General features: G+C 38.7%; 632 protein-coding genes, 26 tRNA genes, 3 rRNA genes, 1 other RNA gene, 2 pseudogenes, 5 riboswitches and 8 other annotated features (1 of these 677 cut by a window edge). Of the genes and pseudogenes, 521 read left to right on the top strand and 143 right to left on the bottom strand.

Annotation, left to right across the window (positions count from 1 at the left end; all coding sequences use genetic code 11):
* Positions 1–624 precede the first annotated feature (624 nt).
* The 10 genes from rpmH (at position 625) to LJY09_RS26175 (ending at position 9,837) form a co-directional block, all read left to right on the top strand.
* Positions 625–759 carry a 50S ribosomal protein L34 gene (rpmH, locus tag LJY09_RS26220; RefSeq protein ID WP_013059930.1) on the top strand — a complete coding sequence of 45 codons (135 nt, stop codon included), beginning with the start codon at positions 625–627 and terminating at the stop codon, positions 757–759.
* Between the two features lie 110 nt (positions 760–869).
* Complete coding sequence (gene rnpA / locus LJY09_RS26215; RefSeq protein ID WP_155010612.1) at positions 870–1,223, top strand: ribonuclease P protein component; 354 nt, start codon at positions 870–872, stop codon at positions 1,221–1,223.
* Between the two features lie 115 nt (positions 1,224–1,338).
* Positions 1,339–2,103: a YidC family membrane integrase SpoIIIJ gene (spoIIIJ, locus tag LJY09_RS26210; protein ID WP_028411912.1), complete on the top strand. Its 765-nt coding sequence runs from the start codon at positions 1,339–1,341 to the stop codon at positions 2,101–2,103.
* Positions 2,100–2,729, top strand: coding sequence for an RNA-binding cell elongation regulator Jag/EloR (gene jag / locus LJY09_RS26205; RefSeq protein ID WP_028411913.1), 630 nt, complete (start codon positions 2,100–2,102; stop codon positions 2,727–2,729). Before spoIIIJ ends, jag begins: the two co-directional genes overlap by 4 nt.
* Positions 2,730–3,037: 308 nt before the next feature.
* On the top strand, positions 3,038–4,426 hold the full coding sequence (gene mnmE, locus LJY09_RS26200) for a tRNA uridine-5-carboxymethylaminomethyl(34) synthesis GTPase MnmE (RefSeq protein WP_028411914.1): 1,389 nt from the start codon (positions 3,038–3,040) through the stop codon (positions 4,424–4,426).
* 22 nt (positions 4,427–4,448) lie between these two features.
* On the top strand, positions 4,449–6,338 hold the full coding sequence (mnmG, locus tag LJY09_RS26195; protein ID WP_013059925.1) for a tRNA uridine-5-carboxymethylaminomethyl(34) synthesis enzyme MnmG: 1,890 nt from the start codon (positions 4,449–4,451) through the stop codon (positions 6,336–6,338).
* A gap of 30 nt (positions 6,339–6,368) precedes the next feature.
* The gene (rsmG, locus tag LJY09_RS26190) at positions 6,369–7,085 is read left to right on the top strand and encodes a 16S rRNA (guanine(527)-N(7))-methyltransferase RsmG (protein WP_013085565.1); all 717 of its coding nucleotides are present in this window, start codon (positions 6,369–6,371) and stop codon (positions 7,083–7,085) included.
* 135 nt (positions 7,086–7,220) lie between these two features.
* Positions 7,221–8,096, top strand: a complete 876-nt coding sequence (gene noc, locus LJY09_RS26185) for a nucleoid occlusion protein (RefSeq protein ID WP_013059923.1) — start codon at positions 7,221–7,223, stop codon at positions 8,094–8,096.
* 117 nt (positions 8,097–8,213) lie between these two features.
* Positions 8,214–8,996, top strand: coding sequence for a ParA family protein (locus LJY09_RS26180; RefSeq protein WP_013059922.1), 783 nt, complete (start codon positions 8,214–8,216; stop codon positions 8,994–8,996).
* The gene (locus LJY09_RS26175) at positions 8,968–9,837 is read left to right on the top strand and encodes a ParB/RepB/Spo0J family partition protein (protein ID WP_013059921.1); all 870 of its coding nucleotides are present in this window, start codon (positions 8,968–8,970) and stop codon (positions 9,835–9,837) included. The genes LJY09_RS26180 and LJY09_RS26175 overlap by 29 nt, the downstream gene beginning before the upstream one ends.
* Before the next feature lie 32 nt (positions 9,838–9,869).
* Here LJY09_RS26175 and yyaC read toward each other — a convergent pair whose 3' ends face one another.
* On the bottom strand, positions 9,870–10,490 hold the full coding sequence (yyaC, locus tag LJY09_RS26170) for a spore protease YyaC (protein WP_028411915.1): 621 nt from the start codon (positions 10,488–10,490) through the stop codon (positions 9,870–9,872).
* A gap of 86 nt (positions 10,491–10,576) precedes the next feature.
* On the opposite strand from yyaC, the gene LJY09_RS26165 reads away from it, so the two are divergent.
* The 24 genes from LJY09_RS26165 (at position 10,577) to rlmH (ending at position 30,281) form a co-directional block, all read left to right on the top strand.
* A complete protein-coding gene (locus tag LJY09_RS26165; RefSeq protein ID WP_155010611.1) occupies positions 10,577–11,590 on the top strand; it encodes a YkvI family membrane protein in 1,014 nt (337 codons plus the stop codon).
* Positions 11,591–11,657: 67 nt separating this feature from the next.
* Positions 11,658–12,551, top strand: coding sequence for a mechanosensitive ion channel family protein (locus tag LJY09_RS26160; protein WP_228307465.1), 894 nt, complete (start codon positions 11,658–11,660; stop codon positions 12,549–12,551).
* Between the two features lie 14 nt (positions 12,552–12,565).
* Positions 12,566–12,763 (top strand): DUF951 domain-containing protein, encoded by a 198-nt coding sequence (locus LJY09_RS26155; protein ID WP_013059917.1) that lies wholly within the window; start codon positions 12,566–12,568, stop codon positions 12,761–12,763.
* 170 nt (positions 12,764–12,933) lie between these two features.
* Positions 12,934–14,034, top strand: coding sequence for a redox-regulated ATPase YchF (ychF, locus tag LJY09_RS26150; RefSeq protein WP_028411917.1), 1,101 nt, complete (start codon positions 12,934–12,936; stop codon positions 14,032–14,034).
* Positions 14,035–14,223: 189 nt separating this feature from the next.
* Positions 14,224–14,511 carry a 30S ribosomal protein S6 gene (rpsF, locus tag LJY09_RS26145; protein ID WP_013059915.1) on the top strand — a complete coding sequence of 96 codons (288 nt, stop codon included), beginning with the start codon at positions 14,224–14,226 and terminating at the stop codon, positions 14,509–14,511.
* 47 nt (positions 14,512–14,558) lie between these two features.
* On the top strand, positions 14,559–15,059 hold the full coding sequence (ssb, locus tag LJY09_RS26140) for a single-stranded DNA-binding protein (RefSeq protein ID WP_013059914.1): 501 nt from the start codon (positions 14,559–14,561) through the stop codon (positions 15,057–15,059).
* Positions 15,060–15,125: 66 nt separating this feature from the next.
* Positions 15,126–15,365: a 30S ribosomal protein S18 gene (gene rpsR / locus LJY09_RS26135; protein WP_013059913.1), complete on the top strand. Its 240-nt coding sequence runs from the start codon at positions 15,126–15,128 to the stop codon at positions 15,363–15,365.
* Between the two features lie 139 nt (positions 15,366–15,504).
* A complete protein-coding gene (locus tag LJY09_RS26130; RefSeq protein ID WP_033580875.1) occupies positions 15,505–16,449 on the top strand; it encodes a YybS family protein in 945 nt (314 codons plus the stop codon).
* Positions 16,450–16,485: 36 nt separating this feature from the next.
* A complete protein-coding gene (locus LJY09_RS26125; RefSeq protein ID WP_025752414.1) occupies positions 16,486–18,459 on the top strand; it encodes a DHH family phosphoesterase in 1,974 nt (657 codons plus the stop codon).
* The gene (rplI, locus tag LJY09_RS26120; RefSeq protein ID WP_013059910.1) at positions 18,456–18,905 is read left to right on the top strand and encodes a 50S ribosomal protein L9; all 450 of its coding nucleotides are present in this window, start codon (positions 18,456–18,458) and stop codon (positions 18,903–18,905) included. Before LJY09_RS26125 ends, rplI begins: the two co-directional genes overlap by 4 nt.
* A 116-nt stretch (positions 18,906–19,021) precedes the next feature.
* The gene (gene dnaB, locus LJY09_RS26115; RefSeq protein WP_013059909.1) at positions 19,022–20,386 is read left to right on the top strand and encodes a replicative DNA helicase; all 1,365 of its coding nucleotides are present in this window, start codon (positions 19,022–19,024) and stop codon (positions 20,384–20,386) included.
* A gap of 187 nt (positions 20,387–20,573) precedes the next feature.
* Positions 20,574–21,860 (top strand): adenylosuccinate synthase, encoded by a 1,287-nt coding sequence (locus tag LJY09_RS26110; protein WP_013085553.1) that lies wholly within the window; start codon positions 20,574–20,576, stop codon positions 21,858–21,860.
* Between the two features lie 167 nt (positions 21,861–22,027).
* Positions 22,028–22,100: transfer RNA gene (locus LJY09_RS26105), tRNA-Lys, on the top strand.
* A gap of 15 nt (positions 22,101–22,115) precedes the next feature.
* Positions 22,116–22,187: transfer RNA gene (locus LJY09_RS26100), tRNA-Glu, on the top strand.
* A 35-nt stretch (positions 22,188–22,222) separates the two neighbouring features.
* Positions 22,223–22,298, top strand: a tRNA-Asp gene (locus LJY09_RS26095).
* Positions 22,299–22,302: 4 nt separating this feature from the next.
* Positions 22,303–22,375 (top strand) — tRNA-Phe (locus tag LJY09_RS26090).
* A gap of 262 nt (positions 22,376–22,637) precedes the next feature.
* The gene (gene yycF, locus LJY09_RS26085; RefSeq protein ID WP_013085552.1) at positions 22,638–23,345 is read left to right on the top strand and encodes a response regulator YycF; all 708 of its coding nucleotides are present in this window, start codon (positions 22,638–22,640) and stop codon (positions 23,343–23,345) included.
* 6 nt (positions 23,346–23,351) lie between these two features.
* The gene (gene walK, locus LJY09_RS26080) at positions 23,352–25,259 is read left to right on the top strand and encodes a cell wall metabolism sensor histidine kinase WalK (RefSeq protein WP_014457685.1); all 1,908 of its coding nucleotides are present in this window, start codon (positions 23,352–23,354) and stop codon (positions 25,257–25,259) included.
* On the top strand, positions 25,250–26,617 hold the full coding sequence (locus LJY09_RS26075) for a YycH family regulatory protein (RefSeq protein ID WP_028411920.1): 1,368 nt from the start codon (positions 25,250–25,252) through the stop codon (positions 26,615–26,617). The genes walK and LJY09_RS26075 overlap by 10 nt, the downstream gene beginning before the upstream one ends.
* A complete protein-coding gene (locus LJY09_RS26070) occupies positions 26,604–27,383 on the top strand; it encodes a two-component system regulatory protein YycI (RefSeq protein WP_028411921.1) in 780 nt (259 codons plus the stop codon). The genes LJY09_RS26075 and LJY09_RS26070 overlap by 14 nt, the downstream gene beginning before the upstream one ends.
* A gap of 18 nt (positions 27,384–27,401) precedes the next feature.
* Positions 27,402–28,196 (top strand): MBL fold metallo-hydrolase, encoded by a 795-nt coding sequence (locus LJY09_RS26065; RefSeq protein WP_014457688.1) that lies wholly within the window; start codon positions 27,402–27,404, stop codon positions 28,194–28,196.
* A gap of 57 nt (positions 28,197–28,253) precedes the next feature.
* Complete coding sequence (locus tag LJY09_RS26060) at positions 28,254–29,486, top strand: S1C family serine protease (RefSeq protein ID WP_154974085.1); 1,233 nt, start codon at positions 28,254–28,256, stop codon at positions 29,484–29,486.
* A 73-nt stretch (positions 29,487–29,559) separates the two neighbouring features.
* Positions 29,560–29,718: a CxxH/CxxC protein gene (locus tag LJY09_RS26055; RefSeq protein ID WP_016765983.1), complete on the top strand. Its 159-nt coding sequence runs from the start codon at positions 29,560–29,562 to the stop codon at positions 29,716–29,718.
* Positions 29,719–29,801: 83 nt separating this feature from the next.
* Complete coding sequence (gene rlmH, locus LJY09_RS26050; protein ID WP_028411923.1) at positions 29,802–30,281, top strand: 23S rRNA (pseudouridine(1915)-N(3))-methyltransferase RlmH; 480 nt, start codon at positions 29,802–29,804, stop codon at positions 30,279–30,281.
* A 136-nt stretch (positions 30,282–30,417) separates the two neighbouring features.
* Here rlmH and LJY09_RS26045 read toward each other — a convergent pair whose 3' ends face one another.
* Together LJY09_RS26045 and LJY09_RS26040 are read right to left on the bottom strand one after the other, a co-directional pair.
* Positions 30,418–31,416 (bottom strand): tRNA dihydrouridine synthase, encoded by a 999-nt coding sequence (locus LJY09_RS26045; RefSeq protein WP_028411924.1) that lies wholly within the window; start codon positions 31,414–31,416, stop codon positions 30,418–30,420.
* A gap of 392 nt (positions 31,417–31,808) precedes the next feature.
* Complete coding sequence (locus LJY09_RS26040; RefSeq protein WP_028411925.1) at positions 31,809–33,707, bottom strand: PhoX family protein; 1,899 nt, start codon at positions 33,705–33,707, stop codon at positions 31,809–31,811.
* Between the two features lie 381 nt (positions 33,708–34,088).
* Between LJY09_RS26040 and LJY09_RS26035 the strand changes: the two genes are divergently transcribed.
* Positions 34,089–34,931: a PepSY domain-containing protein gene (locus tag LJY09_RS26035; RefSeq protein WP_028411926.1), complete on the top strand. Its 843-nt coding sequence runs from the start codon at positions 34,089–34,091 to the stop codon at positions 34,929–34,931.
* Positions 34,932–34,971: 40 nt separating this feature from the next.
* Here LJY09_RS26035 and LJY09_RS26030 read toward each other — a convergent pair whose 3' ends face one another.
* Both LJY09_RS26030 and LJY09_RS26025 read right to left on the bottom strand, forming a co-directional pair.
* A complete protein-coding gene (locus LJY09_RS26030; protein ID WP_028411927.1) occupies positions 34,972–36,420 on the bottom strand; it encodes a sensor histidine kinase in 1,449 nt (482 codons plus the stop codon).
* Complete coding sequence (locus LJY09_RS26025; protein ID WP_028409748.1) at positions 36,417–37,100, bottom strand: response regulator transcription factor; 684 nt, start codon at positions 37,098–37,100, stop codon at positions 36,417–36,419. The genes LJY09_RS26030 and LJY09_RS26025 overlap by 4 nt, the downstream gene beginning before the upstream one ends.
* Before the next feature lie 228 nt (positions 37,101–37,328).
* On the opposite strand from LJY09_RS26025, the gene LJY09_RS26020 reads away from it, so the two are divergent.
* The 3 genes from LJY09_RS26020 to LJY09_RS26010 all read left to right on the top strand — a co-directional run bounded on the left by LJY09_RS26020 (position 37,329) and on the right by LJY09_RS26010 (position 41,471).
* Positions 37,329–38,366 (top strand): PepSY domain-containing protein, encoded by a 1,038-nt coding sequence (locus LJY09_RS26020; protein ID WP_154974082.1) that lies wholly within the window; start codon positions 37,329–37,331, stop codon positions 38,364–38,366.
* Positions 38,367–38,559: 193 nt separating this feature from the next.
* Positions 38,560–39,759 carry a class I SAM-dependent rRNA methyltransferase gene (locus LJY09_RS26015; RefSeq protein WP_154974080.1) on the top strand — a complete coding sequence of 400 codons (1,200 nt, stop codon included), beginning with the start codon at positions 38,560–38,562 and terminating at the stop codon, positions 39,757–39,759.
* 278 nt (positions 39,760–40,037) lie between these two features.
* Positions 40,038–41,471 carry an anion permease gene (locus LJY09_RS26010; RefSeq protein ID WP_028411930.1) on the top strand — a complete coding sequence of 478 codons (1,434 nt, stop codon included), beginning with the start codon at positions 40,038–40,040 and terminating at the stop codon, positions 41,469–41,471.
* A 28-nt stretch (positions 41,472–41,499) separates the two neighbouring features.
* Here LJY09_RS26010 and LJY09_RS26005 read toward each other — a convergent pair whose 3' ends face one another.
* Entirely contained in the window at positions 41,500–42,951 is a 1,452-nt protein-coding gene (locus tag LJY09_RS26005; RefSeq protein WP_028411931.1) for an alpha-amylase, read from the bottom strand.
* A 250-nt stretch (positions 42,952–43,201) separates the two neighbouring features.
* On the opposite strand from LJY09_RS26005, the gene LJY09_RS26000 reads away from it, so the two are divergent.
* Together LJY09_RS26000 and LJY09_RS25995 are read left to right on the top strand one after the other, a co-directional pair.
* Positions 43,202–43,891: a response regulator transcription factor gene (locus LJY09_RS26000; RefSeq protein ID WP_028411932.1), complete on the top strand. Its 690-nt coding sequence runs from the start codon at positions 43,202–43,204 to the stop codon at positions 43,889–43,891.
* Positions 43,869–46,118: a sensor histidine kinase gene (locus LJY09_RS25995; RefSeq protein WP_155010610.1), complete on the top strand. Its 2,250-nt coding sequence runs from the start codon at positions 43,869–43,871 to the stop codon at positions 46,116–46,118. The genes LJY09_RS26000 and LJY09_RS25995 overlap by 23 nt, the downstream gene beginning before the upstream one ends.
* 325 nt (positions 46,119–46,443) lie before the next feature.
* On the opposite strand, the gene katA is transcribed toward LJY09_RS25995, so the two are convergent.
* Positions 46,444–47,904, bottom strand: a complete 1,461-nt coding sequence (gene katA / locus LJY09_RS25990) for a catalase KatA (RefSeq protein ID WP_154974078.1) — start codon at positions 47,902–47,904, stop codon at positions 46,444–46,446.
* 276 nt (positions 47,905–48,180) lie between these two features.
* On the bottom strand, positions 48,181–49,989 hold the full coding sequence (cstA, locus tag LJY09_RS25985; protein WP_014457699.1) for a carbon starvation protein CstA: 1,809 nt from the start codon (positions 49,987–49,989) through the stop codon (positions 48,181–48,183).
* Positions 49,990–50,233: 244 nt separating this feature from the next.
* Here cstA and proB point away from each other — a divergent pair, with 244 nt between their 5' ends.
* Together proB and LJY09_RS25975 are read left to right on the top strand one after the other, a co-directional pair.
* On the top strand, positions 50,234–51,067 hold the full coding sequence (proB, locus tag LJY09_RS25980; RefSeq protein WP_034327309.1) for a glutamate 5-kinase: 834 nt from the start codon (positions 50,234–50,236) through the stop codon (positions 51,065–51,067).
* Positions 51,064–52,308 carry a glutamate-5-semialdehyde dehydrogenase gene (locus LJY09_RS25975; protein WP_154974076.1) on the top strand — a complete coding sequence of 415 codons (1,245 nt, stop codon included), beginning with the start codon at positions 51,064–51,066 and terminating at the stop codon, positions 52,306–52,308. Before proB ends, LJY09_RS25975 begins: the two co-directional genes overlap by 4 nt.
* 273 nt (positions 52,309–52,581) lie before the next feature.
* Here the strand turns inward: LJY09_RS25975 and LJY09_RS25970 are convergent, their stop codons facing one another.
* The gene (locus LJY09_RS25970) at positions 52,582–53,967 is read right to left on the bottom strand and encodes a sugar porter family MFS transporter (RefSeq protein WP_154974074.1); all 1,386 of its coding nucleotides are present in this window, start codon (positions 53,965–53,967) and stop codon (positions 52,582–52,584) included.
* 191 nt (positions 53,968–54,158) lie between these two features.
* Here LJY09_RS25970 and LJY09_RS25965 point away from each other — a divergent pair, with 191 nt between their 5' ends.
* From LJY09_RS25965 to LJY09_RS25925, 9 genes are all read left to right on the top strand, one after another.
* Positions 54,159–54,935 (top strand): alpha/beta hydrolase, encoded by a 777-nt coding sequence (locus LJY09_RS25965; protein WP_155010609.1) that lies wholly within the window; start codon positions 54,159–54,161, stop codon positions 54,933–54,935.
* A 95-nt stretch (positions 54,936–55,030) separates the two neighbouring features.
* Positions 55,031–56,041, top strand: a complete 1,011-nt coding sequence (locus LJY09_RS25960; protein WP_154974070.1) for a LacI family DNA-binding transcriptional regulator — start codon at positions 55,031–55,033, stop codon at positions 56,039–56,041.
* Positions 56,042–56,185: 144 nt separating this feature from the next.
* Complete coding sequence (locus tag LJY09_RS25955; protein ID WP_013085528.1) at positions 56,186–56,947, top strand: threonine/serine exporter family protein; 762 nt, start codon at positions 56,186–56,188, stop codon at positions 56,945–56,947.
* 14 nt (positions 56,948–56,961) lie between these two features.
* Complete coding sequence (locus tag LJY09_RS25950) at positions 56,962–57,417, top strand: threonine/serine exporter family protein (protein WP_013059882.1); 456 nt, start codon at positions 56,962–56,964, stop codon at positions 57,415–57,417.
* Positions 57,418–57,717: 300 nt separating this feature from the next.
* Entirely contained in the window at positions 57,718–59,124 is a 1,407-nt protein-coding gene (locus tag LJY09_RS25945; RefSeq protein ID WP_155010608.1) for a cytochrome ubiquinol oxidase subunit I, read from the top strand.
* Positions 59,111–60,127 carry a cytochrome d ubiquinol oxidase subunit II gene (gene cydB, locus LJY09_RS25940; protein WP_028411941.1) on the top strand — a complete coding sequence of 339 codons (1,017 nt, stop codon included), beginning with the start codon at positions 59,111–59,113 and terminating at the stop codon, positions 60,125–60,127. The genes LJY09_RS25945 and cydB overlap by 14 nt, the downstream gene beginning before the upstream one ends.
* Entirely contained in the window at positions 60,127–61,839 is a 1,713-nt protein-coding gene (cydD, locus tag LJY09_RS25935) for a thiol reductant ABC exporter subunit CydD (protein WP_033580376.1), read from the top strand. The genes cydB and cydD overlap by 1 nt, the downstream gene beginning before the upstream one ends.
* The gene (cydC, locus tag LJY09_RS25930) at positions 61,839–63,584 is read left to right on the top strand and encodes a thiol reductant ABC exporter subunit CydC (protein ID WP_228307464.1); all 1,746 of its coding nucleotides are present in this window, start codon (positions 61,839–61,841) and stop codon (positions 63,582–63,584) included. Before cydD ends, cydC begins: the two co-directional genes overlap by 1 nt.
* Before the next feature lie 225 nt (positions 63,585–63,809).
* On the top strand, positions 63,810–65,609 hold the full coding sequence (locus LJY09_RS25925) for a cation:proton antiporter (RefSeq protein ID WP_155010606.1): 1,800 nt from the start codon (positions 63,810–63,812) through the stop codon (positions 65,607–65,609).
* A gap of 29 nt (positions 65,610–65,638) precedes the next feature.
* Here LJY09_RS25925 and LJY09_RS25920 read toward each other — a convergent pair whose 3' ends face one another.
* The 9 genes from LJY09_RS25920 to LJY09_RS25880 form a co-directional block, all read right to left on the bottom strand.
* On the bottom strand, positions 65,639–67,015 hold the full coding sequence (locus LJY09_RS25920; RefSeq protein ID WP_028411945.1) for an O-antigen ligase family protein: 1,377 nt from the start codon (positions 67,013–67,015) through the stop codon (positions 65,639–65,641).
* Positions 67,016–67,040: 25 nt separating this feature from the next.
* On the bottom strand, positions 67,041–68,543 hold the full coding sequence (gene murJ / locus LJY09_RS25915; protein ID WP_028411946.1) for a murein biosynthesis integral membrane protein MurJ: 1,503 nt from the start codon (positions 68,541–68,543) through the stop codon (positions 67,041–67,043).
* Between the two features lie 30 nt (positions 68,544–68,573).
* The gene (locus LJY09_RS25910; protein ID WP_014457712.1) at positions 68,574–68,906 is read right to left on the bottom strand and encodes an EamA family transporter; all 333 of its coding nucleotides are present in this window, start codon (positions 68,904–68,906) and stop codon (positions 68,574–68,576) included.
* Positions 68,899–69,234 (bottom strand): EamA family transporter, encoded by a 336-nt coding sequence (locus LJY09_RS25905; protein WP_013059873.1) that lies wholly within the window; start codon positions 69,232–69,234, stop codon positions 68,899–68,901. The genes LJY09_RS25910 and LJY09_RS25905 overlap by 8 nt, the downstream gene beginning before the upstream one ends.
* The gene (locus tag LJY09_RS25900) at positions 69,234–70,952 is read right to left on the bottom strand and encodes a DUF6020 family protein (protein ID WP_098112261.1); all 1,719 of its coding nucleotides are present in this window, start codon (positions 70,950–70,952) and stop codon (positions 69,234–69,236) included. The genes LJY09_RS25905 and LJY09_RS25900 overlap by 1 nt, the downstream gene beginning before the upstream one ends.
* Before the next feature lie 2 nt (positions 70,953–70,954).
* The gene (locus LJY09_RS25895; RefSeq protein WP_013059871.1) at positions 70,955–71,893 is read right to left on the bottom strand and encodes a glycosyltransferase family 2 protein; all 939 of its coding nucleotides are present in this window, start codon (positions 71,891–71,893) and stop codon (positions 70,955–70,957) included.
* Complete coding sequence (locus LJY09_RS25890) at positions 71,890–72,990, bottom strand: glycosyltransferase family 4 protein (RefSeq protein ID WP_098112260.1); 1,101 nt, start codon at positions 72,988–72,990, stop codon at positions 71,890–71,892. Before LJY09_RS25890 ends, LJY09_RS25895 begins: the two co-directional genes overlap by 4 nt.
* 290 nt (positions 72,991–73,280) lie before the next feature.
* Entirely contained in the window at positions 73,281–74,066 is a 786-nt protein-coding gene (locus tag LJY09_RS25885; RefSeq protein ID WP_028411950.1) for an endonuclease/exonuclease/phosphatase family protein, read from the bottom strand.
* A 4-nt stretch (positions 74,067–74,070) separates the two neighbouring features.
* Positions 74,071–75,708, bottom strand: coding sequence for a PTS transporter subunit IIBC (locus LJY09_RS25880; protein WP_228307463.1), 1,638 nt, complete (start codon positions 75,706–75,708; stop codon positions 74,071–74,073).
* 275 nt (positions 75,709–75,983) lie between these two features.
* Here LJY09_RS25880 and pgmB point away from each other — a divergent pair, with 275 nt between their 5' ends.
* Positions 75,984–76,691: a beta-phosphoglucomutase gene (gene pgmB / locus LJY09_RS25875; RefSeq protein WP_028411951.1), complete on the top strand. Its 708-nt coding sequence runs from the start codon at positions 75,984–75,986 to the stop codon at positions 76,689–76,691.
* Positions 76,692–76,779: 88 nt separating this feature from the next.
* Positions 76,780–77,649 carry a Cof-type HAD-IIB family hydrolase gene (locus LJY09_RS25870; protein ID WP_028411952.1) on the top strand — a complete coding sequence of 290 codons (870 nt, stop codon included), beginning with the start codon at positions 76,780–76,782 and terminating at the stop codon, positions 77,647–77,649.
* A gap of 33 nt (positions 77,650–77,682) precedes the next feature.
* Here LJY09_RS25870 and pdxK read toward each other — a convergent pair whose 3' ends face one another.
* Positions 77,683–78,507, bottom strand: a complete 825-nt coding sequence (gene pdxK / locus LJY09_RS25865) for a pyridoxine/pyridoxal/pyridoxamine kinase (RefSeq protein WP_047749570.1) — start codon at positions 78,505–78,507, stop codon at positions 77,683–77,685.
* A 793-nt stretch (positions 78,508–79,300) separates the two neighbouring features.
* Between pdxK and LJY09_RS25860 the strand changes: the two genes are divergently transcribed.
* Entirely contained in the window at positions 79,301–79,687 is a 387-nt protein-coding gene (locus LJY09_RS25860; protein WP_224980621.1) for a hypothetical protein, read from the top strand.
* Between the two features lie 62 nt (positions 79,688–79,749).
* On the opposite strand, the gene ald (LJY09_RS25855) is transcribed toward LJY09_RS25860, so the two are convergent.
* Positions 79,750–80,883: an alanine dehydrogenase gene (gene ald, locus LJY09_RS25855; protein WP_013059863.1), complete on the bottom strand. Its 1,134-nt coding sequence runs from the start codon at positions 80,881–80,883 to the stop codon at positions 79,750–79,752.
* Positions 80,884–81,135: 252 nt separating this feature from the next.
* Positions 81,136–82,371 carry a PucR family transcriptional regulator gene (locus LJY09_RS25850; RefSeq protein WP_028411954.1) on the bottom strand — a complete coding sequence of 412 codons (1,236 nt, stop codon included), beginning with the start codon at positions 82,369–82,371 and terminating at the stop codon, positions 81,136–81,138.
* 396 nt (positions 82,372–82,767) lie between these two features.
* Between LJY09_RS25850 and gndA the strand changes: the two genes are divergently transcribed.
* Positions 82,768–84,180 (top strand): NADP-dependent phosphogluconate dehydrogenase, encoded by a 1,413-nt coding sequence (gene gndA, locus LJY09_RS25845; RefSeq protein WP_013059861.1) that lies wholly within the window; start codon positions 82,768–82,770, stop codon positions 84,178–84,180.
* A 42-nt stretch (positions 84,181–84,222) separates the two neighbouring features.
* Here the strand turns inward: gndA and zwf are convergent, their stop codons facing one another.
* Together zwf and LJY09_RS25835 are read right to left on the bottom strand one after the other, a co-directional pair.
* Positions 84,223–85,725, bottom strand: a complete 1,503-nt coding sequence (zwf, locus tag LJY09_RS25840; protein ID WP_013085508.1) for a glucose-6-phosphate dehydrogenase — start codon at positions 85,723–85,725, stop codon at positions 84,223–84,225.
* Between the two features lie 305 nt (positions 85,726–86,030).
* Positions 86,031–86,477, bottom strand: a complete 447-nt coding sequence (locus tag LJY09_RS25835; protein ID WP_013085507.1) for a staygreen family protein — start codon at positions 86,475–86,477, stop codon at positions 86,031–86,033.
* A gap of 177 nt (positions 86,478–86,654) precedes the next feature.
* Here LJY09_RS25835 and LJY09_RS25830 point away from each other — a divergent pair, with 177 nt between their 5' ends.
* From LJY09_RS25830 to LJY09_RS25820, 3 genes are all read left to right on the top strand, one after another.
* Entirely contained in the window at positions 86,655–87,329 is a 675-nt protein-coding gene (locus tag LJY09_RS25830; RefSeq protein WP_028411955.1) for a uracil-DNA glycosylase, read from the top strand.
* Positions 87,330–87,444: 115 nt separating this feature from the next.
* Entirely contained in the window at positions 87,445–87,750 is a 306-nt protein-coding gene (locus LJY09_RS25825; RefSeq protein WP_266105053.1) for a YwdI family protein, read from the top strand.
* A gap of 15 nt (positions 87,751–87,765) precedes the next feature.
* Positions 87,766–88,137, top strand: a complete 372-nt coding sequence (locus LJY09_RS25820; RefSeq protein ID WP_013059856.1) for a DUF423 domain-containing protein — start codon at positions 87,766–87,768, stop codon at positions 88,135–88,137.
* A 24-nt stretch (positions 88,138–88,161) separates the two neighbouring features.
* Here the strand turns inward: LJY09_RS25820 and gerQ are convergent, their stop codons facing one another.
* The 3 genes from gerQ to hemQ form a co-directional block, all read right to left on the bottom strand.
* Complete coding sequence (gene gerQ / locus LJY09_RS25815) at positions 88,162–88,644, bottom strand: spore coat protein GerQ (RefSeq protein ID WP_028411957.1); 483 nt, start codon at positions 88,642–88,644, stop codon at positions 88,162–88,164.
* A 26-nt stretch (positions 88,645–88,670) separates the two neighbouring features.
* Positions 88,671–89,093 (bottom strand): cell wall hydrolase, encoded by a 423-nt coding sequence (locus tag LJY09_RS25810; RefSeq protein ID WP_016765947.1) that lies wholly within the window; start codon positions 89,091–89,093, stop codon positions 88,671–88,673.
* A 156-nt stretch (positions 89,094–89,249) separates the two neighbouring features.
* The gene (hemQ, locus tag LJY09_RS25805) at positions 89,250–89,993 is read right to left on the bottom strand and encodes a hydrogen peroxide-dependent heme synthase (protein ID WP_013059854.1); all 744 of its coding nucleotides are present in this window, start codon (positions 89,991–89,993) and stop codon (positions 89,250–89,252) included.
* 276 nt (positions 89,994–90,269) lie between these two features.
* Here hemQ and pta point away from each other — a divergent pair, with 276 nt between their 5' ends.
* Complete coding sequence (gene pta / locus LJY09_RS25800) at positions 90,270–91,241, top strand: phosphate acetyltransferase (RefSeq protein WP_013059853.1); 972 nt, start codon at positions 90,270–90,272, stop codon at positions 91,239–91,241.
* Positions 91,242–91,272: 31 nt separating this feature from the next.
* Here the strand turns inward: pta and LJY09_RS25795 are convergent, their stop codons facing one another.
* The gene (locus tag LJY09_RS25795; protein WP_028411958.1) at positions 91,273–92,124 is read right to left on the bottom strand and encodes an octanoyl-[GcvH]:protein N-octanoyltransferase; all 852 of its coding nucleotides are present in this window, start codon (positions 92,122–92,124) and stop codon (positions 91,273–91,275) included.
* A gap of 128 nt (positions 92,125–92,252) precedes the next feature.
* Positions 92,253–92,927: an RsfA family transcriptional regulator gene (locus LJY09_RS25790; RefSeq protein ID WP_033580385.1), complete on the bottom strand. Its 675-nt coding sequence runs from the start codon at positions 92,925–92,927 to the stop codon at positions 92,253–92,255.
* Positions 92,928–93,128: 201 nt separating this feature from the next.
* Here LJY09_RS25790 and LJY09_RS25785 point away from each other — a divergent pair, with 201 nt between their 5' ends.
* The 3 genes from LJY09_RS25785 to LJY09_RS25775 all read left to right on the top strand — a co-directional run bounded on the left by LJY09_RS25785 (position 93,129) and on the right by LJY09_RS25775 (position 95,387).
* Positions 93,129–93,353, top strand: a complete 225-nt coding sequence (locus tag LJY09_RS25785; protein WP_013059850.1) for a YuzB family protein — start codon at positions 93,129–93,131, stop codon at positions 93,351–93,353.
* Between the two features lie 193 nt (positions 93,354–93,546).
* Positions 93,547–94,854 carry an HD domain-containing protein gene (locus LJY09_RS25780; protein ID WP_013059849.1) on the top strand — a complete coding sequence of 436 codons (1,308 nt, stop codon included), beginning with the start codon at positions 93,547–93,549 and terminating at the stop codon, positions 94,852–94,854.
* 23 nt (positions 94,855–94,877) lie between these two features.
* Positions 94,878–95,387, top strand: a complete 510-nt coding sequence (locus LJY09_RS25775) for a YwgA family protein (RefSeq protein WP_033580386.1) — start codon at positions 94,878–94,880, stop codon at positions 95,385–95,387.
* Positions 95,388–95,433: 46 nt separating this feature from the next.
* Here the strand turns inward: LJY09_RS25775 and LJY09_RS25770 are convergent, their stop codons facing one another.
* Positions 95,434–95,619: a 2-hydroxymuconate tautomerase gene (locus LJY09_RS25770; protein WP_013085497.1), complete on the bottom strand. Its 186-nt coding sequence runs from the start codon at positions 95,617–95,619 to the stop codon at positions 95,434–95,436.
* A 273-nt stretch (positions 95,620–95,892) separates the two neighbouring features.
* Here LJY09_RS25770 and LJY09_RS25765 point away from each other — a divergent pair, with 273 nt between their 5' ends.
* The gene (locus LJY09_RS25765; protein WP_028411960.1) at positions 95,893–96,540 is read left to right on the top strand and encodes a site-2 protease family protein; all 648 of its coding nucleotides are present in this window, start codon (positions 95,893–95,895) and stop codon (positions 96,538–96,540) included.
* A gap of 16 nt (positions 96,541–96,556) precedes the next feature.
* Positions 96,557–97,069 (top strand): YwhD family protein, encoded by a 513-nt coding sequence (locus tag LJY09_RS25760; protein WP_013085495.1) that lies wholly within the window; start codon positions 96,557–96,559, stop codon positions 97,067–97,069.
* Positions 97,070–97,107: 38 nt separating this feature from the next.
* On the opposite strand, the gene LJY09_RS25755 is transcribed toward LJY09_RS25760, so the two are convergent.
* Positions 97,108–99,174, bottom strand: coding sequence for a transglycosylase domain-containing protein (locus tag LJY09_RS25755; protein ID WP_099331348.1), 2,067 nt, complete (start codon positions 99,172–99,174; stop codon positions 97,108–97,110).
* Between the two features lie 266 nt (positions 99,175–99,440).
* On the opposite strand from LJY09_RS25755, the gene speE reads away from it, so the two are divergent.
* From speE to argS, 4 genes are all read left to right on the top strand, one after another.
* Positions 99,441–100,268, top strand: coding sequence for a spermidine synthase (speE, locus tag LJY09_RS25750; RefSeq protein WP_013059843.1), 828 nt, complete (start codon positions 99,441–99,443; stop codon positions 100,266–100,268).
* A 75-nt stretch (positions 100,269–100,343) separates the two neighbouring features.
* Positions 100,344–101,222: an agmatinase gene (speB, locus tag LJY09_RS25745; protein WP_155010603.1), complete on the top strand. Its 879-nt coding sequence runs from the start codon at positions 100,344–100,346 to the stop codon at positions 101,220–101,222.
* A gap of 189 nt (positions 101,223–101,411) precedes the next feature.
* The gene (locus LJY09_RS25740) at positions 101,412–101,852 is read left to right on the top strand and encodes a YwiB family protein (RefSeq protein ID WP_014457736.1); all 441 of its coding nucleotides are present in this window, start codon (positions 101,412–101,414) and stop codon (positions 101,850–101,852) included.
* The gene (argS, locus tag LJY09_RS25735) at positions 101,849–103,519 is read left to right on the top strand and encodes an arginine--tRNA ligase (RefSeq protein WP_033580387.1); all 1,671 of its coding nucleotides are present in this window, start codon (positions 101,849–101,851) and stop codon (positions 103,517–103,519) included. The genes LJY09_RS25740 and argS overlap by 4 nt, the downstream gene beginning before the upstream one ends.
* A 32-nt stretch (positions 103,520–103,551) precedes the next feature.
* On the opposite strand, the gene uvsE is transcribed toward argS, so the two are convergent.
* Positions 103,552–104,505, bottom strand: coding sequence for a UV DNA damage repair endonuclease UvsE (gene uvsE / locus LJY09_RS25730; protein WP_155010602.1), 954 nt, complete (start codon positions 104,503–104,505; stop codon positions 103,552–103,554).
* Between the two features lie 24 nt (positions 104,506–104,529).
* Complete coding sequence (gene cls, locus LJY09_RS25725; RefSeq protein WP_155010601.1) at positions 104,530–105,723, bottom strand: cardiolipin synthase; 1,194 nt, start codon at positions 105,721–105,723, stop codon at positions 104,530–104,532.
* A gap of 198 nt (positions 105,724–105,921) precedes the next feature.
* Between cls and LJY09_RS25720 the strand changes: the two genes are divergently transcribed.
* From LJY09_RS25720 to LJY09_RS25680, 9 genes are all read left to right on the top strand, one after another.
* A complete protein-coding gene (locus LJY09_RS25720; protein ID WP_034263992.1) occupies positions 105,922–108,033 on the top strand; it encodes a (Fe-S)-binding protein in 2,112 nt (703 codons plus the stop codon).
* 104 nt (positions 108,034–108,137) lie between these two features.
* A complete protein-coding gene (locus LJY09_RS25715) occupies positions 108,138–109,301 on the top strand; it encodes an acetyl-CoA C-acetyltransferase (RefSeq protein ID WP_228307461.1) in 1,164 nt (387 codons plus the stop codon).
* A gap of 15 nt (positions 109,302–109,316) precedes the next feature.
* Positions 109,317–110,171 (top strand): 3-hydroxybutyryl-CoA dehydrogenase, encoded by an 855-nt coding sequence (locus LJY09_RS25710; protein WP_228307460.1) that lies wholly within the window; start codon positions 109,317–109,319, stop codon positions 110,169–110,171.
* 12 nt (positions 110,172–110,183) lie between these two features.
* Entirely contained in the window at positions 110,184–111,311 is a 1,128-nt protein-coding gene (locus LJY09_RS25705) for an acyl-CoA dehydrogenase (protein ID WP_028411970.1), read from the top strand.
* A gap of 11 nt (positions 111,312–111,322) precedes the next feature.
* A complete protein-coding gene (locus LJY09_RS25700; RefSeq protein ID WP_013059833.1) occupies positions 111,323–112,456 on the top strand; it encodes an acyl-CoA dehydrogenase in 1,134 nt (377 codons plus the stop codon).
* Positions 112,457–112,483: 27 nt separating this feature from the next.
* Positions 112,484–113,128, top strand: coding sequence for a TetR/AcrR family transcriptional regulator (locus tag LJY09_RS25695; protein ID WP_014457745.1), 645 nt, complete (start codon positions 112,484–112,486; stop codon positions 113,126–113,128).
* The gene (gene icmF / locus LJY09_RS25690; RefSeq protein ID WP_098112253.1) at positions 113,125–116,367 is read left to right on the top strand and encodes a fused isobutyryl-CoA mutase/GTPase IcmF; all 3,243 of its coding nucleotides are present in this window, start codon (positions 113,125–113,127) and stop codon (positions 116,365–116,367) included. Before LJY09_RS25695 ends, icmF begins: the two co-directional genes overlap by 4 nt.
* Positions 116,368–116,716: 349 nt before the next feature.
* A complete protein-coding gene (rpoE, locus tag LJY09_RS25685; RefSeq protein ID WP_033580392.1) occupies positions 116,717–117,253 on the top strand; it encodes a DNA-directed RNA polymerase subunit delta in 537 nt (178 codons plus the stop codon).
* Between the two features lie 320 nt (positions 117,254–117,573).
* Complete coding sequence (locus LJY09_RS25680; protein ID WP_033580393.1) at positions 117,574–119,181, top strand: CTP synthase; 1,608 nt, start codon at positions 117,574–117,576, stop codon at positions 119,179–119,181.
* A gap of 38 nt (positions 119,182–119,219) precedes the next feature.
* On the opposite strand, the gene LJY09_RS25675 is transcribed toward LJY09_RS25680, so the two are convergent.
* Positions 119,220–119,750: a DUF2529 family protein gene (locus LJY09_RS25675; protein WP_033580394.1), complete on the bottom strand. Its 531-nt coding sequence runs from the start codon at positions 119,748–119,750 to the stop codon at positions 119,220–119,222.
* Between the two features lie 237 nt (positions 119,751–119,987).
* Between LJY09_RS25675 and LJY09_RS25670 the strand changes: the two genes are divergently transcribed.
* From LJY09_RS25670 to fabZ, 40 genes are all read left to right on the top strand, one after another.
* A complete protein-coding gene (locus LJY09_RS25670; protein ID WP_087944205.1) occupies positions 119,988–120,362 on the top strand; it encodes a response regulator in 375 nt (124 codons plus the stop codon).
* Positions 120,363–120,586: 224 nt separating this feature from the next.
* Positions 120,587–121,444 (top strand): class II fructose-bisphosphate aldolase, encoded by an 858-nt coding sequence (locus tag LJY09_RS25665; RefSeq protein WP_013059826.1) that lies wholly within the window; start codon positions 120,587–120,589, stop codon positions 121,442–121,444.
* A 137-nt stretch (positions 121,445–121,581) separates the two neighbouring features.
* Complete coding sequence (gene fsa / locus LJY09_RS25660; RefSeq protein ID WP_099000243.1) at positions 121,582–122,226, top strand: fructose-6-phosphate aldolase; 645 nt, start codon at positions 121,582–121,584, stop codon at positions 122,224–122,226.
* A gap of 207 nt (positions 122,227–122,433) precedes the next feature.
* On the top strand, positions 122,434–123,720 hold the full coding sequence (locus tag LJY09_RS25655) for a UDP-N-acetylglucosamine 1-carboxyvinyltransferase (RefSeq protein ID WP_028411974.1): 1,287 nt from the start codon (positions 122,434–122,436) through the stop codon (positions 123,718–123,720).
* A 525-nt stretch (positions 123,721–124,245) separates the two neighbouring features.
* Positions 124,246–125,520 (top strand): transcription termination factor Rho, encoded by a 1,275-nt coding sequence (gene rho / locus LJY09_RS25650; RefSeq protein ID WP_014457752.1) that lies wholly within the window; start codon positions 124,246–124,248, stop codon positions 125,518–125,520.
* Positions 125,521–125,674: 154 nt separating this feature from the next.
* A complete protein-coding gene (rpmE, locus tag LJY09_RS25645; RefSeq protein ID WP_013085477.1) occupies positions 125,675–125,875 on the top strand; it encodes a 50S ribosomal protein L31 in 201 nt (66 codons plus the stop codon).
* Positions 125,876–126,079: 204 nt separating this feature from the next.
* A complete protein-coding gene (locus tag LJY09_RS25640) occupies positions 126,080–126,694 on the top strand; it encodes a thymidine kinase (RefSeq protein ID WP_153252841.1) in 615 nt (204 codons plus the stop codon).
* 138 nt (positions 126,695–126,832) lie between these two features.
* Positions 126,833–127,900, top strand: a complete 1,068-nt coding sequence (prfA, locus tag LJY09_RS25635) for a peptide chain release factor 1 (protein WP_013059820.1) — start codon at positions 126,833–126,835, stop codon at positions 127,898–127,900.
* Complete coding sequence (prmC, locus tag LJY09_RS25630) at positions 127,900–128,751, top strand: peptide chain release factor N(5)-glutamine methyltransferase (RefSeq protein ID WP_028411975.1); 852 nt, start codon at positions 127,900–127,902, stop codon at positions 128,749–128,751. The genes prfA and prmC overlap by 1 nt, the downstream gene beginning before the upstream one ends.
* A gap of 121 nt (positions 128,752–128,872) precedes the next feature.
* Positions 128,873–129,766, top strand: a complete 894-nt coding sequence (gene spoIIR, locus LJY09_RS25625; RefSeq protein WP_033580396.1) for a stage II sporulation protein R — start codon at positions 128,873–128,875, stop codon at positions 129,764–129,766.
* Positions 129,767–129,851: 85 nt separating this feature from the next.
* The gene (locus LJY09_RS25620) at positions 129,852–130,298 is read left to right on the top strand and encodes a GNAT family N-acetyltransferase (protein ID WP_034263676.1); all 447 of its coding nucleotides are present in this window, start codon (positions 129,852–129,854) and stop codon (positions 130,296–130,298) included.
* 192 nt (positions 130,299–130,490) lie between these two features.
* Positions 130,491–131,531, top strand: a complete 1,041-nt coding sequence (locus tag LJY09_RS25615; protein ID WP_098627061.1) for an L-threonylcarbamoyladenylate synthase — start codon at positions 130,491–130,493, stop codon at positions 131,529–131,531.
* A gap of 67 nt (positions 131,532–131,598) precedes the next feature.
* A complete protein-coding gene (locus LJY09_RS25610) occupies positions 131,599–132,159 on the top strand; it encodes a manganese efflux pump MntP (protein ID WP_028411979.1) in 561 nt (186 codons plus the stop codon).
* A gap of 231 nt (positions 132,160–132,390) precedes the next feature.
* A complete protein-coding gene (locus LJY09_RS25605; protein ID WP_028411980.1) occupies positions 132,391–132,819 on the top strand; it encodes a low molecular weight protein arginine phosphatase in 429 nt (142 codons plus the stop codon).
* 79 nt (positions 132,820–132,898) lie between these two features.
* Entirely contained in the window at positions 132,899–133,360 is a 462-nt protein-coding gene (rpiB, locus tag LJY09_RS25600; RefSeq protein WP_028411981.1) for a ribose 5-phosphate isomerase B, read from the top strand.
* A 35-nt stretch (positions 133,361–133,395) separates the two neighbouring features.
* Entirely contained in the window at positions 133,396–133,947 is a 552-nt protein-coding gene (locus LJY09_RS25595; protein ID WP_028411982.1) for a TIGR01440 family protein, read from the top strand.
* Positions 133,948–134,064: 117 nt separating this feature from the next.
* Positions 134,065–135,309 (top strand): serine hydroxymethyltransferase, encoded by a 1,245-nt coding sequence (gene glyA, locus LJY09_RS25590; RefSeq protein ID WP_013059811.1) that lies wholly within the window; start codon positions 134,065–134,067, stop codon positions 135,307–135,309.
* A gap of 214 nt (positions 135,310–135,523) precedes the next feature.
* Positions 135,524–136,153 carry a uracil phosphoribosyltransferase gene (gene upp, locus LJY09_RS25585; protein ID WP_013059810.1) on the top strand — a complete coding sequence of 210 codons (630 nt, stop codon included), beginning with the start codon at positions 135,524–135,526 and terminating at the stop codon, positions 136,151–136,153.
* A 22-nt stretch (positions 136,154–136,175) separates the two neighbouring features.
* Positions 136,176–137,327: a non-hydrolyzing UDP-N-acetylglucosamine 2-epimerase gene (gene wecB / locus LJY09_RS25580; RefSeq protein WP_028411983.1), complete on the top strand. Its 1,152-nt coding sequence runs from the start codon at positions 136,176–136,178 to the stop codon at positions 137,325–137,327.
* Positions 137,328–137,394: 67 nt separating this feature from the next.
* Positions 137,395–139,587, top strand: a complete 2,193-nt coding sequence (locus tag LJY09_RS25575; RefSeq protein WP_028411984.1) for a S8 family serine peptidase — start codon at positions 137,395–137,397, stop codon at positions 139,585–139,587.
* Positions 139,588–139,884: 297 nt separating this feature from the next.
* Positions 139,885–140,106, top strand: coding sequence for an AtpZ/AtpI family protein (locus LJY09_RS25570; protein ID WP_028411986.1), 222 nt, complete (start codon positions 139,885–139,887; stop codon positions 140,104–140,106).
* Positions 140,107–140,112: 6 nt separating this feature from the next.
* Positions 140,113–140,484: an ATP synthase subunit I gene (locus LJY09_RS25565; RefSeq protein ID WP_013059806.1), complete on the top strand. Its 372-nt coding sequence runs from the start codon at positions 140,113–140,115 to the stop codon at positions 140,482–140,484.
* Between the two features lie 18 nt (positions 140,485–140,502).
* Positions 140,503–141,213 carry a F0F1 ATP synthase subunit A gene (gene atpB, locus LJY09_RS25560; protein WP_013059805.1) on the top strand — a complete coding sequence of 237 codons (711 nt, stop codon included), beginning with the start codon at positions 140,503–140,505 and terminating at the stop codon, positions 141,211–141,213.
* A gap of 90 nt (positions 141,214–141,303) precedes the next feature.
* Entirely contained in the window at positions 141,304–141,516 is a 213-nt protein-coding gene (atpE, locus tag LJY09_RS25555) for a F0F1 ATP synthase subunit C (protein ID WP_013059804.1), read from the top strand.
* A 102-nt stretch (positions 141,517–141,618) separates the two neighbouring features.
* Positions 141,619–142,137, top strand: a complete 519-nt coding sequence (locus LJY09_RS25550) for a F0F1 ATP synthase subunit B (RefSeq protein ID WP_013085463.1) — start codon at positions 141,619–141,621, stop codon at positions 142,135–142,137.
* Positions 142,134–142,679 (top strand): F0F1 ATP synthase subunit delta, encoded by a 546-nt coding sequence (locus LJY09_RS25545; RefSeq protein ID WP_028411987.1) that lies wholly within the window; start codon positions 142,134–142,136, stop codon positions 142,677–142,679. The genes LJY09_RS25550 and LJY09_RS25545 overlap by 4 nt, the downstream gene beginning before the upstream one ends.
* 15 nt (positions 142,680–142,694) lie before the next feature.
* Entirely contained in the window at positions 142,695–144,203 is a 1,509-nt protein-coding gene (atpA, locus tag LJY09_RS25540; protein WP_013085461.1) for a F0F1 ATP synthase subunit alpha, read from the top strand.
* Between the two features lie 105 nt (positions 144,204–144,308).
* On the top strand, positions 144,309–145,166 hold the full coding sequence (locus tag LJY09_RS25535) for a F0F1 ATP synthase subunit gamma (RefSeq protein ID WP_013059800.1): 858 nt from the start codon (positions 144,309–144,311) through the stop codon (positions 145,164–145,166).
* A gap of 36 nt (positions 145,167–145,202) precedes the next feature.
* Entirely contained in the window at positions 145,203–146,624 is a 1,422-nt protein-coding gene (atpD, locus tag LJY09_RS25530; protein ID WP_013059799.1) for a F0F1 ATP synthase subunit beta, read from the top strand.
* A 26-nt stretch (positions 146,625–146,650) separates the two neighbouring features.
* The gene (locus tag LJY09_RS25525; protein ID WP_028411988.1) at positions 146,651–147,055 is read left to right on the top strand and encodes a F0F1 ATP synthase subunit epsilon; all 405 of its coding nucleotides are present in this window, start codon (positions 146,651–146,653) and stop codon (positions 147,053–147,055) included.
* Positions 147,056–147,329: 274 nt separating this feature from the next.
* Entirely contained in the window at positions 147,330–147,566 is a 237-nt protein-coding gene (locus LJY09_RS25520) for a DUF1146 family protein (RefSeq protein ID WP_013059797.1), read from the top strand.
* A gap of 160 nt (positions 147,567–147,726) precedes the next feature.
* Positions 147,727–148,467, top strand: a complete 741-nt coding sequence (locus tag LJY09_RS25515) for a YwmB family TATA-box binding protein (protein ID WP_028411989.1) — start codon at positions 147,727–147,729, stop codon at positions 148,465–148,467.
* A 31-nt stretch (positions 148,468–148,498) separates the two neighbouring features.
* Entirely contained in the window at positions 148,499–149,803 is a 1,305-nt protein-coding gene (murA, locus tag LJY09_RS25510; RefSeq protein WP_028411990.1) for a UDP-N-acetylglucosamine 1-carboxyvinyltransferase, read from the top strand.
* Positions 149,804–149,964: 161 nt separating this feature from the next.
* A complete protein-coding gene (gene spoIID, locus LJY09_RS25505; protein WP_228307459.1) occupies positions 149,965–150,987 on the top strand; it encodes a stage II sporulation protein D in 1,023 nt (340 codons plus the stop codon).
* 161 nt (positions 150,988–151,148) lie between these two features.
* Complete coding sequence (locus LJY09_RS25500) at positions 151,149–151,976, top strand: stage II sporulation protein SpoIIQ (protein WP_228307458.1); 828 nt, start codon at positions 151,149–151,151, stop codon at positions 151,974–151,976.
* Between the two features lie 275 nt (positions 151,977–152,251).
* Positions 152,252–152,515: a sporulation transcriptional regulator SpoIIID gene (gene spoIIID / locus LJY09_RS25495; RefSeq protein WP_013059792.1), complete on the top strand. Its 264-nt coding sequence runs from the start codon at positions 152,252–152,254 to the stop codon at positions 152,513–152,515.
* Positions 152,516–152,701: 186 nt separating this feature from the next.
* Complete coding sequence (locus tag LJY09_RS25490; RefSeq protein WP_013059791.1) at positions 152,702–153,703, top strand: rod shape-determining protein; 1,002 nt, start codon at positions 152,702–152,704, stop codon at positions 153,701–153,703.
* 114 nt (positions 153,704–153,817) lie between these two features.
* Positions 153,818–154,642 (top strand): flagellar hook-basal body protein, encoded by an 825-nt coding sequence (locus tag LJY09_RS25485; RefSeq protein WP_228307457.1) that lies wholly within the window; start codon positions 153,818–153,820, stop codon positions 154,640–154,642.
* Positions 154,643–154,665: 23 nt separating this feature from the next.
* Positions 154,666–155,487, top strand: a complete 822-nt coding sequence (locus tag LJY09_RS25480) for a flagellar hook-basal body protein (protein WP_099331344.1) — start codon at positions 154,666–154,668, stop codon at positions 155,485–155,487.
* A gap of 83 nt (positions 155,488–155,570) precedes the next feature.
* The gene (gene fabZ, locus LJY09_RS25475) at positions 155,571–156,005 is read left to right on the top strand and encodes a 3-hydroxyacyl-ACP dehydratase FabZ (RefSeq protein WP_013059788.1); all 435 of its coding nucleotides are present in this window, start codon (positions 155,571–155,573) and stop codon (positions 156,003–156,005) included.
* 28 nt (positions 156,006–156,033) lie between these two features.
* Here the strand turns inward: fabZ and LJY09_RS25470 are convergent, their stop codons facing one another.
* Both LJY09_RS25470 and LJY09_RS25465 read right to left on the bottom strand, forming a co-directional pair.
* Positions 156,034–156,456, bottom strand: coding sequence for a helix-turn-helix domain-containing protein (locus LJY09_RS25470; RefSeq protein ID WP_099331343.1), 423 nt, complete (start codon positions 156,454–156,456; stop codon positions 156,034–156,036).
* A gap of 523 nt (positions 156,457–156,979) precedes the next feature.
* Complete coding sequence (locus LJY09_RS25465; protein ID WP_099331342.1) at positions 156,980–157,417, bottom strand: YwpF family protein; 438 nt, start codon at positions 157,415–157,417, stop codon at positions 156,980–156,982.
* A 96-nt stretch (positions 157,418–157,513) separates the two neighbouring features.
* Here LJY09_RS25465 and ssb (LJY09_RS25460) point away from each other — a divergent pair, with 96 nt between their 5' ends.
* The gene (ssb, locus tag LJY09_RS25460; RefSeq protein ID WP_028411997.1) at positions 157,514–157,876 is read left to right on the top strand and encodes a single-stranded DNA-binding protein; all 363 of its coding nucleotides are present in this window, start codon (positions 157,514–157,516) and stop codon (positions 157,874–157,876) included.
* Between the two features lie 282 nt (positions 157,877–158,158).
* On the opposite strand, the gene LJY09_RS25455 is transcribed toward ssb (LJY09_RS25460), so the two are convergent.
* From LJY09_RS25455 to LJY09_RS25445, 3 genes are all read right to left on the bottom strand, one after another.
* Positions 158,159–159,205: a C40 family peptidase gene (locus LJY09_RS25455; protein WP_028411998.1), complete on the bottom strand. Its 1,047-nt coding sequence runs from the start codon at positions 159,203–159,205 to the stop codon at positions 158,159–158,161.
* A gap of 297 nt (positions 159,206–159,502) precedes the next feature.
* Entirely contained in the window at positions 159,503–162,133 is a 2,631-nt protein-coding gene (locus LJY09_RS25450; protein WP_228307456.1) for a DEAD/DEAH box helicase, read from the bottom strand.
* Positions 162,126–163,688, bottom strand: coding sequence for a replication initiation protein (locus LJY09_RS25445; protein WP_099331340.1), 1,563 nt, complete (start codon positions 163,686–163,688; stop codon positions 162,126–162,128). The genes LJY09_RS25450 and LJY09_RS25445 overlap by 8 nt, the downstream gene beginning before the upstream one ends.
* Before the next feature lie 241 nt (positions 163,689–163,929).
* Here LJY09_RS25445 and galU point away from each other — a divergent pair, with 241 nt between their 5' ends.
* The 3 genes from galU (at position 163,930) to LJY09_RS25430 (ending at position 167,118) form a co-directional block, all read left to right on the top strand.
* On the top strand, positions 163,930–164,814 hold the full coding sequence (gene galU / locus LJY09_RS25440; protein WP_028412001.1) for a UTP--glucose-1-phosphate uridylyltransferase GalU: 885 nt from the start codon (positions 163,930–163,932) through the stop codon (positions 164,812–164,814).
* Positions 164,815–165,060: 246 nt separating this feature from the next.
* Positions 165,061–166,344 (top strand): nucleotide sugar dehydrogenase, encoded by a 1,284-nt coding sequence (locus tag LJY09_RS25435; protein ID WP_028412002.1) that lies wholly within the window; start codon positions 165,061–165,063, stop codon positions 166,342–166,344.
* A 66-nt stretch (positions 166,345–166,410) separates the two neighbouring features.
* Positions 166,411–167,118 carry a WecB/TagA/CpsF family glycosyltransferase gene (locus LJY09_RS25430; protein ID WP_028412003.1) on the top strand — a complete coding sequence of 236 codons (708 nt, stop codon included), beginning with the start codon at positions 166,411–166,413 and terminating at the stop codon, positions 167,116–167,118.
* 36 nt (positions 167,119–167,154) lie between these two features.
* Here LJY09_RS25430 and LJY09_RS25425 read toward each other — a convergent pair whose 3' ends face one another.
* Together LJY09_RS25425 and LJY09_RS25420 are read right to left on the bottom strand one after the other, a co-directional pair.
* On the bottom strand, positions 167,155–168,684 hold the full coding sequence (locus tag LJY09_RS25425; RefSeq protein ID WP_028412004.1) for a flotillin lipid rafts scaffold protein FloT: 1,530 nt from the start codon (positions 168,682–168,684) through the stop codon (positions 167,155–167,157).
* Between the two features lie 20 nt (positions 168,685–168,704).
* Positions 168,705–169,238, bottom strand: coding sequence for an NfeD family membrane protein (locus LJY09_RS25420; protein WP_099331339.1), 534 nt, complete (start codon positions 169,236–169,238; stop codon positions 168,705–168,707).
* Between the two features lie 630 nt (positions 169,239–169,868).
* Here LJY09_RS25420 and LJY09_RS25415 point away from each other — a divergent pair.
* Entirely contained in the window at positions 169,869–170,921 is a 1,053-nt protein-coding gene (locus tag LJY09_RS25415) for a glycosyltransferase family 4 protein (protein WP_013059776.1), read from the top strand.
* A gap of 38 nt (positions 170,922–170,959) precedes the next feature.
* Here the strand turns inward: LJY09_RS25415 and LJY09_RS25410 are convergent, their stop codons facing one another.
* A complete protein-coding gene (locus tag LJY09_RS25410; protein ID WP_028412005.1) occupies positions 170,960–171,958 on the bottom strand; it encodes an LCP family protein in 999 nt (332 codons plus the stop codon).
* 195 nt (positions 171,959–172,153) lie between these two features.
* Positions 172,154–172,789: a YigZ family protein gene (locus LJY09_RS25405; RefSeq protein WP_028412006.1), complete on the bottom strand. Its 636-nt coding sequence runs from the start codon at positions 172,787–172,789 to the stop codon at positions 172,154–172,156.
* Between the two features lie 438 nt (positions 172,790–173,227).
* On the opposite strand from LJY09_RS25405, the gene LJY09_RS25400 reads away from it, so the two are divergent.
* The 15 genes from LJY09_RS25400 (at position 173,228) to cudC (ending at position 185,072) form a co-directional block, all read left to right on the top strand.
* Positions 173,228–174,376, top strand: coding sequence for a sensor histidine kinase (locus LJY09_RS25400; RefSeq protein WP_013059773.1), 1,149 nt, complete (start codon positions 173,228–173,230; stop codon positions 174,374–174,376).
* A gap of 77 nt (positions 174,377–174,453) precedes the next feature.
* Positions 174,454–175,137 (top strand): response regulator, encoded by a 684-nt coding sequence (locus tag LJY09_RS25395; RefSeq protein WP_013059772.1) that lies wholly within the window; start codon positions 174,454–174,456, stop codon positions 175,135–175,137.
* Between the two features lie 378 nt (positions 175,138–175,515).
* The gene (gene fliS, locus LJY09_RS25390) at positions 175,516–175,947 is read left to right on the top strand and encodes a flagellar export chaperone FliS (protein ID WP_228307800.1); all 432 of its coding nucleotides are present in this window, start codon (positions 175,516–175,518) and stop codon (positions 175,945–175,947) included.
* A gap of 120 nt (positions 175,948–176,067) precedes the next feature.
* The gene (locus LJY09_RS25385) at positions 176,068–176,505 is read left to right on the top strand and encodes a YaaR family protein (protein ID WP_033580405.1); all 438 of its coding nucleotides are present in this window, start codon (positions 176,068–176,070) and stop codon (positions 176,503–176,505) included.
* Between the two features lie 106 nt (positions 176,506–176,611).
* Positions 176,612–177,457, top strand: a complete 846-nt coding sequence (locus LJY09_RS25380; protein ID WP_033580406.1) for a DegV family protein — start codon at positions 176,612–176,614, stop codon at positions 177,455–177,457.
* A 97-nt stretch (positions 177,458–177,554) separates the two neighbouring features.
* The gene (locus LJY09_RS25375; protein WP_228307455.1) at positions 177,555–179,045 is read left to right on the top strand and encodes an ATP-dependent helicase ComFA; all 1,491 of its coding nucleotides are present in this window, start codon (positions 177,555–177,557) and stop codon (positions 179,043–179,045) included.
* A gap of 95 nt (positions 179,046–179,140) precedes the next feature.
* A complete protein-coding gene (locus tag LJY09_RS25370) occupies positions 179,141–179,734 on the top strand; it encodes a ComF family protein (RefSeq protein WP_224980623.1) in 594 nt (197 codons plus the stop codon).
* Positions 179,735–179,795: 61 nt separating this feature from the next.
* Complete coding sequence (locus tag LJY09_RS25365; RefSeq protein WP_028412012.1) at positions 179,796–180,209, top strand: TIGR03826 family flagellar region protein; 414 nt, start codon at positions 179,796–179,798, stop codon at positions 180,207–180,209.
* Between the two features lie 159 nt (positions 180,210–180,368).
* Positions 180,369–180,623: a flagellar biosynthesis anti-sigma factor FlgM gene (flgM, locus tag LJY09_RS25360; protein WP_014457790.1), complete on the top strand. Its 255-nt coding sequence runs from the start codon at positions 180,369–180,371 to the stop codon at positions 180,621–180,623.
* A gap of 21 nt (positions 180,624–180,644) precedes the next feature.
* Positions 180,645–181,106, top strand: coding sequence for a flagellar protein FlgN (locus LJY09_RS25355; protein WP_228307799.1), 462 nt, complete (start codon positions 180,645–180,647; stop codon positions 181,104–181,106).
* A gap of 18 nt (positions 181,107–181,124) precedes the next feature.
* Entirely contained in the window at positions 181,125–182,648 is a 1,524-nt protein-coding gene (gene flgK / locus LJY09_RS25350; protein WP_028412014.1) for a flagellar hook-associated protein FlgK, read from the top strand.
* 2 nt (positions 182,649–182,650) lie between these two features.
* Positions 182,651–183,532 (top strand): flagellar hook-associated protein FlgL, encoded by an 882-nt coding sequence (gene flgL / locus LJY09_RS25345; protein WP_228307454.1) that lies wholly within the window; start codon positions 182,651–182,653, stop codon positions 183,530–183,532.
* An 81-nt stretch (positions 183,533–183,613) separates the two neighbouring features.
* Positions 183,614–184,036 carry a flagellar assembly protein FliW gene (gene fliW / locus LJY09_RS25340; RefSeq protein ID WP_028412016.1) on the top strand — a complete coding sequence of 141 codons (423 nt, stop codon included), beginning with the start codon at positions 183,614–183,616 and terminating at the stop codon, positions 184,034–184,036.
* A 24-nt stretch (positions 184,037–184,060) separates the two neighbouring features.
* Positions 184,061–184,291: a carbon storage regulator CsrA gene (gene csrA / locus LJY09_RS25335; RefSeq protein ID WP_029714345.1), complete on the top strand. Its 231-nt coding sequence runs from the start codon at positions 184,061–184,063 to the stop codon at positions 184,289–184,291.
* 226 nt (positions 184,292–184,517) lie between these two features.
* Positions 184,518–185,072 (top strand): choline uptake/conversion transcriptional regulator CudC, encoded by a 555-nt coding sequence (gene cudC, locus LJY09_RS25330; protein WP_028409671.1) that lies wholly within the window; start codon positions 184,518–184,520, stop codon positions 185,070–185,072.
* A gap of 42 nt (positions 185,073–185,114) precedes the next feature.
* On the opposite strand, the gene LJY09_RS25325 is transcribed toward cudC, so the two are convergent.
* The gene (locus LJY09_RS25325; protein WP_016765895.1) at positions 185,115–186,317 is read right to left on the bottom strand and encodes a choline dehydrogenase; all 1,203 of its coding nucleotides are present in this window, start codon (positions 186,315–186,317) and stop codon (positions 185,115–185,117) included.
* A gap of 21 nt (positions 186,318–186,338) precedes the next feature.
* Entirely contained in the window at positions 186,339–187,829 is a 1,491-nt protein-coding gene (gene betB / locus LJY09_RS25320) for a betaine-aldehyde dehydrogenase (RefSeq protein ID WP_176521382.1), read from the bottom strand.
* Positions 187,830–188,459: 630 nt separating this feature from the next.
* Between betB and LJY09_RS25315 the strand changes: the two genes are divergently transcribed.
* Complete coding sequence (locus tag LJY09_RS25315; protein ID WP_228307453.1) at positions 188,460–190,172, top strand: high affinity choline transporter 1; 1,713 nt, start codon at positions 188,460–188,462, stop codon at positions 190,170–190,172.
* A 38-nt stretch (positions 190,173–190,210) separates the two neighbouring features.
* On the opposite strand, the gene LJY09_RS25310 is transcribed toward LJY09_RS25315, so the two are convergent.
* Entirely contained in the window at positions 190,211–191,608 is a 1,398-nt protein-coding gene (locus LJY09_RS25310; protein ID WP_154990613.1) for an amino acid permease, read from the bottom strand.
* Positions 191,609–191,939: 331 nt separating this feature from the next.
* Here LJY09_RS25310 and LJY09_RS25305 point away from each other — a divergent pair, with 331 nt between their 5' ends.
* The 5 genes from LJY09_RS25305 (at position 191,940) to hpf (ending at position 196,127) form a co-directional block, all read left to right on the top strand.
* Positions 191,940–192,620 (top strand): hypothetical protein, encoded by a 681-nt coding sequence (locus LJY09_RS25305; RefSeq protein ID WP_154990612.1) that lies wholly within the window; start codon positions 191,940–191,942, stop codon positions 192,618–192,620.
* Positions 192,621–192,822: 202 nt separating this feature from the next.
* On the top strand, positions 192,823–194,628 hold the full coding sequence (gene fliD, locus LJY09_RS25300; protein WP_028412022.1) for a flagellar filament capping protein FliD: 1,806 nt from the start codon (positions 192,823–192,825) through the stop codon (positions 194,626–194,628).
* A gap of 16 nt (positions 194,629–194,644) precedes the next feature.
* Positions 194,645–195,046, top strand: a complete 402-nt coding sequence (gene fliS / locus LJY09_RS25295; RefSeq protein ID WP_028412023.1) for a flagellar export chaperone FliS — start codon at positions 194,645–194,647, stop codon at positions 195,044–195,046.
* 125 nt (positions 195,047–195,171) lie between these two features.
* Positions 195,172–195,387, top strand: coding sequence for a hypothetical protein (locus LJY09_RS25290; RefSeq protein WP_223546273.1), 216 nt, complete (start codon positions 195,172–195,174; stop codon positions 195,385–195,387).
* A 188-nt stretch (positions 195,388–195,575) separates the two neighbouring features.
* Positions 195,576–196,127: a ribosome hibernation-promoting factor, HPF/YfiA family gene (hpf, locus tag LJY09_RS25285; protein ID WP_013059750.1), complete on the top strand. Its 552-nt coding sequence runs from the start codon at positions 195,576–195,578 to the stop codon at positions 196,125–196,127.
* A 73-nt stretch (positions 196,128–196,200) separates the two neighbouring features.
* Here the strand turns inward: hpf and LJY09_RS25280 are convergent, their stop codons facing one another.
* A complete protein-coding gene (locus tag LJY09_RS25280) occupies positions 196,201–196,605 on the bottom strand; it encodes a GNAT family N-acetyltransferase (protein WP_028412025.1) in 405 nt (134 codons plus the stop codon).
* A gap of 226 nt (positions 196,606–196,831) precedes the next feature.
* Between LJY09_RS25280 and secA the strand changes: the two genes are divergently transcribed.
* The 6 genes from secA (at position 196,832) to cccB (ending at position 204,045) form a co-directional block, all read left to right on the top strand.
* Positions 196,832–199,348 (top strand): preprotein translocase subunit SecA, encoded by a 2,517-nt coding sequence (gene secA / locus LJY09_RS25275; RefSeq protein ID WP_013059748.1) that lies wholly within the window; start codon positions 196,832–196,834, stop codon positions 199,346–199,348.
* A gap of 99 nt (positions 199,349–199,447) precedes the next feature.
* A protein-coding gene (prfB, locus tag LJY09_RS25270) for a peptide chain release factor 2 (protein ID WP_114896991.1) occupies positions 199,448–200,546 on the top strand; the annotation gives its coding sequence in 2 pieces (ribosomal slippage) (positions 199,448–199,510 and positions 199,512–200,546; 1,098 coding nt in all).
* Between the two features lie 305 nt (positions 200,547–200,851).
* Positions 200,852–202,585, top strand: coding sequence for an alkaline phosphatase D family protein (locus tag LJY09_RS25265; RefSeq protein WP_372456118.1), 1,734 nt, complete (start codon positions 200,852–200,854; stop codon positions 202,583–202,585).
* A gap of 26 nt (positions 202,586–202,611) precedes the next feature.
* Positions 202,612–202,830 (top strand): twin-arginine translocase TatA/TatE family subunit, encoded by a 219-nt coding sequence (locus LJY09_RS25260; protein ID WP_028412028.1) that lies wholly within the window; start codon positions 202,612–202,614, stop codon positions 202,828–202,830.
* 59 nt (positions 202,831–202,889) lie between these two features.
* Positions 202,890–203,606, top strand: a complete 717-nt coding sequence (gene tatC, locus LJY09_RS25255; RefSeq protein WP_028412029.1) for a twin-arginine translocase subunit TatC — start codon at positions 202,890–202,892, stop codon at positions 203,604–203,606.
* A 124-nt stretch (positions 203,607–203,730) separates the two neighbouring features.
* Positions 203,731–204,045, top strand: a complete 315-nt coding sequence (cccB, locus tag LJY09_RS25250) for a cytochrome c551 (protein WP_013059743.1) — start codon at positions 203,731–203,733, stop codon at positions 204,043–204,045.
* A 25-nt stretch (positions 204,046–204,070) separates the two neighbouring features.
* On the opposite strand, the gene LJY09_RS25245 is transcribed toward cccB, so the two are convergent.
* Positions 204,071–204,607: a flavodoxin family protein gene (locus tag LJY09_RS25245; RefSeq protein ID WP_028412030.1), complete on the bottom strand. Its 537-nt coding sequence runs from the start codon at positions 204,605–204,607 to the stop codon at positions 204,071–204,073.
* A 338-nt stretch (positions 204,608–204,945) separates the two neighbouring features.
* Here LJY09_RS25245 and ftsE point away from each other — a divergent pair, with 338 nt between their 5' ends.
* The 7 genes from ftsE (at position 204,946) to LJY09_RS25210 (ending at position 212,328) form a co-directional block, all read left to right on the top strand.
* On the top strand, positions 204,946–205,632 hold the full coding sequence (gene ftsE, locus LJY09_RS25240) for a cell division ATP-binding protein FtsE (RefSeq protein WP_013085414.1): 687 nt from the start codon (positions 204,946–204,948) through the stop codon (positions 205,630–205,632).
* Positions 205,622–206,512: a permease-like cell division protein FtsX gene (gene ftsX, locus LJY09_RS25235; RefSeq protein WP_014457813.1), complete on the top strand. Its 891-nt coding sequence runs from the start codon at positions 205,622–205,624 to the stop codon at positions 206,510–206,512. Before ftsE ends, ftsX begins: the two co-directional genes overlap by 11 nt.
* Positions 206,513–206,672: 160 nt before the next feature.
* Entirely contained in the window at positions 206,673–207,881 is a 1,209-nt protein-coding gene (locus tag LJY09_RS25230; protein ID WP_033580413.1) for a murein hydrolase activator EnvC family protein, read from the top strand.
* Positions 207,882–208,054: 173 nt separating this feature from the next.
* Positions 208,055–209,494: a S41 family peptidase gene (locus LJY09_RS25225; RefSeq protein WP_028412032.1), complete on the top strand. Its 1,440-nt coding sequence runs from the start codon at positions 208,055–208,057 to the stop codon at positions 209,492–209,494.
* 162 nt (positions 209,495–209,656) lie between these two features.
* Complete coding sequence (locus LJY09_RS25220; protein WP_228307452.1) at positions 209,657–210,847, top strand: PDZ domain-containing protein; 1,191 nt, start codon at positions 209,657–209,659, stop codon at positions 210,845–210,847.
* A 26-nt stretch (positions 210,848–210,873) separates the two neighbouring features.
* Positions 210,874–211,098 (top strand): DUF2198 family protein, encoded by a 225-nt coding sequence (locus LJY09_RS25215; protein WP_099331332.1) that lies wholly within the window; start codon positions 210,874–210,876, stop codon positions 211,096–211,098.
* A gap of 315 nt (positions 211,099–211,413) precedes the next feature.
* The gene (locus tag LJY09_RS25210) at positions 211,414–212,328 is read left to right on the top strand and encodes a proline dehydrogenase family protein (RefSeq protein ID WP_028412035.1); all 915 of its coding nucleotides are present in this window, start codon (positions 211,414–211,416) and stop codon (positions 212,326–212,328) included.
* 64 nt (positions 212,329–212,392) lie between these two features.
* On the opposite strand, the gene LJY09_RS25205 is transcribed toward LJY09_RS25210, so the two are convergent.
* Complete coding sequence (locus LJY09_RS25205; RefSeq protein WP_047749599.1) at positions 212,393–214,054, bottom strand: sigma-54 interaction domain-containing protein; 1,662 nt, start codon at positions 214,052–214,054, stop codon at positions 212,393–212,395.
* A gap of 335 nt (positions 214,055–214,389) precedes the next feature.
* Here LJY09_RS25205 and uvrB point away from each other — a divergent pair, with 335 nt between their 5' ends.
* The 25 genes and pseudogenes from uvrB to LJY09_RS25080 all read left to right on the top strand — a co-directional run bounded on the left by uvrB (position 214,390) and on the right by LJY09_RS25080 (position 237,971).
* Entirely contained in the window at positions 214,390–216,369 is a 1,980-nt protein-coding gene (gene uvrB, locus LJY09_RS25200) for an excinuclease ABC subunit UvrB (protein WP_033580416.1), read from the top strand.
* Positions 216,370–216,375: 6 nt separating this feature from the next.
* Complete coding sequence (uvrA, locus tag LJY09_RS25195) at positions 216,376–219,252, top strand: excinuclease ABC subunit UvrA (RefSeq protein ID WP_028412038.1); 2,877 nt, start codon at positions 216,376–216,378, stop codon at positions 219,250–219,252.
* An 87-nt stretch (positions 219,253–219,339) separates the two neighbouring features.
* Entirely contained in the window at positions 219,340–219,651 is a 312-nt protein-coding gene (locus LJY09_RS25190; protein WP_013059730.1) for a hypothetical protein, read from the top strand.
* A gap of 38 nt (positions 219,652–219,689) precedes the next feature.
* Positions 219,690–220,781: a DUF4097 family beta strand repeat-containing protein gene (locus LJY09_RS25185; RefSeq protein ID WP_028412039.1), complete on the top strand. Its 1,092-nt coding sequence runs from the start codon at positions 219,690–219,692 to the stop codon at positions 220,779–220,781.
* 41 nt (positions 220,782–220,822) lie between these two features.
* On the top strand, positions 220,823–221,017 hold the full coding sequence (locus tag LJY09_RS25180; protein ID WP_013059728.1) for a PspC domain-containing protein: 195 nt from the start codon (positions 220,823–220,825) through the stop codon (positions 221,015–221,017).
* Positions 221,018–221,019: 2 nt separating this feature from the next.
* The gene (locus tag LJY09_RS25175) at positions 221,020–221,385 is read left to right on the top strand and encodes a phage holin family protein (RefSeq protein WP_013059727.1); all 366 of its coding nucleotides are present in this window, start codon (positions 221,020–221,022) and stop codon (positions 221,383–221,385) included.
* Between the two features lie 191 nt (positions 221,386–221,576).
* On the top strand, positions 221,577–222,512 hold the full coding sequence (gene hprK / locus LJY09_RS25170; RefSeq protein WP_028412040.1) for an HPr(Ser) kinase/phosphatase: 936 nt from the start codon (positions 221,577–221,579) through the stop codon (positions 222,510–222,512).
* A 16-nt stretch (positions 222,513–222,528) separates the two neighbouring features.
* A complete protein-coding gene (lgt, locus tag LJY09_RS25165) occupies positions 222,529–223,362 on the top strand; it encodes a prolipoprotein diacylglyceryl transferase (protein WP_028412041.1) in 834 nt (277 codons plus the stop codon).
* Between the two features lie 60 nt (positions 223,363–223,422).
* Positions 223,423–224,070 carry a pyrophosphatase PpaX gene (ppaX, locus tag LJY09_RS25160; protein WP_033580418.1) on the top strand — a complete coding sequence of 216 codons (648 nt, stop codon included), beginning with the start codon at positions 223,423–223,425 and terminating at the stop codon, positions 224,068–224,070.
* On the top strand, positions 224,067–224,594 hold the full coding sequence (locus LJY09_RS25155; protein WP_013059723.1) for an acyltransferase: 528 nt from the start codon (positions 224,067–224,069) through the stop codon (positions 224,592–224,594). The genes ppaX and LJY09_RS25155 overlap by 4 nt, the downstream gene beginning before the upstream one ends.
* Before the next feature lie 183 nt (positions 224,595–224,777).
* The gene (locus tag LJY09_RS25150; protein ID WP_028412043.1) at positions 224,778–225,959 is read left to right on the top strand and encodes an ATP phosphoribosyltransferase regulatory subunit; all 1,182 of its coding nucleotides are present in this window, start codon (positions 224,778–224,780) and stop codon (positions 225,957–225,959) included.
* A complete protein-coding gene (gene hisG, locus LJY09_RS25145; protein WP_013059721.1) occupies positions 225,959–226,591 on the top strand; it encodes an ATP phosphoribosyltransferase in 633 nt (210 codons plus the stop codon). The genes LJY09_RS25150 and hisG overlap by 1 nt, the downstream gene beginning before the upstream one ends.
* 15 nt (positions 226,592–226,606) lie before the next feature.
* On the top strand, positions 226,607–227,875 hold the full coding sequence (gene hisD, locus LJY09_RS25140; protein ID WP_028412044.1) for a histidinol dehydrogenase: 1,269 nt from the start codon (positions 226,607–226,609) through the stop codon (positions 227,873–227,875).
* 74 nt (positions 227,876–227,949) lie between these two features.
* Positions 227,950–228,534: an imidazoleglycerol-phosphate dehydratase HisB gene (hisB, locus tag LJY09_RS25135; RefSeq protein WP_013059719.1), complete on the top strand. Its 585-nt coding sequence runs from the start codon at positions 227,950–227,952 to the stop codon at positions 228,532–228,534.
* On the top strand, positions 228,535–229,182 hold the full coding sequence (hisH, locus tag LJY09_RS25130) for an imidazole glycerol phosphate synthase subunit HisH (protein WP_155010594.1): 648 nt from the start codon (positions 228,535–228,537) through the stop codon (positions 229,180–229,182). It begins immediately after the preceding gene.
* On the top strand, positions 229,169–229,903 hold the full coding sequence (gene hisA / locus LJY09_RS25125; RefSeq protein WP_025752584.1) for a 1-(5-phosphoribosyl)-5-[(5-phosphoribosylamino)methylideneamino]imidazole-4-carboxamide isomerase: 735 nt from the start codon (positions 229,169–229,171) through the stop codon (positions 229,901–229,903). The genes hisH and hisA overlap by 14 nt, the downstream gene beginning before the upstream one ends.
* Entirely contained in the window at positions 229,903–230,661 is a 759-nt protein-coding gene (gene hisF / locus LJY09_RS25120) for an imidazole glycerol phosphate synthase subunit HisF (protein WP_025752585.1), read from the top strand. The genes hisA and hisF overlap by 1 nt, the downstream gene beginning before the upstream one ends.
* Entirely contained in the window at positions 230,658–231,281 is a 624-nt protein-coding gene (gene hisIE, locus LJY09_RS25115; protein WP_033580421.1) for a bifunctional phosphoribosyl-AMP cyclohydrolase/phosphoribosyl-ATP diphosphatase HisIE, read from the top strand. The genes hisF and hisIE overlap by 4 nt, the downstream gene beginning before the upstream one ends.
* Before the next feature lie 181 nt (positions 231,282–231,462).
* Positions 231,463–232,965, top strand: a complete 1,503-nt coding sequence (locus LJY09_RS25110) for a tetratricopeptide repeat protein (protein WP_099000234.1) — start codon at positions 231,463–231,465, stop codon at positions 232,963–232,965.
* Positions 232,966–233,076: 111 nt separating this feature from the next.
* The gene (gene trxB / locus LJY09_RS25105; RefSeq protein ID WP_013059713.1) at positions 233,077–234,030 is read left to right on the top strand and encodes a thioredoxin-disulfide reductase; all 954 of its coding nucleotides are present in this window, start codon (positions 233,077–233,079) and stop codon (positions 234,028–234,030) included.
* Between the two features lie 303 nt (positions 234,031–234,333).
* A complete protein-coding gene (locus LJY09_RS25100) occupies positions 234,334–234,792 on the top strand; it encodes an 8-oxo-dGTP diphosphatase (protein WP_013059712.1) in 459 nt (152 codons plus the stop codon).
* Between the two features lie 41 nt (positions 234,793–234,833).
* Positions 234,834–235,727: pseudogene (gene rapZ / locus LJY09_RS25095) on the top strand (RNase adapter RapZ).
* On the top strand, positions 235,724–236,710 hold the full coding sequence (locus LJY09_RS25090; protein ID WP_028412048.1) for a gluconeogenesis factor YvcK family protein: 987 nt from the start codon (positions 235,724–235,726) through the stop codon (positions 236,708–236,710). Before rapZ ends, LJY09_RS25090 begins: the two are co-directional and overlap by 4 nt.
* A gap of 33 nt (positions 236,711–236,743) precedes the next feature.
* Positions 236,744–237,688, top strand: a complete 945-nt coding sequence (gene whiA, locus LJY09_RS25085) for a DNA-binding protein WhiA (RefSeq protein ID WP_108674346.1) — start codon at positions 236,744–236,746, stop codon at positions 237,686–237,688.
* 28 nt (positions 237,689–237,716) lie between these two features.
* Positions 237,717–237,971: an HPr family phosphocarrier protein gene (locus LJY09_RS25080; RefSeq protein ID WP_013059708.1), complete on the top strand. Its 255-nt coding sequence runs from the start codon at positions 237,717–237,719 to the stop codon at positions 237,969–237,971.
* A gap of 34 nt (positions 237,972–238,005) precedes the next feature.
* On the opposite strand, the gene clpP is transcribed toward LJY09_RS25080, so the two are convergent.
* Positions 238,006–238,593, bottom strand: coding sequence for an ATP-dependent Clp endopeptidase proteolytic subunit ClpP (gene clpP, locus LJY09_RS25075; RefSeq protein ID WP_013059707.1), 588 nt, complete (start codon positions 238,591–238,593; stop codon positions 238,006–238,008).
* A 220-nt stretch (positions 238,594–238,813) separates the two neighbouring features.
* Between clpP and LJY09_RS25070 the strand changes: the two genes are divergently transcribed.
* The 15 genes from LJY09_RS25070 to ssrA all read left to right on the top strand — a co-directional run bounded on the left by LJY09_RS25070 (position 238,814) and on the right by ssrA (position 254,056).
* Positions 238,814–238,885 (top strand) — tRNA-Arg (locus tag LJY09_RS25070).
* A gap of 201 nt (positions 238,886–239,086) precedes the next feature.
* A complete protein-coding gene (locus LJY09_RS25065) occupies positions 239,087–239,761 on the top strand; it encodes a hypothetical protein (RefSeq protein WP_028412049.1) in 675 nt (224 codons plus the stop codon).
* A 286-nt stretch (positions 239,762–240,047) separates the two neighbouring features.
* Positions 240,048–241,358 carry an RNA polymerase factor sigma-54 gene (gene rpoN / locus LJY09_RS25060; RefSeq protein ID WP_028412050.1) on the top strand — a complete coding sequence of 437 codons (1,311 nt, stop codon included), beginning with the start codon at positions 240,048–240,050 and terminating at the stop codon, positions 241,356–241,358.
* Between the two features lie 12 nt (positions 241,359–241,370).
* Positions 241,371–241,619 (top strand): glutaredoxin family protein, encoded by a 249-nt coding sequence (locus tag LJY09_RS25055; protein ID WP_033580423.1) that lies wholly within the window; start codon positions 241,371–241,373, stop codon positions 241,617–241,619.
* A gap of 133 nt (positions 241,620–241,752) precedes the next feature.
* A complete protein-coding gene (locus tag LJY09_RS25050; protein ID WP_014457838.1) occupies positions 241,753–242,781 on the top strand; it encodes a sugar-binding transcriptional regulator in 1,029 nt (342 codons plus the stop codon).
* A gap of 46 nt (positions 242,782–242,827) precedes the next feature.
* The gene (gap, locus tag LJY09_RS25045; protein ID WP_014457839.1) at positions 242,828–243,835 is read left to right on the top strand and encodes a type I glyceraldehyde-3-phosphate dehydrogenase; all 1,008 of its coding nucleotides are present in this window, start codon (positions 242,828–242,830) and stop codon (positions 243,833–243,835) included.
* A gap of 309 nt (positions 243,836–244,144) precedes the next feature.
* Positions 244,145–245,329, top strand: a complete 1,185-nt coding sequence (locus tag LJY09_RS25040) for a phosphoglycerate kinase (RefSeq protein ID WP_028412053.1) — start codon at positions 244,145–244,147, stop codon at positions 245,327–245,329.
* 175 nt (positions 245,330–245,504) lie between these two features.
* The gene (gene tpiA, locus LJY09_RS25035) at positions 245,505–246,260 is read left to right on the top strand and encodes a triose-phosphate isomerase (protein WP_013085385.1); all 756 of its coding nucleotides are present in this window, start codon (positions 245,505–245,507) and stop codon (positions 246,258–246,260) included.
* Positions 246,260–247,792 (top strand): 2,3-bisphosphoglycerate-independent phosphoglycerate mutase, encoded by a 1,533-nt coding sequence (gene gpmI / locus LJY09_RS25030; protein WP_028412054.1) that lies wholly within the window; start codon positions 246,260–246,262, stop codon positions 247,790–247,792. Before tpiA ends, gpmI begins: the two co-directional genes overlap by 1 nt.
* 24 nt (positions 247,793–247,816) lie before the next feature.
* Positions 247,817–249,112 (top strand): phosphopyruvate hydratase, encoded by a 1,296-nt coding sequence (gene eno, locus LJY09_RS25025; RefSeq protein WP_028412055.1) that lies wholly within the window; start codon positions 247,817–247,819, stop codon positions 249,110–249,112.
* A 208-nt stretch (positions 249,113–249,320) separates the two neighbouring features.
* Positions 249,321–249,554, top strand: coding sequence for a preprotein translocase subunit SecG (gene secG / locus LJY09_RS25020; protein WP_014457843.1), 234 nt, complete (start codon positions 249,321–249,323; stop codon positions 249,552–249,554).
* A gap of 268 nt (positions 249,555–249,822) precedes the next feature.
* The gene (locus LJY09_RS25015; RefSeq protein WP_028412056.1) at positions 249,823–250,563 is read left to right on the top strand and encodes an alpha/beta hydrolase; all 741 of its coding nucleotides are present in this window, start codon (positions 249,823–249,825) and stop codon (positions 250,561–250,563) included.
* 38 nt (positions 250,564–250,601) lie between these two features.
* The gene (rnr, locus tag LJY09_RS25010) at positions 250,602–252,944 is read left to right on the top strand and encodes a ribonuclease R (RefSeq protein ID WP_028412057.1); all 2,343 of its coding nucleotides are present in this window, start codon (positions 250,602–250,604) and stop codon (positions 252,942–252,944) included.
* A gap of 145 nt (positions 252,945–253,089) precedes the next feature.
* Complete coding sequence (smpB, locus tag LJY09_RS25005) at positions 253,090–253,557, top strand: SsrA-binding protein SmpB (RefSeq protein WP_013059694.1); 468 nt, start codon at positions 253,090–253,092, stop codon at positions 253,555–253,557.
* A 137-nt stretch (positions 253,558–253,694) separates the two neighbouring features.
* Positions 253,695–254,056: a transfer-messenger RNA gene (gene ssrA / locus LJY09_RS25000) on the top strand.
* Positions 254,057–254,210: 154 nt separating this feature from the next.
* Here the strand turns inward: ssrA and modB are convergent.
* The 4 genes from modB to fdhF all read right to left on the bottom strand — a co-directional run bounded on the left by modB (position 254,211) and on the right by fdhF (position 259,227).
* Entirely contained in the window at positions 254,211–254,867 is a 657-nt protein-coding gene (gene modB, locus LJY09_RS24995) for a molybdate ABC transporter permease subunit (protein ID WP_034264255.1), read from the bottom strand.
* Between the two features lie 7 nt (positions 254,868–254,874).
* Entirely contained in the window at positions 254,875–255,672 is a 798-nt protein-coding gene (modA, locus tag LJY09_RS24990; protein ID WP_099000230.1) for a molybdate ABC transporter substrate-binding protein, read from the bottom strand.
* A 124-nt stretch (positions 255,673–255,796) separates the two neighbouring features.
* A complete protein-coding gene (locus LJY09_RS24985; RefSeq protein WP_228307451.1) occupies positions 255,797–256,276 on the bottom strand; it encodes a helical membrane plugin domain-containing protein in 480 nt (159 codons plus the stop codon).
* An 11-nt stretch (positions 256,277–256,287) separates the two neighbouring features.
* The gene (fdhF, locus tag LJY09_RS24980) at positions 256,288–259,227 is read right to left on the bottom strand and encodes a formate dehydrogenase subunit alpha (RefSeq protein WP_099000229.1); all 2,940 of its coding nucleotides are present in this window, start codon (positions 259,225–259,227) and stop codon (positions 256,288–256,290) included.
* Between the two features lie 366 nt (positions 259,228–259,593).
* Between fdhF and LJY09_RS24975 the strand changes: the two genes are divergently transcribed.
* The 3 genes from LJY09_RS24975 to moaA are packed head-to-tail and all read left to right on the top strand — an operon-like array spanning position 259,594 to position 261,812.
* On the top strand, positions 259,594–259,938 hold the full coding sequence (locus LJY09_RS24975; RefSeq protein WP_013059689.1) for a Na-translocating system protein MpsC family protein: 345 nt from the start codon (positions 259,594–259,596) through the stop codon (positions 259,936–259,938).
* A gap of 15 nt (positions 259,939–259,953) precedes the next feature.
* Complete coding sequence (fdhD, locus tag LJY09_RS24970) at positions 259,954–260,751, top strand: formate dehydrogenase accessory sulfurtransferase FdhD (protein ID WP_033580428.1); 798 nt, start codon at positions 259,954–259,956, stop codon at positions 260,749–260,751.
* Positions 260,752–260,795: 44 nt separating this feature from the next.
* Entirely contained in the window at positions 260,796–261,812 is a 1,017-nt protein-coding gene (gene moaA / locus LJY09_RS24965) for a GTP 3',8-cyclase MoaA (RefSeq protein ID WP_028412063.1), read from the top strand.
* A gap of 13 nt (positions 261,813–261,825) precedes the next feature.
* Here the strand turns inward: moaA and mobA are convergent, their stop codons facing one another.
* The gene (mobA, locus tag LJY09_RS24960; RefSeq protein WP_028412064.1) at positions 261,826–262,395 is read right to left on the bottom strand and encodes a molybdenum cofactor guanylyltransferase; all 570 of its coding nucleotides are present in this window, start codon (positions 262,393–262,395) and stop codon (positions 261,826–261,828) included.
* A gap of 161 nt (positions 262,396–262,556) precedes the next feature.
* Here mobA and LJY09_RS24955 point away from each other — a divergent pair, with 161 nt between their 5' ends.
* From LJY09_RS24955 to moaD, 5 genes are read left to right on the top strand one after another with little or no spacing between them, the layout of a single operon-like run.
* On the top strand, positions 262,557–263,573 hold the full coding sequence (locus LJY09_RS24955) for a molybdopterin-synthase adenylyltransferase MoeB (protein ID WP_028412065.1): 1,017 nt from the start codon (positions 262,557–262,559) through the stop codon (positions 263,571–263,573).
* Between the two features lie 16 nt (positions 263,574–263,589).
* The gene (glp, locus tag LJY09_RS24950; protein WP_228307450.1) at positions 263,590–264,855 is read left to right on the top strand and encodes a molybdopterin molybdotransferase MoeA; all 1,266 of its coding nucleotides are present in this window, start codon (positions 263,590–263,592) and stop codon (positions 264,853–264,855) included.
* Positions 264,843–265,370: a molybdopterin-guanine dinucleotide biosynthesis protein B gene (mobB, locus tag LJY09_RS24945; protein WP_028412067.1), complete on the top strand. Its 528-nt coding sequence runs from the start codon at positions 264,843–264,845 to the stop codon at positions 265,368–265,370. The genes glp and mobB overlap by 13 nt, the downstream gene beginning before the upstream one ends.
* Positions 265,367–265,831, top strand: coding sequence for a molybdenum cofactor biosynthesis protein MoaE (locus LJY09_RS24940; protein ID WP_025752620.1), 465 nt, complete (start codon positions 265,367–265,369; stop codon positions 265,829–265,831). The genes mobB and LJY09_RS24940 overlap by 4 nt, the downstream gene beginning before the upstream one ends.
* A gap of 2 nt (positions 265,832–265,833) precedes the next feature.
* Positions 265,834–266,067 (top strand): molybdopterin converting factor subunit 1, encoded by a 234-nt coding sequence (gene moaD, locus LJY09_RS24935; protein WP_028412068.1) that lies wholly within the window; start codon positions 265,834–265,836, stop codon positions 266,065–266,067.
* 32 nt (positions 266,068–266,099) lie between these two features.
* Here moaD and LJY09_RS24930 read toward each other — a convergent pair whose 3' ends face one another.
* From LJY09_RS24930 to LJY09_RS24920, 3 genes are all read right to left on the bottom strand, one after another.
* On the bottom strand, positions 266,100–266,741 hold the full coding sequence (locus LJY09_RS24930; protein ID WP_013059680.1) for a nitroreductase family protein: 642 nt from the start codon (positions 266,739–266,741) through the stop codon (positions 266,100–266,102).
* A 27-nt stretch (positions 266,742–266,768) separates the two neighbouring features.
* Complete coding sequence (locus LJY09_RS24925; protein ID WP_016765850.1) at positions 266,769–267,206, bottom strand: MarR family winged helix-turn-helix transcriptional regulator; 438 nt, start codon at positions 267,204–267,206, stop codon at positions 266,769–266,771.
* A 389-nt stretch (positions 267,207–267,595) separates the two neighbouring features.
* Entirely contained in the window at positions 267,596–268,222 is a 627-nt protein-coding gene (locus LJY09_RS24920) for an undecaprenyl-diphosphatase (RefSeq protein WP_098627034.1), read from the bottom strand.
* Between the two features lie 162 nt (positions 268,223–268,384).
* On the opposite strand from LJY09_RS24920, the gene LJY09_RS24915 reads away from it, so the two are divergent.
* From LJY09_RS24915 to LJY09_RS24905, 3 genes are all read left to right on the top strand, one after another.
* Positions 268,385–269,512, top strand: coding sequence for an MGDG synthase family glycosyltransferase (locus tag LJY09_RS24915; protein WP_098627033.1), 1,128 nt, complete (start codon positions 268,385–268,387; stop codon positions 269,510–269,512).
* Between the two features lie 158 nt (positions 269,513–269,670).
* Positions 269,671–270,396: a response regulator transcription factor gene (locus LJY09_RS24910; protein ID WP_025752630.1), complete on the top strand. Its 726-nt coding sequence runs from the start codon at positions 269,671–269,673 to the stop codon at positions 270,394–270,396.
* Positions 270,374–271,729, top strand: a complete 1,356-nt coding sequence (locus LJY09_RS24905) for a sensor histidine kinase (protein ID WP_033580431.1) — start codon at positions 270,374–270,376, stop codon at positions 271,727–271,729. The genes LJY09_RS24910 and LJY09_RS24905 overlap by 23 nt, the downstream gene beginning before the upstream one ends.
* A gap of 30 nt (positions 271,730–271,759) precedes the next feature.
* Here LJY09_RS24905 and LJY09_RS24900 read toward each other — a convergent pair whose 3' ends face one another.
* Positions 271,760–272,473: an FTR1 family protein gene (locus LJY09_RS24900; protein ID WP_028412072.1), complete on the bottom strand. Its 714-nt coding sequence runs from the start codon at positions 272,471–272,473 to the stop codon at positions 271,760–271,762.
* Between the two features lie 216 nt (positions 272,474–272,689).
* Here LJY09_RS24900 and LJY09_RS24895 point away from each other — a divergent pair, with 216 nt between their 5' ends.
* The 4 genes and pseudogenes from LJY09_RS24895 (at position 272,690) to LJY09_RS24885 (ending at position 275,207) form a co-directional block, all read left to right on the top strand.
* Positions 272,690–273,316 carry an FMN-dependent NADH-azoreductase gene (locus LJY09_RS24895; protein WP_028412073.1) on the top strand — a complete coding sequence of 209 codons (627 nt, stop codon included), beginning with the start codon at positions 272,690–272,692 and terminating at the stop codon, positions 273,314–273,316.
* Positions 273,317–273,441: 125 nt separating this feature from the next.
* Positions 273,442–273,621 (top strand): annotated as a pseudogene (locus LJY09_RS27805) (hypothetical protein).
* 124 nt (positions 273,622–273,745) lie between these two features.
* The gene (locus LJY09_RS24890) at positions 273,746–274,639 is read left to right on the top strand and encodes a LysR family transcriptional regulator (RefSeq protein WP_014457861.1); all 894 of its coding nucleotides are present in this window, start codon (positions 273,746–273,748) and stop codon (positions 274,637–274,639) included.
* A 136-nt stretch (positions 274,640–274,775) separates the two neighbouring features.
* A complete protein-coding gene (locus tag LJY09_RS24885; RefSeq protein ID WP_014457862.1) occupies positions 274,776–275,207 on the top strand; it encodes a carboxymuconolactone decarboxylase family protein in 432 nt (143 codons plus the stop codon).
* A gap of 38 nt (positions 275,208–275,245) precedes the next feature.
* Here LJY09_RS24885 and LJY09_RS24880 read toward each other — a convergent pair whose 3' ends face one another.
* Positions 275,246–276,448 (bottom strand): MFS transporter, encoded by a 1,203-nt coding sequence (locus LJY09_RS24880; RefSeq protein WP_028412074.1) that lies wholly within the window; start codon positions 276,446–276,448, stop codon positions 275,246–275,248.
* A 129-nt stretch (positions 276,449–276,577) separates the two neighbouring features.
* The gene (locus tag LJY09_RS24875) at positions 276,578–277,372 is read right to left on the bottom strand and encodes an SDR family oxidoreductase (RefSeq protein WP_028412075.1); all 795 of its coding nucleotides are present in this window, start codon (positions 277,370–277,372) and stop codon (positions 276,578–276,580) included.
* A gap of 170 nt (positions 277,373–277,542) precedes the next feature.
* On the opposite strand from LJY09_RS24875, the gene LJY09_RS24870 reads away from it, so the two are divergent.
* Complete coding sequence (locus tag LJY09_RS24870; protein WP_028412076.1) at positions 277,543–278,127, top strand: DUF502 domain-containing protein; 585 nt, start codon at positions 277,543–277,545, stop codon at positions 278,125–278,127.
* 21 nt (positions 278,128–278,148) lie between these two features.
* Here LJY09_RS24870 and LJY09_RS24865 read toward each other — a convergent pair whose 3' ends face one another.
* Positions 278,149–279,021 (bottom strand): TetR/AcrR family transcriptional regulator, encoded by an 873-nt coding sequence (locus LJY09_RS24865; protein WP_028412077.1) that lies wholly within the window; start codon positions 279,019–279,021, stop codon positions 278,149–278,151.
* Between the two features lie 268 nt (positions 279,022–279,289).
* Between LJY09_RS24865 and LJY09_RS24860 the strand changes: the two genes are divergently transcribed.
* Together LJY09_RS24860 and LJY09_RS24855 are read left to right on the top strand one after the other, a co-directional pair.
* Positions 279,290–282,400 (top strand): efflux RND transporter permease subunit, encoded by a 3,111-nt coding sequence (locus LJY09_RS24860; protein ID WP_028412078.1) that lies wholly within the window; start codon positions 279,290–279,292, stop codon positions 282,398–282,400.
* A gap of 36 nt (positions 282,401–282,436) precedes the next feature.
* Positions 282,437–282,574 (top strand): hypothetical protein, encoded by a 138-nt coding sequence (locus LJY09_RS24855; RefSeq protein WP_014457868.1) that lies wholly within the window; start codon positions 282,437–282,439, stop codon positions 282,572–282,574.
* 33 nt (positions 282,575–282,607) lie between these two features.
* On the opposite strand, the gene LJY09_RS24850 is transcribed toward LJY09_RS24855, so the two are convergent.
* Both LJY09_RS24850 and LJY09_RS24845 read right to left on the bottom strand, forming a co-directional pair.
* Entirely contained in the window at positions 282,608–282,781 is a 174-nt protein-coding gene (locus LJY09_RS24850; protein ID WP_080754494.1) for a YozQ family protein, read from the bottom strand.
* A gap of 112 nt (positions 282,782–282,893) precedes the next feature.
* Positions 282,894–283,880 carry an ABC transporter substrate-binding protein gene (locus LJY09_RS24845; protein ID WP_028412079.1) on the bottom strand — a complete coding sequence of 329 codons (987 nt, stop codon included), beginning with the start codon at positions 283,878–283,880 and terminating at the stop codon, positions 282,894–282,896.
* A 180-nt stretch (positions 283,881–284,060) separates the two neighbouring features.
* Between LJY09_RS24845 and LJY09_RS24840 the strand changes: the two genes are divergently transcribed.
* The 6 genes from LJY09_RS24840 (at position 284,061) to LJY09_RS24815 (ending at position 289,071) form a co-directional block, all read left to right on the top strand.
* Positions 284,061–285,065: a FecCD family ABC transporter permease gene (locus LJY09_RS24840; RefSeq protein WP_028412080.1), complete on the top strand. Its 1,005-nt coding sequence runs from the start codon at positions 284,061–284,063 to the stop codon at positions 285,063–285,065.
* Positions 285,062–286,111, top strand: a complete 1,050-nt coding sequence (locus LJY09_RS24835) for a FecCD family ABC transporter permease (protein ID WP_028412081.1) — start codon at positions 285,062–285,064, stop codon at positions 286,109–286,111. The genes LJY09_RS24840 and LJY09_RS24835 overlap by 4 nt, the downstream gene beginning before the upstream one ends.
* 26 nt (positions 286,112–286,137) lie before the next feature.
* A complete protein-coding gene (locus LJY09_RS24830) occupies positions 286,138–286,965 on the top strand; it encodes an ABC transporter ATP-binding protein (protein ID WP_013059664.1) in 828 nt (275 codons plus the stop codon).
* Entirely contained in the window at positions 286,955–287,725 is a 771-nt protein-coding gene (locus tag LJY09_RS24825) for an IucA/IucC family C-terminal-domain containing protein (protein WP_028412082.1), read from the top strand. The genes LJY09_RS24830 and LJY09_RS24825 overlap by 11 nt, the downstream gene beginning before the upstream one ends.
* Complete coding sequence (locus LJY09_RS24820; protein WP_028412083.1) at positions 287,718–287,975, top strand: YusU family protein; 258 nt, start codon at positions 287,718–287,720, stop codon at positions 287,973–287,975. Before LJY09_RS24825 ends, LJY09_RS24820 begins: the two co-directional genes overlap by 8 nt.
* Positions 287,976–288,153: 178 nt before the next feature.
* On the top strand, positions 288,154–289,071 hold the full coding sequence (locus LJY09_RS24815; protein WP_033580442.1) for a proline dehydrogenase family protein: 918 nt from the start codon (positions 288,154–288,156) through the stop codon (positions 289,069–289,071).
* Between the two features lie 79 nt (positions 289,072–289,150).
* Here LJY09_RS24815 and LJY09_RS24810 read toward each other — a convergent pair whose 3' ends face one another.
* Positions 289,151–289,300, bottom strand: coding sequence for a YuzL family protein (locus LJY09_RS24810; protein ID WP_013059660.1), 150 nt, complete (start codon positions 289,298–289,300; stop codon positions 289,151–289,153).
* A gap of 184 nt (positions 289,301–289,484) precedes the next feature.
* Here LJY09_RS24810 and LJY09_RS24805 point away from each other — a divergent pair, with 184 nt between their 5' ends.
* The 22 genes from LJY09_RS24805 (at position 289,485) to LJY09_RS24700 (ending at position 310,010) form a co-directional block, all read left to right on the top strand.
* Positions 289,485–291,866, top strand: coding sequence for a 3-hydroxyacyl-CoA dehydrogenase/enoyl-CoA hydratase family protein (locus LJY09_RS24805; RefSeq protein WP_228307798.1), 2,382 nt, complete (start codon positions 289,485–289,487; stop codon positions 291,864–291,866).
* Positions 291,867–291,878: 12 nt separating this feature from the next.
* Entirely contained in the window at positions 291,879–293,057 is a 1,179-nt protein-coding gene (locus tag LJY09_RS24800) for an acetyl-CoA C-acetyltransferase (protein ID WP_154990583.1), read from the top strand.
* Between the two features lie 23 nt (positions 293,058–293,080).
* Positions 293,081–294,865, top strand: a complete 1,785-nt coding sequence (locus LJY09_RS24795) for an acyl-CoA dehydrogenase family protein (protein WP_033580444.1) — start codon at positions 293,081–293,083, stop codon at positions 294,863–294,865.
* Positions 294,866–294,980: 115 nt separating this feature from the next.
* The gene (locus LJY09_RS24790) at positions 294,981–295,337 is read left to right on the top strand and encodes an arsenate reductase family protein (RefSeq protein WP_228307449.1); all 357 of its coding nucleotides are present in this window, start codon (positions 294,981–294,983) and stop codon (positions 295,335–295,337) included.
* Positions 295,338–295,472: 135 nt separating this feature from the next.
* Complete coding sequence (gcvH, locus tag LJY09_RS24785; RefSeq protein WP_014457880.1) at positions 295,473–295,856, top strand: glycine cleavage system protein GcvH; 384 nt, start codon at positions 295,473–295,475, stop codon at positions 295,854–295,856.
* Between the two features lie 79 nt (positions 295,857–295,935).
* On the top strand, positions 295,936–296,181 hold the full coding sequence (locus LJY09_RS24780) for a YusG family protein (protein WP_014457881.1): 246 nt from the start codon (positions 295,936–295,938) through the stop codon (positions 296,179–296,181).
* A gap of 181 nt (positions 296,182–296,362) precedes the next feature.
* Positions 296,363–296,713, top strand: a complete 351-nt coding sequence (locus LJY09_RS24775; protein ID WP_025752660.1) for a toprim domain-containing protein — start codon at positions 296,363–296,365, stop codon at positions 296,711–296,713.
* A gap of 14 nt (positions 296,714–296,727) precedes the next feature.
* Entirely contained in the window at positions 296,728–297,027 is a 300-nt protein-coding gene (locus tag LJY09_RS24770; protein WP_033580445.1) for a thioredoxin family protein, read from the top strand.
* A gap of 180 nt (positions 297,028–297,207) precedes the next feature.
* Positions 297,208–297,315, top strand: a riboswitch (SAM riboswitch).
* Positions 297,316–297,446: 131 nt separating this feature from the next.
* Positions 297,447–298,472, top strand: a complete 1,026-nt coding sequence (locus LJY09_RS24765; RefSeq protein WP_154990582.1) for a methionine ABC transporter ATP-binding protein — start codon at positions 297,447–297,449, stop codon at positions 298,470–298,472.
* Positions 298,465–299,133, top strand: coding sequence for a methionine ABC transporter permease (locus tag LJY09_RS24760; protein WP_016765829.1), 669 nt, complete (start codon positions 298,465–298,467; stop codon positions 299,131–299,133). The genes LJY09_RS24765 and LJY09_RS24760 overlap by 8 nt, the downstream gene beginning before the upstream one ends.
* 17 nt (positions 299,134–299,150) lie before the next feature.
* Positions 299,151–299,987: a MetQ/NlpA family ABC transporter substrate-binding protein gene (locus LJY09_RS24755; RefSeq protein WP_228307448.1), complete on the top strand. Its 837-nt coding sequence runs from the start codon at positions 299,151–299,153 to the stop codon at positions 299,985–299,987.
* 121 nt (positions 299,988–300,108) lie between these two features.
* Positions 300,109–300,474, top strand: a complete 366-nt coding sequence (locus LJY09_RS24750) for a carboxymuconolactone decarboxylase family protein (RefSeq protein ID WP_016765828.1) — start codon at positions 300,109–300,111, stop codon at positions 300,472–300,474.
* Positions 300,475–300,712: 238 nt separating this feature from the next.
* A complete protein-coding gene (gene sufC / locus LJY09_RS24745; protein WP_013059647.1) occupies positions 300,713–301,498 on the top strand; it encodes a Fe-S cluster assembly ATPase SufC in 786 nt (261 codons plus the stop codon).
* A gap of 17 nt (positions 301,499–301,515) precedes the next feature.
* Entirely contained in the window at positions 301,516–302,823 is a 1,308-nt protein-coding gene (sufD, locus tag LJY09_RS24740; RefSeq protein WP_028412089.1) for a Fe-S cluster assembly protein SufD, read from the top strand.
* A complete protein-coding gene (locus LJY09_RS24735; RefSeq protein WP_013059645.1) occupies positions 302,823–304,043 on the top strand; it encodes a cysteine desulfurase in 1,221 nt (406 codons plus the stop codon). The genes sufD and LJY09_RS24735 overlap by 1 nt, the downstream gene beginning before the upstream one ends.
* Positions 304,033–304,467 (top strand): Fe-S cluster assembly sulfur transfer protein SufU, encoded by a 435-nt coding sequence (gene sufU, locus LJY09_RS24730; RefSeq protein ID WP_013085338.1) that lies wholly within the window; start codon positions 304,033–304,035, stop codon positions 304,465–304,467. Before LJY09_RS24735 ends, sufU begins: the two co-directional genes overlap by 11 nt.
* A 45-nt stretch (positions 304,468–304,512) precedes the next feature.
* Positions 304,513–305,910 (top strand): Fe-S cluster assembly protein SufB, encoded by a 1,398-nt coding sequence (gene sufB, locus LJY09_RS24725; RefSeq protein ID WP_013059643.1) that lies wholly within the window; start codon positions 304,513–304,515, stop codon positions 305,908–305,910.
* A 101-nt stretch (positions 305,911–306,011) separates the two neighbouring features.
* Positions 306,012–306,866, top strand: coding sequence for a DUF72 domain-containing protein (locus LJY09_RS24720; protein WP_028412629.1), 855 nt, complete (start codon positions 306,012–306,014; stop codon positions 306,864–306,866).
* A 120-nt stretch (positions 306,867–306,986) separates the two neighbouring features.
* Positions 306,987–307,289 carry a YunC family protein gene (locus tag LJY09_RS24715; RefSeq protein WP_013059641.1) on the top strand — a complete coding sequence of 101 codons (303 nt, stop codon included), beginning with the start codon at positions 306,987–306,989 and terminating at the stop codon, positions 307,287–307,289.
* 89 nt (positions 307,290–307,378) lie between these two features.
* Positions 307,379–308,131 (top strand): sporulation protein YunB, encoded by a 753-nt coding sequence (gene yunB, locus LJY09_RS24710; protein WP_028412628.1) that lies wholly within the window; start codon positions 307,379–307,381, stop codon positions 308,129–308,131.
* Between the two features lie 248 nt (positions 308,132–308,379).
* Positions 308,380–309,894, top strand: a complete 1,515-nt coding sequence (locus LJY09_RS24705) for a sodium-dependent transporter (protein ID WP_028412627.1) — start codon at positions 308,380–308,382, stop codon at positions 309,892–309,894.
* On the top strand, positions 309,894–310,010 hold the full coding sequence (locus LJY09_RS24700; RefSeq protein ID WP_108674335.1) for a methionine/alanine import family NSS transporter small subunit: 117 nt from the start codon (positions 309,894–309,896) through the stop codon (positions 310,008–310,010). Before LJY09_RS24705 ends, LJY09_RS24700 begins: the two co-directional genes overlap by 1 nt.
* A 30-nt stretch (positions 310,011–310,040) precedes the next feature.
* On the opposite strand, the gene LJY09_RS24695 is transcribed toward LJY09_RS24700, so the two are convergent.
* Complete coding sequence (locus LJY09_RS24695; protein ID WP_028412626.1) at positions 310,041–311,042, bottom strand: M23 family metallopeptidase; 1,002 nt, start codon at positions 311,040–311,042, stop codon at positions 310,041–310,043.
* Between the two features lie 316 nt (positions 311,043–311,358).
* On the opposite strand from LJY09_RS24695, the gene lipA reads away from it, so the two are divergent.
* The gene (lipA, locus tag LJY09_RS24690; protein WP_013059637.1) at positions 311,359–312,258 is read left to right on the top strand and encodes a lipoyl synthase; all 900 of its coding nucleotides are present in this window, start codon (positions 311,359–311,361) and stop codon (positions 312,256–312,258) included.
* A gap of 341 nt (positions 312,259–312,599) precedes the next feature.
* Here the strand turns inward: lipA and LJY09_RS24685 are convergent, their stop codons facing one another.
* Positions 312,600–313,241, bottom strand: coding sequence for a YhcN/YlaJ family sporulation lipoprotein (locus LJY09_RS24685; RefSeq protein WP_033580449.1), 642 nt, complete (start codon positions 313,239–313,241; stop codon positions 312,600–312,602).
* Between the two features lie 196 nt (positions 313,242–313,437).
* On the opposite strand from LJY09_RS24685, the gene LJY09_RS24680 reads away from it, so the two are divergent.
* On the top strand, positions 313,438–313,713 hold the full coding sequence (locus LJY09_RS24680) for a YutD family protein (protein ID WP_013059635.1): 276 nt from the start codon (positions 313,438–313,440) through the stop codon (positions 313,711–313,713).
* Between the two features lie 48 nt (positions 313,714–313,761).
* On the opposite strand, the gene LJY09_RS24675 is transcribed toward LJY09_RS24680, so the two are convergent.
* On the bottom strand, positions 313,762–314,028 hold the full coding sequence (locus tag LJY09_RS24675) for a DUF3055 domain-containing protein (protein WP_033580450.1): 267 nt from the start codon (positions 314,026–314,028) through the stop codon (positions 313,762–313,764).
* A 162-nt stretch (positions 314,029–314,190) separates the two neighbouring features.
* Here LJY09_RS24675 and LJY09_RS24670 point away from each other — a divergent pair, with 162 nt between their 5' ends.
* Positions 314,191–314,628: a DUF86 domain-containing protein gene (locus LJY09_RS24670; RefSeq protein ID WP_013085332.1), complete on the top strand. Its 438-nt coding sequence runs from the start codon at positions 314,191–314,193 to the stop codon at positions 314,626–314,628.
* A gap of 74 nt (positions 314,629–314,702) precedes the next feature.
* Positions 314,703–315,473 (top strand): TIGR01457 family HAD-type hydrolase, encoded by a 771-nt coding sequence (locus LJY09_RS24665; RefSeq protein WP_013059632.1) that lies wholly within the window; start codon positions 314,703–314,705, stop codon positions 315,471–315,473.
* A 37-nt stretch (positions 315,474–315,510) separates the two neighbouring features.
* Here the strand turns inward: LJY09_RS24665 and LJY09_RS24660 are convergent, their stop codons facing one another.
* Complete coding sequence (locus LJY09_RS24660; RefSeq protein WP_013059631.1) at positions 315,511–316,011, bottom strand: phosphatidylglycerophosphatase A family protein; 501 nt, start codon at positions 316,009–316,011, stop codon at positions 315,511–315,513.
* A 176-nt stretch (positions 316,012–316,187) separates the two neighbouring features.
* Here LJY09_RS24660 and yutH point away from each other — a divergent pair, with 176 nt between their 5' ends.
* From yutH to thrB, 5 genes are all read left to right on the top strand, one after another.
* Positions 316,188–317,189 carry a spore coat putative kinase YutH gene (gene yutH, locus LJY09_RS24655; RefSeq protein ID WP_028412623.1) on the top strand — a complete coding sequence of 334 codons (1,002 nt, stop codon included), beginning with the start codon at positions 316,188–316,190 and terminating at the stop codon, positions 317,187–317,189.
* A gap of 117 nt (positions 317,190–317,306) precedes the next feature.
* Positions 317,307–318,296, top strand: a complete 990-nt coding sequence (locus LJY09_RS24650) for a 2-hydroxyacid dehydrogenase (RefSeq protein ID WP_098112219.1) — start codon at positions 317,307–317,309, stop codon at positions 318,294–318,296.
* A gap of 241 nt (positions 318,297–318,537) precedes the next feature.
* On the top strand, positions 318,538–319,839 hold the full coding sequence (locus LJY09_RS24645; protein ID WP_014457900.1) for a homoserine dehydrogenase: 1,302 nt from the start codon (positions 318,538–318,540) through the stop codon (positions 319,837–319,839).
* Positions 319,839–320,900, top strand: coding sequence for a threonine synthase (gene thrC, locus LJY09_RS24640; RefSeq protein ID WP_025752680.1), 1,062 nt, complete (start codon positions 319,839–319,841; stop codon positions 320,898–320,900). The genes LJY09_RS24645 and thrC overlap by 1 nt, the downstream gene beginning before the upstream one ends.
* Complete coding sequence (thrB, locus tag LJY09_RS24635; protein WP_028412621.1) at positions 320,894–321,808, top strand: homoserine kinase; 915 nt, start codon at positions 320,894–320,896, stop codon at positions 321,806–321,808. Before thrC ends, thrB begins: the two co-directional genes overlap by 7 nt.
* Positions 321,809–321,897: 89 nt before the next feature.
* Here the strand turns inward: thrB and LJY09_RS24630 are convergent, their stop codons facing one another.
* Positions 321,898–322,128, bottom strand: coding sequence for a NifU family protein (locus LJY09_RS24630; RefSeq protein WP_013059625.1), 231 nt, complete (start codon positions 322,126–322,128; stop codon positions 321,898–321,900).
* Positions 322,129–322,321: 193 nt separating this feature from the next.
* Between LJY09_RS24630 and LJY09_RS24625 the strand changes: the two genes are divergently transcribed.
* A complete protein-coding gene (locus LJY09_RS24625; protein ID WP_028412620.1) occupies positions 322,322–322,648 on the top strand; it encodes a YuzD family protein in 327 nt (108 codons plus the stop codon).
* A gap of 43 nt (positions 322,649–322,691) precedes the next feature.
* On the opposite strand, the gene LJY09_RS24620 is transcribed toward LJY09_RS24625, so the two are convergent.
* Positions 322,692–323,756, bottom strand: coding sequence for an NAD(P)/FAD-dependent oxidoreductase (locus LJY09_RS24620; protein ID WP_028412619.1), 1,065 nt, complete (start codon positions 323,754–323,756; stop codon positions 322,692–322,694).
* 381 nt (positions 323,757–324,137) lie between these two features.
* Between LJY09_RS24620 and LJY09_RS24615 the strand changes: the two genes are divergently transcribed.
* The 4 genes from LJY09_RS24615 (at position 324,138) to LJY09_RS24600 (ending at position 326,643) form a co-directional block, all read left to right on the top strand.
* Positions 324,138–324,377, top strand: coding sequence for a YuzB family protein (locus LJY09_RS24615; RefSeq protein WP_033580454.1), 240 nt, complete (start codon positions 324,138–324,140; stop codon positions 324,375–324,377).
* A gap of 303 nt (positions 324,378–324,680) precedes the next feature.
* Positions 324,681–325,535, top strand: a complete 855-nt coding sequence (gene dapF / locus LJY09_RS24610; RefSeq protein ID WP_063248452.1) for a diaminopimelate epimerase — start codon at positions 324,681–324,683, stop codon at positions 325,533–325,535.
* A gap of 74 nt (positions 325,536–325,609) precedes the next feature.
* The gene (locus tag LJY09_RS24605; RefSeq protein WP_025752687.1) at positions 325,610–325,975 is read left to right on the top strand and encodes a HesB/IscA family protein; all 366 of its coding nucleotides are present in this window, start codon (positions 325,610–325,612) and stop codon (positions 325,973–325,975) included.
* Positions 325,976–326,124: 149 nt separating this feature from the next.
* Positions 326,125–326,643 (top strand): hypothetical protein, encoded by a 519-nt coding sequence (locus tag LJY09_RS24600; protein ID WP_063248387.1) that lies wholly within the window; start codon positions 326,125–326,127, stop codon positions 326,641–326,643.
* 26 nt (positions 326,644–326,669) lie between these two features.
* Here the strand turns inward: LJY09_RS24600 and LJY09_RS24595 are convergent, their stop codons facing one another.
* Entirely contained in the window at positions 326,670–327,662 is a 993-nt protein-coding gene (locus LJY09_RS24595) for an NAD(P)/FAD-dependent oxidoreductase (RefSeq protein ID WP_013059618.1), read from the bottom strand.
* Between the two features lie 493 nt (positions 327,663–328,155).
* Here LJY09_RS24595 and LJY09_RS24590 point away from each other — a divergent pair, with 493 nt between their 5' ends.
* From LJY09_RS24590 to LJY09_RS24580, 3 genes are all read left to right on the top strand, one after another.
* Complete coding sequence (locus tag LJY09_RS24590; protein ID WP_033580456.1) at positions 328,156–329,370, top strand: NAD(P)/FAD-dependent oxidoreductase; 1,215 nt, start codon at positions 328,156–328,158, stop codon at positions 329,368–329,370.
* 123 nt (positions 329,371–329,493) lie between these two features.
* Entirely contained in the window at positions 329,494–329,817 is a 324-nt protein-coding gene (locus tag LJY09_RS24585) for a YuiB family protein (RefSeq protein WP_033580457.1), read from the top strand.
* 81 nt (positions 329,818–329,898) lie between these two features.
* Entirely contained in the window at positions 329,899–330,546 is a 648-nt protein-coding gene (locus tag LJY09_RS24580) for a 3D domain-containing protein (RefSeq protein ID WP_033580458.1), read from the top strand.
* Between the two features lie 42 nt (positions 330,547–330,588).
* Here LJY09_RS24580 and LJY09_RS24575 read toward each other — a convergent pair whose 3' ends face one another.
* Positions 330,589–331,065 (bottom strand): divergent PAP2 family protein, encoded by a 477-nt coding sequence (locus LJY09_RS24575; RefSeq protein ID WP_013085319.1) that lies wholly within the window; start codon positions 331,063–331,065, stop codon positions 330,589–330,591.
* A 245-nt stretch (positions 331,066–331,310) separates the two neighbouring features.
* On the opposite strand from LJY09_RS24575, the gene LJY09_RS24570 reads away from it, so the two are divergent.
* Positions 331,311–332,804 carry a leucyl aminopeptidase gene (locus tag LJY09_RS24570; RefSeq protein WP_033580459.1) on the top strand — a complete coding sequence of 498 codons (1,494 nt, stop codon included), beginning with the start codon at positions 331,311–331,313 and terminating at the stop codon, positions 332,802–332,804.
* 268 nt (positions 332,805–333,072) lie between these two features.
* Positions 333,073–334,392 (top strand): Na+/H+ antiporter family protein, encoded by a 1,320-nt coding sequence (locus tag LJY09_RS24565; RefSeq protein WP_033580460.1) that lies wholly within the window; start codon positions 333,073–333,075, stop codon positions 334,390–334,392.
* Between the two features lie 54 nt (positions 334,393–334,446).
* Here LJY09_RS24565 and LJY09_RS24560 read toward each other — a convergent pair whose 3' ends face one another.
* The 3 genes from LJY09_RS24560 to LJY09_RS24550 form a co-directional block, all read right to left on the bottom strand.
* A complete protein-coding gene (locus LJY09_RS24560) occupies positions 334,447–334,638 on the bottom strand; it encodes a hypothetical protein (protein WP_033580461.1) in 192 nt (63 codons plus the stop codon).
* 116 nt (positions 334,639–334,754) lie between these two features.
* Positions 334,755–335,291 carry an HD domain-containing protein gene (locus LJY09_RS24555; RefSeq protein WP_013059610.1) on the bottom strand — a complete coding sequence of 179 codons (537 nt, stop codon included), beginning with the start codon at positions 335,289–335,291 and terminating at the stop codon, positions 334,755–334,757.
* A gap of 176 nt (positions 335,292–335,467) precedes the next feature.
* Positions 335,468–335,836 (bottom strand): YuzC family spore coat inner layer protein, encoded by a 369-nt coding sequence (locus LJY09_RS24550; protein ID WP_033580462.1) that lies wholly within the window; start codon positions 335,834–335,836, stop codon positions 335,468–335,470.
* Positions 335,837–335,942: 106 nt separating this feature from the next.
* Here LJY09_RS24550 and LJY09_RS24545 point away from each other — a divergent pair, with 106 nt between their 5' ends.
* Together LJY09_RS24545 and kapD are read left to right on the top strand one after the other, a co-directional pair.
* On the top strand, positions 335,943–336,326 hold the full coding sequence (locus LJY09_RS24545) for a hotdog fold thioesterase (protein WP_033580463.1): 384 nt from the start codon (positions 335,943–335,945) through the stop codon (positions 336,324–336,326).
* A gap of 345 nt (positions 336,327–336,671) precedes the next feature.
* The gene (gene kapD, locus LJY09_RS24540) at positions 336,672–337,286 is read left to right on the top strand and encodes a 3'-5' exonuclease KapD (protein WP_013085312.1); all 615 of its coding nucleotides are present in this window, start codon (positions 336,672–336,674) and stop codon (positions 337,284–337,286) included.
* Between the two features lie 36 nt (positions 337,287–337,322).
* On the opposite strand, the gene LJY09_RS24535 is transcribed toward kapD, so the two are convergent.
* Positions 337,323–337,703, bottom strand: coding sequence for a kinase-associated lipoprotein KapB (locus LJY09_RS24535; RefSeq protein ID WP_034264171.1), 381 nt, complete (start codon positions 337,701–337,703; stop codon positions 337,323–337,325).
* An 85-nt stretch (positions 337,704–337,788) separates the two neighbouring features.
* Between LJY09_RS24535 and LJY09_RS24530 the strand changes: the two genes are divergently transcribed.
* A complete protein-coding gene (locus tag LJY09_RS24530) occupies positions 337,789–337,986 on the top strand; it encodes a hypothetical protein (protein ID WP_033580465.1) in 198 nt (65 codons plus the stop codon).
* 103 nt (positions 337,987–338,089) lie between these two features.
* The gene (locus LJY09_RS24525; RefSeq protein ID WP_033580466.1) at positions 338,090–338,614 is read left to right on the top strand and encodes a superoxide dismutase family protein; all 525 of its coding nucleotides are present in this window, start codon (positions 338,090–338,092) and stop codon (positions 338,612–338,614) included.
* A gap of 35 nt (positions 338,615–338,649) precedes the next feature.
* Here LJY09_RS24525 and LJY09_RS24520 read toward each other — a convergent pair whose 3' ends face one another.
* Positions 338,650–339,822 carry a MalY/PatB family protein gene (locus LJY09_RS24520; protein WP_228307447.1) on the bottom strand — a complete coding sequence of 391 codons (1,173 nt, stop codon included), beginning with the start codon at positions 339,820–339,822 and terminating at the stop codon, positions 338,650–338,652.
* A gap of 169 nt (positions 339,823–339,991) precedes the next feature.
* A complete protein-coding gene (locus LJY09_RS24515; protein WP_155017523.1) occupies positions 339,992–340,840 on the bottom strand; it encodes an alpha/beta fold hydrolase in 849 nt (282 codons plus the stop codon).
* Between the two features lie 158 nt (positions 340,841–340,998).
* Here LJY09_RS24515 and LJY09_RS24510 point away from each other — a divergent pair, with 158 nt between their 5' ends.
* From LJY09_RS24510 to yugI, 3 genes are all read left to right on the top strand, one after another.
* Complete coding sequence (locus tag LJY09_RS24510; protein ID WP_013059601.1) at positions 340,999–341,499, top strand: Lrp/AsnC family transcriptional regulator; 501 nt, start codon at positions 340,999–341,001, stop codon at positions 341,497–341,499.
* Entirely contained in the window at positions 341,499–342,659 is a 1,161-nt protein-coding gene (locus tag LJY09_RS24505) for an aminotransferase (RefSeq protein WP_013059600.1), read from the top strand. Before LJY09_RS24510 ends, LJY09_RS24505 begins: the two co-directional genes overlap by 1 nt.
* A gap of 207 nt (positions 342,660–342,866) precedes the next feature.
* The gene (yugI, locus tag LJY09_RS24500) at positions 342,867–343,268 is read left to right on the top strand and encodes a S1 domain-containing post-transcriptional regulator GSP13 (protein ID WP_013059599.1); all 402 of its coding nucleotides are present in this window, start codon (positions 342,867–342,869) and stop codon (positions 343,266–343,268) included.
* A gap of 35 nt (positions 343,269–343,303) precedes the next feature.
* Here the strand turns inward: yugI and LJY09_RS24495 are convergent, their stop codons facing one another.
* Positions 343,304–343,534, bottom strand: a complete 231-nt coding sequence (locus tag LJY09_RS24495; RefSeq protein WP_013059598.1) for a DUF378 domain-containing protein — start codon at positions 343,532–343,534, stop codon at positions 343,304–343,306.
* A gap of 220 nt (positions 343,535–343,754) precedes the next feature.
* Here LJY09_RS24495 and LJY09_RS24490 point away from each other — a divergent pair, with 220 nt between their 5' ends.
* Positions 343,755–344,918: an iron-containing alcohol dehydrogenase gene (locus LJY09_RS24490; RefSeq protein WP_013085305.1), complete on the top strand. Its 1,164-nt coding sequence runs from the start codon at positions 343,755–343,757 to the stop codon at positions 344,916–344,918.
* A gap of 44 nt (positions 344,919–344,962) precedes the next feature.
* On the opposite strand, the gene mnhG is transcribed toward LJY09_RS24490, so the two are convergent.
* From mnhG to LJY09_RS24455, 7 genes are read right to left on the bottom strand one after another with little or no spacing between them, the layout of a single operon-like run.
* On the bottom strand, positions 344,963–345,325 hold the full coding sequence (gene mnhG, locus LJY09_RS24485; RefSeq protein ID WP_013085304.1) for a monovalent cation/H(+) antiporter subunit G: 363 nt from the start codon (positions 345,323–345,325) through the stop codon (positions 344,963–344,965).
* Positions 345,309–345,593 (bottom strand): Na(+)/H(+) antiporter subunit F1, encoded by a 285-nt coding sequence (locus tag LJY09_RS24480; protein ID WP_013059595.1) that lies wholly within the window; start codon positions 345,591–345,593, stop codon positions 345,309–345,311. Before LJY09_RS24480 ends, mnhG begins: the two co-directional genes overlap by 17 nt.
* Positions 345,594–346,070, bottom strand: coding sequence for a Na+/H+ antiporter subunit E (locus LJY09_RS24475; RefSeq protein WP_013059594.1), 477 nt, complete (start codon positions 346,068–346,070; stop codon positions 345,594–345,596).
* A gap of 6 nt (positions 346,071–346,076) precedes the next feature.
* Positions 346,077–347,561 carry a Na+/H+ antiporter subunit D gene (locus LJY09_RS24470; protein ID WP_098112216.1) on the bottom strand — a complete coding sequence of 495 codons (1,485 nt, stop codon included), beginning with the start codon at positions 347,559–347,561 and terminating at the stop codon, positions 346,077–346,079.
* Positions 347,551–347,892 (bottom strand): Na(+)/H(+) antiporter subunit C, encoded by a 342-nt coding sequence (locus LJY09_RS24465; RefSeq protein ID WP_013059592.1) that lies wholly within the window; start codon positions 347,890–347,892, stop codon positions 347,551–347,553. The genes LJY09_RS24470 and LJY09_RS24465 overlap by 11 nt, the downstream gene beginning before the upstream one ends.
* Positions 347,892–348,314 carry a Na(+)/H(+) antiporter subunit B gene (locus tag LJY09_RS24460; protein WP_013085301.1) on the bottom strand — a complete coding sequence of 141 codons (423 nt, stop codon included), beginning with the start codon at positions 348,312–348,314 and terminating at the stop codon, positions 347,892–347,894. Before LJY09_RS24460 ends, LJY09_RS24465 begins: the two co-directional genes overlap by 1 nt.
* On the bottom strand, positions 348,311–350,716 hold the full coding sequence (locus tag LJY09_RS24455; protein WP_098112215.1) for a Na+/H+ antiporter subunit A: 2,406 nt from the start codon (positions 350,714–350,716) through the stop codon (positions 348,311–348,313). Before LJY09_RS24455 ends, LJY09_RS24460 begins: the two co-directional genes overlap by 4 nt.
* 214 nt (positions 350,717–350,930) lie before the next feature.
* On the opposite strand from LJY09_RS24455, the gene LJY09_RS24450 reads away from it, so the two are divergent.
* The 3 genes from LJY09_RS24450 to LJY09_RS24440 all read left to right on the top strand — a co-directional run bounded on the left by LJY09_RS24450 (position 350,931) and on the right by LJY09_RS24440 (position 353,279).
* Positions 350,931–351,179 (top strand): hypothetical protein, encoded by a 249-nt coding sequence (locus LJY09_RS24450; protein ID WP_014457923.1) that lies wholly within the window; start codon positions 350,931–350,933, stop codon positions 351,177–351,179.
* A gap of 245 nt (positions 351,180–351,424) precedes the next feature.
* Positions 351,425–352,774 carry a glucose-6-phosphate isomerase gene (locus LJY09_RS24445; RefSeq protein ID WP_028412606.1) on the top strand — a complete coding sequence of 450 codons (1,350 nt, stop codon included), beginning with the start codon at positions 351,425–351,427 and terminating at the stop codon, positions 352,772–352,774.
* A 100-nt stretch (positions 352,775–352,874) separates the two neighbouring features.
* Positions 352,875–353,279, top strand: a complete 405-nt coding sequence (locus LJY09_RS24440) for a YugN-like family protein (protein ID WP_014457925.1) — start codon at positions 352,875–352,877, stop codon at positions 353,277–353,279.
* Positions 353,280–353,288: 9 nt separating this feature from the next.
* Here the strand turns inward: LJY09_RS24440 and LJY09_RS24435 are convergent, their stop codons facing one another.
* The 3 genes from LJY09_RS24435 to cdaS all read right to left on the bottom strand — a co-directional run bounded on the left by LJY09_RS24435 (position 353,289) and on the right by cdaS (position 355,252).
* Positions 353,289–354,077 (bottom strand): potassium channel family protein, encoded by a 789-nt coding sequence (locus LJY09_RS24435; RefSeq protein WP_014457926.1) that lies wholly within the window; start codon positions 354,075–354,077, stop codon positions 353,289–353,291.
* A 67-nt stretch (positions 354,078–354,144) separates the two neighbouring features.
* A complete protein-coding gene (locus tag LJY09_RS24430) occupies positions 354,145–354,528 on the bottom strand; it encodes a VOC family protein (protein ID WP_014457927.1) in 384 nt (127 codons plus the stop codon).
* 97 nt (positions 354,529–354,625) lie between these two features.
* The gene (gene cdaS / locus LJY09_RS24425; protein ID WP_028412605.1) at positions 354,626–355,252 is read right to left on the bottom strand and encodes a sporulation-specific diadenylate cyclase CdaS; all 627 of its coding nucleotides are present in this window, start codon (positions 355,250–355,252) and stop codon (positions 354,626–354,628) included.
* 313 nt (positions 355,253–355,565) lie between these two features.
* Positions 355,566–355,668, top strand: a riboswitch (SAM riboswitch).
* 254 nt (positions 355,669–355,922) lie between these two features.
* On the opposite strand from cdaS, the gene LJY09_RS24420 reads away from it, so the two are divergent.
* The 7 genes from LJY09_RS24420 to LJY09_RS24390 all read left to right on the top strand — a co-directional run bounded on the left by LJY09_RS24420 (position 355,923) and on the right by LJY09_RS24390 (position 361,792).
* Positions 355,923–356,636 (top strand): phosphoadenylyl-sulfate reductase, encoded by a 714-nt coding sequence (locus tag LJY09_RS24420; protein WP_028412604.1) that lies wholly within the window; start codon positions 355,923–355,925, stop codon positions 356,634–356,636.
* Between the two features lie 19 nt (positions 356,637–356,655).
* On the top strand, positions 356,656–357,735 hold the full coding sequence (locus tag LJY09_RS24415; protein ID WP_028412603.1) for a sulfate permease: 1,080 nt from the start codon (positions 356,656–356,658) through the stop codon (positions 357,733–357,735).
* A gap of 52 nt (positions 357,736–357,787) precedes the next feature.
* Positions 357,788–358,939 (top strand): sulfate adenylyltransferase, encoded by a 1,152-nt coding sequence (gene sat, locus LJY09_RS24410; RefSeq protein ID WP_014457931.1) that lies wholly within the window; start codon positions 357,788–357,790, stop codon positions 358,937–358,939.
* Between the two features lie 12 nt (positions 358,940–358,951).
* Positions 358,952–359,551: an adenylyl-sulfate kinase gene (gene cysC, locus LJY09_RS24405; protein ID WP_028412601.1), complete on the top strand. Its 600-nt coding sequence runs from the start codon at positions 358,952–358,954 to the stop codon at positions 359,549–359,551.
* 91 nt (positions 359,552–359,642) lie between these two features.
* On the top strand, positions 359,643–360,422 hold the full coding sequence (gene cobA / locus LJY09_RS24400) for a uroporphyrinogen-III C-methyltransferase (RefSeq protein WP_028412600.1): 780 nt from the start codon (positions 359,643–359,645) through the stop codon (positions 360,420–360,422).
* A gap of 13 nt (positions 360,423–360,435) precedes the next feature.
* Positions 360,436–361,203 (top strand): sirohydrochlorin chelatase, encoded by a 768-nt coding sequence (locus LJY09_RS24395; protein WP_028412599.1) that lies wholly within the window; start codon positions 360,436–360,438, stop codon positions 361,201–361,203.
* Positions 361,184–361,792, top strand: coding sequence for an NAD(P)-binding protein (locus LJY09_RS24390; RefSeq protein WP_047749626.1), 609 nt, complete (start codon positions 361,184–361,186; stop codon positions 361,790–361,792). The genes LJY09_RS24395 and LJY09_RS24390 overlap by 20 nt, the downstream gene beginning before the upstream one ends.
* 27 nt (positions 361,793–361,819) lie before the next feature.
* Here the strand turns inward: LJY09_RS24390 and LJY09_RS24385 are convergent, their stop codons facing one another.
* The 3 genes from LJY09_RS24385 to LJY09_RS24375 all read right to left on the bottom strand — a co-directional run bounded on the left by LJY09_RS24385 (position 361,820) and on the right by LJY09_RS24375 (position 364,641).
* Complete coding sequence (locus LJY09_RS24385; protein ID WP_013059577.1) at positions 361,820–362,497, bottom strand: MgtC/SapB family protein; 678 nt, start codon at positions 362,495–362,497, stop codon at positions 361,820–361,822.
* Between the two features lie 119 nt (positions 362,498–362,616).
* Positions 362,617–364,203, bottom strand: a complete 1,587-nt coding sequence (locus LJY09_RS24380; protein ID WP_033580479.1) for an AMP-binding protein — start codon at positions 364,201–364,203, stop codon at positions 362,617–362,619.
* Positions 364,204–364,446: 243 nt separating this feature from the next.
* On the bottom strand, positions 364,447–364,641 hold the full coding sequence (locus tag LJY09_RS24375) for a hypothetical protein (protein WP_013059575.1): 195 nt from the start codon (positions 364,639–364,641) through the stop codon (positions 364,447–364,449).
* A 352-nt stretch (positions 364,642–364,993) separates the two neighbouring features.
* Here LJY09_RS24375 and LJY09_RS24370 point away from each other — a divergent pair.
* The 28 genes from LJY09_RS24370 to LJY09_RS24235 all read left to right on the top strand — a co-directional run bounded on the left by LJY09_RS24370 (position 364,994) and on the right by LJY09_RS24235 (position 380,015).
* A 16S ribosomal RNA gene (locus LJY09_RS24370) occupies positions 364,994–366,545 on the top strand.
* 225 nt (positions 366,546–366,770) lie between these two features.
* Positions 366,771–369,706, top strand: a 23S ribosomal RNA gene (locus LJY09_RS24365).
* 108 nt (positions 369,707–369,814) lie between these two features.
* Positions 369,815–369,930 (top strand): 5S ribosomal RNA (rrf, locus tag LJY09_RS24360).
* The 16S, 23S and 5S rRNA genes sit together here with 20 tRNA genes alongside, the layout of an rRNA operon.
* Before the next feature lie 9 nt (positions 369,931–369,939).
* Positions 369,940–370,015: transfer RNA gene (locus LJY09_RS24355), tRNA-Val, on the top strand.
* A gap of 26 nt (positions 370,016–370,041) precedes the next feature.
* Positions 370,042–370,117 (top strand) — tRNA-Thr (locus tag LJY09_RS24350).
* Positions 370,118–370,125: 8 nt separating this feature from the next.
* Positions 370,126–370,201: transfer RNA gene (locus LJY09_RS24345), tRNA-Lys, on the top strand.
* Positions 370,202–370,215: 14 nt separating this feature from the next.
* Positions 370,216–370,297, top strand: a tRNA-Leu gene (locus LJY09_RS24340).
* Positions 370,298–370,320: 23 nt separating this feature from the next.
* Positions 370,321–370,395, top strand: a tRNA-Gly gene (locus LJY09_RS24335).
* A 14-nt stretch (positions 370,396–370,409) separates the two neighbouring features.
* Positions 370,410–370,498: transfer RNA gene (locus LJY09_RS24330), tRNA-Leu, on the top strand.
* 9 nt (positions 370,499–370,507) lie between these two features.
* Positions 370,508–370,584, top strand: a tRNA-Arg gene (locus LJY09_RS24325).
* 4 nt (positions 370,585–370,588) lie between these two features.
* Positions 370,589–370,665: transfer RNA gene (locus tag LJY09_RS24320), tRNA-Pro, on the top strand.
* A gap of 5 nt (positions 370,666–370,670) precedes the next feature.
* A tRNA-Ala gene (locus tag LJY09_RS24315) sits at positions 370,671–370,746 on the top strand.
* Positions 370,747–370,776: 30 nt separating this feature from the next.
* Positions 370,777–370,853: transfer RNA gene (locus tag LJY09_RS24310), tRNA-Met, on the top strand.
* A 27-nt stretch (positions 370,854–370,880) separates the two neighbouring features.
* A tRNA-Ser gene (locus LJY09_RS24305) sits at positions 370,881–370,973 on the top strand.
* A 25-nt stretch (positions 370,974–370,998) separates the two neighbouring features.
* Positions 370,999–371,075 (top strand) — tRNA-Met (locus LJY09_RS24300).
* A 4-nt stretch (positions 371,076–371,079) separates the two neighbouring features.
* Positions 371,080–371,155: transfer RNA gene (locus tag LJY09_RS24295), tRNA-Asp, on the top strand.
* A gap of 8 nt (positions 371,156–371,163) precedes the next feature.
* Positions 371,164–371,239 (top strand) — tRNA-Phe (locus tag LJY09_RS24290).
* Between the two features lie 10 nt (positions 371,240–371,249).
* Positions 371,250–371,325, top strand: a tRNA-His gene (locus LJY09_RS24285).
* Positions 371,326–371,336: 11 nt separating this feature from the next.
* Positions 371,337–371,410, top strand: a tRNA-Gly gene (locus LJY09_RS24280).
* Positions 371,411–371,416: 6 nt separating this feature from the next.
* Positions 371,417–371,493, top strand: a tRNA-Ile gene (locus LJY09_RS24275).
* A 3-nt stretch (positions 371,494–371,496) separates the two neighbouring features.
* Positions 371,497–371,571, top strand: a tRNA-Asn gene (locus LJY09_RS24270).
* 3 nt (positions 371,572–371,574) lie between these two features.
* Positions 371,575–371,665 (top strand) — tRNA-Ser (locus tag LJY09_RS24265).
* A gap of 20 nt (positions 371,666–371,685) precedes the next feature.
* Positions 371,686–371,757: transfer RNA gene (locus LJY09_RS24260), tRNA-Glu, on the top strand.
* A gap of 294 nt (positions 371,758–372,051) precedes the next feature.
* A complete protein-coding gene (glgB, locus tag LJY09_RS24255) occupies positions 372,052–374,013 on the top strand; it encodes a 1,4-alpha-glucan branching protein GlgB (protein ID WP_033579577.1) in 1,962 nt (653 codons plus the stop codon).
* On the top strand, positions 373,964–375,115 hold the full coding sequence (locus tag LJY09_RS24250) for a glucose-1-phosphate adenylyltransferase (protein ID WP_016765788.1): 1,152 nt from the start codon (positions 373,964–373,966) through the stop codon (positions 375,113–375,115). Before glgB ends, LJY09_RS24250 begins: the two co-directional genes overlap by 50 nt.
* 22 nt (positions 375,116–375,137) lie before the next feature.
* Complete coding sequence (locus LJY09_RS24245) at positions 375,138–376,163, top strand: glucose-1-phosphate adenylyltransferase family protein (protein WP_025750736.1); 1,026 nt, start codon at positions 375,138–375,140, stop codon at positions 376,161–376,163.
* Positions 376,160–377,590 (top strand): glycogen synthase GlgA, encoded by a 1,431-nt coding sequence (gene glgA, locus LJY09_RS24240; protein WP_028411872.1) that lies wholly within the window; start codon positions 376,160–376,162, stop codon positions 377,588–377,590. The genes LJY09_RS24245 and glgA overlap by 4 nt, the downstream gene beginning before the upstream one ends.
* 13 nt (positions 377,591–377,603) lie before the next feature.
* Positions 377,604–380,015: a glycogen/starch/alpha-glucan phosphorylase gene (locus LJY09_RS24235; RefSeq protein WP_028411871.1), complete on the top strand. Its 2,412-nt coding sequence runs from the start codon at positions 377,604–377,606 to the stop codon at positions 380,013–380,015.
* Positions 380,016–380,052: 37 nt separating this feature from the next.
* Here LJY09_RS24235 and LJY09_RS24230 read toward each other — a convergent pair whose 3' ends face one another.
* Entirely contained in the window at positions 380,053–380,850 is a 798-nt protein-coding gene (locus tag LJY09_RS24230) for a TIGR00266 family protein (protein WP_013059569.1), read from the bottom strand.
* Positions 380,851–380,944: 94 nt separating this feature from the next.
* Positions 380,945–381,697 carry a TraR/DksA C4-type zinc finger protein gene (locus LJY09_RS24225; RefSeq protein ID WP_013059568.1) on the bottom strand — a complete coding sequence of 251 codons (753 nt, stop codon included), beginning with the start codon at positions 381,695–381,697 and terminating at the stop codon, positions 380,945–380,947.
* A 353-nt stretch (positions 381,698–382,050) separates the two neighbouring features.
* On the opposite strand from LJY09_RS24225, the gene LJY09_RS24220 reads away from it, so the two are divergent.
* The 8 genes from LJY09_RS24220 (at position 382,051) to LJY09_RS24185 (ending at position 393,415) form a co-directional block, all read left to right on the top strand.
* Positions 382,051–383,472 carry an isochorismate synthase gene (locus LJY09_RS24220; protein WP_098627468.1) on the top strand — a complete coding sequence of 474 codons (1,422 nt, stop codon included), beginning with the start codon at positions 382,051–382,053 and terminating at the stop codon, positions 383,470–383,472.
* Complete coding sequence (gene menD, locus LJY09_RS24215; RefSeq protein ID WP_155010582.1) at positions 383,459–385,213, top strand: 2-succinyl-5-enolpyruvyl-6-hydroxy-3-cyclohexene-1-carboxylic-acid synthase; 1,755 nt, start codon at positions 383,459–383,461, stop codon at positions 385,211–385,213. Before LJY09_RS24220 ends, menD begins: the two co-directional genes overlap by 14 nt.
* 3 nt (positions 385,214–385,216) lie before the next feature.
* The gene (gene menH / locus LJY09_RS24210) at positions 385,217–386,026 is read left to right on the top strand and encodes a 2-succinyl-6-hydroxy-2,4-cyclohexadiene-1-carboxylate synthase (RefSeq protein WP_155010581.1); all 810 of its coding nucleotides are present in this window, start codon (positions 385,217–385,219) and stop codon (positions 386,024–386,026) included.
* 16 nt (positions 386,027–386,042) lie between these two features.
* Positions 386,043–386,861: a 1,4-dihydroxy-2-naphthoyl-CoA synthase gene (gene menB, locus LJY09_RS24205; protein ID WP_013085280.1), complete on the top strand. Its 819-nt coding sequence runs from the start codon at positions 386,043–386,045 to the stop codon at positions 386,859–386,861.
* 82 nt (positions 386,862–386,943) lie between these two features.
* The gene (locus LJY09_RS24200; RefSeq protein WP_028411866.1) at positions 386,944–388,407 is read left to right on the top strand and encodes an o-succinylbenzoate--CoA ligase; all 1,464 of its coding nucleotides are present in this window, start codon (positions 386,944–386,946) and stop codon (positions 388,405–388,407) included.
* A gap of 3 nt (positions 388,408–388,410) precedes the next feature.
* Entirely contained in the window at positions 388,411–389,514 is a 1,104-nt protein-coding gene (menC, locus tag LJY09_RS24195) for an o-succinylbenzoate synthase (protein WP_028411865.1), read from the top strand.
* 278 nt (positions 389,515–389,792) lie between these two features.
* A riboswitch (cobalamin riboswitch) is annotated at positions 389,793–389,979 on the top strand.
* Between the two features lie 132 nt (positions 389,980–390,111).
* Positions 390,112–392,355 (top strand): ribonucleoside-diphosphate reductase subunit alpha, encoded by a 2,244-nt coding sequence (locus LJY09_RS24190; RefSeq protein WP_028411864.1) that lies wholly within the window; start codon positions 390,112–390,114, stop codon positions 392,353–392,355.
* Between the two features lie 16 nt (positions 392,356–392,371).
* A complete protein-coding gene (locus LJY09_RS24185; RefSeq protein ID WP_013059560.1) occupies positions 392,372–393,415 on the top strand; it encodes a ribonucleotide-diphosphate reductase subunit beta in 1,044 nt (347 codons plus the stop codon).
* Positions 393,416–393,444: 29 nt separating this feature from the next.
* Here LJY09_RS24185 and LJY09_RS24180 read toward each other — a convergent pair whose 3' ends face one another.
* Positions 393,445–393,648 carry a hypothetical protein gene (locus tag LJY09_RS24180; RefSeq protein WP_013059559.1) on the bottom strand — a complete coding sequence of 68 codons (204 nt, stop codon included), beginning with the start codon at positions 393,646–393,648 and terminating at the stop codon, positions 393,445–393,447.
* 66 nt (positions 393,649–393,714) lie between these two features.
* Entirely contained in the window at positions 393,715–393,873 is a 159-nt protein-coding gene (locus tag LJY09_RS24175) for a DUF1540 domain-containing protein (RefSeq protein WP_013059558.1), read from the bottom strand.
* A 207-nt stretch (positions 393,874–394,080) separates the two neighbouring features.
* Between LJY09_RS24175 and LJY09_RS24170 the strand changes: the two genes are divergently transcribed.
* Genes LJY09_RS24170 through LJY09_RS24160 form a run of 3 tightly spaced genes read left to right on the top strand, consistent with a single transcriptional unit; the run spans position 394,081 to position 395,646 of the window.
* Complete coding sequence (locus LJY09_RS24170; RefSeq protein ID WP_028411863.1) at positions 394,081–394,362, top strand: DUF2325 domain-containing protein; 282 nt, start codon at positions 394,081–394,083, stop codon at positions 394,360–394,362.
* A gap of 54 nt (positions 394,363–394,416) precedes the next feature.
* Positions 394,417–395,172, top strand: a complete 756-nt coding sequence (locus LJY09_RS24165) for a hypothetical protein (RefSeq protein ID WP_223546271.1) — start codon at positions 394,417–394,419, stop codon at positions 395,170–395,172.
* Between the two features lie 15 nt (positions 395,173–395,187).
* The gene (locus LJY09_RS24160) at positions 395,188–395,646 is read left to right on the top strand and encodes a flavodoxin (protein ID WP_028411861.1); all 459 of its coding nucleotides are present in this window, start codon (positions 395,188–395,190) and stop codon (positions 395,644–395,646) included.
* Positions 395,647–395,675: 29 nt separating this feature from the next.
* Here LJY09_RS24160 and LJY09_RS24155 read toward each other — a convergent pair whose 3' ends face one another.
* Together LJY09_RS24155 and LJY09_RS24150 are read right to left on the bottom strand one after the other, a co-directional pair.
* Positions 395,676–396,713, bottom strand: coding sequence for a cytochrome d ubiquinol oxidase subunit II (locus LJY09_RS24155; protein WP_028411860.1), 1,038 nt, complete (start codon positions 396,711–396,713; stop codon positions 395,676–395,678).
* A gap of 15 nt (positions 396,714–396,728) precedes the next feature.
* Positions 396,729–398,063, bottom strand: a complete 1,335-nt coding sequence (locus LJY09_RS24150; protein WP_028411859.1) for a cytochrome ubiquinol oxidase subunit I — start codon at positions 398,061–398,063, stop codon at positions 396,729–396,731.
* 152 nt (positions 398,064–398,215) lie between these two features.
* On the opposite strand from LJY09_RS24150, the gene LJY09_RS24145 reads away from it, so the two are divergent.
* Positions 398,216–398,461: a type B 50S ribosomal protein L31 gene (locus LJY09_RS24145; protein ID WP_028411858.1), complete on the top strand. Its 246-nt coding sequence runs from the start codon at positions 398,216–398,218 to the stop codon at positions 398,459–398,461.
* A 29-nt stretch (positions 398,462–398,490) separates the two neighbouring features.
* Here LJY09_RS24145 and LJY09_RS24140 read toward each other — a convergent pair whose 3' ends face one another.
* Both LJY09_RS24140 and LJY09_RS24135 read right to left on the bottom strand, forming a co-directional pair.
* Positions 398,491–399,450, bottom strand: a complete 960-nt coding sequence (locus tag LJY09_RS24140) for a metal ABC transporter solute-binding protein, Zn/Mn family (RefSeq protein ID WP_028411857.1) — start codon at positions 399,448–399,450, stop codon at positions 398,491–398,493.
* An 83-nt stretch (positions 399,451–399,533) separates the two neighbouring features.
* Positions 399,534–400,721, bottom strand: a complete 1,188-nt coding sequence (locus tag LJY09_RS24135; protein WP_028411856.1) for a GTP-binding protein — start codon at positions 400,719–400,721, stop codon at positions 399,534–399,536.
* A gap of 119 nt (positions 400,722–400,840) precedes the next feature.
* On the opposite strand from LJY09_RS24135, the gene LJY09_RS24130 reads away from it, so the two are divergent.
* Entirely contained in the window at positions 400,841–401,413 is a 573-nt protein-coding gene (locus LJY09_RS24130) for a beta-class carbonic anhydrase (RefSeq protein ID WP_028411855.1), read from the top strand.
* 3 nt (positions 401,414–401,416) lie between these two features.
* Here LJY09_RS24130 and yidD read toward each other — a convergent pair whose 3' ends face one another.
* Positions 401,417–401,644 (bottom strand): membrane protein insertion efficiency factor YidD, encoded by a 228-nt coding sequence (gene yidD, locus LJY09_RS24125; protein ID WP_080754454.1) that lies wholly within the window; start codon positions 401,642–401,644, stop codon positions 401,417–401,419.
* A gap of 150 nt (positions 401,645–401,794) precedes the next feature.
* Here yidD and LJY09_RS24120 point away from each other — a divergent pair, with 150 nt between their 5' ends.
* The 5 genes from LJY09_RS24120 (at position 401,795) to ytkD (ending at position 404,347) form a co-directional block, all read left to right on the top strand.
* Positions 401,795–402,268 (top strand): S-ribosylhomocysteine lyase, encoded by a 474-nt coding sequence (locus tag LJY09_RS24120; RefSeq protein WP_013059547.1) that lies wholly within the window; start codon positions 401,795–401,797, stop codon positions 402,266–402,268.
* Between the two features lie 150 nt (positions 402,269–402,418).
* Positions 402,419–402,859, top strand: a complete 441-nt coding sequence (locus LJY09_RS24115) for a Dps family protein (protein WP_013059546.1) — start codon at positions 402,419–402,421, stop codon at positions 402,857–402,859.
* A 92-nt stretch (positions 402,860–402,951) separates the two neighbouring features.
* Positions 402,952–403,377, top strand: coding sequence for a phage holin family protein (locus LJY09_RS24110; RefSeq protein ID WP_014457957.1), 426 nt, complete (start codon positions 402,952–402,954; stop codon positions 403,375–403,377).
* Positions 403,378–403,451: 74 nt separating this feature from the next.
* Positions 403,452–403,772 (top strand): hypothetical protein, encoded by a 321-nt coding sequence (locus tag LJY09_RS24105; protein ID WP_028411854.1) that lies wholly within the window; start codon positions 403,452–403,454, stop codon positions 403,770–403,772.
* Positions 403,773–403,876: 104 nt separating this feature from the next.
* Positions 403,877–404,347, top strand: a complete 471-nt coding sequence (gene ytkD, locus LJY09_RS24100; RefSeq protein ID WP_013059543.1) for an RNA deprotection pyrophosphohydrolase — start codon at positions 403,877–403,879, stop codon at positions 404,345–404,347.
* Positions 404,348–404,393: 46 nt separating this feature from the next.
* Here the strand turns inward: ytkD and LJY09_RS24095 are convergent, their stop codons facing one another.
* From LJY09_RS24095 to LJY09_RS24085, 3 genes are all read right to left on the bottom strand, one after another.
* Positions 404,394–405,113 (bottom strand): ABC transporter permease, encoded by a 720-nt coding sequence (locus LJY09_RS24095; RefSeq protein ID WP_223269001.1) that lies wholly within the window; start codon positions 405,111–405,113, stop codon positions 404,394–404,396.
* Between the two features lie 73 nt (positions 405,114–405,186).
* Positions 405,187–405,957: an ABC transporter ATP-binding protein gene (locus LJY09_RS24090; RefSeq protein WP_028411852.1), complete on the bottom strand. Its 771-nt coding sequence runs from the start codon at positions 405,955–405,957 to the stop codon at positions 405,187–405,189.
* A 1-nt stretch (position 405,958) separates the two neighbouring features.
* The gene (locus tag LJY09_RS24085; protein ID WP_028411851.1) at positions 405,959–406,957 is read right to left on the bottom strand and encodes an ABC transporter substrate-binding protein; all 999 of its coding nucleotides are present in this window, start codon (positions 406,955–406,957) and stop codon (positions 405,959–405,961) included.
* 172 nt (positions 406,958–407,129) lie between these two features.
* Here LJY09_RS24085 and LJY09_RS24080 point away from each other — a divergent pair, with 172 nt between their 5' ends.
* Both LJY09_RS24080 and LJY09_RS24075 read left to right on the top strand, forming a co-directional pair.
* The gene (locus LJY09_RS24080) at positions 407,130–407,912 is read left to right on the top strand and encodes an alpha/beta hydrolase family protein (protein WP_028411850.1); all 783 of its coding nucleotides are present in this window, start codon (positions 407,130–407,132) and stop codon (positions 407,910–407,912) included.
* A gap of 54 nt (positions 407,913–407,966) precedes the next feature.
* On the top strand, positions 407,967–408,209 hold the full coding sequence (locus tag LJY09_RS24075) for a DUF2584 domain-containing protein (RefSeq protein ID WP_028411849.1): 243 nt from the start codon (positions 407,967–407,969) through the stop codon (positions 408,207–408,209).
* A 34-nt stretch (positions 408,210–408,243) separates the two neighbouring features.
* Here LJY09_RS24075 and pckA read toward each other — a convergent pair whose 3' ends face one another.
* Positions 408,244–409,833 (bottom strand): phosphoenolpyruvate carboxykinase (ATP), encoded by a 1,590-nt coding sequence (gene pckA / locus LJY09_RS24070; RefSeq protein WP_028411848.1) that lies wholly within the window; start codon positions 409,831–409,833, stop codon positions 408,244–408,246.
* 374 nt (positions 409,834–410,207) lie between these two features.
* Positions 410,208–410,325: riboswitch (SAM riboswitch) on the top strand.
* Between the two features lie 132 nt (positions 410,326–410,457).
* On the opposite strand from pckA, the gene metK reads away from it, so the two are divergent.
* On the top strand, positions 410,458–411,660 hold the full coding sequence (metK, locus tag LJY09_RS24065; protein ID WP_013059536.1) for a methionine adenosyltransferase: 1,203 nt from the start codon (positions 410,458–410,460) through the stop codon (positions 411,658–411,660).
* A gap of 31 nt (positions 411,661–411,691) precedes the next feature.
* Here the strand turns inward: metK and LJY09_RS24060 are convergent, their stop codons facing one another.
* The 3 genes from LJY09_RS24060 to LJY09_RS24050 all read right to left on the bottom strand — a co-directional run bounded on the left by LJY09_RS24060 (position 411,692) and on the right by LJY09_RS24050 (position 414,099).
* A complete protein-coding gene (locus tag LJY09_RS24060) occupies positions 411,692–412,837 on the bottom strand; it encodes a glycosyltransferase family 4 protein (RefSeq protein ID WP_028411847.1) in 1,146 nt (381 codons plus the stop codon).
* A gap of 18 nt (positions 412,838–412,855) precedes the next feature.
* Positions 412,856–413,380 (bottom strand): phosphatase PAP2 family protein, encoded by a 525-nt coding sequence (locus tag LJY09_RS24055; protein WP_028411846.1) that lies wholly within the window; start codon positions 413,378–413,380, stop codon positions 412,856–412,858.
* A 191-nt stretch (positions 413,381–413,571) separates the two neighbouring features.
* Positions 413,572–414,099 (bottom strand): gamma carbonic anhydrase, encoded by a 528-nt coding sequence (locus LJY09_RS24050; RefSeq protein WP_028411845.1) that lies wholly within the window; start codon positions 414,097–414,099, stop codon positions 413,572–413,574.
* A gap of 107 nt (positions 414,100–414,206) precedes the next feature.
* Between LJY09_RS24050 and LJY09_RS24045 the strand changes: the two genes are divergently transcribed.
* Positions 414,207–414,983: an alpha/beta fold hydrolase gene (locus LJY09_RS24045; protein ID WP_013059532.1), complete on the top strand. Its 777-nt coding sequence runs from the start codon at positions 414,207–414,209 to the stop codon at positions 414,981–414,983.
* 31 nt (positions 414,984–415,014) lie between these two features.
* Positions 415,015–416,073 (top strand): tetraprenyl-beta-curcumene synthase family protein, encoded by a 1,059-nt coding sequence (locus LJY09_RS24040; RefSeq protein ID WP_028411844.1) that lies wholly within the window; start codon positions 415,015–415,017, stop codon positions 416,071–416,073.
* A 12-nt stretch (positions 416,074–416,085) separates the two neighbouring features.
* Here the strand turns inward: LJY09_RS24040 and LJY09_RS24035 are convergent, their stop codons facing one another.
* Positions 416,086–416,655: a tRNA 5-(aminomethyl)-2-thiouridylate-methyltransferase MnmM gene (locus tag LJY09_RS24035; protein WP_028411843.1), complete on the bottom strand. Its 570-nt coding sequence runs from the start codon at positions 416,653–416,655 to the stop codon at positions 416,086–416,088.
* Positions 416,652–417,614: a tRNA modification radical SAM protein MnmL/YtqA gene (locus LJY09_RS24030; RefSeq protein ID WP_028411842.1), complete on the bottom strand. Its 963-nt coding sequence runs from the start codon at positions 417,612–417,614 to the stop codon at positions 416,652–416,654. The genes LJY09_RS24035 and LJY09_RS24030 overlap by 4 nt, the downstream gene beginning before the upstream one ends.
* A gap of 169 nt (positions 417,615–417,783) precedes the next feature.
* On the opposite strand from LJY09_RS24030, the gene LJY09_RS24025 reads away from it, so the two are divergent.
* The 7 genes from LJY09_RS24025 to LJY09_RS23995 all read left to right on the top strand — a co-directional run bounded on the left by LJY09_RS24025 (position 417,784) and on the right by LJY09_RS23995 (position 425,095).
* Positions 417,784–418,047 carry a YtzC family protein gene (locus LJY09_RS24025; RefSeq protein ID WP_013059528.1) on the top strand — a complete coding sequence of 88 codons (264 nt, stop codon included), beginning with the start codon at positions 417,784–417,786 and terminating at the stop codon, positions 418,045–418,047.
* Between the two features lie 12 nt (positions 418,048–418,059).
* The gene (locus tag LJY09_RS24020) at positions 418,060–418,215 is read left to right on the top strand and encodes a hypothetical protein (RefSeq protein WP_013059527.1); all 156 of its coding nucleotides are present in this window, start codon (positions 418,060–418,062) and stop codon (positions 418,213–418,215) included.
* A gap of 158 nt (positions 418,216–418,373) precedes the next feature.
* Positions 418,374–419,561 carry an MDR family MFS transporter gene (locus LJY09_RS24015; protein ID WP_028411841.1) on the top strand — a complete coding sequence of 396 codons (1,188 nt, stop codon included), beginning with the start codon at positions 418,374–418,376 and terminating at the stop codon, positions 419,559–419,561.
* Between the two features lie 157 nt (positions 419,562–419,718).
* Positions 419,719–421,041, top strand: coding sequence for a GntP family permease (locus LJY09_RS24010; RefSeq protein WP_028411840.1), 1,323 nt, complete (start codon positions 419,719–419,721; stop codon positions 421,039–421,041).
* A 411-nt stretch (positions 421,042–421,452) separates the two neighbouring features.
* Positions 421,453–421,671 (top strand) — a binding site (T-box leader).
* A 64-nt stretch (positions 421,672–421,735) separates the two neighbouring features.
* Positions 421,736–424,150, top strand: coding sequence for a leucine--tRNA ligase (leuS, locus tag LJY09_RS24005; protein ID WP_028411839.1), 2,415 nt, complete (start codon positions 421,736–421,738; stop codon positions 424,148–424,150).
* Positions 424,151–424,389: 239 nt separating this feature from the next.
* On the top strand, positions 424,390–424,701 hold the full coding sequence (locus LJY09_RS24000; RefSeq protein WP_028411838.1) for a rhodanese-like domain-containing protein: 312 nt from the start codon (positions 424,390–424,392) through the stop codon (positions 424,699–424,701).
* Positions 424,702–424,915: 214 nt separating this feature from the next.
* Complete coding sequence (locus LJY09_RS23995) at positions 424,916–425,095, top strand: sporulation protein Cse60 (RefSeq protein ID WP_013059521.1); 180 nt, start codon at positions 424,916–424,918, stop codon at positions 425,093–425,095.
* Between the two features lie 4 nt (positions 425,096–425,099).
* On the opposite strand, the gene LJY09_RS23990 is transcribed toward LJY09_RS23995, so the two are convergent.
* Positions 425,100–426,371, bottom strand: coding sequence for a BaiN/RdsA family NAD(P)/FAD-dependent oxidoreductase (locus tag LJY09_RS23990; protein WP_028411837.1), 1,272 nt, complete (start codon positions 426,369–426,371; stop codon positions 425,100–425,102).
* A gap of 210 nt (positions 426,372–426,581) precedes the next feature.
* Between LJY09_RS23990 and LJY09_RS23985 the strand changes: the two genes are divergently transcribed.
* Positions 426,582–428,225 (top strand): putative polysaccharide biosynthesis protein, encoded by a 1,644-nt coding sequence (locus tag LJY09_RS23985; RefSeq protein ID WP_028411836.1) that lies wholly within the window; start codon positions 426,582–426,584, stop codon positions 428,223–428,225.
* A gap of 50 nt (positions 428,226–428,275) precedes the next feature.
* Positions 428,276–428,992: a pseudouridine synthase gene (locus LJY09_RS23980; RefSeq protein WP_155010578.1), complete on the top strand. Its 717-nt coding sequence runs from the start codon at positions 428,276–428,278 to the stop codon at positions 428,990–428,992.
* Between the two features lie 222 nt (positions 428,993–429,214).
* Here LJY09_RS23980 and LJY09_RS23975 read toward each other — a convergent pair whose 3' ends face one another.
* Positions 429,215–429,436: a DeoR family transcriptional regulator gene (locus LJY09_RS23975; protein ID WP_013059517.1), complete on the bottom strand. Its 222-nt coding sequence runs from the start codon at positions 429,434–429,436 to the stop codon at positions 429,215–429,217.
* Positions 429,437–429,844: 408 nt separating this feature from the next.
* Here LJY09_RS23975 and pepV point away from each other — a divergent pair, with 408 nt between their 5' ends.
* Positions 429,845–431,248, top strand: a complete 1,404-nt coding sequence (gene pepV / locus LJY09_RS23970; protein WP_028411834.1) for a dipeptidase PepV — start codon at positions 429,845–429,847, stop codon at positions 431,246–431,248.
* Here the strand turns inward: pepV and LJY09_RS23965 are convergent.
* Both LJY09_RS23965 and cysK read right to left on the bottom strand, forming a co-directional pair.
* Positions 431,241–431,456: a hypothetical protein gene (locus LJY09_RS23965; protein WP_047749728.1), complete on the bottom strand. Its 216-nt coding sequence runs from the start codon at positions 431,454–431,456 to the stop codon at positions 431,241–431,243. The two genes, pepV and LJY09_RS23965, sit on opposite strands and share 8 nt — an antisense overlap.
* A gap of 126 nt (positions 431,457–431,582) precedes the next feature.
* Positions 431,583–432,515 carry a cysteine synthase A gene (cysK, locus tag LJY09_RS23960; protein WP_033579594.1) on the bottom strand — a complete coding sequence of 311 codons (933 nt, stop codon included), beginning with the start codon at positions 432,513–432,515 and terminating at the stop codon, positions 431,583–431,585.
* 189 nt (positions 432,516–432,704) lie between these two features.
* Here cysK and thpR point away from each other — a divergent pair, with 189 nt between their 5' ends.
* The 4 genes from thpR to LJY09_RS23940 all read left to right on the top strand — a co-directional run bounded on the left by thpR (position 432,705) and on the right by LJY09_RS23940 (position 437,541).
* The gene (gene thpR / locus LJY09_RS23955) at positions 432,705–433,259 is read left to right on the top strand and encodes an RNA 2',3'-cyclic phosphodiesterase (protein ID WP_028411832.1); all 555 of its coding nucleotides are present in this window, start codon (positions 432,705–432,707) and stop codon (positions 433,257–433,259) included.
* Positions 433,260–433,394: 135 nt separating this feature from the next.
* Positions 433,395–434,321, top strand: a complete 927-nt coding sequence (locus LJY09_RS23950) for a hypothetical protein (RefSeq protein WP_028411831.1) — start codon at positions 433,395–433,397, stop codon at positions 434,319–434,321.
* Positions 434,322–434,413: 92 nt separating this feature from the next.
* Positions 434,414–436,555, top strand: a complete 2,142-nt coding sequence (gene pulA, locus LJY09_RS23945) for a type I pullulanase (protein ID WP_098999245.1) — start codon at positions 434,414–434,416, stop codon at positions 436,553–436,555.
* Between the two features lie 161 nt (positions 436,556–436,716).
* The gene (locus tag LJY09_RS23940; RefSeq protein WP_186819758.1) at positions 436,717–437,541 is read left to right on the top strand and encodes a phosphotransferase family protein; all 825 of its coding nucleotides are present in this window, start codon (positions 436,717–436,719) and stop codon (positions 437,539–437,541) included.
* A gap of 6 nt (positions 437,542–437,547) precedes the next feature.
* Here LJY09_RS23940 and LJY09_RS23935 read toward each other — a convergent pair whose 3' ends face one another.
* Positions 437,548–437,826: a YtzH-like family protein gene (locus LJY09_RS23935; RefSeq protein WP_028411828.1), complete on the bottom strand. Its 279-nt coding sequence runs from the start codon at positions 437,824–437,826 to the stop codon at positions 437,548–437,550.
* A 127-nt stretch (positions 437,827–437,953) separates the two neighbouring features.
* On the opposite strand from LJY09_RS23935, the gene trmB reads away from it, so the two are divergent.
* Both trmB and LJY09_RS23925 read left to right on the top strand, forming a co-directional pair.
* Positions 437,954–438,604 (top strand): tRNA (guanosine(46)-N7)-methyltransferase TrmB, encoded by a 651-nt coding sequence (gene trmB / locus LJY09_RS23930; RefSeq protein WP_028411827.1) that lies wholly within the window; start codon positions 437,954–437,956, stop codon positions 438,602–438,604.
* Between the two features lie 75 nt (positions 438,605–438,679).
* Positions 438,680–439,537, top strand: a complete 858-nt coding sequence (locus LJY09_RS23925) for a YtnP family quorum-quenching lactonase (RefSeq protein ID WP_155010575.1) — start codon at positions 438,680–438,682, stop codon at positions 439,535–439,537.
* On the opposite strand, the gene LJY09_RS23920 is transcribed toward LJY09_RS23925, so the two are convergent.
* The gene (locus LJY09_RS23920; RefSeq protein ID WP_028411825.1) at positions 439,506–439,817 is read right to left on the bottom strand and encodes a PepSY domain-containing protein; all 312 of its coding nucleotides are present in this window, start codon (positions 439,815–439,817) and stop codon (positions 439,506–439,508) included. The genes LJY09_RS23925 and LJY09_RS23920 overlap by 32 nt on opposite strands.
* A gap of 152 nt (positions 439,818–439,969) precedes the next feature.
* Here LJY09_RS23920 and LJY09_RS23915 point away from each other — a divergent pair, with 152 nt between their 5' ends.
* The 8 genes from LJY09_RS23915 (at position 439,970) to murC (ending at position 449,602) form a co-directional block, all read left to right on the top strand.
* Positions 439,970–441,043, top strand: a complete 1,074-nt coding sequence (locus LJY09_RS23915; RefSeq protein ID WP_013059506.1) for a M42 family metallopeptidase — start codon at positions 439,970–439,972, stop codon at positions 441,041–441,043.
* A 58-nt stretch (positions 441,044–441,101) separates the two neighbouring features.
* Positions 441,102–441,626 (top strand): DUF84 family protein, encoded by a 525-nt coding sequence (locus LJY09_RS23910; RefSeq protein ID WP_028411824.1) that lies wholly within the window; start codon positions 441,102–441,104, stop codon positions 441,624–441,626.
* Positions 441,627–441,779: 153 nt separating this feature from the next.
* Positions 441,780–442,097 (top strand): thioredoxin family protein, encoded by a 318-nt coding sequence (locus tag LJY09_RS23905; RefSeq protein WP_028411823.1) that lies wholly within the window; start codon positions 441,780–441,782, stop codon positions 442,095–442,097.
* A gap of 72 nt (positions 442,098–442,169) precedes the next feature.
* The gene (locus LJY09_RS23900) at positions 442,170–442,982 is read left to right on the top strand and encodes a DUF1444 domain-containing protein (RefSeq protein ID WP_080754456.1); all 813 of its coding nucleotides are present in this window, start codon (positions 442,170–442,172) and stop codon (positions 442,980–442,982) included.
* A 2-nt stretch (positions 442,983–442,984) separates the two neighbouring features.
* On the top strand, positions 442,985–443,590 hold the full coding sequence (gene ytpR / locus LJY09_RS23895; protein WP_028411821.1) for a YtpR family tRNA-binding protein: 606 nt from the start codon (positions 442,985–442,987) through the stop codon (positions 443,588–443,590).
* Between the two features lie 429 nt (positions 443,591–444,019).
* Positions 444,020–447,121 (top strand): DNA translocase FtsK, encoded by a 3,102-nt coding sequence (locus LJY09_RS23890; RefSeq protein WP_028411820.1) that lies wholly within the window; start codon positions 444,020–444,022, stop codon positions 447,119–447,121.
* Between the two features lie 340 nt (positions 447,122–447,461).
* Positions 447,462–448,115: a hypothetical protein gene (locus tag LJY09_RS23885; RefSeq protein ID WP_028411819.1), complete on the top strand. Its 654-nt coding sequence runs from the start codon at positions 447,462–447,464 to the stop codon at positions 448,113–448,115.
* 185 nt (positions 448,116–448,300) lie between these two features.
* On the top strand, positions 448,301–449,602 hold the full coding sequence (gene murC, locus LJY09_RS23880) for a UDP-N-acetylmuramate--L-alanine ligase (RefSeq protein ID WP_013059499.1): 1,302 nt from the start codon (positions 448,301–448,303) through the stop codon (positions 449,600–449,602).
* 42 nt (positions 449,603–449,644) lie between these two features.
* Here murC and LJY09_RS23875 read toward each other — a convergent pair whose 3' ends face one another.
* The gene (locus LJY09_RS23875) at positions 449,645–450,760 is read right to left on the bottom strand and encodes an aminopeptidase (protein ID WP_028411818.1); all 1,116 of its coding nucleotides are present in this window, start codon (positions 450,758–450,760) and stop codon (positions 449,645–449,647) included.
* 282 nt (positions 450,761–451,042) lie between these two features.
* Between LJY09_RS23875 and LJY09_RS23870 the strand changes: the two genes are divergently transcribed.
* The 7 genes from LJY09_RS23870 to motS all read left to right on the top strand — a co-directional run bounded on the left by LJY09_RS23870 (position 451,043) and on the right by motS (position 456,950).
* Complete coding sequence (locus LJY09_RS23870) at positions 451,043–451,528, top strand: DUF948 domain-containing protein (RefSeq protein WP_028411817.1); 486 nt, start codon at positions 451,043–451,045, stop codon at positions 451,526–451,528.
* A gap of 27 nt (positions 451,529–451,555) precedes the next feature.
* Positions 451,556–452,011: a YtxH domain-containing protein gene (locus LJY09_RS23865; RefSeq protein ID WP_013059496.1), complete on the top strand. Its 456-nt coding sequence runs from the start codon at positions 451,556–451,558 to the stop codon at positions 452,009–452,011.
* Between the two features lie 250 nt (positions 452,012–452,261).
* The gene (ytxJ, locus tag LJY09_RS23860) at positions 452,262–452,585 is read left to right on the top strand and encodes a bacillithiol system redox-active protein YtxJ (protein WP_028411816.1); all 324 of its coding nucleotides are present in this window, start codon (positions 452,262–452,264) and stop codon (positions 452,583–452,585) included.
* A gap of 227 nt (positions 452,586–452,812) precedes the next feature.
* A complete protein-coding gene (locus LJY09_RS23855; RefSeq protein ID WP_028411815.1) occupies positions 452,813–453,889 on the top strand; it encodes a bifunctional 3-deoxy-7-phosphoheptulonate synthase/chorismate mutase in 1,077 nt (358 codons plus the stop codon).
* A 559-nt stretch (positions 453,890–454,448) separates the two neighbouring features.
* On the top strand, positions 454,449–455,447 hold the full coding sequence (ccpA, locus tag LJY09_RS23850) for a catabolite control protein A (protein WP_013059493.1): 999 nt from the start codon (positions 454,449–454,451) through the stop codon (positions 455,445–455,447).
* 53 nt (positions 455,448–455,500) lie between these two features.
* Entirely contained in the window at positions 455,501–456,304 is an 804-nt protein-coding gene (motP, locus tag LJY09_RS23845; protein ID WP_028411814.1) for a flagellar motor protein MotP, read from the top strand.
* Positions 456,294–456,950, top strand: coding sequence for a flagellar motor protein MotS (motS, locus tag LJY09_RS23840; protein WP_028411813.1), 657 nt, complete (start codon positions 456,294–456,296; stop codon positions 456,948–456,950). The genes motP and motS overlap by 11 nt, the downstream gene beginning before the upstream one ends.
* Positions 456,951–456,979: 29 nt before the next feature.
* Here the strand turns inward: motS and LJY09_RS23835 are convergent, their stop codons facing one another.
* From LJY09_RS23835 to LJY09_RS23825, 3 genes are read right to left on the bottom strand one after another with little or no spacing between them, the layout of a single operon-like run.
* A complete protein-coding gene (locus LJY09_RS23835; protein WP_028411812.1) occupies positions 456,980–458,143 on the bottom strand; it encodes an acetoin utilization protein AcuC in 1,164 nt (387 codons plus the stop codon).
* The gene (locus LJY09_RS23830) at positions 458,143–458,784 is read right to left on the bottom strand and encodes an acetoin utilization AcuB family protein (RefSeq protein ID WP_228307446.1); all 642 of its coding nucleotides are present in this window, start codon (positions 458,782–458,784) and stop codon (positions 458,143–458,145) included. Before LJY09_RS23830 ends, LJY09_RS23835 begins: the two co-directional genes overlap by 1 nt.
* 30 nt (positions 458,785–458,814) lie before the next feature.
* Positions 458,815–459,447 carry a hypothetical protein gene (locus LJY09_RS23825; RefSeq protein ID WP_028411810.1) on the bottom strand — a complete coding sequence of 211 codons (633 nt, stop codon included), beginning with the start codon at positions 459,445–459,447 and terminating at the stop codon, positions 458,815–458,817.
* 301 nt (positions 459,448–459,748) lie between these two features.
* On the opposite strand from LJY09_RS23825, the gene acsA reads away from it, so the two are divergent.
* Both acsA and tyrS read left to right on the top strand, forming a co-directional pair.
* Positions 459,749–461,464: an acetate--CoA ligase gene (gene acsA / locus LJY09_RS23820; RefSeq protein ID WP_028411809.1), complete on the top strand. Its 1,716-nt coding sequence runs from the start codon at positions 459,749–459,751 to the stop codon at positions 461,462–461,464.
* Positions 461,465–461,603: 139 nt separating this feature from the next.
* Positions 461,604–461,814: a binding site (T-box leader), on the top strand.
* A gap of 73 nt (positions 461,815–461,887) precedes the next feature.
* Complete coding sequence (gene tyrS / locus LJY09_RS23815) at positions 461,888–463,147, top strand: tyrosine--tRNA ligase (protein ID WP_028411808.1); 1,260 nt, start codon at positions 461,888–461,890, stop codon at positions 463,145–463,147.
* 72 nt (positions 463,148–463,219) lie between these two features.
* On the opposite strand, the gene rpsD is transcribed toward tyrS, so the two are convergent.
* A complete protein-coding gene (gene rpsD, locus LJY09_RS23810; RefSeq protein ID WP_013059485.1) occupies positions 463,220–463,822 on the bottom strand; it encodes a 30S ribosomal protein S4 in 603 nt (200 codons plus the stop codon).
* A gap of 415 nt (positions 463,823–464,237) precedes the next feature.
* Positions 464,238–464,717 carry a GAF domain-containing protein gene (locus tag LJY09_RS23805; RefSeq protein WP_014458011.1) on the bottom strand — a complete coding sequence of 160 codons (480 nt, stop codon included), beginning with the start codon at positions 464,715–464,717 and terminating at the stop codon, positions 464,238–464,240.
* 217 nt (positions 464,718–464,934) lie between these two features.
* On the opposite strand from LJY09_RS23805, the gene refZ reads away from it, so the two are divergent.
* On the top strand, positions 464,935–465,582 hold the full coding sequence (gene refZ / locus LJY09_RS23800) for a forespore capture DNA-binding protein RefZ (RefSeq protein ID WP_014458012.1): 648 nt from the start codon (positions 464,935–464,937) through the stop codon (positions 465,580–465,582).
* Here refZ and hisJ read toward each other — a convergent pair.
* Complete coding sequence (gene hisJ, locus LJY09_RS23795; protein ID WP_014458013.1) at positions 465,574–466,368, bottom strand: histidinol-phosphatase HisJ; 795 nt, start codon at positions 466,366–466,368, stop codon at positions 465,574–465,576. The two genes, refZ and hisJ, sit on opposite strands and share 9 nt — an antisense overlap.
* A 213-nt stretch (positions 466,369–466,581) precedes the next feature.
* Between hisJ and ezrA the strand changes: the two genes are divergently transcribed.
* The gene (gene ezrA / locus LJY09_RS23790; protein WP_013059480.1) at positions 466,582–468,273 is read left to right on the top strand and encodes a septation ring formation regulator EzrA; all 1,692 of its coding nucleotides are present in this window, start codon (positions 466,582–466,584) and stop codon (positions 468,271–468,273) included.
* A 30-nt stretch (positions 468,274–468,303) separates the two neighbouring features.
* Here the strand turns inward: ezrA and brnQ are convergent, their stop codons facing one another.
* Complete coding sequence (brnQ, locus tag LJY09_RS23785) at positions 468,304–469,659, bottom strand: branched-chain amino acid transport system II carrier protein (RefSeq protein ID WP_014458014.1); 1,356 nt, start codon at positions 469,657–469,659, stop codon at positions 468,304–468,306.
* 222 nt (positions 469,660–469,881) lie between these two features.
* Between brnQ and LJY09_RS23780 the strand changes: the two genes are divergently transcribed.
* The 4 genes from LJY09_RS23780 (at position 469,882) to LJY09_RS23765 (ending at position 474,235) form a co-directional block, all read left to right on the top strand.
* Positions 469,882–471,024 (top strand): cysteine desulfurase family protein, encoded by a 1,143-nt coding sequence (locus LJY09_RS23780; RefSeq protein WP_098112326.1) that lies wholly within the window; start codon positions 469,882–469,884, stop codon positions 471,022–471,024.
* Between the two features lie 6 nt (positions 471,025–471,030).
* Complete coding sequence (gene thiI, locus LJY09_RS23775) at positions 471,031–472,242, top strand: tRNA uracil 4-sulfurtransferase ThiI (RefSeq protein WP_014458016.1); 1,212 nt, start codon at positions 471,031–471,033, stop codon at positions 472,240–472,242.
* A gap of 88 nt (positions 472,243–472,330) precedes the next feature.
* Complete coding sequence (locus LJY09_RS23770; protein ID WP_013059477.1) at positions 472,331–472,519, top strand: alpha/beta-type small acid-soluble spore protein; 189 nt, start codon at positions 472,331–472,333, stop codon at positions 472,517–472,519.
* A 123-nt stretch (positions 472,520–472,642) separates the two neighbouring features.
* The gene (locus LJY09_RS23765; RefSeq protein ID WP_154989653.1) at positions 472,643–474,235 is read left to right on the top strand and encodes an amidohydrolase; all 1,593 of its coding nucleotides are present in this window, start codon (positions 472,643–472,645) and stop codon (positions 474,233–474,235) included.
* A gap of 23 nt (positions 474,236–474,258) precedes the next feature.
* Here the strand turns inward: LJY09_RS23765 and LJY09_RS23760 are convergent, their stop codons facing one another.
* Positions 474,259–475,059 carry an NAD kinase gene (locus tag LJY09_RS23760; RefSeq protein ID WP_014458018.1) on the bottom strand — a complete coding sequence of 267 codons (801 nt, stop codon included), beginning with the start codon at positions 475,057–475,059 and terminating at the stop codon, positions 474,259–474,261.
* A 149-nt stretch (positions 475,060–475,208) separates the two neighbouring features.
* On the opposite strand from LJY09_RS23760, the gene sppA reads away from it, so the two are divergent.
* The 8 genes from sppA to LJY09_RS23720 all read left to right on the top strand — a co-directional run bounded on the left by sppA (position 475,209) and on the right by LJY09_RS23720 (position 482,420).
* Positions 475,209–476,219 carry a signal peptide peptidase SppA gene (sppA, locus tag LJY09_RS23755; protein WP_014458019.1) on the top strand — a complete coding sequence of 337 codons (1,011 nt, stop codon included), beginning with the start codon at positions 475,209–475,211 and terminating at the stop codon, positions 476,217–476,219.
* A 10-nt stretch (positions 476,220–476,229) separates the two neighbouring features.
* The gene (locus tag LJY09_RS23750; RefSeq protein ID WP_013059473.1) at positions 476,230–476,733 is read left to right on the top strand and encodes an RDD family protein; all 504 of its coding nucleotides are present in this window, start codon (positions 476,230–476,232) and stop codon (positions 476,731–476,733) included.
* A 234-nt stretch (positions 476,734–476,967) separates the two neighbouring features.
* A complete protein-coding gene (locus tag LJY09_RS23745) occupies positions 476,968–477,666 on the top strand; it encodes a DUF2953 domain-containing protein (protein WP_028411799.1) in 699 nt (232 codons plus the stop codon).
* A gap of 13 nt (positions 477,667–477,679) precedes the next feature.
* Positions 477,680–478,147: a GerW family sporulation protein gene (gene ytfJ / locus LJY09_RS23740; protein WP_028411798.1), complete on the top strand. Its 468-nt coding sequence runs from the start codon at positions 477,680–477,682 to the stop codon at positions 478,145–478,147.
* A gap of 177 nt (positions 478,148–478,324) precedes the next feature.
* Positions 478,325–478,819 (top strand): thiol peroxidase, encoded by a 495-nt coding sequence (tpx, locus tag LJY09_RS23735; RefSeq protein ID WP_028411797.1) that lies wholly within the window; start codon positions 478,325–478,327, stop codon positions 478,817–478,819.
* A 147-nt stretch (positions 478,820–478,966) separates the two neighbouring features.
* A complete protein-coding gene (locus LJY09_RS23730) occupies positions 478,967–479,959 on the top strand; it encodes a class I SAM-dependent methyltransferase (protein ID WP_029319991.1) in 993 nt (330 codons plus the stop codon).
* A 196-nt stretch (positions 479,960–480,155) separates the two neighbouring features.
* Positions 480,156–481,346 (top strand): acetate kinase, encoded by a 1,191-nt coding sequence (locus LJY09_RS23725; RefSeq protein ID WP_013059468.1) that lies wholly within the window; start codon positions 480,156–480,158, stop codon positions 481,344–481,346.
* Positions 481,347–481,577: 231 nt separating this feature from the next.
* Positions 481,578–482,420 (top strand): EcsC family protein, encoded by an 843-nt coding sequence (locus tag LJY09_RS23720; protein WP_028411795.1) that lies wholly within the window; start codon positions 481,578–481,580, stop codon positions 482,418–482,420.
* Positions 482,421–482,445: 25 nt separating this feature from the next.
* Here the strand turns inward: LJY09_RS23720 and LJY09_RS23715 are convergent, their stop codons facing one another.
* Positions 482,446–482,760, bottom strand: a complete 315-nt coding sequence (locus tag LJY09_RS23715) for a hypothetical protein (protein ID WP_099331323.1) — start codon at positions 482,758–482,760, stop codon at positions 482,446–482,448.
* 314 nt (positions 482,761–483,074) lie between these two features.
* Between LJY09_RS23715 and LJY09_RS23710 the strand changes: the two genes are divergently transcribed.
* The 7 genes from LJY09_RS23710 (at position 483,075) to LJY09_RS23680 (ending at position 489,930) form a co-directional block, all read left to right on the top strand.
* Positions 483,075–484,283 (top strand): argininosuccinate synthase, encoded by a 1,209-nt coding sequence (locus LJY09_RS23710; protein ID WP_033579611.1) that lies wholly within the window; start codon positions 483,075–483,077, stop codon positions 484,281–484,283.
* Entirely contained in the window at positions 484,280–485,668 is a 1,389-nt protein-coding gene (argH, locus tag LJY09_RS23705) for an argininosuccinate lyase (protein ID WP_014458026.1), read from the top strand. Before LJY09_RS23710 ends, argH begins: the two co-directional genes overlap by 4 nt.
* Before the next feature lie 164 nt (positions 485,669–485,832).
* Positions 485,833–486,000, top strand: a complete 168-nt coding sequence (locus LJY09_RS23700) for a hypothetical protein (RefSeq protein ID WP_165573745.1) — start codon at positions 485,833–485,835, stop codon at positions 485,998–486,000.
* 150 nt (positions 486,001–486,150) lie between these two features.
* The gene (gene ald / locus LJY09_RS23695) at positions 486,151–487,272 is read left to right on the top strand and encodes an alanine dehydrogenase (RefSeq protein WP_014458028.1); all 1,122 of its coding nucleotides are present in this window, start codon (positions 486,151–486,153) and stop codon (positions 487,270–487,272) included.
* 113 nt (positions 487,273–487,385) lie between these two features.
* The gene (locus LJY09_RS23690; RefSeq protein ID WP_028411792.1) at positions 487,386–488,063 is read left to right on the top strand and encodes a metal-dependent hydrolase; all 678 of its coding nucleotides are present in this window, start codon (positions 487,386–487,388) and stop codon (positions 488,061–488,063) included.
* 232 nt (positions 488,064–488,295) lie between these two features.
* Positions 488,296–488,532, top strand: coding sequence for a hypothetical protein (locus tag LJY09_RS23685; RefSeq protein WP_028411791.1), 237 nt, complete (start codon positions 488,296–488,298; stop codon positions 488,530–488,532).
* Positions 488,533–488,613: 81 nt separating this feature from the next.
* A complete protein-coding gene (locus LJY09_RS23680) occupies positions 488,614–489,930 on the top strand; it encodes a CBS domain-containing protein (protein ID WP_028411790.1) in 1,317 nt (438 codons plus the stop codon).
* Positions 489,931–490,200: 270 nt separating this feature from the next.
* Here LJY09_RS23680 and LJY09_RS23675 read toward each other — a convergent pair whose 3' ends face one another.
* Positions 490,201–490,497 (bottom strand): YtpI family protein, encoded by a 297-nt coding sequence (locus tag LJY09_RS23675; RefSeq protein ID WP_028411789.1) that lies wholly within the window; start codon positions 490,495–490,497, stop codon positions 490,201–490,203.
* A gap of 251 nt (positions 490,498–490,748) precedes the next feature.
* Here LJY09_RS23675 and LJY09_RS23670 point away from each other — a divergent pair, with 251 nt between their 5' ends.
* Complete coding sequence (locus LJY09_RS23670) at positions 490,749–491,687, top strand: DHH family phosphoesterase (RefSeq protein ID WP_155010574.1); 939 nt, start codon at positions 490,749–490,751, stop codon at positions 491,685–491,687.
* A 38-nt stretch (positions 491,688–491,725) separates the two neighbouring features.
* Here LJY09_RS23670 and ytrI read toward each other — a convergent pair whose 3' ends face one another.
* Complete coding sequence (ytrI, locus tag LJY09_RS23665; protein WP_014458035.1) at positions 491,726–492,244, bottom strand: sporulation membrane protein YtrI; 519 nt, start codon at positions 492,242–492,244, stop codon at positions 491,726–491,728.
* Positions 492,241–492,576: a sporulation membrane protein YtrH gene (locus LJY09_RS23660; RefSeq protein WP_013059455.1), complete on the bottom strand. Its 336-nt coding sequence runs from the start codon at positions 492,574–492,576 to the stop codon at positions 492,241–492,243. Before LJY09_RS23660 ends, ytrI begins: the two co-directional genes overlap by 4 nt.
* Before the next feature lie 141 nt (positions 492,577–492,717).
* Between LJY09_RS23660 and dnaE the strand changes: the two genes are divergently transcribed.
* The 7 genes from dnaE to LJY09_RS23625 all read left to right on the top strand — a co-directional run bounded on the left by dnaE (position 492,718) and on the right by LJY09_RS23625 (position 502,975).
* Positions 492,718–496,068, top strand: a complete 3,351-nt coding sequence (gene dnaE / locus LJY09_RS23655; protein ID WP_033579615.1) for a DNA polymerase III subunit alpha — start codon at positions 492,718–492,720, stop codon at positions 496,066–496,068.
* 201 nt (positions 496,069–496,269) lie between these two features.
* The gene (locus LJY09_RS23650; RefSeq protein WP_028411786.1) at positions 496,270–497,499 is read left to right on the top strand and encodes an NADP-dependent malic enzyme; all 1,230 of its coding nucleotides are present in this window, start codon (positions 496,270–496,272) and stop codon (positions 497,497–497,499) included.
* A 79-nt stretch (positions 497,500–497,578) separates the two neighbouring features.
* The gene (locus LJY09_RS23645) at positions 497,579–498,181 is read left to right on the top strand and encodes a FadR/GntR family transcriptional regulator (RefSeq protein WP_028411785.1); all 603 of its coding nucleotides are present in this window, start codon (positions 497,579–497,581) and stop codon (positions 498,179–498,181) included.
* A gap of 226 nt (positions 498,182–498,407) precedes the next feature.
* Positions 498,408–499,289 (top strand): acetyl-CoA carboxylase, carboxyltransferase subunit beta, encoded by an 882-nt coding sequence (gene accD / locus LJY09_RS23640; RefSeq protein ID WP_028411784.1) that lies wholly within the window; start codon positions 498,408–498,410, stop codon positions 499,287–499,289.
* Complete coding sequence (accA, locus tag LJY09_RS23635) at positions 499,283–500,260, top strand: acetyl-CoA carboxylase carboxyl transferase subunit alpha (RefSeq protein WP_047749772.1); 978 nt, start codon at positions 499,283–499,285, stop codon at positions 500,258–500,260. The genes accD and accA overlap by 7 nt, the downstream gene beginning before the upstream one ends.
* 479 nt (positions 500,261–500,739) lie before the next feature.
* A complete protein-coding gene (pyk, locus tag LJY09_RS23630) occupies positions 500,740–502,500 on the top strand; it encodes a pyruvate kinase (RefSeq protein WP_045291184.1) in 1,761 nt (586 codons plus the stop codon).
* Positions 502,501–502,582: 82 nt separating this feature from the next.
* Positions 502,583–502,975 carry an FxsA family protein gene (locus LJY09_RS23625; RefSeq protein ID WP_033579618.1) on the top strand — a complete coding sequence of 131 codons (393 nt, stop codon included), beginning with the start codon at positions 502,583–502,585 and terminating at the stop codon, positions 502,973–502,975.
* 39 nt (positions 502,976–503,014) lie between these two features.
* Here LJY09_RS23625 and ytvI read toward each other — a convergent pair whose 3' ends face one another.
* Positions 503,015–504,124, bottom strand: coding sequence for a sporulation integral membrane protein YtvI (ytvI, locus tag LJY09_RS23620; protein ID WP_098999239.1), 1,110 nt, complete (start codon positions 504,122–504,124; stop codon positions 503,015–503,017).
* A gap of 113 nt (positions 504,125–504,237) precedes the next feature.
* On the opposite strand from ytvI, the gene LJY09_RS23615 reads away from it, so the two are divergent.
* From LJY09_RS23615 to LJY09_RS23505, 23 genes are all read left to right on the top strand, one after another.
* Positions 504,238–504,699: a DUF441 domain-containing protein gene (locus tag LJY09_RS23615; RefSeq protein WP_013059446.1), complete on the top strand. Its 462-nt coding sequence runs from the start codon at positions 504,238–504,240 to the stop codon at positions 504,697–504,699.
* 360 nt (positions 504,700–505,059) lie between these two features.
* Entirely contained in the window at positions 505,060–506,178 is a 1,119-nt protein-coding gene (gene citZ, locus LJY09_RS23610) for a citrate synthase (protein WP_028411779.1), read from the top strand.
* A 74-nt stretch (positions 506,179–506,252) separates the two neighbouring features.
* Positions 506,253–507,545, top strand: a complete 1,293-nt coding sequence (gene icd, locus LJY09_RS23605) for an NADP-dependent isocitrate dehydrogenase (RefSeq protein WP_255255780.1) — start codon at positions 506,253–506,255, stop codon at positions 507,543–507,545.
* Between the two features lie 28 nt (positions 507,546–507,573).
* Entirely contained in the window at positions 507,574–508,512 is a 939-nt protein-coding gene (gene mdh / locus LJY09_RS23600) for a malate dehydrogenase (RefSeq protein WP_228307445.1), read from the top strand.
* A gap of 133 nt (positions 508,513–508,645) precedes the next feature.
* Positions 508,646–509,122 carry a MaoC family dehydratase gene (locus tag LJY09_RS23595; protein WP_028411778.1) on the top strand — a complete coding sequence of 159 codons (477 nt, stop codon included), beginning with the start codon at positions 508,646–508,648 and terminating at the stop codon, positions 509,120–509,122.
* A gap of 178 nt (positions 509,123–509,300) precedes the next feature.
* A complete protein-coding gene (locus LJY09_RS23590) occupies positions 509,301–510,017 on the top strand; it encodes a response regulator transcription factor (protein ID WP_013085192.1) in 717 nt (238 codons plus the stop codon).
* Positions 510,010–511,782: a two-component system histidine kinase PnpS gene (gene pnpS, locus LJY09_RS23585; RefSeq protein WP_155010572.1), complete on the top strand. Its 1,773-nt coding sequence runs from the start codon at positions 510,010–510,012 to the stop codon at positions 511,780–511,782. Before LJY09_RS23590 ends, pnpS begins: the two co-directional genes overlap by 8 nt.
* Before the next feature lie 329 nt (positions 511,783–512,111).
* Positions 512,112–514,739 carry a DNA polymerase I gene (gene polA, locus LJY09_RS23580; RefSeq protein ID WP_034265607.1) on the top strand — a complete coding sequence of 876 codons (2,628 nt, stop codon included), beginning with the start codon at positions 512,112–512,114 and terminating at the stop codon, positions 514,737–514,739.
* Between the two features lie 21 nt (positions 514,740–514,760).
* Complete coding sequence (gene mutM, locus LJY09_RS23575) at positions 514,761–515,594, top strand: DNA-formamidopyrimidine glycosylase (RefSeq protein ID WP_028411775.1); 834 nt, start codon at positions 514,761–514,763, stop codon at positions 515,592–515,594.
* Positions 515,595–515,654: 60 nt separating this feature from the next.
* A complete protein-coding gene (gene ytaF, locus LJY09_RS23570) occupies positions 515,655–516,284 on the top strand; it encodes a sporulation membrane protein YtaF (RefSeq protein ID WP_033579623.1) in 630 nt (209 codons plus the stop codon).
* A gap of 23 nt (positions 516,285–516,307) precedes the next feature.
* Positions 516,308–516,904 carry a dephospho-CoA kinase gene (gene coaE / locus LJY09_RS23565; RefSeq protein ID WP_098999237.1) on the top strand — a complete coding sequence of 199 codons (597 nt, stop codon included), beginning with the start codon at positions 516,308–516,310 and terminating at the stop codon, positions 516,902–516,904.
* A 275-nt stretch (positions 516,905–517,179) separates the two neighbouring features.
* A complete protein-coding gene (locus LJY09_RS23560) occupies positions 517,180–518,211 on the top strand; it encodes a glyceraldehyde-3-phosphate dehydrogenase (RefSeq protein ID WP_013059435.1) in 1,032 nt (343 codons plus the stop codon).
* 423 nt (positions 518,212–518,634) lie between these two features.
* Positions 518,635–519,015 (top strand): adenosylmethionine decarboxylase, encoded by a 381-nt coding sequence (gene speD / locus LJY09_RS23555; protein WP_013059434.1) that lies wholly within the window; start codon positions 518,635–518,637, stop codon positions 519,013–519,015.
* A 93-nt stretch (positions 519,016–519,108) separates the two neighbouring features.
* Positions 519,109–519,495 carry a hypothetical protein gene (locus LJY09_RS23550; RefSeq protein WP_028411774.1) on the top strand — a complete coding sequence of 129 codons (387 nt, stop codon included), beginning with the start codon at positions 519,109–519,111 and terminating at the stop codon, positions 519,493–519,495.
* A 243-nt stretch (positions 519,496–519,738) separates the two neighbouring features.
* The gene (nrdR, locus tag LJY09_RS23545) at positions 519,739–520,200 is read left to right on the top strand and encodes a transcriptional regulator NrdR (protein ID WP_013059432.1); all 462 of its coding nucleotides are present in this window, start codon (positions 519,739–519,741) and stop codon (positions 520,198–520,200) included.
* Positions 520,201–520,272: 72 nt separating this feature from the next.
* The gene (locus tag LJY09_RS23540; RefSeq protein WP_155010571.1) at positions 520,273–521,700 is read left to right on the top strand and encodes a replication initiation and membrane attachment family protein; all 1,428 of its coding nucleotides are present in this window, start codon (positions 520,273–520,275) and stop codon (positions 521,698–521,700) included.
* 32 nt (positions 521,701–521,732) lie between these two features.
* Positions 521,733–522,665 carry a primosomal protein DnaI gene (gene dnaI, locus LJY09_RS23535; protein ID WP_013059430.1) on the top strand — a complete coding sequence of 311 codons (933 nt, stop codon included), beginning with the start codon at positions 521,733–521,735 and terminating at the stop codon, positions 522,663–522,665.
* 96 nt (positions 522,666–522,761) lie between these two features.
* A complete protein-coding gene (ytxC, locus tag LJY09_RS23530) occupies positions 522,762–523,622 on the top strand; it encodes a sporulation protein YtxC (protein ID WP_028411772.1) in 861 nt (286 codons plus the stop codon).
* Between the two features lie 60 nt (positions 523,623–523,682).
* Positions 523,683–523,931: a binding site (T-box leader), on the top strand.
* A 43-nt stretch (positions 523,932–523,974) separates the two neighbouring features.
* Positions 523,975–525,933, top strand: coding sequence for a threonine--tRNA ligase (gene thrS / locus LJY09_RS23525; RefSeq protein ID WP_205689533.1), 1,959 nt, complete (start codon positions 523,975–523,977; stop codon positions 525,931–525,933).
* A 171-nt stretch (positions 525,934–526,104) separates the two neighbouring features.
* Positions 526,105–526,227 (top strand) — a sequence feature (ribosomal protein L20 leader region).
* Positions 526,228–526,296: 69 nt separating this feature from the next.
* Positions 526,297–526,800: a translation initiation factor IF-3 gene (infC, locus tag LJY09_RS23520; RefSeq protein WP_013059427.1), complete on the top strand. Its 504-nt coding sequence runs from the start codon at positions 526,297–526,299 to the stop codon at positions 526,798–526,800.
* 21 nt (positions 526,801–526,821) lie between these two features.
* Positions 526,822–527,022, top strand: coding sequence for a 50S ribosomal protein L35 (gene rpmI, locus LJY09_RS23515; protein ID WP_013059426.1), 201 nt, complete (start codon positions 526,822–526,824; stop codon positions 527,020–527,022).
* 39 nt (positions 527,023–527,061) lie between these two features.
* Positions 527,062–527,421: a 50S ribosomal protein L20 gene (gene rplT, locus LJY09_RS23510; RefSeq protein ID WP_013059425.1), complete on the top strand. Its 360-nt coding sequence runs from the start codon at positions 527,062–527,064 to the stop codon at positions 527,419–527,421.
* Between the two features lie 60 nt (positions 527,422–527,481).
* Positions 527,482–527,742 (top strand): DUF1294 domain-containing protein, encoded by a 261-nt coding sequence (locus LJY09_RS23505; RefSeq protein WP_028411770.1) that lies wholly within the window; start codon positions 527,482–527,484, stop codon positions 527,740–527,742.
* A gap of 18 nt (positions 527,743–527,760) precedes the next feature.
* Here LJY09_RS23505 and LJY09_RS23500 read toward each other — a convergent pair whose 3' ends face one another.
* Positions 527,761–528,138 carry a hypothetical protein gene (locus tag LJY09_RS23500; protein WP_028411769.1) on the bottom strand — a complete coding sequence of 126 codons (378 nt, stop codon included), beginning with the start codon at positions 528,136–528,138 and terminating at the stop codon, positions 527,761–527,763.
* A gap of 132 nt (positions 528,139–528,270) precedes the next feature.
* On the opposite strand from LJY09_RS23500, the gene LJY09_RS23495 reads away from it, so the two are divergent.
* Positions 528,271–528,759 carry a dUTP diphosphatase gene (locus LJY09_RS23495; protein ID WP_047749785.1) on the top strand — a complete coding sequence of 163 codons (489 nt, stop codon included), beginning with the start codon at positions 528,271–528,273 and terminating at the stop codon, positions 528,757–528,759.
* Positions 528,760–528,836: 77 nt separating this feature from the next.
* The gene (locus LJY09_RS23490) at positions 528,837–529,922 is read left to right on the top strand and encodes a M42 family metallopeptidase (protein ID WP_155010569.1); all 1,086 of its coding nucleotides are present in this window, start codon (positions 528,837–528,839) and stop codon (positions 529,920–529,922) included.
* A 56-nt stretch (positions 529,923–529,978) separates the two neighbouring features.
* Here LJY09_RS23490 and sspI read toward each other — a convergent pair whose 3' ends face one another.
* Positions 529,979–530,185 carry a small acid-soluble spore protein SspI gene (gene sspI / locus LJY09_RS23485; RefSeq protein WP_013059420.1) on the bottom strand — a complete coding sequence of 69 codons (207 nt, stop codon included), beginning with the start codon at positions 530,183–530,185 and terminating at the stop codon, positions 529,979–529,981.
* A gap of 140 nt (positions 530,186–530,325) precedes the next feature.
* Here sspI and LJY09_RS23480 point away from each other — a divergent pair, with 140 nt between their 5' ends.
* The 3 genes from LJY09_RS23480 (at position 530,326) to pheT (ending at position 534,891) form a co-directional block, all read left to right on the top strand.
* Positions 530,326–531,090 carry a TrmH family RNA methyltransferase gene (locus LJY09_RS23480; RefSeq protein ID WP_176343388.1) on the top strand — a complete coding sequence of 255 codons (765 nt, stop codon included), beginning with the start codon at positions 530,326–530,328 and terminating at the stop codon, positions 531,088–531,090.
* A gap of 48 nt (positions 531,091–531,138) precedes the next feature.
* Positions 531,139–531,374 (top strand) — a binding site (T-box leader).
* A gap of 54 nt (positions 531,375–531,428) precedes the next feature.
* Positions 531,429–532,463, top strand: a complete 1,035-nt coding sequence (gene pheS / locus LJY09_RS23475; protein ID WP_014458064.1) for a phenylalanine--tRNA ligase subunit alpha — start codon at positions 531,429–531,431, stop codon at positions 532,461–532,463.
* A gap of 13 nt (positions 532,464–532,476) precedes the next feature.
* Positions 532,477–534,891, top strand: a complete 2,415-nt coding sequence (gene pheT, locus LJY09_RS23470) for a phenylalanine--tRNA ligase subunit beta (RefSeq protein ID WP_028411765.1) — start codon at positions 532,477–532,479, stop codon at positions 534,889–534,891.
* Positions 534,892–534,924: 33 nt separating this feature from the next.
* On the opposite strand, the gene rnhC is transcribed toward pheT, so the two are convergent.
* Positions 534,925–535,839: a ribonuclease HIII gene (rnhC, locus tag LJY09_RS23465; protein WP_033579627.1), complete on the bottom strand. Its 915-nt coding sequence runs from the start codon at positions 535,837–535,839 to the stop codon at positions 534,925–534,927.
* 143 nt (positions 535,840–535,982) lie between these two features.
* Between rnhC and zapA the strand changes: the two genes are divergently transcribed.
* From zapA to LJY09_RS23440, 5 genes are all read left to right on the top strand, one after another.
* Positions 535,983–536,243, top strand: coding sequence for a cell division protein ZapA (zapA, locus tag LJY09_RS23460; protein WP_013059415.1), 261 nt, complete (start codon positions 535,983–535,985; stop codon positions 536,241–536,243).
* Positions 536,240–536,797 (top strand): CvpA family protein, encoded by a 558-nt coding sequence (locus LJY09_RS23455; RefSeq protein WP_014458067.1) that lies wholly within the window; start codon positions 536,240–536,242, stop codon positions 536,795–536,797. Before zapA ends, LJY09_RS23455 begins: the two co-directional genes overlap by 4 nt.
* 197 nt (positions 536,798–536,994) lie before the next feature.
* Positions 536,995–538,707: a DNA polymerase/3'-5' exonuclease PolX gene (gene polX, locus LJY09_RS23450; protein WP_099000516.1), complete on the top strand. Its 1,713-nt coding sequence runs from the start codon at positions 536,995–536,997 to the stop codon at positions 538,705–538,707.
* Between the two features lie 19 nt (positions 538,708–538,726).
* Complete coding sequence (locus LJY09_RS23445; protein WP_155010568.1) at positions 538,727–541,090, top strand: endonuclease MutS2; 2,364 nt, start codon at positions 538,727–538,729, stop codon at positions 541,088–541,090.
* Positions 541,091–541,271: 181 nt separating this feature from the next.
* Positions 541,272–541,679 (top strand): DUF350 domain-containing protein, encoded by a 408-nt coding sequence (locus LJY09_RS23440; RefSeq protein WP_013059411.1) that lies wholly within the window; start codon positions 541,272–541,274, stop codon positions 541,677–541,679.
* Positions 541,680–541,830: 151 nt separating this feature from the next.
* Here the strand turns inward: LJY09_RS23440 and LJY09_RS23435 are convergent, their stop codons facing one another.
* Entirely contained in the window at positions 541,831–542,937 is a 1,107-nt protein-coding gene (locus LJY09_RS23435; protein WP_028411761.1) for a 5-methyltetrahydropteroyltriglutamate--homocysteine S-methyltransferase, read from the bottom strand.
* A gap of 218 nt (positions 542,938–543,155) precedes the next feature.
* Here LJY09_RS23435 and LJY09_RS23430 point away from each other — a divergent pair, with 218 nt between their 5' ends.
* The 8 genes from LJY09_RS23430 (at position 543,156) to LJY09_RS23395 (ending at position 552,533) form a co-directional block, all read left to right on the top strand.
* Entirely contained in the window at positions 543,156–544,847 is a 1,692-nt protein-coding gene (locus LJY09_RS23430; RefSeq protein WP_098626995.1) for an AMP-binding protein, read from the top strand.
* A 112-nt stretch (positions 544,848–544,959) separates the two neighbouring features.
* Entirely contained in the window at positions 544,960–545,544 is a 585-nt protein-coding gene (locus LJY09_RS23425) for a fatty acid metabolism transcriptional regulator FadR (protein WP_013059408.1), read from the top strand.
* Positions 545,545–545,623: 79 nt separating this feature from the next.
* Positions 545,624–546,397, top strand: a complete 774-nt coding sequence (locus LJY09_RS23420; RefSeq protein ID WP_028411759.1) for an enoyl-CoA hydratase — start codon at positions 545,624–545,626, stop codon at positions 546,395–546,397.
* Between the two features lie 18 nt (positions 546,398–546,415).
* Positions 546,416–547,189, top strand: coding sequence for an electron transfer flavoprotein subunit beta/FixA family protein (locus LJY09_RS23415; RefSeq protein WP_016765685.1), 774 nt, complete (start codon positions 546,416–546,418; stop codon positions 547,187–547,189).
* A 33-nt stretch (positions 547,190–547,222) separates the two neighbouring features.
* The gene (locus tag LJY09_RS23410) at positions 547,223–548,203 is read left to right on the top strand and encodes an electron transfer flavoprotein subunit alpha/FixB family protein (protein WP_228307444.1); all 981 of its coding nucleotides are present in this window, start codon (positions 547,223–547,225) and stop codon (positions 548,201–548,203) included.
* A gap of 408 nt (positions 548,204–548,611) precedes the next feature.
* Positions 548,612–548,926, top strand: coding sequence for a thioredoxin (gene trxA, locus LJY09_RS23405; RefSeq protein WP_013059404.1), 315 nt, complete (start codon positions 548,612–548,614; stop codon positions 548,924–548,926).
* Between the two features lie 223 nt (positions 548,927–549,149).
* Entirely contained in the window at positions 549,150–550,916 is a 1,767-nt protein-coding gene (gene uvrC / locus LJY09_RS23400; RefSeq protein WP_028411757.1) for an excinuclease ABC subunit UvrC, read from the top strand.
* A 65-nt stretch (positions 550,917–550,981) separates the two neighbouring features.
* Positions 550,982–551,159: riboswitch (Lysine riboswitch) on the top strand.
* Positions 551,160–551,300: 141 nt separating this feature from the next.
* Positions 551,301–552,533 carry an aspartate kinase gene (locus LJY09_RS23395; RefSeq protein WP_028411756.1) on the top strand — a complete coding sequence of 411 codons (1,233 nt, stop codon included), beginning with the start codon at positions 551,301–551,303 and terminating at the stop codon, positions 552,531–552,533.
* A gap of 51 nt (positions 552,534–552,584) precedes the next feature.
* Here LJY09_RS23395 and LJY09_RS23390 read toward each other — a convergent pair whose 3' ends face one another.
* Positions 552,585–553,112, bottom strand: a complete 528-nt coding sequence (locus LJY09_RS23390; RefSeq protein ID WP_155010567.1) for a YslB family protein — start codon at positions 553,110–553,112, stop codon at positions 552,585–552,587.
* 489 nt (positions 553,113–553,601) lie between these two features.
* Here LJY09_RS23390 and LJY09_RS23385 point away from each other — a divergent pair, with 489 nt between their 5' ends.
* The 13 genes from LJY09_RS23385 to ssuD all read left to right on the top strand — a co-directional run bounded on the left by LJY09_RS23385 (position 553,602) and on the right by ssuD (position 564,671).
* Positions 553,602–554,210, top strand: coding sequence for a succinate dehydrogenase cytochrome b558 subunit (locus LJY09_RS23385; protein ID WP_028411754.1), 609 nt, complete (start codon positions 553,602–553,604; stop codon positions 554,208–554,210).
* A gap of 29 nt (positions 554,211–554,239) precedes the next feature.
* Positions 554,240–556,027, top strand: coding sequence for a succinate dehydrogenase flavoprotein subunit (gene sdhA, locus LJY09_RS23380; RefSeq protein ID WP_013059399.1), 1,788 nt, complete (start codon positions 554,240–554,242; stop codon positions 556,025–556,027).
* A gap of 3 nt (positions 556,028–556,030) precedes the next feature.
* Positions 556,031–556,804, top strand: a complete 774-nt coding sequence (gene sdhB / locus LJY09_RS23375) for a succinate dehydrogenase iron-sulfur subunit (protein WP_013059398.1) — start codon at positions 556,031–556,033, stop codon at positions 556,802–556,804.
* Positions 556,805–556,867: 63 nt separating this feature from the next.
* Positions 556,868–557,317, top strand: a complete 450-nt coding sequence (locus tag LJY09_RS23370; protein WP_028411753.1) for an acyl-CoA thioesterase — start codon at positions 556,868–556,870, stop codon at positions 557,315–557,317.
* Between the two features lie 174 nt (positions 557,318–557,491).
* Positions 557,492–557,716 (top strand): spore germination transcription factor GerE, encoded by a 225-nt coding sequence (gerE, locus tag LJY09_RS23365; RefSeq protein ID WP_013059396.1) that lies wholly within the window; start codon positions 557,492–557,494, stop codon positions 557,714–557,716.
* 203 nt (positions 557,717–557,919) lie between these two features.
* Positions 557,920–558,246, top strand: coding sequence for a hypothetical protein (locus tag LJY09_RS23360; protein ID WP_028411752.1), 327 nt, complete (start codon positions 557,920–557,922; stop codon positions 558,244–558,246).
* 148 nt (positions 558,247–558,394) lie between these two features.
* A complete protein-coding gene (locus tag LJY09_RS23355) occupies positions 558,395–558,895 on the top strand; it encodes a cation:proton antiporter regulatory subunit (protein ID WP_013085158.1) in 501 nt (166 codons plus the stop codon).
* On the top strand, positions 558,896–560,110 hold the full coding sequence (locus LJY09_RS23350) for a cation:proton antiporter (RefSeq protein ID WP_028411751.1): 1,215 nt from the start codon (positions 558,896–558,898) through the stop codon (positions 560,108–560,110).
* Positions 560,111–560,243: 133 nt separating this feature from the next.
* Positions 560,244–561,041 (top strand): ABC transporter ATP-binding protein, encoded by a 798-nt coding sequence (locus LJY09_RS23345; protein ID WP_080754460.1) that lies wholly within the window; start codon positions 560,244–560,246, stop codon positions 561,039–561,041.
* Positions 561,042–561,074: 33 nt separating this feature from the next.
* Entirely contained in the window at positions 561,075–562,061 is a 987-nt protein-coding gene (locus tag LJY09_RS23340; RefSeq protein ID WP_028411749.1) for an aliphatic sulfonate ABC transporter substrate-binding protein, read from the top strand.
* 10 nt (positions 562,062–562,071) lie between these two features.
* Positions 562,072–562,926, top strand: coding sequence for an ABC transporter permease (locus tag LJY09_RS23335; protein ID WP_033579636.1), 855 nt, complete (start codon positions 562,072–562,074; stop codon positions 562,924–562,926).
* Between the two features lie 69 nt (positions 562,927–562,995).
* Entirely contained in the window at positions 562,996–563,550 is a 555-nt protein-coding gene (gene ssuE, locus LJY09_RS23330; protein ID WP_028411747.1) for an NADPH-dependent FMN reductase, read from the top strand.
* Complete coding sequence (gene ssuD, locus LJY09_RS23325; RefSeq protein WP_033579638.1) at positions 563,547–564,671, top strand: FMNH2-dependent alkanesulfonate monooxygenase; 1,125 nt, start codon at positions 563,547–563,549, stop codon at positions 564,669–564,671. Before ssuE ends, ssuD begins: the two co-directional genes overlap by 4 nt.
* A gap of 66 nt (positions 564,672–564,737) precedes the next feature.
* Here ssuD and LJY09_RS23320 read toward each other — a convergent pair whose 3' ends face one another.
* Entirely contained in the window at positions 564,738–564,944 is a 207-nt protein-coding gene (locus tag LJY09_RS23320; protein ID WP_013059387.1) for a hypothetical protein, read from the bottom strand.
* Positions 564,945–565,182: 238 nt separating this feature from the next.
* On the opposite strand from LJY09_RS23320, the gene LJY09_RS23315 reads away from it, so the two are divergent.
* The 24 genes from LJY09_RS23315 (at position 565,183) to yihA (ending at position 592,821) form a co-directional block, all read left to right on the top strand.
* Positions 565,183–567,201, top strand: coding sequence for a penicillin-binding transpeptidase domain-containing protein (locus LJY09_RS23315; RefSeq protein ID WP_047749796.1), 2,019 nt, complete (start codon positions 565,183–565,185; stop codon positions 567,199–567,201).
* A gap of 442 nt (positions 567,202–567,643) precedes the next feature.
* Positions 567,644–568,276, top strand: a complete 633-nt coding sequence (locus LJY09_RS23310) for a DUF47 domain-containing protein (RefSeq protein ID WP_029711160.1) — start codon at positions 567,644–567,646, stop codon at positions 568,274–568,276.
* 15 nt (positions 568,277–568,291) lie between these two features.
* A complete protein-coding gene (locus LJY09_RS23305; protein ID WP_013059384.1) occupies positions 568,292–569,290 on the top strand; it encodes an inorganic phosphate transporter in 999 nt (332 codons plus the stop codon).
* Positions 569,291–569,403: 113 nt separating this feature from the next.
* The gene (locus LJY09_RS23300) at positions 569,404–570,018 is read left to right on the top strand and encodes a PH domain-containing protein (protein WP_013059383.1); all 615 of its coding nucleotides are present in this window, start codon (positions 569,404–569,406) and stop codon (positions 570,016–570,018) included.
* 186 nt (positions 570,019–570,204) lie between these two features.
* Positions 570,205–570,648: a MarR family winged helix-turn-helix transcriptional regulator gene (locus tag LJY09_RS23295; RefSeq protein ID WP_013059382.1), complete on the top strand. Its 444-nt coding sequence runs from the start codon at positions 570,205–570,207 to the stop codon at positions 570,646–570,648.
* A 10-nt stretch (positions 570,649–570,658) separates the two neighbouring features.
* Complete coding sequence (racE, locus tag LJY09_RS23290) at positions 570,659–571,453, top strand: glutamate racemase (RefSeq protein ID WP_028411743.1); 795 nt, start codon at positions 570,659–570,661, stop codon at positions 571,451–571,453.
* A 113-nt stretch (positions 571,454–571,566) separates the two neighbouring features.
* Positions 571,567–572,652 (top strand): GerMN domain-containing protein, encoded by a 1,086-nt coding sequence (locus LJY09_RS23285; protein ID WP_028411742.1) that lies wholly within the window; start codon positions 571,567–571,569, stop codon positions 572,650–572,652.
* Positions 572,653–572,786: 134 nt separating this feature from the next.
* Positions 572,787–573,533, top strand: a complete 747-nt coding sequence (gene rph, locus LJY09_RS23280) for a ribonuclease PH (protein WP_028411741.1) — start codon at positions 572,787–572,789, stop codon at positions 573,531–573,533.
* A 9-nt stretch (positions 573,534–573,542) separates the two neighbouring features.
* Positions 573,543–574,136, top strand: coding sequence for an XTP/dITP diphosphatase (locus tag LJY09_RS23275; RefSeq protein ID WP_028411740.1), 594 nt, complete (start codon positions 573,543–573,545; stop codon positions 574,134–574,136).
* A gap of 15 nt (positions 574,137–574,151) precedes the next feature.
* Positions 574,152–574,664: a metallophosphoesterase gene (locus tag LJY09_RS23270; RefSeq protein ID WP_028411739.1), complete on the top strand. Its 513-nt coding sequence runs from the start codon at positions 574,152–574,154 to the stop codon at positions 574,662–574,664.
* Between the two features lie 125 nt (positions 574,665–574,789).
* Positions 574,790–574,863, top strand: a tRNA-Arg gene (locus LJY09_RS23265).
* Positions 574,864–575,192: 329 nt separating this feature from the next.
* Positions 575,193–575,446, top strand: a binding site (T-box leader).
* Between the two features lie 68 nt (positions 575,447–575,514).
* The gene (gene ilvB, locus LJY09_RS23260; protein ID WP_228307443.1) at positions 575,515–577,242 is read left to right on the top strand and encodes an acetolactate synthase large subunit; all 1,728 of its coding nucleotides are present in this window, start codon (positions 575,515–575,517) and stop codon (positions 577,240–577,242) included.
* Positions 577,239–577,751: an acetolactate synthase small subunit gene (gene ilvN / locus LJY09_RS23255; protein WP_013059375.1), complete on the top strand. Its 513-nt coding sequence runs from the start codon at positions 577,239–577,241 to the stop codon at positions 577,749–577,751. The genes ilvB and ilvN overlap by 4 nt, the downstream gene beginning before the upstream one ends.
* Positions 577,752–577,815: 64 nt before the next feature.
* Positions 577,816–578,841 (top strand): ketol-acid reductoisomerase, encoded by a 1,026-nt coding sequence (ilvC, locus tag LJY09_RS23250; protein WP_028411737.1) that lies wholly within the window; start codon positions 577,816–577,818, stop codon positions 578,839–578,841.
* Positions 578,828–580,363, top strand: coding sequence for a 2-isopropylmalate synthase (locus tag LJY09_RS23245; protein ID WP_025750618.1), 1,536 nt, complete (start codon positions 578,828–578,830; stop codon positions 580,361–580,363). Before ilvC ends, LJY09_RS23245 begins: the two co-directional genes overlap by 14 nt.
* Before the next feature lie 19 nt (positions 580,364–580,382).
* Entirely contained in the window at positions 580,383–581,492 is a 1,110-nt protein-coding gene (leuB, locus tag LJY09_RS23240) for a 3-isopropylmalate dehydrogenase (RefSeq protein ID WP_028411736.1), read from the top strand.
* Positions 581,493–581,550: 58 nt separating this feature from the next.
* Complete coding sequence (leuC, locus tag LJY09_RS23235) at positions 581,551–582,966, top strand: 3-isopropylmalate dehydratase large subunit (RefSeq protein WP_028411735.1); 1,416 nt, start codon at positions 581,551–581,553, stop codon at positions 582,964–582,966.
* Between the two features lie 14 nt (positions 582,967–582,980).
* Positions 582,981–583,571: a 3-isopropylmalate dehydratase small subunit gene (gene leuD / locus LJY09_RS23230; RefSeq protein WP_155010564.1), complete on the top strand. Its 591-nt coding sequence runs from the start codon at positions 582,981–582,983 to the stop codon at positions 583,569–583,571.
* Between the two features lie 101 nt (positions 583,572–583,672).
* Positions 583,673–584,674: a tetratricopeptide repeat protein gene (locus LJY09_RS23225; RefSeq protein ID WP_155010563.1), complete on the top strand. Its 1,002-nt coding sequence runs from the start codon at positions 583,673–583,675 to the stop codon at positions 584,672–584,674.
* Between the two features lie 221 nt (positions 584,675–584,895).
* Positions 584,896–586,182, top strand: a complete 1,287-nt coding sequence (gene tig, locus LJY09_RS23220) for a trigger factor (protein ID WP_028411732.1) — start codon at positions 584,896–584,898, stop codon at positions 586,180–586,182.
* 384 nt (positions 586,183–586,566) lie between these two features.
* Positions 586,567–587,832: an ATP-dependent protease ATP-binding subunit ClpX gene (gene clpX, locus LJY09_RS23215; RefSeq protein WP_013059367.1), complete on the top strand. Its 1,266-nt coding sequence runs from the start codon at positions 586,567–586,569 to the stop codon at positions 587,830–587,832.
* A gap of 152 nt (positions 587,833–587,984) precedes the next feature.
* Positions 587,985–589,652 carry an ATP-dependent protease LonB gene (lonB, locus tag LJY09_RS23210; RefSeq protein WP_028411731.1) on the top strand — a complete coding sequence of 556 codons (1,668 nt, stop codon included), beginning with the start codon at positions 587,985–587,987 and terminating at the stop codon, positions 589,650–589,652.
* A 260-nt stretch (positions 589,653–589,912) separates the two neighbouring features.
* Positions 589,913–592,237, top strand: coding sequence for an endopeptidase La (gene lon / locus LJY09_RS23205; protein ID WP_014458105.1), 2,325 nt, complete (start codon positions 589,913–589,915; stop codon positions 592,235–592,237).
* Entirely contained in the window at positions 592,234–592,821 is a 588-nt protein-coding gene (gene yihA / locus LJY09_RS23200) for a ribosome biogenesis GTP-binding protein YihA/YsxC (RefSeq protein ID WP_013059364.1), read from the top strand. Before lon ends, yihA begins: the two co-directional genes overlap by 4 nt.
* 93 nt (positions 592,822–592,914) lie before the next feature.
* Here the strand turns inward: yihA and LJY09_RS23195 are convergent, their stop codons facing one another.
* Positions 592,915–593,400: a LiaF transmembrane domain-containing protein gene (locus LJY09_RS23195; protein WP_013059363.1), complete on the bottom strand. Its 486-nt coding sequence runs from the start codon at positions 593,398–593,400 to the stop codon at positions 592,915–592,917.
* Positions 593,401–593,729: 329 nt separating this feature from the next.
* Between LJY09_RS23195 and hemA the strand changes: the two genes are divergently transcribed.
* From hemA to ysxE, 8 genes are all read left to right on the top strand, one after another.
* Positions 593,730–595,070: a glutamyl-tRNA reductase gene (gene hemA / locus LJY09_RS23190; protein WP_033579644.1), complete on the top strand. Its 1,341-nt coding sequence runs from the start codon at positions 593,730–593,732 to the stop codon at positions 595,068–595,070.
* 14 nt (positions 595,071–595,084) lie between these two features.
* On the top strand, positions 595,085–595,918 hold the full coding sequence (locus LJY09_RS23185; RefSeq protein WP_013059361.1) for a cytochrome C assembly family protein: 834 nt from the start codon (positions 595,085–595,087) through the stop codon (positions 595,916–595,918).
* A gap of 13 nt (positions 595,919–595,931) precedes the next feature.
* On the top strand, positions 595,932–596,864 hold the full coding sequence (gene hemC, locus LJY09_RS23180; protein WP_028411729.1) for a hydroxymethylbilane synthase: 933 nt from the start codon (positions 595,932–595,934) through the stop codon (positions 596,862–596,864).
* The gene (locus LJY09_RS23175; RefSeq protein ID WP_028411728.1) at positions 596,864–597,637 is read left to right on the top strand and encodes a uroporphyrinogen-III synthase; all 774 of its coding nucleotides are present in this window, start codon (positions 596,864–596,866) and stop codon (positions 597,635–597,637) included. The genes hemC and LJY09_RS23175 overlap by 1 nt, the downstream gene beginning before the upstream one ends.
* A gap of 17 nt (positions 597,638–597,654) precedes the next feature.
* Positions 597,655–598,635, top strand: coding sequence for a porphobilinogen synthase (gene hemB / locus LJY09_RS23170; protein WP_014458109.1), 981 nt, complete (start codon positions 597,655–597,657; stop codon positions 598,633–598,635).
* 16 nt (positions 598,636–598,651) lie between these two features.
* Positions 598,652–599,941, top strand: coding sequence for a glutamate-1-semialdehyde 2,1-aminomutase (hemL, locus tag LJY09_RS23165; protein ID WP_013059357.1), 1,290 nt, complete (start codon positions 598,652–598,654; stop codon positions 599,939–599,941).
* A 147-nt stretch (positions 599,942–600,088) separates the two neighbouring features.
* Positions 600,089–601,228 carry a stage VI sporulation protein D gene (gene spoVID, locus LJY09_RS23160; RefSeq protein WP_028411727.1) on the top strand — a complete coding sequence of 380 codons (1,140 nt, stop codon included), beginning with the start codon at positions 600,089–600,091 and terminating at the stop codon, positions 601,226–601,228.
* Positions 601,229–601,305: 77 nt separating this feature from the next.
* Positions 601,306–602,355, top strand: coding sequence for a spore coat protein YsxE (gene ysxE / locus LJY09_RS23155; RefSeq protein ID WP_013085128.1), 1,050 nt, complete (start codon positions 601,306–601,308; stop codon positions 602,353–602,355).
* An 11-nt stretch (positions 602,356–602,366) separates the two neighbouring features.
* On the opposite strand, the gene LJY09_RS23150 is transcribed toward ysxE, so the two are convergent.
* Positions 602,367–602,564, bottom strand: a complete 198-nt coding sequence (locus LJY09_RS23150; protein WP_013059354.1) for a hypothetical protein — start codon at positions 602,562–602,564, stop codon at positions 602,367–602,369.
* A gap of 230 nt (positions 602,565–602,794) precedes the next feature.
* Positions 602,795–603,039 (top strand) — a binding site (T-box leader).
* Between the two features lie 82 nt (positions 603,040–603,121).
* Here LJY09_RS23150 and LJY09_RS23145 point away from each other — a divergent pair.
* From LJY09_RS23145 to pheA, 24 genes are all read left to right on the top strand, one after another.
* The gene (locus tag LJY09_RS23145; RefSeq protein ID WP_155010562.1) at positions 603,122–605,764 is read left to right on the top strand and encodes a valine--tRNA ligase; all 2,643 of its coding nucleotides are present in this window, start codon (positions 603,122–603,124) and stop codon (positions 605,762–605,764) included.
* 96 nt (positions 605,765–605,860) lie between these two features.
* Positions 605,861–607,159, top strand: a complete 1,299-nt coding sequence (locus LJY09_RS23140; protein ID WP_028411724.1) for a bifunctional folylpolyglutamate synthase/dihydrofolate synthase — start codon at positions 605,861–605,863, stop codon at positions 607,157–607,159.
* Positions 607,160–607,315: 156 nt separating this feature from the next.
* Entirely contained in the window at positions 607,316–607,873 is a 558-nt protein-coding gene (locus tag LJY09_RS23135) for a DUF420 domain-containing protein (RefSeq protein ID WP_028411723.1), read from the top strand.
* 186 nt (positions 607,874–608,059) lie between these two features.
* Positions 608,060–608,254: a hypothetical protein gene (locus LJY09_RS23130; RefSeq protein WP_028411722.1), complete on the top strand. Its 195-nt coding sequence runs from the start codon at positions 608,060–608,062 to the stop codon at positions 608,252–608,254.
* Complete coding sequence (locus LJY09_RS23125; protein ID WP_099331310.1) at positions 608,251–609,006, top strand: prepilin peptidase; 756 nt, start codon at positions 608,251–608,253, stop codon at positions 609,004–609,006. Before LJY09_RS23130 ends, LJY09_RS23125 begins: the two co-directional genes overlap by 4 nt.
* 118 nt (positions 609,007–609,124) lie before the next feature.
* Entirely contained in the window at positions 609,125–610,207 is a 1,083-nt protein-coding gene (locus tag LJY09_RS23120) for an SPOR domain-containing protein (RefSeq protein ID WP_028411720.1), read from the top strand.
* A gap of 111 nt (positions 610,208–610,318) precedes the next feature.
* Positions 610,319–610,888: a Maf family protein gene (locus LJY09_RS23115; RefSeq protein ID WP_033579650.1), complete on the top strand. Its 570-nt coding sequence runs from the start codon at positions 610,319–610,321 to the stop codon at positions 610,886–610,888.
* A 15-nt stretch (positions 610,889–610,903) separates the two neighbouring features.
* The gene (gene radC / locus LJY09_RS23110) at positions 610,904–611,590 is read left to right on the top strand and encodes a RadC family protein (RefSeq protein ID WP_028411718.1); all 687 of its coding nucleotides are present in this window, start codon (positions 610,904–610,906) and stop codon (positions 611,588–611,590) included.
* Between the two features lie 229 nt (positions 611,591–611,819).
* The gene (locus LJY09_RS23105) at positions 611,820–612,845 is read left to right on the top strand and encodes a rod shape-determining protein (protein ID WP_013059345.1); all 1,026 of its coding nucleotides are present in this window, start codon (positions 611,820–611,822) and stop codon (positions 612,843–612,845) included.
* Positions 612,846–612,864: 19 nt separating this feature from the next.
* Positions 612,865–613,746, top strand: a complete 882-nt coding sequence (mreC, locus tag LJY09_RS23100; RefSeq protein WP_013059344.1) for a rod shape-determining protein MreC — start codon at positions 612,865–612,867, stop codon at positions 613,744–613,746.
* Complete coding sequence (gene mreD, locus LJY09_RS23095; protein ID WP_014458115.1) at positions 613,746–614,264, top strand: rod shape-determining protein MreD; 519 nt, start codon at positions 613,746–613,748, stop codon at positions 614,262–614,264. Before mreC ends, mreD begins: the two co-directional genes overlap by 1 nt.
* Positions 614,265–614,380: 116 nt before the next feature.
* Positions 614,381–615,064 (top strand): septum site-determining protein MinC, encoded by a 684-nt coding sequence (gene minC / locus LJY09_RS23090; protein WP_028411717.1) that lies wholly within the window; start codon positions 614,381–614,383, stop codon positions 615,062–615,064.
* A 2-nt stretch (positions 615,065–615,066) separates the two neighbouring features.
* The gene (gene minD / locus LJY09_RS23085; RefSeq protein ID WP_013059341.1) at positions 615,067–615,867 is read left to right on the top strand and encodes a septum site-determining protein MinD; all 801 of its coding nucleotides are present in this window, start codon (positions 615,067–615,069) and stop codon (positions 615,865–615,867) included.
* Positions 615,868–615,987: 120 nt separating this feature from the next.
* Positions 615,988–616,770: a M23 family metallopeptidase gene (locus tag LJY09_RS23080; RefSeq protein WP_028411716.1), complete on the top strand. Its 783-nt coding sequence runs from the start codon at positions 615,988–615,990 to the stop codon at positions 616,768–616,770.
* Entirely contained in the window at positions 616,763–617,629 is an 867-nt protein-coding gene (locus LJY09_RS23075) for a M50 family metallopeptidase (protein ID WP_028411715.1), read from the top strand. The genes LJY09_RS23080 and LJY09_RS23075 overlap by 8 nt, the downstream gene beginning before the upstream one ends.
* A gap of 83 nt (positions 617,630–617,712) precedes the next feature.
* Positions 617,713–619,182, top strand: coding sequence for an Rne/Rng family ribonuclease (locus LJY09_RS23070; protein WP_099000509.1), 1,470 nt, complete (start codon positions 617,713–617,715; stop codon positions 619,180–619,182).
* Between the two features lie 78 nt (positions 619,183–619,260).
* Positions 619,261–619,332: a sequence feature (ribosomal protein L21 leader region), on the top strand.
* 14 nt (positions 619,333–619,346) lie between these two features.
* Positions 619,347–619,655 (top strand): 50S ribosomal protein L21, encoded by a 309-nt coding sequence (gene rplU / locus LJY09_RS23065; RefSeq protein ID WP_013059337.1) that lies wholly within the window; start codon positions 619,347–619,349, stop codon positions 619,653–619,655.
* Between the two features lie 9 nt (positions 619,656–619,664).
* On the top strand, positions 619,665–619,997 hold the full coding sequence (locus LJY09_RS23060) for a ribosomal-processing cysteine protease Prp (RefSeq protein ID WP_013059336.1): 333 nt from the start codon (positions 619,665–619,667) through the stop codon (positions 619,995–619,997).
* A 16-nt stretch (positions 619,998–620,013) separates the two neighbouring features.
* Positions 620,014–620,307 (top strand): 50S ribosomal protein L27, encoded by a 294-nt coding sequence (rpmA, locus tag LJY09_RS23055; RefSeq protein WP_013059335.1) that lies wholly within the window; start codon positions 620,014–620,016, stop codon positions 620,305–620,307.
* A 171-nt stretch (positions 620,308–620,478) separates the two neighbouring features.
* On the top strand, positions 620,479–620,586 hold the full coding sequence (locus LJY09_RS23050) for a Spo0B domain-containing protein (RefSeq protein WP_228307442.1): 108 nt from the start codon (positions 620,479–620,481) through the stop codon (positions 620,584–620,586).
* A 66-nt stretch (positions 620,587–620,652) separates the two neighbouring features.
* On the top strand, positions 620,653–621,015 hold the full coding sequence (locus tag LJY09_RS23045; protein ID WP_228307441.1) for a Spo0B C-terminal domain-containing protein: 363 nt from the start codon (positions 620,653–620,655) through the stop codon (positions 621,013–621,015).
* Positions 621,016–621,066: 51 nt separating this feature from the next.
* Positions 621,067–622,353, top strand: a complete 1,287-nt coding sequence (obgE, locus tag LJY09_RS23040; RefSeq protein WP_028411712.1) for a GTPase ObgE — start codon at positions 621,067–621,069, stop codon at positions 622,351–622,353.
* Between the two features lie 33 nt (positions 622,354–622,386).
* Positions 622,387–622,836, top strand: a complete 450-nt coding sequence (locus tag LJY09_RS23035; protein WP_028411711.1) for an ACT domain-containing protein — start codon at positions 622,387–622,389, stop codon at positions 622,834–622,836.
* 28 nt (positions 622,837–622,864) lie between these two features.
* The gene (pheA, locus tag LJY09_RS23030; RefSeq protein ID WP_028411710.1) at positions 622,865–623,737 is read left to right on the top strand and encodes a prephenate dehydratase; all 873 of its coding nucleotides are present in this window, start codon (positions 622,865–622,867) and stop codon (positions 623,735–623,737) included.
* A gap of 29 nt (positions 623,738–623,766) precedes the next feature.
* Here the strand turns inward: pheA and LJY09_RS23025 are convergent, their stop codons facing one another.
* Both LJY09_RS23025 and LJY09_RS23020 read right to left on the bottom strand, forming a co-directional pair.
* Complete coding sequence (locus LJY09_RS23025; protein WP_028411709.1) at positions 623,767–624,312, bottom strand: transcription repressor NadR; 546 nt, start codon at positions 624,310–624,312, stop codon at positions 623,767–623,769.
* Between the two features lie 15 nt (positions 624,313–624,327).
* The gene (locus LJY09_RS23020; protein ID WP_028411708.1) at positions 624,328–625,464 is read right to left on the bottom strand and encodes an IscS subfamily cysteine desulfurase; all 1,137 of its coding nucleotides are present in this window, start codon (positions 625,462–625,464) and stop codon (positions 624,328–624,330) included.
* An 89-nt stretch (positions 625,465–625,553) separates the two neighbouring features.
* Here LJY09_RS23020 and nadB point away from each other — a divergent pair, with 89 nt between their 5' ends.
* The 6 genes from nadB (at position 625,554) to LJY09_RS22990 (ending at position 632,288) form a co-directional block, all read left to right on the top strand.
* Positions 625,554–627,098, top strand: coding sequence for an L-aspartate oxidase (nadB, locus tag LJY09_RS23015; protein WP_155010561.1), 1,545 nt, complete (start codon positions 625,554–625,556; stop codon positions 627,096–627,098).
* 35 nt (positions 627,099–627,133) lie between these two features.
* Positions 627,134–628,027, top strand: coding sequence for a carboxylating nicotinate-nucleotide diphosphorylase (gene nadC, locus LJY09_RS23010; RefSeq protein WP_028411706.1), 894 nt, complete (start codon positions 627,134–627,136; stop codon positions 628,025–628,027).
* On the top strand, positions 627,984–629,084 hold the full coding sequence (gene nadA / locus LJY09_RS23005; protein ID WP_028411705.1) for a quinolinate synthase NadA: 1,101 nt from the start codon (positions 627,984–627,986) through the stop codon (positions 629,082–629,084). Before nadC ends, nadA begins: the two co-directional genes overlap by 44 nt.
* A gap of 214 nt (positions 629,085–629,298) precedes the next feature.
* Positions 629,299–630,579, top strand: coding sequence for a SafA/ExsA family spore coat assembly protein (gene safA, locus LJY09_RS23000; RefSeq protein WP_155010560.1), 1,281 nt, complete (start codon positions 629,299–629,301; stop codon positions 630,577–630,579).
* Positions 630,569–631,534 carry a phosphotransferase gene (locus LJY09_RS22995; RefSeq protein WP_223546267.1) on the top strand — a complete coding sequence of 322 codons (966 nt, stop codon included), beginning with the start codon at positions 630,569–630,571 and terminating at the stop codon, positions 631,532–631,534. The genes safA and LJY09_RS22995 overlap by 11 nt, the downstream gene beginning before the upstream one ends.
* Before the next feature lie 94 nt (positions 631,535–631,628).
* Positions 631,629–632,288: a YhcN/YlaJ family sporulation lipoprotein gene (locus tag LJY09_RS22990; RefSeq protein WP_033579658.1), complete on the top strand. Its 660-nt coding sequence runs from the start codon at positions 631,629–631,631 to the stop codon at positions 632,286–632,288.
* A gap of 103 nt (positions 632,289–632,391) precedes the next feature.
* Here LJY09_RS22990 and LJY09_RS22985 read toward each other — a convergent pair whose 3' ends face one another.
* Positions 632,392–633,471 carry a YsnF/AvaK domain-containing protein gene (locus tag LJY09_RS22985; protein ID WP_028411701.1) on the bottom strand — a complete coding sequence of 360 codons (1,080 nt, stop codon included), beginning with the start codon at positions 633,469–633,471 and terminating at the stop codon, positions 632,392–632,394.
* A gap of 291 nt (positions 633,472–633,762) precedes the next feature.
* Between LJY09_RS22985 and LJY09_RS22980 the strand changes: the two genes are divergently transcribed.
* The 7 genes from LJY09_RS22980 to yajC all read left to right on the top strand — a co-directional run bounded on the left by LJY09_RS22980 (position 633,763) and on the right by yajC (position 638,973).
* Complete coding sequence (locus LJY09_RS22980; protein ID WP_155010559.1) at positions 633,763–634,299, top strand: BofC C-terminal domain-containing protein; 537 nt, start codon at positions 633,763–633,765, stop codon at positions 634,297–634,299.
* A gap of 296 nt (positions 634,300–634,595) precedes the next feature.
* Positions 634,596–635,207, top strand: coding sequence for a Holliday junction branch migration protein RuvA (gene ruvA / locus LJY09_RS22975; RefSeq protein WP_028411699.1), 612 nt, complete (start codon positions 634,596–634,598; stop codon positions 635,205–635,207).
* A gap of 16 nt (positions 635,208–635,223) precedes the next feature.
* Positions 635,224–636,225, top strand: a complete 1,002-nt coding sequence (gene ruvB, locus LJY09_RS22970; protein ID WP_028411698.1) for a Holliday junction branch migration DNA helicase RuvB — start codon at positions 635,224–635,226, stop codon at positions 636,223–636,225.
* On the top strand, positions 636,222–636,422 hold the full coding sequence (locus LJY09_RS22965; RefSeq protein WP_028411697.1) for a DUF2905 domain-containing protein: 201 nt from the start codon (positions 636,222–636,224) through the stop codon (positions 636,420–636,422). Before ruvB ends, LJY09_RS22965 begins: the two co-directional genes overlap by 4 nt.
* A 23-nt stretch (positions 636,423–636,445) precedes the next feature.
* Positions 636,446–637,474: a tRNA preQ1(34) S-adenosylmethionine ribosyltransferase-isomerase QueA gene (queA, locus tag LJY09_RS22960; protein ID WP_048019724.1), complete on the top strand. Its 1,029-nt coding sequence runs from the start codon at positions 636,446–636,448 to the stop codon at positions 637,472–637,474.
* Between the two features lie 23 nt (positions 637,475–637,497).
* The gene (tgt, locus tag LJY09_RS22955; RefSeq protein WP_013059317.1) at positions 637,498–638,637 is read left to right on the top strand and encodes a tRNA guanosine(34) transglycosylase Tgt; all 1,140 of its coding nucleotides are present in this window, start codon (positions 637,498–637,500) and stop codon (positions 638,635–638,637) included.
* A 72-nt stretch (positions 638,638–638,709) separates the two neighbouring features.
* Complete coding sequence (gene yajC / locus LJY09_RS22950; RefSeq protein ID WP_028411695.1) at positions 638,710–638,973, top strand: preprotein translocase subunit YajC; 264 nt, start codon at positions 638,710–638,712, stop codon at positions 638,971–638,973.
* 35 nt (positions 638,974–639,008) lie between these two features.
* Here the strand turns inward: yajC and LJY09_RS22945 are convergent, their stop codons facing one another.
* Complete coding sequence (locus LJY09_RS22945; RefSeq protein WP_014458132.1) at positions 639,009–639,392, bottom strand: TIGR04086 family membrane protein; 384 nt, start codon at positions 639,390–639,392, stop codon at positions 639,009–639,011.
* Between the two features lie 146 nt (positions 639,393–639,538).
* Between LJY09_RS22945 and LJY09_RS22940 the strand changes: the two genes are divergently transcribed.
* Entirely contained in the window at positions 639,539–640,192 is a 654-nt protein-coding gene (locus tag LJY09_RS22940; RefSeq protein WP_412973705.1) for a DUF421 domain-containing protein, read from the top strand.
* A gap of 20 nt (positions 640,193–640,212) precedes the next feature.
* On the opposite strand, the gene spoVB is transcribed toward LJY09_RS22940, so the two are convergent.
* Positions 640,213–641,823: a stage V sporulation protein B gene (spoVB, locus tag LJY09_RS22935; protein WP_155010558.1), complete on the bottom strand. Its 1,611-nt coding sequence runs from the start codon at positions 641,821–641,823 to the stop codon at positions 640,213–640,215.
* Between the two features lie 64 nt (positions 641,824–641,887).
* Between spoVB and LJY09_RS22930 the strand changes: the two genes are divergently transcribed.
* The 5 genes from LJY09_RS22930 to LJY09_RS22910 form a co-directional block, all read left to right on the top strand.
* Positions 641,888–642,181, top strand: a complete 294-nt coding sequence (locus LJY09_RS22930) for a post-transcriptional regulator (protein WP_028411692.1) — start codon at positions 641,888–641,890, stop codon at positions 642,179–642,181.
* A gap of 137 nt (positions 642,182–642,318) precedes the next feature.
* Positions 642,319–644,556 (top strand): protein translocase subunit SecDF, encoded by a 2,238-nt coding sequence (secDF, locus tag LJY09_RS22925; protein ID WP_028411691.1) that lies wholly within the window; start codon positions 642,319–642,321, stop codon positions 644,554–644,556.
* A gap of 140 nt (positions 644,557–644,696) precedes the next feature.
* Positions 644,697–647,039, top strand: a complete 2,343-nt coding sequence (recJ, locus tag LJY09_RS22920) for a single-stranded-DNA-specific exonuclease RecJ (RefSeq protein WP_028411690.1) — start codon at positions 644,697–644,699, stop codon at positions 647,037–647,039.
* A 15-nt stretch (positions 647,040–647,054) separates the two neighbouring features.
* On the top strand, positions 647,055–647,567 hold the full coding sequence (locus tag LJY09_RS22915; protein ID WP_013059309.1) for an adenine phosphoribosyltransferase: 513 nt from the start codon (positions 647,055–647,057) through the stop codon (positions 647,565–647,567).
* Positions 647,568–647,752: 185 nt separating this feature from the next.
* A protein-coding gene (locus LJY09_RS22910; RefSeq protein ID WP_013059308.1) for a RelA/SpoT family protein crosses the window boundary here: on the top strand, positions 647,753–649,737 show its 5' portion. 214 nt of this gene lie beyond the right edge of the window; only the first 1,985 of its 2,199 coding nucleotides appear in the window; its start codon is at positions 647,753–647,755; its stop codon lies beyond the right edge, outside the window.

The raw sequence follows: 649,737 nt of genomic DNA, 5'->3' as shown, positions 1-649,737 counted from the left end.
AAAGCCGACTATTCGACAGATTCCACATGGTGTGGATAACTTTATACAGTGATAGTGGAAATGATGTCCACAAGTTGTCCACAGTTTGTGGATAAAAACCAACTGTGGAAAAGTAATTAAGAGTGAAAACAAAAATATAATATCAAAGAATTCGGCATGATGCAATGAATTTTCGAAACTTATCCACAATCACTACACCTTGTGGAGAAAAGTTTTCCACAACACAAGATAGTGTGCATGAGTTGTCGATAAGAAATGGAAAAGTAGAAAAATGTCGAAAAAACTTATCCACAAAGGTTTAAGAGAAGAATTTGAATAAAAAAGAGGCTTTTTATAACATTTATTGTTGTAGTTTTGTTCAGTAACGATGCGATCGCAGCTGGTAGAGAAAGAAAAAGAGATGAAAAGGAAAAATTTTTTCTTTAATAAATCAATGAATTTTATTGATTAGGTATAGACAATTGGGTTATAAAGATATTAGAATGAAGAAGATTGAGTAAAACAGATAATGAAACCAAGAGATTGAAAATTTTATTTTTTAAATAACATTGACATCTTCTTAGTCTTTTCATTATAATTGCAAGGACTGTCTTTTTCAGTTATTCCTCGAGGAGGTGTTTATAGATGAAAAGAACTTACCAACCAAACAAACGTAAGCACAGTAAAGTACACGGTTTCCGCGCTCGTATGAGCTCAGCGAATGGACGTAAAGTTTTAGCTCGTCGTCGTCGTAAAGGAAGAAAAGTATTATCAGCATAATAGACCACTGACGCCAGTGGTCTTTTTTCGCTTTCTAAGGCTAAAATCACCTCTGTTCCTGTAGGGACTACATAAAAGCATGACCTGAAAAAGGGCAGGAGTTGTTAAAAATGAAAAAAAGATATCGTATAAAAAAGAATGATGAATTTCAAACCGTTTTTAAAAAGGGCAAGTCCGTAGCGAATCGCCAATTTGTCTTGTATGTTCTAGACAAACCGGATCAAGAAAATTTCCGCGTAGGATTCTCCGTGGGCAAAAAGATTGGAAATGCCGTGACTCGTAATCGAGTTAAGCGCCTTGCTAAACAAATTATGTTTGAATTCACACCGTATTTAAAGCAAGACAAAGATTATATTGTAATTGCAAGGCAGCCTGCTGCAACAATGAGCTATGAAGAAATTAAAAGCAGTTTGCAGCATGTCTTTAAGCGTGGCAAATTACTTACACATAGACAAAACGATTAATAAACAATAGAAGAAAAGCCTTTAATAGCTGTTGTTTTTCTACCGCATCCTTATATAATGGATTTTGACGCACTTTCAGAATTGAAAGGTGAACATGTAGAAGGAGGAAAAACAGGTGAAGAAGAAGTTGTTTTTAGGGATAACGCTTATCTTTCTATTAACTGTTTTAGCGGGTTGTACGGAAATGAACCAACCTATTACAGATGATAGTAAAGGTTTTTGGAATGAGTATGTTGTGTATCCGCTGTCATTAGTCATTACGTATCTGGCGGAGGTATTTAAAAGCTATGGAGTTGCGATCATCGTTGTCACGATCCTGATTCGCTTACTTATTCTACCGCTTATGATCAAACAGATGAGAAACACGAAAGCAATGCAGATGCTTCAGCCCGAAATGCAGAAGTTAAAGGAGAAGTACAGTTCAAAAGATGCCCAGACGCAGCAGCAATTGCAGAAAGAAACGATGGCATTATTCCAAACTTACGGAGTAAATCCTTTAGCTGGGTGCTTCCCAATTCTAATTCAAATGCCCATTCTTATTGGGATTTTCCACGCGATTACACGAACTTCGGAAATCGCAAACAACAGCTTTTTATGGTTTGATTTAGGTGCGCGTGATCCGCTATTTATCTTACCAATTGTCGCAGGAATCACAACGTTTATTCAGCAAAAGATGATGATGGCCGGAAATGCAAATCAAAATCCTCAAATGGCTATGATGCTTTGGATTATGCCGATCATGATTGTGGTTTTTGCAATCAATTTTCCAGCCGCCTTATCTCTTTATTGGGTAGTGGGAAATCTATTTATGATTATTCAAACCTACTTCATTAAAGGGCCAGACTTAAAACAAGCGAATATTGAAGGGGTTAAAAAATGAACGAAATCACAATTACGGCCCAGACGATTGAAGCTGCTGTTCAAGAAGCATTAAATGCTTTAGAAGTAGAGCGAAATCAAACAAATGTAGAAATAATTGAACCAGGTAAAAAAGGATTTTTAGGAATCTTTAAGGGAAAACCCGCAGTTGTAAAAGTTACAAAAATAGTTGACCCTGTAGAGGAAGCGGTTCATTTTATTACAAATGTTAGCCGTGAAATGGGGATTTCGATTCATACGAACGTCAAAAAAACCTCCAGAAACTGCATAATTGAGATTAGTAGCGATTCAGCGGGAATGTTGATTGGAAAACATGGACAAACCCTCAATGCGCTCCAGCTTCTCACACAATTGGTAGCTAATCGATACAGTCAGCAATTTTTAAATGTTGTCTTAAATCCAGAAGGCTACCGGGAAAAACGAAAAGAAATGGTCGAAAAACTGGCATTAAAAATAGCTAATCAGGCGATTAAAACGAATCGATCTGTTCAACTAGAACCAATGCCTTCCCATGAAAGAAAAATGATTCACCAAGCGTTAGCTAAAAATTCTTTAGTTGAGACACAATCCGTTGGCAAAGAACCCAAAAGAAGTATTTTGGTTCAGCCAGTTGCCAAAAAGCACTAGCAAAATAAGCTAGTGCTTTTTTATGTGCTTATTTTTATCGATCCAGCGTTCAAAAAAAACAAGATGCATACGTTGTTATTCACATGTGGATAAGTTAAAATAGTACATACTGCCTGTTTTTCTTGCTGTGCATAACAGAAGAACGTTAGAGATGTTCCAAATCGGTGAATTGTGGTATTCTATTTATTTGGTTCGTACAAATCACGGGCCTTAAAATAGATGTTTTTGTTCGTAGAAAATTGTTAACGATGATAGTATATAACATCGTTTAAAATAAAAGGTTTATAAAATGAAATGAGGTGAAGTTGGTGCTAGATTTTGATACAATTGCGGCCATTTCTACACCAATGGGAGAAGGAGCTATTGCCATCGTCCGCCTGAGTGGTGAAGAAGCAATTACGATTGCAGATCGTATCTTTAAAAGCGTTTCGAATAAACGATTAACAGACGTGGCTTCTCATACTATTCACTACGGTCATATCGTAGATCCCAAGACGGAGCAAGTCGTTGAAGAAGTGATGCTTTCCATTATGAAAGGTCCTAAGACATTTACTAGAGAAGACATTATTGAAATTAACTGTCACGGAGGAATTGTATCCGTTAATCGTGTGCTGCAGTTAGTTATTGCAAATGGTGCCCGTTTAGCCGAGCCAGGTGAGTTTACAAAACGAGCATTTTTAAATGGTCGAGTAGACTTATCACAAGCAGAAGCTGTAATGGATTTAATTCGTGCCAAAACAGATAAAGCGATGAATATGGCAATTGGCCAAATGGAAGGGCGTTTGTCCAAGCTAGTACGTCATTTACGCCAGGAAATTCTCGAAACACTTGCCCATGTAGAAGTGAACATTGACTATCCAGAATATGACGATGTAGAGGAAATGACTCACCAAGTGTTGATCGAAAAAGCTTCAAATGTACGCCAAGAAATTGATAAGCTTCTTCAAACCTCTCATCAAGGGAAAATTTTAAGAGAAGGATTAGCTACGGTTATTATTGGACGTCCTAATGTAGGGAAATCTTCTCTTCTAAATAGTTTAGTGCAAGATGCAAAGGCTATTGTCACAGACATTCCTGGAACGACGCGAGATGTGATCGAAGAGTACGTTAATGTGCGAGGAGTTCCTCTACGATTAGTTGATACAGCTGGAATTCGTGAAACAGAAGATATTGTAGAACGAATTGGTGTGGAACGCTCCCGTCAGTATTTGAAAGAAGCGGATTTAATTTTGCTTGTGTTGAATTTCAATGAAGAATTAACGGACGAAGATAAAAAGCTATTTGAAGCTGTAGAAGGCATGGACGTTATTGTCATTGTGAATAAAACAGATCTTGAGCAAAAAATTAATCTAGAGGAAGTGCAGCAATTTGCTGGTGATCATCCAGTAGTGACGACTTCGCTTCTTCAAGAACAAGGAGTGGATCAGCTTGAAGAAGCAATCGCAGCTCTTTTCTTTGAAGGAACAATTGAATCTCAAGATTTAACATATTTATCTAATACGAGACATATTGCGCTTTTAACGCAAGCAAGAGGAGCTATCGATGAGGCCATCACAGGTATTGAAAGTGGTGTTCCAATCGATATTGTCCAAATTGATTTAACAAGAACGTGGGAACTATTAGGTGAAATTATTGGTGATGCTGTTCACGAAAGCTTAATTGATCAGTTGTTCTCTCAATTCTGTTTAGGAAAATAGATTATTAAAGGAGGCTACTATTATGCAATATGAAGGTGGACAATATGATGTTATTGTCATTGGAGCAGGTCATGCAGGATGTGAAGCGGCGCTTGCTTCTGCGCGTATGGGTGCTAAAACGTTAACGTTGACCATCAACTTAGACATGGTGGCGTTTATGCCCTGCAATCCTTCTGTAGGTGGTCCTGCAAAAGGTATTGTCGTACGTGAAATTGATGCTCTTGGCGGAGAAATGGGTAGAAATATCGATAAAACTCATATTCAAATGAGAATGTTAAACACAGGAAAAGGTCCGGCTGTTCGAGCACTTAGAGCTCAAGCAGATAAATTTGCTTATCAGCATGAAATGAAAAAAACGTTAGAAAATGAAGAAAACCTAACCCTTATGCAAGGCATGGTAGAACAGTTAATCGTAGAAGACGGTGTATGTACAGGTGTTGTCACTCAAACGGGAGCTGTGTATAAAGCTAAAACAGTTGTTATTACGACAGGAACATTCTTACGCGGGGAAATTATTTTAGGTGAACTAAAATACTCAAGCGGTCCTAACAATCAACAACCGGCTATCAAGCTTTCTGAACACTTAGAGGAGTTAGGACTGGACATGGTCCGTTTTAAAACAGGAACTCCACCTCGTGTTAATAGCTCAACTATCGATTACAGCAAAACGGAGATTCAGCCTGGGGATGATGTGCCTCGTGCTTTCTCATATGAAACAACACAGTACATTACAGATCAATTGCCTTGCTGGTTAACATATACAAGTGAACAAACGCATCAAATTATTGATGACAACCTCCACTTATCCCCTATGTATTCTGGGATGATCAAAGGTACTGGACCACGCTACTGTCCATCTATTGAAGATAAGGTTGTGCGCTTTAATGATAAACCGCGTCACCAAATTTTCTTAGAGCCAGAAGGACGAAATACGCAAGAAGTGTATGTTCAAGGACTATCAACAAGCCTTCCTGAGCACGTACAGCGTCAAATGCTTGCAACAATTCCTGGTCTTGAAAAAGTCCAAATGATGCGTGCGGGCTATGCTATTGAATATGATGCAATTGTTCCGACTCAGTTATGGCCAACGCTGGAAACGAAGAAAATTAAAAATCTTTATACGGCTGGACAAATTAACGGAACGTCTGGTTATGAAGAAGCTGCAGGCCAAGGTCTTCTTGCCGGAATTAACGCGGGAAGAAGAGCGCTGGAACAAGAAGAAGTCATCTTAGGACGTTCTGATGCTTACATCGGTGTATTGGTGGATGATTTAGTAACAAAAGGAACAAATGAACCGTATCGTCTGCTAACATCGCGTGCAGAATATCGTTTATTGCTTCGTCACGACAACGCTGATTTACGCCTCACTGAAATTGGTCGTGAACTAGGATTAATCAGCGATGAGCGCTATGCTAAATTTGAACAAAAGAAAGCGGAAATCGAGCAAGAGAAGAAACGTCTTTTCTCTTTTATTATTAAGCCGAATGAAGCTGTTCAACAACTGATTAAAGAAGCTGGCGGCAGCGAATTAAAAGATGGCATTCGTGCGACAGATTTACTTCGCCGCCCTGAAATGACGTATACTCATATTCATCAATTAGCACCAGCGGATGAGACGGTAGATCCTGAAGTAGCTGAACAAGTAGAAATTCAGGTGAAATACGAAGGATATATTCAGAAATCACTTCAACAAGTTGAACGCTTGAAGAAGTTAGAAAACAAAAAGATTCCTGATTATATCGATTATGATGCAATTAACGGTTTAGCTACAGAAGCCCGTCAAAAATTAAACCAAGTGCGTCCACTAACGGTAGCGCAAGCTTCACGTATTTCTGGAGTCAACCCAGCTGATATTTCAATCTTGCTTGTTTATATTGAACAAGGGCGCATCGCTAAAGTATCAAATGATTAAAACTCTTAGGCGCGAAGAAAGGGAAACTCAATGAATATTCAACAGTTTCAACAGCTATTAGAAGAAAAGGGAATTTCTCTTTCTTCTAAACAGCTGAATCAATTTGAAAAGTATTATCAAGTTTTAGTGGAATGGAACGAAAAAATGAATTTAACTGCTATCACTGATCACGGTGAAGTGTATGAAAAGCATTTTTACGATTCTATTTCAGCTGCTTTTTTTCAAGACTTTACAGAAATTGAATCCATGTGTGATGTAGGGGCAGGAGCAGGATTTCCAAGTATTCCGATCAAAATTTGTTTCCCGCATTTGCATGTAACCATTGTTGATTCGTTACAAAAGCGTATTACGTTTTTGACGCATCTTGTAAATGAGCTTGAACTAGACAATGTCACACTATGTCATGATCGAGCTGAAACATTTGGTAAAAAAGAAACGATTCGCGAGTCATTCGATCTTGTAACAGCAAGAGCCGTGGCACGTATCTCGGTTCTTAATGAATTTTGCTTACCGCTTGTTAAAGAACAAGGACGCTTTTTAGCAATGAAAGGTGCTTCTGCCCCTGAGGAATTAAAAAATGGGGAAAAATCATTTCAAGTATTAGGTGGAAAAGTGAAGTCGATTGAACATTTCCAATTGCCTTTGGAGCAAAGTGAACGTTACATTATTTTAATAGATAAAATAAAGAAAACGCCTAAAAAATATCCTAGAAAACCTGGTACCCCAGTTAAGCTTCCATTAGAGTAGGCGGTAAATAGATAGAGAAGAAAATGTTTCATATGAAACATTTTCTTCTCTATATTTTCTGTTTAGAAAGCAGGATATGATTAAAAAACATCGAATTAGTTTAAGGCGGGATTTTCCTGAAGGTGGTGTGGGACTATGAAATCTGCTTTTTCACGTTTTTTTAATTTAAAAGAAAAAGATGAGGATATTCATGTAGAGATTGAAACTGTCCAAGATGAAAATGTCGAAAAAGTTTTAAGAGATGAAGTAAAACAAATTAGGGTTTCAAGTATTATTCCGAATCGTTATCAGCCGCGTACTGTGTTTAATGAAGCAAAAATTGAAGAGCTAGCTCTTACTATTCATACACACGGTATTATTCAACCTATTGTGGTTCGACCGACTGAGGGCGAAGAATACGAATTAATTGCTGGAGAACGCCGGTGGAGAGCTGTACAAAGCTTAGGATGGGATACGGTTCCTGCAATTGTGAAACATTTTAACGATACAGAAACGGCCTCTGTGGCTTTAATAGAAAACTTACAACGTGAAGAGCTAACGGCTGTCGAAGAAGCACTAGCCTACGCAAAGTTAATTGAGTTACATAATCTTACCCAAGAGGCATTAGCTCAACGTTTAGGAAAAGGCCAATCCACAATTGCAAACAAGCTTCGTTTGTTAAAGCTTCCTGTTGAAATACAAGAAGCAATCAAACAAAAATTGATTACAGAGCGACATGCGAGAGCGCTCATTCCCCTCAAAAATCAAGAAAAACAACTTCAAGTATTAGCTGAGATTATTGAAAAACAATTAAATGTAAAACAAACGGAAGATCGAGTAGTTAAATTGTTAGAAACGCAGGTTAAAAAGCCAAAAGCAAAAAGAAAAGCGTTTAGTAAAGATACGCGTATCGCAATGAATACAATCCGTCAATCGTTGACAATGGTTAGTGACAGCGGTATTTCATTAAACACAGAAGAAGAAGAGTTTGATGAATATTTTCAGTTTACTATTAAGATTCCGAAAAAATAAAGAAATAGCCCTCATCTTTTTTTGATGAGGCTTTTTTATCAAAGTTTTTCGTCAGAAAATTCAATGAACAATAAAACTGTCTGGACAAATGGGATGGAAATGAAAGTAGGTGACAACATGGGGAAAATTGTGGCAGTTGCGAATCAAAAAGGCGGGGTTGGAAAAACAACAACCGCTGTTAATTTAGGCGCTTGTTTAGCTGAACAAGGAAAAAAGGTTCTACTTGTAGACGGAGATCCACAGGGTAACGCTACGAGTGGAGTTGGCATAGATAAAGCAGATGTAGATGAATGTATTTACAATGTAGTAGTGGAAGATATGGAAGCCAAAAACGTTGTGCGTTCAACAGCCGTCGAAAATTTATCAATCATTCCCGCGACCATTCAATTAGCTGGTGCAGAAATTGAATTAGTGTCGACTATTTCACGTGAAGTTCGACTTAAGAGAGCTTTAGAAACGGTGAAAGATCACTTTGATTATGTTATTATTGATTGTCCCCCTTCTCTTGGTTTACTGACATTAAATGCGTTAACTGCAGCTGATTCTGTTTTAATACCTGTACAGTGTGAATATTACGCGCTTGAAGGATTAAGTCAATTGCTAAATACCGTTAGATTAGTCCAAAAACATTTGAATAATCAACTGCGTATCGAAGGTGTATTGCTTACTATGCTTGACGCACGCACAAATTTGGGACTCCAGGTAACAGCAGAAGTGAAGAAGTACTTTCAGGATCGGGTTTATCAAACGATTATTCCTCGAAATGTTCGTTTGAGCGAAGCACCTAGTCATGGTGAACCAATTATCTTATATGATGCAAGATCTAGAGGGGCCGCAGTTTATACGGAACTTGCAAAGGAAGTGATTTATAATGGCGAAAGGATTAGGGAAAGGAATTAATGCCTTATTTTCAGGCTTAGATGCACAGGCTGATGATTCAATTCAGGAAGTTGCTATTCACGAACTTAGACCCAACCCCTATCAACCACGTAAAACGTTTAATAAAGAAGCAATTAATGAGTTAAAGCAATCCATTTTACATCATGGCATCTTACAGCCTATTGTAGCTCGCAAAAGCATTAAAGGCTATGAAATCTTAGCGGGTGAAAGACGATTTAGAGCTGCTAAAGAAGCTGACCTTGCTACTGTTCCTGTCATTATAAAAGACTTTTCAGAAAAGCAAATGATGGAACTAGCTTTGTTGGAGAATTTACAGCGTGAAGATTTGACGCCAATTGAAGAAGCAACCGCTTATCAATTGCTTATGGATAAGCTCGATATGACACAGGAGCAACTTGCTACACGACTAGGAAAAAGCCGACCTCATATTGCTAACTATGTTCGCCTCTTGCAACTGCCTGAGGAAATTCAAACCCTCATTTCTACTAATGAATTGTCTATGGGACACGGGCGTACGCTAGTCGGTTTAAAAAATAAAGCTCTTCTACCTAAAGTAGTTGAAAAAATACGCAAGGAACAATTAAATGTCAGACAGCTAGAGGCTTATATTGCTCACTTAAATAAAGCCGTTCCACGTGAAACATCAAAAACCAAAAAAGATAAAGATTTATTCATAAAACAAAGTGAAACACAGCTCCGTGAGCGCTTTGGTACCTCCGTTCATATTACACAAAGCAAGAAAAAAGGAAAAATTGAAATCGAATTTTTCTCTAAAGAAGATTTAAACCGTCTTCTTGAATTATTTAATGATCTTTCTCAGACCAATAAATCTTCTGTATAAAAAAGGTTGTCCTAGTTTTAGGACAACCTTTTTTATTGTTTATAGTGTCTTACAGTTTGGTAAACCGGAGAAGCATTAAACTCTTTCTCTCGTTCGTTGTGTACAGTCTCAATGCTTTTCGCAATTAAATCGGCAATGCACATAACAAGATGAAGCCTCGTATTTTGCAAGACGAAAAACTCCATAAATCCGCTCACGTTGACAACCCCTGTTATATGAATATCCCCGACTGGCGGCAATTCTTTATTAACTCCTGCTCCTGGTTTAACGGGTCCTATTCCAAGTGATGCAGAGCCTACGCTTTTCATACGACCTAAACAAGCATCAATTCCAATAATAAAAGGATTCGGGAAAAGCTTTTGAATATGTTTTAACGTTTCTTTCAAATTAACAGCATGAACAGGCTCTTCTAACGTTCCAAAAATATGAAAAGATGAAACCTTTTTTTCATTCAGTTTCGTTCCGACTAATGGACCCAATGAGTCCCCAGTTGAACGGTCCGTTCCAATACATACAAAAACAATTGGTCTGTCTTTCTGTGCTGGAAGTAAAGATAGTAACTGTGTACTCAGCTTCTTTATAGCAGATTCTTCATCATGAAATACGCGGGTTGAATGTTGTGTCTTCTCAAAGAAGGGAGATTTTAAATTCATAGGGTCCACTCCTTATACATAATAGTAACAGTATACGAAGATTTTGAAGATTCTATACATATATTTCATAGATTGGGGGAAAATCGATGTGGAGAGCAGGATGTAAATGGATATTCTTAATTATGGGAACCATGATAGGCGCTGGATATGCTTCAGGGAGAGAGCTATGGCAGTTTTTTGGCGAAGAAAGCGGACTTGCTATTTTTCTATTTTCTATTATTTTTGCGATTTCTTGCAATGTGATTATGCAAATCGGCTATCGCTATCGAACCAATCAATTTTACCCAGTACTAATTGAATTAATAGGAAAGAAATGGGCTGCAGCCTACGACGTTTTAATCGTTTTTTATTTGTTTACGACGACGGTGATTATGATCGCAGGCGGCGGGGCGACATTGGAAATGTGGCATGTTCCTTACTGGTGGGGAATTGGTGCTCTTAGTGCGTTGATTGTCTTTGTTTTTTCAAGAGGATTAAGTGGACTGCTTTCTATCAATTCTTTCGTTATGCCAATCTTAATGATTGGACTAGCTGGCGTACTTCTTACATTTGTTTTACGTCATCCTGGAGTAACTAATTGGCATCTTCAGCATAATTGGCCTGCTGCTTTTACCTTTACGGCTTTGAATATTCTTCCTCTCGTCGCGGTATTATCTACAATTGGAAAGGAAATTAAAAGCAAAAAAGAGATTTATATTGCAAGTGTTGGCAGTGGTTTTTTATTAGGAGGTCTCTCCTTTATTTATAATGAATCACTTATTCAAGTTTCAGGGCTTCTTTCCTCTTATGAAATTCCATTATTCGCTATTCTTAAAGATTTTCCTTATATGATGACGTTTTTAATGAGCATTGTTTTGCTTATCGCAATTTATACGACAGCCGTTTCGGGAATTTTAGGATTGACCGCGCGTTTTCATACTGAAAAGGTGCAATCTCTTTGGAAACTGGCAGCCTGCTGGCTACTTTTAATGATTCCCTTTGCAAAGGTAGGGTTTTCTACTTTGATTGCCGTTTTGTATCCAATGTATGGAATCGTCAATTTATTTCTAGTAACAGCCGTTCTGTTGTATCCATTTCGAAATCGCTACAAAAGTTCGTAGAAACTTGCTACAATAGGTTAAAACTTTCTCATATGCAGATTATGTTACGTTAGGAGCTACATGTAGTATGAATTCGTTGAAGTCGGTTTTTAAGAACGTGTTTGAGCCATTTTTTCAAGAAGAAACGTGGGCACATATTGGAGAGGGATTTATAAAAATTCTGTTGATTCTACTTATTTCCATGTTTTTAATTCGGATTGGAAAGAAAGCGTTAAATAAATTTGTAGAGGTTCGCACAAATAGCCCTCTGCGTATTTCTGAGCGACGAGAAGCTACGATGGTCCGTTTGCTTCAAAATATTTTTTCTTATGCCATTTATTTCGTTGCGGGAGTTATGATTTTAGAAACATTATCGGTAGATGTCCGTGGATTGCTAGCGGGGGCTGGAATCGTAGGGCTCGCAGTAGGGTTTGGTGCTCAAAACTTAGTGAAAGACATTATCACGGGATTTTTTATTATCTTTGAAGATCAGTTCTCCGTTGGGGATTATGTTCGAGTAGGAACATTCGAGGGAACTGTGGAAGAAATTGGGTTTCGCACCACGAAGATTAAGAGTTGGACAGGCGAAATTAATATTTTACCGAATGGCAGTATTGTGGAGGTCACTAATTTTTCGTTACATAACAGCGTAGCTTTCGTTGATGTAAGCATTTCTTATGAAGAAAACATACAAAAAGCAGAACAAGTGATTTTAGACCTGTTAGAAGAATTGCCAAGTCGCTATGAAGATATGGTGAAAACGCCTGAACTGCTGGGGGTTCAAAATATCCATGCAACTGAAGTTACAATGAGGATTACAAGCGAAGTAAAACCAATGAGACATTTCCATATTTCTCGTATGATTCGTAAAGAAGTGCGTACAAGGCTAAATGAACATGGAATTGAAGTTCCATTTCCACGTATGGTTATGTATAATCGTACAGAAGAAGCACAGCATTCGTCGACGTTGAAAGGGACATAAGGAGGAGAGAGCTGATGACGGAAAAAGAATTTGGTTTAAATGACGTTGTGGAAATGAAAAAACCTCATCCTTGCGGTACAAATGAATGGAAAATCATTCGAATGGGAATGGATATCCGTATTAAATGTGAAGGCTGCGGCCATAGCGTAATGATTCCAAGACGTGATTTTGCACGTAAAATGAAAAAAATTCTTGTAAAGCATGAGGAATAACCTCATGCATTTTCTATGTTTATGCCTTATACTGTAAGGTGGGACAAAATGAGGCACCTTAACCCCATGCGGTTAAAGGTTCTTTATCAAACTTGTATTTCAAAAGTTGACTCACTATAATTGTGACAGGTTAACTTGTTTCGGATATATAAAGAGGAGTGAATAAATATATGGCTTTAACAGCTGGAATTGTTGGTCTTCCTAACGTCGGAAAATCAACATTATTTAATGCAATTACACAAGCGGGCGCAGAATCTGCGAACTACCCTTTCTGTACGATTGATCCTAACGTAGGTATCGTAGAAGTACCTGATCATCGTCTTCAAAAACTTACAGAGCTTGTAAAACCTAAAAAAACAATCCCAACAGCATTTGAATTCACAGATATCGCTGGAATCGTAAAAGGTGCTAGTAAAGGTGAAGGATTGGGAAATAAATTCTTATCTCATATTCGAGAAGTAGATGCGATTTGTCACGTTGTGCGTTGTTTTGAAGATGAAAACATCACGCACGTTTCAGGAAAAGTAGATCCTATCTCAGATATTGAAACAATTAATTTAGAGTTGATTTTAGCAGATTTAGAAACGGTAGAGAAACGTATTGGCCGTGTTCAAAAAATGGCTAAACAAAAAGACAAAGAAGCAATGTATGAATACGAAATTCTAGAGAAACTAAAGAATGCATTTGAAAGTGATCAGCCAGCTCGTGCTGTATCATTTACAGAAGAACAAATGAAATTAGTAAAACAATTTCACTTGCTAACGATTAAGCCTATTCTTTATGTAGCAAACGTTGCTGAAGATGAAGTAGCCGATGCATCTGCTAACGAATATGTAGCAAAAGTGCGTGAGTATGCGGCAAGCGAAGGTGCAGAAGTAATTGTTGTTTGCGCACGCATTGAATCTGAAATTGCTGAACTTGAAGGAGAAGAAAAAGCAATGTTCCTTGAAGAACTAGGCATTGAACAGTCAGGTCTAGATCAGCTTGTACGTGCAGCGTACGATTTACTTGGATTAGCTACGTACTTTACAGCTGGTGAGCAAGAAGTACGCGCGTGGACGTTTACACAAGGTATGAAAGCTCCTGAGTGTGCAGGTATTATTCATACAGATTTTGAACGTGGATTTATTCGTGCAGAAACGGTGTCATACGAGGATTTATTAGCTGCTAAAACAATGGGAGCAGCTCGTGAAGCTGGAAAAGTACGTTTAGAAGGAAAAGAATACATCGTAAAAGACGGAGACGTTATGCATTTCCGCTTTAACGTATAAAATTAAAAGCCGAAAGGAGATATCTTCTTTCGGCTTTTATCGTTGGCGAAAATATTAGCGTATATTTACGAAACAGCCCGCAATGCATATTGCTTTGCCTAGGGTAGTGTGCTATAATTTTAATTCGTGAGTAATATTTTATTGCTCCTTGCCCGTTTCGGGCCGTTAGACCAAAAGGAGGTGACAGTGATGAGAAAGTATGAAGTAATGTACATCATCCGTCCAAGCATTGATGACGAAGCAAAGAAAGCATTAGTTGAGCGCTTCAACGGCGTATTAACTGATAATGGTGCTGAAATCGCAAATGTTAAAGAATGGGGTAAACGTCGTTTAGCATACGAAATCAATGATTTCCGTGACGGTTACTACATGATTCTTGACGTGGCGGCTACTTCAGAAGCAGTTTCTGAATTTGATCGTCTTGCGAAAATCAACGAAGACATTATCCGTCATATCGTTGTTAAACAAGAAGCATAATTAAACGTTTAAATAAATGGGTTTTATTTCCTTAAGGAGTGGTTCTGATGATGAATCGCGTAATTCTCGTAGGACGCTTAACCAAAGATCCTGAATTACGTTATACCCCGAGTGGAGCAGCGGTTGCAACATTCACTTTAGCGGTAAACCGCACATTTACAAATCAGCAAGGTGAACGTGAAGCTGACTTCATCAACTGTGTTGTATGGCGTCGTCAGGCTGAAAATGCAGCCAATTTCCTTAAAAAAGGAAGTTTAGCTGGTGTTGATGGTCGACTACAATCTCGCAGTTACGAAGGACAAGACGGTCGTCGTGTATACGTAACGGAAGTTGTAGCGGAAAGTGTGCAATTTTTAGAGCCGAAAAGTGGCGGTGGGGATACGCAACGCAGTAACTTTGCTAACACTGGAGGATCTGGACAAGGCTCTCCATTTGGAGATAATCAGAACCGTAACTCAGGTAATCAAGGTTATACTCGCGTTGATGATGATCCATTTGCAAATAATGGCGAGACAATTGACATTTCTGATGACGATTTACCGTTTTAATTCGCAGTAGATTATCCGGAGTATAAAATTTTATAGAAACTTTTAAGCGGAAGGAGGCGTATCAAAATGGCAGGTGGACGTAAAGGTGGACGCAACAGACGTCGTAAAGTTTGTTTCTTCACAGCAAACGGCATCACTCACATCGATTACAAAGATGTAGATATGCTTAAAAAATTCGTTTCAGAGCGTGGTAAAATTTTACCTCGTCGTGTAACTGGAACAAGCGCTAAATACCAACGTAAATTAACGATCGCTATCAAACGCGCTCGTCAAATGGCATTATTACCATATGTTTCTGGTGAATAATGAACGGTATAAAAAGAGGCAGTAAGGATTCCCTTACTGCCTCTTTTTACATTACATTAGGTGCTCTTTTGTCAAATAGTTGCTTCTTATGAACTGAATCGATAAAATAAATAATAGTCTATATCAACGAGGTGAAGTTGTGAAAGGAATTCGATATATTACAGAAGGAGCAGCTCTTTTAGCGCTGTTTGTAGCGCTGTTGCTTTTTTCACTATACATACCTGTTGTGGGAACCATTTTTCAACTAGCGCTAGCTGTTCCATTTATTGTGTATACCGTTCGTCATGGGTGGAAAAAGGCAATATTATTTTTAGTAGTAGGGTTGTTATTGACTTTGTTATTTGGAAATGTATTGACTCTTCCTTTTACACTTGTATTTGGTATTGGTGGATTAGCAATAGGAATGCTTTACCGACAAAAACAAAAAAGGTATACCATTTTACTAGGCGGCACGGTTGCATTTAGTTTAGGTTTACTTTTATTGTTCGTAGGAGCAAATGTCATTTTTAATGTTAATTTAATGGAGCAAATAAATAATGCTTTAGATCAATCGATTAATCAAAGTATTGAAATGATGAAAAGTTTAGGACAAGACGTTAAGGAATCTCAAATTGACCAAATGAGAGATGCATTTGATATGTTTAAAAATCTGCTGCCTCTATTAATTGTTATGGGTGGAGTTATTCTAGCCTTTTTCTCTCAGCTTATTGCTACGCCTATTCTTAAAAGAACAGGTTATGAGGTGCAAGCATTCCCGCCTTTTCGTGAATTTAAACTTCCTAAAAGTATTCTATGGTATTATTTGATTGCATTAATCTTATCTTTCCCATCTTTTAATATTGAACAAGGTACATTTATGTACGTAGCTATTATCAACATCGTGATGGGACTGCAAATGCTAGTCGTGTTACAAGGGATCTCTTTTATTTTCTATTTCTCACATCAAAAAGGGTATGCCAAAGCAATTCCAATTGTTGTAACAATTTTAGCATTAATTATTCCAATTATCCTTCAAATTGTGCGCATCTTAGGTATAATTGATTTAGGATTTAATTTAAGAAAACAATTAGACACAAAAAAGTAGATATTGTGGAACTTAAAAAAGTAGGAGCTGAAATGGATGCCTGTCTTTACAAAAAAGAACGTCATTCGCTATCCATTTTACTCATTGTATAGTATAGCCCTGATTTTAGTAGGTATCGTGACCTATCATAATTGGATCATAGGAATGATAGGCTTTATATTACTATTAGCCTGTCTTTTTCTATACATGAGAATGGAGCGAATGCTGTCCGATGAGTTTGAAACCTATATTTCAATGCTGTCTCATCGGTTGAAAAAAGTAGGCGAAGAGGCATTAATGGAAATGCCGATTGGGATTATGCTATTTAATGATGAATATCAAATTGAATGGACCAATCCTTTTCTAGCATCTTGTCTGGGTGAAGACACACTAGTGGGAAGATCATTATACGATGTGGCAGAGAGTATTATTCCACTGATCAAACAAGAAGTGGAAACAGAAGTTGTCACGTTGCATGATCGGAAATTCAAAGTGGTGATTAAACGAGACGAGCGCTTACTGTACTTCTTTGATATTACAGAGCAAATAGAAATCGAAAAATTGTATGAGGAAGAACGAACAAGTTTAGGCATTATCTTTTTAGATAATTATGATGAACTAACGCAAGGAATGGATGATCAAGTTAAAAGTAACTTGAATAGCCAAGTAACTTCTATGTTAAATAGTTGGGCTCAAGAATACGGTATTTTTATTAAACGTACGTCTTCTGAGAAATTTATTGCGATTATGAATGAACAAATCTTAATTCATTTAGAGCGAAGCAAATTTTCTATCTTAGACCAAGTTCGAGAAGAGACGTCTAAACAAAATATACCGCTTACATTGAGCATTGGTATCGGAGCTGGTGCTGCTGATTTACCTGAGCTGGGTGCTTTAGCTCAATCTAGCTTGGATTTGGCCTTAGGCCGAGGTGGAGATCAAGTAGCGATTAAACAGCCGAATGGAAAAGTGAAATTCTTTGGCGGCAAGACTAATCCAATGGAAAAACGGACGCGCGTGCGTGCCAGAGTTATTTCTCACGCGTTAAAAGAGCTCATTACAGAGAGTGGAAAAGTGATTATCATGGGTCATAAGTATCCGGATATGGATGCTGTAGGAGCTGCTATTGGGATATTAAAAGTAGCGCAAGTAAATCAGAAAGACGGTTTTATCGTATTAGATCCTGATCATATTGATACAGGTGTTCAGCGAATGCTAGAAGAGATTAAAAAGAAAGAAGGCCTGTGGGAACGATTTATTACGCCTGAAGAAGCCTTAAATCTTGTGAGTGATGATACTCTTTTAGTAGTAGTAGATACGCATAAGCCGTCGCTCGTTATTGAAGAAAGGTTATTAAATCGTATTGAAAATGTCGTGGTCATTGATCATCATAGACGAGGAGAAGACTTTATCGAAGACCCTCTTCTTGTCTATATGGAGCCATATGCTTCCTCGACAGCAGAACTCGTTACTGAGCTTCTTGAATACCAGCCAAAACGATTTAAAATTGATATGCTAGAAGCAACAGCACTTTTAGCCGGTATTATTGTCGATACAAAAAGCTTTACATTACGCACGGGATCTCGTACGTTTGATGCAGCGTCCTTTTTACGTTCTCAAGGCGCAGATACGGTTCTTGTTCAAAAGTTTTTAAAAGAAGATATTACGCAATATGTACAGCGAGCACGCTTCATTGAACATGCAGAGATTTATACAGCGGGTATTGCCATTTCACGCGCTGAACCGAACAAAATGTATGATCAAGTGTTAATCGCGCAAGCTGCAGATACGCTGCTTTCAATCAGCGGAGTGGTTGCTTCGTTTGTTATTTCTAAGCGACGGGATAATCTAATTGGCATTAGTGCTAGATCGCTTGGAGATATCAATGTACAAGTTATTATGGAAAGTCTCCAAGGCGGAGGCCACTTAACGAATGCTGCTACTCAGCTTCAAGACATTAGTTTGGATGAAGCTGAAGAAAGGCTTAAACAAGCAATTGATGAGTACTTAGATGGAGGTAAAAAATCATGAAAGTAATTTTCTTAAAAGATGTAAAAGGAAAAGGCAAAAAAGGTGAAGTGAAAAATGTTTCAGATGGTTATGCACATAACTTCTTATTAAAAAATGGTTATGCTGTTGAAGCTACAGGCGGTAATGTGAAAGTATTAGAAGCACAAAAAAATAGAGAGCAAAAAGATGCAGCTGCAGAACTTCAAGCAAACAAAGAGTTAAAAGCAACTCTTGAAGAACTGACAGTTGAATTAACAGCAAAATCTGGTGAAGGTGGCCGTTTATTCGGTTCTATCACAAGCAAACAAATTGCTGAAGAATTAAAGAAAAAACACAAAATTAAAGTAGATAAGCGTAAAATTGAATTAAATGATGCCATTCGCGCATTAGGCTACACAAATGTACCGGTTAAATTACATCCGGAAGTAACGGCTACTGTAAAGGTACACGTGACTGAACAAAAATAAACGTACGATTGAGAAATAAGTAAATAATATAAAGGGTTGGCGCGGACTTGTATTTGTTCGCGCCAACATTTATGATGAAAGAAAATACTGAAAGAATATAAGAGGGGCATAGAAATATGAGTGATCTTTTTGCTGATCGTCTTCCGCCTCAGAATATTGAAGCAGAGCAAGCGCTATTAGGGGCCATTTTCTTAGAGCCTTCTTCTTTAACCTTAGCATCTGAACTGCTGATACCTGAAGATTTTTATCGGGCATCGCACCAGAAAATCTTTACATGTATGCTGAAACTTTCTGACCAAGGTGAACCGGTTGATTTGGTAACGGTAACGTCTGAATTAGCTGACCAAAAAATCCTAGAAGAAGTTGGCGGCGTATCGTATTTAAGTGATTTAGCTAACTCTGTTCCAACGGCTGCAAACGTAGAATATTACGGTAAAATTGTAGAAGAGAAGTCGATTTTACGCCGTCTAATTCGTACTGCAACGCATATTGCTTCAGAAGGATATGCAAGGGAAGACGAAGTGGAAGTTTTATTAAATGAAGCGGAAAAAAACATTTTAGAAGTAGCACAGCGTAAAAACAGCGGTGTGTTTCAAAATATCAAAGATGTACTTGTACAAACGTACGATGATATCGAAGTTCTTCACAATCGAAAAGGTGACATTACAGGTATCCCAACTGGGTTTAGTGATTTAGATAGAATGACAGCAGGGTTCCAGCGAAATGATTTAATCATTGTAGCGGCGCGTCCATCGGTAGGTAAAACGGCTTTTGCCTTAAATATTGCGCAAAACGTTGCAACGAAAACGGATGAGAACGTAGCAATCTTCAGTTTAGAGATGGGTGCTCAGCAGCTTGTTATGAGGATGCTGTGTGCCGAAGGAAATATTGATGCACAAAGGCTGCGTACAGGCTCGCTTACAGCCGATGACTGGGGAAAGCTCACGATGGCAATGGGATCTTTGTCCAATGCAGGGATTTATATTGATGATACACCGGGTATTCGAGTAGGTGAAATTCGTTCTAAGTGTCGTCGCTTGAAACAAGAAGGCGGACTTGGGATGATTTTAATTGACTACTTACAGCTTATTCAAGGTAATGGACGAAGCGGAGAAAACCGACAGCAGGAAGTATCTGAAATTTCGCGTGCGTTAAAAGCTTTAGCCCGTGAATTAGAAGTTCCTGTTATCGCCTTATCACAGCTTTCCCGTGGCGTAGAGCAGAGACAAGATAAGCGACCGATGATGTCTGATATCCGTGAATCCGGAAGTATTGAGCAGGATGCCGATATCGTAGCTTTCTTATATCGTGAAGACTATTATGAAAAAGACACAGAAAATCAAAATATTATCGAGATTATTATAGCCAAGCAGCGTAACGGTCCAGTTGGAACCGTACAGCTTGCCTTTGTAAAAGAATACAATAAATTCGTTAATCTCGAGCGGCGCTTTGATGACGCAGGAGTGCCGCCTGGTGCATAAAACCTCTCAATATGAGAGGTTTTATTTTATTGTTATCGCATTCGTTCCGCAAAATACGATATATTTGTAATAACTTTTGTTAAATCGTTCGGATTTAATTGACTTTAGTGTGATAAATTGATACACTTATCCATGGTTAAATTATGTCGTAGTGAGCTGTTGCTTACTAAGCGGAGGTGCTTAAGATATGTCTTCAGTCGTTGTAGTAGGAACACAATGGGGAGATGAAGGAAAAGGGAAGATTACAGACTTCCTATCAGAAAATGCAGAAGTGATTGCACGTTACCAAGGTGGGAACAATGCAGGTCACACAATTAAGTTTAATGGTGAAACTTATAAGTTACATTTAATTCCTTCAGGTATTTTTTATAATGACAAAACGTGTGTAATTGGAAACGGTATGGTTGTTGATCCAAAAGCACTTGTTCAAGAATTAAAATACTTACATGATCGCGGTGTAACAACAGAAAACTTACGTATTAGTAACCGAGCTCATGTGATTCTTCCATATCATTTAAAATTAGATGAAGTTGAAGAAGAACGTAAAGGTGAAAATAAGATTGGTACAACGAAAAAAGGTATTGGACCAGCTTATATGGATAAAGCAGCACGTGTTGGTATTCGAATTGCCGATTTACTAGACCGTGAAGTATTTGAAGCAAAATTAACACAAAACTTAGCTGAAAAGAATCGCCTTCTTGAAAAAATGTATGAAGTAGAAGGCTTTACATTAGAAGAAATTTTAGATGAGTACTATGAGTATGGTCAACAAGTTGCAAAATATGTTGTTGATACATCAGTAGTATTAAATGATGCGTTAGACGAAGGACGTCGTGTACTATTTGAAGGCGCACAAGGTGTTATGTTAGATATCGACCAAGGAACATATCCATTTGTTACATCTTCAAACCCAGTAGCGGGTGGAGTAACAATTGGTTCTGGTGTAGGTCCATCTAAAATCAAACACGTTGTAGGTGTATCAAAAGCGTATACAACTCGTGTTGGTGACGGTCCTTTCCCAACTGAATTAACAAACGAAATCGGTGATCAAATCCGTGAAGTAGGACGTGAATATGGTACAACAACTGGTCGTCCTCGCCGTGTAGGTTGGTTTGACAGTGTAGTTGTACGTCATGCTCGCCGCGTTAGCGGAATCACAGACTTATCTTTAAACTCAATTGATGTATTAACGGGAATTGAGACATTAAAGATTTGTGTAGCTTACCGTTATAAAGGGGAAGTTATGGAAGAATTCCCTGCTAGCTTAAAAACACTTGCAGAATGCGAACCTGTATATGAAGAGCTTCCAGGTTGGACAGAAGATATTACGGGTGTGAAAACATTAGATGAGTTACCTGATAACGCTCGCCACTACTTAGAGCGCGTGTCTCAATTAACAGGTATTCCTTTATCTATTTTCTCTGTAGGTCCAGATCGTACACAAACAAATGTATTACGTGGTGTATATAGCTAAATAAAAAGAGTTAGCTCTTCGTGAGCTAACCTTTTTTATTTATAATTGGTGCTTTTTTAACAAGATTTTTAAAAAAGCTCAATAATAAAAAGAAAGTTTTAAAAAAACTATTGCATTCATATGAAATATCATGTTATTATAATAAGCGTCGCTAAGAGATATAACATGAGCCATTAGCTCAGTTGGTAGAGCATCTGACTTTTAATCAGAGGGTCGAAGGTTCGAGTCCTTCATGGCTCACTTTTGTTACAACGTGGCCCGTTGGTCAAGCGGTTAAGACACCGCCCTTTCACGGCGGTAACACGGGTTCGAATCCCGTACGGGTCATTTTTAATATTTTTAATACATAGCATATAGACTGAGGTCCCGTGGTGTAGCGGTTAACATGCCTGCCTGTCACGCAGGAGATCGCGGGTTCGATTCCCGTCGGGACCGCCATTTTGGCTCGGTAGCTCAGTTGGTAGAGCAAAGGACTGAAAATCCTTGTGTCGGCGGTTCGATTCCGTCCCGAGCCATCAAAAAGCATGACTTTATTTAAAGTCATGCTTTTTTCTTTTATTTACATTTAAAAGAAAACGTTATTTGCTTTGCATCTCTTTTATGGTAATATATTACTTTTGTATTTAGAGATGGTTGAAAATCATATATCTTCATGTATAGTAGAGGATGAACTTGTGACGTTTCAAGGGTTATCAAGTATAATAAAACTACGGTATTCAAACAGTATGAATACTATCTTTTATATTTTGCTTCAACTAATAAAGGAGAACGATGATCATGGATAAACGTATTTTAGTCGTAGATGACGAAAAGCCGATTGCAGATATTTTAAAGTTTAATTTGCAAAAAGAAGGTTACGAAGTATTTTGTGCTTATGATGGCGTAGAAGCACTTGAAAAAGTGGAAGAAGTACAGCCTGAAATGATTTTATTAGATATTATGCTTCCTCAGAAAGATGGAATGGAAGTTTGCCGAGAAGTGCGCAAAAAATATGATATGCCCATTATCATGTTAACAGCAAAAGACTCTGAAATTGACAAGGTTTTAGGTCTAGAATTAGGTGCAGATGATTATGTAACTAAGCCGTTCAGTACGCGTGAATTATTAGCACGTGTAAAAGCTAATTTACGTAGACATCAGCAGGTAGCTGTTCCAACAGAAGAAAGTGAAACGAATGAAATTACGATTGGAGCACTTGTTATTCATCCAGATGCTTATATTGTGTCTAAGCGCGGAGAAACGATTGAACTGACTCATCGTGAATTTGAGCTGCTGCATTATTTAGCGAAGCACATTGGACAAGTCATGACGCGTGAACACTTGCTTCAAACTGTATGGGGTTATGACTATTTTGGTGATGTGCGTACGGTAGATGTAACAGTTCGAAGATTACGTGAAAAAATTGAAGATAATCCAAGCCATCCAATGTGGATTGTAACAAGACGTGGAGTAGGCTATTATTTACGCAGCCCAGAGCAGGAGTAATTTTAGATGAAGAAAGTAAGGCTCCTGCAATCTATTCATTTAAAGTTTGTATTGATTTATGTGCTGCTTATTTTAATTGCGATGCAAATTATTGGGGTCTATTTTGCTCGACAATTAGAAAAAGAATTAGTTAACAACTTTCGAACGTCTCTTCAAGAGCGGACAGACTTGCTGACGTATAACATTGGACAAGAAATGGTGAAAAATCGTGATGATGATTCACCCACTCTTGAGGAAGACTTAAAGACTATTTTACGAGATTTTGCTTCAAGACCCAATTTAGCTTCAAATGATATGAATGACATCTCTGAAGTAAGAGTCATTGACCAAAATAGAAGAATCATTGCTACATCGAACTCAAATCCTCAACAGATCATAGGTAAAAAGACTAATGATTTAGCGATTACAAATGCGTTGTTAGCAGGAACGAACTCTGATAATGTATTTGTTGATCAAAGCGGGCAACGAATCAGAGTTATGATACAGCCTATTCGTTTACAGGATAAAGTAGGTGCCAGTCAATCAAATTCAACTAATAAAAATGGAAAAGTTCAGTCTAGCGAAGAAATCTTAGGCGCTATTTACTTAACAGCTTCCATGGAGCCTGTTTACGATCAAATGAGTAATATCAATCAGATCTTTAAAGCAGGTACGGTGATCGCTCTTTTTATTACAGCTATTTTAGGCGTGTTTTTAGCTCAGACGATTACTCGTCCAATGTCTGAAATGAGAAAACAAGCACTTGAGATGGCCAAAGGGAATTTTACGAGAAAAGCTAAGGTATACGGATATGATGAAATTGGTCAGCTAGCTCTCACATTCAACAACTTAACAAGAAAGCTTCAGGAAGCACAGGCAACGACAGAAGGGGAGCGCCGTAAGCTTAGTTCGGTATTAGCTCATATGACGGACGGCGTTATTGCGACGGATCGAAAAGGAAGAGTAATTTTAATTAATGATCCAGCCGCAGCTATGCTAAATGTTTCACGTGAAACGGTTTTGTCTGACCCAGTTGTTTCCCTATTAGATCTTGAAGAAACGCATACGTTTGAAAGCTTGCTCGCTAATCAAGAGTCATTAATTTTGGACTTTAGTACAAAATCGGATCCTTTTATTTTAAGAGCTACCATTTCTGCTATTCAAAAAGAGACCGGTTTTATTAACGGGATTATCATTGTCCTGCATGATATTACAGAGCAGGAGAAAATTGATCAAGATCGCCGAGAATTTGTAGCGAATGTTTCACATGAATTGCGTACGCCGTTAACAACGATGCGCAGTTATTTAGATGCGCTTGCAGACGGTGCTTGGCAAGATAAGGACTTAGCTCCAACATTTTTAAATGTAACGCAAACGGAGACAGAGCGAATGATTCGTCTCGTTAACGACTTGCTTCAATTATCTAAGCTAGATAGTCAAGACTACCGATTTAGTCGTGACCCAATCAATTTTGTAAAGTTCTATCATTACATCATTGATCGCTTTGAAATGACGATTGAACAAGGTATTTCGTTCGTGCGCGACTTGCCAAATGAAGCAATCTATGTCGCTATCGATCAAGATAAAATTACACAAGTATTAGATAACATTATTTCCAATGCAATAAAATATTCACCTGAAGGCGGAACCATTACATTTTCAATTGCTCAGCATACGCATGAAATTGTTGTGAGCATTAAAGACCAAGGTATGGGAATTCCAAAATCAAATTTAGCTAAAATTTTCGAACGCTTCTATCGTGTAGATAAAGCACGAACGCGTAAATTAGGCGGAACAGGATTAGGGCTTGCTATTGCCAAGGAAATTATTGAAGCACATGATGGACGCATTTGGGCAGATAGTCAGGAAGGAAAAGGAACAACGATTTACTTTACTCTTCCGATTGAAAGTGAGAATGATGACGAATGGGAATGAGATATGAACATATCAAAACGGCCATCTTAGTTGTTCTCGTCGCTTCCAGTTTAATTATGACGTATCATATATGGACGTATCAGCCTTCTTATAAGGTCATTTCAAAAAATCAACATTTGCAAGAAGTTGAAGTGAGTTCAAAAAGTAAAATAGAAGATCATATTCTTCCAACAGAAGTTCTCTATCATCGAAACGATAATCACTACATGTCTCACGATGAAGATGATGTAAACAAATGGGTAAATGAAATGAAAAAGTGGAAATTTTCGAATGTGACGGACGTTTCGGATGCTATTTCTCCTGATGGATTTTTAAATTATGTCCATGGAAGTAATTCTATTGAAGTGCTGTATCCAGACGCGCTACCTTTGAAAACATTTCAACAGCTTTTTTCATTTTCTCAAACGTCTTTGCCTAATCAAACATTTGACCGTGTACTCATTAAAATTAAGCGTACACCTTCCTTTTTCGTGAGCGTGTATCTTGTGAATTATGAGCAAAAAAAGATTTATTCGGTTACAGTCAAGAATTTGGCCAAAGATGATATCAAAGAATTAGAAGATAAAATGAAGCGTACGTATGCCCCGAGCCTTGTATATAAAGAAAACAAAAATCGGTATATCTTCCTTCCGGAAAATAATATTACGATGAATAGTGAAGTCTACTATACGAGCATGAGGCATTTAGATATTGAAAAATATAAAGAAGCGCTTTTTAACAACCCAGACTATGCACGGAAAGAAACGTCTACAAACCGAGATGTCTACACTGAAGGTACAAAAGTGATCAATGTCAATACGAAGACAGATGTGATGGAATATGTGAATCTTGTAAATTCCACGACCGAGGTAATGGAAGATTATAATTTAATAAATCGCAGCTTTAGCTTCGTTAATGACCACGGCGGCTGGACAGAATCTAATTACAGGTTCAACAGCTGGAATCGCATTACAAAAGAAATTAGCTATCGTTATTATAAAGATAACTATCCAGTGTACAGCAATCAGGGAATGACTGAAATATATCAAAGATGGGGAAATGCGGAGATTTTAAATTACCGTCGTCCTCTTTATCGTTTTGTAAGAGTACAGGACTCGAGTGTAGAAAAGCTGCAGTCATCTCAAAAGGTGATTCAATTAATTGAAAAACATCAAAACTTTGACCCGAATCTGTTAAAAGATATTTCAATAGGCTATCAGCTAGAAGAAGTGTCACAGCAGCCGAAAACCGGCGAAAAGACGGTTGAGTTTAATTCTAATTCTGTCAAACTCGTTCCTTCTTGGTTCTATTATTATAATAGCAAATGGTATCGAATTGCACCGCCGACCGAAGGAGGCGATAACGATGGATTGGAATAGAACAAAAACCATCTTTATTTTCACTTTCTTGATTCTTAATATTTACTTAGGCTATCAGATTTTTAAAACTCATCAAGAAGATCAGTACTCTCTATTTGTAGAGTCGAGCGTGGAAGAACAATTGACGAGTGAAGGCATTGAATATAAACATTTACCTGTAGATGTGAAGGAAGCTTCGTCGTTAAATGCTAAAAGTAAGCTGTTTAAAGATGAAGATTTAAAAAAGCTGAAAGAGCAAAAAGCAGCGCTGCTTGAGGAAAAAACAATTCGAAGCGTACTAGACAAACCTTTTTCAGTATCTGAAAAAAGTCCCGAAGCAAAGCTAAGTCAATTTCTAAAACGGTATGTTATCTCAGGTAAGGATTATGAGCTATGGAATGTTAACAAAGAGAAAAAAACAGTTACATTCTTTCAACAATATAAGAAGCATAAAATCTTTGATAATGAAAATGGCATGATCATTGCTCATTTAAATGATAAAGGTGAAATTATTTCGTATGAACAAACAATGCTAGGTTCTGTGAAAACGTTAGATGATGAGCAGGATGTTTTAACGCCTTTAAAAGCATTAGAAAATTTGTTTTTGAAGGGTGAATTGAAAAAGAAAGATTCTGTAACAAACGTAGAGTTTGGGTACTATACGTTTGATCTGCCGCTACTAAATTCTCAAGTTTTAGCACCAACTTGGCACATTGTTGTAAATGGAGATACGAGTTATTTTGTAAATGCCTTTGAAGGGCAGATTATTAAAAAAGGAAATAAATAAGTATTTGGAGTGAGATAAATGAGCCTGCATTTCAGCGTGCTAGCGAGTGGGAGCACAGGAAATGCGATTTTAGTAAGTGATGGAGAACATTCCTTACTAGTTGATGCGGGGCTGAGCGGAAAACAAATGGAAGCTCTCTTTCAACAAGTAAATCGCAATATCCCGGATTTATCAGGAATTTTAGTGACTCACGAACATAGTGACCATATTAAAGGACTAGGTGTTCTGGCACGTAAATATAAGCTCCCTATTTTCGCAAATGAAAAAACGTGGAACGCAATGGACGGCTTGATCGGCAACATTGATACGGAACAGAAGTTTCACTTTGAAATTGGCCAAACGAAATCGTTTGGTCAATTGGAAGTGGAGTCTTTTGGCGTTTCGCATGATGCCGCAGAGCCTATGTTTTATGTCTTTCATCAAGGGTCTAAAAAATTGACCCTTATTACGGATACCGGCTATGTAAGTGACCGCATGAAAGGTACGATTAAAAATAGTGATATGTACGTATTTGAAAGCAATCATGATGTTGAAATGCTGAGAATGGGGCGCTACCCTTGGAGCATTAAAAGACGAATTTTAAGCGACGTAGGACATGTATCAAATGAAGACGCGGCGCTTGCAATGGCAGATGTAATTGGAGATCAAACCAAACGCATTTACTTGGCGCATTTGAGTCAAGACAATAACATGAAGGAAATTGCCCGCATGTCGGTTGCACAAGTGTTACAACAAAAAGACATCAATGTAGAGGACAATATTCTCCTATGTGATACTGATCCAAAAAGACCAACTGATATTGTTTATGTATAGTCTCTAGAAAGGAAGCGAAAAATAACTTCATTTAGTACGTGAATGCAGACATTCACGATGATAAATGAAGGGTTCGGTGATAGTGTGGAACATTATGATGAAGGCCAAGAGCCGAATAGTCGGCCGCCTAAACGCCGCAGAGGATATTTCGCTTCTGCTCTGATTGGAGCTATTATAGGTGCACTTATTGTACTGCTTCTTATGCCAGCCTTGGTGAGGAACGGGATTTTGCCATACGGATGGATGAATGATGAAAACGGAGATGAACAAATAGGGTCTACGATACAAAAGTCAGTATCTCTTGACGTCACTACGGCCGTCACAAAAGCTGTTTCCGAAGCCAATGCAGCAGTTGTAGGAGTTGTAAACATTCAGAACTCTGAAAGCTTTTGGAATGATGAACGAACTGATGCCGGGACAGGCTCAGGTGTTATTTACAAAAAGCAAGGCAATAAAGCTTATATTGTGACAAACTATCATGTCATTAAAGGCGCTAACGAAATTGAAGTGAGCTTCAGTAACGGTACAAGGGTATCAGCTAAAATTCTTGGCAGCGATGATTTAATGGACTTAGCAGTTCTTGAAATTGATGCAGGTCACGTGACAAAAGTGGCTACCTTCGGAAATTCTGATAAGCTTAAAGCTGGTGAACCAGTGATTGCTATCGGAAACCCGCTAGGCCTTCAATTTTCTGGATCCGTTACACAAGGAGTTGTCTCAGGAGTTAACCGTGTCATTCCTCAAGATTTGAATGGCGATGGAAATCCTGATTGGCAATCAGAAGTCATTCAAACAGATGCCGCAATTAACCCTGGCAATAGCGGGGGTGCTCTTGTTAATATTGATGGTGAATTAATAGGCATTAATTCCATGAAAATTGCCCAAGAAGCAGTTGAAGGCATTGGTCTTGCAATACCAATTAACATGGCTAGGCCCATTATTAATGACTTAGAACGATATGGTGAAGTTAGACGTCCGTATCTTGGAGTTAGTACACTATCATTAAGTGAGGTATCAGGGTATCATTTAAAAGAAACCCTTAAGTTACCGCATGATGTAGTAAACGGAGTCGCTGTTCTAAAAGTCGAGCCAGGTTCGCCAGCCGCTAAAGCTGGGTTGAAGGAATATGATGTGATTGTTGAGCTAGATCACAGCAAAGTAAGGGATATTGCGACACTTCGCAAACACCTCTACATTGAAAAAGAAATTGGCGATAAAATGAATGTAACGTTCTATCGTGATGGCAAAAAGAAATCCACAGAAGTAAAATTAACTCGTCAAATGAAGTAAAAGAAAAGTTATCCACAGGGGATAAACTCCTGTGGTTTTTTAATGAAAAGAATAGAGAAAGGAAGATAAATACATGAAGATATATTGCTGTTTAGAACACACGGAACTAGCGCTGGATGTAATGGTAGATGAGATTGAGCTAGCACCGGTTTTTGAAAAAATAGAAAATTCAACTGACAAAAAAAGCTGCGAATATTGTGACAATGAAGCTATATATGTAGTAGGGAACTAATATTCTTATACAAAATGTGGATATAGCATGTGGATATGTGGATAATATCTGTGGATAAGGGATAAAGGAGAGGAGAATAGCCTGTGAATATCTCTATTATAACCATTGGGAAGTTAAAAGAAAAATACTTAAAACAAGGCATTGAAGAATATTTAAAGCGTTTATCAAGCTATGCAAAAGTAGAAATTATTGAGCTTGCAGATGAAAAAGCGCCCGAAAACTTAAGTGAATCTGAAATGGAACAGGTGAAACAAAAAGAAGGAGAGCGCATCTTAGCGAAAATCTCAGATGATACTCACGTGATCGCATTAGCTATCAACGGAAAACAAAAATCTTCCGAGGAACTGGCAAAAGAAATCGATTCATTAGCTACTTACGGAAAAAGTAAAGTAGCGTTTGTCATTGGCGGATCGCTTGGCTTAAGCAGCGAAGTAATGAAACGTTCAAACGCAGCTCTTTCTTTTTCAAAAATGACCTTTCCTCATCAGCTTATGCGCCTAGTATTAGTAGAACAAATTTACCGAGCTTTTCGTATTATTCGAAATGAACCTTATCATAAATAGAACGTGTGGATATTTTTTCATCAAAAGCTGAGGCAGAAGGAAATGTAAAACCTTCTGCCTCAGCTTTTATCATATGTGGATAAATAGCAAACGTCTATAAAATAGAACAATTGAGTTTAAGCAAACGAGCTCTTATTTAAGAAACAGAAAAACCTTCGTCTTCTTTCACTCCAGCTCTGTCTTTAAACTCATCAAGCAATGCACGCACTTCATCAGTCGTTTCCGTGCTCATGAGCAGATTTCTTAATTCACTTGCACCGCGGAATCCGCGAACGTAAATTTTGAAAAAGCGTCGAAGCGGTTTAAAAGGGCGCGGCTCTAGCTCTTCAGAATACTTGTCATGAAGGTCTAACTGCAGGCGAAGAAGTTCTAAGAGCTCTTCGCTTGTGTGCTCTTTCTTTTCTTTTTCAAACGCAAACGGATTATGGAAAATTCCGCGTCCAATCATAATTCCATCAACGCCGTACTTCTCCGCAAGTTCAAGACCTTTCTGGCGGTCAGGAATATCACCGTTAATTGTTAGTAGCGTATGAGGCGCAATTTCGTCACGAAGCTTCTTAATCTCCGGAATTAACTCCCAGTGCGCGTCAACATCGCTCATTTCTTTTTTCGTACGAAGGTGAATAGAAAGGTTCACGATATCCTGTTCTAGAATGTGCTTCAGCCATTCGTACCACTCATCAACTTGCGTATAGCCAAGACGAGTCTTTACGCTTACTGGAAGCCCTCCAGCTTTGGCTGCCTGGATAATCTCAGCCGCAGTATCTGGACGTCGAATCAGACCAGAACCTTTTCCGTTTCCTGCAACGTTCTGCACAGGACAACCCATATTAATATCAATGCCGCGAAAGCCCATTTCGGCCATGCCGATACTCATTTGACGGAAGTATTCAGGCTTGTCTCCCCAAATGTGCGCAACGATTGGCTGTTCATCATCTGTAAACGTCAAACGTCCTTTTACGCTATCTTTTCCTTTCGGATGGCAGTAGCTTTCCGTATTCGTAAACTCTGTAAAAAATACGTCAGGTCGTGCTGCTTCAGTCACAACATGGCGAAAAACGACATCCGTCACAGCTTCCATCGGTGCCAAAATAAAAAACGGACGCGGCAACTCATGCCAAAAATTATCTTTCATCTTATATCTAAACCCTTTCTTTTAGGGAAAACATCTTCCCAAAATTAAAAAGTGTAATTTCTTTTATAAGGTTGAATGCTAGTATAAACTTCAACCAATATATACTTTAATGGTATGGAACGAAAAGTGCAAGGGAACGAGACATTTTGTTTAGCTGGAAATACTTATTGAAACGAATTCTATATCTAGCATTAGTGGGGCATAAGGGAGCCTGAAGGGATATACCGGATACTTACCAATAAATATGCTAACGCGTTTGGGGCTAGGCACTTTCTTTAAGGATATTATAAAGTATTCACCATAATTGTGGTTGCGATAAGCGGTTTTATAAATAACTTCTACTATATAAAAACCACGTCTGTCACTCACAACAGACGTGGTTTCATTACGTATTAATGCTTTTTGTAAGGAGCGCCGTCCTTAGAAGGGAGTCCAGAAATGTATCCGACACCACCTGTTTCTTGAATGCCAATGCTTTCTTTCATCGCGTTAGCTAACTCTCCTTTATCAACAGCGGTAATATTTTTGTCGCTGATGTCCTCGCCCGGGTGCTGATAGTTGCTTAGTACGTAGCGAGAGTTTTTAATGTTTTCTACTGCACGAAGTCCCGTTGCTTCTGCTCCCACTGGAACCGAAAGGATGCGTGATAGTTTTTTGGTTTTTACATTATAGGCCCATACAAAGTTGTTTGTGTGCAGTGAGCTGTCTTCTCCGATAAACAGTGTATTTAAGTCATTTGAATACGTAAGGTTATCAGGGTTGGCAATTTTATTTGGATCCGCTGTATTGCCGTATGCATCTGCTTTTTCTAGGTCTTGTCCAATCAATAGCCCTTCCATACTTGCAGGAACGTAGCGGCTGTTAATCTTGCCTTTTGCTTGGTCTTTTTGATGCGAGCCTAAGTTCAGCTGGTAGGTCACACCAGACTCTAATTTTGGAAGCTGGATATCATCTTGTACAGCACCAGGCTCTTTTAGCATGGCACTATTTTGGTAAGAAATAGCCATATACGCTTTTTTGTCTTTTTTATTAACCGTTAGTCCTTCCATCTTGTTGAATTCAGACGTGGCACCTAGAATCGCACCGTATCTGCGTGATTCTAAAAAGGCAGCTGCTTTTTCCATGCCAGGCTTTACTTTTAAATATTCAACTTTTTTACTTGCGGCGGTTTTGACTGCTTTAAATCCTTTTGTAGGCTGGTTGGCTGTTTCAAAAATATCACTGAATTTTGTGCCTTTGTCGATTATTGTTTTCACTTCATTGTCTGTTGCATGGCCAAGCTTAATCCACTGAAGGTCGCCTTTCCCTCCATTTTTTGTGCTCGTTTGTTTAAACTTTGCGGCATAAAGAGTTCCTGCTGAGAAGTCTTTTTCCTTATCTGCTACATACATAAACATCATGGTATTAGACCCATCGTCTCCAAAAAGAGCGGTTTTATTATCTGGAAGTACCTGCATCATTTCATGTGAAAAACGGCCTGTGCTGTAATGTTTTACGACAGACGCATCGCCGCTTTCATCCACTGAAATTTCTGGAATCCAGCCGTAGTAGTAAGGGTTTGCTTTTGACGTGTCACCGAAATAAAGCTTAGCGAAGTTCGTAACGTCTTTATAAGAGCTAGATGCAGGGTCTTCAAAAGCGCGTGCATCAGGCTCGTATTCTTCTGAACCGAGGTGAGTACCCCAATCCGTTGTAGAGCCATTACACGGCGTCCACAAACCATTTACATTAGAAAAATCAATTTTTTTAGCATGGTTGACGGTTAGTTTTCCTGTTTTATCATCTCGGTCAACTTGTGTAAGCGTCATGGAAGCAGGAAGACCGGAAATCTCTTTTCCAGCATTATTAACAGATTCGTATTCATAATGTGAAATAATATAAGACTTACCGTTAATGGTAATAAAGCTGTTTGAATCCGGCGCGTCTGATACATACGGTGATGGCTGATCAGGAATGCTTCGGTCAATAATTGGATCCCCGTTTGCATCGATTGGTGTACCTGCGGCGATTAATTCTCCTTTATTATCGACAATTTTATCTTTTGAAAGAAAGAGTTGGTTATAGTTAAGCGGCGTTTCTTCCACACTTCCATCTTTATACGTTACTTTTACAGAGGCCTCTGTATACGTTTTAATCATATTCTCAATCGTAGTAGGTGCTTTCATTGGCTGAAACTCGACGCTTTTGATTTGTTTTGGATGTTGAACTGGATGATGCTCTGCTGCAAAAGCAGAAGCGGCGCTAGAAGCTAAGAGAGTGAGAGATAGTCCAAGAGATACTCGTTTTTTCATGGTTGATAACCTCCAAATCGTATTCATACATTTATTAAATCATTTGATTGTTGAGGAAATATGAAGAGAAGCATTGGATTTGTTGAGCTGTTGTTAAGAACGTTGAACATTTAGATGACAAGTTTAACTAGAAGTTATTCAGCTATCTTTCAGAATTTGTTCAGATAGCATTCAGCTGGGCTTCATAGTGAATTCATGTTCCGCTCTTAAAATAAACACATAGCTAAAGAGGACAAGAAGCGCTTTGGCTCGTACAGCAAAAGTGAAAGGTATTTTAGCAGAAAAAAACGTTACTCCAATGGCGCTATTTTGATAAATGACCGCTGCTAAAACCTTTAGCTTGTGCTGTAAATACATTGGAAATTACGCGGAGGTATAATCATGATTGGAAAAGTATTAGCAGGAAAAGCAGTAGTAGCAAAAGCCGTGGGAGGTGCCACAATTGGAACAGCTATCGCTCTTGGTTCAATGACAAGTGCATTTGCTTCAGACGGCCAGCACATTACTTCAATAAAAGCGTCGGCTCATACCGAAGCGGCCACATATACACAAGCTCAAGCAAAAACAATTGCCTTAAAGAACTGCGGAGGAACGGTTCAATCGGTTTCTTTTGAAAATAACGCCTATACGTTTTTAATTCACGGAAAAGATAATCAAGACCATCATGTGAAAGTAAATGCACACAGCGGAAAAGTGGTAAAGGTTGAAAAACTATCTTTTTCTCAAAGTGAGGCACAAGCAGTAGCGGTGAAAAACTGTGGAGGAACGGTTAAGTCGGTAGGCTTCAACGATGGAGTGTATACGTTCTTAATTCATGGAAACGATAGCCGTGACCACCACGTAAGAGTCAATGCACAAAGTGGAAAAGTGATTCAAATTCAAAGCGCTGCATTTACAAAAGCACAGGTTCAATCAATTGCATTAAAAAATTGCAGTGGAACGATTCAATCGAGTTCATATGTAAATGATGTATACACATTTTTAATTCACGGAAAAGATAACAAAGATCACCATGTGAAAATAAACGCTGAAACAGGAAAAGTAATCAAAGTCGAAGCGGTAAAGTTTACGCAAGAACAAGCTAAACAAGCTGCTCTTCAACAGCACAAAGGAACGGTTCAATCTGTTTCATTCAGCGAACAAGCGTACACGTTTGTCATTAAAGGAACAGACAACGTACAACATACTGTAAAAATCAGTTCTCAAACAGGAAAAGTGTGCTGATTTGATACAAAAGACGATTGCTTCACGGCAATCGTCTTTTTTACGTCAAGGGCAATAGGATTTCAAAAGCAGTTCCTGCATTCAATTTGCTCTCTACACGTATTTTCCCCCCGTGCAGCTCTATAATAGATGCGCTAATGGCCAAGCCTAAGCCCGCTCCTCCATATGCCCGAGAGCGTGAAGCATCAGCTTTGTAAAATCGCTCAAATAAATGAGGAAGGTGTTCTTGAGGAATACCATGACCGTTATCTTGTATTATTAACGAAAGTTCTTTCTCATTTATTTTTCCTATCACTTGAATAACTCCTGTAGTTGGATTTGTATGCTGTACGGCGTTGGAAAATAAGTTTAAAACAACTTGTTTAAATTGATCTTTGTTAATGTCTGATGGTAAACGGCTTGGAAAGTCGAATAAAACCTTTCTGTTCCCCGCCAATAGTATGAGTTGAGGTTTCATATCTAAAATCAACTCATCTACAAAACAGTATTCTTTTTGAAACGGTGGAAGTTGATCAAGCTGAGCAAGAAGCAGAAGATCCTGAATAAGTTTGTGCAGTCTTTTGGACTCTCCATACATGCTTTTTAATGCGTCGTTTAATTGTTCTGGATTACTGCTAGCCCCTCTTAATAAAACTTCTAAAAAGCCGTGAATAGATGTAAGCGGCGTTCGCAGTTCATGCGAAGCATCCGCAACAAAACGCCGCATTTGTTCTTTGGCCTCTGTTTCTGCTTTAAATGCTTTTTCAAGACGTTCAAGCATTTCATTAATAGAAAGAGAAAGGCGATCCATTTCGATTTGTCCTTGATTAACAGGCAAGCGGTCATGTAAGCTTCCGGCATTAATATGCTCTACTTTTTTAGTAGTAGTAAACAAAGGGACTAACGTCTGTTTTAAAACAGAAGAAAAAACAAAAAAAGCAATGGTCATTGCGGTAAGTGAAAGCATTAAAAAGATGAGCATTTGTCTGATTAAGAGGTCTCTTAATGATTCTGTGGGAGTATTAATTTGAATAACTCCCTGTATTTCTCCATCAAAGATAATGGGTTTTAAAACAATGACTTGCTCTTGATGACCATCCATTTTTTTTATGAGGCTCGTCGTGTTGTCCGGCTGGTTGCTGTTTTTCATTACTTGTTTGTATGCAGATGCAGAAAGCTTAGGGAAGTAAGAATGATGTGGATCCTTAGCCAGCCGTAAAAAGGTGCTTTTTTGATTGATAAAGGTAATATTAACGCCCGGGAAATAAACCATTGGTCTTGATGATTGTTTTACGTTCTGGCTTGTTTCAATATCGTGCTTCCAGACATCATCGGGAATCAAGTGAATTTGGTCTTCGATGCTTCTAATTTTATTTGTATAAATAAATTGCTTCATAAATACGTATTGAAAAACGCCTATCAGCATCAGTAAACTCAAAATAACGAGTAAACTTCTAGATAAAAGCTGAAGGCGAAGAGAGTTCAAATGAAAGAAACGTTTGTGCTTCATGAAATATCAATCCGGTACCCTACACCGCGAAGCGTTCGAATAACGGTTCGGCTATGGTCCTGTAATTTTTCTCTCAGTGATCGAATGTATACTTCAACAATGTTTTCTTCTCCTCCAAAATCATATCCCCACACTCGATCTAAAATGGTGGATTTACTTAGTACGAGACCGTGATTAATAACTAAGAATTTTAAGAGTGCATATTCAGTAGGGGATAAATCAAGTATGTGATTAAGGTATTTAATTTCTTTGCGGCGGTCATCAATTTTAAATGGACCGATGGATACTTCGTCTAATAAGTTGGGAAATTGATTGCGGATTCTAGCTTGAATGCGCGCAAGAAGTTCTTCAAAACTGAAGGGTTTGACCATATAATCATCTGCTCCAATAGTCAGCCCCTTTACTCGATCGTCCACTTGATCTTTTGCTGTTAGCATGATGACAGCTATATTCCCCATTTTCTTTAACAAACGGCATACTTCAAATCCATCCATTCCCGGAAGCATAACATCTACAATAGCGATATGAGGCTTGAATTCTTTGGCTATATTAATGCCTTCCATTCCGTCTTGGGCAGCTTTGATATCAAATCCTTCATTCGTTAACCCTAAAGATAAAAACTGTAAAATAGTTGGTTCGTCATCTATAAGTAAGACTTTAATTCCTTTTAGTTGATCCATCATGGTGAAAACTCCTTTGCTCCTCTACTTTCTATTATGCTTTTTTATCTGAAACAGCCCTGAATAATAGCTGAAAGCAAGCTGAAAAATAGTAGCTATTCTTATATCTTCAGCTAACTTTAAGCTTCTATTCGTCTTATTCTCAGAAATCTTTTGCATAATGAACGGCGTACTAGATAAAACGCCATAGACGGAAAGTCTAATGGTGAAAGAGGAGGAAATGTAAAGATGATTAAATGGGTAAAAGTATTGTCTACATCTGCTTTAGGAGCTGCAGTTGCATTTAGCTCTATTACAACGAGTCACGCTGCAGAAATGCAGACAGCGAAAGCAGAGACAACTGAACATGTGAGTATCTCGCAAGCTCAGGCAAATGGTATTGCTCTGCAAGATTGTAAAGGGACGGTCACATCTACGGAATTTAAGCAGGAATCAAGTGTGTATGTGATTACAATTGTAACGAATAACCTTGAGCAAAGAATCGTAGAAGTAAGCGCAAGCACTGGAAAAGTAGTGAAGAAGCAAGAAGTGAAGTTATGGACACAAAATCAAGTGAAAGAATCCATTTCTAAGCAGTATACAGGAGCGATTCAATCTATTACATTTAACAAAGAAATGCATGAATATACGTTAACTGTAGTAGATGGCAAAGTAGAATATACGCTAACCGTGGATGGTCTAACGGGGAAAGTCATTCATGAGAATAAAAAAGAGCCGCAGCTAATATCAGAGCAAAAAATAAAAGAAACAATTGTTAAACAATATAGTGGTTACGTATATAGTCTAGAGTTTAAAGAATCCGCTAGTCAGTATGTCGCAGTGATTCTTAAAGATAGCACTCAATATACGGTAACGTTAGATGCTTTCACAGGAAAAGTAGTTAATACTTCTCAGCAAGCAGTGAAGCTATTAACGAGACAAGATGCAAAAGATCTTGCATTGGCTACATATGCAGGTAAGGTGAAAATGGTAGAATATGATCAAAACGCAGCGATTTTCACAGTAAAAATAATCAAAGATAATACGGAATACACCGTTACAATCGATGCGGTTTCGGGTGAAATCACACATGTAAAACATAATAAGCTTCAGCCGTTAACGGAGACCGCTGTAAAAGTTCTTGCTTTAAAACATCAAGAAGGAAAAGTAGAGCATATTGAGCTTATAACAGAAAACTCAATAACTGTATACGTGGTGACTTTAGTGAGCGGAAGCAAGCAGCAGACGCTTAAGTTCGATGCATATACTGGACAAGAGTGCTCATAATTTTTTATCTTAAAACATAAAACATACATTTCATTTTTCATTCATATCAAGCAGAGGGTGCTTCAAGGCATCCTCTGCTTTTCTATTTTGTAACTGGAAACATTACCGGTTATCTATGTTAAGATAAATGTAGATTATTCTCGTAAAATGGATAAAACTAGAATGAACTAAATTAAATAGATAGGGTGTACACATGAGAAAAGAAGTACAAGTTATAGCCAAAGAAGCTTTTATTAAAAAAGTGAATAAAGGTTATCCACTCATTGAAAAAGATGCGCTTGTTGATGGTCATAAACTGCAAGAAGAAGGCGTTATTATTAACTTAGTCACTCCAAAGAATCAATTCTTAGCCAAAGGCTATTATGGAAAACAAAACAAAGGCTACGGATGGATTCTGACGAAGAAGAAAAGTGAACAAATTGACGCGGCGTTTTTTGTACGAAAAATTCAGCGAGCTATTACCTCTCGTCACGATTTTTATGCGTCTGAAGATACAACTGCTTTTCGTGTATTTAATAGTGAAGGTGACGGAATTGGCGGCTTAATCATTGATTATTATGACGGATATTACGTCACGAGCTGGTATAGTGAAGGAATTTATCAATTTAAAGAATACGTTATTGAAGCTTTAAAATCTGCGCCTAACTTTAAAGGGCTGTACCAGAAAAAACGTTTCAACGTAAAAGGGCAGTATATTGAAGAAGATGATTTTGTCACAGGAAATAAAGGTGAATTCCCTTTAATTGTAAGAGAAAATGGTATTCGTTTTGCCGTTTATTTAAATGACGGAGCGATGGTTGGGGTCTTTTTAGATCAGCGAGACGTCCGTAAAACGATTCGAGATAAATATGCAAAAGGAAAGACCGTTCTAAACATGTTTTCGTATACAGGCGCATTTTCAGTGGCGGCCGCTCTTGGAGGAGCTACGAAAACAACAAGTGTCGACTTGGCCAATCGCAGCTTGGCAAAAACAATTGAGCAATTTAGTGTAAATGGAATTGATCACGAAGCACAGGACATTATTGTGGAAGATGTTTTTAAGTATTTTAAATATGCGGTTAAGAAGAATATGACGTTCGATCTTGTGGTGCTAGATCCGCCGAGCTTTGCTAAATCGAAAAAGCATACGTTCAGCGCGGCAAAAGACTACAAAGATTTATTAAAAGAAGCCATTGCTCTTACAAAGCCAAATGGTGTCATTGTAGCTTCGACGAATGCAAGTAATTTTGATATGAAAAGATTTCATTCGTTTATTGAAAAAGCTTTTAATGAAAAAGGGGAACGTTACAAAATGATGGAGCAGTTCTCTCTTCCAGCTGATTTTAAAACAATAAAAGAATTTAAGTCAGGTGATTATCTCAAAGTCGTGTTTATTCAAAAAGTAAATCGTTAAATGCAAGGCTGCATGATGAACTCATGCAGCTTATTTATTTTGATGAAATAACGCTTACAAGCTATTTTGAAGGGAATAAAATGAAGGTGAAAGATAAAAATTGTCAATATGTATGATAAAATAATAAAGGAATTATGCTCAACACTTCACAAATTTACAATATCATCCTTATGAAACGTATTTTTACAATTATTTTATTTTAAATGGGACAAGTATTGGGTACGAAGGGGAAAGAGCATACTACTATTATTATTTAAAAACATGAAAGGAGAAAGATTATGGCTGAAACAACTAAAAAGCCTGCCGGCGAAGTGAAGTTTATTCCTTTATTAATTTGTCTGGCAATCGGACTTGTTTTATGGTTTATTACACCTCCGTCCGGACTTGATGTGAAGGCTTGGCACTTATTCGCTATTTTTGTGGCTACTATCGTAGGTCTTATCATTAAACCATTGCCATTAGGCAGTGTAGCTATTTTATCTTTAACCATTATTGTATTAACTAATACATTAACACTTGAACAATCGCTCAGCGGTTTTCAAAATACGACGATTTGGTTGATCGTTATTGCATTCTTTATTTCTAGAGGTTTTATTAAGACTGGTCTAGGAACAAGGGTTGCCTATATCTTTGTTCGTTTGTTCGGTAAAAAGACGTTGGGACTATCGTATTCTCTTATCGTAAGTGATTTACTTTTATCACCTGCAATGCCGTCTAATACAGCACGAGCTGGAGGAATTATTCTTCCAATCATTCGTTCTTTATCTGAAACATACGGATCGAGAACTGGAGACGGTACGGAGCGCAGAGTCGGTGCTTTCTTAACAAAAGTATCGTTTCAAGGAGATATGATTACATCGGCTATGTTCGTAACGGCAATGGCGGCCAATCCTCTTGCTGTTAAAATGACGGAACAAATTACAGGAAAGACTATTTCATGGGTTGGATGGGCAGCGGCTGCAATCGTACCTGGAATTATTAGTTTAATTGTTATTCCGCTCGTTATTTATAAGCTGTATCCGCCAGAATTAAAAGAAACGCCGGAAGCATCTGAAATTGCAGCAAAAAAACTAAATGAAATGGGTCCGCTAAAGAAAGAAGAATGGTACATGATTGGCGTATTTTTACTTCTTCTTGTGCTGTGGATTTTTGGCGCTAATTTAAATATTAATGCAACAACAACTGCTTTTATTGGTCTATGTGCGCTGCTTTTAACGCAAGTGTTAAGCTGGTCGGACATCAAAAAAGAACAGGGAGCATGGGATACATTAGTCTGGTTTGCTGTTTTGGTTATGATGGCAACTTTCTTAAATGATCTAGGCATGATTCCTTGGTTCAGTGATCTGATGAAAGGCACTGTTAGTCATATGTCTTGGATGACGGCGTTGATTGTACTAGCTATTGCATATTTTTATTCTCACTACTTTTTTGCGAGTAACACGGCTCACGTCAGCGCTATGTACGCAGCATTTTTATCTGTCATCGTGGCCGCTGGTGCGCCTCCGTTACTGTCAGCATTAATTTTAGCGTTCTTTAGCAATTTATTTGGCTGTTTAACTCACTACGGCAGTGGACCGGCACCGGTGTTCTTCGGTAGTGGATATGTAACGCAGCAAAAATGGTGGTCGCTCGGCTTTTTAATTTCAATTATTCATATTATCATTTGGATTGGAATTGGCGGCTTGTGGTGGAAACTGCTAGGTCTATGGTAAAAAAACAGTGGCGCAGGCCACTGTTTTTTTATGCTTCAGCCCAAACGGATACAGAGCCGCCATTTACAGGGAAGTGTCCGTAGCCGTCTTCTTCGATCACAACTTGGTCTTCTCGGTTCTTTGTGAAGTCGATCCACGTTTGTCCGCTTCGGTGTTCGCCGACGAACATTCTCTTTTCGCCGTCTTCGCCGTTTGACATCACCACAGCGCATCCAGACTTCTCAAATTCCTCTACACCATGCCTTACCCATCCAATGGTATTCGGGTGATCAAAATAATCGTCTTGCTGTCCGTATGCTTTGTCATAGCGTACGTGCAAGAGAGCAGAAATATCTTTTTCTTTTCCCTCAATTGGATGCTCTCCGCCTATCCCAAAATAGTCTCCGTAAAATACACAAGGATAGCCGTCTTCACGAAGTAAAATTAGAGCGTAAGCACTTTGTTTGAACCAATCTTCTACCCAAGATTCTAAAGATTCATTTGGCTGAGAGTCATGGTTATCTACAAATGTGACAACATTCAACGGATGAGTCTTAACCAATGTATCATCAAAAATTGTGGTTAAATCAAAATCTCTTCCTTGCTGAGAGGCTTCATGCAGTTTGTAATGCAGCGATACGTCAAACAAATCAATTTGATAATCAATAACGTCTAAAAATTCCTGACAGGCTGTTAATTCTGGATTCCAAAACTCTCCTACAAAATAAAATGGCTTTTCTTGAGAAGAGGACAATTCGTGAGCAAACTCTTTAATAAAATCATGGTTAATATGTTTAATGGCGTCTAATCGGTAACCGTCGCACTGCAGGGTGTCTGCTAACCATTTTCCCCATTTGATCATTTCTTCTCGAACTTCAGGGTGATCGTAATCAATATTCGCAAACATTAAATAATCGTAGTTGCCAAACTCTTGATCAACATTTTCGTTCCAGCTTTTGTTTTCCCCGGCAATACGAAACACACCTTCTTTTCCGTTTTTATCATCGTAATCAGTGCCATTAAAATGATTAAAGTTCCATTTGAAAGAAGAATATTGATCGCCGCGCCCTTCAAATGTAAACTTTGTCCACCCTTCAATTTCAAAGGGTTCAGAAATCTCTTCTGTTCGGTTCATGGGGTCTACTTCAATGACGTGGAAGGTTTCTTTTTCATCCGCTGCAGCTTTATGATTCATCACAATATCAACATAGACATTAATTCCGTGATTATGACAGGCATCAATTGCTTCATGCAGCTCTTGCTTGGTTCCATACTTTGTACGAACGGTTCCTTTTTGATCAAACTCGCCAAGATCATATAAGTCGTAAACGCCGTAGCCATTATCCTCTGATGAAACACCTTTTGTAACCGGGGGAATCCACACGGAATCAATTCCTTGTTCTTTTAGTTGAGGAGCGAGCTCTTTGAGGCGTTTCCAATGCTCGCCATCAGCTGGCACATGCCATTCGAAAAATTGCATAATTGTATGATTCCGTTCCAAGTTAAATCATCCTCCTTTTAAATAAAAAGATATAATCGCTCACGGATAGTTCTTTAGAATCAAATGAGGAATTGATTATATTTTTTCTTTTAACGTTCCTGTTATCCCTATTCCTTAAACCTTTTTCAATATATGATGCTTAAGAAAATCTTAAGATTCCCCCTTCTTTTTTCTTAAGAAATGCAGTTTACAATAAAACCCATAGACGAAATGACCCATGATATACTTTTGAAAGGAGTGTGAGAAATCAATGAACGAATATGTGGTTTTAGTCGTAGATGATGAGCAAGAAATCCGCAATGGTATTGCTATTTATTTAAAAAATGAAGGTATTAAAGTCTTTACGGCCAAAGATGGAATCGAAGCCATAGAGATACTAAATAAAGAAAAAGTTCACTTGATTATTCTGGATATTATGATGCCAAGGCAAGACGGCATTTCAACAACGTTTAAAATTCGAGAACAAAAAAATATCCCGATTATTATGCTGAGTGCTAAAAGCGAAGATGCCGATAAAGTGCTTGGTCTGCAGGTAGGAGCAGACGATTATGTGACAAAACCTTTTAATCCATTAGAACTGATAGCAAGAGTTAAATCACAGTTAAGAAGATATGTGACATTAGGTACCTATGAAGAAACAAAGACGATTAATATCCGAGGTCTTGTACTTGATATTGAGGCTAAGTCCGTCACTCTTGATGGGGAATTCATTAAGCTCACTCCCATTGAGTATAAAATTGTAGAATTATTAATGAAAAATGCAGGAAGAGTTTTTTCCATACATGATATTTATGAGCGCGTATGGAATGAACCCGGCTACAACGCAGAAAATACGGTAGCAGTGCACATTAGAAAAATAAGAGAAAAAATTGAGATTGAACCAAAAAATCCGAGATATGTAAAGGTTGTGTGGGGACTTGGATATAAAATGGAAAAATAGCGTTATTTCAGCTATAGGTATTATCTTGTTTTTATTTGGTTTAGGAGCAACCATTTCTTCTATTGGCAGCATGCATAACCTAGTAAAAGCAAACTACTTACAAAAAAGTACCTATGTAAAATTAGAAGACTTCCAAAAAGAAATAGATCGTTTTACAAATGATCTTTACCTCTTAGAATTGACATCCAAGAATAAAAATACCGTTAACGCAAATACGATAACAGAAGAAGAAATTGAGTCGTATCGATATGCAGAAGGAAACTTAACGGAACAAATACAAAACGTACACGATAAATATGAAGAAAAAATAGAAGACGCTAAGCAAGCAAAGAGTAAAAAAGTTGAAGATGCCTATGTAAAGCAGCGGGATCTAGAAGTTAAAAACATTCAAAAAAAGTTTCAAGATGATCAATTTGTTCGAGAAAAAATAGCAAAAAATAAAGAATTCGAAATAACGAGAATTTATGATGAAGCTTTTGATCGGCAAAAACCATTATCTCAATATAAAAAAGACATCATGTATTATTTGAAAGATAGAAACACACAAAAAATATATACGAACATCCAAAATGCAAGCAAGGAAAACGTTAATCAATTAGTAAAACAAAAAAATATGTTGTATAAACATACCTATTCAGCTCAATCACCCCTCGTGTTTCAACTAGATGAATATAAAAATTCATTGTTAAGCAGTGAGACAGACTCAGAGATTCCAAATCGGTATTTAAAGCAGAAGTTTACGGGTATAATTGCTGTTCCTGAAAAAGAAGCTTTCAGTAGTTCTTTATTTGATGAGTATAACTATTTTCATCATCAAAATGTAGTATTTCTCGTGTATGTATTGTCAGGGATAATAGCTCTGTTAATAGTTTACTTCATTTATAAAAAAACAATAACCGGACATTTAAAAGAAATAACAAGACAAACTGCCGTACAGAGGATTTATAAAAAAGTACCTTTAGATATGTGTATAATTGTTTTTCTTTTGTACTCATTTTTCACATCAAGTCTAGTTCTGAACGGCTATCCAACTTCTTTATTAGAATCATATAAGCATGTTGCTACATTTTTCTTTTATATGATAGCTATATCCATAGCTATTTGCCTGTGGGTACTTCAAGTATTTTTACTGTTTCAGCGTATGCGCACACTAGATGATATAAAAGAAGAATATAACAGAACGTGTGTTTATCAAGTCATTTATTTTCTTCAATCTATTTTTATTATCAGACATATTGGCATGTATATAATGGTTGTAGTACTGCTTTTAGTTTTTGCAGTATTTGCTGTTGCAGCTTTATTGACCAGTGGATCTATGTTTGTAGAACAAGTGTCTATACTATACTTAGCTGTCGGCAGTGTTATAGGAGTGTTTACTTTGATACTGCTTATGCTACGAATTAATTATTTAAATAAAATTATTATTTCCATTAATCAAATCGCCACAGCTGAGTGGAAAGAGCCGTTACCTATCAAAGGAAAATCAGCTTTAACTCAAGCAGCGATAGATATAAATCATATTCAGCAGCAACTTCAAACATCTCAGCATGTTCAAGTTAAAAGTGAACGCTTGAAAACAGAGTTAATTACCAACGTCAGTCACGATTTAAGAACACCATTGACTTCTATTATGACATATACAGCGTTGCTAAAGTCCCAAGATCTTACTTCGGACGAACAACATGCTTACGTTGAAATTATTGACCGTAAATCAAAACGTTTACAGACACTTATTGATGATTTATTTGAAGTATCAAAAATGGCAAGTGGAAATGTAGAATTGCATAAAGACACAATTGATATTAATCAGCTTCTTCATCAGGCTTTAGCTGAATATGATGAAGCAATTAAAGATTCAACTCTGCAATTTCGTATTCAATCTATCCAAAAGCCGATATTTGCTACTGTAGATGGTCAAAAATTATGGAGAGTATTTGACAATTTGATAGAGAACATATTGAAATATTCACTTGAACAAACGCGTGTCTATATTTCTGTTCAAGAAATAAACGAACAAGTGAAACTAACGTTTAAAAATGTAAGTAAATATGAGTTAAATGAGCAGGCAGACGAGCTGTTTGAACGATTTAAAAGAGGGGACGCCTCAAGACAAACCGATGGCTCTGGACTTGGTTTAGCTATTGCTAAGTCAATTATTGATTTGCACGGAGGAGAACTGAATATTGAAATTGACGGAGATTTATTTAAAGTAACGATTACTCTTTAATGTGAGTGAATATAAACAGCATATCTAGTAAAAAAGAGAAGCAACCTCATTATGCTGGTTGCTTCTCTTTTTTTAGCGTTCGTAATTTTATTCCGCAACCGCAAAGTGTACTGTGCTTTAGTACTTTTATTTCTCTATGACACTGATTACATCTTATTTCTTGTCCAATCATTTCTTCATCCCTTCCTCTTTTTACAAGAATTTAAATAAGTATCCATAAAATATGGATACTTATTTAGTGATAAAATGTTAAACTAATTGAGAATAAACGAGAATCTAAAATGAGAAAAACATCTTTATTTTCTCATTGGGAAAGCTGATATCTTTATTTTACTTGCTGCGGAACAGACAATCCTAAACCGTCTGCAACGCGTGTTCCATACTCTGGATCCGCTTTGTAGAAGTGCTGAATTTGACGCAGTTTAATCTCTTCTTTTTCTACAGGCTTCATAGCTTCAACGATGTTTGCAACTAGTCGTGTACGCTCGTCTTCGCTTAGAAGGCGGTATAAGTCACCTGCTTGCGTGTAATGGTCGTTATGATCATATGCAACACTATCGGCAACGCCTGAAACAGGGTATGCCGCTTGTTTGTTTTCATGAGATTCTGTCGGACCGCCAAAGCTGTTTGGCTCATAGTAAACAGAACGGCCGCCGTTATCGTCAAAGCGCATTTGACCATCACGCTGATAGTTATTTACTTCATTGCGCGGACGGTTAATAGGTAGCGCTTGATGGTTAGCACCCACGCGGTAGCGATGTGCATCGCTGTATGCGAATAGTCGACCTTGCAGCATTTTATCAGGTGATACGTCAATTCCCGGTACAAGTGTTCCAGGTGAGAATGTAGCTTGCTCCACTTCGGCAAAATAATTTTCTGGGTTTCGGTCCAAGACCATGCGACCTACTTCAATTAACGGATAGTCTTTTTGTGACCAAACCTTTGTTACGTCAAACGGATCAAAGCGGTACGTATCAGCGTCTTCTAATGGCATAATTTGAACGTACAGCTTCCATGAAGGGAAATCGCCTTTTTCAATGGCATTAAATAGATCTTCAGTATGATAATCTGGATTTTCACCAGCTAGCTTTGCGGCTACGTCTGGAGACAGATTTTTCACGCCTTGCTCTGTTTTAAAGTGATATTTTACCCAAACGCCATCTCCTTCGGCATTAACCCATTTAAATGTATGGCTGCCAAATCCATGCATATGGCGTAACGTTGCCGGGATACCACGATCAGACATTAAAATAGAAACTTGATGCAAAGATTCAGGAGATAAAGACCAGAAATCCCACACGGCCGTCGGGTTTTTCAAATGCGTGCGTGGATCGCGTTTTTGTGTATGAATAAAATCGGGAAATTTAATCGCATCTCGGATGAAAAATACAGGTGTATTATTTCCGACTAAGTCGTAGTTGCCTTCTTCTGTATAAAATTTAACAGCAAATCCGCGAGGGTCGCGAACGGTATCTGCTGAGCCGTTTTCACCAGCTACTGTTGAAAAGCGAACAAATAGAGGTGTTCGTTTTCCTACTTCAGAAAGGAAAGCTGCTTTTGTATAGGCTGAAACATTGTTTGTCACTTCAAAATAACCGTGGGCACCGGCGCCTTTTGCGTGTACGACGCGTTCAGGAACACGCTCTCGGTTAAAATGGGCTAATTTCTCTAAAAGGTGAACATCTTGAATTAAAGTAGGTCCGCGTGAACCAGCGGTCATCGAATTTTGATTATCTCCAACCGGAGATCCCCAACTAGTCGTTAAGTTATTCTTGTTTGTTGTCATCTTAGAACCACCTCTTATTTGAATTTTATTATGTTAGAAATAATAATAACATTTTTAAATAAAAAATCAATACTAAATTATAATTATTATAATTTAAAGTGTTAATTTTGAGATGTAGTCAGTGGGGGTTATAAGCATGTGAAGTGTACGAACTATTTTAAAAATTTTCTGTATAGTATATTTAGTTTAATAATAAAAATGCCTGGTGTGCAATTATTTTGACCGGCTATTATCATATCAAAAACACGCTTGCTTATATAAGCAAGCGTGTTCGTTTTATATATTTTGTGATAAGTTTGCTTTCGCCGCTAGTTCAGCCTGAGGCGTGCGCCAAAGCTGCGTCCATTTTTGAATCGCGGCAATCATAATAATGAGACCGAGTATAAGCATGATGATTGAAAGAGTCGCATTTAATATGCTGTAACCTGCCGCAGCTTCATTTAAATACACATTCTTAACCATCCAATAACCCGCATAGTTAACCGTTACGTAAAGGTAGGCTAGTGGAATAAGACAAGTAAGCATATAGGAGCGCTTATCTGCAATTCTAAGAATAACGGTTGCACCAATAATTAAACCAATGGATGCCATTAACTGATTCGATACGCCGAACAGCGCCCAAACTGAGCCAATATCTCCTGAGAACAATAAGTATCCCCACATAAAACAGGCTAGGGCACTTGCAAAAATGGACCCAGGAAGCCAGTCTACTCGCTTCAATGGCTTATAAAATTCACCGAAAAAATCTTGAATTAAATAGCGGGAAACGCGTGTACCCGCGTCGATAGCAGTCAAAATAAACACTGCTTCAAACATAATAACGAATTGAAAAAAGTAAGAAGACAAGTGGCTGAACCAAGGAATTTCCGTGAAAATATACGTCATTCCTACAGCCAGTGTAACAGCGCCGCCTGTACGGCCTTCTAAGTTTAGGCCAATTTCTTGGCTAAGCTGAGGAAGAGCCGTTACGTTCATGCCAAGCGTTTTGAACACTTCAGGTGTAGAGTTGATTGCAAAATAGTCTCCAGGATGTAAAGCAGTTGCGGCAATTAATGCCATAATTCCTACTAAGCATTCGACTAACATCGCGCCGAAGCCTACAACTTTAATGTCACTCCAACGATCAAGCATCTTAGGGGTTGTTCCTGAACCAACAAATGCATGGAAGCCAGAAATAGCACCGCAGGCGATCGTAATGGAAATGAACGGCCACACAGGTCCTGCTAAAATAGGGCCGCCTCCGTGAATAAATTCAGTAACTGCAGGAAATGGAATTGCTGGATTTACGAAAAACACGCCTACAATCAGCGCGATAAAGACACCAATTTTCATAAAGCTGCTTAAGTAATCTCGAGGTGCTAAAAGCAGCCAAACGGGCAAGGCCGCTGCGAAAAATGCATAAACGGGAAGAATAATTGAAAGTGTTTTTATATCTAGCGTTAAAAAATCTCCTAAAGCTGTTCCTTGAATATAAGGACCGCTAAATACGGCAATTAAAATTAAAATGAAGCCGACGGTAGAAGCCGCTTTTAAATTACCTGTTTTTTTGTGGTAAATACCTACCCCCATTGCGATCGGAATCGTAATTCCAACAGCGAATGTACCCCAAGGATTTTTCTCAAGTGCGTGTAACACGACCATAGATAAACCGGCCATTGTGATGGTAATGATAAAAAGCATAGCTAAACCTGTACAAAAACCAGCGACGGGTCCTAGCTCTTTTTTAGCCACTTCTGAAAGCGACTGGCCTTTTTGGCGCATAGATGCAAATAACACAACTGCATCGTGAACGGCTCCTCCGATTACAGCTCCGATTAAAAGCCAGAGCAGTCCGGGCAAATAGCCAAACTGAGCCGCTAAAATAGGTCCAACAAGCGGACCCGCAGCTGCAATAGCTGCAAAGTGATGACCAAATGTTACCCATCGGTTGGTTGGCACATAATCTTTTCCATCTTCAAGCTCATGTGCCGGCGTTTTTTGCGCATCGTTTAGTTTCAAGACCTTAACAGCCATGAATGTTCCATAAAGCCGATACGCAATCATTAAAATACAGATAGATCCAATAACAATCGTAACCGCATTCATTACAAATCCCCCTATCCCTTAGTTGTCTGATGTTTGTACTACTACACAACGTTATGTAATTGTGTGTTCCCCTTACAACTTTCATTATAAAAGAAGAAAGCGCTTTTATCACCAGTTTTTCCCTTAATTATTTAAAAAATTAGAAAGTTCAAATTCCCTTTGAAAAACTATAAGACTTTTCGCATAATCTCTGCTATAATTTTTAAAAAAATTAGTACGCATTTAGGTGTTTTTAGTTAGGGAGATGAAAAGAGTGAACCATCGTCACGAGTTACAAAATAGCAAGCGTATTGTAGTCAAAGTAGGGACCTCTACGTTGACTTATGATAATGGAGATATTAACTTAGCACGCATTGAAAAACTAGCGCGTGTTTTATCTGATTTAATGAATGCAGGAAAAGAAGTTGTGCTTGTTACATCAGGTGCCGTTCAAGTGGGAGTAAAAAAACTAAAGTTAAAAGAAAAGCCAACTTCTATTCGAGAAAAACAAGCAGCAGCCTCTGTCGGGCAATGTGAGCTTATGCATATCTACAGTAAATTCTTTGGTGAGTACAGTCACATTGTTGGTCAAGTACTGTTAACAAAAGATGTAATCGAAGATGAACATGTGCGCAATAACGTTGTGAACACGTTTGAAAAATTAATTGAAGACAAAGTGATTCCTATTGTGAATGAAAACGATACAGTTGCAATCGATGAGATTGAAAACATCGTGCGTTTTGGAGATAACGATAATTTATCGGCCATTGTTTCAGTTTTGATTCACGCAGATTTACTCGTTATTTTATCTGATATTGACGGTTTCTTTGATTCAGATCCCACAAAAAACCCTAACTCTAAATTAATGAAAGTAATAGATGGCATCACGCCGGAGCTTGAGAATTTTGCTGGAGATAGTGGAACTGACGTTGGAACAGGCGGAATGGTCACAAAGCTTACCGCTGCTAAAACAGCTACAAGTGCAGGCGTGAGCTTAATCTTAGCAAATGGTAAAGAGCCAAGTATTTTGCGAGATATTATTGAAGGCCAAGAAATTGGAACGTTATTCTTAAAACAAGCTGAAGGAGTAATGAAATGAGTGAATTGCAGCTTAAAGGAAAGCAGGCAAAAGAAGCCTCTTATTTCTTAGGAAATGTAACGAGCGAACAAAAACAGCAGGCACTTTATAAAATGGCGGCTGCTCTATTGGATCAACAAGAGACGATTTTAAAAGCAAATGAATTAGACGTAGAAAAAGCCGTTCAAAAAGGCACGTCAAAAGCGATGTTGGATCGCCTATCTTTAAATGAAGGGCGGATTCATGGAATGGCAGACGGCCTGCGCCAAGTAGCTGCGCTTGCAGATCCGGTAGGAGAAGTGCTGTCTATGGCCAAACGACCAAATGGCTTACAAATTGGGCAGCAGCGTGTACCTATTGGTGTCATAGGAATTATTTATGAAGCGCGTCCAAACGTTACATGTGATGCAGCAGGCTTATGCTTAAAAGCAGGAAATGCGGTTATTTTGCGCGGAGGCAGTGAGGCATTTCATTCGAATCAAGCGATTGTTTCTATATTATCCCAAGCTGCGGCAAGTGCAGGATTTCCTGAGCATAGCGTACAGCTTATTGAAGATACGTCGAGAGAAACAGCACTGGAGTTAATGAAGCTAAATGAATATATCGATGTATTAATTCCTCGAGGCGGTGCTGGTTTAATTGAAGCGGTGGTAAAAAATGCAACGGTTCCTGTTATTGAGACAGGAACCGGGAACTGCCACATTTATGTTGATGAAGAATATGACCGTGACATGGCAGCCAGTATTGTCATTAATGCAAAAACATCTCGTCCAGCGGTGTGCAACTCAGCCGAAAAGCTGATTATTCATGAACGGGCGGCTCATGAATTTTTGCCGATTATTGTTCAAGCGCTACGAGAGAAAGATGTAGAAGTACGCGGTGATGAACGTGCGCTCACAATCGTTCCAGATCTTGTTCCAGCAGGGGATGAGGATTGGAAGAAAGAATATCTGGATTTCATCATGGCAGTTAAAATCGTAGATGATATCGATGAAGCGATTTCCCATATTAATATTCATAGTTCACATCATTCTGAAGCGATTGTAACAACAAATTATGCTCATGCTCAGCGTTTTTTACAGCGCGTTAATTCAGCTGCTGTTTATGTGAATGCTTCAACGAGATTTACGGACGGAGAAGAGTTTGGTTTCGGGGCAGAAATCGGAATTAGTACACAAAAGCTTCATGCGCGTGGACCAATGGGATTAAAGGAATTAACAACATTAAAATATATTATTTACGGAGATGGACAAATTCGATAAAAAGAAGAGGCTGGGACGAAAGTATTTTAGACAAACTAAAAACGAACCATTGATCAAAATTTTTGATTCGTGGTTCGTTTTTTTTGTTAGGGTGAACATAGTTTTCATCTGTTTAAATTCTTCTAGTAGTTGATTGGAGGGCGAGATGAAGACTCCCGCGGAAAGCGAAGTCTTGCACGGAAATCAACTACGGTGTCATAAGCCGTTTAGCTCATGTATCCCATTTGTTTTTCTTTAGATTGGATTCATTTAGTTATACCCCAACCTCTTCTCTTACTTCCATATATGTTCAATTTCTTCAAGTGACTTTCCTTTTGTTTCTGGCACCCACTTCCATATAAACAAAAATGAAGCGATACACATAATCATAAAAGATAAAAAGGTAAAAGATCCTCCAGCTTTGTTCCAAAGAATAGGAAAAAACTGAGACACAAACCAATTAGCTATCCATAAGAAAAAGGTGGAAAAAGACATTGCATAGCCTCTCGCATGATTAGGAAAAATTTCAGAAATCACAACCCATACAACAGGTCCCATAGAAATATTAAAAAGAAATAAATAAAAAACAATAAGTAAACTAGTAGTCAAGCCTTCAGTACCCGGTGAATGAAATCCAAAAGAAACGAGAAGCTGCGTAACAGCCATACCGGCTGTGCCAATAAGTAATAAAGCTTTGCGGCCAATCCGGTCTATAAGCCACATGGAACAAAGAACGCCTAAAAAGGCAGCTACACCAATCATAGACGTAACAAGGAGAGATAAATCTCCTCTAGCTCCAGCTGCTTCAAAAACTTGCGGGGCGTAATAAATAATGGCATTGATTCCGACAAGCTGTTGAAAGGCTGCAAGTAGAATACCAATAAGCAACGCTTTTCGAAGGCCTGCCTCTTTAAAAAGCGAAAGAGAATCCGGTTGATTTTCTTTTAACGATTGCTCAATATGATACAGCTCTTGGCGTGCAATGTGTGTACCATTGATTTTAATTAAAATGTCCATAGCTTCTACAGTGCGGTTTGCTTTTACCAGCCACCTCGGACTTTCAGGAACAGGAGAAAGGATAAGAAGAAATAAAAGAGCTGGAATTCCAGAAGCACCGATAATGTAGCGCCATCCTGTGGAATTCTGCCATGCGTCTTCCCCAATAGATAAAATGTAGTCATTTACAAAATAGACAAAAACAATCCCAACGGCAACAGCAAATTGATAAAGAGAGCCTAAGCGGCCGCGCATGTGCGGAGGGGCTATTTCAGAAATATAGGTAATAGAAAGAACAGAAGCCATGCCAATGCCTAGTCCTCCAATAATTCGAGAAATAATCACAAAAGAGATGGATGAAGATAGCGCTTGCATAATTGCGGATACGATAAATAAAGAAGCTGCTAAAAGCAAGATGCTTTTTCTACCGAATCGATCACTCAGTTTTCCTGAAGCAAGTACCCCAACAGCACCACCGAGCAGCAAACTAGATACAACAAAACCTACCATCGTTGGACTAAGATTAAAATGCACTTCCATCAACCCAATAGCCCCTGAAATGACGGCTGTGTCATAACCGTAAAGTAACCCTCCAAAAGCAGCTGCACATGAAATGAAAATAACAAAAAATAGATTTCCTTTTTGCTCCTTATACTCGTCAGAAGTTACTTTTACTATCCCCATATAAATTCCTCCTTTGAATCGCGTTCACTATTTTAATTTAAAAAAACGTTATACGTAAAACGTTTTCATAAAAGATGTTTTTATGTTAAACTAAAAATTATAAATAATCAAACTATTTTTTAGCTTTTATATGAATTATGTACGTTTTGTTATCAATCAATAGGGAAGAAAAAGTAAGGGGGAAGAGAAATATGGCGTTTATTCAATGTGATTTTTTTTCAGAAGTATTACAAATAAGTACTTCAATGAACGTTTTGATACCGCAGCAAACAAAATCTCAGATTGGTTTACAAACCAATACAAGAAGTGAGAAACACCCTACGCTCTATTTATTACACGGTCTTTCTGATGATCATACGATATGGATGAGAAGAACTTCGATTGAACGCTACGCATCAGAATTAGGACTTGCAGTTGTAATGCCAAATGTAGATCGTAGCTTTTATAGAGATATGGCTTATGGAAAGAAGTATTGGACGTTTGTAACAGAAGAACTTCCTCAATTGGCTAGGTCATTCTTTCCGTTATCGGAAAAAAGAGAAGATAATTTTGTGGCTGGTCTTTCTATGGGAGGGTACGGCGCTTTAAAATGGGCGTTTCGCAAACCACATCAATTTTCTGCAGCTGCCAGTTTATCAGGAGTGATGGACATTGAAGGGCTTGGAGAGCGAGGGGAAGTTCAGTTCCTAGATTATCCTTTGATTTTTGGCATGCCGCCTGTTATTAGACCTGAGGATGATCTTTTCTGGCTGCTTGAAAATCGCCGGCGCTATGGAGAAGTGACTCCGCGTATTTATCAATGCTGTGGAACGGAAGATTTTTTATATCAGGAAAATAAACGTTTTTCCGAGCGATGTAAGCAAGAGCCTATTTGTTTTACATATGAAAAAGGAAAAGGAAGTCACGACTGGGCATATTGGGATCACAAAATTCAAGATGTGTTAAAGTGGCTGTTTAGTGAAAAGTAGGGAAGGTAGTTTTGGGTGGTTCCGACTTCTAGTAGTATAATAAAGAAAAATGTTTACTTGGTCGATAGACTAAAAGGAAATAGGAGTCGGTACGAATGGGGAGAAAAAAAGTCACGATTACAGAAGTAGCAAAAGAAGCGGGTGTTTCATTAGCTACGGTATCAAGAATTTTCAATAATAAAGACGGTAAAATTAAAATCAGTGAAAAAACAAAACAAAAAGTACTAAAAGCAGCAGCTCATTTAGGGTATCAGACGAATCCATTTGCGGCAGCTCTGCGTGCCCAAAAAACAGGGATTATCGGGATATTAATTAGAGATTTAAAAGACCCGTTTTTAATTGAACTGTTAAAAAAGGTACAGCAGCAAGTCCAAAGTCGAGGGATGGACGTTCTTATTGGACATACGGATTACCAAGAAGCAACGGCTGAGCGTCAATTAAATGTGATGATGAATCATTGGTTTGATGGGGTCATTCTATTAGATTACGTAGCGGCTCATCATCCGTTTGTAGACGTATTAAAACAATATCAAACGCCTTACGTTTCTCTTACAGGAGACGGCTCTTCTGCACTTTGGCCAATTGTACATGTAGATGATGCGGTGGGAATGCAATTAGCTGTTGCTCACTTAACGGACCTTGGCCATAATAATATCGGGTTCGTTGGAAAAGCTGTAAGCGGAGTGGAGCACCGTCTGTCTCTTTTTTATCAATATGTACCGTCAGCAAACGCAAAGTTTGTGAAAGAAAATATGAATAACTCAGATGAACTATATCAGTTTATAAATGAGCTAGCTCATCATCCAGAGCCCCCAACTGCGCTTATTTGTGCTACGGATGATATTGCTCTGAAAGTGATACACTGTGCGTGGCAAAACGGGCTTCACGTTCCAGGGGATTTGTCTGTTATAGGGTTTGATGATATTACAGAAGCTAGTGAAGCGCAGCCTCCGCTAACAACTATCCGTCAACCGATGGAAAAAATGGCTGAAAAAGCAGTAAACCTCTTACTTCAGCAAATTCAGGATCAGCAAGAAATAGATCAGGTACAGTATAAAATGGCACCTGTATTAATAGAGCGTGAGACCACAAAACGTATGAATTGATAAGGAATGTATATACTATTCCTGAAAGTGTGAGACAAAAAGTCCACACTTTTTTGCATTAACCATTGCGTCCACTTCCCTCTTTCTTATACACTGTATGCTGTAGGGGAAAAAACCAAGCTTTAATATGTTTGGAGCGATTTGATGACACAGCAAAAATTAGATAAATATGAAATTATGGACGTTAGCTTACTAGCAGGTAAAATTATGTTAGAAAGCGGAGCAGAAACGTATCGAGTAGAAGACACAATGATGCGGATTGCAGCGTCTTACGGTATAAAAAAATCCCACAGCTATGTGACGCCAACAGGGATTATGTTTTCACTTGAAACGAAAGAACCGACGAAAACGAAGTTAATTCGTATTTCCGAACGAACGACCGATTTAAAAAAAGTAACTATGGTAAATAGCGTCTCAAGAACCATCAGTCAAGGAAACATCTCCTTGGAGGAAGCGTATGAAATGCTACAAGAAATTGAAGCAACGAACGTAGCTTTTCCACTATGGGTTCAACTTGCAGCTGCATCCATTTCTAGCGGATGCTTTTTAATCATGTTTCAAGGTTTATGGACGGACTTTATTCCAGCGATGTTTTCAGGAGGTCTCGGATTTTTAACCGTGGTGTATTTCCACCGTCTTATTCCGATTCGCTTTTTTGCTGAGTTTACCGCTTCGTTAGTTATTGGACTTTTATCAGCTCTTTTAGTCGCTTCAGGACTAGGAACGCAAATTGATAAAATTATTATTGGATCCGTTATGCCTCTCGTTCCTGGGTTATCGATTACCAATGCAGTGCGAGATTTAATGGCGGGACATTTACTGTCTGGATTATCAAAAGGAGCAGAAGCGTTTCTGACGGCATTTGCTATTGGTGCAGGTATTGCCATTGTATTTACGCTTCTATAGAAGGGAGGCATCATATGCATATCGTAGAGCAGATAATTACAAGTTTTATTGCTTCAGCAGCGTTTGGGATTATTTTTAATGTTCCACGTGAATCATTATTAAAAAGTGGCTTTGTCGGAATGATTGGCTGGCTCATTTACTATTTGCTAACGTTCTATGGTGTAGATGAAATTCCAAGCACTGTAGCATCGGCCTTTTTTATTGCTATTATTAGTCAAATTTACGCAAAAATTTATCGTACGCCGATCATTATTTTCACCGTAGCAGGTATTATTCCGCTCGTTCCAGGGGGAACAGCATACGATGCCATGCGTAACTTTGTAGAAAATAATTATAATGAAGCGATTAGTCTTGCAGCAAAAGCCTTTATGATTTCAGGTTCAATTGCCATTGGTATTGTATTTTCTGAAGTCATTAACCAAATCATTCGTCAATCTAAATTAAATGCGAAAGCAAAATATCGACCGTAGAGAAGCAAGCTCAAATCAGAGCGTGCTTTTTTTATGAAAAAATAAAGAGATCCTGCCCTTTTTTGTCACAAGAAAGTCACGTTTTAGTCTAAAAACGTTCAAAAAATGTACGTGCACAGCTAAAAAAATAGACTATACTATGTAAATAGAAAGAGAGACATTACATATGTTTGTGAAATGTTGAGCATATTTCTCGAATTGTTATGCTCAATGTTTCACAATATAAGTAAAAGATGCTCAGAAATGAGCAAAGTATCTATGGAAATGATGAATGTTCTTATATATGAAAGGAGAAAGAAGATGGGTACAGTCATACTATCACGTATTCAATTTGCATCAACGACGCTGTTTCATTTTATCTTTGTACCGCTGTCTATCGGCCTTGTCTTTTTAGTAGCGATCATGGAAACGATGTACGTAGTAAAAAAAGATGAACAGTATAAAAAGATGGCAAAGTTTTGGGGGCACTTATTCCTGATTAACTTTGCTGTCGGAGTCGTAACAGGTATTTTACAAGAATTTCAGTTTGGCATGAACTGGTCAGAGTACTCAAGATTTGTAGGAGATGTATTTGGTGCGCCGCTTGCTATTGAAGCACTGCTCGCGTTTTTTATGGAGTCCACGTTCCTCGGGCTGTGGATTTTCGGGTGGGATCGTTTGCCTAAATGGCTGCACTGTCTATGTATTTGGCTTGTTAGTCTAGGTACTATCTTTTCAGCGTTCTTTATTTTAACGGCTAATTCTTTTATGCAGCATCCGGTCGGAATGGAGCTAAATAATGGCCGTTTAGAAATGAATGACTTCTTTAAATTGTTAACGAACGGTCAGCTGTGGGTCGAATTCCCTCATACAATTTTAGGTTCGTTTGCAACAGGCGCCTTTTTTATCACGGGTGTCAGCGCTGTTATGCTCTTGAAGAAAAAACATGTGGCTTTTGCTAAAAAATCATTTCAAGTTGCTATCCTTGTAGGGCTAGTTTCAGGTGTAGGAATTGCACTATCTGGGCATGAACAGGCCGGATATTTAGTTAAAACACAGCCGATGAAAATGGCCGCAAGTGAAGGATTATGGGAAAACAGCGGAAGTCCAGGTGCTTGGACAGTAACAGCAAATATTCACCCTGATGAAAAGAAAAATACGAGTGAAATCAAAATACCTTACTTATTAAGCTTCTTATCATACGGTAAGTTTTCAGGCTCCGTTCCTGGAATGAATGAGCTGCAGCAGCAGTATACGGCGAAATATGGAGAAGGAAATTATATTCCACCCGTTCGAACAACGTTTTGGAGTTTCCGCATTATGGCTGGTCTAGGTGGCGTATTATGTGCATTAGGCATTTGGGGTACGTACTTGCTTTCTCGTAAAAAACTTCAAGAAAGCAAACTATTTTTACGTATTATGACGATTGCCATCGCCTTTCCGTTCCTTGGAAGCTCAGCAGGTTGGATTATGACAGAGATTGGCCGTCAGCCTTGGGTTGTATTTGGCTATATGAAAACCGAAGATGCCGTGTCTCCTGGTGTAACAGCAGGTGAATTGCTATTTTCTATTATCTCGTTTTCGTTCTTTTACTTAATTTTAGCTGTGATTATGGTGTTCTTGTTCGTTAAAGAAATTAAAAAAGGTCCAGATCACGATCACGAAGCACATACAAAAGTAACATCAACTGATCCGTTTACAAAGGAGGGATACAATGTTTTCTCTTAATGAATTCTGGTATTTGCTAGTATCCATTCTGTTTGTTGGTTTTATCTTTTTAGAAGGCTTTGATTTTGGGATTGGAATGGTGTCTCGCTTTTTAGGAAGAAACGACTTAGAGCGACGAGCTTTTATTAATACAATCGGTCCTTTTTGGGATGCAAATGAAGTTTGGTTAATTTCAGCAATCGGTGCTATGTTTGCCGCTTTTCCAAACTGGTATGCAACGCTATTAAGCGGGTCATATGTTCTTTTTGTTCTTCTGTTGCTTTCGCTTATCGGACGCGGTGTAGCATTTGAATTTCGAGGAAAAGTTGAAAAACAAGCGTGGAAAAATGCGTGGGATTGGGTTATCTTCTTTGGAAGTCTTTTTCCACCGCTCATTTTCGGCATCTTATTTTCAGCACTAATGAAAGGATTGCCTGTTGAGCGCAACATGCAAATGAATGCCGGCTTTTCGGATATTGTGAATCTATATACCATAACGGGCGGCGTGACGCTAACGATGCTTTGCTTATGGCACGGACTTATTTTTGCGACGATCCGTACGATGGATGACATTAGAGATCGTTCACGAAAAGTTGCCATGAAGCTTTTGCCTGTTAATGCCTTGCTGCTTCTTATTTTTTCAGGCATGACGTTTTTTGAAACAAATTTATTCAGCAATCATAGCCGCTTGATGCTATACACATTTTTTATCGGTATTTTCGTGTATTTACTAGCAGGATTTTTCCTTACACGGAAAAAAGACGGATGGGCCTTTGCTATGTCTGGCTTAATTTTAATTTTATCAATTTCCTCTATATTTGCAGGATTGTTTCCAACCGTTTTGGTTAGTTCAGTCAATGAAAGCTATAGTTTAACGATTCATAATGCAGCATCAGGGAATTATTCCTTGAAAATTATGTCTTACGCTGCTATTGCGTTACTGCCTTTTGTGTTAGGTTATCAAATTTGGAGCTACTACGTTTTTAGAAAACGTGTAGATCATAAGGAGCATATGGAGTACTAATGGGTAGAAATTTAATGGTTTACAACGGAATAAAAATGGTTCTTGCCGTGTTAATAGGGCTTATTACTATTCAAAGTGTAGCCATTATTTTTCAAGCTAAGTGGCTTGCCGAAGTAATTACTGCTCTTTTTCATGGTGAAAGTTTAACTTCGCAGACAAAAGCAATCGGATTGTTTTTGTCTGCCTTTATGGTTCGTCAGATCGTAAGTTTTATAGTGAAAAAAACAGCATATCAATTTGGAGTCAAAACGACTCAGGAACTTCGTTTGACGGTCATGAAAAGCATTTTTGCACTCGGACCGCGCTTTACCAAAAATGAAGGGACAGGAAACTTGGTGACGCTCATCACCACAGGCCTACAGAAGCTTCGCGCTTATCTTGAGCTGTTTTTGCCTAAACTGGCCGCCATCAGCGTTACACCTTGGCTAGTGCTCGCTTTCGTTTGGTATCAAGATCGGCTTTCAGGCATTATTTTGCTTGTAACTATGCCAATTTTAATTTTATTTATGATTTTACTTGGACTGGCTGCCCAGAAAAAAATAGATAGCCAATGGGAGACGTATCATGTGCTGTCCAATCACTTTGTAGATTCGCTTCGAGGATTAGAAACGTTAACATTTCTCGGGAAAAGTAAGGAGCATGCTGAAACGATTGGAAGAGTCAGTGACCGCTATCGAAAAGCGACAATGGGAACGCTCCGAATTGCTTTTTTATCTACGTTTGCTTTAGATTTCTTTACGATGTTATCTGTAGCCATCGTGGCTGTTATGCTCGGTTTGCGGCTAGTGAACGGTTCGATGACGTTAGAGCCTGCACTTATGATTTTATTGCTGGCGCCTGAATACTTCCTGCCGATACGGGAAGTCGGAAACGATTATCATGCAACATTAGACGGAAAAGAATCCGGAGATGCATTAATTAAGATTGTAAAGCAGGCTGAAAAACCGTCGGCTAAAGAAGAAGATGTTCCTGATTGGACGGAAAACAGTGAAATTCAATTGCGTCATATCACCGTAAAATATGACGAAGAGCAGCCGCCTTCTCTTGAAGATGTGTCACTTCATGTTAAAGGAAGTAAAAAAATTGGGATTATAGGAAAAAGCGGAGCTGGAAAATCGACGCTTATTGATATACTGAGCGGCTTTGTACAATTTACAGAAGGGTCTGCTGAAGTAAACGGCGTGCCGGTTGATTTACGCTCAGATGCTTGGCAAAAGCAGATTACGTATATCCCTCAGCACCCATTTATTTTTAATGGAACAGTGAAAGAAAATATTGAATTTTATCAGGATAGAGGCGGTTCTTATGATTATGAAGATGCTTTAACGAAAGCAGGACTTTTATCTACGATTCAACAGATGCCTAAGAAGGAAAATGAAGTGATAGGAGATGGAGGACGGCAGCTTAGCGGCGGCCAAGCTCAAAGGATTGCCCTAGCTAGGGCGTTTCTGAGCGATCGCCCTATTATTATGCTTGATGAACCAACGGCGCAAGTAGATATTGAAACGGAATATGAATTAAAGCAAGATATCTTAACGATGTTTCAAGACAAGTTATTTATTTTAGCTACGCACCGTCTGCATTGGATGAAAGATATGGACCTCATTGTTGTAATAGAGAACGGAAAGGTTGCAGAAGTCGGCAATCATCAAGAACTGATTCGAAAAAAAGGAGCTTACTATCAATTTTTACATGAAGAGGAGGAGATATGATGAAATATAAAAGTTGGATATGGCCCTACTTTAAAACGTATAAATATCGTATCTTTTCTATCTTATTACTAAGCTTGTTAACGATTGGTTCTGCTTGTGCGCTAATGTTCACATCAGGTTACTTGATTTCAGCTTCTTCCTTACGGCCAGAAACAATCTTACTGGTGTACGTTCCCATTGTGCTTGTGCGTACATTTGGTTTAAGTCGAGCAGCCTTTCGTTATGCGGAGCGTCTTGTTAGTCACGATTTTATTCTTCGCATTTTAGCTAAAATGCGTACACGTCTTTATCATTTGATTGAACCGTTAGTTGCTACATCCCGCTATCGAACGGGAGATGTTTTAGCGGTTCTCGCTGAAGATATTGAAAGTTTACAAGACTTGTTCTTGCGTACCATTCTTCCAACAATCTCAGCTGTTATTTTATACGTTATTTCGATTGTAGCTTTAGGATTCTTTAGCCTAAAGTTTGCATGTTTGATTGCCATCTATTTATTTTTGTTAGTAGTAGTGATGCCGCTTTTTTCCCTTTGGCATATGAAAGCGGCCAATCAGCGATATAAATCAAGCAAAGCACAGTTATATGCTAAGGTCACAGACGGGTTTTTAGGAGTTGCTGATTGGGTGTTAAGCGGTCAGCAGCAGTCATTTTTTCATTCGTATAACAAAACAGAAGATGAGCTAGACCGCATGGATCGTAAGCTTAAACTATGGACGTATTACCGAGAATTGATTGGCCAATTTATTGTAGCAGGTTTAATTGTCACAATGATTTGGTTTGGGGCTTCTCTTTTTGCAGACAAAGAGCTTGCAGGTGTTTTTATTGCTGCTTTTATTTTAGTAGTATTTCCTTTATCTGAAGCACTGCTGCCGGTATCTAATGCAGTAGAAAAAATTCCTCAATTTGAAGAGTCATTAAATAGAGTGCAGGAAATGGAAAATAACTGGGAATCTGTGAATGAAAAGAAAAAACATACTCTTTCCCTACCTTACAAAGGTTCATGGGACTCGGTTAGCTTAAAAGTCGAGCATGTAAGCTTTCGCTATAGCAATGAGGAAGAGTCAGTCATTCATGATCTTTCATTTCAAGTCGAGCAAGGGAAAAAAATTGCGATTCTTGGCAAGAGCGGAGCTGGAAAGTCGACTCTGTTAAAGCTGCTGCAAGGCTCCTTATTGCCTACAGAAGGTACAGTTCAACTAAACGGTCAGTCTGTTGCTGAAGTTCGTGAAGATGTACCAAAACTCATCTCTGTATTAAATCAAAATCCTTATTTATTTAATACAAGCGTAGCAAACAATTTATTACTAGCTAATGAAAAGGCTACAAAAGAAGAGGTAATTGAGGCAATGAAGCAAGTCAATATGCACTCCCTTGTGGAAGGTTTGCATCAAGGATATCAAACGTCCATGCTCGAAACAGGTCAGCGCTTTTCAGGAGGAGAACGTCAGCGGATTGCGTTAGCACGTGTTCTACTTCAGCGTACGCCAATTGTTATGCTGGATGAGCCAACTGCAGGGTTGGATACCGTGACTGAAAAGAGTTTGTTATCCACTATCTTTGAAACTCTTCACGACAAAACTTTAATTTGGGTTACACATAATTTAGTTGGGATGGAAAAGATGGATGAAATCTTATTCCTACAAGATGGAAAGATAGCCATTCGCGGAACGCATGAGGAATTACTTGCTACGAACAGTCACTATCAAAAGCTATATGAATTGGATCATCCGGTAAAAAGCCTTTAGCAGCAGCTAAAGGCTTTTTACTATTTTATACTAAAGTGAAATTCGACAAACATGAGTAAGATATGTGTCGAACGAAGGAAAATAGCTTGGATTCAAAGAGGGGAGAGGCGTTTAGCATTTTTGAAAAAGTGGTAAAACAAGGTAGTGTTTGTTTCTTCCTGTATAACATCGGTTTATTTTAGGGAAAATATATACACATTATGCGAACGAGAGAAGGAAGATACAATGGAACCTATGCTTGTACATATCACACTTGTAGTGGGACTAGGAGTTCTATCTCAGTGGCTGGCTTGGAGATTTAAGCTACCAGCAATTGTCGTGATGTCGATTATCGGACTGCTAACAGGCCCTATTTTAGGTTTAATTGATCCTAAAGCACAGTTTGCTCAGCTTTTTGATCCTTTTGTATCGATTGCTGTAGCTGTTATTTTATTTGAAGGCAGCTTGAACTTAGACATGAGAGAGGTAAGAGGAATCGAAAAGCCCGTGTTTCGCATTGTGACACTGGGAGCCATGCTAGCTTGGATGTTAGGCTCTTTAGCTGCTCATTATATAGCGGATTTATCCTGGGCGGTGGCAATTGTTATCGGAGGGCTTTTTATTGTGACGGGTCCAACCGTAATTTTACCTCTTTTACGACAAGCTAAATTAAAACCAAAACCAGCAGCGATTTTAAAATGGGAAGGTATTATTGTCGATCCATTTGGTGCACTGTTGGCCGTTTTTTCGTTTGAAATTGTTCAATTTTTAGTGCTGAGAGAAGTGAGTGGAAAAACAATTCTCTTTTTCTTCGTAGCCTCTATTATTGCCGTTTTAATAGGATGGATTCTTGGCCGCGGAATAGGATGGATGTTTCAAAAGGGGCATATTCCAGAGTATTTAAAATCTCCGGTCGTATTTATTGTCGTTATTGCCTGCTTTACAGTAGCTGATGAAATTAAGCATGAAACAGGTCTTCTAGCAGTAACAGCGATGGGGATTACCCTTGCTAATATGCATATTTCGTCTATTAGTGATATGCGACACTTTAAAGAGAATATTTCGGTTCTATTAACTTCTACTATTTTTATCATGTTAACGGCTGGACTGACGATGAAGACCATTACTGAAATTTTTCATTGGAATATTATTTTGTTTGTTTTACTTATGCTGTTTATTGTCAGACCTGTCTCCATCTTTTTATCAACGGTAGGCACAGATTTATCTATAAAAGAAAAAATACTGATTGGCTGGATTGCCCCGCGCGGAATTGTGGCGTTAACGGTCTCAAGCTACTTTGCGAAAGTACTAATTGATGAAGGATTTAAAGATGCTTCGATCTTAACAACGCTGACATTTGCTTTAGTGTTTGCTACGGTTTGTGCACACGGTTTTTCCCTTTCATGGCTAGCTAAAAAGCTGGATTTATCGATTGGCGAAGAACCTGGTATTTTGCTTGTGGGAAGCAATGATTTTACGGTTGCCTTTGCAACGAAGTTAAAACAGCTGGGCTATCCAGTATTAGTTGCTGATTCTTCGTGGGAGCGGTTAAGAGTTGCGCGCAGAGCGGAGGTAAATGTTTATCACGGAGAAGTACTAGCTGAGCAAACGGAATATCATCTAGACTTAACTCCTTATGAATATGTGATTGCTGCAACTGAGTTAGATGCATATAATGCGCTTGTTTGTACTGCTTTTCTTCAAGATATGGGGCGGAACAATGTTTTTCAATTGAGCATTCGTGACCAAGAAGATTCAAGAGAAGATGTCGATGAAATTATGCACACAGTAAGAGGACGTATGCTCTTTAAGAAAGGAATTACGTGGGAGTTTCTGCATCATAAAATGGAGCACGGCTATACGATTTACAATACAAAAATTACGGATGAATATACGTATGAAACATATCTTGAGGAGAAAAGCGATGATTCTCTTTTACTAGCAGTGAGCAAGCAAGGAAAGGCATTGAGTTTTTTTGCTCATGATCAAGAAATAAACGTTAATGCGGGTGACACGGTGTTAAGCCTTCAGCCATTAAAAAGATAAAAAAACAGGCCTTTAATGACCTGTTTTTTTTATGCTTGTCTTTGTTTAAAATGAATGACGAACAGATAAGCAGCAGCTGCTGCAAAATAGATGGTAACGGCTGGTGCTGTAAAGACATGCCCAGCTACAAAAGCAATTCCAAGAGCTAATACAATTGCTGTACTATACATCATAAAGCTTTCATCAAGAAGCTGTGATGGCTCTTTAAATAATCGAACCAATACGGTTAAACCAACTACTAGAAGTGGAAGAACCCATAGTAAAAATCCGATGATACCTAAAGAGAAAAACAAATCATAAAAATCCATTTCAATCATCTTTGGCGGAAGCTGTTTTGTATAGTCACCAGAAAAGCCCATACCTATCATTTTTCGTGCAATAGGTGCTTTTGCATACTCTTCCTTATGATGAGCTAAGAATTGCTCACGGCTGCTTAGAATCAGATTTTGAATATCTTTATCATCTAAATTTGATTCCTTTTGTTTTTTCTTTTTAGCCGGCTTTTCTTTTTCTTTCTTTTCCGGCTTTTCTTGCTTTGTTTTCTCTTTTTTAGCCTCTAACATATCGATGTGCGTATATGTGTTTTTATAAGCTGGAGAAATCGGAGTAGTTGCTCCGGTTACAATTAAAAGCAGAATTGAGATTACTAAGTTGGCTTTAATTAAGCTGCGTTTATTCGTAAATAATTTAGCAAATAAGACAACTGTTGCTACAACTAAAGAAAGAATAACGGCACCTAAGCCTACTTTCGTTCCAAGCATGATGGACGAAACGGCTAACAAGATAAAAGGAATCCAGTAATAAGCTTTTGAAAACGAACGTACTTTATCTAAAGCTAAAAGCAGTGTGAGAGGAAGCAAAATAGCAATGGTTGCGCCTAGCTCATTCGCTGCATAAAACCAGCCTTTAAACCCAATTTTATTATACTGATAACTCTCTAGTGCTGTACCCGTTAGCATTGTACCGATAAAAACAATACTGATGATGAGTGAAGCAGTTAATAAGTTTTTGCTCAGTATTCTTTTTACATCCACAGATGATCGATAATGTGAAAACATCACAATCATTCCAAGCAGCGTAACGTTCATATAAACAACTTTATTGAAAAATTTAATTTCTTGCCCAATATAATAAGGATCTTTCCATTGATGATTTAAGTAGATGTTGAGTCCAAGAAAGAGTGCAAAAACAATAAGGTAGATAATCGAATATCTAGCCCATTTTGATTGTTTGGCAAACACTAAAAGTAGGACACCTGCAAAAATCATATATAGAAAGCGAATAACAACCCCAATTGAGAGACCACTATCCATGTTCAAAACCATGTACGTCGTTAGCATATCAATAATCGGCTGAATTGAAATAAAACCAACGAACAGAAAAAATAACCAGTATGTGTTCTTCATATAGTACTCTCCTGTTTTACGTGAATTAACGTTTTCTTTTAACTAAAAGCATAACACCTTCTACTCTGCATAATAGCGTCGACATTAAGTATACTAAACCACCTGCAATACAGACAATACCAAATCGTAAGATAACATGTAATGAATTCAAAAATGCGATGTCCTTTAAGAAGAACATGACGATCGCAACAGGTACGGAAGCTAAAAGAATTTTTCCTGTTTCTTTCACTAGATATCCGTAATGGAAGTGATTGATTTGTTTTGCCAGCATAACGAATACGATAGCCGTATAGAAAAAGGCAACTACTGACATGGAAAGTGCTAATCCTTGGTATCCCATAAATTTAGTGAAAATCATGTTAAAGATGATATTTAACACAATGGATAATAAGCCTGCTCTCATAATAAGATAACCTTTTTGAAGAGAATAAAATCCTTTTGCAAGAACAGCTTGCAGGGAATAGAAAAATACCGAACCTAGGTAATAATAAGATACATCCGTTGTTTTTAGCGTTGATTGTGCGTCAAATGCACCGCGCTGATAAGCAATCATTACAATGTCTTTCATATAAAAGATCATAATAACAATCGTCGGAATCAGCAGCATCAGCATAAACGTAATCCCTTTTTCAATTCCTGATTTAAAGCGCTCTTCATCTTTTTCAGAAATGGCTCTTGCAATCAGCGGGTAAATAATGGTTGCGACCGTAACCCCGAATATTGCCTGGGGAATACTTACAAGTCTGAAAGCATAATTTAAGTATGAAATAACACCTTCACCAAAGGAGCCAGCAAAGAAGAAGTTTACAGTTAAATTAATTTGACCGACCATAATGGTCACACCAACAGGGATGAATACTTTATAAAAAGCCACCACTTCATCACGGTCAATTTTTTGCTTCCATAACAGCAGATGCTGCGGTTTAAAATAGACAACTTTAATTAAGAAAGAAGCAATCGTTCCTACAAAGTAGCCAAGAGCAATTGCATAGCCGCCCATAATTGAATGTAATAGGATTGTACTTAAAATCGTAAATAATACAACAACGGTTTGAGAAAACACGGAGAAAGAATATTGACTTCGTGCATCAAATACACCTTCGTATACGGCATTCACTCCAACTAATGAAAGAGATAAGAAGTACATAACGCCCGTATAAATGCCTAGTTCAATTGCTGCTTTGGAAAAATTAGAATACGAAGCGGGAAAGTAAAAGAAAGCGGCAATTGATCCGAGAACCGAAATAATGAAACAAATAAGAAAGGTTGATTTAACAATATTAGTTAAATGAACCTTTCCTTTATTTTCTTTTTCATAACGTAAATAACTAGGAATAAACGCATCCTTCATCCCCGTTAACATAAATAAGATAAAAGCGTTTGGAATAATCATTGCTGCGTTGTATGAATCGACGATATAACTTGTACCGAAATAATTAGCAATAACTAAATCACGAATCATACTAGAAAATTTCAAAAATAATGTTGATATGAGCAGTAAAATGCTCGCGAATTTTAAGTTTTTCATGCGAAACTCCTACCTTTTCAAGTTATCTCATCAACTATTAGCAATAAAGAAGCATCCGACAATTAGAAGAATACAGCCGATAACTTGTTTTGTTGTAACTTTTTCTTTAATTAAAAAGTAACCGAATGTTAATGTCCAAATATACGTAATAGACGTAAGCGGAAATACAATAGAATAAGGTAACAGTGTTAAAACATACACATTAAGCAGAGCTGCCGCCCCGTAAAAAAGGCCGCCACCTACAAAGCAAATAAGCGCTAGTTTTATCTTTTTTTCGTTTAAATACGTAGAAATATACTTGAAAAAGACAGCTCCAACTGAACCTAAAAGGGTCATAATAATTAAAAGTGGGATACTATTCATCTTGGCCACCTACTAAAATTACACCTACGATAATAATAAGAGTACCGACCAGCTTCATAGGGCTAATGGTTTCATTTAATAGAAAGAAACCAAGAGCAATGCTGATGACATATCCTAGGCTTAAAAATGGATGAAGCAAGGAAACTCTTTCAAATTTAAAAGCGGCAATCATAAACACCGCTCCTAATCCATAAAGAAAAAAACCAATAATTAAATTTAAGTTAAATGAAGCTTCGGACAACTTCCAAAAAAGTTGTCCAACAGCTGTAAACAGGGAAGCCACAATAATGAGTGTGATTCCTAGCTTTTTGTTGTAATTGCTCTCCATCAGGAGGTCACATCCTTTTCTTTCTGATCAAATCGGATAAAAGGAAGACCAATAAAGAAGAAAGACACAAATACGCTTGCTAATAAATATCGGAAATCTTGAGCCGGCAATGCTGCAAGAACAGAAAGCGTGTTAAGAGCCCACGGAATGACGATAATGAGTGACGTAATTCCTCTTCGAATCACTAGCATTAATGAAAATAATAAAATGACACAGTGATAAAAAGCTGGTTTCCATAAGAATGTAAAAACAGGGTGCTTAAAAATAGCTAAGTAAGCATTAGCAGTATGTGTAATAAACGGCTCGATTACTTTATTTTTAAGACCTAAATCATTGCCGTAATAAATGTTGGTTACGTACGTATCCGTGTAGCCATCTTTAAAAGGGTTGATTTGCCATACTAAAGCCGTTTGTTTGAGAAAGCCTTCCGTTGCTAGATAAGGATTTTTGATGACAATGCTAGCATAGTTCTTAAAGTAAAGGCCTAAATCATTAAAAATAAATTCGCGGTCATAGTATTTCCACGTGAATTTAATTGGATCACTTTTGTATGGATTATACTTTTCTTTCCACAATTCAATAGGAAGCACTTTATTAAAATATTCGCGCTCTTCTTTTGACATCTCTCCATCATTTGAAATGATGTTTGCAATTTGTTGAGTTGGAATAGACAAAGCTTCATTTGGATCTGAAGGTTTTACATCAAGCCACGTGAACACAGGGCCTGTAACAATCTTTTGTAAAATAAAGACGACTAAGAAAATCGTGACAAGAGGTTTCCAATTTTTTCTGAATAAGACAATCATTAAAAGGAAAGTCAAAACAAATACAGGAAAACCATTATGTCTAAAGAAAGCTACTCCAAATGCGGAAAGTAAAAGTAAGAAAAAGCTCGCTTTACTTTTAACCCAAGCACCTTTTGACAGATAAATTTTTGCAATGTTAACCGTAAAAAACAGCAGAAAAGCACTGTATAAAATGTCTTTCCAAATAATAATTGAAAAGATTAAGAAGCTTGGAATAATGACAATAATAGCTGTTAAAAGTCCAATCATAACAGGATGTGCTTTGCGTTTAATGAAAAAGTCAAATGTATAGGCGTATATGCTCACTACAACAACAATTTGCGTGAACGCTACAATTCCTGGGTTATCCCATATTTTTGTCAGCAGCATAATGAGCCACGTAATCATAATAGGGTGCCAATCGTTAAATTCTCCGTTATGTGCCTGTCTCCACTGTGCTAATGAATCAGGAGTCATGGCCGCTGGGAAAAAGGCGAACCAGTAATATAGACTAACAGCTAAAATAAGAATCGTAACAATTCCTAGATAACGCTTTGGGTGTGCAAATATATAGTGAAAATCGTTTATCTGTTTGATAGCGCTGAGTACAGCGGCCGTCAGCAGCATTGCCAATAAAGTACGGCTGATGGCATACAAAACGAGTGAAAAAATAGTTGAGCTCGTCATATGTAAGTTATCTAAAAGTGAAAACTGTACGATAAACGAAAAAACAATCAGCAATAGCCATTCTAGCGGTTTAAATGAAGCATAAGCTCTATTTTTATAAATAAAAATAGAGCTTATGATGGTAAATACAAGTGCAGCAAAAAGGGAAAGATAGTGAACACCGTCTGGATTACCAATACTTAAACCGATAAGAATAATTAAAGCTGTTACTGTAAGCAGTAAAATACTTTTTTTATTCTTCATCATTGTTATTCTCCTACTTGTTCAATCTGTTCAATTTTTTTATTTAGTTCTAATTCATATTGCTTGCGATTTAATGAAGCGATTGTATCTAGAATTAATCCACAGACGAAAGATAAAACACCTAACACCATCAATCCAGTTGCTAAGATAGATGAAGGTACTTTGGTAATAAAGCCTGTATCAAAAAATTCATAAAGTACCGGAGCACCAACAGCTAATCCTGCGACAATAAACAACACTGTCCAAATGGAGAAGAACTGAAGCGGCTTGTACTCTTTAAATAACGTAAAAATCATTCGTAACACTTTAAATCCATCAGAGAACGTATTAAGTTTCGATTCGCTGCCTTCAGGTCGATCGCGATAATCGATCGCGATTTCTTTTAGGCGGAATCGTTTATCTAACGCGTGAAGACTCATTTCTGTTTCAATCTCAAATCCTGGGCTCATCACAGGAATTGATTTTACAAATAATTTATCGTACGCACGATAACCTGTCATGATATCTTTAATGTTACTTTTGTACAGGCCGTTAATTAAAGAACGTACTAAGTTGTTACCAAAATTATGGAAAGCACGTTTGTTTTCTTCGAGATACGTTCCGTTTGATAAACGATCTCCAATGACCATGTTAGCTTCTCGATTTCTAATAGGCTCAATTAATTGATGAACAAATTCTGCAGGATACGTATCATCCCCATCTACCATGACATAACAATCTGCATCAATTTCTTGAAACATTGAACGTACAACGTTTCCTTTTCCTTGCTTAAATTCTTTTTTGACGATTGCGCCGTGTTCAAGTGCAATTTCACTTGTACGATCTTTTGAATTGTTGTCGTATACATAAATATCTGCACTAGGCAGTTCGCGTTTGAAATCGTCAATTACTTTTCCAATTGTTACTTCCTCGTTATAACAAGGAATTAAAACTGCGACTTTCATTTTTCCACCTCATCAAAAAAAATTGTTGGGAGTTGTTCAGCAATTACATCTACTGTGTAGCGGTTTGCTGTTTGTAACGCCTGTTGAGACATTTGCTGTTTCACATCTTCAGGAAGATTAATAAAAGCCTGTAGCTGTGAAGCTAGTTCATCTACATTTTTAGGCTCAAAGAATAGACCATTCTTTCCGTCTATAATGTAATCTTTTAGACCACCAATCTGACTCCCAATCACGGGTGCTCCGCAAGCCATAGCTTCGAGGCCGACTAAGCCCAAACTTTCTCCTTTTCTTACGGTCGGAAACACGAATGCTTCAATCGCATTATATACGTAAGCAAGAGACGACTGAGGAAGCAGAGGAAAATGGATGACTTTTCCCTCTAGGCCCAGAGTCTTGATCATTTCCTTAAATGCAGCTTCGTCTTTTCCGCTTCCAACGTATAAGTATTTGTAAGAAGTGGGCGTTTGTTGTTCAGCTTTTGCAATTGCTTGAAGGTAGTATTCCCATCCTTTACCCACATCAATGCGGCTTACACATCCAATATAACGGATAGTAGGGTCCAAGTTTAGTTCTTGATAAGCTTTGCTTTTATCTGCATAAGGATGAAACAGATCTTTATTCACTCCTCCGCTTGGAAAAATATAGATTGGATTATGAACCTTATATTTCTCTTCAACGAGCCCTTTATAGTAGGGAGAAGGAGTAATAATTTTAGTGGAATGGTGCAATAAGTCATTTACTCTAGGCTGATATTTTTCCTGTGAAGCTACTTCAGGTACAACATCTGAACCATGCACGTTTGTCACAATCTTCACATTCTTCTTTAGCTTTTTGAGAATCAGCAGCGGAAGAGCATTATGAGATGCATAATGTACGTAAAGATAGTCGTAGTTTTTTGTTAAGCCCGTCACAATGACATTAGCATAATGAGAAGCATAGCTAAAAAGCTTGCTTAATTTGCTTGTCTTTTTTTGCATGACAATTTTATCAACTTGAATACCATATTGAACTAAAATTTTTTCAGTGTTTTGAACAAATACACCATAGCTCGGGAATTGTTCAGAAGGATACATATTTGAAATCAACAAAATTTTCATGATTGTTTCACACCTATTTTTCTTTATTAGTTTATGATAATGACAACGGGTGTTCATTTAAATAGAGCTTACATGTATCATCTTACTATTAAGTTGAGCGATTTCATTGATAAACATGCAAAAATGGGTTGCATATCGTCAACATCACAATATTATAGCACACCTACTTTTTAAAATGCGAAAGTTTATCGGACACTTCTAAAACGATAGATAAAGCAGTAAAGAAGATGATTTTTACATAATCATAATCACAAGAAAAAAGCGAACGCTATTCGTTCGCTTTATGTCACTTATTTCACTTCAACGCTTACCCCAAAATGGTCAGAAACAACGGGATAATGTATGCCGTTAAAAACTACAGTCGATGATTGAATATCCTGCGCATGACTCGATAGAATGAGATCAAGGCGAAGCGCCCGTTCATTATCATCCCATCCAGCGATGTTCCCTTGAACTGTAATACCGCTATCTTTTTTGTTCGATAGAGTATACGTATCATAGAGGCCTTGGCTCAACAGGTAGTCGTAACCTTCATGTCGTCTATGAGCGTCGTTATTGAAGTCTCCAAGTAAGAAAAATGGGTTATCTTTGTGTACATGAGCTAGCAGCGTATCAACTTGCTGCTTGAATGGCTCTTCCTCGTCATCCCACCAGCCAAGATGACAAGAATAAAAAGTGAGGAGTTCTTTTTCATATTCGATTGTTGCTCCAACAATTCTTCTCGTTTTCCAATAGTCAATATTTGACGTTTGTGAAACAAAAAATGAATGCTCTTCAATAATCGGGTGTTTCGTTAAAATGGCAATTCCTTCTTCATACACTTCATAGCCTATATGAGATAAATCCCATACCAATTGATAGTCTTCACCTTGCTTACCCAGTTCTTTTGCTAAAAGCCAAGCGTAATTATCGCTGCGAATGTAGTCATATACATAAGGCGCGTCTATTTTTTGGCTTACTTCCTGTAAAGCAATGACATCATATTTTTCTTTTTTAATTACTTCAGCTAGACAAGATAACTTGTCTAGCTGATTTTCCTCTTGCCAAGAGTGGCAATTTAACGTTAATAGCTTCATTATGTTAAGCTCCTAACAAATCTTGAATGTCGGATTTCAAAACATCCGCTTTAGGTCCATAAATAGCTTGTACCCCTTTATCTTTCAAGATTAAACCAAGGGCTCCGTTTTGTTTCCATTCACTTTCTCCTGCAACGGCATGTATATCTTTTACCGTTACACGTAAGCGAGTCATACAAGCATCCACGTCTTCAATATTGTTTTCTCCGCCAAGCAGTCCAATAATGACTGGGGCAAGCGAATCATTTTTCACCTGCTTGCTGCTTGTTGCAGTTGTTTCTTCATCGATATAGTTTCCGTTACGTCCCGGTGTTGGGAAGTTAAAACGTTTAATTAAGAAGTTTGCCACTCCAAAATTTAAGCCAAAAAATACAAGGCAGGCGATGACAAAGTTCATTAAGTCAGCCCATAGTCCGGCTTTGATAATCATTGGTGTACGTGTTAATAGTTCAATTACGCCAAATGAGTGTACGCGAACATGAACAATATCAACAATGGCAAAAGCCAGTCCTGTCATAATGGCGTATACGACGTATAGAAGAGGCGCCGCGAACATGAACATAAATTCAATCGGCTCTGTTACGCCTGTTAAGAAAACAGCTAGTCCAGCTGAAAAGAACATTGAACGATATTTCGAACGTTTGTCAGGATCTACGTTGCGATACATTGCTAAAGCAATTCCAATTAATGACGCACAAGATAAAATCATCTGTCCTACTTTAAATCGTGCAGGTGTAACGTCATGTAAGAGCTGCTTGTAGCTGTCCATATCTCCTGCAGCACGGAAGTTATTTAAGTCTGCAATCCAAGCAAGCCACAAAGGATCTTGACCGGCAACAGTGGAACCTGCTCCAGAACCCGTTAAAATTTTGTACGCACCGCCTAGCTCCGTATAGTTCATAGGAACTGTCAGCATATGATGAAGACCAAACGGAAGAAGGAGACGCTCTAATGCTCCGAAAATAAATGGTGCCAGAATAGGAGCTGTATCTCTAGATGTTGCAATCCACTGTCCGAAGCTGTTTAGCGAACCTTGGATGAACGGCCACACAATGGATAAAAGCAGTGCCGTTACAACTGAACCACCGATGACTACAAACGGTACGAAGCGCTTGCCGTTAAAAAACGAAAGAGCTTCAGGCAATTTATCATAATTGTAATATTTGTTGAATAAATTTGCGCCTAAGAAACCAGCGATAATTCCTACGAATACTCCCATGTTAAGAGCGGGAGATCCTAAAATAGATGTGAAGTAGTCTTTTACAACTAATTCTTGTCCAAACAGTGATTGCACCGTTGCTTTTGAATCTGAGAGCATTTCTGCTTTAACTCCAAAAATGGCTCCTGTAATTCGATTAATAAGAATGAATGCAATGAGTGCAGCAAATGCACCGCCAGCACGTTCCTTTGCCCAAGATCCCCCGATGGCAACAGCGAACAAGATGTGAAGATTTGTAATGATACCCCATCCTATATCTTCCATCACTCGTGCAATTGTTTGTACAGCAGTGATGTCTCCCCCAGTCATTGCAACTAGTTTTCCAAGTGAAATCATGATACCAGCTGCGGGCATAACCGCTACTACTACTAATAAAGCCTTACCAAACTTCTGCCAAAAATCAAATGAAAAGAACTTCTTCATAGTTTTTCCCCTTCCCCTATGTATGGGTTTTCATTTTATTTTTTGATAAACTATATTTTTAAGATAGTGCAACCGTTTGCATAAACCTATTGTAATAAAAGGGCTTTCATAATGCAATACTGTAATTTCTCTTTTTTTGAAAAATTTATTCATAAATTATAAATGATGAAAAAATTTTTATGATAAAGTGAACAATATCAACGGTATTTTAACATGGTGGGATGTAATAAAAGCATTTAAGTAATGGCATAAAGATAGGTACAGAGGAGGATAATATGAAAAAAGAAGAGCTACAAGCGATTATTTTTGATTTAGACGGTGTTATTGCAGATACAATACATTTATATTATAGGGCAAATAAAAAAGTAGCAGATCAACTTAACGTTTCGTTTTCTGAAGAACTAAATCAACAGCTGCAGGGAATCAGCCGGATGAGAACTGTAGAGCTCATTGCTGCGCAAGGCAATGTACACCTGACAGTGGAACAAAAAGAAGAGCTTGCTTATGAAAAGAATAAGCATTATCAGGCTTTAATAAGAGAAATGACAGAAGATCATTTACTTCCAGGCATTAAAATGTTGTTAGAAGATTGTAAAAAACAAGGCATTAAAATGGGAATTGCTTCTTCTAGTTCGAATGCAAATACTGTAATAGATGCGCTAGGAATACGCTCTTTTTTTGATTGTATTGTGGATGTAAGGAAAATCAAGAAGGGAAAACCAGATCCAGAAATATTTTTGACAGCTGCCGATCAATTAAAAGTAAAACCCGATGCATGTGTGGCAATAGAAGATGGAGAGGCAGGTATAAAAGCTATTAATCAAACAGATATGGTTTCTATCGGCGTTGGTAAGCATCTGAGGGAAGAGGATGTGAATTTTCGCGTATATTCAACAGCTGATTTGCATGTAAAGACGATCAAAGAGGTTTTCGAGAAAGCAAGAAAAGGAACAGATTATAACAGCGCGTATACAAAAAATTAGTAAATCTTTTACATGCAAGTAGCAAAGCGCTAAAAAACATATGCTAGAATAAAATAAGAGAGCAAAGATACATAGGAAGGGGTACATCATGATTAAATGTATTGCGATCGATATGGATGGAACGCTAGTAAATAGTGAACAAGTTGTAAGTAAAGAAAATGCCCAAGCGATTAAGACAGCTCAAAAGGCAGGGGTGGAAGTTGTTGTTGCTACGGGACGTTCTTATGAAGAAGCGCGTTATGTTTTAGAAGAAGCAGGACTTCATACATATTTAATTTGTGCAAACGGAGCAGAGCTTCGCAATCCACAAGGGGAAAAACAATATTCAGTAGGCATGACGATGGAAGCTATTCGTGAAGTAGAAGATATTTTTAAGAAGTTTCAGCTGTACTTTGAAGTCTATACAAGTGAAGGTACGTATTCAAATGACTATGAAAAAGCTTTGTCCGTATTAATGGATATTTATTTAAGTGCTAGCTTAAAAGATAATTATGAAAAATCGTTAGAAGCGGCAAAAGAGCGTTTCAATAGCGGCAGAGTAAAGCTTATTGAAGAGTATGAAGCGCTGTTTCAAGATCCAAACAAGGACATTTATAAGCTGCTTGCTTTCTCTTTTGATGAAGGAAAGTTAGAACAGGCAAAAGTAGAACTTGTGAAGTTAGATTCTATTGCAGTCAGTGCATCTGGTAAAGAAAATATTGAAATAAATGATGAAAATGCTCAAAAAGGAATTGCGGTTACATCATTTGTTCAAGAACGCCATATTTCTTTAGAAGAAACGATGGCCATTGGAGACAATTATAACGACGTATCGATGTTTCAGCGAGTTGGACGTGCCGTAGCGATGGGAAATGCCCCTCAAGAAATTAAAGAGTTTGCCCATATCGTAACAGGAACAAATGACGAGCACGGCGTAGCTCAAGCTATCTTAAATGCGCTTGAAACAGTCAAACAATAAGCAAAATAGAAAAGCATGCCTTTAGGCATGCTTTTAGTTTGTTACTTTTTCTTTGTTACGACGGTATGCACCGTGATTTGTTGGTCCGACATATTGATTTAAAGCAAATGAATGGCGAATTGCTTCTGTAATAAACTCTTTTGCTGTATAAATAGCTTGTTTGACGTCACTGCCTTTTGCCAATTCAGCAGCAATCGCAGCTGAGTATGTGCATCCAGCACCATGTGTAAATGTCGTTTCAATACGTTCAGACTCTAAGATCTCAAATGTCTTTCCATCATAAAGCAAATCGATTGCTTTTTCGTGTGCTAATTTACTTCCACCTTTAATCAATACATATTTGGCACCAAGTTCAGAAATTTTCACGGCTGCTTCTTTCATTTGATCAACCGTTTTGATAGGGCCAAGTCCGCTTAATTGACTAGCTTCAAATAAGTTAGGCGTTACGACTGTTGCTTTTGGAACTAGTACATCACGCAAGCTGACAGTTGTTTCCGGATGAAGCGCTTCGTCTTCTCCTTTACATACCATCACAGGATCTACTACAACATTTTTTAAATCGTATTCTTCAATTGTTTTTGCCGCTAGTTCAATAATTTCCACTGAGCCAAGCATACCCGTTTTTAGAGCCTGTACGCCTACGCCTTTTACAATTGTTTTCAGCTGCTGTTCAACAGTGGAAGCTTGTTGTGGAAATACGTTATGAGACCAGCTGTTATCGGGATCCATTGTTACAATTGTTGTTAAAGCTGTCATTCCGTAAACACCAAGTTCTTGGAATGTTTTTAAATCCGCTTGAATGCCAGCTCCGCCGCTGCTATCAGAACCAGCAATGGTTAATGCTTTATTCATTGTCATAAAAAATCCTCCCGTATTTTAAGTTCATAGAGAAAATAGAGTAAAATTTCTACCGGGCGGCTTTTAGTTGCCCAATGTGTTTTAGATAAATTTCTTCCATTCACTTTTTCTTCTATTTTATCGCTTTTAATGTAGATATTCAATTTCTAAAAACTGTATGAATCCTACGTGTAATTTAGAATTATCATGACTGACTGTGAAGCATGAGTTAAATGAACGTTAGCGAATGAGATATAAGGTGATTTGAACATTTACTTTACATAAACTTAAGAGTAACCACCTTCACAAGTAATCGGATGCTAAAAAACTTCTTATTAAAAGGCTTTTTACCTTATTGTACAAGCACTCTTTTTCTTAATGAATAAAATGAATAGAAACTTAAGAAAGGGTGATTCACATAAAAAAACATTATAATCATGACAGTTATAAAGATGCCCCGGATTCTTCTAATCAATCACAACTTCAAAAGAGAAATCACAAAGACTGTTATATGAAATCGAATTTAATGAGCGATAACTTCAAAACTGTTAAGACAGGTACTTTAAATGTTTGTATAATCGTATTACCAGGAGCTAAAGTTGATTGAAACTCTAAAGATAATCCGTCTACAGTTCCCAACCGTGTAAAAAGAGACATAGCGGCTGCTAATAGGATATGGAAACAATATGAGAAAAACCAATTAATCCAGGGGGTTACATTTACTATTACACGTTCATTTGTTTTTTTGGAAAACATCAGTGGCATTGTAAGTAATGCGGAAAATTTTCCAATTAGAGGAGCTAGTCATCTTACAATGGTACAAGCAATGCTTGAAACTGGCCGAAAAGTTTGTCAAGACGCTGATGTATACGTATTTTATATGAATGGAAATAGATTTGGGCCTGTTAATTTTGACTATTCATCGACTCTTGCTGTAACTTATAACTCTTTTCCACTTGTGATTATGACAAATGCAAGTACAGATGAGTATCTTCTTGCACATGAATTAGGTCACTTTATGTTTATTACGAATCGGTTTAACGAGACAGATGATCCTGAACCATTTCATGAATTAGATGGTAATCATAATAGAACGCCTAGCAACCTTATGTTTCCTACTCCTGAATTCTGGCCAATGGTACCGGAGATTACCGGTGAACAGATACACAAAGCTTTAAATAGTCGTGTTTTTTACAGCTAATTGCTGTTTATTCAAAATAAAAACGCCCTTAACAGAGGGTTAAGGACGTTTTTTACTATCTATTAAATAGAAGCTAATTCTTTTTCCAGAGCTACGTCTACTGATACATAATCATAACCTAAATCATGTGCAACTGCTTCGTACGTAATAGCTCCGTTTGCAACGTTCACTCCTAATTTTAACGCTTCGTTTTGAGCGATTGCTTTGTGAACACCTTTAGAAGCAATTTGAAGTGCGTAAGGTACCGTTACATTTGTTAAAGCAATCGTTGATGTGCGTGGAACTGCTCCTGGCATGTTCGCAACTGCATAGTGTACAACACCGTGCTTTTCATAAGTAGGCTGATCGTGTGTTGTAATGTGGTCAATTGTTTCAACGATACCACCTTGGTCGATTGCTACGTCAACAATAACAGAACCTGGCTTCATGGTTTTCACCATTTCTTCTGTTACGAGTTTTGGAGCTTTTGCACCTGGGATTAATACTGCACCAATCACTAAATCTGACTCTGCTACTGCATCCGCAATGTTATAGGGATTTGACACTAGCGTATTGATTTGGTTGCCAAAGATATCGTCTAATTGACGTAGGCGTTCAGGACTTAAATCAATAATTGTTACATCAGCACCGAGGCCGATTGCGATTTTTGCAGCATTTGTACCAACACCGCCGCCTCCAATAATCGTTACTTTTCCGCGGCTAACTCCAGGAACACCCGCTAATAAAATTCCTTTTCCGCCGTTTGATTTTTGAAGGAATTGTGCACCAATTTGAGCAGCCATACGTCCTGCTACTTCGCTCATAGGTGTTAATAGAGGCAATGTACGATTGACTGCCACTGTTTCATAAGCAATAGCCGTTACACCGCTATCTTTTAATGCTTTTGCCAGTGCTGGTTCAGCTGCTAAGTGAAGGTAAGTGAATAAGATAAGACCTGGTCTAAAATAGCCGTATTCACTTGCTAATGGTTCTTTTACTTTCATGACCATTTCAGCTTGTGCCCACACGTCAGCTGCTGTCTCAACAATTTCAGCTCCGGCTTTTACATAATCTTCGTTTGTGAAGTTACTTCCAATACCCGCTTCATTTTCAATTAATACACGATGACCTGTACCAACAAATGATGCTACGCCTGCTGGTGTAATCGCTACTCGGTTTTCGTTGTTTTTGATTTCTTTTGGTACGCCAATAATCATGATTAATTTCCCCCTTGGTCGTTTGTGTATCTTTAGTATAAAGAAAGTTTTGTGAAATTTCTTTGTCTAGAAAGAAGAATTGAAGAAGCGGTTTTTGTTTAAACACACAAATGTAACCGCTTACTTATCAGAATTTTTAATTTTTATGTCAGGTTATCTAACATTGTTAAGGGAAGAAAACATAAAAAAAGAGCTATTTATTTATCGGAAAATAAATAAATAGCTTTCTGTTAAAAAATATAACATTATCTGTTATTTTTTATATTTCATTAACTTAATATCAATATAAAGAGTCATTTTTTGATTAACATCCTTTAAGTTGATATCACCAATCTCTGAAATTCGCTTTAATCGATAGCTAAGTGTATTCATATGCACATTTAATTCTTTGGCTGCTTCATTAATATTGTTATCATTATTTAAAAATACTTCAAGAGTCTCCACCAAGTTACTGTTATGACGAAGGTCATAATCAGTTAGCTTCTTTAAAGAATGGTTTTCAAATTGATCTTGAACGCGCTTGTCTAAAATAACATCTAGAAATTGATAAATACCTAATTCTTGATAGTTAATAATCTCTTTTGTTTCTTCTGGAAACTTACTTTTCATATCTAATACGTTCAAAGCTTCTTTATAGCTTTTTTCGATATGATCGTGCGATGAATAAATACTGCTGCAGCTGGCTTTAATTTGAGTAACATCAAAGCGTTCATGCATGTTTCCTCTAAAATAGTCTACAAAATCTCGCTGTTCATCAAGAGGATTTTCAACCGCATCCAAAGAAAGCAGTAAGATTAAATCATTGCAATCAATCGTATAAAGAACGATTTTTAAGCGGTGCATTGTTTTCAACATATACGAAATTTGGCGTTCAGCTTCAGGCGTAATATCTTCTTGGAAGCGGAAGATAGCAATGGAAAACGCTGATGGAGCCGTAATTTGAGCTTCATAAAACGCTTCTGAAATTTCTTGGCGAGACTTAATGTGGCCAGTTAATAATTTCCAGAAAAATTCCTGTGAGCGCTCCTCTCGTTTGTATTTTCGAATTTGAAGCTGCAGCAATTTGTTTTTTAATACATTCGCAGCTTTTTTTAATAGCTCCACTTCTTCATCGCCTAAGGCTTTCTCAATTTCCACAGCCCAAATGAATCCTAGAACTTCTTCATTTTTCCAGATAGAAATGGCTATACGATCTCCAAGCCCGATTTCATTTATATTTTTCACACGCACAGGTTCATTTGTCTCAAGCAGTTTCGGAATAATGCCTTCTTTCCATAAGTTGTTAATGACTTTTTCCGGAACTCTTCTTCCAATAATCGTAGCAATACGCGCTTGGTCCGTTCTTTCATCATGGGTGCTGTAAGCTAGTAAGCGATGATTAGCATCTTCAATCGTAATAGGGCAGTTCAATACCTCGCTAATGCGATCAGCAAATTCTTCAAGCGTATCAAAATTTTCTTTGAACGGATCTTTGATTGGTTTTGTCATATATAAAATCCCTCTTCGTAAAACAAAATAAGTACTAGTGCAGCTTTTTTAGCTGCAGTAAATATAGTAAAACGGTAACAACCGTGTTGATCATCAATTCATTGAAATGATTAACTGCTTAATATTTTAACAAAAGTAATTGTTTAAGAAAATGTTAAAATGCGTCTAAAGGTAGTTAAGAATGTACGGATGATTAGTAACTGCGTTCATTTCACTTATTTTATCGAAATTTTCTTCAAAATAATCAATGTTCGGTGAGCATGATTCTTTTCAAATGTGTATAATAAAACGTATGATTATGGTTATATCAAACTTGAATCTGTAACTTTCTTTATGATATGTTCAGTTACGATTAGGTTGACCAATTCATATTACACATGAAGGGAAGAATTTAACATGGCAAAACAACAAATCGGTGTTATCGGTTTAGCGGTTATGGGGAAAAACTTGGCGCTAAACATTGAGAGCAGAGGCTATTCTGTTTCAGTTTATAACCGCTCTCCTGAAAAGACAGAAGAGTTCCTAAAAACAGAAGCAGAAGGTAAAAATTTTGCAGGTACATACAGTGTGGAAGAGTTTATTAATTCTCTTGAAAAACCGCGTAAAATTTTATTAATGGTTAAAGCTGGTGCTGCTACAGATGCAACAATTGATTCGTTAAAACCATACTTAGAAAAAGGCGACATTTTAATCGATGGCGGAAATACATTCTTCCAGGATACAATTCGTCGTAACAAAGAGCTAGAAGAATTAGGTATCCATTTCATCGGTACAGGCGTATCCGGCGGAGAAGAAGGCGCATTAAAAGGACCTTCAATCATGCCTGGCGGACAAAAAGAAGCATATGAACTTGTAAAACCAATCTTAACAGCTATTTCAGCGAAAGTTGAAGGCGATGATTGCTGCACATACATTGGACCAAATGGTGCAGGTCACTACGTAAAAATGGTTCATAACGGCATCGAGTATGGCGATATGCAGTTAATTTGTGAAGCATACTTCATCATGAAAAACGTATTAGGCTTAGAAACAGATGAATTACATGAAGTATTTGCTGAATGGAATAAAGGCGAGCTAGATAGCTACTTAATTGAAATCACAGCTGATATCTTTACGAAAAAAGATGAAGAAACAGGTAAAGCACTTGTAGACGTTATTTTAGATACTGCAGGTCAAAAAGGTACAGGTAAATGGACAAGCCAAAGTGCGCTTGATTTAGGTGTACCACTACCAATCATTACAGAATCTGTATTTGCACGCTTTATTTCAGCTATGAAAGAAGAACGTGTAAAAGCAAGCAAAGTATTGAGCGGTCCAAATGCAGCTGCATTTGAAGGCGATAAAACCGAATTAGTAGAAGCAATTCGTAAAGCATTGTACATGAGTAAAATTTGTTCATATGCGCAAGGGTTTGCTCAAATGAAAGCAGCTTCTGAAGAATATGACTGGAATTTACAGTATGGTGATATTGCAATGATCTTCCGCGGTGGTTGTATCATCCGTGCACAATTCTTACAAAAAATTAAAGAAGCTTACGATCGCGATGCAGATCTAACAAACTTATTGTTAGACCCATACTTCAAGGATATCGTAGAAGGCTATCAGTCGGCTCTTCGTGAAGTTATTTCAATTGCGGTTAAACAAGGTATTCCTGTACCAAGTTTCTCAAGTGCATTAGCTTACTATGACAGCTACCGTACAGAAACGCTACCAGCGAACCTTTTACAAGCGCAACGTGACTACTTCGGAGCTCACACATATCAACGTGTTGATAAAGAGGGCGTATTCCATACTGAGTGGTTAAAATAAAAAACAAGAAAAGCAGCTGTATACTACAGCTGCTTTTTTTATTTACTCTTTAGGTGAGAAGTTGTCTTCTCCGACTGGCCACCAGTGGAAACCGTCTTCAGCAAGCAATGCGTCTGATTCTTTTGGTCCCATTGAACCTGATTCGTAGTTCGGGAAGTTTTGTGCTTTTGTGCTTTCCCATGCTTCTGAGATAGTATCAACAAATTTCCAAGAAAGGGCTACTTCATCCCAGTGAGTAAAGTTCGTTGCATCTCCAAGCATGCAATCATAAATAAGGCGTTCATAAGCTTCCGGTGTATTCATTTTATCTCCACAGTTATTGCAATAGTTCAAGTTAATCGGTGTGGATGATGTGGCACCTGGCGTTTTACGCGCGTTCAAGTGAAGCGTAATGCCTTCTTCCGGTTGGATATGAATGACAAGCAAGTTTGGATGAATTTCTTTATCTTTATTGAAGTACAGGTTCATTGGTAAGTCTTTGAACTGTACAACAATTGTCGTTGCTTTTTCTTTCATGCGTTTACCTGTACGGATATAAATCGGTACGCCAGCCCATCTGAAGTTATCAATCATAAGCTTACCAGATACAAATGTAGCGGTATTAGACTCAGGATCAACCGAGTTTCCTTCGCGATAGCCGATAACTTCTTCTCCTTCAAGTACACCTTTGCCGTATTGACCTCGTACAAAATAATCATCTACTTCATCCACTGATAAAGAGCGAAGAGCACGCAATACTTTTACTTTTTCACTGCGAATTTCTTCCGGTGTTAATTTAATCGGCGGTTCCATTGCAAGTAGGGCCACCATTTGAAGCATATGGTTTTGTACCATATCTCGAAGGGCACCTGAAGATTCATAGTAACGGCCACGGTCTTCTACACCAAGCGTCTCACTAGACGTAATTTGGATGTTTGAAATGTATTGGTTGTTCCACATCGGTTCAAATAGAGCATTTGCAAAACGGATAACTTCGATATTTTGCACCATTTCTTTACCGAGATAGTGGTCGATACGATAAATTTGATCTTCCTTAAATGCATGGCGAATTTGTTCATTTAATTCTTTAGCAGAAGGATAATCATGGCCAAACGGCTTTTCAATGACTAGGCGGCTCCAGCCTTCTGTTTGTGTTAAACCTTCATTTTTTAAATTCGAAGCAATCGTTCCGAAAAATTCAGGTGCCATTGCTAGATAGAAAATACGATTTCCAGGCACGTTGTATTGCTCATCAAGGCTTTCTGTTAGGCTTTTTAATTCTTGATAAGAAGCGACATCTGTTACGTCAAACGGTTGGTAATAAAAATGTGAAGCAAACTTTTCAATGTCAGCGTCACTGTTTTTGAAACTGCTCACTGATTTTTTTACATTTTCGCGTAATTCGTCATTAGTCCAAGGTCTTCTTGCGACACCAACAACAGCGAAATCTTCCGATAGTTTGTTCGCTTTATATAAGCGGAAAATAGAGGGGAATAACTTACGTTTTGCTAAATCACCTGTAGCGCCAAAAATTACGATAATGGATTTTGGTTGTACATTTGTCATTACTTCTAGGACCTCACTTTGTCGTAGTTACGTTCAATTTTTTTCCGCTTTAACAGACAACACTTAAATGAAATCTGGGGATTCATTGCCCGTTAAACTCGGCCTTTATAAACAAACGAATGATTGCTTGTTTACCTTTTCCTTTATGTATAGAACTACTAATAAATTGTAACGATTTTAAAGGGTTAACGCAAATAGATTAAAACAATTTGTAGTTATTATTCCATGTTTTTAACAAGTTTAAAAGTATTTTGTTTCGAATACGGAGAAAAAGCTACCGTTATTTTAACAGTAGCTTTTCTCATTTATTTATATTGATACAGGGAACCGATAGATTTTTTTGTTGAAAATGGCAGCTCAGGGCTATCGGCAATGATAAAAATAGGACAGTGCATTAAAAGTGGATGTTTTTCGAAAAAGGAAGCATCAGCGTGATAGATAGACGATAGAATAACAGGGAGCTGTTCTAAAAAGTGAAGGTAGCGTGTAATGGTTTCATCTGTTGATGTATGCGCACCGATGTAATAATACACAGTAAGGGAATAAAAACCTTTATCGAAGACGAAGGATGCTAAATATTCGTTCCGCTCTTTTTGCATATGATCGTAGGCAAATTCAATGCCGATTTGAATGGAAGGAACAGAAGTGTGTTGACCTGGGAAAACGGTGTATTTTCTTGGTATCATTGGTTCAACGGGTGTAACACCCAGGCTGTAGGTTACGTCTATTTGGTGGGGATTGCTGATGATCATATGGAATCCCTCCTTTAATATAAAAATACACTCTTTATAAGTGTATACAAAGTTTCATTGAACATGACAATATTAAAATATGCCCAGGCTCTCAGCGTATTTAAAGCAGGCAACGTTTGAGCAGGCGGCAGAGTTTACGATAAAATAACAAAAAAGATTATTATGAGGTGATAAGCAATGAGTATTTTAAAAAATGACTGGGCTCCTTTATTAGAAGAAGAATTTCAAAAAGACTATTACATACAGCTTCGAGAATTTTTAGTGGATGAATATAATCACCACACCATTTATCCTGATAAATATGATATTTTTAACGCTTTACACTATACGGATTATAAAAATGTAAAAGTTGTCATATTGGGACAAGATCCTTATCATGGACCAAATCAAGCGCATGGACTGAGCTTCTCTGTTCAACCAGGAGTCAAAACACCGCCTTCTTTAGTGAATATTTACAAAGAGCTGAAAAATGAAATGGACTATCACATTCCGAATAACGGTTATTTAGTCAAATGGGCAGAACAAGGTGTTCTTTTGCTTAACACTGTTTTGACGGTTAGAAGAGGGGAAGCGAATTCTCACAAAGGAAAAGGATGGGAACAGCTGACGGACCGCATTATTGAATTAGTGGCACAAAAAGAGGAGCCGGTCGTGTTTTTGCTGTGGGGCAAACATGCACAAGCTAAAAAAGAGCTCATTCATCATTCACACCATTTAATTTTGGAAAGCCCGCATCCTAGCCCATTTTCAGCTAATCGAGGCTTTTTTGGCAATAATCATTTTCAACGAGCAAATGAGTTTTTGCTCCAACACGGACGTCAATCCATCGATTGGCAAATTGATGATGTGTAAAAGTGAGCATTTCATGAAGATTAGCTTCAGACATAGCCTCCTATTTCATCTTTTGATAAAATAGCTGTATAAAGTCATATTGAATGTAAGATGAGGTGTCTACATGGATATAAAAATGGCGCAGCTCCTTGATAAAATTAGTGCAGAAGTACAAAAAGCGAAGCACCATTCGAATAGTGGGAACGTTCGAGATCAATTGGTTGCTATCAAAGCACTGTGTGAGCTTGCATTAGATCAAAATGAAGAGGTTTCAGCATCGAAACCTGTCTCGGTTTCAAAACCTGTTGTCATGTCTTCACCGGAAATTATGCAATCGCCTGAGGTTATGCAGCAACAGATTATTCAGTCATCCAAACCTAATTTTGAAGGAACGAAATTGAAATCAGATGATGCAAACGGCGATAGTTTGTTTGATTTCTAAAGTGAGGAGAAAAACATGAAACTATTTTTAATAATCGGTGCAATCAATGCGATGTTAGCGGTTGCTCTTGGTGCCTTTGGAGCACACGGGTTAGAAGGGAAAATCTCAGAGAAGTATTTAGAGGTATGGAAAACAGGAGTGCAGTACCAAATGTTCCATGCAATGGGGCTGTTCGTTATTGCGTTTTTATTAAGCAAATTTCCTCAGTCTTCTTTGTTAACAGCTTCGGGCTGGATTATGTTTGCAGGGATTGTGCTGTTTTCAGGCAGTCTCTATGTATTAAGTACGTCCGGTATTAAAGTTCTTGGCGCGATTACTCCCCTAGGTGGAGTTGCTTTTATTGTAGCCTGGATTTTAATTGTTGTTGCAGCTGTAAAATGGCTATAAAAAAACCCCTGAAAAGGGGTTTTTTTAACGCGGAGAATAATTGCTCAACTGTTGGCCTCCACCGCCAAATGGATAATTGTATTTAATTTCTTCATCGAAGGTAATGTAATCAAGATAAACCATAAGCAGTACATAGCGCGTTCCAGTCTGTGGATCGCTTAAAATGATATGATCGCGTCCGGCCGCTTCAATAATACCTCTAAAGACCTTCGCGTTCCACTGCGTATTATTTTCAAACGTCATATATACAGTCGCTATTTTTCCTCGATTTAAACGTAAAATATTTTCAATATATGATTCTTCAATAGGCAGTTGATTTGGGTCTTGCGGGGCACCACTGCCTCCAGAAGAGGTAGGGGGTGGCCCTCCTTGGCTTTGCCCTTGAACCTGCGGCTGGCCGCCTGGCTGGGGCTGCTGCGGCTGAGGCATATAATAAGGGTAGTTTGGACTCATATACGGATTTTGCATATATTGCTGTTGCGGTTGATTAGACTTTGGTTTTTTCATAGGAACCTCCTTCAAACAAAAAGAAATTAGTAAACTCCTGGACAATCAGCTTGAGTTGGTGCAAAGAAACAGTGAGATTTAAATCGTCCTGTGTTATTTTGGTTATACCATTGAGCAGGACAGTCGCCGCTGGGCTTGAAAAACCACAGTGAGTTTTCCGCGGGGTTAAAACGTTCCCCTCTTAATACACGTCGTGCAAGTGTAATTTCAGACTGGCGGGCACGCTGATAAAAGTAGCCTTTTTGAGTTGCTTCAAATCCGCCTGGGTTTTGAAATACCATCTGACGAATGGTTCTTATATTTCTAAAATCCAAACAGGGAGCTTTAGCGCGGTTCACGCCTACATTTCCTACCAGTAACATCCCTTGTTTTCCTTCACTTTCAGCTTCAGCTCGAATGAGTCTGGCTAGGAGCTTAACATCTTCTTCGTTGTGTGCAACGACTGCCATTATCCCACCTCGCTTACTTGTGACACTGTTGTATATATATGGTCCTGTAGATGCGAATATGCCATGGGTAGAAAATAAAAAAACCTGTTTCCAAGTGGAAACAGGTTTTTTATATACTAAATTTTATAAAAGAGATGAACGCTTTTGCAGCTTAGTTTAAACGTGTAAAAAGCGTGCAATAGCTTCTTCTTTTAATAAATTTCCGACAAAGAAGCTGCCAAATTCCCCGTAGCGAGCACTTACTTCGTCAAAACGCATTTCGTATACTAATTTTTTAAATTGAAGAACGTCATCTGCAAAAAGAGTAACGCCCCACTCATAATCATCAAACCCAACAGAACCCGTAATGATTTGCTTTACTTTTCCAGCGTATTGACGTCCAATCATTCCGTGGCTGCGCATTAAGCTGCGTCGTTCTTCCATAGGAAGCATGTACCAATTGTCATTTCCTTGACGACGTTTATCCATTGGATAAAAGCAAACGTGACTAGCTTTTGGTAAAGTTGGATATAGTCTAGCTTGGATTTGAGGATTTTCATAAGGATCCTCCCCAGCAGGTAAGTAGTTGCTTAATTCAACTACTGATACATATGAATAAGTAGGAATGGTAAACTCAGCAAGCTTTGTTTTGTTAAATTCTGTTTCAATTTCATTTAGTTCTTCCATAGTAGGACGAACAAGCATTAGCATAAAATCTGCTTTTTGGCCGACAATGGTATATAAAGCATGACTGCCTTGCTTTTCAGCTTCAGTTCCTTTCCATTTCTCAATCAAACCTAAAAATTCATGGATGGCCGCTTGGCGATCGTCGCTTGATAACTGCTTCCAAGCGCCCCAATCGATTGAACGGAAATCATGAAGTGCATACCAACCGTCTAATGTTTGTGCTGCTTCTGCCATTTCGTTTCACTCCTATTGTCCGATTATGATAAATTCCAATTCTACTATATCATAGTTTGTCCGAAGAACTGGAATGAAAAACCTGTGATTTTGTGACTAAACTTTAAACAATTGTTGCAAAGTAAAAACAGGTTTTATTTTGAGTGTTAGCGGAAAATTAAGAATTAAAAGACTTTTTCGTAATCATGGATTCTTGAAGGACATGCCTTTGATTTTTAAAAAAAGTGGAGTATCCTATTATGAGAAAAGTTTTTTACATATCGAGGAGGATTTACTTTGAGTGATTTATTTACAGGTTTAAAACAAAAAGTATCAGCTAGCGATGTATCAATCGTATTCCCAGAGGGATTAGATGAGCGCGTATTAGGTGCTGTTTCTCGTTTAGCTGCCGACAATATCTTAAAGCCTATCGTTGTTGGAAATAAAGACGCGGTAGCATCAAAAGCAGCAGAATTAAACGTAAAATTAGACGGTGTTGAGGTTTTAGATCCTCAAAGCTACTCTGAATTTGATGAAATGGTGGCAGCATTTGTTGAGCGTCGTAAAGGCAAAGCAACAGAAGAAGATGCTCGCAAAATTTTATTAGATGAAAATTATTTTGGCACAATGCTTGTTCATATGAACAAAGCTGACGGTCTTGTAAGCGGAGCTGCTCATTCTACAGCAGACACGGTGCGACCTGCTCTACAAATTATCAAAACAAGACAAGGTGTTAAGAAAACATCTGGCGTATTTATCATGGTTCGCGGCGATCAAAAATACGTATTTGCTGACTGTGCAATTAATATTTCACCTGACAGCCAAGATTTAGCTGAAATTGCTATCGAAAGTGCTCGTACAGCTGAAATGTTCGATATCGATCCTCGTGTTGCTATGCTAAGCTTCTCAACAAAAGGATCAGCAAAATCTCCGGAAACAGAAAAGGTAGCAAACGCAGTAGAAATTGCAAAAGAATTAGCACCAAGCGTAACATTAGACGGCGAATTCCAATTCGACGCAGCATTTGTTCCTTCTGTAGCTGAAAAGAAAGCACCAGGTTCAGTGATCAAAGGAGATGCAAACGTATTTGTATTCCCAAGCCTTGAAGCAGGTAACATTGGTTACAAAATTGCACAGCGCTTAGGAAACTTCGAAGCAGTAGGTCCAATCTTACAAGGTCTAAACAAACCGGTAAACGATCTATCTCGCGGTTGTAACGAAGAAGATGTGTACAAGCTTGCTTTAATCACAGCTGCTCAAGCACTTTAATAAAAAAACTCCGTCCTAGGGCGGAGTTTTTTTATTCGGCTAATGAACCCAACGCTTTTTCATTGCGGTCATACATGCGCTGCAGCTGCGTCTCAAACAGCATTTGTTCGGTAGCATTTAAAGGCATATTTACAAGAGAAGAGCTCATGCTATTCAGTGTTTGCAATAAAAGCAGCATGACATCAGAAACGGTTAAATCAATCTGTAATAGTTCAGATAGAGAAGCCATTGTATGAGGCTCGATATCTGGGTATGAAAATTTAGTTTCTGTGTTTTGGAGCCCTTTTTTGTAAAACTCTTGAATGAGAGAAGCGCGTTTAGAGCCGCTTCCGTTAACGCATAAGTAAATTTGTACGGCCACACCGCCGCGAACGCGTCGCTGTGAAATGCCTGCAAATTTTTGATTGCGAATGCTCAAATCAAAGCTGCCGGGACAATAGGATCCTACGATTTCCTTCGCTTCAATTGCGGTACCGTAAGATGCAAACATGGCCTTAATCAAATCAAACATGGCTTCATAGCCACGATCAATATCAATTCCTTTTTCTGCATCTGGAAAAATTAAAGAAATGTTTAGAACATCTTGATCAAGTACGACAGCGAGGCCGCCTGAATTGCGGACGATTGTTTTATACCCTTGTTCATGTAAATAAGCTGCACCTTCAGCCAGGTGAGGGAGCTTTGTATCTTGAATGCCTAATACAATCGTATCGTGATGCACCCATGAGCGCATGACAGCTGGAGATTCACCTCTTCCAACGGTTGTACAAAGCGTGTCATCGATGGCAAAAGAATGACGGGCATCAAAATGAGGACCTAGACTGGATTGATCAATAATACGCCAAGCGGGCTGTGCTAAAAGTTTCAAACTATTCTGCTGCATATCTCAAACCCCTTTATAAACAGTAAACGAACATATTATAGCATAAAGGCGTCAGGTCATTGTCTGTAAAATAGAAAAAGAAGAAAGCAGAGCCAAGTTTGACATCCCTCTTTCTTCGTTCGTGTAGCTTATTCAGCCATTTTCTCAAGATTTCCGTTACGATCCATTTTAAACGTAGTAGAAGAACGCTCTTCTTCATCAAATAGAGCTAACTTTCGCGCACGGTTCATGATTTGCATTAATGTTTCATAGTCTTCTTGAATAGTAGTAGCATTAGCTTCGAGATGTTTAATTTGTTTTTCCAACTCTGTGTTTTTCTTAGCTAACTCTGCATTTTCTTGCATCAAGCGTTTGTTTTCGCTTTGCAATGCTTGTAAATTGCTCGCTTGATTTGGCATTGTTTGCAAGAAGCGAATAACATCAGCCATTGAAAGCTCCTCACTGCTGCTTCTTTCTACGTGTGTTTCAGGTAAGCTATATGTTGCTGTAGGCGCAGACATCATTTGTTCCACATGCTCTACAGATGCTGGTGGCGTATATAATAATTTCTTTTTGCCTTGCTCTTGTCCAAGTGCACGCATACGCTGTTTTCGCTGTTTTTTAGCTAGCTGCAGTGCTTTTTCATACTGATGGCGTACAACAGCATTCCATCTGAATCCACATGCTGCTGAAGTTCGATTTAATTCATCTCCAACTTCTTCAAACGCATTCAACTGCGTACTTCCTTCGCGGACATGGCGCAATACTGTTTCAGCTAATAATAAGTCGTTTTCTTCTGTCCAAGCATCTTGTCTATCTTTCACTTTGTTCACTCCTCTATTTTCCATGACTCATAGTAATCATGTTTTGTAGTATCATCATGTACAAAAAATCCATACTTTATACCATTTCTTCTAGGAGTATGATAGATTTTGCTTCCTTCTTTAACTTGCATCGGACTTCAAATAGGGGTAAAATACCCCTTAGACAAAATGATGAACCAATTTTGAAAGGATTGTGTCAACATGGCAAATGAATTTAGAATTTGTGATGATTGTCAGGCAACAAACGTCAAAACGTTGTTACCTCGACTTAAAAAAATAGATGAACAAGCTGAAGTACAAATCGGTTGCCAGTCTTACTGTGGACCCGGACGTAAAAAGTCATTTGCATTTGTAAATAACCGTCCTGTAGCAGCGCCAACAGAGGACGAATTAATCGAGAAGATTGAAAAAAAAGTAAAAAAATAGATAGTGAAACAATAAATAGCTGCTTTTCTGCTACTTATTTGTCGAACGAGCTTCTTACAAACAGAATCGCCTTGTTTGTTAGGTAAATCACCTTGGTTGCTTGACAAGGTGATTTTTTATTCTGAATAGGAAAATAGGAAGTGAGTGTCGAAAAATTATAGCAACAACAAAGTGAAGATAGAGAGGTATGTAAATGACATATCCTAATGAAAAACTCAGTGAAGAAAAAGTATTTAAAGATCCTGTTCACCGCTATATCCATGTAAGAGATCGTGTTATTTGGGAGCTAATTGGGACAGCCGAATTTCAAAGGCTGCGTCGTATTAGACAGCTAGGAACGACATACTTAACGTTTCATGGGGCTGAGCACAGCCGTTTTAGTCATTCCTTAGGTGTTTATGAAATTGTGCGCCGTATTATTGATGACGGTTTTCAAGGACGCCCTGAATGGAATGAAGATGAGCGTCTTCTTTGTCTTTGTGCTGCTTTACTGCACGATTTAGGTCACGGTCCGTTTTCACATTCATTTGAGAAGGTTTTCCACTTAGATCATGAAGAATTTACACAAGCCATTATCGTAGGTGACACGGAGGTAAATCAAGTGTTGACGAAAGTGGGAAAGGATTTTCCTAAAAAAGTGGCCGAAGTAATCGCGAAAACATATGAAAATAAGCTTGTCGTTAGTTTAATTTCCAGTCAAATTGATGCAGATCGCATGGATTATTTGCAGCGTGATGCGTATTACACAGGAGTAAGCTACGGTCACTTTGATATGGAACGAATTCTTCGTGTTATGCGTCCTCGGGAAGACCAAGCCGTGATTAAACACAGCGGTATGCATGCGGTTGAAGATTATATTATGAGCCGCTACCAAATGTACTGGCAAGTGTATTTTCATCCTGTTACGAGAAGTGCTGAAGTTATTTTGACAAAAATTTTACATCGCGCGAAAGAGCTCCATCATCATTACTATGAGTTCAAGCAGGAGCCCACTCATTTTTATTCGATTTTTGAAGAAGAAATATCGCTAAAAGAGTATTTGAAATTAGATGAATCTGTTATTTTATTTTATTTTCAAGCATGGGAAGAAGAAGAGGATGAAATTTTATCTGATCTATGCCGAAGATTTATGAATCGTCAGCTTTTTAAATACATTGAGTTTAATCCAAATTCACAAATGAAAATGTGGATGGAGCTTACAACACTTTTTAAAAAAGCGGGCATTAACCCAGATTATTATTTAGTCGTCGATTCTTCAAGCGACCTACCATACGATTTTTATCGACCGGGTGAAGAGGAAGAACGTTTGCCGATTCATCTGTTGATGCCAAATAATGAAGTGCGTGAATTATCACGTCAGTCGGAGATTGTTGAAGCAATTTCAGGGAAAAAGAGAACCGATCATAAATTATATTTTCCACAAGATCTCATTGATCAATTGTCGTCTAAGCGAAAAGTTAAAGATCAGATTATAAACTTACTAAAAGGAGATCAGAGTTAAATAGTATAGGAGTTGAAGGGGCTGTGTTAAACGATCACGCAAAGATTGTGAAAGTATTTTCCGCGGCGGGAGAAGTTGTTGGCAGAAAAAAGTTACAAAAGATGATATTTATCGGAAAAAAACTGAAGTTTCCTTTTTATGAAAAGTATAATTTTCACTTTTTTGGACCTTATTCTGAGGAATTAACGCTTCGAATTGAGGAGCTGTGTAACTTGGGCTTTTTAAGTGAAATTAAAGAGAAAAAAGGCGGGTATATGCAGTATCGTTACGTATTAACAGAAGCGGGAGAAGGATTTTTAAGTCACTATGACTTAGAGCTTCCTCACTTGCAGGAATGTATGAAGGATATGAACGAGCAAAGCTCTAAATTTTTGGAGCTCGTCTCTACGATTTTATATTTTGATAACTTATCTAAAGAAGAAGTAAAAGAAAAAGTGTTTACGTTAAAGCGTAAGCAAAACTATACAGAAGAAGACATTGCAGAAGCATACGAATATATTGAAAAACTTCAGGCAACTCTGTCTGTACATTAAAAAGATGCCATAGGTCAACTCCTATGGCATTTTTTTTATGTAGGCGTTATTGATCGCTCATGCGCTTGCCCGCTACAGCGTAATGGTTTTTAGACATTTCTTCGATGATAATGGATACTTTTTCAGGTGATGCACCTGTTGTTTCTACAACAGCATCCGTTACTTTTTCAACAAGAGCTCTTTTTTGATCATCTGTACGGCCCTCAAGCATCTTAACAGTTACAACTGGCATAATGTGTACACTCCTTTTTGGTCAGTATATGATTAGTGTACCCGTTTTCTGAATAAAATGACAGTATGAGGTAGTGATGCAGGTCATAATCTGTAGTATACTTTTTATCATAACATCGATGCTAAAAACCAGGTGGGGCCATAGGGAGCCCATGTCTGGTTTTTGAGACCTTTGAGGCCATGTTCAAGAAGCCTTGTATCCTTCTTCGTAAGCAAACGGTTTATTTAGTAGATATGATGTGTAGAAATTATTTTAAAATAAAGGAGATAAAGAGTGGAACATTTTTTAGCTTTTTCATTGCAAGACCTTCCTTACGTGGTGATGACCCTTATTGTTGCATTCACACTGCATGAGTTTGCACATGCGTATGTAGCTTATTTATTTGGAGACCACACGGCTAAAAAGCAAGGAAGGCTAACGCTTTCTCCGCTGGCACATTTAGATCCATTTGGAACGCTTTTGTTAATTATCGCAGGTTTTGGATGGGCGAAGCCGGTTCCTGTTAATCGCTATTTCTTTAAAAAGCCTCGTTTAGCTGGTATTCTAGTATCGATAGCGGGACCGTTTAGCAACTTGTTGTTGGCATTTATCGGCTTGCTTATTTACTATTTGATGAACAATGCCGCAGTGGACAACGATGCGCTTTATCGTTTTTTTACATTATTTATTCAAATAAACCTAACACTAGGTGTATTTAACTTGTTGCCTTTTCCGCCTTTAGACGGCTACCGCGTGATTGAAGATCTCGTTCCGCCGTCTACGCGAGCCAAAATGACGCAGTATGAGTCTTGGGGTATTTTTGTATTTTTGATTCTTGTGATTACACCTCTGGATCGAATTGTAATCTGGCCGCTTCTAAACGGAGCAGCAACGTTTGTGATGAATATCTTTCAGCAGATATTAGCACCACTGATTTACTAAATAGAGGAGGCTTACTATGACTCAGCCAAAAAAGAAAAGTATAGGATTTAATATCATAAAAGACGATTCAACCGACGGCCACGGCGGCTACGGGGTTGGAGCGTTAAGTTTAGAAAACATTTCACCGGTTTTTGTTTGCCCAAGCGATGAAGAAGTATTTGTCGATATTGGTGCGATGCATGCCAGAAGTGTAGTAGAAAAAGGAATTAAGTTCTTACCGAATAAAGACGAGGTGCCAAACGGCAAGTTATATTGGCTTGTATGGGTAACGATTGATCGCAAGCAAGAAGGACCTTACTACGCAGGTATGACAGCATGTGAAATGACCGTTGATCGTGAAATTCGCCGCGGCTATAAGTCACTTCCTGAACATGTAAACAAAATGGATAAATCCTTAAAACGACGCATTATGGTAGAAGAAATGGATAACAAGTCTAAGGCTTTGCTTCGTGAGTTTTTGAAGTCTCATAATGAAGAAATCTGGACGTTATCTAATGATGACTTAAAAGAAGCGCTTCAAACATCGTAATGCTAAAAAAAGCTTAAGGCCAAGGCCTTAAGCTTTTTTTAATCAAACCATTTTGGGAACCAGTGAAATTTTTTACCTTCTGTTTCACGCTCTTTTTTCTTCGTTTTTGTTGCATGATCGATGTGATCAGTACAATATGTTTTAGGCTGTGTTCCAGTTAAATAATAAGCTTTATATTGAACAGGACATGATTTGGATGCTAACTTTCCATTTTGAGGATTAATGTTGACGCTCATTAATCCGTTTGGTGCTTTAAACTTTTCTTTTTTCTTCCCTTTTAAAGCATCTTCCATAAATAGCGCCCACATTTTTTTTGCGTATCCTTTTTCAGCTACATCATCCATTGTCCTTCCTTGATCATATCCAACCCAAACGCCTGAAACGAGCTGAGGAGAGTAGCCAATCATCCAGCTATCCGTAGAGGTTGTGCCGGATTTTCCCGCGTAAGGACGAGATACATATTTAGAAATAGGCTTTCCTGTGACGGTTGTATAGCCATTTAGCTTTTGATTAAACATGCCTGTCATTAAATGGGTAGTAAGAAAAGCATAGCGTCTATCAATGACTTGTTTCCGTTCAGAAGGAGCTTGATAAACAACTTCTCCGTCATGGGTTTCAATTCGTTTAATAAATGTTGGACGAATTTCTTTTCCGCCATTAGCAAAGATGCCGTACGCATTAACCATATCAATGACTTTGACAGGTGAAGTTCCAAGAGCTAAAGATGGAACTTTCTTTAAAGGTGATGATATACCAAGTGTTTTAGCGGTTTCGATCAAGCGATTTTCCCCAATGAACAAATGCGTTTTGACCGCATAAATATTGTCTGAAAGTGCGATGGCTTGAGCCATTGTAATAGGCGCATCTGCATAATAATTGTGATAGTTACTAGGCGTGTATGTCGAAACACCATCTTCTAATTTGAACGTCGTTTCTTCACTTTTCATTGGAGTGGATTCAGTAAAACCATCTTTTAATGCCGCATAGTATAAAAATGGCTTCATCGTTGAGCCAGGCTGTCTTACTGCTTGAGTAGCGCGGTTAAACGGGCTCTTTTCATAATCTCTTCCACCAATAAGAGCTTTCACTTGTCCATTTTTAGGATTCATCGCAACAAATGCACTTTGTACGTCTGAAGAGCTGCTGATAACATCTTTCATTTTTTCTTCTGCCGTTCGCTGCATCTTTTCATCCAGCGTTGTATAAACGCGAAGTCCATTTGTATAAATCATGGTTTCATCAATGCCTAAATCTTGCTTTAATTCTGCTAGCGCTGCATCCATAAAGTAAGAAGCGTCTTCTTTGTTAGGATCTTTTTCAGCAGGCTTTGAAAATGCTAGGGGAGTTACCAGCGCTTTTGTTGCTTGCTTCGACGTAATAATTCCATCCTCTTTCATGAGAGATAAAATGATATTTTGTCGTTTTTTTGCATTTTCCTGATGAATAAGAGGAGAGTAGTAGCTAGGGCCTTTTGGAATACCGGCTAACATACTCGCTTCACTTAACGTCAAATTTTTGGCGTGCTTATCAAAGTACAGCCTAGCTGCCGCTTCAATTCCATAAGCTCCATGGCCGTAGTAAATCGTATTCATGTAGCCTTCTAGAATTTGGTCTTTGCTATAATTCATTTCTAACCGAATCGTATACAGAGCTTCTTGAAGCTTTCGAGTCCACGTTTTGTCGTGCTCTAAAAACAAGTTTCGTGCATACTGCTGAGTAATAGTACTCGCACCTTGTACTTTTCCCATAGCTTTTATATCAGCTACAATTGCTCCGGCGATTCGATGCATATCAAAGCCGTGATGCTCATAGAAGCGCTTATCTTCAACGGCTAAAGTCGCATCTTTTACGTAAGGTGAAATTTGATTAAGTGAAACCCAGTAGCGCTTTTGTCCATTGTGAACTTCATCAAGAACTTTACCGTTTGCTGAGTAGAAAACAGCTGTTTGAGAAACGTTTAGCGGAGGGGGGCCAGCGATTTTGGCGTAGAGAAAGATGCTTATGTAGGCAAACAACAATAAAGCCCCCGCTAATATACCAAGGACGAGAAGAATTCGGAAGATGCGTCTTGCCTTTTTTAAATGTTCGGTTAATACCGTTTCCATTTCTATTCACCACCAATATGTGTCACTATGCACCATACATGTTGCTTTCAACACAACAAAATTCTATTAAAAGAGCGGTGCAAGTAGATTCTAAAGCTTGTATCTATCATCAGTATGAAATAGAAAAGGAGGTTTTAAACCTCCATTGCTAAAAATTTTACTTGCTTTTTTGCTGAATTCATCTATACTTTTTTCATGTTTGTATAAATTATGTTAGGGTAATCTATGCATAGGTTAATTCTCAAAATAGAAGGGAAGATTTTGAAATGGAATTATGGTTCACAGAAAAGCAAACAAAGAACTTTGGTATTACAGCTAAAATTAATCGCACTTTACATACAGAGCAAACGGAGTTTCAAAAATTAGACATGGTTGAAACAGAAGAGTTTGGTAACATGCTCCTACTTGACGGTATGGTTATGACAACAGAAAAAGATGAGTTCGTTTATCATGAAATGGTTGCGCATGTACCGTTATTTACGCATCCAAATCCAGAAAACGTACTAGTTGTAGGTGGAGGAGACGGAGGCGTAATCCGTGAAATCTTAAAACACCCAAGCGTAAAAAAAGCGACGTTAGTTGATATCGATGGAAAAGTTATTGAGTACTCAAAAAAATTCTTACCTTCAATTGCGGGTAAACTAGAAGATCCTCGTGTTGATGTACAAGTAGATGACGGATTTATGCACATCGCTAAAAGCGAGAACGAATACGATGTCATTTTAGTGGATTCAACAGAGCCAGTAGGTCCAGCTGTGAATTTATTTACAAAAGGATTCTATGCAGGTATCTCAAAAGCACTTAAAGAAGATGGTATCTTTGTTGCTCAATCGGACAACCCTTGGTTCACGCCAGAACTTATCTCAAATGTTCAGCGTGATGTAAGAGAAATCTTCCCGATTACACGTCTATACGTAGCAAATATTCCAACGTACCCAAGCGGTTTATGGACATTTACAATGGGCTCAAAGAAACATGATCCATTGGAAGTAAGCGAAGATCGTTTCTTTGATATTGATACAAAATATTACACAAAAGAATTGCACAAAGCGGCATTTGCCTTACCTAAATTTGTGCAAGATCTTATTAAATAAGTTATCACATACAAGTGAGATGCCAGAGGTTTAAGGCTGGCATCTTTTCTATGAGTAATGAAGGAGGAACAAAATATGCGTTTTGATGAAGCTTATTCAGGTAATGTATTTATTGGCAGTCAGCCTGTTTTTGAAGAAAGTGAAGCGGTTCTTTACGGAATGCCAATGGACTGGACAGTTAGCTATCGTCCAGGTTCACGATTTGGCCCAACTCGTATTCGTGAAGTATCAATTGGATTAGAAGAATACAGCCCGTATTTAGATCGGGAGCTAGAAGAAGTGAAATATTTTGATGCAGGAGATATTCCACTTCCATTTGGGAATCCTCAGCGCAGCTTGAACATAATTGAAGAGTATATCGACCAGCTTTTAGCAGCGGACAAGTTCCCATTAGGCATGGGCGGAGAGCATTTGGTTTCTTGGCCTGTTATGAAAGCTATGTATAAAAAATACCCGGATTTAGCCATTATCCATATGGATGCTCACACAGACCTTCGTGAAGAGTATGAAGGAGAACCACTTTCTCATTCCACTCCAATTCGTAAAGTTGCTGAACTAATCGGACCGGAGAATGTTTATTCATTTGGTATTCGTTCAGGAATGAAAGAAGAATTTCAATGGGCAAAAGAAAACGGTATGCATATTTCAAAATTTGAAGTTCTAGAGCCGTTAAAAGAGATTCTACCAACACTTGCAGGTCGTCCTGTTTATGTAACAATTGATATCGATGTATTAGATCCAGCGCACGCTCCTGGTACAGGAACAGTAGATGCAGGCGGTATCACATCAAAAGAGCTTTTAGCTTCTATTCACGCAATTGCTAAATCAGATCTTCGTATTGTCGGAGGAGATTTAGTCGAAGTAGCTCCAATTTATGATCCGTCTGAACAAACAGCTAATACAGCAAGCAAGCTTATTCGCGAAATGATCTTAGGCTGGGTTCAAAAGAAATAAATAAAGTAAAAAGGCGGCCGCCTACGGCCGCCTTTTTTGTTTGAAATATGTGAGTACGTCAAACACAGTGAAAAAAGGAATTCTCGGCTTATCTATCATATTTCCTTTGAAGTATTATTGAATTCTTTCTTTAGAATGTTTATACTATTTAAGTTATAACGTATTCATTTTAATAAGGAAGTGTCTTTTGTGAGTAACGCTTCAGAAGTCAAAAAACCCATTGAAGTTAAAATTGTGACGGATATCCGTGATGGTCACCGAAAAGAGACAACATCGGTAAATGCAAAAGGTATGTATTATGAAAAAGGATCGAAAATTTATCTTACATACACAGAGCGCCAAGAGGAAATCGGAGATATTAGAACAATGGTAAAAATTAGCGAAGACGAAGTATCAATTAACCGAACTGGTGCTGTTCAAATGAAGCAATCGTTTCGTAAAAAGGTACAGATCGAAGGAACTTATATAAGCCCTTATGGACGTATGGATTTACTAACATTCGCTCATAACATTGAATATAAACAAATGACTCAAAAGGGTCGGTTATTTTTAACGTATGATCTAGAAGTACAGGGTCAGCCTACCGGGAAATATGCGTTAACCATTACATTCAAGGAGGAGAAAAAATGAACATCGTCGAACAAGTGCAGCAAAAATTAAAAGCTGAAATTCAAGATGCTGTGGTCAAAGCAGGACTTGCTGAAAAAGCAGAACTTCCAGAAGTTCTATTAGAAACACCAAAAGATAAAACACATGGTGATTATTCTACCAATATGGCTATGCAGCTAGCTCGTATTGCCAAAAAAGCACCGCGTGTTATCGCTGAAGAGCTTGTAGCAAACTTCGATAAATCAAAAGCATCTATCGAAAAAATTGACATTGCAGGCCCTGGATTCATCAACTTTTATATGAATAACTCTTATTTAACAGAGCTTATTCCAACGATTATAAAAGCTGGTGAAGCATACGGTGAGACAAACGTAGGGAACGGACAAAAAGTACAGGTTGAGTTTGTTTCAGCTAATCCGACAGGAGATTTACATTTAGGACATGCCCGCGGTGCTGCAGTTGGAGACTCATTATGTAATGTTCTTGAAAAAGCAGGTTACGATGTGTCACGTGAATACTATATCAATGATGCTGGTAACCAAATTAATAACCTGGCTTATTCAGTAGAAGCACGCTACATGCAGGCTCTTGGTTTAGAGAAAGAAATGCCTGCAGACGGCTATCATGGTGCTGATATTATAAACATCGGAAAAGAGTTAGCAAAAGAGCACGGAGACAAGTATGTAAACGCCTCTGAAGAAGAGCGTTTTGAATTCTTCCGTCAATACGGATTAGATTATGAGTTAGCTAAATTAAAGCGTGATCTTGAACAGTTCCGTGTGAAATTTGACGTATGGTATTCTGAAACGTCTCTTTATAAAAATGATAAAATTTCAGTTGCACTTGAAACGTTGAAAAAACAAGGCCACGTATATGAAGAAGAAGGTGCTACGTGGTTCCGCTCTACAACATTTGGTGATGATAAAGACCGTGTGTTAATTAAAAATGACGGTTCATTTACGTACTTAACGCCAGATATTGCGTATCACCAAGACAAAATTCAACGCGGATTTGATAAGCTAATTAATATTTGGGGAGCCGACCACCATGGATATATTCCTCGTATGAAAGCGGCGATTCAAGCGCTTGGTTATGAAAAAGATACGCTGGAAGTAGAAATTATTCAAATGGTTCAACTGTATCAAAATGGCGAAAAAATGAAGATGAGCAAACGTACAGGTAAAGCAGTAACAATGCGTGACCTAGTAGAAGAGGTAGGCCTTGATGCAACTCGCTACTTCTTTGCGATGAGAAGTGCGGATACACATTTAGACTTTGATTTAGATTTAGCTGTTTCTCAATCTAATGAAAATCCTGTATACTACGCGCAATATGCTCATGCCCGTATTTGCAGTATTCTTCGTCAAGGTGAAGAGATGGGGATTCAATCAACATCTGGCGCCGACCTTTCATTAATTAGTGCAGAAAAAGAAATGGAACTGCTGAAGAAAATCGGAGAGTTCCCTCAGGCCGTAGCGGAAGCAGCAACAAAACGTATTCCGCACCGCATTACGAACTATGTATTTGATCTTGCTTCTACGTTCCATAGCTTCTATAATGCAGAAAAAGTATTAGACAGCGATAATATAGAAACAAGTAAAGCGCGTATTGAACTAGTGAAAGCTGTTCAAGTAACGCTTCAAAACTCCTTAAAACTAATTGGTGTTTCAGCACCTGAAAAAATGTAAATAAAAAAAGAGCCTCTTGGCTCTTTTTTTATTTAAAAAACAAGCGTGGCGCCTCCCGTACGCTTTACTCCTCTCATTGATGCTAAATCTTCCACTAATTTTAGCAGCGCTTTATCTTTTAACTTTGCTTCAATCATTACGTCAAAATCTTGTCCGATATCTTTAGCTATTTGCAAAAAAGGTGCGATGAAATCAGTTGAGACATAATCAGAGTGACTTCTAAATTCTTTTTCAGATTTAGGAGAAGAGATATGTACTTTTGGTTTTAATCCGATATGTTTCCACGTGTCAAAGATACGAGGGAGCAATAGGTCAAGAGGTTCTTCTCCTTCATTTGCTTTATGGTGGTGATAATCAAAGAGGAGAGGGACTTTCTCTTTTTCGCATACGGCTAATGTTTCTTCAGTTGTGTATGTTTTATCATCGTTTTCAAGAGTCATGCGCTTTTTAATCGCAGGCGGCAGCGTTTGAATGTTTTCATGAAATCGACCAATCGCTTTTTCTTTATTGCCGTAAGCTCCTCCTACATGAATATTAATAAGAGCTTGATCAGCTACTCCCATCGCTTCAAGCATTCTATAGTGATAATCCATATCTTTTACCGCATTTTCTGTAATGTGTTTTTTGTCGCTTGTAAATAATGTGAACTGGTTGGGGTGAAAACTCACGCGCAGCTGATGATTCCGAATCAATTCTCCTATCTCTGACCAGTCTTCTTGGAACGCATCAATGTAATTCCAAGCTACTTCAGGATGAGTAGCTAAAGGGACAAGAGAAGATGACAATCGATACAGCATAATTTCGTGGGCAATATTAAAATGCAACGCGCGCTTAGTATGATTCAAATTTTGTTTTGTGACGTAATGAAGCTTATCCAGCCTCTCATCTTTTTTCATTTTTCCCCATCTAGTAAACGTGAGGGTTTTAGCAGGTGAGCAGTCCCAAAGCGACAGGGCATGTGATACATAGCCAAATCTAATTTTCATGATAAATCTTCCTCTTTTCGTTCATTAAAGTAACGGAGAAATAAAGGTTGCAAATCCTTGCTTTAGTTTTTCACTCCATTTTCGGTTTTTGACATCTTCTAAAGACAAAATTGGGCATTCCCCCATACAAGCTTTAAAGCTGTTCTTTACTTCTTCAATATACGTTGCATCATAGATTAAACAGTTGATTTCAGCATTTAAGAACAAGCTTCTTTTATCAAAATTAGCCGTTCCTACATCGCAGATAACATTGTCTGCAATTAATACTTTGGCATGGTAAAAACCGTAATAATATTGATAAATCATACAACCTGCTTGAAGTAATGTGGGAAGATAAGCAAACGCAGCATGATGAACAAGCGGTTGATCTGCACGCATTGGAATTAAAATATGAACTTTTACTCCCCGTGCACGAGCTTGGAGTAAAGCATTCATCAAAGGTTCACTTGGAATAAAATAAGGAGTACCTATGTACAATTCCCTATTGGCTTGGTTGATAATCGATAAAAAGCTTTCTTCAAGTGAAAAACCTTCAGTCGACTTTAGCTGAATAACATAGTCTCCTTCAGAGGTTGGTGGAAAGTATCTTTCCATTTTACGCAGGTCTAAGCCGGTAGCAGCATACCAGTCGCTCAATAGTTGCATTTGAAGGTCTTGTATACCTTCCCCTTCCATACGCAGGTGGTAATCTTTCCACACCCCAAGCTTGGCGTCGAGTCCTAAATATTCTCTTCCAATATTAAAACCCCCAATGTAGCCAACTTTCCCATCAATAACGGCCATTTTACGGTGATTGCGTGCGTTGAGTGTATAAAACAAATAAGGCCACCGTAGCGTTCGACTGTAAGCAAAATGAACACCTTGTTTCTTTAAGAATGCAATTTTGTTTTTCTTGATTTTATAGCTTCCTACACGGTCTACCAATAATCTGACTTCAACATTTTGCTGTGCTTTTTGGACTAGTAAATCTAAAAATTCTTGGCTAATTTCATCATTTTGTACAATGTAAAACGATAAATGGATAAATGAAGAGGCATTTTCTATTTCGTGAAATAAATCTTTATACAAGACATTCCCGTCTGCGAACAAAAAGAGAGAAGCACGGCGTTTTGGAAAAGTATTTTCAGCCTGCGAAAATACTTTCTTTCCAACACCAAGGTCAATTGCAAGCCAAGCAATAAAAATAATAAAAAGTAAAATCACAATCATGCCGCTCATCATGTCACCTCTTTTCCCGATGTAAATACATTTTATGTTGTTCTTAGTGTCACCTTGTTTAAATAGAATATGAACAAAAGAACGAAAAGATATTGACTGAATGCTCATTCATTATATACAATGAAAACAGATATATTATCAGAAAATTTAGTCGTCAGGAGGAAAGAAAGGTAACAAATTATTCAAGGAGGGGACGAGATGACAGGGTTGCTGTGGGTGAATTTTCTCTTTTTTATTATTGTAACCGCTTACGCTATCTCTTTGTTTGTATATTTAATTCGCACACGCATTGAGTACATTCAATTAGGAAAAAAAGTTGAATTTGATCAGCGGTTAAAAGAAAGGCTGCAAAAAATTTGGGTGAATGTGTTTGGACAAAAGAAACTGTTAAAAGATAAAAAAAGTGGAATTATGCACGTCATGTTTTTTTATGGGTTTATTTTAGTTCAGTTCGGCGCGTTAGACTTCATTATAAAAGGTTTGCTTCCAGGTAAACATTTGCCGCTTGGACCTTTATATCCCGGCTTTACATTTTTCCAAGAAATTGTGACGTTTTTGATTTTAGTAGCAGTTGTCTGGGCTTTTCACCGTCGCTATGTAGAAAAGCTTGTGCGTTTAAAAAGAGGATTTAAATCTGGTTTAGTACTGATTTTTATTGGAGCACTTATGCTGTCAGTGCTTGTTGGAAACGGCATGTCAATCATCTGGCATAATCATGAACCAGCATGGACAGAACCGATTGCGTCATCTATTGCCATCTTGTTTAAGGGAATCAATGATACTGCCGCTATCTCCATTTTTTATGTTTCATGGTGGATTCACTTAGCCGTGTTATTGACGTTTTTAGTATATGTTCCTCAATCAAAACATGCTCATTTACTGGCTGGACCGGCTAACGTATTTTTTAACCGTGTTTCTAAGCCAGGTAAGCTTGAAAAGATTGATTTTGAAGATGAGACGCAGGAGACGTTTGGGGTTGGTAAGATTGAAGAATTCACGCAGCATCAGCTCATTGATTTATATGCCTGTGTAGAATGCGGTCGATGTACGAATATGTGTCCGGCAACTGGTACGGGGAAAATTTTGTCTCCAATGGATTTAATTTTGAAGATGCGCGATCACTTAACAGAAAAAGGAGCGGTTGTGACATCTAAGGCTCCTTGGGTTCCTACGTATGCATTCTCTAAAACAAAAGGAAATCAGCTGGCGATGATGGCGGCCAGCCAAGGCGGAGCAGAAGCCGCAGCAACAGCGGAATATAATCCCGCCCTAATTGGAGATGTCATTACGGAAGAAGAAATTTGGGCATGTACAACGTGCCGAAACTGTGAAGATCAATGTCCCGTAATGAACGAGCATGTAGATAAGATCATAGATTTACGACGTTTTTTAGTATTAACCGAAGGAAAGATGGACGCGGATGCTCAGCGTGCCATGACGAATATTGAGCGTCAAGGAAACCCTTGGGGATTAAACCGAAAAGAGCGTGAAGAATGGCGACATGTAAGAGAAGATGTTCACATTCCGACTGTTAAAGAAGTAAGTAAAGCGGGTGAAACGTTTGAGTATTTGTTCTGGGTAGGTTCGATGGGATCTTATGATAACCGCAGTCAAAAAATCGCTCTATCGTTTGCTAAGCTTCTCAATGAAGCGGGTGTTTCATTTGCGATTTTAGGAAATAAAGAAAAAAATTCTGGTGATACGCCCCGCAGGTTGGGCAATGAATTTTTATTCCAAGAGTTAGCTTCTAAAAATATCGCTGAATTTGAAAAAAATGAAATCAAAAAAATTGTTACGATTGATCCACATGCTTACAATATCTTCAAAAATGAATATCCAGATTTCGGTTTTGAAGGAGAAGTGTATCATCACACAGAATTATTAGCTATGTTGGTGAAAGAAGGTAAGCTGACACCAAAACATGCGGTTAATGAAAAAATTACCTTCCATGATTCCTGTTATTTAGGAAGATATAACGAAGTATACAGTCCACCAAGAGAAATTTTGAAAGCGATTCCAGGTGTTAGTTTGATTGAAATGGATCGCAACCGTGAAAATGGTATGTGCTGTGGAGCAGGAGGAGGGTTAATGTGGACGGAAGAAACGACCGGCCAGCGCATTAACGTAGCGCGCACGGAACAAGCCTTAGCCGTTAATCCAAGCATTATCAGTTCAGGTTGTCCGTACTGCTTAACGATGCTAAGTGACGGAACAAAAGCAAAAGAAGTAGAAGAAAAGGTTCATACGTATGACGTAGCAGAACTGCTTGAAAAGTCAATTTATGGTGACGTGCAAGAACAGGTTTCATAAAGGAGAAGTAGAGATGGTATTCATCTCTACTTTTTAAAGAAAAGAAATTGAGCAAGCGTTCAATCGGCAAGGACAAAGAGTAGGAAAAAGGGGAGGAAACAATAGTGGGGAAAACAGTTATTGTGAGTGCAGTTCGAACACCTTTTGGAAAATTAGGTGGCAGCGTAAGCGGACTAAAAGCGGCAGAACTAGGGGGGAGAGCGATTCAAGCAGCATCAAAGGGACGTACAGAAATTGATTCCGTTATTATGGGGTGCGTGCTGCAAGGGGGCCAAGGACAGCTACCTTCTAGGCAAGCCATGCATTATGCAGGTTTACCGTGGCAAGTAGAGACGGAAACCATTAATAAAGTTTGTGCATCGGGTATGCGCAGTATTACAACTGCTGATCAGCTGATTCGATTAGGAGAAGCAAAAACAATCATTGCAGGTGGAATGGAATCGATGAGTAACGCGCCGTATCTTCTTCCAAAAGCAAGATGGGGATTCCGGATGGGAGATAGCGTGGTGACGGATTTGATGGTTCATGACGGTTTGACATGCAGCTTTACAGGGGTGCAAATGGGTACGTATGGAAATCAAATAGCTTCTGAAATGAATATTTCCCGAGAAAAGCAGGATGAATGGGCGCTTCGCGGTCATCAATTAGCGGTAGAGTCAGAAGAAAAAGGGAGATGGGATGCAGAAAGAATTTCAGTTGATATTCCGTCTAAAAAAGGAACGATAACGGTTCAAAAAGATGAAGGACCAAGAAAAGATACGTCGTTAGAAAAACTCTCGTCTCTTCGGCCTGTATTTGGCCACAGTGGAACCATTACAGCAGGAAATGCACCTAGCGTGAATGACGGAGCAGCTGCGCTCATGCTAATGGATGAAGATGTGGCGAAAGCAAATGGCTATGAGCCGTTGGCTACGATTATAAACCATACTTCTCTTGCGATGGAGCCAAGGGAATTTCCGAAAACGCCTGGGTTTGCTATTAACAAGCTACTGCAAAAAACAAAGAAGACAGTAGACGATATTGCGCTGTTTGAAATCAATGAAGCTTTTTCAGCAGTAGCATTAATGAGTATGGAGATTGCAGGGCTTCCGGCTGAAAGAGTAAATGTGAACGGCGGGGCAGTGGCACTTGGACATCCGATTGGAGCAAGCGGCGCCCGTATTGTTGTAACGCTCATTCATGAATTAAGACGACGAGGCGGCGGACTAGGCATTGCTTCTATTTGCAGCGGCGGCGGCCAAGGTGATGCCATCATGGTAGAAGTGTAAAAGGGGGAAATCAACTTGAATATTGAAACAGTTATGGTTATTGGAGCAGGTCAGATGGGAGCAGGCATTGCGCAAGTATTTGCTGCGAACGGATATCAAGTTTCTTTGTATGACGTTGATCAAAAAAATACACAAAAAGGAATAGAAGGTATTGATAAACGTCTGAAAAAACAGGTGGAAAAAGGTTCTCTCTCAGCTAAGGAATATGAAGGGATTATGGAGCGCCTTCACTTGGCAAATGAAATAACAGCAGCACAAAAAGCAGATTTAATCGTCGAAGCGGTTGTGGAAAAGATGGAAGTCAAGCAAGCCATTTTTGCGGAGTTGGATTCGTTAGCCCCGAGTCATACTATTTTAGCAACCAACACGTCTTCGCTTCCTATTACTGAAATTGCAGCTGTGACCACTCGACCTGAAAAAGTAATTGGCATGCACTTTATGAATCCTGTTCCCGTGATGAAGCTCGTTGAAATTATTAGAGGGCTGGCTACTGCTGATGAAGTGTATCAAGCAGTCTATGAAACAACAAAAAAATTAAATAAAAACCCGGTGGAAGTTCATGATTTTCCAGGGTTTGTTTCAAATCGAATTTTAATGCCAATGATTAACGAAGCTGTGTTTACGCTCTATGAAGGTGTAGCAAACGAAGAGGATATTGATCAAGTGATGAAACTAGGAATGAACCATCCAATGGGACCTTTGACATTAGCAGATTTCATCGGCCTCGATACATGTTTGTTTATTATGGAAACGCTCCATAAAGGGTTTGGTGATGACAAATATCGTCCTTGTCCATTGCTTAGGAAATATGTAAAGGCAGGATGGCTTGGTCGAAAAACAGGAAAAGGATTTTTTACGTACGAAACATAAAGGAGTGGCAAAATGATCTTTTTTACGTCTGAACAACACATGATTAAAAAGATGGTAGCTGATTTTAGTGAAAAAGAAGTCGCTGCGGCTGTGCCAAACATGGAGAAGGGTGAATTTCCTCGAGGTTTATTAAAGCAGATGGCTGATCTTGGCCTGATGGGCATTCCCGTTCCTCAAACATACGGAGGAGGTGGACTGGACTTTGTGTCATACATGATTGCCATCCACGAAATATCAAAAGTAAGTCCAGCCCTCGGCGTCATTTTGTCTGTTCATACTTCTGTAGGTACGAATCCTATTGTCGTATTTGGGACGGAAGATCAAAAACAAAAGTATGTAAAAAAACTTGCGACAGGTGAATATTTAGGTGCTTTTTGCCTAACAGAACCTAGTGCAGGGTCTGATGCCGCAAGCCTAAAAACAAAAGCAGAACGAAAAGGAGACCACTATCTTTTAAATGGGTCAAAGCTTTTCATTACAAACGGGGGAGAAGCGGATACATATATTGTATTTGCTAAAACGAATCCCGAACGCGGGTCGAGAGGGATGAGCGCCTTTATCGTTGAAAAGACGATGGAGGGATTTTCAGTAGGAAAAGATGAACATAAAATGGGTCTTCACGGTTCTCGAACGGTTCAACTGCACTTTGAAAATATGCAGGTGCCTGTAGAAAATCGTCTCGGAGAAGAAGGTGAAGGATTTCGAATTGCTATGGCTAATTTAAATGCTGGAAGAATTGGTATTGCTGCTCAGGCGGTAGGAATTGCTGAAGGTGCGTTAACGGCAGCCAAAAACTATGCAAATGAACGATATCAATTTGGAAAGCCGATTTTATCTCAGCAGGGAATTGCCTTTAAACTGGCTGATATGGAAACGGCTGTTGAATCAGCGAAGCTTTTAATGTACAGAGCCGCTTTTTTATATGATCAAAAACTTCCTTGCAAAAAAGAAGCCTCAATGGCGAAATTGTTTGCTTCCCAGACGGCTATGAATGTAGCAATCGATGCGATTCAAGTTTTGGGAGGCTATGGTTATATGAAAGATTATCCAGTAGAGAGGTATTTTCGTGACGCCAAAGTGTGCGAAATCTACGAAGGTACAAGCGAAATTCAGCGCATTGTCATTAGCAGTCAACTATAGGGGGAATAATCATGTTTTTTAAACTTTCAGAAGAGCACGAAATGATTCGAAAAATGGTGCGAGACTTTGCCAAAAACGAAGTGGCTCCGACAGCTGCACAACGAGATGAAGAAGAGCGTTTTGACAGAGGAATCTTTACACAAATGGCTGATCTAGGATTAACAGGTATTCCATGGCCAGAGCAATACGGAGGAATCGGCAGTGACTATCTAGCTTATTGCATTGCCGTTGAAGAACTATCTAGAGTATGTGCATCAACAGGCGTTACGTTGTCGGCTCATACTTCTCTTGCCGGCTGGCCAATCTATACATTCGGAACAGAAGAACAAAAACAAAAATACCTGAAACCTATGGCAACGGGTGAGAAAATAGGTGCTTATGGGTTAACGGAACCGAGTGCTGGATCAGACGCAGGAGGAATGAGAACGCTCGCTGTAAAGGACGGAGAAGATTATATTTTAAATGGTTCTAAAATCTTTATTACAAACGGCGGCGAAGCGGATATTTACGTCGTATTTGCTCGCATCGATCCTAATGAAAAACGCACGAGCGCTTTTATTATTGAAAAAGATATGCCGGGATTTTCAGTTGGTAAAAAAGAAAAGAAACTGGGCATTCGCTCCTCACCTACCACAGAAATTATTTTCGAGGATTGCCGTGTTCCAAAAGAAAATTTGCTAGGAAATGAAGGAGAAGGATTTAAAGTTGCCATGATGACGCTAGATGGCGGCCGAAATGGTATTGCAGCGCAGGCGGTAGGAATTGCTCAAGGAGCGTTAGATGCGGCGGTGGCTTATGCAAAGGAACGTCAGCAATTTGGAAAGCCCATTATTTCTCAGCAAGGAATTGCGTTTAAGTTAGCCGACATGGCCACGAGTATAGAAGCTGCCAGACTGTTAACCTATCAAGCTGCTTGGCTCGAGTCTCAAGGGCTGCCATACGGCAAAGAATCAGCCATGTCAAAATTATATGCTGGGGATACAGCAATGAAAGTAACGACAGAAGCTGTTCAAGTATTTGGAGGGTACGGTTATACAAAAGATTATCCAGTAGAACGTTTTATGAGAGATGCAAAAATCACGCAAATTTATGAGGGTACACAAGAAATTCAGCGTCTCGTCATTTCTAGGTATCTTGCTAAATAAAACACTTGTTGTAGGAGAGGTGAAAAAATGAAAAAGAGAGAAGTTCTCACATCCATTAAAGATGAAAAGCTGATTGTAGAGCGTCGTAATCAAATGATTAAAGGGGCCGTCACGCTATTTAAGGAAAAAGGTTTTCACCGAACAACAACAAGGGAAATTGCCAAAGCCGCTGGGTTCAGTATCGGTACACTTTACGAATATATTCAATCTAAAGAAGATGTTTTATATCTTGTATGTGACAACATTTACGACGAAGTGAGAGAGCGATTAGAAGAGATGGTAGTGGATCGTTATACAATCGCTGAGCTTCAACAAGCGATTCAACACTATTTTAAAGTTGTAGATGAGCTTCAAGATGAAGTATTAGTTATGTACCAAGAAGCGAAATCGCTGTCTAAAGATGCGCTTCCATATGTATTAAAAAAAGAGCTGGATATGGTTGAAATGTTTAAGGTTATTATCGAAGGCTGCGTAGAAAACAATCAATTTGCACTTACGGATAAAGAAATTTCGCTGTTTGCTCATCATTTATTTGTTCAAGGTCAGATGTGGGCATTTCGCAGATGGTGGCTGCAAAAGCATTATTCACTAGAAGAATATACAAATATGCAGTTGGATTTTTTACTTAAAAATTTTTCATTTCAACAACTGTGTGAGGGGGAGACAGTTTGAATACAAGCAAAAGACCGCTTCGTTTTTTAACCGCTTCTAGCCTGTTTGACGGCCACGATGCGTCTATTAATATTATGAGACGGATTCTTCAAGCCAAGGGGGTAGAAGTCATTCATCTGGGGCATAACCGATCTGTTGAAGAAATTGTTAACGCTTCCATACAAGAGGATGTTCAGGGGATCGCCATTTCTTCTTACCAAGGCGGCCATGTAGAATATTTTAAGTATATGTACGATTTACTCCAAGAACAACAGGCTTCTCATATTAAAATTTATGGCGGCGGCGGCGGGGTAATTATTCCGAGTGAGATTCAAGAGCTTCATGATTACGGCATCTCTAAAATCTTTTCTCCGGAAGATGGACGAAAAATGGGGTTAGAAGGCATGATTCAATTCATGATCGATGATTGTTATTACACAAATCCCCCTGCACTGCCGAATGATCGAACCTTAACGCCGGCTAATGACCGTTTAATTGCCCAGCTTATTACATGTGCTGAAAATGAAGCCTATGAATACACAAAAGAGCATGCAGCCGCTCTTGAAGAAATACGAGAAAGTGTAATCGACAGCGAGACAGATCAAAAAATACCGGTTATTGGAATCACAGGAACAGGAGGAGCGGGGAAAAGTTCGCTTACGGATGAATTAGTAAGAAGGTTTATTGAACATATTCCAGATATTCATGTAGCTGTTTTATCCGTTGATCCAACTAAACAAAAGACCGGAGGAGCGCTTCTTGGGGATCGAATTCGCATGAACATCGCAGCGTCTCCTCGTGTGTATATGAGAAGTTTGGCCACGCGTTCATCTGGACATGAGCTATCGGCGGCCATTCGAGATGGAATTGCCGTCGTGAAAAAAGCGGGCTTCGACATTATCATTGTCGAAACAAGCGGCATCGGGCAAGCTGATGCTCAAGTTAAAGATATTGCAAACGTCTCTCTTTATGTCATGACAAGCGAATTTGGCGCGCCGTCGCAGTTAGAAAAGATTGAAATGATTGATTACGCAGACTTTATTGTCATCAATAAATTTGAAAAAAAAGGTTCCGAAGACGCAAAAAAACAAGTGCAGCGTCAATATCAGCGCAATCATCAGCTGTTTGAAAATAGTCTCTCTACGATGCCAATTTACGGAACAATCGCGAGTCAGTTCAACGACGGGGGAACAAATATTTTATTTGAAGATCTTGTAAATCATCTGTATCAAACATACCGTACGTCTTGGCACGTAGAAAAATCATCAGAGCGCGTAAGTGAAAAGAAATATACCATCATTCCTAATGATCAACAGCAATATTTACAGGAGATTGTAAACAGCGTTCGCTCTTATCACCGCAATACGGACGTTCAAGCGCAAACAGCGCGTAAATTTTATCAGCTAGAGGGTGCTCTCGAAGAAGTGGAAACAGAAACAGCCAAGCAAGAGCTCACTCAGCTAAAGGAGAAATATCAAAAACAGCTAACGGCCGAATCGATTGAAAAGCTGGAAAACTGGCCTAAATTAAAAAGTCAGTATCGGCAAGAAGAACTTATTACAAAGGTAAGAAATAAAGAAATTAAAACGTCTTTGCAAGTTGATACGCTATCAGGACTGCGTATTCCGCGCGTGGCCCTTCCAAAGGTTGATGAATACGGGGAAGTTCTTCGTTTTCTTTATAAAGAAAACGTGCCAGGTGCATTTCCATACACAGCAGGTGTTTTTCCGTTCAAACGAAAAGGTGAAGATCCTAAGCGTCAATTCGCAGGTGAAGGAACACCAGAACGAACCAATCGCCGCTTTCACTATTTGTCAAAAGATGATGAGGCCAAGCGTTTAAGTACAGCGTTTGATTCTGTAACGCTTTATGGAGAAAATCCGGATCCAAGGCCGGATATCTTCGGGAAAATTGGCGAAAGCGGCGTAAATGTCTGTACGCTTGATGATATGAAACTTTTGTATAAGGGATTTGATCTTTGCCATCCTTCGACTTCCGTTTCGATGACGATTAATGGGCCGGCTCCGATATTATTAGCTATGTTTATGAATACAGCTATCAGCCAGCAGGTAGAAAAGAAAGAAGAAGAATTAAAGCGTCCTTTAACGGAACAGGAATACGAGGAAGTAAAATCGGGTACGTTGAAACAAGTAAGAGGAACCGTTCAAGCGGATATTTTAAAAGAAGATCAAGGCCAAAATACGTGTATTTTTTCCACAGAATTTGCGTTAAAAATGATGGGAGATATTCAGCAGTACTTTATTGACGAGAAAGTGCGCAACTATTATTCTGTGTCTATTTCAGGCTATCATATTGCTGAAGCAGGGGCGAATCCAATTTCTCAGCTCGCGTTTACATTAGCCAACGGTTTTACGTACGTGGAATATTACTTAAGCCGAGGGATGCATATTGATGATTTTGCTCCTAATTTATCGTTTTTCTTTAGTAATGGACTTGACCCTGAATACACGGTTATTGGACGTGTGGCAAGAAGAATATGGGCAATTGTGATGCGTGATAAATACGGCGCAAATGAACGCAGTCAAAAGCTTAAGTATCATATTCAAACATCCGGCCGATCGCTTCATGCACAGGAAATTAATTTTAATGATATACGTACGACGCTCCAAGCCTTAATGGCTCTTCATGACAACTGCAACTCTCTTCATACCAATGCGTATGATGAAGCAATTACAACACCGACAGAGGAATCTGTACGTAGAGCGATGGCCATTCAACTAATCATTACAAAAGAGCATGGACTCACTAAGAATGAAAATCCATTACAGGGCTCTTTTATTATTGATGAACTAACAGACTTGGTAGAAGAAGCGGTATTGGCTGAATTTCAACGCTTAAATGATCGAGGCGGCGTTTTAGGTGCGATGGAAATGCAGTATCAGCGAGGTAAGATTCAAGATGAATCCATGGAATACGAGATGCAAAAACATACGGGAGCTTTACCTATTATAGGAGTAAATACGTATATTAATCCAAATGAAGAGGAAAGTTCCTCAGTTGATGACATGCAGTTAGCCCGCGCATCAAAAGAAGAAAAAAATCATCAAATTAATCAGCTTCAGAAGTTTCAACAGCAGCATGAAGAAAAAAGAGAAGACGCGCTGAAAAGGTTAAAGAAAGCTGCAACAGAAGGAGAGAACATTTTCAAAGAGTTAATGGAGACTGTTAAAGTAGCCAGCTTAGGAGAAATTACGCGAGCTTTATATGAATGCGGTGGGCAATATCGTCGAAATATGTAATAATGTATCGTTAGTATATAGTGATATATTAAAAGCCGCGATGACTATTTTTGGTCATCGCGGCTTTTATAGACTTAACCCTAACGGACTCAGAATAACTGATGGTGAATTCCTTTTGGTCAAAGGATACTGTTGGTGTATCAAGTAGAATGTATTATAGTAATAAAATGTCTATTTTTTCGTTGTTTTATGCGAAATTCTCGAGAATTTTAGAAACGAGGCTAGCATAAATGTATTGAATTTGTTTATAATGAATGGTATGTATTTATTCGTTTCCATCATTTACACATATGATGAATTGATTTAATAGATTTTCGATATACATAGCCATAGAAAGGATGTGCCAGATTTGAGTTTAGCACAGTACTCAAAAACGGATTTAAAAGAAATGTCGATGATTGAGATTGCTTACGCGCTTCTAGAAGAAAAAACAGATCGTCAAGCAATGTCATTCCAAGAAATTATTGCTGAAATTAAAGCAGCAGCGGAAATGTCAGATCAAGAATTAAAAACGAGATTAGCTCAGTTTTATACAGATATTAATATTGATGGTCGCTTTTTAACAGTAGGGGACAACCATTGGGGTCTTCGTGGATGGTATCCTTTTGACCAGGCTGAAGAAGAAGTTATTCCGGTTGCAAAACCTAAAAAGAAAAAAGCGAAAAAAGCTGTTGTTGAAGAAGTTGAAGACTTTGATGATCTAGAAGAAGATTTAGATTATGAAGATGTTGACGATCTAGACGAAGAAGAAGATTTTGAAGACATCGACGAGCTAGAAGAAGATGAAGATGATCTTGCAGAAGACGATTTTGACGATTTAGAAGATGATCTAGACGATGATGAGGAAGATGAAGAAGACGATTATGAGGACGAAAAAGAAAAATAATCCTTCTTGACTTTTTCAAGCGAAGTAGGTAGAATCTTTTTTGGGCTCTTTAAACAAGCATTTAAAAAGTTTTTATTTAAAATAGACTATTGCTCCCAATCCAGTTTTGGTATTGGGAGCAATTTTTTTATTTTATTTATCAATGTTTTACACCCCGATATGTTCTTATAAATCCTTGATAGAAACTTTCTTTTGGTTCTTGAACGTTTCACATTCATAAGGTTTCTTATAATTTCGCATGCACAATGAATGAATTGTGATTGTTTATGTGAAAACTTTTAATATTGTACAGTTCAAATTATTTAGAGGGGGAAGTATAGATGACAAAGTATATTTTCGTAACAGGCGGTGTTGTATCATCTCTAGGAAAAGGGATTACAGCAGCTTCTTTAGGCCGTTTATTAAAAAACCGTGGGTTGAACGTAACGATTCAAAAGTTTGATCCATACATTAACGTAGACCCAGGAACAATGAGTCCATACCAACACGGTGAGGTATTCGTAACAGATGACGGCGCGGAAACAGACTTAGACTTAGGTCACTATGAGCGTTTTATCGATATCAACTTAAATCGCTACAGCAATGTAACAACAGGTAAAGTATATTCAACAGTATTGAAAAAAGAGCGTCGCGGTGATTATTTAGGCGGAACAGTTCAGGTTATTCCGCACATCACAAATGAAATTAAAGAACGCGTTTTCCGTGCAGGCAAAGAAACAAACGCAGATGTTGTTATTACTGAAATCGGCGGAACGGTAGGAGATATTGAATCACTTCCTTTCCTAGAGGCTATTCGTCAAATCAAAAGCGATATTGGCCGTGACAACGTTATGTATATTCACTGTACACTTGTGCCATATTTAAAAGCGGCTGGTGAAATGAAAACAAAACCAACACAGCATAGTGTAAAAGAATTACGTAGCTTAGGTATTCAGCCAAACGTGATTGTTGTTCGTACAGAAATGCCAATTTCTGAAGATATGAAAGATAAGCTAGCTTTATTCTGCGACATTGATCCAAAAGCAGTTATTGAGTGTGCAGACGCTGAAACATTATATGAAATTCCACTATCTCTACAAGAGCAGCACTTAGATCAAATCACATGCGATCACTTGAAATTAGATTGCAAAGAGGCAGAAATGACTGAGTGGAAAGCACTTGTTGAGAAAGTAAAAGGACTTTCAAACACAACAAAAATTGCATTAGTTGGTAAGTATGTAGAGCTTCAAGATGCTTATATTTCTGTTGTAGAAGCAATGAAACATGCTGGATATGCATTCGATGCAGATGTAAATATCAAGTGGGTAAATTCTGAATTTGTAACAAAAGAAAATGTTCAAGATTTACTTGGTGATGTAGACGGTATCTTAGTTCCAGGTGGATTTGGGGATCGTGGAATCGAAGGTAAAATTGTGGCAACACAATATGCACGTGAGCAAAAAGTTCCATTCTTAGGTATTTGTTTAGGTATGCAGCTAGCATCAGTTGAGTTTGCACGCAATGTATTAGGATTAGAAGGCGCACATTCAGCAGAAATTGCACCTGAAACAAATTATCCAATTATCGACTTATTACCGGAACAAAAAGACGTAGAAGACTTAGGTGGTACATTACGCTTAGGATTATATCCTTGTAAATTGTCTGAAGATACGCTTGCATATGAAGCATATCAAGATGAAGTGGTGTATGAGCGTCATCGTCACCGCTATGAATTTAACAACGAATATCGCCAGCAAATGGAAGAGAAAGGCTTTATCTTCTCTGGTACAAGCCCGGATGGCCGTTTAGTTGAAATTGTAGAGCTTAAAGACCACCCATGGTTCTTGGCTTCACAATTCCACCCAGAATTCACGTCTCGTCCAACAAGACCGCAACCATTGTTCAAAGAATTTATTCGCGCATCAATGGAGTCAGGCCAAAACAAATAAGTGAAATAAAAACACGCTGTCTTTAGACAGCGTGTTTTTTATTCATATTCTTCTACGATTTCTTTTAATGTAAAAATTAAACCGTAGTACGCGTATAAAGCGACCATCATTGCTGGAAAACCAAATCTTGAGCCGTCTTCTCCAGGAATAAGGGGCTTTAACAATTTTGTATCAATATGAGCATCTGCGAGTGCTGTTAAAGAAGGTTCGGTTATTTCTTTAGGGACAGCAGCAATGCTGACAAATGGAATATCGCGTTTCTTTAAACGTTCAGCTATTTCCACAGCTTTGTGATCTGTTGAAAATCGAGAGACAAGCAGTACGCGATCGACGCTAGTCAGCTGATCCAATTCATGTAAAGGCAAAGGTTTTGCCTGACTTAAAGGTTCTGCACTGCTTAGTGCTTCTAGTGTAACGGCATGCATTTCTTCTACACCATAAATATAGATAAATCCTTCTCCGACAGAGGCCTGTGCTAAAATACGCGCGGCATCTTCAAATTGGAATTCTTCTTGTTCTTCAATTCGTTTAAAAAAACCTGAAAGTTGAGTTGTGAAAATTTTAAGCATAGAATCTCCCTTCGATTTAAGCGGCTAAAGCCGTCTATCTACACATTATAACGAAAAAAGCTATCTGTATTCTATCTTGAAATGAGCTACAATGAAAGTAAAGTGCAATGAAGTTAGATGGATGACAAAAAAAGCTATGTTTTGTAACAATTTCTCTAATTAGCAGGGATTTTTGTTTTAAAGGCGAAATACATATGTTAGTTTTGTCTGTAGAAGAGGAATATAAAAGGTGGGATTATATTGGCAGAGAAAATTTTAATTGTTGATGATCAGTATGGTATACGTATTTTATTAACGGAAGTGCTGCAAAAAGAAGGCTATACGACATTTCAAGCGGCGAACGGCTTCCAGGCGATTGATATTACAAAAGAGCAAGCACCGGATCTTGTCTTATTAGATATGAAAATTCCAGGAATGGATGGAATCGAAATTTTAAAAAGGTTAAAGCAGCACGATGAAACGATTAAAGTCATCATTATGACCGCTTATGGTGAATTGGATATGATTCAAGAAGCAAAAGATCTAGGAGCGTTAACTCACTTTGCAAAACCTTTTGATATTGATGAAATCCGCAAAGTTGTTAGGGAATATATACCAGTAAAGTCGAATTAAGGTTTTGGTAGGGTTTTCATACTAACAAATTTTGAATATCAGCCTAAAAATGTTGCTGTTTTCATTGTTAGTTGGTATCCTAATTACTGTATTCATAATTCGACAATCTATTATGTAAAGATGCGCGTTGTTTCTACATGAAACACTCAATTCAAGAGCATACTATTTGAGTGTGCCTTTTGGTTAGCATCTAATCTAAGGTTGATTTTAAGGAGGATTTCAATATGCCTTTAGTATCAATGAAAGAAATGCTTATTACAGCAAAAGAACAAGGCTATGCAGTAGGTCAATTTAACTTAAATAACTTAGAGTTTACTCAAGCTATTCTTCAAGCAGCAAAAGAAGAAAACTCTCCAGTTATTCTTGGTGTATCTGAAGGTGCAGCACGCTACATGGGCGGTTTCAAAACTGTTGTAGCAATGGTTGAAGCTCTAATCGAAGATTACGACGTTCAAGTACCAGTTGCAATTCACTTAGACCACGGTTCAAGCTTTGAATCATGTGCAAAAGCAATCCATGCTGGATTCACTTCTGTAATGATCGATGCTTCTCACCACCCATTTGAAGAAAACATTGCAATTACTTCTAAAGTAGTTGAACTAGCTCACTTCCACGGAGTATCTGTAGAAGCAGAACTAGGAACTGTTGGTGGACAAGAAGACGACGTTATTGCTGAGGGTGTTATCTATGCAGATGCTAACGAGTGTGAAGAACTTGTTAACCGTACAGGTATCGATTGCTTAGCTCCAGCATTAGGATCAGTTCACGGACCATACAAAGGTGAACCAAACCTAGGTTTTGCTGAAATGAAAGAAATCGGAGATCGTACAGGCTTACCATTAGTTCTACACGGTGGAACTGGTATTCCAACAAAAGATATCCAAAAATCAGTTTCTTTAGGTACTGCTAAAATCAACGTAAACACTGAAAACCAAATTGCTTCAGCTAAAGCTGTTCGTGAAGTATTAGCTGCGCAACCTGAACAATATGATCCACGTAAATACTTAGGACCTGCTCGCGAAGCAATCAAAGAAACGGTTCAAGGTAAAATGCGTGAATTCGGTTCTTCTAACAAAGCATAATTTGAAATCTTCGGATGGCCTGTTTGCAGTTAGTTGAGTCTGAAAAATAAAACCGTCTTATTTTTATTGTAAGGCGGTTTTATTTTTACTATAATTTTCTTATCATTCTGAATACATAACACAGGGGGATGGCATTCATGAAGTTTTTTATTGATACGGCTAATTTAGACGAGATTAAGGAAGCGCATTCATTAGGTTTGTTAGCGGGGGTTACAACAAATCCTAGTTTAGTAGCTAAAGAGAACATCACGTTTGAAGATCGTCTTCGTGAAATTACAGAGTTCGTTGAAGGATCTGTAAGTGCAGAAGTGATTGCGCTTGATGCAGAAGGCATGATTCGCGAAGGAAAAGAGCTTGCTGCGATTGCGCCGAATATTACAATCAAGGTACCGATGACTCCAGATGGCTTAAAAGCAGTAAAAGAATTTACTAGTTTAGGTATTAAGACAAACGTTACGCTTATTTTCTCAGCTAACCAAGCGTTAATGGCAGCAAGAGCAGGTGCTACTTACGTATCGCCTTTCTTGGGAAGGTTAGACGATATTGGTTTTAATGGCCTCGATTTAATCTCAGATATTGCAGGTATTTTTGCAATTCATGACATTCCATCCGAAATTATTGCAGCATCTATTCGTCATCCGATGCACGTAACAGAAGCTGCAAAAAATGGAGCACATATTGCGACAATTCCTTACAAAGTTTTAATGCAATTGTTCAAACATCCGTTAACAAATGCAGGAATTGACCAATTTTTAGCAGATTGGGAAAAACGAAATGTCTAAACATGTATAAATTTGTGTGGCATTTACCATCCTGACAGGTGAATGCCATATTTTTCTTTTATCTTGTCGAAACTATACATGATTTTTTCATTTTCGTGTACACTAGTAGGTAATAGGAAAAATAACCATTCTTTTAGGTATTCTTTGTACCAAAATTTTCCTCAATTACTAGGTGAGAAACTTTCTTTCACTAGAAGGGAGCTATAAATGGAAAAGTTAAAAATACAAGGTGGCTTTACCTTAAGTGGATCCGTCCGCGTCAGTGGTGCTAAAAATAGTGCCGTTGCGCTTATTCCAGCAACAATTTTAGCCGAGTCACCTGTTACAATTGAAGGTCTGCCTGATATTTCAGACGTGCAGTTATTAGGGGATTTAGTTGAAGAAATTGGTGGGAAAGTAACCATTGATAACGACGAATTAACAGTAGATCCATCCGGAATGGTTGCAATGCCTTTACCGAACGGAAAAGTAAAAAAATTACGCGCTTCTTATTATTTAATGGGGGCGATGTTGGGACGCTTTAAAAAAGCGGTAGTTGGTCTTCCAGGAGGCTGTTACCTTGGTCCAAGACCAATCGATCAGCACATTAAAGGCTTTGAAGCTCTTGGTGCGAAAGTAACAAATGAGCAAGGAGCTATTTACATTCGAGCTGATGAACTGATTGGTGCTCGAATTTATTTAGACGTTGTGAGCGTAGGAGCAACAATCAATATCATGCTAGCTGCTGTGAGAGCAAAAGGGCGTACCGTTATCGAGAATGCTGCTAAAGAGCCTGAAATTATCGATGTAGCTACGTTACTGACAAGTATGGGTGCCCGTATTAAAGGTGCAGGGACGGACGTTATTCGAATTGATGGCGTAGATCAATTAAAAGGATGCCGTCATTCCATCATTCCAGACCGAATTGAAGCAGGCACGTATATGATTATGGGAGCGAGTATGGGAAAAGAAGTTGTTGTTGACAACGTTATCCCTCAGCACCTAGAGTCATTAACGGCTAAAATGCGGGAAATGGGTATTCATATCGAAACAAGCTCAGATCAGATTCTCGTAGCGACTCGTCAGCTGTTGAAGCCTGTAGATATTAAAACGTTAGTATATCCAGGTTTTCCAACTGATTTACAGCAGCCATTCACGACGCTTCTAACAAGAGCATCAGGTACAAGCGTTGTGACAGATACAATTTACGGTGCAAGGTTTAAGCATATTGACGAGCTGAGACGAATGAATGCATCTGTTAAGGTAGAAGGACGTTCAGCTATTATTAATGGTCCCATTCACTTACAAGGTGCACGTGTGAAAGCGTCGGACTTACGAGCAGGAGCAGCCCTTGTAACCGCAGGCTTAATGGCCAAAGGGATTACAGAAGTAACGGGTTTAGAGCACATTGACCGAGGTTACAGCCATTTAGTAGACAAGCTATCGGATTTAGGGGCAATGATTTGGCGTGAAGAGATGACTCAAGAAGAAATTGAACAATTTCAAAATTCATAGAGGCAAATTGCACAACAGTCAGGAAAGCAAATTCTAGAAATGAGCCGTTAAATAAGCTACACAGGTGTAGGAACGTTCTTCTATGTCTGTGTAGCTTATATATTTATGAATAGGGTAAATAGATAAAAAGGGGAAGCTAAAAGATAAATTTCACTTCTTATTTTAACGTCCAGTTTATTTCCTTTAATGTGAAATTATGAAAAGGTTTTCCTTGCTTCTCTTAAGCTATTAAATTTCCTTTTTTTTATTCATCTTCTAAAGTAAAAAAAGATTGATTAAAAAGATAGAAAAAGGTTAGAATATAAATTGCTACGTTAAATTTATCAAGATAATATAAATGGTTTTATGTCGGAATTATTCTTCTAAAAGTGTATGGTTAATCAATTGATTCTACTTATTATACTTCAAAGGTTATATTCTCCATTTTCACAGATTTATTCCATCCATATCATCTCTCAATTTTATATTTGAATTTAATATGGGAGGAACGGTTAAAAATTATTCATTATAAAGCGTGGTGTCCTAATGAACTTAACATTATCCAGTTTAGAAAATATGAAATTAAAAGAGCTATATGAACATGCTCGTGAGTATAAAGTTTCGTACTATAGTAAATTAACGAAAAAAGAACTTGTCTTTGCTATTTTAAAGGCTCAAGCTGAACAAGATGGGCTTTTATTTATGGAAGGCGTTCTTGAAATTATTCAGTCAGAAGGATTCGGTTTCTTACGACCAATTAACTATTCACCGAGTTCAGAAGATATTTATATCTCAGCTTCACAAATTCGTCGCTTCGATCTGCGTAATGGAGACAAGGTATCGGGGAAAGTTCGTCCTCCGAAAGAAAATGAGCGCTACTACGGGTTACTGCATGTAGAAGCAGTAAACGGAGAAGACCCAGAAACGTCAAAAGAACGCGTACATTTTCCAGCACTAACCCCGATTTATCCAAATGAGCAAATGCTGCTGGAAACTCAGCCAAGAAGTTTCTCTACGCGTATTATTGACTTGATTTCACCAATTGGATTTGGGCAAAGGGGACTAATTGTTGCGCCGCCAAAGGCAGGTAAAACGATGCTGTTAAAAGAAATTGCCAATAGCATTACAACCAATCATCCTGATGCGGAATTGATTGTTCTTCTTATTGATGAGCGTCCTGAAGAAGTAACGGACATTGAGCGTTCGGTTGACGGTGATGTTGTCAGTTCTACATTTGACGAAGTGCCAGAAAATCACATTAAAGTAGCGGAACTTGTCCTTGAACGTGCGATGAGACTTGTCGAACACAAAAAAGATGTTGTCATTTTGATGGATAGCATTACAAGACTTGCTCGTGCTTATAACTTAGTTATTCCACCGAGCGGTCGTACACTATCAGGGGGTATTGATCCAGCTGCTTTTCATCGTCCAAAACGCTTCTTTGGAGCTGCGCGTAACATTGAAGATGGAGGCAGCTTAACCATTCTAGCAACAGCCTTAATTGATACAGGCTCTCGTATGGATGATGTTATTTATGAAGAATTTAAAGGTACAGGTAACATGGAACTGCATCTAGATCGTTCACTAGCTGAAAAACGTATCTTCCCTGCGATTGACATTCGTCGTTCAGGCACACGTAAAGAAGAGCTGTTAATTCCAAAAGAGCATTTAGACCACTTATGGGCAATTCGCAAATCAATGGCAGATGCTCCTGATTTTGCAGAAAAATTCTTAAAACGTTTACGTCAAACAAAGACAAATGAAGAGTTCTTTTCGATGTTAACGGAAGAGAAAAAAACGCTTCTAGCAAATAAACGATAAGTTATAAAACATGTGGTTGCAAAAGCATACAACCCTTGTTATAATTTCATCATGTGTGTTGATAAAGTACACAGTGAAATAGTTATTATTTCATCACTATCTTTATCAATAAACTCTGTTTCAGAATGATTCAGGGCGGAAGGAGATGAAACGAATGAAAACAGGAATTCATCCAAACTATAAAACAGTTATGGTTAAATGTACTTGCGGAAACGAATTTGAAAGTGGTTCTGTAAAAGAAGAGATCCGCGTTGAGACTTGTTCTGAATGTCACCCATTCTACACTGGTCGTCAAAAATTCGCTGAAGCTGGTGGCCGTGTTGATCGCTTCAACAAAAAATACGGTCTTAAATAATCACATTGTCGAAACAAACAGGCAAGTAGCTTAACTTCTTGCCTGTTTTTTTGCTTAAAAAAGTAGAAAAACAGTGTCTGCTTGATAAAAAAGTGGGTACTTTATCATAGGAATAAGATCTACATAGAAGACGTAGATTAAGTTAGTAGCGGTTCGCTCAGAAACGGAACGAGAAGAAGGGAGAGTCCCGCAGTGGTGTACGTAATGAAACAAAGCGGTTGGATAGAAGTAATTTGTGGCAGTATGTTTTCAGGGAAATCAGAAGAGTTGATTCGACGTGTGCGCCGTACGCAGTTTGCTAAACAAAAAGCACAAGTGTTCAAGCCTGCAATTGATAATCGATATAGTGAAGAAGCTGTCGTTTCACATAATGGTACATCTGTTATGGCTTATTCAATCTCAGCATCGCGCGATATTTTAAAGCGAGTAAATGAAGAGACAGACGTAGTAGCGATAGATGAAGTACAGTTTTTTGACACAGATATTTTAGAAATTGTTCAATCTTTAGCAGATCAAGGCTTTCGTGTGATTGTAGCAGGGTTAGACCAAGACTTCAAAGGTGAACCTTTTGGACAAATGCCCCAGTTAATGGCTATTGCAGAATCGGTAACAAAGCTACAGGCCGTATGCGCTTCATGTGGCTCTCCTGCGAGCCGTACGCAGCGTTTGATTAACGGTGAGCCTGCTTCTTATGACGACCCTATTATTTTAGTCGGTGCGTCTGAATCGTACGAACCAAGATGTCGTCATTGCCACGTTGTGCAAAAGTCCAAAGGACAGGCTGTGTCTGTGGACTCAAGCGAAATGGTCGAAAAATAAAGCAAGAATTTTATGATGATAAAAACAGAACGCGCAGTTCTGTTTTTTTGTTCATATACGTGTATTAACAAGGTTTTGACTCTATTTTAAAGCTATACTATAATTACAATGTTATGGATAAAGAATGAGGTGAATGACGTGTTTGATCGTTTAGAAGCGGTAGAGGCGCGCTATGAGAAGTTAAACGAACTTCTGAGTGACCCTGAGATCGTAAACAACCCCTCTAAGTTGAGAGAATATTCGAAGGAACAATCAGATATACAACAAACGGTAGCCGCTTATCAGGAATACAAAGATGTAAAAGAGCAGTTATCAGAAGCGAAAACGATGCTTGAAGATAAGCTTGATGCAGATATGCGCGACATGGTCAAAGAAGAAATTGCCGAGTTAGAAACGCAGCAAGAAGAGCTAGTTGAAAAGCTACGTATTTTATTAATTCCAAAAGATCCAAACGATGATAAAAACGTAATCATGGAGGTTCGTGGAGCGGCTGGTGGAGATGAAGCAGCGTTATTTGCAGCTAATTTGTACCGCATGTATTCTCGTTTTGCTGAATCACAAGGCTGGAAAACAGAAGTAATGGAAGCAACGACTACTGGAGTAGGCGGTTATAAAGAAATTATCTTTATGATTAACGGTAAAGGTGCGTACTCAAAGATGAAATTTGAAAACGGTGCACACCGTGTTCAGCGAGTTCCTGAAACAGAATCAGGCGGTCGTATTCATACATCTACAGCAACGGTAGCATGTCTTCCTGAAGCGGAAGAAGTTGAAGTGGACATTCATGAAAAAGACATCCGTGTAGATACATTTGCTTCAAGTGGACCTGGTGGCCAAAGTGTTAATACGACGATGTCGGCAGTTCGTTTAACACATTTACCAACAAATACAGTGGTATCATGTCAAGATGAAAAGTCTCAAATTAAAAATAAAGAAAAAGCAATGAAAGTATTGCGTGCTCGCGTGTACGACAAATTCCAGCGAGAAGCACAAGCAGAGTACGATGCAACGCGCAAACAAGCAGTTGGATCAGGAGATCGCTCTGAGCGTATCCGTACGTATAATTTCCCGCAAAATCGCGTAACGGACCACCGTATTGGTCTGACGATTCAAAAGCTAGATCAAATCTTAGAAGGCAAGCTTGATGAAATTATCGATGCATTAGTAATGGAAGACCAAGCGCGCCGAATGGAAGATTCGAACTAATGAAAGTATTTGAAGCCCTTAAGTGGGCTTCTTCTTTTTTGAAAGAGGCAAAGCGAGATGAAAACGCGGGAGAACTCTTGCTTCGCCATCACTTACAGATGACGAGAACTCATTTGCTAGGTGCTCTGCAGGAAGAACTAGAAGAAGAAACGCTAAAAAGGTTTGAACAAGATGTCCATGCTCATAAAGCAGGGATGCCTGTACAATATCTCATCGGGACAGAAGAATTTTACGGACGTTCATTTATTGTAAACGAACATGTATTAATTCCAAGACCGGAAACAGAAGAGCTCGTATATGGAATGATTTCTCGAATGAAAAAAGAATTTCAACACCAGTCTATTGAGCTTGTCGATATTGGAACGGGAAGTGGGGCGATTGCTATCACTTTAGCGTTGGAGCTTGACAGCGTCAATGTTACAGCAACAGATATAGCTATAGAATCTTTAAATGTAGCCAAGGAGAATGCTCAAAATCTGGACGCTGCTGTCACGTTTATACAGGGAGATTTATTACAACCATTCCTATCATCAAATCAGAAATTTGATGTAATTGTGTCTAATCCGCCTTATATTCCAGCAGATGATGAATTGTCCACAGTGGTAAAAGATCATGAGCCAAATCGAGCTCTTTTTGGTGGAAAAGATGGTCTGGATTTTTATCGACGTTTTATGGAAGAGTTGCCATATGTGACGAAGTCAAACAGTATTATTGGATTTGAGGTCGGGGCCGGACAGACAAAAGATGTAGCTGAGATGCTGCAAAAAACGTTTCCGACAGCTTTTGTAGAATGTGTATATGATATTAATGGAAAAGATCGAATGGTTTTTGCACAACTTCGTGATAACTAAAAAAATCAGAGGGAATGATTTTCCCTTTGGTTTTTGAAAATCATGCATTTTTTTACTAAATTACTAGTTTAAGATATCTTGCTTTCGGCCATACTGTTCCTATGAAAGGGCGGTGGCCGAAATGAAGAAATATGCTATCATTTATTTTATTTTATTAATTATTGGAGCAAATGCTCAACTTATATATACACATAACCAAGTGCAGGCAGATCAGCCTGCAGTCATTCCAGACGAGGCAATTCGACTGCGTATTTTAGCAAACAGCGACGGTGAAAAAGATCAGTACGTAAAACGTCTGATTCGTGACCGTGTGAACGAACAAATTACAGAATGGGTAAAAGATTTAACATCTGTAACTGTAGCTCGAAAAACAATTAAAGAAAATTTGCCAGCGCTTGAGACAATTGCGAAAGAAGTGCTAAAAGAAGAAGGCGTAAATGAATCTGTTCACGTTAAATTCGGAAAAGTAGAGTTTCCTACTAAGTTGTACGGTCAGTTTTTATATCCAGCAGGTGAGTATGAAGCCGTGCTTATTACTCTTGGTAAAGGAGAAGGAGCAAACTGGTGGTGTGTACTATTTCCTCCTTTATGCTTCTTAGATTTTTCAAACGGTGAAGCGGTAAAAGCGCCAGAGCCATCTGAAGAAGAACCAAAGGCAGAAAAAGAAAAACCAGCAGCTTCTGAATTAAAATCTGCAGACAAAACAGATGATACGTCGGCTGAAAGTAAAGAACCCGCAGTGAAGACAGAAATTCAATCTGCAACTATTACATCGGATTCTATTAAGCAGAAAGCTGAGGAACCTTCTCAACCAACGGCATCTTCTAAAGAAGCAGCTGCAAAGGATACAAGCAACACAGCGAAAGAAGAAACAAGCGCTAAGGCTGAGAAAAAGGAAAGTAAGGAAGCTGAAAAGTCTGTTTCATCTAAGAAAAAAGCTGATGCTAAATCGAAAGAAGATTCTGTAGAAGTTAAGTTTTTTGTAGTAGAATGGGTATCGTCCGTATTTAATTAATAGAATCATTAAAAATAAAATTCAGTTCTACTTTTTTTAACCATCTCATAGATTTGTTACTAGAAAACAAGTTGAGGTGATTAAAATGAGAGAACAATTAAAAATTGCCAGTAAAAATGATTATATTCGAATTCAGAAGTTTTTACAAAAAGCGGGTATTAGCACAGCGGGTGTAGAAGAACATATTCATCAATTTGTCATCATGGAAAGTGAAGAAGGCGAGCTGCTAGCAACAGTTGGGTTTGAAAAAGAAGGCATGGACGGAATTCTTCGCTCCCTTGTCGTGTCACCTTCTTTGATGCAATCTGATATTCTGCTGCTATTTAAAAGTATCGTTCAGCTGGCTCAAAAGCATGGTGTGAAGCAACTATATTTACTAACAAATAAGGCATCCTCTCTGCATTTTTTTCAAATGATGAATTTTCAGCAAACATCTTATAGTGCTCTACCTGATTTGTTAAAAGAACATTCGTATTTAAAACAGTTACCAAATCCTAAGGATGTCTACGTGATGTTTTATGCAGCTAGTTAAAAGGAAATGTGGATAAATCATTTTAATGGGGTATCCACAATGTTATTCACAAAAATCTAAGCTTTATCCACATTTTGTGGATAAAGCTTGTTTGCTGATATAATGAATGCATGTATTTTACTGTTTTTGATACATATTGTACTTTTAAAGTAAAAAAAACCTAGATATAGAAAGAAAAAGGAGTTGAAGAAGATGGAAACTAAGTTATGGGTTGTGGATAATTTTATGAACGAAAAAGATATTTATCCACAGATAGAAGAAGCAGCAGATTTGCTGCGCAACCACGAAGTGGTTGCTTTTCCTACAGAGACGGTGTATGGATTAGGAGGAGATGCAACATCGGATAAAGCTGTGGATAAAATTTTTGCAGCAAAAGGACGTCCTAGTGATAACCCTCTTATTGTTCATATTGGAGATAAAGAGCAGCTGCATACATTTGTAGAGTCAATTCCTTCAAAAGCAGAGAAAGTGATTGATGCTTTTTGGCCAGGTCCTCTTACCGTGATATTACCTAAAAAAGATCAAGTTTCAGATAAGGTTACGGCTGGTTTAAACAGCATTGCAGTGAGAATGCCATCACATCCGGTAGCTCTTGCATTATTGAAAAAAGTGGCTTTGCCTATCGCGGCTCCTAGTGCAAACCTCTCCGGCAAGCCAAGCCCCACTTTAGCTCACCACGTGATGAATGATTTAGAAGGGCGTATTAGCGGAGTTGTAGACGGAGGAGCGACAGGGGTAGGAGTAGAGTCGACTGTCCTTGATTGTACTGAAGAGATTCCTATTATTTTACGTCCAGGCGGCATTACTCAGAAAGAGTTAGAAAGTGTAATTGGTCCCGTAAAAGTAGATCGAGCGTTAATAAGTGATAAAGAAGCGCCAAAATCTCCAGGTATGAAATATACGCATTACGCACCTGATGCACCGCTTGTCATTGTTGACGGCAGTTCAGATTTTTTCCAATCTATTATTGATCACTATCAAGATCAGGGTAAGCGAGTAGGGGTATTAACGACATCTGAACATGAAGATGTGTATAAAGCCGATGCCGTCATTACATGTGGATCTCGCTCAAATTTAGAGACGGTTGCTAGCCACTTATATGAGTCTCTTCGTTCATTTAATGAGTGCGATGTAGATATTATCGTTAGTGAAAGTTTTTCTGAAGAAGGAGTCGGTCATGCCGTTATGAATCGATTAATGAAAGCTGCAGGACATCACGTGATTAAGCAATAAAATTCATCTTCTAAACCTTTTCGAATGTGCATATTTTGAAATAGGAGCACGTCCGAGGAGGGTAAAGATGAATGTATCTCAGTTAATTAGTGAAATGATCACGTTAGTCATTATGGCGTTTGCCTTAGGAATGGATGCTTTCTCAGTTGGTTTGGGAATGGGGTTAATTCGTTTACGCTTTCGCCAAATTTTCTACATTGGTGTTGTTATCGGTATATTTCATATTTGGATGCCGCTATTGGGCATGTTTATTGGACGACTTTTGTCTGATAAACTTGGAATGTTTGCTACCTATGGCGGTGGAATTTTATTGCTGATTCTTGGGGCGCAGATGATTTATTCCTCCTTTAAGCATGACGATACGCCGTTTATCAAACCAGTTGGCTTTGGACTGTTATTTTTTGCGCTCAGCGTGAGTCTAGATAGTTTTTCTGTTGGACTTAGCTTAGGTATTTTTGGGGCAAGAACGTTTTTGACCATTATTGTTTTTGGCGTAGTGAGTATGCTATTAACTTGGTTAGGACTGTTGCTCGGCAGAAGAGTACAAGGCTGGCTTGGTTCATATAGTGAGGCACTGGGCGGGAGCATTTTATTAGCTTTTGGCATCAAATTGCTATTACCTTTTTAACTATATATAAATAGGTAAAGGACCATGACCATGCAGGTTATGGTCTTTTTTTGCTTCTTTTAGATTACAGCAATAAAAAAAGGAAAGCGAAGGTGTTTTTTTCAAGATAAATAAAGAGATTATGGATAAAAAACACCCAAAAAAGCTAACTGGATTTATGCAAGCAATAGAGATACAATAGGGTGGAATATCAACATAGTCGCACATAGTGAAAGCAAGGGAGGATGTATCTTGAAAAACATCTTATTTGTATGTACAGGAAACACGTGCCGCAGCCCTATGGCAGAAGCGTTGCTGAAAGCTAAAAAAATAGATGGAATAAACGTGAAGTCTGCAGGTGTATTCGCTTCAAATGGAAGTGAAGCTTCTGTTCATGCACAAGTTGCCCTTCAACAGAAAGGCATAGCTTGTTCTCATGCTTCGGCAGCATTAACGGAAGAACAATTGATGTGGGCTACTTATATTTTTACGATGACGGAGCAGCATAAAATGCTAATTTTGAACCAAGCTCCATACGTAAGTGATAAATTATTTACGCTAAAAGAATTTGCCGGCGAGCAAGGTGAAGTATCTGATCCGTTCGGCGGATCATTACAGACGTACGAACAGACTTTAGAAGAGTTAGAGCGTATGATTAACAAAATAGTCGACAAATTATAAAAGGTCCCATAAATTTTTGCAGACTTAAACTGAACAAAAATTAATAGAAGATGAAGGTATGTATGAGGAGGAAACAAAGATGAAAGTAGCTATTGCATCTGACCACGGCGGTATAAATTTACGACAGGAAATTATCTCTTTAATGGAAGAATTAAATATTGAATATGTGGATTTAGGGTGTGAATGCTCAGCATCTGTCGATTATCCGGATTATGCACTTCCCGTTGCTCAAAAAGTGGCGAGCCAAGAAGTAAGTCGAGGCATTCTTATTTGCGGAACAGGCATCGGTATGAGCATAGCAGCTAATAAAGTAAAGGGAATTCGCTGCGCTCTAGTGCATGATACGTTTAGTGCAAAAGCCACAAGAGAACATAATGATAGCAACATTTTAGCAATGGGTGAACGCGTCATTGGGCCGGGACTTGCACGTGAAATTGCGAAAATTTGGTTAACGACAGAATTTGAAGGCGGGCGACATGAAAATCGCGTGAATAAAATTAAACAGTATGAGCAGCAAAGTGATGCAACAGTAACGGCATAATGTGAACGTATTCAATGGAAGAAAGGAAGAAAAACGTGTCTGAACTTACGAAATGGAAAGAGCAGTTGGAAACAGTTTTATCTGATTTTTCAGCACAAGTGCAGTTATCTTCAGAACATACACTTGTCATTGGATGCAGTACAAGTGAGGTAATTGGTGAAAAAATAGGAACCGCAGGCGCAATGGAAGTTGCAGAAATGATCTTTGATACACTAGCAGATTTTCGAAAAAAAACGGGTGTCCACTTAGCATTTCAATGCTGTGAACATCTTAATCGAGCACTGGTAGTAGAAAGAGAATTAGCTCGTAAAGAACGCTTAGAAATCGTTAGTGTTGTTCCTATTCATAAAGCAGGTGGAGCGATGGCTACACAGGCCTATGGCCAGCTTAAAGATCCTGTTTTAGTAGAGTTTATTAAAGCTGATGCTGGGATTGATATTGGAGATACATTCATTGGTATGCATTTAAAGCATGTCGCAGTACCCGTTCGTTGTACGTTGAACGCAGTTGGACACGCTCATGTTACTTTAGCAAAGACGCGTCCAAAACTAATCGGTGGAATGAGAGCGTTTTACGAACTTTCGTAATTAAATATATTAAAATAATACACATTTTTTCTTTTTTATTCTAAATAAATCATGTTACAATGTAGTTGAATTAACAAATAACGAACATTGCGAATACGAAACGAGGAGAGGATTTTGATGGAGAAACAACTAATGCAACAAGATCCAGCAGTTTATAATGCGATCAAGGATGAATTACAAAGACAACGTACTAAGATTGAGCTAATTGCTTCAGAAAACTTTGTAACAACAGCGGTAATGGAAGCACAAGGTTCAGTTTTAACAAATAAATATGCTGAAGGCTATCCAGCTAAACGTTACTACGGTGGTTGTGAACACGTGGATGTAGTAGAAGACTTAGCTCGTGATCGTGCAAAAGAAATTTTCGGAGCAGAGCACGTGAACGTTCAACCTCACTCAGGTGCACAAGCAAACATGGCTGTATACTTCACTGTTTTAGAGGCTGGAGACACAGTACTTGGTATGAATTTATCGCACGGCGGTCACTTAACGCACGGAAGTCCTGTTAACTTTAGTGGTGTTCAGTACAATTTCATCGAATATGGTGTAGATCGCGAAACACATCGCATTAACTACGATGACGTATTAGAAAAAGCTCGTACACACAAACCAAAATTAATTGTGGCTGGTGCAAGCGCATATCCACGCGCAATCGACTTCAAGCGTTTCCGTGAAATCGCTGATGAAGTAGGCGCTTATTTAATGGTAGACATGGCTCATATTGCTGGTCTAGTAGCTGCAGGACTTCATCAAAATCCTGTGCCACATGCTCATTTCGTTACAACTACAACACATAAAACACTACGCGGACCACGCGGCGGTATGATTTTATGTAAAGAAGAATTTGCGAAAAAGATTGATAAGTCGATCTTCCCTGGTATTCAAGGTGGTCCATTGATGCACGTTATCGCTGCAAAAGCAGTAGCATTTGGTGAAGCATTACAAGATGAGTTTAAGCACTATGCTCAAAATATCATCGACAATGCTAATCGTTTAGCAGAAGGATTAAAGAAAGAAGGATTTGCTCTTGTATCTGAAGGAACAGACAATCACCTTGTGTTAATCGACGTAAGCTCAATGAATTTGACAGGTAAAGTAGCTGAAAAAGCGCTTGATGATGTAGGTATTACAACAAACAAAAATACAATTCCTTATGATGAGCAAAGCCCATTTGTAACAAGCGGTATCCGTATTGGTACAGCTGCGGTTACAACTCGCGGATTTGGCTTAGAAGAGATGGATGAAATTGCTTCTATCATCGGATTAACGCTTAAAAATATTGAAGATGAAGAAAAGTTAGCTGAAGCTAAAACACGCGTTGAAGCTTTAACAAGCAAGTTTGAAATGTATAAATCACTTTAAGAGAGACAGGCCTTTGTGCCTGTTTTTTTTATGGAGAAAGTGGTAGCAATTCAATCATTTTTTGAATAATGCTTGAACTCAAAAACTTTTTTCTGTAAAATGAATGCAATGTATAAATTTAATTAGCAAGAGATATGTTTTTACTAGTACGTACCATTCAATTCGTTGAATGGTATTTTAATGTGTACATCTTTATATATAAGGAGAGATATCAATGGGCAAAGTATACGTATTTGATCACCCGCTTATTCAACACAAATTAACTTACATACGCGATGTAAAAACGGGAACGAAAGAGTTTCGTGAATTAGTTGATGAAGTGGCAAGCTTAATGGCTTTTGAAGCAACACGTGATTTACCGCTAGAAGATGTCGAAATTGAAACACCGGTTTGCAAAACAAAGTCAAAAGTTATTGCAGGGAAAAAGCTTGGTATCGTTCCAATTCTTCGTGCTGGTATCGGCATGGTAGATGGATTTTTAAAACTAATGCCAGCTGCTAAAGTTGGACACGTTGGCTTATATCGTGATCCAGAAACATTACAGCCTGTTGAATATTATGTAAAGCTACCTAATGATGTAGAAGAGCGTGACTTTATTGTAGTAGATCCTATGCTTGCAACAGGAGGGTCAGCTGTAGAAGCAATCAACTCTCTGAAAAAAAGAGGCGCTAAAAACATTAAATTTATGTGTTTAATTGCTGCTCCTGAAGGCGTGGAAATTGTAAAAGAAGCACACCCTGACGTAGATATTTACATTGCAGCATTAGATGAAAAATTAAATGACCATGGATATATTGTTCCAGGTTTAGGTGATGCAGGGGATCGTTTATTCGGTACAAAATAATTTGTAGATTTGGGTGATGAACATGAAGCAGCCAATTAAAGTAATGACGATATTCGGGACAAGACCAGAAGCAATTAAAATGGCTCCTCTAGTATTAGAGCTTAAAAAGCGACCAGAAGAGTTCGAAGCAATTGTTACAGTAACGGCTCAGCACCGTGAAATGTTAGACCAAGTATTGAGCATCTTTGACATTCAGCCTGACTATGACCTGAACATTATGAAGGATCGCCAAACCCTTATGGACGTAACGACCAGAGGATTACAAGGCTTGGACGACGTAATGAAAAAAGTAAAGCCGGACATGGTACTTGTACACGGTGATACAACTACGACGTTTATTGCTGGGCTAGCAGCTTTTTATAATCAGATTCAGGTCGGGCATGTTGAAGCAGGTTTGCGCACATGGAATAAATATTCTCCATACCCGGAAGAAATGAACCGTCAGCTTACAGGTGTTCTCGCTGATTTGCACTTTGCTCCAACAGATAAGTCTGCAGCTAATTTGCAAGTAGAGAACAAAAAAGAAGAGCGAATCTTTGTGACTGGAAATACAGCTATCGATGCGTTAAAAACAACAGTAAAAGAGACATATGAGCATGAAGTGTTAACGAAATTGGGAGATGATCGTCTTATTTTGTTAACGGCACATCGCCGCGAAAATTTAGGCGAACCAATGAAAAATATGTTCCGTGCTGTTAAGCGTATTGTAGATGAACATGAAGATGTGCAAGTTGTGTATCCTGTTCATTTGAATCCAGTAGTTAGAGAAACAGCAAACGATATCTTAGGAAATGACCCGCGCATTCATTTAATTGAACCGTTAGATGTAATTGACTTCCATAACTTCGCTGAGCGCGCTCATATTATTTTGACAGATTCGGGCGGTGTTCAAGAAGAAGCTCCTTCATTAGGCGTACCTGTATTGGTACTTCGCGATACAACAGAGCGCCCGGAAGGAATTGAAGCAGGAACGCTCAAACTAGCAGGCACGGAAGAAGAAACGATTTATACGCTAGCAAAAGAGCTGTTAATAGATGAAGGCGTATATAAGCAAATGTCACAAGCATCGAATCCTTACGGAGACGGCTTAGCTTCTAAACGCATTTGTGATGCTATTAGCTACTATTTCAACCGCCGTGAAAACAGACCGGAAGCTTTTAATCCGCTTTCGTAAGATTTCTAAACACCTTTCACATGAAAAGCGTCTCTTTGAGACACGATAGTGTGAGAGGTGTTTTTTTATGTGGATTAAATGGTTAATGATTAGCTTTATATTGGGGAGTGGGGGAGGGCAAATGTCGCTCAATCCGACATTTCCTTCTATAAAACAAGAAATGAATCATCAGGAAAAATCAATCATTGTGATGATTAAAAAAGAAAAATTCACGAAATTTAAAAGTCAGCTACAAAAAAATTATCCTAATATAAAGATTAAGAGCGAATTTCACACGGTGTTTACAGGACTTTCATTAAACGGCTCCATCTCGGATTTGGAAAAACTATCTCAGAATCCATCTATTATTAGTTCACATTCTATTAAAAACTATCAGGTTACAGAAGAAAATAGCGTAACGTTCATTGGCTCAGAACAGGTAAGAGGCTTGTTTGATACTCACAATCAGCGCTTAACAGGAAAAGGGATCAAAGTAGGCGTTATCGATACGGGGGTTGATTATTCTCATCCTGATTTAAAACAAACCTACAGAGGGGGTTACGATGTAATAGATGAAGATTATGAGCCGATGGAAACCACTCGTGAGCAAGGAGAACCGACTCTGCACGGTACTCATGTAGCTGGTATTATTGCAGCGAATGGGAATATTACAGGCGTAGCACCCCAAGCGGAAATCTATGCATACCGAGCTCTTGGACCTGGAGGAGCTGGAACGTCTGAAAGTGTTATTCTAGCTATTGAAAAAGCAATTCAAGATGATGTAGATATTATTAATTTATCATTAGGAAATGATGTGAATGGCCCTGATTTACCAACAAGCTTAGCGTTAGATCGAGCTGTTGAAAAAGGAATTGTAACGGTTACATCTAGCGGCAATTCAGGTCCAGGTTTATGGACGGTGGGCTCTCCGGGTACAGCGGGAAAAGCTATTTCCGTTGGCGCTTCTGTTTCTCCGACAACAGTTCAATTTCTAACAATTGGATTTAACAAAGAAAAAATTATGATGGCGCCAGTAGAAGGGTCTCGTCCATGGACGTTTAATCAAACGCTGCGTGTAATAAATGAAGAAGATTCCAAAGAGCAAAAGCATGCGTCGGGTAACGTCATTTTGCTAAAAGCAGAAGGAAATGCGGTTCAAAAAAAGATTAAACAAGCTGAACAGGCGGGAGCAAAAGCGGTTATTTTATATAGCCCGACAGAAAAAAGCATAGTCAGTAAACTAAAAGAGTCAGTAAATATTCCCGTGATATGGGTAAGTAAAAAAAGCGGTGACACCATTACCCAACACATTCAGTCTCAACAACCGTACTTACGCACTGGCCAGCAAGTGGTGCAAGACTTGCTCACATCTTTCAGTTCAAGAGGGCCTGTAACGACTACTTGGGGAATCAAACCAGACGTCGTCGCACCAGGTTACTTCATTAATAGTACAGTTCCTGGAGGATATGAACGCATGCATGGCACAAGTATGGCTGCGCCCCATGTAGCTGGAGCGTGTGCGCTGATTTTACAAGCTCACCCGAACTGGTCTCCTGAACAAGTCAAAGCTTCATTGATGAACACCAGTAAAGTAATGCAGCAGCTAAACGGTCAAACGTATCGCGTATATGAACAAGGAGCGGGAAGAATTCAAATAGCAAAAGCCGTCACAGCAGAATCTTTGTTTTATCCATCTTCTTTATCTTTTGGTATTTTTACGCGTCCATCAAAGAAAGTTTTATCTTTTAAAATTGATAACCAGTCTGATAAAGCAAAAACGTATCGCTTAAACGTTCCAAAAAGGGATGAAGGAGTGAACTGGGATGTTCCATTACCCGTCACGGTGCCACCCCGTCAGACAAAAGAGATAGCTGTCACTTTATCGGTGCAGCCCCGTTTTAAAAATAAAGGTATATATGACGGATATTTGGAAATAAATGATTCACGTGAAACATTTTCGCTTCCCTATATGTACATGATTAGCATTCCAGATTATCCTCGCGTCATGGGATTGCAAGTAGCAGCGGAAAAAGAGAAAAATACGTATAGCTATGAACTGTTTTTGCCTGAAGGAGCAGATCAGTTAGGCGTCGCTCTTTTTGATAAGCAGTCTTTACAGTTTGTATCGTATTTAGATGTTGACGTGGATGTAGAAAGAGGCATGAGAAAACGAAAAATAACGATTGATGAATCGCTTGTACCAGGAGTGTACCAAATATTTGCATTTGTGAAAAAGCATAGACAAGAGCAGGTTGTACACAGTACAATAACGATTGAATGAACCTCTTTAAATGTTTTCATTTGAAGAGGTTTTATGTGTGGCAGAAATGTGAACAATAAGAAGAGATTGTGAAGTTTTTAGCTTAAACACATTGACATTAAATATACGCTATTGTATGCTTACAGGGAATATAAATGATAAGGTTTTCAACCTGTGAAAACCGTTGATATTTCTGCGTATTTTATTAGCTGTTTTTACCTTTTTTAGCAATTTTTTTTGCCTTTCTATCATATATTGAGCTATGAAAACGATAGAGAATTCGGAAAAAAGAAAATTTTGCAAAAGGGGTATGAGCTTATGAAACATCGCAACCGTCATCCTTTGCAAGCGATGGCATTAGTGTCAATCATTCTATCACAGTTAGCAGGTTCAGTCTTAATTGGCTTATTCTCTGGAAGATGGGCTGATCAATGGCTTGACACCGAACCACTATTTTTGATTTTAGGCCTTCTTTCAGGGCTAGCAGCAGGTGTTTTTATGATGCTGCGGACAGTCCACCATTTTTTTTCAGGAGATTAATAATTCATGCAGGATTTGCAGCACGTTTTTCCAAGACTTCGTTCATACATATTGTATTTGTTAGCATTATACGTTCTCGGCTGGGGATTTACAAGTTATAAGGCTGTTTTTGCAGGTTTAATTTTAGGAACCGCCCTGAGTTTGTATAATTTGTGGAACTTAGTAAGAAAGTTTGAGCAGTTTGGACAGGCGTTGGATGAGGGGAAAAAGCCCCGTTCAATTGGGACTGTTGTAAGATTTGCAACAGCTGCTCTCGCAGTTGTGATTACCATCTCTTATCCAAAAACCTTTCATATTATTAGTGTAGTTGTGGGATTAATGACGTATTATGTTGTCATTATCATAGATTTAGTTGTTCAAAATATGCGTAGAAGATAGAAAGAGAGGTGAACACAGTTGGGTCATGAATCACCAACTATAGAGTTTCTAGGCCTTACTTTTAGTCAAAGTAACTTGCTTATGGTTACCGTAGCTTCTGTTATTGTATTCTTAATTGCAGTTTTATGTACTCGTACTCTTGCTATGAAGCCAAGCGGTGCACAAAACTTTATTGAATGGGTCTTAGATTTTGTTAAAGGACTCGTTAATAGCAATATGGATTGGAAAACAGGTGGCCGCTTTTTGACGCTAGGTGTAACTTTACTTATGTACATTTTTGTGTCAAATATGTTGGGTCTTCCATTCGCCATCGTGATTGACCATAACTTATGGTGGAAATCGCCAACCGCTGATCCAGCAATTACGCTGACGTTAGCCGTTATGGTAGTTGTACTATCACATTATTATGGTATTAAAATGCGAGGTTTCTCTGCATACACGAAAGATTACTTCAAGCCAATGGCATTTTTATTCCCGCTTAAGATTATCGAGGAGTTTGCCAATACGTTAACGCTTGGCCTTCGTCTTTACGGTAATATTTATGCTGGGGAAATTTTGTTAAGCTTGCTAGCTGGTTTAGCAACAACAGGCTTCCTAGGTACAATTGGAGCTGCTATCCCAATGCTTTTATGGCAAGGATTCAGTATTTTTGTAGGCGCAATTCAGGCCTTCATTTTCACAATGTTAACGATGGTTTATTTATCTCACAAAGTGAGTAGCGACCATTAATTTATAAAGCTTTGTTCAAGTAATACCCAATTTGGACAAAACAAAACTTAGTTAAACAAAATCATATATATTAAGGGAGGACTTTATAAAATGGGTTTAATAGCATCTGCAATTGCGATTGGTTTAGCGGCACTAGGTGCTGGTATTGGTAACGGTCTTATCGTTTCTAAGACGATTGAAGGCACAGCTCGCCAACCAGAAGCACGTGGTACATTAACTTCAATGATGTTCGTTGGGGTTGCCTTAGTTGAGGCGCTTCCAATTATCGCCGTAGTTATTGCATTCATGGTACAAGGTAAATAATAATGTGTTACATGTGGCGAAGATCATTCAAAAGAACCTTCGCCATTACTTTATGTCTTTAAGAAGTAAATTATATATGTGGAGTCTCTGAAGGGAGTGAACATGGCCGTGTCGAACATGTTTGTGTTAGGAGCAGCAGGCATTAATGGTGGAGATATTCTTTTCCAATTAGTGATGTTCCTTATCCTACTTGCGTTACTTCAAAAATTCGCGTTTGGTCCTGTAATGGGAATCATGAAAAAACGTGAAGAGCATATTGCCGGTGAGATTGATGAAGCAGAAAAGCAAAATGAGGAAGCGAAGAAGCTTGTTGAAGAGCAGCGTGAAATCTTAAAGCAATCTCGTCAAGAAGTGCAAGTAATGATGGAAAACGCTAGAAAGTCTGCAGAAGATAAAAAAGAAGAAATCATTGCGGCAGCACGCGAAGAGTCTGAGCGTCTAAAAGCTGCAGCAAAACAAGAAATCGAACAGCAAAAAGATCAAGCAGTTGCTGCGTTACGTGAGCAAGTTGCTTCATTATCTGTTTTAATTGCGTCGAAAGTTATTGAAAAAGAACTTTCTGAACAAGATCAAGAGAAGTTAATTCATGAATATATCCAAGAAGTAGGGGATGTACGATGAGTCAACCAGCTGTAGCCAAGCGCTATGCACTAGCTCTTTTTCAATTAGCAACAGAAAAACAGATGATCGATGAAATGCAAGACCAGCTACAAATCGTTGAAGAGGTGTTTGCTAAAACACCTGAATTAATGGATGTATTAACTCATCCAAAAATTACAATTGAGCGAAAAAAACAGTTTGTAAGTGAGGCATTTGCTGAACTTTCACCAACTGTTCAACATACGGTTCTTCTATTATTAGAGCGTCACCGCATTCAAATTGTTAGCCAAATGGTGCAAGAGTATCGTTTCCTAGCGAACGAAGTACGTGGCGTGGCAGACGCAACTGTTTATTCTGTCAAACCTTTAAGCGCAGATGAGAAACGAGCAATCTCGCAATCATTTGCTTCAAAAGTTGGAAAACATACGTTAAATATTTCAAATGTAGTAGATAAAAGCCTAATCGGCGGCGTGAAGCTTCGCATTGGTAATCGTATCTATGATGGCAGCATTAGCAGCAAATTAGAAACGATCCACCGAGGACTTCTTGCACACAGATCGTAGATAGGGGTGAAATTCATGAGCATCAAAGCTGAAGAAATTAGTGCGCTGATCAAGCAGCAAATTGAAAACTATCAGTCTGAGATTAAAGTGAGTGATGTAGGTACTGTTATCCAAGTTGGGGATGGTATCGCACGTGCTCATGGCCTCGACAATGTCATGGCTGGAGAACTGGTTGAATTTTCAAATGGTGTCATGGGAATGGCACAAAACTTAGAAGAAAACAATGTAGGTATCATTATTTTAGGACCATATACAGAAATTCGTGAAGGTGACGAAGTTCGCCGTACAGGACGCATCATGGAAGTTCCAGTAGGAGAGCAGTTAATCGGTCGTGTTGTTAACTCATTAGGTCAGCCAGTAGACGGCTTAGGCCCGGTAGAAACAACAAAAACACGTCCAATTGAAGGTGCTGCACCTGGCGTTATGGATCGTAAATCAGTACATGAGCCGCTTCAAACAGGTATCAAGGCGATTGACGCACTTGTGCCGATCGGCCGTGGACAGCGTGAGTTAATTATCGGTGACCGTCAAACGGGTAAAACATCGGTAGCAATCGATACAATCTTAAACCAAAAAGATCAAGATATGGTATGTATCTATGTAGCGATTGGCCAAAAAGAATCAACAGTTCGTAACGTAGTAGAGACATTACGTAAACACGGTGCTCTAGATTACACAATCGTTGTAACAGCATCAGCTTCACAACCAGCTCCACTATTATTCTTAGCACCATACGCTGGAGTAACAATGGGTGAAGAGTTTATGTATAACGGTAAGCACGTACTTGTTATTTACGATGACTTAACAAAACAAGCATCAGCTTATCGTGAACTTTCATTACTATTACGCCGTCCTCCAGGTCGTGAAGCGTACCCAGGGGATGTATTCTATCTGCACTCTCGTTTATTAGAGCGTGCGGCAAAGTTATCGGACGCAAAAGGTGGAGGTTCATTAACAGCTCTTCCATTTATTGAAACGCAAGCAGGAGACGTATCTGCTTATATCCCAACGAACGTAATTTCGATTACAGACGGACAAATTTTCTTACAGTCAGATCTATTCTTCTCAGGCGTACGTCCTGCGATTAATGCTGGTCTTTCTGTATCACGTGTAGGGGGATCTGCACAAATTAAAGCGATGAAAAAGGTAGCAGGTACACTGCGTCTAGACCTTGCATCTTATCGTGAGCTTGAATCGTTTGCTCAGTTCGGTTCTGATCTTGACCAAGCAACTCAAGCAAAATTAAATCGAGGAGCGCGTACAGTTGAAATCTTAAAACAAGGTTTACACAAACCGCTTCGCGTAGAAAAACAAGTAGCTGTGCTTTACGCATTAACAAAAGGCTTCTTAGATGATGTTCCAGTATCAGATATTACACGCTTTGAAGACGAGTACTTAACATGGTTAGAATCAAACCGTAAAGAAGTACTTGAATCAATCCGTACAACTGGTGGCCTTCCTGAAGCTGGCGTATTCGAATCAGCACTTGAAGAATTCAAGAAAACATTTATTGCATCTGAATAATATATTGTCAGCATGGTATGTTAAGACAATCTTTCAATAAGGTGAAGGTGAACATTTGTTCACCTTTCATACCACGTGATCTTCTAAAACAAGGTGGTGAAACCTTTGGCATCATTACGTGATATACAAACTCGAATCACATCGACGAAAAAAACGAGCCAGATTACGAAAGCAATGGAAATGGTTTCAGCTGCAAAGCTGAATAGAGCGGAACAAAATGCAAAATCGTTTGTTCCATATATGGAAAAAATTCAAGAGGTAGTCTCAAGTGTAGCCCTAGGCAGCAGAGGCGCTTCACATCCAATGTTAACTGCGCGCAGCGTGAAGAAGACTGGTTATATCGTAATCACTTCAGATCGCGGTCTAGCAGGAGCATATAACAGTAATATTTTGCGAAAAGTATCTCAAGCTATTGAAGAACGCCATCAATCACCTGATGAATACGGTGTGATTGCAATTGGACGAGTAGGGAGAGATTTCTTCGTAAAACGCGGTATTCCGGTTTTGCTTGAAATCACAGGCTTAGCAGATCAGCCAGCTTTTGCTGACATTCAAGGAATTGCTTCACAAACAGTTCAAATGTTTGCGGACGGTACGTTTGATGAACTTTACTTATACTACAATCACTTTATCAATACGATTTCACAAGAAGTGACGGAGAAGAAGCTATTGCCTCTAACAGATCTTCAACCTTCTGGTAAACTTGTTGGTTATGAATTTGAACCATCACAAGAAGAGATTTTAGAAGTATTACTTCCTCAGTATGCAGAGAGTTTAATTTACGGCGGCCTGCTTGATGGAAAAGCAAGTGAGCATGCTGCTCGTATGACAGCGATGAAAAGTGCAACAGACAATGCAAAAGATCTTATCAATAATCTTACATTGTCATATAACCGTGCACGTCAAGCGGCAATTACCCAGGAAATTACGGAAATTGTTGGCGGAGCGGCAGCGTTAGAATAGAAAGTTTAATGGAAAAGCAAGTTAGGAGGGAACACGATGACAAAAGGACGCGTTACTCAAATCATGGGTCCAGTTGTAGACGTAAAGTTTGACAACGGACACCTTCCGGCAATTTATAACGCCCTTAAAATTTCACATAAACCGAGCAGTGCAAGTGAAGTTGCAATCGAATTAACATTAGAAGTTGCGATTCACTTAGGTGATAACACAGTTCGTACAGTAGCAATGTCATCCACTGACGGCTTAGTTCGTGGATTAGAAGTAGAAGATACAGGTGCAGCAATCTCAGTACCAGTTGGTGACGTTACGTTAGGTCGTGTATTTAACGTATTAGGTGAAAAAATCGACTTAGACGCCCCAATCGATGCAGGTGCACGTCGTGATCCGATCCACCGTCAAGCACCAAAGTTCGAAAATCTATCTACACAAGCTGAAATTCTTGAAACAGGTATTAAAGTAGTAGACTTATTAGCTCCTTACATTAAAGGTGGAAAAATCGGTCTATTCGGTGGTGCCGGTGTAGGTAAAACAGTATTAATTCAAGAGTTAATCAATAACATTGCTCAAGAGCACGGCGGTATTTCGGTATTCGCTGGTGTAGGTGAGCGTACGCGTGAAGGTAATGACTTATACCATGAAATGACAGACTCTGGTGTTATTAAGAAGACGGCTATGGTATTTGGACAAATGAATGAGCCGCCTGGTGCACGTCAGCGTGTTGCATTAACAGGATTAACAATGGCAGAATACTTCCGTGACGAACAAGGTCAAGACGTATTATTCTTTATCGATAATATCTTCCGTTTCACACAAGCGGGTTCAGAAGTATCAGCATTACTTGGCCGTATGCCATCAGCAGTAGGTTATCAGCCAACATTAGCGACAGAAATGGGTCAGCTTCAAGAGCGTATCACGTCAACAAGCGTAGGTTCTGTAACATCGATTCAAGCGATTTACGTACCAGCCGATGACTATACGGATCCAGCTCCAGCGACAACATTTGCTCACTTAGATGCAACAACAAACTTAGAGCGTAAATTATCAGAGATGGGTATTTACCCTGCGGTAGATCCATTAGCATCTACATCTCGCGCTTTATCTCCTGAAATTGTTGGAGAAGAGCACTATGCAATTGCGCGTCAAGTTCAACAAACGTTACAGCGTTATAAAGAGTTACAAGATATCATTGCAATCCTAGGTATGGATGAGTTATCTGATGAAGATAAACTTGTTGTACAACGTGCTCGTCGCGTTCAATTCTTCTTGTCTCAAAACTTCCACGTAGCAGAACAATTTACAGGTCAAAAAGGTTCTTATGTTCCTGTAAAAGAAACTGTTAAAGGATTTAAAGAGATCTTGGAAGGTAAATACGATCATTTACCTGAAGATGCGTTCCGTTTAGTTGGTCGCATTGAAGAAGTTATTGAAAATGCGAAACGTATGGGAGTAGAAGTTTAATTTAAGGGACATAGGAGGTTTTTTAAATGAAGACAATCCATGTCAGTGTAGTGACTCCTGATGGCCCAGTTTACGAATCAGAAGTGGAAATGGTAAGTACCCGAGCACAGAGCGGTGAGCTTGGTATTTTACATGGCCATATTCCGATGGTTGCTCCTTTACAAATTGGAGCCGTCCGCTTGAAGAAAGCAAGCAGTACAGAACTTGTGGCTGTTAGCGGAGGATTTCTTGAAGTAAGACCTGACAAAGTAACAATTCTTGCACAGGCTGCTGAAACAGCTGAAGCGATTGACGTAGCTCGTGCAGAAGAAGCGAAAAAGCGCGCTGAAATGCGCCTTGATAGCAAACAAGACGACGTTGATGTTAAGCGTGCTGAAATTGCCTTAAAACGGGCAGTCAATCGTTTAGATATTAGTCAACGTAAGTTCTAAAAAAAGCCCTCTCAAACGAATGAGAGGGCTTTTTTGCTCTATTATATAAAAGAGGAAGAGCAAATAGCATTCGTCTATGATTATATATTCTATTTAACTAAGCGTATCCGTCTTCTTTATTTTTCTTAATAATGGAAAAGGATCTTAAAATAGGGAATAAAATAAATGTTTTTCATGTTACCGTTTACGAATTTGCATAAGTGTGCTTTAATATGAAAAGAAGAGACGATGATCGTCTCTTCTTTTCATATGGTGTTTAAAAGGAGTGCTTTTATTGTTTGGAGGAATTGAGCAGCAAACGTTACTAACCATGATTTCACATTTGATTTTTATTGTGATTACTTGGTATGCTTTGCAAGGCTTTCAAATTGAAAAGCTGATGAAACCTAATCATGTGTTTCAAGCAAAATTAATGCTTATTTTATTGACCATTACTATTTCATCAACAGTAAGTAATTTCTTTTTGGATTATTTATTTTGGTCACAGCGCATTCCCTCATTTTTTCAATGATTGGCAAGCTATGAGTCTATGATAAAATAGACGTTCATTCGTTGAAGATATACGAATTTATACGCTAATGTATGTCGCTATGTCTAAATATGACGACCCTTTTCATGTATGTATCATCGCCTTCTGGAAAGACTGATGAGTACGGAGAGGGAGTGGCGAAATGTTTAAAAAAATTAGTGTCTTTTTGGCTATTTTCATTACTGGCTTATTCGTATATCATGGAAGTTATGTGAGCAATGCCCAAAACAATGAAACTACTATTGAGAAGATTGTTCACACCTTAAATAAGCAGCATGTTTCGTTAACTGAAGTATCGTTGTATGCAAGAGAAGAAGTAAAAGCTGTTACTGACCAAAAAACCTTTTATTCGCAAGCTGAAAGTATTAAAAGTAATTTTAGAGGTTTTAAATGGGAAGTGAAGAGGGAAAGAGACCTATGGAAAGCAATAGGTACACGCAAAAGTGAAGATGTGAACGAAGTCATTCTGTTAACTTATGCGATCGATGAACACAGCAATGCGTACATATCGTATCATGTAACGGGACAAGGTTTAAAAGAAAAAAATATGACCCATTTTCAAAATGTATTTCAGACAAATTATGAAAAAATTTTCCTGTCAGAACCCATAATTTTCTCTTGTGCAACAGGGGAAATCAATGATAAGATGGAAAGTGTTTTGTCTGTTGAAATTCAAGACCTATTACGAGCTTTCAATGCTAAACCAGTGGAATCTCTAGTGGAAGAGTCATTTACCTCTGTTTCAGCATATACTGGACTGTGGAAAGAAGCTCTTCAAACGAAAAAGCAGGAAATGAACTTACAAATTGCATTACGCAAGACAAGAATGGGCGGTCAAACAACCATAGTTGTTGGCACACCTATCATTACGTCTGAATATTAATATAGAGAAAATGGACGCGGAGGGGAATACCTTGGAAAAAATCATCGTCCGCGGTGGAAATAGATTAAGCGGTACAGTTAAAGTTGAAGGAGCAAAAAACGCCGTTTTACCTATTATCACTGCAACCTTATTAGCTAGTGAAGGAAAAACAATTCTAAATGATGTACCAGCTCTCTCCGATGTATTTACGATTGGCGAAGTTTTAAGACATCTGAATGCAGAAGTAGATTTTGAAACAAATCGTGTAGTTGTAGATGCATCAAGAGAGTTAAAAACAGATGCACCTTTTGAATATGTAAGAAAAATGCGCGCTTCAGTACTTGTAATGGGTCCTTTATTGGCGCGTATGGGTGAGGCTCGTGTAGCTTTACCTGGTGGATGTGCGATTGGATCAAGACCGATTGATCAGCACCTTAAAGGCTTTGAAGCAATGGGTGCTAAAGTTCAAGTAGGAAATGGTTTTATTGATGCAAAAGTTGAAGGAAGACTAAAAGGTGCTAAAATTTATTTAGACTTCCCAAGTGTAGGTGCCACAGAAAATATTATGATGGCAGCAGCATTAGCGGAAGGCACTACAATTATGGAAAACGTAGCAAAAGAACCTGAAATTGTCGACTTAGCAAACTTCTTAAACGCAATGGGCGCTAAAGTTCGCGGTGCAGGAACTGGTACGATCCGTATTGAAGGTGTTAATAAATTATATGGTGCAGAACATGCAATTATTCCAGATCGTATCGAAGCTGGAACATTCATGGTAGCAGCAGCTATTACAGGTGGAAACGTACTTGTACGCGGTGCAGTAGCAGAGCATATCAGTTCACTTGTTGCTAAAATGGAAGAAATGGGTGTTGAAATTACTGAAGAAGGCGACGGCTTACGTGTTGTAGGACCTGAAAAGCTAAAATCAGTAGATATTAAAACAATGCCTCATCCAGGGTTCCCTACGGATATGCAATCTCAAATGATGGCATTATTATTAGCAGCAGAAGGCACAAGTATGATTACAGAAACAGTTTTTGAAAACCGCTTTATGCACGTAGAAGAGTTTCGCCGCATGAACGCTGATATTAAAATTGAAGGACGCTCTGTTATTATTAACGGACCTTCTCAACTACAAGGCGCTGAAGTAGCAGCAACAGATCTTCGTGCAGCAGCAGCGTTAACATTAGCAGGACTTGTAGCAGACGGCTATACGCGTGTAACGGAATTAAAACACCTTGATCGTGGTTATGTAAATTTCCACAATAAATTAGCCGCTTTAGGCGCTGATATTGAACGTGTAAATGACGAAACAAAGCAGGTAGAACAAACTCAACAGGCTTCAGACGTCAAGTAAATATGTCATAAAAAAGCATCTCATAGCGAGATGCTTTTTTTGTCGTTGGACGACCCTTATGGCCGGTTTGCTGTCATAAAAGGTTGTCCACCTCCATACATATGGAATATAGGGATATAGGTGTTCCTTGTCAAAATAATAGATATGGAGGCTAGGCGTTCATGAAACAAGCAAAGCCAATCGTCGTACTAGGAGTCATCTTTTTTTTCGTTGTGTTACTCATCCCAACACTTCTCGTTGTTCCTTTTACTGAAAAGACAGATGGAAAGCTACATGAAAATGTCAAACAGACCCCAAAAACCGAAAAACTACAAAAAGTGACAGCGTCTCCTCTTGATGTCAGTGTTTATCGTACGGAAACGAAAAAAGTAGAAAAACTGCCGCTCGAAGACTATCTTGTAGGGGTAGTAGCAGCTGAAATGCCTGCTACTTTTGAACTTGAAGCACTTAAGGCTCAAAGTTTGGCAGCCAGAACCTATATTGTGCAAACTATGATGAATGGAAATAGTCATCTTCCCCAAGGAGCGGATGTGACTGATACCGTAGAGTACCAAGTATATTTAAATAAAGATGAGCTAAGAAGCCGATGGAACAAAGACTATGATTGGAAAATCAAAAAAATTCAAGAAGCAGTGAAGGACACCAAAGGTCAAATTCTTACGTATAAAAATAAGCCAATTAATGCTACGTTCTTTTCTACCAGCAATGGTTACACTGAAAATTCAGAAGCGTATTGGAAGAATTCCATTCCTTATCTAAAAAGTGTAGCTAGTCCATGGGATAAAAAGTCTCCTGAATTTACAAATCAGAAAGTAATGTCTGTTGCTAGCTTTGAACAGAGGCTTGGAGTGAAATTAACAAACAGTGGATCAGTAGGTGAAATCGTCTCTAGAACGCCGGGGCAGCGCGTAGATTACGTAAAGATAAACGGTAAAGAACTGTCGGGAAAAGATGTTCGGGAAAAACTGGATTTATCGTCAGCCGACTTTCATTGGACAAAAAAAGGGAATGAAATTATCATCAACACAAAAGGATATGGACATGGTATTGGGATGAGTCAGTACGGAGCAAATGGTATGGCACTGGAAGGAAAAACGTATAAAGATATTGTTACTCATTATTATACAGGTGTTGCGATTACTCCTAACGATCAGTTTGTTGCACAATTGACAGCTAAACGCTAATTCAACGACCCTTATAGCAGGGTCTTTTTTATGTTTTTCACTTTTTTTAAATAAAATGTATATTTTAGATTCATCTGTTGAAAAATAATCGAAAAAAATTTTTTATCGATGTGTATATATTCATTCAATTGTGTTCAGACTGATTGCTGAGGTGATGATATATGAGAGAGGAAGAAAAGAAACGTACTTCTCCAAAATCGAAAGTTCAAAAATTAGTTAGAAAGCGTTGGGTGTTCCCGGCTATCTATTTAGCGAGTGCAGCAATTATTCTTACAGCAGTCCTTTGGTTTCAAGCTAATGGAAATGATATTAGCAAAGAAGACAAAAGCGGCTATAGCCAAGACGGTACGGCTTATCGAGACGACGCTGTAGAGGTAAATGCTTCGCTTGAAAATTTAAAAATGCCAGTTGCTGAAGCATCAGCTATCGTGAAAAAGCCTTTCTACGACGATCAAGCATCTGAAAAACAACAAGAAGAAGCACTAGTTTTCTACAACAATACGTATCATCCAAACACAGGTGTTGATTTAGCTGTTAAGGGAGATAAATCATTTGATGTTGTAGCAGCAGCTAGCGGTACAGTAACAAAAGCAACAAAAGATCCTTTACTAGGTTATGTAGTAGAAATTGATCACAAAGATGGTTTAGTAACACAGTATCAATCTCTTGAGAAAGCTGATGTAGAAGTAGGAGATATTGTTAAACAAGGCCAAACGATCGCAAAAGCTGGAAAAAGCTTATATAATCAAGAAGCAAAAACACATGTGCACTTTGAAGTTCGTAAAGATGGTGTAGCAATTAATCCAAGCAGTTATTTTGGAAAATCGGTTAGTTCTATCAAAGAAGTCAAAGCAGCTGAAGTGACAGAACCAAAAGACGACTCTTCTTCTGAAGAATCAAAGGATAGCGAAAAATCATCTGATGAAAAGACTAAAGAAGATAAAGATTCAAAACAACCTTCAACAGATACGTCTAAACCAAATGCATAAAGCAAGACCATAAATATGAAAAGAAGCTGGATAAAACCGAGCTTCTTTTTTTATGAATTTTTCTAAAATGAGATGCATTATGTTAAAAAAGTAAATAAAAAACACTAAATTTTCAAAAAAATATAAGAAATCACTTGTCCTTACTGACTTTTCTAGCATATATCTGCACACAAGCTAATAAACTGTTACAAACCTATAAAGAGAATGTTAGAAAAGGGATAATATATACATTCCCTTGGATACTTCTCATATCCAATTTGGGGAGGGCGAGTAGTGTGCACGATTACATCAAAGAGAGAACTATCAAGATTGGAAAGTATATTGTAGAAACAAAGAAAACAGTTCGTGTAATTGCGAAAGAATTTGGCGTTTCGAAAAGTACTGTCCATAAAGATTTAACAGAGCGTCTACCAGAAATAAATCCTGAGTTAGCAAATGAAGTAAAAGAAATTCTTGATTACCATAAATCTATTCGGCATTTGCGTGGAGGAGAAGCAACAAAATTAAAGTACAAAAAAGAAGAAGAAACTGTAAAGTAAAAGAATGCCCGATATTGCCTTTTTTATAGAGGTAGTATAGGGCATTTTAATTTTTGGATAAAATAGGTATATAATAAATATTTTTGCTAATAACAACATACATATACAAATTGTGATAAAATAGTAAATTAGGAAAAAAGAATGGTTATCATGCAAAGATATGTAAATAGAAGGAGGATTTAAGGTATGTTAGCAAAAGACATTGGTATCGATTTAGGTACAGCTAACGTCTTAATTCACGTTAAAGGCAAAGGAATTGTGTTAAATGAACCGTCTGTTGTGGCGATTGATAAAAATACAAATAGAGTGCTAGCAGTAGGGGAAGAAGCGAGACGTATGGTAGGAAGAACGCCCAGTAATATTATTGCCATTCGTCCATTAAAAGATGGCGTTATCGCTGACTTCGAAATTACCGAGTCTATGCTCAAACACTTTATTAATAAATTAAATGTAAAAGGTTTTTTATCCAAGCCTCGTATTTTAATTTGTTGTCCAACAAATATTACCTCTGTTGAACAAAAAGCAATTCGCGAAGCTGCTGAAAAAAGCGGTGGAAAAACCATTTATTTGGAAGAAGAACCAAAAGTTGCGGCTATTGGCGCTGGAATGGATATCTTTCAGCCGAGCGGAAACATGGTCGTAGATATTGGTGGAGGTACAACCGATGTGGCTGTCCTTTCAATGGGCGATATTGTAACAGCAGCTTCTATTAAGATGGCTGGTGATCGTTTTGATGCGGAAATTTTGCAGTACATTAAACAAAAATATAAGCTCTTAATTGGAGAGCGTACAGCAGAAGAAATTAAAGTGAAAATTGGCACAGTGTTTCCTAAAGCTCGTAATGAAGAGCTGGACATTCGAGGGCGAGACATGGTTTCAGGCTTACCTCGTACGGTTACTGTTTATTCTGAGGAAGTAGAGGAGGCACTTAGAGAGTCTGTCAGCGTCATTGTACAAGCTTCGAAAAGTGTATTAGAGCGTACACCTCCCGAACTTTCTGCCGATATTATAGACAGAGGCGTTATTTTAACTGGCGGTGGAGCATTGCTTCACGGTATGGATCAGCTGTTAGCGGAAGAATTAAAGGTGCCTGTGCTAATTGCAGAAAATCCAATGGGTTGTGTAGCTGTTGGAACAGGTATTATGCTTGATAATATTGATAAACTATCTCGTCGCAATATTGTTTAAATAAATGAAGACTCCTCTATTGGCTCGTTTCATACAGAGGAGTCTCTTCTTTTATTTATTATACTCTGTCAGCCGGCTATAACGAACAACGTTTACTTGTAAGGAGGATGAAGTATGTTTAAAGGGTTTTACACGGCAGCAGCGGGTATGCTGTCTCAGCAGCGTCAAACTGACTTATTAACGAATAACATAGCAAATGCTAATACGCCAGGATTTAAAGCAGATCAAGGTACGTTAAAGGCATTTCCTGATATGTTACTGCAGCGAATGGAATCTGAAGATTTACCCACTGACCGTAACATCTCTGTTCAGAACAAAAAAGACATAGGTACAATTAATACGGGTGTGTATATGCAAGAAACAGTTCCAAATTTTACACAAGGTGATCTTCAGCAAACGTCTCAATCAACTGATATTGCATTGATGGAGCAAAATATGCCTACAAAAGAGGGCGGCCTATTTTTTGTGGTACAAAGCCCTAATAATACGCCTCAATATACAAGAAACAGTAATTTTACATTAGATCAAGAAGGGTTTTTAACTACGTCTACGGGAGCTTATGTATTAAATACAAATAATCAGCCAATTCAACTGAAAAGTGAAAACTTTACAGTTGATTCACAGGGTAACGTAACGGAAAATAATCAGCAGATTGCACAAATCGGTATTGCTTATTCTAGTGATTTACAAACGATTAAAAAGGCAGGGAATGGATTGTATGAAACGTTGAACAATCAGCCCTTGCCTTCAGCAAGAAATAATCCAGGCATTTCTTATCAGTTAAAGCAAGGATTTGTTGAACGTTCCAATGTAGATGCTGCTCAAAGTATGACGGATTTACTAACAGCTTACAGAGCTTTTGAAGCAAATCAAAAAATAATGCAAGCTTACGATAGAAGCATGGATAAAGCGGCAAATGAAATTGGACGTGTGCGCTAAAAGCAACAGGGGAGATGAGGAGAATGAACCGTACAATGATAACAGCGGCTAATACAATGGGGCAGCTACAGCAGCAGCTTGATGTCATCAGTCACAATTTATCTAATACAAATACGACAGGATATAAATCGAGAGACGCTTCATTTAACGATATGCTGTATCAACAAGTAAATAATCAAGTAGACCAGGGAACAGAAAAGCGGCTTACACCGTCTGGAATTCGACAAGGTTCAGGAGCTTATCTAGACCAAACACGCTTAAATATGACGCAAGGTGCTTTTGAAAATACAGACAAACCATTAGATGTAGCTGCATCAAATCCAAACGTTTATTTTCAAGTTGCCGTAAACGATTCCGAACGGCCTGTACAATATACGCGAGATGGTTCATTTCACCTTAGCCCTGAAGGCCCCAACAATGTTAAATTAGTAAACGGTTCTGGCCAGGATGTGCTGGGGGAAAATGGTCAAGCTATTATTTTCAGTAACGCATTTAAAGATATACAGATTGATGGAAGTGGAACGATAACGGTTACTACGAATACGGGCGTTGACCAGTTTACCCTTGGGTTAACAAATGTTCAAAAGCCGCAGGAGCTAGAAGCTAAAGGAGAAAATCTATTTGCCTTTCCAGCTGGGATGAACCAACCGAATATGTTTACAGATCTGACTGGAAAAGCTCGAGAAACAGCAGGCGTAGATCAAGGGAAATTGGAACAGTCAAATGTAGATTTGAGCAAAGAACTCACTGATATGTCCATTGCTCAACGTGCGTATCAGTTTAATTCCCGCTCTATTTCAATTGCAGACCAAATGATGGGCTTGGTGAATGGAATCAGAGCTTAAGCAAGTAGTTGCTTCTCAATTGAGCATTCTGTATATTGATAATAGTATCGTATGTTACATGCGGTTTGAAAGGAGACTTATTTATGCTTGATATTGAACAAATTAAAGAAATTATTCCACACCGATATCCATTTTTATTGGTCGATCGTATTTTAGAAGTGGAAGAGGGAAAGAAAGCAGTTGGTTTAAAAAACGTATCTGCCAATGAAGAATTTTTTAACGGGCATTTCCCTGACTATCCTGTGATGCCAGGGGTTTTAATTGTAGAAGCTTTGGCTCAGGTAGGAGCAGTAGCTATGCTAAAAAAAGAGGAAAATCAAGGACGTTTAGCATTTTTTGCAGGCATTGACAACTGCCGTTTTAAAAAGCAAGTAAGACCTGGTGATCAACTGCGTTTAGAGGTTGAAATTGTACGTGCGCGTGGATCTATTGGCAAAGGAAAAGGTATCGCAACTGTAGATGGAGAGTTAGTCTGCGAAACAGATATTATGTTTGCTTTAGGCGATAAAAAAGAATAGTACATAAGAGCTGCTGATGCAGCTTTTTTTATTGGCGCTGCAAAGCAGAAAAAAGTTTCTTTAATAAAGGTATAATATCCGTTAGTAACTCTTTTTGAAGAGTTGGTGACAGAGATGAAAATTGTAAGAGCACATGTTTTAATAAGGGCTGTTTATCTATGAGGGTTAAAATGGTATTTTCCTGTGAATCCGATTCACGTTTTCTTGTTAAGTAAAGAAGTTGGAAGTCATGTAAATAATCTTGTTTATAAGAGGAAGGCTCAACAAGTTGGTCGAGCGTAATTTGAAAACAATTACATAGAGATAGAAAATCAAAAATGGAAGGCGTTTGTTTCGAACATTCCCATTTTGAAATAGTTGTACGAGAAACATTCAACTGATTTGCTAATTCTTCTTGTGAAAATCCTCCTTTTAGTCTGAAATGTTTAATTCTTTCTCCAAAATCTTTCATATGCATCACCTGATTTCGTAAAGATAAGTATATGTCTTATTGTTCGAATGTAGTTCATGTTCTTTGTAACATGCTTAATTTGCACAATATGAAACATATACACTTTACTTTCTGCAATAGAGGGAATAAAACCTGTTTTTATTTCTTTTTTTTCTCTAAAAAGATTCATTTTTCTGCATGGATATAAAAAAAAGAACAAAAATAGAGGTTTTTATAGTAAAAAAATCCTATTTTTTGTTCGGTATATTGAAAAAAATGGTTGAATAACGGGGAAAAATGCATTAATATACGAATTACAAAGAAAAAGGAGTGAAAAAATGACAAATTTTTATTTGAAAAGGCAAGGCGCTCGCATAAGAGATAATCGCTTCAAACGTTCTAGTCATGCACATTTATTTTTAGGAAAAAAAGAAAGGTACCTCTCCAGTGAGTTCTCTTTTCTTTACCCTTCTCATGGACCAACGAAAAAGACCTCAAACAATAATCCTCTCTTTTAAATCCAGACACCTTGAGATGACTTGACTTATTTTTTAGATGTACTTTTTACCGGTCTGTTTCGAAGCTGCAGTTTGAACTGTTGAAGTAAATCTTGACCTAATAACCCTTGGTTAATTAAATCCTCTAAGAGCATTTCAGCATAATGAAGTCTCCGTTCTTTTAAAACACCTTTCATCAACAAACTAATACGATTTTCACCAATTGAAGTAATGGAAGCCACGGTAGCTATAAAGGTAGCCGGATCATTTGTTTCTTTCGTAATTTTAGCTTCTACCGTCACTTTTTGTTTATCTTTCAACAAAACATGAAATTCATCGTACCATTTCTTATCGATAACTGCTTCTAAAATCCAGTTATTTTCGCCGTCTTCTTTATTAATAATAAGGCCATTAGTTAGTGAGACAGACTGACGCTTTTCTTGATCATCAACCAATTGAAATGACACAAGTTTAAATGTTTTCATTGATGTTTCCTCCTTTACGTAAATAGTAGGTTATCCATATTATAACATGAATGAGCTTAAAGATTCCCATTATTCAATCAGTTGGAGTGGTAGACTATGATTAACCATATTGTTCTTGTAGGAAGACTGACAAAAAAGCCGGAGCTTCGATATACCCATGAAGGGATTGCCGTATCTACTATTACGTTAGCAATTAATCGAACGTTTCGAAATGTTGAAGGTGAATATGATGCTGATTTTGTCAACATTACTCTGTGGAGAAAAAATGCAGAAAATACAGCTGCTTACTGTGATAAAGGAGCGGTTGTAGGCGTGGTAGGGCGTGTACAAACGCGCACATTTGAAAATAATCTTCAGCAACGAGTATATATGACCGACGTTGTGGCTGATGCGGTTAAATTTTTAAGTGGAAAGCCATCTGATTCTTCTTCATTTGGTTCAAATCAACAAGAAGAATAAAGTGATCTAGTATGAAAGGGGGTGATTAGTTCAGCTAAGGTTTTAATTCCCCTTATCTATCATAATAGAAGATAGATCCTCCTTAAGAGCAAGGCTCTTTCTATATTCTCAAGAGAGAAAATTAAAGTATTCACTATCCCCGAATTATTCCTCTATTTCAGCCGTTAAATTATTTAACGGTTTTTTTAATGAAAAGATCCGAACGAGTTTGATTCTCCATCAAGAATCAAACTCATTCGGATCTTCCTTCAGCTAACATACTCTTGTCTCAGCTTCTATCAGTTATTTAGCAAACCTTTTTGCACCTAAGTAGCGCTTGCTCCAGTAGCTGTTATCTAAGCTTGCAATGGTTACACCGGTAGAAGATCCAGCATGAATAAATTGACGATTACCAAGGTAAATGCCCATATGTGTAGGGCCGCTAGAATATGTATTAAAAAACACTAGGTCACCAGGCTGTGGATTACTTACGGGTGTTGATACACTCCAATAACCAGCCGTCGTATAGCGCGTTGTAGAAATTTGTTGTTTCATTACGTAATAAATGAATCCGCTGCAGTCGAAACCAGAAGGAGTTGTGCCACCCCATTTGTAAGGAACACCCATATAACGTTTTGCATCTGAAATCATTTGCGATACATTTAATGTTCCGCTAGAAGTTGAAGGTGTTGATGTACTTGGTTTTGTTGTTGGCGTAGTTGTTTGAGCGCTTTTTGATACCTTTAATTGTTGATTTACATAAATCGTATTAGACGTTAATCCATTTATTTGTTTTAATTCGCTCACGCTCATGTGAAATGCCGAAGCTATTTTAGACAGGCTATCTCCACGCTGAACTTTGTAAGTTCCGTTTGCATCCTTAGAAGGAGTTTCTGCTGGTTTACTCGTAGTTGGAGTCGATGCGCTGTTGCTTCCATTTACTTTTAACGTTTGGTTAATATAAATGATGTTGGAAGAAAGAGTGTTCAAACGTTTTAATTCTTCTACGCTCATATTAAAACGAGTAGCCACTTTCCAAAGGGTATCGCCGCTTTGAACTTTATAGGTTGAACCAGTAGCAGGAGCTGAAGGCTTTTCTTCCTTATTAGATGGTTGAGAGGTTGAAGCAGAAGGAATCGATAACGTTTGTCCTATGCGAATTGTATTTGAAGATAACTTATTTACGCTTTTTAAAGCTTCTATCGTTGTATGATATTTAGTAGATAACGACCAAAGTGTATCTCCAGCTTTCACTTGAACAGTTGAAGCAGATGCTTCAGCTGAAGCTTGATATAAGAATGTCCCGCCAACAATGGCGCCTAGAGATAAAGCGAGCTGCCTTTTTTTCATTAATAAATCCCCCTAATTATGTAAATGTTTCGTGTTTATTTTTCCAATATGTCTATTAAATTACAAAAATATTATATGTATAAATATGCTGGAATTTAAAGAGAAAGTAAAGGGTCTTTTTCGCTATAAAAATACCTTTTTATTCAAAAAACGATATTTATCGCGTTTTTTGTATCTTTATCAGTAGTTGAAGAACGATTTACACTTATTTTTTTGTGTCGAATGATCTAATAAAAAAAGAGGACAAGTAAAAAAGTCCTCTTTTTGGTAACGGTGTAACACATTTTATAATTTTTCTTATTCATTTCTGTAAGCAAGAAGCTCTTGTAGCTCTTTATTCGAAAGTTCTGTTACCCATTGATCTCCTTGGATGAGTTCATTGTTGAGATGTTGTTTTTGATTGATCACTTCATCAATTTTTTCTTCAATCGTTCCTCTTGTAATGAATTTATGAACATGAACAAATTTATTCTGACCAATGCGATGGGCCCGATCGGTTGCCTGGTTTTCAACGGCTGGGTTCCACCATCGGTCAAAATGAATAACGTGATTTGCAGCTGTTAAATTCAATCCAGTTCCACCTGCGCGAAGAGAAAGGATAAAGATGGCTTTTTTCCTTGCTTGAAATTGAGCAACCATTTCATCTCTTTGCTCTTTTGACAAACTTCCGTGAAGGAATAAAACCGGCTCGTTGATTTCTTTTTCTAAGGTTCGTTGTAGCATGAGTCCTGTTTCAATATACTGAGTAAAGATTAAACAGCTTTCTTGGTGTGTGCGAATGCTCTCTACGAGTTCAATAATTTTTTCACTTTTATGAGATCGCCGTACCGTTTGTTTAGCTGCACTTTCCTTTAAGTACAAAGCTGGATGATTGCATAATAATTTTAGCTTATTTAGTGTTTGCAAAATCATGCCTTTTCGTTCAAATCCTGTTTTTTCCTCTGTTTCTTGAAGCATTTCTTGAACTAGCTCCTGGTAAAGTGAAGCTTGTTCCGCTGTCAGCGGGATATATTCTTTTTGTTCTTGTTTATCAGGCAGTGAGCGGGCGATGCTTTTATCTTGTTTTGTTCTTCTCAATAAGAAAGGTTGAATGAGTGCTTTAAGCTCAACAGTTCGTTCAGGTTTCTCGCCTTTTTCAATGCCGGCTACAAATCGGTTTTTAAATGAATTGATTGTTCCTAAGTAACCGGGATTGATGAATTCAAATAATGACCATAGTTCCAGCAGACGGTTTTCAATTGGAGTTCCAGTAAGCGCAATTTTGTGTCTTCCTTGCAGCTGACGAATGGCTCTCGCCTGTTTAGTCTGCGGGTTTTTAACATGTTGCGCTTCGTCTAAGGAAATGCTGTTCCATATAAACCCTTTCAACAATTCGACATCCAAAAGGGCAACTTGATAAGTCGTAATCACCACGTCAGTACTTTCACATATCTTCTCAAATGCATCTCCGCCGGTTCTTTTCGGCCCGTAATGAACATGAATACGAAGAGAAGGGGCAAATTTCTGTAATTCTTTTTCCCAGTTTCCAATTAAAGAAGTTGGGCAAACGATAAGAGAAGGAAAGCTATGTAACTGATGAATGTTTGTTAAATAACCAATTAATTGAATGGTTTTACCTAGCCCCATGTCATCTGCTAGACATCCTCCTAAGTTAAACTTTCTCAAAAACATGAGCCAATTCAAACCTTGCTGCTGATAAGGTCTTAATATCCCTTTAAATTCAGAGGGAGGCAGCACTTCCGGCAGCCGTTCTAAATCCGTTAAGGATGTAATAAATGATTGAAAGGAAGCGGGGAGTTGGAATTCAACTTTTACCTCTTCTTCATCAGTTTTACTGTCTGCCATGTAGGTTAGCTTCGTTTTTAAAATTTCATGAATTGAGACGCCTTTTTTACTAGCTTCTTTAACAATTTTCTGCGCTTGTTTAATTAATCTAGAATCCAGTTGAATCCACTGTCCGTTAATAGATAATAATCGGCGTTTTTGTTCGACTAATTTCCGAAACTCTTCTTCTGAAAAAGTTTGATCGCCAATAGAAAATGACCAGCGGAAGCTGCTGATAGCTTGTTTACCAAACAATGCAGATGAAGTATTTTCTATAGCGCCAGATACTTTTATGGTGGCTTTTTTTAATGATTCCCACCAGCTTGGCAAATGGATAGAGACACCTTGTTCAATCAATGCTGCACTATCTTGAGTTAGAAATCCCCATACTTCCTCATCTGTTAGGACAGACTGAATAAACGCTCCTTTTTGGTATAAAGTAGGAGCCAATGCTTTCCATCGTTCGTGTTCGTAAGCGATATATGATTCGTAGTGATTCCACTCTTTAGGAAGTGTTCTTCCCAGTATAAAAGGTTCTTTGGCTTCATCGTGGGGAATCACAAATGTTTCAGCCGTCCATACATCTCCATCGGTCGTTGGCTCTACAACACGCAATGAAAGGTCAAAGGGAGGATTATAGCTCTCGCCTCCTATGCTTATTAAAAAGTCTTTTCCTTCTTTTTTTAATAGGCTCTCTTTAATTTGTGCTCGCCACTCTTGCTCATCAGCTTGTGAAAGCGATCCAGTCATTTGTTTTTTTAAAGGAAGAGAATGAAATTTCCCTTGGATAATCTTCTTTGTCATATCGACTGCAATTTGCTGATAATCTTCCGCTGAAGCGGACAAAGCCGGTTTCAACACATGCTGTTGAATAGGTGATTGTATGAAAGTGAACATTTGCCATGCAGAAAGAAGAATTCCTTTTTTTCCATTAATCTCAACCTGTGTAGCTTCACTTCCGTAATAGGTCTGTTCATGCCATAGAAACAGCGCATCTTTCCATGTATCAGGGAGCAAAATTTGGCCGCTAGGTGATACACAGTAGAGAAAAAAGTCATCGTGTACAGGTTCGACTTCAAGTGTTAAATGAAACAAATCAAACATTCAGTAAATCTCCTTTTTCTAATAGTTGTTGAAATGCGCGCTGTTTCTTCGTTTTTATCGCTAATTCTTCTATATAATGTTCCCATAGTAGAGAGCGATTCATTTGTAGATAAAGTCTTTTTAATTCTTGTAAGTAGATATAGGCTTCTTGATAACTGCTTTTCTTTTTTTCATAAATCAGCTTTGAAATCATTTGATGATAAAGAGGAATAACCAGCTTTTCATCTTTTTGTTTTAAGGCCTCTATCGTTTGCTCGTCATATTTGATGCTGTCATATTGAAGAAGCACCTGTAATTCAACCCATTTTTTTAATTGGTTAGAAGCATATAGAAAATCACTGTATTCAATAAAACTATAGGGAAGTAATGTCTGCAATGCTTCAGTATACAAAGTTTGCTCGTTCGTTAAGTCTTTATAGTGCTGAAATAAATTTACAATCATGGAGACCATATTTCGGCTTCCTTGATAAGTAGTTGGAACGGTGCGTACGTAATCTCCTATATAGGTCATTATATAAGAGCCCCACTGAGCAAAGCGGTCAGTTTCTTTTTCGTGCAATAAATCATTTAACCAAGGGATAAGATAGGGAATCATTTGTAATGTTCCATCGCTCAAACGTTCTTTTGCTTCTCTATCTTTTTCTTGAAGAAATAAAAGATAGGAAAGAGCTGTATTATTTATAAAAGAACCATGCTTGGCTTTTAATTCGCGTTCCTCATTTTTTCGCCATTTTTCTAACGTGAAGACTTTTTGCCAAATAACGCGATAAATTTCAATACGCTCATATTGTAAAGGCATATCATTATGCAATAATTCTCGGATGTATGGGATGCTGTCCTCTATAATAGATAATGCATCCCGATCGTATTTCGTTTGCTTTAATGAATCAGCGGTAGCATAAATTTCATTTGTTATTTTGTAGACGTGACTATATACGAATGATTCCTCGATGTTAGTAGAAAGCTGATGTGCCTGTAATTGAGCTGATAGTTTATAAAATGTATGAACCGCTCCATAGATACAAAATAAAGCATAAAGCAATGGATGCTCAGGAGCTTTTTTCACTAAAGAACGGTAATAGTACTGATAATATTCATGATAAATGGACCGGTCATTTTCGTTCCGCCCCTGCATAAAAAGCGTATACTGCTCCTCAAAAGTTTGTCTCCACTCTTGAAAAGTTGCCTTGGGTTTTTTTAACACTTGTTTGGCAGATAGCATAGTCAAAGCTTCTTTCTCATGGTTTCGCCATTCTTTGAATAGGGGCGAAAGCGGTTCTATTAATGAATACATATAAAAAAACGCTGCAAAGCAGTGTTCACAAAATCCGTTATGCTGACAAGAACAGGTACTTTCAGGGAGCAGCTGTTTGTTTAGTTCAACATAAAACGAATCGATTTTAACGTTTAATATCTGTTCATCATTGTGCAAAATGAAGAATGAATGGGTACGGTAAAGGTCTAGTCCTGCTTGGGCATTTGTACGATAGCGTGCATCACTGTACGGGAAATGATGTATAAATTGGTGCTGTAAGTGATCTGAAAACGAACTCATAATCCCATTCCTTTCTATACATAAGTGGAACATAAAATTATATTTATAAGTGATTAATTTTCTTTTCATTATAAATGATAAAAATAGAATTATACAAAATCTTTTGTTATGATAAAGCAGAATCCAACATGACTCTTTATAAAAAGAAATGGATTCAACATGACTTTGTGTACATACTCAATCGAAGACTTACTATACTATAACCAATAAGCACGATTGACATTGACAGGAGGAAAAGTAAGTGAAAATTCGTAAAGCTATTATTCCAGCAGCTGGATTAGGGACACGCTTTTTGCCGGCTACAAAAGCACAGCCTAAAGAAATGCTGCCAATTGTAGATAAACCAACGATTCAATACATTGTGGAAGAAGCAGTAGCATCAGGTATTGAAGATATTTTAATTGTAAGCGGTCGCGGAAAACGAGCAATCGAGGATCATTTTGATAAATCATATGAGCTAGAAGAAACATTAGCGGCAAAGGAAAAGTGGGACATGCTTGAAGAAGTGCAGGGGATTTCGAATTTGGCTAATGTTCACTACATTCGTCAAAAGGAACCTAAAGGATTAGGTCATGCCATTCACTGTGCAAGAAGTTTTATCGGAGATGAACCGTTTGCTGTTATGCTAGGGGATGATGTAGTCCAATCAGAAACACCTTGTTTGAAACAGTTAATGGACGTATACGAAAAATATGAATGCGCTGTAGTTGGTGTACAGGAGGTGCCTAGGAAAGAAACCTCAAAGTACGGAATTGTAGGTCCTAAAGGAGAGCCTCTTGAAAAAGGATTATTAGACGTAGAAACGCTCGTTGAAAAACCGAATCCAGAAGATGCCCCTTCAGGCTATGCAATTATGGGGCGCTATATTTTAACACCGGAAATTTTTGATATCTTAAGCAGAGAAGAGATTGGTGCAGGAGGAGAAATTCAATTAACAGATGCTATTTTACGTCTGAATGAATTTCAACGTGTTCTTGCTTATTATTTCGAAGGAAAACGTTATGATGTTGGAGATAAATTTGGATTCATTAAAGCAACAATTGATTTAGCCTTACAAAGAGAACCGCTGCGAGAAGAGTTAGTGAGCTATTTTAGAGAAATTGTCGAAAAAGAAGGGCATATGTAAAGATAGATTTACTAGGAGAACTATTGGGAATCATGGAGATTTTCAATAGTTCTTTTGGGTTAGAGCCCGTTGTACAAAAGATGGTTATATCGTTTATTGATGAATTCTCATAAAATGTTACATAATAATAAGTAAAAGAAATTATTTCATGTTTTTATATAAATGCTATCATGAAATGACATTTTTCGATATAATATCAGATAGGTTTTATTTATTAAGCATGTCATATAAAGGAGATTTTCTGCAATGACAAAGAAATTGTGTGTAGTTGGTTTAGGATATATAGGTTTACCGACAGCTGTTATGTTTGCCAATCACGGCTTATATGTACATGGTGTTGACGTAAATGAAAAAGCAGTAGAATTAATTAAAAATAAGCAACTTCATATAGAAGAAAATGGCTTACAAGAACGTTTAGAATCAGCAGTTGACAACGGCCACTTTACGGTAGGCACAACAGCTGAAGAGGCGGATATTTTTATTATTGCTGTACCATCACCAATTAATGAAGATAAAACGGCAAACTTGAACTATGTTCGAGAAGCGACAAAATCAATTGTTCCTTACGTTCGTAAAGGAAATTTAGTTATTTTAGAATCCACAGTTCCTCCGCGTACAGTAGAAGACGTTATGCTACCTGTGCTAAAAGAAACTGGTTTAGAATTAGGCAGTGAGTTATTTGTTTCTCACTCACCTGAACGTGTTATTCCAGGAAAAGTATTTGAGGAACTAGTAAATAATGACCGTATTGTCGGTGGTATTAACGAAGAGTCCAGTCGCTTGACTGTTGAGCTTTATAAAACATTTGTAAAAGGAAATATTCACGTAACCGATGCTACAACAGCTGAAATGGTGAAAGTAATTGAAAACACATATCGTGATGTGAACATTGCCTTTGCAAATGAGCTGGCAAAAATCAGTGAAAAAATTGGTGTAAATGCGTGGGAAGCGATTAAGTTAGCGAACTATCATCCACGTGTAAACATCCATTTACCAGGTCCTGGTGTAGGCGGCCACTGTATTGCTGTTGACCCTTGGTTCTTAACGGAGCTTCAGCCAGAACTTGCGAAAATTATTTCTCTTTCTCGTCAGACAAATGATTCAATGCCTGAATATACAGCATTAAAAACGAAAAGCCTACTAGATGAGAAGGGCATTCAACATGGACGTGTAGCTGTTTTAGGTTTAGCTTTTAAAGGAAATATTGATGATATGCGTGAAAGTCCATCAACGGATGTGCTTCATCACTTAGAAAAGCTAGGTGTTGATTACACAGCATTTGATCCTCATATCAAAGAGAATAAAATCGAACGTCAGACGCAAAGTTTGGATGAAGCTGTTGCACATGCAGATGTGATTCTTATTTTAACAGATCATAATGAGTTCAAAGAGCTTCTTCCATCAGCTGTTGAAAATCATATGCGTACAAAGATTATTTTTGATACGAAAAACTGCATTCAGCGTGATCAATGGAAAGCAGCAGGCTTTGACGTAGTGTTACTTGGTGATTCAAAAGTTTCTACTTTATAAAAAGACGGGCTGAACAGCCTGTCTTTCGTTTGTAAAAAACTAAAAAATCAACATACGGGTGATTTAATGAAGGAAAACATCTTAGGAATAGACGTTTGTAGCGACACGTACGATGAGCTAGCGGCAAAGTTACTTCAGGATATAGATAAAGGCCGAAAATCATTTATTGTAGCAATCAATCCTGAAAAAATTATGAAAGCACAAGAAGATCAGGAACTAAAGTCACTGTTAAATCAAGCGACTTATCAAATTCCAGATGGAATCGGTGTGATTTTAGCTTCAAAGCTCAAAAAGGGACGTATTCGTGAGCGTGTAACGGGTATTGATATGATGCTGAAGCTGTGCAAAGAAGCAACAAATAACGGTAAAAGAATTTTTTTATACGGAGCCAAGCCTGGCATTGCAGATGAAGCCAAAGCTAAGTTGGAAGAGATGTTTCCAGGGATTTTAATTGTTGGAACATTAAATGGCTACGAAAAAAATGAAGAAGTCATTGAACGTACGATTAATGATTCAGGAGCAGAAATTGTGTTTGTGGCTTTAGGCAGTCCAGCCCAAGAAAATTGGATTATTGCTCATAAAGAGAAACTTAATCCTTCTGTTTATCAAGGCGTAGGGGGCTCGTTCGATGTTATTTCAGGACGATTGAACCGAGCACCTGCTGTTTTTCAAAAGTTTGGTTTAGAGTGGCTTTATCGACTGTTAAAAGAACCATGGAGATGGAAGCGTCAGTTAGAATTACCTAGGTTTCTTCTTCGAGTGTTAAGAGGTTAAAAAAGCATGCGGATTATATCCGCATGCTTTTTATTTTTAGATATCTTCTTTCTTGTTTTGTTGCTTGATTTCATCCGTTAGTTCGTGCAAGCTCTGGCGCACATTTCCTTTTCCAGAAAAGTTCTCAATCAATTCCTTTACATCTATACCTGAGGATGCTTTCAGCGATTCTTGAAGAGAAGACATTAAGTTTGTTGCATAACCAGTCACTTTATTAGCTCCGCTGTTTTCACCGTTGCTTCCTGTATCCACAACCGTAATTTTATCGATATTTGCTAAAGGACTTGCAACTTGTTTTGCATATTCAGGAAGCATTTTGATAATCATATCTAAAATAGCCGCTTGACCAAACTGCTCGAATGCTTCCGCAACTTTTTGTTTAGCCTCTGCTTCTGCTAAACCTTTTAAGCGGATAATCTCAGCTTCAGATTCACCTTGGGCACGCTGAGCGTCAGCTTTTGCTAAACCATCAATTCGAACGCGTTCAGCTTCAGCTTTAGCCATTGCTTCAATTCGATATTTGTTGGCGTCAGCTTCCGCAAGCTGTTTTGCTTTTTCAGCTTCTGCGGATTGCTCAACAGAGTAACGATCTGCATCTGCTTTCTTTTTTACTTCAGAATCGTATTGACGCTCACGACGAAGAATTTCTTTTTCTTCTAATTCAATTTGTTTCTGACGTTCAATAATGCGGATTTGCATTTCTTGTTCTGTTACATCTTGTTTCGCGCGAGCTGTTTCTAGATCATACGCTTGGTCAGCACGAGCTTTGGCAATATCTTGTTCGCGACGATATTCAGCGGTTTTTAATTGATTCATTTTTTCAGCTTCCGCGATTTCTGTATTTCGCTCAAGCTCCGCTTTTTGGGCATCTTTATGAGCCTCGGCACGCTTGATTCTTGTTTCTTTTTCAGCTTCCGCTGTTGCAATGTCAGCATCTCGCTTAACTTGAGCAATACGAGGCTTCCCTAGCGATTCTAGATAGCCGTTCTTATCCCGAACGTCTTTAATTGTAAACGATACAATAATTAATCCCATTTTAGCTAGATCTTGTGAAGCTACGCGCTGTACTTCTTGAGAGAATTTTTCACGGTTTTTATAAATTTCTTCGACCGTCATAGAACCAAGAATCGAACGAAGGTGACCTTCTAAGACTTCTCTAGCTTCGGTTTCACGATCTTCTTTTGCTTTGCCCAAAAACTGCTCAGCGGCCGTTGCGATTTCTGAAATAGAACCTCCAATTTTGATGATTGATACCCCATCAGCCATAACTGGAACACCTTGTTCTGTATATACTTCAGGTGTAGATACTTCCAGTTTGCTTGACAACAAGCTCAGAGGCTCAGCCTGTTGAAAAACTGGCAGCACAAACGTACCGCCGCCGCGAACAATTTTAATCCGGTTTCCGGATTCATCGACGTGTACGTTTTTATTTCCCAGATAGCTCCCTGTTACAATTAACGCTTCATCTGGACCTGCTGTACGGTATTTTGTAATAAATACGGCAATCAGCGCAATTAGTAAAAAAACAACAATTCCAACGACAACTAATATAGGTGTTGAAAACATAAAACTCCCCCTAATGCTATTTATAATGATTGATTGGTCATAACTTCTTCATAAATCACAACGAGTGCGTTGCCTCTTTGTATATCTACCACAAGCACTTTGCTGCCTAAAGGTATAGCAGTGTTTCTAAAGCTGGCAGCGGGTTTGGAGATCGTGCCGCTAACCCCTTCGATAAATACTTCTCCATAACCATCTGCAGGAACGGAAGTAATAATGGTACCAAGTCTTCCTTTTAACGAATCTTCAGTAAAAGCAAGAGACTCTTCAGCCGATGATAAAGGAATCAATACGAAAACGTTGAGCAAAATAACGAGTAGAAGGGCAATAAGAGCGGAAATCGAAATAATCCAATAATTTTGCAATGACGTATAGGTGAACAAATATCCACCGGCACTAAAGAATGTTAAAAAAGAAAAAAGAAGAGTGGGGTTAAAAAAAGGTATCGCTTCAGATAATCCATCTAACAAATCGCTAAATAAAATGTATAAGAATGTGAGACTTCCGCAGATAATTAATCCATACAAATACACTGTTTGAACAGATAGACCGAGCATAGTTCATTCAACACCCCCTTTATGTAAGATGATTGACGCTGTTTCTACTATGTATTACGAACCGTATCGAAAAAAGTTTCATTATTTTTGATTAAATTCCTTTTTTTGTTTAATTTTATCTCTGTCCATTTCACTATATTTTAACTTTTAAATGATATAAGATAAGGACAACGATTCAGTGAATGTGATTTGAAGTAGTGGACATGCATAGGCCAAAAGTTTGTTCATATAATGAGTGGGGCTATGTGAAATAAAAATAAAGGTTTAAATATGCTTAATAAAAAGGAAAAAGAGTTAAAGATGACGAATAAATTAGACGAAAAGGGGGGAGTTCGCTTATATTTTAATAAAATATAGTAAAGAAAATGTTCTACATAAAATAACCGCATAAGAATAAAGTAAATCAGCTGTTTATACACCAAAAAATACAGTTCCTTTCTATTAATAGTTTGTAAATGTGCTAATTTTTGAGAATAAATTTCTATTTAAGTAGTAGAATCATTGTGATATAATCCATTTTGGGAATAAGTAAGTAATTATTGTTATACGCAATTTGAAATACTATCCAATTATATAAAGTTGGATACATTTTTTATGGTTTTGGTTAACATAAACCTGAGGAGGGTCTCCATGCTATATTTGACCTTGTTTATTTGTTTTATTACATCTATTCTGATCACTCCGCTGGTTAAGAAGCTGGCGTTTAAAATAGGTGCAACGGATAAACCAAATCAACGAAAAGTTCATCAAAAAATTATGCCTCGCCTTGGAGGTTTGGCGATATTTTTTAGTTTTCTTATTGGATACCTCGTTTTACAGCCTGACAGTAAATATGCGCTGCCGATTTTAATCGGAAGCATCATTATCATCATTACCGGTGTCTTAGATGATATGATTGAGCTATCCGCTAAAATCAAATTAGGCGGTCAGCTAGTAGCGACATTAATTGTTGTTGTATACGGTGGAGTCCAAATTGACTTCATTAACTTGCCGTTTGGCGGAAAATTAGAATTCGGAATGTTAAGTATTCCAATTACGGTATTATGGATTGTAGGAATTACCAATGCTATTAATTTAATTGATGGATTGGATGGATTAGCTGCCGGCGTTTCCTCTATTGTATTGATTACCATCTCTGGTATGGCTATTATGATGGGTAATGTGTTTGTGACAAGCATGGGTTTCATCGTATTGGGAAGTACGCTCGGATTTTTGTTTTACAACTTTCACCCCGCTAAGATTTTCATGGGCGATACAGGAGCACTATTTTTAGGCTATATGATTTCTGTATTGTCTCTGTTAGGATTTAAAAATGTAGCGGTTATTTCCTTCATTGTTCCAGTTATTATTTTAGGGGTACCAATTTCAGATACGTTCTTTGCTATTATTCGCCGAATCGTAAAAAATCAACCGCTATCGGCTCCTGATAAATCTCATTTGCATCATTGCTTGTTGCGCTTAGGGTACAGCCATAGACAAACGGTTTTAATTATTTATGGAATGAGTGCGATATTTGGCTTAGCGGCAGTTATCTTTTCAAAGGTACAAACAATGTGGGGGTCTTTTCTTGTACTAGCTATCCTCCTTGTGGCGATTGAAATTATCGTTGAAAAAATAGGATTAGTTGATAAGACATATAGGCCAATTCTTAACATGGTTCGTGGGCTTCGTTTGAAAAATTAATTAAAAAGACCTCTTGCATATCCAAGAGGTCTTTTTAATTATTCTGTTGTATCTGAAGTTGATTCAATGCCTAAATGCTTGCGGAGCTTTTCACTTACTTTTTCCACTGAATCATTGTCTAGTTTGAAGTAGTAAACGCCGTTAATTTTTTCATCGCTACCGTCTAAGTTAATGGTTTCGATGTCTACTTTTTTCGAAGCGTAATCATAAAACGAAAGCATTTCACCGAACATTAAATTCGTTTTCATATTATCGCCAACAGCTTCGATAAGATTGCCATATTTATTAAGTGATCCAATGGAAGCAGCTTTTTTAATCATGGCTTCGATCAACTGCTGCTGTCTTTTTCCTCGCTCAATATCGTTGTCTTGTTTTCGTGTTCGAGCAACAGCTAACGCTTCTTCACCATTTAAATGTTGGTTTCCTGGTTTTAAGACAATAGCATTATGACGATCTTTTGAGTCCTTTTCACTCATCGCATAAGGTACATCAAAATCGATTCCCCCAAGTGAGTCTACAATGTCTGTGAAAGCTTTAAAATTCACTTTAACATAGTAATCAACAGGGACATTAAACAGCTGTTCTACCGTTTCTACAGTTGCTTTTGGACCTCCGTACGCATGCGCATGCGTAATTTTATCTTTTTTGTTCACTTCAGGTATATAAACCCGCGAATCTCGAGGTATGCTTACAAGCTTTACGGTTTTATTTGTTTCGTTAAAGGTCGCCAAAATCAAAGCATCTGTACGGGCTGATTTTCCGAACTTCCTGGTTTCACTATCATCTACGCCCATAAATAAAATGGATATATCATCTTTTTTGGGATCGATTTTACGATCACGCATAGGAGAGTTATCGCGATCTCCAAGTCCTTCATAAGAATCAGAAGCTACTGTTTTAGCCTTAACAAATAAATAAGAGCCATAAGCGGTTGCAGAAAGCCCTAAAATAAGGATAGGTAACAGAAAAAATGTAAAAAGCCTTCGTTTTCTTTTCCGTTTGTTTACTCTTTTTTGAAAACGTCTATATTGAGCCATACGGTTTCTCCTTTTATTCGTATATTCGAACACTTATTGTGACACTTAGTATGTGTTATAAATTGGAATGTATGAATCAAACTCGTCAAAGCTATGCGTCTTTACGAGGTTTTTACTCATTGACAAGTAGCGCAACCATCAGAATAGTTGCGCTATTTATCAATTGTACAATGTTTTTTAATAAGAGTAAATAATTCATTCTACATCTTCTTCTAAATAGGTCGTCTCACCTGCTCGAATATCTGCTTGGCCGTTTGTTAGCTCGGTCATCCATTCAATAAATGCTTCTGTTTGAGCTTCCTCTACAAATGTTTCAATCTCTACCATGTCTGCGTAGTGGATTTCTTTTAATAGATAAACGGAACTGCGAAGCTCATTTTCTAATTTTCCAAGCCATGTATAGTCGACGGTTGTATGCATAACCGCCATGAGAGTTCGTTTGACTGTACCTAATTCATTTAACGCTTCGGAAACGGATTTTCCATACGCGCGCACCAATCCACCTGCGCCCAATTTAATACCTCCGAAATAGCGCGTAACGACGACTACCGTATCTTTTAAGCCTCTCTTTTTAAGCACTTCTAACATTGGTACGCCTGCTGTTCCACTTGGTTCTCCATCATCGTTTGCTTTTTGAAATTGATCTCGTTCTCCAATTAGGTAAGCTGAACAGTTATGAGTAGCATTCCAGTGCTGTTTTTTAATGTCTTGAATAAATTGCTGAGCTTCTTCCTCAGTTGTTACACGTTTCATATGACAAATGAATCTAGATTTTTGAATAGTGATTTCATGTGAACCTTCTTGTTTTACGGTATAATATTGTGATAACAATCAAAAAATCCTCCTTAGCGTTATAAATAGAAGAAAAACGGGTATTTACGTACTGTTTACTTGCTATTAGTATAAAATGTTTATGAAAAGACATCAATTAATCAAATTCAACATCACTTAAACAAGCCATACAGAATATACGTTATAATAAAATAGTGTGCAGGCTTGTATAGCTAAATAATGAAATGATTTAAACAGGCAGTTAGTCACTGTTGAAGAGTGAGCGTAAATGGTAATCTATTCAAATAACGCGAGTCAAGCGTCGATTGATGTCGAGTTTGAGGGTACTAAAACAACCGTTACTTTTTGGATATAAAAAGTCAGATAGGGAGAAAATATGGATCTTATCCTCACAATTCAGATAGGTCATACGAATACTATATATAGCATGAACGTATAGACATTTCTCCGAATGTGAGTATAGTTTGGGGTGAGTAAATGTCGAAACATAAATTAACAAGCAAGGCACTTGATGAAATTTTTGAGAAGATTATTGGCACAGTGGGAGATAGTAAAAATGAAGTCTATCGCCTTTCTGAAGATGCCAGACAAGAATATCAGCAAATTAAAGAAGAGTTAGAAGTGTTAAAAGGAAAAGTTCTTGAGACGATAGAGCAAGGTGATAAATTAGAAACTCAGGCAAGGTTGGCTCGAAAGCGTTTGTCTGATGTGAGCCGACATTTTCAAATTTATTCAGAGCCTGAAGTAAAAGACGCTTATGAAAAAGCACACGAATTACAAACCAAGCTGCTGATGAATCAGCAAAGCGAATATCAGCTGCGCAATCGTCGAGATGAACTAGAAAGACGCTTGCTTACATTGGAAGAAACGATTAAACGTGCAGATCACTTAGTAGGTCAAATTTCCGTTGTGTTAAATTATTTAACAAGTGACTTAAAACAAGTAGGGGAAATAGTAGAAGATGCTATTCAAAAAGAGTATTTTGGCTTTCGGATTATTGAAGCTCAGGAAGAGGAACGGAAACGTTTGTCAAGAGAGATTCATGACGGCCCAGCTCAAATGCTTGCAAATGTTATGATGAGATCAGAATTAATTGACCGAATTTACCGGGAACGTAGTGCAAAAGAAGCAATGGAGGAAATTCGAGATTTACGAAAAATGGTTCGTTCTGCCCTATACGAAGTACGTCGAATTATATATGATTTAAGACCGATGGCACTTGACGACTTAGGTCTAATTCCGACGCTGCGTAAATATCTTGATACAATCGAAGATTATAACGAAGGCAAGCCTCGGATTACGTTTATTTCCATTGGACAAGAGAAGCGAACTGCTTCAAAATTAGAAGTAGCACTGTTTCGTCTAGTGCAAGAAGCTGTAACGAACGCATTAAAACATGCAGACGCGACGGAAATCCAGGTGAAGATAGAGTTCAACAATGAACACGCTATTTTGCTGGTCAAAGATGACGGCTGTGGTTTTAATCAAGAAGAGAAAAAAGAGAATTCGTTCGGCTTAATAGGAATGAAAGAGCGTGTTGATTTGTTAGATGGGACTATTTCTGTTCATTCGAAAATTAACCAAGGCACGCTTGTTATGATTAAAGTACCGATTATAGCCGCTTAAAAAGGCAGAGATATGTATATAAATAGGGGTCAATATAGAGTAAAACATTTGTTGTTCGATTTGGGGAGGAATCAAACATGCAGACAAGAATTATCATAATCGACGATCACCAATTATTCCGTGAAGGAGTAAAAAGAATTTTAGATTTCGAAAAAGATTTTGAAGTAGTTGCAGAAGGTGACGACGGTAGCGAAGTTATTGACCTTGTAGAAGAACATCAACCTGATGTTGTAATCATGGATATTAACATGCCGGCTGTGAATGGTGTAGAAGCTACGAAAAAGCTTGTAGAAGTAAATCCGGATGCTAAAGTTATTATCTTATCTATTCATGATGATGAGACATATGTAACTCATGCCTTGCAAACAGGGGCACGAGGCTATCTGCTAAAAGAAATGGATGCGGATGCGTTAATTGAAGCGGTGAAAGTAGTTGCAGAAGGTGGTTCATATTTACACCCTAAAGTAACGCATAGTTTAGTAAAAGAGTACCGTCGACTAGCAGCTCAAGGACAGTCGTCTTCTTATCCGCACGAACCAATTGAGATTCGCCGTCCACTGCATTTGTTAACACGTCGTGAGTGTGAAGTGCTACAATTGTTGGCTGATGGTAAAAGTAACCGAGGAATCGGAGAAGCATTATATATTAGTGAAAAAACCGTTAAAAACCATGTGAGTAATATTTTGCAAAAAATGAATGTAAATGATCGCACGCAAGCTGTTGTTGTGGCTATCAAAAACGGTTGGGTAGAAGTAAGATAAGTTCAAAAGTCCGATATACCACTAGGTATATCGGACTTTTTTTTTCTTTTTATAACTTTTTTTGAAATTGTGGGTAAAAAGTCATGTGTAATGAGAGAGGAAACCAACCGATAAGTTAAGGGAAGAAGATATCTTCTAGGAAGGCGAAGGGTGATACCTCTGTGCATTTACTCGTCCTTCAACTTTCGACAAAAGCATCCATACCTCAAAACAATGTCCATCCATTTGATGCAAGCTCTTGTAAAGGAAGGTCTTCAATACATTCAGATACATATGAGGTCGTAAAAGAATTTATTCAAACCTCAACTGGTATACTTTAAAAATTTAAGAGTTATAGCGCAACACATAGAAAATGGATTTAAAGAAGGCAAGAAGGTGATGAAGCTGAATTTTATAACGGAAGAATTAATCTATCATAAATCTCCTCAAGAGCTAACAGCTATGATGTATGAAAAATTTATTCAAAATATTGATGAAGCTGTTAGAGCAATTCAACACAGCGATTATTTTACAGCGAATGAAAAAATTAAACAGTGCAACGATATTTTATATCGTCTAGGAATTGGCTTAACATATCAAGCAGGTATTATTGCAGAGCAGTTAGATACCCTTTACAACTATATGTCTGAGAGATTAATTATGGCTAATTTAAAAAAAGATACGTTTATTTTATGTGAAGTTCAACAAATGATGAAGAAGCTTTCTAACGCTTGGAATGAAGTGTTAAAAGAGACGCCTAAAGTTACCTCTTCGCTCCGCAAAAACAAGCTGTCTTCTTATGAACAGCACATACGTATTACTCTTAGCTAAAGGATAATCATCATATCCACGCATCAGATGCCTCTCGAAACTTTTCAGCTAATCAAGCAAGCACATCTAAAAGTCTAAACTGAATGAAGTGTATACTAACAGAGCAAGGAGAGATACATAGTGGAGTTACAGCGAATTAACGGTCTTTCTTCTTCCGTGAATCTCATTAGAGAAAAAGAAGTAAGTAGTTCGGCTTCATTTACAGGAGTAATGGTAAAGAAACAAAAAGAACTGACCTATGAACATTTAACTCAAGTGATAAATAAAATTGAAGAACAGGGAAAGCAGTTAGTAAAAAGTCAAACTATTGATTCTTTGCGGAAATACAAGACGCTTGTGAAGCAGTTTATGAACGAAGTCGTTAAAAATGGTTTTGAACTGCATGAAGAAAGAGGATTTAACCACAGAGGAACGACTAAAGTATATAAGCTAGTGAAAGAAGTGGATACGAAACTAGTTGACTTGACAAATGATATCCTTCAAAAAGAAAAAGACAGTTTAAATTTACTCAAGCAGGTAGGGGAAATTCAAGGTTTGTTAATTAATATGTATACGTGAAGGAGCTTTTACTAATAGGTAAACCTCTCGTTACATGCATTTTAATCCTAAATGTTGTAGAATAGAGTGAAATTATTTTATATAACAAAGGATGGATCCCTATCTTATGAAAACAGCAATTATTACAGATAGTACCGCCTATATATCAGAGGAAATTCGATCAAACTATCATATACATATGGTACCGCTAAGCGTTATTTTTGGTGAAGAAACATATCGTGAAGAAGTAGATATGACTGCAAATCAATATTTCGAAAAAATTAAAGAAGCAAAAAATCTTCCAACCACTTCTCAGCCTGCTATTGGAGAATTTGTAGAGTTGTTTGAACAGTTAAAACGAGATCAGTTCGATGCTGCTATCGTTATTACGTTATCTAGTGGAATTAGCGGAACGTATCAGGGTGCTTTGACGGCAGGTAGCATGGTAGAAGACTTTGATGTGCACGTATTTGATTCAGAAATCAGCTGTATGGTTCAGGGCTTTTATGCGATTGAAGGAGCCGAGATGGTCCGATTAAATAAACATCCTGACGAAATCATTGCGCGTTTCGAAGAGATGAAACTATCAATGCGTGCGTATTTTATGGTAGATGATTTATCTCACTTACAGCGCGGAGGTCGCCTAAATGCTGCTCAGGCTATTATTGGCAGTCTTCTTCAAGTAAAGCCCGTGCTCCATTTTGAATCTAAAAAAATCGTTCCGTTTGAAAAAATTCGTACGCGTAAGCGAGCATTAAAACGAATTACCGAGCTTCTTGATGAAGATGCAAAAGAAAACGTACCTATGAAAGCTGTAGTTATTCATTCTAATCGTGAAAATGAAGCAAAAGAAATTCAACGAGACTTAGAACAAGAATATCCTCATATTGAATGGAGCCTTTCTTATTTTGGGGCTGTCATTGGCACGCATTTAGGTGAAGGTGCCATCGGTATAGGCTGGTATAAAAAGTAATCGAAAACCAAATCATTTGATTTGGTTTTTTTGCAGGAAAAAACACCTTTTTTTGCGTATATAGATGTGTACGATAAAAATGGAAAGGAATGAAGAGATGCTTTTTACTGTTAAACAAGAACTGCTAGATCCCGTTCAAGTGCCTAGTCCTGATGCTTTTCCTCTCTCTCAAATCGATACGTGGAGAACTCCACCTTTAAATCCTTCATACCCTTACTCTTTAGATCTTCAGCGCTCTTTAAGGGGAAAGCAGCTGCTACTCAATCAGACTCCCTATCCTTTACCCCTCATTCATGAACATTACCTAAACGGATATATTTCCTATCAAAAAGCAATCACCCAAAAAGAAAATCGATATAGATGCAACCGGTGTGGAAGTGATAGCCCTTTTTATTTCGCTTCATTTCCATGCAGTAGATGTCACCAGAACTGCTACTATTGCCGAGCATGTATTGTAATGGGCAAAGTAAGTGAATGCACACCCTTTATAAACTGGGAAGGGCCAGCAAGTAACGCCCTGCCAAAAAGCAGCGTGATGAATTGGAAAGGCACGCTGTCTAAAGCTCAAGAACGTGCTTCAAATGAACTCATTCAAGCTATAAAAAAGGATGGAGAGCTGTTAATTTGGGCTGTTTGCGGAGCAGGAAAAACGGAAATTTTATTTAAAGGTATTGAATCCGCGTTGAACAGCGGAAAGAAAGTCTGTATTGCTACTCCAAGAACAGACGTGGTTATTGAGTTAAAGCCAAGAATTCAATCGGCATTTCCGGATATATCTGTGCTGGCTATGTATGGAGGCAGCGAAGACCGTTTTCGTGAATCCTCTCTTATTATTTCCACCACTCATCAACTTTTGCATTATTATCAAGCATTCGATGTGCTTATTATTGACGAAGTAGATGCATTCCCGTATTCAACAGAGCCTATGCTGCACTATGCTGTTGCAAAAGCAGCTAAACACGTTGCGTCAAAGATTTATTTAACAGCGACTCCAAGTGAATCATTAAAAAAAGACGTTGAGCAAGGAAAAAAACAAGTAGTTAAAATTCCAGCCCGCTATCACCGAATGCTTATTCCTGTTCCTCGGTTTGAATGGTGTGGCAATTGGAAGAAAAAAATAAAAACAGATACCTTGCCTGCTAATGTTGAGAAATGGGTAAAAAAAAGAATAGATGAAGGGAAACAATGCTTTGTCTTCGTCCCGCAAATTAAGTGGATTGCTCCGATCACAGACATGATTCGAAAGCTGACCGAAAAGGTAGACGGTGTCCATGCTGAAGATTCCCAGCGAAAAGAAAAAGTAATGAAATTTAGAGAAGGGCAGCTCGTTATTTTAGTAACGACAACCATATTGGAGCGAGGCGTAACGGTTCCCAACATAGATGTTGCAGTATTGGGAGCAGAAGAAACGATTTTTACTGAAAGTGCTCTTGTGCAGATTTCAGGAAGGGTGGGGAGGAGTGCTCAATTTCCAACGGGAGACGTGGTCTTTTTTCATTATGGACAATCTCTGTCTATGCGAAAAGCAAAAGGACATATTGAACATATGAATGCTCTAGCTTATAAGGAAGGGCTGATTGATCGATGACAATATGTCTGATTTGTTTTGAACCTCTTGTCTCTTCTTTCGATTGGAGGTCATTGTTAAAATCTTCTTCAACGGATAGGATTTGCACTGTTTGCTTGCAAAGATGTCCCATCATCACCAGTAGCGTTTGCAGGGGATGCGGCCGCTCTCTTGCAGACCTGGCTCCTTCTCATTATGAGCTAGACACATGTAAGGACTGTCAGAAATGGAATGATGCTTCTTTTTTTAACCGTTCTCTTTATACGTACAGTGATTTTATGCAAAGCATAATAGAGCGTTTTAAATTTCAAGGAGACTATGAAATTATCCAAGCATTCAAGGAGCAGTGGTATAAGTTCTATAAAAAAGAATGTAATCCAAAAGCTATACTAGTTCCTGTACCTTTAACGGAGGAGAGATTATACGAAAGAGGGTTTAACCAATCTTTAGCACTAGCTGAACTGATCAGTGACAACATAGAAATGCCTCTTGTTCGTTGTTCAGGAACAAAGCAATCAAAGAAAAATAGGCGAAGTCGGCTGACAGAAAGGCTGGAATTTAAAGTAGTCGACTCCTCAATGGTTACGAATCAAGAATTTCTCTTGATTGATGATATTTATACAACAGGAGCAACCGTGCGCCAAGCGGCAAAGTGTTTGCAGGAAGCTGGGGCACGTTCAGTTCGTTCGCTCACTTTAATTCGTGCATGAAGATGTATAATTTAAAACTTTGACCGATAGTAAAATAAAAAACAAATGAGGAGTTTCGAATATGGGAACGTTAGATAATTGCAGGGAATGCGGTCATTTATTTGTGAAAATTGGATCAATAAGTATATGTAAATCATGTTTTGACAAAGAAGAAGCTCTGTTTCAACGTGTTTCTTCATTCTTGAAGAAAAGAGCAAATCGTACAGCAACGACTTACGAAGTGATGAAAGAAACGGGCGTTTCAGATTTGTTAATTCATCAATTTATTCGACAAGGTCGCTTAGTGTTAGCTAACTTTCCAAATATAAGCTATCCATGCATGCAATGCAACGCTCAGATTCGGGAAGGGAAACTTTGCCATTCATGCTCTCAAGAAATTAAACATGGGTTAGAAAAGCATAATCGTGAGATGATTCGTTCAAATGAAGAGCCCACGCGTCCCACCTATCGTTCTAACGAAAGGAAAAAAGAGTAAAAGTGTGCTGAATGTTTGCAGACTCTCTATCTATAGACCTATGTTTAAGGTGGACTGTGAAAATGGTCTCAACTTCCTTGCGGATGCTAAAGGTTTAGGTAGAAATTCCGATATAATGAATAGAGATAACGGATACAAATATAAAAAGAGGTGAGAGAGATGAAGATTAACCCATCGAACTTATTTGGAATAAATCCGTACAAAAAACAATCAGAAAAAACAGAACAGGTCTCTAAAAAAAATCCACAAGATCAGATTCATATTTCATCTGAGGCGAAGAAACTTCAGGGAAATGAACCATCTCCAGAAAGACTTGAAAAATTGGAGAAGCTCAAACAGCAAATTAACAGCGGAACATACGAAATTAACGGAAAAGAAATTGCTAAAAGTATTGTAGATTTCTATAAAAAATAAAAGGACTGACATTGATTGAACGTGCAAGAAATTCAAACGATACTAGAAAAACAAGTAACGCTTCATAAAAGTTTGTATGTCATTGTTAAAGAGAAAACGAATTTTATTATTAAACAAGATGTAAAGGCATTGACGGCTTCTTTGCAAAAAGAGCAATCTCATATAGCTGCTATTTCTGCACTGGAAACAAAACGTATAGAAGCAATGGAAAAAAGCGGACATACTGCTCGCTCCATTGAAGAAATAGCAGGCTCATTCTCTGAATACTCCATCTTGATACCCTTTCAAAAACAGCTAATAGATATCATTCAAGATATAAAGTATGCAAATGACTTGAACAATCAGCTGCTCACACAGTCTTTGCAGCTGATTCATACCGAACTAGACCTTCTTGTTCCATCGAAACGAGAGGATTCGTTCAATTACACAAAAACAAATAATAGATCCTTTCAGTCCAACTCTATTTTTAATTCGAAGGTATAAAGAACGGAGGAAAGCAGAATGAGTTCAACATTTCATGGTTTGCAGGTGGCTAAACGAGGAATGGATGCCCAACAAGCGGCTCTTTACACGATTGGCCATAACGTGTCTAATGCAAATACGCCGGGCTATACGCGTCAGCGAGTAAGTTTAGAAACGTTCCCAGCTTATCCAGCCCCAGGGATGAATCAGACTGGAACTGCGGGTCAAATAGGAATGGGAGTAGAAGCCAGCACGGTAGAGCGAATACGTGATACATTTTTAGATACCCAGTATCGAGATGAAACCATTAAAGTGGGGTATTGGGATGCACGCGCTGGTGCTCTTGAAAAAATGGAGGAAATTATGAATGAACCTACTGAAGATGGACTTTCAGCTGTTTTTAATCAATTCTTTGAGGCCATTCAAGATGTAGCTTCACACCCTTCAGAAGCAGGAGCCAGGTCTGTTATGATTGAACGAGCTGAAGCAGTAGGCGATACTTTCTCTTATTTATCTACTTCTTTAAAAACGATTCAAGGTGATTTACAAAACGAGCGTGACGTAGCCGTAACACAAGTAAATTCGTTGCTAGAGCAAATAAATAATGTGAACCAACAAATACAAAACGTAGAACCAAATGGCTATTTACCTAATGATTTGTATGATGAAAGAGATCGGCTGCTAGATGAGATTTCTAAATTTATGCCGGTTTCTTTAGAGTATACAAAAAGCAGCGGGAACGCTTCTGCAACGTCAGAAGGAGTGGTAACGGTTCAGCTTCAAACGTCTCAAGGACCTATTACTCTTTTAGATGGGAAAACTCATCAAATAAATGCCATCAGTTTGACAACAAATCAAGATTCCTATGTGACGGGCATTCATATAGGGGATGAGATACGGAACCCTGAGTCATTTCCTCAAGGAAAACTTAAAGGGTTAATTGAGGCTTCTGGATATATAGATAATAGTGGTAATAGAACTGGTGTTTACGCTTCAATGATTGATGATTTAGATGAAATGGCATATGAATTTGTGAACTGGTTTAATGATAAGCACGAACAAGGTGTCACGCTAGATGGTGAGAATGGTGTGTCCTTTTTTAATGAGATTTCTCAAAAAGAAGGAGCTGCAACTGGAATTGTTATTGCTGATAAAATCAAACAAAACACAAACAATATCGCTGCTGCTTCTTCGGCCTCTTCTGAAGATGATGGAACTGGCCGCAAAGGAGATGGACAAAATGCTCAGCTGTTGTCTCAATTTCGTCAAAAGGTGCTTATTAATTCCGGAAACGGAGCTGTTTCATTAGATGGATTTTATCAATCTGTCATTGGCCAAATGTCAGTAGATGCCCAACAAGCCAACCGCTTAAAAAGTAATTCAGAAACTCTCCAAGGAGCTGTGGAGCAAAGGCGCCAGTCTACCAGTGCAGTTTCATTGGATGAAGAGATGACCAATATGATTCAGTTTCAGCATGCATATAACGCTAGTGCCCGTATGGTGACTATGATTGATGAAATGCTTGATAAAATTGTAAACGGTCTTGGAACTGGAGGAAGGTAAAGATGCGTGTCACACAAGGAATGTTAGCGGCTAATTCGTTAAAACAGATTAGCAATAGCTATAATAAGCTGGAAACCCTTCAAAACCAATTATCAACGGGAAAGAAAATTACTCGTCCTTCCGATGACCCGGTAGTCGCTACGAAAGGAATGGCGTATCGGTCTAATCTTTCTGAAGTAAATCAATATAAACGTAATTTAACAGAAGCTCAGTCTTGGTTTGATAGTTCAGAATCAGGACTTGAACAAGTCAATTCCATTCTTCAGCGCACTAAAGAGCTGGTCGTGCAAGGGTTAAACGGTACGAATGAAAGTGGTGACCGACAAGCGATTGCACGTGAAATTGAACAGTTAAAGCTGGATTATATGCAAGTCGGCAATACGCAGGTGGCAGGAAACTATATCTTTAACGGTGTAAATGTGGGAGCAGCGCCGATTAGTGAGAATGCAAGCGGTATGATAGAATCGAATATTAATCTGGATCCTTTTTCGGTTGAGGTATCAAAAGGTATCCAGCTGAGAGTCAATATTCATCCTGAAAACATCTTTGGACAAGATGCATTCGACTTAATGAACAATGTTCAAACAGCTTTTGAACAAAACGATGTAAACTCACTAAAAGATCTTTCTACACAGGTAGACACGCAGCTGTCTACGCTATTAGCGGAGCGATCTGAATTGGGAGCAAGGAGCAATCGGCTTGAGCTGATCGAAAACCGCCTTGATTCACAGGAAATTACGGCTACTAAGATGCTTTCAAATAATGAAGATGCAGATATTGAAAAAGTCATTACGGATTTAACCGTACAAGAAAGCGTGCATCGTGCTGCTTTGGGAGTAGGGGCTCAAATTATTCAGCCTACGCTGCTAGATTTCTTGCGTTAAAAAGCTCCTTCTACACAGAAGGAGCTTTTTTATAATGAAAAAAGATAACAAGAAAAAATTAATTAGCAAAGGTGTGATGAGATGAAAATTTCCACAAGCTATCATGGAGATATAGAAATAGATAATCAGCAAACACTGACATTTAATCAAGGGATTCCAGGTTTTTTGGAAGAAACTGAATTTGTTATTTTACCACTTCCGGAAGCGGAAGCTTTCCAAGTTCTGCAGTCTACTCAAACCAAAGAATTAGCTTTTATTATCACGGATCCATTTCAGTTTTTTTTAGATTATGATTTTCAACTAGAACCCCAGGAAATCGAAAAGCTTCAATTACAACAAGCGGAAGATGCAGCTGTTTACGTATTGCTTACGATGTCAGATTCTGTGGAAAAGATAACGGCTAATTTGCAGGCTCCTGTTATTATTAATACAAAGCAACAGCTTGCTAAGCAAGTGATTTTAATGAATACAGCTTACGAAACGAAGCACAGGTTATTTGAGTAAGAGGAATAGATAAGGAGTGAGTCCATGCTTGTTTTAACACGAAAGTTACATGAAACAATCAAAATAGGTGATGAAATTGAAGTGACCGTCCTTGCAGTTAATGGTGATCAAGTAAAGTTAGGAATTCAAGCTCCAAAGTCTGTAGATATTCATAGACAAGAGATTTATGAAGAAATACGTAACGAAAATAAAAGTGCTTCTCAAATTACATTACATGCTATTGATATGCTGAAACAATTACCGAAAAAGAAATAAAACAATCAGGTTGAAAATAATTAAAAATATACCGTATAAATAATATCTAAATCGGGAAAGATAAACATATAGTATTCCCCACTATGTCTTAAGCCTTTCTCTTTAAGAGAAGGCTTCTTTTTTATCAAAAAATTGAACTGAATTTCTGTTTTTTTCCTTTTTATCGTGTATCATTAAATTTATTAAGTATAATTCAAATAAATTTAACAAAAGAGGAGAAGAGTAAATGAGTGATGTTCAAGAGTATCATGATTTATTAAAAGAAGCCGAAGATGTGGTTGTCAGTGCTTTAGCTGATACGATGGATTTATATGGTGTTACACCTTCAGTAGGAAGGCTGTATGGCATGCTTTATTTTATGGATGAACCTGTTACATTAGATCAAATGAGTGAAGAATTGGGTATGAGTAAACCAACGATGAGTACATCTATTCGTTCACTGCAAAATATTGACATGGTCCACAAAGTGTGGAAAAAAGGTGTTCGAAAAGACTTATATGAAGCAGAAAAAGATTTTTCTAAGTCCTTTTTTTCATTTTTCTGTAAGAAGTGGCAAAGAGAAATTTCAGTTAATTTAGAGGCAATCGAAGAAGCGGAAAACAAGCTGCAGATTCTTTTAAATGATGAAGATGTACCTGAGGAGATCGCAGTAAAAGCAAAGCGTAATTTAGCGCAGATTATAGAGTCCAAACATTATTATCATTTCTTGAAAAAAGTAGTGAAAGTTTTTGACGACCGAAGAATCATCGATATTTTAAATGAAGAATTAGCGAAAGAGTAACATAAAAAAGGCTGTTGAAAAATCAACAGCCTTTTATCATTTTTATACGGTTAACGGTGTAGCTTCAAAACAGCGGTTATAAATCCATTCGTAACTTTTTACAGTTAAATCACGAGGATTCCCAACTGTTTGAGGATCATTAAATGCTTCTTGCGCTAAGCGAGAAACCGCTTCTTTTGGAACACCTTGTTCTTCTAAAGAAGGGATTTGTACATCTTTAACTAATTGATATACTTCACGAACAGCTGCTTGAGCTGCTTCTTCAAGTGTTAGTTCATGTGTATTGACCCCTAGAGCTTGAGCTATGCGCGCAAATTTCTCAGGCTCACCCATCCAGTTATACTCCATTACAGGACCTAGCATTGCTGCTACGCAAGGGCCATGGGCAATTGGATAAATGCCTCCTAATGTTTGAGCCATCGCGTGAGCTGCTCCTGCAGATTCACTTCCATATGAAAGGCCAGCAAGCATAGCTGCATGCGCCATTCCATAGCGTGCTTCGATATCCTGTCCATTTGCAACTGCACGTCGTAAGTATTTTCCAACGTACTCAATAGCCAATAAAGCAACAGAGTCTGTCATTGGTTGCGCAAAGTGGCATGTATAACACTCAATTGCATGAGCTAATGCGTCAATTCCTGTACCGGCCGTAATATGTGAAGGCATAGATACGTGCAGTTCTGGATCAATAATTGTTAAGTGAGCAGCAATTAAAGGTCCACCTGTATTAAACTTAAACTCACGAACAGGATCCGTAATGACGGCCCATTGTGTGACTTCGCTTCCTGTACCCGCAGTTGTAGGGATTGTTGTTAAAGGAGGGATACGTTTTGTTAAAGGTTTTTTTCCTTCAGCTGCTTCATAATCTAAGACGGGAGCATTATGAGCTACTTCTACACCAATAGCTTTTGCCGTATCCATTGAACTTCCGCCTCCAACAGCTACTAGTCCGTTGCATCCATTTTCCTTGTACATTTTTGTGCCGTCTGCTACTACGTGAATAGAAGGGTTGGCTTCTACTTGGTCAAATAGAATAACGTCTACGTCCGCTTCTTTTAAACTAGCGATTACGGGATCTGCTAAACCTACTTTTTTTACACCAGGATCTGTTACTAATAAAACTTTAGACACACCTAGGTTTTTTACTTCCTCTCCAGTATGTTTTACAGCACCAATTCCATGTTTTACAACCGTTGGCATCTCAAAACTTTTTAAACGTTCCATTCTTTCAAATCGCATAAACATCTTTAAATTCCCCCTTAATTTTTATTGAAACCAGCGCATTGGCTGTGGATTTGTATTGGTATAAATATGTTTAATTTCCGTATACTCTTCTAGACCGATATGGCTAAGCTCTCTTCCAATCCCAGATTGCTTATAACCTCCCCAAGGAGCCTGCGGGAAGTAGGGATGATAATCGTTAATCCAAGTTGTTCCCATACGGAGTGCTTTCACTACACGTTCAGCTCGGTTCATATCACTTGTCCAAACAGCTCCAGCTAATCCATAGATCGTATCGTTAGCAAGTGCGACTGCTTCTTCTTCAGTACTGAAGCGCTCAATTGTCATAATCGGACCAAATGACTCTTCTTGGACAACTTTCATGTCTCCATGACAGTTTGTAAAAATAGTTGGTTCGATAAATAATCCTTTTTGTAAAGAATCCTGAGTTGGACGCTTGCCTCCTAAAACAAGAGAAGCACCTTCTTGTTTCCCTAGCTCAATATAATGTTCCACTTTAGCTAGATGTTCTTTTGAGATAACGGGTCCCATTTGAGTGGCTTCGTCCATGCCGTCCCCTAGCTTAATTTTTTTGGCTTGTTCAATAACTGCTGAAACAAATTTATCGTGAATATCATCTTGAACGAGTAATCTCGCACCAGCTGAACAAACTTGACCAGCATGAAAGAAGACCGCATTTAATGCATAGTCAACCGCAGTGTCAAAGTCAGCGTCAGCAAAGACGATATTCGGATTTTTCCCTCCGAGTTCAAGAGCAATTTTTTTAAAGTTGCCTGCGGCAGCCTGCATGACTTTACGTCCAGATACTCCGCCACCTGTAAAGGAAACTAAATCTACTAAGTGACTCTCTGCCATTTCTTGTCCAACGGTCGCACCTGGACCGAGCACAATGTTAATGACGCCTGCTGGAAAGCCAACTCTTTCAAAAATTTTCATCATATGAATAGTTGTTAAAGGGGTGATTTCGCTTGGTTTAATAACAATTGTGTTCCCAGCAGCAAGTGCGGGAGCCAATTTCCAAGAGGCTTGCAATAACGGGTAATTCCAAGGAGTAATTTGGCTGCACACGCCTACAGGCTCACGGACAACGCGGCTAACAGAATCGGGATTAGGTGACTCAATCATCTGTCCGCCATCTTTATCTGCTAATCCAGCATAGTATTGAAAGACATCAGCAATTCCATCCATGTCTGCTAGGCTTTCAACGAGGGTTTTTCCGGTATTTAAGGTTTCAAGCTTTGCTAGTTCCTCGCGATCATTGCGAATTTCTTCCGCTACTTTAAATAACAAAGAACCTCTTTCGGCCGCTGTAAATTTAGACCATTCACCTGCATCAAAAGCTTTTCTAGCTGATTCAATGGCTTCTATGGCATCAGCACGATTTCCTTCTGTAACGACAGCGATAACCTCTTGATTAAAGGGGTTTACAATTTCTCTTTTCTCGCCGCTGCGTGCTTCAACCCATTGGCCGTTTATGTGCATTTTCTCAAGCATAAGTGTTTGTTCCAATAGCATCGACCTCCAAATAATAGAATTTGTTAAATTTATATTTAACGTTCTTAACAATTTGAATTATAGCATCGGCCATTTAATTTAGTCAAATCCAAAAACTTTAAATGTTCTGAATTTAAATTGATTTTCTTCTCTATTAAGAGCTGATTATTCGGATATTAAGAAAAAATTTAACAAAAAGTAATTAAAAAATACTGATTGCTATGTCCCTTGATACAAAAGGTTTTTTTATGTATGAGCTATGAGAATATTATTCTTTTTTTATATGAAAACCCTTAAACTTTTTTGACAATATCCTAAACATTCAGATATATTAACCATAGTACGATATCTGCTTGCATACAAACCTTGAGAAACAAAGGATTTTGAATGTGGAAATTAAGAAAGGAGTTTAGAGAGAAGATGAAAATAATTATGAATTTTTAGCTGAATAATAAAATAAGTCAATTTAAATTATTTTAATATAATTATATAAACGTAATTTCTCCCCTTCGTATTGGTATTTATAATCCAACTATTTATAGTTTATTCTAAAAAAATCTATTTTTAGGTTTAATTGTATGCTGGTAGGAAAAAGGAATAGAGGACAGTTATGTCTTTAGATTTCTTTATCAATTTAAAGGATGTGAGACGATGCAAAATGCTAAAAAGCCATTTCGTTCAGACACACAACAAGCCAGGCCTGAAAAGTCGAATGAGACTTCTGACTTTTCAGGGAAATCAAACAGAAACAACCGTCTACTAACCCCCTTATGGACAACTATTATAGGATTTTTCATCTTTATGGTTGTCGCATTTATCTATTCTCTCTATAATCCAGATCTCTATTGGCCAGGCCTCATTTTAATGTTCATTATGTATGGTGTTATTTATTTTATTGGTGCTCAAGCTGCTGCAAGTAAAAAAGGAAAATCAGATGATATGCTTGTTGCGGGAAGATCTATGCCGCTATGGATTTCAATGTTCACAATGACCGCTACTTGGGTAGGTGGAGGGTATATTGCTGGAACGGCCGAAACTGTTTATTCCTCAGGACTGACTTGGACGCAAGCGCCATGGTGTTATTCAATCAGCTTAATTTTAGGCGGTATCTTTTTTGCTAGAAAGATGAGAAGGTTTGAGTTTATGACAATGCTCGATCCTCTAGAATCTCGTTTCGGTAAGAAAATGGCTACGGTTCTTTATTTTCCAGCTATATTAGGAGAGCTGTTTTGGAGCGCAGCTATCTTAACTGCTTTAGGAACAACATTCGGTGTGATTTTAGGCCTCAGTTTTTCAATTTCCATCATTCTTTCCGCACTTATTGCCATTGCATACACCGTGATTGGCGGCTTGTGGGCAGTAGCACATACCGATATCTTACAGCTTTCTATTATGTTTTTAGGATTATTTCTGGTGCTTCCTTTTGCATTTTCGAATACGGGAGGGGTGGGAGCCGTTTTTTCTACTTATTCAGAAGGTATGACTGGTTCTCTTCATTTATTTCCTCCATTAAAAGGCTGGGAAGATCCAAAATGGGGAAATACATATTGGCAATGGTGGGATAGCACATTTTTACTTATTTTTGGTGGTATTCCATGGCAGATTTATTTTCAGCGCGTGTTATCTGCTAAAAATGAAAAAGCAGCAATGTGGCTATCTATTACAGCCGGCATTTTTTGCGCTCTAGCGGCCTTGCCTCCAACTTTAATAGGAATGATTGGTTACAGTGCGGACTGGTCTTCATTTGGAGCGTCAAGCCCTGAGAGCGCGTCTATGATTTTAACATACGTATTTAAATATCTAACGCCTGATTTAGTAGGAGCGATTGCGCTTGGAGGACTAGCTGCTGCCGTCATGGCTGCAGTAGCGGCTTCGTTACTTTCAGCTTCGGGAATGGCAGCTTGGAACGTATATCGTCCGATTGTAAAACCAAATGCGACACAGGCGCAGTTAGATAAAGTTATTAAACGTTCTATCATTATCATTGGAACTGGAGCAACTTTAATTGCTTTAAACTCTGAGAGTGTCTACTCCTTATGGTATTTATCAGGGGACCTAGTGTATTGTATTCTTTTTCCACAATTGGTTTGCGCTTTGTTCTTTAAAGGAGCAAACTGGTACGGATCTTTGGCTGGATTCATTGTGTCTCTTGTTCTTCGAATCGGTGGAGGGGAACCGCTGCTTCATTTAAAAGCGCTGCTTCCGTATCCGATGATAGAAGACGGGGTGGTCATGTTTCCATTTCGTACATTTGCGATGGTAGGCGGGTTATTAACTATTTTTATTGTTTCTTACGCAACGCGACGTATTTGCCCGCCTCAGCCGCTTCGAAACCTTCATCGTGACATATCGGTTGAGAAATAATCAAAAACAAAATAAAAAAAGCCGCAGATGCGGCTTTTTTATTTTGCAATATTTTCTGACTCGGAAAATTGATCGTCAGGTCGCTTGTTGTTTGTTTTTTTGATGAACGAGTATGAAAGAAGAACCACAGCGGTTAATCCAAGAGTTAAGAAAAACTGTGAGCGCATCGAATCAATAAATGCCATTGATAAGAAGATCACGGTAATAACAGCAATTGTTACGTATGTTAAATACGGGAACAACCACATTTTCATCCCTTTAATTGGCTGGTTGGCTCGATTCATTTTCTTACGCAGGCGTAAGTGAGAAATAGCGATAGCTAAATATACAATAAGAGCAATGGCTCCTGATGCATTAACTAAGAATAAAAAGAGTTTATCCGGCGAAACGAAGCTAAAGATAGCACATACATATGCGGCAGCTGTGCTAATCCATACGGCTCTTGCCGGCACGCCTGATTTGCTTACTTTTGCTAAAGCACGAGGAGCTTGTCCTTTTTGAGCTAATGATAAAATCATTCGTGAGTTCGTATACAAAGCAGAGTTCAAGCAAGACAAAACGGATACTAATACGACTAAATTCATAATTTGTGCAGCAGCTGGAATGTTGACCATTTCTAACATTGTTACATATGGACTTTTTAGTAAATCAGCTGAGTTCCAAGGTAAAAGAGTTACTAAAATAGCAACTGAACCAATATAGAAAATTAAAATTCGCCATACGACACTGCGAATAGCAGTTGTGATAGCTTTTGCTGGATTTTCTGATTCACTAGCTGCAATAGCCGCAATTTCAGCTCCAAAATAAGAGAAAATAACGGTAATAACTCCTAAAAAGATAGAGTTCGTACCTTTTGGCATAAAGCCCCCGTGGCCCGTTAAATTAGCTAGGCCAGGTGAAGATGTACCTGGGATCAATCCGAAAATAATAGCTAAACCGATTCCCATAAAAGCAACGATTGCCACAATTTTAATCATAGCAAACCAATATTCAAATTCTCCAAATGATTTGACAGAGAACAAGTTTGTTAAAGTTAATGCAAAGGTTAAGATTAAGCTTAAAAGCCAAATTGGTACGGAAGGGAGCCATTCATGAACAATTGCTCCTCCTGCAGTGGCTTCAATCGCAATTACAATTAGCCAGAAAAACCAGTAAAGCCATCCAACAGCATAACCTGCCCACGGGCCAATTCCTTGCTGAGCATATGTCGCGAATGAACCTTTATCTGGATTTACCATAGCCATTTCACCGAGCATACGCATTAATAGAACGACTAACAGTCCGGCTGCTGCATATGAAACTACTGCTGCTGGGCCTGTTGCGTTAATAACGGATCCGCTTCCTACAAACAAGCCGGCCCCGATAATACCTGCAATGGAAATCATGGAAACGTGACGTTGCTTTAACTTTCCGTGTGATTCTGTTTTGTTTCCCATCGTATTCACTCCTTTAAAATTATCGAAAGACTATTAGAAAATAAAGTAAATTCTGAAAATATAAATAGAAATTCCTCCCCTTACCTTTATAATAAGCAAGAAGTGTGCCAATTATCAAATTCCTATAAAAATCGACTTTAAGTTACTAAAATCGACGCATTTTAAGTCGAAAAAGACTCATTTTATTCACTATAGACTTATTCGCCATTTGGGATGTCGAGTATATACGTATATTTTATACAAGTTTTCGACATACATCTTATTTATCTTGTATGATAAAAGATAAATCGGTATTATGTTCCAAGAAGAATGTTTGAAAGGGTGCGTGTGTTTGAGAAAATTTATAGCTGTTATTTTTCTATTTATTATCCTTTTATTTGGGTTGTATTTTTTCGTTAGTCCAGTTAGAAATGTTGAAAAGCTTGATCAGACTGCTTCATTATCTTCACTAGCACAAGAAAAGTCCGCTCGTGCGACGTCGCTAGAACTGAACGGAGGCTCCCCTATTTTAGGCTACCGATTGAGCGAGAGCGATGTTAACGATTATTTGCGCAGCTACCTTTATGAAAATGATGAAACGGTTGAGGGAGCAGAAGCGGAGTTGCTTCCGGAACATATAAAATTTTATATTAATAAAAATGTAGTATCTTTTATGGAATCACAGTTTGTAGTTGATGTAACACCAAATGCCGAGAATGGAAAGCTTGTTTTGAAGGTGAATAGTGTGCATTTAGGAAGAATGCCGATTCCCAGGTCTCTTGTATGGGATCGCTTAAATATTAACGAGTCTTCTGATGTCACGGTCGATAAAGAAATGAATGAAATTACTCTGCTCAATAATTTGCCAGATTCCATTTCGTTTGAGCAAGCAGATACAACGGATGAATATATAAATTTATCTGCCTCTGTAACCATTGATTCGTTACGAGATATTATAAATATAGCACCATACCTTATTCCTAAGGATATTCAAAGGAATTTATCCCAGAAACTGAACTTGTTTGGCCAATAATAAAAAGCTCACTTATTGTAAAAAAATAAGTGAGCTTTTTCTATCTTGCACCCTTTGACCTATGAAAAAAATGTTCGTTTTACCGATACAAAATAGAGAAGTGGTGAACCTATGAACGAATAGGGAGATTCGAAAAAATATACTTATATTTTATGGCTAGCAGTTGATGGATAGATGAATAAAAAAACGGTGGTGATGGTAAGTGGTAAGAGTAAGTGGGTTAGCAAGTGGGATGGATATTGATCAAATCGTCAGTGATTTAATGAAGGCTGAACGAATGCCTATTGATAAGATGAAAAAACAAAAGCAAACGTTAGAGTGGCAGCGCGACGATTATCGCTCTATGAATTTGCTGTTATCAGACTTTAATAATCTTGCTTTTAATATGACCTTGCAGTCTTCTTATTCGTCCAAAACGGTATCTTCAGCAGATGAAACAAAAGTAAAAGCAGCAGCTACTTCCTCAGCAGGAAATGCGTCTTATACCCTTTCAAACGTGACAATGGCGACTGCTGCTCAGACTATTAGCACCAGTATTGATTCTAGTATGGATCCGACGAAAAGCTTGTGGTCTCAACGCGGGTCGATGGATTCAAGTGTTTGGACTGAGAAAACAGTGGAACAAGCCGCCATAACATTAAGTGCGGATACTAGTACAGTGAAATTAGCTAAAGGTGCTGTTTCTGCTGTAAATCAGAACACAGGCACTTTAAACTCTATATCCGTTACCACGGATGGTACAAGTAAAGCGTATACCGTAAGAATAGGAACAGCGGCGGGAACTATAAATTCTAATGAAGTATTTATTAACGAAGACACAGGTGAAATGACGTTTGGTACCACATTAACAAGCGGCAGTACAATTGAAGCGTTCTCGTATCAGCAAAATGTGCTGAACTTTTCTATGACAACTTATGATAGTACAGGCAAAGCAACAGGAAATATTCAAGATGGGGGAAGTACGCCATTTGAATTTGATGGTTCCACCTCATTAAACACCCTTCTCACACAAATCAGTAATTCAAAAGTAGGCATTTCAGCTTTTTTTGATGAAGGAACGAATAAAGTTGTCATGACTCGTAAAGATACGGGGAATTTATCTTCTGTTGACAGTCCAGATGGATCCAATATGGTTTTTTCAGGAGCATTTTTGACAACGGGGTTTCTACAGCTTGCCGGTAATGCGAAAGGAACAGACGCAAAATTTACGCTAAACGGTCTAGAAACAACTCGTAAGTCTAATACATTTACAACGGGAGGCGTTACCTATACCCTTCAAAATAATTTCACAGGAGATGTGCGCGTTAACGTAAGCAATGATACGCAAAAAGTATTTGATACAATCAAAGATTTTGTGACTAAATATAATGAGCTGATTGAGAAAATTAATGGAAAGATTACCGAAGAAAGAGACCGAAACTATCAGCCTTTGACGGATCAAGAAAGAGAAAAGCTAACGGACAAACAAGCTGAGCAGTGGGATGATAAAGCAAAAAGCGGTTTGTTAAAAGGAGACACAATTTTATCAAGCGGGCTGAATCAAATGCGTTCTAACTGGTATGCCTCTGTATCAGGAGTGAGCGGAGCATTTTCACAGCTAACGGACATCGGTATTTCAACTAGCGCAAACTATAGTGATCGAGGCAAGCTAGTGATTGAAGGTGACGGGACTAAATTAAAAGAAGCAATTGAAAAAGACCCGCAGTCTGTTATGGATTTATTTATGAAAAGTGGAAGTACAACAAGTGAAAAAGGGATTGTACGACGTTTACGAGATACGATTACTCAAACCGTATCCAAAGTTGAGCAGCGCGCTGGCCGTTCAACATGGACAAGTGAACAATTTTTGCTTGGGCGGAATTTAAAAAGCGTAAACAGCCAAATTACTAGTTTTGAAAGCAGGCTCACACAAGTAGAGGACCGGTATTATCGTCAGTTTACAGCAATGGAGAAAGCCATTCAAAATGCAAATGCTCAAAGCGCGCAGTTATCGCAATATTTTAGTTAAGAAGGAGTGAACGTTTATGGCAGCAAATAATCCATATCAAGCGTATCAGCAGGGAGCTGTTCAGACTGCCTCTCCAGGAGAGTTAACGCTTATGCTGTATAACGGGTGTTTGAAATTTATCAAACTTGCACGAACAGGCATACAGGAAAAAAATATTGAGCTAAAAAATACGAATTTGTTAAAAGCACAAAATATTATTCAAGAATTAATGATTACCCTTGATACAAACGTGCAAGTTGCTAAGTCTATGATGACTATGTATGACTATATCAACCAGTGTTTAATTGAAGCGAACACAAAAAATGACATAGAGAGCTTGGATGAAGCCGAACAATATGTAACAGAGTTCCGCGATACGTGGAAGCAAGTTGTGCAGCTTCACCGCCAGCAAGTCCATGGAAGCGGCGGCCAAGCATAAATATGATAAACGAACTGTATCAGATAACTGACGAGATTTACCGACTTACTCAAATATTTTCTGACAAAAATCGAGAAGAGGACATTCAGAAATTAGAGTATCTTCTATTAAAAAGACGTGACCTCATGGAGAAGCTGCCGCCAAAAAGTAGAGATCATGAATGGATGGGTAAGAAAATTGTCGAAATGAATAAGACGATTGATCAAAATCTGATCTTCATCCGGCATCGAATCATGGAAGATCTCCGTTTGCTAAAAGTGAAAAAAAAGCATAATAACAGCTATGTAAACCCTTACGAAATGAAATCGTTTGATGGGATGTTTTACGATAAAAAAAATTAATTTTGCGTAAAAAATACAACCCTTCTTCTTATGAAGAAGGTCTATTTTTTTGGTTTTTTCATAAACTTTTCTCAGGTTCCAAAAATTTTCACTAAATTTTCTAAAAATTTTAATAGTTTAGGAAGGGATTGTGTCGGGTATTGTAGAATTGTAGAGGTATAGCAATGGATTAAAGGAGGAGTTCGAACATGATGTATAACATTCGCGGTGAAAACATTGAGGTGACTCCAGCAATTAGGGAATACGTAGAGAAAAAGCTTGGTAAGTTAGAGCGTTATTTCGACGAGACACCAACTGCTGACGTAAATGTAAACTTAAAAGTCTACAATAACGATCAAAAAATAGAAGTCACAATCCCAATGAATGATCTCGTATTGAGAGCTGAAGAGACCCACAGTGATTTATACGCAGCTGTCGATCTTGTCCTAGATAAATTAGAGCGTCAAATTCGTAAACATAAAACAAAAGTGAATCGAAAAATGCGTGAAAAAGGTGCTGAGAAGTATCTATTTGCAGCATTAGAAAGCGAAGCGAACGTAGCTGTTGCAACTGAAGAGGATGAATTAGAGCTAGTTCGTACAAAACGATTTAATTTAAAACCAATGGATAGCGAAGAGGCTATTTTACAAATGAATATGTTAGGACATAGTTTCTTTGTATTTACAAATGCTGAGACAAACATTACAAACGTTGTGTACCGAAGAAAAGATGGCCGATATGGATTGATTGAACCAAACTAAAGGTTACAGTCTTTCTTAAATAAGAGCAGTAAAATAAAAGCAGCGTGCTTCCGCACGCTGCTTTTTTAGCTGTTTAAAAAAATAGTTCCATAACTACATAGCGTGTAGAAGATTTGGTGAATACACGCGTGGTTTCTTTCATTTTGAATGCCTGATAAAAAGATACTTTATTTTCTCGTGCGTTACACCAGACCCTTCGTATCCCAAGATTCTTGAGTTTGAACAAAACCTCTTTTAGCAAATGACTGCCGTACCCTTTTCCTTGTTCTTCTTTGAGCGTAGCAAATTTCCGGAATTGAGCTTCATCACCTGTTATAAATAAGGAAACAACTGATTTTAACTCTCCTTTTTCAAACAGTCCATAGTGCATGCCTGATGGATCCTCTTTCAGCTGAACATAACTGAAATCTTTATGAGGCCACATGACGATATGTCGGACTTCCCAAGCTTGTTCTTTCGTAATCGTTTGAACGTTCATTCTACATTCCCCTTTTTTATTGTAAGAGTGAGGCAGGGAAAATCACAATAGAAAATAACTCCTTAATAGAGTAGTACTAGTAAAGAGACAGACGAAAAAGGGTACAAGTTGCTACTTGTTTAGCTGCAATGTTACAATTTTACTCAGAATGTTTTATAATGAAAGATACAGATATGAATGAAAATAGTATAAAATGTACTGATTATAAATAGAGGAGCGTTTTAATATGCTTGGATTATTTAAAAAAGTGTTTGACGGCAATCAGCGCCAAATCGGCCGTTTAGAAAAAATGGCGGACCAAATTGATGCGTTAGGTCCTGAAATAGCGTCTTTAACGGACGATCAGCTTCGTGAAAAAACAGCTGAATTTCAACAACGCTACCAAAATGGTGAATCGCTCGATAACCTATTAGATGAAGCTTTTGCGGTTGTACGTGAAGCAGCGAAACGTGTGTTAGGCATGTATCCGTACAAAGTTCAGCTAATGGGGGGTATTTCTCTGCATGAAGGGAATATCTCGGAAATGAAAACGGGTGAAGGTAAAACGTTGACAGCTACTATGCCTGTATACTTAAACGCCATTACAGGCAAAGGTGTACATGTAGTAACAGTCAATGAATACTTAGCGAGCCGTGATGCTAGTGAAATGGGTCGTTTATATGAATTCCTAGGCTTGAAAGTAGGGTTAAACTTAAACCATTTAACGCGTGAAGAAAAACAAGAAGCATATGCAGCGGATATTACGTATAGTACAAATAATGAACTAGGATTTGACTATTTACGTGATAACATGGTGCTTTATAAAGAACAAATGGTTCAACGTCCGCTTCATTTTGCTGTAATCGATGAAGTTGACTCTATCTTAATTGATGAAGCACGTACGCCGCTTATTATATCCGGCAGCGCACAGAAATCGACTGCGCTTTATATTCAAGCTAATGCATTCGTTCGCACGCTTGATAAAGAAACCGATTTTACTTTTGATATCAAAACAAAAAGCGTTCAGCTAACCGAAGAAGGTATGTCAAAAGCCGAGCGCGCATTTGGCATTGAAAACTTATTTGATATTTCACACGTAGCGCTAAACCATCACATCAACCAAGCGCTTAAAGCACATGTAACGATGCAAAACGATGTGGATTATGTAATTGATGAAGATCAAGTCGTAATCGTTGACCAATTTACTGGTCGTTTGATGAAAGGAAGACGTTTTAGTGACGGCTTGCATCAAGCTATCGAAGCTAAAGAGAACGTTGAGATTCAAAATGAAAGCATGACGTTAGCTACAATTACATTCCAAAACTACTTCCGTATGTATGAAAAATTATCAGGTATGACGGGTACAGCTAAAACGGAAGAAGAAGAATTCCGTAATATCTACAACATGCACGTTGTCGTTATTCCGACAAACAAGCCAATTTCACGTGATGATAAAGCGGATTTAATTTACAAGTCAATGGAAGGCAAGTTTAATGCGGTAGTGGAAGATATTGCCGAGCGCCACGCAAAAGGACAGCCTGTTCTTGTTGGTACAGTTGCGATTGAAACATCTGAAGTTTTATCAGCATTATTAAAGAAAAAAGGCATTCGCCATCACGTTTTAAATGCAAAACAGCATGAGCGTGAAGCGGATATTATCGAGAATGCGGGTCACAAAGGTGCGGTAACAATCGCAACGAATATGGCCGGTCGTGGTACGGATATTAAACTAGGTGAAGGTGTCGTTGAAGCTGGAGGTCTTGCTGTAATTGGTACAGAGCGTCATGAATCACGCCGTATTGATAATCAGCTCCGCGGACGTGCTGGACGTCAAGGGGACCCAGGGGTGTCTCAATTCTATCTATCCATGGAAGATGAATTAATGCGCCGATTTGGTTCTGATAATATGATGGCGATGATGGATCGTCTTGGTATGGATGATTCACAGCCAATTCAAAGTAAAATTGTAACAAGAGCTGTTGAATCCGCTCAAAAACGCGTTGAAGGTAATAACTTTGATGCGCGTAAACAATTGCTTCAATATGATGATGTTCTTCGTCAGCAGCGTGAAGTTATTTACAAACAACGCTTTGAAGTGCTTGATTCAGACAACTTACGTGCGATTGTAGAACGTATGATTGAATCAACGCTACAGCGTGTGGTTGAGGTAAATACACCGCGTGAAGAATTAGAAGAAGAATGGAATTTACAAGCGATTATTGATTACGTAAATGCTAATGTTCTTGAGGAAGGTGAAGTCACAGAAGAAGATCTTCGCCGTAAAGAGCCTGAAGAAATGGTAGAACTGCTGGTAGATCATGCAAAAGCTCGTTATAATGAAAAAGAAGAGCAGCTCCCTGAAGAACAAATGCGTGAATTCGAAAAAGTAGTTGTTCTTAGAGCAGTTGATTCTAAATGGATGGATCATATCGATACGATGGATCAGCTTCGCCAAGGTATCCACCTTCGTGCGTACGGCCAAACAGATCCTCTTCGCGAATACCAAATGGAAGGTTTTGCGATGTTTGAAAATATGATTGCAACCATTGAAGAAGAAGTGACGAAGTATATCATGAAAGCAGAAATTAACAACAACCTTGAGCGTCAAGAAGTAGCGCAAGGTCAGGCGGCTGTTCATCCAAAAGAAGGAGACGCGCCGGCTAAGAAGAAGCCAAAAGTAAATGCGATAGAAGTTGGCCGAAATGATCCTTGTATCTGTGGAAGTGGCAAAAAGTATAAAAACTGCTGCGGTAAAGAATCATAAAATAAGAGTCAATTAGTATAGAATGAACTAGTACAGGAAGGAAATGAGTCTTCTCATTTCCTTCCTGTGCGTCAAAAATAAAATAGAGGTGTTTAACTCATGGATTTAGTAGAAATTAAGCAAGAACTTGACAAAACAGCTAAGCGATTAGCGGACTTTAGGGGGTCTCTTTGACCTCGATACAAAACAAGCTCGTATCGATGAATTAGATGAGACTATGGCTGATCCAAATTTTTGGAATGACCAGCAGGCAGCTCAGACTGTTATTAATGAAGCCAATGGTTTAAAAGATGCAGTAAATCAATTTAACCACTTAGATGAAACATACGAAAATTTACAGATATCTCATGAACTTGTAAAAGAAGAATACGATGAAGATTTAGCAGAAGAACTAGTTAGTGAACTAAAAGAGCTTATTTCAGGCATGAACGACTTTGAATTACAGCTGCTTTTAAGCGAGCCGTATGATAAAAATAACGCCATTTTAGAATTGCACCCAGGTGCTGGTGGAACAGAATCACAGGATTGGGGTTCAATGTTACTACGTATGTATACGCGCTGGGCGGAGAAAAAAGGTTTCAAAGTAGAAACACTTGATTACTTACCTGGGGATGAAGCTGGTATTAAAAGTGTAACGCTTTTAATTAAAGGCCATAATGCGTACGGGTATTTAAAAGCTGAAAAAGGCGTTCATCGTCTCGTTCGTATTTCTCCGTTTGATTCATCAGGCCGTCGCCATACGTCATTCGTATCGTGCGACATAATGCCGGAATTTAACGATGAAATTTCAATTGATATTCGTACGGAAGATTTGAAGGTTGATACGTACCGTGCAAGCGGTGCCGGAGGTCAGCATATCAATACAACAGATTCAGCTGTTCGTATTACTCACCTCCCAACTAATGTAGTCGTATCTTGTCAGACGGAACGTTCACAAATTAAAAACCGTGAGCAAGCAATGAAGATGTTAAAATCTAAGTTGTATCAGTTAGAAATTGAGAAGCAGCAAGAACAGCTAGCTGAAATCCGCGGAGAACAAAAAGATATTGGATGGGGAAGTCAAATTCGTTCTTACGTATTCCATCCGTATTCGTTAGTAAAAGATCACCGCACAAATACGGAAGTCGGAAACACGCAAAGTGTAATGGATGGAGATCTAGATCCGTTTATTGATGCGTATTTACGTTCTCATATTTAATCAAAAGGCAGTATACCGAGGTATACTGCCTTTTTTTAGTTGTTAGGACTTTGTAAAATTTGAATGAAGAAAAACGAGCGTAAAGAACTATTTGTAGATAGAAAATTAAGAAAATGCAGAAATTTAAAGGTTGCTGTCGTCCGTTCGCTTATTTTGTCAATGAAATAAAATGGTTTAAAATACCTATTTTATGGTAAATGCTTCTTTACAATCCTTTATACCTCTTTTACAAACAGCTTTTATAATTTGAGTTAAATCAAGAGGAAGGGGCATGTGCAGTGGCAAATAAATCGTTACACGAATTAATAGAGCAAGTAAAACAGAACAGTTTTTCTTCGAGTAAAGGGTTTGATAGAAGGCATTTTTTACAAGGAGCTGGAAAAGTAGCAGGAGTATCACTTGGCTTAACAATTGCTCAGTCTATCGGTTTAAATGCAGTAGAAGTTTCAGCGGCAGCGCCTAAATTTTCAAGTTATCCGTTCACTTTAGGCGTCGCATCGGGAGATCCTTTAGCAGATAGTATTGTTCTTTGGACAAGATTAGCACCAGACCCATTGAATGGCGGGGGAATGCCTAATCAACCCGTTCCAGTAAAATGGGAGCTTGCCGAAGATGAAGACTTTCATCGAATTGTCAAACGAGGAACAGAAATAGCTAGACCTGAACTTGCTCACTCTGTTCACGTTGATGTAAAAGGATTAAAGCCAGGCCGTATTTATTATTATCGATTTAAAAGCGGTCATGAGTTAAGCCCGGTTGGAAAAACAAAAACACTTCCTTCAGCAAATGCAGAAGTAGCCAGCATGACGTTTGCATTCGCTTCGTGTCAACAGTATGAACATGGTTACTTTACAGCTTATGAACATATGGTTAAAGAACAATTGGATTTTGTGGTTCATTTGGGCGATTACATCTATGAATATGGACCAAACGAGTATGTGGCTGCAAGCGGAAATGTTCGTACTCACAGCAGCGCAGAAATTCAAACGCTTCAAGACTATCGAAACAGGCATGCTCAGTACAGGTCAGATGCCAATTTGAAGTCTGCTCATGCTGCTTTTCCGTGGATTGTGACGTGGGATGATCATGAAGTAGAAAACAATTATGCAAATGTAATTCCTGAAAAAGGACAATCAGTAGAAGCATTTATTCAACGCCGCGCGGCAGCTTATCAAGCTTATTACGAACATATGCCTTTGCGTCAAACATCCTTGCCTCACGGAACGGATATGAGATTGTATCGTGACTTTTCATATGGGAAACTAGCTTCCTTTCAAGTGTTGGATACGCGTCAATACAGAGACGATCAAGCAAATGGAGACGGAACAAAGCCGCAAACGCCAGAATCTCTTGATCCTAAACGTACGCTATTAGGGATTGAACAAGAAAAATGGCTTTTTACTAATCTTGAAAAATCAGCGTGTCATTGGAACGTACTGGCTCAACAAATTTTCTTTGCTCCCAGAAAATTTGGAACGGCGGCTAAGCCTACATACAGCATGGATGCATGGGATGGGTATACGGCGAATCGTCAGCGTGTTATTGATTTTATTGAAAAGAAAAAGTTGGACAACGTCATTGTACTAACTGGAGATGTGCACGCTAACTGGGCTTCTAATTTACACACGGATTTTGCCAATCTTAATTCAAGAATTATTGGTGCAGAGTTCGTTGGCACCTCCATCACTTCCGGAGGGAACGGAGCAGATAAACGAGCTGATACGGATAAAATTTTAAGTCAAAATCCACATCTCACATTCTTTAATGATTACAGAGGATATGTAAGGTGTACGGTCACTCCTGATATATGGCAAGCTGATTATCGCGTTGTGCCTTTTGTAACAGAACCTGGTGCGGAAATTTCAACTCGAGCTTCCTTTCAATATAAAAAAGATGGAAAAGGTATGACAGAAGTTGAAGTAAATAACGTGCCGCGTGGGCTAAAGATTTCTAAGGAAGTAGAGGAAGATCGTATGCGGGCACACGGGAAAGCACATGAAAAACAAGAGTTGAAAAAGAAAGAAAAAGTACAGCAGTAAATTGAGTAAGGGAAAGGAGGTCAAGTATGCTTTCTAATATTGGAATTCCTGGTTTAGTTATTATTTTGGTCATTGCGTTAATTATTTTTGGGCCGTCTAAGCTGCCGGAAGTTGGACGGGCGTTTGGGCGAACATTAACTGAATTTAAAGGAGCAGCAAAAGGGCTCGTATCAGATGATGAAAGTGTTAAAGAAAAGCAGGCAGCAACCGTTTCTGAACAAAAAAGGAATGAATCGACATTGTAAGTAAGGAAATAGACGAGGAAACTCGTCTATTTCTACTTGTCAGAAAGGAGAAATAGACAATGGGAGAAATGAGCTTGATGGAGCACCTTGAAGAATTGCGTGTTCGTATTATTAAAACACTTTGTGCATTTGTAGTTTTACTTATTGTCAGTTTTGTATTTGTACAAGATATTTATCAGTGGCTAGTGAAAGATTTGGACGGCAAGCTTGCTGTACTTGGACCAAGTGAAATTGTATGGATTTATATGGTGATTGCATTTGTTTTTGCGCTTGCTTTTACACTTCCAGTAGCTGCTTATCAAGTATTTCGGTTTGTTTCACCGGGATTAAAAAAGGAAGAGTATAAGATTATGATTACCTTCATTCCATTCTTTTTTCTCTTATTTGTAAGTGGCTTGGGGTTTGGTTATTTTGTTTTATTTCCAATGGTTTTAGCATTTTTAACAGGTTTGTCGAATGATCAGTTTTCACTCATGTTTACGGCGGAGCATTATTTCCGTTTTATGCTTAATCTGTGTTTACCATTTGGTTTTTTATTTGAAATGCCTTTAGTTGTCTTATTTTTAACGCGTTTAGGGGTTCTAAATCCAGTGAGGTTAGCTAAAGCAAGGAAGTTATCTTATTTTGCTTTAATTGTGATATCTGTGCTTATTACTCCTCCTGATTTTATTTCGGATATTTTAGTCATTGTCCCGCTTCTGCTCTTATATGAGCTCAGTGTGACAATTTCACGCGTAGTATACAAAAAACGTTTAGGAAACGAATCAATTGCTTGACCTCATACATAAATACGATGAGAGAATTCATGAAATTGAAACAAAGTCCTTGTAAACAGAGTGTTTTAAACATTCTTGAGTAGGTTATAATAGAGTGAAAACTCTACAGCAAGGGGGAGAAGGCTTGAAAAAAGTATTATTAACGTTAACAATTGGCCTAGCGCTTGTTTTGTCCGCGTGCGGCGGAGGCAGTTCCAAAAATGAATCTGCCGGTGAATCTTCAGCGAGTGCAGAAGATATTGTGAAGAAAAACTGTACAGGCTGTCACGGTGTAGATTTAGGAGGAGCAAATGGGCCAAGCTTGCAGCATGTAGGCAGCAAGCACTCAGAAGCTGAAATTGAAAACATTATTAACAATGGTCAAGGCGGTATGCCAAAAGGACTGATTAATGAAGAAGATGCCAAAAAAGTTGCGGCTTGGCTGGCAAAGAAAAAATAAGACGGGTATCCGTCTTATTTTTGTGTTAAAGCTGCTTTAATTGTTCATTTAAGACAATAGCTTGCTGTTGAGCTTTGACATCTTTTGCTATGTCTCCAGGTGCATTGGCTTCTCCAATGATGTATCCGCTAAAGGAAGAACCAATAAAATCGACAATGTATTGAAATTGCATAATAAGAGGAAGGGCCTTTACAGATGCGCCTGTGCCCCCGACTACTAATACATAGACGCGCTTATTTTTCATTTGTTCTTTAAAGTTGATTGTCGAATCTCTAAGGCTTTCAGACCAACGATCCACAAAGTTCTTCATCAATCCGCTCATACCGTACCAGTAAAGAGGCGTAACAAATAAAATAGTATCGTGCGCTGCCATCTTTTTCGCTATATCATAATAATCATCTTGTTGATTGGTAAATCCATGTTCATCGTGACGCATATCAGTAATGGGGTTAATGGTATGCCTACGTAAGTAAACTTCTTCAGTATTGATATCTTTTAAGACTGCTTTAGCCAATTCTTCCGTATTTCCGTTTTCCCGTGAACTTCCATAAATAGTGATCATGTTATCTCTCCTCATCGTTTTTCTTATTTATCATACCTTGTTTGTAAAAAAGTAGACATGAATGTGCTTTGTCTAACGATATTCGTAAAAAAATGAACAGCAAAAAACAACAGAATTAAAAATAAGGATAAATTCTCATACCCTGCTAAAAATATCCTACTTATGTCATATTTGAAATAAAAATGTAATATTTTTGGGGCTTATTTTCACGAAGAGTGATGTTATAATGAGAAAGCGCGTGAGAAGAGTCGAATTTTTGGTTTGAATTGTAGAGTTTTGTCGTATTTTGACAAGTTTTACATAGTATTAAAATAACACACTTGATTAGGTGATTACTTATGATTGAAATGCAAAATGTATATAAAACGTATCCGAACGGTGTAAAAGCAATCAATGGCATTAGCATCAAGATTAATCAAGGTGAGTTTGCTTATATCGTAGGACCAAGTGGAGCAGGAAAATCCACTTTTATTAAAATGATGTATCGTGAAGAAAAGCCTTCTTCAGGAAATATCATTGTAAACGGTGCAAATGTAGCAAAAATAAAAGATAGCAGAGTTCCTATCTTTAGACGTCATATTGGTGTAGTCTTTCAAGATTTCAAGCTGCTTCCAAAATTAACGGTCTATGAAAACATTGCTTTTGCACTAGAAGTAATTGAGCAAAGTCCCGAAGAAATTAAAAAGCGAGTGCTAGAGGTGCTAGAGCTTGTTAAGTTAAAGGGTAAAATGGATTCTTTCCCTGATGAATTATCTGGAGGAGAGCAGCAGCGTGTGTCTATTGCGCGTTCAATTGTGAATAGTCCTAAGGTTGTCATCGCCGACGAACCGACAGGGAACCTTGATCCGGAGACCTCATGGGAAATCATGGATATTTTTGAGGAGATTAATAAACGCGGTACGACTATTTTAATGGCAACGCATAACCGTGAAATTGTAAATACAATTCGAAAGCGCGTAATTGCGATTGAAAATGGAAATGTTGTGCGTGATGAAGTAAGAGGTGAATACGGATATGAAGGCTAGGACATTCGGTCGCCACTTACGTGAAGGATCTAAAAGTTTAGGAAGAAACGGCTGGATGACATTCGCATCTGCAAGCGCGGTTACCGTGACGCTCTTGCTTGTAGGCGTATTTTTTATGTTGATGATGAATTTAAATCACATTGCTAAATTGATTGAAAATGATGTGGAAATTCGCGTTCACGTTGATGCTGCAGCGACAGCGGATGATCGAAAAGCAATGAAAGAAAAGCTAGATGCAATTAAGCAAGTTGATACGGTGACGTTTTCTTCTAAAGATAAAGAGTTAAAAGATTTAATTAATAGTATGGGTGATGAAGGACAAGCTTTTGAACCGTTTGAGCAGCAAAACCCATTAAATGATGTGTTTGTTGTTAAAACAAAAGAGCCGACTGATGTCGCAAAAGTAGCTAAACAAATTGAGAAATATCCGTATGCAGCAAAAGTTCAATACGGACAAGATCAAGTTGAAAAGTTATTTAAAGTGCTGAAAGTAGCTCGTAATATCGGAGTAGTACTGATTTTAGGGCTTCTATTTACAGCGATGTTCCTCATTTCAAATACAATTAAAATTACGATTGTAGCTCGCCGTGAAGAGATTGAAATTATGCGCTTAGTTGGAGCCACAAACTCCTTTATTCGCTGGCCGTTCTTTATTGAAGGTCTGTTTTTAGGAGTGCTTGGTTCTATTGTGCCAATTGCTGTTATTATCGGTGTGTACAGCGTTTTATATAATGAAGTTCAGCCTAAGTTCGATGGATTCTTTGAACTTTTACCTGCTTTTCCATTCGTGCTTCAAGTATCGCTATTACTACTTGTAATCGGTGGTCTAATTGGGATGTGGGGAAGTACATTATCCATCCGTAAATTCTTACGAAAATAAAGATAGATTTTTAACATAATAGATTATAACAACCTCACATTTGATGTTTATCAGATGTGAGGTTGTTGTGTAATTACAGATAAAAATAGAAAAAAGTGCTAATGGGGGTCTTGCTAATGCCCGTTTATACGGGGAAATATGTGCAAATGGGGAGAAACAAATGACACGTAAGACATTAGTAATGACAGCAGCAGTTTTAGTTGGACTAGGTACAGCTTGGATAGGTAATGAAAAAGTTGCTTATGCAGAAAGTGCCAGCACTACTAAACTCAGTGATTTAGAGAAAAAAAGTAACGATGTGAACCAAAATATTAATCAAAATAAAGAGAAATTAAAAGAAGTTCAAGAACAGCAAAAAAACGAAGAAGCTGAGATTGCGCGTTTGGATTCAGAAGTCGGACAGACAAATGCAGACATCCGCAGCCGTGAAGCTGAAGTAGAAAAAGCAAAGCAAGACATCGAAAAGCTGAAAAATGAAATTGACGTTGTAAAAAAAAGAATTGAAAAACGAAATGAGCTATTAAAAAAGCGTGCTCGTGCTTTACAAGAAAACGGCGGGTCTGTGGATTACATAGATGTACTGCTAGGCTCTGAAAGCTTCGGAGACTTTATTAGCAGAGTGAGTGCGGTTTCGACAATTGTAGGGGCTGACCGCGATTTGTTAATGCAGCATGAAGCTGATAAAAAGGCAAAAGAAGAGAAAGAAACAAAAGTTCAAAACAAGCTAACGGAAGTAAATCAAGCGCTTGAAGAACTTAAAAATCTTCGTGCGCAGCTGCAAAAACAAGTGGATGAAAAGAATCACCTCATGCAAACGCTCAAAGATCAGGAAAAAGAATTTAATGAAGAAGCCGTTGGATTAGAAGAGCAAGCTTCTATTTTAGCCGATCAAAAAAATGCAGCACAAGCTCAACAGCAAGAAATTGAAAAAGCCGGGGCAACAGAGGAGGCACCACCTGTTACAAGCGGGTCGTTTATGAGGCCGGCAAAGGGCCCGGTAACATCTCATTTTGGATATCGAGAAACGTTTGGAAGAGGACATTACGGTATTGATATTGGAAAGCGAGGAGAAAGTGTGCCAGTTGTAGCCGCAGCAAGCGGAAAAGTAATTAGAGCATATCATTCTTCTTCTTTTGGTAATGCCGTATTTATTCGTCACAATGTCGAAGGTCAGACGTGGGTTACAGTTTATGCTCACTTAGAGAGCTACAGCGTCTCAAGTGGTCAATCTATCAATAAAGGTCAACAATTAGGTTATATAGGGAACACAGGACGTTCGTTTGGTGCTCACCTGCATTTTGAATTGCATAAGGGCGATTGGAAAGGCAAAAGCTCTGCTGTAAACCCTGAACGTTATATTAAATTTTAAGTTCCTAGCATACGTGGTACAAGCTCAACATATAGTTTAACAAAAAGGCATCGCACTTGATTTGTGTGGTGCCTTTTGCTACAAATAACACATGCATCCTTTTTATTACATAGTTTTGGTTGTATCTATTATAATAAGAAGAGATGGCTTAAGGTTGAGGAGGATGAAAGAACTTGAATCGGAAAATCGTTGCACTATTAATGGCACTCTCCTTAGTTGTTGGAGCAGCAGGTACATATTTTGGCATTCAGTATGCAAATGCTGGAACGGTCAGTACCCCCCTTACAACTTCTTCAAATGATAGTAAAGTGGAAAAGGAAGAGCTAGACAAAATCAAGCAGGCTTACGAACTGATATCTTCAAAATATTACAAAGATGTAGATGACAAAAAATTATTAGATGGCGCAATCCAAGGAATGGTACAAACCTTAGGAGACCCTCACTCATCTTACATGGATAAGAAAACGGCACAGCAATTCACGCAGTCTCTTGATTCATCGTTTGAGGGGATTGGTGCTGAAGTAAGCATGGTAGATGGAAAAGTAACAATCGTAGCTCCGTTTAAACAATCTCCTGCGGAAAAAGCAGGATTAAAACCAAATGATCAGATTTTAAAGATCGATGGTAAAAGTATCGCGGGTCTTGAATTGAATGAAGCGGTATTAAAAATTCGCGGTAAAAAAGGCTCTACCGTGACATTAGATGTTCAAAGACCAGGCGTGAAAGAAACGATGAAAGTAAAAGTTGTAAGAGATGAGATTCCAATTGAAACCGTCTATTCTTCTGTTAAAAATGTAAACAATAAAAAAATTGGTTACATGGAAATTACGTCATTCTCTGAGTCAACGGGAGACGAATTTACGAAACAGTTGAAAAAACTTGAAAATAAACATATTGATGGTTTAGTTCTAGATGTTCGTGGAAATCCTGGTGGCTATTTAACGAGTGTTGAAAAAATGCTCGATAAATTAGTAACGAATAAAAAGCCATACATTCAAATTGAAGATCGTAACGGTGAACGTCAAAAAGTGGTTTCTTCAATGAAAAAGCAAAAGGATTATCCAATTGTGGCCTTGATTGATGGAGGAAGTGCATCTGCTTCTGAAATTCTTGCCGGGGCATTAAAAGAAGCAGGCGGATACAAGCTAGTCGGTGAAAAATCCTATGGAAAAGGAACGGTTCAACAAGCTGTTCCAATGGAAGACGGCAGTAATTTAAAATTAACGTTCTATAAATGGCTAACGCCTGATGGAAACTGGATTAACGAAAAAGGTATAAAACCAACGGTAGAAGTCAAGCAGCCGGATTACTATTATGCAAATCCAATTCAAGTTGATAAAAAGCCATTAACACGTGATATGACAGGTGACCAAGTGAAGAATGCTCAAGTGATGCTAAAAGGCCTTGGCTTTGAACCTGGACGTACAGACGGATATTTTAGTAAAGAGACAGAAACAGCTGTAACTGCATTCCAAAAAGCCAATAAGCAAAAAGCTACAGGTGAAATTGATGAAGATACAGCAGCGCTTTTACAAACAAAACTATTAGAAAAAATTAAATCCAAAGATGAAGATCGTCAGCTTCAAACGGCTTTAAAGCTAGCTAGTCAATAAGAAGTAGAAAAAGTTCCGTGCTTTTCCAAAGCACGGAACTTTTTTAGTAAAAACAACATTGTCGGTTAGTGATGCATTTTGATAAAATAAAGAAGCCTATGATACATAACAATCAATCGTAAATGTTGTAATAAAAATGTGAAAAATACAGGTGGTGAAAAAATGGATTTTGCATTAGAGCTTTTAAAAGGTATCGGGCGTTTATTTTTGCACCCGTTAACTTATTTATTTCTGCTCGTCTCGTTTTTTGTAGGTCTTTCTCGCGTCAAGAGAGAGCGTCAGAATTTTCATGTTCGCGTGTTTGATTTTATTTTAGAAGCAAAATATTTATTTTTTCCAGGTATCATTATTGGTTTGATTTTATCCGTTGTTACCGTGTTGCTAGGTGTCTATGTATCTATAGGAACGATTGTACTTGTAGCTGTTTTAACTTTTATCATAAGCGGCCCGTGGACGTTTAAATGGCTTTCTCCTTCTTATACCGTAGGACTGGCTGTGCTTGCGACCTTGCTTATTCCTGCAGCTGGTTTCGGTGAAGGGTTTATTCAAACGTGGTCTGTGCAAGCTCATAACGCAGATTTACCTTCTCTTACTATTTTAATGTCGCTGCTTGTATTAGCAGAAGGATATTTAATTTGGAAGTTTGGAGCAAAAGGTACGTCTCCAGCCATTGTGAAAAGTAAAAGAGGGCAGGAAATTGGGGCTCATTATTCTCAAAAATTATGGGTTGTTCCGCTTTTTGTCTTAATTCCAGGCAGCGCCATTACGTCTGTGTTTCCATGGTGGCCTGTGTTATCTATTGACGGAACATCATTTAACCTGTTTTTTGTTCCTTTTGCTATCGGTTTTTATCAGCGAATTCAAAGTATGGTTCCGTTTAAATCTATTGAATTTACCGGTAAGCGTGTATTAGCATTAGGCGTGGGATTAACGATTATTACAATTGCTGCTATTTTTTATCCTCCTGCCGCTGTCGCTGTTGTTATTCTAGCGATCATAGGAAGAGAGTGGATTCGTTTGCAGCAGCGTCGAAGCGATGAAAAAGCGCCCGCACTATTTACTAAGCGTACACAAGGTTTGGTTGTGTTAGGAATCATCCCTCATTCTCCGGCAGAGAAAATGGGTTTGAAAGTAGGAGAAGTGATTATTAAAGTAAATGGAATCGCTATATCTGAAGTCCATAAATTTTATGAAGCATTACAAGTGAATAACCGTGCTTTTTGTAAGCTAGAAGTTATTGACGAAAATGGAGAAGTTCGCTTTACTCAGCGAGCATTGTATGACAACGAACATCATGAACTAGGTATTTTGTTTGTACACAATTATACAAAACGTAATTCACAAGCTGGTTAAAAGACGGATAAAAAGGAGAAATGTTTGTGGAAGTCAAAACGATTGCCGCAGTTTTTCTACCCGCCATATTGCTTGTTCTGTTTGCTAGAGTAACATATAACCTATATGTTGCCACAGCGCTGACGCTTTTGTTGATAGCTGTTTCTGTATATAAAGGGTACGCAGATTATCCGCTTATTATTTTAATAGATTTACTTTCAGCAGCCATTGGTTTTACATATGCAAAAGGCATGCTAGCAGCTGGAAAATAAAGATTGTTGCTTTGATAATAAGTGAATCGTCCTATTATCAAAACGTACGCAAAAGCTCTCTACGAAATGTGGAGAGCTTTTTTATGTCGAAAAACGAGTTAGAACTCATAACACTGTTGTTACGGTTCCATCGATAAATGAGTATAATTAAATTAATTATACAAATATGTTTGTAAATAAAATAACTTAAACAATTTTGTGTAAATTATTTTAAATGTGTGTACAAATATGTAGTTGGGGTATAGAAAAATAAAGAAATTAATCTGAAAATTATATTTATTTTGATTTTTAAAAATAAAAGGAGGTTTAGTATCGATGGAAGTGTTAATGAGAACGATGTTTCAGTCGCTTGGCAAAAATCATTCAATGAATAAATTAGCTAAAAAGTATGGATTGCGAATGGGGGCAGCTCGTTTTGTTGCTGGAGACTCAATTGAATCAGCAATTCAAACATCCAAGGAGCTTAACAATGGTGGGAAAGTTGTGACACTCGATCATTTAGGCGAATTTGTTTTTACAGAAGAGGAAGCTAGGTTATCTACGGCCATGTGCATTCAGACACTAGAAGCCATTGCAGCATCGGGCGTTCAATCAAATTTATCATTAAAGATGACTTCTTTAGGATTGGATATTAGCAAAGAGCTTTGTATGGAAAATATGCGCAGAATTCTACACACAGCCAGAGTGAATGATATTTTTGTTCGAATTGATATGGAAGACTACTTGCACTGCCAAATCTCCCTTGATATGTATAAAGAATTACGCAAAGAATTTGATAATATTGGAATTGTGATTCAAGCGTATCTTTATCGTACAGAACAAGATATGAATGACTTACATCAATATCAAGCCAATTTACGTCTGGTAAAAGGAGCTTACAAAGAATCGCCAGAAGTATCGTTTCCGGAAAAGAAAGACGTAGATGAAAACTATAAAAAAATCATTAAAATGCATTTATTAAATGGACACTATACAGCTGTAGCAAGTCATGATGAGGAAATGATTCAGTATACAAAACGATTAGTAAGAGAAAACGGCATTTCAAATGATCAGTTTGAGTTCCAAATGCTTTATGGAATTTGCGTAGAGCTACAGGATCGTCTGGTCAAAGAAGGATATAAAGTCAGGGTTTATGTTCCTTACGGAATTGATTGGTTTGGGTATTTCATGAGACGCCTAGCCGAACGCCCCGCCAACGTATGGTTCGTATTAAAAAATTTCTCCAAATAAGTTCAGTCCAAGAAACATAAAAAATTCGACACAAGTATCCTGAGCTTCGTGTCGAATTTTTTAATTAGTTTAATCCGTATTCTTTGATTTTGTTATAAAGGGTGCCGCGTGAAATGCCAAGCAGATCTGCTGCTGCACTTTTGTTTCCATAGGTTTTTTGAAGAGTCTCTTCTATTAGCCTAGCTTCTTGGAGAGAATCTTCTTCTTTTTGAACTTCTGTGAAAGAACTGGCATCCTTCAGATTGTCAGGAAGGTGCGTAAGGGTAATCAACGACTGATCACTAAGAAAAATCATTCGTTCAATCGTATTTCTCAGCTCGCGAATATTTCCTGGCCAATCGTATTGCATAAAGGCTTCGAGAACTTCAGAGCTGATGAAAGGAGCCTTCTTTTTATACTTTTTACTAAATTCCTGTACAAATTGCTGCGTTAATGCTTCAATGTCTTCTTTATGGTCTCGAAGCGGCGGAATGATAATATTAATGACGGTCAGCAAATAGTAAAGATTTTCATGGAATTCACCGGCTTTTAGCAACTCTTCCAAAGGCGTCGTAGTAGAGGCTACAATTCGGGTTTGGACTTGAATTTCTTCCGTGCCTCCAACGTGATAAAAGGCTCGTTCTTCCAAGTAACGGAGAAACTTAACTTGAATTTCAAGAGGCATTTTATCAATTTCTTCAATAAATAACGTCCCGTTATGAGCCTGCTCCAGTTTTCCTGCAATGGTCGTTGGATCTTCTGAAAAGACGTCTTTTTGATGACCAAAGAGTTCAATTTCCAGAAGTCCAGATGGAATAGTGGCGCAATTTAAAGATAAAAAAGGTTCTTTATGTTTGGATCCCCCGTAGTGGATGGCCTGAGCCAGCATTTCTTTCCCAGAACCAGGTTCTCCTGTTAATAAAATAGGCATATCTGTAGATGCCACTTTTTTGGCAATGTCAACGGCTTGCTTAATTTCAGGACTGATACCCGCAAAAGAAGAAAATGGATTATCTTTCGGAATGAGAAGAGATACATCAATTTCTTCATTTAGTCTTACAATATTGGTAATGTCATGTTCGGTTGCGACTCCACCTATGACTCGGTTGTTTCTTATAATAGGAGATGCATTGATGAGCACGTGAGTTTGTTCATTAGGACGATGATACGTTCCGCGCACAGGACGCCCTTCATTTAGAATCGTATGTAGAATGATGGATTCATCTTTAAAATGCTCTCCGATTTTTCTACCAATAATATCATCTCTCTGAATCTTATACGTATGTTCCGCAGCAGTATTCCACAAGATTACATTTCCTTCATGATCGACCGCTGTCACTGCATCATTAATGGTTTCTGCCAATGTATCAAAATAGGAAGCTAATATCTCATTTTGGCTATGCAAATGTGTAATCCACTGTGAAGGTGTTACAAGTCCTATTGTGGTTTCTTGGTTTTCTGCTTGAATGAGGACTGGTCTATTCCAGTTTGTGTTGGCTTGTAAATTGGCTAACGTAGAAGTAGAAGATGAAGGCCAATTTGTGTCCGCTATTACTTTTTTAATGGACGATGCCTCGTCATGACCTGTTAAAAGGTATCGTTCATCTTTTTGTATTACATAAAAGGTACTTGCTGTGACTACAACGAAATCATAGTTGGAAAGTTCAGATTTCACTTTAGCTAAAGAAGTTGATTCTTCAACTGTTATAAAGGAGTTATTTATAAGAACTTGATCAACGCTTGCCATACTAAACCCCTCTCAGTACATATTTTTTATACTGTATCATAATTTAGAAATTGGCGCAAAAGCCTATCCTTTTCAGACAATTAGGCAGCTTACTTTCTTTTATTGCTTTCATCTAAAGAGTTGTATTCCCCTCGAAAAGGGTAGTATAAGAATTTAGTGGGTAATAAAGTAACAGGGTAAAAAATCAAAACAAACAAACACTATATAAGATTAATACTCATTAGTTTCATTTATGAGTATAAAGTGATAAAATACGAATATCAGTTCGTGTTTTCGGTTTTTACATATCGTAATAAAAATAGATAAAACAAGAAAATAGAAACGGAGGCCTTCATTTGAAAGATCAGTTTGAATTAGTATCCCCATATCAACCGCAAGGTGATCAGCCAAAGGCAATTGAAAAGATTGTGAAAGGAATTAAAGAAGGTAAGCAGCATCAAGTTTTGTTAGGTGCTACAGGAACGGGAAAAACCTTCACTATGTCTAATGTTATTAAGGAAATAAATAAGCCAACATTAATTATGGCTCATAACAAAACGCTTGCTGGTCAATTGTACAGTGAGTTTAAAGAGTTTTTTCCTAATAATGCAGTCGAATACTTTGTCAGTTACTATGATTACTATCAGCCTGAAGCTTATGTACCTCAAACAGATACATTTATTGAAAAAGATGCAAGCATTAATGACGAGATTGATAAACTTCGTCACTCAGCAACTTCTGCTCTTTTTGAACGAAAAGATGTCATTATTATTGCCAGCGTATCCTGTATTTATGGATTAGGGTCTCCGGAAGAATACAAAGAAATGGTCGTATCTCTTCGAGTAGGAATGGAAAAAGAACGCAATCAGCTGCTTCGTACGCTAGTGGATGTACAGTACGAAAGAAACGATATTGACTTCAAGCGCGGAACGTTCCGCGTTCGCGGTGATGTTGTTGAGATTTTTCCTGTGTCTCGAGATGAACACTGTATTCGCGTGGAATTTTTCGGGGATGAAATTGACCGCATTCGCGAAGTCGACGCCTTAACAGGAGAAATTATTGGAGATCGTGAACACGTGGCTATCTTCCCGGCATCTCACTTCGTCACGAGGGAAGAAAAAATGCGTGTGGCCATTCAAAACATTGAAAAAGAACTAGAAGAACAGCTAGAGAAGTTAAAAGAAGCAGGAAAGCTTTTAGAAGCGCAGCGCTTGGAACAGCGCACTCGCTACGACCTAGAAATGATGAGAGAAATGGGATTTTGTTCAGGAATCGAGAATTACTCTCGTCATTTAACGCTTCGTCCGGCTGGTTCTACACCTTATACACTGCTGGATTTCTTCCCGGAAGATTTCCTTCTTGTGGTGGATGAATCCCACGTTACCATTCCTCAAGTTAGAGGAATGTATAATGGAGACCAAGCGCGTAAACAAGTGTTGGTGGACCATGGTTTCCGCTTGCCGTCTGCATTAGATAACCGTCCGCTTAAATTTGATGAATTTGAACAGCATATTAAACAAATCGTCCATGTTTCAGCAACACCAGGTCCTTACGAACTTGAGAAGGCGCCTGAGGTGATTGAACAAATTATCCGTCCAACGGGATTATTAGATCCAAATATTGAAGTTCGACCAATTGAAGGGCAGATTGATGATTTAATTGGAGAAATTCACGACCGGATTAAGCGAAATGAACGAGTGCTCGTCACGACGTTAACAAAGAAAATGTCTGAGGATTTAACGAACTACTTAAAAGAAATTGGCATTAAAGTTCAATATCTTCACTCTGAGGTGAAGACGCTCGAGCGTATTGAAATTATCCGAGAGCTGCGGCTTGGAAAATATGATGTGCTCATAGGGATTAACTTACTTCGTGAAGGTTTAGATATTCCAGAAGTTTCGTTAGTAACCATATTAGATGCGGACAAAGAAGGATTCTTGCGTTCAGAACGATCGCTTATTCAAACCATCGGACGTGCTGCGCGAAATGCTAATGGACATGTCATTATGTATGCAGATCGCATCACAAACTCCATGGACATTGCTATCAATGAGACCAAGCGTCGTAGAAGTATTCAAGAAGCTTACAACGAAGAGCATGGTATTACACCGACAACGATTCAAAAAGAAGTTCGAGGCTCAATTCGTGCAACAGTAGTAGCAGAAGATACAGAAACGTATGAAGAAGCACCGGCATTTGATAAACTCAATAAAAAAGAAAAAGCAAAGCTCGTAGAAGAAATGGAACAAGAAATGAAAGAAGCAGCCAAAGCGCTTAACTTTGAACGCGCAGCTGAGCTTCGTGACTTGATTCTAGAATTAAAAGCGGAAGGGTGATAAAACATGGCGATGGAAAAAATCGTGGTAAAAGGTGCACGAGCCCACAATTTGAAAAATATCGATATTGAAATCCCGCGAGACAAATTAGTGGTATTAACAGGGTTGTCAGGTTCTGGTAAATCTTCTTTAGCTTTCGATACAATCTATGCTGAAGGACAAAGACGTTATGTCGAGTCACTTTCGGCGTATGCAAGACAGTTTTTAGGTCAAATGGATAAGCCAGATGTAGATTCGATCGAAGGATTGTCGCCTGCTATTTCAATCGATCAAAAAACAACGAGCCGAAACCCTCGTTCAACCGTCGGAACTGTGACCGAAATCTATGACTATTTGCGCCTTTTGTTTGCTCGTGTAGGAAAGCCGATTTGTCCTAATCATGGAATTGAAATTACGTCTCAAACGATTGAGCAAATGGTAGATAGAATTTTAGAGTACCCTGAACGTACAAAACTTCAAGTACTGGCCCCTGTGGTATCTGGCCGAAAAGGCACCCATGTAAAAGTATTAGAAGATATTAAAAAGGAAGGGTACGTTCGCATTCGAGTAGACGGAGAAATGCGTGAAATAACAGAAGAAATTGAACTGGAAAAAAACAAAAAGCACTCCATTGAAGTAGTGATTGATCGCGTTGTTGTCAAAGAAGGTGTAGCCGCTCGTTTGTCGGACTCTTTGGAATCAGCTCTTCGCCTTGGAGATGGGAAAGTAATTATTGATGTAATAGGTGAGGAAGAATTACTTTTTAGCGAGCATCATGCTTGTCCAAAATGTGGCTTCTCCATTGGAGAACTTGAGCCCCGCATGTTTTCATTTAATAGTCCGTACGGGGCGTGTCCAACGTGTGACGGGTTAGGAACGAAATTGGAAGTGGATAAAGATTTAGTGATTCCTAACTATGACTTAACACTTCATCAGCACGCTATTGCACCTTGGGAGCCAACAAGTTCTCAATACTATCCGCAGCTGCTTGAAGCCGTATGTACACATTACGGCATCGACATGGATGTGCCGGTTCGAGATATCCCGGAACATTTATTTGATAAAGTATTATATGGCAGCGGTAAAGAAAAAATTTACTTTCGCTATGAAAATGATTTTGGCCAAGTAAGAGAAAATCATATCGAATTTGAAGGTGTGCTTCGGAACGTAGAACGCCGTTATCATGAAACAAGTTCTGATTATATCCGTGAGCAAATGGAAAAATACATGGCTCAGCAAGCTTGTCCAAAATGTAAAGGAAATCGTTTAAAACGCGAAAGCTTAGCGGTGCTTATTGACGAAAAGCATATAGGAGATACAACACGCTTTTCAGTAAAAGAAGCATATGACTTTTTTGAAAGTCTCAGTTTATCTGAAAAAGACATGAAGATTGCGGATATGATACTGCGTGAAATTCGTGAGCGTCTAAGCTTTCTCATTAACGTGGGACTTGATTACTTAACATTGAACCGCTCTGCTGGAACTCTTTCAGGAGGGGAAGCGCAGCGCATTCGCTTGGCTACTCAAATCGGTTCTCGTTTGACGGGGGTTCTTTATATTTTAGATGAACCTTCTATCGGTCTTCATCAACGTGACAACGATCGCTTAATTCGCACAATGCAAGACATGCGCGATATTGGAAATACGTTGATTGTTGTAGAGCATGATGAAGATACGATGATGGCAGCTGATTATTTAATTGATATCGGACCAGGAGCCGGCGTACACGGGGGTGCCGTTGTTTCTCAAGGCACGCCTCAGGAAGTGATGGATGATGAAAATTCCTTAACGGGTCAATATCTATCAGGAGAGAAGTTTATTCCACTTCCAGCCGAAAGACGTTCGATAGATAAAGATCGGATGATTGAAATTATAGGAGCAAAAGAAAACAATTTAAAAAATGTAAAAGCAAAGCTTCCGTTAGGTGTATTCACAGCTGTTACAGGTGTATCTGGATCAGGTAAGAGTACGCTTGTAAATGATATCCTTCACAAATCATTGGCGCAAAAGCTGCATAAAGCAAAAAGCAAAGCAGGAGAACATAAAGAAATCAAAGGCATTGAACATTTAGATAAAGTCATTGATATTGATCAGTCTCCCATAGGCCGTACGCCTCGTTCAAACCCTGCAACCTATACGGGTGTATTTGATGACATTCGAGATGTATTTGCCCAAACAAACGAAGCAAAAGTGCGCGGATATAAAAAAGGCCGCTTTAGCTTTAACGTGAAAGGCGGCCGATGTGAAGCTTGTCGAGGAGACGGTATTATTAAAATCGAAATGCATTTCCTGCCAGATGTATACGTTCCTTGCGAAGTCTGCCACGGCAAACGATATAACCGGGAAACTTTAGAAGTAAAATACAAAGATCAAAACATTTCAGATGTGTTGGATATGACAGTTGAAGACGCGCTTCACTTCTTTGAAAACATTCCAAAGATTAAGCGGAAGCTACAGACCATTTACGATGTAGGGCTTGGCTATATCACGCTTGGACAGCCGGCCACTACTTTATCGGGTGGAGAGGCCCAGCGTGTAAAGTTAGCTTCAGAGCTTCACCGTCGCTCAACAGGAAGAACGCTGTACATTTTAGACGAACCGACTACCGGTCTTCATGTCGATGATATCGCACGTTTATTAAAAGTGCTTCAGCGTTTAGTTGAAAATGGAGATACAGTTCTAGTGATCGAACATAATTTAGACGTGATCAAAGCAGCTGATTATCTACTTGATTTAGGGCCTGAAGGTGGAGATAAAGGCGGACAAATTGTGGCTACGGGTACGCCAGAAGAAGTGGCGAAAGTAAAAGAATCCTATACGGGCCATTATTTGAAACCAATTTTAGAACGTGACCGTAAGCGTATGGAGAAAAAAGTTGAAAAAGCAGAGGCATTAACTCGTTAAAAGACACCAGCATTGGTGTCTTTTTTATAAAGAATGAAACTTTTTAACTCATTAAAACGTAATACATGATATAAGGAGCTGATTATTATGGAAGGAAATCGCATACTATCTTCCTTAAATTATTTTAGCGTTTTCTTTGCACCATTTTTATTACCTATTATTATTTATTTTGTTGTTCATAACATAGAAGTAAAGAAACATGCAAAAACTGCATTTTTGTCACATTTATTACCTATCGCTACAGCGATCTTGTTCTTATTTTTCTTGCTTCCTGCTCTTACTGGCTCTAGTGGAACGGTATTTATTCTTTTAATTGTAGCTTTAGTTGTTGTTTCTTTAGTTAATGTTGTTGTGTTTGTATGGAATATTGTAAAAGGGATACAAATATTAAGCAGATAAAAGTTAAATGACTAAAACGTAAAGAGGAGATGGAAGGTATGAGTGAAAAGCGCAAACAAATTTTACAGATGGTAGAAGAAGGGAAACTTAGCGTAGATGAGGCTTTAACCTTGCTGAATTCACTGGAAAAAGACTCAGCTAATGACTCTTACTATGCTACGCCTGATAAAGCTGAGCTATCCCCTTATGTAGGAGGAAAACAGAAAAAAACGTACGCTTCTAAGTCATCTCAAAGCTCTTTAAAGGAAAAATTATTTACATTTGTAGATCAAACGGTAAAAAAAGTAAAAGAAGGAGATTTAGATTTTAACTTTGGTCCTTCGATTGACGTTCAGCACATCTTTCAGCAATCAGAAGCATATATTCAAGAGATTGACGTAGATTTAGCAAATGGAAGCGTTCAACTCCGACCTTGGGGAAGTACAGAAGTACGAATAGAGTGTGAAGCTGCTATCTACAAAGTAGAGAATTCGGATGAAGCGCGCCGCACTTTCTTGCAGCATACCGCATTTTCCATCGAAAATGGCAAACTGCGCTTTGCAATTCAGCAAAAGCAAATGAAGGTGAAAGCGATTATTTATATTCCAGAAATGGAATATGAACGCGTCAAGCTCCGTATGTTTAATGGTTCAATCGATGGGGAAAGACTAAGCGTACGAGACCTGAAAGCCAAAACAGCTAATGGCACCATCCGCTTTTACGATGTGAATAGCCATTCTCTTGAAATGGAGACATCAAACGGGCATATGGAACTTTCTCGAATACTCGCTTCGAAATGTGAGCTTGAAACAATCAATGGAACGGTTAAATTTGATGGAGATACAAAAAAGATTGATGTTCAGACATTTAACGGGGATATTGATACGTATTTAAAAGGAGAGCGCATTGAAAAAGCATTTTTCAAAACGACTACAGGAAGCATTACGCTCTATACGCCGTCCCACCTCTCCGTTGATGGAGATTTGAAATCTAACTTTGGGAATTTTACGTGTACACTTCCTGAGATGGAAATAGTAGATGAGAAAAAAGAAACGGTGATGAAACAACTTCGTTTCAAAGCAAATGTCGCTTCGCCGAAAGGCTATAAATTGTTAGCTGAATCCAAAACGGGCTCAATTGTTATAAAATAGAAAATGCTTGTTTTAGTAAAAAAACAAAGGAGATGATTAACGTGCGAAAGTTGTATCGTTCGCGAACAAATCGCAAGCTTGCGGGTGTTATCGGCGGTATTTCTCAGTATATCGGAATAGATGCTTCACTACTCCGCGTATTGTTTATCATCAGTTTATTTTTTACAGTAGGTACTCCGGTCATTTTATATATGATTTTTGTGTTTTTAGTTCCAAATGAAGAAGGAGATTTCTAAAAATGTTATTGCGTGGAATCATTAGTATTTTAATCAATGCCCTCGTATTAATCGTAATCGCAGGTTATATTGACACCTTTCACTTGGAATCGGTCAGTGCAGCTATTATCGCGAGCTTAATTCTATCGATTTTGAATGTGTTTGTTAAGCCGATTTTAATTTTACTTACCCTGCCGGTGACATTTCTTACGCTTGGCCTATTCTTATTCGTCATTAATGCCATTACGCTGATGATTACACAAAGTGTTATGGGAGATTCTTTTAATATTGACGGGTTTGGTACAGCGCTTTTAGCCTCGGTAATTATGTCGCTTCTAAATGCGCTTATTCAACGAGTGATTGTTGAACCGCTTCAAAATAGAAGATAACTTTCTTGCAATATTTAATTTTCTAAAAAAGATGGTAAGGCGATGCAGCCTATGCCATCTTTTTTTTCTTTTCTTTCTGTATTAATGATAAAATAAAGTGGCTAGTAGAACCAAACGCGACATAAAAGCGAGAGTTGGATATACTGTAGACATGAACAGGTATATGACTGTTTATAAAAGGAGGATGCACGGTGGTTAAAGTACGTACAAAAGACATCATTGAGAAATTTAAATTAGAGCTTATTAGCGGAGAAGAAGGAATCGACCGCCCTATTTCAACGAGTGATATTTCACGTCCAGGTATTGAAATGGCAGGTTATTTTACATACTACCCAGCAGAACGTATCCAGCTGTTAGGTAAAACAGAACTATCATTTTTTAAACAGTTAGATGAGGAACAAAAAAAAGTTCGAATGGAAAAAATGTGTACAGATATCACGCCGGCTATCATTGTTTCCCGCGAAATGGATGTACCGAAAGAACTTATCGAAGCTTCAGAGCGTGAATCAGTTCCCGTGCTGCGTTCAAGCTTTAAAACAACGCGACTTTCCAGCCATTTAACGAATTTTCTTGAAAGCAGGCTAGCACCTACGACTGCCCTGCACGGCGTATTAGTTGATATATACGGAATTGGTGTATTAATCATGGGAAAAAGCGGCGTTGGTAAAAGTGAAACAGCTCTAGAGCTTGTTAAGAGGGGGCATCGTCTAGTAGCCGATGACTGTGTGGAAATCCGTCAAGAAGATCAAGACACCCTTGTAGGAAATGCGCCTGGTTTAATCGAGCATTTGCTTGAAATTCGAGGACTAGGGATCATCAATGTGATGACGCTATTCGGCGCAGGAGCTGTACGAAGCTATAAGCGAATTTCACTTGTTATTCAGTTAGAGACATGGGATCAGCAGAAACATTATGATCGCCTTGGTTTAGAAGAAGATAAAATGAAAATTATTGATACAGACGTTACAAAAATTACATTGCCAGTACGTCCGGGACGAAACTTAGCTGTTATCATTGAAGTGGCAGCAATGAACTTCCGCTTAAAGCGTATGGGTATTAACGCAGCAGAACAATTTTCTGCACGTCTAACAGATGTAATTGAAGAAGGAGACCGTGAAGATTTATAAGAAAGGGTGTTAACTTGTGGAAGCAACTATTCAGCCGTTAGATCGCGTTTTCCTTGAAATTGGCCCTCTAACGGTCTACTGGTATGGTGTCATTATCGGTGCAGGTGTTCTGTTGGGTCTTTATATTGCGACAAGAGAAAGCGTAAGAAGAGGCTTATCAAAAGATACATTTGTTGATCTTATTCTATTTGCTGTGCCAATAGCTATTATTTGTGCACGAATTTATTATGTATCCTTTGAATGGGGATACTATTCAAAGCATTTGAACGAAATACCTCAGATTTGGCAAGGCGGGATCGCCATTCATGGTGGCTTAATCGGAGGCGTATTAACTGCCATTGTGTATTCGAAAGTAAAAAAGATTTCATTTTGGAAGTTGGCTGATATTGCTGCGCCTAGTTTAATCCTTGGCCAAGCCATTGGGCGCTGGGGCAACTTTATGAATCAAGAGGCACATGGGGGGCCGGTTACCCGTGCTTTTTTAGAAGGGTTGCACCTTCCAAATTTTATTATTAACCAAATGTATATTAATGGTACATATTATCACCCTACGTTTTTATACGAATCATTATGGGATTTTGCCGGATTTATCCTGTTGATGGTACTTCGCCGCACCAGTCTGCGAAAAGGAGAAATTTTCTTATCTTATTTAATCTGGTACTCAGTTGGACGCTTCTTTGTAGAAGGGCTTCGCACGGATAGTTTAATGCTGACGCATACACTCAGAATCGCTCAAGTTGTTTCACTTGCACTGATTGTCATCGCCATTATTTTAATTATTATCCGCCGCGTGACGGGAATGAGTAAACAGAAATACTTAGAGAATGAAGAAGCACAATCTAAGGCGTAAATGAAGAAAAGCTACAAGGTTTAGACAAACTTGATTTGACGCAAGGGAAGGAAATGAATAATGACGATTAATACGGTTTTGTTTGATTTAGACGGTACGTTAATTGATACAAATGAATTAATTATTGCTTCGTTTACTCATACGCTTAATCACTATTATCCTGAACAATACACTCGTGAAGATATTTTACAGTTCATGGGTCCGCCTTTATACGACACGTTTGTAGAAATGGATAAAACGAAAGTAAACGAAATGATTGAGATGTATCGCACGCATAATCTAGCTAATCATGATTTGCTTGTGAAAGAATTTGAAGGCGTACTTGAAACAGTTAAATGGCTGCACGAGCAGAATTATAAATTAGGTATTGTCACAACTAAGCAAAGAAATACGGTCATGATGGGGCTTAAGTTAACAAAGTTAGATCAGTTCTTTGATACGATTGTCGCAATTGAAGACGTAACAAATGCAAAGCCGCATCCTGAGCCGGTCGAAAAAGCGCTGAATCTGCTTGATGCTAAACCTGAAGAAGCGCTGATGGTAGGAGATAACCATCACGATATCGTTTCCGGCCAAAGAGCTTACACGAAAACAGCTGGAGTTGCTTGGAGTGCAAAAGGAAGAGATCATATCGCTTCTTATAACCCTGATATTATTTTAGAAAATATGACGGATTTAATTGATATATTAAAAGGAGAACGTCAGTGAGAAAAACAACGCGCTATCCGGTTAAAGGAGCTAACTCCCTTTGGCATGTCTATAAGACCGTGCCTTTTTGGAAAGTAGTGCGCAACTTCCTCATCATTCAATGCGCTCGTTATACGCCTTTTCTTTCGATGAAAAACTGGCTGTATAAAGCGTGCTTAGGGATGAAAGTAGGACCTCAAACATCCTTTGCCCTTATGGTGATGCTCGATATTATGTTTCCTGAAAAAATACAAGTAGGACGCAATACGGTCATTGGATACAATACCACTATTCTCGCTCATGAATATCTGATAACGGAATATCGTCTTGGAGATGTCATCATTGGGGATGAAGTGATGATTGGAGCAAATAGCACCATCCTTCCAGGTGTAACAATCGGCAACGAAGCGGTTGTAGCGGCTGGAACGGTGGTTCATAAAGATGTAGCACCCGGTTTCTTTGTTGGAGGTAACCCTATGCGTGTCATCTATACAAAAGAAGAAATGGAAAAGCGCAGGGAAGCAGAACCTAAAGCCACAACTTAGCAAGAACTAAGCTGTGGTTTTTTTTGTAAATTTGAACAGCTGGCGGTTGACGGCTGACTTTATCGGGTGTAAACTATCAATAACTTTAATTTGTTATTTCGCTAATACATTAGCGTGATAAAGTAAAATCAACCTATCAATGGTTCCTTAATAGATAAAATCAAGCTTAAAGGACGTGTCAGAATGTCAAAGTTATTTATGTTTGAAAAACCCCTTGGAATGAGAGATACCCTGCCAGCTCTTTTTGAAAGAAAAAAACAAGTTCGCAGTCAGCTGGCAGATGAAATCAGCAGCTGGGGCTATCAATATATGGCAACACCTACTGTGGAATACTACGAGACGGTAGGAAGCGCATCAGCTATTTTAGATCAACAATTGTTTAAACTTTTAGATAAAGAAGGGCATACGCTTGTGCTGCGACCGGATGTAACAACGCCATTTGCACGTGTGGCCGCTTCAAAACTTTTAAATAATTCTCCTTTGCGCTTAGCTTATGAAGCAAATGTATTCCGAGCTCAGCAGCGTGAGGGTGGCCGCCCGGCGGAGTTTGAACAAATAGGCGTTGAGCTAATTGGAGACGCTACGATGAGCAGCGATGCTGAAGTCATTGCTCTCATGATCGGCGCATTAAAAAGAGCGGGACTTAAATCATTTAAAGTCGCAATTGGCCACATCGGGTTCGTTAATTCGCTTTTTTTAGAGATTGTCGGAAATGAAGAACGTGCTAACGTGCTTCGCCGCTTTTTATATGAGAAAAATTACGTGGGTTATCGTAATCATGTAAAAGATTTGAATCTATCTTCTATCGATAAACAGCGTCTCCTTCAGCTGCTTAACCTGCGTGGAGATGAAAAGAAGATTGAAGAAGCGGTTGAACTCGTTGAAAACGAAGCTGGGCAAAAAGCAGCCGGTGATTTGAAAAAGCTATGGAATATGCTTGATGCGTACGGTGTAACGGATGAAATTAAAATTGATTTTAACTTAGTCAGTCATATGAGCTATTACACAGGTATTTTATTTGAAGTTTTTGCTGAAAACGTTGGTTTCCATATCGGTAATGGAGGACGTTATGACCAGCTTCTTGAAAAATTCGCGTCTAAAACACCAGCTACAGGATTTGGAATTCAGCTCGACCGCTTAATTGAAGCGCTGGGCGAAGAAGTATATGAGCCTTCAGTAGTATACGGCATATTATATAGTCAAGAGCGTTTAGATGAGGCATTAGCTTTAGCTGCTGAACAGCGCAAGCAAGGATACCGGGTAGTGACTCAGGAAATTGCGGGCGTTGATGATGTTGATGTATTTACTGCACAGTTTGAAGAAGTCACGTTTCTAATTGGAAAACGAGGCAAGGGGGGACAATAATGAGTGAACTATTAACAATTGCAATGCCAAAAGGACGTATTTTTGAAGAAGCAGCTGAACTTTTGCGTCAAGCAGACTTTCAATTGCCGCCAGAATTTGACGATTCGCGCAAGCTGATTGTAGACATTCCTGAAGAGAACATGCGCTTTATTTTAGCGAAACCAATGGACGTTACTACTTATGTAGAATACGGAGTAGCGGATCTTGGTATTGCAGGCAAAGACGTAATGTTAGAAGAAGAACGAGATGTCTATGAGCTGTTGGATTTAAATATTAGTAAATGTCATCTGGCCGTTGCCGGCTTGCCTAATGCTAAAAAATCAGAAATTGCTCAAAAAGTGGCAACCAAATATCCAAATGTAGCATCTACTTATTTCAGGGAGCAAGGAGAGCAAGTAGAGATTATTAAATTGAATGGTTCGATTGAATTAGCGCCTTTAATCGGCCTTGCTGATCGGATTGTTGATATTGTATCAACAGGACAAACACTAAAAGAGAACGGACTTGTTGAATTGGAGCACATTGAAGATATTACATCGCGTTTGATTGTGAACCCTGTAAGCTATCGTTTAAAAGACGAACGAATTGATGATTTAGTGAATCGTTTAGCCCAAGTGGTTCAACCTGTATAAAAGAGGTGACATACATTGAAAATTACACGTGTAACAGAACAAGTGAGCTTAAAGCGTACGATTGATCAAGGGACGAGTGCCCAAAGAGAAATTGTCGTAAATATTTTAAAGCAAGTGCAAGAGCAAAAAGACGAAGCTTTAAAAAGATATACAGCCCAATTTGACGGCGTTGAGCTTTCTTCTTTGCTTGTGACAGAACAAGAAAAGAAGCGTGCTTATGAGCTGGTTGATGCAGATATGCTGTCAATCATTCGTGAAGCTGCTGACAACATTCGTGATTACCACGAAAGAATGGTCGAGCAGTCTTGGATGACAACAAAAGAAGACGGCACCATTTTAGGGCAGAAAGTAACGCCTTTAGATGCAGTAGGTGTTTATGTACCGGGAGGTCTTGCAGCGTATCCTTCTTCCGTTTTAATGAATGTCATTCCTGCTCAAGTGGCAGGTGTAAAACGTATCGTGATGGTTTCACCTCCAGGAAAAGACGGCGCGCTTCCTGCTGGAGTAGTTGTAGCAGCGAGTGAGCTTGGGGTCGAAGAGATTTATAAAGTAGGGGGAGCTCAGGCAGTAGGAGCACTTGCCTATGGAACAGAAACAATTCAACCCGTCGATAAAATTGTAGGGCCTGGTAATATCTTTGTTGCATTGGCGAAGAGAGAAGTATATGGCTTAGTAGACATTGACTCAATTGCTGGACCTAGTGAAATTGTCGTACTAGCAGACGATACGGCTAAGCCGAACGAAGTGGCCGCTGATTTATTGTCTCAAGCAGAACATGACAAATTAGCTTCAAGTATTTTAGTTACGCCTTCTATGAAGTTAGCCGAAGCTGTTAAAGAAGAAGTGGAAAGGCAAGTAGAATCTTTACCACGTAAAGAAATTGCCAAACCTTCTATTGATAACCATGGCGCTATTTATGTGACCGGGTCATTAGAAGAAGCGGTTGAAGCTGTGAATCAATTAGCCCCTGAGCATTTAGAAATTATGACTGAAAGTCCGCTTGAACTTTTAGGTTCCATTCGTCATGCCGGTGCTATTTTTCTAGGAAGATACAGTTCAGAACCTGTTGGCGATTATTTCGCTGGACCAAACCATGTTCTTCCAACCAATGGGACAGCAAAATTCTCAAGTCCTTTATCAGTTGATTCATTTGTGAAGAAGTCTAGTATTATTTCATACAGCCAACAAGCCCTGCAGAAAAATGTCTCAAAAATCGCAGCGTTTGCTCGTTTAGAAGGGCTAGAAGCTCATGCAAGGGCGGTTGAAGAACGCTTTAAAAAATAAGGCGGAGATTAAAAAAAAGAGTAGAAATGTTCTTTTCTTTACTTATTACATGCACAGTTGAAAGGAGTTTCACAATGAGAGAGTCAAGTATTAAACGTACAACAAACGAAACGGATATTGCATTAGCGATTGGAATCGATGGAGAAGGAAAAGCGAACATTGATACAGGCGTTCCTTTTTTAAATCATATGCTCGATTTATTTACAAAACACGGACAGTTTAACCTTGATGTAAAAGCAGATGGAGACACGGAGATTGATGATCACCATACAACGGAAGATATCGGTATTTGCCTTGGTCAAACGTTCAAAGAAGCGCTCGGTGATAAAAAAGGAATTAAACGCTATGGAAATGCGTTTGTACCAATGGATGACGCGTTAGCCCAAGTCGTAGTAGATTTAAGCAATCGTCCTCATTTTGAATTTAAAGGTGACATTCCCGCTTCGCGCGTCGGTACATTTGATACAGAGCTTGTATATGAATTTTTATGGAAATTTGCATTAGAATCTCGCATGAATGTACATGTAATCGTACACTACGGTAAAAATACGCACCACATTATTGAAGCGGTATTTAAGGCATTAGCACGTGCTTTGGACGAAGCGACAACGATTGATCCGCGTGTCAAAGGTGTGCCTTCGACGAAAGGGATGTTGTAAATGATTGGCATTATTGACTATGGGATGGGAAACTTATACAGCGTAAGTAAAGCTCTTGAACGATTAAACTATGACTATATCATCTCCGCAGATCCTGCAGAACTAAGAAAGGCAAAAGGGCTGATTCTTCCTGGAGTTGGAGCATTCAAAGATGCGATGGAACAGCTGAATCAAACAAAGCTGACGGACTTTATTAAAGAAGAAGTAGAAAAAGGAATGCCTTTGCTTGGAATTTGTTTAGGTATGCAGCTTTTATTTGAAGAAAGCGATGAGAACGGTGTAACAAAAGGGCTGGAACTGTTAAAAGGGAGAGTCGAGCGTATTCCCGGCATTACTGCCGAAGGACAGACATATAAAGTTCCGCATATGGGCTGGAACTCTTTAGATTTTCATCATCAGTCCGCTCTGCTTGATGGAATCAGTGCAGGTCACGTGTACTTTGTTCACTCTTATTACGTAAAAACAAACGACCAAGACGTGCTTTTAGCAACAAGTCCTTATGATGTTGAAGTTCCAGCAGTTGTTGGAAAAGAACACGTATTTGGCACTCAATTCCACCCTGAAAAAAGCAGTGCAATCGGAATGCAAATGCTTCAAAATTATGCAAACTTCGTAGAGAAAAGGAGCCCATCGTATGAGCAAATTTGAAATATATCCAGCCATTGATATGCGCGGAGGGAAGTGCGTCCGTTTGCTTCAAGGAGATTACACAAAAGAAACGGTGTACGGAGACTCTCCGGTAGATATGGCCACACAATTCGCAAGTGAAGGCGCTCAGTGGATTCACATGGTTGATTTAGACGGCGCAAAAGCGGCTAAGCGCGTGAATGATGAATTTGTGCTAGGCGTGAAAAAGAAATTAAATGTACGTGTGCAAATTGGAGGAGGCATTCGCTCAGAAGCTGACGTTGCTTACTATTTAGAAAACGGAATTGACCGCGTCATTTTAGGAAGTGCAGCTATTTCAAATCCTGAATTTGTGAAAAAAATGTTGAAGGAATATGGTGCACGTATTGCTATTGGTATTGATGCACGTGATGGCTATGTTGCGACGGAAGGGTGGGTGGAAACATCTACAATCAAAGCGACAGAACTAGGAAAAGAATTGGCTAATGCTGGTGCGGAAACATTTATTTTCACGGATATTTCTACAGATGGTATGCTGTCTGGTCCTAATGTGGAAGGAATTGTTGAAATGGCTAAGGCTACTGGAAAAGGTGTGATTGCATCAGGGGGAGTTAGTAAGCTTGCTGATCTAGATGCACTAAAGAAATATGAAGCTGACGGCGTTATTGGTGCGATTGTAGGGAAAGCACTTTATACAAATAAGTTTACAGTAGCTGAAGCACTTCAAGAGGTGAAAGCGTAATGATTACAAAACGAATCATTCCTTGTTTAGATGTAAAGGACGGCCGTGTGGTAAAAGGAGTTCAGTTTGTGGAACTTCGAGATGCAGGAGATCCTGTAGAGTTGGCGAAATTTTATGATGAAGAAGGCGCAGACGAATTAGTCTTTTTAGATATTTCTGCTTCTCATGAAGGACGCAAAACAATGGTACATGTTGTAGAAGAAGTAGCATCTCAGCTAGCGATTCCTTTTACGGTGGGCGGAGGAATTAATGCATTAGAAGATATGAAGAGAATGCTTCGTGCTGGTGCAGACAAAGTGTCATTAAATACAGCGGCAGTACTCAATCCAGCACTGATTACAGAAGGGTCCGACTTTTTTGGAGCTCAGTGTATTGTGGTAGCAATCGATGCTAAGTACGATGAAAGCTTACAATCATGGCGAGTCTATACACACGGAGGCCGCAATGCAACGGACTGGGAAGTAATCGACTGGGCAAGAGAAGCAGTGAAGCGCGGTGCGGGTGAGATCTTGTTAACGAGCATGGATAAAGACGGCGAAAAGTCAGGGTTTGATTTAGCGTTAACCAAAGCAGTCAGCCAAGCGGTGAGCGTTCCTGTTATTGCTTCTGGCGGCGCAGGAAATGGTCAAGATTTTGTCGATGCGTTTGAAAAAGGAGAAGCTGACGCGGCTTTGGCGGCTTCGATCTTTCACTATAAAGAAACATCTGTAAAAGAAATTAAAAGCTATGCAAAACAACAAGGAGTGAGCATTCGATGACGATTGAAAACATTAAATTCAACAGTGATGGACTTGTGCCAGCTATTGTACAAGATGCTGTGAGCAAAGAAGTTTTAACATTGGCTTATATGAACGAAGAATCACTTCAAAAATCAATTGATACATGTGAAACATGGTTTTACAGCCGTTCTCGACAAGAGTTATGGCACAAGGGCGCAACCTCTGGGAACACACAAAAAATTGTGAGCATGGCATATGACTGTGATGCTGATTCTCTTGTTGTAAAAGTGGAGCCTCAAGGTCCTGCTTGTCATACGGGGGCTTACAGCTGTTTTAATGAAACAATTCTTGGCGAAAATAAACAAAATGATAATCGGTTTGCTATTATTAATGAGCTAGAAGAAGTGATTGCTAAGCGTGAAGCTGAAATGCCAGAAGGAGCTTATACGACGTACTTATTCGATAAAGGCGTAGATAAAATCCTCAAAAAAGTAGGAGAAGAAGCAGGTGAAGTGATTATTGCAGCAAAAAATCGTGACCATGATGAGCTGAAGTGGGAAGTTGCGGATTTACTGTACCACGTACTTGTTTTACTTCGTGAGCAAAAGCTGCCTTTGGACGATGTCCTATCAGTATTAAAGGAACGTCACTCTAGCTAATAGCTACATAGTGAAAGGAGAGAAGGAGTTGTCTCATTTTAGATAAAAGAGGCAAAACCTTCTCTTATTTGCGTCAAGAAACGACTGCTTGCAGGCTCCTTTTTTGAATAGAGGTATTAAACTTCTTGGCAAATGTGATATACTACGAACGTCGAAATTATCAACTTATTTGGAGGGCTTAATGGAAAAACACTCAAAAGTAATTCAAAAAATGGCACAAGTAATTCCATTTTCGCAAACGGGTGACTTCTATTTCGAAAAAGCGCTGCAGGCGTTTGAAGAAGAGGAGTCAGATAAAGCGCTCAAGTATTTAACGCGTGCAAACAAAGAAAATGCCCGTAATCCACAGCTTCTTACAAACGTTGGAGTAGCTTTAACGGAGCAGGGAGATTATCAAGATGCCAACGAGCTTTTTCTCCATGTGATTCATCATATGGACGATACATTAGGAAGCTGTTACTACTATATAGCCAACAGCTATGCGCATCTTGGACTGTTTGAAGAATCAAAAAAATACGCGATGTATTACATTGAGCATTTTCCAAATGGTGACCTCTTTCGATCGGCTACAGATCTGTTAGATTTACTATCAATTGATGTGGATGAAGAAGATGAAGAGCCTAAAAATCAGCTAGGCGACATGCTGATTATAAAACAAGAACAAGCAAAACGACTGCTTGAAGCAACGAATTTTGAAGAAGCAGTGGATTTGTTAACTGAAATAATTGATGAGTATCCAGAATTCTGGTCTGCATATAATAATTTAGCGTTAGCTTATTTTTATTTAAATAAAATTGATGAGGCAATGGATTTGCTGAATGAAGTATTGGAGAAAAACCCTGGAAATCTTCATGCGTTATGCAATCAGCTGATTTTCTATTATTATTGCCATAAGCATAAAGAAGTTGAGGAGCTTACAGACGGGCTTAGCCGCGTTTATCCGATGTCATTTGAACACCGCTATAAGCTTGGAGCAACATTTGCGTTGATTGGTCAATACAAACTATCATACAGATGGTTAAAAAAGCTTTATACACAAGGTTTTCAAGGAGACAACTCATTTCATTATTGGCTTTCATACGCCTCTTACTATACTGGACATGAAGCCTTCTCTAAAGAAATGTGGAAGCTGGCATTGGAAGACGTTCCTGATAAAGAAGGAGAGGAGCCTTGGCGCATCAGTCAAAAAGCTGCGAAGGTTTTTCAATCGAAAGTGGATGTTACAGCGAAAAAGAAGTGTGCAACAAACAATGTTCACGATCAGCTTTACAGCTTGTATATGGCAAAAAAGCTTCCTGAACAGCAGCGTCTGCTTCTTTTAGAAGAAATCAAATCGTCCATACATATGAGTACACTTTTGGATGAAGTATATACGTATGTATGGCAGGATAAACAACATGTGATTTTTGAGGTGGCAGATGTTATTGAACTGGAGATGGAATCGCAGACTGAAAGTGATACCCAGGATCTTTTAAGCTTTTGGTTTTATGTATATGTACAGGTATATAAACAATCCTATGATTTTCAGCATGTGAACGTAAATGCATGGGCTGCAGCCGTCACATATATATGGGCGAAAGAACAAAACCAGTCTATTACTCAAGCCGATGCGGCAAAACAATATTCCATTTCGGCTGCAACAGTTAGAAAGTACAGTAAAATTGTGAATACGTTATTAAATTGAGCAAAAAAATAGACGATAATAGGAAGAACATATTAGGATAGTGGTAACGAAATAATTATCCATAAATTTGGAATCAACTACGAAGGAATTTCCTAAAAGGAGTGTAAAGAAATGACAGAAGAAAAAATTTATGATGTCATTATTATTGGGGCAGGTCCAGCAGGTATGACTGCTGCTGTATATACATCTCGTGCAGATTTATCAACACTAATGATTGAACGCGGAATTCCAGGCGGTCAAATGGCTAATACGGAAGATGTAGAAAACTATCCAGGTTATGATCATATCCTTGGTCCTGACCTTTCTAACAAAATGTTTGAGCATGCAAAAAAATTCGGTGCGGAATATGCGTACGGTGATATTAAAGAAATCATCGACGGAGAAGAATACAAGACAGTTCGTGCAGGCAGCAAAGAATATAAAACACGTTCAGTAATCGTTGCTACTGGTGCTGAATATAAAAAATTAGGTGCGCCAGGAGAAAAAGAACTAGGCGGCCGCGGCGTATCTTATTGTGCTGTATGTGACGGTGCATTCTTTAAAGGTAAAGAGCTAGTCGTTGTAGGCGGTGGAGACTCTGCGGTTGAGGAAGGCGTATATTTAACACGCTTCGCAACAAAAGTAACAATTATTCACCGACGCGATGAGCTTCGCGCGCAGAAAATCCTACAGCAGCGTGCATTTGACAACGAAAAAGTTGATTTTATCTGGAATACAACAGTCAAAGAAGTAAATGAAAAAGACGGTAAAGTAGGCAGCGTAACGTTAGTAGACACAAAAACAGGTGAAGAGCGCGAGTTTGGTGCGGACGGCGTATTCATTTATGTTGGAATGGTTCCACTAACAAAACCATTCGAAAGCCTAAACATCACGAATAAAGAAGGATATATTGAAACGAACGAGCAAATGGAAACAAAAGTACCAGGTGTGTTCGCAGCTGGAGACGTTCGTGAAAAGGCTCTTCGTCAAATTGTAACAGCTACAGGTGATGGCAGCATTGCTGCTCAAGCGGCTCAGCACTATGTAGAAGAGTTAAAAGAAAAGTTAAAAGCTATTCAGCAATAAGGCTGAAATCAATCGTTTACAAAACGTAATTCGGTTTTAACTGTTCTGTAACACCTGTGAAACATTGATGGGGTACTATATAGATAGTAATTGACCCCCTTTTATAAAATATATGTATGTCGGGCATAGGACGTGTTCCTATGCCTCTTTTTTTTGACTATAACAGATTGAATTTACGTATATAACAGCAAGCGTTTATTTTCAGAAAATTTAGTAATAGTTAGTTCATCTCCGTTGTGAGAGAAGTTTGTTTCGTAGTATAATAAAAGAAAATGTCAGTATACATATGATGAGGTGGAAAACATGCAAAGGGTCACAAATTGTGTATTAATGAAAGACGATAAAGTATTGTTGCTTCAAAAGCCACGAAGAAACTGGTGGGTGGCCCCGGGTGGGAAAATGGAGCAAGGAGAATCTGTAAAAGACTCTGTTGTAAGAGAATTTCGTGAAGAAACAGGAATTTATTTGAAAAATCCCACTGTAAAAGGTATTTTTACATTTACGATGAAAGAAAACGATCAAATTTCATCTGAGTGGATGATGTTTACTTTTTTTGCTACAGATTTTGATGGGACAAATGTGCTAGAATCAGAAGAAGGCAAACTCGGTTGGCATAATTTGAGTGAAGTAAGTGAATTGCCGATGGCCCCGGGAGATCATCACATTATCGATTATGTAGCAAAAGGGTCGGGTGTTATTTATGGCAACTTTACGTATACAACGGATTTCGAGTTATTATCTTATCGAATTGATCCTTGTTAATGATAAATAGACATGTATGCATAGATTGAGGGGGATGAAAAATGAGTACTGGGTCTGTAAGCGATATTCAATTAGTGATTATTACTGGAATGTCAGGTGCAGGAAAAACAGTAGCAATTCAGAGTTTTGAAGATTTAGGGTTCTTTTGTGTAGATAATTGACCCCCTACATTGCTACCGAAATTTTTGGAACTCATGAAAGAGTCAGGGAATAAAATGAATAAAGTTGCTCTTGTTATGGATTTGCGAGGCAGAGAGTTTTTTGAAAGCCTATTTGAAGCATTAGATAACATGAGTGAAACAACGTGGGTCACGCCACAAATTTTATTTTTAGATGCAAAAGATTCTGTACTGGTGACGCGCTACAAAGAAACGAGACGTTCACATCCGCTAGCTCCTTCGGGTTTACCGTTAGAAGGAATTGGTATGGAACGGGAGCTGCTTGAGGAGTTAAAAGGAAGAGCTCAGCTTATTTATGAGACATCAGAGTTAAAGCCAAGAGAGCTTAGAGAAAAGATTTTAACTCAGTTTTCTTCGCACGCTTCACAAGTTTTTACTGTTAATGTGATGTCATTTGGTTTTAAATACGGGGTGCCTATTGACGCTGATTTAGTCTTTGATGTGCGCTTTTTGCCAAACCCTCACTATATTGACCATATGCGTCCTAAAACAGGGCTTGAAGAAGAGGTTTCTTCTTACGTATTAAAATGGACGGAAACTCAAAAGTTCATTGAAAAAGTAGTAGACCTACTTTCGTTTATGCTTCCGCAGTACAAGCGAGAAGGTAAAAGCCAGCTGGTCATCGCTATAGGGTGTACAGGGGGACAGCATCGCTCCGTCACATTAGCTGAATATTTAGGTCACCATTTCCAGAATGAATACAAAACTCATATTTCTCATCGTGACATTGAGAGGAGAAAGGAAAATCATAGATGAGCAGTGAACAGCTTCCAAAAGTTGTCGTCATTGGGGGAGGAACGGGTTTACCAGTGCTGTTAAGAGGGTTGAAGGAATACCCTCTTGATCTTACAGCCATCGTAACCGTAGCAGACGACGGGGGAAGTTCTGGCCGATTGCGCGATGAACTTGAAATCCCTGCTCCTGGTGATATTCGAAATGTGCTAGCTGCTTTATCTGATGTAGAGCCACTAGTTGAAGAGCTTTTTCAACATCGATTTGATACAGGAAATGAGCTTACAGGCCATTCTCTTGGCAATTTGTTGCTTGCAGCTATGACGTCTATTACTGGCGATTTTGTGCATGCTATACGAGAAATGAGCAAAGTACTAAACGTCAGAGGGAAAGTGCTTCCGGCAGCTAATCAAAGTGTTGTGCTGCATGCGGAGATGCAAGATGGATCCATCGTAACAGGTGAATCTAAAATTCCAGAAGTTAATAAAAAAATTAATAAAGTGTTTTTATCGCCTGCCGATGTGAAACCGCTTGTCGAGACAATAAAAGCTATTCGACGCGCCGATTTAATTGTATTGGGGCCGGGAAGTCTTTATACAAGTATTTTGCCGAATTTACTGGTGCAAGATATTTGTAATGAGCTTTGTTCGACAAAAGCAAAGAAAGTGTACGTGTGCAACGTGATGACGCAGCCGGGTGAGACATTGGGTTTTAAGGCAAGTGATCATATTAAAGCGCTTTACAACCATATGCCGTGTGCGTTTTTAGATGCGATTATTGTCAATAATGCACCTATTCCGGCACCTTTAAAAAAGAAATATCAAGTAGAGCAGGCTCAGCCTGTAGAATATGACCGTGAAGTATTGCTAAAATTAGGTTTAGAAGTGATTGAAGATCAAATTATTCAGTATGACGGCAGCGTAATTAGGCATGATACAAAAAAAGTAGCAAAGCTTGTGTATTCTATGCTGACATCGCTGCAAGGTAAAGCGAATACTGGTGTTTAACACTATTTCCGTATGTAGATTGGAGGTGAAGTTATGTCATTTGCATCAGAAACAAAAAAAGAGTTAACGAATTTAGAAGTCAAGAATTGCTGTGCAAAAGCAGAGCTCTCTGCATTAATTCGAATGAATGGTTCACTTTCTTTTTCGAATAAAAAATTCACAGTTGATGTCCAAACTGAAAATGCAGCGATTGCTCGACGCATTTATGTCCTGCTTAAGAAAAATTATGATGTGTCAGTAGAACTGCTTGTACGTAAGAAAATGCGGCTGAAGAAAAACAATGTGTATATTGTTCGATTAGTAGAGAAAACAAGAATGCTTTTGGAAGACTTAAAAATTGTAGAAGAAGGATTCACGTTTACACATCGTATTTCACCAGAGCTAGTACAAAAGAAATGCTGTAAGCGATCCTACTTAAGAGGCGCATTTTTAGCCGGCGGCTCTATTAATAACCCGGAGACATCATCGTACCATCTTGAAATCTTTTCATTGTATGAAGAGCACAACGAAGCTTTATGCAATTTAATGAACGAATTTCAATTGAATAGTAAAACATTAGAACGAAAAAAAGGCTATATTAACTATTTGAAAGAAGCTGAAAAAATTACGGAGTTTCTAAATATCATTGGAGCCCATAACGCTCTTTTACGGTTTGAGGATGTAAGAATTGTCCGAGATATGCGAAATTCCGTTAATCGCTTAGTTAATTGTGAAACAGCTAACTTAAACAAAACAATCGGAGCGGCCATTCGTCAAGTGGAAAACATTCGTTATATTGATGAAACAGCTGGATTAGATATCTTACCAGAAAAGCTAAGAGAAATTGCTCGTTTGCGTGTGGAATATCAAGACGTTACGTTAAAGGAGCTTGGTGAGATGGTATCTGGAGGTCAAATTAGCAAATCAGGCATTAACCATCGATTGCGTAAAATTGACCAAATAGCAGACAAGCTTCGCGCCGGTCAGCCAGTCACATAAGGGGAATTGCAAGGGGGAGGATTTTATCATGGAAAAACAAGTAGAAGTAAAATTAAAAACGGGATTACAAGCTCGTGTTGCGGCACTATTCGTGCAAGAAGCAACTCGTTTTACATCTGATGTGTACTTGAAGAAAGATGAGAAAGTAGTCAACGCTAAAAGTATCATGGGGTTAATGAGCTTAGCGATTAATAACGGTTCTCTTATTACGCTCATTGTTGAAGGGGTAGATGAAAAAGAAGCAATGGATGCGTTAGTCGCTTACGTAGAGAACGATGCATAAAAAAGCCTTTCCCAAAGTGGGAAAGGCTTTTTTCTTATTTAGGGTCGTTTTCTAATACTTTGTCAATTAGACCGTATTCTAAAGCGCGTTCAGCAGTCATGAAATTATCACGATCTGTATCACGTTGTAGCACTTCTAACGGTTGACCTGTACGCTCAGCTAAAATTGAATTTAGTTTTTCACGTAGGAATAGAATACGTTTTGCCGCAATTTCGATTTCAGTAGCTTGTCCTTGAGCACCACCAAGAGGTTGATGAATCATTACTTCGCTGTTTGGAAGAGCAAAACGTTTGCCCTTTTCACCAGCAGCCAGTAAGAAAGCACCCATTGATGCAGCCATACCGATACAAATTGTAGAAACTTTTGGCTTAATGAATTGCATCGTATCATAGATAGCCATTCCAGCTGTAATAGAGCCACCTGGGCTGTTGATATAAAGTGAGATATCTTTTTCTGGGTCTTCAGCAGCTAAGAATAGAAGCTGAGAAACGATCGAGTTAGCTACATTATCATCAATAGCACTACCTAAAATAATAATGCGGTCTTTTAATAAACGTGAATAAATGTCATAAGCACGTTCACCACGGTTTGTTTGTTCAATAACTGTAGGAATTAAGTTCATATTAAATTCCTCCTTAACAAGAATAATTTGTTATGTACCTATAATACACGTATGGTCAATAAAGGTCAAACAAAAGAACCTCTACTACACATATTCGCTTAAAAGACTATGTATTCCTCTTTGACATTATTAAAATTTTTCCCCCTTCTAAAAAAAATAAACGTAGTATTCTATTGAAAAGAGAAGTTTTCTCTCCTATAATGGAAGTTGTGACAAATATGCCCTCGTAGTGTAGTGGATAGCACAAGAGATTCCGGTTCTCTTAGGGTGGGTTCGAATCCTGTCGAGGGCGTCTTAAAACGTTGCGGATTACGCAACGTTTTTTATTTTGAGTAAAAAGGCTCATCTTCTCAAAAAATAATATTTATTTTCCTTCTATAACCCTTTATACGCGTAAGGAAGCAAGAAATTAATTCCATTGTACCGGTTGCGGAATTTGTCAGAATACTATAAAACAGTATATAAGGAAAAGAAACACGGAGGAGGAATAAATATGAAATACATGAACAAACTTTTCATTGTCAGTGCATCGGTAGCCCTATTACTATCTGCATGCGGGACGAACGAAGATTCTGCTCAGCCGAAGTCTAATGATCAAGCAGAAAATGTTCAGCAGGATACAGCTTCTAAATCTGATCAAACATCAGGCGCTGCAAAAGAAGAGTCGAAAAAAGATGCGGATTCTGCTGAGGTCTCAGCCGAACCTTCAGGAAGTCAATCATCGACTAGCGAAACGGCGGAAGGTGGACAGTCAAGGTCTTCTTCAGAAACAAAACTAACAAAAAGCCCAGAACAAGATTATTCTATTCAAGTAATGGACGGCTATAAACTAACGGGTGAAGAACCTGGAAAAGATGCGTTAGTGTTAACTTCAGATGATTCTCAATTTATGCGTATTGAAATGCTTTCATCAGAAGCATCGCTGGATGACGCTGCTCAATCTGTTAAACAAACGGCAACAGCAGTTAATAAAAATGCAGCAGAGAAAAAGAATCTTGAAGAGAATGGAATCTTCAAAGATTCTGTTTGGTATGAAGCCACATCTGGCGATCATACGGTAAACGCCGTGTTGGTTAAAGGAAAGAAACCAATGAAGCTAACCATTTTTACGAAAAATGACGCAGAAAACTTAGACAAGTTTATGCAAATGGCACAAACTATTCAATAAGCAATTCTTCTATATATTATACAAATGCAGAAAATTCGACATGACGAAGAAAACGTCATGTCGAATTAGTACTCGGATCATGTAGTAGGCGCGAATTATAATGAAAAGTTATAAAGGTGTATAGCTCTATTACTTTTTTGATGGTTAGTAACTAAAAATAGGATGAAATGCTTCGTTAACAAAGGTTGACGGAGATTTTTTGATGAAAAAATTACATATAAAAAATAGTTACATGCTCTTTGAAAGCGTTTTTATAGTAAAATAGATGAAGGGGAGGGGAGAAATAATGGAGATTGGATTATTTCAGCAGCAGTCGTTAAAACTGACGATGTCAAAAGAATTATCACAAGCTATTTCTCTTTTACAATATTCATCGATGGATATTGTAGCGTTTTTACATGAGCAGGCGCTTCAAAATCCGCTTATAGATTTTTCAGAGCTGCCCGTCAATACATCTCACAATCAAAAAAATCATGCAACTTCTGATTCAACAGATTATATGAGCAGTATACCAGCTCCTAAAGAAACGCTGTACGAACATTTAATGAATCAATCCGCATTATTAAAATTAGATGAATGTGAGCAGGCAGCCGTTGAGTTTGTTATTCATAGTCTGGATGATGCTGGCTATTTGCACGATGAGTTAATCATACTTGCTAACCAGCTTGGCCAAGATCAAGAGCAGGTTGAAAAGGCTCTTCAACTTGTGCAGCAGATGGACCCGGCAGGAGTAGGGGCGAGAAGTTTACAGGAGTGCTTAATGCTCCAATTAAAAAGAAGTAATCAATGGACAGAAAAAATAGAGCAAATTTTGACACATCACTTTGAGGAATTTGCTTATAAAAAATGGATGAAAATCTCAAAGTTATGTCAAATCTCACTTGAAGCTCTTCAACAATTACATGAACAGATTAAGAAATTAAATCCTCGTCCTGGATCATTTTATATGAAGTCCAATGAACGATTCATTGTACCGGATTTTATTGTGAAAATTGAAGATGGAAATGTCGTTGCTTATGCAAATGAGGATTTGGAACCTCGTCTTTCAGTGAACGAACAATACAAACTTCAGCTGAAAAATAAGCAGAACCAAGAAATGTTTTCTTATTTGCAAGAGAAATATCGTGAATTTCAATGGATTATGAAAAGTTTACACACACGCAAAGACACATTAAACGCATTAATGAATACTTTACTCGTTGAACAAGAAGCATTTTTTAAAAAGGGCCCTTCGTATTTGAAGCCGTTAACGATGAAGGAAGTAGCGGAACAAACCTCTGTGCATGAATCAACGATTAGCCGTGCTACTCGGCACAAATATATTCAAACACCTTTTGGCACCTTTTCAATGAAATCTTTTTTCTCAACTAGTATTCAACTGGGCAACAACGAAGCGACTTCTACAACTCACGTAAAAGAACTGCTTAAAAAGCTAGTATCAGAAGAAAACAAACAGCGTCCGCTTTCAGATCAGCAGTTGGCTAACGTCTTGCAAAGCAATTATAACGTTACTATTTCAAGAAGAACGGTAGCCAAATATCGAGACCAATTAAACGTTCTACCATCCAGTCAACGAAAACTTTTTGTCACGCAGTAAAGGAGTGGGAATGTGGAAGTCGTACTATATACCAAAAATGGCTGTCATTTATGCGATGATGCAAAGAAGCTGCTTGCAGAGATGCAGTCTGAGTTTCCCTTTCAGCTTATGGAACGAGATATTTACAAAAACGATGAGTGGTTGGAAAAGTATCACCTTGCGATTCCTGTAGTAGAAATGGATGGAGAAGAAGTGGAATATGGAAAAATAACAGGTATTCCATTAAGAAAACGCTTACTTTTAAAAATAGGCAACACATGAGTTGAATAAAGGATTCACTCCTGTTAGAATAGATTTTGTAGCAGGGTGAATTTTTTTTGCGCAAGGTGGGACATAATATGTCTATATGGGACAAAATATGTCCAGCAAGTTTATGCCTTAAGGGGATTTTAACATGCGTTCTTTAATAGAAGTACAACGAAAATTATTACCTGAACTTCTCTCAGTTATGCAAAAGCGCTATCAAATCTTGCAATACATACGTTTAATGCAGCCGATTGGCCGCAGAAACTTAGCTGTAAGCCTTGGGCTAACAGAGCGTGTGTTACGAAGCGAAGTAACATTCTTAAAAGAACAAGATTTGATTGACATTTACCCTAGTGGGATGACGCTTACAAACGAGGGAGAACTACTTCTAGCTGAGTTAGAAGAAGTAATGAAGGAAGTTTCAGGACTTCGATTATTGGAAACAACATTAAAAGAGGCGTTTTCTTTATCAGAAGTTGTTGTTGTATCTGGAGATAGTGATCAGTCTCCTTGGGTCAAAAATGAAATGGGTCGAGCATCTGTTTCGTGTATCAAGGAGCGCCTTGTTGGTGAAAAAAATACCGTTGCTGTTACAGGTGGTACAACGCTTGCCGCCGTTGCCGAAATGATGACACCTGATTCAAAACACCCTGATGTACTTTTTGTACCTGCTCGCGGAGGGTTAGGTGAAAATGTACAAAACCAAGCAAACACGATTTGTGCTAAGATGGCTGAAAAGTCCATGAGTCACTATCGCTTGCTTCATGTTCCAGATCAGCTTAGTGATGAAGCATACCGATCCATTATCGGTGAGCCATCTATTAAAGACATGCTTCATTTAATCAAGTCCGCTGGTATGGTTGTTCACGGAATAGGAGACGCTATGACAATGGCAGAACGCCGTAAAACACCACAAGCTGACTTAGAAAAAGTGAAAAATGGACATGCTGTAGGTGAGGCATTTGGATACTATTTTAATCATCAAGGCGAAGTTGTTCATAAAGTTAAAACAGTTGGCATACAACTCGATGATTTAAAGAACAATAAATGTGTTATTGCTGTTGCAGGAGGTTCATCAAAAGCAAAGGCAATTAAAGCGTTTATGCAACAAGCGCATGATTCGATTCTCATTACAGATGAAGGCGCCGCAAAAGAGTTAGTAAGGGATTTTAATTAATCCCTCATATAAAAAAATACTTTTTACATTCAAGGAGGAAATACCCATGGCAGTAAAAATTGGTATTAACGGATTTGGTCGTATCGGCCGTAATGTATTCCGCGCAGCTTTAAAAAATGATAACGTTGAAGTAGTAGCAATCAACGACTTAACAGATGCTAACATGCTTGCTCACCTTTTAAAATATGATTCTGTACACGGAAAATTAGATGCAGAAGTAGTAGTAGATGGTAGCAACTTAGTAGTAAACGGTAAAACAATCGAAATCTCTGCTGAACGCGACCCAGCTCAATTATCTTGGGGCAAACAAGGCGTAGAAGTTGTTGTTGAATCTACTGGATTCTTCACAAAACGCGCTGACGCTGCAAAACACTTAGAAGCAGGAGCTAAAAAAGTAATTATCTCTGCTCCAGCATCTGATGAAGACATCACAATCGTAATGGGTGTTAACGAAGACAAATACGATGCAGCTAACCACAACGTAATTTCAAATGCTTCTTGTACAACTAACTGCTTAGCGCCATTTGCTAAAGTGTTAAACGACAAGTTCGGTCTTAAACGCGGAATGATGACAACAGTTCACTCTTACACAAACGACCAACAAATCTTAGACTTACCACACAAAGATTACCGTCGTGCTCGTGCAGCTGCTGAAAACATCATCCCAACTTCAACTGGTGCTGCTAAAGCTGTATCTCTAGTATTACCTGAATTAAAAGGTAAATTAAACGGTGGAGCTATGCGTGTTCCAACTCCAAACGTTTCTTTAGTAGACTTAGTTGCTGAACTTGATAAAGAAGTAACTGTTGAAGATGTAAACAACGCTCTTAAAGAAGCTGCTGAAGGCGATCTTAAAGGCATCCTTGGTTACAGCGAAGAGCCACTAGTATCTGGTGACTACAATGGTAACATCAACTCTTCTACAATCGATGCATTATCTACAATGGTAATGGAAGGTAACATGGTTAAAGTTATCTCTTGGTACGATAACGAGAGCGGATATTCTAACCGTGTAGTAGACCTTGCTCAATACATCGCTGCTAAAGGACTATAAGAATAACTTAAAATTCGCTTCTATTTGATTCAATAAGACAGAAATCGACTAGACTTTCCTTTTTTATTGGATATCTGAAAATAGAACGACTATAATAAGACTTGCTAAGGAAGAGAGGGGCATACCCCCTCTTCCTTGATTTATGTATTGGCTTCTACATGAAAAAGCGTCATAAACAGCTAACTCGAGTTTCACTTTATATAGAAAGGCGCCAATATATAAAATGAAATGTACGTTGGTTTGTGGATTGATGATTACATAGAAGCCTACTTGCTTAGTACCATAAATACTTAAGGAGGCCTTTTAACGATGAACAAAAAAACGTTGAAAGACATCGATGTAAAAGGAAAGCGAGTATTTTGTCGCGTAGACTTTAACGTACCAATGAAAGACGGAAAAGTAACAGACGAAACTCGTATTCGTGCAGCTGTTCCTACTATTCAATATTTAGTAGAACAAGGTGCAAAAGTAATTTTAGCTAGCCATCTTGGACGTCCAAAAGGCGAAGTTGTTGAAGAATTACGTCTAAATGCTGTTGCAGAACGTTTACAAGCTCTTCTTGGTAAAGACGTTGCAAAAGCTGACGAAGCTTTTGGTGAAGAAGTAAAGAAAACAATCGACGGCATGAGCGAAGGCGATGTTTTAGTACTTGAAAACGTACGTTTTTACCCAGGCGAAGAGAAAAACGATCCTGAATTAGCAAAAGCGTTTGCTGAATTAGCAGATGTATACGTAAACGATGCATTCGGTGCAGCTCACCGTGCGCATGCTTCAACAGAAGGAATTGCTCAACACATTCCAGCAGTAGCAGGTTTCTTAATGGAAAAAGAGCTTGATGTGCTTTCAAAAGCATTATCGAACCCAGAACGTCCATTTACTGCAATCGTTGGTGGAGCAAAAGTTAAAGACAAAATCGGTGTAATTGACCACTTACTTGATAAAGTAGATAACTTAATCATCGGTGGAGGACTTTCTTACACATTTATTAAGGCACTAGGCCATGAAGTAGGTAAATCACTTCTTGAAGAAGACAAGATTGAACTTGCAAAATCTTTCATGGAAAAAGCTAAGAAAAACGGAGTAAACTTCTACATGCCAGTGGACGTGGTAGTAGCAGATGACTTCTCAAATGATGCTAATATTCAAGTTGTATCAATTGAAAACATTCCAAGCGATTGGGAAGGCTTAGACGCAGGACCGAAAACGCGTGAAATCTATGCTGACGTAATCAAAAACTCTAAGTTAGTTATTTGGAATGGACCAATGGGTGTATTTGAATTAGACGCATTTGCTAATGGAACAAAAGCAGTAGCTGAAGCTTTAGCAGAAGCAACTGACACATATTCAGTAATCGGCGGAGGAGACTCTGCAGCAGCTGTTGAAAAATTCAACCTAGCTGATAAAATGAGCCATATTTCTACAGGTGGCGGTGCGTCACTAGAGTTTATGGAAGGTAAAGAACTTCCAGGCGTAGTTGCACTAAACGATAAGTAAGTTTATGTTTCAGTAAGACGGAGGACCGACCTGACGACTGATAATATAAATAATTATCAAGCAGCGAAGAAGGATGACCAAGAGATAAAAGGGACCGAATCACTTTTAACAGCACCCTCTTGGACATCTAACGCGTGAAGTGAAAACCCACAATAAACAAAGGACGGTGTTACACATGCGTAAACCAATTATTGCAGGAAACTGGAAAATGAATAAAGTACTTTCTGAAGCAACTAGCTTTGTTGAAGAAGTAAAAGGAGCAGTACCATCTCCTGAAAGCGTAGATTCAGTAGTATGTGCACCTGCACTATTTTTAGATCGTTTAGTAGAAGCGACTAAAGGCACAGACTTAAAAATTGGTGCACAAAACATGCACTTCGAAGAAAACGGTGCGTTCACTGGAGAAGTGAGCCCTGTTGCATTAGCAGACCTAGGTGTGAACTACGTAATTTTAGGACACTCTGAACGTCGTGAAATGTTTGCTGAAACGGACGAAACAGTAAACCAAAAAACAATTGCTGCATTCAAACACGGTTTAACACCAATCGTTTGCTGCGGTGAAACAAACGAAGAGTATGAACAAGACCAAACAAAAACAGTTGTAGCTAATCAAGTACAAAAAGCATTAGCTGGTCTAACTGATGAGCAAGTAAAACAAACGGTTATCGCATATGAGCCAATCTGGGCAATCGGTACAGGTAAATCTTCAACTGCTGAAGGTGCAAACGAAGTTTGTGCATACATCCGTAGCGTTGTTGCAGAGCAATTCTCTCAAGATGTTGCAGATGCTGTACGTATTCAATACGGCGGTAGCGTAAAACCTGCTAATATTAAAGAATATATGTCTCAATCAGACATTGACGGAGCTTTAGTAGGTGGAGCAAGCTTAGAAGCAGATTCTTTCTTACAGCTTTTGGAGGCTGGTAAGTAATGAGTAAAAAGCCAGTAGCATTAATCATCTTAGATGGTTTTGCATTACGCGATGAAGATAAAGGTAATGCGGTAACACATGCAAAAAAACCAAACTTCGACCGTTTCTGGAACGAGTATCCTCATGCTACACTTCAGGCGTCTGGAGAAGCTGTAGGCTTACCGGAAGGCCAAATGGGTAACTCTGAAGTAGGTCACTTAAACATCGGTGCAGGCCGAATTGTGTACCAAAGCTTAACTCGTGTAAACGTAGCAATTCGTGAAGGCGAGTTTGAACAAAACGAAACGCTTGTAGCAGCTGTAAAGCACGCAAAAGAAAAGGGTACAAACCTTCATCTTTTCGGACTTTTATCTGATGGCGGTGTACACAGTCATATCGAACATCTTTATGCATTATTGCGTCTAGCTAAGAGTGAAGGCTTAGAAAAAGTCTACATTCATGGCTTCTTAGATGGTCGTGACGTAGCACCTCAATCTGCTGAAACGTATTTAAAAGAACTTAATGAAAAAATTGAAGAGTACGGCGTTGGTGAAATTGCAACACTTTCAGGACGTTACTACTCAATGGACCGCGACAAACGCTGGGAGCGCGTAGAGAAATCATACCGCGCAATGGTGTACGGTGAAGGTCCATCATATACAAGCGCTGAAGAGTGCGTAAAAGATTCATATGAAAATGGAATCTATGACGAATTCGTTTTACCTTCTGTTATTACAAAGGAAGACGGATCGCCAGTTGCGACAATTCAAGACGAAGATGCAGTCATTTTCTACAACTTCCGTCCCGATCGCGCAATTCAAATTTCAAATACGTTCGCAAACGAAGATTTCCGCTCATTTGATCGCGGTGAGAAACATCCGAAAAACTTACATTTTGTATGTCTAACTCACTTCAGCGAAACAGTTGACGGATATGTAGCCTTTAAGCCAATTAACTTAGATAATACGCTTGGTGAAGTATTATCTCAAAATAACTTAAAGCAGCTTCGTATTGCTGAAACGGAAAAATATCCTCACGTAACGTTCTTTATGAGCGGTGGACGTGAAGCAGAGTTTCCTGGTGAAACACGTATCTTAATCGATTCACCAAAAGTAGCAACATATGACTTGAAACCTGAGATGAGTGCTTATGAAGTGACGGACGCGTTGCTTGCAGAAATCGAGGGCGACAAGCAGGACGCTATTTTATTAAACTTTGCAAACCCTGATATGGTAGGTCATTCAGGTATGTTAGAACCAACGGTAAAAGCGATTGAAACAGTAGATGAGTGCTTAGGCAAAATTGTAGATGCAATTTTAGCTAAAGGCGGTACAGCAATTATCACAGCAGACCATGGTAATGCTGATGAAGTGATTACACTTGAAGGTAATCCAATGACGGCTCATACAACGAATCCTGTTCCGGTAATTGTAACAAAACAAGGCTTAGAGCTTCGTGAAGACGGTATTCTAGGGGATCTAGCTCCTACAATGCTTACTCTTCTAGATGTAGCACAGCCAAAAGAAATGACAGGTAAAACATTAATTAAATAATTAATTATAAAGGAGAGTTTTAAAATGCCAACAATTCTTGACATTTATGCACGCGAAGTATTAGATTCTCGCGGTAACCCAACAGTTGAAGTAGAAGTATATACTGAATCAGGCGCTTTCGGACGCGCAATCGTACCAAGTGGTGCTTCTACTGGTGAACACGAAGCAGTAGAATTACGCGATGGTGACAAATCTCGCTACCTAGGTAAAGGTGTATTAAAAGCAGTAGAAAACGTAAACGAAATTATCGCTCCTGAATTAGTAGGTATGGACGCAACTGATCAAATCGGTATCGACCGCCTTATGATTGAGCTAGATGGTACGGAAAACAAAGGTAAATTAGGTGCTAACGCTATCCTTGGTGTATCTATGGCAGTAGCTCACGCAGCAGCTGATTTCGTAGGTCTTCCATTATATCGTTACCTTGGTGGATTCAACGCGAAGCAATTACCAACTCCAATGATGAACATCATCAACGGTGGTTCTCATGCTGATAACAACGTTGACTTCCAAGAGTTCATGATTTTACCTGTAGGAGCTCCTACATTCAAAGAAGCAATCCGTATGGGTGCTGAAGTATTCCACGCGTTAAAATCTGTTTTATCTGCAAAAGGCTTAAACACAGCTGTAGGTGACGAAGGTGGATTCGCTCCAAACCTTGGTTCTAACCGTGAAGCATTAGAAGTAATTGTTGAAGCAATCGAAAAAGCTGGCTACAAAGCTGGTCAAGACATCCAATTAGGTATGGACGTTGCTTCTTCTGAATTCTTCAACAAAGAAACTGGTAAATATGACTTAGCAGGCGAAGGTCGTACAGGCGTAACTTCTGCTGAAATGGTAGATTTCTACGAGCAGTTAGTTAACGAATTCCCAATCGTTTCAATCGAAGACGGTTTAGACGAAAATGACTGGGATGGTCACAAGCTATTAACTGAGCGCATTGGCGGCAAAGTACAGCTTGTTGGTGACGATTTATTCGTAACAAACACGAAAAAACTTTCTCAAGGTATCGAACAAGGCGTAGGTAACTCTATCCTTATCAAAGTTAACCAAATCGGTACATTAACTGAAACGTTCGAAGCTATTGAAATGGCTAAACGTGCTGGTTACACAGCAGTAGTTTCTCACCGTTCTGGTGAAACTGAAGATGCAACAATCGCTGATATCGCTGTTGCAACAAATGCTGGTCAAATCAAAACTGGTTCTATGAGCCGTACAGACCGTATTGCGAAATACAACCAATTACTACGCATCGAAGACGAGCTAGGTGTTCTAGCTGTATACGATGGCGCTAAATCTTTCTACAACTTAAAAAAATAAGTTGAAATCATAAAAAACGGATGACGATTGTCATCCGTTTTTTTATGTTAAAATCCGGTGTATTTCGCTGTCATTACTTGTATGAGAGGGTTTTTTATGATAAATTAACCTTAGCGTAGTGCGCGTACTTTATCCCCGGTAATGCCAATCAGAAGGGATGAAGAAACCCCGCTGATTGACTATTACTTGGTGTAGGAGGTGTGTCTTAGTGCATACATTGCTGATTACTTTACTAGTGATTGTTTCAATTGCATTGATTGTTGTGGTCGTTTTACAATCAAGCAAAACTACTGGATTATCTGGAGCTATTTCCGGTGGAGCTGAAACGTTATTTGGAAAACAAAAAGCACGTGGAATTGACTTAGTTTTACACCGTTTGACAGTAGTGTTATCTATCTTATTCTTTGCGTTAACACTTGCTGTATCTTATTTCAAACTTTAATATGTTACTGGATAGACTGCCACCTAATGCATACGTACTTGGTGTATACCAACTTATGTATTAGGTGGCTTTTTTAATGGGCGTGTTGAATACTTTAATTTCATTTTTAAGTAATGATATAATATAGCTTTAGAAAAAAGTACTAAATATAGTATAAAAACGTAAAAGTTGACGGACACATCTCTTGTTATGTGATGACCGTCACATAAATACATGTTTTTTTCTATTATGACTGCAGATATTATAACTAAAAGGAGTTAAATGATATATGAAAATTGCACAACCAAAGCCATTTACATTTGAAGGCGGCGAAAAGGCTGTTTTATTACTTCACGGTTTTACCGGAAATTCTGCTGATGTTCGTATGTTAGGTCGTTTTTTAGAGAAAAAAGGGTACACATGCCACGCACCTCACTATAAAGGACACGGTGTAGCGCCTGAAGAGCTTGTTCATACTGGTCCAAAAGATTGGTGGAAAGATGTCATGGAAGGCTATGAGTTTTTAAAAAGTAAAGGCCATGAAAGTATTGCCGCTGTAGGTCTTTCACTAGGTGGCGTATTTTCACTGAAATTAGGTTACACTGTACCTATAAAGGGTATTGTGCCTATGTGCGCGCCTATGTATATAAAGAGTGAAGAAGTCATGTATGAAGGTGTTTTAGCGTATGCACGCGAATATAAAAAGCGTGAAGGTAAATCGTCTGAACAGATTGAACAAGAAATGGAAGAGTTCAAACAAACACCAATGAACACGTTAAAGTCTTTACAGGAATTAATCGCTGAAGTGCGAAATTCAGTTGATATGATTTATGCACCGACATTTGTTGTACAAGGTCGTCATGATCATATGATTAATACAGACAGCGCCAATATTATTTATAATAGCGTCGAGTCTCCTACAAAAGATATAAAGTGGTACGAAGAATCTGGTCATACCATTACCTTTGATAAAGAGCGAGATCAGCTTCACGAGGATGTATATGCATTTTTGGAATCACTTGATTGGTAATAGAGATAATACGAATAAGGAAAAAGGAGGGACATGATGTGAAAGAAGAAAATCAGCCCTATATGAATGAAATATTGGATTTTATGAAAAGGGATAATTACAAACCTTTGACTGTCCAAGAGCTTGCAAAAGAATTTAATACGGAGGATGCAGAGTCATTCAAAGAGTTTGTTAAGGCACTTGTTATTATGGAAGAGAAGGGTTTAATTATCCGAGCAAGAAATGACCGCTACGGGCTGCCGGAACAAATGAATTTTGTCAAAGGGAAAGTAAGCGGACATGCAAAAGGGTTTGCGTTCGTAGTTCCTGAAGAAAAAGATGCGGGTGATGTATTTATTCCCCCTACTGAAACAAACAATGCTATGCACGGAGATATTGTGCTTGCAAGAGTGTTATCAGAATCATCAGGTGCTCGTCGTGAAGGAACCATTGTAAAAATCTTAGAACGAGGTACCCAGCAAATTGTAGGTACGTATACGCAAAGCAAGAATTTCGGCTTTGTGATTGCGGATGACAAAAAAATTGCAGGTGATATCTTTATTCCCAAAGCAGCAAGAAACGGTGCAGTTGAAGGCCATAAAGTAGTAGTAGAGCTCACAACCTATCCGGAAGGCCGCATGAATGCAGAAGGAAAAGTTGTTCAAATTCTTGGACATAAAAACGATCCGGGGATTGATATCATTTCTGTTATCCATAAGCACGGTCTTCCTCAAGAATTTCCTGCTGACGCTTTAACGCAAGCAATCGATACACCTGAGACGATTGATGAAAAAGATATCGGTAACCGTCGCGATCTTCGGGATCAAGTTATTGTAACCATTGACGGAGCAGATGCAAAAGATTTGGATGACGCTGTAACGGTTACAGAGCTTGAAAACGGAAACTACAAATTAGGCGTTCATATTGCAGATGTAAGTCACTACGTTAAAGAAGGTTCTCCGATTGATGTAGAAGCAGCAGAGCGCGGAACAAGCGTCTATTTAGTAGACCGAGTTATTCCGATGATTCCTCACCGTTTATCTAACGGAATCTGCTCATTAAATCCAAAAGTTAACCGTTTTACACTTTCTTGTGAGATGGAAATTAATCCACAAGGTGAAGTAGTAAAACATGAGATTTTTGAAAGTGTCATCAAAACGACAGAACGAATGACGTATTCAGATGTGAACAAAATCTTAGTGGATAAAGATGAAGAAGTGTTAGAACGCTACGAGCCAATCGTTCCGATGTTTGAGCGTATGGAAAAGCTGGCAGCTATTCTTCGTAAAAAGAGAATGGATCGCGGTGCCATTGATTTTGATTTCAAAGAAGCAAAAGTATTGGTAGATGATGATGGACATCCTCACGATGTTATTTTGCGTGAACGTTCAGTTGCTGAAAAGCTAATCGAAGAATTTATGCTGGCGGCGAATGAAACAGTAGCAGAACATTTTCACTGGATGAACGTACCGTTTATTTATCGTATTCATGAAGATCCAGATGCAGAGAAGCTTACTCGTTTCTTAGAGTTTATTACAAACTTTGGTTATACAGTGAAAGGGACAGGCAACGATATTCATCCGCGTGCGCTGCAAGATATTTTAGAAGAAGTAAAGGGTACGCCTGAAGAGATGGTTATTTCAACTGTTATGCTTCGTTCGATGAAACAAGCGAAATATGAAGCAGAAAGTTTAGGCCACTTTGGTTTATCAGCTGAATTCTATACGCATTTTACGTCTCCAATCCGTCGTTATCCGGATTTAATCGTTCATCGTCTCATTCGTACGTATTTAATTGAAGGAAAAACAGATCAGCAAACGCAAGAAAAATGGCGCGAGCTTCTGCCTGATGTTGCTGAGCATTCTTCTAATATGGAACGTCGTTCAGTTGACGCTGAGCGAGAAACGGACGATATGAAAAAAGCTGAGTTTATGGCTGATAAAGTTGGGGAAGTATTCAATGGTATTATTAGCTCTGTTACAAACTTTGGGATGTTCGTGGAGCTGGAAAATACGATTGAAGGGTTAGTTCATGTTAGTGACTTAACGGATGACTATTATCGTTACGACGAACGTCATTATGCGATGATTGGAGAAAGAACGGGCAACGTCTTCCGAATTGGAGACGAAATTGAAGTGAAAGTTGCCGATGTGAATAAAGACGAGCGTTCAGTGGACTTTGTTATTGTGGGAATGAAAGAAGGCCGCAAACGCTTATCTAAAGATCGTCCTAAAGTGATTAAGGCAAAACAAAAGTCACGCAAAGACGATAAAGGAAAAGGTCGAGAGGGCAGCCGAAGCAAAAATGAAGAGTGGTCTACTCAAAAACCAAAGAAGAAAAAGAAAAAAAGATTCTTCGAAGGCGCTCCAAACGTTAAGCGTAAAAAGAAAAAGCGCAAATAATCGACAGCAGTGAAGCAGAAGGATAGACCTTCTGCTTCAAAACAGCTCTATTAAACGTTTTAGTTGTTGTTTAGATTTCCATACAGTAAAATGATACATAATATCATACATATACGTAAGTACGGCTGAAGGGAAGGAACGTTTTATGCCAAAAGGTGAAGGGAAATTAATTGCACAAAACAAAAAAGCCCGCCACGACTTTTTTATTGAAGAAACATATGAGACGGGTATTGTTCTACAAGGAACGGAAATTAAATCAATTCGTAATGGTCGTGTGAATTTAAAGGACTCTTTTGCTCGTGTGCAAAACGGAGAAGTATTTTTACACAATATGCACGTTAGTCCTTACGAACAAGGAAATCGATACAATCATGAGCCACTTCGTACACGAAAGCTATTGCTGCATAAACGCGAAATCAGCAAGCTAATTGGCTATTCAAAAGAAACAGGTTATTCACTAGTTCCGTTAAAAGTGTATTTGAAAAATGGATACGCAAAGGTTTTACTAGGGCTTGGTAAGGGTAAAAAGAAATATGATAAGCGTGAAGACTTAAAGCGTAAAGAAGCCAAGCGTGATATCGAACGAGCATTTCGTGATCGTCAAAAGATGTAAAATTACAAAATCTTACAATTGCAAAATGCTCATTTTGTGATATAATAAATATTGTTATCAGTTAGATTTCATTTTGCACACTGAAGTCGCTATCTGATGTAAGAATTTTTCTTACACATTCCGACTCCCTTTTATATGGGGACGTTACGGATTCGACAGGGATAGTTCGAGCTTAGGTTGCGAGTCGAGGAGATGGCCTCGTTAAAACATCAACGCCAATAATAACTGGCAAATCTAACAATAACTTCGCTTTAGCTGCATAATAGTAGCTTAGCGGTTCCTCCCTCCATCGCCCATGTGGTAGGGTAAGGGACTCACTTTAAGTGGGCTACGCCGGAGTTCGCCGTCTGAGGACGAAGGAAGAGAATAATCAGACTAGCGACTGGGACGCCTGTTGGTAGGCAGAACAGCTCGCGAATGATCAATATGCCAACTACACTCGTAGACGCTTAAGTGGCGATATTTCTGGACGTGGGTTCGACTCCCACCGTCTCCACCAAATACATATTTTTGGTGGCTTACCTTACTTATAACAGGAGCTAATCAAATGTATGATCTACATTTGATTAGCTCCTTTTTAATTTATGATGTATGTAAAATTGAAAAAGCGGTACAAAAGTAAAAGGATGCCTCTTTGTGTAAGAGGCATCCTTTTACTTTTGTTTAAGCTGAACAAAAAGCAGCATAAGAAAGGAAAGAAAGACGATCGAGATAACCCATAGCCAAGCGAGATTCATGTTTCCAGAGTCAATCGCGACGTAGATAGCGGTAGGAACAGTTTGAGTTTCACCTGGAATATTGCCAGCAAACATCAAAGTGGCTCCAAATTCTCCGAGTGCTCTTGCCAGACTTAACACACCTCCTGTTACGATAGCTTTAGAAGCTAAAGGAATGGAAATAAAGAAAAAGACTTTCCATTCGCTTGCACCATCTACTCGAGCTGCGTCTTCAATTTCATGATCAACGCCTTGGAAGCCCGTTTTGGCAGATTGATACATAAGGGGAAACGCAACGACAACGGATGCAATAACAGCTGCCCACCACGTAAAAATAACGGGTTGTTGAAAGACCCATTCAATTGCTCGGCCAAGTAGGCTGTGTTTTCCGAATATGACAATCAATAAAAATCCAACAACGGACGGAGGCAGGACCAATGGTAGCATCAACACCGTTTCAACCATCACTTTTCCCTTAAAGTGTTTCCTGGATAACAGTTTTCCTATAACAGTGCCTAGAATAATCACGACAAATCCCGCTACTAATGCAATTTTAAGCGATAGCTGAAGAGGAGATAAAAACTCTTGAATCATAGCAATCTCAATTCGCAGTGAAACCGTATTTTTTAAACGTGTTAAGAGCCGTCTTACTTTGTAAAAATTGATAAAAATCCTTTGCTTCTTGTGGATGTTTCGAATCCTTAATAACGCCTACAGGATATACAATTGGTTTGTGAGTGCTATGATCTGCAGTGGCGACAATCTTCACTTTTTTTGAAATCAACGCATCGGTTTTATAAACAACTCCAGCTTCAACGTTTTCTGTCTCCACATAGGAAAGCACCTGGCGTACGTCTTTTGCATAGACGGTTTTAGGCTCAATGTTTTTCCACAGATTCATGTGTTCAAAAGTCTCTTTTGCATACTGTCCGGCAGGAACGGATTCCGGTATGCCAAGTGCAATTTTTTGAACAGCAGGCTTTGATAGATCTTCAAAATTTTTGATGGCAGCCGAATTATTCTTTGGGACGATAAGCACAAGATCGTTGCCAACCAAGTCAGTTCCATTTTCTTTAGAAATAACTCCTGACTTTACCAGTGCATCAAACTTATCTTCCGCTGCTGAAAAAAACAAATCAGCCGGTGCGCCGTTTTCGATTTGCTGTTGCAGCGAGCCTGAAGCCCCAAAATTAAATTTTAAGTCGACATTCGGATGCTTTGTTTCATATTGCTTTTGAATATCGGTAAGCGCATCTTTTAAGCTGGCTGCAGCGGATATCGTTAAGCTGACGTTTTGGTGCTGAGCCGCTGATTGACTCGTATTTGTTCCGTTTGAACAAGCAGCAGTAAACATAATTAAAAATAATAGTGCGAATAAGGGTTTAAAGTATTGTTGCATCGTGTCACCTCAATTAGTTTTAGTAGAGCAATTTAGTATAACTATATCACGTTCACTTAGAAAAGGACTTCCTAAAAAGAAAACAGCGACTTGAAAGGGAAAAACTTTCAAGTCGCTGCCTTATTTACTCTTCCAACGCTTTGCCCATTCCTTTTAAAAAGTGAAGTCCAAATCCAATTGCACGATTAATATCTGGATCATTTAGCGCTTTTATAAGAGCTAACGCACTTACTTTTTTTCCTGTTTTTACATATTCATTTGCTTCGTTCATACCAGCTGTTGCACTGTTAACAAGTTTAGCAGTTACCTCTGGGTCTGCCTTCATCAAACCGCTGCTTGCACCCATAAGGGTATTAATTAAATTGGTTACGGGTTCTCTAGAAATTTGATGAAGCGCAATTTTTGAGATTTTTTCTTTTGCTTGAATCATTGAATCAGCAGCTTCAAGAACACCCATGTCGTTAAGTTCTCCGACAATACCGAGAATACGATTCAGCGCTTCTTCATTATCTGCCAGCAGAGAAGTCAAGTCTTCTAATTTTTGCTGTTTTTTTTCTTCCTCGCTTAGAAGAGGCTTTTTAATTTCTGTAATAGGTTGTGCCATCTTTTCTCCTCCTATTTACTTGTTAAATGGACGTAGCCAGGACGATTCCATTTACGCTGAACCTCGACCCCATTTTGAGGATGACGTTTTTTGTTACGCGGATTTGTAGACGGTAAAGGCGTTTTTCCACCTTTGCTTAATACTTCCATCCGTACTTTTGTTTGTTTGTAAGCCGGCGTATTTGTTCGTTGGTCGACTGCAGGTCCCGTCAAGAAGTTAATAGCCGAATCTTTATGAACGGAGTGCATCGGAAGATACAGCTCATTTGCTTTTACTCGCTCTGTAATTAATGCCTGTACTTTTACTGCTCCAAACGGTGAGATTAATCTGACAAGCGAACCGTCTTCAATTTCACGCTCCTTGGCAAGCTGAGGTGAAATTTCTACAAATACTTCCGGTACCTTTGATTGAATACCGCTCGATTTATTGGTCATATTCCCTTCATGAAAATGTTCTAACATTCGTCCGTTATTAATGTGCAAATCATATTCCTCTGGAAATTCAGCAGGAAGAACCCAATCTGATAAAGCAAAGCGCGCTTTTTTATCTGGGAAATTAAACCCATCGACGTAAAGTAAAGGCGTGCTTTTCCCCTCTAAGCTCCCCCATAAGAAGCTATCCCAGCCTTCAAGGTTTTCGTAGCTGGCTTGGCTGAACAGAGGTGATAGACTAGCCATTTCTGAAAAGATGTCACCAGGGTGTGTATACGTCCAATTTGCACCTAAGCGGTTTGCAATCTCTTGAACAATCCACCAATCCGGCTTCGAATCACCAAGCGTTGGCAATGCTTGATACAATCTTTGTACGCGTCGCTCCGTATTGGTAAACGTTCCGTCTTTTTCAAGAGAAGGAACAGCAGGGAGTACAACATCAGCATATTGAGCCGTTCTTGAAAGGAAAATGTCTTGGACAACAAAAAAATCTAGATTTGATAATATTTCGTGTACGTGATTAGCGTTCGAATCGACAAGAGCCATATCTTCTCCTACAAGGTACATAGCTTTCATTTTTCCTTCATCAATTGAATGAAGCATTTGGATATTATCAAGACCCGGCTTGTCTTTAATTTTCACGCCGTATGCTTTTTCAAATTTTTCTCGAGCGACTGAGTCCGTGACGTGCTGATAACCTGGAAGCCAAGCGGGAAGAGTTCCCATATCGCATGCGCCTTGCACGTTATTGTGGCCTCGGAGTGGATAAGCGCCTGCACCAGGGCGTCGATAGTTTCCAGTAGCAAGCAACAGGTTTGAGATAGCCGCTGATGTATCAGAGCCTCCTGTATTTTGCGTCACGCCCATACCCCACAGCACACAGGTTCCATCGGCGTCTCGAATCATTTCAGCTATTTGAATGAGTGTTGCTGCTGAAATACCCGTAATTTGTTCAGCATATTCAAGCGTGTACTTTTCAAGCAAAGAGTTAAAGTCTTCAAAATAGTTGACGTTTTCTTGGATAAATTTTTCGTTGTGCCATCCTTGATCAATCATGTATTTTGTTACAGCCATTAGCCATACTTGGTCCGTACCTTGTTTTGGACTGATAAAAATGTCAGAGCGTTCAGCCATTTCGTTTTTGCGCAAATCTGCGACGATTAGTTTTTGGTCATGAAGCTTATGCGCGCGTTTGATACGAGTTGCTAATACAGGGTGACCTTCGGCAGGGTTAGCTCCAACGATGATAACCAGTCCAGCTTTTGCGATGTCTTTTATCGTGCCGGCATCGCCTCCCATTCCGACTGTTCGAAATAATCCATCGGTTGCAGGAGACTGACAGTAGCGAGAACAGTTGTCTACGTCATTTGTTTCAAACATTTGGCGAGCCAGCTTTTGAATAACATAGTTTTCTTCGTTTGTAATCTTAGAAGAAGAGATAAAACCAACGGATCCATGTCCGTACTGCTGATTGATGGAGTTTAACCTGCTTGCTACTAAATCGAGCGCTTCTTCCCATGGCGACTCTACAAATGCGCCATTTTTTCGGATTAAAGGCTTAGTAATACGTTTTTCAGAGTTTACAAAATCCCAGCCGAATTTTCCTTTCACACAGGTTGAAATAGCGTTTGCGGGAGCATCTGAGCTAGGTTGAACTTTAAGGATTTCGCGGCCTTTTGTCCACACTTCAAATGAACATCCAACTCCGCAAAATGTACAGACGGTTTTTGTTTTTTTCGTCCGAGTTTCACGCATAGCTGCTTCCACCTCTGAAACAGCAAAAATTCCGCTGTACCCTGGTTCCACTTCTTTAACTAAATCAATCATTGGATTCAAAACGCTTTTTGGAAGTCCGGTCATGAATCCAGCTTCTCCGAGCATAGATTTTTCCATTAAGGCATTACAAGGGCATACTGTTACACATTGACCGCAGCTCACACAAGAAGATTCATTGATTGCTACACCATCATCCCAGAGAACGCGGGGACGTTTCGCTTCCCAGTCGATAGAGAGCGTTTCATTAACTTGAAGATTTTGACAAACCTCTACACATTGTCCACAAGCAATGCATTGATTAGGGTCATAACGGTAAAACGGATGAGACATATCGACTTCATCCTCTGAGGCCTTTGGCGTATAGGGGTATTTTTGATGTTCAATCTCCATCATTTCGGCTGTATTATGTAATTTACAGTTTCCGTTGTTATTATCGCAAACGGTGCAGTATAGCAAATGATTTTCTAATAAGCGATCCATTGCTTCCGTCTGTGCCGCTTTTGCGGGTGCTGATTGTAATTCAATCTTCATGCCGTTTTCAGCTTTTGTAGAACAAGAACGAACTAACTCGCCATTCATTTCAACAATACATGTGTCACAAGTTTGAATAGGGTCTACTTCAGGCACATAACAAATCTGAGGATGCTCGATGTTTTGCTGGTTAATAATTTCGAGTATGGTAGAACCTGAAGCTGCCTTGTATTCGCTGCCATTTATATGAACAGTGATGATTTCACGACTCATTTGTTTTCCTCCTTTATATAAAACAAAAAACCACCATGAATACACATGCCTAATTAAATAAGGGAAGTGCAATCATGGTGGAATAGTTTACTAGCAGGTCTTACTAATATGCCAATCCGGCCCATTTATATCGTTAAGAAAAAGTGATAGAGTAATAACAATTCATTATTATTATTATTCCATCTCGGTTATTTATAATTATATCGCTACGTTTTTAAATGCACAACTTTTTTAAATACCCAACTCTCTTCAAAAGTTTTGCTGCAAAGATTTTAGGCTTTTATTTTTTGAAGTGTTGATTTATGATAAAAAAACTGTAGGAATAAAATGCACAATTTAATTTTAATCGGTGGGAGAGCGTTGATTATGTCAAAAACAATTCATGAATTTAATGATATTATTCGGAAGCTTCGAAAAGATTTATTTGGAAAAGGACCGGAAAGAATACATACGGTTTTTGTTGAAAATATGGCTGTCTCAACACTGTATGGAAATTTAACTCCGACAGAAACATTTATTGCAAGCACTTCTGAAGGGTGTGACATGGTTCATTTAGCTCGAACAAAAATGATTCAAGATGTATATGCATCGAATCCGCCGGAAGGGCTAGAAGAATTGGTAGGAGCAAAGCTGGTTAATTTATTTTCAGATATGAAAATAAAAGAAAATATAGCGGTTTCCGTATTTGTTTTTGATAAAAACATTATTTAAAAAAGGAGACATCACATGAATTCGACCGTTAAGAAGCGTACAGTTCTTAGATTTAAAAATGGTGAAATGGAAAGCGTGGAAGATAAAATTGTAACGGAGTTTCCTGTGACTGTGAAAATTAATGAAGAAGAGTTTGTCACGATGGTATGTAGCCCTCAATACATTGAAGATATGGTAATTGGCTATTTAGCATCTGAAGGGGTTATTCGAGAATACAAAGACATTAAAAACATATGGGTTCAAGAAAAAGAAGGGTATGTTCATGTTACAATAGATAAATTAAACCCGTATTTTCAAAACCTTCAAAATAAACGATATATCACGTCTTGCTGCGGGGCGAGCAGGCAAGGGTTTGTCTTTATAAATGATGCGCTGACTGCTAAAAAAATGAATGATATATCGGTAGAACTTTCAATTAAGGATTGTTTTCAACTCATGAATAAGCTGCAGCAATCTGCTGCTACGTTTCAAGAAACGGGTGGCGTTCATAACGCTGCCATTTGTGATAAAAATGGTTTCATGCTTAGCAGAATGGACATTGGCAGGCATAATGCTCTAGATAAACTATATGGGTATTGCTTAAAACACCATATTTCAATTAGGGATAAAGTAGTCGTTTTCAGCGGCCGTATTTCTTCAGAAATTTTGTTGAAAGTAGCGAAGATCGGGTGTGAAGTGGTTCTTTCAAAATCCGCTCCGACTGAACTTGCTTTAAATCTAGCAGAAGAATTGAGAATTACAACGGTAGGGTTTATCCGAAGTGATTCGTTGAATATTTATACATGCCCGGAAAGAATTTTAAGAGAAAGTTAATCTGCTGTGGAGAAGCTGACAGCTAGAGAGGAGAGATGAGGCAGATGTCATACACTATAGTTGATACGTTAAAGCGCCCTTTACGAGACTTGCGTTTGTCCGTAACAGATCGCTGTAACTTTCGCTGTCGATATTGTATGCCTGAAGAAATTTTTGGGGCAGACTATCCATTTTTACCTGCCGAAAATATTCTTTCGTTTGATGAATTAGAGAGACTCACGAGATTATTCGCATCGCTAGGAGTAAAAAAAGTGCGTATAACGGGAGGAGAGCCACTGCTAAGAAAAGGCTTGCCAGATCTAATCAATCGTCTGAAGCAAATTGAGGGTATAGATGATATTGCCATAACAACAAATGGCTCACTGTTAAAGAAGCATGCAGAAGCCTTATCAAAAGCGGGATTATCAAGAGTAACCGTCAGCTTAGACTCGCTTGATGAAGTGAGATTTCAAGAGCTGAACGGAAATCGAGGAAGCGTCAAACGAGTGTTAGAAGGAATAGAGGCAGCAGCTCTTGCGGGGATTTCAGTCAAAATAAACATGGTTGTCCAAAAAGGCAAGAACGAGCAGGATATCCTTCCGATGGCCCAATATTTTAAAGGCAAAAAACATACGCTGCGCTTTATTGAATACATGGATGTTGGAAATTCAAACGGATGGAAAATGGATGAGGTTATAACAAAGAAACAAATTCTTGATATAGTTGGACAAGAAATGCCTCTTGAAGAAATTCCGCCTCATTACACGGGAGAAGTAGCTACCAGGTATCGGTATGTTGGGACAGAAGAGGAAATTGGTATCATTTCATCCGTGACAGATTCATTCTGTTCGACTTGTTCACGCGCAAGAGTATCGGCTGAAGGAAAGCTCTATACCTGCTTGTTTGCGTCAAAAGGGTACGACCTCCGGAAACTGATACGATCACAAGCATCTGATCATACTGTTTGTGACACCATTTCTGATATCTGGAATCATCGGAAAGATCGTTACTCAGATGAGCGGGCTAACGGAAGACAGGTCCAAGGCGCTGAGAAAGTGGAAATGTCTCATATTGGTGGATAATTCAAAAAAAGCCTTATAAATGCCAATCACTGCGATGATTCACATTTATAAAAGTAGGATCTTCTGCTGAAAAAGGCACGCGAAGGACGTTTGCCTGATTCAACAATCCTGTGAGCCTTCTTTCACCTTGTGTAACGAGTTGGTCAATAAGAGGAAGCGTTCTACGGTGATAGAGGGCTAGAAGCGGGTGCATGTGATTTGGCTGAACAGGAAGAACAATATCAGCTGAGTTCGCCTGAGTTAGGGTAATCATATTATGAACAAACTCAGCATTAACAAAAGGAATGTCACACGAAAGAATAAAGAACCATTCAGCACGGCAATCAATTGCAGTTAAAGCATGATGAATTGCATACAAAGGTCCTTGATACGGGCATTTTTCAACTGCAAATGAAACATCTTTTCTTTGAAAATAAGGAAGTAAATCTTGGTTGGTAGACACAAGTATAGGTGTGACGTGATTTTCTTTTAATGCATCTATACTATATTCGTAAAATGATTTCTTGTTATAGGTTTCAAACATTTTTGGTTGACCGTAGCGAGAAGATTTTCCTCCTGCTAATACAATGCCGGCAATGGACATTTATTAAATACCTCCATCAAAATATAGTTGTATATTTATGCACATAAGCGTCCGTAAAGCAGCTTAGCTTTATGTGTATAATAGCATGTTTTTAAAGAAATATCTTTGACGAAGGAATAGATAGTGAAGTCATAGATTGAACGAGAAAGGGAGAGAAAAGAGTGACAGAACGTTATTCACGTCAGCAGCTTTTCCAGCCCATTGGAAACAAAGGGCAGCAGCAAATTAGAAGTAAGCATGTTTTAGTTGTAGGCGCAGGGGCTCTAGGCAGCGCTAGTGCAGAAGCTCTCGTGCGTGCTGGAATTGGAAAATTGACTCTTGTAGATCGTGATTATGTAGAATGGAGTAATCTGCAGCGTCAGCAGCTTTATACAGAACAAGATGCGCAAAACAAACTGCCTAAAGCTGTAGCAGCCAAAAATCGTTTGCGTCAAATAAACACAGAAGTGAAAATCGAAGCGCTGGTGATGGATGCTCAGCCTGCTAATTTAGAAAGTATCGTCCAAACAGCTGATTTGATTATCGATGCGACAGACAATTTCGACATTCGCTTTATTTTAAATGATTTGTCACATAAGTATGAAGTTCCTTGGATCTACGGCTCATGTGTAGGGAGTTATGGCACCACTTATACCGTTATCCCAAACGTAACCCCTTGTCTGCACTGCATATTGAAAAAAGTGCCTGTGGGAGGAGCGACGTGTGAGACAGCAGGAATTATCAGTCCAGCCGTTCAAATTGTGGCAGCCTATCAAATAACCGAAGCATTAAAAATTTTAGTGGGAGACGTTGAAGCTTTGCGACACACATTTCTAACTTTTGACGTCTGGAATAATCAGCACGCTGAATTTAAGACGGGTAAAATGAAAAGTTATGAATGTTCTTCTTGCGGATCGGCACGCACATATCCGTACTTAGCGTATGAAAATCAGCTTAAAACAGAAGTTCTTTGCGGCAGAGAGACGGTTCAGATCAGACCCTCGCAGCAGCATTTACACAACTTTGATGAATTGGAAAAGCGTTTAAAAAACCAAGGGAAAGTAGACCGCAACCCATATCTTCTGTCATGTCAGCTTCCAGAGCAGCGCTTTGTTATTTTTCAAGATGGCCGTGTATTTATTCATGGAACGAATGATATTCAATTTGCGAGAAGTTTATATTATCGTTTATTAGGATGAGTAAAGGAGTGAAAAAATGAGAGAAAAGCGAACTCCTATCCCTGTCGGAGAATGCGTTGGGCGAGTGATGCAGTATGTCAAAAGCGGAAAGCAAGAAATCATTGCGCTTGAAGAAGCTCACGGCAGATTTTTAGCAGAAGATTTAATGGCAGATCATGATGTTCCTGCTTTTAATCGTTCTCCATATGATGGTTTTGCTATTCGGTCACAAGATACGAAAAAAGCATCATCACTTCATCCAGTAGAACTGGATGTTCGAGGAGAGATAGGAGCGGGTTCTGTTTTTGAACATACAGTCAACGCGATGCAGGCTGTGCGTATTATGACAGGAGCTCCTATTCCAAAAGGCTGCGATGCGGTGGCAATGCTTGAAGTAACAAAAGAATATACAAAAGACAACCAGCCCGTCGTTCAAATCAAGCGGTCGTTTAACAGCGGAGATAACATTTCGTTTCAAGGAGAAGAAATAAAAAAAGGCACCATGTTAGTTTCAAAAGGAACGTATATCACTCCGGGAGTAGCTGCTCTTCTAGCCACATTTGGTTATAGTAACGTAGCTGTCTTCAAAAAGCCTGTAGTTGGATTACTTGCAACGGGAAGTGAACTAGTGGAAGTACGTGATCCTGTTCAGCGAGGGAAAATTCGTAATAGCAATGCTCATATGCTTCGTGCCCAAATTGAAAAAGCTGGAGGAGAAGTAAACTATTTTGGTATTATGCCCGATGATTTAAGTCAGTGCTACAGCGCGGTAAAATCTGCGCTATCAGAAGTGGACATGCTGATTACAACGGGGGGCGTTTCAGTAGGAGATTATGATTATCTACCAGAGGTGTATAAGCAATTACAGGCCGAAGTTCTTTTTAATAAAATAGCGATGAGACCAGGCAGTGTCACAACAGTTGCACGTATGGAAGACAAGCTTTTATTTGGTCTATCGGGAAACCCTACGGCCTGCTACGTTGGTTTTGAACTGCTAGCTCGTCCGGTCATCAGTACATATGCGGGGAAAAGAACCCCTCACCTCTGGAAAGAAAAAGCTTTGTTAGGAAAAGACTTCTTAAAGCCAAATCCTTTTATGCGATTTGTATCTGGCAGGCTTTCATACAGGGAAGGACAGCTGATTGCTTCTCCATTAAGCTTTACAAAATCTAGTGCTGTTTCTTCTTTAGCTCATGCGGATACGTTAATTATATTTCCCGGAGGGACGAGAGGGTACAAAGAAGGAATGCTGGTTGACGTCTTATTGCTAGATGACGTGCAGGGAAGTGAATGGCCTTGGTAGCAAGTTGCACCGTTTTACAAGTAGTTGGATTTCAAAACAGCGGAAAAACGACTTTAGTGGAAAAGCTAATTAAAAAAGCGAAACAATTCGATCTACGTGTAGGTTCTATTAAGCACCATGGACACGGCGGACCTCCAGATAGCAGCAGTGAGCTAAAAGACAGTCATCGCCACCAGCAAGCAGGTGCCGATGTGGCAGGTGTAGAAGGAGGTGGGATCCTTCAGCTTACGGCAAACAGTAAAGACTGGAGCCTAAAAAAGCTGATTGATTTTTATCAATTTCTCTCGCCAGATGTCATTTTTGTTGAAGGATATAAAAAAGAATCCTATCCAAAAGCAGTCTTGATTCGAAGTGAAGAAGATCTTGTTCTGCTTTCCTCTCTAACCAATATCATATGCGTGATTAGTCACATTCCGCTTAAAAACGAAGTGCAGCGAGCATATCCAATGTTTCACTTACAAGAAGACGAGCTTTATCTTAATTTTTTATTGAAAGAAGTGGGGGAAAGAAGATGAACCAGCACTTATTTGAAGTAGTAAATCAGCCAATTGCGGTAGATGAAATAATTAAAAAAGTTTCTAGAAGAGACGCGGGAGCTATTACGACATTTATTGGAACGGTAAGAGAATTTACAAAAGGCAAAAAGACGCTCTCTCTTGAATATCAAGCCTATGTGCCAATGGCAGTGAAAATGCTCAGCCAAATTGGTGACGAAATTCAGGAAAAGTGGCCGGATGCTTTGACAGCTATTACTCATCGAATCGGAAAGCTTGATATAACAGAAGTCGCAGTAGTTATTGCGGTTTCTTCTCCGCATCGCAAAACAGCTTATGAAGCAAATGAGTATGCTATTGAACGTATTAAGCAAATTGTGCCAATTTGGAAAAAGGAATTTTGGGAAGATGGAACAAAATGGATTGGCGATCAGTTAGAAACAAAAGAATATCCTGAAGGAAAGCCATTGAAGGAGATGTAAAAATGATTAACGTCTTATTTTTCGCTGCTATACGTGAAGAGGCTGGAGTGGAACAAGTAACAGTTGATAAGCAAGATATAACAGTGAAGGAATTAAAGGAATATGTACAAAAAACATATAAGCTGTCCTCTCTGAATCAAACGATGACAGCAGTCAACGAAGAGTTTGTAACAGATGAAGAAATCATTGGAACGGGAGATACCGTTGCATTTATTCCACCCGTTAGTGGAGGATAAAAAAAGGTGCTGAATACACAGCACCTTTTTTATTATCTAAATTGAGCTACTTTTTCAATTGGTAAACGTACAGAAGGGTAACCGCTATTTGCTGCTTTGCCGATTGAAAGTAACATAACCGGTGCATAGCGTTCTTTGTCTAAACCGAATGCTTCGGCAATTTGATCTTTTTCATAACCGCCAATAGCATTCGTATCATAACCGTGAGCACGTGCAGCAAGCATTAACTGCATAGATACTAAACCGCCGTCAATTAATACCGTTTCTTTATTTAATTCTTCAGAAGCAGCTGCGTAGTGCGCTTTGATTTTTGGAATTTGCATATCTCTAATTTCTTGTGGCATATAGCCTAGTTCAACAGCTTTATCGTAAATTTCATCTAAATTTTCTTCGCTTTTTAAATCGCCGAATATCGCAATAACAGCTGCCGATGTTTCTACTTGTGATTGATTAAATTTAGCAAGCGGAGCTAGTGTTGCTTTTCCTTCAGGGCTATCAATTACTAGAAAGCGCCAAGGCTGTGCATTAACAGAAGATGGAGCTAGCGTCGCTTCTGTTAAAATTTCTTTCATTTCTTCACGGCTGATTTTGACAGATGGATCGTAATAACGAATAGATCTGCGCCCTGTAATAATATCTTGGAAATCATTGTTTAGTGTTTTTGTTTGTGTCATGATGAACTCTCCTTTATGTTAAAAATGTTATGACCGTTCAATGGCCGAAATGTTTACTTTTAAACGCTCAAGCATTTTGGAAAGCAGCAGCTGTTCTTCTTCGCTGAAATCTTTAAATGCTTCATCAATAAAGCGAGCTTTTTCGTTTCGAAATGCACCGATTTTTTCATGTCCGCTTTTCGTAAGCTTTACAAATGTTACGCGGTTGTCATCAGGATTTTTACGGCGTGATACAACATCTCTTTCTTCTAGCTGCTTTAAATGCCTTGTAATTGCAGCATTATCAATGTTTACTTGCTGTTGAAGCGCCTTTTGACTCATTTCACCTGTTTCATAAAGCTGATGTAAAATATCAAGACGTGATTGGCTAACACCGGTACAATGCTCAAACTTTTGATTAATTTGTTTATTAACTTCTTGCAGAGCATACAGAACATTTGCTTTTTTAGAACATGAATGTGACAAGAAAGTCGCTCCCTTTTTTCTATGATATTTATTGATGGATTAATATTTGATACATCAATGTTTGATACATCAACTAATATAAAATAAATAAAAGTGAAAGTCAAGAAAGTGAACAATCTTTTTTTATAAATAATAAAAAGAGATTGAGATATAACGAAATCAATGCAATCTAAAGACGAACAAATCGGATAAATGAGCCTGTATGGACCGCTTGTGACACGGCAGTTGATTTCCGTGCAAGACTTCGCTTTGCCCTCCAATCAACTGCCAGAAGGAACGAAACAGATAAAATCTACGTTCATCGTAACCAAAAAAACGAACCACTGATCAAACGGTTTGATTAGTGGTTCGTTTTTCACTTCAACTATACTATTTTTGTCTCAGCGTCTTTAAGCTGAATGATTTTTTTTACTAATTTGTTCATGCGTGTAAGGAGACAGAAACGGAATACGCTTGATAATCACATCGTGAATCCAGAATAATCGCTGGATAAGAGGCGCTGTTTTATCTGAAAGATAGATAACAAAGCAGCTGATAGCTCCCGCAATTACCATGCCTCCAAGTACATCTGCTGGATAGTGGACACCTACGTAAATGCGTGAAAGGCCCGAGATGACAGCCCATATAAAAATGACGCTTCTCCATTTGTTTTTTCGTAACCACATGATCCAAGCGGCAGAAAAGACTAAAATCGAATGATCACTCACAAAAGATGAATTAGCCGGGTGCGGAATCAGCTTATGAACGTGATGAGTCACAAACGGACGCGGGTGGTAATACACCAGGTGAATGACTTCATTGATACATAGAGAAAGGACAATTGTAAACAACATGTATAAAGCCGTATAACGGTGATAAATTGTTCTTTCTGTTTTTCCGCTAAACCAAAGCAAAAGCAAACAGGCCATTATAAAATAAGGAACGCTATTCGTAATGATAACCATGACAGAATCCATTGCGCTGGATTTACCAGCAAACGAGTTAATCCATTGAAATACTTCGTAATTGAGGTTCATTTGTTTTCTCCTTATGCAGTACTTTTCACTCTTAGTTTAGATTGACACTCTAAAAAAACGATGAATTTCACATTAAAAATCAATTAAAATCCGAAATTCAAGGACATTTAATGATATAAAAAGGAGAGGAAGAAACTGCTTTTAGAATAGGAGATGAAACAGTTGAAAAAGGTTTTATTTTTACCTCTTCTAAAAATGCCTTCTGGCCATCATCAAGTGGCAGAGGCGTTAATGGATATATTGGAAAGAAGGACAACAAATATTTGTTATAAAAAAATAGATTTATTAAGCTATACAAACGAACTATTAGAAAAAGTGGTTACAGGCACATATTTGAAATGGATTCGTTATGCTCCAGAAACATACAATATGGCATACAAACATCTCTTTTATGAACCGCCTGTTCATTCATTCAAATGGTATCATCACGTATTCGCAAAAAAAATGGAGCACTTAGTTAAAGAAGAAAATCCGGATTTAATTATATGCACACATGGATTTCCTTCTTATTTGCTCAGCCAATTAAAAGCAAAAGGCAAGTGCAATGTTCCTATTATAAATGTCTACACGGATTTCTTTATTAATAATTTATGGGGAAAAGAAGAGATTGACTTTCACTTTCTTCCTAGTGAAGAAGTAAAAAGAGGGCTTCGTGCTCAAAGTGAAATTCCACTTCAAAATATGATGGTCACAGGGATACCGGTACATGAAGAAATAACAAAAACAAGAACTGTTAAGCATCATGGTAACCGAAATATTTTAATTGCCGGAGGCAGCAGCGGTCTAGGCAATATTATGGATTTTTACAATGATTTAAAAGACGCGCGCCATTTTCATTACTTTGTCTTATGTGGCAAAAATCAAAAGTTATATGAAGAAATCAAAGGGTGGGAACTACAACACGTTACACCAATTCCGTACATTTCATCACGCACAAAAATGAATGAACTGTATGAGCGAGTGGATGCTATTGTAACAAAGCCAGGTGGTATCACGGTCAGTGAAGCTCTTCGTAAGAGTTTACCAATTTTTGTTCACTCCGCTTTACCAGGTCAAGAAGAAGTGAATTTACGCTATTTAACAGAACGAAACTTAGTTAAAGAACTAAAGGCGGATCAATCGTTAGAAAGTCAGCTGCAGACAGTGCTGCAGGATGCTGATAAAATGAGCACATTGTATAACGCGATTGCTGCTTACCATAAAGAAATCGAAGCACAAACGCCTGAAGAACTTTTAGCAGTAGTCAATTGGATTCTAGGTGAAAAGCAAACGATTGGTCTTCATGCGTAAAACATTCATGTTTACAAACAATAAGGATAAGCTAAAGAACAAGTATGTTGAAAAAGTAGGGTTTAGATAAAAAAACAAACATCTTTTGAAAAAGGTGTTGTTTTTTTATCTAAAGAAGCTATTCTTTCACTTAAGACATGTGGTGAGAGGTGCATAATATGAAAGAGAAAATTTTAATTGTGGAAGATGAAGCGCAAATTGCGAAAGTGCTAAAGATTGAATTGGAATTTGAAGATTATGAAGTAGATGTTGAGTACGACGGGAAAGCGGGTTTAGAGACGGCAATATCCGCTCAATATGACCTCATTTTGCTCGACGTGATGCTTCCAAGTCTGAGCGGTATTGAGGTGTTAAGAAGACTTCGGAAAGCAGAAGTGTTTACGCCAGTTATTTTATTAACTGCCCGAAATACGACGTTAGATAAGGTAATGGGGTTAGACCAAGGGGCTAATGATTATGTTACAAAACCGTTTGAAATTGAAGAGCTGTTAGCACGAGTTCGCTCTTGTATTCGCTATCGTTCGCTCGTAGAAGCATCAGGAACGAAAGAAGCTGAAGCAGAGCTCTTAACGATTAGTGATTTGACCATTAATCTTGAAACAAGGGAAGTCCTAAGAAACAATGAATCCATTACGTTGACACCGAAAGAGTATGATTTAGTCGTGTATTTGCTTACGAATAAAAATAAAATTGTCACGAGAGAAGGGATTCTCACAAACGTTTGGGGCTATGAATATGAAGGAGAAACAAACGTAATTGATGTGTATATTCGCCACTTAAGAAAAAAAGTAGATGAAGGTTTTTCTACTTCTCTCATTCATACGGTGCGGGGCGTAGGATATATGATGAAAGAGGAGAAACATGAAGATCACGACGAAGATTAATTTGCTGACAACAGCATGGCTAGTGGTTATTTTATTAATCATGAACATCGTTGTTTTTTTCTCCTTCACTAAATCTACGGTGAATATGGAACAGGACATTTTATTCGAAAAAGCACGCGAGATTATTCAAAAAGGTCAGCAAGATCATTCCGTGGAGCTTTCGCCGGAGTTACTAAAATTTTATTTGACCAACCATTCATTTATCCGAACAGTCTCAGAAAATTCTACGGTCATTAATCAAGTATCAAATGATCCTCATCTGGTGAAAATTAAGCCCGAGTTTTCAAAGAAAAAAAAGGTGAAGCTTCGCAAAATCAGAGAAAAGCAAGTATTGGTTATTCGCATGCCTGTCAAAGTCAATAATCAAGTCGTTGAAACGCTTGAGATTGGCGAGCTCTTGACTGGTTTTGAAACCCGCAAAGATATTTTGCTATCAATTTTGATTTTTTGTTCGCTTGTGTCCATTTTACTGTCGCTTTTAGGAGGAAGATGGTTATCACGCGTCATTATGCATCCTATTAAAAATATGGTCACAACGATGAAAGAGATTGAAGAGAGCGGTGTTCCTAAAAAAGTTCTCATTCAAACGGAGACGAGAGATGAACTGCAGGGTATGACCGTTACGTTTAATCATATGATTGACCGCTTGCGAGAAAATATTGAAAAGCAAAATCAGTTTGTTTCTGATGCTTCTCACGAATTAAAAACCCCTCTAACCGTTATTCGCAGTTATTCTAATTTATTAAGAAGAAGAGGGATTAAAAATGAAGAAATTACGCTGGATGCGATCGACACCATCTATGCGGAAGCAACCAAAATGCAAAAAATGATTGAAACGCTGCTTGATCTGGCAAGTGTGGAAAAAGAACAAACGCTTGATATGAAGCAAACAGATCTTGTTCTTATTTTTGAACAAATCGTTAAGCAGCTGCAACAGGTATACAAAAGAGAATTAGTTCTTCATTATGATCAAACGCCCATTATGATTCAAGTGGATGAACTGAAAATGAAGCAAGTGCTGATTATTTTGCTTGATAATGCAATTAAATACAGTACGAATAAAATTGAAGTGACCGTGGAAAAAAAGCAGGAAGATGTCATTATCAAAGTGAAAGACTATGGAATTGGTATTCCAAAAGAAGATCTTGCACATATTTTTGAACGTTTCTACCGAGTGGATAAAGCTAGAAGCAGAGCTACGGGAGGAACGGGGCTTGGACTATCGATTGCACAAACTATTGTCCGTCAGCATAAAGGCGAGATTTTTATTAAAAGTGAAGAAGAACAAGGGACGGAAGTTGTGATTCATCTTCCCGTTTCATCTATAAACTAAAAAAGCCGCCATTAGGGGGCTTTTTTATGATCATGATGCTGATTTTTGTTTTCTTACTCTTAATTTTTTTAACTCCGTTTGGAAGAATAGATACAGTGATGCAACTGTAAATACACTAAATCCAATTATCTCAAGGGGTTCTCCACCAGCTTCAAATAGCTTAACCAAACCTTCACCGCATAACTCTCCCCCAATAAAAATAAGGAAAATACCAAGCGCTTTAAAAATAATCCAAAGGTTCAGCTTAATAGCTGTTTTGAACAAAATGTATGTAATAACGACGGCCAGCAAAATGCCACTTATACTGCCGAATACAATAGAAGAGGCGTGTTGATTCACTTGTGTCAGATTAAAAATGATTAGTTCTGTTCCTTCACGAAAGACAGATAAAAAGGCTAAAACGATTAATCCCCACTTGGAAGAGCTTTTGGAAATTTTTGATGTAACTGAAGATGTCACTTCTTTGCTTCGGTGCAACCACAGAATAAAATAAGCAATAAGGCCTGCAGCTAAAAGCATCATGACTCCTTCAAAAATTTCTTCTGACTCTTCTTCTAACTCTTTCGCCTCATTAAAACCAATAAAGCCAAATACTAAGCTGAAAATAAGGCCAGCAGCAGCGCCAATAAAGACGGAATATTTTAAGTCTTTTCGGCCGATTTTTGTAACATGAGCTAAAATAATTCCAATGATAAGCGATGCTTCTAAACCTTCACGAAGCGACAAAGCCAAACTTGACCACATAAAAAGCTCCCCTTACGTTAAATGATAAATAATAATTTCTCTCTAATTTTAATGATAATGATTATCGTTGTCAATGTGATTTTTGGCTCTTTAAAAATTCTTACTTATATAAGATTTCTCCGACTAAAGTATGAAAGTATTTCATTATAAAGTCGTGCGAAACGCAAGGACAAAGCGAATAAAATAAGAGTATCAACAATCAGTGGAGGTTTTAGTATGAGTTATACTCTTTTTATAAAAGCAAATGACAGATCGGCAAGTGAAGCGGTCAGCGTAAAATTATATGATGCGTTTTTAGAAAGCTATCAACAATCGCACCAAGGTGAAGAAATAATGGAGATAAATTTGTTCAAAGAAGAACTTCCTTATTTAGGTGCTGACATGATAAACGGTCAGTTTAAATTAGCAAGAGGGCTAGAAGTGACGGCAGCGGAAAACAAAGCAGCAGAAATTGCTAATCGTTACCTAGACCAATTTGTGAAAGCTGATAAAATTGTCATTGCCTTTCCTCTTTGGAATTTTACTGTGCCGGCCGTGCTTCATACGTACTTTGATTATTTAAATCAAGCAGGCAAAACGTTTAAGTATACGCCAGAAGGTCCTGTGGGATTACTGGGCGATAAAAAGGTGATGTTATTAAACGCGCGTGGCGGAGTATATTCAGAAGGTCCAGCAGCTGAGGTCGAAATGGCCGTTAAATATGTTAGCAGCGTACTTCAATTCTTTGGAATCACGGACGTGAACTCCGTTATTATTGAAGGACATAATCAGTTTCCGGATCGTGCTCAAGAAATTATTGAAAGTGGCTTAGAACAAGCAGCACAAGCAGCCAAAATATTTTAAATAACCGTAGTAAAAAAGGACAGGACAAAAGTATTTTAGGTGAAGGTATATCCGAACGATAAATCGTTCGGATTTTTTGATGTTATGGTAAGCGTAGGTTTCGTGCATGTAGTAGCTTTTAGGTGTTGATTGGAGGGCAAGGCGAAGACTCCTGCGGGAAAAGCGGAACAGGTGAGACCCCGCAGGAGCGCAAGTGACGAGGAGGCTCAGCGCCCGCCCGCGGAAAGCGAAGCCTTGCACGGAAATCAACAGCCGTGTCACAAGCGGTCCATACTAGCGCCTTTATCCCATTTGTCCTTATTTAGAGTAAATTGATTTATTATGTGTCCATCTTTTCTTTATATTTTTTATCTGTATATCTTAAAAAATAATAGGTAAAATGAATAAATAAGATAAAATATATTCGCTTTATCTATAGGAGGAGCAGAGATGGATATTCGTCAGCTTAATTATTTTTTAGAAGTCGCTAAATTAAGGAGCTTTACTAAAGCATCTCAAAGTCTCCATATTTCACAGCCGACCTTGAGCAAAATGGTGAAAAACTTAGAAGAAGAATTGGAAGTAGAATTAATTGATCGGTCCGCAAGACAGATTGATTTAACGGATGCCGGGGAAGTTGTGTATGCGCAAGGACAAAAAGTTATGGCATCCATTGATGAGCTATCGACTTATCTATATGATGTGATGAATCTGAAAAAAGGCATGATTAAAATTGGAATTCCTCCATTGATTGGAGTCCTGTTCTTTCCAAAGATTATTAAAGGGTTTCAGCAGCTCTATCCAGATATCACAATTAAACTTATTGAATACGGAGCCAATCGTGTTCAAAAAGCAGTAGAAAAAGGAGAGTTAGACCTAGGTGTAGCGGTGCTTCCAGTAAATGAACATCTTTTTGACATTAATCCTTTTATCTCAGAAAAAATGCTTTTATATGTTCACCACTCTCACCCTTTAGCCTCTAAAACTCATGTGGAAATTAATGAACTAGCCCAAGAGAAATTTATTTTGTTTAATGAAGATTTTACGCTTCACGACCGGCTTATTCAGGCGTGTCAACAAGCAGGATTTGAACCTAATGTAGCTTACGAGAGCTCTCAATGGGATTTTATCGGTGAAATGATCGCGGAAAACTTAGGTGTATCTATCTTTCCACAATCCATTGCAGCAAAAGTGGATTCTGCTATCGTAAAAGCAGTTCCTATTACTAATCCTTCAATTTCATGGGATTTAGGATTGATTTTAAAAAAAGATAAATATATTTCATATGCCTCTAAACAATTCCTCCACTATATGAATGAACAGCATTCTGTTTTATATAGATAAAATGCATATGTTGTATTGAATATATGTATTTTACGAAAGAAAGAATGTGCGCTAAAGTAGATAGTGTAGAAAACATACACGAAAACAAACATTGATTCCGCGCGGTGTCAGTAAAAAATACGGAGGTTGATTTTACATGGCACAAAATAGTTATCAAAAAGGTTTAGATAAATTAATGGAATATACGTTAACGAGTAACGATGATATTTCGACTCATTTAAAAATTACGGAAGACTTAAAAGACCTAGCTCCTGACGTTGGGAAATATATTATTGAATTTGCCTATGGAGACATTTATTCACGACCAGGTTTAACGAATAAGCAGCGAGCATTAGTAACCATTTCATCACTGGTTACTCAGGGTACAGAGCCTCAGCTTGAGCTGCATTTAAACACAGGTTTAACAGCTGGACTAGAGCCGAATGAAATTGTGGAAAGCATCATTCAATTAATTCCATACACAGGTTTCCCTCGCGTGTTAAATGCTTTAAGCGTAGCTAAGAAAGTATTCGCTCAGCGTGACGTGGAAGTAGAGACAGGCGAAAAAGAGCTAGTAGAAAATAAATAATAAGCACAAAAAAGACGCTCTAAAAGAGCGTCTTTTTTTTATGCGAGCTGCTTTTGTTTGGTTTCTTTTCCTAGAAAAACAACCGAACCAACACCGATTAAAATAGCTGCACAGAAGATTGAGAACGTAACGGTTAAAGAAACACCTTGAGTTGACATATACCCAACTAACAGCGGTCCTAGAATTCCTCCAATTCGTCCAAAAGAAGCGGCCATTCCAGCTCCTGTGCCTCGAATAGATGTCGGATATTGCTCAGGTGTATACGCGTACAAAGCTCCCCAAGCGCCTAAGTTGAAGAAAGACAACAACATTCCTGCTGTTAGCAGCAGCCAAAGTGACTCCGCATTTCCGAAGATATATGCGCTGGCAGCCGTACCTAACAGATATGTGACCAATACGAATTTTCGGCCCATGCGTTCAATAAACCAAGCAGCCGTATAATAGCCAGGCAGCTGAGCTAATGTCATAATCAATACGTATTCAAAGCTTTTGATTAAGCTAAATCCTTTAATGACCATGACGCTAGGTAGCCATAAAAACATGCCGTAATATGAAAATACAACGCAAAACCACAGAACCCACAGCATAACGGTAGATTGACGATAAGGCTTAGACCACACGCTTCTTACATTGTCCGCAATAGACGGTTTCTTTTCCTTTGTCGCCTCTAAAAATTGAGGAGAATCTGGCAGTTTGATGCGCAAATAAATGGCATAAAATGCTGGTATAGCCGTTAGGATAAGAGCTAGTTGCCACCCGTAAGCTGGAATTACAAAGTAAGAAATAAGCGCTGCCAGTAGCCAGCCGAACGCCCAAAAACTTTCTAACAAGACGACCACTTTACCGCGTTTTTCCGGCGCCACGGTCTCAGACACAAGGGTAGAAGCAACAGGCAGCTCTCCTCCTAAACCCATTCCAATTAAAAATCGAAATACTAAAAAAGCAGCAAGGGTAGTAGTAAGAGCCGAAAGTCCGCTTGCCACTGAAAAAAGAACAAGAGTCACAATAAAAACGGTTTTTCGCCCAATTCGATCAGCCAGCAGCCCGAACACGAGAGCTCCAACGGCCATCCCGATCGAGTTAACGCTGCCTATCCAACTCATTTCAGTAGGGGAAAGTCCCCATTCAGCGTGAAGAGCTGCAATGATAAAAGACAAAATGCCAACATCCATTGCATCGAAGAGCCATCCTAGCCCTGCGATGCCAAGAAGCTGACGTTCTGATAATTGTTTTGTTTTCATGTCTTCCTCCTAGAAGCAAAGAATTTTGCTTTAAGTTTACACCTGTCTTGACATAATGTCACGTCTATTTTAAAGAAAAAATGCAAACGGAAAAGCTCTATACCTTAAGGTATAGAGCTAATTGTATTCTCACATTTTATCGTAAAGCATTTTTCCAGGCCATGTATACGCCATATGACCGCCATCTACCGTAATGCAGTCACCCGTTACATATGAGCTGTCATCGGATGCTAAAAATAATACGGCACCGGCTACTTCTTCTGGTTTGCCTAAACGGCCCATGGGATCGACCCATTCATATGCTTTTCTGAATTTTTTTCCTTCTTCAGCGCCTGATAAATCATCAAGAAGAGGCGTTTCAATTGTTCCAGGAGCAATTGAGTTAACGCGAATACCTTCACGAGCGTAGTCAATTGCCATGGTTCTTGTTAAGTTGGTAATAGCACCTTTCGCCGCGTTATAGCCAGAACGGTCTAAGTCTGCTGCCAGTCCGGATACGGATGAATTATTAATAATCGACCCGCCATTTTCTAACATCAGCGGAATAACATATTTGCTTACAAGAAATGTTCCGCGTAAATCTACCGACATTAAGCGATCCCAAAGTTCTACAGGATATTCGTGAAGCTTGCCGCCTTCTGTGTCTGTCCCCGCATTATTAAAAAGAATATCCACTTTTCCAAATTTCTTTTCAATTTCCGCTGTGAACTCTTTTACTTTTTCTTCTTCAGCTACATCGATATAGTAGGCGTATGCTTCACCGCCAGCGTCTTTAATTTCTTTTGCTACTTTTTTTACCCCGTCCAAATTAATATCGGCACAAATAACAACCGCTCCTTCTTTCGCAAAGCGCTCAGCAGTTGCTTTTCCTATACCAGAGCTTGACCCTGTAATAACAGCAATTTTTGATTCTAAACGTCCCAATTGTATCCCTCCGAAAAAATAAATATATAAGTATGTATGTTCATGTACCCATCTATTATTTTGATAAAACGTCGCTAGTTTATACGTATGTGAATAGAAATAAAAAGACGCAGCAAAACAAATCCATTGTATAATGAACAGCAGTATGTCAGGAAAAATGAGGTGTTTGCATGAAAGCAATCATAAAAAGTTTTATTAATGGACTCTTAACGATTGTCCCTATTATCCTTGTTATTTATATTTTGGTAAGAGTATTTAATTTTTTAGACAGCATTTTAGGGAACGTATTGAAGCCCTATATGAAGCAGGATTATATACCTGGTATTGGAATCTTAGCAACGCTTGTCTTAATTACGTTCTTAGGGTGGTTATCTACCCGTTTTTTCGCTGGGAAAATTATTAACTTAATTGATCGATTGTTAGAAAAAATACCGCTTGTTAAAACGCTATATAGTGTCATTAAAGATACATTTCAATCTTTTCTTGGAGAGAAAAAGTCTTTTTCAAAAGTAGCTTTAGTGCCAATGCCCGGCACGTCAATGAAAGTCATAGGGTTTGTGACCTCTGAAGAAGTAGAAGAGGTGATTCATTCGTTAAAAGACCATGTCGCTGTCTATGTTCCACAAACTTTTCAAGTAGCCGGTTTTACTTTTTTGATTCCAAAAGAAGAAATTGAATGGTTAGATATTAAGCCGGAAGAAGCAATGAAGTTCGTGTTATCTGGGGGAGTATCTAGTTCAAAAGCAGAAAAATAACAGAAAGCTTGAAGCCTTCTGTTATTTTTGTTGGAGTAAAGCTGTTAAAAGATTAAGCGGTTCTTCCAACGGTTTAAGTTCCGTTAAATTTCCAACCATGCCTTTTACAATAGCAGCGGTAGGCTTATCTTTTTTTAGCTCCGTTTGTAAAATGTGAAAGCTGTCTGCGTGTTCATCAGAAATATGATCGCTGGTGTCTAGCAGATGTTTAATTTCCTCAAGAGCTTGTTTTACCTGCTCATTTTTACTTAGAAAAGTCGTTCGTTCCTTTCCGTATATATCTTCACCAAAAGAAGCGGGAATAAGGGGACGAGGTTTTCTAGCTAATAAATCTTCTACTAATACGTCAACTCGTTCCATTATGTACTGCGCGACTTCTTTAAAGGTAAGCTCGTATTGATTGAAGATAATAATTTCTAAAAAGGAATGATGAATACCTTCAATCATTTTCGTTAAATCGGAGATATAAGGAGTTACGTCTTCTCCGTATACGCTAACGAGGCTTTTGCGATGAAAGTAAAACGTTTCTCGCTGCATTTTATGAACAAAGGTCTCCACTTCTTTGTTAAATGGAATCGATTTTTCACGGATTTGCATGATAATAAAATCTCTGTGCTCTGTAATAAATTCATAGAAATAGATGAGCTGATTCATATAGCGGCTACGGGCATCGTTTACTTCCTCGTCGAGAGCATAAACAGAGCTAAAGAGCTTTTCATAGTAAAAGTTTAGAATTGATAATAAAAGTGCATCCTTAGATTTGAAGTGCAGGTAAAATGCACCTTTTGAAATGTTGCATTCATCTACAATTTCTTGCACAGAGGTAGCATTAAATCCTTTTTTTGCAAAAAGCTTAATCGAAGCTTCAATTATTCTTTTTTCTTTTTCTTTCAAGTATTCTACCTCCTTTATTAAACAATTTGACCATTCATTTCGTTAGATAATAGTATCATACACTAAAAAAGATAAAGGTATATATCAAAGTTAAGAACGGGAGTCAGTTCCTCTAAAAAAGATTTATCGTAAATATGTCTTTATTATGAACATATTAGGAGAGAGACTGCTTAGGGTTGACACTGACCGGTTAGTCATTTATATTTTAAGTTGTTGTGACCAATCAGTCAATTTTATTAGTATACATATATTTGAAGGAGGATATGCATTGGGGAAGTTTATTAAATTTTCATTGAAAAATAAATTTGCAGTATGGCTGTTAACACTCTTTGTCATTATTGCAGGGCTGTATTCAGGATTTAATATGAAGCTAGAGACTATTCCTGATATATCAACGCCTGTTGTAACAGTCAGTGCAACTTATCCGGGCGCCACTCCGGAACAAGTGGCAGACAAGGTGAGTAAGCCAATTGAACAAAAGCTTCAGGGACTGAGCGGCGTTGACACAGTTAGCTCGTCTTCTTATGAAAATATGGCTACCATTCAAGTTGAATATGGCTTTAGTAAAAATATGGAGAAGGCAGAAGACGAAGTCAGACGAGCTCTTTCAAACGTGGATCTGCCAGATGATGTAGAGGAACCAAATGTTTCAAGACAAAGCATCAGTGATTTTCCGATTATTTCATTAAGTGTTTCAGATGATAAAAAATCATTAGAAGACTTAACGAAGTATGTAAAAAATACCGTTGTTCCACAAGTTGAAAAAGTGCAAGGCATTTCTTCGGTCAGCGTTTCAGGAGAACAAGTTGAAGAAGCAGAACTTGTATTCAAACAAGACAAGCTCAAGCAGCTGGGACTCGATGAAGATACGGTGAAAAAGCTGATCCAAGCATCCGATGCAAAAGTGCCGGCTGGTACGTATACGATGGATGGATCTCAAAAATCTGTTGTGGTAGACGGAAAGATGACAACAGAAAAAGATTTGGAAAACTTAGAGATTCCAGCTGTGCCTAGTCAAGGAGCTGCTCAAGGTCAGCAACAAGGAATGAGCCAGCAGCAAACACAAGGAGCCGTGCAGCAGGCGCCGTCCGCAGCTTCGATTCCAACTGTGAAATTAAAAGAAATTGCGGATGTTAAAGTGACGGGGAAAGCAGAATCCATTTCTCGCACGAACGGAAAACCTTCAATTGCTGTACAAGTTGTCAAAGCGAAGGATGCGAACACAGTAAATGTTGTAAATGATATTAAAGAAAAAATGAATAGCCTAGAAAAGAAAAATAAAGACCTTCACGTTGACAATATTTTTGATCAAGGTAAACCGATTGAAGATTCTGTTCATACGATGCTAAATAAAGCTATTATCGGTGCGGTCTTTGCGGTTATTATTATTCTTTTATTTTTACGTGATATTCGTTCAACGATTATTGCCGTTATTTCAATTCCGCTTTCGCTATTAATCGCCATTTTGGCGCTCAAATCAATGGATATCTCTTTAAATATTATGACGCTTGGAGCGATGACTGTAGCCATCGGAAGGGTTGTAGATGATTCCATTGTCGTTATTGAAAATATTTACCGCCGCATGGCTTATCAGGAAGAAAAGCTTACAGGAAAAGATTTAATTGTCGCGGCGACGAAAGAAATGTTTGTTCCAATTTTTTCTTCTACAGTCGTAACCGTGGCCGTATTCTTACCGTTAGGTCTCGTAGAAGGACCGGTAGGAGAGCTATTCTTACCGTTTGCGTTAACGGTTGTTTTTGCACTGTTAGCATCACTGCTAGTAGCGGTAACACTCGTGCCAATGCTTGCTCATTCGTTATTTAAAACAAATGTAAAAGTCAAAGAAGAAAAGCCAAGCAAACTAGCGCACGGATATAAGCGAATTTTGAACTGGACGCTAAACCATAAGCTTATTTCCTTTGGGTTAGCCGTACTACTGTTAGTAGGAAGTTTATTTTTAGTTCCTTCTATTGGGGTTAGCTTTTTATCATCCGATCAAGAAAAAACGCTGACGCTTACGTATACACCGAAAGCCGGACAGTCTCAAAGCGACGTGGAAAAAGCAGCGAATCGCGCAGAAGCGTACTTGATGAAGCGAGATGGTGTCAAAACGGTTCAGTATTCGTTCGGTGAAGGTAACTCTTTTAATCCGGGAAGCAAAAATAACGTTTTAACATTTGTGCAATATGACGAGGATACACAAAACTTTGATAAAGAGCAGGATAAAGTATTAAAAGCTCTTAATAAACAAGCGAATCAAGGTGAATGGGGCTCCATGAATACGGCGTCTAGCGGCAGCAATAATTCATTAAACGTCCTTATTTACGGAGATAGCTTAGACGAAATCAAACCTTATGCTGACAAAGTTCAGCGCGTTTTAGAAAAGCATAAAGAACTGAAAAATGTCGATTCTACGCTTTCAGATACGTTTGATGAATATACGCTAGTACCGAACCAAAAGAAAGCCGCTGAACTCGGCTTGTCTGCTAGTCAAATCGGAATGCAAATTTCCAACCTTGGACAGCGTGAAGTATTAACAACTATCCAAAAAGACGGAAACGAAATTAACGTATACCTTCCAAAAGAAAAAGAGGATTTCTCTACTTTTGCCGAACTTTCAAGCACAAAAGTGACCTCTCAAACTGGACAGGAAGTTACATTAAATGAAGTTGTCGATATTAAAAAAGGTAAAACGTCGAATACGGTAACGCGCCGTGATAATAAAATTTATGCAGAGGTAAGTGCCGATATTAAGAGTGACGATGTAGGCGGCGTTTCTTCTAACGTTCAAAAAGAAGTGAAGAAAATTGATTTGCCAAGTGATATGGACATTAACTTTGGCGGAGCATCAGAGCAAATTAATGACTCATTTAGTCAATTAGGAATTGCCATGCTCGCAGCCATTGGTATCGTGTACTTCGTACTTGTACTGACATTTGGTGGAGGTTTAGCGCCATTTGCTATCTTATTCTCACTTCCATTTACACTCATTGGTGCGCTAGTGGCACTTTTAATCTCTGGGGAAACGATTAGTATTTCTTCGATGATTGGAGCTCTTATGTTGATTGGAATTGTGGTAACCAATGCGATTGTTCTGATTGACCGCGTGATTCATAAAGAGCAAGAGGGTCTTTCAACGCGTGAAGCTTTACTAGAAGCTGGAATGACACGTCTTCGCCCGATCTTAATGACAGCTATTGCAACGATTGGTGCACTGCTTCCATTAGCTTTTGGATTTGAAGGTGGAGGCCTTATCTCAAAAGGGCTAGGGGTTACCGTGATTGGAGGACTAACAAGTTCTACGCTGCTTACGCTCATTATCGTTCCAATTGTCTATGAGTTTTTTATGAAGTTTAAGCGCAAAAAAGTAAAAGAGTAGAAGCAAGACAAATTTCCGCTTTTGAGGTGAATAGCGATGAAGTCAATTGATAAACTAATGAAACAGCTGATTCAACAAGGAATTAAAGCAAAGAAAGTGACGATTGATAAATCAAAGCGCCAGCAGTGGATGTCCATGTCATTGCCTAAAACGGCATGGCAGCATTCAAAATAAAAAAGAGCTGACTTAGAGTCAGCTCTTTTTTTATTAACGATCTGTATCTTCAAATGATCCTTCTTGATAGGCGTCGCTTATTTGCTCATGTGTTTCTGCTAGACCTTGTGAGAGTGCATCTTGTCGGTTATAATCTTCTGTTTCGAACTGACGGTCAGCCATTTCATTTGTATCTGGCTGCTTTTTAGGCTGTTTTTTTGAATTCATTTTCACCACTCCTATTTAATAAAGTGAGACCACGGTTAGTGTGCGATGAAAGGAAATACATTATACATGAAAGAAAGAGCTTCGATTCGTCGAAGCTCTTTCTTTCATATTATTATTGTTTTTTATCTAAGAAGATTTTTTCAATATCATCAAGTACGATATTAGCTGCTAACACACCGCCTGCTGTATTCCAAGTAGCATCATCTACTTTATGAACATGATTTTCTTGAGCCACTTTTAGCTTTTTAAAGAGAGGATCGTTTATCCATTCTTTTTCAAGCTTTGTTGCTTCACCGTCTCCCGTTTCATAAGAGAAGTAAAATAGCTGATCGCCGTCCATTGCCGGAATGCGTTCTTTTGTTGCATTCATTTCAGCAAAATCATCCTTGTCTTGAGACTCAGGGCGAGCAAATCCAAGCTGATCTAAAATAACACCTGAGAATGAATCTTTATGATAGATACGAACGTCTCCAGCTGTAAAGCGTACAACTGAGATTTTTTGTTTTAACTGATCTCCAAGGCGTTTCTTTAAATCTGCTACGCGATTGTCATAGTCAGCTAATACTTCTTTACCTTTTTCTTCTTTGTTTACAGCTTTTGCATATAGCTTAAAGTTTGATTTCCAATCTCCGCGCAGCTCCTCAGAGAATACAGTCGGAGCAATTTGACTAAGCTGATCGTATACTTTTTCTTGTCGCATTTTATTTCCGATAATCAAGTCAGGCTTTAAAGCAGCGATTGCTTCTAAGCTTGGCTCGCTTTCTGTACCCACACTTTTAACGCCTTTCATCTGACCTTTAATATGGTCATACCACGGATTTCCTAACCATGATTGAACAGCGCCCACAGGCTTTACACCCATTGCAAGAAGAGCTTCAGTACCTTCGTTTGTTAAAACAACCACTCGTTTAGGCGTTCCTTTAATATCGGTTTTATCCATTGCGTGTTTTACTGTGTAAGTTTCGCCAGAACCCTCAGTTTTTTCTTTTTTATCGCTGTCAGCGCCGTTTGAATTACCGCAGGCTGCCAGCACAAGCAGTGTCATAATGGTAAGAATGGACAACAAATATGACAACTTGCCTTTAGAATATGTATTCACATCTTTTCCCCCCTCGTAAGTGATAATGATTTTCATTAACAATTAAGATAATATTCTAACTTTTAAGCGGTGTCAATTAAAAATTGAAAATGATTCTCAAAATCATTGACACTTTTTTCAATGTTTCCTAAACTAAAGGTTAGATATATATAGGAATCATCTTAGAGGAGAGCAATGAAAATGATGCTACGCAGTGTTCAAATGAAAGTAATGGGGCTCATCATTGGAATCATGCTGCTTTTAATCTGTATTGGATTAAGTATCGTACTCGGATACACAGATACAAGTATCAAAACAGCATTTGAAGCTTTTCAAGCGTTTAACGGTTCGAATGAGCACATAGTTATTCAAAATATTCGATTGCCGCGCGCTATAATCGGTGCTGTGGTAGGTATTTGTTTAGGAATTGCAGGAGCAATGATGCAGGCGTTAACGAAAAACCCACTTGCTTCACCGGATATTATCGGTGTGAACGCTGGGGCCAGCTTTTTTATTGTTGTTGCAGTGATGATTTTTTCGGTCAATTCACTTCAAGCTTTTACATGGATTGCATTTGTAGGAGCGGCACTAACCGTAGTGGTTGTCTATTTTCTTGGGTCCATTGGAAAAGAAGGGCTAACGCCTATCAAACTGACGCTCGCAGGAGCGGCTATTGCAGCCTTTTTCTCTTCTTTAACACAAGGACTGCTAGCTGTGGATGAATCTTCGCTTGATCAAGTCCTCTTTTGGCTGGCAGGGTCTGTGCAAGGACGCAAGGTTGAAATGTTGTATGGCATACTGCCTTATGTAGTGCCAGCAATTATTGTTACTTTTTTTATCGCTTCAAAAATTAATATTTTAACGATTGGTGAAGACGTAGCCAAAGGATTAGGTCAAAGAACAGCTCTTGTCAAAATTATAAGCGGCATCATTATTGCGATTTTAGCGGGGGGAGCCGTTGCAGTAGCCGGTCCCATTAGCTTTGTAGGAATCATTGTTCCTCACGTTGTAAGAGCAATCGTAGGACAAGATTATCGCTGGGTATTTCCTTATAGTGCGGTTGTCGGCGGGATTTTAATTTTATTAGCTGATGTTGGCGCAAGGTACGTCATTATGCCTCAAGAAATCCCTGTTGGAGTCATGACTGCTGTTATTGGTACACCTTTCTTTATCTATATGGCAAGGAAAGGGGCGAAGACGTCATGAAAACATACTTATCTCTTCGCTTAAAGAGAATTTCATTTTTAGTTAATATAAAAGCTGCTCTAATCATTACCGGATTTTCAGCTGTCCTTGTTGCACTCTTTTTGTTAAGTGCAGGTACGGGTGACTTATTTATTAATCCATTTCGTGTAATTAAAATTTTAGCGGGTCATGGGTTGGAGTTTGAACGATTAGTTGTTACATCTTTTAGACTGCCGCGTATTATTGTTGCCATTTGTGCTGGTATTTGTCTAGCTATTGCGGGCGCTATCTTGCAGGGGCTTGTGAGAAATCCGCTTGCTTCACCAGACTTAATTGGATTAACAGGAGGAGCGTCAGTTGGTGTAGTGTTATTTTTGACACTATTTAGTGATAAAAGCAACTCGTTAACCGTAAGTATTAATTGGATGCCTGTTAGCGCATTTTTAGGTGCCGTGGCAGTGGCGCTTTTACTTTATGTGTTTGCCTGGAAAAATGGTGTCTCTCCTATTACACTAGTATTAATAGGAATTGGATTAACAGCGTTAACGAAAGCTATGACCACGCTGTTTATGATTATGGGTCCTATCTACCGCGCTAGCCAGGCAAATATTTGGATTACCGGAACGGTGTATGGTTCAAATTGGGCCAGTGTTTCCGTACTAGTTCCAGTTACTGCAGGGCTGGTTATAATTACGATTTTAATGATTCGAAATTTAAATGTTCAAGAATTAGGTGAAGAAATTGCGACTAACGTTGGAAGTCGCGTTCAAAAAAATCGATTGGCACTATTGCTGATGAGCACAGCTTTAACCGGGAGCGCCGTTGCATTTGCCGGTGGAATTAGCTTTGTAGGGTTACTTGCTCCACATATTGCCCGAAAGCTTGTAGGTTCGTCATTCGGCGCTTTAATACCGCTATCGGCACTAATCGGAGCGATTTTAATCACAGCAGCAGATTTAATTGGCCGAACATTCTTCTTGCCAATCGAAGTGCCAGCAGGTGTATTTACAGCTGCAATTGGCGCACCATACTTCATTTATTTACTATACAAACAAAGAAACGTATAGCATTCTTTGTAGAAGGAGCGATTCGCATGCATTCGTTAGAAACAAAGTCGCTAACATTATCATATGGAGAAGCGATGATTATAGATGAGCTTGACGTTACCATCCCAAAGGGTGAGATTACGGTTTTTATCGGCAGTAATGGATGCGGAAAATCTACGCTGCTGCGTTCACTGGCAAGGTTATTGAAGCCACATGCAGGCTCTATTTTACTAGAAGGTTCTAAAATTTCTTCTCTTCCTACCAAGGAAATTGCAAAGCAGCTAGCAATCCTTCCTCAAGGTCCTGTTGCACCTGAAGGTCTGACTGTGCTGCAGCTTGTTAAACAAGGGCGCTATCCGTATCAAAATTGGTTCCGCCAGTGGTCTCAAGAGGATGAAGAAAAAGTGCAAAATGCACTGGAAGCAACAGGCTTAGCAGACTTGGCAGATCGTCAAGTTGATTCGCTTTCTGGGGGACAGCGTCAGCGCGCATGGATTGCCATGACACTAGCGCAAGATACAGATATTATTTTACTTGATGAACCGACAACATATTTAGATATGACGCATCAAATTGAGATCTTGGACTTGTTGTTTGAACTGAATGAAAAAGAAAATCGTACCATCGTAATGGTGCTGCATGATTTAAACTTAGCTTGCCGCTATGCTCATCATATTGTGGCGCTTCAAGATAAAAAAATCTATGCACAGGGAAGACCAGAAGAAGTCATTAACTGCGATTTAGTACAGCGAGTCTTTAATATGAACTGTGAAGTGACGGTTGATCCGTTATTTGGAACGCCTCTTTGTATTCCTCATGGGCGCGGACGATGTATTGTGAATAAGCTGCGAGTTGAAACGCAGCATGCTCAGTAGGAATGAGCAAAGCGAGTTAGCAGAAAAATTCCGCTGTACGTTTAAAGATAACTCGCTGTACAGGTTTTCTCCTGCCAGCTGCATGGATGAAAGTAAGGTGAAGGTGCAGCTATTATGGATTCAAGAGACGATGGAGGCCGCTAGTTTGAGAGCAGCTGCTTCAATGTTAGCAAAGCGGTATAGTTTTGTTGTGGTTGCGGCTTTGTATTCATTTATTGTGTTTCAAAAAAAGATAAATGTATCGACTAAAAATGTATCTTTGCATACCGAACAAGTTGAAACGATGTGGCTTCCAAAAGTGTTTATCTCAGAAATTGAGACGACAGAAGTAACAGAGGATAATCGCGAAATTCTTCTTGATGAACTTCTTGATGAATTGTTTGCTCATCAAATTGAGCCGATGTGGTCAGTACTGCGTAAAGTGACAAAAATCTCAAAGCTGACGCTGTGGGAAAACGTAGCTGTTTATATTCACTGGCTTTATGATTTGCTTTTAGCAAACGAAGAAATAGACAATGTGAAAGTGCAAAAGAATTTACGATACGTGTTAGAAGAAGCTGAGGGACGTCACTTTGGTTCATATCATAACAATCCGCTTGCTCGGTACAGTTCACCTCCTCAATATATAGAGAAACAAAAGCAGGAGATAAGAGTACGAAAAACGTGCTGTTTGTCCTACCAAACAGGAGATAAAGAGACTTATTGTCGAACGTGTCCGGTTATTTGTAAACCAAAGAAAGGAGTGACTGCGCATGAGTAAAACCTTTCAAGAGCAATTCGACGGTTTGATTGAAAAGTATACGGAACTAATGGTTGGAGAAAGTGATGAACAGCTGCAGGAAAAAGTGAAAATGTGGGCACTTTACAACCATATCTCAAAATCTATGCCGCCTTTAACAAAGCATTGGAATCAATTATATCCAGACGCAAAAGCGGAAATGATTGAAATTGTGAAGGAAATAAAAGAGCTGAATGAAGCGCATCGAGCGTCACAGCGAAAACCAGAATAAAAACATTCATCACGAAGCTGATGAATGTTTTTTTATCAAAAAAGCTCCAGGTAGCTTTTTGATCTAGTGTGCATATGTTAATGAAGGGTGCCTATCTATCTGGTTGAAAAAATGGTAAAATTAATGATAATTAGATAAAATTTGTTAGGTGTATGACAAGTGAAGGCGGGGGGTTGCTTTGGAACAAACGATAAGAAACTTTTTTTTATTGTTATCAAAAAGCAAAAAGTTAACAAAGCTGGCTAAGCGCTATGGTTTACGTTTTGGGGCAGCAAGGTTTGTTGCAGGGGAAACCATCGATGAAGCTGTTAGTGTGATAAAAAAGCTAAATGAACAGGGATTAAAAGTAACGATTGATTATCTCGGAGAGTTTGTGGAAAGTGAAGCTGAAGTCAATAATGCTGTGGCTCAATGCATAAAGGCCATCCATCTTATACACAAAGAAAGGTTAGATTCAGAAATTTCTTTGAAATTAACGTCTATGGGACTTGATATTTCTGAAGATCTGGCGCTTCAGCATATGCGTCATATTCTAAATGAAGCGGAAAAATATAGCGTGTTCGTGACGATTGATATGGAAGATTATAAGCGATGCAGCAAGACGATTAAGCTGTTTAAACAATTAAAAAGTGAGTATGACCACGTAGGGACGGTACTTCAGGCATACTTATATCGAACAGAAAGTGACGTTCGCGAATTAGATGCTTATGCTCCTAAATTAAGGTTAGTAAAAGGAGCGTACAAAGAAGCGGCAGACGTGGCTTTTCCTGATAAAGAAGACGTAGACGAAAACTTCAAAAACATAATTGGACTTCATTTATTAAACGGTCACTACACAGCAGTTGCTACTCATGATGAACGAATCATTCAGTATACAAAAGAGTTTGTTAAAAAGCATGGAATTTCAATGAATCAGTTTGAATTCCAGATGCTATACGGTATTCGACCAGAAAGGCAGGTTCAGCTCGTAGCAGAACAATATCAAATGAGAGTGTACGTTCCTTATGGAACGGACTGGTATGGGTACTTTATGAGGCGCCTTGCAGAAAGACCTGCAAATGTCGCATTTGTCTTAAAAGGAATCGTAAAAAAATAACCATGAAATGGTCGTGATGACAGAATAAGAAATAGTCAAAAATCGAACATGATTCGATTACTCATGTTCGATTTTGAGGTTAATGTCCTTGTGTATTATGCTTTGTGTACTGCTGGTTTTGAGATGTCTTTTTGCCGCGTCCGTGCGGTTCATTAACCGGTCCAGCATTTCCTTTAACGCTTGCTGCGCTTACGCCTGCTGAAGATGGATCTTTCTTTAATTTACTCACAAAATCACCTCCTGTGTATTAAGATAACCAAACACATTAAAAATAGTTAGAGATAATATTGTGAATATATTGCGAAAATTTAAAAAATGCTTTATAGTAAAAACAGAGATTAACAGTGACTCTCTTTTTTTACACATAAAATGAATGACCGTTCATTCAATATATCAAAGGGGATGTGGGGATAATTATGAACATAAAAAAAGCCGCCGTTTTAGGTTCAGGAGTTATGGGCTCTGGAATTGCAGCTCATTTAGCGAATGTAGGAATTCCAACGCTTTTGCTAGATGTGGTTCCAGCTTCATTAACACCAGACGAGGAAAAAAAACAGCTAACGCTTGAAGATAGGCAAGTCAGAAATCGGTTGAGCACAACTGCTTTAGCTAAATTAACGAAGCAAAAACCGGCACCTTTAACGTCGAAGTCGTCACTATCGTTAATTACGCCGGGAAACCTTGAAGATCATTTACAGCAGTTAAGCGACTGCGATTGGATCATTGAAGTAGTAGTGGAACGCCTTGATATTAAACAGCAGTTGTTTGAAAAAATTGACGGCGTACGAAAAAAAGGAAGTATTGTAAGTTCAAATACTTCGGGGATATCCATTCACGAAATGGCCAAAGGACGCTCAGAAGATTTTAAAGCGCATTTCTTAGGAACGCACTTTTTTAATCCACCTCGTTATTTAAAGTTATTAGAAATTATTCCAACTCATGACACAAAATCAGAAATTGTTGAATATATGAAAACGTTTGGTGAAGATGTATTGGGTAAAGGAGTAGTTATTGCAAAAGATACGCCTAACTTTATCGCCAACCGTATCGGTACGTACGGTTTACTTGTGACCGTTCAAGAAATGTTAAAAGGTAATTACAGCGTGGGAGAAGTTGACTCTGTGACGGGTCCTTCAATTGGAAGACCAAAAAGCGCAACGTTTCGAACGTTAGACGTAGTGGGACTAGACACATTTATTCATGTGGCCAACAATGTGTTTGACAAAGTGGAAGGCAAAGAAAAAGAGGTATTCGATGTGCCTTTATTTATGAAACAAATGCAGGAAAATGGCTGGCTGGGAAGCAAGTCGGGGCAAGGCTTCTTTTTAAAGAAAGGCAAGGAAATTTTAGAACTTGATCCTAATACACTTCAATACGTCGAAAGAAAGAAGTTAAAAACAGCTTCTACTGAATTAAGTAAGCAGGCACAAGGGCTGCAAAACAAAATGAAAGCGCTTATATATTCTGATGATCGTGCTGGACAGCTTCTTTGGAACATTATCAGCCCTGTTCTTGTGTATGCAGCACAGTTGAAAAATGAAATCGCCGACGATATCGTCGCCATTGATCAAGCTATGAAGTGGGGATTTGGCTGGAAAATGGGTCCTTTTGAGACGTGGGATGCAATTGGTTTAGAAAAATCAATTGAGAAGATGGAGCAGTCTGGCTTAGCCATCCCGCAGTGGGTAAAACAAATGCAGGAAAATGGATTTACAAGCTTTTATAAAGAAATGGAAGGTCAAGCGCTTTACTACGAAGAGGATGAGTATAAAGCAGTAAAAGAAAATAAAAAGGTGATCCACCTGTCATCTTTACGCTCTCAAAATAATGTCATTTTAGAAAACAGCGGAGCGAGCTTAATTGATTTAGGAGATGATGTGGCATGCCTGCAGTTTACTTCTCCTAACAATGCGATTGGGCTAGATATTATCAGCTTATTGAATCAGTCTCTTGAAGAAGTGAACAAGAATTATAAGGGGCTGGTCATAGGAAACCAAGGAAAAAATTTCTGCGTTGGCGCTAACTTAGCTATGATTTTGATGGAAGCACAAGATGACAATTATTTTGAAGTTGAGCTTGTCATTAAACAATTTCAACAGGCAATGATGAAGGTGAAATATAACGAAAAGCCGGTTGTTGCAGCTCCATTTGCGATGACTCTTGGAGGCGGAGCAGAAATTTGCTTACCGTCAGCTAAAATCCAAGCTTCTGCTGAAACTTACATGGGCCTTGTAGAAGTAGGAGTCGGGTTAATTCCTGGCGGAGGAGGTAACAAGGAGCTTTATATCAAACAGCTAAATGGTTTACCGAACGGTGTAACGCTCGATCTTCAGCAAATTGCCAATAAAACATTTGAAACAATTGCTACTGCAAAAGTATCTACTTCTGCTGCAGAAGCTAGGCAGCTAAACTTTTTAAACCGCCATGATGCTATCAGTGTAAACGGAGATCACTTGCTGAATGATGCAAAGAACTCAGTCCTTGCTTTACACGACACGGGCTATAAACCGCCTGTAAAAACTAAAGTTCCTGTCGTTGGAGAAACAGGATATGCAACGTTGCTGCTAGGAGCTCAATCCATGAAATATTCAGGATATATATCAGAACATGATTACAAAATTGCTAGTAAGTTAGCATTTGTATTAGCTGGAGGACGCGTAGCGTTTGGTTCCAAAGTGGATGAAGAGTATTTGCTTGATTTAGAGAGAGAAGCATTTTTAAGCCTTGTTGGAGAAGCGAAGTCTCAAGAACGTATGCAGCACATGTTAGTTAAAGGAAAGCCACTGCGCAATTAAGGGGGAGAAAAAATGAGAGAAGCAGTTATTGTAGCAGGTGCTAGGACACCGGTCGGAAAAGCAAAAAAAGGTTCATTGGCAAGTGTTAGACCTGATGATTTGGGAGCTATTGCGGTTAAAGAAACTCTTCGCCGAGCAGGCGGATACGAAGGACCGATTGATGATTTAATTATTGGTTGTGCGATGCCTGAGGCAGAACAAGGTTTGAATATGGCTCGAAATATTGGCGCTCTTGCAGGTTTGCCTTATACGGTGCCAGCAATAACGATTAATCGTTATTGTTCATCAGGTTTGCAAAGTATTGCCTACGGTGCAGAACGAATTATGCTAGGGCAAGCCAAAGCAGTGTTAGCTGGAGGAGCAGAATCAATGAGTTTTGTTCCGATGTTTGGAAACGTAGCGCGTCCGAATGTTCAGCTGGTTGAAAATGCGCCGGAGTATTATATGGGCATGGGACATACAGCAGAACAAGTGGCGATGAAATACGGCATTTCACGTGAAGACCAGGATGCATTTGCCGTACGCAGCCATCAAAAAGCAGCAAAAGCACTTCAAGAAGGGAGGTTTAACGACGAAATTGTTCCCGTGGAAGTGACGCTTCGGAAAATCGATGAAAACAATAAGCTACGTGAACAAAAGCTGATGTTCTCTCAAGATGAAGGAGTTCGTCCTGGCACAACTGCGGACGTATTAGGGAAACTTCGTCCAGCCTTTTCGGTTAAAGGATCCGTCACAGCTGGAAACTCTTCGCAGACAAGTGACGGAGCTGCATCCGTTTTTCTAATGGATAAAGAACAAGCTGAAGCAGAAGGCTTAAAGCCTTTGCTTAAGTTTCGCTCATTTGCAGTTGGAGGAGTTCCGCCTGAAGTAATGGGGATTGGCCCGGTAGCTGCCATCCCTAAAGCTCTTAAACTAGCAGGGCTGGAGCTTTCTGATATCGGATTGTTTGAATTAAATGAAGCATTTGCTTCTCAAGCACTTGGCGTTATTCGTGAATTAAATATTAATGAAGATAAAGTAAATGTAAACGGAGGCGCTATTGCCTTAGGTCATCCATTAGGCTGTACTGGAGCTAAGCTGACTCTCAGCTTAATGCACGAAATGCAGCGTCGAAATGAGCAGTTTGGAATTGTCACCATGTGTATTGGTGGAGGAATGGGAGCTGCTGGTGTATTTGAATTGTTAGCATAATCATTTCAAAGGGGGATATGAACATGTCAAATAAAACAAAACAAATGATTAAAGGTGGAAGTTTTTTAATTGAAGAAGGTGATGCAAGCCGCGTCTACACGCCGGAGGATTATACATCTGAGCAAAAGATGATTGCCAAGACGACAGATGAATTTGTAGAAAATGAAGTCCTTCCGCAAGTGGAATATTTAGAAAAGCATGAATTTGACCGTTCTGTAAAGCTATTAAAACAAGCTGGTGAATTAGGCTTGCTTGGTGCAGATGTACCGGAAGAATACGGTGGGCTTGGTTTAGATAAGATTACCTCGGCTTTAATTGCTGAAAAAATGTCTCGAGCAGGCGGATTTTCCATCACTCATGGTGCTCATGTAGGAATTGGGTCATTGCCAATCGTCTTATTTGGAACAGAAGAGCAAAAACAAGCATATTTACCTGCTTTAGCGGTAGGGGAAAAAATAGCGGCTTATGCGCTGACTGAACCGGGTTCTGGTTCGGATGCTCTTGGGGCTCGAACAACAGCTCGCCTTAACGCAGAAGGTACACACTATGTGTTAAATGGAGAAAAGCAGTGGATTACGAATGCTGGATTTGCTGATGTATTCGTGGTGTACGCAAAAATTGACGGCGATAAATTTTCTGCTTTTATCGTTGAGCGCGAATTTCCAGGCGTTTCGGTTGGCCCGGAAGAGAAGAAAATGGGAATCAAAAGCTCATCAACCAGAACGTTGATTCTTGAAGATGCGCTTGTTCCAAAAGAAAACGTGCTAGGTGAAATTGGAAAAGGCCATGTGATTGCCTTTAACATTTTAAATATTGGGCGCTATAAGCTTGGAGTTGGAGCAGTTGGAGCAGGGAAACGTGCGTTAGAAATTACGTCTCAATACGTTAACCAGCGTCAGCAGTTTAAAACGCCAATTGCTAAATTCTCATTAACACAAGAAAAGTTAGCCACAATGGCTTCTAAATTGTATGCAACTGAAAGCTCCGTATATCGTACGGTAGGACTTTTTGAAGACCATATGGGCCAGCTTTCAGAAGAACAGCAAAAAGACGGAAAACAAATTGCTGCTTCCATTGCTGAATATGCTATCGAATGTTCATTAAATAAAGTGTTTGCCACGGAAGCTCTTGACTACATTGTAGATGAAGGCGTGCAGCTTCATGGAGGCTACGGTTTTATGAGCGAGTATGAAATTGAGCGTCTGTATCGCGATTCTCGCATTAATCGTATTTTTGAGGGAACAAATGAGATTAACCGTCTTTTAGTACCAGGCACATATTTACGCAAAGCGTTAAAAGGAGAGCTTCCACTGCTTCAAAAAGCACAAACGCTTCAAGAAGAATTGATGATGCTTATGCCGCAGGAAGTAGGAAATGAGCCGTTAGATCAAGAAAAAATGCTTGTGCAAAACGGGAAGAAAATTGCGCTCTTGCTTTTGGGATTAGCTGCACAAAAGTATGGCAAAGAATTAGAAAAAGAGCAAGAAATTCTCGTTAATATTTCTGATATGATTAGTAACGTATATGCAATGGAATCCACTGTTTTACGTACTGAAAAAGCCATTTCCAAAACAGGGGTAGATCAAAACAGCTTAAAATTAAAATACACGCAAGTATTCTGCCAAGAAGCATTTAATCGAATCGAAGCAGATGCAAAAGAAACGTTAATTGGCGTTGAACAAGGTGATACGCTTAGAGTCATGCTTTCGTCTCTTCGCAAATTAACTCGCTATACACCAATCAATGTAATTAGCGTAAAGCGCGAGGTTGCAAAAACGCTTCTAGAAGTAGAGAAGTTCACAGTTTAAGGAAAAAGGAGCTCGTTTTGCGAGCTCCTTTTTGTTTAAGAAGCCTCTATCTAGGTAAATGATAAAGGATGTGTTAAAATACGAAAAAAGCTTAAAATAAAGGGTGGTTGACGAAATGTCATTATTTTTTTATTCATATCCAAAGTGCGGTACGTGCCGAAAAGCAAAGAAGTGGCTCGATGATAACGGAGTAGCGTATGAAGAAATTCATATTGTAGAAAATCCGCCAACAAAAGAGCAGCTGCAAGCTTACTATCAGAACAGCGGCCTAGAATTAAAAAAATTCTTTAATACAAGCGGTAAAAAATATCGCGAGTTAGGTCTTAAAGATAAAGTAAGCAGTGCGAGTGAAGACGAACTTCTGTCTATTCTTGCGTCAGATGGCATGTTAATTAAGCGTCCGCTGCTAACAGATGGACAAAAAGTAACGCTTGGTTTCAAAGAAGAGCAGTTTGAGGGCGTGTGGAAGTAAGTTTTCAAATAGAAAATTTTTACCTTTTACGTTACACTGTTAATAGGAAGTTATTTTAGGTTGTAGAAAGTGTTCTCCACGTTGAAGGCGCTTTTTATATAAACAAATTACGATACATATTTTGGAGGGATTAAGATGAGTACACCAAAAGATTTGCGTTATTCTGAAGAGCATGAATGGGTAAAAACAGAAGGAGACGTTGTCCGCGTAGGTATTACACATTTCGCTCAAGCTGAGCTTGGAGACATCGTATTCGTTGAACTGCCAGAAGTAGGAGCAACAGTAGAAGCTGACGAGCCGTTTGGTAGCGTTGAATCAGTAAAAACAGTTTCTGAGCTTTACGCACCAATTAGCGGTGAAGTTGTAGCAGTAAACGACAACTTAGGCGATAGTCCTGAACTTGTTAATGAATCTCCATACGAAGAGGCATGGATGATTACAATCAAACCATCTGATGCTTCTCAAGTAGACAAGCTGATGACAGCAGAGCAATACGAAGAAATGACAAACGAAGGATAATATTCCTCCATAAATTGTCTTTATGAAAAGTTTTTGACTGGACACTCTATTAGTAAACAAGCTAAAGGAGTGTCTTTTTATGTTTGAAAAACAAAAAATGGATGTTACAGATCGCGTTACAGCTAAATTTCATGACGGCGGTATGAAATTATACGTTGATAAGCAGCCAATTGGTGAAGTTAGCTACGGAACAAGCGGCAATGAATACCGCTTTGAAGAAGGATATTCGCAAGAAAATAATAAGTTCTATCAATACGCGGACGTACAAAAACAAGGTGAAACGCAAAAATATACAGACTGCGATGAAGAAGCAGGATGGTGCTAAACAGTGGCAACTGCCGCTGTTTTTCTTGTTTTATAGAGATAATATGGCCTAAACTGCCTTTTAAAAGAGTTCTTTCTTGCAAATTTCTTTTAAAAAACAGGTGAACTGTGATACATTAACGAATATTGTATAGCATAAAGAAATGATGTTACTATACAACTGACGATTATGGGTGATGAAAATGGGGCTAATTGAAATTGAAAAAGTAATTATTGTCGAAGGAAAGTCAGATAAAAAGCGTATTCAAGATATCATTCGAGAACCAATTGAAATTATTTGTACAAACGGTACGATTAGTTTATCAAAGCTGGATGAAATTATTGACTGTACGTTTAACAAAGAGGTATACATACTCGTTGACTCTGATGATTCAGGGAATAAGCTGAGAAAACAATTTAAACGAGAGCTTCCGGAAGCAGAGCATCTATATATTGATAAAATGTACCGAGAAGTTGCTGCCGCCCCTAGACATCACATAGCAACAGTATTGCTAAGTGCCAATATCGATGTTAATGCAGAATTTTTAACATAAAAGGAATGAGCAACATGCAAGAATGGAGCGAAAAACAGCTGGATGATCAGTTAAAAGAAGGAGAAAGAGCCTTTATCTTTTTCCATACGCCTTTTTGCGGGACATGTCAGCTGGCAAAAAAAATGTTAACCGTGGCAGAAGCGATGCTGCCGGATGTAACCATCGGAATGAGTAATTTAAATTATATGCCTTCAAAAGCAGAATTATTTTCTATTGAAAGCGTACCTTGTTTGATTGAAGTGGAAAATGGTGAAATGGTAAAAAAACTCTACGCGTTTCATTCCATCGAGCACGTACTCGAGGAGCTTCGATAATCAAACGTTTGTTTAAAATGAAGAAGTGGAAAGAGAGCGAACCGTTGGGGTTGTTGAATTCTTGGGATATTATACCAAGAACAAAATCTGTTGACAGCCTATCTGACACATGCTAAAATCACACTCATGAATGTTCATAAATGAATGAATATTTCCCAAAAACAAAATAATTGTTGCGAACTCTTATCAAGAGAGGTGGAGGGACTGAGCCCTGTGAAACCCGGCAACCGTCAGACTAACTGAAATGGTGCCAATTCCTGCAAAGCTATGCGCTTTGAAAGATGAGAGAAAGGATTAAATATCGAGCCTTTCTGTCATGCGCAGAGAGGCTTTTTTAATGGGGAAAATTGTTTTACGGCTTTTTCATCCTATAGGGCAACCTAACATAATTAAGTTTTTATTAAAGAAGGTGAAGAAATATGATTACATTAACAGACGTTACAAAAATTTATCAGGCCAAAAGCGGTCAAGTAACAGCTGTTGATAATGTGAATCTAACCGTTAACCAAGGAGAAATTTACGGAATTATTGGTTATAGCGGAGCGGGGAAAAGTTCTTTGATTCGCTTGCTAAACGGATTAGAAACACCAACGACAGGAACGGTCGAAGTAGCAGGTAATGATATTGGAAAAATTAAAGGCGGAAAACTCAGAAAAGCTAGACAAGAAATTAGTATGGTATTTCAGCACTTTAATATCTTGTGGTCGCGTACGGTACGAGAAAATATTGCCTTTCCGTTAGAAATAGCAGGGATTTCAAAAGAAAAAAGAATGAAACGAGTAGACGAACTTATCAAGCTAGTCGGGCTTGAAGGGCGTGAAGATGCTTATCCATCACAGCTTAGCGGCGGACAAAAGCAGCGTGTTGGGATTGCTCGAGCGCTAGCGAACAATCCAAAAGTATTGCTTTGTGATGAAGCAACATCAGCGCTTGATCCTCAAACGACAGATTCTATTTTAGATCTGTTAGTAGATATTAATGAGAAGCTAGGGTTGACCATTGTATTGATTACTCATGAAATGCACGTCATTCGTAAAATTTGTCATCGAGTAGCCGTTATGGAAAATGGGGCAGTAGTAGAAGAAGGACAAGTGCTAGAAGTATTCAGAAAACCTAAGCAGCCGATTACAAAACGATTCGTTCAACAGATTTCTGAACCAGAGGAAACGTTTGAAACGATTGAACAAGTAAATGAGCTGTATCCAAGCGGGCAAATTATTCAGCTGACGTTTGTTGGCGGAAAAGCAGAGCAACCGCTCATTACAACGATTTTAAAACAGTTTGATGTAACGATTAATATTTTGCAAGGAAAGATTTCTCATACACAAACAGGTTCATACGGGACGCTGTTCGTTCATTTAGACGGAGAATTAACAGAAGTTGAAAAAGTCATTGCATACATTCATGAGCAGCAGGTAGAAGTGGAGGTAATGACAAATGCTTGAGAAACTATTTCCAAACGTTATTTTAGATGATTTTATTCAAGCGACAAATGAAACACTATATATGACGGCTATTTCAGTTGTAGCCACATTTGTTCTAGGTATTTTATTGGGCTTGCTTTTATTTTTAACGTCCAAAGGACAGCTTTGGCAAAACAAACCTTTATATGCCATTGTGTCGGCGGTTGTAAATATCTTTCGTTCCATTCCATTCATTATTTTAATTGTGTTACTGATTCCATTTACCAAAGCATTGGTAGGAAGTATTTTAGGCGCTAATGCAGCGTTACCGGCTTTAATTGTTGGAGCAGCACCATTTTATGCGCGTCTTGTAGAAATTGGTCTGCGTGAAATTGATAAAGGTGTTATTGAAGCTGCTAAATCAATGGGAGCCACAACAAGCACTATTATCTTTAAAGTGCTGTTACCTGAATCGCTGCCAGCTTTGATTTCCGGTTTGACAGTAACAACCATTGCGTTAGTCGGCTATACGGCAATGGCGGGTGTGATTGGAGCTGGAGGTCTTGGAAACCTTGCATATTTAGAAGGATTCCAGCGCAGTCATAATGACGTAACGCTAGCTGCTACGATCTTAATTTTGATTATTGTATTTATTATCCAACTTATTGGAGATGCGATTACTGCAAAAATTGATAAAAGATAAAGGGAGGACTATTTATTATGAAGAAATGGCTTTCAGCTTTAGCATTAACATCTGCGCTAGTAGTAGGATTAGCTGCGTGTGGATCTAACAATGGATCAAAAGATGAAAAGAAAATTGTCGTGGGTGCATCTAATACGCCTCATGCTGAAATTTTGGAACAAGCAAAACCGATTTTAGAAAAACAAGGAATTGACTTAGAGATTAAAAAATTCCAAGATTACATCTTACCGAACACAGCTCTTGCAAACAATGAAATTGATGCAAACTATTTCCAGCACGTTCCTTATATGAATTCAGTGCTAAAAGATCATAAAGGTGAAAAAGGGTATGATTTTGTAAGTGCCGGTGCCATTCATATTGAACCAATTGGTATCTACTCTAAAAAATACAAAAGCTTAAAAGATCTTCCGAAAAACGGCACAGTTATTATGCGTGATGCAGTAGCAGAGCAAGGACGTATTTTATCGATTTTTGAAAAAGCTGGCGTGATCAAATTAAAACCAGGCGTAAAGAAAACAGACGCACAAATTAAAGATATTGTAGAAAACTCTAAGAATTTAAAATTTAAAGCCGATGTTGAAGGCGGATTGTTACCTCAAATGTACAAAAACAATGAAGGTGACGCTGTTGTTATCAATGCTAACTATGCTATCGATGCTGGTTTAGATCCAGTAAAAGATCCAATCGCAGTGGAAAGCAAAGAAAATAACCCATATGCAAACATCATTACGGTTCACAAAGGTGACGAAAATAAAGATACAGTGAAAGCTTTAGTAAAAGTTCTTCACTCTAAAGAAATTCAAGACTACATTAAAGAAAAATACAAAGGCGGAGTATTGCCGGTAAATAAATAATAGAAGAAAAGCGCTTGCCCACTCTGGGCAAGTGCTTTTTTGTATGCATCAAAACGAATAACTCTTATTTTTCTCACGCATACTAACCGTGAAAACTTTACTGATGATGGGAGCTGACGTTATGCAGCAAGAAGCACGTCATTCAACTGAGCAAGCACTTCATGATTATAAAATGGGTGTTGGGAAATTTAGCGAAAAATTGCCGGAAGTAACAAAAACGTTTAATGCGTTTACTGAAGCATGTTTTGGAGAAGGTTCTCTTTCTAAAAAAGAAAAGCAGTTAATCGCGCTAGGAATCAGCGTAGTAGCTCAAGACGAGTACTGTATGATTTATCATACAAAAGGCTGCATTGATCAAGGTGCAACTGAGCAAGAAATTTTAGAAGCATGCGGAGTATCAGCGGCATTTGGCGGAGGCGCAGCGATGAGTCAGTCCGTTACGCTTGTCCAAGAGTGTGTTTCAGAACTGACTAGCCACACGCACTAAGTAAATAAAGCGGGTAAAAAGCTTGTCTTAGAAGGCTCTATCGAGTCTTTTAAGGCAACTTTTTTATGAGTGGATTTAGTCTTAAAAAACGTACATAATGGTTTAAAACCTTTTGGGTCAAAAGGTTGCTATAAGTTTTCATTTGTTATAAGATTGTAATGAGAATAAAATGAGAATAATTAAAAAGATATAGGTATATCGTTTTTTACTATATACGTCTATAACTGGAGGTTTTAATATGGCAGGGTCAACTTTAACAATTAAAGATCTTCATGTTGCAATTGAAGGTAAAGAAATTTTAAAAGGTGTTAATTTAGAAGTTAAGGGCGGCGAAATCCATGCAATCATGGGACCAAACGGTACTGGTAAATCAACATTATCTTCAGCAATCATGGGACATCCTAAATACGAGGTTACACAAGGAAGCATCACGCTAGACGGCGAAGATGTACTTGAGATGGAAGTAGATGAGCGCGCTCGTGCAGGTCTATTCCTAGCGATGCAATATCCAAGTGAAATCAGCGGGGTAACAAACGCAGACTTCCTACGTTCAGCAATTAATGCTCGTCGTGAAGAAGGCGAAGAAATTTCACTAATGAAATTCATCCGTCAATTAGACAAAAACATGGATTTCTTAGAAATGGATCAAGACATGGCTCAGCGTTACCTAAACGAAGGTTTCTCTGGCGGTGAGAAGAAGCGTAACGAAATTCTTCAATTAATGATGCTTCAACCAGGAATTGCAATTTTAGATGAAATCGACTCTGGTTTAGATATCGATGCGTTAAAAGTTGTATCAAAAGGTATTAATGAACTGCGCGGCAGCGAGTTTGGTTGCTTAATGATCACTCACTACCAACGTTTATTAAACTACATTACACCAGATAAAGTTCACGTTATGATGCAAGGTCGTGTTGTAAAATCAGGCGGACCAGAATTAGCGCAGCGTCTAGAAGCAGAAGGTTATGACTGGATCAAACAAGAATTAGGTATTGAAGACGAAACTGTAGAGCAAGAAGCTTAAGAGTTAGGAGGATCTCTATGACTATTGATACGAAATTACCATTTGATCAAGAGTACATCAGCAGCTTTTCAAAAGAAGCTAATGAACCAAGTTGGCTGCTAGATCTTCGCTTACAAGCTCTTGCGAAAGCAGAAGATCTTGCACTTCCAAAGCCAGATAAAACAAACATTTCGAAATGGAACTTTACTGCTTTTGACAAGCACACTTCACAGGCAAGCACAATCTCATCTGTAGACGAGCTTCCAGAAGTGGTTAAAGCACTGATTGATACAGAAGCGGTTAAGAATCTATATGTTCAGCGTGACCAAACAGCTGCATACTCAACGTTAACAGAAGAGCTAAAATCTCAAGGCGTTATCTTCACAGATATTCAAACAGCTGCTAAAGAGCATAGCGACCTTGTTGAGAAGTACTTCATGAAAGACGGAGTTAAAGTAGATGAGCACCGTTTAACTGCATTAAACGCAGCGTTATTAAACGGGGGTGTATTTGTATACGTTCCTAAAAATGTAGAAGTACAAGAGCCTCTTCAAGCTGTATTTGTCCGTGAAGATGAAGAAGCAGCTTTATTCAACCATGTTATTGTTGTAGCTGAAGACAACAGCTCAGTAACATATGTAGAAAACTACATTGCTACTGCTGAAGAGTCACACGGTGTTGTCAATATCGTGACGGAAGTATTCGCTAACAGCAATGCAAAAGTAACGTTTGGAGCTGTTGACTACTTAGCTAAAGGTACAACTACTTATGTGAACCGCCGCGGCGTAGCGGGCAAAGATGGTCGCATTGAGTGGGCTTTAGGCTTAATGAGTGAAGGAAATACAGTTTCAGAAAATACAACGTATCTAATGGGCGACGGTTCATATGGAGATACAAAAACGGTAACAGTTGGACGTGGAGAGCAGTCTCAAAACTTAACAACAAGTATCGTACACTTCGGAAAACATTCTGAAGGCTACATTTTAAAACACGGCGTTATGAAAGAAAGCGCGTCTTCAATCTTTAACGGTATCGGTAAAATTGAACACGGTGCATCTAAATCAAACGCTGAGCAAGAATCCCGTGTGTTAATGTTAAGTGAAAAAGCACGTGGAGATGCAAACCCAATTCTTCTAATTGATGAAGATGATGTAACAGCAGGACACGCTGCATCTGTTGGACGCGTAGATCCAATTCAGCTTTACTACTTAATGAGCCGCGGTATTCCGCAAACAGAAGCAGAACGTCTAGTTATTCACGGGTTCTTAGCACCAGTGGTAAACGAGTTGCCAATCGAAACGGTTAAAAAACAATTAACGGATTTAATTGAGAGGAAAGTTCGATAATGAATATCTCTGATATTCGTAAACAATTTCCTATTTTAGACCAAGAGGTAAATGGCAGCCCACTCGTTTATTTAGACAGTGCAGCAACTTCACAAAAGCCGCTTGCTGTAATTGAAGCAATTGAGAAGTATTACAAAGAATATAACTCAAACGTACACCGAGGTGTTCACACGCTTGGTACAAGAGCAACAGACGGATACGAAGGCGCTCGTGAAAAGGTTCGTAAGTTTATTAATGCAAAATCAACGGAAGAGATTATCTTTACGCGCGGTACAACGACAGCTCTTAATACAGTAGCTGCAAGCTATGGCCGTGCGAATCTTAAACCTGGTGATGAAATTGTGATTACTTATATGGAACATCACAGTAACATCATTCCTTGGCAGCAAGTTGCCAAGGAAACAGGTGCAACGTTAAAATATATTTCACTAACAGAAGATCATGCACTTTCACTAGAAGAGGTAAAAAGCACGATTACATCTAACACAAAAATTGTATCGATTATGCAAGTATCTAACGTATTGGGTACAATTAACCCAGTAAAAGAAATTGCAGAAATTGCACACGCTAACGGTGCAGTAATGGTTGTGGATGGTGCGCAAAGTACGCCTCACATGAAGGTGGATGTACAAGATTTAGACTGTGATTTCTTTGCTTTCTCTGGACATAAAATGGGCGGACCGACTGGAATCGGCGCTCTTTATGGAAAGAAAGAGCTTCTTGAAAAAATGGAACCAATCGAGTTTGGCGGCGAAATGATTGACTTCGTAAACTTATACGAATCAACGTGGAAAGAGCTTCCTTGGAAATTTGAAGGAGGTACGCCAATCATTGCAGGTGCAATTGGTTTAGGTGCAGCGATTGATTTCTTAGAAGAAGTTGGTTTAGATAACATTCAAGCACATGAGCACAAGCTAGCGCAATATGCACTGGATCGCTTATCGCAAGTAGATGGAATTACGATTTACGGACCGAAAGAGCGAGCGGGTGTTGTGACGTTTAATATTGAAGATGTGCATCCGCACGACGTTGCAACAGTAGTAGACGCTGATGGAATTGCGATTCGTGCAGGTCATCACTGTGCGCAGCCGCTGATGAAATATTTAAACGTATCGTCTACTGCACGTGCAAGCTTCTATCTGTATAACACGGAAGAAGAAGTAGATAAATTGGTGTCATCATTAATAAAAACGAAGGAGTATTTTACAAATGGCTTTTAATAATTTAGATACTCTCTATCGTCAAGTAATTATGGACCATTATAAAAACCCGCGTAATCGTGGAACATTGAATGAAGATACTGTGAACATTCATATGAATAACCCGACGTGCGGAGACCGCATTGAACTTTCTTTAAAAGTAGAGGACGGCAAAGTGGTGGATGCAAAGTTCGAAGGTGAAGGATGTTCAATTTCAATGTCATCAGCTTCAATGATGACACAAGCAATTAAAGGTCAAGAAGTAGACAAAGCGTTTAAAATGGCCCATATCTTCTCTGACATGATGCAAGGTAAAGAGTATGATGATAGTATAGATTTAGGAGATATTGAAGCACTTCAAGGTGTAGCAAAATTTCCTGCGCGTATTAAATGTGCAACACTAGCGTGGAAAGCGATGGAAAAAGGTCTTAACGAACAAAAATAAGACCTTCATTCATTCCCAATCCTATCAAGTAGGGGGTAATAAAAGATGGCTAAAAAAATGCCAGAAATCGGCGATTATAAATATGGATTTTCCGATAAAGACGTATCAATTTTCCGCTCTAAACGCGGTTTAACAAAAGAAATCGTAGAAGAAATTTCTCGTATGAAAGAGGAACCACAATGGATGCTTGACTTCCGTTTGAAATCTCTAGAGCACTTCTACAACATGCCAATGCCACAGTGGGGCGGAGACATGGCAAGCTTAGACTTTGATGAAATTACGTACTACGTAAAACCATCTGAGAAGTCTGAACGCTCTTGGGATGAAGTTCCTGAAGAAATTAAGCAAACGTTTGATAAACTTGGTATTCCTGAAGCAGAGCAAAAATATCTTGCGGGTGTATCAGCTCAGTACGAATCTGAAGTTGTTTATCACAATATGAAAGAAGATCTTGAAGCGCAAGGTATCGTATTTAAAGATACAGATACGGCGCTAAAAGAAAACGAAGATATTTTCCGCGAGCATTTTGGAAAAGTTATCCCGCCAACGGATAACAAATTCTCTGCTCTTAACTCAGCGGTTTGGTCTGGTGGATCATTCATTTACGTACCAAAAGGCGTAAAAGTAGATACACCATTACAAGCTTATTTCCGTATTAACTCTGAAAATATGGGACAGTTTGAGCGTACGTTAATTATTGCTGATGAAGGCTCACACGTCCACTATGTAGAGGGCTGTACAGCACCTGTTTATACAACAAACTCTCTTCACAGTGCCGTTGTAGAAATCATCATCAAAAAAGACGCGTATTGCCGCTATACAACAATTCAAAACTGGGCAAACAACGTATACAACCTTGTAACAAAACGTGCAGTTTGTGAAGCAAACGCAACAATGGAATGGATTGATGGAAACATCGGTTCTAAGTTAACAATGAAATATCCAGCTGTTATCTTAAAAGGCGAAGGCGCACGCGGTATGACATTATCCATTGCCCTTGCTGGTAAAGGACAGCACCAAGATGCTGGTGCAAAAATGATTCACTTAGCACCAAACACATCTTCAACGATCGTATCAAAATCAATTTCAAAACAAGGCGGTAAAGTAACATACCGCGGTATCGTACACTTTGGCCGTAAAGCAGAAGGTGCACGTGCGAACATTGAGTGTGATACGCTAATTATGGATAACCAATCAACTTCTGATACAATTCCGTACAATGAGATTTTAAATGACAACATCTCACTTGAACACGAAGCGAAAGTATCAAAAGTATCTGAAGAACAATTATTCTATCTAATGAGCCGCGGTATTTCTGAAGAAGAAGCGACAGAAATGATTGTAATGGGCTTTATTGAACCATTTACAAAAGAGCTTCCAATGGAATATGCAGTAGAGATGAACCGTCTAATCAAATTTGAAATGGAAGGTTCAATCGGTTAATAATAGATAAAAACTCGTTTGCTGTTTAAGCAAACGAGTTTTTTTGTATCGTTTGTATTAAAATAAAGAAAAGCAATCTAAGAAAATAGAGGAGGAATGGCATGATTTATATTGGAGTTACAGGCTGGGGAGATCATGATTCATTATATGAAGCGGGTGTTTCATCAAGAGACAAGCTTGCCGTATACGCAGGCCATTTTCCAATTGTTGAAGTCGATTCATCTTTCTACGCCATTCAACCTAAGTCAAATGTTGAAAAGTGGGTGAATGATACGCCGGAATCTTTTCGTTTTGTGGTAAAAGCCTATCAAGGCATGACGGGGCATATGAGAGAAGGAAATCCGTTTGATAGCAAAGAAGAAATGTTTCATGCATTTTTAGAATCAGTGAAGCCATATGTAAGTTCAAATAAGCTTGGTATGATTTTATTTCAAATGCCGCCTTGGTTTGACTGTACAAAAGAAAACGTAGCCTATTTGAGGTATAGCCGTGAGAAGTTTGGAGATTTGCCAGTAGCGCTGGAGTTTCGAAATCAATCTTGGTTTAAACCGTTTTTCTATGATAAAACGTTAACGTTTATGGAACAAGAGAAGTGGATTCATGGTATTTGTGATGAACCGCAGGCAGGAGAAGGATCTATTCCCATTGTGATTCATGCTACAGATAAACAGAAAACACTTATACGTTTTCATGGACGAAACGTACACGGTTGGAATAAGCCCGCAGAAGGCAATTGGCGAGCGGTAAGGTTTTTGTATCGTTACAATGAAAAAGAGCTCCTAGAGTGGAAAGAACGTCTTGAAAAGCTGCAAAAACAAACGAAGGACATTTACCTGTTATTTAATAATAACTCCGGCGGAGATGCTGTACATAATGCCAAACAGCTCATGAGCTTATTAAATATTGAATATGAGAATTTAGCTCCTAAGCAACTAGATTTTTTTAACGAATTTTAGCACCGAGGTCTATAAAATGTATAAGGATTACTCTAAACGTTAAATAGGTAGAAAAGTATATGTAAAACCTCACTTTTTTCTTTCAAAATCATAAATTGATTAAGAAAGGAGTGAGCTACTATGATTACCTTAGCGCCTATCGTAATTGAAGGTCATACGTTTAATGCAGTTACCGTATTGCTGCCAAAAACAACTTTGTTAACCATTTCATCAGATAAAGGCTACATTATGTGCGGAGCACTAGACGTAGGTCTATTAAATGATAAATTAGCTGATCGTCAAATAATAGCTGGAAGAGCTGTAGGTGTACGTACAATTGAGCAGCTTCTTGAAGCGCCGCTTGAATCTGTAACGCTTGAAGCTGAAAAAAGAGGGATTTTTAAAGGCACAATTGGCAAAGATGCTTTATTGAAAATGCTTTAATATAGTCGAGAATTTAAGATAAAACTTTTTAAAAGAAGCGTGAACCTCCTTATACATGCATACATATAGCTTGTAAGGAGGGATTTTTTTTGGTTAAACTTCGTCGGAAATTAACAAGAAAAGGCCCGCTTCCTTTTCGTTACGTTCTGTTGCTCACCTTTCTTTTTTTTATGCTTTCCACAGGGATAGGATTATGGCTAATTAATAGAGGGATTGAACCAACGTTGATGAAATATGCTGAAGCACAAACAAAAGAGATTGCAACTTTAGTTATTAATAAAGCGGTGAATAAACAGGTACTCGATCAGCTCGACGTAGATGTCATTAAAGTGGAATCTACACCTAACGGTCAAGTAGCCAAAATTGACACAGCGCTTGTGAACCGAGTTAGAGCTCAAACTACGTCATTTGTCCAGGCTAACTTAAAAGAAGCAGAGAAAGGGAATTTAGATGCACTTGAACTTCCAACAGATATTCGTATTGAAAAAAATGAAAAGTTGCGGAATCAAGGAATTGTCTACCAAGTTCCGCTTGGGCAAGCGACTAATAATGCGCTGCTTGGAAATCTGGGTCCGCTGATTCCGGTTAAATTTCATGCTATTGGTGACGTTCAAACAGACGTAGTGCGAAAAATCGAGGAGTATGGAATAAATAATGCGTTTCTTGAAGTATCTATCAAAGTGAAAGTAAACATGCAAATCATTATCCCATTTGCAACTAAAAAAACAACCGTTACGGCTACAATCCCAGTCGGAGGCACCGTTATTCCTGGAAATGTTCCTGACTATTTTAACGGTGGAAACTCGTCTTCTCCGGCGATTGAACTTCCGAAGAAAAATTAACAATATTATATTAACGTGATAAAGTATTATTGAAAAAGCAGGTACGGAAGTTCAAAAAGACTTTCATACCTGCTTTTATTCATCGGGTAATTTGTCTGAATTTTCTATAAAAAATATTTTGACATACTATCTTCTCCCTTCTATAATTTGAGATAGGAAGTTATAGAAAGAATAATCAAAAAATTATAAAAATTCTCGTTGATCTGCGATAAAAAGAGAGTAGGGAGAGAACAAGAGGGGGAATTACGGTGGAAAATAGGCCGCAGTGGGGATCAAGAGCAGGGTTTATTTTAGCAGCAGCAGGTTCAGCAATTGGACTAGGGAATATATGGAGGTTTCCAGCTACTGCATATGAAAACGGAGGAGGAGCATTTTTTCTTCCCTATTTATTTGCTTTGTTGACGGCAGGGATTCCTATTTTAATCATGGAGTTTGCTATAGGTCATAAATATAAAGGTTCTTCTCCTTTATCATTAGCGAGACTAAGTCCAAAGGCTGAGTGGCTAGGCTGGTGGCAAGTAGCTATTTCCTTTTTTATTTCAGTTTACTATTCCGTTATTATCGCATGGGCGATGTCGTATTTTATCTTTTCATTTAAGTTAAGCTGGGGAAAGGATACGGAAGCGTTTTTATATGGAGATTACTTAAAGTTAGCCGAAGCACCAGGACAAACAGGAAGCATCGTATTACATGTTTTAATTCCGCTTGTACTTGTATGGATTGTGACGTTAGGTGTGTTATTAAAAGGAATCAAAAAAGGAATTGAAGCGGCAAATAAAATCTTTTTACCAACACTAATTGTTCTCTTTTTAATCATTGTCATTCGAGCAGTAACATTGGACGGAGCAATGGAAGGTCTGCACGCTTTTTTTAAACCAAACTGGAGCGCAATTGGAGATGGAAAGGTTTGGATTGCAGCATATGGTCAAATTTTCTTTAGTTTATCTGTTGGTTTTGCTATTATGATCACTTATTCCAGTTACCTTCCAAAAAAATCTGATTTAACTAATAATGCGTTTATTACTGGATTCGGTAATTCCGCTTTTGAATTACTAGCAGGAATCGGTGTGTTTAGCGCACTTGGTTTTATGGCTACTCAGCAAGGTATCCCAATCGATAAGGTGGTTCAGGGAGGCGTAGGACTAGCCTTTGTTGTTTTCCCGCAAATTATTAATGAATTTCCAGCCTTTAAACAGCTGTTTGGCATGTTATTCTTTGCTTCCTTAACATTAGCAGGGTTAACGTCGCTTATTTCAATTATTGAAACATTTGTAGCAGGCATTCAAGATAAATTTACTATCTCACGTACAAAATCCGTATTAATAGGCGGAGGAATCGCTTCAATTTGCTCCCTATTATTTGCAACACAGGGCGGACTTTATTTCTTAGATGTGGTCGATTATTTCATTAATAACTTCGGAGTTGCTTTAGCAGGCTTAGTAGAAGTTGTATTAGTTGCTTGGGTATTTAAAAAGCTGAGCAGCCTTCAGCAGCATGCAAACGAAGTTTCTGATATTCGAATCGGTTCATGGTGGAAGATATGTTTAGGAGTAGTTACACCGCTTGTACTTGGGTATATGATGTTTGATAACTTCCGAAAAAATATTTCGGAAAATTACGAGCAGTATGCAACGACTTTTGTAGGTCCTTTTGGTTGGGGCGTGGCAGCTCTGGCTGTTATTTTAGGAATTGCTTTTTCTTTTGCACGATGGAAAGATGGGGCGACTCGTTTGTCAGTTAAAGAGAAGGGGGTTTCTAAATAATGGATGGAAGTTCAATTACAATGATGGTTGTAGGGATGGTCATCATATGGGGCGGCTTGGCCGCGAGTATTGCTCATGCTGTGAAAAAAGCAAAAGAAAGTAAACCATTAGGATAAAAAAACAGGAAGCATTAGCTTCCTGTTTTTTTATTTTTTCTTTAGTTCTAAACGATCATTTCTTTCCCACGTTCTTAACTGAGGATATGGGTCAAACGACCACTCATTTTTGCCGTTATCTTTATACATTCCGTAATGCAAGTGAGGAGGGAATTTCCCAGAAGTTCCAGGAGGTCCATAACCTGAACTTCCTACTCCGCCAATAAGTGTTCCTGGTTCTACAATTTGTCCTACTTTTAAATTTTTTGCAAATCCGCTTAAATGAGCTAAATAGTGATAGTTATTATGAAGGTCACGAATACCGATTCGCCAGCCTCCATATTTATTCCATCCTTTAAGCTCAATAATGCCATAGCAAGGGGATTTTACTGGAACTCCATAATCTGCAAAAATGTCTGTTCCTTCATGGATTCGTTTTCCACCCCAGCCGCGCGCATCTCCCCATGTACTGCGATAACTGTAGTTCGCACGGAGAGGGACAGGAAATGAAGAACCTTTTAAATCAATGCGACCGTAATGGCGAAAAATTTTAGCATTCCCTAAAATAATATCAACCGCTTTAGCCCTGTGATAATAGTTCCAAAGCGCAATTTTAATATAGTCTTCCGACACCCCGAACGTCCGAATATAATCTGCCATGGTAAAAAGCATATCTTCATCATTAAATTGGTCTGCTTTTTTGTCTCCGTTCCCATCTTTACCCATTCCCCCGAGAAGAGAAATAGTAAGTGGGTTTGTATCTTCCAAATTTGGATTTAAAGAACCTGACCATTTTTCTGGAGGATAATAAATGGCGATCGCACCTTTTTCTCTTGGAATATCTTTATGAGAGCGTCGAATATTTCGTTCATACTGGTCAATCCCAGCAAAGTAATACCAAGGAATTGTAGTAGCGGCTTCCATTTGGTTATACAGCTCTAATCTCTTTTGAATAAGCATTTTTTCTTGATCTGCTGAAGATTCAGCTGTTACGTGGTGCCATCCTGTGAATATAGACATGAACATAAAAAGTAAGATAATCGTTTTGCGCATCGTGTTTCCCCCTTTCTAAAAATAGTGTGTAACACTAGTTTGCAGCGAGAAAAAAGATTTCATAAATATTAATTAATGGAAATCGCTTCAAAACTTTTTAAAAGAATTTTATTCAGAAGATAAATGGAAATTATACGGAGGATGAAAACGCACACATTCGGATGGAAAATAGAAGAAAACTGAGGAAAATAAAGAGCAGACAACTTGTCGAATCTCACTTTTTTATGATAAAGTGACATATAGTTATGTTTTTAATATGTAGTTAAAATTAAGCATATAGGTTATAGACATTTTCTAGATTGGTGGAGTTGATAATATGGCAACAAAAGAAGAGCATGTCCGCAAACCCGAGTGGCTGAAGATTAAGCTAAACACAAACGAAAATTACACAGGCTTAAAGAAAATGATGCGTGAAAAAAACCTTCATACAGTTTGTGAAGAAGCAAGATGTCCGAATATTCATGAGTGTTGGGCTGTTCGTCGTACGGCAACTTTTATGATTTTAGGAGAAGTATGTACACGTGCCTGTCGTTTTTGCGCGGTTAAGACAGGTTTACCAACAGAATTAGATTTAGAAGAGCCAGAACGCGTAGCAGATTCTGTTCAGCTAATGAACTTAAAACATGCGGTTATCACAGTAGTAGCTCGCGATGATTTAAAAGACGGAGGAGCAAGCGTATTAGCTGAAACAATTCGTGCGATTCGTCGTAAAAATCCATTCACAACAATTGAAGTATTGCCTTCTGATATGGGCGGTGTGGAAGAGAACTTACGTATTGTAATGGACGCACGTCCTGATATTTTAAACCATAATATTGAAACAGTACGCAGCCTTACGCCTCGTGTTCGTGCTCGTGCTAAATATGAGCGTTCTCTTGAGTTCCTTCGCCGTGCAAAAGAAATGCAGCCGGATATCCCTACAAAATCAAGTATTATGCTTGGTCTAGGAGAAACAAAAGAAGAAATTATTGAAACGATGGATGATTTGCGTGCGAACAATGTAGATATTATGACGCTAGGCCAATATCTACAGCCAACTAAAAAGCACATAAAAGTTCAGAAATATTACCATCCAAATGAGTTTGAAGAGCTAAAAGAAATTGCATTATCAAAAGGATTCAGCCATGTCGAAGCAGGTCCTCTTGTACGTTCTTCTTACCATGCAGATGAGCAAGTTAACGCTGCTGCCAAAAACAAAGCACAAGAAAGTAAATAAGGTAAAAAGAGGCTGGAACAAAAGTCGTTTAGCCGAAGTGAAAAACGAACCACTAATCAAACTGTTTGATTAGTGGTTCGTTTTTTTGTTACGGTTAACGTGAAATTTATCTGTTTTGTTCCTTCTAGCAGTTGATTGGAGGGCAAGGCGAAGACTCCTGCGGGAACAGCGGAACAGGTGAGACCCCACAGGAGCGCAAGCGACGAGGAGGCTCAGCGCCCGCCCGCGGAAAGCGAAGCCTTGCACGGAAATCAACTGCGGTGTCACAAGCGGTTCAGCTCATGTGTCTCATTTCTTCGTCTTTCGATTACATTCTTTTAGTTACGTCTCAACTTTTTTGTCTATTCCACCATATCTTTGTCCGTCATCGGTTCATTCAATTCGTTTTTCTCTCTTCCATTTGCATCTTCTCCGCCGTTCATTTTACGCCCTTGGGGAGATTTTAGCATTTGTTGAATAACAGCATCGATTCGTTTTCTAGCATCATTTGTTTGTGTATTCATTTCACTGATATTTTCGATTTGGTCCATCTGTTTCGGATTATCTGAGACGTATACATGATAATAACGAGGGACTACAGACATAGCTGTACGTTTTACCTGATCGGCTGCGTTATTCCTGTTTTTAGCATCTGTTTTATAAGCAACAAGCACATCTTTATCCGTTACTAGCGTAGCGGCTTGTTTAATATTTGGGATAGCGGTGCTCAGTTTACTAATATTGTCAGCTGCTTCCTCTCGGTTAAATGTTCCTACTTGGTTCATATTGGAACTTTGTTCATTTGTGTTTTTAGTGTATCGGACATATCCATAATTTGTGCCGCTATTATTATTTGGATTATAATAATGATTAGGCTCGTTTACATTAATGGCATCTGGGTTGTTTGGTGATAAATTTTCATTTTCAGCTGTGTTTTTATTTTGACAGCCAATGGTTAAAATACTTGTTATTAAAGCGATTCCAAGAATAGATTTCTTCACCATTTCCACCTCCTGTAGTTAAATATCGTACGCCAGGTAAACCGGCGAACCTTCATGTGGAGCATAAAAGATCAGTAGGTATACCGATAAAACTCCTACAGGATTAGAGTGCTGCTTATACGTGAAAAATTTCATGTTAATTGATGGTTTCATCATCATAATTATGGTATGGTAAATTTTAAGAGAAGAGGTGTGAGCAATGGTCTGTATCAATAATATTTGTTATGAAGTATTAAAAGATGAGCGCGAGGCATTTAATGAAGAGGCGTTTAGAGGTCGCTTTATCGACGTGCTGAGCCGCTATGACTATATTGTGGGAGATTGGGGATACAATCAGCTTCGACTGCGAGGCTTTTTTGATGATCGTAACCAGAAGGCAACGTATGATACGAAGATTAGTACGCTTCAAGATTATTTACATGAATATTGTAATTTTGGCTGTGCGTATTTTGTCTTAAAAAAAGTCCATAAGTAAAAAAAGGCAAGCCGAAGACACTAATTGTCCTTCACGCTGCCTTTTTTTTTAGATGATTTCATATAAAAATTCGCGAAGTTCCTGACCATCTTCGCTGTTTAGTTTAAATACTTCTTCAAGATAGTGGGGTTCTTCAAGGTCATCTTGTCCAATAATGGCAAAGCGTCCTCCTTGAATATCAAGAACAACTTGTTTGCCATAATAACGGTCGGTTTGGATAATAGCTAAATCAAATCGTTGATTTTCGCCCATAAAGCTGACAAACCGGGTCTTTGTAGAGACGACATCGTCATATAGATAAAAGCGTTCGCTCATAGGTATACTCCTTTCATAGGTTGTATTTGTATCATATCAAATAAGGTCAAAAACAAAAATGAATTTATCAAATGGATAATGGGTCATGATAAAATAGAACAGGAACCCCGTTTGTTTATGAAAGAAGATTTATACAGAGCTGACAACTAGGGAGGAAATAATATGTACTTTGTAGATCGTGAAAAAATAGAAGCCACGCTTGTTTTTTTTGATGAACACGTTCGTTTGTTTGCTGAGCATTCGAGCTGGAACACAGAAATAGAGAAAAAGGCATTAGAGAGAATTGTACATCTTTTAATTGAAAACGTTTTAGATGTAGGAAATGCAATGATTGATGGTTTTATTATGAGAGACCCAGGCAGTTACGATGATATCATTGACATTTTAGTTGATGAGAAAGTGGTTAAAAAAGAGGAAGAAACACCATTAAAAGAGATTGTTCAATTGCGTAAAAGCCTTGTTCAAGAATATGTGGATGTTAATCATCAGGATATTTATCAAAAAGTGATGCAGCATAAAGACGTACTGGCAGCATTTTCAGAGCGCGTAAGGACATATCTAGAGACAGAGTTAGGACCTGTGTCTGCTTTTCGTAACTAAAGGCAAGCAATTTGTAGTTGTATAAAAAATAAGCTATGATTTCAAGTATGAGACTTGAAAGGAGATCACACAACATGAAGGAATATAAAGGATATTTGATTGATTTAGATGGAACCATGTACAAAGGAACAGAGTTAATTGCCGAGGCGCGTGATTTTGTTATTAAATTAAAGGAAAAAGGAATTCCTTATTTATTTGTAACAAACAACTCAACAAAAACGCCCGATAAAGTAGCTGAAAAGCTAGAGGCATTTGGCATTCCTGCAACAGAAGAGCAAGTTTTTACAACGAGCCAGGCAACAGCTAATTATTTGCATGAACGCAAAGCAAACGCTTCAGCTTATGTAATTGGTGGAGAAGGAATCCGACATGCGTTGCTTGAAAAAGGATTTACCATTGAAGAGGAAGATACGGATTTCGTAGTTGTTGGTTTGGATCAGGAAATTACATATGAAAAATTAGCAAAAGCATGTTTAAACGTTCGAAACGGCGCCTTTTTTGTTTCGACGAACGGAGATATTGCGATTCCTACTGAAAGAGGCTTACTGCCTGGTAATGGATCTATCACGTCCGTTATTACGGTTTCTACTCAAACAAATCCAGTATTTATTGGTAAACCAGAAAGTATTATTATGGAGCAAGCCCTTGAAGTCATCGGTACGCCAAAAGAAGAAACAATCATGATTGGTGATTACTATGATACAGATATTTTAGCAGGGATGAATGCAGGCTTAGATACATTATTAGTCCATACAGGGGTAACAACAAGAGAGTTACTAGAAGGATATGAGAAAAAGCCAACTTATACGGTAGATTCACTAAAAGAGTGGATGGAGCGAATTTAAAAAGCTGTCAATTGACAGCTTTTTTTGTTTTTAAAACCTATTCTTGACTGGCAGCCCGATGCGCTAACCGGCTAGAAGCAGCGGCAGCAATTGCGCCTACTAAATCATCTAAGAAAGTGTGGCACTCTCCAGTAGATTTATCGTTTAATCTTTCTAAAATACCCGGCTTTTGTTTATCAATATACCCGTAATTGGTAAAGCCGATTGATCCGTACACATTTACAATCGATAATGCTAAAATTTCGTCGATACCGTATAAACCTTCATCTTTCTCAAGAATATCCAACAGAGGCGGCTCAATCACTTTTTTTTCCGTGAGGACATCTAGTTGAATACCCGTTAAAATAGCATTTTGAACTTCTCGTTTAGAAATGACGCGCTCAACGTTATATAAACAGTCTTCGATTGTTAAGTTTGGGTGATACTTTTTTTGCAAGTAATAGACCAGTTCAGCAATGTCTGTAAGAGCCACGCCGCGTTCTATTAACCATTCTCTTGCTTTTTTTTCTAATTCACTTTGTGTATGTTTTTTCTCCAAGTATCATCACCTGTTTTCTATATATTTTTAAGTCTAAAGTTGTTTCATACTACTAACCCGGAGTAAATAACTATAAATGGTGTATTTCTAATCTATTCATTCCTCCGTAAATATTATGACAAGTAATGTTGTTTTCCATCATATAATTTCTTGAATGAATGAAGAGAGGGATTAAAATGATACAAACCATTTATGAGCATTACGGATTACGTCCAAATGAATTTATGCCCGTTGGTAAATTTGAAGGTTTTCAGTATCGAGATATTTTATATACAATCATTAATGTAAAGCAAATGGAACAAGACGAGTTAAATGAACTATATCAAATGAGTCAATTTCTGATGGGCCAAGGTGATCGCCATGTGGCAACATTTATGCCTAATTTAAATGGAGAAATGATTACAGAAACTGAAACTGAAAAATTTATCATTTGCCGATGTCTTGCGGAAGAGAAAAACCCCAATTTTTCACCTGGGCACGAGCTAGCTGTTTTTCATCAAAAAGGGAGGCTGTTTCCTTATGAAGTGGAAAAAGCAAACCGGCTAGGGCAATGGAAGTCCATGTGGGAGAAGCGTCTCGACCAGATGGAGCAATTTTGGTATGGAAGATTACGTGCTTTACCTAATCAAGAGATGGAAAAACGTTTTTTAGAAACTTTTCCTTATTACCTAGGATTAACGGAAAATGCTATTCAATACCTAGTAGACACGGAAATTGACGATTTGCCCCGGTCAGTTGACGCTGCGACGATTTGTCATCATCGGTTCGGCCAAAAAACATGGGGGGAAGACCACGTTTACAAGCTCCCGGCAGACTGGGTTTTCGATCACCCTAGCAGAGATATAGCTGAATATATAAGGGAACAATATTTATTAACATACGCTGTCGATGAAAGGCACATGCATCAGTTTTTAAGTGAATACGAAAAGGTAAATCCACTTTCTTCTTTTTCATGGAGACTGTTATATGCTAGACTTCTTTTTCCCGTTCATTATTTTGAGGTCATTGAAGGATACTACAGTGTACAAGATGAGCGGGAAAAACAAAAGTATTATGAGAAGCTTGAAGGAGTATTAGCTCATTCTTCTCACTACGAAGCTTTTCTGAAGCGCTTTTACCAGTCGGTAGGCATTTCAACGTCTCGTTATCACATTCCTGAATTAACATGGATTCATTAAAAAGCGATTACTATAGAATATGATAAAATAGAAAAATAGGTGTTGGATAATCCAAACCCGTTTTTCTATTTTGTTTTTGTGCATGCAGTTTAAAAAGGATAAAGAGGTGGCGTACATATGGACAAGCCGTTTGTATTTATTACGAGAAAAATACCGAATGAATTAATTGAACCTTTAAAGGCAGTAGCGAATGTGGAAATGTGGGATAAAGAAGATGAGGCAGTCCCTCATGAGCTGCTTTGTGAAAAAGCTAAGCACGCACATGCTCTATTAACAATGCTTTCAGACCGTATTGACAGTGAATTGCTTACGCAAGCTCCTCATTTAAAGCTTGTAGCTAACTTAGCGGTCGGATTCGATAATATTGACATAGAAGCGGCAACTGAACGCGGAGTTATCGTTTCTAATACACCCGATGTTTTATCTGATACAACAGCGGATTTAACGTTTGGTTTGTTAATGAGTGTAGCTAGACGTTTAGTAGAAGCTGCTGAATACGTAAAAGAAAATCAGTGGAAAAGCTGGAGCCCATTTTTGTTAGCGGGTAGAGATGTTCACCATAAAACATTAGGTATTGTTGGAATGGGGAAAATTGGAGAGACGCTTGCGAAACGTGCTACAGGTTTTGATATGGAAATCTTGTATCACAATCGGAGCCGCAACCTCCAAGCAGAACAAAAGCTCGATGCAGTTTACTGTGAGTTAAATGAGCTGCTTGAGCGATCTGATTTTATTGTTTGTTTGACACCGTTAACGGACGAAACCAAACATTTATTTAATGCTGAAGCATTTAAACAGATGAAAACAACAGCGATTTTTATTAATGCTTCAAGAGGAGCAGTGGTTGATGAGCAAGCATTGTTAAATGCGATTCAATCAGGTGAAATTGCCGGAGCTGGCTTGGATGTATTCGATCAAGAGCCTATTTCTGCTTCTCACCCTCTTCTTCAATTGCCTAATGTTGTAGCGCTTCCTCACATCGGCAGTGCGAGTATCGAAACGCGCACGGAAATGATTTCTTTATGCGTAAAAAACATTAAAGCAGTGCTCACAAAAGAGTCTCCTATTACAATTGTAAATAAAGAAGCGTTTGCGAAAAAATCATAATGGAAAAAGGCAATTTCATTTCGGTGAAATTGTCTTTTTTTTATTAAAAAACAGTGGTAGCCATGTTATGATAATAAAATGAAATATTTTAAAAATTTACATTTATCTTTATATACCAATTTTTTTAACAAGTTTACGAGAAAAGATGTCCAGTAAACCTTGTAAAAAAGAAAAATAAGGTCTATAATGTCCTCTATAAGAGAACAAATGTATACGTAGAAAGAACACAGAGGTGAGGAATATGACAAAAAGTATTTCAGTAGGATTATTAGGATTAGGAACGGTAGGAAGCGGAGTAGTCAAAATTATTGAAAATCATCAGGACAAATTAAGTCATCAAGTCGGGTGCCCAGTAGAAGTTAAAAAAGTAGTAGTTAAAGATATTGATAAGAAGCGTGACGTAGAAATTAGTGAAGATAGATTAACAACGAATGTTGAAGACGTTTTACATAACGCGGAGATTGACGTTGTCATTGAAGTAATGGGTGGAGTTGAAGAAACAAGGGATTATATCTTAACAGCCCTTCGTAATAAAAAGCATGTGGTAACGGCAAACAAAGATTTAATGGCAGTTTACGGCTCAGAATTGTTAACGGTAGCTTCTGAAAACAACTGTGATTTATTTTATGAAGCAAGTGTAGCAGGCGGTATTCCAATTCTTCGTGGATTAGCAGATGGGTTAGCATCTGATCGTATTACCAAAATGATGGGAATTGTCAATGGAACAACAAACTTCATTTTAACGAAAATGACAAAAGAAGGAAGCGCTTATGATGAAGTGTTAAAAGAAGCGCAGGATTTAGGATATGCTGAAGCTGATCCAACTTCTGACGTAGGTGGTTTAGATGCTGCTCGCAAAATGGCAATCTTGGCTACACTAGGGTTTTCAATGAAAATTGACTTGGACGATGTTCGTGTTCAAGGTATTACAGAAGTAACGGAAGAAGACTTGCAATATAGTAAACAATTAGGCTATACGATGAAACTGATTGGATATGCACATCGTGACGGCGACAATGTAGAAGTTAGTGTTCAGCCAACTCTTTTAGCAGATACACATCCCCTTGCTTCCGTAAGCGATGAGTACAATGCTGTGTATGTATACGGAGAAGCTGTTGGAGAAACGATGTTCTACGGACCGGGGGCAGGAAGCCTGCCAACTGCCACTGCTGTCGTATCCGATTTAGTAGGCGTTATGAAAAACATGCGTTTAGGTGTGAATGGTAAAAGTGCGGTAACACCTCAGTATCCAAAACAGTTAAAAGCAGAAGATGAAATGTTCTCAAAGCATTTCTTACGTATTCATGTTAAAGATCAAGTTGGCGCATTTGCAAAATTAACAACACTATTTTCAGAGCGTGGCGTGAGCTTCGAAAAAATTATCCAACTTCCTGTGAAAGGAAGCGAATTAGCTGAGATTGTTGTTGTTACACACAAAACATCTCAAAAAGATTATGAGGAAATCCTTCAGCAGCTTCGGGATTTACCAATTGTAGAAAATGTAAAAAGCAGTTACCGCGTAGAGGGAGTTGGCACAGTATGATGTGGAAAGGTCTATTAGCTGAATATAAAGAATTTTTACCTGTAACAGAGAAAACACCTATGCTTACGCTACATGAAGGAAATACGCCTTTAATTCATCTTGCTCATTTATCAAAAGAGCTAGGCATTGACTTACATGTAAAAGTAGAAGGGCTAAATCCAACGGGGTCATTTAAAGACCGCGGAATGGTAATGGCTGTAGCCAAAGCAAAAGAAGAAGGAAGCAATACGGTTATTTGTGCATCTACAGGTAACACATCCGCAGCTGCAGCAGCTTATGCATCACGCGCTGGCATGCGCTGTATCGTTGTTATTCCAAATGGAAAAATTGCGATGGGGAAATTAGCTCAAGCTGTTATGTATGGTGCAGAAATTGTAGCAATTGAAGGAAACTTTGACCAAGCGCTTTCTATGGTTCGTAAGCTAAGTGAAACATCACCTGTTGCACTTGTAAACTCTGTAAACCCATACCGTATTGAAGGGCAAAAAACAGCTTCTTTCGAAATTTGTGAACAGCTTGGAAAAGCGCCTGATGTTTTAGCTATTCCGGTAGGGAACGCAGGGAACATTACAGCTTACTGGAAAGGATTCAAAGAATACAGTGAGCGTCACCAAACGTCTCTTCCTCACATGCATGGTTTTGAAGCAGAGGGTGCAGCGGCGATCGTGCGTAATCAAGTTATCGAAAATCCAGAAACAATTGCAACGGCTATTCGAATCGGAAATCCAGCAAGCTGGGATTATGCTGTAAACGCAGCAAAAGAATCAAACGGAAAAATTGATGAAGTGACAGATGAACAAATCTTAGAAGCATATCGTACAATTGCACGCAAAGAAGGCGTATTTGCAGAGCCAGGTTCTTGCGCTTCAATTGCTGGTGTGTTTAAAGATGTAGCTTCTGGTAAAATTGCAAAAGGTTCAACGGTTGTAGCTGTACTAACAGGTAATGGATTAAAAGATCCAAATGTAGCAATCGATGCTCATAACGTAAAGCCAGTGGTTTTACCAAATGATGAAGAAAAGGTATTTGAGTATATCCAAGGTGTCGTTGCTTCATGCTAGAAAATGAGCGTTTTGTCATTACGGTCCCAGCTAGCTCTGCTAATTTAGGGCCAGGATTTGATTCCATTGGAGTGGCTTTATCCCGCTACTTAAGATTAGCAGTAGAGCGTCATGACGAATGGGTTTTTATCCCTGAAACGAAAGAAGTGCAAAGTATTCCTACAGGTACAGATAACTTAATGTATGAAGTGGCACAAGACGTGGCTCGTCAATTTAACATTGATCTTCCAAGTGCGAAGGTCAATGTTTGGAGCAATATTCCGTTAGCAAGGGGACTTGGAAGCAGTGCATCGGCTATCGTAGCTGGAATCGAGCTGGCCAATGTACTGTGTGACTTGCGTTTATCAAAAAGAGAAAAGCTTCGCATCAGCAGCTTAATGGAAGGACATCCCGATAACGTCAGCCCGTCTATTTACGGCGGCATCGTTGTTGGTTACCATCATGAAAAGGAAACATATATTGCTCAAATACCTGAATTTGATGTCGATATTGTGATGGCTATTCCAGAATATGAATTAAAAACAACGGATGCCCGTGATGTGCTGCCTTCCGATATTAATTATCGCCATGCAGTAGAAGCTGGAGCAATAGGCAACATGCTAGTAGCAGCTCTGTTAAATAAAGATTTACCTCTGGTAGGCGAATTTATGGAGAAAGATTTATATCACGAACCTTATCGTATGAGACTCGTGCCAGAGCTTTCTCTTGTGCGAAAAGAAGCAAAAGCTCTCGGCGCATACGGTGTGTCACTAAGCGGAGCCGGTCCGAGTGTATTATGTTTAGCACCAAAAGGAAAAGGAAAAGCGATTGCTGAACATATGTATGCTTTACTGCCGAACTGTGAAATAGATGTTTTACAAATTGACCGCAAAGGTGTATTTGTAGAAGCTGAAGTCACAACGAGCTAATAAAAAAATCCTCATTCATTTGAATGAGGATTTTTCATTTGCAAGCCCCAATAAAATGGGAGGTTGCTTTTATAATAAAATCAAAGAGATTAGAATACTTGTTCTACTTCAACTACACCAGGTACTTCTTCTAAAAGGGCACGTTCGATACCAGCTTTTAGCGTAATTGTTGAACTTGGGCAGCTTCCGCAAGCGCCTAAAAGACGTAATTTTACAATACCATCCTCTACGTCTACTAGCTCACAGTCTCCACCGTCGCGAAGTAAAAACGGACGAAGTTTTTCTAATACTTCTTGAACTTGCTCGTGCATTTCTGACATAACTATCGACTCCTTTCTTCTACTCTTATTATAAACGGTCTTTCATGAAAAATCTATTGGAGTATACATCGTAATGTTACCTTAAAAGAAAAAGATGTGCAATGAATCAGTTTTGTGTAAAATAGTATTCATAATGAAGTAAAAGTGTGAATAATCGTACAGTTTATATGTAAAGATTCAAGGGGGATGTGCTATGCAGTCAACTGAGGTAGAAGTGTGTATTTATGGAGCTGAAATTGTTTGTGCAAGCTGTGTTAACCTGCCGTCTTCAAAAGACACCTATGATTGGCTAGAGGCAGCTATTTCTCGTAAATATCCGAACCAACCGTTTGCTATCACGTATGTAGATATAAACGAGCCGCATACGGATCCGGAAAAAGCAGCTTTTGCCAAGCGTGTGATTGAAGAAGATTTATTCTATCCTGTAGTGGTCATTAATGGAGAAATTGTTGGGGAAGGCAATCCGAAATTAAAGCGCGTATTTGAGGAAATGGAGAAGTATGGTTTCCGCGCATCATAACGAAAAAAGCCGTTAGATTGTCAGTCATCTAACGGCTTTTGTTTTATCCACTGTGGTGTTTATACATCCAAAGAATACCTGATTTCAATAATCGAGCTACGCGTCCTGTAATCGGACGTTCGGCAACTAAGCCAAACCCATGCTTTTTGCCTAATGAACCAAGTATGCCTTTTAATTTAATAGTTGGCAATTCATCAGGAAGCGCTTCGCCTTTCCAGCGGTGAAGAAGCACTTGCACAATTTGTTCAGCCTGACCTTCTGCAAGCTGAGCACTTGGGGCGTGCGGTAGGCTTGCACAGTCACCCAAAATGTAGACATTTTCATCGTCAGGCAAGTTATGGTATTTTGTCAATACGACGCGTCCTTGAGGATCTTTTTCCACGTCTAAATCGCGTACCACTTTATTTGGCTGAATGCCTGCTGTCCACACGATTGCATCGCTTTGAACGGGCTCATCATGATTATAAAGAATGTTCGGTTCTACTTTTGTAATATTAGCACTATTTACAATTTCGACACCGTTTGAAGTAAACCAAGTTTGAACGTAATTGCTTAAACGTTCTGGGAAAGCAGATAAAATTAATTTACCGCGGTCAAATAAGATGATTTTTAAATCCGGGCGGCTTTCTCTTAGCTCACTTGCCAGTTCTACTCCGCTTAATCCAGCTCCGACAATTGAAACAGTAGCGTGGGCCGGTAAGTTGTTTAATGTCTGATAAGTTGCTCGTGAAGCATCAATGGATTGAATGCTGTATGTATGCTCAAGAGCTCCGGGAACTCCATGATATTTATCTTCGCATCCGAGTCCTACAATCAGGTCATCGTAAGCGATCATTTGATCATCCACATAGACGCATTTCTCTTTCAGGTCTATTCGTTTTACACAGCCGTAGCGGATTTTTAAGCGAGGGTGTTCAGGAAAAGCAACACGGACATGTTGATCAGAGATTGTTCCAGCTGCAAGTGCATAGAATTCAGTTTTTAGTGAGTGATAAGGTGCTTTGTCAATAAGCGTTACTTCTACATCGTTAGGCAATTGATTCGGAAAAAGGCGCTGCAAAATGCGCATACCACCGTATCCGCCGCCCAGTATGACAAGGTTCTTCATGTGAATTTCCCCTTTAGCTTCATGCATTTTTGTTTTCTCTCTATTATTCTTGCTTTTAAGAATAGGAGGGTACAAATTACCGTTAATAAGGATGGTTGCCAAAAAGATATGAAAGGCTATATAAGATAACATATTTTACTTAAATAATAATTTAATATAACCTCGTTTGGTTTTCTATACATAAAAGTATAACTAAATTAATAAAAAACCACAATATGTTTCAACATAATTTCAAGCTATCCACGTAATAAAGCTTATTTATGCGTTTTTGAAAAAAGTCTATAAAGCTAAAAAACGCGCGCGAAATGAACGTGAATTTCTAAAGTTGACGTTGAAAATGAAAGGAGATAGGATAAACTAATAGTAGAGAGGTGAAAAAACGTGATACAGCCAATTATTGAATTTTGCGTTAGCAATTTAGCCAGCGGTTCTCAAGCAGCTTTAGAAAAGCTTGAAAAAGATCCAAATCTAGATATTATTGAATACGGATGTTTAGGTTATTGCGGGAAATGTTCACAATCTTTATTTGCCTTGGTAAATGGAGAGATTGTTACGGCGGAAACACCTGAACAGTTAGTAGATAATATCTACATTCATTTAGAAGAAAACCCAATGTTTTAAACTATCCCCGCTGTCGTATCTCTTTTTAGCAGGAGAGGGACATGAGGCTAATAGAATAGATGATGTAAGCATGGCTAGTCTTGCCGTGCTTTTTTATGCGTTTTTGCGCAAATATATGCGCTTTAACCATCCTTTTTGTAATCATAAAGCTTCTTTTGTTTTTTAATACTCTAAAGGAGAACAAAATAAAAAAACCCCTTAATCTTTATGATTAAGGAGCTAAAAAAACGGGGGATGATATTATTGTGTACAAAAGAGAATCACTTTATACTAGAGCTACATAAAAAAATAATGGGTGATAATATGAAAAAATTTCAGTTTACAAAAATGCATGCACTTGGCAACAACTATATCTACGTAAATATGTTTGAAGAACATATAGAAGAGCAAGAGTTAGCACCGCTTGCTGTAAAAGTCTCAAATGTTTATACGGGAATCGGATCGGATGGAATGATTCTTATTTGTCCATCTGAACGCGCAGATGTGAAAATGCGCGTATTTAATAATGACGGCTCGGAAGCAAAAAACTGCGGAAACGGTTTAAGATGTGTAGCTAAATATGCATACGAACATAATTTAGTAACAAGCGAAAGATTTTTTATCGAAACGCTTTCTGGAGTTGTAGAAGCAACGGTGCATCCGCAGGGAAATGAAGTTCCAGAAGTAACAATCGATATGGGAGAGCCTATTTTAGCTAGAGAACAAATTCCAATGACGGGAGCAAGCCAATACCAAGTTGTTGATGAAGAGATGGAATTTGGAAAAGAACGGTTAAAAGGGACGGCTGTATCAATGGGAAATCCTCACGTCGTCTTTTATGTAAATGATATTGAACAAGCGCCTCTTACTACACTAGGTCCGGTAGTTGAAAAAGATGCGCGTTTTCCAGAAGGAGTGAACGTTGAATTTGTCGAGGTAGTGAACGAAAGAGAGCTGAACTTTCGCGTATGGGAAAGAGGTTCGGGTATCACTCAAGCATGCGGGACAGGAGCATGCGCTGCTGTTGTTTCTTCTGTGTTAAATGAGAAGACGAAAAAAGATGTGCCTACTGTTGTACACCTCGCTGGAGGAGATTTAACGATTGTTTGGCAAAATAAAGGCAATGTGTTAATGACAGGTCCAGCCAATGTGATTTGCGACGGCATGTATTATTATTAAAAATGAAGAAGCAGACGATTTGTCGTCACAGACATTTCGTCGTATACTAAACAAAAAAGGAGGTCTGTTTAAAAATGAGTCAAGATATCCTAACAATTACAGAAGCTGCAAGCTTTCAAATAAAAGATATGATGAAAGAACATGAAGAAGAAAATGCTTATTTACGTGTTACTGTGAATGGAGGAGGCTGCTCAGGTCTTTCTTACGGCATGGGTTTTGCACACGAAGTAAATGAAAACGATACGCTGTTTGAACAACATGGCATTAAGATTCTTGTAGATAGCGAAAGTGCTCCAATTTTAAAAGATGTAAAAATTGATTACAAGCAATCTATGCTAGGCGGAGGGTTTACAATTGATAACCCGAACGCCATTGCAGCATGCGGCTGCGGCTCTTCTTTCCGTACAGCAAGCAACGCAGGTGCTCCTGAAGAGTGCTAAGTATATTTTTATAAAAAAGCTTTCTTCACCTCATCTGGTGAAGAAAGCTTTTTTAGTGAGAAATTTTTGTATGTTACATCATCTACCAAACTTATTGACCAAATAATCAGTCTTTTTTATACTCAATAAAAAAGAGGAGATGAACGGATTTGATAGATGCGACTCGTTACGACGCGGAACAAGTAGGAGGTTATGGAAGTTTTCGTAAAAAAAATACCCTGCCTATTCTATGGAAGGGGTTTATAAACTGGTTAAAACTTGAAAATAGGAAAATGGAGTCTAAGGATGCAAAAAGTATTCACTTCAGTGAATCGCATTTATTTGTTCAACATTTGCCTTTTTCCTCAGGTGAAGTCTGTCATCAAAACTCGTCCTCTGCGCCTCTTAACCATTCTGAACCTTACATTCGCTATTATGAAAATGCTAATGCATCTCTGGCCGAAAGCTATGGAGCAGTGGAAGGAGAGCATATTCTGCTGGTTGAACGTATTGTCGGTCAATCAGAGGTAGTAAAATATTTAAGCAAGCTCGAAGGCTTGAAGGCCTACAGAATGAGCGTAACTAGTCAAGAAGGAAACCATTCCTTTTATGAAATCTGTTTAATAAGCAGTGATGCAGAAATGATGAGTGAAATCATTCATCGAATGGTTACACCAATCCAGCAATGAAAAAAAGCAGGCGAGAGCCTGCTTTTTTATGAGAACATTGACGTACTGTGCATAGGCTGTAAGCGAGCCTTTGGGTCAATGTATGCTTTAGCGTTATTAACGGCAGTCGGACCTTCGCCAAATCCTGCCACGATGAGTTTTACTTTTCCATCATATGTGCAGACATCACCTGCTGCATAGATGCCAGGAATATTTGTTTCTTGCTTTGAATTAACAACAATTGCATTTTTCTCTAAATCTAAGTCCCATTCTTTAATTGGACCTAGAGAAGAAACAAATCCAAAGTTTACAATAACATCATCTACGTCTACTACTGTCTTTTCTTCACCTTTTGTATTTTCTAACACAACTTGTGTAATACGGTCATCTCCAATAAATTCAACCGGTACATATGGTGTTTTAATATCAACTGATGAATTATGCAAGTTTTCTACGCTATGTTCATGAGCGCGGAACTTGTCTCGGCGATGCGTTAACGTTACTTTTTCTGCGATCGGCTCTAACATAAGAGACCAGTCTACAGCCGAATCCCCACCCCCGCATACTAATACTTTGCGGCCTTTGAATTTATTCATATCATCCACAAAATAATGAAGGTTCGTTTGCTCAAACTGTTCTGCGTTTTCTAGCTCAATTTTACGGGGCTTAAATGCACCGTTTCCAGCCGTAATAATAATTGTTTTTGAATAGTGGACTTCAGAATTAGTAGTTAATCGGAATACACCGTCCGCTTGTTTTTCTACCTTTTCTACTGCTTGCTCTAGTGCAACTGCAGGTTTAAATTGATCCATTTGCTCTTTTAGGTTATTGACTAATTCTTGAGCACGTACTTTTGGAAACCCAGCTACGTCATAAATATATTTTTCAGGATATAAAGCAGAAAGCTGTCCACCGAGCTGTGGTAAGCTTTCAATAATTTTTACGCTCGCCTGACGCATACCGCCATAAAATGCTGTAAATAAGCCTGTAGGGCCGCCTCCGATGATGGTAATATCGTATACTTGTTTATCTTCTTTCATTTATAATCACCTCTAGATTGTTCTGTGCCAATGCATATTCTACTTTATGATAGCATAGTAAATTATAAAATATCATTAAAACACGCTGGAATGTTTGAGAAACTTTCTCAGCTTAAAGATCAGTATTTGCAATCATTAACATAACCACACGTTTTGGTCAAATATAAAACTGGGTATACAGGAAAGTAATTGAAAATTTAAAAGCTTGTAAATACAAAGTGAAGGGTTGAAAAACCGATGAAAAAAGCATAAGATGTTTGTGTAAATCAAGCTAGGACTTATGCTTACATTTTTTTGAAAAAGAAAAAATGTATTTTTTTAAAAAAGAACGTGAAGTGATTCACATTATTTTTCTTATATGAATAATAAATGGATAGCGATGATCGTTCTTGCTCAAACTAACATAAAAAAGCAAACCAAATAAAATTGCTCTTATCATTATATTTGTAAGACATACTTGTGACTATAACTAAAAAAGGTGGATGACATTCCTATGAAAAAGCCTAAAATCGTCATTTTGGGTGCCGGGTATGGCGGCATTATGACAATTGTTAATTTACAAAAGAAACTGGGTGCTAGTGATGCGGAAATTGTTTTGGTAAATAAAAACGATTACCATTACGAAACGACATGGCTTCATGAAGTATCGGCAGGTACAATTCATCAAGATCGCTCTCGTGTTCCTGTTAAAAATTTAATTAACACGAATAAGGTTACATTTATTAAAGACACGGTCGTAGATATTAAGTTAGATGAAAAGCGTGTTCTTCTTGAAAACAGTGAGCTAACGTACGATTATTTAGTTGTTGCTTTAGGGTACGAAGCAGAAACTTTCGGAATTAAAGGTTTAAAAGAACATGCATTTACCATTACGAGCATTAATGCAGCACGTCAAATTCGTGAGCATATTGATTATGTGTTTGCGACGTACAACAATGAAGTGGAAAAAAGAGACGAACTTCTGACAATCATTGTTGGAGGTGCTGGCTTTACCGGCATTGAATTTGTGGGAGAATTAGCAAATCGAGTCCCTCAGCTTTGCAAAGAGTTTGATATCCCGCGTGAAAAAGTACGCGTTATTTGTGTAGAAGCAGCGCCTACGGCCTTGCCAGGTTTTGATCCGGAACTTGTAGAATATGCGGTAACACAGCTAGAACGAAAAGGAATCGAGTTCAAGATTGGAACAGCGATTAAAGAGTGTACAGAAGAAGGAATTATTGTATCAAAAGATGACCAAGTGGAAGAAATCAAATCAGCAACAGTTGTATGGGCTGCAGGTGTTCGAGGCAGTCATTTAATTGAAAAAGCTGGATTTGAGAACATGCGCGGACGTGTAAAAGTAAGCAATAGCTTGCTGGCACCAGGGCATGAAGATGTGTTTGTTATTGGAGATTGTTCACTAATGATTAACCCAGAAACAGAACGTCCTTATCCGCCAACAGCTCAAATCGCTATGCAACAAGGCGGTACCTGCGCTGAAAATATTAGCCGTTTGATGAAAGGGCAAAAAGAATTAAGCGAGTTCAAACCAGATATTAAAGGAACGGTATGTTCGTTAGGGCATGATGACGCAATTGGCGTTGTATACGGTCGAAAACTATTTGGTTCAAGCGCATCTTTTATGAAAAAAGTTGTTGATAATCGCTCGCTTTTCCTTCAAGGCGGAGCAGGTCTTGTATTGAAAAAGGGAAAATTTAATTTCTTTTAAAACAAAAAGCAAAAGGTCTTCAAACCTTTTGCTTTTTTTGGTATTAACTTACTTTTCTGTGATTGACGCCTTGATTACTCTTAAGTAAACTGAGAGTATAAAGAGTAACGGAGGCGAAAAGCAATGGAAATGAGTGTGCCTGTCCTAATTATCTCCATCTTGTTGTTTTTTGTGTTGTTTTTTGGAATCGGTTTCTTGTTGAATATGCTGCTTCGCATGTCTTGGATTATGGCCATTATTTATCCCGTAATTTTTATTCTTATTATTGATGATGTAAGAGCGGTTGATTACATTCAACATCCCGCTCACTCCTTTCAGCAGCTAGGTACAAAAGTGCTATCTTTAGCCACAGCTGACATTGCGATTTTAATGGCTGGTTTTATAGGTGCACTAGCTTCAGGTATTACCATTAAATCTTTACGAACAAGAGGGTACCAAATGTTTTGAATGTAAATTCTTCTCGCGAACGAATAATTTGTTTTTATGTTGGAAACAAATAGATTCGTGAGAGGAGTTGTGGAAATCACAATGATTGGAAAAATAGCAAAGCGATTCATTATGTGCCTACTACTGGTCGGAGCGCTGTTTACAACATATGAAGCAATTACTGGCGTCCCAATAAACACGGTCATCAAATATATGCCTTTTATAAACAGTACAGGGCATCCTCTAATGAATGAAAGGCTCTTACCATCATTTCTAAAACCACTAAGAGTTGAAGCAGCTAGCAATGACAGAGAGCGTCTGACAATTGAAGAAGCATTTGATTGGTCGCGTTATCCAACTAAGAATGTATTGGCTACGGGTTACACAGCTGGTTACGAATCAACTGGGAAAAATCCCAATCATCCAGGGTATGGTATTACATATTCGGGCGTTAAAGTAAAACGTGACTTGTATTCAACCATCGCTGCTGATTTAACCATATTTCCAATCGGCACGATCTTGTTCATTCCGGGCTATGGGTACGGAGTGGTAGCAGATAAAGGTGGGGCTATTAAAGGCAATCATCTTGATTTATACTTTGAAACTGTTTCTGATGTGTATAACATATGGGGTAAGAAAGAATTAAACGTCTATGTAGTCAAATCAGGAGACGGCCGTTTAACTGAAGAAGAGTTAACAATGCTGAATGAAAAGAAATCGATGCAAGTTTTTCGTCAGCAGGTGAAATAAACGAGAAACACATGAAGCATTCTTCATGTGTTTTCTTATGTTTTATGGCCATACATAATACGTTACAAAAGCAACTGCTATTCCTGTTAAGGCTCCAAAGAAAACTTCAATAGGCTTATGCCCAAGCAGTTCTTTTAGCTTCACTTGTTTTTCGTCCTCTTCATTGGTCGTCCACAGCTTTGCCTCTTTTACTGCGCGCTGAAAGTCTTCAACCAAACGATTTAAAACTGTTGCTTGCTCTCCTGCGTGTCTTCTTACTCCTTTAGCATCAAACATGACAATGATGGCAAAAATAGCGGATAGAGCAAAAATAGGGGATTTAAGACCTTCTGCTAGCCCAATGGCAGTTGCTAAGGAAGTTACGGCTGCGGAGTGAGAGCTTGGCATGCCCCCCGTACTAAAAAATAAGCTGCCGTCTATTTTTTTAGTAGCTACAAAAGAAAGGGGAATCTTAATAAATTGAGCAAAGAAAATAGCGATTAATGAACTCCAAAGTGGAAAATTTGAGAATAACTCCATTGAGATGTCCTCCCTCAACTTAAAATGTCTAAAAAGATAAATCCGTATGATGAAAACAGTGGTAGATGAAAGTATATGTGTGAAACTAAGGTTTTTGAACTGTGATTAAAAATTGTATTTCTGCTATCATATGTATATAGATGAAAACAGTGGTGAATATGATATATATTCCACTTGCTGAATAGATTAAACAAAGCAGATGATAAATAAAAATAAAATATCTATACGTAAAAGGGAGGAATTTTATGTTTTCGCACGTAGAAACATATGGTGTTGATCATCAAACAGAAGCGCTCGTAATCGGGTTATTTAATCAAAATCAACAGTTTGAAGGCTTTCTAAAAGAAATTGATGATGCTTTAGGTGGACAGCTCATTCATTTGATTAAGGAAGGAGATATTCGCGTACAGGAAAAGCGGATATCAACGATTCATACACTAGGAAAATTAGGAGCAAAACGTCTTTATTTTGTAGGGCTCGGACGAAAGCAAGCGTTAACTAAAAATGGGCTCAAAGAAAGCTTTGGCCTTTTATTTAAAAAGTTAAAAGAAGCAAAAATTTCAAACGCATCGGTCGTCCTTCCTACATTTGATACAGGAGAGTGGTCAGAGCAAGAAACTGCAGCTTTACTAGGAGAAGCTCAACAGCTTGCTATGTATGAGTTTGAAAACTACAAAAAGAAATCAAATGAGCCTGACAAGCAGCTTGAGAAAATTGAACTGTTTTCTTGTTATAAAGACGTTTTACAATCTGCGTTGGTTGGATATACGTACGGGAAAGCAACAAACTCAGCCCGCACCCTCGTTAACTTACCAAGCAATATGCTAACGGCTACAGATTTAGCTAATTATGCAGTAGAAATGGCACATACATATGGTTTTGAATATGAAATTTTAGAAAAAGAAGAGATGGAAACGCTAGGAATGGGCGCGTTGCTCGCAGTCAATCAAGGTTCCGCAGAGCCTCCTAAAATGATTGTGCTGAAATATCAAGGTAAAGAAAAATGGGAAGACGTTATTGGGTTGGTAGGAAAAGGGATTACCTTTGACACAGGTGGTTACTCTATCAAATCTAAAGACGGGATTGTAGGCATGAAAACAGATATGGGTGGAGCTGCATCTGTTCTTGGTGCAATGGAAGCGATTGGAGAATTAAAACCTCATCAAAACGTAGTAGCGGTCATTCCATCAACTGACAACGTTATTAGCGCGCGTGCCTTTAAACCAGATGATGTTATTACAGCAATGAATGGAAAGACAATAGAAGTGCTGAACACAGATGCTGAAGGGCGTTTAGCACTAGCTGATGGTATTTCATATGCCAAGCATCATGGAGCAAATTATTTAGTAGACGTGGCGACATTAACGGGTGGTGTAATTGTAGCTCTTGGTACACACACAACTGGGGCAATGACGAATGATTCTGCTTTATTGCAGCAAATAGCGAAAGCGAGCATTGAGACAGGCGAACCGATTTGGGAGCTGCCTATTACAGAACGAGACAAAAAGCGTGTTCGGGGAAGTAAGGTAGCAGATTTAAATAACTCTCCTGGACGGGAGGGGCACGCAATTATGGCAGGAACCTTTATTGGTGAGTTTGCAGAGCAAACACCATGGGTTCACTTGGATATTGCTGGAACTGCAACATCCGCTGCTTCTCATGAGTTAGGACCTTCAGGTGCAACAGGCGTGATGGTGCGAACACTAGCTGCGATGGTTTGTTCATTTGAAGCCAATTAATAAAAAGAACATAGCAGTGATAGAAAGAAACGTAAAAAGAAGCATCGAAGATGCTTCTTTTTTAATATGTTTACATAACATTTTTTTCTTTTTAGGAAGAAAAGATTGTTTAAAAAAATCCTTATATTGTTAAGGATGTAGAGAAGTTAAACAAACGTTTATTTAGTAAGATGATTGACTTTTTTTCTATACCTAATATAATGAACATGTTGTTTATCTCTCTAATGTTTTAATGAGATAAAGTAAAAAGAAAAATGGAGGTTTCAAAATGAATGCAGTATTAATAGCTGTGCTCGTGATGCTGATTTTGAGCTTATTGCGTATCAACGTTGTCTTTTCTTTAGCGGTCGGAGCGCTAATTGGAGGACTTGTTGGCGGTATCAGCCTCACAGATACAGTAAGTATATACACAGATGGTCTTGGAAACAGTGCTTCTGTTGCATTAAGCTATGCTTTGCTTGGAGGATTTGCAATGGCTGTTTCGCGGACAGGGCTGCCTGATGCCGTTGTTCAGCTAGCGTTGAAAATAGTAGGAAAAGAAGGAGAAACGAAAAAGAAGTCACTGTCAAAAGTACTGATTTTATTGATCATCCTTATTATTTCGTGTTTTTCTCAAAATGTTATTCCGGTTCACATTGCATTTATTCCGCTTTTAATTCCACCGCTATTAAAAGTATTTAATCAGTTGAAAATAGATCGCCGATTAGTCGCAACAGTTATTACATTTGGATTGGTTACACCTTATATGTATTTGCCGGCAGGATTCGGTAAGATTTATCACGACATTTTATTTACTAACATCAAAGAAAGTGGATTAACGATTGATAAAGGAGATATTACCACGGCGATGGCTCTTCCAGCTTTAGGAATGGTAGCGGGCTTATTGTTTGCTGTGTTTATTTCGTACCGTAAGCCGCGCAGTTATAAAGACATTGACATTGATCAAGGCGCAGAGGAGCGTACAGGTTACACAACAAGAGGGATTATAGTAGCGTTACTTGCGATTGTAGCGGCTTTAACTGTGCAGCTCTTAGTAGATTCTATGATTTTCGGAGCGCTTGCAGGAATTGTGGTCGTTTATTTCAGCGGGGCTTTGAAGTGGAATGAAGCAGATCCAGTATTAACGAACGGAATGAGAATGATGGCTTTCATCGGATTTGTTATGCTGTCAGCCTCTGGTTTTGCAAAAGTTCTTCAAGAAACTGGAGATGTAGAAGCACTTGTAAAAGGCTCTGTTGCTCTTATTGGCGGAAACCAAATGCTGGGTGCATTTCTTATGCTTGTCATCGGGCTTTTAGTCACAATGGGCATTGGTTCTTCTTTCTCTACCATTCCAATTATCGCGACGATTTTTGTTCCTCTTTGCTTAGAACTTGGTATGAGTCCAATGGCAACGATTTGTATTGTTGGTACAGCAGGAGCGCTTGGAGACGCTGGTTCACCAGCTTCAGACAGTACGCTTGGACCAACATCTGGACTAGCAGTCGATCGTCAACATGATCATATCTGGGATACGTGTGTACCAACTTTTCTTCACTATAACATTCCACTCATTATTTTTGGGTGGGTTGCCTCAGTTATCTTGTAAATAGAGGGTCTCTAATGAAAAAAAAGCAGCCGATCAAAACCGGCTGCTTTTTTTTCATGCTTGAGAAAGAGTAGAAGCAGTGCTGTCACAAGCTCCTAATGCTTGCTCTACAGCCTGAAGAGATTGTTCAATATGTTCGCGATTTGAATCTTTCTCTACTGTTTGAAGAGCTTGTTCAAGGCTTGCTTTTGCCTGATTTAATGACGTACAAGAATCCTGCACGTAACCTCTAGCGTTTTTAGACATTCTTCTTCCTCCTAACTAACCAAAAATGAGAATCAATAAGTAGTATGAGTAATTTGCAGGGAATTATGAGGAGAAATAATAAAAAGGATTAACTCTTATGAAAGGAGTTAATCCTGTCAGCCTAACTGTTTAAATTGGTTGGAATGTAGAAGTTCAAGCACTTTCTTATCAAGCTCCTTAATTTTCTTTACAGCCAAATTGTATTCCATTTCACGGTAATGATGTTTGCCGCCTGGCTCTTCATCAGCTTCATCAGCTAGTTTGACTACTTTTTGAAGAGGGCGTTGCTGAATGGTTCCTTCAGGCAAATAGGAGTCTGTGTGTAGTAAAATAGCTAAGGCAATTTCTTTTGCCGCCTGAGGTTCCTCGCCTAAACGAATGAGTAATTTATGTGCACGTTCAGCACCTTTAATAGCGTGAATATCATTTTGACGATACTTCTCATAATCCCACTGACCATTTGTGTACCATTCGTAGTGGCCAATATCATGAAGCAGCGCTGCTTTTGTAGCTAAATCAGGGTTTACATTATGCTGTACAGATAGACGAAACGCATGATAGGCGACCGATACAGCATGCGCAACGCCAGATCGTGTTAAATATTTTTGAGCGATAGGATGCGTGAAAATTTCTACTAGCGTAACATGTCTCATCATGTCATCCCTCCTAAAGAAAAAATATATTTCCAAATACAATATCATATTTATTTCCTAAATACAATTATCGTGTAATTTGTTTTTACATCCAAAAACGGCATATATTATAATATTCGAAACAAAACAACATGTACATCTTTTTCAAAAGAAAATAAGACTTTTTTCCTTGTGTTTTACCATTTAATATTTAACGAAACGTGACAGCAGTCAAATTGGTTATCGGGATGAATAAACGTAATTTTAATATAGTCTGGCGTATAAAAAACATCAATTTTGGCCTTAACACCTGTTGAAAGAATGAGTCTTTTTACTTCACTCATTTTAGATTCTTGAGCAGCAGCTTTTATTTTTTTTATTAAAGCTGGCGAAGCGTTAGCTCTTTGAATAAATATGGTAGCGCTTTGCATGGTAGAGGGAATCACTTTAAGAGATTGCTGGAAAGTCGCTATGTCCGCCTCAGGTAAGCTAGGTACCCTGTATGTATAAGGGTGAGGCATGTAGTACGATGGCCAGTAGTAAGACAAGGGAGCAAATGGTTTCATATAAGAATCCTCCTAAAAAACGGATTTTTATTATGTATATGTAGAGGGTTCGTATATGTTGTAGCAAAACCGTTATTGTATACTAGATACAAAGGGAGGTATGTATATGAAAACAAAAGATACGCTGTTAGAAGCATTAGGAATTGAGATTATTAGCGCAAGTGAACAAAGAGTGGAAGCGACGATGCCTGTTGATGAGCGAACGCGTCAGCCATTCGGGCTTTTGCACGGAGGAGCATCGGTGGCGTTAGCCGAAACTGTGGCTAGTCTAGGTGCTATTAAAAGTGTAGATATTGAAAAAGAAATCTGTGTGGGTTTAGAGATTAATGCTAATCACATCAAAGGGAAAAAAGATGGAACAGTTACAGCTATAGGCGTTCCTTTACATAAAGGAAAAAAAACAGCGGTTTGGGAAGTGAAAATTCAAGATGAAGAAGAGAATTTAATCTGTATATCCCGGTGCACGCTTGCTATTCTGCCTAAAGCTTAAATATAAGAAAGGCTTAGTCTAAAAGGTGTGAGGTATGCTTTTGAAGTCAGGAGGAGCACCTCACACACTGATGTGAGAGCTTAAAGAGAATTTGGAAGAGCGGATACATAAAAAAGTGAAAAAATAGGTAAAAAAAAGAAGCGAAATTATGTCTATTCGTGACAGTTACCCTGCGCATAGAGACATGCTCTAGAATATAGTAGTAGTAAAGTATTCTTTTTATTCAGCAACTAGAATATTCATAATATTAAAAATAAGAACAGAAAATAGACCTTCCGATTGTTCAATCGTGCTATAATAGCATTAATATAGTAGGGCGGTTTATTTTACAAAGGGGTGATAATATTGGATAAGAACTCTCAGTATTTATTCATTGATTTTGAATTTACAATGCCAGAGTATAAAGGTTTTCCAAAAGGCTTTTTTCCGGAAATCATTGAAGTTGGTTTGGTGTTTGTTAAAAATCAAGAAATCATTGATCGTTTCTCCTCTTACGTACAGCCTACACACTTCACAAAATTAACTGAGCGCTGTAAATCATTTCTCCATATCGAACAAAATCAAGTAAATGAAGGAATTACGCTAGAGCAGCTTGTACAGCGACTGGGCATGTATAAAAACAGCACGATTATTACATGGGGAAACATGGATATGAAAGTATTAAGGCAGTGCTGTCAAAAAAATAAGGTGCCGTTTCCTTTTACAGGTAAAGAAATTGATCTTTCGATGGAGTATAAGCGCTTTTTTGGAGATCAAAATCAAACCGGCCTTTGGAAAGCTGTGCAAGAGTATGGTAAAGAAGGAACTGGAAAGCACCACTGCGCGCTTGATGATGCGATGACGACACTCAACATCTTTAAGCTTGTAGAAAAAGATAAGCGGTACCTTCAAAAACCGGAGCCGACGACCATAGGAGATCGAATCGATTTTTCAAAAGTATTAAATAAATTTGCATTATAAAAGCCAAATCACTTCTATGTGAATTTGGCTTTTTGTTTAATGAATACCGTACTCTTTTTTTAACTCTTCTAAACAGGCAATACTTGCTTGAGCAAAAGCGCTATCTTTGGCTTGTTGTTCAGCTATCTTTAATTCAAGGGCTTTTTTTAGTGAATGCTTATAATCAGGAACGCTGTCTTCATAGAGATGAACCATTTTTTGAGGAATGTTGGCCTGCTCTCGAAACGCAAGTGCTTTTCGCTCGTGAAAAAAAGGTACGTCCACTTGTCCAGGATTATGTAAGTCACCTTGTTCTGGATGCTTCAACACAGCTTGAATTCGTACAACATAATGCAGATCTCGAACTTGTGTAATTTCACCGATGTATTTCCCGGTTTTATAAAGTGCTGTAACGGTTTGACCAATTGTAAATGTCATATTGCCAGATCTCCTTTAAGTAAAGTGTTTGTTATAAACAGTATAAATCAAAACCTACTACCGTTTCTATGAAAGGATGTTGTACATGATGTATTTAATGTTTTTGCTTTATTTTCCGGAAGATAAAACAGAATATATTCCTGCTTTTGCTACAATGGCGATTTTTGTACTAGCAGCAGTTGCAGTCTGGCGGTTCATCATCAAGGTGTCTAAAAAAGAAGAAGAAAAAACGAAGGAATTAGAAGCAAAGCTGAAAGAACAAGAAAATAAGAAGTCACTCTAATGAAATGCAAATAAAATGTAAGCGTTTAAAATGATATGTTGCTGGACAATCTATGGAAAGACATCTAAAACTTTCGCTAGTGCGTATGCGATTGGAGGGCAACATGAAAAAACTACTACTCATTGGAACCGTGCCTTTTTTCTTGTTAACGGGGTGTATGGAAAAAGAAATATCCAATAAAGAAGTCAAAGTCTATAACGCAGATGGAGATAGCATCGGTACAGTCAAATTGAAAGAGCAGGCTGATGGAATTGAGTTTACGTACGATTTAAGCGGACTTCCACCTGGCGAACACGGCGTACATATTCATGAAATGGGGATTTGCAAAGCTCCTAACTTTAAAAGTGCAGGAAATCACCTTGATCCTGATAAAAAGAAACACGGACTGTTAAATCCAAAAGGACCACATTTAGGCGATATGAAAAATATTGTGGTAGAAGACGATCAGACGTATAAAGGAACGGATATGGTTCCTCAAGTCACGTTAAAAGAAGGAAAGACGTCTCTCGTTAAGCGTATGGATGGTTCCTCTCTTGTAATTACTGAACAAGGTGATGATGGAATGACAGAGCCATCAGGTAATTCTGGCAAGCGAATCGCGTGCGGAGTTATTTCAAAAAAACATTAAAAACAGCGTTCTTTCGTGAGAAAGAACGCTGTTTTTTACGTTAAAGCTATTTTTAAGCGATTTAATCCTTCTTGAAGTTGTTCATGTGAACAGCCAATGTTCAAGCGAATAAAACCTTTTCCATATGTGGAACTGTATTTTTCGCCTTTTTCTACGGCGATTTTGCCTTTTTCTAATAAACGTTCATGTAATTCTTCTTCTGATAAGAGCAGCTTGTTGCAGTCAATCCATAGTAGATAAGTTCCTTCCGGCTGAATGACTCGCAGTTCAGGTAAGTGTTCACTTATAAACCCTGTCACGAGATCTACATTTTTCTTCAGATACACAAGCAGTGCTTCTAGCCATTCGCCACCTTCGCTGTAAGCTGCTTCTAAACCAATGATTCCAAATGTATTTAAATTAGAGAAACCTTGTTTTTGCTGCTGCTGAACATACTGTGTGCGCAGCTTCTCATTTGGAATAATAATAGCTGAAGCTTGAAGTCCTGGTATATTGAATGTTTTGCTAGGGGCCATACACGTAATGGTTCGATTGGCTGCATCTTCACTCACCATGCTGATGGGAATGTGTTTATAAGAATGGTAAATTAGATCAGAATGAATTTCATCTGAAACAATTAATACATTGTATTTTTGACAAAGATCGGCAAGTTTTTTCAGTTCTTCTTTTGTCCACACGCGTCCTACTGGATTATGAGGACTGCAAAGAATCATTAATTTTACGCCTTCTGCAAATTTTTTCTCTAAATCTGCAAAATCAATTTCGTATTTATCGCCCGCAAGTTTTAACGGATTTTCAACAACTTCTCGATCATTTACCTCTATCATGTTGAAAAACGGAGTATAAACTGGAGGTTGAATTAAAATTGAATCTCCAGGTTCCGTAAATGCTTGAATAGCCATACTCAGGGCAAATACAACTCCTGGACTGTATGTAATCCATTCATGATCAATGGTCCACTGATGCTTGTTTTTTACCCAAGATGATAAAGCATTTGCCGTAGATTCAGTAGGGGAAGTGTAGCCGAAAATACCGTGTTTGACACGCTCATTAATGGTTTGAAGAACATTAGGCGGCGCTTGGAAATCCATATCAGCTACCCAAAAAGGCAGAACATCTTTTGCTCCAAAAACGAGATCCGTTTTGTCCCACTTTACGGACTGCGTACCTGTACGATTAATTAATTGATCAAAAGAAAAAGTAGACAATAAAAGTACCCCCTTTTTTAATATAATAGTTTGCTTATTTTTAATACGTTTGTCAACGAAGTTAACTTGTGAAGTCAATAAAGAAAGTGGGAAAATTGGCTGAAGCACCACTAATAAATTTTTTATTAAAGTTAGCGCCTCGTGTGAAATATATGAACTCGCTCCGTCATTATTGAGACAGGGCTTTTTCACCGTACAAGAAATCGACCATATGAGACTGCACAATGTCGGGACACTCTTCTGGTAAAAGATGTCCAATTTCCTTTAACGAGATAAAGGTAGAGTCTGTCAAATCATCTTTTAATTTACGTCCGAGATGTAAAGGGACAACTCGGTCTTCTTCTCCCCAAATGAGTAAACTTGGTTTTTTTATGTGCTGCAAATCCTTTGAGGAGAGGTCTCCTTCTCGATCACGAATCATTCTTGTCAAAGCCATAAACGTACGGTCATCCAAAAAGGGTTCAGTATAGCCATCAATCATTTCTTCGTCGATTAACTGATGATCAAATACGACATTTTGCAAGTTACCTAATACACCTTTGCGAGACAGCCACGTTTTTACCCACAGATAAAAGAAGGGAACATAAGAAGACATGACCAACCCATAATGTGAAGGGCCTAAATAAGCTGAGCTGCACAGAAGAACGAGTTTTGATACACAAGAAGGCTTTAATTTTGCTACGTTTAAACAAACCTGTCCTCCCATTGAGTGTCCCGATAGTACAACATCTTTCAATTTTAAGTATTCAATCAACTCGATGACAATTTTGGCTAAGTTTTTATACGAGTATTGAAAGGTTAACGATTTTTCACTTCGCCCAAATGGCGGAAGGTCCAGCGTAATGATAGAAAACGTATCTTCAAATAAAGGAATTAAACGCCGAAAGCTAAAACTGGATGATAAAAAGCCGTGAATAAATACAATAGATGGTTTATCAGGGTGATAGTTATGGCATTCGTAGTAAACATTGACGCCATTAAAAGTACGCTGGTGGCAAGTAATTTTAGAGTCAGTCAATTTGTTTCACTCCATCTTTTTCTTTCTAGTCTGTCCTAATTTCCAGCAATCTATAAAATGAAACTCAATTACCGGTATAGATTTCACATTAAAGATGTGTTTAAATTTGATATAATGGAAAAAGTGAAAAAATTTAATCGGTGTAGGAGGGGAACGCGGTGTTCTTAGAAGAAAAAGAGTTAGAAATTTTAGAAATTCTAGAAAAAAATAGCCGTATTTCAATAGATAGTATTTCAAAAATGGTGGATTTAACGTTTGAAGAAACCTCTAATATTGTTAAAAAGTTAGAGAGAGAAAAAGTAATTGTGCAATATTCAGCTGATATTAACTGGAGACGAGTAGATGGACATGAGGGCGTCACAGCTATGATAGATGTAAAAGTTGCACCAAAGCGAGGAGTAGGCTTTGACGAGATTGCGGAGCGCATCTATCGTTTTCAAGAAGTAAAATCCGTGTACCTAATGTCAGGAGCATATGATTTGTCTGTTATTATTGAAGAAAAATCAATGTCTGAAGTAGCATTTTTCGTTTCTGAAAAGCTTTCTACGCTAGACTCTGTTTTATCTACAACGACTCACTTTATTATGAAAAAATACAAGCACGATGGTACCATCTACGATCAAGGCGATGAAGATCGCAGAATCGTGGTGTCTCCGTAATGAAAGAGCGCTTGTCAACAACTGTACAACAGCTGAAACCTTCAGGTATTCGCCGCTTTTTTGATTTAGCAGCAAGTATGGATAACGTCATCTCTCTTGGAGTAGGTGAACCTGATTTTGTCACATCTTGGGCTGTTCGAGAAGCGAGTATTTTATCGTTGGAAAGAGGATATACCTCTTATACAGCAAATGCGGGGCTTTTAGAGCTCCGCTTTGAAATTATGAAGTATATGAAAAGAAATTTTAACGTCTCGTATGATTATAAAGATGATATTATTGTGACCGTTGGAGGAAGTCAGGCTTTAGACATTACAATGCGAGCTTTGATTAATCCTGAAGATGAGATTATTGTCGTGGAGCCAAACTTTGTGTCTTACAGTCCGTTAATTTCTCTAGCAGGAGGAGTTCCTGTGGCAATTGAAACAACGGCGGAAACAGAGTTTAAACTACAGCCTAGACAGATTGAAGAAGTCATTACAAGCAACACGAAAGCCCTTCTTTTATGTTCTCCTAATAATCCAACAGGAAGTTCGCTATCTAAAGAAGAGTTGCAGGCTATTGCAGATATTGTAATCAAGCATGACTTGCTTGTTATCACGGATGAAATATATGCAGAATTAACATATGATGAAGAATTTACATCTATTGCTTCTTTAGAAGGAATGAAAGAACGAACTATTATTATTTCAGGCTTTTCTAAAGGGTTTGCTATGACTGGATGGCGTCTTGGGTACATATGTGCACCAACTGAGATTGCTAAAGCAATGCTGAAAATTCATCAGTATACAATGATGTGCGCGCCTACCATGGCCCAGTATGGAGCAATTGAAGCACTACAAAACGGGCAGCATGACGTAGAAGAGATGAGAAAAAGCTATCGCAGAAGACGGAACTATATGGTGAAGTCATTAAATCAAATTGGTCTGGAATGCCATTCTCCCGGAGGAGCGTTTTATGTGTTCCCGTCTATCAAGAAAACGGGATTGTCATCGGAAGAATTCGCTGAGCAGCTTTTGCTTGAAGAACGAGTAGCCGTCGTGCCAGGCAATGTATTTGGAAAAGGTGGAGAGGGACATATTCGCTGTTCATACGCCTCTTCAATGGAATCATTAGAAGAATCCATAAAACGGATTAGCCGTTTTGTTGAAAATAAGTTATAATAAAAATAAGATATTATGTCATATCGTATAGACGGTTTGATATAATATCTTTTTTGCTATGATGAAATGTAGTGTTAGTTTATATTTGTGACGAAATTGGTAAATAATAAATATAGTATAACTACTTTTTGATTCAATCTATGAACTGTGCTATAATTTTAAATTGGCTATAATGGTGAAAATAATAAGGTATCTAGGAGTGTTTATATGTCAAAATTTGAAATCGGTACTGTTACAAAAGGTAAAGTAACAGGAATTCAACCATACGGTGCATTCGTTGCATTAAATGAAGAAACTCAAGGATTAGTTCATATCTCAGAAGTAAAACATGGCTTCGTTAAAGATATTAACGAACATTTATCAGTAGGAGACGAAGTAAACGTTAAAGTTTTATCTGTTGATGAGTCAACTGGTAAAATTGGTTTATCTATTCGTGCAACTGAGCCAGCTCCAGAAAAAACTGAAGCTTCTGCACCTAAAAAACCTGCTAAAAAGCGTCAAGGTCAAGCAACAGTTCATACTGAATCTACTCAAGGATTCAACACATTAAAAGAAAAATTAGAAGAGTGGATTGAGCAATCAAACCGCGAAGATCTAATTAAGAAATAAGAAAAAAAGAAGGATAGCTTAGCTATCCTTCTTTTTTAATGTTCCGTTCTAGGTTCTGTACGCTCTACTTCAGCAGAAGGTTTAAATAATAGACCTAGGTTAATCAGTCCTGCGATTCCAACCAATCCATAAATAATGCGGGAGAAAGCAGATGTTTGACCGCCGAAGATTGCTGCTACTAAATCAAATTGAAAAAAGCCAATAAGTCCCCAGTTAATTGCTCCAATAATCGTTAATACGAGCGCAATACGTTGAATACCACTCATGATGAACCCTCCTTGTTTTGTAGTTCACTTATTAGCCTGCTTTTTTTAGAGGGAAATATGCATATTTGCTTTTGGAAGATACAGACAAATAAACGTTCATTTGGATGGGGTGAGCATCTAGCCAACAGGGAATAATCTTTAGGAAGTCAATTTTCTTTACAATCAAAAAGTTGTTCTTCATAATGATGCATGTAATCAAGCTCGTAAGGAGGAGTTTATAGTGAACAATTTTACATTTTATAATCCTACAAAATTAATTTTTGGTAAAGGTCAATTAGAGCAATTAAAAACAGAAGCAAGTCGCTTTGGTAAAAAGATATTATTAGTATACGGTGGAGGAAGTGTAAAACGCAGCGGTTTATACGATCAAGTAATGGATGTACTGAATGACATGAATGCAGAAGTACATGAGTTAGCGGGAGTAGAACCGAATCCTCGTCTGACAACTGTTCGCAAAGGAATCGATATTTGTAAAGAAAACGGTATTGAATTTTTACTTGCAGTAGGTGGAGGAAGCGTAATCGATTGTACAAAAGCAATCGCAGCTGGCGCAAAATATGATGGCGACGTATGGGACATCATTAACCGCGACGTATTCGCAGCTGAAGCTCTTCCATTTGGAACAGTGCTAACATTAGCAGCAACAGGTTCAGAAATGAATGCTGGTTCTGTTATTACAAATTGGGAAACACAAGAAAAATACGGCTGGGGCAGTCCGGCAACATTCCCTCAATTCTCTATTTTAGATCCGGTTAATACATTTACTGTACCAAAAAATCAAACAGTTTATGGCATGGTTGACATGATGAGCCACGTATTTGAACAATATTTCCATGCTGCAACAAATACGCCGCTTCAAGATCGCATGTGTGAAGGTGTGCTACAAACGGTTATTGAAACGGGACCAAAATTATTAAACGACTTAGAAAACTACGAGTTACGTGAAACGATTTTATATAATGGTACCATCGCATTAAACGGTATGTTACAAATGGGACACCAAGGCGATTGGGCTACTCATAATATTGAGCATGCGGTATCAGCTGTATATGATATTCCACATGCGGGTGGACTCGCAATTTTATTCCCGAACTGGATGAAACACGTAATGGATGAGAACGTAGATCGCTTCAAGCAAGTAGCTGTACGCGTATTTAACGTAGATACGGAAGGTAAGACAGATAAAGAAGTAGCACTTGAAGGTGTGGATAAGCTTCGTGAATTCTGGTCAAGCCTAGGTGCACCAACTCGCTTAGCTGATTATGATATTGGCGAAGACAAATTAGATCTTATGGCTGATCGTGCGATGGCCAAAGGTGAATTTGGTAAATTTAAAAAATTAAACAAAGAAGATGTACTAGCAATCCTACGCGCTTCTTTATAAGATTCTCGATAAAAAACGCCGTGCAAACCGCACGGCGTTTTTTTTTATTCATGATGGGTAAGCTTTTTCTGCTGTTTGGTTTTCAAATCATCCCGAACGGTTTTATCAGAAAGAGGAACTCCGCTGTAATAAGCTGCTCTTCCTAGTAAATGCCCAGCAATAGGAGAGGTGATAAACACAAAGACAATCGCTAAAATTAACCGTGCACTAATATGGCCAGTGTCAATCCAAAAGTAGAGTAAGCAGCCCACTAATATAAACAGGACGCCTAAGGTAGCACTTTTGGAGGCAGCATGACTTCTTGTGTACGTATCAGGCAAACGAATAAGCCCAATCATGGTCACAACTGTCAGAAGAGACCCTATGAGTACCAAAGCTCCTACAATGATTTCACTGATCACGTTCATATTCAATCACTTCTCCTTTCTCTAAAAACTTAGAAAAAGCAACGGTACCTACAAAGGCTATGATGCCTAGCAGTAAAATGACTTCGAAAAAAGCCTGAGTTCGAAAAATAATCGAGATGATGGCCGTGATAGCAATGATGTTAATTCCAATAGCATCAAGGGCCATTGCTCGGTCAGCAGTTGACGGACCTTTTACCACTCGGTAAACAAACCCAATAGTTGAAGCAGAAATGAGAATGAGCGAAACGTTTAGAAAAATATCGAGCATTTAACGACTCACCTCCATAATAGCTTTTTCGAATGTTTGCTGAATATCTGTAATAATGTCATCAATATCGTCGGTATTGATTGCATGAATATAGATAGTAGAATTGTCATCTGACACATCCATTACCAGTGTGCCTGGCGTTAGCGTAATTAAAAGAGAAAGAATGGTAATTTCCCATTCACTCTCCAGACGGGTTGGCATTGCAAAGATGGCTGGCTGAATATTTAATTTAGGGCGCAATACGTCTTTCGTCACTGCAATATTGGCTTTGAATAATTCTCGTATGAAAATAAACAGCAGCTTAATGATCGCATACACTTTATGCAGGTAAAAACGTCTGTGAAAAAAACGGCGGAAAACAAACAGCAGTACCGCTCCCCAGAAAAATCCTATAATAAAAGAAGGTAGTGTCCAAATCCCTCTCAAAAACATCCATGTGAATGCAATGATTACGTTTAATAATAGTTGAAATGACATGCAGATCTACTCCTTTAACACCGATTGGATATAAATTGAAGGATCCATAAGCGTTTGAGCGGCTGTCGACACATAAGGAATAACAGCTTCTGCACCTAGTCCTAAAAAGACAGAAACAGCAAGTAAGATAGCGGATGGGTATAGAATACCTTTAAGGGATACTTTTTCATGCTCAGAAGAAAGCGTAGGTTCACCCCAGAAGCAGCTCATGAAAATCTTAATGGCAGAATATAAAACGAGCAGGCTTGAAACGAGTAAAACTCCTACAAACGTGTAGCTCTCTGATTCTAAACCGCCTTGAACTAAAAGGAATTTTCCAATAAAGCCGCTTAGGGGAGGAATTCCTGCCAACGAAATAGTAGCGATAAAAAACATCCAGCCAAGCAGCGGATAGTCTTTAATTAACCCACCCATTTTCTTTAATTTTGTTGTTCCAGTTATTCGAATGATGCTTCCAGCAAGAAGGAAGAGAGCTGCTTTAATAATCATGTCGTGAATTAAATAATAAATGGCTCCTTCAAAACCTGCTTTTGTTGTTAAAGTTACACCGTAGACAATGACTCCCACAGCAATAATAATATTATAAATTAAAATTTTATTCACATCCGAATAAGCAATGGCGCCTACTGCACCAACAACGATAGTCAAAAGCGCAACGTAGCCGATAATTTGATGAGTAAATTCAGGATGATGGTAAAACAGTAAAGTGAAAGTCCTGAAAATCGAATAAACGCCTACTTTTGTGAGCAACGCACCAAACAATCCGATAATAACGGGTGGAGGCGCACTGTACGAACCTGGAAGCCAAAAATACATTGGGAATAAAGCTGCTTTTAATGCAAATACAATAAATAAAAGCATGCCAATGGTTGTTAAAATTCCCGGCTGATTAGCCTCTGCAATTCGCTGCGAAAGGTCTGCCATGTTGAGAGTTCCTGTTACGGCGTACAAATAAGCAACAGCAATTACAAACAAAGCAGATGAAATGACATTGACTAAAATATACTTAAGAGACTCTCGAAGCTGTTCTTTTGTACCGCCAATTACAATAAGAGCGTACGAAGACATAAGCATGACTTCAAAAAAGACAAATAAGTTAAAGATATCACCTGTCAAGAAAGCGCCAAATACGCCTACTAATAAAAACTGTACAAACGAATAAAAGTAAAAGCGTTCACGTCTTTCGCCAATTGTATGAAAAGCAAAAAGAACGCAGCATAGTGTTACGATACTAGCAGTAAGTACGAGAAGGGAAGCGAACATGTCCGCTACTAGAATAATTCCAAAAGGAGGTTTCCAGTTCCCAAGCTCATGAGTTAAAACACCTTTTGATTGAACCAACTGTACCAAATATGCAGCAAAAGCAGTGGTGGTGATTAATGATAAAACACTGATTATCCTTTGAAGTTTAATATTGTCTTTGAAAAAAATGAGCACAACACCTACAACAAACGGGATAAGCAGTGGGATGATTACAAAATTACTCGTCATGTTCATTTCCCCTTAACTTGTCCATATCGTCTGTTCCGAGTTCTTGATAAGCCCTGTAAGCTAGTACAAGGAAAAAAGAAGTGACACCAAAGCTTATGACAATGGCAGTTAAAATAAGGGCTTGAGGTAAAGGATCTGTATAAGAAGAAGCCTTTTCTCCCAAAAGGGGAACACTCCCCCCTTTTAATCCGCCCATCGTTAAAATCAACAGGTGAACACCGTGGCTTAATAAGCCTGTTCCAATAATAATTCGCAGTAAACTGCGGGATAACATGAGATATACAGCGGCAGTGAATAGAATCCCTGCCACTATGGACATTAATATTTCCACTATTCACTCTCTCCAATCGTTTGAATAATGGTCATCGTAACACCAACAACTACTAGATATACGCCTAAATCAAACAGTACAACGGTAGCTAAAGATGTTTTCCCGAGAAGGGGAAGGTTAAAGTAGCTATATGTGTGAGTCAGAAATGGGACTTTGAAAATAAATGACCCAAGCCCCGTTAAAATAGCTAGCAGCAGTCCAGAGGCCGCCACCTTCTTATAGTCAAATGGGATGACTTTCGATACCGTTTTTATATCGAAAGCCAGCAGTAGTAATACAAGGGCTGCTGAGGTAGTAAGTCCCCCAACAAACCCTCCCCCGGGTGTATAATGACCTGCAAAGAAAAGATGAATGGCAAAAATGATAATAATGAACGTGACTACTTTCGTTGTGGTTTGTAGTATCAAATCATTTTTTTTCATTCTTCTTCCTCCTTTGTTAACCGAAGACGAATCATGCCATAGATAGCAAGAGCTGCTATACAAAGTACGGTAATTTCAAATAATGTATCAAATCCGCGGAAGTCCACAAGGATTACGTTCACCATGTTTTCGCCGCCTGCTTTTTCATAGCTGTTTTCAATAAAGTAATGTGAAATCGATTCAAATAGTTTTGTACTGTTTGCTGATATGCCAAGCAATGTAACGGTCGTTCCTACAAGAAGGGCAACCAGTAAATTTGGCAGTTGAAACTTCACCCTTACTTTTCGCTTCCGAAACTCCGGCAAGTAGTAGAAACATAGTAAAAACAGTGATACGGATACAGTCTCAATAACTAATTGAGTCAAAGCTAAGTCAGGAGCGCGGAATAATACGAAAAATAAAGAAAGCGTATACCCGACAACTCCCAGCGAAATAATGGCTGTGAGGCGTGATTTTGCCAATAAAGTTGTAATAGTAGCCGCAACCATTACAACTGCTAGTATGGCTTCATAAACGCCGATAGAAGCAGTATCTTTTAGATCAATCGCAAAGGCATTCTGAGAAAAGAGCGTTACGAGAAGTAAAATGCCTATGAAAGTAAAAATGATTAAAAGATAGTCTCTAATAAATCCTGTCATTAATGTTTTCATGATGCGCGTTGAGCCTTTTTCCATCCCTTTAATGCCATAATTATATCCGTTATTAAGCGTTAAAGAAGAAGGGAATCGTGTATAAATTTTTGACCACTTTTGAAGCGTCATAAACAACAAAATACCAAATGTGATGACCCCTAGCGTCATAAATAATTCTGGCGTAAAGCCGTGCCAAAATTTAATATGCACTTGATATTCTTTACCTTCAGCTAGCAGGCTAGGTGCGATAGAGGCCATTGTTGGCTCAATAAGGGTTGATTCTAATAAATTAGGAGCAAAGCCAAAAATAACAACCAATGATGCTAAAATAACCGGTGAAATCAGCATGCCTACTGGTGCTTCATGCGGCTTCTTCTCCAACTTTTCGGGCTGGTATTTGCCTGTAAAGGTTTTAAAGACAAGAATCATACTATAGACGAACGTAAAAATACTTCCCACCCAAGCGATGATAGGCAGCAAAATTCCCCACGTCTGCATGCTATACATATCCATTTTTGTCACGTTTACCATGCCTGTAAAAAACATCTCTTTACTTAAAAATCCGTTAAAGGGAGGGAGACCTGCCATTGAAAATCCCCCAATGATAGCAATGGTAAATGTGACAGGCATGAAGCTCATTAACCCGCCTAACTTTCTAATGTCACGCGTGCCTGTTTCATGATCGACAATGCCTACTACCATAAATAAGCTGCCTTTGAAGGTAGCGTGGTTAATCAAATGGAAAACTGCTGCAGTAAGAGCCACTAAGTAGATATTATCGTCTAAAAAATCATAGTGAATAGCTGCGCTACCTACTCCTATAAGTGACATAATCATCCCAAGCTGACTAATTGTTGAAAAAGCTAAAATCCCTTTCAAGTCTTGTTGCTTTACTGCTGAAAACGAGCCCCAAAACAGTGTAATTAGTCCTATGATTGAAATAACAAAAAACCAAGTGGCGCTTATAGCAAAAACAGGGCTGAGTCTTGCTAAAAGATAAATTCCCGCTTTTACCATTGTAGCTGAATGAAGGTATGCACTCACTGGGGTTGGAGCTTCCATTGCATCTGGCAGCCAAATATGAAAAGGAAACTGAGCAGATTTTGTAAAGGCCCCTAATAAAATGAGGACTAGAGCTGGAATAAATAGATGACTTGATGTAACCACATCTACGTTTGAGATAATTTCGCGTATGCTGAAAGTACCTGTCATGACGTATAAAAGTACAATTCCTGCTAATAGGGAAAGTCCTCCGAATACGGTAATGAGCATAGATTTTAAGGCTCCGTATTGAGATTTCTCTCGTTTGTACCAATAACCAATCAATAAAAAAGATGAAAGGCTTGTTAATTCCCAAAAGCTGTAAAGACTCATTAAATTGTCTGATAATACAACTCCTAGCATAGATCCCATAAAAAGAAGCAAATAGACATAAAACGAATGCAGCGCTTCTTTTGTCTTAGAAAGATAATAAATGGAGTAAAGAATAACAAGTGTCCCAATTCCGGTGATTAACAGAGAAAATAGAAGACCGAGTCCATCCACATAAGCATCAAAGTTAATGCCCAGACTAGGTATCCATTTCATTGAATGTAGATATGTTTCCCCCTTAGAAACACCACTGATATATTGTGTGAAATAAATGAACAACACAAGTGGAAGAGGTAAAACGAACCACCCTGTATGAATACGCTGGAATTTCCTATACAGAAGCGGGACAAAAAAGGCTAATAAAAAAGGCGATAAAATCACCAAGTGCAACCACGACAAAAGACAAACCTCCTTGTGATATTCAATTCTGTAACCGATTATATAATAATTTAATTATGCATGCATCCATGCTAATTCTTAGTATCAGCAGAATTTTCAAGGCTTATTAAATAAATAGAAACTCGTCACAAAATCCATAAAAAAAACATAAAAAAATTTTTTTCGACGTATAAAAATCATGCGAAATTGTCACTCTAAGAGTGAGGTGATGGAAATGTATAGGAAACAAATAGCCATCAGTTTTCTCATTTTTACCGCACTATGTATGAGTGGATTTGTGCTAAATAATCACTTGGAAATGAAAGAAGAAAACAGGATGCTAATCACTTCTAAAAGTGAAGCTGAAAATTCCATATCAATAGACTCTTCCCTGTTAAAAGCCTCTTATAAACCGAGACAATATGTAAAGATAGGTGAAATGAACTATATTGCACCATCCGGTAAGCAAATAAAAAACGATTGAAGACCACTCTTTAGTCGTTTTTTATTTGCTTATTATTTGCGTCATCGTGCATGAATTCCGTTCTGTAATCAAAGAACATTAGTTGACTTCATAACGGAATTTATCGTTAAATAAAAGGGTACATACAATGATTGCAGTTTCAACAAACTATAATGATTGTGTCAAATTGTAAGTGGATTCACTTGAATTCAGCTAACAGTTTCGATAAAGTGGAAAATAAAGATATTTTAATGGAGGAACAGACTATGACACATGTTCGTTTTGATTATTCAAACGCGTTATCATTTTTTGGTGAACATGAACTTACATACTTACGTGATGCCGTGAAAGTAGCTCACCATTCAATTCATGAAAAAACAGGTGCTGGGAACGACTTTTTAGGATGGGTAGACCTTCCTACGGAGTATGACAAAGAAGAATTTGCACGCATTCAAAAAAGTGCAGAAAAAATTAAATCTGATTCAGATGTATTAATTGTTATTGGTATTGGAGGATCTTACTTAGGTGCTCGTGCTGCTATTGAAATGCTTCAGCATTCATTCTATAACACATTATCAAAAGAACAGCGTAAAACTCCGCAAGTTATTTTTGCTGGTAACAACATCAGCTCAACATACATGAAAGACTTAATGGATGTTTTACAAGATAAAGATTTCTCTATTAATGTTATTTCAAAATCTGGTACAACAACAGAACCGGCGATTGCTTTCCGTATCTTCCGTAAATTATTAGAAGAGAAATACGGCAAAGAAGAAGCACGCAAGCGTATTTATGCAACAACAGATAAAGCGCGCGGCGCATTAAAAACATTAGCGGACGAAGAAGGCTATGAAACATTTGTTATTCCAGATGATGTAGGCGGCCGTTATTCAGTATTAACAGCAGTTGGCTTATTGCCAATTGCCGCTGCAGGTCTTGATATCGAACAAATGATGAAAGGGGCAGCTGATGCTCAAGAAGCATTTTCATCATCAGAGCTAGAAGAAAACGCAGCTTATCAATATGCTGTAGCTCGTAATGTTCTTTATAATAAAGGAAAAACAATTGAAATGCTGATTAACTATGAGCCAGCTCTTCAATACTTTGCTGAGTGGTGGAAACAGTTATTTGGTGAAAGTGAAGGAAAAGACCAAAAAGGTATTTACCCTTCATCTGCTAACTTCTCAACGGATCTTCATTCTTTAGGTCAATATGTACAAGAAGGTCGTCGTGATATTTTTGAAACAATTGTACAAGTTCAAGATTCTCGTCATGAGCTAACAATTGAAGAAGATGCAGCGGACTTAGATGGACTAAATTACTTAGCTGGGGAAACAGTTGACTTTGTAAATAAAAAAGCGTTCCAAGGTACAATGCTTGCTCACACAGACGGAGGCGTTCCAAACTTAGTTGTAAACATTCCGGCGCTAGATGAGTATACGTTTGGATATGTTGTATACTTCTTCGAAAAAGCATGCGCAATCAGCGGCTATTTACTAGGAGTAAATCCGTTCGATCAGCCTGGAGTAGAAGCATATAAAGTAAATATGTTTGCTCTTCTTGGAAAACCTGGTTTTGAAGAGAAAAAAGCAGAATTAGAAAAGCGTTTGAAATAAATAAAAAGTTCACCTTCTTGTTAGAAGGTGAACTTTTTTGCTTTTGAGATAAAGGATAAAAAGCTGGAAAAAGGACATGTTAAAACAGAGGAGGGATAAGATGATTGAATTATCTTCAAGATTAGACGGCACATTATTCAAGCTTTATGAATTAGAAAAAACGCTTAAGCCGCTTGGGTATAACATTGGAGGAAATTGGGATTATGATCATGGTTCATTCGACTATAAGATGAACGATGAAGTCGGCTATCAGTTTTTACGTATCCCGTTTACAGCTACGAATGGAGAACTGGATTCTAAAGGAACAACCGTACAGATTGGTACGCCATTTTTACTTTCACATAAGTATCAAATTGGCCTAGATGACAATGTTCACAATGGAAACGTGGGTGCTTCATTTAATCAGTTTGCAGAACCCCAAGACGCAGACGCTTCATTTCCAGAAAAGTATATCAGCTTAGGAGAAGAGCTAATTAGAGAGGCAGAAGAGGCGCTGCTTCGGTAATTGAAGGGACTATTCTTTTCTTAAACTCTCTAATTTTTTTACAAAAATATGTTCGTACATGACCTGACTAATCAACTCGTTTGTTTTAATCATTTCATTTACCCCCAAATTTTGCGCATTTTGAATATGCTTTTTTGTTAACAGTTCAACGATGCTGTAAATAGAAGGGTTCAGTCCTTGCAGAGCGACTAGCGTAACAATAGTATTCATGTCTGCATATTCTTCTGTCTTATGCTGATCCGCAGTAATCAGCACTTTTTTTGCGTACCGAGCATTAGCAAGTTCTAATACCTCATAGTGAGAGGGACTTCCTTTAATAAAATGAACGCGATCACAGATCATGGGGTTTTTAGTCAAAGAGTCGTCGATAAGAACAATGTCTTCTTTATGAAATGCGTCGCGATAAGACTCTAACACGAGTTTGGCGCGCTCATTCCACCCCACAACGATGAAGTGATCTTTTCCATAAAACTTTAAATTTCCTTCCAGATAAGCGCTCTCAGCGGAAACAGCAATTTTAGAAAGCGTGACAAAATAAGTAGTAATAAATCCCGTTCCAATGAGGACTAAAATAATTGCAGCTAACCTTCCAATCGTAGTGGTGGGAGCAAAATCACCGTACCCTATAGTAGAGATTGTAATAATAACCCACCAAATTCCTTCAAACACATTCCCAAACGTTTGCGGCTCTAGGAAATGTATAAGCATGCCGAAAAGTAAAACAAGGCAGCCGATAATAAAAAGAAGCCGCACTAAAATAGAACGACGAAAAAGTCGAAATAATAGCCATTCCATCATAAAAATACCTCCAGTGATTAGTCATAGCCACAGTATGACCATTTTTCACTGAAGGTATAAGATATCTTTATCTTTTTACTTCGTAATATTCAATCCATTCTTTGTCTGGACCATAGAAAAATAAGTATCTTGCTCCATTTGGCAAAGTTACAATGTTTTCTTCCACAAATGAAACGCCTGCTGATTTTAAACGCTCAAACTCCTCTTCAATTCCATCTACTGCCAGCGCAAAATGATGAACTTTACCTTCATTAGGTAAGCTTGAGTTATACCCTTGAATTAACTCTACGATTACATTGCCTTCTAAACCTAGAAAAGCTAGCTTCAAAGACGGATCGGTATGTGGTAGTGTTTCGATGAGCTCTAATCCCACCTTTTGTGTATAGAACTCAATAGATTTTTCTATATCCTTTACTTGAACGCCTACATGTTCAAATTTTAAAATTGCCATATGCATCACCCGTATCTATAGTATGTAAAAACTATGAAATATATTAAAGAGAAAGGATATAGAAGTCAAGATAGGGCTGCTTATTAGGAAAGGGCTCTTAAATCATATTTTTGCTGGAGTGAATAGGGTAGAGGCTTCCATCAAGCGCAAACGAAATTTTGCCTGTTTCTTCAGATACAACTAAAATTAATGCATCCGATTTTTCTGACATTCCAATGGCTGCACGGTGACGTGTTCCCAATTTTTTGTTCGTTGAAATAATAGACGAGAGAGGTAAAACATTAGCAGCCGAAATAAGCTGATTATTTCTAATTAGGACAGCTCCGTCATGTAAGGGTGTCCCTGGATAGAACAGTGTCTCAACTAGCGTAGCGCTGACAGGAGCTTGAATAGGCATTCCTTTTTGAATAAGAGGATCAACATTTTGTTCCCGTTCAATGACAATTAAAGCGCCGTGACGTTTCTCAGAGAGGTTATGAATAGCTAGGGACAGAGCAGCGTATTCAAATGTATAAGGCGATAAGTAATGACGCAAGTAATAAGAGGCGGCCGTAGCTTGAACATCTTGAAATAACCTTCTCATCTCCTCAAAATCACATAGGATACAATGATCACTCGTGTCTAAATGTTTAATTAAATTAGAGGCTTCAGTTGAAATCTGCTGTAAATATGTTCGTACATTATTTTTAATTGTATCGTCTAATTGAAAGGGTTGTCTCTCCATCTTATATAGCTCCTATCTGTCAGTCAGTGTTATCTGTAATGTGTGCTAATGTGGGTGAATTATCCGTAAAGCTTATAAATCCGCTATTAATTTTATAGAGAGATTTTGCGTTTTATTTAGCAAGAGAACATCAAAAGTTGGAGAAAAAAGAAAGCGTTTTATAAACTGATATGTTCACATTTGGGTTAAATTTACATATGTTGTTTTAAATAAAAGTATAGATATTTCTGTGAATTTAAAGTATAGTTTTCTTATCGGATATATGATTTTTAATGTTGACAAATATTCTAAATATGCTAAAATTTTTAAAAAATGCTTATCAAGAGTGGTGGAGGGATCTGGCCCGCTGAACCCCGGCAACCTGCTTAGCAAGGTGCTAATTCCAGCAAAGTGTGTATCATTTTGAAAGATAAGGTGAAAATTTATTGCCTACCCAGTCTTTCAATACGGAAGACTTTTTATTTTGATATAGCGCAAGCGATAATTTGAGAAGGGAAACCAATGACTGTAAACCCCGACTTAAAACAAATTTTTGAACACGCCGAAGTAAAGTAAGAATTAAATAGTTTCGCTGACTAGACACACTAGAGGCGGTTTTATCCAATTCTAGTGGGTAAAACCGTCTTTTTTTATTGGATAACGCGGATAACTAAGAATTGGAGTGGAGAAAATGGCAGACTTATATACGTACGAAAACTGGAGCGATACATTTCCAGAGTTCGACAGTAAAGATGAAACAAAAGGAGCCCTTTCAGCATTGCAGTGGGCGTATGATACCTACGGAGATTCAATTATTTATGCGTCAAGCTTTGGGATCGAAGGAATCGTGTTAATTGATTTAATTTCAAAAGTGAAAAAAGACGCTGAAATTGTCTTTTTAGATACAGGCGTTCATTTTAAAGAAACATATGAAGTGATTGATGCAATTAAAGAACGCTTCCCTGATTTACGTATTCATATGAAAAAGCCGGATTTAACTCTTGCAGAACAAGCTGAAAAACATGGAGATGAGCTTTGGAAGAGTCAGCCTAACTTATGCTGTCAAATTCGAAAAATCATTCCGCTAAGAGAATCCCTTGCTCCTTATGATGCGTGGATTTCTGGTTTGAGACGCGAGCAGTCTGAGTCTCGTGCCAACACGAATTATTTTAATAAAGATGAGAAATTCAAGAAGGTGAAAGTTTGTCCGTTAATTCATTGGTCATGGAAAGAAATTTGGCGCTATGTGTATAAGCATGATTTGCCGTACAACAAACTTCATGATCAAGGCTACCCAAGTATCGGCTGTGAGCCCTGTACCGCACCTGCCTATAATGTAGACGATTTACGTTCAGGAAGATGGGCAGGTACACAAAAAGTTGAGTGCGGATTACACGAATCTTAAATACGAAAGAGCTGAATAAATGATGCTTTTATATGTTGCCTTTATCATTGCGCTTTTTTTTGCAATGAATATTGGGGCAAGCGGTGCAGCAGCTGCTATGGGCGTTTCATACGGCTCCGGTGCAATTAAAAAGCGAAGAGTGGCCCTGTTCATCTGTGCTGTAGGAATTGTGCTCGGAGCTGTTACCGGAGGCGGTGAGGTGGTAAAAACCATCAGTTCAGGTATCATACCTGAAAAACTGCTGTCAGTAGAATTAGTTATTATCATTCTGGCTGCTGCAACGCTGTCACTCTTTTTCGCGAATTTGATTGGTATCCCTCTATCAACAAGTGAAGTAACAGTTGGCTCAGTTGTTGGAGTAGGAGTAGCTTATCAATCTCTGTATGTAGAAAAACTTTTAATTGTCATGTCTTTTTGGATTATTGTTCCGCTAGTTTCATTTGTCATTGCTTTTTTGATTGGGAAAGTGATAAAACGCAGAGCGCATAAAAAAGAAGCAGAGGGAAAGTGGAAAAGAGTTTTAACGATTTTAGTTATAGCGACGGGATTCTTTGAAGCCTTCTCAGCTGGAATGAATAATGTGGCAAATGCTGTCGGTCCTCTAGTAGGAGCTGGGTTAATGGATGCTACAACGGGTGTCATAGCAGGAGGATTGGCGGTGGCACTCGGAGCTCTTTTACTAGGAGGCCGAGTTATTGAAACAAACGGAAAAAAAATTACTCGCTATTCTGTAGGGGAAGGCTGCATTATTTCAGGTACTGGTGCTTCTCTTGTTACAGCAGCTTCACTGTTTGGTTTGCCAGTACCGCTTACACAGGTCACTACGTCTTCTATTATTGGGATAGGCGCAGCGAAAACGGGATTTACGAAAGAACAGCGCGAAGTGGTCATTCAAATGTTAAAGGTTTGGGTGGTATCCCCTGTATTTTCACTCGTAATCTCATATGTTCTTGTGAAATTAGTACTTGAAAGCGACTTATATTCATTTGTGGTGCTAGCTAGTGGCTGCATTGCCACAGCAGGTGTTCTAAGCTTAGCTAGAACGACTAGAAGAAAAAGAGCAAGCTTGCAGTCGGAAAAAGAAAAAATGACTGCGTGATTCAATTGCTTTTTATTATATTGTGTTAATTACTTAAGGAGGATTTTACAAAATGACAACAATTCAAGCACACGGTGGAGAATTAATTAATTTATATCAACCAACATATGACTACACTTCACTAACAAAAGAAATTGAAGTAGACAACATGGCTCTAAGTGATTTAGAACTAATTGGGATTGGTGCTTACAGCCCAATTACGGGGTTTTTAGGAGAAAAAGATTATCAATCAGTTGTTGAAAATATGCGTCTAGCAGATGGAACTGTATGGAGTATTCCTATTACTCTTCCCGTAACAGAAGAGCAGGCTAAAGAATTAAACATTGGCGACAAAGTAAAACTAGTTCAAAGCGGTGTGACATATGGTGTTTTAGAAGTTTCTGAAGTATATACGCCAAATAAAGAAAAAGAAGCGGAAAATGTGTACCGCACAGCAGAACTTGCCCACCCTGGTGTGAAGAAAATGATGGAACGCCCAAATGTATATGTAGCAGGTCCAATCGTACTTGTAGAACGTACACCTAAAACGCGTTTTGAAAAGTATTACCTAGATCCAACTGAAACAAGAGCAGCATTTGAAGAGCGCGGTTGGAAAACGGTTGTTGGATTCCAAACTCGTAACCCTGTTCACCGTGCGCATGAGTATATTCAAAAAACAGCATTAGAAATTGTAGACGGCCTGTTTTTAAATCCACTTGTAGGAGAAACAAAGTCAGATGATATCCCAGCAGATATCCGTATGGAAAGTTATGAAGTACTTTTAGAGAACTATTATCCTAGCGATCGTGTAGCTTTGGCAGTTTTCCCTGCTGCAATGCGCTATGCTGGACCTAGAGAAGCTATTTTCCATGCAATGGTTCGAAAAAACTTTGGATGCACGCATTTCATTGTAGGCCGTGACCACGCTGGTGTTGGTGACTACTACGGAACATATGATGCACAAAAAATCTTCAGTAACTTTACGGCAGATGAATTAGGAATTACACCTTTATTTTTTGAACACAGCTTCTACTGCAAGAAGTGTGAAGCGATGGCATCAACGAAAACATGCCCTCACAGCAAGGAAGATCATATGATTCTATCTGGTACCAAGGTACGTGAAATGCTTCGTAACGGAGAAGTGCCACCAAGCACATTCAGCCGTAAAGAAGTAATTGAAGTGTTAATTAAGGGATTAGCAAAACAAAAAGTATCTTCAAAATAAGGAGCGGTTGAAGTGAGTAAATCAACAAACATTACGTGGCATGATGCTGGAATTACAAAACAGGAAAGACGCGAGCAAAATAATCATCACAGTTTTGTATTATGGTTTACGGGCCTTTCGGGTTCAGGTAAATCTACCGTAGCAAACGCAGTGGCAAAAGCGCTTTTTGATAAAAATATTCGCAATTATGTATTAGATGGTGACAATGTTCGTTTTGGCTTAAACAAGAATTTAGGGTTTTCTGCTGAAGATCGTACAGAAAATATTCGCCGTATCGGTGAGGTTTCTAAGCTGTTCGTAGACAGCGGTCAAGTGGTACTAACAGCATTTATCTCTCCATTCCAAGAAGATCGCGCTCAAGTGCGTGAGATCTTAGAGGGGAATGAATTTTTGGAAGTATACGTAGAGTGTCCGTTAGAAGAATGTGAAAAAAGAGATCCAAAAGGCCTTTACAAAAAAGCAAGAAGCGGAGAAATCCGTGATTTTACAGGAATTGATTCTCCCTATGAGTCACCTGCTAATCCTGAAGTAACAATTAATACAAGCACACAGTCTGTAGAAGAATGTGTACAAACTGTTATTGAATATTTATCTAACCGAAAATTCATCTAAATGACAGCGGACTTTGTCCGCTGTTCTAATTCAAATTAAAATTTGGGAGCGCTGCGGAGACGTGGAAATGATGGAAGGGTGAAAGGCATTCATGGGGAAAGTATATCTAGTCGGTGCAGGACCAGGAGATCCAGATTTAATTACATTAAAAGGGTTGAAAGCAATTCAGCAAGCAGATGTTATCTTATATGATCGTTTAGTGAATAAGGATCTGCTGGAGTATGCTAAAAGTAATGCTGATATTATTTACTGCGGAAAGCTTCCAAACTACCATACCCTCAAGCAAGAAACAATCAATAACTTTTTAGTGAAATTCGCTAAAAAGGGGAAAATTGTAACGCGCTTAAAAGGCGGAGATCCATTTGTTTTCGGACGCGGAGGGGAAGAAGCAGAAGCTCTCGTGCAACAGGGCATTTCATTTGAAATTGTTCCAGGAATTACATCAGGTATCGCAGCTGCTGCTTATGCAGGAATCCCTGTCACTCACCGGGAATACAGCGCAAGCTTTGCTTTTGTAGCAGGACACCGTAAAGACAGCGAGCATGATGCAATCAAATGGGATAGCCTAGCCAAAGGTGTAGATACTCTTGCCATTTATATGGGAGTGAGGAACTTACCGTACATTTGCCAACAGTTAATGGAACATGGAAAAACCTCAGCTACGCCAATTGCCTTGATTCACTGGGGCACATGTGCGGACCAGCGCACTGTAACTGGAACTCTTGGTACAATTGTTGATATTGTTAAAGAAGAACAAATTGAAAATCCCAGTATGATTATCGTTGGTGAAGTTGTAAATTTTCATGACCGATTGAATTGGTTTGAGAAGACTGGACAGCATTACTATTCGTATGCACAAGAAGCTTACTAAAGAGGTTGATTATATGGATGCAGTTTTATATGTTTGCCATGGCAGCCGCGTAAAAGAAGGCGCTGATCAGGCAGTTGCTTTTATTGAAAGATGTAAAAAAAATCTAGATGTACCGATTCAAGAAGTTTGTTTCCTAGAGCTAGCTTACCCTACTATTGAACAAGGATTTGAAGCGTGTATTGAACAAGGTGCTACTCGTATTGCCATTGTGCCGCTGCTGTTATTAACAGCTGCCCATGCAAAACATGATATACCTGAAGAAATACACAAAGTATATGAACGCTATCCACAAGTAGAAGTACTGTACGGAGAACCGTTCGGCGTAGACGAACGAATTGTTGATATCTTAGTAGAGAGAATCAATGAAACTAATGTGGATAAGCATGAAGATTCGATGGTATTGCTGGTCGGCAGAGGAAGCAGTGATCCTGCTGTAAAAAAAGATTTTAACGAAATAGCTCAACTGCTAAAAGGTAAAGGAGCTTTTAAAGAAGTGAGCACATGCTATTTAGCTGCCGCTGACCCTAATTTAAAAGAAGGGCTGCACCTTGCTAAACAAACTTCGTATAAGCAAGTATTCGTTCTCCCGTACCTTTTGTTTACCGGTATTTTAATGAACGAAATTAAGGAAGAATTGGAGCAGTTATCAACAGATGACCAGCAGTTTATCTTAGCAAACTACCTAGGTTATCATGATGGACTTGCACACATTTTAAGTCATCAAGTAAAAACGTTATTATCGAGCAGAGGAAATCAATACGATGTATACCGTTATGCTTGATTTAAAGGATCGTTCGGTCTTAGTAGTTGGAGGCGGAACAATCGCAACTCGTAGAATTAAAGGTTTTTTACAAGAAGGAGCAGCCATTACAGTGGTTGCTCCAACTGTTTCAGCTGAAATAAATGAGTGGGAAGCTAAGAATCAGCTGTGTGTAAAAAGAAAAAAAGTAGGAGAAGAAGACTTACTTAATGTTTTTTTTATTGTTGTAGCTACAAATGATAAAGCTGTGAATAAGTTCGTTAAGCAGCATATTAAAAATGATCAGTTGGTTAATATGGCCAGCGGTTTTTCCGATGGAAATATTCAAATTCCTGCACAGTTTTCTAGAGGGAGATTATCGCTAGCAATATCCACAGATGGCGCTAGTCCTTTGTTGACAAAACGAATAAAAGAAGAATTATCTTCGAATTATGATGAGAGTTACACACAGTATACACAGTTTTTGTACGAATGCAGAGTTCTTATCCACAGATTGAATGTGTCAAAGAGCCGTAAACATGAGTTGTTAACAGAAATTATCGATGATCAATACCGGCTGTCTCTAGTAAAACAGAGGGAATTTTTACAACAGATTGAAAAATATAAATAAAAAAACGGCCAATTGGCCGTTTTTCATTTATACATTTTCAACTTCAATGCTACGAATACCGCTGATTTTTTGAATCTCGTAATACACTTCTGTAGTAGGACGCTGATTATTAACTGACACTTTCATACGTATATATAATTCATTGGTGTCTAAATCTTTGATTCGAATATTTTTTATTGTAATATTCTTTTCTCTAATGCTGTTAGTTGTATCAAAAATATTGTGCTTATCAGCCAGCTTAAGTTGAAGAATAAGCTCTTTCTCGCGCAGTTGCCTAGGCCCTAGAATAGTAATAAGGAAAGGGAGAAGTTCAACGCTGATGATGAGCAGTACAACTCCGGTAATGGCTTCGGGATAAAACCCTGCACCTACAGCAATACCTATACCTGCTGCCCCCCAGATAATAGCGGCTGTTGTAAGCCCAGAGATGCTGTCATTTTCTTTTCGTAAAATAACACCCGCTCCTAAAAAACCAATTCCAGAAACAATTTGAGCAGCCAGACGAAGCGGGTCCATTGTGATATGATCACCTTTATTAAAAATTTGAGAAGACTCAATCGAAACAATCGTGAGTAAACAGCTAATAATGGAAATTACGAGAGATGTTTTTAAACCAACAGGCTTTCGTTTTAGTTCCCTTTCAATTCCAATAATAAGACCAAGTACAGCAGAAATACCTAATTTGAGCAACATTTCATTTTCCATTATTTTCACCTATTTCAATAGACATTGTTGTTTATATCTGTATGAAAGAAGAAAAACAGATATGTATCAGTATAGTAAACTTTTCTTCATAATGACAGGTGAAATTCGAAAAAATCTGATTATTTATAAAGCGCTACGATCGTTTCTTTTAATTTATATTTTTGAATCTTGCCGGATGCCGTCATGGGAAAGTCGTCTATAAAATAAATATGTTCGGGAATTTTGAAATGAGCAAGCTTACCTTTGCAAAAGTCTTTGATTTCTTGAGCGGTAAGAAAAGAATCTTGCTTGAGTTTAATGCATGCAGCAACTCGTTCTCCATACTTTGGATCAGGAATACCGACAATTTGCACATCTTCTACCTCGGGTAATCTATATAAAAACTCTTCAATTTCTCTTGGGTAAATGTTTTCTCCACCTCTAATAATCATATCTTTTAGACGTCCTGTAATTTTTACATAGCCATCTTTATCGATGGTAGCTAAATCTCCTGTATGTAGCCAGCCCTCTACAATTGTTTTTTCTGTTTCTTCCGGCATTTTGTAATATCCTTTCATTGTTAAATATCCTTTTGCACAAAGTTCTCCTTGTTCTCCAAAAGAAGCTTGTTTACCTGTAATTGGATTAATAATTTGAATCTGTACATGATCATGTACTTTGCCAACCGTTTGTACTCGCCGCTCGATAGAATCAGTTGGGGTTGTTTGGGTGATTACAGGAGATGTTTCGGTTTGACCATAGGCGATGGTAATTTCGCTGATACCCATGTCATTTATGACTCGTTTCATTACTTCTGCTGGACAATTAGAACCAGCCATGATTCCTGTGCGAAGAGTAGATAAGTCATATTGATTAAACTCAAGTGCATTTAATTCCGCAATAAACATAGTTGGTACACCGTGAAGCGCTGTACATTTTTCTTTCTCTACGGTGCGTAAAACAGAGGAAGGCTGAAATTCAATAATCGGTAGCATAGTAGCACCTACGGATACGCATGCTAGAACGCCCAGTACACATCCAAAACAATGAAAGAAAGGAACTGGGATGCATAAGCGGTCTTCGTTAGTCAGTTTCATAGACTGAGCAACTAAAAAGCCGTTATTTACTATATTATGGTGACTTAGCATAACTCCTTTTGGAAAACCTGTTGTTCCGGAAGTATATTGCATATTGATAACTTCATGGATATGTAGGGATTGCTCATACTTATCGAGCACCTCATCCGATACCATTGAGCTACTCATTAAGAACTCGTTCCAAGAAGTATGTTCGCTTGATTCACTTAAGTTTATAAGATGTTTTAGATTGGGAAGATTATGTTCAATACCGGTGATAATAGACGTATAAGAAGTGCTTTTAAATTCATCAATGAAAAATAGCGCTGCTGTATCAGAATGCCTCAATACATACTCTAATTCAGAGGATTGGTAGCTTGTATTAAGGGTAACCAAAACAGCGCCTATTCTAGCTGCTGCGAATTGCAGAAGTAACCATTCCGGCACATTTGTAGCCCAGATAGCGATATGATCGCCTTTTTTGAGACCGGTGGCTAGAAGTGCCTTTGCAACTCGAGAGGTTTCTTGATAAAACTCTGCGTACGTATAGCGAATATTTTGTTCAGAGTAGATAACCGCTTCTTGATGCCCAAACTTTTTTGTACTTTCTTTTAAAAGTTCTCCAACCGTTACTTCAAGCAATGGTTTCATTTGGTTTCCTCCTTGAATAATGTTAAAGTATATATGAAAGCGTTTTCTAAAAGTAGTTTATCAAATTTAAAGAAAGTGTTCCAAAAAATCATTCGACAAATTCCTTCACTGTCCATCGCACGTATGAAGAAGGGGGGAGCTGAGTTTATCGTATTGATTTCAATAAGTAAGTATACCGAATGCGAATATTGTAATAAAATAAAGAAATGTCTCCTTATTATAAGAAGACAACGTAACATCATGTTAATAAAGAATGGTATAAAAATATGAAGTAAACAAACAAAAAATCATGCTGAATGTTGAAAGTGAAATAAATGAAAGGCCGTTGACTTTGCCTTCTTTATTAGACATTTGAATTGATTCCCAATAAGCAAGTGAAATTAAGAGAATAGACATACAAAAGGACAAATAGAGTGCAGCTGCAATTAAGGTATCCAAGTGAACGCCTCCTTGGCGGATAATGATTTAATAGACATTATGCTAGCTTAGGTCTAGATATGCTAGTATCTATTAATTGGCTAACGTTTCGTGTACAAGAAAATAGTTTTTAAAAATATATCGAAAAACTATTGCACAATAAAAGAAGGCATGGTATATTATTAAATGTCGCTAAGATGAACTGCTAAAGCAAACATCGAAGTGATAAACAAATAAAAAACTTGTTGACAACTAGATTGCAACTTGTTATGATGGTAAAGTCGCTTAAGAGCGGCGGTTGAACTTTGAAAACTGAACAAAGCGACAAACGTCAACGTTAATTTTTATTTTTTAAATGAGCAAGTCAAACATTTCTTCGGAGAGTTTGATCCTGGCTCAGGATGAACGCTGGCGGCGTGCCTAATACATGCAAGTCGAGCGAACTGATTAGAAGCTTGCTTCTATGACGTTAGCGGCGGACGGGTGAGTAACACGTGGGCAACCTGCCTGTAAGACTGGGATAACTTCGGGAAACCGAAGCTAATACCGGATAGGATCTTCTCCTTCATGGGAGATGATTGAAAGATGGTTTCGGCTATCACTTACAGATGGGCCCGCGGTGCATTAGCTAGTTGGTGAGGTAACGGCTCACCAAGGCAACGATGCATAGCCGACCTGAGAGGGTGATCGGCCACACTGGGACTGAGACACGGCCCAGACTCCTACGGGAGGCAGCAGTAGGGAATCTTCCGCAATGGACGAAAGTCTGACGGAGCAACGCCGCGTGAGTGATGAAGGCTTTCGGGTCGTAAAACTCTGTTGTTAGGGAAGAACAAGTACGAGAGTAACTGCTCGTACCTTGACGGTACCTAACCAGAAAGCCACGGCTAACTACGTGCCAGCAGCCGCGGTAATACGTAGGTGGCAAGCGTTATCCGGAATTATTGGGCGTAAAGCGCGCGCAGGCGGTTTCTTAAGTCTGATGTGAAAGCCCACGGCTCAACCGTGGAGGGTCATTGGAAACTGGGGAACTTGAGTGCAGAAGAGAAAAGCGGAATTCCACGTGTAGCGGTGAAATGCGTAGAGATGTGGAGGAACACCAGTGGCGAAGGCGGCTTTTTGGTCTGTAACTGACGCTGAGGCGCGAAAGCGTGGGGAGCAAACAGGATTAGATACCCTGGTAGTCCACGCCGTAAACGATGAGTGCTAAGTGTTAGAGGGTTTCCGCCCTTTAGTGCTGCAGCTAACGCATTAAGCACTCCGCCTGGGGAGTACGGTCGCAAGACTGAAACTCAAAGGAATTGACGGGGGCCCGCACAAGCGGTGGAGCATGTGGTTTAATTCGAAGCAACGCGAAGAACCTTACCAGGTCTTGACATCCTCTGACAACTCTAGAGATAGAGCGTTCCCCTTCGGGGGACAGAGTGACAGGTGGTGCATGGTTGTCGTCAGCTCGTGTCGTGAGATGTTGGGTTAAGTCCCGCAACGAGCGCAACCCTTGATCTTAGTTGCCAGCATTTAGTTGGGCACTCTAAGGTGACTGCCGGTGACAAACCGGAGGAAGGTGGGGATGACGTCAAATCATCATGCCCCTTATGACCTGGGCTACACACGTGCTACAATGGATGGTACAAAGGGCTGCAAGACCGCGAGGTCAAGCCAATCCCATAAAACCATTCTCAGTTCGGATTGTAGGCTGCAACTCGCCTACATGAAGCTGGAATCGCTAGTAATCGCGGATCAGCATGCCGCGGTGAATACGTTCCCGGGCCTTGTACACACCGCCCGTCACACCACGAGAGTTTGTAACACCCGAAGTCGGTGGAGTAACCGTAAGGAGCTAGCCGCCTAAGGTGGGACAGATGATTGGGGTGAAGTCGTAACAAGGTAGCCGTATCGGAAGGTGCGGCTGGATCACCTCCTTTCTAAGGATTTTTACATGACGTACGTTTTGACACTTTGTTCAGTTTTGAGAGTTCAATCTCTCAATTATAGAAAGCACACTACTTTCTTCTTATTAGATAAGAAGAATTTTGGTTGCGATTGTTCTTTGAAAACTAGATAACAGTAATTGCTGAGGAAAAGTGAAACTTTTCTTTAATCAAACCAATAAATAACACAACTTTATGTTGTACCATTTATTCGCTAATGGTTAAGTTAGAAAGGGCGCACGGTGAATGCCTTGGCACTAGGAGCCGATGAAGGACGGGACTAACACCGATATGCTTCGGGGAGCTGTAAGTGAGCTTTGATCCGGAGATTTCCGAATGGGGAAACCCACTGTTCGTAATGGAACAGTATCTTTATCTGAATACATAGGATATTGAAGGCAGACCCGGGGAACTGAAACATCTAAGTACCCGGAGGAAGAGAAAGCAAATGCGATTTCCTGAGTAGCGGCGAGCGAAACGGAATTAGCCCAAACCAAGAGGCTTGCCTCTTGGGGTTGTAGGACACTCTATACGGAGTTACAAAGGAACGAAGTAAATGAAGCGACCTGGAAAGGTCCGTCGAAGAAGGTAACAACCCTGTAGTTGAAACTTCGTTCCCTCTTGAGTGGATCCTGAGTACGGCGGAACACGTGAAATTCCGTCGGAAGCTGGGAGGACCATCTCCCAAGGCTAAATACTACCTAGTGACCGATAGTGAACCAGTACCGTGAGGGAAAGGTGAAAAGCACCCCGGAAGGGGAGTGAAAGAGATCCTGAAACCGTGTGCCTACAAGTAGTCAGAGCCCGTTAACGGGTGATGGCGTGCCTTTTGTAGAATGAACCGGCGAGTTACGATCCCATGCAAGGTTAAGCTGATAAGGCGGAGCCGTAGCGAAAGCGAGTCTGAATAGGGCGTTTAGTATGTGGTTGTAGACCCGAAACCAGGTGATCTACCCATGTCCAGGGTGAAGTTCAGGTAACACTGAATGGAGGCCCGAACCCACGCACGTTGAAAAGTGCGGGGATGAGGTGTGGGTAGCGGAGAAATTCCAATCGAACCTGGAGATAGCTGGTTCTCTCCGAAATAGCTTTAGGGCTAGCCTCATGTTGTGAGAGTCTTGGAGGTAGAGCACTGATTGGACTAGGGGCCCCCAACGGGTTACCGAATTCAGTCAAACTCCGAATGCCAAAGACTTATCCATGGGAGTCAGACTGCGAGTGATAAGATCCGTAGTCAAAAGGGAAACAGCCCAGACCACCAGCTAAGGTCCCCAAGTATACGTTAAGTGGAAAAGGATGTGGAGTTGCTTAGACAACCAGGATGTTGGCTTAGAAGCAGCCACCATTTAAAGAGTGCGTAATAGCTCACTGGTCGAGTGACTCTGCGCCGAAAATGTACCGGGGCTAAACGTATCACCGAAGCTGTGGATTGACATCTTTGATGTCAGTGGTAGGAGAGCGTTCTAAGTGCTGTGAAGTCAGACCGTAAGGACTGGTGGAGCGCTTAGAAGTGAGAATGCCGGTATGAGTAGCGAAAGACAAGTGAGAATCTTGTCCACCGAATGCCTAAGGTTTCCTGAGGAAGGCTCGTCCGCTCAGGGTTAGTCGGGACCTAAGCCGAGGCTGAAAAGCGTAGGCGATGGCCAACAGGTTGATATTCCTGTACCACCTCCCCGCCGTTTGAGTAATGGGGGGACGCAGTAGGATAGGGTAAGCGCGCTGCTGGATATGCGCGTTCAAGCAGTTAGGCTGATGAGTAGGCAAATCCGCTCATCATAAAGGCTGAGCTGTGATGACGAGGGAATTATAGTACCGAAGTTCCTGATTCCACACTGCCAAGAAAAGCCTCTAGCGAGGCGGGAGGTGCCCGTACCGCAAACCGACACAGGTAGGCGAGGAGAGAATCCTAAGGTGATCGAGAGAACTCTCGTTAAGGAACTCGGCAAAATGACCCCGTAACTTCGGGAGAAGGGGTGCTCTGGTAGGGTGTATAGCCCGAGAGAGCCGCAGTGAATAGGCCCAGGCGACTGTTTAGCAAAAACACAGGTCTCTGCGAAGCCGCAAGGCGAAGTATAGGGGCTGACGCCTGCCCGGTGCTGGAAGGTTAAGAGGAGGGGTTATCCTTTGGGAGAAGCTCTGAATCGAAGCCCCAGTAAACGGCGGCCGTAACTATAACGGTCCTAAGGTAGCGAAATTCCTTGTCGGGTAAGTTCCGACCCGCACGAAAGGCGTAACGATCTGGGCACTGTCTCAACGAGAGACTCGGTGAAATTATAGTACCTGTGAAGATGCAGGTTACCCGCGACAGGACGGAAAGACCCCGTGGAGCTTTACTGTAGCCTGATATTGAATTTTGGTACAGCTTGTACAGGATAGGTAGGAGCCTGAGAAGCCGGAGCGCTAGCTTCGGTGGAGGCGTCGGTGGGATACTACCCTGGCTGTATTGAAATTCTAACCCGCGGCCCTGATCGGGCCGGGAGACAGTGTCAGGTGGGCAGTTTGACTGGGGCGGTCGCCTCCTAAAATGTAACGGAGGCGCCCAAAGGTTCCCTCAGAATGGTTGGAAATCATTCGTAGAGTGTAAAGGCACAAGGGAGCTTGACTGCGAGACCTACAAGTCGAGCAGGGACGAAAGTCGGGCTTAGTGATCCGGTGGTTCCGCATGGAAGGGCCATCGCTCAACGGATAAAAGCTACCCCGGGGATAACAGGCTTATCTCCCCCAAGAGTCCACATCGACGGGGAGGTTTGGCACCTCGATGTCGGCTCATCGCATCCTGGGGCTGTAGTCGGTCCCAAGGGTTGGGCTGTTCGCCCATTAAAGCGGTACGCGAGCTGGGTTCAGAACGTCGTGAGACAGTTCGGTCCCTATCCGTCGTGGGCGTAGGAAATTTGAGAGGAGCTGTCCTTAGTACGAGAGGACCGGGATGGACACACCGCTGGTGTACCAGTTGTCTTGCCAAAGGCATCGCTGGGTAGCTATGTGTGGACGGGATAAGTGCTGAAAGCATCTAAGCATGAAGCCCCCCTCAAGATGAGATTTCCCATAGCGCAAGCTAGTAAGATCCCTGAAAGATGATCAGGTTGATAGGTCAGAGGTGGAAGCGTGGCGACATGTGTAGCTGACTGATACTAATCGATCGAGGACTTAACCAAACTTTAAAAGTGTAAGCTTTACTCAGCAAACTGTTATCTAGTTTTGAAAGAATAAATCTTTCGAAAAAAGTATTGCTTTCTTTATATAATAGTGTATAATATAATATGTCTGGTGGCGATAGCGAAGAGGTCACACCCGTTCCCATACCGAACACGGAAGTTAAGCTCTTTAGCGCCAATGGTAGTTGGGACTTTGTCCCTGTGAGAGTAGGACGTTGCCAGGCTTTTATATCGGAGGATTAGCTCAGCTGGGAGAGCACCTGCCTTACAAGCAGGGGGTCGGCGGTTCGATCCCGTCATCCTCCACCATCGACTATTTAAGTCAGAGATTGCACGCCGGTGTAGCTCAATTGGTAGAGCAACTGACTTGTAATCAGTAGGTTGGGGGTTCAAGTCCTCTTGCCGGCACCATTTTTTTCGAGCCATTAGCTCAGTTGGTAGAGCATCTGACTTTTAATCAGAGGGTCGAAGGTTCGAGTCCTTCATGGCTCACCATTTAATATTCACACGCGGGTGTGGCGGAATTGGCAGACGCGCTAGACTTAGGATCTAGTGTCTTACGACGTGGGGGTTCAAGTCCCTTCACCCGCATCTTTACTTAATTTCATATATGCGCGGAAGTAGTTCAGTGGTAGAACACCACCTTGCCAAGGTGGGGGTCGCGAGTTCGAACCTCGTCTTCCGCTCCACGTATATAAGTCCTGCCGGGGTGGTGGAATTGGCAGACACACAGGACTTAAAATCCTGCGGTAGGTGACTACCGTGCCGGTTCAAGTCCGGCCCTCGGCACCATTTTAATAAGCGCCCGTAGCTCAATTGGATAGAGCGTTTGACTACGGATCAAAAGGTTAGGGGTTCGACTCCTCTCGGGCGCGCCATAAACGGGAAGTAGCTCAGCTTGGTAGAGCACTTGGTTTGGGACCAAGGGGTCGCAGGTTCGAATCCTGTCTTCCCGACCATTTATGGGGCCTTAGCTCAGCTGGGAGAGCGCCTGCCTTGCACGCAGGAGGTCAGCGGTTCGATCCCGCTAGGCTCCACCAATTAAACTGAATAATTGTAATGAATAATATGGCGGTGTAGCTCAGCTGGCTAGAGCGTACGGTTCATACCCGTGAGGTCGTGGGTTCGACTCCCTCCGCCGCTACCATATAAGTTACATTTGTTATAAATATACGGAGGAATACCCAAGTCCGGCTGAAGGGATCGGTCTTGAAAACCGACAGGGGTGTTAAAGCCCGCGGGGGTTCGAATCCCTCTTCCTCCGCCATTTATTTATATCATATTCATATCATCGCGGGGTGGAGCAGTTCGGTAGCTCGTCGGGCTCATAACCCGAAGGTCGCAGGTTCAAATCCTGTCCCCGCAACCAAAGTGGTCCCGTGGTGTAGCGGTTAACATGCCTGCCTGTCACGCAGGAGATCGCGGGTTCGATTCCCGTCGGGACCGCCATTTTATTTGGCTCGGTAGCTCAGTTGGTAGAGCAAAGGACTGAAAATCCTTGTGTCGGCGGTTCGATTCCGTCCCGAGCCACCATTTTAAGACGGCGATTGTGGCGAAGTGGTTAACGCACCGGATTGTGGTTCCGGCATTCGTGGGTTCGATTCCCATCAGTCGCCCCATCTTAAGTAACGCGGGTGTAGTTTAGTGGTAAAACCTCAGCCTTCCAAGCTGATGTCGTGAGTTCGATTCTCATCACCCGCTCCAAATAATGGGCCTATAGCTCAGCTGGTTAGAGCGCACGCCTGATAAGCGTGAGGTCGGTGGTTCGAGTCCACTTAGGCCCACCATATTCCACAGTAGCTCAGTGGTAGAGCTATCGGCTGTTAACCGATCGGTCGTAGGTTCGAGTCCTACCTGTGGAGCCATACGGAGAAGTACTCAAGTGGCTGAAGAGGCGCCCCTGCTAAGGGTGTAGGTCGTGTAAGCGGCGCGAGGGTTCAAATCCCTCCTTCTCCGCCAGTCGTTTTAAATTTAAATATGGCCCGTTGGTCAAGCGGTTAAGACACCGCCCTTTCACGGCGGTAACACGGGTTCGAATCCCGTACGGGTCATCTTAAAAAGGTTTGCATATATGCAAACCTTTTTTTATTTGCGCTTTTTTAAAGATTAAGTAAACAGGAATAATAGTTAGGAATAATTACCATGAATTTTCAGAATAAAAAGTAAGTTTTAAGCAGGATTTTCCCTATATCATATGGAATTATTCATAAAGTAATAAAGTATGAAGAGTATGGAATAAAGAGTAATTTTAGAGAACATTTATTCTATTATATTTGTAGAAAAGGTTTATGTTTTTACTATAAAAGGGAATGAGTGGTAAGAAGCGTATATTATGTGCGTATATTATGTTTGAAGTTAAAGGGGTGGCAAAAGTGAATCTAGCGGTTCAGCCTACTGAATTTGATGTTCATTTGTATCACGAAGGAAACTTATTTCGCAGTTACTCTATTTTCGGTGCGCATCAGGTAACGGTAGAAGGAATTGAAGGCGTACGATTTTGCGTGTGGGCACCTCATGCAAAGGGTGTAAGCGTTGTAGGTGATTTTAATAAATGGAACGGTTTTCAACATTCAATGGTTAAAGTTAATGAAGAAGGTATTTGGATGACATTTATCCCTGAATTAGAACAAGGGACTATTTATAAATATGAAATCATCACACAAAGCAATCAAAAAAAATTAAAAGCAGATCCATACGCTTTCTTCAGTGAAGTGCGTCCAAACACTGCGTCTATTGTTTACTCATTGGATGGGTACAAATGGAACGACCAATATTGGCGTAGAAAGAAAAAACAGCAAAATATATATGAAAGACCACTGTGTATTTACGAGCTGCATGCAGGGTCTTGGAGGACTCATGAAGATGGCAGCCTTTATACATACAGTGAATTAGCACAGGAGCTTATTCCTTATATTGCTGAACAAGGTTTTACACATATTGAGTTATTACCAGTCATTGAGCATCCGCTCGACCGATCCTGGGGATATCAAGGAACTGGATACTATTCTGCTACCAGTCGATACGGTACACCCAAAGAGTTGATGAACTTTATAGATGAGTGTCATCAAAATAATATAGGCGTTCTTTTAGACTGGGTACCCGGGCATTTTTGTAAGGATGAACATGGTCTGTATATGTTCGATGGAGAACCTACTTATGAATACAAAAAAGAACCCGACCGTGAAAACTATGTTTGGGGAACAGCTAATTTCGATTTAGGCAAGCCTGAAGTACAAAGTTTTCTCATTTCGAACGCTTTGTTTTGGTTGGAGTACTTCCACATAGATGGATTTCGAGTAGATGCTGTAGCTAATATGCTTTATTGGCAAAATTCTTCTGGAAAAGCAGTAAATGATGGAGCTGTCAGCTTCTTAAAAAAATTGAATGAAGCTGTTTTTAAATCTGATGAAACGATATTAATGATGGCAGAAGATTCAACGGATTGGCCCCTTGTTACAGCACCTACGTATGAGGGCGGTTTAGGCTTTAATTATAAGTGGAACATGGGATGGATGAATGACGTTTTAACGTACATGGAAGCTGGCGTGGAAAGACGTCCCTATCTTCACGATAAAATGACCTTTTCACTAATGTATGCGTTTAACGAAAACTTTATTTTGCCGCTTTCTCATGATGAAGTCGTACATGGGAAAAAATCATTGCTTAATAAGATGCCAGGTGATTACTGGCGCAAGTTTGCACAGCTTCGACTGCTATATGGATATTTCTTTGCACACCCTGGAAAAAAGCTTTTATTTATGGGCGGAGAGTTTGGCCAATTTGATGAGTGGAAAGATTTAGAAGAGTTAGACTGGATGCTTTATGACTTTGACATGCATCGCAATCTTAACGGGTATATGAAGGATCTCATCAAGATTTATAAAAGAAGCAAGCCTTTATATGAATTAGACCATAATCCAGATGGATTTGAATGGATTGATGTTAACAATCATCATCAACAAATTTTCTCCTTTATTCGCAAGTCGAAAGAAAATCAGGAGATTTTTATAGTTGTTAGCAATTTTTCTGAGCATCCATATCATTCTTACAAAGTTGGAGTTCCAGTTGAGACAGAGTACATTGAAGTGATTAACAGTGATGACGAAGTGTACGGCGGTTCAGGCATTGTAAATAAAAAGGCATTAAAATCAGTGGATGAATCGTTTCACGGTCAACCTTTTTGCATTGAAATGAATATTCCGCCGTTTGGCATTAGTATACTACGAGCAAAGAGAAAACGAGGGGAGAGAAAACAACATGTTAAAAAAGAAATGCGTAGCGATGTTATTGGCAGGAGGAAAAGGTAGTCGGCTAAGTTCGCTTACAAAAAATCTAGCAAAGCCAGCTGTACCATTTGGTGGTAAGTACCGAATTATTGATTTTGCTTTAAGTAATTGTACAAATTCAGGTATTGAAACAGTAGGTGTATTAACACAATATCAACCGCTAGTTCTCAATTCATACATTGGAATTGGAAGCGCTTGGGATTTGGACCGACGGAATGGTGGCGTCACAGTATTGCCTCCATACGCGGAGTCAGATGGAGTAAAGTGGTATAAAGGCACGGCTAGCGCTATTTATGAAAATTTAAACTATTTGACACAATATGATCCTGAGTACGTACTGATTCTATCAGGTGATCACATTTATAAAATGAACTATGAAAATATGCTTGATTATCATATAAACAAAGAAGCAGATGTAACGATTTCTGTTATTGAAGTACCTTGGGAAGAAGCGAGCCGTTTTGGTATTTTAAATACAAATAGTGACCTAGATGTAATGGAGTTCGATGAAAAGCCACAGCGTCCTAAAAATAATCTAGCTTCTATGGGGATTTATATTTTTAAATGGAGTATTTTAAAAGAATATTTAGAAATGGATGCACGCAATCCATACTCAAGCCATGATTTTGGTAAAGATGTTATTCCGCTTTTACTAGATGAAAAGAAAAAGCTAATTGCATATCCATTCCAAGGTTATTGGAAAGATGTAGGAACTGTAAAAAGCTTATGGGAAGCGAATATGGATTTGTTATGTGATAAAGACGAGCTTAATTTATTTGACTCTTCATGGAAAGTATACTCTGTTAACCCTAATCAGCCTCCTCAATATATTGCGCCAAACGCCTGCGTGGTGGAGTCATTAGTAAATGAAGGGTGCGTTGTCGAAGGAAACGTAGAGCAGTCCGTGTTATTTCCAGGTGTACAAATCGGTTCAGGTTCTGAAGTTAAGAAAACGGTTGTCATGCCTACTGCAAAGATAGGCTCTAACGTATATATTGAAAACGCAATTGTTCCATCGGACATTGAAGTTCCAGACGGTACTATCATTCGACCGACCAAAGGAAGCGAAGAAGTAATTCTTGTTACTCAAGAATTGATTGAATCAGTTGCTAAATGCATTTAACGAACAGAGAGGATGAACGACATTGAATAATCAAATGCTTGGTATTATTGATGCTTGTACAAACACAACAGCGCTGCAGCCTTTAACCTTTTATAGATCGATTGCTGCCATTCCTTTTGCAGGGCGCTATCGATTAATCGATTTTACGCTTTCTAATATGGTGAACTCTGGAATTTCGAGCGTTGCCATTTTTCCTCGTGATCGCTATCGCGCATTGATGGATCATATAGGTTCAGGAAAAGAATGGGATTTGGATCGGAAGCGAGATGGATTGTTTATCTTCCCTCCTATGACAAGTGATTTACACTTAGAGAGTCCATCACTATTCACGCAGTTCCGTTATCATATTGATTATTTCTTAAGAAGTAAGCAGGAATACGTATTAATTGCTAATAGTTATACGATATGTACAGTTGACTTTGAGCACGTGCTGCAGCGTCATATTGCTTCAAATGCAGATATTACTGAAATGAAGCAGGGTGATAAATCGCTTAATATGTATATTATTAATAAATCTATTCTAGTTAATATTTTGCAAAATGAATCGCATGATTTTTATACGATTAAAGAAATGGTTCGATATATGGCACAATCTCATCGTGTAGAAAAGTACGAGCACCATGGATATACGGCTGAGATTTCTAGCTTAGATGCCTACTATAAAACAAGTATGGAAATTTTATCTCCAGATGTTTGGAAGCAGTTATTTATCAACGAACGTCCTGTTTTCACTAAAGTAAAAGATGAACCGCCTACTCGTTACGCAAAAAAAGCGGTTGTGAAAAACTCAATGATCGCAAACGGGTGCGTGATTGAAGGACATGTGGAAAATAGTATTATCTTCCGAGGCGTTAAAATTGGAAAAGGTACGGTCGTTAAGAATAGCATTGTGATGCAAAAAGGCGTTATTTTAGAAAATAGTGTATTAGAAAATGTTGTTTTAGACAAAGATGTGAAAATAGGAAGTAATGAAACGTTGCTAGGTGAGTCAGGTCTACCTAGAGTCATTGCTAAAGGAACAACTCAAGGAGCGTTGATGAAGTCGTGAATGTATTATTTGCTGTATCAGAATGTGTACCTTTTATTAAAACAGGAGGATTAGCAGACGTAGCAGGTGCCCTGCCTAAAGAATTAAAAAAGTTAGGAACGAACGTATGTGTAGTCATGCCAAAGTACGGAACCATTCCTCAACATTATCAAGATGAAATGGTGCTTGAAAAAGTTATTCATGTGCAGGTTGGGTGGAGAAGACAGTACTGTGGGATTGAATCGTTAACGATGGATGGCGTTAAATATATTTTCATTGATAATGAATATTATTTTAAAAGAGATAGCTTATATGGGCACTACGATGACGCTGAACGATTTGCTTTCTTCAGCAGAGCTGTGCTTGAAGCTATCCCATTTTTAGAGAATGAGCCTGATATCATTCATTGTCACGACTGGCATACGGCTATGATTCCATTTTTACTTCGTGCTAATTATGATATGTATGATCATATCCAGACGGTCTTTACGATTCATAACTTGCAATTCCAAGGAATTTTCCCTAAAAGCAATTTATATGAGCTATTAAATTTAAATGATTATTATTTTACTACAAGCCAGCTCGAGTTTTATGGGAATATTAATTTTATGAAAGCGGCTCTTGTATCAGCTGATAAAATTACCACGGTAAGTCCTACATATCGAGATGAAATTCAAATGCCCTATTACGGAGAAAGTTTAGATGGATTATTGCGTCAGCGAAATCAAGATTTAATTGGGATTGTAAATGGAATCGATGAAGAAGCTTATAGCCCAGACGCAGATCAGCTTATATCTTATCCTTATTCTGTAGAAGAGATTGAAGGAAAATATAAAAATAAAAAAGAGCTCCAGCGCTATCTTGAATTAGAGGAAAATAACGATGTTCCAATTATTTCGATGGTTACAAGGTTAACCCAGCAGAAGGGATTGGATTTAGTCAAGCACGTTTTCCATGAGACGGTTAACTTAGGAGCCCAAATTGTTATTTTAGGAACTGGCGAACACGAGTTTGAGCAGTTTTTCCGTGAGATGGAAGATACGTACCCGCAACAAGTAAAAGCCATTATTGGTTTTAATGAGGAACTTGCTCATAAAGTTTATGCCGGTACGGATTTATTTTTAATGCCTTCCCGTTTTGAGCCGTGCGGACTCGGACAATTAATAGCCTTAAAGTATGGAACCATTCCAGTCGTGCGTGAAACGGGCGGCCTGAATGACACGGTCAAAGCTTATAATGAATATAGCGGAGAGGGAAATGGCTTCTCTTTTAAGAATTATAATGCTCATGACATGCTTCATACGTTAGAAAGAGCTGTTTCATTTTATCACCAGAAAGATGTATGGAAAAAATTAATGATGGATGCTATGAGTCAGGATTATAGCTGGGGGCAATCGGCATTTAAATATAATCAATTGTATTCAAATTTGACATCTACTCCATCGTGAAAGGGTGAGCAGATTGTTCTCTGATAAAAAAAGCTTTCAAGAGGCTTTTTTAAAAAAGCTGGAAATGACATATGGAAAGAGCTTTAAAGAATCTACTGTTCAAGATCACTATCATACATTAGGAAATATGGTGCGAGAGTATATTAGCAGCGATTGGATTTCAACCAATGAAATTCATAGGTCTTCACATACAAAGCAAGTGTATTATCTTTCTATCGAATTTTTATTAGGCAGACTGTTGGGTCAAAATCTGTTGAACTTAGGAATTCGGGAAGTTGTAAAAGAAGGATTAAGTGATCTGAATATTTCACTTGAAAATATTGAGGAAATCGAAGTAGACGCAGGATTAGGAAACGGGGGATTAGGCAGGCTTGCTGCTTGTTTTTTAGATTCTCTTGCTTCACTTAATCTTCCTGGTCACGGTTATGGGATTCGCTATAAACACGGTTTGTTTGATCAAAAGATTGTAAACGGCTTTCAAATTGAGCTCCCAGAACAATGGTTAAGGCATGGGAATTCATGGGAAGTACGCAAATTAGATCAAGCAATCGAAGTGAACTTTTGGGGCGAAGTTGAAATGGTACAGGAAGACGGAACATTCTCTTTTCGTCATGTAAAAGGAGAACCCGTCTCTGCTGTTCCTTATGACATCCCGGTTATCGGGTATAAAACAGATACAGTGAATACACTTCGCCTTTGGAATGCGGAGCCTTCATCATTTCCAGTACATAAAGATGTGATGGAGTATAAGCGTCAAACAGAGGCTGTATCAGAATTTTTATATCCGGATGATACACATGAAGATGGTAAAATATTAAGGTTGAAACAGCAATATTTTCTTGTGTCAGCTAGCTTACAAAGTATTATCAGAGCACATCGAAATACCTATCAAACACTTACAAACTTTCACGAAAAAGTAGCCATTCATATTAACGATACGCATCCTGTACTTGCGATTCCTGAGCTAATGAGAATTTTACTGGATGAAGAAAAAATGGAATGGGAAGATGCATGGCATATTACGTCCAATACCATTTCATACACAAACCATACGACTCTTTCTGAAGCCCTTGAGAAATGGCCGATTGATTTATTTCAACCCTTGCTTCCACGAGTGTATATGATTATTGAAGAAATTAATGAGCGCTTTTGTAAAGAATTATGGGAAGCATATCCAGGAGACTGGCAGCGGATTGAAAATATGGCTATTTTAGCGCACGGGCTAGTAAAGATGGCTCATTTAGCAATTGTGGGAAGTTATAAAGTAAACGGCGTGGCAAAGATTCATACTGATATTTTAAAAGAACGAGAAATGAAAGATTTTTATCAGTTTTATCCTGCTAAATTTAACAATAAAACGAATGGAATTACCCACCGGCGCTGGTTGTTAAAAGCTAACCCGCAGCTTTCCTCTCTTATTACCGAGGTGATAGGAGATAAATGGATTAAACAGCCGCATTCTCTTATAAAGCTCCAAGAGTATGTGGAAGATCCAAGCTTTTTACAAGGACTAAAAACAGTAAAACAACAGCGTAAAAAGCTGCTTGCCGATATTATTCAAGAGCAAACGGGAATTAAAATAGATTCACATTCTATTTTTGATGTACAGGTTAAAAGGCTTCATGCTTATAAAAGACAGCTTTTAAATGTACTGCACATTATGTATTTGTACAATCGATTAAAAGAAGACCCTAATTTTCAAATCGTGCCTCGTACATTTATTTTTGGTGCGAAAGCTTCTCCCGGCTATTATTATGCAAAAAAAGTCATCAAGCTAATTAATTCTGTAGCTGATGTTGTCAATCATGATCCACAAACATCACCGTTTTTAAAAGTCGTTTTTTTAGAAAACTATCGAGTGTCACTTGCTGAGTATATCTTTCCTGCAGCGGATGTCAGCGAACAGATTTCAACCGCCAGCAAAGAAGCTTCGGGAACGGGAAATATGAAATTCATGATGAACGGAGCGTTAACTCTTGGTACGATGGACGGAGCGAACGTCGAAATTAGCGAGGCAGTAGGAAAAGATAATGTCTTTATTTTTGGGTTAAAAGCCGAAGAAGTATTGAGCTATCAGCAAAATGGAGGATACCGTGCCTATGATTATTACCATCATGATAAGCGGATTCGACAAGTGCTCGAGCAGCTCACAAACGGCTTCTTACCTGACACATATGACTTATTCGAGCCTATATATGATTCATTATTAATGCAAAATGATGAATACTACGTACTCCGTGACTTTGACTCATACGTTACGGCACAGCAAAAAGTAAACGAAGCTTATGGAAATGAAAATAAATGGCTTCAAATGAGTGCGACGAACATTGCACATTCCGGCTTTTTTTCTAGTGACCGAACGATTGAGGAATATGCATCTGATATTTGGGGAATTCATTCCACTAAAAATTTATTAAATCAATAAATAAAAAAGGTGTAGTCAACGACTACACCTTTTTATTTTATCTGTTGTCACCGTTTAAGAAATCACCTAAAGAACCAAGGATACTGCCTTCACCTTTACCTCCCGTTGGTGAAACTGCACTTGATAAAACGCGATCGGCTAGTCGACTAAAAGGAAGAGATTGAATCCAAACTGTTCCCGGTCCTGACAGAGTAGCAAAAAACATGCCTTCTCCTCCAAACAGAGCTGTTTTAATTTTCCCTACATATTCGATGTTGTAATTTACATCACGGGTCATGGCCACTAAACAGCCAGTATCTACACGAAGGCGTTCACCCGGCTGCAGCTGTCTCTTATGAATGGTGCCGCCTGCATGCAAAAATGCGAGGCCATTGCCTTCTAATTTTTGCATAATAAAACCTTCACCGCCAAAGAAGCCCGTTCCTAGTTTTTTTTGAAAGTCAATACCAACGGATACGCCTTTGGCAGCGCATAAAAAGGAGCTTTTTTGACAAATGATTTTATGATCGAGCTGCTCTAAATCGACAGGAATAATCTTACCTGGAAAAGGTGAAGCGAAAGATACCTTTCGCTTGTGATATCCGTTATTTGTATATACCGTCATAAATAAACTTTCACCAGTTAATACGCGTTTCCCAGCACCTTTTAGTTTATTAAAAAGTCCGCTGCTGTTGGAGGAAGAACCGTCACCAAAAATGGTTTCCATCTCAATATCATCTTCCATCATCATCATTCCTCCAGCTTCTGCTATCACACTTTCTGAAGGATCTAATTCAATTTCAACAAACTGCATGTCATCTCCATACAATTTATAATCAATTTCATGTGCATTCATTATGTTCACCTCATTATTAATTCTAATCTCCTATTCATTCGATGTCATCTCCCATAGCTCCTACTAAAAATAGAAAAAAGAGTAGTATGAAGAACTACTCCTTTTCAGTGTATGGATCTTTCTCATAGGCCGGTAAATCTCCAAATATGGTCATCGTACCTTCTTCATCCAGTGCATTTTCATATCGCTCATGCTCTTTTGAAGGGTAAATAGGAAGAGGCTGTCCATATAAATCGGTAGCGGCAAAGTTTTCATAATCTTCAACGTACCCGATAGCTTCATCCGCCTCAATATAGGTTTCACTATAGTTAGACGTATCTTCTATAAAATCAGAAGGAGATTCAGACGTCCCGTAACGCGCAACGTCTTGCCAAGAATCTTCTGCGTCGTATCCTGTCGTCTCGGTATCGTCATAGTCGTATTGACCAAATGGGTGATGGAGAACATTTTCTTCTACAGGTCTGTGCTTTGGAATATCCTGTGATGGGCTATGTTCTCTACAGTATAAAGTAGTTGGTACAGCCTGAAGTCTTTCAAATGAGATATCTGCTCCACATACTTTGCATGTTCCATACGTGCTGTGAGCGATTGCCTGCAGTGCTTCTTCTATTTCATGTAGCTCTTGTTTTGCATGTTCATTTAGTGCAAGGTCTTTTTCACGCTCGTATGTTTCTGTGGCTGTGTCACCAGGGTGGTTATCGTAGCTTGAAAGTTCTCCTACAGCATCGTGAGCGTCGCTTCGAGTTAGACCAAAATGATCATTTTGATCAAAGTGCGATTGAATATCAGCCTGCTGCTGCTGTAAATTTTGTTTTAACTGACTGATTTCTTGTTTTGAAAGTGTCATGAAGCTCCCCCTTAAAAATTTAGTGTGCTTTTGTAGTATGTGTTAAAAATTCAAAAAAACACGATTCATATTAGGAGGATTTGGGGTATTCATGAAGCTAAGAGAGAAATGGAGTGGAAAATTAAAGAAAGGTAAAGGTTATAGAAAAGGGTATGATAAAAATAATGTTCTTGAGGGCTAAAGGGTACTAAATAGATCATAAAGATTTTTTTATTGGTTTACTGAAAAGGCGTAATTTAGACAAGCAAAATTAATTTTTGCTCATGAATCGCGATGCTAGATTTTTTTGAACTGAAAGTTTATAATAAGTTAGTTACAGACTTAAGAAAAAAAGATGAACGGGGGGACGTAGTGTGATTGCAACGACCGAACAGTTAGTACAAGAATACATTAAAGATGCGATTGAGCGTGCAAAAAATGAAAATCAGCCAAAATTGGTCAGTTTAGTGAAAAAAGTAAGACCTATTGACCCCCTTATTTTTTATGCGAACGGACATGACCAGTTTTATAAAGAACGCTTTTTTTGGAAAGATCCCAACAGTTATTATACATTTGTTGGATTAGGATATGCGCATACTATTTGCACCAATGCGGCAAAAGAACGTTATTTCCACATTGAAAATGAATGGAAGCGCTTTATAAAAGAAGACTTTTATAAAAATAACCAAATTTTCCCTGATGGGACAGGTCCTCTTTTATTTGGAGGATTTTCATTTGACCCAAATCAGTATCGAGAAAACTATTGGAGTGATTTCCCGAGTTCAAAATTTATGATTCCAACTGTGTTATATACCCAGGTAAATAAAGAAGGATATCTTACCGTTAATATGATGGTTAAAGGACAAGATTCTGTAAAAGAGCACATCAATTATTTCGAAGAGGTCCAAAAACTTGTTCTTTGTGAAGAGTACGACGGGGAATCTCATATTTCACCTTTGCTGTTGGAAAAAGAAGAAATTGGGGTAGAGAAATTTAAAGGAAATATTGAAAGAGCTACTACTTTAATTAAGCAACAGGTTATAGAGAAAGTGGTTCTTGCTCGCCAATTAAAAGTAAAATTTAATGAAGATATTTCTACTGAATACGTGCTTCAGCGTCTGTTAAAGGAACAGCCAACTAGCTACACATATATTTTAGAGGGAGAGCATCAGCATTTTATCGGCGCTTCCCCAGAAAGACTAGTACAAAAACAAGGAGATTACGTGTTTTCCACTTGTTTAGCGGGTTCGATTCCAAGAGGAAAGACAAGGCAGGAAGATCACGAACTAGGTGAGGAATTGCTTCAGGATCCTAAGAACTTAATTGAGCACGATGTTGTTGTTCATATGATTAAAGAAGCGATGAATTCTTATTGTTATGAAGTAGAAATTCCAAGTAAGCCAAGTTTATATAAAACAAAGCATATTCAACATTTGTATACACCTGTGAAAGGGCGTATAAAGGAAGATGTGACGCTATTTTCATTTATTCAAAAGCTCCATCCAACACCAGCGTTAGGAGGATATCCTCAACAGGAGGCCTTGCCTATTATTCGAAAGCTAGAATCCTTTGACCGAGGGTGGTACGCAGCTCCTTTAGGATGGATGGATATCAATGGAAACGGTGAATTTATAGTAGGAATCCGCTCGGCTGTTATTCAGCAAAAAGAAGCTGTTTTATTTGCGGGCTGTGGAATTGTAGCAGATTCTACGCCTGAAAGTGAATATGAAGAAACAAAAATTAAATTCAACCCGATGCTTTCAGCTTTAGGAGGGATTATGCGTGGAACACATTAAATCATTAACAACGTATATTGCGTCATTCGTGGATGAATTAGTAGAAGCAAATGTTGAAGAAGTAGTGGTCAGTCCAGGGTCACGTTCAACGCCTATTGCGATGCTTATGGCTGAGCACCCTGATATTCATGTGCACTTAAACATTGATGAACGTTCTGCCGGCTTTTTTGCTCTAGGAATAGCAAAAGCAAAGAAAAAACCAGTGGCGCTTGTATGTACATCTGGAACAGCTGCAGCGAATTATTATCCTGCAGTAATTGAAGCTCACTACTCACGCATTCCTTTAGTCGTTATCACAGCCGATCGGCCGCACGAGTTAAGGGATATAGGTGCCCCGCAGGCAATTAATCAGAATCATCTTTTCGGTCAGTATGCGAAGTGGTTTGTAGATACAGCTTTACCAGAAGAAAGTGCAGATATGAATCGTTATATTCGAACAGTAGCTTCAAGGGCTGTTCATACAGCTCAAGCTATACCGAGCGGTCCTGTACACATTAACGTACCTTTACGTGAACCGATTGTACCAGATTTGTCTATTGAAGATTTATGGAGTCAGGGGAAACGCGGTAAATCATATGTGGCTGCTATTCATGGAGAAGCATCTCTATCTGAAAAAGGATTCGAAGAAATTGCGAAGCGCCTAGAGGGAACAACAAAAGGACTTATTATATGCGGAGATCAAATGTCTTTAAAAGCAGTAGACAGCGTATGCCGTTTAGCTGACGCTTTAAGCTTTCCGGTGCTCGCAGATCCGTTATCACAATTAAGAAGCGGCAAGCATTCAAAAGAAAATGTAATAGAGACATATGATACATTTTTAAAAAGTGATAAGGTTGATGAGCGTTTTTACCCCGAAGTTGTCATTCGTTTTGGCGCGATGCCGGTATCGAAACCGCTATTGCAATTTTTAAAAGCACACGAGCCGAAAGAAATGTTTGTAGTTGACCAAGGTAAAGGCTGGAGAGATCCTACTTTGCGTTCAACAGTGATGATTGAAGCCAATGAAACATTATTTTGTGAAGAACTGATCAAGCGCCTTTCAGCGAATCAAGAGGAGTCTACTTCATGGCTGAGTCTATGGAAAAAGATTAATGTTCAAACTGCACAGGCTCTCAAAACATTAACTTCTGGCCAGGAATGGTTCGAAGGACAAGTAGTTCAAGAAATTGTGGATGTAGTACCTGAAGGCACGGCTTTGTTTGTTGGAAATTCAATGCCTGTTCGAGATATTGATTCTTTCTTCTTAAATACGGAGAAAGATATTCCACTTTTTGTAAACCGAGGAGCAAATGGAATTGATGGTGTGGTTTCGTCTGCTCTAGGCGTAAGCACGGCTTACGATCACACCGTTTTATTTATTGGTGACCTATCTTTTTATCACGATTTAAATGGTCTGCTGGCAGCTAAGATGCATAATTTAAATTTAACCGTTGTGCTAGTTAACAATGACGGCGGAGGAATTTTTTCATTTTTACCGCAGTCAAAACAAGAAAAGCACTTTGAATTTTTATTCGGTACGCCAACTGGATTGAATTTTGAGCATGCCACTCGTCTGTATGATGGCACATTTTCTTCAGCAAGCAGCTGGGAAGAATTTCGACATGCAATGAACCATGCTTTCACAAAAGGCGGGTTACATGTTGTAGAGATTCGTACAACTCGTACAGAAAATGTAGAGACTCATCGCAGTTTGTGGAAACTTGTTTCCGAGGAAATAAATTTGTCAAACGGTGTGGAATAAGCAATGATGTATCAATTAAATGGTGTATCTTACTATGTGCACACCGAGGGAAAAGGAGAGCCGCTGCTGCTTCTTCACGGCTTTACCGGTTCTTCTCAAACCTGGCGTACCTTTATGAAGAAATTCGTTAAAGACTATCAAGTGATTGCTGTTGATATTATTGGTCATGGCCAATCAGCAGCTCCGAAAGAAATCAAACCATATTCAATGGAAGCAGCTGTTGAAGCACTGCATGAGCTGCTTCAACAGCTATCTCTATCACAGGTGAATGTAATTGGATATTCGATGGGAGGAAGGCTTGCTCTCTCATTTGCTCAGCGATATCCACACCTTGTGAAAAAGTTGGTATTAGAAAGCGCATCGCCTGGTTTAAAAACGCGAGAAGAACAAAAGCTAAGAAAAGAAAAAGATGAGCAGCTGGCGAGCCGCATTGTGAAAAATGGAATTGAAGAATTTGTGAACTTTTGGGAGGAAATCCCTCTTTTTCGTTCTCAAAAGCAATTGCCTAGCTATGTTCAAGAAGCGGTGCGTCAAGAAAGACTTTCGCATACAGAAATCGGCCTTTCCAACAGTTTGAAAGGAATGGGAACAGGAGTCCAGCCGTCCCTTTGGGAGAAGCTGGACGATCTGTTGATGCCGGTTTTGCTTATTACAGGAGAAGTAGATCAAAAGTTTTGTTTAATTTCCAAAGAAATGCAAACATTAATACCAAATGCTACTTCTAAAATTATTTTAGGGACAGGCCATGCAATTCACGTGGAACAACCCGAGATTTTTGGTAGAATAGTAAGTGAGTTCTTAGCTACTACATAATTAGGAGGAAATAAAGATGACAGTTGAATGGACATCAGTACGTCAATATGAAGACATTTTATACGAAACATATAACGGAATCGCTAAAATTACGATTAACCGTCCGGAAGTGCACAATGCATTCCGTCCAAAAACAGTAATGGAATTGATCGATGCATTTGCTTATGCTCGTGACGATGCAAGCGTTGGAGTAATTGTATTAGCAGGTGCTGGGGATAAAGCATTTTGCTCAGGCGGAGACCAAAGAGTTCGCGGTCACGGCGGCTATGTAGGAGAAGATGAAATTCCACGTCTAAACGTTCTAGATTTACAGCGTTTAATTCGCGTAATTCCAAAGCCGGTTGTTGCAATGGTATCAGGCTATGCAATTGGTGGAGGCCACGTTCTTCACGTTGTATGTGACTTAACAATTGCAGCGGATAACGCAGTCTTTGGACAAACAGGTCCTAAAGTTGGAAGCTTCGATGCAGGATATGGCTCTGGTTACTTAGCTCGCATCGTAGGCCATAAGAAAGCGCGTGAGATCTGGTTCTTATGCCGTCAGTACAACGCTCAAGAAGCACTAGACATGGGATTAGTAAACACGGTCGTTCCATTAGAACAGCTTGAAGCTGAAACAATTCAATGGTGTGAAGAGATGTTAGAAAAAAGTCCAACCGCTCTTCGTTTCTTAAAAGCAGCATTTAATGCTGATACGGACGGCTTAGCTGGTATCCAGCAATTTGCGGGTGACGCAACGCTTCTTTATTACACAACGGACGAGGCAAAAGAAGGTCGCGATGCATTTAAGGAAAAACGCAATCCAGACTTCCAACAGTTCCCACGTTTCCCTTAAACAGCTGAAACAGCTTGGTGATTATCATCAGGCTGTTTTTTCAATTTGATTTAGTTAATTAGTATAAAAAGGAGAGAAATTTATGAGTGGCCAAACGATTCCTAATGGGCTTATGCAAAGAGCATATTTGACGCCAAACCGAGTGGCGGTAGAAACACTGCAAACGTCGCTTACTTTTCAAGAGCTTCATAAGCGTGTTCAAAAAGTAGCGCAGCAGCTTTCGTTTAACGGTGTAAAGCAAGGTGATACCATTGCTTTATGCATGAAAAACAGCGTGGAGTTTATTGAGATTTTACATGCGGTTTCTTATATTGGCGCTCGGGTGCTGCTCGTCAATACGCGTTTGACAAATGAAGAAATCAATTATCAGCTAACAGATGCAAACGTGTCGTTGCTTATTACGGATGAAGCATTTTTAACGAGAGAGTTCCAAAGTTCCATTACTCAGCTTCCTTTATCTTCTTTAAAAAGTTCTCCAGAAACAGAAACGTATTTTCAGAAAACGTGGAATCTCGAGGAGACGTTCACCATTATGTATACGTCTGGAACAACAGGTAATCCAAAAGGAGTGCTGCAGACATATGGAAATCACTGGTGGAGTTCCATTGGTTCAGCGCTTAATTTAGGATTAAATGAAAAAGACTGCTGGCTTATAGCGGTTCCTTTGTTTCATATTAGCGGATTATCCATTTTAATGCGGAGCGTCTTTTACGGAATGAAAATCATTTTAGAAGAACGATTTGAAGCAAGAGCGGTGAATGAAGCCATTGAAAACAAAGGAGTAACAATTATTTCGGTTGTCACTTCCATGCTATCGAATATGCTGGATGAATTAGCTGAACGTAAATACCCAAATACATTTCGCTGTATGCTTTTAGGAGGAGGACCCGCACCGCTTACTATTTTAGAGGCTTGTGTGAATAAAGAAATTCCTGTTTATCAAACGTATGGAATGACAGAAACATCTTCACAGTTCGTTACGCTTTCACCTGAAGATAGTTTGCGAAAACTGGGATCAGCAGGTAAACCATTATTTCCGTGTGCAATGAAAATTGTAGATGAGAATGGAAATGAAACACGTGAAGCAGGAGAAATCATTGTTAAAGGTCCAAATGTTACAAAAGGATATTTAAATAAACCTGAAGCTACTAAAAAAGCCCTTCAACAAGGCTGGTTCTATACAGGAGATATCGGGAAAGTGGATGAAGAAGGTTTTCTATATGTATTAGACAGACGTTCGGACCTTATTATCTCAGGTGGAGAAAATGTATATCCAGCTGAAATTGAAAATGTTTTGTTGAAGCATCCCGCTGTTAAAGAGGCCGGTGTAACGGGAGTAGCCGATGGAAAATGGGGACAAGTTCCTGCAGCATGCATTGTTATAAACGAAGACGTTTCAGATGAAGAGTTATCTTTACACATTCAACAATTTTTAGCAAAGTACAAACTTCCAAAGTATTTCGTTCGAGTAGAGGAGCTGCCGCGAACGGCCTCTAATAAAATCATACGCCGGAAGCTATCATCGTTCATACAGAAAGGGATTTAATCGATGATTATCAAAAAAGTACATCTTTATAAAATTGACATGAAGCTTCTTTCTCCTTTTTCAACAAGCTATGGTACGGTCCAGGATCGAGAATTGATTTTGCTTGAAGTAGAAGATGAAAAAGGATTTACAGGATGGGGAGAAGTCGTTGCTTTTTCATCTCCTTGGTATACGGAAGAAACGATTCAGACATGTTTTCATATGTTAGACGATTTTTTAATTCCTTCGCTTCTTCACCAGCAGCTTCAAAAACCAGAGGATGTTCAAAAGTTATTCAAACCTCTAAAGCGGAACAACATGGCTAAAGCAGCTTTGGACTGTGCTGTATGGGATTTGTATGCAAAGCGCCAAAATAAGCCCTTAGCTGAAGTAATTGGCGGAATAAGGCCTGCTGTAGAAGCTGGAGTGGTAGTTGGCTTAAATGATATTTCCATCATGAAAGAACAAATAAAGACTTATATGAAAGATGGTTATAAGCGCTTTAAAGTGAAAATTAAGCCAGGCGCTGACTATGAGCTACTGAAACAAATTCGAGATGAATTTCCAAGCATTCCTCTTATGGCTGATGCCAATTCAGCCTATACGTTAAGCGATAGTGATTCATTGAAAAAACTAGATGAATTGAATTTAATGATGATCGAACAGCCGTTAAGTTCGGATGATATCCTTGATCATCGATTATTACAAAAGCAAATGAAGACGCCGATTTGCTTAGATGAAAGTATTGTGAGCTATGAAGATGCACGTCATGCAATCGAACAAAAAAGCTGCAAGATTATCAATGTGAAAATCGGTCGAGTTGGCGGAATGTCTGTAGCAAAAAAAATTCATGATTTATGCGCCCTACACGGTGTAAGGCTTTGGGTTGGCGGAATGTTAGAAGCCGGGATTTCACGAGCTCATAACATCGCCCTTGCCACACTGCCTTCTTTCACGATACCAGGTGACATTTCTGCGTCGTCTCGCTATTGGGAAAAAGATATTATTAAGCCCGAAGTAGAGGTAGAAGCCGGAGTAATAAAGGTGAAGGAAAAACCGGGGATAGGATACGATATTGATAAAAAGTTTATCAAAACAATCACAGCATTTGAAAAAGAATACAAATAATTAAAAACCGTTTTTTATGAAAAACGGTTTTTTTATTGATGTTGGCAATGTTTAGTAGAAAAATAGGACAAATTTTTTAAAAAGAGCACATTGTTCCATCAAGCGTGTCAAAACATGTTATGATGGAGTAGTTTGATGAAAAAAGTCGAAGGATTTTATCGTAAAAAACAAAATTATTTTTGAAAATAGGTTGATAGTTTTCTAAGTTGTCCTATATAATGTGTTTATAACATAACACAATATGTTGTTTGTTAAACAATAATAAAATACTATATTTTGTGTTTTCCAGTGAAAAAGGTGTCTGATAAAAAGACTTAAAAGGGAATTTGGTGAAAATCCAAAGCTGTCCCCGCAACTGTGAATGCTGATGAAATAAGGAGATCCACTGTGAGTAAACATCATGGGAAGGCCTTAAAGTAAAAAGAAGCATAAGTCAGGAGACCTGCCTTTTTTATGTCGTTTTATCTTCTTCGGGAGGTGAGAGGGTAGAGCGAGGATTGAGAAAAGACTTAGTGTCTTCTTCTATCTTCGTTCTATTCGCTCACCGAGGTACGGTGAGCGATTTTTTATTTTGAAGTGAAGAGAGGAGCCATATTTATGGTGAATACATTAAAGCCTACAATTCTACATGAATTAACTGCATATATTGAACGTTTAAAAAAAGAATTTACGCAACTTGATTTTTCTTTGTATGAGGAAAAGGTTATTCAAACTGTTACAGTAAAGGAAAATATGACGGACGAAAAGGTTGCAAACGTACTAATTTTGGCAGCCCTAGAGCGTATTTCAATGGAAGAACCAGATTGGACGTACGTGGCGGCAGACGTCTACTTAAACGAACTATATCGAAAAGCAGCGGACAACCGAGGTTATGATAAAAAAGAGAAGTACGGTTCGTTTTATCAGCTTATTCAAGAACTAACAAAAATCGGCATTTATAATAAACAGCTATTAAAAACATATACAGAAGAAGAAATTAATGAAATTGCTTCAGTCATTATTCCTGAACGCGATCGTTTATTTACATACATTGGATTGCTGACATTAGCAGATCGCTATTTAGCGACATCACATGATAAGCGTGTATACGAATTACCGCAAGAACGTTTTCTTATCATTGCTATGACGCTGATGTCTCAAGAAAAGAAAGAAAATCGAACAGCATTAGTAAAAGAAGCGTACTGGGCGCTTTCTAGTCTATATATGACGGTTGCCACACCAACACTCTCAAACGCAGGAAAGAGCTACGGACAGCTATCTAGCTGCTTTATTGATACGATTGATGACAGCTTACGCGGTATTTATGATAGCAATACAGATTTGGCCACGCTTAGTAAAAATGGAGGCGGAATTGGTGTCTACCTCGGTCATATTAGAAGCCGAGGAAGTGATATAAAAGGTTTTAAAGGCGTATCATCAGGAACAATTCCATGGATGAAACAGCTAAATAATACGGCTGTAAGTGTCGATCAGCTAGGTCAACGACAAGGAGCTATTGCTGTATATTTAGATGTTTGGCATAAAGACATTTTTTCATTCTTAGACGCGCGTTTGAACAATGGTGATGAACGCCAGCGCACGCATGATTTATTCACTGGCGTATGTTTGCCAGATTTGTTTATGGAAAAAGTAGAAGCACGTGAAGACTGGCACTTATTCGATCCTCACGAAGTTCGTACGCTGATGGGCTACTCGTTAGAAGATTTTTATGATGAAGAAGAAGGCAGCGGTTCGTTCCGCACTCGTTACGCTGAGTGTGTAAACAATGAACAGCTTTCAAGAGAAACAGTGCCTGCTATTGAGATCTTCAAGCGCATTATGCTTTCGCAGCTTGAAACCGGAACTCCTTATATGTTCTATCGTGATACGGTTAACCGAGCTAATCAAAACCGACACGCGGGCATGATTTACTGCAGTAACTTATGTACAGAAATCACGCAAAACCAAAGTACAACGGTCGTAACAGAGGAAATTACGGAAGACGGAAAAATTATTATTACAAAGAATCCGGGCGATTTTGTTGTATGTAATCTTTCTTCTATTAACTTAGCGAGAGCCGTAACTGAAGATGTACTTGAACGTTTAATTCCAATTCAAGTACGCATGCTTGATAATGTTATTGAGTTAAATGATTTGCCGGTACTTCAAGCAAAGCTAACGAATCAAAAGTACCGCGCAGTAGGGCTTGGCACATTTGGCTGGAACCATTTGCTTGCCTTAAAGAAAATAGCATGGGAGACAGATGAAGCGGTAGCATATTGCGATGAATTGTATGAACAAATTTCTTACTTAACCGTGCAGGCAAGCATGAACTTAGCTAAAGAAAAAGGCGCATATCCATTATTTAAAGGCTCAGATTTTGAGTCAGGCGCTTATTTTGAAACACGTGAATACACGAGCGAAGCGTGGAGTGAACTGCGTAGCGAAGTTCAAAGCAATGGGATAAGAAATGGATATTTAATGGCTGTAGCACCTAATTCATCAACATCTATTATCGCGGGTTCTACGGCAAGTATTGATCCGATTTTCCGTAAGTTTTATTCAGAGGAAAAGAAAAACTATAAAATCCCAGTGACGGCACCAGATTTATCGCCAGCAACAAACTGGTATTATAAGTCCGTTTATTTAATTGATCAGCACTGGAGCATTAAGCAAAACGCCAAGCGCCAGCGTCATATTGATCAATCTATTTCATTCAATTTATATGTACAAAATGATATCCGAGCAAAAGAGCTGCTGGATCTTCATATGACGGCATGGAAAGAAAAATTAAAAACGACCTATTACGTACGTTCAACATCAAGTGAAGTCATTGAAGAATGTGAAAGCTGTCATAGTTAAAAGGAGTGAATAATTGATGACAAGCATGTTAAAACGAGAATTAATGAACGAAACAGCTCCGAACCGTTCGACAGGAATCATCAACGGCAAGAGCTCCAATATTCTAAACTGGGATGACGTCCGATTTTCATGGGCGTTCCCTAAATACAAGCGTATGCTAGCTAATTTCTGGACGCCGTTTGAAATTAATATGGGTCAAGATATTAAACAGTTCCCTCAGTTAACCGCTGACGAACAAGAGAGCTTTCTAAAAATTATTGGCCTGCTGGCGCTACTGGACAGTATTCAATCAGATTATGCTAGCAAAGTAGCTGACTATGTAACCGATTCTTCGATTAACGCTCTAATGATTATTTTAGCGCAGCAAGAAGTGGTTCATAATCATTCGTATTCATATGTTTTATCAAGTCTTGTACCAAAAGGAAAACAAGATGAAGTATTTGAATACTGGCGTACAGACGAAAAGCTTCGCGCACGAAATGACTTTATTACAAACGGATATAAAGCATTTAGCGAAGAAGCAACGGTTGAAAACTTTTTGAAGTCTATGGTATATGATGTTATTTTAGAAGGACTTTTCTTCTATAGCGGATTTGCGTTCTTCTATAATCTTGCGAGAAATCAAAAGATGGTGGCGACATCTACGATGATTAATTATATCAATCGTGATGAACAGCTTCACGTTGGGTTATTTGAAAAGATTTTCAAGGAAGTACTAAATGAAAATCCAGCTTATCGTACGGAGGAGCTAGAAACGTTTGTAGTTGAAACGTTCCAAGAGGCAGCTCGTCTTGAAATTGAATGGGCGGAATCTGTTATTGGAGAAAAATTCGACGGCATTACGATGAAAGAACTGCAGCAGTACATTGAATATATGGCGAATAAACGCTGTAATCAGTTAGGCTTCGGTCGAGCTGCTTTCCCAGAAGCACCGATTGAAAATCCTCTTCGTTGGATTATTGCTTATCAAGAGGTAGATTTAGGGAAAACCGATTTCTTTGAACAGAAATCACGACAATATACAAAAGCATCAGATGCAAATGGATTTGATGATTTATAAACACAAAAGCTGACTAATTTCCTTATTGATTAGTCAGCTTTTTTTAAGTGAATAAGTCCAAGTTCTAACGCACGTGTGGTAATTAAGTCATCAATTTCTTCTGGAATGTTTTCAAGTGTTCCCCATTTGTATGTCCATAAATGAGTAAATGATTGTACATAGATTGGAAAGGTTTGTTCATTTGCTTTTATGGCTTCTTCTTTAAAAAAATGAATCAGTTGTTCAGTCTTCATACTAGTCTCCTTTTTTATGATCTTGAAGAGAGAAAAAAGACAACCCAGAGGCTGTCCTTTTGCGGGTTACGCTTCAGTTGGCTTGAACGTTTTACAGTCTGTTTCATAGCTGCTTGCTGCATGTTTTCCGCTATGACTTACTACGTAAATTTCTTCTGCACTGCAGTGATTTCCATTTTTCCAAAAGTGACAGTTATTTACTTCACAAAGAATGTTTTGTTCCAACGTTAACCCTCCTTTGTATGTGATAGCTATAGTATGGTCAAAATTCAACTAACTTATAAGAAAGGTGGTAGACTTTCATTTTAATTGAGAATTTTTATCAATTAAACATTGACAAAGAGAATCATTCTCAATTAAACTGTATATATAGTAAAGAATACAGGTTGTTGTCAAATCATTAAATGAATAATTAATTGGGAGGGAACAAACATGTCATCAGTCATGGTTGTAGGAGGAGACAGGTTAAAGCATATTACAGATCGTCTAGCGGGAGAAGGGTTTAATGAAGTAATTCATTTAGATGGCCGTAAAAGCAATATGGTGAAGCGAGAAATTCCCGAACATATTGGGTTTGTATTAGTTATTACGGATTTTATTAATCACAATATGGCAAAAGTCATTAAAGAGAAAGCAAAAAAACAGCAAAAACCAATTTATTTCGTCAAACATTCATGGAGTGCTATTCGTAAAGTGATTGAGCAAATTTCATGATTTAATTTTTGATCATTATTGAGAATGAATTTCAATTAGGGTGGTGAGACATAGATGGAACCGATAAAAGTGCATATAAAGACACTCTCCAATAACCACATCGAACAATTTATTCGATGTCCGTACAAATTTTATCAGCAGCAGCTTCTTTTGAAAAAGACATCTATAGATTGGAAACAGCATGTTCAAGTAACCGTCCATCAAATCATTAAAACATACTATAGCAAGCCAGTTGAGTATCGCTCAAACCTCTATGTTTTACAGCTTATTGAAAAATATTGGCGCCTAAAGCCAAATATGTTTTCATCACCCATTCACTATTACGATGTGTTAGCTAAAGTAAGTGATTATTTACTGAGGTTTTTAGGCGAGAAAACACATGTGGAGCTACCACTTTTTGTGTTTGAAAAATACAGCGTTTATGTAGAAGAAATTCAAAGCAACCTTTCTCTGACCATTGATTTTGCTGCATGGACAGAGAAGTCTTATACGGTAACAAAATTCATTCTAGATGACCATGAAGAAGTGAAGAACGCAATGAAAGACTTTATTATCGTTTTTTCGAAACAAGCTTTTCAAAAGGTTCCTGAACAAATTCGTTTTTATTCATTATTAACCGGAGAAACAACAACTTATTATATTGCAACAGGCGATTATGAAAAGGCCATACTTCAACTACATATTGTCAAAAGTGTGTTAATGGAACCAAAACATTTTCAAAAGAACTATGCATCCAGTGAGTGTGAAAACTGTCCTCTTAAGCAAGAATGTGATGAAGAAGGGGATGTGCGGCCCACACTGCTGGTGTAAAGGAGCGTCATTTACATGAAGGAAATCTTACTAGCTTATGCGAGTATGTCAGGCAACACAGAAGCAATAGCCGATTTGATCGAAGAAGAATTAGTCAAGCATGGATTGCATGTGAAACGAGCAGAAGTATATGACATTGCTGCTTCGGACCTTGTATTGGCAGAATCTATTATCTTTGGAGCTTATACGTGGGGAGATGGAGAGCTGCCAGATGATTTTTTAGATCTTTATGATGAAATGGATGATATAGATCTCAGTCAAAAGCAGATGGCTGTATTTGGTTCAGGTGATTCATCATATGATGTTTTTTGCGGAGCAGTTGATTTAATTGAAGAAAAAATAAAGGGACGCAACGGAAATATAGCTGTTCCTGGTTTGAAAATCGAGCTTTCTCCCTTTGGAGAAGATGTAGAAAAATGTAAGGTATTTGCTAAAGACTTTGCTGAAGTAGTGGCAAAATCTGCTGCTTCATAAGAAAACCCGGTCAAGTGCTGACCGGGTTTTTAATATGGCTTCTTTTTGCTGTATTCTTTATTATCTTTCATAAATAGACGCCAGAAATAAAAGAATCCAGGAAATAAAATCGCAAAGCCAACAATATACACAATAAATAACGAATGGAACGCATCGGGATGTGTAAATCCATTCTCAATCGTTACGTTTGGATACACGACATACGGTAAATGACTTCGTCCGTATACGTAACTTGCTAAGAAATATTGAAGGACGATTGATACCACGGCTAAACGAGGCATTCCTTTTCCTTTTTGAGAAGGCAGCAGCAGAGCAATACCAGCTACTACAAATAGACCTACAGACCCGTAAAGAAGAGGCTTAAACTGCATCATTTTATCATATAACCAGCTGGCTTCTGATTGCATTGTAATCATAATAAAGATAGCCATTAGCAGTGAAAGAGGTCCTGTAATGAGCGCATCGCGCCGATAGACCGCATAAGCTTCCATTTCGTCAGATGACTTCGAGTAGTCTGCTAATAAAAGAGACGACAGAAACAGGGAAGAAGTAATGGCAAAACCAATAAATGAATAGACGTGCGGACTTGAAAACACTCTTGCTAAATTTAATCGCTGCGTTCCGTCAATTACATCAATAAATCCACCTTGACTTACGGGCAGTACGGCGATTAAAAAAGCGGGAATTAATACGCCAGATATACCAGATACGTAAACCAACGCTCTCCGATATTTGAAGCTGCCAGCATAGTGTGAAAACACTAAAAATCCGCTTCGAATAGATAAGAGAAGTAAAATGATACTCCCCGGTACTAGTAGCACTGTTCCAAGCGTAAATGTAGCTCGCGGAAAAAAGCTAAACAGCGCAACAACAATCGCAACGATAAATACATTGGTTACTTCCCAAGTAGGCGATAGATATCTGTTTGCTACATCTGTAGCATTTGTTTTCGTACGGTTAATATAGACCATCGACCAAAAACCAGCTCCAAAGTCCATCGTTCCCATTACAGCATAGATAAAAATGAAGCCCCATATTACAGTAATTGCTAGTAATGAATCACCCATATTCTCACATCCTTTTTAATCTGCTTGCGCAGCAAGCTCTTTAGAAAGCGGATTTCGTCTAAAATAAAACACCAGTACAAGGGCGACTGCGGCCACGAGTACGATATAAACAAGCAAAAACAAGAAAAATAAAATATGCAAATTAGCAGAAGTAGTAACGGCTTCTGATGTACGCATGATGCGGTAAATGACCCAGGGTTGTCTGCCTGTACATGCGAAAATCCATCCGAATTCAATGCCCATGATCGCGAGAGGGCCCGTTGCGACAAATGCCCACATGAAAACTTTAGGGAAGCTTTTCTTCTTTAAAAACTTGTACCAAACAACGCCCACTAGCGCCACTAAAATTAAAATCGATCCGATAATGACCATACCGTTAAACAAGGTATGCACAAAAAGCGGCGGCCAATAATCTCTAGGGAAGTCATTGAGTCCAGTAATCACTGTATTAAAGCTATTACCCGACAAGAAGCTGAGCATCCATGGAAACTCAATGCCATACTTGACTCGCTGTTCTTTTTCATCTGTAAATCCGCCTAAAGCTAATGGCGCATGATCTTGCGTTTCAAATAGACCTTCAGCTGCTGCAAGTTTTTCGGGTTGATATTCGTATACTTTTTGCATCGATTCATGTCCATTCAAAGCTGTTACAAAAGAAAAAATCCCGCCGATTACTAATCCCATCATCAATGCTTTATGATGAAATTTATATTCTCTTGGATTATGTTTTCGCGCACGAAGCATTTTAAAGGCAGCGACTGAAGCAATGACAAAGCCTCCGGTTGTATAAGCAGAAACGGCTACGTGACCGGACGTTACAAAGAAACTCGGATTAAAGAAAGCTGCCCAAGGATCTACGCTTACAATTTCGCCATTTAAAATTCGAAAGCCAGCAGGTGTTCCTTCAAATGCGTGCACGTTTGTAATTAAAACGGCAGAGGCAAGAGCGCCTATTGCTACTAAAATGAGACTGATAATCCTCATTTTTCGAGAAATACGGTCCGCTGCGTATACGTAAATAGAGAGAAAAAGAGCCTCAATAAAGAAAGCATAAATTTCAATTTGAAAAGGAAGAGCCATCACTTTTCCTACGATTTCCATAAAACCCGGCCAAAGCAACGCTAATTGCACACCAGCAATCGTTCCCGTAGGAATAGCGACTCCAAGCAGGACAGCAGCTCCTTTTGTCCAGCGCTGTGCCATAAGTTCATAATCTTTATCTTTTGTTTTGTAGTAAAGAATTTCAGCCAATAAAATCATGAGAGGAATGCCGACGCCAAGAGTGGCAAAAATGATATGTACTCCCATGTTCAGACCAAACATTGAACGTGCAGTAACTAAATGATCCATTCATTTTTCAACCTTTCCAGTAAAGTATTGATAAACCTTATTGTCCACTTTTTACCACGCTTTATGCATCAGAATTGGTAAAACATATAACTTGAAAATAGTAATCATTACGATTATAATGAGTATATATTGTTTTAAAGGAGAGATATTTAATGAAAACAAATATTCATCCAGACTATCGTAAAGTTGTATTTATGGATACAAATAGCGGAACATCATTTTTATCAGGATCTACAAAACAATCAAATGAGAACGTTCAATGGGAAGATGGCAACACATATCCGCTCTTAAAAGTTGAAATTAGTTCGGATACACATCCATTTTATACAGGAAAACAAAAATTTGCTGATAAAGGCGGCCGTGTGGAACGCTTTAAGCAAAAATATAAATTACAATAAAAAAACTAGCCGAGAGGCTAGTTTTTTTATTAATATAATGCTTTTTTCAACGTATCAATGTTGTGTTGCATAATGGAGAAATAATCTTCTTTATTTTTAACATCGTTTTTCGTTAATGACTCTAAGTTATGAAGTGTTAAAGCTTGAGCTCCCACTTCATTTTTTACAAGTGTAGACACTTTAGGCTTTAAATTTTGGTCAAAGATAAAGTATTTGATATGGTCTTTTTTTGCTTGTTTTACGATGTTTTCTAATTGTTTTTGAGACGGCTCATTTGTAGGAGATAAACCCGCTACGCTAATTTGCTTTAATCCGTATCGTTTTTCCCAGTAGCCGTAGGCTGCATGTGATACTAAAATTTCTTTATGAGGTGCGTCGCCAATCGTTGTTTTTAACTCTTGGTTCACATCTTCAAGCTGAGTCTTTAAGGATTGGAAGTTCTTTTCAAATTCTGCTTTTTTATCTGGTTTTAATTCAACAAGTTCATTTTTAATATTTTCTGCTAATTGAATAGCTAAAATAGGATCAAGCCAAACGTGAGGGTCTGTATCTCCGTGGTGATGCTCTTCTTCATGTGCATGTTCGTCCTCATGGGCATGCTCATCTTCAGAACTCTTTGCTAGTTCAATTCCTTTTGCAGCTTCTACTAAAGCGACATCTTCATTCTTTAGCGTAGACTGTGCTTTATCTGCAAAGCCTTCAAGCCCAATTCCTGAGTAAACGAATGCGTCCGCGTTTGCGATTTTGACCATTGTTTTTGTGGTAGGTTCAAATGAGTGAGCATCTACACCTGTTGGTAAAATGCTTTTAGCTTCTACATATTTTCCACCGATTTTTTCAGTGAAATCCTGTAAAGGGTAAATTGTTGTGTAAACTTCTAATTTTTTATTTTTATTATCAGATGCGTTATTTGCACTGCTTGAACTGCACCCTGCAAGGGCTGTTCCAATTCCTAATGCCAGCACCATTAAAAGTGGTTTGAATTTCATTATGTTGCTCCTTCCGTTCGTATCGTAACCATTTATGACCTATGTTATTATATCGTAATTATTACGATTTGAAAACTAAAAATTTACGCACTTACTGTAAACTTAGGAAGGGGGTCTTTGAAAGTAGCCCAATCTTGATTCATTTCCTCATTTGTCAGCAAACAGTGGTCTAAAGTTTCAATTATTTCAGCTTTGTTCATATCAATACCAATGAATACAAGCTCGTTAATACGGTCTCCAAATTGTTCATCCCATTTTGCTCGTAATTCAGGTTCTTCCTTTAAGGTTTGTTCCCTTTCCTCTGCTATGTACGTTGCGACCCATTCACCCGCTCCTTGAATCATAATGGACGTACCTGCTTGAGAAAGAAGTCCTGCCATATGGTTACGTGAAGCAAGCCAGAAAAATCCTTTTGCACGTACAATATCAACCGGCCAGTCCTCTAACCATTTCATAAAGCGTTCAGGATGAAGGGGACGATTCCTTCTATATACAAAAGAAGAAATACCAAACTCTTCTGTTTCAGGCGTATGGTGTTCTTCATTTAATTCTTTAATCCATCCGGCTCCTTGACTAGCTTTTTCAAAGTCGAATAAGTCGGTATGAAGTATGGTTTCAAGTTTTACCTCACTATTAATTGTTTGGATAACAGTGGCCTCTGAGTTTAATTTGTGAAGAACAGCCTGCAGCTCATCTGCATCATCTTTTGTTAACAAATCAACTTTGTTTAATAAAATGACGTTTGCAAATTCAATTTGATCGATTAATAAATCAACCACTTCTCTTTTATCGTTTTCATCCGTTCCTTCTTTGCGGTCTAATAAGCTTTCACCTGATGAAAAGTCTTCCCAAAAGCGATTAGCATCTACTACAGTGACCATCGTATCTAATGAACATTTCTGAGTTAAATCAATGCCAAGCTCTTCATCAATATAAGTAAATGTTTGAGCAACAGGGATAGGTTCGCTGATTCCGGAAGATTCAATGACAATATAATCAATATCATCATTGTCAGCCAGGCGTTCTACCTCTTTCATTAAATCATCTCGAAGCGTACAGCAAATACAGCCATTTTGCATTTCAACAAGTTTTTCTTCTGTTCGAGAAAATCCGCCTTGTTTAACTAAGTCTGCATCAATATTTACTTCGCTCATGTCATTGACAATGACCGCGACCTTTAAACCTTCTTTATTTTTTAAAATATGGTTCAAAAGAGTTGTTTTACCTGACCCAAGGTATCCGCTTAAAACGGTAACGGGAATTTTTTTCACTGTTATAACCTACTTTCTTGTCTTTAAATAATAATGATTACGATTTAACACTTTTCATCTTATAGGAAAAAGTATTATAATACAAGAAAGAATTTTTTTTATGAAGGAGAAGACAGCAAATGAGCTTATTACAAGATGTTTTAGAATTCAACAAAAAATTTGTAGAAGAAAAGAAGTATGAACTTTACGAAACAAGCAAATTCCCTAATAAAAAAATGGTTATTTTATCGTGTATGGACACAAGATTGGTAGAATTGCTTCCGCACGCTTTAAATCTGCGTAACGGAGACGTGAAAATTGTTAAAAATGCAGGAGCACTTGTTTCACATCCATTTGGAAGTATTATGCGAAGCATTTTAGTAGCTGTGTACGAGCTACAAGCTGATGAGGTATGTGTAATTGGTCACCATGACTGCGGAGCAGGTAAACTTCAGGCGGAACCTTTTTTAGAGAAAGTAAGAGCAAAAGGCATCTCAGATGAAGTGATTAATACCATTGAATATTCTATGGACTTGAAAAAATGGTTAACGGGTTTTGATTCAGTAGAAGAGACTGTTCAGCATAGTGTAGAGACAATTCGTAATCATCCTCTATTTTCAAAAGATACTCCTGTACATGGACTAGTTATTGATCCAAATACAGGAAAGCTAGATGTTGTTGTAAATGGGTATGAAGCAATCGAAAACAACTAAAGCTTAGTGTGATTTTTTCTCAGGTACTTCATCGATGCCACCCGGATGGAACGGGTGGCATTTTAAAATGCGTTTTATAGTCAAATAAGATCCCTTTACGGCACCAAAGCGTTTAATGGATTCAACTCCGTACTGGGAGCAAGTAGGGTAAAACCGGCACCTTGCCGGAAGAAAAGGCGAAATTCCTTTTTGATATCCTTTTATAAGTAAAAGCAAAAGCTTTGCAATCATTTATTATCACGTTCTTTCTTTCGTGTTTGCTCATACTATAAGGGATAGAAGGAATAAAAAGCAACTAAAAGAAATAAAGGTTATTAAATGGATGAAATATATCGGAATTGCATGTTATGATAGGTGAAAGAAGAAAAAAGGAGTGGTATTATGCCATCAGTAGAAAGTTTTGAGCTAGATCATAATGCGGTTAAAGCACCTTACGTAAGACACTGCGGTGTTCACAAAGTGGGAAGCGACGGCGTTGTAAATAAATTCGATATTCGTTTTTGCCAACCAAACAAACAAGCAATGAAGCCGGACGTTATTCATACGTTAGAGCATTTATTAGCTTTTAATATTCGTACTCATGTAGAAAAATACGATCACTTTGATATTATTGATATTTCGCCTATGGGATGTCAAACTGGGTACTACTTAGTAGTGAGCGGCGAGCCAACTGTACGTGAAATCATTGACTTGTTAGACGATACGTTAAAAGATGCAATTAATATTACTGAAATTCCAGCAGCAAACGAAAAGCAGTGTGGTCAAGCGAAACTTCACGATTTAGAAGGAGCAAAACGCTTAATGAAGTTCTGGTTAGAACAGGACAAAGAAGATTTAGAAAAAGTATTTGGCTAAAAATAAGCAGTCCGCTGGGCTGCTTATTTTATTTGGAAAAGATAAATGATTAAAGAAAGGGAAATGTCTCTTTTTATGAAAAAAATGTTTTAATCAACTAAAAAAGGGTACAACTATACTATACAAAGAGTTCACAAAGGAGCGAACAACATGGCAGCAAATGTAAATGAAATTGTTAATAAACAAGTGGCAAACTTTAGTGTAATGTACATAAAACTTCATAATTTTCATTGGTACGTGAAAGGTGAACAATTCTTCACTCTTCATGAAAAGTTTGAAGAGCTGTATACGGAAACAGCTACAATTATTGATGACCTTGCAGAACGCCTCTTAGCATTAGAAGGAAAACCTGTGGCAACAATGAAAGAATCGTTAGAACTTTCTTCTATTAAAGAAGCGGATGGAAGCGAAACGGCTAAAGACATGGTTGCTTCTTTAGTAAGCGATTTTGATACGCTAACTGCTGAATTAAAAGAAGGAATGGATGCAGCCGGTGAAGCGGGCGACGAAACAACAGGAGACATGCTGTTAGCCATTCATCAAAGCTTAGAAAAACATACGTGGATGTTAAAATCATTCCTAGGCAAGTAAGTAAAACCTGCGAGTACTCGCAGGTTTTTTTTATGATAAGATGGACGAACACTTTTTTTTCACTGGCATATACTGTAGGGATATGACTGCTTATGACTGCTGAAAGGGTGAAAAAAGTGGATATGCAGAAGCTTTCTGTCTTAATAATCTCAAGTTTAGGTTCACTGGCTTTTTTTTTATTTGGAGAGTGGGACTATTTACTAATGGCTTTAGTAGCATTAGTGGCAATGGATTACTTGACGGGTACAATTGCAGCTTTTATAAATAAACGTTTATCTAGCAAAGTAGGTTTTAAAGGAATTGCCAAAAAGATTTTTATTTTTGCCATGATTGCTGTAGCAAACTTTATCGATTCTGTATTTTGGGAAAACGGTCATATTATTCGAGATGGAGCTATTTTGTTCTATATTTTAAACGAAATGATTTCAATTACAGAAAACGCAAGAATTGTAGGGGTTCCGATTCCAGAGCCGTTAAAAAAAGCAATAGCGATTTTAAAAGACCGCTTTAAATCGTAGAGTGTATAAAAAAAGAATAAGATACACATAAGAAAGATAAGTTGGCACTAGAAAGAAGGAGCTGAATATCTTTCATGACAAAAAAATATTATGTATCTCTGAGTTCAGGAGAAATCAATCAGTCAAATACTGCTTCAGATTGGAATTATGCGATTGAAGCAACAGATGAAGAAGTGGAGCAGCTGAGAATCTATTTAGATCAGCGCGCTTCAAGCGATTGGTCAAGCTTTTGGCGATCACATATTCCGTATCTGGAATATCATCATGATTCTCAAAATGATATGTACGATAAAACAACAGTTGAGATATATGCCATGCTTTATAAGCTGGGAGACGATGAAACAAAATCACATATCAAACAGATGAATATTTTATCTTCAGATAGAACGGAATAAGGGGTAAAAAGCAAAGAAAAAAAGTACGAGCATACTTTTCTTATCAGGTATGGCCGTAATGTATGATAAAATAAGGGAAAAATCAAATGGAGTTTGAGTCGACCATGTACACATTTAAGGATGCATATCATAATCAAGTATTTTTATCATTTGAAAAAAATCCATTCTCGAAAACTCCACGTCATGTTTGGGTCGTATGCAGGTATGAAAATCAATGGTTGCTAACGAATCACTCAAAACGAGGTTTAGAATTTCCCGGAGGAAAACTAGAAGGCAATGAAGTACCAGAAGAAGCAGCGGTTCGAGAAGTGTTTGAAGAAACAGGCGGAGAAGTCTCTTCTTTAACTTATATTGGTCAATATAAAGTAGTAAGTAAAGGAAAGACTATTATTAAAAACATTTATTTTGCTACGATTGGAAATGTAATTAAAAAAGAAGACTACATGGAAACAGATGGTCCCGTAATGATTGACGAACTACCTTCGGGCATTCAACAAGATGATGCGTACAGCTTCATCATGAAAGATAATGTTTTACAATATGTAATGAAATATGTAAAGCGAACATTTTTGTAAAAGCATCATATCAACGAAAATACCCCCGTTTGTACGGGGGTATTTTTTATGAGCGTCGGATCAATTTCTTTTCTAAATAAGCCACGCCTTGGTACATAATCGTAGCGAAAATGGCAATTAATAATAAGCTGAGAAGAACAAGAGTAAAGTTGAAGACTTGGAAACCATAAATAATCATATATCCAAGCCCTTTTGAAGAAACTAAAAATTCTCCTACGATGACGCCTACCCAAGATAAACCGACGTTTACTTTAAATGTGGAAATAATGGCAGGCATGGAAGCTGGAAGAATTGCTTCTTTAAAACAGCGGGTTTTCGTTGCCCCGAAGCTTTTTAGTAATTTAATATAGTTTGGATCCACTTCTTTAAAGGCTGTGTAAACGACGATGGATGTAATAATAACGGATATAATCGCTCCCATCGTTAAAATTGAGAAAAATCCTGGACCGATCGCTACTATTAAAATAGGGCCCAGCGCTACTTTAGGCATGGCGTTTAAAATAACGAGGTAAGGGTCTAATATGTTTGCAAGCCTAGTTGAATACCAAAGGGCCGTTGCAAGTAAAATACCTAGCAATGTGCCTAAAATGAAGCCAAGAACCGTTTCAAATAATGTAAAACCAATATGTTCTGCTAGCGAGCCGTCGGCAAGTTTAATTAAAAATAAATGCCACACTTTAGTAGGGGAACTGAAAATTAAAGGATCAATCCACTTTAAACGAGAAGCTAGTTCCCAGAAGCTAAAAAAGGCTAAAAAAATGACCATCTGCACGCTCAGTACTAATCGTTTTTCGCCCCGAACCTTGCGAAGGTAGCTTTCGTGAAGAGTATCTAGGGAGCTAGTGGGTTTCAAGTTGATCAAGCTCCTTCCATATGTCCATAAATAAATCGTTATAGACAGGATGCTGTCGTGCTTCAAACGGAGAGAGGGTTCGTAAAATAGAAGGAACCGTAAATGTTTTTGCGATCTTCCCCGGCTTGGCTGAGAATAAAAAGATTCGGCTGCTCATAGCAATGGCTTCGCCGATATCGTGCGTGACCAAAACGGCCGTTTTTTGATAGGTCATCAGTGTTTTGGAGACAAGTTCTTCAAGCTTGAGTTTTGTTTGAAAATCAAGTGCTGAAAAAGGCTCATCCAAGAGTAAAATAGCGGGGTCAATGGCAAGTGTTCGGACTAAAGCGACGCGTTGTCTCATGCCTCCGGATAACTGGTGCGGATATAGGTCATCTACGTCCTGTAAACCAATTTCTTTTAGAAGTGAAAGTGCTTTACTCTCTGTTTTATCTGTTAGCTGTCCGCGAATTTCAAGCCCAAGTAAAATATTTTCTTTAATGGTTTTCCACGGAAACAAATAATCTTGTTGAAGCATATAACCGATGTTTGGGACTGATGTTCCGATATTTTCACCGTCTATTGTGACAGAGCCGGACGTTGGTTCAATCAAGCCTGCAATAATCGATAGAAGCGTCGTTTTTCCACATCCGCTTGGGCCGAGAAAGGAAACGAATTCTCCTTCTTCAATAGACAAATTAATATGTTCAAGTGCAGTGGTAGCAGACTTTGTCGTAAGGTACATATGTTGAATATCTTGAATGTGAAGTTTTGTCATATTACTCCCTCATTGCATCTTTTGCGAATTTTGTGTTGACTAGCTTGCTGTGATCAATGTGTCTTGGAAGTTCTCCAGATTCGTCCATGATTGTTTGTAAATGATCCCACTCTTTCTCATCTAATAAAGGGTTAGTTGCAAAGGATTTTTGCGATTTATAGCGGTCAATAACAGTTTTTAGCGTGTCTTTAGGTGTATCTTCAAAATACGGTGCAACCACTTCAGCAATTTCATCTGTGCTATGTGTATTCACCCATTTTTGTGCTTTGTAAATAGCTCGAGTAAATTTAGCTGCTGCTTCAGGGTTATCTTTTAAATAGCTTTCTTTGGCCATAAATGTTGTATAAGGAACTGTTCCTGATTCTTTTCCGAAGGAAGCAACGATATGTCCTTTTCCTTGTTTCTCTAAAATACTAGCCGTTGGCTCAAATAATTGAACGTAATCTCCAGTACCAGAAGCAAAAGCATTCGCAACGTTAGCAAAATCAATGTTCTGAACGAGTTTTACATCTTTTTTAGGATCAATATTATGCTGTTTTAACACATATTCCCCTACCATTTGCGGCATGCCGCCTTTGCGTTGACCAAGAAACGTTTTGCCTTTAAGCTGATCCCATGAAAATTGATCGACCTTTTTACGTGCTACTAGAAATGTTCCGTCGGTTTGGGTTAGCTGTGCAAAGTTGATGACGGGATCACTAGACCCTTGTGCATATACGTAGATTGACGTTTCCGAGCCGACTAAGGCGACGTCGATGCCATCAGATAAAAGTGACGTCATTGTCTTATCTCCGCCCCAAGTTGTTTTTAAATCTACCTTTAGTCCTTCTTCTTCAAAAAAGCCTTTTGAAATAGCGACGTACTGGGGAGCATAAAAGATAGAGCGAGTTACTTCGCCGACACGAACCGTTTGTACAGATGTTGTTTTGCTGCAGCTAATTAGTGGAATGAGTAAAATCATAATAGCAAGCAAAGAAAAAAGCCATTTAATTGGTTTCATAAAGCAAACCTCCTTAAAGTAATAAAATATTTTATGATAATGTATGTAAAGAAGTGGAAGAAGGTGAGTGCCTATATAACTATGTGGAAAATCAAAGAAGTAGTAGTCAACGACTGAAAGTAAACCTTAGCGGAAGAAAGTAGGCTAGTTATATAAAGAATGGAGGAAAAAAATGAAAGATGGAACAATTCTTCATAAACAGCGTTTCCCATCATCAAATCCTCGCGTGACGCTGTGGGTGATTACATATGCATGTCAAGGGCTTAAGATTAAAGGAATGCTTGCAGAGCCAAAAGAAAAAGGAATGTATGACGGCTTTTTATACTTAAGAGGAGGTATTAAGAACGTAGGAACGGTTCGCCCTGCTCGACTCATTCAATTTGCTTCACAAGGTTTTATTGTGATGGCTCCGTTCTATAGGGGAAATCAAGGAGGCGAAGGAAACGAAGATTTTGCAGGAGATGATCGTTACGATGCTTTTGCTGCTTACGATTTACTGAAACAGCTCCCTAACGTCCACCATGACCGCATTCATATTTTTGGGTTTTCACGAGGGGGAGTGATGGCTTTACTCACAGCCATTGAAAAAAAAGACAGCCGTTCTCTTGTGCTATGGGGAGGCGTCACGGATATGGTGCTGACATATGAAGAAAGAGAAGATTTAAGAAGAATGATGAAGCGGGTGATTGGAGGAACTCCTTCTAAATATCCTGAAAGATACGAATGGAGGACACCTTTGCATCGTGCTCATCTCGTCGAGCCGCCGGTCTTGCTTATTCATGGTTTAGAAGATAAAAACGTCTCAATTGATCATTCCTATCAGCTCGAATCTAAACTAAAGAAGTCCAATAAAAAAGTTACCAGCTGGTATTTTGAAAACTTTCCACATGCTTTTCCACCAAAAGAAAACCGAGAAACGGTAAAGAAGTTAACGAAGTGGATGAAAGCGCAATAAAAGATATGCTACGATAGAAAAAACAAGTAGAATAACAGTGAGGAGTGAGAGAAAATGGGGATGCCGCTAGAATTAAATACAATGATTGTGACAAAAGGCAACGAAAAGCGTGTAACAGATAACATTTTTCAAGTTGAGAAAAAAGGATATCGTTTGTATCCGTTGGATATTCCATTAAACATTCACAAAACGAAAAATGGAGAATGTATTGGAACTGCTGTTGTGCGTAAGGTAGAAATGGAGCAGGAAAAAACCATTGTCACATATGAACTGACAAAATTACATTCGACTAACTAAAAAACCGATCGTCTATAAGACGATCGGTTTTTTATTAGACTCTAGGTCCGCCTAATGTTGAAATGTCCGATGCTACATCATTAAAACGCTTGAAGTTCGCTTTGAATTTAGCGGCAAGTTCAGTTGCTTTTTGGTTATAAGCTGTTGCATCGTTCCATGCTTTAGAAGGCTGAAGCACTTCATCAGGAACTCCCGGAACATGAGTTGGAATCGATAAACCAAAAATAGCATCTGTTACTGTTTCGGTATTAGCTAGTTCTCCTTCAAGAGCTGCTTGAACCATAGCTCGAGTGTAACTTAACTTCATTCGTTCACCCACGCCGTATTCACCGCCGGTCCATCCAGTGTTTACAAGGTAGACATTTACGTTATGTTCATCGATTTTCTTTCCTAGCATTTCTGCATAAGTTGTTGGAGCAAGAGGTAAGAAAGGCTCACCAAAGCATGTAGAGAAAGTAGCCTGTGGCGATGTTACGCCGCGCTCTGTTCCAGCTAACTTACTAGTGTATCCGCTCAGAAAATGGTACATCGCTTGTTCTTTTGTAAGCTTGCTGATTGGAGGTAAGACGCCGAAGGCATCAGCAGTTAAAAAGACAATAGCTGTAGGGTGCCCAGCAACGCTTGGCAATACCGTATTATCAATAGAGTCAATTGAATAAGCGGCACGAGTATTCTCTGTTAAACTATTATCATTGTAATCTGCTACTTTCGTATTTTGATTCAACACTACATTTTCCAGTACTGCGCCGAAGCGAATTGCATTAAAAATTTGCGGTTCTTTTTCTTCGGAAAGCTGAATGCACTTCGCGTAGCAGCCTCCTTCAATATTAAATACACCAGAGCTTGACCAACCGTGCTCGTCATCTCCGATTAAACGACGGTTTGCATCAGCAGAAAGCGTTGTTTTACCCGTTCCAGATAAACCAAAGAATAATGCAACGTCACCTTCTTCTCCTACGTTAGCAGAACAGTGCATGGATAGAATATTGTTTTGAGGAAGCAAGAAGTTCATCACTGAGAAAATGGATTTTTTCATTTCACCAGCGTATTCAGTTCCTCCAATTAGCACAATGCGTCGCTCTAATGAAAGAATAATGAAGGTTTCCGAATTCGTCCCGTCTGTTTCAGGGTCAGCTTTGAACGTTGGAGCTGCTACAATTGTAAACGGCTTCACATCATCATTTGTTTTTTGTTCAGCTGAAGGGCGAATGAATAACTGCTGAGCGAATAGGTTGTGCCATGCAAATTCATTAACTACTTGAATTGGTAACTGATACTTTTTATCAGCTCCAGCATATCCATTAAAAACAAAAAGTTCATCCTGCTTCTTTAAGTGGGTTAAGACTTTTTTGTATAGCGCATCGAATCGCTGAGCAGAAATTGGCTGATTGACGGGTCCCCATTCAACCGTTTTTGAAGATACAGCATCGCTTACAATAAATTTATCCAAAGGAGAGCGGCCTGTATATTTTCCGGTTTCGACTGACACAGCACCTGTAGAAGTCAGCGTTCCTTCGCGTCGAGCTAGAATTTTTTCAACAAGTTGTGGAACAGATAATTGGTGTTTTGTTGTTTTTAATTGAAGCAAACCATTTAATTCGATAGACATATCAACAGTACTCATGTGCACTACCTTCCTTTTTTAGCTATTATTTATTCATTAATGTTTGAAATTTATAATTAGTATAACACATTTATTTAATTATTCTATACTATTTAACTAAAAATGTTTGTGTATTATAAAAAAATGTACGTTATACCTATTTTAGACACATGTATATGTGCTAGAAGCGAAAAAAGTGAAGCTATTTCAAGTGAAAGCCTTTTTTTGGTCTGTCTTGTTAACCAAACTTCGTGATCATTCTTAATAAGGTATACTATTTTTAAATTTGAGTATGTTACATTAAAACAGATTCAAACATAAAGAGATGATTTCCATTTGAATGTTGTTGACAGTGAAGCGCTTTTTCATGTATTATATGTCCTTGAACGGATACTCTCTTATCCCGAGCTGGTGGAGGGACAGGCCCTGTGAAACCCAGCAACCATCGTCATTTTTTTGTGTAGACGATAAGGTGCTAACCTGATGCAAGGGCACAACCTTGATCGATAAGAGTGAAAGGCTTATGTAGAATTTGATACCTTTCCTCGATACAAGGAAAGGTTTTTTTATATTTTTTAACGTGTAATGAAAATAAGGGAATGAGTACCGTATCACAATGTATCGTATTTATAAGGAGGAAAACTGATGTCAACACAACGTCGTCTGTTCACGTCAGAATCTGTTACAGAGGGACATCCCGATAAAATTTGTGACCAAATTTCTGACTCAATTCTTGATGCTATCCTAGCAAAGGATCCAAATGCTCGTGTTGCTTGTGAAACAAGCGTAACAACTGGTTTAGTTTTAGTAAGCGGTGAAATTACAACTTCTACTTACGTGGATATTCCTAAAACAGTTCGTGAAACAATTAAAGGAATTGGCTATACTCGTGCAAAATACGGATTTGATGCTGAAACTTGTGCAGTATTAACATCTATCGACGAGCAGTCAGCTGATATCGCTGCTGGTGTAGACCAAGCGTTAGAAGCACGTGAAGGTCAAATGTCCGATGAAGAAATCGAAGCAATCGGAGCTGGAGACCAAGGGTTAATGTTTGGTTATGCATGTAACGAAACAAAAGAATTAATGCCTCTTCCAATTTCATTAGCTCATAAACTTGCTCGCCGTCTAACAGAAGTACGTAAAGAAGAAATTCTTCCTTACCTTCGCCCGGATGGTAAAACACAAGTAACAGTTGAATATGATGAAAACAACAAACCTGTTCGCATCGATACAATTGTTATTTCAACTCAGCATCACCCAGAAGTAACGTTAGAGCAAATTCAACGTAACTTAAAAGAATATGTAATTAATCCAGTTGTTCCAAATGAGTTAATTGATGAAAATACAAAGTATTTCATTAACCCAACAGGACGTTTCGTAATCGGCGGCCCTCAAGGAGATGCTGGTTTAACTGGTCGTAAAATTATCGTTGATACTTACGGCGGATATGCTCGTCACGGCGGCGGTGCATTCTCTGGTAAGGACGCAACAAAAGTAGACCGTTCAGCAGCTTATGCAGCTCGTTATGTTGCGAAAAACATTGTAGCAGCTGATCTTGCTGATAAATGTGAAGTACAACTAGCATATGCAATTGGTGTTGCACAGCCAGTATCTATTTCAATTGATACATTCGGTACAGGAAAAGTTTCTGAAGAAGTACTAGTAGATGTAGTACGCAAAAACTTTGACCTACGTCCAGCAGGCATCATTAAAATGCTTGATTTACGTCGCCCAATTTATAAGCAAACAGCAGCTTACGGTCACTTTGGTCGTACAGATGTGGAGCTTCCTTGGGAGTTCACAGACAAAGCTGAAGCATTAAAAACTCAAGCTTTAGCTAAATAATAAAAAAATCTCCGTGAAAACGGAGATTTTTTTATGCCCATTGAATACCTTCAGCAGATTTTTCTACGACATCTTCATATTCTGAAAGCAAATGCTGAAAAATGGCGTCCCATGATTGAGTAAGAGCATAGTGTCTCGCTGCATGGCTAAAGTGAAGCCGCTGGTGCAAATCATCAAGTAAACCTGTAATAGCCGAACTGAATTCTTCTAAGGAGTGAGGTTTGCAAAGGTAGCCGTTTCGCCCGTGCTGAACCATCTGTTTAACTCCTCCTGCATTTGCTGCCACCACGGGAGTTCCAGAAGCAAGAGACTCCAGTACGACATTTCCGAACGTTTCTGTTTCTGAAGGGAAAACAAACAAATCAGATGAAGAATAGATATGAGCAAGTTGCTTACCTTCAAGAAAGCCTGTAAATGTCATATGCTCAGATGCTTGCTGTTGCATTTGTTCTTTTAAAGGACCATCTCCCACAATAAGCCAGTGAACTTGGTGGCGGATATGATCAGGTAAAGATCGGGCAATTTTTAGTAAAAAATCAGCGTTCTTTTCTTTAGCTAACCTTCCTACATACGTTAAGATGTAGGGTTTTTTTATATTATATTTAATACGAATATCAAAGCGGTCATAGTGGGGATGGAACAATTTGTGATTTACCCCTCGCGACCAAATAGCTACGTTGTGAAACCCTTGTTTTTCTAGCTGCTGTTTGGTCACTTCGGAGGGAGCGAATAATTTTTGTACAGGTTTATAAAACCATTTCATATATTTTTGCAGTGGTACACGCATTTTTTCAAGTTCATAGTGAGATAAATAATCATCAAAATTGGTATGATAAGAGCCGACAAGAGGAATACCTAATCTTTTCCCGTAATAGGAGCCGCAAAGCCCCATTGTAAAAGGAGTGGCCAAATGAATAAGAGAAGGGTTGAATTCCTGCAGCTGCTTTTTAATTTTTAGAACGTTTGGCAATGAAAAGCGGCTGTTTGGATAAAGGAAAAACGGCATGCTAGGCGAGCGGTGAACGTATGTTGAAAACGACCGATTATGAGCAAATTCAGGAGCAAATACCTGGATGGGAATTTGCTTTGATTTGACATACTGAGTAAATTGATAAAGTGTTTTAGCAGCTCCGTTAACTTCCGGAGCAAATGTATCTGTAAATAAAGCAATTCTCATGAGTACTCCTCCTATCAATTAGACTAAAAATATGTTCAGTGAAACAGCACCTGAAAAGATGCCGAGTATCAGGCCTACCATGACATCCGTCGGATAGTGCAGACCGAGATAAATTCTTGAAATGCCTACCGTTACTGCAAGCGGCAAAAGAACGGCAGCGAAGGCTGGGTAAGTAATCATCAGAGGGGTAACTAACGAAAAAATAGCCGTTGTATGCCCCGATGGAAATGAATGATCTTTTAATGGATTTTCTAATACTTTTGTATGCTTTAGTTGAATATAAGGCCGTTGTCTCGGATATAGCTTCTTAGCAATGGCAACAGGAATATGGCTAACGGCTAGAGAAAACGCACAGGCGTAAGCGACGGATGAAGGATGCAGAAATAGCAGCAAGCACGCTATCACAATGGTAAACGTGGCTCCGCCGGCATGAGTTAGTAAACGTAAAAATCTATTTAAGTGCTTTCGATCAAAATGTTGATTTACACTTTTGAATAATCGGCATTCGGCATCGTATACATACTGAATTAACTTGGCTTTCATAGAGTCGCTCCCTTTTTAATAAATACGTCTTTATTATTCAGTTTAATCTTTAATTGTGGAGGCAGTACTAAAACGATGTAAATTAATATGGAAATTTCTTTACAATTGTGGAGAGAATAGAACATGATTAGAGAGTTTGTGGAGATACTAAAAAAATTCCCTCAGTATGACTTTCTGAGGGAACGTTTCCTTTATAATGAAGAATCAGATTTCTTAATAGACTTATAATACTGCCCTTTTTCTACATATTCTGTACGAATGCGCTGCATATCTTTTAAATCCTCCTCAGTCAGAGTGCGGATTACTTTAGCAGGTCGACCGAGTGCGAGAGTATTAGGTGGTATTTTTTTACCGGGAGGCACTAAACTTCCTGCACCGATAAAAGCACCTTCACCAATTTCCGCACCGTCTAAAATAATAGAGCCCATGCCAATGAGCGCGCGTTTGCGGATGATGGAGCTGTGTAAAATAACTTGATGTCCTACTGTCACATCATCCTCAATAAGCAAAGGAGCATTTGGGCTTTGATGGAGTGTTGATTGATCTTGTATATTTACTCGTTTCCCTATAATAGTAGGTGAAACATCTCCTCTAATAACGGTGTTAAACCAAATGCTGCTTTCTTCACCAATGGTGACATCTCCAGTAATCGTGACATAGTCTGCGAGGAAGCAGCTGGGTGCAATATTAGGCATTTTTTCTTTATACGGATAAATCATCAAATCATCTCCCTTTATTAGTTGAAAAAAAGTAGTAAATCTTCTAATGTAAGTGTACAAAGGTTTTTAAAGCAGGTAAACAAAAAAAGGAAGAAGGAGTAACTCAAATGCATAAATGGGAAGCAGTAAATCCAAAAGGCGTTATTGTCATGGTCCATGGAGCAGCGGAGCATCACGGGCGCTATCGCTGGCTGATTGAGATGTGGCGTTCGGTTGGAATGCACGTAATCATGGGAGACCTTCCTGGCCAAGGCTTAACAACGAGAAGAAGAGGACATATCCTATCCTTTGATGAATATGTATATGAAGTGGAAGAATGGGTACGTGAAGCGCAAAAATATGATTTGCCTATTTTCCTGTTAGGACATAGTATGGGAGGACTGGCGGTTATTCGTACGCTGCAGACAAAAAATCTTCCTATATGGGGTGCGATTCTTTCCTCACCTTGTCTAGGATTAAAAGAGCAAGTACCAGCTTACTTAGATATGTTATCTAAAGGATTAAATAAAGTCATGCCGAACAAACTTTTTGATTTGGGTCTTACTGTTGAAAAAGCAACAAGAAATCAAGAAGTTCGAGATGAAGATGAAAACGACTCACTGTACGTTACAAAAGTTTCTGTAAGATGGTACCGAGAATTGATTCAAGCTGTTAACTTAGCTTTTAAAGATATCGATCGTTTGCCGGATGTTCCGCTTCTTGTGATGCAGGCAGGAGAAGATAAAATTATTGAAAAGCTGATTGTTAGACAGTGGTTTGATGAAATAGAGCTAAGTGAAAAAATCTACAAAGAATGGTCTCAGCTGTATCACGAAATCTTTAATGAGCCTGAAAGAGAATACGTTTTTACATACGCGAAAAGCTTTGTTGATCTTCACATTTAATGAGTGCTGTCAGAAATTGAGGTGAAAATAAATGAAGATTCCGTCTCGTCCTATTTCATTAATGAGAAAAATTTATCGAGAAGTGTTTCCCGTCGTTCATCACGAGCTTAACCATTGGCGGGAACGGGCAAAAGAGATTCCTAATAAAGAATTACGCACTCAAGCATTGGCAAGTATCGATACAAAAACTTTTCATTGTGAAGGAGGCGGTATCCTATCGATTTTAGCGAAAGAAAACATGATTGAATGCGTAAAATTTATCGTTGCCTACCAAACAATCAGCGATTACTTAGATAACTTATGTGACCGCAGCAATTCGCTCGATCCTAAAGATTTTGCAGCCTTACACGAATCGATGCCAGATGCGTTGACTCCTCATGCACCTCTTGGGGATTACTATCGTTTTCGAACGGATAAAGACGATGGAGGATATTTAGCGGAACTTGTCCAGACTTGTCAGCAGTCCTTGCGAAAAGCCTGTAATTACCATATCGTCTCTTCACATTTATTAGAACTAGCTACTTATTATTGTGATTTGCAAATACATAAGCATGTTGAAATCAAGGAAAGAGTTCCACGATTAGAGAATTGGTTTGATGCTCACCGGCACAGTGTTCCTGAAATGGAGTGGTATGAATTTTCAGCGTGCTCTGGTTCAACGTTAGGCATTTTTTGTTTGGCCGCTTACAGTTTTCAAGAAGAGATGACCAAAGAAATGACGGAGAAAATAAAAGCGGGATATTTTCCTTATATTCAAGGTTTACATATTTTACTCGATTATTTAATTGACCAAGAAGAAGATAAAGCAGGAGGAGATTTGAACTTTTGTTTTTATTATCCTCACTATCAGCAAATGATGGACCGCTTTTTGCATTTTGTTGTAAAAGCGGACGAATATGCTAAAAAACTACCGGATTATCACTTTCACTGCTTTATCTATAAGGGACTCCTGGGCGTTTATTTGTCCGATCAAAAAGTGAGGGCACAAAAACATGTTCATGTGAATGCACGTCGATTAATCAAAGCGGGGGGAGCACTCAGCTACTTTTTCTATATCAACGGACGCTTGTACCGAATGTTAAAAAGATAAGCCATATGCGGCTTATCTTTTTTCAATAGCAATGATGAACGGAGGATTGTTTTGCTGATTCATGAAGCGGTATTGTAAAACATGGACATCTTTTTGATCCAGATTTTGGACGTACGTTAGTAAATCGTCTCTTTCTTGTTTCCCTTGTTCGTGTCCGTGATAAATAACGAGCACAATCACTCCTTCAGGTGCTAGCAAATCAAGTAACTGCTCAATTGCAGAAATTGTTGTTTCAGAAGTGGTGACGATGTCTTTATCTCCACCTGGTAAATAACCTAAATTAAAGACAGCGCCCGTCACTCGTCCATTAATAGAAGTAGGAAGCATGCTTATATTGCTATGGCTTTCTTGGATAAGCGTGACTCGTTTTTCTACATGATGTTCTGTCAATCGCTGCTGAGTTGCTTGAATGGCTTGGGGCTGAATGTCAAATCCATATACATGACCTGTATCTCCGACTAAGTTGGCTAAGAACAATGTATCATGTCCATTTCCTGCTGTAGCATCAATCGCGACATCTCCTTCGGCCACAGCATTAGTGAGCAACGTGCGGGCAAAAGGCAGGATACGTTCTATTTTCATCTTTCCATCAACTCTGTTTCGTAATATTTTCCTTGATAGCTTTGGCGACGTTCGAGCTCTTGATCAATGGCATTTAATACGCTCCACTTATTTACGCTCCACATCGGTCCGATCATGAGGTCTATCGGTCCATCACCGGTAATACGATGAACAATCATCTCAGAAGGGATTACTTCGAGCTGATCGCATACAAGCTTTACATATTCTTCAAATGAAAGAAATTCAACAAGGCCCTTTTCATACTGTTTGACCATAGGAGTTCCTTTTAGTAAATGAAGCAGATGAATCTTAATTCCTTGAACGTCTAATTTTGCTACTTCCCGTACCGTTTCCATCATCATCTCAGGTGTTTCTAAAGGCAAACCATTAATGATGTGAGAACAAACGCGAATACCGTGTTTTCGAAGCTTTGCTACACCATCTACATAGCATTGATGATCGTGTGCCCGGTTGATAAGCAGTGAAGTTCGTTCATGAACAGTTTGCAGTCCAAGTTCTACCCATAGATAAGTTCGTTCATTTAATTCAGCCAAGTACTCCACCACATCGTCGGGGAGACAGTCAGGGCGCGTGGCGATAGAAAGCCCAACAACTCCGGGAAGCTTTAAGACCGCTTCATATTTTTCACGAAGCTCCTCAACAGGAGCGTGAGTGTTAGTGAATGCTTGAAAGTAAGCAACGTATTTTCCGTCTTTCCATTTATGATGCATTTTTTCACGGATTTCGTTAAATTGTGTCACAAGATCATCCGCTCTGTTTCCAGCGAAATCTCCTGAACCGGCAGCGCTGCAAAACGTACAGCCGCCGTGAGCTACCGTGCCGTCTCTGTTTGGACAATCAAATCCTCCATCTAAGGCTACTTTAAATACCTTATGGCCAAAGTGGTTACGTAAGTGGTAATTCCAGGTATGATAACGTTTGTTTTCAGATTTATACGGAAATGGGTTTGTCTGATTCAAATCAGCAACCTCCTTTTTACATGCAATATACATCAACAAATTGTATCAAAAACGTGAAAAAGTGCCAAACAAATTTAAGGATGCTTATATTTAACAGGTTCTTCTTGTCGTAAAGGAGAGTAAAGTTGCGCAAAATAAGACAGAAATGAACGAATAGGAGGAATAGACAATGACAACTCGTCAAGCAGTGGATCAACTTATGCAGCAGTGTGAAGATGCTATTCGCTTTGGACAAGGTCAGTTACAGGAAGGCATGAAACAAGAACATTACAATGACACTGAATATACAAAAGCACAGGAAAAATTAGAAAATGCTTATAAAGAAATTGAAGAGTTTTCTCACAGTGCAAATGCACAGCAAAGAGAGCAGCTATATCGCATGCGCCTGCAAGTTCAGCAGCTGCAAAATAAATTGATTACAACTCAGCATTAAGGAGAGGATTTTATGGCAACTCGTTCAAATCAAAATAACCCGGAACAAAAAACAAAAAACGGGATCAACAGCAATGATATTGAGCTAGGAAAAGATTTTGATCCTGTAAAAGAATTAAAAGCACGGAACAGCAAGCGTGCCCAGCCGGTTCGTTCGAAGCAAAAATAAGCGGTAAAAAGGTGATTTTGCATGATATTGTCATGTGAAATCACCTTTTTAAATAGTCAGCGAATTTCAAATAAATTGTCTATATGTAAAAGCATTGCGAACCCTTTAAGAAAAGACTAGAATGTACGTTGGCATTCGAATAGATAGGGGGGAGATCAATGCCCAAGTCACTTTGGTTTTTGATTATTGGTATGCTTGTAAACGTAACGGGAGCTTCGTTTTTATGGCCTCTCAATACAATTTATATAAATGAACATTTAGGAAAGTCGTTATCCGTTGCAGGAGTGGTTCTTATGCTGAACTCTGCTGCAAGCGTAGTGGGTAATTTACTAGGGGGAACGCTTTTTGACAAAATTGGAGGATATAAATCCATTTTATCAGGAATTATTATTACCCTTGTTGCATTAGTGGGACTGGTGTTTTTCCATGGTTGGCCTACATACGTTGTTCTCTTGGTTATTGTAGGGTTTGGATCTGGTATTGTGTTTCCATCTATGTATGCAATGGCAGGCTCAGTCTGGCCACAAGGCGGAAGAAAAGCATTTAATGCGATGTACGTTGCTCAAAATGCAGGAGTGGCTATTGGCGCAGCGGTAGGGGGCGTTGTAGCATCCTATTCATTTACGTATATTTTCTTAGCTAATACAATTTTATACGTTATTTTTCTTCTTATTGCTATTTTTTCATACCGTCATATTTCGGTTACAGTTGGGCAAACGAATGTCCTTAATGAAGCCGGTAGTATTCAGCACAAAACGAAACTGACGGCCCTTCTTATTTTATGTACAGGATACGTATTATGCTGGGTCGCGTATGTTCAGTGGCAAACAACGATTGCTACGCATACGCGTGAGTTGAATATACCTCTTTCTAGCTACAGTTTGCTTTGGACGATTAACGGCATTTTAATTGTAGTCGGTCAGCCTTTGATTGTGCCTATCATTCAAAAAGTAGCAAAGACATTAAAAGTACAGGTTCTAATTGGAACGGTTATTTTTGTGGCTTCTTTCATCATCGTGGTGAATGCCACAACATTTTCGCAGTTCTTAACAGCAATGATTGTGTTAACAGTTGGAGAAATGTTTGTTTGGCCAGCAATTCCAGCTGTCGCAAGTCAGTTAGCTCCATCAGGAAAAGAAGGATTTTATCAAGGCGTAGTCAACAGTATGGCTACTGCAGGTAAAATGATTGGCCCTCTCTTTGGAGGCGTTATTTTCGATGCGTTTAATATGTCTACCCTGTGCTATTTATTAATTGCACTATTGTTATTTAGCATGTGTACAACATGGATATACGATTATAAATTAAAAGAAAAACGTCAGCGTTCACTAACCATCTCTAAATAAATAGAGGTGGTTTTATTTTTGACTGTTCAATAAACGTAGGAATGTCTTCAGTATTCCTTTAATAATATAGTAAGGGTCGTGACAAGCAAAGAAAGGAGTATATACCTGTAAAAATGTAAGCGTTTTCTAATTATATGACTTCTTGGGGGGCTAGAATATGCTTAGTATGATTGGATTAATTGGAGGATTATTGCTGCTCATTGTATTAACGATGAGAGGCATGAATTTATTTATAGCAGGTCCGCTTAGTGCTTTAGTTGTTGCGTTAACAAGCGGAATGCCTTTATTTCCACAGCTGGTGAAAGAAGGAGAAGCAAATTTTGTTGGGAATTATATGTCTGGTTTCACAGGATTTATTGCTTCTTGGTATTTAATGTTTCTATTGGGCGCCGTTTTTGGAAAAGTGATGGAAGACAGCGGGGCCGCTGATAGTGTTTCTCGCTGGATTGTCAGTAAACTAGGAATGAAAAGAGCAGTGTTGGCGATTGTACTTGCCTGTGCGGTCTTAACATATGGAGGAGTCAGTCTGTTTGTAGTAGCATTCTCTGTCTATCCAATGGCTTTAAGCTTATTCAAACAAGCTGATTTGCCGAGGCGGTTTATCCCTGCTGCTTTAGCATTCGGTTCCGTTACGTTTACGATGACCTCGGCTGGATCGCCTGAAATCCAAAACTGGATTCCAATTGAATATTTAAAGACTAGTCCGTATGCAGGATGGGAAGTTAGTTTAGTTGTAGCGGTAGTGATGGCTGTATTCGGCTACTGGTGGTTAAAGCGCTTGATTTCAAAAGCAGTTAAAAATGGAGAGCGTTTTATATCACGCGAGAAAGATCCAGCAGTAACGGAAAATCAGTCTCTTCCTAATCCGTTATTAAGTTTGCTTCCGCTTGTGGTCGTGCTCATTATTTCTTTTGCACTTCATAAGCCGCTTCAGCAATCTGCGTTGATTGTCGCACTTTTAAGCGGTATCATTGTCACATACATTGTGAACCGAAAACACTTTAAAGGATTTTGGAATGCAGCATCAGAAGGGACGCTTGGAGCGTTAATTGCAATTGGGAATACAGCTGCTGTCGTAGGTTTTGGAGGGGTTGCTAAGGCTGTTCCCGCGTTTGGAGTGGCTGTAGATGCCATGACGCATATTCCAGGCAGTCCGTTGATAGGGGGAGCTATTGCGGTGAGTGTTATCGCGGGGATGACAGGTTCGGCTTCAGGAGGTCAGGCGATTGCTTTGCCAATTTTAGCCCCTCACTATCTAGATGCTGGTGTAAATCCAGAAGCTCTCCACCGTGTAGTAGCTATATCTTCTGGCGTATTAGATTCCTTGCCTCATAATGGTTATGTCGTCACCACAATTAATTCTATTTGTGGAGAAACTCATAAAGATGCGTATGGATCAGTTGCAGCGATGACGGTAATTGTTCCGCTTGTTGGTCTCGTACTTGCGATTATCCTGTTTTCTTTTGGATTTGGTATTTAATAATAGCTGTTAAAGAAAGTAGAGGCGGGGACAAAAGTATTTTAGCTGAAGGAAGATCCGAACGATAAATCGTTCGGATCTTTTCATTATTATGGTGAACTCGGCTTTTATGTGTTTAGTTGCTTTAAGCTGTTGATTGGAGCGCAAGATGAAGCCTTGCACGGAAATGAACAGTTTTGTAGCAAGGAGTCCAGATATCCTATTTATTCAGCTTTAGATAGGATTAACTTAGTTATGTCTAAATCTCTTTGTTTGGCGTTGTATGTATGTTTTTGGGAGAAGTTGTTCATATATAAGAATGAAAGAGGGGATTTAGCAACAAAGCAGTGAGGCAGTGTAGAAACTTTTACAAAATCCGTTGAACAACTTGCAGTTTGCGAACATATTATTTACAATACAAGGTAGTATGATGTAAAAACTATGATAAGGAATAGTAGTGAACGAAGCGAGCTAAGAGAGCTGACGGGTGGTGCGAGTCAGCAAACGGGCGTTCATGAACTCACCTTGGAGTTGTAAATGTGAAGTAAAGTAACATTTACCGTCTATCCGCGTTAAGGAAAATGAGTGAGTACATAATTGTGCTAATTTGGGTGGTACCGCGGGAAGTTTATTCAACCTCTCGTCCCTTTGTTTGAGGGATGAGGGGTTTTTTAGTTTAATTAAATACAGCTGGAGCGTACAAGGAGGATTATGTATGGCTTTTAATCATGAAAAGATCGAACAAAAATGGCAAAAAGTTTGGGAAGAAAATAAAACATTTAGAACAACAGAAGATGAAGGAAAGCGTAAGTTTTACGCATTAGATATGTTCCCTTATCCATCTGGGGCGGGTTTACACGTTGGGCATCCAGAAGGTTATACAGCAACGGACATTTTATCTCGTATGAAGCGTATGCAAGGATACAATGTACTTCATCCAATGGGATGGGATGCATTCGGACTACCTGCTGAGCAGTATGCATTAGATACAGGAAACGATCCGGCTGAGTTCACTGAACTTAACATTAATAATTTCCGTCGTCAAATCAAATCGTTAGGTTTCTCTTACGATTGGGAGCGTGAAATTAATACAACTGATCCTAACTACTACAAATGGACGCAGTGGATTTTCTTACAGTTATATAAAAAAGGCTTAGCTTATGTGGATGAAGTAGCTGTTAACTGGTGTCCTGCGTTGGGAACAGTACTTGCAAACGAAGAAGTTATAGATGGCAAAAGTGAGCGCGGTGGGCATCCGGTTGAGCGTCGTCCAATGAAGCAGTGGATGCTTAAAATCACAGCTTATGCAGATCGTTTACTAGAAGATTTAGATGATCTTGATTGGCCAGAAAGTATTAAAGAAATGCAGCGAAACTGGATTGGCCGCTCTGAAGGAGCTCACGTTCACTTCACAATTGATGGATATGACGAAACATTTACTGTGTTCACAACGCGTCCTGATACGCTGTTTGGGGCAACGTATGCCGTTTTAGCACCTGAACATCCGTTTGTGGATAAAATTACGACAGCCGAACAAAAAGAAGCGGTAGAAGCGTATTTAGATCAAATTAAAAGCAAAAGCGATTTAGAGCGTACAGACTTAGCTAAAGACAAAACGGGCGTATTCACAGGTGCTTATGCAATTAACCCTGTAAACGGTGAGAGAATGCCAATTTGGATTGCTGACTATGTTCTAATGAGCTATGGTACAGGTGCAATTATGGCTGTTCCTGCTCATGATGAGCGTGATTATGAGTTTGCTGTTAAATTTGAACTGCCGATTAAAGAAGTAGTAGCGGGTGGAGACGTTTCAAAAGAAGCTTATACAGGCGACGGCGAGCACGTTAATTCAGACTTCTTAAATGGTCTAGATAAAGAAGAAGCAATTTCAAATATGATTCAGTGGCTTCAAGCAAATGAAAAAGGTGAAAAACAAGTAACATACCGTCTGCGTGACTGGTTATTCAGCCGTCAGCGCTACTGGGGTGAACCGATTCCTGTTATTCACTGGGAAGATGGCACAACAACTGCAGTTCCTGAAGATCAGCTTCCGCTTGTTTTACCAAAAACAACTGAAATCAAGCCGTCAGGTACAGGTGAATCTCCATTAGCAAACATTGATGACTGGGTGAACGTTGTAGATCCGGAAACGGGCAAAAAAGGGCGCCGCGAAACAAATACAATGCCTCAATGGGCAGGCAGCTGCTGGTACTACTTACGCTACATTGATCCAACGAACAGCGAAGCGTTAGCAGATGCAGACAAATTAAAAGAATGGTTGCCGGTTGATATTTATATCGGTGGAGCTGAACACGCTGTTCTTCATCTATTGTATGCTCGTTTCTGGCATAAATTTTTATATGATATCGGCGTAGTTCCAACAAAAGAGCCGTTCCAAAAACTGTTTAACCAAGGTATGATTCTTGGAGAAAACAATGAAAAAATGAGTAAGTCAAAAGGTAACGTTGTAAACCCAGACGAAATCGTAGAAAGCCACGGTGCAGATACGCTTCGCCTTTACGAAATGTTTATGGGACCGTTAGATGCATCCATTGCTTGGTCAACAAAAGGGCTTGATGGTGCACGCCGTTTCTTAGATCGTGTATGGCGTTTACTTATCGAGGATAATGGTGAATTAAGCAGCAAGGTTCAAGAAAGCAATGATACTACACTTGAACGCGTATATCACCAAACGGTGAAAAAAGTAACGGAAGATTACGAAGGTCTTCGTTTTAATACAGGTATCTCTCAACTTATGGTATTCATCAACGACGCATACAAAGTTGATGTGCTGCCAAAGCAATACGTAGAAGGATTTGTGAAGCTATTAGCACCAATTTGTCCTCATACAACTGAGGAATTATGGAGCAAACTAGGCCACGAAGATACGATTTCATATGAAGCTTGGCCTGCGTTTGATGAAGCGAAACTTGTAGATGATGAAGTGGAAATTGTCGTTCAAATTAACGGTAAAGTACGTGCAAAATTAAACGTACCTGCTGAGGCATCTCGTGAAGAGCTTCAAGATATTGCAATGGCTAATGAAGATGTTCAAGAGTTCATTGAAGGTAAGACAGTACGCAAAGTGATTGCTGTGCCTGGTAAATTAGTAAACATCGTAGCTAATTAAGTATTGATGTAGAACAGCCCTCCTGACTAAAGAGCAGTCAGGGGGGCTGTTCTAGACCTAAGGGCCTGATGTCCCCCTTTCGGGGTTGACATCAGGCCCTTAGTTAAACCTTTAACTACGATTGGAAAAGCTTAGGTAGGCTGCTGCTTAAGCTTTTCTTATTTAGTGGCATAAAGGTATTTGAATTTGCTACAATAGCGATAGCAAGCTGAATGAAAGAATAGAGAGGAATGACGAAGATGGAAGAAGTAAAAGTGATTACGCCTGAAGAGCTTCAAAAACGCGTTGAAAATGGAGAAGAGCTTCATTTAGTTGATGTTCGCGAAGATGAGGAAGTAGCAGAAGGAATGATTCCAACTGCTAAACACATTCGTATGAATGATATTCCAACCAATGTGGATTATTTCGATAAAGAAAAAGAATATATTTTCATTTGCCGTTCTGGACGCCGCAGTGAAAACGTATGTTACTACCTTCAAGAACAAGGTTATAAAGTAACAAATATGGTTGGCGGTATGTTAGAGTGGGAAGGAAAAACGGTTAATAAATAAGAAAAAGCGCCTTTGACAGGCGCTTTTTTCTTTTGGAATGAAACTTCTACCATTCAACTAAAATGATAGTAGCAAAACAAATGATGACTAAATCTATAAAAGTCTTCATAAAAATAGAGGTAGGAAGAAGTTGAAAATCAGTACGAAAGCCATCATTGAGAGAAGCAGTCCATTCTGATTGAAACAAATTTGATAGGACAAGGTGGTAGAAGCTATGATACAGGTGAAAATGTTTGATAAAGAGCATGAAAAAGATTTAGAGTTTGCGGTGAACCGATTTTTACGCAAATTAGAAGATGAAGACGTCGTGGATATTAAGTACCAAGTCACAGTGGATGTTGATCGTGATGAGCAGGTGTACTGTTTTTCAGCCATGGTTATGTATAAAGCCTAGCATATTATGCTAGGCTTGTTGCAAATTCTCCTGCATTACTGCCAGCCAAACGGCCTGTTACAAGGGCAGAAGTAATATTGTATCCTCCAGTATATCCGTGGATATCAAGAATTTCCCCGCAGAAGTAAAGGCCTTGCATAAATTTAGAAGACATTTCTTTTGGGTGAATTTCTTTAACGGATACTCCGCCTCCTGTGACGAATGCTTTCTCTAAAGAAAGTGTGCCGTTTACAGCAAATTCAAATCGTTTGCACATTCTCGAGAATTCTCTCAGTTTTTCATGCTGAAGCTGTCCCGCTAGCGCTTGGCTATCAATGTCTGCTTGCTCGAGTAAAAATAGTAGATAGCGTTCAGATACAAAACCTTTTAAAACATTTTTAATCGCTTTTTTCGGCTCTTCTTTTGTTGTTTTGACTAATTGTTGAAAAATCTCTTCTTCGTTTTGGCTAGGAAATAAATCAAGAGACATTTGAACAGTGTTGCTTTTTTGTTTCTTTAACTCTTTAACAACATATTGGCTGCAGCGAAGAGCGGCAGGGCCAGAGATGCCAAAATGAGTGAAAATCATATCCATCTGATGAGTGATGACAGGTTTGCCTTTTTTATTAAGTACGCTTAGTCCTACGTTGCGAAGCGATAGACCTTGAAGCGTTTTTGTTTTAATAAAGTGTTCGCTAGATGTAATAGGAACTTCTGTTGGGTAAAGTTCAGTAATTTTATGACCTGCATCTTTTGCCCATTGATAACCGTCTCCTGTCGAACCCGTATGAGGCACTGATTTTCCGCCTACTGCAATCACAACGCTTTTCGTTTGGATTGCTTCTCCGTCTTGAAGCACAACTTCTTTCACGGTGTTGTTTTCATAGTTTACGCGTTTAACGGCTGTGTTTGTGCGAATTGTTACACGAAGACGGTGAAGTTCACTAATTAATGCATCAACAACAGATTGTGCTTTATTGCTAACCGGAAACATACGCCCGTGATCTTCTTCTTTTAATTTAATTCCAAGGCCTTCAAAATAGGAGATGATATCTTCGTTATTAAAAACAGAAAACGCACTGTATAAAAAGCGTCCGTTTCCTGGAATGTGTTTAATAAGTTCATCAATCGGAAGGCGGTTTGTTACATTACAGCGGCCCCCTCCAGAAATGGCAAGCTTTCGTCCAAGTTTATTGCCTTTATCAATTAATAATACGTTTGCACCTGACTCACCAGCTGCAATCGATGCCATCAAACCAGAAGGTCCTCCTCCGATTACGACTACATCATATATCATACTTTCACCAACCTGTCTATTCTTAAAAAATTTTAGTTTGTTCACTGACAAATCTCTCAACATTGGATAAAATGGGCTATAGTCTTTGTTTTTTAGCTTGTTGACGAGTGTGAGTGAGTATAAGACCTTTCTTAGTGTATACTCTCACTTGCTTCTTTTCAATTCTATCATTATTATCAGTATGTAACATTAAGTATCGGAGGCAAACGTATGTCTGATTCAAAATTGTTAAGAGGGACCTTTGTGCTAACGCTTGGCACTTATGTATCCCGAATTCTGGGAATGATTTATTTATTTCCATTTGCGATCCTTGTTGGAACCGTAGGGGGAGCACTGTTTGGTTATGGATATAACCAATATGCTATTTATTTAAGTATTGCTACAGCCGGTATGCCAATGGCCGTATCGAAATTTGTATCAAAATATAATGCACTCGGTGATTATTATACGAGTAGAAGAATGTATCGGGCCGGCATGAAATTAATGCTTGTCACAGGAATACTTGCATTTTTACTTTTATATTCGTTAGCGCCTGTTATGTCTAGAATTACACTTGGAGGTTCTGATTTAAATAACTCCTTAGAAGATGTAGTAATGGTTATGCGAATGGTTAGTGTTGCGTTAATTGTAGTACCGATGATGAGTTTAATGCGAGGATTTTTCCAAGGTCACCAGTCTATGGGACCCACAGCTGTTTCACAAGTAGTTGAACAACTTGTGCGGGTTGTCTTTTTATTAGCATCCACTTATATCGTCATCAAAGTTGTACATGGGAGTCTTGCGCTAGCCGTTGGATTTGCTACAATGGGTGCTTTTGTAGGAGCTCTTGCTGGACTTGCCGTATTAATTTGGTACTGGAAAAAACGAAAGCCTCATCTCGATAAAATGGTGAACGAGCAGACGGTAACGCCTACGCGTATTTCTACCGTATCCATTTTTAAAGAGCTGCTTACGTATTCATTGCCCTATGTATTTGTCAGCTTAGCTATTCCGCTTTATCAGTATGTGGATCAATTCACATTTAACCGTGCGATGGTAGCGGCTGGACAAAAAGAAATAGCGGAGTCCATGAACGGAATTGTTCAGTCTTATGTTCCAAAGCTTGTGATGATTCCTGTTTCATTAGCTACTGCATTCGGTTTGACTCTTGTACCAACGATTACACGTTCATTTGTGAATAAAGATTATAATGTATTGCAAAAGCAAATTGATCAAACATATCAAACGATTATGTTTCTTGTGCTGCCAGCATCTGTAGGGTTAATGGCTTTAGCTGGTCCAGCATATACGTTTTTCTTTGGAACAGATGCATCGGATGCGGGTGGAAATGTCTTGCTTTATTATGCACCCGTAGCTTTATTGTTCTCGTTTTTCACGGTTAATGGAGCTATTTTACAAGGGATCAACAAACAAAAATATGCTGTTTTAAGTCTATTATTTGGATTGATTGTGAAAATTGTCGTGAACGTGCCATTTATTCTTATGTTCCACGAGATCGGTTCAGTTTTAGCGACAGCACTAGGCTATATCGTATCTCTTGTTTATATGTTTGCGCTTATTCAAAAACACGCAAAATATAACTACAGTGAGTTTATAAAACGCTCTGTGCTCATTCTCATTTTTGTTGCGATTATGGGAATCAGCGTAAAAATTGTTTCAGTAGTAATTGGTCTGTTTACAACCCCAGGACGATTCTCTGCCACGGTTATTACGATTATAGGAGCAGCAGTAGGCGGCCTTATTTACTTTATTATTACCTATCGTTCAAGCCTGCTTGAAAAAGTAATGGGAGCGAGGGTAACAGGTGCAATTGAACGAAAGATACTGCGCCGAAATAAACAGCGCAGTGCATAAGAAGATGACTCGTTAGAGTCATCTTCTTTTCAAAAAAAGGAGGATATTACATGCGTTTGGATAAATTGCTTTCTACCATTGGGTACGGAAGCCGAAAAGAAGTTAAAGGTCTTTTAAAGACTGGAGCTGTTAAGGTAGACGGTACAGCGGTTAAAGATGCTAAGGTACATGTTAATCCAGATGAACAAGAAATAACTGTGCATGGCGAAGCCGTTTCTTACCGAGAATTTGTTTACTTTATGCTGCATAAGCCGCAAGGTGTCATATCAGCGACGGAAGATTCTCTTCATGAAACAGTTTTGGACTTATTGGAAATTGACGATGCTGTGTATGACCCATTTCCGGTAGGGCGTTTAGACAAAGATACAGAAGGGCTCTTGCTGCTGACAAATGATGGTCAGCTTGCACATCAGCTGCTATCTCCTAAAAAGCACGTTCCTAAAACGTATTTTGCAAAAATTAATGCGCCGGTGAGTGAAGAAGATGCTGAAGCATTTAGACAGGGTGTCACTCTTGATGATGGATACGTAACAAAATCAGCAGAGTTAAAGGTACTAACAAGCGGTGTGGAATCAGAAATTGAATTAACGATCGTTGAAGGGAAATTTCATCAAGTGAAGCGTATGTTTGAAGCAAGAGGAAAAAAAGTAACGTATTTAAAACGTTTATCTATGGGAGCTTTGCTATTAGACGAGTCGTTAGATTTAGGAGAGTACAGGGAGTTAACGGAAGAAGAACTAGCTTTATTACAAAAATCAAATGCCTAAGAAGAGGCGAAAGAAAAAGGAACCTAAGTCTAAAATGGTTCCTTTTTTTGTCCACTTTATTCGACAAGTGAAACATTTCACGTTAAAGCACTTAAACGAGTACCAACTCTGCTTGACGTGCAAATGGAGCGGGGGACTATGCACTCGTCCAAGTCTTGACTTTCTACTGCGTAGAATTTTATCTCTATATATAAATCACTTACTACCCTTGAAATAAACTTACTAGGATGACATCTTGACCTTCTTTTGCGTAGTCGTCCATGTACCGCGACTTGGGCTGCGAACTAAATCATTATATGCTAACACATTCAAGTCACGCTGAATGGTTCTTGGTGTAATACCAAATTCGTCTACGAGCTCTTGCGTTGTAACTGTTCCATTTTTACAAATGAACATATAGACCGATTTGATACGAGTTAGCATTCGATTAGTTGAAGGTTTCAAAAAACCACTTCCTTATTCGTTTTTCGTAAGGCACAACTTCTTTATAACTCTGAGATGTCAAGCACTATTTCAGTCCTTATCCTTATTGTACACAAAATCGACAGAAAAATAAAAGAGAAAACGCAAATTAACACAATATTTACAAAAAATGATATAAATATGTAATCCTTTCGTAACATCTCCTTCCTCTATTTGCACATTTTTTATAGTATATGTAAACAATAAACAAATAGAATCCGTTTTTATCGATTGTGCCTACAAATTATTTCCCGGAATTTTGACTCTGTAAACCTTTGATATGAAAGGAAAGAGACAATTATTTCTTTCTATATAAAGGTATGATAAAGTTAAATTTACCAATAGTAATGATAGATACAATCTGTAAAAGCAGGCAAAGGAGGCACACAGATGACAGCAATTAATTGGAAAGAGGAAGTGCAAAAAAGAGAAGCTGAAATTCTAGCTGAGACGCAGCGTTTTTTGCAAATTAAAAGTGTTTTGACAAGCACAGAAAAAAAAGAAGAGCCATTTGGACCTGGAGTTGCTCAAGCGCTTCACTTTCTTTTAAACAAAGGAAAAAATGACGGGTTTTCCGTCAAGAACGTAGACGGATATGCAGGTCATATTGAAGCGGGAGAAGGAAAAGACCTTCTTGGCATTTTGTGTCACGTAGACGTCGTTCCTGAAGGAGACGGGTGGTCGGTTGATCCATACGGCGGTGAAATAAAAGACGGGAAAATTTTTGCTAGAGGAGCAATCGACGATAAGGGCCCGACGATGGCTGCTTATTATGCGATGAAAATTGTGAAAGATTTAGGGCTTCCTCTATCTAAGCGGGTTCGAATGATTATTGGAACGGATGAAGAAAGTGACTGGAGATGTGTGGACCACTACTTCAATCATGAAGAGATGCCAACGATGGGATTTGCGCCGGATGCGGATTTTCCTATCATTTATGCTGAAAAAGGCATTACAGATGTAGAAATTCGCCAGCAGCCCATTGAAGGAACAAAGGGAAGCGTCCAGCTTACATCATTTGTCTCTGGGCGACGCTACAATATGGTTCCTGATCTTGCAACAGCTGTTCTTGAATTCCATAGTGAAACCGATATTAAAAATAAATATGATCAATTTTTAAAAGATAAGTCTTTAAAAGGTTCAATAACCGAAAAGAGCGGTGCGTATACACTTACTCTAGAAGGAGTTTCAGCACATGGAAGCGTGCCTGATAAAGGGAAAAATGCTGGGCTTACACTTCTTCGCTTTTTACACACATTAGAACTTGATGAACAAGCTAATCAGTTTGTAGGTTATGCAAATGCGTATTTAGTCCAAGATGCACTAGGAGAAAAAATGGGCTTAAATCGCAAAGATGAGGTCACGGGTGATTTAACGATAAATGTGGGAATCATGTCTTATAATCAAGAAGAAGCGGGGCACTTTGGCTTAAATATTCGCTATCCTGTATCAGCTCATATTGACGATATTATTGATACGATTAAAGAAAAAAGTGAATCTTATCAAATGACTATCAAACATTTTACAGATTCTAAACCACATCACGTCGATCAAAAACATGAGCTTATTCAAACGCTTCAAAAGGTTTACCAAGAACAAACAAATGAAGAACCTACGCTTATTTCAATTGGAGGAGGAACATATGCCAGAGCATTAGAAGCGGGTGTGGCATTTGGACCTCTTTTCCCAGGCCGTGAAGAAGTAGCGCACGAAAAAGACGAGTACATGGTAATTGAAGATTTGCTTCGTGCAACAGCTATTTATGCACAGGCTATTTACGAATTGGCTAAATAAAAAGAGGTTGAGACATAACGAAACGAATCCAATTTAAAGGTGAATAACTAGGATACATGAGCTGGACTGTTTGTGACACCGCAGTTGATTTCCATGCAAGGCTTCGCTTTCCGCGGGCGGCCGCTGAGTCTCCTCGTCGCCTGGGCTCCTGCGGGGTCTCACCTGTTCTGCTTTTCCCGCAGGAGTCTTCGCCTTGCCCTCCAATCAACTGCTAGAAGTAACGAAACCGATGAACCTACATTCACCATCACAAAAAAACGAACCATGAATCAAACATGTTGATTCATGGTTCGTTTTTCATTTGGGCTAAAATCCTTTTGTTCCAGCCTCTTTATTATTCATATGAGAATAGGTCGCTTGATAAATAACGTTCACCTGTATCGCAAGCAATACATACGACCACTTGATCAGGAGATAATTTTTTGGCTACCTCGATAGCAGCATAGCACGCAGCGCCAGATGAAGGACCGACTAAAATCCCTTCTTCAGAAGCTAGGCGTCGCGTAATATCGTAGGCTTGTTCATCTTTAATTTTTAAAATTTCGTCGTAAACCTCTATGTTAAGCGTATCAGGAATAAATCCAGGGCTTGTTCCTACAAGCTTGTGCTTTCCAGGTCTTCCTCCAGATAATACAGGAGACCCAGCTGGTTCCACAACATGAACGGTCATATTTGGGTAGTTTTCTCTTAGGACTTCACCTGTGCCCGTGATCGTTCCGCCTGTTCCAGCAGTAGCAACAAAAGCAGATAGGTCTTTTCCTAAATCGTTCATTGCCTCAATAATTTCCTTAGCAGTCGTTTTTCGATGTGCGTCAGGGTTTGCATTATTTTCAAACTGCATGGGCATAAATGCATTTGGAATTTCTTTTGTAAGCTCTTCTGCCTTACGGATTGCGCCAGGCATTTTTTCATCGCCAGGTGTTAGAACAACTTCAGCACCATATGCTTTTAACAAGTTAATTCGTTCTTGAGTCATCGTATCGGGCATGACTAAAATAGAACGATACCCTCTTGCTGCTGCATTCATAGCTAAGCCAATACCTGTATTTCCGCTCGTTGGTTCAATAATGGTGGAATTTTCATTGAGCAAGCCTGCTTTTTCAGCTTCCACGATCATATTAAAAGCAGCACGGTCTTTTACACTACGGCTCGGATTAAAAAATTCTAGTTTTAAGTAAACGGATGCTCCATCTGCTGGTTGAAGACGATTCAATTTAACAAGAGGTGTCTCGCCAATCAAATCAGCCATATTGTTAACAACTTTCATTTTTCTCATCCTTTTCTTATAAAAATTCTCTGTATTATTTCTATGATAACACAATTTCTTATTTTTTAAGCACATGACAAATTTTCAGAAAAACCTCTCTATTTGATCCAGAAAACCTTTAAAATAAATCTAGCTCTTTTTGAACATGACAAATTGGGGAAAGATAATGAAAAGAAAAGGAGGGATTTGATGAAAAGTGATCAACACTATTTTATTGGAATCAACGTGCCAGTCTCCATTGCATATCAGGCAGAAAATTGGGCAAAAGAATTAACACCTTTTCCTTTTAAACAATGGACATACCCTGACGATTATCATATAACACTACAATTCTTAGGATTTGTAGATAACAAAAAGGAAAAGCTGATTAACCGCTTAAAAGAAGTAGCCTCCCGTCATTCAAGTTTTTCACTGCAGACCGTTCAGTACGATGTGTTCGGTGCGTATAACAAGCCTAGAGTGCTTTATGTAAGCCTTAAGCCAAATGATAAGCTTGTGAATCTACAAAGGGATATACAAGCTGTATGGGGAGACCTAAGCGGCTTATACGAAAAACGTCCTTATCGTCCTCATATTACGATTGCAAAGAAGTGGGGAGGGGAAGCCGGGCTTTCGGAAGAGCAGTTAAAGCAAACGTCGGTTGAAGAACAGTTTCAAGTAAGTTCATTTGCCCTTTTTGAAGTTCACCCTGCTAGCAAACCTAAATATAAAAAAATACTATCTTTTTCATTGCAGTCACAGTAGCATATGAACATACAAGCATGGAGAGAGGTTATTTAAAGATCACTCTTATTAAAGGAAAGAAAACGCCGATGATAATAGAGAAACAATCGGTGAACCAAGTGTTAGAGGAATTTTAATTAGGGGATTGATGTAAACGTGGCGCAGCTACTTAAGGTGCAAGATTATATTTCCCGTTATGAAAAAGACGTTTATCACTACACGTCTCAGTTTAATCATTTAAAAAAACATAATTGGAAGAAAGCAAAGCAATTGTTTGAACAAGGGCTATTACATGGCCCTCCTGTAAAAGAAGAAACAAAAGCTCAACGTTCATTTTTGCAAAAAGCAAAAGAGCGGTTTACAAGGAAAAAAGAAACGCTTGAAGTGGAAGAAGCGTTCTCTAGCGATAGCGTGGAAAATCAAGAGCTATTGAGGTTTACAACTCTTCCACAAACAGCGGAAGATTTGAAAATATTGTTTTTAGAAAATGTATTTGATCTTCAAATGAAATGGGCTACATCCACTTTATTTGAGTTCTCGCAAGCAGATCGTAAATATTACCATGATGAAGCTCTCCGTTATTTTATTCAGCGCTTTCCTGATACGTATCTCGTGATGTACAAGCCTGTTTTCCTGATTAATAAAGCTCCGGTAGAAGGGGATATCATTATTGTTACTCCAACGGAAACCCTCTGTATTTGTTTAATAGAAACATATAAAAGTGCTGTTTTTCAGTATTCAAAAGAAAATTTTTGGACAGAGTTAAGAGGAAGAGATCAAAAAAAGATATTAAATCCGTTAATTGGGTTAAATCGAATGGAGCAAATTGTCCGAAGTATCTATCGTACTCACGATATTGAACATAGCGTAAAGAAAATATTACTAAGCAGAAATGGATACATTGACTACGCTGCGGAGCCTTATCAGGTTGAATTTGTAGATGCTAGAAAGTATGAAGAATGGTTTTATGAACTTAGGAAATCTAAAGCGCCTTTAAAGTTTAAACAGATGAAAGCAGCTCAGGTACTGCTCGAACACAGCCAGAGTATTTATTTTGACCGGGAATTCGAAGCAGGTGAATAATCCGAACATTCATGCTATGAAAGTGCTTTCGTTTTTGCGTTTGCTACATATAATGCTACTAAAGAGGTAATTGGCATAAGGAGGAGAAAAGGATGACTGGTGATAATAAGTTTCAGGCTTATTTAGATCAAATAGATCGTATTACTGTTTTAGTTCCAACTTCTTATCATGAAGGTCAAATTGATTTTTTTGTGATTAAAGGTGCACAAATGCATGAGACCATCTCTATTGAAAACGTACATGAATTAGAAGGTTTTATCAAATATGAAGGTAAGGTTGAAGAGAGCATAGAAATTGGACATTCGTACGTTATCTGTGATAATCACGGGCAGAAAGTTCCGTTGCAGGTAGGGGCTGTTATACGAACAAAAGAGTTTGATGAAAGATTTTATTATAATCAAAATGATTTGGGTGCAGCCTTTTATTCAGATCATATTATGATAAAAGTCTGGGCCCCGACTGCATCAGCAGTGGTTTTAAAATTAATACATGCAAATAGCGGAGAAGAAGAACTGTACGTTATGACTCGTCAAAGAAAAGGCGTATGGGAAAAGGAACTTCCCTTAGATAAAGAAGGGTATTATTATCGATTTTTAATAGATGTAAACGGTCGGACAAATGAAGCGGTGGACCCTTATGCCGTTGCAGCTACAGCAAATAGTGAATACGGAGTTCTGATAAATCTTCATACAGCCTATGTTCATCCCCATGAAAAGCCGCCTTTCCTTCAGCCAACGGATGCCGTTATTTACGAAATGCATGTTCGAGACTTTTCTATTCATCCTTCAAGCGGGATAGAAAAAAAAGGTACGTACCTAGCTGTTACTGAATCAAGCGGTCAGCCAGGCAAACCAACAGGCCTCCATTATTTAAAAGAGCTAGGAGTGACCCATCTTGAATTTCTTCCTATTAACGACTTTGGCGGAGTAGATGAATTAAATCCTCATGCTTCTTATAATTGGGGGTATAATCCATTGTTGTTTAATGTGCCGGAAGGAAGCTACTCTGCTGACCCTTCAAATCCCACCACTCGTATTGTTGAAGTGAAGCAATTAATATCAACGCTTCATCAACAGGGATTCCGTGTTATTATAGATGTAGTTTATAATCACGTATTTGTACGAGAAGAATCACCTTTTGAAAAAATTGTTCCGGGCTATTATTTTCGACATGATGAGTTTGGGATGCCTTCGAACGGGACGGGAGTAGGAAATGATTTTGCTTCTGAACGGAAAATGGCGCAAAAGTTTATTATCGATTCAGTATTATTTTGGATAAAAGAGTACGATGTTGATGGTTTTCGTTTTGACCTCATGGGGATTTTAGATATAGAAACGATGAAAATCATTCGGGAAAAAATAAATGAAATTGATTCTACTATTTTGGTGTTTGGCGAAGGCTGGGATTTAAATACGCCTCTTCCCCACACTCAAAAAGCAATGATGGCGAATGCCCGCCAAACACCTCAAATCGGCTATTTTAATGACCGCTTTCGAGATTCTGTAAAAGGAAGCACGTTCGATGTGTATGAAAAAGGTTTTATCAGCGGGAATATTCATCAAAAAGAAGCAGTGCAATCTGTGATAGCGGGTAGCATTCTGGATAAAGAAGACAGTCCCGCTTTATTTATAAATCCAGCACAGTCAATTAATTATGTTGAATCACATGATAATCATACGCTGTGGGATAAGTTAACGAATTCAAACGGAGAAGAAGACGAAGACACTCGTAGAAGTCGTCATCGCCTTGCTACTGCTATTGTGCTTCTTTCACAAGGCATACCGTTTCTTCATAGTGGTCAAGAGTTTTACCGCACTAAAAAAGGCGTAGAGAACAGCTATAATTCACCCGATGATATTAATGCACTCGATTGGAATCGAAGAAGGGAATTTTCTTCTGATGTGAATTGGGTTCAAGAGCTGATTCGTATTCGCAAACAGCACGATGCATTTCGCTTGGGGGATGCTTCAGCGATTAGGCAGCATGTCTCTTTTCTAAACACGCCGAAATCCGTTATTGGCTATTGCTTATCAAACGTATTGGCTTACGATCCGTGGAAGAATATTATTGTGTTTTTTAATCAAGGCCTAATGGAAGAAAAAGTAGTTTTGCCAGAAGGACCATGGAAAATAGCACTTGATCATTGTAAAGTATATAAAAATGGGTATCCTACTATAGAGGATAATGCTATAAATGTTCCAAAGCTTAGCGTTCTTATTTTATTTCAAACGTAATTATTGTCTTCAACCACTTGACGAAAAAAGTGTGATGGAGATAATATTTATAAAGGATGGCTATTGATACATATCCTCAATAGCCGTCTTTTTTATTTACTAAGAAAATAACGTCATGATGTCTTAATAGATTGCTTTATTGAGTGAAATTTTTAAACGAAATGTGTGTGTTGAAATTGAAGGTGAATTGGTTGGAAGATATATTAGGAAGCGAATGGGAAATTACTCCTGCTGGCGGAGCGACAGGAGAAGCTTATTTTGCAAAATTTCAAGACCGAAAGCTTTTTTTAAAGCGTAATTCATCACCTTTTTTAGCAGTATTGTCAGCTGAAGGAATTGTACCGAAGCTCGTGTGGACAAGACGAATGGAAAATGGAGATGTGATCACAGCTCAGCACTGGCTAGATGGTCGAGAATTAAAACCAAAAGATATGAATTCGAGTCGAGTGACAGAATTGCTTAGTAAAATTCATCATTCAAACGAGTTATTAGATATGTTGAAAAGGTTAGGGAAAACACCGCTTCTTCCCCGAGACGTGCTAGCCGATATTCTAGAGAACGTGGACGAGCGACTTCAAAAAGAGAGTATTGTAGAGCAGGGAATCAGCTATTTACAAGCAGAGCTTCCGTCCATTCAGACAGATAAATATGTGGTATGTCACTGTGATGTGAACCACAATAACTGGATGCTTGGAGAGAATACGCAGCTATATTTAATCGATTGGGACGGAGCGATGATTGCAGATCCTGCTATTGATTTAGGTTTATTGCTTTATTGGTACATCAATCCATCTCAGTGGGAAGAATGGCTTGAGCATTATGGGGTTGAACTAACTGAGAACTTGAAAACGAGAATGAAGTGGTATGTGATAAGTCAAACCATTTTATTCATTGAATGGCATCGTTCGAAAAATGAACATTCTGAAATGAATTACTGGCTTGAATATCTTCGGATGTTGCTCGTCAACGACATTCAAGCACAGTAGCAAAGGTTATGACAAGGTAGATAGTTCTTGGACCCATTGTGATAAATTTTGTTGATTGGTTTGAATATGTTCGTCTAAATGAGCAGCACTTTTTGCATCTTGCGTGTATTTATAAACGTTTTGTAGTGTTGCTTGTACGTCTGTGCTAGCATATCCTTTTGCTAACATTGATTGAATTAAACGTTCAACCTGTTCACATTCCGCAACCGTTCCGCAGCAATCACTTTGATGATTAGATAAAATATCTTTTACTATATTCATTTGGTGTTCGGCATTTAAAGGCATTAAGCATCATCCTTTCTCGTATGATGCTCTTATTTTTTTCTATCTAAACACAATTATGCATGAAAATGTCGGTTGTTTCGAATAACCGACATTTTCAATGCGTCAAAATAAATTAAAGAGGTGCAACATGAGATTACGAAACAAACCTTGGGCAAAAGATAAAATTGCTGAAAATCCCCAATACGTGGTTCCAAATCCAGCGGAGTATAAAGGAAACTGGAAAGAAGTTTTTGGAAATGAAAATCCTCTTCATATTGAAGTAGGAACAGGAAAAGGCCAATTTTTAGTAGGGATGGCTAAACAAAATCCGCATATCAACTATATTGGAATTGAAATGTATGAAAGTGTCATCTTAAGTGCTCTAGAACGATTGATTGAAGAAGAGCTTCCAAATTTAAAGTTGTTGAATGTAGATGCTAACCATCTTAGTGAGTTTTTTGCAAAAAATGATGTGGGTCGCGTTTATCTCAATTTCTCTGATCCATGGCCAAAAAAGAGACATGCCAAGCGCCGCTTAACATACAAAACGTTCTTAAGCATGTATGAAAATCTGCTGGTTGATGGTGGAGAAATTCACTTTAAAACAGATAATCAAGGGCTATTTGAGTATTCATTGACAAGCTTTTCAGAATATGGACTTCTTCTCAAGTACATTAGCTTAGATTTGCATAAAAGCGATTTTGAAGGCAATGTTATGACGGAATATGAAGAGAAATTTTCACAAAAAGGCAGCCGCATTTACCGCTGTGAAGTAAAATACCTGAATGAAAAAGACTGAGTTCCTCAGTCTTTTTTTGTTCAAAAAGAGAAGGGGATAGTGATAAAATAAAAAGGAATATAATGGAGGTGTAAAATGGAAACGCTAACAATAGGCGAATTAAAAGTTACATGGCTTCGTGGAGGGAATAATCATTTAGATGGAGGGGCAATGTTTGGTGTTGTTCCAAAAGAGCTTTGGACAAAAAAATATCCCATTTCAGACGGGAATCGAATTTCCATGAGGACTGATCCTTTGCTCGTTCAAACTGAAAAACACCTCATGTTAATTGATGCAGGTATAGGAAATGGGATGTTGGATGAGAAAAAAAAGCGTCATTTTGGCGTAACGGAAGAATCATTTATTGCTGAAGACTTACAAAAGTTAGGGTTCACGTGCGAAGATATTACTCATATCATTATGACGCATCTCCACTTTGATCATGTGTCAGGCTTAACAAAATGTATCAACGGAAACTTTTCCTCTGCTTTTCCAAATGCAAGAATTTTTGTTAGTGACATCGAGTGGAATGAAATGAGGAATCCTAATATACGTTCTAAAAATACGTATTGGAAACAAAATTGGGAATTTATTCAGCATCAAGTAATAACATTTAGCGACAAAGATGAAATTGTGCCTGGAGTAACGGTTCATCATACCGGCGGTCACAGCGATGGTCATGCTGTAGTTATATTAAAAGGAAACAATGACATCTTAGTGCACATGGGCGATCTTTTGCCAACACATGCACATCAAAATGTCTTATGGGTAATGGCGTATGATGACTATCCAATGACTTCGATTGAACAAAAGCAGCAGTGGTTAGCTTATGCCTATGAGCATCAAGCTTGGCTAAGTTTTTATCATGATGCTTTTTATCGAGCTGTAAAATGGGATAACAAAGGAGAAATAGTTGACGAAATTAAACGGGTGTATTCAGCGTCAATTCAATAATAGCACCGCTTTTTTTATCAATGAAAAACTCGTAATGTTCCTGTTTTGCATCACGTGTTCTGATAATTCCACCTGTATAACCATAAAAAGAGAGACCATGCTTTTGAATGACCTTAGTCGTCGTTTCAATCCATGAGCCGTCGATTGCCCCATTTTGTTTAAAAGCGCTTTTAACAATCGTAAGGGCTTCCGATGAGGAAATTGACGACGTTCTTTTTTGAATAATATAAGCGCTTGCAAATCCGACTGCAGCTCCTGCTATTAGTTGAGTCCATTTCACGTTATTCACCTGCTTTTTAAGGATATGTTTTCATCATTATATCAAATTGTCGAATGCTTTGTTAAGTTGAGTCATAGAAGAGAAGGACGGAACTAGCAACTATTTCCGGTTTTCGATACAATAAAGAAAATGATACATAAAGGAGAGTATATATGAACAATGAAACGCTATCTCTATTTAAAACATTAACGGAGTTACCAGGTGCCGCTGGAAACGAACATCAAGTACGTTCATTTATGCGCTCGCAAATTGAACCCCTTGTAGATGAAGTCATTCAAGATGGGTTAGGAAGTTTATTCGGCGTTCGCTATAATGAAGAAAAAGGTCCTAAAGTAATGGTAGCAGGACATATGGACGAAGTAGGATTTATGGTTACGTCTGTAACTGATAAAGGAATGCTTCGTTTTCAAACTCTAGGAGGATGGTGGAGTCAAGTACTTCTAGCTCAACGCGTCCATGTTGTGACAAAAAAAGGTCCTATCACCGGCGTAATTGCTTCTATCCCTCCCCATTTATTAGACGAATCACAGCGCAACAAGCCAATGGCCATTAAAAATATGATGATTGATGTGGGCGCAGATAGCAAGCAGGAAGTAGCAGAAATGGGCATTCGTCCTGGCGATCAAATTGTACCGATTTGTCCGTTTACGCCAATGGCAAATGAAAAGAAAATACTGGCAAAAGCATGGGATAACCGCTATGGGTGCGGACTTGCGATTGAATTATTAAAAGAAGTAAAAAATGAAAAATTGCCAAATATCTTATATTCTGGAGCTACTGTTCAAGAAGAAGTAGGACTTCGCGGTGCTCAATCAGCTGCGAATATGATTAAACCGGATTTGTTTTATGCACTAGATGCTAGTCCTGCTAACGATACGTCAGGCGATAAAAATGCATTTGGACAATTAGGAAAAGGCGTATTACTTCGTATCTTTGACCGTACGATGGTCACACATAGAGGAATGAGAGAATTTATCTTAGATACAGCTGAGACAAACAGCATCCCTTATCAATACTTCGTTTCTCCAGGAGGTACGGATGCAGGGCGCGTTCATACTTCTAATAACGGAGTTCCTTCTGCAGTGATCGGCGTATGTTCACGTTATATTCATACCCATGCATCTATGATTCATGTGGATGACTATGCAGCTGCAAAAGAATTATTAGTCAAACTTGTACGCTCTACAGACCAAACAACGCTTGATACGATTAAACAAAACGGATAAAGAAGAACAAAGCAGCTGCTTTTGCGGTTGCTTTGTTTCATCATGACAGGAGAAAAAAATGAAAATTGCAATCGGAACGAAGAACCCAACAAAAGTAAATGCAGTAAAAAAAGTATTTGGAGATACTTTTACATATGTAGAGGTAGACGTGCAGTCCGGGGTGTCACCACAGCCTTTTTCTGATGAAGAAACCATCCAAGGAGCGATTAACCGCGCGCGTGCTGCTGTTAAAGAGACAGGTGCTGATATCGGCATTGGGCTCGAAGGAGGGGTGCAGGAAACACCTCATGGCTTATTCCTTTGCAATTGGGGAAGTCTTGTTACCTCTAAGGACCTTGAACCGATTTTAGGTGGAGGAGCTCGTATTCGGCTTCCTGAAGCGGTAGCCGACATGCTTCGTCATGATAAAAAAGAATTAGCCGAAGCTATGGAAATGTATACAAACCAAAAAAATATTCGAAAAAAAGAAGGAGCAATCGGCATTTTCACCAATGGGAATTTAGATCGGACTTCTATGTTTTATCAGGTTGTTTTAATGCTAAAAGGACAGCTAGATTTTAGGACAAATCAAGCTGTTCAATAGGAAATTCCTTTGTAACCCTTTATAATAGAAAAGCATCAGTGTATGATAGTTGCAACAACTCATATACTATGTTTTGATGTAGAAGGATTAAAAAATGTATGGGGCTTTAGCCGTTTAAATACGAAAGTAAAAGAAAAAGTGGAGGAAAGAAAAATGGAAAAAATGCAAACAATTGAACAATACAAAGAAGTCATTAAAGAGGGAAAGCATATCATGATGTTTTCAGCAGACTGGTGCCCAGATTGCCGAGTAATCGAGCCTGTGCTTCCAGAAATTGAGGCGAATCATAGCGAGTATACATTTCACTATGTGGATCGCGACGACTTTATCGATCTTTGTGCAGAATTAAGCATCTTTGGTATTCCAAGCTTTGTTGGTTACAGCAACGGAGAAGAAACAGGACGTTTTGTCAGCAAAGACCGTAAAACAAAAGAAGAAATTGAAGAGTTCATTAACGGCTTAAATGCATAAAACAAGTGAAGACTGATAGCGATAAATTGCTATCAGTCTTCATACATAAAAATGAGAAAAGGAGGCGTAAATATGGCGAAAATGAATAGTCAAAAGATGAGAAAGCTACTTGAAGAGCGATTAACGGGTGCGGATTGGTCATTTTTATTTGACCGTGAAAAAGATACGCTTCGCGTTGAACATAAGGAAACGAAAAAAGGTGTAACCATTTCTTTACCCGGGCTAATTGCAAAATGGGAAGAAAAAAAGGAAGCGGCTCTAGATGAAATGGTATATTATATAAAAGAAGCTCTTCGTGTTATGAACGATGAACAGCAGGTAACGGGAAAAGAAAAGCGCATTTATCCAGTTATTCGCTCAACGTCTTTTCCGGATAAATCGAATGAAGACGTGCCGTTGATTTATGATGAACATACAGCTGAAACACGCATTTATTATGCGCTTGATTTAGGCAATACATATCGTCTATTAGATGAGAAACTAATTCGTAAGGAAAATTTAGATCTATCCGCAGTGCGGGAAATGGCTAAATTTAATCTTCGCTCTTTGCCGATTTCACATAAAAAAGATACGGTAGCAGGCAATGACTTTTATTTTGTAAATCAGAACGATGGATACGATGCAAGCCGAATTCTTAACGAGGCATTTTTGCAAGATTTTGCTTCTAGTGTTTCGGGCACAATGGCTGTAGCAGTACCTCATCAAGATGTGCTGATTCTAGCTGATATCCAAAACGAAACGGGTTATGATATTCTTGCGCAAATGACCATGAGCTTTTTTGCAAGTGGACGTGTACCCATCACAGCTCTTTCATTTTTATACGAAAACGGTGAGCTAGAACCTATTTTTATTCTAGGAAAAAATCGCAGTAAAGGACGGGACTAATTATGAATCTTTTTTATAATAAAGAAGGTATCGGCGATACGTTAATCGTCAAGCTAGAAGATATTGCAATTGAAAATCGCACGTTTGAAACAAAAAGCGACGTTGTGCGTATCTTTGATCAAAAATCAAATACAACGGCTGGCTATAACATCTTTCATGCTTCTTCTAAGTTAAAAGTAGAGGGAAATGGTTCTCTTGAATTAACAGAAGAAATGGTGGAAGAAGTAAATCGTGTACTTAGCGAAAGCGGTTTTGAAGGTAAACTTGAAGTGGATTTATCTCCTAAGTTTGTAGTTGGATATGTTCAAGAAAAAGAAAAGCATCCAAATGCAGATAAGCTAAACATCTGTAAAGTAGATGTTGGCACAGAAACACTTCAAATTGTATGTGGAGCACCAAATGTAGACGCAGGTCAAAAAGTCGTCGTAGCAAAAGTAGGAGCGGTTATGCCAAGCGGTATGATCATTAAAGATGCAGAGCTGCGCGGTGTACCTTCTTCAGGCATGATTTGCTCTGCTAAAGAGCTGGCGCTTCCGAACGCTCCTCAAGAAAAAGGGATTTTAGTACTTGAAGACAAATATGAAGTAGGTCAGCCTTTTCAAGCATAAAAGCAGGGTGTGATACTAATTTATAGGGCAAAAGCAGGATGTTTTTTTACACGTATATTTCAAAGCGTTACAGTTGCTGAAAAGCAATTGTCAATTCTTAAAAAGGTTTGATAAAATTAAAAGCCACTAGTCTAGACTAGTGGCTTTTTTCGCGTTTAATTATGAGTGCTAATTAAACATGAAAAAATATTTTTGCAAAGAGGAATTTTACTGTATAAATAAGGGAAGCAAAATAGTAGATTTTATAGTAAGAGTTCAAGCATACGTGATAGAATGATAAATGAAAAGATAGTATATATATCCATCTCAGAGAATACTTTGAGGCCAAAGGTAAATAAAGGATGCATGGATAGCTTTTTGTAGATGTCGCAGCACTGCGATATAAGAGGCTAAACGAAGTAAGATAGTCTGATAGAAAGAGTGATAAAAATGGGTTTTGTACGAAAAGTAATGGATTATTTACTAGGATACGAAGTGAAAGAAATCGTTGTAGACGAACATGGAAATACAACGGAAGAATACCCTTTAAATAGAGAAAAAACAATTCCTAAAAAGAAGGCTACTAAGCCTAAACAAATGCAGTCAGTTCATCAAAAGCCAGTGATGAAAGCAGCGCCAAAACCTTCTGTTCCACACTCGGCCAGAACGCAAAAGCGGAATTACAGTGAAGAGCAGCAAGATGTTCATACAAAAGTAGCTTATCAATACCCAAAAGGAACGTTTCGTTTCCCTTTAATTGATGATACCGGAGAAGCAAAAAAGGCAGCAGCTCCTAAAAATGAACCAAGGCCTGTAGCAAAAAAGGCACCGGCTCCGTTTTATCAAGAGCCTGTTCGCAAGTCGGCGCTAACGCAGCCTAAGTCAGTATCTCAGCCGTTAAAAGCGGTATCTGAAAAGAAAGAAGCGATTCCGCAAGTAAGAAAACGTCCGTTCCGTCCGACTGAAATCCCTTCACCTGTTTATGGGTTTAATAAGCGGCCTTCTAATGTTGTACAAAACGGAAGTGAGGAAGTAGTAGAATATGAGCTTCCGAGTACACAGTTATCAAAAGCAGCGTTTGAAGATGAAATTTACCGACGAGCGATGAATACGTCTGTTGTAGAGCCGTTAAGAAAACCAGTTTCTAAGCCTATAGCGGAAGAAGCACAGATTCAAGAAACGGAAGAAATGATGCAACTGTCTTCTCAGCGTTTTGCTCAGTGGAAGCAATATGAGGAAAATCAAAAAGAGAAGATATCATTTCCTGAAGAAAAGCCAAGTTCTTCAGTAGCCGTAAAAGAACAGGAAGAGGTTCCAACTTTTGAAGAATCACATGCGGTCGAACCGTTAGTGGCAAAAGAGAAAGCTACCGACTGGGATTTGGCGGAAGAAACAGCAGTAGCTGAAGAGGCTCCAATTTCAAAGGAAACGCCTCCGTTTGAATCATCCGTTTCTTTCCAACAAGAGATCGGAAATGAAGCTGAAGAGGCAGGAGCAGAAACGTTGATGGAAGAAAGCCCAGCGTTTTTACAAGCAGAAGAAGTAGAAGCACTAAAGCCTAGAAAGAGAGAAGAAGTTCCAGCCGCTGAAAAAGAAAGTCACGTCATTCTAGAAGAGCCAACAAACAGTGTTCATGTTGAAGCAGAACATGAGCTGAATTCTGAAAGTTTACATCCATCGCAACCCGCAGCTGATGAATGGCAACCAGAAGCGGTATCCGCTGTTGTGCACCGAGAGCTTGAAAATTCAGTGATAAAAGAGGAAGAGAGCAGGATGCAAGAAAGTCAAGAGTTACAAGGACAAGTACAGCAAGAGTCAGCTGTAGAACCTCTTGTACCTGCAGAACAGCCAGGGAATGCTGAACGAGCTCGCGGTAAGCGATTAGTGCCTTTTAACGTAATGATGCTGAAAAAAGACCGCACGAAGATGGATAACAGCGCTCGAGAAAAAAGTCAGTCGTCCCAAGGTTCATACCAAAGGCAGGAGGCAGAAGCTCTGCAAAAAAAAACGGAAGTAAGTAGGCAAGAAGAAGTTCACGGTGAAAAAACCGAAGAAGTGGTTCCGCAGGCTTCATTAAAATCTGAAGAACCTGTAAATGTAAAAGCTTCTTCTCCTTATGCATTTCCTGGAATGAACTTGCTTAACATTCCTCCAGCTGCTATTGAAGAAGATAATCAATGGGCGGATGAGCAGCGTGAGCTTTTGGATATGACATTAAAAAACTTTAACGTTCGAGCTAAGGTCGTAAACGTCACGCAAGGTCCTACCGTAACCAGATTTGAAGTACATCCTGAGCCCGGTGTGAAAGTGAACAAAATTACGAATTTAACAGATGATATTAAACTGAGCCTAGCCGCGCGTGATATTCGAATTGAAGCGCCAATTCCAGGGAAAAATACGATTGGAATTGAAGTGCCAAATCGTCAAAGTAAGCCGGTGTTAATTCGCGAAATTTTGAGGCATCCTTCTTTTAGAAAAGATAACTCTCCTTTAACGGTGGCGTTAGGGTTAGATATTTCAGGAACGCCGGTTGTGACTGACTTGAACAAAATGCCTCACGGTTTAATTGCTGGAGCGACGGGGTCTGGTAAAAGTGTGTGTATTAATACCATTATCGTCAGCTTGCTTTATAAAGCTGCGCCACACGAAGTCAAGCTTATGTTAATTGACCCTAAAATGGTTGAGCTAGCTCCTTACAACGGCATTCCGCATTTAGTCAGCCCGGTTATCACGGATGCGAAAGCAGCTACTACAGCTTTAAAGTGGGCAGTAGAGGAAATGGAGCGCCGTTACGAACTGTTTGCACATGCGGGCGTACGTGATATTACAAAATACAACGAACGTGTAAAAGAACATAATGAAAAAAGCGGGGAGCTGCCGTATCTAGTTATTATTATTGATGAACTTGCCGACTTGATGATGGTATCTCCAGGGGAAGTAGAGGAAGCTATTTGCCGTATTGCACAAAAGGCAAGAGCGTGTGGCATTCACTTATTGCTTGCAACGCAGCGTCCTTCCGTAGATGTTATTACAGGCTTAATTAAAGCAAATGTGCCAACGCGTATCGCATTTTCTGTTTCTTCGCAAGTTGATTCACGTACAATTATCGACACAGGAGGAGCAGAGAAGCTATTAGGTAAAGGTGATATGCTGCTTCTTGAAAACGGATCTTCTAAAAGCGTTCGAATTCAAGGGAACTTTGTTTCAGATGAAGAAATTGATCGCGTTGTAGATCATGTCAAAAAGCAAATGAAGCCAACATACTTATTTGATCAAGAAGATTTGTTGAAAAAGCAGCAAAGCTTTGCTTCAAATGAAGAAGATGAGCTTTTCTATGAAGCATGCGAGTTTGTGCTAGACCAAGGCGGTGCATCTACTTCCAGTCTGCAAAGACGCTTCAGAATGGGGTACAATCGCGCAGCGCGCCTAATTGATATGATGGAGCAGCAAGGAATTATTTCAGAAGCAAGAGGAAGCAAGCCGAGAGATGTGCTCATTACCGAAAACGAGCTTCAGGAAATGGAAAGTCAAACAGCCACTTCTACATTTTAAGCTGTTTTTCTGCATGTAGGTTAAAAAAAGAGGCTATGCAAAATCAGCAGGATACAGCTTTATGTGAGCTAACGCTCTGTCACTGTATCCGCCGCCTCTTTTTTTCCTGCTTTAAGTTCGTTTATACAGAATTTGAGTAGGGATTTTGGAAGAAATCCATCAGGAAAAAAAGGAAAAGGTTTGTCAGAACTAGTAAAATGATTTACTATATGTAAGGATAATGTGTGTTTTGCTTTTTTAGCATGTGATAGTTTGCTATCATTTCTCACCAGCTGAAACATATGAGCTGAAGGCGTTTAAAGAGGACAAACCAAAATAATTAGAGTACGAGTGAAGAGTAATGACAGAAGAAAATCATGAACTGATTAACTTTAATGAAATTCGTGAACAAAAGCAGCTTCAGTCTGATAATGCTATTTGCGACTTTTACAATCAATATTTCTTTTTTGTGAACCGCTATACGAATATACGAGAAAAAGTGCGGGCTTCACATCTATTTAAAGAGTTAGTAAACTTGCCTCATGAGGCGGCTCTATCTGATTCCCATGAACAATTATTTTTTCAGTGGTTTGCATTTGAATATGTAACCATTCAGGGGAAAACCCTGCTGCAGCTGTTTTTAGCTGATCAGGCGAAGCAGAAAACAGAGTCGTTTTTAATTCAAGGAGCCTTTTTTTTGACGAGTGTACTAGAGCCAATTATTGTGTCTAAAGTACCTAATTCGTTTTTCTTAAAAGGATATACCCCATTGACAAATGAGCAGGTTATCATCAAAGATGTAAGAGGAAGATTTGCAAATTTAGAGGAACAACAAGTAATTTGGATTCGAAAAATAAAATCAATCGGATATGACGTGTTAATTGACTCTTTCTTTTTAGGACATAAACAACGCATTGAACAATTAGTAACCCAATATAATGACAAAAAAAATGCAATGACATGGCGATCGTTTTTAAAACAGCAGGCTATATACTATGTGATGAAGCCAAAATAAAAGGCCGTTTCGCAAGGGAAGAGAGTAGAAATGGAGTCATGGAGTTATGTTATAAGAAGTGATATAATGTACGAATGTTATCGTGAAATCAGCAATCAAACGACATTTATATACGTTTGTAAGAGCAATTCTAGATAACCGTCATATACTGTCTTACAGATAGACGAATGTTGGAGGTTCTTTATATGACAGTTTACCATTTTGTAGGTATTAAAGGAACAGGAATGAGTGCGCTTGCGCAAATCCTAAACGATATGGGCTTTCAAGTTCAAGGATCGGATATTGAAAAAGAAATTTTTACGCAAAAAGCACTAGAACAGCAGGGAATTCCTGTTTTACCATTTGATAAAAATAATATTAAAGACGGCATGACTGTAATTGCAGGAAATGCTTTTCCTGATACGCATGAAGAAATTGCAGAAGCAGCTTCAAAAGAAGGAGTCAAGCTTGTACGCTATCACCGTTTCTTAGGTGACTTTATGAAACAGTATACGAGTGTAGCCGTAACAGGAGCACACGGAAAAACATCCACAACGGGTATGTTAGCGCATGTGATTCAAGGAGCTGAACCTACTTCATATTTAATTGGAGACGGTACGGGTAAAGGTGTAAAAGACAGCAAGTATTTTGCGTTTGAGGCATGTGAGTATCGCCGCCACTTCTTATCTTATACGCCAGACTATGCAATTATGACGAATATTGATTTTGATCACCCTGATTATTTTGCCAATATCGATGATGTATTTAGCGCGTTCCAAGAGATGGCACTTCAAGTCAAAAAAGGAATTATTGCCTGTGGAGACGATGAACATCTGCAGCAAATTCAAGCGAAGGTACCTGTTCTTTATTACGGATTAGGCGAAGAAAATGATTTCCAAGCACGTAATATCGTAAAAAGCACAACAGGCACAACATTTGACGTGTTCGTTCGAAATACATTCCACGCATCATTTGAGATTCCAGGGTATGGCGATCATAACATCTTAAATGCACTTTCCGTTATTGCACTTTGTCATTATGAAGAAATTGACGTTGCTGTGCTGCAAGAGCGTTTTAAAACATATCAAGGTGTAAAGCGTCGTTTCAGCGAAAAGAACGTTGGCAAACAAGTGCTAATCGATGATTATGCACACCATCCAACGGAAATTAATGCAACGATTTCAGCTGCTCGTCAAAAGTATCCAAACCGTGAAGTTGTGGCTGTTTTCCAACCGCATACGTTTACGCGTACACAAACGTTCTTAGAGGACTTTGCAGCAAGCTTACAGCACGCTGATAAAGTATATCTATGTGACATTTTTGGATCAGCCCGTGAGCATCAAGGTAAATTATCAATTGAAGATCTACGAAGCAAAATCAGCGGAGCTGAATTAATTAATGAAGAAACAATTGAATCGTTAAAAGACCATAATGAAGCTGTATTAGTATTTATGGGTGCTGGAGACATTCAAAAGTTTGAAAAACTATATCAGCAAACCGTATCATAAAAAAAAGGCACTCTCCTGAGTGCCTTTTTTTTATTTCAAAACTCATTTTAAATTTTCAGGGTTTAACGCTTTTAATTCTTCAATGACAAATAGCCCGTCTTTACGAATCAACACGTCATCGAAATAAATCTCACCGCCACCGTATTCTGGGCGCTGAATCATCACCATATCCCAGTGAATATTTGACTTGTTTCCGTTATACGCATCTTCGTAGCACTCGCCAGGAGTGAAGTGGAAGCTTCCGTCAATTTTTTCATCAAATAAAATGTCTTGCATTGGATGTTGAATATACGGATTTACGCCAATCGCAAATTCGCCAACAAAACGAGCGCCTTCATCTGTATCAAAAATGCCGTTGATGCGTTCTGTATCATTAGCGGTTGCTTCAACAATTTTACCGTTTTTAAATGTTAAGGATACATTCTCAAACGTAAAGCCTTGATAGTTAGAAGGAGTGTTGTAAGAAATTGTTCCGTTTACAGAATCACGTACAGGAGCCGTGTATACTTCACCGTCCGGAATATTCATTTCTCCGGCACACTTCACTGCAGGAATATCTTTAATAGAGAACGTTAAGTCTGTATTCTCACCCGTTAAACGCACTTTGTCCGTACGGTTCATGAGCTCAACTAAAGCATCCATCGCTTTGCTCATTTTGCCATAGTCTAAGTTGCATACATCGAAATAAAAATCTTCAAATGCTTCTGTACTCATTTTAGCAAGCTGCGCCATTGAATCGTTTGGGTAGCGAAGAACGACCCATTTTGTTTTTGGAACGCGAATTTCTCTATGTACTTTTTTACCGATCGTATTCCCTTGGATTTTCATTTTATCTGCCGGAACATCTGATTGTTCAAAAATGTTTGAACCAGAACGTAAGCCAATATAAGCATCCATTTCTTTCATCACATTTGCTTCGAAGTCTGCCATCATATTGTACTGCTCTTCTTGTGCACCGTTTAAAAGAGCTCGGTCTACCGAATGATCTTTTAGCAGTACAAACGGGTAGCCACCGGCCTTGTACGCTTCATCTACAAGTGCTGTCACAAGCTCGCGCTGAAGTCCAAAGTTTTCGATTAATACTTTTTCTCCTTTTTGAAGGCGAACAGAATAATTAATTAAATTTTTAGCTAATGTTGCAATTCTAGGGTCTTTCATAAATAGTGCCTCCTTAAAATAACAATGATTGATGATTCACTTTCTATTGTACCCCACTGAGCTTATTTTGTTTGTTTTTATGCTTTAAAATCCTTTTTTTCTTTAGGAAGGGAAATAACTCATATATCGCGAAATAATGTAGCAATCTTCCCTTTTTATGAATAAATGCAGAGAGAATATGGTAAAGTTAAAGAGTCTATAGGGAATAGAAGGTTTAATTGTTTATAAAATTGGGAAAGTAGTTATAACAAGAGAGATGAAAATAGGAGGTGCCTTGCACAGATGGTTATTATTCTTTATTTAAGCGCTGCTATTGTTGCCATTGCGATTTTTTACCTGGTGGTTTCCGTGTCAAAAACATTGAAATCCGTTCAGCACACATTAAATTCAGTGGCAGGTACTTTAGACGGTGTAGAAAAGCAAATGACAGGAATCACAGCTGAAACAACTGCACTTTTACATAAGACTAATCTGTTAGCTGAAGATATTCAGCGTAAATCCGAAGCGCTGAACACAGTCGTGGATTCTGTTAAAGGCGTAGGTGACTCAATCCAAGACCTAAATAAGTCGATTAAAAGCGTATCATCAAGCGTTTCAGAGAAAGTAGAAGAAAATAAAGAAACTGTTGCTCAAGTCGTTCAATGGAGCAATGTTGCATTAGACGTATGGGAACGTATAAAATTAAGAAAACAGAAAAAAATTGACGCGGAGCCCGTACCTGTTGAAGTAAAAGAAAAAGCGGTTCAACGCTCACGCTCATTTTCATAAGGATGAACTTTAAAGGAGGAGACGCATATGTCAAACAAACCAAATAAACCAAACAACACTTCAAATAAAGGCTTTTTAGTAGGAACAGTGATTGGAGGAGTTGTAGGAGCTGCAACGGCATTATTACTTGCTCCAAAATCAGGTAAAGAGTTCCGTTCGGATTTAAATGAGCAGGCAGCTTACGTTCGTTTAAAAACAGAGCAAGCGAAAAACAGCGCTGTTGAAAAAGGACAAGGGTTTGCTCAAACGGCTAAAGAAAAAACGGCTGGTTTATCACAAACATTATCTGAGCAATCTTCACAAGTAGTGGACAAAGTGAAAAACTTCCGTAAAGTAGATCCTGAACACGAAGCATTACCTCCAACGAGCTTAGAAGTGCTTGCTGATGAAGTGGAGTCTCAAAGCAACGAAGACGTTCAACAGAAGCTAACAGAAGCTCAAAAAGCATTAGATGAAGTGGAAAGCACAGTGCCACGACCATAATAAAGAATCAAAAGCGTTTACCCTATAGGGTGAACGCTTTTTTTGTATGTAATTTAGGTTGGGTAACGGCAAGTAAATGTTAGTTTCATCAGAGGGATTTTAATTTAACAAGTTCTTTTCTTTCTATGCTGAAAATAACTTCACCTTATAAATAAATTCATTAGCATTATACATAAAGCTGAGCACTCTTTTTGTATGGAAACGGTCAAACCATGTAAACTTAAGAGTAAGTACAGAAAGGGTGAAAAAAATGAAAAAGATTTCAACAGTTGAAGAGTTCGAACAAGTTATTAAGGAAAACCATCGCTTTTTATTTTTAAAGCACAGCACGACGTGTCCAATTAGTGCAGCTGGTCATGAGGCATTTTCAGCGTTTGCTTCTAGTCATGAAGACATTCCTTCTTATTATCTTCATGTGCAAGATTCACGAGACGTATCCAACTATATTGCTGAAACGTATGAAGTGAAGCATGAATCACCTCAAGCGCTTCTGTTTGAAGATGGAAAAGTGAAGTGGCACGCTTCTCACTGGAACATTAACGAAGAAGAATTAGCGAAAAATGTAGCTCATTAATTGAAAGAGGCTGGGACAAAAGCAGTTTAGATGAAGGAAGATCCGAACGATTAATCGTTCGGTTTTTTTTGTAAGCTGATTGCGGTTTCATCCACTTTTTCGTACAATAGATGTAGTTTAGCACATAAAAGCAGAGAAGCCCCTTACATATATCCTCCATCACCTATCATCTTATGTAGTAACCCTGCTAAACGGATTTTTTAAAATCAGTGAAAGGGTGGACGTACATGACGAATTCAGATCTTCAGCATTTGCGATCTCAAATTGACGAAGTAAATATGAAACTGTTAAAGCTTATTAATGAGCGAGGCGAGCTTGTTCAAGAAATAGGAAAGTTAAAAGGAATGCAGTCAACCAAACGGTTTGACCCTGTTCGTGAACGAGCAATGCTTGATGCGATTTTAAGCAAGAATGAAGGACCGTTTCAAACATCTACGCTTCAACATATTTTCAAAGAGATTTTCAAAGCTCATTTAGAGCTTCAAGAAGATGATCATCGTAAAGCACTTCTTGTATCCCGTAAAAAGAAGCCGGAAAATACAATCGTTACGGTAAAAGGAGAAACAATTGGTGACGGACTTCAGCGTTTTGTAGCAGGACCTTGTTCCGTTGAAAGCTATGAGCAAGTAGCAGCCGTAGCAAAAGCCGTAAAGCAGCAGGGTGTGGGGATGCTTAGAGGCGGAGCCTACAAGCCAAGAACATCTCCTTATGATTTTCAAGGCCTTGGCTTAGAAGGACTACAAATTTTAAAAAGAGTAGCTGACGAATATGATTTAGCCGTTATTAGTGAAATTGTCGACCCCGCTGATATTGAAACAGCTGTAGAATACGTAGATGTGATTCAAATTGGTGCTCGTAATATGCAAAATTTTGAGCTGTTAAAAGAAGCGGGTGCGGTGAAGAAGCCTGTCTTATTAAAGCGGGGCTTAGCCGCTACGATTGATGAGTTTATTAATGCTGCTGAATACATTGTATCAAAAGGAAATGATCAGCTGATTTTGTGTGAACGAGGAATTCGTACGTATGAGCGAGCAACGCGAAATACGCTGGATATTTCAGCCGTTCCCATTTTAAAACAAGAAACTCATTTACCTGTTTTAGTCGACGTCACGCATTCAACAGGAAGACGAGATTTGCTTGTTCCAACGGCTAAAGCGGCTCTTGCCATTGGTGCGGATGGAATTATGGCAGAAGTTCATCCAGATCCGGCGGTAGCACTTTCTGACTCAGCTCAGCAAATGGATATTCCGCAATTTACAGAATTTATGAAGCAGCTAAAACCTATATGTAACTTAAATTTATAAAAAAACGTAAAAAAGAAAAATTCGTATACTTTTATGACAAGTTTGAGGCACTTAATGGTTTCAAGCTTGTTTGCCTTTCGTTATAATAAAGATAAGCGAAATTATCACGTATTTTGAAAACAGTCGATAACTTTTGTCAAAATAGGAAAGAATAAGTGCAAATCCAAAAAACAAGAATTTATGAAATTCTCGTGAAACTTGTCGGAAAAAGGCGGTAAATACGTTGCGGTGAAGCACATAGTATCGTATAGTAGTTACAGATATTCGCTATCATTCTGTGAGTGCATATGATATAAATTCGCGATTCACTTTTTTTATTTACTTACTATACACCGTCTTTTACATTGTTACATATAAACTGGTAAAATTGTCTTTGCACACGTAATAATAAGGGCATAACAGGAATGATTTAGATGCATACAGGGTATCTAAGCTGTATGTAAGAGTGAAGGAGCTAGAAATAGCCATTCTATAAAGGAAGATGGATTTATATACGTAAATACAAGAAATGAAATAAGGATAAAATAAACGAAATGTTTTTCGATAAGGAGTGTTTGTTGTGAACGTAACAATTTATGATGTAGCAAGGGAAGCAAGCGTGTCAATGGCAACGGTTTCTCGTGTGGTAAACGGAAATCCAAATGTAAAACCATCAACTAGAAAAAAAGTATTAGAAACAATTGAAAGACTAGGCTATCGTCCGAACGCAGTAGCGCGTGGATTAGCCAGTAAAAAAACAACGACAGTAGGAGTTATCATTCCTGATATTTCAAATATTTTCTATGCAGAGTTAGCGCGTGGAATCGAAGATATTGCAACAATGTACAAGTATAATATCATCTTAAGTAACTCCGACCAAAATCAAGATAAAGAACTTCATCTTTTAAATAACATGCTTGGTAAACAAGTAGACGGAATCATCTTCATGAGTGGGAATGTAACGGAAGAACACGTAGAAGAGTTAAAAAAATCACCGGTTCCAGTTGTACTTGCAGCATCAATCGAATCAACTAACCAAATCCCATCTGTAACTATTGATTATGAACAAGCAGCTTTTGATGCAGTGCAATCACTAATTGACAGCGGTCATAAAAATATTGCATTCGTTTCAGGTACGCTAGAAGAACCGATCAATCATGCGAAAAAAGTAAAAGGGTACAAGCGTGCTCTTACTGAAAGCGGATTGCCTGTACGCGATTCTTATATTGTAGAAGGAGACTACACGTACGATTCAGGTATTGAAGCAGTTGAAAAACTATTAGAAGAAGATGAAAAGCCAACTGCTATTTTCGTTGGAACGGATGAAATGGCATTAGGCGTTATTCACGGGGCACAAGATCGCGGGTTGAATGTACCAAACGATCTAGAAGTTATCGGTTTTGATAACACAAGACTTTCAACAATGGTTCGTCCTCAGTTAACATCTGTTGTACAGCCAATGTATGATATTGGTGCAGTAGCGATGCGTCTCTTAACGAAATACATGAACAAAGAAACGGTAGACAGCAGCATTGTACAGCTTCCTCACCGCATCGAGTTCAGACAATCAACAAAATAATACCTGTGAATGAATAAGAACGAATCCAAAGTTCAGACACGGGGAGATAGAATATGAAAAAAATTGATATGCTCACACCTATAGGGATACTAATTGGTATCTCTATGGTTGTGTTTGGGGTTATTTCAAGTGGAGGAATGAGCGGTTTTTTAGCTTTTATTGATGTGCCATCGATTTTAATTGTACTGGGAGGCGTTTTTGGTACGCTGTGCGTGAGCTTTCCGTTAAAACAATTAAAAAATATGGGAAGAGTAGGGAAACAAGCGTTTCAATCGAAAGAAATAAACGTAGAAGAAATTGTAGGAACATTTGTACATTTATCGGAAAAAGCGCGTCGAGAAGGGCTTCTATCGTTAGAAGCAGAGCTTGAACAAATCGATGATTCATTTGTGAAAAAAGGTATTTTGCTAGCCATTGATGGAGTAGAACCAGAAATGATTCGAGAGCTGCTTGAAGCTGAAATAGCTGCAGTAGAAGAAAGACATACGAGAGGTCGAAGTATGTTTGAAAAAGCAGGCGATTATGCCCCCGCTTGGGGAATGATTGGGACGCTCGTTGGGCTAGTGCTAATGCTTAAAAGCCTTAATACCCCTTCATCGCTTGGGCCTAACATGGCAATTGCTCTTTTAACGACTTTCTACGGGGCGCTGCTTTCAAACTTGTTTTTTCAGCCAATCGCAGCTAAATTAGCTGGTAAAACGGAGCATGAGCTTTTTGTTAAAGAAGTGATTATTGAAGGTGTCATCGGCTTGCAGGCGGGGCAAAAGTCTCGCTTTGTGCAAGCAAAGCTAAAAGTATTTGCCCCTGTTGAAAAACGAAAGCTGGAAGAAAAGAGAGAACACGTTCGTGAAGCGTAGAAGAAAAAGGTATTCGGCACAGTCGCCAAAATGGATGGTAACATTTGCTGATTTGGTGACGTTAATATTAGTTTTTTTTATTTTACTATTTTCAATGTCTAGCGTTGATAATCAAAAGTTTCAGACCGTTGTCAATTCGCTTACAAGCGGTGGCTCATTAGCTTCTGTAGAAAAGAGCCAGCAGTCTCAAAAGCTGGATAACATTTTAGCGAAAGTGCAAAATTACCTGAAGGAAAATAAGCTTCAGAATGTTATTACTGCTAAGCGAGATGAACGCGGAGTTGTGCTTATTTTACAAGAACAGGTGCTGTTTGAAACAGGACAGGCAGACATTTTGAAGAAAGGTACCCCTTTCCTGGATGAATTAGGAAGGTTATTCAGTACTATTCCAAATGATATTAAAGTAGAAGGTCATACCGATAATCGACCTATTCACACCTATCGTTATCCATCTAATTGGGAACTATCGGCAGCGCGTGCCAGCGGCGTCATACGTTATTTAACGAACCACTTTTCTCTTTCTGCTAACCGCTTTGAAGCACTTGGATACGGAGATACAAAGCCGCTTGTTCCGAACACGTCTAATGACAATTTACAAAAAAATAGACGCGTCGAAATTATTATTTCAGATCCCGAAGCACAGTGAAAAAGGCCATACGTTTGTATAGCCTTTTTTTAAGAATGAGATGTATGAGAACGAATAGGATAAAGAGCGCGCTCAAGAGTTTGAGCGTTTTTTTCTGTTATTTCTGGTTTTCTTGGAATTGGCTGATAGATATTAGGTTCATCATCCCACTGCGTGCAAATGGGGTGAGGCGATACTTTTGTCCATTTTTCAAGCCATGATAGAGGAAGCATGCCTTCTGCCTTTCGTTCAATCATTTCAAGCCAAATGAATGACCAAGCCCGAGGAACAACCCGCCAAATATCATAACCTCCTCCGCCAACCGCAATCCATCTTCCCTGACAGTATTCATGGGCAATTTCATGAGCAATTTTAGGAATCTCACGGTATATTTTCGTGGTGCCGCATAAATGAGTGAGCGGATCGTAATAATGAGAATCGGCTCCATTTTGTGTCAAGATAACATCTGGTTTAAAAAAAGCAGCTACTTCTTTTAAAGAGGTCTTATAAACGTCGAGCCAAGACTCATCTTCCGTATAAGCATCAACAGGCACATTAAATGAATAACCATAGCCTTCACTGTGCCCGCGTTCGTTAACGTTTCCCGTGCCTGGAAACAAGTAGCGTCCCGTTTCATGAATGGAAAGAGTACAAACGGAAGGATCGTCATAAAATGTCCATTGCACGCCGTCACCATGGTGAGCATCTGTATCGACATAGAGGACGCGCGCGTTGTACTTTTGCTGCATATATTTGATGGCTACCGCGCTATCGTTATAAATACAGAAGCCGGAAGCTTTTCCTCGAAAGCCGTGGTGCAATCCTCCTCCTAAATTTAGAGCATGCTTAGCTTTTCCAGTCATCACATAATCTACAGCCGTAAGTGTACCCCCAACTAAAAACGCACTGGCTTCATGCATGTTGGGAAACATAGGTGTATCTTCTGTTCCAAGACCAAAATCTGCTGCTTTTTCAACAGAAAGCTCGCCGCTTCCTGCTAATTTTACCGCTTGAATATAGCTAGTATCATGGACAAGCTGAAGTTCTTCATCAGATGCCATCCGCGGTAATACAATATCTTGATTGCCTAAAGCGCCAAATTCCCGTAACAGTTCATATGTTAGTTGAACACGAAGCTGGTTAAACGGATGATTATTGCTGAATTTGTACGAAAGAATATCATCTGAATAAATAAATACAGCATTACTAGTCATTACGTCATCTCCGGTAATTTAGGCCATAGCACCTCATAGCCGTTTTCTTTTAATGTATTTATACTAATCAATGGATTAATAGCTTGAATGCGAAGCACAAGGATTTTATATCGTTCATCTACATCAGGGTAGACAAGTACGCTTAAGATGTTTGTTCTCTTTGAACCAAAGAGGGATGTAACTTCAGCGAGCACGCCAGCCTTATTTTCTACTTTTATTTCAATTTGTGAACCTGGCTTATTAGTGCCGGTAAGCTGAATAAACGTATGTAGTAGATCTCTTTCGGTAACAACTCCTACTAACCGCTTGTTTTTTGTGACGGGAATACAACCGATTTGGTGTTCATAAAAAATGCTTGCAATTTCTTCAACAAAATCAAGAGGGTGAGCTGTAATGACTTCTGTTTTCATAATCATCCGCACGGGTTCGGATAGAAGAGCAGATGTATAAGTATTATCTAAAATAGATGGACTTGCATCTCTTACGTCTCGATCAGAAATGATGCCAACTACGTGATGAAGGTCATTAACGATAGGAATATGTCTAATCTTATGTGTATCTAAAAGTTTCATAGCTTCAGCAATCGTATGGTCGGGGGGTAAGGTAACGAGATCGGTTTTCATCATCTCTTCAACAATCATCAGACACAGCTCCTTTTCTTAAAGGTCAGCTCAATACATAAAGCGATTTCGAAAGCGCAGGCTATCAAATTCTTGTATGCTTTCTTGAGGGACTCTGCTCCCGATTCTTACCATCAAACAATTAGCAGGGTGGGAGCTAATCTCCGGATCATCTGTGGCAAACCACGTCAGTCCGCCTTTATTCATCATTTTCTCCATAATTTTGCGGTAATCCCACACATTTAGCCCTGTTCCTTTTAAATCCCAATGCCAGTAGTATTCTGTCGTAATGACAATATAATCTTCCATTGCATCATCCATCATAGATACGATAAGCAAGTTTTTTCCAACAGCGTAGCTGCGAAACGGGGCAGCTACCTCTATAGCTCCTAATTCGATTAAATTCTCCATATTTCCTTCCGACCATCGTTCTAGAGGATCGGGATATAAAAAGGTGACATAACCAATGATTGTATGATGATGACGAGCAATAATGATTCTACCTTCAGGCAAGTTGGCAATCTCGATCAATGCTTCTTTTTGCTGTTCAGGTGGACGAAAGGCCGTTAGTTGCTCATGAAAATCAAGTTGTTGCAAGGTTTGTGAGGAGACAGGTCCTTCAATAACAATTGCTCCAACCGCTGTTTTTAGTTCTTTCATATTGTATGTTTGGGAATGTTTCACATGAATCACCACCTTCAAGCAGTCTTATCTGTATTATAATACAAAAAAAACTCTACATTAAAGCGTTTTCAAAAAATTAAATAAAAGAAAAGGAGTTTTTTCAAAAACATAGAATAGGAAATTAAAAGAGATTCTTGTTAATTCGACACTTATATAACAAAGGTTGTCATATAACAAAGGTTGTCATATAACAAGGGAGACTATTATCCCAATTCCGACAAATAATTTTTATAAAATTGTGAAAAGTCTATTTTTGTTATATAATAGGTTTGTAAATTTTATACATAAGGGGGAGTTTGTGATGAAGGTGGAAGCGCTTCCTGTAATTGAAGGGGTATACAACTTACAGGACTACGATAAAACGTATCAAACCTTTGACTGGTCACAAGTGGAGAAGGAATTTTCATGGCATGAAACAGGTAAATTAAATGCAGCTTATGAAGCAATTGATAAGCACGCAAACTCTACGCGTAAAAATAAAGTTGCGCTTTATTATCGAGATGCGCAGCGCAATGAAAAATATACATTCAAAGAAATGAAAGAATGGTCAAACAAAGCCGCAAACGTGCTAAAACAAGCAGACGTAGAGAAGGGAGATCGTGTGTTTATCTTTATGCCTCGCTCTCCGGAACTTTATTTTGCATTGTTAGGGGCGGTGAAGCTTGGCGCTATTGTTGGGCCTTTGTTTGAAGCATTCATGGAAGGTGCAGTAAAAGATCGTTTGCAAGACAGTGATGCAAAAGTGTTAATTACAACGCCTGAACTGCTGAGCCGCGTTCCGGTGAAGGATTTGCCAGCTTTAAAACACATTCTCCTTGTAGGGGAAAATGTAGCAGAAGAAGGCATTCAACTAGATTTTCTGAAGCGATTAGAAGCGGCGAATAAAGAGGTGGAGATTGAGTGGGTAGATAGAACAGATGGTATGCTGCTTCATTATACATCAGGTTCAACTGGAAAACCAAAAGGGGTGCTTCACGTTCATAATGCAATGCTTCAGCATTATCAAACTGCTAAGTGGGTGCTCGACTTAAAAGATGACGATGTGTATTGGTGTACAGCAGATCCGGGTTGGGTAACGGGAACTTCCTACGGAATTTTTGGTCCTTGGCTTGCTGGAGCAACAAATGTGATTGTAGGAGGACGCTTTAGTCCAGATGCATGGTATCAAGCACTTGAAGATTTTGGCGTAACGGTTTGGTACAGTGCGCCTACAGCATTTCGTATGCTAATGGGTGCTGGCGATGACTTAGTTAAACGCTATGATTTAAGCAGCCTTAGACATGTATTAAGCGTGGGAGAACCATTAAATCCTGAAGTGGTACGCTGGGGAATGAAGGTTTTCCAAAAACGTATTCATGACACGTGGTGGATGACTGAAACTGGAGGTCAGACGATTTGTAATTACCCGTCTATGAAAATTAAACCAGGATCTATGGGAAAACCTATTCCGGGTGTACAAGCAGCAATCGTTGACGATCAAGGACAAGAGCTTCCACCTTATCGAATGGGTAACTTAGCAATTAAAAAAGGCTGGCCATCTATGATGCATGCAATTTGGAACAACAAGGAAAAGTATGAGTCATACTTTATGCCAGGCGACTGGTACGTATCAGGTGATTCCGCGTATATGGATGAAGACGGTTATTTTTGGTTCCAAGGCCGAATTGATGACGTTATTATGACCGCAGGAGAACGAGTTGGTCCATTTGAAGTAGAAAGTAAGCTTGTTGAACACCCTGCTGTAGCAGAAGCGGGTGTCATTGGTAAGCCTGATCCTGTGCGTGGGGAAATTATTAAAGCGTTTATCGCACTTAGAGATGGGTATGAATCTTCAGATGAACTGATTGAAGATATTCGTCAATTTGTGAAAAAAGGGTTAGCTGCTCATGCAGCTCCACGTGAAATCGAGTTTAAAGATAAGCTACCTAAAACACGAAGCGGTAAAATTATGCGTCGCGTTTTAAAAGCGTGGGAATTAGATTTGCCAACGGGCGATTTGTCGACGATGGAAGACTAAGGAGTAAACGTTTCAATCTTTGTAGGGAAAATAAGTGATTTTTATAAAGTTCAAACAGCCAGCTGTTTGAACTTTTTTTTGGACTTGAATTTTAAAATGAAATCATTCATAATTGTGGGGTGTAAACTTTTAAATAAAATAAACTGCAGTGATAGGAAGAAGTAATACTTGTCTCCCTGTTTAAGAGAGCTGATGGTTGCTGAAAATCAGTACATAGACAAATATGAAATACGTCCTTGAGCATCTTTTGTGAACTTACAGTAGCAAAAGACGGGTAGACCGTTACATCATTTAAGTGGGAAATAATTTATTTCCAAATAGGGTGGTACCGCGATATTTTCGTCCCTTCTTTTTTAAGAAGGGGCGTTTTTTATGTTGTTCAACAAATTGTAACGAGCAATTAGATAAAGGAGAGAATATAACATGGATATTTTACAAGATCTTGAGTTTCGAGGGCTCATTAATCAACAAACGGATGAAAAAGGTTTAAATGAACTTTTGAGTAAAGAGTCTGTTCGTTTGTACTGTGGATTCGATCCAACAGCCGACAGCCTTCACATCGGCCACATGCTTCCTGTTTTAATTTTGCGTCGCTTTCAACAAGCTGGACACCAACCGATTGCATTAGTTGGTGGAGGTACGGGTCTTATTGGAGATCCAAGCGGTAAAAAAGCAGAGCGTACGTTAAATGAAAAAGAAACGGTTGCTATGTTTAGTGAGCGTATTAAAGGTCAGCTTTCACGCTTCTTAGATTTTGAAGAAGGTGAAAATGCAGCGGTTATTGCGAATAACTATGACTGGATTGGCACGTTAGATGTTATTACATTCCTACGAGATATCGGTAAAAACTTTGGTATTAACTACATGATGGCAAAGGATTCTGTTCAATCTCGTATCGAATCAGGCATCTCATTTACGGAATTCAGCTACATGATTTTACAATCATATGATTTCTTGAACTTATACCAAACGTATAACTGTAAGCTTCAAATTGGCGGCAGCGACCAATGGGGAAATATTACAGCTGGCTTAGAATTAATTCGTAAATCAGAAGAAGATGCAAAAGCATTTGGATTAACAGTTCCACTTGTAACAAAAGCAGACGGCACGAAGTTCGGTAAAACAGAAGGCGGAGCAATTTGGTTAGACGCTGAAAAAACAAGTCCGTATGAATTCTACCAGTTCTGGATTAATACAGATGATCGTGATGTTATAAAATATTTAAAATACTTTACATTCTTATCACATGAAGAAATTAATGAATTAGCAGCATCTGCAAAAGAAGCGCCTGAAAAACGCGAAGCACAAAAAGCACTAGCAGCGGCGATGACTACGCTTGTACACGGTGAAGAAGCTCTTGAGCAAGCCATTCGTATTTCGCAAGCTTTATTTAACGGAAGTATTTCAGAGTTAACAGCAGAAGAAATTAAGCAAGGATTCAAGGATGTTCCTTCTTACACGCATACAGGTGAAGATATTGGTTTAATCGATTTACTTGTAGAAAGTAAAATCTCTCCTTCTAAACGTCAAGCGCGTGAAGATATTTCAAACGGTGCGATTTACTTAAACGGTGAGCGTGAGCAGGATTTGCAAAAAACAGTAGGAGCAGAAGACCGTATTGAAGGTCAATTTACAGTAATTCGTCGAGGCAAGAAAAAATATACGCTTATTCAATACGCATAAAAAAAGGCCGAAAGGCCTTTTTTTGTATAAAGACAGTAAAAAAGCCGCTCCATAGGGAACGGCTTTTTACTATTAACGAGAGTAGAACTCTACGATTAGTGCTTCGTTGATTTCAGCAGATAATTCAGAACGCTCAGGTAAGCGAGTGAATGTACCTTCTAATTTCTCAGCGTCTACTGTTAAGTAGTCTGGTACGAAGTTGTTAACTTCAAGCGCTTCTTTCACGATTGAAAGGTTGCGAGATTTTTCGCGAACACCGATCACTTGACCAGGTTGTACACGGTAAGATGGGATGTCAACGCGTTTACCGTCAACTAAAACGTGACCGTGGTTAACTAATTGACGAGCTTGACGACGAGTGCGTGCAAGACCCATACGGTATACTAAGTTATCAAGACGAGCTTCTAAAAGAATCATGAAGTTCTCACCGTGCTTACCAGTTAATTTACCAGCAGCAACGAATAAGTTACGGAATTGACGCTCAGTTACACCATACATGTGGCGTAATTTTTGCTTTTCTTGTAATTGTAAACCGTACTCAGAAATTTTCTTACGTTGACCTGGGCCGTGTGGACCTGGAGCGTAAGGGCGTTTTTCTAATTCTTTACCTGTACCACTTAGAGAAAGACCTAAGCGACGAGAGATTTTCCAACTTGGACCTGTATAACGAGCCATGATGACTCCTCCTTGTTTGTGTTTTTATTTTATGCAAAACAAAAACAGACACATTCTAGCGATATGCTCATTTTGTTTTCATGTACCATCGCTCTAGCAGCAGAGAGTTACACGATACACCATCTTTTTAAAAGAATTGCTACTTCTGTAAAACAACCTTTTAATGAGGAACAAAATGAAAAAACATAAAGAAGATTGTATAAGCTGCAATATTTCACACAACGAGTATTATAGGTGTTTCCTCGTATAAAGTCAAGGAAGATTGAAGATTAAAAGATTATAAAAGAAAGGATATATTCATTTGAAGTATGAAAAGAGAAGAAAGAACGTAAGAAAACGGTGGTGATGGCTAATCAAACGTTTGTTTAATAAGCAAAAACCGCTGATTTGCAGCGGTTTTTTTGCTTATTCATATTTAAAGAAAAGAAGTGAGTTCTTTGACGAATTCTTCAAGATACTGTTGATCGATTTCATCAAAGCGATTTTTGATTGGACTGTCAATATCAAGAACACCTAAAAGCTGACCGTCTTTTACAATTGGTACAACGATTTCAGATTGAGAAGCGGCATCACATGCAATGTGGCCAGGGAAGGCGTGAACATCTTCAATTCGCTCTGTTTTTTGATTTTGAGCTGCTGTACCGCATACGCCTTTTCCAAGTGGAATACGAACGCAAGCCGGCAGTCCCTGGAAAGGTCCAAGCACTAACTCCCCGTCTTCCATTAAATAAAAACCTACCCAGTTTACTTCATTTAAAAATTGATTTAGCAAAGCTGAAGCATTTGCTAGATTAGCAATCGTATTGCTTTCTCCTTCTAATAAGGCGCGTAATTGCTTAATTACTAATTCATAATCCTTTTGTTTTGAGCCGCTGTAGTTTTCGACATTAAACAATGTATTCTCCTCCATTCAACATAAGATTTAATGAATTTTTATCAGGAAACGTCAGTTTTAACGCTACTTTGTCGATAAAAGATTACAGGAACTAAAAAGCCTATCACGAATTATGTAGAGAGGCTACTAAAATCCTTTTTAAATACTGTAACGATTTCTACACAATTTTGCAATCATATGTGTTTTGTAAAAATAAATCGAAATGAGGTGTAGATAGATGGCTGTACAGTCAAAAACGAAAGAGAAAATTATTGATGCGGCCGTTTCTCTTTTTAACGTAAAAGGTTTTGATGGTACGTCGGTGCGCGAGATTGCAGGAAAAGCGAAAGTGAACGTAGCGAATATTTCATATTATTTTCATAGCAAAGAAGGATTGCTTGAAAGTTTAGTGATTTCTTATTTTGAAGGTTATATTGGGGTGTTGGAGCAAGCATTTCAAGAAATGAAAAAGCTGTCTTCAACAGAAAGTATGATCGTAATGATTCGAGCTATCTTACATTACCAGCACGAAAATAGGCATATTGCCCGGCTCGTATATAGAGAAATCTCTCTTGACACGATTTTAATTCGAGAAGTTATGACTACGTATTTAACCAAGGAAAAATACTACTTAAAAACAATCCTTGAAAGAGGGATGAAAGAAAAGGAGTTTCGAAAGCTGCACGTTTCCTTTACAATCATTGAGCTTAAGGGCATGCTGTCTATGCCTTATCTTCATCCTCAGTACCTAAGTGAAGTTCTTCATATATTGCCTCACGAACCGTATTTTGTTCAGCAATATGCGATTGAGCTTGAGCGATGGGTGCACACAACGGTATGTTTGCCATATGAACGGACAAACAAACTTCGCGTTCAATTATCTTAAATGAAGCTCTCTATAGCCTTGGCCTAAATCCTTCGCACAGTGGGCGTCTGACCCATATACGAGAGGGATTTTTTTCTGTTGGGCTGCTTTTACGACAAAGGGAGCTGGATACGCTTCCTTGCACAAAGGCTTAAACAATCCTGCACCATTATAATCCAAAGCCAGATCTTTCATTTTTATTTCATCGAGTATTGATAAAATAATAGGGGAAAGTGTGTCTTCATATGGAAATTGAGCTTGAAATTTATGTATGAGTGTCATATGACCAATGCGCTTAGGCTTATAAACGCCTAAATTGGCCTGTACAGAGCGTAATACCGTGTTGTAATACTTATCATATACTTTGCTTACGCTGCCAAACTTCTGTACAATATGTGCAAATACGTCAGCGCTAAAATCTAGGCAGTCATATCCTTCTTCATGTTTTAAGAAATGGACAGAAAGGATGCTGTCATCGAGACAAGGACCATACTCGTTTAAGAAATCTGTTGTTTCTTGTTCAAATCCTTCAATAAAGTCAACTTCCAATCCGACATTGATACGAATATCGCGCTCAAATTCTTTTTTAACTTGCTGTACGTTTTGAATGTAGCGATCAAGTTTGTCAGGATCCATTCCGCTGTCGCGATCAGGCGTCGGATCACTGAAGCTTTTTGGTAATGGAGCATGCTCTGTAAACGAAATCTCGCCAAAGTTCAGGGAAATCGCCTGTTCAACATATTGTTGCAATGAATCAGGTGAACCGTGTGGGCAAAATGGAGTATGAATATGTTTGTCAACTTTCATAAAAAATGCCTCCTTTTTTCTTCTTTTTCCATTGTAACGACACAAAGTGACTCCATGCCAATATTTTGTATAAAAAAATTTAATTTTTTGCTCAAAAGTTGGACTTTACATGGTATCATAAAAACATTGACGCAAAAAAATTTAAAGGATTAAATTCACCCTTTTTATAAATAAGAAACTTGTCATGTAGAACGCACTGTAAGGGGGCTTAGTATGGAATTCATTATAGCACTAATCATACTTATTATCGGATTAGTTGTGTACGGAATGTTTTCACGTAAAAAGATTTATCAAGAAATTGATCGCCTGGAAACGATCAAAGTCGAATTAGCAAATACGCCAGTTGCAGAGGAAATTTCAAAAGTAAAAGAATTGAACATGACAGGTCAAACTGAAGAGCTATTTGAACGTTGGCGTGAGCAGTGGGATGAAATTATATCAACTAATCTCCCGAAAATTGATAAAGAACTGTTTGAAACGGAAGAAGCAGCAGATAAATACCGGTTTAAAAAAGCGAAGCAGTTATCTATACATATTGATCAAGCCTTAGAACAAACCAAGATAGATATTGAAAACATACTTACTGAACTTCAAAATTTAATTGGTAGCGAACAAGATAATCGATATGATATTGAGGAATTAAATCAGCTTCACCGCCACGTGAAGAAAAAATTGCTCGCACATCGGTATTCCTATGGAAATGCTGAAAAAACGTTAGAATACGCAATTAATACATCTAAAGAGCAGTTTAAAAAATACGAGGAAGAGACGATTAACGGAAACTATCTTCAAGCACGTGAGATTGTTCTTCAATTAAAAACTGATTTAACAGCTATTGATTCGTATTTAGAACAAATTCCAAAAGTGTTAGTTGAGTGTCAGACCACTCTTCCTGTTCAGTTCAATGAACTGCTTGACGGGTTCCGCGAAATGAGTGAGCAGGGATATGTGTTAGATCATCTGCAAGTAGAAGAAACGGTAGAGCTTTTAAAACAAGAAACTGCTGAAATTATTGCAGATATTGAAGAATTATATGTGGAAGAAGCGATTACAAAACTAGATGATGTGAACGAACGCTTAGAGCAGTTATATGACTCACTTGAGCATGAGGTTTTCTCCTATCATAAAATGAACCGTGAATCTCATACGGTATCTAACTTCCTTCGTATGCTTCAAGAACGAAACCGTGAACTTCGTGAAGAAACGCTATTTGTACAGCAAAGCTATCATTTTAAAGAGCGCGATTTAGACGTATATTATAAAATGGACCGCGAACTAAAACGATTGACTAACTTGTACTATAATATTTCGGACAAGGTGGCGGAGCACAATTTAGCCTACAGTGTGATCCAAGAAGAACTCGAAGACGTTTCCAAACAGCTTAACCAATTAAAAGAATCTCAGGAATCCTATAGCGATATGCTACAAGCTCTTCGCAAAGATGAGCTCTCGGCTAAGGACAAAATAGAAGAACTGAAATCTCAGTTGATTGAAGCAAGACGCCTTATTCAAAAAAGCAACCTTCCCGGTGTTCCTGAAGAATACAAAGTGCAGCTTGAAAAAACGGTTCATATCTTAAATGAAGTAACCGCTAAGCTGAAAGAAAAACCGCTTAATATTCAAGCTGTTCAATCTTTACTTGAAGATGCTGTTGGTTTTGTCCAGGATACATTTGATGAAACAGAGGCAATGTTAGAAGAGGCGCGACTCGTTGAAAGAGTGATTCAATACGGTAACCGTTATAGAAGTACTCATCACTCGATTGCACAGTCTTTAGAAGAAGCAGAAGAAGCGTTTCGTCATTACGAATACAAAGAAGCATTAAAACAGGCATCTGCAGCTATTGAGCAAGTAGATCCTGGTGCGCTGGATCGTATACAGCGTATTGTATCTTCACAGAGTTAAAAAGCTCGTGTCCAAAGGACACGAGCTTTTTTATGACGCTTTTCTTTGTATACTATCTGTGTGATGTGTACCTCTTGCAATACTAATAATATAGCCTATGAAGGCAGCAGCAACTGTTGGAATAAGCCAGCCAAGGCCTTGGCTATAAAGCGGCAAATAGTTTTTGAAAAAATTGTCTATGCTTGTTAGGATAATTCCTGCTGCTTTTAACCCGTCAAAAATGCTCAGAATCGAGCTAATGATTACGGCTGTCACATATACTTCTCGACCAAACGAAATGGCTCTTTCAATTAATGATAAAGCAATTAGCGTAATGGCAATAGGGTATACAAAGGTCAAAATAGGTATGGAAATAGAAATTAATTGAGTAAGCCCTACATTTGAAATAACAGCACTAAACAGCATTAAAATGACGACAAATGTTTTATATGACATGCTTGGCACCAGCTGCGTGAAAAATCGTGCGCAAGCAGAAGTTAATCCGATGGCTGTCGTTAGACAAGCAAATGTAATAGCGAGTCCTAAAATAATGGTGCCAAACGAACCGAATAATGTTGTAGCTACAGCTGTTAAAATAGCTCCTCCATTTTCTTTCATACCAATTGCTTCTACGCTTGAAGCGCCGACATACGCGAGAGAAAGATAAACGATAGCTAACCCAGCAGCAGCAATCAACCCGGCTTTGATACATACCGAAGCAAGTGTTCGTTCGTCCGTTACGCCTTTTTCCTTAATACTGTTGATAACAACGATGCCAAATACGAGAGCTGCAATTGTATCCATTGTCAAATATCCATCAATAAAGCCGCCCGTAAATGGAGAGGCTATATATTTGGCGTGAGGTTCTTGAAAAGAACCCATAGGTGTCATTAAACTTTTGATAGCTAAAAGAGCTAATACTGCGAGCAGTAAAGGAGTTAGAATTTTTCCTATGCGATCAACAATTTTAGTTGGATTCAATGATAAATAAAGTGTTAGGCCAAAGAAAATAACCGTATAGACCATTAAAGGAATCTTGCTTGCAACCGCATTTTCTGATAAAAATGGGGTCACACCGATTTCAAACGCTACCGTATCCGTTCTGGGTATACCAAAAAAAGGGCCAATTGCTAAGTAAAGCAATATAGTAAAAGAAATCCCGAAAATAGGGTGAACTTTTTTAGCTACTTCGGTAAAGTTTCCATTACTTTTAGAAACAGCGATTATCCCCATAAGCGGAAGTCCTACACCTGTAATGAGAAAACCGATAATGGAACTCCAAGTGTGTGTTCCGGCTTGCTGTCCGAGCAAAGGAGGGAAAATCATATTTCCCGCTCCGAAAAAGAGAGCAAACAGCATAAGACCGATGGCAAGTATTTCTTTGTTAGTGAGTGCTTTGGTTTTCATAATGCCTCCTAGTGTTTCTTATGTTGATGATTAAATTTTCTGACTTTTTAAAAACTAAAAGTACGTGATACATACTACCACATTTATGGAATCATATATAGGTTTTTTTGAAAAAATCTAAATAGTTTATTAATAATAAAAGGAACGCCTAATTTAAAAAAATACCAAGGTGTGGTATGATAATACGTTGTTCCGAAAAAATGAAGAAGGGGGCGCGCATCCTTGATTTATTTAGATAATAGCGCTACAACAAAACCCTATAATGAAGTCATACAATCTTTTACCAAAGTAGCTACAACTTATTATGGCAATCCATCGTCCCTCCATCAATTTGGCGTACAGGCGGAGAATTTGTTGAGCCGTTCACGTGAGCAAGTAGCAGAATTGCTGCACGTATCGTCAAATGAAATTATCTTTACATCAGGAGGAACGGAAGGGAATAATTTAGCTATTAAAGGCGTAGCGATGCAATATAAAAGCCGAGGTCAGCATATTATTACGACAAATATTGAACATGATTCTGTTCATGAACCATTTAAGCAGTTAGAAGCACTAGGGTTTCATGTGACGTATGTTCCGGTAGATTCAAATGGATTTGTGTCACCTGCGGCTATTGAATCAGCTATTACGGATGAAACCATTTTAGTATCCGTTATGCATGTAAATAATGAAATTGGCACCATTCAGCCAATTGAAGAAATTGGACAGATGCTTACGAACTATTCGAAGGTGCTTTTTCATGTCGATCATGTGCAGGGGATTGGAAAAGTTCCGCTTTCTTTAGCAAATCATAAAATTGATTTATGCACATTATCAGGACACAAAATTCACGGCTTAAAAGGAACGGGGATTTTATATAAACGAAATGGAGTTCAGCTTCATCCGTTGCTTAGCGGAGGCTCTCAGGAAATGCAGCATCGATCAGGCACGGAAAATGTTCCGGGAATCGTAGCATTTGCTAAAGCACTTCGTTTAACACTTGAACATGCAGCTCAGAATCAGCAAAAAATGCAGAAAATAAAAGCAGAACTGATGGACAAACTTTCTGCTCACGAAAGAATCACGATTAATACGCCGAATGAGCATTCAGCTCCCCATATTATAAATTTTACAGCGCAAGGTATTAAAGGTGAGGTTTTTGTTCACGCTCTTGAAGAAAAAGGAGTGTTTGTATCAACTACATCTGCCTGCTCATCAAAACGAAAAAAGCCAAGTAAAACGCTTTTAGCTATCGGTAAAAATTACGAAGAAGCCGATCAGTCCATTCGTTTGAGCTTGTCAGGATTAAATGACTATAATGAAGTAACGCCCATTATAAATGCTATTTTCACAGTAATTGAAGATCTAAAGAAAGTAATGAGGTAAATAACTATGATATATAACCATATTTTAATTCGATACGGAGAAATCTCCACTAAAGGACAAAATAGAAAAAAATTTGTTGCGCAGCTAAGAAAAAATATTGTAACGGCTCTTAGTGCATTCCAAAACATTCACGTAAAATACACAAGAGACCGCATGTATATTCACTTAAATGGTGAAAATCACGAGCCTATCATTGAACGTCTTCAGCAAATCTTTGGTATTCAAAGTTTTAGTTTAGCATTAAAAGTTGAAAATGAACTTGAAGCCATTCAAGAAGCAGCGCTAGAAGCAATGAAAGAATTTGATATAGAAGGAAAAACGTTCAAAGTATCTACTCGAAGAGCGTACAAACAATTTCCTCTTGATACAAACGAATTAAATTATGCAGTAGGAAGTCATATTCTACGAAATACAGAGCATCTACAGGTAAACGTAAAAGAGCCAAGCGTAAATGTACGAGTAGAAGTGAGAAGTGAAGCAACGTATATTACATGTTTTGATTATCGCGGAGCAGGGGGTCTTCCAGTTGGTACGAGTGGAAAAGCGATGCTCATGCTTTCTGGAGGAATCGACAGCCCGGTTGCAGGATACTTAGCTATGAAGCGCGGTTTAGAAATAGAAGCGGTTCATTTTTATAGTCCGCCTTTTACAAGTGAACGTTCTAAGCAAAAAGTAATTGATTTAACGCAAAAATTAACGGCTTATCACGAAAAAGTAAAGCTTCACATTGTACCGTTTACAGCTGTACAGCAAGCGATTCAAAAGCAAATTCCAGAGAATTATACCATGACCTCTACACGCCGTATGATGCTTCGAATTACGGACCTTATTCGTGAAAAAAATGAATCGTTAGCTATCGTAACTGGCGACAGCTTAGGGCAAGTAGCTAGTCAAACGGTTGAGAGCATGTATGCGATTAATGAAGTGACGAATACGCCAATTTTGCGTCCGCTTGTGACAATGGATAAAACGGAGATTGTGGAAATTGCCCGTAAAATTGACACACATGAAATTTCGAATCGTCCGTATGAAGACTGCTGTACAATTTTTACGCCAAGCTCACCAAAAACTAAGCCAAAGCGTGAAAAAATAAATCGATACGAACAATTTTATGATTTTGAAACATTAATTCAAGAAGCGGTAAATAATGTAGAAACGCTTGAGATGACAGCTTCTTCGGCTACAAATACCGCAGACAGCGTAGAAGATTTGTTTTAAAAGTAAAATTTCATAAAATTACCAAAAAAATAATGTATGATGCCATGTGTTTTGACACAATCTATATTCAACAAGGAGGTGAAAACACATGGCAAACACAAACAAATTAGTAGCTCCTGGTTCAGCAGCTGCTATCGACCAAATGAAATACGAAATCGCTTCTGAATTCGGTGTAAATCTTGGACCAGAAGCAACAGCTCGCGCTAACGGATCTGTTGGTGGAGAAATCACTAAACGCTTAGTTCAAATGGCTGAGCAACAACTTGGTGGTAAATAAGTCATATTAATTAAATAATGATGGCTAAAAAGAGTGGGGGAAACCTCACTCTTTTGTCTTGTTTGTTTTGTCACGTATAATAGAGACAAGATCAAGCTTTATAAAGTAAAGGAGATGTTGGCGATGGGGACTTTATTTTACGGCGGCAAAATATATACGATGCTAAAAGAAGGTGAGCATGTAGAAAGCGTATATGTTGAAAAAGGATTCATTGAAGATATAGGCGCAGAAGAAGATCTAAGAATCAAATGGGGTGCTGAGATTGACAAAGAAGTACACCTCAAAGGACACCCAATGTATCCGGGCTTTGTCGATAGCCACCTTCACTTAATTGGTCACGGTGAAAAGCTTCTTCGGCTTGATTTGTCTCAAGCTACTTCTCGGGAAGAGGTGTTAAGGCTCGTTCGGAAAAAAGTAGAGAGTACGCCAAAAGGAGAATGGGTAATTGGAGAAGGGTGGGATGAAAATCAGTGGGAAGATTCCTCTTTGATTCAGTATCAAGATCTTGATCAGCTGTCAACTGAACATCCTATTATGTTGAAGCGAGTCTGTCGTCACGGATTAGTAGTAAACGGGACTGCTCTTAAAATAGCCGGGATTACAGCTGAAACACGTGACCCGGAAGGAGGTATTATCCAGAGGGATGAAGCTGGAAATCCTACCGGTTTTTTTGCTGATCAAGCGCAAGAATTAGTAACGGCTCATATTCCTAAAGTATCAGAAGCATACATTCGACAAGCGCTTTCAGTAGCCATTAAAGATTGTGTTCAGCACGGATTAACGGGTGGACATACGGAAGATTTAAATTATTATGGAGGCTTTTTGCGTACATATCAAGCATTCCAAGACGTTATTCATAAAGAAAAGCAGCTGTTTCGTGCTCATTTACTTGTTCATCATGAAGCTGTAGATGATATGTATACATACTGTGAAGAAAAGAAAGACACATCCGATTTTATTGAAATAGGGCCAATGAAGATTTTTGCTGATGGTTCGCTCGGCAGTCAATCTGCGCTTTTAAGCTTTCCTTACAAAAGCGACCCTTCTACAAGAGGTGTAGCTATTCAATCACTAGATGAATTAAAGCAGCTAGTGAGGAAAGCGAGAGAATTGGGCATGACCGTTGCAATTCATGCGATTGGGGATTTAGCGTTTCAATACGTAGTGGAAAGCATCGAACAATATCCTCCTCAAACAGGGCAAAGAGATCGTATCATCCATGCGCAAATTCTACGAAAAGATTTAGTTGATCGTGTAAAAAAGCTCCCGGTTGTGCTAGATATTCAGCCTCGGTTTTTAGCCAGTGATTTTCCATGGGTCATTGAAAAAATCGGAGAAGAGCATTTGGATTATTGCTATGCTTGGAAAACGTTATTGGACGAAGGGGTTATGTGTGCAGGCGGATCGGATGCACCTATTGAACCTATCAATCCCATGTTAACGATCCATGCAGCGGTTTCTAGAAAAACTTCTCCAAATAGCTCGGTCGTTTACATACCTTCTGAGCGACTCACAGTATTTGAAGCTGTTCAGCTGTTTACTTTAGGAAGCGCGCAGGCCATTCATCAAGAGCATAAAAAAGGATATGTTCAGAAGGGATATGTGGCCGATTTTACCGTATTAGAAAAAGATCTGTTTGAGATATCTGCAGATGATATTCCAGGGGTACAGGTGCAGATGACTGCTATTAATGGAAAAATTGTATATCAAAAATAAAAAGCGCCCTTGGGCGCTTTTTATTATAGAAATGTACGCTTAACTCGTTGCCAGAAAGAGTTATCTTTTAGCTTAACCGTTTTAATTTGACGGTCGCTTAAACGTATTTGAACTTGATCAACTTGACGTGCATTTAATGCTTCGTTATCTATTCCAATAATTGGACTGTGGTTATTGTCATTGGATAGTTTTAAAGTGAGCGTATGCTCAGCGCTTAGGATGAATGAAGATCCTAATGTACGATAATTATTATTGTTTAACGATGCCAATTCGCTGACTTGCATACAAGGAATTAACGGATCAACTACGGCTCCACTTACCGATTTATTATAAGCCGTACTGCCTGTTGGTGTTGAAATAATCATCCCATCCCCACGGAATGTTTCAAAGTGATTTTCATTAATAAAAACATCTAGACTGAGTGTTTTTATAACACCTGATCGAATAGAACATTCATTTAAGCAATAAAAAGAAGTTCCTTGATCAATTTGAGTTTGTAAAACGGGAAATCGACGTACTTCTATATTTTCTGTCGTAATAGCTTCAATCATTTTATCCGTTTCATCGATATGAAAATCGCAGTAAAAGCTTAGTTGATCTGAAGTTGTGACACCAGCATATAAGCAGTCATCTCGAAAGCCAGATTGACGGACAGCCTGCAAGAAAGCTCCGTCACCGCCAATACTTACAATGATGTTAGCGCTGTCGAAATGGTCTACTACTTGAAAGTCATATTGTTTTGCAAGTTCAATAAGTGGACTTACGAGCGCCTTTGATTCCTGGTTTTTTGGATGAAAGAAATAAACGTTGCGACGATTTGGCATAGATAGTTCCCCCTTGTTTGTCTGATATGTAAAATATTAGCGATAAAGTAAACTTTTTAAAAAAAGTTTGTTACAATAATTATAGCATTATTGCTTTAAGAATTAAAAGAATAATCTTTTAATTCTGACACCTAAAAAGGAGGATTTTCATGAACAAAAAAAGGTGGATTGCTCTTTTAATTGCGGCCTGCTTATTCATTTTTTCTGCGATTGTTAATATTGGTTTTTCAGTCAAAGAAGAAAAAGATGACGGTCTGGCAGGCATATTTGGAGGAGACGACAGTGAACTATCAGAAACAGTTATCGAAAAAGGGAATGCAGCGAAGAAAATTGCAGTGCTAGAGGTCAATGGAACGATTCAAGATACAGGAAGCAGTTCCTCTCCGCTTATGTCTCAAAATGGTTATAACCACCAAGCATTTTTAAAGCAGCTAGAGGCTGCAAAAAATGATAAGGCAGTTAAAGGAGTCATTATTAAGGTGAATTCACCGGGCGGCGGCGTCGTTGAAAGTGCTGAAATACATAAAAAAATTGAAGAGCTGAAGAAAGAAACGAAAAAGCCAGTGTATATTTCAATGGGATCAATGGCTGCTTCAGGAGGCTATTATATTTCAACAGCTGCTAATAAAATCTATGCAATTCCGGACACTTTAACAGGTTCACTAGGTGTAATTATGCAAAGTGTTAACTACGGCAAGCTGGCTGATAAACTAGGAGTAGAATCTGTTGTTATTAAAAGCGGGGCTCATAAAGATATTATGTCTCCAACAAGAGAAATGACCGGAGAAGAAAAAGAAATTATGCAAACACTTGTAGACAACTCGTACGATGGTTTCGTCAATGTTATCTCTGAGGGACGCCACTTGTCTAAAGAAAAAGTGCGTTCTATCGCAGATGGACGAGTGTACGATGGACGTCAGGCTAAAGAGCTGAAGCTGGTCGATCAACTAGGCTATTTTGAAGATGCGGTAACGGGAATGGAGAAAGATTATAAGTTAAAAGGTGCACAAGTAATTCAATACAATCAAGGATTCGGACTGCCTTCTTGGCTTTCAATGAGCATGCAAAAAGTAATAGGTGGAGATGAACAAGTCACTGCAATGTTAAAAACATTTGCGCAGCCAAGCTCTCCGCGTCTGATGTATTTATATGCAGAATAGAGGTGGGAACATGGAAAATCAGTCTCATTCAACCGAATCGAACGACAATATAAAACATGAGCCAGCGGTAAGTACTCCAATAGGTAGTGAATTCCATTATGCAGGCTTTTGGATGCGCTTTTGGGCATATCTTTTAGATCTAGCTGTGGTAGCTAGCTTGAACTCCCTGCTGATCAAGCCCATTTTCCATTTAGCAGGTATTTCTCGAGGAGATGGATTTTTTTCTCCCTATACGATTGTAACGGTTATTATCTTTTATGGTTATTTTGTTTTAATGACCAAGTATTTTGGACAAACGCTTGGAAAGATGGTGTTTGGGCTTAAAGTAGTATCGCTGAAAGACTCCACCTTAACTTGGCCTGTTGTGCTGTTTCGTGAAGGAGTTGGACGTTATATTTCTAAAACGGTTTTTTTACTTGGCTATTTATTAGTTGCGTTTTTACCTAAGAAGCAGGGAGCGCATGATTACTACGCAGATACAACTGTCATACATGAAGGTACAATAAGCAGATAATAAAAAGAGGCTGGGGCAAAAGTATTTAGACGAATTGAAAACCGAACCACTGATCAAGATTTTTGATTAGTGGTTCGGTTTTTTTGTTAGGGTAAACGTAGGTTTCATTTATGTAGATCTTTCTAGCAGCTGATTGGATTCATTTCGTTATGTCTCAACCTCTTTTTATTGTTTTCATAAGGTTTAATATTCTCTGTTTTGGAGATAATGTGAAGCTAAGAAGGAGTGAAGGATGTGCTATGGCTTTTATGGATATTGCTAGCACTTTTAATTGTTATTGTACTTATTGTATGGACAAAAATCACGCTATTTGTAGAGCTTCATCATGTCCGAGATAACGATTATTACAGAGTGAGACTCAGAGCTTGGTTCGGTCTTATTCGCTATACATATGAAATTCCGGTAGTGAAAGTAAAAAAAGATTCTCCACGTTTGCTTGTTGAAAAGAAAAAAGGAATGGGTGATCAAGGAAAAGAAGACGAGAATTCATGGAGTGATTATTCTGTAGAAGACGGACTAAGCATGTTAGAAAATGCGAAGCAATTCCTTGAACAGGTAGTCGGTTTTCATAAAATTTTTCGTCGTTTCTTACAGAAAGTGACGGTAAGGGATATTAAATGGCACAGCCGTTTCGGCTTAGGTGATGCTGCGTTAACAGGCGTACTTACCGGGGCTGTATGGTCTGCAAAGGGGGGCATAGTTGGTATAATCAGCCGTTATATGAAACTAAAAGATATGCCTGTCATGAGCGTTACCCCTGTATTTCAACATCTTTGGTCAGAAACGGTATTTGAGTGCATAATTTCTTTTCGAGTTGGTCAAGCTATTCTAGTAGGTTTACGGACCTTGAGATACTGGCGGCATACGTCCAAAAAGCGTCGCAAAAGATGGAAGTCGTCAAATAAGAACAAGACACACTCTGTGAAAACATAAGGAGGTTATCTTAATGGCAGAACATCCAATTAAAAGTTTAATGTCGACAGCTATGGAAAATTTAAAGGAAATGATTGATGTTAATACAATCATTGGTGATCCCGTAGAAACACCTGATGGCAGCGTTATTTTAACTGTCTCAAAAGTAGGTTTTGGCTTTGCAGCGGGTGGAAGCGAGTTTGGAGTAGAAGGGCATGCGCCATCTTCTCCAGGGCAGCATCAGCAAGAATCAGGTCATCCATTTGGCGGAGGTAGCGGTGGCGGTGTATCAATTACGCCAATTGCCTTTTTAATTGTGAGTGGAAGCGGAATTAAAATGCTTCACCTTAATGAAAGTACACATTTATATGAAAAGATTTTAGATACAGCACCTCAAGCCATTGAACGCGTGCAGCAAATGTTCAAGCGAAATAACCATCAGCAGGATCATCATAATCAACAAAATCAGCATCATGACGGTGCAAATGATTTTAATTTGTAGGGATAAAATAAAGCTTTGCTTGCTTCTTTGAACGATAAAAGAAGCAAGCAAAGCCTTTTTTTATTGGGCATGTTTTCTAGCATATAGCGTTATAGTATGTATGTCATTTAATTGCAATATAGAGACAGACAAGCTAATATGAACAGTGTACATACTTATTTAAAGGAGGAATTATTCGTGACTAAATTTAAAGGTAACGATGTAACATTATTAGGAAATCAAGTAAAGGTTGGAGACAAGGCGCCAAACTTTACCGTTTTAGCAAATGATTTATCAGAAGTAACGCTTGACAGTACAAAGGGTTCTGTTCGCCTAATCAGTGTAGTTCCTTCTATTGATACTGGAGTTTGTGATGCGCAAACTCGCCGCTTCAACGAAGAAGCAGCTAAATTAGATAACGTAAAAGTATTAACAGTGAGCGTAGATTTACCGTTTGCTCAAAAGCGCTGGTGTGGTGCTAACGGCATTGATAATGTTCAAACATTATCTGACCACCGCGACTTATCTTTCGGCGAAGCATATGGTGTAGCTATTCAAGAATTACGCTTATTGGCTCGTTCAATCTTTGTAGTAGACTCAAATGACAACGTAACGTATGTTGAGTACTTACCAGAAGTAACTGAGCATCCGAACTACGAAGCAGCAATCGAAGCAGCTAAAGCAGCTAAGTAAGATTGTCGATGGCGTTCGGCAGAAGGCGGAAAACAATGTTTTTCGCCTTCTTTGTGTTTTAAGAAGCTTTTATGATAAAATATGATGTTCCAAATAGGACGTTTACTCATTTATATAGATATCATTTCATTACACAGGAGGCAGAATATGAGTCAATTAGCTAGTATGGAAAAGCTATTTGGTGTAATTGATCAAACAGCTATTATTTTAAGAAAAGAACTAAACTGCGTATATTTAGAAGCAGTAGCTGAAACGGGAGAAAACTTGTTTCAAGGAACTATTTTGCAAGAAGAGCTAGATGAGGTAACCAAAAAACGTTTAAAAAAAGAATACGATTCAATCACGCTTGATCATTTTGAAAAAGAAACGATTCGAAAAGCATATCAGCTAGCTATTTTAAAAGGGATGAAAGAAGCAGTTCAGCCTAACCACCAAATGACCCCTGATGCTGTAGGACTATTTGTCAGCTACTTAGTTGGAAAATTCATGGCAGGAAAAGATAAGTATACGCTTTTAGATCCAGCAGTAGGAGCTGGAAACTTATTAACAACCATTTTAAATACACACGCTGCGTCAATTGAACATGTATACGGTGTAGATGTGGATGATTTATTACTTCAATTGACATATGTAAATGCAAACTTACAGAAGCACGGCGTTCAATTATTTAATCAAGACAGCTTACAGCCGCTTTTTATTGATCCTGTTGATTTAGTTGTCTGTGACCTGCCGGTTGGTTATTATCCAAACGATGAAGGGGCAAAAGAGTATAAAGTAAGAGCTGAAGAAGGTCATACCTATGCTCATCACTTATTCATTGAACAAAGCTTGCGCCATGTAAAAGACGGAGGATACGTAGTGGCCCTTATTCCAAATAACTTGTTCGAGTCTGAACAGTCTCATTTATTACAGCCGCTGCTAAAAGAGGAAGCAATCGTTCAAGGAATCGTTCAGCTGCCGCTTTCAATGTTCAAACAAGAGCAGGCTGCTAAGAGTATTATCATTCTTCAAAAGCAGGGAGAAGGGGTAACAGCGCCTGATCAAGCGCTGCTTGTGAATTTGCCGAAGTTCAGTAATCGAGAAGCAATGAGTGATATTATGGCTCAAATGGACCAATGGTTCAGCGTTAATAAAAAGTAAGTCTTTTTCGAAAATAATGAATTTTTACCGGTAGCGTTTTCATGATGTATAGCTCTTGAAATCTATTGTCGTGAATGATTAAATGAATAAGGATAGAAATCGTGTCGAAATGCATAGAATATTGTAGAGATTACACTTTTATGTTCTGTTCGTTATGTTTATGATGCACGTATAATAAAGAAGGAGCTGTTTTTTTATGTCAAAAATCATGGCAATCAACGCCGGCAGTTCTTCACTTAAGTTTCAATTATTTGAAATGCCAAGTGAGACGGTATTAACAAAAGGTTTAGTAGAACGAATTGGTTTAGATAACGCTGTTTTCACGATCTCGGTAAATGGTGAAAAACAAACGGATATTACAGAAATCCCTGACCATGCTGTTGCAGTTAAAATTTTAGTTGAAAAGTTACTTTCTCAAAACATCATTCAATCATACGATGAAATCACTGGTGTAGGTCACCGTGTAGTACACGGCGGAGAGAAATTTGCTGATTCTGTTTTAATCACAGATGAAACATTAGCGGAAATTGAAGCTTTATCTGATTTAGCACCGCTTCACAACCCAGCAAACATTGTGGGAATTAAAGCGTTCCAAGATATTCTTCCAAATGTTCCAGCTGTAGCAGTCTTCGATACAGCATTCCATCAAACAATGCCAGAAAAATCATTCTTGTACAGCTTACCGTACGAGTACTATGAAAAGTATGGCGTTCGTAAATACGGTTTCCACGGCACATCTCATAAATATGTTTCTGAGCGTGCAGCTGAGCTTCTTGGCCGTCCAATCGAACAATTGCGCTTAATTTCTTGTCACTTAGGTAACGGTGCAAGTATCGCTGCAATTGAAGGCGGAAAGTCAATTGATACATCAATGGGCTTCACACCATTAGCTGGTGTAGCAATGGGAACTCGTTCAGGTAACATTGACCCTGCATTAATTCCATTTATTATGGAGAAAACAGGAAAAACTGCTGACGAAGTATTAAATGTATTAAATAAAGAAAGTGGTCTTTTAGGTGTATCTGGTATTTCTAGTGACCTACGCGATCTAATCAAAGCAAGCGCTGAAGGCAATGAACGCGCTGAAACAGCACTTGAAGTATTTGCTAGCCGTATTCATAAATATATCGGTTCTTATGCTGCTCGTATGTCTGGTGTAGATGCAATCATCTTCACAGCAGGTATTGGAGAAAACAGTGATGTTGTACGTGCTCGCGTTCTTCGTGGTTTAGAGTTCATGGGCGTTTATTGGGATCCAGCTTTAAATAGTGTACAAGGAGAAGAAGCGTTTATTAGCTACCCTCATTCTCCAGTTAAAGTTATGGTTATTCCTACAGACGAAGAAGTTATGATTGCACGTGACGTTACTCGTTTAGCGAATATTTAAGTTCATAAAGTGCCTCTTCAATGCATGAATTCTCATAAATTGTCAGGCAAACTAACGAAAAGCTGATTTCCTTGTTAGGAAATCAGCTTTTTTATATAGCGTAAGGAGCTGACGGTTGAAAGAAGGTTTACAACGTATAGAAGAAAGAAATAATATAGGAAGCAAAATGTAACGGATGCATTATTTGTTATAATAAAAATAAAACTACTTATTTCTTGAAAGGGTGACATGATGATATTAACGAATCGCGAAGAACAGCTTTTAGAAGAAATCTATAAATGGGAAGAGAGCTTACAGAGCGTAGAAGCAACTGAGATGGAGTTATTGTACGAAGAATGGTTAGAAAAAGGGCTTAACTTAATTCCTGCTTCTGTTCGTGAGACCTATTTACATAAAATTGATGAGGGACTCTTTCAGTTAACTGCATTAATTCAAGGTACGGAAATGCAAACTCAAGCGACAAAACGAATTATTGAAACCGCCCGTGTATTCAAAGAAGATATCACAGATCTGTCAGAAATGAATTCCCTTCAAGTAGATCAGCTTTCTTATATATGCGAACAGCAAATGGCCAAGCTGCGGTTGTATGCGCTGAGTCAAGGAGCACTTTCAGGAACCGGCCAATCGCTGCTAGTCGGTATTGATATACCCGCTGTTTTATGCATGAATATTCAAGCGGTGCAACAGGCAGCAATGAGCTACGGCTATCATATCCAGACTCCTTCAGAGCTTATGCTAACGCTAAAAGTTTTTCATGCAGCAACGTTACCTAGACACCTTCAGGCTGAGGGGTGGCATCAATTAAAGAGTGAGCTAAGCCAAGAATTTGACCCGTATTTTTATGAAGGTGTTGATCAAATTGTAGATAAGACGTGGCTGCAAAAAATTGTTGTGCAAATTGGAAAAACGCTAGCTATATTTGCTGCGAAGCGAAAAGTTTATAATCGTTTGCCAATTGTGAGTATGATGGTTGGCGGAGGGATGAATTATCGAATGGCCAAACAAGTGACAGATTATGCGAAGCGCTTTTACCAATACCGCTATTTGCTGGATAAGAAAAACGAGTCTCATTAATTTTTCATGAGACTCGTTTTTTTGTCTATCCGTGAACTTTTTCTGATATTTCCTCATTTGTTCGATACCAAAGCCACAAATCATTAATAATAGAAGCAAGTTCTCCTATCTCGCTATTTAATTCACAGGAGCGGATAAAATTAGTCTCATCTTCTAACGCCGCTTGTTTTTGATTAATCCTCTTTTCTACAGATTGAATTTTGTCTGGAATTTGCCCTCGAATGGATTCCCATGTTAGGAGGATATCCTGCTGAACTTTTTCAGAATAGAATGTCCATTCTCTTTCAAGAGCAGGAATTTTTATACCGAGTCTGTTGTCATAAGTAAAAAAGCGCTCCATTTTTTCACCTCTTCCCTTCCATTTTATACAATGACAAAAGCCAGAGCTACTTTAAGTGAAAAATAAATCATTTATACTTGATTTATGCATATAAATATACAATGCATTTAAGGCAGGAATATTCATTCACGTCTATTTTTACAGTATTTTAAGAGCTTTCATCCTATTAAATTAAAAAAAACGTGAATTTATATACTTTTTTTTGAATAACTATTGAAAATAGATTAAAAAGTTGTTAAAGTAATAGTAGATTAAATGAATAAAAATTAAAACGGTTGTATTAATATATATATAATTTGTAGGAGGAATAGATGATGAGTAATCCAAAAGTTGTTTTAGCATATTCCGGAGGTTTAGATACATCAGTTGCAATTAAATGGTTACAAGAAAAAGGGTACGATGTGGTAGCTTGCTGTTTAGACGTAGGCGAAGGAAAAGATTTGAAATTCGTTAAAGAAAAAGCCTTAACAGTTGGAGCGGTATCGTCATATGTGATTGATGCAAAAGAAGAATATGCTAATACATTTGCATTAGCAGCACTTCAAGCACACACGTTATATGAAGGAAAATATCCATTAGTATCTGCACTATCTAGACCGCTAATCGCTAAAAAGCTTGTAGAAGTAGCAGAACAAGAAAATGCAGTAGCTGTCGCACATGGATGTACGGGAAAAGGAAATGACCAAGTGCGTTTCGAAGTATCAATTAAAGCATTAAATCCACACTTAGAAGTTTTAGCTCCTGTTCGTGACTGGAAATGGTCTCGTGAAGAAGAAATTGAGTATGCAAAAGAAAAGAATATCCCAATTCCAATTAACTTAGACAGCCCATTTTCAATTGACCAAAACTTATGGGGAAGAAGTAACGAGTGCGGCGTTCTTGAAGATCCTTGGGCAGCTCCACCTGAAGAAGCATATGACCTAACGGCTTCTCTTGAAAATACTCCGGACACAGCCGATGTAGTAGAAATTGAATTCGTTGAAGGTGTTCCAGTAGCATTAAATGGTCAATCTTATACGCTAGCTCAGTTAATTCTAGAATTGAATGAAATTGCAGGTAAGCACGGAGTGGGACGTATTGATCATGTAGAAAACCGTCTTGTGGGAATCAAATCACGTGAAGTATATGAGTGTCCAGCTGCTATGACATTAATTAAAGCACACAAAGAGCTTGAAGATTTAACATTAGTGAAAGAAGTAGCGCACTTCAAACCAGTGATTGAGAAAAAATTAACAGAAGTTATCTATGAGGGTTTATGGTTCTCTCCATTAACAAATTCCCTGCTTGCATTCTTAAAAGACACGCAGCAATATGTGAACGGAACAGTGAGAGTAAAACTATTTAAAGGGCATGCTATCGTAGAGGGACGTAAATCTCCTAATTCTTTATACAATGAAAAACTTGCAACATATACAAAAGAAGATGAATTTGATCACAATGCAGCAGTTGGTTTTATCTCATTATGGGGTCTTCCAACACAAGTGAGCAGCATGGTAAATCAAAAGAAGGTGACAACGGTATGACCAAACTTTGGGGAGGGCGTTTTACGAAACGCCCTGAACAATGGATTGACGAGTTCGGTGCGTCCATTTCATTTGATCAGCATCTTGTAGAAGAAGATATTGAAGGCAGTTTAGCACATGTAACAATGCTTGAGAAATGCAGCATTCTTTCTGGAGATGAAGCGTCACAAATTAAAAAAGGCCTTCAAACACTGCTTGAAAAAGCTAAGAAGAAAGAATTAACATTTTCTGCTCAATATGAAGATATTCATTTGAATTTAGAAAAGCTATTAATTGATGAAATTGGTCCGGTTGGAGGTAAGCTTCATACGGGTCGAAGCCGTAATGATCAAGTTGCTACAGATATGCACTTATATTTAAAAAAGCATGTTCAGCAAATTGTAGGACTGATCGAAAATCTAGAAGATGTGCTGCTTACAAAAGCAGATCAGCATGTCGAAACTATTTTTCCAGGCTACACACATTTACAGCGCGCGCAGCCGGTTTCTTTTGCTCATCATCTAATGGCTTATGTTTCAATGTTTAAGCGTGATGCTGAGCGTTATGCGGAATCACTAAAGCGTATTGATTTATCTCCTTTAGGAGCAGGAGCTTTAGCTGGTACGACATTTCCAATTGATCGTCATTACAGCGCGGAGCTTCTAGGCTTTAATGGAATTTATCAAAACAGTATGGATGCTGTCAGCGACCGTGACTTTATTTTAGAGTTTTTAAGCAACAGTTCTATTTTAATGATGCATTTATCTCGTTTTTGTGAAGAGTTAATTTTATGGTCTAGTCAAGAGTTTCAATTTATTGAAATGGATGATACGTATGCAACTGGCAGCAGTATTATGCCTCAAAAGAAAAATCCTGATATGGCAGAGTTAATTCGTGGTAAAACAGGACGAGTATATGGTCATTTATTTAGCTTGTTGACTGTGTTAAAAGGCACGCCTTTAACATACAACAAAGACTTGCAAGAAGATAAAGAAGGCATGTTCGATACGGTTACAACGATTGAAGGCTGCTTAACGATCTTTGCTGGCATGATTGAAACAATGACAGTAAAAACAAATGTTATGGAAAAAGCTACGAAACAAGATTTTTCAAATGCAACGGAGTTAGCTGACTATCTTGCTGCAAAAGGTATGCCGTTTCGTGAAGCACATGAAGTGGTTGGGAAACTGGTTCTCGTTTGTATTCAGAAAAATATCTACCTAATGGATTTGCCGCTCGAGCAATATAAAGAAGCGTCAGATTTATTCGAGGAAGACATCTACCATGTATTAAGTCCAAAAACAGCTGTTAATCGCCGCAACAGCGCGGGAGGAACAGGGTTTGAACAAGTGAAAAAAGCAATTCAGCTAGCTAAAGATGAATTGCATGAAAAAGCTTCAATATAAAACAGTTCTCAAAACGTCCGCAGAAAATTCTGCGGGCGTTTTTTGATGTGAGATAAATGGTATAACTAGAGCAATTAAGAAGAAAATAGAAAAGATCATGTAAGGGATTATGAAATAAAGTTCACATTCGTAAAGAAAATAGAGTGAAAAAGGAGAAGTGACATATGAAAGACAAAAAACATCCGCAGCATGTATATGAATATGATTTTGAAGGAGAAAAAGAGACATCAAGACAGCTAATGGATTCTTATTCAAGCGGCGTTATTGGCGATGCTATGGCTTCTGTAGTTGAAAATCCAGAAGCAAAGAGCGATAACGAACTATATGAATAACTACATGCATATACTGTATATAAACTAAGAAAAGCAGGATTATGCTGAGCTCTATCGAAAGGTAACGTCATAGTAAATCCGGTTTTCTAAAGGATTTGGTGTGGCGTTCTTTTTTCAGTTAATCACTGATATAAGAAAAGAGGGATAAAGGTGAAAATTGGAGTGCCGAAAGAAGTAAAAAACAATGAAAATCGCGTGGCTATTACTCCAGCTGGTGTTACAGCTTTAGTTAACGGTGGGCATGATGTATATATTGAAACACAGGCAGGAGAAGGCTCTGGATTCCATGATGAAGATTACACAAATGCAGGAGCTTCTATTGTAAATACTGCAAAAGAAGCATGGGATGCTGAAATGGTTATGAAAGTAAAAGAACCGATTTCAGAAGAATACGGATATTTTCGCGAAGGACTTATTTTGTTTACGTATTTACATTTGGCAGCTGAAGAAGCGTTAACGAAAGCATTGATTGATAAAAAGGTGGTAGGCATCGCTTATGAAACTGTACAGCTTCCAAACAAAAGCTTGCCTCTGTTAACTCCGATGAGCGAAGTTGCAGGAAGAATGTCTTCTCAGATTGGAGCTCAATTTTTGGAGAAAACCAAAGGTGGCAAAGGGATTTTATTAAGCGGAGTTCCAGGCGTGCAAAGAGGAAAAGTAACGATTATTGGAGGAGGAGTAGCAGGAACCAATGCTGCTAAAATCGCGGTCGGATTAGGGGCTGATGTTACAATAATTGATTTAAACGCTGATCGCCTTCGCCAGCTTGATGATTTATTTGGTAAAGAAGTGACGACATTAATGTCAAATCACTACAATATCGCACAATCTGTAAAAGAGTCAGATTTAGTGATAGGCGCGGTTCTCATACCCGGAGCTAAAGCGCCAAAGCTTGTCACCGAGGAAATGGTTCAAACAATGTCAAAAGGGTCCGTTGTAGTTGATATTGCTATTGATCAAGGGGGAATTTTTGAAACAACTGATCGCATTACCACTCACGATAACCCGACTTATTCGAAGCATGAAGTCTTGCATTATGCTGTTGCTAATATGCCAGGAGCTGTTCCCCGCACGTCGACCTTAGCGCTGACCAACGTAACGGTGCCTTATGCTTTGCAAATAGCAAATCAGGGGTATAAAAAAGCGTGCTTAAAAAACCCTTCTCTTCTTCAAGGCATCAACACCCTAAATGGGTTTGTCACTTACGCGGCTGTGGCAGATGCACACGGTCTAACTTACGCTGATGCAACAACTTTATTAGAGCAAGCATAATAAGGCATGTTTTTGCGCAGTTTGTGATATGATAGCCGCGTATTCACTTGTTTTGTAACCAAAACAGACGGGGAGAATATAGAAAAGGTTAGTGTAAAAGGAGAGAATATATGATGCACGTTTCTTATCATGGACATTCTGTTGTTAAAATTGAAACAAAAGGAAAAACAATTTTAATTGACCCGTTTATCACTGGAAATGAATTAACAGATTTAAATGCTGAAGATGTAAAAGCAGATGTGATTTTACTGACTCATGGCCATAATGATCATGTAGGCGACACGGTGGAAATTGCTAAGCGCAGCGGTGCACTTGTTGTGGCAGTAGCAGAATTAGCTACATATCTTAGCTGGCAAGGCTTAAACGTACATCCAATGAGCATAGGTGGAGCCTATACATTTGATTTTGGTACGGTGAAATTGACCCAAGCTTTCCACGGTTCAAGTTATACAGAAAATAATGAGAAAATTATTTATACAGGAATGCCAGCTGGCTTGCTTTTAACGATTGAAGGAAAGACAATTTATCATGCTGGAGATACGGCTTTATTTTCTGATTTAAAGTTAATTGGTCGCCATGAGCCTGACGTAGCATTTCTTCCAATTGGAGATAACTTTACAATGGGACCTGAAGATGCGGCTATCGCAGCGGAATGGGTGCAGGCAAAGCTTGTTGTGCCAATTCACTACAATACATTTCCTGTAATTAAGCAAGATCCTCATCAATTTGTTGAGTCTTTATCCGGTATTGAAGGAAAAGTATTAAAAGTCGGAGAAGGATTGGAACTTTAATCATAAATAGAGGATGGGACAAAACGATTTCAGTTAAAGTTAAAAAAGAACGAGTAATCGATAATATCGATCACTCGTTCTTTTTTTATTGTTAAGGTGAACGTAGGTTTCACATTTGTTCATCTTTAGATTGAATCGATGCAGTTATGTCTTAATCTCTTTTTATTTGCAAAGAAACGTTCTGCTTTTTTTACTTTCCCGCATACGATAGTAATAATAAGGAGGGAGAGTTATGGAAAAAAATCGAGTTATTTTATCGCTTTTACTATGCGGAGTGATGCTTTACTATGCAATGCCGCACTTAGTGTTAACAACTTCGAATTTGCAAGGGATTTTTAGTATAAGCTGGCTTACCTTTGCTCTTTTTGTAGCCGGAGGCAATTTGTCATCACTACTTTATGCACCGCGCCGTAAAAAGGCAGGTATTCAAAAAAATAGTGCGAGAAAGCCTTTGCGTCAAAGAGGTTAGATTGAATCCATTTCACTTCCCCCGTATAATAAAAGAAAAGACATATGAAACGTAAAAACGTTTTAGAAGGGTGAAGTACACGTGGCGACAAAACATGAGCAAATTTTACAGTATATCGATTCGCTTCCAATTGGTGAAAAAATTTCAGTGCGCCAAATTGCCAAAGAACTGACTGTCAGTGAAGGCACGGCGTACCGAGCAATAAAAGACGCGGAAAATAAAGGATATGTTTCAACGATTGAACGAGTAGGGACTATTCGAATTGAACGAAAGAAGAAAGAAAACATTGAAAAGCTCACGTTTGCCGAAGTAGTAAACATTGTAGATGGACAAGTGCTGGGCGGACGTGAAGGTTTGCATAAAACGTTAAATAAGTTTGTTATTGGAGCGATGAAGCTTGATGCTATGATGAGGTATACCGAGGCCGGAAACCTTCTTATCGTAGGGAATCGAGTAAACGCTCATGAATTAGCCCTTGAAGCAGGCGCAGCCGTTTTAATTACGGGCGGCTTTGATACGGAAGAATGGGTTAAGAAGCTTGCGGATGATCTTAAGCTTCCTATTATTTCAACGAGCTATGATACATTTACAGTTGCAACGATGATTAATCGGGCTATCTATGATCAGTTGATAAAAAAAGAAATTGTGCTTGTAGAGGATATTTTAACACCCGTCTCTGAAGCGGTTAGCTTGCAGTTAACCGATACGATTGAAAAATGGCACGAATGTAACGATCAAACGCACCACAGTCGTTTTCCTGTAGTAGATCAGCATATGAAAGTTCATGGTATGGTTACCTCAAAAGATGTTATTGGATATGATCTTTCCACTTCGATTGAAAAAGTGATGACGAAAAATCCGATGACCGTTCACGGGAAAACATCGGTCGCTTCTTCCGCTCATATGATGGTATGGGAAGGGATTGAAGTGCTGCCTGTAGTGGACGATTACCACCGACTAGAAGGCATTATCAGCCGTCAAGATGTCTTAAAAGCGCTGCAAATGATTCAGCGTCAACCACAGGTAGGAGAAACCATTGATGACATTGTAACGAATCAATTTATGGACGTACAAGAGACAAAGGAAGCACCTGTCTATCGCTGTGAAGTAACGCCACAAATGACAAATTATATGGGAACTATTTCATACGGAGTTTTTACTACTATTGTGACGGAAGCTGCCAATCGTGTTCTGCGCTTATATAAAAAAGGTGATTTGGTTATTGAAAACATTACCGTTTATTTTATTAAACCGGTTCAAATTGAAAGTGTAATTGAAATTCGCCCTAAGCTATTAGAACTTGGTCGGAAGTTTGCTAAATTAGATGTAGAAGTCTACAACGCCGGAGTTGTAGTAGGAAAAGCGATGATGATGGCTCAGTTATTGGACAGAGTATAAAAAAAGAAGCTGGGACAAAAGTATGTTAGACGAAGTGAAAAACGAACCATTTATCAACCATGTTGATGAGTGGTTCGTTTTTTTTGTTAGGGTAAACGTAGGTTTCACCTGTTGAGATTCTTCTAGCCGTTGATTGGAGGGCAAGACGAAGACTCCCGCGGAAAGCGAAGTCTTGCACGGAAATCAACGGCGGTGTCTCAAGCGGTTCAGCTCATGTCTCCCATTTGTTCGTCTTTAGATTGGATTCCTCTCGTTATGCCTCAGCCTCTTTTACATTTGATCTGCTTCTTTTATTGCATAAGGCTGATAGTACTTATAAGCTTTGACACCTGCTATTATGCTACCTGAACCGAATAATACAAATAATATCCCGATGATAAGCGAAAGGTTTGTTTCGTAAATAAACCATTGATTGATCCCAAAAAATAATACAAAAGAGCCAAGACAAATACTCGATTTAGCGGAAATCCACTTTCGTTCCATTGGGCGTTTTGAACGTACGTATTTTACTTTTAAATACATGTAGAAAACAAAGGACACAACGATTAAAATCATAAAAAATGGCACAGACGCCCCTCCAGTCCGGTGTATTTCTATCCGTAATGTTTCTAGATGCTAGTAATGCGTAGTGTTGAAAGTGTTTACAGTAGTATCTATTATTTTACAGGTCAATAACAGAAAATTCTACTATTGATTGATTCTTCTTTTAAAAAGGAGAAGAGATATGATTTAATAAAGATTATGGATACAGCGCTGTGGAAATATAAGTGCATGTGGTACGTACATAAAACAAGAACAGTATTGACAGGAGAGAGAAAATGAAAGCACAAATATTAGAAGCTATTAAGCAGTTTGACACCATCATTATTCACAGGCACATTCGTCCAGATCCAGATGCATACGGATCTCAGTGCGGATTAGCGGAATTGTTAAAAACATCTTTTCCGGAGAAGAAGGTATACGTAACGGGAGAAGAAGCGGAGTCGTTAAAATTTTTATACCGTATGGATGATATCGCCGATGACACCTATGAAGATGCGCTTGTCATCGTTTGTGATACGGCGAATGAAGCGCGTGTATCAGATCAGCGCTACGCAAGTGGAAAAATGATCATTAAAATCGATCACCATCCGAATCAAACTCCTTACGGTGATTTACTTTGGGTTGAGACGTCTGCTTCTTCAACAAGTGAAATGATTTATGAATTTTACTTGGAAGGAAAAGAAAAGGGGTTAGCTCTTAATGATGAAGGAGCAAAGTTAATTTTCACTGGTATTGTCGGTGATACGGGCCGATTTTTATTTCCAAATACAAAGCCGAAAACGTTTTGCTATGCAAGTGAATTGATTCAATATGGCTTCAATTTTAAGGATGTATATGATCAGCTATACAAAATAAAAGAAAACGTCGCTCACTTACATGGATATGTGCTGCAAAACTTCACGATGTCTCCAGCGGGAGTTGCTCACATGAAAATTCCGAATGAAATTCTTCGCAAATATGATGTGACACCTGCTGATGCCTCTCAGCTAGTCGGCTCGTTAGGACAAATTGATGGAGTGAAAACGTGGGTATTTTTTGTAGAAGAAGAAAATCAGATTCGGGTCCGCCTGCGTTCAAAAGAGCTTGTGATTAATACAATTGCTAGAAAATACAACGGAGGAGGCCATCCTCTTGCGTCCGGCGCTTCCATTGACTCATGGGAAGAAGTAGAGCCTTTACTACTTGATTTAGAAGAGCTCTGCAGTCAGGAGTAATCTGTAAAATAAGCCGTTGATTTTAAATCAGCGGCTTTTTATAGTACTTTTTCCATCTTTTTAATTCGAACTTCAATCGAAAGCGTTGTATAAAAATAAATTTGATGAACTTCAACTTCATAAATCGTTTTATCGAATTCGTATTTTTTGTTTTCAATTGCTTTTTTTAAGATATCCCTGCTTCGATACGCACTTTCAATATCTTGGGCAATTAAGTGCTGCGCTTCTTCGTCGACGCTTTTTTGAATATTGTATTCCACCACAGAGTTTACTTTATAACGATGGCCGTTCACTAATTTTACTTTCACATTTTGAATAATCAAATGCTGCTTCATTTCCTTGTTTAATGCTTTTACATCTTCTTGCCATGCGCTAATTTGCAAATTTGCTTTTTTTAGCTTATCATTAGCAATTCGAATCTCCTCTAGCTCTCTATCTCTTGAAACGCCGTAAATTGTTAAAAACACTCCCCAGCTGACAATTGCTCCAATGACAATACCGGCAAAAAAACGCTGCCAGTCGGAGCGCTTGAACATTCGCTCGCTGGGTACTCTCATACAAAATGCTCCTGCGTTAACCACTTGATGATCAGAGCTCCGGTCTGAGCTCCTCCCATAGCGGATAGAATTAAAAGAATTTGTTTGAATACATCTTTTGTCGCTCCTTCAAAGAGTCCTCGCTCAAAGCTGTAAAACGTATCAAATGTTCCTCCGATGGCTCCGACAATTGCCCAGATTTTTAAGCTATTGCTGAGGGTATGCATAACGTACAGGGGAGATTTTCCAATTAAGAACCCCGCAAATGCTCCGATTAATGAACCGCCTAAAATAATACCTAATGAAGTAAAGTAACTCCAAATGAAAAGAGACATAAAAGGCTCTTTTGTCATGACGCGTCCTCCTTTACTATTTTATTGATAACTCATGCTTCCTACATATATATGGACAAACGTTCAGAGTTATGTAATTTGTCTACGCCCGCAACAAAATTTATAATGAGAATAAAGAATTAAAGAAAGGTGGGAAGTCCTGTGCCTTTTGTTCACTTACAGCTTCAAAGTTCTTATAGCTTACTAAGCAGTTCCGTTCGTATTCATGAACTTGTAGAAACAGCTAAAAAAATGAACTATGAAGCGATTGCTTTGACCGATGAAAATGTAATGTACGGAGTCATTCCTTTTTATAAAGCCTGCGTGAAAGCGGGGATTAAGCCGATTATTGGGCTTACACTATCAATTTTGGAACATGAAGAAAGCGAGCAAGCGTATCCTTTAGTTTTGCTAGCAGAAAATGATAAAGGCTATGAAAATCTATTAAAACTAAGCAGCTTAGTTCAAACAAAGGAAAAACACGGTGTAAAGAAAAAATGGCTCCAGCATTATAGCAGCGGGTTGATTGCTATTACACCTGGCGTAAGGGGAGAAGTAGAAACTCTGCTAGCAGAAAACAAACTTCAAGATGCAAAGCGAGTGCTTCAATTCTTTAAAAAAGTATATTCTCAGTCTTTGTATATATCTATACAGCGCCACGGACAGGATGAAGCTTTGATAAATCAGCAGTTAACGGAGCTTGCTGCTGAAGAAAATGTCCCGCTCGTAGCAACGAATCAAGTGAAATATTTAAAAAAAGAAGATCGGGACGCATATGATTGCTTAGCGGCTATTCGAGACGGAGAGAAATTACATAGCGGTGAACAGGTGCAAGAAGAAAGCAGCGAGTACTATTTTAAATCACCTCATGAAATGGAAGTTCTCTTTCATGATCAGCATTTTTTAATAGAAGAAAGTATAAAAATCGCAAGACGATGCGAGCTTAAAATTTCTCTAGGCGTCATGTCTATTCCAAAATACCCTGTTCCTCCGTCAGTTACATCATCAACCTACTTACGCACTCTTTGCGAGAAAGGACTGCAAGAAAGAGTTCAAGTGATCACGGAACAATACCAGAAACGCTTAGATTATGAGCTGAACATTATTGAAAGTATGCGCTTTAGCGATTACTTCCTTATCGTGTGGGATTTTATGAATTATGCTCATGAACATGGTATTTTAACAGGTCCAGGTCGTGGCTCAGCGGCGGGCTCACTAGTTTCATACGCCTTACGAATTACAAATGTTGATCCAATTCAGCATCAGCTTCTCTTTGAGCGCTTTTTAAATCCTGAACGTATTTCGATGCCTGATATTGATATCGATTTTCCTGATAATAAACGGGATCAAGTCATTCAGTATGTGGCTCAAAAATATGGAGCGCTGCATGTAGCTCAAATTATTACATTTGGAACATTAGCGGCTAAAGCAGCCGTACGTGATGTAGGAAGAGTGATGGGATTTGATCAAGAGGCGTTAAATAAAATGTCTAAAGCGATTCCAACTAAACCAGGTACAACGTTAAAAAGCGCTCTTCGTGATTCAAGAGTTCTTCAAACTTATTTAGCAGAAAATGAAGCCAGAAAGCAATGGTATAACATTGCCATGAAGATAGAAGGACTGCCAAGGCATACTTCCACACACGCAGCAGGCGTTGTGATCAGTGAGAAGCCGCTGACGCAATCTATAGCTGTACAAGAAGGACATGATGATGTATATCTGACTCAATATCCAATGGAAGCTCTGCAAGACGTTGGGCTTTTGAAAATGGACTTTTTAGGTTTGCGTAACTTAACCATTTTAGATCACATTTTAAAGAAAATTGAGCGGGACATGAACCAAAAGCTGTCACTGTCTCGTATTCCATTTAACGATCAGAAAACTTTTGAACTGCTGAGCAAAGGAGATACGACAGGGATTTTTCAGCTAGAGTCAGATGGAATGAGAAGGGTTCTTCAGCAATTAAAACCTACAGAGCTAGAAGATATTGTAGCAGTTAACGCGCTGTATAGACCCGGTCCGATGGAAAATATTCCAACTTATATTAAGCGCAAGCACGGAGTGGAGAGCGTCATATATGACCATCCCACGCTTCAAGGCATTTTACAATCCACCCATGGCGTTATCGTGTATCAGGAGCAAATTATGCAGATTGCTTCAAAGATGGCCGGTTTTTCTCTTGGAGAAGCAGATTTATTGAGAAGAGCAGTTAGTAAAAAAGAACGATCCGTGCTTGATCGTGAACGAGCACATTTTGTTCAAGGAAGCGAGAAGAAAGGATATGACCTATCCGTTGCTAATCGGGTCTATGACCTTATTGTGCGCTTTGCTGATTATGGCTTCAACCGGAGCCATGCCGTTGCTTACAGTATGGTGGCCTATCAGTTAGCTTATTTAAAAACACATTATCCGCTACAGTTCTTTTCAGCGTTGTTAACGAGCGTTATTGGAAACGAAGGGAAAATTGCTCAATATATTAATGAACTCAAAAGAAAAAAAATACAAGTTCTCCCACCTTCTATTAACAAGAGCATGTATTCGTTTAATGTAGAAGGTGAAAGAATAAGATATAGCCTTGCAGCGATTAAACATATTGGTGCGGCAGCTATGCAGGAAATAACAGAAGAGAGAAAGAAAAAAAGATTTGAAGACTTATTTGATTTTTGTGCACGTGTTTCACCAAAAGCCGTGAATAAAAAAGCGCTTGAAGCTTTGATTTTGTCCGGAGGCTTTGATGAATTTGGAGAAAATCGAGCAACTTTATTAGCAACCATTGATGTAGCATTTGAACATGCAAGCTTGGTGCTCCCTGATGATGACTTTGGATTTGGAGCTGAATTTTCGTTAAAGCCTAAATATATGGAAAAAGAGGAACTGAAAATAGAAGATCGGCTTCAGTATGAAAAAGATATGCTAGGTTTTTATTTATCAAGCCACCCTGCTTCTCAGTATGAAGCACTGAATTCCTTTTATTCTGTTGTTTCTCTTCACGATATGAAAGAACACGCTTCAGGAAAAGCGGTCTCTCTTTTAGTATTTGTGTTGGAAATTCGCGTCATTCGCACGAAAAAAGGAGAGCAAATGGCCTTTTTGCGCATTACGGATGAAAGTGGAGAAGGAGAAGTTGTTGCGTTTCCCCGCGTATTTGAGCAGAATCGTCTGCTGTTTGAACAAGGTAAGGTTTTACTGATACATGGAAAGATAGATGAAAGAAATGGGCAGCAGCAAATTGTTTGTCAACGTGCTGAAGCTGCTAGCGAAGCGGTTCAAAAATTACCGTCAGAAGAATTGTACTTACGTATAGAAACAAAGCAAGGTACGGAAAAGCTGCTTCATACTATTTATCAGCATTTTCAGTCTCATAGAGGGAAAATCCCCGTGAAAATTTATTATGAGGCAGAACGTCAATTGGTCAAGCTTCCTGTTCACTATTCTGTTGAACGAAGCGATGAGTTGATCAAAACGTTAAAAGCAATGCTTGGAGAGAAGCACGTTGTGTTCAAGAAGATATAGTCTTTACAGATTTCATGTGATGTTATATGGTAAAATAGTTAAAAAAGTGGTCTGACCACCGTTTTTTTATAAAATATACGAATTAGATGCGTTTTTCTTGAAATGAAATGCAATTGGATTTATAACATCATATGAGTGTGGGAAAGAACATGGTTCAGGCGCAGTATTTGTTATCATTTTGTTTATTGGGAGTGAAATTCATTGTCTTTACGTGAAGAAGCATTGCATATGCACCGCATTAACAAAGGTAAACTAGAATCAAAGTCCAAAATTCCTGTTCGAAACGCAGAGGATTTAAGCCTTGCTTATTCCCCTGGTGTAGCAGAACCTTGCAAAGAAATATATGATGATGTAAACAATGTATATGAATATACGATGAAAGGAAATATGGTAGCTGTTGTATCTGATGGCACTGCCGTATTGGGCTTGGGCAATATAGGCCCTGAAGCTGCTCTGCCAGTAATGGAAGGGAAAGCTGTCCTTTTTAAAAGTTTTGCCGGCGTAGATGCATTCCCAATTTGTTTAAACACGACAGATGTGGACAAAATTATAGAAACTGTTAAATTGCTAGAACCAACTTTTGGAGGCGTTAATTTAGAAGATATTGCGGCTCCTAACTGTTTTGAAATTGAAGAGCGGTTGAAAAAGGAAACAAATATCCCGGTTTTTCATGATGATCAGCATGGGACGGCTATTGTTACGGTAGCGGGTCTTCTTAATGCCCTGAAGCTGACAGGAAGAAAAATGTCACAAATCAAAGTAGTAGCGAATGGAGCAGGAGCTGCTGGCATTGCTATTATTAAATTATTATACAGCTATGGAGTGCGCGATATTATTATGTGTGATTCCAAAGGAACGATTTATGACAAGCGTCCTCACGGCATGAACCGTATAAAAGATGAAGTTGCAGCCTATACAAATCGAAGCAAAGTAGAAGGTACGTTAGCCGATGCGTTAGAAGAAGCTGATGTATTTATTGGAGTTTCGGTTGAAGGAGCACTCACATCGGAAATGATTGGAAAGATGAATCCAGACCCAATCATTTTTGCAATGGCAAATCCAGTGCCTGAAATTATGCCAGAAGAAGCTAAAAAAGCTGGCGCGAAAGTAATCGGCACCGGACGTTCAGATTTTCCTAATCAAGTGAACAATGTCTTAGCGTTTCCGGGGATATTCCGAGGTGCACTTGATGTGCGTGCTACTCATATTAATGAAAAAATGAAAATGGCTGCAGTTGAGGCCATTGCTAATTTAATTACGGAAGAGGACTTGAATACAGACTATGTGATTCCAGGGCCATTTGATGCACGAGTGGCTCCGGCAGTAGCCGCAGCTGTTGCAAAAGCAGCTATGGAAACAGGCGTTGCCCGAATAAAAGTAAAGCCAGAAGCCGTAGCTGAAAATACACGCCGTTTAGCGATTATTGAATAAGGTTACATCAACTGTTCTTTGACAGGCATGATGCTTCAAGCATGCCTGTTAAAGTAATGTAAAGTGAGTGGTAATAAACTTGAAGAATGAACGTTCAAAAGTATATGTAGAAATTCTAAAACAAATTCGCCAGCTAATGGAAGATGATCGTTTAACTACGGGTGATAAAATCCCGTCAGAACGAGAGCTTTCTGAACGGTTAGGCGCAGGACGTTCTTCCGTTCGAGAAGCGCTCAGAGCGTTAGAGCTAATTGGATTGATTGAAACTAGAAGAGGTGAAGGTACGTTTATTAAAGAAGTGGGAGATCATCAATTTATTGATTTATTAGCTACTTTTTTAATACAAGACGGCAAAACAAAGTCAGACTTAATTCAGACGAGATATATTCTGGAAAAAAGCTGTTTGTTTTCTGTTTTAGCGGAACAGAACAAAATCAATGTTTCAAAAGTAATTCAAAAGCAGAATGACGATCGCTTAAAGAACTTGTTTGACTATTTGTTTTCTTTGCAGCCTAATCGGCTATTGCACCGAATTTGGCTGATTATTTGCCGTTTTTCTCAAACCTTTCAACAAAACTCAGCGCCAAGCGACACTCTTATAAATGAATTAGTAGAGGCGCTAGTTAAAAAAGATGAAGCAGCTGTATTAAATCTTCACCATCAGTGCTACAAACAAGTGTGAAAGAAGGAATTTGTCGAAAGAGACATGCCATCTTTCTACACAAAATCAAACCGTCATCTAGTAAAGTAAATAGCAACTAATAAAGTGAAGCGAATAATTCATCCAATTTTTTCTTATATGTCGCTTGTTTTTGCGTTTGAGACGGGCTTTCATAACGTGTAAAGTAGAAGAAGAGGAAGAAGAAAGGTTCTTATGTTAAAGAAAAGAACCAAAAGGAGGTTACACCTTGTTACGAGATTTATTTACAAAAAACACAAAAACTCCAAAAAAACGAAAATATGCTACGATTCCTTCTGAGCATATGAGACAAGATGTACCTGAAGGGATTATGACCAAGTGTAAAAAGTGTAAGAAAATCATGTATACAAAAGAGTTAAATAAAAACTTAAAAGTATGCTTAAACTGTGGATACCATCATCAAATGACAGCACCAGAGCGTATTGAAAGCTTGATTGACAGCGGTACGTTTGTTGAATACGACAAAGATATGACGTCAGAAAATCCTCTTGGATTCCCGGATTATCTTGAAAAGCTCGAAAAAGATCGTGAGAAAACTAATTTAAGTGAAGCGATTGTTACGGGTGAAGGAGATATTGAAGGAATTAAAGTAGTGGTTGCTGTTATGGATTCACATTTCCGTATGGGAAGCATGGGTTCTGTAGTAGGTGAGAAAATTACTCGCGCCATTGAAAAAGCAAAGGAAATGCATGTCCCATTCCTTATTTTTACAGCTTCAGGCGGTGCACGTATGCAAGAAGGTGTTCTGAGCTTGATGCAAATGGCTAAAACTAGCGCAGCCCTTAAAATGTTCAGTGACGAAGGCGGCTTAATCATTTCGATCATGACACATCCTACTACGGGAGGAGTGTCAGCAAGCTTTGCTTCGCTAGGCGATTATAATTTAGCCGAGCCGGGCGCGTTAATTGGCTTTGCTGGAAGACGTATTATTGAACAAACAATTAGAGAAGAGCTTCCAGAAGATTTTCAGACGTCTGAATTTCTGTTGAAGCATGGTCAATTAGATGGAGTTATTGACCGTCACGATTTAAAAGACACGTTAACAACTATTTTAGATATACACGTAGCAGGAGGTGACATCGAGTGGTAAGTGAATTAGAGTTTGAACGTCCAATTGTTGAGTTACGCGACAAGATTGCAGAACTGAAAGAGTTTGCTAAAAATACAGAAGTGGATTTATCTAGCGAAATTGATAAGTTGGAAAAGCGCTTAGAAAAAGTAGAAAACGATATTTACAATCATCTAAGCCCGTGGAACCGTGTTCAAATTGCTCGTCATCCTGAGCGTCCTACAACACTCGATTATATTACTCGCTTGTTTACAAACTTTTTAGAGTGTCATGGCGATCGCTTTTATGGAGATGATGAAGCAATCGTAGGAGGAATTGCCAAGTTTAATGGCGTGCCTGTTACCGTGATTGGACATCAAAGAGGTAAAGATACGAAAGAAAATATTCGTCGTAATTTTGGTATGCCTCATCCTGAAGGCTACCGTAAAGCACTGCGTCTAATGAAGCAAGCGGAGAAATTTAACCGCCCAATTATTTGCTTTATTGATACAAAAGGAGCTTATCCAGGAAAAGCGGCAGAAGAACGCGGACAAAGCGAAGCTATTGCGAAAAATCTTTTCGAAATGGCTGGCTTAACTGTACCTGTTATTTGTATTGTCATTGGAGAAGGAGGAAGCGGAGGAGCCTTGGCATTAGGTTTAGGAAATCACCTTCATATGCTTGAGAACTCGACGTATTCAGTTATTTCTCCAGAAGGAGCGGCTGCCATTCTTTGGAAAGATTCTTCTCTTGCTAAAAAAGCTGCTGAAACGATGAAGATTACAGCACCGGATTTGAAAGAACTGGGTATTGTAGATGAAATGGTTTCAGAGGTAAAAGGCGGAGCTCATCGAGATATCGATGCACAAGCTGGATACATGGAAAGCATTATTAAGAAGTCATTAAAAGAACTGATGAATTTATCAAAAGAAGAGCTAGTGGAGGAGCGTTATTTAAAATACAAAAAAATCGGACAATTTGCAGCTGAAAACGATGCCATTACTATAAAATAAAGAAACGTGCACTCTTGAAAAATAAGGGTGCGCGTTTTTGTGCGGTTTGTATAGCCCTTCTCTATTGTGTTTACAAGTTCTTCGTGGTATTTTATAGACAGCAAAAACCTTTAAGTAAAAGTAGAAAAAGAGTGTTTTTAAAAAAATTCCTATGGTTATTAGCAGCTGTGCGAGCGTTTGTCTTTTCTCTAAAACGTGAGATATATAAGACAAATCAGGCAGCAAGTATTGCTGTATGAATTGCAGGGAATAGTAAAACAAGAAGCAAACGATGAAGAAATTCATCGTTAAAGTGCTGTGTATTTGTTTGCTATTTGATTCAGCGCTATGTAGGTATTTCATAAGTTACACGTAAAGCAAGGTGAACAGGTTAAGGCAACAAAATATTTGTTCACAGCCTGCTTGTAAAAGGTTAGTAAAGGAAATAGCTGTTTGCTCTACCTAAAGAGTAAATAGTAAATATATAGGAGGAAATTTGAATGCGTAAAACTAAAATTGTATGTACTATTGGACCAGCGAGTGAAAGTGTAGAAAAATTAGTTGAACTAATTAACTCAGGCTTAAACGTTTGTCGCCTAAACTTCTCTCACGGTGACTTTGAAGAGCATGGTGCACGTATCGTTAACATTCGTGAAGCTGCGAAACAAACAGGTAAAACAGTAGGTATCTTACTTGATACAAAAGGACCTGAAATTCGTACAAACACAATGGAAAATGGTGCAATTGAGTTAGAAGAAGGCGCTGAAATCATTGTTTCTATGACAGAAGTAGTGGGAACAACTGAAAAATTCTCAATTACATATCCAGGTCTAATTGATGACGTACACGTAGGATCAAAAATCCTTTTAGATGACGGTTTAATCGGTCTTGAAGTACTAGATGTCAATAAAACTGATGGTGAAATCAAAACGAAAGTACTTAACCCTGGTACATTAAAAAATAAAAAAGGTGTAAACGTGCCAAACGTAAGTGTAAACCTTCCTGGTATCACTGAAAAAGATGCAAACGATATTGTATTTGGTATCGAACAAGGCATTGATTTTATCGCTGCTTCTTTTGTGCGTCGTGCATCTGATGTATTAGAAATTCGTGAACTACTAGAAAAACACAATGCAGCTCACATTCAAATCATCTCAAAAATCGAAAACCAAGAAGGCGTAGATAACATCAAAGAAATCCTTGAAGTTTCAGACGGCTTAATGGTTGCTCGTGGTGACTTAGGAGTAGAAATTCCTGCTGAAGAAGTACCATTAGTACAAAAAGATCTAATCAAACAATGTAATGCACTTGGCAAACCAGTTATTACAGCTACACAAATGCTTGATTCAATGCAACGCAACCCGCGCCCGACTCGTGCGGAAGCAAGTGACGTTGCCAATGCTATTTTTGATGGTACAGATGCAATTATGTTATCTGGTGAAACAGCTGCGGGTTCTTACCCAGTTGAAGCTGTACAAACAATGCATTCAATCGCTTCTCGTGCTGAGCAAGCTCTAAACTACTCTGAGATTTTACAACAGCGCAGCAAGCAAGTTGGCCCATCTATTACAGATGCAATCGGACAATCTGTTGTACACACAGCGCTTAACTTAAACGCTAGTGCAATCGTAGCGCCAACAGAAAGTGGTTATACAGCGAAAATCGTTTCTAAATATCGTCCGCAATCTCCAATCGTAGCTGTTGCAGCAAACGATTCTGTTGCACGTCGTCTTTCTCTAGTATGGGGTGTTACACCAGTTGTTGGTGAGCGCGTAAGTACAATTGACGATATGTTAGATCACGCTGTAAATGACGCAGTAAAAACAGGCGTTGTAGCACACGGTGATTTAGTTGTTATTACTGCTGGTGTTCCAGTTGGAGAATCAGGTGCAACGAACTTAATGAAAGTTCAAGTTGTAGGTGACGTTCTGGCTAAAGGACAAGGAATTGGTCGTAAAGCAGCAGTTGGTAAAGTAGTTATTGCTAAAACTGCTGAAGAAGCAAATGCAAAAATGACTGAAGGTGCTATCCTTGTTACAAACAGCACAGATCGCGATATGATCAGTGCAATCGAAAAAGCAGGGGCTCTTATTACGGAAGAAGGCGGTCTAACAAGCCATGCAGCTGTAGTAGGATTAAACTTAAGCATTCCTGTCATTGTAGGTGTAGAAAACGCAACAAGCGTATTCTCAGAAGATCAAGATATTACAGTTGATGCTTCACGTGGTGTTGTATACAACGGACACGCAAGCGTACTGTAAGAAACACGTAGATGATTGAAAAAAAGAGAAGGGGAAATCCTTCTCTTTTTGTTTAGGCAATTCAATAAGCGAAGAGGTGATGATGGTGAGGAAGCTTCTTCCGCTCCTTCTTATTGTACCTGCTGTTGAGGTAATGATTTTGATTTATTCAAGTCATCTCATTGGTGTAATGTCAACATTTTTACTGATTATTGCTACCAGTTTTATTGGTGCGTTTCTAGCGAAAAAACAAGGAACATCTCTTTTTCAAAAAGCACAGCGTCAGATGAGCCAAGGACATGTTCCAAGCGGTGAAATCCTTGATGGTATGTGTGTACTATTTGGCGGTTTGTTTCTACTGTTTCCAGGCTTCTTGACAGATGTTGTAGGCTTTATCTTTTTACTGCCGTTTACACGCAAAATCGTTAAGCCTTTCCTTTTAACGTGGCTAAGAAGATTTTTTCAAGGACGTAATCGAATGACGATTATTCGTTAACTAGAAAGTGTGTGAAAGAAGCTTCTTTCACACACTTTTTCATTTTCCTATAATAAACTGCCACGTTTCTTTAAAAACCCCCGTTGTATGAAGTGTTTTTAGAATAACAAGAATAACAGGGCCAACTATTAATCCAAAAAATCCAATCAATTGATATCCTACAAATAAAGCAATTAATGTAGCAAGAGGGTCAAGACCAATGCTCGATGACAGAATCTTGGGCTCCATAATTTGTCGCTGGACAAGTACTACAGCATATAGTACCGAAAGTCCTACAGCAAATGACACATTATCTGTTGCAAACGCATAAATCATCCAAGGAACAAAAACCAGTCCTGTTCCGAGGTAAGGAAGAATATCTACTAAGCCGATTAATAAAGCGACTGTAATAGCATAATCAACCTTAAGAACAAGTAAACCAAAAAGAACGATGATTGTGGTAATCGAAATAAGCGTAAGCTGAGCTTTAATAAAACCAAACAGTGCATTTTTAAGCTCCACAACAACTGTCTGTCCATTTTCCCTTACTTTTTTAGGAATAAACACGCTGCTTTTAGTCATCAGCTTGTACCAATCTTTACTAATAAAAAAAGTAGCCAGTAATGAAAAAATAATCACAGTAGCTGCATTAGGCAATACGGATAAAAGTACTGGGATGCTTTGCAATACATTTTGCAAAAAATCACCCACCGTTTGAGCGATATGGTTGCCTACGCCTTTAATGTTCGATAAAATAGTTGCTTGCTGACCGGTATTTAAGTTATTAAACATAGAAGTAATGCGTTCATAAAACGGAAGTATTTGTTCTGTAGCAATATTTTCAATAAATATGACCACTTCTTTGAAATTTGTGGGAACAACTTTCGCTAAATACGTACTTCCTGCAATGATTTCTGTGATAAGTAACGTAATAAGTCCGGCCAAAAGAGAGAAGATAAGAACCATTGATAGTAAAACAGCTAAGTAGCGTGGTAAACGCAGCTTCAATTCAAATAGATTAACCATAGGATTTATGAAAAAAGCGATGCAGCAGGCGATAATAAATGGATATATGAGAGAAGAGACATAATAACTAAGAAATATAGATGCTGCAATAATTACCAACACACAAGCTAAGCGAAATAGTCGATGTAAATGAAGCTTGTACACAATAAATAGAGGCCTCCTTGTAAACGATAGTCAACAAAAGAAAAAGCTACTCATAAAATATTTACGTAATACGCTTTAGATTTATCACAATAAAAAAAGAAAGGATGAGTAAAATGTTCTCACAACCCATGCTTTTTTTAGCTGTTTTACTCGTAATTGGATTAGTGGCTAAAAATCAATCATTAATCATTGCAGTTGCATTTTTACTTATTTTAAAATTAATCGGGTTAGACGGTAAGGTTTTTCCGTTTCTACAATCAAAAGGAATTAATATTGGAGTAACGGTTATTACAATTGCCGTTCTTGTGCCAATTGCAACAGGAGACATAGGGTTCAAACAATTAGGAGAAGCTGTGAAATCTTCTTATGCTTGGATTGCTCTAGGAGCCGGAATTGCTGTAGCAATTATTGCCAAATATGGACTTACACTCTTGGAAGATGATCCGCATATTACGACCGCTTTAGTTTTTGGCACAATTCTTGCTGTGGCGCTGTTTCAAGGGGTAGCAGTAGGTCCGTTAATCGGTGCTGGAATCGCTTATTTATTTATGAAATTAACTGAACTTTTTTCGTAGAAATTTTTGTATAATAATAATTTTTTTAAAATTTCTTCTCTCTTTTGATTCACAAAAGTCAGATAATTGTTTATAATATATTTTGAGGCCGCATCTTTTTACATACAATTGTATGTTTTACCTATAGGGCTGTAACAAAGCAATGACACATGCAGATGTTTTGATTTTGTGTGTTATTGAAACAAATGGAAATGTAAGCATTTTCTTTACGTGGGGTGAAGGAATGTTCTTCCAAGATATATATTCAAAAGAGGCGCTTCGTATATCATTTAATGTCTAGTTGAGCAGAGGCTCAATTTTGTTTTTCACGTTTTACACAGAAAGGTATGGGGAATTTTTTCTGTAAAGGAGTGGAGATTTATGACAGCAACTCGAGGTCTAGAAGGGGTAGTCGCTACAACGTCAGCAGTAAGTTCAATTATTGATGACACTTTAACATATCAAGGCTACAATATTGATGATTTAGCGAATTATGCAACATTTGAAGAAGTGGTGTATTTACTATGGCACGGAAAATTACCTAACAAAGAAGAATTATCTGTGTTTTCTAGATTACTAGCAGAAAACGCTAAATTACCCCAAGAAGTCTTAGATCATTTCAAAACTTATCCAATTCAAGATGTTCATCCAATGGCAGCTTTAAGAACAGTCGTATCACTATTGGGGTTGTACGATCCTGAAGCTGATTTAATGGATGAAGAAGCAAATTATCGCAAAGCTGTTCGTTTGCAAGCACAATTACCAACGGTGGTAACGGCTTTTTCAAGAGTCCGTAACGGATTAGAGCCAATTGAACCAAACGAAAACTATAGCATTGCCGCTAACTTTTTATATATGTTAACCGGCGAAGAGCCAACTGATATCCAAGTAGAGGCATTTGATAAGGCACTTGTCTTACACGCTGACCATGAGCTAAATGCTTCAACTTTTACAGCTCGTGTCTGTGTGGCAACATTATCTGATATTTATTCAGGAATTACAGCCGCTATTGGAGCGTTAAAGGGTCCTCTTCACGGGGGAGCGAATGAAGCTGTTATGAAAATGTTGTCTGACATTCAAACAGTTGAAAACGCAGAACCTTACATTCGCGAAAAGCTCGCGAAGAAAGAAAAGATTATGGGATTTGGACATCGTGTGTATCAGCAGGGTGATCCTCGTGCCAAGCACTTGAAAGAAATGTCTGAAAAACTTACAAAACAAGCAGGAGATACAACGCTATACGATATGTCAGTGAAAATTGAGAAAATCGTAACAGGCGAGAAAAAGCTTCCGCCAAACGTTGATTTCTATTCAGCTTCTGTATACCACAGCTTAGGTATTGATCACGATTTATTTACTCCGATTTTTGCCGTAAGCCGCGTATCAGGATGGATTGCTCACATTTTAGAGCAGTATTCAAACAATCGTTTGATTCGTCCAAGAGCTGATTATATCGGTCCTGGAAAACAAACGTACATTCCGCTTGAAGAGCGCAGCTAAACAATGTGACGAAGGTGCTCACGTTCGTTGAGCACTTTTCCATAAGTGAAAGTAGACAATTTTTTAAGGAGGTCATTCTCATGACAAAAGGTGAACAAATTTCTGTAGCAAACGGCGTTTTAAACGTACCAAATAACCCAATTATTCCATTTATCGAAGGTGACGGAATTGGTCCGGATATCTGGGCAGCAGCTTCCCGCGTATTAGAAGCAGCAGTTGCAAAAGCATACAATGGTGAAAAAGAAATCGTTTGGAAAGAAGTATTAGCAGGTGAAAAAGCATTTAATCAAACTGGCGAATGGTTACCGGAAGAAACGTTAGATGCAATTCGCGAATACATAATTGCAATCAAAGGACCATTAACGACACCAGTAGGCGGTGGAATTCGTTCTCTAAACGTGGCATTGCGTCAAGAATTAGACTTATTCACATGCTTACGTCCTGTTCGCTACTTTGACGGCGTACCTTCTCCAATTAAGCGCCCAGAAGATACAGATATGGTTATCTTCCGTGAAAATACTGAAGATATTTATGCTGGTATTGAATATGCGAAGGGTTCTGAAGAAGTACAAAAACTTGTTTCATTCCTACAAACGGAATTAGGCGTAAATAAAATCCGTTTCCCTGAAACTTCTGGATTAGGTATTAAGCCTATTTCTTCTGAAGGAACGGAGCGTCTTGTGCGTGCAGCAATCAACTATGCGATTGAACAGGGCCGCAAGTCTGTTACGCTTGTACACAAAGGTAACATTATGAAATATACAGAAGGCGCATTTAAAAATTGGGGCTATGAGCTAGCTGAAAAAGAATTCGGCGATAAAGTATTTACTTGGGCTCAATATGACCGCATCGTTGAAAAAGAAGGTGCACAAGCTGCAAACAAAGCTCAAGCAGAAGCGGAAGCAGCAGGAAAAATTATTGTAAAAGATTCTATTGCAGATATCTTCTTACAACAAATTTTAACTCGTCCACGTGAATTTGATGTAGTAGCAACAATGAACTTAAATGGAGATTACATTTCAGATGCATTAGCAGCACAAGTTGGCGGTATCGGAATTGCTCCAGGAGCAAACATCAACTATGAAACTGGACATGCTATCTTTGAAGCAACTCACGGTACAGCACCTAAATATGCTGGTTTAGATAAAGTAAACCCATCTTCTGTATTATTATCAGGTGTGTTAATGCTTGAACACCTTGGCTGGAATGAAGCAGCGGATTTAATCATGAAATCAATGGAAAAAACAATTGCTTCAAAAGTAGTAACATATGATTTCGCACGTTTAATGGACGGCGCAACAGAAGTGAAGTGTTCAGAGTTTGCTGATGAATTAATTAGCAATCTAGGAAAACAAGTAACAGTTTAATAGCTATTCATTTAGGGGAGGAATTATAATGGCAAATATGCGTAAAAAAGTATCTGTTATCGGAGCGGGCTTTACGGGAGCTACAACTGCTTTTTTAATTGGTCAAAAAGAATTAGCTGATGTTGTATTAGTTGATATTCCGCAATTAGAAAATCCAGCTAAAGGTAAAGCGCTGGATATGTTAGAAGCAAGTCCTGTACAAGGCTTTGACGCTAACATTACAGGAACAGCCAACTACGAAGACACAGCTGATTCTGACATTGTCATTATTACAGCTGGTATCGCGCGTAAGCCAGGTATGAGTCGCGATGATTTAGTCACAACGAACCAAAAAATTATGAAGTCTGTTACTCAAGAAGTTGTTAAATACTCGCCAAACTGTCACATTATCGTGTTAACAAACCCGGTAGATGCTATGACGTACACAGTATTTAAAGAATCTGGTTTTCCTAAAAACCGCGTAATCGGTCAATCAGGCGTATTAGATTCTGCACGTTTCCGTACGTTCGTAGCGCAGGAGTTAAACATTTCAGTGAAAGATATCACAGGTTTTGTACTTGGTGGACATGGCGACGATATGGTACCTCTTGTACGCTACTCATATGCTGGCGGTATTCCTCTTGAAACGCTTATTCCAAAAGCGCGTCTTGAAGCAATTGTTGAAAGAACACGCAAAGGCGGCGGCGAGATCGTTAACTTATTAGGCAACGGAAGTGCGTACTACGCTCCTGCTGCTTCTTTAGTGGAAATGACAGAAGCGATCTTAAAAGATCAGCGTCGTATTTTACCAGCGATTGCTTACCTAGAGGGTGAATATGGTTATAACGGCATCTACTTAGGTGTTCCGACCGTATTAGGAGCTGTAGGAATTGAGCAAGTAATTGAATTAGAACTTACTGATTCTGAAAAAGCTGCGTTAGATCAATCAGCAAAATCAGTCAAAACTGTCATGGGTGTATTAGCTTAATACAATAAAGTAGGTTTGAGTATAGGTTTTTATAGATATTCAAACAATAGTCACAAGGAAAATTCGAGGGAAACCTCGAATTTTTCTTGTATATAAAGAAAAACTATTACTTTATACAAAAGGTGGAATGATGATGGTATTAGGTAAAAAACAAAAAATAGGTCGAAGTATTGAAGATATAAAAGTTGGAGAAAAGTTAACGCTAACTGAACGAATTGAAGATAAAGATATCTTATTGTACTTAGGGCTGACAAATGATTCTAACCCTTTATACATTCAGCATGATTATGCATCTCAGACACCTTTTAAGAAACCTATTGTGCCAAGCATTATGATTACCGGTATTATGACAGCAGCCATTTCAAAGTACTTGCCCGGACCTGGAAGCCATGTTGCAGAACATACGGTTGCCTTTCCCAAAAAAATTCATCATTATAGTACGATTGAATTTTTATTTGAAGTCACAGAGGTAGATGTTTCTTCTAAAACTGTTACGATTGAAGTAGAAGCGGTCAATGAACAAAAAGAGAAAGTAGTAACGGCTCGGTTTCTTGTGTATCCGCCGCTTAGACTTCCATCAGTAGAGACACATGACTTTGAAAATTTTTAAAACGCCCTAAATATTGATAAATATAGAAGAAGCTCTTTAGCCATATTTTCTGAAAATGTTGAAATGTATTGGAGAACGAGGCTAAAACATTGTATGATAAGAGAAGATAAATAGAAAATAATATCATTTGGGTGAAGCTGCGGTTTAATTTAACTAGATGGAGGCTTATATCGTTAATATGAGTAAGAAATTATTAGTCGTAGATGATGAACAATCAATTTCAACATTATTACAATATAATTTACAACAAGCTGGCTTTACAGTAGAAACAGCTGAAGACGGGGAAGAAGGATACAACAAGGCATTAGAAGGAAAACCTGATTTAATTGTGTTAGACTTGATGCTTCCTAAAATGGATGGAATTGAAGTTTGTAAAAAGCTTCGTCAGCAAAAAGTGATGACGCCTATTTTAATGTTAACTGCAAAAGACGATGAGTTTGACAAGGTATTAGGGCTAGAACTTGGCGCAGATGACTACATGACGAAACCATTTAGTCCTCGAGAAGTAGTAGCCCGTGTAAAAGCCATTTTACGCAGAACACAAATTATTGCTCAGGAAAATGAACAGGAGGAAGATGGCGAACGCATCATGATTGGTGATTTAAAAATTCTTCCAGATCATTATGAGGCCTACTTTAATCAAGAGCAGCTTGAGCTTACTCCGAAAGAATTCGAGTTATTATTATATTTGGCAAAATACAAAGGACGGGTATTAACTCGTGATCAGCTGCTGAGTGCAGTGTGGAATTATGATTTTGCCGGAGATACGCGAATTGTAGATGTGCACATCAGCCATCTGCGTGAGAAAATTGAACATAATACGCGAAAACCGGTTTATATAAAAACGATTAGAGGATTAGGATATAAGCTGGAGGAACCAAAGGTAGATGAATAAATTTCGTTCAAGGCTACTTTTGGCTCTATTAGTACTTATTATTATTGTATTAGTAGGTCTTGGCCTGCTGCTGGGGCAGTTGTTTAAAAACTTTTATTTTCAAACGTTTCAAGAGCGAATGGAAAAAGAAGCAAAGCTTGTGGAAATGTACATTAGTGAAGAAGGCATCACAAGTCCTGCTTTAAAATCTAAAGTTGATCAAATCAGTCATTCGCTAAGTGTACGAACGACTGTCGTTCAAAAAGATGGAAAAATATTAGTTGACTCAAATCCAGGTAGCAAGCAGCAAAGAATCGAAAAAAGTATTGTAATCCAACAAGTATTAAAAAAGCAGTTAAACAGCAAAAAAAGCTTTGATCAAATTAAAGAAGATTACGACTTATATTACTATGGTATCCCGCTTATTATAGAAGGTAAGCAAGAGGGATTTGTTGTTTTGAGTACATCGTTTGATTCATTAAAACAAGTAAATCAGCAAATCTGGGGGCTTCTTATTGGAAGCTTAGGTCTAGCTTTGATTGTGATTTTACTCTTAGGTGTAAAGATTATGGGGCGCTATACCCGTCCTATTGAATCGGCAACCAAGGTGGCTATGGAACTTGCAAAAGGGAATTATAAAGCTCGTACATATGAAGATTATGTAGATGAAACAGGGATGCTGAGTCAGTCTATTAACGCACTTGCTCGTAATCTGCAAGAGTCTATCACTAATCAAGAAATGCAGCAGGACAGGCTGCGCACCCTAATTGAAAATATGGGAAGCGGTATGCTTCTGATCGATAGTCGAGGCTATATAAACTTAGTGAATCGAGCTTATAAAGAGCAGTTTCATATACATCCGGACGATTTCCTTTATCACTTGTATTATGAGGTATTTGAGCACAAAGAAATCATTAAACTTGTGGAAAAAATATTTATGACCGAAGTAAAGGTTCGAAAACAAGTCGTTTTGCCTTTAAATATTGAACGAAGATATTTTGATGTTTACGGAGCGCCGATTATTGGCTTAAACGATGAATGGAAAGGCATTGTGCTTGTTTTCCATGATATTACCGAGCTGAAAAAACTAGAACAAGTGCGCCGTGACTTTGTAGCGAATGTGTCTCATGAACTAAAAACGCCTATTACGTCCATTAAAGGGTTTAGTGAGACATTGTTAGACGGTGCCATGGAAGATCCAAAGCTGCGAGAGCAGTTTCTATCTATTATTCTAACGGAAAGCCAGCGCATGGAGAGCCTGATTCAAGATCTTTTGGATTTATCTAAAGTTGAACAGCAAGGTTTTAAACTAAGCATTCATTCAGTAGATTTGAATACCCTTCTCTATGAGGTCATAACAGTGCTATCGAACCGAGCGAATGAAAAAGAAATCACTCTAACGTTAGATACGCTTCCTGAAGAAGCGTGGATTGATGGTGACAGTCAGCGCCTTATGCAAGTGTTCGTTAACTTAATTGGCAATGCGCTCATGTATACAATGCCTGGAGGAACCGTTCACGTTTCGCTTGAAGAGGAAGAAGAAACGATTACGGTTCATGTTCAAGATACAGGTATCGGTATTGATTCTGATGAAATTTCACGTATTTTTGAGCGTTTTTACAGAGTAGATAAAGCAAGAAGCCGCAATTCCGGAGGAACAGGTCTTGGATTAGCAATTGTTAAACATCTTGTTGAAGCTCATAAAGGGGAAATTGAAGTGAAAAGTGAAGTCAATAAAGGGACAACTTTTTGGGTGAAGCTGCACAAGTATTTGCCGCAGATGTAAAATGTTTACGTTCCTTTTACAATTTATTTAATGTAGCTTAATAATTAATTGATACAATTTTTCATGGAAACCCCTTCATCCAAGGAGCCAATATGTAAGGCGAAAATAGCTTTAACCGTGCTATTTTCGCCGATTCTTTTTGACAATTTCTATCCATTCACATGCTACACCGCCTAAAATAACTAGGTGGTGTTTTTTATTTTATGATGTATAGATCTTATCACCATATGAAAATAAAACGTTGAATTCAAGAGTACTTTTTGTCCTTAAAGCTTATTGTTTGCTAAAATAAAGGTAAGATAAGAAGAGAGCGAAATGGAGGAACATGAATGACACAAAAACTAGTATTAATTGACGGGAATAGTATTGCCTACCGTGCATTTTTTGCTTTGCCGCTTTTAAACAATGATAAAGGAATACATACAAATGCCATATACGGCTTTACTACAATGCTGACACGTATTTTAGAGGAAGAGAAGCCAACGCATTTACTGGTGGCTTTTGATGCAGGGAAAACAACGTTTCGTCACAAAACATTTACAGAATATAAAGGAGGCAGACAAAAGACGCCTCCTGAACTTTCAGAGCAGTTTCCCTTTATTCGTGAGTTATTAGATGCATATGGAATTAAGCGCTATGAACTGCCTGAGTACGAAGCAGATGATATTATCGGTACACTTTCAAAACAAGCAGAACAAAAAGGAATGGCCGTGAAAGTCATTTCCGGTGATAAAGATTTACTTCAGCTTGTGTCAGAGCATGTAACCGTAGATATTACGAGAAAAGGAATTACGGATGTGGATTCCTATACGCCTGCAGCCATTGATGAAAAATATGGAATCACGGCTGCGCAAATCATTGATATGAAGGGTCTTATGGGAGACAGCTCAGATAATATTCCAGGCGTGCCCGGAGTTGGAGAAAAAACAGCCTTAAAGTTATTAAAAGAGTTTGAAACCGTTGAAAATGTATTGCAATCTATCGATCAAGTCAGCGGTAAAAAATTAAAAGAAAAGCTAGAAGATAATCGTGAATCAGCCATCATGAGTAAAAAGCTTGCAACTATTTATTGCGAAGCGCCTCTTGAAGTATCTGTAGAAGATGCGAAATATGACGGGTTTGAATCTTCAAAGGTCATCTCTTTATTTAAAGAGCTTGGGTTTAATTCTCTGCTTGCTAAATTTGGTGAATCAGCAGAAGAGGAAGCAGATTTTGAAGAACTGACGTTTGAAATAGTGCAGGAAGTTCACGATGATATGTTAACAAGCGAAGCAGCTCTGATCGTAGAAGGTTATGAAGAAAACTATCATCACAATCAGCTGCTCGGTTTTGGAATCAGCAACAAAAACGGCCACTATTTTATTGATAAAGACACAGCTCTTTCATCTTCCAAGTTTACAGCATGGCTAGAAGATGAAGATGTAAAAAAGACGGTATTTAATGGAAAACGTACGATTGTATCGTTAAAATGGGCGGGGCATGAAATTAAAGGAATTGAACATGATGTAATGATTGCTTCTTACATCTTAAATCCCGCTGAAGCAAATGATGACCTAGCGACAATTGCAAAATTAAAAGGATATCATCAAGTGCAATCAGATGAAGCGGTGTATGGAAAAGGAGCTAAGCGAAGCATTGCGGAAGCTGCTCAGCTAGCTGAGCATGTTATAAGAAAAGCAGCCGCCGTAGCTTATTTAAAAGAAGTGTTGGAAAAAGAATTGGTTGAAAATGAACAGTTTGAGCTGTTTGAAAAGCTTGAAATGCCTCTTGCCATTGTCCTTGCCGATATGGAATATCAAGGGGTGAAAATTGATCGGGCGCGTTTGGATGAAATGGGCGAAGATCTTCGAGAACAGCTTGAAAAAATTGAAGCGAAAATCTACGAATACGCTGGACAAGAATTCAATATTAATTCACCAAAGCAGCTAGGAGTTGTTCTTTTTGAAAAAATGCAGCTTCCAGTCATAAAGAAAACAAAAACAGGCTATTCCACATCAGCTGATGTATTAGAGCAATTAGCTAGCGCCCATGATATTATCCCAGAGATTTTACAATACCGTCAGCTAGGAAAATTACAGTCTACGTATATCGAAGGGTTAAAAAAGGTTATTCATGAAAGCGATGGAAAAGTTCATACCCGCTTTAATCAAACGTTAACTCAAACGGGAAGGTTAAGCTCAGTAGATCCTAACTTGCAAAACATCCCGATTCGTCTTGAAGAAGGTAAAAAAATAAGAGGTGCGTTCGTGCCTTCACAGCCTGATTGGTTAATATTTGCGGCGGATTATTCACAAATTGAGCTGCGCGTACTGGCTCATATTGCAAATGATGAAAAGCTAATTGATGCGTTTAAGCATGACTTAGATATTCATACGAAAACAGCGATGGATGTGTTCCACGTCGAAAGAGAAGAAGTAACGTCGAATATGCGCCGTCAGGCTAAAGCAGTTAATTTTGGAATCGTCTATGGCATCAGTGATTACGGTTTATCGCAAAGTTTAGGAATTACAAGAAAAGCAGCGGCTACTTTTATTGAACGCTATTTAAAAAGCTTCCCGGGTGTACAGGAGTATATGGATACGATTGTGCGCGATGCAAAAGAAAAGGGATACGTAACAACGCTCTTGCACCGCCGCCGTTACTTGCCTGAAATCACGAGCCGAAACTTTAACCTCCGCAGCTTCGCTGAGCGTACAGCTATGAATACGCCTATTCAAGGGACAGCAGCTGACATTATTAAAAAAGCAATGATTGAAATGGATAAGCGCTTAAAAGATGAAAATCTTCAGGCTAAGCTGCTGCTTCAAGTACACGATGAGCTGATTTTTGAAGCCCCAGAAGAAGAAATTAAAATTTTAGAGAAAATCGTACCAGAAGTAATGGAGCATGCTTTAGAGCTAGAAGTTCCGTTGAAAGTAGATTATTCTTACGGAAAGACTTGGTACGAAGCAAAGTAGTGGAAAAAGGATGTGACAAACGTGCCAGAATTACCAGAAGTTGAGACCGTCAGACGTACGTTGATTGAATTAGCCAGTGGTAAGACCATTGAGCGTGTAACCGTTAAATGGCCTAATATTATCAAACGTCCTGAGCAAGTTGAGCAGTTTTGTGACGCGCTTGTTGGACAAACCATTCGAGATGTTGAACGCAGAGGTAAGTTTTTGAAAATTGTACTCGATGATTATACGATGGTTTCTCATCTGCGTATGGAAGGAAAATATGCTCTCCATGAAAATGCAGACGAACCAGATAAGCATGTACACGTCTTTTTTCACTTCACCGACGGAACAGAATTACGATACCGGGATGTAAGGAAATTTGGTACCATGCACTTATTTAAAAAGGGAGAGGAAGATCTGTTTCCTCCTCTTATTGGCCTTGGACCTGAACCGTTTGACGAAACATTTAATCCAAGTCAGTTAAAAATGCGAATCGGCAAAACCTCTCGAAAAATCAAGCCGGTTTTACTCGATCAAAATGTCGTGGTTGGGCTAGGGAATATTTATGTAGATGAAGCACTATTTCGCGCAGGGATTCACCCTGAACGAGTGGCCAGCCAATTAACAGACGAAGAGTATGAAAAATTGTACGAAGAAATTGTAGCGACCCTTCAAGAAGCGGTGAAACAAGGGGGCAGCACAATTCGTACGTATGTAAACACACAGGGGCAAATAGGCATGTTTCAGCAGCAGCTTTACGTGTACGGAAGAAAAGGCGAATCCTGTAAAATTTGCGGTACCCCAATTGAAAAATTTGTTGTAGGCGGTAGAGGAACACATATCTGCCCAAATTGTCAGCCGGCTAAAAAATAACAATGGATGGGCTCCTTTCATATACTACGTATAGACAGAAAGGAAAGGAGTCCTCTCATCATGATAACATTTTCTTTACTTATTCTTGCTTTTGCCGTAAGTCTTGACAGCTTTAGCGTTGGCCTGACATACGGACTTCGAAAGGTGAAAATCCCGCTGAAATCCATTTTTATTATTTCATGTTGCTCAGCATTTTCTTTAATGTTTTCTATGTTTTTAGGAAAGGTACTTACGCATCTATTTTCAGTGGATGTACTAAATAAAGTAGGCGGAGGTATTCTTGTTCTACTTGGAATGTGGATTTTATACCAGTTTTTTTGTCCGGCAGATTCATCTCGAGTGAAAGAAGAAAAAACATTAGTGAAAATTGAAATTAAGTCAATTGGCTTAGTCATTAACGTATTGAAAAAACCAACGGCAGCAGATTTAGATAATTCAGGTTCCATCACTGGGATTGAAGCATTTATACTTGGAATTGCATTATCTCTTGATGCATTTGGAGCAGGGTTTGGAGCAGCTTTATTAGGTTATTCGCCGTATGCTTTAGCAATTGCTGTAGCTCTTATGAGTTCACTTTTTTTAAGTGCTGGCATACAGTTTGGCAAAGTTTTTTCACGTTTATCATGGATGAAAATGTTTTCCTTTTTACCGGGAGTTCTGCTTATTATTTTAGGTATTTTTAGATTTTAAATAAAGCGATAAAGGAGAGGCCAATGTCAATTGTAATTGGATTAACGGGCGGAATTGCTAGTGGAAAAAGTACGGTAACCGGAATGCTGAGAGATATTAATATTCCAGTAATCGATGCTGACCACATTGCAAAAGAAGTCGTCGAACCAGGAAAAGAAGCATATAACCAAATTGTAGAGACGTTCGGCCGTGCCATTCTTCACGAAAATGCGGAGATCAATCGAGCGGCTTTAGGGGAAATTGTGTTTTCTCAAGAGGAAGAACGTAAAAAGTTGAATGCAATTGTACACCCTGCGGTAAGAAAAGAAATGCTTTCTCAAAAGGAAAGGTATATCGAGGAAGGATACGATGCTGTGGTATTAGATATTCCGCTGCTGTTTGAAAGTGATTTGACGCATTTAGTCGACAAAGTAGTGGTTGTATATGTCGATGAGCCTGTGCAGCTAGAAAGGTTAAAATCTCGTAATGATCTCTCGACGAAAGATGCCTATGCACGTATCCACGCACAGCTGCCTTTGATTCAGAAAGTAGCCTTAGCCGATGCGGTGATCAATAACAACGGACCTGTAGAGGAAACAAAACAACAGCTTTTAAGTATATTAGCCCTATGGCTAGATTAAAGAGGCTTGGATAAACGTATGTTAGCTGAAGGGAAATCCGAACGAGCTTGATTCTTGAGGTAGAATCAAGCTCGTTCGGATTTTTTTATTGAGAATATTTACGAGCTTCTAAAAAAGAATGTGTTAAATATCTGTTCTCGCTATATACATATAGTAAAACTCAATTAAAATAATTTATTAAAAAAAATTAATATTATTCACTTTTTAAATATTTATGTTATACTATTCAATATAAAAAGTTAAATAGTATAACACATATAGAGAGGGGTATAGCCATGAAAGCACGTATTGCCATTAATGGTTTTGGGAGAATAGGAAGAATGGTTTTTCGCACAGCGATTATAGAGGAGAATTTAGATATTATTGCCATAAATGCATCTTATCCAGCAGAAACATTAGCACATTTAATCAAATATGACTCTATACACGGACCATTTAATGGAGATGTTAAATGTGATGATGATGCGCTAATTGTTAACGGTAAAAGAATCCAGCTATTAAATTCACGCGATCCGCTGAATTTGCCTTGGAAAGAGCTTGGGATTGATTTAGTCGTTGAAGCAACAGGGAAATTTAATTCAAGAGAAAAAGCGCAGTTACATATTGAAGCAGGTGCGAAAAAAGTTGTCTTAACGGCACCGGGTAAACAAGAAGATATTACTATTGTGATGGGCGTAAACGAACGAGAGTTTGATGTGAATCAGCATAACATTATCTCTAATGCCTCTTGTACGACAAATTGTCTAGCTCCAGTTGTCAAGGTGTTAGACGAAGCGTTCACAATTGAAAACGGTTTAATGACGACCGTTCACGCATATACAAATGATCAAAAGAATATTGATAACCCGCATAAAGACTTGCGAAGAGCCCGTGCGTGTGCTCAATCAATTATTCCTACAACAACTGGAGCAGCCAAGGCGCTTTCATTAGTTCTTCCTCATTTAAAAGGAAAGCTTCATGGAATGGCGCTGCGCGTTCCTACGCCGAACGTATCGCTTGTCGATTTAGTTGTGGATGTAAGGAAACCTGTGACGATGGAAGATGTTAATCTAGCGTTCATTAAAGCTGCTGAAGGACCATTAAAGAATATTTTAAATTTAACAATGGAACCACTCGTATCAATTGACTTTAATACAAATCCTCATTCAGCGATTGTAGATGGACTATCGACTATCGTAATGGAAGATCATAAAATTAAAGTGTTAGCTTGGTACGATAACGAGTGGGGCTACTCTCAGCGCGTAGTCGATTTGGTAAGATATATTGCTGCAGAAATGCGTAATGGATCAAAGATAAGAGTAAGCTAAGAAAGCTATAGATTGCTTTTTAAAAAAACAGGGAGCTATCGCCCTGTTTTTTTTGTTTTTATTCAAAAGAATAGGGAAAAGCAATAAGATAATCATGCAAAGGAGTGTTTCTTTTCCTCAATTTTAATAAAAAATGAATAGTCGTTTAGCAGCTTTTACACACTGTCTCACGAGAACACAGGGGTAATTTGTATAGGTCTATCTGCCGGAACAATCTTTAATAAAATCAAAACACGTATTGCAAAATAAATGTAAACAAAGTATACTATGTTTCGTGAACTTCTTGTGTACCTTTCGGTGATGTGGCTACTTAAAGGGTTAGGACCTCTTTGGACTAACTTTCCCCCGTGGTAGTTAACATGCTATATGGCGAAAGAACTTCATGTTTAACGATTAAAAATTGTTAAAGGGGGAAATATCATTATGGAAACAATGGGTCGTCATGTCATCTCAGAATTATGGGGATGCGATTTCGATAAGTTAAATGATATTGATTATATTGAAAAAACGTTTGTTGATGCAGCTTTAAAATCTGGTGCGGAAGTTCGCGAAGTAGCGTTCCATAAATTTGCACCTCAAGGTGTAAGTGGCGTTGTTATTATTTCAGAATCACATTTAACGATTCACAGCTTCCCAGAGCATGGTTATGCAAGTATCGATGTTTATACTTGTGGTCATTTAGATCCTACAATCGCAGCAGATTATATTGCAGATGCTCTAAGTGCACAGACACGTGAAACAATTGAATTACCACGTGGAATGGGTCCTGTTCAGGTAAAACAAACTAAAGCGAATGCACTTTAATAGTGTCGATTGATTACGTAAGTTAAGAGGTGTATTACACACCTCTTTTTAGTATATAAATTTTTAATATGCAAAAACAAAGGGGATAACAACATGGGGGTAGTACAAGTAGTTAAATCTTTATTTTCTAATCATGTAGAAACAAGCGATCGTCATTCAGATCCGACTCTAAAAACGCATTATTACAAAACAACGGCTGGGAATGCATTTAAGCAAGTTCATGAAATGTTGAAGCATATGCAAGGGATAGAGATACTTGCTGCGTATGAAGAGCGAGGAGAAATTAGCTTAAACGTTGTAAAAGGAAGAAAAGCTTTTGTTGTGATTACCATTATTAGCGTACGTCCTCTTGAAACCGCTATCGATTTTTCTGCTACAACAGAGTCAAAAGTGGTGCCAGTTGATTTTGGTTTTAGCAAAGAACTTGTACGTACGCTTTATAAGAGCTTTGATCAAAAACTTATTCCTCTTTCTTCGTAAGTTCCTTATCATTTTTGAATTTCAGGAAATAAAATGGGGAAATTCCTTTTCCTTTACTTGTATTCAAGCCTTGTTTTCTATAAGATGGAATAAAGTAAATCCTTTAATATAGCATCGTGTTTGATAAAGGAAATGATGATGACAATCATAATAAATGGCGAATAGCCGGCTAACATAGATGAAAATTAACTTATATGAGAGAAAATAAAAAGAAAAACAAGGTTTATTATTGGAGCTGAGAATATGAAGTGCCCATCCTGTCATTACAATGGAACGAGAGTGCTGGACTCGCGCCCTGTAGAAGAAGGCCGCTCTATTCGTAGAAGACGTGAATGCGAAGAGTGTCACTATCGTTTTACAACTTTTGAGAAAGTAGAAGAACTTCCGTTAATTGTTGTAAAAAAAGATGGAGCGAGAGAAGAGTTCAGCAAAGACAAAATCCTTCGAGGGTTAATTAAGGCGTGTGAAAAACGCCAAGTAAGCTTAAAACAACTGGAAGATACCGTACACGATATTGAAACAGAGCTGCGCAGTCAGGGTACATCAGAGGTGCAGTCAGATGTGGTAGGAGAAATGGTGATGGAGCGATTAGCTGCTATCGATGAAGTCTCTTATGTTCGATTTGCTTCGGTATACCGACAATTTAAAGACATCAATGTATTTATTGATGAATTAAAAGATTTAATTAAGAAGGAACGACTGTAAAAGAGCTATTGAAGTATTCTTTAGGCTCTTTTTTTGTCATTTCTATTACTTTAAAAGTAGGTAGGGAACGACATGAAAGAACAACATTGGAAAGAAATGATACCGGTCGATCGTTATGTTGTTCGTTCGAGCGGCATACTGCAGGAATACGACCGAAAGATTTTAACAATGCTCTATCAGCCGTTGGTGGGTACGACGTGTTTTGGTTTGTATATGACGCTATGGAGCGAGCTGGAACAAGATCGTTTATGGGGAAAAGAGTCTACGCATCATCACCTAATGTCAATGATGCAAATTAATTTGAAAGCTATTTACCATGAGCGGTTAAAATTAGAAGGTATTGGTTTGTTAAAAACATATATTAAGGAAGAAGATGATGTTCGTGTGTTCATTTATGAGCTCATTCCTCCTCTTACGCCCCATCAGTTCTTTAACGATGGCGTGTTAAATGTATATTTATATAACCGACTAGGAAAATCCATCTTTCAAAAAGTAAAAAATTATTTTTCGGATTCACTCGTGGATGATCAATCGTTCAAAGATGTGACGCATTCATTTAACGATGTATTTAAATCAGTTAAAGCAACGGAGCTGGTTCCAAGTTTTCAGTCTGAAAGCAAGGATGTATTTTCTCCTGATGCTCAAACGGACTTTATAGATTCTTCAAACCGTGCTTCTATTGAGATGAGCCCGGATTCCTTTGATTTTGATTTATTTTTAGCAGGCCTAACAGATTCAATGATTTCGAAAAGGTCCATTACATCTAAAGTAAAACAAGCGATTGAAAAGTTAGCTTTTTTATACGGCATCGATCCTCTTCAAATGAAAAATGTAGTGCTCGATTCGCTAAATGAGAATGATCAAGTTGATATTGAATTGCTTAGAAAAGCAGCACAGTCCTTTTACCAATTTGAAAATGGAGAAGCACTTCCCAATCTAAGCGAACAAATTCAGCCTCCTATGCTTCGTACCATGCAGGAAAAGCAGCCTCAGACTAAGGAAGAGCAGCTCATTCAACAGCTAGAAGTCACCTCTCCTCGACAGCTATTGATCGAGTTTTCAGGGGGGGCAGAGCCATCAAAAGCAGATTTGCAAATGATTGAAGAAGTGATGTTTAATCAAAAGCTTTCACCAGGGGTAGTAAATGTTCTGATTTACTATGTTATGCTAAGATCCGATATGAAATTATCTAAGAGCTATGTAGAGAAAATTGCTGGACACTGGGCGCGCAAAAAGGTACAAACTGTTCAAGATGCCATGAATTTAGCTAAAAATGAACAGAAAGAATATCAGAACTGGACCGAGGCAAAGCAAAATAAAAAAACGGCCGGACGAAAAATTGTGCGTAAAGAAATGGTGCCAGAGTGGTTGAGCGATGAAGAAAAAGAAGAGAAAAAGCAGCCTTCAAAAGAAGTGGATGAATTTGAAGAAGAAAAACGAAAGCTACAAGAAGAGCTCAAGCAGTTAGATCAAGAGCTAAAACAAAAGCATAAAGAATAAAAAGCAGGTATGATAGAGATGAGGTGAAAAAGATGAAGCCTATCAATGATTCACTAAATCAGTTAGTGAACAAAAAGGATTTTAAAGCACGTTTAGAAGCATTAAGAAACAGTATTCTGTCTAATCCCGAAGTTAAAACGTTTCTGCAAGAGCATCGCCATGAGTTAGATGAGCAAATGGTCGACCGAGGCTTGATGAAGATGCATGAATTCATCGACCAGAGCAAATGCTGTGACAAATGCCCTTCTCTGCAAAGCTGTGTCAATATGGTGAAGGGGTATCACCCTCAGCTGGTTGTAAAAGGCCGTAATATTGATTTACAGTATGAACGCTGTCCTAGAAAAGTACAAGAAGATGAGCGAAAAGAACAAGAATCTTTTATTCAGTGTATGTACGTGCCCAAAGAAATTTTACAGGCAACGATGTCTGATATTGAAATTGAGCAGGGAAGATTTGAAGCCATTAAATTAGTAAGAGATTTTGTGCGAGAATATGAGCCAAATAAGAAAATGAAAGCTTTATATTTACACGGTTCGTTTGGTGTGGGGAAGACGTATTTTCTTGGAGCAATTGCCAATGCGTTAGCCGAAAAGAAAGTGAAATCTACGATTCTGTATGTCCCGGAGTTTTTGCGTGAGTTAAAAGGTTCGTTTCAAGATCAAAGCTTCAATGAGAAAATAGAGTATGTCAAAAAAGTACCGGTTCTTATGCTTGATGATCTCGGAGCAGAATCTGTAACGAGCTGGATGCGAGACGATGTGCTCGGAACCATTTTACAATTCCGCATGCTCGAAAATTTGCCGACATTTTTCAGCTCGAATTTAAATTTTAAAGAGCTTCAACATCATTTGACTTATACCCAACGAGGCGAGCAGGAAGAGCTCAAAGCCGCTCGTGTCATGGAACGAATTAAGTCTCTAGCCATTCCCGTTGAAATGAATGGAGAGAATAAACGAAATAGATGAGCAGGTCGTTTTACATTTCTTGTAACGACTTGCTCATTTTTTTGCATGTTGCCCCATATACATTAATAAAGCGTGTCCAAAGGGGGGCTATGAGGAATGAAAATATTCTTTAAATATGTAGAAGACGCAGTCATTGTATATGAGTCTTTATGCGCGAAGCGAAGCGCTTTATCATATGGTTCACAGTGCTTGAAGTTGGTGAATAATCAGCTTTTAGTTATTGATGAGACATACAATCGAGAGGCCATTTTACAAGACATGGTGATACCGGTATTAACGCACGTGATTTTAAAAAAGAAAGAAAAAAAGATGATGGTAAACATATTAAAAGAACAATTTTTCTATTCAGAAGAGGAAGAACAAGATTTGCTGCTTCAAATTATGGGGGGGATTATGGAAGGAGAGAGAGGCGAAATTCCGCAAAAAACATTTTCCCTTCCAAGAGAATTACTTATCCGCCAGGCTCTTCAAGACTTCTTCATTCATAATGTAACATTCACCTTTGAGTCTTTTCTCCAATTCCGTTTAAAAGAATATCAAGAGCGGCTGCGCTATTATGCTGAGCTGGCGATTGATGAATATAAGCTTGAACAAGACTATCAAATTCTTATTCATCAGCTGCGTCAAGCAGCTAATGAAAGACAGTCATCTACAGGCGATGTGTATGTAATGCATTTGAATAAAAACAAGTTTGTATTGTACGACCAAAGCAGTAGATATGTTCCGGAGCGTGAATGTGCAGCCCTAGCAGAGGCCTTTCTATCTGAACAAGAATCAGTATACATAGACTCAACTATCATCGCGCCTTTGCTGAGTTTATCTCCAGCTGCTATTCATCTGTATAGCGACCAGCATGATCATGATTTTGTTTATACCATTCAAAATATTTTTCAAGAAAAAGTGATGTTATACGAAAAAAATGAATTTCCGTTTGATCAAAAGCAAAATATAACGTGAAAGGTTGATTTCTATTTTGAAAATGAATATAATAAATGCATATTGAAAAACAGCTATATGTCACAAGTTATGATGAGGACATGAGTGTATATTTACGGTTTATAGAGAGGGAGATCTAGGCTGAAAATCTCCTAACACGGAATATATTCTTACCACCTCTAAACTTCAGTAGTAAACGAGCAGCGTCTCTAGTAATTACTGACGGAATTTCCGTTATAAAACCTCGAGCCGCTTCGGGTTATTTGGGTTATCCAAGATACGAAGAGGAAACAAGGGTGGTACCGCGTGTATACACAACTCGTCCCTTTTTATAAGGGACGAGTTTTTTGTTTTTACAAAAAGTTTATTAGTTATGTTAAAGGAGTGGAAAGTTGTGTCAGAAGTAATCAAAATGACATTTCCTGATGGAGCTGTTAAAGAGTATCCAAAAGGATCATCAACAGAAGATATTGCGGCTTCTATTAGCCCGGGATTAAAGAAAAAAGCATTAGCAGGTAAAGTAAACGGCGAGCTGCTGGATTTACGTACGCCAATCGAACAAGATGGCAGTCTTGAAATCATTACGCAAGATGCTCCTGAAGCGCTTGAAATTATGCGCCATAGTACAGCGCATTTAATGGCTCAAGCAATCAAACGTTTATACAAAGATGTAAAAGTACAGCTAGGTGTAGGCCCGGTTATCGAAAATGGGTTTTACTATGACATCGATATGGAAGAATCAATTACTCCTGAAGATTTAGGTAAAATTGAAAAAGAAATGAAAAAAATCGTTAATTCAAATATTGAAATTGAACGAAAAGAAGTTTCTCGTGAAGAAGCCATTCAACTTTTTAAAGAAGTTGGCGATGAACTAAAGCTTGAATTGATTGATGCGATTCCAGCAGGTGAAAAGGTGACGATTTACCAACAAGGCGAATTCTTTGATCTTTGCCGAGGTGTGCACGTGCCGTCAACAGGCAAAATTAAAGAGTTTAAACTATTAAGCGTAGCAGGTGCTTATTGGCGCGGAGACAGCGACAATCAAATGCTGCAGCGTATTTACGGTACAGCATTCTTTACAAAAGCAGATTTAGACGAGCATCTTCGTCTTCTTGAAGAAGCAAAAGAACGTGACCACCGTAAACTTGGTAAAGAGTTAAACTTATTTACAAATTCTCAAAAAGTAGGACAAGGTCTGCCTTTATGGCTTCCAAAAGGTGCGACGATCCGCCGTATTATCGAGCGTTATATCGTAGATAAAGAAGTAAGCCTTGGTTATCAGCACGTTTACACGCCGGTGCTTGGAAGTGTAGAACTTTACAAAACGTCTGGTCACTGGGAGCACTATCAAGATGACATGTTCCCTGCAATGGAAATGGATAACGAAGACCTGGTTCTTCGTCCAATGAACTGTCCTCATCACATGATGGTGTACAAACAAGGTATTCACAGCTATCGTGAGCTTCCAATCCGTATTGCTGAACTTGGAACAATGCACCGCTACGAAATGTCAGGAGCATTATCAGGACTTCAGCGCGTTCGAGGCATGACGTTAAATGATGCACATATCTTTGTACGTCCGGATCAAATCAAAGAAGAATTTATTCGTGTGGTTCGCTTAGTTGAAGCGGTTTATAAAGATTTTGGATTTGAAAATTATTCATTCCGTCTATCTTATCGTGATCCTGAAGATACAGAAAAATACTTCGATGATGATGCAATGTGGGAAAAAGCACAAAGCATGTTAAAAGATGCAATGGATGAGCTTGACCTTGATTATTATGAAGCTGAAGGCGAAGCGGCATTCTACGGTCCAAAACTAGATGTTCAAGTTAAAACAGCTCTTGGTAAAGAAGAGACGCTATCTACGGTTCAATTGGATTTCTTACTTCCTGAACGCTTTGATTTAACGTATGTAGGGGAAGACGGAAAACAGCATCGACCTGTTGTTATTCACCGCGGCGTGGTGTCAACAATGGAACGTTTTGTCGCTTTCTTAATCGAAGAATACAAAGGAGCTTTCCCAACGTGGTTAGCACCTGTACAAGTTCAGGTGATTCCAGTATCACCTACGGTTCATCTTGAGTATGCAAAAGAAGTGCAAGAACAGCTTCAGCTTGCGGGTATTCGTGTGGAACTTGATTCTCGCGATGAGAAAATTGGCTATAAAATTCGTGAGGCTCAAATGCAAAAAATTCCTTACATGCTTGTTGTAGGGGATAAAGAAGTAGAAGATAAAGCAGTAAACGTACGTAAATATGGTGAGCAGAATTCAGAAACAGTGGATTTCCAAGCCTTTTTACAAAATGTAAAAGCAGAAGCATCTCGTTAATGAAAAAAGCAGAGAATTGAAATTCTCTGCTTTTTTATCTAACATTTATAAAAAACTGTTGCATAAATGGTTTTCCTTTGATACAATAATTTTTGTTGTGAAAAAAGAACGAAATCATTGACTTTTGTCTTTGTTGATACTATAATAGCTTAAGTAATTGAATACTTGTTTATACAGAAGAAGAAGCACCCGCTTCTCACCTGAGTGACGCATAAAGCAGTTAGCAGGTACATCGTATCTTAATTAAAACGATAGAAGTGTGGGTGCAGTATGTACTCACACTTTTTTGTGTGAGTTAATAATCGGTCTAAGCAAGCGTATTCGCTCATTAAACCTTGGAGGTGGCTACTTATTAGCAAGGACATGATGGTAAACGAGGGCATTCGAGCTCGCGAAGTTCGTCTAATTGATCAAAATGGTGAACAATTAGGAATTAAATCAAAAAATGAAGCATTAGAAATTGCTTCACGAGTAAATCTTGACTTAGTAATGGTTGCTGCAAATGCGAAACCGCCGGTATGTCGTATTATGGACTACGGTAAATTCCGCTATGAGCAACAACGTAAAGAAAGAGAAGCTCGTAAAAACCAAAAAGTTGTAAACTTAAAAGAAGTTCGTTTAAGTCCAACAATTGATGAACATGATTTTAACACTAAACTTCGTAACGCACGCAAGTTCCTTGAAAAAGGTGACAAAGTGAAAGCGTCTATTCGCTTTAAAGGTCGTGCCATTACTCATAAAGGGATTGGCCAAAAAGTACTTGAACGTTTTTCACAAGCTTGCGAAGATGTAAGTTCAGTTGAATCGGCTCCTAAAATGGAAGGCCGCAGCATGTTCTTAGTCTTGGCACCTAAAAACGAAAAGTAATAGAACGAGGAGGAACACCCCATGCCAAAAATGAAAACACATCGTGGCGCTGCAAAGCGTTTCAAAAAGACTGGAAGCGGTAAATTAAAACGTGCTCGTGCTTACACAAGCCATTTATTCGCTAACAAATCTACAAAACAAAAGCGTAAATTACGTAAAGGTTCTTTAGTAAGCAAAGGTGACTTCAAACGTATCCGTCACTTATTAGATAACATTAAGTAATTTGGGTTGAGATAGAAACAATACAGGAGGTAAACAATTATGCCACGCGTAAAAGGCGGTACAGTAACACGCAAACGTCGTAAAAAAGTTTTAAAATTAGCTAAAGGTTTCTTCGGTTCGAAGCATAGATTATATAAAGTTGCTAATCAGCAAGTTATGAAATCTCACATGTATGCTTATCGTGACCGTCGTCAGAAAAAACGTGACTTCCGTAAATTATGGATCACACGTATTAATGCAGCTGCTCGTATGAACGGTCTTTCTTACAGCCGTTTAATGCACGGTTTAAAATTAGCAGGTATTGAAGTTAACCGCAAAATGCTTGCTGACTTAGCTGTAGCTGATGAAAAAGCATTTGCTGAATTAGCAACTGCTGCTAAAAAAGGCTTAGATAAGTAATGAATATAAAGTCTCGTCATCTTTAGATGATGAGGCTTTTTTGCTATCGGAGGACATATCATGAATGAACTGCTGCTTACCTATTTTATTGTTATTAATATAATAGGGATAGGAATGATGTATAGAGATAAACAAAAAGCGAAAAGACATGAGTGGAGAATTGCCGAAAGCACACTGTGGACGGTAGCTGCTATCGGAGGAGCCATTGGAGGACTGATTGGTATGTATTGCTATCGTCATAAAACGAAGCACACATCGTTTACAGTAGGTTTTCCTATTCTTGCCGCTCTTGATTTACTTTTCTTTTTTGTTATCAGCTGAGCACAAATGATTTTGTGCTCAGTGTAAAAATTCTCGAACGGGGCTTTTCCAGCGAATAGGAGCATTTGGATACATGTTGTGTACGTGATTTTCCAGCAGCTTGAAATCTTGTTTTTGCAGTTCATGCAATCGAGATGGATCTGTTAACACCATTGTAATCGACAAAGACTCTGGTTCATTGGGATTGCTGTATTTTTCTCCTTCAAATAAAATACCTTTATACGTTAGTAGAAAATTTTTGCGGATATTCGTTTTTTCGTCAACGACAAAAAATTGCTGATGTTCCTGAGCTGCTACAAGCTTCCGTTTTGGACTGCGAAAATGCTGAACCAGCTTTAATAGTGTGTAAGCAACAAGCGCGAAAATGAACACGCGAACGATAACAATAACAAACATAACGCTCCCTCCTTTACAAGGAACAGTTTTCTTACTTTACGTTTCAGTCTCTAAAAAGTTTCACGATTTTTGATATAATTTCTTTATTGGTTTAAAAAGAAGAAGATATACATAATTACAGGAGTGATTACATTGAATTTACAACAGCTATTTACCATGCAGCGCCAGCTGGATCAGCATATAGAGGACAAGCATCAGCTTCATAAGGAAGACTTGGTTCCAAGAAAACTTTTAGCTCTGCTTGTTGAAATGGGAGAGCTGGCAAACGAAACGCGCTGCTTCAAATTTTGGAGCGTTAAACCTCCGGCTGAAGATGCTGTTATTTTAGAAGAATTTGTGGACGGCGTACATTTCATTCTTTCTTTAGGTATTGAAAAAGGATACGATGATTTAACTGAGCTGCCAAAAGTAAAAGCAGCTGATTCAAAAACAGCACAATTTTTACAGGTATTTGCACAAGTTTCTGCTTTCGAGCAGGACCTGTCAAAAGAAAACTATGTGAACATGTTTGCATCTTACATGACGCTTGGCGATATGTTTGGTTTTTCTGCTGAACATATTGAAGAGGCGTACATGTCAAAAAATGAAGTGAATTTTAAACGCCAAGAACAAGGATACTAGAAATAAAGGGATGGGAAATTTTACTTCAACCTCTTTTTAGCTATAATAGAGGTATACATATGAAAGGGGTAATCCATATGACAAAGTTAGATGAAACATTGACGATGCTTAAAGCACTAACAGATGCAAAAGGAATTCCTGGAAATGAGCGTGAACCGCGTGAGGTTATGAAGAAATATATTGCACCTCATGCAGATGAAGTAACGACGGATGGGCTAGGCAGTTTGATTGCAAAAAAAGTAGGCAACGAACAAGGGCCTAAAATTATGGTAGCCGGTCACTTGGATGAAGTTGGTTTTATGGTGACTCAAATTGATGAACGCGGCTTTATTCGTTTTCAAACGGTAGGCGGATGGTGGTCTCAAGTTATGCTTGCTCAACGCGTAACCATCGTGACATCTAAAGGAGAGGTAACGGGGATTATTGGCTCAAAGCCACCTCATATCTTGCCTCCAGAAGTTCGCAAAAAGCCAGTTGACATTAAAGATATGTTCATCGATATTGGTGCTTCTAGCAGAGAAGAAGTAGCGGAGTGGGGAGTAAAACCTGGTGATCAGGTTGTACCTTATTTCGAATTTACGGTTATGAACAATGAAAAGATGCTGCTAGCGAAAGCCTGGGATAACCGTATTGGTTGTGCAATCGCTATCGATGTATTAAAAGCTTTAAAAAATGAAAAACATGAAAATGTTGTGTATGGTGTAGGAACGGTGCAAGAAGAAGTTGGACTCCGAGGTGCAAAAACATCTGCTAACTTTATTGAACCGGATATTGCATTTGCTGTTGATGTCGGTATCGCTGGAGATACACCTGGTGTTTCTGATAAAGAAGCCTCTTCTAAAATGGGGCAGGGTCCGCAAATCATTTTATATGATGCTTCCATGGTCTCTCATAAAGGACTTCGAGATACAGTGGTAGATGTGGCAGATGAATTAAATATTCCGTATCAATTTGATGCAATTGCTGGAGGCGGTACGGACTCGGGTTCTATCCATATTTCAGCTAACGGGGTGCCAGCACTTTCGATTACAATTGCAACTCGTTATATCCATTCTCATGCAGCAATGCTTCATCGTGATGATTATGAAAACGCAGTTAAATTAATTGCGGAAGTCATTAAGCGCTTAGACCGAGATACGGTTAACGCCATTACGTATAATTGAAAAAAGCTCATTCTCCTAGGAGAATGAGCTTTTTGTTGTACATAGGAAAAGGTTATTTATTTTAAACCGTTTTCAAGCGTTGTCAGAATTTCTTCTTTTTCTGATTCCGGAGACTTTTCCCAAAGCACTTCAAATAAAACACCAAGTCCAGGGAGCATTTTTTCTTCACCGCTTTGAATAGCGTCAGAAATTGTAGCCTCAAGCTCTTCTTTTGAGTTTCCTGAAACGTTTGCAATAACAGCATTTCGTAAATTAAGATCCATCATTTTCACCTCAGCTATCGTAAAGTTACCAATAGTTTTTGTTTTCTTTGCGATTTCTATGTACAATAAAGTGAAACTTATCTAATGATTATTGAACAAAATGTAATCGAACTATTTATTTTTGTATAGATAAAGGAGTTATGTTTGTGAAACAAATTGATTCAGTTAAAAATCCGCAGGTAAAAGCGTGGAAAAAACTGCATAATAAAAAAGACCGTGATAAGCAGGGCCTTTTTATGGTAGAAGGCTTTCATTTAGTCGAAGAGGCTATCAAAAATAAGGATTGTGTAAAGGAACTAATTATACGCGAATCGACCGAAGTGCCCGCACAGTGGGATATAGACGGTATCGAAATAATCGTTGTAAACGAAGCAATTAGTAAGTTATTATCTGACACAGAAACACCTCAAGGAATTATTGCCGTGTGTTTTCAAACAAAGCATGCGGAAATTATTCATACAGCACAGAAAGTATTGCTTTTAGATGCCGTGCAAGATCCAGGTAACCTAGGCACCATTATCCGAACCGCTGATGCTGCGGGAGTGGAGGCTATTATCATTGGAGAGGGCAGCGTGGATGTGTACAACCCAAAAGTCGTTCGTTCAACGCAAGGAGCTATTTTTCACCTTCCAATTGTAAAAGGCGATTTACTCGAAATAATTTCATTGTTAAAAGAAAGAGGAATAGCAGTTTACGGCACGTCGTTACAAAATGGAAAGGTCTACACACACGTAAAACCTTCAAACGAATTTGCGCTGATTGTGGGAAATGAAGGAAATGGCGTAAGCGAGAAAGTGTTGGAACAAACGGATCAGAATCTGTACATTCCCATCTATGGAAAGAGCGAGTCGTTAAATGTTGCCATCGCTTCTGGAATCTTACTTTATTATTTACGCGGAATGTAGTTGCATCGAGAACGTGTTTTCACTATAATAATACAATAGTTACATATGTAAAAAACGATGAAAGAGAGCAGTAGCTTATGTCCGTTTATGCAGGGAGAAAATGCCATGACTGAAAGCATTTTTATAAATGTAATAAGTGAATTCACCTCTTGAGTTGACACTTAGACCATCTTACATAGATGTAAAGGTGTTCCGGAGATTCCGTTAACTTGAATGAAGTGAACTGTATACGTCTGTGTATATAGTTAACAAGGGTGGTAACGCGACTAATCCTCGTCCCTTTTTTGGGAGGAGGTTTTTTTATTTGTCATTTTTTACGTTAAAAGGAGGAATAAGTGATGAAAGAACGTTTACAAGAACTTCAACAAGAAGCAATTGCAAAAGTCGAAGCAGCAAGTGCTTTAAAAGAATTAAACGACGTACGCGTAGCTTATTTAGGAAAGAAAGGCCCTATCACAGAAGTACTTCGCGGTATGGGAAAACTTTCAGCTGAAGAGCGTCCTGTAATGGGAGCACTTGCAAATGAAGTACGTGAAGCGATTGCATCTAAAATTGAAGAAAAACAAACGGCGTTAGAAGCAGCCGAGGTAGAGCGTAAACTTGCTTCAGAAACAATTGACGTAACGCTGCCGGGACGCCCGGTTAAAGCAGGTACGCATCACCCGCTCACAAGCGTGGTTGAAGAAGTAGAAGATTTATTCTTAGGAATGGGCTATGAAGTAGCAGAAGGACCAGAAGTAGAGCAGGACTACTATAATTTCGAAGCGCTGAACTTGCCAAAAGGTCACCCAGCACGTGATATGCAAGATACGTTCTATATTACGGAAGAAACGCTTCTTCGTACGCATACATCAACTGTTCAAGCTCGTGTTATGAACAAGAATGAAGGCAAAGGACCTGTTAAAATTATTTGCCCAGGTAAAGTGTACCGCCGCGATGACGATGATGCTACGCACTCACATCAATTTATGCAAATTGAAGGTCTTGTAGTAGACGAAAACATTCGTATGAGCGATTTAAAAGGCACGCTTGAAGTATTTGTGAAAAAGATGTTCGGTGCAGACCGTGAAATTCGTCTTCGTCCAAGTTTCTTCCCATTCACTGAGCCGTCTGTAGAAGTAGACGTATCGTGTGCAAAATGTGGAGGTAAAGGCTGTAATGTATGTAAACAAACAGGCTGGATTGAAATTTTAGGAGCCGGTATGGTTCATCCAAATGTTCTTGAAATGGCTGGATACGATTCAACTAAATATCGTGGTTTTGCTTTTGGAATCGGTGTAGAGCGTATTGCTATGTTAAAACACGGCGTGGATGATATTCGTCATTTCTATACAAATGATGTTCGTTTCTTAGATCAATTTAAACAAGTATAAAGGAGGGACTACGATGTTTGTATCTTATCGTTGGTTACAAGAGTATGTTGACTTATCAGGCGTAACGGCAGAAGAGTTAGCTGATAAAATCACAAAAAGTGGAATTGAAGTTGAAGGTGTAGAAAACTTAAATAAAGGCATCAGCGGAGTGGTAATTGGTCACGTTGTAGAACGTGAACAGCATCCAAATGCGGATAAATTAAGCCGCTGTCAAGTAGATCTTGGCGGAGGAGAAATCGTTCAAATCGTGTGCGGAGCACCTAACGTGGCACAAGGTCAAAAAGTAGCGGTTGCAAAAGTGGGAGCTGTACTTCCAGGTAACTTTAAAATCAAGCGTGCTAAGCTTCGCGGTGAAGAATCGAACGGTATGATTTGTTCTCTTCAAGAGCTTGGCATTGAAAGCAAGCTTGTGGCAAAAGATTATCAAGAAGGCATCTTCGTCTTCCCAAGTGATGCTGAAGTAGGAGCGGATGCGCTAGATGCATTAAACTTAAACGATGAAGTATTAGAACTAGGGCTAACACCAAATCGTTCAGACTGCTTGAGTATGTTAGGTGTAGCACATGAGGTGGCTGCTATTTTACGTCGTGAAGTGAAGTATCCGTCAGTAAACGTGCAAACGTCTGATGAGCAAGCAGCTGATTATATTTCCGTTAAAGTAGAGGCAAAAGAAGACAATCCCCTTTACGTAGCGCGCGTTGTGAAAAACGTAAAAATTGCTCCGTCACCATTATGGATGCAAACGCGTTTAATGGCAGCTGGTATTCGACCTCATAACAACGTTGTTGATATTACCAACTATATTTTGCTTGAATACGGCCAGCCGCTGCATGCTTTTGACTATGATCGTCTTGGTTCAAAAGAAATTGTTGTACGTCACGCGTCAGAAGGCGAGAAGTTTGTAACGCTTGACGATCAAGAGCGCGTATTAAAAGGCAATCAGCTTGTTATTACAAACGGCAGTGAACCGGTAGCCCTTGCAGGTGTAATGGGGGGAGCAAACTCTGAAGTAAAAGACGATACGGTAAATGTTCTTATTGAATCAGCTTACTTCAAAGGTTTAACAGTTCGTCAAGCTTCCAAAGACCACGGTCTTCGCAGTGAGGCAAGTGCTCGTTTTGAAAAAGGAATTGATCCTAACCGTACGCGTGTAGCTGCTGACCGCGCAGCAGAATTAATGGCTGAATACGCTTCAGGTGAAGTGGTAAGCGGTACTGTAGAAGTAGATACACTAACTGTGGAACCTGCTGTTGTAGCTGTGTCACTTGGACGTATTAACAATGTGCTCGGTACAGAACTGTCGATGGAAGAAGTACAAGATATTATGAACCGTCTTCAATTTGAAAGCAAAGTCGAAGATGAAACCATCGTTGTAACGGTACCGACTCGTCGAGGCGATATTACAATTGAAGAAGATATCGTGGAGGAAGTAGCGCGCATGTATGGTTATGACAACCTTCCTACAACGCTTCCTGTAACAGTGGCAACTCCAGGAAAATTAACAGAGTATCAGCTTGGACGCCGTAAAGTTCGCCGTTTCTTAGAGGGAGCAGGGCTAGCGCAAACAACAACCTATTCGTTAACGAGCGCTGAAAAAGCTACTCAGTTTGCACTCAATGCAACAAGTACGATTGGTTTAGCAATGCCGATGAGTGAAGATCGCAGCATCCTTCGTCAAAGCTTAGTGCCTCATTTACTTGAAGCAGTGAAGCACAATAATGCTCGTCAATCGGATTCTATTGCGCTATACGAAACAGGGTCAGTGTTCTTATCTAAAGGTGAAGGGGAATTACCGGATGAGCAGGAGCGCGTAGCTGGTGCAATCACGGGTCTATGGCATGCTCACGGCTGGCAAGGTGAAAAGAAAGTCGTTGATTTCTATGTGATTAAAGGTGTACTAGAAGGGTTATTTGCACAGCTTGGTTTAGAGAAACGAATCTCATATGCTCCCGTTAAAAAAGACGGTATGCACCCTGGACGTACAGCGGCTGTATGGTTAGATGAAAAAGAAATTGGATACGTGGGTCAAGTTCATCCTGTTGCTCAGAAACAGTATGGCCTTCGTGAAACATACGTGTTTGAATTACACCTTCAAGAGCTATTAGCTGCAGATGTCGAAGAAGTTCGTTATTCAGCTATTCCAAGATTCCCATCTATTACACGTGATATTGCACTTGTTGTAGATAAAAACGTTCTTGCAGGAGAAGTTCAGCGCGTCATCTATACGACGGGCGGAGAACTTTTAAAAGACGTGACAGTATTTGATCTATATGAAGGCGAGCGTATGGAAGAAGGCAAGAAATCTGTAGCTTTCTCTTTACGTTACTTAGATCCTGAACGCACATTAACAGATGAAGAAGTAGCAAAAGCACATGGTGCAGTTTTAGAAGCTGTTGAAAAAGAATTTGGTGCAACGCTTCGTTCATAAGAATAAAAAAAGAGATGTGGATTTCCACATCTCTTATTTTTTAGCTAATTTTAAAGCTTTTTCTGTATTAGCAAAATGGATTTTAGCTAAAGAGTTCAGCGCATTGACGCCATGTTTTTTAATAATTTTAGCAGCGGCGATATCAACTTGTGCTCCAGCTCCGCGAGGAATGACCATCCCCGTCTTTTCCGTTAGTAAATCCATTTGTTTTAAAAATGCGTATCTGGCAATAATGGAAGCAGCGGCTACAGATAAATGAACGCTTTCTCCTTTTGTACTGAAAAAGACATTTTCTTTGATAATCTCTTTTTCCTTTACGATGTGTTTATAATAGGTGTTTTTTTCAACAAACTGGTCAATTAAAATCGCATCAGGTTTTTCAGGATCCAATTTTTTTAACACGTTGGATAAAGCTTTGTTGTGCAACAGAGCTTTCATTTTACCTTGTGACATGCCTTTTTCTTGAAATGCATTATACTTTTCGTTATGTAAGACAAGCAAACTGTAAGGAATAAACGAAACAAGCTGCTTGGCAATTTCAATGATTTTAGCATCCGTTAACTCTTTTGAATCTCGTACTCCTAATTCTTTTAACAAAGGAAGCTGCTCTTTTTGAACATAGGCAGCAACTACGGTCATGGGACCAAAATAATCTCCCGTTCCAACTTCATCAGAACCAATGACCGATAGTGAACTGAAGTTTGATGGGAGGTGTGAGACGGGAGCCTTTTTAGCAGCATCTAAAGGACCTCCCCACTTAGCTGCTTCTGTTTCAGCTTCTTTTCCTTGAAAAAGTACTTTTCCAGAGCGGTATGCAGTGATAGAACAGCCGGGAGTTTTAGCCGAAAAAATACTTCCCTGCGGCAATTTAGGCTGCAAATAGGATGTGTAATGAAGCTTCATTTTAGCTATCTGATCAGCTGATACCTTAATAACAGCATGTGACATAATGCTTCACTCCTTTCGGGGTATTTTAGTTTACTTTATAAGCACTATCCCTTATGATAGCTTAAATATAGATATGTTTCCATTGAAGTCTTCTTCGTGGTATGATAGGGATTAGGATTTTTCGTGGAACGGAGGATTTTCTCGTGTCAAGACAAGATAAAACACGTGCGACAGTTGACATCTTTGGTCAGCAGTACAGCATCGTCGGTAGCGAAAGTACAAGCCATATTCGACTTGTCGCCTCTATAGTGGATGAAAAAATGCGTGAAATCAGTACTAAAAACCCTTCTTTAGATATCAATAAGTTAGCAGTATTAACAGCTGTGAATGCTGTACACGAATATATAAAACTGAAAGAAGACTATGAGAGACTTGAACAAAAACTTTATGGAAAAGAGGAATGACTGAGTCAATGCTTAATATCATTTTAATTATATTGCTTCTTTTAGGCTTTGTAACAGGTCTTAAAAGAGGATTTATTTTGCAACTCATTCATATTGTCAGTTTTGCGGTTTCGTTTATCGTCGCTTATATGTTTAGTGGAGATTTGGCAAGCCGACTTCGCTTGTTGATTCCGTTTCCAGACAATATTCAGCAGCAAAGTGTCGCATCGTTTGTATTTGATTCTGGAACGATAGAAGACGCTTTTTATCGAATGATTGCATTTGCGATTTTATTTTTTGCTACTCACATTGTACTTCGCCTTGCAGGCTCTGTTTTAACGGCTTTAACCGAACTGCCAATTCTGCGCCAGTTAAATAAATGGGGCGGAGGTGCACTTGGATTCGTTGAAGTGTATATCATCGTTTTTATTTTGTTATACATTGGAGCCGTGATTCCTGTAAGTGAAATTCAAACGCCAATTCAACAGTCTTCAATTGCAATCAATATCGTACAAAATACTCCATACTTATCGTCTGCCATTCAAGATTTGTGGACTCAGTATGGTGTAATGTAATGAAATTACAATAGCTTGTTGAGAGGGTGTGTCGAAAGTGTCATAATACTTTTGAGATACCCTCTTTTTTTATCGCAGTCTGTTCTGCGGTTTTCACGGAGATAAAAGTATGTCTAGATAAAAATTTGAGAGAGTACATATATCACTCATCATGTTTTGAAAGTTTCGTTATTATGATAATAGGCTGGTGAAAAGAGATGAATAAAAAGGATATTATTAAATTGTTAGAAACAATTGCTACATATATGGAATTAAAAGGAGATAACCCTTTTAAAATTTCTGCTTTTCGAAAAGCAGCTGCAGCGCTAGAAACGGACGAGAGAACGCTGACAGAGATTGAGGATTTTACCAAGCTCCAAGGGATTGGTAAAGGAACGGCTGCAGTTATTACAGAGTATATGGAAACAAATGAGTCAAGCGTACTAGAAGAACTAAAGCAAGAAGTTCCTGAAGGACTTATTCCTCTGCTTAAGCTGCCGGGGCTTGGAGGTAAAAAAATCGCTAAATTATATAAAGAGCTAGATATTAAAGACATGGAATCACTGCATCAGGCCTGTATGGAAAATCGAGTGCAGGGACTAAGCGGTTTTGGTAAAAAGACGGAAGAAAAAATTATCGCTGCTATTGAAGAGTTTGGGAAACGTCCTGATCGTTTGCCCCTTGCTTTTATGCTTCCAATAGCGGAAGAAATTTTAGAAGCCCTTAAACATATGCATAGCATGGAGCGTTTTTCTCAAGCAGGGAGCATTCGCCGCATGAGAGAAACTGTAAAAGATCTTGATTTTATTATTTCAACAGCTGAGCCTCATGCTGTCCGTGAACAGCTAGTATCGCTGCCAAATGTGAAGGATGTCATTGCAAATGGAGATACAAAAATATCGGTAACGTTAGCCTATGAGTACGATGTGTCCGTGGATTTTCGTCTTGTAGAAGATAAAGCGTTTGCCACGACGCTTCATCATTTTACAGGATCAAAAGATCATAATGTGCGCATGCGTCAATTAGCAAAAGAACGCGGTGAAAAAATTAGCGAGTATGGCGTTGAAAATGCGGAGACAGGCGAAGTTATGACATTTGAGTCTGAACAAGCATTCTATGAACATTTTGGGCTGTCTTTTATTCCGCCGGAACTTCGTGAAGATGGAACGGAAGTAGATGCATTTATAAAACCTCAAACGCTTGTGACCTACGGTGCGGTAAAAGGTGATTTGCATATGCACTCCACGTGGAGCGACGGGGCGTATTCGATTGAAGAAATGGCGGAAGCATGTCGCGCGCGAGGCTATGAATACATGGCGATTACAGACCACTCTCAGTATTTAAAAGTAGCTAACGGTCTAACGCCTGAACGCATTCGCAAACAGCGTGAAGAAATTAATCGTTTAAACGCACAGTTCGATGATTTTACAATACTAGCAGGAATTGAAATGGATATTTTGCCCGATGCAACACTTGATTATGATGATGAAATGCTAGCTGAGCTAGATTTTGTTATTGCGTCCATTCACTCTAGTTTTTCACAATCACGCGAAGAAATTATGAATCGTTTAAAGCAAGCGTTAAATAATGTTCATGTAGATTTAATCGCTCATCCGACCGGTCGTTTGATTGGTCGCCGCAACGGATATGATGTAGATATTGATATGCTAATTGAATTAGCTAAGGAAACAAAAACGGCTCTTGAACTAAACGCGAATCCAAACCGTTTAGATTTAGCCGCTGAGCACATAAAAAAAGCACAAGAGGCAGGAGTTAAAATTGCAATTAATACAGATGCTCACAATCTAGACATGCTAGAGCATATGGAAATTGGAATATCTACGGGAATTAAAGGCTGGCTTAAACCAGAAACGGTATTAAATACGTATAGCCTCAAAGAATTAACCGCCTTTTTAAATCGACATAAATAAGCAACAGGAGGAATCAGTTTTGCAATCACGTATTTTCCATGTACTAGAGTTTAATAAAGTTAAGGAACAGCTTCAGAAAAAAGTAGCTTCTTCTTTAGGCCGAGAAAAAGTAGCGAATTTGATTCCCTCGACTCAGTATGAAGAAGTAGTCAAATGGCAGGAAGCAACAGATGAAGCTACAACCGTGCTGCGATTGCGTGGCAACGTACCGCTAGGAGGCATCTTTGACGTTCGACCTAGCGTAAAGCGCGCTGAAATTGGAGGAACGCTAAGCTCTAATGAACTTCTTGATGTAGCAAGTACTATTTATGCTGCAAGACAAGTCAAGCAATTTATCGAGCAAGTAGTAGAAGACGAAGATTTACAGCTTCCAATTATAATTGAACATATCGAAAAACTAATGCCTCTTCCTGAGGTAGAACAAACAATTAAAATGAGCATTGATGAGAATGGCACAGTACTAGACGGTGCAAGCGACCAGCTAAGAGGCATTCGTCAAAAACTTCGCTCGACGGAGTCTCGTATTCGCGAAAAGCTAGAAAGTCTTATTCGCTCCTCGTCTGCTCAGAAAATGTTGTCAGATGCGATTGTTACCATTCGAAACGAACGTTTCGTTATTCCTGTTAAGCAAGAATATCGCAGTGCGTATGGAGGCATTGTGCACGATCAGTCTTCATCTGGAGCAACTTTATTTATTGAGCCACAGGCGATTGTGACGTTAAATAATGAGCTTCAAGAAGCAAAAGTAAAAGAAAAACAAGAAATTGAGCGTATTCTTATTGCTCTAACCGTTCAGGTAGCGGAAGTGGCAAATGAACTCCGTCAAAACGTTTATTTGTTAGGTGAGCTGGACTTCATGTTTGCTAAAGGGCGCTATAGCCATGAGCTAAAAGCTTCAAAACCTAAAATGAACGATCGAGGCTATATTAAGTTAGTGAAGGCAAAACATCCTCTTATTGCACAGGAAGATGTCGTTGCAAATGATATTGAGCTAGGTGATCAATATACGTCTATCGTTATTACAGGACCAAATACCGGCGGTAAAACCGTAACGTTAAAAACACTTGGGTTATTCACATTGATGGCTCAAGCAGGTTTGCAGATTCCTGCGCTGGATGGATCGGAAATGGCTGTGTTTAAACACGTATTTGCTGATATTGGAGATGAGCAGTCCATTGAACAAAGTCTGAGTACCTTTTCATCTCATATGGTCAACATTGTAGATATTTTACAAAAAGTAGATCGTGAAAGTCTGGTCTTGTTCGATGAATTGGGAGCCGGAACAGATCCCCAAGAAGGTGCAGCGCTTGCGATTTCGATTTTAGATCAAGTATATGAAAGAGGCGCTCGCGTAGTTGCGACTACTCACTATCCTGAATTAAAAGCGTACGGCTATAACCGTGAAGGAGTGGTCAATGCTAGCGTAGAGTTCGATATTGAAACATTGAGCCCTACTTACAAGCTGCTGATTGGTGTACCGGGTCGAAGCAATGCTTTTGAAATTTCAAAACGTTTAGGTTTAAGTGCAGAAGTAATTGAACGTGCCAAAGGCTATATTGGCTCAGAAACAAATAAAGTAGAAAATATGATCGCTTCTCTTGAAGATAGCCGCCGTCAATCAGAACATGAGCTAGAAGAAGCTGAACAGCTAAGAAAAGAGGCTCAGAAGCTTCATAAAGAATTACAGAGTCAGATTATTGAGTTTAATGAAAAACGAGATAAGCTGTACGAAAAAGCTGAAGAAAAAGCTCAAGCCACAGTTCAAGCAGCATCTGAAGAAGCAGAGAAAATCATTAGCGATTTGCGTAAAATGAGTCAAAAAAATCATGCGCTTGTAAAAGAGCATGAATTGATTGAAGCACGTAAGCGTCTAGAAGATGCAGTTCCAACTCTTGAAAAAAGTAAAAAGAAACCGGCTGTGCCGAAAAAACAAGAGCGCACTCTTCAAGCTGGAGATGAAGTGAAAGTCTTAAGCTGGGGACAAAAAGGAACGCTTGTGGAACGAGTAAGTAATAATGAATGGCAAGTGCAAATGGGAATCATGAAAATGAAGGTGAAAGAAAAAGATCTCGAATATATTAGTTCCCCAAAACCTGTAGAAACAAAGCCGCTTGCTACGGTAAAAGGAAAAGATTATCATGTAAATCTAGAACTGGATTTAAGAGGAGAGCGCTATGAAAATGCGCTGATTCGAGTTGAAAAATATATTGATGATGCTTTGTTAGCCAACTATCCGCGCGTTTCGATTATCCACGGTAAAGGAACCGGAGCTCTTCGTAAAGGTGTACAGGAATATTTGAAAAATCATCGTTCTGTTAAAAATATTCGTTTCGGAGAAGCTTCTGAAGGAGGTTCTGGCGTTACGGTTGTGGAATTTAAGTAAAAGAATGCTGAGATAAAGGTGTCAGTCGATGCGCTGAACAAGCATATATGGAGATGGAAAATCCGACATGGCTCATGAACTATGCTGGGTTTTCTATCTCTTTTAAGAACGATGCAAGTAAAGGAAAGAGACCTGTCAGTTCATTACGTGGAGTGTAATATAAATTAGGAGTGATGCAAAAATGAGGGATTTTTGGAAAGACCCGTATATTGAATCCGCCGCTTATTACAGCGTGGTTGTCTTGAGCATTGTCGTCTTTCTTGTTGTGTTTGAGCTCGTTACTAAATATAAGAATTGGGAAGAGATTCAAAAAGGAAATATGGCTGTTGCGATGGCAACAGGTGGGAAAATATTTGGATTAGCTAATATTTTTCGCTATTCGATTGAGCACAACGACAATTTGTTAAGAATGCTTGGATGGGGAATATATGGGTTTGTTCTTTTACTAGTCAGCTATTTTATTTTCGAATTTTTGACGCCGAAATTTCGAATCGATGATGAAATTGAACAAGATAACAGAGCCGTTGGGTTTATTTCACTTGTTATTTCAATCGGTATGTCCTATGTAATAGGAGCAGGGATAGGATAGGAGAGAGTCATGGAGAAGTTAGCGAAAATTTTACTCATTTTATGCGGAGTGTTTATGCTTATTGGTCTTATCTATTTATCTATATAGCTTTTCCTAACATTGTGATGACAGCAAAAAAGCTGGCCTTAAAGCAGGTCAGCTTTTTTAATGATTACTTCCATACATCTTCAGCAATTGAAATCACGTGCTTTACTTTATCCCACTGCTGTTCTTCAGTTAGTAAATTTCCTTCTTCTGTAGAAGCAAATCCGCACTGGGGACTCAAACAAATTTGATCAAGAGAAACAAATTCTGCCGCTTCAGCAATTCGTTTTTTCACTGCTTCAGGATCTTCTAAATCTCCAAATTTTGATGTGATAAGACCAAGGACAATCTGAAGGTCATTTCGCTTTACATGTCGAAGAGGTTCGAATCCTCCTGAGCGTTCATCATCAAATTCTAAAAATAGTCCATCTACGTTTAACTGACTGAAAATAGCTTTTGACGCATTTTCATATCCGCCGCTTGCTGTATAAGTAGACTGGAAATTCCCTCTGCAAATATGCATTGTAATAACCATGTCATCTGGCTTATGCGCAATGGATTCATTGATCGCATCCGTAAAACGTTTCAGTAATTCTTGGGGCGTAAATCCTTTTGACGCGATTTGTTCTTGTCCTTTTTCTGAGAAAAAGACCGCCCACGCAGTATCATCTAACTGTAAATAGCGGCATCCAGCATCATAAAATGCTTGAATGGCTTTTTGATATGTTTTAACTAAATCAGCAAAAAATACATCCGTATCCGAGTAAGCAGACTCTTCAATATGACCTCTGAAAAACAGCATATTGGGACTTGGAATGGTGAACTTAGCCACGTGTTCTTTTCCGGCCGCTTGATGAAGAAATTTATAATCTTCAATCATAGGGTGGTGATTAAAATCTAGTTTTCCAGTAACTTTTATACCGTGAGCTTTTGTTTGGACCCCGTGAAACTGAATTCCCGACTCTGCTTCGTAAAGTTCTACGCCCACAAGTTCTGATAGAAAATCAAAGTGCCACCACGCACGGCGAAACTCACCGTCTGTTATGGCTTTTAATCCAATTTGTTTTTGCTTTTCTACGAGCTTACTAATTTCTTCATCTTCAATTGCTCGAAGCTGTTTCTTTGTCATTTCCCCGTTTTCTACCTGTAATCGTGCTTGCTTGATACGCTCAGGACGCAAAAAGCTTCCAACGTGATCTGCTTTGAACGGTCCTTTAGTCAATGTTGTTATCAATTCATACAGCTCCTTAAAAAAAATCTAATTTTTATTATATACAAAAAATTCGGATAATGTACAGGGATAAATCCAATTTTTATTTATTACGCTGCAGGATGAAAGAGTGATTAGACAGGAAAGAGAACATTCAATAACGATTGCATCTAAAAAAAGAATGAACTATAATTTTAATTAGAAAATTCTAATTTTTTATTTTTTTGAGGGAGAGGATACGTGTGGAATCCACCGAAAAGATATGGCTTTCTCAATACCCAGAGGAAATATCTGCTACGCTTCATTATGAGCAAAAAAATTTAGCACAGCTTTTTGAAGAAGCAGTTCAAAAAGCCCCTAAAAAAAACGCAATCTATTTTCTAGGGAAAAAAATGACGTTTTCCCAACTGCATCAAGATTCTTTGAAACTGTCATCTTACCTTATTGAACTGGGATTAAAAAAAGGGGATAGAGTAGCCATTATGCTTCCAAATTGCCCTCAAGCTGTCATTTCCTTTTATGCAGTTCTTCTTGCCGGAGGAGTAGTCGTTCAAACAAACCCTTTGTATACGGAAAGGGAGTTAGAGTATCAGCTGAATGATTCAGAAGCGACCATGATTATTGCACTCGATTTGCTATATCCGCGTGTAGTAAAAATGAAAGCGTTAACAAGTGTAAAACACGTAGTCATCACCTCTATTCAAGACTATCTCCCATTTCCCAAAAACATAATTTATCCATTTATTCAGCGCAAACAGCAGAAGATAAGCGTGGATGTGAGTCATACGGAGACTACTCATTTATTTAAACGCATTATAAGTGAATCCTCTCCAGCAGTATGTAATGCTGAGGGAATTTCAGACGAAGATATCGCGATTTTGCAATACACCGGGGGAACAACAGGTTTTCCAAAAGGAGTCATGCTTACTCATAAAAACTTGGTAGCCAATGCAACGATGTGTTCACATTGGTTATACCGCTGCAAGCATGGAGAAGAAAAAGTGCTTGGAATTATCCCGTTTTTTCATGTGTATGGTTTAACAACGGTTCTGGTTCTATCGGTTTTGCAAAACTACGAGATGGTGCTTCTGCCTAAATTTGATGCAAAAACGACGCTCAAAACCATTCATAAGCAGCAGCCTACTTTATTTCCAGGTGCTCCGACAATTTACATCGCATTATTAAACCATCCTGATTTAGCAAAATACAACCTATCTTCTATTGATTCATGTATGAGCGGTTCGGCTCCTCTTCCTGTGGAAGTGCAGGAGCAGTTTGAAAAGCTCACTGGAGGTAAACTAGTGGAAGGATATGGATTGACGGAAACCTCTCCTGTTACTCATGCTAATTTTCTTTGGAAAGAGAGAATACCAGGAAGCATTGGAGTGCCTTGGCCAGACACAGATGCCAAAATTCTCTCGTTTGAAACAGGTAAAGAAGCTGCTGTAAGCGAAGTAGGAGAAATTGCGGTTAAAGGTCCTCAGGTCATGAAAGGATATTGGAAGCAGCCTGAAGAAACGGAGGCTGTTATGCGAGACGGGTGGTTGCTAACAGGTGATGTTGGCTATATGGATGATAAAGGTTATTTTTATGTAGTAGATCGAAAGAAAGATATTATTATTGCCGGGGGATATAATATCTATCCTCGAGAAGTTGAAGAAGTATTATATGAGCATGAAAAAATTCAAGAAGCTGTAGTGGTAGGTGTTCCTGACCCATATAGAGGAGAAACAGTGAAGGCTTACATTGTATTAAAAAATGGTGTAAGATGTACTGAAGAAGAGTTAAATGAGTTTTCTAGAAAGTATTTAGCTGCTTATAAAGTTCCGCGCCTTTATGAATTTCGAAATGAGCTTCCAAAAACAGCGGTCGGGAAGATTCTGCGACGAGCGCTGATTGAAGAAGAAAATGAAAAGCATAAAAAGGCGACGTAATCGATCGTCGCCTTTGATTTTTTTGCTGAAACATAATTGACAGATACTTGCGGTTTCTTTATTATAAAGATATGAATGAATAATCATTCATATTTTAAAGGAGCGTATAAGATTGAGAAGAAATAAGCCAAAGTATAAGCAGATTATCGATGCAGCTGTAGTAGTAATAGCAGAAAACGGATACCACAATGCTCAGGTTTCTAAAATTGCTAAGCAGGCTGGAGTTGCAGACGGTACGATATATTTATATTTTAAAAACAAAGAAGATGTCTTGATTTCCTTATTTCAAGAGAAGATGGGACAGTTTGTAGAAAAAATTTATGAAGAACTGGCGGGAATTGAAACTGCGGCAGAAAAACTTCACGTATTAATTGACAAGCATTTTTCGTTTCTAGCGGAGGATCATCATTTAGCTACAGTGACACAGCTTGAACTGCGTCAATCGAACAAAGATTTAAGATTGAAAATTAACGATGTATTAAAAGATTATCTGACTCTCATTGATTCTATTTTACAGACAGGAATCGAAACGGGTGAGTTTTCTGAAAATATAGATATTCGTCTTGCGCGACAGATGATTTTTGGAACGATTGATGAAACTGTCACAACATGGGTAATGAACGATCATCGATATGGTCTAATAGAATCGGTAGATAAAGTCCATTCCCTGCTGTTAAACGGCTGCAGCGGCTCATAATCGTAAGTGAGCCTGCTGCTCCCTTGCGAGGGGAGAAGCGCAAGGTAATGAAAATAGAAAGAAAGGGTGGGGGAAACAAATGGAGATTATCCAGGTTGAAACTGTTGATGCAATAAGCTTCATTACGTTGAATAGACAACCTGCTAACGCTTTGTCTCAAGATTTATTAAAAGATCTTTCAAGTGTTTTAAAACATTTAGAAGATAGCAAAGAGACAAGGGTTATCGTCATTAAAGGCGAAGGGAAATTCTTTTGTGCTGGAGCTGATATAAAAGAGTTTACATCACTGCAGCAGGAAAAAGATTACGAGAAACTTGCTGTTAACGGCCAAGAGCTCTTTGAGTATATTGAAAATTACCCAAAACCAGTTATTGCAGCTATTCATGGAGCTGCTTTAGGCGGAGGATTAGAGCTTGCTATGAGCTGCCATATCCGTTTGGTAACAGAAAATGCTAAGCTGGGCTTGCCTGAACTTCAGTTAGGAATTATACCAGGGTTTGGAGGAACTCAGCGATTGCCTCGTTATGTAGGGGTTCATAAGGCTTGTGAGATGATGCTGACAAGTGATCCAATATCGGGCAGCGAGGCAGTGGAGTTAGGATTGGCAAACGCAGCTTTTGAAGAAAGTCAGCTTATCAATGAAACATTTTTACTTGCTAGAAAAATTGCCAAAAAAAGCCCAATCTCTGTTAAAGCTACTTTGCAGCTGCTTCAACATGTAAAAACAGATGCTTATTACAGCGGCATCAAAAAAGAAGCACAATTTTTTGGAAGCGTATTCAAAAGCCGTGATGCTCAAGAAGGCGTAGCCGCTTTTATTGAAAAGCGCCAGCCCAAATTTTTAGGAAAATAAGCTTAGGAGGGGAATTGAATGAATATTTATGTGTTAGTAAAAAGAACGTTCGATACAGAGGAGAAACTTTCACTAAAAAATGGTCAAATTGTTGAAGATGGAGCTGAATTTATTATTAATCCTTACGATGAGTATGCAGTTGAAGAGGCTATTCAGCTAAAGGAAAAGCATGGCGGAGAGATTACGGTCGTGAGTGTAGGAGGGGAAGAATCAGAAAAAGAACTCCGAACAGCTTTGGCTATGGGAGCAGATAAAGCGGTTTTAATCAATACGGAAGATGACATAGAAGATGGCGATCAGTACACGACTTCTAGGCTGCTGGCACAGTACTTAAAAGAGCAATCTCCTGATTTAATCTTAGCAGGAAACGTAGCGATTGACGGAGGTTCAGGCCAGGTGGGACCGCGCGTAGCAGAACAGTTAGAAATCCCTTATATTACAACGATTACAAAGCTGGATATTGAAGGTGAAAAAGTGACGGTTGTACGCGATGTGGAAGGAGATTCGGAAGTTATTGAAACGTCGCTTCCTCTTTTAGTAACAGCTCAGCAGGGACTTAATGAGCCTCGCTATCCATCTCTTCCAGGGATTATGAAAGCGAAGAAGAAACCGTTGGTTGAAGTGGAATTAGACGATTTAGATTTAGATGAAGATGATGTAGAAGCAAAAACAAAGACAATTGAAATTTATTTACCTCCGAAAAAAGACGCGGGGCGCGTATTACAAGGAGATATAAAAGATCAAGTAACAGAGCTGGTCAATTTACTGCATAAGGAAGCAAAAGTCATTTAATAAGTCAAAAGTCAAAACAATGGGGGTATTGTAATGGGACGCAAAGTGTTAGTTCTTGGAGAAGCACGTGATGGGGGATTACGAAACGTATCGTTTGAAGCGATTTCCGCAGCGTCTACTATAGCTGACGGGGGAGAAATTATTGCAGCGTTAGTAGGAAAGGACGTAAAATCTTTAAGTGAAGAACTTATTGCATACGGAGCAGATAAAGTTGTTGTGACGGAGCACGAAGATTTAGCTGCTTACACATCGGATGGTTACGCTCAGGCATTATTAGCCATCATTGAAAGTGAACAGCCTGAAGCTATCGTATTTGGGCATACGGCTCTTGGCAAAGATCTAGCGCCAAAACTGGCAGCTCGCTTAGACAAAGGACTTATCTCGGATGTGACGGATGTAGAAGTGGGAGGGGATCAAGTAGTCTTCACTCGCCCAATTTATTCTGGTAAAGCATTTGAGAAGAAAATCATGACCGATGCTTTTACGTTTGTCACGATTCGTCCAAATAATATTTCACCGCTTGCAAAAGATGAGGGGCGTACAGGTGATGTAGAGGATTTAAATGTTGAAATCAAAAACCTGCGTACTGTTGTAAAAGAAGTCGTACGCAAAGCAACGCAAGGGGTTGATTTGTCCGAAGCAAAAGTCGTGATTGCAGGTGGTCGAGGTGTAAAAAGCACGGAAGGTTTTGGACCTCTCCAAGAACTAGCGGACGTGTTAAATGGAGCTGTTGGAGCGTCTCGCGGAGCGTGCGATGCAGATTACTGCGACTATTCTCTTCAAATCGGTCAGACGGGCAAAGTAGTCACACCAGATTTATACATTGCCTGCGGAATTTCAGGTGCTATTCAGCATTTGGCAGGTATGTCAAATTCAAAAATTATTGTTGCAATCAATAAAGATCCTGAAGCGAATATTTTTAAAGTAGCTGACTACGGAATCGTTGGAGATTTATTTGAAGTAGTGCCTCTGCTAACGGAAGAATTTAAAAAGCTGAAAGTACAGTCTGCGTAAGATTCTCGGACAAAAGTATTTGAGACGAAGTGAAGAACGAACCGTTGATCAAGATTTTTGATTAGTGGTTCGTTTTTTTGTTAGGGTAAACGCAGGGTAGGTCTTTCTAGCAGGTGATTGGAGGGCAAGGCGAAGACTCCTGCTAGAAAAGCGAAGTCTTGCATGGAAATCAACTGCGGTGTCGCAAGCGGTTCAACCCATGTATACTATTTGTTCGTCTTTGGATTCATTTAGTCAGGTCTCAGCCTCATGGGAAACGAAATTTTCTACGCATATTTTTAGGCAAATTGTACAAACTAGAGCGGAGAATAAACAGTATAAATGTAAGCAAAAAGTTAGCAAACCTTATTTGAAGGTGATATACTGTGAGTAGAATTTGGATATTGCATATATTTAGGAGGAATTAAAATGGCTATTGCACATGCTACAGATAAAAACTTTACAGATGAAATTAAATCAGGCCTAGTGCTTGTTGACTTTTGGGCACCATGGTGTGGCCCTTGTAAAATGATTGCTCCAGTTCTTGAAGAAATTGATGGCGAACTTAACGATAAAGTTAAAATCGTAAAAGTAGACGTTGATGAAAATCAAGAAACAGCTGGAAAATTTGGTGTTATGAGTATCCCAACTTTAGTATTATTCAAAGATGGAGAGAAAGTTGATCAAGTAGTTGGTTTCCAACCAAAAGAAGCATTAACAGAATTAATTAATAAACACGCGTAAGTCAAAACCTAGCTCAGGCTAGGTTTTTTTCTTTTTCTCCACTTTTTCTCTTTTGGGAATACTTTTATTTAGCGAATATGCGTTCGTTTGTTTTATACTAGATGTAAGGAACACCGCCATAAATCCAGCTTATGTACATGTATTAAGACAGGAAAGAATGTAGGTTACGCTTCATAAGCGATTGTATAGATGGACAGAGTAAGAGAAGAGGAAGGAGAAAAGTATGAACGATTATTTAAAAGAAAAGCTGGCTATTTTACCGGATCAGCCCGGCTGTTACTTGATGAAAGATAAATATGGAACGGTCATTTACGTAGGAAAAGCAAAAGTATTAAAAAATCGAGTACGTTCCTACTTTACCGGATCTCATGACGGAAAGACGCTTCGACTTGTAAACGACATTGTCGACTTTGAATATATCGTCACATCTTCTAATTTAGAAGCGCTTATTTTAGAAATGAATTTAATTAAAAAGCATGACCCAAAATACAATATTATGCTTAAAGATGATAAGGGCTATCCGTTTATTAAGATTACAGCTGAAAAACAGCCCCGACTTGTTATTACAAGAAAAATAAAAAAAGATAAAGGGAAATACTTCGGTCCTTATCCTAATGTTCAAGCAGCAAATGAAACAAAGCGGCTTCTTGATCGCATTTATCCGTTAAGAAAGTGCTCCACTATGCCAGATAGGCCTTGTTTGTATTACCATATCGGGCAATGTCTAGCTCCTTGCGTAAAAGAGGTAAAAGAAGAGCAAAACAAACAAATTATTGAAAATATCACGCGGTTTTTAAATGGTGGATATGAGCATGTCAAAACAGAGTTAACTGAAAAAATGTTAAAAGCTTCAGAAGAACTTGACTTTGAACGGGCTAAAGAATACCGAGATCAAATTGCTCATATCGAAGCGACAATGGAAAAGCAAAAAGTAACGTTTAATGATTTTGTTAATCGAGATGTGTTTGGCTATTCTTACGATAAAGGCTGGATGTGTGTTCAAGTTTTCTTTATTCGCCAAGGGAAATTAATTGAGCGAGAAGTTTCTATGTTTCCTTTTTATAAAGAGCCAGAAGAAGATTTCTTAACTTTTATCGGTCAGTTTTATGCCAAAAATATTAAGCCAAAAGAAGTGATGGTTCCAGCAACGATTGATGCAGAGTTAGCTGAGAAGTTAGTAGAAGTAGAGGTTCAGCATCCAAAGCGAGGCAAAAAGAAAGAATTAGTAGAACTTGCGTGTAAAAATGCAAAAATTGCGCTCGGTGAAAAATTCTATTTAATTGAACGAGATGAAGAGCGTACAGTTGGCGCAGTTGAACGGTTAGGAGAAGAGCTTGGAATTGCCGCTCCTTATCGGATTGAAGCATTTGATAACTCAAATATTCAAGGAACAGACCCAGTTTCTGCGATGATTGTTTTTGTTGATGGGAAACCGGAAAAGAAAGAATATCGCAAATATAAAATTAAGACGGTAAAGGGACCAGATGATTACAGTTCCATGAGGGAAGTCGTTCGCAGACGGTATTCCAGAGCATTAAAAGAAGGTCTTCCGCTTCCGGATTTAATTGTTGTAGATGGAGGCAAAGGGCATTTAGCTGCAGTACAGGACGTTCTCGAAAATGAATTGGGACTTTTAGTGCCTACAGCAGGTCTTGTCAAAGATGATAAGCACAGAACCTCCAATCTGATGATTGGTGAGCCTCCTCAAATCATACCGCTTGAACGCAATAGTCAAGAATTTTATTTGCTTCAGCGAATTCAAGATGAAGTTCACCGCTTTGCGATTACCTTCCACCGTCAAGTGCGCTCTAAGTCCGCTTTTCAGTCAGTTCTGGACGACATTCCGGGAGTGGGAGAAAAGCGTAAAAAAGCTTTGTTAAAGCATTTTGGTTCGGTGAAAAAATTGAAAGAAGCAACGATTGAAGATATTCGAAATTCAGGTGTTCCTCAGAACATTGCTGAAAAAATTTATGAAACATTGCAAAAATAGTCTTGAAATAATAGAAAATATTTGATAAGCTATTAACTAATTTCATACGACACTTCATCAAATGAAGTGAAGATAGAGGTGCAAATTTAATCAGTACGCATCAGGAAGGGTATGAGCCCTTATGAACGATGCGGAAAGGGAAATTTGCCGAAGTGAACATTACCTCATAGTAATGATTGCTGGTTCTGCGTTGAATAAACGTAGGATTGTCAAGATGTAGATTCTTGGAGAGCTATCTCACGGCAGTGGACGGTTATGTTTTATAATTTTCGTTCGTTAAGCAATGAGAGCTCATCTCATTGCTTTTTTTATTGTCTGAGTAAAAAAATTTAGCTTCTCATCATCCTGCATATGCAAATTTATTGAAAAGGAATGAACAAAATTATGGCATTAATCGTTCAAAAATTTGGTGGAACATCTGTTGGTTCTGTTGAACGTATTCAACATGTAGCAAACCGTGTTATTCAAGAAGCAGAGCGCGGTAACCAAGTAGTAGTTGTTGTATCGGCAATGGGCAAAACCACAGATGCACTGGTGAAATTAGCAAGTGATATTACGGACAGTCCAAGTAAACGCGAAATGGATATGCTTCTTACAACTGGAGAACAAGTAACGATTTCCCTGTTAACAATGGCTCTTCAATTCAAAGGTCATGAAGCCACTTCGCTAACAGGTTGGCAAGCTGGTATCCAGACGGAAGCAGTTCACAGCAATGCACGAATCCAGCACATTGACACGACTCGTATTCAAAGCCAATTAGATAGAGGTCGAATCGTAGTAGTAGCTGGATTCCAAGGCTGTTCAGAAGATGGAAGCATTACAACATTAGGTCGAGGCGGCTCTGACACGACGGCAGTAGCTCTTGCCGCGGCACTAAAAGCTGCAAAATGTGATATTTATACAGACGTAACAGGAGTGTTTACGACGGATCCGCGCTACGTAGAAGATGCTCGTAAACTTCATTCTATTTCATATGACGAAATGTTAGAATTAGCCAATTTAGGAGCAGGGGTGCTGCATCCGCGCGCTGTTGAGTTTGCAAAAAATTATCAGGTACCGCTAGAAGTGCGTTCAAGCTTAGAAAACGAGAATGGAACGATTGTTGAGGAGGAAGTTTCAATGGAACAAAACTTAGTCGTAAGAGGAATTGCGTTTGAAGATAATATTTCACGGGTGACAATTGAAGGGTTAAACAACGAGTTACAAACTCTTTCTACTATTTTTACAGCATTAGCAAAAGAACAGTTAAACGTGGATATTATTATTCAAAACGTAACGGCTAATAATCGCCTCTCTATCTCATTTTCTATTAAAACTGTAGACGTAGAAGCTGCTCTTGCCGTCTTAAAAGAGTATAAATCTACTTTGGGGTATACGCGTATTGAACATGAAAGCGGTCTGGCTAAAGTATCGATTGTGGGATCTGGCATGATTTCTAATCCAGGTGTTGCAGCCGAAATGTTTGAAGTGCTGGCAGGAGAGAAAATTGAAGTGAAGATGGTCAGCACGTCTGAAATTAAAGTATCTACAGTTGTACCGCATGCTGATATGGTAAAAGCTGTTGAGACGCTTCACGTAGCATTTGAATTAGAAGAGCAGCAGGCAGTGCAAGTATAAAGAAAAGAAAAAAGACGTGGTATCTCCACGTCTTTTATATATACGTATTTCTTACTTTTTATAACGCTCCGCACGGGTTTCGGTAGGTAAGATATCTTTTCGGTCCCACTGCACGGAAATCAGCACTTTTCCGTTCTTTTCTTTAGGTGTTAAGTAGGCTTCTGTTAGGCAGTTGTTTTGACGCTGAATCTGTTCAGCCACAAATCCTGACTCAAGATGAAATGAACAAGTTTCCTGCTGAAATCTTTTGCTGACCACATCACCTGATAACTCAAGCTCTAGTGAATATTTATCTTTTTTGGCAAGCGTCAGTGTTCCCCAGGAAGCTGCTTTAAAAAAAGCGACGATTTCATCCATTGTATTTAATGGATATTTACGCGCAAGGTGTTTTCCTGCCCAGTATGAGATGGTATTCGTTTCGTCTCCAAGAAGCTCTGGAATCAACACGTCACGCAAAAGACTGTATCCAAAATATGGAACGTGATCAGGAGCTCTCTCTGTTTCAGCTGCGGCATTAGGTTCTAATGTTTCCATCGTCTCTTCAAGTTCTTGCTGTGATTCTGTTTGTAAATTGCTCATGCTTTCCCCTCTTTCTTTACTACTATTATATACAAATCTAAAAAACCTCTCACGCATTTTTTTAATAAAATGTAAGAGGATCTTTATTATGGTAAAAAGAGTTAGATGTAAAGATAAAAAATCCATAAAATTACTTTTAAAAGGGTACTTTTACCTGTGTAAATGTTTTGTGAACTTGTTTACAATAAAAGTATAAAGTAAACGCTTACTTAACTGTGGCAAGCGATATTATAATAGAAAGAAAAAATCTTTAACATCAATGTAGTAAGCGTTAACAAATATAAAATTTTATAAATTTATATTTTATAGAAGATTTAAACATCTTGCCTTGACGCTCTTAATCGATGGGAGTAAAATTAACCTGTCACATACTTTATTAGGAAATGCAAAGGTTTTCATTTCCTGTATTCACGATTAATCTATTTGTCTAGTGGGAGTAAGAAAGTTCTTCACAAACTATGTTCATTTAACTAAGGGGGGTCTACGCAGATGGCGGCAAACAGAGAGTTTCAATATCGGAGAATCCATTCACTACTTGGAGTAATACCAATCGGGATTTTCTTAACACAGCATTTAGTTGTGAATCATTTCGCGACAAAGGGAGAAGAATCATTTAATCAAGCAGCTCACTTCATGGAGAGCTTACCTTTCCGCTATGCTCTAGAAATTTTCATTATTTTCTTACCAATCGTTTTTCACGCAATATACGGTCTTTACATCGCATTCACTGCTAAAACAAACGTTAACAACTATGGATTTTTCCGTAACTGGATGTTTATCCTTCAGCGTGTTTCAGGTGTAATCACACTTATCTTCATCACATGGCACGTATGGGAAACCAGAATACAAGCTGCGCTTGGAAAAGAAGTAGATTTTCAAATGATGGAACGAATTTTAAGCAACCCAGCAATGTTTGCATTCTACATAGTTGGTGTTGTATCTACAATCTTCCACTTTGCAAACGGTCTATGGTCATTTGGAGTTAGCTGGGGGTTAACTGTAACACCACGTTCTCAAAGAATTTCAACTTATGTGACATTAGCAATCTTCTTAGCACTTACATTCGTAGGTGTTCGTACATTATTCGCATTTGCATAAAATTAAGGTTTTGAAGGAGTGGGGTTCCGATGAGTAACGGAAAAATCATCGTAGTCGGTGGCGGTTTAGCTGGCTTGATGGCAACAATAAAAATTGCTGAGTCTGGCAAGCAAGTAGATTTATTTTCACTAGTTCCGGTAAAAAGATCTCACTCAGTTTGCGCGCAAGGTGGAATCAACGGAGCCGTAAATACGAAAGGTGAAGGAGATTCACCATGGGAACACTTTGATGACACAGTGTATGGCGGAGACTTTTTAGCCAACCAGCCACCTGTAAAAGCAATGTGTGAAGCAGCTCCTGGTATTATTCACTTACTTGACCGTATGGGTGTTATGTTTAACCGTACTCCTGAGGGTTTGTTAGACTTCAGACGATTTGGCGGAACGCAGCATCACCGTACGGCTTTTGCTGGAGCAACAACGGGTCAACAGTTATTGTACGCATTAGATGAGCAGGTTCGTCGCTATGAAGTTGCCGGACTTGTGACAAAGTACGAAGGATGGGAATTCTTAGGTGCTGTTCTTGATGATGAGCGCAGCTGTCGCGGAATTTCTGCACAGAATTTAAAATCAATGGAAATTAAAACGTTCCCAGCTGATGCGGTTATTATGGCTACAGGTGGACCTGGTATTGTCTTTGGAAAATCGACGAACTCAGTTATTAATACAGGTTCAGCGGCATCTATCGTGTATCAGCAAGGTGCATACTATTCAAACGGAGAGTTTATTCAAATTCATCCAACTGCTATCCCGGGAGATGATAAGCTTCGTCTTATGAGTGAATCTGCTCGTGGAGAAGGCGGACGCGTTTGGACATATAAAGACGGTAAACCTTGGTATTTCTTAGAGGAAAAATATCCGGCATACGGTAACTTAGTACCTCGTGATATTGCAACTCGTGAAATTTTTGACGTCTGCGTAGCGCAGAAGTTAGGAATTAACGGAGAGAACATGGTTTATCTGGACCTTTCACATAAAGATCCAAAAGAGCTAGACATTAAACTTGGAGGTATCATCGAAATCTATGAAAAATTCATGGGCGATGATCCGCGCAAAGTACCAATGAAGATTTTCCCAGCCGTACACTATTCAATGGGCGGTTTATGGGTGGATTACGATCAAATGACAAATATCCCTGGCTTGTTCGCAGCTGGTGAGTGTGATTATTCGCAGCACGGAGCGAACCGTTTAGGAGCAAACTCATTATTGTCAGCTATTTATGGCGGTATGGTTGCTGGTCCTAAAGCCGTTGAATACATCAATGGTTTAGAAAAGAGCGCAGATGCTATTTCTTCAAGCGTATATGATCGTCATGTGAAAGAAGAAGAAGAGAAATGGAACAATATCATGAATCTTCAAGGTACAGAAAATGCATACGTTCTTCATAAAGAGCTAGGGGAATGGATGACTGACAACGTGACAGTCGTACGATACAATGACAAACTGTTAAAAACAGATGAAAAGATTCAAGAATTAATTGAACGCTATGATCGTATTAACATTAATGACACGGCTAAATGGAGTAATCAAGCGGCAACATTTACTCGTCAGCTTCAAAACATGCTCCAGCTTTCACGTGTTGTAACGCTTGGAGCTTACAACCGTAACGAAAGTCGCGGTGCTCATTATAAGCCGGATTTCCCAGATCGTAACGATGAAGAATTCTTAAAAACAACAATGGCATCTTTCGTTGATAAGAAAACGGCTCCTTCTTTCCATTATGAAGAGGTAGACGTATCGTTAATCAAACCGCGTAAGCGCGACTACACAAAGAAAAAAGATGAAAAACCAAAAAAACAACAAGAGGGGGTTCGTTAATCAATGAGTGAACAACAAACAGTCCAAAAGACAGTGCGCTTCATTATTACACGTCAAGATTCAGCTGAATCTGCTCCTTACAATCAGGAGTTTGAAATTCCGTATCGTCCGAATATGAACGTTATTTCAGCACTGATGGAAATCAGACGTAACCCTGTTGATGCTTCAGGTAAAGAGGTTGCTCCGATAAACTGGGAAATGAACTGTTTAGAGGAAGTATGCGGAGCCTGTTCAATGGTTATCAACGGTAAACCTCGTCAGTCATGTACAGCTCTTGTTGATAAACTAGAACAGCCGATTCGCTTGCAGCCAATGAAAACATTCCCTGTTGTTCGTGACTTGCAGGTAGACCGCAGCCGTATGTTTGATTCACTGAAAAAAGTAAAAGCCTGGGTTCCGATCGATGGCACATACGATTTAGGACCAGGACCGCGTATGCCTGAAAAGAAACGTCAGTGGGCGTATGAGTTATCCAAGTGTATGACATGCGGCGTTTGCTTAGAAGCTTGTCCAAACGTAAACGACAAGTCAAACTTCATCGGTCCAGCACCGCTTTCTCAAGTTCGCTTGTTTAATGCCCATCCAACCGGTGCGTTAAATAAAGGAGAACGTTTAGAGACGATTATGGGTGATGGAGGGCTAGCGAACTGCGGGAACTCTCAAAACTGCGTTCAATCATGTCCAAAAGGAATTCCATTGACTACTTCAATCGCAGCTTTGAACCGCGACACAACAATTCAAGCATTCAGAAGTTTCTTTGGTAGCGATCAAGTATAACCACTCAAAACCTCTCCACGTGGAGAGGTTTTATTTTGTCTATGACGAACGGAGGAAATACAGATGAATAATATTTCGTATATTGAAGACATGGATCACTGGAAAGAGTCATTTTCGTTTAAGCAGAAAATCAAGGTAAGATTTTCGGAAACAGATATGTTTGGGCACTTAAATAATACGGTTCCTTTTGTTTATTTTGAACAAATACGTACGGAATTCTTTCACCATATTGGCTTTATGCAAAAGTGGACGAGTGAGTATGAGGGAACGATACCGGTGGTGGCTGATTTGCAGTGCGACTATGTCAAACAAGTGTATTTTGGCAACGTGCTAGCTGTTTTTGTAAAGGCCCATAAAATCGGACGTTCTTCGGTTGATTTACACTATATGATTCAAAATGAGCAAGGAGAGGTTGTACTCACGGGGAGAGGAACAATGGTGCAAATTTCTAAAGAAACAGGAAAAAGCGTGCCTTGGAATGAAGAGATGAAAAGGTGTTTATCGACTATATAAAAATGGCTTGAAGGCTCTTTCTTCAGGCTTTTTTTCTTTTTCAAAGGTAAAAAAGAGTTTTTTGCATATTTTTTCTAAAACTAGTAACCGCGTAGGCATACCGCACATAAGATATGTTGACTAAATTTACACCCATCCGATAGTTCAACTCAGGATCAGGCAAGGAGGGTTACATTGAAAGAAAAAGAGTTTCAACCTAAACCGCTACTTACAAAGCGTGAACGAGAAGTATTCGAGCTTTTAGTACAGGACAAAACAACAAAAGAAATCGCGAGTGAACTATTCATTAGCGAAAAAACAGTTCGAAATCATATTTCTAATGCGATGCAAAAGCTTGGAGTCAAGGGGCGTTCTCAAGCAGTCGTAGAACTCCTTCGAATGGGAGAACTTGAACTATAACATGAGCTGGCTTTCTTTTTAGAAAGCCAGCTTTTTGTATATTTTTTTAAGTATCGCATATGTATCTAAAAAGAATATCATTAAGAAAATATTATAAAAAAGGTAAATCTTTATAAAAGAAACTTATTGCTTGAAATTGAATTTCAGAGTACGTATACTTTTAAGTAAGGAGATACTACTTCAAAAGAAAGAGAGGTGAGATGATGAAAAATGTATGGTTAGGGGTATTATTATGCATGATATTCTGCTTGCCTTTTGCGAGTTTGCCAGATAAATTTATTGATAATGACTTTGAAAAAGTAAAGGTCACAAAAAGTTCGGTACAGCATTACACGGATATCGTGCACATGTCTCCAGGAGCTAAGCACAGCGTCAAACAAATAGGATCTCTAATACAAAGTGTGATAGTAACTTTTGCTTTAGTATGGGTGAGTACCAAGCTCATCATTCCGACGCATCAAATTGCGTATTTTTTCCTCAAGAAAACACTTTTTTATCCAAAAATCTTTCAATCAAGTTACCTCAATTAAATAAAAAAGGTTGAAATTTCAGCAGCCTTTTCTTCAAACCTAAAATTACCTACTATTCTTAGGCTTATTTGTCATGGGGATTTTCTATACAAATAATGCAATGAAAATTTAATATTCTTCTTAAAAACTTTATAGGAGTGATCATTCAATGATGATTAAAGAAACGGAATTACCAGGAATCGGCCGTAAATTTGAAATTGAGACAAGCGGAGGAAACCGTGTGGTCGTTATTATTCATGATGATGGACGACGCGAAATCTACCACTTCGATCAAAAAGATTTAGAAGAAAGCATTTTTGACATTACGTTAACAGATACGGAATCAAGACAGCTAGCTGCAATTTTAGGCGGCATGATTTACAAGCCAAAAGCAATGGAAACCATTGAAGTGGCATTCAATGACTTAGTGATTGAATGGTACAAAGTTGAAAAACAGGCCAAAGCTCACAGTAAAACAATTGGCGAAATTGACGTTCGCAGCAACTATGATGTCACAATCATCGCTGTCATTAAAAACACGCAAAAAAAATTATCCACCCCAGGACCAGATACGTTAATTGAAGAAGGAGATACGCTTGTCATCTCTGGTGAAAGAGGAAATTTAAAAACGCTCATTAAAGAATTGCTTTCACAAGGAGGTAGTTCATAATTGGATCATTTAGTATTTGAAGTTGGGACAGCTTTGTTACTAGTCGCTTTAGCGGCTATACTAGCACATAAATTTAAATTTACGATTATTCCATTCCTCATTCTGCTGGGCATGGCGGTTGGTCCCCATGCTCCTGAGTTTGGCTCATTCAGTTTAAAGTTTATTGAAAGCCAAGAGATTATTGAATTTATGGGGAGAATTGGAGTTCTCTTTTTACTCTTTTATTTAGGGTTAGAATTTTCAGTTGGAAAGTTAATTAAATCAGGTAAGTCCATCGCGGTGGGAGGATCTATTTATATTTTAATTAACTTTACCTTAGGATTATTGTATGGATACCTGACAGGAAATCCTCTTCTTGAAGTGCTGATTATCGCTGGAATTATTACGATTTCGTCCAGCGCAATTGTCGCAAAAGTATTGGTTGATTTAAAACGAACGGCAAATCCAGAAACGGAATTGATATTAGGGATCATCATGTTTGAAGATATTTTCTTAGCGGTTTATCTTTCTGTCGTTTCAGGGTTGGTGCTTGGAGACCACGGATCGCTTGCTGGATCTTTAACATCTATTTTAATTGCGTTTGGCTATATGATGCTGTTCTTTATCATTGCTCGAAAAGCTACGCCTCTACTAAATAAACTTTTAAATATTTCATCGAATGAAATCTTTATAATCGTCGTTTTTGCGGTATTGTTTTTTGTGGCAGGCTTCTCAGAAACAATTCACGTGGCAGAAGCAATTGGAGCATTATTGCTTGGGCTTGTATTTTCTGAAACAGAACATCGCGATCGGATTGAACATCTTGTCGTACCGTTTCGTGATTTCTTTGGAGCCATCTTTTTCTTCAGCTTCGGATTAAGTATTGATCCTCTCACGCTCTGGGATGCAGGCTGGCTTGCCCTTGGAGCAGTTGCGCTTACGATTATTGGTAACTTTACAGCCGGTATGATTTCAGGAAGAAAAAGCGGGCTGTCACACAAGGCTTCTACCAATATTGGATTAACAATCATGTCACGAGGTGAGTTTTCAATCATTATGGCTAACATCGGAATTGAAGGAGGATTATCGGCCATCCTTCAGCCATTCGCTGCGCTTTATGTATTGATTTTAGCTATTATTGGTCCTTTGTTAACGAAGGAGTCTAAGCATATATACGGATTTTTAAACTCAATATTTAAATGGAAAAAACCAAATCCTCAAGAATCTAATGGATAAAATATATAAAACACAGTTGACAAATCGGATTAATATGATAAAATTCAAAATAATCCAATAACAAATCAGTTAACTATAGCAACGGGCTGATCGGTCAACCGAAAGCTCCTACCTTTTTTAGGTAGGAGCTTTTATGTTTTTAGGTGAAATAGCTTTTGATTTAAAAATTCAAGGAGGAGGAATTGCTGTGAGTGTCGTGATTCAATCGGTTAACCGCTCATTTCAAAAAGGAGAACAAGTAACTCAAGCATTGCGAAATGTAAATCTTACGATTAATAAAGGTGAATTTATTACCATTATTGGTCCGAGCGGATGCGGAAAAAGTACGCTGCTTAAAATGATCGCTGGACTTGATATAGATTATGAAGGGCGCATTGAAATCAACGGGAAGCACATAGCCGGACCTAGCATTAAACAAGGAATGATCTTTCAAGAACACCGCTTGTTCCCGTGGCTTAATGTGGAGCAAAATATAGCGGCTGACTTATCGCTGAAAGATTCGAACGTTCGGCGCCGCGTAGATGAGCTAATTGATATTGTCAGGCTGAAAGGATTTGAAAAAGCTTATCCTCGAGAACTATCTGGGGGGATGTCTCAACGAGTTGCGATTGCGCGTGCTCTTTTAAGAAATCCAGAGGTTTTATTGTTAGATGAACCGTTTGGTGCGTTGGATGCTTTTACTCGCACTCATCTGCAAGATGTGCTGTTAGACATATGGAAAAAAGAAAAAACAACCATGATTTTTGTTACCCACGATTTAGATGAATCCATTTACTTAGGAACTAAAATTGTGATTATGAGTGCCAGACCAGGAGAAATTAGTCGGGTTGTTCCAGTAGAAATTAGTCATCCGCGAAAAAAGACAGAACTACCTTTTCAGCAGCTAAGGCAGCAAGTGCTGAAAGAATTTGAAGAAGCAGGAGAACATTAAAGATTCAATCAGACAGAGAAGGAGACAGAACAGATGAAAAAGCTACTTTTAACTGCAGCTATTGTACTTGTTCTCGCATTGGCTGGGTGCGGGACGAAAGAAAAAGCGAGCGGCGAAGATTCGAAAAACGTTACGATCAATATTGGCATTCAACAAAGCCTAGGACCTTTAATGCTGGCACAAAACCAAAAATGGTTTGAAAAAGAATTTAAAAAAATAGGTGTAAACGTTAAATGGACAGAGTTTCAAAGCGGTCCTCCGCAATTTGAAGGGTTAGCATCTGGACACTTGGATTTCGGCCAAGTTGGAAACTCACCGGTTATTTCTGGTCAAGGGGCAGATATTCCATTTTTAGAAATTGCTAATTCGAGCGACGGATTAAAAGGAAATGCTATTTTAGTAGGAAAAAACAGCAAGATTAAAAGCGTAAAAGATTTAAAAGGTAAAAAGATTGCGGTTGCCAAAGGCAGCAGCGGTTTTAACTTATTGTACAGAGCTCTTGATCAAAATGGGTTAAAGCCAAGTGACGTAAAGATTATTCAGCTTCAGCCAGACGAAGCTCAGCCAGCATTTGAAAATGGGTCAGTGGATGCATGGTCAATTTGGGAACCGTTTATCTCCCTGCAAAACTTAAAAAATGAAGCTCGTATTTTAGCAGACGGCGATTCGTTAAAGGTTGCTTCACCAGGCTTTACTATTGTAAGAGAAGGCTTTGCAAAAGATCATCCAGAGTTAGTCGTTAAGTTTTTACAAGTTTATCAAAAAGCACTTGAATGGCAAAACGAACATTTTGAAGAATCTGTGGATATTCTAGCAAAACAAAAAAATCTAGATAAAGACGTAGTAAGACAAGTGTTAAAAAATAATCCTGCCTATAATCGCCCAACCTCTAAAGAAATTATTGCAGAACAACAGCGAACAGCTGATTTTCAACAATCTTTAGGCGTTATTAAAAAGAAAATTGATACGGGAGATGTCGTTGATAATTCATTTATTGAAAAAGCATTAAAAGAAAAATGAGGTGATGAAAATGAGTAAAACATCCGTGGTTTCAGGACATGTCCAGTCTTCAGCAGCTCACTTGCAACAAGTGAAAAAAAGAAAGGAAGAAGCGAAAAATAAGCAGGGAATTTTCCTTCGTTCTCTCGTCGTGCCAATTTTGCTTATCGTCGTGTGGCAAATCATTGGTTCTGCAGGCTATGTATCTAAAACCGTTCTTCCTACACCTGTTGATATTGTACTTTCTTTCAAACAGCTCATCGTATCGGGAGAACTCGGAGCTAATCTTCAAATCAGTATTTTACGTGCTGCCATAGGTTTTGCCGTTGGAGCTGGTCTAGGTTTACTATTTGGTATTATTGTCGGTTTCTCAAAGAAAACGGAGCACTATATGGATCCATCCATTCAAATGCTTAGAACTGTTCCTCACCTTGCCTTGGCTCCTTTATTTATCTTATGGTTTGGCTTTGGGGAAATTTCAAAGATATTGCTAATTGCAAACGGTGCGTTTTTTCCAATCTATGTTAATACGTATTTAGGCATTCGCGGCGTTGATTCGAAATTATTTGATGTTGCGCGTGTTCTGCAATTTAGTAAATGGAAACAAATCACGAAACTCATTTTACCAGCCGCTCTTCCTAATATTTTACTTGGTGTCCGATTGTCTTTAGGTATTGCATGGCTCGGACTGGTAGTAGCTGAATTAATGGGAGCAAGTGAAGGTGTAGGATATATGATTATGGATGCTAGGCAGTTTTCTCAAACAGATGTAGTTTTTGTCGGAATTATCATTTTTGCTGTTGTAGGCAAATTAACTGATTCATTTGTCCGAGTATTAGAAAAGCGTCTTCTTAAATGGAGAGACAGCTACGCAGGTGAAAAATAAAAGAAGGATTTATATACTTATTAATCCTTGTAAATCTATAAGTTTTATAAGTTAAAAGGAGAGATGATAATGAGTCAGTTTACAATTATTACGGGAAGCCCTTCAAAACAATCAAGGTCAGCTGCTTTAAGTGAGTATATTGCAGCATATCTGCAAAATGAAAAACATGAAGTAAAAACCGTGCATGTCCGCGATCTACCAGCTGAAGACTTACTATATGCTAACTTTTCTAGCCCTGCGATTCAAGAAGCTCAAAAGAAAGTGGCAGATGCTGATGCCGTTATTATTGTCAGCCCAATCTATAAAGCTAGCTACACAGGAATCTTAAAAACATTTTTAGATTTAATACCTGAAAAAGGTTTGCACAATAAAACCGTGCTGCCGATAGCTACAGGGGGAACCATTGCTCATCTACTGGCTCTTGATTATGTATTTAAGCCGACATTATCCGTTTTAGGAGCTACTGCTCTTATTCATGGAGTTTATATTGTTGATTCTGAGGTGGCCTATACGAAAGAAAATGAAATTGAGTTTATTGCGGAAGAAGCAGAAGCGAGAATTAAACGTTCATTAAAAGAGCTTGAATATCATCTAGAACAAACGAAAAGGAGTGTTGAATCATGAAAATGTTATGGTTTATTCCTTCCCATGGAGATGGAAGATATCTAGGGACAAATCGAGGAGGTCGTTCAGCAGACTATTCATATTTTCGGCAAGTTGCTCAAGCAGCTGACCGGTTAGGATTTGAAGGAGTTCTGATTCCAACGGGGAAATCATGCGAAGACCCGTGGCTATTGGCTGCTTCACTTATACCTGAAACAGAGCGTTTGAAATTTTTAGTAGCTGTACGTCCGGGCATTATGGCTCCTTCCGTGGCAGCGCGCATGACTTCGACTCTTGATCGAATTTCAAACGGTCGTTTACTAGTTAACGTAGTAGCAGGAGGAGATCCAGCAGAATTAGCCGGAGACGGCCTTTTCTTATCACATGATGAACGTTATGAAGCTGCGGATGAATTTTTAGATGTGTGGAAAGGGTTATTGGCTGGAGATACGGTTAATTATGAAGGAAAACATATTCATGTAGAGAACAGTGAGCTGTTGTATCCACCTGTTCAAAAACCTTCTCCACCTATTTATTTTGGCGGATCTTCACCCGCAGGACAAAAAGTTGCAGCAAAACATTCTGACGTGTATTTAACGTGGGGAGAGCCTCCTGAACAAGTAAGAGAAAAAATAACGGCTGTGAGAAAGCAAGCAGAAGCAGAAGGCAGAACCGTTAAGTTTGGGATTCGTTTGCATATTATTGTACGGGAAACGGAAGAAGAAGCTTGGGAAGCAGCCGATCGATTAATTCAGCATTTGGACGACGACACAATTCAAGCTGCACAGCGTACTTTTGCAAGGTATGACTCAGTTGGGCAGCAGCGAATGGCGAGCCTTCATAGAGGAACCCGAGAGGAACTTACGATTAGCCCTAACTTATGGGCAGGTGTGGGGCTCGTCCGGGGAGGTGCAGGAACTGCCCTGGTAGGCAGTGCTGAAAATATAGCGAAACGAATAAAAGAATATGAAGCTTTAGGAATTGAATCTTTTATTTTATCAGGCTATCCGCATTTAGAAGAAGCTTATCACGTAGGAGAGTTATTGTTCCCGCTTTTAAATATTGATGAGGGTGAAGGAAAGAGTGAAAGCATCGGTGAGATTATTGCAAACGATAGGTTTCCAAAAGCTTCAACCTCGTAAAAGAAGAACCGGTGAATTTTTCACCGGTTCTTCTTTTACATTCATCTCAGCCGAGAGACGAGTCCGTTAAATTGTTGGTTTTGGTTTTTCAGGTGCAGCTTGTTTATCTTTTCGACTTTCTTGAATATATACTTTAAAGAGAAAAATATTTAAACAGCCCAGTGTGAGGAATAACGGTGCAAAATAATATTCTTGAGACATAAGTAGGACGAAAACGCTTCCAAAACAGAACAGAGAACTAAACATAAAGTAAAACTGTAAGAATCTTCTCATTTTAGTCGCCTCCTATTCTTTTTCTTCTTACACTTATTATATCAAATACTTTCCAAAAAAGACACAAAATATTCACAAAATGTTCAATTTTTTTCTTATTTACCTATTGATTTTTTTGTCGATATGTAAATCAAGTGGGTTGTAATACCAATTAATTCCTGGGTGTAACTTTCTGATGGAAAGTTTATGTAAAATTTTATATGATAGAAATGGTATTGAAAAAAGGGGGAAAATCATCATGAGACGAATTGGGTGGCTATTTTTTACTATGGCAATTCTCTTACTCATAACTGCCGGTTGCTCAAATGATCAACAGAAAGCACAGGATCGATTTGATAAATATGTAGCCATGTGGAATAAAGAAGATTTTGAAGGTATGTATGGATACTTGTCTAAAGATGCTAAAAAGACGATTTCAGAAAAAGACTTTGTAAATCGATATAAAAATATCTATGATGCAATTGAAGCGGACAAGCTTAAAGTGAAGGCAAGTAAAATAGAAGACTTAGAAATAAAAGACCATAAAGCTGTTTTACCTTTTGAAGTAAACATGAACTCTGTAGCCGGTGAAATCTCATTTAAAGAAAATGCTGCTGTGGTTCAAGAAAAACAAGGGGATACAGAGAATTGGTATATTAATTGGAAGCCTAATATGATTTTTAAAGGACTTGAGCAAGGAGAGCAAGTAAGAGTAGCTACTCAGTCAGCTGTGCGTGGAGAAATTATGGATCGTTCAGGGAAATATTTAGCTCAAAACGGAGAAGCGATTCAAGTTGGAGTTGTTCCCCAGCAGTTTTCTAAAGGCGGCGAGCAAGCGATACGACAATTAAGCAAGACTCTTGCTCTTTCGGAAAAAAGTATTAATCAAGCACTGAGCGCTTCTTGGGTGAAAGAGAATCAATTTGTTCCTATTAAAACAGTTAGTCAAAAAGACGCCTCTAATTTAGAGAATTCTTTGAAAAAAGTAGAAGGCATTCAACAAAAAAAGGTAAATGCGCGCGTATATCCTTGTGAAGAAGCGTGTGCTCATTTAGTTGGATACGTTGCGCCTGTCACAGCGGAATATTTAAAAGAGCATAAAGATGAAGGTTATAATGCTCAGTCTAAAGCTGGAATGATTGGCTTAGAGTCTTTGTATGAAGATAAGCTTCGTGCTCGAGACGGCGTCACGATTTATACTGTAGATAAAGATGGTAATAAAAAGAATGAAATTGCAAAAGTGAATCCAAAAGACGGGGAAAGCATTCAGGTTACGGTAGACACGAATGTTCAAAAATCCCTTTATGAACAGTTAAAAGATGAAAAAGGAGTAGCTACTGCTCTTCAACCTAAAACGGGAGAAATATTAGGTCTTGTAAGCACGCCAGCTTTTGATCCGAATTCTTTTTCTTTTGGAATCGATGCTAATACGTATCAATCCCTTTCAACGAATCCTAATAAGCCGTTAATGAATCGTTTTACCAAAACGTATTCTCCGGGATCTACATTTAAGTTAGTCACCGGAGCTTTAGCGGTTGATGAAGACGTGCTAAATCCAAATGAAAGTATATCAATCAGCGGGAAGAAATGGCAGAAAGATAAAAGCTGGGGAAATTTCTACGTAACACGAGTGGGCAGCAAACCGAATGTTAATTTACGTGATGCTTATGTTACATCTGATAATATTTATTTTGCGCAGACTGCTTTGAAGCTAGGTTTAGACAAATTTAACAGTGGTTTAAAACAGTTTGGGTTTAATCAAAAATTGCCTGTTAATTATCCTTTTGAAACGTCTAAAATTGCAGGTGATCAAGATATTAAAGATGAGGGAGTATTAGCAAACTCTGGCTATGGCCAGGGGAAACTGCAAGTGAATCCTCTCCACTTGGCATTGATGTATACATCGATTGTAAACGATGGAAATATAGTAAAGCCTATTCTTATGAACGGTGATGAGAGTGGAATATGGAAAAAACAAGTAATATCTAAAGAAACGGCGCAATTAATTCAAAATGATTTAGTTGATGTCATTGAAGATAAAAACGGTACGGGTCATGCAGCAAAGATAGATGGGTTAACCTTGGCTGGAAAAACGGGAACAGCAGAGCTAAAGAAAACTCAAGGTGAAAAAGGGCAGGAAAACGGATGGTTTGTAGCTGTGGACACAAAACAGAAAAACTTACTCGTTTCAATGATGGTTGAAGGGGTAGAGGATAAAGGCGGAAGTCATTACGTCGTGCCGAAAGTAAAAAATGTATTTCAGCAATATAATAAGTAAATAATAAAAGCCAGTTCTAAAAGAGCTGGCTTTTATTATTTACACAAGGGGAGTAATGTTAAGTTTTTGTAAATCCCAATTTTATACAAACTCTGAAAACCCTTATTTTAAAAGGAATCAACGTATTATTGTTAATGTATTGTAAAGAAGCCTGAAAAAATGTGTTTGAAAAGTTATTGACAATTAACAATAATAGGAGTAATTTTTGACTTGGCGTAAAAAAATGAATCGCATAACCTATAGGTGAAAGAACCACATTTTGGGACTTTTGCTCTGGTAAACGTTTGTTTTTTTAGAATTTTTTGATACACAAGAGAGGTGGTTTCTCTCGTTATAGTAATGAACAGCTAGGTTTTATCCATTACTTTAAATGAAAAAAGAAACTAGAACACATATAAAAAGATAGAGAGAAAAAACGAGTGGTAAAGTTTCGATAAATTGGATGGAGGATTGCAACGTGATCAAAAGAAAAAAAGACAAGTTTTCTGAAATGTTAATGGACATTGCCCAAAATATTAAGGACTCAGCGGAGTTTTTAGGCAGCTTTGAACTTCAAAATGTATCTGACCTAAAGGAATTTGCCAACGTTTTAAAAGCGTATGAATCAAAAGGTGATAAATACGTGCATACAGTGATTACTGAGTTGAACAAAGCATTTATTACTCCAATTGAGCGTGAAGATATTTTACAGCTAGCGATGAGCATGGATGATGTACTTGATGGCATCGATAGCTTTGCTGCTTTAATGGAAATTCATTCAATTACGACATTTGATGAATATGTAGCTGAATTTGTTAAAAATATTCAAGGCTGTGCTGAAGAAATTTTAATTACTATTAATTTGTTGTCTGAGAAAAAGCTTCTTCAAATTAGTGAGCATGCAATTAAAATTAAAGAGTATGAGTCACATTGTGATACATTATATCGTCGTGCACTAAAACAATTATTTGCAACATGTAAAGATCCAATTAAAGTTATTCAATATAAAGAAATTTATGAAACGCTAGAAGAAATCGCGGATTATTGTCAAACGGTTGCGAACAACTTAGAATCAGTTATTATGAAGAATGCGTAACGGGGCTATAGTATAATGGATTCAATGCTAATATTAACCATTCTAATTGTAGTTGGTGCACTTGGTTTTGACTTTATCAACGGCTTTCACGATACAGCTAATGCCATTGCGACTTCTGTTTCAACCAAAGCTTTAAAACCGCGACATGCAATTCTTTTAGCCGCAACCATGAACTTTGTCGGGGCTATGACGTTTACGGGCGTAGCCAAAACGATTACAAAGGATATCGTTGATCCTTATACGCTTCAAAATGGTTCTGTCGTTATTTTAGCAGCATTAATTTCTGCTATCGCGTGGAACCTAATCACATGGTATTTCGGTATCCCGAGTAGTTCTTCTCATGCAATTATTGGATCGATTGCAGGAGCAGCTATTGCAGCTGCTGGATTTGGTGCTTTAAATTACAAAGGTTTCATCAAAATCATCGAAGCCCTTCTAATTTCACCAGTTCTAGCCTTTGTAGTAGGTTATATTGTCTATACGATTATCAAGCTAACGTTTAAAAACCATAACTTGACGAAAACGAATAAGCGTTTTCGCCGCGTTCAAATCCTGACTGCAGCTCTACAATCTTACACACACGGTACGAATGATGCGCAAAAAGCAATGGGTATCATTACGCTAGCGCTTATTGCTAACAATATGCAAAGCGGTACTGAGATTCAGTGGTGGGTACAGCTGGCTTGTGCGGTTGCAATGGGGCTTGGAACGTCAATTGGTGGATGGAAAATCATTAAAACCGTTGGCGGTAAAATTATGAAAATTCGTCCTGTTAATGGAGTAGCTGCGGACTTAACGGGTGCTGCCATTATCTTTGGAGCAACGTTTATTCATCTACCTGTCAGTACTACTCATGTTATTTCATCTTCTATCTTAGGTGTAGGTTCTGCTCACCGAGTGAAAGGTGTAAAATGGGGAACTGCACAGCGCATGGTGATTACATGGGTTATCACATTGCCAATTTCAGCTTCATTAGCTGCACTTATCTATATGATTTTAAATTTGTTGTTTTAATAAATGTGGAGCTTCTTTTAAAGAAGCTCCTTTTTTTATTTACATCCCCTCATTTGCACAGTACACTTAAAGCATGAAAATAACACAATCGTTTTTAAAAGGGAGATGGGGAAATGTTTGGAAAAGTAGCTGCTGATGTATTGGGGCTAAGTGATATTGGTTCTGTTATTAAGCCAGTTGATTATGACAAGGTAGATGCAGACGATTACGTTATGCATGAAGAACAAGAAAAAATTTATTTTCTAATCAAATCAAAGTCAGATGAATATTGCTTTACCAATAAAGCGCTCATTCACCTTGATGGAACAAGTGCTACAAGTAAAAAGCGAATGCTTCGCCGCTATAACTACAGCACAAATCACATTTCAAACGTAATGCTAGAAACGGCTGGAACTGTCGATTTAGATGTGGAAATTAAATTTAAAATTGGCTCGGAAACTTTTTCTATCGATGTACACAAAAAGCATATAGAAGAGGTAAAAGATTTATATAAAGCGCTGTTTAAAATGTCTGAAATAACGCGTGAAAATGAAATTGCGCTCGATTTTGCTAAACAAAGCATTCAGCTAGCTTCTTCTACGCTAAGCAGTACAAGAAATACAAGTGGAAGTGTTGCTGGTGAATTTAAAGAAATTAACGAAGCCGCGTTTTCTTGGTTATTAGATAAAAAAACAGCCTACACAACAAAAGATTTCAGCTCAGTTTTCGAGCTGTATATCAATAATTAATAGAAACAGCTGCTCCTTTTATGGAGCAGCTGTTTTTTAATGCTGAACGTTGTAGAATCCTCATGTTAACCTTGAAAAATCACCGAAAAAAGAGCACAATATAAAATAGAAAAGAGAAACAATAGAGACGGGTTTAACTGAAAGAAATAATAGAAAATAAGACTTATAGGTGGAAAGGATTACGGTATGACAGCAAAAAATAATGAGGATACAGTGGCAGAATTAGAAAAGTCACTTCGACATATTGCAGCTATTGTGAAGCAAAAAGGAAGAGAAATTTTAGAAGACTATACGATTACGCCACCTCAGTTTATTGCTTTGCAGTGGCTGTTTGAACGTGGAGATATGACGATTGGCGATTTATCAAATCGGATTTTTCTCGCTTGTAGTACAACGACAGATTTAGTAGATCGTATGGAAAAAAATAAGTTGGTGGTTCGGGTCAAAGATCCGAAAGACCGCCGCGTAGTGCGTATTCATTTGCTTCCTGAAGGAGCACGTGTTATCGAAGAAGTAATTGAAAAGCGACAAACGTATTTAAATGGCGTACTGGCAAACTTCTCTCCTAGTGAAACAGAAGTTTTACGAGTAACGTTACGAAAATTACATGATGAAATGAAAGAAAAATGAGGCGATTGTTTTGAGTAGACCAATTGGTGTTATAGATTCAGGTGTGGGCGGATTAACGGTAGCAAAGGAAATTATGAGACAGCTTCCGAAAGAACAAATTATGTACATTGGAGATACAGCACGCTGCCCATACGGTCCTCGTCCCAGTGAAGAAGTACGAGCTTTCACATGGGAGATGACTAATTATTTAGTAGATAAAGATATTAAAATGCTTGTTATTGCGTGCAACACGGCTACGGCAGTTGTACTAGATGAAATTCAAGAACAGCTCGATATTCCGGTTATAGGCGTCATTGAACCAGGATCACGAGCTGCGCTTAAAGTAACTAAAAATCATAAAATAGGCGTAATCGGCACAAACGGAACCGTTAAAAGCCAAGCCTATACACATGCACTCCGCGCTCTTCATACGAGAGTGGAAGTGGAAAATTTAGCATGCCCTTTGTTTGTACCTCTTGTAGAGAGCGGTAATTATGAAGGACCGGAAGCGCAGCGAATTGTAAAAGAAACATTAAAACCTTTTTATCATACAGATATGGATACCCTTATTTTAGGATGTACGCATTATCCGTTATTAAAGCCAGTTATTCAAGAAGCAATTGGGCCTCGAGTTCAGTTAATCAGTTCTGGTGAAGAAACGGCAATAGAGGTAAGTGCCATTCTTTCTTATAGCAATTTACTAGCTCCTAGAAGCATGGAGCCCGAACACTACTTCTATACAACAGGCTCAACAGAACTGTTTCAATCTATTGCATCTAAATGGTTTGAGCACCCTGTATATAATGTTGAGCATATCAAGCTTTAAAACCGAGCATATTAAGCTCGGTTTTTTTTGTGGCCAAAAACTTGTTTGAGCTGGTCTAAAATGCAAATAAGCTCGTATACATAGTAGTACAAACAGTCTGAGGAGGGAAAGGAATGTCCAAAAAGACCAAATTTGTTCTCATATCCGCCGTGGTGACCACATCTGTGTTGTTATCCGGCTGTGGACTTTTCGGAGGGGATAACGCAGCAAAGGAAATTGATCCGCCAAAGGATGTCACCTATGTGAAAGATGAAAAATCATTAGCGACTGAAGCGAAAGTAACGGAAGCTAATAAAAAACAAAGTAAAGCGGCAGAAACATCTGCGCCTACCAAAAGAGAAATTTACTTAATTGATAAAAACGGGTACGTTGTTCCCCAGACGCTTGAAATTCCTAAATCAAAAGGTGTCGCTAAACAGTCTCTTGAATATTTAGTAGAGGGTGGACCAGTCACAAACTTATTGCCAAATAATTTCCGAGCGGTTCTTCCTGCTGATACAAGAGTTTTAGGGACAAAGCTGGAAAGTGACGGCACGATGGTAGCAGATTTTTCACCTGAATTTGCTGAATATAAAAAAGAAGATGAACTCCGTATCCTGCAGGCCGTAACGTGGACGCTGACGCAGTTTGAAGGCGTAAATAAAGTTAAAATTCGCATTAACGGCTATGATAAAGATGAGATGCCTGTAAATCATACACCAATCAGTAAAGGGTTGAGCAGAGTAGATGGTATTAACTTTGATAATACTGGAGTAGTTGACGTAACCCAAACGAAGCCAGTTACGATCTATTACTTAGCTCAAGAGGGCAAACAAACTTACTATGTTCCTGTTACAAAACGAATTGCTTCTGATGACAAAGATATGTACACTGCAATTGTGAACGAGCTTGTAGAAGGACCTGCGCCTGCATCAGGTTTAGTGACAGATTTTAATCCTGATGCAAAGCTCGTAGCAGCTCCAAAGTATGCGGACGGTCAGTTAACGCTGAACTTTAATAAAAACATCTTTGGAAATTTAAAAGGAACGGAAATTTCTCAGTATGTTCTCGACTCCTTGGTGTTATCGCTGACGGAACAAAAAGCCGTAGACAGCGTTGCCATTAAGGTGAATGGCAAAAAAACGCTAAAAGATGAAAAAGGGAAAAAGCTAACGGAGCCAGTTTCAAGACCTAAAAATGTGAACACAGGTAGTTTTTAAAAACAAATTTTTGTTATACTAGTAAAGGACTAAGTAGAAAGAGGTCTGCTGAAATAGCGACCTCTTTCCGCTGTTTTATAGTTAAAATGGAAGAAGCTATTACATATAAATGAATTAATAGGAGGACATGCTTAATGCGTTTGGACGGTAGGGAATTTAATGAATTGAGACCTGTATCTCTTCATACTTCATACTTAAAGCATCCAGAAGGATCTGTATTAATCTCGGTGGGAGACACAAAGGTTATTTGTACAGCAAGCATAGACGACAGAGTGCCTCCTTTTATGCGTGGACAAGGAAAAGGATGGATTACAGCTGAATATTCTATGCTGCCTCGAGCTACGGCACAAAGAAATATACGCGAATCAACAAAAGGTAAAGTCACAGGACGAACAATGGAAATTCAGCGTCTGATCGGACGAGCTCTTCGTTCTGTAGTCGACCTGGAAAAGGTCGGAGAAAAGACCATTTGGATTGATTGTGATGTTATTCAAGCAGATGGCGGAACAAGAACAGCATCGATTACAGGTGCATTTGTGGCTATGGTTTTAGCGTTTGGAAAGCTGGTTGAAGAGAACAAGCTGACAGAAATTCCTATTCGTGACTATTTAGCTGCGACTTCAGTAGGTATCCATGGAGAAAATTCGATTTTAGATTTAAATTATGAAGAAGATTCGACAGCGGAAGTTGACATGAATATTGTGATGACAGGAAGCGGACAGTTTGTAGAATTACAGGGAACGGGAGAGGAATCGACGTTTTCGAGAGAACAGTTAAACCATCTTCTGGATTTAGGGGAAAAGGGTGTTTATCAATTGATTGAACAGCAAAAGAAAGTTCTTGATCATCTGGCTGCTTACATTCCGGTTAAAGAAAGGTAAGGGATTAACGTGCGTGAAATCATTATTGCAACTAAAAATGCAGGCAAAGTAAAGGATTTTGAAACACTATTCTCACCGAAGGGATTTAAAGTAACATCGCTTCTTGATTTTCCTGAAATTGAGGACGTGGAAGAAACGGGCGTTACATTTGCAGAGAACGCCACGCTAAAGGCAGAAACCATTTCATCAGCATTAAATAAGCCGGTTATTGCCGATGATTCTGGGCTTGCTATTGATGCCTTAAACGGAGAGCCAGGCGTTTATTCCGCGCGTTATGCTGGTGAAAATAAAGATGATAATGCTAATATAGAGAAGGTACTTCAAAAATTACATGACGTGCCGTTTGAAAAGCGCACGGCACGTTTTCATTGTACGCTTGCTATTGCAGTGCCTGGAAAGAGAACAGAGCTTGTAGAAGGCACGTGTGAAGGGCGCATCTTGGAAGAAAAAAGAGGCGAGAACGGCTTTGGATACGATCCTATTTTCTTTGTAGAAAAATGGAACTGCTCCATGGCAGAATTGTCTAAAGAACAAAAAAATCAAATTAGTCACCGAGCAAATGCGTTAGAAAAACTAGCACCGCTAATTGATGCGCAATTTTAGAAGGAGTGATGACGTGTGAAACTATTAATTGTAAGCGATAGCCACGGGTTACAAGAAGAACTGCTCACTATCAGAGAAAGACATGCTGATGTAGATAAGATGATTCATTGTGGTGACTCTGAGTTGCCACAAGACAGCAAAGAAATGTCTTCGTTTTTAGGCGTTCGAGGAAATTGTGATTATGATGCATCTTACGTCAATGATCGAGTAGAGTCACTTGGAGAAGCCACGTGTCTGGTTACACACGGTCACTTATATAATGTTAAAATGTCTATGATGAATCTGCATTACAAAGCGAGAGAAGTGGGGGCAAACGTTGTTTGTTTTGGGCATTCTCACATAGCGGGAGCTGAGCTCATGGACGGAGTTTTATTTATCAATCCAGGAAGTATGTTACTTCCTCGTATGAGAAAAGAACGTACGTATGCTATACTAGTAATGGATGGTACAGAAGCTACCGTGCAGTTTTACGATATAAGCGGTAAACATATTCCTAGCATGCAGTTAACCTGTACACTTTCAGCATAATATAGCCAAATATAGGGAGAAGAGAAGGTTTTTTACCTCTCTTCTCATAAAATTTCAAAAAAACGTTGACTTTTAAATTATATTTGAATATAATAAGTATTGTCTTTGATACAGTTTAACATTATGTCCCAGTAGCTCAGCAGGATAGAGCAACGGCCTTCTAAGCCGTCGGTCGGGAGTTCGAATCTCTCCTGGGACGTCTAGAAAAAAATCCCGGCTTTTACTTTTTAGTAAAAGCCGGGATTTTTTTATTTATCTTAAAAGTGAATGTTTGTTCATTCAGTGTGTACAAATGAACGTTTCAGAAAAACTTTTTGAGTGGCTATAAACCCTTATTGCATCAATAATGAAAACGCATTCAAATATTCTGTTTAGTCTAAATTGTCTAAAAAAATCTTGAAAAGTGGTTGACTATGCATAGAAATGGGCGTAAGATAGTCCTCAAATATAAGTTTTCTAAAAATTTTAATTAATTGTAATTAATTTAAAATATGATGTGTAAAGCATTGTTCAAAAAGCATATAGCGTTTTAAAACGTTGAAGAGGATAAGTAGTTTTGATGTTTAGGTATCAACAGAGAGTCGGGTTGCTGGAAGCCGGCGTTACCAAGTCAAAATGAACTCACCTCAGAGTGTCACCCTGAAATTCAGTAAGGGCGACCGAGTGTACTTCCAAAGCACTCGTTATCAAAAAGAATGTACAGTATACATTCATAAGGTAATCATTACGATTACAAACGAGGGTGGTACCGCGTAAAGTACAAAAGACTTTTCGCCCCTTGACCTATATCATTTGATAGGGTCTATTTAGGGGTGAGAAGTCTTTTTTCTTTTATCTAGAAAACGAAAGGATGAGAAAAGTGGGAGCCAATATGCAAACGAAAGAACCTGTAAGCGCTGGGGCACAAATGAATGGAGCTGACATGTTGATTGAATCTCTAAGAAGAGAAAACGTTGACGTCATCTTCGGTTACCCAGGGGGAGCCGTTTTACCGATTTACGATAAGCTATACGGTTCAGGAATGTTTCACGTACTTGCTCGTCACGAACAAGGTGGAATTCACGCAGCAGAAGGGTACGCAAGAATTTCAGGTAAACCCGGTGTAGTTATCGCAACAAGTGGTCCTGGTGCAACAAATATCGTAACAGGTTTGGCAGATGCGATGATTGACTCACTTCCTTTAGTTGTTTTTACTGGTCAAGTAGCTTCAAGTGTAATTGGTTCTGACGCGTTCCAAGAAGCAGATGTATTAGGAATCACAATGCCAATTACAAAACATAGCTATCAAGTACGCAATATCAGCGACATGCCGAGAATCATCAAAGAGGCATTTCATATTGCGACAACAGGAAGACCTGGTCCAGTCTTAATCGACATTCCAAAAGATATGGCACAGGGTGATGGAACATTTAATTATGAAGGAGAAATTGATTTACCTGGCTATCAGCCAACTTATTTTCCAAATCAGCTGCAGGTTAAAAAGTTAACAGACGCAGTAGCAGCTGCAAAGAAACCTGTTATTCTAGCAGGTGCGGGAGTATTATTGAGTAAAGGTTCAGAAGAATTAAAAAAATATGCTGAGCGTCAAAATATTCCGGTTATTAATACGCTTTTAGGGTTAGGTTGTTTTCCTGCAGATCATCCGCTTCATTTAGGAATGGCTGGCATGCACGGAACGTACACAGCAAACATGGCAATTTATGAGAGTGATCTTCTCATTAGTATCGGGGCGCGCTTTGATGACCGAGTAACAGGTAACTTAAAGCATTTTGCACCAAATGCAAAAATTGCTCACATTGACATCGACCCAGCGGAAATTGGAAAGAATGTTCCAACCAAGATTCCAATTGTTGGAGATGCAAAAGAAGTATTAAAGCAATTGCTTCTGCAAGAAGGAGAAGTTGGAGATTATACGAAATGGCATGAGAAATTAGCGGCGTGGAAACAAGAATATCCATTATGGTATCAGAACTCAGCGGACGTGTTGAAACCACAAAAAGTAGTTGAGTTGCTTCACAAATATACAAATGGAGATGCCGTTGTTACAACGGACGTTGGGCAACATCAGATGTGGGTAGCTCAATACTACACATTTAATAATCCAGATCGATGGGTAACTTCAGGTGGCCTTGGCACCATGGGCTTTGGATTACCTTCTGCAATCGGCGCTCAGCTGGCAAATAAAGATAAAACAGTTGTAGCAGTCGTTGGTGACGGTGGATTTCAAATGACGCTTCAAGAATTAGGGGTTATTAGAGAATTAAACTTACCTGTTAAAGTGGTTGTGCTTAACAATCAGTCGCTTGGAATGGTTCGTCAGTGGCAGGAAATCTTCTATGAAGAACGCTACTCGCACTCTTTAATTCCGAATCAGCCTAATTTAATGAAGCTTGCAGAAGCCTATGATATCAAAGGTTTACAAGCTTCTACTGAAGAAGAAGCGCATGCGGCTCTGAAAGAAGCAATGGAAACAGATGGACCTGTTTTACTAAACTTCTTTGTCGCACCTAAAGAAAACGTATATCCAATGGTTGCACCTGGAAAAGGATTACATGAAATGGTAGGGGTGAAACCATGAAGCGAATCATTACAGCAACTGTATTAAACCGTGCGGGCGTTTTAAATCGCGTAACGGGGTTATTTACAAAAAGAAATTTCAATATTGAGAGTATTTCGGTAGGACACACTGAATCTGAAGATGTATCACGCATGACGTTTGTCGTAAACGTAGAGCATGACAATGCTGCTGAACAAGTGATTAAGCAGTTAAACAAGCAGATTGACGTGTTGAAAGTTCAAGATATTACGGATCAAGCCGTGGTGTCAAGAGAGCTTGCTTTAATGAAAGTAGCATCTACACCTGCGAGCCGTAACGAACTTTATGCAGTAATTGAGCCTTTCCGTGCAACCATCATTGATGTAAGCCGCGACAGCTTAATTATTCAAGTAACAGGTGAATCCAGCAAGATTGAAGCGATGATTGATTTACTTCAGCCTTATGGATTAAAAGAAGTAACGCGCACAGGGACAGTAGCTGTTCCGCGCGGTACGCAAAAAGCAGCAGCCAAACTTTCATCAATCATTTAATTCTAGCTAGTTACTAAAAAAGTAAACTATATAAAACTATATAAACTAAGAGGAGAGATTTATTATGACAAAGGTATATTACAACGGAGATGCAAAGGATCAATTATTACAAGGTAAAACAGTAGCAATCGTAGGTTATGGTTCACAAGGTCACGCTCACGCACAAAACTTACGCGACAGCGGAGTAAACGTGGTAGTAGGATTACGTAAAGGTAAATCATGGGATCAAGCAGAACAAGACGGCTTCACTGTATTATCTGTAAAAGAAGCAGTTCAACAAGCAGAAGTAGTAATGGTATTACTTCCAGATGAGCATCAGCCAAAAGTTTATAACGAAGAAATTCTTCCAGGATTAAAACCAGGAAAATCTTTAGTATTTGCTCACGGTTTTAACATTCACTTTAATCAAATCGTAGCACCTGAATTCGTTGACGTATTCTTAGTAGCTCCAAAAGGTCCTGGTCACCTTGTAAGAAGAACATATGAAGAAGGAGCTGGCGTACCGGCGTTATTCGCAGTATTCCAAGACGTAACTGGCGAAGCAAAAGACGTAGCATTAGCTTATGCTAAAGCAATTGGCTCAGCTCGTGCGGGTGTATTAGAAACAACGTTTAAAGAAGAAACAGAAACAGATCTTTTCGGTGAGCAAGCAGTACTTTGCGGCGGTTTAACTTCATTAGTTAAAGCTGGTTTTGAAACGCTTGTAGAAGCTGGCTACCAACCGGAAGTTGCATATTTTGAGTGTTTACACGAATTAAAATTAATTGTTGACCTTATGTATGAAGGTGGAATGGAAGGCATGCGTTATTCAATCTCTGATACAGCTCAATGGGGTGACTTCGTTTCAGGACCACGCGTTGTAGATGAGCGTTCAAAAGAACAAATGAAAAAAGTGCTTGAAGATATCCAAACAGGTAAATTTGCAAAAGGCTGGATCCTAGAAAACCAAGCAAATCGTCCAGAATTTACAGCTATCAATAACCGTGAAAACGAACATTTAATTGAAAAAGTTGGCGCTCAATTACGTGAAATGATGCCATTTGTTAAAAAACAAAAGAAAGAAGCGGTGATCGCTAGTGCAAAAAATTAAACTATTTGACACGACGCTACGCGATGGTGAACAGTCACCTGGAGTCAATTTGAACCTACAAGAAAAGCTTGAAATTGCTAAGCAGTTAGAGCGATTAGGTATCGACATTATTGAAGCCGGATTTCCCGCTTCTTCAAAAGGTGATTTTCAATCCGTAAAAGAAATTGCGTCTATTGTCAAAAATTCTTCTGTAACAGGCCTTGCAAGGTCTGTTACAAAAGATATTGACATTGCATGGGAAGCGTTAAAAGAAAGTGCAGAACCAAGACTGCATGTTTTTATCGCTACTTCCGAAATTCATATGCAGCATAAATTGAAAAAAACACCTGATGAAGTACTTGAAACAGCAGTGGAAATGGTGAAATACGCAAGTAAAAAATTCCCGGTTGTTCAATGGTCTGCTGAAGATGCATGTCGCACAGATTTACCGTTTTTAGCTAGAATTGTAGAAGCTGTTATCGATGCTGGTGCAAAAGTCGTTAATATTCCAGATACGGTAGGATTTATCACGCCTGGTGACTATCAATCCGTATTTAATTACTTAAAAGAACATGTATCAAATATTCATAAGGTCGATTTGTCAGCTCACTGCCACGATGACTTAGGGCTAGCTGTTGCTAATTCAATGGCTGCTATTGAAGCAGGAGCTACTCAAATTGAAGGAACGATTAACGGAATCGGAGAACGTGCCGGTAACGCTGCTCTTGAAGAAGTAGCACTTGCGCTTCATGTCCGTCAAGACTTCTATCAAGCGAGCACAGGTTTGATCTTGCCCGAAATCAAGCGTACGAGTGACATTATCAGTAAGCTTACCGGAATGAATATTGCGCCAAATAAAGCAATTGTCGGAAAAAATGCTTTTGCTCATGAATCAGGTATTCACCAAGATGGCGTCTTAAAAAATCCGTTAACATATGAGATTATTTCCCCAGAACTTGTGGGTGTTAAACAAAATCCGATTGTGCTGGGTAAACACTCAGGCCGTCATGCGTTCCGTACACGCTTAGTAGAGCTTGGGTTCACATTGGAAGATACAGAAGCAAACGTGCTTTTTGAGAAGTTTAAAGACTTAGCAGATAAGAAAAAAGACATTACCGACGATGATTTATTGGCATTAGTCATTCAAAAGCAAGTTAGCAAAGACAGTGAATATAAGCTTGAAAGTCTGCAAGTTCAGTATGGTACGAACAATATTCCTACGGCTACGATTACGCTTCGCAAAGAAAACGGCGAAGAGATTCAAGAAGCAGCTACGGGATCTGGAAGCGTGGAAGCTATCTATAATACGCTGCAGCGCTGTGTTGAGCAAGATGTCAAACTATTAGACTATCGTATTCAGTCTATTAACGGCGGTCCGGATGCACTGGCTGAAGTATTTGTGAAGGTTGAAAGCGAAGGAACTGAAGCAAGCGGACGCGGAGTAGCATTTGACGTATTAGAATCGTCAGCGAAAGCCTATTTAAATGCCATTAATCGATTAATCGCTATTCAGCAGCATCGTACAAAGCAAGAAGTAATGTGAACTGAAGGGAGAGACCACCATGACAAAAAAAGTCGCTGTATTACCAGGTGACGGCGTAGGAACAGAAGTAACCAAAGGCGCTGTTGCCGTTTTAAAAGCAATTGGAGAGCGCTTTGATCATCAATTCGAGTTTACGTATGGATTAATTGGCGGAGCTGCAATTGATGAGGCTGGCACACCTCTTCCAGAAAGTACAATTGAGATTTGTAAGCAGGCGGATGCCGTCTTACTTGGATCCGTTGGAGGGCCAAAATGGGATCGTAACCCTTCACATTTGCGACCAGAAAAAGGTTTGCTAGCTATTCGAAAAGAATTGGATTTATATGCTAACCTTCGTCCAGTGACGTTTTATGATAGCTTAGCAGATGCCTCTCCTTTGAAAAAAGAATACATTGAAGGTGTTGACTTCATTATCGTTCGTGAGCTAACAGGGGGCTTATATTTTGGTCAGCCTAGCGAGCGTCGAACAGAAGGAAATGAAGAGACAGTTGTCGACACGTTATTTTATAAGCGTACAGAAATAGAAAGGATTATTCGCCAAGCGTTTGAAACGGCTGTAAATCGACGTAAAAAGGTAACGTCGGTTGATAAAGCGAATGTGCTTGAGTCTAGTCGAGTGTGGCGTGAAGTAGCTGAAGAAGTAGCAAAAGACTACCCGGATGTAGAGCTTGAGCATATGCTTGTAGATTCAGCTGCTATGCAGTTAATTCGTAATCCGAAATATTTTGATGTAGTGGTAACTGAAAATATGTTTGGTGATATTTTGAGTGATGAGGCTTCTATGCTGACAGGATCGTTAGGGATGCTTCCATCTGCGAGTTTAACGGTTGATGGTCCATCTTTATACGAACCGGTTCACGGTTCTGCACCAGACATTGCTGGACAAAACAAAGCTAATCCGATTGCTGCTATTTTATCTGCAGCAATGTTGCTTAGACATTCATTTGGATTAGAAACAGAAGCAGCGGTGATTGAACAAGCGGTTGAAAGTGTATTACATGCAGGTCATCGAACAGCTGACTTAGCAGACGGTAATCATTATTTAGGTACCGATAAAATGGTGGATGCAATAACTGCGGTTATTGCCAACGATTCTGCCATTTCAAGCATTATGACAGCTTACAGTTAATCATGCGTTTCTCACGTTTTGTGAGAAACGTTTTTCATAATCAGAAAGGAGGAGCAGTATGAAACCAAAAACAATTATTGATAAGCTTTGGGAACAACATGTTGTACGTCGAGAAGAGGGGAAGCCGGACTTATTATATATCGATCTTCATCTTATTCATGAAGTAACGTCTCCTCAAGCATTCGAAGGTCTTCGCGTGGCAAATCGTCAAGTGAAGCGTCCGGACTTAACGTTTGCTACAATGGATCACAATATTCCAACGGTTGACCGTTTTAATATTAAAGATCCGATTGCAAAGAAACAAGTAGACAAACTATCTGAAAACTGTCATGAGTTTGGTGTGAAGCTTTTAGATTTAACAAGCGAAGAGCAAGGAATTGTGCATATCATTGGACCGGAATTAGGATTGACGCAGCCTGGAAAAACCATTGTGTGCGGAGATAGCCATACATCTACTCACGGTGCATTTGGAGCGCTTGCTTTTGGTATAGGAACGAGTGAGGTAGAACATGTTTTAGCAACGCAAACGCTATGGCAAGCGAAACCAAAAACGCTACAAGTGAAAGTAAATGGCAAAAAACAGCCTGGTGTTTATGCTAAGGACATTGTGTTAGCAATTATTCAAAAATTCGGCGTGAATTTTGGAACGGGTTCAATCGTAGAATTTACGGGCGAATGTATTCGCGACCTTTCAATGGAAGAGCGCATGACTATTTGTAATATGTCTATTGAAGCCGGTGCAAAAGCTGGTTTAATCAGTCCAGATGATGTTACTTTCTCTTATATTAAAGGGCGTCAGTATGCTCCTAAAGGAGAACAGTTTGAAAAAGCAGTGGAAGCTTGGGCAGCTTTAGCAACAGATGAAGGTGCAACATACGATGAAACGCTAGAAATTGATGCAGATACAATTGAGCCTGTTGTAACATGGGGAACAAACCCGGCGATGAGTTCTTATGTTAGCAAGCAAGTTCCTACATTAGAAGAGTGTACAACAGAAGCTGAGAAAAAGTCTTTGTCACGAGCACTTGAGTATATGGGCTTACAGCCCGGCATGGCAATAGAAGAGATCCCAGTTCAGCATGTATTTATCGGTTCATGTACAAATGCTCGTTTGTCTGATCTTCGTGACGTGGCAGCCTTTATTAAAGGAAAGAAAGTGTCACCAGATGTGCGAGCGATGATTGTACCAGGTTCTCAAAAAGTAAAGCGAGTGGCTGAAGAAGAAGGGTTATCTGCTATTTTTATTGAAGCAGGCTTTGAATGGAGAGACTCGGGCTGCAGCATGTGTCTAGGCATGAACTCTGACTTAGTTCCACAAGGCGAACACTGTGCGTCCACTTCTAATCGAAACTTTGAAGGACGTCAAGGAAAAGGTGCCAGAACGCATTTAGTAAGCCCGGTAATGGCAGCAGCGGCAGCGGTATATGGACATTTTGTTGATGTACGCAAACTACAAGAACAAGCGGTGCGATAAGGAGGAGAACACAGATGAATGCTTTTACAATCCATACAGGAAAAGTAGCAGGTCTCGACCGAGCAAACGTAGATACTGATCAAATTATCCCAAAGCAATTTTTGAAAAGAATTGAGCGTACTGGCTTTGGCCAATTTCTCTTTTTTGATTGGCGATATAATGAAGATGAAACGTTAAATGAAACGTTTGAACTAAATCAGCCTCAAAATCAAGGAGCAACAATTCTTGTAGCTGACGAGAACTTCGGGTGTGGTTCGTCACGTGAACACGCTCCATGGGCGCTTTTAGACTATGGGTTCCGTGCCATTATCGCACCGTCATTTGCGGATATTTTTAAACAAAACTGTCTAAAAAATGGTATTTTACCTATTGTTTTACCAAAAGAAGATGTTTCCTATTTAATGAAAGAGTCTCAAAGTGCTTCTTACGCCTGTACAATCAATCTTCATCAGCAAAAAATTACCGATGAAGCAGGTTTTGAACGTACGTTTGAGATCAATGGCCATTGGAAATATATGCTTGTTAACGGATATGATGAAATTGGCTATACGCTTTCTTTTGAAGACGACATTTCTGCTTATGAAGCAAAAACGGTAAGATATTAACCAAAAATCGAGCAAAATGATGATTTTGCTCGATTTTTTTGCGTTCCGTTAATTCAATTGCTAAACTGTAAAGCAAATGGACCGCGAAGTGGGGAGAAAACATGTCGAATGAACAACAAAACAAAATTGTAGCTTTTCCTCTATTAAAAGAACGGTTGGTTGAAAAAGCTACAGAACATATGCAGCACAAGCAATTTCAAGAAGCACTTCCTTTATTTGAGCAGGCCTACGAACTTGATAATAAGCATCATGAAATTTTGCTTGGCCTTGTTATTTGTCACGTGGAGCTCGGTGATGCAGGCATAGCTAAGGAATTATGTGAGCAAATGCTGAAAGAAGATATTGGCGATTATTATCATAATTTGCAAATGTACCTCATGGTGTTAATTCAGCTTGGTCATTATCATGAAGGATATGTCACTCTACAAGCAGTTATTCAAGAACACAAACTCCCTTCTGAACATGCTGAACAGCTTTATCAGCTATTGGAGTTCTGCAAAAATAGAATGAATCAAGAACAAGTCATAGAAGAACAAACAGAAGAAGAACAGATAGAGCAGTTTAAATCATTCACAGTTCTAGACAATATTCAAGATCAGCTTGAATGGGTTCATTCATTAAAAACAAAGAGAATTGAAAAGCAGCGCTTCTTTCTGGAACAGCTATTTTCATCTGAAGCTATTCACCCTATCGTAAAAACAGTCGCTTTAAAAACAGTCATGGAAGAAGAAGTAGACATTGATTTTATGATTAGTAAGTTTGGAGAGACGAAAAAAGTAAATGCGCTTCAGCTTCAACGAACAACACCGTATTTGTTTGCCGAGCAAGTAGAAGCGCAGCTGACGGAAAAGCTGGAGCATGAAAATCCTACATTGCTGCAGGTTGCCGTTGAAATATGGCAGCGTCATTTATTTATAACATTTCCGTTTTTACCGGGTGATAATGTAAAACTTTGGACAGAAGCGGTGTATGCTGTTAGTCTGATGATGCAAGGAGAAGAGTCAGATGCAGCTGTAGCAGAGGAAGACGGAAGTTTCTCCGCAGCTGAATTACTAAAGGCAATTAAAGAGCTAAAAGAAATTGAAGAAATTTCTTTTATATAAAATGTGGTGTTTAGTTGAAACGTCATTGTTGTATGTTATAATATAATGGTTGTAAAATGCACTTAAATACGTATAGTAGAATTTCATCTTTACATTACATTCCTACTTACTTTAAAGTAGTAGGGAGTTAAATAGATAATGATTGAGGTTTGAACTGATAGGCTATCTGCATTATCTAATTTAGAAATCACTACTTAAAATGATTTTGGAGGGAAACATTCATGTCTGCAAAATGGGAAAAACAAGAAGGAAATCAAGGCGTTTTAACAGTAGAAGTTGAAGCTGCTGAGTTTGATAAAGCCTTAGATAAAGCATTCACAAAAGTTGTAAAACAAGTAAACGTACCAGGGTTCCGTAAAGGTAAAATGCCTCGTCCACTTTTCGAAAAACGTTTTGGCGTAGAATCTTTATACCAAGATGCACTAGACATCTTATTACCTGAAGCTTACAGCAATGCAATTGTTGAAGCTGGTATCGAGCCGGTTGATCGTCCGGAAATCGATGTTGAAACAATCGAAAAAGGACAACCTCTAGTTTTCACTGCTAAAGTAACTGTTAAGCCTGAAGTTAAATTAGGCGAATACAAAAACTTAGAAGTAGAAAAAGTAGATACAACTGTAACAGATGAAGACGTTGAAGCTGAATTAAAAACACTTCAAGAGCGTCACGCTGAACTAGTTGTTAAAGAAGAAGGAACAGTAGCTGAAGGCGATACAGCTGTAATCGACTTTGAAGGTTTCGTTGATGGCGAAGCATTTGAAGGCGGAAAAGGCGAAAACTATTCTTTAGAAATCGGTTCTAACACATTCATCCCTGGCTTTGAAGAGCAACTAGTTGGTCTTGAAGTAGGCGCTGAAAAAGAAGTGGAAGTAACATTCCCTGAAGAGTATCACGCTGAAGAGCTAGCTGGTAAAGCTGCTAAATTCCAAGTAAAATTACATGAAATCAAATCTAAAGAGCTTCCAGCTTTAGACGATGAGTTTGCAAAAGACGTAGATGAAGAAGTAGAAACTTTAGAAGCGTTAAAAGCAAAAACAAAAGAAAAATTACAAAGCGATAAAGAAAACCAAGCAGAATCAGCTCTTCGCGACACTTTAGTAGAAAAAGCTGCTGAAAATGCTGAAGTAGAAATTCCAGAAGCAATGTTCAACACTGAAATGGATCGTATGATGCAAGAGTTTGAACAACGTTTACAAATGCAAGGTCTTAACCTTGAACTTTACTTCCAATTCTCAGGTCAAGATGAAAAAGCTCTTCGCGACCAAATGCGTCCGGATGCTGAAAAGCGTGTGAAAATCAACTTAACGCTAGAAGCTATTTCAAAAGCTGAAAATCTTGAAGTAAGCGAAGAAGAAGTAGAAAAAGAATTAGAAAACATGGCAGGAATGTACAACATGCCTGTCGAAGAAATTAAGAAAGTGCTTGGCAGTCTTGATAGCATTAAAGAAGACATGAAAGTACGTAAAGCAGTTGAATTTCTTGTAGAAAACAGCAAAGCTGTTGCATAATAGTAAGTAAGAAACAAGGCGCGACTTGATCGTGCCTTGTTTTATAAACTTCAATAGTTTTTTTATATCATAACCAACACCGTAGAAGCAGCTTTAACCCATTGTTTGAAATCCGTGGTTATGAAATAGGCCCAATAAGAGGACACTATATAATAGCAGATCTCCATTCTGTTATGCTCATCAACAACATATACATAAAACGTTTTAGTATCTATTCAAGAAAATGTATGGTAAAATGCAATACAAATCTTTTCATAGCGCTTTTACTATGTGATAAAGAGGGGCATTTACCTACAAATAGATGAGTTGTTCATGTTGTTGGGCTATAGCGCGGATAGAAATCAGCTTCGAGCACTTTAGTAAATACTACAAGGGGTGAAAATTATGTTTAAATTTAACGATGAAAAAGGGCAGTTAAAATGCTCATTTTGTGGTAAAACACAAGAACAAGTACGCAAGTTAGTTGCGGGTCCAGGTGTTTACATATGCGATGAATGTATTGAACTTTGCACGGAAATCGTAGAAGAAGAGTTAGGTACAGAAGAAGAAGTAGAATTTAAAGATGTACCAAAACCAAAAGAAATTCGTGACATTTTAGATGAGTATGTAATTGGTCAAGAGGATGCGAAAAAATCGTTATCTGTTGCAGTATACAACCATTACAAACGAATCAATTCAAACAGTAAAATTGATGACGTTGAGTTATCAAAAAGTAATATTGCATTAATTGGACCTACAGGAAGCGGTAAAACTTTACTAGCTCAAACATTGGCTCGTATTTTAAACGTACCGTTTGCGATTGCAGATGCAACATCTCTAACAGAAGCGGGTTATGTAGGAGAAGATGTTGAAAACATCTTATTAAAATTAATTCAATCAGCTGATTACGATGTGGAGAAAGCTGAAAAAGGTATCATCTACATCGATGAAATTGATAAAGTAGCGCGTAAGTCTGAAAACCCATCTATTACACGTGATGTATCAGGTGAAGGTGTGCAGCAGGCTCTTCTTAAAATCTTAGAAGGTACTGTAGCAAGTGTTCCTCCTCAAGGTGGACGCAAACACCCTCATCAAGAATTTATTCAAATTGATACAACAAATATCTTATTTATTTGCGGTGGTGCGTTTGACGGAATCGAACCTATTATTAAGCGCCGTCTAGGTAAAAAAGTAATTGGTTTCGGTTCAGAAACAAAACAACAAGACTTTACAGAAAAAGAGTTACTAGCAAAAGTATTACCGGAAGATTTATTAAAATTTGGTTTAATTCCAGAGTTTATTGGTCGTTTACCGGTTACTGCTAGCTTAGTGCCTCTTGATGAAGAAGCGCTAGTTGAGATTTTAACAAAACCGAAAAATGCACTAGTGAAACAATATCAAAAAATGCTTGAACTTGATGACGTTGAACTTGAGTTCGAAGACGAGGCTTTAGTAGAAATTTCTAAAAAAGCAATCGAGCGTAAAACAGGTGCTCGTGGTCTACGTTCAATCATTGAAGGTATTATGTTAGATGTAATGTTTGATCTTCCTTCACGTGATGATATTACAAAATGTATTATCACAGGTGAAACAGTTCGTGATCAAGCGGCTCCTAAGTTCGTATTAGAAGACGGATCTACTATTCAAGAAGGCAGCAAAACATCAGCATAAAAAAAGCCGGGTACTCAATTTGAGTACCCGGCTTTTTTCTGTTGATGAAGGACAACTAAATTTTACTTTTTACTAGAATCTTGTTTATTCCTACTGCTGCAGGGAGATAATAACTGATAATTATCTTACTAAACTGCGCAGGAGGTTTATCTATGAACTGGACGAATATTGCCTTAATGGTCCAACTCTTTTTTGGTATCATCATTGGCTTATATTTTTGGAATTTATTACGCAATCAGCGTACGCAAAAAGTCTCAATTGACCGGGATTCAAAGAAAGAAATGGAGCAACTGCAGAAGATGAGAGCCATCTCTTTAACTGAGCCGCTTGCCGAACGTGTGAGGCCGTCTAGCTTCTCCGATATTGTCGGACAAGAAGATGGAATTCGGTCACTAAAGGCTGCCCTTTGCGGTCCTAATCCACAGCACGTTATTGTATACGGGCCGCCTGGAGTAGGAAAAACAGCAGCAGCACGTTTAGTGTTAGAAGAAGCAAAGAAAAATAAAAAATCACCTTTTAAACAAGCAGCTGTATTTGTAGAGTTAGATGCAACTACGGCGCGTTTTGATGAGCGAGGCATTGCAGATCCTTTAATTGGATCAGTGCATGACCCCATTTACCAAGGCGCAGGCGCTATGGGCCAAGCTGGAATTCCGCAGCCAAAACAAGGAGCAGTTACAGATGCACACGGGGGAATTTTATTTATTGATGAAATTGGAGAACTCCATCCTATTCAGATGAATAAGCTGTTAAAGGTTCTAGAAGATCGAAAAGTGTTTATGGAAAGCGCCTATTACAGCGAAGAAAATACACAAATTCCAACACATATTCACGATATTTTTCAAAATGGTTTACCAGCCGACTTTCGCTTGATTGGTGCGACGACTAGAACGCCTAATGAAATTCCGCCTGCCATTCGTTCCAGATGCGTAGAGGTATTTTTCCGTGAGCTTGATCGCGACGAAATTATTACAGTTGCAAAAAAAGCAGCAAATAAAGTCAGAATGGATATATCAGAAGAAGGTTTATCTCTGTTTTCTACATATGCACGCAATGGACGTGAAACGGTTAATATGATGCAAATTGCGGCTGGACTAGCGATATCAGAGGAACGAACGGACATTAAAAATGAAGATATTGAATGGATTGTTCATTCTAGTCAACTATCTCCAAGACACGATCCGAAAATTGCAGATGAGGAAAAAGTGGGGCTTATTAATGGATTAGCCGTGTACGGGCCCAACTCTGGAGCACTTTTAGAAATTGAGGTCAAAGCGATTCCTGCAAAAGAGAAAGGGAACATTATTATTACGGGTATCGTTGAAGAGGAAAGTATAGGGACTCAAGGGAAGTCTATTCGTCGTAAAAGTATGGCTAAAAGCTCAATTGAAAATGTCATAACGGTTCTTCGCTCAATGGATGTGCCAGCCGATGAGTATGATATCCACGTGAATTTTCCGGGAGGTGTGCCAATCGATGGACCTTCTGCTGGTATTGCTATGGCAACAGGGATCTACTCAGCAATTTATGAAGTCCCAATCAAACACACGGTAGCAATGACAGGAGAAATTGGTCTGCACGGCAACGTAAAGCCAATTGGCGGCGTAATTCCAAAAATCAAGGCAGCAAAACAAGCAGGCGTTCAGACGGTGATTGTGCCAAAAGAAAATATGAATGCAATGGTAGAAAAGGTAAAAGGTATCGATATTATTCCTGTCCATCATTTAACAGAGGTGTTTGAACAAGCACTATTGTCTGTACATGAGCATGTTGCACATTTGTCGGTAGATCCAGCTATTCCAAATAGAGAATCTAGCTAATTCTATCATGATAATTAAAAATTAATGGTCAGATGAATATTCATCGCCTTTTTCGCGTATAAAACCTTTATACACAGCCAACGAAAAAGGCGTTTTTTTATGAAAAGAGCTTAAAAAGATATATTTTGCCTTTTAATTCTTTCTCATGATACAATTAGTAATTACTATTGTTAGACAATGTGTATACAAATGAGATAAAATTGTTAAAAGAATTCACACTTTACATACTTTAATTGACGAGCATTGGAGGTGTTCATTGCATGGCAGAAAAAGAAAAATTGACAATGCCGCTACTGCCTTTACGAGGTTTGATCGTCTATCCGACAATGGTGCTTCATTTAGATGTTGGGCGAGACAAATCTGTGCAAGCATTAGAAAAAGCAATGATGGATGATCACTTAGTTTGTTTAGTATCACAAAAAGATATGGGTATCGATGAACCAACAAAAGAGGATTTATATAGAACCGGTACGTTGGCAAAAATTAAACAAATGCTAAAGCTGCCGAATGGAACGATGCGCGTCTTAGTAGAAGGACTAAATCGCGTAACCGTTACAGAATTTGAAGACAGCGAAGAATATTTTGTTGTACACGTGGAAAAGCAAAATGAAGAACATCAGGTTGATGTAGAAGATAAAGCGCTGATGCGCACGCTTTTAGACTATTTCGAACAATACATAAAACTTTCCAAAAAGGTGTCCGTTGAAACTCTTTCAACCGTAAGTGACATTGAAGAACCAGGAAGATTAGCAGATATTGTAGCCTCTCATTTACCAATAAAAATTCAGCTTAAACAAGAAATTTTAGAAACAACTGATGTGAAAGAAAGATTAAATACGATCATTTCTCATATTCAAGACGAGCAAGAAGTTTTGCAGCTGGAGAAAAAAATTGGACAGCGTGTAAAGAAATCAATGGAACGCACTCAGAAAGAGTATTATCTTCGTGAGCAAATGAAGGCGATTCAAAAAGAGCTTGGAGACAAAGAAGGAAAGACAGGAGAAGTAGCAACGCTTCGCGAAAAAATTGAAGCAAGTGGGATGACGGACCATGTCAAACAAGTGGCGTTTAAAGAATTGGATCGCTATGAAAAAATTCCTGCTACCTCCGCTGAAAGCTCAGTCATTCGAAATTATATCGAGTGGTTGATTGCGCTACCTTGGACAAACGAAACGGAAGATACGCTCAATATTCATAATGCTGAACAAGTGCTGAACGATGAGCACTATGGCCTTGAAAAAGTGAAGGAACGCGTATTAGAATATCTAGCCGTGCAGCAGTTGACAAAATCTCTTAAAGGCCCTATTTTATGTTTAGCAGGACCTCCTGGCGTAGGGAAAACATCCCTAGCCCGCTCAATTGCTACGTCTCTAGATCGTCATTTTGTACGAGTATCTCTAGGCGGTGTGAGAGATGAGTCAGAAATCCGCGGTCATCGTCGCACGTACGTGGGAGCTATGCCTGGACGCATTATTCAAGGAATGAAAAAAGCAGGAACGATTAACCCTGTATTTCTGCTTGATGAAATCGATAAAATGTCAAATGATTTCCGAGGAGACCCGTCTTCTGCTTTGTTAGAAGTATTGGATCCTGAACAAAATCATAATTTCAGCGATCACTATATAGAAGAAACGTATGATTTATCAAAAGTGATGTTCGTGGCTACAGCTAATAACTTAGCTACGATTCCGGGGCCGCTGCGCGATCGAATGGAAATTATTCAAATTGCTGGTTACACGGAGCTGGAAAAGCTTGAAATCGCGAAGCGTCACCTATTGCTGCGCCAGCTAGAAAATCACGGATTGCAAAAGGGCAATTTGCAGATTCGCGATGACGCCTTAACAGCAATCATACGTTTATATACGAGAGAAGCTGGTGTTCGTAACCTTGAACGCGAAATTGCTTCCATTTGTCGAAAAGCAGCTCGTATCGTAGTCTCTGGTGAGAAAAAGCGCGTGGTGGTGACGGCCAAAACGCTTGAAGAATTCCTTGGTAAGCCTAGGTTCCGCTACGGACAGGCTGAGACGGAAGATCAAGTTGGCGTTGCTACAGGTCTTGCTTACACAACTGTAGGAGGAGACACGCTGGCCATTGAAGTAAGCTTATCCCCTGGTAAAGGAAGACTAGTGCTAACCGGAAAGCTTGGAGACGTGATGAAAGAATCAGCTCAGGCGGCATTTAGCTATGTGCGTTCAAATGCAGAGAAACTAGGAATTGATGAGAAGTTTTATGAAAAACATGATATTCATATCCATGTTCCAGAAGGAGCTGTACCAAAGGATGGACCTTCTGCAGGAATTACCATTGCCACTGCTCTAGTATCAGCACTAACGGGTAAACCAGTGCGTAGAGAAGTAGGAATGACAGGAGAAATTACACTAAGAGGTCGCGTATTACCAATCGGTGGTTTAAAAGAAAAGTCACTTAGTGCACACCGTGCCGGATTAACTAAAATATTAATCCCTCACGATAATGAACGTGATATTGAAGATATCCCTGACAGTGTACAAGAGGAATTAGACATCGTTCTTGTGTCACATGTGGACCAAGTATTGGAACATGCGCTAGTAGGAGAGGTAAAATGAAAGTAACTCAAGCCGATATTGTTATCAGTGCCGTACGCCCTGAACAATATCCTAAAGAAAACCTGCCAGAATTTGCGTTAGCAGGCCGTTCAAATGTAGGAAAATCATCTTTTATTAATAAGATGCTCAATCGCAAAAGCTTAGCGCGTACGTCGTCTAAGCCTGGAAAAACTCAAACGCTTAACTTCTTTTTAATTAATGAAATCCTTCACTTTGTAGACGTACCTGGCTACGGATTTGCAAAAGTGTCTAAAAAAGAGCGTGAAGCATGGGGGAAAATGATTGAAACGTATTTAACAAATCGTGAGCAGCTTAAAGCTGTGTTAATGATTGTTGATCTACGCCATGCTCCTTCAAAGGATGACGTTATGATGTATGAGTTTTTGAAGCACCATGACCTTCCCGTTATGGTTATTGCGACGAAAGCCGATAAAATTCCTAAAGGAAAATGGCAAAAGCACTTAAAAGTAGTGAGAGAAACGCTGGATTTAGATCCAAATGATGAATTAATTCATTTCTCATCTGAAACAGGTGAAGGAAAAGATAAAGCGTGGAAATCTTTGCAGTATCGCATGACTCACTAAACAAAGGAATAGAAGCTAAAAAAATGGAACGTTTATCATCACTCTACCAGGAAGTGAGTCAAACGTTCCATTTTTTTAACTTGTTTACATAGATTACTTTCGTTTGAAAAATAATAAATATAGCCCAACTAGTAACAATAAAATAGGCCAGAAGGTTGTTAAATAATTTACGCCGTCTTCAACTTTTGGCAAAAATAGTTTAAGACGGTCTGAAAACATCATTAAAATGGCAATAATTAAAAGGGTGCCGCCTTGGAAAAAGCCCGATTTGGCTTTTCTAGCACTGAGTAAAAAGCTAATGGCCACCATAAAAACGACCATGCTAATATTCGTAGGCCAAAAGGGAATTTGTTCACTTACATAGAAATGAATACCTAAAGTGATTAATATGTAACTTGCAAGCAAGTTTGAATGATCTTGAGATAAAGCAGACTCAGTTAACAGTGCCGCTCCTATTAAAATTAACAGTACAGGCCACGTGTATACCTTTGCTGCAATGCTCATATGTAGTTCATTCAGTAAGAAAAAGATTCCAAATCCAACTAGTAAGACACCAAAAAACATTGATTGCTTTTTCATAGTAACCTCCAGGTGTTTCAAAACAGAAAACGTGATAAAACGCTGCTTTTTTGATACAATTTATTACGGAATAACAGTTAATATCTTAACACATGTTTTCAAAGACTGTTCACATTTTTTTTTCGAATGACTTATAGAACATGTTATAATAGTTAGAGATAAGGCGAAGATTACATCTGTGTAATGTCCGCCGGATTTTACGAATAGTAGAATGAAGAACGCCGGATTTTACGGGCAGTTATCTCACTGTAGCTCTTTGGAAATTTAGGGGTTACTGCCCGTCAAATTCGGATAAATAAGCACATTTCAATTATAGGGGGTATGTACAAATGCATATTATAGCAGTCGGCTTAAACTTTCGAACAGCCCCTGTTGAAATAAGAGAAAAGCTTAGTTTTAATGAGCAAGAATTAGCATCTGCCATGAAAACGTTAAGCGGCCAAAAAAGCATTTTGGAGAACATCATTGTTTCAACATGCAATCGTACGGAAATTTATGCTGTTGTTGATCAATTACACACGGGCCGTTATTATGTAAAAGCATTTTTAGCTGAATGGTTCGGAATAGATAAAGAAGAGTTTTCGCCTTATTTAACGATCTATGAAAATGATGGAGCCATCGAACACTTATACCGAGTAGCATGTGGATTAGATTCAATGGTGATTGGTGAAACACAAATTCTTGGACAAGTGCGTTCAAGCTTTTTGCTTGCTCAAGAAGAAGAAACAATTGGAACGGTTTTTAATCAGCTGTTTAAACAAGCTGTGACATTAGCCAAAAAAGCTCATCATGAAACAGAAATTGGTGCGAATGCAGTTTCTGTCAGCTATGCAGCCGTAGAGCTTGCTAAAAAGATTTTTGGAGACTTATCATCTAAACACGTATTGATTCTTGGTGCGGGAAAAATGGGTCAGCTGGCCGTGCAGAATTTATATGGCAGCGGAGCTAAAAAAGTAACGGTAGTGAATCGAACATTTGAAAAGGCACAGGAGCTAGCAAACCGTTTTTCTGGAGAAGCCAAACCATTTGCTGATCTTCAACATGCTTTAAGCGAAGCAGATATTTTAATTAGTTCAACAGGAGCTAATGACTATGTAGTAACGAAACGAATGATGAGTGAAGCAGAGCGTACGCGTAAAGGTCGTCCATTGTTTATGGTAGACATCGCCGTTCCGCGTGACTTAGATCCAGAACTAGATGAGCTAGAGACGGTCTTTTTATACGATATCGACGATTTAAACGGGATTGTAGAATCTAATTTGCAAGAGCGTCAAAAAGCTGCGGATGAAATTGAAATTATGCTTGAAGCTGAAATTGTTGCTTTCAAGTCTTGGCTTGGTACATTAGGCGTTGTACCTGTTATTTCTGCACTTCGTCAAAAAGCACTTACCATTCAAGCTGAAACGATGAAAAGCATTGATCGTAAGCTCCCAGATTTATCTGAGCGTGAGCGCAAAGTGTTAAATAAACATACAAAAAGTATAATTAATCAACTTCTTCGCGATCCAATTTTACACGCGAAAGAATTGGCTGGAGAGAAACATGCTGAAGAGTCTTTAGAGCTGTTCATGAAGATTTTTAATATTGAACAGGAAGTTGCTTTGCAAAAAGAAAAAGAAGAGCAGCTTCATACATCGATTACGTCTCATTCAGTAGCTTATCAGTCTTAAGTGAGGATTGAATAATGGTTGATATGGAATTAACCAGAATCTATGAATTGATTGTGATTTTATACGCGGTGAGCGTTTTATTATATTTTATTGATTTTGTACAAAATAACCGGAAGGCAAACTCGATAGCCTTCTGGTTACTTTCTATTGTATGGGTTTTGCAAACAGCCTTTTTAATTTTACGAATGTTTGAGACGGGAAGGTTTCCTATTCTTACTGTTTCTGAAGGGCTGTATTTTTACGCGTGGGTGTTAATTACTCTTTCACTTGTGATTAATCGCCTGTTCCGCGTTGATTTTATGGTGTTTTTTACAAATGTGATTGGTTTCTTAATTATGGCTATTCATACGTTTGCTCCACTTGAAACATACACAGCTGTCCAGTCGGAGCGCCTTGTGTCAGAATTATTAATCATCCATATTACCATGGCTATTTTATCTTACGGCGCTTTTTCAGTTTCTTTTGTTTTTTCTGCTCTGTATCTTGTTCAGTATAATTTATTGAAAAAGAAGAAATGGGGCAAGCGCTTGCTAAGAATTGAAGATTTAACAAAGCTAGATTACATGTCCTATGTATTAATTTTAATTGGTGTACCGCTGTTATTGCTTTCGTTAATCTTAGGAATCATATGGGCTTATATTAAATACGTAGATTTTCATTGGTACGATACAAAAGTGTTAGGTTCATTTTTAATGTTTGTTGCATACAGCGCTTACTTGTATGCTAGACTGCGTAGAGGTATTCAAGGAAAGGCAATCGCGATGTGGAATATTGGATTGTTCTTAGTCTTACTTATTAATTTCTTTTTATTTGGCAGTTTATCGAATTTTCACTTTTGGGGTTCGTAATTAGGAGGACAACATGCGAAAAATTATTGTCGGCTCTCGTCGAAGCAAACTTGCGTTAACACAGACCAAGTGGGTCATTGAACAGTTAAAAAAACAAGGTCTTCCTTTTGAGTTTGAAATTAAAGAAATGGTGACAAAAGGGGACAAAATTTTAAATGTAACGCTGTCCAAAGTAGGCGGTAAAGGTCTTTTTGTAAAAGAAATTGAACAAGCCATGTTAGATAAAGAAATTGATATGGCCGTTCATAGTATGAAAGATATGCCGGCTGTTTTGCCAGAAGGATTAACGATTGGATGTATTCCTTTACGAGAAGATCACCGTGATGCGCTTATTTCAAAAAATGGTGAGCGATTTGAGGAGCTGCCAAGCGGTGCTGTGATTGGGACAAGCAGCTTGCGTCGAGGGGCACAGCTTCTATCTATGCGTTCAGATATCGAAATTAAATGGATTCGAGGAAATATCGATACACGCCTAGAGAAATTAAAAAATGAAGATTACGATGCGATTATCTTGGCCGCTGCAGGACTATCTCGTATGGGCTGGTCGAGAGATACGGTCACTCAGTACCTAGAGCCGGAAATAAGTGTTCCTGCTGTAGGACAAGGAGCTTTAGCTATCGAATGCCGAGAAAATGACGATGAATTATTATCGCTTCTTCAAACTCTAAATCATGATGAAACGGCTCGTGCTGTTAGAGCTGAACGCGTATTTTTAAAAGAGATGGAAGGCGGATGCCAAGTGCCGATTGCGGGATATGGGCGTATAGTAGACGGTGGAAATATTGAGCTAACGTCGCTAGTCGCATCTCCTGATGGCAAAACGATTTATAAAGAGCACATTACGGGAAAAGACCCCGTTGCTATCGGTTCAGAAGCTGCTAGTCGCTTAACATCTCAAGGAGCTAAGCTTTTAATTGACCGCGTAAAAGAGGAGCTGGACAAATAATGAGTCATGAGGCTCCTCTTTTTTTGAAAAAAGTTTTGATTACAAGAGAAGCGAAGCAGGCTCATTCATTTGCAGCACAGATTAAAAAGCTTGGAGGCATACCTTTAAGCTTACCAGTCCTCACGTTTGCACGTTCTAACAATGAAAAAGAAGTGGAAGATGTCCTGCTGTCGATTGACTGTTTTGATTGGATTGTTTTTACAAGTCAAAACGGCATTTCTTTTTTCTTTGAATGGCTAAAAGAGTTAAATATCAGTCGGAGTGCTTTAAAAAGATTAAAAGTGGCTGCGGTTGGAGAAAAAACCGCAAAATTGCTGGAAGAATACGATGTTAACGTGCAACTTGTTCCAAAAGAATACGTTGCCGAATCACTTCTTGAGTCGTTAAAAGCAAATGTGTTACATCACGAGCGAGTTCTCCTTGTACGAGGACAATTAGCCCGCTCTGTTTTAAAAGATGGGTTAAAAGAGTGTGAGGTAACGGATTTAGTTGTATATCAGACCATTCGAAATCAAGGCTCTGAACGCTTGGTTAAGCAACATTTAGAAACAGGAATTGATGCCATTACTTTTACAAGTTCTTCTACAGTGAGATTTTTTGTCGAGTCAGTTAAAGATATTCCGAATTGGCTTGAGCTTATAAATGAAACCAAAGTTGTTTGCATCGGTCCTATTACGAGTCAGACAGCGAGCGAATATGGAATTAAGCATCTTGTTCCTAACACATACACAATAAATGGTATGATAGATATGTTGGTTAGTTGTTTTGAATAATAAAGGAGGATTTTAACATGAAAGATTTACAATTTACACGTCATCGTCGTCTTCGTAATTCTGTAAATATGCGTGCGCTTGTACGTGAAACACATTTACATCCGGAAGACTTTATATATCCTATTTTTATTGTAGAAGGTGAACAAAAAAGAAATGCTGTAAAATCAATGCCAGGTGTGGATCAAATTTCTTTAGACTACTTGAATGATGAAATCCAAGAGTTAGTCGATTTAGGAATCAAGTCAGCTATGGTATTTGGTGTTCCCGCTGAAAAAGATGCGGTCGGCTCACAGGCATACCATGACCACGGAATTGTCCAAAAAGGTATTCGTCAAATTAAAGAAAATTTTCCAGATTTTGTTGTTATCGCAGATACATGCTTGTGTCAATACACAGATCATGGCCACTGTGGTGTAATTGAAGACGGAAAAATCTTAAACGATCCTAGCCTTGACTTATTAGCGCGTACAGCGGTTAGTCAAGCTAAAGCAGGAGCGGATATTATTGCGCCTTCAAACATGATGGACGGTTTCGTGGCAGCTATTCGCCACGGTCTAGACGAAGCTGGATTTGAAGATGTGCCGGTGATGTCTTATGCTGTTAAATATGCATCTGCTTTTTACGGACCATTCCGTGATGCAGCGCATTCTTCTCCTCAATTTGGAGACCGTAAAACATATCAAATGGACCCAGCTAATCGCTTAGAGGCACTTCGAGAAGCGGAATCTGATGTCGAAGAAGGAGCAGATTTCTTAATTGTAAAACCAGCTCTATCATATTTAGATATTATGCGCGATGTGAAAAATACGTTTAATTTACCTGTAGTGGCTTATAATGTGAGCGGTGAGTATTCAATGATTAAAGCGGCAGCTCAAAACGGCTGGGTAAATGAAAAAGAGATTGTTCTTGAAAAATTAATTAGCATGAAGCGTGCAGGAGCGGATTTAATTGTAACGTATCATGCTAAAGACGCAGCACGCTGGTTATCTGACAAGTAATTAAGGAGGCTTACACATGAGAAGTTATGAAAAGTCAAAAGCAGCTTTTTTAGAAGCGCAGCAACTAATGCCGGGTGGAGTAAACAGTCCTGTTCGTGCATTTAAATCAGTAGATATGGATCCTATTTTTATGGAACGAGGAAAAGGCGCTACGATTTACGATATTGACGGCAACAAATATATTGACTACGTCTTATCATGGGGACCTTTAATTCACGGACATTCCAACGATCAAGTAGTTGAAGCAGTAAAAAAAGTAACGGAATCTGGTACAAGCTTTGGTGCACCAACATTAATTGAAAATGAGCTCGCTAAAGTTGTGATTGAGCGCGTTCCTTCAATCGAAATCGTCCGTATGGTGAGTTCAGGTACGGAAGCAACGATGAGCGCACTGCGTTTAGCGCGTGGCTATACGGGCCGCAACAAAATTTTAAAATTTGAAGGCTGTTACCATGGACACGGTGACTCTCTTCTCATTAAAGCTGGCTCAGGCGTTGCAACGTTAGGCCTACCAGATAGCCCGGGAGTGCCTGAAGGAATCGCTAAAAACACGATTACAGTGCCGTACAATGATTTAGAAAGCGTACAATATGCTTTTAAAGAATTCGGAGATGACATTGCCGGAGTAATCGTTGAACCGGTAGCAGGAAATATGGGTGTGGTACCACCTCAGCCCGGTTTCTTACAAGGGCTTCGTGATATCACATCAGAATATGGCTCACTGCTCATTTTTGATGAAGTAATGACAGGGTTCCGCGTAGCGTACAACTGTGCACAGGGCTACTACAACATTACGCCTGACTTAACTTGCTTAGGAAAAGTAATCGGTGGTGGTTTACCAGTAGGTGCTTACGGTGGTAAAGCTGAAATTATGGAGCGAGTTGCACCAAGCGGCCCGATTTATCAAGCAGGTACATTATCAGGTAATCCGCTTGCGATGACAGCTGGATACGAGACATTAACACAGCTGACACCTCAATCCTACGATGAGTTCATTCGTAAAGCAGATCGCTTAGAAGAAGGATTGATGGCAGCAGCTGAAAAATATGATGTGCCGTTTACCGTAAACCGAGCTGGTTCAATGATCGGTTTCTTCTTCACAAACGAACAGGTCATAAATTACGAAACAGCGAAAACATCGAATTTAGATTATTTTGCAGCTTACTATCGTGAAATGGCTAATGAAGGCGTGTTTTTACCTCCTTCTCAATTCGAAGGAATGTTTTTATCAACTTCTCATACAGATGCAGACATTGAACATACAATTGCAGCAGCTGAAAAAGCTTTTTCAAAGTTGCGTGGATAAACAGCTAAATAGAAATAACTTTTATAAAGAAGCTTACGGAGGATTCCGTAAGCTTTTTTAGTTTTCAAGACATATTTTAATTTATTTGTTCATACATCTTTAATGACCGCGCTATTACCTGGCGGGTGTTGGAAGGGGGAGAACAATTTGTCGCAGGATAATTTATCATGTCTGCGTTTTTCCGTAGAAGAATCAGTATGGTTTCAAAAAGGACAGGAAGTCTCACAACTTTTGTCTATCTCCTTAGAGCCTCAAGTATCTATTCAAGAATATGACCAATATGTGTCTATTCGAGGAGCATTACAATTAACAGGTGAATACGAAACGTACGAGGGAGAGCACTCGTTACGCGAATATACAAATGAGAATCAAGTGCAATCTATCTCTGTCCGTGAAGACGGAACGGCTGAATTATCACATCAATTTCCTGTTGATATTACCATTCCTAAAAATCGTATTCAAAGTATTGAAGATGTATATGTATCTATTGATTTATTTGATTATGAATTACCAGGCACAAATCAGCTGCAGCTAATGGCTGACTTGTCCATCACAGGATTGTACGGGGAACAGCATGAAGAACAAGAACGAGAAGAAGAGGAAGAGTTTGCGGAAGAACAGCACATCGTCTCCTATGAAGAAGCAGACGATGCTGAAGAGGTATATACTGAAAACTTTGCTCAAGAAGAAGAGAAACAAGAGGAGCAAGAGTTTGACGTAAGCTATCGTGAAGCTCCCGCACTTTTAGAGGCAGAGGCTATTGAAGAAGATCATTCAGAAAAGCCTCCTAGTTATTTTTCATCTGTATTTAAAAAAGAATCTCGTGCTGAGCCGGTCGTGGAATATGAAGAGGAAGCATATGAACCATTTGAAGTCGAAGTGAAAAAAGAGGCACCAATCGAGGAAGAAAGAGAAGACAACGTGATTGAGCTCTTTCAGCTTCGTCAAGAGCAAGAAAGCTTCGAAGAATCGCAAGCTAGTGAATTAAATACGTATGCTGACGTTCAACAAGAGGCTGAGCAAGAAAAGGAAAAGATTATTGTTGAATTTCGGAAAGAAGAAAATGAAAGCGGCCGAAATGAAAACGCCCTTTATTTAACAAAGCTCTTTTCGCGGGAAGAAGAAGCTTTTTCAACGTGGAAGCTTTGTATTGTTCAAGACGGAGATTCGCTTGATACGATAGCAAACCGCTATAATACGAATGTACAAAACATTTTACGAGTGAATAATTTAGGAGATGAATATGAGCTGGAAGAAGGAAGCATCTTAAATATTCCCGTTCGTTAAAGTCGGAAAGAAAACAGTTTTGACGCATATAATGTCTTAACTGTTTTCTTTATTTTTTACGAGGAAGGAGAATATAGATGCAGCGGACAGTAGCAGACTACAAAGTATTGTTAAAAGAATATGACTTAGATGTTGACTTTATCGAAGACTACGGAAAAGTAAAAAAAGTCTATACAAAAACTGGCGTATTTGCGCTTAAAGAAATGGCGAATCATCAAGAGCGAAATCAGAACTTCATTCAAAAGTTGCAGAACGTGTATCAAAAAGGGTGGATGGGCTTTGTCCCTATTTATCAAACGAAGCGTTCTCAGCCCATTGTTTCAGATGAAAGCGGCTCGTATTACTTAATGCCGTGGCTCCCAAATAACCCAACCGAAGAGCGTGATATTCGATATCATAAATTATTTCAAGAGCTTGCTAAGCTTCACGGTGCTTCGGCGCAGGAAGTAGAAGTAAAAAAAGAAGATATAGAAAATCATTATACATCGATGAAAGAAACGTGGGAAAAACGTCAGGAAGAGCTGAAGCAGTACGTAGTAGAATGCGAGAAGAAAGTGTATATGTCCCCGTTTGAATTGCATTACTGTACATTTTATTATGAAATGACAAGAGCGCTTGAGTTTGGTTTTGGAAAGCTCGATCAGTGGAACGATGAAATGGAAGAAAAGGAAAAGATCCGGCTGGTTACGTCTCATGGAAAGCTATCGGCTAAACATTTTATCTATGACGAACGGGGAAATGGTTTTTTTATTAACTTTGAACATGCAAAAGATGCTTCACCGATTTATGATTTGGTCTCATTTTATTTCCGTACTCTTCGCACGTACCCAGTAACTACCTATGACAGCTATGAGTGGTTTAGTACGTATGAAAAACATTTTGCTCTCAGAGAAGAGGAAAGACTGCTTTTGCACAGTTATTTAGCGTTTCCAGAACCCTTGTATCAGTGTATCGTTCAATATAGGCAGCATAAAGAAAGTAAAACGGAGCTTGAACATATGCAGTCATTTATTCGAGCATACTGGCTGACGAAAAACATTGAACAGCTCAATATTAAAATATTTGAAGTAGATCAGCAAAAAAAAATGGCAGCGGAAGCAGCTGCACAAGCCCAAGCGAACGAATAGCGCTTGGGTTTTTAAATCCAGTCCGAATATAAAGCAACCGCTAGTATGGCAAGCAGTGCCAACAACAGTACATCAAAGGTTGTGGGGAAAAATAGTGTACGTATACCTTGAAAAATTGTTAAAGGAACAATAAACTGTCCACAAGCCGCTCCTGCTGTTTTGAGCCACCGCTGCAGCTGATACGAATTTACATTTATTCGTTTCTTCATTTGTACATGCCCCTTTCAATCCACGTGCCCAGGTTAAAGTAAGTATATGAAAAAAGAAAGAAATGGTGCCATTTTTTTGAGCGGACTTTTCATTTTATTTCCAAAATTAGCGAGTGAATGAAAAAATAAAGAGCAGAACAAAAAAATTATGAATATAATCATAAAAAAATGGAGAAGATTATTGACGATTCAACATTTTTTCATATAGTATAATTAAGAGAAATTCATACATAAATACAGTGAATAGGAAGAGTACGGGATGTTCGTCTTTCAGAGAGAGAAATCAGCTGCTGTGAGATTTCTTAAGAATGTGCACTCGGAATGTCGCCTATGAGTAGCTTTTTTGAACAGCTGCATAGCTCAGTAGAAAAAGCCGGTTAATCAACCGTTATGAAATGAAGTGTATAGGCTTATCAAACGGGATACGTCTATAAAAAAAGGTGGTACCGCGAAATCAACTCCTTTCGTCCTTTTATTAGGAAAGGAGTTTTTTTATGTTTATAAAAGCTTTACACAGTTTCTAAAGACTGAAACTTTATATTATGGAGGTATACATTATGTCTGAAAAAGAAGTGACTCTTCCAACGAAGTATGATCCAAAAGCCGTTGAAGAAAATCGTTATCAGTATTGGTTAGACGGGAAGTTTTTTGAAGCAACAAATGACCCTGAAAAAGAGCCATATACAATTGTAATTCCACCCCCAAACGTAACGGGCAAGCTGCATTTAGGCCACGCTTGGGATACAACGTTACAAGACATCTTAACGCGTATGAAGCGCATGCAAGGCTATGACGTTTTATGGCTTCCCGGCATGGACCATGCGGGGATTGCAACGCAGGCAAAAGTAGAAGAAAAGCTTCGCAGCGAAGGGAAAAGCCGCTACGATCTAGGCCGCGAAAATTTTGTAGCCGAAACGTGGAAATGGAAAGAAGAATATGCAAGCTTTATTCGCCAGCAGTGGTCGAAGCTAGGACTTGGCTTAGACTATTCACGCGAGCGCTTCACGCTTGATGAAGGCCTTTCTAAAGCAGTGCGCGAAGTATTCGTAACGCTTTACAAAAAAGGGTTAATCTATCGCGGAGAATATATTATTAACTGGGATCCAGCTACAAAAACAGCTCTTTCAGACATCGAGGTTATTTACAAAGATGTACAAGGTGCGTTTTATCATATGCGCTATCCGTTGGCAGATGGTTCTGGACATATTGAAATCGCAACAACTCGTCCTGAAACAATGCTAGGAGATACGGCTGTAGCTGTTCACCCTGAAGATGATCGCTATAAGCACTTAATCGGCAAAAAGGTTGTCCTTCCGATTGTAGGTCGTGAAATTCCAATCGTAGGCGATGATTATGTAGATATGGAATTCGGTTCTGGTGCAGTAAAAATTACGCCTGCTCATGACCCGAACGATTTTGAAATTGGAAACCGTCATAATTTAGAGCGTATTTTAGTGATGAATCAAGACGGTACGATGAATGACAAAGCAGGTAAATATGAAGGAATGGATCGTTTTGCTTGCCGTAAGCAAATTGTTAAAGACCTTCAAGAAGACGGCGTATTGTTCGACATTGAAGACCACATGCATTCAGTAGGTCACAGTGAACGAAGCGGTGCCGTTGTTGAACCTTATTTATCAACTCAGTGGTTTGTAAAAATGCAGCCGTTAGCAGATAAAGCAGTAGATCTTCAAAAACAAGAAGAAAAAGTAAACTTTGTGCCTGATCGTTTTGAAAAGACATACTTACACTGGATGGAAAATATTCGCGACTGGTGTATTTCGCGTCAGCTTTGGTGGGGACACCGCATTCCAGCTTGGTATCATAAAGAAACTGGAGAAGTATACGTAGATCATGAGGCTCCAGCAGATATCGAAAACTGGGAACAGGATTCAGATGTATTAGACACATGGTTCAGTTCAGCGCTATGGCCGTTCTCAACAATGGGCTGGCCGGATTTGGATGCAGCTGATTTCAAACGCTACTACCCAACAAATGTGCTTGTAACGGGCTACGACATTATTTTCTTCTGGGTATCTCGTATGATTTTCCAAGGTCTTGAATTTACGGGTAAACGTCCGTTTGACGATGTACTTATTCACGGTCTTGTACGAGATGCTGAAGGTCGTAAAATGAGTAAATCACTTGGTAACGGCGTAGATCCAATGGAAGTAATCGAGAAATACGGTGCAGATTCTCTTCGCTATTTCTTATCTACAGGAAGCTCACCGGGACAAGATTTACGCTTTAGCTTTGAAAAAGTCGAAGCGACATGGAACTTTGCAAATAAAATTTGGAATGCTTCTCGTTTCGCATTAATGAACATGGACGGCATCACATTTGAAGAGCTTGATTTATCAGGCGAAAAGTCAGTTGCGGATAAATGGATTTTAACGCGCTTAAATGAAACGATTGAGCACGTAACAAAATTAGCTGACAAATATGAATTTGGTGAAGTTGGACGCATTCTTTATAACTTTATTTGGGATGACTTCTGCGATTGGTACATTGAAATGGCTAAACTTCCTCTTTACGGAGAAGATGAAGCAGCTAAAAAGACCACTCGCTCAATTTTAGCTTATGTACTTGATAACACAATGCGACTTTTACATCCATTCATGCCGTTTATTACTGAAGAAATTTGGCAAAGCTTGCCGCATGAAGGTGAATCAATTACAGTAGCTAAATGGCCGGAAGTACGCGCTGAGCTTTCGGATAAAGAAGCTGCTAACGATATGCGTTTACTTGTAGATATTATCCGTGCTGTTCGTAACATTCGTGCTGAAGTGAACACGCCGATGAGCAAACAAGTAAAATTATTTATTAAAGCTAAAGATGAAAATATTCAAAGTCAGCTTGAAAAGAATCGTGCGTATGTAGAACGTTTCTGTAATCCAAGTGAGCTTGTAATTTCAACCGATGTTTCATTAGATGAAAAAGCGATGACTGCTGTTGTAACAGGCGCAGAATTAATTTTACCTCTTGAAGGTTTAATTAATATCGAAGAAGAAATCGCCCGTTTAGAAAAAGAATACGATAAGTTAAACAAAGAAGTAGAACGTGTACAAAAGAAATTAAACAACCAAGGCTTTATTGCAAAAGCGCCTGCTAAAGTAGTAGAAGAAGAGCGTGCAAAAGAGCAAGATTACGTTGAAAAACGTGAAGCTGTTCAGTCTCGTATTGCTGAATTACGCGGATAATCAATGGGTTAATAAACCAACAGAAAAAGCGTGGCTTGTATAGCGACGCTTTTTCTTTACATAATAATAGCGATGGAAAAGAAAGGTGAATAAAAGATGATAACGACATATGAAGAAGCGCTTGATTGGATTCATAACAGACTTCGCTTTGGAATCAAGCCGGGGTTAGAACGAATGGAATGGATGCTAGAGCAGCTTGATTTTCCGCAGCAAAATATAAATGCTATTCACGTTGCTGGGACGAATGGTAAAGGTTCTACTGTTTCGTATTTGCGAAATATGTTAGAAGAAGCAGGGTATAAAGTTGGAACGTTTACTTCCCCTTATATCGAAACATTTAATGAGCGGATTAGCGTGAATGGACAGCCTATTTCAAATGAAGCAATGACCGCTCTTGTTCAGGAAGTAAAGCCTGTAGTGGAGCGACTAGAACATACGGACTTAGGGTCAGCAACGGAATTTGAAGTGATTACAATCATGGCTTTTCTTTATTTCGGCTATCATGATTCAGTTGACTATGTTGTGTTTGAAACAGGTCTTGGGGGACGATATGATTCAACAAACGTTGTGAATCCTATGGTGAGTATTATTACAAACATTGGATTTGATCACATGGCGATACTAGGTGATACGGTAGAAGAAATTGCAGCAGAAAAAGCGGGGATTATTAAAAAAGAAGTCCCTATTATTACTGGTGCAGAGCAAGTAAAGGCGCTTGACGTCATTACAGAAGAGGCAAATTTGAAGCAGGCTTCGTTATTTGTGTTAGGAAAAGAATTTAAAATTGAAAACTATGAGCCCTTAGCAAATGGAGAAGGCTTTACGTTAAAAACGCCGTATGGTACATTTGAACACTTGCAATTAAATATGCTTGGCTATCATCAAGTTAAAAATGCAGCTTTGGCTGTGATGGCCGTTTGTTATTTAAAAGAAAAGAAAAAGCTTTCTATCTCCAATGAGCAAATGATAAAAGGGATTCAGCATACAAAGTGGAACGGCCGCTTTGAGATAGTAAATGAGCATCCTTTAACGATTATTGACGGGGCTCATAATGCAGAAGGCATTGATAGCTTGTTATCTACTTTACGCCTTCATTATGAAGATCGAAACATTCATTTAATCTTCAGCTGCTTAAATGATAAAAGCGCTGATCGAATGGTCCAAGAACTTGAAACAATCGCTGCAAGTATTACATTTACGTCGTTTGACTTTCCTCGTGCTCGCGCAGCTGGGGAGCTTTATGAGATGAGTACTCATCGTAATAAGCATATGGACGAGGAGTGGAAAAAAGCAATTGCTTACGTAAAGGAAAAGGCGACAGGTGAACAAGACATGGTCGTGATTACAGGGTCTCTGTATTTTATATCAGAAGTGCGGGCCTTTCTTCTCAAATGAGCAGAAGCAGCAAGTGAACTCTTGCTGCTTTTAACATAATGTAAGAAAGGGATACAAATAATAAGGAAGCACTAAGTTCAAAGTATTGTCACTTTCACCCCCTAGGTAAGTGATATATAATAAACATGTACATCACTAAATAAGGAGATTGTTAACATGAGTAAGAATAATGAAAAAATTGTACCGAAAAGTAATAAAAACTTTACCGGTATTATTCTTACCTTTTCAGTGATAGCGAATGTTATTATCTTACTGCTATTCTTTTCGAATATTGGCTATCAAGGAAAAGTAAGTTTTGATTTGACTATCTTTCCACGGTTAAATGCTATTTTGAATAGTTTTACGTTTATTTTTTTAGTTGCAGCGTTGATTTCAATCTTTAGAAAAAACATCAATGCTCATAGAGGGTTTATCTTAGCGGCATTCACTTCTACACTGCTCTTTTTAGTTTCATATTTAACGTTCCACTATATCTCAACCGAAACAGCTACATTTGGTGGAGAAGGAATTGTTCGTCCCATTTACTTCTTTATTTTGATTACACACAGTTTCTTAGCAGCGATTATCGTTCCGCTGGCACTGTTTGCACTTGTGTGGGGCTGGACAATGCAAGTTGAAAAACATAAAAAAATTGTGCGATGGACAATGCCAATCTGGCTTTATGTAAGCCTTACAGGTGTAATTGTCTACTTATTTATGGCTCCTTACTATTAAAAAACGTCTGCTTTTGCAGACGTTTTTTTTATGCTGTTTTTGTTTTTTAGTGGTATAATCCTTATTACCTATAAAAGGTGTGTTTTAAGGAAGGAGGCATACAGAATATGACTTTTATGGGTATTAAGATTCAGTTTATTAATGAAGGAGCTGTTTGATACTAATCAATAAAAGAGAGGTGTGGAAATGGATAAACTGTCAAAAGAGAATAAAGGACTTTCTCTCACGCAAGTGATCATACTGGTTATCGTAATAGGTCTTCTAGCAGCTTTTATTATTCCATTTATTGGCAGCTATTTAAAAGGAAAAGATACATTGCCCCATTCAAAAGAAAATCTACAGTTAGTATTCTATACCCCTGAAATGGAAGGAGTCGTATGAGTATAATTTACCTTTATCTATTCGTTTTAGGTATCACTCTAGGTTCATTTTATAACGTAGCAGGCCTTAGAATTCCTCAGGGAAAATCTATTTTATCTCCAAGATCTCATTGTCCACACTGTTTATACGTTCTTTCTCCACAACAGTTAATCCCCGTAGTCTCCTACATTAAAAATGCAGGAAAATGTAGTATGTGTCGCAAAAAAATCTCCTTCATCTACCCGTTCGTAGAATTTTCGACAGGAAGTTTATTTGTATATGCTTTTTTTAAATTGAATATGACGTTAGAACTGATTGTCATATTAACTTTTGTTTCTTTTTTAACAATTATCGTTGTCTCAGATATAGCCTATATGATTGTCCCAAATAAGGTGCTGCTTTTCTTTTTGCCTATCTTTCTTCTTGAGCGTCTTTTCATTCCATTAACTTCGTGGAGTGATTCTTTAATGGGAGGAGGAATCGCATTTTTTCTCCTCTTTCTAATCGCATTTCTCAGCAGAGGAGGCCTTGGAGAAGGAGATATTAAATTGTATGGTTTGATTGGTATTGTGCTTGGAGTAAAGCTTGTTTTGCTATCACTTTTTTTAGCTATATTAATAGGCGGAACCGTTAGTATAGGAGCATTATTAATGAAAAAGGCAAAGATAGGTGTACCAATTCCTTTCGTTCCTTTTATTTTTATAGGGACAATCGCTGCTTATTTTCATGGAAACGAATTGATAGATTGGTATGTTAGCAACTATTTTTATTGAGCTTCAAGTCTTCGACAAAGTTAAAATTTCTGTAACTAAATAGCGAAAACCTTTTGTAACAAGACGACAAATGTCTTGTTATTTTTTTTTTCTTCTATGATAGCATGGAAAAAAGTGTATGTTTTATGTCGGTTTACCTCAGCTTACAACCGGTACTAAGACTACGTTAACTAAAGGCGGTGGGGCAGTGGACAAGCAGGAACGAAAAATTTCAATTAAAATCAATGGTCAATCTAAGGATGAGAAGGAAGAACAAGCGCCGGAAAAAGACGAATTTACGTGGGTTCTTCCGGAACCGGCATCCAAAGATTCTCATGTGGAAGAAAATAAAGTGGTGTTTATTGAAGATGTAAGAAATGAAAAGAAGAAAAAGCCGCGATTACACCCTAAAAATGTTTCGATTAAAACAGTAAACGGCGGTGTGATCAAACGAACGGCTGTGATTGTATTACTAGCAGTCGGAATAGGCAGCGGCATCGGTATGGTTGGTGTGAAAATGATGACAGGAAGCGAACAGCCTGTAGGAAAAGCACAAACAAGTGAGCGAGCGAAAGAAGAAAAAGCTGCTCAAACAGCGTCTGCCACTGAAAGTGTTGGTAAAGCTGAAAAGAAAAGCGAACAGGAATCGAAGGATACGTCAGCTGCTGCTTCTACTTTAGACCCTTTTTCCTTTTACATTGTGCAAGCAGGTGCTTTTTCATCAAAAGCTGCTGCAAATAAAGCAATGGATAAATGGAAAGAAGAGAACGAAGCAGGCGAGATTTTTTCACCTAAAACCTATTCTCTTGTCGTTGGTGCTGCCACTGGAGAAGAAAAAGCAAAGGCACTTAGTAAAACGTATAAACAACAAGGTAAAGATGTATATGTAAAGTCTTATGAAATTAAGCCCACTAGCGAATTAGGGAAAAAAGATCAAACGGTTATAACAACAGCGCAGCCGTTTATGGCTAATCTCTTAGATCAATCTGTTAAAGCGATTGAGGGAGAGCGGGTAGCCGATATCAAATCTTTGAAAAAAGAGCTGACAAAAGTTCAGAAAGAAGCGTCAAATGAAGACATTAAAACCATGGTGAGCACCCTTCAAAAGGCTGCGGCTTCTCTATCTTCATATGAAGACAATAAAAGCAGTAAAGACGCTTGGCTTGCTCAGCGATACGTGTTAAAAGCTCTTCAGCAGTATGAAAGCCTTGTAACGTCTTAACAGGTGAGGTAGTGTAATGCTGCCTCACTTGTTTATTGTCATTTAGAGATGAAATTGCTAAAATAACGGTGTGTCCTTCTTTTTTAAAATCAAAATGCAAAGGTGAGATGTATGAAACAAACATTAATTTTAGCCTCAGGCTCTCCTCGTCGAAAAGAATTACTTCAGCAGCTTCACATTCCCTTTACCGTTCACGTTAGTACAATTGAAGAAATCGTCAATCCATCATACACTCCGTCCGAGGTAGTAATGGATTTAGCTAGGCAAAAAGCAGTGGACGTCGCTTCGCATTATAAAGAGGATATGGTCCTAGGCGCCGATACAGTTGTCGTATATGGCAATCGTATTTTAGGAAAGCCAAAAACGAAACAAGAAGCGATTGAAACACTTACGATGCTGTCAGGTCAAAAACATCAGGTGTTAACTGGAGTAGCGTTCGTATCAAATGCAAAAGTTCATACGTTTTATGAACAAACTGATGTAGAGTTTTGGCCGATTGAACAAGATGAAATCGTACAGTACGTAGAGTCAGGAGAGCCTATGGACAAGGCTGGTTCTTATGGAATTCAAGGGCTCGGTGCTGCGCTAGTTAAAAAAATTGAAGGAGACTATTTCTCCGTGGTGGGCTTGCCGCTCTCCCGAACAATACGTGAGCTAAAACAATACGGTTTCGTCTACTAAAAAGGAGTGACGAAATTGGATCAATCATTGCTAATTAAAGATTTTCCTCAAGATGAAAGACCTCGAGAGCGCCTTGTGGCAATGGGTGCTTCTAGTCTTTCTAACCACGAGCTTATTGCTATTTTGCTGCGCACCGGAACCAAAGATGAATCTGTTCTTCAGCTGTCCAATCGCATATTAACGCATTTTGAAGGTCTTCAACTTTTACAGCATGCATCGCTTGATGAAATGATGAATATTAAAGGTATCGGACCTGCAAAAGCGATTCAAATTATAGCGGCTATTGAAATAGGTAAGAGGATTGTACAGCGGAAATCTAGTGAGCGATATACCATTCATGGCCCTGAAGACGGAGCTAATTATGTGATGGAAGAAATGCGCGTGCTGTCCCAAGAGCATTTCGTCTGTTTATACCTCAACACGAAAAATCAAGTTCTCCACAAGCAAACCATTTTTATCGGAAGCCTCAATTCATCTATTGTCCATCCAAGAGAAGTATTTAAAGAAGCCTTTCGCCGTTCAGCTGCATCTCTTATTTGTATTCATAATCATCCCTCCGGCGACCCTACTCCCAGCAGAGAAGATATAGAGGTAACGAAGCGCTTAAAAGAGTGCGGATTTATCATAGGAATTGAATTGTTAGATCATTTAATTATCGGAGATCGAAAATATATTAGTTTAAAAGAAAAAGGATACATGTAAGGCTATGCTTTTTAAAATCCTTGGGTTATAATAGTAGTCATGATTTTAAATGACAAGTTCTTTACAATCATTCGTTATTAATAGACAAAGTATGACTTTTTATCATACAATATTTGGCGTTGACATCTATGAAAAAAGTATAGAAAATAAAAAATGTTACTTATGAAATGAAGAAATTGAATTATGGAATTTTTACCTTTGCATTTTGGTAAGAGAAAGGAAGAGACACATGTTTGGAATCGGTACTAGAGACCTTGGAATAGATTTGGGTACTGCAAATACGCTCGTTTATGTAAAAGGAAAAGGAATTGTTGTGCGTGAGCCGTCTGTTGTGGCTTTGCAAACTGATACAAAACAAATCGTTGCGGTAGGTAACGATGCAAAAAATATGATTGGTCGTACACCTGGGAACGTAGTAGCCCTTCGTCCAATGAAAGATGGAGTTATTGCAGATTACGAAACAACTGCGACGATGATGAAATATTACATCAATCAAGCTCAAAAAACAAAAAGTTTGTTTGCGGGTAAGCCGTATGTAATGGTTTGTGTACCTTCTGGCATTACAGCTGTTGAGAAGCGTGCCGTTATTGATGCGACTCGTCAGGCTGGCGCGCGTGATGCGTATACAATTGAAGAACCGTTTGCTGCAGCAATCGGCGCCAATCTACCGGTTTGGGAGCCAACGGGAAGTATGGTAGTAGATATTGGTGGAGGAACAACAGAAGTTGCGATTATTTCTTTAGGCGGAATCGTAACATGTCAGTCAATCCGTATCGCTGGGGACGAGATGGATGAAGCGATTATTCAATATATTCGCAAGAATTACAATTTAATGATCGGTGAGCGTACGTCAGAAGCATTAAAAGTAGAAGTCGGTTCTGCCGGAATTCCAGAAGGTATTGAAAACATGGAAATTCGCGGACGTGACTTACTAACAGGTCTACCGAAAACAATCGAAATTTCAGCAGAAGAAATTGCAGAAGCGCTAAAAGATACAGTGGCTTCTATTGTCGATTCAGTAAAAAGTACATTAGAAAAAACACCACCTGAACTTGCGGCAGATATTATGGATCGCGGTATTGTATTAACAGGCGGTGGCGCATTGCTACGTAATTTAGATAAAGTTATTAGTGAAGAAACAAATATGCCGGTTGTCATCGCAGAAGATCCGCTTGACTGTGTTGCAATTGGAACTGGTAAAGCGTTAGAACACATTGATTTATTTAAAAATCGTACAAGCGATTCATATCGCTAAATATTAAGAGGTGTAGATCGTGCCACAATTTTTCTTAAATAAACGTTTAGTTATTTTATTGGTCAGTATTATTGTATTAGTGGCATTGATTGGTTTTTCGTTAAATGGTCGTAAAAATGTAACGTGGCCTGAACAGTTTGTCAAAGATACGGTTGGTCTTGTTCAGGCTACCTTTAATGAACCCGCACAATTTGTAGCGGGTTTCTTTCAGAATGTAGGTGACTTAAAGCGTACATATGAAGAAAACGAGGTATTAAAAGCCCGTTTAGACGAACGCATGCAATTAGAAACGAAAGCCAACGCTTTGCAGCAAGAAAATAAAAAATTAAGAGCACAGCTCGACAAAAAAACGGATTTAAGTCAATACAATCCAATCGAAGCAACAGTTATTGCTCGTAATCCAGACCGTTGGCATGAGGTAATTGCCATTGATAAAGGGACGGTTCATAATGTACAGGAAAATATGGCTGTTATGACTCCTGAAGGGCTGATTGGTAAAGTGAAGCATGCATCTAAGTTCACATCTACTGTGCAGTTAATTAGTTCATCAGATCGTACAAACCGTGTATCTGCTAAAATTCAGGCTAAAAAAGAAGTGTTTGGTTTAATTGAAGGCTATGATGATAAAGAACAGGCGCTTGTTATGCGTCGTATTCCTTTTGATGCTGATATTAAAGAAAAGCAAAAAGTAGTAACGTCCGGTCTAGGACAAGAAGACGGCATTTTTCCTAGCAATCTTCCAATTGGCGTTATCACAAAAATTGAGCCTGATGAATATGGATTAACGAAAAAAGCTTATATCAAACCTGCTGCTGACTTGTATGACTTAGATAACGTAGTTGTAGCTAAAAGAAGTGCGCCCGCTGCTGAAGACGATTTAGGGGCGGAGGAGGCTAACTGATGAAGCGGTTTGTCCTTCCTATTCTCGTGCTTGTCGTTTTTATGTTTGAAAGTATCTTTGTTAATTTTGTCGCCATGGCATCACCATGGCGAGACTGGATTCTATCGCCTCACTTTGTTGTAGTGGTACTGGCTTTTATGGCAGTGTATTATCACCCAAAGCAAGCGATGCTATATGGGGTAATCCTTGGATTCATGTACGATATTGCCTTTACGGATGTCTTAGGAGTATACGCGCTTGGATTGCCGGCCGTATGCTATATCGTATCAAAACTAATGAAGATTTTTCAGCAAAATACGCTTATCGTAATCTGCATGTCGCTATTAGCTGTAGCCATTATTGAGTTTTATGTATATGGAATTAATAGCATTATTAATATATCCGATATGACCATTGGTCGCTTCTTGCAAGAGCGATTTTACGCAACCATCATTTTAAATGCCATATTTGCACTCATTTTTGCATTTCCGCTTCAAAGATGTTTTCAATATTTCGCTAAATTTATCGATGAACGCTGATCCGAAAATATATTACGCTTCTCGTTCGTGATGTGATAAAAATGCTGATTGAAGAAACGAAAAAAAGGAATTGAGTAAGTCTCTGTCGAAATTATATATTCGTTGAGGTGAGCGTCTTGAATAAACAAAAGCAACAAAATGTGACAATTAAAGGAACAAAAGATGGATTAACGTTGCATCTCAATGATACATGTTCATTTGCAGAGCTTTTGACGGAACTTAAGACGAAGCTTTTGACAAATAAGCATGGCGATGCCGATCAAATCGTCACAGTGTATGTCAAAATCGGAAATCGTTATTTAACTACAGAGCAGGAAACCGAATTGAAGGCGCTCATAGAAGAAAATCAGTATTTAGTAGTTAAACAAATTGATAGTAACGTTATTTTAAAGCAAGATGCAGTCCGAGTAAGAGAAGAAAGTGAATTAGTATCTGTTACAAAGGTAGTTCGTTCAGGACAGGTTCTCCATGTAGAAGGCGATTTGCTTCTAGTCGGAGACGTAAATCCCGGAGGAACCGTTGTAGCTGGAGGAAATTTATTTGTATTAGGTGCTTTAAAAGGGATTGCTCATGCAGGATATCGCGGCAATAAAAACGCCGTTATTGCTGCATCGTTAATGAAACCTTCACAGCTGCGCATTGCTGATATCATTACCCGATCAGAAGAAGAGCGCAGTGAGAAGGAAGAGAATATAATGGAATGTGCATACTTAGATGATAATGATCAAATGGTGATAGATCGCGTGCAAGCTTTACCGCATCTAAGACCGAATTTGACCAGGGTAGAAAGGAGAATTTGACAGTGGGAGAGGCTATTGTTGTTACGTCTGGTAAAGGTGGAGTTGGAAAAACAACGACATCAGCCAATTTAGGTACTGCTCTAGCATTAGCTGGAAAGCGCGTGTGTCTAGTAGACACTGATATCGGCTTACGCAACTTGGATGTTGTAATGGGGCTTGAAAATCGTATTATTTATGATCTTGTAGACGTGGTAGAAGGTCGATGCCAACCGCAAAAAGCCTTGATTAAGGACAAGCGTTTTGAATGTTTGTACTTACTTCCTGCTGCTCAAACGAGTGACAAAACAGCTGTTCAACCAGAACAAATGCGAGAGTTAGTTCTTCAGTTAAAGCAAGACTATGACTATGTGGTTATTGATTGCCCAGCTGGTATTGAACAAGGCTATAAGAATGCCGTAGCTGGCGCTGATAAGGCACTCGTTGTGACAACACCGGAAGTTTCAGCTGTTCGTGATGCTGACCGTATTATTGGATTATTGGAGCAAGAGGATATCGAATCTCCAAAACTGGTTATTAACCGAATCCGTAGTCATATGATGAAAAATGGAGACATGCTGGACGTGGAAGAAATTTCTCAGCTTCTGGCTGTTGATTTAATTGGAATCGTTGCTGACGATGAAAATGTTATTCGTGCTTCTAACAACGGTGAACCAATTGTCATGGATCCATCAAGCAAAGCATCAATTGCATATCGTAATATTGCAAGACGTATTCTAGGTGAAACGGTTCCTCTTCAATCGTTAGATGAAGAAGATAAGGGAATGTTTGCACGTATTAAACGATTCTTTGGTGTTCGTTCTTAAAAAGCTTCCGATAGAGGAAGCTTTTTTTATTTGTGTGATTTTGTAGAGTCAAGCTGTCATAAGCTCCACGGACAAGTCATATAGTTGATTATACGATAAGAACAAGGAGAATGATGAATCATGAATCGACGTGCTGATGAAATCCGTAAACGAATTGCTGAGCGCAAGCGAAAACAATTAAATACAACGAAGCGTCTTCCTCAAGAACCTCTTCATACGTCCTTAATGAGTGAAGAAGAAAAATATGGATCGATGGATTATTCTGCGGTTGAATACACACCATCAGCAAAGGAATATCACCCGTTATTTCGAAAAGAACGCTTTTTATTTAAAATTTTAGCTTCGGCCTGCTTAGTGTTAATTGTAGGGATTATGTTCAAGAACGCTTCTCCTGCTTTTGAACAGGCCAGAGTGGTGGTTCAACAAACAATGGATAAAGAATTTCAGTTTGCAGCTGTTTCCTCTTGGTATGAAGATAAGTTTGGGAAGCCGTTAACGCTCCTGCCGAATAAGGAGTCTAGCAAAACGGAGCAAAGTGTAAGCGGAGAATACGCTACTCCAGCTTCAGGGAAAGTAACGGAAACATTTGCTCAAAGTAAGCAAGGCGTGACGGTTCAAACAGGAGTGGATTCTGTTGTAGAAGCAATGAGTGAAGGTATTGTAAGGTATGTAGGAAAACGTGATGATACTGGGAATACCGTTATTATTCAACATGCCGATGGAACTGAAACTTGGTATGGACAGCTCAAAAAAATCAATGTTAGCATGTATGATTTTGTGAATAAAGGCAAAGAAGTAGGAATTGTGGAAAACAGTAAAAAAGGCGATGCTGGAACGTTCTATTTTGCTATTAAAAAAGGCGATAAGTTTGTGGATCCTAGTCAGGTGATTCAATTTGAATAGTGCTTTTTCGTTATTAATGAAAATTCACATTCATCCATTGTTTTGGGGGATTTTCGTAATTGGTATCTTAACGGCTACGGTAAAGCAGCTTTTTTTGTTATTTATTATTGTAATTATTCATGAACTGGGCCACGCCGTAGCGGCTCAGTGTTTTTCTTGGCGAATTCGTAGAATTATGCTCTTACCTTTTGGAGGAGTAGCAGAAGTAGATGAACATGGTAATCGTCCATTTCGAGAAGAGTTTATTGTGACAATAAGTGGACCTCTTCAGCATCTTTGGATGTTTGGAGCTGCTTTCTTATTAATGAAAATAAATGTGTTGTCTTTGGAAACGTATGAGCAATTTATGTTTCAATGCACAGTAATTTTACTGTTTAACCTTTTGCCCATTTGGCCATTGGACGGAGGGAAGCTGCTTTTTTTAATGTGCAGTCGTTCTTTACCATTTTTAGAAGCGCATAAGCTTGCACTCCGGTTATCAACGTTTTTTTTAGCTATCGGTATTATCTACGCCGTCATTATGCATCCTTTTCAGCTGCACTTATGGATTGTTATTTCATTTTTAATTATATCCGGATATTTGGAATGGAAGAGCAGGCAATTTGTCTACATGCGCTTTTTGTTGGAGAGGTATCATGGAAAAGAGCATCCAATTGGAGTTTTAAAAACGCTAAGTGTATCAACCAGTGAGACGCTCCATCAAGTCCTGCAAAAATTCCAAAGAGGTTGTAAGCATATGATTATTGCTACATCTCAAACAGGCGAGCATGTACAAATTGATGAAAATGAACTTTTACACGCTTACTTTGTAGAAAAAAGAACAAATAGCCCACTAGATGAACTTGTAACAGTTTACTGATTTCTAGTAACATAGAATAGAATGAAAAAAGTTCGGTTGCACTGACCGAACTTTTTCCTATGAATTTAGATTAAAGTGAGGCAATGTATGTGAAGGCATGTATCATTAACGCGGCTACTTCTTCCAAACGTATAGCCGTGATAAACGATAAAACACTAGAAAAAATATATTTAGAAGAACAAAGCGAGAATCAAATTATTGGTGATATATATTGGGGTAAAGTCGTAAAAGTCCTGCCGCATATGCAAGCAGCCTTTATCGATATTGGTTTATCAATGAACGGATTTATTCATCGAAATGAACTTGTATCCTATCAGCAGTCAGATAATCCTCACAAGGATCAGCAGCCGATGTCTGCTTTTATTCGTGAAGGAGAAAAAGTATTGGTTCAAGTTGTAAAAGAAGGCATTGGAACAAAAGGGCCGAAGCTGACGGGTATTATTGAATTTTCTTCTGATGAGCTTGTATATTTACCGCACGGAAACTATGTCGCTGTATCCAAAAAAATAGATGAGCCAAAACGCCAACAGTGGAAACAGCTTGGCGAGCGGTTAAAACAGGGGATGGAAGGCTTTTTATTTCGAACAGCGATTGAGGAAAAATCAGAAGCTGCGGTCCAACACAAAATAAAAGAGCTACAGAAGAAATATGAGCGCCTTGAACGACAGACACAGGGAATGAAAGCTCCTGCCCTAGTCAGCAAAGGACAAGATTTTCTCGAAACAAGAGTGCAAGCTGCACTTCAACAAGGAATTGACGGGATAGTAGTAGATGACTTTGACCTATATCAGCATCTTCAAGCTGCCTACCCTAACTCGTCAATAGAGTACTATAAAGGAAATGAAAATATTTTCTCCTTTTATGATGTGGAACGGCAAATAGAGAAGCTTTTAAAGCGAATCGTGTGGCTCAAAAGTGGAGGTTATATCGTTATTGACGAAACGGAAGCGATGACGGTCGTAGACGTGAACACGGGGAAGTTTTCAGGAAAAGATAATATTCGAAAGACGATGTTTCAAACAAATATGGAAGCTGCGTATGAACTGTCCAAACAGATGCAATTACGTCACTTAGGCGGCATGATCTTAATTGATTTTATAAATATGTCTCATAAAGAAGATCGGACAGAAGTAGAAAGGTACATGAAAAAGCTATGTGAACAAGATGAAGTGCGGACGAATGTAGTTGGCTTTACAGAGCTCGGCATATTGCAATTAACGCGGAAGAAAGTGCGCAATAGCATTGGGTCAACATTAACTATGCCTTGTGAAGTATGTGAAGGAACCGGTAAAATGATTGATTCCAAAACGGTTGCTTTTCAAATTGAACGTGTAATTTGGGAACATCGCGGCGCGGAAGAAGAGGCTATTTGGATTGAGACGCGAAGTGATGTTATAAATGAAATGAAAGCTCAAGGGTTTCTCAAAGCTCTAGAGAAAATGGTTAAAAAAACCGTATATCTTACGCCAAGCGATGATTATACAAACGCATTTGTTTTGCGTCAATTGGGGTCGAAAGAGCAGATTCAAAAAAGGGTCTCTGCTTCTATATAAATTTTTAGAAGAAAACATGAATTCCAATTGACACTAACCTTTGATTTGTAGTAAGATTTAATATGTTGGTTTGTAGCACCCGTGCTACAACCGCTCAGAACAGGTTTTAAGTTCACTTGAACACCTGTGATGGCGAGTCTTAGTTTTTAGAGGAGGTGCAGAGAATGTACGCAATTATTGAAACTGGTGGTAAGCAAATTAAAGTAGAGGCTGGTCAAGCAATCTACGTTGAAAAACTTGCTGGTGAACAAGGCGAAACAGTTACTTTTGACAAAGTATTATTTGTAGGTGGCGACAGCGTGAAAGTTGGTGTTCCTTTCGTAGAAGGTGCAACAGTTACGGCTAAAGTTGAAAAACAAGGTCGCGCTAAAAAGATCACTGTATTTAAATACAAAGCAAAGAAAAACTATCGTCGTAAGCAAGGTCACCGTCAACCTTACACAAAAGTTGTAATCGACGCTATCAACGCGTAATTATAACAAATGATTAAGGTGACGATTTCTCGTGATGCAAATAAGAAAGTTGACGGGTTCACGATGAGTGGACATGCTGACTTTTCCGAACACGGAAAAGATCTTGTTTGTGCGGGAGCATCTGCAGTTTCATTTGGAACAATTAATGCTATCTTTTCAATAAGTGGGGTTGAACCGCACTTAGAGCAAGGTGGAGATGGTGGCTATCTCCGTTGTGAGATTCCGAAAGATGTGGATTCGTTCACATTGGAACAGATTCAATTGCTATTAGAAGGTATGGTTGTTTCACTGAAAACGATCGAATTAGATTACAGTAATTATATAAAAATTAACGACAACTAAACAGGAGGTGGATGTCATGTTAGTAAGATTAGACCTTCAATTCTTCGCTTCTAAAAAAGGAGTAGGTAGTACTAAAAACGGTCGTGATTCAATCTCGAAACGTCTTGGTGCTAAACGTGCTGATGGCCAATTCGTATCTGGTGGTTCAATTTTATACCGTCAACGCGGTACTAAAATTTACCCAGGTGCAAACGTAGGTCGTGGTGGAGATGATACTTTATTCGCTCAAATCGACGGTATCGTTAAATTTGAACGTTTCGGTCGTGACCGTAAAAAAGTATCTGTATACCCTGTTGCTCAAGAAGCATAAGATACAAAAAGAAAACTCTAACCCAAGTAGGTTAGAGTTTTCTTTTTGTAGAATATTTCACCTATTACCCATTGGAATTTGTTATAATCGAACATATCTAAGAAGATTGATACGAGATGTTTGTCAGCGTTGTGAAATACTTATGCTCGAGTCAAAGTTAGGAGTGCTAAGATGGAAAAAGAATGGGATGTCGTAGAGGTATTAAGATACGCGCGGCATGATTGGTTAAATAAGCTGCAATTAATCAAAGGCAATCTAGCGTTGAATCGGCTTGATTGAGCGAATGAAATCATTGAAGAAATTGTAAATGAATCCAAACATGAATCCAAGTTAACAAACATCAATATGCGACTGTTTGCGGGCTTTGTTATGACCTATCATTGGAATAACCATGCTGTTCGCTTAGATGTGGAAGTGCTTGGAGAATTGAAGGATTTATCACAATACGATGAGTTTGTATACAACTGGTGTTGCTATTTGACAGAAGCACTCGAAAAATATGTTGATTATCATGCAGAAAACTATTTGAGTATTTCAGTATGCATTGAAGAACAGGGAATTCGTTTCTTTTTTGACTTTAGTGGAATACTAACAGATATACAGAAGCTACAAAACAAGCTACAATGTTATGAGTGCGCTCAAGGAGTTGCATTGGTTGAACAGCATATGTCTGAAGATGAATTTAGCCTTATGCTCACAATAAGTTAAAAGCGCTTTTGCTATGGCAAGAGCTAAGATATAGAACGGAGTGAAAAAGAAATGTTTGTAGATCAGGTCAAGGTATATGTAAAAGGTGGCGACGGAGGAAATGGAATGGTTGCCTTCCGTCGCGAAAAGTACGTACCAAAAGGAGGTCCTGCAGGTGGTGACGGTGGTCACGGTGCAGATGTCATTTTTGAAGTAGAAGAAGGATTACGTACGCTGATGGATTTCCGCTATAAGCGTCACTTTAAAGCAAGCCGTGGTGAACATGGAATGTCAAAAGGACAGCACGGACGTAACGCTGAGCCGATGATTGTAAAAGTTCCACCAGGTACCGTTGTGTTGGATGAAGATACGAACGAAACGATTGCTGATTTAGTTGAGCACGGCCAGCGCGCAGTGATTGCTAAAGGTGGACGCGGAGGGCGTGGGAATACGCGTTTTGCTACACCTGCAAATCCAGCACCGGAGCTTTCAGAAAATGGAGAGCCAGGTAAAGAGAGAAATGTCATTCTTGAATTAAAAGTATTAGCCGATGTAGGATTAGTTGGTTTCCCAAGTGTTGGAAAGTCAACGTTATTATCCGTAACGTCTGCTGCAAAGCCAAAAATTGCTGAATATCATTTTACAACAATTAATCCGAATTTGGGAGTAGTTGAAACAGAAGATAATCGCAGTTTTGTGATGGCAGATTTACCAGGGCTAATCGAAGGTGCACATGAAGGTGTAGGATTAGGTCATCAGTTTTTACGTCACATTGAACGTACCCGCGTGATTGTCCATGTAATCGATATGTCAGGTTTAGAAGGCCGTGATCCATATGAAGATTACTTAACTATTAATGAAGAGCTGCGTCAGTATAATATGCGTTTAACGGAACGTCCGCAAGTAGTGGTAGCAAATAAAATGGATATCCCGCAAGCCGAAGAGAATTTAGCTGCATTCAAAGAAAAAGTAGGGGACGAAGTGAAAATCTTTCCAATTTCTGCGGCAACGCGTGATGGAATCCGCGAACTGTTATTTACAGTAGCTGATCTTGTAGAAACGACGCCGGAATTCCCAATGCAAGAAGAGGAAGATCTATCTATGCACCGCGTACTGTACAAGCATGAAAAGAAAGAAGTGGAATTTGTTATTACGCGTGATAGCGATGGCTCATACGTATTAAGCGGTGAAAAAATCGAAAAATTATTCAAGATGACTGACTTCTCACGTGAAGAATCAGTTCGTCGATTCGCGCGCCAGCTTCGAGGCATGGGCGTCGATGAAGCCCTTCGTGAACGAGGAGCAAAAGATGGCGACATTGTAAAGCTGTTTGAATATGAATTTGAATTTATCGACTAATTGTTGTTCATAGGATAAGGGGAGGGGCTTTACTTGCATAAGAGCGATAAGCAGTTTTATTTAGTTCGCGAAGATGTATTACCAGAAGCGATGAAAAAAACATTGGATGCGAAGCTGTTAATTGAACGGGGAAAAGCTGAGTCGGTAGCAGATGCTGTACAAGCCGTAGACTTGAGTCGCAGTGCTTTTTATAAGTACCGCGACACCGTCTTTCCGTTTCAGACGGTTGTCAAACAGCGCATTATTTCACTATTTTTTCATATTGAAGATCGATCAGGAACTTTATCACATTTATTGAGCACCGTTGCATCATCAGGATGCAATGTGCTAACAATTCACCAAACCATCCCTTTACAAGGGCGTGCCAACGTAACTCTTTCATTAGATACAGCAAGTATGAGTGTTGAGTTAAATGAAATGCTGCGAAGACTGAAAAGCTTAGAGTTTGTAGATAAAGTGGACGTGCTTGGTTCAGGGGCATAATGGTAAACAGATATAGATAAGGAGAGGCATGATTGTGGGGAAAGTAGGATATTTAGGACCAAAGGCAACATTTACACATGTGGCCGTCCAAGGCGTATTTAAACAGCACGACCATATTCCATACAAAACAATTCCAGCATGCATTGATGCAGTGGATAAAGGAGAGATTGAGTATGGAATTGTACCGTTAGAAAATGCACTTGAAGGATCTGTAAATTTAACACTTGATTATCTTATTCACGAACGTCGTCTGCCGATTGTTGGAGAAATTGTGCTTCCAATTCGTCAGCATTTAATGGTTCATCCATCTCATGCAGAACAGTGGAAAAACATTGAAACGATTTATTCTCATCCTCATGCAATTGCGCAGTGTCATAAATTTTTACACGGAGAATGTACGTCAACTGCAGTAGAAGAGATGACATCAACGGCGTTTGCTGCTAAATATGTAAGCGAACACCCTGAGCTTAATATTGGAGCTATTGCGAATGGATTAGCAGCCCGTGAATATGGATTACATATTGCTTGCCCGAATATTCATGATTATGATCATAATACAACAAGGTTTGTTATTTTGCATAAAGATGGAGGGCAAGAGGTGCCATTTTTAGCTGGAAACGGGTGCAAGACAACGTTAATGATTACACTTCCATCTGATCAGGCAGGAGCGCTTCATCAAGTGCTTTCAGCTTTCTCCTGGCGTAAGCTAAATCTGTCTAAAATTGAATCCCGTCCCATGAAAACAGGGCTTGGAAACTATTTCTTTATCGTTGATATTGAACAAAAAATGGATGAAGTATTAATCCCTGGGGCTATGGCTGAACTTGAGGCACTGGGCTGTAGCGTAGAGCTGTTAGGAAGCTATCCTCATACACTACTTGAAACAGAAATCCCGCTTTAAAGCGGGATTTTTTTTGTTATAACACCTTTTTACTCATTCGAAACTAAATAACCTTCCGCTTCAAGAGCTAAGCAGGCAGCATTCAGTTTTTCAATTGTATCTGCTTCAATCGTATGAAGGTGAATCCCCTCTGTTAACTGAGATAAATAAGTTGCGTTTGTTTCTTGAATTTTTTTTATGAACGTTTCTACTTCTTTTCGGGTTTGAATCATAACGGAAGCCGTTAATTCACCATACACAGGGTGTTCAACGGTTACATTTTTTACGAGAACGCCGTGGTCAACAAGCAGGAGAAGCTCCTTTTCAGCATCTTCTGGCGTATGCTGACAGGCAATAATTCGCTGATGCACGGTAGTTTGAGATGGATTTTGAATATAAATATATCCTTGGCTTGTTGCGATAATGGGCTCATTTTTAGCTTTAAGCAGCGAAATATCTTGTACAATGACTTGGCGGCTAACGTTTGTTCTTTTCGAAAGCTCACTGCCCGTCATTGGTTTATTCTCTGTTTGTAACCATTGTAGAATAAGTTCTCTTCTTTCTTCTCCAAGAATTTTCTTTTGAGTTCCTGGCACCTTTAATCCCTCCTTTTACACTGTCATAAATTCTTGCTGTAATAAATGAAAAACGGATATGAGTCGATCAATATGCTTAAACGTTGAATGTTGACTAAATGAAAGACGTACAAAGTTCTTAGCATTCGCAGTCGATTTGCCAATCGCAAGTAAAGAAGCTAATGGTTCCTGCTGATTTACATGGCAGGCACTTCCCGTAGATATAGCAATTCCGTGACGATTACATTGTAACATAACATATTGACCCTGTATGTTTGAAAATGTCAGTCCAATAATTCCAGGAAAATGAGAGTTCCCAAGGCCTTCTACCTCTATAAAAGGAGCAAGAGATTCTAGTTTTTCCAGTAAGTACGATTTTAAGCGCTCATAATGGCTTCTGGCGGTTTTCATTTCTGCATATGCGCATTCAGCTGCTGCAGTAAAGGCAGCAATGCCTGTGGTATTTACAGTCCCAGGGCGAAAGCCTTTTTCATGAGTTGCTTTATGATAAATAGGCTTCCAAGAAGAACTTGAATTCATGTATACCATTCCTACACCTTTTGGTCCGTAAATTTTATGACTAGAAACTGAGATGCTATCAGCTTTCAGCTTTTTAACATCAATAGGAAGCTTACCGAAAGATTGAACACAATCACAGTGAAAGAGAATTTCTTTTTTAGATAAAAAATGGCCAATATCCTCAACTGGCTGAATTGTACCAAGCTCATGATTGATATGCTGAATGGCTACTAGCACAGTGTCAGGTCGAATCGTCTTCTTTAAGTCGTCTACAGACACAACGCCGTTTTGATCTACAGGTACGTAAGATAAGGAAAAGCCTTCTTTTTCAAGCTGCTGCAACGTATGAAGAACTGAAGAATGTTCAAGCTTCGTTGTAACTAAATGTTTTCGTTTGCTAGTGTTTCCTTTTAAAAGAGAGTGAATAGCTAAGTAATTAGCTTCTGTTCCCCCGCTTGTAAAAAAAAGATCATCCTCTCGGCAATTTACTAACAGGCTTAATTTTTTTCTGCATAGTGTAAGCAGATTCTCTGCTTGTGTTCCAAGTGTGTGAAGACTGCTGGAATTTCCATAATAGCTTGTTGCCGCTTCAGTATATACCTCAATTGCTTCTTGTCTCATTGGCGTTGTTGCTGCATAGTCCAGATAAATCATTTTCTCCCCCCGATAAAAAAACTTCTTGTCTTTCATTTAATAATATGTAAATATAGGTGTCAAGACACATGTAAATAAAGAGGTGTAAAATGTTAGAGACGGATGTTTTAATTATTGGAAGCGGATTAGCAGCGTTTTCTGCAGCTTATGAACTGTGTCGTCATAACAGAGTTGTAATGGTAACGAAAGGTAAAATTGACCGCAATAACTCAGTTCTTGCTCAAGGCGGAGTAGCAGCTGCTATTGGAAGCAGCGATCACTGGAGTGAACATCTCTATGATACGTTGGTTGCGGGCAATAAGCATTGCAATGAACAAGCGGTACGCACTTTAGTGGAAGAAGGTGCGGCTGTAGTAAATGAATTGATTCATAAAGGAATGAAGTTTGATAAAAATCCAGATGGTACGCTGCATTTTGGAAAAGAAGGAGCCCATCGTGTCAATCGTATTCTGCATGCAGGTGGGGATGCAACAGGACAAGCGCTGTTCGCTTTTTTGAAAAAAGAAGTACTGCCATATATTACAGTGATTGAAAACGAAATGATTCAGCATTTAGTAACTGTAGATGGAACGTGTAGAGGTGCTATCGGACAAGGTGAAAACAACAAAATTACTATATATTATGCTCGCCAAACCATTATTGCTACCGGAGGAATCGGCGCTTTGTACAAGCATACATCTAACCAGCCGCTTGCGACAGGAGATGGGCTAGCGCTTGCGTACAGGGCTGGAGCAAAATTAGCGGACTTAGAATTTGTTCAGTTTCATCCGACCCTTTTGTATCAAAAGGAAGCGAAAGGTCTAGTATCCGAAGCGGTTCGAGGTGAAGGTGGTGTACTGGTAAATGAATGGAATGAACACATAATGGAAGGCGTTCATCTCTTTAAGGATTTAGCACCGCGAGATGTTGTAGCAAGGACGATTTTTAATGAAATGAAAAAAGGAAGATCCGTATTTTTAGACATTGAAAAAGTGGCTCATTTTGAACAAAAATTTCCTACGATTACGGCACTGTGTCGAAAGTATAAAATTCAATTGGACAAAAAACGAATACCTGTTACTCCGGGCGCACATTTTTTAATGGGTGGAATTGAAGTAGATGCTTACGGACAAACAAGTGTTGAAGGATTGTATGCCGTGGGGGAAGTTTCTTCTACAGGCGTTCATGGAGCAAATCGTCTAGCAAGCAATTCATTGTTAGAGTGTCTTGTATTCGGAAAACGGGCAGGGCGTCATATTTTACATAAAGCGAGAACGGTATCTCGTTATACTCCCGTTCGTTACGTCTATAAAGGCATGCCTAAAATACTGCCTGCCACAAGACAAATTCAGCATAAAATGATGGATTGTGTAGGAATCATTCGTCATGAAAACGAATTGGCTACCATTGTGCATGAATTCACAAATTATTTGGATGGAATACCTCTTGATCAAGAAGTTATATATTCGAGGGAAGCTGCAACCATCTGCAATATGCTAACTGCAGGTCTGCTTATTGCCGAGTCCTCTCTTGCAAGAAAAGAAAGTAGAGGAGGTCATTACCGAAGTGACTTTCCGCATGAAAAGCAAGAGTGGGAGCATAAGCGAATTATTAAGCAGTCTGCTGCTTCAACAAAACAATCATTGATTTTATAAGCAAGGAAATCTAAAAAGAAAGGTGAGGTAGCATAATGAACACGTTGAAATTACAAACACTGTTGCATTCTTTTTTTATAGAAGACATTGGAGATGGAGATATAACTTGTGAAGCTATTTTTTCTCCGTCTGACCAAGGGAAGGCTGTGTTTACGGCAAAGCAATCAGGTATTATCGCAGGAGTGGAATTGATTAAAGAAGGATTTCATTTAATAGACCCTAATGTGAAAGTGGATTTCGAAAAAAAAGACGGAGATGTTCTTAAGCCTGGAGATAAAATAGCTGCCGTTTCAGGATCCGTGCGATCTATTTTGACCGGTGAACGGGTAATTTTAAACTTACTTCAAAGAATGAGCGGCATTGCCACGATGACGCACAAAGCCGTAGCGATGCTTGGCAGCTCACATACCCGCATATGTGACACGCGAAAAACAACGCCTGGTCTGCGAATGTTAGAGAAGTATGCCGTTCGTGCTGGAGGAGGTTATAATCATCGTTTTGGCTTGTACGATGGCGTCATGTTAAAAGATAACCATATTGCACATGCAGGATCTATTCTAGACGCTGTTGTGAGAGTAAGAGAGCAGCTTGGACATATGGTTAAGGTGGAAGTAGAAATTGAAAATAAAAGTCAATTGCTAGAAGCAATAGAGGCAGGAGCAGATGTCATTATGTTCGATAACTGTTCTCCAGAAGTCATTAAAGATTGGATACCGCTGGTTCCCGCTCATATTGTCACAGAAGCATCCGGTGGAATTACGCTTGGCACGCTCCATTCTTTTAGAGACAGCGGAGTGGACTATATTTCACTTGGAGCTTTAACGCATTCAGCAGGGTCTATCGATATCAGCTTGGACTTATTAACAGAAAGGGGAACAGAAAATGATGAGTTTATTACAAACGCTTCAGCAGCAAACGCTGCCCGCTAAATATACGGAGCTCACAGAAAATGAAATGAAAAGAAGAGTATTAGAAATCAAGAAAAAACTCGGAAGCAAATTGTTTCTGCTCGGCCACCATTATCAAAAAGACGAAGTGTACGAGTTTGCAGATGCGGTAGGAGACTCCTTACAGCTGGCTCAAATAGCGGCTGAAAATAGAGAAGCTGAGCATATTGTGTTTTGCGGCGTTCACTTCATGGCAGAAACAGCTGATATTTTAACAGATGAAAACCAAAAAGTCATTTTACCCGATATGCGAGCTGGCTGTTCAATGGCTGATATGGCTACTATTCAGCAAACAGAAAAGGCATGGCCTGTCTTGCAGGATCTTTTCGGAGATACGATTATTCCGCTTACGTATGTAAATTCTACAGCTGCAATTAAATCTTTTGTAGGCGAACATGATGGTGCAACAGTAACATCTTCAAATGCAAAAAATATGGTGGAGTGGGCATTTTCTAAAAAAGAGCGCATTCTCTTTTTACCAGATCAGCATTTGGGCAGAAACACAGCTTATGATTTAGGTGTTGGACTAGATGAAATGGCCATTTGGAATCCTATTGAAGAAATGCTCGAATATGAAGGCGATATAAACAACATCAAGGTGATTCTATGGAAAGGTCACTGTTCTGTGCACGAAAATTTCACGGTTAAAAATATTGATTATTTACGCGAGAAGCAGCCTGAGATGAATATTATTGTTCATCCGGAGTGTTCCTATGAAGTGGTGCAAAAATCAGATTATGCAGGTTCTACAAAATATATTATTGATACAATTGAAAAAGCTCCTTCAGGCTCTAAATGGGCCATTGGCACGGAAATGAACTTAGTGAAACGGATTATCAACAGTCATCCGGATAAAGAAATTGTTTCGCTTAATCCCTATATGTGTCCTTGTTTGACGATGAACCGAATTGATTTGCCTCACTTGCTGTGGGCTTTAGAAAGCATTGAAGAAGGAATAGAAGTAAATCAAATCAAGGTAGATAAGCATACAGCGCAAGGTGCAATCAAAGCGCTAACGAATATGCTAGAACGAGCATAAAGATTTTTAAGACAATTGAAAAGAGAAGGTCTAAAAGAAGACTTATTGACATATTGTTTGTGTTGATAAGTCTTTTTTTCTTTATCATAAAAACTTGAACCAAACTGTGGGCAAAATGAATAAAAAAATGGTTCAAGGCATATCTTGTGATGAACAAACAGAACTTACTTTGATTTTGCACATATAGATGGCAGAGACTCTACTCGGGAGGGGAATGACGTTGAAAATCCATATCGTTCAAAAAGGGGATACCCTTTGGAAAATCGCTGAAAAGTATGGGGTTAATTTTGAAGAGTTAAAAAAAGCGAATTCTCAATTAAGCAATCCAGACATGATCATGCCTGGAATGAAAATTAAAGTGCCGACAAGCGGAGTGCCTGTTCAAAAAGAAGGAGCTCCTTCACCTGGTATAAAAGAAATGCCTAAAGTTCAACACCCTTATAGTGACCAATCCACTAAAGCTTATCCAGTAACGGAAATTGATGAAAGTTCAGATGACAATAAATCAGCTAATCAGCCTGCTCAGACGCCTTTTATGCAGCCGATAAAAGAAGCACCAATTGCGCAGCCAAAGAAAGAAGCACCGATTGCTCAACCGAAAAAGGAAGCGCCCATTGCGCAGCCAAAGAAAGAAGCGCCGGTCGCGCAGCCTAAAAAAGAGGCACCAATTGCGCAGCCTAAAAAAGAAATGCCTGTTGCACCAAAGCTTCCTAAATTAAAGCCGATTGCACCTGAGATTGATATTAACAACTATTACACGGTTAATATGGCGATGCAGGCTCCAAAAAAAGAAGCGCCAAAAGAACTGCCAAAGCATGAATCGCCAGAAAGTCCTGAAATGGAGAGTATCGAAATGCCTCCTCAAATGCCATGTTATCCAATCACGCCGATATCGCCTGTGATGCCAGGCTACGGATTTAATTATATGCCGTGTCATCCGCCAATGTATGCACCACAGCCGTATCCAATGCCAATGTATCAACAGGCTCCAATGTATCATCACGGTTATGAAAACGAATCGTTTGAAGAACATGCAATGGGTGCTCATATGGCACCGATGCCAATGTATCCAATGATGCCACACAGCTGCTATGGACCGGTACAATGCTCTCCTTGTCCGCCTCCATGGGGATATCAGCAGCCCGTTTATCCGGCCTATCATCAAGCACCAATGTATCCACAAGTGCAGGGAGCCATGACAGGTGGACATTATGAAAGTTCTTCGGAAGGTTTTGGAAACGCGCCTTACCATTATGGGCAGCACTATGTCCCACAGCAGCAAGGAGACTGCGGCTGCGGTGAACCAAGACCTGACGACTATGCCACACAGCAGCCTTATCCACAGTATCAGCAGCCGGTACCTTACGGCTTTCAGGATCCAAGGGCACTCTATCCAGCCCCATATGGCATGATTGGTGTACCTCCGTATCCTGCGTTTGACCCAAATGCATTTAGTATTCCAGAATATGATGAGTACGACGAAGATGAAGATTGATTATTATAGACGAGACGATTTTAATTTAAATCGTCTCTTTCTCTATTTGAAAAAAAGAGATATTCACGTTGAGACCTACCGTATGAAAAAGCCTCACGTCATCATCGCGGATACGAATAAAGGAAGAAAAGTAATAAAAGCATACAGAGACAAAGGTAAAATTGAACATGTTTATCACGTTTTATCTCAAATTAAGCAGGGGTATGCGGTTAATTTTGAAACTTACCCAGAAGGTGAACTTTATATAAAGGACCGTCATTTGTATTGGGCGATGATGCCCTTTGTTAAGCAAGTAAAAGAGATAACGTACGAAAGTTTTCAGGATCGGGAAGAGGTATTACAAACATTGATCCGCTATCATGGAGAAGTTCGTAAAAAGAAAATAGCTGCGTATACAAAGCTTCCTGAATATGATCTTATTTTAAAATGGAAAAAGCGGCTTTCCTCTTTTCGAGAAACGTCGTATATATTTAAAGAGTGTAATCAATTTCATGTATATAAAGATATTGTGACTTGGGGGGAAAAAGCTTTAGTTTTAATGGAGCGTTTCAGAGATAGTCAGTTGAACCACTCCATTATTCATGGTGACGTTGCTTCACATAATTTCTTGAAAACAAACCACTTGGGTATTGTTATGATTGATTTTGACTTAGCGGCTAAAGCTCCTGCTCTTTATGACTATGTTCAGCTGGCCCAGCGCTTTTTGCCTTACGTCCAGTGGTCGATGAAAGAACTACTTCAACACTCGAAAATAAAAGAATTAAGCAAGCAGCGTTTTTTTCTTGCTTCTTTGCTATTTCCATCGATGCTGATGAGAAACTGGAATATAAACCCCTCTGCTTTATCATGGGCAAACCGTCAAAGGTTAATGCAGCAATCAGTTGAAGAATGGTCACAGCGTACACGGTTTTATCGAGTGATTTACCAGCACTTACAAAACCTACATGACATGTAAAGAGTTTATAAACACTTCATCGAATAAGAAACGGCTTGTCTTTTAATCCTAATAGTAAGCTCAGAGTAAATAGAGCTTAAATTAGGGGGCGATTATGTTGAATAGGTATGTAGCAACTTCTTTAGCTTTTGCATGTATGATGGGACTTGGCGCTTGCAATAACAAAGACCAAGGTATGGAACAACGCTATACAGATACGACACAGCCTGTTGGGTATCATACAAATGAAAAAGCGAATGAACATCGCGTAGATAATCCGAAAGGTCCAATGACTGAAGTTTTAGATGGGAATGGAACACCTAATTATCCGTTAAACGTAAGTGATGGACGTTTTGACAATCCGACAAACCCTTATGGAAACATCAATAATACAAATGATCGTACAAATGGCGTGGCTAATATGTATTACGGTGAAGATTATCCAAGAGACTTTACGGAAAAAGTGGCTGATCGAGCTGCAAGCGTTAAAGGTGTAGAAAATAGTCGCGCCGTTGTCCGTGGAGATCAGCTATTAGTTGCTGTGGATCCTGCCAAAGACATAAATAACGGCCGTTTAAGACAAAATGTGCTCGATAAAGTAAAGCCTATTGCGAAGGACTACAATGTTCAAGTAAAAGTAGATCACGATGTATTTATGAATGCTCGTTCTCTTGATGACGATATTCGAAATGGAAAAGACCGAAATACGATTCAAACTAATTTCAATGGTCTATTTGAATCAGTCGATGAGAATGTCAATCATAAACATCGTTAAATGAAGAAGCAGCTGTCTGTGAAGGGCGGCTGTTTTTTTGATGAGAATACATATAAAAAAGCTGCCATTGAAGCCAGGCAGCTATTCCTCGAACATGTAACTATTAATTTTTCTTGTTAGAAGCAGATTTGTTTGTTGTTTTAGATTCCGCTTCTTCATTTTGAGCGTTAGTTTCGTTTTGTTTGAGGCGACCTTCTCTTTTTTTCGTATCTGCTGGTGCCGTAGCGACACTCTTTGTATTTTTAACATTTTTTGCAGAAGAGCTTGTCTTATTAGCTTGTGTGTTTGGCTTCTCGTTGTTAGTTGTCTGACTATTTTCGTATTCAGCTTCCACGTCGCTTGCTAGAGCTGCAGAAACTTGAGCGTAAGTATGGTCTGTATAGTTCATCATATTTTCGTATACTTCAGGGCTCGCGAGTCCATCAGGTTCTACGCTTGCTTCTTCTTTCTTAATCGTTTCAGTCCATTCTTTTGTTTCTTGAATAAGTTTTTTTCCTATAATTACTTCTTCAACAATAACTGGTCTTTTGGTTATTTCTACTCGTTCTTCCATGATTGGAACACGAATAATTTCATCTTCTGTAAGTGGGCCAGCGTTATAGTCTCCGTCAATTACAGGTCGGCGTTCAATATAAAACTCTTCTCTTGTAACAGGAACGTGTACAGTTCTTTCTTCCTCTATTACTTTTTTGTGGAGTTTTACTTCACCTACTTGAACGCGTTCTTTTAAGACATCTAATTTTTCTTCACGCAGTTGGACAGCTCTATGCTCGTTGTGTTCCGTATAGGTTCCGTACGCTGGAGTTTGTTCAGAGCTTACGGCATCTATCAAAATTAGAATTTTACCAGCAGCTACATCTGTCTCGCACTGCACGGCTGAGATGTCTGGGATGCCCATGCGGATTAATTTTGATTTCAAGCCGCTTCCTTGTTTGAGCCCCATGCCGCCTGTCATCATGGTAAAAAAGTTATCCATCATGACGCCAGCTAATGAACTTACGGCAGGCGAACCAGCTTCAATAATTACATTTGTATCATGACCTATTTGAAATGTATTGCTTTTACTATTAGAAATGACCATGATGTCTGTTTCTCGATAACCTTGACGTTTTAAATTATGGATAACATCTAAAGCTTCTTTTTCTGAAAAAAAAGTTCCGACTACACGTTTATTCATTCTCATTACTTCAGCTCCCTTTTTTATGAAAATAGATAATAGAAGTCCTTACAATTACTTCCACTATGTACATACCCTGCGAAAATTTAATTAAAACGTTTAAGAGAAAATTTTACAAATAGTGTGCAAATGTAACAAATACTCCATGTTTTCTTAACATAATATCGTGAAAAGGATTCGCTTCATAAAATAAGAGGATAAAAGAAAATAAGTAGGTCAAACTATTAGTGTAGATTTTCACAAAACCTTTTTAGATAATACTAAAAAGAGTATGATTAACGTGTGAGGTGAAGGTGAGTGAAGAAAGTCATTCATCAAGCAGCTTTTTTAATGCTAGTAAGTATTGTGCTTTGTATAATGCCATACCGTGCAGATGCGAATGAAAAGGAGCCGATGACATTATTTCTTGAGCGCGTGTATGTGGATGGAGTCGTAAGTCAAGAGATGATCAAAAGCCCTTCTATGACAAAAAAACAATTAATGAAAAAATATAAAAATTGGCGACTGCTTAAAGAAACCGATCGAGAGCTAGTTTTTAGAACAAGCATAGACGATATTTCACCTATTTTAAAAGACAACGGCTACGTAGGGCTTTCTGTTAACGGTATTCTCTCAGCATTTGAAGGCAAGCCAGCTTCGTCGCAGCACATTATACAGTCGTTTTTTCAAATTGACATCAAAAGGCTTGAAAGCTATCAGCATGAACAATTAAAGAAAGGTATTCGCGTTCAATCAAAAGATGAATATCTTTCCCTCATTAATTTCTATAAAATCTATCAGCTCAAGCAGCGGCCGCTTTCGATCAAGCAGCCGTTTTTTAGTATGGTAAAATAATTATTGAATTCAACATTCTAAATTGCTTCTATTTGCTTTTGGCGATATGTTAAAATGGTATTCAGCAGTCTAGTATTGTATATAACTTAAAAGGTCATTCATCAATAAAAGTGGGCGGTTCTATTTTTTACAGCTATTGTAAAAGTGGGTTGAGAAAGATGAAAAGAGGCGAACGTTCTCTTGAACGTCTTTTTAAAAGGAACTGTAAAGGAAAATAGAGAACGATGCGGGCAGGACTCTTCATAGGTAAGATGGAAGGTCACTGCCCGCGCGTACGTGAGTAAGGAGAGAGCTTATTGTTTGATTATATCAAAGGCACGGTTACATATATAAACCCTGAGTATATAGTAATTGAAAACAACGGAATAGGCTATCAGGTCTTTACGCCGAATCCATACGTGTTTTCAATTGATGAACAACCAAAAACGGTTTACACCTATCAATATGTAAGAGAAGACGTAATTGCACTTTACGGGTTTGCTTCGCGAGAACAAAAGGATTTATTTATGAAGTTAATTAGCGTGTCAGGAATCGGCCCAAAAGGCGGTTTAGCTATTTTAGCGTCAGGTAATCCAGCGCAGGTTGTCCAAGCTGTGGAGGAGGAAGACGAGAAGTTTTTAGTTAAGTTTCCAGGAGTAGGTAAAAAAACAGCTCGACAGATGATTCTAGATTTAAAAGGAAAGCTGCATGATATTGTACCAGATGCCGTTCCTTCTTTATTTGCAGATTTGGACGCACAAGAAGTCAAATCTCAAAGTTCAGAAGCACTCGATGAAGCGATTGAAGCACTTAAAGTATTAGGTTACGCAGAAAGAGAAATCAAAAAAATTGTTCCAGCTTTAATGAAGGAAACGATGACAACAGATCAGTATATTAAAGAAGCGCTAAAACGATTATTGAAACAATAAGTAAGGGAGGAGTAAAATGGACGATCGTATTGTAACGGGAGATGTTCTTGGTGAAGAAGAAATCATCGAGCAAAGTTTGCGGCCGCAAACCTTACAGCAGTATATTGGTCAGCATAAAGTAAAATCCCATCTTGACATTTTTATTAAAGCTGCCAAAATGCGAAGCGAAACGTTAGATCACGTGCTCTTATATGGTCCTCCAGGATTAGGTAAAACAACCCTTGCCACTATTATCGCTAATGAAATGGGCGTGCAAATCCGAACGACCTCAGGGCCAGCCATTGAGCGTCCAGGCGACTTAGCCGCGGTTTTAACCAGCTTAGAGCCTGGAGATGTGCTTTTTATTGATGAAATTCATCGATTAAATCGTTCAGTTGAAGAAGTACTGTACCCAGCAATGGAAGACTTCTGTTTGGACATTGTGATTGGAAAAGGGCCGAGTGCACGTTCTGTCCGTCTTGATTTGCCTCCGTTTACGCTAGTAGGTGCAACAACAAGAGCAGGGCTTTTATCTTCTCCTTTACGTGATCGCTTCGGCGTTTTAAGCCGTTTGGAATACTATCAAGAAGAAGATCTTGCTTCGATAGTAGAAAGAACAGCAGCTATTTTAGATGTAGAGATTGATCAGAAAGCGACGTTTGAGATGGCTAGGCGTGCTAGGGGAACTCCACGTATTGCGAATCGCTTGCTTCGAAGAGTCAGAGATTTTGCCCAGGTAAAAGGAGACGGAGCTATAACTGAAACCCTTGCTACTGAAGCATTAGAAATGTTACAGGTGGACCGTTTAGGTCTTGATCATATTGACCATAAATTATTAAGAGGGATTATTGAAAAATTTAGAGGCGGGCCTGTAGGCTTAGATACAATATCAGCTACTATTGGTGAAGAATCTCACACGATTGAAGATGTATACGAGCCTTATTTACTACAAATTGGCTTTTTGCAGCGAACGCCTCGAGGACGAATTGTGACTCCTTTGGTTTATGATCATTTTCAGCTGGAGGTGCCTGATCAGTGAATGATATGCCTAAGATGCTGATCACATTAGGAGGCATTTTAGTAGTCATTGGGCTGTTATGGCAGTTCGTTGGCAAGCTTCCTGGCGATATTTTTATTAAAAAAGGAAATACAACCTTTTATTTCCCGATTGTGACATGTATCCTAGTAAGCGTTGTGTTATCACTTATTTTTTATGTAATTGGCAGGTTTAAATAATTAAGTAGAAACAGGTGAACATTTTGAAAGTAGATTTATTTGATTTTCATTTACCAGAAGAATTGATTGCGCAAACACCACTTGAGCAGCGAGATGCATCAAGACTCATGGTATTAAACAAAGAAACAGGAAATGTGAAACATCATATGTTTCATGACCTTCTTGATTATGTGCAAGAAGGAGATTGTTTAGTGTTAAACGATACGCGTGTTCTTCCTGCACGTTTATTTGGCACAAAAGAAGATACAGGTGCTAATATTGAAGTATTGCTTTTAAAACAAACACAAGGCGATACGTGGGAGACGCTTGTAAAACCGGCTAAGAGAGTAAAAGAAGGAACGGTTATTTCGTTTGGTGACGGACGTCTGACTGCTGTATGCAAAGAAACGAGCGATCAAGGCGGACGTTTGCTAGAATTCAACTATGAAGGCATCTTTTATGAGGTGCTTGAACAGTTAGGAGAAATGCCGCTGCCGCCTTATATTAAAGAACGTTTGGATGATCAAGAGCGCTATCAAACGGTTTTTGCCCGTGAGCAAGGTTCTGCAGCAGCGCCAACAGCAGGTCTTCACTTTACAGAAGAGATGCTTGAACAGTTAAAAACAAAAGGTGTGCATATTGCATTTTTAACGCTTCATGTCGGATTAGGTACGTTCCGTCCAGTCAGCGTTGACGACTTAGAAGAGCACGATATGCACGCAGAGTTTTATCAAGTGAGTGAAGGAACCGCGGCTTTACTAAACAGCGTACGCGAAAAAGGCGGACGCATTATTTCAGTAGGTACAACTTCTACCCGTACTCTTGAAACAATTGCAACTGAGCATAACGGAAAATTTGTTGCTTCTTCAGGCTGGACCAATATTTTTATTTTCCCAGGGTATGAATTTAAAGCAATTGATGGAATGATTACAAACTTCCATCTTCCAAAATCTACGCTCATTATGCTTGTAAGTGCCTTAGCAGGAAGAGAAAACGTCATTTCTGCCTATGAACAAGCTGTAGCAGAGAAGTATCGCTTTTTCAGCTTCGGCGACGCGATGCTAATTTTGTAATTTAACATGAAAGGAATACATCAATGACAGCAATTCGTTACGAACATATAAAAACTTGTAAACAAACAGGAGCGCGTTTAGGTATTGTCCACACGCCTCATGGTTCATTTGAAACGCCTATTTTTATGCCAGTAGGCACATTAGCTACAGTAAAAACAATGTCTCCGGAAGATTTAAAAGCAATGGGGGCAGGCATTATTTTAAGTAATACGTACCATTTATGGCTTCGTCCAGGTCATGAAATTGTTAAAAAAGCAGGTGGTCTGCATAAATTTATGAACTGGGATCGTCCTATCTTAACAGATTCAGGCGGCTTCCAAGTTTTTAGTTTAAGCGATTTGCGCCGTATTGAAGAAGAAGGCGTTCATTTCCGCAACCATTTGAATGGAGACAAGCTTTTCCTATCTCCAGAAAAAGCGATGGACATTCAAAATGCGCTTGGGTCTGATATTATGATGGCATTTGATGAATGCCCTCCTTATCCAGCAGAGTATGACTACTTAAAACGTTCAGTAGAGCGTACTAGCCGATGGGCAGAGCGATGCCTTGAGGCTCACAGCCGCCCTCAAGACCAAGGTCTTTTTGGAATTGTTCAAGGCGGAGAGTTTGAAGATTTACGCCGTCAAAGTGCAGCTGATTTAGTATCAATGGACTTCCCAGGTTATGCTGTGGGAGGCCTGTCAGTTGGAGAACCAAAAGATGTGATGAATCGTGTGCTTGAGTTTACGACGCCATACTTGCCAACTGACAAACCTCGTTATTTAATGGGAGTAGGATCACCTGACTCGTTAATTGATGGAGCAATTCGCGGGATTGACATGTTTGACTGCGTATTACCAACGCGTATTGCACGTAACGGAACGCTTATGACAAGTGAAGGTCGTCTTGTTGTTAAAAATGCCAAATATGCAGAAGACTTCGGTCCGATTGATCCAAACTGTGACTGCTACACATGTCAAAATTATTCAAGAGCGTATATTCGCCACTTAATTCGCTGTAATGAAACGTTTGGAATTCGTTTAACATCTTACCATAACTTATATTTTCTGCTAAACTTAATGGAGCAAGTCCGTGAAGCCATTCGCGAAGACCGACTTGGCGATTTCCGCGATGAGTTCTTTGAAAAATATGGGTTTAACGGCCCAGACGCAAAGAATTTCTAGGTCACTACAGGAATTTTCATCAAATTTATGAATGAGTACCTGTTGATAATATAAATAAAAGGAGGAGTTTTCATGGGTGTTTTACAAAATATTTGGCCATTACTTTTAATGTTTGTCATTTTCTATTTCTTGTTAATCCGTCCACAGCAAAAACGTCAAAAAAACGTACAGCAAATGCAATCAGCACTTAAAAAAGGTGATAAGATTGTTACAATTGGCGGTATGCACGGTTTGGTAGAAGCAATCGATGAGTCACAAGTTGTGGTTCGCAGCACTGACGGTTCAAAATTAACATTTGACCGCAATGCTATTCGTGAAGTAAGAAGCGTAGATTAATAAAAAAACGTCACGTACATGTACGTGACGTTTTTTTATGCTTCTCGTGAACCGGCAATGTTTACGCCAACAATTCCCCCGAGAATAGCGACTCCAATAAACCCAGCGTGAAATAAAAGCTGCTGTGCAGAAAACAGGTGACTATAGCCGAGGAATTGCAGCAAAAACATTAAAAAAGAATAAGAAATACCAGTGGCTCCTCCAACAAGCAGTCCCTTTGAACCGTTTCGTCCTCCCGCGATAAATCCTCCGATAAACAGTGTAATAAATGAGAGAATAAGTAAAAATAAACGTACGGACTGTTCTTCAAGCGATGTGAATTTTAAAATAAGCGAAAAGATAATGCTAATCGCTAAAGCCATCACTAAGATTGTTGCTACCCCTGCAAATACAGCGTTGCTCATTCGTTTTGCACCCAACTTGTTTCCCCCTCATGAAATAAAAAGATAGGTGAACCCTTAGTACGAGCATATTCGGGATGACTTCAAAATAGACGCATAAAAGTAAGGCTATTTTAAAATAAATGGTACAAACTACAAGGGAATACATAAAGGAGGTCTTTGCAGTGGAACTATTAATCATGGTTGCGCGAACCGTGCTTTTGTATGTAGTAGTTTTAATTATTTTTCGCGTTATGGGCAAAAGGGAAATAGGAGAGCTGAGCATTTTGGATTTAGTTGTCTTTATTATGATTGCTGAAATGGCAGTAATGGCTATTGAAAACCCAAAAGATCCTTTGGTGTATTCAATTCTTCCGATGTTAACGCTTCTTATTATTCAAATTGGTTTAGCTATATGGTCTCTTAAAAGCAATCGAATGCGAAATTTTATTGATGGTAAACCTAGTATTATCATTGAAAATGGAAAAATAAATGAACATGAAATGAAAAGGCAGCGATATAACTTCAATGATTTGCTTGTGCAGCTACGAGATAAAAATATAAAAAATGTAGCTGATGTTGAATTTGCTATTTTAGAATCTTCAGGAAGGCTATCCGTGTTTGAAAAAGATCAGCAATCAGGTAAAAAAGGCAATTTGAATTTGCCTTTTATCATTGACGGCGTTATTCAAGAAGAGCATCTGTTGCATGAACATAAAACAACGGAATGGTTAAGGCAGGAGTTAGAGAAACTGGGGCATTCAAACTTAGACAAGATTTCATATTGCAGCTACGACAACGGAAAATTTTTTATAGATTTAATAGATGTGAAACAATAAAACGCGGAGTGCTCCGCGTTTTATTTTCGTTTAAAATAACGTAAAACAGAAAAGCGATTTAATTCTTCTTTTGTTATCAGTCTAAAAAGCAGCAAAAACAGTACATATACAAAGCTTGTCAGTGCAATTGATAAAATGGTTCGTAAGCTTAACGGGATGGAAGTGAAAAGGTTCATATAAGTAAAGTGTCCAATAAAGCCTGATATGCCCATTACAGCAAAGCTGCGAAGATACTCAAACACATGAAGCTTATACGTGATTTTTTTCATGACCGTAGACAGATGTAAAAGAGTGACAAGCATCATTCCCACAACAATTGCAAGGCCAGCTCCCATAATGCCTAGATTGGGCTGAGTTGCGAGTAAGAAGATAAGAGACGTTTTGACCGCTGCTCCTATAAAACTGTTAATCATGGCGGCTTTTGCAAGGTCTAGCGCCTGCAAAACAGCTTGAAGCGGCCCTTGAAAGTAATAAAAGATAAAAAAAGGCGCCATGACTTTGACAAAAATAGCAGCTTTGTCAGAACCATACATCAATTCCATTACCGGATTAGCAAATACATAAAGAACAACAACGGCCAGTCCGCCTGTTACAAACGACAAGCGGAGAGCTTGATGAAGCCGATATTCGATTTGTTTCATTTGATTCTGTGCAAGAGATTCACTGATTGCGGGAACCAAAGAAGTGGATAGAGACACCGTTACAAAAGAAGGCAGCATCAGGAGAGGGAGTGCAAAGCCTGTTAATTCTCCGTACTGCTTCGTTGCTACCGCTGTCGCTACTCCTGCAATTGCTAAACTTTGAGCTACTACAATCGGTTCTAAAAACCAAGAAATTGACCCAATCATGCGGCTTCCTGTCGTGGGAAGAGCGATTCGCATTAAGTCAAGGAACGTATCTTTGCCCGCATGTAAAGAAGCAAAAAATTTTCGTCTTACCGTTATTTTCTTCTTTCGCTTGAACATAAACACCATGTAAAACAGGGAAGCGAGCTCTCCAAATACCGAAGAGAGCATAGCGCCAGCCGCGGCGTACTCAATTCCATAAGGTAAAAATGCTTTTGTACAGACAGCAATTAACGTAATTCGCACCACTTGTTCAATAATTTGAGAATAAGCAGCGGGCTTCATTTGCTGCTTTCCTTGAAAATATCCGCGAATGACAGACGACACGGCGATGATCGGAATAACAGGAATAATCGCAAGCAGCGGATAGATCGTACGTGAATCTGTAAAGAAGGTTTTTGCTACAACGGGAGCGAATAATATTAGTCCGAGCGTAAATAAAACGCTCAGCGTACACGTAATACTTAAAGAGACGACAAGTATTTTTTTTATTTTATGCCTGTCACCTAAAGCTTCTGCTTCTGCCACTAACTTGGATATGGCAACCGGTAGCCCAAGCTGTGTTAAGGTGATTACTAATACCAGCGTGGGGACCGCCATCATATAAAGTCCCACACCTTCGTCTCCAATCATTCGAGCCACCACAATTCGATTGACAAACCCGAGTACACGTGTAATTAAGCCAGCAATTATTAAAATAATAGTTCCCTGTAAAAATTTAGACATATACTCACTGCTTTCTTGAGGTTTATACAGTGAATATATGCGCCGTCGGTGTCCAAGCATGACAAGTATTCCTCATACGAGAAAGAAATTTTACGCAAAATGTCAAACGGAAAGGAGGATCAATATGACACATCCATTTATTTCAGCTTCGAAAGAACTTATACAGCCTGTCGTATCCAGCAAAATGGAAGAATTTCATATGCTCGGATATGAAGAAGTAACGGAGAACGATTTATTGAGTTATTTGGAAATGAAAAAATGGAAAAAAGAAAAGGAGCTATCTCTCCATCAAGTTGTAAATGATATTTTATCTGTTAAGATCACGCAGGTGATGAGCTATGTAACCATTGAATCTTATAAATCTGATATGTTCTCAAGTGTTAATAATGGAGAAGACTGGAAAGAATTATTAAAGTAGAGTTTGTAAAATACATGTATTAAAATTTGATAAGGTCTTTATTTGACAGACATTAGGTTATGAATGATAATTAGATTGGTCATTTATCTATTGTTATCATTTCATGTTTTTTACATAAGAAGGAGGATTTTCTGTCGATGGTTAAAAGAGGACGTATCGTTGCCTTTTTCCTCTTAGTACTGCTTGTGTTTAGTACAATCGGAACAACGATGACTGGAATTACAAAAGATATTAAACTTGGCCTCGACCTTCAAGGTGGATTTGAAATTTTATATAAAGTCAGTCCAGCTAAAAAAGGCGATGTCATTGACAAAAAGGCACTTAACAGCACGGTTGAAGCGCTGCGTCAACGTGTCGATGTACTGGGAGTTAGTGAGCCCAGCATTCAAATTGAAGGAAACGACCGCATCCGTGTTCAGCTAGCTGGTGTCACGAATCAAAAGCAAGCCAGGGATCTGTTATCAACTCAAGCAAACTTAACGTTCCGTGACGTGAACGATAAGGTGCTGATGGATGGTACAGACTTAGCGCAAGGCGGAGCAAAGCAATCGTTTGACCAAAGCAATCAGCCTAGCGTCTCACTAAAGTTAAAAAATGCGAAAAAATTTGAAAAGATTACGCGAGAGCTTTCTCAAAAACCAGCACCTAACAATTTAATTGTCATTTGGCTGGATTATGAAGAAGGAAAAGACTCGTACCAAAAAGAATCAGCAAAACAAAATCCGAAGTACCTGTCTGCAGCTTCTGTTAGCAGCGTGTTAACACAGCCAGATGTTGAAATTTCAGGTGGAAACTTCACAGTGAAAAGTGCAACGCAGCTGGCGGAATTGTTAAATGCCGGGTCGCTGCCAGTTAAATTAGATGAGCTATACTCTACATCCGTTGGAGCTCAGTTTGGAGAAGAAGCTCTTCATACGACTATACTAGCGGGTATTATCGGCATCGGAATTATCTTCCTTTACATGCTGTTTTTCTACCGTTTACCGGGGCTTATTGCCATTATTACACTCAGTTTTTATATCTACTTAAACTTAGTTGTATTTGACTGGATGCACGTGGTTATGACGCTTCCAGGGATTGCGGCTCTTATTCTCGGCGTAGGTATGGCAGTAGATGCGAATATTATTACCTACGAGCGGATTAAAGATGAACTGAAAACAGGAAGGTCTGTTATATCGGCTTACCGGGCAGGAAATCGTCGCTCACTTGCGACCATTTTTGATGCCAATATTACAACAATGTTAGCGGCTCTTGTACTGTTCTTTTATGGTCAAAGTTCAGTAAAGGGATTTGCAACAACATTAATGATTGGGATTGTGCTAAGTTTTATTACGGCCGTATACGGTACGCGTTTATTAATGAGCCTTTTAGTAAACAGCCGCTGGTTTGATAAAAAACCAGGCTACTTTGGCGTGAAGAAAGAGCAAATTCACGATTTAAGCAAAGATGACGGCACAACCGTTTTACCTACAGCGTGGGATAAAATTGACTTTGTTAAATACCGTAAAGCGTTCTTCACATTCTCAAGCGTGCTCGTGATTATCGGTATTATCTCGGTTGCTGTGTTTAGGCTGAACCTCGGTATTGACTTTACGAGCGGAACTCGCATAGAGATTCCCGCAAATCATACCGTTACGCAGGCTGAGATACAGCGTGAAATGAAGTCTCTTGATATCAAAACGGATGACATAGTTATTACAGGAAAAAGTAATGATACGGGTGTCGTACGTGTAGTTGGGGTCTTGAATAAAAAAGAAATTGCCAATTTAAAAGACCACTTTAAAGACAAATACGGTTCTGAACCAAACGTAAGCACCGTTTCGCCGACAGTTGGAAAAGAACTGGCGAAAAATGCAATGATGGCGATCGTGATTGCTTCAATTGGAATTATCATCTATGTAACGATTCGATTCGAGTTTTACATGGCGCTTGCAGCCGTGCTTGCTCTGCTGCATGATGCGTTCTTTATCGTTACGGTCTTTAGCTTAACAAAGTTAGAAGTAGATTTAACGTTTATCGCCGCTGTCTTGACGATTGTTGGTTACTCAATTAACGATACAATCGTTACGTTTGACCGCATTCGTGAAAATATGCAGAAATTCAAATCCAAAACGTTTGACGATTTGGCATTTATCGTAAATCTAAGTTTACGCGAAACGTTTACTCGTTCGATGAATACCGTGTTAACAGTTGTGATTGCAGTTGTAGCACTTCTTGTATTCGGAAGTGAGTCCATTCAAAACTTCTCAATTGCCCTGTTAGTAGGTTTAATTCTTGGTGCATATTCATCTGTGTTTATTGCTGCGCAGCTATGGCTTGTGTGGAAAGGTAAACAGTTGAAGCGTGAGGAACAAAAAGAAGTAGAAAGCAAGTAATTCAAAAACGTGCGAAGTGTTCGCACGTTTTTTTGTACGTGAAAATTTAAGGCGCACTGTCAGAAAAATATGCTTATTTTCTTTCGTTGCTCCATTTCATCCACTCTAGTATAATAATGTGGGTTAAGGGGTGAAGAGACATGTTACAGTCAAAAAAACGTTGGAATGTTCAAGAATGTGATGAACAACTTGTTAATGAATTTGTAGAAAACCTCAATATTACACCTCTAGTAGCTTCGTTATTACTTAATAGAGGCATGACAACAGTAGAAGCGGCACGTGAGTTTTTACACGTTGATGCACAAACGTTCCACGATCCGTTTTTATTGCACGATATGGACAAAGCAGTAGCTCGTATTCAGCAAGCAATTGATCATAATGAAAAAATTATGATCTATGGAGATTACGATGCGGACGGCGTCAGCAGTACTTCAGTTATGTTATCTGCTTTACAGCAGCTCGGCGCTGATACTGATTTTTATATTCCTAATCGCTTTACAGAAGGTTATGGGCCGAATAAGGCAGCATTTGATAAAATAAACGCAGGCGGCTATCAGCTGGTGATTACGGTAGACACAGGTATTTCGGCAGTCGAAGAAACGGCGTATGCACGTGAATTAGATTTTGATTTAATTATTACTGATCACCACGAGCCGGGTCCGGTTTTACCCGATGCCTATGCAATTATTCATCCAAAGCTGCCGGGCAGTACATATCCATTTAAAGAACTGGCAGGTGTAGGAGTTGCTTTTAAACTTGCTCATGCGCTGTTAGGGGAGCTTCCGGAACATTTGTTAGAACTAGCAGTGATTGGGACGATTGCTGACTTAGTTCCTTTAGTCGACGAAAACCGCTTAATTGCTCGCAAAGGTCTTGACTATCTCAAGCTCACGAAGCGTACTGGAATTGAAGCGCTGCTGAGCGTATGTGGAGTAAAACGCGAAGAAATTACTGAAGATACAATTGGATTTGCCATGGCTCCTCGCATTAATGCAGTAGGACGTCTTCAAGATGCTGATCCAGCTGTTCATTTGCTTATGACAACAAATGCTGAAGAAGCAAAAGGTTTAGCTAAAGAAATTGATGCGTTAAACAAGGAAAGGCAGCAAATCGTAAACGATATTACGGAAGAAGCCGTTGAATTTGTTGAAAGTATGTATCCTCCGGATGAAAATAGCGTTCTTATTGTAGAGGGAGAAGGATGGAATGCAGGCGTTGTTGGAATTGTTGCTTCTAGGCTCGTAGAAAAGTTCTACAGACCAACAATTGTATTAAGTGTTGACTCTGAAAACCGTATTGCTAAAGGTTCAGCAAGAAGTATCCAAGGCTTTGACTTATTCGCGAACTTATCTAAATGCCGTGACATTTTGCCGCATTTTGGAGGGCATCCAATGGCAGCCGGCATGACGTTAAACAGCGAGGATGTAGAAGAACTGCGCAGACGCCTTAATGAACAAGCAAGCAACGTGTTAACTCAACAGGACTTTATTCCAATTACATCAGTTGATACAGTATGCAAAACAGAGGAAATTACCCTGGAAAACATTGAACAAATGAGTGCGCTTGCTCCATTTGGTATGCATAATCCGAAGCCAAAAGTTCTCATTAAAGATGTTCATACAACATCTATGCGGAAAATTGGTGCGAATAAAAATCATTTAAAACTCGTATTTGAAGACAGCGGTGTATCGGTTGATGCAGTAGGATTTGGGTTAGGCTATATATTAGATGAAGTATCTCCTATAGCTAAGGTATCATTAGTAGGTGAACTATCCATTAATGAGTGGAACAATATGCGCAAACCGCAGCTGATGGTAGAAGATATCTCTGTAGATGAGTGGCAGATGTTTGATTATCGCAGCGCGGTTGATGTCAAACGTTTCTTTGAACAGGTATTCACAGATCAAATGAAAGTTGTTGCTTTTCACGATTCAACAATTGATAAATACAAGTCGATGCTGCCGATGGAACATGTTGTTCTTATTCAAAATGAAGAACAGGCAAAAGCATGCATGTTTGCAGGAGAACAGATCGTTTTATTAGATTTGCCTCCGTCACAGAAGTGGCTTGAAGCTTTGTTTGTCCAAGGTATTCCTTCTAGGATATACGCTATTTTCTTAACGGAAGAAGACCATTATTTTGATACAATCCCAACTCGCGATCACTTTAAATGGTTCTACGGCTTTTTAGCGAAAAAGGGTCCTTTTGATTTAAAACGCTACAAAGAAGATTTAGCAATTCATAAGGGCTGGTCGAAAGAAACGATTGATTTTATGGCAAAAGTGTTTTTTGAGTTAGAATTTGTTACAATAAACAATGGCTTAATTTCGTTAGTGAAAAATTCTACGAAACGTGATTTAATAGAATCTGCGACTTATCGCCAAAAGCAGCAGCAGATTGAAATAGAAAAAAACTTTATTTATACGTCATATGTACAGCTTAAAAATCAATTTCAAGATATTTTTAAGCGTTCGATTGAATGAGGAGGCAACATTAGAATGAATTTTAAAGATTATATTACAATTGTACCTGACTGGCCAAAACCAGGTATTACATTTAAAGATATCTCAACATTAATGGATAACGGTGACGCATACCGTGCCGCAACGGATGAGATTGTAAAATATGCCAATGATAAACAAGTTGATATTATCGTAGGACCGGAAGCTCGCGGATTTATCGTTGGTTGTCCAGTAGCATATGCGTTAGGTATCGGCTTTGCACCTGTTCGTAAAGAAGGAAAATTACCGCGTGAAGTAATTAAAGTAGATTACGGTTTAGAATACGGTAAAGACGTATTAACGATTCACAAAGATGCAATTAAGCCAGGTCAGCGCGTGTTGATTACAGATGATTTATTAGCAACAGGCGGTACAATTGAAGCGACAATTAAGCTTGTTGAAGAATTAGGCGGAATTGTTGTTGGAGCTGCGTTCTTAATTGAACTTTCTTACCTTGACGGCCGTGACAAACTAGACGGTTACGATGTATTCACATTAATGACGTATTAAGAAGAACGATCACATAAAAAAGAGTACCTGATACAGGTGCTCTTTTTTCGTTAAAAAACGTGAATACGTAAAATGGAAATGATGTAAATTTCATAAATTAGACGCAAAGGCTTTACATCCTTGGATTTTTTCAAGATAATAGTTACAATATGAATTAAAAATGCTAGTTGATAAAAGGTGATTTCATGGCAAATGAGCAAGTCCTAACAGCGGAACAGGTCATTGACAATACGAAGCGATATTTAAATGAAGAAGACGTGGCTTTTGTACAAAAAGCATATGATTTTGCAAAAGAAGCTCACAAAGAACAATATCGCAAGTCGGGTGAACCATATATTATCCACCCGATTCAAGTCGCAGGAATTTTAGTTGATCTAGATATGGATCCAGCAACAATTGCAGCTGGATTTCTACATGATGTGGTCGAAGATACAGAGATAACACTAAAGGATTTAGAAAAAGCTTTTAACGAAGAAGTAGCAATGCTAGTAGACGGCGTAACGAAACTTGGAAAAATTAAATATAAGTCTAAAGAAGAGCAGCAGGCTGAAAATCACCGCAAGATGTTTGTGGCAATGGCTCAAGATATTCGAGTCATACTGATCAAACTTGCGGATCGTCTTCATAACATGCGTACGCTGAAGCATTTACCGCAGGAAAAGCAGCGACGCATTTCAAATGAAACGCTTGAAATTTTTGCTCCTCTTGCTCATCGTCTTGGTATTTCAAAAATTAAGTGGGAGCTTGAAGATACAGCTTTACGTTACTTAAATCCTCAGCAATATTATCGCATTGTCAATTTGATGAAGAAAAAGCGTGCGGAACGCGAGCAATATTTGGCTGAAGTTATTGATGAAGTTCGTGAGCAAGTAGATGAAGTGTCGATTAAAGTTGAAATTTCAGGACGTCCAAAACATATTTATTCCATTTATCGTAAAATGGCACTGCAAAACAAGCAGTTTAATGAAATTTACGATTTACTAGCTGTGCGCATTATTGTAAATAGCATTAAAGACTGCTATGCGGTGTTAGGGATTATTCACACGTGCTGGAAACCAATGCCAGGACGTTTCAAAGATTATATTGCGATGCCAAAACAAAATATGTACCAGTCTCTTCATACGACGGTTATCGGACCAAAAGGTGATCCGTTAGAAGTTCAAATTCGAACATTTGACATGCACCAAATTGCTGAGTATGGAATTGCTGCTCACTGGGCTTACAAAGAGGGAAAAACAGCTGAGCATGCTTCATTTGAAGAAAAGTTAACGTGGTTTAGAGAAATTTTAGAATTTCAAAATGATGCAAACGATGCAGAAGAGTTTATGGAATCTCTAAAAGTTGATTTGTTTTCTGACATGGTTTATATTTTTACGCCAAAAGGCGACGTCATTGAGCTTCCTTCGGGTTCTGTTCCAATTGATTTTTCCTATCGTATTCATTCTGAAATCGGAAATAAAACCATTGGAGCAAAAGTCAACGGCAAGATGGTTACGCTTGATTACCGTTTGAAAACGGGGGACATTATCGAAATTTTGACGTCTAAGCATTCATATGGTCCAAGCAAGGACTGGTTAAAGCTTGCTCAAACGTCTCAAGCCAAAAATAAAATTCGCCAATTCTTTAAAAAGCAAAGCCGCGATGAAAATATTGAAAAAGGCAAAGAGCTGGTTGAAAAAGAAATTCGTCAAATGGAGTTTGACTTAAAAGAAGTATTAACAGCTGATAATATCAAACGAGTAGCGGAGAAGTTTAATTTCTCAAATGAAGATGATATGTATGCAGCTATTGGATATAACGGATTAACTGCGGCTCAAGTAGCTAATCGTTTAACCGAGAAGTGGAGAAAGCAGCGCGATCAAGAACAAGAGATCCAAATTGATGACATTGCACGCGACACTGCGGCTAAACGTGTTCGCCAGCATAAACGAAAAGATTCCGGTGTTATCGTACCGGGTGTAGAGAACATGCTGATTCGCTTGTCTAAATGCTGTAATCCAGTTCCCGGAGATGAGATTGTTGGTTTTATTACAAAGGGGCGGGGAGTATCTGTTCATAGAGCAGATTGTTTAAACGTTCACACAGATGATGCTGAAAGCCGTCTTATTCCTGTAGAGTGGGAAACACATATTAAAGAAGGCAAAGAGTTTAATGTGGAAATTGAAATTTC

Source organism: Priestia sp. J2 (assembly GCF_020790095.1).
GTDB lineage: Bacteria > Bacillota > Bacilli > Bacillales > Bacillaceae_H > Priestia > Priestia zanthoxyli.
The sequence above is the reverse complement of the archived record's forward strand: the minus strand, read 5'-3'. Positions and strand labels throughout refer to the sequence as shown.

Coding starts and splice junctions, on each gene's coding strand:
- LJY09_RS24625 (WP_028412620.1), top strand. CDS start 322,322: ATGCAGTCAACTGAGGTAGAAGTGTGTATTTATGGAGCTGAAATTGTT.
- LJY09_RS23770 (WP_013059477.1), top strand. CDS start 472,331: ATGGCAAACACAAACAAATTAGTAGCTCCTGGTTCAGCAGCTGCTATC.
- argS (WP_033580387.1), top strand. CDS start 101,849: ATGAACATCGTCGAACAAGTGCAGCAAAAATTAAAAGCTGAAATTCAA.
- LJY09_RS25050 (WP_014457838.1), top strand. CDS start 241,753: ATGCGTTCTTTAATAGAAGTACAACGAAAATTATTACCTGAACTTCTC.
- sdhA (WP_013059399.1), top strand. CDS start 554,240: ATGAGTAACGGAAAAATCATCGTAGTCGGTGGCGGTTTAGCTGGCTTG.
- whiA (WP_108674346.1), top strand. CDS start 236,744: ATGTCATTTGCATCAGAAACAAAAAAAGAGTTAACGAATTTAGAAGTC.
- LJY09_RS23105 (WP_013059345.1), top strand. CDS start 611,820: ATGTTTGGAATCGGTACTAGAGACCTTGGAATAGATTTGGGTACTGCA.
- LJY09_RS25910 (WP_014457712.1), bottom strand. CDS start 68,906: ATGAATAGTATCCCACTTTTAATTATTATGACCCTTTTAGGTTCAGTT.
- ytfJ (WP_028411798.1), top strand. CDS start 477,680: ATGGCAGAACATCCAATTAAAAGTTTAATGTCGACAGCTATGGAAAAT.
- LJY09_RS23480 (WP_176343388.1), top strand. CDS start 530,326: ATGTTTGTGAAACAAATTGATTCAGTTAAAAATCCGCAGGTAAAAGCG.
- fliW (WP_028412016.1), top strand. CDS start 183,614: ATGAAAATTTCCACAAGCTATCATGGAGATATAGAAATAGATAATCAG.
- LJY09_RS25700 (WP_013059833.1), top strand. CDS start 111,323: ATGTTTTTTAAACTTTCAGAAGAGCACGAAATGATTCGAAAAATGGTG.
- LJY09_RS23045 (WP_228307441.1), top strand. CDS start 620,653: ATGCGACTGTTTGCGGGCTTTGTTATGACCTATCATTGGAATAACCAT.
- LJY09_RS25695 (WP_014457745.1), top strand. CDS start 112,484: ATGAAAAAGAGAGAAGTTCTCACATCCATTAAAGATGAAAAGCTGATT.
- LJY09_RS23940 (WP_186819758.1), top strand. CDS start 436,717: ATGTGTGTGTTGAAATTGAAGGTGAATTGGTTGGAAGATATATTAGGA.
- mnhG (WP_013085304.1), bottom strand. CDS start 345,325: ATGAACGTGATCAGTGAAATCATTGTAGGAGCTTTGGTACTCATAGGG.
- LJY09_RS24495 (WP_013059598.1), bottom strand. CDS start 343,534: ATGAGTGGTATTCAACGTATTGCGCTCGTATTAACGATTATTGGAGCA.
- LJY09_RS25675 (WP_033580394.1), bottom strand. CDS start 119,750: ATGCTTAAAATTTTCACAACTCAACTTTCAGGTTTTTTTAAACGAATT.
- ysxE (WP_013085128.1), top strand. CDS start 601,306: ATGCAGCGGACAGTAGCAGACTACAAAGTATTGTTAAAAGAATATGAC.
- LJY09_RS23885 (WP_028411819.1), top strand. CDS start 447,462: ATGACAGAAGAAAATCATGAACTGATTAACTTTAATGAAATTCGTGAA.
- LJY09_RS24580 (WP_033580458.1), top strand. CDS start 329,899: ATGATTGGAAAAATAGCAAAGCGATTCATTATGTGCCTACTACTGGTC.
- LJY09_RS23595 (WP_028411778.1), top strand. CDS start 508,646: ATGGTATTAGGTAAAAAACAAAAAATAGGTCGAAGTATTGAAGATATA.
- LJY09_RS25260 (WP_028412028.1), top strand. CDS start 202,612: ATGCTTTCTAATATTGGAATTCCTGGTTTAGTTATTATTTTGGTCATT.
- LJY09_RS24165 (WP_223546271.1), top strand. CDS start 394,417: ATGGAACCGATAAAAGTGCATATAAAGACACTCTCCAATAACCACATC.
- fdhF (WP_099000229.1), bottom strand. CDS start 259,227: ATGAGTCGTGAAATCATCACTGTTCATATAAATGGCAGCGAATACAAG.
- sat (WP_014457931.1), top strand. CDS start 357,788: ATGACAACAATTCAAGCACACGGTGGAGAATTAATTAATTTATATCAA.
- rpmI (WP_013059426.1), top strand. CDS start 526,822: ATGCCAAAAATGAAAACACATCGTGGCGCTGCAAAGCGTTTCAAAAAG.
- LJY09_RS24115 (WP_013059546.1), top strand. CDS start 402,419: ATGGCAGCAAATGTAAATGAAATTGTTAATAAACAAGTGGCAAACTTT.
- LJY09_RS24200 (WP_028411866.1), top strand. CDS start 386,944: ATGAGTGGCCAAACGATTCCTAATGGGCTTATGCAAAGAGCATATTTG.
- LJY09_RS26015 (WP_154974080.1), top strand. CDS start 38,560: ATGAGAAAAGAAGTACAAGTTATAGCCAAAGAAGCTTTTATTAAAAAA.
- LJY09_RS24085 (WP_028411851.1), bottom strand. CDS start 406,957: ATGAAACCAATTAAATGGCTTTTTTCTTTGCTTGCTATTATGATTTTA.
- LJY09_RS24525 (WP_033580466.1), top strand. CDS start 338,090: ATGAAAAAACTACTACTCATTGGAACCGTGCCTTTTTTCTTGTTAACG.
- LJY09_RS25885 (WP_028411950.1), bottom strand. CDS start 74,066: ATGAAGCTATTAACGTTAAATTGCCACTCTTGGCAAGAGGAAAATCAG.
- LJY09_RS23120 (WP_028411720.1), top strand. CDS start 609,125: ATGTTTTATGTCGGTTTACCTCAGCTTACAACCGGTACTAAGACTACG.
- LJY09_RS24015 (WP_028411841.1), top strand. CDS start 418,374: ATGCCCAAGTCACTTTGGTTTTTGATTATTGGTATGCTTGTAAACGTA.
- LJY09_RS24160 (WP_028411861.1), top strand. CDS start 395,188: ATGAAGGAAATCTTACTAGCTTATGCGAGTATGTCAGGCAACACAGAA.
- LJY09_RS25870 (WP_028411952.1), top strand. CDS start 76,780: ATGATTAAATGTATTGCGATCGATATGGATGGAACGCTAGTAAATAGT.
- LJY09_RS23870 (WP_028411817.1), top strand. CDS start 451,043: ATGGTTATTATTCTTTATTTAAGCGCTGCTATTGTTGCCATTGCGATT.
- LJY09_RS24170 (WP_028411863.1), top strand. CDS start 394,081: ATGTCATCAGTCATGGTTGTAGGAGGAGACAGGTTAAAGCATATTACA.
- LJY09_RS25925 (WP_155010606.1), top strand. CDS start 63,810: ATGGAACCTATGCTTGTACATATCACACTTGTAGTGGGACTAGGAGTT.
- ytxC (WP_028411772.1), top strand. CDS start 522,762: ATGAAAATATTCTTTAAATATGTAGAAGACGCAGTCATTGTATATGAG.
- LJY09_RS25545 (WP_028411987.1), top strand. CDS start 142,134: ATGAGTCAACCAGCTGTAGCCAAGCGCTATGCACTAGCTCTTTTTCAA.
- uvrC (WP_028411757.1), top strand. CDS start 549,150: ATGAACGATTATTTAAAAGAAAAGCTGGCTATTTTACCGGATCAGCCC.
- LJY09_RS23720 (WP_028411795.1), top strand. CDS start 481,578: ATGATATTAACGAATCGCGAAGAACAGCTTTTAGAAGAAATCTATAAA.
- LJY09_RS26045 (WP_028411924.1), bottom strand. CDS start 31,416: ATGAAAGATAATTTTTGGCATGAGTTGCCGCGTCCGTTTTTTATTTTG.
- LJY09_RS23835 (WP_028411812.1), bottom strand. CDS start 458,143: ATGACTAGTAATGCTGTATTTATTTATTCAGATGATATTCTTTCGTAC.
- LJY09_RS24700 (WP_108674335.1), top strand. CDS start 309,894: ATGGATGGAAGTTCAATTACAATGATGGTTGTAGGGATGGTCATCATA.
- LJY09_RS24395 (WP_028412599.1), top strand. CDS start 360,436: ATGGATGCAGTTTTATATGTTTGCCATGGCAGCCGCGTAAAAGAAGGC.
- LJY09_RS25480 (WP_099331344.1), top strand. CDS start 154,666: ATGAACCGTACAATGATAACAGCGGCTAATACAATGGGGCAGCTACAG.
- flgK (WP_028412014.1), top strand. CDS start 181,125: ATGAGTTCAACATTTCATGGTTTGCAGGTGGCTAAACGAGGAATGGAT.
- speE (WP_013059843.1), top strand. CDS start 99,441: ATGGAATTATGGTTCACAGAAAAGCAAACAAAGAACTTTGGTATTACA.
- LJY09_RS25620 (WP_034263676.1), top strand. CDS start 129,852: ATGAGAGAACAATTAAAAATTGCCAGTAAAAATGATTATATTCGAATT.
- LJY09_RS23730 (WP_029319991.1), top strand. CDS start 478,967: ATGAGTCAATTAGCTAGTATGGAAAAGCTATTTGGTGTAATTGATCAA.
- cydD (WP_033580376.1), top strand. CDS start 60,127: ATGGGTAGAAATTTAATGGTTTACAACGGAATAAAAATGGTTCTTGCC.
- LJY09_RS23980 (WP_155010578.1), top strand. CDS start 428,276: ATGCGTTTGGATAAATTGCTTTCTACCATTGGGTACGGAAGCCGAAAA.
- LJY09_RS24105 (WP_028411854.1), top strand. CDS start 403,452: ATGACAAAAAAATATTATGTATCTCTGAGTTCAGGAGAAATCAATCAG.
- ytkD (WP_013059543.1), top strand. CDS start 403,877: ATGTACACATTTAAGGATGCATATCATAATCAAGTATTTTTATCATTT.
- rnhC (WP_033579627.1), bottom strand. CDS start 535,839: ATGTCACATGCTGTTATTAAGGTATCAGCTGATCAGATAGCTAAAATG.
- LJY09_RS25220 (WP_228307452.1), top strand. CDS start 209,657: ATGGATTTTGCATTAGAGCTTTTAAAAGGTATCGGGCGTTTATTTTTG.
- LJY09_RS26175 (WP_013059921.1), top strand. CDS start 8,968: ATGGCGAAAGGATTAGGGAAAGGAATTAATGCCTTATTTTCAGGCTTA.
- modA (WP_099000230.1), bottom strand. CDS start 255,672: ATGCAACAATACTTTAAACCCTTATTCGCACTATTATTTTTAATTATG.
- LJY09_RS23455 (WP_014458067.1), top strand. CDS start 536,240: ATGACTGAGTCAATGCTTAATATCATTTTAATTATATTGCTTCTTTTA.
- dapF (WP_063248452.1), top strand. CDS start 324,681: ATGAAAAAATTTCAGTTTACAAAAATGCATGCACTTGGCAACAACTAT.
- LJY09_RS26060 (WP_154974085.1), top strand. CDS start 28,254: ATGATAAATGAAGGGTTCGGTGATAGTGTGGAACATTATGATGAAGGC.
- leuS (WP_028411839.1), top strand. CDS start 421,736: ATGGCTTTTAATCATGAAAAGATCGAACAAAAATGGCAAAAAGTTTGG.
- flgL (WP_228307454.1), top strand. CDS start 182,651: ATGCGTGTCACACAAGGAATGTTAGCGGCTAATTCGTTAAAACAGATT.
- LJY09_RS25835 (WP_013085507.1), bottom strand. CDS start 86,477: ATGATCATCAGCAATCCCCACCAAATAGACGTAACCTACAGCCTGGGT.
- yihA (WP_013059364.1), top strand. CDS start 592,234: ATGAAAGTAACTCAAGCCGATATTGTTATCAGTGCCGTACGCCCTGAA.
- LJY09_RS23020 (WP_028411708.1), bottom strand. CDS start 625,464: ATGATTTATCTGGACTATGCAGCAACAACGCCAATGAGACAAGAAGCA.
- ytaF (WP_033579623.1), top strand. CDS start 515,655: ATGATAACATTTTCTTTACTTATTCTTGCTTTTGCCGTAAGTCTTGAC.
- LJY09_RS23500 (WP_028411769.1), bottom strand. CDS start 528,138: ATGTTTGTTATTGTTATCGTTCGCGTGTTCATTTTCGCGCTTGTTGCT.
- LJY09_RS25205 (WP_047749599.1), bottom strand. CDS start 214,054: ATGGCAAGCGTTGATCAAGTTCTTATAAATAACTCCTTTATAACAGTT.
- LJY09_RS25665 (WP_013059826.1), top strand. CDS start 120,587: ATGCCTTTAGTATCAATGAAAGAAATGCTTATTACAGCAAAAGAACAA.
- LJY09_RS24555 (WP_013059610.1), bottom strand. CDS start 335,291: ATGAGACATGTTACGCTAGTAGAAATTTTCACGCATCCTATCGCTCAA.
- LJY09_RS26075 (WP_028411920.1), top strand. CDS start 25,250: ATGGGAATGAGATATGAACATATCAAAACGGCCATCTTAGTTGTTCTC.
- LJY09_RS26165 (WP_155010611.1), top strand. CDS start 10,577: ATGTGGAGAGCAGGATGTAAATGGATATTCTTAATTATGGGAACCATG.
- LJY09_RS24120 (WP_013059547.1), top strand. CDS start 401,795: ATGCCATCAGTAGAAAGTTTTGAGCTAGATCATAATGCGGTTAAAGCA.
- atpA (WP_013085461.1), top strand. CDS start 142,695: ATGAGCATCAAAGCTGAAGAAATTAGTGCGCTGATCAAGCAGCAAATT.
- LJY09_RS23295 (WP_013059382.1), top strand. CDS start 570,205: ATGACAGCAAAAAATAATGAGGATACAGTGGCAGAATTAGAAAAGTCA.
- LJY09_RS26070 (WP_028411921.1), top strand. CDS start 26,604: ATGGATTGGAATAGAACAAAAACCATCTTTATTTTCACTTTCTTGATT.
- LJY09_RS23875 (WP_028411818.1), bottom strand. CDS start 450,760: ATGAAAGACCCTAGAATTGCAACATTAGCTAAAAATTTAATTAATTAT.
- spoIIR (WP_033580396.1), top strand. CDS start 128,873: ATGAAGAAATATGCTATCATTTATTTTATTTTATTAATTATTGGAGCA.
- atpD (WP_013059799.1), top strand. CDS start 145,203: ATGACAAAAGGACGCGTTACTCAAATCATGGGTCCAGTTGTAGACGTA.
- LJY09_RS23915 (WP_013059506.1), top strand. CDS start 439,970: ATGAACAATGAAACGCTATCTCTATTTAAAACATTAACGGAGTTACCA.
- LJY09_RS24110 (WP_014457957.1), top strand. CDS start 402,952: ATGACTGCTGAAAGGGTGAAAAAAGTGGATATGCAGAAGCTTTCTGTC.
- ytpR (WP_028411821.1), top strand. CDS start 442,985: ATGAATCTTTTTTATAATAAAGAAGGTATCGGCGATACGTTAATCGTC.
- menC (WP_028411865.1), top strand. CDS start 388,411: ATGATTATCAAAAAAGTACATCTTTATAAAATTGACATGAAGCTTCTT.
- ftsX (WP_014457813.1), top strand. CDS start 205,622: ATGAAGGCTAGGACATTCGGTCGCCACTTACGTGAAGGATCTAAAAGT.
- LJY09_RS23710 (WP_033579611.1), top strand. CDS start 483,075: ATGAGTAATCCAAAAGTTGTTTTAGCATATTCCGGAGGTTTAGATACA.
- thrC (WP_025752680.1), top strand. CDS start 319,839: ATGTGGAAAGGTCTATTAGCTGAATATAAAGAATTTTTACCTGTAACA.
- LJY09_RS25810 (WP_016765947.1), bottom strand. CDS start 89,093: ATGGCAGTCGTTGCACACAACGAAGAAGATGTTAAGCTCCTAGCCAGA.
- LJY09_RS24010 (WP_028411840.1), top strand. CDS start 419,719: ATGCTTAGTATGATTGGATTAATTGGAGGATTATTGCTGCTCATTGTA.
- LJY09_RS23925 (WP_155010575.1), top strand. CDS start 438,680: ATGGAAACGCTAACAATAGGCGAATTAAAAGTTACATGGCTTCGTGGA.
- LJY09_RS24480 (WP_013059595.1), bottom strand. CDS start 345,593: ATGCTCGATATTTTTCTAAACGTTTCGCTCATTCTCATTTCTGCTTCA.
- fabZ (WP_013059788.1), top strand. CDS start 155,571: ATGCTTGATATTGAACAAATTAAAGAAATTATTCCACACCGATATCCA.
- ppaX (WP_033580418.1), top strand. CDS start 223,423: ATGACGATTAATACGGTTTTGTTTGATTTAGACGGTACGTTAATTGAT.
- LJY09_RS25820 (WP_013059856.1), top strand. CDS start 87,766: ATGAAACTATTTTTAATAATCGGTGCAATCAATGCGATGTTAGCGGTT.
- pepV (WP_028411834.1), top strand. CDS start 429,845: ATGACAGCAATTAATTGGAAAGAGGAAGTGCAAAAAAGAGAAGCTGAA.
- rplU (WP_013059337.1), top strand. CDS start 619,347: ATGTACGCAATTATTGAAACTGGTGGTAAGCAAATTAAAGTAGAGGCT.
- LJY09_RS24180 (WP_013059559.1), bottom strand. CDS start 393,648: ATGAAGACTGAACAACTGATTCATTTTTTTAAAGAAGAAGCCATAAAA.
- LJY09_RS24890 (WP_014457861.1), top strand. CDS start 273,746: ATGGATATTCGTCAGCTTAATTATTTTTTAGAAGTCGCTAAATTAAGG.
- LJY09_RS23900 (WP_080754456.1), top strand. CDS start 442,170: ATGGCGAAAATGAATAGTCAAAAGATGAGAAAGCTACTTGAAGAGCGA.
- LJY09_RS24620 (WP_028412619.1), bottom strand. CDS start 323,756: ATGAAGAACCTTGTCATACTGGGCGGCGGATACGGTGGTATGCGCATT.
- safA (WP_155010560.1), top strand. CDS start 629,299: ATGACGTTGAAAATCCATATCGTTCAAAAAGGGGATACCCTTTGGAAA.
- LJY09_RS24475 (WP_013059594.1), bottom strand. CDS start 346,070: ATGTCATTTCAACTATTATTAAACGTAATCATTGCATTCACATGGATG.
- LJY09_RS23560 (WP_013059435.1), top strand. CDS start 517,180: ATGAAAGCACGTATTGCCATTAATGGTTTTGGGAGAATAGGAAGAATG.
- upp (WP_013059810.1), top strand. CDS start 135,524: ATGGGCAAAGTATACGTATTTGATCACCCGCTTATTCAACACAAATTA.
- ald (WP_013059863.1), bottom strand. CDS start 80,883: ATGATTATTGGCGTACCAAAAGAAATCAAAAACAACGAAAACCGAGTA.
- hisB (WP_013059719.1), top strand. CDS start 227,950: ATGAGAGAGTCAAGTATTAAACGTACAACAAACGAAACGGATATTGCA.
- LJY09_RS23335 (WP_033579636.1), top strand. CDS start 562,072: ATGAGTAAAACATCCGTGGTTTCAGGACATGTCCAGTCTTCAGCAGCT.
- LJY09_RS23420 (WP_028411759.1), top strand. CDS start 545,624: ATGGAGATTATCCAGGTTGAAACTGTTGATGCAATAAGCTTCATTACG.
- LJY09_RS24855 (WP_014457868.1), top strand. CDS start 282,437: ATGAAGTCAATTGATAAACTAATGAAACAGCTGATTCAACAAGGAATT.
- LJY09_RS24230 (WP_013059569.1), bottom strand. CDS start 380,850: ATGAATGCACATGAAATTGATTATAAATTGTATGGAGATGACATGCAG.
- LJY09_RS23725 (WP_013059468.1), top strand. CDS start 480,156: ATGTCAAAAATCATGGCAATCAACGCCGGCAGTTCTTCACTTAAGTTT.
- LJY09_RS23410 (WP_228307444.1), top strand. CDS start 547,223: ATGGGACGCAAAGTGTTAGTTCTTGGAGAAGCACGTGATGGGGGATTA.
- dnaI (WP_013059430.1), top strand. CDS start 521,733: ATGAAGCCTATCAATGATTCACTAAATCAGTTAGTGAACAAAAAGGAT.
- LJY09_RS24795 (WP_033580444.1), top strand. CDS start 293,081: ATGTCAAATAAAACAAAACAAATGATTAAAGGTGGAAGTTTTTTAATT.
- LJY09_RS24460 (WP_013085301.1), bottom strand. CDS start 348,314: ATGAAAAAAAATGATTTGATACTACAAACCACAACGAAAGTAGTCACG.
- thpR (WP_028411832.1), top strand. CDS start 432,705: ATGAAAAGTGATCAACACTATTTTATTGGAATCAACGTGCCAGTCTCC.
- yajC (WP_028411695.1), top strand. CDS start 638,710: ATGGGTGTTTTACAAAATATTTGGCCATTACTTTTAATGTTTGTCATT.
- refZ (WP_014458012.1), top strand. CDS start 464,935: ATGGCTGTACAGTCAAAAACGAAAGAGAAAATTATTGATGCGGCCGTT.
- LJY09_RS23195 (WP_013059363.1), bottom strand. CDS start 593,400: ATGAAAAAGCAATCAATGTTTTTTGGTGTCTTACTAGTTGGATTTGGA.
- hisA (WP_025752584.1), top strand. CDS start 229,169: ATGAGCAAATTTGAAATATATCCAGCCATTGATATGCGCGGAGGGAAG.
- hpf (WP_013059750.1), top strand. CDS start 195,576: ATGATGTATAACATTCGCGGTGAAAACATTGAGGTGACTCCAGCAATT.
- LJY09_RS25455 (WP_028411998.1), bottom strand. CDS start 159,205: ATGAAAAAAAGGCAGCTCGCTTTATCTCTAGGCGCCATTGTTGGCGGG.
- LJY09_RS24905 (WP_033580431.1), top strand. CDS start 270,374: ATGAAGATCACGACGAAGATTAATTTGCTGACAACAGCATGGCTAGTG.
- obgE (WP_028411712.1), top strand. CDS start 621,067: ATGTTTGTAGATCAGGTCAAGGTATATGTAAAAGGTGGCGACGGAGGA.
- yugI (WP_013059599.1), top strand. CDS start 342,867: ATGTCAAAATTTGAAATCGGTACTGTTACAAAAGGTAAAGTAACAGGA.
- LJY09_RS24895 (WP_028412073.1), top strand. CDS start 272,690: ATGAGTTATACTCTTTTTATAAAAGCAAATGACAGATCGGCAAGTGAA.
- glp (WP_228307450.1), top strand. CDS start 263,590: ATGAGAGAAAAGCGAACTCCTATCCCTGTCGGAGAATGCGTTGGGCGA.
- LJY09_RS23145 (WP_155010562.1), top strand. CDS start 603,122: ATGTCTGAAAAAGAAGTGACTCTTCCAACGAAGTATGATCCAAAAGCC.
- LJY09_RS25490 (WP_013059791.1), top strand. CDS start 152,702: ATGTTAGCAAAAGACATTGGTATCGATTTAGGTACAGCTAACGTCTTA.
- LJY09_RS26000 (WP_028411932.1), top strand. CDS start 43,202: ATGAACGAATATGTGGTTTTAGTCGTAGATGATGAGCAAGAAATCCGC.
- ychF (WP_028411917.1), top strand. CDS start 12,934: ATGGCTTTAACAGCTGGAATTGTTGGTCTTCCTAACGTCGGAAAATCA.
- LJY09_RS25770 (WP_013085497.1), bottom strand. CDS start 95,619: ATGCCAGTTGTAACTGTTAAGATGCTTGAGGGCCGTACAGATGATCAA.
- LJY09_RS25500 (WP_228307458.1), top strand. CDS start 151,149: ATGAGAGAGGAAGAAAAGAAACGTACTTCTCCAAAATCGAAAGTTCAA.
- rplI (WP_013059910.1), top strand. CDS start 18,456: ATGAAAGTAATTTTCTTAAAAGATGTAAAAGGAAAAGGCAAAAAAGGT.
- LJY09_RS24050 (WP_028411845.1), bottom strand. CDS start 414,099: ATGATTTATCCGTATAAAGAAAAAATGCCTAATATTGCACCCAGCTGC.
- LJY09_RS25860 (WP_224980621.1), top strand. CDS start 79,301: ATGGTACAAGCAATGCTTGAAACTGGCCGAAAAGTTTGTCAAGACGCT.
- LJY09_RS25895 (WP_013059871.1), bottom strand. CDS start 71,893: ATGAAAGTCGCAGTTTTAATTCCTTGTTATAACGAGGAAGTAACAATT.
- menH (WP_155010581.1), top strand. CDS start 385,217: ATGATGTATCAATTAAATGGTGTATCTTACTATGTGCACACCGAGGGA.
- LJY09_RS24630 (WP_013059625.1), bottom strand. CDS start 322,128: ATGTCAGAAATGCACGAGCAAGTTCAAGAAGTATTAGAAAAACTTCGT.
- acsA (WP_028411809.1), top strand. CDS start 459,749: ATGAAGGTGGAAGCGCTTCCTGTAATTGAAGGGGTATACAACTTACAG.
- hisJ (WP_014458013.1), bottom strand. CDS start 466,368: ATGAAAGTTGACAAACATATTCATACTCCATTTTGCCCACACGGTTCA.
- LJY09_RS26035 (WP_028411926.1), top strand. CDS start 34,089: ATGATTGGAAAAGTATTAGCAGGAAAAGCAGTAGTAGCAAAAGCCGTG.
- LJY09_RS23225 (WP_155010563.1), top strand. CDS start 583,673: ATGTCGAATGAACAACAAAACAAAATTGTAGCTTTTCCTCTATTAAAA.
- LJY09_RS26125 (WP_025752414.1), top strand. CDS start 16,486: ATGCCTGTCTTTACAAAAAAGAACGTCATTCGCTATCCATTTTACTCA.
- LJY09_RS24470 (WP_098112216.1), bottom strand. CDS start 347,561: ATGACGAGTAATTTTGTAATCATCCCACTGCTTATCCCGTTTGTTGTA.
- LJY09_RS24790 (WP_228307449.1), top strand. CDS start 294,981: ATGTCATTATTTTTTTATTCATATCCAAAGTGCGGTACGTGCCGAAAA.
- LJY09_RS23490 (WP_155010569.1), top strand. CDS start 528,837: ATGACAAAGTTAGATGAAACATTGACGATGCTTAAAGCACTAACAGAT.
- LJY09_RS24885 (WP_014457862.1), top strand. CDS start 274,776: ATGGCACAAAATAGTTATCAAAAAGGTTTAGATAAATTAATGGAATAT.
- LJY09_RS25450 (WP_228307456.1), bottom strand. CDS start 162,133: ATGTTTGATTTGTTTCATTTAACACTTGAAGTCGAACCTGTACACGAT.
- hemQ (WP_013059854.1), bottom strand. CDS start 89,993: ATGGCAGAAGCAGCACAAACATTAGACGGTTGGTATGCACTTCATGAT.
- LJY09_RS23625 (WP_033579618.1), top strand. CDS start 502,583: ATGGTGAGGAAGCTTCTTCCGCTCCTTCTTATTGTACCTGCTGTTGAG.
- LJY09_RS25785 (WP_013059850.1), top strand. CDS start 93,129: ATGGCAAATGAATTTAGAATTTGTGATGATTGTCAGGCAACAAACGTC.
- LJY09_RS23750 (WP_013059473.1), top strand. CDS start 476,230: ATGGAAAATCAGTCTCATTCAACCGAATCGAACGACAATATAAAACAT.
- sufB (WP_013059643.1), top strand. CDS start 304,513: ATGGCTAAAAAAATGCCAGAAATCGGCGATTATAAATATGGATTTTCC.
- LJY09_RS25230 (WP_033580413.1), top strand. CDS start 206,673: ATGACACGTAAGACATTAGTAATGACAGCAGCAGTTTTAGTTGGACTA.
- LJY09_RS25880 (WP_228307463.1), bottom strand. CDS start 75,708: ATGAAGAAGTTCTTTTCATTTGATTTTTGGCAGAAGTTTGGTAAGGCT.
- LJY09_RS23355 (WP_013085158.1), top strand. CDS start 558,395: ATGATGATTAAAGAAACGGAATTACCAGGAATCGGCCGTAAATTTGAA.
- spoIID (WP_228307459.1), top strand. CDS start 149,965: ATGAAACAAGCAAAGCCAATCGTCGTACTAGGAGTCATCTTTTTTTTC.
- citZ (WP_028411779.1), top strand. CDS start 505,060: ATGACAGCAACTCGAGGTCTAGAAGGGGTAGTCGCTACAACGTCAGCA.
- gap (WP_014457839.1), top strand. CDS start 242,828: ATGGCAGTAAAAATTGGTATTAACGGATTTGGTCGTATCGGCCGTAAT.
- moaD (WP_028412068.1), top strand. CDS start 265,834: ATGATTAACGTCTTATTTTTCGCTGCTATACGTGAAGAGGCTGGAGTG.
- LJY09_RS26040 (WP_028411925.1), bottom strand. CDS start 33,707: ATGAAAAAACGAGTATCTCTTGGACTATCTCTCACTCTCTTAGCTTCT.
- LJY09_RS26025 (WP_028409748.1), bottom strand. CDS start 37,100: ATGGATCAACTAAAAGGAATTAAAGTCTTACTTATAGATGACGAACCA.
- gpmI (WP_028412054.1), top strand. CDS start 246,260: ATGAGTAAAAAGCCAGTAGCATTAATCATCTTAGATGGTTTTGCATTA.
- LJY09_RS24535 (WP_034264171.1), bottom strand. CDS start 337,703: ATGACATTTACAATTGGTCAAACCGTTACAGCACTTTATAAAACCGGG.
- LJY09_RS24570 (WP_033580459.1), top strand. CDS start 331,311: ATGTTTTCGCACGTAGAAACATATGGTGTTGATCATCAAACAGAAGCG.
- nadA (WP_028411705.1), top strand. CDS start 627,984: ATGAGTTTATTACAAACGCTTCAGCAGCAAACGCTGCCCGCTAAATAT.
- LJY09_RS23175 (WP_028411728.1), top strand. CDS start 596,864: ATGAGTCATGAGGCTCCTCTTTTTTTGAAAAAAGTTTTGATTACAAGA.
- LJY09_RS24585 (WP_033580457.1), top strand. CDS start 329,494: ATGGAAATGAGTGTGCCTGTCCTAATTATCTCCATCTTGTTGTTTTTT.
- metK (WP_013059536.1), top strand. CDS start 410,458: ATGTCAACACAACGTCGTCTGTTCACGTCAGAATCTGTTACAGAGGGA.
- LJY09_RS23115 (WP_033579650.1), top strand. CDS start 610,319: ATGAAACAAACATTAATTTTAGCCTCAGGCTCTCCTCGTCGAAAAGAA.
- LJY09_RS23370 (WP_028411753.1), top strand. CDS start 556,868: ATGAATAATATTTCGTATATTGAAGACATGGATCACTGGAAAGAGTCA.
- proB (WP_034327309.1), top strand. CDS start 50,234: ATGAAAAGAGTGAACCATCGTCACGAGTTACAAAATAGCAAGCGTATT.
- LJY09_RS25945 (WP_155010608.1), top strand. CDS start 57,718: ATGGGTACAGTCATACTATCACGTATTCAATTTGCATCAACGACGCTG.
- LJY09_RS25470 (WP_099331343.1), bottom strand. CDS start 156,456: ATGAAAGATTTTGGAGAAAGAATTAAACATTTCAGACTAAAAGGAGGA.
- sufC (WP_013059647.1), top strand. CDS start 300,713: ATGGCAGGGTCAACTTTAACAATTAAAGATCTTCATGTTGCAATTGAA.
- LJY09_RS24800 (WP_154990583.1), top strand. CDS start 291,879: ATGAGAGAAGCAGTTATTGTAGCAGGTGCTAGGACACCGGTCGGAAAA.
- LJY09_RS26020 (WP_154974082.1), top strand. CDS start 37,329: ATGATTAAATGGGTAAAAGTATTGTCTACATCTGCTTTAGGAGCTGCA.
- gcvH (WP_014457880.1), top strand. CDS start 295,473: ATGAGTACACCAAAAGATTTGCGTTATTCTGAAGAGCATGAATGGGTA.
- LJY09_RS23050 (WP_228307442.1), top strand. CDS start 620,479: ATGGAAAAAGAATGGGATGTCGTAGAGGTATTAAGATACGCGCGGCAT.
- LJY09_RS23760 (WP_014458018.1), bottom strand. CDS start 475,059: ATGCCAAATCGTCGCAACGTTTATTTCTTTCATCCAAAAAACCAGGAA.
- leuB (WP_028411736.1), top strand. CDS start 580,383: ATGACAAAAAAAGTCGCTGTATTACCAGGTGACGGCGTAGGAACAGAA.
- LJY09_RS25615 (WP_098627061.1), top strand. CDS start 130,491: ATGGAAACTAAGTTATGGGTTGTGGATAATTTTATGAACGAAAAAGAT.
- LJY09_RS25960 (WP_154974070.1), top strand. CDS start 55,031: ATGGGGAGAAAAAAAGTCACGATTACAGAAGTAGCAAAAGAAGCGGGT.
- LJY09_RS23590 (WP_013085192.1), top strand. CDS start 509,301: ATGAGTAAGAAATTATTAGTCGTAGATGATGAACAATCAATTTCAACA.
- LJY09_RS25425 (WP_028412004.1), bottom strand. CDS start 168,684: ATGTTTTCAACACCTATATTAGTTGTCGTTGGAATTGTTGTTTTTTTA.
- flgM (WP_014457790.1), top strand. CDS start 180,369: ATGAAGATTAACCCATCGAACTTATTTGGAATAAATCCGTACAAAAAA.
- LJY09_RS23300 (WP_013059383.1), top strand. CDS start 569,404: ATGTTTGGAAAAGTAGCTGCTGATGTATTGGGGCTAAGTGATATTGGT.
- hisG (WP_013059721.1), top strand. CDS start 225,959: ATGAGTGAACTATTAACAATTGCAATGCCAAAAGGACGTATTTTTGAA.
- LJY09_RS22985 (WP_028411701.1), bottom strand. CDS start 633,471: ATGAGAATGAATAAACGTGTAGTCGGAACTTTTTTTTCAGAAAAAGAA.
- LJY09_RS25080 (WP_013059708.1), top strand. CDS start 237,717: ATGGAAAAACAAGTAGAAGTAAAATTAAAAACGGGATTACAAGCTCGT.
- LJY09_RS24530 (WP_033580465.1), top strand. CDS start 337,789: ATGATGTATTTAATGTTTTTGCTTTATTTTCCGGAAGATAAAACAGAA.
- LJY09_RS23765 (WP_154989653.1), top strand. CDS start 472,643: ATGGGGACTTTATTTTACGGCGGCAAAATATATACGATGCTAAAAGAA.
- rplT (WP_013059425.1), top strand. CDS start 527,062: ATGCCACGCGTAAAAGGCGGTACAGTAACACGCAAACGTCGTAAAAAA.
- tpiA (WP_013085385.1), top strand. CDS start 245,505: ATGCGTAAACCAATTATTGCAGGAAACTGGAAAATGAATAAAGTACTT.
- sdhB (WP_013059398.1), top strand. CDS start 556,031: ATGAGTGAACAACAAACAGTCCAAAAGACAGTGCGCTTCATTATTACA.
- dnaB (WP_013059909.1), top strand. CDS start 19,022: ATGAGTGATCTTTTTGCTGATCGTCTTCCGCCTCAGAATATTGAAGCA.
- LJY09_RS25610 (WP_028411979.1), top strand. CDS start 131,599: ATGAATGTATCTCAGTTAATTAGTGAAATGATCACGTTAGTCATTATG.
- LJY09_RS25395 (WP_013059772.1), top strand. CDS start 174,454: ATGCAGACAAGAATTATCATAATCGACGATCACCAATTATTCCGTGAA.
- LJY09_RS24445 (WP_028412606.1), top strand. CDS start 351,425: ATGACACATGTTCGTTTTGATTATTCAAACGCGTTATCATTTTTTGGT.
- LJY09_RS23660 (WP_013059455.1), bottom strand. CDS start 492,576: ATGACAAAAGAGCCTTTTATGTCTCTTTTCATTTGGAGTTACTTTACT.
- LJY09_RS23415 (WP_016765685.1), top strand. CDS start 546,416: ATGAATATTTATGTGTTAGTAAAAAGAACGTTCGATACAGAGGAGAAA.
- LJY09_RS25825 (WP_266105053.1), top strand. CDS start 87,445: ATGGCGCAGCTCCTTGATAAAATTAGTGCAGAAGTACAAAAAGCGAAG.
- rpmE (WP_013085477.1), top strand. CDS start 125,675: ATGAAAACAGGAATTCATCCAAACTATAAAACAGTTATGGTTAAATGT.
- LJY09_RS24000 (WP_028411838.1), top strand. CDS start 424,390: ATGGAAGAAGTAAAAGTGATTACGCCTGAAGAGCTTCAAAAACGCGTT.
- pdxK (WP_047749570.1), bottom strand. CDS start 78,507: ATGACAATGAATAAAGCATTAACCATTGCTGGTTCTGATAGCAGCGGC.
- tatC (WP_028412029.1), top strand. CDS start 202,890: ATGGGAGAAATGAGCTTGATGGAGCACCTTGAAGAATTGCGTGTTCGT.
- infC (WP_013059427.1), top strand. CDS start 526,297: ATGATGGTAAACGAGGGCATTCGAGCTCGCGAAGTTCGTCTAATTGAT.
- LJY09_RS24750 (WP_016765828.1), top strand. CDS start 300,109: ATGCAGCAAGAAGCACGTCATTCAACTGAGCAAGCACTTCATGATTAT.
- LJY09_RS24420 (WP_028412604.1), top strand. CDS start 355,923: ATGGCAGACTTATATACGTACGAAAACTGGAGCGATACATTTCCAGAG.
- LJY09_RS24385 (WP_013059577.1), bottom strand. CDS start 362,497: ATGGAAAATGAAATGTTGCTCAAATTAGGTATTTCTGCTGTACTTGGT.
- LJY09_RS23135 (WP_028411723.1), top strand. CDS start 607,316: ATGAGTAAGAATAATGAAAAAATTGTACCGAAAAGTAATAAAAACTTT.
- LJY09_RS23910 (WP_028411824.1), top strand. CDS start 441,102: ATGAAAATTGCAATCGGAACGAAGAACCCAACAAAAGTAAATGCAGTA.
- LJY09_RS24780 (WP_014457881.1), top strand. CDS start 295,936: ATGTTTGAAAAACAAAAAATGGATGTTACAGATCGCGTTACAGCTAAA.
- LJY09_RS25100 (WP_013059712.1), top strand. CDS start 234,334: ATGCAAAGGGTCACAAATTGTGTATTAATGAAAGACGATAAAGTATTG.
- LJY09_RS23905 (WP_028411823.1), top strand. CDS start 441,780: ATGGAAAAAATGCAAACAATTGAACAATACAAAGAAGTCATTAAAGAG.
- rpmA (WP_013059335.1), top strand. CDS start 620,014: ATGTTAGTAAGATTAGACCTTCAATTCTTCGCTTCTAAAAAAGGAGTA.
- LJY09_RS24715 (WP_013059641.1), top strand. CDS start 306,987: ATGATTACCTTAGCGCCTATCGTAATTGAAGGTCATACGTTTAATGCA.
- LJY09_RS24155 (WP_028411860.1), bottom strand. CDS start 396,713: ATGGGTGATTCATTACTAGCAATTACTGTAATATGGGGCTTCATTTTT.
- LJY09_RS24695 (WP_028412626.1), bottom strand. CDS start 311,042: ATGCGCAAAACGATTATCTTACTTTTTATGTTCATGTCTATATTCACA.
- LJY09_RS26055 (WP_016765983.1), top strand. CDS start 29,560: ATGAAGATATATTGCTGTTTAGAACACACGGAACTAGCGCTGGATGTA.
- trxB (WP_013059713.1), top strand. CDS start 233,077: ATGACAGAAGAAAAAATTTATGATGTCATTATTATTGGGGCAGGTCCA.
- hemC (WP_028411729.1), top strand. CDS start 595,932: ATGCGAAAAATTATTGTCGGCTCTCGTCGAAGCAAACTTGCGTTAACA.
- speB (WP_155010603.1), top strand. CDS start 100,344: ATGCGTTTTGATGAAGCTTATTCAGGTAATGTATTTATTGGCAGTCAG.
- LJY09_RS25920 (WP_028411945.1), bottom strand. CDS start 67,015: ATGAAGAACACATACTGGTTATTTTTTCTGTTCGTTGGTTTTATTTCA.
- LJY09_RS25905 (WP_013059873.1), bottom strand. CDS start 69,234: ATGGAGAGCAATTACAACAAAAAGCTAGGAATCACACTCATTATTGTG.
- LJY09_RS24505 (WP_013059600.1), top strand. CDS start 341,499: ATGAAAGAGCGCTTGTCAACAACTGTACAACAGCTGAAACCTTCAGGT.
- yyaC (WP_028411915.1), bottom strand. CDS start 10,490: ATGAATTTAAAATCTCCCTTCTTTGAGAAGACACAACATTCAACCCGC.
- LJY09_RS24550 (WP_033580462.1), bottom strand. CDS start 335,836: ATGAAACCATTTGCTCCCTTGTCTTACTACTGGCCATCGTACTACATG.
- LJY09_RS25400 (WP_013059773.1), top strand. CDS start 173,228: ATGTCGAAACATAAATTAACAAGCAAGGCACTTGATGAAATTTTTGAG.
- LJY09_RS25550 (WP_013085463.1), top strand. CDS start 141,619: ATGGCCGTGTCGAACATGTTTGTGTTAGGAGCAGCAGGCATTAATGGT.
- LJY09_RS22930 (WP_028411692.1), top strand. CDS start 641,888: ATGACACATCCATTTATTTCAGCTTCGAAAGAACTTATACAGCCTGTC.
- LJY09_RS24755 (WP_228307448.1), top strand. CDS start 299,151: ATGAAGAAATGGCTTTCAGCTTTAGCATTAACATCTGCGCTAGTAGTA.
- LJY09_RS23080 (WP_028411716.1), top strand. CDS start 615,988: ATGAATCGACGTGCTGATGAAATCCGTAAACGAATTGCTGAGCGCAAG.
- brnQ (WP_014458014.1), bottom strand. CDS start 469,659: ATGAAAACCAAAGCACTCACTAACAAAGAAATACTTGCCATCGGTCTT.
- wecB (WP_028411983.1), top strand. CDS start 136,176: ATGAAGCAGCCAATTAAAGTAATGACGATATTCGGGACAAGACCAGAA.
- csrA (WP_029714345.1), top strand. CDS start 184,061: ATGCTTGTTTTAACACGAAAGTTACATGAAACAATCAAAATAGGTGAT.
- LJY09_RS25565 (WP_013059806.1), top strand. CDS start 140,113: ATGCAGGATTTGCAGCACGTTTTTCCAAGACTTCGTTCATACATATTG.
- LJY09_RS23715 (WP_099331323.1), bottom strand. CDS start 482,760: ATGGAGCGCTTTTTTACTTATGACAACAGACTCGGTATAAAAATTCCT.
- LJY09_RS24150 (WP_028411859.1), bottom strand. CDS start 398,063: ATGGATCATTTAGTTACTGCACGTTCAATGTTTGGTCTGAACATGGGA.
- sspI (WP_013059420.1), bottom strand. CDS start 530,185: ATGGATCTTAATTTACGAAATGCTGTTATTGCAAACGTTTCAGGAAAC.
- mnmG (WP_013059925.1), top strand. CDS start 4,449: ATGCAATATGAAGGTGGACAATATGATGTTATTGTCATTGGAGCAGGT.
- cysK (WP_033579594.1), bottom strand. CDS start 432,515: ATGAAAGTTGTTAACAATATGGCTGATTTGATTGGCGAGACACCTCTT.
- fliS (WP_228307800.1), top strand. CDS start 175,516: ATGAAGCTGAATTTTATAACGGAAGAATTAATCTATCATAAATCTCCT.
- LJY09_RS24680 (WP_013059635.1), top strand. CDS start 313,438: ATGGTCTGTATCAATAATATTTGTTATGAAGTATTAAAAGATGAGCGC.
- LJY09_RS23505 (WP_028411770.1), top strand. CDS start 527,482: ATGAATGAACTGCTGCTTACCTATTTTATTGTTATTAATATAATAGGG.
- LJY09_RS24650 (WP_098112219.1), top strand. CDS start 317,307: ATGGACAAGCCGTTTGTATTTATTACGAGAAAAATACCGAATGAATTA.
- LJY09_RS25705 (WP_028411970.1), top strand. CDS start 110,184: ATGATCTTTTTTACGTCTGAACAACACATGATTAAAAAGATGGTAGCT.
- LJY09_RS25955 (WP_013085528.1), top strand. CDS start 56,186: ATGACACAGCAAAAATTAGATAAATATGAAATTATGGACGTTAGCTTA.
- sufU (WP_013085338.1), top strand. CDS start 304,033: ATGGCTTTTAATAATTTAGATACTCTCTATCGTCAAGTAATTATGGAC.
- uvsE (WP_155010602.1), bottom strand. CDS start 104,505: ATGAAAATTAGATTTGGCTATGTATCACATGCCCTGTCGCTTTGGGAC.
- LJY09_RS24645 (WP_014457900.1), top strand. CDS start 318,538: ATGACAAAAAGTATTTCAGTAGGATTATTAGGATTAGGAACGGTAGGA.
- LJY09_RS24075 (WP_028411849.1), top strand. CDS start 407,967: ATGGGGATGCCGCTAGAATTAAATACAATGATTGTGACAAAAGGCAAC.
- LJY09_RS26180 (WP_013059922.1), top strand. CDS start 8,214: ATGGGGAAAATTGTGGCAGTTGCGAATCAAAAAGGCGGGGTTGGAAAA.
- LJY09_RS25315 (WP_228307453.1), top strand. CDS start 188,460: ATGCAAAATGCTAAAAAGCCATTTCGTTCAGACACACAACAAGCCAGG.
- ruvB (WP_028411698.1), top strand. CDS start 635,224: ATGGACGATCGTATTGTAACGGGAGATGTTCTTGGTGAAGAAGAAATC.
- hisH (WP_155010594.1), top strand. CDS start 228,535: ATGATTGGCATTATTGACTATGGGATGGGAAACTTATACAGCGTAAGT.
- sufD (WP_028412089.1), top strand. CDS start 301,516: ATGACTATTGATACGAAATTACCATTTGATCAAGAGTACATCAGCAGC.
- LJY09_RS24440 (WP_014457925.1), top strand. CDS start 352,875: ATGATTGAATTATCTTCAAGATTAGACGGCACATTATTCAAGCTTTAT.
- LJY09_RS25575 (WP_028411984.1), top strand. CDS start 137,395: ATGTGGATTAAATGGTTAATGATTAGCTTTATATTGGGGAGTGGGGGA.
- LJY09_RS24670 (WP_013085332.1), top strand. CDS start 314,191: ATGTACTTTGTAGATCGTGAAAAAATAGAAGCCACGCTTGTTTTTTTT.
- LJY09_RS23310 (WP_029711160.1), top strand. CDS start 567,644: ATGGAGGATTGCAACGTGATCAAAAGAAAAAAAGACAAGTTTTCTGAA.
- fsa (WP_099000243.1), top strand. CDS start 121,582: ATGAAGTTTTTTATTGATACGGCTAATTTAGACGAGATTAAGGAAGCG.
- LJY09_RS23685 (WP_028411791.1), top strand. CDS start 488,296: ATGGAAAAAAATCGAGTTATTTTATCGCTTTTACTATGCGGAGTGATG.
- mobA (WP_028412064.1), bottom strand. CDS start 262,395: ATGTCCATTGCCGGCATTGTATTAGCAGGAGGAAAATCTTCTCGCTAC.
- cls (WP_155010601.1), bottom strand. CDS start 105,723: ATGAGCGGCATGATTGTGATTTTACTTTTTATTATTTTTATTGCTTGG.
- pckA (WP_028411848.1), bottom strand. CDS start 409,833: ATGAGTACTGTTGATATGTCTATCGAATTAAATGGTTTGCTTCAATTA.
- LJY09_RS24720 (WP_028412629.1), top strand. CDS start 306,012: ATGATTTATATTGGAGTTACAGGCTGGGGAGATCATGATTCATTATAT.
- pheA (WP_028411710.1), top strand. CDS start 622,865: ATGATTGTGGGGAAAGTAGGATATTTAGGACCAAAGGCAACATTTACA.
- lipA (WP_013059637.1), top strand. CDS start 311,359: ATGGCAACAAAAGAAGAGCATGTCCGCAAACCCGAGTGGCTGAAGATT.
- LJY09_RS23340 (WP_028411749.1), top strand. CDS start 561,075: ATGAAAAAGCTACTTTTAACTGCAGCTATTGTACTTGTTCTCGCATTG.
- LJY09_RS25850 (WP_028411954.1), bottom strand. CDS start 82,371: ATGACAAAACCAATCAAAGATCCGTTCAAAGAAAATTTTGATACGCTT.
- LJY09_RS23855 (WP_028411815.1), top strand. CDS start 452,813: ATGACGAATTCAGATCTTCAGCATTTGCGATCTCAAATTGACGAAGTA.
- LJY09_RS23865 (WP_013059496.1), top strand. CDS start 451,556: ATGTCAAACAAACCAAATAAACCAAACAACACTTCAAATAAAGGCTTT.
- secA (WP_013059748.1), top strand. CDS start 196,832: ATGCTTGGATTATTTAAAAAAGTGTTTGACGGCAATCAGCGCCAAATC.
- thrS (WP_205689533.1), top strand. CDS start 523,975: ATGTTAAAGGAGTGGAAAGTTGTGTCAGAAGTAATCAAAATGACATTT.
- nadC (WP_028411706.1), top strand. CDS start 627,134: ATGAACACGTTGAAATTACAAACACTGTTGCATTCTTTTTTTATAGAA.
- LJY09_RS24380 (WP_033580479.1), bottom strand. CDS start 364,203: ATGAAACCATTGCTTGAAGTAACGGTTGGAGAACTTTTAAAAGAAAGT.
- LJY09_RS24145 (WP_028411858.1), top strand. CDS start 398,216: ATGAAAACAAATATTCATCCAGACTATCGTAAAGTTGTATTTATGGAT.
- clpP (WP_013059707.1), bottom strand. CDS start 238,593: ATGAACTTAATTCCTACAGTTATTGAACAAACAAACCGTGGTGAACGT.
- LJY09_RS24605 (WP_025752687.1), top strand. CDS start 325,610: ATGAGTCAAGATATCCTAACAATTACAGAAGCTGCAAGCTTTCAAATA.
- LJY09_RS24765 (WP_154990582.1), top strand. CDS start 297,447: ATGATTACATTAACAGACGTTACAAAAATTTATCAGGCCAAAAGCGGT.
- LJY09_RS25415 (WP_013059776.1), top strand. CDS start 169,869: ATGCTATATTTGACCTTGTTTATTTGTTTTATTACATCTATTCTGATC.
- leuD (WP_155010564.1), top strand. CDS start 582,981: ATGAATGCTTTTACAATCCATACAGGAAAAGTAGCAGGTCTCGACCGA.
- LJY09_RS25465 (WP_099331342.1), bottom strand. CDS start 157,417: ATGAAAACATTTAAACTTGTGTCATTTCAATTGGTTGATGATCAAGAA.
- ssuD (WP_033579638.1), top strand. CDS start 563,547: ATGAAAATGTTATGGTTTATTCCTTCCCATGGAGATGGAAGATATCTA.
- LJY09_RS25065 (WP_028412049.1), top strand. CDS start 239,087: ATGAAATACATGAACAAACTTTTCATTGTCAGTGCATCGGTAGCCCTA.
- LJY09_RS24735 (WP_013059645.1), top strand. CDS start 302,823: ATGAATATCTCTGATATTCGTAAACAATTTCCTATTTTAGACCAAGAG.
- uvrA (WP_028412038.1), top strand. CDS start 216,376: ATGGCGATGGAAAAAATCGTGGTAAAAGGTGCACGAGCCCACAATTTG.
- walK (WP_014457685.1), top strand. CDS start 23,352: ATGAAGAAAGTAAGGCTCCTGCAATCTATTCATTTAAAGTTTGTATTG.
- LJY09_RS25970 (WP_154974074.1), bottom strand. CDS start 53,967: ATGGGGATAGTAAAAGTAACTTCTGACGAGTATAAGGAGCAAAAAGGA.
- LJY09_RS24930 (WP_013059680.1), bottom strand. CDS start 266,741: ATGACACAAACAAAAACACTAAACAATGATTTCCAAGATATTATTACA.
- LJY09_RS23985 (WP_028411836.1), top strand. CDS start 426,582: ATGTCTGATTCAAAATTGTTAAGAGGGACCTTTGTGCTAACGCTTGGC.
- tyrS (WP_028411808.1), top strand. CDS start 461,888: ATGGATATTTTACAAGATCTTGAGTTTCGAGGGCTCATTAATCAACAA.
- ytxJ (WP_028411816.1), top strand. CDS start 452,262: ATGAAAAAGATTTCAACAGTTGAAGAGTTCGAACAAGTTATTAAGGAA.
- LJY09_RS24040 (WP_028411844.1), top strand. CDS start 415,015: ATGAAGATTCCGTCTCGTCCTATTTCATTAATGAGAAAAATTTATCGA.
- fdhD (WP_033580428.1), top strand. CDS start 259,954: ATGAATTCGACCGTTAAGAAGCGTACAGTTCTTAGATTTAAAAATGGT.
- betB (WP_176521382.1), bottom strand. CDS start 187,829: ATGCTATTGGAACAAACACTTATGCTTGAGAAAATGCACATAAACGGC.
- clpX (WP_013059367.1), top strand. CDS start 586,567: ATGTTTAAATTTAACGATGAAAAAGGGCAGTTAAAATGCTCATTTTGT.
- LJY09_RS23440 (WP_013059411.1), top strand. CDS start 541,272: ATGAGGGATTTTTGGAAAGACCCGTATATTGAATCCGCCGCTTATTAC.
- LJY09_RS23670 (WP_155010574.1), top strand. CDS start 490,749: ATGAAAGCACAAATATTAGAAGCTATTAAGCAGTTTGACACCATCATT.
- yutH (WP_028412623.1), top strand. CDS start 316,188: ATGATACAAACCATTTATGAGCATTACGGATTACGTCCAAATGAATTT.
- ilvB (WP_228307443.1), top strand. CDS start 575,515: ATGAGAAAAGTGGGAGCCAATATGCAAACGAAAGAACCTGTAAGCGCT.
- glyA (WP_013059811.1), top strand. CDS start 134,065: ATGGAGAAACAACTAATGCAACAAGATCCAGCAGTTTATAATGCGATC.
- LJY09_RS24140 (WP_028411857.1), bottom strand. CDS start 399,450: ATGAAATTCAAACCACTTTTAATGGTGCTGGCATTAGGAATTGGAACA.
- LJY09_RS24415 (WP_028412603.1), top strand. CDS start 356,656: ATGATGCTTTTATATGTTGCCTTTATCATTGCGCTTTTTTTTGCAATG.
- trmB (WP_028411827.1), top strand. CDS start 437,954: ATGAGATTACGAAACAAACCTTGGGCAAAAGATAAAATTGCTGAAAAT.
- LJY09_RS24590 (WP_033580456.1), top strand. CDS start 328,156: ATGAAAAAGCCTAAAATCGTCATTTTGGGTGCCGGGTATGGCGGCATT.
- eno (WP_028412055.1), top strand. CDS start 247,817: ATGCCAACAATTCTTGACATTTATGCACGCGAAGTATTAGATTCTCGC.
- jag (WP_028411913.1), top strand. CDS start 2,100: ATGAACGAAATCACAATTACGGCCCAGACGATTGAAGCTGCTGTTCAA.
- LJY09_RS24840 (WP_028412080.1), top strand. CDS start 284,061: ATGATGCTACGCAGTGTTCAAATGAAAGTAATGGGGCTCATCATTGGA.
- LJY09_RS23140 (WP_028411724.1), top strand. CDS start 605,861: ATGATAACGACATATGAAGAAGCGCTTGATTGGATTCATAACAGACTT.
- LJY09_RS24820 (WP_028412083.1), top strand. CDS start 287,718: ATGAGTAAAACCTTTCAAGAGCAATTCGACGGTTTGATTGAAAAGTAT.
- recJ (WP_028411690.1), top strand. CDS start 644,697: ATGTTACAGTCAAAAAAACGTTGGAATGTTCAAGAATGTGATGAACAA.
- cstA (WP_014457699.1), bottom strand. CDS start 49,989: ATGAATGCGGTTACGATTGTTATTGGATCTATCTGTATTTTAATGATT.
- cudC (WP_028409671.1), top strand. CDS start 184,518: ATGAGTGATGTTCAAGAGTATCATGATTTATTAAAAGAAGCCGAAGAT.
- ftsE (WP_013085414.1), top strand. CDS start 204,946: ATGATTGAAATGCAAAATGTATATAAAACGTATCCGAACGGTGTAAAA.
- speD (WP_013059434.1), top strand. CDS start 518,635: ATGGAAACAATGGGTCGTCATGTCATCTCAGAATTATGGGGATGCGAT.
- LJY09_RS24565 (WP_033580460.1), top strand. CDS start 333,073: ATGAATGCAGTATTAATAGCTGTGCTCGTGATGCTGATTTTGAGCTTA.
- LJY09_RS23150 (WP_013059354.1), bottom strand. CDS start 602,564: ATGAAGAAACGAATAAATGTAAATTCGTATCAGCTGCAGCGGTGGCTC.
- tgt (WP_013059317.1), top strand. CDS start 637,498: ATGACAGCAATTCGTTACGAACATATAAAAACTTGTAAACAAACAGGA.
- LJY09_RS24025 (WP_013059528.1), top strand. CDS start 417,784: ATGACAACTCGTCAAGCAGTGGATCAACTTATGCAGCAGTGTGAAGAT.
- LJY09_RS24450 (WP_014457923.1), top strand. CDS start 350,931: ATGTATAGGAAACAAATAGCCATCAGTTTTCTCATTTTTACCGCACTA.
- katA (WP_154974078.1), bottom strand. CDS start 47,904: ATGACAACAAACAAGAATAACTTAACGACTAGTTGGGGATCTCCGGTT.
- LJY09_RS24595 (WP_013059618.1), bottom strand. CDS start 327,662: ATGAAAGAAGATAAACAAGTATACGATATTACCATCATCGGAGGCGGC.
- gerQ (WP_028411957.1), bottom strand. CDS start 88,644: ATGAAAAAACCAAAGTCTAATCAACCGCAACAGCAATATATGCAAAAT.
- LJY09_RS24545 (WP_033580463.1), top strand. CDS start 335,943: ATGAAAACAAAAGATACGCTGTTAGAAGCATTAGGAATTGAGATTATT.
- hemA (WP_033579644.1), top strand. CDS start 593,730: ATGCATATTATAGCAGTCGGCTTAAACTTTCGAACAGCCCCTGTTGAA.
- LJY09_RS23615 (WP_013059446.1), top strand. CDS start 504,238: ATGTTCTCACAACCCATGCTTTTTTTAGCTGTTTTACTCGTAATTGGA.
- LJY09_RS25175 (WP_013059727.1), top strand. CDS start 221,020: ATGTTATTGCGTGGAATCATTAGTATTTTAATCAATGCCCTCGTATTA.
- smpB (WP_013059694.1), top strand. CDS start 253,090: ATGCCAAAAGGTGAAGGGAAATTAATTGCACAAAACAAAAAAGCCCGC.
- rho (WP_014457752.1), top strand. CDS start 124,246: ATGAACTTAACATTATCCAGTTTAGAAAATATGAAATTAAAAGAGCTA.
- LJY09_RS25830 (WP_028411955.1), top strand. CDS start 86,655: ATGAGTATTTTAAAAAATGACTGGGCTCCTTTATTAGAAGAAGAATTT.
- rpmH (WP_013059930.1), top strand. CDS start 625: ATGAAAAGAACTTACCAACCAAACAAACGTAAGCACAGTAAAGTACAC.
- secDF (WP_028411691.1), top strand. CDS start 642,319: ATGGTTAAAAGAGGACGTATCGTTGCCTTTTTCCTCTTAGTACTGCTT.
- LJY09_RS25445 (WP_099331340.1), bottom strand. CDS start 163,688: ATGAGTTCGTTTTCAGATCACTTACAGCACCAATTTATACATCATTTC.
- LJY09_RS24430 (WP_014457927.1), bottom strand. CDS start 354,528: ATGGCAATTTTAAAATTTGAACATGTAGGCGTTCAAGTAAAGGATATA.
- ezrA (WP_013059480.1), top strand. CDS start 466,582: ATGGAATTCATTATAGCACTAATCATACTTATTATCGGATTAGTTGTG.
- menB (WP_013085280.1), top strand. CDS start 386,043: ATGACAGTTGAATGGACATCAGTACGTCAATATGAAGACATTTTATAC.
- LJY09_RS22990 (WP_033579658.1), top strand. CDS start 631,629: ATGTTGAATAGGTATGTAGCAACTTCTTTAGCTTTTGCATGTATGATG.
- LJY09_RS25040 (WP_028412053.1), top strand. CDS start 244,145: ATGAACAAAAAAACGTTGAAAGACATCGATGTAAAAGGAAAGCGAGTA.
- LJY09_RS25015 (WP_028412056.1), top strand. CDS start 249,823: ATGAAAATTGCACAACCAAAGCCATTTACATTTGAAGGCGGCGAAAAG.
- LJY09_RS23185 (WP_013059361.1), top strand. CDS start 595,085: ATGGTTGATATGGAATTAACCAGAATCTATGAATTGATTGTGATTTTA.
- argH (WP_014458026.1), top strand. CDS start 484,280: ATGACCAAACTTTGGGGAGGGCGTTTTACGAAACGCCCTGAACAATGG.
- LJY09_RS25485 (WP_228307457.1), top strand. CDS start 153,818: ATGTTTAAAGGGTTTTACACGGCAGCAGCGGGTATGCTGTCTCAGCAG.
- LJY09_RS25090 (WP_028412048.1), top strand. CDS start 235,724: ATGAGCAGTGAACAGCTTCCAAAAGTTGTCGTCATTGGGGGAGGAACG.
- murJ (WP_028411946.1), bottom strand. CDS start 68,543: ATGAAAAACTTAAAATTCGCGAGCATTTTACTGCTCATATCAACATTA.
- LJY09_RS25680 (WP_033580393.1), top strand. CDS start 117,574: ATGACAAAGTATATTTTCGTAACAGGCGGTGTTGTATCATCTCTAGGA.
- glgB (WP_033579577.1), top strand. CDS start 372,052: ATGTTTGAAGTTAAAGGGGTGGCAAAAGTGAATCTAGCGGTTCAGCCT.
- gndA (WP_013059861.1), top strand. CDS start 82,768: ATGGCAAAACAACAAATCGGTGTTATCGGTTTAGCGGTTATGGGGAAA.
- ssb (WP_028411997.1), top strand. CDS start 157,514: ATGATTAACCATATTGTTCTTGTAGGAAGACTGACAAAAAAGCCGGAG.
- LJY09_RS23550 (WP_028411774.1), top strand. CDS start 519,109: ATGGGGGTAGTACAAGTAGTTAAATCTTTATTTTCTAATCATGTAGAA.
- mobB (WP_028412067.1), top strand. CDS start 264,843: ATGGCCTTGGTAGCAAGTTGCACCGTTTTACAAGTAGTTGGATTTCAA.
- LJY09_RS24575 (WP_013085319.1), bottom strand. CDS start 331,065: ATGGAGTTATTCTCAAATTTTCCACTTTGGAGTTCATTAATCGCTATT.
- tig (WP_028411732.1), top strand. CDS start 584,896: ATGTCTGCAAAATGGGAAAAACAAGAAGGAAATCAAGGCGTTTTAACA.
- LJY09_RS25110 (WP_099000234.1), top strand. CDS start 231,463: ATGGAAAAACACTCAAAAGTAATTCAAAAAATGGCACAAGTAATTCCA.
- LJY09_RS24770 (WP_033580445.1), top strand. CDS start 296,728: ATGCAAGAATGGAGCGAAAAACAGCTGGATGATCAGTTAAAAGAAGGA.
- LJY09_RS25420 (WP_099331339.1), bottom strand. CDS start 169,238: ATGCTCGGTCTATCTGTTCAAACAGTGTATTTGTATGGATTAATTATC.
- yycF (WP_013085552.1), top strand. CDS start 22,638: ATGGATAAACGTATTTTAGTCGTAGATGACGAAAAGCCGATTGCAGAT.
- LJY09_RS26110 (WP_013085553.1), top strand. CDS start 20,574: ATGTCTTCAGTCGTTGTAGTAGGAACACAATGGGGAGATGAAGGAAAA.
- LJY09_RS23360 (WP_028411752.1), top strand. CDS start 557,920: ATGAAAAATGTATGGTTAGGGGTATTATTATGCATGATATTCTGCTTG.
- LJY09_RS25780 (WP_013059849.1), top strand. CDS start 93,547: ATGACATATCCTAATGAAAAACTCAGTGAAGAAAAAGTATTTAAAGAT.
- LJY09_RS25515 (WP_028411989.1), top strand. CDS start 147,727: ATGTTTAAAAAAATTAGTGTCTTTTTGGCTATTTTCATTACTGGCTTA.
- LJY09_RS25290 (WP_223546273.1), top strand. CDS start 195,172: ATGGAGAAGCTGCCGCCAAAAAGTAGAGATCATGAATGGATGGGTAAG.
- LJY09_RS25185 (WP_028412039.1), top strand. CDS start 219,690: ATGAGTGAAAAGCGCAAACAAATTTTACAGATGGTAGAAGAAGGGAAA.
- LJY09_RS24560 (WP_033580461.1), bottom strand. CDS start 334,638: ATGTCTAAAAACGCTAGAGGTTACGTGCAGGATTCTTGTACGTCATTA.
- LJY09_RS24985 (WP_228307451.1), bottom strand. CDS start 256,276: ATGGCACAACCTATTACAGAAATTAAAAAGCCTCTTCTAAGCGAGGAA.
- LJY09_RS23320 (WP_013059387.1), bottom strand. CDS start 564,944: ATGAGAAGATTCTTACAGTTTTACTTTATGTTTAGTTCTCTGTTCTGT.
- hemL (WP_013059357.1), top strand. CDS start 598,652: ATGAGAAGTTATGAAAAGTCAAAAGCAGCTTTTTTAGAAGCGCAGCAA.
- LJY09_RS24825 (WP_028412082.1), top strand. CDS start 286,955: ATGCTCAGTAGGAATGAGCAAAGCGAGTTAGCAGAAAAATTCCGCTGT.
- rpiB (WP_028411981.1), top strand. CDS start 132,899: ATGAAAGTAGCTATTGCATCTGACCACGGCGGTATAAATTTACGACAG.
- polA (WP_034265607.1), top strand. CDS start 512,112: ATGACACAAAAACTAGTATTAATTGACGGGAATAGTATTGCCTACCGT.
- LJY09_RS23060 (WP_013059336.1), top strand. CDS start 619,665: ATGATTAAGGTGACGATTTCTCGTGATGCAAATAAGAAAGTTGACGGG.
- LJY09_RS24975 (WP_013059689.1), top strand. CDS start 259,594: ATGTCAAAAACAATTCATGAATTTAATGATATTATTCGGAAGCTTCGA.
- LJY09_RS24435 (WP_014457926.1), bottom strand. CDS start 354,077: ATGATGGAATGGCTATTATTTCGACTTTTTCGTCGTTCTATTTTAGTG.
- LJY09_RS23345 (WP_080754460.1), top strand. CDS start 560,244: ATGTTTTTAGGTGAAATAGCTTTTGATTTAAAAATTCAAGGAGGAGGA.
- LJY09_RS24060 (WP_028411847.1), bottom strand. CDS start 412,837: ATGAGAATTGCTTTATTTACAGATACATTTGCTCCGGAAGTTAACGGA.
- LJY09_RS23935 (WP_028411828.1), bottom strand. CDS start 437,826: ATGCCTTTAAATGCCGAACACCAAATGAATATAGTAAAAGATATTTTA.
- polX (WP_099000516.1), top strand. CDS start 536,995: ATGAATAAAAAGGATATTATTAAATTGTTAGAAACAATTGCTACATAT.
- pheT (WP_028411765.1), top strand. CDS start 532,477: ATGTTTGTATCTTATCGTTGGTTACAAGAGTATGTTGACTTATCAGGC.
- rpsF (WP_013059915.1), top strand. CDS start 14,224: ATGAGAAAGTATGAAGTAATGTACATCATCCGTCCAAGCATTGATGAC.
- rpsR (WP_013059913.1), top strand. CDS start 15,126: ATGGCAGGTGGACGTAAAGGTGGACGCAACAGACGTCGTAAAGTTTGT.
- lon (WP_014458105.1), top strand. CDS start 589,913: ATGGCAGAAAAAGAAAAATTGACAATGCCGCTACTGCCTTTACGAGGT.
- pnpS (WP_155010572.1), top strand. CDS start 510,010: ATGAATAAATTTCGTTCAAGGCTACTTTTGGCTCTATTAGTACTTATT.
- LJY09_RS25150 (WP_028412043.1), top strand. CDS start 224,778: ATGTCAAAGTTATTTATGTTTGAAAAACCCCTTGGAATGAGAGATACC.
- LJY09_RS24390 (WP_047749626.1), top strand. CDS start 361,184: ATGTATACCGTTATGCTTGATTTAAAGGATCGTTCGGTCTTAGTAGTT.
- cobA (WP_028412600.1), top strand. CDS start 359,643: ATGGGGAAAGTATATCTAGTCGGTGCAGGACCAGGAGATCCAGATTTA.
- rnpA (WP_155010612.1), top strand. CDS start 870: ATGAAAAAAAGATATCGTATAAAAAAGAATGATGAATTTCAAACCGTT.
- fliS (WP_028412023.1), top strand. CDS start 194,645: ATGGCAGCAAATAATCCATATCAAGCGTATCAGCAGGGAGCTGTTCAG.
- LJY09_RS25210 (WP_028412035.1), top strand. CDS start 211,414: ATGGAAGTGTTAATGAGAACGATGTTTCAGTCGCTTGGCAAAAATCAT.
- LJY09_RS25950 (WP_013059882.1), top strand. CDS start 56,962: ATGCATATCGTAGAGCAGATAATTACAAGTTTTATTGCTTCAGCAGCG.
- rpoN (WP_028412050.1), top strand. CDS start 240,048: ATGGAGATTGGATTATTTCAGCAGCAGTCGTTAAAACTGACGATGTCA.
- LJY09_RS25365 (WP_028412012.1), top strand. CDS start 179,796: ATGGGAACGTTAGATAATTGCAGGGAATGCGGTCATTTATTTGTGAAA.
- moaA (WP_028412063.1), top strand. CDS start 260,796: ATGTCATACACTATAGTTGATACGTTAAAGCGCCCTTTACGAGACTTG.
- LJY09_RS23995 (WP_013059521.1), top strand. CDS start 424,916: ATGATACAGGTGAAAATGTTTGATAAAGAGCATGAAAAAGATTTAGAG.
- thrB (WP_028412621.1), top strand. CDS start 320,894: ATGCTAGAAAATGAGCGTTTTGTCATTACGGTCCCAGCTAGCTCTGCT.
- yidD (WP_080754454.1), bottom strand. CDS start 401,644: ATGATTGCAAAGCTTTTGCTTTTACTTATAAAAGGATATCAAAAAGGA.
- LJY09_RS25655 (WP_028411974.1), top strand. CDS start 122,434: ATGGAAAAGTTAAAAATACAAGGTGGCTTTACCTTAAGTGGATCCGTC.
- LJY09_RS25795 (WP_028411958.1), bottom strand. CDS start 92,124: ATGCAGCAGAATAGTTTGAAACTTTTAGCACAGCCCGCTTGGCGTATT.
- mdh (WP_228307445.1), top strand. CDS start 507,574: ATGGCAAATATGCGTAAAAAAGTATCTGTTATCGGAGCGGGCTTTACG.
- LJY09_RS25245 (WP_028412030.1), bottom strand. CDS start 204,607: ATGATCACTATTTATGGAAGTTCACGGGAAAACGGAAATACGGAAGAA.
- lonB (WP_028411731.1), top strand. CDS start 587,985: ATGAACTGGACGAATATTGCCTTAATGGTCCAACTCTTTTTTGGTATC.
- LJY09_RS25755 (WP_099331348.1), bottom strand. CDS start 99,174: ATGGAAACGGTATTAACCGAACATTTAAAAAAGGCAAGACGCATCTTC.
- rpsD (WP_013059485.1), bottom strand. CDS start 463,822: ATGGCTCGTTATACAGGTCCAAGTTGGAAAATCTCTCGTCGCTTAGGT.
- hisF (WP_025752585.1), top strand. CDS start 229,903: ATGATTACAAAACGAATCATTCCTTGTTTAGATGTAAAGGACGGCCGT.
- LJY09_RS26160 (WP_228307465.1), top strand. CDS start 11,658: ATGAATTCGTTGAAGTCGGTTTTTAAGAACGTGTTTGAGCCATTTTTT.
- sppA (WP_014458019.1), top strand. CDS start 475,209: ATGAACAAAAAAAGGTGGATTGCTCTTTTAATTGCGGCCTGCTTATTC.
- LJY09_RS24880 (WP_028412074.1), bottom strand. CDS start 276,448: ATGAAAACAAAACAATTATCAGAACGTCAGCTTCTTGGCATCGCAGGG.
- LJY09_RS25720 (WP_034263992.1), top strand. CDS start 105,922: ATGACAGGGTTGCTGTGGGTGAATTTTCTCTTTTTTATTATTGTAACC.
- LJY09_RS25435 (WP_028412002.1), top strand. CDS start 165,061: ATGACAAAGAAATTGTGTGTAGTTGGTTTAGGATATATAGGTTTACCG.
- LJY09_RS25640 (WP_153252841.1), top strand. CDS start 126,080: ATGAAACAAAGCGGTTGGATAGAAGTAATTTGTGGCAGTATGTTTTCA.
- trxA (WP_013059404.1), top strand. CDS start 548,612: ATGGCTATTGCACATGCTACAGATAAAAACTTTACAGATGAAATTAAA.
- LJY09_RS24760 (WP_016765829.1), top strand. CDS start 298,465: ATGCTTGAGAAACTATTTCCAAACGTTATTTTAGATGATTTTATTCAA.
- LJY09_RS24665 (WP_013059632.1), top strand. CDS start 314,703: ATGAAGGAATATAAAGGATATTTGATTGATTTAGATGGAACCATGTAC.
- pyk (WP_045291184.1), top strand. CDS start 500,740: ATGCGTAAAACTAAAATTGTATGTACTATTGGACCAGCGAGTGAAAGT.
- LJY09_RS24920 (WP_098627034.1), bottom strand. CDS start 268,222: ATGAACCTCAATTACGAAGTATTTCAATGGATTAACTCGTTTGCTGGT.
- LJY09_RS25430 (WP_028412003.1), top strand. CDS start 166,411: ATGAAGGAAAACATCTTAGGAATAGACGTTTGTAGCGACACGTACGAT.
- LJY09_RS26030 (WP_028411927.1), bottom strand. CDS start 36,420: ATGAAGCACAAACGTTTCTTTCATTTGAACTCTCTTCGCCTTCAGCTT.
- coaE (WP_098999237.1), top strand. CDS start 516,308: ATGTCAATTGTAATTGGATTAACGGGCGGAATTGCTAGTGGAAAAAGT.
- LJY09_RS25570 (WP_028411986.1), top strand. CDS start 139,885: ATGAAACATCGCAACCGTCATCCTTTGCAAGCGATGGCATTAGTGTCA.
- hemB (WP_014458109.1), top strand. CDS start 597,655: ATGAAAGATTTACAATTTACACGTCATCGTCGTCTTCGTAATTCTGTA.
- noc (WP_013059923.1), top strand. CDS start 7,221: ATGAAATCTGCTTTTTCACGTTTTTTTAATTTAAAAGAAAAAGATGAG.
- LJY09_RS26155 (WP_013059917.1), top strand. CDS start 12,566: ATGACGGAAAAAGAATTTGGTTTAAATGACGTTGTGGAAATGAAAAAA.
- LJY09_RS23130 (WP_028411722.1), top strand. CDS start 608,060: ATGGATAAACTGTCAAAAGAGAATAAAGGACTTTCTCTCACGCAAGTG.
- LJY09_RS24910 (WP_025752630.1), top strand. CDS start 269,671: ATGAAAGAGAAAATTTTAATTGTGGAAGATGAAGCGCAAATTGCGAAA.
- LJY09_RS24190 (WP_028411864.1), top strand. CDS start 390,112: ATGGTGAATACATTAAAGCCTACAATTCTACATGAATTAACTGCATAT.
- LJY09_RS25310 (WP_154990613.1), bottom strand. CDS start 191,608: ATGGGAAACAAAACAGAATCACACGGAAAGTTAAAGCAACGTCACGTT.
- LJY09_RS25190 (WP_013059730.1), top strand. CDS start 219,340: ATGGAAGGAAATCGCATACTATCTTCCTTAAATTATTTTAGCGTTTTC.
- LJY09_RS23690 (WP_028411792.1), top strand. CDS start 487,386: ATGCACGTTTCTTATCATGGACATTCTGTTGTTAAAATTGAAACAAAA.
- LJY09_RS24940 (WP_025752620.1), top strand. CDS start 265,367: ATGAACCAGCACTTATTTGAAGTAGTAAATCAGCCAATTGCGGTAGAT.
- LJY09_RS23830 (WP_228307446.1), bottom strand. CDS start 458,784: ATGATTGTTGAAGAGATGATGAAAACCGATCTCGTTACCTTACCCCCC.
- LJY09_RS25965 (WP_155010609.1), top strand. CDS start 54,159: ATGGCGTTTATTCAATGTGATTTTTTTTCAGAAGTATTACAAATAAGT.
- LJY09_RS23540 (WP_155010571.1), top strand. CDS start 520,273: ATGAAAGAACAACATTGGAAAGAAATGATACCGGTCGATCGTTATGTT.
- LJY09_RS24850 (WP_080754494.1), bottom strand. CDS start 282,781: ATGAATTCAAAAAAACAGCCTAAAAAGCAGCCAGATACAAATGAAATG.
- LJY09_RS25760 (WP_013085495.1), top strand. CDS start 96,557: ATGACTCAGCCAAAAAAGAAAAGTATAGGATTTAATATCATAAAAGAC.
- LJY09_RS25375 (WP_228307455.1), top strand. CDS start 177,555: ATGCTTTTTACTGTTAAACAAGAACTGCTAGATCCCGTTCAAGTGCCT.
- LJY09_RS24870 (WP_028412076.1), top strand. CDS start 277,543: ATGAAAGCAATCATAAAAAGTTTTATTAATGGACTCTTAACGATTGTC.
- LJY09_RS25525 (WP_028411988.1), top strand. CDS start 146,651: ATGAAGACAATCCATGTCAGTGTAGTGACTCCTGATGGCCCAGTTTAC.
- ilvN (WP_013059375.1), top strand. CDS start 577,239: ATGAAGCGAATCATTACAGCAACTGTATTAAACCGTGCGGGCGTTTTA.
- LJY09_RS24775 (WP_025752660.1), top strand. CDS start 296,363: ATGGGGCTAATTGAAATTGAAAAAGTAATTATTGTCGAAGGAAAGTCA.
- LJY09_RS23990 (WP_028411837.1), bottom strand. CDS start 426,371: ATGATATATGATGTAGTCGTAATCGGAGGAGGACCTTCTGGTTTGATG.
- murC (WP_013059499.1), top strand. CDS start 448,301: ATGACAGTTTACCATTTTGTAGGTATTAAAGGAACAGGAATGAGTGCG.
- ytrI (WP_014458035.1), bottom strand. CDS start 492,244: ATGAGAGTACCCAGCGAGCGAATGTTCAAGCGCTCCGACTGGCAGCGT.
- ilvC (WP_028411737.1), top strand. CDS start 577,816: ATGACAAAGGTATATTACAACGGAGATGCAAAGGATCAATTATTACAA.
- LJY09_RS23395 (WP_028411756.1), top strand. CDS start 551,301: ATGGCATTAATCGTTCAAAAATTTGGTGGAACATCTGTTGGTTCTGTT.
- LJY09_RS24900 (WP_028412072.1), bottom strand. CDS start 272,473: ATGTGGTCAAGTTTGGCTTTGTCGCTTCGTGAAGGTTTAGAAGCATCG.
- LJY09_RS25280 (WP_028412025.1), bottom strand. CDS start 196,605: ATGAACGTTCAAACGATTACGAAAGAACAAGCTTGGGAAGTCCGACAT.
- LJY09_RS23700 (WP_165573745.1), top strand. CDS start 485,833: ATGAAAGACAAAAAACATCCGCAGCATGTATATGAATATGATTTTGAA.
- LJY09_RS23390 (WP_155010567.1), bottom strand. CDS start 553,112: ATGAGCAATTTACAAACAGAATCACAGCAAGAACTTGAAGAGACGATG.
- LJY09_RS24830 (WP_013059664.1), top strand. CDS start 286,138: ATGCATTCGTTAGAAACAAAGTCGCTAACATTATCATATGGAGAAGCG.
- ssb (WP_013059914.1), top strand. CDS start 14,559: ATGATGAATCGCGTAATTCTCGTAGGACGCTTAACCAAAGATCCTGAA.
- pulA (WP_098999245.1), top strand. CDS start 434,414: ATGACTGGTGATAATAAGTTTCAGGCTTATTTAGATCAAATAGATCGT.
- pheS (WP_014458064.1), top strand. CDS start 531,429: ATGAAAGAACGTTTACAAGAACTTCAACAAGAAGCAATTGCAAAAGTC.
- LJY09_RS24055 (WP_028411846.1), bottom strand. CDS start 413,380: ATGAAAGCCAAGTTAATTCAGTATGTATACGATGCCGAATGCCGATTA.
- LJY09_RS24090 (WP_028411852.1), bottom strand. CDS start 405,957: ATGACAAAACTTCACATTCAAGATATTCAACATATGTACCTTACGACA.
- prmC (WP_028411975.1), top strand. CDS start 127,900: ATGAAAGTATTTGAAGCCCTTAAGTGGGCTTCTTCTTTTTTGAAAGAG.
- spoVB (WP_155010558.1), bottom strand. CDS start 641,823: ATGCTTGGACACCGACGGCGCATATATTCACTGTATAAACCTCAAGAA.
- nadB (WP_155010561.1), top strand. CDS start 625,554: ATGTTAGAGACGGATGTTTTAATTATTGGAAGCGGATTAGCAGCGTTT.
- LJY09_RS24020 (WP_013059527.1), top strand. CDS start 418,060: ATGGCAACTCGTTCAAATCAAAATAACCCGGAACAAAAAACAAAAAAC.
- LJY09_RS25380 (WP_033580406.1), top strand. CDS start 176,612: ATGAAAACAGCAATTATTACAGATAGTACCGCCTATATATCAGAGGAA.
- LJY09_RS22995 (WP_223546267.1), top strand. CDS start 630,569: ATGAAGATTGATTATTATAGACGAGACGATTTTAATTTAAATCGTCTC.
- LJY09_RS26010 (WP_028411930.1), top strand. CDS start 40,038: ATGGCTGAAACAACTAAAAAGCCTGCCGGCGAAGTGAAGTTTATTCCT.
- LJY09_RS24185 (WP_013059560.1), top strand. CDS start 392,372: ATGACAAGCATGTTAAAACGAGAATTAATGAACGAAACAGCTCCGAAC.
- LJY09_RS23305 (WP_013059384.1), top strand. CDS start 568,292: ATGGATTCAATGCTAATATTAACCATTCTAATTGTAGTTGGTGCACTT.
- LJY09_RS24045 (WP_013059532.1), top strand. CDS start 414,207: ATGCATAAATGGGAAGCAGTAAATCCAAAAGGCGTTATTGTCATGGTC.
- zwf (WP_013085508.1), bottom strand. CDS start 85,725: ATGACAAATGTACAACCAAAATCCATTATCGTAATTTTTGGCGCTACA.
- LJY09_RS23070 (WP_099000509.1), top strand. CDS start 617,713: ATGTATGTGAAGGCATGTATCATTAACGCGGCTACTTCTTCCAAACGT.
- rph (WP_028411741.1), top strand. CDS start 572,787: ATGCGTTTGGACGGTAGGGAATTTAATGAATTGAGACCTGTATCTCTT.
- modB (WP_034264255.1), bottom strand. CDS start 254,867: ATGATTCAAGAGTTTTTATCTCCTCTTCAGCTATCGCTTAAAATTGCA.
- LJY09_RS25325 (WP_016765895.1), bottom strand. CDS start 186,317: ATGTTTATGCGATTTGAAAGAATGGAACGTTTAAAAAGTTTTGAGATG.
- LJY09_RS23125 (WP_099331310.1), top strand. CDS start 608,251: ATGAGTATAATTTACCTTTATCTATTCGTTTTAGGTATCACTCTAGGT.
- LJY09_RS23385 (WP_028411754.1), top strand. CDS start 553,602: ATGGCGGCAAACAGAGAGTTTCAATATCGGAGAATCCATTCACTACTT.
- thiI (WP_014458016.1), top strand. CDS start 471,031: ATGATATATAACCATATTTTAATTCGATACGGAGAAATCTCCACTAAA.
- LJY09_RS24835 (WP_028412081.1), top strand. CDS start 285,062: ATGAAAACATACTTATCTCTTCGCTTAAAGAGAATTTCATTTTTAGTT.
- LJY09_RS24035 (WP_028411843.1), bottom strand. CDS start 416,655: ATGAAAATAGAACGTATCCTGCCTTTTGCCCGCACGTTGCTCACTAAT.
- cydC (WP_228307464.1), top strand. CDS start 61,839: ATGAAATATAAAAGTTGGATATGGCCCTACTTTAAAACGTATAAATAT.
- motP (WP_028411814.1), top strand. CDS start 455,501: ATGAAAAAAATTGATATGCTCACACCTATAGGGATACTAATTGGTATC.
- LJY09_RS25900 (WP_098112261.1), bottom strand. CDS start 70,952: ATGATGAAGAATAAAAAAAGTATTTTACTGCTTACAGTAACAGCTTTA.
- LJY09_RS25890 (WP_098112260.1), bottom strand. CDS start 72,990: ATGAAAATTTTGTTGATTTCAAATATGTATCCTTCTGAACAATTCCCG.
- LJY09_RS23285 (WP_028411742.1), top strand. CDS start 571,567: ATGTCCAAAAAGACCAAATTTGTTCTCATATCCGCCGTGGTGACCACA.
- atpE (WP_013059804.1), top strand. CDS start 141,304: ATGGGTTTAATAGCATCTGCAATTGCGATTGGTTTAGCGGCACTAGGT.
- ssuE (WP_028411747.1), top strand. CDS start 562,996: ATGAGTCAGTTTACAATTATTACGGGAAGCCCTTCAAAACAATCAAGG.
- LJY09_RS24130 (WP_028411855.1), top strand. CDS start 400,841: ATGAGCTTATTACAAGATGTTTTAGAATTCAACAAAAAATTTGTAGAA.
- LJY09_RS24685 (WP_033580449.1), bottom strand. CDS start 313,241: ATGGTGAAGAAATCTATTCTTGGAATCGCTTTAATAACAAGTATTTTA.
- LJY09_RS24225 (WP_013059568.1), bottom strand. CDS start 381,697: ATGACACTTTCAAAACAAGAAATCAGTCAGTTAAAACAAAATTTACAG.
- LJY09_RS24250 (WP_016765788.1), top strand. CDS start 373,964: ATGTTAAAAAAGAAATGCGTAGCGATGTTATTGGCAGGAGGAAAAGGT.
- LJY09_RS22915 (WP_013059309.1), top strand. CDS start 647,055: ATGAATTTTAAAGATTATATTACAATTGTACCTGACTGGCCAAAACCA.
- hisIE (WP_033580421.1), top strand. CDS start 230,658: ATGACGATTGAAAACATTAAATTCAACAGTGATGGACTTGTGCCAGCT.
- pgmB (WP_028411951.1), top strand. CDS start 75,984: ATGAAAAAAGAAGAGCTACAAGCGATTATTTTTGATTTAGACGGTGTT.
- LJY09_RS25410 (WP_028412005.1), bottom strand. CDS start 171,958: ATGGCTCAATATAGACGTTTTCAAAAAAGAGTAAACAAACGGAAAAGA.
- mreD (WP_014458115.1), top strand. CDS start 613,746: ATGAAGCGGTTTGTCCTTCCTATTCTCGTGCTTGTCGTTTTTATGTTT.
- LJY09_RS24095 (WP_223269001.1), bottom strand. CDS start 405,113: ATGGTCATTTTTTTAGCCTTTTTTAGCTTCTGGGAACTAGCTTCTCGT.
- nrdR (WP_013059432.1), top strand. CDS start 519,739: ATGAAGTGCCCATCCTGTCATTACAATGGAACGAGAGTGCTGGACTCG.
- LJY09_RS26065 (WP_014457688.1), top strand. CDS start 27,402: ATGAGCCTGCATTTCAGCGTGCTAGCGAGTGGGAGCACAGGAAATGCG.
- LJY09_RS24080 (WP_028411850.1), top strand. CDS start 407,130: ATGAAAGATGGAACAATTCTTCATAAACAGCGTTTCCCATCATCAAAT.
- LJY09_RS24675 (WP_033580450.1), bottom strand. CDS start 314,028: ATGAGCGAACGCTTTTATCTATATGACGATGTCGTCTCTACAAAGACC.
- LJY09_RS23890 (WP_028411820.1), top strand. CDS start 444,020: ATGGGTTTTGTACGAAAAGTAATGGATTATTTACTAGGATACGAAGTG.
- cdaS (WP_028412605.1), bottom strand. CDS start 355,252: ATGGAGAGACAACCCTTTCAATTAGACGATACAATTAAAAATAATGTA.
- LJY09_RS25975 (WP_154974076.1), top strand. CDS start 51,064: ATGAGTGAATTGCAGCTTAAAGGAAAGCAGGCAAAAGAAGCCTCTTAT.
- LJY09_RS23315 (WP_047749796.1), top strand. CDS start 565,183: ATGAGACGAATTGGGTGGCTATTTTTTACTATGGCAATTCTCTTACTC.
- rsmG (WP_013085565.1), top strand. CDS start 6,369: ATGAATATTCAACAGTTTCAACAGCTATTAGAAGAAAAGGGAATTTCT.
- cydB (WP_028411941.1), top strand. CDS start 59,111: ATGTTTTCTCTTAATGAATTCTGGTATTTGCTAGTATCCATTCTGTTT.
- leuC (WP_028411735.1), top strand. CDS start 581,551: ATGAAACCAAAAACAATTATTGATAAGCTTTGGGAACAACATGTTGTA.